We start from the raw sequence: 886,623 nt of genomic DNA, 5'->3' as shown, positions 1-886,623 counted from the left end.
TCGCAGGAAACTGTCGAAGGCGGGGTGGGTCCGGTTGCGGGGGCGTGAGCCGCATGGATGCGGCGACCGAGCTTACATGGACGTACTTGCAGCGGCCCCCGCAACCGGACCCACCCCGCCATCCCACAGGAAACCCGCTTCTGCTGTTGCCGTTGCCGTTGCTTGAAGCCTCTGCAGGTGCCGGGCGCAGCCCGGCCGACACCCCCAACAGGCAGCCGGCGCCCGGAACAGGTACCCTATGCCGCCATCAGACAACCAACGTGACATGACCGACGCCCTCGTCGCTCCGCAGTGGGCCTCCCGCCTGCGCGACATCGCCGACTTCCCCAAGCCCGGCATCCTCTTCAAGGACATCATGCCGCTGCTCGCCCATGGCGAGGACTTCCGCGGTGCCATCACCGCGATGGCCGACCGTTGGCGCGACCAGAAGCTGGACGCGGTGATCGGTATCGAATCGCGTGGTTTCATCCTCGGTGCCGCCATGGCGCTGGAACTGGGCGTGGGCTTCGTGCCGGTGCGCAAGCCGGGCAAGCTGCCGGGTCAGGTGCTGCGCGAGGAATACACGCTGGAATACCGCAGCGACTGCATCGAAGTGCACGCCGATGCGCTGCCGGCCGGTGCCCGCGTGGCGATCATCGACGACGTGCTGGCCACGGGCGGCACGCTGGTCGCCGCGTTGTCGCTGGTGCGCCGCCTGGGTGTCGAGGTGGTGGGTGCCGGCGTGCTGGTCGAGCTGGACGGCCTCGGCGGCCGCGCACGCTGGGAAGCGGACCTGCCGCTGCACACCGAACTGGTGTTCTGAGTCTGTCGCCGGGCGTGGCCCGGCGCTACACACGGCATGCAGGTAGTGCCGGGCCATGCCCGGCGACTACCTTGCCAATCACATCATCCGCACGCGGAAGCGACGGCCCTTGATCTTGCCGGCTTCCAGCCTGGCCACGGCCTTGTTGGCCTGCTCTCGGGCGATCGCCACGTAGGAGCGGGTCGGGAAGATCGCGATCTTCCCGATGAACTTGGCTGACAGGCCGGCATCACCGGTCAGCGCGCCAAGGATGTCGCCCGGGCGCAGCTTGTCGGTCTTGCCACCATCAATGCGCAGGGTGCGCATCGCGGCCTGCGGCAATTCGGCCGGGCGCGAGGTCGCCAGCGGCGTCTTCTGCCAGTCCAACGGCTGCCCCATCTGCGCTTCGATGGCTTCGGCGCGGGTCTTCTCACGGCCGGCCACCAGGCTGATCGCCAGGCCGCTGGCACCGGCACGGCCGGTACGGCCCACGCGATGCTGGTAGCTCTCCACGTCGGTCGGCAGCTCGTAGTTGATCACCGCCGCCAGCTCTTCCACGTCCAGGCCACGTGCGGCCACGTCGCTGGCCACCAGCACGTTGCAGCTGCGGTTGGCCAGCAGCAACAGCACTTCCTCGCGGTCGCGCTGCTCCATGTCGCCATGCAGGGCGAGCGCGGAGAAGCCGAACTGCTGCAGGGAATTCGCAACCTCGTCCACGTCCTTGCGGGTGTTGCAGAACACCACCGCTGATTCCGGCGTGTACTTCAGCAGCAGGCCCGCCAGCGCCTTCTGGCGGTGCGCCGGTTCCACCTCGCAGAACAGGTGGCGGATGGCCGGCGCCTGATCGGCGCCTTCCACGGTCACTTCCACCGCGTCGCGCAGCAGGTCACGCGCCATGGCGCGGATGCTGTCGGGGAAGGTGGCGGAGAACAGCAGGCTCTGGCGATCCTTGTGGGTGCGGCCGGCGATCTCGCGGATCGGCTCCTCGAAGCCCATATCGAGCATGCGGTCGGCTTCGTCCAGCACCAGCGTGCGCACCGCGCCCAGGTTCAGCGCGCGCTTGCGTGCCAGCTCCTGCACGCGGCCGGGTGTGCCGACCACCACATGCGGGTCATGGCCTTCCAGCGACGCCAGCTGAGGGCCCAGCGGCACGCCGCCCACCAGCAGCAACAGCTTCAGGTTGGGGATGCCGGTGGCCAGCTTGCGGATCTGCTTGCCGACCTGGTCGGCCAGTTCGCGGGTCGGGCACAGCACCAGCGCCTGCACGCGGATCAGGCTGGGGTCGATGGCCTGCAGCAGGCCCAGGCCGAAGGCGGCGGTCTTGCCGCTGCCGGTCGGCGCCTGTGCGATCACATCGCGGCCATCCAGAATGGCCGGCAGGCTCTGCGCCTGCACGGGGGTGAGGGTGGTGTAGCCGAGGGCATCCAGGCCGGGCTGCAGGGCCGGGCTCAGCGGCAGGGTCGAGAAGTCAGTCATGGCGCATTGTACCCGTCTGCGCGGCCGCTCCCTGCCACAGGGCCTTCATCCACGTGGGCGCCGACCTTGGTCGGCACGCTCTTGATCAGCCCAGCACCGCCAACACGCCCTGATGAATCGCCAGGCCACCGAACAGCAGCCAGGCGAACAGGATCAGCGCCAGCAGCAGCGGCTTCAGGCCGGCCTGGCGCAGCGCCGAGACGTGGGTGGTCAGGCCCAGCGCGGCCATCGCCATCGCCAGCAGCACGGTATCCAGCTGCACCAGCCCGGCCTGCAGGCCAGCCGGCAGCAGATGCAGCGAGTTGAAACCGGCCACCGCCACGAAACCGAAGGCGAACCACGGCACCACGATGCGCGCCTTCCTGCCGTCGGCGCTGGCCTTGCCGCCACGCGCCAGCCACAGCGACAGCGCAACCAGGAACGGCGCCAGCAGCATCACCCGCACCATCTTGGTGATCACCGCCGTATCAGCCGCCGCTTCATTGACCGCACGGCCTGCCGCCACCACCTGTGCCACTTCATGCACCGTCGCACCGGTGAAAAGGCCGTACTGCCGCGCATCCATCGCCAGCCAGCCGTGCGACTGCACCAGGGCATACAGCGCCGGGTACAGGAACATCGCCAGCGTGCCGAACACCACCACCGTCGACACGGCCACCGTGACCTGTGCCGCGCGGCCACGCACCACGGGTTCGGCGGCCATCACCGCTGCCGCGCCGCAGATCGCGCTGCCAGCACCGATCAGCATCGCTGCCTCGCGCTCCATCTTGAACACGCGCACACCCAGCCAGCAGGCCAGGCCGAAGGTGCTGGCGACCACCAGCACGTCCATCAGCACGCCGCTGACGCCGACGTGGCCGATGTCCTGGAAGGTCAAGCGCAGGCCGTACAGCACGATGCCGGCGCGCAGCAGCCAGTGCTTGGAAAAGCCGACACCGGCCGCGCTGCTCGGAGCCAGCCGCGGGTAGAGGGTGTTGCCGATCACGATGCCGGCGACGATGGCCACGGTCAGCGCACTCAGGCCGTGTGCCTGCAGCCACGGCAGCTCGGCCAGGTACAGCGACGCCGCTGCGATCAGGCCGACCAGCAGCAGGCCGGGCAGGCGCGGCTGCCAGCGTTGGCGCAGGGCGGGCAGGGACCAGGGGGAGAGGGCGGGGGCGTTCATGGCACGGGCAGCGCTGGAGAGATGGGGCAAGCGTGCGCCTGAGACGATTACCTGTAAAACAAATAATATAGGTGAAACCTACCCATCAAGAAGGTAAGTGCCATGCGCCTGACCTTGCGCCAGCTGCAGGTCTTCGTCGCCATCGCCGATCACGGCAGCACTACCGCCGCCGGCCAGGCCATCGCGCTTTCGCAATCCGCCAGCAGTGCCGCCCTGCAGGAGTTGGAAGCCCACTTCGGCACCCCGCTGTTCGACCGCATCGGCCGCCGCCTGGCGCTGAACGGGCACGGCCGCGCACTGCTGGAGCCGGCGCGTACCTTGCTGGTCAACGCCGCCGATCTGGAGCGGCAGCTGGCCGCCGGCGGCGACCCGTCGCAGGGCGCGCCGCTGCGGCTGGTGCTGGCGGCCAGTACCACCATCGGCAATTACCTGCTGCCGCCACGCATCGCCGAACTGCTGCGCCAGGCGCCACAGGCCGAGGTCGATCTGCGCATCGACAACAGTGCCGGCGTTGTCGCCGCCGTGCAGCGCCTGGACGTCGACGCCGGCCTGATCGAAGGCCCGTGTCACGAGCGCGGCCTGCAGGTGACCGCCTGGCAGCAGGATCCGCTGGTGATCGTCGCCGCCGACGACGCTCCGCCGCGCTGGACGCTGGACGAACTGCGCCGCGCCCGCTGGCTGCTGCGCGAACCGGGTTCCGGTACCCGCGAAGCGGTGGAGCAGGCCCTGCTGCCGCATCTGCGAGGTTTCGCCCAGACCCTGCAGCTGGGCAATACCGAAGCGATCAAGCAGGCCGCGATCGCCGGCCTCGGCCTGGCCTGCCTCTCGCGCCACGCGCTGGAAGAGCCGCTGGCGCTGGGCCACCTGCGCGTGCTGGACACCCCGCTGCCTCCCCTGCAGCGCACGCTGTGGCTGGTGCGCCACCCGGGCAAGCAGTGGCTGCCGGGGTTGCAGGCGTTGCTGGGTGACGTGGAGTAAGCCATCAGACCCCTAGTCGATTCCATCCATCGACAGTCCCTGCAGCGCTCATCCACGCATGGCGTGGATCTATCGTGTCGACCAAGGTCGACACCCACCAGAGCAGAATGCCGTTCCGACAGATCGCGGGAAACTGTCAGAGGCGGGGTGGTGTGGGTCTGCAGGACCGTTGGCGCCATGGATGGCGCCATCGAGCCCCCATGGATGGGTTTACGGCGTGTCCTGCAGACCCACACCGCCCCGCCATCCCACAGGAAACTAGCTTTGTGTGTTGCTTCGGCAGCAGCAGTGGCCGCTGCGGGTGCCGGGTGCAACCCGGCCGACGCCCCCAACCCGTACAATATCCGGATGCCTCTGATTACTCTGCAGAACGTCGACTTCAGCGTCGGCGGCCCGTTGTTGCTGGAAAAGGCCGAACTGTCGATCGAGCCGGGCGAACGCATCGCCCTGATCGGCCGCAACGGCGCCGGCAAATCCACCCTGCTCAAGCTGCTGTCCGGCGACCACAAGCCCGATGACGGCGAAGTCCGCGTGCAGCAGGGCGTGCGCGTCACCCGCCTGGAGCAGGAAGTGCCACACGGCGCCGCCGGCTCGGTGTTCGACGTCGTCGCCGATGGCCTCGGCGAACTGGGCCAGTGGCTGGCCGAATTCCACCACCTCAGCCATGCCGAGGTGTTCGATGGCGAAGCCCTCGGCAATGTGCAGGCCAAGATCGACGCCGCCAACGGCTGGGGCCTGGACCAGCGTGTCAGCGAAACCCTGACCAAGCTCGACCTGGACGGCGAGGCCGAGTTCGGCCGCCTGTCCGGCGGCATGAAGCGCCGCGTGCTGCTGGCCCGCGCGCTGGTGTCCAGCCCGGATGTGCTGCTGCTGGACGAACCGACCAACCACCTCGACATCGAAGCCATCGACTGGCTCGAAGCGTTCCTGAAGGGCTGGAGTGGCAGCGTGGTGTTCGTCACCCATGACCGCCGCTTCCTGCGTGCACTGGCCACCCGCATCGTCGAGATCGACCGCGGCCAGGTCACCAGCTGGCCGGGCGACTGGGCCAACTACGAGCGCCGTCGCGAGGAGCGCCTCAACGCGCAGGCGCAGGAAAACGCCCGCTTCGACAAGCTGCTGGCGCAGGAAGAAGTCTGGATCCGGCAGGGCATCAAGGCCCGTCGCACCCGCGACGAAGGCCGCGTGCGACGCCTGAAGGCGATGCGCGTGGAGCGTTCGCAGCGCCGCGACCTCAGCGGCAACGTCAAGATGGAAGCCGCACAGGGCGTCAGTTCCGGAAAGAAGGTCATCGACGTCAAGGACATTTCGTTCGCCTTCGGCGAGCGCACCATGGTCCGCGATTTCACCACCACCATCCTGCGCGGCGACCGCATCGGCCTGATCGGTCCCAACGGCAGCGGCAAGACCACGCTGTTGAAGCTGCTACTGGGCGAACTGCAGCCGGCCAAGGGTGAGGTCAATGCGGGTACCAACCTGCAGATCGCGTATTTCGACCAGTACCGCGCGGTGCTGCGCGAAGACTGGAGCGCGATCGAGAACGTCGCCGAAGGCCGCGATTTTCTCGAGTTCAACGGCAAGCGCAAGCACGTGCATGCCTACCTGCAGGACTTCATGTTCACCCCGGAGCGCGCGCGTGCGCCGATTACCCGCCTGTCCGGTGGCGAGCGCAACCGCCTGCTGCTGGCCAAGCTGTTCGCGCAGCCGTCCAACCTGCTGGTGATGGACGAACCGACCAACGACCTGGACGTGGAAACGCTGGAGCTGCTGGAAGAGCTGCTGGGCGACTACACCGGCACGCTGCTGCTGGTCAGCCACGACCGTGACTTCATCGACAACGTGGTGACCTCCACGCTGGTGATGGAAGGCGATGGCGTGATTGGCGAGTACGTCGGCGGCTACAGCGACTGGCAGCGCTATGCAGCCAGCATCGCAGCGCCTGCTGCGGCTCCGGCAGCCAAGCCGGCGGTCGCCGCACCGGCCACCCCGACTGCTGCAGCTCCGGCCGCACCGAAGCGCAAGCTGGCCTACAAGGAAGCGCGCGAACTGGAGCAGCTGCCGAAGACCATCGAGAAGCTGGAAGGCGATGTCGAAGGGCTGACCTCGGCGATGAACGATCCGTCGTTCTACACCCGCAGCAGCGCCGAAGTGACCGCGCACACCCAGCAGCTGGCCAAGGTGCAGGCCGAGCTGGATGCCGCGTACGCACGCTGGGAAGAGCTGGAAGGCTGAGTTCGCCGGGTTCGTGCGGACCAACGGTCCGCACCTACCGACGCCGGTGCCTGGTAGATCCACGCCATGCGTGGATGTCTGCATCAGTGCGGACCAAGGTCCGCACCCACCAAAGCGGATTCCGCACCCACCGGGGGCCAGCGGTCATTTGACCCCGTGCAGATCCCGCAACTGGCTCGGCCGGCTACCGAAATACGCCGCCAGATCGGCGATGTCCTGATCGCTCAGGTCCTTCGCCTGCGGCGTCATCAACATGTGCTGGCGGTCACCGGCACGGTAGGCCTGCAGGGCGTGCGCCAGATAGTCGCCGTACTGCCCACCCAGCTTCGGATAGGTCGGGTCGATCGGCGCATTGCCGTCAGCCCCGTGGCAGTCGATGCAGCTCTGGTTGGTGGCCTTGCCCTTCACCTTGGCGCGGGCTTCACCGGCGGCCTCGCGGCCTGCGGGCAGGCCGGCCGAAGAAGAAGAGCCGTGTTCGCCGCTGGCATGGCCCGGGTCGGCGGCGGATTTCTCGCTGTTTTCCACCTGCGACTGCGAACAGGCCGCCAGCAGCAGGGCAACGGACAGGGCGATGGCGTGACGCATCGGATGCGCGGCTTTCGACATGGGCGGGCCTTACTTGACGGTGGACAGGTAAACAGAGAGATCGGCGATCTCCTGTTCGCTGAAACTCATCGACTGCGCCTGCATCGTCGGATGCCGGCGCTTGCCCTGGCGGTATTCGGTCAGGGCCTGGGCCAGGTACTGCTGGGTCTGGCCGCCGATCTTCGGCACCCGGTAGCTGGGGTAGGCGTTCTTGTAGCCGGTGATCCCGTGGCAGCCCTGACAGGTGTAGGCCAGGACACGGCCATTGTCGAAGTTGCCGGTGGGGGCGGCGGGCGCCGGGGCAGCGGCGGGAGCCGGGGCCGGGGCCGGTGTGGCAGGAGCAGGAGCAGGAGCGGGCTGTGCGGCGGCCCCAAGGGGCAGGAGGACGGCCAGAGCGAGACAAGCGGCGAGCGGCTGCGGGCGCATGGTGTCGTTTCCGGGGATTCGGGTCTGGTCGTTCCGGCGTGGGGTACGGAACGACCCGAGTATAGCCCCAGGTTTCATCTAGCTGAAATGGGGGGCGGGCCGACCAGTGGCGTGAAGGCACCATGACCTTTGGGATATGGTGTTGCCGTGAAGTGGTGCATTACTTTGCTACCACACCTGTCCACGCATCCTCCAGGGACCTGACGATGTCGCACCCAACCTTCCTGTCCGGCCGTCGCAGCGGAATCTGCGCTGCCGCACTGCTGATCTCCACCTCCCTGCTGCTGGGCGGTTGCGCCGCAGGGCCCAATTCCGAAGCCAAGGCCGCCGAGACCAAGGAGGAGAAGAAGGTCGACGCGGTCCCGGTCGAAGTGGCCGTGGCCAGCCACCGTGCCGTCGCGGCCAGCTACACCGGTACCGCCGCGTTGGAACCACGCGCCGAATCGCAGGTGGTCGCCAAGACCTCGGGCGTGGCGCTGGCGGTGCTGGTCGAGGAAGGCCAGCGGGTGACCGCTGGCCAGCCGCTGGTGCGCCTGGACCCTGACCGCGCACGCCTGGCCGTGGCGCAGAGCGAAGCGCAGATGCGCAAGCTGGAAAACGACTATCAGCGTGCACAGAAGCTGGTCGTCCAGCAGCTGGTCAGTGCGGCCAGCGTTGACCAGCTGCGCTACGACCTGGAAAACGTCCGTGCGCAGTACCGCCTGGCCACGCTGGAACTGTCCTACACCACGGTGGTGGCGCCGATCTCCGGCGTGATCGCCTCGCGCTCGATCAAGACCGGCAACTTCGTGCAGATCAACACGCCGATCTTCCGCATCGTCGACAACTCGCGCCTGGAAGCCACCCTCAACGTGCCCGAGCGTGAGCTGGCCACCCTGCGCGCCGGCCAGCCGGTGACGCTGGCCGCCGACGCGCTGCAGGGCCAGAGCTTCACCGGCACCGTCGACCGCATCGCGCCGGTGGTGGATTCGGGCAGCGGCACGTTTCGCGTGGTCAGCGCCTTCGATGGCGCGGCCCATGCGCTGCAGCCCGGCATGTTCGGGCGCATCCGCATCGATTACGACCAGCGTGCCGATGCGCTGGTGGTGCCGCGCCTGGCGCTGCTCGACGACGGTGAGCCGGCGGTGTTCCGGGTGCGCGAAGGCAAGGTCGCACGCGTTCCGGTCAAGCTGGGTTACGCCGAGGGCCCGTGGGTGGAGATCCGTGATGGCCTGGCGGCCGGTGATCAGGTGGTCACCGCCGGCAAGGTCGCGCTGCGCGACGGCACCGCAGTGCAGGTGATCGCCGATCCGAAGGCAAAGGCGAAGACGGTCGCAGCGGCCGCCAAGCCGGCAGACAAGGCCGGGAGCAAGCAATGACCGCCCCGGGCCACGACCACGGTGCCTCGCCGGCGAGCGACGGCGCCGCCGCGGGCATGCGCGGCGGCCTTGTGGAATTCGCCACCCGCCGCCGCGTGACCATCGCCATGTGCACGGTCACCCTGCTGCTGTTCGGGCTGATCGCGCTGGGCAACCTCAAGGTCAACCTGCTGCCCGACCTGAGCTACCCGACGCTGACCGTGCGCACCGAGTACACCGGTGCGGCGCCGACCGAAATCGAAACCCTGATCACCCAGCCGGTCGAAGAAGCGGTCGGCGTGGTCAAGAACCTGCGCAAGCTGAAGTCGGTCTCGCGCACCGGCCAGAGCGACGTGGTGCTGGAGTTCGCCTGGGGCACCAACATGGACCAGGCCAGCCTGGAGGTGCGCGACAAGATGGAAGCGCTGAACCTGCCACTGGAGGCCAAGGCCCCGGTGCTGCTGCGCTTCAATCCGTCCACCGAGCCGATCATGCGCCTGGTGCTGTCGAACAAGGTGGCACCGGCCAGCGATGCCGATGCGATCCGCGAGCTGACCGGCCTGCGCCGCTATGCCGATGAAGACCTGAAGAAGAAGCTGGAGCCGGTCACCGGCGTCGCAGCGGTCAAGGTCGGCGGTGGCCTGGAAGACGAGATCCAGGTCGACATCGACCAGCAGAAGCTGGCGCAGCTGAACCTGCCGATCGACACCGTCATCAAGCGCCTGAAGGACGAGAACATCAACATCTCCGGCGGTCGCCTGGAGGAGGGTTCGCAGCGCTTCCTGGTGCGCACCGTCAACCAGTTCGCCGACCTGGAGGAAATCCGCAACCTGCTGGTGACCACCCAGGCCGCCAATGGCAGCGCGGCCGACTCGGCACTGCAGCAGATGTTCAACATCGCCGCATCGACCGGTTCGGCGGCCGCGATCGCGGCGGCGTCGGCGGCGCAGAGCGCGTCCTCCGGCGGTGGTTCCAGCGTGGTCGCCAACGGTGTGCCGGTGCGCCTGAAGGATGTGGCCACCGTGCGCCAGGGCTACAAGGAACGCGAAGCGGTGATCCGCCTGGGTGGCAAGGAATCGGTTGAACTGGCCATCTACAAGGAAGGCGATGCCAACACCGTGTCCACCGCCGAAGCGCTGCGCAAGCGCCTGGAGCAGATCAAGGGCACGTTCCCCTCCGATGTCGAGATGACCACCATCGAGGACCAGTCGCGCTTCATCGAGCACGCCATCGCCGACGTCAAGAAGGATGCGGTGATCGGCGGGCTGCTGGCCATCCTGATCATCTTCCTGTTCCTGCGTGATGGCTGGAGCACGTTCGTGATCAGCCTGTCGCTGCCGGTCTCGATCATCGCCACGTTCTTCTTCATGGGCCAGCTCGGCCTGAGCCTGAACGTGATGTCGCTGGGCGGTTTGGCACTGGCCACCGGCCTGGTGGTGGACGACTCGATCGTGGTGCTGGAGAGCATCGCCAAGGCGCGTGAGCGTGGCCTGGGTATCCTGCAGGCGGCCATCGTCGGTACCCGCGAAGTGAGCATGGCGGTGGTCGCCTCGACCCTGACCACCATCGCGGTGTTCCTGCCGCTGGTGTTCGTCGACGGCATCGCCGGCCAGCTGTTCCGCGACCAGGCACTGACCGTGGCGATCGCCATTGCGATCTCGCTGCTGGTGTCGATGACGCTGATCCCGATGCTGAGCTCGCTGAAGGGACGACCGCCGCTGGCGTTCCCGGAAGAGGCACCGAACGAGCCGTGGCAGCCGCAGAACCGTTGGCAGAAGCCGGTGGCGCTGGGTCGCCGTGGTACCGTGGCGACCGCGCGCTGGAGCTTCTATGCACTGGCCTGGCTGGTCGTGCGGGCGTGGCGTGGCGTGGTGGCGGTGGTTGGCCCGGTGATGCGCAAGGCCAGCGATCTGGCGATGAAGCCCTATGCCGGTGCCGAGCGCGGCTACCTGCGACTGCTGCCGAGCGCGCTGGCGCATCCGGGCAAGGTGCTGGGCGTGGCCTCGATCATCTTCGTGGCGACCATGGCGCTGGTGCCGATGCTCGGTGCCGACCTGATTCCGCAGCTGGCGCAGGACCGCTTCGAAATGACGGTGAAGCTGCCGGCCGGCACGCCGCTGAAGCAGACCGATGCGCTGGTGCGCGAGCTGCAGCTGGCGCATGGCAAGGGTGAAGGCGTGGCCTCGCTGTATGGTGTCAGTGGCAGCGGCACCCGCCTGGATGCCAGCCCGACCGAAAGCGGCGAGAACATCGGCAAGCTGACCGTGGTGATGGAAGGCGGCGGCAACGCGCGCACCGAGGCGGAGATCACCGAGCGCCTGCGTGACACCATGGGCCAGCATCCGGGTGCACAGGTCGACTTCGCGCGCCCGGCGCTGTTCAGCTTCTCCACGCCGCTGGAAATCGAGCTGCGTGGGCAGGACATGGCGACGCTCGAAGTGGCCGGCCAGCGCCTGGCGGCGATGCTGCGCGGCAACGCGCACTACGCCGACGTGAAGTCGACGGTGGAGGAGGGCTTCCCGGAAATCCAGATCCGCTTCGACCAGGAACGCGCGGGTGCGCTGGGCCTGACCACCCGCCAGATCGCCGATGTGGTGGTGAAGAAGGTGCGCGGTGACGTGGCCACCCGCTACAGCTTCCGTGACCGCAAGATCGACGTGCTGGTGCGTGCACAGGAAGGTGATCGTGCCAGTGTGGAAAGCATCCGCCGCCTGATCGTCAATCCCGGCAGTACCCGTCCGGTGACGCTGGACGCGGTTGCCGACGTGGTTGCCACCACTGGCCCCAGCGAGATCCATCGTGCCGACCAGACCCGCGTTGCGGTGGTCTCGGCCAACCTGCGCGACATCGATCTGGGTGCGGCCATGCGTGAAGTGCAGCAGATGGTCGCCGAGCAACCGCTGGGCGCGGGTGTCGGCCTGCACATCGGCGGCCAGGGTGAAGAGCTGGCGCAGGCGGCGAAGTCGCTGATCTTCGCCTTCGGCCTGGCGATCTTCCTGGTCTACCTGGTGATGGCGTCGCAGTTCGAGTCGCTGCTGCATCCGTTCGTGATCCTGTTCACCATCCCGCTGGCGCTGGTCGGCGCGATCCTGGCACTGATGCTGACCGGCAAGCCCATCTCGGTGGTGGTGTTCATCGGCCTGATCCTGCTGGTGGGCCTGGTCACCAAGAACGCGATCATCCTGATCGACAAGGTCAACCAGCTGCGCGAGGCCGGCGTGGCCAAGCATGAGGCTCTGGTGGAAGGTGCACGTTCGCGCCTGCGGCCGATCATCATGACCACCCTGTGCACGCTGTTCGGCTTCCTGCCGCTGGCGGTGGCGATGGGCGAGGGTGCTGAAGTGCGTGCGCCGATGGCGATCACCGTGATCGGTGGCCTGCTGGTGTCGACCCTGCTCACCCTGCTGGTGATCCCGGTGGTGTACGACCTGATGGATCGCCGCGGTGATGCCTACTACCGCGAGCGTGGCCGCAAGCACGCCGGTGAGATCGAGCCGGGTGCAGCAGGCAGCGCGGCGGGTGTGGAGGAGCCGGCATGAGTGTTGCCGAGTTCTCCATCCGCCGTCCGGTCACCACCATCATGTGTTTCGTGTCACTGGTGGTGATCGGCCTGATCGCCTCGTTCCGGCTGCCGCTGGAAGCGCTGCCGGACATCTCCGCGCCGTTCCTGTTCGTGCAGATCCCGTACACCGGTTCAACCCCGGAGGAAGTGGAGCGGACCATCATCCGCCCGGTGGAGGAATCGCTGGCGACGATGACCGGCATCAAGCGCATGCGCTCGTCGGCCACCTCCGAGGCGGCGCTGATCTTCATCGAGTTCAGCGACTGGGACCGCGACATCGCCATCGCCGCCTCCGATGCACGCGAACGCATCGATGCGATCCGCAGCGACCTGCCCGATGACCTGCAGCGCTACAACGTGTTCAAGTGGTCCAGCAGTGACCAGCCGGTGCTGAAGGTGCGGCTGGCCAGCACCACCGACCTGACCACTGCCTATGACATGCTCGACCGCGAGTTCAAGCGGCGCATCGAGCGCATCCCCGGCGTGGCCCGCGTCGACATCACCGGCGCGCCGCCGAACGAGGTGGAGATCGCCATCGATCCGAACCGCCTCAACGCGCACGGTCTGAGCATCAATGAGCTGAGCGAGCGCCTGCGCACGCTGAACTTCTCGATCTCCGCCGGGCAGATCGATGACAACGGCCAGCGCGTGCGCGTGCAGCCGGTGGGCGAGATCACCGACCTGCAGGAAATGCGCGACCTGGTGATCAACGCCAAGGGCCTGCGCCTGGGCGACATCGCCGACGTGCGCCTGAAACCGGCGCGGATGAACTACGGGCGTCGCCTGGACGGCAACCCGGCGGTCGGCCTGGACATCTTCAAGGAACGCAGCGCCAACCTGGTGGAAGTCTCGCGCGCGGCGCTGGCCGAGGTCGAATCGATCCGCGCGGAGCCGTCGATGCGCGACGTGCAGATCAAGGTGATCGACAACCAGGGCAAGGCGGTGACCTCCTCGCTGCTGGAACTGGCCGAGGCCGGTGCGGTCGGCCTGATCCTGTCGGTGACGGTGCTGTTCTTCTTCCTGCGCCATTGGCCGTCCACGCTGATGGTCACCCTGGCCATCCCGATCTGCTTCACCATCACCCTGGGCTTCATGTACTTCGTCGGGGTGACGCTGAACATCCTGACCATGATGGGCCTGCTGCTGGCCGTGGGCATGCTGGTCGACAACGCCGTGGTGGTGGTGGAGAGCATCTACCAGGAGCGCGAGCGCCTGCCTGGGCAGCCGCGGCTGGCCTCGATCATCGGCACCCGCAACGTAGCCATCGCGCTCAGCGCCGGCACGCTGTGCCACTGCATCGTGTTCGTGCCGAACCTGTTCGGCGAGACCAACAACATCAGCATCTTCATGGCGCAGATCGCGATCACCATCTCGGTCTCGCTGCTGGCCTCGTGGCTGGTCGCGGTAAGCCTGATCCCGATGCTGTCCGCGCGCATGGCCACGCCCAAGCAGGTGCACTCGCAGACCGGCATGATCGCGCGCCTGCAGCGCCGCTACGCCAGGCTGCTGGACTGGTCGCTGCATCATCGTGGCTGGAGCCTGCTCGGCATTCTGCTGGTGGTGCTGGTCAGCCTGGTGCCGATGAAGCTGACCAAGATCGACATGTTCGGTGGTGACGGCGGCAAGGACATCTTCATCGGCTACATGTGGAAGGGCGCCTACACCTATCGGCAGATGTCCGAGGAAGTGGCGCGGGTGGAGAACTGGATCGATGCCAACCGTGAACGCCTGCACGTCAAGCAGGTCTATTCCTGGTACAGCGAGCAGGAAGGCAGCTCCACCGTGGTCACCCTGGACGAGAAGTACGCCAAGGACATCAAGGCGCTGCAGGAAGAACTGCGCAAGGGCCTGCCGAAGTCAGCCCGCACCGACTACTTCGTCGGCAACCAGGGCGGCGATGGGGGGGGCGGCGGCAACCAGGGCGTGCAGGTGCAGCTGGTCGGCGACTCCAGTTCGATGCTGCAGGAGATCGGCCAGGAAGTGGTGCCGCTGCTGGCCCAGCGTGCCGAGCTGCGCGATGTGCGGATCGACAATGGTGAGAAGGGCGGTGAGCTGAAGGTGCGCGTCGACCGCGAGCGCGCCGCCGCATTCGGCTTCAATGCCGAGCAGGTGGCCAGCTTCGTCGGCCTGGCCCTGCGCGGTGCGCCGATGCGAGAGTTCCGCCGCGGCGACAATGAAGTGCCGGTGTGGGTGCGCTTCGCCGGCGCCGAGCAGAGCAGCCCGGAAGACCTGGCCGGTTTCAGCGTGCGCACCGGCGATGGCCGCAGCGTGCCACTGCTGAGCCTGGTCACCGTCGACGTCGGCTCGTCGGCCACCCAGATCGGCCGCACCAACCGCCAGACCACGCTGACCATCAAGGCCAACCTGGCCGAGAAGGTCACCGCGCCGGATGGCCGCAAGGCGATGGAGTCGGTGCTCAAGCCGATGAACTTCCCGGCCGGCTATGGCTTCACCTTCGACGGCGGCGACTACGGCAACGATGACGAAGCCATGCAGCAGATGGTGTTCAATCTGCTGATCGCGCTGGTGATGATCTACGTGGTGATGGCGGCGGTGTTCGAGTCGCTGCTGTTCCCGGCGGCAATCATGAGTGGCGTGCTGTTCTCGATCTTCGGCGTGTTCTGGCTGTTCTGGATCACCGGCACCTCGTTCGGGATCATGTCCTTCATCGGCATCCTGGTGCTGATGGGCGTGGTGGTGAACAACGGCATCGTGATGATCGAACACATCAACAACCTGCGGCGCGGCGGCATGGGCCGAACGCAGGCACTGGTTGAAGGCTCCCGCGAGCGCCTGCGCCCGATCATGATGACCATGGGCACGGCGATCCTGGCGATGGTGCCGATCTCGCTGACCAATACGCAGATGTTCGGCAACGGCCCGGAGTACGCGCCGATGGCGCGCGCGATTGCCGGGGGCCTGGCGTTCTCGACCGTGGTCAGCCTGCTGTTCCTGCCGACCATCTACGCGGTGCTCGATGACCTGCGCAATGCCGTGACGCGGCTGATCCGCCGCGCGCGCGGCCTGGAGGTCGTGGCGGGTACCCCGGTGTAGTGGTCGAGCTTGCTCGACCGTAATGCGCGACAACGTGTTGTGGTGTGGGGGAGGCCGGTCGTAGTGGGGCGGCCTCCCCCTTTTTTTCTGCTCGCCGCGTCTGTTTGTCTCTGTAGAGCCGAGCCCATGCTCGGCTGCTGCTCGCCGCGTCGCGGCGTCGCCCGAGCGTGGGCTCGGGCGCTACAGATTCTGTGGCCGGTTGAGGGGTTTACCCCGCCACCTTGCCCCACACCTTGAACGTGGTCAGCCACAGGCCGAGCATGCTGCCGATGTTGGTCAGCATGAAGGTCAGCACCACGCGGGTGACGCGATTGCGATACCAGCCCTTCAGGCTCTGCGCATCGTCGCGCAGCTTGAGGAAGTCCTCATACGCCGGCTTGCGCAGGCGCGCTTCCACCAAGGCCGAGAATGCGCCGGTCGGGATGCTCAGGCGGAACGGCTTGAACGGGGCCACCGCGATTGCAGTGAGGATGCTCAGCGGGTGGCCACCGGCCAGCAGGCAGCCCAGGCCCGCCAGGCCGCCGGTATACATCGCCCAGGTCGCCAGCAGCTCGGTACCCACGCCGAGGCCGCCGCGATAGAAGCCCACGCCGATGCCGGTCGCCACGATCGCCAGGATGCCCAGCGTGAACCAAGGGATGTTGCGCTTCTTCGGTACTGCTTCCAGCTCGGCACGCAGCGGCGCCGGTGCTTCGGTGTCGGTTTCCAGGTAGCGCGCCAGGCCTGCAAGGTGACCCGCACCGACAACCGCCAGCACTTCACGCTGCTGCGGGTTGTGCTCCTCGCGCAGGCGCGTGGCCATGTAGCGGTCGCGCTCACCGATGATGGTCTCGTACAGCGCCGGGCTCTCGCTGGCGAACTCACCGAAGCTCGATTCCAGCATGTCGCCCTGCTTGAGCTTCTCGATCTCGTTCTCGCCCACTTCCTCGGACGAGAACAGGCCGGCGCCGAGGCCGGCGACCAGCTTCAGCTTGCCGAAGAAACCCAGCCGCTGCGAGGCGCGGCGGAAGGTCAGGCCGACCTCGCGGTCGATCAGGTGCACCGGCAGGTCGCGTTCGCGGGCCAGTTCCACCGCGCGCTTCAGTTCGGCGCCCGGCTCGATGTCCAGCTGTTCGGCCAAGCGGCGCTGGTAGGCGGACAGCGCCAGGTTGGCCGCGAACAGGGCGACGCGGCCCTTGCGGATCACCTCGACCAGGTCGAGCTTGGCCAGCGTGTCCGGATCACTCAGTGCCTGCAGGCGCTGCGGGTCCAGTTCAACGGCAACGGCATCGAAGCGGCCGCTGTCGATGGCTTTCTCCACCGCCTCAACGCTGGCGCGCGAAACGTGGGCAGTGCCCAGCAGGGTGTAGCGCACGCCGTCGCGTTCGACGACGCGTACCGGCTGGCCGGCGAACAGGTCGTCGCCGGTTTCGGGAAGGGTTTCGGTCATGGGTTCATTCATTGGAAGGTGCGGTGTCGGCGCCATCGCCGAGCGCGCGCTGCATCTGCACGGTATCCAGCCAGCGGCCGTGCTTGCGGCCGAGGCCACGGAACACGCCGACCAGCTCGAAGCCGAAGCGTTCGTGCAGCTTGATTGAAGCGGTATTGGTCGGTTCGCCGATCACCGCCACCATCTGCCGGTAGCCACGCGCCACGCAGGCATCGATCAACGCCTGCAGCAGGCCGGTGCCAACGCCCTTGCCCTGGAACGCGGCATCGACGTAGACCGAGTTCTCCACGGTCCACTGGTAGGCAACGCGGGTACGGTAGGTGTTGGCGTAGGCATAGCCGGCCACCTGGCCGTCGATCTCGGCGACCAGGTAGGGGAAGCCGCGGTCGATGATGTCGCGCATGCGGCGCAGCATCTCCGACGCGTCCGGGATGTCGTACTCGTAAGTGTTGACGAAGTCGGTCACTTCCACTGCGTAGATCGCGGTGATCGCGGCGATGTCGGCCGGGCCGGCATCACGGATGAGGACGGCCATGCGCGGCTCCGGCTCAGTCGATGTAGCGCTTGAGCAGGTCACCGTACGCGTCGATGCGACGGTCGCGCAGGAACGGCCAGATGCGGCGCACGTGCTCGCTGCGCTGCAGGTCGACATCGCACAGCAGCACGGTGGCTTCGGTGCCGGCTTCGGCCAGGAACTCACCCTGCGGGCCAAGCACGTGGCTGTTGCCCCAGAACTGGATGCCCGACGCGCCCAGCGGCGAAGCCTCGTGGCCGACGCGGTTGCAGCTCAGCACCGGCAGGCCGTTGGCCACGGCGTGGCCGCGGTGGCTCAGCACCCAGGCGTCGCGCTGGCGGGTCTTCTCGTCCTGCACGTCGTCCGGGTCCCAGCCGATCGCGGTCGGGTAGAGCAGCAGTTCGGCACCGGCCAGCGCCATCAGGCGTGCCGCTTCCGGGTACCACTGGTCCCAGCACACCAGCACGCCAAGGCGGCCCACCGAGGTGTCGATCGGCTTGAAGCCGATGTCGCCCGGGGTGAAGTAGAACTTCTCGTAGAAGCCCGGGTCGTCCGGGATATGCATCTTGCGGTACTTGCCCAGCAACGTGCCGTCCTTCTCGAAGACGACGGCGGTGTTGTGGTACAGGCCGGCAGCGCGGCGCTCGAACAGCGAGCCCACCAGCACCACGCCATGCTTCTTCGCCAGCGCGCCCAGGCGCTCGGTGCTCGGGCCCGGAATCGGCTCGGCCAGGTCGAACTCGTCCACCGACTCGTGCTGGCAGAAGTACGGACCGTTATGCAGTTCCTGCAGCAGCACCAGCTTGGCACCCTGCGCAGCCGCCTCGGCCACGCGTGCTTCGATCACCGCCAGGTTGGCGGCGGCATCACCGTGGTTGCGCTCCTGGATCAGGGCGACGGTAAGGGGGCTGCGCGAGTTCATGCGGGGCGTTCCTGCGGGGGAAAACCAGCATGTTAGCGCGGATGGGCGGCGACGGCGTGTCGCGCGCTGAATGGGTGCACGCAATCGGTAGCGCCGGGCCATGCCCGGCGGATTTTCCAGATGCGACAGCGTTCGCCGGGCATGGCCCGGCGCTACCGGTTCGGCTTACGCCTTCAACAGCCCTGCCGGCAGCTGCATGGTGATGCAGTGCAGGCTGCCGTTCTGCCAGATCAGCGAGCGGCAGGGCACCTGCACGATCTCGCGGCCCGGGTGCGCCTGCGCCAGCACGTCGCGGGCCAGGTCGTCGGCCGGATCACCGTAGGCCGGCATCAGCACCGCACCATTGACGATCAGGTAATTGGCGTACGACGCAGCCAGGCGGCGGCCTTCGTCGATCACTGGCTGTGCCCACGGCAGCGGGAACAGGCGATACGGCTGGCCGTCCTTGGTGCGCAGCGCGGCCAGTTCGTTGCCCATCGCCTGCAGCTCGGCGTAGTGCGAGTCGCTCGCGTCGTCGCAGGCCTGGTAGACGATGCTGTCAGCCGAGGCGAAGCGGGCGAGGGTGTCGATATGCGCGTCGGTGTCGTCGCCTTCCAGGTAGCCGTGGTCCAGCCACAGCACGCGGTCCTGCTGCAGCCAGTCGGCCAGGTCGGCGCTCAGGCTGGCGCGGTCGCGGTCCGGGTGGCGCTCGTGCAGGCACTTCCAGGTGGTCAGCAGGGTGCCTTCGCCGTCGGTCTCGATGCCGCCGCCTTCCAGCGCGAACGGGATGCTGCGCACCGGCGCGTCGTTGAACACACCGGCCTGGTCGAGCACGCCCACCAGCTGGTCATCCAGGGTGGCGTCGAACTTGCCGCCCCAGCCGGTGAAGCGGAAATCCAGCAGCTGGAAGCCGCCGTCGGCGCGGCGCAGGGTGATCGGGCCGGAGTCGCGCAGCCAGGTATCGTCGTAGGCCGCCGTGGTGAAGTGGACCTTGTCCATGTCGATGCGGTTGGAGCGCAGCCGCATCTCGGCATAGGTCTCCACATCGTCGTCGGCCACGCAGATCAGCACCGGCTGGAAGCGGGTGATGGCCGCGACCAGGGCGATGTAGGTCTCTTCCACCTGGCCCAGGCGGTCGGCCCAGTCGGTGTCGGCAGTGGGCCAGGCAATCAGGACGCCGCTCTGGGCTTCCCACTCGGCAGGAAAACGAAGGGTCTGGTTCATGGTCTCGCTACACAGGCCCGCCCACGGCGGGTAAAGGGATCAACGGATCGGCGGTTTCGGGCCGATTTCGTTCGGGTCCGCCTGGTTGGCCACCACGTCGATCACCTTCTGCTTCTCGAAGTAGACGGTGAACTGCGGGTACACCCAGCGGTTGATGGTCGGCCACTGCCGCTTCTGTCCGCCACGTGGCTGCAGCTGCTCGCTGGGCGCGCCGAACTGCGCCTGCACCTGCTGCATGCTCTGGCCGCGCACGGGCAGAGCACCGGCCGGCTTCTCGCGGGCGCGGTCGACAAGCAGGGTATCGGCCAGTGCCGGTGTGGCGGCGGCCAGGGTGGCCATCACGGCCAAGGCGGACAGGTAACGCTTCATCTCGATCTACTCCCCAGTGGTCAAGAAAGGCGATTACAGCAAAAACGGCAGGAAAAAGCCGCATAAACAAAAAACCGCCCGAAGGCGGTTTCTTGCATCGGGTCGGCCCCGCGTAGGGCCAGCCGCAGCCGGAAGGCTGTGAGGCTTAGCGCTGACGCGCCTTGAAACGCGGGTTCGACTTGCAGATGACGAAGATCTTGCCACGACGACGCACGACCTTGCAGTCACGGTGACGGGCCTTCGCCGACTTCAGGGAGGACAGGACTTTCATGGCATACCTCGGCGTAAACAGTAGTTGTTCGGGTGGAGCGTGGCCGCGATATGCGAAAGACAATCGGCAGTTGACGCTCGTTCAAGCCCGCCATTCTACCGGGCTTTTCCTCGTGGTTTCAAGTGGTTGCACAAAAGATCCCGCTGGGGGTGTCTGGCAGGGGCTAGAATGACCCCTTCACACGCTCTGGGAACCCCATGAATCCACTCGCTCCCGTCCTGACCATCGACGGCCCTTCCGGGGCCGGCAAGGGTACCATCAGCCGCATCATCGCGCGCCGGATGGGCTGGCATTACCTGGATTCGGGCGCGCTGTACCGGGCAGTGGGCGTGGCCGCGAGCTGGGCCGACATTGATACGTCCGATGCCTCGGCACTGGTGCGCTGCACCTTCGACACCCATGTTCAGTTTGTTGAACAGGGCGAGTCGATGCGGGTCATGGTCAACGGCACCGATGCCACCGACGAGCTGCGCCTGGAGACCACTGGCGCCCTGGCCTCGGCCATTGCCGCCATTCCGGAGGTCCGCGCGGCCCTGAAGGAGCGCCAGCGCGCATTCAGGGAGCTGCCCGGCCTGGTCGCCGACGGCCGCGACATGGGCACGGTGATCTTCAAGGACGCCCCCTACAAGGTCTTCCTGACCGCCAGTGCCGAGGAGCGCGCCGAGCGCCGGCATAAGCAGTTGAAAGACAAGGGGGTTTCTGTTAACTTTGATGACCTCCTGCGCGAGATCATGGCCCGCGACGCCCGTGATGCTCAGCGTACCGTGGCGCCCCTGAAGCCGGCAGACGATGCTGTCCTCATCGACACCACAGGCATCGGCATCGCAGATGTCGTTGCCAGAGTGATGGATCTGCTTCCGGTTCCGGCTGCCTGATCCGTTCGCGCGGGAGCACTGCCAGCAACATCGGTGGTGGTCGCGCATAGCAGTGCTGTACCAGCTCCGTCGCGCAATGATGCGTGGCGGTTTTCCTACTACACACGACCTGCGTTTCCGGGGTCGACCAACAGGCGGGCGGTCGCCATTCCCCTGAAGGGGACGCCACCGACCCATGTGTCCAACAGAGTAAATCTAATGACCGAATCATTTGCCGAACTGTTTGAAGCCAGCCAGGCCAACCTGGCCAAGCTGAAGCCGGGCGCCATCGTCAGCGGTACCGTTGTTGAAGTCCGCGGCGACGTCGTGGTGATCAACGCTGGCCTGAAGTCCGAAGGCATCGTGCCGATCGAACAGTTCCGTAACGACGCTGGCGAAATCGACGTCGCCGAAGGCGACATCGTCAAGGTCGCCCTCGACTCGATCGAGAACGGCTTCGGCGAAACCGTCCTGTCGCGCGAGAAGGCCAAGCGCGCGATGGTGTGGGACGAGCTGGAAGAAGCGTTGGAAAAGAACGAAACCATCACCGGCCGCATCAGCGGCAAGGTCAAGGGTGGTTTCACCGTGGACATCAAGGATGTCCGCGCCTTCCTGCCGGGTTCCCTGGTCGATGTGCGCCCGGTGCGCGATCCGGCCTACCTGGAAGGCAAGGAACTCGAGTTCAAGCTCATCAAGCTGGACCGCAAGCGTAACAACGTCGTGGTCTCGCGCCGCGCTGTCGTCGAAAGCGAGCACTCGGAAGAGCGCGAGCAGCTGATGGACAAGCTGCAGGAAGGCGCGATCCTGAAGGGTGTCGTCAAGAACCTGACCGATTACGGCGCGTTCGTGGACCTGGGCGGTATCGACGGCCTGCTGCACATCACCGACATGGCGTGGAAGCGCGTGCGTCACCCGTCGGAAGTCGTGAACGTCGGCGACGAGCTGGACGTCCGCGTGCTGAAGTTCGACCGCGAGCGCAACCGCGTTTCGCTGGGCCTGAAGCAGCTGGGCGAGGATCCGTGGGACAACATCGGCCGTCGTTACCCGGCCAACAGCCGCGTCTTCGGCAAGGTCTCCAACGTCACCGATTACGGTGCGTTCGTTGAGATCGAGCCGGGCGTCGAAGGCCTGGTGCACGTCTCCGAGATGGATTGGACCAACAAGAACGTCAACCCGTCCAAGGTTGTCCAGGTTGGTGATGAAGTCGAAGTGATGGTGCTGGACGTCGATGAAGAGCGTCGCCGTATCTCGCTGGGCATGAAGCAGGTTGCCGCCAATCCGTGGGAAACCTTCGCTGCCACCCACAAGAAGGGTGACAAGGTGTCGGGCCAGATCAAGTCGATCACCGACTTCGGCATCTTCATCGGCCTGGACGGCGGCATCGACGGCCTGGTCCACCTGTCCGACATCAGCTGGAACACCACCGGCGAAGACGTCGTTCGCAACTTCAAGAAGGGCGATACCCTGGACGCCGTCGTCCTGGCTGTCGATCCGGAGCGCGAGCGCATCTCCCTGGGCGTGAAGCAGCTGGAGCAGGATCCGTTCGGCCAGTACATGGCTGCCAATCCGAAGGGCTCCAAGGTCGAAGGCGTGGTGAAGGAAGTCGACGCCAAGGGCGCGATCATCGAGCTGGCTGACGGCATCGAAGGTTACGTCTCGGCCCGCGACATCGCCAACGAGCGCGTTGACGACGCCACCCAGCACCTGAAGGTCGGCGACAAGGTCGAAGCCAAGTTCGTGGGCATGGACCGCAAGGGCCGTACCCTGCAGCTGTCGATCAAGGCCAAGGACGACGCTGAAATGCGCGAAGTGCTGGAGGAATACCAGTCCTCTTCGGCTTCCAGCGGCACCACCCAGCTGGGCGCGCTGCTGCGTGCACAGCTGAACGGCAACAAGTCCGAGTAATCGGCCTTACGCTGTTCGTTGTTTCCTGGACGGCCCGGGCATTGCCCGGGCCGTTTCAGGCTGGGATACCCCTGATGTGAGCCGGTAATGACCAAATCCGAACTGATCGAAATCCTTGCGCGCCGCCAGGCGCACCTGAAGGCCGATGATGTCGATCTGGCGGTGAAGTCGTTGCTGGAAATGATGGGCGGATCGCTGTCTGCCGGGGATCGCATCGAAATCCGTGGTTTTGGCAGCTTCTCGCTGCACTATCGTCCGCCGCGCCTGGGTCGCAACCCGAAGACCGGCGAATCGGTTGCCCTGCCGGGCAAGCACGTCCCCCATTTCAAGCCGGGCAAGGAACTGCGCGAGCGGGTCAGCAGTGTGCTGCCGCTGGACGCCGATCCGGCCTGAGCCTCCCGTCGCGCCACCGCGTGCGAATCCAGCCGCGAGTCGGATAAGCTACGGACTCCTGCCACTGGAGCTGTCGCATGAAGGTTTTTCGTCTGCTGGTCCTGCTGGCGGTACTGATCCTTGGATTGATCATCGGTGCGGTCAACATGACCGCGATGTCGATCAACCTGCTGTTTACCCAACTGCACACCTCGGTGGGCGTGGCCCTGATCGCCGCGCTGCTGGTGGGTGTCATCGTCGGCGCCGGCCTGGTGCTGGTGAGCGTGGTCATTCCGCTCTACAGCCAGTTGCGCCGCGCCAACAAGTCCGCTGTCGCCACGCCGGCACCGGTTGCTTCCCCCCAATCTTTTGATGGACGCTGATCGAAGATGGATTTCGTCACCGAGTGGTTCTGGTTCTTCCTGTTCGTTCCGCTGGCCGCACTGGCCGGGTGGGTGATCGGACGGCGTGGTGGTCAACGCCACGGTGACAGCCAGGTCAGCCGCCTGTCGAGCACCTATTTCCGTGGCCTGAACTACCTGCTCAACGAGCAGCCGGACAAGGCCATCGAGCTGTTCCTGCACATCGCCGAGCTGGACAAGGAAACCTTCGAGACCCAGGTCGCGCTGGGCCATCTGTTCCGTCGACGCGGCGAAGTCGACCGCGCCATCCGCCTGCACCAGGGCCTGGTCAACCGCCACGACCTCAGCGATGCGCAACGCGTGCAGGCGCTGCTGGCGCTGGGCGAGGACTACATGAAGTCCGGCCTGCTGGACCGCGCCGAAACCGTGTTCACCGAACTGGCCCAGCTGGACCAGCGTGCTCCGCAGGCACTCAAGCACCTGATCGGCATCTACCAGGCCGAGCGCGACTGGGAAAAGGCGATCGACAACGCCACCCGTTTCGAGGACGTCACCGGCGAGCCGATGGGCAAGCTGATCGGGCAGTTCGAATGCGAACTGGCCGAACGCTTCCGCGGTGCCGGCAAGCTGGAAGAGGCGAGGGCAGCGATTGCCCGGGCCTACCAGGCCGATGCGATGTCGGTCCGTGCCGGCATCATTGAAGGCCGCCTGGAAACCGATGCCGGCAATCCGGAAGCGGCCGTGCGCGCCTTCGAGCGCGCGGCGCGCAACGATCCGGAGTACCTGCCGGAGCTGCTGCCGGCGCTGATGCAGAACTACCGCAAGGTGGGCGATCTGGCCGGCGCGCGCGCCTTCCTGTCGGAGATGACCGAGCATTACCGTGGCATTGCCCCGGTGCTGGCGCTGACCCGCCTGATGGAAGAGCAGGAGGGCGTGGCCCCGGCCCGTGCCTACCTGGGCCGCCAGCTCAAGGATCGCCCGTCGGTGCGTGGCGAGTCCGCGCTGATCGACCTGACCCTGGCTGAAGGTGCCGATTCCACGGCGACCCTGCATGACCTCAAGCACATCACCGACCAGTTGCTGGTGCGCAATCCGGCCTATCGCTGCACCCGTTGTGGTTTCGGTGCGCGCACCCACCACTGGCAGTGCCCGAGCTGCAAGGAGTGGGGTACGGTCAAGCCGCTGCTGAACTACGCGGTGCTCTGATCCATGCCGTGGCTCGTGATGGGCGCGCTGCTGGGTCTGGCCCTGCTGAGCGCGGCACTGACCTGGGCAGCGCGGGGCTATGCGCTGCGCCGGCAACTGTTTGACCAGCCGGGCGAACGCCGCAGTCATAGCGTGGCGACCCCGCGTGGCGGCGGCATCGCCATCGTCATCAGCCTGCTGGTGACCGCCGGTGTTGCCATGTGGGCCTGGCCCGAAGCGCGTCCGAGCCTGCTGGTCGCCAGCCTTGGCCTGGCGCTGGTGGCGGGTATCGGCTGGTGGGACGACCACCGGCCGCTTCCGGCCATGCGCCGCCTGATGGTGCACTTCATCGCCGCCGCGCTGCTGGCCGCGCTGGTCAAGGTCCATGGCGGCAGCTGGCTGCTGGCCGTACTGGTCCTGCTGTTCACCGCTTCGCTGATCAACATCTGGAATTTCATGGATGGGATCAACGGCATCGCCGCCAGCCAGGCCATCGTGGTCGCGCTGGGACTGGCGCCGCTGCTGCCTTGGCCGTACTCGCTGGCGGCGGTCGCGTTGGGCCTGGCCTGCCTTGGCTTCCTGCCGTTCAACTTCCCGCGGGCCCGGATCTTCATGGGCGATGTCGGAAGTGGCGCGCTGGGCTACGCGGTGGCGGCAGTGCTGGCACTGGCCAGCGTAAAGACCGACATCCACTGGATGCTGCTGCTGGTGTCGGCATCGCCCTTCCTTGTGGACGCGGGCTTCACACTGCTGGCGCGCATCATTTCCGGACAACGCTGGATGGAACCCCATACCCAGCACGTTTACCAGCGCGCGGTGCAGGCAGGAGCCAGTCACGCCCAGGTAACAGGGATGTACTTTGCTTTGGGCCTGTTCAGTATTACAGTGCTTAATGTCTGCTCCAATTTGCAGCCGAGGTGGGAGGCTGCCGTGGCGATCGCGTGGTTCACCGCGCTGAGCGTCCTCTGGCTCCTCCTGCGCAATGGATTGCGCCACCCAAAAGGAAATACCTGACTTATGGCTTCACCCTGGCGGGACAGAATCCTCGGCCTGATGCCGCGTTCGGCCATCGTCTGCCATGACCTGTTCATGGTCTGGGCATGCTGGCAGCTGCTCCACGCGGGGCGGTACTCGATCCTGGCCAACGCCCCCGAGCTCCCACTCTGGAACGTCGACACCACGCTGGTGCTGCTGCTGCAGGGCATGGTGTTCTGGCGCGTCGGCCTCTATCGCGGCCTGTGGCGGTTCGCCAGCGTCAGCGACCTGCTGAACATCTTCAAGGCCAGCTTCATCGGCATGGTCGCCATCGTGCTGGTGCTGATGTGGAAGCGCTTCGACGGCGTGCCGATGTCGGTGCTGGTGATCTATCCGTTCGCGCTGTCGGCGCTGCTGGGCGCGCCGCGCCTGCTGTACCGGGCCTGGAAGGACTATCAGGCGCTGCAGTCGGACTCGTCCGCGCGTCGCGTGCTGATCCTGGGTGCCGGCCAGGCCGCCGAGACCCTGGTCCGCGACCTGCGCCGTTCGGGCAATTTCGAGCCGGTCGGCCTGCTGGACGACGCGCCGCACCTGCGCGGTGCCAAGCTGCAGGGCCTGCCGATCCTCGGCACCCTGGACGATGCGCCGACAGTGGTCCGCGAGACCGCGGCCAAGCTGTTGGTGATCGCCATTCCGTCGCTGGACGCTGCGGGCATGCAGCGCATCGTCGCCATCTGCGAAAGCACCGGCGTGCCGTTCCGCACCGTGCCCAAGCTCAGCGATATCCTGCAGGGCCAGTCGCTGCCGGGGCAGTTGAAGGAAGTAGCGATCGAGGACCTGCTCGGCCGCAAGCCGATCATGCCGGACTGGAACCTGATCCGTGGCTGGTTGGGCGGGCGTACGGTGATGGTCACCGGCGCCGGTGGTTCGATCGGCTCCGAGCTGTGCCGCCAGTGCGCGCGTCACGGCGCCGGCCGCATCATCCTGCTCGAGATCAGCGAACTGCTGCTGCTGACCATCGAGGGCGAGCTGCGGCGCAGCTTCCCGGATGTCGAGGTCGAAGCGGTGCTGGGCGACTGCGGTGACCCGGCGGTGATCCGCCACGCCCTGTCGCTGCACCCCGTCGACACCGCCTTCCATGCCGCCGCCTACAAGCATGTGCCGGTGCTGGAGCGGCAGCTGCGCGAAGCGGTGCGCAACAACATCCTGGCCACCGAGAACGTGGCCCGCGCCTGCCTGGAGGCACGCGTGGAGCATTTCGTGTTCATCTCCACCGACAAGGCGGTCGACCCGGTCAATGCGCTGGGCGCCAGCAAGCGCTATGCGGAGATGATCTGCCAGAGCCTGGACCAGAAGTCCACGCATACCCGTTTCGTCACGGTGCGCTTCGGCAACGTGCTGGCCTCGGCAGGCAGCGTGGTGCCGTTGTTCCGCGAACAGATCCTGCGTGGCGGGCCGGTGACCGTCACCGATCCGGAAGTCAGTCGCTACTTCATGACCATTCCGGAGGCCTGCCAGCTGATCCTGCAGGCGGCCGCTTCGGCGTCGCACGGGGCGATCTATACGCTCGACATGGGCGAGCCGGTGCCGATCCGCGTGCTGGCCGAGCAGATGATCCGCCTGGCCGGCAAGCAGCCGTACAAGGACATTCCGATCATCTACACCGGGCTGCGTCCGGGCGAGAAGCTGCACGAGACGCTGTTCTATTCGGACGAGGACTACCGTTCCACCGCGCATCCGAAGATTCTCGAGGCCGGTGTACGCACGTTCTCGCGTGATCTGGTGTTGGGCAATGTTCCACGCCTGCGCGATGCCGTGGCTGGTTACGACACCACCAGCATCCAGGAGATCCTGTTCGCGACGATGCCGGAGTTTTCTCCCATCGAACAGGATGCTTACATTTCATCCGCTAAAGTCGTGCCTTTTCCGGCACGTGAGGCCAACAGGCACCAATGAGCAAGCGAATTCGCAAGGCAGTTTTTCCAGTGGCAGGGCTCGGGACGCGCTTTTTACCGGCAACCAAGACGGTTCCGAAGGAAATGTTGCCGATCATTGATCGTCCGCTGATCCAGTACGCGGTCGATGAAGCGATCGAAGCCGGTTGCGACACCCTGGTGTTCATCACCAACCGCTACAAGCATGCCGTGGCCGACTACTTCGACAAGGCCTACGAACTGGAGCAGAAGCTCGAGCGCGCCGGCAAGCAGGAGCAGCTGGAGATGATCCGCCATGTGCTGCCCAATGGCGTGCGCGCGATCTTCGTGACCCAGGCCGAGGCCCTGGGCCTGGGCCATGCGGTGCTGTGCGCCAAGGCCGTGATCGGTGACGAACCGTTCGCGGTGCTGCTGCCGGACGACCTGATCTGGAACCGCGGCGACGGCGCGCTGAAGCAGATGGCCGATCTCAACGAAGCCAGTGGCGCCAGTGTCATTGCGGTTGAAGATGTGCCGCACGACAAGACCGCCAGTTACGGCATCGTCGCGACCGAGGCCTTCGATGGCCGCAAGGGCCGCATTTCGCAGATCGTGGAGAAGCCGAAGCCGGAGGACGCACCGAGTGATCTGGCGGTGGTCGGCCGCTACGTGCTGAGCCCGAAGATCTTCGAGCTGCTGGAGCAGACCCAGACTGGTGCCGGCGGCGAGATCCAGCTGACCGATGCGATCGCCGAGCTGCTGAAGACCGAAGAAGTCGATGCCTATCGTTTCGAGGGCACCCGCTTCGACTGCGGCACGCACCTGGGGCTGGTGGAAGCGACGATCCGTTTCGCGCTGGACAACCCGAAGCTGGCCGGGCCGGCGCGGGAGAAACTGACGGCGATGTTGGCGGAATAAGGTTTATCAAGCGCTCCGTCAGCGCCTTCCTGCCAAAGTGGGGGAGGCGCGGGCAGGCCGCTGCAGGACACGCCGTAAACCCATCCCTGGGGGCTCGATGGCGCCATCCATGGCGCCAACGGTCCTGCAGCGGCCTGCCCACGCCTCTCGACAGTTTCCTGCGGGCGCGGACGGGAAGGGCGGAATCAAGGGCAAGAGCAAAAGCAAAAAGGCAGCCGATGGCTGCCTTTTTTGTTTCCGCGAGCGTCGAGTCGGGGTCGGATCCCTTTGCGTAGCAAAGGGCTCTGACCCCAGCCTTTGATCCTGCCTTTGCTCATCCCTCCGCCGCGGGGAGGCTGGAAGGGCCGGGTTGGCAGGGCTGCCCGGGACCGTTGGCGCCATGGATGGCGCCATCGAGCCCCCATGGAAGGGTTCACGGCGTGTCCCGGGCAGCCCTGCCAACCCGGCCCACGCCATGAAGCCCAACGAGGCAACGCTTTTAACCTTACAGCGCCTCGAAAATACCCGCTGCGCCCATGCCGGTGCCGATGCACATCGTCACCATGCCGTACTTCTGCTGGCGACGGCGCAGGCCGTGCAGCAGGGTCGCGGTACGGATCGCACCGGTTGCACCCAGCGGGTGGCCCAGGGCGATCGCGCCGCCCAGCGGGTTGACCTTGCCCGGGTCCAGGCCGCAATCGCGGATCACCGCCAGCGACTGCGCGGCGAAGGCTTCGTTCAGTTCAATCCAGTCCAGCTGGTCCTGGGTCAGGCCCGCCTGCTTCAGTGCCTTCGGGATCGCGGCGATCGGGCCGATGCCCATCACTTCCGGGCGCACGCCGGCCACCGAGAAGCTGACGAAACGGGCCAGCGGGGTCAGGCCGTAGTCCTTGATCGCCTGTTCGGAGGCCAACAGCACGGCACCGGCGCCGTCGCTCATCTGCGAGGAGTTACCGGCGGTGACGGTGCCGCCGAACTGGCCGTTGCGGAACACCGGGCGCAGCTTGGCCAGGCCTTCGGCGGAGGAGTCCGGGCGCGGGCCTTCGTCGGTGTCGGCGATCTTGTTGCGGGTGATGATGCGCTGGCCATCGGCCAGGTCCGGCAGGTGCGAGACGATCTCGTACGGGCTGATCTCGTCCTTGAACTCGCCGTTCTGGATCGCCGCCATGGCCTTCTGGTGCGAGGCGAGGGCGAAGGCGTCCTGGTCTTCGCGCGAGACCTTCCACTCTTCGGCCACCTTCTCGGCGGTGATGCCCATGCCGTAGGCGATGGCCACGTGGTCGTTGTCGAACACGCTCGGTGCCATGGCGATCTTGTTGCCCATCATCGGCACCATTGACATCGACTCGGTGCCACCGGCCAGCATCAGGTCGGCGTTGCCCAGGCGGATCGCGTCGGCAGCCTGCGCCACGGCCTGCAGGCCGGAGGAGCAGAAGCGGTTCACGGTCTGTGCGGCGATGGTGTTCGGCAGGCCGGCCAGCAGCACGCCGATGCGGGCGACGTTCATGCCCTGCTCGGCTTCCGGCATCGCGCAGCCGATGATCGCGTCATCGATGCGGTTGACGTCCACGCCCGGGGCCTGCGCGACGACGCTGCGCAGCACGTGCGCGAGCATGTCGTCGGGGCGGGTGTTGCGGAACATGCCCTTGGGCGCCTTGCCGACCGGAGTACGGGTGGCGGCGACGATGTAGGCGTCCTGGATTTGCTTGGTCATTGCAGTGATCTCTCGATTTTTTTAGCCGGAGTGCCGACCAACGGTCGGCACCCACCGGGGCAGAGGGAGTGCCCACCAAGGTGGGCACCCACCAAAAGCAGGGATGGCGATCAGTTACGCAGCGGCTTGCCGGTCTTCAGCATGTGCGCGATGCGGGCCTGGGTCTTTTCCTGCTGGGCCAGTTCGACGAAGTGCTTGCGCTCCAGGGTCAGCAGCCACTCTTCGTCCACCAGGGTGCCGCGGTCGACCTTGCCGCCGCACAGCACGGTGGCGATGCGCTCGGCGATCTCGTAGTCGTACGGGCTGATGAAGCGGCCTTCCAGCATGTTGACCAGCATCATCTTGAAGGTGGCGATACCCACGTCACCGGCCACCTGGATGCGGCGTGCCGGCAGCGGCGGACGGTAGCCCGCTTCGGCCAGGGCGCGCGCTTCGGCCTTGGCGATGTGCAGCGCTTCGTAGCTGTTGAACACCACCTTGTCGGTGCTGCGCAGCAGGCCCAGTTCCTTGGCGTTGACCGCGGAGTTGGACACCTTGGCCATCGCCACGGTCTCGAAGGTCTTCTTCAGTTCGGCGAACACATCACCGCCCGGGCCTGCGGCCTGCGAGGCGCGCACGGCCAGTTCCTTCAGGCCACCACCGGCCGGCAGCAGGCCGACGCCGGCCTCGACCAGGCCGATGTAGCTTTCCAGGAAGGCCACGGTCTTGGCGCTGTGCATCTGGAACTCGCAGCCACCACCCAGCGCCAGGCCACGCACGGCGGCAACCACCGGCACCAGCGAGTACTTGATGCGCTGGCTGGTGCGCTGGAAGTTGGCAACCATTTCTTCGAACTGGTCGACCTTGCCGGCCTGCAGCAGGCCCAGTGCACCGGCCAGATCGGCACCGGCAGAGAAGGGCTCCTTCTGCTGCCAGATCACCAGGCCCTGGAAGTCCTTCTCGGCGCGGCTGACGCATTCCTGCAGGCCGTCCAGCACCTGGTCGGACACGGTGTTCATCTTGGTCTTGAAGCTGACCACGGCAATGCCATCACCGTCGTGCCACATGCGCAGGCCATCGTTCTCGAACACGGTCTCGCCCGGCGCGAACTTCTCGCCCAGCAGCGGATCGGGGAAGCGCTGGCGCTGGTACACCGGCAGCGACGAGCGCGGCAGCTTGGCATTGCGCGACGGGCTGTAGCTGCCTTCGGCGGCATGCACGCCGTCGCGGCCATCGAACACCCAGTCCGGCAGCGGGGCGTTGCTCATGCTCTTGCCGGCCACGATGTCATCGGCGATCCACTGTGCGACCTGCTTCCAGCCGGCGGCCTGCCAGGTTTCGAACGGACCCAGCGACCAGCCGTAGCCCCAGCGGATGGCCAGGTCCACGTCGCGCGCGGTCTCGGCGATGTCGGCCAGGTGGTAGGCGCTGTAGTGGAACAGGTCGCGGAATGTCGCCCACAGGAACTGCGCCTGCGGGTGCTGGCTTTCGCGCAGCTTGGCGAACTTCTCGGCCGGGTTCTTGATCTTCAGGATCTCGACCACTTCCGGCGCGGCAGCGCGATCGGCCGGGCGGTAGTCCTGCTTCTCCAGGTCCAGCACCACGATGTCCTTGCCGACCTTGCGGAAGATGCCGGCGCCGGTCTTCTGGCCCAGCGCGCCCTTGGAAATCAGCGCGTCCAGCCACTTCGGCGACTTGAAGAACTCATGCCACGGATCATTCGGCAGGGTGTCGCCCATGGTCTTGATGACGTGCGCCATGGTGTCCAGGCCGACCACGTCGGAGGTGCGATAGGTCGCCGACTTCGGGCGACCGACCAGCGGGCCGGTCAGGCCGTCCACTTCATCGAAGCCCAGGCCGAACTGCTGGGTGTGGTGGATGGTGGACAGGATCGAGAACACGCCGATGCGGTTGCCGATGAAGTTCGGGGTGTCCTTGGCGTACACCACGCCCTTGCCCAGGGTGGTGACCAGGAAGGCTTCCAGGCCTTCCAGCACGGCGGCGTCGGTGGTGGTGGCCGGGATCAGCTCGGCCAGGTGCATGTAGCGCGGCGGGTTGAAGAAGTGCACGCCGCAGAAGCGGTGACGCAGCTGCTCGGGCAGCACGTCGGCCAGCTTGTTGATGCCCAGGCCCGAGGTGTTGGAGGCCAGCACCGCGTGGTCGGCCACAAACGGCGCGATCTTCTTGTACAGGTCCTGCTTCCAGTCCATGCGCTCGGCAATGGCCTCGATGATCAGGTCGCAGTCCTTCAGCTGCTCCAGGCCCGACTCATAGTTGGCCGGGGTGATGGCTTCGGCCAGCGACTTGCTGGCCAGCGGCGCCGGGCTCAGCTTGCCCAGGTTGGCGATCGCCTTCAGCACGATGCCGTCGGCCGGACCTTCCTTGGCAGGCAGGTCGAACAGCACGGTGTCGACGCCAGCGTTGGTGAGGTGGGCGGCGATCTGGGCACCCATGACGCCGGCACCCAGCACGGCGGCGCGGCGGACTAGCAGGGAATTGGACATGGTGTAGGGCCTTTGTTGGTCAGCAGTTACTGGGTGGAATCAAAGGGAAGCGGGCAGGGCGCTGGCGCGTGCGGCGGCGCGGAACCCGGCTTCGGCGAAATGGATCAGTTCGTGGGCGGCATGGGCACGATGCGCCGCTTCGGTGACACCGGCGGGACGCTTGATCAGCCCGAAGTCGGCCATGGCATAGGTGAGCGAGCCGGCCAGGAAGTCCAGGCGCCAGTACAGCTCTTCCTTGCTCAGGCCGGGCACGCACTCGCCGATGGCCTTGCCGAACGCACGCAGCACGTGGCCGTAGTGGTCAGACAGGAACTTGCGCAGGTTGTCGTTCTTCTCGGCATAGGCGCGGGCGATCACGCGCACGAAGGCGCCGCCGTTCTGGCGGTCCTGGGCCAGCGCCAGCGCCGGTTCGACGAAGGCGGCCAGCACCGGGCGCAGTTCACCGGGGTGTTCGCTGCGGGCCCGCTCCAGCTGCGACAGGCGGGCACCGGTCATCTCGTCCATGCGGCGGCGGAAGACCTCGTTGACCAGGTTTTCCTTGGAACCGAAGTGGTAGTTGACCGCGGCGATGTTGACGTCGGCCTGGCTGGTCACCTGCCGCAGCGAGGTGCCGGCGAAGCCGTGCTGGGCGAACAGCTCCTCGGCCGCGCCGAGGATCCGGTCCTTGGTCGAGAAGTGGGCGGGCTTGGCCATCGATGGGCGGACCTTAATCAAACGATTGTTTGATACTAGAACCAGACGGTACCGTATGGCATTTTGCAGTGCAGCAAAATCGGCGGGCTCGGTCAGATTTCACTCAGGTGGGTGAATGGGTGGACCTGAACCTGTAGGGCCGAGCCCGCGCTCGGCTGCTCTTCGGCCCAAAGGCCAGCCGAGCATGGGCTCGGCGCTACTACAGGGCCACAAGGCCCTCTACCACCCGGCCACGTTATCTTTTACAATTCGCCTACGTTTATCAGGCTAAGCCCGCGTCCCGACGCGGGTTTTTTTCATGTTACCCTTCGGGCCATCAGCGGCCCGATTCCATTGGAGACATCCCATGGCGCTGGAGCGCACCCTTTCGATCATCAAGCCGGACGCCGTTGCCAAGAACGTCATCGGCGAAATCTACGCCCGCTTCGAGAAGGCCGGCCTGAAGGTCGTGGCCGCCAAGTACAAGCAGCTGTCGCGCCGTGAAGCCGAAGGCTTCTACGCCGTGCACCGCGAGCGTCCGTTCTTCAACGCGCTGGTCGAGTTCATGATCTCCGGCCCGGTGATGATCCAGGCCCTGGAAGGCGAGAACGCCGTCCTGGCCCACCGCGACCTGCTGGGCGCCACCAACCCGAAGGAAGCCGCTGCGGGCACCATCCGCGCCGACTTCGCCGAATCCATCGATGCCAACGCCGCCCACGGCTCGGACTCGGTCGAGAATGCCGCGATTGAAATCGCCTACTTCTTCGCCGCCACCGAAGTCGTCTCGCGCTGAGAGTAATGCCGTGAACGAGGTCGTACAGTCCCCCGCCATCCAGCCGCTGCCGAAGTCGGCACCCACGGCTGGCAAGCAGAACCTGCTCGACCTCGATCGCGCGGGCCTGGAGAAGTTTTTCGTCGAGGTTCTCGGCGAAAAGAAGTTCCGTGCCCACCAGGTGATGAAGTGGATCCACCATCGCTACGTCACCGACTTCGATGAAATGACCGACCTCGGCAAGGTCCTGCGTGCCAAGCTGCAGGCCCATGCCGAGGTACTGGTTCCCAACATCGTGTTCGACAAGCCCTCCGCCGACGGCACCCACAAGTGGCTGCTGGCGATGGGCGTGGATGGCAAGAACGCCATCGAGACCGTGTACATCCCGGACAAGACCCGCGGCACGCTGTGCGTGTCTTCGCAGGTCGGTTGCGGCCTGAACTGCACGTTCTGCTCCACCGCCACCCAGGGCTTCAACCGCAACCTGACCACCGCCGAGATCATCGGCCAGGTGTGGGTTGCCGCACGCCACCTGGGCAACGTGCCGCACCAGATGCGCCGCCTCACCAACGTGGTGATGATGGGCATGGGCGAGCCACTGATGAATTTCGACAACGTCGTGCGCGCCATGAGCGTGATGCGCGACGACCTGGGCTACGGCCTGGCCAACAAGCGCGTGACCCTGTCGACCTCCGGCCTGGTCCCGCAGATCGACCGCCTGTCTGCCGAAAGCGACGTTTCGCTGGCGGTGTCGCTGCATGCGCCGAACGATGCGCTGCGCGAGACCCTGGTGCCGCTCAACAAGAAGTACCCGATCGCCGAGCTGATGGCCTCGTGCGCACGCTACCTGCGCGCCAACAAGCGCCGCGAATCGGTCACCTTCGAATACACCCTGATGAAGGGCATCAACGACAAGCCCGAGCATGCCCGCGAGCTGGCCCGCCTGATGCGCCAGTTCGACAACGCGGTGCAGGCCAAGGACTCGGGCAAGGTCAACCTGATCCCCTTTAATCCGTTCCCGGGCACCCGCTACGAGCGTTCGGAAGAGGCGCACATCCGCGCCTTCCAGAAGATCCTGCTCGACAGCAACGTGCTGACCATGGTCCGCCGCACCCGTGGCGACGACATCGACGCCGCCTGCGGCCAGCTCAAGGGCCAGGTGATGGACCGCACCCGCCGCCAGGCGGAGTTCAACAAGACGCTGCAGGCGGGGAAGGGGAGCGATGCCGCGGCCTGACCGCCTCTGGCTGGTTCTGCTCGCAGGCGTGCTGGCCGTTGCGGTCGGTGGCTGCAAATCCCAACCCAAGGCCAGGCTAGGCCCCAGCGAAGCGCCGGTCTACTCGGTCCGCGATCCGGACAACGTGCGGCGTCAGGTGCGCCTGCAGGACCTGCTGGCACTGGCCGCCCGCGACATGCAGGTCGGCAACCTCGATGCGGCCGAACGCAAGGCGCGCGAGGCGCTGAAGCTGGCACCCGAATCGCCTGATGCGCTGGTGCTGATGGCCGGCATCGACGAGCGCCGTGGCCGTACCCAGCAGGCCGGCGAAAGCTTCCGCAGGGCTGCCGAACGGGCGCCGCAGCGCGGGGACGTCCTCAACAATTACGGCGCGTGGCTGTGCCAGCAGGGCCGGCCGGCCGAGTCGCTGGCCTGGTTCGATCGTGCGCTGCAGGCGCCGGGCTACGCCACACCGGCCGAGGCCCAGGCCAATGCCGGGGGCTGTGCCCTGGACGCTGGCCAGCTTGAACGTGCCGAGCGCGACCTGCGCGCGGCGCTGTCGACGCTGCCGGGAAACCCGGTCGCGCTGGAGGCGATGGCCCAGCTCAGCTTCCGCCAGGGCCGCTACATGGAGGCCCGGGCCTTCGCCGAACGTAGGATTGCGGCTGCACCCGCAACGCGTTCCGTGTTACAACTTGCGTCTCAAATCGAAGCGCGGCTGGGTGATCGGGCGGCATCTGATCGCTATATTCAGCGGATTCGAAAGGAATTTCCGCAGGAAGCGGGCTCCTAACTCCAGGGTTGATGCATTGTGATTGATGACCAGACTGTGAGCGCTCTCGAGACTGCGGCCGGCTGCGGCAGCCGCCTGCGCCAGGCCCGCGAGGCGGCCGGACTGACCCTCGAAGATGTCGGCTCGCGCCTGCGCATGCCGGTCCAGGTGGTCAGGTCGCTGGAAGAAGAACAATGGCAGAAGCTTGGCGCGCCGGTGTTCGTGCGCGGCCAGCTGCGCAGCTACGCGCGGCTTCTGGATGTGGACGTCGGAGAGCTGCTGGAGCAGGCCCAGGTCGGCCCGGTGGTTCCGCCCACCCTGGTCAGCCATACCCATACCCCGCGTGCGCGCCGCATTGCCGAGAATCTCGGCCGTCGCGTGCTGTATGTCGGCATCACCGCGGTGCTGGCGGTGCCGGTGTGGTTCGCCACCCGTGGCCATTTCGATGGCAGTGCCACCCCGTCGCCGAATACCGCCTCGCTGGATGCCATCCCGGCCGCCGTGCCGGTAACCCCGTCCGCTGCGGGTGTCGAGCCCTCGGCGCCGGCTGAAGTGGCGAGCGCCCCGGCCAGCAAGCCGGCCGCCACCCCGTACGTGGCCTCGCTGGCCCCGGTGCCGCGTTCAGCCCCGGCGCCAGCGGCTGCCGCCAACACGCTGGACATGCAGTTCAGCGGCGACAGCTGGGTCGATATCGGCGGCCCGGACGGCGCTACCGTCGAGAAGGCGCTGATCAAGTCCGGCGAAAGCCGCAGCTTCACGCCGGGCCAGGTGACCCGGGTGACCCTGGGCAACGCCTCGGCGGTCCAGGTTCAGCAGAACGGCGCTATCGTCGATCTGACCCCCTACCAGCGAGCCAACGTGGCGCGCTTTCAGGTATCCTCTGAAGGCTCCGTAGTCCCGGTTTCGCACTGAGGCGCGGTTTCACCACCTTCGATTAATTCCAACGGTCCCTCCCGATGGGCGGGGCGAGAGTACGCATGGCGATCGACGATCTGCTCGACGAGCACGAACAAAGTGAACGCGTCCGCAGCTGGCTGCGGAAGAATGGTGCCAGCATCCTCGGTGGCGTGGTCATCGCCATCGGTGCCATTGCCGGCTGGCAGTGGTACCAGAAGGATCAGGGCGGCAAGCTGGCCTCGGCCAATGTCGAGTACCAGAAGGCGCTCGTTGGCCTGCAGCAGAACAAGCTCGACGACGCCGCCAAGGCGGTCAAGGCGCTCGAAGCCGGCCCGTCCAGCATCTACGGCGACCTCGCGGCGCTGCAGCTGGCCAAGGCCCAGGTCGACGCCGGCAAGAACGAAGAAGCCCTGGCCACCCTGCGCGGCGTGAAGGTCGAAGGTGACCTGCAGCGCGTGGTCGACCAGCGTGTGGCCCGCCTGCTGGTGGCCACCGGCAAGAGTGACGAGGCGATCAAGCTGCTGGGCAGCGCCACTGACAGCAGCAGCCTGGAAATCCATGGCGACGCGCTGATGGCGCAGGGCAAGCGCGATGACGCCCGGAGCCAGTACGAGAAAGCGCTGAAGTCGCTGGACGTGGCAGCGCCGCAGCGGCGCCTGCTGGAAACCAAGGTTATGGACGCCGGCGGCACCGTTGCCGCCCCTGCGGAGTCGGTTTGATGAGTCAGAAGGTCATGATCACCCGCGTCGCCACCGTGCTCCTGATGGGCATGGCCCTGAGCGGCTGCAGCACCGTGAAAGGCTGGTTCGCCGGCAAGGACGCGGCCGCGAAGAAGGCACAGGAACCGGCTGAGCTGGTCAAGTTCGAGCCGACCCTGAAGGTCAACAAGGCCTGGTCGGTCAACCTCGGCAAGGGCGAGCGCCGCATCGGCGTGCGCCAGGGCCCGGCGGTGGCCAACGGCCACGTGTTCGCTGCGGCGATCACCGGTGGCGTGCACGCCATCGACCTGCAGACCGGCAAGAAGGTCTGGACCTGGGAGCCGAAGAAGGAAAAGAAGAAGGCCAAGCTGCGCCTGTCCGGTGGCCCGGGTGTCGGTGAGAACCTGGTCGTGATCGGCACGCTGGATGGCCAGGTCATCGCCCTGGACATCAACGACGGCAGCGAGAAGTGGCGCGCCCGTGTTCCGGGTGAAGTCATCGCCGCGCCGGCCATCGCTCAGGGCGCAGTCTACGTGCGCAGCAATGACGGCCGCATCACCGCGTTCGATGCCGGCAACGGCACCCAGAAGTGGTTCAACCCGAGCGAGCTGCCGGCACTGACCGTGCGTGGCAACGCGCCGGTGGTGACCGGCCCGGGCGTGCTGTTCATCGGCAAGGACGAGGGCGCGGTTGCCGCCCTGGCCCAGCAGGATGGCCGCACCCTGTGGGAACAGAACGTGGGCAACGGTGAAGGCCGTACCGAGCTGGAGCGCATGGCCGATGTCGACGGCGCGCCGGTGCTGGATGGCAACACCCTGTTCGTGAGCAGCTTCAAGAACCAGACGATGGCCATCGAAGGCCCGACCGGTCGCCCGCTGTGGGCGCGCGACCATGGCGGTGCCGGTGGTGTGGCGGTCTCGTCTGGCAATGTGTTCGTCACCGACAACAAGGGCGGCGTGTTCGGCCTGGACAAGGCCAGCGGCGCAGCGATGTGGTCGCAGACCGCACTGGCCCGTCGCTCGCTGACCGGTCCGGCACTACACGGCGACTACGTCGTGGTCGGCGACTACAAGGGATACGTGCACTGGTTGCAGACCTCCGATGGTGCGATGGCGGCACGGGCGAAAAGTGGCGGCGACGCCCTGCTGGCCCAGCCGGTCGTCGCAGACGGGGTGCTGCTGGTGCAGAACGTTGATGGCAAGCTGACCGCCTTCCGGTTGGCAAATTAAAAATTGGAGTAATCGCGATGCTGCCTTTGGTCGCCCTGGTTGGACGGCCGAATGTCGGCAAGTCGACTATTTTCAATGCGCTTACGCGCACCCGTGACGCGCTGGTCCATGACCAGCCCGGCGTCACCCGCGACCGCAACTACGGCGTCTGCCGCCTCGACGAGGACAACCATTTCCTCGTCGTGGATACCGGCGGTATCGCGGAAGAGGAAGAAGGTCTGGCCGGGGCTACCACCCGCCAGGCCCGCGCCGCTGCGGCGGAAGCGGACCTGATCCTGTTCGTGGTTGATGCCCGTGAGGGTACGTCGGCGATGGACGACGAGATCCTGGCCTGGCTGCGCAAGCTGTCGCGCCCGACGCTGCTTCTGATCAACAAGATCGACGGCACCGACGAGGACACCGTGCGTTCGGAGTTCGCCCGTTACGGTTTCGGCGAGATGCTGACCGTGTCGGCTGCGCACCGCCAGGGCCTGGACGACTTGCTGGACGAAGTGGTCCAGCGCCTGCCGGAAGAAGGCAGCGGCGAAGAGCTGGACAACGATCCGAACCGCATCCGCATCGCCTTCGTCGGCCGCCCGAACGTGGGCAAGTCGACGCTGGTCAACCGCATTCTTGGCGAGGAGCGCATGATCGCCTCCGACGTGCCGGGCACCACCCGTGACTCGATCGCGGTGGACCTGGAGCGTGACGGCCGCGAATACCGCCTGATCGATACCGCCGGCCTGCGCCGTCGTTCGCGCGTGGACGAGGTCGTCGAGAAGTTCTCGGTGGTCAAGACCATGCAGTCGATCGAGCAGTGCCAGGTGGCCGTGCTGATGCTGGACGCCACCGAAGGTGTGACCGACCAGGATGCCACCGTGCTCGGCGCCGTGCTCGATGCCGGCCGCGCGCTGGTGATCGCCATCAACAAGTGGGACGGCCTGACCGAGTACCAGCGCGAGCAGGCGGAAACCATGCTGTCGCTGAAGCTGGGCTTCGTGCCGTGGGCCGAGTCGGTGCGCATCTCGGCCAAGCACGGCTCGGGCCTGCGTGAGCTGTTCCGTGCGGTGCACCGCGCGCACGAATCGGCGAACAAGACCTTCACCACCAGCGAAGTGAACAAGGCGCTGGAAGTGGCTTACGAGACCAACCCGCCGCCGACCATCCGCGGCCACGTCTCCAAGCTGCGCTACGTGCACCCGGCCGGCTCCAATCCGCCGACCTTCATCGTGCACGGCACCCGCCTGAAGGAGCTGCAGGAATCCTACAAGCGCTACCTGGAGAACTTCTTCCGCAAGCGTTTCAAGCTGATCGGCACGCCGGTGAGCTTCATCTTCCGCGAGGGTACCAACCCGTACGAGGGCAAGAAGAACGTCCTCACCGAGCGGCAGGTCAAGGCCAAGCGGCGCTTGATGAAGCACGTCAAGGGCAAGTGATGCAGAAAAAGGCGGCCTGAGGGCCGCCTTTTTCGTTGTGATGCAGGGGCGGCCGCCTTGCTCAGGCGTGGCCCCACGGCAACAGCACGCCACGGAACCTCATCCGTCCTGACGACAGGCGGTCGTACGCCTCGGTCGCCTGATCCAGATCAAAGGTCTCGACCATCGGCTTCACCTTGCCGGCGGCGGCAAGCTGCAGCACTTCGCTGAGGTAGTGCTGGCCACCATGGGTGGCGCCGATCACGCGCTGGCGCATCATGTGGAACGGCACGCCTTCGGACGAGATCGAGAACGGCTGACTGAAGTCCAGGCCGCACAGCACAACGCGCCCGTCGACACGCAGGCCGGTCATCGCTTCTTCGGCCGAGCTGAATTCATTGGTGGTCACCAGCAGCACGTCGGCGCCGCCGATGGCCTTCAGCTCCTTGCCATTGGCCACGACCTTGTCGGCGCCCAGCTGCTGGGCGAGCGCATGCTTGTCTGCGGAATGGGTGATGGCGATGGTCTCGAAGCCGCAGGCCTTGGACAGCTGCAGGGCGACATGGCCCAGTCCGCCGATGCCCAGTACCGCGATCTTCTCCCGTGGCTGGGGCGCCGCATCGCGCAGCCCGCTCCAGGTCGTGTAGCCGGCACACATCATCGGCGCCGCATCCACGTAGGAGAGTCCGTCAGGCAGCAGCACCGTGCCTTCGGCGGAGATCGCGATGTACTGGGCATGGCCGCCCTGCGCGGCGAAGCCGGTGGTGCGGGGTGCATCGCAGTTCATTGCCGTCTGTCCGGACAAGGGGCGGTTCTCGCGGCAGTAGGGGCAACGCCCACAGGACGACTGGACCCACGTGGTGCCCACGCGATCGCCCACCCGGCGCGAGTGCACGCCGGCGCCCACCTCCACCACTTCTCCGACTACTTCATGCCCCGGTGTCTGCGGGTAGATGTCGCCGCCATAGCCCTGGGTTGCCCACACGTCCGTGTAGCACATGCCCGATGCGTGGACCTTGACCAGCACCTGGCCCGGTTCGATCACGGGCATCGGCACGTCCTGGACCTGCCACGGCGCATTCGGCCCGGTCATCACAACCGCTTTCATCGTCTTCATCGTCTTGATCCTGTCCCGGTGGGTGAGCGCCGAGGGCGGGTGCCCGCGGACTACTCGGAGCGTAGAATCGGTTGACTATCAAGACAATCGCTTCAATATTTCACGATATGGTGAGCCGAATTCAACAAACGAGCGGAGGGGATCTGACCGCCTTCACCGCGTTCCTGGCGGTGGCGGCGCATCGGAGCTTCCGCAGCGCGGCGGCAGAGCTGAACATCACGCCGTCGGCGATCAGCCATGCGATCAAGGCGCTCGAGCAGCGGCTGGGTGCGCGCCTGTTCAATCGCACCACGCGCAGCGTCTCGCTGACCGATGCCGGGGAGCGCCTGGCGGAAAAACTGCGGCCGGCCATGGCCTCGATCGAGGAGGCCCTGCAGTCCGTGGACACTGAAGCCGGCACGCCGCGTGGCACGGTCCGCATCAACGCCAGTGAGGGCGCCATACGGCTCGTGCTGAAGCCGGTGCTTGCGCGGTTCCTGCGCCAGTACCCGCAGGTCCACCTGGACATCGTCAGTGACGGCCGGTTGGGCGATATCGTTTCGGAGGGGTTCGATGCGGGTATCCGCCTGACGGAAGCCGTGCCCCAGGACATGGTCGCGATAGCGGTGACCGCCCCGATGCGCTTCGCGGCGGTGGCCTCGCCGGCGTATCTGCAGGCGCGTGGCCGTCCACTGCGGCCGCTGGATCTGCATCAGCACGACTGCATCCGTTTCCGCTTTGAAAGTGGGGCGATCTACCGGTGGGAGTTCGAGCACCAGGGCACTACCGAGCGGGTGAACGTCTCCGGGCCGATCACGTTGACGGACCAGCCGTTGATGGTCGACGCGGCCATTGAAGGGATCGGCATCGCCTTCGTTCCCGAGCATCTGGCACTGGAACCGTTGGCCGATGGCCGCCTGCTGCGGTTGCTTGAGGACTGGTGTCCCGAGTTTCCCGGCCTTTCGCTGTACTACCCGGGCCATCGGCATGTGCCGCCCGGGCTGAAAGCGCTGATCGGTCTTCTTCAGGAACAGCACGGCGGGCGCGGGTAGCCCGGGTAGCGCCGGGCATTGGTCAAGGCAAGGCAGAGCGGCCTGCGTGATAATGCGGCCATGAGCATCCAAGAGCTTTCCCCCGCGCAGGCACGCGAGCGCCTGGCCCACGGCGCGGTGCTGATCGATGTGCGCGAAGCGCACGAACGGGCCGGCGGGATGGCCGAGGGCGCGCGCGGCGTGGCCAAGGGCGAGCTGCAGGCCAACCCGGCCGCGCATCTGCCGCGGCACGACCAGGAAATCCTGCTGATCTGCCAGAGCGGCAAGCGCTCGGCCGATGCCGCGCAGTTCCTGCTGGATGCCGGCTACACCCAGGTCGCTTCCGTGACGGGTGGTACCGTGGCCTGGCGCGAGCAGTCGCTGCCGCTGGTGCAGCCGCTGGCCAGTGCTGCCGACCGCGATTTCTATGATCGCTATTCGCGGCATCTGCTGCTGCCGCAGGTGGGCGAGGCCGGCCAGCGCCGGCTGCAGCAATCACGCGTGCTGGTGCTGGGCGCGGGCGGCTTGGGTGCGCCAGCCGGCTTCTATCTGGCAGCGGCCGGGGTGGGGCACCTGCGCTTCGCCGACCACGACCGCGTCGAGCGCAGCAACCTGCATCGGCAGATCGTGCATACCGAAGCCAGCGTCGGCCAGCTCAAGGTCGATTCGGCGCGCGAGCGGCTGCTGGCGCTGAACCCGTCGATCGAGGTCGAGGCCGTGCCCGAGCGGGTCACCTCCGAGAACGTGGATGCGCTGCTGGACGGCGTGGACGTGGTGCTGGACGGCTCGGACAACTTCCCGCTGCGCTACCTGCTCAACGACGCCTGCATCAAGCACGCCAAGCCGCTGGTGTATGCCGCCATCGAGCGCTTCGACGGCCAGGTCAGCGTGTTTGATGCCGGTCGCCAGCGTGGCGTGGCACCGTGCTATCGCTGTCTGTTCCCGGAACCGCCGCCGCCGGAGTTCGCGCCGAACTGTTCCGAGGCCGGGGTGCTGGGTGTGCTGCCCGGCCTGGCCGGCGTGCTGCAGGCCACCGAGGTGCTGAAGCTGCTGCTCTGCATCGGCGAACCGCTGGTGGGGCGGCTGCTGCGCTTCGATGCGCTGGGCATGCGCTTCCGCGAGACCGGCATCCGGCCGGACCCGCATTGCCCGGTGTGTGCGCCGGGCGTGCCGTTCCCGGGGTATATCGATTACGCCGCGTTCTGCCGGGGTGGGTGAACCCGGCCGGGGATCCATCCACGCCATGCGTGGATCTACCGGGGCGCGGCGGATGTGCGTCATCCACGCATGGCGTGGATCTACTGTAGAGCCGAGCCCATGCTCGGCTGCTTCTGGCCTCGGCACGAAGAGCAGCCGAGCGTGGGCTCGGCTCTACAGTCATGGCGCCCACCCAAGCATGTGCATGGTTTCGGGATGATGCCGGGGGTCGCTCCCGGCATCGTTCCACCTCCAAGACAATCCGGCGCAACATGCGTGCTATTGCCGTCATCGGCATTGCTCTATTGTTGAACCCGATTCTGGATCTTGGGGAAAACACCGCATGGCGGTAGAAGCAGCGACCAGCGAGCTGGTCAAGGTCGTCGCCCTGTTGGGCGCGGCGGTGGTGATGGTGCCCCTGTTCCGCCGGGCCGGCCTGGGCTCGGTGCTGGGCTACTTCGCCGCTGGCCTGGCGATCGGACCGTTCGGGCTGGGCTGGTTCTCCGACCCGCAGGCGATCCTGCATACCGCCGAACTCGGCGTGGTCATGTTCCTGTTCGTGATCGGCCTGGAAATGCGGCCCTCGCACCTGTGGAGCCTGCGCAAGGAGATCTTCGGGCTGGGTACGCTGCAGATCGTCACCTGTGCGGTGGTGCTGACCAGCATCGCCAAGCTGTTCGGCCTGCCGTGGCAGGTGGCCTTCATCGGCGCCACCGGCTTCGTGCTCACCTCCACCGCGGTGGTGATGCAGCTGCTGGCCGAGCGCGGTGACATCGCGCTGCCGTCGGGGCAGAAGATCGTCTCCATCCTGCTGTTCGAAGACCTGCTGATCGTGCCGTTGCTGGCGCTGGTGGCCTGGATGGGCCCCAGTGCGGGTAGTGCCGATGGCGAGGGTTCGCGCTGGCTGTCGGTGGCGATCGGCGTGGGTGCCATCGTCGGCCTGGTGCTGGTCGGCCGCTTCCTGCTCAACCCGTTGTTCCGCGTGCTGGCCGAATCGAAGGCGCGCGAGGTGATGACCGCCGCCGCGCTGCTGGTGGTGCTGGGCGCGGCGCTGCTGATGCAGCTGTCCGGCCTGTCGATGGCGATGGGCGCGTTCCTGGCCGGCGTGCTGCTGAGCGAATCGACCTTCCGCCACCAGATCGAAGCGGACATCGAACCGTTCCGCGGCATCCTGCTCGGCCTGTTCTTCCTCAGCGTGGGCATGGCGCTGGACCTGGGCGTGGTGGCGGGCAACTGGAAGCTGATCCTCGGCCTGGTGCTGGCGCTGATGGCAGCCAAGGCGCTGTGCATCTACGTGGTCGCACGCATCATGGGCAGCGACCACGCGCAGGCGCTGGACCGTGGCGTGCTGATGGCGCAGGGCGGCGAGTTCGCTTTCGTGCTGTTCTCCGCCGCGGCATCGGCCGGCGTGATCAACCTGGAGATCAATGCCAACTTCACTGCCGTGGTGGTGCTGTCGATGGCGCTGACGCCGCTGGTGGTGCTGCTCTACAAGCGCATCGCGCCGAAGCCGACGGTAAACATGGACGGCGTGGACGAGGCCGAGGGCCTGTCCGGCAGCGTGCTGCTGATCGGCTTCGGCCGCTTCGGCCAGGTTGCCAGCCAGTCGCTGCTGGCGCGCGACGTGGACGTGACCATCATCGACAACGATGTGGAGATGATCCAGAGCGCCGCGCGGTTCGGCTTCAAGATCTATTACGGCGACGGCACGCGGTTGGATGTGCTGCATGCTTCGGGCGCGGCCACCGCACGTGCGATTGCGGTGTGCGTGGACAAGGCCGAGGCCGCCGACCGCATTGTTGAACTGGTGGCGCACGAGTTCCCGCAGGCCAAGCTGATGGTGCGCTCGTTCGACCGCGAGCATTCGCTGCGGCTGATCCATGCCGGTGTCGATTTCCAGATCCGCGAGACGTTTGAATCGGCGGTGCTGTTCGGCCAGGCCGCGCTGGTGGAACTGGGTGCGGATGAAGACGATGCGGTGGAGATTGCCGAGCAGATCCGTCGCCGCGATGCCGAGCGCTTCGAGCTGGAAATTGCCGGTGGTGGTCTGAATGCCGGCGCGCGGATGATCTACGGCAACAGCCCGCAGGGCGTACCGACGCCAACGCCGTTCACCGCGCCGAAGCGGGAGAGCAAGACGCTCAATCCGCAGGATGTGCCGGAAGAGGAAGAATGAGGTGCCGCGCACCGCGCTCGCCGGGCGTGGCCCGGCGCTACCGTGGTGCGCACGGGTGGGGTAGCGCCGGGCCATGCCCGGCGAGCGCAGCGGCCGCCCGGATTGGCGGTGGGCGAGGGGGCCTGAATCGGGGACAATAGCGTCCCCGCCGCCCCACGCCTGCCTCCGATGACCGATTCCGCCCCCCAGCATCCTGCCCGCATCCTTGATGGCCGCCGTATCGCCGAGGACCTGCTCGACAGCCTGAAGGTGCGCGTCGACGCCCGCGTGGCCGCCGGCGGCAGCCGTCCGGGCCTGGCCGTGGTGCTGGTGGGCGGCGACCCGGCCTCGACCGTATACGTGCGCAACAAGCGCCGTGCCGCCGAAAAGGTCGGCATCGAGGCGCATGACTACGATCTGCCGGCCGGTACCACCGAGGCCGAGCTGCTCGACCTGATCGACCAGCTCAACGCCGATCCGAAGATCAACGGCATCCTGATCCAGCTGCCGCTGCCGGGCATCCCCGACGCGCGCCGGTTGATCCAGCGCATCGACCCGCGCAAGGACGTGGACGGCTTCCACCCGGAAAACGTCGGCCACCTGGCCCTGCGCGAGTTCGGCCTGCGCCCGTGCACCCCGCGCGGCATCACCACGCTGCTGGGCCACACCGACCAGCCGGTGCGTGGCCGCAACGCCACCATCGTGGGCGTGAGCAACCACGTTGGCCGGCCGATGGGCCTGGAGCTGCTGATTGCCGGCTGCACCGTGACCAGCTGCCACAAGTTCACCCCCAAGGACGTGCTGGAACAGGCCGTGCGCAACGCCGACATCCTGGTGGTGGCGGTCGGCCGCCCGGGCATCGTGCCGGGCGAATGGGTGAAGCCGGGCGCGGTGGTGATCGACGTGGGCATCAACCGCTTGGATGACGGCCGGTTGGTGGGCGACGTCGGGTTTGAGGCGGCGGCCCAGCGGGCGAGCTGGATCACCCCGGTGCCGGGTGGTGTGGGCCCGATGACCGTGGCCACGTTGATGCAGAACACCCTGGAAGCGGCGGAAGCCTCCTGAGGGTAGCGCCGGGCCATGCCCGGCGGATGTTTGCGGCGCCGCTGCGCTCGCCGGGCATGGCCCGGCGCTACCGGGGTTGCATTGATGCCCCGCGATTCCCGGCGACCCGCTCCTGGTAGGTGCCAACCTTGGTTGGCACACATCCATCGGGGCCATCGGCCCATCTGGGGTACCGGTGCCGGACGGGTTGTGCCAACCAAGGTTGGCACCCACCCAAACCCCCCTGAACCAATCACCGCCCGCGCGACACTGCGTCGCATCTACCCCCTGCCACGCGGCGCGAAAACAGGGTAAAATGTCGCGCTTCCCCACATCTCGGGTATGCCGATGCTGCGCATCCAGGCTGAAGCACTCACTTACGACGACGTCTCGCTCGTCCCCGCCCACTCGACCATCCTGCCCAAGGACGTCAACCTCGAAACGCGGTTGACCCGAGACCTGAAGCTGAAGCTTCCGATCCTGTCCGCCGCGATGGATACCGTCACCGAAGCCCGCCTGGCCATCGCCATGGCCCAGCTCGGCGGCATGGGCATCATCCACAAGAATCTCAGCCTGGAACAGCAGGCCGCGGAAGTGGCCAAGGTCAAGAAGTTCGAGGCCGGTGTCATCCGCGACCCGATCACCGTCGGCCCGGAAACCACCATCCGCGACGTGCTGGCCCTGACCCAGGCGCACAACATCTCCGGCGTGCCGGTGGTGGGCAGCGACGGCCTGCTGGCCGGTATCGTGACCCATCGCGACATGCGCTTCGAGACCGAGCTGGACGATCCGGTCCGCCACATCATGACCAAGAAGGATCGCCTGATCACGGTCAAGGAAGGCGCCGCGTCTGATGAAGTGCTGCAGCTGCTGCACCGCAACCGCATCGAAAAGGTGCTGGTGGTCAACGATGATTTCGCCCTGCGTGGCCTGATCACCGTCAAGGACATCCAGAAGAACACCGACTTCCCGAACGCTGCCAAGGACATCGCCACCCGCCTGCTGGTCGGCGCCGCCGTCGGCGTGGGCGGCGATACCGATCGCCGCGTTGAAGCGCTGGTCGCCGCCGGCGTGGACGTGATCGTGGTCGATACCGCGCACGGCCATTCGCAGGGCGTGCTGGACCGCGTCAGCTGGGTCAAGAAGAACTTCCCGAACGTGCAGGTCATCGGCGGCAACATCTGCACCGGTGAAGCGGCGCTGGCGCTGCTGGACAGCGGCGCGGACGCAGTGAAGGTGGGCATCGGCCCGGGCTCGATCTGCACCACCCGCGTGGTGGCTGGCGTGGGCGTGCCGCAGATCACCGCGATCGACCTGGTGGCCGAAGCGCTGCAGGACCGCATCCCGCTGATCGCCGACGGTGGCATCCGCTACTCCGGCGACATCGGCAAGGCGCTGGCCGCCGGTGCCTCCACCATCATGATTGGTGGCCTGCTGGCCGGTACCGAGGAATCGCCGGGCGAAACCGAGCTGTTCCAGGGCCGTTCGTACAAGAGCTACCGCGGCATGGGCTCGCTGGCCGCGATGGAGAAGGGGTCCAAGGACCGCTACTTCCAGGACGCCGCCACCGCCGACAAGCTGGTGCCGGAAGGCATTGAAGGCCGCGTGCCGTACCGCGGCCCGGTGGGCGGCATCATCCACCAGCTGATGGGCGGCCTGCGCGCCACCATGGGCTACGTGGGCTGCGCCACCATCGAAGACATGCGCAGCAAGCCCAAGTTCGTGAAGATCAGCGGCGCCGGCCAGCGTGAGAGCCACGTCCACGACGTGACCATCACCAAAGAGCCGCCGAACTACCGCGCCTGATGCGCTTGCGAACTGCTCTTGCGATTACGGGCAGCCTGCTGATGGCAGGCTGTTCGTTGTCCGAACCGCCGCCGCGCTCCGGGTTTCCGGGCGCGGCGGTTTCGCAATTGCAGGACGTGCAGGCGTGCCAGAACGCGTTTTCGCTGCCGGAGGGCTGGCAGGTGCAGGCCGCTGGCGAACAGCGCTGGCTGCTGAAAGGCACCGGCGAGCGTCCGCTGCAGGTCACGCTGCAGTGCATAACCGAGCTGCTGCACGGGCCGGATGATCCGGTGCTGACGCCGGTACTGGGCGCGCTGGAGCCCGCACGGATGAGCGTGCAATGGGCGTCCTGGGGCGCTGCGGAGTCGGGCTTCTCGATGGCCGCGCTGCAACGGCGCATCGTGCCCGGCACCGAAGTGCAGGAAATCGCCGAGCTGCCGCGCGCCGACCGCGCCAACCCCAACGCACCGCACGGCCTGCTGATGCTGCGCTGGGACGAGGAAGACCCCTCACATATTCAACAACGCGAGGCGTTCATCGCCACGCTGACGCAGAGCCTTGAAGCGCCGGGCGCTGCGAAAAACACCACTGGAACGGCACCATGACCAACATCCATAACGACAAGATCCTCATCCTCGATTTCGGCGCGCAGTACACGCAGCTGATCGCCCGCCGCATCCGCGAGCTGGGCGTCTACTGCGAAATCTGGGCGTGGGACCACAACCCGGCCGAGATCGCCGCGTTTGGCGCCAAGGGCATCATCCTGTCCGGTGGCCCGGAATCGACCACGCTGCCGGGCGCCCCGGCCGCGCCGCAGGAAGTGTTCGACAGCGGCCTACCGATCTTCGGCATCTGCTACGGCATGCAGACCCTGGCCGCGCAGCTGGGTGGTGCCACCGAAGCCGCTGACCAGCGCGAGTTCGGCCACGCCGAAGTGAACGTGATCAACCCGGATGCGCTGTTCAAGGGCCTGAGCGACCACGGCGGCGAGCCGAAGCTGAATGTCTGGATGAGCCACGGCGACCATGTCTCCGTTGCACCGCCGGGCTTCACCATCACCGCCACCACCGACCGCATTCCGGTGGCCGCCATGGCCAACGAAGAAAAGCGCTGGTACGGCGTGCAGTTCCACCCGGAAGTGACCCACACCCTGCAGGGCCAGACGCTGCTGCGCCGCTTCGTGGTGGACGTGTGCGGCTGCCAGACCCTGTGGACCGCCGCCAACATCATCGACGACCAGATCGCCCGCGTGCGCGAACAGGTGGGCGATGACGAAGTGATCCTGGGCCTGTCCGGCGGCGTCGATTCGTCCGTGGTGGCCGCGCTGCTGCACAAGGCCATCGGCGAGAAGCTGACCTGTGTGTTCGTGGATACCGGCCTGCTGCGCTGGCAGGAAGGCGACCAGGTGATGGCGATGTTCGCCGAGCATATGGGCGTAAAGGTGGTGCGCGTGAATGCCGCCGACCGTTACTTCGCCGCGCTGGAAGGCGTGAGCGACCCGGAAGCCAAGCGCAAGATCATCGGCAACCTGTTCGTTGAGATCTTCGATGAAGAGTCGAGCAAGCTGAAGAACGCCAAGTGGCTGGCGCAGGGCACCATCTACCCGGACGTGATCGAGTCGGCCGGCAGCAAGACCGGCAAGGCGCATGTGATCAAGAGCCACCACAACGTGGGTGGCCTGCCGGAGCACATGAAGCTGGGCCTGGTGGAGCCGCTGCGCGAGCTGTTCAAGGACGAAGTGCGCCGCCTGGGCGTTGAGCTGGGCCTGCCGCGCACCATGGTCTACCGCCATCCGTTCCCGGGCCCGGGCCTGGGCGTGCGCATTCTGGGTGAAGTGAAGCGCGAGTACGCCGAGCTGCTGGCCAAGGCCGATGCCATCTTCATTGATGAGCTGCGCAAGGCGGACCTGTACGACAAGACCAGCCAGGCGTTTGCCGTGTTCCTGCCGGTGAAGTCGGTGGGCGTGGTGGGTGACGCGCGGGCTTATGAGTGGGTGATTGCGCTGCGTGCGGTGGAGACGATTGACTTCATGACGGCGCATTGGGCGCATCTGCCGTATGAGTTCTTGGGGACGGTGAGCAACCGGATCATCAATGAGCTGCGGGGGGTGTCGCGGGTTGTCTATGACATCTCGGGGAAGCCGCCGGCTACTATTGAGTGGGAATGAGTTGAAAGAACGAGGGCGCCGAGAGGCGCCCTTGTTGTTTGTGGTGTCCGCTAGCGCTAGGTCCGACTTAAAGCTGGCTTGTTAGCCGGACGCAGCCGCCCTAGTATCGAGCTGTATTAGAGTTAAGCCCGCCGTACGTTGCTTTGTGGATACTTCGTATAACCGGACCACGGGTCCGACTGTTAGCTAGTTGGGGGCACACCAATGGTCACTCGGTCCATGGATGAAGTCCGTAGTGAGTACATCTCATCGATGGGACAAGAGCTTGGGGCCAGCTTCTATGAGCTGTGTCGAAAGCTCGTGGAACTTCACGTTCTTTGGCAACAGTACCGTCAGCTTTTCGGTGGTGACCCTGACACGGTTCACCTGCTTAATCGGACCTCTGGCCTGTTCTTCAAAATCGTTCAAGATGAGCTTTGGGACAGTGTTCTACTGGGTGTGTCTCGGATGACGGACCCGCCAACCACGGGCAAGAAGAGGAATCTTACGATCCAGTCTTTGCCTCCGCTAATCTCCGATACAGGGCTGCGGGGCGAGGTGCAGAATCTCTGTGACAAAGCTGTCGTTGCAGCGGAGTTCGCTCGCGAGCATCGAAACAAGCGCATCGCTCATCAGGATCACGATTATCTCAGAAATCAAAGTTCCGATCCTCTGAGCGGAATTAGCAGGAAATTGATAGAGGAGATGCTCGCTACACTAAGAGCCGTCTTGAATCGCTTGGAATTGCATTTTCGAGACAGTACGGTCATTTATGAGGATTTCGTGGACGAGAGTGGAGCACGGCTCTTGGTCCATAAACTGAGGAAGATGGAGCGACTTCAATGCGCGGCCACAAGTGCGCCCTAAGTGCGCCCTAACGATTCATTCAAACCGTCGCCGCTTCGCGACGCGGATCAATTCAGGTGTTGATTAGTGTCCGCTTCTGGCCGTAGGGCGTCATGCAAGCCATAACGTTCATTGGTGCGGCCGTCGAGGCAGCCGTAGGGTCCGGTTATGCGCTGGCTTGTTAGCCAGACGAAGCCGCACTAAGATTGAGTTGTACCGGCGGAAGGGCCGCAATGCTGTGCTTTGTCGTTAGGTCGTATGCCCAGGCTAAAAAGTCCTCTCGCTGGGCATTTGGAACTCACAAGGAAGTTGATCTCAGATGAAACTCTCAGAAAAGACGTTAGAGCTAAACATTTGCGCTCAGGCGTCAAGACTGCTCGGTGCAAAAAAAAAGATCCTTTGGTTTGGGCTCACCCAAAAGCAGGAAGCAAAGGCTGGATTCGATGCATGCACGAAGCTAGGCGGCCGGTTGCTGATCTTTCAGTTCAAGGCATCAAACCGCCTTCTTAGGTCGAATGAGCGAGTTTTTCTCGTGCCTCACGATCAGCTTGAAGCGTTACGAAATCAGGTCAAATCTTGCTCGCGGTCTGTCTTTTACGCATTTCCATTGGTTGGGAACACTTCAGAACTCAAGAAGAATCCCGACTTGCTTTCACAGACCAGGTTGGTGGATGTGGCATCGCTTTCTTTAGTTGGACTTCCAACTAAATCCGATGGCACTTTGCGAAAGAACGGGTGCCACAACGTTTACGTTAGCCCTACGAAAGTAGTCTTTCACTCTGAGCCTGTAAACGTTGAAGCTATTAGCTTCGAAAAATTTATAGGAAGTGGCTTCCATGGGGCGGATGGAATCAATTGGGGATTCGAGCGCAGCTTTGAACGCTTCTGGGATTTTGCTCGCAATCTTTCCTCTGGCGCCAGGGGGGTGGTGCTATGGTGACCTCTAACAGTTAATTCAAGTCGATGTCGCGGCGCGGCTTGGTGTAGGTGTCGAAAGTCTGCTTCTGATCGCAATACGCAATATGGCCGTAGCCGACCCATAGCTGTCGGTCGCGACAGGAACAGATCATACAAAAGCAGTCTTCAGAGTAAAGATGGATGGGGGCGACATGCAGGGATCGGGAACATTTTCGGCGATTTGGTCATCGTTGGCAGGGGCCGGGAAAGGCCGGCGTAGCAGGCGGTTCATGGCGCGCCATGCTCCTTCTCGCCAACAGAAATGACGCAAAGCCACTTAGCATCCAGGAGCCAGGTTGTGATCACGGAACTGAACATAGATGGCGTCACCAGTTACAAATCCAAGTCTACTCTCTCGCTCACCAACAAGACTTCTCTAATATACGGGCTAAATGGTGCGGGTAAGAGCACTATCTCTGAATTTTTGTATAAGCAAGCCGAACCTCGGTTTGCTAAATGCAGTCTGAAAACTAGTCAACCATGTGAAATTTTGGTGTACAACCAAGGCTTCCTCAAAGACTACTTTTACGAAGAAGAGAATTTAAAAGGAATTTTTACGCTATCCAAAGAGAACAAGATCGCGCTCCAGCAAATTGAAGCCGAGACGAAAGAGCTGGAGAAGCATCTGTCCGTTCAGCAAGAGAATTCAAAGCGGGCCACTGGAAATGCGACAAAACTCGATCAAGAAAAGATCAAGGCAAGCGGAAAGGTTTGGAATATTAAGACTAGTTTCGCGGGCGGGGATCGCGTACTGGAGTTTTGCCTAGAAGGCCTAAAGAAAACAGAGCTTCTTTTCCAGCATATTATTGGATTGCCTCTGCCGGAAAAGGCGCCTAGTTACACCATAGATGACCTGAAGGCCGAGGCGTCGTCCATTGAGGGCGAGGGTGCAGTTCCATTCACGAAAATTCCAACCCTCTCGGCCGACTGGCTGACCATTGAAGGGGATTCCCTCTGGTCGAAAATCATTGTCGGCAGTCAAGAAGGTTCAGTTGCAGAGTTCATCACTAAAGCTCGCAATTCTGACTGGGTGAAGCAAGGGCTCCAGTACATTTCATATGATAAGGATCCTCAGGCCTGCCCTTTCTGTCAGAAGGAAACGATTACTAAAAATATCATCGATTCCATCCGTCAAGTCTTCGATGAAGACTATGAGAGAGATGTTAAAAAGTTGGAGTCGATCAAGATCCGCTATGAGGCGTTGACCTCAGGCTTGAGTCTCCAAGAGATTTCAAAATCTCCGCTTGCCAACAAAAAGCTTGTGGAAACCTGGAGTATTGCCAGTGAGGCTCTAAAAGCGTCAATCCGCGAAAATATTCTGCACATTGACAGCAAGATCAAAAGCCCTAGCACACCAGTTGCCCTCGCCGATACCCAGCCCGCCGTCGACGTTATAAATGATTTGATCGGCGGCCTGAACGTGCTGGTTGAGGAACATAATGAAAAGCTGGCGAACAAGAAGAGAACTCGGGAGGATATAAGGTCGCGTTTTTGGGCGCTGATGCGCTGGGATTATGATCAGACGATTTCTGCATATTCGCAGTCCGCTTCAGATCTCAAAGATGAGGCTAGCAAAATAAGTCAAGAAGCCGCCAAGATCGACGCTAACGTGGCAGCGTCTAACGACAAGATTGCTGCTCTTAGAAAGCAAACGGTCAACATCGAAGAGTCAATTGAAAACATCAACGCTGGGCTGGTAGAGATTGGTATCGATGGATTCTCTGTGGTGCCATACGGCGAAAATTTATATCGGGTTTCCAGGGCTGCTGATCAGGCGAATGCATTTCACTCGCTGAGCGAAGGCGAGAAAACCGTCATTAGTTTTCTATACTTCATAGAACTTTGCAAAGGGCAGAGGGCTGCTGCTGCGGTTCCCCAGCCGAAAGTAGTTGTGATTGATGATCCCATCTCCAGCCTTTCTCACCTCTACGTTTTCAATATTGGGCAGTTGATCAAGAAGTATTTAATTAACGATAAGAGTTTTGCCCAGGTGTTTGTTCTCACTCATAGCCTTTATTTCTTCTATGAGCTGACACATTCTAATAAAGAGAAGCGCGCGGAGACGCAGCAACTATTCAGGGTTTTCAAGAATAAAAACGGAAGTGCTGTAGTTCCGATGAAGTATGAGGAGATACAGAATGACTATCAGTCATACTGGTCAATCATAAAGGATCAGGCATCGCCGCCTGCGCTGATTGCTAATTGCATGCGAAATATTGTCGAATACTTCTTTAACTTTGTTCAGAAGAAGGATTTCAATAACGTATTCCAAAAGCCAGTCCTGTCAAGTGATAAGTTCGCGACTTTCTACAGGTACATGAACCGAGAGTCGCACTCCTTGGGTCAGAATATTTTCGACATAAAAGAGTTTGATCACGATGTTTTCAAGGAAGGTCTGAGGTTAATTTTTGAAGAGTGTGGGTATGGCGAGCACTACCAGGCTATGAGTAAGTAAATGCAATATGCGCGGGCATTCAAGGTCGGGCATGAATGGATTTTTGTGTAGACGGAACGTTGAACGGCCTCGGTTTCAAGCGAGCCAGCATTCGGAAGTATGGTCGCTCCCGGTCGCGGGGCATCGTGCGAACCAAAGCGGTTATCGAGTTCCTATCGAAGCGAGCCTTCGGTGGTCACTGAGCCCCCCAGCTGGGTCCAGTTATTTGCTGGCTTGTTAGCCGGACTCCATCCAGCCTAGAATCGATCTATATCAAGGGGAGCGTCCGCCGGACGCTGCTTGTTTGCCAACCGCATAACCAGATCGACATGTCCGTCAATTAGGTGCTTAGTGGCTATGAAAGATAAATCGCTTGCTGAGAGACTCATTTACCTAGATATCGACTTTATTGCACGCCTCTATGAGGCGGAATTCGATATCTCACCAAGGACTCTGATCACTCGAACGCAAGCAATGCAGGCTGGCGTTTCTGTTACATTGTTCTCTGGCGGCGGAAGTTCCAGTGAAAGCAAATCTTACTCACTGTCGACGCTGGAGATGCTCGATCAACTGGCCAAACGACTAGCAAGGTATCCTGATCTTACCCATGAACAGGAAATGGACAGCCCATCCAGATACGTGTGGGTGGTTGGTGCCTTGGGAATTAGCAAAGTCAAAGTTACTCGCTCATCCAGTACAATTGCGCTGATCGGCAAGCCTGGCCCAAACAAGCCAAGTAAAACTAATGAGTATGTCGGCGAGGAAGCTTTCTTTTCATTAAGGAGCGGAGACGCAAAGTTTGCCCTTTCCCCGACAGATGAGTATTTCGTCCCCGGGGTTGCGTCTTTCAAGGGGCTCTCTCATCTGGTCATTGATCGTCTTTCGTTGCCGTGCAGAGCGCTACTCCGAGTGTTCTCCGCCAATACGTCGTTCGGCGAGTGGATCGCTACGCCATTGGTCATCTATGATTTGGCCGGTCGCCAATAATTAAATCAAGGCGAACCCGCTTCGCGGTACGGCCTAGTTCAGGTGTTGAACGTTTGCTCTTGGGCGAAAGCGGGCGCTGATGCGACGAGTGGCACTTACTACGCCCAGAAGGGGCCCACATAGGTCACTCCGGCCTAACCTCTCGGCAAGCCCACTCAACCAGCCCCCTACAAGCCAGAAACAGCCCATCCACAACCCCCTCATCCAGATGCCGCTCCGGGTCCGCAGCCACCCGGCAGCGGTCTGCCGCGTGCAGCAGTTCCAGAACCGTCAGCGCCCCCACCATTGCGCGTTCGGTCCTAGCCAGGCTCACGCGGCGGCCGGGTGACACATCGGTTTCCGGCCAAGGATGCCCATCTGCACCTTCGCAGCCGCGCATGTGCTTGAGGATGCCGAGCAGGGAGTTCAGGTCGGGCAGGGGAGTGTCGTCGTTGATGGGCTCAACAACGGTGTACGAGGAGAAGGTGTCGGAATCGTTCATGGCGTCGGCTTCCTTGGCTGTGCTTAACAGCGCCACCGCGAGGAGGTGGCGGGCGATGCGTGGCTGCAAACCGGGACGAAGTAGTGCCATGACCGGTGGGTCCGAAGACCCCCACGCACCGCCCGCCATACAGGCCGACGGATTGCCCGCCGGCACCGGTTAAGGACGGTGCCGACGGGCAAGCGTAAACAACAGGCACAACAATCGTCGCGGGTTTGCAGACCCGGAGCCACCCGTTGTCGGTGGCACGTCATGTTGGTTACGCAGTCGCTTCGAATGCCAATAGAAATTCGCGAAGGAATCGCGGAATCCGAGAGCGAAGAACTATTGTGGCACGCACCATTCGTGCAGCACGCGACGCCAGCAGACGTATTCGCGCAGCTGCTCTGCTGATGGCGAATCAAAGTGGCGCAATCGCCCATGCCACAAGCGAATAGCGCGACAGCCTTCTTTGCAACAGTTCTTAGTCCGCCTCGCCAAGCAGCGGCACGCGATCAGCCGCAAACCTCGAAAATCGGTTCAAACCCGACACCGTTAACAAGCTCGCAGCTTCAACCAACGCCCTTCTCAGCCGCATTCCCCACCAGCAACTCAATCATCGCCCGTGCCGCCGCAGACTGCCGCCGATGCGGCGCATAGATCACCGAGAACGGCCGCGACCGCCCACGCAGCTGCGGCAGCACTTCCACCAGCTGCCCGCGCCGCAATCGCTCGCGCACGATGAATTCATAGCTCTGGCAGATGCCGATGCCCTGTTCGGCCAGCGACACCACGCCCAGCACATCGTCGGAAGTCTCGATGGACGAACGCGGCAGCCAGTCCACGTCGCGCCCGCCGTCGCGGAAGATCCACGGCGCCAGCCGCCCGGTACGCGGCATCACGAAGGGCAGGCACAGGTGCTGCTGCAGGTCGTCCAGCGTCTGCGGCGTGCCACGGCGCTGCAGGTAATCGGGCGAAGCCACCAACAGCAATGCCGCATCCTCCAGCTTCCGCCCCACCAGCCCGCTGTCCGGCAGCTGGCCCAGGCGGATGGCCAGGTCGAAGCCTTCGGCCACCAGGTCCACGTTGCGGTTGGTGAAGTTCAGTTCCACCTGCACCTGCGGGTGCTGCTGCGCAAAGCGCGCCAGCACGGGCGGCAGCCGGTAGTGGCCGTAGGTGGTGGGCACGCTCAGGCGCACGCGGCCGGCCAGCGCACCGTCCTGGGCCAGTGCGTCGCGCTCGGCGTCGTCCAGCAGGCCGAAGGCGGTGCGCACCTGTTCCAGATAGAGCCGCCCGGCGTCGGTCAGGCCCACGCGGCGGGTGGTCCGCTGCAGCAGCTGACGGCCCAGCCGCGCTTCCAGGCGGGTGACCGCGCGGCTCAGTACCGAGGGCGTGGTGGACAGCGCCACCGCGCCGGCGGTGAACGAGCCGTGCTCGACCACCGCCAGGAACACTTCCACATCGCCCAGGTAGTCGAACTTGCGGCTCATTTGGCTCTCCGGGGAACAGATGTTTTGCGATGGGGCCAATTTATCGCCGCTGGGGCGATGAATAAAGTGGCGGCCATTCCCCGATAGGAGCTACCCCATGAACCTGATGACCCGGCTGGCCGCAGCGCTGGCCCTGACCCTGGCCGCCAGCGGCACGCAGGCCGCCAACGTGCTGGTGGTGCTGTCCGACGAAAACCACCTGGACCTGAAGGACGGCAAGGTGCTGTCCACCGGCTTCTATCTCAACGAGCTGATGCAGCCGGTCAAGCTGCTGCTGGACGCGGGCCACGAGGTGACCTTCGCCACGCCGCAGGGGCGGGCGCCGACGGTGGATGCGTCCTCGGTGACGCCGGCCTACTTCGGCAACGATGCCGCGCAGCTGAAACTGCACAAGGACCTGCTGGAGAAACTGGCGCTGACCTCGCCGACGGCCTCGCCGGTGGTCAGCCTGGCGCGCATCGAGCAGCAGGGCTACGCGCGGTTCGATGCGGTCTACATTCCCGGTGGCCACGCGCCGATGCAGGACCTGCTGAAGAGCCCGGCGCTGGGTCGCTTGCTGGCCGACTTCCACCAGCGCAACAAGACCACCGCGCTGGTCTGCCACGGGCCGATCGCGCTGCTGTCCACGCTGCCGGATGCTGCGGGTTTTGTAGCGAAGCTGGAAGCGGGTGCGATGCCGGCCACGCCGAAGTGGATCTACAGCGGCTACCAGATGACGGTGATCAGCAACCAGGAGGAAGAGCAGGCCAAGCCGCTGTTGGGCGGCGGCGAGATGAAGTTCTACCCGCAGACGGCGTTGCAGCGGGCGGGGGCGACGTTCAGCAGCAACGCGACGCCGTGGACCGGGCATGTGGTGGTGGACCGCGAGCTGATTACCGGGCAGAACCCGGCGTCGGCGCTGGAGGTGGGGCAGCGGTTGGTGGAGCGGTTGAAGTAGGCAGGTTCTGCATCGCATGCGGTGCCGTGGCACCATGGCGGGCTGGCCTCGTCCCTTTGGGCGAGGCCGGTTTTCCACGGAAGCTCTAGAACACGACATGCGAACGTCTTTTTTCATTCTCTCCGCCTTGTGCCTTGGCCTGCTGTCCGGCTGTGCCAGTGGCCCGGAGGAGCACGCCTCAAGCCGCGAGATCACCAGTGCGTTCGTCGCCGACGACGGCCAGCTGTACCTGCTGCCGCGCTATGACGAGCCGATGCGCTTCAATGCCGCGCCGTTCCGCGAGTACCGGGCGCTGATGGACAGCCCGCTGCGCGAGGCGGTGGCCTGCGCGCAGATGTACTTCCATGAGGATTGGCGCGACCCGGCCAACAAGGCCAAGGTGCATGGCAGCTATGCGCTGCTGCTGCGGCCGGAGCAGGTGACGCCGGAGCAGGCCGCGCAGTTCAAGCTGGAGCGGATTGAGGTCCCCTCGCGTGAGGCCAAGGCCGTGGAGGAGCGGGCGCGCTACTACCTGCCGATGGACCGGACCCGTTACGCGCTGGCGTTTGACCGGGCCTGCAATCTTTCCAAGAAGGGCGGCAGCTATTACAGCGCGCTGTTCGAGGGCGACGGCGAGCGGGTGAAGTTGCCGGATGCTGCGGCGCTGGCGGAGAAGGGGAAGCTGGCACAGCCGATCAATGCGCGGGCGCAGCGGATCCTGCCGGAGATGGAGGACAAGCCGGGTGTGGGTTCGGCGGCGGGCAAGGTGCTGGGCGCGGCGTTGATCCCTGTGGCGGTGCCGGTGTTTGTGTTGAGCCTGCCGTTCCTGGGGCCGGATCATTGGAAGTGATGGGGCGTTGAAGCCAGAGCATCCACGCGTGGCGTGGATCTAGTCGGGCCTTGCAAGTGCCTGAACGTTCATCCTGGAGATCTGTGTGCCCAGCACGCTGGAAACTGCTTTGAAGACCGTAGGTTTCATTGTCCTTGCGGCGCTTCCGTTGGTGATCCTCTGGTTTACCCTTCGGCGAATGTCGGCAACTGCTCGCTCGTCCGTGAAATCGGGGCTGCGTTTGGATCCTCCTCGCCGGATCTCCGGAACATCCATGACCTTGGTGATGGTGGATGGCAAAGAGGATCGCGAGCATTACTTCTTTGATGCGGAGTCCTTCTACCTGCGGCGTGGGCCGGTGCCTACGGCGGTTCCGCTTTCGCAGATCACCTCAGTCACACGAACGTCCGACGTCATCTATTCGCGCTATGTCTGGCAGGTATGCTTCAGCAGAGCATCGGGTAGAAAGTGCGTGACGTTCACCAACAATCTGTCGCTGTTCAACCGCGACTTCCTGCTTTTCCTGGAGGCGGTGCGGAAGGCCAATCCACTGGCGACCGTTGATCGAGCGGGTCTGTTCTTCTGATTGCGCGGCGATATCAATAGCGCCGATTGGCAAACAGAGGGACCAGGAGGGCGGGTTGTTGTGAATGATTTCGCGCGTGTCTTACACACTCAGCCCATGCTGGCGGCACGGATCTGGATATCCTGCTGCACGCGCTGATCTTCCAACTGCTGTTCGAGTTGATTGGCGATGGCGCGCTGCTGCGCTTCGCGGCTGACGGCGTCGAACTGCTGCATGGATTCTTCGACTGAGGTCTGTGCGGCCAGTTCGGTCGGCATCGCAGCGCGCTGGTGTGCGGGGTCGCTGGGCTCGCCCTGTACGACGAACAGAGTATGACCGGCGGGTTTGTCCGCGGTGGCGTTGCTCAGCAGTACGTGGTCCACGCGATCCAGGTCGTTGTCCTTGGCGAGCACCAGCAAGCTGGCCGTCATGCGCTCGCTGGCTTGGTCGAAGGTGCGACCGTGTTTGGCGTCCAGCGCCGCTACGCCTTCGCGCACCTGTTGGTAGAGGGCATGATCGGGATGCTCGGGCTGGGTAGGCAGCAGGGGCGTGGGCGGCGCTTCGGGCTCTTGCTGGGCCGTTGCGCTTGAGGGGGGGGCCGCCGGTGCTTCCACGGGTGGTGGCGCGTAAGGAGGCTCGTGCTCCGAGACCTTGGGCGCGGCGTCTGTTATCAGCGGGCGCGCAGCTGGCTCGGCTGCTGCGAGGGTGGCTGGAACGTCTGGCTCAAGCTGGATTGGCGCTGGCGTTGCTTCGGCTTCGGGGAGACGAGCAGTAGCCGGCGCGGCTTCGGTCACTTCGGTGTGGATCGACGGGGCGGGGGAGTGGGCGTGAGTCGCAACGGGCTCCTGCGCAGGAGCGGGGTGTCCGACATCCGACGTAGGTAATGCACTCACTTCTGGCTGTGCGGGAGATCGCTCAGCGGAGGGAATGCCGGGTGACGGCACAGGGGCTGCCGGCATCGGGTGCGCAGGAGGATTTGCCTCGGTATGCGCTTGCCGCTCGCTTGACTCATCCGGTGCAGGTTGCGTTGCAGCGGCCGCGATCGGCTCCCGTCGTGGTGCTTCGCGGCGAGCCGGTTCCTGCACGGATTCCACACGATCCGAAGGCGTCGGCGCTGCAGGCGCAGGAGCGCGATGCTCCTGTACCAAGGGTGATGTGTTGGGCGACAGTGCAGCGCGTTCAACGCTGTGCGCATCGATCACGGCTTGTGGCGTCAGCCGTTCTTCGGCGTGCTCGCCGCGAACCTCAGCCACGGCAGCGGCGGCAACCTGCTGCGCTTGCGGTGCAGCGACACCCAGTCGATTGGCTTCCTGCATGGCCTGGTCGCGGGCTTCGCGTTCGTTGACGGTCAGTGCCTCGATACTGCGTTCGTGGGCGCCGGGTACCGGCGCCTCCATCTGTTGGATGGCGCGGATCTGCGGATAGGTTCGGTTCAACTCGTCGCGGATGTTGCCCTCGGCCAGCGAGTCGTAGATCCAGCCGTCATGCAGCCATTCGCCGTCGCCCTGTTGCTGATAGGTGCGTCCATCGGATGCCAGTACGTGATCGGGATGGTCTTGGGCCCAGATCACTTCATCCGGAATCGGTCCGTACTGGGACCAGCCTTGGGCGGTGTAGGCCTGCTCGTACTGCTTGGCAAAGGCCGCCGAGCTACGGGCGGCGTTGAAGGCCATGATGCCCTGTGCGGCGTCATCAAGCTGGGCAGCCTTGGTGGCGTCGGCTACTTCGACCGTGGTGTTCTTGATGCCGTGTTCGAGGACCTGATGGACGACCTCGCGCCGCCATTCGCCGGTTTCTGGATTGCGCTCCCAGGAGCGTGGCAGTGCGCTGGGCGTATCGCTGGCATCGCCGGCGATGCTGAAGGGATTGATCGGTTGATCCGGCGCGGACAGCCGCAGCCCGACGGCCCGGCTTGAGGCCTGGTAGTTCAGTTGCTGGGTCAATTCGGCGTCGGCCGTGAGCAGTGTAGTCGCGCCGTAGATCGGGCGATCGGCCAGGGTGCCGACGGTGCCGATGATCTCCCGCTCGCTGTGCGTCCAGCCCTTTTCGGGATGCGCCGGGTCAAACGTCCAGACCCTGCCGGTGCTGTCTGCCTGGTTGTTGATCTGGTACTTCTCGATCCAGTCGACGATCTCACCGCCACCCCAGGCGCCTAACCCGCCACCAATGATGCCGGTGACAATGGCGCCAGGGCCGGATTCGATGCCCAGCAGCGTACCGACCTTGGCGCCCACCACTGCGCCGGTCCAACCGCCGACGCTGCGTGCTCCGAAGTCCAGCAGCGCGGCTTCCGCGCCCGTCCGGTTGTCGCGTGCGTACAGGTCGGCGATCCTTGTTCCTTCCGTCGCGGCTTCAACGACCGTCGCTGCGGCGCCACCGATGACGGCGCCCCGCACCATGTTTGGACGCACGCGGATGGTGTGGTCGATGACGCGTGCTTCCTGGATGTTGGGTGTAATGCCTTCAACAACCTTGAGCGTTGCGCGCTCATCGAAAACGGCTGCCGCTGTTGGTGGACTGACCTTGTCGTTGAGGGGCAGGGTGTCCCCAAGCTCGGCGTGCCAGCGGCCTTGTGCGCGCCAGCCATCGCGCAATGATTGGGTGATTCGGGGGTCTTTCAGCCGAGCCTCACGTTCGGCTTCCAGCGCTGCGCCCGGTAGACGGGTATCGCTATGGCTGTCGTAGACCTGAGCGCCTTCGCGTCCGTAGAGTCGAATCTGGATGCCGGTCTCGGCATGAACCTTGTCCAGATTGCCGGGCAGGGCATCGTAAACGTGTTTGCGCACGTCTTCGGGGACGTAGCGGCCGAAACCGGCGCTATTCAAAGAGTCCGCAAAGCGCGCATCCACACCAAGTTCGCTTTCCAGCCGATGCGCGACGACGCCCCGAATCTCTACGTCGTAGCCTTTGGCCTGAAGGTCCTTGATCAGTGTGACCGCGCTATCACCGTTGCCGAGCGTGGTATCGAGGATGAGATTTCTACGCCCACCGATTGCTGCCGATCGCAGCTCTTTTGCCCATTGGCTGGCGTCTTCGTGGGTGTGGCCGGCCCAAGTGTATGGGTGCTGCTGACGCAGGCGTTCGACGTCCGGATGTGTATCGCGTAGATCGTCAGGATCGATGGGCACTACGTCATACCCCAGGTCGATCTTTGCCGCATCATTCAGTTTTCTCTTGCCAGCACCTGGTTGCCCGGCCAAGACGATGGCGCGCGGTACTTCATGATGGTTTGCGGAATTGAATCCACTCCGAGGGATGACGTGCCGCTCCAGGTATTCTGCATGAGTCGCGGGGGCAAGAACGGCACTGGGAGCTGGCATCAGTAGTGCTCTTTATGAGTTTCAAAGTAGGCCGCAAGATCACTGATGTTCAGCATCCCGCCGCCACCGCTTCGTGCCATGAACATCAGTTCGAGCTTCTCATTTGCCTGTGCAATGGCCTGCGGATTGCCTGACGTTTCGGCGGTGGCTAGTTCAGCTCGCGCTTCAGCGATAAAGCCACTGAGGTGGTCTTCCAATAGCCAGACTGCGGCCTCAAAAGGAGGGGTGGACTTTATCCTCCTGTCCTTCACCGAGTTGAGAGCCTTCTGCAGTCGTTCGATATACTCCGGATAGTCTTTGAGCATTTCCTGGAGCTTAGCCGGAACCGGGGGGGAGGATTGAGGCATGGTGGGTACCTGTTCAGCTGTCTGACGCGTTTTCATGAGTATCTGTACTTGTAATGGCGAGTTCAATGCCCCCTCAATAGCCAGCCGACTAACAGAAGCCGTCGCTAGTCGGGCCTTGAATGAAGCTCGAAGTACTTCCTGAGATCGCCGAGTCTGGCCATGCCAAAGTTGCTGGATCTCGCAAAGGACATGAGCCTTTCCTTTGTTTGAGACTGTGCGACTGCCTTGGGGGCGTCTGAAGCTTCGGCAATTGCTGGTTCAGCTCGCGCTTCGGCGACAAAGCTAGTGAGACAGTCCTCCATACTGCGGCCTCAAGGGGGGGCGTAACTCTGTCGCCTATGGCTCACTGAAATGAGAGCCTTCTGTAGCTGTTCGATGTGCTCCGGATAGTCCTTGAGCATTTCCTGGAGGTTCGCCGGGACAGGCGGAGGGGAAGCAAAAGCCATGACTATCACCCTTTCGGCAGATCCATGCGGATTCAAGGGTATCCGCACATTCCGTGGCGGGTCCAATGTCATTTGCGACATCGGGCGGAGTGCCTGAGCGGCCTCCGTCCTTGGGATCATCGAGTTGAGGCTACGTTGAGGGAGAGCATCCACGCGTGGCGTGGATCTACTGGAATCGCGGCAGTCACGTGTGGCGTGGATCTGCGGGGCTAAACTGGTTGCCTGTACTTGATGGAAGCTCGCCCATGTTCAGTGGAAAGGTTGCGGTGGTCACCGGCTCCACCAGCGGTATCGGTCTTGGCATCGCCACGGCGCTGGCACGGCAGGGCGCGGACATCGTGCTGAATGGCTTCGGCGATGCGGCGGAAATCGAGCGCATCCTTTCCGCATTGGAATCCAAGTTCGGGGTACGGGTGGCGCATGACGGCGCCGACCTGTCCCATGGCGAGGCAGTGCGCGGATTGATCGACCACGCCGTCGCGACGATGGGGCGCATCGACATCCTGGTGAACAATGCCGGCATCCAGCACACGGCCGCGATCGAGGAGTTTCCCGTCGACAAGTGGGATGCGATCCTGGCGCTGAACCTGTCGGCGGTGTTCCATGCCACTGCGGCGGCCTTGCCGCACATGAAGCAGCAGGGCGCCGGCCGCATCATCAACATCGCGTCGGTGCACGGGTTGGTAGGCTCGGTGAACAAGTCGGCCTATGTGGCGGCCAAGCATGGCGTGGTGGGGTTCACCAAGGTAACTGCGCTGGAGAATGCGGGCACGGGCATCACCGCCAATGCGATCTGTCCGGGCTGGGTGCGGACGGCGCTGGTCGAGCAGCAGATCACCGCGTTGGCGGAGAAGGAAGGCACGGATCAGGAATCGGCCGCCCGCGCGCTGCTGGCCGAGAAGCAGCCTTCGTTGCAGTTCGTGACGCCCGAGCAGCTGGGCGAAATGGTGGTGTTCCTGGCCTCGGACGCCGCGGCGCAGATCACCGGCACGGCGCTGCCGGTGGATGGGGGCTGGACGGCGCGCTAACTGGCCGAGGCCGACAGGCGAGTCTGCAGAGCATCCCAATCGGCCACGAAGCAGCCGTCGCGACCACGGTTGCACTCGGTGATCCACGCGTCCAGCGATTCGCTTTGTGCGCGGTAGCCGCTGACATCGCCCAGCACGGCGAAGCGCAGGCGGTAGTTCACCAGCATCTGCAGCCACTGACCGGCCATGCCGGAGCGCAGCTCGAAGAAGTCAGCCGAAAGGCGCTGCACCGGCACGGCAATCCACTCGGCCTGATGCCCAAGGGCGTCGCCGACCAGATCGCGCAGGCCGTTGGCATCGAGTGCGGGGCCCTGCGGCGCGATGCGCAGGAGGCGGGTGGTGCCGATGTGTTCAATGGAATCATTCATGCTGGAGGTTCTGCAGTTGACGCAGCCGGGCGAGGATGTCTTCGCGCAGGCCGGGGATGTAGTGATAGGCGTCTGCGAGCAGGGTGACGTCCGCCGTCGGGACGAGCCGTTTCATGCGTTCGGCGGCGGCAGGGGTGTCGATGAGGGCGTCACGCGCGCCCATGACAAGGGCTGCCGGGGGATGCAAGGTAGCCAGGCGCTCGTCGCTGATGCGGGGAATGCGCAGCGGACGTGGCCGAACCTCGGCACGGATCAATGCCAGCAGGTCGAGCAGCGGCTGCGCACGTGCAGGTGCATGCAGTGGCGCGGGACCCATGACCGCGCGGCGCAGGCGCTCGCGTCCCCATCGGCCAAGCAGCAACAGTGGCAGCGCCTTGAGCAGGAATGCACGCTGGCGCCCGATACCCGAGGGGCTGACCAGGACCAGTGCGTTGACCCGGGCAGGCCTTCGCAGCGCGTAGTCCAGTGCCAGGAAGCCGCCGAACGACAGGCCCACGAATGCTGCGCTTTCCACGCCAAGTGCGTCGAGGACATCATCCAGCCATTGCGCATGCGCGTCGCTGTCCAGCGCAGGTTGCGTGCCTTCGCTGAGGCCCGGTTCGCCAATGATGTCGACGGCATGCACGCGGTAGTACTCGCTCCAACGTTCGGCATCGAACATCCAGCTGGCGGCATTGCTGAGGGTGCCATGCAGCAGCACCAGGGCAGGGCCGTGTTCCGGGCCGCAGCTGACCACAAATGTCGAACCGGCGCGGGTGGCGAGATGATGCGATTCGTGTGGTACCGGCCAGTCCGAAAGCACCTGGCGATAGGCGGCAAGTACGTGCTGCGTGGGAATGCCGGGGCGCTGCCGCTTCATGCGCTGCGGTCCTGCAGCAGTCGCTGCAGGCTGACCAGCAGCGCCGTGGAACCTGCCAGGCCACCGATCACGATCAGCTTGAGCACATCGTGCTCAGGCGAATAGATCGTCTCCATGCGCAGCGGCTCATCGTCGGCCTCGCGGCCGGTGACGCGCGCATGCAGGGCACGCACCAGGTCGGCGGCACGTGCCGCACCGCATCCGGGAATATCCACCACTGTGGTCAGCTGTGGGCGCGCAGCGGAGGGCTCACGCACGGTGCCGGTGAACACGTCGAGGTCTTCAGCGGTGATGCGATAGGACTTGCCGATGCGGGTCGCGCGCAGTTGGCCGCTACGGATATGCCGCAGGACGGTTTTGGGGTGCAGGCTGAGCTGCTGGGCAGCCTGATCGACGGTTAGCAACGCGGGGGACATAACGGAACTCGAGAACCATGTGCTCCCTATTGTTCCATGAAATGCAATGTGTGGGAGCGATTGGGGATTGCGCGGCGGCGGCGACAGCGGGCCATCTGCCCGGTGCCGCTCGCGCGGGCCAACCCTCCCGACGACTACGCCGGCTTCGCAAACACATCCAGCCCCTTGCCCGTCTCCAGCAGCGACTTAAGGCTCGACAGCACGATCGGCCAGCCCTGGCGGATGCCGGTATCCATGCCACTGCCGGGTTCCAGCTCCTCATGGGTAACCGTCAGCCGCACCATGTCCTGGTAGGGCACGATGTCGAAGGTCACCCGGCTGTAGGCGTCCGGGTTGTCGGCCTGCGAGGCGGCGGCCCAGGTGATGACCAGCCGCGAGGGCGGGGTGCTTTCCACCACTTCGCCGACCAGCTCGACCGAGCGCGTTTCGTTGGCGCGCACGTGCTGCCAGCGCGAGCCGGGCTTCCAGTCCGAGACGTTCTCATGGCCCCAGTAGCGGCTGGCGATCTCGGGGCGGGTGATGGCCTCGAACACCTTCTGTGGCGTGGAGGCGATATAGATCACGTGGATGAAGCGGGTGGTCTCTGCGGACATCGTCATTCTCCTTCCAGTTCTCGTTTCAGGTCATGCAGCAGGCTCAGGCGCTGCTGCTCGAACTTGCGTACCCAGCGCTCGTAGACTTCATGCAGCGGCACCGGGTTGATGAAGTGCAGCTTTTCGCGACCACGACGCACGGTACTGATCAGGTTGGCGTCTTCCAGCAGGCCCAGGTGCTGGGTGACCGATTGCCGGGCCATGTCCAGGTGCTCGCAGAGCTGTCCCAGAGTCTGGCCGTTGTCTTCGCAGAGCAGGTCCAGCAGCGTCCTGCGCGTGGGGTCGGCCAGGGCCTTGAACACCTTGTCTGCATTCATGCGGGGCGTCTTCAATTCCAGTTGTCGATCCTGATGTCGTGCGGGTTGGGCTGGCCCTTGCCGGTTTCCAGCAGGGCTTTGAGGCTCAACAGGAACACCGCCCACTTGGTGCTGCAGTGGGAGGTGAACTCGACGCGTTCTTTCCAGCCTTCGTGGGTGAACAGCACGATGCAGTAGTCGCCTTCCTGTTTCAGTGCGAAGCGTGCATGCGTGCCGATCCATTCGGCGGGGCCGACCAGGAACTTCCAGAGCACCAGCTCGCCAGGAATCAGCTGTTCCAGTTGCATTTCCATGGCGCCGATTTCCTGGCCGTTGTTCGTGAAGCGCACCCTGACCGTGCCGCCGGTCTCGCGATCGCCATGGGTGTCTTCGGCCCACCAGGCGGCGACGCCTTCGGGGGTGGCCAGGGCTTGATACACCAGGCTTGCAGGGGCCTTGATGCCGACCCGATGTGCGATATCCACCATTGCAGGTTCCTCGCGTGGGCGGGCAGGTGCCGTCCTTGGTGTCGACTATATGCAGGTAAATACCTGCATGTCAAATCCGGCCCACGGACTTCCGGCCCTGGTAGTGCCGGCCGCTGGCCGGCATCCCGGTGGAGTTGGGGGTGTGCAGTTGCCGGCCAGCGGCCGGCACTACCAGATGCTGCCCACCCGGCAGCGGGGAGTTGACAGCGTGTCAACCTACTAGTAGGTTGATGACATGAAAGAGTCGCTCTCGCCCAAGGCCCAGGAGATCCTGGCCCACGCCCGTTCGCTGCTGGAGGCCGGTGGCTACAACGGCTTCAGCTACGCCGACGTGTCGGCGCGGGTGAACATCAGCAAGGCCAGCATCCACCACCATTTCCCCAGCAAGGCGGATCTGGTGCGCACGGTGGTTGAGCTGTACCGGGCCGAGGCGCGTGAGGGCCTGGCGCTGCTGGACCGGCAGCTGGGCGACCCGCTGCAGGAGCTCAACGCCTATGTGGACTACTGGTCCAGCTGTATCGCCGGTGGCACGTCTTCGTTCTGCATCTGCGCGATGCTGGCGGCAGAGGCACCGATGATCCCTGCCGAGATTGCCGAAGAAGTACGCGGGCATTTCGAGGATCTGAGCGGGTGGCTGACCGCGACGCTGGAAAAGGGCGCGGCACTGGGTCAACTGCGCCTGCAGGGTTCGGCGACGGACGAGGCGAGGGCCTTCATGTCGTCGGTACATGGCGCGATGCTGGCTGCGCGCGGTTTCGGCGATGCGGCGACGTTCGCGGCACTGGCGCGGTTGGCCATTGCGCGGGTGAGCGCGACTGCCTGACATGACTGTGGTGGGGCCCGCGGTGACGCGGGTCATTTTTTTGAATCATGCGCCTACCTACTAGTAGGTTTATTTAACTCTGGAGATATTCCATGTCGCACTCTCTGTCCACGCTGGGCGTGTTCCATACCGTTGTCAGCCTGATCCCGGTCCTCAGCGGCCTGTATGCCTTCATTCGCCATCGCGCAATCGACCCTGCAACACGCTCGGGCAAGCTGTACCTGGCGGGACTGGTGCTGTCTGTCGCTACCTCATTCACCGTCTCCAGCACGGGCGGGATCAACCCGGGCCACGCATTCGGGGTGATCGTGCTGCTGGTGGCATTCGGCGGCGTGCTGGCCGCGCGGCTGCGCTGGCTGGGGCGCGCAGCGCGTTACCTGTCGACCTTCGCGCTGTCGTTCAGTTTCCTGTTGTCGCTGGTGCCCGGCGTCAATGAAACGCTGACCCGCTTGCCGGCAGCGCATCCGATTGCTGCGGCGCCGATGGCCCCGGTGGTGCTGCAGACGCTGCTGGGATTGGCTGTGGTGTTTGTGATGGGCTTTGCCGCGCAGTGCTGGCGGATCCATCGGCGCACCACCACGTTGTAAGCGATGCAGGCCCGCAGCACGAAGTACCGCTGAATCAGCAGCCCACCAACCGATCCGCGCCAATACCGCCACGATGCTGGCTGCGATACTCGGTAGGGCTCGCATCGACCTGACCCCGGAAATGCCGACGGAATGACTCCTGCGAACCAAACCCGGCCTGCTCGGCGACCCACTGCAGCGGCCGGTCGGTGGTTTCCAGCAGTTCGCGCGCGAAGGCTACGCGCTCGCGGATCAGCCAGTCGATCGGCGACAGGCCGGTGGCTTCCAGGAACTGCCGCTGCAGCGTGCGCTGGCTGAGTGCAGCCTGCTCGGCGAGACTGCCAAGGGAATGTGGCTCGCGCAGGTTGCGGCGCATCCATTCCATCAGCTTTGCCAAGCGCGTGGGCTCGCCATGGGGAATGGCCCGGCTGACGCGCTGGCTGCGGCCGGCGTCGCGCCACGGCGCCAGCACCAGCCGCTCGGCCACCAGGTTGGCTACACGCGCGCCGTAGTCCTTGCGCACCATGTGCAGCATCATGTCCATGCCGGTGGCCGAGCCGGCCGAGGTGATGATGCTGCCGGTATCCACATACAGCGCATCTTCGCGCACATCGATGCGTGGGAACTCACGTGCGAGCGCTTCGGTGAGGCGCCAATGGGTGGTGGCCTGGCGACCGTCGAGCAGCCCGGCCCAGGCCAGCACGAACGCACCGGAGCAGATCGAGGCGATGCGCGCGCCGCGTGCGTGGGCACGGTTGAGCGCATCGAGCAGTGCCTGCGGCGGGCGTTCGCTGGGTTCGCGCCAACCGGGGATGACGATGATGTCGGCGTCATCAACCGTGCTGAGATCGCAGGGCAGCTGCACCTGCGCATTGCCGAGCATGCGCAGTGCGCCGGGCTCGCCTGCGCATAGCTGGGTGCGGTACCAGGCCACGCCGAGCTCGGGTCTTATCGGCGCGAACAGGCCCACCGCACAGCCGAATTCGAACAGCCCCTGGCCGTGGCAGGCGACGATGGCAACGAGCGGCGCGGCGGGACCGGCGGGTGGGCTGGGCATGGCTTGATGCTACGGGTGCAGATGCATGGCGCTGAGTGGTGCGCGGGCATGAGGTGATGCCGGCCAGGCATATGGAGCGGTCGCTCCCCTCTTGTAGAGCCGAGCCCACGCCCGGCTCAAAATTGGCAGAAGTGGATGCATCTGACGCCGTCGCGAAGAGCAGCCGAGCGTGGGCTCGGCTCTACAGACAGCAGTGCACCGGCAATGCCGCCTAACCTCATTACCAGCGGTCATGTGGGTGGCCGGATATGACGGTTGGGTGACGTGATCCCGCCTGTCGCGCCAGGTGAACAGGCCCTTGAATGGAAGCGTGTTTCCGGCCCACCCCCACGAGCCCCCATGCCTGCCGCCCACGCCCCTGTCCTGAGCACTCTCGCGGTTCTGATCACAGCTATCCTCGCCGCGTCGCCCGCCCATGCGGCGGAAGCCGATGCTGATCCTACCGCCACCGCCGCGACCGCCAACGTGGCAGCGTCCACGCTGGATGCAGTGGTAGTGACCGGTTCGCGCACCAGCACGCGCACGGTGAAGAACAGTTCCACGCCCATCGACGTGATCTCCGCCGAGGACCTTGCCGCGACCGGGCAGGGCAACCTGCTGGAAGCGTTGCAGCGCAGCCTGCCGTCGCTGAGCCAGATCGGCGGATACCAGAGCGACCAGGAAAGCCTGATCCGCGGTTACCAGCTGCGCAACCTGTCGCCGGGCTACACGCTGGTGCTGGTGAACGGCAAGCGCCGCAATGCCAGTGCCTATGTGAGCGGGGCCAACGGCGGCGGCTATCCGGGCCACGCGTGGGCCGATCTGGCGCTGATTCCGGTTTCAGCCATCGACCATGTGGAAGTGCTGCGCGATGGTGCATCGGCCATCTACGGCTCGGATGCGATCACCGGCGTGGTCAACGTGATCCTGAAGTCGCAGGCCCACGGTGGTGAATTTGCCGTGGAGAGCGGGCAGAGCATCGATGGCGATGGCTCGCGCACCAGCGTGCGCGCCAACGTCGGCCTGCCGTGGGGCCAGGATGGCTTCGTCAATCTGTCCGGCGAGACCACCCGCCAGCATCATGCGATCCGCACCCGCCGCTACATCGATGGCTACCTGAGCTACCCGGCGGTGGATGGCAGCGGCAATCTGGTGGCGCTGCGCCCGAACAATCGATTGCCGGCCGGCGCATCGCCGAACCCGGCCGAGACCAACCGCAATGCCGAGGCCAACACCATCCTCAGCTCGCCGTCGTATGCGCTGAAGGCCTTCGCGGTGAACGTGGGCCATGGCCTGGGCGAAAGCGCGCAGTTCTACGCCAATGCCACGGCCAGTGACCGCACCGCGCAGGCGATCCAGAACTTCCGCCTGCCGGCGACCATCTTCACCACCTACAAGGCACCCGGCGTGCTGAGTGTGTTCCCGGATGGCTTCCTGCCGGTACTGGAAACCAAGGAGAAACAGTACACCGGCACCGCAGGCGTGAAAGGCCAGATCGCGGGCTGGGACTATGACGCCAGCCTGACCGGCAACCGCAGCACGGTGCGTACCTACACCCGTAATTCGGTGAACTATTCGCTGCCGTACCCGGGATCGCCCACCGATTTCTATGACGGCAAGCTGGACTACCAGCAGGGTATCGCCAACCTCGATCTGCGCCGTGGCTTCGAGGTGGCGGCATTCGCCTCGCCGCTGGAAGTGAGCGCAGGCGCCGAATACCAGCATGAACAGTATGAACGCGGGGCCGGGCAGTGGGAGTCGTATACCGGCTTTGGTGCTGCGGCGTTCGTCGGCTATTCGACTGCCGATGCGGTGAAGGCTACCCGCAACAGCAAGGCGGTGTACGTCGGTGCGGCCACCAACATCACCTCGCGCTGGTATCTGGATGCGGCCGCGCGCTGGGAAGATCACTCCGACTTCGGCAGTGTCTCCACCGGCCGCCTGACCACGCGCTTCGACGTCACCGACGCGCTGGGCGTGCGCGCGACGGTCAGCAACGGTTTCCATGCACCCAGCCTGGGCGCGCAGTTCTACCAGGCCACGGGCAGCTGCCCCTGCGGCACCACGCTGGTGGCGCAGGTGTCTTCGCCGGCGGCGATCGCACTGGGTGCCACGCCGCTGAAGCCCGAGAAAGCCACCAACTACAGCCTGGGCGTGACCTGGGACCCGAGCCCGGCGTTCCATCTGGCCGTGGATGCGTACCAGATCGATATCCGTGGCCAGCTCGGGCAGTCCAGCCAGATCGGCTACAACGCACAGGATCCGGCGCGCATCACCGACAACAGCGGCACGGTGCTGAGCGCAGCGCAGAAGAACACCATCGATGCACTGCTGGGGTCAGCCGGTATCAGCATCCTGCCGGGTGATGCGTTCTACGCGAGCTACTTCACCAACGTGGGCAATACCCGCACACGCGGCGTCGAATTGACCCTGGAAGCGAACCAGGAGACTGCGTGGGGCAAGCTGCGCTGGAGCTACGCGGCCAACGTGGGGCGCACCACCATCCAGAAGGTCAGCGACATTCCAGGGGTGCTGCAGGGGCTGCCGAACATCAACCTGCTGACCAGGACCAGCGAATACGCACTGCGCTTCCGCACGCCGAGCTATACGCAGGTGGCCGGCCTGGGGTGGCAGAACGGGCGCTGGCGCTCGAATGTCGACTTCACGTACTACGGCCCGATCAAGCGCCTGAACAACGGCGTGGAGTACAAGCAGCCGCCCGTGCTGGTGACCAACCTGTCCGGTGGCGTGGAACTGGGGGCGGGCTGGAGTGCGGCGCTGGGCATCAACAATGTGTTCGACAAGCGCACCCGCAAGGTGCCCGAGTACGCACGCAGTGCCACCGATGTGGCGAGCATCGAGACGACGTGGGATTCGGGCGACGTGCTGAGCCGCATCGGGGCGTTCTGGTACGGGCGGATCAATTACCGGTTCTGATCTGGAGCAGTCGAGCATGGCTCGACTCCACAAAGGCGAAAGCAGCCGAGCATGGCTCGGCTATACACAAGGCGAAAGGCGGCCGGCGGTAGTTCGGCATCATCGAGGAGCAGTTCATGTCTTCTGCATTGAGGGTGGTTGCAGTGGTGGGGTCGCCGACCAGTTCGGCGACGTCGCGCACGTTGCTGCTGGTGCGGCATCTGCTGGCGTCGCTGCAGCAGCGGGTGCATGCCAGTGTGGATCTGGTGGAGCTGGCGCCAATCGCGCGCTCGCTGGGGCAGTCGTTGTCGCGCGATGAAGTGGAACCCGCCGTGGAGCAGGCGCTGCAGACGATCGAGGCGGCCGGGCTGCTGGTAGTGGCTGCGCCGGTCTATCGGGGATCGTATCCGGGGCTGTTCAAGCACCTGGTCGACTTCATCGGGCTTGAAGCGTTGGTGGATACGCCGGTATTGCTGGCAGCGACCGGCGGCAGCGAGCGCCATGCGCTGGTGATCGACCACCAGTTGCGGCCGTTGTTCAGTTTCCTGCAGGCGCACACGCTGCCGATCGGGGTGTATGCCACGCCTGCCGACTTCGATGGCGAGCACATCAACAGTGCCGCTTTGCAGGCGCGGATCGCGCTGGCGACCGAGCGTGCGGCCGGCCATCTGGCTACGCAGGCGCTGGCGGTAGCGGCGCCGCTGCGACGCATCGCCTGACGGCATAACCGGCGGCGCTTTGCTTATGGCCAAGGCGCATCTGCGTGGCCGGATCCGACCGCCGATTGTCGTCTGGCATCGCCGTGCCGACCGCCGTCATCTCTAGCATCGATATCGAAGCGGCATCGCATTGCCGCCCCCCGATGAGGACGACCCCGTGAGTCTGGACGCAACCGACAAGCCCATCCTGTTCCTGCTCGACCGTGAGTTCGAGGACGGACAGATTCCCGGCCAGCGCTTCTTCTGTCGGCACAGCCTGCTGCTGGAAGGGGCGCTGTCGAGCATCGACGGCCTGGACGCGCAGCTGGACGTGCGCCGCATCGGCTTCGCGCGGCCGCGCCGCGAGGTGATCGCCGAGATCGGCGAGCAGGACCAGTCGCTGCCGAAGCTGGTGCTGCCGCAGGGCGTGCACAGCGCGCTGGCCAGTGGTGCGCACCAGAACCGCCAGTACATCTCCGGCGCCGAGCCGATCCTGGCCGCGCTGAACGGGTTGCTCGGCATCCCCGTGGCCCATCCCTGAGCGAGGACGCGACGATGAGCTATCAGATCAGTGTATTGGACAAGAGCCCGGTGGCCGAGGGCGCCTCGCCGGAGCAGGCACTGCGCAACAGCCTGCAACTGGCGCAGCGCGCCGAACAGCTGGGCTATCACCGCTACTGGTTTGCCGAGCACCATGCCGCACCGACGTTGGCCAGCCCTGCACCGGAAGTGCTGGCGGCCTGGGTGCTGGCGCAGACCCGGCGCATCCGCATCGGCAGCGGCGGGGTGATGTTGCGCCACTACGCGCCGTACAAGGTTGCGGAGAACTTCAACCTGCTGGCGGCACTGGCGCCGGGGCGTGTGGATCTTGGCGTGGGCAAGGCCCCCGGTGGCCTGCCGGCCTCGACGGCCGCATTGGCAGCGGGGCGACCGGCGTTTGCCGATTTCGACCAGCAGCTGCGCGACCTGGACGGCTACCTTTCCAGTACCGAAACCGAGGCGCAAGCGCGCCCGATCCCGCAGCAAGCGCCGGGCCGCTTCCTGCTCGGCGCAAGCCCGCAGAGCGCGAAGCAGGCAGCCGAGCTGGGCTGGCGCTTCGTCTACGCCGCGCACTTTGATGGCGACCCGAAGCACATCGAGGCCGCGTTCGACGCCTACCGCAGCGTCTCCTCGCAGGCTCCGCTGCTGGCCACGGTGGCCTTCGCCGCACCTACGGCCGAAGCGGCTGCGCGTCATATCGGCGCGTTGCGGGTCTACAAGCTGCACCTCGGCCCCGGCCAGACGGTGAACCTGCCCAGTCCGGAGGCGGCTGCCGAGTACGCGCGCCAGGTGGGCGTGGCCGACTTCCGCATCGAGGAAACGCGCCCCAGCGTGCTGTCCGGCGATGCGCAGCATGTGCGTGACGAACTGGACGCGTTGCACCGGCGCTTCGGCGTGGGTGAGTTCATTCTCGATGCGCCGGTGGCCGACCTCGACGCACGCCTGACATCCCTTGAACTGCTGTCGCCCGCGCCACGCGCGGCGGTGGCCTGACCTGCAGGAGCGATCCCCATGAGCACCACCCCGCGCCACATTCCGTTCGGCATCATGCTGCAGGGCCCCGGCAGCCACATGCATGCCTGGAAGCATCCGTCCAATCCGGCCGATGCCAGCGTCAACCTGCAGTTCTACATCGACATTGCGCGCACCGCCGAGGACAACGGCATTGCCTTCGGTTTCGTGGCCGATGGCCTGTACATCAACGAGAAGTCGATCCCGCATTTCCTCAACCGCTTCGAGCCGATCTCGCTGCTGTCGGCGCTGGCCACGGCAACGAACAAGATCGGCCTGGCGGGCACGCTGTCGACGTCCTACAGCGATCCGTTCACGGTGGCACGGCAGTTCGCTTCACTGGATCTGCTCAGTGGCGGCCGCGCCGGCTGGAACGTGGTGACCTCGCCACTGGAGGGTTCGGGCCGCAACTACGGCCGGCCGCACCCGGAGCACGCGCTGCGCTACCAGATCGCCGATGAGTACCTGGACGTCGTGCAGGGGCTGTGGGATTCGTGGGACGACGACGCCTTCGTGCGTGAGCGCGACAGCGGCACCTTTTTCGCACCGGAGAAATTCCGCCGCCTCGACCACAAGGGCCGCTTCTTCCAGGTGGAAGGCCCGCTCAACATCCAGCGTTCGCCGCAGGGACAGCCGGTAATCTTCCAGGCCGGTTCGTCTGACGACGGCATCGCGCTGGCCGGCAAGTACGCCGATGCGGTGTTCACCCATTCGCCTTCGCTGGAAGAAACCCGTGCATTCACCCAGAAGGTGAAGAACTCGGCGATCGCGCACGGCCGCAGCGGCAACGATGTGAAGATCTTCCCGGGCATCGGCCCCATCGTCGGCCGCACCGCCGAGGAGGCCGAAGCCAAGTATCAGGCGATTGCCGCACTGGCCACGCTGGAGGATGCACTGGCGTACCTGGGGCGCTTCTTCGATCACCACGATTTCAGCCAGTACGATCCGGATGCACCGTTCCCGGAGCTGGGTGACATCGGCAGCAACTCGTTCCGTTCCACCACCGACCGCATCAAGCAGGATGCGCGTGAGAAGGGCCTGAGCCTGCGCCAGGTGGCACTGGAAGCAGTGAGCCCACGGCCGAACTTCATCGGCACACCGGAGCATGTGGCCGATGAGCTGATCCGCTGGTTCGATGCCGGTGCCAGCGATGGCTTCATTCTCGGCTTCGCCGCGCAGCGCGAGGGCCTGGACGATTTCGTGACCCAGGTGCTGCCGATCCTGCAGGCGCGCGGCTACCACCAGCGCGAGCTGGAAGGACAGACCCTGCGCGAGCATCTGGGTCTGCCGTACAAGGCCAGCCGCTATTCGACCGACGCCGAGCCGGCACGGAAGGCGGGATAAGGCGATGAGCGGAGAAACCGCGGTAGCGCCGGGCCACGCCCGGCGGACTTCCCCAACCAGTGGCATATTGCCCGAGATCGCAGCACGCGCCGAGGCCGCCATCGCGATCCGCCATGACCTGCACCAGCACCCGGAGCTCGCCTTCGAGGAGCACCGCACCAGCGCCCGCGTGGCCGAGCTGCTGCAGCAATGGGGCTATGAGGTGACCACCGGCCTCGGTGGCACCGGCGTGGTCGGCACGCTGCAGCGCGGGCAGGGCAGCCGTCGCCTCGGCCTGCGCGCCGACATCGACGCACTGCCGATCCATGAGGACTCCGGCCTGGCCTATGCCAGCCAGACCGAGGGCCTGATGCATGCCTGCGGTCATGATGGGCATACCGCCATCCTGCTGTCCGCCGCGCATTACCTGGCCCACCACGGGCGCATCGACGGCACCCTGCAGCTGGTGTTCCAGCCTGCTGAGGAGACGGGTTCGGGTGCTTCGAAGATGATTGCCGATGGCTTGTTCGAGCGTTTCCCGGTGGATGCGATCTATGGGCTGCACAACTGGCCGGGCGTGCCGGTGGGCCACTTCGGTTTCGTCGACGGCCCGGCGATGGCATCGGTGGATTGGGCACGGCTGAAGGTGATCGGCAAGGGTGGCCATGGCGCCGAGCCACAGGGCAGCGTGGATCCGATTCTGGTCGCCGCGCACATCATCACCGCGCTGCAGAGCGTGGTGTCACGCAATGTCGATCCGCGGCAGATGGGCGTGGTCACCGTGGGCTCGATCCACGGCGGGCAGGCCGCCAACGTGATTCCGGACGTGGTCGAGCTGAAGCTGACCGTGCGCGCCTACCTGCCGGAAGTGCGCGACACCCTGCGGCGCCGGGTCACCGAGATTACCGAACAGACCGGCGCCGCGTTCGGTGCGCGCGCCGAGATCGAGTTCCCGCGCGGCTTCCCCAGTGTGATCAACCATCCGCAGCAGACCGCCTACATCCGCGAGGTGGCCGTGCAGGGCTTCGGCGCCGCACAGGTGGTGCCCGAATTCGCGCCGCGCACGGCCAGCGAGGATTTCGCCTTCCTGCTGCAGGCACGACCGGGCAGCTTCGTGTTCGTCGGGAACGGCGAGAGCGCACCGCTGCACAGCCCGCGCTATGTGTTCAACGACGCCGCCATTGCCCCCGCCGCCAGCCTGTGGGCGCGGCTGGCCGAAGACTATCTGGTGAAGGACGTGGCATGAGCAGCAACGAACGCTTCCTCTATACCTCGGTGGATGATCCGCTGGCGCGGCCGCTGTTCGACGGCCTGGAACAGGAGTACGACAGCCGCTATGCCGACGTGCGCCGACGCATCGGCGGCAGCGCTCGCGAGGAGCTGCAGCGCTACCCGGCGCAGGCCTTTGCGGCCCCGGTGGGCGCCTTCGTGCTGCTGCTGCGCGACGGGGTGGCGATTTCCGGCGGTGCGTTCATGCCGCACCGCGATCCGGATACCGCCGAATTCAAGCGCATCTGGACACTGCCCGGGCTGCGTCGCCAGGGCATTGCGCGGCGCGTGCTGCAGGAGCTGGAAGAGCAGGCGGCGCGGCAAGGGTACCGGAGGGTGTTCCTGACGACCGGCTTCCGCCAGCCTGAAGCTGTTGGCCTGTACCTGAGCCACGGCTACACCGCGCTGTTCGATCTGGAGGCCGACCCGGAAACGGTTGCGTATCTGCCGTTCGAGAAGCACCTGCGGGCGACGACGCCCGTCGTTGCACCTGCACAGGCACTGCTGCACGGAGCCCACGCATGAGCACACCGTCGACCGCGCTGGAGGGCATCGCCGCTCGTCCGGCGCCCGGACAGGCACTGAAGATCGTGCCGGCCCGGCATCCGCTGCAGGTGTTCGGCACGGTGCTGGCACTGGCGCTGATCCTGATCGGGCTGCAGTCCGTGCTGGGCAATCCGCGCTGGGGTTGGGGCACCTTCGCCGAGTGGTTCTTCGCACGCCCGGTGCTGGAAGGCCTGGGTCGCACGCTGCTGCTGACCGCGCTTGGCACCGGCCTCGGTTTCGCGCTGGGTACGCTGCTCGCGCTGGCACGCGTCTCCGGTTCGCCGCTGCTGTCGGCGGTGTCGTGGGGCTATGTGTGGTTGTTCCGTTCGATCCCGTTGCTGGTGCTGTTGCTGCTGTTGAACAACCTGGGCTATCTGTACAGCACCATCGAACTGGGCGTGCCGTTCACCGGCATCAGCCTGTTCTCGTACCCGACCACGCAGCTGATCGGTGTGTTCACCGCCGCGGTGCTGGGCCTGACCCTGAACCAGGCCGCGTTCTCGGCCGAGGTGATCCGCGGTGGCATCCTCTCGGTCGACCACGGCCAGTACGAGGCCGCGGCCGCGCTCGGCCTGCCGCGCGGTCGCCAGGTGCGGCGCATCATCCTGCCGCAGGCGATGCGTTCGATCCTGCCGGCGGCGTTCAACGATGTGATCGGCCTGGCCAAGAGCACCTCGGTGGTCTACGTGCTGGCGCTGCCGGAGCTGTTCTACACCGTGCAGGTGATCTATCGGCGCAACCTGGAAGTGGTGCCGCTGCTGATGGTGGCCACGGTCTGGTACCTGGTGATCCTGACCGTGTTGTCGCTGCTGCAGCGGCGCGTGGAACAGCGCTTCGCGCGCGGCCAGCTGCTGCGCGAGCGCTCGGTGTCGCGGGTGTCGTCACCGGTGCGGACATCCAGTGATGCTGCGCCGCGCGTGGCCAACCGCCCGCGCATCGCCACCCAGGTGGAAGCAGGCGAGGGTGCGGCGGTATCGCTGCATGGCGTGGGCAAGGTGTTCGGCGATCAGCCGGTGCTGGAAGACGTGAACCTGGACCTGCGCGCCGGCAGCGTGACGGTGCTGATCGGCCCGTCCGGTGCCGGGAAATCCACGCTGCTGCGGTTGATCAACCACCTGGAACGCGCGGACAGTGGTTACGTGACTGTCGGCGGCCAGCTGATCGGTTACCGCCGCGAGGGTGACACGTTGTACGAACTTCCCGAGCGCGAGATCCGCCGCCGTCGTTCCGAGGTGGGCATGGTGTTCCAGGGCTTCAACCTGTTCCCGCATCTGACCGCGCTGGAGAACATCATCGAGGCACCGATCGCGGTACGTGGTGTATCGCGCGCGCAGGCCGAGCAGCAGGCGCGCACACTGCTGGAGCGGGTCGGCCTGGCCGACAAGGCCGATGCCTTCCCACGCCAGCTGTCCGGTGGCCAGCAGCAGCGCATCGCGATCGCCCGCGCACTGGCGCTGCAACCGAAGGTGCTGCTGTTCGATGAACCGACCTCGGCACTGGACCCGGAACTGGTGGCGGAGGTACTCAGCGTGATCGAGGAGCTGGCCAGTTCCGGCACCACACTGGTGATCGTCACCCATGAGCTGAGTTTCGCCCGCCGCGTGGCCGACCACGTGGTGATGATGGACCAGGGGCGGGTGATCGAGCAGGGCACGCCCGAGGCGTTGTTCGAGCGCCCGCGCCAGCAACGCACCGCCGATTTCCTGGCCAAGACCCTATAGCCCTGGAAGGAACACCATGAGCCCTGCAGCACCGCGTCGCCCCTCGCGCAGCACCCTGTTGATCGTGGGCGTGCTGGTCATCGGCATCGCCGGCATCGTCTATTCGCGCGTACGCCAGGCACCGGATGCCGGCGCCGTGGCCGCGACCAGCCTGGCCGGTGCGAACACGGCCGTGCTGAAGGGTACGTTTGACCCGAAGGCTCAGGCGTTGATCCCGGCCGACTATCGCTTCGTCACCCCCGGCACATTCACCGTTGCCACTCATCCGGGGCAGCTGCCGCTGGCCGACTATGGTGCCGACAGCAAGGACGTGGTCGGCATCGAGCCGGACATCGCGCGGCTGATCGCCGATGGGCTGGGCCTGAAGCTGGTGATCGTGCCGGTGGCATGGGCCGATTGGCCACTCGGGCTGGAGTCGGGCAAGTACGATGCAGTGCTGTCGAACGTGACGGTCACCGAGGAGCGCAAGAAGAAGTTCGATTTCTCCAGCTATCGTTACGACCTGCTGGGCATCTACACGCGCGCCGATGGGCCGATACAGAAGATCGAAAAGCCCGCCGACGTCGCCGGGCTGAAGGTGGTGGTGGGCGCCAGCACCAACCAGGACCAGATCCTGCGCCAGTGGGACCAGCAGAACATCGCTGCCGGCCTGAAGCCGGTGGAGTACCAGTACTTCGACGACGCGGTGGTCGGCCGCTTGGCGGTGATCACCGGCCGCGCCGATGTCTCGTTCGAGCCCAATGCCACCGGCGCTTATTCGGCACGCGATGGCAAGGTGCGGCGTGTGGGCCTGTTCCCAGGGGGATGGCCGAACGCTGCGGCGATTTCGGTGACCACGCGCAAGGGCAGCGGCCTGGCCGACGCGGTGACGCAGGCGCTGAATACCCAGATAGGCAGCGGCACCTATGCGCAGGCGCTGAAGCGATGGAATGTGGCCGAGGAAGCCGTGCCGCAGTCGCAGACCAATCCGCCGGGGTTGCCGACGCTGCAATGACGCCGGGCGTGGCCCGGCGCTACCTCCGCCTTTGTAGAGCCGAGCGATGCTCGGCTGCTCTACCAACGCGCCTCCAGTGTCCGGAACGGTTTCACCAGCCGCACACCCTCGGCATCGAAGTCGGAAACGCTACGTCCATCCACACGCACCGTCTTCGGCATGGTGCGCTCCGGCCACCAGACCTTCACCGCCGTCCCGCTGCGCAGCCCCTCACCAAGCGCCACCGTCAGCACCCCGTCGCGTTGCCGCGCCTGCATCTGCAACGTGCCATACGCTGTCGGCAACCGCTCCACCGCCAATCCATCGCCTGCCACCCACGAGGGCGGCGTACCCGGCAGCAGTGAGAGGGCATCATCGTCTTCGCGCATCAGCATGCCGAACAGCGTGCGGCCGTACTCGGCACCAATCCAGGTATGCGGCATGTCGCCCAGGTAACGCGGAAAACGCAGGCGTGAGTGCACGACCTCAGCCAGCACCTGCCACTCAAGCGGGCGCCGATCATGCAGCAGTCCCTGCAGCAGCTCATCGGCCACCTGCGGCTGGCCCAGGTGCACATAGCTCAGCACATTGCGGATCTCGTACGGTGTGTACGCGTACAACGCACCAGGCTGACTGCGCTTGCGCACATCGTCCAGATAACGCGCGAAGGTGGTCCGCAGCGCCTCGGCGGGCAGCACGCTCTGTGCGCCGGTCGGGTCCAGTGCGATCGAAACGCCGGTGGGATCGCCATCGCCCAGGTCGGCCGAGGAGGGAATGAAGTCGATGCCCTTCCACGCCATCGTCGCCCGGATCGAGGCATGCAGCGCGTCGTAAAGCAGTTTGTACTGCTCCCGTGCCCACATCGCAGTCTCGTGGTCGCCCAGTGCCTCGGCCAGCCACGCGCCGTCGTGCCACCCTTTGAGGCCCCAATAGTCGTCCCAGTAGCTGTGGGTGGGAGACGGATAACCCTCATGGCTGATCGACGGCGCAAGAATGCCCGCGAAGCGCTCCGGTGCCGGCTGGTCGGCCTTGTAGCCGGGCACCAGCGTGCGCTCGCGCAGTTCCTGCAGGAAGTGCAGCGCGGCTTTCACCTTGGGCAGGTAGCCACGCACCGACTCGGGCCCGCCATCCAGGCGTGCAACGTCGGCCACCAGCGCCACGTACTGGCCCTGGCTGTCGTACTCGATATCCGAACCGAAGCCGGTGTTGACGCTGCCATCGTCGTTGAGGATCGGCGAGACCAGGCCGTTGGCATGCACGCCGTGTTCGCTGTACCAGCCCAGGTAGTCGCGCGCGACCTTGGCTTCGCCCATGCGCAGCAGCACCGCCGAGGTGGCCATGCCGTCGCGGATGAAGGAGCGGTTGTAGTTGCGCGGGCCGGGCTGCATGGCCGGGCCGGTCTGGTTGATCAGCATGTAGGCGGCCTGCGCACGCAGCATGTCGACCAGTGAGGGATCGGGCAGGCGCAGGCCGACCTGGCCCAGCCGTGCCTGCCAGTCCGCGGAGGCCTGCGCGGCCAGTGAATCGAACGCCGCACTGGCATCGCGGGGCAGCGTGGCCAGATCGAGCGCGGGAGCTTCGGGCAGCACGCCCTTGGCATCTGCAGCGGCGATGCCCAGCGGGAATGCGACCACGACGGCATCGCTGGCGCCCGGTGCCAGTGACACGCGGTAGTTCAACGCAGCCGAGGCAAGACCCTGGTCATCACGTGCCTGTGGTGCGGAGGGCAGTTGGCCGGCAGCGAGGGTCGCGGTGATTTCCGTTGCGCCATCCTTGCCGAACGGCGCCGCGCCGGACGCAGCCACCGGCGTGAGCGACTGCAGCAGCGTGCGTCCATTGATGCGCACCGCCTGCCCATCGATGGTCACATTGCGGATCGGTGACAGCCCGCCGTTCTGCCACGGCGGATTCATCTGCATCGGGCGCACGACCAGGCTGAGCGTGCCTTCGATCCTGGCGCTGCCCGTGTTGTGCAGGCGATGCCGCAAGAACGTTACCGGCTGGCCGTCGCGCTCGATGGCGAATACCTCGCTGCGCAGCTCCAGGCCGGGCTGCGGTGACCACGTAGCGGAGGGCATCGGCTTCCAGCCATCCCGCAACGCGTGCTGTATCGGCTGTCCTGCCGCGCCCGCGGCACGCCCGTCAGCGCCACGCCAGATCGGCTGCACCAGCGGCGCGCCCTTGAAAGCTTCCAGATTGCCGTACTCGTCGAAGATTGATTTCTGTCGTCCTGCGTGCACACCGACGGCGGTCCAGTAGGTCTGCTGCATCTGCAGCGACGCCGGGAACAACGCACGCTGCGCGCCGCTGGCGGTGATCTGGTACCGCTTCATCGGCGTCATTACCGCCTTTGGCCCGAGCAGGCGCAGTCGCGCGACCTGCGGTGCGGGGCCGTCCACGCTCAGCCGGAACGCACGCAGGGGTTGTGCCGTGTCAGCAGCCAGCCAGCTTTGCCGATGATTGGCCGCCTGTGCATCGTGTGCGAGGTCCTGCCAACGGCCCTGTGCACCCTGCGCCTGCAGTCGTGCAGCGCCGCGCGCGCCATCCGCCCATTCCACTACCAGGCCAGCCGTGGACTGCGCACGTGGCAGTGTGAGTTCGAGCGTGTGGCTGCCGCCTCTCCCGGCCGGCAGAGCGACCGCACTGCCGCCTTGCCAGAGTGCTGCCGCCTGCGTCGCATCGACACCGCCGATGCGCGCGCTGAGTGTGCTGTCCAGTGGCTCCATCTCGAAGATCGACACGCCCCAGTCGGAGGTGCGCTGCGGGCTGGCCAGCCGCAGGTAGCGTGCCTGGCGCGGTGCGAAGTACAGCGTTTCCACGTCGCCCAGCGAATCGGCCATGGTGTACGCGGTCTGCCACTGCTGGCCGTCCAGCGAGGTCTGCAGCGAATAGCCTTCCGGGTTGGAGACATCCCAGGTGAGGCGTACGCCGGCCATCATCGCGGGGGCCCCCAGATCGATCTGGAACCAATGGCCGGGGCTGAAGGCGCCGCCGGTGACGGTCTTCGGGTCGCCGTCGATCAGGTGGCTGATCGCCATCGCGGGTACCTGCTGCGAGGAACTGCTGGCCTGCCATTGGCTGCGCGGGGGGAGGGTCTGTGCCTGTGCGCTGGAGGCCAGGGCGGCCAACAGCAGGGCAGCGGCAGGGCGCAACGGGAAAAGCGGTGTGGAGACCTTGGAGCGTTCGGCGCGCAACGTCATTACGGACAGCCTCGCAGGTTCGACCGGAATCGGGCGAGCGCTACGCTAGCAAGGGATGTAATCGGTTACATGACGCACTGCAGCGTCGCAGGCCGCTTCTGTGGTTGACGCAGCCGAGCATGGCTCGGCTCTACATGGTCTCCGGCAGGTCAAGCGCACCGCACGCTACAGCTCCACCGTCTCCCACCAGCGCGTACCCGCCTGTGGCGCCTGCATGTCCAGTGCTTCGCCCATCATCGGCGTGGACACCGGCACATTCTTTGCGGCCGCCAATGCGGTGATGCGCTCGAACGGCTGCTGCCATGCGTGCAGGGCCAGGTCGAAGGTGCCGTTGTGGATCGGCAGCAGCCACTTGCCGCGCAGGTCCAGGTGCGCCTGCAGCGTCTGTTCTGGCTGCATGTGCACGAACGCCCAGCGCGGATCATAGGCGCCGGTCTCGATCATGGTCAGATCGAACGGGCCATACTTTTCGCCGATGGCCTTGAAGCCATCGAAGTAGCCGGTGTCGCCGCTGAAGAAGATGCGGAAGTCACCGTCCTGGATCACCCACGACGCCCACAGGCTGCGATCACTGTCGCCCAGTCCGCGGCCAGAGAAATGCTGGCCCGGGGTGGCGGTCAGGCGCAGGCCGTTGGCTTCGGTCGATTGCCACCAGTCCAGCTGTTCGACCTTGCTGGCGTCCACACCCCAGGCGATCAGCTGGTCGCCGACGCCGAGCGGGGCGATGAAGCGCGCGGTCTTGCCTGCCAGCTGCATCACGGCGGCATGATCCAGGTGGTCGTAGTGGTTGTGCGAGAGGATCACGCCGGCAATCGGCGGCAGTTCGTCGATGCTGATCGGCGGTGCATGGAAGCGTGCCGGGCCCATCCACTGCACCGGCGAGGCGCGCTCGGAGAAGACCGGGTCGGTCAGCCAGTACTGGCCGCGCAGCTTCAGCAGGATCGTGGAGTGCCCAAGCCGGAACAGGCTGCGGTCCGGCGCGGCGTCGAGGGTGGCGCGGTCCAGCGGCAGCACCGGAATCGGGTGCGCAGGCACGGTGCCCTTGGGCTTGTTGAACAGGAACGTCCACCAGATCTCCGCACCGTCGCGCAGGCCCACCGCCGGACGGGGCAGGGCATTGTGGAACTTGCCGTCGCGGTACTGCGGCGAATCGGGGAAGTCGGGGAGGGACCAGGATTTGCAGAAGGTGTAGGCGGTCACGGCGAGGATTCCAAGCAAAAGGACAACGAGCAGGCGCTTCATGGGTGACGTCCGCTGGGTACACTGCACAGTGTAGTTTCGTGTTTTTCAAAAGTACACTGTCCGGTGTAAAATGTGCGCATCCGTTCAGTTATCCGGTTTCTGCCATGCCCCGTGCCCCGCAACGCCTGACCGACCGTAAACGCGATGCCATCGTGCGCGCGGCGGTGGAGGAGTTCCGTGCCTCGGGCTACGAGGCCACCAGCATGGACCGCATCGCCGAGGCGGCCGGGGTCTCCAAGCGCACCGTCTACAACCACTTTCCCAGCAAGGAAGCGTTGTTTTCGATGATCCTGGAGGAGCTCTGGGAACGCAGCGTGGCCAGCGACGCGTTACCGTACCGCGCCGACCAGCCGCTGCAGGCGCAGCTGCTGCAGTTGCTGGGCCAGAAGCTGGAACTGCTCAGCGATGCCAACTTCATTGACCTGGCGCGGGTGGCGATGGCCGAGATCATCCACTCACCTGAGCGCGCGCAGGCCATCGTCTGCCGCATGGGCGAAAAGGAAAGCGGCGAGAGTGCCTGGATCCGCGCGGCCATCGCCGATGGCCGACTGCGCGAGGTCGATCCGGAGTTCGCCGGCCACCAGCTGCACGGGCTGGTGAAGAGCTTCGCGTTCTGGCCACAGGTGACGATGGGGCAGGCACCGTTGAGCGCACAGGAGCGTGCACGCGTTGCCGAATCAGCGGTGGCGATGTTCCTGGGTTTCTACGCGGTCTAGCTGGCAGCGAAGCGGCGGAACTCGTCGGCCGGCAGCGCCGCCGAGTACAGATAGCCCTGGCCGACATCCACACCCAGTGCGCGCAGTTGCTGTTCCTGCGCCAGGGTCTCGGTACCTTCGGCCACCACGATTGCACCGCAGCGGTGCGCGACTTCGACGATGAAGCGCACGATCGACTGCGACTTGGCGTCGGACAGTGTGGCGATCAGCGCCTGCTCGATCTTGACCTCGGCGATGGCCAGCTGCGAGAGCAGGATCAGGGTTGAATAGCCAGCGCCGAAATCATCCAGTGACAACGTGACCTCCGCCGCCAGCAGCTGTGCGATGTTGGCATCGACCACGTCGCGCTCGACGATCTCGGTCCATTCGACGATCTCCAGGCGCAGCATCACGCCGGGCACATCGTGCAGCTGCAGCAGTTCCTGCAGGCGCAGGCCGAAGCCGGGCAGGCGCAGTGACTCGGCCGAAACATTCACGGCGATTTTCAGCTGCGTGCCATCGCGTCGGCACTGCTGCAGGAAGTGGATGGCCGACTGCAGCGTGGCCCATTCCAGTTCAGCCAGCCGCCCCTGCCGGCGCAGCAGCGAGATCACCCGCATGGGCGCGATCAGCCGACCCTCGCCGTCGCGCATGCGCAGCAGTGCTTCGGCGCCGACCAGCTGGCGATCCTGCAGGCGATGCTTGGGCTGGTAGCACAGCGGGGCGTCGCCCTGCTGCAGCCAGCGATCAAGGGCGACTTCAATCAGGGCGTCGATCTCGCTGTCGCGCTGGATCGGGTCGTCGAAGAACACGACGCCGGATTCGATCGCACTCAGCGCCACGGTGATTGCCCGGAAGGGCAGGTGGCCATCGTCTGCCGCGCCCGGTGGCTTTAGTTCGACCACCGCGCAGCGGAACAGCGGCCGGAAGCCGGGCCAATCGCGGCCGACCCGATCGGCCAGGTTGCTGGCCAGCTCGGTGATCTGCGGCTGCGTGCGCAGTTCGGACAAGGTCAGGTCGCGCACCAGGATCGCCAGCGCGGCATCGCCGAACTGGTAGATCTCCAGCTGGCCGGCCGGCAGCGAGGGCAGCAGCCGATGCACCTCTTCGGTGCTGTCGCGCTGCCACAGTCCGTTGTCCTGCAGCGGACCGTAGCGCAGGCGCAGGTCGCGCAGGTTGCCCATCTCGGCCACGATCAGGCAGGCCTTGCCGATACCGTCGTTGTCGCGCCAGTAATGCTGCAGGCGTTCGCCGAGCGCACGCATGTTGGGCAGGCCACTGATCGGATCGATGCGCAGCCAGGCGTGTTCGCGCTGACGCTGTGCATCGATCTGCGCATCGTTGTAGACCAGTGCGAACACCGCGCCCAGCATCAGCAGCGATAGTGGCAGTGCCAGCAGGCGCTGGATTGCCAACTCCTCCACGGGTAGCTGATTGGCGCCGATGATTGCGACGCCCAGTGCCAGGCCCAACGCAGTGACGACGATACGCACGCCCCAGGCCTGCAGGATCATGCGCAGCGAGAGTTCATTGAGCATGCGCGGGTGCAGGCGCCTGCGCAGCCAGACGCCGGCCAGCATCTGCAGCGTGGCCTCGAGGCCGGCTGGCAGAAAATACTGGGTGCCGGCGAACTGGTATCGGGCCAGCAGGCTGGCACCCAGGCAGGCCAGGCCGCCGCGCCAGCCGCCGAGCAGTCCGCTGACCAGCAGGATGTCGAAGCCGAGGTGCAGCTTGACCACGCCTTGGGTATAGCGGGCCACGAACCAGGCGTTGAACAGGTAGATCAGGCCCAGCGCCACGCCCACGTACAGGCGGCGGCCTTCAATGGCATGGCCAGCGCGACGGGTGGCGATCAGCAGCACGCCGATCATGCCGATCACCGCCGTGGCCTGCAGCAGGTACAGCGGCAGGCTGGGCAGGGCGCTGTCCAGGACCTGGGCCGAGACCCGTGAAAGCGCATCCATAGCAGGTTCCCGCCTGTGACCGACGGCCAGTGGGGAGCAGGGTAAACCACAGGCGCCCGAGCGGCCACCAAGGGCCCCGGGCCGAGGCCTCTGCAGTCAGTAGCGCGGGTCGGCGATGGCCGGCAGCACCAGTTCGCGCACGAAGCCGGACGGTGACAACTGCAGCAACGCGCGCACCATCGCAACGACGTCATGCACGGGCACTAATTCGCCGTCGCCGCGCGCTGCAGCCTCTGCAACCGGCACCGACAGTGCATCGTCGGTGTTGAGGTAGCCCAGCTGCAGGCTGGTCACCGCCAGGCGGCGATCGCGGAAGCCCTCGCGCAGTGCATCGGCGATGCCGTTGAGTGCGAACTTGGATGCGCCGAACGCCACTTCCGGGCGGCCACTGCGCGGCAGTGCCGAGGTTGATCCGGTCAGCACCAGCTGCGGGCGTGGTGCGCCGAGCACTCGCGGCAGCAGGCGCTGCAGCAGCACCAAGGTGGCGGTGATGTTGACGTCGACCAGTTGGGTGAGCGCGGCATCGCTCTCTTCGAGGAAGGCGTACTCGTCGCTGAAGGCGGTCTCTTCCCAGATGCCCAGGTTGTGGATCAGCACATCCAGATCGGCCGGTGCCTGCGCTGCGATGTGATTGGCAGCCAGGGTGGGCTGGGACAGATCGGCCTCGATCCACTGCAGAGTGACACCCTCGGGGCATTCAAGATCGCGCGGACGGCTGCGCGAAACGCCGATGACGGTGTCGCCCGCACTGCACAGGCCTTCCACGAACGCCCGACCCAGGCCCCTGCTGGCGCCGATGACCATCAATTTCATGTTGCTTCCTTGTTGTACTGCGGCGGCCTCAGTCGGCAGCCAGAATGGTGTCCCAGTCGGCGAACGCGCGCAGGTTGCTGCGTTCAGCGGTAATGATCGAGGCGATGTTGTCGAGCTGGCAACGGTACTGTGGTAGTAGCCGTCGCAGCTGCTGCAGGTGCTGGGATGTACTGACCACTGACAGCCGGGTCAGTTTGGTCAGGCCTTCCATTGCGCGCTCTGCTGGGCGGTGTGCTTCGGGATCGGCGAGAATCCGTAGGGTCCCCAGCAACAGGAGCATCCCGACATGGGAGCACCCGATCCCTTCACTGATGGCCTGCCGCTGCCGCGGGCGTGGCAGGAAGCGTTGGCCGATGCGCGCATCGAGCGGCAGTCGATCGGCGTGTCTCGTGCGGATGTCGCGCGAGTGCATCGTCCCGGGCAGGCTGACGCCTTCCTGAAGTCGGAAGTGATCGACGCCTTCAGTGAGCTGGGCGATGAGATCGCGCGCCTGCGCTGGCTGCAGGCACAGGGAGTGCCGGCGCCAACGGTGATTGCCACCGCCGAAGAAGCGGGCCGGCGCTGGTTGCTGATGAGCGCGCTGCCCGGCCGCGACCTGGCCTCGTCGCCGGAACTTGCGCCGCAGCAGTTGGTGGAACTGCTGGCTGACGCGCTGCGCAGGCTGCATGTGTTGCCGGTGGCAGCCTGTCCGTTCGACCAGCGATTGGCCTCGCGCCTGCAGGCCGCGCAGGCAAGGGTGGAGGCGGGCCTGGTCGACGCCGATGACTTCGATGACGAGCGCCTGGGGCAGAGCGCACAGCAGGTGTTCGCCGAACTGTGCAGCACCCGGCCCGACCATGAAGATCTGGTGGTCAGCCATGGCGATGCGTGCCTGCCGAACCTGATGGCGGTCGAGGGGCGTTTCAGTGGTTTCATCGACTGTGGGCGGCTGGGCGTGGCCGACCGCTACCAGGACCTGGCGCTGGCCGCGCGCAGCCTGGTTCACAACTTCGGCGACACGCGTTGGGTGGCGCCGTTGTTCCAGCGCTACGGCGCGTTGGTCGACGAGCGTCGGCTGGCGTTCTATCGGTTGCTCGACGAGTTCTTCTGAGCCCGCGCATGGCTGGCGATGGCCGCGCAGATCAGGCCACCGACCACGCTCAGGTGCTCCAGCGCGAAGAACAGCGCCAGCTGCTGTTCCGCGCCGTGCTTGGTCCAGAAGGTATGCACGATGACGATGGTCAGCAGCATGAACACCGCCAGCGCGCCGCTGCCCAGCCATAGCAGGCGATCGAGCAGCAGGCACAGTGAGCCGCCCAGCAGCACCACGGCGCTGGCGATGTTGAACAGCGCAGGCGGTTGAAGCCCGGCCGCCTGCATTTCGGCCACGCTGTTGTCCCACGCCAGCAGCTTGGCCAGACCCGAGGACAGGAACACCACGGCCAGCAGCAGTCGGGCGAGGAACCACAGCACGCGGCTGTCGAGCAGGGTGGAGATCATCCGTGGCATGCAGCAACTCCGGGTTGAGCGTTGGGCGGGGCGGGCAGCATCGGGCCTCAACAGCGGTTGAGGTCAAGGCTGCCTGAACGAAGCCCGGTGGTGGCCGGGTTACGATCTTCAAAATGGACGAACGTTCGTTCACTATTCGTGGCATGAGCAGAATCGACCGCAATGAGCAGCGCGTGACCCTGATCCTGCAGGCGGCACTGCAGTGCTTCCTCGCAAAGGGATTCCACCAGACCAGCATGCGTGACATCGCGCAGGCGGCCGGTGTCAGCCTGGGCAATCTCTACAACCACTTCCCGGGCAAGGAAGCGATCATCCTTGCAGTGGCGGTGGCCGAGAGCGAAGAACTGGCACCGTTGCTGCAGCGACTGGCCGCGTCCGATGGCGATCGCGCACAGGTGCTGGTGTTCCTTCGGGACTTCCACGCACTCTGCCGGCAGCCGGACTGGGCGACGCTCGCCGTCGAAGTGCTGGCCGAGAGCGCACGCAATCCGGCCGTTGCCAAGGCGTTTGCGGCCAATCGCAGGCAATTGCAGGCGACCCTGGCCGAAGCCCTGCAGCAGGTGGCTCAGCGCGAACGTCGGCGTCCCGTGCTGGCCCCGGCACTGCAGGCGCAGGTGCTGCTGGATGCCATCGAAAGCGATGCGCTGCGTCGGGGGCTGGGCGAAGCCGATGGCACCGATGAGGCTTCGCTGGATCCAGGCCTGCTCGCGCTGCTGCTCGGGGCGCGCGCATGAGCGCTGTAGATCGGCGATTGCACGGCCTTGATCTGGCGCGCTTCCTGGCGCTGGCCGGCATGGTGCTGGTCAACTTCCGCCTGGCGATGGCCGTGCCGGCAGAGGGCGAGGGTTGGCTGGCAGGGTTCTTCCATCTGCTGGAAGGGAAAGCCTCGGCGACGTTCGTCACCCTGGCCGGTCTTGGCCTGGTGCTGGCCACGCAGCGGCAGGGGTGGTGGCCGGCCAGTGTGCAGACCTGGCGGCGCGCACTGTTCCTGATGGTGCTGGGCCTGCTCAACCTGACCTTGTTCCCGGCCGATATCCTTCACTACTACGCGGTGTATTTCGCGTTGGCCGTGCTGTGGCTGCGTGCCTCGCCGCAGGTATTGTTGGCCAGCATCGTGGGCCTGGCGGCCTGTTCGTTCTGGGCGTTGCTGCACTGGGACTACAGCCAGGGATGGAACTGGCAGACGCTGGAATACGCCGACCTGTGGCAATGGCCGGGCGCGGCCCGCAACCTTCTGTTCAATGGCTTCCATCCGCTGCTGCCGTGGCTGTGCTTCTTCCTGCTGGGGATGCTGCTGGCACGGCTGCAGCTGTCGCAGCCGCGGGTCCAGCGCGCGCTGCTGGTGCTGGGCCTGCTGCTGATCGCGGCCGGACATGGCATGCAGCAACTTGCGCAGGGAACGCCCTGGCAGGCGTGGCTGGGAACGCAGCCAATGCCGCCGGGGCCGGCCTACGTACTCACTGGTGCGGGTGCGGCGTGCAGTGTCATTGCCGCCTGCCTGTGGCTGACGCGTGTGCGACCGGGGGACTGGCTGGAGCCGTTCACCGCGGCCGGGCGCATGACCCTGACCCTCTACGTCGGCCATATCCTGCTGGGCATGGGCACGCTGGAAAGCCTGGGCCTGCTCGATGGCAGTGCATCGCTGGCGTCGGTGCTGCTGTGGGCACTGCTGTTCCTGATGCTGGCGACGGGCGCGGCATGGCTGTGGTCGTGGCAGTTCGCGCGCGGCCCGCTGGAGGCGGTGATGCGGCGCATCGCAGGCTAGTTCTCTGGTCGTGCCGAGGCGATGTTGTGACGGACATGTCTGTGTCGTGGCGAGTGCATCTGCGATAGTGGCGGCAGGTAACACTTTCCGCTTGCATCCATGTCATTCGCTTCGGCGCAGCATCTCGGCGAAGTCCTGCAACAATCCTATGGCATCACCCCCACCGCCGTGGTGCCACGCCCGGTGGGTGCCGACGCCAATGCCAGCGTGTATCGCGTCGATGCGCGGCACGGGCAGTGGTGGTTGAAATGCCGCACCTACCAGGTCGACCCCGCAGTGTGGGACAGCCTGCATTGGATGCGCGGCACGCTGGGCATCGATGAGATCGTCGCGCCGTGGCCGGCACTGACCGGTGGTGCGTCGGTGCAGCGTTGGGGATTGCAGTTCACCCTGTTCCCTTATGTGGAAGGCCAGTCCGGGTTCGAGGCGGCGTTGAGCCGCACGCAGTGGAAACGGCTGGGGGAGGTGCAACGGCGCCTGCATGGCGCGCAGCTGCCGGCGGACCTGCAGCAGGCGCTGCCGATCGTACGGCTGGAAACCGCGGCGCTGGAAACCGTTGGGCAATGGCTGGCTGGCGAGGGCCTCGCGGCCGCGAAGGACGGGCTGGGCCGCGCCTTCGTTTCGGTATGGGACCGGCAGCATGCGCGCATCGCGGCGCTGCATGCGCAGGCACGGGAGCTGCTCGCGGCATTGCAGGACGTGCCGGTAGACCTGCATCTGTGCCACACCGATCTGCATGCCGGCAACCTGCTGATGGGCAATGACGGGGGCCTGCACCTGATTGACTGGGATGGCCTGTCGCTGGCACCGCGCGAGCGCGACCTGATGTTCATCGGTGCGGCTGTTGGCGGGCGCTGGGGGCGCGAGAATCCGCTGGGCTTCGAGGACGGCTACGGCAGCGACCGCGGCGACCCGCGCTGGATCGCCTGGTACCGGCACTGGCGCATTCTCCAGGACTTGATCGAGTTCCAGCAGGTGCTGCTGGGCAGTGATGGTGAGGAGCGTTCGCCGCAACTGCGCAGGCAGTCGCTGCACTATCTGGGCGAGCAGTTCGCACCGGGCAATGTGTTCGATGCGGCGGAGCGGGTGTATCGCGCGCTGTAGATCCACGCCATGCGTGGATGAACCCTGCGCGCTCAGTCAACGGTGGAGGCGCGAAGAGCAGCCGAGCGTAGGCTCGGCTCTACAGAGGAGTGCAGCGTCATCCACGCGTGGCGCGGATCTACTCGGCGGGCTTGGCCGCTGCCGAGGCCGCTGCACTTGCGGCACGCCGCGACAGTACGGCTTCGCGGTGGGCGATGTACGCGTTCGCGGCGAGGATGATGCCGGCGCCGATGATCGTCCAGCGGTCCACCGTTTCGTTGAACAGCAGCCAGCCGCACAGCGTCACCAGCGGCAGTTGCAGGAAGCTGATCGGGGTCAGCGCCGAGACTTCGCCCAGGCGCAGCGCCCGCGTCCACAGCAGCTGGCCGACAGTGCCGAGCACGCCGGTGGCCAGCAGCCACAGCCAGGCGATGCCGGTGGGCCAGACCCAGACGAACAGGGCAGGCACCAGCGACAGCGGCACCCAGAACACGTAGGTATAGAGCACCACGGTATCGGCGCTGTCGATACGGGTCAGCTGCTTGATCTGGATCGCCACCAGCGAGCTGAGCACGGCCGCACCGACAGCGACCAGGCTGCCGGCCGTGAAGCCGGCGGTGCCCGGGCGGACGATCACCAGCACGCCGATGAATCCAACCACCACAGCGGCCCAGCGGCGCACGCGCACGGTCTCGCCCAGCCACAGCACGGCGGCGATGGTGACGAACAACGGCGTGGAGTACGACAGCGAAACCGCCTGCGCCAACGGCAGGTGGCCCAGCGCCCAGAACGCGCATAGCATCGAGCCCAGCCCGATCGCACTGCGCACGAAATAGCGCGGCAGCTGCTGGGTCTTCAGCGGCGCGTGGCCGGGGCGCAGCAGCATCGGCAGCAACGCGAGCAGGCCGAAGGCATTGCGGAAGAACGCTACTTCCTGGGTCGGCACGTAGCGCGTGGCATAGCGGATGGCCACCGCCATCAGGCCAAATGCCATGGTGCTGCCGAGCATCAGCAGCGCCGCCCGCATCGGGGTGGCGCTGGGGGAGAGGGCGGGGCTGTTCACCACTGTGCGCCGAGCAGGCGGGGCTCCGGTTCGATCGGTACGCCGAACTTCTCCAGCACCGAAGCGGAAATACGTCGCGCCAGCGCCAGCAGTTCAGCACCGGTGGCGTTGCCGTGGTTGACCAGCACGAGTGCGTGGCTTGGCGCCACGCCGGCATCGCCTTCGCGGAAGCCCTTCCAACCGCAGGACTCGATCATCCATGCCGCCGAGACCTTGCGCTTGCCGTCCTGGTCGGACGGGAACACCGGCAGTTCGGGGAAGTGCTGCAGCAGCACGTCGACCTGTTCCAGCGGCAGCACCGGGTTCTTGAAGAAGCTGCCGGCGTTGCCGAGTACATCCGGGTCGGGCAGCTTGCGGCGGCGGATTGCGATCACCGCGTTGGCCACGTCCACCGCGCTCGGCAATTCCACGCCCTGCGCCTGCAGTTCCTCGCGGATGCCGGCGTAGTCCATGCGCAGATCGTGCAGCAGCGGCAGCTTGAGCTCGATGGCGGTGATCAGGTAGCGATCAGGCTGCTGCTTGAATACGCTGTCGCGGTAGGAGAAGCCACACTGTTCGTTGTCCAGCCGCACCCAGGCCCGCTCCTGGCAGTCCCAGGCCTCGACGGCCTGGATGAATTCGCCGACCTGCGCGCCGTAGGCACCGATGTTCTGGATCGGCGCGGCACCGGCGGTGCCGGGAATCAGCGCCAGGTTCTCCAGGCCGGACAGGCCCTCCTGCAGGGACCACATCACCAGCCCGTGCCAGGGCACGCCGGCACCGGCGCGGATCACCGCATGGTCGGCGCGGTGTTCAAGAAAACTGATGTCACGGTTGCCGAACACCAGTACCGTGCCAGGCAGGTCCTCGGCGATCAGTACGTTGCTGCCGCTGCCCAGCACCAACAGCGGGCCGTTGGCTACCTCGGGCAGCGCGAGCACGTCCGGCAGCAGTGCGGCATCGTGCAGTTCCAGCAGCTGCGCGGCGCTGGCCTGCACATGGAAGGTGTTCAGCGCCTGCAGCGGCGCATTGCGGGTGAGCGTCCAGCGCAGCGGTGCGTTGCCGTCGACGGTATCCATGGGCGCGCTCACAGTGGGGCCACCGCGCCGCGGCTCGGTGCTTCGCGGCGGCGACGGATCGCCTCCACGCATTCGGAGACCAGCGCCGGGCCACGGAAGATCAGGCCGCTGTAGCACTGCACCAGCGCCGCGCCGGCGGCCATCTTGGCCACCGCATCGGCACCGGACAGGATGCCGCCGACACCGATCAGCGGTACCGATTCGGGCAGGCGCGAACGCAGGCGGCGCAGCACCAGCGTGGACTGCTCCAGCACCGGCGCACCGGACAGGCCGCCGGCCTCGTTGGCCAGCGGATCGCCGGCCACCTTGCTGTGGTCGATGGTGGTGTTGGTGGCGATCACGCCGTCCACCTGCAGTTCGCCCAGCACGCGTGCTGCGGCATCGATGTCACGCTCGCTCAGGTCCGGCGCCACCTTCACCAGCATCGGCACACGGCGACCGTGCTGCGCCGCCAGGGTTTCCTGGCGGTCACGCAGCTGGCTGACCAGCTGGCGCAGTGCGGTCTCTTCCTGAAGCTCACGCAGGCCGGCGGTGTTGGGCGAGGAGATGTTGACCGTGATGTAGTCGGCCAGCGGATACACCTTGTCCAGGCAGGCGATGTAATCGTCCACGGCCTGTTCGTTGGGGGTGTCCTTGTTCTTGCCGATGTTGATGCCGAGCAGGCCGCGACGGTTGCGCGCGCGTTCGACATTGCGCACCAGCGCATCCACGCCCGCGTTGTTGAAGCCCATGCGGTTGATGATCGCGTTGTGTTCCGGCAGCCGGAACAGGCGCGGCTGCGGATTGCCGGCCTGCGGGCGCGGGGTGATGGTGCCGATTTCGACGAAGCCGAAGCCCAGCGCGAACAGTGCATCGATATGCTCGCCGTTCTTGTCCAGGCCGGCAGCAAGGCCGACCGGATTGGGGAACGTCAGCCCGAACACGGTGCTCGGCATCGGCGCGATGCGGGCGGCCAGCAGCGGCGTGGTGCCGGTGCGATAGGCCAGGTCCAGTGCGGACAGGCCGAGGCCGTGGGCGCGCTCGGCGTCGAGCGAGAACAGGAAGGGGCGGGCAAGCGAATACATGCGTCGGTTCAGTCCAGCGTGCCGAGGAAGGCTCGGGTTCGATATTCAAAAGCAACCTGGCCGTCGACCGCGTGGGCGGCGAACAGGTCCTGCAGGGCGGCGATCATCGGCGCATGGCGCGGATGACCGGCTTGGGGTGCGTAGGAGGAGGACAGCAGGCGCCCGCGCAGGGCGTCGAAATCCAGATGCTGCACGTTCGGCAGCTCCACCATGCCGCGCAGACCGGGGCCGAACCAGGCCTGCATGGTGGCGTCGTCCTGGTAGCGCTCGGCCACCGCGGTGTAGTCGGTGCCGTAGTCCAGCAACAGCTGTTCGTAGCCGATCAGGAACGGGCTGGCGTCGAGCAGGCGCGAGTTCCAGTAGATCAGTGCCAGGCCACCCGGGCGCAGGATGCGCTGCCACTCGGCGCGCACCGCCACGGTGTCGAACCAGTGGAAGGCCTGCGCGACGCTGACCAGATCAATGCTGGCATCGTCCAGTGTGGTGGCCTCGGCGCGGCCGTCCACCGCACGGAACTGCGGGTACTGCGGTGCCAGCCATTCCTCGGCCGCGCCCCGCATGGCGGCGTTGGGTTCAACCGCGACTACTGGATGGCCGCTGGCCAGGAACAGGCGACTGGAAATACCGGTGCCGGCGCCGATGTCGGCGACCACGGCCTCGTGGCTGACGCCCATCGGGCCATGCAGCCACTCCAACAGGGCGGGCGGGTAATCGGGCCGGTAGCGGACGTAGTCGGCGACGCGGCTGCTGAAGCGTTCAGTGCTGTCGGAAGTGGTCATGATGATCAGTTCGACATCGCGGCGAGCCAGGCCAGGCCGCCGAAGAACAGGATGAAGACCAGGATGGCGGCGATCACGGCGCCGACCATCACCCAGCCCAGCACCAGGCCGGTGACGGCGAGGCCATCGCCTTCCAGTTCATGCGGGCGGCGGCGGATCTCGGCGCGGGCCATGTGGCCGGTGATGATGGCCACGATGCTGGCCACGAAGGGCAGGACGGTCCAGCTGGCGATGCCCATGACCAGGCTGACCACGGCCAGGGCGCTTGTCTGTCGGGGTGCCACGCTCATCGGGGTCCTCCTTGGCAGTGTGCACATGATAGTGCCTCTGCCCGGGCAATCCCATGGGCAGTGCCCTGTAGAGCCGAGCCCATGCTCGGCTGAACTCTGGGCCGACGCGGTATGGACCGCGCTTTGCGCGCAAGCCGAGCATGGGCTCGGCTCTACAAATTCAGCCCATCAACACCTGGCCGCCATCCACGTTGAGCACATGGCCGGTGATCCAGCGCGCCAGCGGCGAGCACAGGAACAGGGCGGCATCGGCAATCTCGCGCGGGTGGCCGAAGCGGCCGAACGGGATCTTCGCCAGGGTGCCGTGGTACAGCGCGGGATCTTCGGTGCGGCGGCGATCCCACAGGCCGTCATCGAACTCGATCGAGCCCGGGGCGATGGCATTGACCCGGATCCGGTCCTTGGCCAGCGCCAGTGCCTGCGAGGTGGTGTAGTGCGACAGCGCGGCCTTGGCGGCAGCGTAGGGCGCGCCACCGGGACGCGGCTGCTGGGCGGCGATCGAGGACAGGTTGAGGATGCAGGCATCGCTGGATGCGCGCAGCCACGGCAGTGCCAGGCGCGAGGCCCGTACCGCCGCCATCAGGTCGATCTGCAGGCTGGCGGCCCAGCCCTCTTCGTCATCGGCCATGCCATAGCCGGTGGCGTTGTTGACCAGCACATCGATGCCGCCGAGTGTATCGGCGGCAGCCTGCAGCCAGGCCTGGATCTGGTTGGCCTCGCCCAGATCGGCAGGAAACGTGTGCAACTCGACGCCCTGTACCTTTGCATCGGCACGCAGGGCATCCAGGCCGGCCTGGCCGCGGGCGCAGACCGAGACCCGCGCACCGGCGCCGGCAAATGCCAGCGCCATCTCACGGCCAATGCCCTTGCTGCCACCGGCGATGAGCACGGGGCGGCCGGTGAAATCAATCACCGGCTTGCCACCCTGTAGCGCCGAGCCATGCTCGGCTGCATTTCCTGCGGTGTTCATTGCACATCCTGCCGAGCATGGCCCGGCACTACAGAAAGCGTTACAGGTCGAACTTGATGCCCTGTGCCAGCGGCAGCGAATCCGAATAGTTGATGGTGTTGGTCTGGCGGCGCATGTAGACCTTCCACGCATCCGAACCGGATTCGCGGCCACCGCCGGTGTCCTTCTCGCCACCGAAGGCGCCGCCGATCTCCGCACCGGACGTGCCGATGTTGATGTTGGCGATGCCGCAGTCGCTGCCGGCGGCCGACAGGAACTTCTCGGCGGTCTTCAGGTTCTGGGTGAAGATCGAGGACGACAGGCCCTGCGGCACGCCGTTCTGCATGTCGATGGCTTCGTCGATGCTGTCGTACGGCATCACGTACAGGATCGGCGCGAAGGTCTCGTGCTGGACCACGGCGTCGCTGTTCTTCAGGCCGGAGACGATCGCCGGCAGCACGAAGTTGCCGGCGCGGTCGATGCGGGTGCCACCGGTCTCGATGGTGCCACCGGCCGCCTTGGCCTGGGCGATGGCATCGAGGAACTGCTGCACGGCGCCGTCGCTGTTCAGCGGGCCCATCAGGTTGGCGGCATCGGTCGGGTCGCCGATCTTGCCTTCCACCTGCTTGTAGGCCTTGACCAGGGTGGCCAGCACGTCGGCGTAGATCGAGCGGTGCACGATCAGGCGGCGGGTGGTGGTGCAGCGCTGGCCGGCGGTACCGACGGCGCCGAACACGATGCCCGGCACGGCCAGCTTCAGGTCGGCGGTTTCGTCCAGGATGATGGCGTTGTTGCCGCCCAGCTCCAGCAGGCAGCGGCCCAGGCGGCGCGCGACCTTTTCGTTGACGGTGCGGCCGACCTGGGTCGAGCCGGTGAAGCTGATCAGCGGCACGCGGCGGTCATCGACCATCTTCTCCGACAGCGCGGTGCCGGCATCGTTGATCAGGAAGAAGATGTCCGGGAAACCGGCTTCGCGCAGGGCGTCGTTGCAGATCTTCAGCGAGGCGATGGCGGTCAGCGGCGTCTTGTTGGACGGCTTCCAGATGCACACGTCGCCACAGATGGCCGCCAGGAACGAGTTCCAGCTCCACACCGCCACCGGGAAGTTGAAGGCCGAGATGATGCCGACCAGGCCCAGCGGGTGGTACTGCTCGTACATGCGGTGGCCGGGGCGCTCGGAATGCATGGTGTAGCCGTACAGCATGCGGCTCTGGCCCACGGCGAAATCGGCGATGTCGATCATCTCCTGCACTTCGCCGTCGCCTTCCGGCTTGCTCTTGCCCATTTCCAGGGCGACCAGCGAACCCAGCGCATCCTTGTGCTTGCGCAGCGCTTCGCCGCACAGGCGCACGGCCTCACCGCGGCGCGGGGCAGGCGTGGTGCGCCAGACCTTGAAGGCTTCCTGCGCACGGGCGACGACGGTCTCGTACTCGGCCTCGGTGGTCGCGCGGACCTGTGCGATCGGCTCGCCGGTGGTCGGGTTGACCGGGGTGATCAGCTCACCACTGGTCGCGCTCGACCACTCCCCGTTGCCCAGGTACGTGCCAGCGTTGATCGCGTCCAGGCCAAGGGACTTGAGCAGCTCGGAAGACATGCAGACTCCTGTGTTTCGTTACGTTGTTTGGCGCCATCGCGGGCAGGTGGGGGACGCGATGAACAGAACCGCCGATGGTAGCAGAGGGTGGTGGTTGGGCTTTGGTGCGGTGCGGGGTGGATTGAGCGCCAGTGAACCGACATGAAGTGCGCAATGACGTTCATTTTTTGACGCTAAATGACGCATGTTGATGCAAATTGACACACTGGAAATTGTCAATATTTTCAATTGGATAGGGTGATTTCATGGCATTCGTCCGAGCCTGTGCCCAGTCGGGATTCCTATCTTTTGGCCCAGACTTCATCCACAATTCCTCCACATTTGATTGACACAACCTCGACGATTCCGTGCTGGCTGGGGAGTCCGCGCACGTGGACGCAGACAATTCCGCGTCCCGTCGAGCCGAGAATGGAGAAGTGCGTTGCTACAGGGATCAGTAGAAGACCTTTCCGCAGAGCGGGCCCGGGCTGGCCGCCGCCGCGTCGAAGCCCGGGCTGCCTTGGAGTTGGGGCTACGCCTGGGCGACATGTTGCTACTGCCAGGCATGGCAGTGCTTTCCCATATCGTGTTGTATGGAGCAGCTGCGCCGGACTCCTCCCAGCGAATCGTGTTTGGCGCGGTGATTCTCAGCGCCATCGTGTGTTTCTCCGTGGCGCCGCTGTATCGGAACTGGCGCATCCGGGGGCTGCTCGCTGACCTCTGGCTGCTGTTGCTGGCGTGGTCTGCCACCTTTGCGCTGTTTTCGCTCTACGTCGTGCTGGTTGGGCTTGCCGACGTGGTGCCCTCGACATGGCTGATTGGCTGGTACGCCTTTGGTCTGGCATCGATGGCGGCGCTGCGCGTATTGCTGAGAGTGCAGTTGCATCGCCTGCGCTCGCGCGGAATGGACCACGAGCGCATCTTGCTGGTTGGGCTAAGGGCTCCCGCTTTGAGGTTGCATCGCCTGCTGCGCGGGAAGCCAGAGCTTGGCAAGGACGTCATCGGCTACTTTGCCAGTGCGGGCGATATCGCCACCCGCCGCGGAGGGGACGCGCCGTGCAGGCTGGGGCGACTGGAAGACGTCCCGCAGTACATGGATCAGCACCGCGGCGAATTCGATCAGGTATGGGTGTCTCTGCCGATGGGGCATGCTGGCGCCATCAAGGACATGCTTAAGCAGATCGAGCGTTTTCCGGTGCCTGTGCGTCTGATTCCTGATACCACGGGCCTTGGGGCGCTGAACCCTGGTGTGCACCAGGTGGGTGATGTGCCGATGATCGGTGTACGCCAAGGCTTGGTTGATCATCGATTCCGCTTGTTCAAGCGCGTCGAGGACATCATGGTTGCAGGCGTGGCAGTAATCCTGCTGGCGCCTTTGTTTGCCGTGTTGGCCATTGGTGTGAAGCTGAGTTCTCCGGGGCCGGTGCTGTTCCGCCAGAAGCGCCATGGACTGGGCGGAAAGGAATTCTGGATGCTCAAGTTCCGCTCCATGCGCGTACATGCAGAGGGCGCCGGGCAGATCACCCAGGCGACGCGCGGTGATCCGCGAGTGACCCGGTTCGGTGCGTTCCTGCGTCGCAGCAGCCTGGATGAGCTGCCACAGTTCTTCAATGTGCTGGGCGGGAACATGTCGGTGGTGGGGCCACGGCCGCACGCGATCCAGCACAACGACCACTATGAACGGGTGATCGAACGCTACATGCACCGTCACTACGTCAAGCCTGGAATTACTGGCTGGGCGCAGGTGAACGGGTTGCGCGGTGAGACGCCGGAGCTGCGCTCGATGAAGAAGCGCGTCCAGTACGACATCGATTACATCCGGCGCTGGAGTCCGACGCTGGATGTACGGATCATTTTGATGACGGCCTTCAAAGTGCTGGGCCAGAAATCGGCATACTAGGCGAGGCTGCTGCCGGCATGTGGCGGCACGTTCGGATGGAAGTGCCCGGTCTGTAGGGGCGGCCAGGTGTTGCGTGCCATGTATTGAAGAATTGATGGAAGCCGTTGTCCGTGTTCAAGAATATTCTGGTTGTGTGTGTCGGCAACATCTGCCGTAGTCCGTCGGCGGAAGTGATGCTGCGTGAGGCTGTGAGCGGCAGGGGCATCACGGTGTCCTCGGCCGGGCTGGGGGCCCTGGTCAATCATGGTGTGGATGCCACCGCGCAGGCGCTGTTGACCGAGCATGGCCTGGATGGCAGCAGCCATCGTGCGCGGCAGATCGACCGCGGCATCCTGGCAGCTTCGGATCTGGTGCTGGTGATGGAGCGCAAGCATGTCCATCGCATCATCGAAATCGCGCCGGAGGCGTCGGGCAAGACCTTCCTGCTGGGAAAGTGGCAGTCCGATCGCGAGATTCCCGATCCCTATCGCCAGCAGCGTGCTGCATTCGAGCACGTCTACACGCTGATGGATGAGGGGGTGAAGAGCTGGGTGCGTTACCTTTGATTGCACAAGCTCTTTGAAGTTGCGCTGCAGACGAATGGCCGGGAGCCGTCAGGCTCCCGGCTTTTGTCATTCCCCGACGTTACGCAGATTGTCGTAGAAGAAGCGCTCGTCGCGATCACCAGTCATGCCGTACAGGCCGTACTTGCGGCCGAGCATGGCGCCACCATCGCGGATCAGCGGGTTCCAATTGAAGGCCGCACGGCCACGCGTGGAGCGTGGCAGGAATCCATCGAGCGGAATGCTGAAGTAGATGCCCTTGTCGAAGCTGCCCTCACCGAAGTCGCGCGCCGAGACATTGGTCTTGGTCGCATACGCGCCCATTGTCACGCCGTTGTCGAATACGCGGGCCAGGTCCAGAGTGGCGCCCTTGTCGCCGGCCAGATACTGGCCGACCGATAGCGAGCCGATGATGCGTTCACGGGCGTCGAAGGCGTAATAGAACGTGGCGTGGCCGGTGGTGATGCGGTAGTCACGAAGGCCCCAGTGCTGGTCATAGTCGCGCTGTTGCACCCGGTTGAGATTTGCGCCAACCGCCCAGCGCTCGCCGCTTGGGCGATACAGCAGTTCGCCGCCGACGCCAGCATACATCCACTCCAGGTAGCCTGCGTAGGCGATGCCATACAGGTCCGGTGCCAGCCGCCCGGCGATGTTGGCCTGCAGGTTGGGCAGCATGATGTCGGAGGTGGTCAGGTACTGGCGGATGTCGGTACGTACACGCGGCAGGCGGCTTGGGGCGTTGTACTTGAACTTGTGGTAGTTGTTGGTGACATCGGCACTGATGGTGCCGGTCAGCCAGATGTTGTCGCGCAGGAACAGGCTGCCCGTATAGTTGGCTGCGACCTGGTACAGAATGAAGCCATCGGGGCCGCCAAGGTTCTGCCGGTAGCCGATGTTGAAGCCGCCGCCGAACGGGTTGCGCTTGGGTGTGTAAAGCGTTTCGCGCGCGCGCGCGTCAGGCGCCTGCAGTTCCGTGCTCCGTCGCAGTACGTCTTCGCTGACGGTGCCATCCAGGTATCCCGCGAACGCTTCGCGGTTGATCGACAGATCGGCGATCGGCATGCCCACGCGGGTGGTACGCAGGGTGAACCAGTTGTAGTCATCGCCGGTCGCGTTGGCAAGAATGCGCGTGGCGCGTCCCAGGCCCTTGGCGGCATGCAGGTAGCGGGTCTGGTAACCGTCGACATACAGTTCGTCGCCGCGGCGCGAAATGCGTTCGACACGGAAGCCGGCATTGCGCTGCAGCTCGGTGCTGATCGCTGCCCAATCGGTGCTGGTGCCAGGTGCGGCACCAGAAGCGTCGCTGTTGGCAACTGATGCGCGCTGATCGACGGCGGCCGTCTCGGGCAGCAGTCGCTGCGGTGGCGGGTCGAACGGCTTCGGTGCAGCAGGCGCATTGCCCGGGTTGCCACGCAGGGTGAGCGAGAACATCGCCGCGTCGCCGCGCTCCCAGGCTGCAGTCAGCTCTACATTGCGGTTTGGCACATAGACCAGGCCCACGTTGACGGGCGTGCGCTGGCGCAGGTTGTTGTTGCGGGGTTCGCGGCGGTAGTCGTTGCCGTCGTATTCGACTTTGAGCAGCAGCTCATCCATCGGCGTCTGGTAGGTGATGCCGCCAAAAACGCCAACTGGCCCCTTGAACATGTTGCTCAGGCCGAACTTGCCGGACTGGGTGATGTCACTGTTGGCAATGGAGCGGCGGTCCTTGAAGCGATCATCGATAGCGCCGAGTGGATTGGAGAAGTCGCCGCGGTTGCCAATGTAGCCGGTGGCAAGTCCGATCGACGCATCGATCGGACCGAAATTCTTGTTGGCAACCAGGTATTCGCTGGAAAAGAATCCAGTGCCACCCAGATCGCGCACACCAAAGGCCAGCTCCGGCAGCAGGCGTGATTCCTGCCATAGGCGCAGTTTGAAGTCGATCGACTTGTCCTTGTAATGCTGATCGCCTGCAACGCTGGGCCCGTACAGTAAGTTATTGACATTGATGTAGCGGAATGACGCCTCCAGCCATGGGAATGGCTGCATGGTCAGGTTATAGCGGGCGTACGGAGCGTTGTATGACGCCGTAAAGCTCAGGTCTCCGTCGCTTGCCATGCGCGCGGTAGGCGTCTGCAACAGGCCGATCCCGCCCCATTCGTTGGCGGTGGGTGGCGGCGCCTCCTGTGCATGCAGCGCGCAGGACAGCGACAAGGCGAGCGCGCTCAGTGCGAAACGGGCGGGGCGCACCGGGTGCGCGCGCAGGCAGGGCTGGGTCATCACGGATTGATGGGCTGGGTGGCGATGAACGTGGCGAAATCGCTGTTGAACAGCGGGTCGATATGCTTGATGAGGGACGCACGTACGGGCACGAAGACCGTACCTCCAGGCGCGACAGCTTGGGGATCTGCGCGGTTCCACAGGCCGATACCCAACTGCTGGATTCGCCCGTCGGGTTGAATCACGTAAATATCGTTGCGGTCGGCAAGAGGACTGGGATGACAGTCACGCAGATAGTCGCGTGCATCGCGCTGCGGGACGTGCGGCAGCTCGCATTCCTGCTCCACTGCGCCCATGACGGTGATCGTGCGTGGCTGCAGTGGGAACCGCAGCCTATCGCCTGTGGCTAGTACCGGGTTGTTCGCGGGCTGGACCTGGATCAGTCGGGCGGGGCCGGTGATGGGTGTCCGGCCGGTGGCCGGATGTGTCTCCAGCCAGGTCTGCAATGCCTGCGCGAGCGTGACCACCTGTGCGTCGGCAGACTCTGCCAGCTGCCCGGCGCCATACTGCAGCCCTGCGCGCAGCCGCACTTGGTCCTTCAGGGCGTGTGGGCGTTCGAGGCTTGTCCCCAGGAGGTAGGCGTCGGTGTTTGGGCGGGCTAGCAGTAGCCCGTCGGCCAGACGGGCGCCAGCGCTCAGCTCGTACTCCCCGGCTGCTTCGACGGCACCTTCAATATGTATCTGCGCGGCCTGGACGCCAGTGGCAGCAAACAGCGCGGCAAGGATTGCCGGGTTGGGAAATCTGAACGTCATGGCTCAATCCTTGGCCGTGCGATAGGGTTTGAGCTGGGTCAGTTCTGCGACGCGGCCGGGTGCCAGATGTTGTCGGCTTTTCCAGATGAAGCCCGTGACCGGATCTGCCCAGTAGACATTGCGGCCACTCATTCCGCCGCCCTGTAGCCGCTCGTCGAACCGCTGCAGGGTTCGACGCGAACCCAGTATGTCTACCTGCTCCAGTGCACCCCTGCTCAGTGTGCCGGTCACGGCGACGTCGACCTGGTAGGCGGGAACCCAGTCATAGCGGCGTTGCACCGTAACGGGCGCGGTCACTGTACGCAGGTCCTCGAACGGCGAAGGGCCATCGATACGCGCATGCCATTGCTGCCCCAGGCCGCTGCCACCCAGCAGCAGGCCGTGAGCGTCCATTTCGAACACCGCATGTGAGCCTGCGAACCACTGCTGGCGGCCTCCATCGATGTAGCCCAACACCGCCACTGCGGTGAGGTCAGGAGTTTCTACCTGCATCTGTGGGAAGCGGTTGTTGGCCACGCCTTCTGCGGTCGCCTGCGCCGGGCGATGGGTGATCAGCCGGAAGGTGTCCACTGTGGAACGGCTGCCGGTGGTGCACCCGGTGAGCAGCAGGGCGGCGACGATGACCATCAACACCGCGCCATGGGCCCGATGTGCTGGGCAGTGGCAAGCCGCATCCATGCGAGCCATGTCAGTTGTCCTTGATTTCGGTTCCGGTACGCGCCGCGTTGTACAGGATATTGGTGAAGGGCAGCAGCTGATTTACGAATCGGTTCCAACGGCTGACGCCGGCTGCGCCGACAAATACCACGTCGCCCGGCTGCAGATGGAACTGGCTGCCGGCAGCAAATGCGGTCGGCGAGCGCGCCTCCAGCTGATAGACCATCGACGGCTCCTGCTGCAGGTCCGTGCTGCCGCGGATGACATACACGGCGTTGCCGTTTGCGGTCTGTTGAAGCAGGCCGCGAGCACGGCCCAGTGCCTGGTTCAGCGAGACATCGCCCGTACGGAAGCTGTAGGCGCCAGGCTGATTGACTTCGCCCACCACGAAGATCTCTTTGCGATCCAGATAAGGGACGAAGATGGAGTCGCCATCCTTGAGGAGCAATTGGCGGCCGCCAAACTCGCGGGCCAGGGTTTCCAGATTGATCGTGTAAGTGGTGCCTTCCCGGCTGAGCTGGATGCCGGACAAGTCGGCCTGCTGGTTGTCCAGTCCGGACTGGCTGATCGCATCCGCCAGCGTCAGCGGCGAGGTGCCCAGAGCAATCGGTGAGGATCGCTGGGCAGCGCCTGTCACCCAGACCCGCTGGCTGCCATAGGTGAGGACGGATACGTCCACTTGGGGCGATTCCACGTACTTGGCCAGGCGGGTGCTGATCTCCTCGCGGAGCTGCATCGGCGTCTTGCCTGAAGCTGTGACCTTGCCGATGTATGGGTAGAACATCGTGCCGTCACTCTGCACAAGGCGCCCTGCCAGAGCACCTTGCTGCTGGGGACCGGCCGGCACGGTCAGTTCCGGGTGATCCCATACGGTGACATAGAGAATGTCGCCGGCGCCGACCGTGTACGGTGCCGGCTGGTAATCGAACAATGCAGCCGGCAGTGAATTCTGCGTACGCGCGGCGTTTTCCTGCGCGATCAGCTTCGGCGTGATGGTGACGATTTCCAGCTGACCATCGCCGCTCTTGCGGTCAACGGCGACGTCGCTGCGGCGCAGGTGCTGTCCCGGCGCAAGCGCACAGCTGGACAGTGCCAGTGCGGTCAACGCAGCGGCAAGAAGGCGAGGGGTGATGTTATTCATGGGAATGAGAGTCTGGCAGGCATAAAAAACCCCCGCCGGGCCGCGCCCGGCGAGGGCCTGAGTGGTACGCGGTGCGCTGATCAGCCGCCGGTGCCGCCGGTGCCGCCCGTACCACCGGTGCCGCCCGTACCGCCGGTGCCACCCGTACCAGGGCCGCCCGGACCCGGGCCGCCCGGATCAGTGCCGCTGCCGCCGTCATTGCTGCCGCTCGTGCTGTCGCCGCCGATGCTGTAGGCAACGGCAGCGGCGGCCACGCCGATTACGGTGGTGCCCACGACTGCAGCGGTCGAGACGCCAGCAGCTTCTGCGCCGGCAACTTCAGCCGCAGTAGCCTCCGTGCCGGCCGTAGCCTGCGCTTCCTGCGCGAAACTCATCATCGGGGAGGCGGACAGGGCCGCCAGTGCCACAACTGCGATCGTCTTCTTGAACATGGGAGGCCTGCTCCGTCAGGGGAAATTCCTTTCACATATTCTGCGGATGAACCCTTGCTGTCAAGATTTGTGAAAACTTCGTGCCTAATGATGGCTTCTGTCTGGCGACGAATTGCCGCGTAGATTCTGGCGCTCGAATGCCTGCGTGCGGCCGGACAGTGTCTTCGCAGCGGCCTTCACGAGGTCATGAGTGTGTAAATCTGCGAGCAATATCGGCGTGGTCATGGCGGCGGCAATGGTCAGCAACGCGGCGCGGCCATGCACCGCCAGGATGTTGCCCAGCGTCTGTCCGTGACGCAGCACCCAAGCCGACGCAGCCAGGCCGAGGCTGAGTCCTATGATGATCTCGGAGGGGGAATGGGCCCGCAAAGGCAGTCGAGAGTATCCGATCGCGACTGCAAGCCCCGCGCCAGCGACGGCCCAGGCCCGCAAGTGTCGGCTGCGGCCGCTGGCCAGCAGCCATAAGGTCACGGGATAGAGCACGCTGGACATGGCGGCATGCCCGGAGATGCCGGTGAAATCCAGATGCTCCAACCCGAAACCCCAGCCCATGAAGGCGATCTTGCTGGCCAGAGTGGTCGCGGCGACTACAATGATTGCCGTTGCCCAGCGCCATAGTAGGCGGCGGTGAGAGGCTGGCAGGAACAAGGCGAGTACAGTGGCAAGCGGAAACAAGGCGCGGCTGTCGCCGAGCGCAGACAGGCTCTCCCAGAAGGTCATCATGCGGCGACGGTATAAGTGCAGGGGGGGGATGTGCGCAGAATACTGGTGCTGGACGTCCTGCAGAACGCCCAGCGCTTGGTCCATTCAGCTGGACGCGGTATCCTGTGCCGCTGCCAGTGGCCCCGTAGCTCAGCTGGATAGAGCGTCCCCCTCCTAAGGGGAAGGTCGCCCGTTCGAATCGGGCCGGGGTCACCATAAGTCAATGGCTTGCGGCATTTGGCCAGCTTGCAGATTGTCTTGAAGCGCCAGTTGCTCCCACAGGTGCGGAATGCAGGCGCTGCGCGGAAGTTCGCTGCGCTGATGGTGTGGACCTCCGCTCATTTCAGGCGGCCCGCAGCTTGCACTACTGTGGTCATTCATCCCGGCTTCTGTCGCGGAGGGCGAGGAATGCGGCAATTGCGCTTGCAGCGACGCCAAGCAAAAAGCCGAGGACCATTCCGTCGAACCAACTCAAGCTCGCCACGTTGCCCCCATGCAAAGACTGATGCGCGAACAGCGTTCTGCTGCTTGTGTTGTACTGCGAAGGGGCAAAGGTATGGTCCCGGGCTTTCGCGGGCCTTACAGAGAACAATTCGCATCTTGGTGTCGCGAATCCCAGGTGATCTGCAGCAACAGATCTTCGCGGTTGTTCCGGGGCGCGTTCACCGTGCGGCTGACGCGGTAGGCCTCCATCACGTCCCCAGAACGGCACCGTGGTCAGATAGCCGCCATGTGTTAAACCGCCCAGATCATGGCCGCCTACCAGGATAAGGTCGCCCGTTCGAATCGGGCCGGGGTCACCATTCGGCACTGCTGCATTGCAGTCGCTGGCTGGAGTTCTATAGCAACCCCAGCCCGCCCAGCACCGTCGCCACCTCCTCGCGCTCGCCACCACGCAGCCCCTGCAGCGGCAACGGCATGCAGTTCTCGCCGCACAGCCCCAGCAGGGTCGCCGCGCAGGCCATGACGCGAATCCCGCCAAACCGGTCATACAACGACCACAGCGGCGCCAGTCGTGCCGAGAGGGCAATGGCACCCTCGGCATCGCTGTTTCCCACGGCCCGCACGATCTGCAGCGCAACCTCAGGGAACAACCCTGCTGTCACCGAATACCAGCCATCGCACCCCGCCAGCAGTCCAAGCACCGCCGAGGCGTCACCACTGACGCCCAGCGTCACATGCGCAGGAACGCACGGACGGAGTGGAGCAACGCGCGCGGCCACCTCAACCGGATCATCAGCAAGGCGCGGGATCTTGATCGAGGCGATGTTGGGCAGTGCGGCGATCCGGCCATGCAGCGCATCGGTGAAGCGGAAATGCGTGGTGCCCGGATTGTCGTAGACGCAGATCGGTGTGCGCACCGCTGCGCATACGGTTTCGAACAGCGCTTGCACCTCATGATCCTTCAGGGGCTGGTAGGACACGGGGGCCAGCAGCAGGCCAGCAGCACCCGCATCCTCCGCATCCAGCGCCAGTGCCAGCACATCGCGGGTACGCAGTGCACCGATGCCGGCGATCACCGGTACGCCCCCGGCATGCGCGAGTGCTTCGCGCAGCACCCGCTTGCGCTCGGGCTTTTCAAGATAGGCGTAGCTGCCCGTAGAGCCCAGGACGCCCATTGAATCAACACCGGAATCAGCCAGGCGCTCGATCAGGTGCGCAAATGCCCGAAAGTCGATGCCGGCTTCAGAGAGCGGGGTCAGGGGAAACGCGCTGAGGCCATTGAACATGGGATCTCCCAGAACTGGGATGGGTTGGGTGCCACCGCGCCTGGGGCGTGACGACTGGACGTCTGGAATTGTTTATTGTCCTATGACAAAACTCAAGTGCGGCCATGCAGCGTGTCTATCCGGTGCAAATGGCGCACCATGAATGTCATGGAACCGAACCTTCGCCCCGTCCAGCCTTCGAACTACGCCACCGTCGCCAGCTGGCCCGAATCCGCCGGGGCCACCCAGCGCTGGGCAGGCCCGGGTGTGCCGTTTCCACTACCGCCGGAGCGGTTCGCGCAGGTGCTTGAGCTCGAGGTGCGCCCGGGCTGGGCGCTGCTGGACGAGCAGGGTGTTTGTGTTGGATTCGGTCAGTACTGGATGACCGCAACCGACACGGCGCACCTGGGTCGCATCATTGTTTCCCCACTGGCACGCGGGCGCGGCCTTGGCCGGCTGCTCGTTCAGTCCTTGAGTGCACAGGCGCTGCGCGGAAGCGGTATCCAACGCCTCACTCTGAGCGTCTATCGTGACAACACGGCCGCCGTGGCCCTGTACCGCGATCTCGGTTTCCAGCAGGTTGAAGCGTCCTCAACGCCGGAACTTCTGTTCATGCGGCGCACGTTGGCCTGAACTCTGCTCAGGCCGGCGAGGCGGCCTGCAGGGCACACCATTGCTCCCGGGTGATGCGGCTGATGTGCTCGGTACGGTAGTCGCCAAGGAAGCTGTTGAACTTGTTCAATTCGGTATGGTGATGCTGGAAACCGCATTTGCTCTGCGCGGTGAGCGATTGCAGGTTATCAGCGAAGTAACCGCACCACAGCGCTTCCAGCTCCAGCTCCAGGAATGCATGCCGCATCACTTCGCGCACCGCTTCGGGGACCAGTCCGCGGCCCCAGTACGGTACGCCGATCCAGTAGGCGATCTCGCCTTCGCGGTCGCTGATCTCGAAGTTGCTGTCAGCGCCGATCAGGATGCCGACACAGCCGATGGCGCGGCCGTCTTCGCGGTTCTGCAGAGCGTAGACCTCCGGCTGGTTGAAGACGGTGCGGATGATTTCGGTACTTTCCTCGACACTGGTGTGCACCGGCCAACCGGCGATCGGACCCACGCGCGGGTCGCGGGCGTACTCGTACAGATCGGCGGCGTCGGTGTCTCGCCAGGGGCGAAGGATCAAGCGTTCGGTGTGCAGCTGCATGTCGATTCCAAGGAGACAAAGTGAGCGCACAGGCTAGGTCGCCAGGCGCGGCCGGCCCAGAGTGGGACCTTGATGGTTTCGGTACTTTTCACAACTGATGGTCGAGCCCGGGTATGCTGGGGCCCGGAATACCGCCGGATCGGCCCATGGACCGCGTACCCCAGCTTCTGGACCAGGACGAATCCATGCGGCTGGAGGTCAGTACGCTGGCCGAAGGGCAGGGCGTCCCGTTGTCGTTCGGTCACGCCTATCTGGCGGTACTGGTATGCGTCTCGGGGCGCGCGCGCTTTGCACTGAATTTTCGTGAAGTTGCGGTGCAGCGTCATGATGTGCTGGTGCTGGCAGAGGACACGCTGGCGCTGCTGCGGCATCGCTCGCGCGGCTTCCTGGCGATGGTCTGCCTGATGCCCAAAGCGCTGGCATCGGAGGTGGCCTATGTGTTGCCCAATGCGCTGTTCCAGTTCCTGCACGAACAGCCGCACTGCCGGCCATCACCGTTGGATGTGCCGTTGCTGCAGGGATGGTTGCAGCTGATGATGGACGCGCAGCACAACGGTGGACGGCATCGCCACGTGATGCTGCGCAATCTACTGCAGAGTTTCTTCCTGAAGATGGCCACGTTGCTGCCGAAGCAGAAGCGGGCGCCCGCGCAGGTCAGCCGGCGCGAGCGCCTGGCCTGGAGCTTCTGGGAGCTGGTCGGGCAGCGCAGCACGCGCCAGCGTGACGTGCAGTCCTACGCCGAGGCGCTGTGCATCACCCCGTTCTATCTTTCGCAGCTGACCCGCGAGTGCTTCGACGAGACGCCGAAGGCATTGATCGACCGTCAGGTGGTGCTGGAGATCAAGGCACTGCTCACCTACAGCGAATTGCCGATCGGTCGCATCGCCGAGCGCCTGTGTTTCGAGGATGCGTCCTACCTGTGTCGCTACTTCCGGCGGCATACCGGTCAATCGCTGACCGGCTACCGCCGGTCGGGGCAGGGCGGCACTAATGTGATACGAACAGCGGCGCCGGTACTTCGGCGAGCAGATCCTCGGTGACTCCGCCGAGCACGCGCTCGACCACCCGGCTGCGGCTGTAAGGGCCCAGCACCAGCAGGTCTGCGTCGGCATCGAGTACGTGCTGGCGGATGGTTGCGGCAACGCCGCCCTGGCTCGAACTGATCGTCTGGATCTCCACCTCAACGCCATGCCGCGATAGATGCTGGGCCATCTCTGCGCCGGGTGTGGCCTCGGCCTTGGGCGTGTCGACCATCAGCAGGTGCACCGCTTGTGCACGCGCGAGCAGGGGCAGCGCATCGGCCACCGCGCGACGTGCCTGCTTGCTGGCATTCCAGGCCACCACAATGCGATGGCCGACCTGATCGCCCTGCCAGTGCGGCGGCACCAGCAGCATCGGCACGCCGGTCTGGCGCAGGGTGCCCAGCGGGTGCCAGCCAGAAGGGGCGCCGGGAGTACGCGGATAGCCGGCGATGATCAGGTCGCAGTACAGCGACTGCAGGGCCAGGTCGGCGCCGCCCAGATAGTCCGAGACGATGCGCAGTTCGGTGCTGATCTGCAGCGGCTCGGACACGGCTCGCAGGTTCTGCATCAGCTGTGCGGTGCAGGCGGCATCCGCGCGCGCCTCATGGTCGAGCGCGGCGGCGATGCCGGCGCCGCGCGCGAAGCCGTTGGCGATGTCGGTGGGATGCTGGGCGGTGGAGACTGCGACCAGATGCGCCTGCTGCGCCTGCGCCAGATCGGCGGCGATGTTGAGAACGCGGTTCCCGGTGTCGCTGGCGTCGAACAGTACAGCGATATCGCGTAGTGGATGCAGCATGGCGTTGTCTCCTTCGATGCCTGTGACGCGTTCCCTGTCGCGCACCGACCCGGGTGCACCGGACGCACACCCGTTTTAGCGCATTGGTGATTCGGATGAATCATCCGTGATTCAGTTTATTAATTGATGATTCATGCTAGCGTGAGGGTGAACCCACACCTCAGCGCTTTCATGCGACCTGCCGCAGCACGCACCCGCCGCGACCTGCACCACGCCCTGGCAGCCACCCTGGTCAGCCATCCGCGCTGCACGCTCAGCGAACTGGCGCAGGGGGCAGGCATCAGCCGGGCCACGCTGTATCGGTTTGCACCAACACGTGAAGCAATAGACGAAGCACTGTTCGCCGCAGGCTTCGAGCGTCTGGAAGCGGCGGCGGTCTGGTTCGACGAGGGCGGTGATGCACGCCACGTGCTGGAGCAGGTCACCGCCACGCTGCTGGCGGACTGGGAACTGGTGACGCTGCTGTTCGCGCGGATGATGGAAGAGCAGCAGCGCCAGGGCGACCTGCATCTGCTGCCGGAGCGCTGGGCGCCGATCGGCGAGCGCTTCGAGGCCTTTTTCCTGCGTGGTCAGGCGGCCGGAGAGTTCAACGTCGGTTTCACCGCAGTGTGGCTCGCGGACTTCTACTGGACCTGTTTCTACGGCATCACCTGGTCACTCGCACGTGGTCGGCTGGCGCCGGCCACGGCGGCCTCCACGCTGCTCGCGTCGTTCCAGCGGGGGGCGATGAAGGATTGACCGCAGGGGCTTGCTGCCGGGGCGCCGTGGCTTACGCTTGCTTCAGCAGCTGCACCAGCTGGCGCAGCCGATACGGCTTGGGCAGGAACTCCACCTGTTCCGGCAGCGGCGGCAGCTGCGAACGGGCATAGCCGGACGACAGGATCATCCGCGCCTGCGGTTGTTCGCGCGCCACATGCTCGCTCAGCTCGATGCCGGACATGCCGTTGGGCATGCTGACGTCGCTGAACACTACGTCGAAACGTGCCTCCCCCTTCAGCAGGGCGGCGGCCTCATGCGCGTCAGCGGTCGTGGCCACATCGATGCCAAGGTCGCGCAGGGCCAGGCCGATCATTTCACGCAGATCGGTCTGGTCTTCCACCATCAATACGCGGATCGGGTCATCGGTCATCGGCAGGGTCCTCCATTGCGGGGAGCAGCAGGCTGACCGTGGTGCCGACACCGGGCGTGGTGGACACGTCGACGAAGCCGCCGCTCTGGGTAGTGAATCCGAACACCTGGCTCAGGCCCAGGCCGCTGCCCTTGCCGATGTCCTTGGTGGTGAAGAAGGGCTCGGTGGCCCGTTCGGCGATGTCGGCCGCCATTCCGTGGCCATCATCGCAGACGCTGAGCGTGACATAGCCCCGTTGCAGCGTGGAGTCCGCATCCGGGTCGAGCCGATGCTCCAATGCGGTGCCGATCAGGATGCGGCCGCCTTCGAGGGTGGCATCGGCGGCATTGGCCACCAGGTTGGCCAGCGCAGCCTGCAACTGCATCGCATCGGTGTTCACCAGGGGCAGGCCGGGTGTGAGCCGTAGCTCCAGCAGCACCGCAGGCGGACAGGCGCGCTGCAGGTCCGGCAGCCCTTGCAGTACCAGGGCATTGATGTCCAGTGGCTCGCGGATCAGCGTCTGGCCGGTGCTGAACGCCAGCAACTGGCGGGTCAACAGCGCGCCGCGGTCGGTGGCTGCCTGTGCAGCATCCAGCAGCTCGGCGGCACGCGCATCGTCACCGCTTACACGCAGTGAGAGCAGGTCCAGCGCGTTGCCGATGGTGGTCAGCAGGTTGTTGAATTCGTGTGAAAGGCCGCGGCTGAGGCGGCCGACGGTTTCGAACTGCTGGGTGTTGCGCAGCGCACGCTGGGCGTCGCGCAGCAGTCGTTGTGCCTGCCACTGCTCGGTGATGTCGCGGGTGATCTTGACGAAGCCGAGCAGCTCGCCTGCCTCGACGACCGGCTCGATGACCACGCTGGCACGGAACGAGGAGCCATCGCGACGTACCCGCCACCCTTCACTGGCAACGTGGCCATGTTGAGCTGCATGGCGGAGCAGGCGCTGCGGTTCACCTGCCTCACGATCGGCAGCCAGATAGAAACGGCCAAAGTGCGTGCCTATCACTTCATCGGCTGAATAGCCCTTGATGCGCTCCGCGCCCGGGTTCCAGCTGCAGACCATGCCATCAGGATCAAGCAGGTACAGCGCATGGTCGCGCACGCTGTCGATCAGCAGTCGCAGTTGGCGGGAAGTGTCCGTCAGCACGGACGTCGTAGAGGCGGCAGCGTCCACGTGGAAATGAGCATTACCCCTGGGAGGGACGTGAAGCTAGGCAGTGCAGTGTGAAGAGTGTGTAGAGGCATGGCACGTGCCATTCGTACTGTGCGGCTGAATACGACACGGGGTACCATCTCCCACCTTTATTTGCTGGAACCGACCTGCATGCGTCCTGGTGCGACCACGCGTGACCGCTGGATCTGGATGACCTCCGCCGTGCTGCTGGGGGCGACCATCGCCCTGGAGCTGGTGGTTCCACTGGGCTATGCCGTCTGGCTCGCCTATTTCCTGGCGGTGGGCGTCACGGTGTTCCAGCGTAGTGCACGCGCGCCGTTCATCGTGGCTGTGCTCGCCTGCGTCCTGCTGGTCATCGGGTTCAACATCGCCCCGGCCAGCTCGAATTCGGCGTTCTCGCTGGTCAACCGAAGCATCGGCGGCTGTGCGTTCCTGATGATCGCGCTGATCGTTTCCCGCGCGATCCAGGCACGCCGGGATGCAATGCGGGCGTTGTGGCTGCAGGAGGCCGAAAACGCGGTGGCGATGAGCCTACGCGGCGACCTCGGTCCCGAGCAGATCGCCGAGGCCGCGGCAACCAGCCTGGGGGCCCAGCTGCAGGCGGATGTCGCCGCCGTCTACCGCCTGGAAGGGGGGCGACTGCAGCTGACCGGTGGCCTGGCATTGCCGTCCGGCATGCCGGCGTCGCTGGCATTGCAGGAGGGCGTGGCCGGGCAGGTGGCGCGGGACGAACGCATCCGCCACCTGCACGGGGGTGACGATTCGGTGCTTGAGCTGCAGACCAGCCTGGGGCGCTTGCCGGTGCGCGAGCGCATCCTGGCGCCGATCAGCAGCGATGGTGCGGTCGTGGGCATCGTTGAACTGGGACGCACCCGCGCCGGCGAACAGGATCGACTCGATGTCGAGCTGCTGGAGCGCTGTGCAGAGACCATCGGCATGGCGCTGCGCGCATCACTGCTGCGTGCACAGTTGGTGGTGCTGCTGGAGGAATCCCAGCGCCAGGGCGAGGAGCTGCAGGCTCAGCAGGAAGAGCTGCGCGTGGCCAATGAGGAGCTGGAAGAGCAGAGCCGCAGCCTGCTGCAGTCGCAGAGCCATCTGGAAGAACAGCAGGCCGAGCTGGAACAGAGCAACGTCCAGCTGGAAGAGCGCACCCACGAGCTGGAGGCGCAGAAGCAGGCGCTGCTGGTCGCGCAGAGCCAGCTGGTGCGCAACAGCAACGAACTGGCCGCCACCTCGCGCTACAAGTCCGAGTTCCTGGCCAACATGTCGCATGAACTGCGTACGCCGCTGAACAGCTCGCTGATCCTGGCCAAGCTGCTGGCCGACAACAAGGACGGCACGCTCACCGAAGAACAGGTGAAGTATGCGCGCGCGATCCTGTCGTCCAACAACGACCTGCTGTCGCTGATCAATGACATCCTGGACCTGTCGCGCATCGAGGCCGGCCACGTCGAGCTGGCCGATGAAGTGGTGGTGACGGACAGCGTGCTGCAGCGCCTGCGCGAGACCTTCGAGCCGATGGCGCGGCAGAAGGGCCTGGCCCTGCAGATCGAGGCCGATGCGCTGGCGCCGAGCCAGCTGGTGGTCGACAGCCAGCGCCTGCAGCAGATCCTGAAGAACCTGCTGGCCAATGCGGTGAAGTTCACCGAGCATGGAAAGGTCAGCCTGCACGTGCGTGCGGGCGGCCAGGGCCGCATCCGGTTCGAGGTCTGCGACAGCGGTATCGGCATTGCCCGCGAGCAGTTGCAGGTCATCTTCGAGGCGTTCCGCCAGGCCGATGGCAGCACCCGCCGCCGCTACGGTGGCACCGGCCTGGGGCTGTCGATCTCGCGCGATCTGGCCGAGCGCATGGGCGGCAGCATCCAGGTCGACAGTGAACCGGGCCGCGGCAGCTGCTTCATCCTGGAACTGCCGTTGCAGGGTGCGCCCGCATCGAACGCCACTGACATCTCTGCGGCGCCCGTGGCGGCGCCCGCCACGGCCACTGTGCCGGCGATGCCGGTACCTGCAGCGGCCGCGGTGGCGCCGACCACGACGGTGCCCAGCGTGGCCGATGACCGCGGTCGTCGCCAACGCGCTGGCCGCTTGATCCTGGCCGTTGAGGACGACGCCACGTTCGCCGAAGCGCTGGTGGCCCTGGCCCATGAACTGGACTTTGACTGCGTGGTGGCCGGAACCGCCGAAGAGGCGCTGACCCTGGCCAGCGAACTGCGCCCGAACGGCATCCTGCTCGATATCGGCTTGCCGGACGTGTCCGGCCTGAGCGTGCTGGAGCGGCTGAAGCGCAACCCCGATACCCGGCATATCCCGGTGCACGTGGTCTCGGCGATGGACCGCAGCCAGGTGGCGCGCGAGCTGGGCGCGATTGGTTTCGCGATCAAGCCGACCACGCGCGAGCGTCTGGTGTCGGCCATCGAGCAGCTGGAGCAGACCAGCCAGCGCGACGTGCGGCGTCTGCTGATCGTCGAGGACGACAGTGAGCTGCGCCACAACCTGGAACTGCTGCTGGGCCGTGATCAGCTGCAGATTGTCGCGGTGGGCACTCTGGCCGGTGCGCTGGAGCAGCTGAGCACGGTCACGTTCGACTGCATGGTGATGGACCTGTCGCTGCCCGACGGCAGTGGTTACGACCTGCTCGAGCACATGGCCGGCAACGATGATGTCGGCTTCCCGCCAGTGATCGTCTACACCGGCCGTGCGCTCAACCGCGAGGAAGAGCAGCGCCTGCGCCGCTACTCCAAGAGCATCATCATCAAGGGCGCGCGCTCGCCCGAGCGCCTGCTGGATGAAGTGACCCTGTTCCTGCACAGCGTGGAGGCCAGCCTGCCGACCGACCAGCAGCGCCTGCTGCGCGAGGCACGCCGCCGTGACACCGTGCTCGATGGACGCACCGTGCTGCTGGCCGAGGATGACGTGCGCAACATCTTCGCGCTGTCCAGCGTGCTCGAGCCGCTGGGCGTGACGCTGGAGATCGCGCGCAACGGCCAGGAAGCGGTGGATCGCCTGGCCGAGCGCGACGTCGACCTGGTGCTGATGGACATCATGATGCCGGAGAAGGATGGCCTGGCCGCGATGCGCGAGATCCGCGCGCAGCGTCACCTGCAGGACCTGCCGATCATCGCGTTGACTGCCAAGGCGATGCCCGATGATCGTGAGCGCTGCCTGCAGGCCGGTGCCAACGACTACATCGCCAAGCCCATCGACGTCGACAAGCTGGTCTCGCTGTGCCGGGTCTGGTGCTCGCGGCAATGAACGAACAGGCCCTGTTCGACCTGGAACTGAAGGTCCTGCTGGAGGCGCTGTACCAGCGTTACCACTACGATTTTCGAAGTTATGCGGTGTCATCGCTGCGCCGGCGCATGCGCCAGGCGATGCAGCGCTATGAGTGCGAACGGCTGGTCGATCTGCAGTACCGGCTGCTGCACGAGCCGGAACTGTTCGCCCAGGCCATGCAGTTCTTCACCGTGCAGGTCTCGGAGATGTTCCGTGACCCCGCGTACTTCCGTGAGCTGCGCGAGCAGGTGGTGCCGGTACTGCGCACCTATCCCTCGGTGAAGTTGTGGGTGGCCGGTTGCAGCACCGGCGAGGAAGTGTGGTCGCTGGCGATCCTGCTGCACGAAGAGGGCCTGCTTGATCGCAGCATCGTCTATGCCACCGACATCAATCCGGCCGCGCTGGCCACCGCCGAGGCGGGTGCCTATGGCATCGACCGGATGGCCCAGTTCAGCCGCAACTACCTGGCTGCCGGCGGCACGGCGTCGCTGTCCGACTACTACGCCACCGCCTACGATGGTGCGGTGTTCGACCGCCAGCTGCGTCGCAACGTGGTGTTCGCCGACCATAGCCTGGCCACCGATACCGTGTTCTCCGAAGTGCACCTGGTGTCGTGCCGCAATGTGCTGATCTATTTCAACCGCGATCTGCAGGACCGCGCCGTCGGCCTGTTCCGCGAAGCGCTGGTGCACCGTGGCTTCCTTGGCCTGGGCAGCAAGGAGTCGCTGCAGTTCGGGTGCCACCATGACGCCTTCGATGTCTGTTCGCGCGAGCATCGCCTGTACCGGAAGGTGGCCTGATGGCGTTGCCGGCGCGTCCAGCCGTGCTGGTGATCGGCGCGTCCGCCGGTGGCGTGGCCGCCTTGCAGGCGGTACTTGGTGCACTGCCGGGTACGCTGCCCGTACCGGTACTGGCCGTGCTGCACCTGCCGCGTGACCGTACCAGCCGCATCGCCGAGGTGCTGGCGCCGTACTGCGCGTTGCCGGTGCGCGAAGCCGAAGACAAGCAGCCGTTGCAGCCGGGCACGGTGACGTTCGCGCCGCCGGATTACCACCTGCTGGTGGAGGACGAGGGATCGGTGGCGTTGTCGGTGGATGCGCCGGTGCTGTTTTCCCGTCCGGCCATCGATCCACTGTTCGACTCCGCTGCTGCAGTGTTCGGCGGGCAGGTATTGGCCCTGCTGCTGACCGGTGCCAGCAGCGATGGCAGTGAAGGCGTGGCTGCGGTGCGCGCCGCCGGTGGCCGTGCCTGGCTGCAATGTCCCGAGGAGGCCGAGGCATCGATGATGCCGGCCTCCGCCCTGCAGTATGCCGGCGCCGATGCCGTGCTGCCCCTTGAACTGATGTGTCGCCGCCTGAAGGAGTTGTTTGCATGAACCTGTTGCCACCGGACCCTGCGCAGCCGCAGACCCCGGTCAACCTGCTGATCGTCGATGACGTGCCGCAGAACCTGGTAGCCATGCAGGCCCTGCTGCAGCGAGAAGGGGTCAACCTGCTGCTGGCCGGCTCGGGTGCGCAGGCGCTGGAGTTGCTGCTCGAGCACGAGGTGGCATTGGCCCTGCTTGACGTGCACATGCCGGAGATCGATGGCTTCACCCTGGCCGAACTGATGCGCGGTTCGCATCGCAGCCGCGACGTGCCGATCATCTTCCTGACCGCCTCCCCGGATGATCCCCTGCGCGTGTTCAAGGGCTACGAGAGCGGCGCGGTCGATTTCCTGCACAAGCCGGTGGCGCCACAGGTGATCCTGAGCAAGGTCAATGTCTTCATCGAGCTGTACCAGCAGCGGCAGCTGCTGAAGGCGCGCAACGAGGCGCTGGAACGCGCGCTCAAGCTCAACGAAACGATGGCCGCGGTACTGACCCACGACCTGCGCACGCCGCTGTCGGCCATCCTGCTGTGTGCCGACAAGCTGGCGCTGGATCTTCCCGAAGACAACACTGGCGCGCAGCAGACGCTGCAGTACCTGGAGGCCAGCACCCTGCGCATGGCACGCATGGTCGAGCAGTTGCTGGACTTCTCGCGGATCCGCAGCGGTGGCCTGCGCCTGCAGGCCAGTGCCTGCGACCTGGCCGACGTGACCCGCGCGGTGGTGGCTGAGGCGGGCAGTGCGCATGGGGCAGGCCGGATCCATCTGGACATGCACGGTGATACGCGGCTGCAGGGCGATCTGGACCGTCTCGGCCAGGTTGCCGCCAACCTGGTCGGTAATGCGCTGACCCACGGCAGCGAGGCGAGGGTGGAGGTGGACGGGCGCGACCCCCGCAGCGTGCTGTTGCGTGTGAGCAACGCCGGCCGGATCGACGACGCGCTGCTGCCGCGGTTGTTCGAGCCGTTCAAGGCCAGCTTCCACCAGAGCAAGGGCCTGGGGCTGGGTCTGTACATCGTCGATCAGTTCGTGCGCGCGCATGGGGGGCGTATCGCCGCGCGCAACGAGGCCGGGCAGGTGGTCTTCGAAGCCCTGCTGCCGAGGCGCGTCGAGGGGCTGCCTGCAGCAGCAACCTGAATTCTTCAGGAAACGCCCGCGGGTGTTGAGACGGACTCGTCCGCAACTGCTACCGTGGGTGTACATCTTGTCAAGGAAGCACCATGCCACTGCGTGCCATCGCCTATGTCAGCCAGGCGCTGCCGGATCTTTCCGCTGAACGGTTGCGGGCGCTGGTCGACGATGCAGCCCGCTTCAACAAGATGGCGGGCGTGACCGGTGTGCTGCTGCATGACGGCGGGCGATTCCTGCAGTACATCGAGGGGCCGCCGGACGGTATCGATTCGGTCTATGAGCGCATCCTGCAGGCCGGCAGCCATGTCGACATCATCGAGCTGGCGCGCGGCCGCCTCGGCCAGCGCCAGTTTCCGTACTGGTCGATGCGCGCGTTGCCGGTGGAAGAGGCGCTGCTGCGCCAGCTGTCATCCAGCGACTGGTCGGGTTTTACCCGTGCCCTCCAGGGCGATCATTCCGCGCCGACGCCGGTGGATCTGCTCGACAACGTCGTGCAGCCAGTCCTGCACGCCGGCTGAGCGTCAACGCGAGGTGCCGCCGCAGTAGGCGGCATGCAGCGCCTGCAGCACGCCCAGTGCGGGCCCTTCAATCACGCGGTAGTGGATCGCCTGCGCTTCGCGCCGGGTCGCGACGATGTCCAGTTCGCGCAGCACCGCCAGATGCTGTGACAGCGCTGATGCGCTGAGTCCGGTCAGTGCCTGCAGTTCCGGCACCGGCGCCTCACCTTCGACCAGGCGGCATAACACACGCAGCCGCGCAGGATGGGCCAGGCTCTTGAGCAGGGCTGCAGCCTGCGAGGCGTGCTCGGCCATGGCGGCGCTGTCGAGCGGGGGGCGGGCCATGGTTGACCTGTGGATTTAGAAAAAGCTAATTTAGAAAAATCTAAATAAAAAGGCAAGCGAATGTACGGTATGGGCGGAGGCAGGTCATGACCCTGCCGTGGGCCGCGGTGGCGGGGGGCGCGTTGATCGGTGCGGCGGCGGTGGTGCTGCTGGCAACCACGGGCCGGGTGGCCGGCATCAGTGGCATCGCTGCTGGCAGTGTGCGTGCCGCGCCAGGTGAGCGAGGTTGGCGTTGGGCGTTCCTGCTCGGCCTGCTGGCTGCTGCAGGGTTGGTGATGTGGTGGCAGGCCGCGCCAGGGCAAGCGCCCCGCGCCCTGCTGCGTGATGCCTTGCCGGCGTGGCAGCTGGTCGGTGCCGGCCTGCTGGTCGGCTTCGGTACGCGGTTGGGCAATGGCTGCACCAGTGGTCACGGGGTCTGCGGCCTGGCCCGCGGCTCAAAGCGGTCGCTGCTGGCGGTGCTGGTGTTCATGGCCTGCGCGATGCTGACCACGTTCCTGATCCGTCACGGCGGAGGCTTGGCATGAGCCGCGCGATGGTGGCCGCCGGTGCGGCAGGCGCGCTTTTCGGCGCAGGCCTGGCGTTGGCCGGCATGACCGATCCGCGCCGCATCCTCGGTTTCCTCGACATCGCCGGCGATTTCGATCCCACCTTGGCCTGGGTGCTGGCCTCTGCGCTGCTGGTCAGCGCGGGTGGCCACCGCTGGGTGCTGCGGCGCGCGCGTCCGTCCTGCGCAACGCGCTTCCAGTTGCCCGCTGCGCGCGGTGTCGATCTGCGCCTGGTGCTGGGCGCGGCGTTGTTCGGCATCGGCTGGGGCTGGGCAGGCTATTGCCCGGGCCCTGCCATCGCCGGGCTGGCGGTGGGATCGCGCGAGGCGCTGTGGTTCGTGCCGGCGATGCTTGCAGGTTTCTGGCTGCACGATCGCGCAGTCCGCTGAGGCTTCACCGCTGTGTCACCCTGCATGGGGTCATATCCATGGATCACGGGGAAAGGAGCGCAACGACATGGCACGGATGAAGTGGAAGGAAAAGGCACTGCTTGCGGTCGCATTGGCCGCCGCAGCAGCACCAGCGCTGGCCTGCACGCGTGCGGTGTACCTGGGCGACAACGGCGATGTGATCACCGCGCGCTCGATGGACTGGAAGGTCGATGTGGCGACCAACCTCTACATACTGCCGCGCGGCATTGCCCGCACCGGTCAGGCCGGCCCGAAGTCATTGGCCTGGACCGCGCGCTACGGTTCGGTGGTGGCCACCGGCTACGACGTGTCGACCACCGATGGCATGAACGAAAAGGGCCTGGTGGCCAACCTGCTGTGGCTGGTCGAGTCGGAGTATCCGCAGCAGCGAGGCAACAAGCCGGGCCTGGCCATCTCGCTGTGGGCGCAGTATGTGCTGGACAACTTCGCCACCGTGGAAGAGGCGGTCACCGCGTTGAAACGCGAGCCGTACGCGATCGTCACCGACAGGGTGCCCGGCGAAGATCGACAGGCGACGCTGCACCTGTCGCTGTCAGATGCCAGCGGCGACAGCGCCATCGTCGAGTACATCGGCGGTCGCCAGGTGATCCACCATGACCGGCGCTATCAGGTGATGACCAACTCGCCGATCTTCGAGCAGCAGCTGGCCCTCAACAGTTACTGGCAGCAGATCGGCGGCACGGTGATGCTGCCGGGTACCAACCGCTCCGCTGACCGCTTCGCGCGCGCCTCGTTCTACATCAACGCCATTCCCAAGGCCGAGGATCCGGTGGTGGCGCTGGCCAGTGTGTTCAGCGTGATCCGCAACACCTCGGTGCCGTACGGCATCACCACGCCGGGCGAGCCGAACATCTCATCCACACGCTGGCGCACCGTGGCTGACCACAAGCGGCGGCTGTACTTCTTCGAATCGGCGCTGACCCCGAACACCTTCTGGGTCGATCTGAACAAGGTCGATTTCGGCGGCAAGGTGCTCAAGCTCGATCTCGGCCCGGACCAGCGCAACACCTTCGCTGGCGATGCACTGGGTCACTTCGTGCCCAGCGCACCGTTCACCTTCCTCGGCGTCGACGGTTAGTTCGACGCCTGGCTGGAGGCCGGGTAGACCGCCTGGATCGCGCAGCTGCCGCGGGTGTACTGCGGCAGCGGGGCGATGCTCTCACTGCGCAGATCGTCTGTCTCGAACTCGGCAGCCATGATCCGATCGCCAGGATTGCCGCAGATCAAGCCATTCTGCAGGCCCGAGTGGAAGCTCAGCTGCGGCGCGCGGTCGAGCTGGCGGCAGTGGCTGCCGAGTTCGACCCGGTAGTAGCGATGGCCACCATTGCGGCGCGGATTGGTCTCCACCAGCATGCCCTGCGGGTCGGAGGACCAAGCGCGCACGTTGCGCGTGGCAAAGCAGTAGGACGGTGAGCCGCCGAAGCTGCGGCGTACCTCCTTGCGTTCGCGGATGGTCACGGCGGGCAGGGTGGCCGTGCGCAGTCGGTCGCTGTCGCGGGCGACGCTGGCGTAGTCTCGATCCTGCAACGGGGTGACCGCGCTGATGGCGCATCGGCGGCCGTCGACCACGACGCGTTCGCTGGGGCGGCCGCAGGCCCAGCCGGCGGGGGCTTCCAGCTTCAACGAGGTGGCAGCGCGGACGCCGGGACAATCTTCGTTGAAGTCAATCCGATAGGCCTGGCCGGAGGCGGCGCGCAGTGCGAGCGAGCGCGGTGAAGCCTGCTCCACTTCCTGTACGCCGACAGCGTCCATGCAGTGCGGAGCCGGTGGCGTACGCTCCTGTGCGGAGGCCGAAGCTGCGAGCATCAGGCCGAGGCTGGTGGCGAGCACCAGGGACACCTGCTGATGGGTCATGTCCTGCACTCCCTGCGTTGGATGACGGATCGACTATAGCAGCGGTTTGCACGGCCGTTGTTACACGCGCACACTGCACGGATGGGCGCCATCTTCCATCTGCGGCACTACGGGCAGGCCACTGGCCTGGACCGCCATGACTACGCGCAGTGGGTGCTGCCGCTGCAGGGTGAGCTGCAGTTCGAGATGGAGGGGCGCGGCGGTCGGCTGGACCTGCTGCAGGGAGCTTTCGTTGCTGCCGGCGAAGCGCATGACCAGATGGCTGACGGTCCCAATGGGTTCGTGATCGTTGACTGTCCTCCGGGCGTGCTCGATGACGGCACGCAGGAGCATCTGTGCCGGCAGCGCTGGCTGCATCTGCCGCTGGCATTGCGTCGGCGCCTGGCCGAGGTGCAGGCAGGGCAGCCGATGCCGCCGCTGCTGCCGCAGTTGCTGCAGGTATTTGCACCTGCTGGCAGTGGCGCGCGCATGCAGGGCCTGTGTGCGGCGGTGCAGGCCGATCCCGGGCAGGCGTGGCCGGTGGCGCGCATGGCTGCGTTCGTCGGGGTCAGCGAGAGCCGGTTGCACGCGCTGTTCCAGCAGGAGTTCGGGCTCAGCCCGCAAGCCTGGCTCAGTGCGTGCCGGTTGCGCTGGGCCAAGCATCGGTTGCGCACCAGCACGGCGCCGATCAGCGATATCGCGCTGGCCGCAGGCTATTCCGAGCAGAGCGCACTGACCCGTGCGCTGCGCCGCGAGTGTGGCCAGACCCCGGCCGCGTGGCGCAGGAGCGCCGGCTGATCTGTAGAGCCGAGCCCACGCTCGGCTGCCCTTATCTGCACAAGGGCGAATCGCAGCCGAGCATGGGCTCGGCTCTACAGAGGTGACAATGCAGTAGCCTCGGTCAAGAGCGCCCAGCGGCCAGCGCTTACACTGCGCGGCCCGTTCTCTCCCCCGAAGAACCCGAATGCGCAACAACCCGATGGCCCTGGGCATCGCCAATGGCGTTGCCGCCGGCGCACTGTGGGGCGTGGTTTTCCTCGCGCCCGCCGTGCTGCAGTCGTTCAACGCCCTGCAACTGTCGGCCGGTCGCTATCTGGTCTACGGCCTGATCGCCGTAGCCCTGCTGCTGCCGCGATGGAAGCGGCTGGCGCCGCGGCTGGGCCGCGCCGAATGGATCGGCCTGCTGTGGCTGAGCCTGGCCGGGAACCTGGTGTATTTCCTGTTGCTGGCCACGGCGGTGCAGTGGGCCGGTGGCGCGGCGGCGTCCTTGATTGTCGGCCTGATTCCGGTGGTGGTCACCCTGGTTGGCGTGCGCGAGCAGGGGGCGGTGCCGCTGAGGCAGCTGCTGCCGGCGCTGGGCCTGTGCGTGCTCGGCGTGGGACTGGTTGGCTGGGAAGCGCTGATGTCCGAGCACCTGGCAACCCCGTGGCGGCAGCGCCTGATCGGCCTGCTGTGCGCGTTCGGCGCGCTGTTCTCGTGGGCGTTGTACTCGATCGGTAACAGCCGCTGGCTGGCGCGCCGACCGGACCTGTCCAGCCATGACTGGTCGCTGCTGACCGGCGTGACGACTGGCGGCCTGGCCCTGCTGCTGGTGCCGATGGCCTTCATCGGCCACACCGGCAGCCATTCGGCGGCGCAGTGGAGTGGTTTCTGGGCGATCAGCGCCGGTGTGGCAGTGGTGGCCTCGATCCTCGGCAACGCATTCTGGAACCGCGCCAGCCGCCTGTTGCCGCTGACCCTGACTGGCCAGATGATCGTGTTCGAGACTTTGTTCGCGCTGCTGTATGCCTTCGCCTGGCAGCAGCGCTGGCCGACGCTGCTGGAGGCGCTGGCAATCGTGTTCCTGGTAGCCGGCGTGATGCTGTGTGCGCATGCCCACCGCACACCGCGGGCGATCGCCGAACATGCCGGCTGAATGCGGAAGTCATGGGTGCTGATGCCGGCTTGGTCTCAGTTGCAACCAAATGTCGGCACGTTGGCCGATGATCGCCGCAGCGGATTTTTGCATCGCAGCACTTGACAGCCGCCCGGCGCACAGTGTTTTCTGTGCGTCATGGTTCTTGATGCCGCCCACGCCAGCCTGATCGCCCCCGCTACTGCGGGCCGTTCGACTGCGCCGGTCGCCACCACCACCATTACCACCACCACCGTCACCACTGCCCTGGTGCGGCCCGTCGTCTTCGTGTAACTCCCGAAAACCACGGCCCCGCACCATACAGGTGGCGGGGAAACTCGACACCTGCATGCGACGGGGCCTCCTGCCGAGGTCTGCATGTCTTCCCACGCCCCCGCCCATCCCGTTGCCCCGGCCGATCTGGCTGCGCCGTCCACTGTCGTGCACAAGTTCGGCGGCACCTCGGTGGCCGATGCCGAACGTTACCGCCATGTTGCCGGCCTGCTGCTGGCCCGTCCCGAATCGCTGCAGGTCACTGTCGTCTCGGCGATGAAGGGCGTGACCGACGCGCTGATCGAGCTGGCCCAACTGGCGGCCAAGGGTGATGAAAGCTGGCGTGAAGCCTGGCATGCGCTGCGCGCGCGCCATCGCGGCGCTGCCGTGGCGCTGTTGGGCGAGCAGGTGGGCGAGACGGTCGAATGGATCGACGCCCGCTTTGATCAGCTGGCCGAAGTGCTGGCCGCGCTGGCGGTGATCGGTGAACTGCCGCGCGAGGTCCTTGACCGCGTGCAGGGCCTGGGCGAAGTGTTCTCCGCGCAGCTGCTTGGCACCCACCTGCGGGCGTTGGGCGAAGAGTGTGCGGTGCTCGATGCGCGTGATGTGCTGGTGGTCGGGCACGGTGAACTGGGCGTGGATGTCGACTGGGAAGCCAGTGCCGACCGCCTGGCCAAGTGGCGTCTGCAGCACCCGCAATCGCGCCTGGTTGCCACCGGATTCGTCGCGCGTGATCGCGATGACCGTATCACCACCCTCGGCCGCAACGGCAGCGATTACTCCGGCGCGATCTTCGCCGCGCTGTTCAACGCCGATGAACTGCACATCTGGACCGATGTTGACGGCGTGCTGTCGGCCGACCCACGGCTGGTGCCTGAAGCCGTGCAGCTGGAATCGCTGAGCTACGACGAAGCCTGCGAACTGGCCTACTTCGGTGCCAAGGTGGTGCATCCGCAGACGATGTCGCCGGCGATCCGCCTGGGCCTGCCGATCTTCATCCGCAACACGTTCCAGCCGGCACATCCGGGTACGCGCATCAGTGCCGAGCGCTCGCCGCGCGGGCCAGTGAAGGGCCTGACCCTGAGCCCCGGGCTGGCCCTGCTGAACCTGGAAGGCACCGGCCTGATCGGTGTACCCGGTACGGCCGAGCGCGTGTTCGCGGCCCTGCGCCAGGCACAGGTGTCGGTGGTGATGATCTCGCAGGGTTCGTCGGAGCATTCGATCTGCTGCGTGGTGCGTGCTGCTGAAGCAGCGCGTGGCCGCGAGGCGCTGCTGCACGCGTTCGCGCACGAATTGTCGGTCGGTCAGGTGCAGCGCGTGCAGGTCAGTGAGGGCGTCAGTGTCCTGGCGGCGGTCGGTGACGGCATGGCCGGTCAGCCCGGTGTGGCCGCACGCCTGTTCGAGGCACTGGGGCGTGCGCAGGTGAACATCCTTGCGATCGCACAGGGCTCGTCCGAACGCAACATCTCGGTGGCGGTGGACAGTGCCGATGCCACCCGTGCGCTGCGCGCGGCGCATGCAGGCTTCTGGCTGTCGCCGCAGACGTTTGCGGTCGGTGTGATCGGGCCGGGCAATGTAGGTGCCGCGCTGCTGGACCAGCTGCTGGCGGCCCGTCCGCAGCTGCTGGCCAAGGCCAATGTGGATCTGCGCCTGCGCGCGCTGGCCTCGCGTTCGCGCATGCGCCTGGAAGTGGATGGTCTGCACGCCGACTGGCGGGAGGCATTGCAGGACGCAGGCGAGTCCAGCGATCTGGATCGCTTCACCGAACACCTGCTGGCCGCGCACCTGCCGCATGCGGTGGTGATCGACTGCAGCGGCAGCGCCGAGGTGGCCGAGCGCTACGAGGGCTGGCTGGCGGCCGGCATCCATGTGGTCACCCCGAACAAGCAGGCCGGGGCCGGGCCGCTGCCGCGCTACCAGCGCATCCGCGCCGCGGCGGCGGCAAGTGGCGCGCGCTTCCGCTACGAGGCTACGGTGGGTGCAGGCCTGCCGGTGATCACCACGCTGCGTGATCTGGTTGATACCGGTGATGAAGTGCTGGCGATCGAGGGCATCTTCTCCGGCACGCTGGCCTGGCTGTTCAACCGCTTCGATGGCAGCCAGCCGTTCTCGCAGCTGGTCGCGCAGGCGCGGTCGATGGGCTACACCGAGCCGGACCCGCGCGATGACCTGTCCGGCGTGGACGTGGCGCGCAAGCTGGTGATCCTGGCGCGCGAAGCCGGCCACGCACTCAGCCTGGAACAGGTACAGGTGGAAAGCCTGGTGCCGGCGCTGCTGCGCGAGGGCAGCGTGGATGACTTCATGGCGCGGCTGGGCGAGTCCGATGCCAGCCTGCTTCAGCGCCTGCAGGACGCGCGGGCGCGTGGCGCGGTGCTGCGCTACGTGGCGCAGCTGGGTGCCGGCGGCGCCTCGGTGGGCCTGCAGGAACTGCCCGCCGATCACGCCTTCGCCAACCTGCGGCTGACCGACAACGTGGTGCAGTTCCGTACCCGCCGTTACTGCGACAATCCGTTGGTGGTACAGGGGCCGGGGGCCGGTCCGGAAGTCACAGCGGCCGGTGTGTTCGCCGACCTGCTGCGGGTGGCCGCCGGCGAAGGAGCGCGCTTGTGATCGCACGTGCGTTCGCGCCTGCCTCGGTGGCCAACGTGGCGGTGGGTTTCGACATTCTTGGTCATGCCATCGCCGGCGTTGGCGATATCGTGAGCGTGCGCCGCATCGATGAACCGGTGGTGCGCATCGATGCGATACGTGGCAGTGCGGTTGAGCTGCCACTGGATGCGGCTGGAAACACCGCAGGTGCTGCGCTGATGTCGCTTCGCGCAGGGCTGGCCCTGGACTTCGGATTCGCGGTGGAGATCGACAAGGGCATTCCGTTCGGCTCCGGCATGGGCGGTTCGGCAGCGTCGTGCGTCGCTGCGCTGGTCGCCGCCAATGCACTGCTGGATGCGCCGCTGACGCGCGAGGCGCTGTATCCATTTGCGCTGGATGGCGAGGCGGTGGCCAGTGGTGGCCGTCACGGTGACAACGTGGGGCCATTGCTGCTGGGCGGGCTTGCACTGTGCACGGCCGACCGCCTGCTGCCGATTCCGGTACCGGCTACCTGGCACAGCCTGCTGGTGCATCCGCACGCGGTACTGGAAACACGCCGCGCACGCCAGGCGCTGCAGGGCAGCTATGCGCTGGGCGAATTCGTGGCACAGAGTGCGAACCTTGCGCTGGTACTCAGTGGCTGCCATCGCAGCGACGCCGCGCTGGTCCGCGCAGGCCTGCGTGATGTGCTGGTGGAGCCTCGCCGCGCCGGCCTGATTGCGGGCTTCGAGGCCGCACGCGATGCGGCGCTGTCTGCGCATGCGATGGGCGCGGGCATTTCGGGCGCTGGCCCCAGCGTGTTCGCCTGGTTCGAGGACGCCGACCAGGCCCGCGCCGCTGCCGCACCGGTGCAGGCGGCATTCGCCGCCGCCGGTTTCGACAGCGATGCCTGGGTGTCGCCGCTGGATGCACCGGGAGCCCGCTTGTGCTGAATCCTTCCCCTTTACTGGATACCCAACCCATGCAATTTGTTTCGACCCGCGGCCAGTCCCCGGCCGTCGGCCTCAGTGCGGCGATCGCTGCAGGATTGGCGCCCGATGGTGGGCTGTATGTTCCGCAGGTGCTGCCGGCGCCACGTGAGCTGCAGGCCGGCGCAACGCTGGCCGATACCGCCGCCGATCTGCTGGCACCGTTCTTCGCAGGTGATGCTCTGGAGGCAGCGCTGCCTTCGATCTGCCGCGAGGCGTTCGACTTCCCGGTGCCACTGCGTGCACTCGGCGACGGCGACCATGTGCTGGAGCTGTTCCATGGGCCGACGGCGGCGTTCAAGGATATCGGTGCGCGTTTCCTGGCCGGAACACTTTCGCGGCTGCAGGCCGGCAAGGACCGCGACCTGAGCATTGTTGTCGCCACCTCTGGCGATACCGGTGCTGCAGTGGCGGCGGCGTTCCATCGCCAGCCGGGCGTGCGCGTGGTGGTGCTGTATCCGGATGGCCGCGTGTCACCGCGCCAGGCGCACCAGCTCGGTTGTTTCGGCGACAACATCCAGGCGCTGCGCGTGGCCGGTGCTTTCGACGACTGCCAGGCCATGGTCAAGCAGGCGCTGGCTGACCGCGAACTACAGGCACAGGTGCCGCTGAGCTCGGCCAACAGCATCAGCCTGGGCCGCCTGCTGCCGCAGATGAGTTATTACGCGCATGCGGCACTGACCCATCATGCTGAAACCCGTCGCCGGCTCAACCTGGTGGTGCCGACCGGCAACCTTGGCAACGCAATGGCTGCGGTGCTGGCGCGTGCGCTGGGTGTGCCGATCGGACAGATCGTGCTGGCCACCAATGCCAATGCGGTACTGCCAGCGTACTTCAGCGGCGGCGACTACCAGCCGCAGGCCAGTGTGGCCACCGTGGCCAATGCAATGGACGTAGGGGCGCCAAGCAACTTCGAACGCCTGCGCTGGCTTTACCACGGAGATGATGCCGAGCTGCGCGCTGCGTTCCGTGCGTTCGCGGTGGACGACGTGACCATCCGCGCCACGATTGCCGCAGCGTATGCGAGCCGCGGCGAACTGTTCTGCCCGCACACGGCGACGGCGGTGAAGGTGCTGCAGGATCTGCGCGCGCGTGGTGCCAAGGGTGACTGGGCGGTGGTGGCTACCGCCCATCCGGCCAAGTTCGAGGCTGTGGTCGAACCGTTGATCGGCGAACCCGTGGCCGTGCCGCCTGCATTGGATGCGTTGTTGCAGCGGCCGGCGCACGCCGAACCGTTGGCCGCCGATTACGCGGCGTTGCGTGAGGTGTTGGCTCCCATGTAGAGCCGAGCCATGCTCGGCTGCTGTTCGCGCACGGCGCGATGAGTCGAGCATGGCTCGACTCTACAATGCGCTTCGCGCAACACGGGTAGTGCCGGCCGCTGGCCGGCAACCCCATGAACTGCGAAACCCTCAGATCAACCCTTCACCGGCCAGCGTGCGCAGCCCGTCCTCGTCGAGGATCTCCACCACGTTCAGGTGGGGCAGGGCGATCAACCCCTGCTGGCGCAGTTTGGTGAAGGTGCGGCTGACCGTTTCCATGGTCAGGCCCAGGTGGTCGGCGATATCGCCGCGGCCCATTGGCAGCGACACGCGCAGGCCGTCGCCACCCAGCTTGGCCTCGCGTGCAGCCAGGCGCAGCAGGAAATCGGCCAGTTTTTCGGCAGGCTGCAGGCGTGCGAGTGCCAGCGCAGCATCCTGTGCGGCATCCAGTTCCTGGCAGGCGCGCTGCAGCAGCTTGCGCTCCAGGTGCGGGAAGCGGCTGCGCAACGCCTTCATCTGTGGCAGCGCAACGCGGCATACCCGGCTGTCGGCGATGGCCTCGATGTCGTAGCGGTGGTGGTCGCTGCCGCTCAGGCCCAGGTAGTCGCCGGGCAGCACGAAGCCGTTGATCTGGCGGCGGCCGTCGGCCAGGGTGCGCACCAGGCGCAGTGCGCCGCCGGTCAATGTATAGACATGGTCGCGCTCTTCACCGGTGCGGGCCAGCGTGCTGCCCATGCTGACCTGCTGCGATACGGTGACCTGTTCCAGCGCCTGCACTTCATCGGGCGACAGCGCCGAGCACACCGCAAGGTGGCGAACCGAGCAGTGCAGGCAGTCCAGCGTGGCGCAGGACGGCGAGGCGGGATCGTTGGTGGCGGGCGGAGCGCCGGAAGGCCGGGACATGTTGCGGGGGCGTATCGCGGGCGGGGAGGGCCTTATGATACTTCAAGCGGCCGTTCGACCTTGCCGGAGGCGGGGGCGCTAGAATGTCGCCCCCTCCCACGTCCCGTTCCAGCAGGAGTTCCGCCCGTGATCAAGCCCCGTACCCCGCCCGGCACCCTTGAGCTGCTGCCGCGCGAGCAGATTGCGTTCCAGCGCATGCTGGACGTCATCCGCCGCAATTACGAGCGCTTCGGGTTCCTGCCGGTGGAGACGCCGGTGTTCGAGCTGTCCGACGTGCTGCTGACCAAGTCCGGCGGCGAGACCGAGCGCCAGGTGTATTTCGTGCAGTCCACCGGTGCGCTGGCCAACGCCGCCGAATCGGGTGACCGTTCGCTGCCGGAAATGGCGCTGCGCTTCGACCTGACCGTGCCGCTGGCGCGCTACGTGGCCGAGCACGAACACGAACTGACCTTCCCGTTCCGCCGTTACCAGATGCAGCGCGTGTACCGTGGCGAGCGTGCCCAGCGCGGCCGTTTCCGCGAGTTCTACCAGTGCGACATCGACGTGATCGGCAAGGACAGCCTGAGCGTGCGTTACGACGCCGAAGTGCTGGCGGTCATCCACGCGGTGTTCTCGGAACTGCGCATCGGTGACTTCAGCATCCAGCTGAACAACCGCAAGCTGATGCGCGGCTTCTTCGAAAGCCTGGGCGTGGCCGAAGGCGAGCGCCAGCTGGCGGTACTGCGCGAAGTGGACAAGCTGGACAAGCGCGGTGCCGATTACGTGCGCGAAACGCTGGTGGGCGAGGGCTTCGGGATTCCGGCCGAGCAGGTCGAGAAGATCCTGGCATTCGTGGCCGTGCGTTCGCAGGGTCATGCCGATGCGCTGGCGCACCTGGCCACGCTTGAAGCCGACGCCGGTTCTTCGGAGATCCTGCGTGCCGGTGTTGCCGAGCTGCGCGAAGTGCTGCAGCTGGTGCAGGCGCTGGGCGTGCCGGAAACCGCGTACTGCCTGAACTTCTCCATCGCGCGCGGCCTGGACTACTACACCGGCACCGTCTACGAGACCACGCTGACCGATCACCCGCAGATCGGCTCGATCTGCTCGGGCGGCCGCTACGAAGACCTGGCCAGCCACTACAGCAAGTCGAAGCTGCCGGGCGTGGGCATTTCCATCGGCCTGTCGCGCCTGTTCTGGCAGCTGCGCGAAGCGGGCCTGATCGACGGCATCGAAGCCAGCAGCGTGCAGGCGCTGGTGGCGCTGATGGACGAGCAGGGTATGCCGCAGTCGCTGGACATCGCGCGCCGCCTGCGCGCCGGTGGCATCAATACCGAAGTGCAGATGGAACCGAAGAAGATCGGCAAGCAGTTCCAGTACGCCGCCAAGGCCGGCATCCGCTTCGTGGTGCTGGCCGGCGAGGACGAGCTGGCGCGCGGCGTGGTGGCGGTGAAGGACCTGGTGCGCGAGCAGCAGTTCGAAGTCTCCCGCGACGAGCTGGCCAGCACCCTGCAGGTCGAGCTGGAGCAGTCGAAGGTGATGTAACGGCCGGTTGGCCGCGCGCCAACACGCCACGAGAACGCCCACCACCCGGTGGGCGTTCTCGTTTCCGGGCCCCGGCCGTCCCGACAGCTCGCGGCCAACTGTCGAAGGCGGGGTGGGTCCGGTTGAGGGGGCGTGAGCCGCATGGATGCGGCGACCGAGCTACATGGGTGAGGGCGCTTTGCTTGCGAAGCACTGCTTCGCAAGCGCCCGAACGCACAGCCGCCAGCGGCTGGGCCGGGCCCCGGAGGGGTACTTGCAGCGTCCCCCTCGACCGGACCCGCCCCGGCAACCCTTGGGATGCCTTCTTTTGACGTAGACGTTGCCTCTGCGGGAGCAGGGCGCGGCCCTGCCGTACCCCAACCCAATCAACGATTTGACGCACTGCGCAAGAATGCGCTAATGTACTAACGCGCTATTACATTGATGCATGGAAACGACCCCGTGAAAGCCCGCCCGGACATTGCCGCCAAAGACCCGAAGGCCGACCTGCAAGCCCTGGCCCGGGCCTTTGCCACCCTGCGCGAGCCTGAGCAGGTCGAGGCCTTCCTTCGCGACCTGTGCACCCCGGCCGAACTGGAAGCGATGGCCGACCGCTGGAAGGTGGTGCCGCTGCTGCAGCAGGGCGTGCCGTACCGCGAGATCCACGAGCGCACTGGCGTCAGCGTGACCACCACCGGACGGGTGGCGCGCACGCTCGAGCATGGCCATCGAGGCTATGCCGCTGCCATCGACCGCCTTGCTTCGCGCTGATCCGCGCCCCGTTCCGAACTTCGAGACCTCCCCATGAGTGCAACCCAGGCAGCGCCGGCACGCGACCGGCTGCGTATCGCCATCCAGAAGAGTGGCCGGCTGGCCGAGCCCGCCCGCAACCTGCTCAGTGCCTGTGGCCTGAGCTGGCGCGAGAGCCGCGACAAGCTGTTCTGCTACGGCGAATCGCTGCCGGTGGACCTGCTGCTGGTGCGCGACGACGACATCCCGGGCCTGATCGCCGACGGCGTCTGCGACCTCGGTATCGTCGGCCGCAACGAGCTGGACGAGCAGGCTGCGGCACGTCGCCAGAGCGGCCTGCCGGATGCCTACCAGGCACTGCGCGGGCTGGGCTTTGGCCAGTGCCGGCTGATGCTGGCGGTACCCGAGGAGTGGCAGTGGCAGGGACCGGCGCAGCTGGCCGGTACCCGCATCGCCACCAGCTACCCGGCCATCCTCAAGCAGTGGCTGGCCGAGCAGAACGTGGATGCAGAGGTGGTCGAGCTGTCCGGTTCGGTGGAGATCGCGCCACGCCTCGGTACCGCCGACCTGATCTGCGACCTGGTCTCCAGCGGCGCCACGCTGCGCGCCAACCAGTTGACCCCGGTGCACAACCTGCTCGACAGCGAGGCGGTGCTGGCGGGCGCGGTGCGGGTGCCGGATGACGCACGCGCGTCGCTGCGGGCGATGCTGCTGCGCCGTCTCGACGGCGTGGTCCAGCGCCAGGACCGCAAGCTGCTGATGTTCCGCGCCAGCGAAGACCGCGTGGATGCGCTGGCAGAGCTGCTGGCCGATGCCGAGCCGCTGGTGCGGCTGCCGGCCGATGGCGGTGCGCTGCGCCTGCAGACCATGTGCCCCGGCCCGTTGAGCTGGCAGCGCATGGAAGAACTGGAGCGCGCTGGCGCGCAGGGCCTGATGGTGTTGAGCGTGGAGCGATCGCTGGCATGAACCGTCTGATCTGGTCCCGACTTGATGAGGCCGCGCGTAGCGCGGCATTGACCCGCCCGGTGCAGACCGTGGCGCAGCAGACCCGCGACGCGGTGGCGACGCTGATTGCACAGGTGCGCACACAGGGCGACGACGCGCTGCGCGCGATCACCGCACGCTTCGATGGTGTCGAGCTGCCATCCTTTGAAGTGAGCGAAGCCGAGTTTGCCGCGGCCGAAGCTGCGGTGCCGGCTGAGCTGCGCCAGGCAATGGTCGAAGCTGCCGAGCGCATCGCCCGTTTCCACGCCGCCGGCATGGGGACGGGGTATGCGGTGGAAACCGCACCGGGGGTGGTCTGCGAGCGCATGCTGCGTCCGATTGGCCGTGTGGGCCTGTATGTGCCGGCGGGCAGCGCACCGCTGCCGTCCACCGCGCTGATGCTGGGTGTTCCCGCGCAGCTGGCCGGCTGCCCGCAGGTGGTGCTGTGTACGCCGCCACGCGCCGATGGCAGCGCGGATCCGGCGGTGCTGGTGGCCGCGCGGCTGACCGGCGTGCAGCGTGTGTTCAAGCTGGGCGGCGCGCAGGCGATTGCCGCGATGGCCTATGGCACCGCCACCATCCCGGCCTGCGACAAGCTGTTCGGGCCCGGCAACAGCTTCGTCACCGAAGCCAAGCAGCAGGTCGCACAGGACGGCGCCGCCGCCATCGACATGCCGGCCGGTCCTTCCGAAGTGCTGGTGATTGCCGATGCGGGCGCCAATCCGGCGTTCGTCGCCGCCGACCTGCTGTCGCAGGCCGAGCACGGCCCGGATTCACAGGTGCTGCTGTTGACCGACGATGCCGCGATGCTGGCGGCGGCCGAGGCGGAAGTGGAGCGCCAGGTGGCCCTGCTGCCGCGCCAGCAGATCGCACGCCAGGCGCTGTCGGCCTCGCGCCTGATCCAGGTCGATTCGCTGGAGGAAGCCTTCGCGATCAGCAACCGCTATGCGCCCGAGCACCTGATCCTGGCCCTGCGCGACCCGCGCGCGTGGCTGGACAAGGTGCAGGCGGTCGGCTCGGTGTTCCTCGGCGATTACACGCCGGAAGCACTGGGCGACTACTGCAGCGGCACCAACCACGTGCTGCCGACCGCCGGTGCCGCGCGTGCCTACAGTGGCGTCAGCGTGGCCAGCTTCCAGAACCTGATCAGCGTGCAGAGCGCCAGCGCCGCCGGCCTGGCCGCAATCGGCGGCTGCGCACGCATCATCGCCAGCGCTGAAGGCCTGGACGCGCACGAACGTGCGGTTGCCCTGCGCATGGAGGCTGCCGCATGAGCGCCGCCATTGATGACGTGCTGGCACTGGTGCGCCCGGATCTGCAGGCGTTCGCTGGCTACAGCTCGGCGCGCAGCGCGGCGGTGCAGGGCGAGGTCTGGTTGAACGCCAATGAGTCGGCCTGGGCCAATCCCGCTGATGCCGCAGGCAGCAGCCGGCGCTATCCCGAACCGCAGCCGTTGGCATTGCGCGAGGGACTGGCGGCGCTGTACGGCGTGACGCCACAGCAGCTGCTGATTGGTCGCGGCAGTGACGAAGCCATTGATCTGCTGGTGCGCGCGCTGTGCGTGCCGGGCCGCGATGGCGTGCTGGTCACGCCGCCGGTGTTCGGCATGTATGCGGTCTGCGCGCGCCTGCAGGGCGCCGCACTGCTTGAGGTGCCGCTGGTTGATACCGAAGTCGGCCTGCGTACGGATCTGGATGCTGTGATCGATACGGCCAAGTCGCGCAACGCCAAGCTGGTCTTCCTGTGCGCGCCGTCCAACCCGGCCGGCAGCGATATCGGCCTGGCCGAGATCGAGCGGGTGGCCGCCGCTCTGCGCGGGCAGGCGCTGGTGGTGGTCGACGAGGCTTACGTCGAGTACGCGCTGCGTCCGTCGGCGACCACGCTGCTGGCCGCGAACCCGAATCTGGCGGTGCTGCGCACGCTGTCGAAGGCGCACGCGCTGGCCGCGGCCCGAATCGGCACCTTCATCGCCGCCTCGGAGCTGATTGCCGTGCTGCGCCGCTGCCAAGCGCCGTACCCCGTGCCGACCCCATGCGCGGACCTGGCCGTGCAGGCACTGCAGCCGGCCGCGCTGGCACGCACCGCCGAGCGCGTGGCCACGGTCATCGCCGAACGCGAACGCCTGTTCGCTGCGCTGCCCGGCCTACCCGGCGTTCGTCGCGTGTACCGCTCGTCCGGCAACTACCTGCTGGTCCGCTTCGCCGATGCCCAGGCCGCGTTCGATACGCTGCTGGCTGCAGGCGTGGTGGTGCGCGACCAGCGCGCCGCGCCACAGCTGGGCGATGCACTGCGCATCAGTATCGGCAGCCCCGAAGAGAATGACCGCGTGCTTGCGGCCCTGTCGGCGCGGAGGGCCGCAGCATGACCCCGATCCTGTTCATCGACCGCGACGGCACCCTCATCGAGGAGCCGTCCGATTTCCAGATCGACGCCTACGAGAAACTGCGCTTCGTGCCGCAGGTGATCCCGGCGCTGCTGAAGCTGCGGGATGCCGGTTACCAGTTCGTGATCGTCACCAACCAGGATGGCCTGGGCAGCGACAGCTACCCACGTGCCAGCTTCGACGGTCCCAACGAGCTGATGCTGCAGATTTTCGAGAGCCAGGGCATTACCTTCCGTGACGTGCTGATCGATTGCAGCTGGCCGCAGGACAATGCGCCGACCCGCAAGCCGGGCATCGGCCTGATGACCGCCTACCTGCAGGACCGCAGCATCGACTGGGCGCGTTCGGGCATGGTGGGTGACCGCATCACCGACCTGCAGTTCGCCGACAACCTCAATATCCGTGGTTTCCAGCTGCGCACCGAACAGTTTGGTGGCGAGTGGGACTGGGCGGGCATTGCCCACGCGCTGGCCGACGCGCCGCGTACCGCCGTGGTCCAGCGCAATACGAAAGAAACGAAGATCCGCGTAGAACTCGATCTGGATCGTGCGGGCGATGCGCGCATCTCCACCGGACTGCCGTTCTTCGATCACATGCTGGAGCAGATCGGCAAGCATGGTGGCTTCGCGCTGGACATCCAGGCCGAGGGTGACCTGCACATCGACGAGCACCACACCATCGAGGACACCGGGCTCGCATTGGGCCAGGCGCTGCGCGAGGCGCTGGGCGACAAGCGCGGCATTGGCCGCTACGGCTTCACCCTGCCGATGGACGAGACGCTGGCCAGCGCCGCACTGGATTTCAGCGGCCGGCCGTACTTCGTGTTCGAAGGTGAGTTCAAGCGTGAGCGCGTGGGCGATATGCCGACCGAGCTGGTGCCGCACTTCTTCCGCTCGCTGTGCGACGCCAGTGGCCTGAACCTCAACCTGCAGGTGCGCGGCGACAACGATCACCACAAGGTCGAGGCCTGCTTCAAGGCGCTGGCGCGTGCGCTGCGTCCGGCGTTGGCCCGGCAGGGCACCGCGCTGCCTTCCACCAAGGGGGCGTTGTGAGCGACGTCGCGCTGATCGATGCCGGCGGTGCCAACCTGGGCTCGGTGCGCTATGCATTGGAGCGTCTGGGTGCGACGGTGCGGCTGGTGCGCGATGCGGACGGCCTGATCGGCGCGCAGCGGGTGATCCTGCCCGGTGTCGGCGCCGCCGGTCCCGGCATGCAGCGCCTGCACGCGCAGGGCCTGGTGGAATCGCTGCAGCGACTGGAGGTGCCGCTGATGGGTATCTGCCTCGGCATGCAGCTGCTGTTCGAACGCTCCGAGGAAGCGGGTGTGGAGACACTGGGGCTGATTCCCGGCGTGGTGCGCAAGCTGGTGCCGGCCTGCGGCATCCGCGTGCCGCACATGGGCTGGAACCGGCTGCTGCCGCTGCGCGAATCGCTGCTGCTGCGCGGTGTGCCGGAGCGCGCCAGCGCCTACTTCGTGCACAGCTATGCGGCGCCGCTGAATACCCACACCGTTGCTGCCTGCGATCACGGCGGCCTGTTCACTGCCGTGGTGGAGCAGGGGCGTTACTACGGTGCACAGTTCCATCCCGAGCGCTCCGGCGAGACCGGCTCGCTGATGCTGCGCAACTTCCTTGAGGGCACTGCTGCATGAGTTTCATCGTCTACCCCGCGCTGGATATCCGCGATGGCCGCGTGGTGCGGCTGCGCCAGGGCGACTACGCGCAGGAAACCTCCTACGGCGACGATCCGCTGCCGCGCGCGCAGGCCTTTGCTGCGCAGGGCGCGCAGTGGATGCATCTGGTCGACCTGGACGCTGCGCGTGCCGGTGGCTACACCCTTGCGCCGCTGCTCGCGTCGATCCGTGCGCAGACGCCGCTGCAGGTGCAGACCGGCGGTGGCGTGCGCGGTCGCGACGACGTGGCGCGCATCCTCGATGCCGGCGCCGGTCGCGTAGTGGTCGGCTCGCTGGCCGTGCGCCGTCCCGATGAGGTGGTGGGCTGGCTGGAGGAATTCGGCGCCGAACGCATCACCATTGCGCTTGACGCGCGCCAGGATGCACAGGGCCAGTGGCAGCTGCCGGTGCACGGCTGGACCGAGAACGCCGGGGTGACCCTGGACGTTCTGGCTCAGCGCTACGCACGCGCCGGCATGCGCCACCTGCTGTGCACCGACATCGCCCGCGACGGCATGCTGGCCGGGCCCAACATCAGCCTCTACCAGCACCTGTCGGCGCTGCTGCCGGGCGTGGCGGTGCAGGCTTCCGGCGGCATCCGTGACGTGGCCGACGTTGCCGAAGCGCGACGTGCAGGCTGCGGTGGCGCGATCCTTGGCAAGGCGCTGCTGGAGCAGCGCATGGACCTGGCGGAGGCACTGGCATGTTGAGCCGGCGCATCATTCCGTGCCTGGACGTGCGCGATGGCCGCGTGGTCAAGGGCGTGCGTTTCCGCGACCACGTCGACATGGGCGATATCGCCGAGCTGGCGCAGCGCTACCGTGACCAGGGCGCCGACGAGCTGGTGTTCTATGACATCGGCGCCAGCCCCGAGGCGCGTTCAGTGGACGTGGCCTGGATCGAGCGCATCGCGCGGCTGATCGACATTCCGTTCTGCGTGGCCGGTGGCATCGACAGCGTGGAAACCGCGCGTCGCGTGCTGTTCGCCGGTGCCGACAAGGTGTCGATCAACTCGCCGGCGTTGGGCCGTCCGGAACTGATCACTGAACTGGCCGACGAGTTCGGCGTGCAATGCGTGGTGGTCGGTGTCGACTCGGTACGCGAGACCGATGGACAGTGGCGGGTGCGCCGCTTCAGCGGGGACCCGGACAAGACCCAGGCGGTGCCACTGCGCACCCTGGACTGGATTGTCGAGGCGCAACGGCGGGGCGCCGGTGAGATCGTGCTGAACTGCATGGACAGCGATGGCGTGCGCCGTGGCTACGATGTCGTGCAACTGCAGCAGGCGCGGGCCCTGTGCCAGGTGCCGCTGATCGCCTCCGGTGGCGCCGGTGCGATGGAGCACTTCGCCGAAGCCTTTGACCAGGCCGACGTCGACGGCGCGTTGGCAGCCAGCGTGTTCCACAGCGGTGCCATCGCCATTCCGGAATTGAAGCGCTACCTGCGCGCACAGCAGATCGAGGTGCGGGATGTCTATTGAAGTCAGGCCATCGCTGGATGCGCTGCAGGCGCTGGACTGGGGCAAGGGCGACGGCCTGCTGCCGGCCGTGGTGCAGGATGCCGATACCCTGCAGGTGCTGATGCTGGGCTATGTCAGCGCCGAATCATTGGCGGCCACCCTGGCGATCGGGCACATGACGTTCTTCAGCCGCAGCAAGCAGCGGCTGTGGACCAAGGGCGAGCAGTCCGGCAACGTGCTGGTGGTGCAGTCGATCAGCGTGGACTGCGATGCCGATACGCTGCTGGTGATGGCACGCCCGGCCGGGCCGACCTGTCACACCGGTGCGGAGAGCTGCTTCGATGGCGCGCCGAAGGACTTCCTTGGCGGGCTGGGCCAGCTGGTGGCGATGCGCGAGGCGCAGCGGCCAACGGGCAGCTACACCACGAGCCTGTTCGAGGGCGGCATCCGCCGCATCGCGCAGAAGGTGGGCGAGGAGGGCGTGGAGACCGCCTTGGCGGCGGTGGCGCAGGATGACGAGGCGCTGCTGGGCGAGGCTTCGGACCTGCTGTACCACCTGCTGGTGCTGCTGCGCGCGCGCGGGCTGTCGCTGGAGGATGCGCGGGCGGTGCTGGAAAAGCGCCATCGTTGAGGTGCGGTAGTGCCGGCCGTTGGCCAGCAACCACCCGACGTCCGACGAATGTGAGGTTGCCGGCCAGCGGCCGGTACTACCATCTTGAAATGCAGCCGAGCATGGCTCGGCTCTACAATACCGCGTCTCTTTCTGCTGGATCTCTCCCATGAAACTGCCTGCCGCGTGGCTGTGCTGCCTGTTGCTGACCTCGCCGGCCTGGGCCGCGGACACCGTGGTCACCGGCAAGGTCTATCTGGAGCGCGACGGCCGGCCGGGGCGCGGCGCGACCGATCCGGGCCTGGCCGGGGTGCAGGTCTCCAACGGCGAGACCCTCGTCAAGACCGCCGCCGACGGCAGCTACAGCCTGCCGGTGCGTGATGGCCAGACCGTGTTCGTGATCAAGCCCGATGCGTATTCGTTCCCGAAGGCGGCCGATGGCCTGCCTTCGTTCTGGCGCCACTACCGTCCGAACGGTTCGCCGGCGCTGAAGTACGGCGGCATCGCCGCCACCAGCGACGTCACCCGCAACTGGGATTTCGCCCTGCAGTCGGATCGCCATGACAGCCGTCGTGGTTTCCAGATGCTGGTGTTCACCGATTCGCAGACCGCCAGCCTGAAGGACATCGGCTACTACCAGCAGTCGATCGTGGCGCCGCTGGTCGGTCAGACCAGGGCGCGCATGGGCACCACCCTGGGTGACATCGTCAATGATGACCTGACCCTGTATCCGGCGATCAACAAGGTCACCACCGAACTTGGCGTGCCGTGGTTCCATGTGCCGGGCAACCACGACCTCGACTTCGATGCCGCCAGCGATGAGCACTCGCTGGACAGCTGGCGCAACATCTACGGCCCGGATACCTACGCGGTGGAGGAGGGTGGCGCCAGTTTCGTGTTCCTGGACGACGTGGTCTACGACCCCAAGGCCAAGCCGAAGTATGTCGGTGGACTGCGCGAAGACCAGTTCGCCTTCCTTGCCAGCTACCTGAAGGGCCTGCACAAGGATCGCCTGCTGGTGCTGGGCATGCACATCCCGCTGTTCGACGCCGCGCCGGGACGCGAGACCTTCCGCCATGCTGACCGCCAGCGCCTGTTCGACCTGTTGAAGGATTTCCGCAACGTGCTGGTGCTGAGCGGCCACAGCCACACCCAGCAGCACGTCTACCACGGCAAGGCCGACGGCTGGAACGGCGACAAGCCGCTGCACGAGTACAACGTCGGCGCCAACTGCGGCGCGTTCTGGTCGGGCGTGAAGAATGCCGCCGGCGTGCCGGACAGCACCATGAGCGATGGCACGCCGAAGGGCTATGCATTGCTCGACGCGGACGGCAATGGCAGCTACAAACTGCAGTACCGCGTGGCCGGCAAACCGGCCAGCGAGCAGATCGGCCTGCACGCACCGAAGGTGCTGCGCCAGGGGGCCTACCCGGCGTGGGGCATCTATGCCAACGTCTATATGGGTGAGGATGCCAGCGTGGTCGAGTACCGCGTCGATGGCGGCGCCTGGCAGCCGATGAAGCAGGTCAGCCAGCCCGATCCGCGCCTGATGGTGGAGAACGTGGCTGACGATCTGGCTGACAGCCTGCGCGGCTACGACCGCTCGCCGGAGGCCACCGCATCGCCGCACCTGTGGCGTGGCGCGCTGCCGACCGATCTGGCCGTGGGCAGCCACAAGGTCGAGGTGCGCTCCACCCAGCCCGACGGTGCGGTGTTCACCGCCAGCACCAGCTACAGCCTGCAGACTGCCCAGCCCTGACCTCCGCATCACGGCCCCAGCGAAAGGACCCCGCATGGATATCCGCTTCATGGCCGGCACCACGCCGGTGACCCTCAGCCGCCATTGGTTCACCGGCGCGATGCAGCTGCAGAGCGCCTCCGAGACGGTCTGGGTGCAGCACCCGCTGCATCCGGGCACCCACTTCTCGTTCTCGCTGGTACAGTCGTGGCTGCGCCACATCGCCGGCCATGAAGTGCTGGTCGAGCGCACCCGGCCGCTGCTGTTTGCCGGCTTCCGCCCGCAGCGGCTGCGCGTGCTGGTGGATGGTGTGCAGGTGGCCGAACAGGAAGGCATGTAGGCCAACCTGAATCATCGGCGTGCTAGGCAAAGCCGCCCCGATGCCTGAGAATCGGGGCGATTCAATCGATCCAAGCAGGCCAGCGTGACCATCGCAGCAGCGTCCCCGGTTTCCTCCGACTCCGCCCGCGGCGGCCCTCCGCGCTGTCTGGTGGTCGCCGATGTCGGCGGCACCTTCGCCCGCCTTGCGCTGGCTGAAACCCAACCCGGCCAGGCGCCGCTGCTGGGCAGCCATCGCACCTATGCCTGCGCCGAGCACCCCAGCCTGGCCGCGATCCTGGCCGATTTCACCGCAGGCCTTGGCCAGCCGGTGCAGACTGCGGTGGTGGCCATCGCCGGCCTGCTCGATGGCGATGTACTGATCAATTCCAACCTGCCGTGGACGGTCTCGCTGTCGGCCACCCGCGCGCAGTCCGGGCTGCATGAGCTGCAGCTGATCAATGATTTCGAAGCGGTGGCGCTGGCCATCCCGTACCTGCAGCCGGAAACCCTGGTGCCACTGAACGGCGACGCTGATCCGGCACAGGCGTTCCCGGCGCTGGTGCTGGGCGCGGGCACCGGCCTGGGCGCCGCGCTGCGTTTCGCCGATGGCGAGCGCCCGGTGCTGGCCAGCGAGATCGGCCATGCCGCGCTCGGCGCCGGCAACGCGCTGGAACTTCAGGTGCTGGGCAAGCTGCTGCAGCGCTGGGCGCACGTGGACAACGAGCGCGTGCTGTCCGGCAGTGGCCTGATGAACCTGTACCCGTGCCTGTGCGAGCTGCGCGGCGTCACCCCGGTGTGGACCAGCACAGAGGCGCTGATCGGCGCCGCCCGCGGCGGCGAGGATGCGCTGGCGGTGGAGACGCTGCAGGTGTTCTGCGCCTGGCTGGGCAGCCTGGCCGGCGACGCGGCGATCGCCGTCGGCGCACGTTCGGTGTACCTGGCCGGCGGCATTTCCGCGCACGTGCAGGATTTCCTGGCCGATGGCCGTTTCCGTGAGCGCTTCCTCAACAAGGGCGTGCTGACCGAGGTGCTGCGGCAGGTGCCGGTATGGCGCGTGGAGCATGGCCAGCTGGGGGTACTCGGTGCAGCGGTCTGGCACGCCGCACGACAGCCCACGCACGACTGATCGGCACGGCCGGCATCGGGCCGGCCGTGCATTGCAGACTGGGAGGGGAAGATGGTGGATCGCAGGCAGTTCCTGCAGGCCGGCGCACTGGCCGCAGGCATGGCGGCTTTGCCGGGCGTGCAGGCGCGCACGCAGGGTGGGGCCAAGGTGGTTTCGACCTGGGACTTTGGCGTGCCGGCCAACCAGGCCGCATGGAAGGTGCTGGCGCAGGGCGGCAGTGCGCTGGATGCGGTAGAAGCGGGCGCACGCTGGGCCGAGAGTGAGCTGTGCAACCCTACCGTCGGTCATTGCGGCAACCCGGATCGCGATGGCGTGCTGAGCCTGGACGCGAGCATCATGGATGGCGATGGTCGTTGTGGCGCAGTGGCTGCGCTGGTCGACATCCTGCATCCGGTGTCGGTAGCCCGCAAAGTGATGGAAAACAGCCCGCATGTTTTGCTGGTGGGCGAGGGCGCGCAGCAGTTCGCGGTGCAGCAGGGCTTCGAGCGCAAGCACCTGCTGACGCCGCAGGCCGAAGCGGCCTGGCGCGATTGGTTGAAGACCGAGAAGTACCAGCCACAGATCAATGCCGAGCGCCGTGGTATTCCCGGCAACAGCGACAACCACGACACCATCGGCATGCTGGCGCTGGATGCCAAGGGCCATCTGGCAGGTGCCTGCACCACCAGCGGTATGGCCTGGAAGCTGCACGGCCGGGTCGGCGACAGCCCGATCATCGGTGCCGGCCTGTATGTCGACAACGAAGTGGGTGCGGCCACCGCCTCGGGCGTAGGTGAGGAGATGATCCGCAACGCTGCTTCGTTCCTGGTGGTCGAGCTGATGCGCCAGGGGCGCTCGCCCGCGCAGGCATGTCGCGAGGCGATCGACCGTGTGGTGCGCAAGCGGCCGGAGGCGAGCAAGACCCTGCAGGTGTGCTTCCTGGCCATGAACAAGCAGGGCGAGGTGGGCGCCTACGCGCTGCATCGCGGCTTCGTCTACGCCGTGTGCGATGCGCAGCGCCAGGATGACCTGCGCGACTCGCCGTCGATCTACACGAGCACCCAGGCGTGAGCACGCGGCTGACCCTGGAGATCGCCAGCAACTCGCTGGCCTCGGCGCTGACCGCGCAGGCCGGCGGCGCCGACCGTATCGAACTGTTCGACAACCTGGCCGAGGGTGGCACCACGCCGTCGTTTGCCACCATCGCGATGGCCCGCGAACGCCTGTCGATTCCGCTGTTCGTGCTGGTGCGCCCGCGCCCGGGCGACTTCCACTACGACGCGCTGGAAACCGAACTGATGCTGCGTGACATCGCGCAGTGCCGCGCGCTGGGCTGCGATGGCGTGGTGATCGGCGCACTGGACGTGCAGGGCGGCGTTGACGTGGCGTTGTGCCGTGAACTGATGCAGGCCGCCGGGCCGTTGCAGGTGACCTTCCATCGCGCCTTCGACGCCGCCCGCGATCTGCCGGCGGCACTGGAGCAGGTGATCGAACTGGGTTGCCAGCGCGTGCTGACCTCCGGCGGCCAGGTCAGCGCCGAGGCCGGTGCCGAGGTGCTGGCGGGCCTGGTCACCCAGTCGGCGGGGCGCATCACGGTGATGGCCGGCGCCGGACTGGGCCCGGCCAATATCGCCGCCGTCGCGCGACGGAGCGGCTGTGCCGAGTTGCACGCCTCGGCGAAAGGCCTGCGGCGCTCGGCCATGCAGTTCCAGAATCCGGCCCTGCGCGGACTGGATCCGGACTGGAGCCAGACCAGCACCGCGACCGTGGCCGCCCTACGGCAGGCGCTGGACGGCGCAAGGTAACCCGTTTCTTCTCTGTAGAGCCGAGCCCACGCTCGGCTGCTTTTCGCGGCGAACAACAGCAGCCGAGCGCGGGCTCGGCTCTACAACGACGCGCTGTCGACCGTACACGCCATCACGGACAAAACAGTTCCGCGCGCGATTGTCGCGATCGTGTCATTGACGTGTGCGCCATTCTCTCAGCGATGTTTCGCAACCCTTTGATTGTTCTGGATGCCGGCAGCCGATGGCAGCATTCCCTCGGGTGTTGCTGCGCCGCCGCATGCCGTGCATGGTTCAGCTGTGCTTTAGTTTGGATCGATCCACAGGGGAGGGCGCCGCGACGGTCTTGAACCGATCCAAGCGCCCGGATCAGCCGTAGTGCCGCGCCACCACCCGTCCGTGCGTCCACACTTTCGAAGAGCAACCACCCATGGCTCAGATTGTCCGCAAGCGCCGTCACCTGCTGTCCCAGGCCCTGGTCCTGGCCCTGCTTCCCCTGGCTGCCAGTGCGCAGGAAGCCTCAAGCTCGTCCACCAAGGATCTCGATGCGGTCACCGTCACCGGCTCGCGCATCAAGCGCGCCAGTGTCGAAGGCCCGGCACCGGTCAATGTGATCACTGCCGCGCAGATCCAGAAGGAAGGCTTCGTCAGCGTGTACGACGCGCTGAAGACCCTCACCGAAGCGACCGGCACTGTTGAAGCCGCCTCGCAGTGGGGCTCGCATACGCCCAATGCCAGCGGCCTGAACCTGCGCGGGATGGGCCCGAACCGCTCGCTGTTGCTGGTCAACGGCCGTCGCGTGGCGGACTACCCGCTGCCGTATGGCGGTGAAACCAACTTCTCCAACTACGGCAACATTCCGGCCGCGGCGGTGGAGCGCATCGAAGTGCTGACCGGTGGCGCCTCGGCCATCTATGGTTCGGATGCGATCGCCGGCGTGGTCAACGTCATCCTGAAAACCAACTACGACGGCGATGAAGTGCGCGTACGCGGCGGCACCTCCACCGAAGGCGGCCGTGATACCTGGGACCTGTCCTGGGCCGGCGGCAAGACCGGCGACAACTGGAGCGTGACCTACGCGCTGCAGTACACCAAGCGCGACCCGCTGTTCGGTCGTGACCGCCCGCAGATGGACGATGCCGATGATGCACCGTATCCGTCCTGGAACATGGAACAACGCAAGGTCGGCTTCCGTCCCACCGCCGGCCTGGCGCTGATCGATCCGACCACCGGCCAGCGCCTGGCGCCGCCCACCGGCACCTGCGAGAAGTTCGACGGCGAGTACTACACCGCCGATCGATTGGTCTACAACTACGCCGCCAACACCATCACCAACACCGGCCGCCTGTGCGGCATGAGTGCGGACTATGCGAACTGGCTGCTTACGGGCGGTGCCGAGAACGTGTCCGGCAACCTGTATGCCACCTTCGACTTCAGCAATGACCTGCAGGCCTGGACCAACCTGGCCGTCTACCGCTCCGAAGCGATCTGGGGCACCAATCCGCCGAGCGTGTCGCTGATCGACGACGACAACGGCTACTACTGGGATGCCAACCGCAACCGCCCGATCCTGGGCGTGCGCCAGTTCACGCCAAATGAAGTCGGTGGCCTGGATACGCTGCGCAACACCAACCGCGAACTGTCCTGGGACTGGAGCGCCGGCCTGCGTGGCCGCCTCGCTGACCGCTTCGACTGGAGCACCACAGTGGGGCGTTCCTACTACCGCGTTGAAGAACGGCAGAACGTGGTCGACAAGCAGAAGTCGTATGACTACTTCCTGGGCCCGAAGCTGGGCACCACCGCCGATGGCGAGGCGATCTACGCACTGAACGAATCGCGCTGGTGGAATCCGCTGACGCCGGACCAGTACTGGCAGATGGGCACGGTGGCGAGGAACCGCGCATCATCGTGGGTCAACCAGGCTTCGGCGGACATCACCGGCGAGCTGTTCCAAGGATGGGCGGGTCCGATTTCGTTCGCGGCAGTGGCCGAAGTCGCGCAGCAGGGCTATCACCTCAGCCCCGATCCGCGTGCAGGTATCGACTTCGACCTGCAGAACGTTGATCGCGGCGGCGGCGAGCGCACCCGCTATTCGGCCGGCGTCGAGTTCAAGATCCCCCTGCTGGAGAGCGTGACCGCCACTGCGGCCGCGCGCTATGACCGCTATGGCAACTACAAGGCTGACAACAGCGGCGAAGCGCTGGACATCGGCAGCCAGAAGGAAACCACCTGGAACGTCGGCCTGGAATGGCGCCCGGTGGAGTCGCTGCTGGTGCGTGGCTCCTACGCCACCAGTTTCCATGCGCCGGACATGCACTACCTGCTGGGCCAGCCGAGCAGCTCCGAAGTGCAGACCTATGACCGCCTGCGCTGCATCCAGAGCGGCGCTTACCTGGTCAACAACTGCGGCGTGGGCAACACCGACGTCTGGTACACCTTCGACGTGAACCGCCGCGGCACGCCACTGCTGCGTTCGGAAACCGGCGATTCGTGGACGGTCGGTTTCGTCTGGGATGTGATGCCCAATCTGTCGGTCAGTGCCGACTACTGGGCGATCAAGCTGGAAGACATGATCGTCGACGTCGGCGCCGACGAGGTGCTGGCCAGCGAAGCCGGCTGCCTGACCGGCAAGAACATCGACGGTACACCGTGGGCCAATCCGGCCGGTGGCGAATACTGCGCCGGCATCCTGGCCCGCGTGAACCGCGACAGCAACGGCCGTCTGGTATCGATCGAGCGCGGGCCGTTCAACCTGGCCAGCCGCGAAGTGCGTGGTATCGACCTGACCGCGCGCTATCGCCTGGAAACCGCGCAATGGGGCAGCTTCCAGCTGGGCCTGAACTACACCAACCAGATCTCGACCAAGGAACAGCGCTACGCCAACGACCCGAACCCGGAGCGTCGTGACCGCGACCTGCGCAGCAAGCTGCGCGCGAGCCTGGCCTGGCAGCGCGGCAACTGGAACGCCAATGTCTATGCCGACCGTATCGGTTCGGTGCCGGGCGTGCGCTACCACTGGGGCACCGATCGCCTGAACAACCCGGGTGGCTGCCTGCCGTTCGCTGATGGCTATGTGCCCAGCGACAGCCCGTCGCTGAACTGTCTGGAACCGGCAACACGTCCGGATGGCTCGCCCAACCCGAACCCGAACGCCGGCCAGCAGACCACGCGCTACTACGGGCGGGTCGGGCCGTTCATCACCTGGAACTTCAACATGGGCTACCAGGTGACCGAACGCGCCAAGGTCAACGTCTACGTCAACAACGTGTTCAATTCGGCCAGCTGGAACCACAAGGATCCGTACAAGCTGGACTATGACTTCGCCCCGACCCGCCTGCTCGGCGCGGTGGGCCGCGAGTTCGCGCTGGAGTACGTGTTCACCTTCTGAGGCGGATTGCGGGCGGTACGCCGGGCCTGGCCCGGCGATACCGGCTGGACGTGGCGGCTGGATTTGACCTTCCCACGATGGCAAGGTTTAGCCTGTCCGCATCCAGAAGGAACCCCGGGAATCCGATCATGAGCACGCCCCGCGCCATTGCAGCCCCCGCAAGCCCCGCCACCATCAGCCTGCCCATCGAGGGCATGACCTGCGCCAGCTGTGTCGGCCGGGTCGAGGCCGCGCTGTCCAAGGTCGAAGGTGTGGGCAGTGTTTCGGTCAATCTGGCCACCGAGCGCGCGGATATCCGCCCGTCGGGCCCGGTCGATCGGGCCGCGCTGATCCAGGCGGTGGAGCGGGTGGGCTATGACGTGCCCGCCGCTACCGTTGAACTGGCCGTGGAAGGCATGACCTGCGCTTCCTGCGTGGGCCGCGTGGAGCGTGCGCTGCTGGCGGTGCCGGGCGTCAGCCAGGCCAGCGTGAACCTGGCGACGGAGCGTGCGACCGTGCGCGGCGTGGCAGGCGTTGACGCGCTGGTGGCGGCCATCGACAAGGTCGGCTACGCCGCACGCCTGATCCAGGCCGGTGTGCAGTCCGACGATGAGGCTGCAGAAAAGAAGGATGCCGAGCGCGCCGGACTGAAACGCGACCTGATCGTGGCGTCCGCGCTGGCGCTACCGGTGTTCGTGCTGGAGATGGGTTCGCACCTGATTCCCGGCATGCACGAGTGGGTGATGGCCACCATCGGCATGCAGGCCAGCTGGTACCTGCAGTTCGTGCTGACCCTCCTGGTGCTGGCCATCCCCGGCCGCCGTTTCTACCAGAAGGGCTTCCCGGCACTGCTGCGGCTGGCGCCGGACATGAACTCGCTGGTGGCGGTGGGCACCGCCGCGGCGTTCGGTTATTCGGTGGTAGCGACCTTTGCACCGCGGCTGTTGCCACCGGGCACGGTGAACGTCTACTACGAAGCGGCGGCGGTGATCGTCGCGCTGATCCTGCTCGGCCGCTTCCTTGAAGCTCGGGCCAAGGGCCGTACCTCCGAGGCGATCAAGCGCCTGGTGAACCTGCAGGCCAAGGTCGCCCATGTGATCCGTGACGGCCGCACCGTCGACATCCCGGTCAATGAAGTGCAGAGCGGCGACGTGGTGGAAGTGCGCCCGGGCGAGCGCGTGCCGGTCGACGGCGAGGTGGTCGAGGGTCGCAGCTACATCGACGAGTCGATGATCAGCGGCGAGCCGATTCCGGTCGAGAAGCAGCCGGGAAGCAGCGTTGTCGGTGGCACGGTCAACCAGAAGGGCGCACTTACGGTGCGAGCCACGGCGGTGGGCGCGCAGACGATGCTGGCGCAGATCATCCGCATGGTCGAACAGGCGCAGGGCTCGAAGCTGCCGATCCAGGCGGTGGTCGACAAGGTCACGTTGTGGTTCGTGCCGGCGGTGATGCTGGCCGCGCTGGCGACCTTCGCGGTCTGGCTGATCTTCGGTCCATCGCCGGCGCTGAGCTTCGCGCTGGTCAATGCGGTGGCGGTGCTGATCATTGCCTGCCCCTGCGCGATGGGCTTGGCCACGCCGACCTCGATCATGGTCGGTACTGGCCGTGGCGCTGAAATGGGTGTGCTTTTCCGCAAGGGTGAAGCGCTGCAGCTGCTGAAGGACGCGCAGGTGGTGGCGGTGGACAAGACCGGCACGCTGACCGAAGGCCGCCCGCGCCTGACCGACCTGGAGATCGCCGACGGTTTTGATCGCAGTACGGTGCTGGGAGCGGTGGCGGCAGTGGAGTCGCGCTCGGAGCATCCGATTGCCCGCGCCATCGTGGATGCGGCCACCGAGCAGGGCATCGCGTTGCCGGCGATGGCCGATTTCGAATCGGTCACCGGCATGGGCGTGCGTGCCAGCGTTGATGGCGCGCGCGTGGAGGTGGGGGCGGATCGTTTCATGCGCGATCTGAGGGTGGATATCACGCCGTTCGCGGCGCTGGCCACCCAGCTTGGAACGCAGGGCAAGTCGCCGCTGTATGTCGCCATTGACGGTCGCCTGGCCGCGATCATCGCGGTATCCGATCCGATCAAGCCGAGCACGCCGGCCGCGATCACGGCACTGCACCAGCTCGGCCTGAAGGTGGCGATGATCACCGGTGACAACGCCGGTACCGCGCAGGCGATCGCGCGCGAGCTGGGCATCGATGAGGTGGTGGCCGAGGTGCTGCCGGAAGGCAAGGTCGAGGCCGTGCGCCGCCTGAAGGCCACGCATGGCCACGTCGCCTTCGTCGGCGATGGCATCAATGATGCGCCGGCACTGGCCGAAGCCGATGTCGGCCTGGCCATCGGTACCGGCACCGATATCGCGGTGGAGTCGGCCGATGTGGTGCTGATGTCGGGCAATCTGCAGGGCGTGCCCAATGCCATCGCGCTGTCCAAGGCGACGCTGGGCAACATCCGGCAGAACCTGTTCTGGGCCTTCGCCTACAACACCGCGTTGATTCCGGTAGCGGCCGGCGTGCTGTACCCGGTGTGGGGCGTGCTGCTGTCGCCGGTGTTCGCGGCCGGTGCGATGGCATTGTCCAGTGTGTTCGTGCTGGGCAACGCGCTGCGACTGCGCCGCTTCCAGCCGCCGATGGCGGATGCCGCCGCTGCCACCCACTGAAGGAGATCCGCATGAACATCGGTGAAGCTGCCAAGGCCTCCAGCGTGTCGGCGAAGATGATCCGCTACTACGAGCAGATCGGCCTGATTCCCGCAGCTGATAGAACCGAGTCGGGCTACCGGGCGTATTCGCAGGCGGACATCCACCGCCTGCGTTTCATCCGCCGTGCGCGCGATCTCGGCTTCCAGGTGGCCGAGATCACCGATCTTCTGGGCCTCTGGAATGACACCTCGCGGCACAGTGCCGACGTGAAGCATCTGGCCGAACAGCACATCGCCGATCTGGAACAGCGCATCGAGCACATGCGGCAGATGGCCGACACGCTGAAGTCGCTGATCAGCTGTTGTGCGGGAGACGAGCGCCCTGAGTGCCCGATCCTGCAGCGGCTGGGTGAGGACGATGAGACACCGGTGCCGGTTGATACCGCGAAGACCGGTGCAGTGCGGCGACGCGCACAGAAGCATTGAATCGATATCGCGTGAACCAAAAAGCCCGCCCTGTGACAGTGCACGGGGCGGGCTTCGTTGTGGACGCAGGGCAGGGGTCAGACGGTACGCGGCGGGAAACCGGCATCGTTCACCGCGGCGAACACCTGTTCCTGCGACGCGGTGGTCTGCACCTTGACCAGGCCGGTCGGCGGGTCGGCAACCACGCTGGCGTTCGGATCGATCTGCTGGATCGCGCGGGTCACGCTGCGCGCGCAACCACCGCAGGTCATGCCTTCAACATGGAATTCCATCTGTAGCTCCTTCGGTGCTCTTGGGGTGGAGTCAGTGTGCACCTTCCAACGATGGCAGGGTCAAGCGCCGGGCTGAACGATAGGCAAGGCGCCGACAAAAAACGGCAGCCACCTGTACCAGCGTGGCTGCCGTGGAGGAACTTCCCCGCCGGAGCAGGGCGTGGGCTGCGCCGGGCGTACCCGCGCAACCCGTGGTGCTTCAGAACTTCCAGGTGGCGCCGAAGTACAGCTGGCGGCCTGCGTAGGTGTTGGAGACGAGGCGGGCCTTGGTGTCATTGCCCAGGTGCACGCGCTGCTCGGACTTGGTGGCATTGATCACCGAGGCGGTCAGGGTCCAGTCCGGGGTCAGGTTGTAGGCAACATTCAGGTCCAGCTGGTCATACGGTTCGGTGTAGACGGTGAGGCCATTGTTGAGCCCGCCGACCACCTGGCCGCGACGGTTGAACGAAGCGCGCGCGAGGAACTTCTCGTTCTCGTAGAAGACCGTCACGTTGGCCTGGTTCTTGGCGCTGCCGACCAGCGGCGAGGAGCCGATTTCCTGCCCGTCCAGAACAATGGAAGCCAGGTTGGTGTCGTTGTAGGTGTAGTTGGCCTGCACGCCGAAGCCGAAATCGAAGGTGTACTGGCCATACAGCTCGACGCCCTGCGACACACCATCGCGGCCATTGGCCTGGGTCTCGTAGCGCTGCACGTTCACCGCTTCACCGTTGATGACCATGGGCGTGTCGCGCACCACCGGCAGGGTGAAGTTGTCCACGTTCTTGCGGAACAGGCTGACGCCGGCGACCGCGCCCGGCTGGAAGTACCACTCCAGGCCCAGGTCGAACTGGGTGGCCTTGAACGGCTCCAGCTGCTTGTTGCTGCCCTGGCCGACCCAGCCTGCGGTCGATGCGCCACCGGCAACGCGGCGATCATTGACGTACTCCTCGCTGTAGTAGCTCAGTGCGCCCGGTGCTGCGATGTCGGTGTAGCCAGGGCGGGCGATCACCTTCGATGCGGCACCACGCAGCACCAGCGTGTCGGTGATGTCCCATGCGATGTTGAAACTCGGCAGCACGTCGGTGTAGGTGCGGTCCACGCCGATCAGGCTGTAGGTCTTGCTCTGCGCCAGGTCATGCGGCAGGCGCACGAAGCCGCTCTCGCAGCTGTAGGTCGGGTAGGCTGCAGCGGCCGGATCGGTACACGCCATCGGCGCGCCGGACGCGTTGTCCAGGAAGTAGTCGTTGAACTTCTCGATCGAGTCGGAGGACTGCGCGAACTGCTTGGTGCGCACCACGCGCACGCCAACGTTGCCGCGCAGACGCTCGGTGCGGAAGTTGGCCTGGAAGTAGCCCGAATAGATCTTCTCGTTGACGTTGTAGACGAAGTCTTCCTCGGTACGGTTGTGCGAACCGCCGTAGGTCTTGTTCAGGTAGTCGATGTAGGCCGGGTAGTTGATGCCCGGGAACACGTTGGCATTGAAGCCACCAGCAATGTTGCTGATCGGGTTGGACAGGAAGAAGCCAGGCTGCGCATCGCCGGCAGTCGGATCGCAGCCGCTCTGGTAGCGGCTGTTGTCATAGTCGGCCGGGTCACGGCCCGGGCACACCCAGTAGGTGTTGCCGGTGTTGCGGTGGACCTTGCCATCACGGTACTTGGCACCGAACTGGATGGAGTCCAGCCAGCCGGATTCAAACAGCTTGGTGACGTCGGCCTGGAAGTAGTTCTGCTTGACCTCGGTGCGCTTCCACGACGAATCGGTCGAGCCGGTGTCGACTTCGGCGATGCCGTTCATCAGCTGCTGCTGCAGGTCGGGCGAGAAGGTGGCCGAAGGCGTGCCGGTCAGATCCCAGGCGCTGTACAGATTGCCCGACAGGTAATCGTTGCCGACCTTGCGGCGCGGCTTGGCCGACATCCGGAAGTTCATCGATGGGCCACCTTCGGACCAGGTGCGGCCGCCTGTGAACGAGGCCTTCCACAGCGGGCTGATGTCCCAGTCGATGGTCAGGTCAGCGGTCTGCGACAGCGCCTTTTCCTTGCTGTAGCCACCGGTCAGCTGCGGCGTCGGAACCGTGCAGTCGTCCGGGCCCCAGCCGCCGGGCTTGAGGCCGGCGGCCTTGGCCTGGTCTTCATTGCAGTAGTAGGTCTTTCCAGCCAGCTTTTCGAACTGGGCGCCGGTAACGGTGTTGCCGCTGGGATCGAAGTCCAGGCCGTTGAGCAGGCGGCCACCGGCCCAGTTTCCATCGCCATTGAAGCGGGCCATGCTCCATTCCGGAATCTTCAGCATGTTCTGGGTGTAATCACCCTGCAGTTCGAAGCGGAAGTAGTTGGCCGTCATCGTGACGTTGTCGACCGGCTTGAACTGGAAGGTCAGCTGGCCGCCTTTGCGCTCGCGCTTTTCTTCCTTCACCGCGAAGTTGACCGAGGTCGGCATGAAGAAGTCGCTGTAGTTGCCGCCGGTCTGGTTGTTGAAACCGGACTTGCCCCACCAGTAGTGGATGCCATCCTGCGCCTGCACGTTGCCATAGGCATCGCGCGCCTTGCCGGCGCCATACCACTGGTAGTCCTCGGTGCTGGCTTCCATGGTACGGGTCGTGCGCTTCTGCTGCGTCACGCCGACCAGCACGCCGAAACGCTCATCCTTGCTGTGCCACGAATACAGGGCCGAGGCCTGCGGGTCGATATCGTGGTGGGTATCGGAGGAGGTGCCCTCGAGCGTGACGAAGCCCGAGTTGGACTCCATGTCCAGCGGACGGCGGGTGTGCAGGATGACCGTGCCGCCGATGCCGCCTTCGTCGATGCGTGCTTCCGGCGACTTGAACAGCTCGGCGCTGGACAGCATGTTCGACGGCAGCAGGGTGTAGTTGAACGAACGGGTGGCTTCGTCGTTGGTTTCCGACGTGGCCACGTAGTTGCCATTCAACTGGGTCAGGGTCAGGTCCGGCGCAAGGCCGCGCACGCTGACACTCTTGCCTTCACCACCGCTGCGGGTAATGACCACGCCGGGCACGCGCTGCAGTGCGTCGGCCACGTTCTTGTCGGGGAACTTGCCGACGTCCTCGGCGGTGATCACTTCGACAACGGCGTTGGCGTCGCGCTTCTGCTCAAGGCTCTTTTCGATGGCGTAGCGGTAGCCGGTGACCTGGACGCTGTCCAGAGTGGTGGCATCCGGCGCGCCGGTAGACGTGGCCTGTTGCGCGGCGGCGCCAGCCGGAATGACGGCGGCGGCCAAGGCCAGCGCGATGGCCAACGCCAGTGCGTCCTGGCCATGCGTACGTGTTGAATGCTTCATTCCCATCTCTCCCTCTCTCCTGGATTGATCCGGTGACGTGGCACGGACAACTTGAATCGATCTAATTTGAAGTGACATTGTCGCTATCGCCATGCAGTGGCAGTTGCACCGTGCACGTGGCCTGGTACGTCCTGTTGCCGCTCCCCCAACTCCCGGCCATCGCAACGTCGTCTTGGATCGATCTAAGCGATGGGCGGGCGTTTTTTAGCATGGGTCGCCCGCGGGCGCATGCTGCTCCGCAATATGGTACTGGCGTGGCGAAGGGATGACGGTTTGCTGAAAACAGTGAAATCGTTTTCGTGCGCAGGGGAAGGGTGAGTCGGCAGGGCTGCGCCCTGCACCTGCTTCAAGCCAGGGCGACGTCTACAGCCAAAGCCAAAGCGGCTCTGGGTTGTCTGTGGCTTGGCGGGGCGGTGTCGGATTGCGGGGACGCCGTAAACCCGTCCATGGGGGCTTGGCCGCGGCATCCATGCCGCGGACACCCCGCAATCCGACACCGCCCCACCTTCGACAGTTTCCCGGTGACGGTTGGATGGGTATTGGTAGACCCGAGCCATGTGTGGATGAACGTCAATCGAAATCGAATATTTCGACATCGGAACGAATTGAGCCGAGCACAGCTCGGCTCTACAAAAATGCAGGCAGATCGCGGAAATCTGTCGAAGGCGGGGTGGGTCCGGTTGCGGGGGCGTGAGCCGCATGGATGCGGCGACCGAGCTTACATGGACGTACTTGCAGCGTCCCCCGCAACCGGACCCAGCCCGACTCCCCACAGGAAACCAGCTTCTGCTGTTGCTGTTGCTCCAGCTCGTAGCAGGTGCAGGGCGCAGCCCTGCCGAACACCCCCCTCTCATGCTGCGCCGCAGAATGCATTCGGCTGAACCAGCATGCTCTACTTGAATCGATCTAAATTCACGGTCGCACGGGTCGGGCGTCATTCCAGGGGGAGCTTTCTGCCAGTTGTGGCGGAGCTCAGCGGAACGGTGCCGGACGGCCCCGGCCGTCTGCCTCCGTGTCATCGACTACAGGAACCCGACATGCGTCCAGTGCCGTCCGCTCCCGCCGTCCCATTGTCTTCGCGCCCGCTGGCGCGGCTGGCCTGCCTGCTCGCACTGTCGGCGTCGCCGATGCTGCTGCAGGCCGCGCCGGCCGCGCCGGCCGCGCTGGAGCGCGAGGTCAACACCTTCATCGGCAGCAAGGACGACGGCAACACGTTCCCAGGCGCGTCGGCACCGTTCGGCCTGATCCAGGTCAGCCCGATCGGCAGCCACTACTCGGGCTGGCGCTATGACGACGAGAAGATCCGCGGTTTCGGCCACTCCTTCATCTCCGGCGCAGGTTGCTGGGAGCAGGGCGGCCAGGTGTCGGTGCTGCCGGTGACCGGTTCGATCGGCCCGGGCGGCGATTTCGATACCGGCAACGCCAAGCAGTTTGACCACAAGGCGTATGCCTCGTCGTACACCCATGACGGCGAGGTCGGCCAGGCCGGCTATTACAAAGTGCGGCTGACCAGCTACGGCGGCATCGACGCAGAATCGACCGCACGTACGCGCGCCGCAGCCGAGCGCTACACCTTCAGCCAGCGCCAGGGCGATGGCCACGTGCTGGTCAATGTCGGCCAGGCCAACGAGCGCCATTCGGTGATCGGCAGCGTGGTCGATGTGGTCGGCGACCGCGTGGTGGAAGGCAAGCTGGTCACCAAGAGTTTCTGTGGCGGCCACCAGTACACCACCTGGTTCCGCATCGAGTTCGATCGCCCGTTCAAGGCGCATGGCACTTGGGGCGAGGGTGGCGGCCTGCCGGGCGCACGCCACAGCATGGAAGGCGAACAGAAGCCGAATGGGGCCTGGCTCAGCTTTGATCTGGCCAAGGGCCAGTCGGTGACGGCGGTCAGCGCGATCTCGCACGTGGATGCCGAAGGCGCGCGCATCAACCTGCGCGCGGACGGCATGCAGGATGGGGCGCTGCTCGGTTTCGACCGCATGCGTGCGTTGTCCCAGCAATCCTGGCGCGAGCAGCTGGGCCGGGTGCGCGTGCAGGGTGGCAACGCCGACGACCGCGCGGTGTTCTACAGCGCGGTCTACCACGCGCTGCTGCAGCCGATGACCGGCAACGACGCCGACGGGCGCTACCGCGGCTATGACGATGGTATCCACCGTGCCGACGGCTGGACCTACTACGAGTACTTCTCGCTGTGGGATACCTACCGCGCGCAGAACCAGTGGCTGGCGCTGACCCGCCCGGACGTGGCACGCGATATCGGCCGTACCCTGCTGGCGATCGACGAGCAGGGTGGTTGGCTGCCGCGCTGGGGCTATGCCAACTTCGAGACCAACATCATGACCGGCGACCCGGTCACCCCGTTCATGGTCGACCTGTGGCGCTTCGGCGCGCTCAAGGGCCGTGAATCGCAGGCCTGGGATGCGCTGCGCCGCAACGCCTTCGGCACGCCGCCGTTGAACTCGCGCATGGCCGGCCGTTCCGGCAACCCGACCTATCTGGACAAGGGCTACGTGGTCTACGACCGCGCGTTCCCGTCCAAGGGCATGGACGTCGATCCGCACCATGGCGGTTCGGCCACCTTGGAATACGCGCTGGCCGACTGTGCGCTTTCGCAGATGGCCGATGGCCTCGGCCACGCGCAGGACGCGGCGACGCTGCGTGAGCGCGGCCGCAACTGGCGCAAGGTGTGGGACCCGCAGGTGCGTGACGCCGAGACCGGCTTCACCGGTTTTCCGCGCCCGCGCACCGAAGATGGCCAGTGGTACACGCCGGCCGATGGCCACTACAGCCCGCGCTCGCATCACGGTTTCCATGAAGGCACAGCGTGGCAGTACCAGTGGCTGGCGCAGCAGGACGTGCCGGGCCTGGTCGAGGCGATGGACGGCCGCGAACAGGCCGGCCGCCGCCTCGATGCCTTCTTCGCGATGGACGCGCTGCAGGCCGACCCGCTCAATGCCGCCCGCAAAGAGTGGGTGGTCGGGCCGTACAGCTATTACAACCAGTTCCGCTACAACCCGAACAACGAGCCCGACCTGCACTCGCCGTGGCTGTACACGCTGATCGGCCAGCCGTGGAAGACCGCCGCCGTGGTGCGCGCCGCGCAGCAGTTGTTCACCAACGCTCCCAACGGCGTGACCGGCAATGACGACCTCGGCACGATGTCGGCCTGGTACCTGTTCAGTGCCATCGGCGTGTACCCGGCGGTGCCGGGCAGCGGCCAGTTCCTGCTGCACACCCCGCGCTTCAGCAAGGTGGAAGTGGACATGGGCAACGGCCGCACCCTGCGCGTCGACGCGCCGGGCGCCGATGGCCGCCGCCTGCAGTATGTGCAGGGCGTCCAGGTCGACGGCCAGGCGCATGCACCGGTATGGCTGGACTGGAACCGCCTGCAGCAGGGCCCGCGCCTGCAGTTCGCGCTCGACGCGAAGGCGCCGGAGCAGGGCTGGGGTACGGCGGTGAAGGACCTACCGGTGTCCTGGTGCGCGGCACCGGGCAGCCAGCTGCGCTGAGCCGGACTGTGCCGTTCGCGGTCACCCAGCGAACGGCACGGCACGACACGGCCCTGATCCATTAGGCTTGAGCCTCCAGCGGAGTCCGGGAAGACGATGAACGACAACGGCAGCAGTCCCAGCAAGCGCGCCGGCAAGGCGGTGACGGTGACCGACATCGCGCGTGCCATCGGCGTGTCACGGGCAACCGTGTCGCTGGTGCTGCGTGGCAGCCCACTGGTCAACGTCGATACCCGCGCCAAGGTCGAGGCCGAACTGCGTCGCCAGCGCTATGTCTACAACCGCGCGGCGGCCAACCTCCGTCGTCGTACGTCGTCAAGCATCGCGCTGGTGATCAACGATCTGTCCAACCCGTTCTTCGCCGAATTCGCCTCCGGCGTGGACGAGGCGTTGGGCGGGCGCGGCTACGTGACCCTGCTGGGCAGTACCGGTGAATCGCCGGAGCGCCAGCAGGCGGTGCTGTCCACGCTGATGGAACACACTCCGGCCGGCTTGATCCTGTCGCCGGCCGAGGGCAGCGATACCGCGCAGTTGCGGCAGGCGTTGGGTGCCAATGCCAACGTGCTGCTGTTCAATCGTGAACTGGACGGCGCCGACTGGGACTTCCTGACCTTGGACAACCAGCACGGTGCCTATCTGGCCACGCGCCACCTGATCGAGCGCGGCCATCGCCAGATTGCCTTCTTCGGCGGCCATGCTGCATCGAGCTCGTGCCACCAGCGCCGCGCCGGTTTCCAGCAGGCGCTGGCCGAAGCGGGCCTGTCACTGCCGCCGGGTTGGATGATCGAGTCGGCGCCGAACCGCCTGGAAGCCGCGGCACGTACCGATGAATTGTTTGCCGACGGCCATCGCCCGAGTGCGGCGGTCTGCTACAACGACACCGTCGCGCTGGGCCTGATGCTGGGCTTGAATTCACGTGGCATCCGTCCGGGCGGTGATTTTGCCGTTACCGGTTTCGATGATATTTCCGAGGCGTCGGTCGCGGTACCGCCACTGACCACGCTCACCGCCGATCCGCGCGAGCGGGGTCGGCAAGCTGCCGCGCTGCTGCTGCAACGATTGGACGAACCGGACGCGCCACCACGGCGCACGGTGGCGCCGGTGCAGTTGCGCATCCGCGAAAGCAGTGCCGCACGGCCGAACTGATTCCTTCCACATACCCCTTCCACGCAACAACGACCTTCCGCGCATCGAGGCGCGTACCGCATGCCGATCTCCGCAACGCCCCGTCCATCGGGTTCCTCCAGCAGCCAGGCACCGGTCATGAATGCCCGTGCTGCTCTGGCGGTCGCCACCACCATCTTCTTCATGTGGGGCTTCCTGACAAGCCTCAACGACGTGCTGATCCCGCATCTGAAGGCGGTGTTCGAGCTGAACTACACCCGCGCGATGCTGGTGCAGTTCACCTTCTTCGGCGCGTACTTCCTGATGTCGGTGCCGGCCGGTCGGCTGGTGGCCCGTCTGGGCTACAAGAGGGGCATCATCGCGGGCCTGCTGATCGCAGGCGTGGGCGCGCTGGGCTTCTGGCCGTCGGCCGCGCTGCGCACCTACGAAGCGTTCCTTGCATCGCTGTTCGTGCTGGCCAGCGGCATCACCGTGCTGCAGGTCGCCGCCAATCCTTACGTCGCGCTGCTTGGCCCGGAACAGACCGCATCGAGCCGTCTGACCCTGGCGCAGGCGCTCAATTCGCTGGGTACCACGCTGGCACCGCTATTTGGTGGCTTGCTGATCCTCAGCACCGCAGTGAAGAGCGGCGATGAGATCGACGCGATGCCGGTGGCCGAGCAGATGGCCTACCGTGCCGCCGAGGCGCAGTCGGTGCAGGGCCCGTACGTGGGCTTGGCCATCGCGCTGGTGCTGCTGGCGGTGTTCGTCTACCTGTTCCGCCTGCCCAGCCTGACTGAGTCGACCGAGCAGGCCGACAGCGGCCACCACACGCTGCTGGATGCCCTCAAGCACCCGCACGTGCTGTTCGGCGTGCTGGCCATCTTCTTCTACGTCGGCGCCGAAGTGTCCATCGGCAGCCTGATGGTGAACTACCTGGCGCTGCCGGAGATCGGCGGCATGACCGAACAACAGGCCACGAACTACGTGTCGGCCTACTGGGGCTGCGCGATGGTCGGCCGTTTCGCCGGCGCGTGGCTGCTGGCCAAATTCTCGCCGCGCCGCCTGCTGGCCGGTTTCGCCGCTGCCAACGTGGTGCTGCTGGCCGTCACCCTGGCGTCGGGCGGCAAAGTCGCGCTGTACGGCATCGTGGCGACCGGTCTGTTCAACTCCATCATGTTCCCGACCATCTTCTCGCTGGCCATCGAACGCCTGGGACCGCTGACCAACAAGGCCTCCAGCCTCCTGATCATGGCCATCGTCGGCGGCGCGATCATCCCGCTGCTGCAGGGCATGCTGGCCGACCGCATCGGCTTGCACCTGAGCTTCGTGCTGCCGGTGATCTGCTACGTCTATATCATTTTCTACGGTCTTGTGGGCTCGCGCCCGCCGGCTGTCCGCACGCAGGGAGGCTGAGTCCGGAATGGGTTCCATCGTTTGCTTCGGCGAAATTTTGATCGATCTACTGGCGCAGCCGCCGGCTTCGACCGACACCCCGCGCGCGTTCCTGCAGTACGCCGGCGGTGCGCCGGCCAATGTTGCGGTGGCGGCAGCGCGCCTTGGTGCGAAGACCCAGTTCGTCGGCATGCTGGGCCGCGACATGTTCGGTGACTTCCTGGCCGAAAGCCTGGTCGAACACGGCGTCGGCACGGATTACATCGTGCGCACCGATGCGGCCAAGACCGCACTGGCCTTCGTCGCGCTGGATGCCAGCGGCGAGCGCAGCTTCAGTTTCTACCGCCCGCCGGCGGCCGACCTGCTGTTCCGTGACAGCGACTTCCAGGTCGCGTGCTTCGACAGCGCGCAGTGCTTCCATGTCTGCTCCAACAGCCTGACCGAGCCGGCCATCGCCGAAGCGACCTTCGCCGGCATGGATCGTGCGCGTGCAGCCGGCGCGGTGGTCAGCCTGGACCTCAACCTGCGTCCCGCCCTGTGGCCGGCCAACGAGGACCCGACGCCGCGCCTGTGGCAGGCGCTGGAACGTGCCGACCTGGTCAAGCTGTCGCGCGAGGAGTTGGATTACCTGGCGGCACCGCTGGGTGCCGATGGCGAGGCAGTGGTGCTGAAGCGCCTGCTGGCCGCGCAGGCGCGCTGGGTAATCGTTACCGATGGTGCGGCCACGCTGCACTGGTATACGCGCGACGGCCACGGCACGGTCACCAGCTTCCGTGTGGCCACCGTCGATACCACGGCCGCCGGCGATGCCTTCGTCGGTGGCGTGCTGGTCGGACTGCTGGAGCGCGGCGGGGCCGGTGCAGGCTTTGCAGCGTTCTGCCAGGACCCGGAGGCGATCACCGCCACGCTGCGCTTCGGTGCCGCGGTCGGCGCTCTGGCTGTTACCCGCAAGGGCGCGTTCGCCGCGATGCCCTCGCTCGATGAAGTGCAGCAGCTGCTGCAGGCCCAGGACATTACCGCATGAGCACCTCGCCCGATTTCCGTTCACCCGCGTTCCTGCGTGCGCATATCGCCGACACGATGGCGTTCTACCACCCGCGCTGCATCGATCCGAACGGCGGCTTCTTCCACTACTTCCGGGATGACGGCAGCATCTACGATGCCAGCCACCGCCACCTGGTGAGCAGCACCCGTTTCGTCTTCAACTATGCGATGGCATACCGCGAGTTCGGCAACGCCGAATACCGCGACGCAGTCGAGCATGGCGTGCGCTATCTGCGCGAGGTGCATCGCAATCCGGCCACCGGTGGCTACGCCTGGACCCTGCGCGACGGCAAGGTCGAGGACGACATGAACCACTGCTATGGCGTGGCGTTCGTGCTGCTGGCCTACAGCTGTGCGCTGAAGGCCGGCATCGAGCAGGCGCGCGCCTGGATGGACGAGACCTGGCAACTGCTGGAAGCGCGCTTCTGGGAGCCGCAGCACGGCCTGTACAAGGACGAGGCCGACGGCCAGTGGAACTTCACCGGCTATCGCGGCCAGAACGCCAACATGCACATGTGCGAGGCGATGCTGGCGGCGTTCGAGGCCAGTGGCGAACCGCGTTACGTCGAGCGTGCGCTGCAGCTGGCCGACAACATGACCCGCCGCCAGGCCGCCAAGGCTGGCGGCCTGGTCTGGGAGCACTACGATTCCAACTGGGAGATTGACTGGGACTACAACCTGGACGATCCCAAGCACCTGTTCCGCCCGTGGGGCTTCCAGCCGGGGCATCAGACCGAGTGGGCCAAGCTGCTGCTGATCCTCGATCGCCACGTGCAGGCCGACTGGCTGGTGCCGACCGCGCAGCATCTGTTCGACGTGGCCGTGGCGCGCAGCTGGGACGACGCGCGAGGCGGCCTGTACTACGGCTTCGCACCGGAATCGCGCCGGCAGCCGGGCATGGAGGGCGCGCCGATCGGTGGCGACAGCTTCGTCTGCGACGACGACAAGTACTTCTGGGTGCAGGCCGAAACGCTGGCCACCGCCGCACTGATGGCCAAGCGCACCGGTGATGACCGCTACTGGCAGTGGTACGAGCGCATCTGGGCGTACGCGTGGGAGCACTTCGTCGACCATCAGTACGGCGCCTGGTTCCGCATCCTCGATGCCGACAACCGCAAGTACAGCGACGAGAAGAGCCCGGCCGGCAAGGTGGATTACCACACCATGGGTGCGTGCTACGAAGTGTTGAACGTGGTGCGTTGAGGTCTGCCGCGCTGCGCGCTCGCCGGACGTGGTCCGGCGCTACCGTGGCGTGTTGAATTGGTAGCGCCGGGCCATGCCCGGCGGAAAAACAGGAGCATCCCGTGCATCGCCTTCCCCTCGTTGTCCGCCTGCTCCTGCTGCTGATCGCGGCCTCCGCCTTCCCGGCAACTGCAGTGCCTCTGCAGGCACAGTGGGAGTTCCGCATGTTGCCGGGCGACGCGCAGGGCGCCGCCCACCCGGGTCTGCAGCAATGGCGTGCGGCCACGGTGCCGGGCAGCGTGCACACCGACCTGCTGGCGCATGCGCTGATCCGCGACCCGTACGTGGGTGCGCCCGAAGCCGAGCTGCAATGGATCGGCTTGGCGGCCTGGGAGTACCGCGCGCGCTTCGACGTGGATGCGGCGACGCTGGCCAAGCCCAATGCCGAACTGCGCTTCGACGGGCTGGACACTTATGCCGAAGTCAGCCTCAACGGCAAGCCGCTGCTGCGTGCGGACAACGCGCACCGCACGTGGCGTGCGCGCGTGGATGGGCGCCTGCGCGCGAACGGCAATGAACTGCAGATCGTGTTCCGTTCGCCGATCCGCACGCTGCTTCCGGGCGTACAGGCGATGCCGCACAAGATCGCCGGCAACTATCCTTCGCCGTATGGCGACGAGCCGAAGGACGCGATGGTCGGCAACTTCGCGCGCAAGCCGGCTTACCACTTCGGCTGGGACTGGGGCCCGCGCTATGTCACGGCCGGCGTCTGGCGCGGTGTCGACCTGCAGGCCTGGGATACGCATCGATTGGCTGATCTGGCGGTGCGCACTGATGCATTGAGCGCGCAGCAGGCGAAGCTGACGGTGCTGCTGCAGGTGGAGCAGGGCGCGGCGGCGGGCTCGGCCGTGGTGAATGTGGATGTGCAGGATCCGCAGGGCCGCAGCGTGGCCCGGGTGAAGCGCACGGTGCTGCTGAAGCCCGGCCAGAACGCCGTCGAAGTACCGGTCGAACTGGTCAAGCCGCAGCGCTGGTGGCCGGTCGGCCACGGTGCACAGGACCGCTACACCGTGCAGGCCCGCCTGGATGATGGCGCCGATGCAACGCGGGCGCGCGAGCAGCGCATCGGCCTGCGCACGGTTGAACTTCGCCGCGAGGAAGACGGCAAGGGTGGGCAGGGCTTCGCCTTCGTCATCAACGGTGTGGAGATCTTTGCCAAGGGCGCCAACGTCATTCCTTTCGACGCCTTCCCCGCACGCGTCGATGCCACGCGATTGCGCCAGGTGCTGACCGCCGCGCGCGACGCCAACATGAACATGCTGCGCAACTGGGGCGGCGGCTACTACGAGGACGACGCGTTCTTCGACATCGCCGATGAGCTGGGCCTGCTGGTCTGGCAGGATTTCATGTTCGGCGGTGGCATGCAGCCCGGTTACGATCCGGCGTTCCGCGCCAGCGTGGTGGCCGAGGCGCGCGACAACGTGCGCCGCCTGCGCCATCACCCCAGCATCGTGCTGTGGTGTGGCAACAACGAGGAAGAGACCGCCTGGAAGGACTGGGGCCATGGTCGCGATCTGAAGGCGGCCGACCCGGCGTTTGCAGCGAAGGTGTGGCAGGGCTATGTCGACCTGTTCGGCAATGACCTGCGCCAGGTAGTAGGTGAGGAGGGGTTGGGCGTGCCGTACTGGTCCAGCTCGCCCAGCAACGACCTGGATGAGAAAGCCAACGATTCCAACCGTGGCGACAAGCACTACTGGCAGGTCTGGGGCAATCCGGCGCTGCCGGTGCAGGCCTACCTGCGCGAGACGCCGCGCTTCATGTCCGAGTACGGGCTGCAGGCGTGGCCGTCGGTGGCGACGGTGGACCAGATCGCCACCCGCGCCGAGCAGCGCATCGACAGCCCGGTGATTCGCGCGCACCAGAAGTTCATGGCGGGCGAGGGCAACAGCCGCCTGCTGCACTACATCGAACTGGGTTACGGCACGCCGAAGGACTTCGAGGACTTCGTCTACCTGAGCCAAGTGATGCAGGCCGATGGCATCGCGCTGGCGGCATTGCATCACCGCGCCTCGCGGCCGTACACGATGGGCTCGCTGTACTGGCAGCTCAACGACGTCTGGCCGGGCGCTTCCTGGTCCAGCGTGGACTATTTTGGCCGCTGGAAGGCACTGCATTTCGCCGCGCGGCGCTTCTTCGCGCCGGTGACGGTGGCGGCGCTGCGTGACGAGGGCAGCACGCGGGTGCGCCTGATCAATGATGGCGCCGCGCAGGATGCGCGTTGGCGGCTGCGGGTGATGGACATGGACGGCAAGGTGCTGCGTCGACGCGAGGACGCGGTGACGTTGACGGCGTCAGGCGTCACCTCGATCGGTGATTTCCGCGACGCGGAGCTGCTGGCCGGTGCCGACCCGAAGCGCACGGTGGCCGTGTTCGAGCTGCTGCAGAATGGGGCGGTGAGCGCGCGGCAGGTGGTCGGATTCGTCGAAGCCAAGGACCAGGTGTTGCCGCGGCAGAAGCTCAAGGCCACCTTGTCCATCGAAGGCGGCCACTATCGACTACGGCTGGAAAGCGCGGCGTACGTGCGCGCGGCGTGGATTGATTTCGGTGCGTTGGATGTGCAGGTCGAAGACAACCTGCTGGACCTGCTGCCGGGCGAAACCCGCGACATTGCGGTGCGCGGCCCGGTGGATCTGACGACGCTGCGCGAAGCGCTGAAGGTGAAAACCCTCAACGATCGTTGAGGGCATCCGCCGGGCATGGCCCGGCGCTACCATTCATGGACCACGGTAGCGCCGGGCCATGCCCGGCGTGGGTGTGGTCCGTTGAGGTGGGTGCGGACCGTAGGTCCGCACACCCTTACAGCTGGATCTGCTGGAAATTCTCGACCCGCTCGTGGCCGTTGGCGGTTTGGCCGGTACGCGGCAGCGGGTAATCGTCCAAGCGGTCGATCAGGCGGGTCTGCAGTCCAGCTTCGCGAGCGGCATCCAGTTCTTCCACCACATCGGACAGGAACAGGATCTCGCCGGCCTGCACGCCAATGGCCTGCACGATGCGGCGATAGCTGTCGGCCTCACGCTTGCCGCCGATCTCGGTATCGAACCAGCCCGACACCAGCGGGCTGAGGTCACCCGCATCGCTGAAGCCGAAGAACAGCTTCTGCGCCGGCACCGAACCGGAGGAGTACACGTACAGCGGCAGGCCGGAGGCGTGCCAGCCCTTCAGCACCGGCGCCACTTCCGGGTAGAAGTGCGCGGTGTAATCGCCGCGACGGTAGCCCTCGTCCCAGATCAGGCCCTGCAGCGCCTTCAGTGCGGTGTGCTTGCGGTCCTGGTCGATCCAGCCCTGCAGCGTCTCGGCCACCAGGCTGTCCTGGCAGGCACCGCCGATCTCGGTAGCCACCGCATCCAGCCAGCGGCGGACCTCCGGCTGCTGGCCATGTTCAGCGACGAACGCCGGCAAGGCCTTGCGGGCATAGGGGAACAGCACGTTCTTGACGAACGAGATGCTGCTGGTGGTGCCTTCGATGTCGGTCAGGATGACGCGGGGCTGCATGGATCAGGACGCCTGGGTAGGTACGTAACGGGGGAATTTCTGCGCGATGTCGGTACCGGTGAAGTGACCGACCCAGCCATCCGGCTCGGTGAAGAAGCGGATCGCCACGAAGCTCGGCTCCTCACCCATGTCGAACCAGTGGGTGGTGCCATCGGGCACGGCGATCAGGTCGTCCTTCACGCACTCGATCTCGTAGACCTTGTCTTCCACGTGCAGGGTGAACAGGCCGGACCCGGCGACGAAGAAGCGCACCTCGTCTTCCTTGTGGAAGTGCTCGTCGAGGAACTTCTTGCGCAGCTCGGCGCGGTTCGGGTTGTCCGGGGCGATCGAGGCCACGTCCACGCTCTTGAAGCCGTTCTCGGCGACCAGGCGGTCGATGTCGGCGCGGTACGCCGCGAACACTTCCTCCTGGCTGGCACCGGGCGCGACCGGTGCGGTGGCCTGCCAGCGTTCGAAGGTGACGCCGATCTTCTGCAGTTCGGCAGCGATGAGCGCGCCGTCCTGGGTGTCCAGCAGCGGCGATTCGGGGCGGGTGTCGTCGTAGATGCGCAGTCGGCTCATGGCGGCAGCTTGAACGTCTCGGGGGAAGACAGGGTAGCAGGGTGGGGGCGAGGCGCAGATTCCGGATCGGCATCTGCACCTGCGCGCCGGTTCAGCCGCGCAGCTTGCGCAGCTCGAGCTCGCAGTGGAACAGGAACTCGAACGCTTCCAGGTGGCGACGCGCCTCGGCCATGTCGCGACCCCAGGCATACAGGCCGTGGCCATCGATCAGGTAGCCCCACAGGTTCTTCTGGTCGAGCAGGTCATCGACCTGCTTTGAAAGCACGTTCATGTCCTGGGTGTTGGCGAACACCGGTACGTCGATGGCCATCTCGTGGGTGCTGTTGCCGGCGAAGGCCTTCAGCAGCTCGTAGCCTTCCAGGCGGATATGGCCCTGCGGCGCGTACAGGCGCGAGGCGATGGTCTGCACCGGCGAATGGGTGTGCAGCACGCAACCCACTTCGGGGAAGCGGCGGTACAGCTGGGTGTGCAGCAGGGTTTCGGCGGACGGGCGCAGCGGGCGGCCGACGGCCTGGCCGTCGAAGTCCACCACCATGATGTCGTCCTCGATCAGGCGGCCCTTGTCCTTGCCCGAGACGGTGATCGCGGCGTGGCGGTCGTCCAGGCGGTGGGAGAAGTTGCTGCTGGTGGCCGGGGTCCAGCCGGCGTGGGCCAGTTCGCGGACGTTGTCGATCAGCAGCTGGGCCAGTTCGCTCAGGCGCGTGGTGTCGTACGGGAAGGTGGGGGCGTTCATGCCGGCGATTTTACTGGATTCGGCCAACGGCTGAGCCCCTCGTGGCTGAGAGGTGGTTGGTTGGTCACGGAAAGCGGTTCATGGAGGTGGCGGGGCGGGTGGGCCGTGCAGGGGACGCTGCAAGTACGTCCCTGTAAGCTCGATGGCGCCATCCATGGCGCCAACGCCCCTGCACGGCCCACCCGCCCCGCCCCTGACAGGTTCCGGCGTGCGGCCGGCCACGGAGGAAGAAGGAAAAGCGGAAAGCGGGTCGCTTCGCTGCGCTTGCTCGGAGCGGAGCATGGCTCCGCTCTACAGAAACATTCATTCAGGAACATTCGTTCATGAGAACGTTTCATCCGCGCATGGCGTGGATCTACTGGACGTGCCAGCAGACTGTCGGAGGTGGGGCGGGTTGGGTTCGCGGGGGTGTCCGCGGCATGGATGCCGCGGCCAAGCCCCCAGGGACGGGTTAACGGCGTCCCCCGCGAACCCAACCCGCCCCGCCAAACCCTCAACCCAGCTGTTGCCGTTGCCGTTGCTCCGGCTTAAAAGGCGGGTGCAGGGCCGCAGGCCCTGCAATTCAGAAAACCTTACTTACCCCGCAGGCGGCTGTGCCTGAACCCGTAGCAGAAATAGATCACGAAACCGACGAACGTCCACACGCCCATCAGCATCCAGTTGTGCATCGTCATCGCCGACAGCAGCGCCAGGCAGCTCAGCACGCCCAGGCTGCAGATCAGCCAGGCCATCGGCATGCGGAACGGGCGCGGCAGGTCCGGCTGGGTGCGGCGCAGGATCAGCACGCCGGCACACACGGCGGCGAACGCGATCAGTGTACCCATCGAGGTCAGCTCACCGAGGATGTCCAGCGGGAACAGCGCCGCCAGCAGCGCGATGCCGATGCCGGTGATCACGGTGTTGATGTGCGGGGTGCGGTACTTCGGATGGATCTTGGTGAACACCGGCGGCAGCAGGCCGTCGCGGCCCATGATCATGAAGATGCGCGGCTGGCCGATGATCATCACCAGCACCACCGAGGACAGGCCGACCAGCGCGCCGACCTCGACCACCCAGCGCAGCCAGCCCAGCTGCGGATGCGCGGCCACGGCAGTCACCACCGGCTCATCGGTGCCCAGCAGCTGGAACGGCACCAGGCCGGTCATCACCGCGGCCATCGCGATGTAGAGCACGGTGCAGATCACCAGCGACAGCATCATGCCGAACGGCATGTCACGCTGCGGGTTCTTCGATTCCTGCGCCGCCACCGATACCGCTTCGAAGCCGATGTAGGCGAAGAACACCATCGCCGCGCCACGCAGCACGCCTTCCATGCCGTACTTGCCGGGGCCTTCGTTGGCGGGGATGAACGGCGTCCAGTTGCTGGTGTCCACGTACTTCCAGCCGACCACGATGACCAGCAGGATGAGGCCGGTCTTGAGCACGACCATTGCCATGTTCATCGCCGATGACTTGCTGATGCCGACGTAGCACAGCCAGGTCAGCAGCAGCACCAGTGCGGCGGCCGGCAGGTTGGCGATCGCGCCGGTCGGGCGCAGCTGTGCGTCGAGCGGGGCACTGACCAGCGCCGCCGGTAGATGGATGTCGAACTGGCTGAGCAGGCTGAGGAAATAGCCGGTCCAGCTGACCGCGACCGCCGAGGCGGAGACGCCGTATTCGAGCACCAGCATCCAGCCGATGAACCAGGCCGAGAGCTCGCCGAAGGTGGCGTAGGTGTAGGTGTAGGCGCTGCCGGAGACCGGCACCATCGAGGCGAACTCGGCATAGGCCAGCGCGCAGAAAGCGCAGCAGATGGCGGCCAGCACGAAGGACAGCATGATGGCCGGGCCGGCGTGGTTGGCGGCGGCCTGGCCGGTGATGACGAAGATGCCGCCGCCGATCACCGCGCCGATACCCAGGGCGGTCAGGCCCCAGGGGCCGAGGTGGCGGCGCAGGCTCAGGCCGTTGGCGTCTTCATGGGCGGCATGCGGGTGCTTGGTGGCCCACAGTTGCTTGAACATGTGTGGTGGTCTTGTCGAAGCGCGCCATGACCGGCGCGCGGGGAAAACGGACGGGCCGGCGCGAGGCCGGCCCGTAGGCGGATCAGGGCGATTTGGCCAGCTTGCTGTTGCGGATGCCGTAGCCCAGGTAGATCAGCAGGCCGAGCAGCGTCCAGCCCACGAACAGGTGCCAGTGCACCACGAACGCCTGCCAGAACAGGAACAGGCAGGTGGCCGCGCCCAGCGGGCAGATGATCCACACCATCGGCACGCGGAACGGGCGATGGATCTCCGGCTTGGAATAGCGCAGCACGAGCACGCCGATGCAGACCGTGGCGAAGGCAAGCAGGGTCCCCATCGACACCAGTTCACCCAGCACGTTCAGCGGCACCAGGCCAGCCAGTGCGGCGGCGATCACGCCGACCACGATGGTGGCGACGTACGGGGTGCGGAAACGGGCGTGGACCTTGCCGAAGAACTTCGGCAGCAGGCCGTCGCGGGAGATGGTGTAGGCGATGCGGGTCTGGCCCATCATCATCACCAGCACCACCGAGGACAGGCCGGCGATGGCGCCGATCTCAACGAACGTCTTCAGCCAGGACAGGGTCGGGTAGGGCTCCAGCGCGGTGGCCACCGGCTTGTCGGTGCCCAGCAGGTGGTACGGCATCATGCCGGTCAGCACCGCACAGACGATGATGTAGACGAGGGTGCACACGGCCAGCGAGCCGAGCAGGCCGATCGGCATGTTGCGCTGCGGATCCTTGGTTTCACCGGCGGCGGTGGAGACCGCATCGAAGCCGATGTAGGCGAAGAACACGATGGTGGCCGCGCGGAACACGCCGCTCCAGCCGAACTCACCCGGCACGCCGGTGTTTTCCGGGATGAACGGCTGCCAGTTGGCCGGGTCGATGTGGGCCGCGCCGATGCCGATGAACAGGCAGATGACGGTGACCTTGATCGCCACGATGATCGCGTTGACGAAGGCCGACTGGGTCACGCCCACGTACAGCAGGCCGGACACCGCCGCCACGATCAGCACCGCTGGCAGGTTGAACAGCTTGCCGGAGGCGATGAACTCGCTGCCTGTCCAGGCGATGGGCGCGGCACTGAGTGCATCCGGGAACGGCATGTGCAGCGTGGTGGTGATGAAGCTGATCAGGTAGGCCGACCAGCCCACCGCGACCGAGGCCGAAGCGAACAGGTATTCCAGCACCAGGCACCAGCCGATGAACCAGGCCATGCCTTCGCCGAGAGTGGCGTAGGAGTAGGAGTAGGCGCTGCCGGAGACCGGCATCATCGCCGCGAACTCGGCGTAGCACAGGCCCGCCAGGGCGCAGGCGAAACCGGCGATCACGAACGACAGCATGACGGCCGGGCCGGCGTGGTTGGCCGCGGCCTGGCCGGTCAGCACGAAGATACCTGCGCCGATCACCGCACCCACGCCAAGCAGGATGAGGTGTTTAGCCGTGAGGGTCCGTTTCAACGTGGCTTCGCCGTCCAGGCTGCCTTCGATGGGTTCGCCGGCATCGACGTGCCCGGCCGGTTCAACCGGCTTGACCCTCAACAGAGCTTTCAGCATGCAGTACTTCCTAGTGATCGGATGGGGTGGGCCGCCGATACGTTGCCGGCAACCCTGGAATGGTGAAGGCCGCGCGAACGGCCCGCTGTACCTTAGCCAAAGCTGAAGCCAACGCACAAGCGCAATCGCAACAATGAACGGCGATAATGAGCAGTATTTTTCCAAGCGCCGCCCATTCATGAGCCAGACCGCCGAAACCCTTGCCGTGCTTGACGATCGCCTGCGTGGCCTGCTGCGGGACTATGCCCGCCGCCAGCCTGCCCACGACGCACTGGCTGCCGAATTCGGCACATTGTTGGACGATGCGGAAGATCCGTTCCGCCGCGAGCGCCTGGCCGGCCACTTCACCGCCAGCTGCTGGCTGGTCAGTGCCGATGGCCAGCGCCTGCTGCTGACCCATCACCGCAAGCTGCAGCGCTGGCTGCAGCTGGGCGGCCACGCCGACGGCGACCATGACCTGGCCCAGGTGGCGCTGAAGGAAGCCGAGGAGGAGTCGGGACTGAGCGGCCTGGTGTTGGAAGACCCGGCCATCTTCGATCTGGACAAGCATTGGATTCCGGAGCGCAAGGACGTGCCGGGACACTGGCACTACGACGTGCGTTTCGTGATCCGGGCGCTGGGTGGCGAGGCCTTCGTGCTCAGCGAGGAGTCGCTGGAGCTGGCGTGGCGGCCGGTGACCGAAGTCGCCGCCGATCCGGAATCGGATGAGTCGATGCAGCGCATGGCGCGCCGGTGGTTGGCGCGCTAGCAACCTGTAGAGCCGAGCCGATGCTCGGCTCGATGCGGGCCGGAACCGCAGCCGAGCATGGGCTCGGCTCTACAAGTGCAAGGCGGGACGCGCGTCAATACAGAATGCGCGTACGCAACGTCCCTGGAATCGCGGCCAGCTCGTCGCGCACGGCAGCGGCCTGTGCCTCGCTGGCGGTGATGTCGATCACCACGTAGCCCACCTTCGGGTCGGTGCGCAGGAACTGGCCGTCGATGTTGACGTTGTTGCGCGAGAAGATCTCGTTGACCCTGGACAGCACGCCCGGCACGTTCTGGTGGATGTGCAGCAGGCGCAGGCTGTCTTCGTGTTCGGGCAGGGTCACTTCGGGGAAGTTGACCGCCGACAGGGTGCTGCCGTTGTCGCTGTAGCGCACCAGCTTGGCCGCTACTTCCACGCCGATGTTGTCCTGCGCTTCCAGGGTGCTCCCGCCCACGTGCGGGGTCAGGATCACGTTGTCATGGCGGGTCAGCGGCGATTCGAAGATATCGCCGTTGCCCTTCGGCTCGACCGGGAACACGTCCAGTGCAGCGCCGCCGACGTGACCGCTGGCCAGTGCGGCATCCAGTGCATCGATGTCGACCACGGTGCCGCGCGCGGCGTTGATCAGGCGCGCGCCCTTGCGCATCTTCGCCAGCTCCGTGCTGCCGATCATCCACTGCGTGGACGGGGTTTCCGGCACGTGCAGGGTGACGATGTCGGCGCGCGCCAGCAGGTCGTCCAGGCTGGCGGCAGCACGGGCATTACCCAGCGCCAGCTTGGTTTCCACGTCGTGGAAGATCACCTGCATGCCCAGCGATTCGGCCAGCACGCCGACCTGGGTGCCGATGTGGCCGTAACCAATGATGCCCAGCGTCTTGCCGCGCACTTCATGGCTGCCGCTGGCCGACTTCGACCAGCCGCCGCGATGGCATTCGGCGTTCTTCTGCGGAATGCCGCGGGTCAGCATGATCGCCTCGGCGATCACCAGCTCGGCCACGCTGCGGGTATTGGAGTAGGGCGCGTTGAACACCGGGATACCGGCCAGCTCGGCCGCGTCCAGGTCCACCTGGTTGGTGCCGATGCAGAAACAACCCACCGCGATCAGGCGCTTGGCCTCGGCCAGCACCTCGGCGCTGAGCTGGGTACGCGAACGGATGCCGACAATATGTGCCTCGGCGATGCGCGCCTTCAGTTCGTCCTCGGGCAGCGCCTTGGTGTGCGCTTCGATCTGGCTGTAGCCGGCGGCGCTGAACACTTCCACGGCGGTCTGGCTGACCCCCTCCAGCAACAGCACGCGGATATCCTGCTTCGGGAACGAGGTCTTCTTCGGCGACATGGGGCAACACGGCCAGTGGGACAGGGGCTGACCACTATGCCAGATCGAAGCCCCCATGGTGCAGTGCGCAATTGGTTGCATCCGTAGCTATCGGCGCAGCTGCGGGGCTGGACGCTGGCGCGCGCCGCTGGCACGCTTGCCCGTTCTTCACGCACCGCGCTGGACCGTCATGACTGATTCCCGCATTGCCTCGCTGCAGCAGGCCTGTCCCGGCCTGAAGCTGAAGACCGACCCGGCCGACCTGGAGCATTACGGGCGCGACTGGACCCGGCGCTGGACGCCGGCGCCGCTGGCGATCGCACTGCCGGCCACGGTCGAGGAGGTGCAGGCGGTGATGCGCTGGAGTGCAGGCGAGGGCGTGGCCGTGGTGCCGTCCGGCGGCCGCACCGGCCTCTCCGGGGGCGCGGTGGCGGCCAACGGTGAGCTGGTGCTCAGCCTGGAACGGATGAACAAGGCGCTGGCCTACGACGCGGTCGATCGCACCCTGGTGGTGCAGGCCGGCATGCCACTGGAAGCTGTGCACAATGCCGCGCTGGACCACGGCCTGATCTACCCGGTGGATTTCGCCGCGCGCGGGTCCTGCACGATCGGCGGCAACATCGCCACCAATGCCGGCGGCATCCGTGTGATCCGCTACGGCAATACCCGCGAATGGATCGCCGGGCTGAAGGTGGTCACCGCCAGCGGCGAGTTGCTGGAGCTCAACAAGGGCCTGATCAAGAACTCCAGCGGCTATGACTTCCGCCAGCTGCTGATCGGCTCGGAGGGCACGCTGGGCGTGATCGTCGAAGCCACGGTGAAGCTGACCGACCCGCCGCCGGCCAGCAACGTGATGCTGCTGGCACTGCCCAGTTTCGAAGTGCTGATGCAGGTGTTTGCTGCGTTCCGCGCGCGCCTGCAGCTGCAGGCCTTCGAGTTCTTCACCGACCGGGCGTTGGAGCACGTGCTGGCGCACGGTGCGCAGGCGCCGTTCGACGAGGTGCATCCGTACTACGTGGTCACCGAGTTCGCCGCCGGCGACGACGCTCAGGAAGCGGCGGCGATGGCGGCCTTCGAGGACTGCATGGGCAACGGCTGGGTCAGCGATGGGGTGATCAGCGCCAGCGACGCCCAGGCCGCCCAGCTGTGGCGCCTGCGCGAAGGCATCACCGAGTCGCTGGCGCGCTACAAGCCCTACAAGAATGATGTCTCGGTGCGGATCTCGTCGATGCCGGCGTTCCTGGCTGAAACCCAGGCATTGATCGGGCAGGCATACCCGCACTTCGACGTGGTGTGGTTCGGCCATATCGGTGACGGCAACCTGCACATCAACGTGCTCAAGCCCGATGACACCAGCGACGCCGAATTTCTGGCGCAGTGCGAGCATGTCACCAAGCTGCTGGCGCAGGTGCTTGCGCGCTTCGACGGCAGCATCTCGGCCGAGCATGGCATCGGCCTGGTCAAGAAGGGCTACCTGGACAGCACCCGCGGCCCGGCCGAGATCGCGCTGATGAAGGCGGTCAAACGGGCGTTCGATCCCCAAGCGCGGCTGAATCCCGGCAAGCTGTTCGACGTTTGAGCCGGACAAATCCTTCACGCACCCGTTACGCTCCACGCTTCCTCACAACCGGCTTCGAACCGATGACCCGTCCGCTTCTGCTGCTCGCCCTGCTGTCCCTGCCGCTGGCCGGCTTCGCTTCCAGCTTCGCCGGTACGTCGGCCGGTTCGGCCACGGGTGCGTCCTCCGGTTCCTCGGGCAGCAGCTCGGGTGATGACAAGGTGGTGCTGGCTGCACGCGACGATGCGGCTGCATTCGTCGCCAGCGATGGCGAGATTCGTGGCGCCCGCCTGCAGGCCGCACTGGTCCACCTGCGTGAGCAGAGCGCCGCCGCACAGCAGCAGAGCGATCTGGAACTGGCCCGCGCGCTGCTGGCACGTTGATCCAGGCTGCATGACCTCGGCGTCATCGCCTTATGTAGAGCCGAGCCATGCTCGGCTGCTGTTGCGATCCGCATGCGCCGGGCATTCAGCCGAGCATGGCTCGGCTCTACAGAGGCACAGCGGGCGGTGCGGGTGGATCGCCGCATTGGCGTGGCTGCTCATCCCTTCCGCGCACGCGGCTGATCGCCTGCAGCTTGATCCGTCCGGTCTCGACCCGGCGCAGCAGCAGATCGCCAGCCAGACCCTGGCCGACGTGCAGGGTCTGCTGCCTGATGGCCTGCTGCGCGCATTGCCGGCACAGGTCCAGGTGCGCTGGCGTGATGACCTCCCGGCCGATGTGCACGGCCGCGCTTTCGCCGGGCGCATCGGCCTGCGTCGCGAGCTGCTGGATGATGCCGTGCCCGGCGCGCGCCGCGCACGCCGCAGCGCGCTGGTACACGAACTGACCCATGTTGCAGACCGTACGGGGGCGAACTGGTCGCGCAGTGTGCGCTGGCGTGATCTGGCCGGATGGCAGCGCAAGCCCTGGCATCTCGGCCGTGGCGACAACGACTTCCGTGACCGCAGTCCCGATGCGTATGAACTGAAGGACCCGGCCGAGTACCTGGCGGTGAACGCCGAGCATTTCCTGCTGGACGCTGAGTTCGCCTGCCGGCGTCCGGCGCTGGCGCAGTGGTACCAGGTCCATTTCGGAACCCCGCCATCGCTGCCGCAGTCGCACTGCGCGACCGCGTTGCCATTGCTGCAGGCCGAATCGGAGGAGGGTGCGGCATCGCTGCTGCAGCTCGACCCCGCGCGTGTCCATGCGGTGGATTACCTGTTCGCCGAAGGCAGTGCGCAGCCGATGAGCCGCTGGGGCCACAGCATGCTGCGGCTGGTGATCTGCCGGCCAGGCCGTGCGCCGGGGCCGGACTGTCGCCTGGACCTGGAATACCACCGCGTGCTGTCGTTCCGCGCGTTCGTCGGCGACGTACAGATTTCCAACTGGCGTGGCCTGACCGGTGGCTACCCGTCGCGCCTGTTCGTGCTGCCGCTGCAGCAGGTGGTGGACGAGTACACCAAGGTGGAGCTGCGGGGGGTGCAGTCGCTGCCGTTGCGGTTGTCGCCCGGCGAGATCGCCAGCCTGCTCGAGCGCACTGCACAGGTGCACTGGAGCTATGACGGGCGCTATTACTTCATCAGCAACAACTGCGCGGTGGAAACCGCAAAGCTGCTGCAGGCGGGTGTGCCGCGCCTGGGTGAGGCGGGCTTGGCCCAGCTGAGTCCGCGCGGGTTGAAGCGTCGGCTGTCCAGGCTGCATGTGCTGGACGAGCAGGTGCTCACGGACCGCAATGCAGCGCAGGCGCAGGGCTACTACTTTGCTTCGGCGCGCGATCACTATCAGCAGTTGTTCGCCGTGGCGAGCTCACAGCTGGGGCTGCCGGTGCGCGATGTGCGCGGCTGGCTGAAGCTGCCCGCACCGCAGCGTGCGCCGTGGCTGCTGCAGGGTGACCTGCGTGCCAGCGCCGGGTTGCTGCTGCTGGAACAGGCGGCGCAACGCCGCGCCGAGCTGCGTGCGCGCGATGTGCTGAAACGACGCTTGCTGGCCGCACCGGACAGTGCCGAGACGCGCGGCCTGCGCCAGCTGCTGGAGCAGGGTGGGCAATGGTTGCGCCCGGGTACGCTGCTGGCGGACGGTGGCTATGGGTTGCCGCTGGTCGATGAGCAGGTGGTGCTGGCCGAAGCGGTTGCCACCGCCAGCGCACAGGCGGTGCCGGCCTGGCAGGCGCTGCGCGTGCAGCTGCGCCAGCAGTTGCCGGCAGGCCAGCGCAACGAGATGGATGCGATCGATGCCAACCTCGCTGCACTCGGCGCGCGCCTGCGGGAACAGGCAGCCGCGCCCGCTACTGGCGCGGCAGTTCGATGACGAAACGGCTGCCACCGGCGTTGCCCGCCGTGCAGTAGACGCGGCCGCCGTGCGCGTCGGCGATGGCCTTGACCACCGCCAGGCCGAGCCCACTGCCACCGCCCTGGCGTGAACGCGAGCCGTCGGCACGCATGAACGGGCTGAAGATGTCGGCGTGCAGCTCCGGATCGATGCCCGGGCCCTCATCCTCGATTGCTACCTGCACATGGCCTGGTGTGTCATGCACGGCAATCCGTACCTTGCCCGGGCTGGCATACCGACGCGCGTTTTCCAGCAGCGCCAGCAGCGCCTGGCGCAGGCGCGTGGGATCACAGTGCGCGTTGTGTTCCTCGCGGCTGGTTTCCAGCTCCAGCACGAAGCCTGCAGCGCGGAACTGCGGATCGACCAGGGTCATCACCGAATGCACCTCGGCCACCACGTCGGTGCGCGCGCGACGCACGTCCAGCCGCGCATTGTCAGACAGGCTCAGCACGCGCAGATCTTCAATCAGGCGGGACAGCCCTTCGACCTGGGCAAGCAGGCTGCGGAACTGCGACTCGTCCGGCTGGAACACGCCCTCGGCCAGCCCCTGCAGGCGGCCACGCAGGATCGTCACCGGGGTCCGCAATTCATGGGCAATAGCCGCATGCCACATCGCACGCTCGCTTTCCATGTGCTGCAGGCGGCGCGCCATCGCATTGAAGTCTTCAACCAGGGTGGCCACTTCGCCCGGCGAGTTCTCCTCGGCGCTGGCACGCGCGCCGAGGTCGCCGCCCGCGAGCGCGCGCACGCTGTCGACCAGCGAATTCAAGGGCGACAGGATGCGATGCGCCAGTCGGAACGAGGCGGCGATGGCCAGTGCCAGGCCGGTCAGGATCACCCCGACCATCCACGCCAGCTCCGGTCCGGTCGGCAGCCAGCTTTCCGGTTCCTCGGCACTGCCAGGGAAGAACTCGACCAGCACCGCGTACAGCAGCCATGACGACAGGATCATCATCACGATGACGCCGATCACCATCAACGACATCGAGACGATGATGTGTCGGCTGAGCCCGGAGCGGCGCAGGTGCGCCATCAGCGGTCGGCCATCAGCCGGTAGCCGACACCGCGCACGCTGGCCGGAACATTGACCATGCCTACTTCGTCCAGTTTGCGGCGCAGCTTGCTGACATGGCTGTCGACGGTGCGTTCCAGCGCTTCGCTTTCCGGCAGGCATTCGTGCATCAGTTCGCTGCGGCTGAAGATGCGGGTCGGCGCCAGCGCCATGCAGTGCAGCAGCTTGAACTCGGTGAGCGTGAGCAGCACTTCGTGGCTGTAGCCTTCGCCCTCCACATGCACGGCATGGGTGGCCGAGTCGATCAGCAGCGGGCCCGCCCGCAGCGCGGTCGGTGCATCCACGCGCGAGGCGCGCAACGTACGCCGCAGCACGGCGCGCACGCGTGCTGCCACTTCGGCCGGATTGAACGGCTTGACCACGTAGTCGTCGGCGCCCATGCGCAGTGCGGTCAGCTTGTCCAGGTCCTGGTCCAGTGCGGTCAGCATGATCACCGGCGTTTCGCCGCGCTGGCGCAGCTGGGTCAGCACGCTCCAGCCATCCAGGCGCGGCAGCTGCACATCGAGCAGGACCAGGTCGGGGCGGGCGCTGCGGTGCAGGTCCAGTGCGCTGTGGCCGTCGGCGGCGCGCAGTGTACGCAGTCCTTCGCGTTCCAGATAGGCGGTGAGAATATCGGCGATCTCGGCCTCATCCTCGACGATCAGGACGAGGGCGGCGAGGGCAGGGGCGGCATGCATGCAGGGGCGGGGCCTTAAGGTGCTTGCCTCCATCGTATCTCCACAGTTCCTCCATCGAAACCCCATCATTGCCACGCACACTTCACGCTTCAGAACCTATCAGCCGCCTGCGCGGCATTGTGCACAGCAATGAGAACCTTCAGGACTCCGGCCACGTTGATCGCGGCCCTCGCCCTGGCCATGACGGCCTGCTCAACCCCCGAAGCTACGCCGGAAGCCACACCGCGTGTCAGCGTGGTCACCGTCGGCCCGCAGGTGGTACAGCGCGATGACGAACTGCCCGGCCGCGTGGCTGCCGTGCGCACCGCACAGATCCGTGCCCAGGTGGGCGGCATCGTGCAGCGCCGCCTGTTCGACCAGGGCGCAGAAGTGAGCGCCGGCCAGGCGCTGTTCCAGATCGATCCGGCGGCATTCCGTGCAGACGTGGATTCGGCACTGGCAGCACTTCAGCGCAGCGAAGCGGCGCTGGGCCGCAGCCGCGTGCAGTCACAGCGCCTGCATGCACTGGCGGCCGCGCAGGCGGTCAGCCAGCAGCACCGCGACGATGCCAGTGCCGAGTACGAACAGGCCCGTGCCGCAGTGAACGAGGCGCGCGCGATCCTGGCCCGTCGCCAGCTTGACCTGCGCTATGCCACGGTCAGTGCACCGATTGCCGGCCGCATCGACCAGGCGCTGGTGACCGAAGGCGCACTGGTGGGCGTGGCCGATGCCGAGCCGATGGCGGTGGTGCAGCAGATCGACCAGGTCTACGTCGATGTGCGCCAGCCGGCGGCCCAGCTGGAATCACTGCAGCGCAGCGCTGCCGGTGGCGGCGAGCTGCCGGTGACGATCATCGGTGCGGCCGGCAAGCCGCTGTCCGAGCGAGGCCAGATGCTGTTCTCCGGCATCAACGTCGATGCGCGTACCGGTGATGTGATCCTCCGCATTCTGGTCGACAACCCGCAGCGCCAGCTGCTGCCGGGCATGTACGTGCGCGCGAGGGTGCCGCGTGGTGCGGCGGCCAGTGCACTGACCGTGCCACAGCAGGCCGTGCTGCGCAGCGCCGGTGGCCAGGCCTATGCCTGGGTGATCGGTGGCGATGGCAAGGCGGTGATCCGCACGCTGGAGGTCGACGGCAGCGTTGATCGCCAGTGGCTGGTGCGCACGGGCCTGAAGGCGGGCGAAAAGGTAGTGGTCGAGGGCCAGGAACGCCTGCAGGAAGGCGTGGTGGTCGATGCGCGCGATTGGCAGATGCCGGTCGCCAGCGCCAGCGCCAGCGCCGGCGCGGTGCAGGCCGGCAGCAAGGGCTGAGCCTCTACCGGGCTGGTCCCTCCAGGGAAATCCAACATGGCACGTTTCTTCATCGATCGCCCGGTGTTCGCCTGGGTGCTGGCGATCTTCATCATCCTGGCTGGCGTACTGGCGATCCCACGGCTGGCCGTTGAGCGCTATCCGGCGGTGGCGCCACCCAGTGTCAGCATCTATGCCAGCTACCCCGGTGCCAGCCCGCAGACGCTGAATGATGCGGTGGTCGGCCTGATCGAGCGCGAGCTGTCCAGCGTCAAGCACCTGCTGTACTTCGAATCGTCGGTGGACACTTCCGGTGAAGCGTCGATCACTGCCACCTTCAAGCCCGGCACCAATCCGGAGCTGGCGCAGGTGGACGTGCAGAACCGGATCAAGGCGATCGAACCGCGCCTGCCGCGCAGCGTCCGCCAGAACGGCCTGTTCGTGGAGGCCGCCGATTCCGGTTTCCTGATGCTGGTCGGCCTGCGTTCGCCCGATGCCAGCGTCAGCGAAGCCGCGCTGGGCGACTTCATGGCGCGCAACATCATCGAAGAGCTGCGCCGCATCGATGGCGTCGGCCGCGTGCAGCTGTTCGGTGCCGAACAGGCGATGCGTGTGTGGCTGGACCCGACCCGGTTGACCGGCTACGGCCTGACCATAGGCGACGTCGCCGCCGCCATCGAGCAGCAGAACCTGGAGATCTCGCCGGGACGCATCGGCGATTCGCCGGGTGTGCCGGGCCAGCGCATTACCGTGCCGTTGAGTGCCGACGGCCAACTGTCCACGCCGGAACAGTTCGCTGCCATCGTGCTGCGCGCCGGGGCCGACGGCTCGCGGGTGCTGCTGGGCGATGTCGCCCGCGTCGAGCTGGGCGCGCAGAGCTATGCCTGGGGCACCCGCGAGGACGGCCATCCGGCCACCGCCGCCGGCGTGCAGCTGCGTCCTGGCGCGAACGCGGTGCGCACCGCGTCGGCGGTGCGTGAGCGCATGGCCGAGCTGGCACCGCTGCTGCCGCGCGGCGTGGAAGCGAGCATTCCGTTCGATACCGCGCCGTTCGTCAAGATCTCGATCCAGAAGGTGGTGCAGACGCTGCTGGAGGCGATGCTGCTGGTGTTCGCGGTGATGTACCTGTTCCTGCAGAACTGGCGCTACACGCTGATCCCGGCGCTGGTCGCACCGATCGCACTGCTGGGCACCTTCGCTGTGATGCTGGCGCTGGGCTTCTCGATCAACGTGCTGACCATGTTCGGCATGGTGCTGGCAATCGGCATCATCGTCGACGACGCGATCGTGGTGGTCGAAGGCGTGGAACGGATCATGGCCGAAGAAGGGCTGCCGCCGCGCGAGGCCACCATCAAGGCGATGCGTGAGCTGACCGGCGCAGTGATCGGCATCACCCTGGTGTTGACCGCGGTGTTCATCCCGATGGCGTTGGCCAGCGGCTCGGTGGGCGCGATCTACCGCCAGTTCACCGTGGCGATGGCGGTGTCGATCCTGTTTTCGGCGCTGCTGGCCCTGAGCCTGACGCCGGCGCTGTGCGCGACGCTGCTGCGCCCGAACAGCCATGGCCATCATGGTCGTGGTGGGCTGTTCGGCGCCTTCAACCGTGGCTTCGAGCGGATGACCGGGCGTTACCAGCGTAGTGTGGCGTCGGTGCTGCAGCGGAGCGGGCGGGTCATGGGCGTGTTCGCCGCGCTGGTGGCGGCGTTGCTGCTGGGCCTGCACTGGCTGCCGGGCGCATTCCTGCCGGAAGAGGACCAGGGCTACTTCATGACCTCGATCCAGCTGCCGGCCGAAGCGACGGCCGAGCGCACGCTGGCCGTGGTCGAAGCCTACGAAAGGCATGTGGCGTCACGCCCGGGCATCGGCTCCAACCAGTCGATCCTCGGCTACAGCTTCTCCGGGTCCGGCCCGAGCGCGGCGCTGACCTACACCATGCTGAAGGACTGGGGCGAGCGTGCAGGAGCCACCGCGGCCGGCGAAGTGGAGGCCGCGCAGAAGGCGATGGCGACGATTGCCGAGGGCGAGGTGATGAGCGTGATGCCGCCGGCCATCGACAGCCTGGGACGCTCCTCCGGCTTCTCACTGGCGCTGCAGGCGCGCACCGGGCAGAGCCAGGCAGAGCTGCGCGCGGCCCTGCAGCAGCTGCTGAAGCGGGCCGAGGCCAGTCCGCTGCTGTCGGAGGTGCATGCCGATGGCCTGCCAGCAGGCACCAGCGTGCGGCTGGACATCGACCGCGCCAAGGCCGAGGCGATGGGCGTGGGGTTCGAGCAGATCAGCAGCACGCTGTCGGCGGCGATGGGCTCGCAGTACGTCAACGACTTCCCCAACAAGGGCCGGCTGCAGCAGGTGATCCTGCAGGCCGATGCACCGCACCGGATGGAGCTGGAGGATGTGCTGAAGCTGTACGTTCGCAACAGCGAAGGCGGCATGGTGGCGTTGTCGGAACTGGTGACGCCGCACTGGACCGAGGCGCCGTTGCAGCTGCAGCGCTATCTCGGCTTCCCGGCGCTGAACCTGTCCGGCGCACCGGCCTCCGGCGTGTCGACCGGCCAGGCCATGGCGGAGATGGAGCGGTTGGCGCAGGAGCTGCCGTCCGGCTTTGCCCTGCAGTGGACCAGCCAGTCGCTGCAGGAGCGGGAGTCGGGGGCGCAGGCACCGTGGCTGCTGTTGTTGTCGATGCTGGTGGTGTTCCTGGTGCTGGCGGCTCTCTATGAGAGCTGGTCAATCCCGCTGGCGGTGATGCTGGTGGTGCCGCTGGGCCTGCTCGGTGCGGTCGCCGCGGTGCTGCTGCGGGGCATGCCCAACGACGTGTTCTTCAAGGTCGGCATGATCACCGTGATCGGGCTGTCGGCGAAGAACGCGATCCTCATCGTCGAGTTCGCGCGCCAGCTGCAGCAGCAGGGTCGCGGCCTGGTCGAGGCGGCATTGGAAGCTGCCAGGTTGCGCCTGCGGCCGATCGTGATGACCTCGCTGGCATTCGCGCTGGGCGTGGTGCCGCTGATGCTGGCGCAGGGCGCGTCGAAGGAAACCCAGCAGGCGATTGGAACCGGTGTGTTCGGCGGCATGGTCAGTGCGACCGTGCTGGCGGTGTTCTTCGTACCGGTCTTCTATGTAGTAGTGCAGGGCGCGCGGCAGTGGATCGCGCAACGCCTGCGCAGGCGCCGGCCGATGCCGGAAGGATCCGTGGATGGAACGGAACATCGTTGAAAATCTGCATGAAAAACAGTTGATGGTGCTGGAGCAGCGCCTGTGCGCAGCGTTGCTGGAAAATGATCACGATGCGCTGACCGCGCTGGTATCGCCAGCCTTGTTCATGATGGATGGCCAAGGCGGGCGCATGCTCGATCTGCCGTGGCTGGGCGATTGGCTGGCCGGCGGCCTGCAGGTGCGAAGCCTGCAGCTGCACGCAGTTGAAACGCTGCTGTGTGGTCGCCTGGCACTGCTGTCCAGCAACGTGCGGTTGTCAGTGTGGCAGCAGGACCAGGAGCGTGAAGTGAAGCTGCGCCTGTTGCGCGTCTGGACCTGCAGTTCCGGCGGCAGTGGCGCACAGCTGCTGTCGATGGCGGTGCTGGCCGCCTGAGTGCGGTCAGGCCGCTTTCAGGCCCCGCTCACCGGCAGATGGTAGGGTCGAGCCTCTCTGTAGTGTCGACAAGGAGTCGAGCCATGCGTGTAGTTCCCAGTCTGTTGGCAGCCCCCCTCGGGGTGGTGCTGGCTGCGTGCCAGCCGGCCCAGGCACCCATTGCGGGCGGCAATGACACCCCGCCTGCCACGCCGCAGCCAAGTGCCAGCACCGAAGGTGGCAGCGAGACCACCTACCAGTGTGGGGATCTCAGCGTGCGCGCGACCTTCACTGGCGAGGATACGGCCACGGTGGTGATCGGCGAGCGCACCTTTGCCATGACCTCCGAACGCGCGGCGTCCGGCGCCAAGTATGGCGATGGCCAGGGCAACAGCTTCTGGACCAGGGGCAGTGATGACGGCCTGCTGAGCCTGAAGGGCGAGGCGGACCGCGAGTGCCATGTGGTCGAAGCCACTGAAGGCGATGGCAGCGCCGGCAATGCTGCGTTCCGTGCCACCGGCAATGAGCCCGGCTGGCTGGCAGTTGTCGACGGCGACACGCCGGGCCTGCAGGTGGAAGTGGATTATGGTGAGCGTCGCTTCGATGTCGCCAAGCCCACCGAAGGTGCTGATGGCTGGAGTGGGAAGGCATCCGATGGCACCGACGTCAAGCTCAGCTTCCAGCGCACCACCTGCCAGGACGACATGAGTGGCGAGGCGTTCGAGGCCAAGGTGATGCTGACTGTCGGCACGCGCCAGTACCACGGCTGTGGCAATTTCGGCGCGAAGCAGCCGTAAGCCCTCTGTAGAGCCGAGCCCACGCTCGGCTGCGTTGTGCTCTGCACAGGCACTGCAGCTGAGCGCGGGCTCGGCTCTACACCACTGCTGTCAACGATGCGCTGCTTGCTGCCTGCGGCGAACTTGCCGCAAGCAGGGACAGGCAGCCGATCAGCGCAAGGCGCTTAGTCGGCACGGCCAGCGAATTCGCCGGTGGCGGTGTTCACCAGCACGCGTTCGCCGTTGACGATGTACTCCGGCACCATGATCTCGATGCCGGTGTTGAGCTTGGCCGGCTTCGGGCGCTTGGTGGCGGTGCCACCCTTCAGTTCCGGCGGGGTCTCGATCACTTCCAGCACCACCGAGGCCGGCAGCTGGATCGCCACCGGCTGCTCGTCGATGACCTGCACATAGATGCCGGTCAGGCCGTCGGTGATGTAGCCGGCGTCATCACCGATCACGTCCGCGTCCAGGGTGTAGGGGGTGTAGTCCTCGTCATCGAGGAACACGAAGGCGTCGCCGTCCTTGTACGAATAGGTGGACTGGCGGCGGAGCAGTTCGACCTCGACCAGGTTGTCGTCGGCATCGAAGCTGGCGTCGAGCTTGTTGCCGCCCGGCACGCTGTACATGATGAAGCGGAAGCGGACGTTGCCGCCGCGACCCTGCGGCGAGCTGCGCTCGATGTCGCGGATCTGGTACACGCCGTTGTTGTACTCGACGACGTTGCCCTTCTTGATGTCGTTGGCTTTCATGGTGATCTAGGTCGTTGGGGGAGGACGCCGTCCCGGCGCCCGGGGGGAATCACTTCGGAGCGAGGCGGGTAGCGCCGTCCAGGCGGATGGTCTCGCCGTTGAGATAGGTGTTGCCGAGGATGAAGCCGACCAGGCTGGCGAAGTCTTCCGGCTTGCCCAGGCGCGACGGGAACGGGATCGAGGCGGCCAGCGACTGCTGCACGGCTTCGGGCATGCCATCGACCATCGGCGTCCAGAACACGCCGGGTGCAATCGTATTGACGCGGATGCCAAAGCGCGACAGTTCGCGCGCCATCGGCAGCGTCATCGAGACCACGCCGCCCTTGCTGGCGGCATACGCGGCCTGGCCGATCTGGCCTTCATAGGCGGCGATGCTGGCGGTGTTGATGATCACGCCGCGCTCGCCGTCGGTGCCGGCTTCGTTGTGCTGCATGCGGTTGGCCGCGGCCTTGGCGACGTTGAAGCTGCCGACCAGGTTGACCATCACCGTGCCCTGGAAGCCGGCCAGCGGCATCGGACCTTCTTTTCCAAGCACGCGGCCAGCGCCGAGGATGCCGGCGCAGTTCATCGCCACGTTCAGGCCGCCGAGGAAATCGTGGGCCTGGTCGATGGCCGCAGCCACGGCCGCCTCATCGCTGACGTTGACGTTGAAATAGCGGGCCTTGTCGGTACCCAGCCCGGCAACGGCGGCTGCACCCTTGTCGTCGTTGAGGTCGAACAGGGCCACCTTGCCGCCCTGGGCGACGAGGTGCTGGGCCACGGCCAGGCCGAGGCCGGAGACGCCGCCAGTGATCACGGCACGTACGGAAGACAGCTGCATTGAACGGTCCTGCAGGTTCGAGAACCGCCGATTCTAACGGAAGCCGCGACCGCCGCTGTTGTGCACTGCGCCGCCTTTGCGGGGCGGCGCAGTGCGGTGGTCAACCGGCCGCGGCCAGCGCCTGGCCGGTGCGGCTGGCGGTGGCGCGGCCGAGCAGGCCGGCCAGCCAGCGACCGGTTTCGGCCAGGGCCGGCAGGTCCACGCCGCTGTCCAGGCCCAGGCCCTGCAGCAGGTAGACCACGTCTTCGCTGGCCACATTGCCGCTGGCGCCCTTCGCATACGGGCAGCCACCGGCGCCGGACACAGCGCTGTCGACCACGCGCACGCCTTCTTCCAGGCAGGTGGCGATGTTGGCGATGGCCTGGCCGTAGGTGTCGTGGAAATGCACGGCCAGTGCCGACATCGGGATCTCGGCGGCGACCGCCTGCAGCATCGCCCGTGCCTTGCGCGGGGTGCCGACACCGATGGTGTCGCCCAGCGAGATTTCGTAACAGCCCATCTGGTGCAGGGCACGTGCGACGCGCACCACGTCAGTCAGCGGTACCTCGCCCTGGTAAGGACAGCCAAGCACGGTGGAGACGTAGCCGCGCACGCGCACACCATCGGCGGCGGCGCGGCGCAGGATCGGCTCGAACCGGGCCAGCGATTCGTCGATGCCGGCATTGGTGTTGGTGCGGTTGAACGCCTCGGACGCGGCGGTGAACACCGCTACTTCCTCCACGCCGACCGCACGGGCACGGTCGTAGCCCTGTTCGTTCGGCACCAGTACCGGGTAGTGGATGCCCGGCCGGCGCTGGATGCCGGCGTAGACCTCGGCGGCATCGGCCAGCTGCGGGATCCACTTCGGGCTGACGAAGCTGGTCGCCTCGATGCTGCGCAGGCCGGTGGCCGACAGGCGGTTGATCAGTTCGATCTTGTCGACGGTGGACACCGACTGCTTTTCGTTCTGCAGGCCGTCACGCGGGCCGACCTCGACGATGCGGACGTAGTCGCTCATGCGGTTGCCCCATCGGCAGGGCGGTGGCAGACCGCCTCGATGTTGTTGCCATCCGGGTCGAGCACGAAGGCACCGTAGTAGTCGGGGTGGTACCACGGGCGCAGGCCCGGGGCGCCGTTGTCGCGGCCGCCGGCGGCGAGCGCGGCGGCATGGAAGGCGTCCACCTGGGCGCGGCTGGCGCAGGCAAAAGCCACGTGCACGCCGTGGCTGGCAGTGCCGCCATTGCCAAGCCAGAAGAACGGCTTGCCGTCGTTGCCGAAGCCGATGTGGTCGTGGGCGCCGGTCTGTTCGGCGGTCACTTCCATCACCACGCCGATCTGCAACGGCGCCAGTGCCTGCAGGAAGAAGGCCTTGCTGCGCGCCAGGTCGGCGCTGGTCAAACCAAGATGATCGAGCATGTTCAGGCTTCCGTGACCCAGTGGGGGGCGCGCTTGTCGAGGAAGGCGCCCAGGCCTTCCTGGCCTTCGGCGGACACCCGCAGGCGCGCGATCAGGGCGGCATTATCGCGATCCAGGGTGTCGCGGTCATGGCTGTCGCGGACCTGGCGCACCAGCTGCTTGGCGGTGGACGAGGCGATCGGGCCGGCCTTGTCGAGCAGGGCCAGCTGGCGTTGCACGGCCTCGTCCAGGCGTTCAGGCTCGACCAGTTGGTGGACCAGGCCGATGCGCAGCGCGGTGTCGGCGTCGAAATGCTCGCCGGTGGCGAACCAGCGGCGAGCCTGGCGGGGGCCGATGGCCTCGATCACATAGGGCGAGATCACCGCCGGCAGCAGGCCGAGGCGGCTTTCGGTCAGGCCGAAGCGGGCCGAGGTGCTGGCGATGGCGATGTCGCAGCAGGCAACCAGGCCGACGCCACCGCCGAAGGCCGCGCCGTGGACCCGGGCCAGGGTCGGCTTGGGCAGCTCGTCCAGGGTGCGCATCAGCCGTGCCAGCGCCAGCGAGTCCTCGCGGTTGTCGGCCTCGCTGGCCGCCGCCATGCCGCGCATCCACTGCATGTCCGCACCAGCCGAGAAGGAGGTGCCGTGGCCGGCCATCACCACTGCCCGGACCGAATCATCGCGGCCGGCGGCCTCCAGTGCGGCGGTCAGCCGGGCGATCAGGCTGGCGTCAAAGGCGTTGTGCAGCTCCGGCCGGTTCAGCCAGAGGGTGAGGGCGGCGCCGCTGCGCTCGATCTGCAAAGCATCGTTCATGGGATTCCAGAGTCACTCCATACCTGTATGGATCATAGCGGGCCATTGGTCATGGGCCATGACGCGACGCGGGAATGTTAGAATCGAGAACCATTTACATCCAGCAGAGAACACGCTAGATGACGCTGTCCGAACTGCCGCTGCACACCTCGGCCGTGGTCGAGTCCGTGCAGGACCTGCATGCCAACGATGCCATCGCCCGTCGCCTGCGCGAGCTGGGTTTCGTGAAGGGCGAGGAAGTACGCCTGGTGGCCAAGGGCCCGTTGGGGGGAGAGCCGCTGCTGGTGCAGGTCGGGTTCACCCGTTTCGCGCTGCGGATCAGTGAAGCCAAGCGGGTCGTGGTCGACGCCGCCAGCCAGGAACGACGCGCATGACTGCTACTGCCACTACCGCCCCCCTGCGCGTTGCGCTGGTCGGTAACCCCAACAGCGGCAAGACCGCTCTGTTCAACCAGCTGACCGGCAGCCGGCAGAAGGTTGCCAACTACACCGGCGTCACCGTCGAGCGCAAGGAAGGCCGCCTGCGTGCGCCGTCCGGCCGCGAGTTCGCGGTACTCGACCTTCCGGGGGCCTACAGCCTGCATCCGGCCAGCCTGGACGAGGCGATCACCCGCGACCTGTGCCGGGGCTTCTATCCGGGCGAAGCCGCGCCGGATGTGCTGCTGTGCGTGATCGACGCCACCAACCTGCGCCTGCACCTGCGTTTCGCGCTGGAACTGCGCGAGCTGGGCAAGCCGATGGTGGTGGCGCTGAACATGGTTGATGCGGCCCAGCGCCGTGGCATCCAGGTGGATGTGGCCGCGCTGGAGCGCGAGCTGGGCGTCCCGGTAGTGGAAACCGTGGCGGTGCGCAAGCAGGGCGCCAAGGCCCTGGTCGAACGCCTCGATGCGATGGTGCCGCACCTGGATGCGCCGGTGCCGGGCCCGGAAGGTGGCATCGACTACCACGCCAAGGTGCGCGAGATCCTGTCGGTCGCCGTGCGCATGCCGGCGCGGACCGCGAAGATCGATGACGCGCTGGACCGCTGGCTGCTGCACCCCGTGTTCGGCCTGGTCAGCCTGGCGGTGGTGATGTTCCTGATCTTCCAGGCGGTGTACGCCTGGGCGACGCCGTTGATGGACGGCATCGAAGCCGGCTTTGCCTGGCTGGGCGAGTTTGTCGGCAGCGTGCTGCCGGAAGGTCCGCTGGCCAGCCTGCTGACCGACGGCATCATCGCCGGTGTCGGTGGCGTGGTGGTGTTCCTGCCGCAGATCCTGATCCTGTTCTTCTTCATCCTCGTGCTGGAGGAGTCCGGTTACCTGCCGCGCGCTGCGTTCCTGCTCGACCGCATGATGGCCGCCGCCGGGTTGTCCGGCCGCTCGTTCATCCCGCTGCTGTCCAGCTTTGCCTGCGCAGTGCCGGGCATCATGTCCACGCGCAGCATCCAGGACCCACGTGACCGCCTGGCCACGATCCTGGTGGCGCCGTTGATGACCTGTTCCGCACGCTTGCCGGTGTACGCGCTGCTGATTGGTGCGTTCATTCCGCAGAAGACGGTGTGGGGCGTGTTCAACCAGCAGGGGCTGGTCCTGTTCGGCCTGTACGCCGCCGGTATCCTCAGCGCGCTGGCGATGTCGTGGATCATGAAGAAGTGGCGTCGCGACAAGAGTGAGCATCCGCTGATGCTGGAGCTGCCGTCTTACCGCCTGCCGCATGCGCGTGACCTGGCCGTGGGCCTGTACGAGCGTGGCATGATCTTCCTCAAGCGCGTCGGTGGCATCATCCTGGCGCTGACCATCCTGCTGTGGGTGCTGCTGTCGTTCCCGGCGGCTCCCGCTGGCGCCACGATGCCGGCCATCGACTACAGCTACGCCGGCCAGATCGGCCATGCGATGGCCGTGTTCTTCGCGCCGCTGGGCTTCAACTGGCAGATCTGCATCGCACTGATCCCGGGCCTGGCCGCGCGCGAAGTGGCGGTATCGTCGCTGGCCACGGTCTACGCGCTGTCCGCGGCCGATGACGATGCCGCCAGCCAGGCGCTGACCCCACTGATCAGCGACGGCTGGTCGCTGGCGACCGCGCTGTCGCTGCTGGTCTGGTACATCTACGCCCCGATGTGCATCTCGACGCTGGCCACCATCAAGCGTGAGACCAATTCGTGGAAGCAGATGGGCTTCGCCGCGTTCTACCTGTTCGCCGCGGCCTATGTGGCTGCGCTGATCACCTACCAGGTGACCAAGGCGCTGGGAGGCGGCTGATGGATACCGGCCTGCTGATCCAGTACCTGATCATCGCGGTGGCCGTGCTGGTCAGTGCCTGGGTGGTGCTGAAGAAGCAGTTCCCGGGCACCGTGCGCACGCTGCGCGGGGCCTTGGCGCTGGCCCTGCTGAAGCCGGGTCGCCCCGGCTGGATGCAGGCGCTGGGGCGGAAGATCGCGCCGCCGGCGACTGGAGGTGGTGGTGCCTGTGGTGGTTGTGACAGCTGCGGGCCAACTCCACCGAAGCAGCACTGACGCTGCTTTTCCTGCGCTGGTGGGTGCGAACCCTGGTTCGCACGCTTGCGGGGTTCATTCCACGCATGGCGTGGATCTACTAGACCTCTTTGCGGATGATCGCCCGGAAGCGACCATCCTGATTCAATCGCCGCACCGATTCCCGGTTTCCATGGCTGGCCGCGAAGCCGGCCACGTCGGCAAGGGCAAAGAGCAGCAGGCCTTTCAGCGCGTCGCGGTTGCCGGCCTGCAGCAGATCTTCAAGATCCTGCTGGATGAAGGTCCGGCGCAGGCCTGGCGTCTCTTCGATCCGCCAGTCGACATGGGGCGTGGGAATGCTGGAGCGGTATCTGAAAGCCGTTTCAAGGTCGTCAGGCGCGAGGGGATACGCGAGCAGCTCTGGAAAGTAGAGTCCAGCATTCACATAGAAGCCCCGGTTTTCGTTGGCGCGTTGGTGATTCACGACAAGCAGGGCGGCATCCAGCAAGCGGTAGCGGGTCGTAGACGTTCCGGCAAAGCCGGTCTTCCTGGCGCACTTGCTGAAGACGGTCGAGGATTTCATGGGTTCTGCCTGGGCCGGAAGACGGGCCACAGCCTTGAGGCGCAGTGCCTGACGGTCAATTGGCAAACGCGACATCCGGAACACTGGCCAGCATTTCATCCACGCATGGCGTGGATCTACCGGGCGCGTGAGCCCAGCGCTGCTGCCAGCGCCAGCCACCGATTGCGTTGCTCCGGCGAGCTGCTGCGTACCGCGCCCACGCGGCTGACCCGCACCGGGCGGATGCCGCAGAACTGCAGGATGGTGGCGCGGATCTGGCTGATGCCCGGGTCGCGGTAGATCCAGCGGTAATACCAGGGCGGCGTGTCCAGGGTGGTGATCACCCGTGCGCTGCGTCCGGCCAGCAGCCGGTCCCACCACACCGAATCGCGCCGGTAGCGGAAGGCGTACCCCGGCAGCAGCACGCGATCGAAGAAGCCCTTCAGCAGGGCCGGCATTGCACCCCACCAGGTGGGGTAGACCAGCACCAGATGATCGCAGGCTTCGATCGCCTCGGCGGCGTCCTGCAGATCGGCTTCAAGTGGCTGGATCTGGCGGTAGCCGTGGCGCAGCACCGGGTCGAATTCAAGGTCGCCCAGTGCGATCAGGCGCACCCGGTGGCCGGCATTCTCCGCGGCCGTGGCATAGCGTTGGGCGAGGGCACCACACAGGCTGTCACGGTCAGGATGGCCGAGCAGGATCAGGACGGAACGGGACACGGCAACCTCGGGCAATGGAAAGTGCGCGAGGTTGGGGTCTGCCCCAGGGGCAGAGTCAAACCGGGGTGGTGCAGCCGCTGGGATCCAGGATGCAGTCGCCGCTGCCGGAGTGCAGCCACTGCTGCAGTTCGTCGCTGACCTGCTGCAGGGCGAGCTCGACCTGCGCCAGCCGCGCCCGTTCGCTGGCTATGCGTGTGCGCTGCTGTTCCAGCAAGGCCAGCACCGCAGGCCAGTCGAGCCGCCCGTCGCGGCCCTGCAGGCGCGAGATCGCCGCCAGGGTGATACCCAGCGCCAGTGCCTGGCGGATCAGCTGCACCCAGGCCACGTCCTGTTCGCTGTAGTCGCGATAGCGGTTCAGTCGTGGCACCGGCGGCAACAGGCCACGCGCCTCGTATAGTCGGATGGCCTTGGCGCTGGCACCGGTCAGGCGGCTGACCTCGGAGATGCGCATCGGTTCAGTTCCGCACCAGTCCGCCATCGACCACCAGGTTCTGGCCGGTCACCGCGCGCGACCAGGGGCTGGCGAAGAAGAGCGCGGCATCGGCGAATTCGGCCGGTGTGGTGACGCTGCGCAGTGGCGTGTTGGCGGCGATGTAGTCGAACACCGCTTCGGGCGTGGCGGCGCTGGCATCGGTGGTGCGCAGCAGGCCACCGGACAGCATGTTCACGGTGATGCCATGCGGGCCGAGGTCGCCGGCCAGGGTGCGGGTCAGCGACAGCAGTGCGGCCTTGGCGGCGGTGTAGTCGTGGTAGGGCACGACCGGGTTCTGGAAAAGGTTGGTGCCGATGTTGATCACCCGGCCGAAGCGACGGGCCTGCATGCCGGGCAGGGCCGCCTGCACGGTGTTCAGCGCGCCGCGCACGCTGCCCTCGAACTGTGCCTGGAAGGCGGGCCAACCGATGGTGGCGGCACTGTCGCGGGCATCACCATTGAACGAGAACGCTGCGAGTGCGTTGTTGACCACCGTGGTGACGCCCTGGCCGAAGTGGGCCAGGGCGTGCTGCAGCATCGCATCGACCTGGCGGCGATCAGTGACGTCGGCCGGGAGTGCGATCGCCTGTCCGCCCAGCTCGGCGGCCAGCGCCCGAGCGGTGCCTTCGCTGTGGTGGTAGTTGACGATGACGCGCGCACCCTGTGCAGCGAAAGCACGGGCGATGTGCTGGCCAAGTCCGCGTCCGCCACCGGTGACCAGCACCAGCTGTTCGCTGATCTGCATGAGGGAGCTGCCATCCATTGCATGAAAGGGCATGCAGCGTAGCAGCGATGGCGCTTGCCCGAGCGGGCTTGCTGCCGCTAGCCTTCAGGCATGAACCAGACTCCCCTGCGATTGCTCATTCACGGTGCCTCCGGGCGCATGGGCCAGGCCCTGCTGCGGCTGGCCGCCGAACATCCCGAAACCCTGCAGATCGTGGCCGCAGTGGCCGGCCGTGCGCCGGCGCAGCGCGTGGTCGACGGCGTGCCGTTCTTCGGTGCCAGCGAACTGCCCGGCGCGCCGGTGTTCGACGTGGCGATCGACTTCAGCCTGCCGGAGGGTTTCGACCCGATGCTGGCGTTGTGCGTGGAGCGGGGTGCCGGGCTGGTGTCGGGCACCACCGGGATCTCCAGCACGCAGCGCCAGGCGCTGGACGCGGCGGCTGCGAAGATCCCGCTGGTCTGGGCCTCCAACTTCAGCCTGGGCGTGGCGGTGCTGGACGAGTTGGTCGAGCGCGCGGCGCAGGCGTTGGCCGGCTGGGACTGTGACATCGTCGAGTCGCACCACACCCAGAAGAAGGATGCGCCGTCGGGCACCGCGCTGACCCTGGGCGCGGCAGCGCAGCGGGGTGGGGCGGAACCGCATTACGCCAGCCTGCGCGCCGGTGACATCGTCGGCGAGCACCTGGTGCAGTTCACTGGGCTGGGCGAGCGCATCGAGCTGGTGCACCGGGCCACCAACCGCGACATCTTCGCCCGCGGCGCGCTGTTCGCCGCCCGCCAGCTGCAGGGCCGGGCTCCGGGCAGCTACCGGGTGCGGGATCTACTGGACGGGCCGCGTTAACCGGTAGCGCCGGGCCGTGCCCGGCGTCGGTGTCGGTTCCGCCGGGCATGGCCCGGCGCTACCAGCGGGCGCCGCATACGCCGCCGGATTGAAATGAATACGCAATCGCCTGTTCATCAAGCGCGATAACCGCTGGCGCGAGCGCCCCGGCAGCGCTACAATTCGCACTCGCCGAATCACGAAAGCCGGACCGGTCCCAGACCGTACGTCCGCGCTTTTTTGCAACCGGATTTCCGTGAAGCGCAGGCGTGACTTCGGCAGCCCCCTCGGTAGCCAAAGTGAGATTCCCGTGACCCAAGCCGCAATCCTCGTCCTCGAAGACGGCACCGTATTCGAGGGCGAATCCGTAGGCGCGCCCGGCCTGTCCGTCGGTGAGGTGGTGTTCAACACCGCCATGACCGGCTACCAGGAAGTGCTGACCGACCCGTCCTACGCCCGGCAGATGGTCACGCTGACCTATCCGCATATCGGTAACACCGGCATGACCGACCAGGACAATGAAGCGTCCAAGGTGTGGTCGGCCGGCCTGATCGTGCGCGACGTTCCCCGCCGTCCCAGCAACTGGCGCAGCCAGGTGTCGCTGCAGGACTGGCTGATCCAGCGCGGCGTGGTCGCCATCGCCGGCATCGACACCCGCAAGCTGACCCGCATCCTGCGCGAGAAGGGCGCGCAGAACGGCGCACTGATGGCCGGCGACATCGACGTGGAAAAGGCACTGGAAGCCGCCCGCAAGTTCCCGGGGCTGAAGGGCATGGATCTGGCCAAGGTTGTCACTACCGAGAAGACCTACACCTGGACCGAGGGCCAGCTGGACCTGGATGCCAACGCCTTCGTCAGCGTGCCGTCCCGGTTCAAGGTCGTGGCTTACGACTTCGGCGTGAAGACCAACATCCTGCGCATGCTGGCCGAGCGTGGCTGCGAAGTGACCGTGGTACCGGCGCAGACTCCGGCCGCCGAAGTGCTGGCGCTGAAGCCGGACGGCGTGTTCCTGTCCAATGGCCCGGGTGACCCGGAACCGTGCGGCTACGCCATCGAAGCGATCAAGACCTTCATCGACGTGAAGATCCCGACCTTCGGCATCTGCCTGGGCCACCAGTTGCTGGGCCTGGCCTCGGGCGCGCAGACCATGAAGATGGGCCACGGCCACCACGGTGCCAACCACCCGGTGCAGGACCTGGACAGCGGCCGGGTGATGATCACCTCGCAGAACCACGGCTTCGCGATCGATGAAGCGACCCTGCCGCCGACCCTGCGCGTGACCCACCGTTCGCTGTTCGACGGCACCAACCAGGGCGTGGCCCGCACCGACGTGCCGGCGTTCTCGTTCCAGGGCCACCCGGAAGCGTCGCCGGGCCCGACCGACGTCGGTCCGTTGTTCGACCGCTTCGTGGTGCTGATGGAGCAGGCCAAGGCGTGATCAGTACGCCGCCGGTCCCCCGGTGGCGTCGCGATGGACCGTAAACCCCGCATCGCTGCTGCCCCCGGCGCGGCGCTGCGGATCAAGATTCCTGATCGACAGCGTGCGATCACCCCCCTTGTCACGCTGTACTGACTTAGAGAAGAAAATGCCCAAGCGCACTGACCTCAAGACCATCCTCATCATCGGTGCTGGCCCGATCGTCATCGGCCAGGCCTGCGAGTTCGACTACTCCGGCGCCCAGGCCTGCAAGGCCCTGCGTGACGAGGGTTACCGCGTGGTGCTGGTCAACAGCAACCCGGCCACGATCATGACCGACCCGGAGATGGCCGACGCCGTCTACATCGAGCCGATCAACTGGCAGACGGTCGAGAAGATCATCGCCAAGGAAAAGCCCGACGCGCTGCTGCCGACCATGGGTGGCCAGACCGCGCTGAACTGCGCGCTGGACCTGGCCGACAACGGCGTGCTGGAGAAGTACAACGTCGAACTGATCGGCGCCAAGCGCGAAGCGATCCGCATGGCCGAAGACCGCGAGCTGTTCCGCGTGGCCATGGGTGAGATCGGCCTGGAATGCCCGACCGCCGCCGTCGCCCACACCCTGGACGAAGCGCTGGAGATCCAGACCCGCGTCGGCTACCCGACCATCATCCGCCCCAGCTTCACCCTGGGCGGCAGCGGTGGCGGCATTGCCTACAACCGCGAAGAGCTGGTCGAGATCGTCAGCCGCGGCCTGGAACTGTCGCCGACCACCGAAGTGCTGGTGGAAGAGTCGGTGCTGGGCTGGAAGGAATTCGAGATGGAAGTGGTCCGCGATACTGCGGACAACTGCATCATCGTCTGCTCGATCGAAAACCTGGACCCGATGGGCGTGCACACCGGTGACTCGATCACTGTGGCGCCGGCGCAGACCCTGACCGACAAGGAATACCAGCGCCTGCGCGATGCCTCCATCGCCGTGCTGCGCAAGATCGGTGTCGATACCGGTGGCTCGAACGTGCAGTTCGGCATCAACCCGAAGACCGGCCGCGTGGTGGTCATCGAGATGAACCCGCGCGTGTCGCGTTCCTCGGCGCTGGCCTCTAAGGCCACCGGCTTCCCGATCGCCAAGGTCGCCGCGAAGCTGGCCGTGGGCTACACCCTGGACGAACTGAAGAACGAAATTACCGGTGGCCTGACCCCGGCCTCGTTCGAGCCGTCCATCGACTACGTCGTCACCAAGATCCCGCGCTTCGCCTTCGAGAAGTTCCCGGCTGCCGATGCACGCCTGACCACCCAGATGAAGTCGGTGGGCGAGGTGATGGCGATGGGCCGCACTTTCCAGGAGTCGGTGCAGAAGGCCCTGCGCGGCCTGGAAACCGGCAAGGTCGGCTTCGACCCGACCGGCCTGGACCTGAGCAACGAAGAAGACCTGCAGACCCTGCGTCGCGAGCTGAAGGCGCCGGGTCCGGAGCGCCTGTTCTTCGTCGCCGATGCGTTCCGCGCTGGCATGAGCGTGGAAGAGATCTACGCACTGTCGTTCATCGATCATTGGTTCCTGGACCAGATCGAGGAAATCATTGCCGCGGAAACCGCCGTCGCCGCCGATGGCATCGACGCGCTGGACGCTGCGCGCCTGCGCAAGCTGAAGCGTGCCGGTTTCTCCGACGCCCGCCTGGCGCAGCTGACCGGCACCAACGAAGCGGCCATCCGCGCGCTGCGCCGTGCGCACAAGGTACGTCCGGTCTACAAGCGCGTTGACTCCTGTGCCGGTGAGTTCTCCACCGGTACCGCCTACCTATACTCGACCTACGAGGACGAGTGCGAGGCCGCGCCGAGCAACCGCGACAAGATCATGATCCTGGGCGGTGGCCCGAACCGCATCGGCCAGGGCATCGAGTTCGACTACTGCTGCGTGCACGCGGCACTGGCGCTGCGCGAGGATGGCTATGAAACCATCATGGTCAACTGCAACCCGGAAACCGTGTCGACCGACTACGACACCTCCGACCGCCTGTACTTCGAACCGCTGACCCTGGAAGACGTGCTGGAAATCGTCGAGCTGGAACAGCCGAAGGGCGTGATCGTGCAGTACGGCGGCCAGACCCCGCTGAAGCTGGCGCGCGCGCTGGAAGCCAACGGCGTGCCGGTGATCGGCACCAGCCCGGACTCGATCGACCTGGCCGAAGACCGTGAGCGCTTCCAGCAGCTGGTCGACAAGCTGGGCCTGAAGCAGCCGCCGAACCGCATCGCCCGCAACGACCAGGAAGCCCTGCTGCTGGCCCGCGAGATCGGCTACCCGCTGGTGGTGCGCCCGAGCTACGTGCTGGGCGGCCGTGCGATGGAGATCGTCTACGGCGAAGCCGACCTTGCCCGCTACGTGCGCGACGCGGTGAAGGTGTCCAACGATTCGCCGGTGCTGCTGGACCGCTTCCTCGACAACGCCGTCGAGTGCGACGTCGACATCATCGCCGACAAGGATGGCAACGTCCTGATCGGTGGCGTGATGGAGCACATCGAAGAAGCTGGCGTGCACTCGGGCGATTCCTCCTGCTCGCTGCCGCCGTACTCGCTGTCGGCTGAAACCCAGGCCGAACTGCGCCGCCAGGTGGTGGAGCTGGCCAAGGCCCTGAACGTGGTCGGCCTGATGAACACCCAGTTCGCGATCCAGACCAGCGACGAAGGTTCCGACACCATCTACCTGCTGGAAGTGAACCCGCGTGCCTCGCGCACCGTGCCGTTCGTGTCCAAGGCCACCGGCATGCCGCTGGCCAAGATCGCCGCCCGTTGCATGGCTGGCAAGAGCCTGGCCGAGCAGGGTGCAACCAAGGAAATCGTGCCGGACTATTACTCGGTGAAGGAAGCGATCTTCCCGTTCGCCAAGTTCCAGGGCGTCGATCCGATCCTCGGGCCGGAGATGCGCTCCACCGGTGAAGTGATGGGCGTAGGCCGCACCTTCAACGCCGCCTTCGCGCGTGCGCAGGAAGCCGGTGGCATCAAGGCGCCGCCGGTCGGCAAGGCCTTCGTTTCGGTGCGTGATCCGGACAAGAAGCGCGTGCTGCCGGTGGCCAAGGCGCTGCTGGCGCGTGGCTACAGCCTGGTCGCCACCCGTGGCACCGCCGCGTGGCTGCAGCAGCATGGCATGGACTGCGAGATCATCAACAAGGTGGTCGAAGGCCGTCCTCACATCGTCGACTCGATCAAGAACGGCGAGATCGTCTACATCGTCAACACGACCGAAGGTCGTTCGGCGATCAACGACTCGTTCTCGATCCGTCGCGAGGCACTGCAGCATCGCGTCACCTACTCGACCACCATTGCCGGCGCCAAGGCGCTGGTGGATTCACTGGAATTCCGCGGCACCGGCCCCGTCTGGTCGCTGCAGGAGCTGCACAAGGAGTTGAATGCATGAGAGCCCCCATCACGATGAAGGGCGCGCAGAAGCTGCGCGACGAACTGGATCACCTGAAGTCGGTCAAGCGCCCGAAGGTGATCGCCGCGATCGCCGAGGCGCGTGAGCACGGTGACCTGAAGGAGAACGCCGAGTACCATGCGGCGCGCGAGGAACAGGGCTTCATCGAAGGCCGCATCAAGCAGCTGGAAGGTGAGCTGTCGCACGCCGAAATCATCGACGTGAGCAAGCTCAATGCCGGCTCCAAGGTGGTGTTCGGCGCCAGCGTGACGCTGGCCGACGTGGAAACCGACGAAGAGAAGAAGTACCAGATCGTTGGTGACCTGGAAGCGGACATCAAGCTGGGCCTGATCGCGATTTCCTCGCCGGTGGCGCGCGCGATGATCGGCAAGCTGGAAGGCGATTCGATCGTGATCGACGCCCCGGCCGGCCAGCGCGAGTACGAGATCGTCAGCGTCAGCTACGTGGACTGACCACGTGGCGACGGCGACCCTGCTGTTGCCTGCACGCAGCCGCTTTGCCGCGGCTGCGCTGGCGGACGATGTGGCGCGTGCGCTCGGCCGTGCCACGACGGCGCAGGTCGCACCGGGCGAACGCGCACAACTGACGCGCCATTTCACGGTTGCCGCGCCGCACTGGCCGGTGGCCGCGTTGACCCGCCAGCGCGACGTCGGCGATGCAGCCGGCGCCTGCTGGCTGCGTGCCGACCCGGCCTGCATGGTGCCGGACATGCACGGCGCGCGGATGATGGCCTACGGCGAGACGCTGCGGCCGACCTTGGCGGACTGCCTGGCCCTGTTGCCGGTGCTGCAGCCGCTGTTTGCCGATGCCGGATTCGTGCTCGACGCACCGGATCCTTCGCGCTGGTACCTGCGGCTTCCGATCGACCTGGCCCTGCCGGACTTCGACAGTCCGGACGAGGTGCTGGGCGATGACCTGTTCTCTCACCTGCCCGAAGGCGAGGGCGGCCGCCGCTGGCGGGCGCTGATGACCGAAGCGCAGGTACTGCTGCACAACCATTCCTGGAACCAGCAGCGCGCCGCGCAGGGACAACAGCCGATCAATTCGCTGTGGTTCTGGGGCGGTGGCGTGATGCCGGTGTCGGTCAGCACGCCGCACGCACAGGTGCGAAGCCGCGATGCCCTGTTGCAGGGCCTGGCCCTGGCGGCTGGCGTCGCCGTGGACGGCGAGCAGGCGGTGGATGCATTGGTGGATCTGCGCCAGCTGCGTTCCCTGCAGCAGCTCGGCAATGAAGCGATCCGTCCGCTGCTGGCCGCGCTCAAGCGTGGTGAGCTGCAGCGGCTGGTGCTGGATTTCGAAGACGGCCTGCAGTTCCAGCTGGACCGTGGACAGCGCTGGCAGTTCTGGAAGAAGCCGCGCCAGCTGCACGATTGAAGCCGACGCTGCGCGCTGCCGCACAGCCACGGGTGCTGCTGATTCCCCCTGTAGCGCCGAGCCCATGCTCGGCTTCATCACTACTGGACTTCTGTAACGTAGGTCGGCAATGACCAGTGCCTGCGGCTCCGGGTTGAGCAGTATTCACCCAAATACGTCGCGCTCAGGACAAGGCGCGAGCCATCCCAGGCCCAGTGCCGGTTCGTGCCGCAGGGATCGGTGTCGGTCACAGAACCTTCTTCAAGGAATACGGCATACGGATAGAGCGGAAACAGCGTGCTCGCGGTGATCAGCGTGGGCGAAAACGGTGGGCGGTCGCGGATCAGCCATGCACCTGCGGACACGATGTAGCGGTCGGTTGCGCAATTCAACAGCGCCAGGACATGGTTGGTATCTACCCGTTCGATACGGAGTTGGCGCGACGACATCCGGTCGCACGCATTTCCCGCAGCGGCCACCGGTTGCAGCTGCTGCAGCAGATCCGACCGCTCGGCCAGCTGCGCGTCGCCTTCCTGTGCTTCGACCAGAAGCGGCGGTGCCTTCAGGGGTGGCGCGGTAACCGCAGCCGGGACCTTCGATTCCGGCTGTGAGCCCTTGCGCACCAGCGCGCCAGGCGTATCCAGCCGACCCTGTACTTCGTCCATCTTCAGCAGCAGCGTGTGGATGCCCCGGTCGGACAGCGGCCACGCGTTGCCCGAAGCGTCGCTCATCTCGACGCGCTTGCCCGCCAGCAGGGCCTCGATCATGGCGGTCACGTAGTGCGTGGGCAGCTCCAGGCCAGAGTCGAGTGCTTCGCTGTGGCCGATGGCACCGAGGTCCTCTCCGTCCACGTGCAGGTGCAACGTTCCTTCGGGTGCTACCGCCGCAGGGGTTGGTGGCACGTCCTCGCCGCCTTCGGCCATCGACAGCCGGGCGGTGACCGCCGCGCTTGGCCCGCCGCTGCGCCCGATCAGCGCGCTCAGCATCAGCGGCGCCAATGGACCGTAGGCTGCCAGCCGGCAGGTGCGGGTGTTGTCGCAGGCCATCACGCCGTCGCCTTCCACGAACGATATGCCAACCGGCTCTGTGGCCGTGGCCGTCGATGCCAGTGTCAGCAACGCCAACAGGAGTGGCGTGCGTAACAGTGAAGATGCGTGCATTCAACGCACCTCGCTGATCAGGGTTGGCAGCATCCAGTGTCCGCCCGGTATGCCGCGACACAGGCCCGTACTGAAAGCGCTGCTGGGCTGGAATCTGCGGCCGTCCCATACCCAGTCCGAGCCGGAAACACAGTCGCCAATGCCACGGCCCTTGTAGCGTGCGTAGAGCGTGCGTTCGGCGCGCGAGAAGCCCTCTGCCTCCAGCGTGATCGTCTGCGGGGCAAACGGCGGCTGATCACGCGCGATCCAGAAGCCATTGCTGTAGTTGTACGCCCCCATCTGGCACAGCGCCTGCACCAGTACATGGTGCTCGTCCAGCCGCTCGATCACCATTTCCGGGGTGCCCGTGTACTCGATCAGGCGCGGACAGTCGTCACTGTCGCCGAGCGTGGCGATCACGGCATCGCGCAGCGCTTCGCTGCTTCCCAGTTCGCTGTCTCCGGAACGTGGCGCCACCAGCGCCGCGCTCACGATCACCGGCTTGGCGTATGCAGCCGGCACTCTGGTTTCGGCGCGCGTGCCACGCCGCACCAGGGCGCCGGGTGTACCGATCCTTCCCTGTGTCTCGTCCATTTTCAGCAGTACGGCGGCAGCCCCACGGTCGGAAATCGGCCAGCGTGTGCCGTTGTTGTCGATGACCTCGATGCGGGCCCGGCCGGGCAGGGCGGCGAGCAGTGCTTCAACCTGCGCGGGACGCAGCGTCACGGCCTCGTCGGCGCCGGTGTCCTGCACCGGGCCCAGATCACGGTCGTTCACCAGCAGGCGCATCGCTCCTTCAGGCATTGCGCTTTCGCCATCCTCGCCCACCCGCAGCCGCGCCTTCACTGTTGTACCGGGACCGCCGGCACGTTCCAACATCAGGCCCAGCAGGCTGTCTGCGTTTTCCGGTCCATAACCCGCGGCACGGCAGGTGCCGGTGTTGTCGCAGGCCAGGAACCAGTCGTGGTGCACGAACTCGATACCGGGTGTGACCGGCGTGTTTGCGGCATGACTGGCAAGCGGCAGCAGCAGGCCTACAATCAGTGCGCTCAGCGGGCGGTACATGGCGAATTCCGTTTCAGAAGCGAACAAGCATGGGCGATGGCCGCGCCTGCGCCAAGCCCGGGAAGAGCCGGGCACGCCGAGCGGGTATCATGCGCGGGTCTTCCGTCACCCGGCGATGCCGATGTCCCTTGCCGCCGATGCTGTGCAGTCATCTCCTGATACGCCGACGATCCGCCGCCGCGATGCGGTCGCGCCCGGAAGCTGGCCGGAGGGCACGCTGCCGCTGCTGGCGCGCCTGTACGCTGCACGCGGCGCGCATACCCCGGAGCTCGCGCAGCCGAAACTGGGCAATCTGCACGCCCCCGAGCTGCTGACCGGCATCGACGATGCGGTGGGCTTGCTGGTCGAGGCCATCGCCAACGACAAGCGCATCCTGGTGGTCGGCGATTTCGATTGCGATGGTGCCACCGCCTGCGCGGTCGGCGTGCGTGGCCTGCGCATGCTCGGCGCGCAGCATGTCTTCCACGCGGTGCCCAACCGCATGGTGCACGGCTACGGCCTGTCGCCGTCACTGGTGGAAGAGCTGGCCGCGCTGCAGCCGGACCTGCTGGTCACGGTCGACCACGGCATTGCCTGCCACGCCGGTGTCATCGCGGCCAAGGCGCGTGGCTGGCAGGTGCTGGTCACCGATCACCATCTTCCCGGTCCGCAGTTGCCGCCGGCCGATGTCATCGTCGATCCGAATCTGGACGGCGACGCCTTCCCCAGTAAATCGCTGGCAGGCGTCGGCGTGATCTTCTACGTGCTGATGGCGCTGCGCCGGCAGATGCGCGAAGCCGGTGTCTTTGCCGATGGCAAGGGACCTGACCTGACCACGCTGCTGGACCTGGTGGCGGTCGGCACCGTCGCCGACCTGGTGGCGCTGGATCCGAACAACCGTGCGCTGGTCAGTGCGGGCCTGCGCCGTCTGCGCGCAGGGCAGGGTTGTGTCGGCCTGCGTGCGCTGATCGAAGCCAGTGGCCGTGACGCCACGCGACTGACGGCCACCGATATTGGCTTCGCACTCGGCCCACGCCTGAACGCGGCGGGCCGGCTGGAAGACATGGCGCTGGGCATCGCGCTGCTGCTGACCGAAGACCCACGGCAGGCGCGCGAGATCGCGCAGACGCTGGAGCAGATCAATGCGGAACGGCGCGCCGTGCAGCAGTCGATGACTGACGACGCCGAGCAGGCGTTGACCCGTGTGGTGCTGGACATGGCCGGCCAGCGCCCGGTGGCTGCCTGCCTGTTCGACGCGGACTGGCATCCGGGCGTGGTCGGTCTGGTTGCATCGAAGATGAAGGATCGCCTGCATCGCCCGGTGATCGCCTTCGCACCGGCCGAGCCGGGCGCCGACACCCTGCGTGGCTCGGCGCGCTCGATCCCCGGCCTGCATATCCGTGACGCACTGGCATTGGTCGATGCGCGCCATCCGGGCTTGATCGAACGCTTCGGCGGCCACGCCATGGCGGCCGGCCTCAGCCTGCGCCTCGATCACGTCGATGACTTCAAGGCGGCCTTCGTCGCCGTGGTGCTGGAAATGCTCGACCCGGCCGCGCTCCAGCAGCAGGTACTCAGCGACGGCGAACTGGCGGCGGACGAACTCGACCATCGCCACGCCGACGCGCTGCGTCTTGCTGGACCGTGGGGCCAAGGCTTCCCCGAGCCGCTGTTCGACGGCCACTTCGAAGTGGCCAACTGGCGCGTGCTGAAGGAACGCCACCTCAAGCTGGAACTGCGCCTGCCAGGCGTACCCGGCACGATCAACGCGATCCACTTCGGCGGCTGGCACGGGAACGCGCCGGGCCGCCACGTGCATCTCGCCTACCGGCTCGCCTGCGATGACTATCGCGGCGGCAGCGCCATCCAGCTGATTGTGGAGCACAGCCTCCCCGCTTGAAGAAAAAGGGACGGAGGGGATCAAGTCGTTTTTGCCTTGTTTGCCATTGCGACTTGATCCCCTCCGTCCCCTTTTTTGGGACCCCGCCAACCCCGTTCCGGCAGCTCGTGCGTTCAACGGTCTACGATCCCACTGGAGTCCGGTCATGGTCTTCGCCCGATGCTGCACTGTGTTGTTGCTGGCCCTTGTGGCCTGCCCCGCTGGCGCGCAGTCGCCGCCGATCTCCCGGCCGCAGGCCGCCACGCCGCTGCTGATCGCGCCGGCCGCCGAACAACCGGTGCAGCTGCAGCGCGCACGCATCGAGGGCGAAGTCCAGGCGGGCATCGCCCAGACCCGGATCACCCTGGAATTCCATAACCCGAACCGGCGCGTGCTGGAAGGTGAGCTGCAGTTCCCGCTGGGCGACGGTCAGCAGATCAGCGGCTTCGCGCTGGATATCAACGGCGAGATGCGTGACGCGGTGCCGGTGCCCAAGGACCGCGGTCGTCAGGTATTCGAGGAGATTGCCCGCCGCGGCGTCGACCCGGGCCTGCTGGAACAGACCGCTGGCAACCAGTTCCGCCTGCGCATCTACCCGCTGCCGGCCGGCGGCAGTCGGCGCGTGCAGCTGGTGATGCGTGAGCCGTTGGCCTTCGACGGCCACGGCTGGCAATGGACGCTGCCGCTGCAGTTCGCCGCCGGTGCAGCCTCGGTTGAACTGAAGCTGCAGGCCCCGGGCGCGACGGCCGCGGGTACGGCGCCATTCCGTATCAGCGCGGGCCAGCTGCAGTGGCAGGGCAGGGGCGCGCAGTTGCCGAAGCAGCTGCAGTGGAGCCTGCCCGCAGCACGTCAGGCGCAGGTCCAGGTGGCGCCCTGGCAGGACGGGCACTACCTGTTGGCGCAGCTGCAGGTGTCGACCGGCAGCACGCCGCGCACGTTGCCCCGCGAGATCGGCCTGCTGTGGGATGGCTCCGGCTCGGGTGGGCAGCGTGACCGCACGCGCGAGTTCGCCCTGCTGGATCGGTACTTCGCCGCGATGGGTGACGGCACCGTGGCGTTGACCGTGCTGCGCGATCGCGCCGAACAGGTGCGTCGATTCCGTATCCGCGCCGGCAACTGGAGTGAACTGCGCGCAGCCCTGCAGGCCGTGCGCCCGGACGGTGCCAGCGCGCTGGCACAGTGGCAGCCGCAGCCGGGCGTGAAGGAATACCTGCTGGTCAGCGATGGCCTGCTGACCTATGGGCCGGAACAGCTACCGGCGATGGTGGCGGATCAACGCCTGTTTGCGATCAGCAGCGCCGGTGCGCGCACCGATGCCGTGCGACTGCGTGGTTGGAGCGAAGCGCATGGTGGCCGCTTTGTTGCACTGGGTGAGGATGTCGATGCAGCGGCGCGCGAGCTGCTGTCGTCGCCGTTGGATGTGCAGGTCGATGCGGGGCGCGGCGTGCAGGACGTGGTGATCGATCGTCGCAGTGAAGCCCAGGGCTGGCTGTGGCTGCACGCACGACTGGCCGCCGACGGTGTGCCGATGCGGGTGCGCGTGGGTGGCGGCGAATGGCAGGCGCTGCCGGCCACGCAGAAAAGCGATGACGGCGAACTGCTGGCCGGCCTGTGGGCGCAGGCGCGCCTGCAGCAACTGGCCGTCGACCGCCGCAGCAACCGTGAGGCCATGCAGCGCCTGTCCCAGCAGTTTGGCCTGGTGGGGCCGGATACCTCGCTGATCGTGCTGGAGACACTGGACGACTACCTGCGCTATGCGATCCGCCCGTCCGGCAAACTGCGCGCCGAGTACGATGCCCGCTTCGCGAGGCAGGTGAGCGATCGCGCCGCTGCAGATCGCCAGCGCCTGGATGAAGTGGCGGCACACTGGAAGGAGCGCCAGCAGTGGTGGAACCGCAGCTGGCCGAAGGGAATGCCGCCGCAGCCGAAGGGCGGGGCACTGGAAGTTGCCTCCGCGGACTACGCGATGGAATCGGCGCCGGTGGCGACGCTCGCCGCGCCTGCCCCTGCGGCACCGCCCGCCCCGGCACCGATGGCCGCCGCCGAGCAGCGCATGGAAGCCAGCAGCGCGCGTGCACGTCGCTCGGCGCCTGCATCGAACAAGGCCCTGGATTCAATCACGGTCACGGGTGGCCGTGTCGCTGCGCCCGCTGCCGCCAACGAGGGCGAGCTCGGCATCCAGCTGGCGGCCTGGCAGCCGGACTCGGCCATCGCCCGGCGCCTGCGCCAGGGCCCGGCGTCGCAACTGTATGACCGCTACCTGGCCGAGCGCGATGCCCATGCCGACAGCAGCGCATTCTTCCTCGACGTGGCCGACCTGCTGCTGGCGCAGGGTCAGCGCGACCTGGCACTGCGCGTGTTGTCGAACCTGGCCGAGATGGACCTGGACAACCGCCACCTGCTGCGCGTGCTCGGTTACCGACTGATGCAGGCCGATGCTCCCGCGCTGGCGGTGCCGGTGTTCGAGCAGGTGCTGGCGATGGGCCAGGAGGAACCGCAGAGCTTCCGCGACCTCGGCCTGGCACTGGCGGCGGCCGGCAAGCCGCAGCAGGCGCTGGCGCCGCTGTACCAGGTGGTGGTGCGGCCGTGGGACAGCCGCTTCGATGGCATCGCCCTGATCGCATTGGATGAACTGACGAACCTGGTGGCCCGCAGCACGCCCCGGCTGGATACCACCGGCATCGACCCGCGCCTGCTGCAGGCGATGCCGCTGGACCTGCGGGTGGTGCTGTCGTGGGATGCCGACAACAGCGACATGGACCTGTGGGTGACCGACCCGAACGGCGAGCGCGCCTACTACGGCAACCGCCTGACCTACCAGGGCGGGCAGATGTCGCAGGACTTCACCGGCGGCTATGGTCCCGAGCAGTTCTCGCTACGCAACGCCAAGCCGGGCAAGTACAAGGTGGAGGCGAACTACTTCGGCAGCCGCCAGCAGCTGGTGACCGGGGCGACGACGCTGATGCTGCGCCTGACCACCCACTGGGGCACGTCGAAGCAGAAGGACCAGATGGTCACGATGCGGTTGAAGGACCGAGCCGAAACCGTGCTGGTGGGCGAGTTCGAGGTGCGTTGACCGCTCGCACGCCCGTATGGAGTCGAGCGCGCTCGACCACGTTGGTATAGAGCCGAGCCCATGCTCGGCTCATGGCAGAGGCAGCCGAGCGTTGGCTCGGCTCTACAACTGCGCAGCGTGTGCAACCGGCGATGCTGGCGGATTGGCGCGCAGGCCGAACAGGGGGCGCAGCCAGCGCACGCGACGGATCAGCAGTTCGTGGATCAGCAGGCAGCCGCCGACGGTGCCGCCCAGCAGTAGCGACGGCTCCAGCCAAGGACCCAGTTGCAATGGCTTGAGCCAGAACAACAGCACGATGATCAGGCTCTGGTGCAGCATGTACCAGGGATAGATTGCCTCGGTGCAGTACGGTAGCCAGCCGAACGGGCGGTCGAGGAAGACCTTGCCCCAGCCGAGGATGGCCAGCAGCGCGGTCCAGACGTACACCGACTGGCTGGTCCTGCCCTGCAGGTCCCAGAACGTTTCAGGCCATTGCCGCAGCGAGGAGTCAGCCGGCAGCACCTGGCCGAGGATGCGCAACCCCAGATACCAGCCGACCGCCGCCAGCGCCAGCCACAGCGTGGTGCGGCGCAGGGAGACCAGGCGCTGCCAGAACACCGGCTCACGACCGAGCAGGTAGCCGGCCAGGAACACTGTCGCGTACTTCGCGTGCTGATACCAGTCGCCAAGCAGGGCATTGGTGGACGGATAGACCGGCTCCAGCCAGATCACCCAGGCCAGCAGCAGCGCAGACGGAATTCCGATCAGCAGTATCGGCGAGGCGGCGCAGAACGCGATCGCACGGCGCACCACGGCCGTTCCCAGCAATGGCATCAGCAGGGCCAGGGCCAGCGTGTAGTTCCACAGATAGGCCAGGTACCACAGGTGGTTCCAGGTGATGCCGTATTGCCAGCCGGCGAAACTGCCTTCCGGCCACGGCCGCACCTGCCAGTAGCGCAGCAGGAAATGCCCGAAGCCGGGCGCAACATGACCGTTGGCCACGCCCTCGCAGTAGGGCTGGATCGGCACGATCACGAACATGCCGAACAGCAGGGGCAGCAGCAGCCGCCACGTGCGCAGGCCGGCAAAGCGCAGCAGCCTGCTTTCCGGCCGCATCAGCGCGATGGCGATGCCTGAAATCAGGAACAGCAGCGACATCCGCCAGCGGTTGACGAACAGCATCGGCCACTGCAGCCATTCGGCGGTATGCACGCTCTTGAGGTGGAAGCCCCAGTCGTCCACATAGGCCATGGCGGTGTGGTAGAGGATCAGCAGGGCGAAGGCGAACACGCGCAGGGCGTCGATGTCGTGGCGTCGGGTCATGGTGGAGGTGTGCCGGAAGGTCGAGCCAACGTGACGCCGTCCGGCCTGTGCAGCCACTGCCAAGGGGCCGCCGGAACCCGCGCAGTGACCAATGGCGGGGGTGGCGGGACCAATGGAGCGGCTACCTTTGGTCCCTTGAGGCAGGCTGGAGCACCGCAACGACATGGATGCAGCAATGACCCAGGGCCGACCATCGCGCTGGCGTACTTCAACGCGCCTGCTGGTATGGGCGACGATCCTGTCGGCCTCGGCAGTGACCAATGCGCTGGTGGAAGTGATGGACGCCAGTCGCCGCGGCGCCGATCTCGGGCTGTGGGAGCCGATGATCTGGGAGTTCAGCAGCCTCGCCCTGATCCTGCTGACCCTGCCGCTGCTGTGGTGGGGCTGTGAGCGCTGGCCGCTGCATGCCGATACCTGGAAGCGGCGGTTGCCACTGTATCTGCTGGCCAGCGTGGGCTGGTCGCTGCTGCACGTGGTGGGGATGATGGTGCTGCGGCACCTGGCCTATGCGTCGATGGGCTACCGCTACCAGGACGATGCAGGATGGCTGGAGCGTCTTGCCTACGAATACCTGAAGGATATCCGCACCTTCGCGATGTTCGTGGCACTGGAGCACTTCGCCAGCTGGTTCGGGCGGCGCAGGCAGGGTGAGGCGAGCCTGCTGGCCGAGCCTGACGTCGGCCCGCCGGTGGAACCGGTCGAGCGCCCGCAGCACTTCCTGGTGCGCAAGCTGGGCAAGGAGTTCCTGGTCGCCACCGCCGACGTGGAGTACGCCCAGGCGGCGGGGAACTACGTGAACCTGCGGGTACGCGGGCACGACTACCCGCTGCGGATCACCATGGCGGTGCTGGAGCAGCGGCTGGACCCGGGTGAGTTCCTGCGCCCGCACCGCAGCTGGCTGATCCATCGCGGCCAGCTGCGCTCGATCGAGCCGCTGGAGGGGGGCGAGGCCCTGCTGCACATGGCCGACGGGGCCAAGGTGCCCTGCAGCCGGCGCCAGCTGCCGCTGCTCCGGCAGGCGTTGGGGGCCGGATGAGGCCCTCATTCCGGGCATCCCCGGCCTGCGGTATCATTACCAGTCATCTTTTGAATGCATAACCGCCGACATGATCGAACTGAATCCTGTCCGCCAGCGCATCACCGATCTGACCGATCGCGTGCTGTCGCTTCGGGGGTATCTTTGACTACGACGCCAAGAAAGAGCGTCTTGAAGAAGTAACGCGGGAGCTGGAAAGCCCCGACGTCTGGAACAACGCCGAGTACGCCCAGAATCTGGGCCGCGAGCGCTCCAGCCTGGAAAAGACCGTGGGCGGCATCGCCTCGGTGCTCGACGGCCTGGCTGATGCCACCGAACTGCTTGAGTTGGCCGAGTCCGAGCAGGACGAGGACACCGCGCTGGCCGTGGTCGCCGACCTGGACAAGCACCAGTCGCACGTCGAGAAGCTGGAATTCCAGCGCATGTTCTCCGGCGAGATGGACAATGCGGCCGCATTCGTCGACATCCAGGCCGGTGCCGGTGGCACCGAAGCCCAGGACTGGGCCGAGATCCTGCTGCGCATGTACCTGCGCTGGTGTGAATCGCGCGGCTGGAAGACCGAGTTGATGGAAGTCTCCGGTGGCGACGTCGCCGGCATCAAGTCGGCCACCCTGCGCGTGGAAGGCGACTACGCCTATGGCTGGCTGAAGACCGAGACCGGCGTGCACCGCCTGGTGCGCAAGTCGCCGTTCGACTCGGACAACCGCCGCCACACCAGCTTCACCTCGGTGTTCGTGTCGCCGGAAATCGATGACAACATCGACATCACCATCAACCCGGCCGATCTGCGTACCGACGTGTACCGTTCGTCCGGTGCTGGTGGCCAGCACGTGAACAAGACCGAGTCGGCAGTGCGTATCACCCACATCCCGACCAACATCGTTGTGGCCTGTCAGACCGGCCGCAGCCAGCACCAGAACCGCGACAACGCGATGAAGATGCTGGCCGCCAAGCTGTACGAGCTGGAGATCCAGAAGCGCAACGCCGAGAAGGACGCGGTGGAAGCCACCAAGTCCGACATCGGCTGGGGCAGCCAGATCCGCAACTACGTGCTGGACCAGAGCCGCATCAAGGACCTTCGCACCGGCATCGAGCGTTCAGATACGCAGAAGGTGCTGGATGGCGACCTGGACGAGTTCGTCGAGGCCAGCCTGAAGGCCGGCCTGGCTGTGGGCTCCAAGCGCGTCGATGCCTGATCGGCGCGCCTGCGCGGATATCGTCACCCTCGTGCGCAACGCCGAGGGTGGCTGATCACGCTTCCGATGTGGGGCCGAGCCCATGCTCGGCTGCTGTTGGCGCAGTAGCAGATGCGTCGAGCATGGCTCGACGCTACAACGGGTACGGCGGTAGCGATGATGCGCAGCGAAAGTGAACGCAAGGAACTCGGCGGCTTTCTCAAGGCCTGCCGCGCCCGTGTCGATCCTGCCACGCTCGGCCTGCCGGCCGGGCGCCGGCGTACCCCGGGCCTGAAGCGCGAGGAAGTCGCGCTGGCGATCGGGGTGAGCGTCAGCTGGTACACCTGGATCGAGCAGGGCCGTGAAGTGCGCGCCTCGCCCGAGGTGCTGGAGCGCCTGGCGCAGGTGCTGCGCATGAGCGACGACGAACGCGCCTACGCGTTCGCGCTGTCCGGCTACGGCGTGCCGCTGGAATCACCGGACGAGAGCGTGACCGACGGCTTGCGCCAGCTGGTGGAGGCGATGCAGCCGATCCCGGCCTATGTGCGCAACACCCGCTTCGACATCCTCGCCTGGAACCCGGCCATCGCCGATCTGTTCGTGGACTACAGCCAACTGGCGCCGCATGAGCGCAACACGCTGCGGCTGATGTTCCTGTACCCGCCCTACCGCACGCTGATCCTCAACTGGGAAGAAATGACCCGCGGCCTGCTGGCAGGCTTCCGTGCGGCGATGGCGCAGGCGCCGGACAAGGCGCCGTTCCTGGCGCTGGTGGAGGACATCGCGGCGCATAGCGAGGAGTTCCGCCAGTGGTGGCCGGAGCACGACGTGCGCCGGTTCGATGAGGGTGCGAAGAAGCTGAACCATCCCACGCGCGGGCTGCTGGACCTGCAGTACGTGGCGCTGGTGCCGGAGAGCCGGCACGATCTTTCCCTGGTGACTTACCTGCCGCGGAAGTAGGGGGTGTTCGGCAGGGCTTGCAGCCCTGCACCCGCAGAGGCCGAAGCGACAGCAACAGCAACAGCGGGCATTCCGTGAGATGGCGGGGCGGTGTCGGAGTGCGGGGACGCCGTAAACCCGTCCCTGGGGGCTTGGCAGCCGCATCCATGCGGCTGACACCCCGCACTCCGACACCGCCCCACCTTCGACAGGTTCACGTGGCTGTAGGTAGGTGTCGACCTTGGTCGACACATCTGTCAGATATCGAATGAAATTCCGGGGGTCAGATCCGTTTTCCATAGGAAAACGGATCTGACCCCAAAAGTATTTCCGACAGATCGCGGAAAACTGTCGAAGGCGGGGTGGGTCCGGTTGCGGGGGCGTGAGCGCCATGGATGGCGCGACCGAGGCTACATGGACGTATTCACGCCGTCCCCCGCAACCGGACCCACCCCGCCATCCCACGGAATGCAGGCCTTTGACCTTGACGTTACCCTGGCCTCTGCGGGTGCAGGGCGCAGCCCTGCCGGCACCTCCCCCCATTCAGACAGGTAAGTGCAGGTCACAGGATAAGCAGACGCCTTGTTGCCTCCGCCAATCGGGTCCACATTCCTGTGCAGGAGACGGGCCACCGCCCGTTGTCGAGACAACAGGAGCCCTGCATGTCCGCTGCCCCCAGCACTGCCATTTCGCGCGATCCGGCCACCGGTGAACAGATCGCCAGCCATCCCTTCGCCACCGACGCCGAACTGGAAACAATCCTCGATCGCGGTCAGGTCGGCTTCGCGGCCTGGAGCGCCAAGAGCCTCGAACAGCGCGCGGATGTACTGCGTGCGATGGCCGCGGTACTGCGCCGCGACCGTGAGAAGTTGGCTGCGCTGGCTACCGCCGAAATGGGCAAGGTCCAGGCCGAATCGCTGGCCGAAATCGAGAAATGCGCCGTGCTGTGCGACTGGTACGCCAACAACGGTGCCCAGTTCCTGCGCGACGAACCGACCCAGGTGCCCGACGACAAGGCTTACGTGTCCTACCTGCCGCTGGGCGTGGTGCTGGGCATCATGCCGTGGAACTTCCCGTACTGGCAGGTGATGCGCGCGGCGGTGCCGATCCTGATGGGCGGCAACGGCTTCCTGCTGAAGCCGGCCGAGAACATCGTCGGTACCGCGCAGCTGCTCGATGCCGCCTGGCGCGACGCTGGGTTGCCGGAAGGCACTTTCATCGCCGCCAACATCAGCCGCGACGGCACCAGCCGGGCGATCGCCGATGACCGCATCGCGGCGGTGACCCTGACGGGCAGCGTGGCTGCCGGCCGCAGCATCGCCGCCCAGGCCGGGCAGGCGCTGAAGAAGGTGGTGCTGGAACTGGGCGGCTCGGACCCGTTCATCGTGCTGGCCGACGCCGATCTGGACGCTGCCGTCGATGCGGCCGTGGCTTCGCGCTTCCAGAACACCGGGCAGGTGTGCATCGCCGGCAAGCGCATCATCGTTGAAGACGCGATATACGACCGTTTCGTGGCGCAGTTCTGCCAGAAGGTGCAGGCGCTGACCATCGGTGATGGCCGTGAAGCGGGTAACCGCATTGGCCCGATGGCCCGCCAGGACCTGCTGGAACAGCTGGACGCGCAGGTGCGCGCTTCGGTGGACGCGGGCGCGAAGCTGCTGGTCGGTGGCCATCAGCTGGATCGCCCGGGCGCTTTCTATGCCCCCACCGTGCTGGCGGACGTGGAGCCGGGCATGCAGGCCTTCGACACCGAAACGTTCGGTCCGGTGGCCTCGATCAGCCGCGCACGGGATGCCGACCATGCGGTGGAGCTGGCCAACCAGAGTGAGTTCGGCCTCAGCGGCAACCTGTGGACCGGCGACCGCGCCCGTGCGATGCAGCTGGCGCGCCGGCTGCAGACCGGCGGCGTGTTCGTCAACGGCTTCTCTGCTTCCGACCCGCGCGTGCCGATCGGCGGCGTGAAGAAGAGCGGCTTTGGCCGCGAACTCTCGCACTTCGGCGTCCGCGAATTCGTCAACGCGCAGACGGTCTGGTTCGACAAGCGTTGACGCGCAGCTTCCCTCCTTCCTGCAACGATCCATCATCAGTCCAGCGAAAAGGACGGCATTCCAATGTCCAAGGGTTCAGATCTGCTTGTCGCCGCACTTGAGAACGAAGGCGTCGAGCGCATTTTCGGTATCCCCGGCGAAGAGAATCTCGACGTGGTCGAGTCGCTGCGCCATTCCAGCATCGAGCTGGTCATCACCCGCCACGAGCAGGCAGCGGTATTCATGGCGGCCACCTATGGCCGCCTGACCGGCAAGCCCGGGGTGTGCCTGGCCACGCTGGGGCCGGGCGCGCTGAACTTCACCACCGGCGCCGCCTACGCGCTGCTCGGTGCGTGGCCGGTCATCATGATCACTGGCCAGAAGGGCATCGTGGCCAGCAAGCAGGCACGCTTCCAGATCGTCGACATCGTCAGCACGATGAAGCCACTGACCAAGCAGGCGCGGCAGATCGTCTCGGCGCGCACCATCCCGACGATCGTGCGCGAGGCATTCCGCACCGCGCTGGAAGAGCGCCCGGGCCCGGTGCTGCTGGAGCTGCCCGAAGACATCGCGGCCGATGAGGTCGGGGACGTGGCGCTGATTCCGCCGCACGCGGTGGATCGTCCCATCGCCAGTCCGGAAGCACTGGACCGTGCGGCGGAGATCATCCGCAATGCCAAGCGACCGTTGCTGATGATCGCTTCGGCGGCGTCGCGGCCGCAGTCCAGCGAGGCGCTGTCGGCGTTCGTGCTGCGTGCCGGCATCCCGTTTTTCACCACGCAGATGGGCAAGGGCGCGGTGGCCGGTGGTTCGGGCCTGTACATGGGCACCGCGGCGCTGACCGAGCGCGACTACGTGCACATGGCCATCGACCGGGCCGATGTGATCGTGACCATCGGCCATGAGGTCACCGAGAAGCCGCCGTTCGTGATGCGTCCGGGTGGGCCGACCGTGATCCATATCGGCTATTCGCAGGCGGCGGTGGAGCAGGTGTACTTCCCGCAGGTGGAAGTGATCGGCGATATCGGCCGCTCGCTGACCCAGCTGGCCGACCGCATCGAAGGCGCGGTGCCGAACGCCGATGCGCTGCTGCCGTTGCGCGCGACCATCCTGGAGCACCTGGCCGCCCGTGCCGAGGAGGACGGCTTCACTCCTCAGCGGCTGGTGCATGACGTGCGCCAGGTGATGCCGCCGGACGGCATCGTGGCGCTGGACAACGGCATGTACAAGATCTGGTTTGCGCGTAACTACCGCACTCAGGTGGCCAACACGCTGCTGCTGGACAACGCGCTGGCGACCATGGGTGCGGGTCTGCCGTCGGCGATCATGGCTTCGATCCTGCATCCGCAGCGGCGGGTGCTGGCGGTGTGCGGTGATGGCGGCTTCATGATGAACAGCCAGGAGCTGGAGACCGCGCGCCGGCTGGGCCTGAACCTGGTGGTGCTGATCCTCAACGACGGCGCCTACGGGATGATCCGCTGGAAGCAGGCGGTGGATGGCTTCACCGACTACGGCATGACCTTCAGCAATCCCGATTTCGTGAAGTACGCCGAGGCCTATGGCTGCAAGGGCCATGAGGTGACCGCCATCGAGCAGTTCATCCCGACACTGGAGGCGGCGTTCAACGAGGGAGGCGTGCACCTGGTGTCGGTGCCGATCGATTACTCGGAGAACCAGCGGGTACTGGTGGACGAGTTGCGGCAGGCCTTCCCGGGGAACGGCTGAGGTAGCGCCGGGCCACGCCCGGCGGATTCGTGCGCCGACCGACCGCCGGGCATGGCCCGGCGCTACCGGGCGCTGCCGGGGCCGGGGCGGGGCGGTTTTGGTATGCTGTCCAACCGGCTTTGCCGGCGCAGCATCCCCCCTCACTACACGATTCCCGCAGATCCATGAGCGAAGCTACCGATACCCCCCCCGTCGACGAAAACAAGTTGATTGCCGAGCGCCGTGAGAAACTCAAAGCGCTGCGTGGGCAGGGCATCGCGTACCCGAACGACTTCCGTCGCGAGGACTTCGCCGGCCGCCTGCAGGAAGAGTTCGCCGATGCCGAACAGTGGACCGCCGAGGCCCTGGAAGGTAACGGCCGCCAGGTGAAGATGGCCGGCCGCCTGATGGCCAAGCGCATCATGGGCAAGGCCAGCTTCGCCCAGATCCAGGACGAGTCCGGCCGCATCCAGCTGTTCCTGCAGGGCGCCGTGCTGGGCGATGCCTACACCGCCTTCAAGGGCTGGGACGTGGGTGACATCATCGCCGTGGAAGGCGGCCTGACCCGTACCAAGACCGGCGAGCTGTCGGTCAAGGCCGAATCGATCCGCCTGCTGACCAAGTCGCTGCGCCCGCTGCCGGACAAGTGGCATGGCCTGGCCGACGTCGAGCAGCGCTATCGCCAGCGTTACGTCGACCTGATCGTGACCCCGGAATCGCGCGCGGTATTCATCAAGCGCTCGAAGATCATCCGCGCCATGCGCGCGTGGCTGGACAACCGCGACTTCCTGGAAGTCGAGACGCCGATGATGCATTACATCCCCGGCGGCGCGGCGGCCAAGCCGTTCACCACCCACCACAACGCGCTGGACCTGGACCTGTACCTGCGCGTGGCGCCGGAGCTGTACCTCAAGCGCCTGACCGTGGGTGGCCTGGAGCGCGTGTACGAGATCAACCGCAACTTCCGCAACGAAGGCGTCAGCACCCGCCACAACCCGGAATTCACCATGATGGAGCTGTACGAGGCCTATGCCACGTACAACGAGATCATGGACCTGACCGAAGGCGTCATCCGTGACGTGGCCAAGGCGGTCAACGGCGGCACCGAGGTGGAGTGGGACGGTGCGAAGATCGACCTGGGCCCGGCGTTCCGCCGCTGGCGCATGGACGAGGCGGTGCGTCACCACAACCCGGAAATCTCCGCGGCCGACTGCACCGATCGCGACGCCCTGCTGCGCCATTGCGAGCGCTTGAAGATCCGCGTCAAGCCGTCCTACGGCTGGGGCAAGCTGCTGCTGGAGATCTTCGAGGCCACTGTCGAGCACACGCTGATCCAGCCGACCTTCATCACCGACCACCCGGTGGAAGTCTCGCCGCTGGCCCGCGCCAACGACAACGATCCGGGCTACACCGACCGCTTCGAGCTGTTCGTCAACGGCAAGGAGCTGGCCAACGGCTTCTCCGAGTTGAACGACCCGGAAGACCAGGCCCAGCGCTTCCAGGCCCAGGTGGCGGCGAAGGAGGGTGGCGACGACGAGGCCATGCACTACGACGCCGACTACATCCGTGCGTTGGAGTACGGCATGGCCCCGACCGGCGGCCTCGGCATCGGCGTTGATCGCCTGGTGATGCTGCTGACCGGCAGCAGCTCGATCCGGGACGTGCTGCTGTTCCCGTACATGCGTCCGGAGCAGTAAGTCGTCTTTTTGACTCCTGTTTGTGCGCGCCGTCGCGAAATGAGACGGCGCGATTGACGCCTCCCGCACTCGGCGTATCGTTAATGCACTACCTTGACGTCTGTTATGGCTTGATCGGCGCCAGGGGGAGTACGCATTGTGGAGAGTCCGCTTCACAATGTGATGACGATCATGAACCGGGACGCATGACACGGGAGTCAGGCCGATGCAGGGTGCGAGCGTTCGCAGCGGCAGGGTATCCTCGCCTGCTGATGATCCAGCATGGTCGAGAAACCAGGCAGAGTACGCGTTGAACATCGTCATTGTTGACGACCAGACGTCCGCCCGGACGATGCTGCGTCACGTCATCGAGGACATCGCGCCCGAACTGAGCGTGTATGACTTCGGTGATCCGCTGACCGCATTGGCCTGGTGCGAGGCGCATCCGGTCGACCTGCTGCTGCTCGATTACCGCATGCCGGAGATGGACGGGCTGGAGTTCGCCCGCCGTTTCCGCCGCCTGCCCAAGCATCGCGACATTCCGGTGATCCTGATCACCGTGGTCGGCGACGAGCCGATTCGTCAGGCGGCGCTGGAAGCGGGGGTCATCGATTTCCTGGTCAAGCCGATCCGCCCGCGCGAACTGCGCGCGCGCTGCTACAACCTGCTGCAGCTGCGCCAGCAGACCGAGAACGTGAAGCAACGCGCGTTGTCGCTGGAACAGCGCTTGCTGGCGAGCATGCACGAGGTCGAGGAACGCGAACGCGAGACCCTGTCGCGATTGGCGCGGGCGATCGAGTTCCGTGATGCCGGCACCAGCGCCTACCTTGAGCGCATGGCACGCGTGGCAGGGCTGATCGCCGAGCAGCTGGGCCTGCCCGAAGACGACGTGCGCCTGATCGAGATGGCCGCGCCCCTGCATGACATGGGCAAGATCGCCATTCCCGATGCCGTGCTGCTCAAGCAGGGCAAGCTCAACGACGAGGAGCTGGCGATCATGCGCCGGCACCCGCGCATCGGCCATGAACTGCTCAGCGGCAGCCAGAACCGCTTCATCCAGGTCGGCGCATTGATCGCGCTGCGCCACCACGAACGATACGACGGCAGCGGCTACCCGGATGGGCTGGTCGGTGAGGCGATTCCGCTGGAAGCGCGCATCGTCGCCGTGGCCGATGTCTTCGACGCACTCATCTCACCCCGTCCGTACAAGGAAGCATGGACCATGGAAGCCACACTGGCTTATTTGTACGCCCAGCGTGGCCGACTGTTCGACCCGCGCCGCGTGGATGCGCTGATGCGCGGTCACCAGCAGTTGATGGATATCTGCGCCCAGCACTCGACGGCATCGACGCGACCGGGTGGGTGACATGCAGGACCTGTTCGCACGCGTGAGGCGTCGGCTGGCGCAGCGTCCGGATTCGGAACATGGCCAGGCGATCGTGCGGGTGGTGCTGATCTCGCTGATCCTGGTCTATGTACTGTTGTCCGGTGCCCGCCTGCACCGGCTGGACCAGTACCAGGGCGTGCTGGCAACGGTGCTGACCGGGCTGGGCCTGTCGCTGCTGCTGTGCGGTTGGCTGCTGTGGAAGCCTGAGCGCTCGGACCCGCGGCGGGTGGCCGGGATGCTGGCCGATTACGGCCTGATCGCGGTCGGCATGATCCAGATGGGCGAGCCGCTGGCGTGGGTGTACGCGGTGGTGATGTGGGTCACGGTGGGCAACGGCCTGCGCTTCGGGCCGCGCTACCTGGCCGCTGCCATCGTGCTGGCGATGGTCAGTTTCGGCACCACCGTGCTGTTGACCCCTTACTGGCAGGCCAATCTGGGCCTGGCCATTTCCCTGTGGTTGGGGTTGCTGGCAGTACCGTTGTGCTGCTCCTCCCTGCTGCGCCGAAGGATGCGACATCCGACCATGGATACGACGCCCGCCGCTGGCTCCGACAAGCGCTCGCTGCTGGCCCGCTTCAAGCAGCGCCTGTCCGGGCGCGAGGACAGCGAGCACGCGCAGAACCTGATCCGCATCATCATCACGGCGCTGTTCATCAGCTATCTCGGCTGGCGTTCGCTGAGCGGTGGCGGTGAAGCGTTGACGACGACGTGGCTGATCCTCGCCTTCGAGCTGACCATTTCCGCCGGCCTGCTGACCGCGATCCTGGTCAATCCGGGTGTGTCGCATGTGCGCAGGGTGATCGGCATGCTGACCGACTACACCTGCATGGCCTGGATCATGACGATCCAGGGCGAGCCGGCGGCACCGCTGTATGCGGTGATGCTGTGGGTCACGATCGGCAACGGCATGCGCTACGGCAGCACCTACCTGCGCGTGGCCACTGCCATGGGCTGCCTGGCCTTCCTGTGCACGGTGATGCTGTCGCCATACTGGCGCGGCCACGACTATCTGGGCTGGGGCCTGCTGCTGGGCCTGGGCGCGATTCCGCTGTACTTCGATTCGCTGCTGCATGCCTTGACCCGGGCGGTGGCCGAGGCGCGCCAGGCCAATGAAGCCAAGAGCCGCTTCCTGGCCAACATGAGCCATGAATTCCGCACGCCGTTGAACGGGCTGGCCGGCATGACCGAGGTGCTGGCCACCACCCGCCTGGACGATGAACAGCGCGAGTGCCTGAACACCATCCAGGCCTCGACGCGCAGCCTGCTGGCGCTGGTGGAAGAAGTGCTGGACATCTCCGCGATCGAAGCCGGCAAGGTGCGCGTGGAGTGGCACGAGTTCGCGCTGGCCGATGTGCTGCAGGCGATCAACCTGATCCTCACCCCGCAGACCCGCTCCAAATCGCTGGACTATCGCGTGCAGGTGGACGACAACGTGCCGCCGCGCCTGCTGGGTGATGCCGGGCATCTGCAGCAGATCCTGCTGAACCTGATGGGCAACGCGGTCAAGTTCACCGACAGCGGCTACGTGCATCTGCGCGTGTCCAGCCCCGATGCGCTGGGCAGCGAGCGGATGCGCCTGCGATTCGAGATCGTCGATACCGGCATCGGCGTGCCGATGGCGTTGCGCGGGCGCCTGTTCAATGCCTTCGAGCAGGGCGATGTCGGCCTGGCCCGTCGCCATGAAGGCACCGGTCTGGGCACGGCCATTGCCAAGGGCCTGGTCGAGTCGATGGGCGGGCAGGTCGGCTATGCGCCGAACAGCCCGCGCGGCAGCGTGTTCTGGGTCGAGATCACGCTGGACGTCGCAGACACCTCATCAGCCCCGGCGGTTCCGTCCGAGGTGGCTGAAGCTGGGAATGTCATCGCGTTTTCCAATCCCTTCCTGCGCCATCGTGCACGGGTGCGCAGCCTGCGGGTTCTGGTGGCCGACGACCACGAAGCCAACCGCATGGTGCTGCAGCGGTTGCTGGAGAAGGCCGGCCACAAGGTCACCTGCGTCAATGGCGGCGCCGAAGTGCTGGATGCGTTGGAGCAGGCCAGTTACGACGCAGCGATCGTCGACCTGCACATGCCCGGCATGAGCGGACTGGACCTGCTCAAGCAGTTGCGGGTGATGCAGGCCAGTGGCATGCCTTACGTTCCCGTCATGGTGCTGAGCGCGGACGTCACCCCCGAGTCCATCCTGCGTTGCGAGCAGGCCGGTGCCCGCGCCTTCCTTGCCAAGCCCGTGGTGGCCACCCGCCTGCTTGAAGTGCTGGCCGATGTCGCCGCCAACACCCGCGCCGAGTCCGGCATCCAGTCGGTGCCGGCATTGCCGGTCGGCGATGGCGTGCTCGATACCGCAGTACTGGACGAGCTGGCGTCGCTGGGCATGGGCGATGGCTTCGAACGCAAGTTCATCGACCAATGCCTGGCGGACGTCGACGCGAGCATGGGCCAGCTGCAGGGCTGCGGCGAGCGCCAGGCCTGGGAGGATTTCCGCGAGCATGCACACGCGCTGCGCGGTGTGGCGAGCAACCTGGGGCTTGTCCAGGTTGCCGCCTCCAGTGGCGAAATCATGCGCATGGCGGACTGGCAGCTGAAGGGTGAATGGAGCGCCCGCCTCGGCAGCCTGGCGACCGCTCTGCGCAACGGCAGGAATGCGTTGGCTGCCCGTAGCGCGGGGGCGCCGCACCGCGACGACAGCGAGCGCAGCCCGTCCTGACCCGCCAGACGCTCAGGCCGGGTCGCCATTGCGCCGGGCCTGCGCCCGTACCAGCCGATCCATGGTGCGCAGGGACTTCTCGCCGAGCTGCATGGCGGTGTCCACCCAGATCTCGGTGATCCGCATCATTTCATGCAGCGGCACCATGGTGGCGATCTCGTTGACCTCACGCATCGCTGCCCATGCGTGCGGAATGCGTCGGCTTTCCTTGATCACCTGTTCGACCGCAGCAACGCCTTCGCCCGCCGGCACCACGATGTCGACCAGGCCCATCTCCTTCAGCTGGCTGGCGGTGTAGAGGTTGCCTTCCAGCATGATCTTCTCGGCCAGGCGCGGGCTGATCCGCTGGCACAGGAAGGAGTAGGCGCCCATGCCCGGGAACAGGTCGAACAGCACCTCCGGCAGGCCCATCAGCACGCCTTCCTCGGCGACGATGGTGTGGCAGCTGAGTGCGGCCTCGAAGCCGCCACCCAGTGCATTGCCCTGGACCAGGGCGATGCTGTGGGCACGGGTGCCCAGGCCGGCATGGAAGGCATGCACGCCGCGCACGCAGCGCTGGGCATAGTCGAGCAGGCGGGCGCGGTCGCCTTCGCGGATCAGGCGGCAGAACAGTTCGAGGTCGCCCCCCAGGTTGAACACGTCGCTGTCCGAGGCAAGAACGACATGGGGTGACAGGGCGTGCGAGGCGCTGAGGCGGTCGCCCAAGTCGCGCTGGTAGTCGACGATGTCATCGACCAGGCGCGAGGCGAAGCACGGCCGGCCTGGCTGGTTGACCAGGTTGGCGTGCATGTGGATCCAGTAGACATCCCGCTCGGGCTCCTCGGTGATACGCAGGGTAGGGTGCTGCGAGGGGCGGGTGATGATGGGGCGTACTGCGGACATGGGAGTTCTCCGTGTGACCGTCCGGCCAACCGCAGAGCGGACGGAGAGGAGTGAGGGGGCGGGCTGAACGTGCGGCGGCGACTGATTCTATGCACCCGTCGTGAACCGCCCGCAAGCGCTGTACCGGCCATGTTCCGGTAACAGAAAGACCCCGCCGTCTCCGGCGGGGTCCCTGTATTGTCCCGTTGCCCGGAAACCCTTACTGGGCGGGCGTATCACGCAGCTCGCGACGGAGAATCTTGCCGACATTGGTCTTCGGCAGCTCTTTTCGGAATTCTACGATTCTGGGGTGCTTGTAACCGGTCAGGTTTGCCCGCGCATGTTCCTTGACCATTTCCGCGGTCAGGTTCGGGTCCTTCTTCACGATCACGACCTTGACCACTTCGCCGGACTTCTCGTCCGGGACACCGACGGCGGCGACTTCCAGCACGCCCGGCATCATCGCGATGACGTCTTCGACCTCATTCGGGTACACGTTGAAGCCGGACACCAGGATCATGTCCTTCTTGCGGTCCACGATGTAGAAGAAGCCCTTTTCGTCCATCTTCGCCATGTCGCCGGTGTGCAGCCAGCCGTCGGCGTCGATGGCGGTGGCGGTTTCTTCCGGCCGCTGCCAGTAGCCCTTCATTACCTGCGGGCCCTTGATGCACAGCTCGCCCACTTCGCCCAGCGCCAGGATATTGCCGTTGTCGTCCTTGATGCAGGCATCGGTGGACGGGATCGGCAGGCCAATGGCGCCGTTGTACTCGGGCAGGGTGAGCGGGTTGATGCAGGCTGCCGGCGAGGTCTCGGTCAGGCCGTAGGCTTCGACCAGGGTCACGCCGGTGACCTTCTTCCAGCGTTCGGCCACGGCACGTTGCACCGCCATGCCGCCGCCCAGAGTGAACTTGACCGAAGAGAAGTCGATCTCGTCGAAGCCCGGGGTGTTGAGCAGGCCGTTGAACAGCGTGTTGACGCCGGTGATGGCAGTGAAGCGGGTGCCCTTGAGCTCCTTGACGAAGCCCTTCATGTCGCGCGGGTTGGTGATCAGGTGATTGCAGCCACCGAACTTCATGAAGACCAGGCCATTAGCGGTCAGCGCGAAGATGTGGTAGAGCGGCAGGGCAGTGATGATCACTTCCTTGCCCGGCTCGATGCCCGAGGTGGACAGCCACGCCGACGCCTGCTGCATGTTGGCGATCAGGTTGCGGTTGGTCAGCATCGCACCCTTGGCCACGCCGGTGGTGCCGCCGGTGTACTGCAGGAAGGCGATGTCGTCGTGGTCGATCTCGACCGGCGGAAGCGCGTGGCGGCTGCCCAGCTTGAGCGCCTGCTTGAAGCGGACGGCGCCCTTGATGTGGTAGTTGGGCACCATCTTCTTGACGTACTTCAGCACGAAGTTGACGATCGCGCCCTTGGCGCCGAGCAGGTCGCCCAGGCCGGTGGTGACCACGTGCCTGACCGGCGTGTCGGCGATGACCTGCTCGACGGTGTCGCCGAAGTTGTCGACCACCACCAGCGCACTGACGCCCGCGTCGACCAGCTGGTGCTTGAGTTCGCGCGCGGTGTACAGCGGGTTGACGTTGACCACGGTCAGTCCGGCGCGCAGCACGCCGAAGGTGGCCACCGGGTACTGCAGGCAGTTGGGCATCATCAGGGCGACGCGGTCACCCTTCTTGAGCTTGAGCTCACCCAGCAGGTAGGCGGCGAACTGGGTGACCAGCGCATCCGTCTCACCATAGGTGAGGACCTTGCCGAAGCTGGAGTAGGCGGGACGGTCGCGGAATTTCGCGACGGAAGCGTCGAAGACCGAGGCGACCGAATGGAATTCGTTGACGTCGATTTCGGCGGGAACGCCTTTCGGATAGCTCTGCAGCCAGGGACGATCCAGACTCATATTCCCCCTCCAGGAATCGTGATGTATTAGGTTCGGCCCTGAGCGTAGCGACAATGGCCGTTCATTGCAGCATACCCCGCCGTAGGGAAAACGCGAAGAGGGGTTTGCGCGGCGCATTGTGCGAACGCGTCAAACGCCGCCGGGCATGGCCCGGCGCTACCGAAGGCAGGACGCGCCTGGTAGCGCCGGGCCATGCCCGGCGGGTGTTTCACCGTGAGCGGCTGGCTCAGCCCTGCTTGCGCACCGGTGCGCCGTTGGCCTTGTAGTACGGCGCGGTGCTGCGGGCCAGCGGGGTGCGGCCGCGGATCACGTCGGCCAGCTTCTCGGCCATCATGATGGTCGGCGCGTTGAGGTTGCCGGTCACCACTTGCGGCATGATCGAAGCATCGACGATGCGCAGGCCTTCCAGCCCGTGCACGCGGCCCTGGCCGTCGACCACCGCCATCGGGTCATCGGCGTGGCCCATCTTGTTCGAGCACGACGGATGGTAGGCGGTCTCGGCATGTTCGCGGACGAACGCATCGATCTGCGCATCGGTCTGCAGCGCGCTGCCCGGGGAGATCTCGCGGCCGCTGTACGGTGCCAGTGCCGGCTGCGCGAAGATCTCGCGGGTGATGCGGATCGCCGCGCGGAACTCGCGCCAGTCCTGATCGTGCGACATGTAGTTGAACAGGATGCTCGGATGTTCGCGCGGATCCTTCGAACGTACATGGATGCGGCCGCGGCTGGGCGAGCGCATCGAACCGACGTGCATCTGGAAGCTGTGCGCCTTGATCGGGTTGGAGCCGTTGTAATTGATGGCCACCGGCAGGAAGTGGTACTGCAGGTTCGGCCAGTCGAACTCGGCGTCGCTGCGGATGAAGCCACCAGCCTCGAACTGGTTGCTGGCGCCGATGCCGGTGCCCAGGAACAGCCACTCGGCACCGATGGCCGGTTGGTTGTACAGCTTCAGTGCCGGCGCCAGCGAGACCGGCTTCTTGCACTCGTACTGCAGGTACATCTCCAGGTGATCCTGCAGGTTGGCGCCGACGCCCGGCAGGTGGTGTACCAGGTCGATATCGAGGCTGCGCAGCAGATCGGCCGGGCCGACGCCGGAGCGCTGCAGGATCTGCGGCGAGGCGATGGCGCCGCCACACAGCAGCACTTCGCGGCGCGCGGTGGCACGCTGCGGCTGGTCGTTGTGCAGCCACTGCACGCCCACCGCACGCTTGCCCGAGAACAGGATGCGGTCGGTCAGTGCGTGGGTGACGATGGTCAGGTTCGGGCGCGGCTTGGCCAGGTCCAGGTAGCCGCGGGCGGTGCTGGAGCGACGGCCCTTCGGGGTCACCGTGCGGTCCATCGGGCCGAAGCCTTCCTGCTGGTAGCCGTTGAGGTCGTCGGTGCGCGGGTAGCCAGCCTGCACGCCGGCTTCGACCATCGCAGCGAACAGTTCGTTGTTGCCGGCCTTCGGCGTGGTCACGCGCAGCGGGCCGTCGCCACCGTGGTAGTCGTTGGGGCCGATGTCACGGGTTTCCGCCTTGCGGAAGTACGGCAGGCAGTCCAGGTAGGTCCAGTCTTCCAGGCCCGGCATGCTGGCCCAGTTGTCGTAATCCATCGCGTTGCCACGGATGTAGCACATGCCGTTGATCAGCGACGAGCCGCCCAGGCCCTTGCCGCGGCCGCAGTCCATGCGGCGGTTGTTCATGAAGGGCTCGGGATCGGTCTTGTACGCCCAGTTGTAGCGCTTGCCCTGCAGCGGGAAGGCCAGTGCCGCAGGCATCTGGGTACGGAAGTCGAGCCGGTAGTCCGGGCCACCGGCTTCCAGCAGCAGCACGCTGACATCGGCATCTTCGGTGAGGCGGGTAGCCAGCACGTTGCCGGCCGAACCGGCGCCGATGATGATGTAGTCGTACTCGTTGTGGGTGCTCATGGGTGTCTCCTGCAGGCCGGGGCGCGCTGCATGCAGGCGTCCCGGCGGAATGTCGGATCGGCGCGGTGGCCGGACGAGGGTGCGCGCTCGGGGCGCGCCGGTCAGAACACGCTGGCGTAGTCGCCCAGTTCCACCTGCACCGACTTGATGCGGGTGTAGTGGCCAAGGGTGGAGATGCCGTTCTCGCGGCCGACGCCGGATTCCTTGTAGCCACCGACCGGCATTTCGGCCGGCGATTCACCCCAGGTGTTGATCCAGCAGATGCCGGCTTCCAGGCGGTGGATGATGCGGTGGGCGCGGCTGACGTCCTTGCTGACCACACCGGCGGCGAGGCCGAACGTGGTGTCATTGGCACGACGCACCACTTCGTCTTCGTCGTCGTAGGCGAGGATGCTCATCACCGGCCCGAAGATCTCTTCCCGGACAATCGTCATGTCGTCGCGGCAGTCGGAGAACACGGTCGGCAGCACGTAGGCGCCATTGGCCAGCGCGCCTTCGGTGGCGCGGCCGCCGCCGGTCAGCAGGCGGGCGCCTTCGGCCTTGCCGCTCTCGATGTAGCGCAGCACGTTTTGCATGTGCGGGAAGCTGGTCAGCGGGCCGAAGTTGGTTTCGGCGGCCATCGGGTCGCCAATGCGGATGCGCTTGACGCGCTCGACAACGGCGGCCTCGAACGCGGCCAGCATGCTGCGCGGCACGAACACGCGGGTACCGTTGGTGCAGACCTGGCCGGAGCTGAAGAAGTTGGCCATCACCGCGATGTCGGCGGCGCGGTCCAGATCGGCGTCATCACAGATCACCAGCGGCGACTTGCCGCCCAGCTCCATGGTCACTTCCTTCAGCGACGAGGACGCGGCGCTGGCCATGACCTTCTTGCCGGTGGCGACGCCGCCGGTGAAGGAGATCTTCTCGATCACCGGGTGCTCGGTCAGCCACTGGCCGATCTCGCGGCCAGGACCCTGCACGACATTGAACACGCCGGCCGGCACGCCGGCTTCGGTGTAGATCTCGGCCAGCTTGATTGCTGTCAGCGGGGTCACTTCGGACGGCTTGAACACCATCGCGTTGCCGGCGGCCAGGGCGGGGGCGGACTTCCACATGGCGATCTGGATCGGGTAGTTCCAGGCGCCGATGCCGGCGACCACGCCCAGCGGCTCGCGGCGGGTGTAGAAGAAGCTCGATTCGCGCAGCGGCAGCTGGATGCCTTCGATGGCGGTGGCCAGGCCGGCGTAGTACTCGACCACGTCGGCACCGGTGACGATGTCCACGGTGGTGGTCTCGGCCAGTGCCTTGCCGGTATCCAGGGTTTCCAGGTGGGCCAGCTCGTCGTTGCGCTCGCGCAGGAGCTCGACGGCGCGGCGCAGGATGCGCGAACGCTCCATGGCGGTCATCGCGGCCCACACCTTCTGGCCGTCGGCCGCGCTCTGCACGGCGCGCTCGACGTCGGCCTGGCTGGCGACCTGCACTTCAGCGATCACCTCGCCGGTGGCCGGGTTGACGGTCTTGAAGGTCTTGCCGCTGGTGGCATCGACGCGCTGGCCGTGGATGTAGAGCTGTTGGACGGGCAGGGTGGTCATGGGGCGTACTCCTTGGAAGGGGGCGGGTGCTGAAGCGCTTATAGCGCGACAGCCTGCAACTGGAAGTCGATATAGCCGTAAGCGATGCGCCGGGACTTCTCGGCATTGAACTGGCCACCGACCAGGCTGCCGCGCAGCCACAGGCCGTCAATCATCGCGGCCAGGCCGCGGGCGGCCAGGCGGGCCTGCGGGTGGGGTAGCAGGCGGTTGAACTGGTGGCACAGGTTCGAGAACAGGCGCTGGTCGTTGGCGCGCTGCAGCCGGGCCAGTTCCGGCTGGTGCATGCTCGCGGCCCAGAAGGTGAGCCAGACGCGCATGGCGGTGCCGTTGATCTGGCTGTCGTCGAAGTTGCCATCGACGATGGCGCGCAGCTGCTCGCGGGGGTCGTCGCCAACCTCGGCACGGTAACGGGCGACCGCGTCCTTCAGTTCGCGCAGGATCTGCCGCATTGCAGCATTGAGCAGGCCGTCCTTGTCGCCGAAGTAGTGGGCGACGATGCCGCTGGACAGCCCGGCCTTCTTCGCGATGGTGGCGACGGTCGCATCGGCCATGCCGATCTCGTCGATGGTCTGGAAAGTGGCCCGGATCAGCTGCTCGCGCCGTACCGGTTCCACGCCTTTCTTCGGCATTGTCTCTCCACGGATTGCGACCCGAAGGATCGGGCTGCCCGCCATTATGCTTTTTATTGATTGAACGTTCAATCAATAAACCCTGGGATGCGCTCGCGCCCCACGCCATGGGCCCGGTTTACCGGTCCGGCCCCGCCCATGTGCTCCCTCGGACTTGATGAGACGACCCCATGTCTTCCCTGGCTCATCCCAAGCGTTCGCCCCTGCGCTTGAACCGTTTTGTGTTCTTCAGTTCCTCGGTGTCGATCGGCATCCTCGGGCTGCTCACCGTTCTCTATCCCGAAGGCAGCGAGCACTGGCTGCAATGGGCGCAGGCCGAAGTGTCGGCCGCGTTCGGCTGGTGGTACATGCTGCTGATCGTGCTGTGCCTGGGCTTCGTGCTGTGGCTGGCGTTCTCGCCGTATGGCCGCATCCGCCTGGGCCACAACGAGGAGTCACCGGCCTTCGGCTACGTCGCATGGGTGTCGATGCTGTTCTCGGCCGGCATCGGCATCGCGCTGCTGTACTACGGTGCCTACGAACCGCTGGACCATTTCCTCAATCCGCCCGGGCAGCCCGGCGGGACTGTGGCCGCCGGCCGCGAGGCGATGGTGCTGACCTTCCTGCACTGGGGCCTGCACGGCTGGGCGCTGTACGCGCTGGTCGGCGTGGCGCTGGGCTACTTCGCCTACCGCCGCGACCTGCCGCTGGCGTTGCGCTCGGCGCTGTACCCGATCTTCGGTGAGCGCATCCATGGCCGCATCGGCGACATGGTGGATGGCTTCGGTATCCTGGCTACGCTGATCTCGATGGTGACCAACCTCGGCATCGGTGCGCTGGTGGTGCAGTCCGGCCTGGTCTACCTGTTCCACATCCCGGATACGCCGCAGGTGCTGGTGGCGATCGTGCTGGTGATGATGGTGGTGGCCACCATCGGTGTGGTGGCTGGCGTGGAAAAGGGCATTGCCTGGCTCTCCAACCTCAACGTGCGCCTGCTGTGCGGTCTGCTGCTGTTCGTGCTGGTCACCGGCCCGACCCTGCACCTGTTCGACGGCCTGATCCAGAACACCGGCGATTACCTCGGCGCGTTCGTGCGCAAGAGCTTCGACATGTACCTCAACGACCCGAAGGGCCGTGAGTGGATGGGTTCGTGGACACTGTTCTACTGGGCCTGGTGGATCGCCTGGGCGCCGTTTGTCGGCCTTTTCGTGGCGCGCATCTCGCGTGGCCGCACCATCCGTGAAGTGATCATGGGCGTGCTGCTGATCCCGCTCGGCTTCACCCTGGCCTGGCTGTCGATCTTCGGCAACACCGCCATCGACCTGGTGCTCAACCATGGCCAGGCGATCCTGGGTGAGGTGGCCCAGCACGATGCGGCGATGACGCTGTTCAAGCTGCTGGAATACCTGCCCGCCGCGCCGTATGTAGCCGGTGCCGCGGTGGTGATCGGTTTCGTGCTGTTCCTGACCCCGGTCGATTCGGGCACGCTGATGATCGCCAATCTGTGCACCCGTCGTGTCGATGACGGCGTCGAGGACGGTCACGACGCACCGATCTGGCTGCGCGTGTTCTGGGCGGCCGGCATCACCGTGGCCAGCGTCGGCCTGCTGCTGGCCGGCAACTTCAGCGCGATGCAGACGGCGGTGGTGCTGTGCGGCCTGCCGTTCTCGTTCACCCTGGCGTTCTACATGTGGGGCCTGCTGAAGGCGCTGCGTACCGACCCGGACGCACCACGCCGGTGAGCGCTTCTGTAGAGCCGAGCCCATGCTCGGCTGCTGTTGGCGCAGAACCAGCAGAGCCCATGCTCGGCTCTACAGGGGGGCATCGCAAACGCAAAGGGCCGGATCCGCAAGGATCCGGCCCTTTCCTCAATCGGGCGCAGCCGCGCCGTTACTTGCTGGCCAGCTGGCGCAGCACGTACTGCAGCAGACCACCATGACGGAAGTACTCGACTTCCTTCGGGGTCAGCAGCATCACCGACACCTCGAAGGTCTTCTTCGTGCCATCGGCCTTGGTCGCGGTGACCGTGGCGCGCTTGCTGGCGCCGTCCTGCAGGCCGGTGATGTCGATCACCTCCGAGCCGTCCAGGCCCAGGCTCTGTGCGTTCTCGCCGTTGCGGAACTGCAGCGGCAGCACGCCCATGCCGACCAGGTTGGAACGGTGGATGCGCTCGAAGCTTTCGGCGATGACCGCCTTCACCCCCAGCAGCAGGGTGCCCTTGGCCGCCCAGTCGCGCGACGAGCCGGTGCCGTATTCCTTGCCGGCCAGCACCACCAGCGGCACCTTGTCGGCCTTGTACTTCATGGCCGCATCGTAGATCGCCAGCTTCTCCGGCTGGCCGCCGCCGGCCGGGTAGTACAGGGTGTTGCCGCCTTCCTCGCCACCGAACATCAGGTTCTTGATGCGGATGTTGGCGAAGGTGCCGCGGACCATCACGTCATCGTTGCCGCGGCGGCTGCCGTAGCTGTTGAAGTCGGCCGGCTGCACGCCGCGTTCCTGCAGGAAGCGGCCCGCCGGCGAGTCCTTCTTGATGTTGCCGGCCGGGGAGATGTGGTCGGTGGTGATCGAGTCGCCGAAAAGGCCCATCACGCGCGCGCCGTGCACGTCATCGATGCTGCCGGTCTGCATGGTCATGCCATCGAAGTACGGCGGATTCTTGATGTAGGTGGAGGCATCGCTCCACTCGTACAGATTGCCGTCCGGCGAGGCGATGGTGTTCCAGCGGGTATCGCCCTTGAACACGTCGGCGTAGTTCTGCTTGAACATTTCCGGGCCGACGGTCGCTGCGATGACATCGCCGATTTCCTTGTTGCTCGGCCAGATGTCGCGCAGGTATACCGGCTGGCCATCGCTGCCGGTCCCCAGCGGCTGGGTGGTCAGGTCGATGTCGGTGGTGCCGGCGATGGCGTAGGCCACCACCAGCGGCGGGCTGGCCAGGTAGTTCATCTTCACTTCGGGGTGCACGCGGCCCTCGAAGTTGCGGTTGCCCGACAGCACCGAGGTGACCACCAGATCGCCGGTGGCGATGCCGGCGCTGACTTCGGTCGGCAGCGGGCCGGAGTTGCCGATGCAGGTGGTGCAGCCGTAGCCGACCACGTAGAAGCCGATCTTCTCCAGCTCCTTCAGTACGCCAGCCTTTTCCAGGTAGTCGGTGACCACGCGCGAGCCTGGGCCGAGCGAGGTCTTGACCCACGGCTGGCGGTTCAGGCCCTTGGCGGCCGCGTTGCGGGCCAGCAGGCCGGCACCGATCATCACCGCCGGGTTGGAGGTATTGGTGCAGGAGGTGATGGCGGCGATGACCACTGCACCATCCTTCAGCCGCACCTTGCGGCCTTCGATCTCGATGTCGGCGTAGCCCTTGGCCAGCTGCTCGTTGCCGACCGCGGCGCCGCCGCCTTCATTGACGAAGGAGGAGACGTCGTCGCTGCGCTTGTCACGGTTGGCGGTCATGCCGACCAGCGCTTCGCGGTAGTTCTTCTGCACGTCTTCCAGCAGCACGCGGTCCTGCGGGCGCTTGGGGCCGGCCAGCGACGGCTTCACCGTGCCCATGTCCAGTTCCAGCGTGGTGCTGTACTGCGCATGTGCACTGTTGGCGTCGTGCCACAGACCCTGCGCCTTGGCGTAGGCTTCGACCAGATCGATCTGCTCTTCGCTGCGGCCGGACAGGCGCAGGTAGTTCAGCGATTCGGCGTCGATCGGGAAGATGCCGCAGGTGGCGCCGTATTCCGGGGCCATGTTGCCGATGGTGGCGCGGTCGGCCAGTGGCAGATGCTGCAGGCCGTCACCGTAGAACTCGACGAACTTGCCGACCACGCCCAGCTTGCGCAGCATCTGGGTGACGGTCAGCACCAGGTCGGTGGCGGTGGCGCCTTCGGGCAGCTTGCCGGTCAGCTTGAAGCCGACCACCTGCGGGATCAGCATCGACGACGGCTGGCCGAGCATGGCTGCCTCGGCCTCGATGCCGCCCACGCCCCAGCCGAGCACGCCGATGCCGTTGATCATCGTGGTGTGGCTGTCGGTGCCGAACACGGTGTCCGGGTAGGCCACCGCCTTGCCGTCCTTGTCCGCGGTCATCACCACGCGGGCCAGGTTCTCCAGGTTCACCTGGTGGACGATGCCGGTGTTCGGCGGCACCACCTTGAAGTTGTCGAAGGCTTTCTGGCCCCAGCGCAGGAAGCCGTAACGCTCCTGGTTGCGCTGGAATTCGATCTTGCCGTTGAGGTCCAGCGCGTCGGGCTTGCCGAACACATCGACCTGCACCGAGTGGTCGATGACCAGTTCGGAGGGGATCTGCGGGTTGATCTGCTCCGGCGAGCCGCCGAGCTTGACCACCGCGTCGCGCATCGCGGCCAGGTCGACCACGCAGGGCACGCCGGTGAAGTCCTGCAGGACCACGCGCGCCGGCATGAAGGCGATTTCGGTGTCCGGTTCGGCCGCCGGATTCCAGCGGGCCACGGCTTCGATGTGGTCCTTGCCGACGGTGATGCCGCCATCCTCGTGCCGGAGCAGGTTCTCCAGCAGGATCTTCATCGAGTAGGGCAGGTGGGAGATATCGAAGCGCTGGCCCAGCGTGGGCAGGCTGAAGTAGTCGTAGGTCTTGCCGCCGACGTTCAGCTGGCTGCGGGTGGAGAACGAATCGCTCATGCGGGGTAACTCCTTCTTGCGGATGGCTTGCACTGGCCCGCGCATGGGCGGACCTGCTTGCGGTCGCCGTGGGCCTGGCGGCCCCGGTGGTCCCAGTATGAACCCCAGACTGAATGGATTCATCCGGGCCGGGTTCCGGCCTGCGGCATCGGTTCCAGACTACAGGGGAAGGTGTATGGCGTATGTCACGTTTGTGGCCGATCCTTTGCGAGGCAAGGGCTGGCGGGGCGCCGGTCCTGTTCAGGGTGGAAGTATGCCCGGGGAAGTATGTATAATTTGTGCATACTCTGGAGGGCCTACCGATGGAAGCCACTGTTGCAGAACGCGGACAGATCACCCTGCCCAAGGCGGTGCGTGACGCCCTCGGCCTGACCAAGGGCACGCTGCTGAAGGTCGAGCTGGACGGCAGCCGCATCATCCTGCGCAAGAGTGTTGACGATGCCATTTCACGGGCGCGCGGCAAGTTCGCGCTGGACGGCTTCGAGTCATCCGACGCGGCCGTACGCGCGGTGCGTGACGAGGAGTAAGCCGTGATGATCGCCGTCGATTCGCCGGTGCTGGTCGAGCTGCTCAGCAATGGTCCGCAGGCCGATGCGGTGGAAGCCATCCTCAGGCAGAGCCTGGTCGGTGGCCGCGTGGTGGTCTGTGGCGCGACCCTGGCCGAAGTCTGCGCATCGCTGCGCGGCGGCGCCGAAGTGCTGGAAGCACTGGAAGAGATGGGCGTGCACTTCAACCCGATGGAAGCCAAGTCGGCACTGCGCGCCGGCGAGATGCACCGCCGTCATCGCCAGCGCGGCGGCAGCCGCCGCAGCCTGGACGAATTCATGGTCGGCGCCCACGCACTGCTGCAGTGCGACGGCCTGATCACCTGGAACGACACGTTTTACCGCGACTACTTCAAGGGCCTGAAGCTGATCGTGCCGCAAGCCTGAGCCCACTTTGTTATTTCAACCTACGCATTACCCGGGAGTTGTCATGTTGGAAGCCTACCGCCACCACGTCGCCGAGCGCGCTGCGCTTGGCATCCCGCCGCTGCCGCTGAGCGCGCAGCAGACGGCCGATGTCATCGAACTGCTGAAGAACCCGCCGCAGGGCGAGGCTGAGTTCCTGCTCGACCTGCTGACCCACCGCGTTCCGGCCGGCGTCGATGACGCAGCCAAGGTCAAGGCCTCGTACCTGGCCGCGATCGCGCTGGGCAGCGAGCAGAATCCGCTGATCAGCCGCGAGCGCGCCACCGAACTGCTGGGCACCATGCTCGGCGGCTACAACGTCGCCCCGCTGGTGCAGCTGCTGGACGATGCCAGCGTCGGTGCCATCGCCGCCGACGCGCTGAAGAAGACCCTGCTGGTGTTCGACGCCTTCCACGATGTGCAGGAAAAGGCCAAGGCCGGCAACGCCAACGCCCAGGCCGTGCTGCAGAGCTGGGCTGATGCTGAGTGGTTCACCAGCAACCCGGAAGTGCCGCAGAGCCTGACCGTCACCGTGTTCAAGGTGCCGGGCGAAACCAATACCGACGACCTGTCGCCGGCGCCGGACGCGACCACCCGCCCGGACATCCCGATGCACGCCCTGGCGATGCTGAAGAACAAGCGCGACGACGCGCCGTTCACCCCGGAAGAGGACGGCAAGCGCGGCCCGATCCAGCAGATCCTGGACCTGAAGGACAAGGGTCACCTGGTCGCCTACGTTGGCGACGTGGTCGGCACCGGTTCTTCGCGCAAGTCGGCCACCAACAGCGTGCTGTGGTGGACCGGTGATGACATTCCGTTCATTCCGAACAAGCGTGCCGGTGGCGTCTGCCTGGGTTCGAAGATCGCCCCGATCTTCTACAACACCATGGAAGATGCCGGCGCACTGCCGATCGAGCTGGATGTGTCGAAGATGGAGCACGGCGATGTGGTCGAGCTGCGTCCGTACGAAGGCAAGGCGCTGAAGAACGGTGAAGTGATCGCCGAGTTCCAAGTCAAGTCCGACGTGCTGTTCGACGAAGTGCGTGCCGGTGGCCGCATTCCGCTGATCATCGGCCGTGGCCTGACCGGCAAGGCGCGCGAAGCGCTGGGCCTGGCTCCGACCGACCTGTTCCGCCTGCCGGTGCAGCCGGTCGACACCGGCAAGGGCTTCTCGCTGGCGCAGAAGATGGTCGGCCGCGCCTGTGGCCTGCCGGAAGGCCAGGGCATGCGCCCGGGCACCTACTGCGAACCGAAGATGACCTCGGTCGGCTCGCAGGACACCACCGGCCCGATGACCCGCGACGAGCTGAAGGACCTGGCCTGCCTGGGCTTCTCGGCCGACCTGGTGATGCAGTCGTTCTGCCACACCGCCGCCTATCCGAAGCCGGTGGACGTGAAGACCCACCACACCCTGCCGGAGTTCATCTCCACCCGCGGCGGCGTCTCGCTGCGCCCGGGCGACGGCGTGATCCACAGCTGGCTCAACCGCATGCTGCTGCCGGACACCGTCGGTACCGGTGGTGACTCGCATACCCGTTTCCCGGTGGGCATTTCGTTCCCGGCCGGTTCGGGCCTGGTCGCCTTCGCCGCGGCCACCGGCGTGATGCCGCTGGATATGCCGGAGTCGGTGCTGGTGCGCTTCAAAGGCAAGATGCAGCCGGGCGTGACCCTGCGTGACCTGGTCAACGCGATTCCGCTGTACGCGATCAAGTCGGGCCTGCTGACCGTGGCCAAGGCTGGCAAGAAGAACATCTTCTCCGGCCGTATCCTGGAAATCGAAGGCCTGCCGGAGCTGAAGGTCGAGCAGGCGTTCGAACTGTCCGATGCCTCGGCCGAGCGTTCGGCGGCCGGTTGCTCGGTGCGCCTGAACAAGGAACCGATCATCGAGTACCTGACCAGCAACATCACGCTGCTGAAGTGGATGATCGCCGAGGGTTACCAGGATCCGCGTTCGTTGCAGCGCCGTATCGAGAAGATGGAAGCGTGGCTGGCCAACCCGGAGCTGCTGGAGCCGGATGCCGATGCCGAATACGCTGCCGTCATCGAGATCGACCTGGCCGACATCCACGAGCCGATCGTGGCCTGCCCGAACGATCCGGACGACGTGAAGACCCTGTCCGAAGTCGCTGGCGCCAAGATCGACGAAGTGTTCATCGGTTCGTGCATGACCAACATCGGTCACTTCCGTGCCGCTGCGAAGCTGCTGGAAGGCAAGCGTGACCTGCCGACCCGCCTGTGGGTGGCCCCGCCGACCAAGATGGATGCCTCGGAGCTGACCAAGGAAGGCGTGTACGGCACCTTCGGTGCCACCGGCGCACGCATGGAAATGCCGGGCTGCTCGCTGTGCATGGGCAACCAGGCGCAGATCCGCGAAGGCTCCACCGCGATGTCGACCTCGACCCGCAACTTCCCGAACCGCCTGGGCCGCAACACCAACGTGTACCTGGGTTCGGCGGAACTGGCCGCGATCTGCTCGCGCCTGGGCCGCATCCCGACCAAGGAAGAGTACATGGCCGATGTGGGCGTGATCGCCGCCAGCGGCGCGGAGATCTACCGCTACATGAACTTCGACCAGATCGAGGAGTACCAGGACGTGGCCAAGACGGTCGCTGCCTGATGCGGTAACTGAAAACCCCCGGCTCGCGCCGGGGGTTTTTGTTTGCGGGATGCCCTGTGGCGCCGAATCCATGCCCGGCTGCTGTTCGCGCGATCCGCGATGAGTCGAGCGTGGCTCGACTCTACAAAGGCATCCACGCATGGCGTGGATCCACTTCGCGTCAGCTGCGGGCGAGGGCGAGCAGGCGTTCCGCTATGCGTTCCAGTGGTACCTGTTCGTCCGCGGCGCCGAGCTTGAACGCTGCACCGGGCATGCCCCAGACCACACTGGTCGCCTCGTCCTGGACCAGTGTGGGCGCGCCGGCCTGGCGCATCTCCAGCAGGCCGCGTGCGCCGTCATCGCCCATCCCGGTGAGTATGGCACCGATGGCGTTGCTGCCGGCGTTCTGCGCGACCGAGCGGAACAGCACGTCCACCGCAGGCTTGTGCCGGTTCACTGCCGGGCCGTCGTCGACGCGGCAGCGCCAGCGCGCACCGTCACGGATGATCCGCAGGTGCTTGCCACCCGGCGGCAGGTAGGCGTGGCCGGGCAGCACCGCTTCGCCGTCGCTGGCCTCGCGCACGGCCATCGCCGAGTGTCGGTCCAGGCGTTCGGCAAAGGCGCTGCTGAAGCTGGCCGGCAGGTGCTGGGTCATCACCACGGCGGGCGCGTCGGCGGGCATGCCTTCCAACACCACGCGCAGCGCTTCGGTGCCGCCGGCTGACGAGCCGATCGCGATCAGGCGGTCGGTGGTGCGGAACTGCGGTGAGGCAGGGCGCATCGAAGGAGCTGCGTCCAGTGTGAGCTTCGGGACCGCAGCGCGCACCAGCGGACGTACCCGCGAGCGCGCTGCCATCTTGACCTTGGCGATGATCTCGTCGGCGTAGGCCTGCAGGCCGCGCGCCACGTCCAGCTTCGGCTTGGAGACGAAATCCACCGCGCCCAGCGCCAGTGCCTGCAGGGTGGTGTCGGCACCGCGCTCGGTCAGCGAGGAGATCATCACCACCGGCAGCGGGTGCAGCCGCATCAGGTTTTCCAGGAACGCCAGGCCGTCCATGCGCGGCATTTCCACGTCAAGCGTGATCACGTCCGGGGCCAGGCGCTTGATCTTCTCACGCGCCAGCAGCGGATCTGCGGCGGTGCCGACCACGTCGATGGCCGGGTCGCTGGACAGGATTTCCGTGAGCATCTGCCGCACGACGGCAGAGTCGTCGACGATCAGGACCCGGCAGGGGGCGTTGCCGGTCAGGGTCATTCGAACAGCTCCACGCCGCCGGTGACCGGGGCCTTGGACAGGCGTGCACGCACCGCCGATTCGGTCGCGGCCACCTCGGCTTCATGGGCGTGCGGCAGGCGCTGCACCACCACGCGGCCGGTATCGGCGAAGAACCAGATCTTGCGCGGATGGATGCCGCACAGGTCCTCGGCGATGATCGGAATATGCTCGGCCTGCAGGTACTGGCGCACGAACTCGGCGTTGCGCGTGCCGACCGGATTGCTGGTGAAGCCCTTGAGCACGTTGGCGCCGCCGAACACCTTGGCTTCGATGCGCTTGCGGTGGGCGCCGCGCTTGAGCATGTCGTTGATCAGCAGTTCCATCGCGTAGCTGCCGTAACGCGCGGGCGCGCCGTCGCCGGCATTGCCCTCGGGCAGCAGGAAGTGGTTCATGCCGCCGATCTTCAGTACCGGGTCGCGCAGGCACGCGGCCACGCAGGAACCCAGCGTGGTGGTCAGCGCGGTGGTGTCGTCCACCACCAGGTACTGGGTCGGCAGCAGCTTGGCCGCGATGGTCTGGAAGCGCGCATCCTGGTAGCGCATCACATCGTCGGTACGCAGCGAGGCGTTCATGCGCCGGCCTTTGCCGCACGGCGATACAGCGTACGGCCGCAGGGCTGGATCAGGTCGGCGGCGTGCAGGTAGTTCTCCGAGTGTCCGGTGTAAAGCAGGCCGTCATCGGCCAGGTGCTGCACCAGGCGGCCGAGGATCGCGCGCTGGGTTGGCTTGTCGAAGTAGATCATCACGTTGCGGCAGAACAACGCATCGAACGGGCCGCCGACGTCGTAGCGCGGGGCAAGCAGGTTCAGTGGGCGGAACTCGATCAGCTCGCGCAGTGCCGGCAGCACGCGGCACTGGCCCTCGTTGGGGCCGCTGCCGCGCTGGAAGTAGCGCCGGCGCAGGTCCGGGTCGAGGTTGGTCACACGGTCGATGTTGTAGACACCTCGGCCGGCGGTGGCCAGCACCTGGGTGTCGACGTCGGTCGCGATGATGCGCACCGGCGGCTTCAGCGTACCGAAGGCCTCACAGGCGGTAATCGCCATTGAATAGGGTTCTTCGCCGGTGGACGCTGCGCACGACCACAACAGCAGCGGCGTGCGGCTGGAGCGCTGCTGCAGCTCCTCGCGCAGCTTGTCGAAGTGATGCGGTTCGCGGAAGAACGAGGTCAGGTTGGTGGTCAGGGCGTTGGTAAACGCCTGCCACTCGTCGCCGTCTTCCTGCTCCAGATGGTCCAGATACTGCTGGAAGCTGCGCATGCCCAGCGTGCGCAAGCGGCGCGACAGGCGGCCATAGACCATGTCGCGCTTTGCCGGGGCAAGGGCGATGCCCACGCGCTGGTAGATCAAGTCGCAGACGCGGCGGAAATCACGGTCGGCGAACTCGAATTCGCGCGGGCCGGTGACGATGGGAGTGGGACTTTGCACGGGGGACGTGTCCATCGGCAGAGGCGGCGGCCGAAGCCGCCGCGGGTGGGTCTCAGAATTCCTGCCAGTCGCTGTCGCTAGCGACGAAGGTGCTGGCGTTGCTGCCGGCGCGGCGGACCGGTGCCGGCGCTGGAACCGGCTGCGGGCGCGCCACGGCGGCGGCAACACGGACCGGCTCGACACGCGCGGCCACCGCCTTCATTGCGGCGGAGACCTGGTTGTCCAGGCGGAAGATCGCCACGGCGTCGGCCAGCTGGCCAGCCTGTTCTTCCATCGCGCGCGCGGCAGCGGTGGCTTCCTCCACCAGTGCGGCGTTCTGCTGGGTGGTCTCGTCCATCTGCACCACGGTCTGGTTGACCTGTTCGATGCCGGCGCTCTGTTCCTGCGAAGCCGCAGAGATCTCGGCCATGATGTCGGTCACGCGCTGCACCGAGGCGACGATCTCGCCCATGGTGCTGCCGGCCTGGTGGACCAGGCTGGAGCCCTCGGCAACCTTGCCGACCGAATCATCGATCAGGCCCTTGATCTCCTTGGCGGCGGCGGCCGAGCGCTGGGCGAGGGTGCGCACCTCGCTGGCGACCACGGCGAAGCCGCGGCCCTGTTCACCGGCACGTGCGGCTTCCACTGCAGCGTTCAGCGCCAGGATGTTGGTCTGGAAGGCGATCCCGTCGATGACCGAAATGATCTCGGCGATCTTCTTCGACGAGGCTTCGATGGCCGACATGGTGTTGACCACCTGGCCAACCACGCTGCCGCCTTGAGAGGCAACACCCTGTGCGCCGATCGCGAGCTGGTTGGCTTGGCGGGCATGCTCGGCGTTCTGGCGTACGGTGGAGGTCAGCTCCTCCATCGACGCGGCGGTTTCTTCCAGGTTCGCAGCCTGCTGCTCGGTGCGACGCGACAGGTCGCTGTTGCCCGAAGCAATCTCACCGGCGGCCAGGGTGATGCTGGAAGCACTGGCCTGGATCTGGCCGACGATCTGGGTCAGCTGCGCGACGGTTGTGTTGGCGTCGTCACGCATGCGGGCGAACACGCCCTGGTAGTCACCCTGCATGCGCGCGGTCAGATCACCTTCGGCGATGGCCGACAGCAGCTGCGAGAGCTTGCCGAGGTTGTCATCGCTGACCGCCATCATCGCGTTGAGGTTTTCCAGCATCAGGCGGAAATCGTGATCGAAGCGCTGCGCATCGCCACGGCGGCTGAAGTCGCCGGCGGCGGCGGCACTGGCCAGTTGCTTGATCTCGGCGTTGATGCGGCCGAGGTTGGTCTTGACCGTGTCGACGGTGGTGGTCATTGCGGCCTTCTCGCCGGGGTAGCGCGCGATGTCGCGGCTCAGGTCGCCGACCGCGTACTGCTGTACCACGTCCAGCACGTCATGCAGGGTCTGCACGTGGCCGCCTACCAGGGCGTTGGTTTCCTGCACCATCAGCCCGTACTCGCCGGGGAAGGCACTGGCGTCGATGCGATAGCTCAGTTCGCCGGCATCGTGGCGGCGGGCCATTTCGCGCTGGCCGCCGATCACTGCGTGCAGCTGCTGCTGCATGCCGGACATGGCGTCCAGCAGGCGACCGGGTTCGTCATGCGCCTGCGGACCGATGTGGCTGTCCAGCTTGCCGCGGGCGATACCCTCGGCGACGGCCGTTGCCTGCTTCAGCGGCACGGCGATGCGGTTGCCGATGAGCCAGCTCAGGGCCAGCACGATCAGTACCAGCACGCCACCGGAGACGGCCATGATGGCGGTGAACACCAGCGCCTGCTTCTGCACGTCGTCCATGTAGACGCCGCTGCTGACCACCCAGTTCCAGGGCGCGAACAGGCCGGCGTAGGCCACCTTCTCGACCTCGCCCTTGCTGCCGGGCTTGGCCCAGCGGTAGTTGACGAAGCCGCCACCGGCCTTGGCTGCTTCAACCTGGTCGTAGTAGATGCGCACGCCGTCGTCGGTGCGGAAGTCCTTCATGTCCTTGCCGACCAGATCCTTGCGGAACGGGTGCATCAGCAGGCGGTAGCCGGTGTCGTAGATGTTGAAGTAGTAGGCATCGCTCTCGGCGCGCATCACTTCCAGCGCCTGCAATGCCGCGCTCTTGGCAGCGTCCTCACTGAGCTCGCCGGTACCGGCCAGCCGGTGATAATGCTGGAGGATGCCGTAGCTGAGTTCGACCTGGGTCTTCAGCGCGGTCTTGCGGGTCTCGGTGAGGTCCAGGTACTGCATGCGGGCGGCGATCACCGAGAGCGCGATCACGCCGAGCGCGATGAGCAGCGTCAGCAGGTTGAGCTTGCGCCGGACGGAGAGGTTGCTGAAGTAGTGTTGCCAGCGATGCAGGAGATTCATCGAGCAGGACCAGGTCGAAGCGGGCGGGCGGCGCCGAGCCGGTCAGCGGCGGGACAAGCCGTGACAACCCCGTTATCGGCCGATGGGGCGGGGGATTGAGGCGCAGTGTCCGAACGTATTCAGGTTTCCTTGCAGCGGCGGCTGCGGCGCTGCCTGCGGCAGGCTTTTGAAGCAACAGCAACAGCAACAGCGGCTGGTCGGCGCTGGATTGTCAGTAAGTGGCTGGGCCGGGGTGGGCAGGCAGGACACGCCATAAACCCGTCCATGGGGCTCGATGGCGCCATCCATGGCGCCAACGGTCCTGCCTGCCCACCCCGGCCCAGCCCTCCCGGCATTTCGGTGTCGGACGGCAAGAGCGTTGGGTTTCCAGGTGGAAAGAGGGGGCAGATCCGTTTTCCTGCGGAAAACGGATCTGACCCCGGAAGCAATACGGCTGTTGCTCTTGCTCTTCTTTCTTCAATCCGGGGTGGACGCGCACGGAAAATGTCTGTGGCCGGGAGGGTGGGTTGCGCAGGGGTGTCCGCGGCATGGATGCCGCGGCCAAGCCCCCAGGGACGGGTTTACGGCGCCCCCTGCGCAACCCACCCTCCCGGCCAGCCCTCAGTAGCCAAGCACTCTCCGCGACCACCACGAGGGGCTTCGCCGTTGGCTGGATATCCAGATACCCCGTAAACGAAAACGCCCCGGCGCAGGGCCAGGGCGTCTTCGTGGATCAGGTCAGGCTGGAATCAGAACTCCTGCCAGTCCCCGTCGGCCAGTTCCGTGGCCATCGGGCGACCACCCGCGCTGCGGCGGGCGGGCGGGGCGGCCGGAGCCGGTGCCGCCGGTGCGGCAGCACGCGGGGCCGGGGCCGCGGCGACGCGCGGTGCAACCACGGTATCGGCTTCGTCGACCACGAAGATCGACACGGCCTCGCTGAGGTGGCCGGCCTGTTCTTCCATCGCGCGGGCGGCGGCGGTGGCTTCTTCCACCAGTGCAGCGTTCTGCTGGGTGGTCTCGTCCATCTGCACCACGGTCTGGTTGACCTGCTCGATGCCGGCGCTCTGTTCCTGCGAGGCCGCAGAGATCTCGGCCATGATGTCGGTCACGCGCTGCACCGAGGCGACGATCTCGCCCATGGTGGCGCCGGCCTTGTGTACCAGGGCCGAGCCGTCGTTGACCTTGCCAACGGAGTCGTCGATCAGGCCCTTGATCTCCTTGGCGGCAGCGGCCGAGCGCTGGGCGAGGGTGCGCACCTCGCTGGCGACCACGGCGAAACCACGTCCCTGTTCACCGGCACGTGCGGCTTCCACGGCGGCGTTCAGTGCCAGGATGTTGGTCTGGAATGCGATGCCGTCGATGACCGAGATGATTTCGGCGATCTTCTTCGACGAGGCTTCGATGGCCGACATGGTGGTGACCACCTGGCCGACCACTTCACCGCCCTGCGAGGCGACGCCATGCGCGCCGATCGCGAGCTGGTTGGCCTGGCGGGCGTGTTCGGCGTTCTGGCGCACGGTGGAGGTCAGTTCCTCCATCGAGGCAGCGGTTTCTTCCAGGTTGGCAGCCTGCTGTTCGGTACGGCGCGACAGGTCGCTGTTGCCCGAGGCGATTTCGCCGGCGGCCGAGCTGATCGCACGGCTGGACTGCTTGATGCGGGTGACGATCTCGCTCAGCTGCGCGGCCGTGGCGTTGGCGTCGTCGCGCATGCGGGCGAACACGCCCTGGTAGTCGCCATGCATGCGCACGGTCAGGTCACCCTGCGACAGCGCGGCGAGCAGGCCGGAGATCTGTTCGATGCTGCCGGCATTGGCGTCCAGCAGGCCGTTGATCTGCTGGGCCAGCTGCAGGAAGAAGCCTTCCTTGTCGCTGGAATCGATGCGGCCGGACAGGTCGCCGGCGGCTGCCTGGGCGATCACGCGCGCCACTTCGGCTTCCACCTGCGCTTCCTGGGTACGGTCGCGCCATTCCACCACGTAGCCGACGGTGTCGCCGCCTTCATTGCGGATGGTCGAGACCACCTGGGCGAACTGGGCATCGCCGTACTGCATCGGGCGACGGGCCACGCCGTGTGCCTTCAGGTTACCCAGCAGGGTCTGGTCCATTTCACCGCGGTGTTCAAGCACGGTGACCGGCTTGCCGATCAGCGAGGCCTGGGCGTCGAAGTCCGGCAGGTCGCGGCGCACTTCGTCCTGGTACTGGCTCAGGGTCTGCTGCAGGGCGCGGTTGCTGTAGACGATGGTGTTGCTGGTGTCGGTCAGGTACACGCCGGTCGAGCTGTAATCCAGCGCCGTGCGGATGCGCAGGTTCTCGCGCGCCACGGCCTGGTCGGTTTCGATGCGCTCGCGCAGGTCGCGCTGCATGCGCTGCATGGCCTGCATCAGTTCGCCCACTTCATCCTGGCGGCTGACGTCGATGTGGCCATCGAGCTTGCCGCCGGCCACGTCGTTGGCAACCGACACGGCGCCGCGCACGCTGCCGACCAGGGCGCGGGCGAACAGCCAGACCAGCACCAGGCCGAGCGCGGCGCCGCCCAGCAGGGCGATCACGGTCAGCACGGCCGAGGCGGAATACGTGGAGGCGGCCTGTTCGCGCGACGCGCGGGCGAGGCGGTTGTCTTCGGCGATCAGCGCTTCCAGCGCCGAGGCGGCCTTGCGGTGCTTGGTGCGGGTTTCGCCGACGAAGGTATCGATGGCGTCGTCCGGCAGGTCCAGTTCCAGCATCTCGGTGACGCTGTCATAGGAGGCCAGGGCGTCCTTCCACTCCTTGGCGAAGGTGTCGAACAGCTTCTTCTGCTGCGCGTTGTCGACCAGGGTCGGATACTCCTTGATCGACTTGTCCATGCTCGCGCGCAGCTCGACGCCCTGCTTGCGTGCATCCGCCTTGACGTCGTCGCTGGCGCGGATCAGCTGCTGGTAGGCGGCGTTGCGGTATTCACCCAGCATGCCGCGCATCTCGCCGGCCATGCGGATGCTCTCCATGCGAGAACCCGCCAGCTCGGTGGTGACATTGTTCAGCGAATGCAGGCCACGATAGGCGACGATGCCCTGCAGCAACATCACCAGCAGGAGGACGCCGAAGGTCAGCAGCAGCTTCGGCATCAGTTTGAGGTTGTTGATCCACGGCATGGGCGTTGCGATCTCCTAAGGCAGACGCGTCCGGGCGTCGGGCCCGGTTGCAGCAGAAACCACGCCGGCACCAGGTCCGGCGTGGTTCGACGGACAGCGGATTACTTGATGTTGGCCAGCTTCAGGCCGGCCGGCGAGCTGACTTCGATTTCCGCGCGCGAGGCGTCGCGCTGGATCTTGCCGATCACGCAGACGGTCTTGCCTTCCAGGGTTTCCAGCGGGAAGGAGAACTTGCCGCGGTTCTCGCCGGCGATGCGCGCCGAGAAGGTGTGGCGCGGGAAGGCGCCGCCCATGTACAGGAAGGTCGGCTGGCCTTCGGAACCTTCTGCGTAGCGGGCCTTCTCGACCTTGCCGCAGACCATGCCGTCCTTGCCGACCGAGCGCGGTGCCAGTTCCGGCGGGATCATGTCGGCCGACTGGGCAAACGCGGCGGAAGCGGTGGTGGCCAGGACAGCGGCCGAAACGAACGCAAGCAGGGACTTCATCGAGGTGTATCTCCGGGGATGGTGATGGTCGTTCCGGTTCTGCGCGCTCCTGCGCGACCGGCTTCTGTCCCCCTATCGGCACTGCTGGAGGGAACTGAAGGGTTGTGTGACCAGAACGTGAAGCAGGTCCGCTTGATCAGGCGGCGGCGTCTTCAACGACGTTGGCCTGGCCCATGTCGGCGCTGTCCAGCAAGGTCTCGATGTCGAGCAGGATCAGCATGCGGTCGTCCTGCGTGCCGATGCCGGAGATGAAGCGGGTATCGACGGCGGCGCCGAATTCCGGGGTCGGGCGGATCTGTTCGGCCGACAGCGGGATCACGTCCGAGACGCTGTCGACCACGATGCCGACCACTCGGTCGTCGACGTTCAGCACGATCATCACGGTGAAGGCGTCGTAGCGGGCGTCGTCCAGGCGCAGCTTCAGGCGCAGGTCGATGACCGGGACGATGGTGCCGCGCAGGTTGATCACGCCCTTGATGTAGTCCGGTGCATCCGGCACCCGGGTGACCGCGTCATAGCCGCGGATTTCCTGCACCTTGAGGATGTCCACGCCGTAGTGCTCGGCACCGAGGGTGAAGCTGAGGAATTCGCCACCGGCGCTGGCGGTGGAGCTGGTCTTGTCGTTCATCGAGGGGTCCTGGTTCTGCCGGAAGTCCCGGTGTCAGGCTCGATATCGGCCCCTCGTCGGGGGACTTTAGGTGTGGGCCCCGCGTTGTCGCGAGGTTGCCGGCCAGCGGCCGGCACTACCGGTTGGACGAGCCCTACAGCTCGCCGTTGCGGCGCGCCTTGCGCTGGCGGTCGATGCGGAAGATATAGCGTTGGATGGCGCTGTCGGCGCCACGTGGCAGGATGTCGAAGCGCATGCCCACGCGCTTGATCTCGATGCCGTTGGGTTGGCGCTGCGGCAGCAGGTTGCAGACGACCAGCTCGATCTCCAGGTCCGGGCCGTCGGGCAGCGACAGCACCGCCGGGTAGCGCTTCTGCAGGCTGAACACCGCGCAGTCGGTAGGCACGGCCACCGCCAGGCCGCCACCACTGATGTCCACCACCCGCATCGACAGCGCTTCGGCGCGGCTCTCGCCGGCGGGGACCAGCAGCTGGGGCGAATCGGTGACGGGCGTCTCCAGCCGGTACATCTCACGTCGTTGCAGATGGACCAGCTCGTCCGGCAGAGGGGCGCGGAAGGCGACGTGGCCGTCATTGTCCACACGCTGCAGTGCCTGCAGGCGGAACCGCACCAGCACGCGTTCGAGCTGGGCGAAGCACAGCAGATGATCGGCCTGTTCGGCGGCGCGGTTGGACGCCTCCTGCGGGCTGCCATCGAGCAGCAGGGTGTCTTCGTCCTCGTCGAGCTCAAGCAGCGCGGTCGGGAACGAGCGGTCGCGGCCGTCGATATGCGCATTGATCAGTGATCGCTGGTCGATCAGCGATCGCAGCAGCTGCCGCAGCTGGCGCGGATTACGGACCAGGAAACGTTCGTCAGCGGCGTCAGCCGCGTGGACATCATGCACTGCAGTGTCGTTGCCGTCGGACATGGAATCTACGGTCAGGGGCGGGCGCCAGCACGCGTTGGCGCGAGGCTCGATGGGGATATCGGCCACTGTGCCGGATTATGAAGTGAGAATTGCATCACTTTCCATGCGTCCGGGGTCGGATCCCCTTCCCGAAGGAAAGGGATCCGACCCCGGGTACATCAGAACTCCTGCCAGTCGCCGTCTGCGGCCAGCGCCGGCTGGGCTGTCGCGGTGCGCAGCGTACGCGCCGGGACCGGCTTTGCGGCCGGTGCGGCGGCTGCAACCTGGCGCGGTACCGGTGCCGCCAGCGGGCGTGCCGGGATGGCCGTCGTGCCCTGTGATGCCAGCCGGAAGCGGGCCACGGCTTCACCCAGCTGCACGGCCTGGTCTTCCATTGCACGCGCGGCGGCGGTGGCTTCCTCCACCAGCGCGGCGTTCTGCTGGGTGGTCTCGTCCATCTGCACCACGGTCTGGTTGACCTGCTCAATGCCGGCCGACTGTTCCTGCGAAGCAGCGGAAATCTCGGCCATGATGTCGGTCACGCGCTGCACCGAGGCCACGATCTCGCCCATGGTGCTGCCGGCCTGGTGGACCAGGCTGGAGCCCTCGGCAACCTTGCCGACCGAATCATCGATCAGGCCCTTGATCTCCTTGGCGGCAGCCGCCGAGCGCTGGGCGAGGGTGCGCACTTCGCTGGCGACCACGGCGAAGCCGCGGCCCTGTTCACCGGCACGCGCGGCTTCCACGGCGGCATTCAGCGCCAGGATGTTGGTCTGGAACGCAATGCCGTCGATGACGCTGATGATCTCGGCGATCTTCTTCGACGAGGCTTCGATGGCGGACATGGTGGTGACCACTTGGCCGACGACTTCACCGCCCTGCGAGGCGACGCCATGGGCACCGATGGCGAGCTGGTTGGCCTGGCGGGCGTGCTCGGCGTTCTGACGCACAGTGGAGGTCAGTTCCTCCATCGACGCCGCGGTCTCTTCCAGGTTGGCGGCCTGCTGCTCGGTACGGCGCGACAGGTCGCTGTTGCCCGATGCAATCTCACCGGCGGCCAGGGTGATGCTTCCAGCGCTGGCCTGGATCTGGCCGACGATCTGGGTCAGCTGGGTGACGGTGGTGTTGGCGTCGTCACGCATGCGCGCGAACACGCCGTTGAACTGGCCGTCCATGCGTGCGGTCAGGTCGCCGGCGGCGATCGACTGCAGCAGCTGCGAGAGCTGGCCGAGGTTGCCGTCAGCCACCTGCATCATGGTGTTGAGGTGCTCGATCATCAGCTTGAAATCGTGCTGGAAGCGCTGTGCGTCGCCGCGCTGGCTGAAGTCACCGGCGGCGGCCGCCGCAGCCAGGCGCTGGATCTGTGAATTGATCGCCAGCAGGCTGGCCTTGGCCGCATCCATCGACTCGTGCAGGATCGCGCGGCTGCCGGGCAGGCGGCGTGCATCCGGGGTCAGATTGCCGATGGCATACTGGTTAAGTACTTCAATGGCATCGACGATCGCATCGAGGTGTTCGAAGATCACCGTGTTGATGCCGTTGGCCAGCTGGCCATAGACGCCCGGGAAATCTTCCGGAATGCGGTGGCTGATGTCCGGGCCGGCATGCATCTGGGCCATCAGCTGGGTCTGCTCGCTGAAGCGGCGCAGCATCGCGGTCATCTCCGCGGTGGCGGCCAGCATCTTGCCGGCCTCGTCCTTGCTGGTGGCCTGGGTGCTGACGCTGAGGTCGCCGCGGGAAACTGCCTGGATGGCATGCACGGCCTTGCCCAGCGGACCGGTGACCGCACGCGAGATGACGATGGCCAGCGCGGCGGCCACCAGTGACAGCAGTACGATGCAGCCGATGATGGCGATCATACTGTTGCGATGGGTGGCGTTGGCGTCGGCGATCTTGCCGTCCATCTGCCCGGCGATGTGGGTGCCCAGTGCCTTCATTGCAGCGAACAGGTCGCGACGTGCCGGGCGCGACTGCTCGTCGGAGATCTGCTGCGCCAGGGCGCCGTCACCGGCGGTCACGGCGTCGCGCATCGCCTTGTTGGCGGCGAAGTAGCGATCCAGCTGCGTTCTGGCCGCGCGATAGAGTTCGCGCTCCTTCTCCAGCGCCGGCAGCGCCGAGTACGCCGCCAGTTCGTCATGCACGGCTTTGGCGGTGTCGTCCATGCGCTTGTTGTAGTCGGCGACCTTCTCCGGCTGGTCCAGCATGCTCAGCTGGGCCAGTTCGTAGGTACGGAACTCACCGAGCTGCGAGCGCGCCTCGCCCAGGTGCTGGACGGAGGGGATATCGTTGCCGGCCATCTCGCGCAGCTGCGCGTTGGCTTCGCTCAGGCGCAGCAGGGCGAACGCGCCGAGGACCAGGGTCATCAACGTGGTGAGGGTGAACCCCACGGCCAGCTTGCGGGCGATGGGCAGATCTTGGAACCACTTCATGCAGGGTGCTCCAGGTGGGCAGAGTGCTGGCGTCTGTGCGCCGGTTTGGGGGTGGTTGCAGAGCGAACGGTGGTGCCCGGTGGGGGTTCGGTGACGGCCGTCAAAGCGAAATAGCGGCGCAGTCCGGATGGACTTTATGGATGCAGATCACATTCGGTTGCGTAGGGATGACGGCGCGAAAGCGTTGCAGCGACGCGGCTTCGCTTGGATGAAGTGGTTACGCCCGCAGCCATCGTGTCGACGGAGTTCACGATTTGGTATCGGGGTGCCGTCCCGCGATCAGATCCCTTTCCTGCGGAATGGAATCTGATCCCACTGGCAGGGCGAACACAAACAGAAACCGCCGCCCGGAAGGGCGGCGGTCCAGTAGACGCCTGCAACGTGGATCAGGCGGCCTGCGGCATCCGCAGCGAACGCACCAGCCCGCCGATGTCGACGATCAGGGCCACGCGGCCATCGCCGAGGATGGTGGCACCGGACACCCCGCCGATGCGGCGGTAGTTGTTCTCGATGTTCTTCACCACGACCTGTTGCTGGCCGACCAGTTCGTCCACTTCCAGCGCGATCTTCTGGCCATCGCCTTCGACCACCACCACCAGCGATTCGCTGCCCGGCGCACGGTTGCCGTAGCCGTAGTATTCGCTCAGCGACAGGATCGGCAGGTACTCGCCACGTACGCGCAGCACGCGGCCTTCGCCGGCCATGCTGCGGATGTCCTCGGCCTGCGGCTGCAGGGCCTCAAGCACATAGGCCAGCGGCAGGATCAGGGTTTCGCCCGCGACTGCCACGGTCATGCCATCGAGGATGGCCAGGGTCAGCGGCAGGCGGATCAGCGTGCGGGTGCCGTTACCAAGGCTGCTTTCGATCTGCACCTCGCCACCCAGCGCCTGGATGTTGCGGCGGACCACATCCATGCCGACGCCACGGCCGGACAGGTCGGTGACTGCATCGGCGGTGGAGAAACCAGGCTGGAAGATCAGGTCCCATACCTGCGAATCGGTAGGATTGTCCGGCACTGCCAGGCCGCGTTCGTGGGCTTTGGCCAGGATCTTGGTGCGGTCCAGGCCGCGGCCGTCGTCGCTGACTTCGATGACGATGTGGCCGCCCTGATGCGAGGCTGCCAGGGTGATGGTGCCGGTTTCGTCCTTGCCCGCGCCGCGACGCACGTCCGGCATCTCCAGGCCGTGGTCGATCGAGTTGCGCACCAGGTGCACCAGCGGGTCGGCGATCTTTTCGATCAGGCCCTTGTCCAGTTCCGTGCCTTCACCGACGGTGCGCAGGCGGACCTGCTTGCCAAGGCGGCTGGACAGGTCGCGGACCAGGCGCGGGAAGCGGCGGAACACCGCATCGACCGGCAGCATGCGCACGCCGATCACGGCTTCCTGCAGGTCGCGGGTGTTGCGTTCCAGCTGGTCCAGGCCGGCGAACAGGCTCTCGGCGTGGACCGGGTCCAGTGCGTGCGAGACCTGCTTGAGCATGGCCTGGGTGATGACCAGTTCGCCGACCAGGTTGATCAGCGCATCGACCTTGTCGACGCTGACTCGGATCGAGGTTTCGGCTTCCTGGCTGGCGCCGCCGCTGGTGGCGGGCGCAGCAGGCGCCGCCGGTACGACGGCAGCCGGTGTGGAAGGGGCGGTTGCAAGGGGCGCCTGTGTAGCCAGGCTCGGCGGTGCGGCCGGACGGATGTCCAGTTCGCAGTCGTCCAGTACCCAGGCGAAGGTGTCTTCGATCTTGCTGCGCGGCACCTTGCCGACCAGGCCCAGATCCCACGCCAGATGGGCCTCGAGCGGGTCGAGCTGGGCGAAGCCCGGCAGGCGTTCCATGCGCGCGGCGACCTGCAGCGAACCGAGATGCTCCAGTTCGCGGATGATGCGCAGCGGGTCGTTGCCGCTCATGAACAGCGACGGTGCCGGGGTGAAGCCGATCTGCCAGGCTTCCGGCGTATCGTCCACCTTGGCCGCGACGGCAGCGGGGGCGCTCGGTGCGGCCTGGCCGGAAAGGACCGCTTCCAGGCGCGCCTTCACCGCAGCGACTGCAGCCGGATCGGCAGCCTGGCCGTGTTCGGCTTCGCGAAGCAGGGCGCGCAGCACGTCCACCGAGGACAGCATGGCGTCGACCGCGTGGCCTTCCAGCGCCCGCTTGCCGGCACGCAGTTCATCGAGCAGCGTTTCCAGCACGTGGGTCAGGCCGGCGATCGTATCGAAGCCGAAGGTGCCGGCGCCGCCCTTGATCGAGTGGGCGGCGCGGAACACCGAATTGATGATCTCCGCGTCCTGCTGCCCCGATTCCAGGGCCAGCAGGCCAGCCTCCATCGCGTCGAGGCCTTCGCGGCTCTCCTCGAAGAAGGTGGCGTGGAAGCGTTGCAGGTCCATGCTCATGGCAGTGGTGGTCCGGAAGCGAAGAGGGGGAGCGGTGGCGGGCGATCAGCCCAGCACTTTCTGCACGGTGGCGACCAGCTGTTCGGGATTGAACGGCTTGACCAGCCAGCCGGTGGCGCCGGCGGCCTTGCCTTCGGACTTCTTGTCGGCGGCCGATTCGGTGGTCAGCATCAGCAGCGGGGTGAACTTGTAGTCCGGCAGCTGGCGCAGTTCGCGAATCAGCGCGATGCCGTCCATGTTCGGCATGTTGACGTCGGTGACCACCGCATTGAAGCGCTGGCCCTTGGCGCGACCGAGCGCGACCGCGCCGTCTTCGGCTTCTTCGACGGCAAAACCGGCCGAGGTGAGGGCGAAGGAAACCATCTGGCGCATCGACGCCGAATCGTCCACCACCAAGATACGTGCGCTCATGCAGCGTTCTCCACAGATTTCAGGTTGTCATGGGTTACGTCCAGGCCCAGGGCCTGGGTGACGCCCAGCAGGCGCGCGGCGTCACGGAAGGTTGCAGTGCAACCGTGGAAGCCGGTGCCGAGACCTGCCTCGCGGCGGGCCTGCACGAACGCACACAGCACCTGCACGGCGGCCGTGTGGATGCGGGCGACCTGGCTTGCATCCAGGGTCAGCTCGCCTGCCTGCGCCACCAGCGGGGCGAGGCGGTTCTTGAGCTCGGTGGTGCTCTCGATGCCGAGATCCCCACCCAGTTCGACAGTGCTCATCGTTGCTCCGGACAAACGGTTCCGTGATCCATAACGGCACCCCGGCGGGGTTCTTTAGGGGAATTGACGCGGTGCGTCCCCGACAGGCAACGCGTCGGCGCAAAGCGCCGACTCAGCTCAACAGCCGCGTGGCATCCAGCAGGATCATCGGGCGCTGGCTGACCCGGGCGACGCCGCGGAACAGGTCGTTGGAGATCTGGCAGATGCGCGCGGTATCGGGCGGTTCGATCTGCGAATCGGTGAGGTTGGCGACATCTTCCACCGCCGACACGCGCAGGCCGATGGTCTCGCCGTCTTCTTCCAGGACCACGATACGGGTCTGTGAGTCGTCTTCGGCGGCCGCGGCTCCAAGGTGCAGGCCCAGATCCATCACCGGCACCACCTGGCCGCGCAGGTTCATGATGCCGAGCATGGCCGGTGCGGTGCCGCGCAACGGCAGCAGCGGCACCGGCAGCACCACTTCCTGCACCTTCAGCAGTTCCAGTGCATAGGCCTGGGTGCCGCAGCGCAGGCGCAACCAGCGCGAGGTGCGCTCGCCGGCGCGTCGGTTCTGCGGATGCGGACTGCTGGCGGGCCGATGTGCCTGTGCCTGCAGTTCCTGCCAGCTGTTCGGACGGTTGCCTGCTGGCGCGTCCACGGCCACGCGCGGTGGCGGCGCGGCATCGGTGCGTGCCGCTGGAGCGGGTGCTGCGACTACGGCCGGTGGTGGCGCAGGAACGTCCTCGCCGCCTGCTGCGGCCTCGAATGCAGCCTGCAGGCCGGGGCTGTCGGTGTGGGCGAGGCGATGGCTGTCGGCCGTATCGGTCTCGTAGATCACTTCGTCCGGCAGATCGTCCCAGGTGGGTTCCGGACCTGCCTTGGCGGCAGCCGGAGCAGGGGGCGTCTCGTGGATCACCTCGTCAGGCAGGTCATCCCAGGTCGGTTCGCGCTCGGGAGCGGCGACAGGCATTGCGGCGGCCTCGAAGGCGGCTTCCAGTGCTGCGTCGTCCTCTGCCGGGGCAGCAGCAACAGTCTCCGTTTCGTAGATCACCTCGGCCGGCAGGTCGTCCCAGGTCGGCTCGCGCTCGGGCGCGCCAGCAGCGGCCTCGAATGCAGCTTCCAGCGCAGCGTCGTCCTCAATCGGCGTGGTGGCTGCGGTGTCGGTCTCGTAGATCACTTCGGCCGGAAGATCGTCCCAGGTCGGCTCGCGTTCGGCGTCCGCTGCAATCGCCGGGCACGCTTCGTCGCTGGCCGGCGGCGGTGCAGCCGGTGGCGCCACGGCGATCGCTTCGCCCAGCAGTTCGTCCAGATAGTCGTCCAGTACGCCGGTGCTGTTCATGCGGCCTGCTCCAGGGCGCGGGCATCCTCGCCGAGGATCCAGTTGAGGGCGCGGCGGTAGGCAGCCAGGCCGCGGCCCGGGTAGTCCTCACCAACGCTTGGCAGGGTCAGGCCGGCGGCGTTGCTGATGCGGGTGTCGATGGGAATGGCGTCTTCCCAAACGCGGGTGCCGTGACGATCCTGCATCGTGCGCAGCGATTCGTTGCCGGCGCGGGTGCGGCGGTCGAACAGGGTGGGCAGAATCGAGATCGGCAGCGGGCGGCGGCGCGAGCGCTCGACCATCTCGCCGGTGCGGACCATCCCCTCCAGGCCATGCAGAGCCAGCGGCTCGGCCTGGGTGGGAATGATCAGGCGGTCGGCCGCGGCCAGTGCGTTGATCATCAACAGACCGAGGGTGGGTGCGCAGTCCAGCAGGATGTAGTCGTGCTGCCCCTGATGGCGGGCAAGCGCGTTCTGTAGGGCCAGGCCGAGGCCGGGCTGGTTGGCGCTGCGGCGTTCCAATGTGGCCAGCGCGGATTGTGCACAGACATAGTCCAGGCCGTGGATGCTGCTGGCATGGCACAGGCTGGAAAGATCGGCCGGCGGTGCGCCGAACAGTTCCAGCACGCCGGCCGGCGGCGGATCCACCGGCACGCCGAAGGCGCGGCTGAGCGAGGCGTGCGGATCGAGGTCGATCAGCAGCACGCGATGGCCAAGCGCGGCCAGGCCACGGCCGAGGGCAAGGGTGGTGGTGGTCTTGCCGACTCCGCCCTTCTGGTTGGCGACTGCCCAGATGCGCATCGGTTTACTCCTTCATTGCCGGGGGAACGGCGGCGCCGACGCGGCTGCCAGCCGGCACCGGCGGCAACTTCACCGGTGCGATGGGGGAGGTGGGGGCGCTGGCCGGAGTTGCGGCGGCCTGTTCGGTAGCGGTGCTGTCGGTGGCGCCGGTGGCTGCGTTCAGGCGCTGGCCGAGCGGGTCCACCGAATGCGAGGTGTCGGCCAGGATGATGACCATCACCCGACGGTTGCGGTTGCGGCCCTGCGCGCTGTCGTTCTCTTCGCGCGGGCGGAACTGGCCGTAGCCGACCATCGCCAGCCGCGACGGCTGCACGCCCTGGTCGGCGAACAGATGCACCACGCTGGCGGCGCGTCCGGCCGACAGCTCCCAGTTCGAGGGGAAGGTGGCGGTGGCGATCGGCACGTTGTCGGTGTGCCCTTCCACGCGCACGCTGTTGGGCACGTCACGCAGCACCTCGGCCAGGCTGGCCAGGGTCTGCCGCGCATGCACGTCCAGCGCGGCCGAGCCGGTCGGGAACAGGATGTCGCTGTTGATCTCGACTTCGATCCACAGCTCGGTGCGGCGCACGCTGATCATGCCGCGGTCGATCAGCGGCGCCAGTGCGGCGGTGAGGCGGTCGGCGATGCTGTTGAGCTGGCGCTCGGCGCGCGCGATCTGCTCCTGGTTGTGCACCGACACCGGCATGCGCATCTGCGAGGCCATCGATGGCAGCAGGGTCGGGTCGTGCGACGGTGCAGGCGCTGAGGGTCCGATCTTGGTGCCGGACTTGATCACCGAGGGGCTGTCCCAGCCGCCACCCTGCACCTGCTTGTTACCCACCTGCACCGGATTGATGGTGCGCGGTGCGCCACCGAAGGCATCGGTGAGTGCGTCGGCCATGATCCGATACTTGCCCTCGTTGACCGAGGAAATCGCGTACATGACCACGAAGAAGGCCAGCAACAGCGTCATCAGGTCGGCATAGGGAATCGCCCATGCTTCGTGGTTGGCGTGCTCTTCGTGGTGCTTGCGGCGGGCCATGTCAGTGCAGGAAGCCGGAGAGGTTGGTTTCGATGTTGCGCGGGTTCTCGCCCTGGGCGATCGAGATCAGGCCTTCGATGACCATTTCGCGATCGCGGGTGTTGTGCGAGATCACACTCTTGAGCTTGGCGGCCACCGGCAGGAACAGCAGGTTGGCCGAGGCGATGCCGTAGATGGTGGCGGTGAACGCTGCGGCGATGCCGTGGCCGAGCTTGCTCGGGTCGGCCAGGTTCTTCATCACCGCGATCAGGCCGAGCACGGCGCCGATGATGCCGAGGGTCGGTGCGTAGATGCCCATCGCTTCAAAGACCTTGGCGCCGGCCTGGTCCTGATGCTCCTGGCTGCCCAGTTCGATTTCCAGCATGTGCCGCATCGATTCGGGTTCAACGCCATCGACCAGCAGCTGCAGGCCCTTGCGCAGGAACGGGTCCTGCTGCGCTTCCACCTGCGACTCCAGGCCCAGCAGGCCCTGGCGGCGGGCGATGTTGCTCCACTCGACGATCTGCTGGATCAGTTCGCGGCGATCACTGTGCGGCGGGCGCACGACCCAGCGCACGATCTTGAACGCATGCTTGAACACCGCCGGCGAGGTATGCAGCAGGATCGCGGCGACGGTGCCGACGATGACGATCACGAACGCCGCAGGCGACCACAACGACGCCAGGCCGGCGCCCTTGAGGATGCTGCCACCGACCAGCGAGGCCAGGGCGAGAAAGAGTCCAATGAGGCTGAGTCTATCCATGGTTCCGGTATCGGCGTGTATGAATGGGACTTGAGACACCGGTAGATCGCGTACAGACGGTAGTCACAGTTTTCGGGTCGCCGGGCGACGCCCGGCGGGGGTCATCGCAGTCCGTCCACGTCCAGGATCAAGGCCATGCGACCATCGCCGATCAAGGTTGCACCGGCATAACCGCGCAGGCCGCGCAGGGCTTTCGGCAGCGGCTTGATGACCACTTCCTCGCGCCCGCGCACCTGGTCCACGACCAGACCGAAGCGCGCTTCGCCGGCCTGCAGCACCACGATGGTCAGCAGGGGCGAGGCGGCCGGCGTCACATCCAGCCACTGGCGGAGATCGACCAGCGGCAGGGTGTGCGAGCGGCGGTCGAGCACGGCACGGCCATCGAACCAGCCCAGCGACGTGCGCGGTGCGTGCAGCACTTCCATCACGCGCGCCAGCGGCAACGCGTAGACGTCCTCACCGGCCTGCACCAGCAGGGTCGGCAGGATCGCCAGGGTCAGCGGCACGCGGATCAGGAAGCGGCTGCCACGGCCCAGCTCCGACTGGATCTGGATCTGGCCGCTCAGTTCGCGGATGCGTGACTGCACCACGTCCATGCCGACGCCGCGGCCGGAGATGTCGGTGACCTGCTGCTTGGTCGAGAAGCCGGGCAGGAACACCAGGTGCAGGCATTCCTCGCTGCTCAGGCGCGCGGCCGCCTCCGGATCGATCAGGCCCTTCTCGCGTGCCTTGGCACGCAGCTTTTCGGGGTCGATGCCGGCGCCATCGTCCTGCACCTCGATGCTGACGTAGTCACCTTCCTGCTGCGCCGACAGCCGCACGTGGCCCATCCGCGGCTTGCCCTGCGCCTCGCGCAGGTCGGGCATTTCCACGCCATGGTCGATGGCGTTGCGGACCAGGTGCACCAGCGGGTCGGCCAGCGCTTCGACCAGGTTGCGGTCGAGCTCGGTCTCGGCGCCGATCAGTTCCAGGTCCACTTCCTTCTTCAGCGAGCGGGCGACGTCGCGGGCCACCTTGGGGAAGCGGGAGAAGACCTTGCCCACCGGCTGCATGCGGGTACGCATCACCGCCGACTGCAGGCGGGCCGTGGCGATGTCCAGGGTGGACACGGCGCGGTCCAATTCTTCATCGCGCAGGCGTGCACGCAGGGTCTTGAGCCGATTGCGTGACAGCACCAGTTCGCCGATCAGGTTGACGATCGCGTCCAGGCGCTTGGTGTCTACGCGTACGGTATGTTCGGCCTCGGCCAACGGCTTGGCGGCCGGCTTTGCCACCGGTGCCGGTGCGGCGACCGGGCGCGGGGCTGCAGCCGGCGCCGGTGCCATGGCGGCAGCAGGCTTGGTGCCCGGTGCGGCGCCACCGTGCAGCTGGTCGAGCAGGGCTTCGAACTCGTCTTCGCTGATCAGTCCGTCGTCGGCCTTCTTCGCCGGTGCGACCGCGGTCGGCGCGTTGCCACCATGCAGCTGGTCGAGCAGGGCCTCGAATTCGTCGTCGGTGATCAGGTCGCTGCCACCCGCGGCGGGTGCTGCTGCGGCGGCGGGTGCCGCCAAGGCACCGCCGTGTACGTCGAACTGGGCGATCAGGTCCGGCGGTGCATAGCCCGGCTCGGTGCCGGAGGAAACTGCATCCAGCATCGACTGCAGGTAGTCCAGCGATTGCTGGGCCGCGTCGAAGTGATGGGCCTGCAGCACCGCCTGGCCGGCACGCGCGGCGCCCAGCGCTTCTTCAGCGGCATGGCACAGCTCGACCATGGCGGTGACGCCGAGGAATCCGGCGCCGCCCTTGAGCGTGTGATAGCCGCGGAACACCGCGTTGAGCTGATCGCTGTCCTGCGGTGCCTGCTCCAGCGACACCAGCTGTTCGCCGAGGCGATCCAGGATTTCCTGTGCCTCGATGATGAAATCGGCAGTGATGTCGTCGGATACCGCGCTCATGCTTACAGCCCCAGATCCGACAACAGGTCGTCGGCGTCGTTCTGCGAGACCGCGTGGCGGTCCAGTCCCTTCAGTGCCGGCCCGGCCAGTTCCGGGTCGGTGCGATGCTGTTCCGGTGGCAGGCCGAGTGCGCCGAAGCCTTCGTGCACGCGGCGGACGATGCCCACCACGCGACGGATGATCTGCCCGGTCAGGTCCTGGTAGCTCTGGGTCAGGGCGATCTCGGTCAGGTTGTGGCGGATGCGCTCGAGCTGCGCGTCCTGGCCCGGCTGCAGGCCTTCGGCGCGCAGCTGTTCGGTCAGGCTGCGGCATTCCTCGGCCAGGTCCAGGGTGCGGTGCGTGGCCTGTTCGGTCATCGCCACCACGTGGTCCAGGCGCGCGCAGGCATCGTCCAGTTCCCCGGCTTCGCTCGGCACGGTCGGCAGTTCACCCAGCGCCTGCCCCAGTTCGCGGGCCAGCCGCGAGAGCCCACTCATCATCGGCTGCGTGCGCAGCGCGACCAGTCCGTCGATGCGCTGCCGCCAGGCGGCTTCGTCACCGGACTCGAGTGCGTCCAGGGCCTCCTGCAGGCGCAGGGCGAGGGCGCTCTTGTCGACCGTGGTATCCATCAGGCGCTGGCCGCCAGGCGTTCGAAGATCTTGCCGAGCTTCTCTTCCAGCGTCTGCGCGGTGAACGGCTTGATGATGTAGCCGTTCACGCCGCTCTGGGCGGCTTCGATGATCTGTTCACGCTTGGCTTCTGCGGTGACCATCAGCACCGGCAGGGTCTTCAGCTTGGCATCGGCACGGATCGCCTTGAGCAGCTCGATGCCGGTCATCACCGGCATGTTCCAGTCGGTGACCACGAAATCGAACGGCTGGCTCTGCAGCAGCGACAGCGCGGCATGCCCGTCCTCGGCTTCGGCGGTATTGGTGAAGCCCAGATCGCCCAGCAGGTTCTTGACGATTCGACGCATGGTCGAGAAGTCGTCGACGATCAGGATGCGCATGTTCTTGTTCAAAGCAGAATTCCTTTGTTGTTCATTCCGGACGGCCGGGGGCAGCCGCCTCGGGGATGTTCATTCTTCGAGGCCGGCGTCGGCGGCCTCGAACAGCTTCAGCCGGCCACGCAGGCGCAGTACCGCCTGGCCGTGGATCTGGCAGACCCGCGACTCGCTCACGCCGAGCACCGCGCCGATCTCCTTCAGGTTCAGTTCCTGCTCGTAGTACAGCGAGAGCACCAGCTGTTCGCGCTCGGGCAGGTGGCCGATGGCCTTGCCCAGCTCGCGGCCGAACTCGCCGCGCTCCAGCACCTGCTGCGGGGTCGGGCCGCCCTGGGCCACGGTGTCCAGCTCGCCCTGGTCCTCGATGCGCGATTCAAGACTCAGCACCTGGCCACGGGCAGCGTCTTCCATCAGCCGCAGGTACTCGGGCAATGGCATCTCCATCGCGGCGGCCACTTCGGTGGCGCTGGCGGCACGGCCACTGCTCTGTTCCAGGCGGCGGATGGTGGCGGCGGCATCACGTGCACGGCGGTGCACCGAGCGCGGCACCCAGTCGCCACGGCGGATCTCATCGATCATCGAACCGCGGATGCGGATCGAGGCATAGGTCTCGAACGAAGCCCCCTGGTCGGCGTCATAGCTGCGCGAGGCTTCGATCAGTCCCATCATGCCGGCCTGGATCAGGTCGTCGACCTCGACGCTCGCCGGCAGGCGTGCGGCCAGGTGGTGGGCGATGCGCCGCACCAGGTCCGAATGCTGGGCGATGACCTCGTTGGCCGCCGTGCGCTGGACTTCCCGGTACTGGGCTGCGCCTTTCATGCGGCCACCCCGCGCTGCTTGAGAATACGCTCGAGGAAGAACTCAACGCCGCCGCGCGGTTCGGTCGGCGCCTGCCAGCGTGCGGTACGGCGGGCAATCTCGGTGATCGCCAACGCGGCCGGGCTGGACGGGTAGGCCTTTACCACTGGCTGCTGGCGCTGCACCGACAGGCGCAGCCAATCATCCTGCGGCACACAGCCCAGATAGTTCAGCGAGACATCGGCGAGGAATTTCTCGCAGACCCGGGTCAGCTTTTCGTACAGCACGCGGCCCTCGTTGGGGTCGCGCACCATGTTGGCCACCACCTGGATGCGGTCCACGCCGCGCTCGCGCGACAGCACCTTGATCAGCGCATAGGCGTCGGTGATCGAGGCCGGCTCGTCACAGACCACCACCACGGTGTCCTGCGCGGCCTGGCAGAAGGTCAGCACGCCATCGGTGATGCCGGCGGCGGTGTCCACCACCATGATGTCCAGTTCGCGTTCCAGTTCGGAGAACACGTTGACCAGGCCGACGTGCTCGGCCGGGGCCAGCTCGGCCATGTGCCGGCGACCGGACGCGGCCGGGACCACCAGCACGCCGTTCGGGCCTTCGACGATGACGTCATCCAGCGTGCAGCGGCCGGCGACCAGGTCGGCCAGGGTAAAGGTGGGGTTCAGGCCCAGGATCACGTCGATGTTGGCAAGGCCAAGGTCGGCGTCCAGCAGCAGCGTGCGCTTGCCCATGCCAGCCAGCGCCACGGCCAGGTTGGCCGAAACGTTGGTCTTGCCCACGCCGCCCTTGCCGCCAGTGACGGCAATGGTGCGCACAGGGCCGAGCGGCTCGCTGCGGGTGGCCGACAGCGGGAAGGTCTTGGTCAGCTTGGCGTACTCACGCGACGGCATGGTTCAACTCCGGGTTGCAGGGCATATCGGCCGCGCGGCGCAAATCTTCAAGGCGAAGTACGAGATTGGCCGCACTGGCCCGGTGCAGGTCCTCCGGAACGTCCTGGCCATCGGTCACCCAGGTGATCGGCAGGGCATGGTCCACGGCCACCGACAGGGCGTTGCCGAAGCGGCCGGTCTCGTCCAGCTTGCTCAGCACCAGACCCTGCAGGTTGGCGGCGCCGAAGCGGCGGACCACCTCGTCCATGTCGCCGAAGCTGGTATTGGCCGGCAGCACCAGCAGGGTGCGCACCTGGCGGGCGGCACGCAGCCACTGCAGCTGGGCGGCCAGCGCGCGGTCGCGCGGGCCCAGGCCGGCGGTGTCGATCAGCACCAGCTTGTAGTCCTTCAGGCGTTCCAGCAGCTGGTCCAGGTCGGTGCCACTGTTGGCCTCGTGCACCGCGATGCCGAGCTGGCGGCCGTAACCGTACAGCTGCTCGCGGGCACCGATGCGGGTGGTGTCGGTGGTGACCAGGGCCACATCACGCGGCGCGTGCTTCTCGGCGAAGCGCGAGGCCAGCTTGGCGATGGTGGTGGTCTTGCCGGCGCCGGTCGGGCCAACCAGGGCGATCACGCCGCCTTCTTCCAGCGGGTCGACCGGGGCGATCGGCAGCTTGCGCGAAATCAGCCCCAGCATCAGGCCGCGGCCACGGTGGGCTTCGGTCTCCAGCGGGATCTGCATGGCCACGTCGCGGGCCAGGCCGGCGTCGAAACCGTACTCGTCCATCAGGTCCAGCGCGGTGGCGCGCACCGGGCAGCCACGCAGGCGCTCGTCGGTGAAGCGGTTCATCTCGCGCTCGATCACCTGGCGCATGCCGGCCACTTCCTGGCGCAGCTGGCGGATCTCGGCGTCGTCCTGGGCGACCACGGTCAGCACCGGGGCCGGGGCGAGGGTGGGCTCCGGCGAGGTTTCGATGACGGCGTCGGCCACTGCCGGTTCGCTGGCGGCGATCTCCGGCTGTGCTTCGGTCGGAGCCGCGCCCGGCAGCGGCGGCGGCTGCACGGCGGGGGCCGCGCTTTCGTGATGCATCTCGTGCGGCGGGTCGACCTGGAAGCGGGCACGGTTGGCTGGCGCGCTGGCGGCCGGTGCCGATGCCGGTGCAACGATGGCCTCGGCGAACGGGGCGAAGATCTGTTCGGGCAGCGCCGGTTCGTTGACGGCAGCGCGGGCCAGGGTCGCGGCGAAGCCGGTGCTGCCGCGGGTCGGCACGATCTCGTCGGCGCTGTCCAGGGTACGGCCGGTGGCACCGACCGCGGCGCGGGCGAGGGCGGCCACGGCCGAGGTGGTCGCGGCAACCGGTTCCGGAGCGGGGGTGTTGCTGCGACGGCGGGTGACTGCGGCAATGACGGCATCGGCGGCGGTGCGCGGCTTGGGTGCCGGCGGCGGTGCCACGTCACGGCGCGAGGCTTCCAGTGCACGCTGCACGGCGCTCTCGTCATAGTTCGCGGCGGCGACGATCTCGATGCCTTCCTCGATCCGGCGGTTGGACAGGATCACGGCGTCAGGACCATGTTCCTTGCGCACCAGGTTCATGGCCGAGCGCATGTCGGCGGCGACGAATCGTTTGATTTTCATGCTGTGGTCACGGGACGAAGACGGCGGGGTGGCGGTCGGAGAACTCGGGTGGTCGGTGGTCTGCACGGTGCGGGTTCCCCTTGGTGTCTGTCTGTTGCGTTGGTTCGAAAGTGGTGTCTGTTTTCTGGCGCATCGGTGGGCGGCGTCAGCTGATCGTTCCGACCAGCTTCAGTCGCTTGTCCTCCGGCACCTCGCTGTAGGCCAGGACCGACAGCGACGGGACGCTGTGGCGGACCAGGCGCGCCAGCGCGGCGCGCACCGGGCCCGGTACCAGCACGACCGCCGGCTCGTTTCGCGCTTCCTGCTTGCTGACACATTCGGCCAGGCTCTGGTGCAGTCGCTCTGCGAGTCCGGGTTCCAGCGCGGCGCCGTTGCCCTGCGTGGACTCCTGCAAGACACGTTCCAATTGCGGGTTGAGGGTGAACACCGGCAGCTCCGCCGACATTCCGGCGATCTCCTGCACGATGAAACGGCCCAGTGCGGTGCGCACGGCGGCGGTCAGCACGGCCGGGTCCTGGCTGTTCGGCGCGTGTTCGACCAGTGCTTCGGCGATCTTGCGCAACTGGCGGATCGGAATGCGTTCGACCAGCAGGTTCTGCAGCACGCGCACCACCGCCGACAGCGGCAGCGCCTTCGGCGTCAGATCTTCGACGAGCTTGGGCGCGCTCTTGGCCAGGTTGGCCAGCAGGTGCTGCACTTCCTCATGGCCGAGCAGCTCGGGTGCGTGTTCGCGGATCAGGTGCGACAGATGGGTGGCGACCACGGTGGCCGGGTCGACCACCGTGTAGCCCAGCGTTTCGGCCTGGGCGCGCTGGTGCGGCTGGATCCAGGTGGCATCCAGGCCGAACGCGGGATCCTTGCCGGCAATGCCCTCCAGTGCGCCGAGCGCGCTGCCCGGGTCCAGGGCCAGTTCGCGGTCGGGGTGGATCTCGGCGGTGGCCACCGGCACGCCGTGCACCAGCACGCGGTAGCCGTTGGCGGGTAGTTCCAGGTTGTCGCGGATGTGCACCGACGGGATCAGGAAGCCGACGTCCTGGGTCAGCTTGCGGCGCACGCCCTTGATGCGCGCCATCAGTTCGCCGCCCTGGTTGCTGTCGACCAGCGGGATCAGCCGGTAGCCGACCTCCAGCCCCAGCGGATCGACCGGGCGCAGCTCGTCCCAGCTCAGTTCGGCGGTGGGCGCCGGTGCGGCCGGGCGACCCAGTGCGTTGAGCGCGGCGGCGTCATTACCTGCGGCTGCCGGGTCGGTGGCCGCGGCCTTGCCCTTGCGGTAGACCTTCCAGGCGATGAAGCCGAGGATCGCGGACAGCGTCAGGAAAGCGACGTTGGGCATGCCCGGCACCAGGCCGACCACGCCGATGATGCCGGCGGTGATCGCCAGCGCGCGGTACTGGCCGAACACCTGGCCGGTCATGGCCTGGGCCATGTCCTGCGAGCGCGAGGCGCGGGTGACCAGCATCGCCACCGCGCTGGAGACCAGCAGCGCCGGCAGCTGCGCCACCAGGCCGTCACCGATGGAGAGCAGGGTGTAGGTGGCGGCGGCGTCGCCGAACGGCATGCCATGCTGCAGCACGCCCACGGCCAGGCCGCCAAGCATGTTGATGAACAGGATCAGGATACCGGCGATGGCGTCGCCGCGGATGAACTTGCTGGCACCGTCCATTGCGCCGTAGAAGTCGGCTTCTTCGCGGACTTCCTCGCGGCGCAGCTTGGCTTCTTCACGCGTCAGCAAACCGGCGTTGAGGTCGGCGTCGATCGCCATCTGCTTGCCGGGCATCGCGTCGAGGATGAAGCGCGCGGTCACTTCCGAGACGCGGCCGGCGCCCTTGGTGATGACCACGAAGTTGATGATGGTGAGAATCGCGAACACCACGATGCCGACCGCGTAGTTGCCGCCGATCACGAATTCGCCGAAGGCGGCGATCACCTTGCCGGCCGCATCGTGGCCGTTCTGGCCGTTGAGCAGGATGACGCGGGTGGAGGCTACGTTCAGCGCCAGCCGCAGCATGGTGGTGATCAGCAGCACGATCGGGAAGATGGTGAAGTCCAGCGGGCGCTTCACGTAGACCACCGCCAGCAGCACCATCAGCGAGATGGCGATGTTGAAGGTGAACAGCGCATCAAGCACCGGTGCGGCCAGCGGGACCACAACCATGGCCAGCAGGGCCAGCACGATCAGCGGCGCGCCAAGGCCCTGGCGGATCATTTCCAGAGCGCGGCGGGTGTTGAAACCGGTGGAGGGCTGGGCGCTCACGGGCGGCCTCCCTTGCCGAATTCATCCACCTGGATGTGCGGGGCGTCCGGCATCGGGCCAGTGCGCCAGGCGCGCAGCTGGTAGACGTAGGACAGGACCTGGGCGACGGCCGAATACAGTCTCACGGGGATTTCCTTTCCGAGTTGGCCTTCCCGATACAAGGCGCGTGCCAAAGGCGGGGCAGAGACGATCGCCACCTTGTTGCCGTCGGCCACTTCACGGATGCGCAGGGCGGTCTCGTCCACGCCCAGCGCGACCACGGTCGGGGCGTTCATGGCACCACCTTCGTACTTCAGGGCCACCGCGTAGTGGGTGGGGTTGACCACCACCACGTCGGCGGTGGGTACCGCCTCCATCATCCGGCGGTTGGCCATCTGCTGCTGCAGCTGGCGGATGCGGCCCTTCACCTCGGGGCTGCCCTCGCTTTCCTTCATTTCCCGGCGCAGCTCTTCACGGGTCATCTTCAGCTTGCGCATCCAGTTCCAGCGCTGGTACGGCGCGTCGATGGCGGCCAGCACCAGCATCGCACCGGCGGTGGCCAGCAGCAGGCGCAGGGTGAAGCCGAGGCCGTCGGTGATGGCGGTCTCCAGCGGGTGGTGGATCAGCCCGCGCAGGGTGTCGAAGCCGGTCCAGACCACCATCCCGGCAGCGACACCGACGAAGGCCACGCGCAGCAGCGATTTGGTGAACTCGGCGATGGCCTCCGGGCCATACAGGCGCTTGAGCCCGCTCATCGGGTTCATGCGGTTGATGTCGGGCAGCAACGCCTTCTGCGACCAGCGCAGGCCCCCCATCACCAGAGGTGCGACGAAACTGGCCAGCAGGCAGACCAGCACCAGCGGCGCGATCACCAGCATGAACTGAAGCAGCAGGTCGCCGAAGTGGCCGAACAGTTCCTTCGGGTTCTGCCGCAGGCTCTGTTCCGGGCTGAGCGCCTGCTTCATCCAGGCCGTGGCGCCGCGGCCGATCGAGCCGCTCATCGCCATCACCGCCAGCACGCCGGCGCCGAACACGGCGGCGGTGCCGAGTTCGCGCGAGCGCGGCAGGTTGCCCTGTTCGCGGGCGTCGCGCAGGCGTTTTTCGGTAGGTTGTTCGGTCTTTTCGCCGGCGGATTCGTTCTCGGACATCACGGGCACTGCGGCAGGGGTTGCCGGGGTGCGTGCAAGAACTGTTCCGTGATGGGGTGTTGCCTATCCACGCACGGCGTGGATCTATTTGTAGAGCCGAGCCCATGCTCGGCTATGTTTGGATCGGGCGCGAAGAGCAGCCGAGCGCAGGCTCGGCTCTACAGGGGAGCGTTGTCGCTGGGCGGTGGGCTCTGCGCCAGTTCCACCCGTGGCCGCGGCAGGTCGTGCAGCTGCATGAAGCGGGCGGCGTCCACCGGCCGGCCCAGCAGGTAGCCCTGCAGGTAATCGCAGCCCAGGCGCTCCAGGTAGGCGCGCTGCGCGGCGGTCTCCACGCCCTCGGCCACGATATCCATGTCCAGTGCATGGCCCAGCGCCACGATGGCCGACACGATCACCACGTCTTCGGCGCTGTGTTCCAGGTCGCGCACGAACGCATGGTCGATCTTGATCTCGGTGGCCGGCAGGCGCTTCAGGTACAGCAGGCTGGAGTAGCCCGTGCCGAAATCATCGATGGAAATGCCCACGCCCAGGGCGGAGAAGCTCTGCAGCAGGCGCAGGCTGGTATCGGTATCGCGCATCACCGTGCTCTCGGTGATCTCCAGCACCAGGTTGCGCGGGGCGATCGCGTAGCGCTCGATCACCTCGCGTACGTCCTGCAGCAGGTGCGGGGAACTGAACTGTACCGGCGACAGGTTCACCGACATCGACCAGCCTTCGTGACCGGCGTCATGCCAGCGGCGCAGCTGCAGGCAGGCCTGGTCCAGCGCCCAGCGCCCGATGTCGTTGATCGCGCCGCTGCGCTCGGCCAGCCGGATGAAGCGGTCCGGCGGGATCAGGCCATGCTCCGGATGGCGCCAGCGGATCAACGCTTCGGCACCGGCCACCTTCTGCGTGGCTACCTGGATCTTCGGTTGGTAGTGCAGGAACAGCTGCTCGCTGCCAATGGCCCGGCGCAGGTCGGCCAGCAGCCGGAACTGTTGTTCGGCGCTGTCATTCATCCAGTCGGCGAACAGCACGAAGGCGTTGCGTCCGGATTCCTTGGCCTGGTACATCGCTGCATCGGCGAAGGCCATCAGCTGGCGCTCGCTGGCAGCGTGGTCCGGGCAGATCGCCACGCCGATGCTGGCGGTCACCTGCAGTTCGTTGTCGGCCAGCAACGGCCCGCTGCCTACCGCCTGCAGGATGCGGCGGGCCAGGGTCGGAAGGTCCTCGTCGTGCTCGATGCGCACCACCAGAACGAATTCGTCCCCGCCCAGACGGGCCAGCATGTCGTGGGGGCGCAGCAGCTGGCGCGTACGTTCGGCCACCGCCACCAGCAGTGCATCACCGGCCTGATGGCCATAGGCATCGTTGACCTGCTTGAAGCCATCCAGGTCCATGAACATCACCGCGAAACGGCTGCCGCCCTGTTCGGCCTCGGCCAGTGCCTGCACGATCCGACGCTGCAGCAGCAGGCGGTTGGGCAAGCGGGTGAGCGGGTCGTGTAGCGCGGCCTGGGTCAGTTCCTGCTGCGCGTCGGTGAGCGAGGTGCTCAACAGGGAATTGCGCAGGCGCAGCAGCTGCGCCTCCACCCGCTGGTCCAGCCAGGACACCACCAGCACCACGGCCAGGATCGCCACGGTGAGCATCACCACCAGCATGGCCAGCCATTCGCTCTGCAGTCCATCGCCTACGGCTGCGCCGCAGATGCTGCCTTCCGGAAAGCGTGCGGCGGCCATGCCCGTGTAGTGCATGCCGACGATCGCCAGCCCGAGCAGGCCGGCCGCTGCCAGCCGGTCGCCCACACGGGTGCGCTGCGCACGCAGGCGGAATGCAACGTACAGGGCCGTCCACGAAGCAGCGACCGCCACCATCAGCGAAAACAGCAGCCAGCCCGGGTCGTAGTCGATGCCCGGCTGCATGCGCATTGCGGCCATGCCAACGTAATGCATGCCGGCGATACCGGTGCCCATCAGCAGGGCGCCGACGGCCAGGCGCGGATGCGGCAGGGTGCGCAGCGAGACCAGCCACAGTGCGAACACTGACGAGGCGATGGCCAGGGCCAGGGAGAGCAGGGTGATGGGCAGGTCGTAGCCGAGCGGAATGGGCAGGTCGAAGGCGAGCATGCCGATGAAATGCATCGACCAGATGCCCAGGCCCATGGCGAAGCCACCACCGAGGCGCCACCACCATGCCGCGCCCTTGCCGGGTGCGGTGACCGTGCGCCCGGCCATCGCCAGCGCGGTGTACGAAGCCATCACGGCAACCAGCAGCGAGATCGCCACCAGCCACGGGTTGTACGTGCCTACCAGCATTCGTCAGTCTCCCGGACCTGCCTGTCGACGGAAACCACGGTGGGGCATGCATGAGGCAGGCCGACGCAGGGCGGCGGCCACGTGCGGCATCCCCCCGGTTGCCGCGCATTCACTCTAACGCGCGGACCCGGGGGAAGGGCAAGCAGTAAAACGTGATGATCGGGTCAGTGTGTGACCGCGTCCGCAGCCTGGATGGCGGCGTCGAACAGGCGCTGTACCGGCGGGCCCATTTCCCCGGCCAGCAACGCCAGCAGGAACAGGCCCAGCAGCAGCGAGATCGGCAGGCCCAGCTGGATCGGGTTCAGTGCCGGGGCCGCACGGGCCAGCACGCCGAACGCCAGATTCACTGCCAGCATCGCCACGGTCAGCGGGATCGCCAGGGTCAATGCGCCGCGCAGTACGGTCAGCAGGAAGGTCGGGGCGATGCTGAAGAAGGCGTGCGGGTCGGGCAGCGGCGCGCCGATCGGCAGCGCCCGGTAGCTGTCCACCACCAGTGAGATCAGCGCCAGGTGCCCGTTGGCGGTGAAGAACAGCAGGCCGAACAGCAGATAGAACCACTGGCCGATCACGCCCGAGGTGCCGCCACGCAGTGGGTCACTCATCTGCGCGAAGGCCAGGCCGGTGCCCTGGGCAATCAGTTCGCCGGCCATCGCCCCGGCCTCGAACACCAGGCGCAGCAGGAAGCCGATGGACACGCCGATGGCCAGTTCGCGGGCGATGGTGAGCACGGTGGCGGCATCAAAGCCCGTCCATTCCGGTACCGGCGGCAGCAGCGGCGCCAGCGCGATGGCCAGGGTACCGGCCAGGATCACGCGGATCCGCGCCGGCACTGCACGTGTACCGACCATGGGCATGGCCATCGCCACCGCGCCGATGCGCAGCATGGTCCACAACACGGTGCCGATCATGCCGAAGGCTTGCAGGCCGTCGGCAGCCATCTGGGTGGCGGCGTCCATCGAGGCGCGTGTCCTAGCCGATCAGGTGCGGGATGCGCTGGAACAGCAGCGTGGTGAACTCCACCAGGTGGCCGATCAGCAGGCTGCCCAGCGCGAACAGCACCGCGGTCAGCGCCGCCGCCTTGGCAACGAAGGCGATGGTCGGTTCGTTGAGCTGGGTCGCGGCCTGCACCACGCCCACCACCACGCCCACCACCAGCACGGTGAGCAGCAGCGGGCCAGCCACCCACAATACGGTGATCAGGCCGCCACGCAGTTCGGTCAAGGCAAGTTCGGGAGACATTCGGATTCCATCTGCTTATGTAGAGTCGAGCCAGGCTCGACTGCCTTTCGATCACGCCGGATTGAAGCTCGCCGCCAACGTGCCCACGGTCAGCACCCAGCCATCCACCAGCACGAACAGCAGGATCTTGAACGGTGCCGACACCAGCATCGGCGACAGCATCATCATGCCCATCGACATCAGCACGCTGGCCACGACCAGGTCGATGATCACGAACGGGATGAAGATCAGGAATCCGATTTCGAAGGCGGTCTTCAGCTCACTGGTGACGAACGAGGCGACCAGCACCGGGAACGGAATCGCATCGGGGCTGGCGTAGGTGCCGTGCCCGGCGATGCCGGCGAAGGTCATCAGGTCGGTCTCGCGGATCTGCGCAAGCATGAAGGCGCGCAGCGGCGAGGTGGTCAGCGTCCAGGCGGTCTGGAAGTCGATCTCGCCATTGAGATAGGGCGCCATGCCGGTGCTCCAGGCCTTGTCCCAGGTCGGCAGCATGATCATTGCGGTCAGGAACAGCGCCAGACCCAGCAGCACCTGGTTGGACGGCGTCTGGCCGGTGCCCAATGCCTGGCGCAGCAGGCCCAGCACGATGATGATGCGGGTGAACGAGGTCAGCACCAGCAGCATCGACGGGATCAGGGTGATCGCCGTCATCAGCAGCAGGGTCTGCAGCGGCAGGCTGACCGGCGCACCGCCGATTTTGCCCACGTTGATGTCCGGCAGCGGCGTGGTCGGGGCGCCCGGGGCGGCGAAGGCCAGTGCCGGCAACAGGCACAGGGCAAGCATCAGCAGCCACGGCATCAGGGTGGCAAGACGGGTACGGGTGACACGCATGTCAGGGGTCCTTGCGCAGCCGCTGCTGCAGCAGCTGGGCGAAATTCGGCAGGTTCTTGAAGTCCGGCACGCGCACCGGTGCCGGCGGCGGCAGCGGTTCGGGCAGGGTATGCAGGGTGTTGATGCCGCCGGCGGTGACGCCCAGCAGCAGTTGCTGGCCATTGACCTCGACCACCACCACGCGTTCCTTGGCGCCGACACTGAGGCTGGCCACCAGCTTCATGCCTTCGGCCGGGCGGAAGCCGCTGCCGGGCATGCGCTTGAGCAACCAGCCCAGGCCGACGACCAGGGCCAGCACGGCCAGCAGCGCCAGCACCGCACCGAACAGGCTGGGTGCGGCGGCCGCATGCTGGCCGACCTGCGGGCCAACCGGGGCGGCGGCCTTGCCGACCGCCAGCAGGGTGGAGGCCAGCAGGCTCAACGCAGTCTCCGGATCCGCTCACTCGGGCTGACCACATCGGTCAGGCGCACGCCGAAGCGGTCATTGATCACCACGACTTCGCCATGGGCGATCAGGGTGCCGTTGACGAACACATCCAGCGATTCGCCGGCGCCGCGTTCCAGTTCCACCACCGAGCCCTGGTTGAGCTGCAGCAGGTTGCGGATCGGCAGGCGAGCGCGACCGACTTCCAGCGACAGGGTCACCGGCACGTCCAGGATCACGTCCAGGTTCAGGTCCGGACCGTTCGCCTCATCGGCCTGCAGGCTGCTGAACTGGGCCGGGGTCGGTTCGAGGGCGTCGATATCGTTCATTGCGGGTCTTCCTGGATGACGGGTGCGCGCGGGCGGGTGCCCGGCGGATGGGTAGCGGTGATCTTCACGGCGTTCATGCCGTTGGCGATGCCGAACTCGCCGGTGAACACGGGAATGTTCTCCACGCACAGCGGCACCTGCGGGCTGAGTTCGATCGGCAGGATGTCGCCGACCTTCAGCTGGGTCAGGTCGCGCAGGGTCATGCGCTTGCTGGCCAGCACGCTGGACAGGGTGACTTCGGCGATGTTGAGCTGTTCGCGCAGTGTCTGGCCCCAGCTCTCGTCGCGATCATTGCGGTCGCTCTGGATGCCGGCGTCGAGCAGCTCGCGGATCGGCTCCAGCATCGAATACGGCAGGGTCACGTGGATGTCGCCGCCACCGCCGTCGAGCTCGACGTGCAGGCGGCACACCACCACGTACTCGCGCGGCGTCACGATGTTGGCGAAGTGCGGGTTGATCTCCGAGTTGATGTACTCGAAGTCGACATCCATCACCGGTGCCCACGCCTCGCGCAGGTCGGCGAAGGTCTGCTTCAGCAGCAGGTGGATCACCCGCATTTCGGTAGCGGTGAACTCGCGGCCTTCGATGCGGGTGGGGTAGCGCCCGTCACCACCGAAGAAGTTGTCGACGATGGCGAACACCAGGGTCGGTTCGAACACGATCAGGCCGGTGCCGCGCAGTGGCTTGAAGCGGATCAGGTTCAGGTTGGTCGGCACATACAGCGAGTGCATGTAATCGTTGAACTTGATCAGCTCGATGCCGCGCACGGACAGTTCGGCCGAACGCCGGATCAGGTTGAACAGGCCGATCCGCCACAGGCGCGCGAAGCGCTCGTGGACCATTTCCAGGGTCGGCATGCGACCACGGATGATGCGGTCCTGGCTGGCGAAGTCGTACGAACGGGCCTCGCCGGAGGGCGGTTCCGGATCGGTCTCGACCGCGCCACTGTCCACGCCGTGGAGCAGGGCATCAATCTCGTCCTGGGACAGCAGGTCATTCATCGGTGGGCCCTTACTGGGTCACGAAGCTGGTGAACAGCAGATCGTCGGCGCCGTTGCTGCCGGTCTCGGCCTTGAGCACCTTCTGCACCTCGGCCAGCGAGGCGGCCTGCAGCTTCTGCTTGCCGGCGACGTCGGCGATCTGATCGGGGCTGACCTGCGAGAACAGCATCAGCAGGCGTGCGCGGATGGCCGGCGCATGGGTCTTGATCGCTTCCAGCGCGGCCGGGTCACGGGTCATCAGCTGTACTTCCAGCTGCAGGTAGCGCGGACCGTCGACCGGGCCGTTGAGGTTGACCACGAACGCAGGGTCCAGCGCGAAGTACTGCGCCGGTGCCGGAGTGCTGGCCTTCTTCGGGGCCTGCGCGGTCTTCTCTTCGTGCTTGGACTGGGTGAAGAACCAGACGCCGCCACCGGCGGCAGCGGCGGCCAGTACGGCCACCAGTGCGGTGATCAGGATCGGACTACGCGGCTTGGCGGCCTTGTCCTTCTCGGCGGTCTTCTTGGTTTTGTCAGCGGCTGCGGCCACGGGGTGAAGCTCCTGAGGGTTGCTTCACCGGGATATGCAAGGGGTGTGCCAGAGCCGGGGCAGAGGGATGCGACGGAATTCCGTCGGGGTGCCTGTATCGGTAGCGCCGGGCCATGCCCGGCGGAGGGTTGGGGCTCCGCCGGGCATGGCCCGGCGCTACCCGCTCGCGCGGTGTCAGGCGTATGCGTCCAGCAACCCGCGCTGGCGGATCAACTGCGCGGACGACAGGCTGGCGTCGCCTGGCGACGGTTCTCCGTCACCTGCCATGCCGCCGCCACCGGACTGGCCCGTCGCATTGCCGCCACCGCCGGGGGCCTGGTGGCCGACATCGGCATGAGCAAGCTGGAAGCCCTGTTCGCCCAGCAGTTCACGCAGGCGTGGCAGGCTGCTTTCCAGTGCCTGGCGCACGTCCACATGCGGGCTGCTGAAGCTGGCGTGCACCTTGTCGCCGTTCAACTGCAGGCGCACGTCGACCGGACCCATGTCGTCCGGACTCAGCCGGATGTGGGCATGGCCGATCTTCTGGTCGGCCAGCCAACCCAGGCGCGCACCGATTGCCTGGTCGAAACCATCGTCGCCGAGCACCGGCTTCGGTGTCGGTTCGCCATTGAAGATGGCATTGCCCGTGGCCAGCGCGGCCTTCAGATCCTGCACAGCCGCGTTGCCCGGTGCATGCAGGAGCGGCGCCGTGGCGCGGTCGCCGATGAGGGTTGCGTCGCTGCCTTCACCGCGCTCGCCGCGCTTACCGGGCAGCACCAGCTCAGGCAACGGCAGAGTGGTCGCCTGGTCGGCCCCATTGGGGGCGTCGCCTTCGGCGGTGGCCGTAGCGGTCGCCGCTGCTGTGGAGGGCAGGGCTGCTGCGACCGGCAGTGCAGCGGGCGAGGGCAGTGCGTTGCCGTCTGCATCGGTGGCCGTCGCCACTGCTGGCAGAGCGGCGGCAGGATCGGCAGGCGTCGGTACCGCCAGTACCAGTCCTGCCAGGCCGAGCGGCGGCCATGGGGCTTCCTCGGTCGTCGCCGAGGCGTCCTTTTCGGCAGCGGGCCTGGCTTGCACCGGGGGCACCGTCGCCGCGGTCTCTTCGGGTACGACAGCGCTGTCCGGCCTGCGCTCGGCGCTGGACTGGCCATTGCTGTCGGATGCCGGCCCCTGTGCAGGCGACGTGGGCATGTTCGAGGGCCTGGAGGATCCATCGGCGCCCGGCGCACCACCCTGCAGCAGCTGGCTGAAATCCTTGCTGCCCTCACCGCGTGGCGCGCGCGTTGCGCTGCTGCCGGAATTCTGCGGCTGCGCGTTGGCGCTGCCGGCCAATGGCGCGGGCATCACGCGCGGCCTCCCTGCTCGGCGCCGTCCTGGTCTTCGATCTGTACCAGGCGGGCGCGGCGGGCACCGATGTCATCCATCTCGCGCTGGTCGCGGCGGTCCGTCACCACCTTCTCCTGTGCGCGGTAGCTGGCGGCCAGTTGTTCCAGCACGGCCTTGTCACGGCTGGCCAGGATCAGCCGGGCGCGCTCGGCTTCCACCTTCTCGCGGTTGCCATTGACCGTGGCCTGCTGCTGTTCGACCGCACTGTCGAGGCGGTCGAGAAACGCGCGCCGGTTCAGCAGCTGCGCCGGGCTGGTCGCCGCCATCTGCGCATTCGCATACTCCTCGGCGTAGCGGCGCAGTTCGTCCAGTCGCGACAGATGGGTATCGAGCACGCGCTGGCGTTCGGCCAGATCGCGGGCCACCGCGTCCTCGTGTTCCTGGGCCCGCTTCAGCAGGGGATCGATGCGCTTGGACTGGTTCATGGCTTAACTCTCTTGTTCCACCAGGCGCTGCAGCGCCGCCTGGCTGTGCGGGAGATCTGCGGCCTTGGCAACGTCCTGGCCGAGGAACTCCATGATTTCCGGCCAGCGTTCCAGGGCTTCGTCGGTGGCCGCGTCGTTGCCGCGCTGGTAGGCACCGATGGCGATCAGGTCGCGGTTGGCCGAGTAGGCCGAGACCAGTCGCTTCAACTTGCGGATGCGCAGGCGCCACGGCTCGTCGGCGATTTCCGTGACCACACGGCTGACCGACGATTCGACGTCGATGGCCGGGTAAAGGCCGCTGTCGGCCACGCGCCGCGAGAGCAGGATGTGGCCGTCGAGGATCGCGCGCGCTGCATCGGCGATCGGATCCTGCGGATCATCGCCTTCGGTCAGCACCGTATAGAACGCGGTGATCGAGCCACGGCCCTTGGCGCCGTTGCCGGCGCGTTCGACCAGTGCCGGCAGCTTGGCGAACACCGACGGTGGGTAACCACGGGTGGTCGGCGGCTCGCCGACCGACAGGCCGATCTCGCGCTGCGCCTGGGCGAAGCGGGTCAGTGAGTCCATCAGCAGCAGCACGTTCAGGCCCTGGTCGCGGAACCATTCGGCGATGGCGGTGGCACGGTAGGCGCCGTGCAGGCGCGCCAGTGGCGGCCGGTCGGCGGGGCTGGCCACCACCACGGCGCGGCGCAGTCCTTCTTCGCCCAGCGTGGTCTCGACGAAATCGCGGACTTCGCGGCCACGTTCACCGATCAGGCCGACCACGATCACGTCGGCGGCGGTGTAGCGGGTCATCATGCCCAGCAGCGTCGACTTACCGACGCCAGAACCAGCGAACAGGCCGACACGCTGGCCGCGGCCGATCGGCAGCAGCGCGTTGATCGCACGCACGCCCACGTCCAGCGGCTGGGTGATCGGTTCACGTGCCAGCGGATTGATCGACACGCCGGCCATGCCGACATGGCCCTCGGCGCGGATCGGGCCCTTGCCGTCCAGCGGCACGCCGTCGCTGTCGATGACGCGGCCGAGCAGGCCTTCGCCCACTTCAACGCCGCCACGGCGTGCGGACGGCACCACCCGCGCATTGGGCAGCAGGCCGTGCAGTTCCGCGCTCGGCATCAGGTAAGTGCGCTCGCCGGCGAAGCCGACCACTTCGGCATCGACCCAGCCACCATCGACCACTTCCACCTTGCAGCTGGCACCCAGCGGCGCTTCGCAGCCGACCGCTTCCAGGGTCAGTCCGACCGCGCGGCGCAGCACGCCTTCGCGGATCAGGCCACGGCCATGGGCGGTATCCACGCGCAGGCCATCGAGCCGACGGGCCAGGCGCAGGTTGCGGGCGATGGCCCAGTCGGCCGGTGGCGGCGTCGGCTGCGGATCGGGGGTCATGCATTGGCTCCGGTCTGGCGGATCACCGCGTCCAGCGCGCCTCGCAGGCGGGCTTCCAGGGTGCCGTCGATGCGCACGGCTTCTGCGTGCACGCGAAGATCGCCGCGGCTGAGGCTGGTGTCTGGCACCAGGCGTTGTTGTGGCGGCAGGCTCAACAGCGGGGCAAGGGCAGCGATGTCGTCCGGGTGCAGTCGCACTTCGACCTCGCGGGTGCTGCCGCCCACCGCGTCGATCGCCTCACCGACCAGCTGTGCCAGCAGTGCCGGGTCAGCTTCGTAGGCGCGGCCGACCAGCGCGCCAGCGATGCGTACCGCCAGTTCGCCCAGTGCGCCGACCACTTCGTTCTCCAGCCGCACCAGCGGTCGGCTGAAGTTGTCGAGGATGCCTTCGATCTGCGCGGCGAGGCGACGCACTTCCGCCTGTCCCTGGCCGTAACCTTCGCTATGGCCGTGCTGGAAGCCTTCCTTCTCGGCGCTGTCCTGGATGGCCTGGATTTCCTCCAGGGTCGGCAGCTGCAGCGGTGGCTCGGGTTCGTGTTCCGGGTGCGGCTCGGTGAGTTCGAACGCATCCTCCTGATCCAGCACCGGGTCGGGCTGGGCCAGCAGGTCCGGGGCAAGCCAGCGCACGACGTTGCTCACAGCATGGCCTCCGCGCTGCCACCAATGGTGACGGTGCCTTCATCGGCCATGCGCTTGACGATGGCCAGGATCTCGCGCTGCGCGCCTTCCACGTCGGACAGGCGCACCGGGCCACGGGCTTCCATGTCTTCCAGCAGGATCTCGGCCGCGCGCTGCGACATGTTGCGGGTGATCTTGTCGCGCACCTTGATGTCGGCACCGCGCAGGGCCAGGCCCAGGCGCTCGCCGCTCACTTCGCGCAGCACCAGCTGCATCTCGCGGTCGTCCAGGTCCACCAGGTCGTCGAACACGAACATCAGGTCCTGGATGCGGTTGCTCAACGGCGCATCGATGCGGGCGATTTCGCCCAGGATCGCCTGGTCCTGGCCGCTGTCCATGAAGTTCAGGATGTTGGCCGCGCACTGCACGCCGCCGATGTTGGACGACTTCAGGTTCTGGTTGCCGGCGAACTGGCGCTCCATGATCTCGTTGAGTTCATTGAGTGCGTTCGGCGGAATGCCGTCGAGCGTGGCGATGCGCAGCAGCACGTCCACGCGGGTGCGGTCCGGCAGCAGCTTCAGCGCGTCGGCGGCCTGGTCGGTTTCCAGGTGCGCCATCACGATGGCGATGATCTGCGGGTGCTCGTTGCGCACCAGATCGGCCACCGCGCGCGGGTCCATCCACTTCAGCGCGTCCAGCCCGGTGGTGTTGCGGCCGAGCAGGATGCGGTCGATCAGGTTGCCGGCCTTCTCGCTGCCCAGCGCCTGCACCAGCATGTTGCGGATGTAGTCGTCCGAGCCCACGCCCAGCGAGGTCTTCGAGCCCAGTTCCTGGCCGAACTGGTCCATCACCCGTTCCACCTGTTCGCGGGTGATGTCGGTCATGGTGGCCATGGCGATGCCGATCTTCTGCACCTCCTTGGGTTCCATGTGGCGCAGCACTTCGGCTGCATCCAGCTCACCCAGGGACAGCAGCAGCACGGCCGCGCGCTGCACGCCGGTCAGTTGTGCCTCAGTCATTGGCCACCCAGCCCTTGACCACCTGGGCCACGCGCTTGGAGTCGGTCTTCACGGCTTCACGCGCCATCCGCAGTCGTTCCTCATATGAATCCACCGGCAGGGCCAGTGCATCCGGCCCGCCCAGGCTGGCCCGGTCGGCGCCCAGCGCCGGCAGCGGCATGCCATCGTCATCGACCAGCTGCACGTCCGCGGTGTGCGGTTCCAGTGCCTGTTCGTCGTTCTTCCTGTTCTGGCCGGTGATCGCACGCAATGCCGGGCGCAGCACGCCGAACAGCAATGCCAGCACCACCACGGCGCCCAGCAGCATGCGGCCGGCATCGTGCACCCACGGCAGCTCCCACCAGGCCGGGCCTTCGACCGGCGTGGTATCACGCACGAACGGGGCGTTCATCACCGATACGGTGTCGCCACGCTCGGCATTGAAACCGACGGCCTGCTTGACCAGTGCCTCGACGCGGGTCAGTTCGGCGGCCGACAACGGCTGCGGGCTGACCTTGCCGTTGGCACCGGCGCGCGGCACGTTGTCCACTAGGACCGCCACCGAGACGCGCTTGATGCGGCCCGCCGGCTGACGGGTGTGCTGCAGGGTGCGGTCCAGCTCGTAGTTGCGGGTCGCGTTCTTGCTGCTTTCGGTCGGCGCCTGCGCGGTGGCCGGCGCGGCCTGCTGGCCCGGCGGGCTGTTGCTGGTCGCGCCCGGCACGCCCTGCGGGCCCGGGGTGCTGGTGGTGTTCTCGCTCATCTGCTCGCTGCGCAGCTTCTGCGGTTCGCCGTTGTAGAGCTCACGGGCTTCCTCGGTTACCGAGAAATCCATGTCCACGCTCACTTCCGGGTTGACGCGGCCGGGGCCGGTCATCGGCTCCAGCAGCTCGCGGATGCGCTGGTTGAACGAGGTTTCCTGGCGGCGCACCTGTTCGAACTGGGCAGCGTTGACCGCCGCCTCACTGTTCGGGTCGCTGACGCTGAGCATGCGCCCGCTCTGGTCAACCACGGTCACCCGTTCCGGGGCGAGATCCGGGATGCTGGCCGCGACCATGTGCACGATGGCGTCCACCTGGCTGCGTTCCAGCTGCTGGCCGCCACGCAGTTCCAGGGTCACCGAGGCGCTGGCCACGTCACGCTGGCGGGTGAAGGCGCTGGGCTTGGGAATGGCCAGGTGCACGCGCGAATCGCGCACCGGGCGCAGCGTGTTGATGGTGCGCGACAGCTCGGTTTCCAGCGCATGCTGGTAGCGCGCGCTTTCGACGAACTGGCTGACGCCGAAGCCCGGGTCGCGCTCCATCAGCTCGAAGCCGAGCTTGCCGCTGTCGGTCAGGCCGGAGCCGGCCAGCTTCAGGCGCGCGTCGTGCAGGTTCTTTTCCGGCACGGTGATGCCACCGGTGGCCGGGTCGAGCGCGAACGGAATCTGCGCGGCGCGCAGCAGGTCGGTCGCTTCAGCGGTCGCCTTCTGGTCCAGGCCGGTGTACAGCGGGACCATGCCCGGCTTCTGCGACCAGAAGAACACGGACAGGCCTGCCGCCACCGCCACCGCGATCATCGCCATCAGGCCCAGCCGACGGGTGATCTGCAGACTCTGCAGGCGGTCGAACCATTGCCCGGCCTTTTCGGCGTTCAGGCTGTCCTTGGAGAGCGTCAGTGCCATGCGTCTCTATTCCTTACAGCGGCATGTTCATCACGTCCTGGTAAGCCTGGACGAGACGGTTGCGGACTTCCACGGTGGCGCGGAAGGCGATCTGGGACTGCTGCGAGGCGACCATCACCTTGGCCAGGTCGGCGCTGGGGTCGCCCATTTCGAAGGCCTTGGCCAGCGCGCCGGATTTCTGTTGCGCATCGTTGACGCCGGCAATCGCACCACGCAGGGTTTCGGTGAAGCTGGCCGGCTGGGCCTGCGGTGCGTCCAGCACCGTGCCCGGCAGGGCGTTGCTGCGCGGCGTTTCGCCCAGCGGGTTGAGCGCCGGCTGTCCCATCTGGGTCTGATAGGAGCGGATCTGCGAAAGGATCGAAGTGACGGAGTGGGACATCTGCAACGGTTCCAGAAACAGGGGATGGGGTTGTCTGCTGGAGCCAGTGCAAGTGCCGTGCCGAAACCGGTTTTCGATTCAGTGAAGTGAGGGTTGGGGGGGGCTGGCAGGGCTGCGCCCTGCACCCGCCGAAGTAACGGCAAAGGCCGGAGCAACGGCAGAAGCTGGATTCCTGAGGTTGGCGGGGTGGGTCCGGTGGCGGGGGACGCCGTAAACCCGTCCTTGGGAGCTTGGCCGCGGCATCCATGCCGCGGACACCCCCGCAACCGGACCCACCCCGCCTTCGACAGTTTCCCGCTGCTGTCGGAGCGGCATGAGCTGCTCTTGGTGGGTGTCGACCTTGGTCGACACGCTTGATCCACGGCATGGATAGATAGATGGCGCGTTTCTGGGCTGTGACGCGCCATTTAACCGGCGTCGGTTTTCTGGCCTACGGCTGCGGTGTCCAGCGGGCGGCGTTCTGGCGCTGTGGATGCGCAGGGATCCGACTCCGGGTTCTGGAAACACGAACGCCCGGGCAAGCCCAGGCGTTCGTGCCCCCTTCATGTGGGTGACGCGCTTCAGCCGGCCAGTTCGGCCTGCTCGCGTTCGATGCCGTACTTGCGCAGCTTTTCCACCAGGGTGGTGCGGCGCAGGCCAAGCAGCTGGGCGGCGTGGGCGACAACGCCCTGGGTGCGTTCCAGTGCTTCGTTGATCAGGCCCAGTTCGATGTTGGCCATGTGGTTGCGCAGGTCCAGGCCGTCGTCGGGCAGGGCCGCCGGGGCTGCGGCGCGATTTACTGCGATGCCATGCTCCAGCGCCGGTTGGCTGCCGCCGCCCGGGGTATGGAACGAGAAGCTGCGCAGGTCGAGGCGTTCTTCACTGGTGGCCGGCTGTGCCGGTGCCGGCGTGGCAACGGCGGCCAGTGCGGCGTCACCACGGTAGCGGGCCGGCAGGTCCTGCACGCGCACCGAGCCGCCTGGATGCAGCACCGCCAGGCGCTCGACCAGGTTGGTCAGTTCGCGCACATTGCCCGGCCATTCGTAGCCGGCCAGGGCCTGCAGGGCTTCCGGGGTGAAGCGCACTTCGCCACGACCGGTGCGCGCCAGCTGTGCGGCGATGGTTTCCACCAGCGCCGGCAGGTCTTCGCGACGCTCGCGCAGGGCGGGCACGTCGATCGGGAACACGTTGAGGCGGTAGAACAGATCCTCGCGGAACTTGCCTTCGGCGATGCGCGTTTCCAGATCGCGGTGGGTCGCGGCCACGACGCGCACGTTGCAGCGGATGGTCTGGTTGCCGCCGACGCGCTCGAAGCTGCGTTCCTGCAGCACTCGCAGCAGCTTTACCTGCATCGGCAGGCTCATGTCGCCGATTTCGTCGAGCAGCAGGGTGCCGCCCTCGGCCATTTCGAAACGCCCCTTGCGGGCGGTCAGTGCGCCGGTGAACGCACCCTTTTCGTGGCCGAACAGTTCGCTTTCCAGCAGGTCCGGCGGAATGGCGCCGCAGTTGATCGCCACGAACGGGCCATCACGGCGCGGCGAGCGCTGGTGGATCGCACGCGACACGACTTCCTTGCCGGTACCGGATTCGCCCAGCACCAGTACGGTGGTATCGAACGCGGCGACCTGCTCGATCATGGTACGCAACGCAGTCACCGCCGGGCCGTTGCCGGTCGGGCCTTGATCCTGCGCGGCACCGGCCTGGTGCTCGGCGTCCAGGCGCTTGAGGCTGGCGCGGCGCAGCAGGGCTTCCATCTGCGCATGGCGCAGCGGCGTTTCCAGCGGCCAGATGTTGGCTTCGTGCAGGCCGTGCTGGCGGGCAAACGTTACCCCGTCACCATCGGCCAGCAGCACCGGCGGCGGCAGGCTGCTGCCACCCAGCCAGTTGTAGAGTGCGGTGCTGGCGGCGTTGTCGTCCAGGCTGCCGACGATCACCGCCATCCAATCGTTCTGGCGCTGGCGACCCAGGTCGAAGTCGGCCGCGTCGGACACCCAGCGCGGGTTGAAGTCCATGAATTCCAGCAGGGCAACGGTGCGCTCTGCGCGCACGGCGTCGTTGTCCAGTACCAGGATGCGCGATTCGCTCACGATCGATCCTCCCTGAGGCCTTCCAGGATCGGCATGACTTCCTGGATGTAGGACAGCTTGCTGACGAAATTGTCGGCGCCGGCGCGCAGCGCGTGCTCGCGGTGCTCGGCGTCGTCAAAGTGGCTGGCGATCACGATGTACGGTGCATCGTCCTGCGACTTGATCAGGCGGGTGGCCTGCAGGCCACCCATCTCCGGCATGGCCAGATCCATCAATACGACCTGCGGGCGCAGCGTTTCCGAACGCTCGATCGCTTCCAGGCCATTGCCGGCACTGCCGACGATCTGCAGCCAGTCGATCTTGCGGAAATGGCGCATCGCCGCATTGATGAAGCCCTCGTGGTCATCGACCAACAGGACCGTGAGCTTGTTCATGTCCAACATCCTTTTCAGCCCACCCGGGCCAGCTGCGGTTGCCTGGCGCCAAGCCGGCGCCGTTCACGGGCCGGGGCGATGTCCAGTTGTTCTCGGTATTTTGCGACGGTTCGGCGGGCAATGTTCACCCCCTGGCGCGACAGCAGGCCGGCGATGGCCTCGTCGGCCAGCGGCCGGCCGGCCGGTTCGGCGTCGATCAGGCGGCGGACCATGGCCTTCACGGCCTGGCCGGAGACGCTGGCGCCTTCCAGGCGCACGGCGAAGAAGTGCTTCAGTTCGAAGGTGCCGCGCGGGGTCTGCAGGAACTTGCCGGTGGTGATGCGCGAGACGGTGGACTCGTGCATGCCGATTTCCTCGGCCACTTCCTTCAGGGTCAGCGGGGCCATCGCCTCTTCGCCACGCACCAGGAAGGCGGCCTGGCGCTCGACGATCACCCGCGCGGTGCGCAGCAGGGTGTCGTAGCGCATCGACAGGCCGCGGCTGAACCAGCGCGCCTCCTGCAGCATCTCGCGCAGTGCCGGCGCGGCTTCGCTGGTTTCGGCCAGCGCCTGTTCGTACTGGCTGTTGATCGAGACGCGGCGGCTGGTGGCCGGGTTCAGTGCCACCTTCCATTGCCCATCGGCGTGCCAGGCCACGACGTCCGGCACCACCACCGCGTTGCGTTCGGGCAGCAGGCTGTCGCCCGGGCGCGGCTGCAGCGAGAGGATCAGGCGCACCGCCTCGCGCACGTCGTCGATCTCGGCGTCGTGCTGGCGGGCGAGGGCAGGGTAGTCGTGGGCGGCCAGCGCATCGAGCGCGCCATCGAGGATGCGGGCGGCCAGATGGCGAGCGGGGACCACGCCGTGCAGGCTGCGCAGCTGTGCCTGCAGGCCTTCGCGCAGGTCCTGCGCGGCCATGCCAGCGGGTTCTCCGTGCAGCAGCTGCTGGCGGATGGCTTCCACGCCGTCGGCCGCGATATCGAACTGGGCGCTGGCCAGCAACTGCAGCTGGCCCAGCGGTGCCTGCAGGTAGCCGGCCTCGTCGCAGTGATCGAGCCAGAACGCGGCCACCGCCAGTTCGCGGTCGTCCATGTCCAGCGACAGGCGCTGAAGCACACGCAGCTGCGGGTCGGTCGATTCGCCGGCGGCAATGCGCGCCATGCGGTCGTCGTCGCCGTCCTGCCAGCTGGCGCCGGCCACGTCCCACATCGAAGACTCCGGCAGCTCGTCGAAGGCGGCGGTGTCCATCGTCGTGGCGCTGGCCTCGGTGGCATCGGCTGCGGGCGCGTCGGCCTCTTCGATCTCCAGCAACGGATTGGAGTCCAGCAGGCGCTGGATTTCCTGTTCCAGGTGCAGCCCATCGAGCTGCAGCAGCCGGATCGACTGCAGCAACTGCGGGGTAAGGTGAAGTTGTTGGCCCAGCTGGGTCGAGAGTGCAGCCTTCATCGTGGTTCCCCGGCACCGCTCCCCGGCGCCTTGTGGAACGCATCTTGCTTTTGATCCGGCGGGGGCGGAATCAGGGGGTTCCTGAGGGGCTTCGTGAATGTCCTGACAGGATGTAGGGGTATTCCCTACATCGGCGCGGAATGTTGACGATGATCGCGCCTAAGTTGCTGATTTTCGGTGTGGTTGCCGGGTTGACCGGGCTGCGCCGTGTACGGGTTCCTGTCGGAGCGTGTCAGGGTGACGGGAATTCGTCGCCGGTGCAGTGCCGGGCAGGGGTCAGATCCCTTTCCTGCGGAAAGGGATCTGACCCCATTCGCAGGCAATCACTCCAGCTCGTGCTGGTGGCGCGCGGCCAGCAGCAGCAGATCGTTGGCGCGGCGGCAGCCGAGCGACTCCATCATGCGTGCGCGGTGGGTCTCCACCGTCTTGACGCTGATGCCGAGGTCGGCGGCGATCTCCTTGTTGCTCTCACCCTTGCCGATGCGGCGCAGGATCTCGCGCTGGCGCGGCGACAGTGCGGCGATGCCGGTAGGTTTCTCGCGACCGAGCATCGGTGCCAGCATCTTGGCGGAGATCTGCGGGCTCAGGAACACCTGTCCGGCGTGCGCGGCACGCAGCGCCAGTTCCAGCTCCTGCGGCGCCGCATCCTTGACCAGGAACCCGACCGCGCCGCGATCGAGTGCATCGCGCACGTGCGCGGCGTCGTCGTGCATGGTCATCATCACCACCCGCGTGCCGGGAGCGCGCAGGCGGATGTCACTGAGGGCTTCCAGGCCGGTGCGGCCGGGGAGTGACAGGTCCATCAGGACCACGTCCGGGGCGTGCTGCAGGGCCAGCTGCAGTGCCTGCTCGGCATTGCTGGCCTCGGCGACGAGCTGCACGTCGGCAAACCCCTGCAGCAGCCGCGCCAGGCCGGCGCGGACCAGGGTGTGATCGTCGACGATGAGAACTCGCACAGGCACGTTGGAGGTCCGTGAGGGGAGTCCACCTTAACTTAGCTGAACGGGCGCGCCAAGGCTTGCCCATCCGCCGCCATGGTGGCAGGTTTCAACGGGCGCGGCGTGCTTCGGCCACCTGGCGGCGATGCAGGCGGAACAGATGCCGCTCCATCGCCATCTCCAGGCCATCGCCAAGACGCTGGAAACGCAGCCACAGGTAGTGACCACCGCCACCGTCCGCCGCTTCGGCGATCACTTCCACCGGCAGGTCGATATGGTCGGGCAGCCAGTCGCTGGGCTGCAGGCGCACCAGGCCAGCCTGTCCGGGGCTGGCGCCGCTACGCGGGCCCAGCTGCAGGCGGATGCCGCGGCGTGACCAGCGCACGGGGCGCAGGGTCAGTTCCTGGCCCTGCTGGCGTACCAGCCGGCCCAGCAGCACCATCGCCAGATCCAGCTTGGCTTCCAGCCGCTGCAGCTGCAGGCTGGACTCATTGCGGTCGTCGTGCTCGTCGACACGGCTGTCCTCGACCAGGGCCAGGCTGCGCAGCAGGCCCTCGGCACTGCTGGTACGGCCAGCGGCGCTGCCTGCCTGGAACTCGGCCGGCAGGGCCAGCTCGCAGCTGAGCGTTTCGTCGAACAGCTCGCTTTCGGCCGGATGGTGCAGCGACGTGGTCGGCAATTGGGTCATGCCAGCGATTCTGCCTGCAGGTAGGCATGTGCCGCGCGAAGGGAGCGGCCGGTGTGCTTCAGGTGCGCGGCGGCTTCGTCGCGCAGGGAGATCATGCGTGCCAGCACGCGTTGCTGGTGGTCGCGCAACGCGAGGATGGACGCATCACTGGGGCGCTCGACAACCAGCGACAGCGCGGCAACTGCTTCCAGGTGCGCGGCCATCAGGCGCTCGCTGGTTTCGTGGTCCTCGCCTGGCAGGCTTGCTTCCAGTGTATCGAGGGCGTCATGCATCGATTGCAGGTTCATGGCCCCACCGCCTTGGTCACCTGGCGCTGGTCTGCCGGAATTGCGTTCCATGCAGAGTCGATCTCCACCATCAAGCCCAGCGCTTCCTTCAGCGCGGTTGGATCGTTGTGCAGGTTGCCCTCGGTCAGGCGCATGATGACGAAGTCGTACAACGCCGACAGGTTGCCGGCAATCTCACCACCGGCTTCATGGTCGAGCGAGCCGTTGAGGTGGCCGACGATGGCGCAGGCTTCGCCGATGGCCTTGCCCTTGCGCGCCTGGTCATTGCGCTGCAGCGACGCTTCAGCCGTGCGGATGCGCTCGCAGGCACCGGCCAGCAGCAATGCCACCAGCTTGTGTGGATCGGCATCGACGACCGAGGTGGTCACGCCGACTTTTCGGTACTGCTCGGCGAACTGCCGATTGGAACCGTACATAGGGGAAGTCTCCTGGAATGCCTGCCCATCCGCGTGGGTGGTGGGATTCGGCACGGGTCTAACGGGTTATCGGCCCAGCCGGGGCTCTACTTGAGCGCCGACTGCGCCGGAAAAATGCCTGGAAATCAGTTGCCGAGCTGCTGGATCAGCGAGCCGCCGGCCGATTGCATCTGCGTGACCATCTTTTCCATCGCGGTGAACTGCTTGGTGTAGCGGTCGGCCACCTTTTCCATGTTCTTGTCCAGCTCGTCCAGCTGCTTTTCGAGCGCCTTGATCTGCTTGTTCAACGTCGCCGTGCGCTGGGTGATCGTGCCGGTGGTCGCGTCCAGGCTGCTCTTGAGCAGTTCGGTCATCGGTTTGCCCAGTGCGCCCTCTGCACCGAACAGTTTGGTGGCGGCCTCGGGGTTCTTGGCCAACGCCGTGTCGAGCTTGGCGCCATCAAGGCTCATGCTGCCATCGGCAGCAATGGTGATGCCCAGATCCTTGAGATCGTTGACGTTCGCACTCAGCTGGGCGCGCAGCTGCTGCTGCAGGCCGCGGACCATGGCATCTCCGGTCATGGTCGATGCAGTGCGCGTCTCGGCGTTGTAGGCGCTGGAGCTCTTCAGTGTCGCCTGAATGCCGTTGTAGGCGGTGATGAAGGCCGTGAGGTTGGTCTTCAGCGTGCTGTTGTCCGGAGTGACGGTCAGCGTCTGCGTCTCGCCTTCCTTCGCCTTGGTCAGGGTGAGGCTGATGCCGGGCACCAGATCGGTGATGGTGTTGGAGCTGCTGGTGCGGGTGAAGCCATCCACCACGACCACAGCGTCCTTGGCGGGCACCATCTCGGTCATCTTCGACGCCGATGTGCCGTCATAGGCCAGTTCGGAGAGTCCGCCATTGCCGCCACTGGCGCTGACCTTCAGCGCGCCCTTGGTGCCGGAATCAACGGCGGTCAACACCAGGTGCATGCCATCGTCGGCGGTAACCACGGCCGCGGTGACGCCCTTGCTCTCGGCGGCGGAGTTGATTTCGGCCGCGATCTTCTCGAGTGTTGCGCCGGGTTCGATGTTCACGCTTATGGACTTGTCGCCGTAGCCGATCGTCAGCGTACCGTCGCCAACCACGGCATCCTTCGTATAGGCCTTGGAGCTGAGCTTCTGGTTCTGCGCCAGGGATTTGACTTCCACCTGGTGACTGCCTGCGGCGGCCTTGCCTGCGGTGGTGCTGGTATCGAGGGTGGCAGTGAAGTTCGATTCGGTCGGCGTGCTGACCTTCAGGCCGGGGGTGGCCACACCCTTGACCAGGGTCTTCAGCGCGCTCTGCAGGCTGGTCATTCCGCTTTTGATGGTGCCAAGCGCCGACAGCTTGGCACTGGCGGCAACGCCTGCCGAGTTGATCTGCTTCTCCCGGGGCTCGCGTTCCTTGGCGGTCAGCTGTGCAACCAGGTTGGGAATGTCGAGGCCGGAACCAATCGTGCCGATGGCCATGAGGGGAATCCTTTTTCTTGGACGGGCCGTGCGGGTGTGCTGCACCTGCTATCGGCCTGGGAGGGGCGAGCTTGAGCGTGGAAACGCTCTCCAACCATGTGCAAGGCCCATGCCAATCCGCCTCCGGACACGAAGAAGGGGGCTTTCGCCCCCTTCCCGTTGTTGCCTCCTGCTACCGCTGGATCAGCGCAGCAGGCTCAGCACGTTCTGGCTGGACTGGTTGGCCTGGGCCAGCATGGCGGTACCGGCCTGCTGCAGGATCTGGTTGCGGGTCAGCTCGGCGGTTTCCGAGGCGTAGTCCACGTCGCGGATGCGGCTGCGGGCAGCCGACATGTTCTCCGACGAAGTGTTCAGGTTCGCAACCACCGAGGTGAAGCGGTTCTGGATCGCACCCAGGTCGGCGCGGGCGGAGTTGATCGAGTTCAGGGCGGCGTCCATTGCCAGGATGGCGTTGTCCGCACCGTCCTTCGAGGAGATGTCGAGATCGGCAAATCCTTCAGCGGCCTTGCCTGCCGTGAACTTGGCGGTGCCGGTGGCCAGGCCGGTAGCATCCTTCAGCTTGTCAGCGGTCAGGCTGCTCTTCACTTCGAAGTCGGCCTTTTCCGAGGTCAGCTGCAGCTTGCCTTCCACCAGCGAGGCGGTGACACCCGTCTCGTGGGTCTTCGCATTGATGGCGTTGACCAGTGCGGTGCTACGATCGCCTGCAGTCTTCGATGCGCCGACGGTGATGTCAACGAAGCCCGAACCGTCACTCTTGCTGATCTGAAGTTCACCAGCAGCAACACCGGTCGAGAAGTCTGCTGCCTTTGCTACCTGGGTGGCCACGGCAACATCAACGCCAGCTGCAACAAACGGAGCGCCAGTGATCTTGAATGCTTCGCCCGAGTTGGAGATGGTGATGGCGCCGGAGGCAACAGAGGTGGAGACGCCAGCCGCCGCGAGTTCGCTGGACTTCGCAGCCAGCGCGTTTCCGATGTTGGTGACCATCGACGCTCTGGCAGCAGCGACATCTGCGCCTCCAGTCACCCCTGCCACGTCGATCTTGACGCCGGACACATTGAACGAGAATGCATCGTACGTCCTCGCTCCGTCAGCGCCAGTTGCGTCTACGAGGCTGGCCCCATCGATCGTGCCGGCCGTCGCGTTCGCAACAGCGTCCTTGGCGCCACCCACCGGTACGGCGCCGGTGGCGGTGGCGGCCTTGGACGCGGTGGTCCAGTTGCCCAGCTTGCTGATGTTGGCGTTGGCGACCTGCGAGATGTTGATCGTCTGGCCCTGGTTGGCGCCGATCTGGAAGGCCTGGTTGGTGAAGGTGCCGTCCAGCAGGTTGGTGCCGTTGAAGTTGGTCTGTTCGGCGACGCGCTGGATTTCCTGCTTCAGCAGCTGCACTTCGGCGTTCAGGGCCTGGCGGTCGGAATCGGAGTTGGTGGCGCTGCGCGACTGCACGGCCAGCTCGCGGACGCGCTGCAGGTTGTTGCCGATCTCACCCAGCGCGCCTTCGGCGGTCTGGGCCAGCGAGATGCCATCGTTGGCGTTGCGGGCAGCCTGGTTGGCGCCGCGGATCTGGGTGCTGAAGCGCTCGGAGATCGCCAGGCCGGCGGCATCGTCCTTGGCGCTGTTGATGCGCATGCCCGAGGACAGGCGCTGAATGGTGGTGGCCAGGTTGGCGCCGCTGGTGCCCAGGTTGCGCTGGGCGTTCAGCGACATGGTGTTGGTGTTGATGACTTGTGCCATGGTGCGGTTTCCTTGTAGGCAGTGTGTCCGGCAGAGCAGCCTGACCGGTTTCGGGGGGCAGTGGCTGGCGTCCCCCCAAGGGGTGTGCTACCGCTGCTGAAATCAATAACGGCACTACCCCTCCGGCCTTTAGCGGAGTTTCGATCCTTTTTTCTCGGGTCAAACGAAAAGGCCCCGCCATCTGCATGGCGGGGCTTGGTTCCAGCTCGGTGGTGCGGGTATTACGACTGCAGCAGGCGCAGTACGTTCTGCGGCACCTGGTTGGCCTGGGCCAGCATGGCCGTGCCAGCCTGCTGCAGGATCTGCCCACGGGTCAGTTCGGCGGTTTCCTGTGCGTAGTCAACGTCGCGGATGCGGCTGCGCGCAGCCGACAGGTTCTCCGAATTGGTGTTCAGGTTGGCGATGGTCGAGGTGAAGCGGTTCTGGATCGCGCCGAGGTCGGCACGCGCCGAGTTGACGGACTGCAGCGCGGCATCCATCGCGAGGATGGCATTGTCGGCGTTGGCCTGGTTGGAGATGTCCAGTTCGGCAAAGCCGGTCTGCGCCGTGCCTGCAGCGAACGACGTGCCATTGGTGGCGCTGCTGCCTGCCGTCAGGCCAGTGGCATTGGCCAGCGCGGTGGCGCTCAGCGAGCCACCAATGGTGAAGTTGCCTTCCTTGTTTTCCAGCTGCACCTTCCCGTCGATCAGCGATGCGGTGACGCCGGTTTCGTGGGTCTTGGCGTTGATGGCGTTCACCAGCAGCGTGTTGCGCTCCGAGGCGTTCTTGGCAGCGCCCACGTTGATGTCGACCACGCCAGTGCCGTCGGCCTTGGTCAGCGTCAGCTGGCCGGCAGTGATGGCGGGGAAATCAGCAGCGACTGCAGGTTTGCCAGTGCTGTGATTACCAATGAATGGTGCATTTGCGAAGCCCTCGCCAGCACCCGCTCCCGTCATGATGATCTCAAGATCGTTTCCGTCGGCGCGCGAAAAGTACAACGGACCGCCGGTGCTTGAGACGCTACCTGTACGCGTAATTCCCGCTGCAGCGAGTGCATCTTGCTTCTGATCGAGCGCATTCGCGATGTTTGCAGCCGTGACTACTGCGCCAGCGGGTGCAGAGTAGATCTCGATTCCACCTACCGAGAAAGTGAACCCGGTTGATCCTGCAGTCACATCCGTGAAAGCACCCGACGGACCAACAGTCGTCGGAACCGCAGCCTCGGCGCCGCCGGTTGCTGTCTTTCCTGCCACGCTTGCCGGGGTCGAGGCGCTGGTCCAGTCGCCGAGCTTGTGCACATTCGCATTGGTGATCTGCGAGATGTTGATGGTCTGGCCCTGGTCCGCACCAATCTGGAAGGCCTGGTTGGTGAAGCTGCCGTCCAGGAGGCTGGTGCCGTTGAAGTTGGTCTGCTCGGCAACGCGCTGGATTTCCTGCTTCAGCAGCTGCACTTCGGCGTTCAGCGCCTGGCGGTCCGAAGCCGAGTTGGTGGCGCTGCGGGCCTGAACGGCCAGTTCGCGGATGCGCTGCAGGTTGTTGCCGACTTCGCCCAGTGCGCCTTCAGCGGTCTGTGCCAGCGAGATGCCATCATTGGCGTTGCGCGCGGCCTGGTTGATGCCACGGATCTGGGTGGTGAAACGCTCGGAGATCGCCAGGCCGGCGGCGTCGTCCTTGGCACTGTTGATGCGCATGCCCGAGGACAGGCGCTGGATCGAGGTGGCCAGCGAGCTGCTGCTGGTGGACAGGTTGCGCTGAGCATTCAGCGACATGGTGTTGGTGTTGATGATCTGTGCCATGGTGCTTCTCCGTGGTTGCTCGGTCTGTTTCGTTGTGGAAGGCGCGGGGCGCGCCGTGCTGGAAGGCGGATGGAACGGGGAAAGGGACTAGCGGATCTTGCTGAACAGGGACATCGCCTGCATCTGGCTGAAGATCGTCTGGGCGGCTTGAAGTGCGGCGGTCTCCAGCTTGTATTGGCCGATGGCATCGGCGTAGTCGAGGTCCCGCATCGTCGAGAGCGTGCTCTTGACGGTGACGGCAGTGGCTTCGCGGGCGCTGGCTGCGGTATCGATGGCGGCCAGCTGGGCGCCGCCCTTGGCGCGGGCGTCGATCATCGTTTCCGAGGCCCGGTTGAGGTCGCGGATGCTGGACTGCAGGGTGTTCTGCAACGCCGTGCGCTGGCTTTCAGTGGACGGGTCGGATTCCAGTGCGGCGACCAGTTTGTCCAGGGTGGAGAAGATGTCGCGGCTACCCGCGTCGCTGACGTTGAATTGATCACCTGCGGCTGGGTTGCCTTCGATGCGCATGCGCACGCCGCCAACGACGATGTCTTCGCCGGGCTTGTGGGTGCCGCTGCCGACCACCGTGCCGCTGCCATCAACCACCTCATAGGCGCCTTCGGCAGTGCCGGTGAAGCGGACGTTGAGCGTGCCACCGGCCCAGCTGCCGCTGCCGTCACGGCTGACCGAGGTCAACAGGCCACTGCCGGTGTTGCCGGCAGCGGCGCTGGCATCCACACGGCCATCGCCGGTGGGGATGCGCATGAAGATCTCGCTGCCGGGCAGGGCGTCGGAGACCAGCTGGCCGGGCGCAACCTCCACCTGCCGCTGGTTCTGGTCGCCGCTGTAGGTGACGGTGCCGCCGCTCCGCTGGAACGGGGCGTCAGCATCGTTGCTGCCACCGAAGAGATAGCGGCCGCTGCCGTCCCGGGAGTTGGCCAGCGACAGCAGGCTTTCCTGGATGGTCTTCAGCTCGCTCACGATTGCCTTGAGGTCACTGGCCTTGGGCACCGGGCTGTTGGCCTGGATGCTCAGCTCCACGGCGCGCGACATCAGCTCATTGACCTGTGCCAGAGCGTTCTCCTGCAGGCCAAGTCGGTTCTGCACGCTGTTGGCGTTCTTGCCGAGCTGCTCGAGCCCTGCCACGACGCGGTCCAGGCCGACGGCCGTACCCGCAGCGACCGGGTCGTCCTTGGCGGAGGTGATCTTGCTGCCAGTCGCGATCTGCTGCTCCAGGTTGCTGATTTTCGACTGCTTGGCGAGCATCAGTGACACCGACTGGTTGAACATCATCCCGGTGGAAATTCGGCTGCTCATCGACGGACGGCTCCCAGGATGGTCTGGAACATGTTGTCGGCGGTGGAGATCAACTGTGAGGCGGCCTGATAGGCCTGTTGCAGACGCAGCATGTCGGCCGCTTCCTCATCCAGATTGACGCCGGAGATCTCGTCGCGCGCGGCCTGGGCTTTGTCCGTGATGACCTGCTGTGCGTCCAGCGAGTACTCGGCCGAGCGTGCAGCGGCACCCACCTGCGTTGTCAATCCACCAAGCGCTCCGTTGAGCGTGACGTTGCCCCCGTTGAATGCCTTGGCGTCCTCGACCTTGGCCAGCTTTGCCGCATTGCTGTTGTCCGACGAACCTGCAGGGGTAGGGCTGATGCTGAAGGTGTCGCCGACCTTCGGCGCACCGTCCAGCACGAAGCTCCAACCATTGGCGCTGATGGTCTGGCCTGGGGTATAGGTCTGCGGCGGCCCACCGTTGATGGTGTAGGTGGTCGCCGAGGTGAACACGATTGCGGCGGGGTCGCGCAGGTTCGGATTCGACGCGTCGTTGACGGCGACGCCCGTCAGCTTCCCGGTGCCCGTGTTGGCCAATGCAGCCGTGCCCTTGACCGCAGCAGCGGCAGCGATGCGGGAGGGATCGGTGATGGCGGTTTCGAGGCTCCCGGCCACGCCCGCCGTGGGCTGCAGCAGAAAACGATCATTGGCCGCCGGGGTGCCACCGACCACCAGCTTGACGCCATTGATCACCAGCGGATCGGCAGCGGTGCCAGTGCCCGTCAGTGCAACGGTGGCACCCGTGTCGGCGCGGGTGGCCTGCCACTGGGTTCCATCGAACTTGAGGACGATGTTCTGTGCCTCGAGCTTGGACAGGTCGCCGTAGGTCGCGCTGAGGCTGCCGGTTCCGGTATTGCCCGCGTTGGGCGTAACGCGCGGGTTGCCGATGTTGAAGAAGTCGCCCCCCATCTTGCCGTACAGGTCGACGCCCTGGTGGTGGGCCTGGTTGAAGGATTCGGCCAGGCCGACGGCGAGCTTGCCGAGTTCGGCCTGGGCCGGGGTCAGCACGGTGTCGCGGAACTCCAGCATGCCGCCGATCTTTCCGCCCACAGCCTTGGGGTCGAGCGTGATGGTATTGCCTTGTGTCTCCAGCGCCAGCTGCAGGCGCTCGGGCTGGTACGGATCGGTCACCGTGGTGACCTTGGACGCCGTCGTGCCCACCACCAGCGCATTGCCACCAGCGGTGTAGACGTTCATCACGCCACCGTCCTGGACAACGGCGGTGCCTCCGGTGTAGCCGATCAGCTGCGAGATCAGCTGATCGCGGCGATCAAGCAGGTCCGGCGCAGCATTGGCGATGTTGGTGCCGATGGCTCCGTTGATCTGCGCAATCTCCTGCGCCAGGCGATTGACTTCCGTGGCACCGGCGATGAGTCCGTTGTTGACCTCGCTGCCGAGGTTGTTCATCTGCGTGTTGAGCTGCACGAAGCGGCTTGCCAAGGCCTTGCCACCATCGAGCAGGCTCTGCCGATCGGCCGTGCCGGCCGCGTTCGACGAGAGGCCGCTGACGGCATCGAAGAAGTTGGACCAGGAGCCGGCGACATTCGTGGCCGGGTCCGAGAACAGGGCATTCACCCGGTCGGCCATGCCGGAGAGCTGCTTCAGGCGCGCCAGCTCACCGCTGCTGTCGAGCAGGCGCGAGATGGCCAGCTGGTCGGCAGCGCGGCGGATGTCGGTGATGCGGGTGCCGCTGCCAACGTCCCCAAAGCCGTAGTTCTGCGGATCAGACGTGGCGAAGTCGACCTTCTGCCGGCTGTAGCCGGGGGTGTTGATGTTGGCGACGTTGTGGCTGGTGGTCGCCAATGCACGCTGGAAGGCGAGCAGGGCACCGGTACCGGTGGAAAGTACGCTGGACATGGGGTTCCTCAACGACGAGTGATACCCAGCGCCGCAGTTGCGGTGCTGGCGAAGGTCTGGCCAAGGCGCGAGCCGGCATCGGCGACGGCGCTGACGGCGCGCTCGATGGTCGGTCCGCCGGCGATCGCGGCGATCTTGGCCGCATAGCGTGGATCGGTGGCATAGCCGGCGCGCTGCAGGCCGCGGGCGAAGCCCTGCACGTCGGTGCCGGCCTGAAGGGCCTGCTGGTAACGCGGGCTGGTCTTCAGCAGGCGCACGTAGTCGGCGAAGCTCTCGGCCGGCGAACTGTAGGCGCGGAAGCTGGCGGTCTCGTTGCGGCGCACGCCATCGACATATTCGTGGGTGCCGGCCGTGGCGCGCTGGCCGTTCCAGCCATTGGCCTTGATGCCGAACAGATTGTGCGAGGTGCTGCCGTCGGCATGCTTGATGTGGCGCTTGCCCCAGCCGGTTTCCAGCGCCGCCTGGGCGACCAGGGCGCGGGCATCCACGCCCAGCTCCTTGGCTGCGCTCTGTGCGTGCTGCCAGATGCTGGCAACGAAACCTTCCGGGGTGTGTTCGCCCAGCTGGGCGACGGCGGTGCGCGTGGCCATCGCATCGGCTGGGCTGATGGCCGTGCCGCGGTTGCTGGCGGTGGCCGACCACTGGTCGCTGCTGGCGGCCCAGTCCTCGCCCTGCAGGCTGCCGATGTACGGATCTTCGGTGCCCAGCGAGCGGTGCATGCTGCTGCTTTCGCGGCCGGCGATCAGGTCCAGGGCCTGCTCCATCGGCGCGACAGCCGCGTGTGCACCCTGCTGTGCACCGGCGGCCATCTGCTGCAGCAGGCGCACGGCCTGGCTGCCATCTTCCAATGGCAGCGACGGTGCCGGCTTGGCCGGTGCATTGAGCTGGTAAGCACGGCTGGCCTTGGCCGGGTCCACGCGGGTATCCAGCGCCGGACCCTCGGCGGCCTGCCCGGACAGCTGGCGGCTGATCATGCCGGACAGGCCCAGGCCCTTGCCGCGGGTCATCGCCTCGGCAATCTTCTGGTCGTACATGTCGCGGAACATCTTGTTTTCGCCGGGGAACAGCGAGTCGCCGAAGCTGGCGTCACGCATGCTCTTGACCAGCATCTGCGCGAACTGGCCTTCCAGTTGGCGCGCGACCTTGTCGATCTTGGCCGGATCGTTCTGTTGCGCCGGGTGCAGATCGAATGCGGGATTGATGCGCATATCAGATCACCTCGAGCTCGGCACTCAGGGCGCCGGCCTGCTTCAGGGCTTCCAGGATCGCGATGAGATCGCCTGGTGCTGCGCCCACGGCGTTCACCGCGTGCACGATCTCGTCCAGGGTGGTGCCGCCGCTGAACTTGAACATGCGGCTGCCGTCGTTGGTGGCGGTGATGGTCGACTGCGGGCTGGCCACGGTGCGGCCGCCGGACAGCGCATTGGGCTGGCTGACGTTGGTGTTTTCCTGGATGGTCACGGTCAGCGAACCATGCGAGATCGCAGCCGGTCCCACGCGCACCTGCTGGCCGATGACCACGGTGCCGGTGCGCGAATTGACCACCACCTTGGCCGGGGCGCTGCCCGGGGTAAGTTCCAGGTTCTCGATGCGCGCCAGCAGGCCGATGCGTGCGCCCGGATCGGTCGGCGCGGTGACCGCCACGGTCACGCCGTCGACCGCACGCGCGGCACCTTCGCCAAAGGCGTTGTTGAGCGCGGCGACCATGCGCGAGACCGTGGTGAAGTCGTTGTTGTGCAGGTTCAGGGTGATGTCGCCGCCATTGGCCAGCGGATCGGGCAGGGCACGTTCCACGGTTGCACCGTTGGGAATGCGGCCGACGCTGGGCACGTTCACCGAGACACGGGAACCATCCTTGCCCTGCGCACCAAAGCCGCCGACGATCAGGTTGCCCTGGGCGATCGCGTAGATCTGGCCGTCGGCACCGCGCAGCGGCGCCATCAGCAGCGAACCGCCGCGCAGCGACACCGCGTTGCCGATGGAAGACACGGTGATGTCGATCGGCTGGCCGGGCTTGGCGAACGGCGGCAGTTCAGCGTGGATCGCCACCGCCGCCACGTTCTTCAGCTGCGGGTTGACGTTCGGCGGTACGTTGACGCCCAGCTCGCCAAGCAGGTTTTTCAGGCTCTGCACGGTGAAGGGGGCCTGGCTGGTGCGGTCGCCGCTGCCATCCAGGCCGACCACCAGGCCATAGCCCACCAGCGCATTGCCGCGCACGCCGCCGACCTGGGCCAGGTCCTTGATGCGCTCGGCGCTGGCCGGGGCAACCACTGCGAAGACCATGAGCACGCCACAGTAGAGCGACGCCATGCGTCGCTGCCAGGAGGAAGAGGAGAAGAGTTTCATGCCCATACTCAGAACGGCGTCAGGCCGGAGTTGAAGAAGCGGCTCAGCCAGCCCATCGCGTTGGACTGCGCGACCGGGCCGCGGCCGCCATAGACGATGCGGGCCTCGGCCACGCGGCTGGACGGAATGGTGTTGTCCTGGCTGATGTCGCCCGGGCGGACGATGCCCTGCACCTGCACCAGTTCATCGCCCTGGTTCAGCCGCAGGTTCTTCTGCCCCTGTACTACCAGGTTGCCGTTGGGCAGGCGTTGGACCACGGTGACCGTGACGCTGCCCTGCAGGCGGTTGCTCTGCGCGCTGTTGCCCTTGCCGGTGAAGTCACGCGCGCCCTTGGCCGTGGCACTCAGAATGTCCTTGCCGCCGAGGGTGACCGGCGCGCCGAGAATGGACGGCGTGCCCAGGCTCAGGTTCGATTCCTTGTTGGTTGCGGTATTCGCACTGGTTTGCGCGGTGGTGTTTTCCAGCAGGGTGATGGTCAGCAGGTCGCCAACATCGCGTGCGCGGCGGTCCGAATACAGCTGCAGGGTCGGGCCGGCGGCATAGATGGCACCCGCGGTCGGCTGTGCCTGCGGCGGCATGATCGGCTGGATCGGTGCCATCGTCGGGTAGGGACGCACGTCGCCGGCGATCACGCAGCCACCGAGCAGGGCGGCCACGGCGCAGGCGAGGGCGGTGCGGGCGAAGTTGGAAATGGGCGACATGGCGGTTTCCCGGTTTGGCCGGTCAGAGCTTGTTGTTGAGGTAGCCGAGCATCGAATCGGTGGTGGAGATCGCCTTGGCGTTCATTTCGTAGGCGCGCTGGGTTTCGATCATCGACACCAGCTCTTCCACCACGTTGACGTTGCTGCCTTCCAGCGCGCCCTGCACCACGGTGCCGAGGCCGTTGAGCCCGGGGTTGCCGTTCTGTGCCGGACCGGAAGCGGTGGTCTCCAGGAACAGGTTCTCGCCGCGGGCCTGCAGGCCAGCCGGATTGACGAAATCGGTCAGGGTCAGCGCACCCACTTCCACCGACGCCGCACCGTCGGCCATCTTCACGCTGATGGTGCCGTCGGTCCCGATGGTCACCGACTGCGCGCCTTCGGGAATCTGGATGCCAGGCTGCACTGGGTAGCCGCTGTTGGTGACCAGTTCGCTGTCCTGGTTGATCTTGAACGAGCCATCACGGGTGTAGGCCGAGCTGCCATCAGGCATCTGAACTTCGAAGAAGCCGCGGCCGTTGACCATCACGTCCAGGGCGCGGCCGGTCTGCTGCTGGCCACCCTGTTCAAAGTTCTTGGCGGTGGCGACCACGCGCACGCCGGTGCCGAGCTGCAGGCCGGTCGGCAACTGGGTCTGCGCCGACGAAGAGCCGCCGGGCTGGCGCACCTGCTGGTACAGCAGGTCTTCAAAACTGGCACGGTCCTGCTTGAAGCCGGTGGTGTTGGTGTTGGCGAGGTTGTTGGAAACCACCGACATGCGCATCTGCTGCGCATCCAGTCCGGTTTTCGCGATCCACAATGCCTGGTTCATCTTCGGTGTCCTGTCTGGTGAAGCCGGCCGCGTGGTGCGGCCCTTGAATGCGGGTGTGCAAGCGGTGTGCCAGCGCCGGCATCAGCCGGCGCCGGAATTCCGTCAGCTGCCCAGGCGCAGCATGCTGTTGGCGCTGCGCGCGTTCTCGTCGCCGTGCTTGATCACCTGCACCTGCATTTCGTACTGGCGCTGCAGCTGGATCATCTGCACCAGCGCACCAGCGGCGTCCACGTTGCTGCCTTCCAGCTGGCCGCTGTGCACGGCCGTACCCTGTGCCGGTGCGAACGGCTGGCGTGGGTCGGTGTTGCGGAACAGGCCATCCAGGCCACGCTCCAGGCGTTCATCCGGTGCCTGCACCACTTTGATGCGACCGATCTGTGCCATGGTCTGCGGGCCTTCGCCCTGCGGGATGATCGAGAGCGTGCCGTCGGCACCGATCTCCATCGCCTGGTAGGGCGGAATGGCGATCGGGTTGTTGTTGTCATCCAGTACCGGACGGCCGCTGGAGGTCACCAGCTGGCCGTTCGGCGTGACCGACAACGCCGCGCCGCGCGTGTAGGCCTCGCTGCCGTCACTGGATTGCACGGCCAGCCAGGTGCCGGTCTGCAGGGACAGATCCAGCGGCTTGCCAGTGATGTGCTGCGAGCCGGGCGTGCGGTTGAATCCGGCGTCGACATGCAGCGCATCCACCCGCGAGGCAAAGCCCGGGCCACGGATCGGGAAGGCTTCGGTGTTGGCCAGCGCTTCCTTGAAGCCGGGGGTGTCGGAGTTGGCGAGGTTGTGGCTGAGCGTACCCTGCGCCTGCAGGGAGGCGCGGGCACCGGTCATCGCCACGTAAAGGGCTTTATCCATGCGGGGAGTTCCGTGACAAGGTCAGCGCGTCATCAACGGATGTTGATGACGGTCTGGGTGATCTGATCCTGGGTGGTGATCATCTGCGCGTTGGCCTGGAAGTTGCGCTGCGCGGTGATCATGTTGACCAGCTGCTCGGTGAGGTCGACGGTGGACGCTTCCAGCGAGCCGGCCTGGATCTTGCCGAGGTTGGAGGTGTCCGGCATGCCGGTGCGCGGGGTGCCCGACTCGAACGTCTCCACCCACAGGTTGTTGCCCTTCTGCTCCAGGCCCTGCGTGTTGTTGAACGTGGTCAGTGCGACCTGGCCGAGGGGCTTGTCGTCACCGTTGGAATAGCGGGCATAGACCACGCCGGTTTCCGACACGGTGATCTCGTTGAGCTTGCCGGCGGCGTAGCCGTCCTGCTGGGTGTTGCGCAGGGCGAACTTTTCGCCGTACTGGGTCGAGCCGCTGATATCCAGCGTCATGTTGAGCTGACCGGCGCCGGTGGTCGGGGTGAACGTGCCGAGGCTGACCTTGCCGTTGGCCGGAGTGGTCAGCTTGCCGCTGTTATCGAAGGCGACCGCGGTCGGGGTGCCGGCCGGTTGGCCGTCCACGTAGTTGTGCACGGTCCACTCGTTTGGATTGGCGCCCTTCACGAAGTACGAGACCTGGATATGGCTGACGCCCAGCGAGTCGTACACGGTGATGCCACCGCTGGAATGGTTGTAGCTGTTGGAGTCGGTTGGATCGAAATTTGCGACCGTCGGCTGCTTGGCGTTGGCCGGCAGGGTGAAGCCGACCTTCACTTCGCTGGTCTGCTTCGGCGGGCTGTCGGTGGTCAGCAGCTGCAGGTCGACCAGACGGCCTGCATCGAAGTTGGTGCCATCGGCATTCGGCGCGAACACCTGCAGGCGCGCGCCCTGCGGGTTGATCACGTAACCGGCGGAATCGGTCTGGAAATTGCCGGCACGCGAGTACACGCGCGAGCCGTTCATGTTCATGGTGAAGAAGCCCTCACCGGAGATCGCCATGTCCAGGCTGCGGCCGGTCTGTTCATTGTGGCCCTGGATGAACTGCTGGGCGACATTGGAAACACGGACGCCCGAGCCGGTCTGGTTCTTCGACAGGCCGTAGCTGGTGGAGGCGAACAGGTCGGCGAATTCGGCGCGCGATTGCTTGAAGCCGGCGGTGTTGACGTTGGCGACGTTGTTGGCGGTGACGCTCAGGTCGGTGTTGGCGGCATTGATGCCGGACAGCGAGACGTTGAAGCCCATGGGATGCTCCTGGTTGATGCGGAATGTGCGGCTCAGCTGACGCGGAGCACGTAGTCGATCGGGGCCGTGCCCAGGCCCTTGAGGTTCAGGTACAGGCCGTCGGAACCGACGGTCACGCTCTCCACCGGGGCCTGCACGAAGGTGGACAACTTGGTGCTCTTCCCTGTGGTGTCGACGTGGTTGGCGACGATGGAGTACTTGCCCGGTTCCATGCGCTTGCCGTTGGCGTCCTTGCCGTCCCACTGGAAGGCGGTTTCACCAGCGGCCTTGGCTTCTACGCTCAGCGAGGTGACCTTGGTGCCGTTGGCGTCGGTGATGTCGACGGTTACGATGCCGGCCGAGGGTGCGGCCACCGTGCCTTCGACGCTGCCTTCCTTTTCCAATACCAGCTTTTCCGACGGCACCAGCACCTGGTGACCGACCAGCGCGGCACCGCGCAGTACCTGGTCGCTGGCCATCGATTCCTGGAAGCCCTTCACCGTCTTGTTCAGATCGGTGATGCCCTGTACGGTGGACATCTGCGCCATCTGCGCGACCATCTGCGTGTTGTCCATCGGCTTCAGCGGATCCTGATGCTGCAGCTGCTCGGTCATCAGGCGCAGGAAGTCGGCCTGGTCCAGCGTGTTCTTCTTTTTCGTAGCGTTGCTGTTCGGGGCGTTCAGGCCGAGTGCGGCGTAGACGTCCTGGCTGGTCTGGTTGTTGACGGCGGTGGTCATGGCGGTATCCGGTACTGCGGGCCTCAGCGGCCCATGGTCAGGGTGGCCAGGGCCAGTTCCTTGGCGGTGGTCAGCATCTCCACGCCGGCCTGGTAGTTACGCGAGGTCGAGATCAGGTTGACCATCTGTGCCACCGGATCGACGTCGGGCTGGTAGATGTAGCCATCGCCATCGGCCAGCGGATGGCCCGGCTCGTAGCGCTTGATCGGCGCTGCGTCGCTCTGGGTAATCTCCTTCACCTTCACCGAGGTGATGTTCGGATCGTTCTTGCTGGTGACGGCCTGGAAGATCGGTTCCAGCGGCTTGTACACGGCGTCGGCGGAGCCGGCGACGGTATCGGCGTTGGAGAGGTTGGAGGCGATGGTGCTCATGCGCACCGACTGCGCCTGCACCGCGGAGCCGGCGATATCGAAGATCGGCAGGTTGCTCATGGCTTATTGCCCCGTGATCGCGGTCAGCATGGAACGCACCTTGCTCTCGACGAAGCTGAGCGAAGCGCGGTATTCGAGTGCGGCGCGGCCATAGGCGGCACGCTCGGCATCGGGATCGACGGTGTTGCCGTCCAGGCTGGGCTGCACGCCGTCGCGCGCGATCTGGAACGGATTCAAGCCACTACTGATTTCGTAGTGCTGCTCGTGGGTGGTGGTCATCAGGCCGTTGGCATCCTGCCCCTGGGCATGGCGCAGGGCGGCATCGAAGTCCAGGTCCTGGGCCTTGTAGCCGGGCGTGTCGGCATTGCCGAGGTTGCTGGCGATCAGCTTCATCCGCTGTTCGCGCAACGGCATGGCCTGGGCGTGGACGCCCAGGTAGTCGGTAATCAGGTTGCGCACGGTGCACTCCCACGGGAACGTTGCCCGGGAAGCTGCAAGGGGTGTGCCAAAGCACGCGCGACATCGCGTCCGCCGGGCATGGCCCGGCGCTACCCCAGGGGTGGGGGAGGTTGTGGTAGCGCCGGGCCATGCCCGGCGGAGACCCGTGACGCGGCCCTACGCCGCCATCGCCACCTTGCGCAGGCGGTCCAGCACGAAGTCAGCCAGCTCGTGCGGCGAATACTTGGCGACGAACGCGTTGGCGCCCACGCGCTCGACCATCGCATTGTTGAATACGCCCGACAGCGAGGTGTGCAGCAGCACATACAGGCCCGCCAGGCCCGGATGGCGCCGGATTTCCGTCGTCAGCGTATAGCCGTCCATGGCCGGCATCTCGATGTCCGAGATGACCATGGCATAACGTTCGGCCGGGTTCTCGCCCGAGGCATGGATCTGCAGCAGGTGGTCCAGCGCCTGCTTGCCGTCGGAAAGCAGGGTGGCGCCCACCCCCAGCTGGTCCAGCACGCTGCGGATCTGCTGGCGGGCTACGCGCGAGTCGTCCACCACCAGCACCTGCAGCTGCGGGCCGTCGGCCGGCATTGCCATGGCCGGGTCCAGCACCGCTTCGCCACGGACCTGGGCGATGTCGGCCAGTACGCTTTCCACGTCGATCACCTGGATCAGCTCGCCCTGGAAGCGGGTCACCGCGGTCAGGTAGCTCGATTCGGCGCCCAGTTCCGGCGGCGGGTGGATGTCTTCCACCGCGATGTTGACGATGCGCTCCACGCCGCTGACCAGGAAGCCCTGGATCGAGCGGTTGAATTCGGTGACGACCAGATAGCCGGGCGAGGTGTCCGCATCGGGCTCGCGCTCGGGATGGCCGATCGCCAGCCCGAGGTCCAGCACCGGCACCGAACGGCCGCGCACGTCGGCCACGCCGGAGAACTGGCTGGGCAGCCCGGGCACCTGGAACAGCTCCGGGCGCCGCAGGACCTCCTGCACCTTGAAGACATTGACGCCAAAAAGCTGACGTCCGCCGAGACGGAACAGCAGCAGCGCCAGGCGATTGTGGCCGGCCAGTCGGGTCCGCTGGTCGATCCGGTTGAGCAGGTCATGGGACATGGCTGCTGTATCGGCGTGGCAGGGGGCGAACTTGAGGGCGCTCTGCCGCCCGCGCGCTCCACGCGGCCTTTTGTGGGGTGGAGCAGGGCTCGTCGCGGCAAAGCCAGTGCTCTGGCACACCGCTTGCACGCAGCAGGGCCAGATCCCCTCGACAGGAGGCGCCATGCGCCGGGTCACATCTCTATTCGCCATCGCGCTGGCGCTGGCCTCGCCGTGCGCGGTTGCCGCCGACTGGCAGCCGGTGGCCAGCATTCGCACCGCGGCGTTGTCGACGCTGCCGGCCGGCAGCGAGGGCGAGGCCCAGGTGGCCGATGCGCTGCGCCTGCCCAGGTGTGGCGGCGCGCTGCAGGTGCAGCCCACCGCCAACACCACGGTCGAAGTCAGCTGCCCGGATGCCGGTGGTTGGCGCCTGTTCGTGCCCGTAAAGGTGCGGCGCAACCAGACCGTGCTGGTGCTCAATCGCGGAATCGGTACTGGAGAAACCCTCACCGCTGCCGATATCACCACTGCCCAGCGTGACGCCGCCCGGATTGCCGGTGCGGTGCTGGCCGATCCCAACGCAGCAATCGGCCGCATCGCCCGCCGTCCGTTGCAGGCCGGAGCCCTGCTGTCGAACAACGATCTGGTGGTGCAGCGTCTCATCAAGCGGGGAGACAATGTGGCCCTGGTATCGCGTCGTGGCTCGGTCGAAGTCCGCATTGCCGGTCGCGCGATGGGCGATGCCGGTGAAAACGAACGGGTCTCGGTAGAGAACCTGTCCTCGCGACGGATCGTGCAGGGCACGGTCGATGCCGCCGGTGACGTAATCGTGGCGCGTTGATTTACCGCAAAATATCCCTAAAGATCACGGCCCTGCGGCCGTTATCCCTTGTGAACGGCAACTCCAGGACACCCCATGAGCCAGAAAATCGACGGCAACCTGCAGGTCCCCCAGGCACTGCGCAGCGTGACGACCCCGGCCAACAAGCCCGGCGTCAGCACCGATGCGGCAGCACGTCCGGTCGAAGCGGCCGACAGTCTGCGCCTGACCGGCGAGGCCACCAATCTGCAGGCCATCGAGCGTGAGCTGACCACCGCCCCGGCGATCGACGCCCAGCGCGTGGCCGCGGTGCGCGAGTCCCTGCAGAACGGCACCTACAAGATCAATCCGGACGCGATCGCATCGCGCATGCTCGAGCTGGACCAGCAGCTGCACGGATGACTGCGGCGATGAGCGAGCCGCTGCAGCGTCTTGCCCAGGCCCTGGACGTTGAACGCCAGGCCCTCGTCGAGCACGACGTGCACGCCCTGATCCGGGCCACCGGCGCCAAGCTGGAGGCGCTGCGTGCGCTGGAAGGCGCGCCGCCGGTGGGCGAGGGCGAACAGCTGCAGGAACTGGCCGAGCGCAACCGCGCCAACGGCGTACTGCTGTCGCGCCGCCGCCGCGAGGTCAACTGGGCGCTGCGCCAGCTCGGTCGCACTGAAGATGCCTCGGCCTACGATGCCAAGGGCCAGGCGCACACCGTCACTGCGCGCCGCCCACTCGCTGTCGCCTGACGCGACGGCGGCCGCACAACCCCATCAAGCGGGCTGAAGCCCGCTGCGTGACCGCGTATATTGGGCGCCTGTTCGAACGCCCCGAGTCGCCGTGTCCGCTGCCAACGCTCTGGTTACCGCCCCCCTTCCGCCACAGCCGGTGCTGCAGGCCCTGCTTGAGCGCCTGCGCGAAGGGCTGCTGCTTTTCACTGAAGACGGGCAGGTGGCGCTGGCCAATCCGGCCGCGCAGAACCTGCTGGCCAGTGGTGAGGGTGGCGGTCTGCCGCCACCGCAGCGGCTGCGTGAACTGCTGCCGCCCGATGCGCTGGAGCAGGCGCGCCAGCATGGCCACTGGAATGGCAGCCTGCCGCTGGGCGAGGGCGTGGTCATCGCCCATCTGTATCACCACGGCCCGGTGGGCCAGGGGCACTTCCTGGCGTTGTTCCGCCATATCGAGGGGCAGGAAGACTACGAGCGCGAACTCCAGCAGCGCCACGCCGAGCTGCGCCAGGCCTACCTGCGTCTGAACGGCACCCAGGAGAAGCTGCTGCAGTCGGAAAAGATGGCTTCGATCGGCCAGCTTGCTGCCGGCGTCGCGCACGAGATCAATAACCCGATCGGCTACGTGCACTCCAACCTGGGCAGCCTGCAGGAGTACCTGCGCAGCCTGTTCACCGTGATCGAAGCCTACGAACGCGCATTGCGTGCGCCGGACCCGAAGGCGCTGATCCCGGAAATCGACGATATCCGTGACCGCCTGGACATCGATTTCATCAGCCGCGACCTGCCGCAGCTGATGGCCGAGTCGCGCGAAGGCATCGAGCGGGTGACGCGTATCGTGCGTGACCTGAAGGACTTCTCGTATTCCGGCCGCGACGAATCGTGGAAGCTGGTCGACCTGCACGCAGGCCTGGAATCGACCATCAACATCATCTGGAACGAGCTGAAGTACAAGGTCACCCTGGTGCGGGAGTTCGGCCAGCTACCGCTGGTGGAATGCCTGCCGTCGGAGTTGAACCAGGTCTACATGAACCTGCTGCTCAACGCCGGCCATGCCATCGCCGAGCGCGGCACGATCACGGTGCGCACCGGCGTTGATGGCGATCACGTGTGGGTCGAATTCGAGGACACCGGCGGTGGCATCTCGCCGGAACTGCGCCAGCGCATCTTCGATCCGTTCTTCACCACCAAGCCGGTGGGTAGCGGTACCGGCCTGGGCCTGTCGATCTCCTACAGCATCATCAACAAGCACCACGGCCGCATCGACCTGGACAGCACCCCGGGCGTGGGCTCGCGCTTCCGCGTGGTGCTGCCGGTGAAGCAGCCGCGCTGACCGACTCTACATGTGGGTCACCGCAGCGGACGATCCTCACCGCCATCTCCGCTCTCCACCGGCGCCGGACCGGCGTTGCTGCGGCGTTGCTCCTCATAGGTGCGGAACGCCTGGTGGATGTGCTTGCGCAGCTCGTCATCGTTCCACGGCTTGGTCAGGAAGCGATAGATCGCACCGCGGTTGATCGCGTCGGTCACGGTGTTCAGATCGGTGTAACCGGACAGCACCAGGCGGATCGTGTCCGGGTACAGCATCTTCACCCGGCCCAGGAACTCGGTGCCGCTCATGTCGCTCATGCGCTGGTCGGACAGGATCACCTGCACGTCGTTGATCGCCAGCAGGTCGAACGCATCGCGCACGTTGCCGGCCGCCAGGATGCGGTAGCCATCGCGACGGAACAGGCGCACCAGCGAGCGCAGCACGTTCTCCTCGTCGTCCAGCAACAGCAGCGTGCGGTCGGGACGGGTCTCGGCAAAGGCCTCCGGGCGCAGGTAGCGGCGGCGCAGGGTCATGCCGGCGGCATCGGCCGACATCGGTTCGCCGAACAGGTAGCCCTGGAAAACGTCGCAGTCGTTGCGGCGCAGGAAGCCCAGTTGCGCCTGCGATTCCACGCCGTTGGCGATCACGGTCATGCCCAGCTGGTGGCCCATGGCGATGATCGCGCGGGCGATGGCCGCTTCGCGGTTACCGGCCGGCGCACTCTTGATGAAGCTGCGGTCGATCTTCAGCTTGTCCACCGGGTAGCGCACCAGCGCACTCAGGCTGGAATCGCCGGTGCCGAAATTGTCCAGGCTCAGGCTGATGCCTTCGTTGCGCAGGTTGGCCAGCGTCTCGTGCACGAAGTTGACGTTGTTGGTCAGCGCGCTTTCGTTGATCTCCAGCGTCAGCATCTGCGCCGGCACGCCCGCCGCCTGGATCAGGCCCATCACTTCGGCGAAGAAATTGGGCCGCAGCAGCTGCAGGGTCGACACGTTCACGGCGATGGTGAAGTCGTCGAAGCCCTGATCGCGCCACAGGCGGGCCTGCTTCAGTGCGCCCTCCAGCACCCAGGTGCCGATCTGCACGATGATGCCCAGCCGTTCGGCGGTGCGCATGAAGCGCTCCGGCACCAGCATGCCCAGCGTCGGCGACTGCCAGCGCAGCAGCGCCTCCATGCCCACCACGTGGCCATCACGGGCGCTGACCAGCGGCTGGTAACGCAGTTTCAGCTCGCCGTTGGGGATCGCGTCGACGATCTGGCGCGCGATGATGCTTTCGCTGTGCGCGCTCGGCGGCGTGTCCACGGCGTGGATGCGCACCGCGTTGCCGCCTTCGCGGGCCGCCTGGTACAGCGCATCCTCGGCATGATCGAGCAGGCGCGAGGCACTGCTGGCATGGTCCGGGCACAGGCTCACGCCCAGCTTGCCGGTCATGAACAGTGTGTACGGCAGCACCGATAGTGGCAGTTCCATCTGCTGCCGGATCTCCTCGGCAAAGTCCTCCGGCAGCGGCACGTCGGCGGTGCGTGGCACGGCGATCAGGAACTCATCGCTGCCGTGGCGCCACAGCTTGCCGCGCCCGCGCAGATAGGACTGCAACCGCTGCGCCACCAGCGCCAGTGCCTGGTCACCCACCTCGGCGCTCATGTTTTCGTTGACCGAGGCGAAGTGGTCGATGTCGACATGCATCAGCATCAGTGCGGTGCCGCCCGAGGCCGCCTCGGCGACCATTACCTGCAGCTCGGGGTTGCCGGCGCCAAGGCGATCAGGCGCATCATCGATGCTGACCGGGGGCTGGTTGGGATTCCACATAGGCTCAGTATTCCGGTGACTCAACGGCGGCCATGCTGGCCGCCTGGTAGGGGAGGTGAACGTCGATCAGCGTGCCTTCGCCGTGCGCGGATTCGATCCGCACATGGCCACCGACGCTCTGCGCGCGCTCACGCATCACGATCAGGCCCAGCCCGCGCGGACCATCGGGGTCGAAACCCTCGCCATCGTCGCGGATCTGCAGGTGCAGGCCGCGCTGGCCGACATCGCGCAGCTGCAGCAGCACCTGGCTGGCACGGGCGTGGCGCAATACGTTGGTCAGGCTTTCCTGCGCGATACGGAAGCAGGCCTGCTCGATGCTGTTGTCGGGACGGTGCGGCAGGGGCTCGATCTCGGCCAGCAGTTCCACCGGCGACGAACGGAACAGTACCCGTGCCTGCCAGCTCAAGGCTGCTTCCAGGCCCAGCGCGTCGAGCTGCGGCGGGCGCAGCAGGGTAGAGATGTCGCGCAGCTTGGCCACCGTGGTATCGGCCAGACTGACGATCTGTGCCAGATCCTCGGCGCGGCGCTGCGGATCATCTTCGTCCTGTGCTGCGTAGGCGGACAACTTGATCGCCGTGATCGCCTGGCCGATGTCGTCGTGCAGATCGCGCGAGATCGCGCGGCGTTCATCCTCCTGCAGCGAGAACAGCCGGCCGGCCATCGCCTGCAGTTCACGGTTGCTGGTTTCCAACGCACTGCGGGTGCGCTCGGAATCGCTCAGGTCGCGCACGATCAGCAACTTGCAGTCGCGTCCGCCATAACGCACTTCACCTACCGCCAGGCCGGCATGGAAGCTGCGGCCATCAGCGCGCTGCATCGCCACCACGCTGCTGTGACCGGGCCCCAGATGGGGCTGGCCTGCACGCAGCTGGCTACGCACGCGGGACAGATCGGCGTTGTCCACCAGTGCCGACAGCGGCTCGCCCAGCAGGGTGTGGCTGCCATAGCCGAACAGGCTGGCGGCCCAGGCATTGGCGTACAACACGTGTTCTTCGGAGAGGATCACCACGCCATCGGGCAGTACCCGTACCAGCTCGCGGAACTGCTCCTCACGCTCGCGCAGCAGGCGTCGCGACTGCTCGCGCTCGGTCACGTCCTGCAGCGTGCCCAGCACGCGATTGCGGCCGGCCTCGTCGATGCCGCTGGCAGCACGCAGATGCACCATCAAGGCGCGGCCATCCATCGACAACAGCGGCAGCAGCACGTCCACGTGCACGGGATCGCCGGAGCAGAGTTCGGCCAGCAGCTGTTCGGTCTGGGTAGCGGTGGCCGGATCGGCCGGCACCAGCAGTTCGTCGAAGCGATGCCAGCGCCGGGCCTCGGGCGGGCGGCGGCCCAGCAGGCGGTAGACCTGGTTGGAATAACGGCCGAGCCCGGTGGACGGGTCCAGCTCCCAGGCGCCGATGCGGGCCAGCTCGTGGGCTTCTTCCACCCGGGCCAGCGCCTGGTCGCGGCGCAGTTGCGCCAGATCCTCCGCAGTGCGGTCGATGGCAATCAACAAGCGGGCGTTGTGGCCGTCGTAGCTGATGGCGTTGGAGCGCAGCTCCATCTGCCGCAGCGAGCCGTCACGCAGCTGCAGCTGGGTACGCAGGATGCACAGTTCCTCCGGTGCCTCGCGGATCGCCTCCAGCTTGGTCTGCAGTGCCTGGTCCTGGCCTGGCGGCCACAACGCGTCGATGGTCTGCTCCAGCAGTTCGTCACGGTCCCAGCCGAAGGCGGTGCAGGCCGCCGGATTGGCATCGAGGATCGCCAGCGTATCGAGGTCATAGACCAGGATCGGGCCGGGGTTGCCTTCGAACATCTGCCGCAGGCGCAGCTCCGAGGCCTGCTGGCGTGCATGGGTGTGCAGCACGTGCTCGGCCAGCGGGCGCAGCAGCAGATACAGCAGGCCCGCACTGGCAAGGGCGAAGAACGAGCCCTTCAGGCCCTGCCACAAGGCCGCCTGCTGCGGGTCAGGCACCAGTGCCTGCACCGCACTGTCGGTGGAGATCATCCAGGCCAGCGCCATCGCCAGGTAGCTCAGCACCACCCGGCGCCGGTCGCGGCTCAGCGCCTGCGACATCCGCGGGTCGGGAACTGGGGCGTTGCCGGTCGGTTCTGCGGGCATGGACAGGGCGGAAGAAAGGGGCGCCGGCCATCTTACCGCGCAGGTGCGCCCAGACCACTCAATTATCCGCCGCAGGCGCCGTTAACCACTGCGTGCCCCGCTGACGGGCGTGTCATCCGGAGCAAGATCGCGTGGACCAAGGGATCATCGCCAGCCTGCTGCAGCACCCGCTTGCGTCGGCGCTGGTCATCGTCGACCGCACGGGCCGCCCGCTGGCGGCCAATCCGGCTGCGCGCGAGCACGGCTTGCCGGCTACCGTGGCTGCGTATGCGCCGATGCTGGAAGATCTGCGCCTGATGGCCGCCGATGGCGGCATCGTGGCCTGCACGCTGCCGGGTGGCCCGCACGGGCACTACGACGGCCACCTGCGGGCCGTGCACGATGGCGCCGGCAATCTGCTGGCCTTCACGCTGAGCATTCCCGAACCGGTGCCGCTTGGCGGCGGTGGGCGCTGGGAGCTGGCGCTGGACAGTGCCGGGCACAGCCTGTGGGACTGGGACATTCCCAGCGACCGTGTGGTGCGCACCCCGGCGCTGGGTGACGAAACCGCCACCGAGATCCTGGCCCGCGTGCACAGCGAGGATATCGCCCAGGTGCGGGTCGCACTGGACGAGCATCTGCGTGGCTTGAGCGAGCAGTACAGCGCACAGTTCCGCTTCCGCCAGGCCGATGGCCAGTGGCGTTGGGTACTGGACCGCGGGCGCGTGGTCGCGCGCACCGCCGATGGCCAGCCGCTGCGCATGGTCGGCACGCATACCGATATCGAACAACAGAAGCAGCTGGAAGGGCTGCTTCAGGAACAGCAGCTGCACCTGAGCGAGGCCCAGCGCATCGCCAGCATGGGCAGCTGGTCGTTCGACCCCAACAGCGGTCATTTCTGGTGGTCGCCGGAGCTGCGCTCGATGCTGGCGCTGGAGCAGGGCAGCGCGCCCGGCCAGCGCCGCTGGCTGAAGCAGCTGCATCCGCGCTCGCGGGGTGCATTGCGCGCAGCATGGCGGCGTCTGTGGCGTGATGGCCGGGCCGCCAACATCGAACTGGAACTGACCCGCGGCCACGAACCGTCGCAGCACCTGCGGCTGTGGATGCAGCCGCTGCTGGACATGGATGGCCAGCCCAAGCGCCTGCTCGGCCAGGTGCAGAACATCACCGAGCAGCACCAGACCGATGCACTGATCCGCTGGCGCACCGAACTGCTCAACCGCGTCTCCGCGCTGGGCCGCATCGGCGGCTGCGAGATCGAGGTGCAGACCCGGCACATGCAGTGGACCGAGGAGTGCTATCGCATCCACGGCTTGCGCAAGGAGCCGATCACCCTCGACCAGGCGCTGGCGCTTTACACCGAGGACTCACGCAACGCCTTCGAAGCGGCGTTGGGGCGCATCGCCGATGGCGGACTGCCCGAACAGCTGGACCTGTGCTTCTACCGCCAGTCCGGCCTGCGCGTCTGGGTGCAGGTGCTGATCGAGCTGGACCGTCGCGACGGCCTGCCGCCGCGCTTCGTGGTGCTGTTCCGTGACATCACCCGCGAGCGCGAGGCGAATGAGCGCATCGAGCTGCTGGCCCACTACGATCTGCTCACCGGCCTGCCCAACCGCGTGCTGCTCGGCGAACAGACGGCAGAAGCCATCGAGGAAGCGCGCGACCGTGGCACCTCGCTGGCGATGCTGTTCATCGATCTGGACGGTTTCAAGACCATCAACGACAGCTTCGGTCATGCCACCGGTGATGCGCTGCTGAAGGCCGCTGCGACGCGCCTGCACCAGAACCTGCGCAACAACGACCTGTTTGGCCGCTTCAGTGGTGACGAGTTCATCGTGGTGCTGCGCGATCTGGCCGAGCCGGAAGACGCCGGCCACGTGGCGCGCAAGCTGATCGCCTCGTTGGCCGAGCCGCTGCGCCGTGGCGAGACCACCTTGAAGGTCGGCGCCAGCGTCGGCATCGCGATGCTGGGCGATGCGCAGACCGACTTTGATTCCCTGCTGCGTGCTGCCGACGCCGCGATGTACGCGGCCAAGGAAGCCGGGCGCAATACCTACCAGTACTACAGTCAGGACGCGCTGGCCCGCATCCAGCGCAAGCTGGAGCTTGAGCACGCCCTGCACGGCGCCATCGAACGCGAAGAGTTCAGCCTGGCCTACCAGCCGCTGCTGCATGCCCACCATGGCGAGCCACCTGCAATCGAGGCGCTGCTGCGCTGGCACCGGCCCGGGATCGGCTACTGCAGCCCGGCCGAGTTCATTCCGATTGCCGAGAAGTGCGGTGAGATCGTACGGATCGGCGACTGGGTACTGAATGAAGCCTGCCGCCAGGCCACCGCCTGGGACCGCGCCGGCCTGCGCTTCGACCGCATCGCGGTGAATGTCTCCGCGGTGCAGCTGCGTGACCGCGGCTTTGCCGAGCGCGTGATCGAGATCTGCCACGCCCATGGCTGGCCACCGCAGCGGCTGGAACTGGAACTGACCGAGTCGGCACTGATCCGTGATACCGACATCCTGCGCCACTGCTTCGATGTACTGGAACGGCACGGCGTGCCGCTGGCGGTGGATGACTTCGGTACCGGCTTCTCCAACCTCAATTATCTCAACCGCTTCCCGGTGGGCCGCCTGAAGATCGACCGCAGTTTCGTGCAGGGCATGCTGCACGATTCGGGCACGGCCGAAGTAACCCAGGCCATCGTGCACCTGGGTCACGCGTTGGGCATGAAGGTGGTGGCCGAGGGCGTGGAAACGCACCAGGAAGAAGACATGTTGCGCCGGCAGGGCTGCGACGAGATCCAGGGTTACCTGTACTCGCGCCCGCTCAGCCCGCGCGACCTGGCGCAATGGCTGCGCCAGCCACAGCCGGTTTCGCTGCGTACCGATGCCAGCGGGGAAGTGGTGCTGGTGCGCTGATCAGCTGCGCTGGTGGGAACTGACCTTGGCTGCTGTGTCTATCCACGCATGGCGTGGATCTACCGCAACCCGTTTTGGTGGGTGCTGACCTTGGTCGGCACGAATGCCTCCTGCACGCGCGACCATCCACGCATGGGGTGGATCTACCTTGGGAACTCCGCCTTCAACTGCATGCGCAGCGCTTCGACGATGGCCGCATAGCGCCGCTTCTGGACCAGATAGCTGGCCAGGAACAGCGGCAGCACCAGCAGCATGGGCGCCACCATCGGGCGCATCACCACCAGCGGCAACAGCAACAGCGACAGGATGGCCACGAACCAGCTGCACAGTCCGATCACCCGCACCTCGTGCCGTCGCGCGTTGAGCACGACGCGTCCTCGCATTACCGGGAAGTAGCGCAGGCCGAAGCTCGGCGCGAAGCTCTCGCGGAACGCCATGCTGCCATCGGGCAGCGCATGGAAGGCCAGTCGCAGCCACTTGTCCTGCGGCAGGTCACGTTCCAGGCTGCCCAGCGAGAGCCGGGCCTGCATGGCCGGTGACGCCGCGATGCGTTCGTTGAACACGGTGATGCCCCAGCTGAAATAACCGGCCACCCAGGCCATCAGAAGGACGGTCTCGATCAGCAGAAGTGCGATCAGGGCGATGGCCATCGGTCTTCCATGAAGGGGACCGGCGGATCATGCCATGCGCGACGGCCTATCCACGCATGGCGTGGATCTACCTCAAGGCTTCGCCATCCAGCCCCAGGTCCCACGCCAGCCCCAGCAGCGCCTCGTCCGCACGGGACGGCGCCGGCCGCGCGTCCGCCAGCTGCTGCAGTTCGCGGATCTCCTCGCGGGCGACCTCTTCCAGTTGCTGCAACTGCTCACGCACGCTCGCGTTGCGCGGGCGCTCGGTGTTGGTGAGGGAGGGCAGGGCGTGGATCAGGGTCATGGTGCGCGTACAGGATGCATCCAATGGCGGGTTACAGGCAAAGGCCCCGGACGAACCGGGGCCTTGCGGGCTGCCGGCGAGGGCAGCGGACATCAGGATCAGAACAGCTCGACGGTGCCGGCGCCCATGCTCTGCTGGGCAACCGGCTTGTGCGGCGGGCGTTCCCATTCGCTGCGCAGTTCGCGCAGGCGGCTGCCGGTGCGCTGCAGGGCGGTGGCGATCTCTTCGTCGAACACGCCGCCATTGCGGTGCAGCAGTTCCTGCAGGGCGACTGCTTCGCGGTTGATCGCGGTCAGGCGGTCCAGGTGGGTGTGCACGCCGCCCAGCGCCTGGGTGGCGATGTCTTCGAACTGCAGGGCGCGCACGGCTTCGGCCACGCTGCCATCAATCGAACGGGCACACTCGGAGACTTCGCGCATGCCATCGCCCAGCGAGGCATTGATCTGGGCCACGTTGTCGAGCATCGCGGCCGCTTCCTGGCGCGCTTCACGGGAGCGATCCATGTCACGCGACGCCATGTGCGAGACCGTCTCGCGCACCTTGGCAATGGCGTCCTTGGAGCTGTGCGCCAGCTTGCGGATCTGCTCGTTGAACGTGGTCGAGCGCTCGGACAGGTTGCGGACCTCGTCGGCCACCACGGCGAAGCCGCGACCGGCTTCACCGGCACGCGCTGCTTCAATTGCAGCGTTCAGGGCTAGCAGGTTGGTCTGGTCGGCGATCGATTTGACGTCTTCCAGCAGCGCGAAGATGCCATCCAGGTGCTGCGCCATCTGGTCGATGTGCTGCACGGTGGTGCTGCTCTGGCCGCTGACCTGTTCCAGCGCTTCGACCAGCTGTTCCATGCGGTGGCTGGCGTGCTGGGCGAAACGGGCAACGTCGAGGCCGGCATTGCCTTCATCACCGGCGCGATCGACGATACGCGACAGGGCCTGGCTCTGCTGGCGCGACTTGCGGTTCATGGCATCGAAGCTGCCGCCCAGGCTGGAGACCGCCTGGCGGATCAGGTCACGGGCGCGTTCCACCTCGCCTCGCGAACCGTCGATCTCGTTGCCGACGAAGTTGCGCAGTTCGGTCAGCAGCTGGTCCTGCTCACGCAGGACACGGGCGTGTTCCGGGGAACGGTGCGCCTGGGCGCGGGTGGTCCACCACGCAAAGCCGAGCCAGCTCAGCGTCATCGTGGTCAGGATCGCCCAGCGCAGGGCGGCCGGCCATTCGAAACCGATGGCGAAGGGGAGCAGCAGGGTCAGAGCCAGGGGGGCGGCCAGACGGATGAAAATGCGTGAGTACATGGACGTTCTCGGGAGGTGCACGGAGGATGTATCGGCCGTACCCCCTTTCTCTTTAACGTCGATGTGCCCGGAAGTGCATTCTGAATGCGCCGGTTTTCCGGCGCCTTGGCGGCTTCAGGGTCAGAGCCCTTTCCGTGCCGGAAAGGGATCCGACCCCATGGCCTCAGGCCAGCTGCCGGTCCACGGCCTCGATCATCGCCTTGCGGCTGAACAGGAAGTCCCAGTAGCTGCCGCCCAGCTGGCGCCACAGCACCGCCGAGCGCACCGCGGCCAGCAGCAGGGCGCGGATCTCGGCCACAACGCCAGCCTGGCCCAGATAGTGCGGGTTGCCCTGCACCATCACCCGCGGCTTCAGGTGGCTGATGGTGTCGGCGTACAGGCCGCCGAGATTGGCCAGCACGTCCGGATGGCCGCTGTCGCCCAGCTCAGTGGCCTGGCGCTGGGCGCGCTCGATGCCCGAGGCGACCTTGTTCACGGTGGCGCCGTCCTGCACGAAGCGGCGCTCCAGCTGCAGCACCGACAGCGCCAGCTTGGGCAGGATCGGGTCCTGGCCCTGGCTGCGGAAGTAGTTGTGCAGCAGGCGCAGGCCGGCCTTCAGTGCATGGCGGTCACCGAACACCTCCTGCGGCGAGGACGCATCGACACGGAACACGCTGTCCACGGCGGTGCGCACGGCGGCGGCGTCGGAATGGCCGGTATCGGCGATGCGGCGTACCTGCTGCAGGGCCTGGGCTATGCCGGCCAGGGCCAGGACGCGGTCGTCGACAGTGAAACTCATGCAGCGATTACCTCAAAAGGGGAAGGGGTGGTGCGCAGGCGCTGTTCCAGCGGCGCATCGGTGGCGGCGATCACCGCGCCACCCAGGCACTCGTCACCGTCATACAGCACCAGTGATTGACCGGGGGTAACGGCGCGCTGCGGGCGCGCGAAGGTGACCAGCACGCTGCCATCGTCCAGCACCTCGACCGTACACGGCTCGTCGGGCTGGCGGTAGCGGGTCTGGGCGGTGCATTCAAAGCGCCGTGCCGGCGGCGCGCCGGCGATCCAGTGCGCGGTTTCCGAGCGCAGGCGATCGGACAGCATCCACTTGCTGTCGCGGTCCTGATCCACGTACAGCACGTTGCTGGCCACATCCTTGCCGACCACGTACCACGGCGCGGCCGGACGTCCACGCACGCCGCCGATGTTCAGGCCTTCGCGCTGGCCCAGGGTGAAATAGAACACGCCCGGATGTTCGGCGATGACGCTGCCGTCGGCCGGGTCGAGGATCTGGCCGGGCTTGGCCGGCAGGTAACGGCCGAGGAATTCACGGAAGTCGCGCTCACCAATGAAGCAGATGCCGGTGGAGTCCTTCTTGGCGTGGGTCGGCAGGCTGACGTCACGTGCGATCCGCCGCAGGTCGGTCTTTTCCAGGTCGCCGATCGGGAACAGGGTGGCCGCCAGCTGTTCCTGGCCCAGCTGGTGCAGGAAGTAGCTCTGGTCCTTGGAGCGGTCGGCGCCGCGCAGCAGCAGCCACTGGTGGCCGCGCTGGGTCACCCGCGCGTAGTGGCCGGTGGCGATGCGTTCGGCGCCCAGCTCGCGGGCGGCATCCAGGAAGTGCTTGAACTTCACTTCGCGGTTGCACAACACGTCCGGGTTCGGCGTACGGCCGGCCGCGTACTCGGCCAGGAAGTGCTCGAACACGCCCTGCCAGTATTCGCTGGAGAAATCGCGGAAGTGGAACGGAATGCCGAGCAGGCCGCAGACGGCCACCGCATCGCGGCGGTCGTCCTCGGCACGGCAGTCGCCGCTGCCGTCGTCGGCCCAGTTCTGCATGAACAGACCGGCTACGGCCTCGCCCTGCTGTACCAGGCGCCAGGCGGCGACCGAGGAGTCGACGCCACCGGAGACGCCCACCATCACGCGCGGAGTGCTCATGCGACCTCCCGGACCAGGGAAAGTGGATGGCGCTGGCCACCCAGGTAATCAGCCACCACCTGCCAGACCAGCGGGCTGCGCTGGCGCTCGCCGGCGGCTTGCAGTTCGGCCGGGGTCAGCCAGAGTGCGCGGTCGATGCCGGTGTCCAGTGGCTGCGCCGGGTCGTGCGAGACCGGGCGCGCCGCGTAGCAGAAGCGCAGGAAGGTGGTGCCGTCGCCGGCCGTCCACTGGTAGCAGCCGATGAAGTGGGTCAGCTGCACCGTCCAGCCGGTTTCCTCGCGGGTCTCGCGCAGGGCTGCCTCGGCCAGGCTTTCGCCCGGCTCGAGGTGGCCGGCCGGCTGGTTCAGCACCTGGCGGCCGTCGATGGTCTCTTCAACCAGCAACACGCGGCCGCCGTCGACCACCACGGTGGCGACGGTGGCGTGCGGTGCCCAGCGCGGGTCCGGCGTAGCGTTCAACTCAGAACTCGTCCTTCTTGGTCAGTTCCAGCTCCATGGCGTCGGCGGTGCGGATGGCCGCATCGATGGCGTCGCTGAGCTGGTCGGCCGTGGCATCGGCGTCGATCTTGACCACGAACATGGCGGTGGTGTCCTGCTTCACCCAGCCGCCCATCTTGGCGTCCTGCGAATCTTCCAGCAGGCGGTTGGCCACGGCCACCGGGAACTGCTTGGTCTTGGCGTTGTAGGCCGGCGACCAGATCTCGCGGATGTTGTGGGTGCCGAAATCTTCCACCGACGAGCGCACGTAGACCATCTGGGTGCGGTCACCCTCGACGTCGAACACCATGCGGTAGTCGCCGTCCTCGTCGACCTCGTAGGTGTAGCCCAGCTTGTCCAGGTGGCGGGCCACGGCCTTGTCGGCCTGGGTCTCTGCGGCGGCGGAGCCGGCGGCGGCCAGGGCGATCAGCAGGGCGGAGAGAAGGGTCCTTTTCATGAAGATCCTGTGAAACAGTGTTGAGAGAGGATGCAATTGTGACGGCGGCCGTGCGTGCCGTCCAATCTGCGGCGGGCCGACGCAGGCCCGCTCGAGCCTCTATAATGAGCAGATGCCCCGCGAGTCTTCCCCCGATTCCCATCACGAGCACGGCGTTGCCGTGGAACCCGCGCGCCCGGAAGTGGCGCCGCCGCCGTTCTACCAGGTGATGCTGCTCAACGACGACTACACCCCGATGGATTTCGTGGTGGACGTGCTCCAGCAGTTCTTCAGCATGGACCTGGACAAGGCCACACAGGTGATGCTGCACGTCCATACCCGCGGCCGCGGCGTGTGCGGGGTGTTCACCCGCGAAGTGGCCGAGACCAAGGTTGCCCAGGTCAACGAGTATTCGCGGATGAACCAGCACCCGCTGCTGTGCACGATGGAAAAGGCCTGACCGCCCCCGACCTGTAGAGCCGAGCCCACGCTCGGCTGCTGTTCACCCAGGCATCCAGATCTCTGCCAGCAGCAGCCGAGCGCAGGCTCGGCTCTACAGCTGGATCAGGCCTCCGCCAACGCCTCCAGCGCCATACGCGCCACGGCCTCGTCGACCTCGGCGGGGGCGCCGTCATCCCGGAACCAGACTGCCGACAGCCCCGCGCTGGCTGCGATCCAGCGCAGCAGGCGCGTGCGCTCCAGGCTCGCCAGTGCACTGACCTGTTCCAGCCGGGCGGCAAACCGCTCAGGCTGCGTCGCAACGTGGATGCCCGGACCGCACAGGTCCGGGTTGCTGAACAGTGTCGTGTAATCAAAGGCACGATCACCCAGCAACCGCTTCGGGTCGATCGCCAGCCAGCCGCGCGTGCCGAAATCGAGCACGTTGTCGTGGTGCAGGTCGCCATGCAGCGGCCGGATCTCGCGCTCTTCCTGCAGCAACCCCTCCGCCAGTGATCTGCACTGTTCCAGCAGTGGCGGCAGCGCAGCCCTTGGCTGCAGCAGGTCGGCGAACCATCTACGGAGGCAGACCAGTTCCGCTGGCGGCGCGCTCCGTGGCCGGTGCAGCCGCTGCAGGACCTGGCACAGGATCGTGGTGCAGGCGTCATCGTCGCCCTCTATCGAACGTTGCCGCAGCGAGTCGCCGCCGGCACGTTCGATCAGGATCGCCGGCCCCTCGTGGGCCAGCAGGCGGGCGGCGCCATCGCCATCCCACCAGCGCAGCAGGCGATGGCTGTTCTGCTCTTCGGTTTCGCTGCTGATCTTCAGCATGGCCGGCTCGCCGGCGATGGTCAGCACCGGCCAGAGCTGGGCGTGGGGCGTTTCGACGGCTGCGCCATCACGCCGCAATCGCCAGCGGCTCAGGTAGGGTTCGCTCATGCTGGGCGGGCTGTCCTGGAGTGAATGAAGATCAAGCGATGTGTACTGCTAACGCCATCTGAACGCAGCAATCCGCTAGGGTGATGGAAATCGCGTAGTCAGGCCGCATATTGTCCCCATCTGCCGCCGGAGTAATCCATGTTCAGCAAAGACCTCGAACACACCATCGGCCAGTGCTACAAGCGCGCCCGTGAGGCCCGGCATGAGTTCATGACGGTCGAACACCTGCTGTTGGCACTGCTCGACAACCCGTCCGCCCAGGCCGTACTGAAGGCGTGTGGCGCCGACGCCGAACGCCTGCGCCAGGAGCTGGAGCAGGCCATCGAGGCCTCCGTGTCCCGCCTGGCCGAAGATGACGGCCGCGATACCCAGCCGACCCTGGGCTTCCAGCGCGTGCTGCAGCGGGCCGTGTACCACGTGCAGTCCTCGGGCAAGAAGGAGGTCACCGGCGCCAATGTGCTGGTCGCCATCTTCGGCGAAAAGGACTCCCACGCCGTCTATTACCTCAACCAGCAGGACGTCACCCGGCTGGACGTGGTCAATTACCTGTCCCATGGCATCGCCAGGCTGGGCGAAGAAGGCGAGCAGCCGTCCTCCTCCTCCGAGGGCGAAGGCCGCATCGAAGGCGGGGAGGGCGAGCCGAAGGGCGATGCCCTGACCGAGTTCGCCAGCAACCTCAACGAACAGGCCCGGGCCGGTCGCATCGACCCGCTGGTCGGTCGTGCCGACGAAATCGAGCGCACCATCCAGGTCCTGTGCCGCCGCCGCAAGAACAACCCGCTGTACGTGGGCGAGGCCGGCGTGGGCAAGACCGCGATTGCCGAGGGCCTGGCCCGCCGCATCGTCGAGGGTTCGGTGCCTGAGGTGCTGGCCGACGCGGTGATCTATTCGCTCGACCTGGGCGCACTGGTGGCTGGTACCAAGTACCGTGGCGACTTCGAGAAGCGCCTGAAGAGCGTGCTGACGGCACTGAAGAAGGTGCCCAACGCGGTGCTGTTCATCGACGAGATCCACACCATCATCGGTGCTGGCTCGGCGTCGGGCGGCACCATGGATGCCTCCAACCTGATCAAGCCGGCGCTGGCGTCGGGCGAGCTGCGCTGCATCGGCTCGACCACCTTCCAGGAATATCGTGGCATCTTCGAGAAGGACCGGGCGCTGGCCCGCCGTTTCCAGAAGATCGACATCGTCGAGCCGACGGTGGGCGAGACCTACGAGATCCTGCAGGGCCTGAAGTCCAAGTACGAGCTGCACCACGGCGTCACCTATTCCGACGAGGCGCTGCAGGCCGCGGTGGACCTGTCGGTGAAGCACATCGGCGACCGCCTGCTGCCGGACAAGGCCATCGACGTGATCGACGAGGCCGGTGCCCGCCAGCGCCTGCTGCCCGAGGAGCAGCGCAAGGAGCTGATCGACGTCGAGGAGGTGGAGGCGATCGTGGCCAAGATGGCGCGGATCCCGGCCAAGCAAGTCAGCGCCACCGACAAGGATGTGCTGCAGCACCTGGAGCGCAACCTGAAGATGGTGATCTTTGGCCAGGATCCGGCCATCGAGACGCTGTCCTCGGCGATCAAGCTGGCCCGCTCGGGCCTGGGCAATCCGGAAAAGCCGATCGGCAATTTCCTGTTCGCCGGTCCGACCGGTGTCGGCAAGACCGAGGTGACCAAGCAGCTCGCGCTGCAGCTGGGCATCGAGCTGGTCCGCTTCGACATGTCCGAGTACATGGAGCCGCATTCGATCAGCCGCCTGATCGGTGCCCCTCCGGGCTACGTCGGCTTCGATCAGGGGGGCCTGTTGACCGAGAAGATCGTCAAGACGCCGCACTGCGTGCTGCTGCTGGACGAAATCGAGAAGGCGCACCCGGACATCTTCAACATCCTGTTGCAGGTGATGGACCGCGGCGTGCTGACCGATACCAATGGTCGTGAGGCGAACTTCAAGAACGTGGTGCTGGTGATGACCACCAATGCCGGCGCGGCGCAGGCCTCGCGGCGTTCGATCGGCTTCACCAAGCAGGACCATGCCACCGACGCGATGGAGACCATCCGCCGCAGCTTCACCCCGGAATTCCGCAACCGCCTCGACGCGGTGGTGCAGTTCCAGGCGTTGGGCTTCGCGCACATCCTGCGCGTGGTCGACAAGTTCCTGATCGAGCTGGAGATGCTGCTGCAGGACAAGCACGTCAGCCTGTCGGCCACCCCGACCGCGCGCGACTGGCTGGCTCACCACGGCTTCGACCCACTGATGGGTGCGCGCCCGATGGCCCGCGTGATCCAGGACAAGATCAAGCGCCCGCTGGCCGACGAGCTGCTGTTCGGCAAGCTGGTCAACGGTGGCAAGGTCAGCATCGATGTCCGCGACGACGAGCTGGTGGTCGAGACCCAGGCTGAGCCGGAGCGGCTGCTGCCGGTTACGGTGGAGTGAGCTGAAGGCTTGGCGTGAAAGACTGGAAACAACAAGGGCGGCTTCGGCCGCCCTTGTGCTGTCCGGGGTCAGCGGCTGCGGCGGCGCGCTTCACGCTTGAACCGCTCGGCATCGATCGGCTCGATGCGCGCGACCTCGCAGCTGCCGCGACCGGTGTCCAGTGCGCTTCGGCCCTCGCTGCACAGCTGGTCAGCCTCCTTGCCGTCGGTCTTGAAGCCGAGGCGGGTGGCCAGCACGGCAGAAGGGCAGCTGTTGCGGAAATGCACGACATAGTGGTCTTCGCCGGAGCGAAGAAGGATGTTCTTGTCGGCGCCTGCACGAACGATCTGCTGTTCGCCGGCCAGCGGTACGCACTGCGCCGGTGGGGTGTCGGCGGCATGGGCGGGCGATGCCAGCAGGGGGGCGGCAGACAAAGCCAGGGGGATGAGCAGGGAAGAGAGGTTCATGGCGGGGCAGGGGGCGGCGATCCGGGCTGGATCGGATCCCAGGATGCCGCCGCCGCTGCAAATGCGAATCTGCCGCAAGCAGGGCTGACCGACGTCACGGTGAGATCGGTCACGATGACCTTTGGCGCATCAGGCTGCGATCGAACAGAATCCCTGCTGGCGCCCCTGGTTGCCGCCATCCTCGATGACGAATGCGACCGCTTCATGCGGAATGTGCAGTCGCTGCTTGAGTGTGCTGCCCATGTGTGGGACCTCGCGCTGCACGGCCAGATGCAGTGGGTGGGATGCGTCCATGCTGGTACAGACCAGGCAGGGCTGGCCGAACCAGGTGCCGTCCGGGCCCTTGCTGGCGTAGCAGCGGCTGGTGACGGACTGCGGGTCCAGGACGATCAGGTAGGTCATGCGCGCAGCGCCTTCTGTGAAGAACGCGTTGAGTCTAGAGTCCCGGCGCGATGCTGGATTTCAGACAAGGACGAAAATCGAACGATCTCGGTGCCGCGCATTTTCTTCCGCACACGACAAAGGGCCAGCAGCGAGGCCGGCCCTGTCGGAGTGGCGCATTGCGCCGACCGCTTACTTCATGCGGTAGGTGATACGGCCCTTGGTCAGGTCGTACGGGGTCATTTCAACCTTGACCCGGTCACCGGTGAGGATGCGGATGTAGTTCTTGCGCATGCGGCCGGAGATGTGGGCGATGATTTCGTGCCCATTCTCCAGACGAACGCGGAAAGTGGTGTTCGGCAGCGTCTCGCTGACGGTGCCCTCGAACTCGATGGAATCGTCTTTCGACATGTAGTCCTGTGCGGTTCAGAAAACGGCCACGCTGGGCCTAAGGCGCGGTATTTTACGCGTGATGGGCCCGGCTTGCAAAGTTTGTGTTAACCCCCGGCCAAACGCCGTGCTGGCAAGCGTCCGACCGCCTGGGTCCAGGGGCCTTCACGGCCGTCACGGTGTACGGCTTGGCGGACGTGCTCCAGAAAGTCCGCGCGCGGCAGGTGCTCGGCGCCCATCCGCAGCAGGTGCGGATTCTCCACCTGGGCATCGATCAGTTCCCAGCCCCAGTCACGCAGGGTGGATGCGAGGGCGGCCAAGGCGATCTTGGAGCCGCCGCTGGCGCCACTGAACATGCTCTCCCCGAAGAACATGGCGCCGATCGCGACGCCATAGATGCCGCCGACCAGCGTCTGCCGATCCCAGACCTCGAAGGAATGGGCGAAGCCGAGATCGTGCAGCTGGCTGTAGGCCTCGACCATCGCCGGGCTGATCCAGGTGCCATCCTGGCCGGGCCGCGGTGCCGCGGCGCAGGCGCGCATCACACGACTGAAAGCGGTGTCGGCGGTGATCTCCCACGTGCTGCCGCGCAATTGGCGGCGGAAGCGGCTGGACAGATGCACGCCCTCGGTGCGGAACACCATGCGCGGGTCTGGCGACCACCACAGGATGGGCTCGCCCTCGCTGAACCACGGGAAGATGCCGCCGGCGTAGGCATTGAGCAGGCGCACCGGATGCAGGTCGCCGCCCACCGCGAGCAGGCCGTCGGGCTGGCGCAGTGCGGTTTCAGCCGGAGGGAAGGGGGCGTCCGGCGCATCGGCCAGGCGCCAGGGCAGCTGGCGGGTCATGCCGCCATTGTATTCGTCGTGGCGATCGCTGATGTCTGGCACCATCAGCGTCCAACGGCAAGGAGCCCACGCATGAGTGACGCGATCACCGCCATCCTCGATGTGCACGATATCCCGCGCACGCGCAACGACAGCCAGGGCATGCTGCTGGCGCTGGCCACTGAACAGCCCGGCCAGCTCGGTGCGCTGATGCTGCTGGCCCTTGCCCGGCGTTCACCCAGCTCGGCCTTTCTCGACATGGCGCTGGATCTGCTGCCCGATGAAGCGATTGTGCCGGTCTGTGCCGAGGCCTGGCGCCGCTATCGGGATGGCGAGCGCGGCGAACTGCTGGCCAGCGTGATCGAATTCACCAGCTACCAGGCGCCGCAGGTGCTGCAGGACGACTGGGAGGCCTTGCTGGCGCTGGCCACCGAAGACGAGCTGCAGCTGGCTTCGCAGGTATGGCAGGGCCTGCCCTCCGTCATTGCCGTGCAGTGGGCGCAGATTCTGGCTGAGGCCGACGACGATCGCGAGATGGCGCGGGCCAGGGCGCTGCTGCGGGCGGCGCAGCCCGAGAGCTATGCCGTTGCCCGCGGCTACCTCGCTGACTGGGGCGCGCTGGATGCTGAAGTCTGGTCGCACTGGGCCGGCGTCGCGGACGGACCGCAGCCGCGGCGCCTGCATGGGGAGCGGCCGCTGCACATCCGCTTCGGCCGCGAGCAGCATCGCGCGCAGCAGGCGGACGAACCGAGCTGGCGCAAGCGCATCTGGCGCCTGCACCCGACCTGGAATGGTGGGCAGGTGCGTCACGCCGGCTGTATGGGAGGGCCGCTGGAGGCGCAATGTGGCAGCTGCCATGCGCCGTTGCAGCGCCTGTTGCAGACAGATGCCGCCGCGCTGCAGCCGGGCGCAACGGGTGAGATCACGCTGGGGCTGTGCCTGGACTGCTGCGGTTGGGAAGATCCGCCCGTGCGTTTCTATCGCCACGATGCCGCCGGCCTGCCCAGCTGCCACCCCAGCCAGCATCGGGAGGTGCCGGCCACGCCGACCGACAGTGGTGATCTGATGCAGGCTGAGGTCGGCCTGGTCGCCATGGACACCAGGCGGTGGGAGCAGCAGGACTGGGGACAGTCCAATCATCGGCAGAACCTGTCGCGCGTGGGAGGCGCACCGAGCTGGGTGCAGAATGCCTGGTATCCGGCGTGCATCGATTGCGGTGAGGAGATGTCCTTCGTGATGCAGCTGGATTCGACGCTGCCGACTACCGGTGGAGGGACGCTGCTATGGGGCAGCGGCGGCATGCTCTACACGTTCTGGTGCGCGAAGTGCCGGGTGAGTGGGCATTTCTGGCAGTGCACCTGAGCACAGCGCCATCGCTATTGCTCTGATAGATGCCAACGTCGGTTGGCACGCCTCATTGCCCCGGTAGGTGCCAACCTTGGTTGGCACGCTTTTCCGCGCCGCGCAAGTCGAGCAAGCTCGACTCTACGGCTCTGCGCGGAACGGCCCATGTCCCTGCAACTCCTGCTGGTACCGCCGCACACTCTGCCGCTCCTGTCGGCACCAGTCCTGCAGTGCCTCTGCGAAATCCGGATCGGCCACCCAGTGTCGGCTGCGCACCAGGGTCGGCAGGAAGCCACGTGCCAGCTTGTGCTCGCCCTGTGCGCCGGGCTCGAAACGGCTCAGGCCTTCGCGCAGGCAGTACTCGATGCCCTGGTAGTAACAGGCTTCGAAATGCAGGCCGGGCAGGGTGGCGCCGCCCCAGTAGCGGCCGTACAGCGTATCGCCACCACGCAGGCACAGCGCGCCGGCAATCGGCTCGCCGTCCTGTTCGGCCAGGAACAGCACCAGCCCGCGGCCCAGTGAAATGGCCAGATGGCGCAGGAAGGCCTCGGTCAGCGCCGGGGCGTTGCCGTATTCGAGGAAGGTCTGCAGATAGAAGCGGTACATCGCCTGCAGGTCTGCGCGGCTGGCTTCATCGCCGTGCACCACGCGGAAGGTGATGCCCTGGCGGGTGACCTTGGCCCGTTCCTGGCGGATGTTCTTGCGGTGCTTGTGGTTCATCGCACCGAGGAACTGGTCGAATGTCGCCCAGTCACCGGGGTTCTGCCACTGGAACTGCACGTCTTCGCGCAGCAGCCAGTCATCGCCGAACACCGCCTCGTCCACTGCGGTGTGGAAGTTGATATGGGCCGAGGACACGTCCAGCGTTGGCAGCGCCTCGCGCAATGCCGACAGCAACGTGACGCGCCCTGAATCGTGACGGGCCAGCAGCCGCGGGCCGGTGACTGGCGAGTACGGCACTGCACCCAGCCACTTCGGATAGTAGTCGCGGCCATGACGGGCATACGCGTTGGCCCAGGCATGGTCGAACACGAACTCGCCGTGCGAATTGGTCTTCAGGTAGCCCGGAATGGCGCCGACCAGCGTGCCTCCCTCCCACAGCGTGAAATGCCGGGGCTGCCAGCCCCAGTCCTCGCGCAGGCAACCGTGCTGTTCAAGCCCGGAAAGAAAGGCATGACTGACGAAGGGGTTGCGGCCGTCGTGCAGGGCATCCCAGTCGGTCGCGGCAATGGACTGCAGGGAGTCGAGGAAGCGGGGGGAAGGCATGGGGGAAGGATAGGGCAGATGAAACAGAAAGGCCGACGCACTGGCGTCGGCCTATCATCCGGAGTCGGGCCTGGCTCGACCCTACAGGAGCGGGTCAGCCTCTCAGCTGGCCTTGCCCTGGGCGTCCAGGAAGCGCTCGGCGTCCAGCGCGGCCATGCAGCCGAAGCCGGCCGAGGTGATCGCCTGGCGGTAGTGCTGGTCGGCCACGTCGCCGGCGGCGAACACGCCTTCCACCGAGGTCTGGGTGGCATTGCCGCCCAAGCCCGAGCGGATCTCCAGGTAGCCGTTGTTCATCGCCAGCTGGCCGTCGAACAGGGTGGTGTTCGGGTGGTGGCCGATGGCCACGAAGAAGCCGTGGGCATCGATGTCGCGGGTGCTGCCGTCCAGGGTGGACTTCACGCGCACACCGGTCACGCCGGCGTCGTTGCCCAGCACTTCTTCCACCTGGTGGTGCCAGACGGTCTCGATCTTGCCTTCGGCCACCTTCTTGAACAGCTTGTCCTGCATGATCTTTTCCGCCTTCAGGGTGTCGCGGCGGTGGACCAGGTAGACCTTGCGGGCGATGTTGGACAGGTACAGGGCCTCTTCCACGGCGGTGTTGCCGCCACCCACCACGACCACGTCCTGGTCGCGGTAGAAGAAGCCGTCACAGGTGGCGCAGGCGGAGACGCCGCGGCCCTTGAACTCGTCCTCGGTCGGGATGCCCAGGTACTTGGCGGTGGCGCCGGTGGCGATGATCAGCGCATCGCAGGTGTACTCGTGGCTGTCGCCGATCAGCTTGAACGGGCGCTGCGACACGTCGGCGGTGTGGATGTGGTCGAAGATGACCTCGGTCTCGAAGCGCTCGGCATGGGCCTGCATGCGCGCCATCAGGTCCGGGCCCATCAGGCCGTGGGCATCACCCGGCCAGTTGTCCACCTCGGTGGTGGTCATCAGCTGGCCGCCCTGCTGCAGGCCGGTGATGACGACCGGCTTCAGGTTGGCGCGGGCGGCGTAGACGGCGGCGGTCCAGCCGGCCGGGCCGGAACCGAGGATGACGAGGCGCTGGTGGCGGGAGGGCAGGCTGGTGCTCATGTAAACTCGCGAAAAGGTAGATGGGACAAGGCGCTGGCGATATTTGCGCAGCATCCGTGGCAGGTCATAGAGTGGCGGCTGGGGCAGGGCGATTCAAGCCGATGAACAGAACGCCGTCATCCGGCGATGGTTCCGGCGCTCTGAACGCCCTGTCAGATGTCGCATAACTGAAAACTGACGCCGTCTCATTTATTATCAATCACTAACAGCGCATTCCAAAGGTATGGTCTAAGGTGGCGAAGCAGGTCCCCGAACGCTCCAAGTCCGACGACAGCAAGGCGTCACGTCGCACGGCCGCGGCGGCGACGACCGACAATCCACGCCGCCAACGCCTCTGGCGCGATCTTGGCCTGATCGCCATCGCGCCGGCCTTGCTGTACCTGGCGGCCAGTCTTTTCACCTATTCAGCGACGGACCCGGGCTGGTCGCATACCGGCAGCGTGGTCGCGCCGGTGCACAACCTCGGCGGTCGCGCCGGCGCCTGGATCGCCGACGTGCTGCTGCAGCTGTTCGGCTACATCGCCTTCCTGCTGCCGGTGGTGCTGGGCGCGCTGGCGTGGATCGCCATGTTCGGCCTCAAGCGCGAGAGCAAGGGCGAGAACGACCTGGACCCGGCGCTGCGCCTGGTCGGCCTGGTCGGTTTCCTGATCGCCGGGACCGGCTTCCTGCATGTGCGCCTGTTCAGTGGCGATGTCTCCAGTGCCGGCGGCATCCTCGGCAAGCTGGTCGGCAACTCGCTCACGGTGGGCTTCGGCGCGCTGGGTGCGAACCTGTTCGTGCTGGTGCTGCTGCTGGCCTCGATCACCCTGGCCACTGGGCTGTCCTGGTTCACGGTGATGGAGAAGATCGGCCGCGGGGTGATGTCACTGGCGCCGTTGCTGGCGCGCAAGAAGGAAGAAGTCACCGAGTGGCAGCAGACGCGGGTGATGCGCGAGGAGCGCCAGGAAGTGCGCAAGGCCGACGCCGAGGTGCGCGCCAAGCGCGAGCCGGTGAAGATCGAGCCGCGCCCGGAACCGGTGATCGAGAAGAGTGATCGGGCCAAGCGCGACACGCAGATCCCGATGTTCCGTGGCGTCAACGGCGACGGCTCGGACCTGCCGCCGTTGGCCCTGCTGGACGACCCCAAGCCGCAGCCGGTTGGCTACGACAAGGAAACCCTGGACGCGCTGTCGCGGCAGATCGAGTTCAAGCTGAAGGACTTCCGCATCGACGCTCAGGTGGTCGGCGCCAACCCCGGCCCGGTCATTACCCGCTTCGAGATCGAGCCCGCGCCGGGCATCAAGGTCAGCCAGATCAGTTCGCTCGACAAGGACATCGCGCGTGGCCTGTCGGTGAAGTCGGTGCGCGTGGTGGACGTGATTCCGGGCAAGTCGGTGATCGGCCTGGAAATTCCGAACGTCACCCGCGAGATGATCTACCTCTCCGAGCTGCTGCGTTCCAAGGAATACGACAAGTCGGCCAGCGTGCTGACCCTGGCGCTGGGCAAGGACATCGCTGGCCGCTCGACTGTGGCAGACCTGGCGCGCATGCCGCACCTGCTGGTGGCCGGTACCACCGGTTCGGGCAAGTCGGTGGCGGTCAACGCGATGGTGTTGAGTCTGCTGTTCAAGGCCTCGCCGAAAGACCTGCGGATGCTGATGATCGACCCGAAGATGCTCGAACTGAGCGTCTACCAGGGCATTCCGCACCTGCTGGCGCCGGTGGTCACCGACATGAAGGAGGCCGCCAACGGCCTGCGCTGGTGCGTGGCCGAGATGGAGCGCCGCTACAAGCTGATGAGCGCGGTCGGCGTGCGCAACCTGGCCGGCTTCAACAAGAAGGTGAAGGAAGCCCAGGACGCCGGCCAGCCGCTGATGGACCCGCTGTTCAAGCCGAACCCCGAGCTGGGCGAGGCGCCGCGCCCGCTGGAGACGCTGCCGTTCATCGTCATCTTCATCGACGAATTCGCCGACATGATGATGATCGTCGGCAAGAAGGTGGAAGAACTGATCGCGCGCCTGGCACAGAAGGCGCGTGCGGCCGGCATCCACCTGATCCTGGCCACGCAGCGCCCGTCGGTGGACGTGATCACCGGCCTGATCAAGGCCAACATTCCGACGCGCATCGCCTTCCAGGTCAGCTCCAAGATCGACTCGCGCACCATCCTCGACCAGTCCGGCGCGGAAACCCTGCTCGGCCACGGCGACATGCTGTACCTGCCGCCGGGCACCGCGCTGCCCGAGCGCGTGCATGGTGCGTTCGTGTCCGACGATGAAGTGCATCGCGTGGTCGAGCACCTCAAGGCGATGGGCCCGGCCGACTATGTCGACGGCGTGCTGGACGAAGTGCAGACAATGGGCGACGGCGTGGTCGTCGGCGCCACCGGACTGCCGGAGAACAGTTCGTCCGGCGACGAGTCCGACCCGTTGTATGACGAAGCACTGCGGGTGGTGACCGAGACCCGCCGCGCCTCGATCTCCGGCGTGCAGCGCCGGCTGAAGATCGGCTACAACCGTGCAGCGCGACTGATCGAGGCCATGGAAGCGGCCGGCGTGGTCAGTTCGCCCGAGCACAACGGCGACCGCACGGTGCTGGCTCCGCCGCCGCCGAAGTAAGACCCGACGTATCCCCCACGACGTCCAAGGAACCGACGCATGCTTCACCCCGTACCAAGCGCGCTGGCACTGGCGCTGGCAGCCTTCCTGGCTGCCGGCCCGGCACTGGCAGACACCGCCACCTCCGCGCCCGCCACGGCGCCGCCTTCCACCAGCGGCGATACCGAAGCCAGCAATAATTTCAGCATTGTCCGTTACCGCGCCGACTACCAGGTGCGGCCGGATGCGGGCAATGTGCAGACCGAAACCTACGAAGTCCTGCTCAAGACCAAGGCGTCCGTCGAGCAGTTCAGCCAGGTGCGGCTGAGCTACAGCGAGAAGATGGAGACGCTTGAAGTACTCGGCGCCTACACCATCACCGCCGACGGCCAGCGCCGCGACGTGCCGGCCGACCGCATCTACACCCAGGAGAGCTACTCCAGCGCCTCGGCGGCAATGTATGCCGACCGCAAGGTGCGGGTGATCGTATTCCCGAACCTGGCCCCGGGCACGCGCCTGTACTACCAGGTGCGCCGCACCCAGGTCACGCCGTACTTCCCGGGCTACTTTGGCCTGTGGGAAACCTTCAACGTCTTTACCGAGTACGAGGACGCTGAGGTCACCCTGAGTGCGCCGGCCAACCTGCCGATGTTCGTCGATAGCCGCGGCGTGCAGGGCAGCGATCGCCCGACAGTGAAGAATGGCCAGGCGCAATGGCGCTGGCGCTACCAGCGTCGCGAAGCCATGCCGGCACAGAACTGGTCGGCGGCGGGCTGGGAGTTCGGTCCGAACATCATGGCGAGCACGTATCGTGACTGGTCGCAGATGGGGCGCGCCTACCAGCTCAAGGCTGGCCCGGCGGCGCAGGTCACGCCGGAACTGCAGGCGCTGGCAGACGAAATCACGACGGGCATCAGCGACCGTCGCGAGCAGGCTGATGCGCTGTACCGCTGGGTGGCGCAGAACATCCGCTATGTGGCGGTGTACCTGGGCAATGGTGGCCTGGAACCGAACAGCGCGCAGAGCATCCTCGACAACCACTACGGCGACTGCAAGGATCACGTGACGATCCTCGAGGCGCTGCTGGCGGCCAAGGGCATCGCCAGTTCACCGGTGCTGATCGGTGCCGGTGGCGGACCGACGCTGCCGAAGATCCCGGTGCTGGGCCGTTTCAACCACGCCATCACCTACATTCCCGAATTCGATCTGTACCTCGATTCGACCACCGCGTGGGCGCGCTTCGGCCAGCTGCCGGAGGGTGACCTGGGTGCGCCGGTGATGCGCACACGCGACGCCACGCTGGCACGCACCCCGGCCAACACGCCGGAGCGCAACGCCACCTCGATGGAAGTGCGTTTCACCTTCGACGCCAACGGCAACCTGCGCGGCGAGACGATCCCGAAGCTGGGCGAGAACGCCGAGATCGGCATGCGCGCCCAGTTCTCCCAGCTCAACGCGCAGAACCGTGCGCGCGCTGAAGAGCAGATCATGGCCGCCTCCGGTTTCGACGGGCGAGGGCAGCTGCAGATCCAGGGCGTGCCGGTCGACCTGACCCGGCCGTTCGGCTACCGCATGGCGTTCCAGGCCGAGGACTACGCCGATTTCAGCGTGGCCGGCGGCATGGCCGTGCCGGATCCGCCGGGTGGCGAGTCGGTGCGTGGCTTGTACGCTACCGCCTCGGCGCCGGCCAACGAGACGCCGTTCTACTGCAATGCCAGCCTGCGCGAGGAGACCTACCGCCTGCAGTTCCCGGCCAATGCACCGATCATCGCCATCCCAGCGAGCCAGCGTTTCAGCAACGCCGCGGGTGAGTACCGGGTGGACTGGAGCCGCGAAGGGCAGGAGGTGATCGTGCACCACCGGTTGCAGCAGAATGCGGTGCGCGGCCCGGAGGCATTGTGCCAGCCGCGGGATTATCCGGCGTTCCGCGCGCTGTATCGCGAAGTGCGGCGCGGCTTCCGTGGCCAGGTGCTGTACGGCAAGCTGCCGGCATCCGGCGGCTGAATCGCCGATGGACGTTCAGGGCGGCATAATGTCGCCCTGATCGCCCATTCATCTTTCCCCGGGCACACTGGCAACCACCTTTCCTGGCGCCCGCGCCCACAGGATTCCCGCATGAACTTCCGCTTCCGCCGTTTCCTTGCCACCACCACCCTGGCCGTGGCCTGCGCCGCCGCCGGCAGTGCCTGGGCTGGCGCCCGCGATGACCTGAAGACCTTCACCAGCGGCCTGAAGGGCTTGGATGGCCAGTTCAGCCAGCAGGTGTTTGACAGTCGTGGCAAGGTGAAGGAATCGACCAGCGGCCGCGTGGCCCTGTCGGCGCCGCGCCTGTTCCGCTGGGAGTACGTGCGCCCGCACGAACAGCTGATCGTGGCCGACGGCAAGAAGGTCTGGATGTACGAGCCGGACCTGGAGCAGGCCACCGTGCGCGAGCAGGGCAAGGAAGAGCAGAACAGCCCGCTGACCGCGCTGATCAACCCGGCGCTGCTGGAGCAGCAGTACGACGTCAGTGAAGAGGCTGCGCAGCGTGACGGCCTGCAGTGGCTGTCACTGTCGCCGAAGCGCGAAACCGAAGCCAGCTTCCAGTACGCCGCGCTGGGTTTCAACGCCCAGGGCCTGGCCAGGATGGAAATCACCGACGCGGTCGGCCAGCGCACCGTGATCAGCTTCAGTGGCTGGAAGCGCAACCCGGGCTTTGCCGCCGGCACCTTCAGCTTCACCCCGCCGAAGGGCACCGACGTCATCGGTAATTGATGGCGGTCGCCGGGCATGGCCCGGCGCTACCTGCTCTGGTGGGTATCAACCGGTACCGCCTTGGTGGGTGTCAACCTTGGTTGACACGCTCTTGATCTGCCGGCCAGCGGCCGGCACTACCGGAATCGTGGTCACCCGGCGCGGTACAATAGCCGCGTGGCAAGACATCGTTCAACTTCCTTCCCCGGCCCCGATCTGCTGAGCGTCGATCGGGATCACCTGCGCCCGCTGGCCGAGCGCATGCGCCCGCGCACCCTGGACGAAATGGTCGGGCAGAAACGCCTGCTGGCGCCGGACAGTGCGCTGCGTCGCGCCGTCGAATCCGGGCGCGTGCATTCGATGATCCTGTGGGGGCCGCCGGGCTGCGGCAAGACCACGCTGGCGCTGCTGCTGGCCGAGTACTCCGACGCTGAATTCCGTGCCATCTCTGCGGTGCTGTCCGGTCTGCCGGAAGTGCGCCAGGTGCTGGCCGAGGCCGCGCAGCGCTTCGCCGAAGGCCGTCGCACCGTGCTGTTCGTGGACGAGGTGCATCGCTTCAACAAGGCACAGCAGGATGCGTTCCTGCCGCACATTGAACGCGGCACGATCCTGTTCGTCGGCGCCACCACCGAGAATCCGTCGTTCGAGTTGAACTCCGCACTGCTGTCGCGTTGCCGCGTGCATGTGCTGGAAGCGGTTTCGCCAACCGATATCGTCGAGGCGCTGGAACGTGCACTGGGTGACCGCGAGCGGGGCCTGGGCGAAGAGGGCGTCGAGGTCGCGCCGGAACTGCTGCTGGAAATCGCTACCGCTGCCGATGGTGATGTACGCCGTGCGCTGACGTTGCTGGAAATTGCCGCCGAGCTGGCAGGCGGGGAGGGTGGTCGCATCACCCCGCAGACCCTGACCCAGGTGCTGGCCGACCGCACCCGCCGCTTCGACAAGGGTGGCGAGCAGTTCTACGACCAGATCTCGGCGCTGCACAAATCGGTACGCAGCTCCAACCCCGATGCAGCGCTGTACTGGCTGACCCGCATGCTCGATGGCGGTTGCGATCCGTCGTATCTGGCGCGCCGGCTGACCCGCATGGCCATCGAGGATATCGGCCTGGCTGATCCGCGTGCGCAGAGCATGGCGCTGGAAGCCTGGGACATCTACGAGCGGCTGGGCAGCCCGGAAGGCGAGCTGGCCTTCGCCCAGCTGGTGCTGTATCTGGCCAGCACCGCCAAGTCGAATGCCGGCTACGCCGCGTTCAACCAGGCCAAGGCCGACGTGCGCGAAAGCGGCACCGAAGAAGTGCCGCTGCACCTGCGCAATGCGCCGACCAAGCTGATGAAGGAGCTCGGCTACGGCGCCGAGTACCAGTACGACCACGACGCCGAAGGTGGCATCGCGCTGGACCAGACCGGTTTCCCGGATGCGATGGGCGAGCGCGTGTACTACAACCCGGTGCCGCGCGGCCTGGAAATCAAGCTGAAGGAAAAGCTGGACCGGTTGCGCGCCGAGCGCGAGGCGGCAAGGGCCGCGAAGGGCCGCTGACCCCGCTTCCGTAGAGTCGAGCCATGCTCGACTTCGCTCCTGCGCCGGTTACGGGTGCCTTCTGGAACAGCAGCCGAGCATGGCTCGGCTCTACAGAGGGCAATGGCAGTCGAGCATGGGTCGTCGCCACATTGTCCTGCGCGCGTGCATTTGGCACACTGCGCGGCTACTTTTTTCAAGGATCGATGCCGTGCAGGAAATGATTCTGCCGTTGAAGCGCTACGCCCAGTTCGAGGGCCGCGCCAATCGCCGCGAGTACTGGATGTACCAGTTGTTCCTGTTCCTGGTCGCAACGGCAGTGATGCTGCTGGCCGGTGTGCTGGCGATCCTCCTGCGCAACAGTGCCGATGCGCTGGCCGGCATCCTGATTGGCATGGTGGTGCTGCTGTGTGTGATGTGGCTGGTCACGATCGTGCCGCTGATCGCGGTGACCGTGCGCCGCCTGCATGACTGCAACCAGTCGGGCTGGCTGTTCCTGCTGGCGCTGGTGCCGGGCGGCGGGATCGTGATCATGATCTTCTCGCTGCTGCCGGGCACGCCGCAGGAGAATGTGTATGGTCCGGTGCCTTCGGGCCCGTGACGCTGTTGGAGTCGAGCATGGCTCGACTCTACAGGGGTAAAGAAGAGAAGCCGGCGTTTCGCCGGCTTTGTCTTTACTTGATGCTGCAATCGCCGAAGGACAGGTAGTCCGTGCCGGAGCTGAACTGCAGCGTGCAGCTGGCGGTGAACGTTGCGCCTTCTTCGAGGGCGCCCAGCTTGGCCGCCTGCTGCTCGTCGTCGGTGGTCAGCCGGGCCAGGACATTGCCCTGGTCGTCGCCGGCCTCGATCAGCGGTTCGCCCGCCAGGTTGCTGGAAACGCCCAGCGCCACGGCGGTGAAGGTCACCGTCTGGTTGAGTTGGTCCATGCTCAACGTCGAATTGCCGGCCTCTTCAAAGGCCTGGTAGAGCGACGGCAGATCCTGCGCGGCGTGGGCGGCCAGCGGGGCGAGCAGGCCGAGGGACAGGGCGATCAGTGCGGTGTGCTTCAAGGGTTCTCACAATCATGGGATCCAATCCCATGGCGGTTGTGTGCAGATGAGCGCGACCCGGATGGCGGCAAGTGCCCGCCATCCATGGCTGCGCTGGAAGCGGGGCGATCCAATGCCCCGGTGGGCGGCAAAATAGGGGAACTGCTGCCCCTCGTGCAACCCGGGCATGCGCGCGCGTGATACACAGCGTGACGTTCGATCGATGTGATAATCATTCGCGTTTAAGGTAGACTGCGGTCCCTTGTGAACCGGCGGCCCTGGGCCGCTTCTGCCGCCGCTGATGAAGCATTTCGTCCCGCCTTCGCGCCGTGGCCTGCTGGCCCGCGGCCTGGCCGCCTTGATGATGGGTCTGCTCCTGGCCACCCCGTATGCCTATGCACAGCAGCGCAATCCGCTGCAGAAGATCGGCCACACCGTGCTCGACGAGCCGGCGGCCAGCTATCGCTTCGAGCATTTCGTGGTGGACAGCCCGGACCGGCAGCGCCGTTGGCGGGTGAACCTGGCGATCCCGGCCAAGGCCGGCAAGACACCATCCCCAGTGTTGTACGCGCTGGACGGGAACGCCGTCGCCATGGTCCTGGACCAGCCGCTGCTGGCCGAACTGGCCACGCGCAAAGCACCACCGGTGCTGGTGCTGATCGGCTACGACAACGACCTTCGGATCGATTCCAAGGCGCGCACCCGCGACTACACCGCGTGGATCGACCGTGCCGACGACGAGAGCGGTACAACCCAGGCGGTCGGTGGTGGTGCCGCGGCCTTCCTGGATGTGATCGAGCGCCGCATCAAGCCGGAAGTCGAGCGCCGCGCACGCATTGATACGCAGCAGCAAGCGCTGTGGGGTCACTCGCTGGGCGGCCTGTTCGTGCTCAATGCGCTCTACACCCGTCCCGCCGCCTTCCAGTCCTACCTGGCGGCCAGCCCGTCGCTGTGGTGGAGCCAGGGCGCGGCGCTGGGTGATCCGGAACAGCAGTTCGTGCAGAACGTGCATGGCCAGCCGGCAAAGCTCTGGCTGATGCTGGGCGGCGCCGAGCGAGTCGGTGATCGTGGCAAGCGCGACATGAACAATCCGCGCGTGGTCGCGCACCTGCGCCGCATCGGTGGCGCCACCCCGGATGCGGCGATGCAGTTGTCCGAACGGTTGGCCAAGGTGCCGGGCCTGAGCGTGCAGTACCGGGAGTTCGACGGCCTCGGCCATGGCCCGATGCTGCCCGCGTCGTTCCATGCCGCGCTGCACGAGTTGTACGGCGTGACCGACCGCAGCGCCGGTGACGGTGTCCCCACGGGTGGTGACAACGCCGCCGAGTGAATCCCTTCGCACGCGATGCCGTGCGACCCCACTACCCAGGCGAGGCTGCCGACGTGCAGCGGCCCAGGCAACCGATGAATCCCGCGTCACGTGGCGCGGCCTACGTGTGCAAGGAGCCTTCCATGTCGTTCCGTCCGTCTTTCCGTCTCACCTCTCTCGCCGCCGGCCTCTTGCTGGCGGTGACCGCCACCGCGCAGCCGGCGTTCGACCAGCCGGCCAACGCCACCTTCAAGGGTGAAGTCGTCTCACGCGGTGAGAACGTGGTTCCCGGCAGCACTGCCGACGTGGTCGGCCGTGGGTTCTTGCCGGGCCAGAAGGTCAGCCTGCTGCGCGGTGACAGCGTGCTCAACGCGCAGCCGCTGGTGGTCGATGCTGATGGCAACTTCAAGACCCAGTTGAGCATTCCGGCCGACGCGGTGCCGGGCACTCATCCGGTGGTGGTGCGCGCCAGCCAACCGGCTGCGGCCACCGTGCTGAAGCTGCGCGTCTCGCCGCAGCTGCCGCTGTCCGGCCAGGCGCAGTTCGCCACCCAGTCCAACAAGCTGGTGCCGGGCCTGTACCAGTCCGCCTACAGCGCCGCCAGCAACGCGGTGTTCGTGACCTCGGCGGTGGGTCGCCCGCCGGTGACCCAGTCGCAGCTGCTGAAGCTGGACCCGAAGTCGCTGAAGGTGACCAAGGCGATCACCCCGGCGCAGGTGCCGGGCAGCACCAATGGCGCGGTCTATGCGGTCTACGGTGTGGGCGTGGATGACACCAACGGCAATGTGTGGGTGACCAATACCCGCCAGAACTCGATTGCGGTCTATCGCCAGAAGGACCTGTCGCTGGTCCACCAGTTCCCGATCGATGCCGTGCCGCATGCGCGTGACGTGGTGGTCGACGGCACCCACGGCAAGGTGTTCGCCTCGGCCACGGGAGAGGACCATCTGTCGGTGTTCGATGCGAAGACGTTCAAGGAACTGCCGCAGGTGACGCTGGAATCCGGCGTGGATGACGGCAAGTTCACCCCGATGAGCCTGGTGCTGGACGAAAAGGCTGGCAAGCTGTTCACCGTCAGCATCGGCACCCCGGAAGCGGCGGTGATCGATGTGGCCAGCGGCAAGGTCGAGAAGGTCATCGGCCTGGGCAACTCGATCAGTGCCTCGGGCGTGGCCTTCGACGCCGCGCGCAACCGCCTGTACGTGGCCTCGCAGGGCACCGACAACCTGCTGATCGTTGATGTGGCCGCCGGCAAGGTGCTGCACGATGTGCCGGTCGGCGCCGGCGCGCTGAACGTCGCCTTCGATGATGCCTCCGGCCTGGCCTACGTCAGCAACCGTGGCGCTGGCACGGTCACCGTGGTGAACGGTGACGGCAAGGTGGTCGCCAACCTCGATGGCGGCACGCTGCCGAACCACGTCCGCGCCGATGGCAAGGGCAACGTGTTCGCGGTGAACAAGTCGCGTGGCGCTGAAGACCCGAAGGGTGACCGCATCACCCGTATCACCCCGAAGCAGTAAGTCACAGGGCAGGGCGGCGTGCGCGTCGCCCTGCCAGCAAGGAGAACGTCCATGAACATCGCGTCCCGTCTGCGCCTGTGTGCGCTCCCGCTGGCCGTTTCGCTGGCGCTGGCTGCCTGTGGCGGCTCGTCGGCTCCCTCCGATGGCAAGACGCCTGCCGAGCCGCCCGCGGCAACGGCGGCGGCTGCGGAAACCGCGCTGCCGGCAGGTTGGCAGCGCGTGGCCGGTGCCGAAATGCCGGCCGTGCACGACCAGAAGGCCGTGCTGCCGGCCAAGGTGCATTCCGATGATGGTGCCGACGTCGAAGTGGCCGACACCAGCCGGATCATTGCCGGTGGTGACGATGTCATCGCGGTGATCGAGGCGCTGGGTCTGGGCAAGCAGGTATTTGCCGCGCCGACCAACACCACCACCCAGGCCGGCCTGGCCGCACCGCACCAGTTCCTGTTCAACCGAACCACTGGCGTGGAGGGCGTGCTGAGCCTGCAGGGCTCGCTGTTCCTCGGCAACAGCCTGCGCCGCCACACAGAGCTTGCCAGGAAGCTGCGCGAAGTGGGCGAGCCGGCCGTGGTCATCGATGACCTGCAGCCGGCCCCGGACAAAGTGCGCAAGGTCGCCGCCGCACTAGGGCTGGCCGAGGCAGGGCAGACACTTGCCACGCAGGTGCAGCGCCAGCTCGACGAGGCTGCAGCGATTGGCAAGGGCCTGGGCCATGCGCCACGAGTGATCCACGTATCGGCCACCGGTGCCGGTGGCTCGCCAACTGTTGCCGGTGCCGACAGCGCATCGGCGCAGCTGATCGCACTGGCTGGCGGCGTCAACATCGGCACCGAGGCCGGGGTGAAGAACTACTCGCAGCTGAGCAATGAAGGCGTGGTTGCCGCGGCACCGGAGGTGATCCTGGTGACCGAGCATGACCTGCAGTTGTTCGGTGGTGCCGAAGGCCTGTGGAAGGCGTACCCGACGCTGAGGCAGACCCCGGCCGGGCAGGCCAATCGGGTCTGGGTGATGCCGGATGTGCAGCTGAAGTACACCAGTGTCGGTTCCGGTGCTGGCGCGCTGGCGCTGGCCAAGGCCCTGGCGGCGTTGCCGAAGGCATGAGTCCGGCGGATCGGCGCCGCCGTCGCGGGCGGACGATGTTGCTGGTGGCGTTGCTGGCACTGCTGGGGGCAGTGCTGGCGTCGTTCGCCGTGGGCCCGCTGCGGCTGCCGCCGCTGGAGGTGATGCAGGCGCTGGCGGTGAAGCTGGGCCTGCTGGATCCGCAGGCAGTCAGCAGCCGCGATCTGGCCGTGGTCTGGCAACTGCGCATTCCGCGTGCCCTGCTGGGCGCGATGGTCGGCGCGTCGTTGGCGATGGCCGGTGCCAGCCTGCAGGGCCTGTTCGGTAACCCGCTGGCCGACCCCGGCATCGTCGGTGTCAGCCAGGGTGCTGCACTGGGTGCGGTGGCCGCCATCGTGCTGGGCGCCGCCGGTGCGGCGGGCTGGCTGGTGCCGGTGGCCGCGTTCGTCGGCGGTGCGCTGGCGATCGGCCTGACGTATGCGTTGGCCCGGCCTGGCAAGGGCACGGGTAACGCCACGCTGCTGCTGGTCGGTATCGCGATGGCCGCGTTCTGCTCGGCGCTGATTGGTTTCCTCACTTACATCGCCAGCGAAAGCGAACTGCAGTCGCTGGTGTTCTGGCAGATGGGCTCGCTCGCGCGCGCCAACTGGGCCGACGTGGCTGCGGTGGTGCCGTTGTTTGCGATTGGCGTGTTCGCATTGCAGCGACTGGCCACGCCGCTGGACATGCTGGCGCTGGGGGAGCGCCAGGCACAGCACCTCGGGCTGGATGTCACCCGCACGCGGCGTCGCCTGGTGGCGTTCAGTGCGCTGCTGGTGGGCGCGGCGGTGGCCTTTGCCGGCTCGATCAGCTTCGTTGGCCTGGTGGTGCCGCACGTGGCGCGCCTGTTGGTCGGCCCCGGGCATCGCTGGCTGCTGCCGTTGTCCGGCCTGCTCGGTGCGCTGCTGATCGTGGTGGCCGACACCGCCGCACGCACGCTCGATCCGCCCGCGGAGATTCCGCTGGGCTTGTTCTCGGCCGCGCTGGGCGCACCGTTCTTCCTCTGGCTGGTGCTGCAGCAGCGCCGCAAGGCGGCCCCATGAGCGTGCTGCTGAAACTGCACGAGGTGGTGGTGCGCCGCCAGCAGCGCGAGATCCTGCATGGCATCTCGCTGGCGTTCGAGCCGGGTACGGTGACCGCCCTGGTTGGACCGAATGGCGCGGGCAAATCCACGCTGTTGGCGGTGGCTGCCGGTGACCTGCGCGCCGATGCGGGCGAGGTGAGCCTGCTGGGCAAGCCGCTGGCCAGCTACAAGGCCGGACCACTGGCGCGCGAGCGCGCGGTAATGCCACAGGAGCACGGCGTGCGCTTTGCCTTCAGCGTGGAAGAAGTGGTGGCGATGGGGCGGTTGCCGCATCCGCCGGATCCAGTGGTGGATGACGCCCAGGTGGAAGCGGCAATCGATGCCGCGGAACTGCAGGCGCTGCGCCTGCGCGAGGTGCAGCAGCTGTCCGGTGGCGAATCGGCTCGCACCACGTTCGCGCGCGTGCTGGCGCAAGACACGCCGCTGTTGTTGCTTGATGAGCCGACGGCCGCGCTGGATCTGCGCCACCAGGAGCGCACGCTGCGCAGTGTGCGTGCCTGTGCCGAAGCCGGTGCGTGCGTGATCGTGGTGCTGCACGACCTCAATCTGGCCGCAGGCTACGCTGACCGCATCGTGCTGTTGGAGCAGGGCAGGGTGGCGGCCGATGGCACGCCATTGCAGGTGCTGACCAAAGACAATCTTCAGCGCGTGTACCAGCAGGATGTGGTGGTGCTGGAGCATCCACGACGTGGGGTGCCGCTGGTGGTGGTGACCTGAGCGAAGGCCGTCAGGTTGCTCCGGGTATCATGGTTGCTTCATTTTCTTCAATGGACTGATGCCATGATCCGTACCGTTACGCGCGGCGTGCTGCTTGCCGCGATGGTTGCTTCGGTGTGCGCTGCCAATGCAGCGTCGACCTCCCAGGTTTCGCTGGCCAATGCGGCCGAGCACGCCTCGCTGATCGAGACCCGGCATTCCAGTGGCGACGGTGCCGCTGTGACGTCGATGAAGACGCAGTACTTCGCCAACGAGGAAATGTCCGTGAGCTGGGACGATCAGCAGGTGCTGGTACTGTGCAGGGAGACGGCTTACCTGAAGATTCCTGCCGCCAAGCTCAAGACCGGAGCGTTGACCGCCGAGCAGCGGCAGATGATCGTCTATCAGGCGCTGATGTCCGGCCTGGGGGCTGTCGCGGGCGTTGTCGGGCCGGCAGGCGAAGTGGTAGCCGTGGCCGATGACGGTAGCGAGACCCGCAGCGTTGGCGAAAACAGCTGGGCCTATGGTGTTGAGCGATACGAGGTGATCACCCAGCGGTTGCCGGGCGGTGCACTTCGGGTCCGGACCCGCAAGACAGAAACCGTGAATACCACGCCTCCGGCGGCCCCGGACGATATGTTCAGCACCGAGGACGACCAGGCGGCACGCTTGTCCGAACTGGCGCCCGTGGGCAGCTGGACCGAAGTGGTGGTGCGCGGTGGCGCGCGCCAGCCGCATGTGGATCCGGCGATGTCGCTGCAGGGCTGGATCTCGATGGGCGATGACCGGGCTGCGACGGTGGCCGAGGCGCGCAAGCTGCACGGCTGCAAGTAAGGGCAGCCATGGGTCAGATCCCTTTGCCAGGGGCAAAGGGATCTGACCCCTATCGTTGCCGGCCTCATCGTTCCATTTATGTGCTCAATATTCACTTGCGCGCCAGATTGGCAGGTCTAGAATGCGCCCCATGAACCGGATGCCGCTCCTGAAGTTTTTCACCCTGACCCGCGCAAGCGCGGAACGGGCGTGTCTGCCTGGAGCCCCACGAGGCCGTTGAAGCGGCCATCGCTGGACCTTCGACAGAGCGCCCTCCGGGGCGCTCTTTTCGTTTCCGCAGTTCCATTTCCCGTAACCCGATGTACCGCAAGGAGAACGTGCCATGCACCAGATCGCCGAGACCGAACGCTAGCCGCGCACCCTGTCGCCAACCGGGGTGCGCGGCCCCCGAAGTTGGCTTTGCAGGAACCTTTCTCATGAACACCCAAGTCCTTTCCCGCCGTCGCAACCTCGGCATCATTGCCCACATCGACGCCGGCAAAACCACCCTGACCGAACGCCTGCTGTGGAAAAGCGGCGAGATCCATCGCGTCGGCGAAGTGCACGACGGCAATGCGACCACCGACTTTTCGGCGATCGAGCGCGAGCGTGGCATCACCATCGGCGCTGCCGCCGTGCAGGCGCAGTGGGCGCCGCGTGACCTGCCGCCGCATCGGCTCACCCTGATCGACACCCCCGGCCACATCGACTTCGCCATCGAAGTCGAGCGTTCGCTGCGCGTGCTCGACGGTGCCGTGGCGGTGTTCTCGGCCGTGGATGGCGTGCAGCCGCAGTCCGAGACGGTGTGGCGCCAGGCGCGCCGTCATCGCGTGCCGTTGATCGCCTTCGTCAACAAGATGGATCGCGTCGGCGCGTCGTTCGAGCGCGTGCTGGAGCAACTGCAGGACAAGCTGCGGGCCCGGCCTTGGGCGCTGGGCGTGCCGTTGGGCAGCGAAAGCGGCTTCAACGGCTGGGTCGATCTGGTCGATGAGCGCGTGCTGCAGTGGCAGGATGGTGCCGCAACCACGATGACCCCGTGGGACGGCGCGGTGCGCGCCCAGTGGCAGGCACAGCGCGATGCGCTGGTCGAAGCCGTGGCTGATCACGACGAGCAGCTGGCCGATGCCTGGCTGGAAGGGCGCGTGATCGATGCCGGGACGCTGCGTGCGGCGATCCGTCGGGCGACGCTGGCAGGTGCGGGCGTGCCTGTGCTGGCCGGTGCTGCGTTCAAGGACAAGGGCATCGAGACACTGCTGGACGCCGTGGTCGATTACCTGCCATCGCCGTTGGACCGGCCTGCCGTGACCGCTGAAAGCGAGCGCGGCGAGGTGGTACTGCCGCCGGACCCGGATGGTCCGCTGGCAGGCTTGCTGTTCAAGATCACCCATCAGCAGCACGGCGCCCTCAGCTTCGTGCGCCTGTACTCGGGCACCTTGAAGGTGGGCGACGCCGTGGCCAGTTCGCAGCATCCGCAAGGGCGGCGCGTCAGCCGGCTGGTGCGGGTGCAGGCCGACCAGACTCACGACATCGAACAGGCCGTGGCCGGTGACATCGTCGCGGTGCTGGGCTGGAAGGATGCGGTCAGCGGCGAAACGCTGAGCGGCCGTGCGCAGCCGCTGCGCCTGGAGAACATCCAGGCACAGGCGCCGGTGCTGGCCTGGCGGCTGGAGCCGGCGCGTGCGGCCGACCTGATCCGGATGGCGCAGGGCCTGGCCAGCCTGGCCCAGGAAGATCCGTCGTTCCGCGTCGAAACCGATCGCGACACGGCGGAGACCCTGGTCTGGGGAATGGGCGAGCTGCACTTGGAGGTGATGGTCGAACGCCTGCGCAGCGAATGGAAGGTGGATGTGGGCGTGGGCTCGCCGCGCGTGGCCTACCAGGAGACGCCGATGCGTGCGATGACCGGCGTCGTCGGGCGGCTGGTCAAGCAGACTGGTGGCCAGGGCCAGTTCGCGCACGTGGTACTGGATGTATTGCCGCGCGAGGACGACCAGGTGGTGTTCAACGACCGCATTGTCGGTGGCGTGGTGCCGCGCAGCTTCATCGCTGCGGTGGAGAAGGGCGTGCGTGCCGCGCTGTCGGAAGGGCCGCAGGGCCATCCGGTGGTCGGTATCGAGGTCAGTCTTGTCGATGGCCAGACCCATGCCAAGGACTCGTCGGAGATGGCGTTCCATCGTGCGGGTGCCGAGGCGATCAAGGCCGCGCTGGCCGAGGGTGGCACGCAGCTGCTGGAACCGGTGATGGCGGTGACGGTGCATTCGCCATCAGCGTCGGTGGGTGATGTGGTGGGCGACCTCAACCGTCGCCATGGTCGCATTGCCCGCATCGACGACCAGGACGGTCGCGCCGAGGTCAGTGGCTTTGCGCCGCTGGCGCAGCTGGTGGGTTACACCACGTCGCTGCGTTCGCTCAGCCAGGGGCGGGCGAGCAGCGAGGCGCACCTGCACGGCTATGAGCCGGTACGCGCTGCATGAGGAAGGTGAGGGGAGCCCGTTCGCGGGCTCCCTTTTTTGCGACGGCTTTTTGCATTGCATTGCAACAAAACTGCAGAAAAAGCTGGATTAAAGTGATGCCTCACGATAAATTGCGCACCCCCCGTTGCTCGCCGCCGCCCGCACCCCTCTCATGCGTGATGACAAAGACCCCGGAACCCTGGAGCTGACCCTGCCGCGAAAGCGCGGCCGTCCGCCCAAGTTCGGGTACGCAATGAGTGATGCGCAGCGGGCCGCACGCTACCGCGCGCGCCGGGCAGGGCAGGCCAACCACGCCGATGTGCGCTCCTGCTCGGACATGGTGCTGCTGGACAAGATCCGCGCCGCAGTCAGCGCGCGCGACACCGAGCTGGCCGGTTTCCTGGTCCACGTGCTCTGGCAGCGCTACCCCCTGCAACTGAAATAGGCCGTCGGTGGGGTGGCCGTTGTCATCGAGCTTGTTGATAATGCGGGATTCAGGTTGTTCCCGCTGGCGCGCCCGGGATGGCAGGCGCGCATGATCGAACGGTTCCCAAGATGACGACCACCAGCGACACCACCACCGAAGCGGCGCCGAGCAGCGCCCCCCTGTTCTACACCCGTCCGGTGCCGCTGCAGGCCGATGTGCATGCCGATCTGCGCATCCTGCCGGGCAAGCTCGAATTTGCCGCCGGCAACAACGCCATTCCGCTGGTGCTGGGCGAGTTCTCGCTGGCCCTGCACCACTTCCCGATCCTGTTCGCTGGCCCGACCGCCGTGCCGATGGCCGCCGTTGGTGTTTCCGACCAGAACCTGTTCATCAAGGACGGCCTGTGGGAAGACGAGGCCTATATTCCGGCCTATCTGCGTCGCCACCCCTTCATCTTCATCGACACCGGTGCGGACAACGACTTCCTGCTGGGCATCGACGAAGAGAGCTCGCGCGTGGTCATGGGCGGTGACGAAGGCCAGCCGCTGTTCGTGGACGGCAAGGCCACCGACATGGTGCAGCAGGCGCTGGAGTTCTGCGGCCAGTACACCCGCGAGCATGAACAGACCCAGGCCTTCTCCAAGGCCCTGATCGACAACGGTCTGCTGGTCGAGCGCAATGCCACCGTGCGTACCCCGGATGGCCGCGAGTTCAATCTCAACGGCTTCCTGGTGGTGGACGTGGAGAAGTTCGTGGCGCTGCCGGAAGCGACCGTGGTCGAGTGGCACCGCAGCGGCTGGTTGGCGCTGATCCATCAGCACCTGATGTCGCTGGGTCGCTTCAACGACCTGACCCGTCGCCAGGTCGAGCGCCTGGCGGCCTGATCAGGCCGATGGTGCGGCTTCCGCTCTGCGGGAGCCGTGCCACTGCTGCAATCCCTGCAGCAGCCGCCGCGCCTGGACCCAGTCGGGCGCGGCCTCATGCCCCATCTCCCACAGAGCGGCCGCCATGCCGGCCTGATCCATTGCCCGGCACATCTGCAGCGTGCCCTGCAGGCGGTGCGCATGGTGGCGTAGTGTCGCAGCATCGACGTCGTGCACGGCCTGTTCGATCCTGGCCAGCTCATAGGCAATGTCCGCAGCGTAATCCGGCTCGACGCCAGGGGCGTCATCGGGCGCAGTACGGTGCGCCGGGGGCGGAAGGCCCAGCGCCTGCAGCAAGCTCGCAACCTGCAATGGCTTGACCAGGATGGCGTCGAATCCGGCTCTTCGGCAGCGCGCCGCATGGCGGCGCCCCATGCGGGCGGACAGGGCAATCACTCGCAGGGGGGACTCTGCCTGCGCGCGCAGCTGCTGCGCCAGAGCGTAGCCATCCGAGTCGCGAAGCCCGATGTCCAGCATGACCGTGGCGCGCGGTCGTAGCGCGTGCTCGGCCAATGCGGTGTCGGCATCGGCAACCGCGCGTACATCCGCACCCAGCCGGCGCAGCTGCTCTGCGACGATGTGCCGGCTGAGTGCATGATCTTCGACCAGGAGCAGGTCGATGCCGGCCAGTGGTGTCTGCTGCAGCGGCTCGATGGGTGGCGGATCGCCGTGGACGGCGCGGACCGGCAATCGCAGGGTGAAGCGGCTGCCGCGCCCATGCACGCTGTGTGCGGTCAGGTTGCCGCCCATGGCAACGGCCAGTTCGCGCGCGATCGTCAGGCCCAGCCCGGTGCCGCCACGTCTCTGGCCATCCTCGCTCTGCTGGAATGGCCGGAACAGAAGCGCCAGTTGAGCGGGCGCAATGCCGATGCCGCTGTCGATCACATCCAGCAACAGCTCCCGGGGAGACAGGGCGGGCGATAGTTGCAGGCGCATTTCGATACCACCGACGTCCGTGAATTTCAATGCATTGCCCAGCAGGTTGTCGACAATCTGGCGCAGTCCATCAGCATCCAGCGCGACCACCGGCGCTGGATCAGGCGTGCGATCGAGCTGGAGTGACAGGCCTCTCCGTAGTGCCTCCGGCCGGATGGCTTCCAGTGCACGGGCACAGAGTTGACCGACGTCACAGGGCACGGGATGCGGCCTGAAGCTGCCGCTGGCAAGGCGCGAGAACGCCAGTGAGCGATCGAGCAGCCTGCGCAGCGACTGGCCGGCAGCAAGCGCTGCCGCGAGCAGTTCGCGCTGCCCCTTGGGCAGGTGTGACTGGCTCAGCAGGTCGATCGAAGCCAGAATCGTCTGCGCGGAATTGCGCACCTCATGGCTGATCATCCCCGCCGCGCGCCCCAGGCGGCGTTCCGTGCGGCCGATTCGCCAACGTAGCGCCTGCCAGAGCACGGGCAGGCCGATGAGTGCCGTGGCCAGACACAGCAGCCATCGCAGGAGCGGGAGGCGCATCTGGTCAAGTGTGCTCTCGATGGATGCGGGCAGCATCTGCTGTGCCCACAACTCCAGCAGCCCTGCGTGCTCTTCGAGCGTGATGGCGCGCAGCGCCTGATCGATGCGCGCCAGCAGCTGCTGGTCCTCGCGGCGGACAAACAGGTGCAGATCGGTGGAAAAATCGCTGTCGAACGGGTGCAGTTGCAGGTTGCCCGCGAAGTGCTTCCGGATCATCGACTGCAGCGTTGCTTCCAGGCCGATGGCCGCATCGGCGATACCGCTCTCCACGGCGGCCAGCGCCGCATGGCGGTCGTGAAGGTGCAGCAGGTGGATCTGAGGATGGTGGGTCGCCAGCCAGTCGGCATAGGGGCCACCGTCAACGACGGCCAGCACCTGCGCCCTCACCCCGGTGACGTCACGGGGTGGGCGCTCGCCTTTACGCGAGGCCAGCACCGTCCTGCCGCCATGGAAAGCGCCCGATGCCATCAGGTCGGGACAAGGAAGCGGGCGATGCGAAGGATTGCCCATGACCAGCACCAGGTCAGCCTCGTGCCGGCAGACGGCAGCGACCGCCGCGCTCGTGCTGGTGTAGGTGAGATCGCGGAAGCGCAGGCCGGAATGCTGAGCGACAAGGTCGGCATAACCATGGGCGAGGGTAGGGGGCGTGCGTGAATCCTCCAGCGCTGCAGGTAGCGGGCGCAGTGATGGCGCGGTGGCAACCCGCACTTCGCGGCCGGCGGACCATTCCTGCAGTTGCGCATCCTCGGCGGAGGCTGCGGGCAGCAGGATCAGGGCCAGCAGCAAGGTGCACGAAGTGCGCAGACGGAGACGAGCGCGGCGCCTCATCGCCCCCCCAGCTGCCGCCGCAGTGCATAGATCTCCACGTCATTGCGCAACCCGAGCTTGCGCAGGGCGGCGACCTTCTGGGTGCTGACCGTCTTGACGCTGCGGTGGCGGTGCAGCGCGATCTCGGAGACGGTCAGGCCTGCCAGAAGCAGGTCCAGCACTTCGCGTTCGTTGCGACTGAGTTCCTCGCGGTTGGCCGGGAACAGGCAATCGGCGGGCAGGCGGCACAGTCCCTGCGATATGCGCACGATGGCTTCAGACAGCATCTCCAGGGGCTCGGACTTGCTGACCACGCCGCTGATGCCGGCCGTCAGCAGGTGATCGATGCGGGTGGTTGGCGTCAGCGTGGCGAAGGCGAGCAGGGGAACATGAGGAAAGCACTCGCGCAGGAGAGAAACCAGTTCATCACTGCTGCGGTCGCCGGGCGCCAGGGTGAGATCGATGATGGCGACATCCACTGCCAGCCGGCGCAGGCTGCCAACGAGCTCATCGCTGCGGGTGTGGCTGGCGACGATGTCGAAGCGGATGTCGCGGGACAGGTGCAGGACGGTGCCGCGGCGGACGACTTCGTGATCGTCGAGGAGTGCCAGCCGCAGTCGGCGCGGTGCAGGGTATCCATTCATGCGCTGGGAGGTGATCGGCGCCCGAAGGGCGTGGCGATCATTCTGGCGCTGCTGTCGCGTCGAGCATCGAATTTGTTGGATTTTTGCGATTATTCCTAAGGGTCGATGTACAAGATCCATCAATCCAGTGTTGCCGATTGATGCAGTGGATCGTCAGGCCACAGTCAGGCCCTTCAGGGCACGTCGCCCCCGCTGCGCAGGTCGCGGGCCATTTCGCTGGTCGCAGCCCATCCGAGATCGGCATACAGAGGCTTCCCTTGGGCGGTAGCGTGCAGCACCGCGTAGGCCACCCCTCGCCCGGCGAACGCGTTGTCGGCCAGCTTCATCAGCTGGCGGGCGATGCCGCGACGCCGGTAGCCGGGCTCCACGTAGACATTAAGTACGTAGCCGCGCGAGTCCTGCTCTGGATGGGCGGGGTGGGGCGGCCAGTCGATCAGCATCAGGCCGATGCCTGCGATGGGTTGTCCATTGTCGGAAAGGACATGGCCGAAGTAGTCGCCCGACATCAGGCGCGGCTCCAGCCATCTACGGAACGGGGCGGCCATCTGCTGCAGGACCTCTTCGCTCCGGCCGCTTTCACGGAACATCGCTTCACGGCGGGCACAGATGAGGTCGAGATCGCACGGAAGGATCTGCCGGACGACGAAGCCATTCCAGGAGGCTGTGATGGTATTGTCCGGAGTGCTGTCCATCGATCGTGTATCCGTTCAGACCCTGCTGGCTTGCCCAGCACCGTATCTGAAGGGCGCATGGTGAAAGCACCACGTTGCAATGATTGATGATCGATTGTTGCTCCAGGACGATCCACCGGGGACGAGGGTGCGGTGTCATCGCACCGACTGCGGTACCCGCCTCAGCGTGCGGGTGTCGTAACCCATCGCCGCAATCCGCTCGACTGCCTGCTGGTAGTCTCTGTCCGACACCTGCGGGGTGCGGGCCATATACCAGACGTAATCACGCTTGCTTCGCGCCACGATGGTCTGGCGGTAGCCTTCGTCGAGCCAGGCGATCACGTACTCAGCCTGGATCGGCCAGATGAACTGCATGCCCCAGATCGCGCCATTGCCTTCCTTCTCGACACGGCCGATGGGGTGCATCGACTTCTGTGGCGCATCAAAACTGCCCTTGCGATAGGTGAAGGTGGTCTGGATGCGCCCATCGGAGCGCAGGGCATAGCTCTCCACGGCGTCGAAGGCCTCGCGTTCAGGGCGCGATGGGATATGCGCGATCACGTACCAGTCACCCATGAAACGCGGCACATCCACCGATGACGGACGCGGCAGTGGGCGCGTGTCGCTGGAGCTGCAGCCGGAACCGAACAAGCCGATCGCGATCAGGGGAAGCAGTGGAAACTTTCGCATGTCACACCTCAGCGGGGCCGGAACAGGTAGTGGGCCACCAGCCACTGCTGGCCGTCGTCGTAGCCGAACAGCTCGGCACACGCCATCCAGAACATCCGCCAGCGTTGCCACCAGATGCGCGCAGCCGCCGGCCCATAGGTCGCCGCCAGTATCGGCATCACCCGGTCGCGTGCCGCATCCTGATTGGCCAGCCAGTGCTCGGCGGTGCGTTGGTAGTGGGTGCCGTCCAGCAACCAGCGCTGATCCAGCCGCAGGTCGCGCTGGAAATGCAGAAGGGTATCGGCGGCCGGCATCAGCCCGCCGGTGAAGAAATGGCGGCCCATCCAGTTGTCGCCACCCTCGGTTTCGAACGGGTACATCAGCGTGCGATGGGCAAAGATATGCACGAACAACGCACCGTCTGGCTTCAGCCACTGCGCGATGCGCGCCAGCAGGCGCTCGTAGTTGCGCACGTGTTCGAACATCTCGACCGACACGCAGCGGTCGAAGCGTGCCGTGGGCAGCTCAAGCTGGTTGACATCGCGGGTGATCACCTCGACGTTGCGCAGCCCCCTGGCTTCACACTGCGCCATGATGTGCTGGCGTTGGCTGTGCGAATTCGAAACGGCGGTGATGCTGGCCTGCGGGTAGCGTTCTGCCATCCACAGGGTCAGTGAGCCCCAGCCGCATCCCAGTTCGAGAATCTGCTGGCCATCGGCCAGGCCTGCGCGCTGGCCGTACAGTTCCAGCATCGCGTCCTCCGCCTGGTCCAGCGTTTCGCGCCCGGTGGGGTAGTAGCAGCTGCTGTACTTCAGTCGCTTGCCCAGGCAGGCCTGGAAAAAGGCTGCTGGCACTTCATAGTGCTGTCGGTTGGCTGCGTCGGTGTGTAAGGCGAGTGGGCTGTCGGCCAGCTCGGCGATGCCCCGGCTGAAGCGCGCCGACTGGCCTTCGATGCCACCCTCGCTTTCCTCATGCAGGCGTCGCGCGCACAAGCGGCGGATGCCCGCACGCAGCGCCGCATCGGGGACCAGCCCGCGTTCGGCCCAGGCGATCAGCCCGGTTTCCGTGTCTTCGGCAGGATTCAGTGACGGGATCGCGTTCATGCGGAATGCTCCTTGGAAGGGCGGGGGAACCAGGGAAAGAACATCGGCGTGCTGCGCTGATAGGCCTGGTAGTCGTCGCCGCGGCTGCGCAGGGCCTGCTTCTCGGTGAACGGGATGCCGCTGAGATAGCGCAGGAACACATACATCAGCACGGGGCCGAGCCAGGCCAGCCACCACAGCGGGGAGCCGACGGCCAGCAGCACGTAGGTGAACCAGTGCAGCCACTCGAAGAAGTAGTTGGGGTGGCGGGAATACCGCCAGAGTCCATCACGGCAGGTGCGGCCTTTGTTCGCCGGGTTGGCGCGGAACCGGGCCAGCTGCCGGTCGGCCAGCGCTTCTCCGCCCACGCTCAGCAGCCAGACGAGCGCGGCCGCCAGCACCCAGGGCGTCGTGTCAGCGGCTTGATTGGCGGCGACCGCGACGAAGGGCAGGGCAAACAGCACCACCAGCAGTGCCTGTGCCATGAAGAACCCGAAGATCTTTCCCTGGTGTCCTTGCCAGTGCTCACGAAGGTAGCGATAGCGCCCGTCCTCTTCTTCGTGCCGGACCCGGTGCCACAGATGCAGGGCCAGGCGACCGCCCCACAGGCCACCGAGCACAGCCAGCGCCACCCGTGGCGTCACCGCACCCTCGCCCAGCAACGCCAGCAGCAGCGCGGCGGCGCCCACGCCCTTGGCGCAAAGTACGTCCACAACGCCGATGTTGTGGTGGCGGCGCTGCCAGGCCCAGCCCCAGCTCATCACCAGTACCGCGTAGAGCAGCACCCAGAGCAGGTTGATCATGATGACGCTCCGACGAGAGGTGGTTGTGGCGTAGTACGCGGGCCGCTACGGGCGGCGCGGCACAGGAGCGAAAGTGCAATGGCCCAGCCTGCGCCCAGCACCAGGACGCCATGCCACATCGGGCTGTTGAACTGCACCGCATCGAATCCACGCGCGGCCGACAGGTAGGCCAGTGGCGCCAGCAGCAGGCCGAACAGGGGCGGCAGGGCAGGGTGGCGCTGCAGGAAGCGCATCGAGGTGGTCAGGGTCATGGCGAATGCCGCCCACAAGGCCATGATCCAGGGTGGCGGCGCCCATCCCAGCGGAGACGCGGCGTAGCGCACGGTGCCGCTGGCGGCCGCACTGGCGTCGACCAGCCAGGCGCAGGCCAACGCAAGCAGCAGCAGCCGCAGGTCCAGCCGTGGTTGCGCCGACGTCAGCAGCTGGCTGCCGATATACAGCGACGCAGCCAGCAACGCGGGCCACTGCCAGCCGCGCCCGGCGCCGGCCACCGCGCACAGCCAGACCAGCTGGTTGCCAAGCAGGTTGGCCCAGAACCGGCACATGTCAGTCACCTTCGCCAGCCGGGACCGCAGGTCGATGGCCCGGGCGTGCCAGCAGCAGATGCGAGACACCGATCGAACGCTCCAGGAAGCCGCCTTCGCAGTAGGCCAGGTAGAAGTCCCACAGGCGGCAGAAGCGCGCATCGAACCCCTGTGCCTGCACGGCGGGCAGCTGTGCGAGGAAGCGCTGGCGCCAGGCGCGCAGGGTCAGCGCGTAGGAATGGCCGAAATCCTGCTGGGCGATCAGCTGCAGGTCGCTGGATCGGCTCTTGGCGGCCATGATCGCATTGATCGATGGGATGAAGCTGCCCGGGAACACGTAGCGCTTGATGTAGTCGACGCTGCGCCGGGCCTGCTCGTAGCGATGATCCTCGATGGTGATGGCCTGCAGCAGGGCAACACCATCGGGCTTCAGCAGTCGCTGCAGCGTGGCCATGTAGGTGTCCAGGTATTCGGCGCCGATCGCTTCGATCATCTCGATCGATACCAGCTTGTCGAACTGGCCCTGCAGGTCGCGGTAGTCCTGCATCAACAACGTGACCTGGTCCTGCAGTCCTGCGTCCCGCACGCGCTCGGTGGCCAGCGCATGCTGCTCGGCAGAGATGGTGGTGGTGGTGACATGGCAGCCGTAGTGCCGCGCCGCGTGCTCCGCGAAGCCACCCCAGCCGGTACCGATTTCCACTACGCGATCGCCGGGCTTGAGTTGCAGCTGCTGACAGATGCGGTCCAGCTTGCGGCGCGAGGCGGACTCCAGCGATTCGGATTCGCTGGTGAACAGCGCCGACGAATACATCAGGTCAGGCGACAGGAACAGGGCGAAGAAATCGTTGCCCAGGTCGTAGTGGGCGGCGATGTTGCGCCGGCTGCCCTCACGGCTGTTGCGGTGCAGCCGGTTCCATCCGCGCAGCAGCCAGCCAGCCACACGGGCCGGGCCCTGCTCCATGCCGTCCAGCAGCTCGCGGTTGCGTACCAGCAGTTGTATCAGCGCGACAAGGTCATCACAGTGCCAGTCGCCCTGGATGTAGCTCTCGCCGGCGCCGACGCTGCCCTGCGCAGCGACCTTCCGGTAGAACGCGGGGTCATCGATGGTCACCGTTACCTGCAGCCCTGCGTGGGCGTTGCCCAGCCGGACCTCGCCAAGGGCATCGCGCACGCACAGGTGGCCATCGCGCAAGGGGGCAAGCTGCGCCAGCAGGCGGCGGCGCAGGAAGGCGTCCAGCGCGCCGGGGCGCGGCAGGGTCACCGAAGGCGTCATCGAGTTCATCGTGGTTTCCCGGCAAGGGTGGGGTGGTCGTGTACGGGGTTGCGCTTCAGCCACAGCCGCAGCGCGTGCCAGTGGATGGCGGCCACCACCTGGGTGGTCATCAGTGGGTAGCAGGCGAGGAGCCGCGCCAGCCCGCGGCCATCCAGGCGGCGGCGGTGCATCGTCTGGGTGGCATCGAACTGCCGGATGCCGTCGCGCCAGACCTGCATGTGCACGCGCAGGTCCTCATCGGGGCTGCTGAAGCGCCAGTCGTAGCGGCAGTCCATCGGCATGAACGGCGAAACGTGGAAGCGCTTGTCGAACTGCCAACGCAGTGACGCACCTTCGTGGACGGCCGTAGCGACCGGCAGCACGTAGGCGTGCCGTTCCTTCCAGGGCGTGTTGGTGATCTCGGCAACGATGCAGTCCAGCGTGCTGCCGTCGGCGTGGTAGCAGTAGTAGAAGCTGACCGGGTTGAATACATGCCCGGCAAAGCGAAGGTGGGTGAGCAGGCGCACCGGCCCCGAAGGTCGATGACCGAGCGTCTGCGCGGCGTGGTCGCGCACGGCATCGGCCAGAGGCTGTGCCGGATCGCCGAAATAGTCGCTGCGCCGGAACTCGGCAAGGTTGCGCCGATTGACCGACCACAGCCAGCGTCCCGCAAACACGGTCTCCAGCTCATCCAGGTCGAGCAGAAGCTGCGCAACGGGGTAACGGAACGCATGCGGGTGCGGGTGATGCCGGCGGTGCATGACCTGCCCGAAATAGAGTGCGCTGGCGCTCATGCCGCCACCTCGCCCGGTGCGGACACCCTGCGATGCGGTGCGCAGGACTCCAGCGCATCCACCACGCGGCGGGCGCTGCGGATGCCATCTTCATGGAAGCCCCAGCCCCAGTAGGCCCCTGCGAACCAGGTGTGGCGATGGCCCTGCAGCTCTGCCCAGCGCTGCTGCGCGCGAACCGCAGCATGATCGTGCACTGGATGGGCATAGTGCAGCGTGCGCAGCACCCTGGCCGGATCGATGGCCTCGCTGCGGTTGAGGGTGACTACCAGCGGCGTGCTGCCGGGCAGGCCCTGCAGCAGGTTCATGCAGTAGCTTACCGTGCAGGGCGCCGCTGGATCCTGCGGGACATGCGCGTTCCAGGCCGCCCAGGCCTTGCGGTTGCGCGGCAGCAAGGATGCATCCGTGTGCAGTACCGCCTCGTTGGATTGGTAGCGGATGGCACCCAGTACCTCGCGCTCAGCGGGGTCGGCATCACCCAGCAGGGCCAGCGCCTGGTTGCTATGGCAGGCCAGGATGACTTCGTCGAAGGCCTCGACGCCTGCGGCGCTGTGCACGCGTGCGCCCCCAGGCGTGCGTTCCACCCGCTGCACCGGGCACTGCAGGCGCTCATGCACCCGCCAGCGGCGGCGCAATGCATCCACGTAGCGGGCCGAGCCGCCGGTAACGACCCGCCAGGACGACCGCCCGGTCATCTGCAGCATCTGGTGGTTGGCCATGAACTGGGCCAGATAGCGCGCGGGGAAGTCCTGCACCGTGGCGGTGGGCGACGACCACAGCGCCGAGGCCATCGGCAGCAGGTGCTCTTCAATGAAGGCCTCGCCGTAGCGCTGATCTCGCAGGTACTCGCCCAGCGTTGGACCTTCCTGCTCGGCCAGCAACAGCGGGGCATCCCGGTAGAACCGGCGCAGATCGGCCAGCATGCCCCAGAAGCGCGGCGATACCAGGTTGCGTCGCTGGCAGAACAGGCCATCCAGCGAGGTGGCGTTGTACTCCACGCCGCTGCGTTCGCTGTGCATCGAAAAGCTCATCGTGGTCGGCTGCGACGCCACTCCCAGCTCTTCGAACAGCGCCGTCAGCAGCGGGTAGTGCTGGGGATTGAAGACAATGAAGCCGGTGTCCACGGCCATGCGCGTGCCGTCTATCTGCACGTCGTGGGTATGGGTGTGGCCGCCCAGGTAATCGCTCGCCTCGAACAGCGTCACGTCGTGCCGTTCCTGCAGCCACCAGGCGCTGGCCAGCCCTGAGATGCCTGAGCCGATGATGGCGATGCGCATGTCAGTACCTCGCCTTGGCCAGCACCCATTCGGGGATGGGCTTGAGGCCTTTGACCAGGCCCAGCGCCGCCATCGCACGCAGCCCGTACCAGGTCAGGTCCACTTCCCACCAGCGGAAGCCCTGGCGCACAGTGCCGGGAAAGAAATGATGGTTGTTGTGCCAGCCCTCACCGAAGGTGAGCAGCGCCAGCCACAGGTTGTTGCGGCTGTCGTCGCGGGTCTCGAAGCGGCGGCGGCCAAAGCGGTGCGCCAGCGAATTGATGGTGACGGTGGCATGGAACAGCACGATGGTGGAAATGAAGAAGCCCCACACCAGCAGCTGCGGGCCATTGGTCTGCAGGTCGGGCGCCCAGCGTTCCAGTCCAGCACCCAGCGCGTACAGCGCTGCGGCCAGCAGTACCGGCACTGCCGTATCGAAGCGGTCGAGCCAGCGCAGTTCGGGGAAGCGCGCCAGGTCAGGTACCCGCGACAGATCGGTGGCGAATGCCTCGCGGGTGAGGAACCAGCCCATGTGGCTGCGCCAGAAGCCGCCTTCGCGCGGTGAATGCGGGTCCAGCCGCTGGTCGGCATGCCGATGGTGGTGGCGATGATGGGCAGCCCACCACAGCGGCCCGCGCTGCACGCTGGAGGCGCCGATGACTGCGAACACGAACTGCACCGGACGCGATGCCTGGAAGGTGCGGTGCGAGAAGTAGCGGTGATAGAACGCCGTGATGGCGAACATGCGCACTGCGTAAAGCGCCGTGGCCATGACGACCGCCGTCCATGACACGCCTACCCAGATCACCGCGATGCACGCTAGGTGCATGAGCGCGAACGGCACCGCTCGCAGCCAGTCGATGCGGCCGGGCTGTTCCGAGTTGGCATCTGCAGCGTTGCTGGTATCAACCCAACGCTGCAGGGTGTGCACCAGGCGCCAGCGTCGACGGGGGAGGGGCGATACAGAGGCCATGGCGGATCTCGGCGGGTGTCGTGTCTTCCTGTACGCAGCAGAATGCGTAATGGATGCGACGTGTTGCAGTGAATGTCGGCTTCACGTGTTCGTGACGGTGCAGCGGTCGACCAGTGGCTGCGCCCATGCCTGCTGCCACTCCGACGTGGGGCGTTGCGCAGGTGGCGAGCCAAAGCGCACCGTCACCTGCGGATAGGTGCCGCGCGCATCGCGCAGGTTGCTGGTGCCGTTGAATTCCAGCAGGCGCCGGTCGGCGCTGGCATAGACCAGCGACAGGCGGGGCGCGATGCCGCCATACCAGGTGTCGAGGCTGACCTCGATCGACTGGGCGTCGATGCCTTGCCAGCGCAGGGTGCCGGTATGCCGGACCTGCACCGGGAAGTAGCGCTGCCGCCCGGGCACCAGGAAGGGCAGCGAAATGCGTTCGCCCTGCATCAGCGCTGTCCAGTGCAGGCGGACCGCCGCGTCGAATCCCGCATCGATCACTGCGTCCGGCGGCAGATCGAGCCTGCGCTGCCGGGGCGGGCTGGCGGCATCCTCCTTCCAGGCGACCGACACGGCACCGCTGGCGGTCTCGATCTCGGCCGTCTGGCCGCTGCGTCGGTCCTGCAGCGAATAGCCGCGAGCCTGCGCAAAGGGGCTGGCCGGCAGGTGCTTGCGGGCGAACGGCTGGCCACCCGGGCACTGGTACAGCACCCAGCGCTCGGCACCCTCGCTTGCATCGCGGCGCCAGTGCACTTCCCGGTAGAGGATCCGGCCCTGCGAGGACGTTGCCACGCCCTCGCTTCGCAGCCAGGGGCCGCCAGCGCGGCATGGGGCAGGCACAACAACAGCCAGGCGATGCGCATGGACTTCATCCGTAAGGGCGGGTCGAGGTCGTACGGCAGGCGGGGCGGGTTGGATGCGCAATGCGGGCTGCATCCAATTGCCATTCCCGCCCGTACAGGGAACAGACCTTCACCCGCCCGCCGCGAACGCAGATGTACCCTGACGCCGCCAGCACCCTCGCCAACTTCAACAGCGCACGCACCGTGTCCAGCTCCCAGCAGCCCAGCAGCGAGCCGAAAAACTGGGCCGGTGACATGGACGGTGTCGCGCGGCTGCGCGACCGCGACTGTTTCATGCGGATCTATGACCATTTCATGCCGCGCCTGTGCGTCTATCTGCGCGGGCTGGGCGCACCCGACGCGGTGGCCGAGGAGTTGGCGCAGGAATGCCTGCTGCGCCTGTGGCTGCGGGCGGCCGACTATGATGCCGCGCAGGGTGCGCTGAGCACCTGGCTGTACCGTATCGCCCGCAACCTGCATATCGACCGCGTGCGCCGCGAGCGCAGCTGGATGCAGGTGCAGGTGGCGGTGGAGCACGCCGCGATGATGGACGTGGTCGAGCGCAGCAGCGCCGAACAGTTCGCCGACCAGGCCCGGTTGCGCCAGCGCATCAACGAGCTGCCTGCGGTGCAGGCGCGGCTTGTGCGCATGTCCTACTTCGAGGCCAAGAGCCACAGCGAGATCGCCGAGGCACTGGGCATGCCGCTGGGCACGGTGAAATCGCACCTGCGGCGTGCGTTCCTGCAATTGCAGTCGAAAGTGGGAGGTGCGCTGTGAATCCGCACCACCATCTACACGAATCCACGCTGATGAGCTACGCCGCGGGCGCGCTTCCGGCGCCGTTGAGCATCGTGGCGGGCGCGCATCTGGAGCAGTGCCCGCACTGTCGCCAGCGCCTCCGCGAGGCCGAGGCGATCGGATCGGTCTTGCTGGAACAGACCCAGCCATCCACGGGCGATCTACGCCGCGAGCAGTTGCGCGACGCGATGTTGATGCGGCTGGCGACGGACGCGCCTGCCGTGGCAGTGGCGTCGCGGCCCGCTTCGAGAGAGCGGCCCGAAGCCGATCCGGACCATCTTCCTGCTTCGCTTCACCCGTATTTCGGCGCGTCGCTCAGCGGCCTGCGCTGGCGCTGGATGGCGCCGGGCGTGCACTGCATCCGTGCAGAGCAGATGCCTTCGCTGATCATGCTGAAGATCGCCCCGGGCAAGTGCCTGCCGATGCACAGCCACGGCCGCAGCGAGCTGACCCAGATCCTGCGGGGCTCGTACAACGATGCGCTGGGGTTGTTCGCGCCCGGCGACGTGGCGGACCTGGATGAGGACGTGGAGCACCAGCCGGTGACCGCGCCGGGGGTGCCGTGCATCTGCGTGTCCGCGTTGGATGCACCGTTGGTGTTCAGTGGCTGGCTGGCGCGGAAGATCCAGCGTTTCGTGAAACTCTAGCGGGGGCGACGATGGCCGGGACGGGCGCATTACGGATTCTGTTGACCGGTGCCGCAGGCCTGGTCGGGCAGGGTGTGGCGTTGGCTTGCCAACGCTCACCACATGTGTCCGGCCTGACAGCGCTGGTCCGCCACCCGGGAAGTCTGAGCGGTGCCGGCAGCGAACTGATCGTTCCGGACTTCCTGCGTATGCAGGGGCGGTTGGAAGAACTGGCCGGGTTCGATGCCTGCTTCTATTGCGCCGGCGCACCACCGGTCGGCACCACTGAGGCCGAATACCGGCGCGTGACCTTGGACACGACATTGGCGGTGGCCCGTGCCTGGGCGGCTGCGAATCCCGAAGGGTATTTTTTGTATGTATCCGGTGCCGGTGCGGACCCTCGGAGCCGGCTGATGCCGTTGAGGATCAAGGGCGAGACCGAGGTCGCACTGCAGGCCCTGCCGGTGCGTACCGTGATGCTGCGCCCGGGCGGCGTGCGGCCGGTATCGGGAACCGGCACGCGCCACGCGGTGCTCAAGCCCTTGTACTGGGGTGGCGCGCCGTTGATGAAACTGGCTGGCGCACTCGTCCCTTCACTGGTCACCAGCAATCTGGCGGTGGGCCAGGCGATGATCGCACTGGCCGGAAGAGAGCATCCGCCTGCGACGGTGGAGTGCGCGGACATCAACCGGATCGCGGCAGGCATGCGTGATCCGGCCGCGTGAGCTCAGTGCGCGGCAGCGTCCAGCGCGGTGCGTACCGCCTGCGCAAGGTCACTGCGGGTAAACGGCTTCGGCAGCAGCGCTGGGAACCGCCCCTGACTGCCCACCGCTTCGTGGTCGCGTGGATAGCCCGATGTGAAAAGCACGGCAATTTCTGGCCAGCGCTCGCGGACCTCTCGGACCAGCTCCCAGCCCGACATGCCGGGCATCACCACGTCGGAGAACAGCAGGTCGACCCTGGTGTCCGGCCGCTCCAGCAACCTCAGCGCGGATGGTCCGTCATGCGCTTCCAGTACGCGGTAGCCCAGCAGGCGCAGTGAATCAACCGTGTGCGCGCGCACATCGTCGTTGTCCTCGGCCACCAGGACGGTTTCCTCGCGCGGCGCGTAACCGGCCAGGCCAGCCTGCGGCGCACGTGCTTCGCAGGGCAGGGCCAGCGGTGAGCGCGGGAACATCATGGTGATACTGGTGCCGCCGCCTTCCACCGAATCGATCAGCACGTGGCCGCCGGACTGCTTGACGAAGCCATGCACCATCGACAGACCAAGCCCGGTGCCGCGGCCGACCTGCTTGGTAGTGAAGAACGGTTCGAACACGCGCGCCAGGGTAGCCGCGTCCATGCCGTGGCCGTTGTCGCGCACCCGCAGCATCACGTACTCGCCCGGCGTTGCATCCGGGAACAAGGCGGCGTAATCGTGGTCGAGGTGGCTGTTGTCGACCTCGATCACCAGCCGGCCGCCATGTGGCATCGCATCGCGGGCATTGACCGCCAGGTTCAGTACGGAGGCCTCCAGCTGGCTGACGTCGATCTCCACGCACCAGATGTCCTGGGCGCTGCGGATCTCCAGCTGCACCAGCTCGCCCAGCGCACGCTGCAGCATGTCGTGCATGTCCAGCAGGCGCTCGTTGAGGTTGGCGGCCTGGCTGTGCAGCGGCTGGCGTCGGGCAAAGGCCAGCAGGCGCTGGGTCAGGCTGGCGGCACGGCCCACGCCCTTCAGCGCATTGTCCAGCGCACGGCTGACCATCGCACCGGGTTCGCCTGCGCGCTCGTTGAGCAGCATGGCGTGCTCAACGTTGCCGGAAATGACCGTAAGGATGTTGTTGAAATCATGCGCGATGCCGCCGGTGAGCTGGCCGACCGCCTCGATCTTCTGTGACTGGCGCAGCGCATGTTCAGCCTGCAGCCGCGCGGTGGTTTCCACCGCCTCGGAAACCACGGCTGTGACCACGCCTTCGGTATCCAGCAGCGGACGGAACGAGAAATCGAAGCTGCGCCGGCCGGTCGGGAGCTCCAGCTCCAGTGCATGCAACGAACTCCGGCCCTGTACGGCTGCGGCGACGGCCCGGTCGATCAGCGCGCCGATGCCATCGGTTGTGCCGAACCAGATCGATTCGCCAAAGCGCTGGCCAATGACGTCCCCCTTGTCTGCCAGCACCGCGGCCAGTGACGCGTCATTGGCATCAACCACGCGTCCGGACAGATCCAGCAGCACCTGATGCTGGAAGCTGGATTCGAAGATCGCCTGCAGGCGCCGCTTGCTGGCCCTCAGTTCGGTGGTGCGCGCCTGCACCTGTCGTTCGAGTACCTGGTTGTCCTCGCGCAGCGCCAGTTCGGCCTTCTTCAACAGTGAAACATCGCTGCCCATGCAGATGTAGCCGACCACGCTGCCATCGGCGGCTTGCTCAGGCACGCAGTCCATCTGCACGAACCGTGATTCGCCGCTGCGGTGGATCAGTTCGACCTGGAAGCTGGTGCGTTCGCCCCGCAATACCCGCTCCAGGCTGGGCAGGGCGTGCTCGAAGGCAGAAGTCCCGCTGACATCCCGTGCCGCGCGACCCAACAGTTCTGCAAGGCTGAATCCGTGCCAGTCCAGGAACGCCTTGTTGGCAAACCGGTAGCGATGGTCCTTGTCCAACTGGGCGATCAGCGCCGGGACGGCATCGGTTACCTGCTGCAGCTGGGCCTGGCTTTCGTTCAGCGCGGCCTGCGCATTGGCCAGCTGGGTACGCTCGTGCGCCTCCTGGCGGGCGCGGCGGATCGCATCGGGCAAGCGTTGCAGGCGTTGCTTCACCACGTAGTCGCGCGCACCGCGCGTGAGTGCCTGTACCGCCAGTTCCTCGGTCAGCGTGCCGGAAACAAAGATGAAAGGCGTCTGCGGCACGCGTTCGCGTGCCAGGGCAAGTGCTGCGTCACCATCGAAGCCTGGCAGGACATGATCGGCGAGGATCACGTCAAACGCACGGTTGTCGATGGCCTCGATGAACGCATTGCGGGTCCACAGGCGCTCGGCCTCGAAGTCGAGGCCGGCGCGCTGCAACTGTGCGCTGATCAGCTCCGCATCAAGCGCGCTGTCCTCCAGCATGAGGATGCGCAGGCGCTCGCTGCGGCGCGATCCATCACGCATTGTGCTGCCCCGAGCCGTTGGGCCGATGCGGCGGCGGCTGGTTGGTGATGCCCCAGAACATGCCCAGCCCCTGGATGGCGTCGAAGAACTCCTTGAAGTCGACCGGCTTGACCACGAATGCGTTGACGCCCAGTTCGTAACTGCGAACCAGGTCCTGCTCTTCACGCGAAGAGGTCAGCATCACCACCGGCGTGCTGCTCAGATCCGGGTCGCTACGCACCTGTTCCAGCACCTCCAGGCCGTTGACCTTGGGCAGCTTCAGGTCCAGCAGCACCACCACCGGGCCGCCGTGCATGGCGCCGGCAAACTTGCCTTCGCAGCGCAGGTAGTCCAGCGCTTCGGCGCCGTCGCGTACATGGATGACATCGTTCAGCAACTGGCAGCGCGACAATGCGGCCAGAGTCAGCTCTGCATCCTTGGGGCTGTCCTCAACCAGGAGGATCGGCCGCAGGTCCCTCATGGGTGATCTCCTGTGGAACGGGGTAGGGTGAAGTGAATGGTGGCGCCCTTGCCGGGCTCGCCCTCGGCCCAGGTACGGCCGCCATGGCGGCTGATGATGCGGCGTACATTGGCCAGGCCGATGCCCGTGCCTTCGAACTCTTCGACGTGATGCAGGCGTTGGAACACGCCGAACAGCTTGTCCACGTAGCGCATGTCGAAGCCGCAGCCGTTGTCGCGCACGAAGAAGTGGTCTTCGTCGTCGCTGCGTTCGTGACCAACCTCGATAACAGCTTGGTCGCGCTCGCGGGTGAACTTGATCGCGTTGGCCAGCAGGTTCTGCCAGACCAGGCGCAGCATCGTCGGATCGGCTTCGACCTCCGGCAGCGGTGCGAGCGTCCACTGTACGTCGCGGCCGGCGTAGTCCAGGGCCAGGCTCCGGCGCACATCCTCGGCCAGCGCGGTCATGTCCATCCGCACACGCCCCAGGGTGGAGCGCCCCATCTGCGAGAAGCTGAGCAGGTCATCCACCAGTGTTCCGGCGGACTTGGCCGATTCCACGATCGTGTCCAGGAAGCGGCGCTCGGTATCGTTCAGGCGCTCGCCCGCCGAGCTGCCCAGCAGTTCCGAATAGCCGACAATGTGACGGAACGGAGCGCGCAGGTCGTGGCTGACCGAGTAGGAGAAGGCTTCCAGTTCCTTGTTGCTGCGGAGCAGCTGCTCGTTCAGTTCGGCCATTTCCTCGGCCTTGCGCAACACGATATCGACGATGGCCGTGCGCATCTCGTGTGCCGCGTCGCAGTCAGCGTCGCTCCACGGCAGACTGCGCTGCTGCACGGTCTCCTTCCAGGCCTCGAACGAGTTGCGCGGGGACAGCGCCACGCCCGGTGCTGCTTCCTTGCGGGGATCGCCACCCCAGCGCACGGTGCGCACCACTTCCGGGCGGAACCACATCAGGTAACTGTCATGCAGCTGCGAAATGGACACCGCCAGCAGGCCGCTGGCGACGTCGGCCAGGTGCGCGGCAGGCGACCAGTCGGCTGCCAGGTGATCGGTGCAGTAGGTTTCCTGGCCGGCCTGCTGCGTGGCCAGCCAATTCGCCAGGGCCAGCACGTCGCTGGCAGAAGGGCACTGGCCGACACGCAGGCAATCGCCCTTGTGCACGATCACCGCGCCGGCCGCGCCAGTCAGCGAAAGCAGGCTGGCCTCGTCGTCGCGCAGTGCGGCCATGAAGTCCTCATCACCGGCCATGCGTGCCAGCAGCTTGACCAGCACAGAACGCCGGGCCACGCGCTCTTCGATCGCACGCGCACGCTCCTTCAACGCAATCTGCAGCGACAGGATCTGGCCCATGAACTCGCAGGCAGTACGCACGTGGTACGGCAGGCGGCGCGGCTGCACGGTGTGACAGGACACCAGGCCCCACAGCCGGCCTTCATGCACCAACGATACCGACATCGACGCACCGGTTCCCATGTTGCGCATGTAGTGCAGGTGTACCGGCGAGACGCTGCGCAGCACGGCCAGGCTCAGGTCGGTGGGCGGCGCGTCGCGATGGTCCTCGGCCCGCATCAGCGGGGCAGGGGTGTAGTTGTTGTCCGCAATCAGGCGGACCCGGTTGCGCCGATACAGTTCGCGGGCCTGCGCGGGAATGTCCGACTCAGGGAAGCGCAGGTCCAGGTAGGACGGCAACAGGCCGTTGCCATCCTCAGCCACCACGATGCCGTTCCAGCCGGCATCGAACTGATAGACCAGGGTGCGGTCAAAGCCGGTGAGCCGCCGCATGTGCGCGGCCGCAAGCCTGCACAGGTCTTCCACGGTCGCCGCCGATTCAATGCCGGTCATCAGCTCGCGGATGGCCGGATACAGTTCTTCCAGCGAGCCCGGTTGGCCGGGAACCGGTGCTTCCAGTTCGACCAGCAGATCGTTGGCGGAACGGTGCACCAGCAACTGATGCCGGCCGTGGCCATCCAGATGCACGGCGCCGACATGGGCACTGCTGCCGATCACGGCCTGCTGGAACAGGCCCTGGAACGGCGCCAGCACGCCGCCAAACACCTCGCTGACATGCTGCGTCAACGGTTCGCCGAACTGCTGCAGCAGGCCGGGATGGCTGATGGCGCGCTCGCGCACCTGCAGGGACTGCGGCTCAACGACCAGGAGCACACCATAGGGCTGGATCGCGCCGGGGGTGTGGATCGGTTCGCGCGCGCAACTGGACAAGGCAGTGTCGTGCGCGGACTCAGCAGAAGGCATCAAGGGCGGGACTCATCATTCGTGGATGGCTGGAAAGGCCCAGTGGTACATCCGGTACCCCTCAATGGTGAAGCAAAATCATGCATTCGCCTACCAGTGTATGCGTGTGAAGCGTGCTTCTGTCCAAGCTGAATTCTTCATGTGGGGACGAGGTCGAGCACTTGCAGTTTTCGCGAAGAATACATCTCCGCTGCACATCAGCTCGACAGGTCATTGCCTAGAGTGGATCCACTTCCCTGAGCGACCGCCCCGTGAACCTGCAGCCCGCGCCCCTGTCCCCGTACCGCATGCTGGCTGACAGCTGCCAGTTCGAACTGCTGGATGTGGATGCGCTGCAGGACCCGGCCAGTGGCCGGCTGCTGCACCTGTATTCGCTGGTTGCCCGTTGCCTGTCCTGCGAGACGATCTTCAAGGCGGAAGAAGGGCGGGGCCTGGTCAGCCATACTGCGGCACGGGTGGTGCGGTGCCCCACCGGCTGCGGCCAGCAGGCATTCAAGCCGGCCCTGCTGCGGACCTGGCGCCCGCAGGCCATTGCCCGGGCGTGAGCGGCAGGCGACCTTGTCACAGCAGTCCGGGATTGGCTCGCCATACCGCAAAGTTGAGCGCCGAGGCGAACGAAATCCAGGCCAGGTAAGGAATCAGCAGCACCCCCGCAATCGGGCGGGTGCGCGCGAACGTGACGATCGTCGCGCACACCAGCACAATCAATACAAGAATGTCGGCGAAGGCAAGCGCGCCCAGCCTCCAGCCGAAGAAGAGCCAGCTCCACAGTGCGTTGACGGCCAGCTGCACCAGATAGAGCACCAGCGCGGGTCGTGCCCCACGCCAGCCACGTTCGCGCCAGGCCAGCCACGCGGCAATCGCCATCATGGCGTAAAGCAGCGTCCACACCGGGCCAAAGACGCTGGCCGGTGGTGCCCACCCGGGGAGGGCAAGGGTGGCGTAGAAGGTGGCCGCCGATGTGGATGCCCACGCGCCCAGGGCGGCCGCCGCGAAGGTGATCGTCACCCATCCCAGAAGACCGGAAATCTGTGAACTCCGCTTCATACCGTACAGCTCCCTGATGCGCATGTTCCCGTATACGCACAGAGGCCGCGAATGGATGCAGGCTGCGGGCCTTCTCAGTCTGAAGAGCCGGCGGTGCTCGTGCCCTGGCTTGCCGGCAGCAGGGAAGGCTGTTGATCAAACCACTCACGTGCCTTGGACAGATGCCATTGGCGCCGGTCACCGTCCAGCTCGATGCCCGCACCCAGCAGTCCCCAGCGCAGGTAGAGATCGCCGCGTTTGCGCTGTTCCAGAAGATCCAGCCGCGCGCGTACCGACAGGCGATCATTCTCGGCCTGCAGTCCATCGATGACCAGATGGCCAGGGCGCCAGCGCAGCGTCGCCTGTGCCTGCACCTGACCGGAATCGAGGAGGGACAGCGTCCAGCGTGGGTAGTCGGTGCGCTCTGCGAACAGCGCGAGCAACGGACGGGCATCGCTGAGATCCAGATCCGTGGTGGCATCCACCTGGAATGGCGACTGCGCATCGATACGGCCACGTTTGAAGGCCGCGCGGCCTTTCCAGGCGGTTGCGCGCTCCGTACCCGCCACCTGCACGTTGCGTAGCTCGACCGTGGTGCCGGACAGATCAAAGTGGCGCTGGTTGAAGTCGCCACGGCGCAGCGTTGCGTTCACGTCGACGTCGCCGCCCATGTCCAGCCCCGCCACCTTGGCACTGGCGTTGCGCCCCAACAGCCGGGCCGTGCCATGGCCAACGCGGCCATCGGTATCGAGGGTGGCATCACCGCTGAGTGAGCCGGTGCCGCGCAGCAGGCGCACCTGTTTTGAACCGAGATAACGGTTGTAGGCCGACAGATCTGGAATGGTGGCTTCGCTGAAGCTCAGGTGCGCGCGCACGCCCTTGCGCAGCTCCTGCAGGCGACCGTCGCCGGTCAGATCCAGCGCCAGATCACGACCATCGAACAGCCGAACGTCCTTGGCATCGGTGGGACGCGCGGTGAAGCGGGGCAGGCGGACGGCAAGCAGGGCCAGATTTGGAGCGCCTGACTTCAGTTCCCCGTGCGCGCTGGCGGCACCGGCAAGCCGGACGCCGGCGACCTCGGCAACTGCTTCGGCAGAGGGAATGTCCACCGTGCTGCCTTCGCTCAGCTCGCCGTTGCGCAGCCGCAGGTCGGCCTTCAGTGTGCCGCCGCCGTCCAGTTGCAGCCACGGCTTGCGGACGAACAGGGCAGGGATCCAGTTGAGTGAGGTGAACGTCCATTCGCCGCGCACCGTGCCGGAACTGCGCTCCAACAACTGAGCGAGGTCCTGGAAGGGGATATCACGGCCTGTGATGTGCAGGTCCGCGTCCACTTCGCTGCCTGAGCCGGGCTTTGGCGGCAGGCGGGCCTGCAGGCGCAGGTCGTTGGCCACGTTGAGCTGCAGGGCCAGCACGCCGCGATCGGGGGCGCCGTCACCCAGGTAGAGCGGCACCTGCCACAGCGCGTGGTCCCTGGGCTGCAGTTGGCCGTCGATCAGGTGCAGCGCCAGCTGCAGGCGGCCGGGCACGGGCGCGCTGGAGATCTTCGGCTTTGTGACATCCGTATCCATGCGCAGTCCCTGGCTGCGTGCATCAACGTCCAGCTGGGCATGCAGGATCTTCAGTTTGGCGAGCCCCGGCGCCTGGTCCCGGTAATGACGCGGATAGCTGAAGCGTGCGGCAAGGTTCATGTCATCCAGCACCTGCACGCCATCGAAGCTGGTGTCCGCACCCTTGAACGTGACGGTTGAATCGAGCAGTTCCGAGGGGCCACCGCGCAGCTGCTTGATGAAGCCGACCGTGCCCTGGCCCTTGCCGATGATCAGCAACTTGCCGAAACGGGCGCTGCGGATGCTGTCGCTGTGGATGGCATCGAAACGCAGCGTCCAGCCCTGGTCGCTGCGCGGGGGCGGCGGAATGGCCTCGTCAACGCGGCTGATCTCGGCCGATACGCCCGTGGCCTGCAGGCGCGGAACCCGCACTTCGCGCTGGAACAGCGGCAGGACTGCCAGCCTGGCGATTGCCCGGTCGGCATGCAGCACGTAGACGGTGTGGTTGACGTGGCCGCGCATGTGCACGTTCCAGGCGATCACGTGGCCGGGCAGCAGGGTGATGGCCGGGCCCGTGGTCATCACGAACTTGTGTGGCTTGCGATTGGTGACCTGGTCGAACAGTGGCGTGTTGAGGAAGATATTGCCGGCCAGGATGTAGGCAACATACAAGCCCAGCAGGATGTAGATGGCAATGCGCCATCGCCGGGGCAGGCGATGTGCGGGCGCAGGAGGAGGGGACATGTACCACTCGAACAACGAGGACCCCCGCACTATTGCGAAGTGGGTGGCGGCAGGGTGTGAAGCCGGCGCGTCGCGCAGATTCGTTGTGACCTGCCACGCTAAATCAATTGCAACCCATCGGGATGCCGCCGGGTTTCATACAATCCTTCCGGCATCTGCCCAACATCCAAGGAAGACCCTGTGAGACAACGCGTCATCGTATGCCCGCTGATCCAGAACCAGGGCGCCTATCTGCTGTGCCGCATGCCGTTGGATCGTGGTGCATTTCCGGGCCAATGGGCACTGTCCGGCGGTGGGCTGGAGCCCGACGAACGCATCGAGGAAGGCCTGCGCCGGGAGATCCGCGAAGAGCTGGGGCACGCGCTGCAGATCGGCGCCGTTCAACCATGGACCTTCCGCGACGACATCCGCACCAAGCTCTATCCGGACGGTTCCAGCGAGCAGATTCACATGATCTACCTGATCTTCGACTGCGAAGCACTGAACCGTGACGTTACGATCAACGAAGAGTTTGATGCCCATGCCTGGGTGGAACCGAAGGATCTGGGTGCGTACGACCTCAATGCGGCGACTCGGATCACGCTTCTGGTGAAGGGGCTGCTTTCGAGCTAGTGCAGAAAGGGGCGCCAGGTTGAGATGGAGGGCCTGCGGCAGCGGACTGCCATAGACCATTAACGTGACGCGTCACGCCGGGCGGAAACACGTTCCTGTCATGGCAAGTGACCGGCCGATGCAATTGGAGGCGGGAGAACGATGAAGGTCCTGCTTTGGGCGCCTACAGCTTTGTTTGCCTTGCTGTCATTGAGAGCGTTGGCTTTCGTTGCCTATCAAGGACTGAATGGACCCGCCTTTGAAGAGGAAGAGATCATTGTCGCGGGGGTTGGCTTGGTCTGCGGCTGGATCGCCTGGGTCATGCACAAGACTCTGATCGGACGATGGAGGAAGCCGTAGCTGCCAGGCCGCGAGGGCACGCTGGGGAGGCTGGCTTCTTGGCTTGGCATGGCAAGGTGATTGAGGCGAACGGTACGCCAGCGCCCCCCGGGGATGCCTTGAACATAATATACATTATGCGAAATGATGTATCGGGCTGTGGCGGCGTTCGTGTCCTCGGCGTGGCAATGGCTGGGCCTCTGGCTCGGCTCTTGCCTGCGCCCTCAGTCCCCGGCCAAGGATGAGATCGCGGCATGATTGAGTTCGACCCGCACCACCGTATCGACTTGACCGGCCCTTGGGCCGGTTTTTCTTTCCTCGGTGATCGCCTGATCACGCCCGAAGGTCGCGAGCTGGAGCCGCAAGATCTGGCCTGGCTGTCGCTCACCGCCTGCCAAGCTCAGGAATGGCGCCGCATGATGGAAGCTGCACGCTCTGTGCCGTCGATCGACAGTTCCAGAAATGTGAGCAATCGCGACTCCGGCATTCGCCATCATCCTGCCACTGTCGTCAATCTGCGGGACGTTGTGAGCCAGCGCAAACAGCGTTCGGCGGTGGTGATGGCTGGCCCTGACGCCGAGCCACCTGCAGCAGACCTACCGGCGCCGGGGCCGAGGCGCCGCGAGCGCGTGTGAAGCGCTTCCGTAGGGGCGCTGCCCCTACACCCCGGTTCATTGCTCGCGGCAGCGCAGCCATTCGCCCTTGGCATTTCGCAACTGTTCCCAGCCGTTGTTTAGGCGGCGCATTGCGGTGCCCCCCATACAGGCGGCGCCCAGCTGCTTTGCCTCGGCGCTCCCGTAGGCTGGCATGCGAACAATCTCGCTCGATGGCGTTGGTAACCCTTGGCGACGCGCCTCGCCCTGTATCAGGGATCGCTCAATTTCCGCGCAATAGAGCCGGATGCGCGGATCAAGGTGTTGCTGGCATTTCAGCGGCTCAGCGCCAAGGTTGCTCGCCTTCGGTGTTGGCGGCGTGTACCTGGGCGGTGGCTGTGGACCGGTGGCCGAGCGTAGTTGTTGCGCATGCGCAGGTGCCCACAGCAGCAGTAGAGCCAGCACTAGGCCTGATCGAATGTCCATTTCGCCCCCAAGGTTCGGGGGCATGGTATCCCATTGCGAAAATCAGAAGCTCGCCGGATATGGCGGCGTCTCTGGGAACGTGCCCATGGGGCGCTTCCCAACCGCAATTAGGGTGCTCCCGTTCGCCGCGGCGGTGGTCGGCTGTGTCTCGCTCGCGCTCGTCACAGGCGACCCCGCCGCAGCCTTTATGCGCGCGGTCGTAGCATCGGACTGCTCGCCAAACGGGTCCACGGGCCAAGTCGTGGCGATAATCTCGTGCCCCTTAGCGCTCAGTAACACGCCGAATTCGGTTCGCTTCACAGACCAGCCCAGCGCCCACAGCTGCTCAGTGGTGAATCGATCGAGCACTTGCCCGCCGCCTGACGCGCGAAACTCCACGATGTCGCGCTGACCGTACCACCCGGCGTGCCTCGCCCTGGCATTGGCCGCCATGTCCAGAATGTACTGAACGCCCGCAGGAAGCTTCTCCTTCGCCTTGGGTGTCTCGACCTTTGTGACCACCGTGGCCGGCTGAGCACCCGGCGCGTGCGCTATCGCGGGAATTGCGGCCTTCTGCGTCTTGACAACTTCCTTTAGCTTGCTCTCCTCGCCTGTGGAACCGTCTGCGAAGAAGAACCGCAGGAACATCACCACGCCAATGACAAGCGCGAGGCCCATTACGATTGATGGGCCGCGCAGGGTCTTCCACAAAGTGCGCGTGTTTCCCTTGTAGACCTCATTGGACTCGATGCCAGGCTGCACGCCGTGGTACAGCTCCCATATGGCCGGATCATACTTCCGCACCTCGGTGCCAACGGTTTCGTATTTGCCGGTGCCGGTGGCAGCGTAGAACCTCACCGAGTAGCGCTGATCGGACCCCAGCGCGTCGAGCTTGGTATACGTGTTCTTCTTCGCCATGCGGCGGATGATCAAGCGATGCAGGTCTTTGCAGTCCTGCGAAATGATCACCATGTCCAAGCTGATATGGCCGTGCTTGGCGAAGAAGTTTGCAGTGCGCTCGGGCAGGTTGGCGCGATTGGTAGGCCAGTATTCGTGCGCCTCATCGATCACGATCAGGGCGTGCTTCTCGATATGCGGGAACGAAATGGCGCCATCGTTGTCTGTGTCGCATACGCACCAGTCAACCACTTCCTTGTCGCCCATCACGTGCACCAGCTCGCGCACCTCTTCTTCAGGCATGCCCAGGTGGGCGGCGATCTTGTCAAGGCTCTCCCCTACCCCGTTTAGGCGCACGTAGACATGCCGCTTCGCCCGCAATGCAGGAAGGATGTGATGCAGAACCGCCTCGTAGCTCTTGCCGCTGCGCGGCAAGCCTTCATGGCCGAAGATCATTTCGTTACGTCCACTGGAAGAGAGTGAGGAACACCCGCACAAGGCGGAATACAAGTGCAGCCGTCAGTACCGCGATAGCCTCACCGACACGCAACTGGGCAACGATGAACGCGGTCCACGGCCCCGCAGCGTTGAGCATTGCGCAGAAGCTGATCTGCGACAGGAAATCAGGTGCTGGAATCAGGTACACGATGGCCTTGACGAACGACAGCACCAGCTCGATGAAGTCGGTCTGCAGATCCGTCATGAAGTCGGAGAAGTCCGCCCACAACGACGTGATCTGTTCCTTTGCCCACGTGGTAAGGGCGGTGACCGGCCCTACCCCATCGGCATAGGCCCACGAAGCTGACAGCACGAGCACAAGCAGCGCAGCTGCCAGCACGATCAGATGATTGCGCTTCATAGCAGTGCCCACCTCAGCGCCACGATGCCCATGCCCGCAAGGAAGACAAATCCGGCGTACTGGAATAGCTGTAGCAGTGGGCCGGAGCACAGCGAGGCCAGGTCAAACTTGCCCGCGTACTGCCCACCGTCCCATGTTGCGGTCGGACAACTGCCACCGCCAGTGCAGCTGCCGAAGAAGCCTTTGACCTTCGACAAGATCGGGGCACCTTCAATAGCCGTCTTGAACTCCGCTATCACCTGTTGGACCGTCTTGCCGGACTTCTTATAGAGGCGCCCTGTCGTAGGCCCCGGCGCACCGCCGTCACCACCTTCGCCTGTTCCAGGACCCGGTCCGGGGCCAGCGCAGCCATCAGGATCGGTGCAATCCCCATCCCCATCCCCATCGCCGTCTCCGTCTCCCGGCCCCGTGCCGCCTCCCCCATCTCCACCGCCGTCCCCGCCGCCGTCACCACCCCCATCTCCACCACCGTCACCTCCGCCGTCCCCCGGGCCAGTGCCGCCGCCGTCCCCACCACCTTCGCCGGGATCGGCAATTTCAGGCGGGGCCAGTTCGTCAGTACGACATGTATCGCCAGATGGTGTATAGAGGTGACCGGTTGGCGACCCCGCATAGAGGCTATCCGTGTACTTGCAGCCGTTGTGGCACACGGCGCCAATGCCAGACTTATCACCCTTCCAGCTCGTTTCCTCGGGGCGGGCAGAACAGGCCGCGTCCCAATAGAAGTCTTTGGACTCGTTGGCGGATCTTCCGTTACAGCTTTGACCCGCGTTGATCCAGCCCGCACGGAAGTAACGATTTGTTGGCTCGGGATGAACGCAGGCCACGCGTGTTGGAACAAGAGCAGCCTTTGCCGATGCGTACGCGTATGCCTGCGAGTACGCCTCGCCCTGATCTGCCGCATCTGCGTTGAATGCAGGCGCAAGAAAAAAGGCGCCTAGGGCCCATAAGGCATGAAATCTCGTCACTGACTGGCCTCATTGAATGCCAGGGCAACCGCATGACCAGCAAGGCCGCCGATGAACGCAAAGACCATGCACACAAGCATCGTCACTCCTCCCTTTCCGGTGCGCCACAGAAGACACACTCTCCGCCGTCATAGTCATGGCCGGTGTCAGCGCACACGACCTCTTCAACCTCGCCCGCCTCTTCGTCGGCATGCTCGTCGGCGTCCTGATCCTCCCGGTCCTCAAAGAAGCCCGCGATCTTGTCAACGCACCAACGGCCAAACCACGGAAGCGCCATGAGCGTCCCCGCTGCAACGATCGCGGCGACAGCCTGAGCAACGGACAGCCCGAGAAAAACTCCACTGAAATCCATCATCAGCCCCTAGTAATCGATGACAGCGCGGCACTCCGTGCACCATAGGTTGCCGTCGTCCAACGCGATCACGTCATCACCGCCGCACTCGGGACACCAGTCGTCCTGGTATTCGTCGGTGTTGACGTCATCGGGCTGCGTCTGCATAGGAATCGGGGCCGGTTTCCCAGCCCCTCCCCGTCACGATTCTTCCGCGATCAGCGGAAGAAGGTCGCGACCTTGTTGGTCGCCCAGCGGGCGAAGCCCGGGGATGCCTTGATGGCACCTGCGCTGATGATTGCGCTGACTGCGCTGGCGGCTGCGAGGCCGGTCAGAATGTCGCCGAAGTCCATTGCACTGCTCCTTTGTTGTGCGCGTTGTGCGCGTTAGATGGGGTGGTCAATCCCGCTCTGTACTGACCGACTTCACGACGGCGCCCACGATGTAGCCCAGCACGTTCAGTGCGAGCACCAGCGTGAACACCCCCGAGAACCAACCAGTGGCCACTTCCGGTTCGGGCCACTGGAATAGATCGATGAGGATTGAGGCCTGTGCGTGTTCTGCCGCCGACACAAGCACGTACCCACCACACTGCGATGCAGGCTCCCCGGTGGGTACAAGCGTCCCCTCAGCTGTCAGAGACACGCACACGGCCATGGCTTAAGCCTGAGCAGCCGGACGCACGGGCGCCTTCGACAGCGGGCGCAGCACTGTGAACTTGCTCAGCGAGGCCACGCCCTTGTTGATCTGGAGCATGGACTCGACATCGAACTCGTAATCGCCGGGCGGGTAGCCGGGCTGGCCGTCCTGGAGGCGGACGTCATACGGGTAAGCGAAGCCATCCGATTCAAGGCGTGCCTTCTGCTTGCGGGTGGTGTAGCTGATCTGCTCACCCTTGTTGCCCTCGAACGTGCCGCCGCGCTCTTCGATTTCGGCTTTCAGGACGGTTACCTTGATGCTCATATGTAGTTACCCCTTTGAGGTTTGCTGTACGGCCGCGATTTCGGGCCAGTGCGCTGCTGTGTCACCTGTGACCCACTTCGGCAGCGATGGCGAAGTGCAGGATTCGATTACCGCCCGCAATGCCTGATCGTCAGGGCAGTTCTTGGCGATGAAATTGAGGGCTGCGCCGTACTGGCGGCGGATGTGGCGGCGTACGCTCTTCCACGTCGCCTCAACGGCGGCTTTCGTGATTTCGATGCGCGTGGCAACACAGCGCAGAAAGGACAGCACCGGATAGGCCCCGAGTAGGTAGGAGGCCGGATCACGCAGAATGTCGAGGGGCAGTTCCTTGCGGTTGGAGTTGCGGAACTGCGCCTCATAGCGCACCCACGGCGAACTCTTGTCGCCTTGTTCCCTGCCCTTCTCGTAGACGCGCAGCTGCTTCTCCGACTTCTTGCCGCCCACATAGAACGTCTTGCCGTCGCCGCTGTCGTAGTCGTCCACCAGCTGCGCCTTCGGGCGCTGACCACGGTTATCGAACTCGCCAGCGGCGTACCACTTCTCCGCCAGACGCAATGGGTATTCGCCCACCAAGTCATCGGCGCACACGTCAACACGGGTGATCCTTCCGGCGCAGCTTTCGAGCTTCGCTCGAAGCTCCAGCCACCGCTGCGCATGGCCGCAGCGCGCTGCGCTTATCGCCTTGCATCCATCACCGGTTAGCTCGATGCGTGCGGTATAAGTCCCATCGGCGCGGCGGCACTCTTCGCCGCCCAGTTCGATCATGCCGACGAACTTCTTGGCCGCGTCGATGATCTTGATTCGCCACGTGTAAAAGCGACCGCCGCCTGCTGCTTCGTCCAGTTCGAGGCCCAGCCCTGCGAAGAACCAGCAGAACACCTGCAGGGCCGCAATACGTGCGTTTTCCGGGGAGAACTCGATCCACTGGCGGACCTCTTCGAAGCTATCGCCATCACGGAACGCGACCTCGTCCAGCGCTGCGCGCAGATCGATGGAAGCGGAAAACCAGTCAATGCCGACCGTCAGGGTTCCATCGGCGTTCCTGAATTCACTGACTCCCCTGTTAGACGAGGGGAGTCCCGACCCGGCCAGCACCGCGCGATCACCGACCATTGGCGCGGCCCTTCCAGAGCTTCCACAGGCGACGGATCGCAAGCCATGACTGCTCAATCACGATTGAAGCTATTGCGCTGCCGAGGCAAGCGACAATCAGCACAGCGCATGCGAAAAGGCCCATATCGGCCTCCGCAAGTTCGGCGGCAAAGGTATGGATGCTCATGCGACTCGATCCTGGGCTTCGGCCAGCTCAGCGGCAGCGAGCAGATCACCGCACTTCGTGGCCGCAATCTCGGCCCGCGCGAGTGCGATGACCTGGGCTTCGCGCAGCTGCTGCGCGGCGGTGTACTCACGCCGGTCGAGCAACCACGAAACGATGCGAGCGCCGCCAATGGACACGGCCACGATGGCGGCCAGCAGCACGAAGGTAATGAGCGGATTGATCATCCCTGTCCCCTACCCCAAGCCCCAAGAGAACCCGCCAGCGGCCTTGGGGTGCCGGTGGCGGGTGCAATCCAAGGTCCTTGAATCGCGGACGTGATTCAATACCCTTGAATTCCAAAAATCAAGGGTCTTGGATCATATGGACGTCAACTCGCTGCTCGACCAAGCGAAAGAGGCGTGCGGAGTGAGCTACGACAAGGACTTAGCGCCGCGTCTCGGCGTTCGGCCGTCCGCGATTAGCAACTATCGGAAGGGTGTTTCTCATCCAGACGCCGTGGTTTGCGCAACTTTGGCGGGCTTGACCGGTGTTCCATTGGCCCGGGTGCTCGGCGTTATTGGCGAGGCGCGCGCGATCAGTCGCGAGGAGAAAGCCGTCTGGCGGAAGCTCGCAGCCACCGCAATGGCGCTCTGCCTTGCGGTAGGTTTTGCCCTGCCCCACAAGGCTCAGGCAGCGGTCATGGGCTTTGATAAGTCCACGGTCTATACATTATGCGAAATAACGTATCCGCTGAGTCTGGGCCTTCGTCGGCTCCGCATGGCAATGGCTGAGGCGCCGGCTCGGCTCTTGCCTCCCTGCTGGCTCCCCCGACAAGGATGAGCTTGCAGCATGATCGAGATCGATCCGCACGACCGAATTGAGCTGATCGGCTTCCAGGGTGGACACATGTTCACCCTGAGGGTCACCAGCTGGAGCCCTGCGATATGACCTGGTGGTCTCTGACCTGAAACATCGCGCGGGAATGGCGGCTGATGATGGCCGAGGCCCTCCCGGAGATGATCAGTCGAGTGGGTCCGGCGACCAAGCCGCCCGCCGCGGCGAAATCCACGGTGATCTGCCTTGCTGAAGCGATCAGAATTCGCCGAGAGCGCCGGTTCGGCATGCGTGATCCCGGCTCCGGCGCCGAACCATCCAATGTGGTCTACATGAGCCGAGGGCCCAGACCTCACCAGCGCGGGTGAGGCGTTTAGCGTAGGGGCGATGCCCCTACACCCCATTACGCTATCGGGTTCGCAAGTGCCGCTATGAGCATCACGTCAAGCCTGCGGAAACTGTCGACTGCACGCTTATGTGAGGCGCGAATTGCGTCTGTATACAGCACCATAGCCTGAGCACGCTGCTGAAGCTCCAGATGATTCGCTTCGGACGGGTTTCGCATCAATTCCAAGGACGCGGCTTCATGCTCTTCGACTAGCTGATTGTTGAAACGGTACGTATCGATGAGTGATTTTGTGAGCGCGTAGCACTCAATGATCGCACTCCGTAGCTCAACATCAGGAACGTGACCAATGTGGTTGGCGTTCTCTCGGAACACGGTGAAATAGTCCTCTGCGATCGGATAGTGGATCTGAAGAGGTTGCCCTTCTGCTAGCTGCTCAATGCGCACGGTCATAGTTAGCTCGTAGAGCCGGTGCACAGTTCGAACCTCAACATGGATCGCCTGAAGAGTTGCTTTGATTAGCGACCTCGCATCATCGGCGGCTTGCAGACGTTGTGACCTAAGGGTTAGCCAAGTTCCAAGTAGCGAGGCGCCTCCACCAATGACCGCGCCGATAATTGCGCCAACGAAGCCTTCGTTCCAGATGTCCATGCCCTGCCCCTTTGTCAGTCTATTCGCATGAAAGTGCAGGTGGTCTAGCGCTCGTTACAGCGTTGCCAGCCCCCGGAAGGCGAGGATACCTGCTCCCAGCCATTCCGGAGCCTTCGGAACGCTTGGCCGCCGATACAGGCAAGTCCTGAGCGCCGAGCCGCATCGCTCCCGAGGGGCGGCAGCTGCACAACGGTATCGGAGGGTCTGGGGCGGCCAGCGCGACGTGCTTCGTCCTGGAGAGTGCTAGCTTCAAGACCGTCGCAGTACAGCTTCATGCCTGGGTGAGGATGATTCGGCCAACGGTACTGCTCGCAGTTGAATGGCGTCGTGGTCTTTGCCATCGAATTGTACGCGGCCTCCGGGGCTGCTGGGATTGACTTTGGCGCGGGGCCTCTCGCCGAATGTATCTGCTGCGCTGAAGCTGAGGTGGCAACGGCCAACAGTACGCACATCGCCCCAAGTCGAATATCCATATTCCCCCTTTGTCTATAGAGGATGGCACTCGATAAACGTGACGCATCACGTCAGAAGCTCGGCGGGTAGGGTTTGGATTCCGGGAATGCCCATATGCCGAAGATCAGCCCCACAGCGGCAATGGCGGTCTTGGGCGCAAGCTGCTTCCAGATGTTCGTCCCGCCCTCCTCATACACTTCTGCATTCTCGGCGCCGACCGCATAGCCGTGGTACAGCGGATAGATGGCCGGATCTTACTTGAGCGTCTTGCCGCCAGCGACCTCGAATTTGCCCGGGCTGGTGGTGTGGAAATACGTGACCCGGTAGCGCGATTTCAGACCTGCGGTCGTGAGTTTCTGGAAGACGTTCTTGCGCTCGATACGTGCCCTGACCGCCTAATGCACGCGGTTGATCCACTGCGTCATGATCAACACGTCACCGCCGTTCTGTCCGATCAGGGCGAAGAAGTTCTCCACTTCTTCCGGCAGCTGATTGCGCTGTGCGGCGTAGAACTCATGCACCTCATCTATCACCACCAGCGCATCTTTGAACTCATCGGGGATGCACCACTGACCGGTCTCCGGATGCTTGGAGCAGACGAAGGTGGTTGCAACGTCCTTGGTCTCCGCCAGCCTCCGGCCAGCGGGACTCGAGCACTCCATGAAGTACGATCCGGCTTGGAACATTGCCTCCGGATCACCGTCCAGCGTGGCTTTCCCACACATCTGCCATAGAGTGCTGGACTTCACGGCGGCTACGATGCAGTCAACTTCGACTTAGTGCACTCGCCAGTACAGCTCCGTCAGAAGCCGCAAAGCGGCGTCGAGTGACAGCTTGGACATGCCACCGAAGTCGTGTGAAGTGTAGCCGTAGTGTTCGGGATGAGCCGCTATGTTGCCGTTGGAATGCAGTACACCCAGAGCACTCAATACAGGCCGGTTCGCTATGCCGCGAGTGCCGAGGTTTCGAATCTTCTATGCAAGGGGCTCATTACTCTGAGCATTGCGCTCATCTACGAGCGTACAGAATCTATGGGCGAAGCCGCGAAGATGGGAAAAGCTGAGTGCCTGGGCCTCTCCACTCAGGTTCTTGCCGCTCTCGTGCAGCCTTCCCAGTTCAGGGTCGAGCGCCATGGCAAGCTCAATGTCATCGATCATCTTGCGTGGCAGAATTCAATAGGTTGGCGAGATTCTAACGGTTGCCGCGAGCGCCGCAACGACGTCATGTAGGCGGTATGGAGCAGGTACACGAGAGTGGCCAGTTCCCGCGCCTATTAGATTTCGCCAGCAGTGACCCGATGCCCTCTGGTCTTTATCGAACGTGATGACAGCGGCCTCGATGCCTATAATAGCGAGCGATGGCCAGCGTGCCATTCAGGACATCACATAGCCACGAAGGCACAGGGGGATAACTTGGCGCTGATCAATTGCTCGGAATGCGGGAGGCAGGTCAGTGACCGCGCTTCCTCATGTCCACACTGCGGAAACCCGATATCGGCCGCGCGGGAGCCCGCCTCTGGCATGCCCGTCAATGGCGGCACGCCTGGGCCCCAACAGGCCGCGACAGCTTCAGTTGGCGATACTGCGCCGCTGCAGTTCAGGCAAAGCAAGGCCGAGCGGAATGCCCGGCGGAGCCCTTGGCCAGCGCTGCTGCTGGTTTGCGCTGTCCTCGCTGGCGTTGCGTGGTTTGCCTGCCGGCACCTTCCTACGGGCCAAGGTGCCGAGAACGAGGACTATGCGCTGGACTCAAGGGGCTACATCGCATCGATTGGGCCTGCATTCTTTGACAAGCCGAAATCCTTGCTTCTGGTGGACGACACCACAGGGAAAGCGCTGACGGGTAACAGCTACGAATTCCGTATCGGCGGCGGCGAGATGACGCTTTGCACGACTGCTGGCCAATGCAGTGCAAGCGGTCCGGTCAGCGAGGAGCGATTGACCAACGGCACGCAATGCAAGGGAATCGCCACCACTGCACCAGCGCATGACCTGGCAAAGCGGTTCTACGTGGTCTGCGTCTCCCCGGTTCCAGTGAAGCAATTCATCCTTCCAGAGGGAGATCGGCGGGGTGAGATTCCCGCCAACACGCCCTACATGTCGATCGTCTCGCAGTCCAGCAACGGCTCCGTGTTGACCGTCAACGCCCGCATGGTGGTGAAGGGAGATACAACGGCGCAGGGAATGGCTGCTCCGGCTCAGACCGCAGTCGCGCCTGTAGAGGACAAGTGCGCGATCATCGATCGAGGCGAGGCCCAGACCCGTCGGGAGTGTCAGGGTGGAAATTTCAATGCCTGCCGTGACATCCAGGGTTGGATCGCTAATCGCATCATGGAGGGATGCGCGACAACCAGGGCAGCTCCGCAAGCGGCGGATCCCCGGCCCTCCCAGCCGGTAGCTGAAGGCCTGCCTGCAGAACAGGACAAGCCCGCGCAGGATCATGATGTGACTCCCCCGGCTGACAATGCGGCACCCGAGCAATCACCCGGTTCCACCGACATCACCATTCGTTCCTCCCCTGCCCCGCGCTACCCTCCGACAGCTTTCCGCGCTGGCATCGAGGGCGTTGTCCGGGTGAGGGTCGATGTCGATGCGCAGGGTTATCCCACCGATGTGTCGGTGGAGACATCCTCCGGTAACAGCGACCTGGATCGCGCCGCCAAGGAGGCCGCGCGGCGATGGACCTTCAACCCGGCAACCATCGATGGAATGCCTGCAAGAGGGCGTATCGTGGTTCCGGTGACGTTCGCCCTGAACTGATCGCTCTCAACGCTGCGCTGGGAAGTCCGGCCTGGCTTTCATGAGTAGAACAACTGCCCGGCTGATCAGCGCCAGGCAGCTGCCTTCAACCCTTGGCGGGCTTCCTGCGCCGGGCTACTTCTGGAGGACGTCGCGCACCTGGTCCAGCTTCTTTGCGCTCCTGATGTAGTCCTCATGAAGGCTTTTGATACGCGCACTCAGTGAAGCAGCAAGTTCTTTGCGCTGCGCCCCCGTAGTGGCCTGTGCCATGAGAGCCAGCTCCTTGTTGATCGCCTTGAAGCGACCAATCGCTGACTGGGAACCCGTATCGAGAACCACGGCGCGGAGCGCGGAGTACTTGACCTCCGGGAAGTGTTCCCGACGGATGTCGACCAGCTTCATCCCTTCCCGCGCAAGTCGATTTACCTTCTTCTGATCCACACTGCTCAGCGTCACTGCCTTCTTTTCTTCAGCCATCTTGCACTCCTTGAAAAACGTTAATTCCATCCGCGGTGCGGGTCATGCGGCAAGGCCGCTACTGCTGGGGTGGCTACTGCTCCAGCCACCAGTCCTGCTCATCGCGTAGCACGGGAACCCACACGCGACTTTCATAGGAAGGGTTGTAGACGGCGGCCATTGAATCGCTCAGGGCGGATCGCTTCCTGGACACATCAACAGAGGGGGCAGCCCACCTGCGGCGCTTCCTGATGCGGAATCGATCCTGAGGATCGACCGTGACGTGAACACCAATGGCATCGCCCTTGCCAGCAAGCGCATACTCATAGTTCGAAAGCTCCCATGAACCTTTGAGGTCGGCAAGAAGCTCCAGTTCACTGAGCAGTTGTCCGTGATCGGTCGCGAGAACGATTGCCGTGAACGCCCTCTTGTTTGGATCCTCGATCGTCTGACTGCGGACCGCGTCCAAGCGCGTACGAACAAGCATGGCAGTTGGCCCGTGCCTCGCCTTGGACACGCTGGTTAACACACCTCCGCAAGCGACGAGTTCGAATTGGAGCCAGTCGAAGGCGTCCCTGATGGCGACGTCCAGGCTGAACTCCCCATCGTGATCTGGAACCGCGTCCATGAATGGCAGCGGGTTGGGATAGCGAGGCTCGCCCTCAGCGCGCACCTGCCGAACAGCGTCCCGATAGTTCATCCCCGCCAGTGCGTAGGCCACCAGATCTCTGATGTTCCGGCCGGCCTTGGGCGAGCTCCAGTTCTCTGGGAAGATGCGAGCAATGTCCGACGCGGCGCGATCGGCAACGAGCTCCAATACTGTCTTCATGCAACACAGTCCTTTGCGTTCAAAGAGGCGACGCAGGCGCAACCGCCCAAGTCCATGGCTACTTATCGGCCCGAACACAGGAACATTGAGTACTTTCTAGCGTCGTCTACTTCCTGGCGATCTACTTCCCGGAAGTCCGCCATTCGCGCGGCGCCCGGCAGGTTGTCCGTTCCGCCAAGCAGCTCATGGACCCGGGCCAGGACCTGCGCAACGCCCGCACCGAACTGGCCCGCACGCCCACCGTGCAGAACCGGGTTCGCCTGGGCATGACGCTGCTGGATGCCGGCCAGGCCGAGGAAGCCAGGACCCTGCTTGAACAGGCAGCCAGCTCGCCGCTGGGCGACGATCCCTACATCCTGACCGGCCTTGCCCGTGCCCGCCTCGAGTCCGGGCACGCTGCGCTTGCGGTGGAGACGCTGGACGGCCTGTTCGCACGCCACCCGGACGTGCGCCGCAAACCGGAACAGACCTTGCTGTACGCGCAGGCATTGGCAACCGCGCAAGCCCCAGGAGCCCGCGCCGCATTCGAGCGCGCGGTGGAGTGCGGAAACGATGCGGCCGCTCGCTGCCTCTACGCCGAATGGCTGATGGCGCAGCCGCAGCCCGACGATCGTGAGCAAGCCCGCAGCCTGTTCGCCAGCGTCATCGACGATGCGCAGCACTGGTCGCGCCACGCACGGAGCCACAATGCCACATGGCTGGAGCGGGCCAAGGTTGCGTTGAAGGGTTACTGACGCCTGGCGGCCCTTGGTAATCCTGTCGCATTCGCCTCGCTCGCGGCCTCGCCGGGCGGATGCCGACACTCGCTAGGCTTGCACCACCAACATCGCCGATAGCACTGCAGCGCAAGGCTCCAGCTTCGTTGCGTCGTATGCAACGATTCTGAAAATGTTGAAAGTGGTGTCGGCATCAGCCCTACTGCATTGGCATCGCGCACAACCGGGCGTATTCCTTGCTGTGCCACCTTGAACAGGTGGCCGGGCTTCGAAACCCCGGTTGTGCAATCGTAAAAAGCGCTTGCCAGTCGGCACCACTCCGCGTGGTGCCGACTGGCAATCCGTCAGCCGGCTATGGCGGGCGGTGCGTGGGGGCCTTGCGCCCGCCGGTCTGATTGCACACCGGGTTTCGAACCTCGCACCGTCCGCCACCTTTATCGGTGGCGGCTTCTGCATGCACGCAAGGAGCTCCGCCATGACCCAGCCCCACTCCCCTGCCCCGCACCCTATCCACGACGTGCCCGCGAACGGCCCTGCGCTGGACCCGAACACCCTCATCGCCCTGCTGCACAGCATCGGCGCCGGTGCCGCCTCCGATGGCCAGCCGTGGCCTGAACGCCATCAGATGCCCGGCCGGCGCATCGCCCTGGCGGATACCGACTGCTCGCTGGCGGGTCTTCGGGTGGTGCTGGAGATCCTGCTAGCCGCACAGCGCGCCCGCGAAAATGGCGAGCTGGAGCAGTACGTTGGCCCGCGCGTGATGGAAGGGCTGATCATGGCCGGAATCGGCCTTACCGCACACGCCAGTACCCGACTGCATCCGGAGGGTTGAGTGGCCTGGTGGCGCTGGGCGGCCACCGCGCTCTGTCTTGTGGTGGTGGTTGCGGCACAGACGCTGTGGCCGGCGCCGCCGGTGCCCTCGCCTGTCGCGCTCCAAAGCATCAACGATGATCGATTCTCACAACTGCGCCGCCAGGCGATGCAGTTCGTGGAGGCTCGGCCACGACAGGGCTTCCAGTTCGTCGAGCGGCATCAAAACGCCGGATTCCAGATTCACTGTGGAGGCGTTCCAGTGCTGTGGCTGGAGAGGCGCTCGCACCATCTGCTGTTGCAGGCCTCACTGGACGCGAAGCAGCGGGCGCCCGCGGTTGTGCGGTTGCGGGCGCTCCTCCAATGGCAGTTGGAGCCGTTGGATTACCTGGAGCAGGTACTGGCTGGCGTGCCGGAGCCTGTTCTGTTCGATCGGGTGCTGAAGATTCTTGCCAGTGATGTGCCTGACGGGGCGCGATGTGGCGTGCCGTAGCCGAGCATGGCCCGACTCTACAGGGCTGCGGGCTGCGAGGGTTCGGGCTCCGGCTCTACCGCTCGTCACCTGCGCGACAGGCATTGGACCAGTGATCATGCGGGTCACCTCTCGGCATCGATCCAGCCCGCGTCGCGCGCGCGCGCAAGATCTTCTGGCGTATCGATATCCAGGCCCAGTTCCGGCACTTGAAGGGCATGCACGGTATCGCTGGGAAGCTGCCTCAAGCGCGCTCCGAAGCCGCGGTCACCGGTTGCACCGACGTGGGCGAACCAGGCGCGCGGCACTACTGCAGGAATGCCAAGCGCGTGTCCATGACGGGTGCCCGCGCACCCTGACGCCGAGGCGCGGGCACCCGAAAGCAGCGCCTGCAGATGGGAGCGCTCAATTGCGGGCTGGTCGCATGCCACGACCATCACCGCGGTCACCGTGGGCAGCAGGTGCGCGCCGGCAACCTGCAGGCTGCTCGCCAGGCCGCGTTCCCAGTGGTGGTTGGCTACCGGAGTGGCCTCCAGCCCGGCAATGCTGGATGTCACGGCCTGTGCGTTCGCGCCCACCACGACCAGGACCTGCGCTGGCGCGAGCTCGCGTGCCAACCGCACCACGCGATGTACCAGGGTCTCGCCCTGCCGGGTCAGAAGCTGCTTGGGCTGGCCAAGCCGGGTGCTCCCGCCGGCAGCCAGCACGACGACCGCATGCGCGTCAGTCACGTGCCGTGCGCGCTTCGCCATTGCTGCAGCTGCGCGGCGATGCTGAGCGAAATCGCCTCTGGCCCTCGGCCGCCGATGTTCAGGCCGACCGGTGATCGAAGTCTCGGGGAAAGGCGGAGGCGCTGATCCGGTGTCAGCAGCTTGAACAGGTCCTCGCGCCTTCGACGCGGACCCAGCAGTCCAATGAACGCGACGTTGGTATCAGCCAGGGCCACCAGCGCCTCCCGGTCCAGTTCGAAATCGTGATGCATCACCAGTGCCGCGTCGCACGGGTCGCCATGAAGGGCCTCGGCCGGGCTGGTCTGAAGATGCGCATCCGCGCACTGCCCGGCTGAGGCCCAGCGCGCTCGCCGTTCGGCCACGCTGACCCGCCACCCCAGTCCCCGCAGCAGCGGAACCAGCAAGGGCGTTTCGGGACCGCCCCCCAACACCAGGGCCCGCGGAAGACGGGGCAACGGCAACCGCCATGCGCCCTCGCCAAAGGATTGCGCCCCCTCCATCGGATGCAGCTGCCATGCCTGCTCGCGATGGCCGGCGCGGAAGACGACCTGGCCCGACGTACGAAGGTCGCGCTGGAGTGACAAGCCCTCGCGCAGCCAGACCTCGATGACGTCGTCGATGCCGGCCATGGCACGCAATGGCAGGAGCGCAATCCGCAGCCGGCCGCGGCACCCGAGCGCGGACCCGCTCAACAGGTCGTCGTCACTGCGGGTGTCGATCTCGATCCAGTCGACCCGGCCTGCAACGCTCACCTGCTCCGCGCGTCGCGCGAGCTCCGGCTCCAAGCATCCGCCGCTGAGCCAGCCGACCTGGCCGCCGTTGCAGAACAGCACCATGTCGCCGGCACCGGCGTAAGTGGAGCCATCGGTTTCCAGCACCAGCGCGAGCACGGCGTGCTCCCCCGCGCGCACGCGCGTCAAGGCCGTATCGAGCACGCCGCGCGGGCTGCCTTCGGTGAGGAAGCCCGGCGGTGCGGACAGGTCCTCGGCAAGATCGCCGGGCTCCCCTCCGCCCGCGGCGGAGGCCTCCAGAGTGGTCGAGGCTGCGGGACGGTCCATGCGCAAGGGTCAGCCCACGTCGGGCAAGCCGGGCAGCAGCTTGTCCAGGGTAATGGGATAGTTGCGCACGCGCACGCCGGTTGCGTTGTAGATCGCATTGGCGATCGCGGCGCCAACCCCACAGATGCCCAGTTCACCCACACCCTTGGCCTTCATCGGCGAGATCACCGGATCCAGCGTGTCGAGGAAGACCACCTCCTGGTACGGGATGTCGGCGTGCACGGGAACCTCGTAGCCGGCGAGGTCATGGTTGATGAACAAGCCAAGCCGTTTGTCGACCACCAGCTCCTCCATGAGGGTCGCGCCCGCACCCATCACCATCCCGCCGATGACTTGGCTGCGTGCGGAGAGCGGATTGAGGATCCGGCCGCCATCGCATACGGCAAGCATGCGGCGGATGCGCGTCTCTCCCGTGTAGGCATGCACGGCGACCTCGCAGAAATGCCCTGCATAGGTGCCGACGTCGTAGCCTTGCTTGAAGTCGCCGAAGGCAATGCCGTCCTCCGCCGACAGTGTGCCCGCCTCCGCCAGCTTGATGGTCCGCCCACCCGCCTGGATGCGGCCATTGGCGAAGTCTGCGGTGTCGCCGTCGAAACCCAGTTTCTCACCCACCTTGCGGCGCAGGCTGACGCACGCCGCGTACACGCCTGCGGTCGAGCTTGCCGCGCCCCACTGGCCGCCGGAACCGGCGGAGGCCGGATGACGGGAGTCGCCGAGGGTCACCTGGACCCGCTCCAGCGGCACGCCCATGGTCTCGGCTGCCGTCTGCGCGATGATCGTGTAGGAGCCGGTGCCGATGTCGGTCATGTCGGTCTCGACAATCACTCCGCCCTGGCCGTCAAGCCGCACCCGCGCCGCCGACTTCATCGTCGGTGCGCCGCGATAGCCCGCAGACACGCCCATGCCGACCAGCCAGTGCCCTTCCCTGACCTGCGCCGGCCTGGGGTTGCGCTTGTTCCAGTTGAAGCGCTCCGCACCTTCGCGCAGGCAGCGCACCAGGTTGCGGTCGGAGAACTTCTTGGACGGATCGCCGGGTACGACTTCGGGCTCGTTGAGGATGCGGAATGCGATCGGATCGAGACCCAGCTTCTCGGCCATTTCGTCCATCGCTACTTCCAGCGCCATGTGGCCCGGTGCTTCGCCCGGTGCGCGCATCGCATTGCCTTCGGGCATGTCGAGCGTGGCGATGTAGTTGGCCACCAGGCGGTTGGCGCCCGCATAGAGCTTGGGCGTCTGCAGGGTGCCGTTTTCGCCGTCCTCGCCGTTGATGTTGCCCGACCAGTTCTCATGGGCGATGGCGGAGATCCGGCCATCCTTTCCGCAGCCGATCCGCACGCGCTGGAGGGTGGCGTGCCGGTGCGTGGTGTTGTTGGGCATCAATGGGCGTTGCAGCGCGATCTTCACCGGTCGCCCGACCTGCTTGGCCGCCAACGCGGCCAGCACCGCGTCGGCACGGATGAACAGCTTGCCGCCGAAGCCGCCGCCGATATAGGGCGAGTCCACGCGCACCTTGGCAGGATCGATGCCGAGGATCGCCGCCATGCCCTGCCTGGCCCAGTCGATCATCTGGTTCGCCGTCCACAACGTGAGCGTGTCACCCTCCCAGGCGGCGATGGTGGCGTGCGGCTCCATCATCGAATGACTTTCGTCGGAGGTGTGGTAAGTCTCGTCGAGCTTGACCGCCGCGCTGGCGTAAGCGGTGTCGAAATCGCCGAGCGTCTGCCGGTCGGGCTTGCCGCCGCGCCCCTTTGCCAGCGGCGCGGACGGTGCCAGGGCCGGGAAATCGAAGCGGCCCTTGCCGCGCTCGTAGCGGGTACGGATCAACGCCGCGGCGGCGCGGGCCTGCTCGAAGGTCTCTGCCACCACGCAGGCGATGGCCTGGTGGTAGTGGGCCACCTCGGCTCCGCCGAACAACGGTGCATTGTTCCAGTTCGATGTGCCGACCGGCTTGGTTTCCGGTGCAGTGATGACCGCCAGTACGCCAGGCGCGGCACGTGCGCGGGACGCATCCATCGAAATGATGCGCCCTTTGCCGATGCCCGCGCCGACGATGTAGCCGTAGGCCTGGTTCGGCGCCACGTCATGGCGCTCGTAGGCATAGGGAGCGGTGCCGGTGGTCTTGCGTGGGCCGTCGATGCGCGGCGTCGACTTGCCGACGACCTTGGCCTTGTCGAACAGGTTGTCGCCGGCGGGGGCGTTGAATTCAAGGGGCATCAGCGCTCTCCTTCCACCAGCACCGCTGCGAGGGTGCGCTCTGCGAGCGCGATCTTGAACGCGTTCTCCGGCGTCGGACGGGCACCGGCGAACACCTGCCGGGTCGCGGCCTTCACGCCGTCGCGCAGCAGGGGTTCGGCTGCCTCGACGCGCCACGGCTTCGGCGCGACCCCACCGAAGGCGAACCGCGCCGAGCCGTCACGCTGCACGACCGCGGCGACCGACACCAGTGCGAACGCATAGGACGCGCGGTCCCGTACCTTGTGGTACACGTGCCGACCGCCCAGAGGTTCCGGCAGCGTGACGTGGGTGATCAGCTCACCGCGCTGCAGCACGTTGTCCTGCTGCGGCCTGTCGCCGGGGGAACGATGGAAATGGGCAATTGGGATGCTGCGCGTACTGCCGTCCCCCCTGACGGTCTGGATCGAGGCGTCCAGCACCCGCAGGGCCACCGCCATGTCGCCCGGATAGGTCGCGATGCAGCTGTCCGAGGTGCCGATCACGCCCATCTGCCGGGAGAACCCCTCGAGTGCGCCGCAGCCGGATCCGGGCAGGCGCTTGTTGCAGGGCAGATTGGGGTCGTAGAAATACGGGCAGCGCGTGCGCTGCAGCAGGTTGCCGCCGGTGGTGGCTTTGTTGCGCAACTGCCCGGAGGCGCCTGCCACGATCGCGCGGGTCAGCACCGCGTAGTCGCGGCGCACGCGCTCATGCGAGGCCAGCGCGGTATTGGTGACCAGCGTGCCGATGCGCAGGCCACCCTCGTCGGTGGGTTCGATCCTGTCCAGGCCGATGTCCTGCACATCGACCAGGTGCGCTGGCGTCTCGACCTCCAGCTTCATCAGGTCGAGCAGGTTGGTCCCTCCGGCCAGGAACTTCGCGCCCTCGATGCCGGCGACGGCCTTGGCGGCCTCGGCCGGGGATTTCGCGCGCTCGTAACTGAAGGCCCTCATGAGCGCCTCCCTGCAGAGGTTGCGCCAGCGACCTCTGCCATTGCCTCGGCAATGTTGGAATAGGCCCCGCAGCGGCAGAGGTTGCCGCTCATGCGTTCGCGCATTTCCATGTTGGTGGCACGGGGCCGTGCGCTGACATCCGCCTGCACATGGCTGGGGACACCCCGCTTGATCTCGTCCAGGACCGCCACCGCCGAACAGATCTGCCCCGGCGTGCAATACCCGCACTGGTAGCCATCATGCTTGATGAAAGCAGCCTGCATCGGATGCAGGTCATCGGGGGTGCCGAGGCCTTCGATGGTGGTGATAGCATCGCCCTGGTGCTGCACCGCCAAGCTGAGGCACGCGTTGATGCGCTCACCGTTGACCAGCACGGTACAGGCACCGCATTGACCGTGGTCGCAGCCTTTTTTTGTTCCGGTCAGCTTCAGATGTTCGCGCAGGGCATCGAGCAGCGTGGTCCGGGTGTCGAGTTCAAACTCCCGCCGCTCGCCGTTGACGGTCAAGGCCACCGTGCTGATGACCGGCGGCCTGGGCGGCGGGGGCGCCGCCAGTTCGGCGGCGAGCGATGACGCCCCCGGTGCGGCGGACATCGCCACGGTCGTGACGCCGCCGGCGATCACCTGGCGGCGCGTCAACTTCATTCCTTCATCACAACTTGGCACAGTGACCTCCTGGCGTTCGGGGAACCCCCGTGGCTGGATGGACGCGCTCACACTACCGAAGGGCTACTATGCCCCTCTGCGGGGTACAGACCTGTGAAGTCGGCGAAATGTACGAACATGATGCAGCAAGCCGGAAGAAATCGGCTGCATCCAGCCGCAGCGCGGCACTCTTGAGCCATGCGTATGCCTCACTGGATGACTCACAGTCCTGTTTGTCCCTCAGCATGAGGAACATGATGGCCCGACGCTACAAAGGCGTTGGCTGGGAGGGCTCGGGTTCGTGGATGGAGCCCTCCAACAAGGCAACGTAGGTATCAAGCCTGGTGCGAAGGCCGATCAGCATCCAGCCCAGCAGGTACAGCAGCACCATGGCGAAGATCAGTAGTGCACCCAGCGGGCCAACATTGAAAGCGCCCGCCCAGTCGCCCCATTTCCATCCGCGGAACTGCAGGTAGAGGGCAATCAACAGCGGGAATGGTCCCAGCCGCTGCAGGCCGCCATACATCATGCCCATGCGCTCCATCATGTTTGTGCGCAAGGTGCTGACGAACTTGAGTCGCCGCTCGCGCTGGACGCGCTGGAATCCGCGAAGCTCGGTCACCACCGCTTGCCAGTGAGCGAAGTCTTCATCCATCTCCCGGGCGTGCGAGAGCCGCGGTTGGCTGAACTGGCGAATGCCCCTGCGGGCGGCCAGGACGCCACCGACAATGAACCCTCCGATTTCGATTGCCAGGCAGGCAACAACCACCTGGAGCACTACACCAAGAGGCAGCCATCGATCCGGAAGCTGCCCCATGAGAATGCCGATGATCGCCGCACCCACGCCGATGCGAAACGCCCACGTCTCCACCCTGCCCGCCTTGGGGTAGATGCTGTGCTCAACCAGTCCCTGCACCCGCTGGTAGAGCCAGTGGAATGTCAGTTCCTGCGAATCGGTCTTTGCCGGCGGATCGAATCCGCCCCCTGCCTGCATGTCCATTGCATCCCCTGCCCGGCCGGCGCAGACGCCGGCCACCCCATCGTACCTGAGCGCGCTTGGGATGGCGCCCAAGCGGGAATCACATACCCAGCTCCGACAACCCCGGATGATCATCCGGGCGACGCCCAAGTGGCCAATGGAACTTGCGGTCACTCTCCTTGATCGGCAAATCGTTGATGCTCGAGAAGCGGCGCTGCATCAAGCCATCCGCGTCGAACTCCCAGTTTTCGTTGCCATAGGAACGGAACCAGTTGCCGGAGTCGTCGTGCCATTCGTAGGCGTAGCGGACAGCAATGCGGTTCTCGGTAAAGGCCCAGAGCTCCTTGATCAGGCGGTACTCGAGCTCCTTGTTCCATTTGCGTGCCAGGAACTGCCGGGCTTCCTCCCGGCCATTGGTGAATTCGGCACGGTTACGCCACTGGGTGTCGAGCGAGTAGGCAAGCGACACCTTGTCGGCATCGCGGGAGTTCCAGCCATCCTCGGCAAGACGCACTTTCTGGGTGGCCGATTCAAGGGTGAACGGAGGAAGCGGCGGACGGGTTTGTTCAGCGGACATGGGGAAACCTCCAATCGAAATGGATACACGGGTTGCTTCAACGGATCTGGGGTACCCAGGCGCTAACGCTTGGCCTGTTCCAATAACAGCTTCGCGACATCCTTCGCGGTGTCTGCGGCGTCGTAATCACCCATCACGCGCGACAGGGTGATGGCGCCTTCCATCAGGACCAGCAGCTGACGGGCCAGGTCCGCCGGCTGCTCCACATCCAGTTGTTCGGTAAGTTCCAGCGTGTAATCGAGCAACTTCTGCTTGTGATTCCGCGCGATCTCCCGGATCGGATCGGCAGGGTCGCCGACCTCGCCCGCGGTATTGATGAACGCACAACCACGATAGCCCTCGGACTGGAACCAACCCTTGAGCACGGTGAACATGCCGAGGATGCGTGCTTCCGGGGTATCAGCCTTGTCGCACTCCTGCCGGAACCAGGCCAGCCAACGCACATCGCGCGCACTCAGCGCGGCAGCGGCCACGTCGTCCTTGTTCTCGAAGTGGCGGTAAATGCTCTTCCGCGCCACGCCGGAGGTCTTCACCAGCAGGTCCATGCCGGTGGCGTGGATCCCGTTCTGGTAGATCAGCGCCTCGGCCGTGGCCAGGATCTTCTGGTGGGTGTCGGCGGTGGCCTTGCTCATGGCCGCAAGGTAGAACGCACGTTCTACCTTGTCAACAGGCGATCCCGAGCGATTCGCGAGCGCACATCCGTGCAAGACGATCTATCAAGAAATCCGGACAGTTCATCACCCGAACGCCTGATTTCAGGCGCAAAGTACGCCTCACCACCCACCCATGAGAGTTCCCCGCATGAACACCTTCGCCCGTACCCTGGCCGTTGCCGCCCTCGCCCTCTCGGTCCAGGCCGGCCTGTCCGCGCAGGCCGCCGAACCGGCCAAGCCGGCGGCAGTCACCAGCATCGCGCGCACCGCCAGCTACATCACCACCGCCGATGGCGTGCAGTTGTACTACAAGGACTGGGGCCCGAAGGACGGCCCGGTCGTGACCTTCAGCCACGGCTGGCCGTTGAACTCGGACAGCTGGGAATCCCAGATGATCTTCCTGGCCGATCATGGCTACCGTGTCATCGCGCATGACCGTCGCGGCCACGGGCGTTCCAGCCAGCCGTGGGAAGGCAATGACATGGATCACTACGCCGATGACCTGGCCACGGTGATCAATACGCTGGACCTGCACGATGTCACCTTGGTGGGCTTCTCCACCGGTGGTGGCGAAGTGGCGCGCTACATCGGCCGGCATGGCACCGGGCGAGTGAAGAAGGCGGTGCTGATCAGCTCGGTACCGCCGTTCATGCTGAAGACCGCCGACAACCCGAACGGCCTGCCGATCGAAGTGTTCGACGGCATCCGCAAGGCACAGATGGATAACCGCGCGCAGCTCTACAAGGACATCCCGTCGGGCCCGTTCTACGGCTTCAACCGTCCGGGCGCGAAGGTCTCGCAGGGGCTGATCGATGCGTGGTGGGCGCAGGGCATGCAGGGCGGCCACAAGAACACCTACGATTCGATCGCTGCGTTCTCCGCCACCGATTTCCGCGCGGACCTGAAGAAGTTTGATGTGCCCACCCTGGTCATCCACGGCGACGACGACCAGATCGTGCCGATCGATATCTCAGGCCGCCAATCGGCAAGGCTCATCAAGGGCGCCAGGCTGATTGTCTACCCGGGTGCGCCGCACGGCCTGACCGACACCCACAAGGACAAGGTCAACCAGGATCTGCTGGCGTTCCTGCAGGAAAAGTGAGTGACCGGGGCTCTGTTGTGATGGCAGAGCCCTTCCTTCCCAGAAGCAGGGCTGGCACCGGAGAAGCGCCGGGTGCCGCGTCAGTGCACGATTGCGGCCGTGGGATTTCAGGCCAACGATGGAGCGCGTTCCGCACTTTGATGAAGGGTTAACCTCCAACGGAGGACACTGCACCCTCACGGCTCTTCTCCGGCGCAGAATCCTTTGCTCCCGTGTCCAGCCTTAGACGACACGGCCATGCATCCTCCCAATGCCTTCCGGATCCACGCGATCCAGCCCCTTCTTGCGCGCAATGGCGCAATCGTTCGCCTTGATCAGTTGCGATCTACCTGCAAGAGTTGCGGCCTGCGCTCGTCAATGAGCGAGAACGCCGGCATTCAGACAAGCCCATTGGGCACGACGCTCACTTGCCCCGCATGCGGTGCCACGGGGCTGATGGACGAGGTGGAGATATGGCACCACTGGCTCGAACAATGCCGCCGTGAACGGATGCTGGCGCTCTTTGATCCAAAGCCTGACGAACCTCTGGAACCAGACACTCCGGAATGACGAGCGCGTTCCGGGCGCTTGCGGACGCAGCGCCAGCTACGCGCCTCAACCGTCGCCCGGGTGCCGGCCCGCCAGGCTGCCCATCGTGAAGGCGTAGCCAGCTTCCTCCAGCAGCGTTCTCATGCGTAGCTCCACGCGCCTGGGTGAAAGCAGGCTGTTGGGCGCGTACAGGGCATAGACATAGCCGGCGCCGTCGATGATTTCGCGGCGCACGGCGCAGTCGCTGGATTCAGCTGCCTCGGACCAGACAGACATCAACCGGGCAGGACTGATGGACTGCCCGTTGCGAAGACGAAAGAACAGCCAGCGGACTCCCAGGGACGGGGCTGGATTCAACTTAGCCACTGCGAGCCTCCAATGCGCCGGAAAAGATCCCTGAGAACCTCAGGATCCAATCGTGGATGCTCGTCTTTTGAAGATCGCGGAAGGTCGATGCGCGTGGGACCCTTCACCAGTGCAGGCAGATCGGACTGAAGGTCGATCCACCATCCCGCGGGCAGACGGAGGCCCGTGCCCGTTCTATCGTAGATGCAGATCGTAAAATTCATCGCGTTGCTCCTGAATGACCCGAGCATACGCTTGCGCAATGTCAGGTCCGGATGCGACGCCTAGGGAGATGTCGCGTCGACGCGCTTTGCGCATTCGAATACGTGTGCTTCGTCCTGCTGGACCCTGCGGAATGATTCAAGCCAGCTGAATGCTGCGCCGCGATTGTGAATCATGTCGCCGAGCCTTCCGGTCAGGCATCGTGCGCATTCCATCCCGCCAGGGCTGGGTGCGTGGCAGCAACGGCATTGCGCCATCGTCGTGGTTCTCTCCGGACGACATTGGTACATGATCTTGGTCATCAGGCTGATCGCCTGGCTTTGCGAGGACATGCCCGCTCCCTGTCTACCGCGGAAGCAGCCGCGCGGCGCGCGGCTCCTCCTGTTCCTCAGCGGCGCGTATCGCCGCCGAGACCGCCCTTCTTTTCGTCCGCTGGCTTCGGGCTCTCGCGATCCTTGTTGTCCTGCTGCTGTTGCTGCCCTTGCTTGCCGGGCTCCTTCCCGCCAGGCTCGCTCCCCTCGACCTGCCCCTGCTGCGCGGGCTGTTCTGTTTCAGCGGAAGAGCTGGAGCGGTCGTTCCTGTTCTGTTCGGGGACGCTGTTCATTTCGATTCTCCGTCGCAGCAAGTCTGCTGCCAATTGACAGTGGGCCTGGCGCCGTTACGGGAGCGTACCGGGAAGCGCGCTGGATGAACGACTGTCATGAACAGGCTCCCGGCAACAAGCGTGTACAGTGAGGCTCCGAACGTGGGGAACACCATGATCCATGGAAGAAGCAAGCACATTGTGGACGTAGAGCGTGAACTGGCCCACTGGAAGGCCGCGTTCAACCTGGGCACCCTGCCCGCGATGAGCTTCCGATATGAAGTAGCGCCGGTTGTCCGGCTTGCCTGCGATATCTATGTGAGAGATCCGCACGGCACCCGGTCGGCATGGATCGACGATCTGCAGGACAGGCTTGCGAAGCGATCGAGCCTGCGCGGCCACCCTGGCGCAGCAGAGATTGCCGATCGGTGCTGGTCCCTGCTTGGCTGCGCTTAGGCGCGGCTGGCCGCGTGATTCCGCTCGCGCATCAACTCATCATTCAGTACGTGGACAATGGACATCACCGCGTCGGCAAGTCCACGAGAATCGCTGATGGATCCGTAGAAGTAGATCCTGGCGCCTTCAATGCGAACATCCGCCAGCTGGAGCTGGGACGCCAGGGCCCTGCACTTGATGAGGAACATCTCTGTCCAGCGAGCGCCGGGCGCCAGATCCAGCAGCGCGGTGATGGCCTCGTCGGTGGATGCGTCTACACGCTCATGCAACAACGGGACATCGAAGCCGACGATTCTTGGGAGCATGGAAGCGTTCACCTGACCATCCTCTCGCTGATGGGCGCTGCGAGTACTCCCACAGTACAACAGAATGCGTCCAGCCCCAGATGAGATGGCGTCAGCTGGCCTGCCCCAGCTCGCGCGCAAGGAACGGCGCCGTCCTGCTTCCCTTGGCGCGGGCCACCTGTTGCGGCGTGCCCTTCGCCACGATGGTGCCACCCGCGCCGCCTGCACCTGGCCCGACATCAATCACCCAGTCCGCCTGTGCGACAGAACGCATATCGTGCTCGATCATCACCACGGTGTTGCCAGCCTCAACCAGCCGTTGCAGCTGCGCCAGCAACCTGTCCGCGTCCGATGCATGCAGGCCGGTGGTGGGCTCATCCAGCACATACAGCGTGCGCCCGCGCTGGCTGCGCTGCAGCTCGGTCGCCAGCTTGATGCGCTGTGCCTCACCGCCTGAAAGCTCGGTGGCCGGCTGGCCCAGCCGCAGGTAGCCCAGACCGATTTCCTGCAGCAACTGCAGCGGGCGGGCAATGGCGTCTTCTTCGGCGAAGAACGCCTGCGCCTGGTCGACCGTCATCTGCAGGACCTCGGCGATGTTGCGGTCGTTCCACAACACCTTCAGCGTGGCCTCGTTGTAGCGGGCGCCATGGCAGGTCGGGCACGGCGCATAGACGCTTGGCATGAACAGCAGTTCGACACTGACGAAGCCCTCGCCTTCGCAGGTCTCGCACCGGCCCTTGGCCACGTTGAACGAGAAGCGTCCCGCATCGAAGCGACGGCGGCGCGCGTCTGGCGTTGCGGCGAACAGCTTGCGCACGTGGTCGAACAGGCCGGTGTAGGTGGCCAGGTTGGATCGTGGCGTGCGGCCGATGGGCTTCTGGTCGACCTGCACCACGCGTTGAATGGCGTCCACATCGCCGGCCAGCTGGCCCCGCGTCGCTTCCATCACGGTCGGCCCATCCGGGGGCGTGCTGTCGGCGCTGTCGTCCACGGGCTCGTGCCCCAGGTGCAGCAGCATCAGCTCGGGCAGCGCTTGTGCCATCAGGCTGGACTTGCCCGATCCGGAAATGCCGGTCACTGCTGTCAGCAGCCCCAGCGGCACCTGCGCGTCCACGCCCTGCAGGTTGTGGCGATGGATGCCCTTCAGTTCGAGCCAGCTGTTGGCACTGCGCTGCCGGCTGGCAGGCGCAGGCACCTGGTCGAACAGATACCGGGCCGTGCGCGAATCCTTTACCTGGCGCAGGCCATCGGGTTCGCCGCTGTAAAGCACGCGCCCTCCCCGCTCGCCGGCCTCCGGTCCCACGTCCACCAGCCACTGCGCGCGGCGCATCAGCTCCAGATCATGTTCAACAACGAACACTGAGTTACCGCCGTCGCGCAGCCGTTCCAGTGCGTCGTACAGCGCCTGGCTGTCGGCCGGATGCAGGCCGGCCGAGGGTTCGTCGAGCACGTACAGCACGCCAAACAGCAACGAGCTGAGCTGCGTGGCCAGCCGCAGGCGCTGCAGTTCGCCGGCCGACAGCGTGGGCGTGGCGCGATCAAGTGATAGATAGCCCAGGCCGAGCTCGCGCAGTTGCCGTACACGCGCCATGACCCCGCCCGCCAGGCGTTGTGCCGCCAGGCGCTTTTCCTCAGACAAGGCTGAGGTCAGGCGCACGTCGGGTGCGCCTTCGTGGGTCGCGCGGCCACTTGCTGCCCGCTTGGCGCGATCGCGGGGCGTTGCACGCCTGCTGGAACGCGCGCCGTGGCTGTGTGCACTGAAGTCGCCCCGCGCGATGGGCTCGAGCAACGCCGCCAGCTGGTCCAATGGCAGCCGCATGAACTCGCCGATATCCACACCGGCAAAGGTGACCGAAAGCGCCTCCGGCTTCAGGCGCTTTCCGTGGCAGGCGGGGCACAGCTTGCCTTCCATGTAGCGCGAAACACGCTTGCGCATCAAGGCGCTCTGGGTGTTGGCAAAGGTGTGCAGCACGTAACGGCGCGCGCCGGTATAGGTGCCCATGTAGCTGGGCTCCTGCTTGCGCTTGAGTGCGGTACGGGTCTCGGCCGGCGTGAAGCCGGCATAGACCGGCACGGTGGGCGTCTCCTCGGTGAACAGGATCCACTCACGGTCCTTCTTCGGCAGTTTCTTCCACGGCACATCGATGTCGTAGCCCAACGTGACCAGGATGTCGCGCAGGTTCTGGCCATGCCATGCCGGTGGCCAGGACGCGATGGCGCGCTCGCGGATGCTCAGCGACGGGTCCGGAACCATCAGTGCTTCAGTCACTTCGTAGACATACCCCAGGCCATGGCAGGTGCTGCAGGCGCCCTGTGGGGTGTTGGGCGAGAAGTCTTCGGCGTACAGCATGGGCTGGTGGGCCGGGTAGGCTCCCGCCCGCGAAAACATCATGCGCACCAGGCTGGACAGCGTGGTCACGCTGCCCACCGAGGAGCGCGCATTGCTGGCACCGCGCTGCTGCTGCAGGGCGACCGCCGGGGGCAGCCCGTCGATGGCATCCACATCGGGCACGCCCGCCTGGTCGATCAGGCGGCGCGCATAGGGTGCGACGGATTCGAAGTAGCGCCGCTGCGCCTCGGCGAAAACCGTGCCGAAGGCCAACGAGGACTTGCCGGATCCCGACACGCCGGAGAACACCACCAGTGCATTGCGCGGAATGGAGACATCGACATTCTTCAGGTTGTGCTCGCGCGCACCACGGACTTCGATGCAGCCGCTGGCTGCGGCAGCACATGACGACTCGCCATAGGGGGTGTTGGACATCTCGGTGTTCCTGAAGGCAGTGGGCCGGACGCGCATGGCTGCGTCCAGTGGGACATTCTCGCCGCTGGGGGGTGAAGGGTGTGAACTGAAGGCGTGCTCGGAAGGCGCAGCAGGCGTGTACTCGCGCCTTTCGTAAGGAGTGTGCGCAGCGTTTCTTCAGCAGCACGAAGGCCGGGCATTGCGGGATTGCGTCCTACGGCACCATTGCCGCGATGGCCAGGCAGCCGGGCTACAGGACGCCCTGCCGCTGCTGCTGGAGACGCTGGAAAAAGAAAAGGCGGCCGACGAGAACGTGCATCGCAGCAGGACGATGGGCGGACCGCCATCCACCAGCAACGCTGGGCCGGGCCCGGTCTGCAGTCAGGTCGTCATCGTGCCGGACAGTGCCGTGCCGGCGCTCGGGCGCTGGAGGCCGGCACCCGAGGCGAATGCACCTTCCGTCGCCATCAGTGCCTGGGCTACGCGATGTTGCGCGCGATGACCGCCGCCCTCAACCCCCACGACATACACGAAACGCCCATCGAACTTGGCCTGCGCGCCCTCCAGGGCGTCGTCAGCCTGCAGGACTCGCCTCAACGACTTCATCCACGTCCGTTCAGGCATGCGATCCAGCTCCACTACGATTGCAGCGCCGCCGCAGTCCAGTGGCATGCATTCGACACGCAGCACGCGCGGAGAGCGAGAGGCAGCGTCGGTTCCGGATAGCGGCATGACAGGAGCTCCAGTGTGGGGACGGCGGCAGTATCCATGGCACGTGCCAAGACGCTGTCAACGCACTCCAACCGGTCCTCCACGCCGCCTCCACGGTGCTGCCAGCGCGCTTCAAGGGCTTCGCATCGGGCTGACAACCCGCACGCATCACGTTGATGCAGCACAGCACAGACTGGGTTCCCGTCGCGACACAGGCTACACACATGCAATCCGGATTGAACCAGCGCAGATGCAACCTGCTGCTGGTGGAAGACCAGCTCGACCTGGCAGCACTGATGGAACACGCATTTGAAGACGCAGGCGACCAGGTGACACACGCGTACAGCGTGTTCGACGCGCTGGGACTGTTGGACACCCAGCGGTTCGACGGCGCCGTGCTGGATGTCGAACTCCGTGACGGCGTGGTGTTTCCCGTGGCTGATCGCCTGGCGGAGCTCGGCATCCCCTATCTGTTCGTCTCTGCCGTCTACAACCAGCTGGTGCCGCAGCGCCACCGCCGCGCAGCTTTCGTGGCCAAACCCTTCCACATCGATCAGTTGCGGGAGACCGTTCGACGCGTGGTGGGGGACGCCCGTACCGAGCCGTCCGCGCACTGATTGCACCGCTCCGGCTACAGACGGAACATGCAGTGTGGCCCGCGCGGATGCCGGCTGCCATGAGCGCATCGTGCCGCGCGCGTGTAGAGCACTCGTACAGTCGCCACGCGGGTGGCGGCCTGTGTCATCCATCTTTGCCGGGCTCGGCACTGCCATGCGGTGTCGTGCCGCCACCGCAAGGAAACGCCGCCCGCAGCCCTTCGACAACCAGAGGAGACGCATCCTGCTGCAATCGCTCGCGGGGCAGTTGCCGGAGATGGGAAGAAACACGATCCACCAGCTCATGTGGAAGGATCTGGCCCTGCCCACACCACTGGCCGCGGCTGGCATCGGCAACGCCCTGGATATAGGCGCTGGCGCGCGCGCTGGACAGGTTCCGGCACTGCTCGCCGTCGCAGAACCCATCAGCGCCTTTGCCCTGCAGCAGGGTGATGAGTTCGGCTCCACTGACAAGCCAGGTGCGTGCCGGTTGCGTTGTTCCGGCGAAGGCGTATCCAGCCAGGGCGCAGAGGCCAAATGCGAAGAGCCGACGCATGCGGCGGCGCACGTGGGGGGGGTGATGTCCTTTCATGTCGGGGCCCTTGGTGGTCGTCTCTGTGGGTTCCACGCGGCGTTGGTCAAAGTCGATCGAGCTGGTTGCGCGGATGAAACTCCGGGTCGTCCTGGGCTTCCAGCATGGCCTCCACCAATGTCTCGAAGGGCGCGGTCGCGGTATCCAGGTCCGTGGAAGGCAGGAAGCTGGAGTCCCCCTGGCCGACCAGCGCAATCGCGGCAACGGTCTCCCGCTCACCTTCCTCGGCCCATAGGTAGTCGTGGATCAGTACCACGCCCCGGTCGCCCGCCTTCAGGAAGTCGGCGGCGCCTCGTGCCACAGCGAGAAACGCGATGAGATCGTAGAGGCTTTCCGAATATGTCAGCGATCCTGCAACAAAATGCGTGCTGCTGTGGTCATAGGCGGCAACCCGGATATTTTCAGCCTGTGCAGATGCCAGGAAGGCGTTCAATGCGGCGCGATTGTCGGGGTAGCGAGCCAGCAGCGCCTGGCAGTCCGCGAGCAGGTGATCCAACGCCTCGTCGCTTGAAGAGGCCAGGTATTCGCCGTTGCCCAGGTGCCACTGGCCGGCGATGCATCGCCAGTCGGACCATCGGGATGCTGCGGGCATGGGCGCCGCCAGCCATCTGGAGAGATCTTCGTGGCACAACTGCAGGCGGAGCAGCGCTGAATAAGGCTCTGACAAGGCGAGCATCCATCGTGTCTGCGTGTACAGATGGCTTGTAACAGACAACGGCTGGCCCGCCAACACCCGGACGGCGCTCTCAGGGTCGCCGCAATCGGGCGTCCAACTATCGCGCAGCCGTCGACCCTCTGACCACGCACCGGCCCGTCATCACAAGTCGGCGCACCGGCAGCTCCGGCGTGCGCAGGCGTTCAAGCAGCATCGACATCGCGGCCCGCCCCATCTCCTCAACCGGTTGCTCAAGCACGGTGATGCCCGGCACGACCAGCTCGGTCCAGCGTTCGTTGTCGAAGCCGGCCAGTGCCAACGCGTCTGGAATCGCCAGCCCTGCGCCGCGGGCGGCTTTCAATGCCCCCATCAACAGCAGGCTGTTGCTGGTGACCAGTGCTTCGGGGCGCGATGGCGCGGCCAGCCACTGCTCGACTGTCGCGATGGCGGCCTCGGCCGTTGGCTCGACTTCGCGGTAATCCGGCTCCAACCCGTGCGTGCGCATCGCAGCAAGATAGCCGTCGCGGCGCTCGGCCGCCGTGGTGCTGGTGCTGCCGAACAGGCCGCCGATGCGGCGATAGCCACGCTCGACGAGATGCTCGACCAGGGCGCCCATCGCCGCGGGATTGTCCAGCACCACGCTGTCGATCGACCCGCTGGCCGCGGCGCGGTCCACCAGTACCGTCGGGAAGTCCAGCGCGAGCCGTTCCAGCCGCCCCACCGTGGTCCGTGTGGGCGCAAAGATCAGTCCACTGATGCGCTCCTCGTGCATCAACTGAAGATACAGCGCCTCGCGCTCGGGGTCTTCATCGGTGTTGCAGAGCGTGACGCGCAGGCCTTCGCGATAGGCGACCTCCTCCACCGCACGGATAAGCGCAGTGAAGAACGGGTTGCGGATATCCGCAACGATCAACCCGATGATGCCGGTGTGCCGGGAGCGCAGCCGTCTTGCCTGCAGGTTCGGCCGATAGCCGGTCTGGCGGATCGCCACCTCGACCCGGCCGCGAACCTCTTCGCTGACCGGGCCGCCCCCGAGCACCCGCGACACGGTGGACTTGGATACCCCCGCTACACGCGCGACGTCATTGATGCTGATACTCATTGGAAACGTTCCCGGAAAAGTGCGCCTGCCATGGCCCGGCGGCTGTTCAGGACAATTCTAACGCCAAAGAGCTATTGGCATTTTGTGCAGTGCACATTGAAATAGGCAGTGGGAACGTTCCCAATATGTCCAGCCATCCTTTTGCCGGAGCCGCCCTTTGTCGCCCCAGACCTTCCCCTCCCCCGTCAGCCGGGAACTGATCCGCCTGGACGCGCGGGCGCAGGACAAGACCGATGCGATCGCCCAGGTCGCGCAGATGCTGGTCGCGGCCGGCTGCGTGGCGCCGGGGTACGAGGCCAGCATGGGACGGCGCGAAGCGCTGGCCAACACCTTCCTCGGCCATGGTGTGGCAATCCCGCACGGGCTTGGCGAGGACCGCCATCTGGTGCGCCGCGATGGCATTGCCGTGCTGCAGTTGCCGGAAGGCGTGGAATGGAATCCGGGGCAGGTCACCCGTCTGGTGGTTGGCATCGCTGCCCAGTCCGATACCCACATTACCCTGCTGCGCCGCCTGACCCGGCTGATCCAGGATGAGGCCGCGCTGCAGCGGTTGTTCACCACCCCCGATGCGAGCGACATCGTCAATGCGCTGGCCAGTGATGTCGCGGTCACGGCAGCCCACGTGCCGGTGGCGGACCTGGCCGAGCGCTTCGACTGGACCATCGCTTACCCCAGTGGACTGCACGCGCGCCCGGCCACGCGCTGGGCAGAGACGGCGCGGGGTTTCACGGCCCGTGCGCAGGTGCGCGCGGGCGATCAGGTGGCCGATGCCAAGAGTCTGGTGGCGCTGCTGCAGCTCGGGCTTCGCGAGGGCGATGCCGTTAGTGTTTCTGCCGAGGGTGCCGATGCCCACGCCCTGCTGGCCGCACTGCGCAAGGTCATGGATGGGCTGGTGGCGCAGGAAAAGACCGATGCGGAGCGTGCAGCACAGCGAAAGGCAGCGCCGGTCGCGGGCTGGAGTCCACCCGAAGCGCAGGCGGCGATCGTCGGCATCGGCGCCAGCCCCGGACTGGCCATCGGACCGGTGCATGTACTGGCCAGCGCGCAGGCCGATGTTGCCGATCGCCCTGCCCCGCTCGGCGAGGGCGGCGCACGCCTGCAGGATGCACTCGGTCGCACCCGCCAGCAGCTGGCCGCACTGCAGGACGACACGCAGCGCCGCCTTGGCGCTTCGGATGCTGCGATCTTCAAGGCGCAGGCTGCGCTGCTTGACGACACCGACCTGATTACCCGCACCTGCCAGCTGATGGTTGAAGGTCATGGTGTCGCCTGGTCGTGGCACCAGGCCATCGAGCAGATCGCCTCCGGGCTGGCGGCGCTGGGCAATCCGGTGCTGGCCGGGCGCGCTGCCGACCTGCGCGATGTGGGTCGGCGCGTACTGGCGCAGCTTGACCCCTCTGCGGCCGGTGGCGGCCTGGCCGATCTGCCGGCGCAGCCGTGCATCCTGCTTGCCGCCGACCTGTCGCCCTCGGATACCGCCAACCTCGACACCACCCGCGTGCTCGGCCTCGCCACCGCACTGGGCGGTCCCACCTCACACACTGCAATCCTCTCGCGCACGCTCGGCCTGCCGGCGCTGGTTGCCGGTGGCGCCGAACTGCTGGCGATCCAGGCCGGCCGCGAGGCGATCATCGACGGCAGCAGCGGGCGGCTCTACCTGTCCCCCTCCGAGGCAGATCTTGCTTCGGCTCGCGCCTGGATCGCTGGGCAGCAGCAGATCCGCGCGCGAGAAGCGGCGCAACGTGCGCAGCCAGCGCAGACCACCGATGGCCATCGCATCGACATCGGCGCCAACGTGAACCTGCCCGAGCAGGTGCCATTGGCGCTGGAACAGGGCGCGGAAGGTGTCGGCCTGATGCGCACCGAATTCCTGTTCCTCGAACGCGGCAGCACGCCCAGCGAGGAGGAGCAGTACGCAACCTACATGGCGATGGCCAACGCGCTGGACGGCCGTCCGTTGATCGTGCGCGCGCTCGATATCGGTGGCGACAAGCAGGTCGCCCACCTGGAGCTGCCACACGAGGAAAACCCGTTCCTCGGCGTGCGCGGCGCGCGCCTGCTGCTGCGCCGCCCGGATCTTCTGGAACCGCAGCTGCGTGCGCTGTATCGCGCAGCCAAGGACGGTGCACGCCTGTCCATCATGTTCCCGATGATCACCTCGGTGCCCGAGCTGGTCGCTCTGCGCGCCATCTGCGAGCGCCTGCGCACCGAACTCGAGGCGCCCGACGTGCCGATCGGCATCATGATCGAAGTGCCGGCCGCTGCCGCCCAGAGCGATGTGCTTGCCCGCCACGCCGACTTCTTCTCGATAGGTACCAACGACCTGACCCAGTACGTGCTGGCGATCGACCGCCAGAATCCGGAGCTTGCCGCAGAGGCCGACAGCCTGCATCCGGCCGTGCTGCGCGCGATCCGCGCCACGGTGGAAGGCGCACGACTGCATGGGCGCTGGGTGGGAGTCTGTGGCGGGCTGGCCGGCGATCCGTTCGGCGCACTGCTGTTGGCCGGCCTGGGCGTGGACGAACTGTCGATGACCCCGAACGACATCCCGGCCGTGAAAGCACGCCTGCGTGGCAGCGCGCTGGCCGATCTGCGAACGCTGGCTGCGACGGCGCTGGACTGCGAAACCGCTGAGCAGGTGCGTGCCCTCGATGGAGCGCGCGCATGAGTTCCCGCGCCGTCACCATTACCCTGAACCCGGCAATCGACCAGACCGTGCGGCTGGCGAACCTGCAACCGGGTCACGTGCATCGCGCCCGCAGTTCCCGCGACGACGCCGGCGGCAAAGGCATCAACGTGGCCGCCTGCCTGGCAGACTGGGGCGTGCCGACCACTGCGCTGGGCGTGCTCGGCGATGGCAACGACGGCGTGTTCAGCGCACTGTTTTCCGATCGGGGCATCGCAGACGCGTGTCTGCGCGTTCCGGGCCGTACCCGCACCAACATCAAGCTGGTGGAAGACGCCAACGGCGAGACCACCGACATCAACCTGCCCGGCCTGTCACTGTGTGACGCCGATCTGGACGCGGTATCGCGCCGACTCGACGCACTGCTCCAGCCGGAGCTGCCAGTGGTGCTGTCCGGCAGCCTTCCGTCCGGGCTGCAAGCCGATGCATGGGCCCGACTGCAGGCGCAGGTGCGCGCCGCCGGCGCGCGCGTACTGCTGGATACCAGTGGCGACGCGCTTGCCGCGGCGTTGAGTGGTGCACAGGGTGCACTGCCCTACGCGGTCAAGCCCAACCGCCATGAGCTGGAGGCATGGGCCGGCACGCCGCTGCTGGATCGCAGCGCCCTGCGCGCCGCGGGCCGGGCCTTGGTCGAACGTGGAGTTGCACTCGTAGCGATCTCGATGGGCGCCGACGGCGCGCTGTTCATTGATCGCAGCGGCGCCCGGGTTGCACGGCCGGCGCGACTGGCGCAGGGAAGTACGGTCGGTGCCGGCGACGCCATGGTCGCCGGCATCGCCGCCGCCTTGTTGGAGCCCTCCCTCGACCTGACCGGTTGTGCGCGACTGGCCACGGCGTTCTCGATGAGCCGGCTGGAGAGTGGCGACGCGCGACGGCTGGACCCGGCGCAGGTGCGCGCGTGGACCGGCGATGTACTGATCGAGCGGTTGGATTGAAACCCCTGCAGAGGGGGCTGCGGCTGGCCTTGGGCCACCGATGGCCCCTGCAAGGACGAACCCGAAGAATTCCAGGAGTTGCCATGCAAGCTTCCATCGTAGTCATCGCCGCTGGCGAACGCAGCATCGAGGCCGTTCTTGCCGCCGAAGCGCTGCGCCGCGCCGCACGCCAGCAAAGGGTCGAATTGGCGATCGAAATCCGCAGCGATCAGGGCGTGACCGGGGCACTGCCCGGCGCGCAGGCTGCCGCCGCAACGCAGCTGCTGCTGGTGGGTGACGGCGAGGCGGACAGCGCCCGCTTCGGCAATGCCCAGATCGTGCGCGCCGGCCTCGGCGAAGTACTGGACGACCCGCTCGCCGTGCTGGCGCAGCTCGCCGCAGCATCGGCACTCCCTTCCAGGGATGACGCGGGCAAGCGCATCGTCGCCGTCACCTCCTGCCCGACCGGCATTGCCCACACGTTCATGGCGGCCGAAGGCCTGCAGCAGGCGGCCAAGGCACTGGGCCACGCTATCCGGGTGGAAACCCAGGGCTCGGTCGGCGCGCAGGACGCGTTGAGCGACGACGAAATCGCCGCCGCCGACCTGGTGCTGATCGCCGCCGACCGCGAAGTTGATCTGTCGCGCTTTGCTGGCAAACGCCTGTTCAAGAGCGGCACCAAGCCGGCGATCAATGACGGCCAGAACCTGATCCGCAAGGCGCTGGCCGAAGCTGGCGTGCAGACCGGCACGGTGGCTTCAGGTCGCACCACCGAGAAGGCCAGGGTGACCGGCCCCTACAAGCACCTGATGACCGGCGTGTCGTTCATGCTGCCGTTCGTCACTGCCGGCGGCCTGCTGATCGCACTGGCGTTCGCGCTCGGCGGCATCTATGCCTTCGACGATGCACACAAGGGCACGCTGGCCTGGTCGCTGTTCCAGATCGGCGCCAAGTCCGGCTTCATGCTGATGGTGCCGGCACTGGCCGGCTACATCGCCTACTCCATCGCCGATCGCCCGGGCATCGCCCCGGGCATGATCGGGGGATTGGTGGCAGTCAACATGGATGCGGGCTTCATCGGCGGTATCCTGGCCGGTTTCATCGCCGGCTACGGCGTGCATTGGATCAACCGTGCGCTGCGCCTGCCGCGCAGCCTGGAAGGCCTCAAGCCGGTGCTGATCCTGCCGGTGCTGGGCACGCTGCTGGCCGGCCTGTTGATGATGTATGTAATCGGTACGCCGGTGGCCGGGCTGCTGGCCTGGCTGACCGACTGGCTGCGCGGCATGCAAGGCAGCAGCGCGATCCTGCTTGGCCTGCTGCTGGGCGGCATGATGGCGGTGGACATGGGCGGACCCGTCAACAAGGCGTCCTACGCCTTCTCTACCGCATTGATTTCCAGCCAGGTCTACACGCCGATGGCGGCGACGATGATCGGCGGCATGACGCCGCCGCTGGGTATCGCACTGGCGACATGGCTGTTCAGCAACCGCTTCACTGCCGAGGAGCGTGGCACGGCCGGTGCCGCTGGCGTGCTTGGCCTCAGTTTCGTGACCGAAGGCGCGATCCCCTACGCCGCGCGTGATCCGCTGCGCACCATTCCGGCGCTGATCCTTGGTTCTGCCGTGGCCGGCGCGATCTCGATGGCCGCAGGCGTCGAACTGAAGGTGCCGCACGGCGGCGTGTTCGTGCTACCGATCCCGAACGCGGTCACCCACCTTGGCATCTACCTGCTGGCACTCGTGGCCGGCGTGGCCGTCACCGCGGTCGCGCTGCGCGTGCTCAAGAAGCCGGTCACGGCTCGCACCCTGTAAAAGGAACTCGCCCATGACCTCCCCTTCCCGCCGCCTGCTGCCGACAGTGATCCTGCTGGCCCTGCCATCACTGGCCGCAGCCGCCGACGCGAGCGACCTCTTCGCTCCGAAGCTCACCTACACCGGCGAAGCAGCCGCCACGCTCGACGGTGGCAAGCGCAGCGGCACGGCCTATGCCGGCCAGCTGATGTTCGGTGCCGACGTGGACCTGGACGCTGCGTTTGGCTGGCGAGGCGCGACGATCAAGGCCTACGGCATCAATCGTCATGGCACCAACCTCGCCAACAGCAGCACGGGCAACAGCACCTCGGTGCAGGAAATCTACGGTGGCCAGGGCACGCGCCTGGCCAACCTGACGCTGGAGCAGAAACTGCTGGACGACCGGCTGGTGCTTGAGGCGGGACGCAGCGTCGCCAACATCCATCATCTCGGTTCGGAGCTGTGCCAGTACTTCCAAGGCAACTCGGCCTGCGGCAACCCGACCTACGTATTCCGTACCAGCAACTTCACCTGGTGGCCGGTATCGAGCTGGATGGCTGATGCCACGGCATGGGTGACGCCGGATGTCTACGTACGCGTCGGCGCGTACCAGGTCGACCCGAGCCAGGCCGAAGATGGCCAGCACGGTCTGAAATGGAGCACGAACCAGGCCACCGGGTGGATCGTGCCCTACACGATCGGCTGGCGCAGCCCAGCGTCGGCGCGCTTGAAGGCTCGCTACGAACTGGGTGGCTGGCAGGACAACTCGACCTACCGCGACCCGCTGCGCGATGCCAACGGCATCCCGGCGCTGCTCAGTGGTCAGGAATACGCAACACGTCACGGTCGCTCCGGCGCGTTCGCCCGCTTCGAGCAGCAGCTCAGCAGTGATGGCAGCGGCCGTGGCCTGACCCTTTTCGGTGCGGCGCTCAAGGGCACCTCCGGCCAGTTGATCGAGGATCATTTCCTGCAGGCCGGGCTGGTGCAGAAAGGCACGTTCGCCCGGCGGCCGCAGGACAGCATCGCTTTCGTCGTGACCCAGCAGAAGTACAGCAGCATGGCGCTGGAAGACCTGCGCCTCGCCCGCGCCGCAGCCGGTGGCAGCGGCACCCCGCACGGGAGCCAGGTGATGATGGAGCTGAGCTATGGCATCCAGCTCACCCCGCAGCTTCGTGTTGCACCGAACCTGCACTACATCGTGCACCCCGACCAGTTCAATGAGCCCGCACGCCAGCACGACCTGCCGGATGCGCTGATCGCGGGCATGCGGATCGACTGGAACCTGTAGGAAATGTCAGGTGGTCCTGGGCGCGGCCCGTGTCAGGCACCGGGTCCACGGCCGGTCCAGGCGGCGTACCGACCGTCCGGCACCCGGATGATCGCCTGCCCTGGCCGGGGTTTCAGGTGCTGTCCGCCGCCCACGCCAGGTCGAACGTCAACGCGAGGCGCTGGCCGGGCTCCAGCCGGTGCGGCGCCAGCGTGAAGCCGTCCGGCGGACCGCTCTGCGGCTCGACACAGGTGGCGTGCGGCGTGCCGTCGTAGACCACCCAATGGTCGTGGTCCGAGCGCAGCCGCAGGCGCTGGCCTTCGCGTATCAGCGTGATGTCGCTGTCGGCGATGAAGCAGTCATCCCAGGGACCGGTAGTGGGATCCACACAGGGCAGCGTGGCAATACCTTCCTCGTCCCGCGGGTACATCGCACGAGGCGTGAACAGCAGCCGGTCCGGCTTCCGGAACCAGGGATGCCAGCCCAGCACCGCCGGCATCGCCTGCTCGCCGGCCTGGACCGAAAGGCGCATCTGCAGGGTGTGGGCCTGCAGCTGCAGGTCCAGCATGGCAATGCCACCGAAGGGCCAGTAGCCGTCGTGCGGCAACGCCAGCGCCAACCTGGCTGTCGCCGCATCCAGCCGGTCGATCTGCCACGGTCGCGAGAAGCCCAACCCATGAATGGCATGCCCGTCGAAGTTGAGCGGCAGCCGATGCGGCCTGCCATCAAAGCGGAACGTTCCATGGCGGATGCGCCCGGCCCAGGGCACCATCGGGTAGCAGCCCCAGGCGATCGCAGCCGCCCCGCCCTCCTGCGCATCCACCAGCCACTCCACGCCCTGGTAACGCAGGTGCGCCACGCGCCCGCCCGCCCCTGCGGCGAGCGCAACCTCCAGTTCGCCGCATCTCAGCCAGTGCAGTTCACCGGCCGGCAGCGGGGCCAGCGCATCATCCACCGGCAGCATGCGCTCAGGCCCCATACGGATTGATCGTGCGGATGCTTCCGTCCGGCTCCATGTGCAGCGGCGTGCACTTGGCCGAGCGCAGGTGGGTGATGCCGCCGGACATCAGCGCATCGTGATAGAACAGGTACCACTGCCCTTCGAACTGGCAGATGGAGTGGTGGGTGGTCCAGCCCACGACGGGGGTGAGGATCACGCCAGCGTAGGTGAACGGGCCATACGGGCTGTCGCCGATGGCGTAGCACAGCTGGTGGGTGTTGCCAGTGGAGTACGACAGATAGTAGCGACCCTGGTACCTGTGCAGCCACGGGCCTTCGAAGAAGCGGCGCGCATGGTCGTCCGCACGCAGCGGCTGGCCATGCTCATCCAGGATCTGCACTTCGCGGGTGGGTTCGGCCAGCTCGGTCATGCAGGCGTCCAGGCGGCCCACGCGCGGCCCCAGGGCCGGCGCGCTGCCCTCGGGTTCCTCGTGGGCCTCGCTGTACTGGTTGTCACGATACTTCTGCAGCTGCCCGCCCCAGATGCCGCCGAAGTACAGGTAGTGGCTGCCATCCTCGTCTTCGAACACGGCCGGGTCGATCGAGTACGCGCCCTTGATCGGCTCCGGCTGGGGCACGAACGGGCCCTCCGGCCGCGTACCGATCGCCACGCCAATGCGGAATCGGCCCTCGGCGTCCTTGGCCGGGAAGTACAGGTAGTAGTGGCCATCGCGGCAGGCGGCATCGGGGGCCCACATCTGTTTCCGCGCCCAGGGCACGTCGCGCACGTGCAGCGCCATGCCGCAATCCATGGCCGCGCTATCGGGCGTATCCATCTTCAGCACATGGTAATCCTGCATGCCGAAATGGCCACCTTCGTCGTCGAATGGCTGGCCACCGTCGATGTCGTGCGAGGGATAGATGTACAGGCGCCCCTCGAACACGTGCGCCGAAGGGTCGGCGGTGTAGATGTGGGTCACCAGCGGTTGCGAAATGGCGTGTGCGGTGAGCTGCGCAAGACGGGCTTTGCTGGCCTGGCCGTCTTCGCCGGCATGGAGGTCGATCATGGTTGTCATCTTGGCGTTACGCGGAGGCGTCGGCGGAACGTCGACGCAGGTGGAGGTCCTGCTCGATGCGGGTTTCGGTGCGCTTGTCGATCCTGTAGAAGAACAGCAGCGCCACGGCGAGCAGGAAAGGAAGGGAGCAGTAGACGCTTACGGTCAAGCGGATGCCCTGCACCACGCCCTCAGGCTGTTGCGCCAGTCCTGCCTGGTAGCCGTAGTGGGCAAGGATCGCGGCGACCAGCGCGCCTCCGACGCTGAGGCCGATCTTCAGCCCGCACAACATCGCCGAGAAGATGATCGCCGTTGCCCTTCGATGGTTCTTCCACTCCGAGTAGTCCGCGACGTCGGCGATCATCGCCCACAGCAACGGGATGGTGATGCCATAGCAGAAGCCATGCAGCATGAAGGCTGCGAACGCCACCGCCACCGCCGTCGGGGGGAACAGGTAGAAGGCCAGCAGGAACAGGGTCGAGACAAACAGGGCGCCACCGAAGACATCGCGCTTGCCGAAGCGATCCGCCAGCCGCCGTGATGCGCCGATACCCAGGATCATGCAGAGGATGCCGCACGCGTTGAACAGGCTGAACGCCGAGGTGGCCGCATCCTTCGGCCAGGTGAACGCCGCGAAACCGGCGCTGGCCAGGGCGCCATTCAATGCACTGATCAGGCCGTTGAAGCCTGAGTTTTCCAGGAAGCCGGCCAGCGCCGCTTCGCTCATGTAGTACTGGAAGTAATAGATGTAGGTGCCGCCTTTCAACGCCAGGTTGATGAACACCAGCACGGTCAGCGCCAGCATCACCTGCCACGGGCGGTTGTGCAGCAGGTCCGACAGGTCCTGCACTATGCCGCCGGTCTGCTCGCGCGTCGGCACGATGCGCTCGCGGGTGGTGGCGAAGGTGATCAGGAAGAACACCGTGCCGATCAGTGCGAAGGCGGTCATGACCTGTTCAAAGCCGCGCACCCGGTCGCCATTGCCCAGGATCAGCACCAGCGGCATCAGCAGCACCTGGATGATGAACTGCGCGATCATCACGGCCACGAAGCGGTAGGCCGACAGGCTGTTGCGCTGGGCCATGCTGCCGGTCAGCACGCCGCTCAACGCGGAGTACGGCAGGTTGTTCGCGGCGTAAACGCAGACCAGCAGCGCGTAGGTGGCCAGTGCATAGATCACCTTTCCGCGCTCGCCCAGGTCGGGGGTGCTGAACGCCAGCAGTGACAGTACGCCAAAGGGAATGGCCGTCCACAGGATCCACGGGCGGAAGCGGCCCCAGCGGGTGGACGTTCGGTCAGCCGCGATGCCGATCAACGGCGTGAACACGAACGCACCCAGCAGGCCGACCACGAAGATGAGCGTGGCCGCGGTGGCAGCTGGCAGGCGGTAGACGTCGGTGTAGAAGAATGCCAGGTACGTGATCAGGGTCTGGAAGATCAGGTTGGCGGCGAGATCGCCCAGGCTGTAGCCGAGCTTCTCGCGTACCGATAGCGCGTGTTCAGTGCTTGCCATGCAGCGGACATCCTTGAAAAGGAATCTGGTCGAAGGGGAATCGATGCCGGCGGGGGCGATCAGTCATGCGCGGGCACCACGGTGAACCTGCCCCGCGCACGTATATCGGCACTGGACGCCCCCACCCTGACCTCGTAGGCACCGGGCTGCACTGCGTACGCCGCACGCGCCTCGTCATAGTGGCGCAGGGCCTGCGCCGCCTCCAGGGTGAACGTCACCGTGCGGCGTTCGCCCGGGGCCAGCTGGACGCGCTGGAAGCCACGCAGTTCCTGCACGGCATCGCCGCTGCCGGCGTGCTCGCGCCGCACGTACAGCTGTACCACTTCGTCACCGCTGCGCGTGCCCGTGTTGGCGACATCCACTGCCACGCCCAGGCGGCCATCGGCGCGGAGGCTGTCTGCATCGAGGCGGAGCGTTCCATAGTCGAACCGCGTATACGACAGACCGTGACCGAACGGATACAGCGGCGTGCCGCGGAAGTAGCGATAGGTGCGGCCCTCCATGGCGTAGTCGTCGAATGCCGGCATCGCTTCGCCGGCCTTGTAGAACGTGACCGGCAAACGGCCGGAGGGATTGACGTCGCCGAACAGTGCCTGGCCGACAGCGGTGCCGCCGCGTTGCCCCGGATACCAGCTCATCAGGATCGCCGGCAGATGCGCCTGCGCCCAGTCCACGGCGATGGCCGAGCCACCGGTGAGCACCATCACCACCGGCTTGCCGGTGCCGTGCAGGGCCTCCAGCAGGGTGCGCTGCGGCGCGGGCAGCCGCAGGTCGGTACGGTCGCCACCGGCAAAGCCCGGGTAGTTGACCGTCATCTCTTCGCCTTCGACATCGCCGGTGAGGCCACCGACGAACACCACCACATCGGCATCGCGTGCTGCATCCAGCGCTTCGTCGAAGGGCGCCTTGGCGCCGGGCATGCGCCACCCAAGGCGCACGCCCGCATCGCGCTGGTCGTCGTAGTACTCCAGTGTCAGCGCATAGGCACGCCCGGCCTGCAGGTCCAGTTCGACGCCCCCGGCATGCAGGCGATCAGTATTCACCCAATGATCGATCACACGCTTGCCGTCCAGATACAGGCGGTAGCCATCATCGCCGGCCACCTCCAGCCGGTAACGGCCGGACACGGGTGGCAGCAGTTGGCCACTCCAGCGGATGCTGAAGCGGTCGTTGGGAATCCCCTGCCCCGGTGCCGCTTCGCCACGTGCCAGCAGGTTGTCGGTCGGCGAGCCGCGGTCCCAGCGGAAGCCGATCTGCGCGTCGGTACGCACCAGTGCCGGAGTGCCGGACAGGTCGGGCGTGCGGAAGTACTCACCGCGCAGGCCACGCTCGGGCGAGTCCGCCGAGGGCCGCAGGTAGGTCGGCTCGATCAGCGGTGTGGCGCCGGGATCGTCACGGCCTTCCACGAGGTCGACGCCGCGGGCATAACGCACTTCAACGCCCTTGGCCGCCTCGCGTATGCCCTGCAGGATCGTCACCGGCGCGGCCGGTGTGCCGAAGTAGTTGCCGAGCAGCGCCATGGTGTCGTCGGCGGTGGGTCCAACCACGGCAATGCGCCTGGTGTTGCGTGACAGTGGCAGGATGCCGTCGTTCTTCAGCAGCACCAGCGATGCCTGCGCGGCCTTGAGCGCGAGCGCATCATGGGCCGGCGCCTGGTTCACCGAGGCGGGAATGCGCGCCCAGCGCACCCGCTCCGCTGGGTCGAACATGCCCAGGCGCATCCGTGCGGTGAACAGGCGGGTCACTGCATCGTCGATCTCCGCCTCGCTGATCAGCCCCTGGCGCACGGCCGAGGGCAATGTGGCGTACTCCTGGCCGCATTCCAGCTCGGTGCCGTTCCTCACCGCCAGCGCCGCAGCGGCTTCGCGCGTGGTGACGATACGGTGGTGCTTCCAGATATCGACGATGGCCCAGCAGTCCGAGACCACGTAGCCCTTGAAGCCCCAGTCGCGTCGCAGCACATCGCGCAGCAGGAAACGGCTGGCACTGGCGGACTCGCCGTACACGCGGTTGTAGGCGCCCATGACAGCATCGACGTCGCCCTCCTTCACCAGCGCCTCGAACGCCGGAAGGTATGTGTCATACAGGTCGCGCCGGCTGGGCCGTGCATCGAAGTGATGGCGGTCGGCCTCCGGTCCGCTGTGCACGGCCAGATGCTTGGCGGTGGCGTCCAGCTTGCGGTAGACGGGGTCGTCGCCCTGCAGGCCACGTACGAAGGCCACGCCCATGCGCGCGGTGAGGTACGGGTCCTCGCCATAGGTTTCCTGTCCGCGGCCCCAGCGCGGGTCGCGGAAGATGTTGACGTTCGGCGACCAGAAGGTCAGCCCCTGGTAACGCCCGTGCAAGCCTTCGCGGAGGAACTGGTGGTGCTTTGCGCGGGCCTCGTCGCTGATGGTCGTGGCCACCTGCCCCATCAACGGTACATCGAAGGTCGCGGCCAGGCCGATTGCCTGCGGAAACACCGTGGCCTGCCCTGCCCGTGCGACGCCGTGCAGCCCCTCGTTCCACCAGTCGTAGGCGGGTACCCCCAGCCGTTCGATCGCCGGCGCGGCGTTCTGCATCTGCGCGGCCTTCTCTTCCAGCGTCATCTGCGCGACGAGTGCGGCGGCCCGTTGCTCGAAGCTGGCCGAAACGTCCAGCCAGGGCCGTGGCGCGGCCGCGGACGCGGCGGCCGCCACGCAGGTCAGTACGAACAGGGCGGCCCCACCGCGCAAGGTACGGCGGCGGGCCTTGGACGAAATCGACAGCCTCATTTGCTTCTCCCGGTGCGCTCGTCGCGCGCGAAAGGACCCAGCAGTGCGCCCACGAAGCCGCCTGCCCGGTCCGTACTCAGAACGGTGCCGTCCACCCCGCCTGCGAGCAGTTGCCAGCCCTGCCCATCGCCGGTGTCGAACGAGAACGCATAGTCGCCCTCGTTGCCGGCAATCTTCAGGCGCAGTGCTGCAGGCACCGGTACTTCACGGCTGGCCAGCGTCCGCGTGCTGCGGCCACCGTCGCGCGCTTCGAGGAAGAGCGAGAGGCGCCCCCCGCCAAGGTCACGAACGCCAAGGAAGTACCAGTACGCCTCGCTCTGGAACGCCGCCAGGCCGGCGGCGACTCCGGAAGCTGGCGGGGTCATCGCGGTGCTCGCCTCGAAGCGCAGATGCTGCTGGCGCCGGCCGAGAAACGTCGGATTGCGCAGCGTGTCCAGATCCTCGGCAAGCGGATGCACGGCCAGCATGCCGGGGCGCGTGGCCAGGTCGGCCCAGGCATGCCGGGGCACCCGCACGCGCAGCCACTGTGGATCAAGCGTCGGGCCATCGAAATTGTCGCGCGCTACGAAATTGCCGGTCGAAGGGGCCTGGGATGCCTCGCCCTGCATCCACGCGGGGGCCTTGGCCACATAGGGAATGGCCCGGTCAACCGGCAGGATCTGCGGCCAGCCATCCTGCCAGCGCACCGGCAACAGGTAGGTCTCGCGCCCGGTGTTGTAGTGCCGCTTCTGGTAGTTGCGGCTGGCCAGGAACACCGCCCACCACGAGCCATCCGGGCCTTCGACCAGGTCGGCATGGCCGGCATTGGTGATCGGAAGCGGACGGTCATCCGGCAGTTCTCGCTGGGTCAGGATCGGATTGCCCGTATAGGGAACGTAGGGGCCCCACGCCGTGCGGCTGCGCAGCACCACCTGCGAATGCTGCGGCCCGGTACCTCCTTCAGCGTCGGACAGGTAATACCAGCCCTCCCGCTTGTAGATATGCGGTCCCTCGATCCAGATGGGATTCTTCGCCGGCTCCACGCCTCCATCAACCAGCACCCGGCGCGGCCCGACCGGCCTGAATGCCGCCAGATCGATCTGCTGCATCCAGATGGCGCGGTGCCCGTCGTAGCGCGGCGGGCCGGGCGGTGCATCGTTGTTGACCAGGTATACCTTGCCGTCATCGTCGAAGAACAGTGATGGGTCGATGCCATCGATGCCGGGCAGCCAGTGCGGATCGGACCACGGACCGGCCGGATCACGCGCGGTGGCGATGAAGTTGCCACCACTGTCGGTGGCGGTGGTGGTTACGTAGAAGGTGCCGTCGTGGTACTCGATGGTCGGCGCGAAGATGCCGCGCGAGACGCTCAGGCCGTCGAAATCCAGTTGCGTGGGGCGGTCAATCACGTTGCCGATCTGCTTCCAGTGCACCAGGTCGGCACTTTCGAACACCGGAATGCCCGGGAAGTAGGTGAAGCTGGAATTGACCAGGTAGAACCGGCCGTTCGCGCGCACGATGCTGGGATCGGCATGGAAGCCGGCCAGGACAGGATTGCGGTAGTGGCCGGCCGGCAGGGGCACTTCAAACGCCTGGTCATTGCCGCGGTACTCGAACCAGTCGAAGTACACCGGGGGAGCATCCGGCGGCGCGCTGGCCCGGGTGGTTGCGGCCGACAGCAGGAACAACGCCCCCAGCAGGTGGCGCGCCATCGACCTCAGGCCGGCCCTGTCGCGGGCCAGAGGGGACTGCTTGGACAACGTCATCATCGTCGGGCCTCGGCTTCGGCAATGGGAAGTTCGAACGGGCCGGCCGGCGCCCCGCTGCGGTCGCGCAGCGTGCACACCGGGCCATCGGCCCAGCAGTAGCGCACATGCGTTGCGCGCGTGGACAGCGGGCCGCGCAGCAGGATCCGGCGCGCATCCAGTCCGGCATCGGCGTACTCGCAGTGGCGCGTATGGCCCCTGGCCTCGCACAGTTCAAAGCCGATCGGACGCAGTGCGCCGGTCGCGGTGAGCGCGCCTTCGACATCCTCGAACGCAATGGCGACGCCCGTGGGCGTCCGCACGGCGGTGACCGCTCGCGGGCCCGACGGTGCCATGCCCTGCTCGCCGTACACCACATGGCGCGCCACGCGCGCCAGGCGGCGCCCGAGCTCCTGCTTGTTCGGCGGATGGATGTCGTAGGCGTCGCCGATGTCGATGGCAATGGCAAGACCGCTCTGCGCATCCTCGGCCGCGACGCGCCGCTGCGCCTCACGCACCTGCGCCCAGCCGCTGTCGGCGGGCGCAGCCGGCGGCTGGCCGTAGCCGGCCAGTTGTACCAGCAGCAGTGGCGTGCGCGCACCGAACTGCCGCCGCCAGTCCTCGCGCAGCGCACGCAACCGCACTGCATAGGCCGCACCATCGCCGGTGTTCGATTCACCTTGATACCAGAGCATGCCGCGCAGCCCGAAGCCCCCGAGCGGTGCGATCATTCCGTTGTACAGCGTCGACAGCCCGGTGGCGGCCTGCCACGGGGCAAACGGCGGCGCCTGTTGGCCCGGCGCAACCCGATACATCCACGGTCCCTGCAGTGGCACCCGCTCGCCGGTATCGAACTGCAGGCGGTGTGCCGTTGAAGGACCGGCCAGGCCGCCTTCGCCGTAGGTGTCCAGCACGTTGACCGCAATGCTGTTGGATCCTGCCTTCAGCAGGCCATGTGGCAACGGGTAGCGCCTCTCGCCGGCGCCGTACTGGCTGCCGACGGCGACCCCGTTCACCCAGGTCACGTCCACCTCGTCAGCCGATGCCAGCTCCAGCGTCGCGCCGCGTGCAGCCTGTTCAGCGCTCAGCATCACCTGCGTGCGATACCAGACCATGCCGTTGTAGTCGGCAAGTGCGGGCTCGTTCCACCGCTCCCATGCGCCCAGTGTGGCCGGTGCGCGCGACCATCCGCGGTCATCGGCATCCGTCCGCCATGGTGCGTCACCTGACAGTGCGCCCTCGCGTGTGGCCCACCAGTGCTGCCAGTAGCGACCCCAGCGTGCATGTGCCTGCTGCGGGTCGTGGGCAGACTGAGCAAGGATGTCCAGGGGCTCGTCCATGCCGCCCTGCCCGCGCAGCGCGCCCGGGCTGGTCCACGCCTCGATCCGGGACCCGCCCCACGCCGCCTGGATCAAGCCCATCGGCACGGCAGCCGTGCGCTGCAGCTCGCGCGCGAAATAGAAACAGGCTGCGGAGAAGTCGCGCACCCTGTCGGGGGTTGCCGTTGTCCATGCAGGGTCGCCCTTGAAGCTCTCCTGTGCCTGCGCGGCCCCCTCCTGCGGCACGGTGAACAGCCGGATCCGTGGCATCGTGGCCGAGGCGATCTCGCTGGCAGCGTTGAGCGAGCGCCACACCGGCAGCTCCATGTTCGACTGGCCCGAGCACAGCCACACGTCGCCCATCAGCACATCGCGCGCCGTCTGCCGGCGCGTTCCGTCGTTTACCTCCAGCGTGTAGGGACCGCCAGCGGCGACCGGGGGAAGTATCGCCTGCCAGCGGCCTGCGGCGTCCGCCCGGCTGCTCACCGCCTGCCCCGCAAACGTCACGGAAACCGGCTGCCCGGGGCCTGCGCGCCCCCAGACCGCAATGGGCCGGTCGCGCTGCAGGACCGCGTGATCCTTGAACAGGGGATGCAGCAGTCCCGTCGTTTCCCGCGCCGCGGCCGGCATCGCCACTACTGCCGCAGCCATCATCAACAGCGCACACCCGACCGCTCCGAATCTGCTCATCGGCCATCCCCCGGTGCGAACGGAAACTGCAAGGCCTGGTAGTACGACAACGGATGCGGCGGCGGCCGCTCGCCGGCGGGCAGTGGCCGGCCACTGAGCGACTGGAAGTACGCCACGCTGGCGTCACGCCACCATTGCGCTTCGTCGTGCTGGATCTGCAGGAACGCCGCGACGTGCCGATGCCGCTGCGGATCGATCCGGTCGCTCAGGCCAGCCCAGGTCGCCTGCATCGACTGCACCTGGCGCACGCCGCGCGAATAGCGCCCGACCAGTTCGTCCCAGAGCGTCCTGCCCGAGCGCATGCGGCGGTCCCACGGCACATGATGGAACCACAGCAGCAGCGACTCGGGCACCCGCTCGGGGTCGCCATAGACCTCGGCGACCTGCGGGGCGTACTGGCCCACGGCGTTGCTTCCGCTGGCGCTGCGGTCAAAGCCGATGCCCTTGCTATCTGCGCGGTGGTAGTACACCGACGTCCAGTCCGCACGCGGGCCGCCGTCCACCCAGGGGCCGGGGCCGTAGTGATGGCCGCGTGCCATCAGGTGATGCAGGCCCAGCGGCGTCATGTAATCCACCACCGCCTCGCGCGAGTCCATCATCATGCGCACGATCGGGCCGGTCACCTGCGGGTCGGGCGAGAAGGTCAGCGCTGCCCAGTCTTCGGCAATCGCGCGCGCGGATTCCTGCGGGTTCCAGGCCAGTCGGCCGAAGGCGTACCAGTTGGCCTGATCGAAGTGCGAGCCACTCCAGGTGCGGTCCACGCCGATGTTGGCGACGCCGGCGATACCGGTCAGCGCATGACCCTCCAGCGAGCCATCGACCACGCGGGAGACCGTGGAGCCTTCGCCGCGTGCATGGGTGTCGGCCTGCAGCACTTCTTCGTAGAGCGTTCCCAGGTACACCAGGTGCGTCGCAAAACCCAGGTACTCCTTGGTGATCTGCAGCTCCATCATCAGCGGCGTGCGCGGCATCGCGCCAAACAAGGGGTGGAACGGCTCGCGCGGCTGGAAGTCGATGGGGCCGTTCTTCACCTGCACGATCACGTTGGGGCGGAAGGCGCCGTCCAGCCCGACAAACTCGCTGTATGCCTGCTTGGCGCGATCTTCGGGAACCTCGTGCGAATACACGAAGGCCCGCCACATCACCACACCGTTGTAGGGCGCCAGCGCGTCGGCCAGCAGGTTGGCGCCGTCGGCATGGGAACGACCGTAATCCTGCGGGCCGGGTTGCCCTTCGGAGTTCGCCTTGACCAGGAAGCCGCCAAAATCCGGAATGCGCGCATGGATCTCATCGACCTTGTCGCGCCACCAGCGCCGCACAGCCGGATCCAGGGGATCAGCCGTTGCCAGGCCGCCGAGTTCTATGGGTGCACTGAAGCGCGCGCTCAGGTAGACCCGGATGCCATAGGGGCGGAACAGGTCGGCCAGCGCGGCGGCCTTGGCCAGATAGGCCGGCGACAGGCTCATCGCACTGGCATTGACGTTGTTGAGGACGGTGCCGTTGATGCCGAGCGAGGCGTTGGCACGGGCGTAGTCGGTGTAGCGCGGGTCACGCCACTGCGGCAACGTCTGCCAGTCCCAGAGCGAGCTGCCTGCATAGCCACGCTCGACGTAACGATCCAGGTTGTCCCAATGGTTGAGCAGACGCAGTGCGACCCGAGGCGACTCACGCACCTCCAGCCCCCGCAGCGACGTGCCACGCTGCAGCAGGCGCAGCAGATGGAAGCTGCCGTACAGCACGCCGACATCCTGGCGTGCCGCCACCAGCAGCACATCGCGCCCCCCGGTCCGGACCTGCCGGATCAGGAAGCCCTCGTCGCCCAACGTGGCGATCTCGTTGCCGAACGCGGCAACCAGCGCCGAAGACTGCGGCGTACCCAGCACCAGGGCATGGTCAGTAGTGATTGCCGTTCGCATTGGCGGGGCCGTTCCCAGCAATCCAGAAAGGCTGCGCGCAAGCTCGTCGCGGGTAGCGCGCTGCATCGGCGTGCAATCCGGGGCCACCACTTCGGCCAGTTGCCGCCGGTAATCGGCAGCGACCGTTGCGGCAACCGGCTGGTAGCGCATCCACAGCGCATAGCCATCCTCCGCCCGTGCTCCGCCAACACAGGCCAGCAGCACGAGCAGGGCCCACAGCTGCGTGCCGACAGCGCGCAACAACGGCGTTAACATGCGCCTTTGTAGACTACGTCCGGGCCCGGGACAGCGCATCATCGTCCTTCGCACCCGCGCGGCAGCGCCACCAAGAACAAAGGGATCGTGCATTGGACAAGCCGAAGAAATCGGTTCGCCGCAGAACCGCAGGCGTGACGATCGACGAGGTTGCGGCCCTTGCCGGCGTTTCGCCGATGACCGTGTCGCGGGTGATCAACCAGGGCAAGGTGCGCGACGTCACCCGCGAGCGCGTGCTGCGCGCCGTGCGTGAGCTGGGCTATACGCCCAATCTTGCCGCCAGTTCGCTGGCCGCCGCACAGCACACGCGCATTGCGCTGATCTACACCAACCCCAGCGGCGCCTACCTGCGTGAACTGCTGGTGGGCCTGCTGCGCGTCGCCTCCAGTTCCGCCATCCAGCTGGTCATCGACTACTGGGACAACCTGGATGCCGAATCCGAACGCAGGGCGGCGCGCGCGCTCGCCGGACGCGTCGACGGGGTGATCCTGCCGCCGCCTCTTTGCGAATCGCAGGCCGCCGTAAGCGAACTGGTCAAGGCTGGCATTCCGGTGGTGGCCATCGCATCGGGGCGCCTGAGCGAGGCCCTGTCCTGCGTCCGCATCGACGATTTCAGTGCGGGCAGGGAAATGACCGATCACCTGCTCCGGCAGGGACACACCCGCATCGGCTTCATCCGTGGGCGCGATGACCTGAGCGCAAGTGCGCTCCGCTACGACGGGTTCGTCACCGCCCTGCGCGAGGCCGGGCTGGCGGTGGACCCCGGCCTGGTCCAGCACGGTGACTACACCTACCGGTCCGGCCTGGCTGCGGCCGAGAAGCTGCTGTCCCAGCGCCGGCCACCGACCGCGATTTTCGCCAGCAACGACGACATGGGCGCCGCCGCCATCTCGGTGGCGCATCGGCGCGGGCTGGAAGTGCCGCGCGACCTGTCGGTCGTGGGTTTCGATGACACCTCGGCCGCCACCACCGTGTGGCCGGAACTGACCACGATCCACCAGCCCATCGCCTCGATGGCCAACGCGGCCGTCGACATCCTGCTGCGCACCATCCGCCGTCCGGCGGCGGACGCAACGGTGCTGCGCGATCATGTGATGCCGCATCGGCTGATCGCACGCGATTCGGTCGCCGCGCCACCCCGGCGGCGGTAGCGCAGGCATCATGCTCCGCATCCGAGGGTGACCTCGGCTTCGTTCAGCGCACCCAGCGCGACGCGTGACACGGAGATCGTCATCGCATCGCCCGTCACCACCGACCACGGTCGGTCGATCGCGTCCAGCTTGGCGCCCGCCTTGGCCAGGCACTTCAGCGGCACGCCAACACGCTTCCACTGGCCTTGTGGAAGCGCCGCCAGCGACGACCCGATGGCGATGCGTGCCGAGCAGCCCGCGCCGCAACCGACCGACAGCCACACCTCACCCTGCGGCGCAGCGTCGACCCGCAGCGTGGTCAGCAGCATCAGGTCGCCGTTGGATTCGCGCTGCAGGTCCAGCGCCGTGTGCGACTGCAGTGCAGCGACGGCCTCGCCCTTGCCCGACCAGGCCAGGCGTCGCCCATCCTCCTGCGCCAGATGATCCACGCCGGTGATCTTCAGCCGGTCATCTGGCAATGCGTCCGGTACGCGGGTCACGGTCAGGCCCTGGCCAGCGGCATCCTCGAGTCGCAGCGCCATGCCAGGGCCTGCGTCACCACGCGCGAAGTAGACGCCGGTCGCGCCCTCGTTGCCGGTCACGCCCGATGCCTCCGGCAGCGCGGCCAGGTCGCCGTTGTCGGCGTAGGTCAGGCCGAAGCCGAACGCAAACAACGGATCGTAGTCCTTCTGGCCGACGTTGTTGGCGTACTGGGTGGCGGTGCGCGGCCAGCTGAAACTGAGCTTGCCCTTGAAATCGTGCTGCACGCGGCCATCGCTTCCGCGCAGCAGTACATCGGCAATGCCGGCGCCTTCCGAGCCCGGCAGCCACGCAGCCACGAAGGCATCGGCGGCATTGATTTCCCGGTTCACCCAGAGCGGCCGCCCGCTCAGGAAAACCGCAACAACCGGTATGCCTTCGGCCTTGAGCCGCTTGAGCAGCGCCAGGTCCGTTTCGTTGCCGGGCTTGTAGGCCAGCGTCGGCCGGTCTCCCTGGAACTCGGCATAGGGGTCTTCGCCAAACACCACCACCGCCACATCGGGCTTCACTGCATAGCGACCGTCAACGGCAAGCACGGCTTCACCACCCGCCGCGCTGGCCTGGCGCGCGATGCCCTCATAGATCGTGTCCGCATTGGGGAAGTCCTTGCGGGTGGTGCCGGTGCCCTGCCAGTTGAGCGTCCAGCCGCCCGCCTGCTTGCCGACATCGTTGGCACCGTCGCCGGCCACGAGGATCCGCTGCTTCGGAGACAGCGGCAGGACGTGGTCCTGGTTTTTCAACAGGACCAGCGATTCGCGCACGGCCTGCCGGGCGACCGCGCGATGTGCCGGCGCGCCGATCAGTGCGAACTGCCCGCCGACGGCCCGCGTGGATGGCCTGCCGGCCTCGAACAGCCCAAGGCGGAACTTGACCCGCAGGATCCGGCGCACTGCATCGTCCAGCCGCTGCGTCGTGATCCGGCCGTCCTTGACCGCAGCCAGCGTCGTCTCGTAGAAGCCCTTCCAGCTGTCCGAAGCCATCGCCATGTCCAGGCCCGCGATGATGGTGGCCGGGCAGTCTGTGGTGGTGCAGCCCTTGACCTGTCCATGACCATTCCAGTCACCCACCACGAAGCCACCGAAGTTCATGCGGCCCTTGAGCACATCGGTGAGGTAATGCCGGTGCCCATGCATCTTTTCACCGTTGACGCTGTTGAACGACGCCATTGCGGTCTGCGCGCCGGCGGCGATTGCCGGCGGGTATCCGGCCGCGTGGATGCGCACCAGATCTGTCTCGCTGATACGGGTGTCGCCCTGGTCCTTGCCGTCAGTGGTGCCCCCATCGCCCAGGAAGTGCTTCACCGAGGCGATTACATGGCGGCCATCGAGGAACTCCGGTGTTCCCACCCTGCCCTGCAATCCCTCCACCATGGCGGCGGCATAGCTGGCCACCACCTCCGGCGATTCGGAGTAGCCTTCGTAGGTGCGTCCCCAGCGATCATCCTGGGGTACCGCAACGGTCGGCGCGAACGTCCACTCCATGCCGGTGACGCGGGTCTCCAGCGCGGTGATGCCACCGATCTGCCGCAGCAGCTCCGGATTGCGCGTGGCGCCCAGCCCGATGTTGTGCGGGAACAACGTGGCACCCATGATGTTGCTCTGCCCGTGCACGGCATCGATGCCGAACAGCAGAGGGATGGGCTTGCCGCCTTTGGACGTATCCATGGAGGCGTCGTAGAACGCGTCGGCCAGCGCCAGCCATTCGGCCGGCGAGGCGTCATAGCGGCCGCCGGGATCGGAGTTGCCTCCGGCCAGGATCGAGCCGAGGCGGTAGCGGCGCACGTCGTCGGGGGTGACGCTGGCGATGTCGCCCTGCACCAGCTGGCCGACCTTTTCCTCCACCGTCATGCCGGCCATCAGGTCGGTGATGCGCTTCTCCAGTGCCGGATCCGCGGCCAGCGGCCAGGCGACCTTCGGCCAGGGATCATTGTCGGTAGCTGCGGCGGCGGCAGCCCGGTCCTGGCCGCGGCAGCCGAGCAATCCCAGCATCAGTGCGGCGACCAGCGCGCCGCTGCGGATTACCAAGGCCTGCGATGTCATGGCGCTCATCCTTCCATCTGCTCCAGTTCCTTGCCCTTGGTCTCGTGCACATGCCGGACCACGAAAATCACCGAGATCACGGCAGCCACCAGGTAGATGCCGTAGGTGGCTGCCAGCCCTGCCGCGGCCAGCAGCATCGGGAACGTCACCGTGACCACGAAGTTGGAGGTCCATTGCGCTGCGCCAGCGACCGCCAGTGCCGAACCGCGGATCTGGTTCGGGAACATCTCGCCCAGCATCACCCACATCACCGGCCCCCAGGACAGATTGAAGAACACGACGTAGGCATTGGCCGCCACCAGCGCCAGCGTGCCCATGCGACCGGGCAGCTGCAGGTGCCCGTCCGCCAGCGAACCGCTGGCAAAGGCCACCACCACCAGTGCAAGCGACAGCGACATCCCTGCCGAGCCGAACCACAGCAGGGGCTTGCGGCCGATCCGGTCAATCAGCAGTACCGTGACCACGCAGGCACCGATGCTCAGCGCGCCGGACAGCACGTTGATCAGCAGCGCGTCGTTTTCGGAAAAGCCGACCGCCTGCCACAGCACGGCGCCGTAATAGAACACCACGTTGATGCCGACCAGCTGCTGGAAGCAGGCCAGCCCGACGCCGACCCAGACAATCGGGCGGATCCGCCCGGTCGCCCGGCTCTTCAGGTCGGACAGTCGAGGGCGATGATGGTCGTTGGACAACGAGGCATCGATCTCCTCGAGCGTGGCGCGGGCCTTGTCGCTACCCAGCAGCCGGGTCAGCACCCGCAGTGCATCGTCCTTGCGCCGCTTCACCACCAGGTAGCGCGGGCTCTCAGGAATGGTCAGCAACAGCAGCAGGAACAGCAGCGATGGCGCGGCCTGCATCCAGAACATCCAGCGCCAGGCGGCCTGCCCACCCCACAGCGGTTCGGTCGACGCGCCCGCTGCAGCCGCCAGCAGGTAGTTGGACAGGAAGGCAGCGGTGAGCCCGGTGATGATGGCGATCTGCTGGACCGTAGCCAGGCGGCCGCGATAGCGGGCCGGAGCGACCTCGGCAATGTAGGCCGGCGAGATCACACTGGCCGCGCCTACCGCGAATCCGCCCACCACCCGCGCCGCAATGAACCAGCCCGACGAGACCGCCGCCCCGGCACCGAGCGCCGACAGCAGGAACATCACTGCCGAAAGGATCAGCACGTTGCGACGGCCCAGGCGGTCGGCCAGCCGTCCAGCACTGAATGCGCCCACCGCACAGCCCAGCAGCATCGACGCGATCTCGAACCCCTGCATCCATTCGCCGGACCGGAACGCCTGGTGCAGGCCATCCTGGGTGCCATTGATCACACCGCTGTCGAAGCCGAACAGAAAACCGCCAATCGTTGCTACCACGCTGATCAGTACGATCAGTCGTGTGTTTTCACCGCTGCCTGCTGCCTGGTTCATCCCCGTCCCCTTGAGTGCACCGTTGCGCCCTTCGCCTGCCGCGCTCAGCGCAGCAGGTATTGGTTGAGCAGGTTTTCGTAACGCTCCTGCTTGCCGCTGGCCTGGCGCGGTTCGCCGAGCCGGGAGGCCAGTGCCGCCAGGTCCGGCAGGCTGAGCGTGCCACGCTCGAAATCCTGGCCGACACCGCTGTCGAAACTTGCGTAGCGCTCCTTGCGCCATTGCTCCCAGGGCGACTCGGTCAGCAGTGCATGGGCAACCTCCAGGCCACGTGCGAACGCGTCCATGCCGCCAATGTGGGCAATGAACAGATCCTCCAGGTCGGTCGACTCGCGGCGCACCTTCGCATCGAAGTTCAACCCGCCCTCCAGCCCACCCTGGCGCAGCACGACCAGCATCGCGCCGACGGTGTCGTACAGATCACTGGGGAACTGGTCGGTGTCCCAGCCGTTCTGCGCGTTGCCGCGGTTGGCGTCGATGCTGCCCAGCAGGCCGTGATCGGACGCGACCTGCAGATCGTGCTCGAAGGTGTGCCCGGACAATGTGGCGTGGTTGGCCTCGATGTTGAGCTTGAAGTCCTTGTCCAGCCCATGCTCCTTCAGGAAACCCACCACCGTGGCACTGTCGAAGTCGTATTGGTGCTTCATCGGCTCCATCGGCTTGGGCTCGATCAGGAAGTTGCCCTTCAGGCCAATGCTGCGGCCGTAGTCGCGGGCCATGGTCAGGAAGCGTGCGAAGTGCTCGATCTCGCGCTTCATCTGGGTATTGGCCAGCGACGCATAGCCCTCGCGTCCGCCCCAGAACACGTAATGCTCACCGCCCAGCTCGACCGTCGCTTCCAGTGCAGCCTTGACCTGCACGGCTGCACGCGCGACTACCGCGAAGTCGGGATTGGTCGATGCGCCGTTCATGTAGCGCGGGTGCGAGAACAGGTTGGCCGTGCCCCACAGCAGCTTGACGCCGGTGGCCTCCTGGCGCGCCTTGGCCAGGCCCACCATGTGCGCGAGGTTCTTCTGGTACTGGCCGATGTCATCGGCATCCGGCGCCAGGTCGATGTCGTGGAAGCACCAGTACGGCACGCCCAGCTTCGTGAAGAACTCGAACGCGGCGTCCACCTTTGCCTCGGCCGTGGCCAGCGGCGACGATGCCTCCCACGGGAACTGCCGGGTGCCCGGGCCGAACGGATCGTGCCCGGCATTGCAGAAGGTGTGCCAGTAGCACACGGCGAAGCGCAGATGCTCCTGCATGGTCTTGCCGCCGATGACCCGGTTGGCATCGTAGACCTTGAAGGCAAGCGGATTGTCCGAGCCCTTGCCCTCGAACGGAATGCGGCCGACGCCGGGGAAGTACTCCTTGGCGCCGATGAAGGGCTGCGTGCTCATGGTGCGTGCTCCTGTCGTTGTACGGGGTGTCGTGGAGGAGCCATCAGCCGCGCTGCAGCGGCGTGATGGCATCAAGATGGCTGAGGAAGCGTGCGTAGGCCCGTGCATAGGCTTCGCTGCGGTCCGGATCCGGCCGTGCGGACAGCGCGGGATCGACGGTGACGTGGCGCGCGGTGATGTCGCTGATCGAGGTGGCGTCTCCCTGCGCCTTGGTGAACGCCCACAACGCCTGTAGCGCCGCTCCAAATGCCGCACCTTCGGCCTGCACCGGGACGTCCACCGGCAGGCCGAACACATCAGCCACCAGCTGACGCCAGGCAGCGCTGTTGCTGCCACCGCCGGTGAGCACGATGCGATCGAACTGCATGCCTGCGCGGACAAAGGCGTCGTAGCCGTACTTCAGGCTGTAGGTCGCGCCCTCCATGGCGGCGCGGTACACATGCGCCGGGGTGAAATTGGCGGTGTCCAGGCCAGCCAGCACGCCCTTGCCCAGCGGCAGGTCAGGGGTACGTTCGCCATTGAGGAACGGCAGCATCACCAGCCCGCCTGCTCCCGGTGGCGTCGCGCACAGGTGCGCATCGCCGTCGCGAGTGCTGAAGCCGAAGGCACGGGCCACCTGTTCGGTCGCCACGGTGCAGTTCATGGTGCAGATCAGCGGGAGCCAGCCCCCCGTCGACGAGCAGAACGCTGCCCAGGCGCCGTCGGTATCGATCACCGGCGATCCGGAGTAGGCAAACAGCGTTCCGGAGGTTCCCAGGCTCATCGCCAGCCGACCTTCCGTGACGCAGCCGGTGCCGATCGCCGCCATCATGTTGTCGCCGCCGCCAACGGCCACCTTCACCGCCGTCGGCAGCCCCAGCGCGGCTGCCGCAGCAGGCGCGATATCGAACAGCGCATCGGGTGATGCGATGGGCGGCAGGCAGGCGGCAAGATCACGATCAGGGTCGGTTGCGCGCAGCAGCTGCTGCGACCAGGTGCGTGTGCGCACGTCCAGCCAACCGGTTCCAGACGCATCGCCAAGCTCGCAGAACCGCTGCCCGGTCAGCACGAAGTTCAGGTAGTCGTGTGGCAGCAGGATGGTCGCCATCCGCGCGTAGGCGTCGGTACGGTGGATCCGGGTCCAGGGCAGCTTGGACGCTGTGTAGCCGGCCAGGATCGGGTTGCCCGCCAACGCGATGGTCCGTTGCAACCCGCCCACGGCGTCCATGATCTGGATGCACTCGGCCGTGGTGCTGGTGTCGCACCACAGCTTGGCCGGCGCCAGTACTTCACCAGCATCATCAACCGGTACGAACCCATGCTGCTGGCCCGATACCGCCAGCGCGACGATGCGAGCGCGCAGCGAGGGATCGATCCGGGCAAAGCAGTCGCGCAGGGCCGACACCCAGTCGGCAGGCGCCTGTTCACGGCTGCCGTCGGTGCCGCTGTCCAGCGCGAGCGGCGCGCTGGCCGAGGCCACAACCGCCTGCTTCCGCGGGTCATAGACCAGCACCTTCAGGCTCTGCGTCCCTGCATCGATTCCTGCAACCAGACCCATCGAAACCGCCTCCATTCAAAAGGGTAGCGCTAACATTCCGTGGACTCAAAAAAGGGGCGTGATGTTCAGCCCCTCCTTGCCACCGCTCGCGTCATCGCCACCGGTGTTGCCGCACTGTAACCAGCTGCAGCGGAAAAAGCGTGCTGCAACGCAAAACCCTGCTACGCGTTTGCTGCCGTCGAACGCCACACGTCAACGCCGGACCTGCAGTACTGCGCGATGAACTCCGCCTGCGTCGGCATCTGCGCGGCGGCCTGCTGCACCGGCTGCTGGATGCCCTTCAACAGGGTGCGCAGATCGGCGTCGCTCACTGCCCGCGCCAGCGGGTGGGCAGGACCGGGCGCGATGCCCTGCCCGAGCAGCACGCTGGTCCACGATTCCACGCGGAACAGCTCGCCGGGGTCCTGCCAGGCGTGTGCGCGCTCGCGCCACGCCTGCAGCCGCTGCTGCAGCGATTCGGGCACGCGCATTTCGCGACACGCCTTCCACATCGGTTCGGTGCGCTGCGTTGCGTGATAGTGCAGGATGATGAAGTCGCGCACGTGCTCCATTTCCTGGCGGCTGACATCGTTGTACAGCTTCACCAGCGACGCACGGATGCCGTCGAACGGGAACAACTGGATCAGGCGCACCACCGCGCTGATCGTCAGATGGATGCTGGTCGACTCCAGTGGCTCGATGAAACCGCTGGCCAGCCCGAGCGACACCACGTTCCCGTTCCAGGCCTTCAGCCGGCGCCCGCTGCGGAACGGCACCTTCCATGGATCGCGCAAAGGTGGGGCCCCGGCATCGCGCAGCAGCTTCGCTGCGGCCTCGTCATCGGACAGGTGGCGGCTGTCATACACCAGCCCGCAGCCAACGCGGTGCTGCAGCGCGATGTGCCAGCGCCACCCCGCTTCGTGGGCGATCGCGCGGGTATAGGGAACCGGCGGCGCCACCGCTTCGGTCTGCACCGCCACGGCCCGATCGCACGGAAGCCATTCGTGCCAGTCCTCGTAGCCGGTGCCCAGCGCCTGCTCGATCAGCAGGCCACGGAACCCGGTGCAGTCGATGAACAGATCGCCCTCGATCACCTGGCCGTCGTCCAGCACCAGCGCCTGCACCGAGCCGTCGTGTGCGTGCTGCCTGACCAGGGCGATCCTGCCTTCGATCCGGCGCAGGCCGTGGGCCTCGGCCCTGTGGCGCAGGAACCGCGCATACAGGCTGGCATCGAAATGATATGCATAGCTGGCCTGCGGCTGGGTGTGCAGCGAGAAGCGGTCGCCACGCGAGGCGATGCTCTCCAGGCAGAAGTCGCCCAGGTCCGAGGGCATGCCGCGGCGCAGGCTGTCCAGCCAGAAGTGATGGAAGGGAGCCGCCCAGGTGCCATGGCCGATGGTGCCGAACGGATGGAAGAAGCGATCCCCCGGCAGCCGCCAGTTCTCGAACGAGATCGACAGCTTGAAGGTACCGGCCACCGCGCGCAGGAACTCCTGCTCGTCGATCTGCAGGAAGCGATGGAAGGTGCGGATCGGCGGCACGGTGGACTCACCGACGCCGACCGTGCCGATCTGCTCGGACTCGACCAGCGTGATCTGCAGTTGGTCACGGAACTGATGCGCCAGCGCGCAGCCGGCCAGCCATCCCGCTGTACCGCCACCGGCAATGACCACTTTACGGATGCGCCCTGCAGGCGTGCTCTCGGTATCCAACACGGTGCCCTCTCTCAACGGTTGAGCCTGCCCAGCAGCATCGCGCGCATGCGGCGGGCGCGCTGCTCGTCGAACGGTGCCAGATCCCCGCGCGCCGTGTCAGGCAGGTGCTGCCCGGCGCGCTCGCCGGGGCCGAATACGTAGTATCGGAAGAGCCCTTCCCAGGCCTGCTTCTCACGCGCTGGCAGGTCGCGCACGGACCACATCGCGTGCTGTAGCGCCGCCAGAGGCGCCCCCAGCCAGGCCGGCGAGCTTCGCCACCAGTAGTTCACCAGCACGTTGAACGGCTCCAGGCTGCGTACATGGTGCCACCACATGCTGGGAATGAAGATCGCATCGCCCGGCCCAAGCACCGCCCTGCGTGCATGCGCCAGCGCGTCGCGGAAGCGTGGATGCCGACCGAAGTCGGGGTGTTCGAAGTCCACCACGCTGACCACCTGTCCACCCGGCGTGGGATCGAGCGGACCCGGATAGAGGTTGTCGATCTGGGCGGGCGGGAACAGCGTGAACTCGCGCTGCCCCACCGCGCAGCAGGCGAGGTTGTCGGGTGTGTCGAAATGGCACGAGGCCGTCACCCGGTTGCCGATCCAGATGCTGGCGGTGGCGTCGATGCCCTGCTTCGCCAGCCCGGCGTCGTTGGCCTGCGCGAATGCCGGCAGCAGGGCCCGCTCGATCGGCAGCGAGGCCACGTAATAGGTTGGCGGCCGCGGCGCATGCAGCGTCGTGGCGATCTCTTCCAGCACCTGGGCCAGCAGGCCACGCCGCACTTCGAAGTTCAGCCGGGTGAAGTCCGCGCTGTAGAACGGGCGGCCTGCGATCTCGGGGCCGCCGAACGAGTACTGGATGGGCGCACCCGCATCGACGCTGCACAGGTACACCATCGCGTCGTGCACGCCGCCCAGTCCGGCCTGGACCAGTGGCCAACCGCTGGCGATGCCGCGCAGTACGACCGGCTCACCGGCGTCCACCAGGTCAGCCAATGGCAACGCGGCAGGATCGATGCCTTCCAGGATCCGCATCGGCAGGCTGGCTTGCACTGGTCAGTTCCTGGCCGCCTGCGTGGTGCCGTCCTGGACGCGGAGACGGCGCTGCTTCTCGGCGATCAGGCGGCGCATGTTATGCAGCGAGGCAAGCATCAGGTACGCACCTTCCAGGTAACCGGCGCGGTTCAACGCAGCCAGGCGTGAACTGTCCAGCGCCGCCAGGCGCTCGCGGTCAATGCCGTGCAATCCGCTCACGCCCACGCGGTGATGCGGCGCGAGCTGCACATCAAGCGTCACCGGCTGGATGAGCCCGCAGTCGTCAAGCATCGTGAACATATTGGCCGCGAAGGCACTCCCCTCGTGGATGCCGCGCAGCACGCCGGCGATGTGGTCCAGGTAAGGCGTGTTGCCGCCCTGCGGCAGGAACACCGGCTCACCGGCGCCGGCGGTGACGCGCGGATGGTCCAGGTCCACGTGCATCACCGCATCCTGCGTGAGCACGCCATCCATGTAGTGCTCCTGGAACCCGATCAGGAACGGCCCTTTGGCGGCCGCGCCAGGCAGGTAGGAGGCATTCCAGCGCCCGTCCTGCAGGAACAGGTTCTCGTGTTGTTCGAAACCCAGCAGGGCCACGGACTGCCACGCTTCCGTCCCGGTTTCCCTGTGCAGGAAGATCGGATACTCACGCTGCAGTTCAGCGAACTCGCTGGGATAGGCCGGCACCATGCCCACCGCATCGCCGAACTGCGGCCCGAAGCCGGTGGCGACCTTCAGGTCCCGATGCGCGATGTTGTTGAGCATTTCATAGCGGGCCATCAGGATATCCAGTCCAGCGCGGGGTGGCTGGACAGCAGGGTAGCGCAGGCGCGACAGGTGCGGCGACACCGTCCCGGCACGGCACCGCTGGCGGGCAGCGGTGCCGTGCCGGACGCGTCGGCAACCAGGCTCAGAACTTGTAGCGGACGCCCAGCATGTAGCGCGGGCTCTGGTCTGCCAGCTTGACGATCATCTGCGACGTGCGCGAGCGCCACCGCACATCCTCACCGGTCAGGTTGATCGCCTCCAGGCTGAAGGACCAGTGGTCATCGAGCGCGTAGTTGACGCTGAGATCCCACTGCTCGTACGGCTCCACATAGTACGGATTGCGGCTGGAGCCCTGGTTGGCCAGGATCAGGTACTGATCGCGCCAGTTCCATGCCAGTCGCACCGACCACCCGTACTTCTCGTACATCAGCATGGCGTTGGCGGTGTCGCTCAGGCCGGTGAGCGAGAACTGGTCGATACCCGGATCGCCGCCGTTGTTGTAGCCGACATCACCTTTCACCACCGTGTAGTTGGCCAGTACGCCGAACCCGGTGTCACCGAAGAAGTACTGCCCGCCCAGCTCCCAGCCGTGCAGCTTGGACTTGTTCTGGTTGATCGGGCGATTGACGTTGAACTGGTACAGCGGATCGTTGGCCTGCCCATACAGATCGTAGGCCGCTTCGGTGGCCAGGACCTGCGCATCGGTTCCGTTGTAGGCGCCCAGGCCGGCAGGATTGTTGCGCAGCAACGCCAGTGCGGTGAACAGCGAGGTGTCGTTGGCCGAGCAGGCGGCTGCGTTGGCCGGCCCGACCTGGGCGACGCAGGCGCCGCTGGTCAGGAAGTCCAACGCCGCCCGCGCATCCGGCCCGGAGGTCGGGTCGGTGAGGCCGTACAGGCTTTCCTGGACGACGGTGTTGCCGATGAAGTTGCTGACCGACTTGTTCCAGTAGGTCAATGACACATAGCTGGCATCGGCGAAGTACCACTCCAGCCCCAGGTCGAGGTTGTCCGATTCCAGCGGCTTCAGGCTCGGGTTCTGGGAATTGCCGCTGGCGCGGGACGAGGGATCGATCAGCACCGAGCCGAACGGTTGCTGGGCCCCGGGTCCTGCATAGAGATTGCCGTACGGCGCGCGGGCGATGCTTTTGCCGAACGACACACGGCCCTTCAGTTCCTCGGTGAGGTCGATGCTGAAATCAAGGTTGGGCAGGATGTAGCTGTACCGCGCCTTTTCCGTGAAGGGCTGCTGCTCATCGGACAGCACGATGCGGAAATCGTTGTTGGCCTGCCACTCGATGGACTCGGGAACGGCAATGACCGAGGTCGACACCACGTCGGTGGTTTCATAGCGCACTCCCAGGCGCGTGTTGGTGCGCATGCCGCCCAGTTCCCCGTCCAGCTCTACCTGGAAGTACGCCGCCTTGGTCTTCTCTTCCACGAAATTGTCGGCCGCGCGTTGCGGGTTCACACCCAGGCCAACGCCGTACTCGCGCGACGCCCATTGCGCGAGCTGCCCGGCATTGCCGCGCCAGGCCGGCCAGCTGTTTGCACTGTAGTCGTCGAACAAGCCGACGATGCTGACCGGTTGAAGCAGGTCCATCAGGCCCGCGGCGGTATCCCGGTCCACGTTGGCCACGCCCCAGTCACCCAGGGTGGAGTAGGCCTCGGCGGCCTGGATGCGGTGGGTGGTGGACTTGTTGGTGTCCACGCCGAACTGGAAGCGGCCGTGGTCGAAGTTCCATTCGCCATCGACGCGCGCCTGCTTGATCTCGCTGATCTGGGTCTGCGCGTTGACGCGCAGCACCTGCGTGCCAACCTCGCCTTCCTGGAAGCCCGGATTGACCACGCCATTGGTCCCGGCGACCGCATCGGCGGTGCTGGGATACCAGACCTGGGTGCCAACCGGCAGGCCATTGTTGAAGTTCAGCTCCTGCACCCAGGAGCCACCGCAATGCGGGCCACGGGTGCAGTTGTTGGTGCCGGCGATGCTCATGAAGATCGAACCACCGCCGGTGAGCGGGTCATTCGGGCGGCTCTCGTTCTTCGAGTTGTGCGCATCGAAGCTGAGCTTGAAGCGGTCGCTGACATTCCAGACGGCATTGAAACCCAGCGAACCCAGCTTGTATTCCTGCATGCTGCGCTGCTGTTCCAGGCCGAAATCCTTGGTGCCGGCGATTTCACGGATGTATACCGGCGTCGCGACGGCGCCACTGGTGTCGAACTCGACGTTGGTGTAATTGCTGTTCTGCAGCCACATGCCCTGCTCGCCGCGATTCTCGGTGATTTCGTTGGTCGAGTAGGTGTAATCCACGGTCAGGGTCAGGCTGTCCGTTGGTGCGAACTGCAGCACGGCCTGGCCGTTGACGCGTTCGCGTTCGAATTCGGAGAACGCGTAGCGCAGGTCGTTGGGCCGCGCGTAAAGCTGGCCGACGGCCGGGGCATTGACCACGGTCGGGTTGCCCGGCATCGACCCTGTCCACGGCTGCACGTTCCAGTAGTTCTCCGTGGCCTGCACCGAGCCACCCTTGCGCTTCTGCTGGCTCGCGCTGAGGCTGACGCCAAAGGTCTTTTCCGGATTGCTGTAGCTGAAGATGCCCGACAGCTCCGGTGTCAGGTCATTGTCGAACGGCTGGCTCTGGTCGGAGACCAGCTTCGCCCCGGCGTTGGCCACGATGCCGGCGTGATCGAGCGGGCGCGAGGTCAGGATATTGATCGTCGCGCCGATGCCACCGCTGGGCACCTGTGCCTGGCTGGTCTTGTAGACCTCGATGCCATTGATGGCCTCGGCGGCCAGTTGCGCGAAATTGAAGGCGCGGGTGCCGCCGTCGACACCGCCGATGGCCACCTGTCCGGAGGCACCGAACGCGTCCGCGCCCGGCATCTGCCGACCGTTGAGCGTGACCATGTTGAACTGCGGACCGAAGCCACGCGCGGTCACCTGCGCGCCCTCGCCGTCACGGCGCTCGATGGAGATGCCGGTGATGCGCTGCAACGACTCGGCAAGATTGGTATCGGGGAACTTGCCGATGTCCTCGGCGCTGATCGCATCGACCACGCCCGCCGAGTCGCGCTTGATGTCCATGGCCTGGCTCAGGCTGTTGCGTATGCCCGTGACCTGCACTGCATCAAGCTGGGTGGGTTGCGACTGGCTCTGCGGCTGCTGCCCGGTCGCCGGTGCGGCGTCCTGCGCAAAGGCGGGATTGATGACCAGGGCACCACCCACGAAGGTGAACATGGCCCGGGACCGGAACTTCGCCAACGCGCGGCTCATGAACCGGACCTCGGGCCCGGGGTGCCACGGAAACTGCAGGTGCTCATGAAAGTCCCCTCTGACATACGATCGAATGGATGTACCGCCCCCTCCCAGGGGCACGCACGGGCGTGGCCCGCATTCCAAACCGAACAGCACGGGTGCTCGGGCACGCCGCGACTTACACTTGCTTTTCAAGCCTGCCAGGACAAACACGCGGCAAAGAAGGCAGCCTCCCGGACCCTGGATCCCCGTCCGACTGGTAGCGCTACCATCGCGTTGCAGCGGAGAGTAATCACCGAGGTTCGCCGTTGTCACCATGCAGCGCAGCAAAACCGGCAGCGCACGAAACAGCTGCTGACTCGGCCGTTGCTGCATCCGGTCACGCTCGCCCGCCGTAGGAAAGATGCCCGCGCTTGCGGGTCATCCAGAAAGGAACGCACCGTGAACGCTCTTCAGCGCATCGCCGCCGCAGTCGGCTTCGCCGTACTCGTTTCGTCCGGCTCCTCAGTTTTCGCCGCCAACACCGTCATCGTGGGCGGGGCAGAAATGTACCCCACCAGGACCATCGTCGAGAACGCCGTCAATTCCAAGGATCACACCACGCTCGTTGCAGCGGTCAAAGCAGCCGGCCTGGTCGACACCCTCAACGGCACCGGGCCCTTCACTGTTTTCGCGCCCACCAATGCGGCCTTCGAAAAGCTGCCTGCAGGCACTGTCGATACACTGGTGAAGCCTGAAAACAAGGCACAGCTGACCCGGATCCTGACCTACCACGTCGTCCCGGGCAGCTACAGTTCGGCCCAGCTTCTGGCCGATGCCCGCACGCACGGCGGCAAGGCCACCCTGAAGACCGTGCAGGGTGAGCCTCTCACCGTGGCGCTCCACGATGGCAAGCTCTGGGTCATCGACGCAAAGGGTGGCAAGGCAGGCATCAGCATTGCAGATGTCAGCCAGTCCAACGGCGTCATCCACGTGGTCGACACCGTGCTGATGCCCAAGTAAGCGTCCTCATGCAACGGGCATCCGGCGCGATGCCCGTTGCCCGGGCCGGTCATTCCGCCGTCAGCATGCGGATGCCCGGCCGGCATGGCGCAGTGGCTACCACACCGGTCCCAGCAGCTTCGTCACTTCGGCCTCCAGTTTCTGCGCGGCCTCGTCCTGGGAGGCGACCTTGATGCACAACCCCGACTGTGCCGGTCCCGGCACCAGCTGGTAGCGGTTGATGGTGCCGCCACCTTCACCGTCCAGCGCTACCCGCGCCACTACCGTTCGGCCATTTGCATGGAAGGTCCAGTCCTGATAATCAAACATGCTTCAGTAGGTGTGCGGCCAAGATGTCATCCCACTTTAGGCGGCACGCCAGTGAAGAACGCTCCAGGAAGATGTTCAGCGCGCGTGGACATGATGGCGACAGGGCCTATTGCAATGTCCGCGCCAACTGCAGGACATCGGCGAAGAAGGAGGGATAGTCGTCCTGTGGAGCGCTGTGGCTCTCGCGCCGGTGGATCAGGCGCACTGCGACGACACGCTGTTCCGGAATGATCATCATGTATTGGCCCAGGTAGCCGTTGGCGGCGAAGCCGACGGCCGGACCCCGTGTGATGTCGTAGAGATCGGCAAGCTTCAGCCCTCGCCCGGAGATCTGGCTGCCGTAACGCTGCGACCAGTCCGCGCCCAACTGATCGGCAAGGAAGGCCACCAGCGCGCTGCGGCTTTCGAATGCACGCCCTGCACTGGCCTGCAGCGCGCGCTGCACGTCGTCGTCCACCCTCCTTTGCACCAGCAGATCCTGTAGCCGGGGCTTGAGCTGGTAGCGTTCCCAGGCCGGTACCCGCCACCACAGCAGCCCAACATCTGGCGCACGGGCGCTTTCGGTCGTCATCAACGCGACCGACTGCTCACTCAGGAGACGTTTGCCATCCGGCGCCACGCCTCCGTCCAGCAACAGTTGCCCGATGGCGGCAAGATCGGCCGCGCGCAGGGACAGCCCGGCCATGCCCAGCGGGGTGCCTGCCTCATCCTTCATCCAGGTGTAGTGGGCAATGCCCAGGGGCTTGAACAGGCGCGCGTCCACATAGGCATCCAGCGGCTCGCCTGCCAGGCGCTCGACAATACCGGGCAGCAGGTTGGTGGCCTTGTTGTTGTAGGAGAACACGGTACCCGGGGCATCGCTCAGCTCGGCGGCCAGTGCCAGCCTGACCAGGTCCGGGGCCCCTTCCAGCTCTTCGCCCGCGTTCGCCACGTTCTGCAGGCCCGAGGTATGGTCCAGCAGCATGCGCACGGTAATGGCGCTCTTCCTGCCCTGCTTCCATTCGGGATAGATCTGGCTGACCGGCGTATCGATCGAAGCCAGCTTTCCTTCGTCCAGCAGCAACGCAATGGCCAGCGCGACGACCGACTTGGTGGCCGACATCAGGTGAACCGATTCCTGCCCCGCGGCGGGCTTCAGCTCAAGCAGCGTTTCCCGGTCGTGCATCACCAGGACCGCATCGGAATGCGCGGCGCGCGCGTTGCGCTCGATCGCGGCAAGGGCTTCGGCACGCGTCGCCGCTTGGGTGGGCCCGGCGATGCCGAACACCAGGGCCAGGGCGCAGGACAACCAGCAGGATCTTGGCATCGCAATCTCGTCCAATGAGCGTGTGTGCAGTTTGACTACATGTGTAGTCAAACTGCAGTGCCTGAAGTCATGCCGCGCTTGAGTGCTGAAGGTGGGCTGGGCGCCGCCCCGGCCCACCTGCAGCGCGGTCGACTGCAGCGGTCGCCATGCCGCGCCGCACGGTATGATGCGGCGACCCGGAACCTGCGATGATTGCAGCGGCCGCCCATCCGCTGATCGCGCGCGCCAGGACCCCCTGCGCCGGGGTCGCTGCCGGTGCCGCTGAAGCCCCACTCCATGCTCGCCCCCCAAGCCCCCCTCGTGATCTGGGCAGCGGTCGCCGTTGCCACCATCGGCCTGCTGTTCCGTCCTTTCCGCATCCCCGAATATGTGTGGGCGTTGTGCGCTGCCGCCCTCTTGCCGTTGCTGGGCGCGGTATCGCTGCACACCGCATGGGGCGCGGTGGCCGAAGGCCGCGACGTCTACCTCTTTCTGGTCGGCATGATGATGCTGGCCGAACTGGCGCGGCGCGAAGGCCTGTTCGATTGGGTGGCGTTGTACGCGGTCCGGCATGCGGGCGGATCGGGGCGACGCCTGTTCGACCTGGTGTTCCTGGTCGGCACGCTGGTGACGGTGTTCCTGTCCAACGATGCAACGGCCGTGGTGCTGACCCCGGCGGTCTACGCCGCCTGCAAGGCGGCGCGCACCAATCCCCTGCCCTACCTGTTCGTCTGTGCCTTCATCGCCAATGCGGCCAGCTTCGTGCTGCCCATTTCCAATCCGGCCAACCTGGTGGTGTACGGCCAGCACATGCCGCCGCTGCTGCAGTGGCTGGCGCAGTTCGCGCTGCCATCGGCGGCGGCGATCGGTGCCACCTACCTGGTCCTGCGCTGGGTGCACCGGCGCGAGATCGCCCAGCCGCTGGTGGCCGCGCCGGCGCATCGCCCGTTGACCGACGGCGGCCGGCTGAGCGCACTGGGCGTGCTGTTCACCGGCACCGTGTTGCTGGTCACGTCCGCCTTGAACGGGCCATTGGGCCTGACCACGTTCTGCGCGGGCACGCTGACTGTGGCGGTGGTGGCGATCCGTCAGCGGCGCAGCCCGCTGCCACTGCTGCGCCACGTGTCCTGGGGCGTGCTGCCGCTGGTGGCGGGACTGTTCGTGCTGGTGGAAGCGGTGGCGCAGACCGGTGTCATCCAGACCGCGGCCGGCGCCCTGCAGGCCGTGGCGCAGGCATCTCCCCGCCAGGCCAGCTGGCTGGCCGGTGGCGCGGCCGCGCTGCTGAGCAACGTGGCCAACAATCTGCCGGTCGGCCTGGCCGCCGGTTCGCTGGGGCAGATGGCCGACCTGCCGGCGCAGACCCGTGCCGCATTGCTGGTCGGCGTGGATCTGGGGCCCAACCTGTCGGTCACCGGTTCGCTGGCGACGATGCTGTGGCTGGTGGCGCTGCGCCGCGAGGGCGAGCATGTCAGCGCGCTCGACTTCCTGCGTGTCGGCGCGCTGGTGATGCCGCCGGCGTTGATCGGAGCACTGCTGCTGCTCTGATCGGCGCACGAGCGGCATGCGCTTCTAGAAGGCCACCTGCAGGCGGGTGTTGAAGGTGGTGCCTTCATCCCTGCCCTGGCCGGTGCCGCTGCGGTTGCGGGTCTGCCAACGGATCGCCTCGAACATCACGCGGCTGAAGTCGTTGAGATACCAGTTCGCACCCAGCGTCCACGCGTGGCCGGTACCGCCACTGGGCAGCTCGGCATAGTCCACATCCTCGTAGCGCCCCTTCAATTCCCATGCCCCGGCGCCGCCGCGGGTGACAGGATCGGCCACCTTGACCCGGCCCCAGGTGCCGGCCTTGCCCGAATAGGCCGGCCTTGCACCGGCCAGGAACCAGCCAGCCGAAATCGCCCAGGCCTGGTGGTCCAGATCGTAGCGCCCGCTGGCGTCGGCCCCGCGCAGGTTGCGCGTACCCCATTCGCCGGTCGCCCAGGCCGGCCCGAAGAAGCCTGCCAGTTCCGCGCCATGGGCCGTGCTGCGCTCGGCGCCCAGCAGTGTGCCCGGCGCGATCTTGACCAGGTCGTTGAAGTGCCCGGCGATGGCCGAACTGCGGACGCCGCCGCTGGCCCCTGCGGCGATCTCCTCATGGAAGGCCCAGGCCCCCAGGTGCACCGTGACCGCTTCGTTGGCCACCGGGTTCCAATGCACGCGCGTGGCCCAGGTCTGGCTGTCGTTGTCGGTGCCGGTGTTGTTGAGATCGTTGCCGGCCACCGACAGGCTGGCATGCCAGTCCTTGCCGTACACGCGCTCGGTCAGGCCGACACCGAACAGGCCGCGCTGCGGCAGCATCAGCGTGCCGACCACGTTGCGGTCCTGGAACGGCGTGTTGGACGTGCTGCTGGAGCCGTCGATACCCCGGTCGTTGAGGCGGTTGCCCACGGTCAGGTCGGCCGGCAGCCCGAACAGGCGGTGGTCCACGGTGGCGTAGACCGACTTCCACGCCACCGCGTTGTCGGCGAAGTCACCTTCCACCGCCCAGCCGAGGATGCCGTAGCGGCCTTCGGCGCCCAACCGCACCGAGCGGATCTCGGTACCGGAGATGTTGCGGTCACTCACTGAGGACCCATCGGTGCTGGATGCGTCGACGAACAGGCGTCCGCGCGGACGGAACACCACGCTGCCATCGGCACTGCTGAATTCCGGTGCACCCTTGGACCAGGTGACCTTGGGCGCCTTGGCCTGGCTGGATTCCAGTGCGGCAATGCGGGTGTCCAGCGCGGGAGCCTGCGTTGCGACCGCCGCGCCGGAAGTGCCGCGCCCGCCCTCCACGGCACGCAGGCGCGCCTCCAACTGCTGGATCTGCAGCGCCTGCTGCTGCACCAGGCGTGAGAGTTCGGCCTGGCTGAGTGGTGCGGGAGGGGACGAAACAGCCTGGGCGCCAACATGGCCACTGGCCAACAGCAGGCCAAGCGCGACCGGCAGCACTGCCAGCGGCAGCACGGTGGAATGATTCATGGGCTCTCTCTCCGGCCAGCCGGCCCCCTGGCCCGGCGCTGGCCTGTTGCGGTGGTGCGGGGGAAGATCGGGGGAGGAAGTGCGCGCCGCCGGATCGGTCCGGCGGCGCGGCGGGCCGGCTCAGCGCGGCCGGTTCAGCTGGTGGCCTGTGCCTGGGCGTTGGGACGCCAGGTGATCAGCTTGTTCTCGACCACGTCCAGCAGGGCGTCGATGACCAGCACGAAGGCGGCCAGGATGATGATGCCGGCGAACACGCCCACGGCATTGAAGTTGCCCTCGGCCTGCGCGATCAGGTAACCCAGGCCCGCCGAGGCCCCGAGGTACTCACCGATGATCGCGCCGACCACCGCGAAGCCCACCGAGGTGCGCAGCGAGGACAGGATCCAGCTGGCTGCTGCAGGGAAGTAGACATGGCGCAGCAGGTCGCTACGGCTTGCGCCCAGGATGCGGGCATTGGCCAGCACCACCGGATTCACCTCGCGCACGCCCTGCATGGCATTGAAGAACGTGGTGAAGAACACCAGGGTGACCGCCAGCGCCACCTTCGACCACAGGCCCAGCCCCAGCCACAACACGAAAATCGGCGCCAGCACTACGCGCGGAATTGCGTTGAAGCCTTTGATGAAGGGGTCGAGGATGCGCGCCGAGCGTCGGCTCAGGCCCAGCCACACGCCGCCAGCCACACCCAGGCCGGTGCCGATGATGTAGCCCAGCGCGGTTTCGGTCAGAGTGATGTAGACGTGCTGGTAGAACGAGGTATCGGACAGCCAGGTCCAGGCCTGCTGCACGATCGCTGTTGGCGAAGGAAAGAAGAACGGATCGATCACGCCCAGCGCGATGCCACCTTCCCAGCCGCCGAACACGGCGACCACCAGGGCCAGCTGGATGAACTTGTCAGTCTTGGCGTGCATAGCTCTTCTCCACTTCGCCGCGCAGGCAGGCCCAGATGTCGCGGTACAGGTCGGTGAAACGGTCATCCAGCTTGATCTCGGCCACATTGCGCGGACGCTCCAGATCCACGTCGAAGCTGCGCACCACGCGGCTGGCTGGGCCGGAGGACAGCACCACCACGCGATCCCCCAGGGCGATCGCTTCTTCCAGATCGTGGGTGATCAGGATCACCGAGCGCCGGTCCTCCTGCCACAGGCGCAGCAGCTCGTTCTGCATCAGGTGCCGGGTGTGGATGTCCAGCGCCGAGAACGGTTCATCCATCAGGATCACCTTCGGCTCGACGATCAGCGCCTGCGCCATCTGCACACGCTTGCGCTGGCCACCGGACAGCTGATGGGGGTAGCGATGCTCGAAACCAGCCAGGCCGACCTTGGCCAGCCACGCGTTGGCCTTGGCCTTGCGTTCGGCTTCGGGCACGCCGCGGAAGCGCAGGCCGAGTTCAACATTCTGGTAAGCCGTCTTCCACGGCAGCAGCGCATCCTGCTGGAACAGGTAGCCGACCGACTCCTGCACACCGCTGACGGCGCGGCCGTCGATGCTGACCTGCCCGGAAGACGGCTTCAGCAGACCCGCCACGGAATTGAGGATGGTGCTCTTGCCGCAGCCGGTCGGGCCGACGATGGCAAGGAACTCGCCGTCACCCACCTGGATGTCGACATCACGCACGGCGGTGAATTCGCCGAAGGACATGGTCACCTTGTTGAGGGCGACCATGGTCTGTGCAGGCTCCAGCTGCGGCGCGCCGTTGAGCTGGCGCACGGTGGCATTGAGGGCCATGGGGTTACCTCCGCTTACGGTTGGGCCGCCGGCGCCGCAGCGTTGGCACGCTCGACGAAGGCATTGGTGTAGGTCCTGGACAGATCGATGTTGGCCTTGGCCACATCCGTGTTGAACTCGCGCAGCACCTTCAGTGGGGTTTCCAGGTCGGCCGGCGTGAAGTGACCGTCCCGGGTAAAGATCGCGCGGGCGTTCTCCACCGCGCGGGCATAGGTGGCGCGGTCGCCGGAGACGTAGCTGTCCGGCAGGGCCGCGACGATCTCCTCGGCGCTGTTGTCGGCGATGAACTTCAGCGCCATCTGCTCGGCCCGGGCAATCTTCGCGGCCGCCTCCGGTCGCTTGTCCAGGAAGCTCTGGTTGGCGTACATCACCGAGGTCGGGTACAGGCCGCCATAGACCTGGCGGGCGCCGTCATCGCTGCGCGCGTCGAGGAGGATCTTCCCGACCTTGCGCTCGGTGATCAGGGTGGCGGCCGGGTCGTAGTTGACCAGCAGGTCGATCTTGCCCTGCTCCAGCGCGGCGACCGCTGCGGCGCCCGAGCCGACGCCGATCAGCGAGATGCTGTCGGCCGGAATATCGTGCTGGGCGAGGAAGTGACGGACGAAGAAGTCTGACGATGAGCCCGGTGCGGTGATGCCGACCTTCTGGCCCTTGATGGTCTCCGGGCGGGCCGGATCGAAGGTGGCATCCTCGCGGCCGGCCATCACCAGGCCGGAGTTGCGCGAGAGCAGCACGAAGGCCACCACGTCCTTGCCCTTGGCCTGCATCTGGATGGTGTGGTCGTAGAAGCCGACGGCCACGTCGGTGGAATTGGCCACCAGCGCCTGCAGTACCTTGGAGCCGCCCTGGGCGAAGTTCTCGGTCTTCACTTCGAGACCGACATCCTTGAAATAGCCCTTTGCGTCGGCGATGAAGAACGGCAGGTTGTTGAGGTTGTAGGAGCCGACGCTGATGCGTACCGGTGCATTGTCACCACCGCCGGCGGATGCGCCTTCGGTGCGCCCGCTGTTGCTGCATCCGGCCGCGGCCAGACCAGCCGCGCACAGCGCGGCCATCAAGAACTGCTTGTACATCATCCCTCCCAGGAGTGAAGCATCTACGTTGTAATGGCGGGCATGCGTGTCTACGCCGGCCCGTCCGGGTTCAGATCATGCCGCTGACGTCCATTGGCGGGCTTGGGTGGCACTGGCCGTGGTGGGCGCGGGCGAAGTCGCGTACACGCGCCCCTCGAACAAGCGGCGCGCGGTGCGGACCACGCTGGCAATCACCGGCGAATCGCCCGAGCTGCGACTGAGGCCCACCTCCAGGGCCCCGCTCGGATGTTCGAGGGTAATGCGGCCGGGAACGGACAGGCATCCGACCAAAGTGTGGGCCAGCGTGCCCGGCGTAACGGCGGCGGTGGCCAGGCCAACGGCACCGGTAATGGCCAGCGCGGTGTGGCATTGATGCGGCATGAAATAGCGCACCTGCAGATCGCCCCCCTGTTGCGGCGCCGACAGCAGCACCGGCTTCGGAATGACCTTGTTGCCGGCGTCGGCGATGCCCATGCGGGCACCTGCCTCGATGCGCAGCGCTTCCAGCCGGCGCATGAACGCCGCGTCCGCGTTCAGTTCGACGGGCGAAGCATCACCACGTACGCCCAGGTCTTGGGCACGCACCAACATCATCGGCATGGCGCAGTCCACCAGGCTGACCGGGACGCCATCGATGGATTCCTGCGCGTGCCCGCTGGGCAGCAGCTTGCCGGTGCGGGCGCCCGCGGCATCAAGGAAGGAAAGCCTGACCGGCGCAGCCGAGCCCGGCGCGCCGGCAATGCGCGTATCGCCGCGGTAGACCACGTTACCGCCCGGCGTTTCCACGGTCGCGATGATCAGCTTGCCGGTGTTGACGTTGTGGATGCGCACCTCGGTCTGCGGATCCTGAGCCTGCACCAGCCCCCGCTCGATGGCATACGGGCCCACCGCCGCCAGCATGTTGCCGCAGTTGGGAGACGTGTCCACGACCTGCTGCTCCACCCTTACCTGGGCGAACAGATAGTCCACGTCGGCATCTGCCCGGCTCGATCGGTCGATGATGGCCACCTTGCTGGTCAGTGCGTTGCCACCACCGATGCCGTCGATCTGCAGCGGATGACCCGACCCCATCACTTCCAGCAGCAGGCGATCGCGTTCGGCGGTGTCCGCCGGCAGGTCGCTGGCCAGGAAGAACGGGCCCTTGGAGGTACCGCCGCGCATGAGAACGCAGGGAATGCTGAGCAGATCGTTGGACATACGTGTGCTAGATTGATGCGTGTAGGGGATGAATGACCCCTCTGTGATTCGATACTGGCATGACCCCAATTGATCTGTGAATTGCTGATTTTTGGATGATTGATACCCGATGAGCATCAATTGCGAAATCCTGGATCTGCGTGCGTTCCTGCTGGTGTCGGAGACCCGCAGCTTCCATCGCGCCGCGGAAATCCTGCACGTCTCCCAGCCAGCACTCAGCCGGCGTATCCAGAAACTGGAACAGGCGGTGGGGTCGCCGCTGCTGGAGCGCACCACGCGCAGCGTCAGTACCACCGCTGTCGGCGAGAACCTGCTGCCGCTGGTGCGCCGCATGCTGGAGGAATTCGATGGATCACTGTTCTCGCTGCGCGGCCGCGAGGACACCCGCGGCGCGACAGTGACCATCGCCTGCCTGCCGACGGCGGCGTTCTACTTCCTGCCCAGCGTGATGGCGCGTTTCCACGAAGCGCACCCGAACGTGCGCTTCCGCATTCTGGATATCCCGGCCACGGAGGGTCTGCAGGCAGTGGAACGTGGCGAAGTGGAGTTCGGCATCAACTTCATGGGCGCCAACGATCCGAATCTCGATTTCGACGTACTGGCAGAGGACCCGTTCGTGCTGGCGTGCCGTCGCGATCATCCGCTGGCGCGCAAGCGCAAGGTGGAATGGGCCGACCTGGCCGAGCACCAGTTGATCACCGTGCATCGCACCAGCGGCAACCGCACGCTGCTGGACGGCGCGCTGGCGCGCGAGAACCTCAAGTTGAGCTGGCACTACGAAGTGACCCACCTGTCGACGTCACTGGGCATGGTCGAGGCCGGCATCGGGGTGTCGGTGCTGCCGAAGATGGCCACGCCAGATGGGGGTCACCCCACCCTGGTGACGCGCGCGATCGGCAACCCGGTGGTGTCACGCACGATCGGCATCGTCCGCCGCCGCGGCGCCCTGCTCTCGCCCACGGCGGAGCGATTCCTGCAGATGCTGATGAGCCAGTGGCGCGGGGAGGCGTGAGCAGCCCCGCAGTTCACGCACCCATCCGTTCCGGCACACTGGGCGCTGACAGGGTCGCCCTTCATGACGAGGCCGCGAAGATCGACGCAATACCTGCAAGCGATCCCACGGCCGCCCATGAGAGCGTGGCGAATGCAGTCAGCAGTACCTTCCGGTGGACGGCCTGCGCTTCGTCCTGCGCCTCCGACCGTCGCGCATAGGGCCTGGAGAAACCCAGCAGTTCGCCGGTGACTGTCAGTGCCCCCATCAGGATCAGTGCGGTCACGCAAAAGCCGAACATGGAGCCTATGAAGGCCAAATGGCGGGTGTCGCCGATAGCCGGCTGAGTCCCGGCCAGGGCTTCCACAAGTTGCCCCGTCCACCGTGCGGGCAGCCAAGCCAGGGCTGCGACAATGCCGAAGTGACTGGCCACGTTGATCCAGAACCAGGATGTGGTCTTCATGACGTCAGCGTTTCCGGTGTTGGCCAGTGGCGGGCATCGTGACGCCTGCGCCAGCCCCGCGCAACGCTGCATGGGGAAGCCAGCCAGCGGCCGGCACTACCAGGTCAATCAGCCTGCGGTTTCCAGCCCCTTGCCTGCCGCATCCATCCGCAACGAGGCCAGGTACCGGCAGTACTTGCCGACGAACATGAGCGGTCCCTTGGTGAGCGGTGGCGAGGGGCCCTCGCCTTGGCGCTCACTATTCGCTTCCGCCCCAATGGCGACCAGTGACAGCTGTCAGTCTTCGTGGATTACGCCGCGCGCACCGCGACCACGCTGCCGGTACTGCTCGATCCACTCCAGCGAGGGCGCAACACCGCCGAACGGGAACAGGTGCGGACTGACCTGGCCATGCGCGCTGGTCAACCCCTTCACCAGGCGATCGACGAAAACCTCCGGCCCCGCCGTTCCGAGCAGGCGGCCGATCGAGATGCCATACCGGGCGAGCATCGATGCACTGGCGCCTACGCCGCACATCGCCGCATAACGCAGCAAGCGGGTGATGCTGGCCGGACCCGGCACACCGACCAGCACCGGAACGGTGATGCCACGCGTGCGCAGTGCATCCAGCCAGGTCAGCACGGTATCGGCATCGAACGCGAACTGGGTGACGATCAAGGGGGCCATGCCGCGTGCTTCTATGCGCTGGCATTTGTGTTGAAGCGCCTGCCAGCGTTCGTCACTGCTCATTACCGGGTGGCCTTCCGGATGCCCGCCGATGGCGGCGACCTTGATACCGTGTCGCTCCAGAAGACCGGTCTCGATGATCGACGCGCTGTCTGCAAATGGTCCGATGGGCGTGGCCAGGTCACCCGCGATCAGCAGGCAACGCGCGACCCCGGCTTCGCCGGCGGTACGTTCCAGGAAGCGTTCAAGCGCTGCGTGTGACCCGATACGCCGCGCGGAGAGATGCGGCATCGGCTCGAAGCCGAGCTCGCGCACCGCGCATGCGGCGGCCAGGCGTGCATCGTCGTCCTCGCTGGCCAGCCAGGGAATGGAGATGATTGTGCCGCGCGGTATGCGGGCCGCCTCGGCGCGCAGCGCAGGCATGGCTTTCGCGCTGACTTCCAGTGAAAAGGCGTTGAGGAAGGCGTCCGCCCGCAGTGACATGCCTGCCGACATCAACGCGCTCCGCCCACATTGCCGGCAAGCGGCGAGCTGTTACGGGCCAGCTCGATGAAGGCCTGGAGGTAGTCGATACCGGTATCGGCCTCGCGCGCGCCCAGGTAGATCTGCTTGGGGATGCCCTTGGCACCCAGGCGGACGGGCACGACGTCCATGCGCGCAGCGTACTCCTCCACCAGCCAGCGCGGCATGGCGGCCACGCCGCGGCCGCTGGCCACCATCTGCATCATGATGTCGGTGGTTTCAATGGCCTTGTGGCGCCGCGGCGTGATGCCGGCCGGCAGCAGGAACTGGTTGTAGATGTCCAGACGCTCGAACGGCACCGGGTAGCTGATCAGCACTTCCTGGCCGAGCTGGCGCGGCTTTACGTAGTCCACCTTGGCCAGGGCGTGGTTGCTGGCCACCACCAGCACCTGCTCGTAGTCGAACACGGGAATGAACTTCAGGCCTGGCTTCAGCAATGGGTCGGGGGTGACCAGCAGGTCGATCTCATAGCCGAACAGCGCGCCGATGCCGCCGAACTGGAACTTCTGCTTGACGTCCACATCCACGTCCGGCCATGCCGCCAGGTACGGCGAGACGATCTTCAGCAGCCACTGATAGCAGGGATGGCACTCCATGCCGATGCGCAGCGCGCCGCGCTCGCCCTGTGCGAACTGGCCCAGCCGCTCCTCGGCCAGGTCCAGCTGCGGCAGCACGCGGTTGGCGACTGCCAGCAGGTATTGCCCGGCCTGGGTCAGCCGCAGGCTGCGGCCTTCGCGCAGCCACACATCGGTGCCGAGCTGCTGCTCCAGCTTTTTCATGCTGTGGCTCAGGGCTGACTGGGTCAGGTTGAGCACGCCGGCCGCGGCGGTGAGCGAGCCCTGCTGCTCAACCTGCTGCACGATGCTGAGGTGGATCCGTTCCAGCATGACGATGAATCTCGCTCATGGATTGGTGAAGTAATACCATTTTACGTCATGGAAGGCACTGACTAGGATCGGGTCATGCTTTCACCTGCCCACCCCCTTCGAATCGTCGCCGTCTCCGGCGGATTGCAACGCCCTTCCAGGGCCGCCACGCTGGCCGAGCATCTGCTGGACCTGATCGGCGAGGACATCCATTGCGAGCAACGCCTGATCGAACTGGGCGAGCTGGCGCCGCAGCTGGCCGGCGCACTGTGGCGCTCACAGTTGCCCGACGCTGTGGAGCGGCAGCTGGTTGCTGTTGAACAGGCCGACGTACTGGTGGTGGCAACGCCGGTCTACCGCGGTTCGTACACGGGGCTGTTCAAGCACTTCTTCGACTTCATCCACCAGGACGCACTGGTCGACACCCCCATCCTTCTGGCCGCCACCGGTGGCAGCGAGCGCCACTCGCTGGTGATCGACCATCAGCTGCGCCCGCTCTTCAGCTTCTTCCAGGCGCGCACCCTGCCATTGGGTGTCTACGCCACCGATCGCGATTTCGCCGACGGCCGCGTGCACAGCGACGCCCTGATCGAGCGGGCGCGACTGGCGGTACGGCGGGCCATGCCGCTGCTGGCGCTGCCCCGCCATCGTGCCACCGCCCTTGAGACCGCCGCAGCGCTTTGAATGCCGGATGCCCTCGCCCGCATCCGGATGCCACCCCGCAACACGGAACGCCGCCCATGACGACCGACACCTTCACCTTCAGCATCACGCGCATCCCCTTCAACGAGGACTACCAGCCCGCCGATGGCACGCGCATCACCACCAATTTCGCCAATCTGGCGCGCGGCGCATCCCGGCAGGAGAACCTGCGCAACACGATCAGCATGATCAACAACCGCTTCAACGATCTGGCGCACTGGGACAACCCGAGCGCGGATCGCTATGCGGTCGAGCTGGACATCATCTCGGTGGAGATGCACATCGACGGCAGCGATGGCCGTGATCCGTTCCCGTTGATCGAGGTCCTGCGCCCAACCATTGTCGACACGCAGACCGGTGCGCGTACCGAGGGTATCGTCGGCAACAACTTCTCGTCCTACGTGCGCGACTACGATTTCAGCGTGGTGCTGCCGGCCAGCAACGAGGGCAAGGCCACCTTCGGCATTCCGGAAGGCTTTGGCGACCTGCATGGCAAGCTGTTCAAGCACTTCCTGGAGTCTGACGCCTACCGTGCCAACTTCAGCAAGGGGCCGGTGATCTGCATCAGCGTATCCAGCAGCAAGACCTACCACCGCACCGAGAACCACCATCCGATCCTGGGCGTGGAATACCGCCAGGGCGAGTTCTCTCCCACTGACCAGTATTTCGACAAGATGGGCCTGCAGGTGCGCTACTTCATGCCACCGGGCAGCGTGGCGCCGCTTGCCTTCTACTTCCAGGGCGACCTGCTGGGGGATTACTCGAATCTGGAACTGATCGGCACCATCAGCACGATGGAAGCGTTCCAGAAGATCTACCGCCCGGAGATCTACAACGCCAACTCTGTGGCCGGCAAGGTCTACCAGCCCAGCCTGAAGCACCAGGACTATTCGTCCACCCGCATCGTCTACGACCGCGAAGAGCGCAGCCAGCTGGCGGTCAAGCAGGGCAAGTTCACCGAAGAACACTTCATCAAGCCGTATCGCGCCGTGCTTGAGCAGTGGGCTGCCCGTTGATCCATCGATTTTCCATTCGCCCCCAGGAAACAAGACGCAATGTCGACGAAGAAACTGCTCCCTACCTCCACCGCCGGCAGCCTGCCCAAGCCGTCCTGGCTGGCAGAACCCGAAAAGCTCTGGTCGCCCTGGAAGCTGCAGGACAAAGGCCTGACTGAAGGCAAGCAGGATGCCCTGCGCCTGTCCCTGCAGGAACAGCAGCATGCCGGCATCGATATCGTCAGCGACGGCGAGCAGACCCGGCAGCACTTCGTCACCACCTTCATCGAACACCTCAGCGGCGTTGATTTCGAGAAGCGCGAGACCGTGCGCATCCGCAACCGCTACGATGCCAGCGTGCCGACCGTGGTCGGCGCAGTGAGCCGTCCGAAGCCGGTGTTCGTGGAGGATGCGAAGTTCCTGCGCCGGCAGACCACGCAGCCGATCAAGTGGGCACTGCCTGGCCCGATGACGATGATCGACACGCTGTACGACGCGCACTACAAGAGCCGTGAGAAGCTGGCCTGGGAATTCGCGAAGATCCTCAACGAGGAAGCAAAGGAGCTGGAAGCCGCTGGCGTGGACATCATCCAGTTCGACGAGCCGGCCTTCAACGTGTTCTTCGACGAAGTGAACGACTGGGGCGTAGCCGCGCTGGAGCGTGCGATCGAAGGACTGAAGTGCGAGACCGCCGTGCACATCTGCTACGGCTACGGCATCAAGGCCAACACCGACTGGAAGCAGACGCTGGGATCGGAATGGCGGCAGTATGAAGAGTCGTTCCCCAAGCTGCAGACCTCCAACCTCGACATCATCTCGCTGGAATGCCACAACTCGCACGTACCGATCGACCTGATCGAGCTGGTGCGTGGCAAGAAAGTGATGGTGGGCGCCATCGACGTGGCTTCCAGCACGGTGGAGACCGCCGATGAAGTAGCCAACACCCTGCGCAAGGCCCTGCAGTTCGTGGATGCCGACAAGCTTTACCCGAGCACCAACTGCGGCATGGCGCCGCTGGCCCGTGAAGTGGCACGGGGCAAGCTGCGTGCGCTCAGCGAAGGGGCCCGGATCGTGCGTGAGGAGCTTTCGGTGTAGCCCTGGCTGGAGATGTGTTCCCGTTTCGGCGCGGGGAGGATGGAATCTGGCCGGGTACAGACCAGGCTCCACCTCGTCCCTGCACCTCGGGCCTGGCGGCCATCATGCGCGGCCGTGGTGTCAGCGCTTCCTTGATCCTCCCCATCTCCCCTGCCCCGGCTTCAGCCAGGCGCCGGGCCTGCTGCCGCTGCTCCCGCGTCAGCACCTGCGAGGGCACGGCGCCCGCGCCGGGCGCAACAGCCACCAACCGCGCCACCGCATCGCGCAGAGGCAACTGCGGGCAGAGCCGTGCAGCACACCAGCGCTCGGCGTAGCGCTTGGCCTGACGGGCGCTGGCGGCGGACACGACCTTGGCCTGTGACATCTTGCGTGCGTCCAGATACAGGCGGAACCCGAGCACGGCATGCGGCACGATACTGGCCACCGAACGGCCGTTCCACCACAGATCCCAGCGCTCGCCGCTCTGCACCCACCCGGATGGCCGGGAGGCGGTCATGCACGCAGGGAATTTGAACGAAGAAGAGGCCATGGCGGGAAGGATACGAACACCCGTCGCATGACTTGAGACCGGGCGAACACCTGCGCGGAAGGCTGCCCGGATGCACCATTACCGTGACGCGTCACGCACGATGATGCTTTCGATCCAGTTGAGGTAGCGGGACACGCGGACGTTGTAAACCACCTGGCCATAGAAGCCCGCCTCTAGCGCATGCTCGGGAACGGCGGTGATCCAGGAGCCGAGGCCCACCAGCTGCCAGGTCCCTTCCTTACTGATCAGCAGCGGGCCGCCGCTGTCGCCGTTGCCGAGCACGCCCTCAAGGGGAAGGCCCTGCGGAGGTGGATCGAACCGGTACCAGAGATAGCGCGTGTTGCCGCCGGTGATCGCGTTGCAGGCTCGCCGCAGCGTCGTACGATGCGACCCGCCGGGCGCCAGCCCCACGGCACCGTTGCCGGTGGCGCCTTTCCCTATCAGGGAGGCGACCTGCGTGACCTCGTCGGCGCCACGGTAGAGTGCGACCGGCGGCACACCGCTCACCGGGGCGGCAAGTCTGATCAGTGCAATGTCGTCCGACGCTGCCAGAAACGCATGGATTTTCGATGCGCTCCCGGTTGCCATCGCTTCCTTGCCCAGCGCCTCGGGCATCCTCCGGTAGCCGGGGTGCAGGAAGACACGCTCGACGCCGTAGCCCTTCCCATCGATGGTGATCGTGGCATCCATCCCCTCCATCGGCGCGGCATGCGCGGCAGTCAGCACCCACTGCGGTGCGATCAGGACGCCGTGCCCCTCGCCCGGCATGTCTGCCAGTGCCGGGAACACCGATGCGTCGATCCGGTACCTGGCATCGTCAACATCATCGCGGATGACCACGGCACCGGCGGCGAACGGGAGCGTGGCCAATGCCAGGAAAATCCAGCGCTTCATGATTGCTTTCATCCTTGCAGTTCAATCACAACAGCCTAGGGGATATCCCTGCAATACGGGGAGATCGTGCGACCACTCCCGGCGATGGCCGACGAACCCGGGGAAACGGGAGTTGAAGCCAGGTGGGCCATGCCCTACCTGCGGCCCCGATAGGGTTCGCAGCCCACGCCGTCATTGTCACGATCGAGGTGCGGGCCATACCCCGGATCACCACGCCGTACCGGCGCAACCCCGGCGGCGCGGGCCTCCGCGCAGTTGGCAAATGCCCGGGAACCGCGCGCGGGGGCAGGGGCGAAACTGCTGCGCGGAGTGTCGACGTATCGAGGGGCGGCTGGAGCGCCTCGATGGCAGTGATACTCACCCGTTTTCCGGTTGGTGTGGCAACCCTGCTTGTCGAGCCCGCCCGGATGCGCGAGCACATTGGCGGACAGTGCCAGTGCGAGCATGCCGGATGCAGCCAATACGATGGAATCTCGGCGCCGGGTATCCATGCCTTCCCCCTGTCAGGCAATCCTGCCAAAGGGAAGGCTAGCATGGTGTCTCGACCGCCAGGCTTGACGCTGCAGCGGCGACCACTCAGCGCTGGTAGTCCTTCAGGAACAGCCAGGTGATCAGCGTGGCATCCGGCCCCTTCGGGTCGGTGAATGGCAGGCCCGACTGGCTGCCGCTCCAGGCATGTCCCATGCCCTGCACCACATAGTGCTGGACCAGCGTCCTGCCGCCGTACGCGTAGGTGTCGACGGTATACGCGCGGCCGCCCGGCACCTGGCCGTGATAGGTGCTGGTCGGCACGCACTTCACCGAATCGTTGTCCATGCCGTCGTCGGCCAGGTCATTGGTCTGCAGGAACTGGCGCACGGCCTGCTGCCCGTTCGCCGGGTTGACGGTGAGGTCGGCGCTGCCATGGAACACCAGCACCGGCAGCGGTCGCGGCGACGGCGAACCCGAACACTGCCATGCCAGGCGACCGTTGCTGTCCGGCGAGTAGATGCTGCCGGCCAACAGTGCGTAGGCGCTGCCGGAAATCGTGGTCGCGCCCTTGAACATGCCACCGGAATGGATGGCACCTGCGGCGAACACGTCCGAATAGCAGCCCAGCATGATCGAGGTCATCGCGCCGCCCGCCGAAATGCCGGTGACGTACACGCGATGCGGATCAACGCTGTAAGCCGCCTTCACTTTGTCCACGATGCCGGCCAGGAGCGAGGGCTCGCCACTGTCGCGTGCCTGGTTGATCGGCAGCTGCCAGTTCCAGCAGCGGGCCGGATTGGAGGTGACGTTCTGCCGCGGGTAGACCACGATGAAGCCTTCGGTGTCGGCCACATCGTTGAAGCCCGAGGCCTCGCCCATCAGGTTCGGCCCGGTCACGCAGCCGTGCAGGACCAGCAGCAGGGGCAGCGGTTGTGTGTCGTCGTAGCCGGCGGGCACCCACACCTGGTATTCGCGGGCGCCGAACAGATTGCCGTACAGGCCAATGTCCCAATGCCCGGCCGGGCCTGCGGCAACGGCGCTGCCCGCTATCGCCAGCCAACTGCACAGCATCAGCAGTACAACCTTGATCGAATCGATTCCGGATTTCATGGCCAGATCCTCATGCGTGAGTCGTGGATGAAGGGGTACCGGGATGCGCTTCCGGCTGGGGGCGCGCCCAGTATCCGCATCCGGCGGCCGCTGCCGACTGGACCTAGGTCCACTCGCCGCTGCCCGATGACACCGCTAGCCTTGGCTGCAGGGGTGGCAATGGGCCATCTGCAAGCACCTGCCTGGGGGAGGACCGAATGAAACGGAATTGTTTGAGTCTCATGATCGGCGCGCTGCTGGCCTCCGGGCCGGTACTGGCACAGGAAGCGCCCCAGGCCACGCCGACGGTGGGCAGGACTGCATCACCCACCAATCTGGACAGCATCAAGGTCACCGCACGCAAGCGCGAGGAAACCCTGCAGGAGGTGCCGGTTGCCGTCACTGCGTTTACCTCCGAGGCGCTGGACAAGATGAATGTCCAGGACATCAGCGACCTGGATGCGCAGGTGCCCAACCTGACCATCTACGCTGCCCGCGGCGCCAGCAGCACGGTCACCGCCTACATCCGTGGCATCGGCCAGTCCGATCCCACCTGGGGCGCCGATCCGGGCGTGGGCATCTACCTGGACGACGTCTATATCGCGCGTCCGCAGGGTGCGCTGCTGGATGTGTTCGATGTCTCGCGCATCGAGGTGCTGCGCGGCCCGCAGGGCACGCTGTATGGCAAGAACACCATCGGCGGCGCGATCAAGTACATCTCGCGCGGCCTGCCCACCCAGACCGAGGGCTTCGCCCAGATCACCGTGGGCAACTACAGCCAGCTGGATGCGAAGGCGGCCATCGGTGGCCCGATCGGCGGTGCCGACAGCGGCCTGCGCGCCCGTGTGGCGGTGGCCAGCATGAACCACGACGGGTTTGGCGAGAACACCTTCAACGGCCAGCCGGTCAGCGACAAGCAGATCAACGCGGCACGCCTGAATCTGGGCGCGTATGCGGGCGATGACTTCGACGTGCAGTTCGCACTGGACTGGATCGACGATCAGTCCGGCATGCGCGGCTCGAAGATGCTGGCGCCCAATCCGTTCCTGCGCGCCTACCCGCCGATGGACAGTCGCTATGACATCCGCTCGGGCATGCGCAACCTCAACAACGTGGAGAGCAAGGGCGCCTCGGCCACGGTGAACTGGCGGCCGAACGAAGACATCGCACTGAAGTACGTGATCGCCAAGCGTGAATCGGACAGCGAGGCCAACATCGACTTCGATACCGCGCCGGTCAAGCTCGCCGACGTGGGTGGCACCTACCACGACGACCAGGTCAGCAACGAAGTGCAGGTGAACTACGATGCCGGCGGCCGGATGCGCGGCGTGGTCGGCCTGTACCAGTTCAGCGGCGAAGCTGGCGGGCAGATCCAGAACAACTACTTCAGTGCGCAGTTCGCCGACAACCAGGGCAAGGTGCTGACCGACAGCATCGCGCTGTACGCGGACTGGACCTTCGACCTGACCAGCAGACTGAAGCTCGATGTCGGCGCCCGCTACACCGACGAGGACAAGCGCGCGATCGTGCTGAACCGCCTCTACGCCGACCCGGGCTTCAGCCGGCCGGTGGCGGTGACCGCCGATTTCGACAAGAAGACCAACTTCAAGAACGTCTCGCCCAAGGTCTCGCTGGACTACCAGATCACCCCGGACATCATGGTCTATGGCCTGGCGACGCGTGGCTTCAAGTCCGGTGGCTACAACATCCGTGCCAACGCGGCGGCGGTACCGCGCTCGGCGGAGCCGTTCGATGACGAGACCGTGGACAGCTACGAAGTCGGCAGCAAGATGGCCTTCCTCGACCAGCGCCTGTTCCTGAACCTGTCGGCGTTCTACAACAAGTACAAGGACATCCAGCTGTCGGTGTTCACCGGTCTGGATACCAACGGCGATGGCATCGACGATTCCTTCTTCGGCGACTTCACCAACGCCGGCGCCGGTACCGTCAAAGGCCTGGAAGTCGAGTATCAGTACCTGCCCAGCCAGCACTGGCTGATTTCCGGCAACCTGGCATGGCTGGATACCAAGTACGACGAGTACATGGACCGCGGCATCAACGTGGCCAGGCAGATGAAGTTCACCAATGCCCCGGAATTCTCTGGTGCGTTCAACGTGGAATACCGCACCGACCTGGCCAACGGCAGCAACCTGTCGGCACGGGTGAGCTACAGTTACCAGAGCGAAGTGTGGCCGACCACCGACCTCAGCCCGGTGATCCGACAGCAGGGTTACGGGCTGGTCAATGCCGGCGTCATCTGGCGCTTGGATGACGCGTGGACCTTCTCGCTGCAGGGCACCAACCTGGCCGACAAGGAATACCGCACCACCGGCTACAACATCCCGGCGGTCGGCACGCTGATTGGCTTCTATGGCCCACCACGCGAATATAGCCTCAGCGTCCGTTACGATTTCTAGCGCATCCGTTACGATCTTCAGGAAGCTTCTGCATGACGCAGTCTTACGACGACCTGTACTGGAACAGCAATGATGGATTGCGCCTGCATGCGCGCGACCATGCACCCGATGCAGGGCAGGCAGCGCGTGGCACAGTGGTCTGCATTCCAGGACTGACCCGCAATGGCGCCGATTTCGATGCGCTTGCCGATGTACTCACCGCCGAGGGCTGGCGCGTGATCGCGGTCGACCTGCGTGGTCGTGCAGGCTCGGAACGCGCATATGACCCGTCCAGCTACAACTCGCGTGCCTATGCGGATGACATGGTTGCGTTGCTGCGCTCGCAGAACATCGACAAGGCGGTGTTCATCGGCACCTCGCTGGGCGTGCTGGTGACCATCACCCTCGCCTCGCGCGCGCCCGGGCGGATTTCCGGGGCGGTGCTCAACGATGCCGGCCCCAAGGTGCCACGCGAGGCGCTGGCACGGATCGGCAAGTACGCCGGCAAGCCGGTCCCTCCGATGGACCTGGTGCAGGCCACGGCCTACGTGGAATCCATCGGCAAGGCTGCGTTCCCGCGCTTCAGCACCGACGACTGGCGGCAGATGGCGGTGCGCACCTTCCGCCCGCGCAGCGATGGCCTGCTGGAACTGGACTACGACCCGGCAGTGATCCGTACTACCCGGCCATGGTTGCTGTGGCTGTTGCGTCCGCTGCTGTGGCGTGCGGTCCGCGGGCTGACCGCACGGGTGCCGGTGCTGGTGGTACGTGGTGCGCTGTCCGACATTCTGCCGGCCGATGTCGCGCGGCAGATGGCGGCCACCTCGGAAAGTGCCCGCCTGGTGGAGGTGCCCGATGTGGGGCACGCGCCGATGCTGTCCGAGCCAGAGGCGCGTGACGCGATCCTGACCTTGCTGGAGCGTGTGGCGTGAGTGCGGACAGCGACCTGCCTCCCGCCCTGCAGGCGTTGCAGCAGTGGGCAGCCAGCGAGCGGCTGAGTGGCGTGACCCGCGTGGACCAGACGCGTATCGATGCCTTTGCCGACGCCACCGGCGACCACAACTGGATCCATGTCGATCCAGCGCGGGTGCAGGCCCAGATGCCGGGTGGGCAGACCATCGCACACGGCTTCCTGCTGCTCTCGCTGACGGTGGAGGACGATGTGGCCGCCCTCGCTGGCTTCCCCGGCATCGCCCACGTGCTCAACTACGGCTTGAACAAGGTCCGCTTCCTGGCGCCGGTGCCGAGCGGGTCCGAGGTGCGGGTACGCTCGCAGCTGGTGTCACTGGACGCGCGGCAGCCCGGCCAATGGCTGCTGACCCAGCGCAAGGCCGTCGAGCGGGTTGCTGATGGCGAGCTGGCACTGGTCGCTGAGCAGCTGTCACTGATCGTGATCGCCTCCTAGCACCACCCTCCCCGCTTCTCTCCCTACACTGGAGCGATGTTGACGCCCTCCATCGTCCTCTTCGCCTGCATTGCATGGACCGCACTGCTGTTTGGCGTGGCGCTGTGGGGCGAGCGCCGGGGGCACCGGCTTTCGAGGGCATGGCCGCTCATCTATGCACTGTCGCTGGCCGTGCACTGCACCGCGTGGACCTACTACGGCGCGGCCTCGCAGGGGCTGCAATGGGGCTTTCCGATTCCACCGACCCTGGCCGGGATGGCGCTGATCTTCGCCTTGGGCCTGCCGTTCCTGCTCCGCCTGGGGCGGCTGGCCAAACAGCACAACAGTGCCACCATCGCCGATCTGGTCGTTGCACGACTGCGTGCCGATCGTGGTCTTGGCTTCACCATCACCCTGGTGGCGCTGTTCGGCATCATTCCCTACATCGCACTGCAGCTGAAAGCCGTCAGCCAGGGGCTGGGCGCCCTGCTCGGTGATCGGTTCGCGCCTGCCGGTGCGCAGCTGGACATGTCGTTCTGGTTCGCGCTGACGATGGCTGCGTTCACCCTGCTGTTCGGTGCACGCAAGGCCTCGGCCACCGAGCCCAACCGCGGCATCGTGGTCGCGCTGGGCCTGGAATCGGTGTTGAAACTGGTGGCGCTGTTGGCCATTGGCCTGTATGCGGCGCTGTCCGTGCACACGGCCGGCACACCGCTGCTGGAGAAGATGGTGCAGCTGCCGCCCCCGGCCATCGTGCCGGACTATCTCACCATGGTCGCGCTGGGGGCGATCTCCGCGTTCACCCTGCCTCACCAGTTCCACGTCGGCGTGGTCGAGCTTCGCCAGACATCGGACCTGAAGACGGCACGCTGGATGTTCCCGGTCTACCTGCTGCTGATCGGTCTGCCGTCGGTGCCGATGGCATTGGCCGGTGCTGCGCAGCTGCCGGCCTCGGTATCACCGGACCTGTACGTGCTGGCGCTGCCGCAGGCCGGTGGCCATCATCTGCTGGCGCTGCTGGCCTATCTGGGCAGCCTGAGCGCGGCCACCGGCATGATGATCCTCTCCGGGCTGACCCTGTCGATCATGCTTGGCAACCATGGATTCGGTTCGCGCCTGCTCGGCGGCATCGAGGGTGGCGTGGCCAACGCCGATCTGCGCCCGCGCGTGCTGGCGTTCCGCCGTGCCGGCATCCTCGCCGTGTTCCTGATGTCGTGGCTGTACAGCCGCGCGATGAGCGGCACCGAGGCACTCAGCGATTTCGGCCTGATGTCCTTCACCGCCCTCTCGCAGCTGGCACCGGCTGTGCTGCTGGCGGTGTATCGCCCACGTACGCCCTCCGCGGCCATCATGGCCGGCATCGTGCTGGGCTCGTTGGCCTGGCTGTGGCTGGTACTGCTGCCGATGGTGATCCCGGCCGCGACGCCGTCGGTCGACGCCGACGGGCTGCATTGGTTGTCGGTGGTCTCGCTGCGCGTGCAGCCGGGGCATATCGCCATCAGCATGGGGGCCAGCCTGGCGGTCAACCTGCTGGCCGTGGCCCTGGTGTCGCGGGCCGTGCGTCCGTCCTTGCCGCGGAGGCGGGATGCGGTGGCTGCGGCGTCCCTGCGCAGGACCGCCGGACGCTTCCTTGGCCAGGAGCGTGCGCGCCAGCTGCTGGAGGGCCACGCCGGGCAGATGCTGGATGACGATCGGGTCACCGCCGTCGAGCGTGAGCTGACGGCCGTGGTCGGCGCAGGCATGGCACGGCTGTTGGTCGAAGCCGCACGCGAGGGCGGCGCCGCGCCGCTGGACGCGGTGACCCGCGCCGTCGGCGAGGCCACCCAGGTGCTGCGCTTCAACCAGCGCCTGCTGGAAGCTGCGCTGGAGAACATGAGCCAGGGCATCAGCGTGGTCGATGCGCAGCTGCAGCTGGTGGCCTGGAACAGCCGCTACGCCGCGCTGTTCAAGTTTCCGCCGGAGCTGCTGCAGGTCGGGCAGCCGGTGGTCAACCTCACGGCATGGGCACTGGGACAGCTGAAGATCGGCGACGGCCCTGGCGACACGCCGACCAAGGCATTGCAGCGCCGCGTCGCGCATATGCGCCGTGGCACGCCACACCTGTCCGAACGGATCTTCCCCGATGACACCATCGTCGAGATCCGCGGCAACCCGATGCCGGGCGGTGGCTATGTAGCCACCTTCACCGATGTCACGGCGTTCCGCCGCGCGGAAGATGCGCTCAAGCGCAGTAATGAGAATCTGGAACGCCGGGTACAGGACCGCACCGCGCGGCTGCAGCAGGCGGTACAGGAGGCCGAGCGCGCGAACGCGGCAAAAACGCGCTTCCTGACGGCGGTCGGCCATGATCTCATCCAGCCCCTGCATGCGGCCCAGTTGCTGACCGAGGCGATGTCGCAGCACATCGAGTCCGAGTTCCTCGACAGTTTCCTGCGGCAGATCCGCGGCGCATTGGATTCCACTGATGACCTGCTGTCCGGCCTGCTGGATATCTCGCGACTGGAAGCCGGTGGGCTGGTGGCCGATCCCCGCCCCTTCGCGCTGTCGACCGTGCTGGATCCGCTTGCGCAGGAGTTCGCCGTGCTGGCGGCGGCGCGTGGCCTGCAGTTCCGCCACGTGCGGAGCCAGGCCTGGGTCCAAAGCGACCCGCTGCTGCTGCGCCGGGTGCTGCAGAACTTCCTGGCCAACGCCATTCGTTATACCCGCCATGGCGGTGTCTTGCTGGGTGTGCGCCGCCAGGGGCAGGCACTGATGATCGGCGTGCATGACACCGGCCCCGGCATTGCTTCGGAGCAGCAGGCGGTGGTGTTCGAAGAGTTCCACCGGATCGATCGCAGCAACGGGCAAGGACTGGGCCTGGGCTTGACCATCGCGCACCGCATCGCCGACCTGCTGCATGCACCCTTGCACCTGCGCAGCGTACCCGGGCATGGCTCGGCCTTCTCGATCAGCGTGCAACGCGCAGCACCCGCTGTGACCCCGCGCAGTCCACCACCGACGGGCGGCAGCAGCGCCCTGAAGGGAATTCGTGTACTGGTGGTGGACAACGACCCGGACGCACTGGAGGCGATGCGGCAGCTGCTGCATTCCTGGGGTTGCGATGTGATCGCGGCAGGCAACGCCGATGACATCGGACCCTCAGCGCACGAGGCGGCGCTGTGGCTGTTCGACTATCACCTGGATGATGGCGATACCGGTGTTGCGCTGTGGAAGCGGCTGACGGGCATGCATGGGCCGCGGCCGACGGTGATCCTCAGTGCCGATACCGGCAGCGATACGCGCGAGGCGGTGCGTGGCGTTGGGCTGTCCCTGCTCAACAAGCCGTTCAAGCCGTTGGCGCTGCGCTGGGCGATCAACCACCTGCTGGCGACCACTGCCACGCCCTGACCCATCAGGGCTCGGGAAGCTCTTCGCTCTGCCGGGACGGATCGGCCAGTCCCATTTCGTGCAGCACGCGGATGGCCTGCGCGCGGTTGCGCACGCCCAGCCGCTCCATGATGCGTGTCATGTGCGCCTTGACCGTGCGCAGCTGTACGCCCAGCCGGTCGGCGATCTGCTTGTTGAGCAGGCCCTCGGCCACCAGCCCCAGCACCTTGTACTGATGTGCCGACAGGCTGGACAGGCGTGCGGCCAGGTCGGCATCCCTGCTGAACGGTGCCACCCGCGCCACCGGCTCGCGCAGCAACGCTGGAATCCAGCGCTCACCCTCCAGCACGGACTGCAGCGCGGACTGCAGTTCGTTCAAGCCCGAGCTCTTGGGCAGGTAGCCTGCGGCGCCGAGGTCGATGGCACGCCGGATGACCTGCGGCTCCTCGTTGGCGGAGACGATGATGATCGCCAGGCCCGGCTGCAGGGCACGGATCGTGGCCAATCCGGCCAGCCCGTGGTTGCCGGGCATGTGCAGGTCAAGCAGCATCAGGTCGATCGACTGGTTCTCGATCACCTCCAGCACGCCGTCCAGCGAATCAGCCTCGCTGATCTGCAGATCGGCGACCGCCTCTTCCGCCGCGCGATGCAGTGCCGCACGGAACAAGGGGTGATCATCGGCGATGAGCAGGGTTGGCATGTCCTGGCGAGACTATCAAATCGGGTGCGCGCGGGAACAGGTACCTAGGTACGCTGGTACAGCAGGAAGGGCTTGCTAGTGTGGGGCGGAGAAGGCCGGCGACCGCAACGCCGCCCACGAGGAAATCCCATGTCATCCGCCCCCACTCCCGATCCCCATGCCTATCCACTGCTGATCAAGCAGCTGCTGCTGATGCCGCTGGCGGTGAGCCCTGGACAGGAAATCGTCTACGGCGACCAGGTACGGTTCGATTACCGCACCCTGCACGCGCGCATCGGCCAGCTGGCAGGCCTGCTGACCTCGCTGGGAGTCGGCCACGGCGACACGGTGGCGGTGATGGACTGGGACAGCAACCGCTACCTGGAGGCCTACTTCGCGGTGCCGATGATCGGTGCGGTGCTGATGATGGTGAACGTGCGCCTGGCCCCCGAGCAGATCGCGTACACGTTGAACCACAGCGGCGCGCGGGCGATCCTGGCCAACCGCGAGTTCCTGCCGCTGCTGGACGCCATCGACGAGCAGCTGCCGGACCTGCGCACCCGCATTCTGCTGGACGATGCCGATGGCCCGCCGCCGCCAGGCTTCGCCACCGAGTATGAAACGGGCCTGCGTGATGCCACGCCGGTCGTCCGCTTCCCGGACTTCGACGAGAATGCCCGTGCCACGGTGTTCTACACCACCGGAACCACCGGGTTGCCCAAAGGGGTCTATTTCAGCCACCGGCAGCTGGTGCTGCATTCGCTGGTGGCGATGGCCGCGCTCGGCGGCGCCCCCCGCCAGGGCCGCCTGCACCGTGACGACGTCTACATGCCCATGACCCCGATGTTCCATGTGCACGCGTGGGGCCTGCCCTACGTGGCTACCGCGATGGGCATCAGGCAGGTCTATCCGGGGCGCTACCTGCCTGCGAAGCTGCTGGCGTTGATCGCGCGCGAAAAGGTGACCTTCTCGCACTGTGTGCCAACCATCCTGCACATGCTGCTGGAGCATCCGGACGCGGCGCAGACCGACCTGGAGGGCTGGAAGGTGATCATCGGCGGTGCGGCCCTGCCCCGTGCTCTGGCGCAGCGTGCACTGGCACGGGGCATCGACATCTTCGGCGGCTATGGCATGTCCGAGACCTGCCCTCTGCTCACCATCGCCCAGATCGACGTGGACAGCATGACGGATGCCGACCAGGTGCTGTCATTGCGCACCAAGGCCGGCACTCCGGTGCCGCTGGTGGACCTGCGCATTGTCGACCCGGACATGGGCGATGTCGTCCACGATGGCGTGGCCACCGGCGAAGTGGTGGCGCGTGCACCCTGGCTGACCCAGGGTTACCTGCACGATCCGGACGCTTCGGCAGCGCTGTGGGCGGGCGGCTACCTGCACACCGGCGACATCGGCAACATCGATGCAGGTGGCTACCTGCGCGTCACCGATCGCATCAAGGACGTAATCAAGACCGGTGGCGAATGGATCTCCTCGCTCGCGCTGGAAGACATCATCGCACTGCACCCGGCGGTCAGCGAGGTCGCGGTGATCGGTATCGCCGATGCGAAATGGGGCGAACGGCCGCTGCCACTGGTGGTCAGGCAGCCCGGCCGTGATGTGTCAGAGGCGGAGATCATCGAACTGGTCGCAGCGCGCAGCCGTTCCGGAGACATCTCACGCTATGCGATTCCAGAGCGTGTCAGCTTCGTGGATGCGATCGAGCGGACCAGCGTGGGCAAGATCAACAAGAAAAAACTGCGCGGGCTGCATGATCCGGGCGCTGGCACCGGCGGGCGCTGACGCCCTCTGCCGGCACGGCTCAACCGCGCGATGCCCCGCCCTGCAGCAACTGGACCCAGGCCTGGAATCCCTCCAGGAAGCGCTGCAGGCGCTTGCGCGTCGCCGCGTCGAAATCGTCCGCGTCATTGTTGTAGGCGGCCGCTGCTTCGGCCACATAGAGCTGTGGCGAGGCCATGGTCAATGCCCCCATGGCGGTCAGTGTATGGCGCAGCTGCGACTGTGCCAGTTTGGTGCCCCAGTGACCCGGCGTGGCGCCGATGATCGCCACCGGCTTGGCCGAAAGGACCGTGCGGTATTCGGCATCCTCGCGGGACAGCCAATCGAGCGTGTTCTTGAGTACGCCGGGCAGTGACTGGCTGTACTCCGGCGTGGCGATCAGCACGCCGTCAGCGGCTGCAATGGCCGCGCGCAGGCGCTTGACCCCGGCAGGACCGGCCGGATCGGCGGCTTCCAGGTCTTCGTCGAACAGCGGAATATCGGCAATGGTGTCATGCACGGTCAGCAGCAGGCCCGCAGGCGCGGCGCCTGCCGCGGCCCTGATCAGGCGACGGTTGTAACTGTTGCCACGCAGGCTGCCGGCAAACGCCAGGATGTTCAGCGGTGAAGGGTTGTCGGGCATGCGGGATTCCTGGAATGAGTCGGTGCGGGGTCACGAGCCAGGCGTCGACTGCACAGGTGGCACCGGGAACGGTCGCGCACAGCGTACCCCAGAAGCATCGCGCCCCAGCTGCAGGTGCAGGTGTCCGCCAGGTCCCGTCAGCCCGTGGCCAGCACGATCACCTGGTCGGCTGCGGTCACCACGCTGCGGCGATGGGTGATGGCCACGATCGTGACATCACCGGCAAGCGCGCGGATATGGCCCATGATCTCGCGCTCGGTCGCCTCGTCCAGCGCCGAGCTGGCTTCATCCAGGAACAGGATGGCGGGCTCTCCGTAGAGTGCACGCGCAATGGCGATGCGCTGCCGTTCGCCGCCGGAAAGTTTCAGGCCACGCTCGCCCACGGTGGTTTCAAAGCCTGCGGGCAGCGCGTCGATCAAGGCCAGGATCGACGCCTGGCGGGTCGCGCGGCGCAACCGGGTGTCGTCGCGCGGGCGCCCCAGCAGGATGTTGTCGGCCAGGCTCTCGTTGAGCAGGATGACATCCTGGGGAACGACGGCGACGGCGGCGTGCCACGCGGCACGGTCGATGTCGGCCAGGTCGGTGCCATCCACCAGGATGCGACCGTGCTGGGGCTCGATCGACTTCAGTGCCAGCTTGAACAGCGTCGACTTCCCTGCCCCGGTCTCCCCCATCAGGAAGTTGATGCCGCCGCGCCCGGCGTGGAAGGACGCATCCCGGACGCCGCGTCCATTGCCGTAGCGATGGCTGACATGCTGGAACTCGATCCGGCCGCATTCTCCTTGGAATCGGCCGGCGTTTGCTGCCTGCCGCTCTTCGGGTGCCGCCCACAGGGCCGATAGCGGCGTCAGCAGCGTCCACGAACGGGCAACGTCATCGATCGAGCGCGCGATCATTTCAAAGGGCATGTTGAGCTGCAGCAACAGCAGGTTGAACAGCACGATATCGCCGACGCTCAGGTCACCGCTCTGATAGCGCGGGAGCAGCAGTGCGAAGGTGACGATGAACTCGACCGCCAGGCCGATGCCCAGCAGCGCGATGAAGCCGACCCGCTGCAGCACGTAGGCCCGCCAGCTGTCGCGCACCTCCTGGGCCTTCTGTTCGAAGCGCTGGATCATCCACGCGCTGCCGCCGAACTGCCGCAGCGTCTCCATCGCGTTCATCGCATTGCCGACGAAGCGCGCATTCTGCTGGCCCGCTTCGACCGCCGCCTCACGATGGATCCGTGCTCGCCGCGTAGCGATGGCCGAGAGCGTGACGGCCACAGAACCGTAGCCCAGCACGATCGCCACCATCTGCAGGTTGATCAGCGCACCCAGTGTCAGCAGGGTCAGCAGGATCTGCAGTGCGCTGGGAATGAACACCACCAGGCCAAGCTGCACCACGATCTTCAGGGCGTTGCGGCCCTTCTCCCCGGCCACCTGCAGTTCGACTGCGTTGTAATCCAGGAAGAAGCTGTGTGTCTTCTTCAGCAGCCGCGCGAAGTAGCGGGTGCTGGTGATGAAACCCAGGTTCTCGCCACTGAGGAACGACAGGTACTGCACGGTGTTCTGCAGGATGCTGGCGGCGCCGAGCATCACCGCGTAGAGCAGGAACCATCCCGCCAGTTCACGGATGCCTTCCGTGCTGATGCGGTCGATCAGGCGCGAGAACAGGTACGGCGCTGCCACCGTGGCCAGGCTGGAAAGCACGACGATGGCGGCAATCAACAGCAGCAGCCTGCGGTCCGCCTTCCAGTACGCGGTGAGGATCTCGGTGACCGGCGGCGGCAGCGCGAACATTCTCATCAGCGTCGGTCCGGCATCGGTGCAGTGGCTCCTGTGTGGCGGTGTGCCTGCTGTCGCCCCTCGGCACAGCAAGAGATCGTCGCGCATCTTGAATGATATGATATAACATCGCTATTGAAGGCGCGATGGCTCGTGCCGCAGACCAACATCCGATGAGATCGATGGACCGGGGCATGAACAACGCATCCACCGCCAGGCCGGCGGCATTGGTGGTCGCCAGCCTGGCCGCTGCTCTGCAGCTCAACGCGCCGGCAATGGCGCAGGATGCCAGCGCTCTGGGCAGTACTGCCCAGGGCGACCGGCGATCCGATACCGCCACGCTGGACAAGGTGATGGTCATTGGCAGCAATATCCGCGATGCCATTGGCGGCGGCGCCTCTCCGGTCATCGTGATCGACCGGGAGGCCATTGATCGAACCGGGGTGGCCTCGTTGCAGCAGCTCTTCGAGAAGCTGCCGCAGAACTTCGGCGGTGGTGCCAACGGCGCCAACGTCGGCAACCTCGGCGTCGACCGCGATACCGGCAACAACTTCGGCCAGGGCACCGCCATCAACCTGCGTGGCCTCGGCACGGGCACCACGCTGACGCTGATCAACGGCCACCGCGTGACCTCCTCGAACCGCTACCAATACGTCGACATCTCGCTGATTCCGCTGAGCGCCATCGAGCGCGTGGAGATCCTCACCGATGGCGCCTCTGCCATCTACGGCACCGACGCCGTCGGCGGTGTGGTCAACATCGTCCTGCGCCGCGATTTCACCGGCTATGAGACCTCGCTGCGCTATGGCAGCGTCACCCGCGGCAACATGGACGAGTACCAGGCCTCGCAGTCGGCCGGCTGGTCGTGGGAGGGTGGCCACCTGATGGCCAGCTACGAGTTCCTGAAGCAGGGCAACCTCGCCGCCGTCGACAAGGACTTTTCCCGGAACGTTACGGTCAAGCCCTACGACATCTATCCCGGTTCGAAGCGGCACAGCCTGTATCTGGACGGCGTGCAGGAGCTCAGTGATGTGCTGACGCTCAACCTGACCGGCTCCTTTGCCAAGCGCGAGATGGACACCACCATTTCCGGCACCGCCGACGAGACCCGCCTGTTCCCGCACACGCGGCAGTTCGATGTGTTCGCCGGGCTTACTCTCGAGCTTCCGCGCCAGTGGCAGGCCCGCCTGAATTCCGGATTCGGCAGGAGCGACGTCTCCTACGAGAGAACGACCATCACCGGCAGCTCGGTCAGCACCGCGCCGCCGACGGATACGAACTCCGAATCGCGCTATCTGGAAGTGATCGCCGACGGCGAGCTGTTCAATCTTCCGGCCGGCGGCGTACGCGCGGCATTCGGTGCGGGCTACCGCCGCGATGGCTATGAACTGCTCGACCACCGCGGGCTTGAGAAGCCGCTGGATCTGCAGCGCACGATCCGTTCCGCTTTCGCTGAGCTCAACATTCCGCTGCTGGCAGACATGCCTGGCGTTCGTCGGCTGTCGCTGACTGCGGCCGCACGCTACGACGACTACAGCGATTTTGGTTCCACCCTCAATCCCAAGCTCGGCCTGCTGTGGGAAGCAACGGAAGGACTTTCATTCCGCACCAGCTACGGCCGCTCCTACCGGGCGCCGGTCTACCAGGACATGCAGCTGAACAACACCGTGGTGGTGGCCAAAGTACCCAACCCGAGCGCGGCCAACGGAAGCACGGTGCTGATGATGCTCTCCAACGGCAACCCGGATCTGGGGCCCGAACGTGCCAAGACCTGGACCGGCGGCTTCTCGTTCGCGCCCCCGTCGCTGCCGGGCCTCAAGATCGACGCGAACTACTATCACATCGAGTATGCCGACCGGATCGGCAGCGGTTTCGGCGGCAGTTTCCCGTCGCTGTTCCTGCAGTCCACCGCGCCCTATGCGGACCTGCTGACCGTCAACCCGACGCCGCAGCAGATCCAGCAGGCGCGCCAGCTGGGTGCCTCCGGCCTGGGCCTGTTCGTATCGCGGGTGGGCCCGTATGCCCTGGCACCAGGAACCGATGAAACCAGCAGCGAAGTCATCCTGGACAACCGCTTTCGCAACAACGCGTTCACTTCGCAGCGCGGCGTCGATTTCAATGCCTCCTACGATTTCGACGCTGGCCAGACCCGCATCGCGTTGAACCTTGCCGGCCAGTACATCATCGATTCCAAGCGCCGCGTGACCGCCACCTCGCCCGAGGTGGACGCGGTGAATGCGGTGTACTTCCCGGTCGACCTGAAGGTGCGCGGCGGCCTCGCCATGAGCCACCGGCAGGTTGCCGGCGGGCTGTTCGTGAACTACGTGGACAGCTATCGCGATCCCGCCAACCGCGCCGACCCCCATGTCAGCTCGTGGACGACGGTCGACCTCAATCTCAGGTATGACTTCAGCGGTGCTGCCGGTGCCGGACAGGGCACTTCGCTGGCCTTCAACGTGCAGAACCTGTTCGACCGGAATCCGCCCTTCATCGTCAACAGCATCAACACCGGTTTCGACCCGACCAATGCAACGGCGCTCGGCCGATTCCTGTCCATGACATTGACCCATCGCTGGTAGGGCGCCCGCCATGAGCGATGCCTCCCCCACCTTCTCCAGACCCGCATCCGCCGTGCGCCAGACCCTGGTCGTTGCCGCGACCCAGCTGAAGCTGATGTGGCGCGAGCGGCGCCTGTTGTGGCTCGCGCTGACCCTGCTGCTGCTTGCGGGAGCGTCGGTTGCCACGGGCGCAGCACGGCTGGCGCAGCAGGCCCAGGAGCGCCAGATCGTAGCGGAGCAGGAGGCCGGGCTATGGGACAGCCAGGGCACGATCGACCCGCATGCTGCCGCGCACGTCGGCCGCGCCATTCCCGCGCCGGTGCGGCCGCTGGCGGCGCTCGACCCGGGCATCACGGATTTCGTCGGCACCTCGGTGTTCATCGAAGGCCATGCGCAGAACCCGGCCCGGCACCGACCCGTCGACGCCGGCACCGCGCTCAGCCGGTTCGATGGCTTCTCCGCCGCATGGGCGCTGCAGGTCGTGGCGCCTCTGCTGATCATCCTTGCCGGATTCGCCAGCCTCTCCGGCGATGTCGCCCGCGAAACCCTCCGCCAGGAGCTCGGCAGTGGTGCATCGGCCCACGTCCTGATCGGCGGCCGGCTGATCGCGCTGGCAACGGCATCGCTGCTGCTGGTGCTCGCCCTGCTGGCGGTCAGTGTTCCCGGCATGGCCGGACGCACCCTCGGCACGGCCGACATCATGGCGCTGATTGCGATGTTCGCGGCGTATGCGCTCTATCTCCTGGTGTTCTGCGCCATCACCATCGGCGTCTCGGCGCGCTTCAGCGCAGCACGCACGTCGTTGGTGGTGCTGCTCGGCTTCTGGGTGGTAGCCACCCTGCTCGCGCCGCGGGTGGCCCCCGCACTGGCCGAATCACTGTATCCCACGCCTACTGCCCCCGCGTTCCGGGCGGCGGTCAGCGAGGACGCAGAGCACGGCGCAGATGGCCACGACCCGGCGGACAAGCGGCTGGACGCACTGAAAGCAGAGATGCTGGCACGCTATCAGGTGAAGGACGTGGACGATCTTCCGGTCAACTTCCGCGGCGTGGCGCTGGAGTTCGCCGAAGCCAATTCCACCGAGACCTACAACCGCCACTTCGAACGCATCTACGCTACCTACCAGCGGCAGGCGATCACGCAGCGCGCCTTCGCGGCGCTGTCGCCCACCCTCGCGCTGCAGGCCGCGTCACGGGCACTGGCGCGCACCGACTTCCCTGCACAACTGGCGTTCCTGCGCGGAGTCGAAGACTATCGCTACCGGCTGATCCAGGCACTCAACCTGGAAGTGAAACAGCACAAGGCCGCGAACGGCAGCAAGCATCTGGCCGATATCGCGACCCTTACCCGCTCCGTGGCGTACAGCCCGCAACAACCGCCGCTGGGCCACATCGCCGCGGCACAGTCGGTGAATTTCGCCATCCTGCTGGCCTGGGTGCTGCTGGCCCTGGGGCTGGTGTTCACGTCGGCGCGGCATCTCGGGAGTGCCCCATGAGCAGCCTGTCGATCGCAGGGCATGAGATCCGTCGCCTGCTGCGTGACCGGGCGTTGCCGGTGCTGCTTGGCCTGCTGGTGGTGCTGGCGGCCTATGCAGCATGGAATGGCAGTGCGTGGGTCGGGCAGCGCGAGGCAGCCATCAGCCTGATCAACGCGGAAGAACAGGATGCCAGGGACCGCAGCCGGGGGTTCGTTGGCAAGGCGCCGTCGGTACTGCCCCGCGTCCAGCCGGTGCTCCCTCCCGGCCCGATGGCGGCATTGTCGATTGGACAGGCGGACGCCTACCCCTACACCGCCGATGTGGTTGCGCTGGGTGACCGTACCCAGCTGCTCAGGCATGTGTGGTCCGACATCGGCAATCCTGCCGTGCAGGCCGCTGGCCGATTCGACCTGGCCTTCGTCATTGTGTTTCTGCTGCCCTTGGTCATCCTGGCGACCACCTTCGATCTCTGGTCGCGCGAATGCGAGCGCGGCATCACAGCGTTGGTGTTGTCACAGCCCATAGCGGCAGGACGGCTGATCGCGGTCAAGGCCCTGGCCCGAGGTGCCATCGTGCTGCTGCCTGCGCTGGCGATCATCATTGCCGTTGCCGCTGGCTCGGGCGCAACACGCCCTTCCGGCCTGGCCGTGCTTGCCCTGATCGTGCTCGCCTACGGCAGCTTCTGGCTGGCACTGGCGGTGCTTATCGGCTGCTTCGCCCGGCGCACCACCGAGGCCGCGATCGCCGCTGGCGCACTGTGGCTGCTGATCGTTGTCATGGCCCCATCACTGGTCCTGGCAGCGGTGAACCTGAGGGTTCCACCGCCCTCGCAGATGCAACTGGCGACCGCACTGAAGGCGCAGCTGGCCGACACTGCCCGCCAGCAGCAGCTGCGCCACGCGGCAGCCTCCCCCGCCACGCGTTCGCCAGCACCGCGCATTGCGGACGCCGTGCGCGTGGCCTATGCCGATCTTGTCCAGGCCGATCAGGCCATCGCGCCCTTGATCGCCGCGCACACGGAGGCTGAGGACGCGCGGCGCCAGGCACTCGACCGGGCGCGCCTGCTGCTGCCTTCGGTCGCGGTGCAGGATGCACTGGACCGCCTCGCCGGATCCGACGCCGACCGGGCGCTGGCGTTCCAGCAGCAGGTCCTCGCGTACTGGCACGCACGTCGGCAGCTGCACAAGGACTATCTGGACCGTGACGTGCCACAGACGCTGGCCGAGTACGACGCCCTGCCCCGTTTCGAATTCCAGGACACGGCGGGCGCCCTGCAACGCGGTGTACTGATCGACCTGGCCGCATTGGCCGTCGCCACCCTGCTTCTGCTGATCGCGGCCTGGTCGATGCGGCGTCGGCTGGCCACCCCCTGAGGTACATCACACATGCTGACTGCAACGCATCTGGTCAAGGAACACGGCACGCATCGGGCGCTGGATGATGTGAGCTTCACGGTGCGCCCCGGCGAGATCTTCTGCCTGCTGGGTGCCAACGGGGCCGGCAAATCGACCACGATCAAGCTGTTCCTGGGCTTCCTCGAACCCACCTCCGGATCCGCCGAGGTTGATGGGCTCAGTGCCTGGCAGCAGCCACACGAGGTACGCCGGCGCCTGTTGTACATCCCGGAGAACGTGGCGCTGTATGACGAACTGACCGGCTATGAAAACCTGGATTACTTCGCGCGCCTGGCTGCGGTGGAGCAGCGCTCGTCCGCACGGCTGAAGGACGCGCTCAGGTCCGCTGGCCTGGCACCCGAGGCATTCGGGCGGCGCGTCGGGCTTTACTCCAAGGGCATGCGCCAGAAGGTGGGCATCGCGCTGGCCATCATCAAGGAAGCCAGGGCGCTGCTCCTCGATGAGCCGACGTCCGGCCTGGACCCGACCGCCTCGGCCGAGTTCCACGAGCTGATCGTGCGCCAGCGCGATCGCGGCACGGCGATCCTGATGGCCACCCACGATCTGTTCCGTGCCCGCGAAGTGGCGACCACCATCGGACTGATGGAGGCCGGCAGGCTGCGCAGGACGCTGGATGCCAGCACGATCACCGCCAATGATCTTGAGAACCTCTACCTTGAGGAAATGAGCCGGAGCGCCTAGGCCGCGCCGGCCGCAGGCACGCCTGGCCGGCCCATCCAACGCCTGAGCCACGCTTCGATGTTGACCTGCGGGCCGAAGATACCCAGCACCTGGGATGAGTGATCGGGGCTGACCCTGCGGATGCCCGCGTCGGCCGATGCGCTGTCGATGTAGCCCCGCCGGGCCAGCAGGCCATCCACCAGCAGGCCCCTGATGAACTGCTGATGCCGCTGGGTGACGGCCACCGAGTGATCGTCCAGGTAGGACTTCACCTTGCGCGAGAGCAGCGCCTGCGGCAGCAGGCCCTGCAGTGCACGACGCGCGATCGTCCTGTCTTCCGCGCCGGCCATCAGCAGGTGCAGCGGCAGGCGGGCGAACAGTTCCACCACAGGCTGTGCGCTGATGGGGGATACGCCGTGCCAGCGTCCTGCACCCTCGAAGGGATCGAGCACGCTGGTCGGGAAGATCATCCGGCCAATGTGCGCCAGCTTGTGCGGAGAGAGCCTGTACCCCTGTGCGCGTGCATGCCGCAGCCAGGCCGGCGGCAGGCCATCCTGTTCGGACGCATCCACCTTCACCCATTCGCACGGGTTGCCCCAGCGGCCGTTGATGCTGCCTGGCTTCTTGAACACGCCATGGACGAAGGCATCCTTGAATACCCCGTACAGCGAATCGCCCGACTGCGCAGTTTCGAACGCGACACGGAAGAAGTCGCGGTCGATCCCACGCCGCCACGCATAATCGATGGCAGCGGCATTGCCCTTGAAGCGGAGGAAGACCGCATCGCCGCCGACACCGGTGAACTGCACCGTGTCCGCGTCAACATCCACGTCGCGCCGATGCAGCAGGTAACCCGAGCAATGCGCAGGACGCGCGGTTCGCGGGAAGTCCATGATCTCTTCCAGCGAGCAGTGCGGCTGCCGTTGGTACTCGACGAACTCGCAGCTCCTTCCGGAGGATTCACGGGCACCGGCAACGGCCATGCGCGCGAACATGCGCTCATCGGCACCAATGCCGGCATCGTAGTGATGGACGCATTTCACCTCCGGTGCGGAGGGTGCATGCAGCAGGCCGGCGAGGACGATGGAGGAGTCCAGCCCGCCGGACAACTGAAGCTGGATGCATCGATGCTGGCTCGCCAGCGCACCAATGCAGCCCAGCAGCGTTGCACGTGCCAGCTGCACGGCTTCCTCCAGATCTTCGATGGGCGCTTCACTGGCCTGCCGCACCACATCCCACTGGTAGTGCCGGCCGATCGGCCGGCCATCACGGATCGTCACTGCCTCGCCCGCCTCGAGCGCGCTGACCTCCTCGAAGCCTGTCTGCAGGCCGTCACGGAACGGGAACAGCAGCGAGTAGGACAGGAACGACCAGTCGACGTTGAAGTCACCCACTCCCAGCAGCAGGCAGTCTTCCATGCTCGAAAAGACCACCGTCAACTGATCGACCGTGGTCATGTAGCACGGAATCTCCGCCGTCGGATCGCGCAGCACGAACCAGCTGGCGGTATCCGGCTGGTAGCCCACGGCAACGTAGCGCCCCCAGTACTGCTCCACCAGGCTCCTGCCCTGCGTACTGCAGGCGCTGTCTGCGGATGCAGCATCGGGAAATGCCTGTGCGGGAACGGTATCGGCGGCGAACACCTTGTGGAACAGCTTGCCGAGTATCACCAGCGGGCCGGACCGGCTGTACTCGAAGTAGCCGGGGTTGTCGGTCTGGGCATAGATGGCGCCGCCGCTGCCCTTCATCACGCAGGCGATTCCGGGGCGGTCTGCCTCGATCCGTTCCATGGCCTGCAAAGCCTGCGCACGAGCGGATTCGGAATGTTCGTTCCAGAACAGAGCGATGTATCGGTACATGCCTCAGGCCGGTTACAGCACCAGGATGGGCGTCATCCGGCGCAGGTTGAAGGGGATGTCGGTCAGAACCTGGTCGCCGTGCTGCAACCAGCAATGCGCTGCGAACGGCTGGGTCCGCACCGCGAACACCCACGCCGGAACGATGCCGTACCGCGACAGGAACTCACGCATGGCCAGGCAGTAGAGGAAGCACTCATCGGTCTTCCTGAAGGCGATCGGTCGCAACCAATCGAACACCCGGACCAGGAGGGCCAGCTGCTGCAGATCCACCTCGCCCGGCGTAGCTTCCTGACCGCGCCTGCGGGCTGCCGACACCGTGTAGCTGAAAGGCAGGAACGTCCTGCTGCAGGCCGCGCGCGTGACCGAGGCCAGGAACCGGCGCACATCGCGGGCCGTGATCGGCGGACATCCTCGGGACTCGCCCTCGCGCACCCAGTGCCGGGGCAACGCGATTTCGGCGCTTGCTGCGGATTTGCCACGCAGCGGATCCTGGGTGATCAGGCGCCGATCAAGCAGCGACTGCAGCATCCTCGGCCTCGGCGCTCCATCGGAGGCCAGGGGCCAGTCCTGCACCAGCCCGCCAAGCGCCGCCGCTCCGCGCCGATCGATGGCGAGATAGCTGCCGGAGGCCTGATCAAGAATGACCATTGCGTCACCGGTCACACAGACATGTGCGTGCTTCGAAAGGAAGTAGGTGGTTTCAGGCTGGTCCATCGCGAGCGTGATCTCATGCTGCTGCAGGCATCAGAGCGGTGCATGCGGGGGGCATGCACCGCAGGTCATGCAGGGTGCGATGGATCAGGGCGAGGTGGTCGGGAAGACGCCATCCCACAACGTGCCGTGGTTGTGCGCCTTCGTTTCGGAAACCACCGAGCCCAGCTCGATCAGTTGACCCTGGTCTTCGTGATTCTGCTCTCCAGCCACTACGCCCAGCTCAATCAGTTCGTTCATGAACATCTCCTCTAGTCAGTGGATGCACCCACGCGATGCCGTGGATGCACAGCGGCCAAGCCAGCCTCGCCCTGCGTGTTTCAGGACGATTGCCGCCAAGGCACGTAAATGTTACGATATAACATATTATTTTGGTGTGACGACCGACCGTGATCGGACGCCGCTGCAGCGACTCCCAAGAGAGCGAGATGGATGCCCACCGAGATCAATGACGATGGCCTTGATTCCACCCTTCTGCTGAAGGGCCTGTTTCCACTGCCGAAGTTCATCCGCTTCGTCAGGGAGCGTTGCCCACCAGGAAGCTTTGATGAAGCGATGCTGGTGGAGCAGTGGCGGGAAGCCCGCGCCCTGGTGCGTCGCCTTCATCACGATGAAGCAGACCACGCCGATGCCATGGACGTCCTCGACCTGCCCGAAGAGATGCGGCCACTGGCCGAGCAGGCGCTTCGCCAACCCTCGATGCACCGCATGACGAGCATGGTCCCACGCAGTTGGAAGATGGTGGAGATCGACCGGCTGGTGGTTTTCCAGGAGTGCATCAACCTGCGCCACATCGATCAGCTTGCAGCGGCCACGGCCGCGTCACCCGATGCAAGCGAGATCATGGAGCTGGTGGCGCGACGTGGACGCCACGCACATCCGGATGTGCGCTTTACCCAGTCCGATGGCATCTACACGTTCGCATCTGCGTCCAACGACCTGCGCTTCCTCGACGTGGCGACGATCGACCCTCGCACCATCGCCGGTTACGAGCCGTTCGGCGCAGCCAGCCACGCCCTTGTCGTCTATCTCGGTTTCAGCGACAACCTGATCAGCGCCACACGCATTGGCCGCCGGATCATCCTGACCAACGGCTCGCACCGGCTGTACCTGCTGCGCAGGCTCGGCTTCCGCCATGCCCCCTGCCTGGTGACCGATGCGTCCGACAGCGATCTGTCCGACGTGTTGCTGCCCGCCGCGGTGAAGCAGGATCGGCCGTTCTATCTGGGCGCTTCGCGACCGCCGATGTTCAAGGACTACCTGGATCCACGCCTGACCTGCACCGTGCCGGTCACCCGCAAGCACTATGCGCTCAGGGCCAAGCTGGATCTGCAGCGGATCACGGTTCCAGCGGTGTAGAAAGGCCGTGGGCATCAAGCCCGACGGCGGTAGCCAGCCACATCAGGTCGTCGCCCGCAGAACGCCTTTCAGATACGCGTCGTCGCCATGAACCGTTCACGATCCTGCTGCGTGCGCCGGCGGATCTCCTCCAGCGCCTGGCTTTCGGTCGCCTGCAGCATGGCTTCGAACAGGCGCTGGAAGTGATGGCGCATCGCATTGCGTGCGGCCACCGGATCACGCGCACGCAGGGCTTCGAAGATGGCCATGTGCTCGTCGGCACGGCTGGCGCCATCATCGTGGCAGACCCGGGCATAGACCTCGCTCACCCGCGGCAGTTCGCTGCGCATGCGCCAGATCTGCTGCACGAAAAATTCCACCACCGGATTGCCGGAAAGCCGTGCGATGGCCAGGTGGAAACGGCGGTCGTACTCGCCGGCTTCGGCGTCGCTCAGGTCGCGACGGCACAGCGCTTCGGCCAACGCCTGCAATTCGGCAATGCCGGCATCATCCAGATTGCTGGCAGCCAGCGCGGCAGCCTCGGCTTCGAATACCGCGCGGGCAGCGGTGAGGTCGAAGGCGCTGACATCCGGCAGCCCGCCGGACGCCTGCGTCGGGCGCGGCTTCACATGCACGCCCGAACCGATGCGGATGGCGATCCAGCCCTGTGCTTCCAGTGCGATCTCGGCTTCGCGGATGGTGACCCGGCTGACACCGAACCGTTCGGCCAGTTCACGCTCGCCCGGCAGCCGCGAGCCCGGCGGAAATTCGCCGTCCTCTATCAGCTTGCGGAGCTTGGCAGCGATGGTCTGGTAAAGGCGGTTGGCGGACATGCGGCTGACCCTTGGCGATTCCCTCCGGGTCCCTGCCCTGCCACCGCGGCCGGCAAGGGTCCGGTTGGAGTGACGGCGCGACCACTGGCCGCGCCGCCCTGTTCAGAACTTGTATCGTACACCGAAATACGCACGCCGCCCGTAGGTCACCACTTCGCGGAAGTTCCCATAAAGCGGCTGGTAGGCCACGCGCGGCTCGTTGGTCAGGTTCATCAGCTCCAGCGACAGCGACAACTGCTTGTTCACCCGGTAGCGCAGGCGCAGGTCCACGCTGGTGTTGTCATCATAGTAGCGGTTCTGCTGCGCGGTGTTGCCGGTGAAGTCCTGGTAGTAGTGCGAGCGGAACTTGCCGATGGCCTGGATGTTGAAGCGCCCGACGTCCCAGTAGATCGAGCCGGACAGGACGTGCCGCGAGAAGCCGCTGAGACCCGCCGGCGGCACGATCGCCGGAATGATCGTGCCATCACTGGCCAGCTGCTCGCCCAGTCGTGAGTCCTGGGTCCGGTAGTCGGCATCGGCGTAGTTGTAGCTGACCTTGAAGCCCAGCCCGTCGAACGGCTTGGGCAGGTACGACAGTCGATGGGTGGCGGTCAGCTCGAAGCCGGTCAGCGTGCTGTCCTCGTCGGTGGTTACCTGCTGCCGCACCGGCACAGTCACGCTCTGGCCGTCGATGGTGTAGGTCTCCGGCACCAGCGCGGTGGCGGTGCCGCCGTTGAACTGCTTCCAGTACACCGCGCCGGCCAGCATCGTGTCCGGGTTCGGGTACCACTCCAGTGACAGGTCGCCGTTCCAGGACATCAGCGGCTGTGCCGCCGGGTTGCCACTGGCGCTGATGTCATCCAGCGCATCGGCCAGGTTGCCGTAGGTGGCATCACTGCTCACGTTGATGGTGCGCCCCGCACCCAGCGCGGCGATGTCCGGCCGTGACATCGCGCGGTATGCACCGACCCGCAGCAACACATCCGGGCGCAGTTCGAAGGCCGCGTTGAGGCTGGGCAGCAGCTTGTCGTTGCCCGCCTTGAACACCTGCGTGCTGTACTCACCGGTGGGTTGCAGGCGGATCGTCCCGTCACCGTTGTCCTCGATACGCAGGCCGGTACGCACGCCTTCGGAGCGAACATCGGTCTTGACCCAGCGCAGGCCGAGGTTGCCGGTCACCGGCAAACCGAACAGGCTGCTGCTGAACTCACCCAGCAGATAGAGCGCGCGTGTCTTCTCGGTGATATCGACATTGTTCGGATCCTGGAAACCCGGATCCAGCCCGCTGTCGAGGCTGCCACGGAACGACTGGTACAGGCAGTTCGGATCGAAGTACGCCCACGAGGAGATCGTGTTGCCGCTGGCGGCATCCATGAAGTCATCCTGGGGGAATGGTGCACGGCAGGCCTGGTTGGCAGCGATGATCTTCGCCTTGTCGGCCGCCACGCGCTGGTCGTAGTCGGTTACCAGAGTGTTGTCGCGCAGGCGGTAGTCGGCCTGGCTGGCGCGCACGCCGCCCTTGATGCGGGTGAAGAAACCGGACTCGGGCATGAAACTGGCATCGAAGCGGCCGGCCTTGATCTTGTGGTCATTCTCCGTTGCGCTTGAGGTCACCCGCGCCGCCCCGGTGTAGGCGTCCCAGTTGGTGGGGTCGAAGTTCGGCGCCAGCGCGACACTGGGCACTTCGCCGTGCCAGTCCCAGTCATAGTCCACGTAGCCGGTGGCACCACTGCTGATGCCGGGCACGGCGGCATTGTTGACGTCGCGCTGGTTCGCGCGCAGGCGGGTCATGCGCTCGCTATCGAGGCGATTGGTATGCGAGTACGAAAGATCGGTGGACAGCTCCCAGGCCGGGGTCGGTCGCAGGATCAGGTTCAGGCCACCCCCGGTGTATTCCTCGCCACGCCAGTAGCGGTTGGAGGTGGAGTCGATCGAGGTGCTGCCATGCAGGTGGCGCACGATGCCGTCTGCGTCCACGTCGCGCTGGGTGATGCCGCGACGTGCGTTGGACAGGCTCAGATCGCTGCGGTTCTCGTACCAGTTGCGCTCGGTGTGTTCGAAGTCGAGATTCACTTCAACCACGTCATTGGGCCGCCACTGCAGGGCAGCGAACTCGCTCTGGCGGTCGTTGCGCTCCTGCTTGAGCCGGTAGATGCGGCTGCTGGGCACCAGGTAGTACGGTGCGCCGTTGGCGATGGCCTGCGCGGACACTTCATTGCAGTTGGCATTGCCCACGTTCTGCGTGCCATCGCAGGCATACCAGGTGGAACCGCTGGTGATGCTCTCTTCCGGATCGGTGCCGTCCAGGCGCTGGAAACCCAGCGAAATGCCCAGCTTCTGCCCGTTGCCGAACTCGAACTGGTCGATGTAGCTGGCGGTGCCGCGGTAGCCGATGCCGTCGTCGTCGCGGTACTTCTTGTCATACTCGGCCCAGCTGCCACGCAGATCGATCTGCGCCGCCCGCTTGCCGTACTCCAGTGGGCGCACTGTTTCCAGGCCGATGGTGCCGGCCACGCCGCCTTCGATGATATCGGCGCGCTGGGTCTTGTAGATGGCGACCGTATTGATCAGCTCGGCGGGGAACATGTTGAAGTTCACCGAGCGGTCGCCACTGCCGTTGGTGATCTCGCGGCCATTGAAGTTGGTGCTGCTGAGGAAGGCGCCCAGGCCACGGATGGAGATTTCCGAGGCCCCGGTCTTGTCGCGGGTCGAGGCGGCGCCGGTCAGGGTCTCGATCGCGTCGGCCAGCGAGGGCGCCGGCAGGTCGCCGATGTCATCGGCCGAGAGCACGTCGGCAATGACGGTGTCGTCGCGCTTCTTGTTGATCGAACTCTGCATCGATTCGCGGATGCCGGTGACCTGCACCTGGTCCAGCGTGGTGGGATCCTGCCCTGCTGCCTCCTTGCTGGATTGCGCCTGGGCCGTGGGCAGGCCCGCCAGCACGGCGAGCAGCGCCACGATCAGGGGTGTGGGGGACAACGAGATGCTGTGCACTGCTCCGGCGGGTCGCCGCATGGTTTCCTCCTCCCAAAGGATCGCCTGCATGCCAGGCGTGGGACGCAGCTTCGGCACGGCGACATGAAAATGTCAACCAATTGGTATGTGAATGTTCAAATGCCTTTGATCCATACCAGTTGATCGCAATTTAATGTGCTTCTGCAGCATGACTTTGCGCGAAAGCTGGCTTACAACAGACCCGAAAGTGGTATGCAGACCCACCCTGAAACGACGGCCGGGCCGTCCCTGGAAGGATTTCATGCGCATTCACTCGCTGGCACGTCACCCGTCCAACTATCCATCACTGTTTTGCCTGGCCACTGGTCTGGTCATGTGCCTGACCACTTCAGCGGCAAGTGCTACCAGCTGGCTCGTCCACGATGTCGCTGAGTTCACTGCCGCCGCCTCGGCGCTGCAGCCCGGCGATGAGATCGTGTTGGCTGACGGCATCTGGACCGACGCCCGGTTGCTGCTGAAGGGCCAGGGCACGGCAGCCGCGCCGATCACGCTGCGCGCGCAGACCGCCGGCAAGGTCGTCTTCAGCGGGCGCTCGGACCTGCGCCTGGCAGGGAGCTACCTGCAGGTGTCCAACCTGGTGTTCCGCAACGGCTACGCACCGGGTGATGCGGTGGTGGCATTCCGCGAATCGAGCAAGGCCGTCGCCAGCAACAGCCGCGTCACCGGCCTGGTGATCGACGACTACACCAACCCCGATGCCAGCGACCAGGACTACTGGGTTTCCTTCTATGGCAGCCACAACCGCCTCGATCACAGCCAGCTGCGCGGCAAGACCAATGCCGGGCCGACCGTGGTGGTGGTGCGCGATGCCACCCAGGGCCTGGACAACCAGCACCGCATCGACCACAACTGGTTCGGCCCACGCCCAGCGCTGGGCGTCAACGGCGGTGAAACGATTCGCGTCGGCACCAGTGACACCTCACTGAGCAATTCCAACAGCACGGTGGAGAACAACTGGTTCGAAGGCTGCGACGGCGAGACCGAAATCGTCTCCAACAAGTCTGGCGGCAATACCTACCGCGGCAACGTGTTCTATCGTTCGGCCGGAGCACTGACCCTGCGCCACGGCAATGGCAACCGGGTGATCGACAATGTCTTCCTCGGCGATGACAAGGCCGGCACCGGCGGCGTACGCATCATCAACGCCGACCAGACCGTCAGCAACAACTACTTTGAACGGCTGGCCGGGTCCAGCAACCGTTCGGCACTGGCGGTGATGGATGCGCAGGCCAATCCGCCGCTGTCCGGCTATGCGCCGGTGGTGAATGCCACGATCAGCCGCAACACCTTCGTGGACGTGGCGAAGATCAGTTTCGGCGTCGGCCATGATGAGGCGAAGGGCATCGTGGTGGCCGCCAGCAACAGCCGCTTCACCGGCAACCTGATCGTCAACCGCACCAGCAGGAACCCGCCCAATGCCGCCAGTTCGCTGGCCGGTATCGACTTCAGTGGCAACGTGCAGTCGCCGGCAGCCAGCACTGTGTTCCCGGGAGGCGTAGAGAGCCGTGGTGTCAGCCTGCAGCAGGCTGATAGCGGATTGTGGGTTGCCACGCCTGCCCTGCCCGCCGTGGGTGCCGATCCTGCCCTGGCAATGACCGCGCGCGAGGCGACCGGCGTTGCCTGGTATCCCAAGGTGGGCGAAGTTGCCCTGCCACGCACCCGCAATGGAGTTGATCGATGAGGTTGCAGCCGCTGTTCATTTCCCTGGCTTTGGCCGCCCCCTTCGCCCTGCTGCCGAGCGCATCGCTGTTCGCAGCCCCCACTGCTGCCGTGCGACAGGCCGAGGCCGCGCCGGTGCTGGTCACCGCCGCGCAGTGGCAGCAGATGGCCAGCGAAGGCCGCCGCTACCCGTGGTTTTCCAAGGAACAGGCGCGCACCGAGGCGACGCTGAAGAAGATGATGAAAGCCGGTATCGACGTGCCGGTACCCAAGGACAAGGGCGGCGGGCGCACCCATGAACAGCACAAGCGCAACTACCAGGCGCTGCTGGCGGCGGGCACGCTGTACCGGCTGACCGGCGACAGGGCCTACGTGGACTATGCGCGCGACATGCTGCTGCAGTATGCCCAGCTCTACCCGACGCTGGGCCCGCACCCGGAAGGCCGTGGGCAGATCCCCGGGCGCGTGTTCTGGCAGGTGCTCAACGATTCGGTATGGCTGGTCAACGCCATCCAGGGCTACGACGCGATCCGCGACGCGCTGTCCGCCAACGACCGCAACACCATCGAATCGAAGGTGTTCCGGCCAATGGCCGAGTTCCTCGTCAGCGAGCCGAAGAACTACGACCAGATCCACAACCACGCCACCTGGGCGGTGGCCGCCACCGGCATGACCGGCTACGTGCTGCGCGACCCTGAGCTGGTGGAGAAATCCCTGCGCGGCAGTCGGAAGGACGATCAATTCGGCTTTCTTCGGCAGATCGACCTGCTGTTCTCGCCCGATGGTTACTACGAGGAAGGCCCCTACTACCAGCGCTATGCACTGGCGCCGTTCCTGCTGTTCGCCAATGCCATAGAACGCAACGAACCTCAGCGGAAGATCTTCGCGCGCCGTGACGGCGTGCTGTTGAAGGCCGTGGATGTGCTGGTGCAGTCCAGCTACAACGGCTTGTTCTTCCCGATCAACGACGCCATCCTGGACAAAGGCATCGACACCGAAGAGCTGGTGGCCGGCATCGGCATCGCCTATGCGCGTACCGGTGATGACCGCATGCTGTCCGTGGCCCAGCAGCAGAAGCGCCTGCTGCTTTCGCCCGAAGGGCTGGAGGTGGCGCAGGCGCTGGCGGCGAACAAGGCCAAGCCTTTCGACTACAGGCCGATGCTGCTGCGCGACGGCCCTGACGGCGACCGCGGCGGCTTGGCCATTCTGCGCATGAACGGCGAGCGCGGCCAGGCGCTGGTGCAGAAGGACACCATGCAGGGCATGGGCCACGGCCACTTCGACAAGCTCAACTGGTTGTTCTACGACAACGGCAACCCGGTGGTGACCGACTACGGCGCGGCCCGCTTCCTCAACGTGGAAGCCAAGCGCGGCGGCATCTACCTGGCTGAGAACCGCAGCTGGGCCAAGCAGACCGTGGCTCACAACACCCTGGTGGTGGACGAGCAGAGCCACTTCAAGGGCGACTGGAAACGCGGCGAGGAACACGCGCCGCAGGTGCGCTTCTTCCGGGCCGATGCCGATACCCAGGTCGCCTCGGCAACGATGCGCGATGCGTATCCAGGCGTGATCTTCACCCGCACCCAGGCGCTGCTGCGCCACCCCGACCTGGGTCTGCCAGTGGTGCTGGATCTGTTGCAGGTGCACGGTAACAAGGCCGCGCGCTACGACCTGCCGCTGCACTTCAACGGTCACATCGTCACCACCGGCTTCGAGGCCGAACACTTCCCCGCCCACCGCCCGGTGCTGGGCAAGGACAACGGCTACCAGCACCTGTGGCTGGATGCACGCAGCAAACCCGGCAGCGAACCGCGTTCGCTGGCCTGGCTGCTGGACGGCCGCTTCTACACCTACCGCTTCGGCAGCAGCGCACCCGCGCAGGCGCTGCTGGTGGAAAGCGGTGCCAACGACCCGGAATTCAACCTGCGCCGCGAACCGGCCCTGCTGCAGCGCGTGGAAGGCCAGAAGGACGTGGCCTTCTTCAGCGTGCTGGAGCCGCACGGCGAGTACAACGGCACCGCCGAGTACGTGCACGGCGCCGACAGCCGCATCAAGGACATCGTGCGCACCCGTGGCAGCGATGCCGAGGTGATCGAACTGCGCCTTGCCAGTGGAGCCCGCATCGCGCTGGGCGTGGCCGATGACAGCAGCGCCAAGGGCGAGCACAGCGTGACCGTCGACGGCCATGCCTACGGCTGGAGCGGCAGCCACGCGCGCATGGACCGCAGCAAGGATGACGCGAAATGAACGGCCCTGCGGTGGTGGCCAACCTGCGCAAGGTGCCGGTGCGTTCAACAGTGCGCTGGCTGATCGTGGGCCTGATCGCCGTGGCTACGGTCATCAACTACATCGACCGCAACGCACTGGCGGTGATGTGGCCGGAAATCGCCAGGGAAGTGGGCGCGACCAAGGATGACTACGCGCTGCTGGTGACGGTGTTCATGCTGTTCTATGCCGCCGGCCAGTTCCTGTTCGGGCGCCTGTTCGACATGATCGGAACGCGCCTGGGTTTCGCCCTGTCGATCAGCGTGTGGTCGATCTCCATCGCCCTGCATTCGGTCACCCATTCGATGCTGTCCTTCAGCCTGGTGCGGGCGATGCTCGGCATCAGCGAGGCCGGTGCCTGGCCAGGCGCGGTCAAGGCCAATGCCGAGTGGTTCCCGGCACGCGAGCGCGCACTGGCGCAGGGCGTGTTCAACGCAGGTGCGTCGATCGGCGCGATTGTCTCCGCACCGGCCATCGCCGGCCTGTACCTGTGGCTGGGCTGGCGCGGCACCTTCGTGCTGGTCGGTGCGATCGGCTTCCTGTGGCTGCTGCCATGGCTGTTTGTCTACCGCGCCGGGCCGGACAAGCATCCGTGGGTGAGCGATGCCGAGCGCCGGTTGATCCAGGAAGACCAGGCCGGGCAGCAGGCAGAGGTGGCACCGAAGGCCAGCGTTCGTGAGCTGCTGGCCCACCGGCAGAGCTGGGGCATGCTCGCCTGCCGCTTCCTGCTGGACCCGATCTGGTGGTTGTTCGTGTCCTGGCTGCCGATCTACCTGGCCGAAACCTTCGGCTTCGACATCAAGCAGATCGGCCTGTTCGCCTGGGTGCCGTTCGTTGGCGCGATGCTGGGCAGCCTCAGCGGCGGTTGGCTGTCCGGGCGGATGATCCGCGCCGGGCACAGCGTGGACCGCGCCCGCAAGCTGGCCATCACGCTGGGCTGCGTGATCATGGCCCCTGCCCTGCTGGCTGCCGTGCTGGCCAACCAGCCGCTACTGGCGGTGCTGGCGATCGCCGCCGTGCTGTTCGGCTTCCAGGTGGCCATCGGCAACATCCAGACCCTCCCCGGCGATCTGTTCGACGGCCGCTCGGTGGGCACGCTGGCGGGCTTGGGGGGCCTGGCCGCCGTGGCCGGCACCTTGATCACCACCTGGCTGGTGCCGGTGCTGACCCGCCACTCCTACGCCCCGATCTTCATCCTCGTTGCCGCGCTGGTGCCGCTGTCGCTGGCTGCGCTGTGGGGGTGGACCGGGCCTATCCAGAAGCTCGACCGCCGCGGCGGCTGAGCCTGGGTCACCTTCTTTTCCAAGTACATCCATTCCCCCGCAAACCAAGGAGTTTTCCGCATGTCGTTCCAGGACAAGGTGGCCATTGTCACCGGCGGTGGCCGCGATATCGGCCGCGCCGTTTCGATCAAACTGGCTGCCGCCGGTGCACGCGTCTGCATCAACTACGCCAATGATGAAGCCAGTGCCCAGGAAACGCTGGCGCAGATCCAGGCGGCCGGTGGCCAGGCCATCGTGCATCGCGCCGACGTCACCGATGCCGCTGCCGTTGCCGGCCTGGTCGCTGCAGCACAGACCGCGTTCGGTGAGCGCATCGACCTGCTGGTGAACGTGGCCGGTGGCATGGTGCAGCGTCGCCCGCTGGCCGAGATCGACCCGGCGTTCTTCCACATGGTGATGGACCTCAACATCACCTCCACCTATCTCACCACGCACGCGGTGGTGCCGCACATGCGCGAAGGCGCGGCCATCGTCAATTTCGCCTCGCAGGCCGGTCGTGATGGCGGCGGCCCGGGCGCATCGATCTACGCCACCGCCAAGGCGGCGGTGATGACCTTCACCCGCGCCATGGCCAAGGAGCTGGGGCCGAAGGGTATCCGGGTGAACGCACTGTGCTGCGGCATGATCGCCACCCGCTTCCACGACGAGTTCACCAAGCCGGAAGTGCGCACGGCCGTTGCCGGCGCCACCCCGCTGCGCCGCCAGGGTGCGCCGGACGAAGCCGCTGACGCTGCTGTATTCCTGGCCTCGGATGCGGCGGCGTTCATCACCGGTGCGAATCTGGACGTCAACGGCGGCACCTACTTCTCCTGACTGGAATCCTGCTCATGCAGCGCTGGACGCTCCTGCTTTCATTGACGATCTGTTCCGCCGCGGCCGCGCCTGCCGCTTTGGCTGCACCGGTCTGGGTCACCGCCTGGACCGCCTCGCCGGCACCTGACCGCAAGGATGGCACCGCCGAGGCACCCGTACAGTTCGCCGCACAGACCGTGCGCCAGGACATGCGTATCGGCAGCCGTGGCGATGCGCTGCGGCTGCGCATCAGCAACGAGCTCGGCACGGCACCCTTGCGGGTCGAGGACCTGCGCGTGGGAGTAAAGAACGGCAAGGCCGCACCGCTACCGGTAACGGTGGATGGCCGCGCGGTCATCGAGGTGCCGGTGGGTGCCGTGCTGCTGAGCGATCCGGTGCGGATGCCGGTGGCGGCGCTGCAGGAAATCAGCGTGAGTGCCTATTTCCCGCAGCCCACCCGTCCCGCCGTGCGCCGCACCGAGCTACGGGTAGCGGACGGCAGGCAGGCAACCGTTGCCGACAGCGTGCGGCTGAGCTACCAGCAGAACGTGTTCTCGGCGGTGATGGTGCAGCGCGCAGATCGTCCCCAGGTGATCGTGGCGCTGGGCGATTCCATCACGGAAGGTGCCACAGCCCGTCGCGGGACCTTCAACCAGTGGCCGGAGCGGTTGGCGCAGCGCCTGCAGCAGGCCTGCCCGAACCGGTTCGTGGTGCTCAACCAGGGCATCAGCGGCAACAAGCTGCTTGACCATGGCCGCAGCCACAGCGCACTGTCACGATTGGATCGCGATGTGATCGCGGCGGCCGATGCCGATCAGGTGATCCTGTTCGAAGGCATCAATGACATCCGCCATAGCGGTGGCGCGCAGCCGCTGCCTGGCCGCAATGCGGCGGACATGCTGACGGGCTATCAGCAGGTTGCGGCGCGGCTGCATGCGCATGGCATCCGCGCCTGGCTGGGTACGTTGACCCCATTCGGCGGCTCCGAGCGCTACGAGCCCGTGTCCGCAGCCACCCGCACCACGATCAACCAGTGGGCACGCGGTGGGCAGACCGGGTTCGATGGCATCATCGATTTCGATGCCGCCCTGCGTGATCCGAAAGCGGCGGAATCGTTGCCCAACGACATCACCCGCGACCATCTGCATCCCAACGACGAAGGCTACCGGCGCATGGCCGATGCCATCGATCTGCGCATGCTGGGCTGCGCCACCGCCGACTGAGAGGGAACCGATGAGCCGCGTGGTTTGTTTCGGTGAGTTGCTGCTGCGCCTGGGTGCGCCGGGTCGTGAACTGCTGCTGCAGACGCCGCAGCTGCAGGTCCATGTAGGAGGCGCCGAGGCCAATGTTGCGGTCTCGCTGGCCTGCCTGGGCCACGATGTGCAGATGGTCAGCACGGTACCCGGCAACGCGCTGGGCCGGCATGCCGTGGCCGAGCTGCGGCGGCATGGCGTAGGCGTGGCCGGCGTGCGCGAAGTGGATCGCGACCGCATGGGCCTGTACTTCCTGGCGCCCGGTGCGGTGCACCGCGCCAGTGAAGTGGTGTATGACCGGGCGGGGTCTGCATTCGCAAACAGCAGCGCCGAGGATCATGCGTGGCCCGCTCTACTGTCCGGCGCGCAGCTGCTGCATGTCTCCGGCATCAGCCCGGCGCTGGGCGACAACGTGGCCGGGTCCGTGCTGGGGGCCGTGCGTGCGGCGCGCGCGGCGCGCGTCCAGGTGTCCTTCGACGGCAATTACCGTCCCTCACTGTGGCGACGTTGGGGTGGCGACGCCGGGGCGATCCTGCGCGAAGTCTTCGCCGAGGCCGACATTGTCTTTGCCGATCATCGGGACATCGAACTGGTGCTGGGGCTGCACTTTCCGCAGGACGATGCCGTCGCCCGAACCGAAGCCGCTGCGGCCGCCGCCTTTGCCGCATTCCCGCATCTGCAGTGGTTGGCGTGCACCCAGCGCGATGTGGTGAGCGCAGACCATCACATCCTGGGCGCGCTGCTGCTCGGCCGCGACGGCTCGCGGGCGCAGGCACCACCGCGCCCGCTCCCCGGTATCGTTGATCGCATCGGGGGCGGCGATGCCTTTGCCGCCGGCATCCTGCACGGAATGCTGTCCGGGCTCGACGCAGAAAGCACAGTGCGCTTCGGACTGGCTGCGGGCGCGTTGAAGCACGCCATTCCCGGTGACTTCAGCCCGGTAGCTGAGGCGCAGGTGCTGGCCCTGCTGGGCGATGGAGGTGCGGATGTCCAGCGCTGAATGCCGAACGCGCGTGGTCACCCCGCCGGGGTGGCGACGAAGCGACGGTTGGGACGCAGATAGATGCTGCCGGAACGGGCATCCAGCAGGATATTGAACTGCTGCAGGACTTCGCTGCCAAGCGTCCCGTCGTCCGTGGAGCCATCGTCATCGACGGTGATCGAGGCTTTCGGCCCCTTCAGTTGCAGGGTCGAGATGCTGGCCACGGGCACGCGCACGTCCACCGCGCGGATCTTCCGGCCCGCGCTGCCGCTGAACTGTGATGTTCCAAGTCGTTCCGGAAACGCTTCCTGCAGGCGGTGGGCGCTGCCGAAGGCGTAGGACAGGTCGATGTTGCCGTTGCTGCCGGTGTCCAGGGTAAGCCAGGGTGCGAAAGTGCTGCTGCCGTTGCCGAGCGTGACCTGGATGGCCGGGATATTGTCGATCCAGCGCACGTTGGCCCGGACATACCCGGCAAGGTCGGGAACATCGTCGTGCACGCGCAGCAGGCTGCGGTCGTAGTCGATCTCCAGCACCTTGCCCTGGAAGAAGGTCCAGCCCAGTACCGCATCGAAGGGGCGCCCCGTGTAGTCGATCACCACGGCCCCCATCGGTCGCTGCACGCCGCCGATCTGCACGGCGTTGTGCGTGCTGTAGTCGAGAAGCGTGACGCCATCGGAACCGGTGTTCTCACTCTGGTCGTCAATGACCAGCTTCGCGTCCTGCTGGATGTGCCTGGCAACGGCCATGGCCGACGCGCCTGTATCGACGAGAAAGCGCAGTGGTCGCGAGCCGTTGATCGTACCCTCCACGTAGATCCGGTGATCCTTGCCCAGCTCGAAGGGAACTTCGGTGACCGCAGCACCTGCTGCGAAAGGCACCAGCATGATCAACATCGCGCATTGAAGCGCAGTACGAGGCAGTTCGCACATCCGAGGGCTCCTTCGTTCAGTAGAGCTGCAGCAGCGGTTGCCGGGCTCATTGCGGGTTGGATGCAGCTGCCGGTGAAAAGGTTTAATGTGCCGGAACTGCTTCACCGGTACGCCACCAGGACGGGATCATCGTCCGGAGATCCACGCCTCAAGTGCTGCGGTGTCCCGCATGTCGCCGGTATAGCGATGATCGGGCACGTGCGGTTCGTTCGAACCACGCACCCGCCCCCGGAACACCTTCATCGGCACTGAAATCCTGGCCAGCCCGCTTGGCAGCCGCTCTGGCCGCACGTCCATGTAGAGACTGTCGGCCGATGTCTCGACGCCCACCTGCACCGCGCCCAACCGCTTCCACAGGTCCAGCGCATCCAGGCAGGCCGAACCACAGGCGGCATCAGCCACGATCACCACCCTGCCCTTGCGCAGCGGTGCGGCCGGGCCTGAGGTTGGTGCTGTATCTGCGCTGGCCTCGGACGGCTCGCGCCACAACGCCTCACCCCGGCCGCGTGCCTGTGCCATGCCCGCCGTCACCGACTCCAGCATGCGACGCAGCTCTGGCGACGCGTCGGGCGCCTGCACCAGCTTCTGCAGGAAGCTGCGCAACTGGGCGATGTTGGCCTCGGAGGTCCGCCACTCCACCCAGCTGGGGTCGGGCAGCACGTCCACGGCGGCCCGGCCCCAGATCAATCGCGCCAGTTCGATGCTCCATTGCGAAGCTCCGCCGCTGTTGCCACGCACGTCCAGCACCACCGACGGTGCCTGCTGCAGGGCTTCGGCTTTCGGAGCAAGCTGCTCAAGCAGGGCGGTCAGTTCCTTGAAGTTCTGCTCCGTGGGGTCGGCATTGAAGCTGCTGGTGGTGATCCAGTAGCCGCCATCGGGCATGATGCGCCAGCCGTTGGCCGGGCGGAAGCTGCGCCGGGTGTCGGCCAGACGCTCCTTGCGCTGTGCCGCCTGCAGTGGTTGCCACTGCAGTGCGTAGGATTTCTCGCGTCCATCTACCTGGAAGACGCAGGCGTTCAGCGTGGGCACGAACGGATTGCCCTGCTCCAGCAGCACTTCGCCACCGCCATGGATGCGGCTGGCCTGCAGGTTCCAGCGCCCGCTGAAGTCCCCGATCCGGCGCGCAGCCAGCGTCTGTGCATCGATGCCATCACAGGACAGCAATCGCGCCCCAAGTGGCGGATGGCCATGGCCACCATCCACGGTCATGACCAACTGCGCATCGCCGTCGAAACCGGTCAGGAACCCGGGCCACTGCGCTGGAACATCGGGAGCGTCGGCAAGCGCGTTGAGGCTGACATGCCCATCGTTGAAGAACGCCGCATAGCCTTTCATCGCCCACCAGTAGCCCTGGTAGTTGGTGACCCGACCTGCACGCGAACGTGCAAGCGCCTGGGCCTCGTCGAGCTGCGCGCCGAACCCGGGATTCCGCAGATCCACTGCGCCCGGATGACTGCCACGCAGGGCGGCGTCGGCAGCGTCCAGATCCTTCAACAGCGTGTCCGGCCAATCGATCGGCGCACCTTTCGCGGTGGGTGCCGCGAGCACCGCACCGAGCAGCAGCCATGCAATGACCATGGATTCATCCGTTTGCCGGGACAAACACGAGTCTCGCAGTTTTCCGGCCCGGTGTACCGCGCCCGCCGCAACGGGCGCGGCCGCACATCAATGCAGCGGCACTTTCAGCACCGACGGCGCATTGGCTGGCGAGCTGAAGGTCACCGCCCCACCCAGCTGGCTGATGCCCGCATAGCGCAGGTCCACGGTATCGACCACCAAGGTCAGGCGGCTGCCGGCTGGAAGGTTCCAGCTGCTCGCTTCCAGCCGCAGGTCGAGCGTTTTCGCCTGGCCCGGCGTGGCACCGCGCAAGGTGTACGGCTTGTGGCTGATCAACTGACCATTGCCCAGCACATCCTCGGCGTACAGGTAGGTGTACAGCGTGGTGTTGGCACGGCTGGGCGTGACCGTCAGGCGCACTTCCGGCGCACCGTCCAGGCGTTTGGCGCTCCACTGGATCGGCCCCTGCCAGACACCGGCGGCACTGCGGCCAACAAACGGTACGTAGGCACCCGGCGGCAGGTTGATCATCTGCAGCGCGCCGGAGGCCATCGCCACGCCGGAATTGGCCGCAGTCAGCAAACCGCTGCCGATGCGGTAGTTCCAGCCGGTGCCGCCACCGTTCTCGGCCAGGCCGCCGGTCGGCAGCAGCAAACCAGAGGGTGCGGTCAGGCCGTAGCTGACCGCACCCTTGCTGGTCGCCTGCCAGTCCGGGTAACTGCTCCAGCTGCCCTTCTGTGACTTCAGCTGCACCGCCGGCTGGCGGTCGATGCCGTTGGCCACTGCCTTCAGATAGTGATCGAACCAGTCACCCACCTGGTCATAGACTTCGTTGGGAATGCCCAGTGCACCGAGCGCTTCGTTGAGCGCGTGGTCACCGTGGCGCAGCTGCAGCTGCTTCGGGCCTTTCAGCCGGTTGAAGAAATCAACCAGCTGGCCCGGCGGGAACAGGCTGTCGTTGAAGGCGTTGGCCAGGAACACCGCCGGCTGGTTGGCGTTGATCTCGTCGATGCTGGCCGCGGGACTGCGCTGCGCCGCCACCGGCAACAGCGAATCCACCGCGCCCTGGTAGTTGCCCGCCAGAACATTGCGGTTGATCGTGGCCAGCTCCGCGCCAGGGCGTCCGGTCACCAGGCCGGCCGCAACCAGCAGTGCGATGCCCTGCGCGCTCGGGGTGTCGTTGCTGTACAGCGAGGCCTGCAGATCGGCCCAGCCACTGAGCGCGGCCACGGCCTTGATGCGCGGATCGCGTGCCGCCGCCAGCAGGCTGGTGCCCGCACCGTAGGAGATGCCCGAAACGCCGATCCGGTCCGGGTCAGCGCGGGTGTTGTCCAGCGCCCAGTCGATCAGCGCGCTGACATCCTCCACCGTGGAGGGCCCGGCGATGTCGATGCTGCCGCCGGATTCCCAGAAGCCACGCGAGCTGTAGCTGATCACCACATAGCCGCGCTGTGCCAGCGACTGCGCCACCCCCACGTACTCCACGCTGGGCACCGCCCAGCTGCTGGGCATCACCAGCAGCGGATAGCGCCCGCCGCCCGCATCCTGCGGTTCGATGACGAAGGCCCCGAGAGGCGTTCCATCCCAGCCGGCAATGGTGCGATGGGTGGTCTTGACCGTCGCGGCCCAGGCAGTGGGCGCCAGGCCGGTCAGCAGGATCAACAGCAGCAATACCTTGCGCATCGTCGTCTCTCCCCGTCGGTGGTGGTGCAACGGGTTGGACCGTACCAGTGCGAATGGTGAGTGGCACCTTGCGACGCAGCATGACGTTTGCTGCACGTTCGCAGCGCTTGTTGGCTGAACAGGGGGCGCTGCGCGCCCCCTGCCCTGCATTGCGTTACAGGTCTACGCCGAAGCCCATGCCGGCAGACCTCTCGCCATTGCTGAAGGCACCACCCAGCGAGAAGGAAGCACGCTCGCCGATCCGTTTACCGTATCCGATCGACAGCGCCTGCTCGCCACCCTGGAAGCCGGCACCCACCGCAATGCGACCGCGCGGGCTCTGTGAGCCGGCGGCGTTGATGGCCATGTTCAACATCGCCGAGCTCATCGCGCCCATGCGATCGATCCGCTGGTCCTGATGACGCAGGCGGCGTTCCATCTCCTGCTTCAGCCCGTTGTTGTCCAGCGCGAACTGCGCCAGGCGCTGGTCGGTGTAGGCATTGGCCGTCGTCACCGCCTGTGCGGACTTCGTATCGGTATAGGAGTTGGCCGAGGAGAGCGTGGTTGCGCTACTGGCATCGGTATAGGCCTTTGAGGTCGTCACTGCCGCGGCGCTACTGGCATCGGTATAGGCCTTTGAGGTCGTCACTGCCGCGGCGCTGCTCGCGTCGGTGTAGGCGTTGACGGAGTTGATGGTCGCCGTGGCCCGCGCATCGGCATAGCTGTTGGCCGAAGTCAGCGTATTGGCGTTGGCGGTATTCATCTGATTGAGGTTCACCGCATCGGTGCCCTGCGTGGCGGCGGCCACGTTGGTCAACTGGCGTTCGTTGCCGGCGCTGCCTACCGATACCGAGTTGGCACGGTCGGCGACGGAGCCATTGCCCAGTGCAACGCTGTCGTTTGCAGAAGCGATGGCACCATTGCCCACGGCACTGCTGTTGTTGCCACTGGCTTCGGACAAGCTGCCGAGCGCGGTGCTGTTTTCGCCCGTGGCGTTGCTGCCAGCGCCTGACGCGGTGGAGAACGAGCCCGTTGCGGAGCTGCCCGAGCCACTGGCACTGCTGAAGTCACCACTGGCGGTGGCGCTGTCGCCGATCGCCGCACTGTTGGCGCCGGAGGCGGAAGCACCCACGCCCACGGCTGCGCTCTGGTCGCCGGAGGCGCTGCTGGCTGCGCCGATCGCCGTACTGCCGGTGCCGCTGGCACTGGCGCCGGTTCCGACGGCCGCCGATAGATCACCGCTGGCATCGGCACCACTGCCGCACGCCAGCGAGGCGGCACCACCGGCGCTGGCGCCACCGTTGGACACGCCGCCGAAGCCATCGTCCAGCTGGCAGGTATCACCGGCCCACGCCGGTGCGGTTGCCATGGCCAGTGCCACGGCAAGGATGTGCTTGTGCATCGTCTTCACGGTACCCCCGAGGTCCATCAGGAAGGGTTCCCGGCAAGCGCCGGAAACGGTGGGAAACCGGCCGCCCCTGCACAGGGGCGGCCGGGATGCTGCAGGCGCCTTACGGCGTTACGGTCAAGGCGACACGGACAGCAGTCTTCGGCGTGCTCGGGTCATTGCTGCCGACACAGACGAAGCCCGAATAGCTGCCCGGCGCGAGGCCGCTGGCATTGATCTGCACCTGCGTGCTCTGGCTGCCGCCTGCGGAGATGCGGCCCAGGGCACGGGTCGGTGTGCCGATCCAGCCGGCGCCGCACGCATTGCTTCCGCCCAGCCCATAGGCCAACCCAGGCGCGCCGGCGGTGGCGGACCAGGCACCGCTGCCATCGGGATTGATGATCGCGCTGCGGTACACGCTGTCGCCGCTGGTGGCGTTGAACCAGAACCAGCTGGTAGCCAGCGGCGCGCGCACCGAGACCACCAGCCAGTAGCGGCCTGCCGGCAGGTTCACGTTCTGGCCTGCAGCGGCCAGGTCAAGGTTGATGGTGGCCAGCGTGGCCGACGTTCTTACGCCCGGACCGCTGACGGTGGAGGTGTAGCTCCACAGCGCCAGCTGCGGGCTCGATTCCGGATTGCCCTCCGGATTGCCGCCAACATCCCGGTAGATTGACCAGTTGATGTTGGTCGAAGTTGCCAGCGAGCCACCGTTGACGAAGCCGTCAGCGACGATGCGGGTAATGCCGGTGGCCTCGCCCAGAGTGAAGTCATCGGCACCAAGCTGTGCACGTGCACCCACTGTCGCCGCATCGGTGAAGCGCGTCGAGCGACGGCCATTGGCGTTGTTTGGCGCCTGCGCTACCAGCGTGCGGGTGCCCACTCCGGAATTGTCGATCTGCCATTCCAGCGGTGAGCCGCCGGTATTGGCGATCTGCAGGTTCACCGTTCCACTGCCACCGGCCGGCAGGGTCAGCGAGTTCGTCGGCGGCGTGGCGGCGATCTGCGGCGGCGGCACCGACACGGCGATCGGCAGGCGCAGCAGCGGCTGGCTGGTATCACCGCCCTGCGGTGAGAGGGTGAGCCTGGCAAAGCGCCAGCTGCCATCGTTCGGTACCGAACCGGTGGTGACGATGACCCGCACCGACTTGCTTTCACCCGGCGCCAGGGTAAACACCGATGGCGAGACAACCGCGGTCAGGCCCTGCACCTTCGCCGTCCACGTCTGCCGGGTCGGCAGCACATTGCGGAACACGCGGGTGAAGCTGCAGCTGTCCGCGCAGCTGCGCTTGCCGAGGCTGGCGATGTTGAGCGACGACACTTCACCCCCATTGGCTGGATTGGCGGCCAGGAAGTTGGTCTTGGTCTCGTTGAGCACCAGCCCTGCGCGCAGTGCCTGGTCCACCTGGATGCGTCCAGCGCCCATCGCGAATGCGTCGGCCGGTGTGACGCCATCTTCCTTCAGCACCTCCTGCCGCGCGGTCATCATCAACGCCGAGCGTGTCTCCTGCACGGTCCAGTCAGGACGCGCCTGGCGCAGGAGCGCGGCGGCACCGGCGTGATGTGGTGATGCCATCGAGGTGCCGTCCATCAGGCCGACGGCGTTCTCCGAGCCGGTCACCTCATTGCCTGCGATCACGGCCAGCACACGCACACCCGGGGCGGTCACGTCCGGCTTGACCAGATCAAAGATCCCGGCCGGGCCGCGCGAACTGAAGTCGCCCAGCACATCCGGCGTATTGCTGATCTTGCTGGCCGGATAGGCAATGCCGGCGGTTGCGTTGTTGCCAACGCTCGACGCAAAGGTCCGCAGTGCATTGGCGTCCGACTGGTCGATGGCGAAGGCGGGAATGGTCGCCCCGGCCACGTTGGGCAGGATGGGGGCCGGCTGGTTGTTGCCGATCAGCACGGCGATCGCACCCGCTGCAGCGGCGTTGTTGACCTTGTCGCTGAAGTTGCACGAGCCACGGCGGATCACCGCAACGGCGCCCTGGAAGGTATTGGCCAGGAACGGCGCGCACCCATCGTTGGCACTGTCGATGCCTGCACTGACACGCAGCGGCGTGGTTGCAGGAATCGGCGTTGCGAACGGCACGCCACCCGAGCCTTCGGTCAGCAGGATGGCAGTGAGCGCCGGCGGCACGCTGCCGGGGCCGCTGACCGCAGCGAACAGCACGATGTCGCCGCGGCCATGCGTGGCCGCCGCAGTGCTGCCGGTCCAGGGTTCCAGATGGCCCATCGTGTTCGGACCTGGGCCGGAGTTGCCGGCCGAAGTGGCCACGTAGATGCCGGCATCGGATGCGTTGAGGAACGCCAGCGAGACCGCCTCTCCCCACGGCGCGGTGCCACCGGCAATGGAGTAATTGATGACGTCGACCACGCCATCGGCGAGGGCCTGGTTGACCGCTGCCAGCGTCGAGGTGTTCGGGCAGAAGCCGCGCCCGGTGGAGACCTCGGTGTAGCAGGCGTCGTAGGCGATGATGTTGGCGCGCGGCGCAACACCGGAAATGTGGATCTGGTTGCCACGGTAGGACGCAGTGTGCGGGTTGCCGGCGGCGGTGGAAGCGGTATGGCTGCCATGACCGTTGGTGTCACCAAATCCAGGCTCCTCGCGTACGTCCGCAACGCCACACTGGTTGCCCGGCGCACCGCAGACGAAGTCGTAGCCGCCGATCAGCTTGCTGTTGCAGCGACCTTCGTCGATGCCGCCCGGCGCGCAGGTACCGAGGTAGTTGCCGGCGCCCAGCGGATTGACGTGCTCGTAACCATCTTCGGCGCGGGCGGTGAAGGCCGGGCTGCCGAAGTTGATGCCCGAGTCGATGACGCCGACCACCACACCTTCGCCACGGAACGGCGCAGGTGTGCCGTTCCACAGCGCAGGTGCGCCGATCAACCCCGGTCCGACGTCGGTGTCCTGCTCATACTCCCTGTACTCTTCAACCAGCTGCACATCGGGAAGTGCGCGCACGCGCTCCGCTTCCTGCGGATTCATCTGCAGCACCGATGCGTTGATCGCATGCTGCATGCGCCGTTCGACCTTTACGCTGCGACCCAATGCTGCATTGATGCGGGCCTCGTGCTGTACCTGGCGGTCAGCGAGGAAGCGCACATAGTCCTGCGAGCGTGCCCCCTTTACAGCGATGCGCGGTGTCGGCGCATTGCCGGTGGCTGCCGCTGCACGCGCGGCGCTGGCGGATGGGCGCATGCGTTCCGGTGCCGCGAGGCCCTGGATGTCGCCCTTGTAGGTGGCCAGCGGCTCCTCGCGGTAGACCACGATATAGCGGTTGGAGAGCTCGGCGAAGCCGCTGCCCGGACCGCGTGCCGCAGGCCCGGACGGATTGCCGGCGCGCGCGTCCACCGAGGGATTGCCGGTCTTTGACTGGGCACCGGTACTGCGTATGCCCACGGCAGCGGCGGCCAGTGCGGCACCCGCCACCAGGGTCAGTGCAACCCATTTGCTTCGTTTGATCCATGCATTGCGCATCGAATACCCCCTTTTCATTGAAAGCCCGAGATGCACGCCGGCGTCAACGCCGGCGCTGTGATGTCTGGTGCTTCAATTGCGGGTGCGGCGCGTAGTCCCCGACGCCTTGCACCCCGCTGCGCCCCGGCAGCAGAATCGACACTACCTCAAAATTTGACGCGGCGCACAGTTTTTCGTGACAGCGGCAAGACAGAGATCAGTACGCGAAAGTATGGATGCGCGCCTGCATGGCGTAGCCATGGCCCCGGCCGCCGAAGCGGCAACGCGTTCGTTGCCCGTCGTTGAAGGGCAACGGTGTCCAGTGCTATGACTGCCTGCGCCCATCAACGCACGGATGCCATGGATATTTTCCGCACTGCACTGATTGCCGGTGTTGCCTGTGCAGCAGGACCGGCATGGTCCGCTGAATCACCGATCGCAGACGCCGACGCGCGCGGAATCTTCATCGAAGCACAGCACCTGTGCCAGGTCGATGGCGGCCAGCTGTGGGGGCAATCCCTGTGCGGGCCGATGATGCTGGTCGATCCGAAGAGCCGCCAGGTCACCGCCTCGCATGCGGATGTACACGGCGCGTTGAAGGGGCGTGGCGAGGTGTTCGTGGGCCAGCTTCCGCCCGATGCGATCGTTGCCAACACCGCCGTGGAATGGTCCGGCATACGCTGGACGCAACTGCTCTGGCCATTGCCGCAGGACGTGTCCAGGCGCAGTACGCTGCTGGCTCACGAAATGTTCCATCGGTTGCAACCGGCGTTGCCCATCACCGCGCCGACCGAAGGCGGCAACGAGCACCTCGACACACTTGAAGGACGCTACTGGCTGCAGCTGGAATGGCGCGCGCTTGCGGATGCGCTCACGGCCACCGATGCAATGGCGCAGCACACTGCGGTGAACGACGCACTCGCATTCCGCGCCGAGCGCCACCGCCAGTTCCCTGCGGCAGCGCAGGAAGAAGCGGCGCTGGAATTGAACGAGGGCCTGGCCGAGTACACCGGCGTGTTCGTCGGCAACCCAACGCGCTCCACACGTATCCAGGCGGCGCTGCATGACCTTCGCGCGCACGTTGCCGATCGCAGTTTCGTCCGCTCTTTCGCCTATGCCACCGGTCCGGCCTATGGCCTGCTGTTGGACCAGGCGGCCCCCGGCTGGCGCAACCATCTCGCCCACCCCGCCCGGGACCTCGGCACGCATCTGGCCGAAGTGACCCGGACCCCGATGCAGCGGGGCGCGACCGAGCTGCGGGCCGCTGCTGCGCGCTACGGCGGACGGGCACTGCGCGAAGCCGAAATGCTGCGCGAACGGCAGCGCATTGCGCAGCTGGAACACAACCGTGCGCGCTTCGTGACAGGCCCGGTCGTGCGGCTGGATCTGCGCAGCATGCGCATCCAGTTCAATCCCAACACGATGCAGTCGTTGCCGGGCCGTGGCACGGTATATCCAACGATGCGGCTGACCGACACCTGGGGCAGCCTGGACGTCACCGACGGAGCGTTGATGCAGAGCGACTGGAAGGCCGTGTTCGTGCAGGCACCCGCAACTGCCGACCCGCCGCTACAGGGTCCAGGGTGGTCGCTGAGTCTGAAACCAGGATGGTTGCTGGTGCCGGGAACACGCAACGGCGATTACGTGTTGAAGGCGACCCCCTGACAACACCCGCAGGCATCGCGATGCTCTAGCACGCGAGCGTTTCAGCCACGTCCTGCTCCATTTGACACATCTCCAGTGCTTGCGCGCTGTCACAGCTTCGTCTTTTCATCGTTGACCGAAAGACGACAGCTTGTGACGCTTACGACACCGCACGGCCTCCACGGCCCTGTCATCGCGGTCACGTCTCACCGCAATCCGTAGCACCCGTCTCCGCAACGTCCCCCATGACCTCGCCTCGGCCCGGTCGTGGCGGACGGCTGCGCCCTGAACTTCTGCTGGAGAACCGCAATGCGCCTTGCAAGCCTCTTCTTCGCGTTCGTCCTCAGTGCCTTCGCTGGCGCTGCCCAGGCCCAGGTCGTCACCCTCAACAAGGGCGGCTTCGTGCTCACCTACGACTGCAGCATCCACAGCGCCACCCGCTACGAGTACACGCTCACCGCCGACACCGGCTCGGCCGCGCGCCCGTCCAGCTTCTACAAGGATCCGGACCTGCCGGCAGGCTGCCTCGGCCAGACCAGCACCGCCTCCTACGCCAGCATCAAGTCCGGCTACGACCGTGGCCATCTCGTCACGTCCAATCACATGGACTACAACGCGACCTACATCCGCCGCGCCAACTACATGACCAACATCGTTCCGCAGGTGTCCAGCTTCAACCAGGGCATCTGGGTGAAGGCAGAGAACGTGGCCGAGTGCTACCGCGACATAGCGCCGGTGGATGTCTACGGTGGCGTGGTCTACGGCGACGCCTCCAACGACTACTTCCTTTCCAGCCACGGCATCCCGACACCGGAGTTCTTCTGGAAGACCATCATCACCCGTGACCCGAACACCGGCACGGCCAAGGCGATCAGCTGGATCATTCCCAACGAAGCCAATCTCGGCAGCCTCGACAGCTACCTGGTGACCATCGCCGATCTGGAGGAGCTGCTGGGTGCGAGCTACGTCGCGATCAACGCACCGGCCTCGCTGAAGAACATGCTGCCGGCCAGCACCTGGCCGCAGCCGGCGGGGTGTGACCTGGGCTGACCGGCCTGCCGGGAATGGGTGGCACCCTGCCCGGGTGCCACCCAAGGATGGCTGTGGGAAAATGACGGGCAATTGCACCACCGCATTGCCCCCTGGAGCTGTAGATGTCCCGTTTTCCCTTCGATGCCGTGCTGTTCGACTGCGACGGCGTATTGGTTGATTCCGAGCCGCTGGTGGCCCGCGTCCTCTCCGAGATGCTGACCGAACGTGGCTGGCCATTGACTCCGGCACAGGCGGGTAAAGTCTTCCTTGGCCAATCCGTTGCCCACTTGGCCGGACTGATCGAAGAACGCACCGGCAAGCCGTTCACCGAGGCGTGGCTTGAAGAGTTCCGCCAGCAGCGCAACCGGGCACTGGAACGTGAGCTGGAAGCGATCCAGGGGGCACCCGAGGCCGTGCGTGCGATCGCTGCGGCCACCGGTGGGCGGATCGCCTGCGCCTCCGGCGCCGATCTGCTAAAGGTGAAACTGCAGCTGGGCAAGGTCGGCATCCTCGATGCCTTCGGCGACCACGTCTACAGCGGCCAGGACATGCCGAACACCAAGCCGCACCCGGACGTCTACCTAGCGGCCGCTGCCGCGCTGGGTGTGGATCCGAAGCGCTGCGCGGTCATTGAAGACACCGTGACCGGTGCGACCGCCGGTGTGGCCGCAGGTGCCACCGTGTTCGGCTTCAGCGAGGGCGGCCCGCACCACAGCACGCCCGAGGCTCTGCGCGCGGCCGGTGCCCAGGTGATCTTCCAGCGCATGGAAGATCTTCCCGCACTGCTGGCGGCCTACACCGCCGACGCTGCCGCCTGACCCGGCGTCAACCCGCAGCGCCCTGCCCGGCGCTGCGGCACCTGCCGCTGTAGTGCAGCGCAAACAGGTACAACCCGGTGAACAGCTGCAGGAACAACGGCGGCAGCGGCGAATAGGTGATCCACGCCGCAGGCTCGCCCTGCCCCAGCCCGCGCACCACGAAGTTGGCGATCACCGCCAGGGTGAACACGATCGAGGTCCAACGATGCACGGGCCGTGCCCAGCCACCGCAGCTCATTGCCGGCGCCTCGCTTCGGAACGGGCTTCGATCATCTTCCAGCCATTGCCCGATGGATCGCGGAATCCGGCGTCGACGGCGCCAAAGCGCTCGATCGGCTCCTGGGTGAATTCCACGCCCTGTGCCAACCACTGCGTGTAACGCGCCTGGCAGTCATCCACAGCCAGCACCAGGGGCGGCATTGCGCCTTTGGCCACCAGCTGCTGCAGCGAAAGAGCGGTGGCCGCATCGTGGGTGGGCGGACCCGGCACGAACAGGCCCAGCTGGAAACCGTCCTGGCCTGGGCTGCGTACCGTCAGCCAGCGGTAGCTGCCATTGCGCACGTCGGTATGCACTTCGAAACCGAGCTTGCCGACGTAGAACGCCAGCGCCTCATCCTGGTCGCGCACATACAGGCCGACCGTGTTCACCATATCTGACATGCAGCACCTCCTCTCAAGTGCGCCTACGTTACGCCCCGACGAGGCGGTTCTGCTTCTCCAAAACTGCGCCAATGGCTGGGACGGCGAACGTGAAGGAATCAAAAGTACATGGCCCTCCCCAAAAGCGGATGAATACGCAGTTCCGCGACGGCGGATAATCCGCCCCGGCATTAAGTCAACTTAATGTGATGCCAATCACGCACGCGCCTGAGGGCGCATGCGATAACCGCGCGGACCGGGATTCATCGGCACCATCACGCCGACAGGGAGCGCATCATGCAGGACGTAACGCAACGCCAATGCAAAGTTGTGTCCGACAGCCGCTGGTCGCTCAGTACCTTCATGGAATTCTATGAGCGGATATTGAGCCCTCGCATTTTCCAGCCTTACGGGATGCTGCTGGCCGGGGAAATCGCCAGCGACATCGATGCAGGGTTCGCGGTCAAGGACGTGCTGGAAGTGGCATGCGGCACCGGGGTGATCACCGCCAGCCTGTATGAGGATCTTGCGCGGCCACGGGGCTTGCGGCTGGTGGCCAGCGATCTCTCGCAGATTGCGGTGGACATGGCCCGACGTGTCCTGAACCCCGAGATCCAGCAGAACGTTCCGTTGTTGGCCGACGTGGACATGGCAGAGCTTCCATTCGATGACAACAGCTTCGATGTGATTGTCTGCGGCTTCGGCCTGATGTTCCCGCCCGACAAGGCGCGCGTGGCCAGGGAGTTCCGGCGCGTGCTGCGGCCGGGGGGGCGTGTCTACGCGACGATGTTCCACTACAACCAGCTCTTCGAACTCACCCGCCAGCAATCGCAGCTGCATTTCGGCATGCCTTCCCGGTTGATGGACGCGGCGCTGAGCCTGACCGACCCGTCGCCGATCACCCGCGCCTTCGCGATCGAAGGGCTGTCCCGGGCCAACGACGTGCCTGCTGGGCTGCATCCCCTGTCGTTCTCGCTCGACGCAGCCGGTGCGCGCGAGTTCCTGTTCAATGCCTGCATCCTGCTCGAAGAGTTCAACCAGTGCGACACCCGCACCCGTGAGCACTACCTGGACCTGATGCTGGCGCAGTTCGGCAAGGACGTGCCTGACCAATGCTACCGGGTGGAGGCATGGTTGCTGCGCGGCCAGGCCGATCCCGCCAATGCGGGCACGACGGTGGACATCGCGTCGCCCGACTTCTCGCCGCTGGTGCGCTGCCAGCAGCTGACCCATCGCGCGTCCAGCGCGGGCGTCGAGTGCGCAATCTCCGTGCAGGAGGCACAGGGGCTCGCTGCATTCACCGCTGCCAAGGCGGAGTTCCTGGCTGAGTATCCCGGCTTCCCCGACGCATCGGTAGAGAAGATGCGCAACGAGGAGTACGCACGGCTGGACGAGCAGCACGTCACGTATCTGGATCATGTAGGCGGAACCCTGCCACCCGAAAGCCTGCTCGAACAGGACCTGCAGGCGTTGAAGCACGCAATCCTGGGAAATCCGCATAGCGGATCGAAGGCCTCGCAGGCGGCATACCAGGAGGCGCGGGATGCCATCTACGCCTTCTTTGACTGCTCTCCGGACGAGTACGAAGTGATATTCACTGCGAACGCCAGCAGCGCGATCCGGCTTGTGGCGGAATCGTTTCCGTTCCAACCGTGCACGCAGCTGCTGTTGACCAAGGACAATCACACGTCGGTGCATGGACTGCGCGAATACGCCAGGGCCAAGGGCGCCTCGGTGAAGTACATCCCTCTGGACGACGATCTGCTGCTGCACGACGACCTGATGCGGCGTGCGCTGCAGCGGCTGGGCGACGGCGCCCCACACCTGCTGGCCTTTCCCGCCCAGTCCAACGCGACCGGCGCGCGGCATGACCTCGCCTGGATCGCCCGCGCGCAGGCGCACGGTGCGATGGTGCTGTGCGATGCAGCCGCACTGGTCCCGCAGGCGCGGCTGGATTGCGGCACCCTTCAACCGGATTTTGTGGTGGCCTCGTTCTACAAGATCTTCGGCTACCCCACCGGCGCAGGCTGCCTGCTTGCCCGCCGCTCGTCGCTGCAACTGCTCAGGCCACCGTCCTTTGCCGGTGGCGGAGTCTGCTACTACTCAGGCCCCTGGTCGCCCACCGAGCGGCTGCTGTATCGCGATGCCGGGCAACGTTTTGAGGTGGGAACACCCAACTACGCCGCGTTCCCGGCGATCGCCCGGGGCTTTGCCTTCGTGGCACGGATGGGCGGCGCCGAAGCCCTCGCGCTGCACTCCACTGCACTGGCCCGGTGGATCGAGGTGCGTCTTGCCGCGCTTCGCCATACCGTGCGCGGCGACACACCACTGTGCCGCGTGTACGGCCCGCCGGCACAGCGAAAAGGAGCGACGGTGATGCTCAACTTTTTCGACTGCTATGGCTCGATCGTGCCGCATGCCCGCGTCAAGCACCTCGCCGACCGCTTCGGCATCACCCTGCGCAACGGATGCTTCTGCAACCTCGGAGCTGTCCAGCAGGCAACCTATGCAACTGCGGGTGCCGAGCACTGCGAACTGGACAAGACCGGGAAGATCCTCGACTGCACCGCCTTCGATGAGAAGATCCTGGACAAGGGAGATTGTGGCGCGGTCAGGATTTCATTTGGGCTCGGTTCGAATTTTGCCGACGCCTACCGCTTCCTGATGTTTGCGACCTGCCTCCTGGACACCGACGTTTCTGGTCTTGAAGGTGTGCTCGCCGCGAGTGACCCTGAAGCCGATGCCGGCAGTCCTCGTACCGCTCCTGCCGTGCCGGCCTGACGCTCCACGGCGAGTGCCACCGCCGGCGCGCGACGGCGACGTTGTTCCAGCACGGATGTGTCCAGGCGGGGGCGCTGCGCGGCGCGTGCGTGGCATTCCGGCACACTGGCCGACGCCGCCTGGGCTGCACGCTCACGCTCGCGCACATTGCCCGGGCTGTCACCGGTGATGTCACGGAAGATGCGGCCAAAGGTGCCCAGGCTGCGCCACCCGGTCTGCGCGGCGATTTCGGTCACCGCCAGATCGGTATCACGCAGCAGCGCCACCGCTCGTTCGATGCGGCGGCTGAGCAGATAACGGTGCGGCGGCAGCCCGAAGGCCTGCTTGAACGAGCGGGCGAAGTGCGCCGGCGACACTGCACTGACCTCAGCCAGGCGCGCGACAGGCCATTCCTCATGGCTGGCCCGATCCATCCGGTCCTTGGCACGCAGCAGGCGCCGCAGCAGTTCGGGGCTCTGGTTCATGGCATCACCACGTGGGACAGGTAATGACGTGCCGCACGCCGCGCCGCGGCGGCCTGCTCGACCAGCCAGTCACGGAATGCAATGACCTTGGCACTGCCACTTCGCGCCGTGGGTGCCACGAACCAGAAGCTGCGACCGTCGCTGGCGACACCCGGATGCGCCTGCACCAGGCGCCCGCTATCCAGCTCGGCCTGGAACAGGATCGGCGAACCGATGGCGATGCCCTGCCCCGCGATCGCGGCGCCGACATCCAGATGCTCGACGGCAAAGGGCGTGACGAAACTCCCCGGTGCCGGCGGTGGAAGGTCCCCGTGCGCGGCAAACCACAGGGCCCACCAATCCGGTCGCCCCAGCAGGGGAATCTCCAGCGCGCTGCTGCCCAGCCCACGCGCCGCCGGCAGCAGCGCCGGCGCACACAACGGAGTGAACACGCTGGGAAACAACGGTGTTGCCTGAAGACCTGGCCATTCGCCCTGGCCATTGCGGATGGCGGCATCGAAGTGACCGGCGGCCAGATCCTGCGGCGCTGCCGACAGGTCCAGTTCCAGCACGAGCTGCCGGTGGCGGGCGCGGAAGGTGCCCAGCCGCGGCGTCAACCAACTGGTGCCCAGCGTGGGCAGTACAGACAGGCGCAGTCGCGCCGCATCCATGTCTGCGGCGCGCATGAAGCTGGCGCGCAGTGCATCGAATGCCCGGGTGGCCTCCTGCGCGACGCTGGCCCCCGTCGCCGTCAGTTCTACGTGCTGTGCATGGCGCAGGAACAGGCAGGTACCGGTCTGGGCCTCCAGCCGCCGCACGTGGTAGCTCACCGATGCCGCGCTGGTGTCGAGCTCTTCGGCGGCACGCGCGAAGCTGCCCAGCCGCGCCGCCGCCTCGAAGGCACGGATGGCGGCAAGCGACGGCAGCTGGCGTTGGATCACCATAAGTGTGGCTTAGCCTGAGCCCCGATATCTGCGTGGTCAATCCCCCCTCGTGCCCGCAACGATGGAGGCACCTTCGGTAGGGGATCACGCACATGGATCGACGGCAGTTCCTGGCCACTTTGGCCGCCGCGGCAGCGTCCACCGCCCTGCCCTCCGGGTGGGCCCTGGCCAGCCACAGCGAAGACTGGACATGGTTGCAGGGCAACTGGCGGGTCCGGCACCAACGCCTGAAGGAGCGCCTGGTCGGCGATACCCGCTGGGAGTCTTTCACCGGCTCCAGCGCGGTATGGCTCACCTTGGGCGGACTCGGCACCATCGATGACAACGTCATGGCGCTGCCTTCGGGCCCCTACAGGGGCCTGGGCGTGCGTGCATTTGATCCGGTGTCTTCCATGTGGTCGATCTGGTGGATCGATGGCCGCAACCCTGCCCGTATCGAAGCCCCCGTGCGCGGCGTTTTCGAGGGCGATGCCGGCAGCTTCCGTGGCACCGACCGGATCGACGGGCGCCCCATCGATGTGTGGTTCCGCTGGCATGACATCCACGGCGAGGAGCCGTGGTGGGAACAGGCGTTCTCCGACGATGCCGGTGCGCACTGGGAAGTGAACTGGCGCAACTGGTTCCGCCGCACTGCTGCGGCCCCCTCTCCGCTTCCGAAGCTGCCGGATGCACCGGGCGACTTTGATTTCCTGGTGGGCCATTGGAACGTGCGCCATCGTCGCCTGCGCGCTCGGCTGGCAGGCAGCGACGCGTGGGACGCGTTCAACGGCACCCTGCACAACTGGCCGGTCCTGGGAGGATTCGGCAACGTGGGTGACAACCTGATGGACGTGCCTGGAGCACCGCTGCGCGGCATGGGCATCCGTGCCTGGAATGCGACCGAGCGGCACTGGCTGAGCTGGTGGCTGGATGGCCGCGAGCCGACCCGGATCGGCGCGCCACTGCGTGGTGGTTTCCAAGCCGGTGTCGGCCGCTTCTTCGGCGAAGACCAGCACGACGGTCGATCAATCCAGACGCGGGTGATCTGGTCACGCATTACCCCGCGCTCGGCGCGCTGGGAACAGGCGGCATCGACCGATGGCGGGCGCAGCTGGGAAACCAACTGGGTCAGCGACTTTGAGCGACAGGCATGAAGGCGCTGCTGGCCGTGATGCTGCTGGTTGCTGCGTCGCCTCCCGCGTCTCCATCAGGGGTGCTGCGGATCGTCGGCCCCGCCGAGCGCTTTGCCCCGGGCGTTGCATCCACGCAATACGACGAGATTCGACTGACCTTGAGCCCGGACGGAAAAACCGCACTGTGGTTCAGCCGCAACCGGCCCGGCGGTCCGGGCGGGTATGACATCTGGGTCTCCCGCAACGATGGGCAGCGCTGGCGGCCGGCGACGCCGGTGCCGTTCAACACGCAGGGGCGCGACTTCGATCCCGCCTTTTCCGCCGATGGCCGCGTGGTGTATTTCTGTTCGGATCGCGCAGGCGGCCAGGGCGGCGACGATCTGTATCGGGTCAGCATGGGGAGCGACGGTCGATTCGGGGAGCCGGTCAATCTTGGCCCGGCAGTGAACAGCGCGGCCGATGAATTCGCGCCGATGCTCTCGCCGGACGCAGCCACGCTGCTGTTCTCCAGCGATCGCGCAGGCGGTGCGGGTGGCCATGACCTCTACGTCGCAGCGATGGTCCGTGGCATGGCACAGCCGGCACGGCCGCTGGCGGGAGACCTCAATACCGCAGCGCAGGAGTTCGATGCCACCTTCCTGGGCGACGGCCGAACGGTGGTGTTTGCCCGCGCCCAGGACTTCGGCAGTGCACCGGTGCGCCAGTTCATTGCCTACGCGCGTGGAGGCCGTTATGACGCAGGCCATGCATTGCCCTCGCCCTTGAACGAGGCCTCCGGCGACAGCTACGGCGCGATGCTCGATGGCTCGCAACCCGGCACCTTGACCTATTCGGCGCGGCGCGCAGACGGTGCAGGGTTGGACCTGTACCGCATCCGCTACCAGATGTCGCGACCTTGAGGGCAGGTGGTGTCGATTTCCAGCGCGCTGGTTCGTCGAGAGGATGAATGCCCCAGGAGAAAATGCAGATGCCCTCCCATCAGTCGCTTGCATGCGCGTGCGGCCAGGTCCGCCTGACCGCCACGGGCCAACCCATTGCCACCGTCGAATGCTGCTGCGACAGCTGCCGCAAGGCCGGCGCCATGCTGCAGTCGATGCCCCGAGCACCGGCCGTGCTGGGCCCGCACGGCCAGACGCTCTTCGTAATGCACCGCAAGGATCGCGTCAGCATCGATGCCGGGCATGCCATGCTGCGTGCCTTGCGATTGTCCAGCAGGGGCGGCAGCCGCCGCGTGCTGGCGGGCTGCTGCAATACGCCGCTCTTCCTGGAGTTCAGCGGCGGCCATTGGCTGAGCCTGTATGGCCTGTTGTGGCCGGCATCGACAAGACCTGCCGTGGAGATGCGGACCATGGTCAGTGATCTTCCTGATGCGTCTGTGCTTCCTGACGATGTGCCGAACCTGAAGACCCGGTCGCTGCGCTTCTATGCGCGGTTGATGAAGGCGTGGATCGCCATGGGCTTCCGCAGCCCACGCATCGAGGTCGCGGGAGATACCCATGCCTGAGCCCGGACGGATCGAGATCGAAAGCATCACCACGCCCGGGCACATCCAGCGCGTGGATCGCGCCAAGTACCTCGCCATGCGCCATGCCTTGCTGCGGGCGCTGCCCGCGCAACCGCCCGGCCTGACTGTCGCGCAGGCGAAACAGGCACTGCTGCCACACCTGCCTGCCGCGCTGTTCCCGGCAGGTGCCACCGCCGGCTGGTGGTTGAAGGCCGTGCAGCTGGACCTGGAAGCCAAGGGCGTGATCGAGCGCGTCGCGGGCAAACCGTTGCGCCTGTTCAAGCACCTGGCGGCCGGCTGATCAGCGCTGTGCAGGCAGTTCCAACCGGTGCTTGCGGCACAGGCGATACACCGTGACCCGCGATATCTGCATCTGCCGCGCGCACTCGGAGACGTTGTAGCCGGTCTGGCGCAGGGTCTGCAGCAGTACATCGCGCTCGGCCTGGCCGCGCGCGTCGTGCAGCATCGCCGCGGGCAGGACCGCTGCCAATGCGCCCAGCTCCAGGTCACGCTCACTGATCAGCTCGCCCTCGGCCATGATCGCTGCACGCTGCACACGGTTCAGTAGTTCGCGTACGTTGCCGGGCCAGTCGAAGCGCCGCATCGCCTGCAGTGCGGCCGGTGCGAAGCCGCGTGCACGCACGCTGTGGCGCAACCGGAAGCAGCGCAGGAAGTGCTCGGCCAGCAGCTGCACGTCGGCACCGCGCTCGCGCAGCGGTGGCATCAGCAGGCGCAGCACGTTCAGGCGGTAGTAGAGATCGCTGCGGAACCGCCCCTGCGCCACCGCGTGTTCCAGTTCGACGTGGGTCGCGGCAAGTACCCGCACGTCCGCGCGCAGCGGCTGGCTGCTGCCCACGCGCTCGAAGGTTCCCTCCTGCAGCACGCGCAGCAGGCTGGTCTGCGCTTCTGCCGGCAGATCGCCTACCTCATCAAGAAACACCGTACCGCCATGGGCGGATTCGAACACGCCGATCTGCCGCTTGTCGGCCCCGGTGAACGAGCCACGTTCGTGGCCGAACAGCTCCGACTGCACCAGGTTGGCCGGAATCGCACCACAGTTCACCGCAATGAAAGGCCTGCCGGCGCGCCCCGACAGCGCATGCAGCGCATGTGCAGCCAGTTCCTTGCCTGTACCGGTTTCGCCGGTGACCAGCACCGGCAGTTCCACCGGCGCGAACTTGTGCAGCACCGTGCGCACCGCATGCAGCGCAGCGCTTTCGCCAATCAATGCGTGCGGTCCGTACCCACTGCAGGTTGCATCGACTGGCGGATCATCCGCATCGAACTGCTGGCGCATTGCGCAGACCAGGTCCTGCAGGCCGAACGGCAGCGTGAAGCGCGCACCGCATCGCTGCAGCAACGGCAGCCAGGCCGGCGATGTGGGTCCGGCGCCCGGTGGCAGTACCGCCAGCCAAGGCAGATGCTGGTGCTGCTCGATCCACGGTGCCAGCAGCTGCAGCGACGCCGCATCGAGATGGCGCAGATCGAGTACGGCGAGCAATCGATCGCGCCCACGCAGGCCTATCGCCATGGCGGGATCGGGATGGATGCTGCGCACATACCAGCCTGCTGCCGCCAGCGCACTGCGCTCGTTCGCCAACGGCTCGCCAAACCAGAGCACGCAACGTGATGTAGAAGCCTCCGGGACCGCTGCCATGCTTCCCCCAGCATCCGGACACCGTCGGCGGACTGTCAGGCAATCGCCGGCGTGCCGCCCCCCGCCGGGACCTCTACGGCCACCGGGGCGGCCTTTGTTGGGCGGATCCTAGCGCTTCCCTAAACGGCGGCGCAATGAGCAATGCGTCAAGAAATTCGTGGCTGAACCGGCACCGTTGCAGACGGCGGCGCCACCTGTAACACCCATGCGACAGTTGCCCGCCGCCCTTGCCCTGCGGTGCCTGGGGCTTCGAAATCCCAACGATTCCGCGACGTGCCTGTAACACCGTGGCAGCAGCACGGTCAGGTGCTGCACGGTCCCGACCTTGGCGGGTGGGCACTTCCAGGTTGGCACGGTTGATGCGTGGTTCCGCCGCACCCATCGCGGGAGATCGGCATGGACGGCACCACCCTGATTCGCTGCCTGGCCGCAGCACTGGCAACCGCCCTGCTGTTGGTTGGCGCGGGCGCATCCGCGTCCGGCGCCCGCCAGGGCGTGAAGGCACAGCCGGGCGAAATCGTCCTGTTGCGGGACGTATCCGCGCGGCCGGCCTATCGCATGGCACCTCCGGGCATGGCGCTGATTGCCGACCCGAAGCCACAGCGCGAGATCGCCACCGCATTGGGCGCCGGTGGCACGACGAACGGCATGGACGAGTTGAGCGATGAGGACTATGCCGGCATGGGTGCCGGCCAGGCAGCGTCCGTCGCGACACCGGGCGGCACTACGGTTGAACGGGTCACCCAGCAGGCCCTGGGCGGCACGCTTGGCCGCGGTGGTGATGGCATGGTCGGCAGCGACCTCGGGGGCGCCATGAGCGGTCCGCTTGGTGCGGTCGGCAGCAACACCCGCGGTATCGCCGATACCGTGCGCGGCGCACTGGCCCAGTTCCCCCTGCAGGGCACGGCCCCGGCAGGTGGAAAATGAAGGCCCTGCACGGCTTGCTTCTGCTGCTCGCTGCCGTGCCCTGGGCGACCCGGGCCGATGACTACGGCGGCATGCTCGCCTATCTCGACGTGGCCGGCATCGACGGCCACGCACTGGCCGGGGCGACGGGTGCCATCGCCGTGAACCAGGCCGCCGGCGACCTCAACGTGCAGGCCAACCTGCGGGGTATCGCCAAGGGCGATCGCGCCGACGTGGCGATCAATGCCCGGCAACTGCAGCAGGGCAACCGCGTGCTGTCCGGGCCGCTGCAGGCCACCGCGTTCATTGGCGGTGACGCACTGGCCGGTGCCAGTGGCATCGCATCCATCAACCAGGCCAGCGGCATCGCCAACACGACGCTCAACGTCGTCAGCGCGACGCTGGCCCGACAGGGCATACGCGAAACCGACGATACGGCCTTGGCCGCCGAGGGTTCCGCGTTGGCAGGGGGGCGGGACGACACCGGTCGCGGCGTCGCGACGGGCACCCGCAGCGCCGGTGTAGCCAGCACCGCACTGCGGGGATTCGACGGGGTCCTGCAACTCAATCAGATCGCGGGCAACGGCAACGACACGGCCAACGTACTGGGCCTGGTCGTGCAGGACCGCCCGTGACAACCACCCAACCGATGCACCACCTGATGAGAGAGAGGGCACCATGAAAGCGACCGTCAAAAAGACCATGCTCGCCATGGCGATTGCCACTGCCTCGACCGCCGCTGCGGCCAATGGCTGGGACAACCAGAACGCCAACGCGAACATCAACCACAACCACACCGTCAGCGAGACCCGCAACGACACGCACAACCACACCGACAACGACGTGCGCAACCGCACCGTCAACGTCAATGTGCAGAAGCACAGCAACATCCAGGCCGACGAACGCAAGGAAAAGAACAACCACGGCGTCGACGTGAACCTGGAGAAGGACCTGCGCCTGAGCACCGACATCAATTTCTCCGGCGACCCGAACATCACCGGCGACATCGACCTCGACTCGGCGGCCATTGCCGTGATCGACAACCGGCAGTCGATCAGCAACAACGCCACCAGCAACAGCCTGGTCACCAACAGCGCGTCGATCGGTGACAGCGTCGGCGCCGGTGCCTCGGGCAATCTGGGCTTCAATGTCGTCTCCGGCGACAACAATGCGCAGGACAACGCGGCCTCACTATCTGCGGCCGATGCGTCCTTCAGCTTCGGCATGGCCGACGCCGAGGTGTTCGTCAACCAGGCCGGCTTCGGCAACGCCACCATGAACTCCGGTGTCACCAACGCCGCAGGTCTCAGCGGCAACGCCTTTGGCGGCGCGTCCGGCAACATCGGCGTGAACATCGCCTCGGGCAACAACAATGAGCAGAAGAACGCGCTCGCGGCGTCGGTAGCGACCACGGCGGTGGCCCAGTCGAGCATCAGCTCCAACCAGGTCTCCACCGGCAACACGGTCAGCAACGCCGGCTTCGTGCAGTCCTACACCGATACCGTGCAGGTCGGCATGCGTGGCGGCGTCAGCGGCCTGACACTGGCCTATGGCGCGGGCACCTACCGCGGCACCGGCAACGCCTACCAGATGGCCAACTACTACCTGGATACGTGGAGTGGCGAGCTGCCGCACCCGGGTGGCAACAGCACCGGCCATATCGATCTGGACAACCAGATCCAGAACGCCACGATGAACCCCAACCGGCCGGGGGTGGGCGGCCTGGGCTTCGATACGCGTGAGAGTGGCACCAGCCAGTTCGTCGAACTGGGCGTGGCCGACCTGTATGCCAGCCTCAGCGGCACGGTCAGCACCACGCGCTGGGTGAACGTCAACGCCACGAACACCTCGGCATTGTCGGGCAGCGCCTTCTCCGGTGCCTCCGGCAACATCGGCGTGAACGTGGCTTCCGGCACCGGCAACCTGCAGGCCAACAGCCTTGCCCTGGCAGTGGCCCAGCCCAGCACCGGCGGCGGTGGTGGCAGCGGCGAGTAAGCGCAACACCCCGGCCGTCCGCCAATGGCCGGGTCCCCGGGAGCCCCTGTTCCTCCTCCCCCTTGGAACGGGGGCTCCCCCCTGCTGCCGGAGAACGTAGATGATCCGTTGCCCTCCATCGATGCGCCTGCTGGCCTGCCTGTGGCTGCTGGGCACCGCATCGGCGTGGGCCGGTGAGGTCCACTTCGCCGGCGTGCTGCCCAACGGCGCGCTGCTGCAGCAGAAGGTCGAAAGCATGCAGGAGCGGCGCTACCGCAACGTGGTGCGCCAGCACACCGATTACAGCTGCGGGGCAGCTGCGTTGGCGACCATCCTGCGCCATGCCTATCACCTGCAGACCGACGAAGCGACGGTGATCCAAGGAATGATGGGGGTTTCCGATCCAGCGCTGGTGGCCGAGCGCGGCTTCTCCCTGCTCGACATCAAGCGCTACGTGGAATCGCTGGGCATGCGTGGCCGGGGCTACCGCATCGATGAAACACGACTGCGCACCCTCCGCGTGCCAGGACTGGTGCTGATGGATGTGCGCGGCTTCCGCCATTTCGTGGTGCTCAAGCAGGTCCGCAACGGCATCGTGGAAGTGGCCGACCCGATCCTCGGCAACCGCAGCCTGGCGCTGCCGGAGTTCCTGGCTGCCTGGCCATCTCGCGCGGTCTTCGTGGTGATCGGCAGCGACTTCGATCGCAACACCGTTCTTCTGCAACCCAGCGAACGGCCAAGTGCCCGCGCGCTCTATGCGCGGCAAGGGCCGATCACCGATGCCGAACTGGTCGACTTCGGCTTCAGCCACGCCGACCTGTTCTGAGGAGGTACGACCATGTTCCGTCAACACGTATGGATGGCTCTGCTGCTGATGGCCCCTGCCCTGCCCCTGCAGGCCGCCGACGGCAGGACCGGGCGTGGACTCACGGAAATCCCCGACCCGGAGCTGAGCCTGATGCGGGGGCGCTACACCGTGGGTGGCAACAACGTTGCCTGGTTCGGGGTCACCATGGTGTCGCAGTGGCAGGCCAGCAACGGCACGACCCTGCAGGGCAGCCTGACCCTGGGCATGGACTTCCGTGGTGGTGGCGCGCCGAAGCTCAGCTTCCAGCCCAGCGTGCATGTCACGGCAGCCGATGCGCCGCTGCCCGATACCCACGGACGCAGCATCGACAGCAGCGGCCTTGCCAACGCCAGCGGCCTGGTGCAGAGCGTGCAGGTGGCCGGCGATGGCAATGTCGCGCGCAACGTCACCACGCTGACCGTCCGCGAGGGTGGTGTGCCGGCTGTTCTCTCTGATGGCGCAGGCAACATCACCGCGCAGCAGGCCGGCGCCAGCGCGACGGCCGTGCTGGAAGGCAACCAAGCACGCCTGCTGCTGCAGGTGGATGGCCAGGGGCTGGTGCAGCAGTGGATCCGCAATGGCAGCGTCGGCCAGGGCATCGCCCTCGCTGGTGACGGCCAGATCGCCAGCAACCAGCTGCGGCTGGAGCTGGTGCGCAACGCCGTGGGCGGCAACCTGCCGTTGAGCCAGAACGTGGCCCAGGCGATTGCGTTGAACCGCGGCATGGGGCCGGGCCAGTAGCAGGGCCTGGCATTGGGGGAAACGCTCCACAACGCAGGACACGAACATGCACACCCTGATGAGAATCACCCCGTTGGCGTTGGCGGCGCTGGCGGGCACCGCCCTTGCCGCGCCGCCGACGCCTGACGATGGCGCAGACGTGCAGGCCCTGGCCAACCAGCTGGAACAGCTGAAAGCCAACTACGCACAGGAAGTGCGGCGGCTGCGCGAACTGGACATGCAGGTGCAGGCCATGCAGGCACGCTTGGGCGGGCGGGTTGGCCCAGCCTCGACCCCACCGGCCGCGCCATTGGCGCAGGCGGCGGCCGCCGCGGTTCCACCGAGCAGCGAGGGCTACGCCAGTACCGCTGCCGAGGCCCAACAGGCCAAGCAGGAGTCGCGGCGCAGCGTGGACGACGTGAAGCAGCAGCAATCGGCCCTGTTCTCCCGTCGCTTCACCATCGAGAACAGCCTCACCTACGCCCGCTATGACCGCAAGCAGCTCACCCTCAACGGCTTCCTCGCGTTGGACGCCATCTTCCTCGGCAATATCGCCATCGAGAACGTGGAGTCCGACTCGCTGACCTATAACGTGGCAGCCCGCTGGGGCGTCAGCCCGAACCTGACCCTCAACCTGGATGTGCCCTACCTGGCGCGGCGCACCGTGTACCAGAAAGGCGGCGCCGGCGGTGCAGCGGCCGCCATCGCGCAGGAGCAGACCAACGGCAACGGCCTGGGCGACATTGGCCTGAGCGCGAACTACCGGCTGTTCGGCGAACGCGGCTGGCGCCCGGAGACCGTGCTCACGGCCGGTGTCACTGCCCCCACCGGGCGCGCGCCCTACGGCCTGGACTGGAAGGTGATCGAGCGCGATGACGACGACTACATCCGCTTCGCCGTGCCGCGCGAGCAGCCCACCGGCAACGGCGTATGGCAGGCCAACCTCGGCCTGTCGATGGTGAAGACCGCTGACCCGGCCATCCTGTTCGCCAACATCGGGTACGTGCACTCCATCCCTCGCGGCTTCAGCGACATCGACAGCAATCCGGATACGGTCAACCCAGGCGACGTGAAGCTGGGCGGCTCGGTGTACTTCGGTGCAGGTGTTGCCTTCGCATTCAACGAGCGGACCAGCCTGAGCCTGTCCTTCAGCGACCGCATCAGCGCCCGCGCCTCCACCCGCTTCCAGGGTGGCAAGTGGATGAAGGTGATCGGCAGTGACGCCAATGCGGCATCACTGAATCTGGGCGTGACCTATGCGTTGAACCAGCACACCACGCTGGTGACGTTGCTGGGCATCGGACTGACCCCGGACGCACCGGACTTCACGTTGGCGTTCAAGATTCCTTACATGCTCTAGCGGCCACTGCCCATGGCATGATGGGCGATCTGCGGCCAGCGGACGTCCATCATGCGCATCGGATTCCTGGGACTTGGAGTGATGGGAACGCCCATGGCGGCCCATCTGGCTCGCGCAGGTTACGAGGTATGCGGCTGGTCGCGCTCCGACCGCAACCATGCGGCCGCGCGCACCGCCGGCATCAACGTCTGCGAGGCGGTGGACGAGGTATTCGCGGCCTGCGACACCCTCATCCTGATGCTGGCCAATGACGATGCCATCGACAGCGTGCTCGATCGGCATGGCGCGGCGTTTGGCGAGCGGGTCGAGGACCGCCTGCTGATCAACATGGGTACCAGCTCGGCAGCGTACTCACAGGCGCTGGCCGAACAGATCCGCGCCGCGGGCGGCCGCTACGTGGAAGCGCCGGTGTCTGGCTCACGCGTGCAGGCCGAAGCGGCGCAGCTGGTGATCCTGCTGGCCGGTGCCGATGTCGACCTCGCGGCAGCCGCCCCACTGGTTGCACCGATGGGCAGGCAAACGGTGTGCTGTGGTGCAGTGCCGTCCGCACTGCGCATGAAACTGGCGGTGAACCTGTACCTGATCACCTTGGTCACCGGCTTGGCCGAAGCGGTGTACTTCGCCGAAGCACAAGGCATCGAGCTTGATCGCTTCGCGCAGGTGCTCAACGCAGGGCCGATGGCCAGCGAAGTATCGCGAATCAAGCTGGACAAAATGATCCGTGGTGACTTCAGCGTGCAGGCGTCGATCACCGACGTGCGCAAGAACAGTGGGCTGGTAGCCGCTGCCGCCCATGAGGTGGGCATGCATGCGCCCTTGATCGACGCCAGCGACGCGCTGTTCGCACAGGCACTGGCGTCCGGATCGGGGGCGCTGGACATGGCGGCCGTGCTGCAGGCGGTACGGGCCGGGCCAACCGGCACTGGCCGGCGCTGATCCGGATTCATGTTCCGGCACTACTGCCGTCCTCCACCGCTGCTATATTCAGTCCAGCTCGGCAGGCATGGTGCCTGCCTTCGAATCACAGGGAGTTGGTCATGGGTCTGGTACAGGCGGTGAAGGGTGCGGTTGGCGGTGTGCTGGCCGACCAGTGGAAGGACTTCTACACCGTGCCGGCGGGCCTGCCGTCCACGGCCGCCCTGTTCGCGGCGGTGCCGCAGGGCACCAATGCCGGCCGCGGCTCCAACACCAGCGGCTCGTCCAACATCATCAGCAACGGCTCGAAGATCATCGTGCCGGAGGGCTACGGCCTGCTGCTGTTCCAGGACGGCGCGATCACCGCGTTCGTCGCCGAACCGGGTGGCTACGAGTGGCGCTCGGACGATCTGAACTCGCAGTCGATCTTCGCCGGCGACGGCCTGGTCAGCACCTTCATCAAGCAGAGCTGGGAACGCTTCAAGTTTGGCGGCCAGCCTGGTTCGCAGCAGGCGGCCTATTTCGTCTCACTGAAGGAACTGCCGGACAACCGCTTCGGCACCCAGTCGGAAATCTACTGGGACGACGGTTTCCTCAACACCCAGGTAGGCGCGGTCACCCGTGGCTCGTACACGCTGAAGATCGTCGACCCGATCCTGTTCGTGAAGAACTTCGTGCCGGCCAGCTACCTGCAGCCGGGCCAGGTGTTCGACTTCACCGATCTGGACAACGCCGCCGCCAGCCAGCTGTTCAATGAAGTGGTCGGTTCGCTGGCGCCGGCCTTCAGCCTGTATACCAACGATCCGGGCAAGGGCAACCGCATCACCAAGCTGCAGCAGGACTCGCTGGGCTTCGCGCAGAGCCTGTCGGCCGCCGTCGAACAGGGTTACCAGTGGAAGTCCGACCGCGGCCTGGCCATCGTCAAGACCGCCATCGTCTCGATCGAGTACGACGCCAACACCCGCGAGCTGCTGAAGACCGTGCAGCGCGCCGATGCGCTGTCCGGTTCGCGCGGCAATTCCAACCTGCAGGCCAGCGTCGCCCAGGGCATCCAGTCGGCCGGCGAAAACGGCGGCGCGGCAGGTCTGGTCGGTGTCGGCATGGCGTCTGGCATGTTCGGTGTCGGCGGCATGCAGCAGCCGGCCACCCCGGCGGCCGACGATCCGGTCGCCAAGCTGAAGAAGGCCAAGGAAATGCTCGATCTGGGCTTGATCACCCAGAGCGATTACGACGCGCTCAAGGCCAAGGCACTGGGCCTGTAACGGCAGGACGTACACCCAACATGTCCGATCCCCGAAACGGCCCACCGCCGCTACCCGGATCCGCGCCCGCGACGCCGCCACCCTTGCCGGCGGCGTCGTTGGATGGGCCCGGTTCGCCGCAGGACGTCCCTCCCCTGCCCGGCAGCTTCCCGCTGGACACCTCCAAACTGCCGCAGGCCATCCGCGATGAAGTGGAAGCGCCCGATCCTGTGGCCATCGATACCTCGGCCAGCGAGCTGAAGGACGGTCTCAACCGCTGCCCGAAGTGCGGCGCCACCGACATCCGGCCCAAAGCCGGGACCGATATCCTGGTCTGCCTGTACTGCCGTCACGAATGGCATGGCGCGCGGGTCGAGGAAGAATTCGGCCTTGGCGAAGCCATCGACCAGCTGCGCGGTACGGTCATCGCCTCCGGCGCGCGTGACATCGATGCCGACACCTCGGCACTGATGACGTTCAAATGCACCGGGTGCGGCGCCGAAGTCACGGTCAATACCGAGAGTACGATGACGGCGCGCTGCCACTGGTGCCGCCACGTCTTCGGCGTCAACGAGCAGATCGCCAACGGCGCGGTGCCCGATGCGGTGCTGCCCTTCCATATCAAGAAGGACGATGCGGTCGCGCGCATCCGCCAGTTCGTCGACAAGCGCCGCATGTTCGCGCTGAAGGCATTCAAGGATCAGTTCACCCCGGAGAACGTGGTGGGCGTGTTCCTGCCCTACATGATCGTCGACAGCAATGTCAGCGCGGCCGTGGCCGGCAAGGGCGAGATCCAGACCCGGCAGTACACCGTAGGCAGCGAGAAAAACAAGCGCACCCTGTATGACGCCGACGTCTACCAGGTCGAACGCCAGGTCGATTTCACCGTGGATGACCTTCCGCTGGAATCCTCGGCCGAGCGCGGCAATCTGGATACCCGCGCCAACACCAACAACATCATCAACACCATCCTGCCGTTCGATACCAAGAACGCGGTGAAATGGAACGCTTCGTACCTGGCCGGCTTCACCTCTGAAAAGCGCAACCTCGACGTGGAGAAGCTGCGGCCGCGACTGGAAGACCAGCTGCTGTCGATTGCCCGCGCACAGGTGGAAGGTTCGGTGAAGCGCTACAACCGTGGCGTGCGCTGGGAGCAGGAGCAGCTGGAGGTGCATGGCACCCGCTGGGTGTCGATGTACCTGCCGGTGTGGTTGTACTCGTACCACCAGCCCGGAAAGAACGGCGGCATGCTGCACTACATCGCGGTGAACGGCCGTACCGGCGAAACCATGGGCAGCGTGCCCGTGCAGCAATGGAAGATGCTGCTGGCGGCACTGGCCACCGGCACCATCATTGAAGCCCTCGCAATTGCCTTCCTGGTGGCATCGACATGAGTGACGACAGTGGCCTCTGGCTGTTGGCGGCAGGCCCAGCCGGCGCGACCGCGCTGTACTGGGCGCTGTACCGCTATTACCGCAACACCGACAAATCGCACTCCTTCGAGCACGAGACCGAGATCGAGGCACAGCCCGTGACCGGTTCGGACCAGCAGGTGGGCCGGGTCACCGGCACCGAGGACAAGCGCATCCGCGGTGACAATGTGTATGAGTACCGGAAACGGGTGGTAAGGGTGAAACCCGATCAGTAGAGCCAGGCCGCCTGGCTGCGGGTAATGCCGGCCGCTGGCCGGCACTCCTTCGGTCTCTGGGCGTCAAAGGGGAGCCGGCCAGCGGCCGGCACTACCCTTCAGCGGACAGCACCTACCCTTGGCTGGCTTGCCTCAGGGCGCGCCCTCACACCGTCTCCCACCCCACCGGTTCGATACTCGCGCGATCCACCCTTCCGAGGATCCTGCGATGGCTGCCCTGCTTGCCTGTAGCTGCCTGTCGGCGCTGTACTTCCTGGCCCTGCCCGCCCTTGCCCAGGACGCCTCGTTCGGCTTCGGCGAACAGACCACCCGCACCGACCAGGCCACCCAATCGAGCAGCACAGAGACCCGGACCAGTGGCTCGGTGACCACCCAGACCACCACCAGCGGCAGCTCGCAGTCCGAATCACGCAGCGAAAGCAAAGAGATCGACGTCGGCTTCGGTTTCCACGACGACAACGACGACTGGAGCCATGACCGCCACCGCGGCGACCGCGATGTGCGCGACAGCGATCTGTTCGGCAGCTGGACGCTGGGCCAGGAGAACGGCAGCACCTGCACCATCGAGCTGAAGAACAGTGAGTGGTTCGGTGGCTACAGCGCCTACGTGCCTGCCGGCTGCCCGGACGGATTCTTCTCGGCCAACCGCTGGGTGCTGTCGGGCAACCAGCTGCTGCTGACCGATACCAGCAATACGGTCTTCGGGCGTTTTCGCGCGTCGGGAGGTGGGCGTTGGACGGGCTACCGTGAATCGGATGGGGCACGTTTGTATCTCAATCCCAAGGGGCACTGATCGCATCGTGCACACAGTAGGCACGCGCTGATCGGGAAGATCAGGAATCCGCCTCACCCCGCCGCCGAAATGTCCGCTCCCACTGGTTCCCGCCTGGTCATCTACGCCGCCCTCGCGGGCAACCTGGCCATTGCCATCGCCAAGTTCATCGCCGCCGGCATCTCCGGCAGCTCGGCCATGCTCAGCGAGGGCGTGCATTCGCTGGTCGACACCCTCAACGAGGTGCTGCTGTTGTACGGGCTGCGCCGCGCCGGCAAGGCGCCGGACCCGGTACATCCGTTCGGCTATGGCCGCGAGCTGTACTTCTGGAGCTTCATCGTCGCCCTGCTGGTGTTCGCTGCCGGCGCCGGCGTTTCGGCCTACGAAGGTATCCAGCACATCCGCCAGCCGGAGCCGGCCACCAACCACGCGTTGAGCTACAGCGTGCTGGGCATCTCCATCCTGTTCGAAGGGGCTTCATGGTGGGTGGCGCTGCGCGAGTTCCGGCGCACCAAGGGCAAGCTCGGCTACTTCGAAGCGTTCCGCCGCAGCAAGGATCCTTCCACCTTTACCGTGCTGCTGGAGGATAGCGCGGCCCTGCTGGGCCTGGGTTTCGCACTGATCGGGCTCGTGGCCGCCCAGGTCCTGGACATGCCGGTGCTTGATGGTGTGGCGTCGCTGTGCATCGCCGGCGTGCTTGCCGCCACCGCCTTTCTTCTCGCACGCGAAACCAAGGGACTGCTGGTGGGCGAGCCGGCCCATCCTGCGGTGGCTGAGCGGATCATGGCCGTGGCCGAAACCGATCCGGACCTGCGCCGCGCCAATGGTGTGACCACCATGCAGATGGGCCCGGAACAGGTCGTGGCCATGCTCAGCGCGGAATTCGAGGATGACCGGCGCACGCCGCAGATCGAGGCTTGCATCACCCGCATCGAAACTGCAGTGAAGCAGGAGTTTCCGGAACTGGTGGCACTGTTCGTCAAGCCGCAGACGCCGGAGGTCTATGCTGCCCGGCGCGCTGCACTGGCCACGCCGCCAGCACCGGACTGATGATGTCTCTGTACGCGCTTTGCCCTGCAGATCCTCCGATGCAAGCTCCGCCGGCGCGCGCTCGTTCGCGACCACCGTCACGCTTTTTCACCCCTCGCGTGCAGTTCGCAAACGCAGGCGGAAGCGCGTCACGTCGGCATCACCTCACCGTAGCGATACATAACGTGGTGCGCACTAGCGTAGTACCTGACAGCCGCCGAAGCCGCCCTCGCCACCCAGCCCTGCAAAGCGCCATGGACGAAGCCGACCGCCTGCTTGAAATCGACCGCCTGCACCTGCTCGACACGCCGGCCGAACCGGTGTTCGATGCAATCGTTGCTGCCGCCCGCGCAGCTACCGGCATGACCATGGGCCTGATCTCGGTGGTGGCCGAGGAGCGCCAGTGGTTCAAGGCCAATATCGGCCTTGAAGGTGTCAGCGAGACTGCACGCGACATCTCGTTCTGTACTCATGCCATCGAGCAGGACGAACTGTTCGAGATCCCGGATGCCCGGCAGGACCCGCGATTCTCCACCAACCCCCTGGTGACCGGTGGCCCGCGCATCCGCCACTACGCGGGAATCTCGCTTGGGTCGGCGCAGGGTGCCCGTATCGGAACACTGTGCCTGCTCGATCCGATGCCGGGTGTACTGTCGCCCTCGCAGCGCGAACTGATGGTGCATCTGGCGCGGGTCACCACCCAGGTGCTGGAACAGCGCAGCACCCTGATGGCACAGGTCGGCCAGGCCAAGGCACTGCACCGCGAACTGAAACGCAGCGAGGACTTCCTGGAACGCACCAACCGCGCGGCACGGGTGGGCGGCTGGGAGATGGACCTGCTCTCCCACGAAGTGCGCTGGACCCGCGAAACCAAGCAGATCCACGGCGTGCGCGGCAACTATCAACCCACGTTCGACACCGCACTGTCCTTCTATCGGGAGGACAGTCGCAACATCATCCGCAGCGCGGTCCAGCGCTGCATCGAGGAAGGCACCTCATGGGAAGTGCAGCTGCCGATGACCACCGCCGATGGGCGCTCCATCTGGACCCGGGTGGTCGGTGGCCGTCAGCAGGTGGATGGGCACCCTCGCCTGGTCGGCGCCATCCAGGACATCACCGAGGAGCGTGCCGCGCTGGATGCCCTGGAGGCGAGCGAGACGCGCTACCGGCGCCTGTTCCACTACAGCCTCGGCCTGATCTGCACGCACACGCTGGAGGGCGTGCTGACATCGGTGAACCCGGCGGCCGTGCAGTCGCTGGGCTTCGATGAGACTCATATGATCGGGCGCAGCCTGTGCGATCTGATGCCTCCCGAGAAGCGTGCTGCATTCAAGGCCTATCTCGCGCGGATCACGGTCAACCACACCGATGCCGGCGTCATCGAACTGATCGCCGCCGATGGCACCCGCCATTTCTGGGCATATCACAACGTGCTCGACAGCGAGGCGAACCCTCCCTATGTGCTGGGCCATGCGCAGGATGTGACTGCACTGCGGATGCAGGAGCAGCAGCTGCGCGAGATGTCCTTCAAGGACCCGCTGACCCAGAGCTACAACCGCCGCTTCCTGCCGCGCCTGGACGAGCTGGTTGATCAACCCTGGGCCTGCCTGATGTTCGATCTGGATCATTTCAAGCAGATCAACGATACGCAGGGCCACGCGCGGGGGGACACTGTGCTGGTCGAGTTCGCCGCCTTCCTGCGCGCTCCACTGGGGGCGATGGAAAGCGTAGTGCGCATGGGCGGCGACGAGTTCATGGTGGTGCTGACCTGCCCGGAGCCGGGGCGGTTGGCCGCGCTGGAGCAGTGGTATACGCAGCAGGCCGGTCGATCACCCACGCCCTTCTCACTGGGTGCGACCCACCACGCCCCGGGTGAGTCGGTGGCCGACACCCTGCAGCGTGCCGACAGTCGCCTGTACCGCGAGCGCGCACGCGTGCGCACGCACCCGCGACCGGCAACCTGAGACTCTCCCCGCAGCGGGCGCGACCCTACTCCGCCGCCAACGCCTGGATGGGGTCCAGCTGTGCGGCACTGCGCGCCGGGAAGTAGCCGAAACCCAGCCCGATGGCAGACGAACATGCCAGCGCGGCGATCACCGGCCCAGGCGTGAACAGGAACGGCACCCCCAGCGACAGCAGGCTGGACAAAGCGCCCACAGCCAACGCGAACAACACCCCCAGCACGCCGCCGAACAGGCAGATCAACACGGCCTCAATCAGGAACTGGCGCAGGATGTCGCCCTGCCGGGCACCCACCGCCAGCCTCACACCGATCTCGCGCACGCGCTCCTTCACCGACACCAGCATGATGTTCATCACCCCCACGCCACCGACCACCAGCGCCACCGCTGCAATGGCCGAAACCAGTGCCGCCATGGTCTGGCTGGACTTCATCACTGCCTTGCGGATCTGGTCGGCGTTGTAGATGAAGAAATCGCGCCGGCCGTGCAGGCGTTGCAGCTCCGCGCCCAGCGAGGCCTCAGCGGCGGTGGTTGGCACGTCATCCCGCACGCGCACGGTGATGCTCTCCAGCCGCTGGCTGCCAAGCAGGCGCGAGGACGCGGAGGTGTACGGCACATAGACCGTCGGCGTCGCCCCGCCGGCGAATGCGTTGGAACCGACCACGCCGATCACTTCCACCGGCATGCCGCCCAGCAGCACCGTGCCGCCGATCGGATTGCCGCTGAACAACGCCTTGGCCGCCTTCTGGTCGACCACGCCCACCGCGCGATGTGCCTCCACCTCGGCATCGGTGAAGAACCGGCCCGCCTTCAGGCGCAGCCCACGCACACGTGGTAGATCAGCGCCCACGCCAAGCACCTGCGTGTTGGCGCGCCGGTTGCCCTGCAGTGCGGCCACCGAGCCGCTCAGGTTGGGGCTTACGCTGTCCACGTAACTCAACGCGGCCAAGTGATCGGCATCGTCCACCACCAGCGTTTCAATCTCGCCCGAGCGCGGGTCACCGAAGTCCGCGCCCGGGAAGATGTCCAGCGTGCTGGCACCCAGTTCGTTGATCTGTGACTCGACCTGTGCCTGTGCGCCCTTGCCCAACGCAACCACGGTCACCACCGCAGCCACGCCGATGATGATGCCCAGCATGGTCAGCAGGGTGCGCAGCCGGTGGGCCAGCATCGAACGCACCGCCATCCGTGCAGCTTCCCTGATTGCATCCAGGCGCGCGCGGCGCTCGGCGGCCGGTTCTGGACGGCGCTCGGGCACAGCGGCACTGCGTGCAACCGCAGGATCACCCATGCCACGGTCGGATACGACCTGACCGTCTGCGATCTCGATCACGCGTGAAGCGTGCGCGGCAATCGCTGCATCATGGGTCACCAGGATCACGGTATGGCCCTGTGCATGCAGGCGCTTGAGTTCCGTCATCACCTGCCGGCCGCTGGCATGATCCAGCGCGCCGGTCGGCTCATCGGCCAGCACGATGGCGCCGCCATTCATCAGCGAACGTGCAATGGAAACGCGCTGCTGCTGGCCGCCGGACAGCTGGCTGGGCCGATTCGTGGTGCGCTCACCCAGCCCCAGCGTTTCCAGCAGCATGCGGGCACGGGCGGTGCGCGCATCGGCATCCACGCCCGCATAGACCGCCGGCAACGCCACATTCTCCGTGGCGCTCAGGTTCTCCATCAGGTTGTAGCGCTGGAAGATGAAGCCGAAATGCTCGCAGCGCAGGTGCGCCAGTTCATCGGGTGACATCTGCTCGGTTGCCACGCCCTGCACGCGGTAGCTGCCTTCGGTTGGCCGGTCCAGGCAGCCCAGGATGTTCATCAGCGTGGATTTGCCCGAGCCGGACGGGCCGATGATGGCGATGAACTCGCCCGCCTCAATGCGCAGCGACACGTCCTTCAACACCACCACCTCACCGGCGGCCGAGCGGTACGCGCGCGATACGCCATGCAGTTCCAGCAGCGCGTCGGCCATGCTCACATCCCCAGCAGGCTGGTGGGCTCGGCTTCCGCGCCGCTTGGCGCCTGCCCGACCACCACGTTCTCACCCGCCTTGAGGCCGGACAGGATCTGCACCGCAGTAGCGGTGCGCAGACCGGTCGTCACCCCCCGCTCGTGCGCACGGCCCTTGGCATCGATCACCTGTACGGTCGCGCGGTTGCCCGCCTTGTCGTCGCGCTCGGACACTGCCGTCAATGGCACCTGCAGCGCATTGCCGGCACGCGCCAGCTGGATCGTCACCTTCACCGTCATCGACGGCTTCAGTTTCAGGCCCGGATTGGGTACGTCGAACAGCCCCGCGTAGTACACCGCCTTCGGCGTCTGCGCCGATCCGCCGGTGTTGCCGGTGGCCACGTCGGCAATCGATGACGGCGCAGGTTCAAGCTGCTGCAGATGCGATTCGTAGCGGCGTCCGCCCGGTCCCAGCGTGGAGAACCACAGGGGTTGGCCAGGCGCGATCAGTTCCACATCGGCCTCCGCGATCTCGGTGCGAACCGTCATCGTGTCCATCTGTGCCAGCATCACGATGGTCGGCGTGGTCTGCATCGAGTTCAGCGTCTGCCCGGCCTTGGTGACGATGGCCACGATGTAGCCGTCGGAAGGTGAGACGATGCGGGTGTAGCCCAGGTTGATCCGCGCGGTTTCCACCTGGGTCACCGCCTGGTCGATCTGGGCCTGCAGCGCTGCCACGTCCGAGCGCGCCGCTTCGCGCGCCACCCGCGCGGACTCGAAACCTTCCTGCGAAACAAGCCGCGACGCCACCAGCTGCGCCTGGCGCTCATGCACGCGGATGGCCTGGGCGTAGCGCGCCTGGCTGGCCGCGTGCTGGGCACGCAGCGTGTTGGCAGCCGCTTCGGCGCTGCGCAGGGCGATGCGCTGCGGCTGCGAATCCACTTCGGCAATCAGGTCGCCAGCGTGCACGCGCTGGCCCAGCACCACATGCAGGCGCGTGACCTGGCCCGACACCTGCGCGCCCACCGCCACCAGTTCCTTGGGGTTGACCCGGCCGACTGCCTGCACGGTCTTTTCCAGGTCCGCCACCCTTGCCGGGGCCGTGATCAGCGCGGCATCATCACCTTCGGCGAACAGCCACCCACCGGTGCCGCCTGCAAGAAGTACAACGATTGCGGCAATGATCCAGGTCCTGCGGTTGTTCATCGGAAGGCTCGCATGCACGCAGCCACCGGATGTGACCGCAGAAGCCGCAGTCTGGAAGGTGGTGGTGGATGTTTCTTGGAGCCACTGTGGAGATTGCATGGAGGCCGCACATCCGTTCAGGCACGGGGCCCGCTCCTGAACGGCACGGATCGCGTCCACGAAATCTCGACACAATCTCGACCAAGTCTCCATCAACGGCTCCTAGCCTTGTCGGCCTCGCCGACTGCGCTCCCGCCGTGTCCCTTCCGTTTCCAGACCTGCCTCCCATCAATGTCCGCCGCGCCTACCTTGCCTGGTGCGCGCCTTCGCCGTGGCTGCTTGCACTGGTGCTGACGTCCACCAGTGCCTGGATGCTTGCCAGCGCGAACCCGGCGCCGCCCCTGTTGGCGGGCGCCGGTGCCGCCGCGCTGGTGTGGTTCCGCAGCGAAGGCCCCAGCCATTCGGCGCGCGCGGGCACCCTGGCATCGCTGGCGCTGATCGGTCTCGCGGCCTGGTCCGCCTCCAGCGCGGACGTGAGCCTCATGCCAGCAGGGATGGCGGCTGTCCTGGTGGCTGCGTTGCTTGCCCTGCGCCTTCGGGCCGTGGTCCGCATGGCCCGTCGCCTGCAGGACCGGGTGGACGCAACGGGCATGCAATCGCGGTGGAGCAAGCTGCCTGCGGCCGTATCGACCCTGCTCGCACAGCACCTGCGCGCCACCACAACACTGGCGCCCGCCCTGCAGCACACGCTGGTGCTGGCCACCCTGGCCTGGGCCGCCCACGAAGAAGCGCAGACCCTGGAACGGCCACGATGACACCGTCGCCGGCGTTTCCCATTCCTTACTTGAAACCGCAGCATGCAATGAAATCCGATGCCCGCACGCACCTGGCGCCCCTGGTGCTCATTGCCGAAGATGAAGGCGAAATCGCGGACATTCTCGGCGCCTACCTGGCCCGCTCCGGGCTGCGCAGCGCCCGCGCCGCCGACGGCGAAGCCGCCCTCACCAGCCACCGCCAGCTGCGCCCCGACCTGGTGCTGCTGGACGTGCAGATGCCGAAGATGGACGGCTGGCAGGTGCTGAGCGAGTTGCGCCGGCGCGGCAACACCTCGGTAATCATGCTCACCGCACTGGACCAGGACGTGGACAAGCTCACTGGCCTGCGCGTCGGTGCCGACGACTACGTGGCCAAGCCATTCAATCCCGCCGAGATCGTCGCCCGCATCCAGGCGGTGCTGCGCCGTAGCGCGAAGCCCATTGCAGAAGAACCCAACGGGCTGATCCGGCAGGGGCCGTTCGAGATCGACCTGCGCAGCCATGAGGTCACCGTACGCACCGATGACCACGTGCATGCTCTGAGTTTCACGCTCACCGAGTTCCGTCTGCTGGTACACATGGCGCGCGCACCGCGCATGGTGCACAGCCGGCTGGATCTGCTCCAGACCTGCCTGCCGGAAGGCGATGCACAGGAGCGCACCGTGGACAGCCACGTCAGCAAGCTGCGCCGCAAGCTGGAGGAAGTAGGCGTCATCGGCATTCCCGCCACCATCCGCGGTGTCGGCTACCGCTTCCTGGACTGAGCCGATGAACCCCAAAGGCAAGAGCATCGGGCGCCAGATCACGCTCTCCATCACGGTCGCGTCGCTGTGTTCGACCGTACTGTCGATCAGTGGTTTCTACCTGTTCTATTACCTGATGGAGGTGTTCTATCCACGCTGGTACGACGAACCGGAAACCATCATGCCGTCAGGCCTGGAATGGCTGTGGATCGGCCTGACCGCCACCGTGGTCGTTGCGCTGGCCACATTGATCGCCTCGCGCCTGACCCGGCGCATCATCACCCCGCTGAACTCGGTCGCCGAAAGCCTGCGTCGCGTCGCCAGCGGTGATCTGGAGGCGCGTGCGCGCGGCGGTGACACCTCGATGACCGAGGCCGCCACGCTGGTCAGCGACTTCAATTCCATGGCCGAGCGATTGAGCCGGATGTCGGAGAACCGCGTGTTCTGGAACGCGGCGATCGCACACGAACTTCGCACGCCGATGACCATCCTGCGCGGCCGCCTGCAGGGCATCGCCGAAGGCGTGTTCGAGCCGGGGCCGGAGCAGTTCAACAGCATGCTCACCCAGCTGGAGGGCCTGACCCGCATCATCGAGGACCTGCGCGTGGTCAGCCTGGCCGAGAGCGGCCACCTCGATCTGCGCCTGCAGCGCAGCGACGTCAGCGTGCAGGTGGCGGCGGTGGTCGAAGCGATGTCGGAGGCGCTGACCGAGAGTGGTTTCTCGGTGACGTTGGACGCACGGTCTTCGCTGGCCGACTGCGATCCCGCGCGCATCCGCCAGGCGGTGCTGGCACTGCTGGAAAACGCTCGCCGCCATGCCATTCCCTGCCCGCTGCAGGTCCGCGTCACGCTGGCCGAAGGCCATTGCACCGTGACCGTTGAGGATGGTGGCCCCGGTGTGCCGGACGACCTTCGCGACAGCATCTTTGAAGCCTTCCAGCGCACCGATGTGTCGCGCTCGCGGCAGAGCGGCGGCTCCGGGCTCGGCCTGGCGGTGGTGCGGGCGATTGCCGTGGCCCATCACGGAACGGCGCGATGCCGGGCTACCGAACGTGGCGGCAGTGCCTTCGAAATCCGCTGGCCGGTGCACGCGCGTCGTTGAGAGCACGGCGTTGCGGCAGACGCTGCCCTGGTAGCGGCCCACCTTGGTGGGCATCGGCACACTGCGGCGCCAACCAAGGTTGGCGACCACCACGACTCTGGTAGTTGCCCACCTTGCTGGGCACCACGCCCTCCGCTGAACGCCGCCGGTTCCTCCACGCAATCTCCATCGTCCCTCCATGCCCGCTCCAAAGGGCTGCAGATACTGGGCGCGACCCGGGAGATGGCAGGCATCGTCCCCTGCCCTGTCCCCGACCCACCCAGGCACCCCATGAAACACCCCCATGATCCAGCGGCCGCCGCCGGCAGCATCGGCCAGCAGAATGCGGCCGCCACCCTGAAGGCCATCCTGCGCACCTACCCCTGGCAGCTCACCGGCACGTTCTCGCTGGTGGCACTGGAGAACACACTGCTGCTGGCCTATCCCTTGTTCGCCGGCTTCGCGGTGGACGCGATCATCAGCAGCAACATCGGCCATGCCGTCTCCTATGCCGGCGTGGTACTGATGTTCTGGTTGGTCGGTGCCGCCCGTCGAGCGGTCGATACACGCACCTTCACCCGCATCTATGCCGATCTGGCGGTGAACGTGGTGCAGGCGCAGCGTCGGCTGGGCCAGGCCACGTCCACCTCGGCGGCACGCGTGGTGCTGGCCCGCGAGTTCGTCGACTTTTTTGAAAAGCACGTGCCGATCATCGCCACCGGGCTGGCATCGATGTTCGGTGCGGTGGCCATGCTGCTGGCGATCGAGCCGATGGTCGGTGCCGCTGGCCTGGTCACCCTGCTCGGCGCCCTGCTGGTGCTGCCCTCGTTCGCACGCCGCAACGAGCAGCTGCATGGCCGCCTGAACAACCGCCTGGAACACGAAATCCGGCTGGTCGACCGGGTCAGTCCCTCGGTGCTGCGCCGCCACTACACCACGCTGTCGCGCCTGCGCATCCTGTTGTCAGACCGCGAGGCCGGCGCCTACGTGGTGATCGGACTGGCTGCCGCGGCATTGTTCGCGCTGACCATCGGCCGCCTCGCCACCACTGAGGGTGTCACGCCGGGCCACGTCTACGCGGTGATGACCTATCTGTGGACCTTCGTCGGCAGCCTGGACGATGCGCCGTCGATGGTGGACCAGCTTGCACGGCTGAAGGACATCGGCCGGCGAGTCAGTCCCGGGATGGACGACGCGGAGCACAAGGACGCCGCTTGACCGGTAGATGCCACCTTGATGGGCACCGACACATCGCGGGGCCAACCAAGGTTGGCGACTACCGGGAGCGATAGCTACCAATGCGCCGCTCGGCGCTACAGGAACTCCGCCATGCGCTGCAGCTCGTCTTCCAACGCGCCACGAAACACCCTGTCGCGGGCCAGCGACTTGCCGGCATAGCCCACACTCGATGCCAACTCACCGTCGCGCACGCTGAGATTGGCCCAGCCCACCACCTGGTCGTGCCACAACACCGGCAGAGCGTAGTACCCATACTGTCGCTTCGGTGCAGGTGTATACGCCTCGAACTTGTACACCCATCCCCACAGCAGCTCGAAGCGGCGGCGGTCCCACACCACCGGGTCGAACGGCGCCAGCAGGCGCACCTGTTCGTCCGGTGCATGGCGGCGCGAGCGCGGATTCTCGTCCACCGGCCAGTACCAGGTGGTGCCCTCCAGCGTGCAGCTGGCCAGTTGTTGCTTGGCCAACGCCAAGGCCCGCCGGGTCTGCTCGGCCAGATGTGGGGCGCCATAGCCCAGCAGGCGCACCAGATAGGTCAGGCTGGCCGAGGGCAGCGGCGCGTACTTGCGAACTACCAGATCAATAAGGGCGGCGGCGCGTTCAATCTGTGCCTGCTCGCTGACGTCCGCCTCGGCGTGTTCGGCCACCGCATAGATGCGCGTACCGCTGTCGCGCCGCTGCACCCGCAGCAGGCCACGGTAGTGCATGCCGTCAAGCAGATGCGTGCTTGCGTTGCTGGTGCCGCCCCAGTAATTGGTCACCCGCCCATGCGCGAACGCCTGGTCCACCTCGCGCGGGTGCACGCTGCCGCGCTCGCGCACGAAGGCCAGTACGTCGGCCGCACGGCGATGGGTCTCGGCGTCCCATTCGCGCTTGGACACGCGCGGGTGCATCAGTGCCAGATGCTCGCGCGGCAGGAAGCCGTAGTTCACCAGGCAATCCTCTTCCACCGGCAGGCGCGTGTAGCGCCGCTCAAGATCGCCTGCGCGGTAGTCCTTCACCCGGTGGCGCAGGGTCAGGTCCTGTGCGCGCGCCGGTGCCCTGATCGGGTCGGCCTGCACGAAGCCCAGCCGTCGTATCGCGGTCAGCAGCGTGGTCGGCTTGAACAGGGTGCGCGCCACCGCGTAGCGGCGAAGATCATCGAGAGTAGGCGTGGCAGGCATGGCCGCATTGTATTCCCGACACCACGCGATCCGTCCAGTAGAGCCAGGCCATGCCTGGCTGGCGTCAGGGTGAACGACCAGGATCGTCCACGCATGGCATGCATCTACCGAAGCCGCGACACCTCCAGCGAACCGATCACCAGCGCCCGCATGCCCTGCTTGAACTCGGTGATCACCTGCCCTTCTTCATCGTCCGCAATCGCGTAGATCGTATCGGCGCCGGCGATGCAGTAGAAGGCGATCGTGGCCAGCAGCCAGCGCGCCTTGTCCACCGGCAGGCCGAACACATCAGCCACGTGCGCCTGGTGCGAGGCGATCTTTTCCAGCATCGGCGCAGTCGCCACCGTGCGCCGCAGCAGGTACGGTGGCAGCCCGGGATGTGCCTTCACCACCTCGCACAGTGACTCCACGAACCGCATCAGGTAGGCCTCCAGCCCACCCGGTGCGTCGACCGACGCGCGCGGAATCTGCCAGCGCTGGAATACCGCCTCCGCCACCAGTCGCTTCAACGCCTCCAGGTTGGCCACGCGCTTGTACAGCGCCGCCTGGGTCACCGCCAGTTCGGCGGCCACGTTGGCCATGGTCAGGTTGGGTAGGCCCAGGCGGATGCCGATGTCGGCCAGGCGCTCCGGGGTGATGGTGGGCGGGCGGCCACGGGTCGGCGCCGTTGGATCGGAGTGAGGGCTCATACGGTGCGTGCTCATACCCTGCTGAGGGTGCCAGCAAAGGGACCCTCTTGTCCGCTTCGATTGATTTAGTTTAATTTACTCAACTAATTCGGAATGCGTCCAGCACGCTGCCCGTAGTCGAGCCCATGGCTCACCTTCCGCCAGGTCCCCACCCAGCCAACAACCCTGCGCTGCGCCCTCTCCCCGTGCTTGCCGTCGGCAGCGCGCCAGGCGCGCTCGCGCCTGCGATTCACAGGAATCTGGCATGACCGTGTACAACTTCTCTTCTCTGCAGCATCGCGCTGCCGCCGCATCTTCCGGCCTGATGCATCCACCAGGCATCGCCCGGCGCTACCGGATGTCGGCCCTCGCACTAGGGCTGCTGGCCTCGTTTGCCGCGCTGGCCGACTCCGCGCCGTCCACCCTGCCCTCGGTGCAGGTGCAGGAACAGCGCCGGGTCACTGCAGACTATGCGGGCGGGCAAGTGGCCGCTGGCAGCCGCGTCGGCCTGCTCGGCGACAAGGACTTCATGGACACGCCGTTCAATACGGTCAGCTACACCGAGTCCTTCATCCGCGACCGCCAGGCCAAGGACCTCACCGACGTCATCGCCGCCACCGACCCCACGGTGTTCAGCAACGGCGTCACCGGTTCGTGGAGCGAGAACTACGCGATCCGAGGCTTTGCCTCCAACACCAGCGACACCACCTTCAATGGCCTCAGCGGCATGGCGCCGTACTACCGCACTTCGCCGGAAATGTTCGAACGCATCGAGGTGCTGAAAGGCCCCTCCGCGCTGCTCAACGGCATGCCGCCGGGCGGCTCGGTCGGTGGCAGCGTCAACCTGGTCCCCAAGCGTGCCGGCGATCAACCGCTGCTGCGGGTCAGTGCCAACTTCGCCTCCGATGCGCAGTTTGGCGCCCATGTGGATGCGGGGCGTCGCCTGGGCGCGGACAAGCAGTTCGGCATCCGCTTCAACGGCGCGTACCGTGATGGTGATGGCGCGGTCGGCAAGCAGAGCAGGAAGGTGCAGCTCGGCGCACTGGCAGTGGACTGGCGCGGCGAACGTGCGCGGCTGTCGGCCGATCTGTACAGCGCCGATGACCGCGTGGACGGCCCGGCACGCGGCGTCGGTCTGGCACCGGGCGTGGCCATTCCGCGGCCGCCGCGTGGCGATACGCTGATCAACCCGGACTGGGCCTACGTGGACAGCCAGGACAAGGGCGCGATGCTGCGGGGCGAGCTGGACATCAATGACACCCTGATGGCCTACCTGGCCTACGGCATCAGCAAGACCGACTACCGCTACAATGGTTCGATCAGCGCGCAGATCCTCAATCCAGCCGGCGACTTCACCACCGTGATCGGCCAGCTCGCCTTCGATATCAAGAAGCAGTCCGCAGATGCCGGCCTGCGCGGCTCGTTCCACACCGGCAGCGTCAGCCATCAGTGGGCCGCCAACGTGACCCACTACCAGCACACCCAGAACGATTACGGCCGCCGCAGCGTGCCGGGCTGGGACTGGACCACCAATCTGTACAACCCGGCATGGGGCCCGGCGGCACCGTTCGTAGCGCCGCACATCTCGCACACCGAGCTGCGGCTGGACAGCCTCGGTTTCGCCGACACCCTCGCCTTCGCCGATGACCGCGTGCAGCTGACCCTGGGCGTGCGCCGCCAGCAGGTGGTCAGTGAGACCTTCAATGTCGCCAGCGGTGCGCGCACCTCGCGCTACGACGAGAGCGCCAACACGCCGGCAGCGGCGCTGCTGGTGAAGGCCACCGGAAGGGTCTCCATCTACACCAACTACATCGAAGGCCTCAGCCAGGGCGCCACCGCGCCGATGACCGCTGCCAATGCCGGTGATGTGTTCGCACCGTTCCGCACCAGGCAGAAGGAGCTGGGCCTGAAGCTGGACCTCGGCAGCTTCGCGCACACCTTCAGTGTGTATGAAATCAAGCGACCGAGCAGCTATACCGACCCGGTCACGAATATCTTCTCGTTCGGTGGCGAGCAACGAAATCGCGGCGTGGAATGGGGCTTCTTCGGCACGCCACTGGATGGCGTGCGCCTGCTCGGTGGCGTGGCCTACGTGCAGCCGAAACTGACCCGCACGGCCGGTGGCGTGAATGAGGGACGCATCGCCACCGCCGTAGCGCAACGGCAGGCCAAGCTGGGGGTGGAATGGGATGTACCGACCTTGCAGGGCCTGACCTTGACCGGCAATGCCACGGCGATGTCGAAGCAGTACATCAGTGCCGACAATAGCCTGTCGGTGCCGGGCCGCACGTTGTTCGATGTCGGGGCGCGCTACAGCACCACCGTGGCGGGTCGACCGCTTGCGCTGAGAGCCAGTGTGAACAACGTGACCAACAAGGCGTATTGGGGCATGCCGTTGTTGTCGAGCCTGGCGCTGGGTGCACCGAGGACGGTGCTGGTGTCGGCGACGATGGACTTCTGAGGCAGGCGCCTCCACGCCAGACATGCATCACCTGCGGAGTCGAGCCATGCTCGGCTCGCTTTGCCGGTCACGCATGGCGTGGATTTCCCAGAACGTGTAGAGCCGAGCCATGCTCGGCTCCGGTTCGCCCGCTGAGTCGGGCATGGCTCGACTCTACACACGCCGATGGCGGCATGCTTCACCCCCACCTGCGACGCGCATTCCTTGACCGCATCCGGCATTCAAGACACTCGACATGCCAGTTCCGCCATTACACAAGCAGATGGGCAACCAACGCCAGCACCGCCAGATGCCCCACGTAATACCCGTAGAACGCCCACCGCCAGCGCGGCAGCTGCCACGGCACCCGCGCCGCCAGCAGCACTACCGGAATGGCCAGCAGTGCCCAGCCGTTGTGGTTGGCCCAGCACACCGCTGCAAGCCCAACCAGCAACAGCCACCACGCCCGGTGCCGGAGCGCGATCCAGGCCAGCAGCACGCTGCCAACCCCGGCCCACTGATAGTCCACGAACAGCGGCAGCACGCCGGCAGCCAGCAACAGCTGCACCGGCCGATTGTTCGCCAGCGCATGTACGGCTACTGCTGCAAATGTAAAGGTGAGCAGGATGTTGAGCGGCAGCCAGAAACCAAACGCGAATGCGTGCAATGGCTGTGCGATCAGCCCCCACAGCGCGAGCCGGCGCATCGACTTGCGCAGGTCGGCCCCGGGCTGGGCGAGATTGCAGGCCATCACCAGCGCGAACAGCGGGAAGGCGATGCGCCCCAGTTCGCTGACCACCGGCACGTAGCCGCCGAAGACCACCTTGGCCACGTGGTCACCCGTCATGGCCAGCAGTGCGATCCACTTCAGCAGCTCGCGCGCGCCGCTGCTGAGGGTGAAGAAGGTTGACGTCCCGGTCGTGGTCGCTTGCATCGCGGAAGCTTATGCGCATCGGCCAGTCCATTTCCAGCGCCGCGCAGGAGCACGACGCTGCAGGCAGCAGGCGGGGGCGCTATGCTGGCCGCCCCTGCTTGTGAGACGTCCGCCGTGCGAACCCTATACCCCGCCATCGAGCCGTACCGCGAGTTCACCCTGAAGGTGAGCGATCTGCACACGCTGCACATCGAAGAGTGCGGCACGCCAGAGGGCATTCCGGTGGTGTACCTGCACGGCGGCCCGGGTGCTGGCATCTCGCCCACCCACCGCCGCTTCTTCGATCCGGCGCGGTACCGCATCGTGCTGATCGACCAGCGCGGCAGCGGCCGCTCCACACCGTTCGGCGAACTGCGCGACAACACCACGCAGGATCTGGTGGCCGATATCGAGAAGGTGCGTGAGCACCTGGGCATCGAGCGTTGGCTGGTCTACGGCGGCTCATGGGGTTCGACGTTGTCGCTGGCCTATGCGCAGGCGCATCCCGAACGCGCCACCGGCCTGATCGTGCGTGGCGTGTTCCTCGGCCGCGAGATCGAGAACCGCTGGTTCGCCGAGTCCAACGGCGGTGCGCGCTGGATCTTCCCGGAACGCTGGGAACGCTATGAGGCCTACATACCGGAAGCCGAGCGTGGCGACATGATCGCGGCCTACTGGACGCGCATGGATGGCCCGGATGAAGCGACCCGCATCGAAGCCGCGCAGGCTTGGCTGGGCTGGGAAGACAACGCCGCCACCCTGCAGCACGACGTGGATGCGCAATCCACCGACGACCCGCTGGACACATTGGCAAAGGCCCGCATTGAAGCGCATTACTTCCGTAACAGCATCTTCCTGGAGCCGGACCAGCTGCTGCGCGATATCGATCGCATCCGCCACCTGCCCTGCGTGATCGTGCAGGGGCGCTACGACATCATCTGCCCGCCGCGCAGTGCGTGGGATCTGGCCAAGGCCTGGCCGGAAGCCCGGCTGGAGATGGTGACCTCCGGCCACAGCGCGAACGAGCCGGCCACGGTGGATGCGCTGGTGCGGGCGACGGACGCCTTTGCCGACCGTTTCTGAGCAGATGGTGGTGCCGGCCGCTGGCCGGCATCCCACCGTTCGAGGGTAGCGTCGACTCCGCGCAATCGCTGCTGCGCGGCCAGGTGAATGGCGACCCACCGGCAACGGTCCACGGCCCCATTCTTCGCAGCCCGCTTACAGCTCCGCGCAGAAGATCCGGCGGTGACCACCGCACCGGTGGTTCGCCCTTTCCCCAGGAGCACGCCATGACCGGTTATCGCTGCCTTCCCATCGCTCTCTCGCTATCTGCGGGCCTGCTGCTGGGCGCCTGTTCCAATCCGCAGGAGGCCAGCAAGGCCACCGCCGCCGAGGACGTGACAGAAGTAAGGCTCATCCCTGCCTACGAATCGCTGGACAAGGACAAGGACGGCATCGTCACGCTGGCCGAGGTGGATGCCGTGGCACCGGACTGGGCCGAACGACTGCACGCCTGCGACACCGACCGCAACAAGACGCTGAGCCGCGGCGAGTACGACGTGTGCAAGCAGACCAGCGCTTCGCATTGATCCATCATTGAGCCCTCGACTGGCGCTGCGCATGCCGGCTATACCAAGGTATAGCCGGGCTAACCCACGAGCCTCTAGGCCCGTCCCATTCAGGGGCGGACAATAGCGCCACTGGCCAGGGCAATCCTGGCCGGCACCTTCCCCTCATGGAGACGCAGATGGACCCCGACCCTGCCGGGCGCACCGCGCCCCGGATGACCGCTTGTTGCCTGTTCCTGGCGCCTGCCCGCCGGCCCCTGCCTGCCTGAGTGACGGGGGGCCGCCAGGCGCCGTTTGCCTGGAGAGCACCCCCATGTCCTACAAGATCCTCTACATCACCCTGCGCCGCCTGATCGGCGAGCGCGATGTTGCCGCGCTGCGCAGCCAGCTGCTGCAGCACGGCCCCGTGATGTTTGCCCGTTCGCTGTCACTCGGGTCGCCACGCGTGGTGGCCGACGCCTTGTCGCTGCTGCCGATCAGCGAGCGCATCACCGTGCTGCGTCATCTGCCCTATCCGCTGCGTGATGCGATGAAGCCGCTGTGCATCGGCGGCAGCCAGCGCCTGCACATGCAGCCGTGGTCGCCGGCGGTGCTGGCGATGCGCCACGCCTGATCGGTTGCATCCGTTCCGTTCGTGTTCCGGCCCCGGCCGGCTCTGACATTCGAGGAGAGTCCCATGAGCCTGCTCAACGCCTGGTTCAATGCCTTCCTGCGCAGCCGTCGCGCAGGCAACCTGTTCCGCCGCCGTGCGATGCCCGAAGCCGGGTTTGGCCCGGGCAGCGCCGACGCGGCACCGTTCGCGCTCACCACCGGCCTGGTCACCCTGGCCCAGCAGGAGGAAGCCGAGCTGCTGGCCACGCTGGGGTCGCATGCCGATGGCCTCAGCCCGCATGAGGCCGAGGAACGGCTGGCGACGCTCGGCCCCAACGAGGTGGATCACGAAAAGCCGCTGCCGTGGTGGCGGCACCTTTGGCAGTGCTACCGCAATCCGTTCAACCTGCTGCTGACCGTGCTGGCGGCGGTGTCCTGGCTGACCGAGGACATCAAGGCCACCATGGTGATCGGTACGATGGTGCTGCTGTCCACGCTGATCCGCTTCGTGCAGGAGGGCCGCTCGAACCGTGCAGCCGAGCGGCTGAAGGCGTTGGTCGGCAATACCGCGCGCGTGCTGCGCCGCAATCCCGGTACCGAGGCCGCCGATGTGGCCGACCAGTACTTCGGTGCGCACCTGCACAGCCGGCGCCCGGCGCGCCTGCTGGACCTGCCGATCCGCGAACTGGTGCCCGGCGACCACATCGTGCTGTCGGCCGGCGACATGATTCCGGCCGACTGCCGCGTGCTGACTGCCAAGGACCTGTTCGTGGCACAGGCCGCGATGACCGGCGAGTCGCTGCCGGTGGAGAAGTTCGCGCACCCGGGCGACGGCCTGGCTGGCCTGCTGGAACAGCACAACCTGCTGTTCATGGGCACCAATGTGGTGTCCGGCACTGCCACCGCCGTTGTGCTGGCCACCGGCAACCGCACCTATTTCGGCACGCTGGCCCTGCGCAGCACCGCCACCGACCGTGCGCCGACCGCATTCCAGGCCGGCGTCAACAGTGTCAGCTGGCTGCTGATCCGCTTCGCGCTGGTGATGGTGCCGTTCGTGCTGCTGATCAACGGCTGGACCAAGGGCGACTGGACCGAGGCGTTCCTGTTCGCACTGTCGGTGGCAGTGGGCCTGACGCCGGAAATGCTGCCGATGATCGTTACCTCCACCCTGGCCAAGGGTGCGGTGCTGCTGTCGCGGCGCAAGGTGATCGTCAAGCGCCTGGATGCAATCCAGAACTTCGGCGCGATGGAAGTGCTGTGCACCGACAAGACCGGCACCCTCACCCAGGACAGGATCGCGCTGGAGCGTCATACCGATGTGTTCGGCCACGATTCGGAAGACGTGCTGAAGTTCGCCTATCTCAACAGCCACTTCCAGACCGGGCTGATCAACCTGCTGGACCGTGCGGTGCTGGAGCACGTGGAGCTGCAAAGCTCGCTGCGGCTGTCGCAGGACTACCACAAGGTGGATGAGATCCCGTTCGACTTCGAGCGCCGCCGCATGTCGGTGGTGGTGTCCGAGCGCGAGGACCATCATGAGCTGATCTGCAAGGGCGCGGTGGAAGAAATGCTGGCGGTGTGCAGCACCGTGCGCGAGAACGGCCAGGACATGCCGCTGGATGAACATCGCCTGGCCCGCGTGCGGCAGACCACCGAAGAGCTGAACGAACAGGGCCTGCGCGTGGTGGCGGTGGCGATGAAAGAGACCGCCGCCAGCCAGACCACCTATTCGCAGGCCGACGAATGTGGCCTGACCCTGGTCGGCTACGTCGCCTTCCTGGACCCGCCGAAGGAATCGGCAGCGCAGGCGCTGCAGGCGCTGGCCGCGCATGGCGTGGAGGTCAAGGTGTTCACCGGCGACAACGAACTGGTGACCGCCCGCGTCTGCGCGCAGGTGGGGCTGGACGCCGACACCATCCTGACCGGCCCGCAGATCGAGCGCATGGATGATGGCGCATTGTCACGGGCACTGCACCACCACCGCGTGTTCGCCCGGCTGACGCCGCTGCACAAGGAACGGCTGGTACGCGAGCTGCGCGCCCAGGGCAAGGTGGTCGGCTTCCTCGGTGACGGCATCAACGATGCCCCGGCACTGCGTGCGGCCGATATCGGCATCAGCGTGGACAGTGCCGTGGACATCGCCAAGGAGGCGGCTGACATCATCCTGCTGGAAAAGAACCTGATGGTGCTGGAGGAAGGTGTCATCCAGGGCCGGCGCACGTTCAACAACATGCTGAAGTACATCCGCATGACCGCCAGTTCCAACTTCGGCAATGTGTTCTCGGTGCTGGTGGCCTCCGCCTTCCTGCCGTTCCTGCCGATGCTGCCGCTGCAGCTGCTGGTGCAGAACCTGCTGTACGACATCTCGCAGATCGCCATTCCGTTCGACAACGTGGACGAGGAACTGGTACGCAGGCCGCTGAAGTGGAACCCGGCGGACATCGGCCGCTTCATGGTGTTCTTCGGGCCGATCAGCTCGATCTTCGACCTGACCTGCTTCGCGCTGATGTGGTACGTGTTCGATGCGCGCACCGCCGGCGACCAGAGCCTGTTCCAGTCCGGCTGGTTCGTGGTCGGCCTGCTGACCCAGACCCTGATCGTGCACATGATCCGCACGCCGAAGGTACCGTTCCTGCAGAGCATCGCCGCGCCGCCACTGCTGCTGATGACCGGCCTGATCATGTCCATCGGCGTGGCCCTGCCGATGAGCCCGTTGGCCGGTTACTTCAAGCTGCAGGCGCTGCCGGCTGGCTACTGGCCGTTCCTGGTGGCGATCCTGTTCGGCTATGCGGTGCTGACCACCGCGCTGAAGAAGTTCTACATCCGCCGGTACGGGTGGCAGTAAACGCCCGCCGCTTGTCCAGGGAGAAACACAATGGACATCAATCCCAACCTGCCGGCCTTCAACGCCGGCGCGACCTTGAGCTCGCTGATCAGCCTGTCGGTGGCGTTCGTGCTGGGCACGGTCATCGGCCTGGAGCGGCAGCTGCGCCAGCGCACCGCAGGCCTGCGCACCAACACGCTGGTGGCGGTGGGCGCGGCAGTGTTCGTCGATCTGGCGGTGCGCTTCCATGACCTGTACGGTGGTCCACCCTCGCCGCTGCACGTGGTGGCCTATGTGATCTCCGGCGTCGGCTTCCTCGGCGCCGGTGCGATCATGAAGGACGGCGCCCAGGTGTCCGGCCTGAACACCGCCGCCACCCTGTGGGGCTCGGCGGCGGTAGGTGCGTGTGCCGGTATCAAGCTGCTGCCCGAGGCGGTGCTGGCGGCAGTGTTCGTGCTGGCCGCCAACACCCTGCTGCGGCCGGTGGTGAACCGCATCCAGCGGCAGCCGCTGCCGGAAGCGTTCAGCGAGGCGACCTATGCGATCAACGTGGTCTGCCAGCGCGAGCAGCAGGCCGAGGTACTGGACCGGTTGTTGCTGCTGCTTGAGCAGGCGCAGTACCCGGTGCGCGCGGTGGACCAGCGGCCATTCGGCGAGCGTGACGTGGAGATCGAAGCGGTGCTGTATGCCACCACGGTGGATGCCGGTGAGCTCGATGCCGTGCTGGCCACGCTGGCGACCACGCCCGGCGTACTGCAGGGGTTCTGGAACGCCAGCCTGGAGGAGTAGTGCCGGCCGCGGGCCGGCAACCTCATGAACTCCGGACGCACCGTGCATCGCTTTGGTGGGTGCCGACCGTTGGTCGGCACAAATCCTCACCGCCCCGCCGTTCAAGTGCTGTGCCGACCAACGGTCGGCACCTACCAGGAGCCGGCACCCACCGCGCAGGAGCACGCCGACCAAGGCCGGCATCCACCAATGCCGGCTTTGCTATCCTTTCCGCCCACGCCCGGGAGCTTCCCCGATGCCATCGCTGTCGCCCCGCCGCCCCCTGGTCGTGCTGGCCCTGATCGTCGTGATGGCGGCGATCTTCCTGATCGATACCGTCACCGATTACGCGGTCGCGGCAGCCTGCTTCTACGCAGCTGTCATCCTCGCCGCATCACGCGTGCTGAGCGCGCGCGGGCTCATCACCCTGGCCGTCGCCTGCATCGCACTCACCGGGCTGAGCTTCTTCCTGACCCGCTTCGGCACCTACCGCATCGGCCTGGTCAACTCGGTGATCGGCATGCTGGTGATCGGCATCACCACCTACCTCGCCTTGAACATGGAAGCGGCCAAGGCCGCCGTGCAGGAAGCACAGGGTCGCCTGCTGCGGGTAGCGCGCGCTTCCACCGTGGGCGAGCTCACCACCTCCATCGCCCATGAAGTGAACCAGCCGCTGGCGGCCATTGCCAGCAGTGCCGAGGCCTGCCAGCGTTGGCTGGCACAGGACCCGCCGAACGTGGACAAAGCACGCCAGACCGTGGCCCGCATCCTGGCCGACGCGCACCGTGCCGGTGACGTGATCGCCCGCATCCGCGGACTCACACAGGGCGCGGCACCGCAACGGCGCGCCTTCGACCTGAACCAGGCGGTGGAGGAAATGCTGGCGCTGTCACGCAGTGAACTGGACCAGCACGGTGTGGCCGTGGCCCTGCTGCTGGATGCCGACCTGCCCCCGGTGCAGGCCGATCGTGTTCAGGTGCAGCAGGTGATCGGCAACCTGATCCTCAATGCGGTGGACGCAATGGAAGCCGTGCCTCCAGCCGACCGCCGCCTGTCGCTGCTGACCCGACGTGACGGTCAGCGGGTCAGTCTCAGCGTGCGCGACCGCGGCGTCGGCCTGCCCGCCGATCATCCCGAGCGTGTATTCGATGCCTTCTGGACCACCAAATCACATGGGCTCGGCCTGGGCCTCAGCCTGAGCCGTTCGATGATCGAGGCCAACGACGGCCAGATCCGCGCCGAACGGCCAGCAGGCGGCGGTGCCTGCTTCGTCTTCGACCTGCCCATCGCCACGGACGTTCAACATGCGTAAGCCCGCTGCCCCAGCCATTGATCCAGCACCCATCGTCTACGTAATCGACGACGACCCGTCGGTGCGCGCGGCACTGGAAGACCTGCTGGCCTCGATGGGCCTGCAGGTGCGCGCCTTCGCTTCCACCCAGGCGTTCCTCGAACACGAACTGGAAGATGCACCGGCCTGCCTGGTGCTGGACGTGCGCATGCCCGGCCAGAGTGGGCTGGAGTTCCATCGCACGATGGGCAGTCACGGCCTGCAGCTGCCCGTGGTGTTCATCACCGGCCACGGCGACATCGCGATGGGCGTCAACGCGATCAAGGACGGGGCCATCGAGTTCCTGACCAAGCCCTTCCGCGACCAGGAACTGCTGGATGCCATCCACAAGGGCATTGAGATCGACCGCCAGCGCCGCCGCGAGGGCGACGTGCTCGGCGCGCTCCAGCAACGCTGGGATTCGCTGAACGCGGGCGAGCGCGAGGTGGTCGATGGCGTGGTACGCGGCCGCCTCAACAAGCAGATCGCCGGCGACCTCGGCGTCAGCGAGATCACGGTGAAGGTGCGTCGCGCGCAGGTGATGCGCAAGATGGGCGCGCGCACCCTGGTGGACCTGGTGCGGATGTATGACCGGCTGCAGCGCAACGGCGGTTGACCCTCTCACTGCCCCATACCTGAGCAGCCCCGCCGCGCCCTGCGCGATGTCGCGGAACACGAGCACAGAGCATTGCTGCTGTGCTGCGAATCGCAACAAGGGTTGGCGAGCGACTTCCCTCCGATAGGTACAACACTACCGATCGGCGGCGGCATCACTTTGAGGGGCCTCGTGCGTCGCCATGGGTCGCCGTAACCAGGTGCCAGGCGAGGAAGAGGCGCCACCTCGGCGTGATCTCTGCTCCACTGATATGGGCCTTGTCCTACCCACGCAGCTGCGCGGTCCTGCGATAGTTTCCCGAGTCTTTACACGGTGGACGAACTCTTCTCCACGGTGCCTCCAATACTCAGTCAGGACTCGGCCATGACATTGAATATTCTGGCAATCGGCGCTCACCCCGATGATATCGAACTCGGCTGCGGCGGAAGCCTTGCCAAGCTCGCGCGCACGGGTGCGCGCATCGATGCGCTCGTGCTCAGCTGCGGCGGACGTGGCTGCCACTCCGGCATCAATCGCAGCGACGAGTCGCACCGCGCCCTCCGCCGCCTCGGGGTGAACGAAGTGATCCAGCAGGATTTTCCGGACACGCTATTCCCCGTCTATCGAAACGATATCATCACGGCAATCGAGCGCGTCTGCGCCATTGTCGCACCGCATCGCGTCTACACGATGTGCGCCGAGGATCATCATCAGGACCATCGTACCGTCCACGAAGCGTCGATCATCGCATGCCGCAACATTCCACAGATCCTCTGCTATGAAAGCCCCAGCACGCTGCCGCAATTCGCACCGCAAGTGTTCGAGGAAATCAGCGCGCAGCTGGATCTGAAGATCAACGCATTGCGCGAGCACGCCAGCCAGGGCGATCGTCATTACATGCAGGAAAACCACCTGCGCTGCCACGCGCAGTTCCGCGGTCAGCAGATCGGCATCGGCCCCAGTGAGGGCTTTCTCCCCTATCGGCTCGTGCTCTGATGAAAACGATGCTCTTCCTGGCCATGTGTGCCTTCATCTTGGTGCGCTTCTGCGTGCAGCTCTCACGCCGCCCCAGTACACGGCTGCACAGCGTTGATGCGATCGTGCCGGCCTACAACGAAGCCCCGTGCCTGGAGCGCTCGCTGACCAGCCTGCTGCAGAACCCCTACGTAGCGCGGGTGATCTGCGTGAATGATGGTTCCACCGACAACACGGCCCAAGTGCTCGACACCCTGCAGGAACGCTGGCCTGGACGGCTTGTGGCCGTGCACCAGACCAACACCGGCAAGGGCGGCGCATTGATGCATGGTCTGCGGCACGCTACGGCCGAGCAGGTATACCTGACCGACGCCGACACCCATCTCGATCCGCGAGGCCATGGCCTGGGCCACCTGCTGGATGAGATCGAACGTGGTGCCGATGCGGTCGGCGGGGTGCCCTCCTCAAGCCTGCAAGGTGCAGGCTTCCTGCCACATGTGCGTGCCAGCCTGAAGCTGCCGATGATCGTGATCAAGCGCAGCTTCCAGCAGTGGTTGGGCGGCGCACCGTTCATCGTCTCCGGCTCATGCGGCCTGTTCCGAACCTCGGTACTACGCAAGGTCGGATTCTCCGACCGCACCCGCGTGGAGGACCTGGACATGTCCTGGTCGTTGGTCGCACAGGGCTATCAAGTCCGCCAGAGCATACGCTGCGTTGTCTACCCGCAGGAATGCAACACGCTGGTGGAGGAATGGCGGCGTTGGCGGCGCTGGATCGTCGGCTACGCAGTGTGCATGCGCCTGCATCGAGGCCTGCTGCTGACCCGCTTTGGCCTCTTCAGCATCCTTCCGATGATGCTGCTGGCCCTGGCCGGCATTGTGCTGACGCTGCAGGTCTGGTTCGGCGCGGCCATGTTGCACGGCCCTGGTGGCGTCGCATTGTCGGTGATGCCGCTTGTCTGGATCGGCATCGTCATGCTGCTGGCCCTGATCAGTGCGATCCATCATCGTCGAGCGTGGCTGGTACCCGCCGCCGCCTTCTCGATGCTGTACGTGCTGCTCGCCTACGCGATCTGGCTGATGCATGGCCTGGCCGGGCTGTGCACCGGCCGTGAACCGGTGCGCGACAAACCGACCAGGTATCCACATGTGGTGGAATGACCTCGCCGCCATGGCCGACGCGCTTTCGACGCTGCCACCCCACGTCGATTCCAGTGCACAGGTATCGCCGCGTGCGATTGTGCGGGGCGACGTGCGGATCGGCGCCAGCAGCCGCATCTGCGACGGCGCGCAACTGCAGGGCCCGGTATCGATCGGCCGCGACTGCCTGATCGGCAACAACGCGCTGCTGCGCGGACCGCTGCACATCGGTGATGGCGTGCGCATCGGCTTTGCCAGTGAACTGAAGAACGCACTGATCGGCGACGGCGCCTGCATCGGCCCGCAGTGCTTCATCGCCGACAGCCGCGTCGATGCCCGTGCCTACCTGGGTGCGCTGGTGCGCACCAGCAACCATCGCCTGGATGGTGCAACGGTCGCCGTCCACATCGGCGATACCGTCATCGACAGCCAGCGCGACAAGCTCGGCGCCTGGATCGGCGAAGGCGCCGCGCTGGGTGTCGGCGTGATCATCCTGCCCGGTCGCATCGTCGCGCCGGGCAGCCAGTTCGGGCCGCGCATCACCGTGGAACGAAACCTGCCGCCCGGTCGCTACCGGCTGCTGCAGTCGCTGCATTCCCAACCCCTGGAGTAACCCCATGCGATTGATCATCCGTGGCGCATTGCCGTGCGCCCTGCTGCTGGCCATGTCCAGCGCCCATGCCAGCATCGACCGGGTCTCGGTGCAGTTGGATCATGCCGACTACAACGGCGGCTTCGGCAAGCGCGACGTACAGACCGCGGATGTGGCCGGTCGCAGCGGCGGTAGCCGCTGGCACCTGGGCCTGGCCCATGGCGAACGCGACTACGGCAGCAAGCGGTTCAGCGGAAACCGCGTGCAGGGCTCGCTGCACCAGCGCTGGAACCCGCGCCTGTCCACCCGCACCGCCTTCACCGCGTCCAACGATGACCCGGTGTTCGTCAACCGCCAGTTCAACCAGGAAATCCAGTGGAAGATGGCGCCGCAGACCGTGCTGAGCGTGGGCGGCAAGTACGCCCAGTACCATGCCGATGCCTACGTGAGTGGCTGGTCGGTGGGCGTCTCGCATTACTTTGCGCGCGTGACTGCCTCACTGCGCCACGAGCGGCACCGCCAGTCCAATGGCCCCGACGGTCATGGCTCCACGCTGTCGCTGCGCCTGAAGGATGGGCAAGGCCGCGGATCGACCCAGCTGTGGCTGGGCAGTGGTACTTCCGGCTACGCCGCAGAGGCGGATCCACTGCTGCTGCGCGAACACGATGCACGTCGTGCCTTCCTGCGCCGCAGCCAGCCGCTGGGCGATCATCTGGTCCTTGACCTGGGGATCGGCAAGACATGGCACAGGACGCGCCTGGACAGCTTCCAGAGTGTTCAGTCGCATATGGGCTTGGGCTATCACTGGTAGACCGACTTCGGGGGGAAGGATGGGCCGCCCCCGACCCACGCGCACCCACCATCATTGAGGCAGCCTCTGGTCGCCTTTCGGCACAGTCCGATCGACCGTGGCTGATGGCGAACGGAGAATCACGCCCTCCACTTTTCACCTCTCCTTCAACATGCACACCCTGCCCCTGCAGCGGCCACTGGCGCTGATGATTTCACTCACACTGTTTTCCCCCGGAGTTGCCCATGCAGGCGCCTCCACATCCACTGATTGCGATGTCGGAACTGAAGTATGCGAGATCTCGCGCAGCGGCAAAGGCTGGCTGTGGGGCGGCCTGGCCGCGCTCGCTGTAGGTGCCGCCGCTGGCGGTGGCGGTGGTGGCGGAGGTGGCGGAGGTGGCGAATCGGCCGGCCCCGGCGGCGGCGGGACGCCACCGCCCGGGCCGCAGCCCGGCGGCCAGTTCGGCAATGGACAGGTGCTGGTTGGTGCAGGCGGCCACGATCAGTGGCTTCAGCCGGTGACCACCCGCATCAACGGCGATGTGCGCAGCGAAGGAACGCTGGAGCTGGCGGCGGGCACCCTGCACATCCAGGGCGATGGGGAGCTGCGCAACAACGGCACCCTCCACCTGCTGGCCGGCAGCCAGCTGCGCGTCGATGGCGATGGCGATCTGGAGAACTCCGGCGTGATTCGCGTGGCCGGTGACCTGCAGATGGCAGGCGAAGGCAGCCTGGAGAACATCCGCCAGGCGAATTTCATCGGCGCCAACGTACAGATGTCGGGTGACAGCGAGTTCGAGAACCGTGGCACCCTGCATATCGAGGGCGGCCAATGGGCGCTGCAGGGTAGTGCCGAGATCGAGAATACCGGCACCATCAGTGCCCGCGGCACCTTCGCCAATGGCGCGCTGTTCACCGCCACCGCCCAGCGCTACGGCAATGACCGTGATGCCATCGATGTACTGGAGAACCGGGGCCACATCGATCTGGCCGGCGACGCCAGCGTGCTGCGCCTGCGCGCCGACGAGCATGCTGCACACGCGATCAATCATCGCAATGCCAGCATGACCAGCACGGCGCGCAACGCTGCCATGCTGCACGCCGAGGGCAACAATGCCACTCTGCTCAACCAGGGCACGCTGACCATCACCGGCGACAATGCGGTGGCCATGCGCGGTGAGCGCGGCGCCACCCTCATCAACGATGGCACCATTAATCTGGGTGCCCTAGCCGACAACGGCGGGCGCGGCATGGTCGCCATGTCCTCTGATGGCAGCGCAACGATCAATAATCGTCGCGGCGGCGTAATCAACATCCACGGCAGTGAATCGTTCGCCTTCCGGATGGACACCGCCGGCCAGGGGCGCCTGATCAACAATGGCGTCGTCAACATCCACGGCCGCGACAGCGGCATCTTTGCCGACGCCACCACCGCTGCTGCGGATCGCCCCGGCACGCCCGATCTGGGCTGGCAGGCACCGCGCGGTGTGCGCGGCTACATGGTCGGCACGAACGCCGATGGTAGTGCAGGCCAACTGGTGCTGCACGACGGCGGTGAATTGCTCGACGTAGCCGTGGATACCGGTTTCACCCGCGGTACGGATGCATCGTCGCTCCTGCTGAAGGACGTGGTGCTTGGTGCCGATGGCGGCGAGCAGAACATCCATAGCGCCAGCGTGGTATGGCAGGCGCAGGGCCTGCGCAACGCCGATGGCAGCGTAGACGTGGTGATGCAACGGCAGGACTATCGCGAGTTGGCGGATGCCTCGCAGCAGGAACTGGCCGCAGCGCTGGAAGGCAGCTACCGCAATGATTCCCTGTTCCACGGCCTGGAACTTGCTGACCGGACCCAGTTCCAGGAAGCCTTGACCCAACTCTCCGGTGCCAGCCTGCTTGACGGCCCGATGCGCCTGGCCAGCAATACCGATGCCGTATGGTCGCAGCTTGCCCAGTTGCGTGCCGACACCCCACAAGTGCTCGGCTTCGGTGGCGGCAACAGCAATTCGCTGGATGTCCGCGGCCAGGGTACGGCCTTGCAGCTGGCGGTGCCGCTGACGGGCGGCCGCACCCTGCAGATCATCAGTGCCGGGTTGCGGGGAGACTTGTCCAACCGTGGTAGCAGCGATAGCGCACAGACTTGGCTTGCTGGCGTCGGCCTGGCCCAGCAGTGGGGACGCCTGCAGCTGCGCCATCAGCTGGGTCACGAACTGCACCAGATGCAGGACCAGCGCAACCTGAACTGGTCCGGGGTGAGCGAACGCGCACGCAGTGAGCGCAGGCTTTCCCGCACACTGCTGAGCTCCACGCTGAGCCACTCGGTCAGTCACGGCAACCTGCACTGGCAACCTCGATTGAAGGCGACGGCCTTCGACTATCGCGAGGGCGGCTTCAGCGAGGCTGGTGCAGGCGGTTTCGGCCTGCGGGTGGAGGCAGGCAACCTGCGTGGCATGGCCCTCGAACTGGGCAGCGCATTGCAGCATCGGCTGAGTGATCGCTGGCAGTTGCAGGCCGACCTGGCCGTGACCAAGCCGATGCTGTCGCACGCCGGCCAGCGCCAAGCATGGCTGCACGGCGCCACCAGCCAGGCATTCACCCTGCCCGGCCTTCGCGTGGGCGGTCTCGACCATCGTGTCGCGCTGTCGGCCGACTACCAGCATCCGCGTTTCAACTTGGGCCTGCAGATGCTCGGACAGCGCGTGTGGGGGCAGAACGATCTGCAGGCAGGATTGCGCATGGCCTACCCGTTCAAATAGGAACCCGCCTGTTGCGCCCACCGTCGCGACACCCCAGTCGAAGGGCTGGCCGCTACCGAAGCGGCCAGCCCTTTCCTACATCTGCCTCTAGCTCACTTCGGGCAGCAGGAGAAGAAAAGCCCCCTGCACGACAATGCGCACAGGGGGCCAAGGATCACTGATGATGGCGCCGGATCATGCCGGCCGCCTGCCTATATCAATAGGCAATCCACGCATCACGCCACGCCCAGCCGGTGCCCGGGCGATACGCGTCTGCGTTGATGTTGCACCACGCACCTTCCGGGAACGGTCGGCAGGCATACAGCTTGCCATCGGTGCCCTTCACCACGGTCTCGCCGGGCGTGTAGCTGCCGATGCCGGCCGGATAGACATGATCGAAATCACCACCCGGCGGCGGATCAACCGGATCCGGGCTCGGCAGCGGCACCTGGGTCTCCAGCTGGAAACGGTTGCCCGGCTTCAGGTAGACGCGGTTCTCGGTTGCCGACGCCACTGGCGTGACCACGCCATTGCTCAACACGCCCACGCGGGCATGCTGTGCAGTGGCATTGACCTTGCGCGCCAGCACCAGCGGCCACTGCGCCGGTGCGGTCTGGCCGGCAACCAGCGTGGTTTCCACGCTCTCCAGATCGTTGCCCTGGGCGTTGAACACGCGCAGGGCCAAGCTGGTGCCGACGTCCAGTGCACCGCGGGCGGTCACCGGTCCGGCATCCTGCCATTGCGGCGGCGGGGTCACGCCTCCACCACCTTCGAAGCGCACGTCCATGCAGGTGTAGAAGGCCTCAGCGGAATCCGAGCGCTGCCAGGTGTTGTAGATGACGTGCTGACCGCTGCGCTGCGGCAACGGGCAATCGAGCTTGTACACGCCGCCCTCCGACAGCGGCACGTTGCCGAGGGTGCAGAATTCTTCCAGATCGGACCACGCCAGACGTGAACCCGGCTGCCAGCCCTCGCGCGTCACATAGAACTTCCACTCCCGGGTCTGATGTGGTGCCGGGGCCAGGAACTCGAAGGTATAGCGGCCGCGCACATCCGCGCGCATCGGGGTGGTCTGCCAGTCGGCGCGGTTGAGATCCAGGCCGCGGTACTTGGGCAGGCTGGCACTGCACAGCTCGCCGTCCTTCACCAGACCCTGATGGTTGCCGTTGGCGTTACCATGGGCAATGGCGTTCCAATCGTAGAACGGCTGCGAACCGCCAACCTCCTTGGCGGCCGCACAGGCCGGGTTGGTCGGGTTCTCCGGGTTGCCCTGATAGCAGGCGTAGACCCGGCTGGCCGGCTTGGACATGGTGCCGTGCGCGAAGGCGTTTCCGCTGGCGGCCAGCCCGGCAGCGGCCGCCAGGGCCAATGAAATGGCGTTGCGTAGTTGCATCTATTCACTCCAGTGAGACTCAGTGGGGGGAACCTGAAGTCTCACCAGAGCAATCAATTCCATCTATCTGACTTTGCCTAGAATTGACGAGTTAAACATCGGGGCAATCGCTGGAACAGCACTCAGTCGAGGAACTCCACCCGTCCGCCAGACAGGTGATACAGGCTACCTGCAATGCGGAGACTGCCTGCGTCTTCCAAGTTGGCAAGTACCCTGCTCTGCTCGCGAATTGCCGCAACAGTGCGCAGCACATGGGACCTGGCCACAGCGTCGACAAACGCCGCATTCCTGCTGCTACGCTCACCCGTGTATTCGGTCGCGAGCACCGAAGGCCGGATGCGGTCGACCAGGCCGGTCAGATGCCCCAATTCGGCACGATCGATGGCGCCCTTGATGGCGCCACACGAGGTATGGCCCATTACAAGCACCACCTTCGCACCAGCCACGCCACACGCATACTCCATGCTGCCGAGCAGATCCGGGTTGACCACATTTCCGGCCACCCGCGCGTTGAAGCTGTCGCCAATCGGAATATCCATCACGATTTCGGCGGGCGTACGCGAGTCGATGCAGCTGAGGATGATCGAGCCGGGATACTGGCCAGCAACCGTGGCGCGCTTCTGCGCGAGGTAGTCGTGCTGGGTGGCCTTGCCGGACTGGAAGCGTTCATTGCCGGCCTTCAGTCGTTCGAGTACTTCATCGATGCTCAGGCCGTCACGTTGCTCGCGGTTCAGGGGCGCCGCCTTGACCGATCCGGATGTAAGAAGGCCCGCGCCTGCCAAGCCACCCAGAGCAGCGAGCGCCGCGGCTTGGCGGAACAGGCCGCGGCGGCCCTCATCCAGAGCGTGATCTGAGCAAGAGGAACTGGAATCACACATTGTAAAGACTTCCGAAAGATGGGGATGGAAGGCAGTTTCAGGGCTTGTTTCGGCCGAACAAATAGAACTCGTCCCAATTCCCCGCCGTGCGGCCATGCTCCCTCGAAAGTTCAGACGGGTCAGATGTCCTTCTTGATGGGCAATGGTGATGATGGAGCCCTCTTCATCAAGCGCCGCCAGGCCAGAGTTGTCCGTGTGAATCTGCATCGCTTGCAAAAGTCAGCGTGGATCATCCGCATCTGCACACTCCATCGGTTCCGCAGCATGGCTCGAACGTTGATCGGCTGGGGTGACGGCATTCTTCCCACCCGCTGGATGCAGCTGGGCCTGATCGGTGCGATTCTGGCAGTGCCTCCTGGCCTGCGCGGGCGCCGTTATCAGGCGGCGCATGTCCACCTGCGCCTGTTCAAGTACAGCGTAGGCGATGCAGACCACCAGGCGAGGAGGCACCTTGCACTCCGCCTGCTATGCGAAGGACGCCAGCGTGGGCCAGTGGCAAAGGATCCAGTGCGCTGGCGTGACCGCATCCGCGCCACCACATGGCATGACCCCAGTGCCAGTTGGCGCCTGCCGTGTCCGGGAATGCACATGATCGCCCTGCTGCGTACTGGCGACCCCCTCATCGCATTGGCCCGCATCATTGAGCAATGCCCCCCATCTGCACGATTCTTCATTGCCCTGCCATGCTTCCACGAGGATCCGCTACATCGCATGGTCAGAAGCCTGCGACAGTTCGGCTATGGAATCGAAACGGCTGACCGGCGAGATCCCATGCTGTCTGTAACAATGGTGCGCCGCATGATGCAGGGTGTGACGGTACTGGCCTTCGTCGATCTGCCTACATTGGGCCAGCCAGCCTCGCATCTGTGCAATGCCTCGCTTTCAGCAGAGACCGGTGACGGCCAAGAGCACGATCCGATAGGCCTCGCCCATCTGGCTGGAACAGACATCCTGGTGGCTGGCCATCGCATGGATGCCGGCCCAGGTGACGGACTGCATGTTGTGCAGCGCGTTCCGCACGGCCCTTTCAGTCGCATGTCCCACGCTGTACTGCAACATGCAGCCGCCTTCATCGCCCACGATCCCGCCAACTGGCACCACCTGGATCGAGCCGCGCCCATTTTCAGCCGCAGAGCAGCTGAAGGCTGAACAGGCGGCCGGTGCTGACGCCATCAGGCCGCCATCCACCCGGACTTTAGGCCCCGTCCTATGCAATCCCTCTTCTGAAACTCGGATAGTGACGACGTCCGGCAAGCAGCGCTTGGCAGCCAGGCCCTTCCAGGTCCGCCACATAAAGTGCGCTTGCCACACCACAACCCCGTCGCTCCCTTCGAGCCTTCGAGAGGCAGAACATATGAACCGTATCTTGATGGCCGCCCTGCTGACCGCCTCGGCCTTCAACAGCCAGGCAGCCACCCCGCAGATCAATGTGGGCACCATGTTCGATTACATGCAGGCCAACAGCACGCAGCTGCTCAAGCGCGTGCGCAACAGCGGTGGCGCTACGGCCTTCGTTCGCGTGGAGATCAGTCGCATGCACTTCGACGCATCGGGTGAGATCACCGAAACCCCCGTCGATGCAGCCGCATTGGCACGCAGCGAGCCCGGGGCGCAAGGCCTGATTGCCAGCCCGAGCCGAATGATCGTGCCGGCCAACAATGGCCAGCAAGCAACTCGCCTGGTGTTCCGTGGCAATCGGGACAGTGAACAGTATTACCGCATCCGCTTCGTTCCCGTCGTGCCGGAGAAGGGCGAATTCTCCCTGACCCAGGAACAGTCCGAGGAGTACAAGAAGAGCATCTCGGCAGGTGTCAACGTGTTCACGGGCTACGGCACGATGGTTTTCGTCGCGCCGACCGACGCCCGCTACGACACCCACGCCGACGCACATCAGGTCCGCAACCAGGGCAATGCCACGGTGGTGCTGGAGAATCTTCGCCAGTGCGCCATCGCCCGCCCTGACAATTGCAGCAAGGGAACCAGAGTGCATCTCTTCCCTGGCCAGGCGCACATCCTGAACCACGCTCCCGAGCAGTTCAGCCGCTATCAGCTGATCGAAGGCGGCGCGACGCGCGAGTTCGACAGCCGCCGTTGAGCCTGCCCGCGGCAGCCCAATCGCTTCAGCTTCCCTTTCTCTTTCGCCGGGCCACCGCCGGGGGGCCATGGGGAAGTTGCGTCTCCACCCGGCCATTTCATTTCGTAGTCCTCGTCCAACCCAAGGAGCAATACCCATGAAGTTCAACAAGACCCTGCTGTCGGCTGCGGCCGCCCTGATCATCTCCCCGGCCGTCAGCTTCGCCGCTGATATCCCGGTCAACGTCAGGGTCGAGGCCGTCATCCCGACCGCCGACGGCCTGCGCGTGGATACCAAGGATTGGGGTGGCGTTACCCAGAACATGTCCTATGACATCAACAGCGACACGCTGTCCCCGATCCGCAAGCAGCTCTCGGTCAAGAGCAATGCAGACGTCTACGCCTACCTGCAGTCGCCTGCCAGCCTGACCTCCGGTAACGATTCGCTGTCGCTGACCGTCGCCCTGGGTGCCACGGAGCTCAAGGTCGGCGCCGCCAACAAGGCTGAGATCGCGAAGAAGGCCGATGCGGAAGCGACCAACGGCAAGACCATGGATCTGACCATCACCGCCGCCGACGCACCGAGCACGGGCTACGTGGCCGGCAGCTACATTGGCGAGGTCATGATGATGTTCGAAAGCACCCCGGCCTCGGGTGGCAGCGGCAAGTAAGCAGCGCATTACCCGTTGAAGGGGCGCCGGGCGCCCCTTCTCTTTTCACACTCTCTCCCGAGGCAGATCCATGAAGCCCCGCACCCGTCACAGCCGCTTGGCACTGGCAACCGCCTGCGCCCTGTCCGCCCTGTCAAGCCAGGGCGTTCAGGCAAGCGACCGGACCGGCACCTTGAGCCTGCAGCAGCAGCGCCAGTACATGCCCGTCGAGTTTCGCGAGCACCTGTTCGGCGCGCCGCTGATGGTGCGTGTGGAGCGTGACGGTACCTATCTGGGTGATGCCGAGGTTGTGCTGCACGAGGACAATCGTGTGCAGCTGCTGGCCTTCAACGAAAGCCATGACAGCCCGTTGCCGCCTCACGAGCGTCAGCATTGGGCCAGCCAGTTGGCCGAGCCCACCGCACTGGGGATGTGCGAAAACCAGTGCCAGGGCCTGCTTGCCGCACACTACAGCCTTGAACATTCCCTGCTCTCCTTGCTGACCAGCGAGGGCAGCCGCGCTACCGGCGATGGGCGCTACCTGGCACAACCGGAGAATGGCAGTCATGGCCTGATGCTGCGCAACAGCCTCACGTTCAGTGGTGGGCAGCAACAGGGCCATGCCCTGAACTATGGTGCCGAGCTGCAAGGCAGCGTCGGTCATTGGAGTACGGTCGGCAGCTACCAGTACTATCTCAATGAGTCTGGCGAATCAGCAAAACACTATCTCAGCGCGCTGTATGCACAGCGCGAGTTCCGTGACCACTTCCTGCGTGTAGGCTACTTCCTGCCCACGTTCCAGGGCGTGACCCGCCAACCACGTGCACCGGGCACGCAGAATTACACCAGTGTGGGCATCATGGCCGGTTCTTCCGATGCCCTGCTGGCCGATTACAGCAGCGTCAGCGTCTATCCGGTCTATGTCACCGCCAGCCGTGACGGCGTGGTGGAGATCTACCGTGATGGCAACCTGATCAGCACCCAGGCTGTGAAGCCAGGTGTGCAGGAAATCGACACCCGGCGCCTGCCCGGCGGCATCTACGATGTCGAGCTGCGCGTGGTCGAGGAAGGCCAGATCAGCTCGCGTGAAACAGCCGTCATCCACAAGCCCGGCAGCTGGCGCGATGCCAGCCGCCGTTGGCGCTACAGCGTGTTCGCCGGCCAGCAGCAAGGCCTGCTCGACAGCGGCAACGATGCCCAGCAAGGCAGGGTTTCCGCAGGCGCGGTTGTCAACTATCTGCTGCACCCGCGTGCCGTAGCCGGCGCCACCGTGCAGCAGGTGGGAGATCGCCGCAGCGCTGGCATTTCCCTGGACTGGCAGGCCAGCGATCGCTTCAATCTGTATACCAATGTGTATGACTCGTCCTATGCTGGCCGCGGCATCGATGCCCAGGGCATGTTCCGCTACGGCACAGGCTCGGTCATCGTCTCGCACGCCCGTACGTGGGTGGAACAGCGCGATCGCCTTGCATCCAGGCCCGGCCAGCCACCGCGCTGGGAAATTGCCAGCGGCTGGCAGGACAGCAGTGCAGTGTCCTTCAATCATCGCATTGGCGACCGTAACAACCTCAGCCTCCGCGTGGCCCATAACAGCGGTTTCAATGCAGGCACCAGCGTGGATGCTTCGTGGTGGCGGCGCCAACCACTGTTCGGCAACGATGCCAGCTGGCGCGTGTCGGTCTATGACCGCCCAGGCAGCGCCTTCACCGACTTCAAGCGGCAGCGCGGCATTGATTTCACTCTGAGCCTGGAGCTCGGCAGAGAGGGTCGCCGCTACAACGGCAGCCTGGGCAGCCGCACCGGCCAGGCAGGCAATCGCGATCTGTATGCGAGCGCCACCGTCCAGCAACAATTGGATGGATCCTGGCTGCAGAGCGTGCAGGGCACTGTCACTGCCGATCGCAGCGGGCTTGGCCTGGGCGCCGGCGCGTATGTCGAACACCAGTATCTCAATGGTGATGCCCAACTGCAGCGCTCCTCGCTTGACGGTCGCCTGTCGGGCAACGTGAATCTGGAAAGCACCTTGGTATTGGGTGACGGCAAGGGCGCCCTGCTCGGCCGCAACCAGACCCAGAGTGCCAGCACCGGGGTGATCGTTGACGTGCGTTCTGACTACCCCGACCTGGAGCTGCGTGCCGACGACAGCCAGGGTGGCGGCGTGACCCTCAAGCCTGGCCGCAACTTCGTGCCGGTCAGTGCCTATCGAGCCGGCTTCGTGCAGTTCGATTTCACCGGAAATGCGGCCCCGGCCGCGACCATCCAGCCGGCCACCGTCAGCTACCACCTCAACAAGGGTGGGGTCATGCATGCCAGCGTAGATGTACTGCGCACCTTCACCGTGATGGGCCAGGTTGTGGACGCCAACGGCAAGGGCCAGCGCGGCGTGCAGGTAATCAACCACGCCAGCCGCAGTGTCAGCCAGGAGGAAGGCTTCTTCACCCTGGAGCTCAGTGCCCGTGAGCCTGTGGTTGAGCTGCGATACGCCGATCATACTGGGTGTACGCTCAGCTTGGACGAAGCCCGTTACCCGCGCGAAGGCGATGTCGTGATGGTGGGTGGGCTGCAGTGCCCGATTCAGGTGGCTGGAAAGTGATGCTAGACAAAAACAGGACGAGAACTATCATGACCAGATTCACAGCCACTTTCCTTCGAAGGGCAGTGTGGTACAAGACTGGCCTCGCTGCCATTATTGTGGCGTGCGGGTACTTGAACGATGCAGGTGCTGCCGAAACAACAGTAACAGCGGAATTCAAGCCAAGTTCATTGGACCCCAATCGGAGAGCGTTCGTCAACACAACGCCCAATAGCGGGGCCTGTGCCACCTACCCTACTGTCTGCGGCGGCCGCAAGAGTTTCTCAACTGGCTTGGCAGTCCGCTATGGAGAATTTGTTATCGGCGCCCCTGACAATAGACAGGCAATGTTCACAATGCCGTCTAAATGGCGGGATATTACTGTTAGGGGGGACGCGACAGGCGATACTCGGATCGTCAGATGGAGAGCTGTAATCCATGCGGCGAGATACGTCCTGCCACGCTCTGCTGCTAGTATTACCGGAACTGCCAACATGTGGACGGGTCATTCCAATCTTTGGACGACAGGAACCTGGCAGTATGGAATGTCTCCATGCTCATCGGCGGCCATCAACAGAATTGCCGATACTTGGTACCATTTTGGATGGAACACTGGGAGTCCGGATGGCTCGTCAGACGCAACCTGCGTGAAGAGAGCTAATTTCAACTTCGAATCGATGAGACTGGATCAATCATCATTCGTCTACGAGCTTGAAACGCCAGATCCTCTTGCAATGAAGAATGATGTGTACAGAGGTGTACTGAAGCTCGATGTTGGTCCGGGTGGAGATATCGATTTCGGGGAGAATGCGACGACAGACGCGGTTCTCAACATCAACTTCGTCCTGGATGTGGCGCATGAATTTTCCATTCAGTTCGCCAATGCCAACCCCCAAGTCAGTCTGCTACCCGTTGGCGGTTGGCACCAGTGGGTAGACTACAATCGTGCGCCCAAACGGTTGCAGCAAGAACTCCCCTTTTCCCTGACCAGCTCCAGCGAGTTCAGTATCAAGATGCGCTGCGAGCACGACGCCAACGGGCGCTGCGGTATCCGGGATCAGGGGGCAGGCACCGTGGTGCCAGTGGATGTGGACGTAACGATGCCGGGCATGCGGAACGTGGCTACTGGCGCAGCTGCAATCAGCACTCCACTGGTGTCCGAGCAGAGCGGCCTTACCGCGCCGCGCTTCAGCCCAGACAGCTATCTGCAACAGCGTCCATCGAAGCTACACTTCTCTACCAGAGGGAGCCCGCTGGACGAAATGCTCAAGGCACCGGGTTCCAAATGGAAGGGGGACGTGACGGTGATCTTCGATTCGGATCCCTGATTAGCAGAACGGCATAGCTTCACCACTGGATGGGGGCCCTGATGCCCCGACAGGAAGAAGGTTTCTTCACGCTGGAGCTAAGCACCTGCGAGCCAGTGGTGGACCTGCCACGTCCCGACCTGATCGGGTGTGCGCTCAGCTTGAACGAAACCCGTTACCCGCGGGACGGTGATGTAGTGATGGGGGGCGGCTGCAGTGCGCGGTGCAGGTGGCGGAAAATTGATGCGCGGCATAGTCGCAAAATGCGCCGCGCAATAGAACGACCGTTTAATCACAGAGGATAACCGATATGAGCAACTTCCCTCCCTGAGCACTTTTTCCCGATCATCTCGGGCAGCATGGGGCCGCTACCGGCCGCCGCCGCATGGGCGTTTGACGTACACGTTAATGCAGAATTCAAGCCTGATATCCGTGACCCCTCACGGTTGTCATTCGTCAACACTACCGAGATGCAGGGCAACTGCACGAATTCCGCCTACAGACCGCGGTATCAGAAAGAGGGGGGTATTGTCGTGCCTATCCAGGGGGACCAAGCTGGTCGAAAATGATGCTGGAGACAACCGCCTCTACCTGGGGCTGCCTGCTGTGCGATCCATCCGGGTCGCTGACACCCAAACAGGTCGAACGTTGGACGTGAAGCTGTACATGGCCGGTGGCACTGTGCGAATTGGTCGTCCGCCAGGGCAAGAGAGTCCTGGCGAACCCGTCGGCAGCGGAGCCCCGGCTGCATGCAGAATGATTACCGTGGGCGCCGATGGCGGGGGTTCGCGGTATCGTACGCAGATGATGGGGGTGCGTAACGGTCAAGCCAGCGCTGGTGCGTTCTACAACGCCAAAATGCGGCTCCAGCAATTGTATGAGCTCCGAGACTTCGAGTTTATCTTCCGTATTGAGGCGGACTCGCCACTGTTGTTGCCTTCTGGCGCCTACACCGGCAGTACTAAGTACATTGTTGGCCAGGATTTTAGGTTCGGTGCCAACGCAAATGTGACCAGCGATCCGGTGATTGATGTTCATTTCACCTTGACCGTTGAGCACCAGTATGCGGTTTTTTTCCTGCCGCGTCGCCCAAAGTCAGCATGGCTCGATTGGCGGCTGGCAGCAATGGACTGATTACGGCGGTGCACCCGATCGGTTGCAGCTGAATCTCCCATTCACGTTGAGATTTCAGCATCAGAATGCGCTGCGAGCACGAGGTCTCAGGCCGCGGCGGCATTGAAGACCTGTCCTCAGGCACGATCGTGCCGGGGGGCGTGGCTGTGACAATGCCGGGCATGACGGTTAATGGGCGCCCCGGTGATCAAAACCGGGCTGGTTTCCGAGGCCAGTGGCAGTGCTGCACCGCGCTTCATCCCCGACCGTTACCTGGTCAGCCGCCCTTCCAACTGACCTTCTCCGCCAATGGTACGGCAGTGACCGACATGCTCAAGGCCCCCGATTCGCATTGGCAGGGCGACGTGACGGTGGTGTTCGATTCTGATCCCTAAGTGACCAGTGATGGTGGCTGCGGCCGGCGCAGCCACCATCACAGACACGTAGCACACCGGTTCTGCACTCGATTGCATAGTGGCACCCGCAAGTCCGCCAAAAATTGCGCCACCCATTCCTCCAGTTACTGCTGCGCGCCCACGCGCCCTGTGCATGAGCCACCCACGCGCCGTGTGGACATTTGCAGAACTTGAAGGCGTGAGAGGCGTTATGCAGTGCACGCTTCAGGTTGGAAAACGCAATATTGATTCAGCACGCACAGGACTTCTCGCAACCAACACGGCCACTGGGCCAGACCACGGTATGGGCATGCTCGGTTTCCAGTGCCCGAAGATCCCCCAGCGCATCGCTGTAAACATCCAATCCCGTCTGCAACCGGCTAGCAGCCCACTGGGCCAGTGCTGCGCTGTTGAAAGCCGGCACCGGATCATCACGGCATAGTCAGGACGCTCTTCCTCGTTGGTCTCCACAGGGTTCACAGAAGGGCGCTTGCTCTCCGGGCCGTGATCGGTCTTTGCCGTTTCGCTCTCGCTATGTGGGCGTCGACCAGTTGCACCACGCCACCGAGTTGATTGATAGCTTCACGCTCGGTCGTCGCATGCATCAGTTCTTGCTTGATCCGCCAGGCTCCGGGCAGCTCTCTCCCAGGTTACACATCCGTTCCAGCCCACCATCAAGCCTCTGAAAGCATGCTGCAGGGCCCGCTCGCACTGCGACCCATGGCCGTAGCGTTTCGAAGAGAAGCGTGCGCCCGGCGATGTGTCGCAGAATTTCTTGGGCGGTACCCAGCGACATGCGGGCCCAGGCTGGGCTACCGGGATCAGATCCTCCAGCGAAAGCGGGAGCAAGGCGCCCTGTTGGCCTGCCACGTAATGCATACAAGAAAGCCCGCAACTATCGTTGCGGGCTTTCTTGGCCTTCTCATATCCGTCCGTTTTCAGTTTCTACACAGACTGAGACGTCCGGATCTTTTGAGCATTGCTTATGTTAAAGCGCTTACCACCCGATGCCCATACCCACCCCCATGCTGCGCTCACCACTGTTGGTGAAGGCACCATTGAGGCTGAAGGTGGCCGAGCCCTTCTCGTTGAGCACACGCTGGTAGCCCACCGACAACGCCGACTCGCCTTCCGAGTACCCCACACCCGCGCCCAGGCGGTTGTAGGTCTTCAGACCCGCCGTGTTCATGGCCATGGCGGCTTGCGCACTGCTCATCGCTGCCATGCGGTTGAAGCGCTTGTCCAGCTTGTCCAGTCTGCGTTCCACCCCAGCGATGGCCTGGTCGGCGTAGTCGTTTGCGCGTTGCATGGCCTCGTCAAGAGCGCGGGTATCGACCTGGGCAAGAGGAGCTTCTGGAGTCACCACCGGCTCCGGCGACGCCTTCGGTGCATTCCGGCCTGCGTCGGCCACCTGCTTTTCGGCAAGCGGCTTCACGAATCCTAGACATCACTGCCTGGCAAACCATCGAACATGCCTGACGTTCATCCCGGGGATCGCGCCGCCTGCAGAGGCGGTCCACCGGAGCCACGCCACATTGACTACTGCCTGTTGCGCGCCCTGCCTTCGGTGCGCACCGTCCACGATTGACGGAACCGGTGCCGCTGTTGCGGCGAGGCGAACATGTACAGGTTGAGCGAGTCCAAGAATTTCTTCTGCTGGCCTGGCGAGAGCCGGGAAAAGCCCAGCATAAGATCTTCTATGCGTTCATCGGAACTTGCATGCACATCGGCACCTTGTGAGCATTCGGATGTCGACTTCCACCCTACGGAACTGGCGGCGCCCGTCCATCGGTCATGGTCTGATTCTCGATCAGGCATCACCAAGATCTTCGTGGCGGTCACTCCGCGCCACCTGCGCGGAACTGACCAGTCCGTGCGTGACCGCATATGCAAACAGGTCGGCATCCTGCTGCAGGTTGAGCTTGCGCATCGCTGCCTGCTTCTGCGAACTGATGGTCTTGCGGCTGCGGCCTACCCGGTCGGCGATCTGTGCCACGGACATACCCTCGGCGTACATGCGCAGCACTTCGGATTCGCGCTTGGACAAGCCCTTTGAATCACCGACGTTCTCTATCAGGGGCACACGATCGAGCACCTGCCGAATGGCTGGAGACAAGTAGTCCTCGCCCCGCATCACCGCCTTCAGTGCTGGCAGCAGGTGCAGCTCAGGATCGGCCTTGCTGATGATGCAGTACACGCCGGCAGCCCGGATGCTGGTCATGACTATCGCGCTCTCGATACCCGTCATCACCACAATGCGGGACGACGGAAAGCGTCGTTGCAGAAACCTCAGCCACGTAACACCGTCGCCATAGCGACCCTGCGGCATGGAGAAGTCGGTCACGACCGCATCCACTCGCTGCCTGCTGAGGACTCGCACGGCTGCGGTCGAGTCCAGTGCCTCGCCGACCAACTGCACTTCGGGCATGGAGTGCAGCATGCATTCGATGCCGGCCAGAACGACGGGATGGTCATCAATGACCAGGGTACGAATCTTCATGCCAATTGCTCGATGAATGGGTTGGGAAAGGGCCATTGCTTGCCATATAGTGTCGCCAAGCGTTCAGCGGCGCCTGGGGCCGACTGGGAGAAAGCACTGCATGAGCACACCTCGCATCCGCGTCATCGTGGCTGACGATCATCCGGTGATCCGGCTGGGCGTTGAGGCCGCGCTGGATGAAACGCCGATGATCGAATGCGTGGGTAGCGTGGCCAACTCCACCGCCCTGCTGGAACTGCTGGATAGCACGCCATGCGATGTGCTGGTCACCGACTACGCAATGCCTGGGGGCCGCCACGGGGATGGCTTGGCGCTGATTGGACTGCTGTCCAAGCGCTACCCTGAACTGCCTATCATCGTGCTGACCGGTTTGGATCAGCCGGGGCTTCTGCAGGCGCTGCACAGCGCTGGCGTGCAGCATCTGCTGAGCAAGGCCGACGACCTGCAGCACGTCAGTTCTGCGGTGCTGGCAGCTCATGCGCGCCGACGCTATCTGTCGCCCAGCATCAATGATCTTCTGCCCAAACGCGGGTCTTCGCGCCCTGCGCGCCCACTGTCGACGAAAGAGCGTGAGGTGCTGCGGCTGTATGTGAGCGGCATGGGCATCAATGAGATCGCTGCACATCTGGATCGGCGTAAACAGACCATCAGCACGCAGAAGGTTTCGGGAATGGCCAAGCTGGGTGTCGACAAGGATGCGGACCTGTTCAAGCTTGCCGAGGAGCTTGGCCTGCGCGGAGCTTCCGACATCGATTGAATCCAATCGATGGACATCGTGGCGATCAACGTACATCGCGGTTCTGCTCACGCAAGCTACTTTCATATTGGTTGGCCAATACCTGCAGATCAGACACCAGACCATCGAGCGCGGCGTCGGCGGGTCGTTGCCCCTTGCGCAGTTCGTGTTCAATCTCGCTGGCGCGTTGGCCAAGCAAGCGCTCGCCCATCATCAGCAATGCGCCCTTGAGCGAATGGATGCAGTCAAGCAGCGCGGCATCATCGCGCTTGTGCCTGGCCTCGTGCAATGCACGCAGGTCATTGCGCGCACTTTCGACGAATACCCGCCGGACTTTCTCCGGCAACAGGCGCTTCATTACTGCGCCTTCAGGCTCCGCCGGCATCTCTCCCGGCGTCGGCACCGTGGCGACGGGGCCGGCGAGATAGATCTGCAAGGCCTCCTGCAGCCGTTTCAGGGTAAGCGGCTTGAGCAGCAGATCGTCGATGCCGGCCTCGCGGCATCGCTGGCGCTCGCTCGCCAACGCCGTGGCGGTGATTGCCAGGATCGGTAGCGTCTCGCCGCGGTCACGCAGCGCGCGAGCCAACTGATACCCATTCATGACCGGCATGTTGATATCGGTCAGCACGGCGGCGAACGCGTTGCTTCGCCAAACAGACAATGCCAGCTGCCCGTTCTCTGCAACCTCCACGGTATAGCCCAACTCATCCAGCTGCTGCTGGATGAGTTCACGATTGATGGCATTGTCTTCCACCAACAACAACGCGCCCGCCGTCGCTGCCTGAACCTGAGGCCGCCTGGATCCGCCGTCGATCGTCTTCCGGCGTTCGATCAGTCCAGCCAGTGCGTGCAGCAGGACCTCGCTTGAGTAGATAGTGACGACCGTGCGCTGCCCATCGGGCTCGACGCTGAGTGGCCCCGCCGCATGCGCGTGCACCACCCTGCCATGCAGGGAAGCCAGGTGCTGGAGCTCAGCCGGGTCCCAGGCAGCGTCATCGCCCACGATCAGCAACACGGCTCCGGCCGCGGCAGTGGCGAGGGACGATGGCCGTTCGATGGCCTCCACCCAAGCCCCCCATCCGGTCAACAGGCGAGTCATTTCATTACGCCACTCTGCAGTGGCCGACAGCAGCGTGACCGCCTGCCCCGCCAATGCGTCAGCGCTGGCCTCCTCCACCTCAGTGGTCTCCACCGGCAGGGTGAGCGCGAACACGCTACCCACACCTGGCGTGCTTTCCAGGCTGATCTGCCCGCCCATGGCAGTGGCCAGCTCACTGCACAGCGCAAGGCCGAGGCCGCTGCCCCCGTAACGGCGCGAGACACTGGCGTCGGCCTGCTGGAAGGGTTGGAACAGCTGGCTTGCCTGGGCTTCGCTGATACCAATGCCCGAATCGACGACCCGGATCAGCAACTGGCCGGCGTCAGCCTCGTTGCCCTGGCGCAGGCTGGCCTGTACCAGAACGCGGCCAGACTCGGTGAACTTGATTGCGTTGCTGACCAGATTGTTCAGGATCTGGCTGATGCGATGAGCGTCGGCAACACATTCGAGACCTGTCGCCGCGTCCAGCGAGTGGAGCAGCTTCAGCCCCTTCTGCTGCGCCGAAGGCGCGAACAACAGCGCACAGCGCTCGATCAGCGGCCGCAAGGCGAACTGCGTCGACTCGATGTCCAGCTGTCCAGCTTCGATCTTGGAGAAATCGAGCACATCGCTGATGATGCTCATCAGGGCATCCGCGGAATGGCGGATGCGATCCACACGCTCTCGCTGCTCGATGGGCAAGGAGGCTCTGGCCAGCAGTTCCAGGTGCCCCAGCACACCATTGAGTGGCGTGCGGATCTCATGGCTCATGTTGGCCACAAACGCGGTCTTCGCCCGTGAAGCAGCCTCGGCTGCGTGCCGCGCAGCCTCGGAATCCTGTCGGGCATGGCGCAGGTTCTCTTCCAGTTCCACCTGCGAGGTAACGTCATGCAGCGCACAGACCCACACCGGCTGGCCGTTGTAGGTCGCGCGGGCCAGACCGACCTCCAACTGCCTCTGCGCGATACCGGTCGCGGCGGTTTCCGGCCACTGGAACTGCAGGTGCTGGCTATCCTCTTCCGGCTTGGCCCAGTGAGCCAGCTGGCGATACAGCGCAGGCACCGGTTCGCCAGCGTCGTCGGCCGAATAGGCCAGGCCCCGGGCCAGGCCGTTCTGCAGCAACGGCTGGCCATTCGCCATGGAGACCAATGCCAACCCTACCGGCGAGGTCTCGATGATGATGCGACTCAGTGCCTCGCTTTCGGTGATCCGCCGCGCATCAGCCAGCGCGGGTGCGAACAGTCGATGATCCATGCGCAGCAACACATACCAGAGCGCCGACAGGATGCTGAGTGCGATCAGCATTTTCCACAGCATGTCCTGCCACTGGTCCCGCCATAGATCATGCCAGCCGTATACATGTACAAGGCACCAGTCGACCCCCTGCAATGGGCCGCCCACCACAAATCGCCCTTCTACCAGGGAGCGCTGGCCAAGATCACCGGACTGGGATTTCACCCACCGTGCAAGCGCTGCACCGTCAGCCGCATCGATGCCCCCGCTTCTGAGCACGACCGTACCGTCATTGGCGATGATCAGAAAGTCGCCATGCTGCCCAGCCTGCAGTCGCGCCGCGATGCTGTCCACGGGTTCAAATGACACGCGACGGAAGTACGGCACACGCCCTTCCGCCATGGTTAGCACACCCACCAGTGAGGGTCGGTCGTTGAGAGGATTGATTCCATAGCGAGAAAGCAGGCGGTGCCCGGCGGTGGCGCTTTGGACCGGCCCAGGCAGCGGCACCGACTGTCGCACCCCTGCCTCTTCCTTCAGCAGGCGTGCAAAGGCCTGCTCACGGCTGGTGACACGCAACGTCTGCAGCAACTGGGTTTCGTCGCGCATCCCGGCGAAGGCAATCAGGCGGCCCTTGGGCTCGTATGCATAAAGGGCGAGCTCCTCACCCGATTCCAGCGAGGTCACGGTAGTCGCAGTGTAGGCAGAGTACAGCTCGATCATGCCCAGATAGGCGGCAAGTTCGTGAGCCGGCAGCTCATGTCCGGGCAAGGCCAGCACCAGCCACGGTACAGCCGTCGGACCGCCGGCCGTTACCAAGACCTCGCCGTCCCGCTGCTGGAACGACTGCAGGAATCGCTGGCCTTTCATCTCCAGCAGCTGGCGCTGCTCGGCCCACATCGCGTCATTGCTGTTGATGGCACCGGCATAGGCTCGGTCCCGCTGCAGGAGGAAGAAATCCGCAGTGGACTGTGCGGCCATGAAGGCGCGATGCTGGCGTGCGTGGAAGTCCTGCACGCCTGCCATCAAGGTGATCATCGCCGCCAGCAGCACCAGCACGCTGATCAGTCCGCCGCCACCGAACAGCAGGCGGCGCCGCACACGCTGCAAGTCGCGGATGTACTGATCCCGCGAGCCAATTGGGCGGGCGTTGTGTGCGTCAGGTAAAGGCACAGTGGATCCTTTCAGAGTGCATCGGCAAGCCCTTTGCGACTCTAGCCCAAGGCCTGGAGGGCCGCCAGAGGCATCACTGCCCGACCGTCGCGGATCTCTTCCAGCAGGGCCCGCAGGGCTGCACTGGCATAGCTGGACAGCACCCAGGCCTGACCTTCGCGTACCGGATGCAGCGGTCCGTCCACGCGGATGCGCACCAGCGGGCCATCAACTGCACAGGGCTCCGTCAGCGGCGCCCCAGCCTTTTCGAACACGATGCGGACCTCGGTGTCCCGCGACGCGCCCAACCACTCCTCGACGGAGCAGTATGCCTGAGGGGAGCATCCCCACTCACGCAAGCAGCGGACCATCTCACCACGCCAGCTGGGCGGTGCCGCCAGCAGCGCAACCCCCATGCCTCTCAGCGGGCGCGGCGCCAACGGACGTGCGACCTTCTCCACGGGAACCTCGACAGTGAAGAGGCTGCCCACGTCCGGAGTACTGTCCACCGCGATCGAACCCTGCATCGCATCGCACAATTGCCGGCACAACGACAACCCCAGGCCCGAGCCACCGAAGCGCCCCTGGATGGTCTCGTCGGCCTGGGTGAAAGGCTGGAACAGGCGCTGCCGCTGGACGGCGTCCAGACCGATCCCCGAATCGGCGATCTCGAAGCGCAGCGCCGCAGGCACGCCGCTCTGGCTCGTGCAGGCAACGCGCAACTGCACCCGTCCGGAACGGGTGAACTTCACAGCGTTGCTGGCCAGATTGCGCAGCACGCGCTCCAGCGCTTCTTCAGGCCCCACGCAGCATGCCGGTACCGTGGGGCCGACCACGTAGTCAAGATCAAGCCCCTTGGCTTGGGCCAGTGGCGCGTACAGCAGTGCGACGCGTTCGAGCAGTTGTGCAGGCTCGAACAGCGTTTGCACGATGTTCATCTGGCCGAATTCGATGCGGGTCAGGTCCAGCACGTCATTGACGATGTCCAGCAGCGAGTCAGCCGATTCGCGAACCCGCAGCGAGCGGGCGCGCTGCGAGGTATCCAGGCCGGAACGCTCAAGCAGCTCCAGGTGCCCCAGCATGCCGAACAGCGGCGTACGGATTTCATGGGTCATGGCGGCGAGGAAGCTGGACTTGGCACGGTTCTCGGCCTCGGCGTGACGGCGCGCACGCACCTCGCGCCGCTCCATCGCCGCGCGCAACGACATGTCACAGGCCGCCACATGGAGGATTGCCGCCCCCTGGTGCTCGCTCGCGCGCGCGCGGACCAGCAGCAACTGCGGCTCACCGTCTAGGTCATCGTCCAGTGGAATCTCGAACTCGACAATGGTCCCCGCCTCGCGCACGCGCAGGCCATGCTCTTTCCATAGTCGCTCATGGAGAGTCATGCCGGATTGGGCATAGCGCTCCGCATAGGTGGCCATGATGGAGTTCTGCCCCAGAACGTCAACGCCCTGCCCGCCCAGCGTACAGAGTCCTGCCACTCCCGATGCCATCATCGACACCAACAGCTGGTCGTCGCTGAGCAACTGCTGGGTCTGTTCGAATAGCGGCTTGAAAGAGCGTCGGTCCAGGCATCCGGCCAGGATCCATACAGCAGCCAGCAACGCAACCAGCACAAGCGTCGCTGCCATCACAGATCCGTAGGCCGAGGACAACATCGAGGACAACGTGTAGGTGTCTACCAGCAGCCAGTTCGTGCCAGGCACTGTAGTTGTCAAACGGAACCGCCCCATCCCTTGATCAAGGCTGCTGGTGACCCCTGCCGACACTCTTGGAGACGCATGGTGCGATCCCGGGTCCCTATCTGCCTGGCAGCTTCCGACGGCCGTCAGCAGGCATTCGCCCCTGGGCGTCATCAGCGCCGGGCTGCCACCACCGGCCATCCGCAGCGCCCGTTGCAGCCGTGAAGCAGGCTCGAAGGTGACAAAGGCGGCCACCGGCCTGCCGTCGTCAAGTGCGAACGAGGTGGCGACCAGCGAAGGTTCTCCAGTCAGCGGATGGCGGTTGAACCGCAACTGCAGGCGCGCGCCTTCGGTGAGAGCCTGCAATGTCGGAAGCCCGTCGTCGTTCGATGCTGGCGCGAGCAACCCGGCCTGTTCGCGCAGGCGGCTGAACACCTCGCCCCGATCCTCCACACCCAATGCATGCTTGAGGCTGCGCTCGGTCAATCCTTCACCCAATGACAGGTAGTGCCCGCTCGGGTCGAAGAAGAACGCCGCCGGACGCGATGCGCCATCGCTGTGGACACGTGTGAGCCGAACGATCAACGACAACGAGGTACTCAGCTGCAGGTAGCGATCGATCTCCGTACCTGCCCAGCGGGAGGTACCCATCCCCAGCGCCATCTGCGGCGCACTTTGCGGATCGGCAGCCAGCATCAGCCGCTCGCCACCGGCCAGAAACAGCTCCCGGCGCCGCGCCATCTCCCCAGCCGCAACCTCCATGGGGTGCTTCCACGCGTACTCGGCCATGTTGGTGAGACGGATATCGCTGGTGCGACGCTGTTCGATGGCCTCGACCAGCGCGCTACGCGCCCGCTCCAGGCCCTGCACCCGTTCGTCGTGGTAGCGCGCGGCATGGGTGACCGCCAGCCCAAGCGCCGCGCACAGCAGTCCAGCGCTGATCAGGCCGGCACCGGTAAACAGCAGGCGGCGCTGGTAGCGCCGCAGCAGGGTCATGCCCGCCAGGCGGGCTTCCGAATTTGTCAGTGTGCTATTCGCCTCACGCGATTCGACTGCGGGCGGGGCCAGGGTAGTCATTGGAGGTGCGACGTGCCGGCGTCTGCCATGGGGAGGGATGGCAGCATGTCCGCAGGGGTCACCAATTACTCTAGGACCGGGCCTAAACCGGGGCCAGCCCGCCTTTCAGGGCGAAAGTGCTGTCGGCACCAGGCCGACAACGTCAGGTATGGACGCGAATGCCTTATTCGCGTGCCGGCAGTCCGCGTTTGCAACGGGTCTCCAGCCAACCCGCGCCCAACAGCACCAGGCTGGTCAGCCATCCGGCGGCCAGCAGGTGCATCCAGGGCAACACCAGGCCCAGCATCAGCAGCGCGGCGGCGCCCAGCACGTGCGAGCGCGGCGCGTGCCCATAGACCACGCGCTTGTAGAGGGCGCTGCCCAGCAGGTAGATCAGCGGGCCCGCCACCATCACGGTGGCGTACACCCCGCTGACGTCTGCGCCAGGATGGTCCATGACCAGATCATTGCCGACCGCGCTGGCGATGATGCCGGCGATCAGCAGCGCATGCACGTAGTGGAAGTTGGCCCCCATCCGCCCGGGGTCCTCGGAATGGGTGATCGCCGCGCTGGCATCGCGGCTGGAAATGCCGAAATACAGCCACCACATGGCGATGGTGCCGGCGAAGGTGGCCAGCACCGCCGAGACCACATCGCCGCTCCAGTGCTCGACCTCGCTGAGCACGCCGCCAGTGGCCAACAACGTCTCACCCAGGGCGACGATGACGAACAGCTGGCAACGCTCGGCCAGGTGCCCGCCTTCGATGGTCCACTCGCGGGTGTGCGAACGGCCCAACCCCGGAAACGCGAAACCGAACATCGGCGAGATGTACTCGCAGGCCACCGCCACCGCCCACAACGCCAGGCGCAGATTGCCCTCGGCTGCAGCGCCGGCCAGCCAGAAGCAGGCCGACACGCTCACCCACGCCAACATGCGGCGGAAATTGGGCGCCAGCGGATGGTTGCGCCCGACCTCCAGCAGCACGAACACCGTGCGCCCGACCTGCATGGTGGCGTAGGCCCCCGCGAAGACCCAGGCGCGTTCAGCGAAGGCCTCGGGAATGGACGAGGACATCAGCAGCGCCAGCAGCATGGTGACGAACAGCAGGCTGCGGATGCGTGGCGCCTCCGGATCGAACCAGTTGCTGACCCAGCAGGCGTACTGCCAGCCCAGCCAGACCGCGAACCACAGCACCAGCGTCTGCATGACGCCGGCCAGGTCCAGGTGATGCAGCAGATGGTGGCTGAGCTGGGTAACCGCAAACACGTAGACGAGGTCGAAGAACAGCTCTTCGTAGGTCACGCGGGCGTGGTGGCCATCGCGCTGGCGCAGGGCAGGCAGTCGCAGTCGTGTGCTCATGGCCGTCCTTCAGCGCGCCAGGCGCCAGTACAGCAGAGCGGCCAGCAAGGCCGGCACGGCGAACACCAGCAGCAGGATCGGCAGCTCCTCCCGGACGGCGTAGCCGGCCCTGCTCACGCCCACCCACATGTTGGCCACCGTCACCAGCAGCCAGGTGGCGATGAACGCGATCAGGGCCGTGGGCAGCTGTGACTGGCCTACGCTCCACAGCCGCCCGAAGAGCAGGAACACCCCCAACAACAGCACCCCACCCACCATCACCAGAAGCACGTGCATGGTCCATCTCCTTGAGCCTGCTGGCAGGCTAGCCGCGGCCGATTCTGCGCTCCAGCCGATGATCGTGGTTTCACTTTCCAGCCTCGCCGAACAATCCCGATCCCCGAACCACATAGCAAACGCGAACGGTTCCCATTAGTATTGCGTCATCGCGCAGGGATGCCCTCCCCGTGCCCGCCCTTTGTCCTTGCTTCCGGTCCGGATGTCCCAGCTGCCTTCCCCACACCCTCCTGCGCTGCCGCTGGTGTCCTCGCTGGTGCGCCACTACGAGGAACTGGTGGAGTACCTGCGCTGCCGTTTCCGTTCGCCAGGGCTGGCCCGTGAAGTGGTGCACGACGTCTGCGTGCGGCTGCTCGAACGCCCGGCCGCCTACGATGCACGGCAACCCATCGCGCTGCTGCGGCGCATCGCCCACGATGCGGCGGTGGACCGCTGCCGCGCCGAGGATCTGCGCCGGCACTGGGTGGAGGCGCGCGCCGAACTGCCCGATGACACCTGCCCACACCCAGGCCCCGAGCAGCAGGCGCAGGGACAGCAGGCGTTGCAGCGCCTGAGCGCGACCATCGAGCGCATGCCCTGCCGGCGCCAGCAGGTCTTCATCCTGCACAAGATCCATGAGCTGCCGCAGGCCGACGTCGCGCAGCGCATGGGCATCGGCCTGAAGGCGGTTGAGCGCCACCTGCGGCTGGCCATGGCCGATTGCCGCCAGCAGGGCACGCTGCAATGAGCGATGCACCTGCACCACCGCCGCCACCCGAAGTCCCCAGCACCGACCAGATCCTGGACCAGCATCGGGACGCCCTGAAGCAACGCTTTCCGCTGCCCGACCCGGAAACGCTGCGCCGCCGGGGTGGCGGCGCGAAGCGGGTACTGCCCGTGTTGCTGGTGCTGGCCGGCGCCGTACTCGTGGCCGACCCGGCCTGGCAGGTCCGCGATTACCAGACCGGCGTGGGCGAACGCCGTGAACTCGTCCTGGTCGACGGCAGTCGGGTACAGCTGGACGCAGGCACCCGCGTGCAGGTGCGCCGCCATCTTCGCTCCCGGCAGGTGCTGCTGGAACAAGGGCGGGCACGCTTCGAGGTGCAGCACTCGGCCTGGCGACGCTTCGGGGTGGATGCCGGCCCGGTCCACGTGCGCAATTACGGCACGGTGTTCGACGTCGACCGCCAGGGGGAACTGAGCGAAGTGACACTGTGGCGCGGCGAGGTCGGCGTGCGCGTCGACGAGGGCGGCAGCGAACAGCGGCTGAAGCCAGGGCAGCGCCTGCTGGCCCAGCGCGGTTCGCTGTCACCTCCGGAAGCCATCGATCCAGAGCAGGCGGACTGGACCACCGGACGCCTGCAGTTCGACCGCATGCCACTGACCGAGGTCCTGCGCATCCTGCAGCGCTATCACGACCGTCCCATCGTGCTGGACGCCCCAGCGCTGGGGCCCCTGCAGGTGTCGGGCGTCTTCGATGCCGACCGCGCCGAGACCGTACTCGCGCTGCTGCCCGAGATCCTGCCGGTGCAGGTGCATGCCGGCACCGATGGCAGCCTGCATCTGCGCGCCCGCGATTGAATGCCACACCGAGGGTGGGTTGCGCGCCGTCCCATCCGGCAAGTGCTTGAACCCTTCCGAAGGACCCCCGCATGACCCGCCCTGTTCCGCCTGCCGCTCTGCGCCGGCTGGCCCCCACCCTGCTCGCTGCCTGCCTGTGTGCGGCCCTGCCCGCCACGGCGCAGACCGCTGCGTCAGCGCCCATCGAGCTGCACCTGCCGGCCGGCCCGTTGCAGGCTTCGCTCAACTCGCTGGCGCGGCAGAGTGGCATCCAGCTGTTGTTCGCCGCCGACAGCGTGAGCGGCCGCAGCGCCCCGGCTGTTGATGGCCGCTACACCCCGCGTGAGGCCCTGCAGCGGCTGCTGGCCGGGCAAGGCCTGGCGATGCAGGAACGTTCGCCGGGTGTGTTCGTGGTGAGTGCCGCGCCAGCGCCGGCGAAGCCGCGCACCCCGGCCCGGGCCGCATCATCGGCGCCGTCATCCGCCACGACGACGTCGCTGGCCCGCGTTACGGTCTCGGCCTCGACCGCGCGCATGCCGCAGGGCGAGACCGCCATGCCCAATACCATCACGGTGCTGACCCGCGAGGACATCGCCCAGCAGCTGGCGCTGGGTTCGGATGTGTCGCGGGTGCTGTCGTCACAGATCCCGGCATTTGCCCCGGCGCGCGAAAAGATGTCCAACTACGGCGAAACCCTGCGTGGCCGCGGCATCCTGTACATGGTCGACGGCGTGCCGCAGTCCACGCCGCTGCGCGATGGCTCACGTGATTCGCACACCATCGACCCGGCGATGATCGAACGCATCGAGGTCATCCACGGCGCCAACGCGCTGCAGGGCATCGGCGGCACCGGCGGCATCGTCAACATCATCACCCGCAGTGCGCCCAGCGAGCTGGGCGCGTTCCTGCTCGACACCAACGTCAGCTACAGCGCTGCCCTGCCCAGCCGCCACGACGACAATGGCCAGCGCGGCTCGGCCCTGGTGGGCGTGCGCGGCGAGCAGTTCGACCTGGTGGCTGGCCTGGCCTATGAGAAGCAGGGCCTGTACCACGACGGCGAGGGCCGATCGATCGGCACCAACGCGCAGGGCGAGCTGATGGACTCGACCTCATCGAACGTGTTCGCCAAGCTGGGCTGGAACATTGCCGAGGGCCATCGCCTGCAGGTCATGGCCAACCGCTACCAACTGCGCGGGATGGACAACTACCTGGCCATCAACGGTGACTATCGGACCGGTCGCCCGACCATTTCGGTCCCCGGCGATACGCCACTCGATCCGCCGATGAACCGCTCGCGTTCGCTGACGGTGGACTACAGCGCCGCCGACCTGCTCGGTGGCCGTTTCCAGGCGCAGGCCTTCGCGGTGGATTTCGAAGGCCGCTACGGTGCCAGCCAGTGGGACCCGTGGGGCAACACCGGCGCCAACGCCGCCTGGGACCAGACCCAGAACGAATCGGACAAGCGCGGCTTCAAGCTGACCCAGAGCTGGACCCGCGTCGCCGACACCACGCTGGACGTGACCCTGGGCCTGGACGGCCTGCGCGACCGCACCCACCAGGTGCTGCTGGCCAGTGGCATGAACTGGGTGCCGCAGACCACCTACCAGAGCCTGTCACCGCTGCTGCAGCTGCACTGGTGGCCGACCGATCACCTGATGCTGTCCGGCGGCCTGCGTTACGAGAAGGGCGAGCTGGAGGTGGGTGACTACACCACGCTGCCCCGTTACGGCGCACGCAAGGTAGCCGGCGGCAAGCCGACCATGAGCGAGACCCTGCCCAACTTCGGCGCGGTCTGGTACATCAACGACCGCCTCAACGCCTACGCCTCCTATTCGGAAGGCTACACCGTGGCCGACGTCGGCCGCGTGCTGCGCGCGATCAACCGCGACGGACAACGCGTGGACAGCCTAATCGACCTGTCACCGGTGGTGTCGGACAACCGCGAGATTGGCCTGGAGTACGACGATGGCCGCTTCAGCGGCGACATCGCCTACTACACCTCCGAATCCAAGCTCGGCTCGGTACTGATCTACGATCCGGGCATCGATGCCTATGCGGTGCAGCGCCAGGCCACCCGCGTGGAAGGCTTTGAAAGCAACCTGCGCCTGCGGTTGGGCGACAGCCGGCTTGGCCTGGGCTATGCGCGCGCCAACGGCCGCTACGACGCCGACGTCGACGGTCGTCTCGACAGCGACCTCGCCGGCGTGAACATCGCACCGAACCGGCTGACCGCGTTCTGGGAACAGAGCTGGACGCCGCAGCTCAGCACGCGCCTGCAGGCCAGCCATGCCTTCGACCGTGATTTCGACCTGCGTGGCGCGCAGGTGGCGGAGTTCAAGGGTTACACCACTCTGGATCTGGTCGCGCGCTATACGCTGGACAAGCACGCCTTCACGCTGGGCGTGCAGAACCTGGCGGACAAGCAGTACATCAGCTACTACTCGCAGACCACGCCGTCGAATCCGAGCTATTTCTCCGGCCGCGGCCGGGTGCTGACGCTGGGGTGGCAGTACCGGTACTGATCCATGGCGCCCTTATGGGAGCCATGAAATCTATGCGAGACGCGATGAAGGGGGCCCATGCTAGTTTCTGGGCCTCCTTCAAACGGACGTGAACCATGCGTTGTTCCCTGCTCGCCTTCGCCCTGGCCGCTGCTGTTCCGGTCGCGCACGCCAGTGCCGCCGAGGCACCACTGCCGCAGCTGCGGGCCTACACCGTGGACACCTCCTGGCTGCAGCCGATGGCACCGCTGCAGATCGCCGACCACACCTGGCAGATCGGTACCGAAAACCTGACCGCGCTGCTGGTGCAGACCGCCGAGGGCGCAGTGCTGCTGGACGGCGGCATGCCACAGATGGCCGGCCACCTGCTGGACAACATGAAGGTGCGCGGCGTGGCCCCGCGGGACCTGCGACTGATCCTGCTCAGCCATGCGCATGCCGACCACGCCGGCCCGGTGGCCGAGCTCAAGCGTCGCACCGGCGCGCACGTGGTGGCCAATGCCGAATCAGCGGTGCTGCTGGCGCGCGGCGGCAGCAACGACCTGCACTTTGGCGACGGCATCACCTATCCGCCCACCAGCGCCGACCGCATCATCATGGATGGCGAAGTGGTCACGGTGGGCGGCATCGCATTCACCGCGCACTTCATGCCGGGGCACACCCCGGGCAGCACCGCCTGGACCTGGACCGATACGCGCGACGGCAAGCCGGTGCGCATCGCCTACGCCGACAGCCTGAGCGCGCCGGGCTACCAGTTGGAGGGCAACCCGCGCTATCCGCGCCTGATCGAGGACTACAAGCGCAGCTTCACTACCGTGCGCGGCCTGCCCTGCGATCTGCTGCTGACCCCGCACCCGGGTGCCAGCAACTGGAACTATGCCGCCCGCAGCAAGGCCGGCGCCAAGGCACTGACCTGCAGCGCCTACGCGGATGGGGCCGAGAAGACGTTCGACGCGCAGCTGGCCAGAGAAGCCGCGGCACACCGCTGATCCTGTAGAGCCGAGCCTACGCTCGGCTTGCCGGAAGAAGACAGCCGAGCGTGGGCTCGGCTCTACACAGGACACGTGGGAAGGTGCCGGTCAGGGCGACCGGCACCTGCGACCATCAGCCACCCTGCCCGTGCTGGGCAAACGGCTCGGTGCTGCCGTCGGTGCGCACCAGCTCGACAGTGTACGGCTGCACGTAGCCGTCGGGCATTTCCATGCCCGGCGAACCGGCCGGCATTCCCGGCAGCACAAGCCCGCGCACCGCCGGTCGCTCGGCCAGCAGTCGCTTGATGTCCTCGGCCGGAATGTGGCCTTCAACCACGTAACCACCGATCTCGGCGGTGTGGCAGGAGGCCTTGCCGACCGGTACACCCAGGCGGACCTTGATCGGGTTCATGTCGTCGGTGTCGCGCACATCCACCTGGAAGCCTTCGGCCTTCAGGTGATCGACCCAGATGCCGCAGCAGCCACAGCTGGCAGTCTTGTGCACGATGGCGATGGGCAGTGCAGGATCCACCTGCGACGGACCGGCCATGATCGGTGCCGCAGGGGCGTCGCTGGCAACCGGCGTGGCGGCGGATTCTTCAGCGGCACGCGCGCAGGCGGTGGTGGCCAGCACGGTGCCCAGCAGCAGGCCGAGGGAGAGAGAACGGTTCATGGTGTTGATTCCTTTGCAGATGCGGGCAACGCGGCCCGCTGCCTGCGCATCGAAGGCACAGGCAGAGTCGAGAATGAGTCGAGCAGCTATGGCAGGTACTTGAGGCCTGCAGGGAATCACACGATGGGAGGTCGTAGCGGATCCGGCAACGGCGGCGGTGCGCGTTGCTGGGCGCTGGCTGGCAAAGGCGCCTCACGCCATGGCGAGGCGGGCGTTCCGCTCAGGGAGGCGAGCATGCCGAGGCTGGCCGGCGGGCATTCGCACTCATTGCTCTGGCAGACCGTTGATGCTGCATCGTCGCAGCATCCGGCCATGGCCGCCGAATGCGGTGCAACGCAATGGTCCTGGCTGGCCGGGCCGCTGTACGAAGACGCGGCGAGCGCCAGCGCCGGTGCATTCAGCACCAGGGCGACAAGCAGCATCCATCGCAGCAGCAGGCCAGGCAGGTTCACACGCCGATGATAGCCGATGCGCGCGCTACGCAATCGCCGCGGCCATCGCCCGCACCCGCACAGGAATCGACTTGGCGGCGGGCGTGCCGCTGATCCGGTCGTAGTAGTCCAGCGGAAGCAAGGGGTTCAGTTCGGGGTAGTAACCGGCCAGCGCGCCGCGCGGCATCGGGTAGTCCAGCACGGTCAGGCCCTCGATGCGCCGCTGCACGCCATCGCCGCTGATCGTCTCCAGGCTGACCAGCGCCTCCTTCTGCAGTCCGCGCGCCAGCCGGTCCTCGATATTCATGAACAGCACCATGCGATCGTTGTACACGCCGCGATAGCGGTCGTTGTAGCTGTAGATGGTGGTGTTGTACTGGTCGTGCGAGCGCACGGTGGCCAACCGCAACATGTCCGGATCGTGCACCGGATCGTCCACGTCCAGGCCGGGCATCACCAGGATGTTGGCCTTGCCATTCGGCGTGGGCCAGACGCGGCGGCGCGGCGGAATGTCCAGATGGAAGCCGTGTGGCTGCTGGATGCGCTCGTTGAAGCCGGTGTAGATCTCCGGGTACACCGCAGCGATCAGATCGCGGATGGGCGCATAGTCGTGCATGCAGCGCGCCCAATCGACCTTGCTGTCTGGCAGTGCGGCCATCGCCATGCGGCAGACGATCTCGACCTCGGGCAGCACCTCGGTGCTGACCGGTTCGAGCACGCCGCGCGAGGCGGTCACGTTCGACATCGCGTCTTCGATGGTGACGAACTGCTCGCCGGCCGGCGTGACGATGCGCTCCGAGCGCGCCACCACCGGCAGGATCAGCGCATCGCGGCCATGAACAAGATGACCGCGGTTGAGCTTGGTGGCGATGCCCACGGTCAGGTCCAGCCCACGCATCGCTTCATACGCGCGAGGCGTATCGGGCACCGCATGGATGAAGTTGCCACCCAGGCCGATGAACACCTTGGCGCTGCCGTCCAGCATCGCCTCGATGGATTCGACCACATGATGGCCATGCTCACGCGGCGGATCGAAGCCGAACACCTGCTGCACGCGGTCCAGATAGGCCGGCTTGGGCTTCTCGTCGATGCCGACGGTGCGGTCGCCCTGCACATTGGAATGCCCACGGATCGGCCCGATGCCCGCACCGGGCTTGCCGAAGTTGCCGCGCAGCATCAGCAGGCTGGCGACCTGCTGCAGCAGGCGCGAGCCATACTGGTGCTGGGTCAGCCCCATGCCGTAGCAGATCACGGTGGCCTTGGAGCGGATGTAGATCTCCGCACAGCGTCGGATCTGCGCCTGCGAAATGCCGGACACCTGCACGATCTCGTCCCAGTCCTGCGCCATCACGTCTTCGCGAAGCGCCTCCAGCCCCACCGTGTGTTCTGACAGGAAATCATGGTCGAGCACGCGCTCGCCCTGCGCCTCGCGCTCGAACATCACCTTCATCATGCCTTTGATCAGAGCCAGGTCGCCGCCGATACGGATGTGCACGAACTCGCTGGTGATCTCGGTCGAACCGAACGTGGCCATCTGCACCACGTCCTGCGGCTCGGCAAAGCGGATCAGCGCGCGCTCGGGCATCGGATTGACCGCCACGATCGGGATGCCGCGTTTGCGCGCCTCGACCAGGTTGCTCATCATCCGCGGTGAATTGGTGCCGGTGTTCTGGCCGATCACGAAGATCGCCTCGGCGTGCTCGAAATCCTGCAGCACGATCGTGCCCTTGCCCACCCCGATGGCCGGCGGCAGGCCGCGGCTGGTCGGCTCGTGGCACATGTTCGAGCAGTCCGGGAAGTTGTTGGTACCGAACTCGCGCACAAAGATCGAATACAGGAACGCCGCTTCATTGGGCGTGCGCCCGGAGGTGTAGAACTCGGCCTGGTGCGGGCTGTCCAGCGCCTGCAGGTGGCGGCCGATCAGCGCGAAGGCATCATCCCAGCTGCACGGCACGTAGTGGTCGGTGGCTGCGTCGTAGCGCATCGGCTCGGTCAGCCGGCCCTGCATCTCCAGCCAGTAGTCGGTCTGCGCCATCAGTTCGGTGACGGTGTGCTGGGCGAACAACGCGCGGCCGGCGCGGAACTGGGTGGCTTCCCAGGCCAGTGCCTTCGCGCCGTTCTCGCAGAACTCCAGCTTCTTGCGTTCGTCGGCGTCGGGGAACGCGCAGCTGGGGCACTTGAAGCCACCCGGCTGGTTCATCGCCAGCAACGCCTTCGAGCCTTTGCCGATCACGCTTTGCTGCAGCAGCACCTTGGCCGTGGCACCGGCGGCACCCCAGCCACCGGCCGGCTGGTTGTACGGCTTGTAACGCGGTGGCTTCTGCTCGGACATGTTCGGGGACCTTACGGTAGGAACGCGGCAACAATGGGCACATCGCAGTCCGGCGGCGCTTTCAATCGCACGGCCAGCCCCACAGTCAAACACGGCCTGCACGGCTTCGCCAGTGGCTGCGCGCTGTTTTCAGCGCAGCCTGCCATGACAACGGTTACACCTGCGTCAGCGCACGGCCACTGCGCTATTCTCGATGCCGTGGGTGGTCCACCACCTGCGTATTTCCTTAGTCCGGACGCGCTGCATGCCAGATTCGACCCCACCGCACACCCCGCCTGCCGGCACGGCCCTGCGCCCGTTGCAGCGCTGGCGCAGCAAGGGGCAGCAGCCGCAGATCGACGTGGTGGCCGAGGAAGTGCCGGTGGCGCTGCGTTACAACGGCGCCGCCTTCGCGGTGATGATGGCCACACCCTGCGACCTGGAGGACTTTGCGCTGGGGTTCTCGCTCAGCGAGGGATTGATCGCTACGCCTGCCCAATTGCTGGCCATCGAGGTACGACCGCAACTGGAAGGCATCGAGCTGCAGATGACCGTGACCGAGGATGCACCCGGTGCCGACCTGGATCCGGCCAACGGGCGCCTGCTGCCCGGCCGGGGTGGCTGCGGCCTGTGCGGCACGCGCCAGCTGGAGGAAGTGCTGCGGCCGCTGCCCGAGGTGCGCGAACGGCGAACCTACCCGCCAGCAGCCCTGCAACGGGCGCTGGCCACACTGGTGCAGCATCAGCCGATGAATGCGGTGAGCGGTTCGACCCATGCCGCGGCCTGGGCCGACGCCAGCGGTCGCATCGGCTGGGTGCGCGAAGACGTCGGTCGCCACAATGCGCTGGACAAGCTGATCGGCGCGCTGCACCACAACGAACACGCCATTGAAGGCGGCCTGCTGGTGATTTCCAGCCGGGCCAGCTACGAAATGGTCAGCAAGGCGGTGCGCGCCGGTGCCAGCGTGCTGGCCGCAGTCTCGGCGCCGACCGCGCTGGCGGTCGATCTGGCCCGCGGTGCAGGCCTGTGCCTGGTCGGGTTCGCGCGGGAAAGCGGATTCAACGTGTATACCCATCCCGAGCGGCTGCAGGCGAACGATAAACGGGACGACTGAGAACGACCGGGAGCACGACGCCCCCGGTCTGGCACAGCTCAGCGCAGCGCCACCTTCGGGAAGTCCACCGGCACGTCGAACGCTACGTTGACGTAGTTCGTGAACAGGTTGAGCGCTACGTGGGCGAGGATCTCAACGATCTGCTCATCGTCGAAGCCGGCCGCACGCAGCGCCTGCACATCGCCATCGGTGACCTGCGCACGCTGCTCGACCACCTTCAGCGCGAAGTCCAATGCCGCCGAGGTGGCCGGATCGCTGGACTGACCGATCTGTGCAGCGGCCATCTGCTCGCTGCTGGCACCCGCCTTGCGGCCCAGCGCGGTGTGTGCGGCCAGGCAATACTCGCAGGCATTGCGGTTGGCGATGGCCACGGCGATCTGCTCGCCCAGCAGCGGCGACAGGCGACCGCCGCCCAGCGCGCCGAACGAACCCCACATGCTCTGCAGGGCGGCTGGCGAGTTGGCCACGGCGCGGAACATGGCCGGGGTGGCGCCGAAGGCAGCGTGGACCTGACCCAGCAGGGCCTCGCGGTCGGCGGTGGTGTTGGCGGCATCGATCAGGGGGACACGGGACATGGTGGATCTCCTTGGGAAAGCGCCCGGGATTGGACGACCCGCTCATCCTAGGTAGACTCGCTGGACGCTTCAGGCGCAATCAGCCACACATGTTGTCCATTCATCCATGAGCACGCCCACCGACACCTCCCCACCCGACCGTCTCTCCTCCCTGCTGGAACGCTTCCGGGTGCAGGCCGCGCTGTTCCACAGCGGTCCGCTGTGCGGGCGCCATGTCTTCGAGCCGCAGCCCGGTCGTGCCTTCCTGCACATCCTGCGCCAGGGTGAAATGGAGGTCCGTCATCCCGACGGCGATATCGCGCTGCCCCGGTTGAAGATCGACACACCCAGCCTGCTGCTGTATCCGCAACCGCTGCACCATGTGTTCTTCAATGCACCGCTGGAAGGCCCGGATTTCACCTGCGCCACGCTGGATTTCGATGGCGGCGCGCGTAATCCGATCGTGCAGTCGCTGCCGCCGGTGATGGTGGTGCCACTGGCCGCGATCGGCGAACTGGATGACACCCTGCACCTGCTGTTCGCCGAGGCCGATCGCCAGCGCTGTGGTTCACGGCTGCTGACCAACCGCCTGTTCGAGGTCGCGCTGATCCAGATCCTGCGCTGGGTGGTGGACCACCCGGATGCGGCCGGCGTCAGCCATGGGCTGATGCGGGGGCTGTCCGATGTACGGCTGGCACGCACACTGGTGGCGATGCACCAGGCGCCACAGGACGAATGGACGCTGCCGCGCATGGCCGCGACTGCCGGCATGTCGCGCAGCGCGTTCGCGGCCGTGTTCAAGGACGTGATGCAGGCAACGCCGGCCAGTTATCTGCTGGACTGGCGGCTGAGCCTGGCCTGCGCGCAATTGAGGGCCGGCGTGGCGGTCAAGCAGGTGGCGATCGAGGTGGGCTTTGCCGATACCGCGTCGCTGTCGAAAGCGTTCCGCAAACGGTTGGGGGCCTCGCCGAGGGCGTGGTTGGCCGCGAGCGCAGCGCCGGCTGGGTAAATGGGTAACGGGTAGAGTCGACCGCAGGTCAGCTATCGCGCGAAGCGCGGGGGTTTCGTTGCCTGACCGGAGAGCAGTCGAGCATGGCTCGACGCTACAAGTGCGGTGACCCATCAGGCTTCGCCAGCAGCCCGGCGATGCGCTCGGCAACCTGGGCACGTACGCCTTCGTCCAGCTGCCCTTCGTACATCGCCTCGTAGATCCACAGGCCATCGGCGGCCAGCCGCGCCACGAAATTGTCGAGCGCTGCGCTGTCTTCCGCTGTACCCGCCTCCGGCGGCAGCGGTGCCCAGCGACGCACCGCCGGTCCCCACGGGCGCTCTTCGGCGTCCGGGTCGGCCGATTCGAGCATGAACATCAGCTCGGCACGGGTGGCGCTCTGGGCCGACACGCGCACGAAGGTCTGGTAACGCTCCAACGCAGTGGCCTGCTCGGCGGTCTTGCCCAGCAACGCTTCCATCGACGTCTCCCAGGCCTGTACCAGGTGTTCGTCGATCCCCCGCAGCAGCGCCTCGCGGGACGGGAAGTGATACAGCAGGCCACCGCGTGTCAGCTGGGCCTCGGCCGCCACCGACTCAAAGGTCACCGCGCGCACGCCGTCACGATTGATCACGTTGACGGCGGCGTCGAGGATGCGATCGCGCTTGCTGGTTCTCATCGCTTCATTTTACGCGATCGGCCGCGCCCTCGCGGCTGCCGACGCGGCCGCGCAGCAGGCGCGCGATGATCGCCGCACCCAGCGCCAGCACCGCCATGATCACCAGCAGCACGATCTGGTAGCCACGGTCATACGCGGCCGCAGCCAGTGCGAACCACTCGCCCTGCCCGCTCTCGCGCGCGGCATGCAGCGCCTGGGTGAAACCCTCGCGGGCAAGCGCGGGCATATCGGCCGAGACCGGCAGGAACGCGCTGTACATTGCGGCACTCAAGCTGCCCAGCATCGCCACCGCCAGCAGGCCACCGAACTCATAGGACACTTCTTCCACCGACGAGGCCATGCCCGCACGGTGCGCCGGCACGTTGTTGAGGATGGCGGTGGACGCCACCGAGATGGCCGAACCCATACCGAAGCCGGTGATGGCCATGCCAGCCACCACCCAACCAAGGCCGTGCAGGAAGCCGAACGCCACCACGCCGACGCCCAGCGCACCTGCGGCCAAGCCACCACAGATCAGCGGGCGCAGGCCAACCCGGTGCAGGATGCTGCCGCCGAGCAGCGCACTGGGCAGGCTGCCCAGTGCCGCCACCGACACCAGCAGGCCCGCCTGCAGCGGCGTGAAACCTGCCACCAGCTGGAAGCGCTGCGTGGTGACCAACTGCAGGCCGGCCATCGCGAACAGGGTGAACACCGCCGACAGCGTGCCGGCCAGGAACGCCGGATTACGGAAGATCGCAAAGTCCAGCAGCGGGTACGGCAGCTGCTGCTGGCGGCGCGCGAACGCCGCACCGCTGATGACGGCCAACACCAGCGCGGTTGCGCCCAGCGCATATGAGGGCGGCGTGGCGATCAGCGACTTGATCGCCAGCACCAGGCCGGACAGTGCAGCCAATGCCAGCACTGACGACACCAGGTCCCATGGCCGCGAGGTGTCGCGCTGTCCTTCCGGCGCCAGCAGCAGCGTGGCCACGAACGCGACCACCACCACCGGCACGTTGATCAGGAACACCGAGCCCCACCAGAAGTGCTGCAGTAGCCAGCCGCCAATGATCGGGCCGAGCGCCGCACCGACGATGGCGACCGAACCCCAGATCGCGATGGCGATGTTGCGTTCGCGTTCTTCGTGGAAGCTCAGTCCGATCAACGCCAACGTGGCCGGCATCATCGCTGCGGCACCGATCGCCAGGAATGCACGCGCGGCAATCAGCTGCGTTGCGGTGTCGGCGAACGCCGCTGCCAGCGAGGCGACACCGAACACCACCAGGCCGATCAGGAACATGCGCCGGTGACCGATGCGGTCGCCCAGCGTGCCCGCACCCAGCAGCAGGCCGGCCATCACCAGCGGATAGGCGTTGATGATCCACAGCGCCTGGCCGGCACTGGCCGAGAGTTCTTCGGTAAGGGTGGGCAGCGCGGTGTAGAGCACGGAGTTGTCGAGCGTGACCAGTAGCAGGCCGGCGGCGACGGTGAACAACAGCGCCCAGCGACGGGCACGCGACAGGGCCGGAGCACCGGCCAAGGGCTGGGACAAAGCCATGGGAGAACCTGTTGGGGGTGGAATACGGCCATAACTATACAGGATGTCCTGTATAGTTATGAAAACAGCGCCACCAATTCAGATTGGGGCCCGGGCAATGTTCATGTTGTCGTGCCCCTCATGCCGGGTCGTGCCCGGTGTCAGGGATCATCACCGGCAATCTTCCGGCAGTGCGGCAATCGCCGATACCACCGCCGCCTGCATGCCCTTCCCCACGGCCATGTCCAGTTCCCCGCCAGTTCCCCCATGCTGGCGCCGCAGTTCGTCCTCGCACAGGCCGCGCACCCGCGCACGGGCATTCGCGCGCAGGCTGCTGCACCGCCAGTCGGCGCCACCCAGCGGCAGCACCGAATACACCACGCTGTTGCAGGCGTTGCCGGCACGCTGCTGCAGCGACAGTCCACCAAAATCCCGCGGTTCGCTGCTGCGTTGCGGGTCGAAGTAGCTGTCCGGAAACGTGCGCGCATACTGTTCGATGTCCACGGCCATGCTGCGCCCCCCGGCCAACGGCATCTGCAGCGGCTGCCCGCACGGCGTCGCATCGGCGCGGTGCTGGATGTACTGGTAGATCGGCCGGTCCAGCGATGGGTCCTGCTGGGTCACCGCGCTGACTGCCGCCAGCACCGGCAGCGATGCACGATTGGCCATGCGCGCCAGCAGCCCCGCCTGCGCCGGCTGGCAGCGGTCGCGCAATGTTGCTGCGAGCAGGAACAGCACGTCGTTGCGAAACGCGGGGTCATCAACCAGACGCTGTTCGATGCGCTGGCTGGCATCGGACGCCGGTGCCGGAAACGCGACCGCAGGCGGCGCGGTGGGTGCGCGCTGCCGCTGCCACCACACCAGCGGCGCCACCGCGCCCAGCAGCACCCCGGCAGCCATGATCCATCGCCTGCGCATCAGTTGCGGATCGCCGTCAGCGTGGCTGCCGCGGCATCGTAGGACGCGCTGGCGATATCCGCGTCGAAACGCTTCACCTGCAGGCGGCCGGCAAGCCGGTACGGATCCCACAGATCGCCCAGCGCAATCGGCGTCGCCAGGGTCACATGGATGATCTGGTTCGGCGGCGGCGGCGGCACGTGGATGCACGCGCCATAGAACGGTACGAACAGCAGTTCATCGACCAGGCCGGCATCGTTGGTGCCGAGCGGCACCACGTAGCCATCCAGGTCCACCGCGCGCCCGTCGACAGCGTCGACCACGCGCGAGGAGCCGAACTGCTTGGCGCGGTCCGGGCTGGAATGGTCGATCTCCAGCCCGGGTGGCGTGCCCGAGCCGGTGTCGTCGATCAGGCCGCCCACGCCCTCCATGCCATTGCGTGACAGGCCAATCTGCGGGGGTGGGCGCTGGTAGGTCACTTCGTCGGGCCGCAACGCGTCCCAACGGTCGATGGGGGCTTCGGCCGTGGCGGAGGGCGCCGGCTTGTCCTGTGGCCCGACCACCAAGGCATCGCCGCCCGGCGCCGTACAGCCTGCCAACCACAGGCATCCCACCGCCAGCAACAGGTGACTACGGTTCATAGGGCCTCAGCTCTGCGTCACGCATGGTGTAGGCCGAACCGGCCAGATCGTCATCCAACCGTTCGGCGCGCAGGGTGCCCGCCAGGAAGAACGGCGAGTACATGTCCGGCATCTCGATCGGGCGCGGCAGCACCACGTGCACGATCTGGTTCGGTGGTGGTGGTGGCACGTGGATGCAGGCGCCGTAGTACGGCACGAACAGGAATTCGGTCAGCCGCCCGTCCTGCGCGTTGGCCAGTGGCACCACGTAACCCGGCAGGCGCACCGGCCGCTGCAGGACCGTGTCCACCGTGCGGAAGGTACCGAACTGCGGCATGCGCCGGTTGCCGTTGTGCTCGACCTCCGGGCCCTCGCCCCGCTCCAGCGCGGCCAGCTCGTCCTTGGGCATCATCTGCAACCAGTCCAGCTCCTGCTCCACAGCGCCTGCAGGGTCATCGCGGTCGACGACCGGCGAGGGTGGCAAGGCCTGTACGCCGGTATCCACCGGCCGCTCACAGGCGGCCAGCGCCAGCACCATTGCCACTACCCGCATCCATCGCATGCTCAACCTCCCGGTGAAAGGCCATCGGCCAAGGTGCGCCGGTAAGCGAGCAACGCCGGGACCAGCCCGGCTACGGCGCTGATCAGCAGCACGCCCGCTGCCCATGCCAGTTCACGGCCATCCGGCCAGACATGGGTGATCGACAGACCGAAGGTGGCCAGTACCCAGCCGCGCCCGGCAATGCTGGCGACCACCAGCAGCGACAGGGCCAGCACGCTGGCCACCGCACTGGTCGCCACCGCTTCCACCACGAGCAGGCCCGCGATGTAGCCCGGTCGCGCACCGGTGGCACGCAGGATGGCCATCTCGCGCCGGCGCTCCTGCAGGGTGGAGACCAGCAGCGCCACCAGCGAGACCATGCCCAGCAGCACCACCATTGCACTGATCAGCTGCAGGGCTCGCTCGGCGGTGCCCAGCGACTGCCACAGCTGCTGCAGGGTCACGCCGGGCAGGATCGCCAGCATCGCCTCGTCCGGATACTCGTTGATCCTGCGCTGTACCGAGAACGTGGCGATGCGCGAGTTCAGGCCGAGCATGAAGGCGGTGATGCTGGTCGGGGTCAGGTCCAGGTGGCGCGCCTGCTCGGCGCTGACGCTCTGGCTGCGCAGCTGCACGCCCGATCGCCAGTCAACATGGATCGCCTCGATGGCCGGCAGCGAGACCAGCAGCGACGAATCCACCGGCGTGCCGGTGCGCTGCAGGATGCCGGCAACGCGGAACGGCTTGTCGGCATGCGTGGCCAGCGTGACCGCGCCGGTGCCGTGCGCCAGCACGATCTCGTCGCCGAGGCCGACCTTCTGCGCGCGAGCCACCTCCGCGCCGATCACCGCGTCATACAGATCATCGAAGGGCCGCCCCTGTGCAAAGGCCAGCGCGTGGCCGGAACCATAACGATAGTGTTCAAAGTAGCCGCCAGTGGTACCCACTACCCGGTAGCCGCGCCAGGAATCGCCCAGCGACAACGGCACCGACCACTTCACCTGCGGCAATGCGGACAGCTCCTGGTAGGACTGCCAGGACACGTTGTTGGTCGGGTCGCCGATATGGAACACCGAATACAGCAGCAGGTTCACCGGTCCCGAACGCGCACCGACGATCAGATCGGTGCCCGATACGGTGCTGGCAAACCCCTCGTGCACCTGCGTGCGTACACGCTCGACGCCCAGCAGCAGCACCACGCTGAGGGTGATGACCAGCACGGTCAGGCCCACGCTCAACGCGCGGCTGCGCAGGCTGGCCCAGGCAAGCTCAAGCATGGCCGGCACCTGCCTGGTTGATCTCGGACAGTGAAATGGTGCGATCGAACAACGGCTGCAGGCTGTCGTCATGGCTGACCACCAGCACCGTGGTGCCGGCCGCCTGGCACTGCGCGGACATCAGCTGCAGGAAGGCGCTCGCCGCTTCGCGGTCGAGCGCCGAGGTGGGCTCATCGGCCAGCAGCAACGTCGGACGGCCGATCAGGGCGCGCGCTGCCGCCACGCGTTGTTGCTGGCCAACACTGAGCGTACCCGCCCGCCGCTGCATCAGCTCAGGATTGAGCTGCAGGGCCTGCAGCAGGCGGGCGATCTCGGCATCCAGCGGCCCGCTGATGCGTGCGCTGCGCAGGCGCGAGAAGCGCAGGCCCAGCGCGATGTTGTCGCGCACGGTGAGGAACGGCAGCAGATTGAACTGCTGGAAGATCACGCCCAACTGGTCGGCACGGAAACGATCCCGCGCCGCACCACCCATGTCCTGCAGTGCGTGGCCGGCCACCTCGACACGGCCCTTGCCGGGCAGCAGCACGCCCGCCAGCAGGCCCAGCAGGGTGCTTTTGCCGCCACCGCTGATTCCGCGCAGCAACACGCTGCTGCCCTGCTCGACCCACAACCGCGGGATGTCCAGCACCAGCCGCGTGCCGTAGCCGAACTGCACGTCTTCCAGCGAGATCACCGGTGCCGCGCTCACGGTGCCAGCACCACGCGCAGGTTGTCGGGCGTCAGCACACTGCGGTTTTGACCATTGGCGGTTGCGCTGTTGACGATGACTTCGTGCAGGCCCGGGAAAAGTACGGGCAGGCGCACGACGATGGCGCGCAGCGCGGCAGGTTTGGCACAGTGGTACTGCAGCGTTGCGCTGAAACCTGCGTGCCGGTGCTGTCCCGGCGGCGGCGCGGCGGCCGTCGCGTCGAAGCCCTCCGCATCGGCTTTACTGGTGGCCAGACGGCAGCCCGCAGCGGTGGGCAAGGTGACCCAGTTGCCGCCCTTCAGCAATGACGTCGCCCGTGCCAGCGCGGCCTGCTCGGCTGCATTGGCCGGCGGCCGCTCGTAATCGAGGATGCCGATGCCGGGGGCCTGAAGGGCGAATTCCAGGGTTTGCTGGTCAAGCGCAACATCCACTGTCGCCTGGCCATGCACATGCGGTGCGTTCTGGCGGATGTCGTGGGCCTGCGCGGCGCTGGCAGCCAGCAGCAGGAAAAGAGCAGCGGGAAGCTTCATGGGAAAGACTCCAATTGTTACTATGTAACATTATGGACCACATTCCCACGACCCCCGCAAGGGCCCTGGCCCAGCCGCCAACTTCGGCACGCTGGCACCCCCGCTTCGATCTTGCCGGTGCCTGGCTGTCCCTGGCCTGCGCCGCCCACTGCATCGCCCTGCCCCTGCTGCTGGCCTTCGTGCCGGCAGCGATGATGGCGCTGCGCTCGTTCCAGCATCCCGGCCATGGCGCGATGACATTGCTGCTGATGATGTCGCGCTGGGAATGGCTGTTCGCGCTGCTGGCCTCCTCGTTGGCCTTGGCGAGTACCTCGGCCGGGGTGCACCGGCATCGGCGCTGGCGGCCTGTGCAGCTGGCCTGCGCCGGCGCCATCCTGCTGCTGTCGGCCTCTCTGTACCTGCCGCTGAAGGAATCGCTGCTCTGGCATGGCGTGGCCACGGCATGTGGTGGCGTGCTGTTGGCGTTCGCTCACATCGGCAACCGACGGGCGCTGCGCAAACGGTAGTGCCGGCCGCTGGCCGGACGGAAAAACACCATCCACGCATGGCGTGGATCTACTGATGCACTTCCGGCAGCCGGCCAGCGGCCGGCTCTACCCTTCTCTATTCGTCGAACGGTCGCTGTCCCAGCGTCTGCGTCACGTGGTCGACGAAACAGGTGATGCGCGCGGCCAGCGCGGTGTTGCGGTAGTACACCGCATTGATCGGCTGCCGCACCTCCTGCGTCTGCTTGGCAAACAGCTGCGCCAGGCGGCCATCACGCCGGTCCTGGCGGGTCAGGAAATCAGACAAGCAGGCGATGCCCAGCCCGGCCACCGCCATCTGCCGCAGTGTCTCGCCACTGGATGAAGCGATCGCCGGCTCGATCACGAAAGGCCCACCATCGGCATCGTGCAGCGGCCATTCGTTCAACGAACTGGGCTGGGTGAAGCCCAGCAGATCGTGCTTGCGCAGCTGCTCCACGCGTGTCGGCGTGCCATGCCGTCGCAGGTACTCGGGACTGGCGACGACGCGGATGCGGCTGTGGCCGATCGGCCGCGCATGCAGGGTGGAATCGCGCAGCACGCCGATGCGGAACGCCACGTCGGTGCGCTTCTCGATCAGGTCGGTGATGCCCTCGTTGGAATTCAGCTCCAGCTCCACTTGCGGGTAGCGCTCGCGGAAGCCCTCCAGCAACGGCACGATCACATGCAGCATGAACGGCGTGGCGGCGTCCACGCGCAGGCGCCCGACCGGCTGCAGCCGCCGCGCGGCCATCTGTTCCTCGGCCTCGTCCACCGTGGCCAGGATCGTGCGCGCGTACTCCAGGAACGCCGCGCCCTCCTCGGTCAGCTCCAGCCGCCGCGTGGTCCGCCGCAGCAGCGTGGTCTGCAGCTTGTCTTCCAGCCGCGCCAAGGTGCGGCTGGTGGCGGAGATGGTCAGTTCCAGCGCCTCGGCCGCCGCCGTGATCGAACCACTGTCGACCACGGCCACGAAGGCCTTCAGCTCATCCAGGGTGGTTTTCATTTTTTACCTCGGCGCAAAAGCGTTTCCCGTATACACAGCTTAATCAACAAATGTAAAGCGCCCACACTTCGCCCTGTCCCGAGCCCACCGGCTCCCAACGAAGTCCCTGGAGTCCATCATGAGCGTTCCTTCCTTTGGCGTCGGCACCTTCCGCCTGACCGGCCAGACCGTCATCGACTCGGTGCGCAACGCCCTCGAGGTCGGCTACCGTGCGGTCGATACCGCGCAGATCTATGGCAACGAAGCCGAAGTCGGCCAGGCCATCGCCGAATCCGGCGTCCCACGCGACCAGCTGTTCCTGACCACCAAGATCTGGGTGGACAACTACGCCGCCGACAAGCTGATCCCGAGCCTGCGCGACAGCCTGGCCAAGCTGCGCACCGACTATGTCGACCTGCTGCTGATCCACTGGCCGGCGCCGGGCAATGGCGTTGAACTGCGCGAGTACATGACCGCGCTGGCCGACGCCAAGACGCTGGGCCTGACCCGCCAGATCGGTGTGTCCAACTTCAACATCGAGCTGACCCGGCAGGCTATCGAGGTGGTCGGTGCCGGCGAGATCGCCACCAACCAGATCGAACTGAGCCCCTACCTGCAGAACCCGGCACTGACCACCTTCCTGCAGGACCAGGGCATCACCGTGACCTCCTACATGACCCTGGCCTACGGCAAGGTGCTGAAGGATCCGGTGCTGGCCACCATCGCCGGCAAGCACCAGGCCACCGTGGCCCAGGTTGCGCTGGCGTGGGCGCTGCAGCGCGGTTACTCGGTCATCCCGTCCTCGACCAAGCGCGAGAACCTGGCCAGCAACCTGCTCGCCCAGGACCTGCGCCTGGATGCCGATGACATGGCCGCGATCGCCGCGCTTGACCGCAACGGCCGCGAAGTCGATCCGCCGGGCCTGGCCCCGGCCTGGGACTGAGGCGCCAGGCCATGGGCAGTGCGATGACCCGGTTGCAGGCCGGTGGTTTCAGCATCGGCATCGAAGCACCGCTGGACAATGACTGGACGCCGCTGGGCGAACAGGCACGACGCGCCGCGCGACGCCTGCCCGGCGAACCGGACCTGCAGTGCCATGCAGAACTGGCACGCTTGGCCGACCGCCTCGGCTTCCGTGCGCTGTGGGTGCGCGACGTGCCGGTGTACGACCCGGCCTTCGGTGATGCGGCACAGGTGTTCGAGGTATTCAGTTACCTCGGCTATCTGGCTGGCATCACCAAGGACATCCTGCTGGGTACTGGTGCGGTGGTGCTGCCGATCCGCGAGCCGTTGCTGACCCTGAAGTCGGCGCGCAGCGTGCAGCGGCTCAGCGGTGACCGCCTGCTGCTGGGCGTGGCCAGTGGCGACCGCCCGGTGGAGTACCCGCTGTTCGGCCGCGACTTCGACACCCGCGGCAGCCGCTTCCGCGAGCAGATCGCACTGCTGCGCGAAGGCGCCGCTTCGCACCTGCCGCAGGGCCTGGACGTGCTGCCCGCGGATGGCCCGGCCCTGCCGTTGTTCGTGGCAGGCCTGGCCCAGCAGCAGCCGGCGTGGATCGGCCAGCACATGGATGGCTGCCTGGCCTACCCGGGCACGCCACAGGACCATGCGCAACGCGTGGCGGCCTGGCGCGCCGTGGCCGGCAACAAGCCGTATGCCAGCTTCATCCACCTGGACCTGGTGGCCGATGCCGATGCCCCGCTGCAGCGCTGGCGCTTTGGGCTGCGCGGCGGCCGCAACGCCCTGCTGGCCGAGCTGCACGCCATGCAGGCGGCCGGTGTCGACCACATCGGCCTGCAGTTCCGCCGCAACGAACGGCCGTTGGCCGAGACCTTCCACGAGATCGCCGAGTACGTGCTGCCGCACTTCCCGGCCCATGCCGACGCCGCTGCGCCGCATGCCCCGCTTGCCGCCCCCGCGACGGCCTGACAGTTACCGGAGCTTTGCCATGAAAATGAACACCCTGGCCGCGCTTGCGCTGGCCACCCTGCCGCTGTCCTTCCAGGCCACCGCCGAGGACTGGTACCCCTCTGCCTACGGCGCCAACGACGAGATCGGCGCCGCCAACCTGCTCACCACGGACGTGGTCAAGCACGCGGTATCGCTGGTCAGGACCGGCAAGACCTATCCGCTGGCGGTGCCGGTGGACAAGAACCTGCCCGCGTTCCGCCACCGCAGCTTCCGCCTGTACAACGTGCAGGTCGGCCAGCAGGCCGGCAAGTCGCTGGGCCCCAACAGGTTCACCTTCAACGATGAACTGGTGAACGCCTGGACCGGCGTTGGCACCCAGCTCAACGGCATCGGCCATATCGGCATCGACAACGTCTACTACAACGGCAACAAGGCCGCCGACTTCGTCACCGTGGACGGTGTGCGCAAGCTCGGCGTCGAGAAGGTGCCGCCGATGGTCACCCGCGGCGTCGTGCTGGACATGACCGCGCACTACGGCAAGGCGATCGTGCCCGGCGGCACCGAGTTCACCGTGGCCGACATCCAGGCCATGCTGAAGAAGCAGGGCCTGAGCCTGCGCAAGGGCGACGTGGTGCTGTTCAACACCGGCTGGCTGGAACTGATCGGCAAGGACGACAAACAGTTCCTGGAAGTGGAACCGGGTATCGGCATGGAGGCCGCGAAGTGGCTGGCCGACCAGGGCATCGTCGCCTTCGGTGGCGACACCTGGGCCTCGGAGGTCTACCCGAACCCGAACGGTGCCGAGGAGTTCCCGATCAACCAGTACATGCTGGCCAAGCGCGGCATCTACAACCTGGAGCTGATCGACAGCCGTGCGCTGGTGCGCGACAAGGCCTGGGAATTCCTGTTCGTGCTCGGCCAGCCGCTGTACGTCGGCTCGACCCAGGTCAACATCAACCCGGTGGCGATCCGATGAACGCGGCGTCCACCCTGCCACTGTTCGCCGGCCGCCGCTTCCGCGTCAGCTATGACGGCCTGACGGCAGACAACGCGTACAGTGCCGATGGCCGCCATGTGCAGTACGCCATCGTCTCAGGCGCCTATGCCGGTGCACAGGGCGAAGCCGCCTGCGAGTGGCAGCAGATCAGCGAAGGGGTCTATGTCATTTCGTGGCAGGAAGCCGATGGCGCAACGGTCGTGCATGTCGATGACTTCGTGGGCGGGCATTCGCTGGCCTGGTTCACCGCCACCGATGGCAGTTTCCATCGCATGCAGGGGCCGCTGCACGCGCTGTGATGCCGGCCAGCGGCCGGCACTACCTTGTTAGTGGGCCGCACATTACAGATCGGTAATGTGCGGGTCAGGGCAGCGAAAGGCGCTGCCCTCCACCCTGTGGGCCACGTCTTCCACAGGTGTCCCACGCATGGCCCGCTCCCTGCTCCGCTCCACCGTCCTTGCTGTCCTGCTGACCGGCCTCGCGGTTGCGCCGCTGGCGCTGGCCCATCCCAGCCTGGTGCGCTCGACGCCGGCCGCCGACGCCACCGTAGCCCCGGCGACCGAGATCACGCTGCAGTTCAGTGAGAAGGTGATGCCGCGTGCCACCCGCATCGAACTGAGCATGGACCATGGCCGCATGAAGATGGCCATGCCTACCGTCGCGCAGGACGTTTCCGAAGATGGCCACACGCTACGCGCGCGTTTCGCCAAGTCGCTGCCCGCCGGCAGCTACGCACTGCAATGGCGCGCGGTCGGTCAGGACAGTCATCCGATGACCGGCAGCTACCGCTTCACCGTGAAGTAAGGCTGCCGCCATGGCCGAGCTCTCGCCGTATGCGCTGCGGCTGGCGCTGTACCTGGTACTGATGCTGCTGTTCGGGCGGCTGCTGTTCGTCCGCCCCGGGCTGCCACGCGGCATCTCGCTGGCGCTCGCCGTGGTTGCGCTGATCCTGGTCGTCATCGATGCCGTGAACCGGTTGTCGGGCGTGCTCGGCATCCCGGCAGCCGATATCGACCCAGCAACGGGGCACTGGTTCCTCACCGGTACGCCGGTGGGTGAGGCGGGGCTGCTGCGCATCCTGGCCCTGCTGGCAATGCTGCCGCTGCTGGCAGTCAATCGCCCGGTGCAGGGCCTGCGCCGTCTGGCGCTGCTGATACTCACGGCGGTAGCTCTGGCCAGCCTCGCCTGGAATGGTCACGCCGCCGCCGGTGATGGATTCGACGGGACGTTGCGGCTGGTGGCCGGCATCGTGCACCTGCTGGCCGCCGGTGCCTGGGTCGGCGCGATCGCCGCCATCCTGCAGCTGGCGCTGCGTCCACAGGGCCGGCGCCTGCACGAACGTACCCGCGAACTGTGGCAGGCCGCGCACAGCTTCGCCGTGCCGGGCACGATCATCGTCGCCCTGCTGGCGATGACCGGCACCTACACCTATGTCGATCTCGGCGGTTCCATACAGACCCTGACCGGCGCCGCGCATGGGCGTTGGCTGCTGCTCAAGCTGGCGCTGGTGGGCGGCATGCTGGGGCTTGCCGCGCTGCATCGCTGGCGGCTGGTACCAGCGCTGGCCAGCTCCATCCGCGGCGGCTGGCAACCCAGGCCGCTGCGCTCACTTCGCCACAGCCTGGCCTGCGAATCGGTGCTGGCGCTGCTGGTGCTGGCCTGCGTGGCGGTGCTCGGCACTCTGGACCCATTGGCATGACTCATCCGTTCCAGCACGGGCCCAAGCTGCGATGATGGGCACACCATGAAACTGCTGATCGTCGAAGACGAACCCAAGACCGGCAACTACCTGCGCCAGGGCCTGATCGAGGCCGGCTATGTGGTCGATCTCGCCTGCAACGGCGTCGACGGGCTGCACCTGGCCGGCAGCGGCGAGTACCAGCTGGTCATCCTCGACGTGATGCTGCCCGGCCTGGATGGCTGGAACGTGCTGTCGCGGCTGCGCGAGGCCGGATGGCAGGTGCCGGTGCTGTTCCTCACCGCGCGCAGCAGCATCGCCGACCGCGTTCAGGGCCTGGAGCTGGGCGCGGATGACTACCTGGCCAAACCATTCGCCTTCGCAGAGCTGCTGGCGCGCGTGCGCACCCTGCTGCGTCGTGGCCAGGCGCTGCCGCAGGCCGAGCGCATCGTCATCGCCGACCTGGTGGTGGATACCCTGCGCCGCCGGGTCGAACGCGGCGGCCAGCGCATCGCCCTCAGCCAGAAGGAATACACCCTGCTGGAACTGCTGGCGCGCCGACGCGGTGAAGTGCTGCCGCGCTCGTTGATCGCCTCGCAGGTATGGGACATGAACTTCGACAGCGACACCAACGTGATCGACGTGGCGATCCGCCGCCTGCGCGCGAAGATCGACGATGACTTCGACGCCAAGCTGATCGTCACCGTGCGCGGCATGGGCTATGTGCTGGAGGCGCCGGACGACGGTGCATTGCACAGCGGATGAGCCTGCGTCGCTCCATCGCGGTACGGCTGACGCTGCTGTTCGCCATCGTGGCCACGCTGGTGCTGGCCGCATTGGGCGTGGCGATCTATGTCAGCGCCCGCCACGACCTGGTGGCCCAGGACTTCAGCGAACTGGAGAACAAGGTTGCGTTGATCCGTGACCTGGCCGGCAACGGACCTGCGTCCGCACGCGGGCAGCGCTTGGCGGAGGCACTGGGCCACCATCCGGATATCGCCTTCCACATTGTTGATGGGAGCGGCGCAGTGCTCTTCTCGACCGCACCGGCACTGCTGCGCGAGCATGCACGCAGCCAGCCGATCGACGCCGCGCCACGGCGGCACGACTGGATCCTCGCCGATGGTCGCTGCATGCATGCCCTGCACCTGCGCCAGACCCTGGCCGACGGCAGCGAGCTGGTCACCCTGCTGGCCATCGATGACGACCGCCACGCCGATTTCCTGCAGCGCTTCCGCCATCTGCTGGCGATAGCCATCATCGGCGCCGCCGCGGCCAGCAGCCTGCTCGGCGGCTACGTGGTGCGGCGCACGCTGCGGCCGCTGCGCACGCTGGCCGATGAGGCCCGGCAGATCACCGCCGGCCGGCTGCAGCGCCGGCTGAGTACACGCAGCGCGCCGGCCGAACTGGAGCAGCTGGCGCAGACGCTCAACGGCATGCTGGCGCGCCTGCAGCAGGACTTCGCGCGGCTGACCGAGTTCTCCGGTGATCTCGCCCATGAACTGCGCACACCGATCACCAACATGCTGACCCAGGTGCAGGTGGTGCTTGCGCACCCGCGCAGCAATGAGGCCTATCGCGAGACGCTGGCGTCCTGCGCCGAGGAACTGCAGCAGCTGGCGCAGACCGTGGGTGACCTGCTGTACCTGGCGCAGGCCGAAGCGCCGGGTGCACTGCCCTCGCGCGAGCCAGTGGCGCTGGATGCGGTGGTGGATTCGCTGCTGGAGTTCTACGAGCTTCTGGCCGAGGACCGACAGTTGACCCTGCGCCGCGAAGGTGTGGCGAGCGTGGAAGGCAACCGCTTGATGCTGCACCGGGCGATTGCCAACCTGCTGTCCAACGCGTTGAAGTACGCAGCCGTGGGCAGCGAAGTGCGGGTGCGGCTGGTCGAGGCCGAAGGCGTGTGCAGGGTCAGCGTGCACAACCTTGGCACGCCGATCGCCAGCGAGGCGCTGCCGCGCCTGTTCGATCGTTTCTACCGCGGCGAGCGTGGCCGCCACGAAGGTGCCGGACTGGGCCTGGCGATCACACGCGCGATCGCACAGGCGCACGGCGGCAGCGTGAGTGTTGTCTCGGATGACACCGGCACCCTGTTCGAGCTGGTGCTGCCGAGCACCTCAGCCCGGTAGTCCCGGCCGCTGGCCGGCAACCCCGGTCTGCTCAAACACCCCGGTCACCCAATCGATGAACACCCGCAAGCGCGGTGACGGCGTGCGGTTGCGCGGGTAGACCAGGCTCAACGGGCTTGGGGTCGGCGGCGCGTCCGGCAACAGCTCCACCAGCTGCCCGCGCGCGATGTACGGGTCCATCCGGTAGCGCGGCGCCTGGATGATGCCCAGGCCCGCCAGCGCGGCGCCGAGGAACGCATCCGCACCGGACACACGCACCCGCACCGGCAGCGGCACGTAGCGCACCTGCCCGCCCTGCTGGAACTCCAGGGGAATCAGCTGGCCGGTGGCACTGGAGCGGTAGCCGACCATCTGGTGGCCGTCCTGCAGCGATTCGATGGTATCGGGCAGGCCGTGCGCCTGCACATAGCCCGGCGAGGCCACCGTGACCTCGCGCAGCATGGTCAACCGTCGCGCCGCCAGATCGCTGTCGGCCAGCGTCCCCACCCGCAACGCCGCATCCACGCCTTCACGCAGCAGGTCGACATAGCGGTCACCCTCGCTGACGTCCAGTTCGATCTCCGGGTAGCGCTGCAGGAATCCCGGCAGGTGCGGAAACAGCAGGTGCCGGCCCAGCGTGCCATGCACTTCGATACGCAGCGGGCCGCGCGGCGGCGCGTCACGGAACGCGGCCTCGGCATCGTCCATGTCGGCGATCAGGCGCAGGCAACGTCCATAGAAAGCCTCGCCTTCCAGCGTCGGCACCACCAGCCGCGTGGTCCGGTGCAGCAGGCGCACGCCCAGCCGCTGTTCGAGCGCCTTGATCGCATCGGTCACCGTGGCCCGCGGCAGGTCCAGGTCCTCGCAGGCCCGGGTGAAGCTGCGGCGCTCGACGATACGGACGAAGGCGCGCATGGCCGTGAAGCGGTCCATTGTTCGGCTACCCGAATGATGTTGGCGGATTATGCATGATTATCCGGGCGGGAGAGATGACGAAGATGGCCCTGCGCCATTCCGGCGCGCTCCGCTGGAACCGACCATGACCCTCTCCCCCGCCCGCACTGTCGCCCTGGTCACCGGCGGCTCCCGTGGCATCGGCGCCGCCATCTCCCGCCGGCTCGCCGCCGATGGCCACGCGGTCGCGATCAACTATGCGGGCCGCCGCGACGACGCCGAAGCCTTGGCGGCCGAACTCAACGCAGCCGGCGCGCAGGCGATCGCGCTGCAGGCCGATGTCGCCGATCCGCAGGCGGTGCGGCAGCTATTCGATGCCATCGAGGCGCGTTTCGGCGGCATCGACGTGGTGGTCAACAGCGCCGGCGTGCTGCAGCTGGCGCCGCTCGCCGACACCGACGACGCCCTGTTCGAGCGGGTGATCGGCATCAACCTCAAGGGTGCCTTCAACGTGCTGCGCGAAAGCACACGACGGGTGCGCGACGGTGGCCGGCTGATCACCTTGTCCACCAGCGTGGTCGGCATCAAGCTGGAGAACTACAGCGTGTACGCGGCCAGCAAGGCAGCGGTGGAGACGATGGGCGCCATCCTCAGCAAGGAGCTGCGCGGGCGCAACATCACCGTGAACGCAGTGGCCCCCGGCCCGACCGCCACCGACCTGTTCCTGGACGGCAAGTCACCGGAACTGATCGAGCGGTTGGCGAAGATGAACCCCCTGCAGCGATTGGGTACGCCGGAGGACATCGCCGGTGCGGTGGGGTTCCTGGCCGGTGCCGATGGCGGGTGGGTCAACGGCCAGGTCCTGCGCGCCAACGGCGGGATGGTGTGAAGACCCTTTCTCTGGCTATCCTCGCCCAAACGGACGAGAGCCGCGCGCATGGGAAAGCCGGGCATCTGGTATTGGCTATGGATGATCACCCTCCTGATGGGAGGTCTGTTGGCCCTGGCGACGCTGGTACTGTGGACCCGGCTGCCTGGCGACGTTCGCAATCTGGCCATGGCGCTGACCTGGGGGCTGTGGGCACTGGCCACCGTCTGCTTCTTTCTGGGCGGCATCGTCGCTGGCTTTACGATCCGGGGCGTCAACCACGGCAGGAAAGTCTGGCGTGCGGACAGGCCGCGAGTTTTCTGGCTCTGCCACATCACCACGACGATGCTGTGCGTCAGCTGCCTGGGCCTGCTGATCGTACCGATGATGATTGCCTGGCAGGGCGTGGCGTGGTGACGTAGCGCTGCTGTAGAGCCGAGCCCATGCTCGGCTGCTCTTCGCGCAGAAGCCAGAAGCAGCCGAGCATGGGCTCGGCTCTACATTATCGTCAGCCCGTCCGGGCCTCGCGGCGCCGGTGTACCCAGTAGTACAGCGTAGGCAGCACCAGCAGGGTCAGCAACATCGCCGACAGCAGGCCGCCAATCACCACCACCGCCAGCGGCTTCTGGGTCTCGGCACCAATCGCATGCGAGGTCGCCATCGGCAGCAGGCCAAACATCGCCAGCAGTGCGGTCATCAGTACGGTGCGCAGGCGCTGCAGCGAGCCCTGTACCACCGACTGCAGCAGGTCCATGCCCTGCTCGCGCAGCTGCGCGAAGCGACTGAGCATCACCACCCCGTTCAGCACCGCCTGCCCGAACAATGCAATGAAGCCGATCGCCGCCGACACCGACAGTGGAATGCCGGTCAACCACAGGGCGAGGATGCCGCCGATCATCGCCAGTGGCACGTTGGCCAGGATCAGCGCGGCGCTGCTGACGTCCTTGAAGGCATCGAACAGCAGTACGAAGATGATCAGCACCGACAGCGGGATCACCCAGCCCAGACGCTTCATCGCACGTTGCTGGTTCTCGAACTCGCCGGACCACTCCAGCCGGTAGCCTTCCGGCAGCTGCACGCTGGCCTCCACGCGCTTGCGCATGTCGGCCACCACGCTGCCCATGTCACGCCCGGCGATGAAGATGCTCACCGCCTTTACCCGCTGTGCGTTCTCGCGCGAGATGTTGATCGCGCCGCTGGCCATGCGGAAGTCGGCCACGTCGGCCAGCGTCACGGTGTGGCCATCGCCGATGCCCACCGGCACCGTGCGCAGCCGCTGCAGGTCGCGGTCGGCGTCGTCCAGGCGCAGCGTGATCGGGAACCTGCGATCGCCCTCCCACAGTTCACCGACCTGGCGCCCGCCCAGTGCGGTCTCGATCACCTCGTCGATGTCGCGCACATTGAGGCCATAGCGCGCGGCACGGTCGCGGTCGATCTCGATCTGCAGCTGCGGCAACGACCCGTCACGGTCAATGAAGGCGCTCTCCACGCCCTCCACACCACGCACCTGACCCAGGATCGCCTGCGCCTGCTGATTCAGCACGTCCAGGTCCGAGCCGCTGACCTTGATCACCACCTGGCCCTTGATCTGCGAGATGCTCTCCAGGATGTTGTCGCGCACCGGCTGCGAGATCGAGAACTCAGGCCCCGGGATGCGCTGCTCCAGCGTGCGCTGCAGGTCGCTCACCAGTTGCCGCTTGTCCACGCCCTTCGGCCACTCCTTCTCCGGCTTCAACGCCACCAGCGCCTCGATCTGGTTGGCGCCCTTGGCGTCGGAGCCGTCTTCCGGGCGGCCAAGCTTGGCCACCACCGTCGACACCTGCGGGAAGGTGCCGACCAGCTCACGGATGCGCCGCGACTGCTGCTGTGCTTCGGCCAGGCTGGTGCTGGGGTCGAGCGTGGCGGTCAGCCAGATCGAGCCTTCGTCCAGCTCCGGCAGGAACTCCGAACCCAACCGGGTGCCCAATGCCAGCGTGCCGACCAGCAGCGCAACTGCGGTCAGTACCACCGCACGCGGGCGGGCCAATGCACGCTCCAGGATCGGCCGGTACCAGCCGGTCAGGCGGTCCATCAGCGGATTGCCGTCACGCATGCGGTCGCGCCGCAGCCACCAGTAGCAGAACAGCGGCACCACGGTCAGCGCCAGGATCAACGCACCGATCAGGGCCGAGGTCACCGAGTACGCCATCGGTGCGAACATGCGGCCTTCCTGGCGCTGCAGGGTGAAGATCGGGATGTGCGCGGCGATGATGATCAGCATCGAGAAGAACGTCGGCCGCCCCACTTCCGATGCGGCCGAGAGAATGGTCGAGAACCGTGTCTTCCGGTCGGCCGCAGGTGGCAGCTTCGACAGTCGCGAGACGATGTGTTCGGTGACGATCACCGCGCCATCGATGATGATGCCGAAGTCCATCGCACCCAGCGACAGCAGGTTGGCCGGCACGCCCCACAGATGCAGGCCGAGGAAGGTCGACAGCAGCGCCAGCGGCATCATCGCCGCCACGATCAGTGCGGCGCGGGCGTTGTACAGGAACAGCCACAGCACCAGGAACACCAGCACCGCGCCTTCCAGCAGGTTGCGGAAGACGGTTTTCAGCGTGGTCGAGACCAGCCACGAGCGGTCGTAGAACGGCTCGATGCTGACCCCGGCCGGCAACTGGTTGGCCTCGATCTCGGCGATGCGCGCATGCAGGGCGTCGAGCACGTCGGACGGGTTCTCGCCCTTGCGCATCAGCACCATGCCGAACACTGCATCGTCGTTGTCGTCCTGACCGACCAGGCCCTGGCGCGGCAGGCCGGTGTCGGCGATGTCGGCCAGGTCACGCACCAGGATCGGCGTGCCCCCGCGCTGCGCAACCACCACGCTGCCGATGTCGGCCGGCGAGCGCATCAGGCCGACGCCACGGATCAGGAACTGCTGCTGTCCGCGTTCCACGTAGCCGCCGCCCGCATTCGAGCTGCCCTTCTCCAGCGCCTCGGCGAACTCACCGAGGCTGATGCCTCGGTCCCGCAGCTTGTCCAGGTCCGGCTTGACCTGGAAGGTACGCGCGAAGCCGCCGAAACTGATCACATCGGCCACGCCCGGCACGGTGCGCAGGCTGCGCTCCATCGTCCATTCCTGCACGGTGCGCAGCTGGGTTGGCGTCATGTGCGGGCCTTTCAGCACATAACGGTAGATCTCACCTACCGCCGAGCTCATCGCCTCCAGTTCCGGGGTCACCCCTTCCGGCAGCTCCACGCCCTGCAGGCGCTCCAGCACCTGCTGGCGCGCGAAGTAGTCATCGGCCTTGTCGTCGAAGGTCAGGATGATCATCGACAGGCCGAACTGCGTATGCGAGAACACCCGCACCGAATGCGGGATGCCGGACAACGCCACTTCCAGTGGCATCGTCACCTCGCGCTCGACCTCTTCCGCGGCACGGCCCGGGTGCAGCGACACCACTGTCACCTGGGTGTCGGACACATCCGGGAAGGCTTCCACCGGCAGCACGCGGAACGCGGCAATGCCAGCGCCGATGAACAGCAGCAGTGCCAGCATGACCATCAGCGGCTGGCGCAGGCAGTAGGCAATCAGGCGATCGATCATGGGGCGGCGTGCCCCGTGCCGGTGCTGGCGGCGGCCGGTGCGCTGTCCGCCAGCTGCTGCAGCAGCAGGCCGCCTTCTACCACCACCCTGGCGCCTGCGGCCAGGCCCTCACGCACCCACAGCCGGCCATCGCCCAGCTCCTCGGCATGCACGGCGCGGCGCACGAAGCGGCCCTTGCCCTCCTCCACGAACACCACCTGCTTGCCGTCGATCAACAACACGGCCGCATCGGGCAGCGAGACACCGCCCTCGGCCGGCAACGCCACCTGGGCGCGCACGTACTGCCCCGCCTTGAAACCGCGTGCGCGGTTGTCCAGCTCGGCGCGCGCCTGCACCACGCGGCGTTCGCTGTCGACGAAGTCATCAACGTGCTGCAGGGTCGCCTGCAGCGGCTGTCCATCGGCCCCGGGCACGCTCACCTGCATGCCCGCCTTCAAGCGTCCGGCCAGGCTCTCGGGAACATCCAGCAGCAGCCACAAGCGGTCAGGATCGCCAATCACCGCCAATGGCCGTTCGCTGTCGGGGCTGACCGCCATGCCAGGGCTCATCCGCCGCTCCACCAGCACGCCATCGATCGGCGCGCGCAACGGCAGGCGCTGATCGACGTGCTGGCCATTGCCATAGGCCTTGGCGAAGGCGGTCGCACGCGCGTGATCGGCCTGGCTGCCGGCGAAATTGGCCTCGGCCTCGTCCAGTTCGCGGCCCGACGCCACACCTGCCGCATGCAACTCGCGGGTGCGCTCCAGCTCCTTGCGCGCCTGCTGCAGCTGGGCACGGCCGCGCACGCCCTCCGCCTGGGCCTGGCCGAATTCGGGCGAAGTGATCCAGGCGATCACCTGGCCCGCCTTCACTTTCTGCCCCGGCTGTGCCTCGATGCGCGCCACCTGCCCCGCCAACGGCGTACGCAGCGCGCTGGAGCGCGTCTCGTCCCAGACCACCCGGCCCGGCAGCTGCAGGCTGGCGCTGGCGCCGGCGGTGACCACCTCGCTGCGTAGCACGTCCAGCTGGCGACTACCGGCAGGAAACTGGATCTGGCCAGCACTGACCTTCGGCGCGTCCTCGGTATACGACGCCGGTTCGCGGCCGCAGCCGCCCAGCAGGGCCAGCGCCAGCAAGGCCGGCAGCACGGCCTGTCGCGCCTGCGGTCGATAAGCGACGGTGGACTTCATCGGGACTCTCCTTCAGCAACGGATGTGGCCGCTTCCCAGCGCGCCAGGGCAATGGCATGGTCGGCACGCGCTTCAATCAACGCGGCCTCGAACTCGCGCCAGCTGCGGCGCGCATCCAGCAGATCGGTCAGGCTGGCGGCGCCGCGGCGGTAGGCCAGCTCGATGCCCTGCACCGCCCTGCGTGCGGCGTCGGACTGCAGTCCTTCGTAGTCGCTCCGGCGCTGCGCGGCGGACTGCGCGCTGGCCTGCAACTGGTCCAGTTCGGCACGCGCTTCGCGCTGCAGCACCTGCAGCTCCAGCGCGGCACTGTCACGGTCGGCCTCGGCACGCTGGATCGCGCCGCGTGCACGTGACGGGCCGCCGAGCGGTATGGTCAATGACACACCCCACGTGACGCCGCTGATGTCAGCCGGCTCGCGCTCGGCCTCCACGCCCAACTGGATGTCGCGGTGGCGCTCACTGCGCGCCAGTGCCACACCGGCGTCGGCCGCGGCCAGGCGCGAACGTGCCGCGCGCAGATCGGCACGCTGCTGCGGATCGAACGCACGCACGCTGGCCACGCTGCTGGCCTCCGGCCAAGGATCATCGGCGCTGAGGTCATGGCTGTCGTCGCGGCCGAGCAGCAGCCCCAACGCATGCCGCGCATCGCGCAGATCCAGCGACGCCTCGCGCGCCGCGTCGGCCACCGCCAGGTCGTCCACTGCCAGCCGCGCGCGGTCGACCGGCGCCATCGCCCCGGTGGCAACCTGCTTGTCCGCCGCCGCCATCTGCTCGGCCGAACTCTGGCGGTTGGCATCGGCAATCTGCGCCCGCTCCTGTGCGCCCTTCAGAGCGAAATAGGTTTCATGCAGCGCCACCTGCTGGCGGCGCCGCGCATCGAGCATCTCCAGCCCGGCCACTTCCAGCAGCGCATCGGCCTGGCGGATACGCAACGCACGCTTGCCACCGCGCTCCCAGGTCCAGCCCAGGCCCACGGTGCTGTCCACCCGCTTGTCCTGCCAGCGTCCGGAGCCGATGCCATGCTTGGGGCTGATCTTGCTGGCGCCGATCGACAACTCGGTGGCCGGGCGCAACGCCGCCGTCTGCACATCGCCCTGCACGCCGCGCAGCTCCAGTGCCGCCGCACGCAGGTCCGGGTTGTGTGCTTCCATGGCGCGCTGCGCTTCCTGCAGGGACAGCGCCGAAGCGGTGGGCGCGCACAGAAGAGTGGCCAGCACGGCCGCAAAACGAGGGGAGAAATTCATGCACGTCACGGTAAGGTGATGCACTTGCGCCAAACTTGCCCCAACCTTGCACGAAGCTTGCAATGCGAATCCTGCTGATCGAAGACGACGCCGCGCTGGCCGATGGACTGATCCGCGCCCTGCAGGGCGCCGGCCATCTGTGCGACCACCTCTCGCGTGGGCTGCACGCGCCGGCGGCACTGGCCAGCGCACCGTATGACGTGATGGTGCTGGACCTTTCATTGCCTGACGTCGATGGCCTGGACCTGCTCTCACGCCTGCGCAACGACGGCGTCACCCTGCCGGTGCTGATCCTGACCGCACGCGATGGTGTGGAGGACCGCATCCTTGGGCTGGACCGGGGTGGCGACGATTACCTGGCCAAGCCGTTCGCACTGGGTGAGCTGGAAGCACGCCTGCGCGCGTTGTCACGCCGGCGCAGCGACGCGCCGGCGCGGAAGCGGCTCGGGCGCCTGTGCTTCGACAGCATCCGCAATGAAGTACAGGTGGATGGACAGCGCATCGAACTGACCGCGCGCGAGCTGGCGCTGGTCGAGGCGCTGATGCAGCATCCCGGCCGCACTGTCACCAAGCAGCGCCTGTTCGATGCGTTGTACAGCTGGGACCACGAAGCCAACCTGTCGGTGATCGAGGTGCATGTCAGCCGCCTGCGCCGCAAGCTGGAACAGACCCACGCCGGCGTCGGCATCCGCATGCTGCGTGGGCTTGGATACCGGTTGGAGGCCGTGGGTGACTGAGCGCGTGCACAGCCTGCGTGGCCTGCTGCTGAGACGCCTGTGGCTGCCACTGCTGGTACTGCTGTTGTGCAGCGCAGTGGGTTCATTCGCCTTGGCGCGCTTCTACGCCGGCCAGGTCTACGACCGCTGGCTGCTGGATTCGGCGATGTCGTTGTCCGAGCTGGTGACGGTGCAGGACGGCCGCGCGTCCATCGAGATCACCCCGGCGGTGTCGCGCATGTTCACCTGGGACACCGCCGACGAAGTGCATGGCGAGGTGGTCGACGCCGCGGGTGGGCGCCTGTATGGCGACCTGCCCGAGGCATTGCCACGCCCGTCGATGTCCGCCGGCAGCGACGACCCGGTCTACTATGATGCGCGGCTGCGTGGGCAGGCCGTGCGCATGGTCGAAGTGGTGGTCAGCGCCGGGCCGGGTCATGACATCCGGCTGCGCGTGGCCGAGACACTGCGCAAGCGGCACCGGCTGGAGCGCAAGCTGCTGCTGACCAGCGTTCCGTTCCAGGCTGCGATCCTGGCACTGGCGGCATGGCTGGCCTGGTCCGGTACAGGCGCTGCCGCACGCCATGCCAACCTGGTTGCGCGGAAGCTGGCCAGCCCGCGGCCGGATCCATTGGCGCCGCTGGATCCGGCGCAGGAAGCTCCGCGCGAACTGTGGCCGGCGGTGGAGGCCTACAACGCGCTGCTGCAGCGCCTGGACGCGATGCAGGATGCACAGCGGCGCTTCGTCAGCAATGCCGCGCACCAGCTGCGCACGCCGCTGGCAGCGATGCAGGTGGAGCTTGAGAGTTCATTGCGCCAGCACGATCCGCAGGCCCAGCAACTGGCGCTGTCCGGCACGCTGGCCGGGCTGGCGCGGCTGCAGCACCTGGTCAACCAGCTGCTGATGCTCAGCCGATCGGAAGATCCACATGGCAGTGCACTGCCGCTGCGGCCGCTGGATCTGGCCGCGCTGGCGCGCGGCGTGGTCGAGCGTTACGCCGATCGCGCGTTGGCTGCGGGCGTGGACCTGGGTTACGACGGACCCGACGACGGCGTGCAGGTGCAGGGCGATCCACAGCTGCTGCGCGAGGCACTGGGCAACCTGCTGGACAACGCGCTGCGCTATGGCGCCTCGCGCGGTGTGATCACCCTCGGCGTTCGGCAGGAGGTCGAAGGCACGCAGGTATGGGTGGACGATGACGGCGCCGGCATCGCCGAAGCCGAACGCGCGCGCGTCACGGAACGCTTCTATCGGGCGAGCAGCGACGGCGACGGCTGCGGGCTCGGGCTGGCGATCGTGGCCGAGATCGCGCAGCGGCATGGCGCGACCTTGATGATTGATACCGCCCCGATCGGCGGTGCGCGGGTGGGGTTGCGGTTTCGCTGACCTTTGTCGAATTGCCCTTGTAGAGCCGAGCCCATGCTCGGCTGCCGTTGACGCGATACCTGAGCCGAGCATGGGCTCGGCTCTACAGGTTCAAGGTCAGCCGTGAAGCGTGCCGACCAAGGTCGGCACCTACCAATCATCACCGGCTCATCGAATACGGCGCCTGCGCGCCCTGCCCCGGCCAATCCTTGTTCGGCTCGGCCTGCATGGTGAAACGCAGCTCGCCACCTGCCAGGATCTCGTCATGGCGCAGGAAGGTGCGCTGCAGCGGCTTGCCGTTGAGGCTCACGTTGCCGACGTAGGTGTGCCCGTCATCCAGCCCATCGGCCACGATGGTGAACGCCTTGCCGTTCGGCAGGCGCATCGCGGTCTTCGGCAGGAACGGGCGGCCGAGGATGTACTCGCCCGAGCCCGGCGCCACCGGGTAGAAGCCCAGCGCGGTGAACACGTACCACGCCGACATCTGGCCGACGTCATCATTGCCGGCCAGGCCATCGGGGCGATCGGCGTACTGGGTGTCCATGATCTGCTTCAGGCGCGCCTGCGTGCGCCACGGCTGGCCGGCATACGAATACAGGTAGGCCACGTGGTGGCTGGGCTCGTTGCCATGTGCGTACCAGCCGATCAACCCGGTAATGTCTTCCATGTGCTCGAAGATGGACGGATCGACCTTGGCGTTGAACACCTCATCCAGGCGCGCCAGCAGCTTGTCACTGCCGCCATGCGCTGCAGCCAGTCCGGCCACGTCCTGCGGCACATACCACGAATACTGCCAGGCGTTGCCTTCGGTGTAGTCGGTGCCATAGCCACTGGCGCTCGGGTCAAACGGTGTACGGAAGCTGCCATCGCGCTTGCGCGCACGCATGAAGCCGGTGTCCTTGTCGAAGGCATTGCGCCAGTTGCCGGCACGCGTGTCGAAAGTCGCCGCCACATCGGTCTTGCCCATCGCCTGCGCCATGCGCGCGATGGTCCAGTCGTCGAAGGCGTACTCGAGAGTCTTGCTGGCGGCCTCGCCTTCTTCGTCGATCGGCACATAGCCGAGTTCGCGGTATTGCGCGATGCCGTCATACGGGCCGTAGTTGGCGGTTTCGACCATCGCCTTCAATGCCTTGTCGGCATCGAAGCCACGGATGCCCTTCACGTAGGCATCGGCAATCACCGGCACCGCGTGGTAGCCGATCATGCACCAGTCTTCCAGGCCATGGAACGACCACACCGGCAGCATGCCGTAGGGACTGTGCTCGTGGTGGGCCAGCATCGAATTGACGAAGTCGCTGTTGCGCTTCTCCGGCTGCACCAGCGTCAGCAACGGGTGCAACGCACGGTAGGTATCCCACAGCGAGAAGGTGGAGTAGTGGGTGAAGCCATCGGCCTTGTGTACCGCGTTGTCCGAACCGCGGTACTGGCCGTCAGCATCCATGAACAGCGTCGGCCCCAGCAGCGTGTGGTACAGCGCGGTATACGCACTGCGGCGGGCGTGCTCGGGGGCCTCGATATCAAGTACCGACAGCGCCTGCGTCCATTCCTGTTTCGCCTGCGCGCGCACGCGGTCGAAATCGAAGTCGGCCACTTCTGCATCCAGATTGGCAATCGCACCGGCCTCGCTGACCGGCGAGATCGCGACCTTGACCACCAGCGGTGCATCCAGCTTGCCGAATGCGAAGGTACCGACCAGCTGGCGGCCTTCGACCTGTGCGCGCTGCGCTGGATCCTTCTCGCCCGGCGGCGGGAAGCCCTTGTAGACGATGTCCTGCTCGGTGTTGTGCAGCTCATGCCCGGAAAGCGGCCGCGAGAAACGCATCGCGAAGTACAGCTGGCGACCTGGCGCCCAGCCGCGCGTCTCCCGGAAGCCGGTCACGGTACCATCGGCGCGCACCCGCACCCGCGACCACAGCACCTTGCCCGGGTAGTCGTACATGCTGGTGCGCATGTCCAGCAGCACCTTGGCGTCGGCGCCCTTGGGGAAGGCGTAGCGATGCACGCCCACGCGCGCACTGGTGGTCAGCTCGGCGCGCACCTTGTAGTCGTCCAGGGTGACGGCGTAGTAGCCCGGCTCGGCCTTCTCATCATCATGGCGGAAGCGAGAGGCATAGCCGCTGCCCGGCTTCTCAGGATCGCCACGCTCCAGGCCGGGACTGCCGGTGAACGGCATCAGCAGGATGTCGCCCAGATCGGAATGGCCAGTGCCGGAAAAATGCGTGTGCGAGAAGCCGACGATGCTGCTGTCGTCGTAGCGGTAGCCGGCTGCCCAGCCATAGGCCTTTTCGCGTGGCTGGATGCGTGTGTCCGGGCTGAGCTGGACCATGCCGAACGGCACCGTGGCACCCGGGTAAGTGTGGCCTTCACCACCCGTACCAATGAACGGGTCGACCGAGGCATAGGCCTTGTCGGCGGCGGTTCTGGCAGGCGCGGCCGACGCCAGGCCGGAAGCGAACATCGCCGTGGCGGCGACAGCGATCAGGAGACGACGGTCCAGCGTGGGCATCGGCATTTGGATCGATTCAGGTGATAGCGGGATCCTAGCACCGGGCCTGTCACGCCGCATGCTGCAGTGCGACTGCCCGGTGTCCCGCACCGGGTTTACTCTTCAACCGGGAAGTGCGCTCTGCAACGACATGAGATCCGCGCTGTCCAACGGCCTTACCACCCGCGCGATCTCCTCTCCATCGCGCAGCAGCACCACCGTCGGACACAGCTTCACCTTGAACGCTCGCCCCAATGGCCTTCCCTTGCCATCCTCGATCTTCCAATGCGGCAGATCGTTCGCTTCGACAAAGGCCTGCAACGCGGGCTGCGCGGCCTGGCAATGACCACACCAGGGCGCACCGAACTCCAGCACCTGCCAGCCAGGCTGCGCCGCCACCTCCGCAGAGGTGGGCCCGTTCGCAAGGTGATCACGCATGAACGGCATGAGCGCTACGCCGCCAGTGCCTTCTGGATGTCTTCCAGCGGCGCGTTGGTCAGATCCTTGGCAATATCCCCGAGCAATCGCGCCTGGACCTCTTTATGCAGCAGCGGACGAATGCGACCCAGCGTGGTCGGGTCGGCGATCAATACCAGGTGCGCATAGCGGTTCTTCAAGGCATCTTCGTTGAGCTGTTCGGCCACCTGCTTGGCGAACGTGGCCTCATTGAGCTGCGAGACCGACATGTCCTTCGGCACGGCACCCGCAGGCCCCTGCCCGGATACACCCTGCTCGCTGATGTCCTGCAGGCGCAGTTCGCCTTCCTGCTTCAGGGTCAACTGGTGGTTGCTGCCCACGTTGGTGAACACCCGCGCCGAACCACCGTCGGCTACCACGATCAGAGTTCCTTCGGGAATCGTCCGCGCCATTGCATCCTCCATCAATCCGAAAAGTGGGTGTGCGCTCCACCTTATGCACGCCGATGTCACCAGAGCGGGTACAGGATGTGATCCCGTCATCGCAATCTGCAATCAGCGCTAAATTTGTCCGCCTGCCTGCCGCTATGGCCTCCATCATCGCGAGGAACCTCTGTGTACGCTGGCTCACTGTTCCACGTCTGCTTTGCCACCAGCCTGGCCATTGCCGGCTGTGCCGGTTGCATTCACCAGTTCCTGCAGGGCCAACCGTTCTTCGCCCTGGCCATCATGCTCTCGGTGCTCACCATGATCGGCGCCGCACTGGTCACGCGGAAACTGGCACTGCCGGGCGCCTTGGCGATGGCCTGCACGGTGTTCGGTTTGGTGGCGAAGTCGGCCTGAGCCTTCTGAACAGGCGAGGTGGAACACAGCGTGCAGATCAGCCTGCTTCGCTGCATGCTCACGCCGATGCCGTTATGATGAACGGATGATCGACACGACCCACTACGTGACGGGCGCACCTGTTACGTGGGAAGCACTGCCGACCGGCGCTTCGCTTGCCACGAATGCTCCCGCCCTGCATTTCCATCGCCTCGCGCTGGATCCCGGCGGATGACGCCCGCAGGCGCTCTGCCTGCACCCCCTACGCTGATGTGATACCTGGCCGCTGACTGCGCGGCCGCTGTGATCCCGTTTTCGCGTCTCCGCCCCTGCGGCGGTGCTTTGCCGTGCGCGTGGCGTTGCGCCTGCACACATTCCCCGGCCCCCACGCCGCCTTCCGATGCCCCTGCGCCACTTGCGCCTGCATCGCCGCTTCCGATTTCCGGGACACACCACAGCACCCATTCCCCTATTCCATACCTACAAGGGAGCCCCTATGCAGGACACGCCCGATTCCCATGCCCACTTCGGCTGGTTCAAACGCCGCCGCCACCTGAAGGTCGATGAGATCACCGTCGTCGACAAGCCCATGCTCAAGCGCGCCGTGGGCGCCGCCGCACTTGGCAATGCCATGGAGTGGTTCGACTTCGGTGTCTACGGCTATCTGGCCGTCACCATCGGCCAGGTGTTCTTCCCGTCCAGCAACCCCACGGCACAGGTGATCGCCGCCTTCGCCACCTTCACCGTGGCATTCCTGGTGCGTCCACTCGGCGGCCTGGTGTTCGGCCCGCTCGGCGACCGTTATGGGCGCCAGAAAGTGCTGGCGTTCACCATGATCCTGATGGCGCTGGGCACGTTCTCGATCGGCTTGATTCCCTCCTACGAGCGCATCGGCATCTGGGCACCGGTGCTGTTGCTGCTGGCACGTGTGGTGCAGGGGTTCTCCACCGGCGGCGAGTACGGCGGTGCGGCCACCTTCATCGCCGAGTATTCCACCGACCGCAACCGCGGCCTGATGGGCAGCTGGCTGGAGTTCGGCACGCTGGGCGGCTACATCGCCGGCGCCGGAACCGTGACCGCGCTGCACATGCTGTTGAGCAGCGGACAGATGCTGGACTGGGGCTGGCGCATTCCATTCCTGGTGGCCGGCCCGCTGGGCCTGCTCGGCCTGTACATGCGCATGAAACTGGAGGAAACGCCGGCCTTCCGCGCCTTCGCCGAGGAAGCCGAGAAGCGCGAGCACGACCGGCCCGGGCTCGCCGCGCTGTTCCAGGTACATGGCCGCCAGTTGCTGGTCTGCATGGGCCTGGTGCTGGTGTTCAACGTGACCGACTACATGCTGCTGACCTACATGCCCAGCTACCTCAGCGTCACCATGGGCTATGCCGAGAGCAAGGGCCTGCTGCTGATCATCATCGTGATGCTGGTGATGATGCCGCTGAACATCGTCGGCGGATTGTTCAGTGACAAGCTTGGCCGCCGCCCGATGATCATCGGTGCCTGCATCGCGCTGCTGGTGCTGGCCGTACCCTGCCTGCTGCTGATCGGCAGCGGCAACGACTGGCTGATCTTCCTCGGCCTGATGCTGCTGGGCCTGGCACTGGTGTGCTTCACCAGCTCGATGCCGTCCACGCTGCCGGCGCTGTTCTATACCCCGGTGCGCTACAGCGCACTGTCGATCGCCTTCAATGTGTCGGTGTCGCTGTTCGGTGGCACCACGCCACTGGTGACCGCATGGCTGGTGGAACGTACCGGCGATCCGCTGGTGCCGGCCTACTACCTGATGGGCGCGGCAGTGATCGGCCTGGTCACCATGCTGTTCGTGAAGGAGACCGCTGGCCTGCCGCTGCGCGGTTCACCGCCGGCGGTCGGCAGCGACAAGGAAGCCGCCGCACTGCTGAAGAGCGATGTGCCGGTGACGGTGGACCCGAGCCTGCCGCCACTGCCGGAGACTGCGGAGCCTGAGCAGGTAAAGCCGGCCTGAGGCTCGGCGAAGCCGGCGTTGTTGTACGGCCAAGCCCGCGCGCGGCTGCCTTTCGAGGGATCAGCCGAGCGTGGGCTCGGCTCTACAACGTACGCGCCCTCAATCGCGCGCAGCGTTCAACTCCATCGCACGCATCACGATGGGTTTGGCCCAGTCCGGCGTGTGCAGCAGCTCGGCCACCGAGACCGGGTACTGCAGCTGGCCGTGCGCCATCGCCAGCACCGGCAGCGGCTCGACGCAGCCGTCGGCGTCGGCGGGAGCGCTGTTGTCGTAGACATGCAGCTCGGCCAGGTGTGGCAGCAGTTCCAGCAGGTTCTCGCGCGCCGAATCGAAGCGGGCGTGGATCTTCTCCACCGGAATGTCGTGGCCGCCGGCGGCCACCCGCGCTGCAACACGGGCAATGTGCAGGTCCACCGTGGCCAGGCCACAGAACCAGATCGCGACGTGATGGTGCTCGCAGGCCTCGCGCAGCAGGCGCGGAATGGTGTTGCCGCCCAGCGTGGTCTCGAAGGCGAAGTCCGTGCCATCGGCCATGGCCTGGCGCAGGCGGCGGGTGCCTTCCTGCCAGGCCTCGGCATTGGCGTCGGGCAGCGGCCAGCCCGCCTCTACCAGGCGGCGGGTGAACGAATCGGGGTTGAACCAGCCCAGCCCTTCGGCTTCCAGCCAGGTTCCCAGCAGCGAACTCTTGCCGGCGCCGTTGACGCCGGCCAGCACCAGGATCCGCCCCATCGGTCAGAGCGGACGGCCGAGGGTGACCTTGCGGCCGCGGCGGATCGGCTGGCCCAGCACCTTGCCCAGCCCCTCACCGCGCTGTAGGCCAGCCAGAGTCTGGTCGAATTCGCCGCGCAGGCGCAGCAGTTCTTCACTGCGCTCACCGGCATCGCTGCCGGCGGCCTTGGCCAGCAGCTCCTGGTAGGTGCGGATGTCCACGATCACCGCTTCGGGGTGGTTGTGGTTGGTGATGACCAGCGCCTGCTTCTCGCGCACGGTACGCATCAGGCTCGGCCAGCCCCGGGTCTTCACCGACGAGGCTGGGGCCTTCTCGAGGCCAGGCAGATCCAGCGGCAGGGTCATGGCACGGCTCCGGGCAGGGTGGATAATGGCCACTATACCCAATTTGGCCCAATTGGGGATAAATGGACCTTTACCTGCCGGAACCGTCCGCCGCTGCGTCCGGAGCATCAGTCTGCAGCAGGCTGTCACGCTCGCGCAGCGGGAAGCGGATCCAGGCATCCAGGCCTTGTGGGCCAAAGCGCAGCTCGCCGCTGCCGGCGAGCTCGTACGGCACGCGCTGCTCGATCAGCGCCCGGCCAAGGCCACGCTGCCGGGGCAGCTCCCAGTCTTCCACGGTGGCATGGCGTTCACACCAGTGCAGCCCCAGCCACGGCTGCCCGTCCTGCACCTGCAGGTGCCAGGACACGTCGATCCGGCCGTCCTCATGGGTCAGCGCACCATGCCGCAGGGCGTTGGTCGCCAATTCGTGGATCGCCAAGGACAGCACTTCGGCCGCCTTCGGCGGCAGCAGCACGTCCTCGCCCTGCAGGCGGTAGGCGGCCGCTGCTGGCGTCTGCGCCGCGATCTCCTCATCGATCATGCCACGCAGGCAGACCCCGGCATTGGCGCCACGGGTCAGCAGGCTCTGCGTGCGTGCCAGCGACATCAGTCGCCCGCACAACCGTTCGGCGTATTCATCCACACTGCTGACCGACTCGCGGGTCCGCCAGGCAATGGCATGGATGGTCGACATGATGTTGCGCACCCGGTGCTGCAGCTCCGCCAGCAACACCGACTGGCGCTCGGCGGCACGCTTGAGATCGTCGATGTCCACGGCGATGGCGAACACCCCGCTGACCTCGCCATCGCCATCGCGCAGGGGCGCGGCCGCGACCCGGGTCCAGCGCGCGCGGCCATCGTCGTGCAGGTACTGGAATTCCAGCCCCGGCACCACGGTCTCGCCGCGCATCGCACGGGCGATGGCGAAATCCTCCGGCCCGATGGCGCTACCGTCGGCATGCCAGCCACGCCAGCGATGCAGGTTGGCCTCATCGGTGGAAGGCACCTTGCCGCTGGGCAGGTAGGCACGCATCTGGTCGTTGGACAGCAGCATGCGACCCTGCAGATCGACGATGCACAGGCCGACCGGCAGCATCCTGAAGGCCAGTTCCAGGCGTCGCTCGCTCTCGCGCCGCCGCAGTTCCTCGCGCTCGCGCGCGGCCCGCGCCAGATGCGCGGCGGTGGTCTCGAACATCGTCACAAGCACGCCGTTGATGCGCCCTTCCTCACCACGGATCGGGCTGTAGGTGATGGTGAACCAGATGTCCTCCAGACGCCCCCGGCGGACCAGCGGATACAGCTTGTCCTCGAAGGTGAGCGTCTCGCCCTGCCAAACCCGGGTATAGAGCGGCCCGTTGATGTGCCAGACCTCGGGCCAGCACTCGCGGGTCGGCTGGCCGAGTCCACCGGGATGCTTGTCGGCCAGGATCTCGGCATAGCCATCGTTGTAGAGCTGCACCAGCTGCTCGCCCCACAGCACGATCATCGGGAAGCCATGGGCCAGCATCAGGTCCACGGTGGCGCGCAGGTGGGGCGGCCACTGCGCGCAGGCACCCAAGGGCGTGGATGACCAGTCATGGCGGGCGATACGCGCGGCCATGCCATCGTGGCGCGCATGCAGGCGCGGCGCAGGTGGCATCCCGCCACGCAGCGTGGCGGCGTGGATGCCTTCAGGACGGCGCGACATGCCGCGCAATCAGGCGATGCCCGCAGAGACCTGCGGCGCCGCCACCAGCCCGGCCAGCTGCTGCACCAGGGTTTCGATGTGATAAGGCTTGGTACAGCGCGGCGCGCTGGCGAAGCGGCTGGGCAGGTTGTCGTCGTAACCGGAGGTCAGCAGGAAGGGGGTACCCGCCTCGGCCAGCCGATCGGCCAGCGGATAGACCTGCTCACCGCCCAGGTTGATGTCCAGCAACGCCACATCGATGGGATGGGTATCGACCAGCTGCCCCAACGCCTGCAGGTCACCGGCAGGCCCCACCACCTGTGCGCCTTTCAGCTCCAGATAGTCGACCAGGAACATCGCGATGGCGAATTCATCCTCCGCCACCAGTACACGCAGCCCTTTCAGGCCCTCTGGTTTGTTGCCCGCTTCCAGCACGACCGGCGCTCCTCGATACACGCGGCCCACCTCTGCCGCAACGCCCGCAGGATGCGCGAACCGGGCTACAAGAGCGCGTGATGATGGATGAAGGTCGCGGCCACGGCGCGTTCACCGCGGCATTGCAACGCCGCGTTCAGAAGGCCCGTTCCCACTTCAGGCTGAGCAGGCTGCGGTCGTGGCTGTACAGCCAGCCGACGTTGCTGTCGATGCGCGCGTAGCGCAGGCTCAGGCTGGGTACCAGCCCGGCCACGGCCAAGCGCTCGCTGCGCACGATGGCGATCAGGTTCTGTTCGTCGTCCTGCCTGCGCGCCTCCAGCAACGGACTCCAGGTGTCGTAGTCGCGCTGGCGCAGCGACACGAATACGGTGGCCGTGGTGCCACTCCACTGCCGCGCCGCGCCCAGCCGCAGGCCGCGCTGGCGGTAGCCGTTGGCCGGGTCGGCTGCGCTGCTGTCGGTGACATCCAGCCCGGCGAAGACCGTCCAGCGTGGATTGAGCGCGCGGAACCAGGTGGCGTACAGCGATGCCAGCTCGCCGTCGTAGTTGCTGGCAAGGCCCTGCTGGCGATAGCGCTGGCGCTTCCAGTCAGCCTCCAGCTTGAGCAGGCTGCGTGCATCCAGGGCGTACTGCCATTCCGCGTGCACGCCACTGCCGCCCTGCAGCGCATGGTTGCCCAGGGCCTGGTAGTCATAGCTGGGGGCGAGCATCACGGTCTGCCGTGCACTACGCCAGCTGTAACCCGCCTGCACGTTGGCATTGAGCTCGTTGTACGCACTGTGCCCGCGCCATGCCTGACCGAAGGCGAGACCGCGCACGTACAGCCCATGATGCCCGCCGAGCACCCAGCGCCGTTCCAGGCTGGCGTCGTAGTCGAGGCCCGCCGCGCGCTGGGCGTCCGGCAGTTTCCGTTCGATGATGCAGGCGTCGCCCACGCCGAACAGGCAGGTGCGACTGGCCGAACTGCGGTTGATGTTGTCACTCCATGCCGGGCCGGCGGACAGCGCGCCTTTCCAGCGCTGGCGCGCCTGCAGGGCACCCAGGTAACCGTCCACGCGCGCGCGGACGCCGGCCGTGGCCGGATCATCGGCATTGATGCCTGCAGCGATGGCTGTGAACAGCGCGGCCGCATCGCGATCGCGCTGGTCTTCCGCATAGACACGTGCCAGCTCGAGGCGGGCCGGCAGGAAATCCGGCTGCGCCGCCAGCAGCGCTTCGTACTCCATCGCCGCGCGACGATGGTCGCCTGCCACCCGCGCCAGCGCCCCCTGCGCATAGTGGCGCAGCAGGGGGTCATGCCCCGGCAGTTCGATGTACTCATCGAGGAACGCAGCGGCGGCCTGCCATTGCTGATGCTGCAGAGAGAGGTAAAGGGCCTGGCCAAGATCATCGACGGTGCGCTCCACGCGCAGCGTCTGGCCGTCGATGGTGATGGTCGGCCGCTCCGACTCGGCCTGCTGCAGGCGCTGCTGGTCCTGCTGCTGGTGGCGCAGTTCGGTGCCCTGTTCAAGCGCACGACGAAGATCGTCCTGCTGGGCGCGCACCTCGGTGGCAGCCAACAGCAGTACGACAAGGAAGATGGAATGGCGCATGGTCGATCCGTGGTGGTGCATGCAGCGGGCCGAAGCAGGGACTGGCGGATCGCGGCTTGTCCCTGCCCTGCCCCGTCAGGGGCGTGGCGATCAGTTCTTGCTGCCGCCGAAGGCGGTGTCGTACTGGCTGTTGCCGCTGAAGGTGGCGATACCGGCCAGGGTGGCCGCGTTGGCGCCGAAGAACTGGCCCTGGGTGGTGCCGGCAACGCTGCCGTTGGCGGTGGCGGTGCCGGCGAACGAGGCGTTGGCGCTGTTGATGTTGGCGTTGACGTTGATCGACAGGCCGCCACCGCTCAGGCCACCGAGCAGGGTGCCATTGCCGAAGTTGGCGCGGAACGTACCCGACAGCAGGTTGCTGCCATTGAACTTGTTCAGGCCTGCCACGCTGTAGGTGGCCACGCCGGCCGGCAGCGTGGTGCCGGCACGGTCACCGACGAAATAGACCTGGCGGTTGTTGAAGCCACCAGCGGCGCCATCCTTGGACCACTCGCCGAACCACACATCGCCGCTGCCGACCTTGACGAAGTTGAAGTGGCCCATGCCGGAATGGCTGCCCGGGGTACCGGTGATCGGCATGGCCAGTGTGCGTACGGTGACACCATTGACGGTGGTCGGGGCCGAGTAGGCCGCCAGGCCCTGGAAATCGACCGGCTTGGCATTGGACACGGTGCCAACGCCGATACCGGCCTTGCCGGCCGAGTGCGGGCCGCCGTTGACTTCCGACGCACCCACCTTGACGTACAGCTGCGCATCGGTCGCCGGGCTGGCAGCGCCGACGATGTCGGCCGCCTGCGCAGTGCCGGCCAGGGCCAGTGCAGCGGCGACGGCCAACAGGGAACGGTTGATCATTTTCATGGTATTGCTCCTTGGGTTGAGGGAACTACGGGTACAACACAAAAAGGAACGGCGGCGGATCAGTTGCGCTGACCGCCGAAGGACGTATCGAACTGGCTGTTGCCGGCAAAGGTTGCGATGCCGGTCACCGCACTGGCACCGGCGCCGAAGAACTGGCCGCTGCTGGTACCGATGATCGAACCATTGGCGATGGCCGAACCGCTGAACGCACCGGTGGCGCGATCCAGCGTGCCGCTCGCGGCGAGCCTGTATCCGGTCCCGACCAGGCCGGCGGTGACGGTGCCGGTATCTAAATTCGCCCGCAGTGCACCTTCCAGCACGCCGCTGCCATCAAAGCGGTTGATGCCAGCCAAGGTGTAGGTCACGATGCCTGCTGGCAGCGAAGTACCGGCACGGTCACCGACGAAGAACACCTGGCGGTGATTGAAGCCCGCCTGCGCGCCGCTGGATGTCCATTCACCGAACCAGACATCTGCATTGCCCATCTGCACGAAGCTGAAGTAGCCCACGCCAGCGGTGGCGAACGGCAGGCCTGCGTCCGGGCCCAGCGTGCGGACCGTGGTTGCGCCACGCACCACCGTGGTGGCGTAGGGCGCCAGGCTGGCCACGTCCACTCGCGCCGCGTTGGCATACGGCCCCAACGAAATGCCTGCGCGACCGGAACGGTGCGGACCGGCATTGAGTGTCGATTCGCCTGCGTTGATGTAATGGACGCCGTCCTGGGCCGGGCTCTGCCCGCCAGCGATGTCGGCAGCCATGACCGGCATGGAAGCCAGCAGGCCGATCGAAAGTACAAGGGTGCGGGGCTGTTTCACGGTTGATTCTCCCTGTCGAATGCGGACTCAGAAGCGCGCGGTGATGCCAAGCTTGATCGTGCGGCCCGGTGCCGGAAGCGTTGAGCGTGTTGCCGGGTCGACGTAATAGCGGTTGCCGAGATTGCTGCCGACCAGCTCGACGCTGGCGTGCTGGTTGAAGCGCCAGCGGGCGTAGGCATCCACCGTGGTGATGTTTCCCCAGGTGAAGGGCACGTTCTGCCAGAGCAGGCTGCTGCCCCCGGCGATCAGGCGGTCGCGGTAGGCCTGCAGGTCCGGATTGTCGTGCCGCTGGTAGTGCACGATGCGGCTGCCCAGCTCCAGGCGCTCATCGAACAGGCGGGTGCCGAGTGACCAGTTCACCGACAGCTTCGGCGTGGCCTGGGTCAGCAGATAGCCGCTGACGAAGCCATCCTGGACGCAGTTGGGCACCCGCCCCTGGTCCGCATCCAGCCGTACCGCCGAGCTTTCATCGCAGACTTCGTTTTCAAGGATGCGGCTGATGCCCAGATCGGTGAAGAAGCGCCGGTTGTCGAAGCGCGCCTGCAGCTCGATGCCGCGGATGGTCTGCTTGTCGATGTTGTCGAACATGAAGTACGCATCACGCTCGATGACATTGCGGGTCTTGTGCACGTAATAGGCCAGCTTGACGTCGGCATCGGCGGTGTTGCCGAACAGCCCGGAAAGGTTGTGCACGTACCCCAGCTCGTAGTTGTAGGCATGCTCCGGCTTGAGTGGATACAGCGGATTGAGGCTGCTGGAGAACGCAATGGTGCTTTCGAACATGCTGGGGAAGCGCACCGCCTCGCTGTAGCGCAGATAGGCACGAGCGGCCGGCGAGAAACGCACCGTCGCCGAGAACGTCGGCAACCAGGCGTGATCGCGGTGCCGTTCGTTGCGCCCGGCCACCGACTGCATCGCCCCGCCCCCGATCCTGCAGCGGATGTCGGTGCCGAGGACCATCGGCAGCAGCCCGGGGATGGCGGCGACCTGGCCGTTGAGGCAGGGATTGGTGGCTCGGCTGTAGTTGCCGTTTGCATCGGGCAACCAGGGAACGCCGTGCTGGACCTCCCTGGGTGTCTCGTACTTGCGCAGCAGGTCGGCCAGCGACTGATCGACGATCCAGCCCATGCCGATGCTGTCCCAGAATTCCCGCTCGCTCTCGAGTGCGTCGATCTCGCCCTGCAGGCTGTCCGGCCGCGGTGGCAGTTCATTCACCCGGTACTGCGCTTCGCGCGGCACGATCGAGGTCGTCTGCAGTTCCGGGTGGGCCTGCAGGAAGTCGTCGAACGCCCAGTAACGGCTGTAACGCACGCCGGCATTGAGGGTCAGGATGTCGACCGGACGCCATTCCAGCGTGAGGTAGCCCTCGCCCTCCTGGCGACGGCCGGCACGCGGGTACATGCGCCAGCCGTCGGACGGGCCGAAATACGGGTCACGCGAACCGAGCTTCTCGTATTGCCAGTTGCCGCCCACGGTCAGGTCCAGGGTCGAATGCAGGGCGAAGCGGTTGCTCAGGGTCAGGCCGGTCCGGTCGTTGCTCGCATTTGCCAGCGCGGTGTTGCGCAGAATCGGGCTGGCGCCGGCATTCCAGTCCGGATTGCCCGGGGCGAAGTTCGGAAAGCCGCCTGCGGTGTAGGTATCGCTGTCCGTCTCTGTGCGCCACAGGTTGGCGTAGAGGTCCAGCCAGCGGCTGGCGGCCGGCTGGAAGCGGTACTCCAGGTTCCAGGCATCGGACGCAACCCGGCTGAGCGGCCACTGGATGCGCCCATAGTCCGGTGCCGACAGGATGCGCGACGGCATGATCTCGCCGTAGTGCGACAGCGTTCGCCGCCAGGTCGCCTTCAACTGCTGGTCATCGTTGATCTGCCAGCTGCCCTTGACCAGCCAGGACTCCTGTTCGCTGGAAGTATTGGGCACTTCATCGCCGGGCTTGAAGTAGCGCGCCAGCGTGGTGATGTAGTCGATGCCCTGGTACTCGAACTGCTCGCGCCGGTCCTGGTCGTAGTAGGCGCTGCCCTGGGTCCCGGAGAAGTAGTTGCCGCGCTTGCGCCAGGCGTAGGCGGCCATCAGGTCGACGTTGTCGCCACGCACGCCCAGCGCCAGGCGCCAGGCCTGGTCCTCGCCATCGAGGGGGTTGTTGCCACTGCGCGACTTCACCGGCACCACCAGGGTGCGGTCGTCGTAGGGCGAGTTCGGCGAGCCCTGCGGAAACCCCGGCACGGTGCGGTAATCCTCGCCGGTGTGCAGCCGCGGCAGGCGTGGCGCCACCGCATTGCTGCTGCCTTCGATCTTCAGCTCCCCGCCGAAGCGCTCACCCGCTTCCACGATGTCATCGACGTCGATGGTCTTGATCACCAGCGCGCCACCGATCCCGCTGTGCACATCGCGCACCAGCCCTGGCCCCTTGATGACCTGGATGCCACCCATCAGGTTGGGATCGATGTAATTGCGGTTGCTGACGCCGTTGTAGCCGCGCCAGACCGTGAGCGCCTGCTCACTACCGTCGATGCTGACCGGCACCCGCCCCGGCCCCTGGATGCCACGGATGTTGATGTCCAGCGCGCCGCTGTTGCGCGCATCGCCACTGAACACACCGACCAGATCCTTGACCACGTCGGCCGGGTTGGAGCCGCGGTAGCGCTCCACCCGGTCGCGCCCCGAATACGCCGTGGTCAGGTCCAGCGCGAACACATCATCGTAGCCGCGCCGATCACGCGCCTCGCCCCCTTCCGACTGCAGGCGACCGGCCACGTCCAGAGTCTCGGTTACCCGCACCCCTTCCCCTTCACCCGCCTCCACTGCGGCCCGCAGGCTCCAGGTGCCGTCCATGCCGCGCTGTGCACGCACGCCGCTGCCGCGCAACAGCTGCTGCAGTGCCTGCATCTGGCTGTACTCGCCTTTCACCGCACTGGAGCGGCGGCCCTCCACCAGGTCACTGCGGAACACCACCTGCACATCAGCCTGGCGGCCAAAGGCACGCACAGCGTCGGCCAGGGGCTGTTCCGGAATCGTGTACTGGCGCAACGGCGCGACGACCGCCGGTTGCGCCTGCACGCCCGGCGCCCAGGCCAGCGGCAGCAATGCAGTGGAGATGGCCAGGGCCAGGGCGGTGACGCGACGATGACAGGCGGATGCCGTGGACGGCATGGACAGGAACTCCTCAAGCGTGGCGGAACCACGGGCACATCCGGTGCCGGTGGCATGTCTGGCTTGAGGAGAAACGGTGTTTCGCTCTGGCTATACCTCTATAGACAGCGCGATGTGGCGATTGCCCACGGTTTTTTCATGTTTTTTTTATGCGACCGGTTCATCCGGGCATTGCGCGAGCCTCACCACACCACCAGCGCGCCGCCGGGCAAGCGCTGCACACGCAGCCCTGCCTGCGCGGCCACCGCATCGATGGCGGCCTCCGGTTGCTGCAGATGGAACAGACCACTGACCCGTAAGTCCGCGCCCTGCCCGCCCAGTACCCAGACCGGTGCACGACGGTAGCGCGCGAGATCAGCGATGGCCTGCGCGGCCGGCTGATCGTCGATCACTACCTCGCCACGCCGCCACGGCGCCATCGTCTCGAGATCTTCCAGCTGCACCGGCCGCAGCCAGCGACCGTCACGGAACACCCGTGCCTGCCCGGCATGCAGGCGCTGCACGCTGCCATCGCCTGGGCGAACATCGACCACGCCCTCGCTGACCTGGGTCACGACCGTGGTGTCCCGCATCGACAGGCTGAAGGCGGTGCCGATGTCACGGATCTGGCCACCGCCGGCCTCGACCTGGAACGGTCGCTGTTCATGCACCACCTGGAACCAGGCCTGGCCGCGCAGCAGGCGCAGGTGCCGCCGCTGACCATCGAACTCAACCGCCAATGCGGTGCCCGCATCGAGTGCGGCGGTGCTGCCGTCCTCCAGCTGCACCACGCGCGGTGCATCGCTGCTGCGCAGGTCACTGCGCGCCAGCAGCAACGCCTGCGGTGCGGCCGCGACCACCAGTACCACTGCGGCGGCACTGGCCAACAGCCACGGCAGGCGGCGGCGCGGTGCGATCGGGCGCAACCCTTCGCGATCAGCCGTCAGCACAGGCAGCGCGGCCAGCACCTCCGGCCCGGCGGCATCCAAGCCTTGCCAGAAGGCCTGCTGCTGGCGCCAGGCCAGCGCATGGCAAGGGTCGGCCTGCAGCCAGCGCTGCAGGGTTCGTTGCTGACGTTCCGGCAGCGGGCCTGCACTGCACCGGATCACCCAGCGCAACGCCTGCCTGGCCTGACGCGGCGAGGGTTCGGACGTGTTCATGGTTGTGGCCTGCCGCACCACGAACGGGTGCGCCTTCCTGTTGTGACAACGGCGGGCGCGATCTGCCCACGGCAATCGCAGCTCATCAATGCACTCCCTGCTGATGCTGCTGGATCAACAGCGCCGCGCGCAGCACATTCTTGCCGACCAGGCTCTTGGAAATACCCAGCCTGGCGGCGATCTCGCGCTCGCTCAGGCCCAGGTAGCGGTTGAGCACGAAGCACTCACGCACCTGGGCCGGCAGCGCGAGGATGGTCTGGGTGATCTCGCGCAGCTGCGCCTGGTCCAGCGCCTGCGCCTCGCCATCGCGGCTGGCCTCGGCCATGTCGAGGGCGTACTCGGCCATCGCACGCCGCTCGCGGGCGTCGGCCTGACTGCGGTTGAGCGCGTGGTGATAGGCCATCCGGTACAGATAGCCGCGCGGCTCCAGGATGGGCGGATCGCCGGGTACGCTGCTGGCCTTCAGGTACAGGTTCTGCAGCGTGTCCTCGGTACTGGCCGGGTCGAGGTAGCGCGCGATGAAGCGAGACAGCGCACGGCGCTCGCGGATCAGCAGTTCGACCAGCGCCAGGGCATTGGGAGACATAGGTGCCAAGGCCGGACCGGGGAATGATGGGCGTGATGGCGACGGTCCGGACGTGGATTGTGGGCTGCCGGGCCGCAGGCGGCAAGCCGCCGCCGCCCACATCATCCATGCAGGGCAGATCCGAGCATGGCTCGACGCCACAGTGGGATTGGCCGAACATGACTCGGCCCTACAGACAACAGGAGATCCCGATGGCCTACGCACGCATTGTTTCGACCGCCGACAACTACCTGCACCACATCAGCAATGGCAGCTTCGATGTGGATGCGGACGAGCCCGCCTCGCTGGGCGGCCAGGGCAAGGGTTTCGCACCGTTCGACCTGTACCTGGCCTCGCTGGCGGCATGCACCGCCATCACCCTGCGCATGTACGCGCAGCGCAAGGGCTGGGAACTGGGCGAGTTCCATGCCGAGCTGCGCTCGGAACGTGACGCGGATGGACGCTTCCACGTGCACCGCGTGCTGCATGCCAGTGCCGAGCTGAGCGATGCGCAGTGGCAGCGGTTGCTGGAGGTGGTGGAAAAGACCCCGGTGACCCTGGTGATGCGCGAAGGTGCACGCATCTCCAGTGAGCGTGGGGCTGCAGCGTAACCCCATCCACGCATGGCGTGGATCTACAGACGACGCTCGCCGGGCATGGCCCGGCGCTACCGGAGCGGCGCGGGGCCATCGGGTAGCGCCGGGCCATGCCCGGCGGCCACTCAGCGCCGTGAATGCAGCACGGTGCGCTGGCGCATCGCGTTGAATTCCTGCTCCACCTGCTGGATATCCTCGGCCTGGAACCCGGCCGCGTCCAACAGCTGGTCGGCGGCGGCCGCCGCCAGCGGATCGTCGTCACGCTGGCGCCAGCAGCGCGCCGGCAGGAAGTAACCCACTTCGCTGCGCCCGCGCATGATCACCACCGGCCGGCCTGCATACAGCAGGAACTCCGCCAAGTGCTGGCGTAGCCCCTCCACCGAGACATAGGCCGGGCCGATGCCCAGCGATCGACTGGACGGTTCGGAACTTTCAAACAGCTTGCGACGGCTCATCCACTCCTCCTTATGTGCAACGCGTGGTCTCCTTTCCCTAGACGGGCGCATCGCTGCGCCCCCGCCACGCACGACGTGATCCGCATCACGCCCGCCACTCAGAACCCGGTATTGAACTCCAGCTGGAACACGTCGATCGACAGCGGCGCACCGGACACTTCCTTGGCCGCCATCCACTTGCCGCTGATCCAGCTGCGCGCATCCAGCGCGTAGGCGCCGCCCACGTAGTAGCCACGGGCGTTGGTGCCGCCGAGGTGGAAGTTCGGGTCGTTGTACGCGTCCGGCAGCGCATCGGCCTCGATATGCTTGTAGCCCAGCAGCGCCTGCCACTGGCCCTTCTCCTTCAGGTCAGTGGCGCCGAAGGTGGCCTGCACCATCCAGGCGGTGTCGCCACTGCGGAAGGTATCGATGCTGGCGGCGCCACCGGCACCGTAGTTGTTGACGATGCCGTTGTTGGCGCGGCTGAACATGGCCTGCTTGTCGTAGGCCAGGTTGCGGATGTAGTCGCCATCCAGGCGCAGGCCGATGCCCTGGGCCAGCTGCGTATCCCAGCGCAGGTTGAGCGTGGCCAGGCGGAATGCCGAGGCCAGGCCGACATACTGCGGGGTCGGCGTGTTGGCCGGGTCCAGCGGATTGCGCGCGACGTCGCGGATCAGCATCAGGGTATTGCCCTTCTGCATGAACGCTGGGCGCGACCAGTCTGTGTCACAGCCCACCGCACCCGCGTACAGGGCGCACGGTGAGGACAGGCGGCCGCTGATGTTCTTGAAGTCGTAGTAGCCCAACGCGGCACGCAGCGCATTGTCGTCGTTGAAGCGCCAGTTCACGCCCACCTGTGCACCGGACAGCCACTTGTTCTCGTTCGGGGTCTTGACCCGGCTCTGGCTGGGCGCGCTGTCGGAGGTGTACTCCAGCGGTACCACGGCAAGGTTGGCGAACAGGCCGAGGTCACCACCGTCAAAGTCATGCTGCAGGTTGGCGGCCAGGCCGTCGAAGTTCAGGTCGTTGGAGAACAGCGTGTCGCTGGTCCAGAACGGATTGCCGAAGCGGCCGCCGCGCACCGTCACCCAGTCGGCCGGGCTGTAGGCCAGCCAGGCCTGGTCCAGCCACACGTCCTTCTTGCTCAGGCCACCGCCCAGCTGCTCGGTGGTCGACACCGGGCCATTGCTGCTGCCGCTGGCCAGGCGCACGCCGGCCGTGGTGTGCTGGCCGATGGTGGCCTCGATGCCCAGGCGGGCGCGGATGCGCCACAGGTTGCGGCGGTCCTGGCGGGTGTTCAGCAGCGGCGGCAGCTGCAGGTTGGTGTTGGTGTTGGTGTCGAAGCCGTTGCCGGAATTGATCGACGACCAGTTGCTCACGATGTCGCTGTTGCGCTCGGAATAGAAGCGCGACTCGCTGCGCACGCGCATGTCACCGGTCACCTTGATGCGCTTGGTCCACTCAGCCACTTCGTTCGGTGCCGCCCAGCCCTCGGACCTGGCCTGCGCCATCACGTCCTGGCGTACTTCGTCACGAATGCCGTCGCGCACGCTCTGCGGCACGTAGGGCACGCGCACGTCGCCGGCCTCCAGGGCCACGCCACCGCTGGCGGCCGAAGGTGCGGTGGTCGTAGTGCGCGATGCGGCCGCTGCTTCAGCCTCGGCCTGCACCAGCAGTGCCTGGCCGTCTTCTGGCTTCAGCGCGCCGCTGGCGATCAGGCCCTTGATCAGCTTGACCATGGTGGTTTCTGCGGCCATCGCACCGGCCGGGGTGGCCAGGCTGAGCAGCACGGCGCAGCACAGCAGCGCCCGTCGGGCCGGCCGCGGGCGGCGGGAGTCGGTTCGTGCGCGGACGTGGTCGTTCATCACGGTTCTCATCGAAAGAAGGGAAATCACGGAGGTCGGGAATCAGGCCCCGGGCCGGCGGCCCTGGATCAGCACGCGGGCGGGGAAATCGAGCGACGGCGGCGGTGCCTGGTCGACCTTGCCGATGCGTCGCAGCGCATCGAGCACGGCCGCGTCGGCCTCCTCGTTGCCACTGCCACGCACCAGCTCGACCTTTTCCAGGCGGCCATCGTTGGACAGCCACACATTCACCTGCAGCTGGAACGCCAGGCGCTTGACCTTGTCGTCGCGCGAGATCGCCTGCTGCATCAGGTAGCCGAGATAGCGCCCATAGGTGGCATTGCCGGCGCCGCCACGGCCCACGCCGGATGAACCGCCGCCACTGCCGGACTGGATGCCGAAGTTGTCACCACCGGCCTGCGCATCGGCATTCATCGTCACCGGGTCGGCGTTGTCCGGGGTCGGCGTCGGCTCTTCCGCCGGCGTCGGTTGATCCAGCGGCTCCGGCTCGGGAATGGTCTCTTCCGGCGGCGTCTCCGGCTCCGGTGGCTTTTCCGGCGGCGGTGGCGGCGGCGGAGGGGGGGGCGGCAATGCCAGCATCGGCGGCTGCACCACCGGCCGGCGGGTGCTGGCGGTGTCCTTGAACAGCATCCACCATACGGCGATGCCGAGCACCAGCAAGGCGGCCAGCACCAGCGCGACGGTCACCAGCAACTGACGACCGCGCATGCCGGGCTCCGGCCGAGGGGATTGATGGGCCGTCATGCCTCAGCCCTGCGCCTTGCCGGTGACCAGGCCAACCTGGGCCAGCTCCAGCCGCCGCAGCAGGTCCAGCACCTCGACGACGCGGGCGTACTGCACCTGCGCGTCACCGCGCACGATCACCGGGAAATCCGGCGTGGTCGCGCGCTCGGTGCGCAGGCGGTCTTCCAGCTCGGCCATCGTCACCGGATAGGCATCCAGGAACACCTGACCACTGGGGTCGATGGTGATCGCCTTGGTCTTCGGCTTCTCCAGTGCCACGCTGTTGCTGGCCTTCGGCAGGTTGACCTCGATGCCGGGGATGGAGGCGTTGCTGGTCAGGATGAAGATCACCAGCACCACCAGCAGCACGTCGACGAAGGGCGTTACGTTGATGCCCTTCTCGCGCTTCTTGATGCCGAACTTCGCCTTCTGGCCCATGGCGCGCCCCTCAGCCCTGGACCGCGGCCGGGCCGCGCCCGTCCTGCTCTTCGGCCAGGCGCGCGGCGAACTCGTCGATGAACACCGCCATGTCGGCGCCGATCGCCTCGGCACGTGCACCCAGGTAGTTGTAGCCGAACAGCGCCGGAATCGCGACGCCGAGGCCGGCTGCGGTACACAGCAGCGCCGCGGCCATGCCCGGTGCCACCGAATTGATGTCCACCGCGCCGGCCATCGCCGCCACCACGAACACCAGCATGATGCCGATCACGGTACCGAACAGCCCCACGTACGGCGCGCCTTCGATGGTGGTCGACAGCCAGTTCATGCGCCGTGCCATCGCTTCCTGCTCGCGCACCATCACCGCATCCATCGAGGCGCGGATCGCGGCGATGGTGGCGCCACTGAGGTAACCGCTGTTGCCATCGCGCTGGTGGCGCTGCTGCATTTCATCGATGGCCACCTGGTAGATCCGCCACAGCGAACCGTCGTGCATCGCGGTCGGCGCCTTGCCCTGGCGGTCCATGTCGGACAGGGTGCGCAGCGGCACGCCGGACAACTTGCCGAAGCTCTCGGTGAACACCGCGTTGGCCTTGCTGGTGCGGCCGAAGTGGCGCCCCTTGGCGATCATGATCGCCCACGACAGCAGCATCATCAGGCCGAGGATCGCCACCACCACCCAGGCGTCGAACGGCATTGCCTTGAGGATGAAGGCGAAGTGGCTCTGACCGGCGGACTGCTCGTCGGCACCGTAGCTGATCAGGCGCGAGTCGGCGCCCTGTGCGGTGGCATCGGCCAGCAGCAGTGCCGCCGGTCGTGCCACGCGCGAGATACGCAGCTCATCCAGTGCGCCCTCGAAATTGGCCAGCGGCTGCATCGCGCCAGGAGCATCGGCGCCCACCACCGGGGCGGTGCCCAGCGCCGGCAATTCGCCGCTCAGCTGTGCGACCACGCGGCCATTGAGGTACAGCTGCAGAGCGCCCTTCTCCGCAGTCAGCGCCACATGCGCCCACTGCCCTTCCGGAATCGGCTGTGCCGGCGTGCTGCGATGGCCATTGAGCTGCACGAACGGCACCCGGTTCTCGATGCCCAGCACCAGTTCGGAAGCACCGTCACGACGGGCGTAGATCGCCTGTGCGGCGTTGTTGCTGCCCGGCTTGATCCAGGCCGAGACGGTGAGCGGCGCGCCCGCCTCCTGCGCAAGCGATGCGCTGGTCGGCAGCGGCAGCGGGGCTGCGCCCAACTGAACGCCGCGGCCGATCACCGAGCCTTCCGACGGCGGCGCCACGGCCCCGGCGTTGTTTCCATAGGCGGTGGTGTCGCGTGCCGGCGCATTGGCCTCGGCAAAGTGGTAGACCAGCGTGTAGTCCGGGTCGAACACCTGCTGGCCATTGCCGCTGGCCGGGGCCTTCTCGTTGCCGTAGTACATCCAGATCGTCTGCGGTGCTGCGGCGCTGACCGCCGGTACGTCCACCCAGACCAGGGCCAGGCCCAGCCTGGGATCGAACTGTTCGATCTGGTGGGCCAGCACGGTGCGGCCATCACCCGAGACGAAGCGCAGGTCGTTGCCCGCGTCCTGGGTGCCGTCGAAACCGAAGTTGCCGGTATGCAGGCGCAGCAGCAGCGGCGTGCGACCCGGGTCACCGGCCAGGCCCGCGCCCAGCGGGCCGGCGTCGACGGTGATCGGCTTGCGGTATTTCCATTCGGCCTGCCACCAATTGGCATCGGCCGCAGCGACCGGCAGCGCAACCAGCGCGGCCAGCAGCAACAACACTCGGGAAAGCAAACGGTCCATGCGAAGGGTCTCCGGAGAACGCATGTTCAAGGGAAGGGTCAGTAACTGGTGCTGATGCTGAAATGCAGGCGCGGGTCGTCCTTGCGCGTGACCGGGCCATCGGCATAAGGCCAGGCGTAGTCCAGGCGCAGTTGCAGGTGTTCGCCGAGGCGCATCTGCGCGCCCAGGCCGACCGAGGCCAGGTTGTACTTGTCACGCTGTTCGGGCAGCGGCTGGCGCAGGCGCAGGTAGGCCGCATCTGCAAAGCTGTAGACGCGCAGATCAGTGCCGCTCCACAGCGACCACGCCGGGGTGCGCCATTCCAGGCTGGCCAGGCCGCCGTAGTCGCCGATCGCCTCGGCCGACAGATAGCCGCGCACGGTGTACATGCCACCGGCGGCAAACTGCTCGGCCGACACCAGTGGCGCGTCGGTCACCTGCAGTGAGCCACGTGCGTACCACTGCCAGTCGTTGCCGAAGGTGTGGGTGTTGGCCACGTCGGCCTTGAAGGCCACGAAGCTCGGGTCGGCCCAATAGCGCTTCTGGCCGAAGGCGGTGGCGTCGCTGCCGTAGCCGAACAGGCGGCGGGTGCCGGCCACCAGCTGTGTGTTGATGCTCAGCTGATCCTGCTCGCCCTGGCGCACGCCCACGAAGGCCAGCGTGATAGGCGCGTACTTCAGCGGCGTCTTCAGGCTGTCCTTGCCCATCTGGGTATCTTCCTCGGTGTCCTTGAAATCCACACCAAGGCTGAGCTGGCGCCACCACTGACTGCTGCCGGCCAGTCGATAGTTGAGCTTGAGGCCGATCGAGTGACCGTTGCCGATCACGTTGGTACCGGTGCCGGTACCCACCTGCCCACCCGCGTTCAGCACGCGGCTGTCGGATTTGTAGCCGGACGCTTCCAGGCTCCACGGCGTGCCTTCGAACGGCATCGTGTACGAGGCCGAGAACACCTTGGCCTGTTTGGTGTCTTCCGGTGCCAGATACACGCCGATGTTGGCGCTGTGCCCGCGCTTCCACAGGTTGTCGTAGGCCAGCGATGCACTCAGGCGCAGCTTCTCGGTGTCGGCGCTGTGGTCGTTGTTGAGTGACGCGCTGGCACGCCACGGCGACTTTTCTTCGACCTGCAGGTCCACATCCATCGTGCCCGGCACCTGGCCTTCGCGCACCAGCGGCATCACCTGGCGACGCCCGCCCTCATTCAGCGCGGTCAGTTCCTTCTGGGCCTGGTCGAAGTCCGGCACCTTGCCTTCCGCCAGCGCTGGTACGCGTTCGCGGATGCGCTCGGGCGATTCGTGCTTCGTTCCCACGACCCGCAGCTGGCCGATCGGTGTCTGCTGTACCTTCAGCAGCACTACGCCACCACTGACCTGCTGCTCGGGAAGCTCCACATAGACCGACTGGTAGCCCGCCTGCTGGTACAGCGCATTGACTGCATCGCGTGCCTTCTCGACATCGGCCAGGGTCTTTCCCGGGCCGAGGAAGGGCTCGACCGCGCGCTCGATCTGGCGCGGATCGAGCACGGTATTGCCACGTACGATGTATTCATTGATGTTCACGCTGGGCGCAGGCGCTGCCTCCTGCGCGAACAACGGCAGCGGCATCGCGGCCAGGGCCAGCACCAGGGGATGCAGGCGCAAGGGAAGGCGGACGGCTCGGCACGGAACAGGAGTCATCGAAGGCATCGCGTCGTATCGAAGGTAATGGCCATGGAGCGGCGCGTGGGTCTACCAACAGGACGTGCACGTCGCGTCAAAACCGCCAACAGTTTTATGACAGCACTGTCATCTTTTGACAGCGCCGCAACGCACGCAGGCGGAACCTGCCTTCGCCACACGTCTTCATTGCAGAACGTCGATTGCTGCGGGAGATTCGAGATGCGTGAATCATTGATGGTGGAACTGCGCGCTGCCCTCACCCTTGCGTTGCTGCTGGCGTTGGCCCCGCTTCGCGCCGACGAGGCGAAGAAGCAGGAAGGCGCCGCGCCCTGCATCGAAGTACAGGTCAATGGCGAGCGCATTCCGGCCTGGGACTGCCTGCAGCGCAAACTTGCGCCGGCATCGAAAACGGCGAAATCACCGGCGCTGCCGGAGGCCGAACGCCTGATGCGGCAGCCCGGCAACCAACTGATGCAGTACAACCTGGAAGGCACACGACAGCGCATGGGCGATGCCTTTGGTCGTTCGGTGGTACCGCAGCGCCCGGCGCGCTGAGCCTGCACAGTCGCGGTGCAAAGCCCCAGCCCGGCAGGATTCTGTAGCGTCGAGCCATGCTCGACTGTTCTTCCAGGCGCAGCCGAGCGTAGGCTCGGCTCTACAGTGCGGCCGGCACGATGCCATCGATCGGCACCGGCGGCAGCTCAGGCACCGGCAAGCTGCGCGATTGCCCGGCCTGGTTCAGTTCCACCGCGCTGGCACTGATGCTGGCCAGCACCGTGCAAGGTCCGAGCCGTTGGCCGGGCGCATACGCTTCCGCCGGGCGTCCATCCACCGAGAGCAGGGCCAATGGCGCATGGTCACCGGCCATCACGCCCAGCACCACCACCTCGGTCTGCACTGCACCGGGGGACAGCAGCCGCACCAGCGGCAGGCTAGCCACTGCATCGAACATCGGCCGTACCGGCGCCACGGCCTTCGCCTCGCTGGCCGCGGCCGCTGGCGCCACGGCAGACAGGGTGACACCCCAATAGGCCACCACGGCCAGCAGCAGCGTCGCCGCCAGCAGGGTCAGTATGCGATTGCGATCCCAGCGCCTGCCATCCATGTTCCGCACCACCGCCACGTTCGTGTCCGCCCACGCTAACAGCTGTGGCTGACGCTTTTGTTTCATCATGCCGGCCTACGCTGGCAGGTATCGACCCAGACAGGAGGCAACGTCGATGCAGCGCGTGCCGCGTGGTTTCACCCTGCTGGAACTGATGGTGGTGCTGGTGATCATCGGCATCTGCACGGCCGGAATCGGGCTGGGCCTGGGCAGCCTGCTCGACCCGGGCCGGCAGCTGCGGCAGGAAGCCGAGCGGTTGGCGCAGCGCCTGCAGGTGGCGCGCGATGAGGCGCGCATCGATGGCCGCCCCCTGCGTTGGCAGGCCGACGCCAACGGCTATCGTTTCAGCCGCCGCGAAGGCAGCGGTTGGGTGACCGTTGAACACGATGATCTGCTGCGTCCGCAGAAGTGGCAGGCAACGGGCATTGCGGTGCAGCCCGCCAACCCCATTGAGCTGAGCCCAGAGTGGATCGGTATCGCCTGGGAGCTTGGATTGTCGCTGGATGGTCGCAAACTGCGTCTTCGTGATGATGGCAGCGGACAGTTGCAGGTCGTGCAATGAAGCAGGCGGCGCGCGGATTCACCCTGATCGAAGTGCTGATCGCATTGGCGATCGTATCGATTGCACTGGCGGCGGTGATGCGCTCGGTGGCAGTGGCGACTGACGATCAGTCACGGCTGCGTGACCGTCGCCTGGCACTGATGTGTGCGCAGGATCGCTGGCAGGAACTGCGCCTGAGCGGACAGGCACCGCAGGATGCCCGGCAACGCTGTGTGCAGGGGCGCAGCAGCTTCCTGGTGCTTCAGCATCTGGGCACGGGCAACGATGGCCAGCCGCAGCTGGAACTGAGTGTGGTTGCCGAGGACGCTCCTCGGCAGTCGCTGGCGCGAATGCAGTTGCCATGGACGGCGGCGCAATGAGGCGCGCCGTCCGCGGCTTCACCCTGATCGAGGTGATGATTGCGATCACCATCATGGGCGTACTGGCACTGATCTGCTGGCGGGCGCTCGACAGCGTGGCCAACAGCGACCAGCGCCTGCGCCAGGCTGATGCAGAAACCACGACGGCGCTGCGCATGCTGCAGCAGTTCCAGCGTGATATCGAAATGCGCGCAGACGATGCGTTGATGAACGGTGCCGTGCGCCCGGGCGATCAACCGCAGCGGCTGCTGCCTCCTTCACTGGTGAGCGAGCGGCACCCGGATGGGAGCTTCGCGCTGGAGATCACCCGCAGTGTCGGCAGCGATGGGCTGCACTGGCAGCGGGTACGCTGGTGGCGACAAGGCAATACGCTGTGGCGGGCCAGTGGTACGGCTACGGACCAGTATCCGTTGCCGGCGCCGGAACTGTCGAAGGGTATCGCTGTGGCGCGCGGGGTGCAGCGGTTCGAGGTGCGGGCCTGGCAGCCAGGAACGGGATGGGCCGTGTTGCCGAGCGAAGGCGAGGTAATGCCGGCCACCGGACTTGAACTGCGGTTGGGCCTGCGCGATGGGCGTGGGCCGCTGAGTTACCGGCGGGTGCTGGAGCTTTAGGATTCTTCCCAGGCAAAGCATCCACGCACGGCCTGGATCTACGGTGGGTGCCGACCGTGCCTTGGTGGGTGCCGACCGTTGGTCGGCATTGTTGTTGGCTCCGGAATCCGCGCATTGCATGGATCCCCCCGCCTGCCGCCGGGCACTCTCCTGCACCCGGCGGCGTTGTGTCGGTGGTCCTCACCGCTGATGGCCGCTCCCTGCCCTCCGTGCCGTCCTGGCTGGGGCCGCCACCGCTCCGTGGCGGCTGGCCCGATGCTGTTCGTTCTTCCGGCCCGATCGCATCCACGCAAGGCGTGGATCTACCTTGGTGCCGACCGTTGGTCGGCACGCTTGCAAGAGGCCTACCGGCGCTGCGTGCCCTCGTCGCGACTTGCCTGCGGGAACTGGAAGGCACTGTTGGCGTCATAGCCAGCGTTGGCAGTATTGCCACGCGCCGGCGGGTTGATGCTGCTGGTGCCGCTGCCGAAACCGAGGATCTGCACACTGATCACCGATGGCTGGTTGCGCCGCGCATCATCCTGGCTCTTGCGCATCACATCCTGTGCCGCTTGGCTGGCGCTGTTGGCTGCTGCACTGGCCGAGGCCAGCGCGTTGACGTTGACCGTGGCCAGCACCGGCAGGCCCTTGCTTTCACCCTGTACCTGGATGTTGGCGGCGTTGAGCACCTGCAGCGCGGCGAGGTTGATGTTGCCCGAGACGCGGATGCCAGCCTCGCCCGCATCGATGGTGCCCAGCGGCGCGATCAGGTCGACGTCGCCCGGCAGCACTTCGGCAATGGGGTTCAACGTTGCGATGCCTGCACCACTGGCCGGGGCCTGCGGCGACAGGAGCACATTGCCCCAGCCGTCATAGACGCGGCGCGGTGGCGTGTACAACAACGTGGTCTGCGAACCACGACCGGCGTTGATGTCACCCTGCTCCGACCAGGCCAGGATGTCTCCGCCGAACGTTGTCATCACCCGCGACAGGCCCAGCAGCACGCTGTCCTGGCTGAACAGCCGGATGTCACCCCGTCCCTGGGTCACCAGCCCGGCACTGGCCGGCGGCACCACGCCCTGCACACCCACCACGATCTGTCCGCCCGGCGCCATCAGCTCGATGTTGCCGCCGGCTTCGGTACGCACGCCGGAGCCTCCGTACATCAGGATGTCGCCGGTGCGCTGGATCGTCGCCCCCGTCGCATCCTTGTCCGGCATCAGCGTGGCGATGGCCTCGCGGCCGCGCAGGTAAGAACCGAAACGCGGACCTTCGGCATCGGTGTACTCGCGGCCACCTTCACGCAGTTCGGCGTAGTAGACCTGGCGCAGGAAGATGCGCTGCTGTTCCTTCGGCAGCCGGTCGAATGCTGCCAGGGCCTCGGCGCCATCAACCGCCAGACCGAAGCGCTGCTGCAGCCACTCCCTCAACTCCTTGTCGTAGATCTTCACCGCCTTGCCCGGCTGCGCAGCCAACGACTGCGAGGAATCGGCGAGGTTGGCCGGATCCAGGTAGTGCGTGCGCAGTGCATCGAAATCAATGCCCTGGTTGCCGGCAGTCACTGCGATGCTGGCGCCGGGACGGGCATCGCCTTGCACGACGCCGCCCAGGCTCACGATGCTTCCGGCCTCTTCCTGGCGCAGCTGCCGGCCCGCACTCACTTCGACGTTGCCGGGGCCGGCAACCGTCAGGTTGCTGCGGATGATGTCCCGGCCCGCTTCGATCCCGCTGATATCGGTACCGCTGGTGTTGAGCGCGGTGACATCCGCGCCGATCACATCGCGACCGGCGCGCAGCTGTACCGCCGAGCCCGCTTCGTACCAGTCGAATACGGTACGCGCGCCGTTCTCGGCATTGCGCGACAGTTGCCGCCTGTCGCCGCTTCCCAGCCCGATGATATCGCCGGCCACTGCATAGAACCGGCTGGCCACGGTCGGTGTGGTTGGCAACAGCACGCCGAGCGCGGTATTGGGACCGAAGGCAAAGTACGGCAGCGTAGTGCCAGGACTGGCGCCGTTCCCGTCCGCGGGTACATTGCTGCGCACGGTTCCCGCGTTTCCGGGGCCTTGCGCGATGAAGCCGGGATTGAATGGGCCGGGGACACGGGCATCACTGCTTGAGCGCACAATCTGAGTGGCCCGGTCGGTAGCCAGGATCGATCCTCCCGCCAATACCTCCAGCCGACCCGACGCCGAGGGCGCCAGCACGATGACGTCCTGGGCATCGGGCACGCTGCCACTGCGCAGACTGGCGAGATTGATGTTCCCGGAGGCCGCGATGGCCGTGAACCGGGAGGGATACAACCAGTAGTTGAGATAGGCATCGCCATTGCTGGGGTTGATCCTGATCACCTCCCTACCCTGGTTGCTGCCGGTCGTGTGCTGCGTGCCAACCAGGCCCGGCGAGAGATTTCCGCCTGCGGAGAACAGGTCGAGCGCGGTGCGCGGCGTCCACAGCGAGAACCAGCTTGTGCCCGACGCGTGACCGCCCCCTTCCAGCAGGATATCGTTGAAGTTGGCCACGGGAACCCGGCCGGGATCGGCGGCACTACCCAGTACCACATCGCCGCGCGCCTGCACCTGGGCGGTGGAATCGCCCAGCGCCAGCACCGGCCCGGCCATCGCAACGGGTGCGTCGGCCACGAACGGATTGTGCAGGCCCAACGTGCCGTAGCTGCTTTGTATCGCGCTGAGACCGCCGATGCGCGCCGCCTGCAGCAGCGTGCTGCCGCGTAGATTGGTCACGGTGCCGTTGAGATCCAGATCCTGCTGGAAACCTTCGGGCTGCTGCGCGCTTGCGCGCAGGCCGGGGTTGACCGCTCCGCCGCTTCGCAGCGTCAGGTCTCCGCCCCCCGTCAGATGCAATTCACCGTTGCTGACCCGTCCGGTCGACCCGACCGCCGCGACGATCGCGCTGGAATGGGGCGCCGTCAACAATCCCAGAGCATTGCCCATCGGCGCGATCACGCCCGAGTGGCGGCCTGCTTCCAGGGACAGATTACCGCCGCCCAGCGTGCCGAAACCGGTAAAGCCGACCAGGCGAGGCGTCGCATCCAGCTCAGGGCCCACCGTGCTGTAGGTACCGAAATTGATCCACCAGCTGGTTGCGCTCTGCACTACACCAGCAGTCGTGCCCGATCCCTGGCGCCACAACCAGTTGCCCACCGCGGCGCTGGAATGCCCGGCCTGGTCGCGCTGCGGCGTGCCCGCCTCTGCGCGCGCGCTCCAGGTATCACCGGTGATATCGCGGCCCGCTTGCACGTGCAGATTGCCACCCTGGTCGGGATACCACGCCTGGTAAGTGGCGATGGCGGCATCGTAGCGGCCGGACGCCTGGACCGGGCCCAGCAGCGCGGTGTTCCTGGGCACTGGGGCCCGCCCCGGGGTGAACTGCGTGTCACGGCCATCACCCAGCGCCGTCGGCGCACCTGCGGTGTACACACCGAAACCGGACTTCATGCGCACATCCTGCGCGGCCAGCAGCGCCAGGTCACCCTTGCCGGTGCGCAGGACGCTCCAGGCCGGTGCACCCAGGCGCTTGCCATAGCTCGTGACTTCAGTCAACGTGCCGCCGCCATAGCAGTAGCCCATCGCCGCGCAGATTTCTTCCTCCGACATGCCCATCTCGGCCCCGAGTTCCGTAGCCGGGCGGCCGACCCACGATTCATCGCCCCACCATGCCAACGAGCCTTCCTTGTCGACCAGGCGCGGGGCCGGACCGCAGTAGGGTCCGGAATCACAGACATCGCTCTCGGTCATGCCAAGCTCCCGAGCGAGATCCGCTACGGGTTTTCCGACCCACGACTCATCGCCCCATAGATCCAGCGAGCCATCCACGGTGATCACGCGGTCGCCCTTCCATTCCGTCGTCGTGGTCACCGTACCGATGGTGCTGTAGTGGCTGTCGGCCAGCACGATGCTGCCGTCACTCCCCCAGCGCCGGGTACGCGGATCGGCGGCGGTCGTATCAGCACCGGCCACCGCGGTCAGGTCCCACGAGGTGGTGCCTTCGGGCAGCATCGCCGCCAGCGCCCAGTTTCGCCCCTGGCGCCCGCTGGCATCGGCCGCCCGCAGCTTCACCGGTGCATCGCCTGGCAGCTCCACCTTGGTCATCGACGGGATGATCGCACCGGCATGCAGGTTCAGCGCGCCTGAAAGCTTCATCGCCACGGGCAGGGCGACGCCGGCCGGCCACACCTGTGCGGCCAACGGCGCCGGCGTGCGCAGGCGGAAACCGGCACCCAGTCGGGCACCGGACTGCAACGCCAGCGCCTGTGCCAGCACGGTGCCGGCCACCATCACCTGTCCGCTGTCTGTGGTCACTACCGCGCCCAGCACGGTACCGGCCGGCAGCAGCAGCGGCCCGGACAACACCATCTCCGCCGGCAGCACGGTTCCGGCCGGCAGGGTTACCGCCTCGAAGGGCAGCGCATAATTCAGCGTGGCACCGGCGCGGAACTCGGTGCCACCCTGGAGCTGGACACCCTCGCCCGGCACGATCAGGTCACCGCCAAACGCGGTGTTCGGTGAACCCGCACTGCGTCCTTCCAGCAACACCCAGCCGTCTTCATCGGGATTGGCAGGCGGTGGCGCGAACCCATCGTTGATGCTGCCGTAGACATTGACGTCGCCCTCGGCACGCAGTACCAGCGCGGCCGACTCACCGAAGCCACGGCGCGCAGGATCGGCCCGGTTCGACTGCGGTCCGTAGCGGTAGCCGGACAGATCGATATCGCCGGCCACGACCAGATCACCGCGCGGGTTGTCACTGCTGGTTCGCGCCATGATCTGCACACCGGGGCGCAGGCGATAGCTGCCCAGTGCGGAGATGCGCTGCTGCAATCCGGTATTGGCCAGCGCGGCGTTCATCCATTGGCTGTTGTCCGGATCCACCACCGTATCCAACCATTGCTGGTTGATCACCTGCGGACGATGGCCATGCACGTCCGGAGCGCTGGCCAAAGGCGCCGAATCATAGCTGCGGAAGGCGTTGACCTGCACGTCGCCGGCACCGGCGATGCGGATGCCGCTGGCCACCTCGATCGCTGCATCGTTGCTGCCCACGCGGGGCACGTTGAGCTTGACGCTGCCGCGTGCGCGGCCGTCGTTCTGGCCCGGCCCGCTACCGGTGGCCACCGACGTGCCGGCGCGCAGGTCCATCGAGGCAGCCGCACCCAGCTGCAGGCTGCCGTTGGCCGAGGTCAGTTCGATCATGGCCCGGTTCGGGCTGTCGATGATCTTGCCGTAGCTGTCCACGCGCAAGGCGCTGCCATGCGCGTCCAATGTGCCATCGATACGCAGCACGTCGCGGGCGGACAGGCGGATGCTGCCGACCTGTTCGCCACTGGCATCAACGCGGCCATTGACCTGCAGGCTGCCGCCATCGACGCTGATATCAACGTTGCGGGCCTTCACCTCATCGCCGATCACCAGGTCGCCTTCGCTCAACTGGAAGGTCCGGCCACCGGTAATACCACCGGCGGTAAGCCGTGTATTGAGCCCGGAGAAGTCCTGCAACTGGCGTGCGCGCACCACCACTTCGCCACCGTCATAGGGCACTTCGGTGCCACCGGCGTCGTAGCGGCCGCTGGCACCGCCAAGCAACGAACCTGCCAGATCGACACGGCCGCCCTGCGGGCCCAGCGCAGCAACGGTCAAGCGGCCGCCGCGGTTGTTGCGGGCGGAAAGATCGATCCGCGACGCCGCGTCGGCAACGATGTCACCTTCGCGGCTCGACAGCGCCACGTCACCGCCCCAGCTGTACTTGTCCACGTCGAACAGGCTGACCTTGCGCCCTGCCATGTCCAGCACTGCATTGCTGCCAAGCACCACGCCCTGGCGTGCGTTGGCCTCGAACCTGCCGGACGCCAACGCCACCCTGCTGTCGATCACAACGCGTTCGGCCGTGATGGACAACTCGGCACCCAACGCATCGCTGCCCGCGGTCGCCGCGGCGCCGCGCAGCTGCACCGTACCGCCATTGCGGATTGCCAGCTGCGCACCGGCATCACCGGTCAGCAGCGGAGTGACGATGTCCAGCGCGCCGCCACTGAACTGCCAGCCGCTGCCTGGCAGATAGTCGCCCTGCTGCTGGAACACATCGAGGCTGCCCTTGCCCGAGAACAGCATGCGGTCCGACGCTGCCAGGGTAACGCCGGCAAAGCCGAGCACCTGGCGACCGGCCGCCACAGACGAGTTGGGGCGGGTGAACGGCGCACGCCCCAGTTCCAGCACCCGTGTATTGATCTCCAGCTGCCCTTGGCCGAGCCGGCCCACCATCGCCTCGCCGGGCGGTTGTGCCAGCTCGCCGCCGGGCAGGTCGGTGCCGGTCAGTGTCCCATCCCAGACCAGCGTGTCGGCGAAGATGCGCGCGCGGTCGGTGGCGGCAGCATAGCCGTGGATGGCCGGCGCACCCAGCACCAGATTGCGCAGGCTGCTGCGACCGGTCGCGCCATCGCGCGTATCCAGGTCGACACTGCCGAACACGTTGATGGCATCACGCGCGGTCAGGCTGAGCGCCTCCAGTGCGGGAGCGCCGATGGCGGTGTTTCCGCGCAGCAACCGCTGCAGCACCTCCTGGTTCATGGTCATGCCCGTGGGCAGGCCGCCGGCCGCCGACGCCATCGCAATGGCCTCGGTGCTGCCCAGGTTGAGTGCGGACATGCCCAGGCCGAGCTGGCGCGTGCCATAGCTCAGCGAGTCACCCATGTTCAAGGCGCCGTCGGTGACCACGTTGATGCTGCCCGCCGACAGCAAGCGGGTCTGCCCACTGCAGTCCGCCTCGCAACCGCCGATGTCGATCGCTACCGGCCCGCCGGCACTTCCGCCCTGTGCACTGAGCGCCGTCAGGCGCTGGTTGGACACGGCAAGCAGGCCGCCCGCGACCAGGTAGGGCGCCGTGGGCTGCGCCACGCTCGACGGGCCCGACTGGGACAGGGTGTCGATCGAAACGCCCTGCTCGACCAGGATACCCCTGCCTCCGAACGCGGCCGACAGCAGCACTTCCTGCGCCGTCAGGTTGACGCCGTTGCGCACCACGATGTGCTGTGCGCCGCCCTCCAGCGCATAGGTGGTTGCATCGCGCCGCAGCGTGCCGCCGATCAGCATCGTTACCGGACGGAATGCATTGAGCGTGGTATCGGAGACGGTAGCGCCGCGCCCGCTGGCGGCATCGGCGCCCTCGCTGGCGATCTCCAGCGCTGCACCATTGGAGACACGCAGATTGACCGAGAGCGTGCCGCCGAGCCCGTCACTGCTGCCGGCGCCAAAGCGGGACAGGCCGAGGAAGGTTGCCGCCGGGGTACCCGACCGTCCTGCGCCTTCACCGAACACCAGGTTGAGGCTCCCGGCATCCACCGTCCGCCAGCGCAGCGCTTCGCCACGCCGCTCGGCCACGCCGTGCACGAACGCGTTGTAGGAGGTTTCGTTGTAGCCGGCGTGGCGGCGAACCGCCTCCGCTGGTGTCAGCACCAGGTCGGTGAGCAACTGCGACACCGCCCCGCCCAGGCCCTGCGCGCGGTGCCCGCTGATGCGCCAGGAGCCGGTGCCGGTCGCCACCGGCGAGACGTTGCCCAGCGCGCTCTCGGCGCCGATCTCGACGCGGAATGCGCCCTTCTGCAATGCGTAGTTCGCCGGCAGCAACGTGTAGGTTCCCGCCGGGAGTCCAGGCACGCCGTCCGGAATGACGATCTCCTGGCCGACACGGGGATCGACGCTGCCGTCACCGGTCGCCAGCGGTGCCTGCACGTCCGCTCGGCCCGGCACGATTGCGTAGACCGCATTGCCCGCGCGACTGAAGCCATAGCGTGGATTGGCATCCGCCAACGAATGCCGCAGGACATCGACCGAGCCACCGCGCCCGGCGACGAACGCAGCGCCGGTCAACTCACCTCCGCCGGAGACATCCACGATGCTGCCTGCGGCACCGTTGAAGGCGTTGGCGACGATGTCCACACCGATCGGGGCATCGATCGATCCAGGAACCAGCACATCGAACTCGGCGCCGTTCCGGCGCCATGTCACACCGTCCACGGTACCGCCAAACGGAAGCGCCAGGCCGGCGCCACTGATCGAGGTCACGCTGCCACCCAGCAGGTCGACGCGGCTGGCGCGATTGGTGCTTCTTTCACCGCCACCCAGTTGGACGCGGCCCCACGGCGCCTGCACGTTGCCGCCCTGCACCACCGTCGCCGCGACCAGTTCCAGGCGGCCGAATGCCGAATCCGGTGCCGGTTGCGTGGCACTGCCAACGCCGTGGATGCGCAATACAGCCTCCGGGTTCTGCCAGGCAGGCTGTCCCGACGGACCGATGTCCGCAACGCCAGCGACGATGCGCCCGCGCGCCCGGGCCGCCGGGTACAGACGGGCTGCACTGATATCGATCGAACCCGGGGACGATAACGAAGTTTCCTGGGCGCTGCTGGCTCCCGGTGCCAGCAGGCGGATGTCGCCACGGCTGTCCAGGTTGACATGGTCGAAGCCCGCCAGCCAGCTAACGTCGCGCAGGTCGATCAGGTTCGCCTTCACATCGAAACGATGTTGCTTCCCTTCGTCGAACCGCGCCTCGACCGGCCGCAGCGTGCCCTCCCCCGCCGGCTGCCACCAGCGTCCCTGCGCAAGGCGCACGTAGGGCGCGCTCAGCAACAGGCGGCTGCCCTCGCTGTTGCCTTCCGCAAACCCCAGGGCGCGCTCATTCATGCCATGGATGCGCAGGCTCTGGTCCATGCGCAGATTGACATCTCCCTGGGCGCGGAAGTCGCCGAACAGGGCCAGATGATCGAAACCACCGGCCTCGATCTGCTCCACCGACAGTGCCGCATGGCCGTACTCAAGGCGTGCAGGCAGGTCCGCCGTCTGCGCGGCGTGCTGGGTCAGCGAGATCACCCGCGGCGCCAGCACGTCCTTGCCCACTGCCGTTCTGCCGTAGGTGCCGCCCCCAAAGGCAACACCGAGGGTGCCGCCGCGCGCGCCGTCGCCGCCCGCTGCTGCGTCCAGTTCGCCCTGCAGGTACAGCGCATTGCCCGCGCGCAGCACGATGCTGCCGCCATCGCTGTCCACCCGGGTGCGCCCGCTGCCATCAATGTCCAGCAGCGCCGAAGCACCGGACGCGTCCAGCCGCGCACCGCGCTCCACCACCACGAAGGTATCGGGCGGCAGGTGGCGTACGTTGTCCTGGTCTTCCCAGTCCAGCGCCCCCCCGATCTCGATCGTTCCACCCTTGCGCACCTGTCCGCGCAATGTCCGGCGCGCGTCGGGCAGGGAAACGCTATCGCCGCTCACGTCAAGCAGTGCGCCTTCGGCGATTGTCCACTGGCGCTCGCGGCGTGCATCGCCGCGTACGCCCGACGGATCGAATGCCTCATCCAGGCGGATGCGGCCGCCGGCCGCCTTCAGGTTGCCGGCCACCTTCACGTTGCCGGCGCTGAACAGTTCGATCGACTGGCCCGGGTCGACCTCGATCCTGGCGCCCTTGCCAACGCGCAGATCGGCCGTGGACAGCAGATGCCCGGCGCGCAGTGTCAGGCGCGCACCGCCGCGCTGCGACACACGCCCGCTGCTCGGATCGGCCTCATACAGCGACGGCGTCCAGGCCTGCACGCCCAGCTCGCGGGTCAGTGCCTGCTGTGCGCCTTCGGCCAGCCGCAGCGCCGGTCGTTCCACCTGCAGCTGGGTACCTTCTTCAACCGTCAATCCGTTGTGACCGGCGATGTCATAGCCGGCAAACCCACTCCTGAACAGTGCTGGCTGCAGTCGCAGCGACGCCGCCGATGCATCCGTGCCAGGCGCGCCGATGGACACCACACCGCCGGTTGCCAACGTGAAGTTGCCGCTGCCATTGCCGAGCGCGCTGAAGCGTGCGTCCTCGCCGATACGGATCCGTCCGCTGCCGTCAGTGCCAACCTCGGTGCTGGCCGCGAGCAGGCTGACACTGCCACCCTTGCCTACGCGCCCCTTGCCACTGGCATCGATCGCGCCGCCGCCATCGACCAGAATCGCGGCCCGCTCGCCCACATGGATATCGTGGCTGCTGTTGAAGCGCACCTGTCCGCCGTCGATCCACGCCTGTGCGGGACCGCCATCCGGCGCAGCAAGCGCGTTGCCCCAACCGCCGCCAAGATCGATCCGTGCGCCAGCCGCAACATCCACCGCACCACGTCCGGACGTCAGCAATGCCGTGGGCCCGCCAAGCGCCGCAAGCAGATTTCCGGCTTCCACCTGCCCGCCGGCAATCTGCACCGTTCCACCAAAGTTGACGCGGCTTGCGGTGAGTCCAAGCCGGCCGCCCTCCTGCAACCTGAGCGTGCCATCGAGGTCGATACGACCGGCCGATGCGAGGTCCACCTGCCCCCATCGCTGGGCGCTCAGCACCTCACTGTCCAACCACACGGTATTGCGCTGTGCTTCCCCGACTGGCGCCTGCAGCGTCCACGGCCGGGTGTCGGCCTGGAGCGCTCCAATGCGGACATTCGAGTCGAACACCGCGCTGCGCCCGCTGTTGTCGAAACGCCCGAGCCAGAGCTGGGCGTTGCGGGCCACCGCCGTCTGTGCCTGCGCGTAGCCCTCCTGCTCCTGATCGGGCCGGCGCGTCTGCTGTGCGCCCTGGAAGGCCACCGTATCCACCTGGCCCTGCAGAACGGCCGTGGGCGCCGAGATCAACAGGCGGCCAGCATCGCGTCCCACGGTATAGCCATTGTCGAAACGCTGGGTGGGTGCCACCAGCGGATTGCGGAACGATTCGGTCACCCCCCACCGCTCCTGCTTCACTTCATAGCCCTGGTACAGACCGTCGTACAGCATCTCGGCCGGTGCATCATCAAGCCGGTACAACTGCCCGTCGCGGCCACGCAGCCAGCTCTGCTGCACCACGCCGGACTGCACATCCAGGCTGCCACCGGCCAGATTGATGCGCGAACCGGCGTGGCTGACCACTTCCTTGCCTGCCAGCTGGACGGTGCCGCCCTGCGCCGCCCATTCGCTGATCGAATGCCCCTGATTGTCCAGGTAGCCACCCACTTCCAGCAGGCCGCCGCCGGCATACCAGCGCGTGCCTTCATAACCGCCGGTACCGGCGGCAACTTCGGTCAACTGGCGGCGGTCGATCCACACCTCGCTGCTGATCAGCTTGCCGCTGTCCCGGTTGTCCGGCGAATCGCGCAACTCATTGCCCTGCACCTTCACCTTGACGTTGTTGCTTTCCATCGCCACCTGCACACCCACCGCACCGGAGACGTCCACGCGCGCGCCATCATCCAGATAGCTGCGCCGGCTGGCGTCGGCGATCACCTGGCCGCCGGTGGCCACCGCCAGCGAACCGGCCTGGAAGTTCACATCGCCGCCGGAGACGACTTCGATGCGGGATTGCTCACGGCGGTCCTGCAGGCGCGAGAGATTGTCGAAGGTGCCACTGTTGCTGGAACCGCGCAGCTTGTCCTGCTCGGCCGATTCCTTGATGAGCGCGTTGCGCTGGCTGTCCAGCGCCGTGCTCTTGCCGTCGTCTTCCAGCAGTACTGCCGTGGTCGAGCCGGCGGCCAGGGTCACGCTGCCGGCCGCATCGGACGCCGAGTTCAACAGGTGCACCGTACCGCGCTGGTTCAACGTGGTGGTCGCAACCGCAACGCCGGCCTGCTCGACGGTGCGGCCGGCCAGCGTGACATCGCCTTCGCGCGCCTGGATCAGACCACTGTTGCGAACACTGCCCGCCGTGCTGTCAGCGACGAAGCGCGGGGCAATCTCATTGCCGCGGGTGGTGGACGCGGTGTTCTGGGCGGTTCCCACGCCGCGACGGATCACGAAACTGTCACCGGCGGCCAGCTGGGTCTGTCCCTTGCGGGTTTCAATCTGGCCCGCGTTTTCCACGCTGTGGCCAGCCAGCAGCACATAACCGCCGCCCCGTGTAGCCGTGGTCGGTTCGTGCGTGGTGATGCGCGCACCGCGTTCGACCATGACCTTGCCCACGGCGTCGGTCAGCGCCGAGGTGTTCGCGTCGGCACTGTACAGGCCCTGCTCGCGGAACTGCGCATCGCTGATGCGTGCGGCCGCTGCCACCAGATTGCGGACATTGACCTGGCTGTTGTTGCCGAACACCACACCGTTGCGGTTGGCCACGAACACCGTGCCATTGGCCTTCAGCTGGCCAAGGATCTGGCTGGGCCTTGCGGCGGGATCATTGACCCGGTTCAACACGGCCCAGTCGGGGTTCTGCAGGAAATTCAGTGTGGTGTTGCCACCAATGTTGAAGGTTTCCCAGTTCAGGATCGCCTGGTCGGCGGTCTGCTCGATGTTGACCAGCACCCGCCCGTCGGCCGCCTGCGACTGGATCGCGTCGCGCGCATTGATCCAGCCACGCGTCAACGGATTCTCGTCAACCTTCAGGCCATCCTTGCCCAGGCCATCGGCCACTACGAATCCCGCCTCGCGGCGCGCCTGCCGTGCCTGTTCCTGCAGGCGCTGCTGCAGGGCGATGGCCTGCGCGGCCGTACCAAGGTTGTCGATCGACTGCTGCAGCTTCTGCCGTGCCGCATCCTGCTGCTGCGCGGGTAGCTGGAACTGGATCGGCACACCATTGGGCATGCGCCCGCTCTGTGCGGCCGCGCCCTGCGCCGCACCGCGCTCGGCGAACCAGCCGGGGCTGAACGCCTGTTGGGCCTGAGTGGCCGGAGCCACCACGCTGCCCAGGGCCACTGCGACGGCCCAGGCCATCGGGTGGCTTCGCCACAGGGCAGCAGGGAAATGGGCGGTGGGCGAATGCGGGTGCGACATCGGGGACCTCGTCAACCTGATGGGCCGCGCTGGCGGCGGCGTGTACGGATGGGCCTGCGCCAGGCACGCCCTGCACCTCATAGACGGTGGCGGCGGCGTGAAGGCGACAGGCGCATCACTGTCATGCAGCGGACATACGCAGAAGGCGCCGGCATTGCTGCCGGCGCCCTTGTGCGTTTCCTGCAACTACCAAAGCAATCGCAGTTACAGCGGACGGCCGATGCCCGAGCAGGTGCTGGGGTTGTTCACGGCCCCGGCGTTGGTGGCGGTCGCAAAGCGGGTGCGGATCGCATCACGCCAGGCCTTGGTCAGCGGGATGAACTTGTGCGCGCGGATGGCGGCGTCGTTCGGGCCCTGCTCCACGCCGTTGATCACCGTGCTGCCGTAGTGGCGGGTCAGGAAGCCGCGGATGTTGGCGCCCACGGTGCCGTTCTTGTAGCACTGGCCGAACACGAAGTTGGTGTAGCCCGCGATCGGGTAGCCCGCGTTCGGGTTGCCGAACACCGGCACCCAGTTGGCCGGGTTCTCAGCGGCGGCATCGGTCGGCGGAGCGACGGTTTCCAAGGTCGCCTGCACGCTCACTTCGTCCGGCGAGAAACCCTTGACCTTGGCGACCTTGGTGGCGTCGGTCAGGCTCGGGATCACGTCCGGGCCGACGTAGCCGATGCGGCCATCGGCAGCGTACACGGCGTTGTACACCGAGGTGCCGCCGGTGGCCGGGGCAGCGACGAAGTTCGACGGAACCGTGGTGAACAGGTTGGCGAAGGTCGACTGCACCGAGAAAGCCGGCACGCCATTGGTCAGCTTCAGCGCGGTACCGGAGACGTCGGCCGGCTTGCAGGCGCTGGTCAGGAAGCGGGCCAGCAGCTCGGTGGTACCGCTGCTCTCGCCACGGTAGACCACCTGGATGGCACCGCTGCGGGCGCTGTCGATGCTCGACCAGCTGGTGATCTTGCCGGAGAAGATGCCGCAGATCTGGGTCACCGACAGGTCAACGGCCGAACCGGCCTTGTTGAACGGAATCGTGACCGAGGTGGCTACCGACGGGATCTGCACCAGGGCGCCGTAGCGGTTGGCATCGCCGGACACGTTGTAGGTGCTGTTGTAGGTGTTCAGCTCGGTGCTGCTCAGCACCGAATCGCTACCGGCGAAGTGCACGGTACCGGTGGTGGAGAACAGCGCCGAGTTGTTTTCCAGGAAGGCCTTCTTGCCGGTACCCGAGCCGGTCACGGCGTAGCTGAAGTTGGCCGGCAGGATGCTGTCAGCCGAACCCTTGTAGAGGTCGGCCGGCAGCGAGGCGCCGCCGCCGGTGACGGCGGTCTGGGCCGAAGCGGCACCGGCAGTGGCCAGCAGCGCGGTGGCAACCAGCGCGGCCAGGGTCTTGTACTTGTTCATGATCTTCTCCTGAAGGGTTTACTGCGAAGGGAAACACCAAGGGAGGAACGGTCACTACACGCCTGCTGCCGCCGAGGGCCTCCCAGCCCACTCTGCGGCGACGTGTCCATGCTGGTCCGCGCCGATGACAGGCCGCTTAAGAAACCTGTGGAAGATCGGAAAAAGGTGTGGAGGATTGTGTGGAGAATCGAAGGCACGCCGTGCTGCGCGCTCGCCGGGCATGGCCCGGCGCTACCCGTGTTGCGCGTTGCGCATCACTGCACCAACTGGTTCATTTCCATGATCGGCATCAGCACCGCCAGCACGATCGTCAGCACCACGCCGCCCATCACCAGGATCATGGTCGGCTCCAGCAACGCAGTCAGTGCCATCGCGCGACGCTCGATCTCGCGCGAGATGGTCTGCGCGGCGCGATCCAGCAGCGGCGCCAGCGAACCGGTCTTCTCGCCACTGGCCACCAGATGCACCAGGATCGGCGGATACACCTTCTGTACTTTCAATGCAGAACCCAACGCAGCGCCTTCGCGTACGCGCGCGGACACGTCGTCGGCGCAACGCGCCAGCAACGCGTTGCCCAGGGTCTGCCGCGCGGCCTCCAGTGCGCGCAGCAGCGGCACGCCCGCATCCAGCAGGATCGCCAGTGTCGAGGCGAAGCGCGCACTGTTCACCCCCAGCACGAAGCGCCCGATCATCGGCAGCCGCAGCAGCATCGCGTCCCAGCACAGGCGCAACTCGGGCCTGCGCAGGGCCAACCGCCAGGCCACCACCAGCGCAGCGATGCCGAGACCCACCCACACGCCCCAGCTGCGCACGAAGGCGCTGGCCGCCAGCATCACCTGGGTCAGCATCGGCAGCGTCTGCCGCGCCTGCACGAACGCGGTCACCACCTGCGGCACCACGTAGCTGAGCAGGAAAATCACGATCGCCACCGATACCAGGCTGATCGCCGCCGGGTAGATGAAGGCGGTCAGCACCTTGGCCTGCAGCGCGTTGCGTTCTTCGATGTAGTCGGCCAGGCGCTCCATCACTCGCGCCAGGTCGCCGGAGTCTTCACCTGCCCCCACCAGTGCCCGATAAATCGGTGGGAAATCGCGCGGCCGCGCGGCCAATGCCACGGTCAGGCGCTGGCCGGCACGCACGTCGGCGCGTACCGCGGTGAGTGCCTGGGCCACGTGCGGGCGCTCGGCCTGCTCGATCACCGCACTCAATGCGCCTTCCAACGGCAGGCTGGCGGCCAGCAGACTGGCCAGCTGGCGCGTGGCCCAGGCCAGCTCGCTGGCGGACAGCCGCCGAGCGCCCCAGCCACTGCCGGCACTGCGCGCCGCGCTGACCTGCACAGGCGTCAGCCCACGCCCGCGCAACAGCTGGCGCGCACCGCGCGGGCTGTCGGCATCCAGCTGACCCTTCTCGATGCGGCCCTGCGCGTTGGCAGCCTGGTAGTCGAACAGTGCCATGCAGACCTCAGTCGTCGCCGGTGACGCGCAGGATTTCTTCCAGCGTGGTCACCCCGCTGTCGACCCAGCGCTGGCCGTCCTGTCGCAGGGTCCGCATGCCGGCACGCCGTGCCGCCTCTCGTAGCGCAGGCTCGCCCTGCCCTTCATGGATCAACGCGCGCGCGCGGTCGTCCACCACGAACAACTCATGGATGCCGGTGCGTCCGCGATAGCCGCTGTTGGCGCAGGCCGCGCAGCCCACCGCGCGCCATACGGTGCGACCCTCGCCGTCCACCTCGGCACGCCGGCATTGCGTGCACAGCCGCCGCACCAGCCGCTGCGCCAGCACGCCGCGCAGCGACGAAGCCAGCAGGAACGGCTCCACGCCCATGTCGGCCAGGCGGGTCACCGCCGAGATCGCGTCGTTGGTGTGCAGGGACGCCAGCACGCCATGGCCGGTCAGCGATGACTGCACCGCAATCTGTGCGGTCTCCAGGTCGCGGATCTCACCGATCATGATGGTGTCCGGATCCTGACGCAGAATCGCGCGCAGCGCGGTGCCAAAGCTCATGCCGATGCGCGCGTTGACCTGGATCTGGCCGATGCCGGCGAAGTCATACTCCACCGGGTCTTCCACGGTGAGGATGTTGCTGGTGCTGCTGTCGAGCTGGCCCAGTGCGGCGTACAGCGACGTGGTCTTGCCGCTGCCGGTCGGCCCGGTGACCAGCACGATGCCGTGCGGCTGCCGGATCAACCCGGTAAACGTGGCCAGGGTGTCATCGGCCATGCCGAGTCGCTGCAGCTGCAGCCGGCCGGCATCCTTCTCCAGCAGGCGCAGCACAGCACGCTCACCATGCCCCGTCGGCACCGTGGAGACACGGATATCCAGTGGCCGGCCGCCCACACGGATCGCGATGCGCCCGTCCTGCGGCAGGCGCTTCTCGGCGATGTCCAGGTGGGCCATGATCTTGATGCGCGACACCAGCGCCGCATGCAGTGCGCGCCGGGGCTGCACCATGTCGCGCAGCGTGCCGTCCACCCGGTAGCGCACCACCGAATGGGTCTCGAACGGCTCGATGTGCAGATCGCTGGCGCCATCGCGTGCAGCCTGTGCCAGCAGCGCATTGATCATGCGGATCACCGGCGCATCGTCCTGCGCATCCAGCAGATCGGTGACCTCCGGCATGTCCTGCATCAGCCGGTCCAGGTCGACTTCGCTTTCGGCGGCACCGACCACGGCAGCGGCATCACCGCCGTCACGGTACTGCTCACCCAGCCGCTGCTGCCAGGTCGCGGCATCCAGTGTCTGGAACGGCAGCGGTCCATGCCGGCGGCGCAGCTCGGCCACGGCCCACGCCGCGGTGTCGGCGGTGCCAAGCAGCACCGGCTCGCCGCCGGCCTCGGACAGCATCACGCCATGGCTGCGCACCCAGGCGTACGGCAGCGGCGCGGCGGCGCTCACGGCCCAATCACCAGTTCCGGCGTGTAGCCCAGCCCACGCAGCTGCTGCAGTGCCGGGTCCAGCGTTGCCGGATCGCGCGGCAATCGCACGCGCAGGCGCTGCCCGCTCTCGCCCGGCGTCGCTTCGGCATAGGCCTGCAAGCCCAGTGCCCGCACCTGCGCCACGCCCTGGCTGGCACGCGCCGGGTCCAGCCCCTGTGCGAACTGCACCAGCTGAGCATCGCCGTCACCGGCCGGATACAGCGCTGCCAGGCTGGTGTTCTGCAACGGCTGGCCCTGGCCATCGCGCGCATTGCCCTGGCCGAGCACAGACAGGTCCTGCGGCGGCAACTGCGGTGCCGACAGCGCCGGCAACGCCCAGCTCTGCACGGGTTGCGCACCGGCCTGCGCATTGCGCATGTAGTCGTAGCGGTCGCGGGTCAAACGCTGGCCGGCGGCGGGGTCACGCACCACGTGCGGGCGCAGGAACACCATCAGGTTGGTCTTGGAGCGCTTGCGCGTATCACTGCGGAACAGCGCCCCCAGCACCGGGATCCTACCCAGGCCCGGCACCGCATCACGGCCATGGCTGACGTTGTCCTCCAGCAGGCCACCGAGCACCATGATCTGGCCATCATCCAGCAGCACACTGGTATCCAGCGCACGCTTGTTGGTGATGATGCCGACGGCACTGTTGGCACTCTGCGCATCGATGCTGCTGACTTCCTGGTAGATGTCCAGCTTCACCGTGCCGCCCTCGGAAATCTGCGGGCGTACGCGCAGCTTCAGGCCCACGTCCTCGCGCACGATGGTCTGGAACGGGTTGTTGCTGCCGCCACCGCCGTCGGTGACGTAGCGGCCGCTGACGAACGGCACGGTCTGGCCGACCATGATGCTGGCCGCCTCGTTGTCCAGCGTCATCAGGTTCGGCGTGGACAGGATGTTGGCGCCGCCCTTGCTCTGCAGCGCGTTGGCCAGCGCTTTCATGTTGAGGATCTGGCCGACACCGGGCAGGTTGATGGTGCCGTCGATCACGCCGATCTTCAGGCCATCCTTGGGCAGCACGTCCAGCGTGGTACGCGCGCCGGTATTGAGCCCGCTGCCGCCGGTGGCACCACCGAAGTGGGTGCCACCAAAGGTGCGTCCATTGCCCAGCATCCACTGCACGCCCAGCTCAGCCGCGTCGGTCTGGTTGACCTCCACGATCAGGCTTTCCACCAGCACCTGTGCACGGCGCTGGTCGAGCTGGTCGATCACACGCCGCAGGTTGCGGTACACCGGCTCCGGTGCCGAGATCAGCAGGGTGTTGGTGGCCACGTCCGCCTGCACCGAAATGCCGTTCTGGCTGAAGCCGGTGCTTCCTGCGTCGATCGGGTCACGCCGGCTCGGGTCCAGCCGCTGCGATTCCAGCGCATTGCCTCCGGTCTTGGCCTGCTGCGGCTGCGACGGCTGCGTTGGCGGGGAACGATTGGCGTCACCCGGCAGTGGCGTGATGCCTTCATTGCTGCCTATCGCTGGTGCATCGCTCTGCCCGGCCACCACGCCACGCAGCACACCGGCCAGCTGGTTGGCCTGGGCATTGCGCAGGTAGACCACATGCAGGTTGCCGGACTCGTCCTGCGCGCGGTCCAGCTTCTCCACCAGCTGCCGCGCCAGGCGGGTGCGCCCGGGGCTGCTGGAACGCAGCAGCACGCTGTTGCTGCGCGGGTCGGCCATCACCACCACCCTCTGGGTGGGCTCGGCGCCCTGCGCATCCAGCAGCGGCGCGACCATCGCCGCGACGTCAACGGCAATCCCCTGCTGCAGCTTCACCACATCGGTATCCATGCCGGCCGGTGTATCGACGCTTGCGATCACCCGTGCGATGCGCTCCAGGTTGTCGGCGTAGTCAGTGATCACCAGGGTGTTGTTGCCCGGATTGGCGGTGATCGGATTGTCCGGACTGATCATCGGCCGCAGCACCGCCACCAGCGCGGCTGCGTTCTCGTAGCGCAGCGCGAAGGTGCGGGTGGTCACCTCACCGCCGGCACCACCAGTGCCGACGCGTCCTCCCAACAGCTTGGCATCGGCCTGCGGCACCACCCGGCTGACGCCGCCGTTCTCTACCACGGCGAAGCCACGCATGCGCAGTGCGCCCAGCAGCAACTGGTAGGCCTGGGTACGGCTGACCGGGCCATCGGAAACCACTGTCATCTTGCCGGTCACCCGTGGGTCGACCAGGAACTGGCGGCCGGTGAAGCGTGCGGCCATGCGCAACACGCCACCGATATCGGTGTCGACCAGGTTCAACTGCACCGGCTCATCGCGGGCGTCCTGCGCCAGCACCGACGCCGGTGCGTGGGCCATGCACACGATCAAGGCCAGTGCGGTACTGCAGGCAAGGCTGCGCATCGCCCTCATGGATGGGCACCCACGTTGAGCGCCATCACGATGTTTCCGGAAATCCGCGCCGCCGGCATGTTCGCATCCCCTGTGCGTGTCAGTTGCAGCTGCTGCAGTTCGATGGCCGGATCGGCCAGCACGGGCAGCAGCCAGTTCCACAGCGCGTCAGCGGGCACCGCGTGCACCTGCAGGTGCCAACGCCCGTCGCGCGCTTCGATATGCAGTCCGTCGGCGAGGCCGGCTGACTTGATTCCATCACGCAACCCGGCCATCGTCGGGCGCTGCCCCTGCGTCTGCTGCTGGCGCTCGCGTGCCTGCAGCAGTGGTGCCAGTACACGCGCCTGTGCCTGCAGCCGCGGCAGCTCGGCCTGCCAGTGCGTGCGCTGCTTCAGCAGCGGCTCCAGCCACAACATCCACAGACCCGCCGCGAGCAGCGCCACCACCATCACCCACAGCATCAGCCGCTCGCGCGGTGGCAGGCGTTGCCAGCGTTGCTGCAGGCCTGCCAGTCCCTCGCCCAGTCGCAAGGTTCGGGTGGTCACTGTCCAGCCCCGTTCACCCGCAGGCGTCCACCGGCTTCGCGCGCCAGCTGCAGGCCCTGCGCCCGCACCGCCTGCTGCCAGCGTTCAAGTCGCTGTGGATCATCGGCCAATGCCTGAGCATCGGCATCCAGCTCCATGTCCAGCTGGCCCGGTTGGTAATGCAGGCTGCGCACCTGCCCCGCCAGCTCCGGGACCGCCTGCAGCGTGCTGGCAACCTGGCGCTGCAGCGGCGGCAATGGCGGCGCCGGCGGTGGCACCGCAAGTGCTCGCCTCGCCTGCAACACCGGGTCCACCACATCGGTGACCTCCGGGAAGCGTGCGCTGAACTGGCGTGCCATGTCCTGTTGCAGGGCCTCGCCCTCACTTCGCCACCGCGAGACCTGCAGCTGCAGACCGAGCGCGGCCAGCAACATCGCCGCCAATGCCAGCCCGATCGCAAGCCGCGGCGCTTTCTGGCTCGCCCCGGGCAGCGGCAATGACCAGCCTGGCAAGGGGCCAGAGGCCTGCCGTTCATGGGGGATGGCGGTGGCCGGCAGGCTGTCCGGCCACGTGGGCGGCACACCATCGATCCACTGCACGGCCTGCATGCCGGCCTGTTGCAGGCGCACTGCCAACGCATGCATCACCGCACAGGCATCACGTCCGCCATGCCATTGAACGAAACCCCGGTCGCGCCCGCTGCGTACCAGCAGGTGCTCGCCGCTGACCTGCAGCGTGGCATGACCGTCCTGCCAGGGCAGCAGCAGCGGCGTCGGATACAGTGCCTGCAACCGCAGTGCACACGAAGCCAGCAGCTGCTGCGCCTGCAGGAGCGCCTGCTGGCCCAGCCAGGCCACAGGAACCGTGCCGTCCGTCGCCTGCACACCGTGGGCCAGCGCTACCTCCTGCAGGTCATCCAGCAGCATCGCCTCCACCTCACCCTGCAGCGCCGACTGCAGACGGCGCCCGGACAACGGTGGCAACTGCAGTTCCAGCAGGATCAGGTCGTTCGGATCGAGGCAGGCATGCACCGCAGCCTGCGGATGGCGCAGGCCCAGCGCCGCCAGCGTGTCGCGGCCGTGAGCCAGCACCTCGCCCTTGTGCAGCTGCGCCCAGTCCACCGCGCTGTCGGCGCGCAGACGCTCAAGCGCCGGCAAGCGCACCCGAAGCTGCACGGTCATGCGCCGATCCTCGTCCACACGCGTTGCACACGCACGCCATCGTCGCGGTACTCGCGCCAGAGCAGCGCGCGAAAATCAACCGCGCTGCCGTCAGCCTGCACCTGGCCGACTGCCAGGAACCACTCGCTATGGATACCCAGGGGAAGCACGGCCATCTGTTCGTTGCTCAGTTGAAGTCGATTGGCGATGTCGCCGCGGTTGAGCAGCCAATGACCGCCGTCGCGCTCACCGAGCAGCGCCTGCAGCCGTGCGGGCTCGACCGCAGGCGTCACCGCCTGCAGAACGCTCAGGTCGCTGGTATTGGCGTTGACCAGGGTCTGCGCCGGCAGCACCACGGTGCGTCGCGCCAGCGCCTGCAGTGCCACCGGATCGGCACCGGCCAGTGCCTGCGCGATCAGTGATTCGCGCGGCAGTGGGGCCTGTGCCTGGATGTCACCGTCGCGCAGGCGCGCCTGGATGTGGTCCGCCGCGGATGCGCAGGCACCCTGGCCCAGCCCCTGTGCAGCACACAACGCGATGAACGCGCGCCGCGCCTCGGGGTCCGGCCTGCCATGTGCCAGCAGGTTGCGCAGGTTGAACATCGACTGCGCATCGACCAGTTGCAGCTGCACCGGCAACGGCGCCTGCAGTTCCAACGGGCGCGCCCAGCGCCCGCTGCGCACCGTGGTCAGCTGTTCCTTTACATCCTCACGCAGCTGCTGCGCCGCACGCTCCAGCGTTGCGTCCACCGCCATGCGCACCTGCGCGCGTAGCTGGTCACCACGCAGCGCACGCAACTGGGCCGACTGCCGGGTCAGCAGTGCCGTGGCAATCACCGCCACCAGTGCCACCACAAGCAGGGCGACGATCACCGCCATGCCACGCTGGCGGGTGCACGAGACCGAACGCGTCCGGGCTGTCATCAGCACGCCTCACAGCTGCCAGGAGCCGATATCCGCGTTTCCGGCGTCGCCACCGGGCTTGCTGTCCGCCCCCAGCGAGAACACATCGACGTCGCCATGGGTTCCGGGAATCTGGTACTGGTACGGATGGCCCCATGGGTCATTCGGCAGGCGATTCAGGTACGGCGTCACCGGCAACCCACCGCTGCCCTGCGGCGGCTTCACCAGCGCCTGCAGGCCCTGCTCGGCACTGGGATAGCGACCGTTGTCCAGCTTGAACAGCTTCAAGGCCTGCATCAATGCGGCGATGTCCTGGCGCGCCGCCACCACGCGTGCCTGGTCGGGACGGTCCATCAACCGCGGCACGATCAGCGCGGCGAGGATGCCGATGATCACCACCACCACCATGATCTCGATCAGGCTGAAACCCTTCTGCCGAGCTTTGCGACCACGAACCTGCCTTGCCATTGTTCCGCCCTCGTCATCCTGGAAGAGACCGCTGCGCCATGGTCAGCGGTGCATGTGTCAGTACGATAAACATCCGCCGGCAATTCGCTGCGCGTGTGCCTGTACGGGCGCAACACGCGCAGCCGGCGCACATGCAGACTCGAGCAGGTGCCGCGGCACGCCGGCCAGCGCATCGTCGATGCAGCCGCGCAGCAATGGGTGCGCACAGGCCTGCAGCAGCCGCACGCACTGCATCGGCGACCACGCTGTTCCATGATCGAGGCCGATGAACATCCGATAGGCCTGGTGATAGCGCAGGTCGTCGTACACGCGCTGGGCACTATTCAGATCGCGCATGACCACCAGCAGGGCCGCGCGTTGCAGCAGCCGCGCATCGCCTCCATCAAGCGGCAGCAGGCTCATGGCCACTTCGGGCCAGGGCCGCAGCTGCAGATCGATGGCTTTTCGCAGCGCCACCAGTGGGTGCGCACTACCATCCAATGCCGCCCAGCGCGCCGCATCTGCCCAGGCGTCACTGGACAGCACCCAGACCCAGGAGTGCCCATAGCGCTGCACGTTCAATGGCGTATGCCGCGCCTGCTCCAGTGACTGGCTCAGGTGACGATCCAGCTCCAGCATGCTGATCCTGCGACTGTCTGCCATCGGCGCCGCCCGTGCTCCGCGACGCGTGGTGCGCCGTACTCTGGAGAAGACGTCAGCAAGGCAGGTGAAGCGACAGCGCACATGCAGCTCTGTGCGCTGCGTGGCGCTTCATCGCCAACGTCATCGCAGCGTCATCTGCCTGCAGGCTTCGCGCTCCAGTCGCGGTGCGTCGCCCCCGCAACGGCGCGCCAGTATCGCCACATCGCTGCGCGCGGCGAACGCGGCCAGCGCATCGGTCATCTCCGCGTCATCGCACCATGACCCCATCGCAACGCGCAGCGCCGGCAATTGCCAGCTGTCCATCACACCGTGGGTACCGGCCACGAACCAGTGCCACAGCCGATGGTGCAGCACCTGCTCATGCAGCTGCGCCAGATCCCCGATGCCATGCATGTCCATCAGCAACAGCGCACGAGCAAGCGCCGCAGGCGGCAACGCACCGGTTTCAGCCAGTGGCAACACCTGCTGCTGCAGGCGCAACAGCATCGCCAGCGGGTGCGACTGCGGATCGAAGTCCAGCAGCACAGCCTTTTCCTGCCACTGCGCGTCGGACACCACGCACACCCATGGCGAGCCGTAGCGGTGCACCATCAACGGCCGTCGCTGCGTGGTTTCCAGCAACGCCGACAGATTGCGACGCAGATCCAGCACGCCGATGGTCTCGTTGCGCATCCTTGGCTTCTCCTTGCTTGCAACAGCCCTGCGCGGTGCGCACGGCCAGCGTCTTCATCTATCCAAGGACGGCAATGCCACCCGGAAAGCGACGCAGATCCAGCGACATCGTCAGTCGCAGCTGCTCAAGTGCCGCGTCCGGATCATCGATGCGGAAGCGACCGCTGACCGGTGCGCGCGCCAATGCCGATTCGCCCAGCAGTACCTTGCCGCGGCGGTAACGGTTGATCTCCTCCACCACCTCACGCAGCGGTGCGCGGCGGAACACCAGCATGCCCTCGGTCCAGGCACTCACTTCCGACGCCACAGCCTCGGTCACCACACCACTGAGGCGCTCGTCGTACTGGGTCTGCTGGCCCGGCTGCAGCTGCAGCCGGCCCTGCGGATGCTCGATGCGGGCACTGCCCTGCAGGCAGGTCACCCGCACCTGGCCATGGGTGTTGCGTACGTCCAGGCGCACCGCTCCCTCATCGGCAATCACGCAGCCCGGGCCCGCGAACAACGCCAGGCGCAGGCCGGCCTGGGTCTCGATCGCGGCCTGGCCCTGCACCAGCTCGAAGCCTTCGCCCTGCGTGTCGGCGCGGCGGCGCAGGCTGCTCTGCGTATCCAGTTCGATCTTCAGCTGCGGCAAGGGTGCAATCTGCAGCCGTTCACCGGTGCCGGTGTGGAAATCGGCCGCCATCGCCGTCACCGAGGGCCATAATCCCAGCGGCGGACGGATCGCCGCCACCACCACCAGACTGGCCGGCGCGGCAATCGCCGCGCCCAGGAAGGCACGCCGGCTCCAGCGCTGGGCCGGCGACGGCGCGACCGGTTGGCGCGCGGCGGCGGGCAGCTGCCCGCCGGCCAGCCGCACCTGCTCCCACTGCCGGCGCGCACGTCCGAACGCTTCACGATGACGCGGGTCGGACTCGCACCACGCGCGGAACCGGCGCCCGTCGGCGGCGGTCGCCTCGCCCGAGGTCAGCCGCACCACCCACGCGTGGGCCTGACGCTCGACGGCATCCAGCGGGCGTTGCGGGCGATCGTCAGGATCCATGAGGGCTCATGCCGGACCCGCACGCTGCGGGGTTCTGCTCGGCGTCAAAGTGTAGACGGATGCCGTCGCTCAGAACCGCACCTGGCGCCCCTGCCCGCTGCGCTCGGCCAGGTAATCCTGGGCCGCCTTCAGCTCACGCTGCACCAGCCGCAGCGACACGCCGAGGTGGTCGGCCACGTCGCGCTGCTGCAGGCCATCGACGCGGATTGCCAGCAGGATGCGGCGACGGCGCTCGGGCATGCGCTGCAGCAGGCCGACCATGTCTTCCAGCGCGAAGTCCAGTTCGGCCGCCTGCGCCGGGCCGGGTGCCGGGTCGGCCATGTCCATCAGCGTATCCACCTCCTCCAGGCTCAGCAGGCGGTGGTCTGCACGTTGGCGGTCGATCACGGTATTCATCGCCATGCGCAGCAGGTAGGCCGCGGGGTTCTGTACGGCGTCCAGGCGATCACGCCGCGCGCTCAGGCGCATCCAGGTGTCCTGCAGCGCGTCGCCAGCCAGCTCTTCCGAGCCCAGCTTGCGCACCAGCCGGCGCTTCAACTCATCGTAGGCACCCAGAAGGTGGTCCATCAGGTCAACTGCCCCAGCCGTACCGTTGCTCATGTTCGAATCCTCGAAGTCATGGAAGGGGCGCGCGCCCGCCACAGTCGTGGTCGGTGCCGGAAGGACGGATCTGCAGCGTCACCGGCTGTGGCAGCGCAGCGGCATCGGGCGCCAGCACCAGGCCCTGCAGCGCCTGCAGCAGGCGCGCATCGCGGCGGGCGCTGCCACTGCCTGACAGCAGCTCGGGCTCGCTCACCTGGCCCGCGCCGTCGATGCGGAAGCGCAGCGTCGCGGCATAGCGGCCGGGCGCGATCTCGGGGGCGTCGCAGAACGCCGCGCGCAGCCGCTGTTGCAGGCCGCCATAACGACGCCGACGTTCGGCCTCGGGAAGTTCGGCACCAACACCGGGTTCGGCGGCCGAGGGCATGCCCCGACGCAGCACCACGCGCTGCTCGCCGATCACCTCGGCCTCGACGCCGGAGTCCTGCAGCAGCGCCTGCAGGGCGGGCAGCGGCGGCAGGCTGGCGCGCAGCGCATGGCTGCTGCGACCCGCGGCAAGATCGCCCGGGTACATCACCGACCACCCGCTGATGACGCTGAAGCGCTCGACCGCCTGTTCCAGCGGCTGCGCAGGGATGTCGTAGGCATGAACACCGTCCTGCGCGGCGGCGGCAAAGGACAGCAGCAGCCATGCGGCGATGGCCACCTTCCAAGTTCTGACCGCATGGTGTCCATTCAGCCCCCTGACGTAGAACACATGACCCTCGGCAGCGACAGCAGCTGCAGTGGACGCGCACCACGACCGGAACCCCGGCCCGCGCGCGACCCGCAAGCGGGCTCAAACCGTACCGGTGCCAGATGTCATTGCGATGACCGCCGCCACGGCTGACGCCGAGGCAGGCTCCGTAAAGCCAGTCACGCATCAGGAATCAATGAATCGAGCAGACAGGTTCATCTGCGCACGGGATCCGACCCCGACAGATCGCGGAAGCTGTCAGGCGGCGGGGCGGTATGGCCAGGCAGGACCGTTGGCGCCATGGATGGCGCCATCGAGCCCCCAAGGAAGGGTTTACGGCGTGTCCTGCCTGGCCATACCGCCCCGCCGCCCCACGGAGAATCTCTGTTGCTGTGCTGTTGCTCCTGAGGTTGCCGGCCAGCGGCCGGCACTACCGCGGGTGCCGGGTGCAACCCGGCCGGAACCCACCATCCTCAAAGCGGCAACTGGGTCGTCTGCTTGATCCGCTGCATCGGAATTTCGGTCTTCGTGTTCTGCACCCCGGCGATCCGGTTCAGGTGCTGCATCTGGAACTGCCGGTAGGCATCAAGGTCGGCCACCGCCACCCGCAGCAGGAAATCGCAGTCGCCCGCCATCAGATGGCATTCAAGCACTTCCGGGAATGACTTGATGCTGTTGATGAAGTGGTTGGTGGTGTCCTCGTCCTGCCCGCGCAGCCACACCCGCACGAACACCGTGAAGCCGCGGCCCACCTTGGCCTCGTTCAACAAGGCCACATAGCGATCGATGTAGCCGCCCTCCTCCAGCAACCGCACCCGGCGCAGGCAGGCCGACGGCGACAGCCCGACCAGGCGAGCCAGCTCCAGGTTCTGCAGGCGGCCGTCGCGCTGCAGGGCGTCGAGAATGCGCCGATCGAGGTTGTCGAGCTGGTACTGCATGGGATTTCACCCGTGTGACTTCTGGCCGCATGAAATATCAATCATCCAGAATCAAGTGGCATCAACGCAACCCGATTTCGTGATCGGACCGCTAGCATGGGCCACCCCCACCTCGTTGTGCCGTTCCATGGACGCCCGTACCACCCTCCCCCTGCCAGACATCTGCGATACCGCGCCGCGTGCCGAATTCCTGCGCGGCCTGCGTGCCGCCGTGCCGGTGATGATCGGCTTCATTCCGTTCGCCCTGGTGCTCGGCGCGCAGGCGGCCCAGAAAGGCCTGAGCGCACTGGAAGTGCCACTGATGACCGGCCTCAACTTCGCTGGCGGCTCGGAGTTCGCCGCCGTCGAACTGTGGACCTCGCCGCCGCATATCGCACTGATCGTGGCGATCACCGCGCTGGTCAACAGCCGCCACCTGCTGATGGGCGCCAGCCTGGCTCCGCTGCTGCAGCATCTGCCGCGCCGCCGGGTGCTGCCGGCGCTGTTCTTCATGTGCGACGAAAGCTGGGCGATGGGGGTTGCCGATGCGCGCCGCCGTGCGCTCGGCTTCAGCCTGGCCTATTACCTGGGCGTTTCGGCAGGGCTGTACACGGTCTGGGTGGCCTGCACGGCACTGGGCGCGATCGTCGGCCCGATGTTGGGCGACATCCATGCCTACGGTTTCGACATGGCCTTCCCTGCGGTATTCCTGGTGCTGCTGCGCGGCATGTGGCAGGGCATGAAGGCAGCACGGCCGTGGCTGGTCAGCCTGATCGTGGCCGCCGCCACCTACCTGCTGATCCCGGGCGCGTGGTACGTGGCCAGCGGCGCACTGGCCGGCCTGGCGGCCGCCTGGCTGCTGGCGGAGGACGCGGAATGATCTTCAATGGACTGATCCACTGGACCTCGGTGCTGACCATCGTGCTGATGGCCGCCGCCACTTACCTGACCCGCATCGTCGGCTTCCTCGCGCTGCGCAACCGCACGTTGAGCAAGCGCGCCGTGACGGTGATGGAAGCTGCGCCGGGCTGCGTGCTGATCTCGGTGATCGCCCCGGACTTCGTCGCCGACAAGCCCGCCGACCTCGCCGCGCTGGCGATCACCCTGCTGGCCGCCACGCGGCTGTCGATGCTGCCGACGGTGCTGATCGGCGTGGTCTCGGCCGGCGTGCTGCGCTATCTGATGGGCTGAGGCGCTCACCCCTCCTGTAGAGCCGAGCCCACGCTCGGCTTGTGCGAACGGCAGCCGAGCATGGGCTCGGCTCTACAGTTCGAACCCGCGCCTGCGACACCCGGTCGCAGTCCATCGCGCCACCCGCTTGACCAATGTCAAACCGCCCGCCGCCGTGCGGGCGTATCTCTATGCAGGACCCGAACACGCCGGCGCTGCCGGCATCCACAAGGACCCTGCGATGAGCTACACCCCCGACAACGTCCAGCTTCTGAACGCCATGCAGAACGTCATGGTGATCTCCACCACCGACCTGCAGGGCAATATCACCTATGCCAACGACCTGTTCTGCACGCTCACCGGCTTCGCCCGCGAGGAACTGATCGGCCAGCCGCACAGCATCGTGCGCCACCCGGATGTGCCCAAGGCGGTCTACAAGGACATGTGGGACACCATCAAGGCCGGCAAGACCTGGACCGGCATCGTGCCCAACCTCGGCAAGGGCGGCGTGCTCTATGTGGTCGATACCACCGTGCAGCCGCTGTTCGACGCCGACGGCAACATCACCTCGTACATCAGCATCCGCCGCGTGGTGAACGACCTGATGCAGAACTACGACCTGGTCGAGTTCAGCAAGGAAAAGTTCGACGACTTCTACGAGGCCGCGTGAACGCCCTCCCGGCCAGTACGCCCTTCAGCCGCCTGCTGGTGGGTTTCGCGTCCGAGTCGGGCAACGCCCGCGCCCTGGCCCAGCGCCTTGGCGCGGACCTGCAGCCGCACGGGCCGCAGGTGCTCCCGTTCAACGACATCGACGTAGCCAGCCTCGGCCACGGCGATGTGCTGCTGGCGATCTCCAGCTCGTTCGGCGATGGCGAACCGCCGGCCAATGGCGAGCAGTTCTTCGAAACACTGCGCCAGACCCCGACGCTGCGCGGCCTGCGCTATGCGGTGTTCGGCCTGGGTGACACCGGCTACCCCAGTTTCTGCGGCTTCACCAAGGCGCTGGATGTAGCACTAAGCGAGCGCCAGGCCCAGCCGCTGCTGCACCGCGTGGACGCCGATCTGGGCTACGAGCAGTTCTTCCAGCAATGGCAGCCGGTGCTGGGCCAGGTGCTGGAGGGTGACCTCAGCGCTGGCCAGGACCTGCGCCTGCAGGTCACCGCCTATGGCGAAGACAATGCCTTTGCCGCCCCCATTCTCGAACGTCGCCGCTTGAACAGCAGCGACCCGGCCGCCTGGCACCTGCAGTTGGACATTGCCGGCAGTGGCATGGCCTACCGCGCGGGCGACACCCTGCACGTGGTACCCGAGAACGACCCTGCCCTGCTGCAGGCATTGACCACCTGGTACGGCGACACGGCCGCCGTGGCCGCCCTGCACGACCGCGAGCTGCGCCTGCTGAGCAAGGGCGTGCTGCGCGAACTGGCCAAGCTCGGCGGTAGCGAGGTACTGAAGGGCCTGCTGAAGGTCAGCCAGAAGCGCGAACTGGACGCCTACCTGCACGGCCTGGACCTGCTGGATGTGCTGCAGGACCACGCCACGCCGGACAGCGTGCCGCTGGCCCGGTTGCGCGAACTGCTTTCACCGCGGCTGCCGCGCGCCTATTCCATCGCCTCGCACCCGTGCGACGACCAGCTGAGCCTATGCGTGCGCGAAGTGCGCTACACCCTGCGCGGCCGCGAACGCGTCGGCACTGCCACCGGCAGCCTGCTGCATGGCGGCGACCATGCCCGTGTGTACTGCCGCTCCAACCCCGGCTTCCACCTGCCCGATACCGGCGAGGCACCGCTGCTGCTGGTCGGCACCGGCACCGGCATCGCGCCCTTGATGGGCCTGATGCAGGAACTGCAGGCCAACGCCTGCGAACGTGAAGTGCACCTGGTGTTCGGCGAGAAGCATCGCCAGCACGACTACCTGTACCGCGACCAGCTGCAGGACTGGCACACGCGTGGCGTGCTGGCCGGCCTGCATACTGCGTTCTCGCGCGATGGCACCGAAAAGGTCTATGTGCAGCATGTGCTGCAGCAGCGCGCCAGCGAAGTGCGCGACGTCCTGGCCCGCGGTGGGCATCTGTACCTGTGCGGCAGCAAGCGCCACCTGGAAGGCGCGGTGCGCGAGGCCATCGATGCCGTCGCGGGTGCAGGGCAATGGGACGCGCTGCGGAATGAAGGCCGCACGCACTGTGAACTGTATTGATCCGTTGATCCTGTAGAGCCGAGCCCACGCTCGGCTGCTGTTGGCGGTGTCGCGCAGAGCAGCCGAGCATGGGCTCGGCTCTACAGGTGCAGGTCAATCGCCGACGATGCGGCCGTCGACCACGCGCGCCACCTGCTGGCCGAACATGGCCACGTCCTGCGGGTCGTGGCTGATCAGCAACAACGGGATGCCGGTCCGGTCCAACACGGTTTCCAGCTCCTGGCGCAGGTGCTGGCGCAGGTCGTGGTCCAGTGCGGAGAACGGCTCATCCAGCAGCAGCGCCTGCGGCTGCGTCACCAGGGCGCGCGCCAATGCAGTGCGCTGGCGCTGGCCACCGGAGACCTGCGAGGGCAGCAGATCGCCCACCGTGTCGATGCGGAATGCGTGCAGCCACTGCTCCACCGCATCGAAGCGCTGGCGCGCGCGCGGATTCAACCACCCGCGCTCCAGCCCGAACGCCACGTTCTGGCGCACGCTCAGGTGCGGGAACAACGCGTAATCCTGGAACACGTAGCCCAGCCGGCGGCGCTGCGGCGGCAGATCCACGCCGTTGGCCGCATCGAACAAGGTCTGCCCCTGCACGCGCACATGTCCCTGCCCGGGCCGCAGCAGCCCGGCCACCGCCTTCAGCGTCAGGCTCTTGCCGGCACCCGAGGGTCCGAACAGCACCACCTGGCGCTGCGTGCACTGCAGCGATACGTCCAACACGAAATCCTGGCCGGCCGCCCGCAGGCGGCGCTGCACCTGCAGGTCAAGCCACATCACGCAGCTCCCGGCGACGTCCGCCCACCAGCCGCGCAGCCAGCAACAGGATCACGATGCAGACCACCGAGGTCAGGATCACCAGCGCATTGGCCTTGCCATCCTGACCGGCCTGCACCGCCTCGTAGATGGCAATCGACAGCGTCTGCGTCCGGCCGGGAATGCTGCCCGCCACCATCAGCGTCGCGCCGAACTCGCCCATCGCGCGTGCAAACGCCAGCAACAGACCGGCAAGAATGCCACGCCAAGCCAGCGGCAGCGTGATGCGGAAGAACACCGCGGCTTCGGACACACCAAGCGTGCGTGCGGCTTGTTCCAACTGCCCGTCCACTTCCTCGAACGCCGCGCGCGCAGGCTTGAACACCAGCGGGAGCGAAGCCACCGCCGCAGCGATCACTGCAGCCTGCCAGGTGAACACCAGGTTGATACCGAACCACGACTGCAGCCACGCGCCGATCGGGCCATTGCGGCCGATCAGCACCAACAGGTAGTACCCCAGCACCGTCGGCGGCAGCACCATCGGCAAGGTCAGCAACGAATCCAGCAGCTCACGGCCTGGAAAACGCCGACGCGCCAGCAGCGCGCCCAGTGCTACGCCCAGCACCAGGTTGATCGCGGTGGCCCAGCCAGCCACCTTCAGCGACAACCCCAATGCGCTCCAGTCCAGATCCATGCCTCAGGGCTTGCCGAACCCGTGTTTGGCCAGGATCGCCTGGCCCTGTGCCGAACGCAAGAAGGCGGTGAAGCGCCTGGCTTCCGCCTGCTGTGGGCTGGCCTTGATCACGGCCAGCGGATAGGCAATGCGCCCTGCCACCGGCACCGCGAAGGCACGGCGCACGCGGTTGGGCATCGCCTGCGCATCGGTGGCATAGACGAAGCCGGCATCCACTTCACCGCGTGCCACGTAGTCCAACGACTGGCGCACGTTCTGCGTGGTGATGGCCTTGCCCTGCACCGACGGCCACAGGCCCGCCACTTCCAGTGCACCCTTGGCATAGCGGCCCACCGGCACGCTGTCCGGGTTGCCCAGTGCGATGCGCTGCACACCAGCACCGGCCAAGTCCTTCAAGGTACGCGGCGCCGCCTTGGCCTGCGGCGGCACCACCACCCACAGCGCGTTCACCGCGAACACCTCGCGGGTGCCGGCCGCCAGCAGATCCTGCTGTTCGGCCTGGTCCATCGTGGTTTCATCGGCCGACGCGAACACATCCACCGGTGCGCCGCGGCTGATCTGCTGCAGCAGCACGCCGGAGGCGGCGAAGTTGAAATCCACCTTGGTTCCCGGGTGCGCCTTTTCGTAGGCCGCGCCCAGTTCACGGAAGCTCTCGGTCAGGCTTGATGCCGCCGACACCGTCAGCTCGGCCGCCCAGGCCGGCACCGTGGCCAGCAGGCCCAGCAACAACAGTCCAGCTCGCTTCATCGTCGGCTCCCGGCCAGGTTCAGTTCGGATCGGATTCGTCGGCCACCGCCAGCGCTGCCAGGCGCTCGGGCTGCAGCAGCAGGATCTCGCGCTGCTTCACCGCGATGATCCCATCATCGCTCAGGCGGCGCAGCACGCGGCTGGCGGTTTCCGGCGCCATCCGCAGGTAATTGGCGATCTCGGTACGCGCCATCGTCAGGTTGAAGCGCGTGGCGGAAAAGCCGCGCCGCGCGTAGCGCTCGGACATGTCCAGCAGGAACGCGGCCATGCGTTCTTCGGTACGGTGGTTGGCGGCCAGGGTCGCGACCTTGCCGATCTCCGCGCTGAGCAGGCTGAACAGCTTGGCCTGTAGCCCCGGCATGCGGGTGGCCAACAGGCTGAGCTTGGGGAACGAGATGCGGCACAGGTGCACGGTGTCCAGCGCCACCGCATTGCAGGGAAAGCGTGAACCGTGGATCGCGTTGAGGCCGATCACTTCACCCGGCAGGCTGAAGCCCAGCACCTGCTCGTTGCCCTGGCTGTCATCGACGAAGGTCTTGACCATGCCAGCGCGCACCGCAGCAATCGAATCGAACGATTCGCCAGCGCGGAAAATGTAGTCACCCGCATGGAACGGACCGACATGGTCCACCAGCACGTGCAGATCGCCCAGTGCTGTCTTGTCGTAACCCTGCGACATGCATGCGTCGGAGAACGCACAGGTGCTGCAGAAGTGCAGTGCGTCGCCATCATCGGCGGCGGCGGGGTTGGGTGTGGCCCGGCCGAGACGGCCCTGCGAAGGCGGAATTGAAGACATCGGGGCAAGACTCAAGCGATGGCGGCCGCCGGCCGGAAGCATGCGGCCATCATACGCCACAGCAGGCGCCCTTCTTCGGCCAGGCGCAGTACGCGCGCATCCCACTGCGCCCAGCCGCGTGCCAGCAACGGCGACAACGCGGGCAGCTGTTCGGCAAAACATTCCTCGAACGGTTCATCGTTGCGCCACTCGAAGGCAGCCGCATCGAGGGCGTGGTCACAGGCGATGCTCTGCGCCACTTCGGCCACCAACCGCTCGTCCTCGGACAGGATCAACCCGGCAGACACGCCCATGTGCCCTGCCTGCAGCCGCGCACGCCATTCGCCCAGTTCGTCCTCCAGCCGGTAGAACACCTCGCCGATCTGGCTGCAGGCGGACAGCCCAAGGCCGATGAAATCGCTGCGGTCGCGGCGTGGCACACCGGCAAGATCGCAATGGCGCTGGCCATCGCCCGGACCGTGCGGGTTCGGCAGATCGCCGCGCTGATAGTGATCGCCACCAATCGGTTCGTAACCCGCAGCGCGCAGCAGGCGCCAGGCCTGCAGCCAATGGACGGCCGAGGGATGTTCCGGCAGCGCACACGGCGCCGGCAGCAGGATGCGCTCCGGCGCCTCGGCCAGCACCTCGTGCAGCCGTTCAATGAAGCCGGCGTCCTCGCTGCCGGGTACCCGCAACTGGTAGTAGCGCGCGGTGAAGCCCACCTGTCGCGCCTGTGCCAGCAGGGTCGGCCCCGGTGCATCGGCACGATCGATCACGTTCAAGCGGGTGCAGCCCACCGCACGCAGCTGCGCCGGCGCCAGCGCGCTGCCTGCGTCCAGCCGCACCTCCACCTGGGGCCGCGCCACGGTGCGCAGGTGCTGCGGCACCGCATCCAGCAGCTGGCCCAGCTGCGGCGGCGGCAACGTCTCGGCCAGCCCCAGCTGCAGCACCATCGCCACCACTTCACGGTCCTCGGCCAGCGCGTCGGCCTGCAGCCGCAGCGCCAGCAGCAGGGTATCCAGATACGCCTGCGGTGGCGCATCGCGTCCGCCACGGCCGGCCTGGAAGCCGAGCGTCAAGCCACGCGGGATCAGGTGCTCGTTGCTGGCGCGCACGGCGGCGCGCCACCCGCTTTCGCCAAAGCCGGTGCTGAACTGGTCAGCCGGCGGAAACAGCACGTGCCGGGGCTGCCGCAGCAATGCCGCCTGCAGCGCAGTGTCCTCGCTCTCGTCAACGTGGAAGCTCATGGCAGACATCTTCGGGCGTTCCTCTTCGCGTGGCCCTGATTGAAATCAAGCGCGGCGCATCTGATGGTTGCTGCCGGCCAGCGGCCGGCACTACCCCTTCACCCACCATTTGGTAGTGCCGGCCGCTGGCCGGCAAACACCTTCACCCGCCGCGCACCCGCTCGGCGGCGGCCGCATCGATGGCTTCGGGCAGATCGGTTTCGCGGTCGATCTGCGGGAAGTGGCGGCGTTCCATGCGACGGATCGCAAAGTGCATCCACGCCAGTGCAGCCGCCACCAGCACGAACAGCAGCATGAAGCAGCTGCTCCAGATGCCCACCGCGTCATTCAGCGCGCCAAACACGATCGGCAGGATGAAGCCACCCAGGCCACCGATCATGCCGACCACGCCGCCCACCGCACCCACGTGCCTGGGGTAGTACACCGGAATATGCTTGTAGACCGCGGCCTTGCCCAACGACATGAAGAAGCCCAGCACGAACACCAGCACGGTGAACATCACCACCCCGATGGCCAGATGGAAGTGGATCGGGCCATGGATGCCCTTCACCACATACTCGGTATCCGGGTAGGCCAGCAGGAAGGTGCAGATGGCCGACACGCCGAAGGTCCAGTACATCACCCGGCGCGCGCCCATCCGGTCCGACATCCAGCCACCGACCACGCGGAACAGGCTGGCCGGGATCGAATAGCAAGCCGCCAACATGCCGGCGTGGCCCACGTCCATGCCATAGGCGCCCACCAGGTAGTGCGGCAGCCACAGCGCCAGCGCCACGAAGCCGCCGAACACGAAGAAGTAGTACAGCGAGAACCGCCAGACCTGGAGGTTCTTCAGCGGCGCCATCTGCTCGGCGAACGGCACCGGCTTCACGCCCTCGCGGCGGCGCTGCTCCAGCGACGGGTCTTCCTTGCTGAAGAGGAAGAACAGCACCGCCGTGACGGCCAGCGCAACGGCCCAGACCTTGGCGACCATGGTCCAGCCGGCCGCCACCATCACCAGCGGCGCCAGCAGCTTGGTCACCGCCGAGCCGATGTTGCCGGCACCGAAGATGCCCAGCGCGGTGCCCTGCTTGCTGGCCGGGAACCACTTGGAGACGTAGGCCACGCCCACCGAGAAGTTGCCGCCGGCGATGCCCACGCACAGCGCGGCAGTCAGGAACTGGGGGTAGGTCTGCGCATAGGTCAGCATCCAGGTGGCCACTGCGCCACACAGCATCACCAGCACCATCACCTTGCGGCCACCGAATTGATCGGACCAGATGCCGAGGAAGACCCGGCTGACCGAGCCGGTCAGCACCGGGGTGGCGATCAACAGGCCGAACTGGGTGTCATTCAAGCCGAGCTGTTGACTGATCTGGATGCCGATGATCGAAAAGATCATCCACACCGCAAAGCACACGGTGAAGGCGAACGTGCTCAGCCACAGCGCACGTTGCTGCTGCCCGGCACTGGCGGGGGCAAGAGCCTGGTTCATGAATTCTCCTCGTTCAAGGGGGTTCAGCCGATATCCGCTTCGGCTTCGATCTCATCCAGCCCGCGCACCGGGTAGCGTTCCTGCAGCTGCAGCAGGTAGGCCTGCACTTCACGCTGGCGCACCTGCAGCTCCAGGTAGTCACGCAGCTGCGGCAGCACCGCCTCGAACGGCTGCGGCTGGCCTTCCTCGCGGGCATCGACGCAGACCACGTGGTAGCCCCAGCGTGATTCCACCGGGAAACCGGCCAGGCCCTCGCGCAGGCGGAACACCTGGCGGTCGAACTCCGGCGTGGTCTGCCCGCGCTGCAGCCAGCCCAGGTCGCCGCCTTCGCTGCTGGATGGGCAACGCGAATGGCGCAAGGCGAAATCGGCGAACAGGTGCGGCGACTCCTTCAGCAGCCCGACCAGCCGCTCGCCCTCGGTACGTGCGGCGAAGCGCCCAGCCACGTCGTCGGCCGGCGCGGCCAGCAGGATATGGCGCAGGCGCACGCGGTCGGGCGAGCGGAAGCGCTCCGGGTTCTGCTCGAAGTAGCGGCGGCAGTCTTCATCGGTCGGCACGCGGTCTTCGATCGCATCTTCCAGCAGTTGCTGGATCAGCACTTCCTCGTCGCTTACCCGGTTGCCCTCCGGCGCCTGCAGCCCAAGCCGCTGCGCTTCCAGGCGCAGCAGCTCACGCACCACCAGTGCACGTGCCGCTTCAGCACGTGACTGCTCCGGGCGCATCGCCCGGTGGTGCTGCATCTCGCGGGCGATGTCAGCCTCGCTGATCGCGGTCTCGTCCACGAACAGCCGGCACGGTGCCGGCTGCCCGAGCGAGCGCGGCCCCTGCGCTGCCGCGTCATGGTGGTGCGAATGCGCCTCGGCGGGAACCGGCGCAGCGGAGTCGATCACGGTGATCGGCAGGAATTTCGGCAGGCTGCCCATGGCTTACTCCCGCGGACCGTAGCGCAGCGTGGCCTGGCGGCGGCGCACCACCTGGTAGGGCCTCCACAGGTAGCTGATCGGAATGCTCCACACGTGCACCAGGCGGGTGAACGGCGCGATCAGGAACAGGGTCAGGCCCAGGAAGATATGCATCTTGTAGACCCAGCTGACGCCTTCGATGTAATCAGCAGCACCGGCACGGAAGGTCACGATGTGCTGCGCCCACTCGGCCAGCTGCACCATCACCCCGCCGTCCAGGTGCCCGGACGAGATGCGGATGCTGTACAGGCCCAGGCACAGCTGCGCGAACAGCAGCACCAGTACCAGGGTGTCACCGAAGCTGCCGGTGGCCCGCACGCGCGCGTTGAACAGGCGGCGTACCAGCAGGATGCTGATGCCGATGAAGCACAGTGCGCCGAACACACCACCAACCACCATCGCCAGCATCTGCTTCTGCGAGGAGGTGATGAAGTGCTCGTACACCGCGTGCGGGGTCAGCAGGCCGACCAGATGGCCACCGAGGATGGCCAGGATGCCGATGTGGAAGCAGTTGCTGCCGATCCGCATGCCCTTGTCCGACAGCATCTGGCTGGAGCCGGTGCGCCAGGTGTACATGGCCTTGTCATAGCGGGCCCAGCTGCCGATCAGCAGCACCGCCACGGCGATGTACGGGTAGTACTGGAAGGCGAATTGATGCAGGGAGTAACTCATGGCTGGACCTCTCGATGCGAAGGACGGGCCGGCGAACGCACGGGCGGCTTGCAGTCTTCGGCGGGGGCTTCGGCGCCGAAGCGCACCGCCTCCTCCTCCCACAAGCGATCCATGGCCTCGGCGGTATCGTCGCGGACTTCCTCGCTGGCACGCTGGCGCAGCGCCTGCAGATCGGCCTTGCCGTCACCGGCTTCGACCAGGATCTCGAACAGCACCCGGTGCGGCAGCTCACGCTCGGCGGCACGCGCCGCCAGCATCCCGGCGATATGGCCGATGTGGTGCAGCCACTCGCGGGCCTCGCTGCCGGGGCGATGGGCCAGGAACTCCAACAGCAATGGCAGGTAGTCCGGCAGCTCCCGCGCATCCAGTTCGAAGCCGTTGCGGCGGTAGGTTTCGACCAGGTCGACCATGGCCTGGCCGCGGTCGCGCGACTCGCCATGGATGTGTTCGAACAGCAGCAGGCTCATCGAGCGGCCGCGATCGAAACTGGCCAGCCACGCCGCCTGCGCATCCAGCGCATCGGTGGCCAGCAGCTGCTGCACGAAGCTGCGCAGCTGCTGGCGGCGGGCGGCATTCAACGCCGGGGCGTCGCAGGCGGCGAGCAGTTCCTCGCCGTGCTGCCACAGTTCTTCACGGGGGTAGTCCAGCAGCACCCCGACCAGCTTGAGCACGCTCATCACACCACCTCCTTGCGGCGGTGGTTCGGGCCCTTGTCCACCACGAAGGTGGTGGTCTTGCGCTGGCCGAACAGGTCGGCCGGGCTGTCACCATTGCAGCCGTTGCCGAAGGTGAAGCCGCAGCCGCCGCGCTCACCGAAGGCGTCGTTGGCGTACTCGCGGTGGCCGGTCGGAATCACGAAACGGTCCTCGTAGTTGGCGATGGCCAGGTAGCGGTACATCTCCTCCACCTGGGCGATGCTCAGCCCGGTCTGCTCCAGTACCGCGGTGTCTTCCACGCCGTCCACGTTCTTGGCCCGGCGCCAGGCACGCATGGCCATCAGCCGTTCCAGCGCGCGTACCACCGGCGCCTCGTCACCGGCCGTCAGCAGGTTGGCCAGGTAGCGCATCGGGATGCGCAGCGACGCCACGTCCGGCAGTTCGCCGCTCATGCCCACACGGCCACGCTCGGCGGCGGACTGGATCGGCGACAGCGGCGGTACGTACCAGACCATCGGCAACGTGCGGTATTCCGGGTGCAGCGGCAGCGCCAGCTTCCAGTCGATCGCCAGCTTGTACACCGGCGACTGCTTGGCCGACTCCAGCCAGCTGTCCGGGATGCCCTCCTTGCGCGCGGCGGCGATCACCGCCGGATCGTTCGGGTCCAGGAAGATGTCCAGGTGGGCCTGGTACAGGTCCTTCTCGGCCGGCACCGAGGCGGCCTCGGCGATGCGATCGGCGTCGTACAGCATCACGCCCAGGTAGCGGATGCGGCCCACGCAGGTTTCCGAGCACACGGTCGGCTCACCCATCTCGATGCGCGGGTAGCAGAAGATGCACTTCTCCGACTTGCCGCTCTTCCAGTTGTAGTAGATCTTCTTGTACGGGCAGGCCGACACGCACATGCGCCAACCGCGGCACTTGTCCTGGTCGATCAGCACGATGCCGTCTTCCTCGCGCTTGTAGATCGCACCCGACGGGCACGCCGACACGCACGCCGGGTTCAGGCAGTGCTCGCACAGACGCGGCAGGTACATCATGAAGGTCTTCTCGAAGGCGCCGTAGATCTCCTTCTGCACCTGGTCGAAGTTGTAGTCGCGCGAGCGCTTGCTGAACTCCGAACCGAGGATCTCCTCCCAGTTGGGGCCCCACTCGATCTTCTGCATGCGCTCGCCACTGATCAGCGAACGCGGGCGCGCGGTCGGCTGGTGCTGGCTGTCCTTGGCGGTATGCAGGTTCTGGTAATCGAAATCGAACGGCTCGTAGTAGTCGTCGATCTGCGGCAGGTCCGGGTTGGCGAAGATCTTGGCCAGCATGCGCCAGCGGCCACCGGCACGCGGCACCAGCTTGCCGGCGCGGGTGCGCACCCAGCCGCCATTCCACTTGTCCTGGTTTTCCCATTCCTTCGGGTAACCGATGCCCGGCTTGGTTTCCACGTTGTTGAACCAGGCGTACTCGACGCCCTCGCGCGAGGTCCAGACGTTCTTGCAGGTGATCGAGCAGGTATGGCAGCCGATGCACTTGTCCAGGTTCAGCACCATCGCGATCTGTGCACGGACCTTCATCACACCACCTCCTTGGCGGCGGCCGGTACGGCCTCGCCATCTAGCCAATCCACCTTGTCCATCTTGCGCACGATCACGAACTCGTCGCGGTTGGTGCCGCAGGTGCCGTAGTAGTTGAAACCGTAGGCCAGCTGCGCGTAGCCACCAATCATGTGGGTCGGCTTGAGCACGATGCGGGTCACCGAGTTATGGATGCCGCCGCGGGTACCGGAAATCTCCGAGCCCGGCACGTTGATGATGCGTTCCTGGGCGTGGTACATCATCGCCATGCCCGGCATCACGCGCTGGCTGACCACCGCACGCGCGGCAATCGCGCCGTTGACGTTGAACAGCTCGATCCAGTCGTTGTCGACGATGCCGGCACTGCGCGCGTCGTCCTCGCTGATCCACACGATCGGGCCGCCACGCGACAGTGTCTGCATGATCAGGTTGTCGCTGTAGGTGCTGTGGATGCCCCACTTCTGGTGCGGGGTGATCCAGTTCAGCACGATCTCCTTGTTGCCGTTCGGGCGCTGGTTCAGCAGCGGCTCCACCGTGCGCGTGTTGACCGGCGGCCGGTAGCTCATGAAGGCCTCGCCGAAGTCGATCATCCACTCGTGGTCCTGGTAGAACTGCTGGCGACCGGTCACCGTGCGCCACGGAATCAGCTCGTGCACGTTGGTGTAGCCGGCGTTGTAGCTGACGTTGTCGTCTTCCAGGCCCGACCAGATCGGAGAGGAAATGATCTTGCGCGGCTGTGCCTGGATGTCACGGAAGCGGATCGCCTCGTGCTCCTTGCCCACGGCCAGGTGGGTGTGCTCGCGCCCGGTGAAGGTGCCCAGCGATTCCCAGGCCTTCACCGCCACATGGCCGTTGGTTTCCGGCGCCAGGTGCAGGATCACTTCGGCCGCGTCGATCGCGGTCGAGATGGCCGGGCGCCCCTGGCTTACGCCTTCTTCGTGCACGGTGTGGTTCAACTTGCCGAGGAATTCGACCTCGTGCCTGGTATCCCAGCTCATGCCCTTGCCGCCGTTGCCCTGCTTGTCCAGCAGCGGGCCGAGCGAGGTGAACTTGCGGTACAGGTTCGGGTAGTCACGCTCAACCACCGTCATCGACGGCATGGTCTGGCCAGGGATGGCCTCGCACTCACCTTTCTTCCAGTCGGCCACGCCGAACGGCATGCCCAGCTCGTTGGGCGTGTCGTGCAGGGTCGGCACCAGCACCAGATCCTTCTCCACACCCAGCACGCCGGGCGCCATCTCGCTCACGGTGCGGGCCACCTCCTTGAAGATGTCCCAGTCGCTGCGCGATTCCCACGCAGGGTCCACCGCCTTGGACAGCGGGTGGATGAAGGGGTGCATGTCCGAGGTATTGAGATCGTCCTTCTCGTACCAGGTCGCGGTCGGCAGCACGATGTCCGAGTACAGCGCGGTGGTGCACATTCGGAAGTCGAGCGTGACCAGCAGGTCCAGCTTGCCTTCCGGCGCCTCGTCGCGCCACTTCACCTCCTGCGGCTTCACTGCGCCCATTTCGCCCAGGTCCTTGCCCTGCAGCCCGTGGCGCGTACCCAGCAGGTGCCGCAGCATGTACTCATGGCCCTTGCCCGAGGAACCGAGCAGGTTCGAGCGCCAGATGAACATCATGCGCGGGTGGTTCTGGCTGGCGTCCGGGTCGGCGAAGGCGAAGTCCAGCGAGCCGTCCTTGAACTTGCCCAGCGCGTAGTCCGCCGGGGCCACGCCGGCCGCTTCGGCCTCGCGTACCAGCTGCAGCGGGTTGCGGTCGAGCTGCGGGGTGCTCGGCAGCCAGCCCATGCGCACCGCGCGCAGGTTCAGGTCAGCCAGGCTGCCGCCGTACTTGCTGGCATCGGCCAGCGGCGACAGCAGCTCGTCCACCTGCAGCTTCTCGTAGCGCCACTGCCCGGTGTTGAAGTAGAAGAACGAGGTGCCGTTCATGTGGCGCGGCGGCTTGCTCCAGTCCAGCCCGAACGCGAGCGGCTGCCAGCCGGTCTGCGGGCGCAGCTTTTCCTGGCCCACGTAATGCGCCCAGCCGCCACCGGTCTGGCCCACGCAACCGCACATGATCAGGATGTTGATCAGGCCGCGGTAGTTCATGTCGTTGTGGAACCAGTGGTTCATGCCCGCGCCGACGATGATCATCGAACGGCCATGGGTCTTGTCGGCGGTACGCGCGAACTCGCGGGCGATCTCGATCACCTCGGCGCGCGACACGCCGGTGATGCGCTCCTGCCACGCCGGCGTGCCCGGCACCATGTCATCGAAGCTCGATGCCACGTTGCCGCCGCCAAAGCCACGGTCCACGCCGTACTGGGCCAGCAGCAGGTCGTAGACCGTGGCCACCAGCGTCTCGCCGCCGTCGACCGTGACCAGCCGGCGCACCGGAATGTTGCGGTCCAGTACGTCTTCGGCCGGCGCGGCAGTCCAGCCGTCGCTTTCAATGCCACCGAAGTACGGGAAGCTCACCGCCTCGATGCCGTCGTTGGCGTCGGACAAGCTCAGGCGCAGGCGTGTGTCGGCGCCATTGCTGGCCTTCTCTTCGATGTTCCAGCGGCCCTTTTCACCCCAGCGGAAACCGATGGAGCCATTGGGCACCACGATCTGGCCACTGTTCTCGTCGTAGGCCAGGGTCTTCCAGTCCGGGTTGTTGGCTTCACCCAGCCCGCCCAGCTCACTGGCACGCAGGAAGCGGCCCGCCACCAGGCGGCCATCGTCGCGGCGCTCAAGGCGCACCAGCATCGGCATGTCCGAGTACTGGCGGCAGTAGTCCTGGAAATACTGCGAGGGCGAATCGACATGGAACTCGCGCAGGATCACATGGCCGAAGGCAAAGGCCAGCGCCGCGTCGGTGCCCTGCTTGGGGTGCAGCCAGTGGTCGGTCAGCTTGGCCAGCTCGGAATAGTCCGGGCAGATCGCCACCGTCTTGGTGCCGTTGTAGCGCGCCTCGGTGAAGAAGTGCGCATCGGGCGTACGCGTCTGCGGCACGTTCGAACCCCAGGCGATGATGTAGCGGCTGTTGTACCAGTCGGCCGACTCGGGCACGTCGGTCTGCTCGCCCCAGATCTGCGGCGAGGCCGGCGGCAGGTCGCAGTACCAGTCGTAGAAGGACAGGCAGGCGCCACCCAGCAGCGACAGGTATCGCGCACCGGCAGCGTAGGACACCATCGACATCGCCGGAATCGGCGAGAACCCGACCACGCGGTCCGGGCCGTACTGCTTCACCGTGTACAGGTTGGAGGCGGCGATGATCTCGTTGGCCTCTTCCCACTGCAGGCGCACAAAGCCACCCATGCCGCGGCGGGTCTTGTACGAGCGCGCCTTCTCCTTGTCCTCCACGATGCTGGCCCAGGCATCGACCGGGGCCTTGCTCTTGCGGGCTTCGCGCCACAGGCGCAGCAGCGTGCCGCGGATCAGCGGGTACTTCAGCCGGTTGGCGCTGTACAGGTACCAGGAATAGCTGGCGCCACGCGGGCAGCCACGTGGTTCATGGTTGGGCAGGTCCGGGCGCGTGCGCGGGTAATCGGTCTGCTGGGTTTCCCAGGTGACCAGGCCGTTCTTGACGTAGATCTTCCAGCTGCAGGAGCCGGTGCAGTTCACGCCGTGTGTGGAACGTACGATCTTGTCGTACTGCCAGCGGGCGCGGTAACTGTTTTCCCAGTCGCGGCCCTCGCTCTTGGCAAAACCATGGCCATCGGCAAAGGTCTGGGGGTCACGCTTGAAGAACTGCAAGCGATCGAGGAAATAACTCATCGGGGATCTCCCTTTGCGGACATCGGCATCGTGGCTGTGTGTGTCATCTGGCTGCGGTGCGTTTTCATGTCGTCAGCAGGGTGTCTCGGCACCGCGCCGGTAGTACCACCACCAGGTCACGGCCAGGCAGGTGACATAGAAAACAACGAATCCGTACAGCGCCATGTCGGGGCTGCCGGTCAACGTAATGGACGAGCCGTAGCTCTTGGGAATGAAGAAACCGCCGTAGGCACCGATCGCACCGGAGAAACCGACCACCGCGGCCGACTCGATGCTGGCCTGGTGTGCGGCCGTGGCCTTGCCCTCGGCGTTGTCGTTGGCCGACCAGCGCTCATGCAGGGTGCGGAAGATCACCGGGATCATGCGGAAGGTGGTGCCGTTGCCGATGCCACTGAGCACGAACAGCGCCATGAAGCTGAGCAGGAAGCCATGGAAGTTGCCGCCCTGGCCATCGCTGGGCAGGAAGTGCAGCACGCCGAACACCGCCGCGATCATCAGCGCGAACACCCAGAAGGTCAGGCGTGCGCCACCCCAGCGGTCGGCCATGCTGCCACCCACCGAGCGCATCAGAGCGCCCAGCAGCGGGCCGATGAAGGCGTAGGCCAGCGGGTTCACGTCCGGGAACTGGCTCTTCACCAGCATCGGGAAGCCGGCCGAGAAACCGATGTAGGAACCGAAGGTGCCGATGTACAACCAGCACATCAGCCAGTTGTGCTTGCGGCGGAAGATCACCGCCTGCTCGGAGAACGACGAGCGGGCGCTGGTCAGGTCGTTCATGCCGAACCAGGCCGCGATGGCGCACAGCGCGATGGCCGGCACCCAGATGAAGCCGGCGTTCTGCAGGAACAGCGGTGCCCCACCCTCCACCGCGGGCTGCGGTGCACCACCCAGCGCACCGAACACGCCTACGGTGATGACCAGCGGGATCACCGCCTGCGCCACCGACACGCCCACATTGCCCAGGCCGGCGTTCAGGCCCAGCGCCAGGCCCTGCTTCTGCTTGGGGTAGAAGAAGGAGATGTTGGACATCGACGACGAGAAGTTCGCGCCGCCGAAGCCACACAGGATCGCGATGGCCACGAACACCCAGTACGGCGTGGCCGGGTCCTGCACCGCAAAGCCGAGCCAGAGCGTCGGCGCCAGCAGCGACGCGGTGGACAGCGCGGTCCAGCGGCGGCCGCCGAAGATCGGGATCACGAACGAATAGAAGATGCGCAGGGTTGCGCCGGACAGGCTGGGCAGCGCCACCAGCCAGAACAGCTGGTCGGTACTGAAGTTGAAGCCGATCTTCGGCAGGCTGATCGACACCGCCGAGAACAGCACCCAGACCGAGAAGGCCAGCAGCAGCGAGGGGATCGAAATGACCAGGTTGCGGGTGGCAACCCGCTTGCCGGTGCGCTCCCAATAGCCGGGGTCCTCCGGCGTCCAGTCGCTGATGACGCGACCCGGACGGGCAGTGCTGCGGACAACAGGATCGCTACCGACGGTCATACATGGCTCCAAGGCTGTGGAATGACGTGGGTATTGCTTTCAAGTTGTGACCCGTCGTCATGCAGCCATTAGGCCGTGCAGCAACTACGACGGGGTTGATCTGGATCAATCAGGAGCCGGTTTCCCCCCTGCCCCTGACAAATGTCAAACCGATGAAGCGGTATTGCGGCGCGTGACTCCGCGCTGGCGCACGCTATCGCGCACGTCCACATCGAACTGCAGCTGAAGCTGGCTGCCATCTTCCAGGGCAATGTCGAATGGCAGGCCATCCCGGCACGGCAGCCGTCCCGCCAAGGCCTCGACTGCCGAGCGCGGCAGTACCAGGCGGCAGAAGGTGCCACCATCGAGCAGTACCGGTTGCTCGCCGCCATGCAGCGAGACCGCCATGCCCCAACCTTCAATGCCGCCGAAGCGGGTCATGTTCTCGACCGATTCACCGGCCAGCAGGCGAGCCAGTTCGGCCTCGTCCAGGCGAAGCCGTACCGATTGGTCCTGCAACTGCACTTTCATGACGCAACATCCTCCCATTGTTCGGGGGTATTGCAGTTGACCAGGCAGGCTTCGTCAACGCTTTCAAGCGCCAGCACGTGCATCTGCAGGCGACGCTGGAACGCCTGTACAGAGCGCGGCCCTTCCGCATCATCCAGCATCGCGGCCAGCACGCTACGAGTGGCATTGTCCACATTCAACAGCATGGGAAAGGGATGCCCGTCAAAGATCGTGCATGCGCCCAGACCCTCGCCAGCCAGCCGTTGCAGCAGCCGCGGTGCCAGCAACGGCGTGTCCACCGCCACCACCCAGGCCGGGCTGTCGGGCATCTGCTGCATCACGCTGTGCAACCCTCCCAGTGGGCCGCAGCGCGCAACCTGATCGGGGATGCCACCGAAGGTCGGATAGTCACCGCTTACCCATACCCGTTCGGCGCCAGCCTGCATCAACAGGCCACGCATGTGTTCCAGCAGCGTGCGGCCCTGCCACGGCAGCAGTGCCTTGTCGCGACCCATCCGGCTGGACAGGCCACCGGCCAGTACGATGCCGTTGATGCTCATCGCAGTAGAGCCACGCCATGCGTGGCTGCGTCGGCATCAATGTTGATGATCATGCGCATGGTCATCGGCATGTCCGGGTTCGCTGTCCACGTGACACAGGCTGCAACCCTCGCTCCACTCGCTGTCGCCGTCCTCGTAATGCTCCTGCTTCCAGATCGGGCACTGGTGCTTGACCACCTCGATCAACTGCCGGCAGGCGCGGAACGCCTCGTCACGGTGCGGGCTGCCGGCAGCCACCACCACTGCCACATCACCAATGCCCAACCGGCCCTTGGCATGGGCCACATACAGTTTCAGCTTCGGGCCAAACGTCGCCTCGACCTCGGCGGCCAACCGCTTGAACTCGTTCAACACCAGCGGCTCGAACAGGTCGTAGGTGATCCCGGTCACCGGCCGGCCGATGTTGACGTCGCGCACCTTGCCGATGAACACGTCGATGCCACCGAAGCCCGGATCGGAGACCGCGGCGATGCCCTCGGCCGGATCGATCGCCGCCTGCGCGCGGTCCACCACCTTCGCGATGATCTTCCCGCTCATCGCTCAGCCCCCGCTCACCGGCGGCAGGATCGCCACCCGGCCATCGTCGGGCAGCGCCTCGTGGTCGCGCAGCACGCGTTGCTGGTCGGCGAACGCCGAATAATCCAGCAGGCCGGCACGGAAACCCGGCCAACGCACCGGCAGCAACTCGCGCAGCGCCTGGCGCAGATCGGCCACGGTGCCACCGGCCACATCCACGGCGATCTCGCGGCTGGCATCCAGATCGGAAAACGCACCGAACAACTGCAGATTTACCTGTCTCATCACGGCTCCTGGCTCGCCAGCTGCACCGGGTCCTGATGACCCCAGCCCTGCACACGCACCGGCGTGCCGGCAGGGGCCAGACCGCCCTCGCCTTCCAGCACCACCCAGGCGTTGGCCTGCAGCATGGACATCAAACGGAACGACTCCTGCCCGGCCAGCACGCGCGCACTCAGCCGCCCCTGTGCGTCCACCTCCACCCGCGCCCGCGCGTGGAAGCGCAGGCCGGGCGGCGTGCGCACGTCGGCCTGCAGAGGCAATGTCAACACCGGCTCCGGTGCCAGCCCCAGCAGGCGGCGCAGTACCGGCTCGACGAAGAAGCGCTGGCCCACCGCAGCCGACACCGGGTTGCCCGGCAGGCCGAAGTACAGTGCGCCATTGGGCAGCACCGCAAACAGCAACGGCTTGCCCGGGCGGATTGCCACCTTGTGGAACACGATGCGCGCACCCCGGCCGCGAAGCGCGTCGGGAATGAAATCGTAGCGGCCGGCCGACACCGCGCCTGTGCTGATCAACAGCTGCGCACCCGCGTCCAGCGCTTCATCCAGCACCGCGTTGAACGCCGCCACCTCATCGCCCACCGTGCCCTGCCAGACCACCTCGGCACCGGCGGCCTGCAGGCGGCCGACCAGATACGGCCGGTTGCTGTCACGAATCTGCCCGGATGCCAGCGGCTGCGCCGCCTCGGTCACCAGCTCCTTGCCGGTAGCAATCACCGCCGCCTTTGGCCGCGCCACCACCGCCACCTCGCCCACGCCGATCGCATGCAGCAAGGCGCGCGCGTTGATGTCCAGCACCTGCCCGGCCCGCAGCACGCGCTCGCCTTCGTTCACGTCCTGGCCGCGCAGGCGCACATGCTGGCCCGGCTTCACCGATGCCTTCAAGGCGATGCGGGTCGGGCGTCCCTCCTCGCTGGCGAGGATCTCCACGTTCTCGACCGGCACCACCGTATCCAGCCCGGACGGCATGCGTGCACCGGTCATGATTTCCCATGCACCCTCGCCGCCTTCGGCGCCGGCATCGCCTGCTGCCTGCCAGCCCTGCACAGCGAACTCGGTACCAGCTTCGAACGTCGCGCCGTTGGCGCGCAGCGCGAAGCCGTCCATCGCCGAATTGTCGAACGGCGGCAACGACTGCCCGCTGTGGATGTCACGGGCCACCGTGCGGCCCGCGGCCTCATGCAGCGGCAGGCGCTCGGCCGGCAGCGGCGTGGCTGCGTCCAGCAGGTGCTTCAGGGCTTCGCTGTAGGCAATCATCAGTGGCCACCACCCTCGACCATCGCCAGGGCATGGCCCAGTACCGGCGCCAGGATGTCCAGGCACTGCGCCGCCGCCTTCGGGCTGCCGGGCAGCGCGAACACCAGCATGTTGCCCAGCTGCACCACCTCGGCGCGGCTCAGCCAGGCCATCGGCGTGTGCTGTGCACTCAGTGCCCGCACCATCTGCGCCAGGCCATGTACCGGCCGCGCGTTCAGGGAACGCAGCGCCTCCGGGGTCAGGTCACGCGGGCCCAGCCCGGTACCACCGGTACACAGGCACAGGCGCACGCCCTCGGCGGCCAAGGCCTGCAGGCGGCCCGCCAATGGCTCGATGCCATCGGGCAACACCTCAGCGGCCACCACCTCGCCGCCCAGCTTTTTCAGGCCGGTCACCAGGGTCGGGCCAGAGATATCCTCATAGGTACCGTCGCTGGCGCGATCGCTCAGCGTGATCACCGCGCAGGCCGCGCCCTCCAGGCCCTTCGGCGCACGCGGCTTGAAACGCGTGCGCTCGGCATCGTCCATGCCGTCGGGGTGCAGCCAGACACCGCGCTTGCCGCCTTCCTTGAACAGCAGGCGGATGCCTTCGATGCGCAGGGCCGGTTCCACCGGCTTGCTCAGGTCGTACAGGGTAAGCAGCGCCGCGTTGACGCCGGCCAGTGCCTCCATCTCCACGCCGGTGCGCGCCTCGCTGGCGCACTCGCACCACACGCGGATCGCCTGCCGTTCCGGTACCGGCGCGCAGAACACCTGCACCAGTTCCAGCGGCAGCGGATGGCACAGCGGCATCAGCATCGAGGCCATCTTGGCGCCCTGCAGGCCGGCAATCTCGGCCATCACCAGCGCATCGCCCTTGGGCAGGAGGCGCTCGACGATCAGCGGATAGGCCACTGGACCGGCATGCAGCTCGCCCACCGCCACCGCACGTCGGCGGGTGATGCGCTTGTTGCGGACATCGGCCATATGGAAGGCCGCATTCAATTCCCCACTCATCGTGTTGCTCATCCTCCGATGGAGGCCAGGTGCGGGGTCAGCCCGGTCTGGCCCTGGTGCAGTCCATGCCCGGCCGCTTTCAGGCCAAGCTGTGTGGTGATGCGTGCCAGCAGCGCGTCATGGTCATCGTCGCTCTGCAGCAGCGGGCGCAGCGGCACGCCGAACTCGCCGAACAGGCACAGCCGCAGGTCGCCCTTGGCGGTCACCCGCAGGCGGTTGCAGCCCTTGCAGAAGTCGCGTGAATACGGGGCGATGATGCCGATGCTGCCGCGATGGTCAGGGTGGCCGAACTCGCGCGCCGGACCGGCATCGGCGGCGCGCGGCCGTTCGTGCCAGCCAGCCGCCAGCAGCTGCTCGATCACCACGTCGGCGCGCAGGTGGTGGCGCTGGAAATAGGCTTCGTTGTCGCCGGTGCGCATCAGTTCGATGAAGCGCACGCTGAAGGGACGATCGCGCAGGTAGTCCATCCACTGCGGCAGCTCGTCGTCGTTCAGGCCACGCAGCAGCACCGCGTTGAGCTTGATCGCCGGCAGGCCCAGCGCCTGCGCCAAGGCCAGGCCCTGTTCGATCTCCGGCAGGCGGTCATGCCCGGTGATGGTCCTGAAGCGTTCGCGCTGCAGGCTGTCCATGCTCACGTTCAGCGCGGTCAGGCCGGCGCGGTGCCACCCCGGCAGGCGCCGCGGCAGCAGCGTGCCGTTGGTGGTGATGGCCACCTTGCGGATGCCCGGCACCGCCGCCACGGTGGCGATGATCTCATCCAGGTCCTTGCGCAGGCTGGGCTCGCCACCCGTCAGGCGGATCTTGCTCATGCCCAGCGCGGCAAACGCACGCACCAGACGCGCGATTTCATCCACCTGCAGGAAGCGCGGGCGGCCATCGGCCTGGTAACCGTTGGGCAGGCAGTAGCTGCAACGGAAGTTGCAGGCTTCGGTCAACGACAGGCGCAGGTACGGAAAGCTGCGTCCGAAACCGTCGGTGAGTTGGCTCATGGCTGGTCCACCTTGTTGCTCCACCGTCTTGCCTGTGCCCGGAACGGCCCGGATACCCTCGCCTGCTGGAACGATTGCCAGAGTACGCGGCCTTCAGTTCCATGGGCATGACTTAAATCAATCGTCTTCGGCCCCGCGCGGCAGGCGTTATGGCAGCATGCGGCTTTCCGTGCAGCGGGCGTGTGACAACCCTCATGATGATGAACGATTTCCAGCAACTGCTGCATGCCGCCGGCCAGCAGGCTGAACCGCAACGCTTGCTGTTCGTATTCGTGCGCGCCGAGCTGCCCGAATCGCCCACCGGTGACCAGCGCGACCGGCATGACCGCCGCGAGGGCGGCACCCTGTCGCCGGTGCTGTGCGTGGACAAGCTGCCGGACGAGGTGCCCAGCTTCCAGGCGCTGGCGGCCGAGTCGACCACCACCGGCATCGACTGGGACCTGGTGTGCGTGGCGGCACTGGATGGCAGAGGTGGTTTCGCACCCAACAGCGACGAAGCCGCGCGCCCGCTGAAGCTGATGGTCAACGCCATCCACGACGGTCAGATCGGCCGCTTCGCCGCCTTCGACCGGGGCGGCGAGCCTGTTCAGTTCTATTGAGCCACCAGCTGCAGGGTCAGAAAGAAGATCACCAGCACAGTGTTCAGCCCCCAGGCCACGGTCAGCCCGCGCGCCGCCACGCCCAGGTTGGGGTTGTGCGCGGTGGGCGCCGCCCGCCACACCGCCGGGATGATCCAGCCGGTATAGAGCAGCAGCACGGCAAATACCCCCAGCAGCAGCGGGGTGCGCTGGTTGGCCAGGGCCCAGAGGGCCACCGCCCACAGAATATTGCTGGGAATGACGCCCTGCAGCCAGAACACACTCCAAAGGCGGGAACGGCCCTGAGTGTCGGGGGTTGGGTGCAGCGAAGCGGTCGCGGTCATAAGTCTCCTTCTGTTTAGGAAACGTGCTGAACAAGCCTGCGCTTGGTGGCTGGGAACGTCAAGGAACAACGGAATCGGTAGCGCCGGGCCATGCCCGGCGGAATCCTCCATGTTCATGCGCCGTCGGCTCGCCGGGCGTGGCCCGGCGCTACCGGTCCTGTTATCCCTGTCGCCATCGCCCCTCCCCACCCGCCCCCTTCCTCCTCCCAACCTCGACACCTGTCGCAGATTGCACGGTGCGGGCGGATCACCGCGCCAGCCTGTGCTGGCAGTGCTTAACAGCGTGGGAGAATGCCGAAAGCGTCTCCAATCGAGTGATCTTTGCAACTCTTCTGATTGGCATTGCACAGCGCCAGGGGCTCAGATGGCGTGCCACCGGAAAACGGTGGCCGGGCTTCGAACACCCGAGTTGATGTTGATGTATGCGCTTGCCAGCCGGCGCCACCTTAGCGTGGCGCCGGCTGGCAATCCGTCTGCCGGCTATGGCGGGCGGTGCGTGGGGGCCTTCGGGCCCGCCGGACTGACATCAACCCGGTGTTCGAACCACGTACCGCCCGCCACTTTTATGGGTGGCGGCTACCGATTGCCCTGCACGGAGCCTTGCCATGAACGAATCGGACTTCCCCCATCTGCACGCCTACCGCAGAGCCGCCGGCGGCGACGGTTCGCCACAGGCTAAGCCAACAGTGGACAGGAACACCTTCATTGCCAATCTCCACCGCATCGGCTCCGGTGCGGCGGCCGACGGACAACCCTGGCCGGAGCGGCATCAGCTGCCCGGGCGCTGCCTGGCCCTGGCCGATGCCGATTGTGCGTTGAACGGGTTGCGGGTAGTGCTGGAAATGCTGCTGGCGGCCGAACGCACCCGGCAGAATGGCGAACCGGAAGAGTACGTGGGCGACCGGGTGATGGAGGGGTTGGTCATGGCCTGCCAGTCGTTGTGCGCGCAGGCGGTGGGGCGGTTGCAGCCCGAAGGGTGAACGCGATGCGCCACGCCCTTCGGCGAGGACCACTTTCAGCAGGTGTCAGTGCTCGCTGAAAGCGCTCCTCAGATCGACCCCGATGATCGGTGAGAAGTCCACTTTGCACAGCTCCAGCTCGAAGAGCTGATCGTGATTGTCCAGGCACAGGGTGACTCTCACCGGCACGCCGTCGGCATCGGCAAGCATTGCAGTGGCAATGTCGCTTCCGAAGACCTGGGTCGTGCTGGACAGGAACACCACGCCTCCGAATCCGACGACCTCCACGTCCTCCACCTGGGCGAGCGCCAGATCCTTCAACAACCGTTCGGACAGCTCGTTCGTCTCGGGCAGCAGCCTGTGGATGAGGGAGACCTCGTCGGGGGTGAGGGATCTGGGCACGGAATGTCCTTCAGGGCACTGCATCCGCCATCGGCAGATGCTCGATCCGCCATGTCATGGCGTAGATGAGAATGACGCTTCCGGTCGAGCTGGTCTCGATACGAAAACACTTCAGGCCGGACAACGGATAGCCGACCGCCTTCCAACGATCAAGAAGATCAGCAAGTCCCGGCTCGTTATCGTCAACCCTGGCGAACTCAATTCGCTCTTCACCCAGTAAAACTGGCAGAGCGTTCTGCGCGAGCAGACATCCTGTGCAGCATGAGCTGGATAGGAAACAGCCATGACAACGCATCGATGGAGAACTTCTTCCAGCGACAGTAGCGGGAACATACAAAGCAGAGGATCTAAAGCAATCACGACGAGACACGCGCAAACGTCGCCCTGCACATCGAGATGTTCTAGAACCCAAGACAGCGCCACCGCTCCAGCGACGAGCCGCCCCGATAAAGTTCGAGACGCAGCAGGCACTTGGCGGCTGATGGCTACCCGGGAAACACTGGACGATTAACCTTTGGATCAGGCGCCGCCCAGCTTCTTAACATTCTTCTCCTTCACCACGTCCAGCATCGATTTGACCGCCTCAACTCCAAGATTCAGGGCCACTATTAGAGAATCGCAAAGTTTCAGATCATGATCATCCAACGCCGGGACTAGTTCCTTCAGCAACTTCAGCGCTAGATCCGTCTTCCCCAATAGCGCCAATGCAGTTGCATGATTGATATGAGCGTGAGCACCTCTCAAGCCCCGCGTCTCGAGAAATGATGCAAATTCCATCAAGGTCATTGAAGACTTCGCTTCAATAACGTTTCGCAGCTCGATCGATGAAAGAATGCTCTCAACCACATCATCGTCTGCCATTTGATCCCTTCCGATAAACGGCCGATCCGCGATTCGGCTGCTGTAGGAAAGATGCGGCCCAAAGGAGTCAAACAATGGAAATACAAAATTCCATACATAGAGCCCCCTTGGGACGAACTCCAGAACAATTCCTTGTGCCACATAGTCATAGTCACTTCGGAAAAAATATCCGCTTGACCCGCCGATCAGGCCGGACCTTTTCCGCAGAAGGCTGCAAATGTATCGCTTGTTCATCTTATCAACGGCCTTCAGGCTTAAGTTCCACCACGAGAGTTCCCTCGGGGAGATTCTTGACGTACTTATTGTACTGATCCCAGGAGATGTAAGCCCAACCAGTCTTCAGATCGAAGATGGCTTGAGGTGCATCAACTGGGCCGTACACAGCGTCCGCCCGTGAGGACCCCGGGTACCCATACCTAACAACCCTACGGCCAGCGTAGCTCACCTCAGTCGCATACTGAGACGTCGGGCATGTGGTATCCACCAGGCGCTTGAACTCACTATGGATGAGCGTTCCGCGTATCCAAGGCAGTGAGCAACGCCATCCACAGGTGGCGTCGATGGTGGACGCTGCTTGGTTTGCCAGCCTCTGGAGCCGATTTCCGACCGCCTGCAACTCCGGTGAAACAGGTACGGCCTGAGGTATGTATTTTTTATCGGCCAAGCCTAGCGAATCGACACGGCCAGTGGGATCTCCGCTTCCATACGCGAACGAGTTCAGTCCACCCATCAACCCAATCGGATCGCTCTGGGTATACCGCCCCACTGCCGGGTCGTATTCCCTCCGATAGTTGTAGAACAGCCCACTCGCATCCGTCGCCTGCTGCCCGGCGAAGCGCAGCGCCAACTCGAACGCCACACCATCGCCATCCGGATCAAGACTCGGAATCTGGTTGCCGAACACCTCGCTCTTGTTGCTCCACTCCCATATCGAGACATTCCGCACCGGGTCGATCACCACGCGCGGCGTGCCCAGATGATCCGGCTGCACGTAGGCCAGCTCCGGCACGCCGGTAGCCGGCGTGTTGATCAGCGCCACCGGATAGTTGTCCAGCCAGATGGCCTGCTGCTGCGCCTGGCCCGTGGCCGAGTAGTTACCGAGCCACTGCCCGGCCTCGTCGTACAGGGTGATCTGAGCCGCACCACCGGCTGGGGTGCGCAGCACGCGCTCGCCGCGGTGGTTGTAGGCATAACTTTCCAGCACGGCATCGCCCTGCTTCACGGCGTTCATGCGGTTGGCATCGTTGTAGGTGAACGTCTTGCCGCCGATGCTGGTGGTGTTGCCCACCGCGTCATGGTTGCGCGCCTCGCCATCCACGGCGGTCAGCCGGTGGCTGGTTGCGGGATAGGTGTAGCTGGCGGTGCCTGCTGAGGTGGTCAGCGCAGTGCGATTGCCGGTGGCGTCATAGGCATAGGTTTCAATCGGCGTGCCGGTCGCGCCGTCCTGGGTCTGGGTCAGTCGGCCCAGCGTGTCGTAGGCGTACTTGGCCAGCACCGTCGAGCCTGCGCCATTCTTCAGCTCAGTGATCGAGCCGACCGGATCATAGCCATAGCCCAGCGACAGGCCGCCTGCAGCCGGGTCATGCACCGCTTGCGGGCGATAGTCCAGGTCCAGCGGACGCTGCAGCTGGCGGCCATTGCCATAGGTCCAGCCGGTCGCCGGGCCGAAGGCCGCATAGGTCACGTTGTTCACCACGATCTGGCGCGCCTGGCCGGGGCGGGTCAGGCCGATCTGGCTGATGCGGCCCTGGGTATCGCGCACGTAGTCGGCCACGCTGCCGTCGGGGTAGGTCAACGCGGTCAAGCGACCCGTCTTGCTGTAGGCATAGCGCAGGGTGCTGGCCACACCATTGACGGTCTGCACCTTGCGGGTGACCTGGCCGAAGCGGTCATGGCAGTACTGGGTGCTGCCATTGGCGTGCAGCACCTGCCCCAGGCGGCCCTTGGCAAAGCGCTCGTCGGCGGCACAGGCGGCCGGCGCCACGTCATAGCTGTAGCCCACGTCCAGATTGGGGTCCGGGTAGGCGATGCCGATCAGGCGGTTGAGTGCATCGTAGTGATAGGTGGCAGTGATGCCGCGTGCATCGGTGGCCGTCTTGCGGTTGCCGGCGGCGTCCACGGTGAAGCTGCTGGCGCCACTGTCCGGGCTGACCTGCCCGGTCAGGTCACCGAATCCGTTGTAGGCGTAGGTGGTATGCAGGCCCTTCGGGTCAGTGACCTGGGTGACCTGGTCCAGCGCGTTGTACTGGCTGCGGATCTCGGCGGCCACGCCACCCACGTCCTGCAAGGTCTGGGCCAGGCGGTTCAGCGGGTCGTACTGCTGGCTGGTCACGCGCTGCAGGGCGTCGGTCACGGTCTGCGGGTTGCCGTTAGCATCGTAGGCAAAGCCGGTAGCGTGGTTGCCTGCGTCCTTCAGTGCGGTCAGCTGGCCGAGTGTGTTGAACGTCCGTGCGAGGGTACGGCGCAGGGTACCGCCTGCATCGAGCGTGTCTTCCTTGAGGCGATTGCCGGCATTGTCCAGCGTGTAGTGAATCGTGTTGCCCGCGTTGTCCTCGATATCGGTCAAGCGCAGCGCCGCATCGTAGACATAGGAAACGCTGCTGCCGTCGGGCTCGGTGATCTGTTGCACCTGGCCGGTCGGCCAGTAGCTGATCTGGGTGACCCGATTCTCGGCAGTGGTCGCGCCACGTACGGTGACCGAGGTTGGCCAGCCGCGAGCATGGTAGGTGTAGTCGGTGACCACGCCGTTGGCATCCTTGACCGACAACGGCCGTCCGAAAGCGTCGTAGGCCAGAGTCTCGACCGTCTGGCCCAGCGCATTGGTCACGCTGCGCAGGTCGCCCTTGCGATAGGTGCAGGCACCTCCCGTCGCGCACCCTGCATCATCCGCCGAGTAATAGGCATAGGTAACGGCATCGGCCACATCCGTGCGCGGGCCATCCACACTCTTCAGCAGCCCCTCCACCGGGCAGCTGCCTGCCGCTGCCACATCAGCGGCTTCGCAGTACGTGTAGTTGGTGATGCGCGTCTGACCGGAAGCGGTGTCGGTCACGGTGTTGGCCGTCGGCTGGCGTCGGGAATTGAAGGCCGTGCGGGTTTCGCGGCTACCGATCCGGGTGGTCAGTACCGCATTGGTTTCGACGTCGCGCGCCGTGGTCACCACACGCTGCTCGGGAAAGCCGACCGCTTCGGTCACGGTATGGATGCTGACGGCACGACCGCTCACCGGATCGGTGCCCTGCGCATAGGTGTGCTTGGTCTGGATGCCGCGGCGATCGGTGTAGGTATTCAGACGCCGGCGGAAGTCGACACTCTGGTCGTAGTAGGTTCGGCTGACGGTTCCCTGCGAATCCGTCAGGCCGGTCACCTTGCGCGACGGAGCGCTATCGCCTCCGGGTGTCAGGGTGTAGTCGGTTTGCCGCCCCAGCGCGTCGGTCACCACCGCACCGCCATTGGGGCTGTAGGCCAGCGTCACGCCATCGGCACCGCCGGCATGCTGACTGGAGATCACACGACCGATGGAATCGTAGGTGAAGGTGCTGTAGCGGCGACCGTCCTCGGCGGTGATGCCGGTCAGGTGCTGGGGGAAGTCCTGGTTCTCGTAGTGATACGTCCGCACACCACCACCCGCATAGGTCACCGTGGCGACCTGGTTCTGCGGCGTGTAGGTATAAGTGGCGAGCGGAATGCCTTCGACCAGCACCGAACTGATCAGCGCCTCATAGTCGTTGGACTGGTAAACGAACTCGAGCGTGCGGCCACTGCTGTGGGTGACGGCTGCAAGGCGGTCGCTGTCGTCATAGATGTAGGTCAGCGACGTGCCATCCGCGAAGCGCTTGGCGGCAAGACGCCCGTCCGCGCCGAAGGTAGAGATGGAATCGGCCGTGTACAGTGTCCAGTTGCCGTTCTGGACCAGACGATCGCCACTGTCGTCGTCCGCCTCATAGGCTTGCCCGATCTTCTTGAATGCACGCTGGAAACCAGTGCTTTCAATGATGCCCACACTGTCAACGCCATCCAGTGCCAGGTGGGCGCCCAGCGAATGGGTCCAGCCATAACCGAAGCCACCGGATGAGGTGGAGATGCCGGAGTGATAGAAGCGCGTCAGCGCGATCCAGCCCAGATCGAAGTCCGGCGCGATCTCGTACTTCTCGCCCGTTTTGACATCACATGGGTTGCCGACATTGCCGTCGCAGGTACCGCCGTTGGAGGCCGGGTCCTTGTCGGGAATCGGACTCATGTTCGCCGCTGCATCGTTGCGGGACATGGGGCAGCTACCGTTGCCGCCGTCCTTGTCGCACTTCTGCGACTTCGAGGTAATGGTTGCAACGAATTCTTCGCTGACGCAGGCGTTGTGTGTGTTGGACCACTGCGTGAAGGGGATCGGGCAGTTCAAGCGTCGCATGCGAGCAAGCCCTGTCGTTCCTGCGTCGAAGGGCACGCACGGAGACTCCGCCGAATTGCTGCCCAGCATGCCGGTGACCCGGTACTCCCTGACCTCCGAAATTCCGTCCATCCCTGGAGCAGTTGGGCCCCATTCTCCTTCCGGCACAGCAGTTTCCCCAGGACACTGGGGATTGATGTCCTGCAAGTCTGCAATGAGCGCTTCCAGCACTTCCTCTTCGGACAAGAAGCCACCATCACCCGCGCCGTAGTAAGTCCAGTCAGGGTCGGAGGGCTGCGTCTTTCCCATCCAGTAGGTAATCGACGTATTTCCGTTCAAGTCCACGACTTTCGACTTGATCTTGTCGACGTACTGCCAGCCGAACTGGAACTCCGGCGGGAAGGGGCTGGGCGCCGGCAGATTCTTGATGCCGGCCACCGCCGCCTGCTGGGTTTTGTACTGGGTCGCGTCGCCGCCGGGCTGGGAAATACGCCAGGTGATCTTGCTTTCCTGCGCCTGTACAACAGCCGGCGCAATGCAGCCAACGGCAACAATCGCCAGCACGGCACACGAAATGGTCTTCAGTCGTTCCAACATCCCTGTTCTCCTTCCTGGACGAACACAGCGCCGGCGGGAACGAGAACGCGAAGGTGTTCCCCGCGTCATGCTTCGGATCGTCCCTGGTCCGGTATGCGGCAGTGCTACATGCCGCCTTTATCGTTGAAGACGCTTGCACGTTCAAGTGTGGAGCCGCGTAACCGGTCACAGATTCAAGCATCCGTGGCCATTCAGCGGCCTACGCCCCGCTCCCATGACTTCTTCTACAGGGAGGCCGTGTTCATAGCTCACAACACTAGCAGCACAGCTGCCGCACACGCCCTGCTCTTCTCGGGCTTCACGCGTGGCTCGCACCGCTACCTGGCAACCGGCCACACCCTCCAGCGCGAGGACCCTGCTGCGGTGGTGACCGCGATTCAATCGGTCTCCGACACCGCGAAGTAGCCGTTCCGGGCAACGGCTTCCCCCATTGTTCCCCGCTACTGCCCGCGCAGCCGCACGGCAAAGTACCGCGCCGGGGAAAGGCCAAGCGCTTTCTTGAACATCGTGATGAAGGCCGTCACCGACTCATAGCCCAGCGTCTCGGAAACGCGTTGTACGGGTGCACCGGCGGCGAGTTCCCGAATGGCGATGAGCAGGTGCAGTTGCTGCCGCCAGCGCCCGAAGGACAAGCCCGTTTCCCGTTCGATGAGCCGGGTCAACGTGCGCTCGCCCAGGGCCAGGCGCAAGGCCCACTGGCCGATGGTGCTGCGGTCTGCCGGATCCGCCGACAGCGCCGCAGCCAGCGCACGCACCTTCGGGTGATGGCTGACCGGCAACGACAGGTGCTCGGCCGGCATCTGTACCAGCTCGTCCAGCAACACGCGCGCCAGCCGGTCGGTGTGGCTGCCATGCGGGTAGTCCAGCGGCGCGTCGGCCAGGTGCAGGATCATCTCGCGCAGCATCGGGGAGATCGCCAGCGTCACGCATTGCATGGGCAGATCGACGATGCCGGGCTCGACGAACAGGTAGCACAGGCGCGCGTTGGCGGTGGCGCGGTTGCTGTGCGGCATGCCACCCGGAATCCAGACGCCACACTGGGGCGGCACGATCCACAACGCATTGGCCACTTCGCAGGTCACCGCCCCATGCAGCGCAAGAATGAGCTGACCCTTGCGGTGCTCATGCACGGGAATCTCCGCGTCGTGCTCGGCCACCTGCAGGCGGCTGGCGACCGCCGGGCGATCGGTCTCGTCCGGGTCCAGGTCAAAGCCGGGGAGCGAAATGCGAGCCATTCTCACATTGGCCGGTTTTAGCGATTGATTGTCATTGTAGCGAAATTCGCCAGTGCGGCCGATCACTAGCATGAGCCGCATGCACTCCCCCACCCCGTTCCGCCCCTGCATGCGCCAGGCATTTGCCCGGTTGAAAAACCCTGCCCTCAGGACCGATCAGGAAGCGCTGCTGTTCTCGCTCAAATGCCTGCTCGCCGCGTCGCTGGGGCTGTATGTCTCCCTGCGGATCGGCCTGAATCGCCCGTTCTGGGTGATCGGCACGGTCTATCTGGTGTCGCAACCGTTGTCCGGCGCAACGCTCAGCCGAGGTCTGTTCCGCCTGCTCGGTACCGTCGGCGGGGCCGTCGCCACCGTCGTGCTGGTGCCGCGTTTCGCCAATGCACCCCTGGTGCTGAGCGCCGCGCTCGCCACCTGGATGGCGCTGTGCCTGTATCTGGCGATGCTCGACCGCACGCCGCGTGCCTATGCGTTCCTGCTGGCCGGCTATACCACCAGCCTGATCGGCTTTCCTGCGGTGATGGTGCCGGGAGACGTGTTCACCATTGCCATCACGCGGGTGCAGGAAATTGCCATCGGCATCCTGGCCGCAACGCTGGTACACGCGCTGGTGCTGCCGCGCCGGGTCTCGATGCGCGTGCACGCACGGGTCGCTGCCGTGCTGGATGACGCGGAACGATGGACACGGGACATGCGCGCCGGCGCATCGGACACGGTGCTGGCGACGGACCGCTCGAAAGTGGCCGCCGACCTGCTCGAGCTGCATGTGCTGTCGATCCACCTGCCCTTCGACAGCGCCCACGGCGTGGCCCAGGTGCAGATCCTGCGTGCCCTGCATGACCGGATGCTGGACGTGCTGATGCTGTCCAGCGCGGTGGAAGATTCCATCGACCGGCTGCGTTCACCACAGGCCGGCGCGATGGATGCAACGGGCTGGCGCGATCTGCTGCAGGCCGGCCTCGCCGCGCAACAGACCGAGCTCGACCTCGCCCACGCCGACTGCCGCGTGCTGCAGGCGCAACTGCACACTGCCCGTCCCGACTGGCGTCGGCATGTGCCTGCCCGCCTTGCGCGACATGTGCAGGGTGCGGTACTTCACCGGGATCATCGGCTTGCCCTGCGCAGCGCGCTGGGCGCGTTCGCCGGCATCCTGCTGAGCTGCGTTCTGTGGATCGTCACCGGCTGGTCGGAGGGCGCCACGGCGGTATCCATCATCGGCACGGCGTGCGTGCTGTTCGGCACGATCGAAGCGCCGGCACCGCATGTCATGCGCTACCTGGTGGGATCGTGCATCGGCGTGGCCGTCGGCCTGCTCTACGGTCTGCTGATCTTCCCCGCGTTGTCCGATATCACCGGCCTGATTACCGCGCTCGCGCCGGTGCTGCTGCTGTGCGGATCGTTCCTGGCCCGGCCGCCCTTCATCATGGCCGCCCTGGGCGTGGTACTGACCTTCCCGATCATCGCAGGCCTGGGCGCGACCAATTCGGTCAACATCGTCGGCGCACTCAACAACAGCGTTGCGCTGTTCGTGGGTACGACGGTGGCACTGTGCAGCATGCAGCTGTTCCAGACCGCCGACGCGGGCCGCAACCGCGCACGGTTGGAGCATTCGATCCGTCGGGATATCGCACGACACGCCGCCGGACAAGGCGGTGCGAGCCGCGCGTGGCTCAGCCGCATGCTGGATCGAATCGGGCTGCTCGCTCCCAGGTTGCAGGGCCGTTCCAGCGCCGCGCACGACCTGCGGGCATTGTTTGCGGACGTGCGTGCGGCACGAGCATCCAGCCAACTCCGCGCGCTGGAAAAGCGGCTGCACAACCCGCAGGTTCGGACGCTTCATGCGGCGCTGGTCGAACGCATCGCTGCACATTTCGGGGTTCGCGTCCACTCGGCACGCAGTGTCGACATCCATCTTCTGGTACTGCTGGACCGCATGCGCGAGGTAGCTGCGGCCAGCAGCGGGGTCGATCGAGAGCATCTGCTGCACCTGCTCTGCGGGTTGCGCTGCGACCTGCTCGTACCTCCGCTCACCCACCGGCGCTGACCTCATGCTTCCTGATCTTTCCATTGATGGCGTGCTGATCCCCGGCCTGCTCGCCGTGGCCGCCGCCGCGCTGGTGCTGTCGATGCTGACCTCACGTCTGCTCGCCAGCCTCGGCCTGTACCGGTTGTTCGCCGCGCGGCCGCTGGTGGGCCTGTCCCTGTTCGTGATCCTGGCGGAGCTGATGATCCGGCTCTCGCCCCTGCTCGAGAAATGAAATGAAAGACTTGCTTGCTGTTATCGGGCGCTGGAGCGCAACGCTGGGCGTGTGTGCGCTTGCCGCCATTGCCGCGTTCTCCCTCTGGAATCGTTACGAAACACGCCCGTGGACGCGTGATGGACGGGTGCGCGCCGATGTGGTGCGCGTTGCGTCGGACATGGGGGGGCTGGTCACCCAAGTGCTCGTGCACGACAACCAGCGGGTCAGTGCCGGCCAACTGCTGCTGGTGCTCGATCAGCCACGCTTCGCCGCCACGCTGGAGAAGGCAGACGCGGCGGTCAGGAGCGCGCATGCCACGCTGGCGCTGGCTCGCCGCGAATCGGCGCGGGACAACGCACTTGGCAACCTGGTCGCTTCGGAAACCCGCGAACGCAATGCCGCCAAGGTCGATACCGAGCTGGCCGCGCTGGCGCAGGCACGGGCCGAACAGCGCGTTGCCCAGCTCAACGTGCAACGCACCGAGGTGCGCGCAACCACCGATGGCATCATCACCAACCTCGACCTGCACGCGGGCGACTACCTGCAACCCGGTGCGCAGGCACTGGCGCTGATCGACACCGGCAGCCTGCGTATCGAGGGCTACTTCGAGGAAACCAAACTGGCCTGCATCACCGAGGGCGATGCCGCCGTGGCCCGGCTGATGGGCGACAACCACGACGTCCGCGGGCACGTGGATACCATCGCCGCCGGCATTGCCGACGATCAGCGCTCAAGCACACACAACCTGCTGCCCGCCGTGGCGCCAACTTACACCTGGGTGAGGCTGGCGCAGCGCATCCCGGTACGCATCCGCATCGATGATGCGCCGTCGGATACCCGCCTGATCGTGGGTCGCACTGCGAGTGTGACCATCACACCCTCGGCAGCGGGAGCCTGCAAGTGAGCGTGCGAACACTACGCGGTGGGCTGCTTGCCCTGCTGCTGCCCATGACGGCCTGCGTATCCGGCCCCGACTATCACCTGCCTGCGAATGCGGTCGCGGCCTCCCCCCAGGTGGCGCGGGCGTTCGTCTCGGGCCAGGAGGCATCGTTCAGCCAGGACGCGCCACCAGATCAATGGTGGCACCTGTACGGCGACCCCCGGCTTGACGCCTACGTACGCGAAGCACTGGCGGCCAATACCGACCTGCGCGCCGCCGATGCCAACCTTCGGCGCGCCAGCGCAACCGTGCTGGAGTACCGCGCGCGCGGTGCCGTGCAAGCCGACGTGGATGCATCGGGCACGCTCACCCATACAGGTGGTTACGCCCAAGCGTCGGCCGCGCCGCAGTCGTATGCGCTGGGCCTTCACCTCTCCTATCCACTGGATCTTGCAGGCGGCATCCGCCGCGGCATCGAAGCCGCCAACGCGGACGCCGAGGCCGTCGCTGCGGCACGCGACCAGGTCCGCGTGGTCGTCGCTGCTGCCGTCACGCGTGCCTATCTCCAGGTGTGCACCCGCAATCACACGCTCGCCGCAACCCGGCAGGTGCTGGCGATCCAGCACGCCACGCTGGAGGCAACCCGCCGCCTCGCCGCAGGCGGTCGAGGAACGGACTTCGATGTCAGCCGTGCCGGTGCCGCCGTCAACCGCAGCGCGGCGGGGATACCGCACCTGCTGGCCGAACGTCAGGCCGCACTGTTCGAACTGGCCGCATTGATGGGCAGGCTGCCGGCAGACTATCCGAGCGAGGCGGAAGCGTGCCCGCGCCCCCCGGAGCTGGAGCAGGCGCTGCCGGTCGGTGAGGGCTGGCAGCTGCTCCAGCGGCGCCCTGACATACGTGCCGCCGAGCGGAGCCTTGCCGCGGCCACGGCGATGATCGGCGTAGAGACCGCGGAACTTTATCCGCGGGTCACCCTGGGCGCATCCCTGGGCACAGCAGGCACGCGAGGGCAGCTGCTTTCGGCCGACGGTTTCGGGGCGAGCGTCGGGCCGCTGCTCTCATGGCACTGGCCTAACCGCCGCTTGGCCAAGGCCCGCATCGCGGCGGCCGGCGCCAATGTGGATGCCGCTCTTGCTTCCTTTGACGGCATCGTGCTGCAGGCACTGCGCCAGACCGAGACCGCGCTTTCTGCCTGCACGCAGGAGCTTGAACGCGAGCGCAGCCTGGCGCAGGCACGCGGGGATGCGGCGCGCGCAGCCGGACAGGCACAGCAGCTCTACCGCTTCGGCAGGATCGATTTTCTCGACGTGCTTTCGGCCCAGGCCGCGCTGGCAGATGCGGAGTCCGCACTGGCGGCCTCCCGCGCGGAGCGGGTCGACCGTCAGATGGATGTGTTCCTGTCACTGGGTGGCGGTTGGGCTGCAGGGGCCGTCGCCATTGGTGCGGCCCGCTGACGTCGTCTTCGCAGCAGCAGCCGCTACCCGATCTGTTCATGAAAGCCCTGTCCACATCCGTATTCATTCACACGGCCTGCCCTATATTCGCGCTCACAGCGCCGCATATCGCGGCCATGACGGAGGCATCCCGATGACATCCATACGTCTTCTTGCCATTGCTGTGGGCTCAGCCGCAGCACTCGCCGTAGCGCCCGCCTTCGCCGATCCGCCGCACCATGCCCGCGGCAACGGCCCGCCGCCGCATGCAGGCGGCCCGCACCACCGCGATGCGCCGCCGCCGGGTTGGCAGAAGAAGGCCTGGCGCCGTGGCGAGCGCCTGCCCTGGGCCGAAGTGGACCGCCGCTACTGGGTGGACGATTACGCGCGTTATGACCTGCGCAATCCGGGTCGCGGCCAGCGTTGGGTGCGCCAGTCCGACACCGAGTACCTGTTGGTGGAGATCGCGACCGGCTTGATCATCGACGCGCTGCATCGTTGAATGCGGAGCGCGCCGGGGCCCTGTAGCCGGGGCCCCGGTGGCGCTTCCACCCTACGAAGGCCGTCATGAACGATGCGAGCCACCGGAATCCAGAACGCGCTTCTCGCTGCGTGCCTCGCCGCAGGCCTGCCGGCCCACGCAAGCCAGCGCCCATCATCGGCTGATGTGAATGCCATCGAACAGGTGGTCGAATCGTTCCGCACCTCGTTGATCAACAAGGACAAGCCGACCTACATGAGCCTGTTCTTTTCGGACAAACCGGAAGATATCGGCTGGCAGTTCGTTTCCGAAGATGCCGGCCGATTGAACGTCGCTTGACGCGGCCGAACCCAGGCCGCGAACCATTCAGCATGCGCATTGGCAATCAGTCAGGGATCGGGCACAGTTCGGCCACGCGCAAGGACGCACGCCATGACCCGCCTGCTGATCATCGAAGACAACCCCGAGCTCGTAGCCAACCTGTACGCTTTCTTTGAGCCTATCGGCTACGTGCTGGACGACGCCCGCGACGGTGCCAGCGGCCTGCGCCGGGCCACGCAGCACGACTACGACGCCATCCTGCTGGACCTGATGCTCCCGCGCCTGGATGGCATGACGCTGTGCCGAAAGCTGCGCCGGGAATTCCAGAACCCGGTGCCGATCCTGATGCTGACCGCGCGCGATCCGGTCGAGGACCGCGTGCAGGGCCTCGCTCTCGGCGCCGATGACTACCTGGTCAAACCGTTCTCGCTGAAGGAACTGGATGCGCGGATCAAGGCCCTGGTGCGACGCGCCCAGGGCCGTCAGGTCGACAGCGTACTGGCGTGGAAGGACTTGCAGGTAGATACGCGCTCGCCGCAGGCCTGGCGACAGGGGCGCTGCATCGCGCTGACGCCTACGTCGCACAAACTGCTGATGTGCCTGGTACGCGCGGCCCCGGCCGTGGTGCGCAAGCAGGAGATGGAATACCTGGTCTGGGGCGACGAGCCACCGGACAGCGGCGCGCTGCGTACCCACATCCATGAGCTGCGCCTGCAGGTGGACCGCAGCTTCGACACCACGTTGATCGCCACGGTGCACAGCGTCGGCTGGCGCATGCCGGCGTGACCCCTGCCGCTCTCTACCGCCGCCTGGCCCTGCGTACCCGCATCACGATTTCGTTCGTGCTGCTGATGGCCGGCGCGATGGGCTTCATCGTCCTGGCCGAACAGGTGGACTACGACCAGGTCAGGGCCGCGGTCATCGCCCGGACCCAGGACAGTGCCGTGCACAAGCTGCAGGCAGCACTGGCCCGTGGCGAGCGCACCGCCCTGCCCCCGGGTAGCCAGCTGTACGACAGCCATAGCGTGCCGATGGTGCTGCGCCAGTACGGCCTGGGCTACCACGGCGAAGCAGGACCCGACGAGTGGCACCTGCGTGTGTTCGACAGTGGCGGCCAGCGCTACTACCTGCTGCAGGACGCTGCACCCTATGGCTACCTGGAACACCTGATCAATGCCTTTGCCGCGGTGGTCATTTCGATCTGCGTGCTCGGCGCCTTCCTGATCGGTCGCAGGGTGGCATCGCACGTCATCGCGCCCATCACGCAGTTGGCCGATGCCGTGCAGAGCGGGCGGAAGCCCTTTCCCTGTCAGGACGCCCGCGACGAGATCGGTGTACTCGCCCGTGCCTTCGCCCGGCACAGTGATGAGCTCGAACGGTTCCTGCATCGCGAGCAATGCTTCAGCGGCGATGCCAGCCATGAGCTGCGCACGCCCTTGGCCATCATCGGCGGCGCTGCGGAAACCCTTGCCTGCCAGCTTCCGTCCGACAGCCACCTGGTCCCCAGCGCGGAGCGTATCCTGCGCACTACCCAGGAGATGCAGCGCCAGCTGTCCTGCCTGCTGCTGCTCTCACGTACCCCCGGCTCCGTGCCGCGCAACAAGGTGGCCCTGCGCCCATTGATCGAATCCTGCATGGAGCGCTGCCAACCGTGGATTTCCGGCAAGCCGGTGATCGTTGCGTTTGATGCCCGGCATGACGCCGTGCTGGACACCAACGCAGATCTGGCGCACAGCGTGATCTGGAACCTGCTGCGCAACGCCTGCCAGTACACCGAAAGGGGCGAAGTGAGGATCACCCTCCACGACACCGCACTCACCGTCGCCGACACCGGACCCGGCCTGCCCTCAAGTATCGACCCACAGCAGTTCCAGCGCTTCGTGCCCGGCAGCCCGCACAATGGCGAGGGACTGGGGCTGTCCATCGTGCAGCGCATCGTCGAGCACCTGGGCTGGAGGATGACGGTGCACTCCTCGCAGCAGGGATGCCGGTTCAGCCTGGAATGGCCCGCCTGACGGTTTCCTGACACGCGCGTGCACATGCTGGGGATTGCTCACTTCACGGCGGAAACGGCATGCAGCACCCCAAGGACAGCGGCAAGTACCCGCATGGCAAGACCGGCCTGGGCCGCATCTTCCACACCCTGATCCATTCGCGAGACGGATTCATCGCTACCTTTCGTGGCGAGGCTGCTTTTCGCCAGCTGCTGCTCCTGCACGCGCTGTTGATCACTGCAGCGTTCGTACTGGACATCAGCAAGCTCGAACGGGCGCTGGTGCTGGCGGTCTGCTTCATCAGCCTGGTGGTGGAACTGCTCAACTCGGCGATCGAAGCAGTGGTCGATCGCATCTCACTGGAACAGCATCCACTGTCCAAGAACGCCAAGGACATGGGCAGCGCCGCGCAGACCACCGCACTGTTGATGGTGGGCGTGGTGTGGGGCGTGATCCTGCTGGGCTAGTCCGCCCAACCTGACAACTTCCTGATAAAGCGGTTTCGATACTGCGCGCACTCCCGCTCCACGGAACCTGCTCGTGCGTCAACGCCGCCGTTTTCCACGGCCCCATCCGATCGTTCTGGTCTGGGCCACCGCACTGTTCTTCACCACGATTGGAAACATCGCCCTCTGGAAGACGCTGTGGGGGCTGATCGACCTCAACAGCCTGCGCAGCATGCTGTTCCTGGCCAGCTTGCCGGTGGTGCTTTTCTGCCTGTTCAACCTGATGCTGACGCCACTGCTGGCACTGCCGTTCCTGCGCAGGCCGCTGCTGGTGCTGCTCGTTGTCGTCAGTGCCGCCTGCAGCTACTTCATGCTGCACTACAACGTGCTGATCGATCGCAGCATGGTGCAGAACGTGTTCGAGACCAACCAGGCCGAACTGAACGCCTATCTGTCGCTGCCACTGCTGTTGACCCTGCTGGCGCTGGGCGTGCTGCCCGCTGCCGGGCTGGCCCTGGTGCGCACCACCAGCGGGGCCGGTTCGATACGTTCGCTGCTGGTGTGGCCAGTCAGCGTTCTGGCGTCATTGCTGGTACTGCTGGCAATCGGCTTCGCGTTCTACAAGGACTATTCCTCACTGCTGCGCAACAACCGCCACATCCGCGACCAGGTGCTGCCGTTGAACGTGGTGCGGCATACCCACGGTTATCTGAAAGGTCTCTACAGCACCCGCCAGCAACCGCTGCGCGCGATTGGCATGGACGCACAGCGCGCGCCGGGCCCGCGCCCGAAGCTGGTGATCCTGGTCGTCGGCGAGACCGCGCGATCACAGAACTTCCAGCTCAACGGCTACCCACGCGCGACCAATCCCCGGCTCTCGCGCAAGGAAGGGGTCATCAGCTTCAATGATGTCTCCTCATGCGGGACCGCCACGGCCATCTCGGTGCCGTGCATGTTCTCGCAGATGACCCGAGGCCAGTACGACGACGTGCGCGCCGCAACCGAGGAGAACGTGCTCGACATCCTGCAGCGCACCGGCATCAGCGTGCTCTGGCGCAACAACAACAACGGCGGCTGCAAGGGCGTGTGCGAACGCGTACCGACCGAGGACATGCCTGCGCTGAAGGTGGCCGGCCAGTGCGTCAACGCCGACGGCACCTGCTACGACGACGTGCTGCTGCACCAGTTGGGCGCACGCATCGATGCCATCAACGGCGACGCCCTGATCGTGCTGCATCAGCTCGGCAGTCATGGGCCGACCTACTTTGAACGGTATCCCGCAGCGTCGCGGGCTTTCAGCCCGACCTGCGACAGCAACCAGATCCAGCATTGCAGCAACGAGGCGCTGGTCAACACCTACGACAACACTCTGGTCCACACCGACCACCTGCTGGGCAAGGCCATCGACCTGCTGCAGGGCTATGCGGACCAGCGTGATGTCGCACTGATCTATGTGTCCGACCATGGCGAGTCGCTGGGCGAACGCGGGATGTACCTGCACGGCACGCCCTACTTCATCGCCCCGCGCGAGCAGACCCAGGTGCCGATGGTGATGTGGTTCTCACCGGAATTCAGCCGCAACGCAGGCCTGGACCTGGCCTGCCTGCACCAGAATGCCCTGCACCGGGCGCACAGCCACGACAACCTCTTCCACTCGCTGCTGGGCCTGTTCGCGGTCAACAGCGGGGTGTACCAGCACGATCTGGATGTGTTCGCAGGTTGCCGCGCGTCGGCTTCGCCGGCTGTGGCCACCTCACCGGCCAAGGAAAGGCGCCGGCTGATGCCGGTCGCTGCCCGGAACGTGGCGCGCTACTGCGCCGCCAGGGCGAAATCCAGGCCCGCACACACCGCCGCCACCTGGGCGTCATTGCATTCCTGCGGGTTGGTGCGCGGGCTGTCCGGGTAGACCTCGGTGGTGGTGGCAAAGCGCGCGTCGGTGAAGCCGGCGCAGGCGCCGATCGAACGCGATTCACCCCAGACCACGCCCGGCGACTGCAGCGGCAGGCCGACCAGGTTGCCTTCGGCATCGGCCGGGGCGATATGGGTGACCGGGGCCACGGCGGTGATCAATGCCTTCTGGAACTCGGCCTGCGGATCTTCGCTGTTGCCGATCACGTAGAAACCATCCGGAATGGTGTCGCGCTCGAATGGCTTGCCGTCGCGGGCACAACGCGCCGGATCGAACTCCTGCAGGTCGCTGTCGGTGGTCTCGTGCAGGTCCAGGTGCACCAGCAGGTTCGGCTTGCGCTCGGCCACCCAGGCCATCAGGGCGGCGGCTTCCACGATCTGGCCGCCGTCACGGAAGCTGCGGTTGGGGTCGATGGCGTGCGGGTTCCAGCGCTGGATGCGCTCGTAGCCCCACGGGCTGACGCACGGCGCCACGATCAGGTTCAGCCGGCCCAGGTAACGCTCCGCCTGCTGCTCCAGGAACTGCAGGGCACCGTGCACGCCGCTGGTCTCGTAGCCATGCACGCCACCGGTGATCAGCGCGGTCGGCAGCGCCGGGTTCCAGTCGTGGTTGACCACGGCGAACAGCGGGTAATGGTCCGGCGCATAGTCCAGCTGGCCGTACTGGATCACATCGAAGCTGTCGTCCAGGCGCTCGAGCGCGGCCACCACGTCGTCGTGGTAGCTGCGCCGGCGCTGCTGGCGGGCCCGCCACTGTGCGCGTTCCGCGTCGCCCCAGGGCTGTCCGGGGGTGCCGATCGGGTAGAACTGCGCAACGGTCATTGGGGAACTCCAGGGGTCGAACGGGATGGGTGCAGCCGGACATTCTAAGCCTTGTCGCGCCTGCGGGCGCCCCCGCCCCGCCCCGCCTTCATCCAGCCGGGGTCATCTGGTTGTAAAATCAATGGTTTTTGGCCCCTCACCCCTTGATGGCGAACGCAGCGCAGCCGGTCCTGGGTGGACCGGAGTTCCTCCGCCTGCTCGCCCGTCTCAGCGACGGCGCGATGCCGGCCACCAGTCCCGCCCTGACCGATCGCCTCGGCCAGTGGGTGGACTGGAGCCGTGCCGTGGCCCTGTCCGGGGCGCTCGGCGGACGCCTGCCCGAGCCCGGTGAAGCCGCCGAAGCGGTCGAGGATGTACTGGCCGACTGCGCCCAGGCGCACGCCAGCCTGCTCGCCTCGATCAGTGAGGATGCCGAGGCCGAGCGCCTGCTGGACCTAGCCGAAGCTGCCGCCGCACCCAACTTCGCCTCGCTGCGCCAGCGCTACCGGGTACTGCAGCAGGCCATCCAGACCGCCACGGGCCGCCTGCGCGGCCGCCTGCGCGACCAGCTGGTACAGGTTTCGCCCGAGCTGGCGCGGCTGGCCGAGGTCGATGCGGTGATGGAACAGACCCTCACCCCGCGCGAGCACAGCCTGCTGGCCACTGCGCCGGCCGTGCTCGGCGCCCGATTTGAACGCGTGCACGGCCAACCCGGCTGGCGCACGGCCTTCCGCCATGACATGCGCACGCTGCTGCTCGCCGAGCTGCAGCTGCGCTTCCACCCGATCGAAGGGCTGCAAGACGCCCTGCGCTCCCACTGACCGGAACACCATGTCCAGAACTGCTTTCCATGTCGTTGTCTTCCTTGTCGGCCTGCTGGCCGTGTGCTGGATCGGCATTGGCTACGTTTCGGTGCATCCGCTGGGTGCAGCGGTGGCGGCGATCATCGCGGCCTGCTACATCGCCGGTGGCGTGGAGCTGTACCGCTACCGCCAGGCCAGCAACGGCCTGCGCACCGCGCTGAGTGATCTGTCCGGCGCCAGGGAAAGCCTTGCCCCTTGGCTGGAACGCGTGCCGGTGGGCCTGCGCAACGCCGTGCGCCTGCGCGTGGAAGGCGAGCGCACCGCCCTGCCCGCACCGGTGCTGACCCCTTACCTGGTCGGCCTGCTGGTGCTGCTGGGCATGCTCGGCACCCTGCTGGGCATGATGGACACGCTGCGCGGCACCGGCCTGGCCCTGCAGAGCGCGACCGACATGGCCGCCATCCGCGGCTCGCTGGCCTCGCCGGTACAGGGCCTGGCGGTGGCATTCGGCACCTCGATCGCCGGTGTGGCCAGCTCGGCCATGCTCGGCCTGCTGGCGGCGCTGCTGCGTCGTGACCGGCTGCAGGCCGTGCAGCAGCTGGACCGGGCCATTGCAAGCGACCTGCATCCCTACTCGCAGGCCTGGCAGCGCGCCGAGTCGCTGCGCCTGCTGCAGGTACAGTCCGCCGCGCTGCCGGCACTGGTCGACCGCCTGCAGGCGATGACACAGACCTTTGAACAGCACAGCACGGCCGCCAACGAGCGCCTGCTGGCCGGCCAGGCCGAATTCCTGACCCAGAGCCAGGCGCTGCAGGAGCGCCTGGCGGTCTCGCTGCAGCAGTCGCTGCGCGAAGGTGCCGAAGCCAGTGCCGCCGCCATCGGTGGCGCGCTGCAGCCGATGACCGAGACCACGTTGGCCGGTCTGGCCCACCATGGCGAGGCACTGCACGCCCGCGTCGAGCAGGCCGTGCAGCAGCAGCTGGCTGGCCTGAGCGACGGTTTCGAGCGCAGTCGCATTGCGACCGAGGCCAGCTGGGCCAAGGTGGTGAGTGAACAGACCCAGGCACAGCAGGCACTGGTGGGCGATCTGCGCCAGCACCTGCAGGCCTTCAGCGATGGCCAGGCCACGCATGCCGAAGCGCTGGTCGCACGTATCGGCGAGCGCCTGCAGGCCGATGCACAGGACAATGCGGAGGCCTTGCGTGCCGCCGCCGAACAGCAGCATGCGCTGAACAGCGCGCTGGTCGAGCGCCAGCAGCAGGCGCTGCTCGCAGCCGGCCAGCAGCTGGACGCGCACGCGCAGGCGTTGCTGCAGGCACTGGAGCAGCGCCACAGCGCCAGCCAGTCGCTGCTGCAGGACCACGAACAGCAACGCGCGCAGGATTGGCAGGCCGCCCAGGCCGCCGCCGCAACCGCGCATGCCGAACTGCAGGCCAGCCTGGACAGCCGCGAGCAGCAGCGCCAGGCGCGATGGGACGCGGTCAGCGCCGAACTGCAGCAAGCCCACGCCGCGCTGCATGCGCAGCTTCAGGCCGGCGACGAACAGCGCCTGCAGCGCTGGAGCGATGCCTTGCAGCACGTTTCCACCGACCTGGCCGAGCGCCTGCAGGCCAACGGCGAACGCCTCGCCGCACAACAGCAGCGGGTCTGCGACACGCTGGCCGCCACCGCGCAGCAGATCGGTGAGAACGGTCGCGCGCAGGCCAGCGCCACGCTGGCCGAAGTCTCCACCCTGCTGCAGACCGCGGCAGCCGCGCCGAAGGCCGCTGCCGACGTCATCAACGAACTGCGCAGCACCCTGTCCGAAAGCCTGGTGCGCGACAACGCAATGCTGGAAGAGCGCGGTCGCCTGCTGGCCACCGTGCAGACCCTGCTCGATGCGATCAATCATGCTTCGCACGAGCAGCGCACCGCCGTGGACGCGCTGGTCGGCGGCTCCGCCGAGCTGCTGGAACGCGTCGGCAACCGCTTCACCGACCATATCGCCGCCGAGACCGGGAAGCTGGACGGCATCGCCGCAGCGCTCAACGGCAGCGCCGGTGAAGTGGGCCAGTTGGCCAGCACCTTTGGTGAGGCGGTCGCGCAGTTCGGCAGTGCCTCCACCGAGCTTTCCGGCCGCCTGGAACAGATCGGCGGCGCACTGGATGCCTCGCTGGCGCGCAGCGACGAGCAGCTGGCCTACTACGTGGCGCAGGCGCGCGAGGTGGTCGACCTCAGCCTGCTGTCGCAGAAGCAGGTAATGGAGGAACTGCAGCAGCTGGCCGCGCGCCGCGGCAAGGCCGCCAGCGCATGAGCGACGAACTGGAGGTCGATGGCGGCTCGCATGCCCCGATCTGGGCCGCCTTTGGCGACCTGATGTCAGTGCTGCTGGGCGCGTTCGTGCTGATCCTGGTCGGTGTGGTCGCCGTGCAGCTGGAGCTGTCGCAGCGGCTGGACCAGGAGGTGAAGCAGCGCCAGGCCGAAGCCAAGCGCCTGCAGACCCTGGAACAGGCACTGGCCGGTCCGTTGGCTGCTGGCCGGGTGACGCTGGTCGATGGCCGCATCGGCATCAGCGGCAGCGTGCTGTTCGCGCTGAACTCCGACCAGCTGCAGCCGGAAGGCCAGGAGCTGCTGCGCAGCCTGGCCGCACCGCTGGCCGCTTACCTGGGCAGCCGCGAAGAGATCCTGATGGTCAGCGGCTTCACCGATGATGCGCCGGTGCGCGAAGGCAACCGCCGCTTCGCCGACAACTGGGAGCTGTCCGCGCAACGTTCGCTGACCGTGACCCGCACGCTCATCGCCGATGGCGTACCGGCCGACGCCGTGTTCGCTGCCGCGTTCGGCAGCGAGCAGCCGGTCAGTTCCAATGCCAATGAGGAAGGCCGCGCACGCAACCGCCGCGTGGAAATCGCCCCGATTCCCAAGCCCAAGACCCCGGATGGCAAATAAGCCGCCCGTGCTGGAGGGCCTGCGCGCACTGGTGCGCGACCTCGATGCGGGGTCGCGCTCGCTGCCGCACTACCCGCAGGTGCCGATGCTGCAGCAGGTGCAACGCGAGTGGTCGGAGCTGCGCAGCGAACTGCAGGTGCGCCGCTCGCTGCGCACCGAGGCCCCGGCCGACGGCGGCCCGCTGAACTCGGCGGTGCTGGTGCAACGCATGCTGGACACGATGCAGGCCACCAGCCCAGGTTACCTGCGCCATTTCATCGACTACGTGGACACCCTGTCCTGGCTGCAGGCGCTGCAGGATGGCGCCGCCAGCGGTGCGGATGCCGCGAAGCCGAAGCGCACGCGCAAGCCGCGCAACGCTGGGTAAGCAATTGGTAGCTGCCAACCTCGGTTGGCGCTCCTTCACCACGATGCTGCCCATGCCAACCAAGGTTGGCGTCTACCGTGACCCTGAAGCGTTTGTAGAGCCGAGCCCATGCTCGGCTCCGGGAACAAGCAGCCGAGCATGGGCTCGGCTCTACAGGCCTGCGCCTCACAACAACTGAACATGTCACCAGACAGTCATCTGTCTAGCGCACCATTTTCACGTGGACCCACGGCGCCTTCAGCGCCTGCAGTTGCATCGCTTGTCTCCCCTTTTCAATTCCATGAGCTCCGCGCCAGCGCGGTGGCTCGTGCCTGCCTGAGTGTCTGCAACATGACGAAAAATTTGTTGGCCGCCGCGCTGTCGATCGCGCTTGCTCCCGCGGCCTGGGCGCAGGATGCTGCCCCGACCTCCAGCACGCCCTCGGCCACCACCCTCGATGCGGTCTCGGTGATCGGCAGCGGTGAAGCGCGTCAGGTGCAGCGCATCACTCGCGAGAACCTCGACATCCTGCCGCCGGGTACCAGCCTGCAGAAGACCCTGAACCTGCTGCCAGGCGTCAACGCGCAGTCGGCCGATGCGCTGGGCACCAACGAGCAGTCGATGACGCTCAGCCTGCGCGGCTTCAACTCCACCCGCCTCGGCTACACGCTGGATGGCGTGCCGCTGGGCGACGGTGCGTACAACAACTACAACGGACTGACCATCAACCGCGCGCTGATCAGCGAGAACATGGCCGGCGCCGAACTGGCCGTGGGCATCGGCAGCCTCGGCACGCCGTCCACCAGCAACCTCGGCGGCACCATCTCGTACACCTCCGACCGCCCGGCGCAGGAACTCGGCGGTCGCGTGGTGCAGACCTTCGGCAGCGATGCCAACCGCCGCACCTTCGTGCGCGTGGACAGCGGCGAGTACAACGGCTTCTCCGGCTACGTTTCCGGCATGAATGCCGTCTCCGATCTGTGGAATGACCAGACCGCCTACAACACGTCCACTACCAAGCAGTTCAATGCCAAGGGCGTGTGGAACTTCGGCCGCGGCCAGATCACCGGTTTCGTCGATACCTCGCGCACCACCCAGGCCGACTACTTTTACCTGTCCAAGGACGAGATGTCGCGCGGCCTCGGCTGGGACTGGGGCGGCTACGCACCGGACTGGAACAAGGCCGTTGCAAAGGCCTACTGCAATACCGCCAGCCTCAACGCGAAGAAGTGCGACAACAGCGGCCCGGACAAGGATGCCGATGGTGCCTTCACCGCCGGGCAGATCCTGCGCGATGACAACCTCTACTACCTGGCCGGCGACTTCTTCCTGGCCGATGGCTTCAGCCTGCGGGCGCTGGCCTATCACCACGACGATCGCGGCGAAGGCCACAACTGGAACAGTGGCGCGTGGTCGAACAAGGGCACGGCGCAGGAGATTCCAATCATCTTCCGCAACACCATCTACACCATCGACCGCGATGGCGGCACGCTGTCGTTCGATTGGGAGCTGGGTGCACATCGCATCGAAGGCGGCGTCTGGTACGAGCGCAACACCAGCAGTGCCGAGCGCTACCAGACCGCCGTGGATGGCCCGCGCGACCTGAGTGGCATGAACACCCTGCCCTCCGACGTCGGCGTGTTCGCCCAGCGCACGCGCTGGAAGACCCATCAGTTCTTCCTGAAAGACACCTGGCGCCTGCTTGATGATCGCCTGACGCTGGAGTTGGGCGCCAAGAGCCCGCATGCCACCTCCGATGCACAAGCACTACCGGGCGACGCGAAGACGCCGATCTCGCCGACCTCGAACAACCAGTTCGCCACCGGCTCGCTGAAGGCCAGCAAGAATTTCCTGCCCAGCATCGGCGCCAACTTCCGCCTGGCCGAGCACCACGAAGTGTTCGCCAGCTACGCCGAGAACATCGCCATGTTCCAGGGCGGGTTCAAGCTGGGCCCGCAGGCGGTCAGCCAGGCCACCTGGAATGCGCAGGGCAACCTGAAGCCGGAGGAATCGCGCTCGCTGGAAGCCGGCTACCGCTTCGTCACCGATACCCTGCAGGCCTCGATCGCCGCCTACAGCGTGCGCTTCGACAACCGCCTGCTGCAGTACAACCCCTGCGACTCGCGCCAGCCGGTCGGCCCGACCTGCGGCAACCGCTTCTACAACGTCGGTGGCGTCGACAGCCGCGGCGCCGAGCTGACCGTGCTGTGGACCCCGAACGAGCACTTCAGCTGGTACACCTCGGCCTCGCTGAACCGCTCGACCTATGCCTCCAACTACGTGCAGGCGGGTGTCGAGCAGCAGATCAAGGGCAGGATCCAGACCGATACGCCCAAGCAGCTGCTGGCCACCGAGATCACCTGGCGCGACAGCGGCTGGTTCGCCAGCCTGCGCGGAAAGTACACCGGCGAGCGCTTCTACACCTACACCAACGACCAGGGTTTCGGCGGCTTCACCGTGTTCGATCTGGCCGGCGGCTACGACTTCGGCCAGGTCGGCTTCGCCAAGGGCATGCGCCTGTCGTTCAACGTGACCAACCTGACCAACAAGCGCTACGCCAGCAACCTGGATTCGAGCGTGTTCGCGCCCAGCGATCCGGCCGGAAAGCTGTACGTGTTCCATGCCTCGGCGCCGCGCCAGGTGTTCGGTACCATCGACCTTCGCTTCTGATCGACGGCCTGGAGTCCACCGATGCTTGCTAGTGCCCTGCTGCTGGCCACCCTCTCCGCCAGCGGATACTCCGCTCCGCACGAGGCCGCTGGCGCACCGCCACGCACATTGCAGTTAGGCGGTCGTACTTACGTGGATAAAGGTCTGGTCGCCGCCGGGCGGTTGCCCGCGGGCACGGTGGATTTCCTCGGCGACACGCTGGGCTCGTTCTCGTCGCTGGCGGTGCAGCCCGGCAGCTGGAAACGGACCGCCAACGGCTACGAGGGTGTGCTGTGGACCCTGCCCGACCGTGGCCGCAACGATCCCGAGGCCGGCCTGTTCTACGACTACGCCGGCCGCGTCGAGCGCATGCAGCTGCGTATCGACGTTACCCCGGGAGAGCCCGAGCTTGGCACGCTTGCGATGGTGCCCGACAAGGGCGTGGTACTGAAGGATTTCAACGGGCAGCCGTTCACCGGTGCCGACCCGGGCGACCACACGGTCACTCAGCGCCAGGTGGTGCTGCCTTCGCCGGCCAGCGGCGCCGGTGCGGGCAAGGTCTCGCTGGATGCTGAGTCACTGCAATTCACCGCAGATGGCCACTTCTATATCGGCGACGAGTACACCGCCAACGTCTACTACTTCGATGCGCAGGGCCAGGTGCAGGGTGTGATCGTGGCACCACCCGCGATCCGTCCGCAGCGCGACGGCAAGCCGGCGTTCGGTTCGCTGGCACCACCGCAGACCGGCCGACGCAACAACCAGGGCGTGGAAGGCATGGGCCTGTCACCCGACGGCAGCCGCCTGTTCGTCGCCCTGCAGAGCGCGACGCTACGGGACAGCGCGCAGGGCAACGCGGCGGGCCGCATCAACACCCGCGTGCTGGTCTACGACGTGACGGCCTCGCCAACGCCACAGCAGCCGATCGGCCATTACGTGATGGCTTTGCCTGCCTACGCGCACGACGGCAAGGGCAAGCTGGACCGAACCGCGGCGCAGAGCGAGCTGCGCGCGCTGGACGGCCATCGCTTTCTGCTGCTGGCCCGCGACGGAAACGGGCTGGGCAAGGACGGCGACGACCCGATCGTCTACAAGTCGGTGCTGCTGGTCGATGTGGCCGATGCCACCAACCTGGCCGAAAGTGCCTATGAAACCGGCACGGCCTTGGTTCTGGCCGACCCGACCGACACCGCGCTGAAGCCGGAGATCATGCCAGCACGCAGCGACGAACTGCTGAACCTGCTGGACCGCCCGCAGTTGGCCCGTGCCGGGCTGGACCTGGACACAAAGCGCGGCCCACATGCCGGACTGCTGTCAGAGAAGTGGGAAGCCATGGACGTGCTGCCGGCGCTCGACCCGCAGCACCCGAACGACGTACTGCTGCTGATCGGCAACGACAACGACTTCATCGCCCGCCACTGCCGCATGCAGGGCCAGGCCTGCGACAGCCCGTACGACAACGACAACCGCGTGCTGGTGTACCGCCTGACCCTGCCTTGAATCGTCGCCGGTCTTGGCCCGCCGCTACCGGATCAACCCGCTGTTTGTTGTAGGGCCGAGCCCATGCTCGGCTGCTTTTCCTTCAGGCATCCGTATCTCTGAAGGAACAGCCGAGCATGGGCTCGGCTCTACAAAAGCTCACCCACGCAGGGTGGCGCCACCGTCCACATACAGGTCGCTCATCGCCACATGCCCGGCCTGTTCGGAGAGCAGGAACATCACCGAGTGCGCGATGTCCTCCGGGGTGGCCAGCTTGCGCAGCGGAATGCCGGCCTTGTAGGTTTCAAGGGTGCCGGCGATCACCCGCTCGGCACCATGCTCGTCCAGCCACATGCCGGTCTGCATCGGGGTCAGTGTTGAACCCGGGGCAACGATGTTGCAGCGGATGCCCAGCGGCGCCAGTTCCAGCCCGAGGCAGCGGGTAAACATCGTGGCGGCGGCCTTGGAGGCCGCATAGGCCGCCATGCCGTGCCTTGGTACACCGGCCGCATTCGAACTGACGGTAACCATCGCGCCCTGCCGACGCGGTGACATCACCCGCGCCAACGCCCTTCCGACATGGAACACGCCATCGGCATTGACTGCAAACACCCGGCGCCAGTCGTCGTCGGTGGTCCCGGTGACGCCGCCCACATGCAGTACGCCGGCCACGCTGGCGGCCAGCATGATCGGCCCGATGCTGGACTCGACCTGATCCACCAAGGCGTCCACGGCGGCGCTGTCGGTTACATCGAGTGCGAGCGACTTCACCCGGGTATCGGCCACGCGCGGCGTCTCGCGATCGGTCGCCACCACCGTGCAGCCGGCCTCGGCCAACAGCCGTACCAACGCCTCGCCAATGCCGCCGGATGCACCCGTAACCAACGCCACGCGGCCATCGAAACCGGTCAACTGCATGTTGCGATCTCCTGTTGCTCATCCCAGTGGCGCAGCCGCGCCGACAACCACGGCGCCAGCTGCGCCACCGCATCGCGGCCGGTCAGTTCGGCGTGCAGGAACGGCAGTTCCAGCGCCTGCACCCTGCGCGCGTGGGTCCGCCACAACGTCGATTGCAGCTGTGGCCGCGCCTGATGATCCCGACCAGCACGGACGTGCACCAGCGTGCCGTCGAACGGTTGGTGAATATGTTCGCGAATCAGTCGATTGGTGCCGGTCACCGCGCGCACCACGCCATCGAGCACCACATCCGGCAGGCTGCCGAGTGCACTGCCGCCACGGCGCAGGAACCCCAGAATGCGTTCACGGCTGTCGAGTTCCGGATGCGCATCCGGATCGTGGCCGGCAATCGCCAGCAGTGCCCGCAATGCGGCAATGGGATCGGGTTCCGGCTCGGCCCGCCAGCACTCGCTGGGATAGGCGTCCAGCAGCACCAGTTCGCCGACGTCGCGGCCGATCTCATGCAGGCGCACCGCCATCGCCTGGGCGAGGATGCCCCCCACTGACCAGCCCAGCAGGTGCACCGGCCCCTTTGGCTGCAATGCGACCACGCGCTGTACGTAGTCGTTGGCCATCGCCTCGATGCTGCTCGGCAGCGGCTGCCGCGCGTCCAGTGCCGGCGACTGCAGTCCATACACCGGGCGTGCCGGCTGCAGTGCCCGGGCCAGGGTGCGGTAGTTCCAGGCGATCCCCCCGGCCGGATGCAGCACGAATAGCGGCGTGGGCCCGGCGGCGTCGGTTGCGGCCAATGCGATCACCGGCCCCAGTGCGTGATCGGCCAGCGCGGGAGGCTCGGCAATACGAACCGCCAGCGCGGCCACGGTGGGCTGCGCAAACAAGGCACCCAGACCCAGATCGCAGCGCCAGCGCTGCTCGATCGCCAGCAGCAGGTGCACCGCCGACAGCGAATCACCGCCGAGACTGAAGAAATCTGCATCCACTGCCACCGGCGCCTCACGCCCAAGCGCCTGGGCGAACAACAACGCCAGCTCCTGTTCCAACGGCGTGCGCGGCGCCAAGCCGGCAACTTCAAGTTGCGGTGGCTTCGGCAACGCGTTGCGGTCGAGCTTGCCGTTGGCGGTCACCGGCCAGTGGTCCACGCCGACAAACGCCGAGGGCACCATATAGTCCGGCACGCGCGTGGCGAGGTGGCTGCGCAGCTTTACGGCATCGGCAAGCGCGGTTGGCACATAGGCCACCAGCCGGGCATCGCCGGGCGCGTCCTGGCGCAGCAGCACTTCCACGCGCTCCACGCCAGGCAGTTCGCGCAGTGCCGCCTCGATCTCGCCCAGTTCGATGCGCAAGCCGCGCAGTTTCACCTGGTGGTCGCTGCGGCCGAGATACTCGACCGCACCATCGCGGCGCCAACGGGCTACGTCGCCGGTGCGGTAGATACGCTCGCCCGCCCGGAACGGATCTGCAATGAAACGTTCGGCGGTCAGGTCATCGCGACCGAGATAGCCACGCGCCAGCTGGACGCCACCCAGGTACAGGTCACCGGGCACGCCCACCGGCACCGGCTGCATCCGGGCGTCCAGCACGTACAGGCGGGTGTTCCAGACCGGGAACCCGATCGGCACCGGCCGCGAACGATCCTGCGCCGACGCCGGCCAGTAGCTGACGTCCACCGCAGCTTCGGTCGGGCCATACAGGTTGTGCAGCTCGGCGTGCACACGCGCGTGGAAGCGGTCGCGGGACGAAGCATCCAGCGCCTCGCCACTGGTGAACACCCGTCGCAGCTGCAGCCCTTCGGAGGCCGGTGCAGCGAGGAAGGCATCCAACATCGATGGCACGAAATGCGCCGTGGTGATGCCATGCTCGCGGATCAGCCGCGCCAGTTCAGTGGGATCGCGATGCGCGTCCGGCCCGGCGACCACCAGCGTGGCCCCGCACAGCAGCGGCAGGAAGAACTCCCAGACCGAGACGTCGAAGGTGGCCGGGGTCTTCTGCAGCACGCGGTCATCGGCGCGGATGTCGTAGTGCTCGCGCATCCACAGCAGGCGGTTGACGATGGCACGGTGTTCGATGACCACGCCCTTGGGCTCGCCAGTCGAGCCGGAGGTATAGATCACGTAGGCCGCATCGTCAGGTGCCGGATCGGCCCACGGTGCGGCAAAACTCAGCGCAGTCCACTGCTCCGGCGCGAGCACCGGTACGCCGGCCACGCGCGCCGATACGTCCGCCGCAGCCAGTACGCACACCGGCTGTGCCGACGCGAAAATACGTGCCAGCCGCTCATCGGGATGGGCCAGGTCCAGCGGAAGGTAGGCCGCGCCTGCTCGCAGCACCGCGACCAGAGCGATCACCAGCTCCAGCGAGCGCGGCAATGCCACCGCCACCACGCTGCCCGGGCCGACATCCATTGCCCGCAGCTGTGCCGCCAGCGCGAAGCTGCGCGCTTCCAGCGTTGCGTAGTCCAGCGTAGTGTCGCCGAACACCAGTGCCGGCGCGTGCGGGTCCCGATCCATGCCCTGCTGCAGCAGCTCGACCAGGGTCGTCTCCGGCAGCGCGTGCGCGGTGGCATTGAAACCGTGCAGCACCTGCTGCGCCTCCTCGGGCGTCGCCAGAGGTACGGCTGCGATATCGTCAGCCTGCAGTGCCGAGGACACGAAATGCAGCAGCCGCGCCGCGTGCGCCTCGACATCCTCGCGACTGTACAGCGCGGGATTGGCCTCGATCTCCAGATCCAGCAGCGCCTGGCCATCGCCACGGAAGCCCAGCGTCAGATCATCCACCGGCCCGGTGCACAGCACCTCCAGCGTGGCCTGCACGCCTGGCAGGGCCAGCGGCTTGTAGAACGGCTGCACATTCACCAGGGGGCCGTGCAGGCGCTGCTGCGCGCCGACCAGGCCCAAGTCCCGGCGCAGTTGCTCGCCGCGGTAGCGGCCGTGCTTGCGGCCCTGGCTGAGCTGCCGGCCCAGGCTGCGGGTAAAGGTTTCGACGCTGCCCTCGCCGGCGGCCACGCGCAGCGGCAACACATTCATCACCATCGCCGGTACCCGCGCCGACGCGTTGCCGAGCCGGCCCATGTAGGGCACGCCCAGCACCACTTCATCGGCCGCGCTCATCCGCCGAAGGTACTCGGCCGACAACGCGGCCAGCACGTCCGGCCAGGGCTGCAACCAACGTACCGATGCCTGCAGCAACTGCTCACGGAATGCCGCATCGAGCGGCTGCACCCAGCGCAGCGCGTCGTCACTGGCCGCGAGCGTACCGGCCAGGCCGACGCCCGCCGGTGCCCCCTGCATGTGCTCGCGCCACCACTGCCCGGCCTGCGTGCGGCGCGGGTCGGCACGATAAGCAGCATCGTCGGCCAGCACGCCCGCCAGCCCCGGCAGTGGCTCACCCATACGACCGGCATACAACGCGCACACGCGATCAGTGAACAGCGCCATGCCGTAACCATCGGTGGCCAGATGATGCACACGCAGGTACCAGACCCAGCGCTGCCCGCCCAGCTCAAGCAGCACCTGCTGACTGATCCGGTCGCGGGTGGGATCGACCGGGCTCAGCCGGTCGGCGTGCATCAGGTTGCGTGCCGCAGCGGCGGGATCCGTCTCGGTGGACACATCACGCACCGAAAGCAACGGCACGTGTGCGGGGTCATGCCACTGCAGCGGCTGGCCATCGGCCCCTTCGGCAAAGCGCAGTGCTAAGGCCTGGGCCTCGCCTGCAGCCTGGTCTGCCGCTGCGACGAACGCGGCCACGTCCAGCGGGCCATCGATCCACACCGCGTGCGCGGTATTGAATGACGGGTTGTCCGGTGCCAGCCGCTGTGCGAACCACAGTCCCGCCTGGGCCTCGGTCAATGCCACCGGCGTGGCCAGCGCGGCGGCGTTCATGCGTTCTGCGCGGCCTGCAGCGTCTGCACCACGTTCCACCACTGGCGCAGCGTGGTGTGTTCGGCCAGCTGCGAGAACTCCAGCGGCAGGCCGGTGTTGCCCCAGGCCAGGACCAGGCCGAGCATGCGCATCGAATCCAGGTCCAGGTCGATCAGGTTGTCGTCGTCACCGATCTCGGCAGGTGTGCACTCCAGCACGCGCGCCACATCGGCACGCATCCGCTCCAGATCCAGCACCTCACCCGTGGCAGCCATCACAGCACCTCCAGCAGCTGGTCGGTGGTCATCGGCACCCCGCTGGTGCGTGCGATCCAGTGCAGCGCCTGATCGTGATCGGCGCGCGAGAAGTCCGCCACCGCGTCAGCGGCGATGAAAGCCTCGATGTCACGCTGGAAGGCCTCGACCACGGTCGCGGTGCAGCCGATATGGGCGTACACGCCGGTCACCAGCAGCTGGTCGCGCCCACGTACCCGCATCAGCGTCTCCAGGTTGCTGCGCTGGAAGGCGCTGTAGCGGTGCTTCACCAGCACGTGCTCGCCTGGCTGCGGTGCCAGCGCCTCGATGATCGGCTCGTGGTCGGCGCTGCGGCGCATGCCCGGCCCCCACAGATCGGCCTGCAGGCCACGGTCACGGCGATCCTGGTCACCATGCTGGGCGGTGTAGAACACCGGAATGCCGTGCGCGCGGCAGTGCGCCAGCAGCCGTGCGATGTTGTCCACGGCCGGCCGTAGCGGTGCATTACCGGCGTCGAAGGCGGCCAGGAAGTAACGCTGCATGTCGTGCACCAACAGCGCGACACGAGCGCGCTGCGGGCGCCACGGGCCACGCGCCTGCGGCAGTTCGGCGGCAGTCGGCAAGGGATAATCGGTGATACGGGGCAGCGCCATCAGCGCGTTCCTCCTGTCTGTTGCAGATGACGCGCACGCAATTGCGCGCGCAGTTCGCGGCGGCTGATCTTGCCGACCGCAGTGGTATCGAAACTGTCGACGAACACGACCTGGTCGGGCACCTTGAACGCCGCCAAGCCGCGCCCGCGCATCCAGGCCTTCAGTGCCGGGGCCTTGAACGGCTCGCCCTGCGCGATCACGAACGCACAGCTGCGCTCGCCCAGATACTCATCGGGAATGGAGACCACGGCGGCGTCGAACACACCCGGGTGCGCCAGCAGGTGGTCCTCGATCTCCTCAGCGGAGATCTTCTCGCCCGCCCGGTTGATGTGGTCACCCGCACGCCCCTGTACCACCAGGTAGCCCCCGGGCAGCTGCTGCACACGGTCGCCGGTGCGATAGAAGCCGTCGTCGGTGAACGAGCGCGCATTGGCCACCGCATCGTTGTGGTAGCCACGGATGGTGTACGGGCCACGGGTGAGTAGATGCCCCACCTCGCCCTCGGCCACCGGCTGGTCATGGTCATCGACCACGCGCACTTCATCATCCGGACTGATCGGTCGCCCCTGGCAGGCCACGATCAGTTCTTCCGGATCATCCAGGCGGGTGTAGTTCACCAGCCCTTCGGCCATGCCGAATACCTGCTGCAAGGTACAGCCGAGGCCGTCGATCACCCGCCGCGCGGCTTCCGGCACCAGCTTGGCGCCGCCCACCTGCAGTACCTGCAGGCTGGACAGGTCATGCCTGCTGGTGGCGGCGGCCTGCGCCCACAGCAACGCCAGCGGCGGCACCAGGCCACAGCAGGTCACCCGCTCCCGTGCGATCAGCGGGAAGGCCGCATCCGGTCCGGGGCCGGGGCTGAGCACCACGCGGGCACCGGCGTACAGCGCGCCGAAGAAGCCGGGCGAGCTCATCGGGAAGTTGTGCGCAGCCGGCAGCGCGACCAGGTAGACGCTGTCGCGGTCTATGCCGCAGAGGTCATTGCTGGCGCGGAACGAGTAGATGTAGTCGTCGTGGGTACGCGGAATCAGCTTGGACAGCCCGGTGCTGCCTCCGGAAATCTGCAGGAACGCTACCGATTGCGGGTCCGGATCGACCGGCAGCTGGCTGCGATCGCCCTGCAGCGCCTCCAGCGCGACGAACTCCGCCGCATCGCCGTCGATCACCACATGGCGAACCGCCGGGACCTCGGCCTGCAGCGCCCGCGCCAGCCCGCGGTGATCGAAGCCGTCGTGCAGTGCCGTGGTGATGTAGGCACTGGCTTCGGCCTTGCTGGCGAAGTGCACCAGCTCGGTGATGCGGTGCGCCGGCAACGCGTACACCGGCACCAGCCCGGCACGGAACAGGCCACAGACCGTGGTGATGAAGCCTGCCGTGTTGCCCAGCTGCACCAGCACCCGCCCCCCTGGCTGCAGGCCCAGCGCCAACAGGCCGGCGCCGATCCGCCCGGCCTCGTGCCACAGCTGTGCATAGCTCAGGCGGACGTCGCCGGCGACCACCGCGATGTCATCGGCATAGCGTTCTGCACGGTCGCGCAGGAACGCCGGGAAGGTCTCGCCACGCCAGTGACCGGCCTCGCGATAGCGCGCCACCAGCGCGTCGGGCCACACCTGCTGCAGTGGCAGGCGGGAGGATTCAACGGAAGCATTCATGCGGCAGGCTCGATGGCGGGCGCGGATTCATGGACACCCAGCGCGTTCAACAGGGCAGCAAACTTCGCTGCGGTTTCAGCCACCTCGGCCTCGGGGTGCGACTCGGCGACGATGCCGGCACCGGCATACAGGCGCAGTTGCGTGCCCTGCAGGCGCGCGCAGCGGATCGCCACGTACCAGTCGCCGTCACCCTGCGCGTCCAACCAACCCACGGCGCCGGCATAGAAGCCACGCGGTACAGGTTCCAGCTCGCGGATGCGCTGCAGCGCCGCCAACCGCGGCGTACCGCAGACCGCCGGCGTGGGATGCAGCTGTGCCAACAGCTCGGCCGCCGATGTCTGCGGATCCTTCAGGGTGGCGTGGATGCGGGTGCCGAGGTGCCACATGCTGGCGGTGGCATGCAGCACCGGGCGCGGCTGTGCATCGATGTGGCTGCAGTACGGCGCCAGGCCTTCGACGATGGCTTCGACCACGTGGCGGTGCTCGTCGTGGTCCTTGGTCGAGGCCAGCAGCGCCTGCGCCGCACGCTCGTCCTCGGCGGCATCGGCACTGCGCCGCGCGGAACCCGCCAACGGATGCGACAACAGTTCGGCGCCGCGCTTGCGCAGCAGCAGCTCCGGCGTCGCACCGACCAGCCAGGCCGGTGCCTGGCCCAGCTCCACCGGAAGCGGCACCGCGTAGGTCGCCACCGACGGATCCGCGCCCAGGCGTGCCAGCAGCACGTCCGGAGAAAGCGCCTGGCGGGTGCGTGCCAGCAGGCTGCGCGCCAGCACCACCTTATGCAGGTTCTGCTCGGGCGCACGCAAGGCCTGCACTGCCGCAGCGACTGCAGCGGCATAGTCCTGCGGCACAGGTTCGGCCCGCAGGGCGCCGTCCAGCGGCGGTGCGGCCTGCGGCTGCAGTGCCAGCGCCGGCAGCAGGCGCTCGGGCTGGTACAGCGCATCGTCGGCACGCGGCTCGAACGGCACCGCGCCAACCAGCAGGCCCGGGCCGCCACGCTGCTGGGCAAAGAACTCCGAAACGCGCTCTGCCAACGTCGCCAGTGCACCGGCTGGCAACGTGGCGCGGCAACCGCGGGCGTGCACGTGCTGGCCGGCATGCCGCAGCAGGAACAGCGACGCGTCGTCGGTGCTCTCCTGTGGTGCTGGCGCAGCCTCCGGCCACGCGCCCTGCATCAGGGAATCGTTCATGGGGTCTCCTTCATCCGATGCGCTGCGGCCAGCGCGCACAGCAACAGCAGCAGCGCGCCCACCAGCAGGTAAGGCAGGCTTGGCCCGCCGCGATACAACAGCGTGCCGAGCATCGGCCCGGCCACCATGCCCAGCCCTTGCGCGGCCGCCACGGTGCCTGCGGCGGCGCCCTGCTCGTGCGCCTCTACCGCATCGGCGGCCAGCGCCTGGAACGAGGGGAATACGAAGCCCATGCCGAACGCAGCCAGCGCATACGCCGCAGGCAATTGCCAGGCCTGCTGCACGCCCGCCACCGAAGTGAAGCCGATGCCGGAAATGAGAGCGCCGAGGACGATCCAGCGACGTGGATGCACCTCCAGCTTCATCACCAGCGCCTGCGCCAGGATCAGGCCGACGCCAACGGCGGTGAGTGCAATGCCGGCCATGCGTGCACCAGCCGCCGCATCCAGGCCCAGGCGATCAATCGCGAAGAAGCCAACCGTGACCTGCGCGATGGTCACCGAGACCATCGCGATGAACGCTGCCAGCTGCGGCAGGCGCAGGCGCGCGTCGAGGCGGCTCATCGGCGTGCGGCGCTGTGCGGACGCGCCCGCCACCGGTGGTGTAGCCGGCAGCCGCCAGGCCAGCAATGCCAGTGCCAGCAACGGCAGCAGCGCGGCTACGTACAGCGCCAGCGACAGGTTCGTATAGGCCAGCCAGCCCGCGGCGGCCGGACCGAGCACCATGCCCAGTGCGTTGGCGCTGCCCAAGCGGGCGAGGAACTTCGCACGCTGTCCGGTGGGTGCCTTGTCGGCGATCAGCGCGGCTGCGGTAGGAGGCACCGCCGCGTAGAACAGGCCGATCAGGCCACGCGCGCCGACCAGCACCAGCACTGACACCAGCACCGGCGGCACTGCCTGCAGGGCGACGTCGATGAACACCGCCAGCGCGATATAGACCACGGTGTAGGCGCTCATCGCCAGCATCAGCACGCGTTTGCGGCCGATGCGGTCGCTGAGCTGGCCCCAGGGGCGCGCGGCCAGCATCCACAGCACGCCTGCGGCGGTGACCGACAGGCCGGCATGCCACTCGGACAGGCCGAGCATGCGGACCACCGGGCCGATCACAGCGACGAAGGACATCATCGCCATGGTGCCGATCAGGGCAGCCAACACCAGCGCCGGCAAGCCGGGAACGACGGGACGTGCGTGCATGAAACACCAGCCGTAACAGGAAAGGATTGGCCGGGCGCGTCTGCACGCCCCGCCCGGCACCCGCCCCACTCAGGACCGGATGCCACCCTCAAATGATAACGGCTCGTATTTGCATTTGATACCCATTCTCTTGAATGGGCATGCAACAGTGGGTTCAGCGCATTGCACGCAGGCCCAGCAGGCCACGGCGCTTGAACCACCACTCCAGCGGCAGCGTCACCAACGGCGGGATGGCCGCCAGCAGGGCCAGGGCACTGGCCCACCACGGCCAGCGCAGGCGCACCGCCGCAAACAGCGTGACCGCCACGTACACCAGGAAGGCCACGCCGTGCAGGGGCCCGAACAGCTTCACCAGCGCCACGGTGGTCATGGGACCGTACTTCATCCACATGCCGATGAGCAGGCCGGCCCAGGTCACGGCCTCGATGAAAGCGACCGCTGCGAACAGGCGTCCGGTCGGGTGCATGGGGGAACGTTGGGTCACGCGGGGCTCCGGCATCGGGATATCAAATGCGAATGATACGCAGATGCGAACGCCATGTAGAGTCGAGCCGTGCTCGACTGCTGGAGCGTGTCCACCAAGGTGGACACCTACCGGAGCGTGTATGGCAGAACGTGCTCCCCGATCTCACGCAGCACCGCGTGCATCGGCCTCCCGTTGTCGACCAGGTTGAACATCACGTGCCCCACGCCCTGCGCATGCACGCGCAGCAGGTAATCACGCAGGCCATCGCGGCCGACCTTCAGGCCCAGCGGCAGCGGCTCGGCTGGCGCCTGCGGGTCTGCCTGCAGATCCAGAAGCATCGACTGCACGAATGGCTTGCCTGGCCCACCGCGCTGCACCAGTGCCTGTTGCCACAGCCCGATGCGTCCTTCCTGCGCGGCCTCCTCGCGGTGATAGGTGGCCCAGCCTTCGGCCTCGCGCGCGATCCACTGCAGGCTCTGCCGCGCGGTACCCACCACCAGCATCGGAATGCGCGTGACCGGGGCCGGCAGCACGTCGAAGCCGCCGGTCACCTGCAGTACGGCGGTCCGCTCATCGGCCTCCGGTGACAGCGCCGCGCGCAACAATGCCCAGCGTTGACGGAACGTCGCCGCCCTGCCCTCCAGATCCTCGCCGAAGGCGGCGAATTCTTCCGGGCGGTCACCCGAACCCAGGCCCAGTACGAAGCGTCCGCCGCTGATCCGGTCCAGGCTCAAGGCAGACTTTGCCACCTGCAGCGGCTGGCGCAATGGCAGCACGACGGCCGCGCTGCCGACCACGATGCGCTCGGTCGCCGCAGCCAGCATGCCCAGCCACAGGAACGGATCGTCCAGCGCGCTGGCTGTCGCATCTGGCCCCTGCGGCACCATCAGCGGCACATCGCGCGTCCACAACGCGGCAAAGCCCAGGTCATCGGCCAGTCGCGCGATACGTCGCGCCTCACGTGGATCGGCCAATCCATGCGACGCCACGGGCGTCATCAGGCCCAGGCTCAGACCCTGCTGCGGAAACAAGGCAGCGTACGCGGGATTGAAATCACTCATGCCGCCAGCTTAGCGTGCAGGCCTGCGGCAACGATGACGCGCCGCCCACCACTGGAAGAACACTGCATGCCGAGGATCCGCCCTGCCCACGTCGATGACCTGCCCGCGATCAGCGCGGTGTGCCTGGCTGCATTCACTGCGGCGGTCGCACCTTCGCTCAGCGCCGCCGGCATCGCCACCTTCGGCAATATCGCCGCAGCCGAAGCATTCGGTACGCGCCTGCAGGGCGACAACCACATCCTGGTGGCCGAGCAGGACGGCCGCGTCGTCGGCGTGATCGAACTGAAGGAAGGCCGGCACCTGGCGATGCTGTTCGTCGATCCCGGCTACCAGGGCCAGGGCATCGGCCATGCTTTGTTCGACGCGGTGCTGCCGAAGGTGCGCGAGCCGGTCCTGACCGTGCGCGCCTCACTCAATGCAGTACCAACCTACCTGCGCTACGGCTTCACGCTGGACGGTGACGTCGGCGAGTTCAATGGGCTGGTGTATCAGCAGATGGTGCGGGCAGCGGCCTGAAGGCATCCGCCGGCCAATGCCCGGCGGGCGTCATGCCCTGCAGCACGCCCGTCATAAGCAAACTGAATCAGCAGGCTCCCCGGCCGTTCCTACAATGGCCTGTCACCCTGCCCTTCGAGATGCTGCCGATGCGCGTCGCGCTTTCCGTGTTGCTGCTGGCTTCGGCGCTGAGCGCCTGCACCCCGGCCCCGGTTTCCACCGCCAACTCCGCCGAGGTGCCCGCGCCGGCCAAGGCAATCGCCTGGCGCCAGGGCGATGTCGATGATGCCTTCGCCGAGGCCGCCGACAGCGGCAAGCCGGTGCTGCTGTACTGGGGCGCCGTCTGGTGCCCACCGTGCAACCAGCTCAAGGCGGGCCTGTTCAAGGACCCGGCCTTCATCGCGCTGACCAGCAAATTCGTTCCCGTCTACCTGGATGGCGACGAGGAAGGTGCGCAAGCCTGGGGTGAGCGCTTCGGCGTACGCGGCTATCCGACCCTGATCGTGCTGGACCCACAGCGCAACGAAATCACCCGCGTGGCCGGCGGCAATGATGCCACCGAACTGACCCGGGCACTGACCGTCGCCGCAGGCCGCCGCAGTGCTGTTGCCGCCACCTTGGCCACCGCGTTGGCAACGCCGGACCGACTGGCCGCAGAAGACTGGCAGGTGCTGGGTGACTACGGCTGGGAAGTGGACGCCAACCGACTGGCCGGCGAACGCAGGAGCCAGGATGTGCTGCGCCAGTTGTCCAAGGCCGCACCCGACGCTGCCCTCCAGCGCCGCTTCGCCCTGCTGGCCTTGGCAACGGCCGAAAAGCCCGATGCCTCGCCCACCGAAGTACGCGAGCTGCTGCAGGCCGTGCTGGCGCAGCCCGCCGAAGTCCGCCGCAACCGTGAGTTGCTGGGCTATGCGGGCGTACAGCTGGTCAAGCAGGCCAGTGCCGGGCCGGCCACCAGCAACACGCTGGGACAGCAGCTGCTGGTGGCATTGGAGCGGGCAGACGCCGAGCGCGGCGACCGCGCCGACGACGCATTGTCGCGTGCGTTGACCGAAGTGTCGCTGGCCCGCCAGCAGCAGCCGAAGGGCGCATTGCCCGCGGCCCTGGTTGATCGGGTCAAGCAGCGCGTGGCTGCTGCCGACGCTGCCGCCACCGATGCGCATGCGCGCCAGGCCACGATCAGCAGCGCGGTCTACGCACTACGCCAGGTCGGCGACGACGCAGGCGCCGAGTCGCTGTTGCTGGCGGAACTGAAGCGCAGCGAACAGCCGTACTACTACATGCCCGAGCTGGCCGAACTGGCCGAGCAGCGCGGCGACACCGCCGGTGCGCTGGAGTGGTTGAAGCGTGCCTACGACGGCGCGCAGGGCCCGGCCACCCGCGTGCAGTGGGGCGTGCTGTACGTGGAGGGCCTGCTGAAGCTGGCGCCGGACGACGCACCACGCATCGAGCAGGCCACCGCCTCGCTGATCGCCGAACTGGAAGCACAGCCTTCGGGCTACCACCAGCGCACCCGTCAGCGCTTCGAGCGCCTGGCCGGGCAGTTGAAGACGTGGAGCGGCAAGCACCAGGGCGCGGAGACGCTGGCGCGGCTGCAGCAGAGGATGCAGCAGGCGTGCGGCGATCAGGTAGATGGCGCGTGCAAGGATTGGTTGAGTTGAGTTGATGAAGACGCTGGCGGCGGGTTCGCCTGCCGGCGCTTTTGTTGATATCGGTTGTGGCGGGGGGAGGGGCTGGCCGGGACACGCCGTAAACCCATCCCTGGGGGCTCGATGGCGCCATCCATGGCGCCAACGGTCCCAGCCAGCCCCTCCCCCCGCCACCGGACAGTTTCCTGCGAGCGCGGGCAGCACATCAGCGCGCCGGTGAGGTTCGAAAAGCGGGTTCTGGTAGTGCCGGCCGCTGGCCGTCAACCCGACCTTCGCTGATTGCCGGCCAGCGGCCGGCACTACCACGTCGCTCTTCCTCTTGCCTTTGACTCCGTCTCCGCGCCGCCGCAGGGAACTGTCCTGCAGAGGTTGACGGGGGAATCAAAGCGGCGAACGCGCGCGCATCCCAATCCCGCCCCTTGACCTCAACCAATGTTGAGGTGCGATAACAGTCTCCCCACGGCCAGCCCTCTGGCCTTCCCCACGGAGATTGCTTCGATGTCGTACTCGCTTCCCCCGCTCCCCTACGCCTACGACGCCCTTGAGCCGCATTTCGATGCGCGCACGATGGAGATCCACCACAGCAAGCACCACCAGGCCTACGTCAACAACCTCAACGCCGCCATCGAGCAGGCCGGCATCGCCGAGCAGCCGGTCGAGGCGCTGATCGCCAACCTCGATGCCGTGCCCGAGGCGCAGCGCGGCGCCATCCGCAACAACGGCGGTGGCCACGCCAACCACAGCCTGTTCTGGGCCGTGCTCAGCACCAACGGTGGTGCACCCGATGATGAACTGGCCGCCGCCATCAACCGCGATCTCGGCGGTTTCGATGCCTTCAAGGATGCGTTCACCAAGGCGGCGCAGACCCGCTTCGGCAGCGGCTGGGCGTGGCTGACCAGCGATCGCGATGGCCGCCTGCAGGTGGAAAGCAGCGCCAACCAGGACAGCCCGCTGATGGGTGCAGCCGTCGGCCTGTCCGGCAATGCCCCGATCCTCGCACTGGATGTCTGGGAACACGCCTACTACCTGCACTACCAGAACCGTCGCCCGGACTACATCGGTGCGTTCTTCAACATCATCAACTGGGCCGAGGTCGGCCGGCGCTACCGCCAGGCCAGGACCTCATGAGCGGCGAGACACTGCCGTACGCCGGGCCGTGGGCGGGGGTTTTCCCCGCCCCGGCCCCGGTGCCGTCGGTCGAGATGCCGCCGCGGGCCCTGCGGCGGCTGCTCGGCCACTTTCCTACCGGCGTGGCCATCGTCTGCGCGCGCGATGCGCAGGGCAAACCCATCGGCCTGACCATCAATTCGTTCGTGCCGGTGTCATTGCAGCCGCCGCTGGTGCTGTGGAACCTGGCGTTGCACGCGCAGAGCCTGTCCACCTTCCAGCGCGCCACCCGCTTTGCGATCAGCGTGCTGGCAGCCGACCAGGAAGCATTGGCCCGCCGCTTTGCCGATCCACAGGTACGCAACCGCTTCGACGGCCTGGCATTGCTGGATGACGACGAGGACAGCCCACCACGCATCGCCGGTGCAGTCGCCCATCTCACCTGTACCCGCCACGCGATGTGGCCGGTGGGCGATCACCTGCTGCTGGCCGGACGCATCATCGAGGTGCACGAGAACGGCGGCGCGCCGCTGCTGTTCCATCGCGGCCGCTTCCAGCCCGGCCCCACCGAACTGCTGGTGGAGGTGCGCTGATGAACATTGAAGCTCTGGAATGCATGCTTGCGGCCGGCAAGGACAGCGCGCTGCTGCGCTTCGGCCTGGGCAAGGGCTGGCTGGATGCCGGCAACCCGGTGCGCGCAGCGACCCATCTGGGCCGTTGCGTGGTGCTTGATCCGCAGTACTCGGCCGCCTGGAAGCTGCTCGGCAAAGCCTGGCTGGCCAGTGGCCAGCCGCAGGCGGCGCGCGAAGCATGGCAGCGCGGCTTGAGCGTGGCCGGCAGCAAGGGCGACCAGCAGGCACGCAAGGAAATGCAGGTGTTCCTGCGACGCCTGGACCGCGAGCACGCGGACCTGGCAAAAGCGGGCTGAGTCGATCAGCCCGCGTTGGCCGATGCCGGTGCGGACATGATGTCCGACATCGGCAGGCGGCGCGGCTTGCTGGGGAACGCGTGACGCAGGATGCGCCAGACCACCTGGCCGAACTGGCGCGGCAGCGAGCCGTTGTTGTAGTGCTGGCCGTAGCGGCGGCAGATGTCCTTCACTTCCTTGGCGATGGCCGCATAGCGGTTGGCCGGCAGGTCCGGATAGAAGTGGTGCTCGATCTGGTGGCTGAGGTTGCCCGACAGCACATTGATCAGGAAGCCGCCGCTGATGTTGGACGAACCGCGCAGCTGACGCAGGTACCAGTGGCCGCGCGATTCATTGCGCAGGCATTCCTTCGGGAAGGTTTCCGACTCGGCGGTGAAGTGGCCGCAGAAGATGATCACGTAGGTCCAGATGTTGCGCAGGCCGTTGGCCACCATGTTGCCCAGCATCACGGTGAGGAAGAACGGGCCGGCCAGCAACGGGAAGAACACGTAGTCCTTCAGCACCTGGCGGGCCATTTTCCGCGCCACCGGGCGGGTCTGCATCCACATCGCACGGCCACTGATGCGGCCCTTCAGCCAACGGCCCAGGCGCAGGTCCTGCGCGGCCACGCCCCACTGGAACAGCAGCGCGAAGATCGGCGCGATGATCGGCTGCAGCAGGTAGAACGGCTTCCAGCGCTGTTCCGGGAAGATGCGCAGCAGGCCGTAGCCGATGTCATCGTCCATGCCACGCACGTTGGTGTAGGTGTGGTGGCGGAAATTGTGGGTCTTGCGCCAGTTGTCGGCGGTGGCAACGATATCCCACTCGTAGGTGTTGCCATTGAGCTTGGGGTCGCCGGTCCAGTCGAACTGGCCGTGCATGACGTTGTGGCCCAGCTCCATGTTCTCCAGGATCTTCGACAGCGCCAGCAACAGCGTGCCGGTGATCGCGGCCGGCCACAGCAGCGGCATCCAGAACAGCGGCGAGAATGCCGCCAGGAACAGCAGGCCACGGCCACCCACGCCGAACCAGCGCACGGCGGCAGCCACGCGGCGGATGTAGCGGGTATCGGAGGCGCCGAGGCTGCCGATCACACGGTCGCGGATCGCATCGAGCTCCTCACCGAAGGCATGCATCTCGGCGGTGCTCAGGGCACGGTCGGTAGCGCGGGTCATGGCAGGCGTCCTCAGAGATCCAGGGTCAGGTCGGTGGTCGGTGCGCTCACGCAGATCCGCACCGGCTGTGCCGACTCGGACTGCAGGTCGCCGGTGCGCAGGTGGCGGGTGGCGCCACTGACGCGGTCACAGCTGCAGCTGTTGCAGATACCCATGCGGCAGCCGTGCTTGGGCTTGATGCCATGGGCTTCGAGGCTTTCCAGCAGCGAGCGGCCACGCGGCACGCTCAGCTGGCGGCCACTGCGCGCAAGCGTCAGCGACACCTCGCCTTCGCTGCTGGCATCGCGCAGCGGCGCCGGCGGGGTGAAGGCTTCGGCCTGGAAGCCAGCCACCTGGTGCGCCAGGCGTTCACGCGCAGCGGCAACGAAGCCATCCGGACCGCAGGCCAGCACATGGCGCTGCGCCAGCGGCGTGTCATCGCCGGCCACCTGCAGACCATGGGTATCGATGCGCGCGGCCGGCGCCTCACCCTCGCGGGTGGTCAGCAGATGCACGCGCAGGTTCGGATGTGCCGCGGCCAGCGCCTGCAGTTCATCACGGAACTGCAGATGGGCGGCGGTGCGCTCCCAATAGAACAGGTCCACCGGTGCTGCCAGCGGGCGCTGGCAGGCGTCGCGCAACAGGCTGCGCATCGGCGTGATGCCACTGCCGGCAGCCAGCAGCAGCACCGGCGCCGCGGCCGGCATATGGAACTCGCCGAAGGCGGCATCGAGGCGGAACAGTTCGCCCGGCTGTGCATGGTTGACCAGATGCTGGCTGACCCGGCCGCCATCGATCGCCTTGACGGTGATCGCCAGCTCGCGCCGACCCAGTGCGGTAGGGCTGTAGCTGCGCCGCCACAGGCGCCCCTCAATCTCGACGCCCAGGGTGACGTGCTGGCCGGCGCGCATGCCGGCCCAGTGCCGGTTGGTGCGCAGGACCAGGGTCGCCGCGCCCTCGCCAGCCGGCTCGCGGCGGACCAGGCGGGCCACCGGCTCGCGCAGGGTCCACAGGGGATTGAGCTGGCCCGCCCAGAAATCGAACAGCGACGGCGACACCCAGCGGTACGGAGAGAACAGGGACGGACGGACGACAGCGCTCATGAGTGAACTATACGGGCGCACATACACCTGTGTATACATGTGTATATTGAACCGGATTGGGTATGATTCAGCCTCGCCCTACCGGAACCCCCATGGCCGCCGCCACCGCCTTGTCGACGCCTGAAGATGCCAACAGCCCGGCCCGCCGTACGGTGACCCGCGAGGATCTGCTGGCCGCCGCCCTGAAACTGATCGGGCCGCACCGCAGCCTGTCCACGCTCAGCCTGCGCGAAGTGGCACGTGAGGCCGGCATTGCGCCGAACAGCTTCTACCGGCAGTTCCGCGACATGGACGAACTGGCCGTGGCGCTGATCGATGCCGCCGGTCGCTCGCTGCGCACCATCATCGGCGAGGCCCGCCAGCGCGCCACCTCCACCGCCACCAGCGTGGTACGGGTCTCGGTGGAGACTTTCATGGAACAGCTGCGCGCCGACGACAAGCTGCTGCACGTGCTGCTGCGCGAAGGCGCGGTCGGCTCGGACGACTTCAAGCATGCGGTCGAACGCGAACTGCACTATTTCGAAGAAGAGCTGCAGCACGACCTGGTGCGCCTGGCTGCACTGGACGGCGCCGTGCTGCATGCCCCCGAGCTGGTGGCCAAGGCCATCACCCGGCTGGTGTTCGCGATGGGTGCCACCGCCATGGACCTGCCGCCGGAGAAGGATCCGGAACTGGTCGAACAGATCTCCACGATGATCCGCATGATCATCGTTGGCGCCCGGACCCCCGCCGCATTCCGCCGCGGCTGACGATCCGACCGCGCCTACACGGCAACTCCATCCTATGGACATGACCACCGGCAGGGGTGTGGTCGCATTATGTAATGTTATAACACTCGCATGATCTGACTCGACTGGTGCCCCACGCGCAATGGCCTCGGCCTCGTTATATAGCACTTGCTATATTAATAAGCCGCTGCTTTCATATGCGTCAGCCAGGTCGCCCTCGCCGCCTTTCTTCTCCCAAGGACGACGCCCTCATGCCCGTTGCCACGCCCCTCTTCCATCGGCTGCCCCTGGCCGCCGCCATTGCCCTGACCCTGCCGCTGCCTGCACTGGCCGCCACCTCGAAGCCGACCGAGCTGGACCGCGTGCAGGTCAAGGTCAGCACCGCCACCCGCAGCGAACGCCTGCTATCCGATGTCCCGATCCGCACCGAAGTGCTGCGCAAGGAAGACATCGCGCTGCGCGCGGCCACCGACTTCTCGCGCGCCGCCGAGCTGATCAACGGCCTGCGCGTGGAAAGCAACTGCCAGAACTGCAACACCAGCGAAGTGCAGCTGCTGGGCCTGCCCGGTGCCTACAACCAGCTGTTGTTCGATGGCATCCCGCTGTTGTCCACGCTGGGCAGCGTGTACGGCCTGGAACAGATCCCGGCCGGGTTCGTCGACCGCATCGAAGTGGTCAAGGGCGGCGGCTCGGCGCTGTACGGCCCGGGTGCGGTGGCCGGTGTGATCAACCTGATTCCGCCGCTGCCGGCGCGCAGCGGTGGCCATGTGCAGGCCGGCGTGGATGTCCTGAAGGGCACACCGCAGAAGAATGCCGACGTGCGCCTGGACCTGGTGGCGAAAGATGCCGACGCCGGGCTTTCAGTGATTGCCCAGCGCAACTGGAACAGCGGCATCGACTACAACGGTGACGGCTACACCGAGATCACCCGCAAGAACCTCAAGGTCGGCGGGCTGCAGGCCTGGTACGCGCCCACGCCGGGCACGCGGCTGCGCCTGGACCTGCAGGTGACCGATGAAACCCGGCGTGGCGGCAATCGACTGGATCAGCCCGAATACCTGGCCAACATCGCCGAATCGCTGGATACGAAATACCGGCGCGGCAGCGTGTCGTGGGATCAGGAAATCAATGCCGACGTCGATTTCCGCCTGGCCTACGCCTTCGCCGACATCGACCGCGACAGTTTCTACGGCGGTCTTGGCGACGTGGTTACCGATCCGTCTGCCCCCGGCCATGACCCGTCGCAGCTGGATCCCAACGTGGCCGGCAGCGCGGCCTCGCGTTCGTGGCGCCAGTACGGCCGCACCCACAACCCGCTGCACTACATCGACAGCCAGTTGAACTGGCGGCTGGGCGCGCACGCGCTGGCCTTCGGCGTGCAGTACAAGCACGAGGCGCTGCGCGACGACAACCGCACCGGTGACGGGCAGCGCCTGGCGGTGCTGGAAGATGCAACCTTCCACAATCTGGGCGCCTTCATCCAGGACGAATGGAGCCTGCGTGACAACGTCGACCTGGTACTGGGCGCACGCGTGGACAAGAGCTCGGAGCTGGACAGCGCGGTGTTCTCGCCGCGCATCGCCCTGGCCTGGCAGGCCACCCCGAACCTGAAGTGGCGCGCCGGCGTCGCCACCGGCTTCCGTGCACCGGAGATCTTCGTCGAGGACGTGCACGTCGATACGCTGGGTGGCGAGCAGGTGCGCGTGCGCAACACCGATGGCCTGAAGGAAGAGCGCGCGTTGACCACCCTGTTCGGCTTCGACTGGCGCTCGGACCCGGCCAATCCAGTGTGGAGCTGGGATGCTACCGCCTCCTATGCACGCATCCGCGACACCTTCGCGCTGGGCGAGATCCAGCGCGGCGATGACGGACAACTGAGCCAGCTGCGCTACAACGCCTCCGGCTCCAACGTACTGGGGGCGGAAACCAACCTCGGCTGGCAACCGTCGCCGCAGTGGCGCCTGACCGCCGGTGCCTCGTGGTACCGCTCGCGCTTCCGCGAACCGCAGCGCATCTTCGACGACACCGGCGACGGTGGCGACACCATCATCGAAAGCCGCGACTACCTGAAGACCCCGCGCTGGACCGGCCTGGCGCAGCTCAGCTGGATGCCCGCCGAGCCGTGGGAAACCTTCGTCGCGCTGCGCCATACCGGGCCGATGTCGGTGCTGAACAACCGGTTGGGCGAGCTGCACCGTACGCGTTCCTTCCTGGTCACCGATCTTGGTGCTCGCTGGCACCGCCATCTGGGCGCGCAGGCGCAGCAGGAAGTGTCGGTGGCCGCGGGCGTCAAGAACGTGTTCGATCAGCGCCAGAAAGATCTGGAAGTGGGCGCGCTGCGTGACAGCGACTATGTCTACGGGCCGCGCTTCGCGCGTTCGTGGTACGTCAACCTGCGCTATGCGTTCTGAAGCTCTGCGAGCGTTGTTGCTGGCCTGTGCCGTGCTGCTGGCCGCACCGGCGATGGCTGCGGACCTGCACGCGCAGGTCTCGGCCTCGCTGATGCAGCCGGAACAGCGCTCGCTGCGACCGATGCAATGGACACAGCCGCCGAAACTGGTGGCGCTGTACTTCGGTGCCGACTGGTGTGCACCGTGCCATGCCTTCGTACCCACGCTGCGCAGCGTGCGTGATGCCCTGCGCCAAGCCGGCGCCGATACCGAAGTGGTGTACGTCAGCCAGGATGAGAGCGAGAGCGCGCTGCGCCGCTACATGCACGCGCAGGACATGCCGTGGCCGGTGCTTGACCCGCGCCGCGCTGCGCGCATGCCGGCCCTGCAGGCATTGGCCGGGCTGGCACCGCCGAATCTGGTACTGATCGATGCCGACGGCACGGTGCTGGCCAATGGCTGGCAAGGCCGGCGTTACCAAGGCCTGCAGCCGGTGTTGAAGGAATGGACGAAACGGGCGTGCGCGCAGGAACAGGCCCGCTGCCCGCCTGACCTGTAGCGTCGAGCCATGCTCGACGCATTCCATCACCGTGCAAACGGCAGCCGAGCATGGCTCGGCTCTACAAAAACCGGGATCGCGCGAACGGCCGCCGGGCATGGCCCGGCGCTACCGTTACGGCGCCTCGCCCTCGGCCTTGCGCACGAACGCCTCGAACAGCGCCAGCGTCTGCTCGCTCACATGGTGCTCGATACCCTCCGCATCACGCCGTGCCGTATCAGGGTCCACGCCCAGCGCCAGCAGGAAACGCTCCACGGTCTGGTGCCGCTGGCGGCTGGCATGGGCCAGCGCCTCGCCTTCCGGGGTCAGGAACACGCCGCGGTACGGCCGCTGCACCACCCAGCCATCGCGGGCCAGGCGCCGCAGCATCTTTGCCACGGTGGGCTGGGCCACGCCCAGGCGGGTGGCGATGTCGACCTGGCGGGCCTCGCCGCCGTCGGCCAGCAGGTCCGAGATCAGCTCGACATAGTCCTCCACCAGCTCCATCCGGTGCGCTTCGCGCACTTGCCGGAAGCTCTCGACCTGGCGCTCAGCCTCGATCAAGGGGGTGCTTTTCAGCGATGTCGAATCGTCGGTCTTGCCCACGCCTGCGCCTGTCCTTCCGGTCTACTCCGGGTTTGAAACTGAATTCTGGACCAGTAACGCGATAAAGACGATTGTTTCACATTGCTAATGACTATAGCAGGAGCTATATTCGGACCCATGAACACCCTGGCGCCCCACGACCCTTCGGCCTCCACCCCGGCCAGCCTGGGCGCGCTCAACGCCTCGGTCGCCGTTCCCGACAAGGGCCATTGGTGGTTCCGCCTGCTGGCCTTCCTCGGCCCGGGCTACATGATCTCGGTCGGCTACATGGACCCAGGCAACTGGGCCACCGACCTCGCCGGCGGTTCGCGCTTCGGCTACCTGCTGCTGTCGGTCATCCTCATCTCCAACCTGATGGCGGTGATCCTGCAGGCGCTGTCGGCACGGCTGGGCATCGCCACCGGCATGGACCTGGCGCAGGCCTGCCGCGCGCGGTACCCGAAGCCGGTGAACCTGGCGCTGTGGGCGCTGTGCGAGGCAGCGATCATCGCCTGCGACCTGGCCGAGGTGATCGGCACCGCGATCGCATTGAAGCTGCTGTTCGACCTGCCGCTGCTGTGGGGTGCGGTGATCACCGCGCTGGATACGCTGCTGGTCCTGCTGCTGATGAACCGCGGCTTCCGTGCGCTGGAAGCCTTCGTGATCGCGCTGCTGATGGTGATCTTCGGCTGCTTCATGGTGCAGATCGCGCTGGCCGCACCGCCGGTGATGGACGTGCTGGGCGGATTCATTCCGCGCGCGCAGGTAGTGACTGATCCGCACGCGCTGTACATCGCCATCGGCATCATCGGCGCCACGGTGATGCCGCATAACCTGTACCTGCATTCTTCCATCGTGCAGACCCGCGCCTATCCGCGCACCGACGAGGGCCGTCGCAGCGCGCTGCGCTGGGCGGTGACCGACAGCACCCTCGCGCTGACGCTGGCACTGTTCATCAACGCCAGCATCCTGATCCTGGCGGCGGCGGTGTTCCATGCCAATGGCCGTTTCGATGTGGAAGACATCGAGCAGGCGCACCAGCTGCTGGCGCCGATGCTGGGCGTGGGCGCGGCGGCGACACTGTTTGCGATTGCCCTGCTGGCCTCGGGCCTGAATTCGACAGTGACCGCCACGCTGGCCGGCCAGATCGTGATGGAAGGCTTCCTGCACCTGCGCCTGCCGCCGTGGCTGCGTCGGCTGATCACGCGCGCACTGGCGATCATTCCGGTGGTGGTGGTGATCATGCTGTTCGGCGACCAGGGCGCGGTGAAGCTGCTGGTGCTGAGTCAGGTGGTGCTGTCGATGCAGCTGCCGTTCGCGATCATTCCCCTGGTGCGGATCGTGACCGACAAAGTGACGATGGGCGCGCTGGTGGCACCACGCTGGCTGGGCGCGATTGCCTGGGTGATCGCGCTGGTGATCGTGGTGTTGAACGTGAAGCTGCTGGTGGATACCTTCAGCGGAGCCTGACGCCGAACCACGGACCCTGCCCCGGTAGATCCACGCCATGCGTGGATGCCCTTGTAGAGTCGAGCCATGCTCGACTCATCGCTCACCGCGCGAACGGCAGCCGAGCATGGGCTCGGCTCTACAAATGCAACGCGATCGCGGCCTCGATCTGCTGCGGTGACTGGAACCCTGCCAGGCGCGTGCGCTCATCACCGTCACGGAACAGGGACAACGTCGGGGTCTGCCGCAGCCCCAGCTCCCTGAAGAACGCCTCACCCAGCACCTCCAGCTGCACGCGCAGCAGGGTCGTGCCCTGCCCCGCTACGCTGTTGGCCACCCGATGCAGCGACATCTCCAGCATCCGGCACCCGGGGCACTGGTCCTTGTGGAAATCCACCAGCACCCGCGGGTGCTCGGCCAGCAGCTGCTGGAACTGCTCAGGCGTGGTGGCGTCGATGATCTGCATCGCTGTTTCTCCAGTAGTGGGCCAGGACCGCATCGGTCCAGGCGTCGATGGCTTCGGCATGACGCTCGCCATGCGGCATCTGTTCGATCTCCAGCGGCGGGTAGTCGCTGCGGAAATAGCGGATCAGCCGGTGCACGGCGCCGCAGTAGTACTCCTGCCCCCACTGCGTTTCACCGGTGCCGAACACCGCCAGCTGCCGTAGCCGCTCGCCGCGCTCGGCGATGCCGGCCACCCATGCCTTCATCTCCGCCGGCGTGCGGCCGGCGTTGTCGGTCCAGCAGCCCAGCAGGACCAGATCGGCCTCGCCGGCAGCCAGCGGCGGCGCCTGCCGCAGGTCGTCGGCCTCGTACCAGTGCACGGCATGCCCCACGGCACGGCAGCGCTCGGCGATCTGCCGGCCGAGTTCGCGGGTGTTGCCGCTCAAGGAGGCGACCACCATCAGGATGCTCAGCGCGGCGCCAGGCTCAGAGATCGTCGAAGCCGTTGTCGACGTTGGTCTTCTTGTAACTTGCATTGCGCATCTCGAAGAAGTCGGTCTTGGTCTCGGTGAAGTTGTCGGCGTAGGCCTTGATCCACGGCATCACGTTGTCGGTGGTGTCGCTGTACAGGCGCTCGATGCCGAGCATGCCGGCCATCTTGTTGGCGCGGTACTTCACGTAGCGCACCATCTCGTCCACGTCGATGCCATCGATGCCATCCAGCACCTCCGACGACCACTGCGTCTCAAGCTCGATCGCATGTTCGAATGACTGGTGCACGTAGGCGGTCAACTCATTGGTCTGCAGCTCGGGGTTTTCACCGATGATGGCGCGGATCAGCTCGCTGATGAACTTGGTATGGGCCAGCTCGTCGCGATTGATGAAGCTGATGATCTTGCCGGTGCCGTTCATGCGGTTCTGCCGCACCATGTTGTAGAAGTAGGCGAAACCGGAATAGAAGTTGATGCCTTCCAGGATCGAGGACTGGATCAGCGACTTGAGCAGGGTCTCGGCGGTCTTCTCGCGCATGAAGTCGTCATACGCGCTCATGATCGGGGCATTGCGCTTGATGATGGTCGGGTGGGTGCGGGCGATCTCGAAGATGCGGTTCTGGTTCGGCAGGTCGGTGATCGAGGCCAGTACGTAGCTGTAGCTCTCGTTATGGATCACTTCCTGCTGGCCGATGATCGCCGCATTGGCATGCGCGGCCGGGTCGGTGATGTACTCGGCGACGTTGTAGATGAAACGGGTCTGCGGTGAGTCGAGCGTGGCCAGCAGGCCGATGATCGAATCGTAGGCGTTCTTTTCGCGTGCGTTGAGCTCGCCGTACTGGCGGGCATCGAGCTTCATGTCGACCTCGTCGGGAATCCAGAAGTTGGTCGACAGCTCCTTGTAGGCCCGGTAGAACGACGGGTAAGGGATGTCGTTCCAGTTGAGGATGCCGCTGGTGCGGCCGTTGATGATGCCGGTGCTGCGGTTGGGATGGCGCGGTTCGAGGATCTTGATGCGGTCGAGGGGGGTTGCCATGGTGTTACCTGCAGGGGGTAGCGCCGGGCCATGCCCGGCGGAATGTGCGACGGCCGCGCGATGCGCTCGCCGGGCGTGGCCCGGCGCTACCGTGGATGGTCAGCTGGAGCACCATTCGCATTCGCTGATGTCGATGTCGTTGGAGCGCACGTAGTAGGTGGTCTTCAGGCCTTCGCGCCAGGCGCTCAGGTGCAGCTCCAGCAGGGTGCTCGCGCGGATCGTGCTCGGCACATACAGGTTGAAGCTGATCGACTGGTCGACATGGCGCTGGCGACGGGCGTTCTGGCGCACGCTGGCGAACTGGTCGACCTTGTAGGCACCCTTCTCGTAGTACGGCCAGGTTTCCAGCGACAGGCCCGGAGCCGCCACCGGCCGCCGGAAGTCCTTCTTTTCCTCGTAGTAGAACGCGCTGTAGATCGGGTCGATCGACGCGGTGGAACCGGCAATCTGAGCGGTGCTCATGTTCGGCGCGACAGCCAGCAGCCAGCCGTTACGCAGGCCGTGCGTGGCGACCTCGCGGGCCAGGCTGTCCCACGCGGCGCCAGTGTAGTCGCGGTCACGGAAGTAGCGCCCGTTGTGCCAGTCACTGCCAGCGAACATCGGGTAACTGCCCTTCTCCTTCGCCAGCTGCGCGCTGGCCTGGATGGTCAGGAAGTTGATGCGTTCGTAGAGACGGTCGGCCAACGCCTCGGCATCCGGTGATTCCCACTGGATTGCCTGCTGCGCCAGCAGGTGGTGCCAACCGAACGTGCCCAGGCCGATGGCGCGGTACTTGCGGTTGGTGATGGTGGCCTGCGGCACCGGCAGCGCGTTGAGGTCAATCACGTTGTCGAGCATGCGCACCTGGATCGGGATCAGGCGCTCCAGCACGTCGGTGGCCAGCAGGTCATCCGGCGCACTGATTGCCCGGCCGAGGTTGATCGAGGACAGGTTGCAGACCACGAAGTCACCGGCGCGGCGCGTGGTGACGATCTGGTCGCCGCTGACGATCTCCTGGATCATCCGCGTCGGGCTCATGTTCTGCAGGATCTCGGTGCACAGGTTGCTGGAATAGATCATGCCCGCGTGCTTGTTCGGGTTCCGGCGGTTGACCTCGTCGCGGTAGAACAGGAACGGGTTGCCGGTCTCCAGCTGGCTGAGCATGATCCGCTTGAACAGATCGATCGCCTTCACCGTGCGGCGGCTGATGCGCTCGTCGGCCACCAGTTCGGCATAGCGGTCGCGGAAGCTGCCCGCACCGCGCGTCTCATCGTAGAAGTCCTGCAGGTACCAGCCCTTGGCCTGCTTCACCTCGTGCGGGTCGAACAGGTACCAGTCGGCGCGGCGCTCGACCGCTTCCATGAACAGGTCGGGCACGCACACCGAAGTGAACACATCGTGCGCGCGCAGGCGCTGGTCGCCGTTGTTGAGGCGCAGGTCCATGAACGCTTCGATGTCGCGGTGCCAGATGTCCAGGTACACCGCTACCGCGCCCTTGCGCTGGCCAAGCTGATCAACCGACACCGCGGTGTTGTTGAGCTGCTTGATCCACGGCACCACGCCACCGGAGGAATTGGCCACGCCCCGGATCGGCGCGCCGCTGCTGCGCACATAGCCCAGGTAGGCGCCGACGCCGCCACCGTGCTTGGACACGCGGGCGATATCGGTGTTGGAGTCATAGATGCCCTGCAGGCTGTCGTCCACCGTGTCGATGAAGCAGCTGGACAGCTGCCCACCCACCTTGCCGGCATTGGCCAGGGTCGGTGTGGCGACGGTCATGTACAGGTTGGACAGCGCCCAGTACGCCTCGCCGACCAGCTGCATGCGCCGCTCGCGCGGCTTTTCCTCCTGCATCAGGTACAGCGCGATGGTCAGCCAGCGCTCCTGCGGCAGTTCGTAGACCTCGCGGCTGCGGTCGCTGGCCAGATAGCGCGTGGCCAGCAGGTACAGGCCGTTGTAGGCGAACAGGCGGTCGCGCTCCGGGTCGATCATCTCGCCGGCCTGCTGCAGCTCTTCCTTCGAATAGCAGCGCAGGATGTCGTTGCTGTAGATGCCGCGGTCAGCCAGGCTTTCCTGCAGGCCCACATACGAACCGTACTTCAGGCCGACGTCGTAGAAGCGGTTGCGGCTGGCGCGCTTGTACAGGCGGCGCAGGTAGATGCGCGCGGCAAACTGTTCCCACTCGGGTGCAACCAGGTCCACCCGCGATTCGGCCTCACGGATCAGCAGATCGACCAGATCGTCGGCGCTGATGCTCGGTTTGCGCTCGACCATCGCCTGCACCACGCGGCGATAGTCGCTCACGTCCAGCTGCGGGAACTCGGCATGCACGGCGTCGATGCTGCGCTGCAGGCGCTCGGCCTCGAACGGCAGGCGGCGGTTGCCGGCCTCCTTGGTGATCCAGGTCGGCACGCGCTCGCCACCGGCGCGCAAGGCGTCGCCGGCGCCGGCCAGATCGGCCACGCGGAAGGTACTGTCGGTCATGGTGGTGAAACTCCAGGCTCGCACGCGCTTTGGCGGTCGATGCCATGGCGGCCCTGAACGCGATACCGGCGCACGGGGCGAACGGGTGGATTGCCAGGGCACGGGAACGTAGGTCGTCGGCATCTGCCTGCGCCTGCGGCCGGTATCCGGGCCGTGGGGGCGACCTGCGTCCGCACGATGGCGGCCGCGTCGACACGGCAAGCCTTCAGGGGCGGGCCGCGGGACGTTTGCTGCATGTCCGGCGGCGGCGGCTGACCGGGAGTGACGGCCACAACATAGTGGGGATATCCCGAACCGTCAACACAAGATGCGGTAATCAGCACATGTCGCGACGATCAGTCGCAGGATGCCGTGTTGCAGCTGCGGCGCCTTGTCGACAACGCCTGCGTCCCCAGTTCGGTACAACATCCACTTTCCCCGGAACACCACCCATGCGCGCTGCCCAGTACCCCTCCTTCGGCAACCCGGCCGACGTCCTTGCCATTGCCGATGCGCCGCTGCCCGAGCCCGGCCCCGGCGAGGTGCGCATCCGCACCGTGCTGGCCTCGATCCACAACCACGATCTGCTGACCGTGCGCGGCCTCTACGGCTACAAGCCGACCCTGCCGGCGATCGGTGGCAGTGAAGCGCTGGGCGTGGTCGATGCACTCGGCGATGGTGTCGACGGCCTGCAGATCGGCCAGCGCGTCGCCGCAGCCTCGGTACACGGTACCTGGGCCGAGGCCTTCATCGCGCCGGCACGCATGGTGATTCCGATGCCGGAGGCGATCCCCGACGAAATGGCCGCGCAGCTGATCGCCATGCCGCTGAGCGCGCTGATGCTGCTGGAGTTCCTGCACGTCGAGGCGGGCCAGTGGATCGTGCAGAACACCGCCAACGGCGCGGTGGGCAAGTCGCTGGCGATGCTGGCGCGGGCGCGTGGCGTGCATGTAGCCAACCTGGTGCGCAATGCGGATGCCGTCGCACAGTTGCAGGCCCTGGGTATCGATCATGTGTTCGACACCTCGGTGGACGGCTGGAAGGATCGCGTTCGTGAAGCGACCGGCGAAGCACAGGCGGCGGCCGCCGTGGATTCCATCGGCGGCGACGCCAGCGGTGACCTGGTCGACCTGCTCGGCCACAACGGCACGCTGGTGTCGTTCGGCGTGATGAGCGGCGAACCGATGCGCATCCCGGCCGGCGGCCTGATCTACAAGGAAGCGACGGTGAAGGGCTTCTGGGGCAGCAAGGTCAGCCAGGCGATGGCGGTGGAGGACAAGCGCCGGCTGGTTGGCGAACTGCTGAAGCGTGCGGCTGGCGGCGAGCTGACGCTGCCGGTGGAGCAGATCTTCGCACTGGACGACATCGCCCAGGCAGCGAAGGCCGGTGCGGGTTCGGGTCGTAACGGCAAGGTGCTGCTGCGGCCGTGATCGTCTGACATTGCGTTCTGTAGAGCCGAGCCATGCTCGGCTGCTTTCCGGCCAGTGTGTGGAGCCGAGCGTAGGCTCGGCTCTACAGGGGCGTGCGGACCAACGGTCCGCACCCACCGAGCCGGTTCGTTAAGAACCTGTGATGTATAACTGAATGCGCTTTCGTCATTGGAAGGTGCATGTACCTGCATGCGGTACTGACGGCTCCTCCCCCGTTCGGCGTTGTCGCTTCCATGTACCGCACCACCCTGAACCTGCTTGCTGGCGCCATTGCGCTGGGCCTCACCGCCGGCGCTGCCGGCGCCGCTGAATCCGCCGACACCGGCAAGGACAGCACCACCCTCGGCACCGTGCTGGTGACCGGTTCCAACATCAAGCGCAGCGATACCGCCGGGCCCAACCCGGTGCAGATCGTCAGCCGCGAACAGATCGAGCAGACCGGCCGCTCCACCCTCACCGACGTGCTGCGCAACCTGTCGGCCAATGCCGGCAACAGCTTCGACGAGCAGTACACCGGCAGCTTCGCCGCCGGCTCGGCCTCGATCGGCCTGCGTGGCCTGTCGCCGAAGAACACACTGGTGCTGGTCAACGGCTACCGCGTGTCCAACTTCGGCTTCGCGCTCAATACCCAGGACACCTTCGTCGACCTCAACGCGCTGCCGATCAGCGCGGTGGAACGCATCGAAGTGCTGAAGGACGGCGCCTCGGCGGTGTATGGCTCCGACGCCATCGCCGGTGTCATCAACATCATCCTGCGCAAGAACTTCCAGGGCGTGGAAGTGGGCGGCGGCTTCGGTACCGCCACCCAGGGCGGCCTGGACGAACGCAAGGCCAACCTGCTGGCCGGCTTCGGCGACCTGGAGCAGCAGGGCTGGAACGTGCTGTTCGGGCTGGACCTGCTCAAGCGTGATCGCCTCGACGCCGACCAGCGCGCCTATACCCGCAGCGGCGATTTCCGCGACAAGCCCGGCGGACGCCTGGCCGGCTGGTCCACCGCCGGTGGCAATTGGCTGTCCAACCCGCGCGCGCCGCAACCGTTCGCCAACTGCCCGGATGGCAGTCAGCTGCGTCCCTACAGCGATTTCGGCAGCACCCTGCCCGGCCAGGCCTGCGCCTTCAACGCGCAGCCGTTCAAGACCCTGCAGCCCGGCGCCGAGCGCCTGCAGGCGTCGTTGAGTGCGACCTACCGCTTCAATGACAGTGTCGAAGCGTTCGCCGACGTGCTGTACAGCCACAACAAGGCCGACCAGATCTTCAGTGCGCCGCTGACCGTTGGCCCGGGCCTGCGTGCCTACAACCCGGCTACCGGCACGCTCATCGACGTGCCGGCGGTGCTGCCGGTCGGCCATCCCAACAACCCGGGCAGTACGCCACTGCCGTTCGAGTACACCTTCTTCGATCTCGGCCCGCGCCTGAAGGACAACACGCAGGTGTTCTACCGTGCCCTGGCGGGCGTGCGCGGCAGCGGCGAACGCTGGGACTGGGAAGTGGCGGCACTGACCTCGCAGAGTGCACAGCGCGAGTACGTCGACAACTTCGTCAATCGCTATGCGTTCGAGCAGATCCTGCGCGAGGGCAGCTACAACTTCCTCAACCCGTCCAGCACGCCGGGCGCGCTGGATGCACTGCGCCTGCAGACCAAGCGTCCGGGCTGGTACAAGCTGCACGCGTTGAACGTGAAGGCCTCCACCTCGCTGTGGGAGATGCCCGCCGGTACGGTCGGCTTTGCCTGGGGTGCGGAGTTCCGCAAGGAATCGCTGGACGCGCGCACCAGTGCGCAGGTGCTGTCGGGCACCGAACTGCGTCCGGCCATCAACGTGGTCAATGGCGAGCGCCAGGTCAGCGCCGCCTATGCCGAACTGAGCGTGCCGCTGCACCGCACGTTGGAGCTGCAGGTGGCCGGTCGCGGCGATCACTACGATGACTTCGGCAAGGCGTTCTCGCCGAAGGTGGCGCTGCGCTGGCAGCCGCTGGACAGCCTGCTGCTGCGCGGCTCGTTCTCGCGCGGCTTCCGGGCACCCTCGCTGCCGGAGATCGCGCCGGGCCAGACCGTCAGCTACGGCTCGGTGATCGATCCGCTGGATCCGCTGCAACCGGGCGGCAGCCGTGGCGTGACCAACATCCGCACCGGCAACCCGGATCTGAAGGCGGAGCGCTCGCGCAACTTCAACGTGGGTGCAGTGTGGTCGCCGGATGGTGATACCAGCATCGGCCTGGACTGGTACCGCATCGAGCAGGACAACCTGGTCAAGCCGGACAGCGCGCAGTTCATCGTCGACAACCCGACGCTGTTCCCCGGTCGCGTGCAACGTGATGCGCAGGGACGCATCCAGTTCATCACCAACCAGTACGCCAACCAGGGCGAACTGACCACCTCGGGCCTGGACCTGGACGCCAACCGCACCTTCCGCACCGTGGGCTGGGGCAACTTCACCGTGGCCGGCAGCTGGACCCACCTGCTCAGCTTCAAGCAGCCGCTGGTGGCTGGGCAGGCACCGTATGACGGCGCCGGCAACAACCGCCACGGCGCGCTGCCGCGTACCCGCGGCACCACCTCGTTGAACTGGGCGGTGGGCGACTGGAGCAGTACGCTGAGCCTGCAGTACGTGAGTGGCTACGACCAGCGTGTGGCGACGGCAACCAGCAACCCGGGCCTGCGCGACCGCATCAAGCCGTATCACCAGCTGGACCTGTACGTAGCGTACGAAGGTATTCCCAACACCACGCTGTCGCTGTCGGTGCTGAACCTGACCGACAAGGACCCGCCGTTCGACCCGGCCGGTGGCTCCAATGGGTTCGACATCAGCCAGTACAACCTGCGTGGGCAGTTCGTCTCGCTGGGCGCTCGTTACAGGTTCTGATTGCCACTGTAGAGCCGAGCCATGCTCGGCTGCTCTTCCGACACCGAGGAGCCGAGCGCGGGCTCGGCTCTACAGGGGGGTGCGGACCAACGGTCCGCACCCACCGCATCACCGGCTCAGGTGCAGGAACTGCAGGTGCCGTTCGTACTGGCTGATGATGTCGTTGATGATCTGCTTGCGGCTGTAGCCCACCAGGTCGTAGTCCTGGCTGCCTTCGAACAGGTGCACCTCGGCGCGGTAGTAGCGCTGGTTGCGCAGCTGCTGTGCGGCGAACGACGGGGTCAGGTAACCGCTCAGGATCACCCGGTACAGGAAGTCCTGCTGCTCGCCATGGTTGACCGTCAACTCCATGTCGCCCGCCTCGAAGCGCGTGGCCACGTCCCAGCCTTGCCCGCGCAGCTGCTCGGCCACCGCTTCCATCGCCGGCTTCACCGTGTCATCCATGAAGCGGTAGACCTGGTCGCGCACCGGGAAATGCATCGCCTGGCTCAGGCGCTGGCGCCAGCCCTGGTGGTGGCGATCGTCGCCGATCAGCGGCGATGGCCGGTACTGCAGCGCGCGCTTGCGGTGCGATTCGTCACTGAAGGCGCGGGTCAGCCCCCACATCATCAACAACAGGATCGCCGAGAACGGCAACGACGCCAGCACCACCGCCGATTTCAGTGCGTCGATACTGCCGGCCAGCAACAGGCCCGCGGTCAGCACCGCGATCACCGTGCCCCAGAACACCCGCAGCCAACGCGGACCATCATCCTCGGGTGCGCCGCCATGCGAGGACAGCGTGGACAACACCACCGCCCCCGAGTCGGCCGAGGTCACGAAGAAGATGAAGCTGACCAGCACTGTCACCGTGATCACCGCGCGGCTCCAGGGGTAGCCGTCCAGCAGCGCATACAGCACGGTCGGTGGATCATCCACCGCCAGCTGCGCCAACTGTTGCTGGCCGTGGTGCAGCACCTGGTCCAGCGCGCTGTTGCCGAAGATCGACAGCCAGGCCAGGGTGAAGCCCAGCGGAATCAGCAGCACGCCGAACACGAATTCGCGGATGGTGCGGCCGCGCGAGATGCGCGCGATGAACAGCCCGACAAAGGGCGCCCAGCCGATCCACCAGGCCCAGTAGAACACCGTCCAGCCGCCCAGCCATTCCGGTCGGCCGCCGTAGGCATACACATCGAAACTCTTGCCGACCACGCTGCCGAGGTAGTCGCCCAGGTTCTGCATCAAGGTGCTGAACAGGTACTGCGTCGGCCCGGCAAACAGCATGAACAGCACCAGCGCGATCGCCAGCAGCATGTTGATGTTGGCCATCCAGCGCACGCCTTTCTCCACGCCGGAGACGGCCACGGCCACCGCCGCGCCCATCATCGCCACCACCAGCATGATCTGCACCAGGTTGGAATGCGGGATGTTGAACAGGTGCGCCAGCCCGGCATTGAGGTGCAGCACGCCGAAGCCCATGTCGGCGCCGATGCCGAACACGGTGGCGACGATGCCCAGCGCGTCCACGGTGTAACCGATCGGGCCATTGATGCGCTTGCCGATCAGCGGGTACAGCGCCGAGCGCAGTGCCAGCGGCAGGTTGTGGCGGTAGGCGAAGTAGGCCATCGCCATCGCCGCCAGCGCGAACACACCCCAGCCATGCAGTCCCCAATGCAGGAACAGCAGCTGCATGGCCTGGCGCGCGCCGGCCTCGCCCGCCGCCGGATCGCCCTGCGGCGGCTGCAGGTAGTGGGTCAGCGGCTCGGAAACGCAGAAGAAGAACAGGGTGATGCTGATGCCAGCAGCGAACAGCATGCCGGCCCAGGAGAGGTAACTGAACTCCGGTTCGTCATGGTCGGCACCGAGCTTGATGCCACCGTACTTGGACAGCGCCACGCCGACCACGAACACCAGGTACAGGGTCATGGCCAGCAGGTAGTACCAGCCGACGTTGAGTGCGGCCCAGTCCTGCGCCTTCAGCAGCAGGCGGCCTGCGCCCAGCGGGAACAGGCTGACGAACAGCGCGAACGCCACGACAACGATCGCCGCGAAGGCGAACACAGGCCGAAGGGTGCGCACCGGGGATTGTTGCGGCTCCAGTACATCCATGGGGCGGCGTTCTCCGGTAGATCAAAGGGTTAGCCGACCGATTGTGGCTGAACCGCAGTGGACAGAGCATGAAGTTGTGGCCAGCGGTCACAGGCCTGATCCACCATTACGTGTTATCACGCGCGCGCCGGCAGACGCCTGCGAGCACAGCCGCGCGCACTGCCTGCGACGCGGCCACGCGCGTACTGTCCAATTACGACATCACATGCACCGCGCACAGCTTGTTGCCATCCGGGTCGCGCAGGTAGGCCAGGAACAGCTGGCGCCCGGCCATGCTGCGGATGCCGGCCGGGTCTTCGATGGCGGTGCCGCCATGGGCCACGCCGGCGTCCTGCCAGCCACGCACGGCCTCAGCACTGTCGAGGGTGAAGCCGATGGTGCCGCCGTTGGCGTGGCATGCCGGCTGACCGTCGATCGGCGCGGTGACGATGAACATACGGCCATCCTTGAAATACACCAGACGGCCCTTGTCATCGAAGACGCCCGGACGTGCGCCCAACGCACCGAACAGTGCATCGTAGAAGCGATGCGCGGCGTCCATGTCGTTCGTTCCAACGGTGATGTGGCTGAACATGCGGGCACTCCCTGTGGAAAACCGCAGTGTCGGCGAGCACGTCGGGCATCGCAAATCCGGCGACCTCCCCCGCTGCGCCCCGCGCAACGTTTGTCGCGCGCCGCTCGATCACCCTATAATGGGAATCATTCTCATTAATGATCAATGCCGATGGCCGTGCCCGCCGCCTCCAGCACTGCGCTGGCGGGGTTCTACCGCGAACACCATGGCTGGCTGCTCGGCTGGTTGCGCCGCCGCACGCACAACGCCGACTGCGCCGCCGACCTGACCCAGGACACCTTCCTGCGCCTGCTCAGCCGTCGTGTCGATCCATCAGAACTGCGCTTGCCGCGCGCCTATCTCAGCACCATCGCGCACGCCCTGCTGGTCAACCACTGGCAGCGCGCGGACCTGGAACGCGCCTACCTGACCGCGCTGGCCGCCCAACCGGAGCCGGTGCATCCCTCGGCAGAGGAGCGCACCCAGGCATTGCAGTTGCTGCATGCCATCGCCGACATGCTGTCCGGCCTCGCCGAGCGGCCACGGCGCGCGTTCCTGCTGGCGCGGCTGTCCGGCCTTGGCTATGCAGAGATCGGCGTGCAGCTGGGCGTGTCCGAGCGCATGGTCAAGAAGTACATGGCGCAGGCGATGCTGCATTGCCTGCGCCTGTCCGGCGACGCGGCGGCATGAGTGCGGCATTGGCCGGCGCTGCGTTGGAACAGGCTGCCGAATGGTTCGCGCTGCGCCAACAGGGCTGGAGCGACGGCGACCAGCAACGCTGGCACGCCTGGCTGCAGGCCGATGCTGGTCACGCCGACGCCTGGCGACGGGTCGAGGCGGTCTGGCAATCGTTCGCCCCGCTGTCGGCTCCGGCAGCCGCAACTGCATTTGATGCTGCGCGCCTTCGCCGGCGGCGGGCGCTGCGCGGCATCGGTGGCGCCCTCGGCATCGGCGCGGTCTCCCTGCTCGGCCTGCATGGGCTTCAGGCGCAGCGCCGCCTGCAGACGCAGCGCACCGCTGCCGGGCGTACCGGTCATTGGACGTTGGCCGATGGCAGCCAGTTGTGGCTCAACGCCGGCAGCGAAGTGACCGTCGACATCGGCAACGGCCACCGCGCCCTGCATCTGCTGCGCGGCGAACTGCTGCTGCAGACCGGCCACCACCCTGCATTCGTCGGCCTGCCCCTGACCGTGCATGTGCCCGGGGCGCGCCTGCAGCCGATCGGCACCCGCTTCGCGGTCGGCCGCGAAGCGCAGGACGGCCGGTTGGACGTGTTCGAGGGTGTGGTGCGGTGCCTGCCGATGTTCGGTGCGGCGCTGGATGTTCCTGCGGGAAGTGCGCTGCAGATCGGACCGATGGGGGGACTCACAACGGTCGCTGCCGATCCTCTGCGCGGCGACTGGCAGGACGGACGCCTGCAGGTGCAGGACACGCCGTTGATCCGGGTGATCGACGAACTGGCCCGTCACCATCAGGGCTATCTGGGCTGTGATCCTGCACTGTCCGCATTGAATGTCACCGCAGTATTGCCGCGCCTGGACAGCCTGCAGGCCCTGAAACTGCTGGCGCGCGCCCTGCCGATCCACATCGAGCAGCGTTGGCCGTGGTGGACCGTTGTGCGTCCGCGTTGAAATCGCGGTTCCCTTTCTGCGCGCTCGGCGGGCACTACAAGGGAACCCCTTGCGGATGTTGCCGCCCCCATGAAACGACCCTGCCCTTCCCCTCGCCCGCTTGCCATCGCGCTGTGCCTGGCCCTGGCCACGCCGTGCCTGTTGCCGACGGCCGCCCACGCACAGGATGCAGCCGCTGCCGTTCGCTGGCAGATCCCGGCCGGACCGCTCGACCAGGCCTTGACCACGTTCGGCCAGCAGTCCGGCCTGTCCATCGCCACCGATGCGCGCCTGACCCGCGGTCGCCACAGCAGCGGCGTGCAGGCCTCGCTCAACACCGAGGCCGCGCTGGCGCAGCTGCTGGCCGGCACCGGCCTGTCGTTCCAGCGTGATGCCAGCGGCGTGGTGCTGCAGGCCGCCCCCGCCACCGATGCTGGTGTGCGCCAGATCGGCACCCTGCGCGTAGCCGGCCAGGCCAGCGAAGGTGCTTCGCCGTGGGGCTTGGCCGATGCCGATGCCGTATACCGCGACAGCGGCTCGCGCGTGCATCTGGACCACCAGCAGCTGGAACGCTTCCGCGGCCAGTCGATCGGCGATGTGCTGGCCGGCGCAGTCGGCGTGCACACCGGAGACGTACGCAATGGTGGTGCGCTGGACGTGAACATCCGCGGCCTGCAGGGCCAGAACCGGGTGCCGGTGATCATCGACGGCGGCCAGCAGGCCATCGACGTGTACCGCGGCTATGCCGGTGTGCAGCAGCGCAGCTACCTCGACCCGGACCTGATCAGCGCGATCAGCATCGAGAAGGGGCCGAGCCTGGCCGCCAACGCCGCCAGCGCGATCGGCGGCGTGGTCTACATGGAGACGCTGAACGTCGATGACATCCTCGACGAGGGCGAGGCCTGGGGACTGCGCGTGCGCGGTGGCGTGGCCGACAACAGCATCGACCGCACCCGTACCTTCAAGCAGATCGCGCGCGGCAGCGACAACCGCAACAGCCTGCGTGACCCGCGCGACTGGAACGGCAGCGTGGCCTTCGCCCAGCGCGGCGAGGACTGGCAGCTGGTGGCCGCTTACGCGCGTCGCCGCCAGGGCAACTACTTCGCCGGCAGCAACGGCGCGCACCGCTACGACGACCAGCACCTGTCCAGCGGCGGTACCGGCATGTCCAGCCAGGCGGTCTCGGACATGTACCACTCGGGTGATGAAGTGCTGAACACGCACACCGACAACGAATCGGCGCTGCTGAAATTCACCTGGACGCCCAACCCCGACCAGCGGCTTGAGCTGAGCCACCGCTACTTCAACTCCAGCTTCGGCGAGATCATGCCCTCGGCGATCGGCCGTGTCGGTGAGTCCAACGAATGGGTGACCTACGTGGACAAGGCCAACACCATGTTCCAGTTCGAGCCCGGGAAAATGCGGCTCAACGCCACCTCGCTGCGCCACCGCTACCGGCCCGAGGCACACCCGTGGCTGGACCTGAACAGCACGCTGTGGTTCACCACCGCCACCAGCCGCATGTTCAACAGCAACATCGCCAACACGCCGCTGTTCAAGGACGTGCCCAACGACCAGATGCCGGACACGCTGGGGGAAACCTATGGCCCGGGCCTGCAGTCGGACGTGAAGACCCGGCGCTGGGGCGTGGACAGCAGCAACACCACCCGCTTCAGCAACAGCCTGGGCGACTGGACGCTGCGCTACGGCGCTGCGTTCCAGCATGAGGACACCGCACCGAACTCGCCGGTGCTGCCGGTGGACTACAACAACAACCGCTACCTGCGCTCCGGCACGCGGCGCGAAGCCAGCGTTGTCGCCTCGCTGCAATGGCAGCCGTGGGACTGGCTGTCGCTGACCGCAGGCGGCCGCTTCATCGACTACCGCACCCGCGACCGCAACCGCGTGGCCTTCGTCAGCGAATCGCGCGACCTGCGCTATACCTTCGCGCGCCTGAGCAAGGGGGGCCAGCTGCTGCCGGGCTGGTACAAGGAGTGGTACCCGGATGCACAGGGCAACTACACGTATGACTCGCTGCGCGCTACGCCCTACGGCGGCAGCACGCTGGGCCAGAGCTACGACTTCGATGGCTTCATTCCCGACCCGCGCGGCGCCAACGGTTTCTACACCAAGCAGATTCCCACCGCATGGGGCTACAAGCCGGCGATCCGCCGTTCCGGCCACGGCTTCGCGCCGTACGCAGAGGCCCGCTTCAACCTCGATCAGGACATGTTCTTCTACGTGAAGTACGCGCAGGGCTGGAAGATGCCCAGTCTGTTCGAATCGACGCTGGGCAACAGCACCTCGGCACCGGTGGCCGACCTGAAGCCGGAGAAGAACCGTTCCTGGGACATCGGCTTCAGCCTGCTCAAGCAGGACCTGTGGCGCGATGGCGACCGCCTGGCGTTCAAGGTGGCCTGGTTCAAGAACGATATCGACAACGCGATCACCCGTCGCTTCGACTCCAGCAACTGGGCGTTCTATGTCGACAACGTGGACAACTACACGGTATCCGGCTACGAGCTGCAGTCCGGCTATGACGCCGGCATCGCCTACCTGGACCTGTCGGCCAGCTACTACCAGCGCGCGCGCACCTGCGACGCGGCCACCGCCAAGCGCCTGCGCGAAGACCCCTATGCGAAGTGGAGCAAGCTGGACACCACGCCGGATTGCGTGGATGGCGGCTTCGGTACCTCGTTTGTCAACGCACAGAATCCGCCGAAGTACTCGATCCACGGCACGCTGGGCTTCCGCCTGTTCGACAAGCGGCTGGATACCGGCATCCGCCGCACCTACAACAGCGGCCCCACCCACGAACTGGACAAGCCCTGGAATACCACCGGCTCGACCGGGTTGCAGAACATCTACCTGCCCACCGCGATCTACGACTTCTATGCGCGCTGGCAGTTCACCCCGAAGGCCGAAGTGGAACTGGTGGTCAGCAACCTGCGCAACACCTACTACATGGACACGCTGGCGATGAGCCTGATGCCCGGCCCGGGCCGTACCACGCGATTGAACTTCACCGCACGCTTCTGACCGCTGCAGAAACCGCAACGCCCCGGGGAGATCATCCCCGGGGCGTCTGCATGCGGCGGCTCACGCTCTGACAGGTACCAACCCGGGTTGGCACAGCAACTCAGCACGCGTAGGTGCCAACCTTGGTTGGCACAACAACGCGTTACTTCGCGGTGCTGAGCAGCAGCACCGCAACAGTGACCAGCGCGATGCCGATCCAGCCGATCGGGCGCAGGCGGTTGCCGAACAGCAGGCGGCCGCAAGTGGCGGTACCGATCACGCCGATTGCACCCCACATCGCATAGGCGGTGGCCAGGTCCATGTAGCGCACCGCCTGGCCCAGCAGGGCGAAGGCGATCCAGACCATGACGACCGCGCCGACGCCCCAGCGCCAGCGGCGAAAGCCCTCCGATTTGGCCACCATCATGTTGGCGGCAACGTCGATCAGCGCAGAACAGATCACGAAAAACAGAGCCAGGGTATTCATCAGTGCGCCTCCCCGAGGGTGACACAGACGATGCCGACCACCGCCAGCACGAGGCCGGCCAGCTGCTGCAGCGACAGGCTCTCGCCAAACACGGTGAGGCCGACCACGGTCAGCAGGGTCAGGCCCAGGCCTTCCCACACCGCATAGGCGACACCGACCGCGATGCGGCGGACCGACAGGGCCAGGAAGTAATAGGACAGCGCCAACGCGCCGGCCATGATCAGGTAGCCGGTCCAGCCGCCGTCGCGGGCGGCATGGGCCATGAACGAGGTGCCGACCACTTCGGCAACGATCGCCACGGTCAGGCAGGCCCAGGCGACCAGCGCGCCACGGGCGGGAACAGTACGGGACATGTGAAACTCCTTGCGGGACGCGGACAGCGCCCCGCCCTCAGTAGATCCACGCCATGCGTGGATGCCCCGCAGACAGGGGCGACGGCGGACAGTATCATCGCCTTTTACGGTCGATTCAAAATGGATACCATCGACAGGAGCGATGGATCAATGCCCTATTCCCCTGAATCCCTGCAGGCGTTCGTCGAAGCGGCTGCGCTCGGATCGTTCTCGGCGGCGGCGCGTCGCCTGCGCAAGACCCAATCGACGGTCAGCACCGCCATCGCCCACCTGGAGGCGGACCTGGGCGTCAGCCTGTTCGACCGCAGTGGACGCTACCCGCAGCTGACCGAAGCCGGGCGCCAGGTGCTCGGCCATGCCCAGGAAATCCTCGCCGCCGATACCCGCCTGCAGCAGTTGAGCGTGCGGCTGGCCGCCCCGGTCGAAGCGCGGCTGACCGTGGTGTTCTCCGACGTGTATCAGCTCGATCCGGAGCAGCGCGTGTTGCAGCGCTTTGCCGAAGCGTTCCCCGAGATCGAACTGGAATGGCTGGATGCCGAAGGCGAAGACGTGCTGGAACTGGTCGGCAGTGGTCGCGCCGCGCTGGGCCTGCTGCCGCGCCAGGAAAGCTATCCGGATGGTCTGGTGGCACGGCCATTGGCCCATCACAGCGAGCTGTCGGTGTATGTGGCGCACGACCATCCGCTGGCCGACGCCGGCCGTCGCGCAGCTTCCCAGCTGGCACGGTACCGGCAGGTGCGATTGAGCGCGGAGGTCGACCATGCGCGGGCGGTTACCGGGCTGGCGTGGACCGCCACCGACTACCTGATGGTGATGGAGATGGCCGAGGACGGCATCGGCTGGGCCGAGCTGCCACGCGCGCTGGTACAGCGCTACGACCGCGGGCAGCTGGTGGAACTGACTCTGCCCGGCTGGCCACGACGCATCCACAGCGACCTGCTGTGGCGCCGCGACACGCCGCCGGGGCCGGCGGCGCTGTGGTGGGCCGACGCGTTGGGGTGAACCGAAAAAGGGGACGGAGGGGATCAAGTCGTTTGTGCCGCAAACGACTTGATCCCCTCCGTCCCCTTTTCCATCAACGATGGGCGAGCGCGTAATCCAGCGACGCGCACACCGCTGCCACCTGGGCGTCGTTGCACTGCTGCGGGGTCGCCCGCGGGCTGTCCGGGTAGACCTCGGTGGTGGTGGTGTAGGTCGCACCGGTGATGCCGGCACACAGGCCCAGCTTCACCAGCGGGTACTCGATCACGCCGTGAGCGACCACCGGCGAACCGATGATCTCGCCCTTGTCGTCGGCCGGCGCGATGTGGGTGACCTTCTCCACCTCGGCAATCACCGCCTGCTGGAAGGCCGGTTGTGGGTTCTCGCTGTCGTCCACCAGATAGAAGCCATCCGGAATCAGGCCCGGCTCGAACGGCTTGCCGTCACGCGCGGCCAACGCCGGGCGGAACTCACTCTCGTCGCTGTCGGTAGTCTCGTGCAGGTCGATGTGCAGCACGAACTGGTCCTTGATCGGTGCGATCAGCTCGATCAGCGCGGTCGACTCGCGGGCCGGGCCATCGGCGCGGAAATTGCGGTTCGGGTCGATCGCATCGAAGTTCCAGCGGTTGATGCGCTCGAAGCCCCACGGATTCACGCACGGTGCCACCAGCAGATTGGCCTTGCCGGCGTAGTCGGCGGCGTGCCTTTCGAGGAATTCCAGCGCGCCCATCACGCCGCTGGTCTCATAACCGTGCACGCCACCGGTAACCAGGGCAGCCGGCAGCGCCGGGTTCCAATCGCGGCTGCGCAGGGCGAACAGAGTGTAGGTCTCGCCAGCGTAGTCGAGCTGGCCATAGGCCACCTTGTCGAAGCGCGAAGCCAGCGCCTCGATGCGGGGCAGCACCTCCTCGTCATAGCGACGCAGGCGCTGCTGGCGGCCACGCCACACCTCCCGTTCCGCCGCTCCCCACGGCTGGCCAGGGGTTCCGACGGGGTAGAAAGCGGCTTGGGACATGGCAGATCTCAGCGAGTCAGGAAGCAATCGCTCACTGTATCACCGGGGCATCGGCATGAACCGAAGGCGCATTCCAATAGCGAATGGAATCAGCAATAATTCTCATTTACGACCTTCCACAGCCTGCACCGATGCCCATCCTCGCCCTGCAACCGGCCCGCCTGCCCCTGGCCGCCGCCCTCGCCCTGTGCCTGCTCCCGACCACCCGTGCCTTCGCCCAGGACGGCGCCACCACGCTGGACAGCATCCAGGTCTCCGGCAGCTGGCTGGGTACCAGCCTGCATGACAGCGTCAAGCGCTTTGCCGGCGCGCGCACCGTGGTCGACCGCCAGCGCATCGAGGCCAGCGGCGCGGCCAGCCTCGGCGATGCCATGCGCCGTATTCCGGGTGTGCAGGTCACCGACAACTCCGGCACCGCTGGCAGTTCGGTGTCGCTGAACATCGGCGTGCGCGGCCTCACCGGGCGCTACTCGCCGCGCTCGACCGTCCTGTTGGACGGCGTGCCGCTGGCGGTGGCGCCGTATGGCCAGCCACAGCTGTCGTTCGCGCCGACCAGCCTGTCCAACATCGAGTCGATCGACGTGGTGCGCGGCGGCGGCGCGGTGCGCTACGGGCCGCAGAACGTCGGTGGCATCATCAACTTCAGCACCCGCGCCATTCCCACCGAGGCCGGCCTGCACGGCGAAGCCGGCGTGCGCTACACCGCCTACGACCATGGCGGCGGTGACAGCACCCAGTACAACGCCTTCCTTGGCGGTACCGGCGACAACGATCTGGGCGCCGCCCTGCTGTACTCCGGCCAGGATGGTCGCGGCTGGCGCCAGGGCAGCGATGACCGCTTCAACGATCTCGCGCTGAAGTTCGCCTACGCCATCGACGAACAGCAGGAGCTGCGTGCCAAGCTGTCCTACTACGACGTACGCTCGCTGACGCCGGGCGGCCTGACCCGTGCGCAGTACGAGGCCGATCCGTTCCAGAACACCCGGCCGACCGATTTCTGGAAGGGCCACCGCACCGGCATCGACCTGGGCTACACCAACACGCTGTCGGCCAACAGCGAGTTCGAGGTGCTGGCCTATTACAACGAGAGCACCCGTGCCAGCTCGCTGATCAACGCCGCCAACACCCAGCTGACTGTGCAGCCGCGCGACTACCGCGTGCTCGGCATCGAGCCGCGCTATACCCAGCGCCTGCACTGGGGCAGCGCGGTGCATGACATCACCGCCGGCTACCGCTTCCTGCGCGAGCGCGGCAACGACCGCAGCTACACCGTCGCCCGCCGCACCGGCGCGGCCAGTGCCACCACCCGCTTCGACAACGCCACCGACGCCCACGCGTTCTACATCGACGACCGCATTGCGATCGGCCAGTGGCGGATCACGCCCGGCGTGCGCATGGAATGGATCGACATGGACCGCCGCCAGGCCGGAGGCACGGCGACCTTCAGCAGCCGCAACGACAAGGCCCTGCCCTCGATCAACATCGCCTACCTGCTGACTCCGCAGCTGACCGTGTTCGGCAACTACACCACCTCGTTCGGACCGGTACAGAACATCCAGCTCAATTCGCAGACCGCCAGCAATCCGCTGAACCCGGAAGTGGCCAGGACCACCGAGCTGGGCGCACGCTGGCAGGATGGGGCACTGCGCGCGGAAGTGACCGTGTTCAAGATGCGCTTCGACAACCAGATCCTGCAGGTGCCGGGCATCACCCCGCCCACCTTCCAGAACATTGGTGCCACCGACCACAAGGGTGTGGAGAGCGCACTGGAGTACCACTTCGCCGAGGACGGCGCGCTGGCCGGGCTGGAGCTGTACGCCAACTACACCTGGACCAAGGCGATCCAGCAGTCCGGCGACAACCGTGGCCTGGACGTGCCGTTCTACTCGCGCGACACCGACAGCATCGGCGCCCGCTACGCGCTGGCCGGCTGGACCTTCAACGTCTCCAGCACTCACCAGAGCGGCCAGTTCTCCGACGCCGCCAACACCTGGGCCGAGAGCGCTGACGCGCGCGTGGGACGCGTGCCGGGCGTACGCCTGTGGAATGCCCAGGTGGCCTGGCAGGTGCCGGGGCTGGGTGACAGCGAGATCGCGCTGGGCGTGAACAACCTGGCCGACAAGCGCTGGTACACCCGCAATGTCGATGGCAACGCCGGCCGCATGGTGGCCACGCCGCGCACCTTCTACGTGCAGGGCCGCTACCGCTTCTGAGCCGGTAGCCGCCCGATGCGGTGACGGTGGCGCTCACGGTGGCGGCGTATCATGCCGCCACCATGTCACTGCCTGTTTCGCCATCGCGCCTGCATCTGGCCTTCCAGGGCCTGCGCCTGCGGCTGCGCGGCAGCGACCTGTGGTTCATCGCGCTGGCGCTGCTGGTTGGCCTGATCGCCGGCTACCTGACCCTGCTGCAGTCGGGCATCGCGCGCTGGCTGCAGGGCACGTTGTATGGGCTGGACGACGGCATGCGGCTGAGCTCCCTGCCCTCGCTGACCTGGACCGCGCTACTGGTGCTGCCACTGGGCGGGCTGCTGGTCGGCCTGGTCAGCCTGGCGGCGACGCGACTGAAACGGCCACTGCTCGATGCGGTGGAAGCCAATGCGCTGCACGGCGGCCGCATGTCGATGCGCGACAACCTGATCGTGCTGACCCAGACCCTGCTGTCCAACGGCTGCGGCGCGTCGGTCGGCCTTGAGGCTTCGTATACGCAGATGGGCGCGGGCAGCGGCTCGCAACTGGGCAGGGTGATGCGCCTGCGTCGCAACGACGTGCGCATCCTGGTCGGTGCCGGTGCCGCCGGTGCCATCGCCGCTGCGTTTGGTGCGCCGCTGGCCGGTGCGTTCTACGCCTTCGAGATCGTCATCGGCGCCTACACCCCCGCTGCGCTGGCACCGGTGGCCGTCGCAGCGCTGGCCGGCGCGTTCGTGGCCGACCAGGCCGGCATCGAAGCCTATCTACTGCCAGCGGCCTCGACCATCGACGTGCGCGCCGCCGACTACGCGATCTACGGCCTGCTCGGCTGCTGCTGCGCGATGGTCGGCATCGCCATCATGCGGCTGATCGCCTCGATCGAAGGCACGGTCAAGCGCAGCCCCCTGCCCGCGTGGGGACGGCCGGTGGTGGGTGGACTGCTGCTGATTCCACTGGCACTGGCCAGCCCGCAGGTGCTGTCGTCCGGCCACGGCGCCCTGCATCTGGACCTGACCACGCACCTGCCGCTGATCTGGATCGGCGGCCTGTTGACCCTGAAGTGCCTGGCCTCGGGCATCTCGCTCGGCTTCGGCTTCCGTGGCGGACTGTTCTTCGCCTCGCTGTTCATGGGCACCCTGGTCGGCGCGCTGTTCGCTGGACTGCTGGGCATGGCTACCGGCGTTCCGGTGATCGACGCCACCTCGGCCGCGCTGGCCGGCATGGCCGCACTGGCCGCCGCCGTCGTTGGCGCGCCGATGACCATGGCCATGCTGGTGCTGGAAGGCACGCACGATTTCCTGCTGACCAGCGTGGTGATGAGCGCGGTACTGGTGTCCAGCACGCTGGTGCGGCAGTGGTTCGGCTACTCGTTCTCGACCTGGCGCATGCACCTGCGCGGCGAGACCATCAAGAGCGCCCGCGATGTCGGCTGGGTGCAGAACCTCAACGCCGGCCGGCTGATGCGCAAGGGCGTGGCGACCGCCCCGGCCGATCTCGATGCCGCCGCGTTCCGCCAGCGCTTCCCGCTGGGCTCGGGCACCCGGGTGATCCTGATCGACAGCGAGGGCCACTATGCCGGCATCGTGCAGATTCCACGGGTCTACGGCGATGGCGTGAAGCCGGAAACCCCGATCGGCGAACTGGCCGAGAACCGCGACGTCTCGCTGGCACCGTCCTCCGACGTGGTCAGCGTGATGCAGCGCTTCGACCAGACCCAGGCCGACGAGCTGGCGGTGGTGGCTGCCGACGGCCAGGTATTGGGCGTCGTCTCCGAAGCCTTCGTGCGCAAGCGCTACGCCGAAGAACTGGACAAGCGCCAGCGCGAGCTGATGGGCGAGCGCGTCGACGACACCGACTGATCCCGAAAAAGGGGACGGAGGGGATTAATTCGTTTGTGGCCCATCCGGGTATCCACGCATGGCATGGATCTACCGTCACATGACCGGGGTAGACTCCGGCCATGCGCTTTATTGATACCTTCCAGGCCGGTCCCTTCGCCGACACCGTGGTCAGCCTGCTGGCCGCCTTCGTGCTGGGCACGCTGATCGGCGCCGAGCGCCAGTACCGGCAGCGCACCGCCGGCCTGCGCACCAACGTGCTGGTAGCTGTCGGCGCCGCTGCCTTCGTCGACCTGGGCATGCGCATCGCCGGCAGCGCCGAGGCGGTGCGGGTGATCTCCTACGTGGTCTCCGGCGTCGGCTTCCTCGGCGCCGGCGTGATCATGAAGGAAGGCATGAACGTGCGCGGCCTGAACACCGCTGCCACCCTGTGGTGCTCTGCGGCGGTGGGCAGCTGCACCGGCGCGGACATGTTGGCCGAAGGCGTGCTGCTGACCGTGCTGATCATCGCCGGAAACACCCTGCTGCGGCCGCTGGTGAATGCGATCAACCGCATTCCGATCAATGAGACCGCCACCGAGGCGACCTACGAAGTGCGCCTGAGCGTGGATGCCGAAGCCGTGCCGCGCGTGCGCGAGCGGTTGGTCGACGCGCTGGAAGCAGCGCAGTATCCGGTCGGTGATGTGCAGCTGGTCGAGCACGCCGACGCACCCACCGATGTGATCGCGGTGCTGGTCAGTACCGCCGTGAGTGCCGATGAGCTGGACGTGGTGCTGGCGCGGATGGAGCACGTGCCGGGCGTTCTGCATGCCACCTGGGAAGTCAGCACCCGCGATTGAGCCGGTTCCGGCAACTCACCCACCCGCCATGCGCTGCTGCGCCCGCAGCAGCTTGCGGAATGAACCGCACTGCCGCGCATCCTGCGCTTCCGGGCAGGCCGCCGCGCGCTGCAGGTGCCGGCGCACCCGCTGCAACTGGGTGATCTGCCTCTGCAGTACATCGGCCTGCGCCAGCAGCGCCTCACGATCCAGGGAGATACATCCACGCTGCGGCGGCAGTGATGCCCCGATCTGCTGCAATGACAGCCCGGCCGCCTGGCCGAGACCGATCAGTGCCAGCCGTTCCAGCACCTGCTCGTCATACTGCCGGCGCAGGCCACGGCGCCCAAGTGCCTGCAGCAGCCCCAGCTGTTCGTAGTAGCGCAGGGTCGAGGCCGGCACGCCACTGCGCTTGACCACCTCGCCGATATCCAGTTCACGCATGGGCTTGACCTCAAGTCGTCTTCAAGCAGCAACCTATGGGCCACTTCCCGACAAGGCAAGGCCATGGCCAGCACATCCCCCGTTGATCAGAACACCCTCTGGAACGGTCCCGGCGGCCAGATCTGGGTCGCCCAGCAGGCCATCCTCGATGGCCTGTTCCAGCCGATGGCCGACCTGCTGGTCGCCGAGTTGCCAGAAACCGTCACGCAACTGCTCGATATCGGATGCGGCACGGGCGCGAGCCTGCTTGCCGCCGGCGCGGCACGCCCGGCCGCCCACTGCACCGGCGTGGACATCTCCGCACCGATGCTGGCAACGGCACGCGGGCGCGCTGAGGCGGCGGGGCTGGACGCAGACTTCATCGTCGCCGACGCGCAACAGCACCCACTGCCCCCCGCGAACTTCGACTGGATCCAGTCGCGGCTGGGCGTGATGTTCTTCGAGGATACAGGGGCCGCGTTCACCAACCTGCAGCGTGCGGCCAAGCCAGACGCGGGCCTGCGCTTCATCGCCTGGCGCAGCGCAGAAGAGAACCCGTTCATGACGACCGCCGAACGGGCCATCGGTGATGAGCTGGATCTGCCGCCACGGAGCCCTGGCGCACCCGGGCAGTTCGCCTTCGCCGACGGCGAACGTATCCACCGCCTGCTGCAGGACGCCGGCTGGAAGGACGTCGAAGTGACTGCGGTGGACCTGCCCTGCTCACTCGCCCTCGATGAACTGCCGACCTATGTGGGGCAGCTCGGTGCACTGGGTCTTGCCCTGCGAGACCTGCCCCGAGAACGCGCCGTCGCACTCTGCGACAAGGCGCTGGCAGCATTCACGCCATTCATCGAGGGCGATCGGGTCCGCGTGGATGCTGCCTGCTGGTTGATCCGCGCACGCGCATGACACAGAAAAGGGGACGGAGGAGATTAAGTCGTCCATGTCCCTGCCGTGCCGGGAACGACTTAATCCCCTCCGTCCCCTTTTTCTTCTACAGTGCCTCGCCGGCGTCGGCCAGGCGCGATTCGATCAGCGCATACCACTGCTGCAACACGTCGATGAGCATGTCCAGTTCGGCGTCGGTGCGCTGTGCGCGACCACTGCGCAGGCAGGCCTGGGCTTCCTGCAGCTGGGCAAGGAAGCCGGCCACGGTGTCTGCCTGCAGGATCAAGCCCGGCAGGCGCCGCCCGGGAATGCGCACCACCGCATGGTTGCCGAGCTGGCCGTACACACTCAATGTGGCTTCCGTCTTCATGGAAAGAGGCAGGAATTGGGCGTTCATCGCGTGCACCATGGAAAACCTGAGCCGCCGGCAGGCATGGTCAACGGGGGAGACGTAACCACGTCCTGCCGACGGTCAGGGGGGACTCGGGATAGCGGGGCATGACCCCGGTGGTGGACTCTCAGCGCGGCTGGGCCATTCCAGCAATCTGCACACGCCGGTTCGGCGCCAGGCAGGCGATCAGCTCGCGACGGTTGCGCTGCTCGCACTGCACGATCGGCTCGGCTGCGCCCCGCCCTTCGGCGCTGATGCTGGCCGCAGGCACCCCACCCTGCACCAGCGCGCTGCGCACGGCCTCGGCACGTCGCTGCGACAGGGTCTGGTTGTAGCTGGCACTGCCGATACGGTCGGTGTACCCGGTCACCCGGATCGACTGCACCTGACTGGCCTCGCGCACCTGCGCCAGCACGCCCTGTATGGCCTGCTGGCCTTCGGCACTGAGCACCGCGCTGTCGAACCCGAACAGCGCATCCGCCGACAACCGCAGCGGCTGCTCCGTCAACGGTGCCGGTGCTGGCGGCGCTGGCGGCCGCGGCGGTTCCAGCACCGCCGCGCACGATTCCGGCTTCCAGTAGCCCCCTTGGGCGATGCCCTTGCTGTCGAAGCGCACCTGGAACTGGCAGGTGAAATACTCCGCGCCCTGCGCAGTGCGGAAGTTGAACAGGTAGTTCCACTCGCGCACGCCCCACATGCCTTCGTTGAAGTGCGGCGTGCCCAGCAAGGTATACAGCTGGCGCTTGCTCATGCCCGGCGCGAAGCGGCGCAGGTCGGCGACGTCGGGATAGATGCCTTCCTTCAACGAGGCCTTCGAAGCCTCCGGGAACTGCACGGCGGTGGTTTCGGCAGGACCCTCGGCGGCCGGCGCATGGCTGCGACAGGCGGCCAGCAGGCCCATTCCCAGGACCAGGCCCAGCACTGCGGCCATCTGGCCAGTGCGGGCGATGCGATGCTGTTTCATGTCATTCCCCCTATGGACGTTTCCGCGATGCCGGGCCGCGCGTGCGGCCAGGCGGCGGGGATCACCACTGGATGCCGGCACCGACGGCCACACCGGCCTCGCCACGGCTGTTGGTGGAGCCGCTGAACTTGTAGATCCAGCGCCCTCCCTCGGAGACACCGGAGATACCGACCGCCACGCCCGACTCGCCGTTGTAGCTGCCGGCAGCGACCGAGGCCATGCTGCGGCCCGCTTCGCTGGGCTGCGGCAGGGCTGCGGTGGCCATCGCCGAAGCGATACCGGCCGAGGCGCGGTTGTCGGTCTTGCGCAGGTCGCGCTCGAAGCCCCCCATGCGCTCGTCGGTGTAGGCCTTCGACCAGTCCAGGGTCTGCGCCATGCCCGACTTCAGCTGGTCCACGTTGACTGCGTCGGTACCGGCGGTGCCGGCGGCGACGTTGCGCACCGTGGTCGGGCCGCTGTTGGTGCTGCCCAGCGTGACACTGTTGTAGTTGGTCGCACCGTTCACCGTGGTGTCGTAGCGGATCGTGCCCTGCTGCGAGGCCTGCAGCTGGCGCACGTTGACCGCATCGGTGGCCTGCGAACCGTCAGCCACGTTGACGACCTGGCGTTCGGCGCCGCTGGCACCGACCGAGACCGTGTTGGCCCGGTTCGCCACCGAACCCGCCCCCAGCGCCACCGAGTTGTCGGCCTGCGCCTGCGAACCATTGCCCAGCGCGGTCGAGTTGGCACCGGCGGCGGTGGAGCCTGCACCACCGGCGGCCGAGTTGGCACCGCTGGCGGACGGATCGGCCAGGTTGTTGGTGTTGTTGGCGCGGAAGCTGCCGGCCACGTTGGTGATGTTCTGGATCTTCTGGTCGGTGTACTTCTTCGACTCATCGATGGCGTAGTTCACACCATTCTTCAGCTGGCCGACATTGGTTGCGTCGTAGGTGTCGGAGCCATCGGCAACGTGGGTGATCTTGCGCTCGCTGCCGGTGCTGCCGACCGAGACCTCACCGGCCGAGTTGCTGGCGCCGGTCTGGCCGTAGGCACCGGTGTAGCCGCTCTGCGCACCAACGCTGGCCACCGAACCGGCACCCAGGGCGACGCTGTTGCCTGCACTGGCGCTGGCACCGTTGCCGACCGCCACGCTGTTGGCACCGGCCGCACTGGCCTGCGGGCCGACAGCCACCGCTTCCGCGCCGGCAGCCGTTGCAGCCGCTGCGGTCGAGTTCACCGCCAGGTAGGCGCTGCCACCGCCGCCGTTGGTGATGCGCTGGTTGAGGACCTTCAGCGAGCCGTCCACCGCAGTGAAGGCGGCGGTGACGTTGTTGTAGTCGCCGCTGGTAAAGGTGCCGTCGGTGGCGATGCTGGAGATGCTGAACTTCGGCGCGGTCCACACATTGGTGGTGCCGTTGTACGCGGTGGTGCCACCAAAGTAGTTGGCGATGGTGCTGTTGGTGCTGAACAGCTGGTCGCCGGTGATGGCATCACTGCTGCCGGCCAGGATGCTGCCGGCGGCGACGTTGGTGATCTTCACCGCGCCGGTGCCGGTGCCCGTCAGCGTCACGCTGTTGAGCACGTTGCCGCTGCCGTCGACGTCGTACTTCACGGCCAGCTTGTCGATCTCGCCGGTCTGGTCGGCGACGTTGGCCAGCGAGTTGCTGACGGCATCGAAGGCGGTACCGACGTCGTTGTAGCTGCCCTTGGTGACGGTGCCGTTAGCGGCGACGTTGTTGATCGAGTAAGTCGGTGCGGTCAATACGCCGCTGCCGTTGACCGCTGCGCCACCTCCCAGATGAGTGGCCACGGCCTGGTTGGCCGCAAACAGCTGGGCACCGTTGATGGCCTCGCTGCTGGTGGCGCTGACCTGGCCCGGGCCGAGGTTGCGCAGTGTGGTGGCGGTACCGGTCTGGCCCAGCGTGGCGCTGGCGTAGTTGACGCTGCCGTCGCCGTTGAGGTCATAGCGCAGGGCGCCCTGCTCCGAGGCCTGCAGCTGGCCCAGGTTGACTGCATCGGTCGCTGCGGTACCGGCCGCCAGGTTGGTGACCTGACGCTCGGCACCGGCGGCACCGATGGACACGCTGTTGGCACGATCGGCCAGGCTGCCGGCACCGACCGCGATGCTGTTGGCGGCGGTTGCGCGGGCGTTGGTGCCGACTGCGATCGAGTCGGCACCGCTGGCCAGGGCCTCGGTACCGGTCGAGTTCACCCGCAGGTACTTGGTGCCACCGTTACGGATGTCGGTGATCTGCGTGTTGAGGTTGACCAGCGAGCCATCGACCGCGGCGAAGGCATCGGTAGCGTTCTCATACAGGCCCTTGGCGATGGCGCCGCCGGTGGAGATGGTGCTGATCTCGAACAGGGGCGCAGTGAACGCGCCACTGGCAGGATCGAAGGCTGCGCGGCCGCCGAAGAAGCTGGCGATGGCAGCATTGGTCGCCGCCAGCTGGCCACCATTGACCGCTTCCAGGCTGCCGGCCGTGACCGCACCGCCAGCCAGGTTACCGATGGTGGTGGTGCCGGTGCCCGCGCCGAGCGTGACACGGCGATAGTTCGGGTTGCCGGCACCGTCCAGGTCATAGGTCACCGCAGCGGCCGCCACATCATCGATCAGGCTGATGGCCCCCTTCAGCTGGGCCACGTTGACCGCATCGGTATTGACACTACCCGCCGCGACGTTGGTGATCTGGCGCTCACCGCCACCGGCGGTACCCACCGACACTTCACCGGCAGAGACCTGCGGCGCAGTGAGGCCATAGGCGCTGTAGCTGGCCTGGGCACCGCGCAGCGCGGCCGAGCGGTAGCCCAGTGCGACCGAGTTGGCCTGGTTCGAGGTCGCCTCGGCACCGAGCAGGGTCTGCCCGTTGGCAGTACCCACCGCGCTGTCACCGACGATCACCGAGTGACCCATGCGTGCGGCGTAGTCCGCGGTCGGCACGCCGGTCGGGTTGCTCGGGTCATTGGTGCCTGCACCCGGGAAGGCCACGTTGGCATCGACCTTCGGCAGTTCGTGCCGCGCATTGGCACCGATCACCACTTCCTTCGAGCCGTTGGCGAAGGCGCCGTCGCCCATCAGCACCTGGTAGTCCTGCGCGGCGTTGACGGCCCAGCAGGAGATGTCGGCCAGGGCGATGTCCAGGCACTTGGCGGCCCAGGCCGGCGAATCCTTCGGCAGCAACAGGCCCAGCAGGCCACCCGGATTGCCGTTGTTGATGTTGTAGATGTAGCTGTCGGAGGTGACGCCACCGATCAGGGTCAGGTGCGAGCTGCCGCCGGTGACGGCGCCGCCGAGGCCATTGAGGGTGCTGCCGACCGGCGACAGGTTGACCACCGGCAGTCCCAGCACATTGACCGTCGAGTAGGTCTGCATCACGTTGGCGTTGCTGAGCTTGAGGTTGCCGTTGCTCAGATAGCCGTTGCCGCCGAACAGGCTGGTGGTGGTCGGGCCGATCAGCTGCCCGACATTACCGACCAGGCCGCCGGTGCCGATGATCAGGCCAGCGTTCGGGTCGGCCGGAGCCGGCGCCTTCGGGCTGGTCGGCGGGATCGCCGAGGGCTTGGTCAGGCCGAGGCCGCCGAGCGTGCCACCGACCAGGCCGCCTACGGCACTGCCGAGATTGCCGATGGTGCCGTTGAGGTTGCCATTGAGCAGGTTACCGACGGCGCCGCCGACATTGCCGAGTGTATCGCCCAGCAGGCCACCCAGGCCGCCGGTGCTGCCACCTGTTGCGCCGTTGAGTACACCGCTGACGGTGCTGCCTACTGCACCCACCGTATTGTTGAGCGTGCCGCCCACGGCACCGCCAACCGAACCGACCGTGCCGTTGAGTGCACCACCCACGGTGCCGCCGACTGCGCCAACCGTGCCAACCGCACCGTTGAGCGCGCCGCCGACGGTGCTGCCGACCGAAGCGACCGTCCCGTTGAGTGCACCACCCACGGCGCCGCCAACTGCACCGACCGTGCCAACCGCACCGTTGAGCGCACCACCGACGGTGCTGCCGACCGAACCGACCGTCCCGTTGAGTGCACCACCCACGGTGCCGCCAACTGCACCGACCGTGCCAACCGCACCGTTGAGCGCACCACCCACCGCGCTACCGACAGTTCCAACGGTGCCGTTGAGCGCACCGCCTACGGCTCCGCCAACCGTGCCAACGGCACCATTGAGCGTGCTGCCCACTGCGCCGCCTACCGTTCCAACCGTGCCGTACAAGGCGCCGCCGACCGCATCAACCGTGTTGCCTACGGTGCCATCAAGCACGCCGCCCACGGCGCCACCTGCTGCGCCGACAACGCCGCCCACCAGGCCACCGACGCCCAGCGCGCTGTTCTGCGCTGCCACCGTGGCTTGGCCGGCCAGCTTCAGATTGCGGTCGGCCACGACCTCCTGGCCATCCGGCGCCTGCACGCGCACTTTGCCGGCAACACCGGTATCGAAGGCCGCGGTGATCGCACGATCATGAGTCTCGCCCGGCAGCTCCTCCTTGGCCGGCAGCGTGACCGCCGCCGTCGCCTTGACCTGCCCCTGGCCGTCGATCTGGTGGCCCGCCAGCTTCAGCTGCGAATCCACCTTGCCGTCAACGGACGCCTTGAGGCCGGACAGCGAGCCAGCCGGTGCGCCAGCAACAGCGGCGGCCGCCTTGGCACCGGTATCGATCGAGGCCACCTGGGTACCGGCGATGCCAACGCCGGCCTTCGCCTGGGCATCCGCAGCCACACCGAGCGGCGCATGCGCGGACGGCGCAACGTTGGCCGCCAGCGATGCATCAATCTTCGCCACATGGGACGCTGCATGACCCAGCCCGACATTGGCGCGGACATCGGCAGCCAGCGCAGGAACCGCGACCTGCTTCGGCGCAGCGTTCGCCGCCAGCTTCACCTGCACGGTGGCCGGCAGCACGTCGCGTACGATCGGCAGCGAGTTCGTACTCAGCTGCAGGCCGACACGCGCATCAGCGCTGATCGCCGGACTGCTCTGCGCCTGGCGCGATGCGGCGGCCAGCGCCACTTCCGCGTCGACCTTGACCGGCATCGGCTGCGCGTACTTCGCGGCCAGTGCCTGCAGGTCACGTAGAGACTGATTGGATTCGGATGCAGATGCACCTGCATGCCCGCTGGCCAGCGCGCACAGCAGGGCCAGGGCCAGTGCGGTCGGCATCAGCAGTGCACTGCGCGGATCGCGGGCGGCGCTGCCGCCGCTGTCGCCGCTGTCGCCGGTGGCCAGTTCCGAGGCCACAACCAGAGCATTGAGCTGGCGGTTCCATACACGCCGGTAGATGCGGTTCATGAGCATTTCCCCCGTAGGCGAACAACTGGAATGTCAGTGGACTTGCCGTTAGGCAGGTGACTGACATTTCAGCGTTTGCAACGGCGGCTGCGCACTTCATTCCGGCACGGCAATCGCGCATTCCGGCAAATCCACGGTCGGAATCGGCAGCCGGTTATGCAGAAGCGGCAACCATATCGGCAAGCGGATATGCAATTCCGGCAGGAACTGCCGGGAAACCCTTACGGGGCTTGAATCAAGCTGGCTGGCCGATCTGCGCGGGAGCGCGCATCAGCGTGTCACGCGGCAGTTCACCGAAGACCTTGCGGTAGTTGTCGGCGAAGCGTGACAGGTCCCACAGGCCACAGCTGAGGGCGATGGCCTTGACCGAACGGCGGCTGGAATCAGCCATCGACAGGCTGCGGCAGGCCGCGCACAGGCGCAGCATCGACAGGTAACGATTGGGCGACGTGCCGAACAGGTCCTCGAACGCGTAACGCAGCCCACGCTCGCTGACACCGGCAGCATCGCAGATCTCATTCATGTAGATATTGCGGCGCAGGTTGAGGCGCATGAAGTTTTCCGCCCGCTGTGCGATCAGATAATGCGTGCGCCGCGCACGGCTGCAACCCGGGCGATCGGCGGAACCCGCGCCCAGCAGTGCCTGCACGTGTTCGTGCAGCAGCCGCTCGGTTTCTTCCGGCTGCAGCCCCGTGCCCTGGCCCAGCTGCAGGTGCAGCTGCTGGTAGTGCTGTGCCAGCGGGGCGGCCTCGCTGGCGAGATTGAACAGCGAAAGTGCCTGTCCGGCCGGCGGTGTACTGCGCAGGCTCAGTTCGGTCAGCTTGCGCTGCACCCGTGCCACCGGCACCAGCATCAGGGTCATGTGCGTGCCGGGGCTCAGGGTGAACTCGCTGATACCCTCCGGCATCACGGTCAACGCCATTCCAGGTACGAGCGGTACACCGTGGCACCAGCTCAGGGTTTCATCGGTCGCGTGCAGATACCCCAGCATCGCCCAGTCCGGCGGCAGCATGAATCGTCCACGGCAATGGAATCCACAGCTGATGCTGCAGAACAACGCCTCCTCGTGCACGCGTGAAGCGAAGGCCGCCCGCGGCCCATTGCCATCGAGCAGTAGCAGTTCGACATCACATACACGAAGCACGCCGCTCAGCGTCGCCAGGTCGATCGACCGCAGGCCGCTGTCGTCGCTGTCTCCTACCCCACCATCGACCATGACAGTGTCGTCCCCCGATTATCCGTCGTGCGATACGGCCCCCACTGCCTGACAGGGCGCGCACCTCTCATGGAATCTCTTCCATCGCCGGGATGCGCGCCAGCAAAGTGCGCACCCCAAAAGAAACGCGAGTACTTGAATACGAGTATGCCCGATAATTCAACGGGGTAAACATCTGCACTGCATTGAATAAGATGGATACAGACGTGAAAACAAGGTCGTGGTGTTTGGCACAGTTTTCGCATGCGACTGAAAAACCCGCCTCACATTATCTGCACGTCGATGAATCGTTTTGCGAACGAACGGATTTCCGTCACAGAACCCGCGTGAAAAATTAAGGACCGAAGGGATTCTGCCGAATTTGCATATAGGTTCCGGTTGCAGCCGGCCGCCATTCAGGCAAAGTCGATAACACGGTGATCCGGTCTTTGATAATGACCGCACCCAGGGGGACAGCATGACCATGCACGTATCGCTCGACACCTCGACCACCGGCTCCGCGCCGTGCGGTCGCGGTTGCGCGAACGGCGTCCCGCCTGGAATCGATCACCCTGCTTGAGCATGGCGGGTCCGTCCCGCCGTGCCTCCTCCGCCAGGACGTGCGGAGGTCCACGGACGATCCCGGCGGAGCCGGGCCACCGCCCAACAGGTGTCCTGTAGCAGACAGGTAGAGGGAGACAAACGTCATGAACGCATCGATCCGCAAGTTCCTGAAGGAAGAAGATGGCGTTACCGCACTCGAGTACGGCCTGCTGGCGGCTGTGATTGCGGGTGTCCTGATCGCACTGGGCAGCACGCAGATCAAGGATTTCTTCGAAACGCTCTTTGAGAATCTCACCAAGCTTGCCGACAAGGCGTCAGGCAACCCACCGGCCTGAGCCGCTCCCAGGCTGATCAGGGACAGCAACTGCTGACCGTCCACTGACGGACAATGGAGGGTGCGATGACACTGCTGGGATTGCTGGCCATCGGTGTGTGCCTGCGGATCGCGATCAGCGATCTGTACGCCCGTCGGGTGCCCAACGCCTGGCTGCTGTCCGCATGCGCGATCACCGTTGTCGTGCTCATCGCCGGACAGTTCAACGCGCCGCGCCTGCCGTGGGCTTCCCACATTGCCGGCGCGGCGCTCGGCCTGGTCGCAATGCTGCCTTTCCATGCAGTGCGCTGGATGGGTGCCGGCGATGTCAAATTCTTTTCGGTACTGGGATTGATGCTGGGCTGGCAGGCACTGCTGCCGATCTGGATCGCGGCCAGCCTGGCAGCGGGCGCACATGCCGCACTGGTGCTGGTATCACGCCGGTTGGGTCCAGCACTGCCCATCGGCCTTCAAGCCCATATGCATCGGGCAAGTTCGCAATGGCATTCGCACCCGGCGCTACGCGGAATGCAGAGCGCCCGCCAGGGACGCCAAGGCATTCCCTACGCCGCCTACCTGGCGGTATCCGCCATCGCCTGGATCCTCATCAGCACGTACGGAGGTGTGGCATGAACATCCAGAACCCACGCCGGCAACGCGGCGTGGCCAGCATCGAGTTCGCACTGATGCTGATGCTGGGCCTGCTGCCACTGCTGTTGTTCACGTTCTCCGGCGTGATGATCATGGCGGCCCAGCAGACCCTGGCAACCGCCTCGGCCGAGGGTGCGCGCGCATCGCTGCGCTATGGCAGCGCCAACGAACGCCGTACTGCAGCCTGTGTTGCGGCGCGCAGTTCGATGCAGTGGCTGCTGAACTTCTCGGGTCAGCCGGTCGACTGCAGCAATGGCGGAAGCAACGCCATTCTGGTTTCGGCGCAGGCCCCCTGCGCCGGACTGGCCAGCGCCCAGTGCATGACCGTGACAGTCAGCTACGACTACGCAAGCCACCCCTTCCTGCCCGGCACCGCCACGCTCTACAAGTGGGTGATGCGGGCTCCCATCCGCAGCGTCGCGGTCGCTCAGCTCGACCTCGGCAGCGGCAACTGACGTTCGGTACAGGAGACGGTTCCATGCTCAAGTTGACCCGCATTGCTGCCGTCGCCCTGATCGGGCTGGCCGTGCTGCTGGCGGTGATCGCCTTGATGATCGGGCGCAAGCAGGCCGCGCCGGCCACGGTTGCCCCGGTCGCGCGGAGCGATGCCCAGGCGATCACCGTGGTGGAGGCGGTGGCACGCCTGCCGGCCGGCGAACCGATCTCTGCCAACGGATTGCGTCTGGCACAGCGCAGCGCCCCGGTTGCCGGTGCCGCCACCAGCATTTCCGCCGTGGTCGGAAAGGTACCGGTGCAGGACATCGCCGAAGGCACGGCGATCAGCAGCAATGCACTCGCGCAGGGATTCTCGCTGCAGCTGCGCCCCGGGGAACGCGCACTCGCGGTCCCGGTGGACGAGCTGGTGGGTGCCGGCAACCGCATCCTTCCGGGTGATTTCGTCGACGTGTTCCTCAACCTGCGCACTGCCCAATCCAGCGCCAGCGGCCCGGCCGATGCGGCACAGACGCGCCTGCTGTTGTCACGCCTGCGCGTGCTCAGCTATGGCCAGCAGGACATCGCCCCGGCCAACCATGACGCTGTTGCCAGCACTGAAGCCGATGCCCGCAACGATCCGCGCGCCGCTGACATCACCGGAAGCAGCAGCACCCAGAGCACGGGCAGCGAGACTGCCCAGCCCGCACGCAGCGCGGTACTGGCGGTACCGGTGGCCGACGCCAACCGGCTGCTGCTGGGTGCACAGCAGGGCAAGCTGTTCCTGGCCCTGCGCAACCCTGCCGATTCCGGCCAGCCCGATCTGGCGCTGTTCCCGCAGGCACGCGGGGTGATCGATCCGCTGCGGGGGCTTGATGCGGAGCAGCAGCTTGCGCTGCAACGGCCAGAGAATCACGCCTTCGCCGGCATCGACGGCGATGCGTTGGCCGGGCGCAGCAACACACCGGCGCGCAGCGCCCAGGATGCCCCGGCACGCGCACCCGCACCGCGGCGCAGTGCCCCGCGCGCATCGGGTATCGAAATCATCCGAGGCGACAGCTCCGCCCCCCGTGGTTCCCTTTGACCTGCATCGAGCGCATCCATGACCGAACGTCGCCGCAGTCCACGCCCTTCCCCCCGCCAGCGCTGGCTGGCCCTGCTGCTGGTGCTGCTGGCACCGGCGACGAGCGTGGCCGCCGACGACCTGGTGCTGCAGGCGCGTGAGCAGCGTCCCTGGACCCTGCCGGGCGATCTGGAGCGGGTCGCCATTGCCGATCCGGGCGTGGCCGATATCGTGATGCTGCGCGGCCAGCGCCAGGCATTGCTGGTCGGCAAGGCGCCTGGCACTACCACGCTGCTGCTCTGGCACCGAAAGCGGGCCGAACCACAGCGCCTGCAGGTGCGGGTACAAAGCGCGGTGCAGGGTGCGGCCGACACCGGCGCGAACGGGCTGGTATTCACCCAGCAGGACAATCAGGGCCTGCTGCAGGGAAGCACCGACAGCGTGCTCTCGCACATGCAGGAACAGAAGACCGCCGCCATGGCGCTGGGCAAGGAGGGCCTGCTTGCCGACGCATCCACGGTGAGCAGCGGCGGCGTGGTCCAGGTCGAGGTCAAGGTGGTCGAGTTCAACAAGACCGCATTGAAGCAGATCGGCATCAGCTTCCAGAACCGCAACGGCAACTTCGCCTACGGCTTCGCCCGCCCGGGCGGCCAGTTGCCGGGCAACACCGGCATCCTGCCCGGCATGAAGGAAGGCAACTCCGGCAACGAAGCCGAATCGGCCATTTCTTCGGCCTTCCGCCTGGTATTCGGCTCGACCAAGGGCCTGTGGAATGCCGACGTCGACCTGCTGCAGAGCAATGGCATGGCGCGCGTGCTGGCCGAGCCGACACTGGTCGCGCTGTCCGGGCAGAGCGCCAGTTTCCTGGCCGGCGGCGAGCTGCCGATCCTGGAACCGCAGGGGCTGGGCACCACGACGATCACCTACAAGCCCTTCGGCATCGGCCTGACCGTGACACCGACGGTACTGGCGCCGAACCGCATCGCCCTGAAAGTCGCACCGGAAGCCAGTGACCTGGACTACAGCAACGCCATCGCGCTCAACGGCGTGCAGATTCCCTCGATCACCACCCGCCGTGCCGACACCACGGTCGAGCTGGGCGATGGCGAGAGCTTCGTGATCGGTGGCCTGGTCAGCTCCAACGTGGTGTCCAGCGTCGGCAAGATCCCGCTGCTGGGTGACCTGCCGATCATCGGCTCGTTCTTCCGCAACTTCGACTACAAGCGCCAGGACAAGGAACTGGTGATCATCGTCACGCCACGCTTGGTGAAGCCGCTGGCACGCAACACCGACCTGCCACTGCCCGGCGACCGCGAAGCCAAGCCGCACATGCCCGAATGGGGCGCCTGGCTGCTGGGTCCGATCAGCCAGGACCCGGTGCCCGGCTTCTCACGCTGATTCCATGATGCCTGCGATACCACGCCCATGCCCTATGCCACTGCCCAGCCGCTGCATCCGCAAGGACCGCCGATGAACCTGGTCCTGTATGGAATGGATCGCGAACTGCTGCCCCGGCTGGCGGCCAAACTGCCGCCGACCACTACCCTGCACTGGCAGGACAGCAGTACGCCGACCTCCGCCCAGGATCTGCAACGTGGGCCGCAGAGCCTTGTGCTGCTCGATTTCCGCCCCGAACATGCGGCCGCCTCCAGCGTGCTGGCGCAGCAACTGCAACAGACAGAGCCGGATCTGGCATTGGTTGCCGTCGGTGCCACCAGCGCCGGCCAGGTGGAAGGCGTCGTCATCGCATTGCGGGCGGGCCTGCGTGATGTGCTGGATCTGGACAGCGACAACGTCGGTATCGAGGCCGCGCTGCGTCGCGCCCTGTCGCCACGACCGGCTGCCACCGCGCAGCACGCGCACAAGGCGCGCCTGATCGTGCTGCTGGGCGTGCGCGCCGGGGTCGGCACCAGTACGCTGGCCGCACATCTCTCGGTGCTGGCACAGCAGACCCGTGCGCTGGCACAGGGCGAGGCACTGCTTCAGGACGGCCTGCTGATGGAGCTGGCCCAGCCTTCGGGTGACCTCGCGCTGTACCTCAACCTGGACAGCCGCTTCCATTACGAAGACGCGCTGCGCAACGCCAGCCGCATCGATGCCACCCTCGCCCGCACGGCCATGGCCCGTCACGATTCCGGGCTGGTGCTGCTGGACCGCGCCAGCGGCAGCGATGCGGTACCGCCGTCCGATCCGGGTGCGTTGCTGCAGCGCCTGCGCACCGTGTTCGCCAGCGTGCTGTGTGATGCCGGTGGCTGCCCGCTGCGTCAGCTGCCGCCGCTGCTGCTGGACCAGGCCGACGAGATCTGGCTGGTCACCGATGCCTCCATTGCCACACTGGTGTCGCTCGACCAGGCACTGAAGCATCTTGCCGGGCAGCGCGAACGCGAGAAGCGCCTGCAGCTGGTGATCAACCGCCACGATGACAGCAGCGGCATGAGCCCGGAGCAGATCGCGCGCCGCTTCGAGGTGCCCCTGCTGGCGACGCTTCCCGAACGACCGCGCGTGCGCCTGGCTGCCAGCCAGGGCCACCTGCTGCTGCAGGATGCACCGCGCGACCCCTACCTGCGTGCCCTCGCTCCGCTGGTTTCGCGCCTGGATCCGGCTGCCTGCCCGGTCCAGGCGCAGGGCCTGCGGGAAAGACTCTCCCTTGCTCTGGGTGGATCGCAATGGAAGACAAGGTAACCCCGTTCCCGCATGCCGTTGCCCGGCCGGTGCTGCCCGAAAGCTCGCCGGGCCACCAGCCGTTCGCGCAGACCGAGCAGTACCAGAAGGTGCTCTCGGCCGCGCATGAGCACCTGCTCAACAGCATCGAGGACGAGCGCATCGACATCGACTCCTGGGCCCCTGACACCATCGCCCGCTGGGTGCAGGTGCAGACGGTGGGCTTCATCCAGGAGTGGCGCATCCCGATCAACGAAGAGGAGATGCAGGTGGTCGCCGAGGGCCTGGTCAAGGAGCTGACCGGCTTTGGCCCGCTGGACGACCTGCTGCACGACCCGTCCATCGAAGACATCCTGATCAACGGTTTCAAGGATGTGCACGTGTCCCAGGGCGGCCAGCTCAAGCGGGCCACCCAGCGCTTCACCGACGATACCCATCTGCTGCGCATCCTGCGCCGCATCCTCGCCCCGCTTGGGCGCCGGCTGGATGACTCCAATCCGATGGTCGATGCGCGCCTGCCCAACGGCGGCCGTCTCAACGCGATCATCTCGCCGCTGGCGGTGGACGGACCGATGGTGTCCATCCGCAAGTTCCGCAAGGATCCGTTCACCCCCGATGAACTGCTGGCCAAGGGCACCTTCGATGCGCCGATGCAGGCCTTGCTGAAGGCGATGGTGCTGGGCCGCTGCAACATCCTGGTATCCGGCGGTACCAGCTCCGGCAAGACCTCGCTGCTGAACGCCCTGGCCAGCTACGTCCCCGCGAACGAGCGCGTGATCACCGTCGAGGACACCGCAGAACTCTCGCTCAACCACCCGCATGTGGTCCGCCTGGAAAGCCGCATCGGTGGCGCCGAAGGCCATGGCGCGGTGAGCATCCGCGATCTGGTCCGCAACAGCCTGCGCATGCGCCCTGATCGCATCGTGGTGGGCGAGGTGCGTGGCGCCGAGGTGCTGGAAATGCTGCAGGCAATGAACACCGGCCACGACGGCTCGATGGCCACCATCCACGCCAACTCACCGCGCGACTGCCTGTACCGGATCGAGATGCTGGCCGGCTTTGCCGGCTTCCAGGGCAGCGAGGACAGCCTGCGCCGGCAGATCGCCAGTGCCATCGACTTCATCGTGCAGATCTCGCGCCTGGGCAGCGGGCGCCGCGTGCTGGTATCGATCACCGAGATCACCGGTGTCAGCGACAACCTGATCACCACCCAGGAAATGTTCCGCCACGAGCTGCAGATCGACGGCAACGGCAAAGAGATCGATCGCTGGGTCGGGCTGGGCTTCCATCCGCACTCACACAAGCTGGAGCCGTTCCGCCAACAACTGCGCGAATCGCTCTACGGAGACTTCTGAGCATGGGAACCGGCGCGCTGCTGGGCATGTTGAGCATCATCGCGGTGCTGCTGGCGCTGGCAGCCTGGCTGTGGGGCACGGCCAGCAGCCGTGAACAACGCCAGGTTTCAATGCGGCACGCCGAGCAGCAGCTTTCGCGCGGAAGCGCCACGGGCGGAGCACCCGCCGGGCCGTCCGTCACCGCTGCCAACGATCCGGCGCGGCCCGCCAGCACCGGGCGCCGCGTGCTGCCGCTGGATGGCCTGCTGCAGCGCGCAGGGCTGCAGACCGGCTGGAAAATTCCCGTCATGCTGCTGGTACCGGGGCTGGTACTGTCGGTGGTGGCGATGCTGCGGCTGGGCACCGCATGGATGTTTCCGCTGACCCTGCTGCTGTACCTGCTTGGCTGCTGGCTGTGGGTGATGCGGCGGACCACGAAGCTGCGTGCGCAACTGCTGCATCAGCTGCCGGACTTCCTCGACAACCTGGTGCGGCTGACGGCACTGGGCAACAGCCTGCAGGCCGCGTTCCAGGTTGCTTCGATGCAGACCAGCGCGCCGTTGCGCGGGCTGCTGGACACTACGGTGCGCTTTGCGCGCAGTGGCATGGAGCTGGACCGTGCACTCGCACAGGCCTCGCATCCCTATCGCATGGATGTGTTGAAGGTGTTGTCGGTGGTGATCGGTGTCAGCGTGCGCATCGGCGGGCGCTCCGACCAGATCCTGCAGCGCATGGGCGATTTCATGCGCGATCTGGAACAGGCCCAGCAGGAGCTTGCGGCAACGACCTCGGAGACGCGCATGTCAGCCTGGGTGCTGGGCCTGCTGCCACCGGCCTGCGCGGTGCTGATGGCGATCGCCAGCCCGGACTTCTTCCAGCCGGTGCTGCACGATCCGCTTGGCCACAAGATCCTGCTGCTTGCACTGGGCATGGAGCTTGTCGGTGGCTTCCTGCTGTATCGCCTGGCCAAATCGCTATGAACCACCCCCGCCCCGCCGGAGACGACCGATGAGCGCCAGCGCCTGGTTCGCCCTCTCCCTGCTCGTACTGGCTGCAGGTATCGCCCTGCTGGGTATCGGCGGCTGGGTACGCAGCCATCGTGAGCAGCGTACAACGGCCACGTTGAAGACCGCCCTGCAGCCGCGCGAGGCGTCCCGTGACCCCGAACCTGCACGGCACGATTCGCTGGGCTGGCTCGAACGCTTCGGCCGTGCCCTCAGCGGCGGCCGCCTGGAAGCGGCATTGCTGGCCAATGAAGACCGGCTGCTGTTGGATCTGGCCGGGTGGAACACCCGCCGCGGTACGGCCATCTACCTCGGCCTGCGCCTGCTGCTGGCCGTGCTGGTGCTGGCACTGGTGCTGACATTCAGCAGCGTCACCGGGCTGGCCAGGATCATGGTGATCATCGGCGCCTTGGCCGCTGGCCTGCTGCTGCCCAAGTTCATTCTCTCCTCCTGGGTGAAGCGGCGCCGGCGCGCGGTCGACAACGAGCTGCCGCTGCTGATCGACCTGCTGCGCCTGCTGCAGGGCGTGGGCTTCAGCATGGACCAGAGCCTGCAGACGCTCGGCGACAAGCTGCGCGATGCATTGCCGGTCCTCGGCGGCGAGCTGCAGGAGGCCAACGTCGCCTATACCCATGGCCGCACGCGCGCGCAGTCGCTGCGCCGGCTGAGCGAGGTCTATGCAGACGATGACCTGACCAGCCTGATGCAGCTGATCCTGCAGGTGCACGCCCATGGTGGCGCGGTGCAGGAGCCGCTGCGGCAGTTCAGCATCCGCCTGCGCGAACAGCGTCGCAACACGCTGAAGGAAAAGGTCGGCAAGCTCTCGGTGAAGATGACCGTGGTGATGATGCTGACCCTGCTGCCAGCGCTGATGCTGGTCCTTGCCGGCCCGGCGCTGGTCGCGCTGGCCACTACCATGTCCAAGATGGGGTCCCCCTGATGCCTGCCCTGCGCACTTCCTGCCTGATTGTTGCCCTGGCCGCCGTTGCCGGCGCCAGCGGCTGTGCATCGACCACACCGAAGTACCTGCGCGTGCCCAGCCTGGCCGCGCCCGAACCGGCGCCGCAGGACAGCCGCAATGCCTACCTGGAGCTGATCGAACGCATGCAGCAGCAAGGCGCATGGTATGCCTCGCTCGCCCACGTCGACGCCTTCCGTCAGCGCTACGGCGATCCGCCGGCATTGCGTCTGCTGCAGGCCGACGCGCTGCGCGAGACCGGCCAGGCCGATGCTGCGATTGCCCTGTACCGCGATCTTTCCAGTGGTCCCCAGGCCGCCGCGGCCGCACATGGCCTGGGCCTGATTGCCGCGCGCCGCGACGACGACGCCGGCAGTGAGCAGGCACTGGCGCGGGCGACCGAACTGCAGCCATTGAATACAAGCTATCTCGGCGACCTCGGCTATGCGCGGCTGCGCGCCGGGCAGTTCGAGCGCGCGCGCGAACCCCTGGCCAAGGCGCTGGAGCTGTCGCCGGGCAATGCCAAGGCCACTGCCAACCTCGCGCTGTGGGCGGTGCTGCGTGGCGACACCACCACCGCCGAACGCCTCGCCCAGCAGGCCAACCTCAACGACGAGACCCGGCTCAGCATCCAGCAGCAGGCGGCGCAGATCCGTGCCCGCCTGCAGCAACGCCAGGCCGCATCGGCCGCTGCCGCAGCCGTGCCGGCCACTGCGCGTGCTCTCGCCAGAGATGCCGTCGGCAACCCGCCCGCCGCCACGCGACTGGCGGCGGAACCACGCCGCGACAGCCGCGACGAACGCGATCCGCAGCGCCTGCCGCCCTCGATGCTGGAACGCTTCAGCACCTCCGACCACCCGAACGGGAACACACCATGACCGCGACGCCCCTGACCCGACGCCTGCTGCCCGTTCTGATCTGCCTGTTACCGGCCACTGCCGTGCAGGCGCAGCAACAGCCGCTGACCGGTCAGATGCTTGGCGGCAGCACGCCGGCTGTGCCGACGTCGCAGCCGCTGCAGTCCGAGTCACTGGCCACCGTGGACCTGATGGCCCCGCCAGCACCGGTGCCGCAGGCGGCGCCCGCAGCAGTGGCCATCACCGATGGCAATGCTGCAGCCGCGCGACCCGGCCGCAGCCAGATCGGCGATACCACGCGCAACCTGTTCCGCCTGCAGGCATCGGGGCAACAGGCCGGGCAGCACCTGCCGATCCTCGGCGACCAGGCGACGCTGAGCTACGCCCGCTACATGAAGAGCTTCGAACACGAGATCCCGGACTTCTTTGAAACCGATGTCGCCAAGTCCAAGGGATCATCCTCATCCGGACGCTGAGGTAGGCCATGAAACGCCCACGCCAGTTCAGTTTCAGCCGCCCACGGGGCGGCATGTCGATCACCATGATGCTGGTCATGCTGGCGTTGCTGGCGATGCTGGGCCTGATCGAGATCGGTTACCTGTTCTGGGCCAAGCGCGATGCGCAGAAAGTCGCTGATCTGGCCGCACTGGCTGGAGCGCAACGGCTGGAGCTGTGCACCTCGGACAACAGCGACAACAGTGCTGCGCGGCAGAGCGCACTCACCCAGAACAGGTTCGCTGGGAGCCTGGAAATCCGTTGCGGAAACTGGAACGTGACCCGGGCCACCGAGGGGCACTTCAGCCCGGCCGTCGATGCTGCCAATCAACGCAACGCCGTTCGTGTCATCACCCGCCGCGCGGTGCTTCCCTTCTTCGGGCAGAACAGCAGCCTGCCGACCGTGACCGCCCAGGCCGTGGCGCGCCGTGCAGAGCCCACGGCGGTTTTCAGTGTCGGCTCGCAACTGCTCCGCATCAACGGCAACACGCCACTGGGAAATGTCCTGAAACTGGTGGGTGCCGACCTCGACAAGACCACCCTGCTCGGCTACGACGGCCTTGCACAGGCGCATATCACCCCGAACGGACTGCTGCAGGCACTGGGCATTCCAATCGACGTCAACATGGGCGTGGCCGAGTTCAACAATCTGCTGGCCGGCCGCAAGGTCAAGCTGGGCAAGATCCTTCAGGCGACCGTTGACCTGCTCACCCAGCAGGGCGTTGCCCACGTGGACCTGAGTGCGCTGGAGAATGCCCTGGTCGTGCAGGGCATCGACCTCAAGCAGCTGGAGGTGAAACTCGGCTCCGATGACAGCGGCGGCGGCTTGTTCGCACGCGTTGTCGCGCCGGATGGAACGATTTCCAGCGCGCTGCAGGCCGATGTCAATGTGCTGGACCTCATAGGGACCAGCATCAGCATAGCCAATGGCGGCCGTGCGGTCTCGGTCAATGACCTCAACCTGTTGGGCCTGGTCAATGCGAAAGCCGCCGTGGTGGAGCCGCCGTCGATCGCCATCGGAGGCATTGGCTCGCGCGCTTACAACGCGCAGATCCGCGTCTTCCTCGACATCGACACCAACAACATCCCCGTTGCAGGCGGCGTACTTTCACTGCTGGGCATCCGCCTGAAGCTGCCGGTCCATGCAGACGTGACCAATGCAATGGCGACCCTGACCAGCCTGCAATGTGGCAGCACGCCTCCCACGGCGACGATCAAGGTCGAGTCCTCCGTGCTGCGCGCCTGCGTCGGCAAGGTGGCCGACAGCGAGCGGTTTTCCAAGCAGAATGTCTGTGGCGACACCCTGCAGAAGGAACAGATGCTGACACTGCTCGGCGCCCCGTTGATCAATGACAGCATCAAGGTCAATACGCTGACCGACACGCAAAGCCTCACCCTCCCCGCCGGCGCGACCGGTTCAACCCAGGTCAACTCCCTGGAGGTGGGCACCGCCGTGTCCGAGCTGGTCAGCGAACTGCTGCGCGTACTGTCCGGGGTGCTCGATCCGCGCGACGATGGCATGAGCCAGGGCTCGACCGCAGCGCAGTTGGCCGATCGCTACCTGAAAGCAGCCAACGTTGGTCGCAAGCGATACGATGTCGACGCAACCATCAAGCTGCTGGAATTCGGAGACAGTACGCAGGGATTGAAACCACTGGGAAACTGGGACATCACCAAAGGGGTACCGACCAGCTGTGTGCTGGTGACCTGCATGGTCGACGGCAAGGTCTGGCAAGGATTCCGCAACGCAGTGACCGGGGTTGGCTCGGGGCTCCTCGATGGCGTCCTGGGAGCGCTTGTGGGTGGGCTGCTGGTCAAGCAGTGCAACAGCCTGATCGGCGCCCTGGATGACACCACCTACAACAATTGCATGAAGTACAACCTGACTTCCTACCTGCAGACCGCCGATGCCGGCTTCCTGGACCAGTTCGCCGGCGACGGCGTCACCGCCCCCGGCAATGGTCCGGTCAGTTGTTCGGGCCTGCTGTGCTTCCTGCTGAAGCCCGCCCTGGACGTCCTGAAGCCGCTACTCAACAGTGTCGGCTCGCTGCTGCGCTCACTGCTTGCCCAGGTACTGGGCCTGGAACTGGGCCGTACGGATGTGCATGTCCAGTCCATCCAGTGCACGCCCGCACAACTGGTCTACTGACCCGTGACGGGCGCCCTTGGCGGCGCCCGCGCACATGCTAGACTCCCGGCGGGGAACCACCTTCATCTCAACCCACACTCATCCGTGGATGGTCTAGACATGCGAGAAACTTCAGGGGGCGCGGTCTTCGCCCGGCACGCGCGCGGCGCGGCACTGCTGGCCGTGGCCATGATGCTGGTGGCACCGGCGGCGATGGCTGCCCGTAGCGACCGCGAAGCAGCCGCAGAGCCGGCCGCACGTACCGCACCGGTGGTGCGCAACACCGTTGACGAGCTCAAGCAGCTGATGGATGCCCGCCAGCTGACCGAGCTGCGCACCACCTACAACGGCAATTACGGCGCCAGCCTGCTGTTCAATGCCAACACCCTGACCTACTACGTCGCCCTGTTCCAGGAGAAGAATTTCTGGCGGGTGATCAAGACCGATGCCGTCGACAACGCCGAGCGTGTCTACCGCACCTTCGCGCAGCAGTCCGAGCAGCTGGCCCAGGTCTACATCGACACCACCCGCCTGGAGGCCGGCAAGCGCTATACCGAGCGCCTGGTGGCCTACAACGAGGAACGCCTGCGCGCCCTGCAGCAGGAAATGGAACAGCAGCAGGCACAGTCGGCCCAGGTCAGCGCCGCCCTTCAGCAGGCCCAGCAGCAGGCGGTCAGCCTGAGCAGCGACGTGCAGAGCACCAACAGCCAGTTGGATTCCCTGCAGCGCCGCATCCAGATCCTGCAGGCCGAACAGGGCAACCCGGAGCTGAGCCTGCCCAAGCCGGACAGCGTGCCCTCGCCGGCACCGGCGGCTGCCAGCGACGGTCGCTGAGGTCCAGCACCTCGCATCCTGTCCAACGGCGCCTGCGGGCGCCGTTGTCGTTTCCGGCACCATTTCGTTTCAGCGGCACGCCTCATGCACGGCATCGTCCAGTTGCCGGCGCTGCACGAAGTCCATGCGCTTGCCATTGGCCAGCACCTTTGCGCGTTGCTGCCGCGCGCGCTCACAGGCGGCAGGATCCGCGCTGATCGATATCAGTGCAGCCCGCGCACGCGCCTGCCGTACCACACGCGGACGGCTTGAGGCTGGGCTCGCCGCCTTGGCCATGGTTGCACCCGTTGAGGCCGGCTCCGCCGGCACCTCCCAGCGCCATTCCGCATGCCCCTGGCACGGCGTCTGCTGGTAGACCGGATGCGGCCCGTCCACGCATTTGTAGACGTTGGTCTGAGCGTGCGCGCCCGCGGCCAGCAGCAGGCACAACAGCGGACTCCAATACGCATTCAACATCGCAGGCTCCTCAGCAGGGCTACCGCCATCCTCAATGCCGGAACGGCTTCGTGCCAGAGCGATATGCGTCACATCCGGTGTAATCCAGCACAGCCGTGCAAGTCGCCGGCCTGGCGCTGCGCTGTACTGCCGGAGGCACCGGCACAACTGCCAGTGCCTTCCCTCCCTTCCGCCAAGGAAACCGCAATGAGCAACTTCGTCACCGTCGCCGACGGCGCCCGCATCTTCTACAAGGATTGGGGTACCGGCCAGCCGATCGTGTTCGCCCACGGCTGGCCGCTGTCGTCCGATGCCTGGGACCCGCAGATGCTGTTCATGGGCCAGAACGGCTTCCGCGTGATCGCTCACGACCGTCGCAGCCACGGCCGCTCCAGCCAGACCTGGGACGGCAACGACATGGACACCTACGCCGATGACCTGGCCGCAGTGATCGAAGCACTGGACCTGAAGGATGCGATCCTGGTCGGCCATTCCACCGGTGGCGGCGAAGTGGCCCACTACATCGGCCGCCACGGCAGCAAGCGCGTGGCCAAGGTGGTGCTGGTCGGCGCGGTGCCGCCGCTGATGCTGAAGACCGAAGCCAACCCGGCCGGCACCCCGTTGGAAGTCTTCGACGGCATCCGCAAGGGCACCGGCGGTGACCGCTCGCAGTTCTTCAAGGACCTGACCACGCCGTTCTTCGGCGCCAACCGCGACGGCAACACCGTTACCCAGGGCATGCGTGATGTGTTCTGGCTGCAGGGCATGCTCGGTGGCGTCAAGGGTCAGTACGACTGCGTGCACGAGTTCTCGGAAGTGGACTACACCGAGGACCTGAAGAAGATCGATGTGCCGGCGCTGGTCGTGCACGGTGATGACGACCAGATCGTGCCGTTCGATGCCTCGGCCAAGCTGTCCTCGCAGATCATCAAGGACGCCGAGTTGAAGGTGTACCCCGGTGCGCCGCACGGCCTGACCGTTACCCACGCCGACCAGTTCAACGCCGACCTGCTGGCGTTCGCGCGTAAGTGATTCACCGCGGCGGCGCTACCCAGCGCCGCCGCACAAAAAAGGGGACGGAGGGGATCAAGTCGTTTGTGCACAAACGACTTGATCCCCTCCGTCCCCTTTTTGTCAGATGTCGCTGTGGTGGTGCGGGACCCCGGTCTTCGGCAGCGGGTCATGCCCACCCACGAAGTGGCGTACCACCGGTGCGCGCTCACCGCGATGCAGTTCCCGCAGCACTTCCTGGATCGCCTTGTCGTCGGCGGTGATGCGCTCGTGCTGGCGCAGGTGCTCCAGCCACGACGGGGTCACGAAATACTCCAGGTGGATGCCCGGGCTGGCCACATCCTCGACCACGCCCCAGACCACGGCACCATCGCGGCGGCGGATCGTGCCCAGCGCGCGCATCTGCGCCTGGAACGCGGCACGATCAGCGTCGTCGATACGGTACTCGATGGTGACCAGCACCGGGCCGCGATCGTTCGACACCGGCACCGACAGCTCTGGTGCCGGCCAGTGCCCGGCCGGACGCAGGTTCAGGTCTTCGGTACCGGCGATGCGCACGCGCCACACCAGCAATCCGCCGATCACCGCACCTGCGGCAGCCACCAGCAACGCCAGCTCCGGCGAGGTACGCTGAGCCAGCGCACCCCAGCTCAGGCCACCGGCCGCCATGCCGGCGGAGAACACCATGATGTACAGCGCCAGTGCACGCGCGCGTACCCACGCTGGTACCGCGGTCTGGGCGGCAATCTGCAGTGACGACAGCACGGTGATCCAGGCAAAACCGTTGGTCAGCATCACCAATGGCAGCACGTACCAGCTGCGGGTCAGCGCCAGCCCGACCAGGCTCAGCGCAAGTGAGAGCGTGGCCAGCAGCACCAGCAGGTCGCGATCCATCTGCGCGCGCAGCTTCGGCAGCAGCAAGGCACCGCCCACTGCACCGATACCGATGCAGCCCAGCAGCATGCCGTACTGCCCGGCCCCACCGTGCATCTGCCCACGCACCACCACCGGCAGCAACGCGTTCATCGCCGCGGCAAAGAAAAAGAAGCCGACCGACTTGATCAGCACGGCCTGCAGGCGTCCGGCACGGCTGGCATAACGCAGGCCCGCCTTCAGCCCTGCGCCAAAACCCTCCGGCGGCAGGCTCGACTGCTTCGGGTCGCGCTTCCAGCCCCACACCACGAACAGCATCGCGGCGAAGGTGATGGCGTTGAAGCCGAACGCCCAGACCGCACCCAGCTGCGCCACGATCACACCGCCGATGGCGGGGCCGATCGAGCGCGCGATGTTGATGCCGATCGAGTTCAGCGCCACCGCTGAGGCCAGCATCGGCTGCGGCACCAGTTCGGACACGATCGCGGCCTGCGCCGGCATCGCCATCGCCGCGCCGCAGCCCATGCAGAAAGTCAGCAGCACCAGCAGCTGCGGGGTGAGCATGTCCATCGCGGTAAGTGTCGCCATTATCGCGGCGACCAGCAGCATCCAGCCCTGGGTCGCCAGCAGGTACCTGCGGCGATCGACGATGTCGGCCAGCGTTCCGGCGGCCAGCGCCAGCAGCACGATCGGCACGGTGGTGGCCGACTGCACCAGGGCAACCATCAACGGCGAGCCGGTACGCTCGGCCATCACCCAGGCGGCGGCCACGTCATTGACCCAGGTGCCGATGTTGCTGGCCAGGATTGCCAGCCAGATCGAACGGAACATCCGGATCTTCAGCGGGGACCAGGCACCTGCGGCCTGTGCGGGGGGTTGCGACGCGGTTGCGTTCACCATTGCCATGCTCCAACGATCGAGGCGAACAGCGTGTCCTGCCCACCGGCCTGCTTCAGTGCAGGACCGGCATCGACCCAGGCCAGCTGCAGCTGCCATTGCCAGTGTTCGCTGGCCTGCCAGCGGGTTTCGGATTTGTACTGATTACCGATGCGGCGCGCGCCACCGGCGCTGCCCGGCAACGCCACCAGTGGTGCCGGCGTGGTGTACACCGCATCGGCGCGGCGATGCTTCCACGCCATCTGTACGCCCAGCTCCGTCGTCACCGCGTCGTGCAGGCGCAGGGTCAGGGTCGGCTGGAGGTCCATCAGGTTCGCCGGTGCCAGCAGGCTGGCCTCGCTGAAGTAGGCCGATTTCGGGAACAGTGCATTGAAGGTTCCCAGGCGGCCGTCTCGCGGATTGCCATCGCCACTGGCGATGTCCGCCTTCAGCCCCAACCGCGGTTGCAGCGGCAGGTCCGTCCAGCGCCACCCTGTATCGGTGGCCAGCGTCCAGGCGCGGATATCGAGATTGCCCGAGGCAGTGCGCAGCTCGCCGCCCTGCGCCACCAGTTCACTGTTCCAGTCCAGTGCACCGGACTGGCCGAACCAGCGAGCACCTACGGCCTGCCGACGCTCGGTGCCGGAACCCGCCGAGAAGCGTGCGCCTTCGCGGCGGTAATCCAGCAGGTACAGATCCCACTGTCCTGCGCCCTCCCCGCGTGCCGTGGTGGCATAGGCACCCCACAGATGGGCACCGTGTTCGCCGCGATCATCGAAGGCTCCCGGTCGGTTCTGCACCGGCCGCAGCGCCATCAGATCAAGCGTGCCGAAGCTACCCTTCCACCCCAAGCGTGCACCATCGAAGGCCAAGCGGATATTCGGCCCATCGCGCACCGACAGCAGCCGCGAACTACCATAACCTGCTTCCTGCCGTCCCAGCTGCAGGTGGAAGCTGCCACGCTGCCAGCGCCAGTACGCCTGCTGCACGTCCAGCGCGCTGCGGTCGGTGCGGCCGGGGCCGCCTGCCTTGCCATTCTCAGCATGCACGCCCAGCTGCAGCTTCGCCTGCCAGGCATCCTCCACATAGCTGGCCGAGGCCAGCGCACGCAGCAGGCCATAGCCATCTTCGCCGCCGCCGATACCAAACCGGGTCGGGTCGTAGTACAGGCCACGCAGGCGCAGCGAGGCGTCCCACCGCAATTGGCCGTCACCGGCGTCAGTGCAATGGCCACCCTCGCAGGCCAGCGCCAGCGATGGCACGGCCAGCAGCGCCAGGCTCAGAACGCGAAGCACGAGCATCCCATCGCGCCCCAGAAGGCGGTCAGGTCATCGGTGGGCGCCGCATGTTGCGCAGCATGACCATGAGCACCATGCGTACTGCAGGCCACACCGTGATGGAGGCGATGGGCGGTGGCCAATCCGGTGGCAGCACCGCCGACATGGTAACCACCGAACCGGTTGACCGGCGACCAGTCCGGCATCGCCGGCGGCAGCTGCGGCGCGAGCCCGGCATAGTCGGCATCTGCATGCACGATGCGCCCACCGACCACGGTCAGCACGCTGGTGATGTCGGCGATCTGCGCATCGTCGACGCGGAAGAAGTCGGCCGAGAGCAGGATGAAGTCGGCCAGCTGACCGGCTTTCAGCGTGCCCTTCACCGCCTCGTCGCCGGAGAACCAGGCGCTGCCCTGGGTCCACAGGCGCAGGGCCTGTTCGCGTTCAAGCAGGTTCTCATCACCATACAGGGCCAGCCCGCCCACGGTGCGCCCGGTCACCAGCCAGGACAACGCCACCCACGGGTTGTAGCTGGCCACACGGGTGGCGTCGGTACCGGCGCCGACCGGCACGCCTTCGGCCAGCATGCGCTTGACCGGCGGCGTATGCCGCGCAGCCTGCACGCCATAGCGCTCGACGAAGGCTTCGCCCTGGTAGGCCATGCGGTGCTGCACGGCGATGCCGCCCCCCAGCGCGCGGATGCGTTCGATGTTGCGCGGGGTGATGGTCTCGGCGTGGTCGATGAACCAGTGCAAGCCATCGAACGGCACCTCACGGTTGACCTGTTCGTAGACATCGAGAATGCGGCTGATGCTCTCGTCGTAGGTGGCGTGGATGCGGAACGGCCAACGCTTCTCGACCAGCAGCTTCACCACGTCGTGCAGTTCCGGCTCCAGTTCTGGCGGCAGCTCCGGTCGCGGCTCGTTGAACAGCTCGAAATCAGCCGCGGAGAACACCAGCATCTCGCCGGCACCGTTGTGGCGCAGCAGGTCATCGCCCTGGCGCGGCTGCAGGATCTCGCTCCAGCCACGGAAGTCATCCACTTCCTTGCCCTTGTTCTGGGTAAACAGGTTGTAGGCGATACGCACTGTCAGCTGGTCATCGCGGTGCAGCTGCTCGATGACCTGGTAGTCCTCGGGATAGTTCTGGAAGCCACCGCCGGCGTCGATCACCGAGGTGATGCCGAGCCGGTTCAGTTCACGCATGAAATGCCGCGTCGAGTTCGCCTGGTACTCGATCGGCAGGCGCGGGCCCTTGGCCAGTGTCGCGTACAGGATCAGCGCATTGGGCTTGGCCAGCAGCAGCCCGGTCGGGTTGCCCAGCGAATCACGCACGATCTGGCCGCCCGGTGGATCCGGCGTGTCCTTGGTGTAGCCGCAGGCGCGCAGCGCAGCACGGTTGAGCAGCGCGCGGTCGTACAGGTGCAGCAGGAACACCGGCGTATCCGGCGCGATGTCATTGAGTTCCTGCAGGGTCGGCAGGCGCTTCTCGTTGAACTGCGCGGCAGTGAAGCCACCGACCACGCGTACCCACTGCGGTGCGGGCGTGCGGTCGACCTGGGCCTTCAGCATGTCCAGGGCGTCACCCAACGAACGCAGTCCGTCCCAGCGCAGTTCCAGGTTGTAGTTCAGGCCACCTCGGATCAGATGGGTGTGGCTGTCGTTGAGACCGGGCAGCAGGCGTCGGCCCTGTGCATCGATCAGGGTCGCTTCACTGCCCCAGCCGCGCATGATCTCCTCGTCGCTGCCGACGGCGACGATGCGGCCTTCCTGCACGGCCAGCGCCTGCGCATGCGGCTGCTGCGGGTCGAGGGTGGTGATGCGGGCATTGCGGATGACCAGCGTGCTCATGCGACGCTCCTTGGAAGTGGAATCGAGTGCGGCACCGGCGCGACCGGCCAGGCCGAGCGCTACGGCAGCACCGCTGGCCAGCACCACGTTGCGGCGGCCTTGATCGAGTGGATCGTGACTCATGCGAGGTCTCCCGGAAGTCGGTGGACGTCCAGCGCCCAGGTGCCGGGCCCGGCCAGCGCGATGGCCAGCAGTACCGTGGTCCACATCAACGGGTACTCACTGCCACCGCGCATCCAGAACCAGCCCTTGGGCAGGGCCAACAGGACGGTGAAGCCGATGAAAGCGGCCGCCGCAAGCGCGGCGATGCGGGTCTGCCATCCCAGCAGCACGGCCAGCCCGGACAGCACCTGCAGCAGGGCCAGCAACAGCGGCAACGGTGCCACTGCTGGCAGCCTGAAGCCGCGCAGCTCGGTAGCGAAGCCGGACAGCCCCGGTCCACCGAACCAGCCGAACAGCTTGCCCAACGCGTGTGGCAGCAGGAAGCCTCCTGCCACCACGCGCAGCATCAGCAGCGCCAGGTCGAGGCCATGGCCAGCCAGCATGCTCAGTGCCCGCCTTCCTGCGCGCCGAACATGCGCTTGGCGTACTGGATGCCGATGCCGTAGCCGCCGGCGTGGTCGCGGGCAATGCCGGTGGTCAGGTCGTAGGTTTCCCCGCGTGCCCAGTCGCGCTGCAGCTCAAGCAGGTACTGCACGCTGGTCATCGGCACCGCGCCGGCCTGCACCATGCGGGTGATCGCACGCTCGTGCGCCTCTTCGCTGACATCACCACAGGCATCGGTGATCACATACACCTCGAAGCCCTGCGCCAACGCCGACAGTGCCGGACCGACGATGCAGACGCTGGTCCACAGACCGGCAACAACCAGGCGACGCTTGCCGATGCGGTTGATCTCATCGATCACCGGCTGGTCTTCCCAGGTGTTCATCGAGGTGCGGTCGAACACCGTCTGGCCGGCGAAGATCTGCGGCAGTTCCGGGAACATCGGGCCGGAGAATGACGTTTCGGCGACCGTGGTCAGCACGACCGGCACATTGAAGCCCTTGGCACTCTTGCTGATCAGCGACACGTTGTTGCGCAGCGCGGAGATGTCGATGGTGTGGGTGGCGAACGCCATCTGCGACTGGAAGTCGATCAGCACCAGGGCGTGGTCGGTGGGCGACAGCAGCGCCGGGGCGGGAGTGGCGGTGGCAAGGCTCATGGGTGGACTCCGTTGGAAACACGATCAAGGGGAAGCAACAGGGCGGCATCGCCGGCCAGGTACTGGCCGGGACTGCAGCCCGTCTCCGCGCGGAAGCTGCGGACGAAATGGCTCTGGTCGAAGAAGCCCAGCTGCTGGGCCAGGCAGGCCATCGGCAGCTGCGCACCCGGCAGCAGCTGGCGCGCATGCTCGATGCGGCGGCGACGCACATAGCGCAGCGGGCTGGCGCCGGTACCGGTACGGAACAGGCGCACCAGATGGAAGCGGCTGACGCAGGCGGCCGCCGCCAGCTCGGTCACCCGCAGCGGCTGCGACAGATGCTCATCGACATAGCGCAGGGCGCGCTGTAGCGCGGCGGCCTGCTGCGGTGCCAGTGATGCAGCGGGCAGATCAGGCGGAAAAATGGTGGCCATGCGGGACGCCGCGAGGGGGTGCCCCATGGTGCGTGGCCACTGCGCGATGCCCTACCCCCGTCGGTCGAGGCCAGCACCTACCCGAATGGGGGAGGCCGGTGCTCCAGCCGGCGACGGCCGAACAAGCGCGCATCCAGTGAATAGGCGCCTGGGCCCAGCATCAACAGCGCCAATGGCAGCACTACCTGTGGCCAGGGCGCCAGTTGCGCGAACATTCCCACGGTCGCCATCAGCGCCGCCAGTGGCGTCAACACACCCAGCATGAGCATCGGCACCGCCAACAGGCACAGCGCCGACCACCCACCCGCATGCGTGCCGGGCATGCACAGTGCCGCAGACAGGCACAACCGCAGCCACAGCAGACCGATGCCCGGACCGCGATCAGGGAACATCACGAACAGGCGCTGCATCGCCGGGCTCCAGGGGACATGGCGGCGTGATAGCCGACCGCGGCTGCCACTGCCTACCCCGTTCGGGTCACCCCGGACTGCCCCGTACCTGCCAGAATGCGCGCCATGCGAGGCCGCCCCTTCCCGTTCCTGCGTCGCCTGCCAACGCTGCTGACGTGCCTGCTGCTGTTGACCGCCCTGCCCGCCTTCGCCGTGCAGCGCCCGCCGGTGAGTGGCGGGCTGCCCGATTACGAGCACACCGCCTGGCGCGTCGGCCAGGGTGCTCCAGGCGACATCTGGGACATCAGCCAGGACCACGACGGCCTGTTGTGGCTGGCCACCGGCTCGGGCCTGTACCGCTTCGATGGCCGCCGCTTCGAACGGCAGGCGGCGCCCGTCGGCAGCCAGTTCCCGTCCACCAACATGGTCACGCTGGCGCAGGGCCGCGATGACGCCCTGTGGATCGGCTACTTCCAGGCCGGCATCAGCCGGTTCGCACAGGGGCGGCTGCACAGCTACGGCCGCGAGCAGGGGGTGCCGGTCGGCGTGGTCCCACGCTTCAGCCAGGATCGCGAGGGCCGGCTGTGGGCGGCGATCAATGGCGGGCTGCGCCGCTTTGACGGACAACGCTGGCAGCCACTGCCGGCCGCTGCCGGCCTTCCCGAGCGCCGTGTGCAGTGGGTGCTGCACGACAGCCGGGGCAGGTTCTGGGTACTGGCCGACCTGAAGATCTGGATGCGTGCCGCCGGCCAGGCCGCGTTTGAAGACACGGGCATCGCCGTCTCGCAGATGGCGACGCTGGCCGAAAGCCCTCAGGGTGAAGTGTGGCTGGCCGACCGGGTGCGCGGCACCTCCCCCCTGGCCAACGCGCAGGGCCTGTTGGCGGCCGGCGAACGTGAAGCGCGGCGTCTTCCGGAACTGGTTGCTGCGCGCCTGCAGTTCACTGCCGATGGCGCGCTGTGGGCCACGATGAGCCCGCACGGCGGCGTCGCCCGCATCACCTTCGACGGCACCCGGGCCGTGCGCATGGAGCGCTTCGATTCACCGCACGGACTGACCGCCACCTCGGCGGTGCCGATCATCGTCGACCGCGAAGGCAATCTCTGGGTTGGCACCAATCTCGGCCTCAACCGCTTCCGCGCACGCAGCGTGCACACCCTGGCGGTGGGCCCGAGTGATCCCTACCGCTCGCTGGTACGCGCCAGCGATGGCCGCGTGTATGGCTATGGCGAAGACCTCAAGCCCTACGATCTGCGGCGCACTCTGCTGGATGGCAGCGCCACGCTGCTGCAGGCCAGCGCACGCCAGGCGCCCACGCCGATCTGGCAGTTCGACTGGGTCAATCTTGCGCGCACGGTAGCCGGCCACACCATGTTGATCCCGCTGCCGGCGCCGTTCACCGGACAACCGCTGCATGCGCTGCTATTCCCCGACGACGCGCAGGCCTGGGTGTGCACCGGCGAACGGGGGGTACTGCACTACCAGCACGACCGATGGCAACGCGAAAGCCGCCTCCCCGAGCAGGCCTGCTCATCGCTGGCGCTGGACGCCAGTGGCCAGTTGCTGCTCGGCTATGCCGACGGCCGCCTGCGCCGGATGAGTGCGAACCGCATCGAGAACTTCGATGCCAGCCAGGGCCTGTCGGTGGGGCCGATCACCGCTATGCTGCATCAGCAGGACCTGCTGCTGGTCGCGGGCGAAGCCGGTCTGGCTGCGCGCGTTGGTAACGGCCGTTTCGTTCCGGTGCGCACCGACATGGCCGGCGTACTGGAAGGCATCACCGGCATGGTCGCCGATGCCAATGGACACCTCTGGCTCAACGGCAGCCGTGGCCTGGTGCGGATGGAAAGCGGGCTGTTGCGCCGCGCCCTGCGCAGCGGACTGCCGGTCACGCCACGCCTGTTCGACGCGATCGACGGCATGCCTGGCATTGCCCTGCAGAGTGGACCGATCGCCACCGCCGCCCTGGCCGATGACGGCCTGCTGTGGCTGGCCACCAACCAGGGCCTGGCCTGGCTGGATACCACCCGCTCCCACGTCAATTCGATGCCCCCCAGCGTGCGCATCGGCGACGTGTTGTATGGCAGCAAGCACGAGCTGCTACGCGATGGACTGCGCCTTCCCGCCGGCACCAGCCAGCTGCAGATCGACTACGTGGCGCTGTCGCTGGCGCGCCCGGAGCGCAACCGTTACCGCTATCGACTCTCCGGCGTCGACGACGGCTGGCAGGACGCAGGCAGCAGCACCCGCGCGTATTACACCAACCTCGCAGCGGGCAACTACCGGTTCGAGGTGGAAGCTGCCAACGAAGACGGCATCTGGAGCACTGCACCAGCCAGCCGCAGCTTCCGCATCGCGCCCACCTTCATGCAGACCGTGTGGTTCAAGCTGCTGTGCGCAGCCGCGATACTCGCGCTGCTGATGATGGCGGTACGCATCCGCAGCGGGCAGCTGGCCGCGCTGTTCCGCGCGCGCCTGCAGGAACGCAACGGCGAGCGCGAACGCATCGCGCGCGACCTGCACGACACCCTGCTGCAGGGCAGCCAGGGCCTGATCCTGCGCCTGCACGCGATCAGCCAGTCACCCCAGACCCCGGAGCCGGTACGCGGCCAGCTGGAGTCAGCGATGCAACTGGCCGAACGCAACCTGGCCGAGGGCCGCGAGCGGGTCAATGCCCTGCGTGAGGGACCGTTCGCGGGCCGCGACCTCGCTTCGGCACTGGCCGATGTGCACGCCGAGTACGCCGGTCACGGTACCAATCCGCTGCGCCTGACCGTGGAAGGTGCAACGCCGCCGCTGCAGGCCGACGCGGCCGAAGAAGTGTTCCTGATCGGGCGTGAGGCGATCCGCAATGCGTTGCGTCATGCCAACGCCAGCGCCATCGAAGTGGAGCTGTCGTACGGCACGCGTTGCTTCCTGCTGCACGTGCGCGACGATGGCGTCGGCATCGCCGACGAGAATGCCGGCCATGGTCATTGGGGCCTGCAGGGCATGCGCGAACGCGCGCAGCGCCTCGGTGCGGAACTGCAGCTGTGGACCCGCACCGGGCTGGGGACCGAAGTCGCGCTGGCGGTCCCCGCCCGGCGCCTCTATCACCGCCGCCCCTCGCGTTGGCGCTGGCCCTGGAGTAGAACGAGCCATGACTGAATCCCCTGCCCCGATCGGCGTGCTGGTGGTCGACGACCACCCGTTGCTGCGTGACGGCCTGGCGGCGCTGCTGGGCGCCCATTCCGACCTGCGCCTGCTCGGCGAAGCCGCCGATGGCGAGGAAGCCATCGCACGCTACCAGCAGCTGCAGCCGGACGTGGTGCTGATGGACCTGCAGATGCCACGCCTGGATGGCGTCGAAGCGATCGTGCGAATCCGCGCGATGGACCCGCGTGCGCGCATCATCGTGCTGACCACCTACCGCGGTGACGTGCGTGCGGTGCGGGCGCTGCAGGCCGGCGCCAGTGCGTACCTGTTGAAGGACATGCTGCGCCACGAGCTGGTCGATACGATCCGCATGGTCGCTGGCGGCCGGCGCGCACCGATTCCCCCGGCGGTGGCGGCCAGCATCGCCGCCCATGTGGTGGAAGACCGGTTGTCGCCGCGCGAGACCGAGGTGCTGCGGCACGTGGCCGGTGGTCTGTCGAACAAGCGCATCGGCGAGCGCATGCAGATTTCCGAGCAGACGGTGAAGGCCCACATGAAGAGCCTGATGGACAAGCTGGGCGTGGGTGATCGCACGCATGCGGTGACCCAGGCGCTGAGGCGCGGCATCATCAGCCTGGACGACAGCGGTCACGATTAGGGGGGTGTTCGGCAGGGCTGCGCCCTGCACCCACGGTAGTGCCGGCCGCTGGCCGGCAACCTCAACAGCAAAAGCAACAGCAAAAGCGTGGAGTCCGTGGGATGGCGGGGCGGTGTCGGAGTGCGGGGACGCTGCAAGTACGTCCCTGTAAGCTTGGCAGCCGCATCCATGCGGCTGACACCCCGCACTCCGACACCGCCCCACCTCTGACAGAACTCCACGGCTGTTGGTAGGTGTCGACCTTGGTCGACACTTCTGTCAGATATCGAAATCAATCTGGGGTCAGATCCGTTCCAACACACCGCAGGAAACTGTCGAAGGCGGGGTGGGTCCGGTTGCGGGGGCGTGAGCGCCATGGATGGCGCGACCGAGCCTCCATGGACGGATTCACGGCGTCTCCCGCAACCGGACCCACCCCGCCTACCTACAGGAACCCCGCCGTTGCCGTTGCTGTTGCCGTTGCTGTTGCTGTTGCCGTTGCTGTTGCCGTTGCTGTTGCCTCCAGCAGGTGCAGGGCTGCAAGCCCTGCCGAACACCACCCCTACTTCAAACGCAGCAGCAGGCTGCCGCCCGCACATACCACCGCCAACCCGGCCACGCCGTGCCACCCCCACTGCGCCAGCGCCAGGCTGCCCAGCGCACCACCGGCAGCCATGCCGATGAACATGCCGGTGAACAGCAACGCATTGAGCCGGCTACGTGCCGGCGGCACCAGGCCATAGACCAGCGTCTGGTGCGCCACCAGCGCCGACTGGAAGCCGAAGTCGAACAGCAGCGCACTCACCACCAGCAGCGGCAGCAGCGCGACGGCCGGCAGCCAGGACTCGGCCAGCAGCAGGCCGAAGCCCAGCAACGCCACCGCGATCGCCAGCCGCGCCACTGCATGGCAACCCAAGCGATCGGCGAATCGACCCGCAAATGGTGCGGCCAGTGCACCGGCCGCACCCGCAATACCGAACGCACCCGCCGCCGCACTGCCCAGGCCCAGACGAGCATGCAGCATCAGCGCCAGCGTCGACCAGAACGCACTGAAACCCACCGCCAGCAGCGACTGGCTGGCCACCGCACGGCGCAGCTGCGGCTGCTCGCGCCACAACGCCAACAACGATCCCAACAACGCCGGATAGCGCAGCGTGCTGGTCGGTGCGAAACGCGGCAGCGCACGCGCCATCACCACACCCATCGCCGCCACCGATACTGCAGCCAGCACAAACTGCGTGCGCCAGCCCCACGCTTCAGCCACCACACCGCTGACCACCCGCGACAGCAGGATGCCGAGCAGCAGGCCGGTCATCACCCTGCCGACGATCTGCCCGCGCTGCGCATCCGGTGCCAGCACCGCAGCGGCGGGCACGATGTCCTGCGCCAGCGTGGCCATCAGCCCGACCAGCAGGCTGGCCATCAGCAGGCCCGGCAGGTGCCCGGCCATCGCTGCAGCGCCCAATGCCAGTGCCAGCAATGCAGATTTCAACAGGATCAGGTTGCGACGGTCGAAGCGGTCGCCCAGCGGCGCCAGCAACAGGATGCCCAGTGCATAGCCGAGCTGGGTCAGGGTCGGTACCAGGCCAGCGGCGCGCTCACCCGCGCCGAGGTCCTGGGCGATCAGGCCCAGCATCGGCTGGCTGTAATAGAGCGAGGCGACCGAGAAGCCGGCGCCGGCCGCCATTGCCAGCACCAGCGGGGTGGAGGGTGCAGTCGCGGGTGCGGCGGCAACGGACAGCGAAGGGGTAGACATGGGGGAGTCCGGTGGAAGAAGTGGGCGTATCCTGCCCGCATTCGCCCAACGTCTGTAGTAGGCTGAAATACATATCATTCATACGCCATACGCATGACCGAGCTCACCGCTGGCGCCGATCGCCTGGATCTGCTGCGCACCTTCCTGCGCATCGTCGATGCCGGCAGCCTGTCTGCCGCAGCCGCGCAGCTGGGCACCACCCAGCCAACGGTCAGCCGACGCCTGCAGGCCCTGGAGCGGCAGCTCGGCCTGCGCCTGCTGCTGCGCTCCACCCATGGCCTGCAACTGACCGAGGATGGCCTGCGCTGCCAGCGCCATGCGCAACGCGTGGTCGACGAATGGGAGTCGCTGCAGGCCGAACTGCACGGAGAGCCAGAAACACTGCGCGGCCGCCTGCGGGTGATGGTGCCGCACGCCTTCGGCCAGGCGCAGCTGTTGCCGACCATGCTCGCGTTCCTCGCCCGGCATCCGCAGCTGAGCCTGGAGTGGATCCTTGAAGATCGGCGTCCGGATTTCATTGCAGAAGGCATCGACTGCGCGGTGCGGGTGGGCCCGGTCGACGAACCGCGCATGGTCGCGCTGCCGCTGGCCGAAGTACCGCGCATCGTCGTGGCGGCGCCCTCGCTGGTGGACGTCACAGCGGTCGGTACGCCGGAACAGGCGCAGTCACTGCCGTGGATCTCGCTGGTCACCTACTACCGCGAACGACTGCTGCTGCATGACGCGCAGGGGCACGCGCATACCCTTTCGATCAGCCCGCGCCTGCTCAGCGACAACCTGTTCGTGGTGCAGCAGGCCGCATGTGCCGGGCTGGGAGCGGCCGTGGTCTCGGCCTGGCTGGTGGCCGACGACCTCGCACAAGGGCGGCTGGTGCAGCTGCTGCCGGACTGGCAGGCGCCGCCACTACCGGTATACGTGGTATTTCCCGCCGCGCGCCAGCAGCCGCCGCGGCTGCGCGCCTTCATCGATGCGATGAAGGCCGCACTACCGCAGCTGCACGGCATGCGGCCGGCGCCGCGCTAGGTCACCGGCCGCATCATCCACGCATGGCGTGGATCTACTGCTGATCGCGGGTATGGATGCCCGGACGGTAACCGGTAGATCCACGCCATGCGTGGATTCCGCCCCGCCACACCATCAATTGGCCTTCGTCGCCTCGGCATTCCACGCCGCGACCTTGGCCTTGGTGTCGGCCAGCATCCTGTCCAGCGCGGCGCGGTCATACACGTTGCCGCGCAGGATCACGCTGTCGATCTTCTCGGTGGCAGCGATGTCCTGCAGCGGATTGGCGGTCAGCAGCACCAGATCGGCGGCCTTGCCCTGCGCGACACCACCGTAACGGTCCATCTGGCCGAACCAGGCGGGGCCGGAACGGGTTGCGGCCGACAGCGCCTGCGGTGCGCTCAGGCCTTCCTTCACGAACAGCTGCAGTTCCTGGTGCAGGGCGATGCCCGGGAAGTTGAACGAATTGAGGAAGCCTGCATCGGTGCCAGCGATGATCGTCACGCCGGCCGCCTGCAGCATCGGCAGCACGGCGGCCACCTGGTGGTACTGCGCGTGGCGCGCTTCGATCTGCGCCGGCGTCGCCTTCGCCGCGCGGTCCACGCGCCACTGGTAGGTCGCGCGCAGGCCCGGGCCGATGTAGGCCAGGTACGGGTCGTTGGCGTGGTCATCCTGGTCGAGGAAGTCGAGGATGCGGCCGCCGTTGAGGGTCGGGGTCACGAATACGCCACGCTTGGCGAAATCACGGTAGGCCCGCATTGCGGTGTCACGGTCGAAGCTGGCGTCGAGGCGGCGGTTGGCTTCGGCACGGTCGATGCGGCCAGCTCCGAAGTCGGCGGCAATCTGCGCCTGGTCCTTGCTGCCGGCCTTGAACGCGTAGTCCAGGTGCTCGATCGAGGCCAGGCCGGCATCGACCGCCTGCTCCACGGTCAGCGCCATCGGGATGTGGCCCGACGCCTTGAATCCGGCCTTGCGCGCGGCACTGGCCGAGTACAGGAACAGTTCCGGCTTCAGCGTGCTGTCGGTGATCTTCACGAAATCGACCTTGTCGTGCTGCAGGCGGGCGATTGCCTTGTCGGCGTCGGCCTCGCTGCCCACTTCGATCGTGCCCTTCCAGACCGGCTTGATGCCTTCGATCTTCGCACCGGAACTCAGCAGGCGCGGGCCGAACAGGGTGCCCTTGGCGATCTCGCCACGCCACTGCAGCACCTGCTCGGGCAGATCGCCGGAACAGTCACGCACCGTGGTGATGCCATGCGCGATGTACAGCGGCAGCAGTGCCTTGTTCTCTTCGATCAGCGCCGGGCCACCACCGAAGTGCACGTGCATGTCCCACAGCCCCGGGATCAGGTATTTGCCCTTGGCATCGATCTGGCGGGTCGCGCTCCACTGGCTGCGCAGCTGCGCGTCCGGGCCGACAGCGACGATGTCCTCGCCGCGGATCACCACGCTCTGACCAGCCAGGGTACTGGCGTGCTCGACGTCGACCACGGTGGCATTGCGGATCAGCAGGTCGGCGCGCTCGGCAGCAGATGCCGACAGCGGTGCCACCACAAGGAGGATGGCAAGGGACAACGGACGGGAACGGAACATGGACAGCATCCTGGTGGGCACGCCCAGCGTGCGGGTGGAAGGGGTTGCGGCTCAGCGCACCGCGCCGTGCTGGCGCAGCAGGGATTCAATTCCGGTATAGCCGCGCTGGCGCGCGTGCGCCAGCGGCGTCACGCCGTCGCCGTCGGCCAGCTCCGGGTCGGCACCGGCCTCCAGCAGCAGCTGCACGATCTGCACGTGGCGCGCGCCGCCATCGCCGAGCAGGATCGCTTCCAGCAGCGCGGTCCAGTGCAGCCGGTTGACATGGTCCACCGCCACGCCGGCCCGCAGCAGCGTGCGCACAGTGGCGACATGGCCGCGCTCGGCGGCGGGAATCAGCGCGGTGCCGCCATAGCGGTTGGTGCTGCGAAGATCGGCACCATGCGCCAGGGTCATCGCCAGGATCTCATCAAGGCCACGCGCGCCTGCGTACAGGTAGGCGCTGTCCTGCAACGCATCCTTGGCGTTGACGTCGGCACCGGCCTCAATCAGCTCGCGCGCGGCATCCACGTTGTTGCCATGCGTGGCCAGCAGCAGCGCGGTGCGGCCCTGTCCATCGCGCGCCTCCAGCGTGGCGCCCTCCTCGATCGCCTGTCGCACCGCAGCAGCGTCACCGCGGCTGGCAGCATCCCGCAGGCGGCCATCGACGTCGGCTTTGGACGTTGCGGTGCAGGCCGGGGTGACCATGGCCAGCAGGCACAACAGCAGCACGCGCGCGAACGGCGCAGGCCAGCCAGGGGAACGATGGACGCGCATGACAGTAACTCCTCATGTCCGTCGCCACGGAGCACCGGGCGACGGTAGCAACAGCCGGGCATTGCCGGCCCCTGCCCTGCATGGTAGAAGTCGGCTCGGGTATCCAGAAGTGAAATGTTCAAATGCAAGACAGTGCCAAATCGAATAGAACCCTGTTCGAACTGGACCTGCTGCGGGCGTTGGTGATGGTGGCCGACTGCGGCAGCTTCACCACGGCGGCCACGCGCCTGCATTCGACACAATCCACGGTCAGCCAGAAGGTACGCCGGCTGGAGGAACTGGCCGGGCATCGCCTGCTCGAACGCGGCCACCGCGACGTTCACCCCACCGACGCCGGCCACACCCTGCTCGGCTACGCGCGGCGCATGCTCGACCTGAACGAGGAAATGGCACAGGCGCTGGCCGGCGCGACGGTGGAGACCGCCGTCCGCATCGGCGTGCCGGAGGACTTCGTCAACCCGCAGACCACGCGCATGCTGGCCGCCTTCAGCCGCCGCCACCCGCAGGTGAAACTGGAGATCAGCAGCGGCCTGAGCCGTGACCTGGCGCAGGGCTTCGACCACGGCGAGCTGGACCTGGTGCTGGTCAAGCAGCGCCGCAACAGTCGCCAGGCGGTGCATTGCCGGCGCGAGCCGATGCACTGGATCGACAGCCTGCGCAGCAGTTGCCTGCAGCAGGACCCACTGCCGCTGGTCACGTTTCCGCCGCGCGGCCTGTACCGCGACGAGATGATCCACGCCGTGGAAGCGCTGGGCCTGCGCTGGCGCATCGCCTTCACCAGTTCGTCGCTCAGTGGCATCCAGGGCGCCGTGGCCGATGGCATCGGCATCAGCCTGCTGCCGCGCCGCGCGGTCAGCCGCGAGCACCGCATCATCGATGGCGAGCGTGAGCTGCCGGTGATCGACAACTACGAAATCGGCCTGCTGCACCGTGCCGACGCCGACGATGCCGTGCGTGCGCTGGCCAGCGAGCTGTGGCGCCAGGTGCAGCGCGAACCGGACTGACCACAGTAGATCCACGCCATGCGTGGATGCCGTTCGCGCATCACGCATCGAAACATGGTCAATCCGGCCGCACGGCGGGCAACATCGCCTCGTAGAGTGCCTGTTGTTTCCGTGCTCCACGGCGCCTTGCCATGTCCGACGAAATCCCTACCCGCTTCGATCCCCTACCCGCGGCCCTGCAGACGCATCTGCAGCACCAACGCTCGCTGATCGCCGCGCGCGTGGCCGCCGGCTTTCCGACGTTGCCGGTACAGTGGCCGCTGGCGGCCACCACCCTGCAGCGCGTGGTCGATGCCGAGCTGATCGGTCGTGACGACTGCGACGGCTGGGAAGCACTGGGCGTGGCCTTCGGTGACACCCTGGCCCAGCGCGTGCCGGGCCTGGCCTGGATGCAGGTGACCGATGCCTGGGGCATCGACGCGGTGCTGCGCTATGCCGACAGCAGCCTGCAGATCGGCGCCAGCACGCTGCTGCTCAAGCGCGTCGAGCAGGGCGAGATCATCGACATCGCCCATCTGCTGGCGTGGCTTGAGGAATTCGTCGCCACCCGCGCCGACGATTACGCCTGAAAGGTCGCCGAGCATGGCTCGGCACTACAGGGGGTTGCGCGGCGTGGATCTACAGCCAGCGGCCGTCGACCACCACGCGGCGCTCCAGCGGCACCGCAGCCACGGCCGCCGGGCCGTGGTCGGCACGCACGGCCACGAAGGTCGCCGGCCGGCCTTCGGCAATACCATGCTGCGGCAGGCCGATCGCCTGCGCGGCATGGGTGGTGACCATGTCCAGCGCCAGCATCAGGTCGGCATCGGTGTAGAAGCCGGAACGGTAGCCCAGCAGCATCGCCCGCTGCAGCAGGTCGCCATTGCCATACGGCCACCAGCAGTCACGGATGTTGTCGTTGCCTGCGAACACGCGCACACCGGCATCATGCAGCGCGCGCAGCGGCGGGAACGGATGATCCCCCGGCGCGTTGCTCATGATCGCCACATCCGCGGTGGCCAATGCTTCGCCCACCTGAAGCGCGCGCGCCAGCGGCACCTCGCCCAGCGCATAGGCATGGCTGACCGCAACACGCCCCTGCAGGCCGGCGGCCCGGGTACGCGCAGCGATGCGCAGCAGCTGCGCCAGACCGGTTTCGCCGGGCTCGTGCAGATGGATGTCCAGCTGCACACCGTAGCGCTCGGCCAGAGCGAACAACAGCGCCAGCTGGCCTTCGGCATCACCATCGAGCGTGGTGGGGTCGATGCCGCCGAGCACTTCCACGCCCGCAGCAAGCGCCTGCTCCAGTACGGTGGCGGTACCCGGACAGGACATCACCCCGGCCTGCGGGAATGCCACCAGCTGGATGCGCATGATGTCGGCGCAGCGCAACGCCGCCTCGCGTACGGCTTCGAGATGGCCAAGCCCGGTGCTGGCGTCGATATCGACATGGCAGCGCATCGCCACCGTACCGAAAGCACTGCATTGGCGGATCAGCGCCTCGGCACGGTCCACCATCGGTGCCGCACCCGCCACCGCCGCCTTCTCCACCGCCAGCCGCTCACGCAGGCTGTTCACCGGCTGGTGCGGGTGCCAACGGTCGCCGACAAAGCTCTTGTCGAGGTGGATGTGGCCGTCGACCAGCCCGGGCAACACCGCGAAGCCCCGCAGGTCGACGCATTCCGCCCCGTCATCCGGCGCGGCCTCGCCATTGAGGCCGCTGATGCGGCCATCACGGATATGAAAATGCAGCGGCGCACCGTGGCGGTCGACACCGCCATGGACGAACTGGAGGGTCATCGGGAACTCCCGGAATGCCAAGACTGCCGCCATCGTGCGCCCCGCCGCCACCATCGGCCAACGAAATATCTGGATGGCACACATTCACCAGAACGATGACTACCCCTGCGACAACCGGTCGCAGCCACGCCGTGCACACCCCTGAACGGGTAACATGGGCGCCTGTTTCCGTTGTGATGCCGCATGGGCCCGTCCGACCGCCACGATCGTCTCCGCCGCTGGCAGGCCGCGTCCCTGCTTGCCGCCGCCCCGATCGCCAGCCTGTCCGCCACTGATGCAGCGGCCGCTGCGCCGCTGCAGTCGCCGCCGGGCCAGCAGCGCATCGCCCCGGCGGCACTGGTCGAGCGACTGCACCAGCGCGTGCTGTCCGGGCAGAGCGCCACCGCCACGCTGGAACACTGGTGCGCCGAGCATGGCCTGGCCGAACAGGCGCGGGTGCGCGCGGTGCGCATACACGGCCAGGACAAGCCTGCCCCCGCCGACGTGCTGCAGGCGCTGGGCGCGACGCCGGGTACCGAACTGCGCTATCGCCGCGTGCAGCTGGTCTGCGGCAGCCGCGTACTGTCCGAGGCCGACAACTGGTACCTGCCCGGCCACCTCAGCCCGGCCATGAACCAGGTGCTGGACAGCACCGACGAACCGTTCGGCCGCGTGGTCGGCCCGCTCGGTTTCCAGCGCCAGACCCTGACTGACCAGACGTTCTGGCCGCCGCGGGGTGAAGGCGATCACGGCGTGATCCTGGAGGTGCGTGCCTCGTTGCGCGACCGCCAGCAGCAGCCTTTCAGCTACGTCATCGAGTCGTACCTGGTACAGGCGCTGCCGTAGCGCGACGCTACTGACCCGTGATGGCGTTGGCGGCCGGGTCCACCGAGAACACGAAACGCCCACCGTGCTGGTCCCTGCCCCACGTCATCGGTGCCGTGGTCAGGCTGTAGACCGGCCTTGCCTTGTCCATGCCGATCGCCTCGGACCAGGCGCTGAAATCCTCATCGGTGCGGCTGCGGATCTCGCCGACACACAGGCTGTAGCCACACGCAAAAGACACCAGCGTGCCGTCGCTGCCGATGAGCCGGGTCGCGGCCGTCCTGTAGAGCCGGGTCAGGTCCTGCACTTCCGGGTGGCCCGCCGCATCCTGCTCGAACTGGCTGATCGCCTGCGCAAAGGCGTTGTCTGAGCCCAGGATCACGTCGCTCTTTTCCGCCGACAGTGCTCCTTCAGTCAACAGCAAGCGCTCGCCCTCGAGGAAGTGTCCCTCCGGATCCGCAGGCCCTTGCCCGGCCGTCGCACGCGTCGATGCCGTTGGCACGCGCGCTGATCCAGCATCGGTCACTGCGTTGGAAAGAGACGGCACGGGCGCGGCACTGGCCGCCTCCGCAGCATCGTCCACACTGGCCGCCTGCTTGCTGCTGCAACCGGCAATGGCCAGCACGGCAATCACACTCCACACTCTGGCATCCATGCGCATCATCCTCCGGGTATCGCCACAGCATGCCACGCGCGCAGCGGCAGCACCGGTGCACTGCACAAAGAAAAGCCCGGCAATGCCGGGCCTTTCGTTCGCCTGCCGGATCAACGGAACCGGTAATCCAGCTGCACCCAGTACTGGCGGCCGTACGGGTCGTAATTGCCGACCGGGTAGAACGGCCAGCCGCCTCCGTTCTTGTCCGCCGGCGGGCGGCTGTCGCGCAGGTTGTTGACGATCACGCCCACCGACAGGTTCTCGCCGAACTGGCGGAACACGCTGGCGTTGTACGTCATGTACGGCGCGATGCGGCCACTGCCATCGGTCTTCGGCAGCGAGCCGAAGCGGTTGCCGTACAGCGTGGTGGTCCAGTCACCCTGGTTCCAGGTGATGCTGCCGTTGGCCTTGCTGCGCCACTGGTAGTCATCCAGCGAATTGCGGATGTCACGCTCCGGATCATCGGAGAACTGCCGGTATTTGTGCTCCAGCACCACCGTGTAGGCCAGCCGCGTGGTGAAGCGGCCATAACGGCCGGCATCGAAACGCCAGTTGCCCTTCAGGTCCAGGCCACGCACCGATTCGGAGGCGGCGTTGATCGGATTGATCAGCACACGGGTCACCTGGTCCGGCTGCACGGTTGCGTTGGACGGGTTGCGGATCACCCGCGACAGCGCGTCCTGGCACAGCGGTGAACCGATATCGCGCGCTTCGCCGCCCAGCGTGCGGCCCAGGCGGCAATCGGCCTCGTCACGCAGGATGCGGCTGGTATCGAGGCTGGTCACCTCGTTGTCGATGCGGATGTCGTAGTAGTCGGCACTGAAATCCAGGCCAGACAGCGGCGACCAGACCACGCCGAAGCCATAGGACTTGGCCGATTCCGGCTGCAGCTGCGCATTGGCGCGGTTGCTGTAGTCGATCGACAGGCCGTTGTAGTCACAGTTGTCGTACGACTGGCCTGCGGTGCGGCAGCGCCAGTAGTCGGTCATGCCCGGGTTGTAACCGCGCGTCTCCGTCGCGAACACATAGTTCATGTCCGGCGCCCGGAAACTGGTCGCCGCCGTACCACGGATCAGCAGGCTCTCGATCGGACGGAACTCGACGCCAAAGCTCCAGGTCGCCTTGCCGATGTGCTCGCCACCCGCACGGTACTGGTCGTAACGGCCGGCCAGCGTGGTGGTCAGCGACTGCAGCAGCGGCAACTGCAGCTCCACACCTGCGGCGTAGCGGTCACGCTCGCCACCGGCGCCGACGCCTGCACTGGTGTTCCAGAACTCGCCGGTTCCCAGGCGCGGGTCCGGGCGGTTGCGGTAGCCCTGGCTGCCGGCTTCGACCACCGCTGCCAATGCAGCGTCGCCACCGGGCAGCGCGAACAGGCGGCCGTTGACGCTGGCGCTGAAGGTCTGCAGCCATGCCGCATTGCGGCTTTCCTGGTAGTCGGACAGGCCCTCGTATTCGTTCGGGGTCAATGGCTTGAACAGGCGTGCCGGGTCCGGCGCATAGACCTCAACGCCATTGCGTACGCCCAGCTTCGGACCAAGCAGGTATTCGTTGATGCCGGCCAGCAGCACCGGGCGGCGGGTGCGGTTCTCGTAACGCGAGCGGCTGTAGACCGCCTCATAGTCCCAGCCACTGTCACCGATCTGACCACGTGCGCCGACGTTGAACGACCACGAGTTTTCCAGGAAGCGGTTGGCATTGCGCGGCAGGCCGCCGATTTCCTCCGGCGCGAAGCGGCGGTACCAGCTTTCCAGATTGCCGGTGGTCTGGTTGTAGAAGTAGTTGCGCGCCGAGGTCCAGGTCGGCGCACGCGTGTTGTTGTAGATGCGCGCGCTGCCCACGGCGACATCGGCGAACAGATCGGTGGTCTCGTTGACGTGGAAGGTCAGCAGGCCATAGCCATTGAGGTTGCGCTTCTGGGTCTGCACGGTCCAGTAACTGGCTGCGGCCTCATTGCTGCCGCAGTACCAGCCCTGGCGCGGGTTGTTGGCGCGGAACACGCTCCCGCCATAGATGTCCGACGCTGCGTCGCAGCCGTTGACGCCCGGATCGATGTTGCGGCCGGTGGCAGCATTGCGGCGATAGGCGATCGCGGTCGCCTGCGGCGCCTTGCCGGCCGGGTCATCATCCAGCGAATCCATGAAGTCGCGCTGGCGCGCATGGATCGCCTTGCGCACATCGAACTCGAAGCCGAACAGCGCATCCCAACGCTCGCCGGAACTACCCCCGACCACCTGCGCGCGCTGGTTGTCACCACCGCCCTGCTGGGTGCCACCGGCGCGCACGTTCACGTCCACACCCTCAAAGCGGTCCTTGAGAATGATGTTGACCACACCGGCGATGGCATCGGAGCCATACACCGCCGACGCACCGGCCGCCAGGACCTCGATGCGCTCGATCAGCGCACTGGGAATGTTGGCCAGGTTGACCACGTTCACCGAGCCCTCGTAGGCCAGCGGGTAGTCGGCCTGGCGGCGGCCGTTGACCAGCACCAGCGTGCGGTTCGGGCCCAGCCCGCGCAGGTTGATGGTGTTGGCGGCCGGGGTGAAGGTATTGCCGAAGTCCTCGCCCTGCACGTTGCCGGTGTTCTCGGTCAGCGCGCTCAGCGCATCGAAGGCATTGCGGTAGCCCTGTGCATCGATCTGCTCCCGGCTGATCACCGTCACCGGCGAGGGCCCCTCGACACTGGCGCGCGGAATACGCGAGCCGGTGACCTTCACTTCCTGCAATGTGGTGGGTGCGCTTTCCTGCGCGAAAGCCGGCAGTGAGACCAGCATCAGGGACGACAGTGCGAGCACCAGCGGACGCGGGCGCGGCGCCTTGTGGGAGGCGGACATGGGCTTCCTGGGGAGTTTGGCGGGTGGTGGTACGGGACAGCGGCCTGTGCGGCACATAACGATCCCGTAACGAAAGTGTCCTGAATGGGGGGTTTCAACGGAAATGACCAGGCCTGATGGCCTTATGCCTGAACCGAATCAGACCCGCAGTGCCATCCGCCACACTTTTGCAACGTTTTGAATGGTGTGGCGCCGCGGGCACGGCCATCGTCCCGGGGATGATGACCCCGTATCCCACCTCCCCCCTTCCCCCGTTGCGCCCGGTGCTGCGCCGTCACCTGCTGCAGCTGCAGTCCGCACCGGTCACCCTGCGCCCCTTCCAGCGTACCGACCTGCCGCGCTGGCGCCTGTTCGATGACCGCCGTCGGCGCGGCCGCCGTCACCCCGGCGACATCGACGAGGAAGCACGCTTTCTCGCCCACATGCATCGCTCGCGCCTGGAGCAGGACAACGATCAGCTGCTGCTGGGAGTGTTCGACGACGAACACGGCACGGTGCTGGATCAGCTGCATATCCGCCTGCAGTCGCTGCACGCGCGCAGTGCCGAGTTGCTGTCGCTGCAGCACTGGCACCCGCATACCGACGCGGCGCTACGGGCGCTGTGCCCGTTCCTGTTCGAGGATGTCGGCCTGCATCGCCTGTTCGTGATGCTGCCACCGGACTGCAATGACCCGTTCGCCACTGCGCTGCACGCCTTCGGCTTCGAGCAGGAAGGCCTGCTGCGCGACCATCATCTGGACCTGGAGGGCTGGCAGGATCGCCAGCTGCTGGCGCTGACCGCACCGGTCTGGCGAAGCCGCCAGCAGCCCCAGGGTTAGCGGACCCGCTCCAGCGAGTCGCCTGCGCCGGTCAACACCGAGCAGGCGTGGTCCTGCAGCTCTTCAGCGCTGGCCTCGTTGCCGGTGCCGGCGTCCACACGGGTCGCCAGCAGAATGAAGCCCGGGCCGCCCTGCACTGCGTCCCGGCCGGCCACGACCAGGCTCCACTGGCCCACATCATCCACGCCCGCGAGGTCATAGGCCAGCAGATTGAGCGGATTGGCGGTCAGTTCCGCGCCCGGCAGCAGGCGGGCCTGGTACTGATGGCCGCGCAGCAGCACCGGCAACGGTGCCCAGCGGCTGCCCAGGGCGGCAGCATGCGTGTCCAGCGCCTGCAGCACGTCGGCACGCAGGCAATCCACATGGATATGCAACTGGTGCTGTGACCGGCCGTGCGGCGAGTTCAACGCCAGGCTGGCGACGTTGCGCGGCAGCGGTTGCCGCAAGGCCTGTTCGGTGTGGCTGCGCGCCTGCCAGGCTGCAGCGAAGTAGTTCGGTGCACCACGCTGGTACAGGCGGCGGTTCTCGATACCGCTGACCTTGTCCAGCGGCATCAGCAGGAACTGGTAGTCGCCGTGCGCGTCCTTGACCAGCACATCGCGGCGATCCGCGGCCGTCTCCACGCGCAGGCAGTCGCCGCGTGGACCTTCGGCGCCCCGGCAGTCACGTTCGATCAATCGCCATAACGCGTCGGAATGGGCCGGCGGCGGCGCGCTGGCACAGGCGGACAACAACAGCAGGGACGGCAGCAGGAAGGGGCGAAAGGACACGGAAACGACTCACGGAGCAGGCACGGCAGACAGCGCCGTGCTGCATTCTAGCCAGTGCGAAGCTGCAATCAGTAGGTGCCGAACGGCACTTCAACCACGATCGGTGCCTCGCCCTCACCCGCCTGCAGGCTGTAGCGATCCAGCGCGCCGTCGTCATCGGCGTGCGGCTGGCGCTGGAAATGCAGCCGGTAGCGGGTGTCCCCCAGGCGCACGGCGCTGCCGTCCGCATCCAGCGCGGCACCTTCCGGAATCAGCAGCCCACCCAGGTCGCTGTAGGCGCCAGGTACATCGGCGAAGCTGTAGTCGGCCAGCTCGTCCACCCGCTGCATCGCATAGACGTGCGGCACATAGGGACGTGCCGGGCTGCGGCCATTGCTCAGGTCGGTCACCCAGGCCTGCGGCAGGTGGTACTGCTCGCGCAGCGCGGCCACGCCCAGCGAGGGGCTGGCCACCTGCAGGCAGCACACCGCGCGCTTGCCCTCACGATCGAGGATGGCGAATCGGTCACCGCGGGTGGCCGCCTGCGGCAGCATGGCAAACGCCAGATTGCGCTGCGCAGGCGCGTAGCCCGCTTCAGTCTGCAGGTTGCGCCAGGCGCCGAATACCGGGGATTCGACCGGCACGGGTTCCGGATCGGCAGCGCAGGCGGCAAACGCCACGCCCAGCAACGACAACGCCAGCGCCGTCATCGTCTTGTCCTTGCCGCGGAAACTGCCTGCCGTCATACCCTATCCAACATCTGCGCCGGAAAGGCCCGGCCTGCCCGCTGGCGTACTGCCAGCCATTCCTCCCACTATGCAATGACCACGCTGTGCCGGCAATGACCGGGGCGCTGACGCCTTTCGCACGCTCGGTGCTATCGTTCCCGCCATCTTCCCCTGCGCAGGAGCGCTCGCATGTCCGCATTCCGTCTGTCCCTGTTGCTGCCGGCCTCTGCCCTGCTGCTGTCGGCCTGCGTCAGCACCCCTGGCCCGGAAGTCAAAGGCAGCGGCCGTTGTGACGCCAGCCAGCTGGGCTGGGCGATCGGCCAGCCGGCCAATGAGCCCAACATCCGCCGCCTGTCCCGCGAGAGTGGTGCCGGCCTGGTCAACCCGATCGGCCCCAGCACCATCACCACCAAGGACATCCGCCAGGACCGCCTGCGCGTGTTCGTGGACAAGGACAACGTCATCACCGCCACCCGCTGCGAGTAAGCGCCGCCTCAGTTTTTGTAGAGCCGAGCCCACGCTCGGCTGCTCTGCGGCCGGGCCACGCGAGAACCCGAGTCGAGCATGGCTCGACTCTACACTTCAGGGTTCGGTATAGCCGGCGCAGTCCGGCAGCGCCTGGTCCGGGTGGAACATGCCCTCGCGGAAGTGGAACAACCGCGTATAGGTGCACGCCGGATCCTGCTCGGTGCGCAGGTCTTTCTTCTTCAGCGGCCCCTTGGCCAGCGAATCCTCGAAGCGCGAAACACCGGCCGGGAACCGGGTCGCCACGGTCTGGTAGCGCAGCACGGGCATGCCCTGCCCTGCTGGATCCAGCGCCAGCTTCGCCGAAAAGCTGTATTCGTCGTGGCAGGCGCCTGCACGCTGCTTGCTGTCCTGCTCGCTGAAACAGGCGCGGATCATCGCATTGCCCAGCCATGGCACGGTCAGCACGTCGTCGTCCACCTGGATGTCGTCCTGCAGGTGGCGCACGCGTGCCAACTGCAGCGTGGACGCATCGGCACCGCCACCGGAGTACATGGTGCTGAACGTGACGATGCCGCCCACCAGCACATTCTGGCGGGTGCGCTGCTGCGGGTCGGTCACTGTTTCATCGCTGCCCATGCCCGGGGCCAGGCGCACGATCCACGGCCACAGCGACAGCTCGCTTTCCCGCGGCACGTCGATGCTGACGTGGTAGGTGTGCGGCTTGCCTTGGCCCGGCCCCTTCTCAAGCACTTCAAGCAGGGTGGGCCGGTCCCCCTCCTCGGCCACCGGCTGCACGCGCACGCACCAGTTGCTGTCCCGCGTGCAGTCATAAAGCCCCGACGGTCCAGTCTCACTCGCGATCAGTACCTGTCCCAGCGGCTCCATCACGTTGCCGGCGGCATCGCGCTGCTGCGGCAGGATCGCGCTCTGGGCCAGCGCCAGCAGCGGGATCGCCAGCAATGCAGTGCACAGGGTGGCGCGGGCGGCAGCGGTGGGCATGGACGACTCCTGCGGTTGGGCCTCCGATGGTAACTGCTGCCCGGGCGGCGTCGAGCCCTGCTCGACTGCTTCTCACCACAAACACCAGCCAAGCGCCGGCTCGGCTCTACATCATCCGCAGTCGCAGCCACCCCACCCCTTGGCCTTCGAGGTCTGGCCGATACCGGGATTGAACGTATTGCTCGGATCCAGCTGCTTGTAGAACCCGGCCAGCGCCGGCTTGGCCGGGTACAGGTGGCCGACGTTGTGCTCAGCCGGATACTCGGCGCCGCGCTGGTCCAGCAGTGCCCACATCGCGTGCTCGATCTCCATCGGGTCTTCGCCCTTGCGCGCGATGTAGTCCTGGTGGAACACGTGGCACAGGAAGTGTCCGTAATACAGCTTGTGCAGCAGGCGGCCGTCGATATCGGCCGGCAACTGCTCGAACCAGTCGGCATCATCTCGGCGCAGGGCAATGTCCAGCGCCACGATGTCCTGCACCTGGTCACGACGCACTTCGCGGTAGCGCACCGCGGCACCGGCCACGGCGAAGCGATGCAGGAACGCCTTGCGCCCCTCCTCCGCCGTGCAGTGGAAATAGCCACCTTCGTGGCCAGTGAAGAAGTCGCGCAGCCAGGCCTCGGTTTCTGCTGCGTCCTGCGCGGAGACCTTCAGCAACAGATGATGCTCATAACGCTGGCGGAACTCGCCCATGCGCTTGGGCAGGTGCGAAGGCAGCAGGTCCGTCAGCACCTGCATCACACGGTCGGTCACGCCGCGCAGGCCCAATCGCTCGAACCAGCCATCGACACGGCTCTTCAACGCGAACGCGGCGGGCACGCGGGAAGTGCCAAGGCGGTCGATCAGCAGGAAGCTGTCCTTGCCGTAGCGTTCGCCGATGTCATAGGCATCACGGTGGATGTACTCACCAGCAATCGGCAGCCGCTCGAAGCCGGTCAGCAGCTGGCGACGGATCGCGGTCAGGCTGTCGGTGCGGTTGCTACCGATGTAGAAGACCTCGGCGGCCTCCTTCTCGAAGGTGTCCAGGCGCACCGCGAACACCGCCAGCTTGCCGGCCGAACCCGCGGCTTCGTAGTGGCGGCTGGGATCGGCGTTGAAACGTGCCGGGGTATCGGCATCGACCTTGCGTACTTCCTCGGCATAGCGTGGATCGGAAGCCGCACGGCCGTCGCCATTGCCGACATCCGCCGCGCTGTAGTCGCCCACCTGCAGGCGCTGCAGGATCTGCTCGGGCGTATCACCCAGCGCGATGCCCAGATGATTGACCAGCTGCAACCGGCCCTGCGCGTCGACCTGCGCGTACAGTGCCAGTTCGGTATAGGCCGGGCCACGGCGCACCAGCGCGCCGCCGGAGTTGTTGCAGATGCCGCCCAGCACCGACGCACCGATGCAGGACGAGCCGATCACCGAATGTGGTTCGCGGCCGAGCGGTGCCAGCGTCTGCTCCAGCCGGTCCAGCGTGGCGCCGGGCAGGCACAACACCTGGCGGCCTTCGTTCAACAGCTGGATACCGGTCAGGCGCAGCGTGCTGACCAGCACGATCGGCCTCCCGTAGTCGTTGCCATCCGGGGTCGAGCCACCGGTCAGGCCGGTATTGGCCGCCTGCAGGATGATCGCCGCCCCACCCTGCACCGCTGCCTGCAGCACGCGCCACAGTTCCAGCAGCGTACCCGGGCGCACTACGGCCAGCACCGGGCCGTCGCCGAAACGATAGCCACGGCGGAAGCGGCGCGTGGCCTTGTCGCCGGTCAGTACATGGCGGTTGCCGACCGCGTCGCGCAACTGCGCCAGCACGGCATCGTGGCCACTCATGGCAGGCTGACCAGCGAATCGCGGCCGATGTCGGCGATGCGGCGCGCGCCGGTCAGTGTCATCGCCACGCGCATTTCCTTGGCGATCAGGTCCAGCAGGTTGGCCACGCCGGCCTCGCCCTGGGCGGCGAGCGCATAGACGAAGGCACGGCCCAGCAGCACGGTGTCGGCGCCCAATGCCAGCATGCGCACCACGTCCAGGCCGGTGCGGATGCCCGAATCGGCGAGGATCTTCAGATCACCCTGCACGGCATCGGCAATCGCCGGCAGTGCGCGCGCGGTGGACAGCACGCCGTCCAGCTGGCGGCCACCGTGATTGGAGACCACGATGCCATCGGCACCGAACTTCACCGCGTCACGCGCATCATCCGGGTCGAGGATGCCCTTGATCACCATCGGCCCCTTCCAGAACTCGCGGATCCATTCCAGGTCCTTCCATGAAATGGACGGATCGAAGTTGCTGCCCAGCCAGCCGATGTAGTCCTCCAGCCCGGTCGGGTTGCCGCGGTAGGTGGAGATGTTGCCCAGGTCATGCGGGCGCCCGAACAGACCCACGTCCCACGCCCAGTGCGGATGGGTGATGGCCTGGCCGATGCGGCGCAGCGAGGCGTTCGGGCCGCTCATGCCGGAGTGTGCATCGCGGTAGCGCGCACCCGGCACCGGCATGTCCACGGTGAACACCAGCGTGGTCACGCCCGCGGCCTGTGCCCGCTCCAGCGCATTGCGCATGAAGCCGCGGTCGCGCAGCACATACAGCTGGAACCACATCGGCCGCTGGATGGCCGGTGCCACTTCCTCGATCGGGCACACCGATACGGTGGACAGGGTGAACGGGATGCCGCGGCTGTCGGCCGCGCGCGCCGCCTGTACCTCACCGCGCCGGGCATACATGCCGGTCAGGCCGACCGGCGCCAGCGCCACCGGCATTGCCAGCTTTTCGCCGAACAGCTCGGTTTCCAGGCTCAGGTCGGACATGTTGCGCAGGATGCGCTGGCGCAGCGCGATGTCGGACAGGTCGGAAACGTTGCGCTTCAGCGTGTGCTCGGCATACGCGCCGCCATCGATGTAGTGGAACAGGAACGGCGGCAGCCGGCGTTGCGCTGCGGCACGGTAATCGGTGGAGGCGGAGATGATCATGGGGTCAACCGTGTGGGGAAGGTAGACGCGAGGCCCGCGCACGCCGGGCTTCGTTGTCATCGAGGGTGCGCAGCGTGGTGTGCACGAACTCGAGGTGGGCATGCGCGGCGGCGCGCGCGCGTTCCGGGTCGCCAGCCAGCACCGCATCCATCATCTCGCGGTGCTGGTCGGACAGCGGCGAGAAGGTCCTCGCCGAGGTGTAGAGCTTCTCGCGGCTCTGCGAGATGTTGGTCTGCAGCAGCTCGAACAGGCCGCGCATCACCTGCAGCAGCACCAGGTTGTGCGAGGCCTCGGCGATGGACAGGTGGAAGGCCGCGTCGGCCTCGGCCTCGCCGGTGGGGTCGTCCTTGCCGTGCGCATCCATCATGGTCTGGAACGCCTGCGCGATGCGCGCGCGGTCCTCGTCGGTGGCGCGCAATGCAGCATGCCAGGCGGTGGCGCCTTCCAGTGCGTGGCGGATCTCCAGCACGTCGAAGCGGTATTCCGGGTCGCCCTGGAACAGCGGCAGGTACGGCGCCAGCGGTTCATCCAGCGCCTGCCGCGCGCGCGCCGCCGGTTCGGCCACGTAGGTGCCGCCACCGACGCGTGCGGTCAGCAGGCCCTGGCTGGCCAGCTGCGCAATGGCCTCGCGCAAGGCCGTGCGCGAGACCCCCAGCTGCACCGCGAGGGTGCGCTCTGCCGGCAGCCGGTCACCCGGCTGCAGCCGTTGTTCCTGCACCAGGCCGCGCAGCTGCGCCGCCACCTTGTCCGAAATACGTTGCGTGCTCATGGCGCCATTGTGGCCCGAAGCGCGCAGCGGGTGGTCGGCCAACCGTGCATGGCTCAGGGAATCATCCAGGTCAGCCAGTAGGCCTGGGCCAGGGTGATCAGGCCGACCATCGTGGTGAAGATCAGGCTGTGCTTGACCGTGAAACGGAACAGATCCGATTCCTTGCCGGCCAGGCCGACCGCTGCGCAGGCAATGGCGATCGACTGCGGCGAGATCATCTTGCCGGTGACACCGCCGGTGGTGTTGGCCGCCACCAGCAGCACGTCGGACACGCCGATCTGCTGTGCGGTGGTGGCCTGCAGCGCCGAGAACAGCGCATTGGACGAGGTATCCGAACCGGTCAGGAACACGCCCAGCCAGCCCAGGAACGGCGAGAAGAACGGGAACGCGTCGCCGGTGTGCGCCAATGCCAGCGCCAGCGTTGCCGACAGGCCCGAGTAGTTGGCGATGAAGGCGAAGGCCAGCACCATGCCGATCGAGTAGATCGGCATGCGCAGCTCACGCACGGTTTCGCCGAAGGTGTGCAGCGCCGACCGCGCCGGCATGCGCAACGCGATGATCGCGATCACCGCAGCGAGGATGATCGAGGTACCGGTGGCTGAGAACCAGTCGAACTTGTAGACGGCTTCGTAGCTCAACGGTGCATCCACGATCGGCGGCATCTTCTGCACCATCTGGTCCAGGCCGGGCACCGGAATCTTCAGCACCCAGCTTTCCAGCGGGCCGCCCGCCGCGAACAGCAACTTGAACGGCTTGATGCTCCACAGCGTGACCATCGCAGTGAGGATCAGGAACGGTGACCACGCCTTGGCGATCTGGCCGACGCTGTAGCGCGGCGCCTCCAGTGCCTGTGCGGCCGCCTCGGCGCTGGTTTCGGTATCGAAGCGGAAGATCCGCACCGGCTTCCAGCGGCGCAGGAACAGGGTCAGGCACACCAGCGACGCCAGCGACGCGGTGATGTCCGGCAGTTCCGGGCCGATGAAATTGGAGGTGAGGTACTGTGCGATAGCGAACGAGCCACCCGCGACCAGCACCGCCGGCCAGGTTTCCTTGATGCCACGCCAGCCATCCATGATCGCCATGATCCAGAACAGCACGATGATGGTCAGGAACGGCAGCTGGCGGCCGGCCATCTGGCCGATCTCGAATGCATCCAGGCCGGTGACCTGCCCGGCCACGATGATCGGAATGCCCATTGCACCGAACGCCACCGGCGCGGTGTTGACGATCAGGCACAGGCCGGCGGCATACAGCGGCTTGAAGCCCAGCCCGACCAGCAGTGCCGCGGTGATCGCCACCGGCGCACCGAAACCCGCCGCGCCCTCCAGGAAGGCACCGAAGGCGAAGCCGACCATCAGCATCTGCAGGCGCTGATCCTCGGTGACCGAGAGGATCGAGGCGCGGATGATGTCGAACTGCCCGGTCTTGACCGAGACCTTGTAGAGGAATACGGCACCGATGATGATCCAGGCGATCGGCCACAGCCCATAGACGAAGCCGAAGCCGGCCGCGCCAAGCGCCTGGCTCAGCGGCATGCCGTAGAACAGCAGGGCCACGCCGAGTGCGATGGCCACGGTGATCGTGCCGGCCAGCCAGCCCCTCATGCGCAGCACGGCCAGGGCAATGAAAAAGAACGCGATCGGCAGCAGCGCGATCAGGCTGGACAACCACAGGTTGCCGGCGGGGTCGTACAGGTGTTGCCAGGGCTGCATGAAGACTCTCGACTGGATGCGGAAGGTGCCCCACCGCAGGCGGTGGGTCGCCGTGACTGTCGATTATTGGTCGTACCAATAAAGATTTCGATCAGACCACTTGCAGCGGATTTAACCGCCACTCCGACGACGAGCCTATTAGACCATAGCGCTAGATGCCATATTGGTCCGACCATTCAGGCCGCCATGGTAGTGCCGGCCGCTGGCCGGCAACTCGAGATTCCTTACGAGATCCGTTTCTCCAACCGCCGCATCACCGCCAGCACCAGCACGCACAGCACGCTGACGCCGATCGCAATCACGTATTTACCGATGCCCACGGCGATGCCAATGGCCGCCGCCATGATCAGTGAGCTTGCGGTAGTCAATCCGCTGACCTGGTCCTCGCGTGACCCACGCAGGATGGTGCCGGCGGCAACGAAGCCAACACAGGCCACCACCGCTTCGATCAGACGGACCGGGTCGACCTGCAGCAGGTCGCGATAGCGCTCCTGCTGGAAATGCTCAGCCACCGAGTCGCCGAGGCCGACAATCAGTGCGGCGGCACCGGCGATCAGCATGTGCGTGCGCAGGCCGGCTGCGTGCTTGCCCATCTCGCGCTCGACGCCGAGCACGCCGCCGAACAACATGGCTGCGGCCACGCGCAGCAGGATCGAGACATCCTGGGTGAGTTCCATGGGAGAGGCTCCGGGATTTTCCCGGAGCGTCGCGCGGCAGCCGTGGCACAACGGTGAAGGCCGCACCACAGCCCGTTCACCCGGCAGCGCCGGGCCCTGCCCGGCATCACCGTCGCCTGCGATTACCGCATCATTGCGCCAGATAGCCACCATCGATGGCGTAGTACGCGCCGGTCGCGAACGAGGCATCGTCGCTGGCCAGCCAGGCCACCAGCGCCGCAACTTCCTCGGCCGTGCCCAGCCGCTTCAATGCATGGCGGCCTTCCAGCGTGGCGCGCACCTTCGGGTCCATCTTCTCCAGCAGCGGTGTGCTGATGAAGCCCGGGCCGACCGCGTTGACACGGATGCCGTCGGCCGCATGTTCCCAAGCGGCGGTCTGGGTCAGCCCAACCACGCCGTGCTTGGCCGCCACGTACGCAGTGGAACCGGCATAGCCCACCTGGCCCAGGATCGAGGCCATGTTGATGATGCTGCCGCCGGTTCCAGCGGCTCGCATCGCCTGGATCTGCGCACGCTGGCACAGGAACACGCTGGTGAGGTTGACGTCGATAACCCGCTGCCAGCCATCGATCGGATAGTCACCGCTGCTGGCAGCCGGCCCGCCGATACCGGCGTTGTTGACCGCCACATGCAGGCCGTCGAGTTCCTTGATCGTGCGCTGCACTGCCGCCTCCACCGCAGCGTCGTCGGTGACGTCCAGCGCGATGCCGATGGCCTGTGCACCCGCATCCCGCAACTGCGCCACGGTGGCATCGACCGCATCCTGCTTCAGATCCCAGACCGAGATCCGCGCGCCGGACGCCGCCAGGGTCTGCGCCACGGCCAGGCCGATACCGGACACGCCGCCGGTCACGATCGCGGTCTTGCCGGTGAGCTGGTAGTCAATCATCTGCGTTCTCCATCAGTGGGGGTATCGAAGTGGCCTGCAACAGGCAACCGCCCCACCCTACGCGCGCGCCCGTGATGATCTGGCTGACATCGCGTCCACGGGTGATCGTTCCAGCCATGAAACCTCAACTCAAGTTGATGTATGGAGTTGCGTACGGATATGCATGCAAAACGCTGGCGTATGTTCGGCGGCATTTTCACTTTGGCCGTAATCGTCAATCGTTTTGACCATATTGAAATCAAAAGCGCGAGAATCGAGGCGACAATGGGAAACGTTTCCAGTTTCTCCGACACATTCAATTCAACCTGGTGTTCTCCCACCATCCAGAGTGCCCATGCCACTGCTTCCCGGCATGTCTCACGGGTAACGACCGGATCTGCATCTGCGTTGCAGAGCGCGTGGGCGAGGTAATGCCAGCGTCCACCTCCAAAGCACGTGCCGAGCGATGTCCCGATATTTCACTTTTGCTGATTACCGCCGTTTCGGCCACCGCCATGGCTTCGATTACCGCGCCGACCCGGAACACCTGCGCGACGACCAGTGGGCCGGCCATGGCGAGGTCAACGAGCAGTTCCTGCGCGGCGGCATGAGCCTGATCGCCTCCGACGTCCATAATCGCTTTCCTTATGTGGCGACCGCCCATCAGAGTCCCGGCCTGGCCATCCGCGTGATGCTGCAGGGCCAGGTCGATGTGCGCATTCCGCGACGCGCTGGTTTCACCCTGCGCGCTGGCACGGCGATGACCGCGCACCACCGCGAACAGGTCGAGATGACGGGTGCGCATCCCGGCGAAACGCGCATGCGCGGCGTCAGCGTGATGGTGCCCGGCCAGATCGATCCGGACCTGTTCCATCTGCCGCAGCTGGAAACCGCGCTCAACACCCACCTGGAATGCCGCCACTGGGCCATTCCGCATACCCTGCTGCCAGTGCTGGGCCAGCTGTTCGACAGCCCATGGGAGGACGGCATCGACGCCTTGTGGCGCGAAGGCGTCGCACTGCAGCTGCTGGCCGTTGGCCTGAAGGCCGAGGATCTGCAGACCGACCATGTACGAACGCTGCGCGCGGGCCAGCGCGAGCGGCTGGAGCGTGTGCGCGCCTACCTGCACGACGATCCCAGCCATGCCCACAGTCTGATCGAACTGGCCCAGTTGGCCTGCATGAGCCCGAGCTCGCTGCGCCGTCATTTCGCCCAGCAGTACGGCTGCTCGGTATTCGACTACCTGCACGAGCAGCGCATGCGCCACGCCGAACAGGGGCTGCGCGAAGACGGATGGACGGTTGAGCAGGCAGCCGCCGCCAGTGGTTACCGCCACCCCAGCAACTTCGCCGCTGCATTCCGCAAACGTTTCGGCCTGGTACCCAGCCGCTGGCGCACGGGCCCCTCGAAGGTGGGCTGAAGGCTGGTGCCCTGATAGGTGCCGACCTTAGTCGACACGCTCCCGTGCCATCGCGGAGGCCGGCCAGCGGCCGGCACTACCAACGCCGCCGGGCATGGCCCGGCGCTACCGACACCGCACATCCCCGGGTAGCGCCGGGCCATGCCCGGCGTCACCCTGGCCGCTTCAATACACCGGCAGATCGATGTAGCTCGCCTGTGCCGCGCTGTGCCAGACCCGCTGCGTGGCCTTCTGGTAATCGCCCGGCTTGGCCAGGTAGATGTTCGGCACATAGGTCTGCGGGTTGCGGTCGTACAGCGGGAACAGGCTGGACTGCACCTGCACCATCACCCGGTGCCCCTTCTGGAAGGTGTGGTTGGCGTTGGGCAGATCGAAGCGGTACGGCAGCACTTCGTTGGCCGCCAGCGGCTTCGGATCACTGAAGCTCTCGCGGTAGCGGCCACGGAAGATCGCCAGCGACACCGGCAACTCATAGCCCCCCATCTCCGGCGTGGACGCTTCCTGGTCCGGATACACATCGATCAACTTCACCACCCAGTCGCTGTCGGTGCCACTGGTCGAGGCCTGCAGATGCACCACCGGTGCGCCGCCGATGCGCAGCGGCGCGGCCAGCGGTTCGGTGATGAAGGTCAGCACGTCCGGGCGACCATCGACGAAGCGCTGGTCCTTGACCAGCCAGGTGGTCCACATGTCGCGGTCACCGAAACGTACCGGGCGCGGCACGAACGGCACCGGCTTGGCCGGATCGGACACATACTCCTCGAAGTCGCCCTCGCCCGCCGCCGGCGCCTGGAACGCCAGCTTGCCGCCGGCGCGCAGGAACAGCGGCTTGCTGCTGGCGGCACAGCCCTTGTCGCAGCTGCGCGGCCAACCCTTCAGGCGATCCCAGTGGTTCTCACCGGTGTTGTAGATCAGCACCGGCGGCGTGTCCGCCTTCGGCGCACCGTCCACCAGGTACTGGTCGAAGAACGGCTTGAGTACATCACGGCGGAACTGCAGCGCGGTATCGCCATCGAACTTCAGCGCACCCAGTTCGCTGCCGCTGTAGTTCACCTGGCTGTGCCGCCACGGGCCCATCACCAGGTAGTTGCGGTTGTTGCCGCTGTCGCGCCCTTCCATCGCCTGGTAGGCATGATTGGCACCCCACATGTCCTCTTGGTCCCACAGGCCCTGCAGCCACATGGTCGGCACCTTCAGCGGTGTTTTCGCCATCACCGCGTCCAGCGCCTGGCCCTGCCAGAAGCCGTCATAGGCCGGATGCTCGACCAGCTTCTTCCACCAGGTCAGCTGGTCCACGCCGGTGAAGCGCGCGTAGTCGCCGGCCGAACCGATGCGCAGGAACGTGCTGTAGTCGTCGTAGCCGAGGCTGGGGAGCGGCGTGCCCTTGCCGCGCTTCTCGGTCTGCATCGCGAAATAGTTGAAGTTGACCTGGCGGAACGCACCGTAATTGAGCCAGTCGTCGCCCATCCAGCCATCGACCATCGGGCTCTGCGGCGCAGCCACCTTCAGTGCCGGATGCGGGTCGGTCAGCGCCATCACCACGGTGAAGCCCTCGTACGACGAGCCAAGCATGCCGACCTTGCCATTGCTCTCCGGCACATTCTTGACCAGCCAGTCGATGGTGTCCCAGGCATCGGTGGAGTGGTCCACCTTGGTATTGTTCAACGGCCCGCGCAGCGGCCGGGTCATCACGTAATCGCCTTCGGAGCCGTACTTGCCACGGATATCCTGGAACACGCGGATGTAACCGCCGTCGACGAACACCTCGTCGCCCTGCGGCAGCAGGTCGCGCATGCGCGGTGAATCACTGCGGCTGGCGCGGCCAGCGGCATCGTAAGGAGTGCGGGTCAGCAGGATCGGCGCATTGCGGGCGCCCTTGGGCACCACGATCACCGTATACAGCTTGGTGCCGTCACGCATCGGCACCATCACCACGCGCTTGTCGTAGTCACGACCGACATCGGGGGCAACGAAGGGCTTGCCGCTGATGTCCGGGGTCATCGGCGGGGTATCGGCGGCCAGCACGGTGCTGGACAGGCAAAGGGCAATGGCTACAGCGACGGCACGCACACGCATGGACAACCCCTCCCGGCAGGAAAGCCTCAAGCCTACTCCTGCCCCGAGCCGTGAAGTGTGTGCGGGCTTTGCATTCTGCGGTGGATGCAGGCAGGACTGATGGCACATGTGCTGCCCGACGGGCACGCATCCATCTGGCCGTTGTAGAGCCGAGCCCACGCTCGGCTGGGGCCACCGCAACCTCCCCGAAGAGCAGCCGAGCCTGGGCTCGGCTCTACAACATCAGGCTGCCGTTACTTCATGCAACGCCAGCCAACGCCAACGGCCGTCTTCCTGCCGCAGCACGGCCAGTGCTTCACGCCAGGCCATCCCACCTTCAGCAACGCCCTGCCCTTCACGGTAGCGCAGCATCGCCAACGGTGCCGGCACCGCAATGAACTGCAGGGCATCGATTTCGATACGCAAGCCCGGGCGGGCACCATGGCCGCCAGCGAACATGCTGGCCAGGGCTTCGCGGTCCAGGCGCTGCCCGGCAATACCGACCATGCTGAAGTCGGTGCAGAAATGATCCATCAGCGCATCCAGCGTACTGGCGGCTGCTTCCGCACGGAACCAGGCCTGCAGCTTGGCGATCAGATCATGGAACTCGTTCTCTGCGGTCATCGTCATTGCATTGTCTCGGGTTGGGAAAGAGAGATCGATTGCGGCCGACGCAGCAATACCATCGGCAGCAGAGTCAGTACGGCGGCCAGCCCCAGCGCCACGCGCGTGGCGTTTGCCGGCAGCCATTGCATGGCCAATGCCAGCAGCAGCGCAATGGCGGCGGTACCGAGGCAGAAGCTGAGCTGACGGTTGAGGTTCCAGAGGGCACTGGCATCGCCCAGCGCCTCGCCCTCCACGCCGTGGAAGGCCAGCGTCTGCGCCGTGCTGCTGCACAGGCTGCCGCCCGCCCCCATCAGCGCGAACAACAGCGCGGCCAACGCGAAGGCCGGCTGCGGCAGCAGCGCCATCAACAGCAGGCCGCTGGCCTGCAGCAGCATGCCCGTACGCAGTACCGTGGCCGGGCCGAAGCGAGCCAGCAGGCGCTTGCTGGCCGTGATCGCAATGGCCGAGGCCAACGCCCACGGCAGCATCAGCGCGCCGATGCGCGCAGCACTGTAGCCGGCCTGGTGCAGCTGCAGGGTACTGACCAGCTGGCTACCGATGAACACACCGGGCACTGCCAGGTAGACCAGCATCGCCAGCCGCAGCCCACGATGCGACAGCAACGACCAGCGCAGGAGGGGCTGCGCCTGCCGACGCGCATGCCGCAGGTGGGCCACCGCCAGCAGCAGTGCGACCAGCAACAACACGGCACCTGCGCCGCGGTGTCCGGACTCACCCAGCCAGGTCAGCGCCAGCAGCAGCGCGCCCAGCGCCAGCATCGCGGTGGACAGCGCATAGGCCTGCAGCCGCGGCGCACTGCGCACGCCATCGGCCGGCATCCATGCCAGCACAAGCGCGATCGCCACCACCGCCAAGGGCAGGCTGGCCCAGAGCACGCCGCGCCAGGCCAACCACTGCACCAACAACCCGCCCAACGCGGGCGCCAGTGCCGGTACCAGCAACGCCACCAGCAGGATGCGCCGGGTCAGTGCACCTCGCTGATCCGCCGTGCATTGCCGGTACGCCGCGGCCTGCGCGACCGGAATCAGCAGGCCACCGGCCAGCCCCTGCAGCAGGCGCCAGCCGAGCAGCCAGCCGATACCCGGCGCTGCGCCAGCCAGCACAGCGGCAACCGCGAACAACAGCAACGCCACCAGCAGCAAGCGACGCTCGCCGCAGCGCGCAGCCAGCCAGGGCGCCAACGGAATCACCACGCTCAGGCCCAGCATGTAGGCGGTGCCGACCCAGGCCAGGGTGCTGATATCAGCGTGCAGTTCCGCCGCCAAGGCCGGATAGGCCACCGTGGCGATGAACATGTTGACCAGATCCAGGGCGAACACCAGCAGGAAGATCGCCTCATGGCGCAGGCGGGGGGACGGCATCGGCGGCGCTCCAGCAGAGAAGCGGCCAGCATGCCGTGCGGGCCTTGTTGGAAAAACACGACGACAGCTGCAACACTGTCAAATCTGTTTTGACAATAGATCGCCATGGTCAGCCTCGATCGCTTCGATATCTTCCGCGCCGTGGTCGAGGCCGGCAGCCTGACCGCCGCCGCCGACCGCCTGGGCCTCAGCCGCGCGGTGGTCAGCTTCAACCTGAAGCGGCTGGAACAGGAGCTGGGCGTGACCCTGCTGCTGCGCAGTACCCGGCACCTGGCCCTGACCGAGGCTGGCGAGCAGTTCCTGCAGCACTGCGTGCAGGCGCTGGACGCCGCCCAGGCGGCGATCGATGCCGCGCGCCGCGACCAGCACCAGCTGCAGGGCGTACTGCGCCTGACCACCACGCCGGAGTACGCCCAGCTCCGCTTGATTCCTGCGTTGGAGGCGTTCCGTGCGCGGCACCCGGCCCTGCAGCTGCACCTGTCGACCTCACCGGCACCGGCCGACCTGATTCCCGAACGCTTCGACCTGGCGATCCGCCTCGGCCGCCTGCCGGACTCTGGGCTGCATGCCAGCGAACTGGAACGCCATCCACTGTGCGCGGTGGCGGCTCCCTCCCTGCTGGCACGCCTGCCCTCTGCCGATGCTGCCGATGACCCCGTGCAGCTGGGTTCCCTGCCCCGCCTGGGCTACCCGCGTCTGGCCGATGTGCCGGTGGTGGCACCGGATGGCAGCGACGCCCTGTTTGCCACCAACCCGGGCAATGCGGTCGTGCGCGTAGATGGCGCCAGCAGCCTGCGCACCTTCGCCGTGGCCGGTGCCGGCGTCACCGTGCTGCCACGCTGGCTGATCGAGGACGATCTGGCCCTGGGTCGGCTGCGACCGGTACTGCGCCAGCACCGCTTCCCGCAGCAGAGCGTGTACGCGGTCTACCCGCACAGCACGCAGCCCTCGCCAAAGGTGCGTCAGCTGATCGATTTCCTGCGCGGGTGGTTTGGCAGCGCGCCCGGGTGATGACGGCGTCCGCCGGGCGCGGCGTTCTGGAGCCGAGCCCACGCTCGGCTCCGTTCTACAACAGCCGAGCATGGGCTCGGCGCTACAGTAGATATCCGGTAGCGCCGGGCCGTGCCCGGCGAGCGCAGCGGCAATCTACAAACAAACACGGCCCCTTCCGGGGCCGTGTCTTCAAGGCATCAGCGCAGCACCTGCTCCACCAGCTGCACGTCCACCGTCTGCAGCGGCTCGGCGGCATTGCGCGACAGCTGCACCTGGTAGGTGCCGCCGTCGATCTTCCACTGGCGCGCCTGTGCATCGTAGTGGGCCAGGGTCTTCGGCTCGGCTTCGATGCGGATGCGGCGCTGTTCGCCCGGCTGCAGGGTCACCTTGTCATAGCCGATCAGGCGGATCGGCGTGGTGCTGCCGGCCGGCAGCTTCAGGTACAGCTGGGCCACGTCGGCACCGGCGCGCTTGCCGGTGTTGCGAATGTCCACGCTGGCGACCAGGCGCGAGCCTTCCACACTCACCTTGAGGTTTTCATAGGCGAACGAGGTGTAGGACAGGCCATGACCGAACGCGAAGGTGGGCTTCAGGCCCTTGGCCGCCATCCACTTGTAACCGACGTTGGCACCTTCGATATCGAAATCGAACACATCACCGAACGGCTTGGCCGGCTTGAAGCCGAGGCCGTCGATGTGCGGGCGCGGCAGCTGCGATTCGTCCACCACCCAGGTCACCGGCAGGCGGCCGGACGGATTGACCTGGCCGGTCAACAGCGCGGCAATGCCTTCGCCACCGCGGATGCCCGGGTACCAGGCCTGCAGCATCGCCGGCACCTGCGCCAGCCATGGCGTGCGCACCGGGCCATTGGTTTCCAGCACCAGCACGGTCTTCGGGTTGGCCTTGGCCACCGCCGAGATCAGCGCGTCCTGGTTGTCCGGCAACTGCATGTCCGGCAGATCCACCGATTCGGCGGCCCACTGGGTGGCGAACACGATGGCGACGTCGGCCTGCGCGGCAGCCCTGGCCGCGGCGGCGGCGTTGGTGCCGTCCACGTACTCGATGGTCGCGTCCGGACGCGCTGCGCGCAGCGATTCCAGCGGCGAGGACGGGTGGAAGATCACCGGGCCCGGCCAGGTGGTCGGCAGCACGCCCGGCACCGCATTGGTGCCCTTGGCGGTCACGCCCACCATCGACGAACCACCGCCACCGATCACGCCCTTGTCGGCGTGGCCACCGATGATGACGATGCGCTTCACCGTGTCGGCCAGCGGCAGCAGGTTGCCTTCATTGCGCAGCAGCACGCTGCCCTCTTCCACCGTGCGCTGGGCGACGGCGAAGCCGGCCTCGGCATCGACCTTCTGGTGCTGCGGCGGGTTGTCGAAGTTGCCATGCAGGAACATCGTGCGCAGGATGCGCGCGACCATGTCATTCAGGCGCGCCTGCGGCACCACGCCGCCATGCACGGCCAGGCGCAGCGGCTCATCGAAGAACACCGCCGCGTCGAACACTTCGCCGGCCGACTGCTGGTCCAGGCCGGCCAGCGCCGCCTTCGAACCGCTGTGCACGCCACCCCAGTCGGACATCACGAAACCGGGGAACTTCCATTCCTGCTTCAGCACCTGGTTCATCAGGTAGCCGTTCTCGCAGCCGTAGGTGCCGTTGATCTTGTTGTACGAGCACATCGCCACGCCCGGGCGGCCGGCTTCCAGCGCGATCTCGAAGGCCAGGAGGTCCGACTCGTGCATGGCCTGTTCGCCAATGCGCACGTCGTGGAAGTTGCGGCGGGTCTCCATGTCGTTCAGCGCGAAGTGCTTCATCGAGGAGATCACGTGCTGGCTCTGCACGCCCTGGATCAGCGCGCCGACCATCGAACCGGCCAGCAGCGGATCTTCACCGGCATATTCGAAGTTGCGGCCATTGCGCGGATCACGCTGCAGGTTGACGCTGCCCGACAGCAGGATGTTGAAGCGCTGCTGCCATGCCTCGCGGCCCATGGTCGCGCCACCCGCGAAGGCGACCTGCCGGTTCCAGCTCGATGCGGTGGATGGGCCCGATGGCATCGCCGTGGCGAAATCACCGGGGCGGATGCCGCCCGGATTGGTCACGCCGACGCCGGCATCGGCCGACTGCTGCGACGGAATGCCCAGGCGCGCCACGCCCGGCACGAAACCGGCCGAACCGACCGCGCCTTCCGGCAACGGGCCACCGTCCTTGCCCAGCCCGAAGTAGCTGTGCAGCATCTGGAACTTCTCATCCTCGGTCATCGCCTTCAGCAGCAGCGCAGCGCGCGCATCGGCGTTGAGGGCGGTGTCCATCCACGGCCTGTCGCCATGTTTGTCGGCGGCATAGGCCAGGGTCAGCAGGGTGGCGCGCAGGGTGTTGCCTTCCAGCTTGAACGGCGCACTGCTGGCGGCCTGGAAACCATCGCTGAAATAGCTGGCATCGGCTTCCAGGGCGACACGCGCCGGATCGAAGCCGGCGGCCTTGGCCGATTCACCGGCCACCGCACCGAGCAGCACCGCCGGTGCACCCAGCCGCGAACGGGTGACCAGCGCTGGCAGCTGCGCGGCACCTGCACCGGCATCGGTATAGACCGCCACCGTGTGGCGGCCATCGTCCAGGCGCAGGTAGCTCAGGCCCGGCTGGTCCGGGCCGGATTCAGCGGCGATCGGCAGCCGGGTCAGCACGGCCTGGCCGCGCTGGATCTGGCCATCGTCCCTGCCGGCGGCGATGAAGCGGTACTCGTAGCCCAGGCCATCGGCCAGCACCTGCAGCGGATCGACCTGGCCGATGCCGCGCTGCACCTGGCGCACGCTCACCGCGTCCACCTGCAGGGTCTTCAGCTGGGCGGCCAGGGCCGGCATCGTCTCGGCGGTCGGGGCCTGTTCCAGGGTCAGCACGGTGAACGCGGCGGGGTCAGCCCAGGCCGGGGCGGCCAGTGCGACAGACAGGGCCAGGGACAGTGCAAGCGGCTTTGTAAACGTTTTCATCGGCAGGCGTAATTCCGTTGCCAAGGCAATCGGTCCAGGGAAAGTGCCGCCGAAGGGTGCAGCGTTCATGCCGCGCAGGGGTTGCCAGGCAACGTCCCGCAGGCCGAAGGACGGGCCGGTCTGCGCCTGGGACCCTCCTCCCGGCGTGACAACCTGCCTGTCCGGGCCGCGCAGGGCGACCCAATCATGTGAAGATTGTGCGAGGGCGTTCACACCTGTCAACAGGACCTAAGTCACAGGGGCAACCCGGCCAGTGGTTATCAGGCCATCACCGGCGGTCATCAGTGCGCCGCGCGGGGCTGCCGATAATGGAGATCCCTGGCCACGAACCGAGCCCATGACCGTCCACCGCGACTTCGACCATCTCTGGCGTGACCGCTGCGATACGTCCAGCCAGCGCGCGCCGCGCGTGTTGATCCGGGTGTTCGTGGCCCCGGGTGAGCTGGAGCGCAGCGTGGCCTTCTATGAGCAGTTGCAGGGTGTGGTGGCCGATGCGGGGTTCCCGTTTCCGGAGGCAGGGCTGCGCCTGGCCATGGTCGGCGCCTTCCTGCTGATCGAGGGCAGCGAGGCGGCACTGGCACCGTTCACCTCGACCACGGGGACGCTGCTGGTCGATGACGTCCGGCCCTATCACGACAAATTGGTCGCCGCTGGCGCCGAGATCATCTTTCCGCTGCAGGTAGTCCCGACCGGGGCGGCGTTCAATGCGGTGCATCCCGATGGCACCGTGGTCGAGTACGTGCATCACCGGCCCGACCCGCACGGGCGCTGAGGGTGCGCACGGCCGGGCTGCGCACGGCACCCGCGGTAGTGCCGGCCGCTGGCCGGCAACCTCAGAAGCAACAGCCGAAGCAAAAGCGGGTTTCCTGTGGGATGGCGGGGTGGGTCCGGTTGCGGGGGACGCCGTGAATCCGTCCCTGGAGGCTCGGTCGCGCCATCCATGGCGCTCACGCCCCCGCAACCGGACCCACCCCGCCTTCGACAGATTTCTGCGAGCTGCCCGCTCTTCTGTAGAGCCGAGCCATGCTCGGCTCATGTGTCTCGGATCTCGAAATATTCGATTTCATCGCATGGGGTCAGATCCGTTTTCCGCAGGAAAACGGATCTGACCCCAGATTCATTTCGATCCAGCATGGCGTGCATCTACAATCCCTCCATGTCCTCCCTCGCCCTGCCCTGGAATGGCACGTTGCTGCTGGATGCGCACGCCGCCGTGCTTCACGGTCATGCCGGTGACAGCGCCGCGCATGCGCACTACGCCCATCAACTGCTGTTGAGCGACGGTACGCCCTGGCAGGTCGAAGTCGATGGCGTACGACAGCAAGGCCAACGGATGTGGCTGCCCTCCTTCCAGACGCACGCGATCCTGTCCGCGCCGGAAGCGGGCTGCACGGTGTTCCTCGAGCCGGTGCATGCCGATCCCGCACAGATCCAGCAGCACCTGCACGCGCTGCCGGGCAACGCGCTGGAGCTGCACGACTGGCTGCCACGGCTGAGCCGCCCGCAACCGCTGGACCGCCGCGTGCAGGCGGCATTGGCCCGCATCGCCCAGCACCTGCCCGGCCCGGTGCCGGCCGCCGACATCGCCGAGGCGGCGCATCTGTCGACCAGCCAGCTGCACCGGCGTTTCCAGTCTGACCTGGCGGTGACCCTGCGCGGCTGGGTGCTGTGGCAACGCTTGCGTGCCGCGCTCGCGCAGCACCTGCAGGGGCACAGCCTGACCGACAGTGCACATGCCGCCGGCTTCGCCGACCTGGCCCATCTGTCGCGCAGCCTGCGCCGCATGTTCGGCATCGGTGCCGCACAGCTGCAGGGCCTGCAGCTTCACGCGGCCTGACATGTTCGATCATTCGCGCCTGCGCAGGCCTTCGGGCAGCTCCGGCACCTCGCCATGTGGCAGCTCTCGGAACGGCGCCAGCAGCTGCCCGGGGTAATCGCGCGGATAGTCCGGCTGGCTGCCGATGCCGAGGTCGTGCTGACGCAGCCGATAGCCCGGCGCATCGAAGGCGGTCCCCAGCAGGTGATCCCAGACGGTCAGGAACAGGCCGAAGTTGACGTCGCCGGCGGTGCCGTAACGCATGTGGTGGAAGCGGTGCAGCGGTGCCCAGGCCATCACCCGGCCCAGCACGCCGGGACGCATGTCCACGTTGGAGTGCTGCAGCAGCAGCTGGATGGCAATGGCGAAGGCCAGCACCGCCGCCACGGGCATCGGCAGGCCCAACAGCAGCAGCGGCAGAACACCGCCCACCGCTTCGGCGGCCTGGTGCAGTGGGTGTTTCATCAGCCCGTTGAAGCCATACATGCGGGTCACGCTGTGATGCACGGCATGCAGGCGCCATAGCCAGCCAATGCGATGGCTGGCGTAGTGCACCAGAGTGATACCCAGGTCGGCGCAGACGATGGCCAGCAGTACCTGCAGAACGAACGGCCACTGCATCGGCCACAGCTGCCACGGAACGAGCGCTGCCAGCAGCGGCACCGCTGCGATCGACAGCAGGTTCAGGCTTTCGTTGACCAGTGCATGCAGGGTGTCACGCAGGCTGTCGCCGTGGTCGTGGTTGAACACAGGGTCGTAGGGCCACGTGCGCTCGGCGGCGAACGAGACCGCGATGGCGACCGCCAGCAAGGCCAGCAGCCACAACGGATCACCGTGGCAGTGGCCGACCCAGACGACGGCAGTAGCAACGAAACCCAGCAGGAACAACGGGGCATACAGGCGCAGTATCCAGTGCTTCATGGGCAACCCGGAAAGTGAGGGGCCTGCATGCTGGCGTGGCGTGTGGGTTGCTGGCTTGAACAAACGGCGCAACCCTGCGGGCACCACGCTTCCCACATCCACGCATGGCGTGGATCTACAATGACGCCCTCATCGCGCCCGGGACCGGCATGGATTCCTTCAACCTGATGCGTGCCTTCCGCCGCATCGTCGAACGCGGCGGACTGGCCCGCGCTGCCGAAGACCTGGGCATGTCGCCCGCCGGGCTCAGCAAGCAGTTGCGCACGCTGGAAGCGCACCTGGGCGTGGTATTGCTGCAGCGGACCACGCGGCGCATGAGCCTGACCGAGACCGGCCACGCCTATTACCGCGAATGCTGCCGCCTGCTCGACGAACTCGAGGCGCTGGAACGCGGCATTGCCGAACAGCGCGGCGACGTGGCCGGGCGCCTGCGTGTCAATGCACCGCAGTCGTTCGCGCTGAGCACGCTGTCGCCGTTGCTGCCACGGTTCCTGCAGCAGCATCCGCAGCTGTCGCTGGACCTGGTGATGGAAGATCGCCTGGTCGATGCAATCGGTGAGGGTTTCGATGTGTCGCTGCGGCTGCGTGCCGAGCTGGATGATTCACGCCTGGTGGCACGCCGGCTGGCGTCGCTGCAGCAGGTGCTGTGCGCAGCCCCGTCCTACCTGCAGCAGCATCCGGCACCGCAGGCGGTGGACGATCTGCAGGTCCACAGCGTGCTGGCCTACAGCCTGTCCGACTCGCCCGGCAGCTGGCCGCTGCTCGGCCCGGATGGCCAGGTGACGATCACCCTGCCGGCGCGCGTCACCGTCAACAACAGCCTGCTGCTGCGCGACCTGCTGGTGGCCGGCATGGGTATCGGCGCCCTGCCCTCGTTCCTGGCGGCACCGGCGCTGGCCCGTGGCGAACTGCAGCAGGTGCTGCCCGACCACCGCTATCCGCCGCGCTTCGTGCATGCGGTCTACCCCACATCGCGCCATCTGCAGCCCAAGGTACGCGCCTTCATCGATTTCCTGCACGCCGAGCTGCCCGGCTGCGCCGGCCTGGATTCGTAACCGCCAGCGAAAACTGAGCTGCCCGCGGCGTGCTGTTTCGGCCACGCCGCGCTGCCTAATCTGCCGCCTCCCCTCTCACCGATGGCAGGCAGATGTCTTCCGTTCCTTCCCCCGCCACCGCCGCGCCGGTGGTCGATTTCTTCCACGACGTGGTCTGCGGCTGGTGCTTCGTGCTGGCCCCGCGCCTGAAGCAGGTCTCCGCCGAACTCGGCATCCAGGTGCGCCACCGCAGTTTCGTGCTGCAGGACTCGCGCGCGCAGATGGTCGAGGTGTTCGGCTCGATGGAGCGCGCCAAGGCGATCATCCTGCGCCACTGGACCGACTGCGCCGCGCATGAAGACACCGCGCGCATCGATATCGAAGGCATGCGCGCACAGGACTTCGAGTATCCGTCCGGCGGGCTCGGCGCACTGGCCTGCCAGGCCGCCGGCATGCTCGGTGGCAACGACGCCCATGGCGCGATGTTCGATGCCGTGCAGTGGGCGCACCTGCACCAGCACCGCAACATCGGCGACGCCGAAGTACTGCTGGATATCGCCGAAGCGCTGGGCCATCCACGTGGCGCCTTCGCTGACCACATGCGCGGCGACGCAGTACGCCAGCGCGTGCAGGCCGATCGTGCCGAAGCCGCTGCCCTCGGCATCCGTTCCATACCCACCGTGATCGGCGGCAACGGCCTGCGCCTGCAGACCCTGCCGCTGCCACACCTGCGCCAGGCCCTGGCGCACCTGGTCGCGGCCTGAGCCGCACCCTCCCCCACCCTGCAAGGAGACTCCCCATGACCCCACGTACCCTGGCTACCGCGCTGGCCCTGCTGCTGGCCGGCACCGCCGCTTCCACCACCGTGTCCGCGCACGAACGCGTTCCCTCCGGCCAGCAGGTCGGCACCAGCCCCTGGGGGCCGAAGGACGAGATCGGCCGCCTCAACCTGATCACTGAAGCCTCGCGCGCCGCGATCCTGTCGCGGGTCAGCGGCGGCAAGGCCTATGACCTGGCCACCGAGTACTACGTCGGCATGCCCAGCTGGCAGGATGCCGGCGACCCGCACTACCAGTTCTGGATGACCCACACCCCCCGCGGCACGGTGATGGATGATCCGATGGGCGTGGGCGAAACCATGAACCTCACCCGCAGCTACACCGGCACCGCGTTCTCGATGTACAGCCACACCGGCACCCACATCGATGCGCTGAACCACTTCGGCATCCACGGAAAGATCTGGAACGGCTTCGAGGCCGACAAGCACCTCGGCGACCGCGGCTGGAATGTCACCGGCATCGAGAAATTCCCGCCGCTGATCGCACGTGGCGTGCTGATCGACGTGGCCGGCGCCAAGGGCGTGGACATGCTGCCGGACAGCTACCGCGTCACCCGCCAGGACCTGAAGGATGCGCTGGCACACCAGAAGGTGAAACTGCAGCAGGGCGACGTGGTGCTGATCCGCACCGGCCGCATGCGCCTGTTCGAACAGCCCAAGGCCTACATGGCCAACCCGCCGGGCATGGGTCTGGACGCGGCACGCTTCCTGGTTGAGGACAGCGGCGCGATGATCGTGGGCGCCGACAACCTCAGCTTCGAGACCTTCCCTTCCGAGGTGTCCGACGACTACGTGCCGCTGCACACCTACCTGCTGGCCCAGCAGGGCGCGCCGATCATCGAGCTGGTGGCGCTGGACGAACTGGCCCGCGACAAAGTCTACGAGTTCGCCTTCATCGGCGGCCCGCTGAAGATCCGCGGCGGCGATGCCGCACCGCTGCGCCCGGTCGCGTTGCCGGTCCGCCCGTAACCGTGGACATACCCGGGTAGCGCCGGGCCATGCCGGGGGGCCGACCTTGGTCGGCACCCCTACCCCTTCAGCAACCTGAAATCTGATCCTCCGATTTCATTAGTAATTCTACTCACAAGACGAGTAGCATGTCCGGTCTCAGCCCCTGATACCGGCCCGTCGATACTCGCGCCATGCCCGCCGTTTCCGCCCATTCCCGCCGTTTCCAGCCCGCTCGGCGCCTTCCCTGGAGGACCCGCTGATGGGTGCCGTCGTCGCCCTCGACCGGCTGCTGGACGGGCGCCAGCTGTGGCGCGGCCCGGCCCGCCAGGGACCGACCAGCGACCATCTGGCCAGCGGCCACCCGGCACTGGACGCACGCCTGCCCGGCGGCGGCTGGCCGGCCAGCGGGCTGTGCGAGGTACTGCAGGCGGCGCCCGGGGTGGGTGAGCTGGCGCTGGTCTGGCCGGCGCTGGCGAAGCTGAGCCAGCGCGACCGCCCGATCGTGCTGGTCGCCCCACCCTATCGCCCGCACGCTCCGGCCTGGGCAGCGGCCGGGCTGGATCTGGCCCAGCTGCAGATCATCCACGCCGCGCCGAAACAAGCGTTGTGGGCCACCGAACAGTGCCTGCGCTCGGCCGCCTGTGCAGCAGTGCTGTGCTGGCCACACCAGGCCGATGACCGCTCACTGCGCCGCCTGCAGGTGGCGGCCGACAGCGGCCAGTGCCTGGGTTTCGTGTTCCGCGAGGCGCAGGCGGCGCGCAATCCCTCCCCGGCCAGCCTGCGCCTGCAGCTCGACCACGGCCAGGTGCGGGTGCTGAAGTGCCGTGGCGGCCTGCCGCCGGCGCAGCCGTTGCCGCTGGCCATCGCCCACTGAGGCCGCGCCATGCACTGGGCCTGTCTGTTGTTGCCGCAGCTGGCGCTGGACAGCGTGCTGCGCCTGCAGCCCGACCCGCAGCGGCCACTGGTGCTGCTGCAGGGGCCGGCACAGCGTCGCGTACTGCGTGCGGTCAGCCCGGCCGCCCGCGCAGCGGGGCTGCGCCCGGGCATGCTGCTGTCGGCTGCGCAGGTACTGGTGCAGGACCTGCATCTGCACGATTACGATCCCAACGCCGAACAGCAGACCCGGCAGCTGCTGGCCAGCTGGGCCTATGCCTACAGCTCGCAGGTCAGCCTCGATTTTCCGCACGCGCTGGTCATGGAAATCGGTGCCAGCCGCGCCCTGTTCGGCGACTGGCTGACGATCGAGCAGCGGCTGCGCAACGAACTGCATGAGCTTGGTTTCCGCCATCGCCTGGTGGCCGCGCCCACCGCGCATGCCGCGCGCGTGCTGGCCAACGTTCACGACGGCCTCGGCATCGATGCGCAGCAGCTGCCAGCGGCACTGGCGCAGCTGCCCTTGCCTCGCTGTGGCCTGCCCAGCGAAGCAGTGACCGTACTCGGCCGTTCCGGCCTGCGCACGCTGGGTGCGGTGCTCGAGCTGCCGCGCGACAGCCTGGCCCGGCGCTTCGCACCGGACGTGCTGCAGCAGCTGGATGCGCTGCGCGGGCTGCCCACCGCGCCACTGCGCTACTACCAGCCACCGGACCGTTTCGATGCGCGCATCGAATTCGAATACGAGATCGAATCCAGCCAGGCCCTGCTGTTTCCGCTGCGTCGCCTGCTGCTGGACCTGGCCGCATTCCTGTGTTCGCGCGATGGCGGCGTGCAGCGCTTCGACCTGCATTTCGAGCACGACATGCTGCCGGCCAGCGTGCTGACCATCGGCCTGCTGGCGCCCGAGCGCGATCCCGCGCTGCTGTTCGAGATCGCACGCAACCGCATGGAAGCGTTTGCCCTGCCGGCCGGCAGCCGCGCACTGTGCCTGCAGGCCGAGCAGCTGCCACCGTTCGTGCCCGCCGCGCGTGACCTGTTCGATACCCGGCCGGCACAGGCGATGCCCTGGAACCAGCTGCGCGAGCGCCTGCGCGCGCGGCTGGGCGATGACGCCGTGCAGCCGCTGGCGGTGCAGGCCGACCATCGCCCCGAACGCGCCAGTGGCATCCAGCCGCCAGCCAAGCCTCCGTCGTACTGGCCACTGCGCCCCGGCTGGCTGCTGGACACGCCGCAACCACTGCGTGATCCGCGGCTGCGCATCGTCACCGGGCCGGAGCGGATCGAATCGGGCTGGTGGGATCAGGCCGATGCACGGCGCGACTATTACGTGGTGGAAACTGCTCACGGCCAGCGCGGCTGGGCCTTTCGTGAGCGCAACGACCCGCATGCGCCGTGGATGCTGCACGGCTGGTTCGGCTGAGCCGCCATGCACGACGAACTGCCCGGCTACGCCGAACTGCACTGCCTGTCGGCCTTCAGTTTCCAGCGCGGTGCTTCGATCGCCGAAGAGTTGTTCGCGCGCGCCGCCGGCCAAGGCTATCGAGCGTTGGCGATCACCGACGAATGCTCGCTGGCCGGCATCGTACGCGCTTGGCAGGCGGCGAAGACGCATGGCGTGGCGCTGATTGTCGGCGCCGAATTCCAGGTCGAGGATGGGCCGAAACTGGCCCTGCTGTGCACCGACCAGGCCGCCTATACGGGGCTCTGCCAGTTGATCACCACCTGCCGGCGGCGGGCCGCCAAGGGCGAGTACCGCTGCCTGCGCGAGGACCTTCTCGGCCTGCCCGTCGGCCTGCTGTGCCTGTGGCTGGACCGGCAACCGGCCGCTACTGACCTGGAACTGCTGCGTGCCGGCTTCGATGATCGCCTGTGGCTGGCGGTGGAGCTGCACCACGAGCACGACGACGCACGCCGCCTGCAGCAGCTGCAGGCTTTCGGCGAACGCCATTGCCTGCCGCTGGTGGCCAGTGGTGATGTGCACATGCATGTACGCCGCCGCCGCGCCCTGCAGGACACGCTGACCGCGATCCGCCACCGTTGCAGCGTGGCCGAAGCTGGCTGGCGCCTGTTCCCCAATGGCGAGCGCCACCTGCGCCCACGCACCGCGCTGGCCCAGCTGTACCCGCCTGAGCTGCTGGCCGAGACCCTGCGCATCGCCGAGCGCTGCCACTTCACCCTGGAACAGCTGCAGTACACCTATCCGCGTGAGCTGGTGCCCGAAGGGCATGATCCGGACAGCTGGCTGCGCGTGCTGGTCGAGCGTGGCATCCCGTGGCGCTGGAAGAACGGCATCCAGCCGGCACAGCGCGAGCAGATCGAACACGAACTTGCGTTGATCAAGCAGAAGAACTACGCCTCCTACTTCCTCACCGTGCAGGACATCGTGCGCTTCGCGCGCAGCCAGGACATCCTCTGCCAGGGCCGCGGCTCGGCGGCCAACTCCGCGGTGTGCTTCGTGCTGGGCGTGACCGAGATCGACCCGGCGCGCAGCAACCTGCTGTTCGAGCGCTTCATCTCCGCCGAGCGCGACGAGCCACCGGATATCGACATCGATTTCGAGCACGAGCGCCGCGAAGAAGTGCTGCAGTACGTGTTCAAGCGCTATGGCCGCGAACGCGCCGCCTTGACTGCGGTGGCGATCAGTTACCGTGGCCGCAGCGCGATCCGCGACGTGGCCCGTGCACTCGGCCTGCCGATGGACCAGGTCAACGAACTGGGCGCGGCGATGGACCACTGGGGCGGCCACGTACCACTGCCGGAGACCCTGCGCGAGCGCGGCTTTGATCCGGAAACACCGCTGATGCGACGGCTGCTGGCACTGACCACCGAGCTGATCGATTTCCCGCGCCACCTGTCGCAGCACCCGGGCGGCTTCGTGATTTCAGAGCACCCGCTGTCGACGCTGGTACCGGTGGAAAACGCAGCGATGGCCGACCGCACCGTCGTCCAGTGGGACAAGGACGATCTGGATGCCACCGGCCTGATGAAGGTCGACTGCCTGGCGCTGGGCATGCTCACCGCCATCCGTAAATGCCTGGCGATGCTGCAGCAGCACGGCCTGCACAGTGGACGCATGGATGCGATCCCTGCCAAGGATACGAAGACCTACGACATGATCTGCGCCGCCGACACCATCGGCGTGTTCCAGATCGAATCGCGCGCACAGATGGCGATGCTGCCGCGCATGCAGCCGCGCTGCTTCTACGATCTGGTGATCGAAGTGGCGATCGTGCGCCCCGGCCCGATCCAGGGTGACATGGTGCACCCCTATCTGGAACGGCGGAGGATCCTGCGCGAGCAAGGCCCGGAGGCACTGAACGACCCGGACAATCCGCTCTACCCACCGCAGCTGGAACGCGTGTTCGCGCGTACGCTGGGCGTGCCATTGTTCCAGGAACAGGTGATGCAGCTGGCAGTGGAAGCAGCAGGTTACACACCTGGCCAAGCCGATGCCCTGCGCCGCTCGATGGCGGCATGGAAGCGTCGTGGCGGCCTGGAACCGCATCGGGAGAAGTTGCTGGCCGGCATGTTGAAGAATGGCTTCAGCCGCGACTACGGCGAGCACCTGTTCGAGCAGATCAAGGGCTTCGGTGATTACGGTTTCCCGGAAAGCCATGCTGCCAGCTTCGCCCTGCTGACCTATAACAGCTGCTGGCTGAAGTGCCATCATCCCGCCGCGTTCACCGCCAGCCTGATCAACAGCCAGCCGCTGGGGTTCTACAGCCCCGACCAGCTGCTGCAGGATGCACGCCGCCATGGCATCGGCGTGCTGCCGGTGGACGTGCGCCACAGCGACTGGGACTGCACGCTGGATTTCAGCAAGGGACCGGCGGCGATCCGGCTCGGCCTGCGCCTGATCGATGGCTGCAACGAACCCGTCGTGCAGGCCATCATGCGCGAACGTGCGCAGCGCCCGTTCGACGATGTGGGCGACCTGTGCCAGCGCACCGCACTGGATCGCCGCCAGCAGGGCCTGCTGGCCGATGCCGGTGCACTGCGTGGGCTCAGTGGCCATCGCCATCGTGCACGCTGGGATATCTCCGGCGTGGAAAACCGGCTGCCACTGTTCGACCAGGCCCGCGCCACTGCCGAAGCCCGCGTGCCGTTGCCCCTGCCCAGCGCCTGGGAGGACATGCAGGCCGATTATCGCAGCACCGGCACCACACTTGGCCGCCACCCGATCTCGTTCCTGCGCGCGCAGCTGCGCAGCCGTGGCTGTCTGGACGCTGCACAACTGGCCGGGCATGGCCATGGCCGTCGCGTGCGCATCGCCGGCCTGGTACGCATGCGCCAGCGCCCGCAGACCGCCAGCGGCGTCACCTTCCTCACGCTCGAAGATGAGACCGGCATGGTCAACGCCGTGGTCTGGCGACACCTGGCCGATCGCCAGCACCGGGTGCTGGTCGATACCCAGCTGATGCAGATCGATGGCCGCCTGGAACGCGTCGATGGCGTGCAGCACGTCATCGTGCAGCGCATGCACTGCCTGGATGAACTGCTGCAGGGACTGCGCAGCCACAGCCGCGATTTCCACTGACGATACACAACGTCACACAACGAACTGGCCATTGCCGGTCCGCATCCGCTATCGTCGGCACATCCAAGGAAGGACGACCCGATGCCCCGTGCGCTGCTGCTGACCACCCTGGTGGTCTCGACCCTCGCCCTGCTGGTTTCCGGCTGGACCGCCTGGAGCCTGCATCGCAGCCAATCACCACAGCGCATCATCGAGGCGCGCGGGCTGGTCATCCACGATGCAAGCGGCCAGCCGCGGGTGATCCTCGGCGCACCGGTTCCCGATCCGCTCAGCCAGGGCCGCACCCAGGGGCCGCGTGCCACCGCCCTGTCAGGCCTGATCCTGCTCGGTCCCGATGGTTCCGAACGCGGCGGCTACGGTACCAGCGACCGCGGCGGCGAAGCCCTGCTGACCCTGGACGATGCCACCGGCACCACTGAAGTATTCAAGGTCGTCGCCAACCCGGACCGCGGCGCCAGCCTGATGGTCAAGCACCAGAACAACACCGGCGCCATGCTCACCTCCTGGCAGGGCAAGCCGGAGCTGATGTTCGTCGATGACAGCGGCCAGTCCTACTACGTGCGTCCCGGCGCCAACGCCGCGCCCTGATCTGCTTGTGTAGCGTCGAGCCATGTTCGACTGCTTCTATCAACAGCAGCCGAGCATGGCTCGGCTCTACAAAGGCGAAGCAACGTCGAGCATGGCTCGACGCTACAGAGCGAACACCGCCGCCAGGTCATCCGCCAGCTGCCGCAGCTGCGCTGCCCCCAGCGCAGCGCAGGTGATGCGCAGGCCATGCCCCGGCGCTGCCACCGAGAACACTTCGCCCGCGCGCACATGCCATCCACGCGAAGCCAGGGCCAGCACCTGCGGATGGCTGTCGGCCTGCAACGGCAGCCACAGGTTCAATCCTTCCATCGGCAACGGTGTCGGCAGGCCACGCGCATGCAGCAACTCCTGCAGCGAGCGCAGGCGCTGCTGGTAACGCTCACCTGCCGAAGCGATCTTCGCCCGCTGCGTTGCCGACGACAGCACCGAGGTCGCCGCATCCTGCAGCAGGTGACTGACCCAGCCGGTGCCGGACGCCAATCGCAGCCGCAGCCGCATCGCGGTCTCTTCATCGCAGGCCAGCCAGGCCAGCCGCAGGTCCGGGCCGAGCGGTTTGGACAACGAACGCAGCAGCGCCCAGCGCCGGCCATCCAGCGGCAGCACCGAGTGATAGGCCTGCTGCGAGAGCAGCGCGTAGTGATCGTCGATCAACACCGCCACCTGCGGGTAGGCCGCCAACAACTGCCGCAACGCCCGCGCCCGCTTCGCATCCAGGCTGGCCCCGGTCGGGTTGTGTGCCCGCGGGGTCAGCAACACCGCGCGTGCACCGGCCTCCAGTGCCTGCCGCAGCGAATCGACCTGCATGCCATGCGCGTCCACCGCCACCGGCAACGGCGCGTGGCCCACAGCGTTGAGCACGTTGAGGCTGCCGAGGAAGCACGGATCCTCCACCGCGATGCGATCCCCCGGCAGCAGCCACGCCGACAGCAGGCGTTCGATGCCATCGACCGCGCCATGGGTCAGTTCCAGCGCATAGCCCTCCGGGCAGTCCGCATCCAGCGAGGCGCGTGCCAGCGCCTCCAACCTCGGGTCGACCGTGCCCACGCCATACAGCCGTGGTGCGGCCGGGGCCAGGCGCAGGTTCGGCAGCAGGCGTGGATCCGGGTTGCCACCGGCCAGGTCCTGCAGGGCCAGCCCGGGCGTACTGCCTTCACGCGCCAGCGGCGGCGGCAGGCCACGCACCACCGTGCCGCGGCGGCCCGCCGTGCTGGCCAGGCCCGCCGCATCCAGGCGCTTGTAGGCAGCAGCCACGGTGTTGCGGTTCACTCCCAGCTGCTCGGCCAGTTCACGCACCGGCGGCAGCACGCTGCCGGCCGGAAGGCGGCCCTTGCCGATGCCGTCGCGGATGCTGTCGAAGATCGACTCGGCGCTATGCCCGGTGATTTTCATTTTGTCCTATGCCAAAATATCTCTTGTCCTGTGCCAGTGTATCCCACCCTGGCCACCCTGCATTGGAGGTGCCCGCATGCCCCTTGCCGCTGCCGACTGGCCCGTCGCCCAGTCCGTTGAACAGATCGCCGCCAACCTGGTCACGGTGCGCCAACGCATCGCCGATGCCTGCGCCCGCGTCGGCCGGGACCCGGCCAGCGTGCGCCTGCTGCCGGTCAGCAAGACCGTCGATGACGCCCGCATCCGCATGGCGGTAGCCGCAGGCTGCCACGAACTGGGCGAGAACAAGGTGCAGGAGGCACAACGCAAGGCTGAAACGATGGCCGACCTGGGCGTGCACTGGTCGGTGATCGGCCATCTGCAGACCAACAAGGCGCGCTACGTGGCGCGCTTTGCCAGCGAGTTCCAGGCGCTGGACAGCCTGCGCGTAGCCGAGGCCCTGCAGCAGCGCCTGCAACTGGAAGACCGCACGCTGGATGTGTTCGTGCAGGTCAACACCTCGGCCGAACCGAGCAAGTACGGCCTGGAACCCGACGCGGTCGAGGCCTTCGTGCAGCAGCTTCCGGCCTTCGATCGCCTGCACGTGCGCGGCCTGATGACCCTGGCCATCTTCACCCCCGATGTCGAGCGCGTGCGCGCCTGCTTCGTGCGCCTGCGCGAACTGCGCGACCAGCTGCAACGCACCGCCCCACCCGGCCTGGACCTGTCGCAGCTGTCGATGGGCATGTCCGGTGATTTCGAAGTGGCCATCGAGGAAGGTGCCACCGTGGTCCGCGTCGGCCAGGCCATCTTCGGTGCCCGTGCCACCCCGGACAGTTTCTACTGGCCGAACAGCGGAGCACCGGCATGAAGCACGCGGTTGTCCTGCAACACGTTGCCTTTGAAGACCTCGGCACCCTGAAACCGTTGCTGCTGGCGCAGGGCTGGCAGCTGCACGTGCTGCAGGCCGGCGTCGATGCGCTCGATGGCGCCGAAACCGCCGACCTGCTGGTCGTGCTGGGCGGCCCCATCAGTGCCAATGACACAGAGACGTATCCCTTCGTCAACGACAGCATTGCCCTGCTGCAGCGCCGGCTGCAGCAGCAGCGGCCGACCCTCGGCATCTGCCTGGGTGCACAGCTGATGGCGCGGGCACTCGGTGCCAGTGTCGCTCCCAGTGGTGGCAAGGAAATCGGCTTTGCGCCACTGCTGCTGACCGATGAAGGCCAGCGTTCACCGCTGCAGTCCCTGCAGGGCATTCCGGTACTGCATTGGCATGGTGAGGCGTTCGAACTTCCGGCCGGTGCACGCCGCCTGGCCAGCACGCCGGCCTGCCGTCACCAGGCATTCGCCATCGGCAGCCACGCACTGGCCCTGCAATGCCATCCGGAACTGGACGCCTGCCAGTTCGAGCGTTGGCTGATCGGCCACACGCTGGAGCTGGCCCAGGCCGGCATCGATCCCAACGACCTGCGCGCGCAGGCGCGTCGCTATGGCGCACCACTGGCCGCAGCCGCCACTGCGATGTTCGACCACTGGCTGCAGGACCTGCCGGAGATACCGCGATGAACTACCGATTGCAGATCCACCGCGATGGCGCCCACTGGGGTCACTTCGACTGCAGCGGCCCCGATGCCCTGCAACGCATGGACGCCATCGCCGCACAGCTGCCTGCCGATCAGGGCTTCCAGCTGAAACGGCAGAAAGGGGTCGGCGAAGAGCGCATCCTGTCCAGCAATGCCGATGGCCTGCGCGTGCTGGCTTCGCAGATCCAGTACCGCGACATCTGACCCGACGATGGTAGTGCCGGCCGCTGGTCGGCATCCGACGGGAGAACAGGTTTGCCGGCCAGCGGCCGGCACTACCCTGGCTGTTCGCCCGCGTGCGAAGCTTCACGGATGCTGACCCTGCAACGCGGCAACCACCACGGACTGCTCATCGCCCCGCGCTGGCCCTCCACCCGCATCCAACTGGAAGAAGAGATACTGCAACGCCTGCTCGACGCGCAGGCAATGCTGCCTGCCGGGCTGCGCCTGCTGCTCACTCGTGGCTTCGAACCCAGCCACAGCCGTCTCGGTGGCTTCCGCCGCGTGGTGCGACGGCTCGGCATTGCGGTGTTCCGCACCTGCTACCCGCAGCGCCGCGATGAGATCGATGCCATCTTCGGTGCCAACGGCCACGACATCGATGGCCGTCATATCGATGTCTCACTGGTACTGCACGGCAAGCGGCTGCGGCTGCTGCCTCTGGGCGTGTTCACCCCACCGCGCTGGCAGGATCGTCGCGTCGCCCATCATGCCGAAGCGGTCGCGCAGGTGAAGCGCAGCCTGCAGCATTGCGGCTTCGAGCTGCATCGCAACCCCACCGAAGCCCTGCAGATCCACTGCGACTACCGCCCGCGCTGACGCTGCGGCGGCCCATGCGTACTGCGCCTCATGCCATAGATGCAAATGATTCTCTTTTGCTGTAAGGTGCAGCCGCTGCCCTTGCCGCCGCGGGCTGTTCCCTTTCCCAGTTGTCGCCCGCCCCGTGTCCACGCCTGTCGAACCGACGGATGTCGCGCAGCTGTGCGCGGCCCATTACCGGCCGCTGCACGCCCATGTCCGCCGCAAACTCCCGCAACGCAGCGACGCTGATGACGTCGTCCAGGAAACCTGGCTGCGTGTCGTCAAAGTCGCCACCAGTGGCCTGCTGGGCAATGGCCGCGCCTATCTGTACCGCGTCGCCCACAACCTGATCGCCGATCACTACCGGCAACGCCAGCGCCGTCGCGAAGAGGTGCTGGATGACACGCAGTTGAATGCCATCGCCGATCCTGCGCCGCTGCCCGAGCAGCGAATGCTCGACGCCGAACAACTGCGCCACCTCGACGCGATCATCGCCGCGCTGCCGCCACGCTCGCGCCAGGTGTTCCTGCTGGCCCGTGTGGAACAGTTGGCGCTGGCCGAGATCGGGCGCCAGCTGGGGATCAGCCGGCAGACCGTGCACGGCCATCTGCTGCGCGCCCTGGTCGCGTTGCAGCAGGTGCCGGGCGCATGAGCCAGGAGACCATTGCACGCGAAGCTGCACGCTGGTGGCTGGATGCGCACGACGGCGACCGCGATGAGAACGCGTTCGAGCAATGGTGCCGGGCCGATCCACGCCATGCGGCGCAGTACCTGCACCTGCAGGAGTTGTGGCAGGCCGGTGCGGCGACGCCCAGCCTGCAGCGGCAACAGCAGCGCAGGCAACGCCGTCGCCTGCGCGAAGCCGGCATTGCGGTTCTGTTGCTGTGCGCACTGGGTCTCTACAGCCGCCATGCCTCGCCACCCGTGGCACAGGTACTGCGTACGGCCGCTGGCGAGATCCGCGAGGAAACTCTTCCGGATGGTTCGCATGTCCTGCTGTCACCTGGCAGCGAAGTGAAGGTGCGCATCGATGGGCAGCGCCGCCAGCTCCAGCTGCAGCGCGGCCAGGCCTGGTTCCAGGTCACCGCAGATGCCGACCGGCCATTCCAGGTGCATACCCCACAGGGCACCGTCACTGCACTGGGGACCGCATTCGATCTTGCCGTGCAGGGCAACAGCAGTGTGGTCACCGTTACCGAGCATCGCGTGCGCGTGGACAGCGGCAACGTCAGCATGCTGGCCGACGACGGCGAGCAGCTGCGCTTCGATGGGCAGGCAACAGCCCATGCAACAACGGCTGCCCCCGGAACATTGGCCTGGCGCGAGCGGCGCCTGCACTGGGTCTCGGCCCCGCTGGCCGACGTCACGCAGGGCCTGGACCGCTGGCATGGCGGGCATACGTGGGTCGTCGGCGAGCAGCTGCGCCAGCAGCCGGTCACCCTGCTCGGCAGTGCCGACGGTGCAGCCAGCAATCGCGACCAGCTGGCCACGCAACTGCTGGTGCGCGTGCTGCGCCTCGGCGCGGGCATACAGGTGTGGCTGCCGCCACGCAGGGAGCAGCGTGATGGACCCTGACATCCGGCCTGCGACTGCGTCTACCCAGGATGACGACGTTCTGCGTCAGCCCCTGGAGCCCCCGATGCTGTGCCCCCGCCCCCTTGTCCTTGCCCTGTCGCTGGCCTGCACCAGCGCCCTTCCGCTGCTGCCCGGCAGTGCCCACGCACAGACCGCCACACGCACCTACGATCTGCCCGCCCAGCCGCTGGCGGCCGCGCTGGACGCCTACAGCCGGCTGACCGGTGTCGACCTGGTGATCGGCGCGGCGCTGCCTGCCGGGCATTCGGCCCCTGCTCTGCGCGGTGACTTCGACGATGCGCAGGCCCTGTCGCGCCTGCTGGCAGGCAGCGGCCTGCGACCGCGCTTCGTCGATGCGCGCCGCGCCGCCCTGGAACCGGCGCCGGCTGAACGCGCCGATGGCAGCCGTCGCACCGGCCCGCTGCGGGTGCAGGGCACTACCGCGCACGGCCAGGCACCGGGGGGCGGCGCCAGCCAGTATGTACCGGCCACCCGCGATGGCTTTGCGCCCTCGGTCGGCAGCGAGCGCGTGGCGATGGCCGAACGCCAGGAAGGCAACAGCCTGCTGCGCTCGATGCCCGGCACCCACAGCTTCCATTCGCGCAGCCAGCCGGGCCTGCAGGTCAACATCCGCGGCATGACCGGTGCCGGCCGGGTCAACACCATGATCGACGGTGTCACCCAGACCTTCCGCAACAATGCCGGGCATGGTTCGGGCGGTCCGTTCGCCTATGTCGATCCTTTCCTGCTGGCCGGTGTGGACGTGCAGCGCGGTGCGGTCGCTGGCGGTGACGGCGCTGGTACGCTGGCCGGCAGTGCCAACTTCCGCACCCTGGATATCGACGATCTACTGGGTGAGGGCCGTGACTGGGGCCTGCGCGCCGGCTATCGCCATGGCAACAACGGCTATGGCAGCGGCCGCACCTTCGCCGGTGCATTGCGCCACAGCGAAGAAGGTGGCGACCGTCAGTTCGGCCTGCTGGCCGCCGCCAGCAGCAGCCGCAGCAGCGAATACGCGACCGCGCGTGGGCAGAAGAACAACGCCGACCCCGGCAGCCAGCAGCCCAGCAGCTGGCTGCTGAAAGCACGCCTGCAGCCCAGCGACCAGCATCGGCTCGACCTGAGCCACATGCGTTACGAAAACGACTTCTACCACAACTACCCGTGGCAGATTTCCGCGCGCAACCAGCGCGCCAGCTACCAGTACACGCCCTATTCGCCATGGATCGACCTGCGCGCGACCTTCGCGAGCAACAAGACCCGGCTGTTCTATCCGCCGGTGGAAGATTCAAGCTACATCGGCCGCCGCACCCACAGCAGCCTGAGCAGCTGGACCGTCGACAACACCAGTCGCTTCGACATCGGCGCCGTGCAGGCGCGCTGGAACACCGGCATCAAGCACCAGTCGGACATCTATGTGGCCGATACGCCCATCCTGCGCGGTGCCAACCCGCAGGGTCGCAGCCAGCTGGACAGCGTGTTCAGCACGCTGGAACTGCAGTACGACATCTACGCGCTGACTGCCGGCCTGCGCCAGGACCGCTTCGGCATCCGTGGCCACATCCCGGTGTGCTCGGATGTACCCGGCCAGTGCGCGGAGATCAATGGCGGCGACATCGACGTGCGGCGCAGCGAGCGCGCACTCAGCCCGAGCCTGGCGGTTTCACTGCAGGCCACTGACTGGCTGCAGCTGTTTGCCGAGGTCTCGCGCACATCACGGCCGCCGCGCGTGCAGGAGATGTTCTTCGAGAAGATCCCGCTGGAGGACGCCAGCGTCGCCGACGGCATCGGCGCCAATCCGTTCCTGCGCCGCGAGCGCTCGCGCAACCTGCAGTTCGGCGCCAACCTCAGCATCGACTCGCTGCTGGTCGACGGTGACCTGGCACAGCTGCGCATCACCCGCTTCGACAACCGCATCCGCGACTACATCAAGCCGCAGTACCTGCTGATCGTGCATCCGCCGGAAGTGGAACCGCTGGTGGTGCCGATCGACAGCGATCCGCAGCTCAATGCCTGGACCGATGTGCTGGATGCAGACGACTTCACCGCCACGACCCGCTGGATGAACCATCCCGGCGTCGTGCGCATGCGCGGCATCGAGCTGGAGGCGCATTACGCCAGCGAGCACTACCACGCCACGCTCAGCTGGACCCGCTCGCGCACCAGCGCACCGGCCATCGAGTTCGTCAACCTGGAAGACATCACCGCCCTGCCGGACCGCTATTGGACCCTGGACGTAGGCGGCCGCTGGTGGCAGCAGCGCGTGCAGGCCGGCCTGCGCGCCGCGTACTCCGGGCCCACCGAGGAGGGCTACGACTTCTTCCAGACCCGCAAGACCGGCGGCACCGGCGTGCTGCTGGACTTCTACGCGAGCTTCAAGCCCCAGGCCAACACCACGCTGTGGCTGAACATCGAAAACCTGCAGAACAAGGCCTATGACAACAATGCCTCGATCGACAGCATCTTCAGCCCGATCCTGGACCGCGGCAACGGCCGCGGCCGTACCGTCTCGATGGGCGTCAATGTGGCGTTCTAGCCGTCACTGGCTGCCCGTATGCCTGCTCGCGCTGGCCGCGGTGGCTGGCGCGCAGCCGGTGCCCGGCACAGTGATCGACCTGGCCACTGGCCAGCACCTGGACGAAGCCGCATTCGTGACACGCGCGGCGCACGCCCAGCGGCTGTTGCTGGGTGAACGCCATGATCTCGCCGGAGACCACGCCGCCCAGCGCTGGCTGCTGCAGGCCCTGCAGCGGCAGCGTCCGCAGGGTTCACTGGTGCTGGAAATGATCGCCAGCGAGCGCCAGCCACGCCTGCAGCGGGTGCAGCGCTGGCTGACCAAGGGCCACCAGGCCGAAGGTGCACGCCTGCAGGAACTGCTCGACTGGGATACGCGCTGGCCGTGGGCCGCGTATGGCGGGCTGGTACGGGAGGCTGCCGATGCAGGCACGCCGTTGTTCGGCGGCAACCTGTCGCGTGCCGAGGTCAACGCGCTGCTGGCCTCGACCGAGGGCGTGCGGTTCCCGGTGGCCGCTGCCCGCCAGCGCCTGTCGGCGGTGGTGCTGGCCCAGCACGCAGACGCGGCACCGATGCTGGAAGGAATGCTGGCCGTGCAACAGGCCCGCGACACGCGCATGGCGCGGGTGCTGCTCGATGCGCCCGCGCCGGCGCTGCTGGTAGCAGGTCGCTGGCATGTACTGCGCGGTACCGGTGTACCGGGCTACCTGTCACCGGATACGCCTGCGCTGGTGATCGCATTGGCTTCGCCGGGTGAAACCGTCGATGCGGCAGATGCCGATCTGCTGTGGGTGCTGGACGATGAGTGAGCGTGGCCAACACTGGCAGGCGATCGCGATCACCGTCGTCCTGCATCTGCTGCCACTGCTGCTGTTGGTGCACTGGGTCGCGATGCCGCCGATGCTGCCGCCGCCGGAGCAGGACGTGCGCATCAGCCTGCACCTGCTGGCACCGGCCACGCCGCCGCAACCGGTGGAGGAACGCCAGGCCGAGACCCCCAGCCAGGCGCAGCAGGCCCGCGCCTCGCAGCCCACGAAGTCGCCGCCGCCACCGAAGCCCACCGCCGCGCGCGAGGGAGAGCTGGCCGCCAGCGAAACGGGTGGGACGGGCCGGCAGCCACTGCCAGTCGCCCCGCCTGCGGCCGCGACCGATGCAAGTCCCGCACCGGCATCGATCACGGCCGCGCCGCCCGCTCCAGACGCGCCACCGGCGGACTTCCAGGCCGGCGCCGCCAGCGACCAGTGGGAAGCCCGCCTGTTGGCGCGGCTGGAGCGTTACCGCTATTACCCTGCCGCCGCGCGCTCGCGCCGGCAGCAGGGCACTGCGTGGGTCAGGGCCAGCATCGACCGCGAAGGTCGCCTGCTGGCGCTGCGGCTGGAGCAGTCCAGTGGCCAGCCGATGCTCGATGACGCCGCGCTGCAGACCTTCCGTCGCGCGCAGCCGCTGCCGCCCATTCCCGATGAACTGAAGGCACCGCAGGAGCTGGTGGTGCCGGTGGAGTACTACCTGCGCTAGGCGGCATAAGCCTCCGCCTCGATCTCGAACAGCATGCCGTCCAGCGCCAGCCGCGGCACCGGGATCAGCGTGCAGGTGGGCGCGGCGCGGTTCGGCCAGCGCCGCCGCACCTGATGGGCGATGATGCCCAGCCGGTCTTCGTCGTGGCCCACCACCAGGATGCGCAACCGCGCCACATCAGCCAGGCTTGCCTGCACCGAGCGCAGCGCGGTCTGCAGGTTGTCCAGCGCCTGCCCGACCTGGTCTTCGAAACTGGGCGAGAGACGGCCCTGGGCATCTTCACCGCCCTGCCCGGCGACATGGATCACCCGTGCTGGCAGGCGCACCACCGCCACGTGGGAGTAGCCGTTCGCGGAAGGGTCGTAGAGGCCGGGAGGATTGAACAGCTCCAGCAGGCCATGGCTGAGGTCCGGTGTGGTCAGCAGGTTCATGCCGCGCGCCTCGTGGGGGTTGCAGGCAGTCTGTGACCTCAACCCAGGTTGAGGTCAAACGGATCCGGTGCAACAGACCGGTCTGCCACGCGCAACGATCACGCCGACGTGTAGAACCGAGCCCGTGCTCCGCTGCGCTGCGCGAATGGCGTCCGAGCATGGGCTCGGCTCTACCGTTTCCCGCTCACGTCCACGCCGGGTCTGCCGTGAAATCGATGGTCAGCCAGAACGTGCTGCCGCGCGCATCCAGCCGCACCGCGATCTCATCGCGCATCGCATCAACCTCGCCCACCGACCCCAGCGGCGTACCCGGGTCGGCCAGCACATGGATCTCGATGAAGCGCATCCGCCCCATCTTCGCCACGTGACTGGTAAAACCGGCATAACCGCGCTCGGCCACGAATGCCTGCATCACCTGCTGCACGCGCCGGTCCAGATCATCCGGCGCCACCTGCAGTACTTCACGCATGGCCTTCCACGCGCTGCGCGCCGGCACCGGCAGCACCGCCAGGCTGATCAACGCCAGCACGATCGAATCCAGGTACGGCACCCAGTGGTGCCATTCGCCCCCCTGCAGGGCCAGGGCCAGTACGAAGGCCAGTACCACCGCCAGGCTCATCAACCCACCCAGCAGCCAGCCACGCACGTCCAGCCACAACAGCGCCGAGCGCAGATGCCGCGCTCGTTGGGCGACAAACAGCGCCATCGCCAGGTTGCTGGCACTCAGCAGTGCCGCCCACCACAGCGCGGGCCCGAATTTCACTTCATGCCCGCCCGTGGTCAAGCCAATCACCGCGTTGGCCAGCGCATACACGCAGGCCAGCGACAGGATCACCCCACCGAGTGCCTCGACCATTGGCTCCAGGTGCCAGTAGCCGTACTGGAAGCGCGGGCTCTGCTCCCGCGCCACCAGCCGCAGCACCGATAACGACACCAGGGTCAGCGCGACGTCGACCAGGCTGTACACGCCATCGAACAGGATGGCCTGCGATCCCACCAGCAGGCCACCGCCGAAGCCGACCGTGCTCACCGCCAGGGTGACCCCGATGGAGAACTTCAGGATGCGTTGCTCGCGCGCGGTATCCATCGTCCGCCGAACGGCCGACCGTTGCCGGTCAGGCCTTCAGCACCTCCACCTTGTACGAAACCGCATCACCCTCCTGCTCGATGATCAGCCCGTGCACGTCCGACTCGAAGCCCGGGAAACGAGCGTTCTGTTCGCGGGCGATGCGCAGCGACTGGATGATCGGCTCGTCACTGTCGCCAAAGCGCTCGCCCGGCATGATGGTCGGAATGCCCGGCGGGTACGGCACCAGCATGGTCGCGGCGACACGGCCACTGAGCTGCTCGATGTCGACCCGCTCGATCTCGCCCTTGACCAGGTGGTTGTAGGCATCGGCCGGGGTCATCACCGGGGTCGGCAGATCCACGTACATCTCGCGCATCACCTTGGCCACCGCAAATTCCTGGTTGAACGCATGCAGTGCATCGCACAGGTCACGCAGGCCCCAGCCGGCGTAGGCATTGGGATAGTCGGCCGCCAGCGTCGGCAGTGCCTGGCTCAGCGGCGCGTTGCGGTCATACAGCTCCTTGAATGCCATCAGCTCGGTGACCAGCGTGCTCCACTTGCCCTTGGTGATGCCCATCGAGAACAGGAACAGCACCGAGTACAGGTTGGTCTTCTCCACGGTAATGCCGCGACCCCACAGGAACTTGCTGAGCACCGCCGCCGGAATGCCCAGCTTGCCCATGCTGCCGTCCATCGCCAGGCCCGGGGTCAGCAGGGTCACCTTGATCGGGTCGATCAGCACGTAGTCATCGACCAGGTTCTCGAAGCCATGCCAATGGGCATCCGGTTGCAGGTACCATTCCTCGCGTTTGGCCACCAGCGGCGCCGGCGTATCACCCTTGTCCAGGCTGCGCTCGACCTGGGTCGGCTGCCACACACTGAACCACCAGTCGTCGCGGCCCAGATCGTCACGGACGTGCAGCATCGCGCGGCGGAACGCGATCGCCTCGTCGTGCATCTCCTGCACCAGCGAACGGCCAGCCTCGCCTTCCATCATCTTCGAGGCCACGTCGCAGGCCGCGATCACCCCGTAGTGTGGGCTGGTCGAGGTGTGCATCATGAACGACTCGTTGAAGCGCTCGGCGTCCAGGTTGCGTTGCGCCGAGTTGCGCACGTGGATCATCGAGGCCTGCGAGAACGCCGCCAGCAGCTTGTGGGTTGAATGCGTGGTGAAGATGATCGCATCCTGCTCACGCGGCTTGCCTTTGGCCATGCCGTAGTGGTTCTCGTAGAACGGATGGAACGCGGCGTAGGCGTACCAGGCTTCATCGAAGTGCAGGAAATCGACCGCGCTGCCGATCTCATCAGCGATCTTCTCGGCGTTGTAGCACAGGCCGTCATAGGTCGAGTTGGTGACCACTGCGATGCGTGGCTTGGAGCCGGCCTGGTAGGCCTGGCTGGCCAGCGGGTTGGCAGCAATGCGCTGCTGCAGCGACTCCGGCGTGAACTGGTCCAGGCTGATCGGGCCGATGATGCCGTGCGCGTTGCGGCTTGGGGTGAAGTACACCGGCACTGCACCGGTCATGATCAGCGCGTGCAGCAGCGACTTGTGGCAATTGCGATCGACGAACACCACGTCACCGCGCGCCACCGTGCCGTGCCAGACGATCTTGTTGGCGGTGGAGGTGCCATTGGTGACGAAGAAGGTATGGTCGGCGCCGAAGTTGCGTGCCGCTTCTTCCTCGGCATCCTTGATCGGGCCAGTGTGGTCGAGCAGCGAGCCCAGCTCCGGCACCGAGATCGACAGATCGCTGCGCAGGGTGTTCTCGCCGTAGAACTGGTGGAATGCACGGCCGACCGGCGACTTGGTGAATGCCACGCCACCCGCATGACCCGGTGTATGCCAGGAATAGTTCGACTCGGCCGCGTGATGGATCAGCGCCTTGAAGAACGGCGGCAGCAGGTTCTTCATGTAGTCTTCGGCTGCGCGCATCACCTGCCGCGAGATGAAGCTCTTGGTGTCTTCGAACAGGAAGATGAAGCCGTGGATGTACTTGAGCAGCTTGCTCGGCACCTTCTCGATGGTGCGGCGCTCGCCGTACAGGAACACCGGCAGGTTGGCGCGGCGCGCACTCTGCTCACGCAGGAAGGCAGTCAGGCGCTGGAACTCGCCGTCCACCTCTTCGCTGCCATCGATCGAAATCAGCACTGCCGAGGCCGCTACGTAGGTGCGGGCGCCAGCACGGGCATCATCCAGGTTCAGGCCGCACAGCACGCGCTGGTCGTTGATGCGCAGTTCTTCCACCAGGGCGCGGATCAGGATGCCGCCGATGCGCGGCGACTCGTAGTCGTTGTCGATGACAATGACCGGATAGTCCAGGGACTTGAAGTACACGTTGATTCTCCTTGTCGAACTCAGGAACGCTGGGCGCCGGCGCTGATGGCCGATGCCTCGCGGGCGCGCTGCCGCTGCTGGCGGCGCTCCTCGCTGAAGAAGGGATAGAACACGGTGATGAACAGCACGAACAGGAAGGCGTACTGCACGATGGTTCCCGACGAGCCGTAGATCGCCCACAGGCAGTACACAACGGTCAGGCTGGTCAGGGTCCAGAACGCACCGGTATGGACCAGGGTGTGCGAACGCTCGACCACGAAGTAGCAGGCCACGCACGAGTAGATGTAGGGCAGCAGGGTCAGTACCACGGCGGCCGACGTGATGACGTCGAACTGTGCCGACGCGGTTTCCGAGGTGGAGGTGACCAGCACCGCCAGGGTCATCAGCACCGCTACGATCAGCACGCCCTTGACCGGCACGTCATCCTTGTTGGTCTTGCTGAAGATGCTCGGGAACAGCCCGTCGTCGGAGGCCGCCTTGGCACTCTGTGCGGTCAGCAGGATCCAGCCACCCAGCGAACCCGCCGCGCCGATGAAGGCGCACAGGCTGACCAGCGCACCGCCCCAGCCACCGACGGCCTTGGCCGCAGCCAGCGCGAACGGCGCATCGGAGGTCTGCAGCTCGCCGTTGGGCACCATGCCCATGATCACCGAGGAACTGGCGATGTAGGCGATGGCAGCCAGGAACACACCGGCCAGGGTGGCACGGGCCACGTTCTTTTCCGGGTTTTCCACCACGCCGGCGGTGACCGAAGCGGATTCGACGCCGATGAAGGCCCACAGGGTCAATGCCGCAGCGCTGGAGATCGCGCCGAAGTTGGATTCACCGGACACGTTGTAGGCGCCCTTGAAGATGTCGGCATCGAAGAAGAACCAGCCGAAGATGGCGATGCCCAGGATCGGCACCAGTGCGAAGCTGGTGGTGACCGTCTGCACACGGCTGACGAAGGCCGGGCCGATCATGTTGGCGAAGCTCAGCGCCCACACCAGCGCCAGCACCGCGATGCAGCGCACCAGTGGCTCGGACAGGATCGGGAAGAAGTAGCTGAAGTAGCCGACCGCCGCAATCGGGATGGCGACGTTGCCGATCCAGTTGGCGAACCAGTAGATGGTGTTGGTCTGGAAGCCCATGTAGGGCCCGAACCAGTCGCGCGCATAGGCGTATGGACCGCCCGCTTTGGGCGCCAGCTTGCCCAGCTTGGCGAACACGAACGCCAGCAGCAGCGCACCGGCGGTGGTGATCAGCCAGCCCCAGATCGAGGCGGTACCGATCTTGGCCAGGCTGGAGGGCAGCAGGAACACGCCTGAGCCCATCATGTTGCCGGCGACGAGGAAGGTGGCTCCGACCACCCCGATTTTCTTTGCTTCTGCCATGACAATCTCCTGTACTGGCATGAGCCCGGTGCGGCCGGGCGTGGGGACGGTTGCGCTGGCGTAACGCCGCTGGCGCTTACTTGATGAAGTTGTATTGCAGGCTGCCCTGCACCCGGACCGTGTCGCCGCGCGCGCCGCCCTGCTGTTCCAGGCGCCCGTACAGCAGCTCCATGCCCATCGTCCACGACGGTGCCGGGCTCCAGATCAGGTTGAACACGCCGTAGCGGCTCTGACGGAATGCGTCGGCCCCCAGTGCAGCATTCCGCTCCAGGGTCAGCTGGCCGACGATCAGGTTCGAACGCCACAGCTCGGACCAGTAATGGGTGTAGCCAACGAAACCACCGTGCAGGTCCAGCGCATCAAGGCGGCCATCGGCACCGACCACCGCGTCCAGCCCGGAGCCGGTCAGGTCAGCGGTGTAACGGCTCAGGCCGCGCCCACCGAGGGCACCGAACAGCAGCAGGTCGCGCTCGCCCACCGACGCCGATCCGCTCAGCTGCAGACCACCGGCCATGCGCCGGTCGCGCTCATCGTCACCGTCATAGGCCAGGCTGCGTGCCACCGCGCCCAGTTGCAGGTGGCCCCAGTCGCGCTCCATGCGCGCCGTCACCGTCACATCCGGCAGCCGGTTCACCGCCGCGCGCTCATCGCTGGCACCGGCAAGTTCAGTCTTCGGATCTTCGGCGGCAACAGTCAGGGTGTTGCCCTTGCCCATCGCAAAGCTGTGGTGGATGCCGGCCACCAGCAGATAGCCCGCACCACCCGGACCGGCGAAATCCAGCGTGTCAGGCAGGCTGTCCGGATCCATGAAGCTGGAATAGCCGTAGCCCGCGTAGGTATTGCCGAGCTGGCCATAGGCGTGGCGCAGGCGGAATTCGTAACCATCACTGCTGCCGAAGAAGTCGTTCTCCAGGTAGAAGCGCAGGTTCCCGTGCGAGGTCGGGCGCCGCGCCTCGAAACTGAAGCGGGTCTGCTTGGCATGGATGTTGAAATTGGACACGTCACGATGACGGCCGCCCACTGGCATCGACGAAGGAATGAACTGATCTTCGTCGCCGGCTGCGCGCGAATCGGCGATGGCATCGAGCTTGGCGTAGCCGCCGATGCGGATCACCGTATCGGTGCCGGGAATGGCGAAGAACCCCTTCAGATCCGGGTCGGTTGGGCCGGCCGCACTGTCCGGTCGCGATGCCGCGGTGGAAGGATCGGCCACCGATTCACGCTGCGGCAGCACCGGTTGTGCCACGCCCGGCACCTGGGTGGGATGCAGCAGATGGGTAGCGCCTGCAGGTGCGGTCGCAGGCGCAGGGATCTGCGCGACGGCAGGCGCAACCGCGCCATTGCGCTGCTCAAGCCGATCCAGCCGCTGCTGCATGCCCTCCAGTACCTGACGCATGGCCGCGATCTCACGGCGCAGCGCCTGCGCGTCCTCCTTGTCATCAGCCTGTGCATATGCCGGCGTGATCGCCAATACGGTCAAGCAGGCCAGACTCAGTACCGCCACGCGCATTGCATCCTCCCTGGACGTCCATGTTCATCTCGCAGGCCGAACGCACGCATGCGCGGCTCCGGCCCCACGTTGCAGTTGCTGGAAATGCGGATACTGCGTCGACGGCGGCGGCCAGCCTGCGCACTGCAGGCAACAGGACGATGACACTGCCCTGCCCGCACCGATGTCGACTCCATCAAGGCCGCGCTGCCAAAGAGGTGGCGACCGCAGCGGTCTGGGTAACAAGCACGGAGTGAGAATGTCGTGAATGGCTGTGCCGGCCGACCCTGATCAGGGCGTGGCGAGCGCGGCATCCGTCGCGCAGTGACGCTGTATTCCATGCGTCACAGGCTAATCCGCCTGTCGTTTTTGGCCTTGATTGGAATCAAGGCGCGATGCTTGATGTCAGTCACGATTCAGACGTGACGATGAACCAACGTTGCGCGGGCCTGCAACCGGAAGGCCGGCCACAGAATGCGACAGGCCCGCATGCTGCCATGCGGGCCTGTGCAATGTTTCATGAGGCTGGCGCCACTCAGCGCGGGCCAAGCACCGTCTGCAGATCGGCACCCTGCGGCAGGCCCGCACGACGCTGTACCTGGCCCTGTGCGTCCTGGAACAGAATGCCCGGCGTGCCCTGGAAGCCCATTTCGATCATCAGTACCTGATTGGCATCGAGCTTGCCAGCAATCTCGCGGCTGATGTTCGGCAGCGCCTTGATGCCACCGCGATCAAAATCGTGCTCGTTCTGCAGCAGCGCTGCACTCGGGTCACGGGCTGCGAGGATGGCCGCCGCTTTGGCCGGGCTGTCCTCGCGGATGACGCCGACCATGATGTGACGCAACTGCACCTTGCCCGCATCGACCCACGGCCGTGCCGCTTCCCAGAACTTGTGGCAGTAAGGGCAGTTGGCATCGCTGAAGGTATAGACCACGCGCGGCGCATCGGCCTTGCCGTCACGTACCCAGGCGCTGGATTCCAGTTTGGTCCACATTTTGGCCGACATCGGCGAGGCCACCAGCTTCTCAACGGCCTCAGCGGCTACATCGTTGCCCTCCGTATCGAACAGGCTGCCGACCAGTACATGCTTGCCATCAGCAGTGACATAGGCCGCTGCCGGCTGCTGGCCGCCGACCACGCCGGCGAAACCTCGCAGGCCACCGGGGGCATCGAATTCGGCGACGACCTCGAACCCATGCTTCTCGATGCCCTTCAGCACCGCAGGGCGATCGCCCTTGTTGGCAGCGGCTGTGGCGCTCGCTGCCGGTGCCGCGGCGGTCTTGCCCGGCGGTGTCTGTGCCTGGCTGCAGGCGGCCAATGCCAGCAGGACCGGCAGCAACAGCACCGCCGGGGCGGTGCGCAGGGAAGTCGACAACATGGGAACTCCGTAGTGAGATGCCCGCGCAGGCTACCGCAGCCGGCGCAGTTTGTGTTCAAGACCAGCTGCCGTCAGTTCGCCGAGGTGCAGTTCACGCAGGCGCCCCTCGGCGTCGAAGAACAGGGTCGAGGGATAGGCCTGCACGCCCAGCACCGTGGATGCCGCAGCGTCATCGTCCAGCAATACGTTGCCCAGCAGGAGCCGTTCGCGCGCAACGAAACCCTGGACCTCCTCAAGGGTTTCACCCTGATTGAGGAACACGAACTGCACGTCCGCATGTGCCTGCTGTGCCGCTGCCAAGACCGGCATCTCACGCCTGCAGGGACCACACCAGCTGGCCCACAGGTTCAGCACCAGTGGCTTGCCACGAAACTGCTGCAGATCAACCCTTCCCCCTTGCAGATCAGCAACCTGCAATACCGGCAAGGGCATCTGCCGCTCCTGCCAGGCGGACAACAGCTGACTGCCGCCCGCCCATAGCAGCACACCTGCCAACGCCGCGCCCAGCACCGGGGCGCGCAACGCCCGCCATGGGCGCAACCTCCACAGTCCCCATGCCAATCCCGCAACCAGGACAACCACCAGGTGGTAGCCACCATCGGCAATCTGCAGAATGCTCCACGGCGCCTCGCGATACAGCGCGAAGTTCAAGGCCACGAAGCTGATGCGACCACACAGCAGGCCCACCAGCAGCATGTCCAGAACCATGCTGGGTGCGGAAGGCAGCGGCATGCCGTCCTTCCTGCGTGGCCAAAGACGCGCCACGGCCATCGCCAGCACTACGCACACGAGAATCAATACCACCGGCATCGGCACCGGCCCAACGCTCGACATCAGACCACCTGTTCAATCGTCCACTGGCTGCATGGTCGAAGTGTCGCGCTCCGGTTGCAAGCCCGACGATGCTGCCCGCATCAGGCCGCGCTGCGCCCCAGTTGCATCACCGACGGCGATTGCAGCCCGCGCAGACTGCCCGCCACCGACGGCATCAAGGGCCGCTCGCGGCGCTTGCTGCTGACGTGACGCCGATAGTTCGCCGGCGTCATGCCAACGATGCGCAGGAACAACCGGCGAAACGCACTCTGATCGGCGTAGCCGACGCCCCAGGCCACCTCATCGATACCCGCTCCCTGCTGCAACAGGGTCTGCGCCTTGGCGATGCGCAGCCGTTGGCAGTACTCGATCGGCCGCAGGCCGGTGGCCTTGAGGAACCGCCGCTGCAGCGTGCGCGGCTCCAATCCGGAGACTTCGCAGATCGCGGCGAGGGTGGCGCCGCGTGCCGCCGTGGTGTGCAACCAGCGCTGTGCCTTCAATACATCACGATCTCCATGTGCGAAGTTGGCGCTGAAGCGTTCCAGATCCTGCTGGATCGTGGCGGGCACGGTGATGCCCAGCTGCTGCGCCACCGCACTGGCCACGCCCTGCCCATGCAGCCGGTACAACAGCCGCAGGCCCAGGAAGCGCCAGGCCTGGCCCCCGCCGACCGTCAGCAGGTCGCCGTCATCCACCAGCGCCCGCTCGCTCGGCACCCAGCTCGCGGCCTGCGCCTGCAGGCCTGGATGGCGCCCGAGATCGGGGCCACTGACCGTACGCCCGGCCAGCAATCCGGCCCGTGCCAGCACGCTGACGCCATCACTGGCGGCGGCCAGCAGGCTGCCACCGTCATAGTGCGCGCGCAGCCAGTCCAGCAGGACCTCATCCGCGCGCAGGCACGCGCCGGCACTGATCTGGCCGGGAACCGCAATCACAGCCGGGATGGCCGCATCGAGCATTTCCGCACCCGCAATACGGTGCACACCAGTCTGGCTGGCCGGCACGATCCAGCGGGTGACCAGCACCCGCTTGAACGGCCGGCGCTGCTGCTGGGCAAGGCGATTGGCAACGTGCGCCATTTCGGCCAGTACGGAGGCGGCAGACGGATCACCTCCCGGGTATTCAACCACCGCGATCTCGACGAATCCTTCGTTCCTGAATCCTTCCACAGACCACCTCCTCGGTTCGTTGCAGGCCATCGAACGGCCGGTTCAGGCGAAGGGTAGGAACTGGCCCATCGGCGGGGCTATGAAGAAAGTTGCAAAGTGCGCTGAATGCGCGCACCCGGTCCAAGCCTTGACTCTCGACCAGACTCCAGGCTTCACAATGGCCGGCAGCATCCGCAGGAATCCGCCATGAACATTGGACAACTGGCCCGCCAGGCGGGCGTGCCGATCGATACGGTGCGCTACTACGAACGACAGCAGCTGCTGCCGACCGCGGCCCGCTCGGCGGGTGGCTACCGCATCTTCGGCGAGCAGGATCTGCGCCGGCTGCGATTCATCCGCCGCGCCAAGGCGCTGGGCTTCAGCCTGGAAGAGATCGGCGAGCTGCTCGTACTGAGCGATCAGCACTCGCAGGACATGGGCAGCGTGCGCGACACCGCGCAGGCCCGCCTGCAGGACATCGCGCAACGGATGGCCGAGCTGCAGCGCATGCACACCGCACTTTCGCAGCTGGTCGACGCCTGCCCCGGTCACGGCACGCTGGACCAGTGCCCGATCCTGGCGGCACTGACCGACAACGTTGCACAGGCGAAAGGCGACTGACATCGGCTTCGCAACGCACGTGAAGAAAAGTGCAACAAATGCTTGCCAACCCCCTGGGGCAAGGCTATTATTTCGCTCCTCAGCGACGTGGGGCCATAGCTCAGCTGGGAGAGCGCCTGCATGGCATGCAGGAGGTCAGCGGTTCGATCCCGCTTGGCTCCACCAATCTTTCGGCATTAGGCCGTCGAAAGGTCGCTAAAGAACATTGATGAGAATTGCGTCCCCATCGTCTAGAGGCCTAGGACATCACCCTTTCACGGTGGCGACCGGGGTTCGAATCCCCGTGGGGACGCCACTCATCACGAACAACGAGGACCCGGCCGATAACCGGGTCTTTTTTGTTCACCGCCTACCAGCATTCAGGTAGTGGCGTTGCGGTTCCCCTGCCCTCGTGGCCGCGGTTGAACCGGAACGAAAAAAGCTCAAAAAAAGCTTCCACAAACGTGAACACGCAGGTATGATAGGCGGCTCGGTAACATGGGGCCATAGCTCAGCTGGGAGAGCGCCTGCATGGCATGCAGGAGGTCAGCGGTTCGATCCCGCTTGGCTCCACCACTTTCGACATTAGGCCGTCGAAGGTTCTACAACTTGAAGTTTTCGTGCGTCCCCATCGTCTAGAGGCCTAGGACATCACCCTTTCACGGTGGCGACCGGGGTTCGAATCCCCGTGGGGACGCCAGTTTCAAAACGGACTCTGCTCCCGGCAGATCATCCGGAGTTTCATTGGGGCCATAGCTCAGCTGGGAGAGCGCCTGCATGGCATGCAGGAGGTCAGCGGTTCGATCCCGCTTGGCTCCACCACTTCGACATTAGGCCGTCGAAGGATCTACAACTTGAAGTTTTCGTGCGTCCCCATCGTCTAGAGGCCTAGGACATCACCCTTTCACGGTGGCGACCGGGGTTCGAATCCCCGTGGGGACGCCAATTCTTTAAAACCCCGGCTTCGGCCGGGGTTTTTCTTTGCCTGTGATTTCTGAAAAGGCCCGATCCAGCATGGATGGCCTCAGCCTGGACACACCTCAGAACCGGCGATACATCCCGATCGATGCAGGTGCGGTAGGTGCGAAACCAAACTGCGCGTACAGCCGGTGCGCTTCACCATCTGCCAGAAGGCTGACGTATGCCGACGGCGGCAGGTTTGCCTGCATCCAGCCCTCCAGGCGACGCATCACTTCCTTGCCCAGGCCCTGCCCCTGCAGGCGCGGCAACACGGCGATATCGCAGACCTGCAGGTGGCAGCCCCCATCGCCGACGATGCGCCCCATCGCCACCAGCTCGTTGCCCTGGTAGGCGCACACGCCATACAGGGTATTGGGCAGCGCGCGTGCCGCCGCCTCCTGGCTCTTGGCACTGAGGCCCGCCAGCACACGCAGCTGGCAATAGTCCTCGACCGTGGGCACGGCGTCGCGGAACTGGCAGGCGACGGAATCATTCATGCGCTTTCTCCCTGTAGGTCGGGCTATCCTGCCTCATCCATGTCGCAACTGCTGCGACCCGCGCCTGCAGAGTTCCCATGTGCTATTCCGCCCTGATCCGCGCCGACTACGCCAGGCTGGTGCGCGAGTTCGGCGCCATCCTGTCGCTGGAAGAATTCGCGGAGCTGTACGCGCACGATCCCGGCAAGAAGCGCCCCAGAACTCCCAAGGCCATGGATGACGGCTTCGCCGGTGCGCGCACCGAGCAGGGCCGCGACATCGTCGCGAAAATCCAGCAATGGCATGCGCAGGAGCGCCAGGATCTGGAAGCGGAGCTGGCCCGCCAGCGCGAGCGACGCGATATCGCCAACGCCACGCTGGCGACCCGCCCCACCCAGAAGGCACGCAACGACCTGCGCGTGGCCGGCAACCGCATCGATCGTGCGCAGGCCCGGCTGGAAGACCTGCACCGGGTGCAGCTGCTGCCGCGCGACAACCGCATTTTCCCTGGCACCTACGCACCGGTCATGGTCAGCGAGGGCGGCAAACGCGTGATCAAGCCGATGCGCTACCAGTGCCGGCTGCCGGACAAGCCGGTGCGCAACGACATCCTCTATCCCGGCACCTACAACGCGAGGCGCGACAGCCTGGAAGGCTATTGGCGCGGTGCGTTCGGCCTGCGCCACGGCGTGGTGGTGGTGCAGGCGTTCTATGAGCACGTACCGCGTCACGCCATCGCCGGCCGCACGCTGGGTGCCGATGAGAAGGAGCAGGACGTGGTGCTGGAGTTCCGGCCTGATCCCCCGCGCGATCTGCTGCTGGCCTGCCTGTGGGCGGAATGGGAAGGACCGGAAGGTCGCCTGCTGTCATTTGCCACCATCACCGACACGCCTCCGCACGACGTCGCCGCTGCGGGCCACGACCGCGGCGTCGTTCCCATCCGCAGGGAACACCTCGATGCCTGGCTCAATCCCGATCCGGATGATCTGGCGCGGCAGTACCGCATCCTCGACGACCGCGAAGAGATCCGCTACGTGTACGAAGAAGCCGGCTGAATACCGCGCACAGATGAAAAACCCCGCCTGGGCGGGGTTCATGGATCAGGGATTGCCGCCGCACATCGCCTCTTCGCAGAAGGCCTGTTCCTGCAGGCATTGTTCGACCTCACCACCCCGCGCGATGCAGCTCTTGTAGAGCTGGAAACAGGGCTGGCCGCACCACGCGGCAGAGGCCGTACCACCGAAGACCGCCATCGAAAGGACACCCGCAGCAACCATGCGCTTGATCCACTTCTTCATGCCACTCTCCTTGTAGGCCTGAGCATTCAGGCCCGGGCAGGATACGCCCACCGCTTCAGCATGCGCCAATCAGGCCCTGGCGCTGGCGCGGCCCACTGCGCGTACCAGTGCCTGGCTCAGGTCTGCCGAGAGATACGGCTTGACCAGCAGCACGCCGGCCAGCATCGGCTCGGGCAGCTGCTCGGCCAGCATGCCGGTGGCCAGCACGAACGGCACGCCACGCGCCGACAGCGCCGCGGCCACCGGCTCGCTGGTTTCATTGCGGGCCAGGCGGTAATCAAGCAGGGCAACGTCCGGGGTCGACGCCTCCAGCAGGCGCAGTGCCTCAGCGACGCTCGCGGCCAGACCCACCACCGTCGCACCGGCGTGCACCAGCTGCATCTGCAGCAGTGCGGCACTCATCTCGTCGTTCTCGACCACCAGCACCCTCAGGTCCTGCAACACTGTCATCGGCTACCACTCCTGGAGGCATTCAAGCCGCCGCAGTATAGCCATCACTGGGCCGAAGCCGACAGGACGCGCCCTGATCGGCCTCCCCACTATGAAAGCCGTGCCGACCTCGTTTACAATCGCACGCTGCCTGCCGGTGTGGCGGAATGGTATACGCAGCTGACTCAAAATCAGCCGGGGGTGACCCCATGAAGGTTCGAGTCCTTTCACCGGCACCAAAGACCCTTGCGGCATAAGGGTTTAAAAGAAAATGGCGTAATGGAGTCGTGAATCTTCCGGCTCCGCCTTTTTTCTTCATTCTCTCTCGCTACACACCGCCGCGCATCTGCTGCAGCCCCGCCCTCAACCGCGCCTTGCTGCGGATGTCCCTCGCTCGGGGTTTCGTCTCCGCCGGCGGCTTGCGCGGCTCCAGCGCTGCCTTGATCCGCTCGATCTCCTTCGCCCCAGCCTCAGCCAGGCGCCGGGCCTGTTGCTGCTGCTCGCGGGTCGGGGGTAGGCCCGGCAGAGGCGTGGCCGGCGCGATGAGCGTGCTGTCGGTCAGGGGGTCCACGGCCTCGCGCGGCGGCAGGCCCGGGTAGAGCCCCACCGCACACCAGTGCTCAGCCAAGCGCCTATTCTGGCGCACGCTATCAGCTGTCACGAACCGTCCCTGCTCGGCGTCCCTACCTTTGAGTGGACCGACTCCGGCCCACACTTAGAGGAAAAGGACGTTAGAAATGAACCGAGCGAACTGGTTTGTGGTCTCTCCCGAGGGTGCCAAAGCGGTTGGACAGCTCCATCACTTTGTGACCACCGGCACATCGTTGCCCTCAAAATTGATCCACCTGGTGTTCTTGCGCGTTTCTCAACTGAATGGATGCGCGCACTGCATAGACATCCACACACGCGATCTACTCAAGGAAGGCATGCCCTTCGACACAATCACCCTTCTGCCTGTTTGGCACGAAGCCTCGTACCTGTTCTCGGAGCAAGAGCGCGCCGCGTTGGCATGGTCTGAGGAAGTGACGCTTGTCAGCGAGACCCACGCATCTGACGAGGCGTATCAGGCCGTGGCCGCAGCCTTCAGCGAGAAGGACCTTGTCGATCTTACGCTCACCATCGCGGCAATGAACGCGATCAATCGGCTAGGCGTGAGCTTTAGGCTCAAGCCCCGTGCCAAGCCCGCTACCGAGTAACGACACCGGCGAGCGCTGGGCATTGGCCCAGCGCCGCGTCAGCGCCGCTTTGATCCGACTTTTGCCTCCCTCAACCGAGCCTTAGCGGGATCCGTCAGTCTGGGCTTGGTCTCCGCCGGCCGCCGGATCGGCTCCAGTGCCGCCATCACCCGGGCGAACGCGGCAGCAGCCGCCTCGTCCAGGGACTCGGGCTGGCGGTACTGATGATCGACATCGACCACTTCAAACGGCTCAATGACACCTACGGCCACCCGGAAGGCGATCGTCGCCTGCAGTCGGTGGCTGCCATCCTTGATGGCTGCCTGCAACGGGGTGACGATCTGCTGGCCCGCTATGGCGGCGAAGAGTTCATCGCCGCCCTGCCCTCGCCCGATGCCGCCCACGCCCTGGGCCTGGGCGAACGGCTGCGCGCTTCGGTCGAAGCCGCAGCCCTGCCCACCCCTGAAGCCACCGTCACCATCAGCATCGGCGTGGCCTGGCAGGCACCGGGCGAAGACCGCGATCCGCGCGACCTGGTCGAACGCGCCGACCAGGCCCTGTATCGCGCCAAGCATGCCGGCCGCAACTGCGTACGCGGCGACACCGGCACCACGGAAGACTGGTCCGGGCGCCGCGTCTAGACCGCGTGCAGCGCCGCCGCTCCATGCCGATGCCCGGCCCCGCCCTGCACGCGGAAGCTGGCCACGGTCTGCAGCAGCTGCGCCGACTGTTCTTCCATGCTGCGCGCCGCCGCCGACGCCTCCTCGACCAGGGCCGCGTTCTGCTGGGTGCCCTGATCGATCAGGTCAACCGCATGATTCATCTGCTGGATGTCGTCGCTCTGCTGCTGCGAGGCAGTGCTGATTTCGGTCATCAGGTCACTGACCCGGCGCACGTTGATCACGATTTCATCCATGGTGCGGCCCGCGCTCTCAACCTGCGCCGTGCCGGCGCCCACATTGGCAACCGACTCATCGATCAGGTGCTTGATCTCCTTGGCTGCGCTGGCCGAACGCTGCGACAGCTCGCGGATCTCGGTTGCAACCACGGCGAAGCCACGGCCATGTTCACCGGCACGCGCAGCCTCCACCGCTGCGTTCAGCGCGAGAATGTTGGTCTGGAAGGCGATGCCGTCGATCACCCCGATGATGTCGACGATGCGCCGCGACGAGGCATTGATCACCGCCATCGTCTCGACCACCTCATGCACCACATTGCCGCCTCGCGCGGCGACGTCGGCCGCTCCACCGGCCAGCTGGCTGGCCTGGCGCGCGTTGGTGGCCGTGCGCTGCACGGTCTCGGCCAGTCCCTTCATCGACACGGCGGTTTCCTCCAGCGAGGCCGCCTGCTGCTCGGTGCGCTGCGAGAGGTCGCTGTTGCCCTGTGCGATTTCAGTCGCGCCGACTGCGATGGTGTCCGCAGCGAACTTGATCTGGCCGATGATGGCCGCCATCGCCTCGACCAGCGAATTCACGCCTTCGCACAGTTCGGCGATCGGTCCGTTCTTGTCGGTGGTGGCCACGCGCTGGGTCAGGTCGCCCTGCTTGGCGGCAGCCACCACCTCGCGGGTCTGCGCCACGGCGCGCTGCATGGCCTGGTTCTCATGCACCTGCACGGTGATGTCGGTAGCGTACTTGACGACCTTGAACGGCTTGCCGTTGAGGTCCAGGATCGGGTTGTAGGATGCCTGGATCCAGACCTCGCGCCCGCCCTTGCCCAGGCGCCGATACTGCCCGGCGTCATACTCGCCACGCCCGAGTTTCTCCCAGAACTGGCGATATTCGACGCTGCTGCGATGCTCGGGCTCGACAAACAACGAATGGTGCTGCCCGCGCACCTCGTCCAGGCTGTAGCCGGTGGCGGCCAGGAAATTGTCATTGGCCGACAGGATGCGGCCATCCATGCTGAACTCGATCACCGCCTGCGACTTGGCGATCGCGGCCAGTTGCCCCGCCGAGTCGGCCGCCTGCAGCTTCTGCGCGGTGATGTCGGTCGCGAACTTGACCACCTTGTACGGCCGCCCCTGGCGGTCCAGCACCGGGTTGTACGAGGCCTGGATCCAGATCTCGCGCTGGCCCTTGCCGAAGCGGCGGTACTGTCCGGCGTCATATTCGCCGCGCCCCAAGCGCGCCCAGAAGTCGCGGTATTCAGCGCTGCGCGCCTGCTCGGGGTCGACGAACAGGGAATGATGCCCGCCCTGGATCTCCTCCAGCCGGTAGCCCATCGCCTGCAGGAAATTGTCATTGGCCTGCAGGATGGTGCCGTCGAGCGCGAACTCGATGACGGCCTGCACGCGATGCAGCGCGGCCACCTGCGCTTCCAGCTCGGTGCGGTCGGTCACCGCCTTCTCTGTGCGGGTGCGTTGCTGTGGCGCCAGTACGCCAAGCAGCGCACGCCACGGCGACCAACGGGTATGCAGCTCGGCCGGCGCCTGCGCGCCCGCCGTGAAGCCTGGAATGAGCATTGTCTGATCCTCGGTGTCCGGTAAGCGGTTGTGACCCGACGGGCGGGATGCCCGGCGGCAACATCAGTTGCCAGGGACTACAGGTGCCAACCGGCACCTCTCGAGCGACTGCCAAGAGCGTCTGCTGCGGGTGCGATCGGCATCTGGAAGCGGCGGAACACACTGCGCGGACCGCCCATCGGGGGCAGTCCCGGGTCCTGCGGCGGGTGACTGGAGCGGGATCCAGAGGGAGTATCGGCGATGCCGTCGGCCGCTTTAGCGGGATTCCGCGACGTCCGTCGCAACTCCATGCATTGCAGCCGGAATGCGGTAGACGATTGCCGTGTACTTCACGCCCCGCTCACGTGCCACCGCCTGCCCACCGAGGGACTCAGCCAGTGAACGGCTGGACCGGTTCCGTTCCGCCACCGGGTAGCGGAACGCCGCACAGCGCAGGCGCTCGGAGGCCGCCGACCACACCGCCGCCACGGCTTCGCGGCCATAGCCGTGCCCATGCATCACTTCTGCGATCCAGATGCCCAGCTCGGGTTCTGCTTCCCCGGCTCGATGCAGGCCTGCCAGGCCAAGGAATACATCATCCTCGCGCCTGCGGATCACGAACGTGATGTCGGTCCCGTCGGCAATGGTGGGCAGCCACGTCTGCCAGACCGCAGCAAACGCCGCCTCCGACGGAGGCGGCTCGAAGGCCATGTAGCGGGTCAGCCCGGGCGTGATTCCCGCAAATGCCTCGTCGGCGTCACCGGGCGTGAATGGCCGGAGGTGCAGCCGCGGACTGTCGATGGTCCAGTCGTCGGATGTCATGTTCTGCATTGCCTGAGCGCTGAGTACAGCATCGCTCAGCAGAAGGATGCAGCTCAAGGCAGAAAGGTTTACATGACCAATGCGGGATTCCCCAGCCGGAGAAAATGACCAGCATGAAGGTCCCGCAGGACGCTTATCGACATGGAGATCGCATGTTCCCTCGCTTTGCCAGCCTTCTCTTCCTGGCCGTGTGCAGCAGCAGCGCGCTGGCCAACGACACCGCCTATCGACCGGCGTTCCACCCGGACCAGCTGAAGGGACCGCCCGCAGGACGCCCGAACGAAGTACTGGTACTGGGCAGCCCGCACCTGTCCAGCCTGCCGGAGACCTTCACGCCGGCGATGCTGGAACCTCTGCTGCAGCGCCTGGAAGCCTGGCGGCCCACCGCGATCGCAGTGGAGAACCTGTCCGGCCTGCAGTGTGACTTCATGCGCCGCAATCCAGCCCGATACGCGGAGAGCGTAGCGGACTACTGCGTCGATCCGGCCCCGGCGCAGGCCGCCACCGGCCTGGACGTGCCCAGCGCGAACGTGGAGATGGAACGCCTGCTTGCGGAATGGCCGAAGGCGCCAACCGCTGCCCAGCGACGCCGATTGGCCGCAGTCTTCCTGGCCGCGGGCGAAAGCAGCTCGGCAGTCGTCCAATGGCTGCGGCTGCCCAGGGAAGAGCGACGTGCTTCGGACAGCCTGACGCCGGAGCTGGTGCGGTTCCTCGACACGCGCATGACCCGCCGCAACGAGGCCGGCCTGGTGGCCGGCGTCCTTGCCGCACGCCTGGGACTGGAGCGCCTGTGGTCGGTCGACGACCACACTGCGGATTCGCCAACACCGGAATCGCAGCAGAAGGCCTACGCTGCCGCCATACGCGGTGCCTGGGACAATTCCTTCGTCAAAGCGCGCAGGGCGGCCGATGAACGGCTCGAAGCCAATCTTGACCAAGCGGATGGGTTGCTCGCGATGTATCGCGCCTACAACGCACCCGAGGCCGTGATGGCGGCCTTCAACAGCGATTTCGGCGCGACGCTCGTCGAACCCTCGCCGGAAGGCTTCGGCCGCAACTACGTGGGCTACTGGGAAACCCGCAACCTGCGCATGGTCGCCAACATACGCGACATACTGGGCCAGCAGCCAGGCACCCGCATGCTGACCATCGTCGGTGCCTCGCACAAGGGCTACTACGAGGCTTACCTCAACCTGATGCACGACGTGCAGCTGGTCAGTTCGGATGAAGTTCTGCGCTGACGCAACATGACATGGGGGATGCGGTGACCATCCACCGCATCACTCCACCGCGTTCCTGGCCGCCCGCCAGAGCACGATGCAGGCGGCACCGATGCAGGACAGCGTGAATACCAGCAGGGCGACCGCGCCGCCCTGCAGCACCGGCAGCAGGGCCTGCGCGTGCAGGTCGCCGCGCAGCTGTTCCGCACGCAGGCAGGCGGCCAGGGCCAGGCACCAACCGACCAGGGCCGGAGCGAAGGCACGCACCGTCACCGGGTTGCAGACATTCATGGGATCGCCTGTACGAGGGGAAGTGCACGGAGTATTCGCGCACGCCCTCTCACAGGCTGAGATCAGCCCTCGATCGGGTCGATGTCGTCGCTCGGCAGCTCACTGGCCTCGCCCTGCACCTGTACGTTGTTGCGACCCATTGCCTTGGCCCGGTAGCACTGGGCATCAGCCGCCGCTACAGCCTGGTCCACGCTCATCCCGCCCGCCAATGGCGCGATACCGATGCTGGCGCCCACATGCAGGCGATCCCGGTCCCACGGAATCGACAGCGATGCCAGGGTGTGCAGCAGTTCACCGCCGATGCGCGCTGCACGACGCGGTGTGCAGCCGGACAGGATCACCGCGAATTCGTCGCCGCCCAGCCGCGCCACCACGTCCGAATCGCGCACGCCGTGGCGCAGCACGCTGGCCACCGCCCACAGCACGGCATCGCCGGCCAGATGGCCCCAGGTATCGTTGACCGGCTTGAAGCGGTCCAGGTCGATGTACATCAACGAGGCGGCCTGGCCGGTACGCTCGACGCGGGTGATCGCCTGCTGCAGATGCACCTCGAAGCCGCGGCGGTTGCTCAGCTCGGTCAGCGGATCGATCTCGGCCAGATGGCGCGCCTCGCGCTGGCGCGCGCGCTGCTGGGTGTCGTCGCGCAGCACCCACACTGCGCCCCGTACATGACCTTCATCATCACGCAGCCAGGCACGGGTCAGGTCAACCGGAATCGTGGCTGTGCCCAGGCGCAGCAACAGGTCAGCGTGCAGGTCCACTGCGTTGCTTTCCGGGTCCAGCAGCACGGAGACATCCAGCACTGAACCGGGTGCATACTCAGTGGTCAGTGCCAGCACATCCTGCACCTTGTGTCCGGCCAGCGACAGCGCGCCATCACCGGCCAGGGTGCGCACCGCGGCCGCATTGGCGTAGTCGATGCGACCATCCAGGCTGACACTGAGCACCAGGTCGGCCACCGCATCAAGCGTGATACGGCTGCGCTGCTCGCTCTCGAACAGGCGCTGCTCGCTGCTGCGCTGGGCGCTGATGTCCTGGATCTGCGACACGAAATGCAGCGGCTCGCCGTGCTCGGTGCGCACCAGCGACACCGACAGCCGTGCCCAGATCACCTTGCCGTCGCGATCGAGATAACGTTTTTCCAGGTGGTAGTGGCTCCGCCGCCCGGCCAGCAGGTCCTGCACCAGGGCCAGGTCGGTCTGCAGGTCGTCGGGATGGGTCAGGCGCTGGAAATCAACCTGCAGCAGTTCTTCGCGGGGGTAGCCCAGGATCCGGCAAAGTGCGTCATTGACGTCCAGCCAGCGCCCTTCCAGCGACACCAGCGCCATGCCCAGCGCCGCCGACGTGAACGCACCGGCGAATTTCTCTGCCGACAGGCGTGCTTCGGCACGCGCCTGCAGGATCTCGGTAATGTCGATGGACATGCCGACATAACCGATCCGCGCGCCGCCGGCACCATCCATGCGGCTGATCGACAGGCGCACCTGGCGTGGCTGGCCATCCTTGCGCCGCAGTGTCCACTGCCGTGAATAGGTCTGCTCATCGGCGCGAGCGCTGAGTGCTTCAAACGCGCCCGGCAGGCTTCCGTCCGCAGCCGCCAGCGGACGCAGCCAGGCCGCCAGCTCGTCCGGATCGTGGAAATCACCCAGTCGCCGCTGGCCGACCACTTCTTCCGCGCTGTATCCCAGCAGGCGTTCCGCGCCGGTATTGAACAAGGTGATGGTGCCTTCGGTATCGGTCGCGATCACCGCCACCTCGTCGGATGCGTCGACCACGGCCTGCAATCGCTGCCGGCTCTCGGCCGCATCCTGTCGCGCCTGCTGCAGCTCGGTCACGTCGGCGTGTGCACCGGCCATCCACAGCGGTCGTCCCTGCCCGTCCCATTCGAACACGCGGCCACGGTCGTGGATCCATATCCACTGGCCATTCTTGTGCCGCATGCGCAGCAGGCAGACATAGTTGTCGCTGCGGCCTTCGAAATGGTCCTCCAGTGCCGCATCGGACAGGACGATGTCGTCGGGGTGGACCAGCTTCAGGAACGTCTTCTGGCACACCGGCTCCAGCTCTTCCAGGCGATAGCCGACGATCTCCGCCCAGCGCGCATTGACCCGCATTTCGCCGGTCTGCACGTTCCATTCCCAGGTGCCGGCTGCGGTGCCGTCGATGATCATCGCCAGGCGACGGCGCTCCTCGGCCAGCTCCTGCAGGCGCCGTTCGAGCAGCCCGTTGCCGTTGCTTCCCTGGCCCGCCATCAACCCGCCCCGCGGCCCGCACAGGCGGGCAGTGGCCGCAGCACAACGCTGCAGCCCTCAACGAAGACAACGGGTCCTGCTGGCGTCATGGCCCTCCCCAGCGACAGCGGGGTGGCCGAACGCCTCCCCTCAAGCGCAAGTGTGCGCAATCACGGGGAAAACCGACAAGTCCCTCACCACGAATCAAGCGTGACGGGGGACACGGTCCTCAACTGCGCTTGGCGCGGGCGAAGGCCTCGGCCAGGGCATTGTTGGCCGGGGGCGCGGACACGGCGGGACGGCCACCATTGCCCTGGCCCCGGTTCGGCCCGCGGTTCGGGCCGCCTGCGTCGCGGCGCGCCCCCTGCCCGCGCTCATCGCGCTGGCCCGGGCGGCTGGTGGCCTGCCCGGGGGTGTCGTCCAGGCGCCGGGTCAGGGCGATGCGCTTGCGCGCCACGTCCACCTCCAGCACCTTCACCTTGACGATATCGCCGGCCTTGACCACGTCGCGCGGGTCCTTCACGAAGGTATCGGAGAGCGCCGAGATGTGGATCAGGCCATCCTGGTGCACGCCGATATCGACAAAGGCACCAAAGGCCGCCACGTTGCTGACCACGCCTTCCAGCACCATGCCCTCGCGCAGGTCCTTGATGTCCTCGACGCCCTCGGCGAAACGCGCCGCCTTGAACTCCGGACGCGGATCGCGGCCCGGCTTTTCCAGCTCCTTGAGGATGTCGCGAACGGTCGGCACGCCGAAGGTGTCGTCGGTGAACTGTTCTGCTTTCAGGCCTCGCAGGAAGCTGCCATCACCGATCAGCGCCTTGATCGGGCGCGCGGTGCTGGCAACGATGCGCTCGACCACCGGATAGGCTTCCGGGTGCACCGCCGAGGCGTCCAACGGCTGGTCACCGTCGGCGATGCGCAGGAAGCCGGCGCACTGCTCGAAGGTCTTTTCGCCCAGACGCGCGACCTTCAGCAGGTCTTTGCGACGCTTGAACGGGCCGTTGTCGTCACGATGGCGCACGATGTTCTCGGCCACCGTGGCCGACAGGCCGGACACGCGCGACAGCAGCGCGGCCGACGCGGTGTTCACGTAGACGCCCACCGCGTTCACGCAGTCCTCCACGCGCGCGTCCAACGCCCGGGCCAGGCGGTACTGGTCCACGTCGTGCTGGTACTGGCCGACGCCAATCGCCTTGGGTTCGATCTTCACCAGTTCGGCCAGCGGGTCCTGCAGGCGGCGGGCGATCGATACCGCGCCACGCAGCGACACATCCAGGCCCGGGAACTCCTTGGCCGCGAATTCGGAGGCCGAGTACACCGAGGCACCGGCCTCGCTCACCACCACCTTCTGCAGCTTCGGGTTGCCAGCGGCCTTGATCGCTTCGCCGGCCAGCTTGTCGGTTTCGCGGCTGGCGGTGCCGTTGCCGATCGCGATCAGTTCCACGTTGTGCTTGGCGCACAGCTGCTTGATGGTCTGCAGCGATTGGTCCCACTGGCGGCGCGGCTCATGCGGGTAGATGGTATCGGTGGCGACCAGCTTGCCGGTGGCATCGACCACGGCAATCTTGCAGCCGGTCCGGATGCCCGGGTCCAGGCCGAGCACGGTCTTCGGGCCGGCCGGTGCCGCCAGCAGCAGGTCCTTCAGGTTGTCGCCGAACACCGCGATGGCTTCGGCCTCGGCCTTTTCGCGGGCCTGGTTGAACAGGTCCAGCAGCAGATGGGTATGCAGCTTGGCGCGCCAGGTCAGGCGGCAGGCGTCCAGCAGCCAGCGGTCGGCGGCACGGCCCTGGTCGGAAACGCCGGCCTTGCGCGCCACGCGCCCTTCGGCGTACTGGTGGCCAGCCTCGGCATCACTGCCCGGGTCCAGCTCCAGGAACAGGATCTCCTCGCGGCGCGCGCGGAACAGCGCCAGCAAGCGGTGCGAGGGAATCTTCGCCAGCGACTCGGCGTGTTCAAAATAATCGCGGTACTTGGCGCCTTCGGTTTCCTTGCCCTCGGCCACGTGGGCACGGATCACGCCGGATTCGCCGAGCCAGGTACGCAGTTCGCCGACCAGCGCAGCGTCTTCGCCCCAGCGCTCCATCAGGATCGCACGCGCGCCTTCCAGCGCAGCCTTGGTGTCGGCCACGCCCTTGTCGGTGTCGACGAAGGTGGCCGCGAACGTCTGCGGGTCCTGCGTCGGGTCGGCCAGCAGGCCATCGGCCAGCGGCTCCAGACCGGCCTCGCGGGCGATCTGGGCGCGGGTGCGGCGCTTGGGCTTGTACGGCAGGTACAGGTCTTCCAGGCGGCTCTTGGTGTCGGCGGCGAGGATGTCGTTGCGCAGTTCGTCGCTGAGCTTGCCCTGCTCGCCGATGCTGGCCAGCACCGCCGCGCGGCGGTCCTCCAGCTCGCGCAGGTAGGTCAGGCGCACTTCCAGGTTGCGCAGCTGGGTGTCGTCCAGGCCCCCGGTCACTTCCTTGCGGTAGCGCGCGATGAACGGAACGCTGGCGCCCTCGTCGAGCAGGCCGACTGCGGCGCGTACCTGGGCGGACTGGGCACCGATCTCATCGGCGATGGTCTGGGCGATCTGCTGGGCGAGCGCGCTCTGTGCGTTCTTGGCGTCGTGCATTGCTTCAGGTCTGTGCCGCGGTACGGGAAGACCCCATTCTGGCAACCCACGACGGAGCCGGACAAGGCATTGACAGGGGCCGAGGTTCAGCGGCGGGGCCGGATTGGACGCCGGCATCCTGGCAAGGAGAGGGCTCGGACTGGCCCTGGGCTGGGATGCCGGCGCGGGCGCGCGATGGTGGGCGCGCCCTGCCGCGTGTTGCGGAGGTCAGCGGTAGTGGCGGGCGGCGCGCTGCATGACGATCTCGTCACGCATGCCTTCCAGGGCCATCAGGCGGACCTTGCCGACACCCTGCAGTTCCATGAACCGCTCCGTGTAGAACTCCGGCCCCAGCGCGGTGTCGGCGCGGGATTTGCTGAAGCCGTAGGGCACCACGCCCTTCTCGCCATCCTTGCTACCACCGACATAAAGAACGATTGCCATGTGATGTATTCCTCCAAATTGCTACTGCGTACTGCACTCGATGAGCGATGCTGCGAGCTCATCGAGGGAGAGCTTACCGCGTCGAACCTGACTGGAACGTCACGAAGGCTAATGACGATCGGTTGCATGCAGATGACGGCGGGATCGCAGCAGAATGCTTACGGATCTTTAACTTCCGGCTAACGAATCGGTGGGGGATTCCAGCCAACGGCGCAGCCCCTCGTGGGTGGTTTGGTTGGTCGCGGAAAGCCGGTTTCCTGTGGGCTGGCCGCTTTTTTGTTGTAGAGCCGAGCCTGCGCTCGGCTTCGCGGGCTGGCCTGAAAGCAGCCGGGCGTGGGCTCGGCTCTACACGAGCAAGCGCAGCGCGCGACCCGCTTTTGCCGTTCTTATTCTTCTCCGTGGCTGGACGCGCACGGAAACTGTCAGAGGTCGGGCGGGATGGGTTCGCGGGACCGTTGGCGCCATGGATGGCGCCATCGAGCCCCCATGGAAGGGTTTACGGCGTGTCCCGCGAACCCATCCCGCCCGGCCCAATCGCATGAAACGTATTCCGCGACCACGCCACGAGGGGCTGCGCCGTTGGCTGGAACCTACGGCCACCAGCCGTGCCCGAACCGGGCAAAATGATCGGCCGCGCGCTCGAATGGATTCCGCGCACTCACCCCGCCACACAGCAGGTACACCGGCAGGTACAGCGGCCCCAGCACCATGTACTGGTAGACGTGCGCGCGTTCGTGGTCGTCCAGCCGGATCAGCGGCTCCACGCCCCACCCCGCCTGATGCGCATAGGTCCGGCACGAAATGCCCAGATCATGACCGGTATGCAGGATCACATTGCCCAGCGTGATCGCCCCACCCGGCCCCCACGGCCAGCGGTCGAACACCAACGCACAGTCACGGCCGCTCCAGCGCAATGTCGCGCCGCCGAGCATGCCGGCCAGGCCGCCGATCAGGCCGATCAGGGAATTGGGTGACGTCCACACCGCGCCCAGTACCTGCAGCGCGCGCAGCCAGATCGGCCAGGGCTCAGGGGCAGTCTTCAATCGGCCTCGTTCGGCATCAGCAGCCACAGGATCAGGTAGACCAGGATGCCAGGGAAGGCCGCCGAGCCGATCGAGACCAGCACGAACACGATCCGCACCAGCGTGGGGTTCCAGCCGAAGCGGTGGGCGATGCCGCCCATCACGCCGGCAATCATGCGGTCGTTCAACGAACGCGACAGCGTGCGCGGCGTGGTGTTCATGGCGGTTCTCCTGGGCTGCGGGAAAAAGCAGTCGAGCATGGCTCGACTCTACACCGCCCCCATGTCTACGGCGTGCGGTGGCGCAGGGCCTGCAGGCGTGCGCCGAACCAGGCGGCTGCGGTCTGTTCAGGCTGTCCCGGGCACTGGATGCGGTAGGGCTTGCCACTCATGCTGCTCTGGCTGGCAGCGCGCTCGATGAACTGCTCGGCGCTGTCCACCATGTCCTTCTTCAGCAGGTAGTCGTACTTGCGCTGCAGGTGCGCACGCGCATCACTGCCATCGTGCCAGCTGCCATTGCGCTGGAAGCGGCATTGGGAGCCGTCCAGGCTAGCGATCAGCTTGGCGATCTCCCGCCGTGCATCCGCACTGGGTGCGGCGTGGGCAAGCGGCGCTGCCAGCAGTGCCGCAAGAATCAACAGAATCCGGTACGTCATCATCCCCCCAGGTCAGTCGAGCATGGCTCGACTCTACAGGTCACGCGCCTTCAACCAGCCATCGATCGTGGCCGGCACTTCGCGCTGCGCACGGCCGGAAACGTAGATGCCAATATGCCCACCACGGAAACTGGACTCGGTGTAGTCGTCCGTGCCCAAGCGCCCACGCATCGCGCGCGAAGCATCCGGTGGCACCAGATGGTCCTGTTCTGCATAGATGTTCAGCACCGGCAGGGTCACCTGCGACAGATCCACCGCTTCCTCGCCGATCCGCACCGTGCCGTTCATCAATCCGTTGCCCTGGTAGAACTGCTTGATGAAGTCGCGGAACGCCTCGCCCGCCAGATCCGGTGAATCGAAGATCCACTTCTCCATGCGCAGGAAGTCCTCCAGCGCGGCCTTGTCATCGAGGATGTCGAGCAGGCCCACGTACTTCTGCACGTTCAAGCGGAACGGCTTGAGCATCAGGTAACTGGCATTCATCAGGTCGGCCGGGATGTTGCCCAGCGTGTCGACCAGCAGGTCCACGTCCACCTGCCGCGCCCAATGCGAGAGCATGTTGTCGTCCGTCTGGAAATCGACCGGGGTGACCATGGTGATCAGCTTGCCCAGCTTCTGCCGGCGCAACGCGGCGTAGCAGAGTGCGAACACGCCGCCCTGGCAGATACCCAGCAGGTCGACCGGGCCACCACTGCGCGCACGCAACGCATCGACGGCGCCATCGATGTAGCGCAGCAGGTAGTCCTCCAGGGTCTGGAAGCGCTCCGAGCGATCCGGGTAGCCCCAGTCCAGCACGTACACGTCCTGGCCCAGCGCCAGCAGCTTCTGCACCAGCGAACGGTCGGCCTGCAGGTCGACCATGTACGGCCGGTTGACCAGCGCGTAGACGATCAGCAGCGGCGTACGCCGGGTCGGTGACTGTTCGCCGACGAAGCGGTACAGCACCACCTTGCCGTCGCGCCAGACTTCCTCACGCGCGGTCACGCCATAGTCCACGTCTTCCACCTGCGGCAGCAGCTTCAGCCCTTCCATCAGCTTGCGCTGCATGGCCAGGGTTTCCTGCATCAGGTCATCGGCGTTGAAGCCCAGCGGCCCCTTCATCGGTCACGCGTCCGAGTGGAAGTGCGAGGTGCGGCCTTTTTCGCTGACGCCTTTTTCGCAGCCGCCTTCTTTGCCGGCGCGGCCTTCTTCGCGGCCTTGCGTACGACCGGCTTCACCTTCGCCGGCGCCGGCTGCGCCACTGGGTCCACCTCGGCAGTTCCAGCCAGCACCGCCACCTGTGCCTGCAGGCGGCGCAGGCTGCGCTCCAGCTCGGCGATACGGCGGTGTGCGGCATCCATCTCGCTGCGGGTCGGCAGGCCGATGCGTTCACTCATCTGTTCCACCTCACGCTGCAGGCCGGCGCGCAGGCGCATCTGTGCGTTGCCCAGCGAGGCATATACCTGCTGGAACGGCTCGGACATGGCGACCTTGGCGTAGGCCTCTTCGGCCACTTCGATCCACAGGTCGAACATCGCGCGGGCGCTGGTCAGCTGGGTGCCGGGCTGTTCGTGCTCGGCCAGGCGCTGCTCGAACAGCGCAAAGGCCTCATCCAGCGCCTGCCTGATCTGATCAACGTAGGCGCGCGAATGCTGCTGGTATTCCTCCTGTGCGCGCAGCAGTGCCTGCCAGCGCGCCTGGTGTTCGCGGCCCGGGCCGAATGCCGGGCTCTGCAGCCACGGGCCAGCCTGCAGCTGGAACTGCTGCAGCCATGCGGCGAATTCGGGCACGGCGGCGCCGGCGTGGGTGCTGCCACGGGCCCCCTGCAGCATCCACTGCAGCATGCCGTCGCCCTGCCCCTGTACCGCCTCGCGCCAGGCCTGTGCCACGTCCGCGCTGCTGGCGTCGCGGCCGGCGAAACGCGCGGCCACTTCCTGCATGGTGCCGTACCAGCTGCCCGCCTGTTCGCGGAACCGGCGCACGGCATCTTCCGGTGCGCCCTGCCCCTGTTCGGGCAACAGCTGGCCCCACCAGTCGAACAACCGCTGCCAGCTGCCGGGGTCGTCACCGGCCGGCGCACCGGGCGTGCTCGCATGGCGCAGGGCATCGCCCCAGGCGCCGAAGTACTGCCGCGCCAGGGCTTCGAAATCGCTGCTGCCGGCGTCATGGGCCGAGCTGGTCATCACAGGCCTCCGCTGGGCTGGCTCATGGCTTGGGAATGCGCAGGGTCTTGCTGATCATCAGCGACCCGGACAGGGCGAACAGCAGCACCATCGGGTGCAGCTGCCACGGACCGATCTGCCACTGGCCGAACCAGAGTTCCTGGCCGATGGCATCGGTACCGGCGGCGATCGCCAGCACGATCACCAGCACCAGGCTGGTCGGAATCGGAGTGCCCTCGAAAAACCTGACCTTGCCCTCGTCGCCGGCCAGCGCCTCGGCGGTGACGTTGTAGCGCGCCAGGCGGCTGACGCCGCAGCAGACGAAGTAGCTCAGCACCAGCCAGTCCCAGCCGCCCTGCATGCCGCAGGCATAGGCCAGCGCCGCCGGCGCCACGCCGAAGGAGATCACGTCGGACAGCGAGTCCAGCTCGCGGCCCAGGGTAGAGCTGGACTTGCGCCAGCGCGCGATGCGCCCGTCGAGCGCATCGAAGATGAAAGCCAGCGGGATCAACGCCATGCCGAACAGCAGGTAGCCGCGCTCGCCGTCCTGCAGGAAGCGCATCGCGGCAAAGACCGCACCGGTGCCGCAGAAAGCATTGGCCAGGGTGAACCAGTCGGCCAGCTGGAATTCGCGCAGCATCGAGAAGTGACGTTTCATGGGGTCTCACGGAGCATCAAGGCCCACAGGTTACCGCGAGCGCCGCCACTGGCGACAGCGCTGGCAGGACCCAGCCTTCACCACTCCCTCACCTGTCCTCACCAGCGGTGAATTTTTCGCCACCCATCTTGACAGCCTAGGGGGGTGGCGCCTGTCGCGGCTTATCCACAAAGTTGCCCACGCGTAATCCACACCCCCTGTGGACAACCAGATCTCACCGACTGCGACGTTGGACATTTCCTCATCACCCTGCATCGGGGTTTCCCTACTTCCCAAGCCACAAGGTCGGCGCTATGGTCACCGGCGGACCCGCCGCCGCCACGTCCGAAACTCTGTAATGGACGATGATGATGCTGGATGCTCCCACCCTGGCCGCACAACTGCGGCAGCCCCATGGCGAGGCCGCGTTGGCGGTCGCCGACTCGATGAACCGCAGCAACGGCGCACTCAACCTGGCCGCGATCGGGCTGCTGGCCGTCGGCGCGGGTGAACAGGTCCTGGAGGTCGGCCCGGGCAATGCGGCCTTCGCGCCGCTGATGCTGCAGGCCACCGGCAGCCACTATCTGGGCATCGAGCTGTCCACCGCCATGGTCGAGGCCGGCAACCAGCGGCTGGCCAGCGCCGGGTTGGCCGAGCGTGCGGCGATGCGGCACGGCGACGCCCATGCGCTGCCGGTCGCCGATGCCGCGATGGATGCCGCGCTGGCGGTCAACACCCTGTACTTCTGGCCGAACCTGGCCCCGGTGCTGGATGAGCTGGCGCGGGTACTGCGCCGGGGCGGCCGCCTGTGCCTGGCCTTTGGCGACGCCAGCTTCATGCGCAGCCTGCCATTCGCTGCCGACTTCCAACTGCATGAGCTGGATGTGGTGGAGCTCGCACTGCGGGTATCGGGCTTCCGTGTCTCGGCCTGGCGCAGCCACCGGGAATCCGCGGCCGGCAATGACGGCCAGACCCGCGAAAAGCACTTCCACCTGCTGTTGGCACAGCGGCGCTGAAGCTGCCCGCCTGACCGAGTGGTAGAGCCGGCCGCTGGCCGGCTGCCCCGACGATTCCGGATTGCCGGCAAGCGGCCGGCACTACCCAGCCTGCACCCGCCTCCAGCGAGCAAAACAGAGCACCTGCATCACCAGCATGGCCAGCAACCCCAGCGGCCACGCCCACCACAGCCCGGCCAGTCCGTGCCGGGACTGCAGCCACATCGCCAGTGGCAGCTCCAGCAGCAATACGGCCGCCATGCCCAGCAACGCCGGCAACAACACCGTGCCACCGCCTCGCATCACTCCGACCAGCACCGCACTGCCTCCCATCGCCAGCACGCCCCACACCACGGTGCGCAATTGCTGCGTGGCCAGTTCGCGCACGTCGGTCGCCGCCAGGATCAGGCCAGTCAACCAGGGCGCCAGCGCCACAACCAGCATCACCACCCCGCTCAGTATCACCAGTCCAAGCAGCACGCCGGTGCGGGCGATGGCGGGCAGCCGTGCCGTACGTCCCGCCCCCAGCGCATGCGCGGCGAGGATGGTGGCGGTGATGCCCAGCGACATCGCAGGCAGCTGCACCCAGCTCATCAACTGATTGACCGCGCCGTAGGCGGCCGTGGCGGTATAGCCGTGGCGATTGATCCAGCCCAGCAGCACGATCTCGGCCACGGCCAGACTGAGCATCTGCAGCGAGGACGGTACGCCGATGCGTAGCATCGGACGGATGAGTGCTCCATCGAAACGGATCGCTCGCAGCAACTCATGCCCCGGTGCCAACGGGTGCCCCATCCGCTGCCACCGCCACATCAGCCAGGCCAGGGCCAGCAGCGAGGCGAGCGCCGCCGAGACTGCCGCACTGGCTGCGCCCAGCTGCGGCAGGCCGGCCCAGCCCAGGATCAGCAGCGGCGTGCACAGCAGGCCGACCACCGTGGCCAGCAGCAGCGCATGCAGCGGCGTCTTCGCATCGCCCACCGCGCGGCTCACCGCAGTGGCCAGCCACAGCAGGAAGAACACCGGTACCGCCAGCAGCAGGATACGGGCATAGACGATGGATTCGCCGAGGATCGGGGCCGGCGTACCGAGTGCCACCAGCAGCTCTGGAGCGAAACCGCCGCCCACGACCATCACCAGCACCGACGTGAGCAGGATCAGCGCCACCGCGCTGCCAGCCACAGCGCGCGCCTGCTGCGGCCGGCCCGCGCCCCAGGCGTGGCCGATCAGCACCATCGCACCGGTCGCCAGGCCCATTACCAGGGCCAACAGCAGGAAGAAGACCGGGAAGAACGCTGCGGCGGCAGCCACCGCCTGCGTCCCCAGCAGATGGCCGAGGTAGATGTTGTCCAGCGTGCCTGCGGCAAGCTGCAGCGCATTGGTCAGCAGCATCGGCAGCAGCAGGGCCAGGTAGGTGCGCCACAGCGGTGGTGCGGCCGGGGGTGTCGGATGTACAGGGGGGGGCATGGGACTCTCTGGGCAAGGGCTGCCCTGCCCGGCGTTTCCGCCAGCAAAGCACGCACAGGGGAAGCGGGCCGTGGCCCGCGATCAGGTGGCGCCGCCGCTCAACGACGGCGCGATGGCTCAGCCGTCGGCGCTCTCGAATGCCAGGCGCAGGGCGTGGTTGCGCACGTCCTCGGGCCAGCTGCGCAACGCCATTTCCAGGCCCGCCCGGTCGTGCGCGAACAGGACACGGATCGCCTCCTCGAAACCCGGCAGGTCGCCGGCGATGGTCTGCAGGAAGTGATAGGCACGCTCGCTGTGGCGGCGCTGCTGGTCCTTGTCCGCACCGGCACGGCTGGCCGCCTCCACCAGCCTGCGCAGAACCACGGAGGCGCCACCCGGCTGTTCGGTCAGCCACGCCCAATGGCGCGGCAACAACGTCACCTCGCGGGCAACCACGCCCAGCTTGGGGCGGCCACGGCCGCGCGGGGTTGCCGGCACATCTTCGGCAGTGATGTCGGCATCCGCCTCGACGGCGGCGGGAAACGCTTCGATGACCCGCGCCAGCAGTTCTGCGTCGCTACCACGCGTATCGAAATCACGGGTGCGGCCGGTAGCGTTGTCGAACACCAGCAGCGGTCCGGCAGCGTTGCCGGCGCGCAGCTGTTTCAGCGCCAGCGCCGCCACCTCCGGGGTACCGGAAGCGACCAGGCGATGGCCGTCGAAGCAACTGAAGGGAGGGAGTCGGGACGCAGGCATGGCAATGGCATCAGAGGCGATGCACCAATATTGCCCGGGTAATTTGCGGCCGTCAATATTACCCGGGCATTAATCAACCAGAAGAGCGTGCCAACCACGGTTGGCCCCCACCGGGATGGGTGGCACCCACACGATTCGCCAGGTTACAGACGGCTGAAGGACCAGCTCACCATGCGGCCGTCCTTGTACGGCATCACGCCGTGGAACGGGCGAGGGTCGGTATCGAACACCAGCGGCAGGAAGTTGCGGTCGCCCTCCCACATCGGCAGCGTGTCCAGCTTGTCCAGGTCCACCCACTCCAGCGTGCCCTCGTGGTTGCCGCCGTGCGGGGTGCCTTCGAATCCATCGATGACGAACACGAAGCCCAGCCAGTCCTCGCCGTGCTTGCCGAAACCCGGCCAGCTGAGGGTGCCGCGCAGGCGCATGCTGGTGCAGTCGATACCGGCCTCTTCCTGGATCTCGCGGCGCATGCTGGCGGCCACATCCTCGTCCGCTTCGATCTTTCCACCCAGCCCGTTGTACTTGCCCAGATGATGGTCACCGGGGCGGGTATTGCGATGGATCATCAGCACCTGGCGACGATCGGGCGACAGCACGTAGCCCAGGGTGGCGACGATCGGGGTATACGGCATGGGGCAGCATCCAGCGGCAGGTCAGCCATGGATTATGGCCGATCAGCGCACCAGCGACAGGCGGCGCTCGGTGGGCGTGCCGGCACCATCGGGATCACGGCGCAGGGTGGCGACGCCGTGGCCGCGCTCGGCCAGGTATTCCAGCCACTTGCCGAGGAAGGTGTTCATCCGCATGCGATGGCTGATCAGCTCCGCCGGCGGCGGATACAGGCCCATCGTGTCCTGCCAGCGGCGGCCCACGTAGCAGTGGGTGGTCTCGGCCTGGCGGGCGTCACGGTACAGCCGCACATAGGCCGACGGGTCCGGCTCTCCGGTGACCGGGTCGGCCAGGTCGTAGGTCAGGCGCAGTTCCACCGTGTAACGGTGGCACTCGATCACGTCCAGACGAACATCCAGGCCGTCGCCGATCGAGGAAATGTAGCTGCCCGCCACCAGTCCGGCCGGTTCGAACAGGCGCACCAGGTGGCGGTAGTTTTCCGCGTACAGGCCCATGAGCCAGCTCAGCCGGCTCAGGCGGGGAATGCGTTCGGTGCGGGGCAAGGCTCGGGCCATGGGTCGATCCTACACGTTGGTGCTTCAACGTGGGGGCGGGATCGCCCCGGCCAAAGGGGCCCGGTATCGACCACCGGTCGATACCCACCACGCACGAGGGTTTCCCGCAGCATCGGTAGGCCACGACCGTTGGTCGTGGCGCGCGCCTCAATACAGCTCGCGCTGCAGCCCCAGCGTGGCCAGCACCTTGCTGGAAATCTCCTCGATCGAGGTATGGGTGGTGCTCAGGGTCGGGATCCGCTCCATCTGGAACATCACCTCGGCCGCGGCCACCTCGCGCTTGCAGGTATCCAGGTTGGCGTAGCGCGAGTTCGGGCGGCGCTCCTGGCGGATCTGCTGCAGGCGGTCCGGGTCGATGGTCAGGCCGAACAGCTTGCGCCGGTAGTTGCGCAGCCGTGGCGGCAGGCGGTCGCTTTCCAGGTCCTCGTCGGTCAGCGGGTAGTTGGCCGCGCGCACCCCGTAATGCAGGGCCAGGTAGATGCAGGTGGGTGTCTTGCCGGCGCGCGACACCGCCACCAGGATCACGTCGGCGTCGTCGTAATTCACCGCGATACCGTCGTCATGGGTCAGCGCGAAGTTCATCGCGTTGATGCGGCGGTGGTAGGTATCGAAGTCGACCATGCCATGGGCCTGGCCCACACGGTTCACGCGCGAACTGGACAACTCACGCTCCAGCGGCTCGATGAACGGCGCGAACACGTCCAGCATCAGGGCACCACTGTCGGCCAGGATCAGGCTCAGGCTCTGGTCCACGCAGGAGTTCACCACGATCGGCCGGACCTGGTACCGCTCCCCCGCCGCCTGGATCCGGGAACAGGCTTCCCGGGCTTTTTCGGGGTCGTCGACAAACGACATCCGGTCGGTAATGAAGCTGAACCCGGAGAACTGGGTCAGCAGGCTATGCCCAATGGTTTCAGCGGTGATACCGGTTCCATCGGAAACGTAGAACACCGGACGGATGGTCGACATGCGCGCTTTTACCCCCTACGAAGCCTAAAAGGGCCGCCAACACAAGCTTGTGTCGACAGCGGTCTGCCCGGCATCATATCGGCTTCTTCCTACGGACGCGGCCACTCAGCCCGCCTCGGGCGATGGCCAAACGGAGCATCGCGCTTGAACGAGAACATCCTGTGGTTGCACGAACTGCGTCTGGCCGACCTGGCCCGCGTAGGCGGCAAGAATTCCTCGCTGGGCGAGATGATCGGCAATCTGGCCGGTCTGGGCGTCTCCGTTCCCGGAGGTTATGCGACCACCGCTGAAGCCTTCAAGGACTTCATCGCGCACAACGACCTGTCCAAGCGCATCTTCGACAAGCTGGCCACGCTGGACGTCGAGGACGTCAACGCGTTGACCGCCGCGGGAAAGGAGATCCGCAGCTGGGTGATCGACGCGCCGCTGCAGCCGCAGCTGGACCAGGACATCCGCACCGCCTACGCCAAGCTGAGCGCCGACAATGGCGGCGGCGACGTGGCCGTGGCCGTGCGTTCGTCGGCCACCGCCGAGGATCTGCCGGATGCATCCTTCGCCGGCCAGCAGGAAACCTTCCTCAACGTCACCGGTGCCGACGACGTCGTGCACAAGGTCAAGGAAGTGTTCGCCTCGCTGTACAACGATCGTGCCATTGCCTACCGCGTGCACCACGGCTTCAAGCATGAGGACGTGTTCCTGTCCGCCGGCGTGCAGCTGATGGTGCGTTCGGGCGTCGGTTCCTCCGGCGTGCTGTTCACCCTGGACACCGAGTCCGGCTTCCGCGACGTGGTGTTCGTCACCTCTTCGTTCGGCCTGGGCGAAATGGTCGTGCAGGGCGCGGTCAACCCGGACGAGTACTACGTCTACAAGCCCACCCTGCAGGCCGGCAAGCCGGCGATCCTGCGCCGCTCGCTCGGCAGCAAGGCGATCCGCATGGTGTATTCGGACGTCCCCGGCGAGCGCGTGAAGATCGAGGACACCCCGGCAGAGCTGCGCAACACCTTCTCGATCAGCGACGAGGACGTGCAGGAACTGTCCAAGCAGGCGCTGGTCATCGAAAAGCACTACGGCCGCCCGATGGACATCGAGTGGGCCAAGGACGGTGTCAGCGGCAAGCTGTTCATCGTGCAGGCACGCCCGGAAACGGTGAAGTCGCGCAGCCACGCCACCCAGATCGAGCGCTTCGCGCTGACCGAAAAGGGCGGCAACGTGCTGGCCGAAGGCCGTGCCGTCGGTGCCAAGATCGGCTCGGGCGTAGCCCGCGTGGTGAAGACGCTGGACGACATGAACCGCGTGCAGCCGGGCGACGTGCTGATCGCCGACATGACCGATCCCGATTGGGAGCCGGTGATGAAGCGCGCCTCGGCCATCGTCACCAACCGCGGTGGCCGTACCTGCCACGCCGCGATCATCGCGCGCGAGCTGGGCGTGCCGGCCGTGGTCGGTTCGGGCAACGCCACCAAGGTCATCGAAGATGGCCAGCTGGTCACCGTCAGCTGCGCTGAAGGCGATACCGGCTTCATCTACGAAGGCAAGCTCGGCTTCGAGCGCACCACCACCGATCTGGGCAACATGCCGCCGGCACCGCTGAAGATCATGATGAACGTGGCCAACCCGGAACGTGCCTTCGACTTCGGCCAGCTGCCGAACGCAGGTATCGGCCTGGCCCGCCTGGAAATGATCATCGCCAGCCACATCGGCATCCACCCGAACGCGCTGCTGGAGTACGACCGCCAGGACGCGGCGACCAAGAAGAAGATCGACGAGAAGATCGCCGGCTACGGTGATCCGGTCAGCTTCTACGTGGACCGCCTGGCCGAAGGCATCGCCACCCTCACTGCTTCGGTCGCGCCGAACCCGGTGATCGTGCGCCTGTCGGACTTCAAGTCCAACGAGTACGCCAACCTGATCGGCGGCAGCAACTACGAGCCGCACGAAGAGAACCCGATGATCGGCTTCCGCGGCGCCAGCCGTTACGTCGACCCGAGCTTCTCGGCCGCCTTCGCGCTGGAGTGCAAGGCCGTGCTGCGCGTGCGCAACGAAATGGGCCTGGACAACCTGTGGGTCATGATTCCGTTCGTGCGCACCCTGGAAGAAGGCCGCAAGGTCATCGAGGTGCTGGAACAGAACGGCCTGAAGCAGGGCGAGAACGGCCTGAAGATCATCATGATGTGCGAAGTGCCGTCCAACGCACTGCTCGCCGATGAATTCCTGGAAATCTTCGACGGCTTCTCGATCGGCTCCAACGACCTGACCCAGCTGAGCCTGGGCCTGGACCGCGACTCGTCGATCGTCGCGCACCTGTTCGACGAGCGTAACCCGGCAGTGAAGAAGCTGCTGTCGATGGCGATCAAGGCAGCACGTGCCAAGGGCAAGTATGTCGGCATCTGCGGCCAGGGCCCGTCCGATCACCCGGATCTGGCCGAGTGGCTGATGCAGGAAGGCATCGAGTCGGTGTCGCTGAACCCGGACACCGTGGTCGATACCTGGCTGCGCCTGGCCAAGCTGAAGGCCAACGGCTGATGCCGTAAAGGCCGCAGGCTGACGTCGTGTTCATCGGCGTCAGCCGATACTGCTGCTGCACGCAAGCCCCGCCTCTGCGGGGCTTGCTGTTTCTGGCGTCCTTGCACGCCACGCGTACCTCGCACCTGTCCCGCAGCAGCAAAGGAATTTCCGCATGATCGCCGCCGCACCGCCCTCGCCCGCCGCAACGCCCTGGTTCCACTCGCTCGACTGGGAGCGCCTGCTGGAAACCTACGGCGTACCGTTGCTGGCCGCGATCGTGGTGCTGCTGGTCGGCCTGTGGGTGGCACGACGTCTATCCAATGCAATGCCACGGGCGACCGCGCGCATGGGCGTGGACCCGATGCTGGGCAGCTTCCTGCGCAACGTGGTGTATGCCGCATCGCTTGTGATCGTGGTGGTGCTGGCGATCGGCACGCTGGGCGTGCAGATCACCCCGCTGCTGGCCGTGCTCGGCACCGCTGGCCTGGCGGTCGGTCTGGCATTGAAGGATTCGCTGTCCAACATCGCCTCGGGCGTGATGCTGGTGACGCTGCGACCGTTCCGCGTGGGCGATGTGGTCACCGTGGCCGGCCAGACCGGCACCGTGCGCGAAGTGCGCATCTTCCAGACCGTGCTTACCGGCGCCGACAACCAGCACACCACCATTCCGAACACACTGATCACCGC

The 886,623-nt window shown here is 66.4% G+C and carries 769 protein-coding genes, 8 tRNA genes and 12 pseudogenes (1 of these 789 running past the window's edge); 362 read left to right on the top strand and 427 right to left on the bottom strand.

Annotated features, from left to right (window positions below; all coding sequences use genetic code 11):
• Nucleotides 1-265: 265 nt before the first annotated feature.
• Nucleotides 266-802: an adenine phosphoribosyltransferase gene (locus tag AC5P8D_RS06090; protein ID WP_019338396.1), complete on the top strand. Its 537-nt coding sequence runs from the start codon at nt 266-268 to the stop codon at nt 800-802.
• 78 nt (nt 803-880) lie between these two features.
• Here AC5P8D_RS06090 and dbpA read toward each other — a convergent pair whose 3' ends face one another.
• Both dbpA and AC5P8D_RS06080 read right to left on the bottom strand, forming a co-directional pair.
• Nucleotides 881-2,257, bottom strand: coding sequence for an ATP-dependent RNA helicase DbpA (gene dbpA, locus AC5P8D_RS06085; protein WP_010484543.1), 1,377 nt, complete (start codon nt 2,255-2,257; stop codon nt 881-883).
• An 85-nt stretch (nt 2,258-2,342) separates the two neighbouring features.
• Nucleotides 2,343-3,422, bottom strand: a complete 1,080-nt coding sequence (locus tag AC5P8D_RS06080; protein ID WP_049483118.1) for a YeiH family protein — start codon at nt 3,420-3,422, stop codon at nt 2,343-2,345.
• A gap of 102 nt (nt 3,423-3,524) precedes the next feature.
• On the opposite strand from AC5P8D_RS06080, the gene AC5P8D_RS06075 reads away from it, so the two are divergent.
• Nucleotides 3,525-4,400 carry a LysR family transcriptional regulator gene (locus AC5P8D_RS06075; protein WP_019338398.1) on the top strand — a complete coding sequence of 292 codons (876 nt, stop codon included), beginning with the start codon at nt 3,525-3,527 and terminating at the stop codon, nt 4,398-4,400.
• 348 nt (nt 4,401-4,748) lie between these two features.
• A complete protein-coding gene (locus AC5P8D_RS06070) occupies nt 4,749-6,632 on the top strand; it encodes an ATP-binding cassette domain-containing protein (protein WP_125438516.1) in 1,884 nt (627 codons plus the stop codon).
• Nucleotides 6,633-6,776: 144 nt separating this feature from the next.
• On the opposite strand, the gene AC5P8D_RS06065 is transcribed toward AC5P8D_RS06070, so the two are convergent.
• Both AC5P8D_RS06065 and AC5P8D_RS06060 read right to left on the bottom strand, forming a co-directional pair.
• Nucleotides 6,777-7,238, bottom strand: a complete 462-nt coding sequence (locus AC5P8D_RS06065; protein ID WP_019661289.1) for a c-type cytochrome — start codon at nt 7,236-7,238, stop codon at nt 6,777-6,779.
• 9 nt (nt 7,239-7,247) lie between these two features.
• Nucleotides 7,248-7,643 (bottom strand): c-type cytochrome, encoded by a 396-nt coding sequence (locus tag AC5P8D_RS06060; RefSeq protein WP_343543305.1) that lies wholly within the window; start codon nt 7,641-7,643, stop codon nt 7,248-7,250.
• A gap of 206 nt (nt 7,644-7,849) precedes the next feature.
• Between AC5P8D_RS06060 and AC5P8D_RS06055 the strand changes: the two genes are divergently transcribed.
• From AC5P8D_RS06055 to AC5P8D_RS06045, 3 genes are read left to right on the top strand one after another with little or no spacing between them, the layout of a single operon-like run.
• On the top strand, nt 7,850-9,001 hold the full coding sequence (locus AC5P8D_RS06055; RefSeq protein ID WP_054171519.1) for an efflux RND transporter periplasmic adaptor subunit: 1,152 nt from the start codon (nt 7,850-7,852) through the stop codon (nt 8,999-9,001).
• On the top strand, nt 8,998-12,519 hold the full coding sequence (locus tag AC5P8D_RS06050) for an efflux RND transporter permease subunit (protein WP_433897419.1): 3,522 nt from the start codon (nt 8,998-9,000) through the stop codon (nt 12,517-12,519). Before AC5P8D_RS06055 ends, AC5P8D_RS06050 begins: the two co-directional genes overlap by 4 nt.
• Nucleotides 12,516-15,596 (top strand): efflux RND transporter permease subunit, encoded by a 3,081-nt coding sequence (locus tag AC5P8D_RS06045; protein WP_043396995.1) that lies wholly within the window; start codon nt 12,516-12,518, stop codon nt 15,594-15,596. Before AC5P8D_RS06050 ends, AC5P8D_RS06045 begins: the two co-directional genes overlap by 4 nt.
• Nucleotides 15,597-15,804: 208 nt before the next feature.
• Here AC5P8D_RS06045 and AC5P8D_RS06040 read toward each other — a convergent pair whose 3' ends face one another.
• From AC5P8D_RS06040 to ykgO, 6 genes are all read right to left on the bottom strand, one after another.
• Nucleotides 15,805-17,025, bottom strand: a complete 1,221-nt coding sequence (locus tag AC5P8D_RS06040; RefSeq protein WP_005409278.1) for a TraB/GumN family protein — start codon at nt 17,023-17,025, stop codon at nt 15,805-15,807.
• A 4-nt stretch (nt 17,026-17,029) separates the two neighbouring features.
• A complete protein-coding gene (locus tag AC5P8D_RS06035) occupies nt 17,030-17,560 on the bottom strand; it encodes a GNAT family N-acetyltransferase (protein WP_005409279.1) in 531 nt (176 codons plus the stop codon).
• A gap of 13 nt (nt 17,561-17,573) precedes the next feature.
• Complete coding sequence (locus AC5P8D_RS06030) at nt 17,574-18,461, bottom strand: carbon-nitrogen hydrolase (RefSeq protein ID WP_014646847.1); 888 nt, start codon at nt 18,459-18,461, stop codon at nt 17,574-17,576.
• Between the two features lie 165 nt (nt 18,462-18,626).
• Nucleotides 18,627-19,664, bottom strand: a complete 1,038-nt coding sequence (locus tag AC5P8D_RS06025) for an agmatine deiminase family protein (protein ID WP_043397004.1) — start codon at nt 19,662-19,664, stop codon at nt 18,627-18,629.
• A gap of 39 nt (nt 19,665-19,703) precedes the next feature.
• Nucleotides 19,704-20,003, bottom strand: coding sequence for a hypothetical protein (locus AC5P8D_RS06020; RefSeq protein ID WP_227837998.1), 300 nt, complete (start codon nt 20,001-20,003; stop codon nt 19,704-19,706).
• Nucleotides 20,004-20,178: 175 nt separating this feature from the next.
• The gene (gene ykgO / locus AC5P8D_RS06015) at nt 20,179-20,304 is read right to left on the bottom strand and encodes a type B 50S ribosomal protein L36 (protein ID WP_005409283.1); all 126 of its coding nucleotides are present in this window, start codon (nt 20,302-20,304) and stop codon (nt 20,179-20,181) included.
• A 197-nt stretch (nt 20,305-20,501) separates the two neighbouring features.
• On the opposite strand from ykgO, the gene cmk reads away from it, so the two are divergent.
• From cmk to galU, 8 genes are all read left to right on the top strand, one after another.
• Nucleotides 20,502-21,179 carry a (d)CMP kinase gene (gene cmk / locus AC5P8D_RS06010; RefSeq protein ID WP_010484566.1) on the top strand — a complete coding sequence of 226 codons (678 nt, stop codon included), beginning with the start codon at nt 20,502-20,504 and terminating at the stop codon, nt 21,177-21,179.
• A gap of 198 nt (nt 21,180-21,377) precedes the next feature.
• Nucleotides 21,378-23,063 carry a 30S ribosomal protein S1 gene (gene rpsA / locus AC5P8D_RS06005; RefSeq protein ID WP_005416230.1) on the top strand — a complete coding sequence of 562 codons (1,686 nt, stop codon included), beginning with the start codon at nt 21,378-21,380 and terminating at the stop codon, nt 23,061-23,063.
• Nucleotides 23,064-23,150: 87 nt separating this feature from the next.
• Nucleotides 23,151-23,456 carry an integration host factor subunit beta gene (locus tag AC5P8D_RS06000; RefSeq protein WP_005409286.1) on the top strand — a complete coding sequence of 102 codons (306 nt, stop codon included), beginning with the start codon at nt 23,151-23,153 and terminating at the stop codon, nt 23,454-23,456.
• A gap of 77 nt (nt 23,457-23,533) precedes the next feature.
• Nucleotides 23,534-23,818 (top strand): LapA family protein, encoded by a 285-nt coding sequence (locus AC5P8D_RS05995; protein ID WP_010484569.1) that lies wholly within the window; start codon nt 23,534-23,536, stop codon nt 23,816-23,818.
• Nucleotides 23,819-23,824: 6 nt separating this feature from the next.
• The gene (lapB, locus tag AC5P8D_RS05990; RefSeq protein ID WP_005416232.1) at nt 23,825-25,003 is read left to right on the top strand and encodes a lipopolysaccharide assembly protein LapB; all 1,179 of its coding nucleotides are present in this window, start codon (nt 23,825-23,827) and stop codon (nt 25,001-25,003) included.
• 3 nt (nt 25,004-25,006) lie between these two features.
• Nucleotides 25,007-25,996, top strand: a complete 990-nt coding sequence (locus AC5P8D_RS05985) for an MraY family glycosyltransferase (RefSeq protein ID WP_099560712.1) — start codon at nt 25,007-25,009, stop codon at nt 25,994-25,996.
• A gap of 3 nt (nt 25,997-25,999) precedes the next feature.
• Nucleotides 26,000-27,913: a polysaccharide biosynthesis protein gene (locus AC5P8D_RS05980; protein ID WP_043397011.1), complete on the top strand. Its 1,914-nt coding sequence runs from the start codon at nt 26,000-26,002 to the stop codon at nt 27,911-27,913.
• Nucleotides 27,910-28,788, top strand: coding sequence for a UTP--glucose-1-phosphate uridylyltransferase GalU (gene galU / locus AC5P8D_RS05975; protein ID WP_217015671.1), 879 nt, complete (start codon nt 27,910-27,912; stop codon nt 28,786-28,788). Before AC5P8D_RS05980 ends, galU begins: the two co-directional genes overlap by 4 nt.
• Nucleotides 28,789-29,272: 484 nt before the next feature.
• On the opposite strand, the gene AC5P8D_RS05970 is transcribed toward galU, so the two are convergent.
• From AC5P8D_RS05970 to AC5P8D_RS05960, 3 genes are all read right to left on the bottom strand, one after another.
• On the bottom strand, nt 29,273-30,481 hold the full coding sequence (locus tag AC5P8D_RS05970) for an acetyl-CoA C-acyltransferase (RefSeq protein ID WP_049436339.1): 1,209 nt from the start codon (nt 30,479-30,481) through the stop codon (nt 29,273-29,275).
• Between the two features lie 110 nt (nt 30,482-30,591).
• A complete protein-coding gene (locus AC5P8D_RS05965) occupies nt 30,592-32,964 on the bottom strand; it encodes a 3-hydroxyacyl-CoA dehydrogenase/enoyl-CoA hydratase family protein (RefSeq protein WP_033834902.1) in 2,373 nt (790 codons plus the stop codon).
• A gap of 39 nt (nt 32,965-33,003) precedes the next feature.
• Nucleotides 33,004-33,657, bottom strand: a complete 654-nt coding sequence (locus AC5P8D_RS05960; protein ID WP_019338406.1) for a TetR/AcrR family transcriptional regulator — start codon at nt 33,655-33,657, stop codon at nt 33,004-33,006.
• 346 nt (nt 33,658-34,003) lie between these two features.
• On the opposite strand from AC5P8D_RS05960, the gene ndk reads away from it, so the two are divergent.
• The 7 genes from ndk to der all read left to right on the top strand — a co-directional run bounded on the left by ndk (nt 34,004) and on the right by der (nt 40,635).
• Nucleotides 34,004-34,429: a nucleoside-diphosphate kinase gene (gene ndk, locus AC5P8D_RS05955; RefSeq protein WP_008265389.1), complete on the top strand. Its 426-nt coding sequence runs from the start codon at nt 34,004-34,006 to the stop codon at nt 34,427-34,429.
• A gap of 10 nt (nt 34,430-34,439) precedes the next feature.
• Nucleotides 34,440-35,645 carry a dual-specificity RNA methyltransferase RlmN gene (gene rlmN / locus AC5P8D_RS05950; protein ID WP_005409296.1) on the top strand — a complete coding sequence of 402 codons (1,206 nt, stop codon included), beginning with the start codon at nt 34,440-34,442 and terminating at the stop codon, nt 35,643-35,645.
• Nucleotides 35,632-36,417 carry a type IV pilus biogenesis/stability protein PilW gene (gene pilW / locus AC5P8D_RS05945; protein ID WP_049410941.1) on the top strand — a complete coding sequence of 262 codons (786 nt, stop codon included), beginning with the start codon at nt 35,632-35,634 and terminating at the stop codon, nt 36,415-36,417. Before rlmN ends, pilW begins: the two co-directional genes overlap by 14 nt.
• Before the next feature lie 18 nt (nt 36,418-36,435).
• The gene (locus tag AC5P8D_RS05940; protein ID WP_019338408.1) at nt 36,436-37,308 is read left to right on the top strand and encodes a RodZ domain-containing protein; all 873 of its coding nucleotides are present in this window, start codon (nt 36,436-36,438) and stop codon (nt 37,306-37,308) included.
• A 65-nt stretch (nt 37,309-37,373) separates the two neighbouring features.
• Nucleotides 37,374-38,012 (top strand): YfgM family protein, encoded by a 639-nt coding sequence (locus tag AC5P8D_RS05935; protein ID WP_019338409.1) that lies wholly within the window; start codon nt 37,374-37,376, stop codon nt 38,010-38,012.
• Nucleotides 38,012-39,220 (top strand): outer membrane protein assembly factor BamB, encoded by a 1,209-nt coding sequence (gene bamB / locus AC5P8D_RS05930; protein ID WP_109813875.1) that lies wholly within the window; start codon nt 38,012-38,014, stop codon nt 39,218-39,220. The genes AC5P8D_RS05935 and bamB overlap by 1 nt, the downstream gene beginning before the upstream one ends.
• Nucleotides 39,221-39,237: 17 nt before the next feature.
• Nucleotides 39,238-40,635 (top strand): ribosome biogenesis GTPase Der, encoded by a 1,398-nt coding sequence (der, locus tag AC5P8D_RS05925; protein ID WP_010484595.1) that lies wholly within the window; start codon nt 39,238-39,240, stop codon nt 40,633-40,635.
• A 61-nt stretch (nt 40,636-40,696) separates the two neighbouring features.
• Here the strand turns inward: der and AC5P8D_RS05920 are convergent, their stop codons facing one another.
• Nucleotides 40,697-41,731, bottom strand: coding sequence for an alcohol dehydrogenase catalytic domain-containing protein (locus AC5P8D_RS05920; protein WP_010484597.1), 1,035 nt, complete (start codon nt 41,729-41,731; stop codon nt 40,697-40,699).
• A gap of 119 nt (nt 41,732-41,850) precedes the next feature.
• Here AC5P8D_RS05920 and AC5P8D_RS05915 point away from each other — a divergent pair, with 119 nt between their 5' ends.
• The 11 genes from AC5P8D_RS05915 (at nt 41,851) to AC5P8D_RS05865 (ending at nt 56,292) form a co-directional block, all read left to right on the top strand.
• Nucleotides 41,851-42,762: a LysR family transcriptional regulator gene (locus tag AC5P8D_RS05915; protein WP_312660241.1), complete on the top strand. Its 912-nt coding sequence runs from the start codon at nt 41,851-41,853 to the stop codon at nt 42,760-42,762.
• Between the two features lie 60 nt (nt 42,763-42,822).
• Complete coding sequence (moeB, locus tag AC5P8D_RS05910; protein ID WP_495203172.1) at nt 42,823-43,959, top strand: molybdopterin-synthase adenylyltransferase MoeB; 1,137 nt, start codon at nt 42,823-42,825, stop codon at nt 43,957-43,959.
• Nucleotides 43,960-44,281: 322 nt separating this feature from the next.
• Nucleotides 44,282-46,114, top strand: coding sequence for a monovalent cation:proton antiporter-2 (CPA2) family protein (locus tag AC5P8D_RS05905; RefSeq protein ID WP_495203171.1), 1,833 nt, complete (start codon nt 44,282-44,284; stop codon nt 46,112-46,114).
• 168 nt (nt 46,115-46,282) lie between these two features.
• Nucleotides 46,283-47,158, top strand: a complete 876-nt coding sequence (gene folD, locus AC5P8D_RS05900) for a bifunctional methylenetetrahydrofolate dehydrogenase/methenyltetrahydrofolate cyclohydrolase FolD (RefSeq protein ID WP_010484605.1) — start codon at nt 46,283-46,285, stop codon at nt 47,156-47,158.
• Nucleotides 47,159-47,485: 327 nt separating this feature from the next.
• On the top strand, nt 47,486-48,943 hold the full coding sequence (gene guaB / locus AC5P8D_RS05895; protein WP_495203170.1) for an IMP dehydrogenase: 1,458 nt from the start codon (nt 47,486-47,488) through the stop codon (nt 48,941-48,943).
• 107 nt (nt 48,944-49,050) lie between these two features.
• On the top strand, nt 49,051-49,527 hold the full coding sequence (locus tag AC5P8D_RS05890; protein ID WP_346476468.1) for a hypothetical protein: 477 nt from the start codon (nt 49,051-49,053) through the stop codon (nt 49,525-49,527).
• Complete coding sequence (guaA, locus tag AC5P8D_RS05885) at nt 49,524-51,089, top strand: glutamine-hydrolyzing GMP synthase (protein WP_478419501.1); 1,566 nt, start codon at nt 49,524-49,526, stop codon at nt 51,087-51,089. The genes AC5P8D_RS05890 and guaA overlap by 4 nt, the downstream gene beginning before the upstream one ends.
• 204 nt (nt 51,090-51,293) lie before the next feature.
• Complete coding sequence (locus AC5P8D_RS05880; RefSeq protein WP_495203169.1) at nt 51,294-51,935, top strand: AbiU2 domain-containing protein; 642 nt, start codon at nt 51,294-51,296, stop codon at nt 51,933-51,935.
• A gap of 298 nt (nt 51,936-52,233) precedes the next feature.
• Nucleotides 52,234-52,854, top strand: a complete 621-nt coding sequence (locus AC5P8D_RS05875) for a hypothetical protein (RefSeq protein ID WP_495203168.1) — start codon at nt 52,234-52,236, stop codon at nt 52,852-52,854.
• A 315-nt stretch (nt 52,855-53,169) separates the two neighbouring features.
• Complete coding sequence (locus AC5P8D_RS05870; RefSeq protein WP_495203167.1) at nt 53,170-55,326, top strand: AAA family ATPase; 2,157 nt, start codon at nt 53,170-53,172, stop codon at nt 55,324-55,326.
• A gap of 336 nt (nt 55,327-55,662) precedes the next feature.
• Nucleotides 55,663-56,292 carry a hypothetical protein gene (locus tag AC5P8D_RS05865; protein WP_495203166.1) on the top strand — a complete coding sequence of 210 codons (630 nt, stop codon included), beginning with the start codon at nt 55,663-55,665 and terminating at the stop codon, nt 56,290-56,292.
• Between the two features lie 124 nt (nt 56,293-56,416).
• Here AC5P8D_RS05865 and AC5P8D_RS05860 read toward each other — a convergent pair whose 3' ends face one another.
• Together AC5P8D_RS05860 and AC5P8D_RS05855 are read right to left on the bottom strand one after the other, a co-directional pair.
• Complete coding sequence (locus tag AC5P8D_RS05860) at nt 56,417-56,773, bottom strand: hypothetical protein (protein ID WP_495203165.1); 357 nt, start codon at nt 56,771-56,773, stop codon at nt 56,417-56,419.
• A gap of 551 nt (nt 56,774-57,324) precedes the next feature.
• The gene (locus tag AC5P8D_RS05855) at nt 57,325-58,242 is read right to left on the bottom strand and encodes a LysR family transcriptional regulator (protein ID WP_495203164.1); all 918 of its coding nucleotides are present in this window, start codon (nt 58,240-58,242) and stop codon (nt 57,325-57,327) included.
• 97 nt (nt 58,243-58,339) lie between these two features.
• Between AC5P8D_RS05855 and AC5P8D_RS05850 the strand changes: the two genes are divergently transcribed.
• The 3 genes from AC5P8D_RS05850 to AC5P8D_RS05840 all read left to right on the top strand — a co-directional run bounded on the left by AC5P8D_RS05850 (nt 58,340) and on the right by AC5P8D_RS05840 (nt 60,573).
• Nucleotides 58,340-59,179, top strand: coding sequence for a type 1 glutamine amidotransferase domain-containing protein (locus AC5P8D_RS05850; protein WP_495203163.1), 840 nt, complete (start codon nt 58,340-58,342; stop codon nt 59,177-59,179).
• A 97-nt stretch (nt 59,180-59,276) separates the two neighbouring features.
• Nucleotides 59,277-60,008, top strand: a complete 732-nt coding sequence (locus AC5P8D_RS05845; protein WP_495203162.1) for a hypothetical protein — start codon at nt 59,277-59,279, stop codon at nt 60,006-60,008.
• A gap of 85 nt (nt 60,009-60,093) precedes the next feature.
• Nucleotides 60,094-60,573 (top strand): hypothetical protein, encoded by a 480-nt coding sequence (locus AC5P8D_RS05840; RefSeq protein ID WP_495203161.1) that lies wholly within the window; start codon nt 60,094-60,096, stop codon nt 60,571-60,573.
• Nucleotides 60,574-60,662: 89 nt separating this feature from the next.
• On the opposite strand, the gene AC5P8D_RS05835 is transcribed toward AC5P8D_RS05840, so the two are convergent.
• Both AC5P8D_RS05835 and AC5P8D_RS05830 read right to left on the bottom strand, forming a co-directional pair.
• Nucleotides 60,663-63,872 carry a zeta toxin family protein gene (locus tag AC5P8D_RS05835; protein ID WP_495203160.1) on the bottom strand — a complete coding sequence of 1,070 codons (3,210 nt, stop codon included), beginning with the start codon at nt 63,870-63,872 and terminating at the stop codon, nt 60,663-60,665.
• Entirely contained in the window at nt 63,872-64,255 is a 384-nt protein-coding gene (locus AC5P8D_RS05830; protein WP_231298579.1) for a hypothetical protein, read from the bottom strand. The genes AC5P8D_RS05835 and AC5P8D_RS05830 overlap by 1 nt, the downstream gene beginning before the upstream one ends.
• Before the next feature lie 655 nt (nt 64,256-64,910).
• Here AC5P8D_RS05830 and AC5P8D_RS05825 point away from each other — a divergent pair.
• Nucleotides 64,911-65,693 carry a 3-hydroxybutyrate dehydrogenase gene (locus tag AC5P8D_RS05825; RefSeq protein ID WP_495203180.1) on the top strand — a complete coding sequence of 261 codons (783 nt, stop codon included), beginning with the start codon at nt 64,911-64,913 and terminating at the stop codon, nt 65,691-65,693.
• Here AC5P8D_RS05825 and AC5P8D_RS05820 read toward each other — a convergent pair.
• The 6 genes from AC5P8D_RS05820 to AC5P8D_RS05795 form a co-directional block, all read right to left on the bottom strand.
• A complete protein-coding gene (locus tag AC5P8D_RS05820) occupies nt 65,690-66,061 on the bottom strand; it encodes a DUF4180 domain-containing protein (RefSeq protein ID WP_197576628.1) in 372 nt (123 codons plus the stop codon). The two genes, AC5P8D_RS05825 and AC5P8D_RS05820, sit on opposite strands and share 4 nt — an antisense overlap.
• Nucleotides 66,054-66,920: an alpha/beta fold hydrolase gene (locus tag AC5P8D_RS05815; RefSeq protein WP_014646880.1), complete on the bottom strand. Its 867-nt coding sequence runs from the start codon at nt 66,918-66,920 to the stop codon at nt 66,054-66,056. Before AC5P8D_RS05815 ends, AC5P8D_RS05820 begins: the two co-directional genes overlap by 8 nt.
• A complete protein-coding gene (locus AC5P8D_RS05810) occupies nt 66,917-67,336 on the bottom strand; it encodes a helix-turn-helix domain-containing protein (RefSeq protein ID WP_058982586.1) in 420 nt (139 codons plus the stop codon). The genes AC5P8D_RS05815 and AC5P8D_RS05810 overlap by 4 nt, the downstream gene beginning before the upstream one ends.
• Before the next feature lie 134 nt (nt 67,337-67,470).
• Nucleotides 67,471-67,929: an SRPBCC family protein gene (locus AC5P8D_RS05805; protein WP_150826445.1), complete on the bottom strand. Its 459-nt coding sequence runs from the start codon at nt 67,927-67,929 to the stop codon at nt 67,471-67,473.
• Between the two features lie 2 nt (nt 67,930-67,931).
• Nucleotides 67,932-68,246, bottom strand: coding sequence for an ArsR/SmtB family transcription factor (locus AC5P8D_RS05800; protein ID WP_005416268.1), 315 nt, complete (start codon nt 68,244-68,246; stop codon nt 67,932-67,934).
• A gap of 11 nt (nt 68,247-68,257) precedes the next feature.
• A complete protein-coding gene (locus AC5P8D_RS05795) occupies nt 68,258-68,713 on the bottom strand; it encodes an SRPBCC family protein (protein WP_495203159.1) in 456 nt (151 codons plus the stop codon).
• 235 nt (nt 68,714-68,948) lie between these two features.
• On the opposite strand from AC5P8D_RS05795, the gene AC5P8D_RS05790 reads away from it, so the two are divergent.
• The gene (locus AC5P8D_RS05790; RefSeq protein ID WP_043397084.1) at nt 68,949-69,536 is read left to right on the top strand and encodes a TetR/AcrR family transcriptional regulator; all 588 of its coding nucleotides are present in this window, start codon (nt 68,949-68,951) and stop codon (nt 69,534-69,536) included.
• A 92-nt stretch (nt 69,537-69,628) separates the two neighbouring features.
• The gene (locus AC5P8D_RS05785) at nt 69,629-70,123 is read left to right on the top strand and encodes a hypothetical protein (protein ID WP_049483177.1); all 495 of its coding nucleotides are present in this window, start codon (nt 69,629-69,631) and stop codon (nt 70,121-70,123) included.
• A 34-nt stretch (nt 70,124-70,157) separates the two neighbouring features.
• On the opposite strand, the gene ftrA is transcribed toward AC5P8D_RS05785, so the two are convergent.
• Complete coding sequence (gene ftrA, locus AC5P8D_RS05780) at nt 70,158-71,159, bottom strand: transcriptional regulator FtrA (protein WP_329835697.1); 1,002 nt, start codon at nt 71,157-71,159, stop codon at nt 70,158-70,160.
• 339 nt (nt 71,160-71,498) lie between these two features.
• Between ftrA and AC5P8D_RS05775 the strand changes: the two genes are divergently transcribed.
• From AC5P8D_RS05775 to AC5P8D_RS05735, 9 genes are all read left to right on the top strand, one after another.
• Nucleotides 71,499-74,075, top strand: a complete 2,577-nt coding sequence (locus tag AC5P8D_RS05775) for a TonB-dependent receptor plug domain-containing protein (RefSeq protein ID WP_495203158.1) — start codon at nt 71,499-71,501, stop codon at nt 74,073-74,075.
• A 116-nt stretch (nt 74,076-74,191) separates the two neighbouring features.
• On the top strand, nt 74,192-74,773 hold the full coding sequence (msuE, locus tag AC5P8D_RS05770) for an FMN reductase (RefSeq protein WP_029379957.1): 582 nt from the start codon (nt 74,192-74,194) through the stop codon (nt 74,771-74,773).
• 157 nt (nt 74,774-74,930) lie between these two features.
• A complete protein-coding gene (locus AC5P8D_RS05765; RefSeq protein ID WP_049410864.1) occupies nt 74,931-75,293 on the top strand; it encodes a DUF3088 family protein in 363 nt (120 codons plus the stop codon).
• Between the two features lie 14 nt (nt 75,294-75,307).
• Nucleotides 75,308-76,285: an MsnO8 family LLM class oxidoreductase gene (locus tag AC5P8D_RS05760; RefSeq protein WP_495203157.1), complete on the top strand. Its 978-nt coding sequence runs from the start codon at nt 75,308-75,310 to the stop codon at nt 76,283-76,285.
• 18 nt (nt 76,286-76,303) lie between these two features.
• The gene (locus tag AC5P8D_RS05755; protein ID WP_049483186.1) at nt 76,304-77,647 is read left to right on the top strand and encodes an LLM class flavin-dependent oxidoreductase; all 1,344 of its coding nucleotides are present in this window, start codon (nt 76,304-76,306) and stop codon (nt 77,645-77,647) included.
• 4 nt (nt 77,648-77,651) lie between these two features.
• The gene (locus tag AC5P8D_RS05750) at nt 77,652-78,872 is read left to right on the top strand and encodes a M20 aminoacylase family protein (RefSeq protein ID WP_495203156.1); all 1,221 of its coding nucleotides are present in this window, start codon (nt 77,652-77,654) and stop codon (nt 78,870-78,872) included.
• Nucleotides 78,869-79,420 carry a GNAT family N-acetyltransferase gene (locus AC5P8D_RS05745; protein WP_495203155.1) on the top strand — a complete coding sequence of 184 codons (552 nt, stop codon included), beginning with the start codon at nt 78,869-78,871 and terminating at the stop codon, nt 79,418-79,420. Before AC5P8D_RS05750 ends, AC5P8D_RS05745 begins: the two co-directional genes overlap by 4 nt.
• Nucleotides 79,417-81,162: an amino acid ABC transporter permease/ATP-binding protein gene (locus AC5P8D_RS05740; protein ID WP_495203154.1), complete on the top strand. Its 1,746-nt coding sequence runs from the start codon at nt 79,417-79,419 to the stop codon at nt 81,160-81,162. The genes AC5P8D_RS05745 and AC5P8D_RS05740 overlap by 4 nt, the downstream gene beginning before the upstream one ends.
• Nucleotides 81,163-81,178: 16 nt before the next feature.
• Nucleotides 81,179-82,156 carry an ABC transporter substrate-binding protein gene (locus tag AC5P8D_RS05735; protein WP_262103018.1) on the top strand — a complete coding sequence of 326 codons (978 nt, stop codon included), beginning with the start codon at nt 81,179-81,181 and terminating at the stop codon, nt 82,154-82,156.
• Nucleotides 82,157-82,215: 59 nt separating this feature from the next.
• On the opposite strand, the gene AC5P8D_RS05730 is transcribed toward AC5P8D_RS05735, so the two are convergent.
• On the bottom strand, nt 82,216-85,335 hold the full coding sequence (locus tag AC5P8D_RS05730; protein WP_495203153.1) for a galactose-binding domain-containing protein: 3,120 nt from the start codon (nt 85,333-85,335) through the stop codon (nt 82,216-82,218).
• Nucleotides 85,336-85,500: 165 nt separating this feature from the next.
• Nucleotides 85,501-86,577, bottom strand: a complete 1,077-nt coding sequence (locus tag AC5P8D_RS05725) for an MBL fold metallo-hydrolase (protein WP_495203152.1) — start codon at nt 86,575-86,577, stop codon at nt 85,501-85,503.
• Nucleotides 86,578-86,681: 104 nt separating this feature from the next.
• Between AC5P8D_RS05725 and AC5P8D_RS05720 the strand changes: the two genes are divergently transcribed.
• Nucleotides 86,682-87,293 (top strand): TetR/AcrR family transcriptional regulator, encoded by a 612-nt coding sequence (locus tag AC5P8D_RS05720; protein ID WP_010484672.1) that lies wholly within the window; start codon nt 86,682-86,684, stop codon nt 87,291-87,293.
• Here the strand turns inward: AC5P8D_RS05720 and AC5P8D_RS05715 are convergent.
• The 3 genes from AC5P8D_RS05715 to AC5P8D_RS05705 all read right to left on the bottom strand — a co-directional run bounded on the left by AC5P8D_RS05715 (nt 87,290) and on the right by AC5P8D_RS05705 (nt 90,260).
• A complete protein-coding gene (locus tag AC5P8D_RS05715) occupies nt 87,290-89,236 on the bottom strand; it encodes an EAL domain-containing protein (protein ID WP_329832527.1) in 1,947 nt (648 codons plus the stop codon). The two genes, AC5P8D_RS05720 and AC5P8D_RS05715, sit on opposite strands and share 4 nt — an antisense overlap.
• Before the next feature lie 96 nt (nt 89,237-89,332).
• Nucleotides 89,333-90,049: an SDR family NAD(P)-dependent oxidoreductase gene (locus tag AC5P8D_RS05710; RefSeq protein ID WP_010484675.1), complete on the bottom strand. Its 717-nt coding sequence runs from the start codon at nt 90,047-90,049 to the stop codon at nt 89,333-89,335.
• Nucleotides 90,050-90,077: 28 nt separating this feature from the next.
• Nucleotides 90,078-90,260: a hypothetical protein gene (locus tag AC5P8D_RS05705; protein WP_053442896.1), complete on the bottom strand. Its 183-nt coding sequence runs from the start codon at nt 90,258-90,260 to the stop codon at nt 90,078-90,080.
• A gap of 75 nt (nt 90,261-90,335) precedes the next feature.
• Here AC5P8D_RS05705 and AC5P8D_RS05700 point away from each other — a divergent pair, with 75 nt between their 5' ends.
• Nucleotides 90,336-91,139 carry an APH(3')-II family aminoglycoside O-phosphotransferase gene (locus AC5P8D_RS05700; protein WP_329760991.1) on the top strand — a complete coding sequence of 268 codons (804 nt, stop codon included), beginning with the start codon at nt 90,336-90,338 and terminating at the stop codon, nt 91,137-91,139.
• Here the strand turns inward: AC5P8D_RS05700 and AC5P8D_RS05695 are convergent.
• On the bottom strand, nt 91,112-91,537 hold the full coding sequence (locus AC5P8D_RS05695; RefSeq protein ID WP_049436298.1) for a DoxX family protein: 426 nt from the start codon (nt 91,535-91,537) through the stop codon (nt 91,112-91,114). The two genes, AC5P8D_RS05700 and AC5P8D_RS05695, sit on opposite strands and share 28 nt — an antisense overlap.
• Before the next feature lie 143 nt (nt 91,538-91,680).
• On the opposite strand from AC5P8D_RS05695, the gene AC5P8D_RS05690 reads away from it, so the two are divergent.
• From AC5P8D_RS05690 to AC5P8D_RS05680, 3 genes are all read left to right on the top strand, one after another.
• Nucleotides 91,681-92,271, top strand: coding sequence for a TetR/AcrR family transcriptional regulator (locus AC5P8D_RS05690; protein WP_414614393.1), 591 nt, complete (start codon nt 91,681-91,683; stop codon nt 92,269-92,271).
• Nucleotides 92,268-93,302 carry a DUF418 domain-containing protein gene (locus AC5P8D_RS05685; RefSeq protein WP_414614394.1) on the top strand — a complete coding sequence of 345 codons (1,035 nt, stop codon included), beginning with the start codon at nt 92,268-92,270 and terminating at the stop codon, nt 93,300-93,302. Before AC5P8D_RS05690 ends, AC5P8D_RS05685 begins: the two co-directional genes overlap by 4 nt.
• 99 nt (nt 93,303-93,401) lie before the next feature.
• Nucleotides 93,402-94,406 (top strand): phosphotransferase, encoded by a 1,005-nt coding sequence (locus tag AC5P8D_RS05680; RefSeq protein WP_414614395.1) that lies wholly within the window; start codon nt 93,402-93,404, stop codon nt 94,404-94,406.
• Nucleotides 94,407-94,524: 118 nt separating this feature from the next.
• Here AC5P8D_RS05680 and AC5P8D_RS05675 read toward each other — a convergent pair whose 3' ends face one another.
• From AC5P8D_RS05675 to amaB, 7 genes are all read right to left on the bottom strand, one after another.
• Entirely contained in the window at nt 94,525-95,412 is an 888-nt protein-coding gene (locus tag AC5P8D_RS05675; RefSeq protein ID WP_312391495.1) for a DMT family transporter, read from the bottom strand.
• A 32-nt stretch (nt 95,413-95,444) separates the two neighbouring features.
• On the bottom strand, nt 95,445-96,506 hold the full coding sequence (gene murB, locus AC5P8D_RS05670) for a UDP-N-acetylmuramate dehydrogenase (protein WP_317216181.1): 1,062 nt from the start codon (nt 96,504-96,506) through the stop codon (nt 95,445-95,447).
• Nucleotides 96,507-96,514: 8 nt separating this feature from the next.
• Complete coding sequence (locus AC5P8D_RS05665; protein ID WP_010484691.1) at nt 96,515-97,570, bottom strand: quinone-dependent dihydroorotate dehydrogenase; 1,056 nt, start codon at nt 97,568-97,570, stop codon at nt 96,515-96,517.
• 8 nt (nt 97,571-97,578) lie between these two features.
• The gene (locus AC5P8D_RS05660) at nt 97,579-98,349 is read right to left on the bottom strand and encodes a class I SAM-dependent methyltransferase (RefSeq protein ID WP_010484693.1); all 771 of its coding nucleotides are present in this window, start codon (nt 98,347-98,349) and stop codon (nt 97,579-97,581) included.
• Nucleotides 98,350-98,354: 5 nt separating this feature from the next.
• Complete coding sequence (locus AC5P8D_RS05655) at nt 98,355-98,639, bottom strand: DUF4190 domain-containing protein (RefSeq protein WP_010484694.1); 285 nt, start codon at nt 98,637-98,639, stop codon at nt 98,355-98,357.
• A gap of 160 nt (nt 98,640-98,799) precedes the next feature.
• Nucleotides 98,800-99,609 carry an SDR family NAD(P)-dependent oxidoreductase gene (locus AC5P8D_RS05650; RefSeq protein ID WP_414614396.1) on the bottom strand — a complete coding sequence of 270 codons (810 nt, stop codon included), beginning with the start codon at nt 99,607-99,609 and terminating at the stop codon, nt 98,800-98,802.
• 40 nt (nt 99,610-99,649) lie between these two features.
• Entirely contained in the window at nt 99,650-101,182 is a 1,533-nt protein-coding gene (gene amaB, locus AC5P8D_RS05645; protein WP_049398541.1) for an L-piperidine-6-carboxylate dehydrogenase, read from the bottom strand.
• Between the two features lie 526 nt (nt 101,183-101,708).
• Between amaB and AC5P8D_RS05640 the strand changes: the two genes are divergently transcribed.
• Nucleotides 101,709-103,061, top strand: coding sequence for an undecaprenyl-phosphate glucose phosphotransferase (locus AC5P8D_RS05640; RefSeq protein ID WP_414614397.1), 1,353 nt, complete (start codon nt 101,709-101,711; stop codon nt 103,059-103,061).
• Nucleotides 103,062-103,171: 110 nt separating this feature from the next.
• Nucleotides 103,172-103,606 carry a low molecular weight protein-tyrosine-phosphatase gene (locus AC5P8D_RS05635; RefSeq protein ID WP_029550852.1) on the top strand — a complete coding sequence of 145 codons (435 nt, stop codon included), beginning with the start codon at nt 103,172-103,174 and terminating at the stop codon, nt 103,604-103,606.
• A gap of 66 nt (nt 103,607-103,672) precedes the next feature.
• Here AC5P8D_RS05635 and AC5P8D_RS05630 read toward each other — a convergent pair whose 3' ends face one another.
• The 6 genes from AC5P8D_RS05630 to AC5P8D_RS05605 form a co-directional block, all read right to left on the bottom strand.
• Entirely contained in the window at nt 103,673-105,862 is a 2,190-nt protein-coding gene (locus AC5P8D_RS05630; RefSeq protein WP_414614398.1) for a YjbH domain-containing protein, read from the bottom strand.
• Nucleotides 105,862-106,614 (bottom strand): capsule biosynthesis GfcC family protein, encoded by a 753-nt coding sequence (locus AC5P8D_RS05625; protein WP_414614399.1) that lies wholly within the window; start codon nt 106,612-106,614, stop codon nt 105,862-105,864. Before AC5P8D_RS05625 ends, AC5P8D_RS05630 begins: the two co-directional genes overlap by 1 nt.
• A gap of 3 nt (nt 106,615-106,617) precedes the next feature.
• Entirely contained in the window at nt 106,618-107,241 is a 624-nt protein-coding gene (locus AC5P8D_RS05620) for a YjbF family lipoprotein (RefSeq protein WP_019338477.1), read from the bottom strand.
• A gap of 61 nt (nt 107,242-107,302) precedes the next feature.
• Complete coding sequence (locus tag AC5P8D_RS05615) at nt 107,303-108,412, bottom strand: polysaccharide biosynthesis/export family protein (protein ID WP_049436285.1); 1,110 nt, start codon at nt 108,410-108,412, stop codon at nt 107,303-107,305.
• 80 nt (nt 108,413-108,492) lie between these two features.
• The gene (locus tag AC5P8D_RS05610; RefSeq protein WP_019338479.1) at nt 108,493-108,843 is read right to left on the bottom strand and encodes a hypothetical protein; all 351 of its coding nucleotides are present in this window, start codon (nt 108,841-108,843) and stop codon (nt 108,493-108,495) included.
• Nucleotides 108,844-108,927: 84 nt separating this feature from the next.
• Nucleotides 108,928-109,566: a phosphatase PAP2 family protein gene (locus tag AC5P8D_RS05605; RefSeq protein ID WP_414614400.1), complete on the bottom strand. Its 639-nt coding sequence runs from the start codon at nt 109,564-109,566 to the stop codon at nt 108,928-108,930.
• Nucleotides 109,567-109,684: 118 nt separating this feature from the next.
• Here AC5P8D_RS05605 and AC5P8D_RS05600 point away from each other — a divergent pair.
• Nucleotides 109,685-109,761 (top strand) — tRNA-Arg (locus AC5P8D_RS05600).
• Nucleotides 109,762-110,384: 623 nt separating this feature from the next.
• Here the strand turns inward: AC5P8D_RS05600 and AC5P8D_RS05595 are convergent.
• Entirely contained in the window at nt 110,385-111,275 is an 891-nt protein-coding gene (locus AC5P8D_RS05595) for a dihydrodipicolinate synthase family protein (RefSeq protein WP_191851215.1), read from the bottom strand.
• A gap of 147 nt (nt 111,276-111,422) precedes the next feature.
• On the opposite strand from AC5P8D_RS05595, the gene AC5P8D_RS05590 reads away from it, so the two are divergent.
• Nucleotides 111,423-111,887, top strand: a complete 465-nt coding sequence (locus AC5P8D_RS05590) for a GNAT family N-acetyltransferase (RefSeq protein WP_241885965.1) — start codon at nt 111,423-111,425, stop codon at nt 111,885-111,887.
• Nucleotides 111,888-111,894: 7 nt separating this feature from the next.
• On the opposite strand, the gene AC5P8D_RS05585 is transcribed toward AC5P8D_RS05590, so the two are convergent.
• On the bottom strand, nt 111,895-112,452 hold the full coding sequence (locus AC5P8D_RS05585) for a GNAT family N-acetyltransferase (protein WP_414614401.1): 558 nt from the start codon (nt 112,450-112,452) through the stop codon (nt 111,895-111,897).
• Between the two features lie 146 nt (nt 112,453-112,598).
• Here AC5P8D_RS05585 and AC5P8D_RS05580 point away from each other — a divergent pair, with 146 nt between their 5' ends.
• A complete protein-coding gene (locus AC5P8D_RS05580) occupies nt 112,599-113,492 on the top strand; it encodes a helix-turn-helix domain-containing protein (RefSeq protein ID WP_125437590.1) in 894 nt (297 codons plus the stop codon).
• Here AC5P8D_RS05580 and AC5P8D_RS05575 read toward each other — a convergent pair.
• Complete coding sequence (locus AC5P8D_RS05575) at nt 113,440-114,270, bottom strand: universal stress protein (protein ID WP_043397173.1); 831 nt, start codon at nt 114,268-114,270, stop codon at nt 113,440-113,442. The genes AC5P8D_RS05580 and AC5P8D_RS05575 overlap by 53 nt on opposite strands.
• 171 nt (nt 114,271-114,441) lie before the next feature.
• Here AC5P8D_RS05575 and AC5P8D_RS05570 point away from each other — a divergent pair, with 171 nt between their 5' ends.
• Nucleotides 114,442-115,008 carry a TetR/AcrR family transcriptional regulator gene (locus AC5P8D_RS05570; RefSeq protein WP_049486979.1) on the top strand — a complete coding sequence of 189 codons (567 nt, stop codon included), beginning with the start codon at nt 114,442-114,444 and terminating at the stop codon, nt 115,006-115,008.
• Between the two features lie 31 nt (nt 115,009-115,039).
• Here AC5P8D_RS05570 and AC5P8D_RS05565 read toward each other — a convergent pair whose 3' ends face one another.
• Both AC5P8D_RS05565 and AC5P8D_RS05560 read right to left on the bottom strand, forming a co-directional pair.
• Nucleotides 115,040-115,399: a response regulator gene (locus tag AC5P8D_RS05565; RefSeq protein WP_010482617.1), complete on the bottom strand. Its 360-nt coding sequence runs from the start codon at nt 115,397-115,399 to the stop codon at nt 115,040-115,042.
• Nucleotides 115,389-116,552 carry a two-component system sensor histidine kinase NtrB gene (locus tag AC5P8D_RS05560; RefSeq protein ID WP_414614402.1) on the bottom strand — a complete coding sequence of 388 codons (1,164 nt, stop codon included), beginning with the start codon at nt 116,550-116,552 and terminating at the stop codon, nt 115,389-115,391. The genes AC5P8D_RS05565 and AC5P8D_RS05560 overlap by 11 nt, the downstream gene beginning before the upstream one ends.
• A 150-nt stretch (nt 116,553-116,702) precedes the next feature.
• Here AC5P8D_RS05560 and AC5P8D_RS05555 point away from each other — a divergent pair, with 150 nt between their 5' ends.
• The 5 genes from AC5P8D_RS05555 to AC5P8D_RS05535 all read left to right on the top strand — a co-directional run bounded on the left by AC5P8D_RS05555 (nt 116,703) and on the right by AC5P8D_RS05535 (nt 122,842).
• Entirely contained in the window at nt 116,703-119,804 is a 3,102-nt protein-coding gene (locus AC5P8D_RS05555; RefSeq protein WP_049453146.1) for a response regulator, read from the top strand.
• The gene (locus tag AC5P8D_RS05550; protein WP_010482611.1) at nt 119,801-120,625 is read left to right on the top strand and encodes a CheR family methyltransferase; all 825 of its coding nucleotides are present in this window, start codon (nt 119,801-119,803) and stop codon (nt 120,623-120,625) included. The genes AC5P8D_RS05555 and AC5P8D_RS05550 overlap by 4 nt, the downstream gene beginning before the upstream one ends.
• Complete coding sequence (locus AC5P8D_RS05545; RefSeq protein ID WP_241885946.1) at nt 120,625-121,200, top strand: chemotaxis protein CheB; 576 nt, start codon at nt 120,625-120,627, stop codon at nt 121,198-121,200. The genes AC5P8D_RS05550 and AC5P8D_RS05545 overlap by 1 nt, the downstream gene beginning before the upstream one ends.
• Nucleotides 121,197-122,330 (top strand): hybrid sensor histidine kinase/response regulator, encoded by a 1,134-nt coding sequence (locus AC5P8D_RS05540; protein ID WP_010482609.1) that lies wholly within the window; start codon nt 121,197-121,199, stop codon nt 122,328-122,330. The genes AC5P8D_RS05545 and AC5P8D_RS05540 overlap by 4 nt, the downstream gene beginning before the upstream one ends.
• 83 nt (nt 122,331-122,413) lie before the next feature.
• Nucleotides 122,414-122,842 carry a BLUF domain-containing protein gene (locus AC5P8D_RS05535; RefSeq protein WP_495203151.1) on the top strand — a complete coding sequence of 143 codons (429 nt, stop codon included), beginning with the start codon at nt 122,414-122,416 and terminating at the stop codon, nt 122,840-122,842.
• Nucleotides 122,843-122,845: 3 nt separating this feature from the next.
• On the opposite strand, the gene AC5P8D_RS05530 is transcribed toward AC5P8D_RS05535, so the two are convergent.
• Nucleotides 122,846-123,166 carry an ArsR/SmtB family transcription factor gene (locus AC5P8D_RS05530; protein WP_019338489.1) on the bottom strand — a complete coding sequence of 107 codons (321 nt, stop codon included), beginning with the start codon at nt 123,164-123,166 and terminating at the stop codon, nt 122,846-122,848.
• A gap of 86 nt (nt 123,167-123,252) precedes the next feature.
• Between AC5P8D_RS05530 and AC5P8D_RS05525 the strand changes: the two genes are divergently transcribed.
• From AC5P8D_RS05525 to AC5P8D_RS05515, 3 genes are all read left to right on the top strand, one after another.
• Complete coding sequence (locus tag AC5P8D_RS05525) at nt 123,253-123,690, top strand: YeeE/YedE family protein (protein ID WP_049483264.1); 438 nt, start codon at nt 123,253-123,255, stop codon at nt 123,688-123,690.
• On the top strand, nt 123,687-124,100 hold the full coding sequence (locus tag AC5P8D_RS05520) for a DUF6691 family protein (protein ID WP_049453142.1): 414 nt from the start codon (nt 123,687-123,689) through the stop codon (nt 124,098-124,100). Before AC5P8D_RS05525 ends, AC5P8D_RS05520 begins: the two co-directional genes overlap by 4 nt.
• A 67-nt stretch (nt 124,101-124,167) precedes the next feature.
• A complete protein-coding gene (locus AC5P8D_RS05515) occupies nt 124,168-125,220 on the top strand; it encodes a linear amide C-N hydrolase (RefSeq protein WP_495203150.1) in 1,053 nt (350 codons plus the stop codon).
• Here AC5P8D_RS05515 and AC5P8D_RS05510 read toward each other — a convergent pair.
• Complete coding sequence (locus tag AC5P8D_RS05510; RefSeq protein ID WP_049483267.1) at nt 125,217-125,996, bottom strand: DUF6491 family protein; 780 nt, start codon at nt 125,994-125,996, stop codon at nt 125,217-125,219. The two genes, AC5P8D_RS05515 and AC5P8D_RS05510, sit on opposite strands and share 4 nt — an antisense overlap.
• 81 nt (nt 125,997-126,077) lie before the next feature.
• On the opposite strand from AC5P8D_RS05510, the gene AC5P8D_RS05505 reads away from it, so the two are divergent.
• The 5 genes from AC5P8D_RS05505 to thrC all read left to right on the top strand — a co-directional run bounded on the left by AC5P8D_RS05505 (nt 126,078) and on the right by thrC (nt 132,982).
• Nucleotides 126,078-126,773 carry a helix-turn-helix transcriptional regulator gene (locus AC5P8D_RS05505; RefSeq protein ID WP_049483269.1) on the top strand — a complete coding sequence of 232 codons (696 nt, stop codon included), beginning with the start codon at nt 126,078-126,080 and terminating at the stop codon, nt 126,771-126,773.
• A gap of 166 nt (nt 126,774-126,939) precedes the next feature.
• Nucleotides 126,940-127,890, top strand: a complete 951-nt coding sequence (locus AC5P8D_RS05500; RefSeq protein WP_049483272.1) for a DMT family transporter — start codon at nt 126,940-126,942, stop codon at nt 127,888-127,890.
• Between the two features lie 357 nt (nt 127,891-128,247).
• Nucleotides 128,248-130,752: a bifunctional aspartate kinase/homoserine dehydrogenase I gene (gene thrA, locus AC5P8D_RS05495; RefSeq protein ID WP_099560676.1), complete on the top strand. Its 2,505-nt coding sequence runs from the start codon at nt 128,248-128,250 to the stop codon at nt 130,750-130,752.
• Nucleotides 130,749-131,663, top strand: a complete 915-nt coding sequence (locus AC5P8D_RS05490; protein ID WP_049483275.1) for a homoserine kinase — start codon at nt 130,749-130,751, stop codon at nt 131,661-131,663. The genes thrA and AC5P8D_RS05490 overlap by 4 nt, the downstream gene beginning before the upstream one ends.
• 29 nt (nt 131,664-131,692) lie before the next feature.
• Nucleotides 131,693-132,982, top strand: coding sequence for a threonine synthase (gene thrC / locus AC5P8D_RS05485; RefSeq protein WP_049483277.1), 1,290 nt, complete (start codon nt 131,693-131,695; stop codon nt 132,980-132,982).
• Between the two features lie 129 nt (nt 132,983-133,111).
• Here thrC and AC5P8D_RS05480 read toward each other — a convergent pair whose 3' ends face one another.
• The gene (locus tag AC5P8D_RS05480; protein WP_043397202.1) at nt 133,112-133,864 is read right to left on the bottom strand and encodes a Crp/Fnr family transcriptional regulator; all 753 of its coding nucleotides are present in this window, start codon (nt 133,862-133,864) and stop codon (nt 133,112-133,114) included.
• Nucleotides 133,865-133,990: 126 nt separating this feature from the next.
• On the opposite strand from AC5P8D_RS05480, the gene hisS reads away from it, so the two are divergent.
• The 18 genes from hisS to cueR all read left to right on the top strand — a co-directional run bounded on the left by hisS (nt 133,991) and on the right by cueR (nt 154,655).
• Complete coding sequence (hisS, locus tag AC5P8D_RS05475) at nt 133,991-135,385, top strand: histidine--tRNA ligase (RefSeq protein ID WP_414614403.1); 1,395 nt, start codon at nt 133,991-133,993, stop codon at nt 135,383-135,385.
• Between the two features lie 441 nt (nt 135,386-135,826).
• Complete coding sequence (locus AC5P8D_RS05470; RefSeq protein WP_010482593.1) at nt 135,827-136,135, top strand: YerC/YecD family TrpR-related protein; 309 nt, start codon at nt 135,827-135,829, stop codon at nt 136,133-136,135.
• 33 nt (nt 136,136-136,168) lie between these two features.
• Nucleotides 136,169-137,080 carry an ATP phosphoribosyltransferase gene (hisG, locus tag AC5P8D_RS05465; protein WP_495203149.1) on the top strand — a complete coding sequence of 304 codons (912 nt, stop codon included), beginning with the start codon at nt 136,169-136,171 and terminating at the stop codon, nt 137,078-137,080.
• A complete protein-coding gene (gene hisD / locus AC5P8D_RS05460; protein WP_495203148.1) occupies nt 137,077-138,372 on the top strand; it encodes a histidinol dehydrogenase in 1,296 nt (431 codons plus the stop codon). The genes hisG and hisD overlap by 4 nt, the downstream gene beginning before the upstream one ends.
• A complete protein-coding gene (gene hisC, locus AC5P8D_RS05455; protein WP_235651687.1) occupies nt 138,369-139,463 on the top strand; it encodes a histidinol-phosphate transaminase in 1,095 nt (364 codons plus the stop codon). The genes hisD and hisC overlap by 4 nt, the downstream gene beginning before the upstream one ends.
• Nucleotides 139,460-140,533 carry a bifunctional histidinol-phosphatase/imidazoleglycerol-phosphate dehydratase HisB gene (gene hisB / locus AC5P8D_RS05450; protein ID WP_010482587.1) on the top strand — a complete coding sequence of 358 codons (1,074 nt, stop codon included), beginning with the start codon at nt 139,460-139,462 and terminating at the stop codon, nt 140,531-140,533. Before hisC ends, hisB begins: the two co-directional genes overlap by 4 nt.
• Complete coding sequence (gene hisH / locus AC5P8D_RS05445; RefSeq protein ID WP_012480034.1) at nt 140,530-141,132, top strand: imidazole glycerol phosphate synthase subunit HisH; 603 nt, start codon at nt 140,530-140,532, stop codon at nt 141,130-141,132. Before hisB ends, hisH begins: the two co-directional genes overlap by 4 nt.
• A complete protein-coding gene (hisA, locus tag AC5P8D_RS05440; protein WP_317216194.1) occupies nt 141,129-141,863 on the top strand; it encodes a 1-(5-phosphoribosyl)-5-[(5-phosphoribosylamino)methylideneamino]imidazole-4-carboxamide isomerase in 735 nt (244 codons plus the stop codon). Before hisH ends, hisA begins: the two co-directional genes overlap by 4 nt.
• A complete protein-coding gene (hisF, locus tag AC5P8D_RS05435; protein WP_010482584.1) occupies nt 141,857-142,633 on the top strand; it encodes an imidazole glycerol phosphate synthase subunit HisF in 777 nt (258 codons plus the stop codon). Before hisA ends, hisF begins: the two co-directional genes overlap by 7 nt.
• Nucleotides 142,623-143,243 (top strand): bifunctional phosphoribosyl-AMP cyclohydrolase/phosphoribosyl-ATP diphosphatase HisIE, encoded by a 621-nt coding sequence (hisIE, locus tag AC5P8D_RS05430; protein ID WP_495203147.1) that lies wholly within the window; start codon nt 142,623-142,625, stop codon nt 143,241-143,243. The genes hisF and hisIE overlap by 11 nt, the downstream gene beginning before the upstream one ends.
• A 148-nt stretch (nt 143,244-143,391) precedes the next feature.
• Nucleotides 143,392-144,981, top strand: coding sequence for a calcineurin-like phosphoesterase C-terminal domain-containing protein (locus AC5P8D_RS05425; RefSeq protein WP_495203146.1), 1,590 nt, complete (start codon nt 143,392-143,394; stop codon nt 144,979-144,981).
• A gap of 34 nt (nt 144,982-145,015) precedes the next feature.
• A complete protein-coding gene (locus AC5P8D_RS05420; RefSeq protein WP_054171611.1) occupies nt 145,016-145,300 on the top strand; it encodes a hypothetical protein in 285 nt (94 codons plus the stop codon).
• Nucleotides 145,301-145,384: 84 nt separating this feature from the next.
• Nucleotides 145,385-146,407, top strand: a complete 1,023-nt coding sequence (locus tag AC5P8D_RS05415) for a glucokinase (protein ID WP_482984764.1) — start codon at nt 145,385-145,387, stop codon at nt 146,405-146,407.
• A 51-nt stretch (nt 146,408-146,458) separates the two neighbouring features.
• Entirely contained in the window at nt 146,459-147,457 is a 999-nt protein-coding gene (locus AC5P8D_RS05410; RefSeq protein WP_495203145.1) for a glycosylasparaginase, read from the top strand.
• Nucleotides 147,454-148,191 carry a copper homeostasis protein CutC gene (locus tag AC5P8D_RS05405; RefSeq protein WP_312717398.1) on the top strand — a complete coding sequence of 246 codons (738 nt, stop codon included), beginning with the start codon at nt 147,454-147,456 and terminating at the stop codon, nt 148,189-148,191. The genes AC5P8D_RS05410 and AC5P8D_RS05405 overlap by 4 nt, the downstream gene beginning before the upstream one ends.
• A gap of 409 nt (nt 148,192-148,600) precedes the next feature.
• On the top strand, nt 148,601-151,558 hold the full coding sequence (locus AC5P8D_RS05400; RefSeq protein WP_495203144.1) for a TonB-dependent receptor plug domain-containing protein: 2,958 nt from the start codon (nt 148,601-148,603) through the stop codon (nt 151,556-151,558).
• 128 nt (nt 151,559-151,686) lie between these two features.
• Nucleotides 151,687-154,188 (top strand): heavy metal translocating P-type ATPase, encoded by a 2,502-nt coding sequence (locus AC5P8D_RS05395; protein WP_414614409.1) that lies wholly within the window; start codon nt 151,687-151,689, stop codon nt 154,186-154,188.
• An 11-nt stretch (nt 154,189-154,199) separates the two neighbouring features.
• Nucleotides 154,200-154,655, top strand: a complete 456-nt coding sequence (gene cueR / locus AC5P8D_RS05390) for a Cu(I)-responsive transcriptional regulator (RefSeq protein ID WP_010482574.1) — start codon at nt 154,200-154,202, stop codon at nt 154,653-154,655.
• 77 nt (nt 154,656-154,732) lie between these two features.
• Here cueR and AC5P8D_RS05385 read toward each other — a convergent pair whose 3' ends face one another.
• Both AC5P8D_RS05385 and AC5P8D_RS05380 read right to left on the bottom strand, forming a co-directional pair.
• Entirely contained in the window at nt 154,733-154,927 is a 195-nt protein-coding gene (locus tag AC5P8D_RS05385) for a heavy-metal-associated domain-containing protein (RefSeq protein ID WP_010482571.1), read from the bottom strand.
• Nucleotides 154,928-155,126: 199 nt separating this feature from the next.
• Entirely contained in the window at nt 155,127-158,204 is a 3,078-nt protein-coding gene (locus tag AC5P8D_RS05380) for a TonB-dependent receptor (protein WP_495203143.1), read from the bottom strand.
• Between the two features lie 1,031 nt (nt 158,205-159,235).
• On the opposite strand from AC5P8D_RS05380, the gene AC5P8D_RS05375 reads away from it, so the two are divergent.
• From AC5P8D_RS05375 to AC5P8D_RS05350, 6 genes are all read left to right on the top strand, one after another.
• Nucleotides 159,236-161,710 carry a GH92 family glycosyl hydrolase gene (locus tag AC5P8D_RS05375; protein WP_495203142.1) on the top strand — a complete coding sequence of 825 codons (2,475 nt, stop codon included), beginning with the start codon at nt 159,236-159,238 and terminating at the stop codon, nt 161,708-161,710.
• 96 nt (nt 161,711-161,806) lie between these two features.
• The gene (locus AC5P8D_RS05370; protein ID WP_010482566.1) at nt 161,807-162,856 is read left to right on the top strand and encodes a LacI family DNA-binding transcriptional regulator; all 1,050 of its coding nucleotides are present in this window, start codon (nt 161,807-161,809) and stop codon (nt 162,854-162,856) included.
• A 117-nt stretch (nt 162,857-162,973) separates the two neighbouring features.
• Nucleotides 162,974-164,230 (top strand): L-fucose:H+ symporter permease, encoded by a 1,257-nt coding sequence (fucP, locus tag AC5P8D_RS05365; protein WP_380575793.1) that lies wholly within the window; start codon nt 162,974-162,976, stop codon nt 164,228-164,230.
• Between the two features lie 7 nt (nt 164,231-164,237).
• Nucleotides 164,238-165,233 (top strand): carbohydrate kinase family protein, encoded by a 996-nt coding sequence (locus AC5P8D_RS05360; protein ID WP_049453474.1) that lies wholly within the window; start codon nt 164,238-164,240, stop codon nt 165,231-165,233.
• A complete protein-coding gene (locus AC5P8D_RS05355) occupies nt 165,230-166,456 on the top strand; it encodes an AGE family epimerase/isomerase (RefSeq protein WP_191863917.1) in 1,227 nt (408 codons plus the stop codon). Before AC5P8D_RS05360 ends, AC5P8D_RS05355 begins: the two co-directional genes overlap by 4 nt.
• A gap of 101 nt (nt 166,457-166,557) precedes the next feature.
• Nucleotides 166,558-169,176 carry a beta-mannosidase gene (locus AC5P8D_RS05350; protein ID WP_191863918.1) on the top strand — a complete coding sequence of 873 codons (2,619 nt, stop codon included), beginning with the start codon at nt 166,558-166,560 and terminating at the stop codon, nt 169,174-169,176.
• 115 nt (nt 169,177-169,291) lie between these two features.
• Here AC5P8D_RS05350 and mtnC read toward each other — a convergent pair whose 3' ends face one another.
• From mtnC to AC5P8D_RS05325, 5 genes are all read right to left on the bottom strand, one after another.
• A complete protein-coding gene (mtnC, locus tag AC5P8D_RS05345) occupies nt 169,292-169,987 on the bottom strand; it encodes an acireductone synthase (protein ID WP_010482560.1) in 696 nt (231 codons plus the stop codon).
• 3 nt (nt 169,988-169,990) lie between these two features.
• The gene (locus AC5P8D_RS05340) at nt 169,991-170,548 is read right to left on the bottom strand and encodes a 1,2-dihydroxy-3-keto-5-methylthiopentene dioxygenase (RefSeq protein WP_019336326.1); all 558 of its coding nucleotides are present in this window, start codon (nt 170,546-170,548) and stop codon (nt 169,991-169,993) included.
• 91 nt (nt 170,549-170,639) lie between these two features.
• Nucleotides 170,640-171,281 (bottom strand): methylthioribulose 1-phosphate dehydratase, encoded by a 642-nt coding sequence (locus tag AC5P8D_RS05335; protein ID WP_109813990.1) that lies wholly within the window; start codon nt 171,279-171,281, stop codon nt 170,640-170,642.
• Between the two features lie 572 nt (nt 171,282-171,853).
• Nucleotides 171,854-173,281 (bottom strand): amino acid permease, encoded by a 1,428-nt coding sequence (locus AC5P8D_RS05330; RefSeq protein ID WP_010482555.1) that lies wholly within the window; start codon nt 173,279-173,281, stop codon nt 171,854-171,856.
• A gap of 82 nt (nt 173,282-173,363) precedes the next feature.
• Complete coding sequence (locus AC5P8D_RS05325) at nt 173,364-174,839, bottom strand: amino acid permease (protein WP_010482554.1); 1,476 nt, start codon at nt 174,837-174,839, stop codon at nt 173,364-173,366.
• Between the two features lie 133 nt (nt 174,840-174,972).
• Here AC5P8D_RS05325 and AC5P8D_RS05320 point away from each other — a divergent pair, with 133 nt between their 5' ends.
• A complete protein-coding gene (locus AC5P8D_RS05320; RefSeq protein WP_171954996.1) occupies nt 174,973-175,587 on the top strand; it encodes an NUDIX hydrolase in 615 nt (204 codons plus the stop codon).
• 94 nt (nt 175,588-175,681) lie between these two features.
• Here AC5P8D_RS05320 and serA read toward each other — a convergent pair whose 3' ends face one another.
• Nucleotides 175,682-176,923 carry a phosphoglycerate dehydrogenase gene (serA, locus tag AC5P8D_RS05315; protein WP_495203141.1) on the bottom strand — a complete coding sequence of 414 codons (1,242 nt, stop codon included), beginning with the start codon at nt 176,921-176,923 and terminating at the stop codon, nt 175,682-175,684.
• A 169-nt stretch (nt 176,924-177,092) separates the two neighbouring features.
• Here serA and AC5P8D_RS05310 point away from each other — a divergent pair, with 169 nt between their 5' ends.
• From AC5P8D_RS05310 to AC5P8D_RS05300, 3 genes are all read left to right on the top strand, one after another.
• Entirely contained in the window at nt 177,093-178,481 is a 1,389-nt protein-coding gene (locus AC5P8D_RS05310) for an FAD-binding oxidoreductase (protein ID WP_241886052.1), read from the top strand.
• A gap of 62 nt (nt 178,482-178,543) precedes the next feature.
• Nucleotides 178,544-178,843 (top strand): DUF2388 domain-containing protein, encoded by a 300-nt coding sequence (locus tag AC5P8D_RS05305; RefSeq protein WP_010482550.1) that lies wholly within the window; start codon nt 178,544-178,546, stop codon nt 178,841-178,843.
• A gap of 10 nt (nt 178,844-178,853) precedes the next feature.
• Nucleotides 178,854-180,749, top strand: coding sequence for an Lnb N-terminal periplasmic domain-containing protein (locus tag AC5P8D_RS05300; RefSeq protein WP_430371223.1), 1,896 nt, complete (start codon nt 178,854-178,856; stop codon nt 180,747-180,749).
• Here AC5P8D_RS05300 and AC5P8D_RS05295 read toward each other — a convergent pair.
• The gene (locus AC5P8D_RS05295) at nt 180,727-181,803 is read right to left on the bottom strand and encodes an ATP-binding protein (protein WP_414614778.1); all 1,077 of its coding nucleotides are present in this window, start codon (nt 181,801-181,803) and stop codon (nt 180,727-180,729) included. The genes AC5P8D_RS05300 and AC5P8D_RS05295 overlap by 23 nt on opposite strands.
• A complete protein-coding gene (locus AC5P8D_RS05290) occupies nt 181,803-182,519 on the bottom strand; it encodes a response regulator (protein WP_020424480.1) in 717 nt (238 codons plus the stop codon). The genes AC5P8D_RS05295 and AC5P8D_RS05290 overlap by 1 nt, the downstream gene beginning before the upstream one ends.
• Before the next feature lie 129 nt (nt 182,520-182,648).
• Here AC5P8D_RS05290 and AC5P8D_RS05285 point away from each other — a divergent pair, with 129 nt between their 5' ends.
• The 4 genes from AC5P8D_RS05285 (at nt 182,649) to AC5P8D_RS05270 (ending at nt 188,144) form a co-directional block, all read left to right on the top strand.
• A complete protein-coding gene (locus AC5P8D_RS05285) occupies nt 182,649-183,809 on the top strand; it encodes an efflux RND transporter periplasmic adaptor subunit (RefSeq protein WP_329841275.1) in 1,161 nt (386 codons plus the stop codon).
• 36 nt (nt 183,810-183,845) lie between these two features.
• Nucleotides 183,846-186,995, top strand: a complete 3,150-nt coding sequence (locus AC5P8D_RS05280; protein ID WP_329841274.1) for a multidrug efflux RND transporter permease subunit — start codon at nt 183,846-183,848, stop codon at nt 186,993-186,995.
• Nucleotides 186,976-187,368 carry a nuclear transport factor 2 family protein gene (locus tag AC5P8D_RS05275; RefSeq protein WP_049453497.1) on the top strand — a complete coding sequence of 131 codons (393 nt, stop codon included), beginning with the start codon at nt 186,976-186,978 and terminating at the stop codon, nt 187,366-187,368. The genes AC5P8D_RS05280 and AC5P8D_RS05275 overlap by 20 nt, the downstream gene beginning before the upstream one ends.
• A gap of 83 nt (nt 187,369-187,451) precedes the next feature.
• On the top strand, nt 187,452-188,144 hold the full coding sequence (locus AC5P8D_RS05270; RefSeq protein WP_329841273.1) for a COG3650 family protein: 693 nt from the start codon (nt 187,452-187,454) through the stop codon (nt 188,142-188,144).
• Between the two features lie 164 nt (nt 188,145-188,308).
• Here AC5P8D_RS05270 and yeiP read toward each other — a convergent pair whose 3' ends face one another.
• From yeiP to AC5P8D_RS05245, 5 genes are all read right to left on the bottom strand, one after another.
• Complete coding sequence (gene yeiP / locus AC5P8D_RS05265) at nt 188,309-188,875, bottom strand: elongation factor P-like protein YeiP (RefSeq protein ID WP_005409468.1); 567 nt, start codon at nt 188,873-188,875, stop codon at nt 188,309-188,311.
• Nucleotides 188,876-188,924: 49 nt separating this feature from the next.
• Nucleotides 188,925-189,695 (bottom strand): SDR family oxidoreductase, encoded by a 771-nt coding sequence (locus tag AC5P8D_RS05260; protein WP_049453502.1) that lies wholly within the window; start codon nt 189,693-189,695, stop codon nt 188,925-188,927.
• Nucleotides 189,696-189,795: 100 nt separating this feature from the next.
• Nucleotides 189,796-190,692 carry a hydroxymethylglutaryl-CoA lyase gene (locus AC5P8D_RS05255; protein WP_495203140.1) on the bottom strand — a complete coding sequence of 299 codons (897 nt, stop codon included), beginning with the start codon at nt 190,690-190,692 and terminating at the stop codon, nt 189,796-189,798.
• Nucleotides 190,689-191,090, bottom strand: coding sequence for a VOC family protein (locus tag AC5P8D_RS05250; protein ID WP_010482537.1), 402 nt, complete (start codon nt 191,088-191,090; stop codon nt 190,689-190,691). Before AC5P8D_RS05250 ends, AC5P8D_RS05255 begins: the two co-directional genes overlap by 4 nt.
• Nucleotides 191,091-191,092: 2 nt before the next feature.
• Nucleotides 191,093-191,881 (bottom strand): enoyl-CoA hydratase/isomerase family protein, encoded by a 789-nt coding sequence (locus AC5P8D_RS05245; protein WP_010482535.1) that lies wholly within the window; start codon nt 191,879-191,881, stop codon nt 191,093-191,095.
• Between the two features lie 119 nt (nt 191,882-192,000).
• Between AC5P8D_RS05245 and AC5P8D_RS05240 the strand changes: the two genes are divergently transcribed.
• The 3 genes from AC5P8D_RS05240 to AC5P8D_RS05230 are packed head-to-tail and all read left to right on the top strand — an operon-like array spanning nt 192,001 to nt 194,371.
• Nucleotides 192,001-192,255 carry a FeoA family protein gene (locus tag AC5P8D_RS05240; RefSeq protein ID WP_191851250.1) on the top strand — a complete coding sequence of 85 codons (255 nt, stop codon included), beginning with the start codon at nt 192,001-192,003 and terminating at the stop codon, nt 192,253-192,255.
• Nucleotides 192,252-194,117 carry a ferrous iron transporter B gene (gene feoB, locus AC5P8D_RS05235; RefSeq protein WP_049481564.1) on the top strand — a complete coding sequence of 622 codons (1,866 nt, stop codon included), beginning with the start codon at nt 192,252-192,254 and terminating at the stop codon, nt 194,115-194,117. Before AC5P8D_RS05240 ends, feoB begins: the two co-directional genes overlap by 4 nt.
• Nucleotides 194,117-194,371, top strand: coding sequence for a DUF6587 family protein (locus tag AC5P8D_RS05230; RefSeq protein WP_010482530.1), 255 nt, complete (start codon nt 194,117-194,119; stop codon nt 194,369-194,371). Before feoB ends, AC5P8D_RS05230 begins: the two co-directional genes overlap by 1 nt.
• A 79-nt stretch (nt 194,372-194,450) precedes the next feature.
• Here AC5P8D_RS05230 and AC5P8D_RS05225 read toward each other — a convergent pair whose 3' ends face one another.
• The 4 genes from AC5P8D_RS05225 to AC5P8D_RS05210 all read right to left on the bottom strand — a co-directional run bounded on the left by AC5P8D_RS05225 (nt 194,451) and on the right by AC5P8D_RS05210 (nt 196,827).
• The gene (locus AC5P8D_RS05225) at nt 194,451-194,912 is read right to left on the bottom strand and encodes a DUF4304 domain-containing protein (RefSeq protein ID WP_049453511.1); all 462 of its coding nucleotides are present in this window, start codon (nt 194,910-194,912) and stop codon (nt 194,451-194,453) included.
• Between the two features lie 116 nt (nt 194,913-195,028).
• On the bottom strand, nt 195,029-195,610 hold the full coding sequence (locus AC5P8D_RS05220) for an NAD(P)H-dependent oxidoreductase (RefSeq protein WP_043398995.1): 582 nt from the start codon (nt 195,608-195,610) through the stop codon (nt 195,029-195,031).
• A gap of 55 nt (nt 195,611-195,665) precedes the next feature.
• Nucleotides 195,666-196,061, bottom strand: a complete 396-nt coding sequence (locus AC5P8D_RS05215; RefSeq protein ID WP_010482527.1) for a MerR family transcriptional regulator — start codon at nt 196,059-196,061, stop codon at nt 195,666-195,668.
• Nucleotides 196,062-196,065: 4 nt separating this feature from the next.
• Entirely contained in the window at nt 196,066-196,827 is a 762-nt protein-coding gene (locus tag AC5P8D_RS05210) for a 3-oxoacyl-ACP reductase (RefSeq protein WP_414610382.1), read from the bottom strand.
• Between the two features lie 90 nt (nt 196,828-196,917).
• Here AC5P8D_RS05210 and dapB point away from each other — a divergent pair, with 90 nt between their 5' ends.
• From dapB to AC5P8D_RS05185, 5 genes are all read left to right on the top strand, one after another.
• Nucleotides 196,918-197,646, top strand: a complete 729-nt coding sequence (gene dapB, locus AC5P8D_RS05205; protein ID WP_029550629.1) for a 4-hydroxy-tetrahydrodipicolinate reductase — start codon at nt 196,918-196,920, stop codon at nt 197,644-197,646.
• 289 nt (nt 197,647-197,935) lie between these two features.
• On the top strand, nt 197,936-199,063 hold the full coding sequence (gene carA, locus AC5P8D_RS05200) for a glutamine-hydrolyzing carbamoyl-phosphate synthase small subunit (RefSeq protein WP_495203139.1): 1,128 nt from the start codon (nt 197,936-197,938) through the stop codon (nt 199,061-199,063).
• 148 nt (nt 199,064-199,211) lie between these two features.
• Nucleotides 199,212-202,454 (top strand): carbamoyl-phosphate synthase large subunit, encoded by a 3,243-nt coding sequence (gene carB, locus AC5P8D_RS05195; RefSeq protein ID WP_019336240.1) that lies wholly within the window; start codon nt 199,212-199,214, stop codon nt 202,452-202,454.
• A gap of 8 nt (nt 202,455-202,462) precedes the next feature.
• On the top strand, nt 202,463-202,927 hold the full coding sequence (gene greA, locus AC5P8D_RS05190; protein WP_026347191.1) for a transcription elongation factor GreA: 465 nt from the start codon (nt 202,463-202,465) through the stop codon (nt 202,925-202,927).
• Between the two features lie 4 nt (nt 202,928-202,931).
• Complete coding sequence (locus AC5P8D_RS05185) at nt 202,932-203,849, top strand: phosphoglycerate mutase (protein WP_043398987.1); 918 nt, start codon at nt 202,932-202,934, stop codon at nt 203,847-203,849.
• A gap of 80 nt (nt 203,850-203,929) precedes the next feature.
• On the opposite strand, the gene AC5P8D_RS05180 is transcribed toward AC5P8D_RS05185, so the two are convergent.
• Both AC5P8D_RS05180 and AC5P8D_RS05175 read right to left on the bottom strand, forming a co-directional pair.
• Entirely contained in the window at nt 203,930-204,988 is a 1,059-nt protein-coding gene (locus AC5P8D_RS05180; protein WP_043398985.1) for a DUF1176 domain-containing protein, read from the bottom strand.
• A complete protein-coding gene (locus tag AC5P8D_RS05175; protein WP_329764943.1) occupies nt 204,989-206,032 on the bottom strand; it encodes a DUF1176 domain-containing protein in 1,044 nt (347 codons plus the stop codon). It abuts the gene before it with no gap.
• Between the two features lie 121 nt (nt 206,033-206,153).
• Between AC5P8D_RS05175 and recJ the strand changes: the two genes are divergently transcribed.
• Both recJ and AC5P8D_RS05165 read left to right on the top strand, forming a co-directional pair.
• On the top strand, nt 206,154-207,911 hold the full coding sequence (gene recJ / locus AC5P8D_RS05170; protein ID WP_010482517.1) for a single-stranded-DNA-specific exonuclease RecJ: 1,758 nt from the start codon (nt 206,154-206,156) through the stop codon (nt 207,909-207,911).
• Between the two features lie 145 nt (nt 207,912-208,056).
• Complete coding sequence (locus tag AC5P8D_RS05165) at nt 208,057-210,966, top strand: DUF2135 domain-containing protein (protein WP_159360091.1); 2,910 nt, start codon at nt 208,057-208,059, stop codon at nt 210,964-210,966.
• A gap of 102 nt (nt 210,967-211,068) precedes the next feature.
• On the opposite strand, the gene AC5P8D_RS05160 is transcribed toward AC5P8D_RS05165, so the two are convergent.
• Entirely contained in the window at nt 211,069-212,268 is a 1,200-nt protein-coding gene (locus AC5P8D_RS05160; RefSeq protein ID WP_313510742.1) for an acyltransferase family protein, read from the bottom strand.
• 175 nt (nt 212,269-212,443) lie between these two features.
• Between AC5P8D_RS05160 and AC5P8D_RS05155 the strand changes: the two genes are divergently transcribed.
• The 8 genes from AC5P8D_RS05155 to AC5P8D_RS05120 all read left to right on the top strand — a co-directional run bounded on the left by AC5P8D_RS05155 (nt 212,444) and on the right by AC5P8D_RS05120 (nt 224,916).
• Nucleotides 212,444-213,304, top strand: a complete 861-nt coding sequence (locus AC5P8D_RS05155; protein WP_197577244.1) for a LytTR family DNA-binding domain-containing protein — start codon at nt 212,444-212,446, stop codon at nt 213,302-213,304.
• 70 nt (nt 213,305-213,374) lie between these two features.
• A protein-coding gene (gene prfB / locus AC5P8D_RS05150) for a peptide chain release factor 2 (protein ID WP_097048047.1) occupies nt 213,375-214,500 on the top strand; the annotation gives its coding sequence in 2 pieces (ribosomal slippage) (nt 213,375-213,449 and nt 213,451-214,500; 1,125 coding nt in all).
• A 156-nt stretch (nt 214,501-214,656) separates the two neighbouring features.
• A complete protein-coding gene (locus AC5P8D_RS05145) occupies nt 214,657-215,439 on the top strand; it encodes a helix-turn-helix transcriptional regulator (RefSeq protein WP_019661470.1) in 783 nt (260 codons plus the stop codon).
• A gap of 641 nt (nt 215,440-216,080) precedes the next feature.
• Entirely contained in the window at nt 216,081-217,466 is a 1,386-nt protein-coding gene (locus tag AC5P8D_RS05140; protein ID WP_495203138.1) for an NAD-dependent succinate-semialdehyde dehydrogenase, read from the top strand.
• A 63-nt stretch (nt 217,467-217,529) separates the two neighbouring features.
• On the top strand, nt 217,530-219,170 hold the full coding sequence (locus AC5P8D_RS05135) for an acetolactate synthase large subunit (RefSeq protein ID WP_329760041.1): 1,641 nt from the start codon (nt 217,530-217,532) through the stop codon (nt 219,168-219,170).
• Between the two features lie 164 nt (nt 219,171-219,334).
• Nucleotides 219,335-220,846 (top strand): lysine--tRNA ligase, encoded by a 1,512-nt coding sequence (lysS, locus tag AC5P8D_RS05130; RefSeq protein ID WP_019338545.1) that lies wholly within the window; start codon nt 219,335-219,337, stop codon nt 220,844-220,846.
• 205 nt (nt 220,847-221,051) lie between these two features.
• Nucleotides 221,052-222,191, top strand: coding sequence for a cyclic di-GMP phosphodiesterase response regulator RpfG (gene rpfG, locus AC5P8D_RS05125; protein WP_495203137.1), 1,140 nt, complete (start codon nt 221,052-221,054; stop codon nt 222,189-222,191).
• Nucleotide 222,192: 1 nt separating this feature from the next.
• Nucleotides 222,193-224,916 (top strand): response regulator, encoded by a 2,724-nt coding sequence (locus AC5P8D_RS05120; protein WP_100051377.1) that lies wholly within the window; start codon nt 222,193-222,195, stop codon nt 224,914-224,916.
• Between the two features lie 12 nt (nt 224,917-224,928).
• On the opposite strand, the gene rpfF is transcribed toward AC5P8D_RS05120, so the two are convergent.
• From rpfF to betI, 5 genes are all read right to left on the bottom strand, one after another.
• The gene (gene rpfF / locus AC5P8D_RS05115) at nt 224,929-225,798 is read right to left on the bottom strand and encodes a diffusible signal factor synthase RpfF (RefSeq protein ID WP_019338547.1); all 870 of its coding nucleotides are present in this window, start codon (nt 225,796-225,798) and stop codon (nt 224,929-224,931) included.
• Nucleotides 225,799-225,997: 199 nt separating this feature from the next.
• Nucleotides 225,998-227,674, bottom strand: coding sequence for a long-chain fatty acid--CoA ligase (locus tag AC5P8D_RS05110; protein WP_010482498.1), 1,677 nt, complete (start codon nt 227,672-227,674; stop codon nt 225,998-226,000).
• Nucleotides 227,675-227,900: 226 nt separating this feature from the next.
• Nucleotides 227,901-229,583, bottom strand: a complete 1,683-nt coding sequence (gene betA / locus AC5P8D_RS05105) for a choline dehydrogenase (RefSeq protein WP_049429885.1) — start codon at nt 229,581-229,583, stop codon at nt 227,901-227,903.
• Between the two features lie 101 nt (nt 229,584-229,684).
• Nucleotides 229,685-231,157, bottom strand: coding sequence for a betaine-aldehyde dehydrogenase (gene betB, locus AC5P8D_RS05100; RefSeq protein WP_495203136.1), 1,473 nt, complete (start codon nt 231,155-231,157; stop codon nt 229,685-229,687).
• Between the two features lie 38 nt (nt 231,158-231,195).
• Nucleotides 231,196-231,786: a transcriptional regulator BetI gene (gene betI, locus AC5P8D_RS05095; RefSeq protein ID WP_217015747.1), complete on the bottom strand. Its 591-nt coding sequence runs from the start codon at nt 231,784-231,786 to the stop codon at nt 231,196-231,198.
• 170 nt (nt 231,787-231,956) lie between these two features.
• On the opposite strand from betI, the gene AC5P8D_RS05090 reads away from it, so the two are divergent.
• Nucleotides 231,957-233,507: a BCCT family transporter gene (locus AC5P8D_RS05090; RefSeq protein WP_049453529.1), complete on the top strand. Its 1,551-nt coding sequence runs from the start codon at nt 231,957-231,959 to the stop codon at nt 233,505-233,507.
• 148 nt (nt 233,508-233,655) lie between these two features.
• Here AC5P8D_RS05090 and acnA read toward each other — a convergent pair whose 3' ends face one another.
• On the bottom strand, nt 233,656-236,409 hold the full coding sequence (acnA, locus tag AC5P8D_RS05085) for an aconitate hydratase AcnA (RefSeq protein WP_495203135.1): 2,754 nt from the start codon (nt 236,407-236,409) through the stop codon (nt 233,656-233,658).
• A gap of 302 nt (nt 236,410-236,711) precedes the next feature.
• On the opposite strand from acnA, the gene AC5P8D_RS05080 reads away from it, so the two are divergent.
• From AC5P8D_RS05080 to acnB, 3 genes are read left to right on the top strand one after another with little or no spacing between them, the layout of a single operon-like run.
• Nucleotides 236,712-236,936 (top strand): AbrB/MazE/SpoVT family DNA-binding domain-containing protein, encoded by a 225-nt coding sequence (locus AC5P8D_RS05080; protein WP_005409505.1) that lies wholly within the window; start codon nt 236,712-236,714, stop codon nt 236,934-236,936.
• Nucleotides 236,937-236,942: 6 nt separating this feature from the next.
• Nucleotides 236,943-237,341: a type II toxin-antitoxin system VapC family toxin gene (locus tag AC5P8D_RS05075; protein ID WP_005409506.1), complete on the top strand. Its 399-nt coding sequence runs from the start codon at nt 236,943-236,945 to the stop codon at nt 237,339-237,341.
• 43 nt (nt 237,342-237,384) lie between these two features.
• On the top strand, nt 237,385-239,976 hold the full coding sequence (gene acnB / locus AC5P8D_RS05070) for a bifunctional aconitate hydratase 2/2-methylisocitrate dehydratase (RefSeq protein ID WP_495203134.1): 2,592 nt from the start codon (nt 237,385-237,387) through the stop codon (nt 239,974-239,976).
• A gap of 160 nt (nt 239,977-240,136) precedes the next feature.
• Here the strand turns inward: acnB and AC5P8D_RS05065 are convergent, their stop codons facing one another.
• The 62 genes and pseudogenes from AC5P8D_RS05065 to AC5P8D_RS04760 form a co-directional block, all read right to left on the bottom strand.
• Nucleotides 240,137-241,210 (bottom strand): protein-glutamate methylesterase/protein-glutamine glutaminase, encoded by a 1,074-nt coding sequence (locus AC5P8D_RS05065; RefSeq protein ID WP_241874463.1) that lies wholly within the window; start codon nt 241,208-241,210, stop codon nt 240,137-240,139.
• On the bottom strand, nt 241,207-241,803 hold the full coding sequence (cheD, locus tag AC5P8D_RS05060) for a chemoreceptor glutamine deamidase CheD (RefSeq protein WP_014037083.1): 597 nt from the start codon (nt 241,801-241,803) through the stop codon (nt 241,207-241,209). The genes AC5P8D_RS05065 and cheD overlap by 4 nt, the downstream gene beginning before the upstream one ends.
• Complete coding sequence (locus tag AC5P8D_RS05055) at nt 241,800-242,669, bottom strand: CheR family methyltransferase (protein WP_049435029.1); 870 nt, start codon at nt 242,667-242,669, stop codon at nt 241,800-241,802. The genes cheD and AC5P8D_RS05055 overlap by 4 nt, the downstream gene beginning before the upstream one ends.
• Nucleotides 242,670-242,706: 37 nt before the next feature.
• On the bottom strand, nt 242,707-244,983 hold the full coding sequence (locus tag AC5P8D_RS05050) for a methyl-accepting chemotaxis protein (RefSeq protein WP_329841270.1): 2,277 nt from the start codon (nt 244,981-244,983) through the stop codon (nt 242,707-242,709).
• Nucleotides 244,984-245,711: 728 nt separating this feature from the next.
• Nucleotides 245,712-248,090: a methyl-accepting chemotaxis protein gene (locus tag AC5P8D_RS05045; protein WP_235651714.1), complete on the bottom strand. Its 2,379-nt coding sequence runs from the start codon at nt 248,088-248,090 to the stop codon at nt 245,712-245,714.
• Between the two features lie 101 nt (nt 248,091-248,191).
• Complete coding sequence (locus AC5P8D_RS05040; RefSeq protein ID WP_010482470.1) at nt 248,192-248,575, bottom strand: hypothetical protein; 384 nt, start codon at nt 248,573-248,575, stop codon at nt 248,192-248,194.
• Nucleotides 248,576-248,711: 136 nt separating this feature from the next.
• Nucleotides 248,712-249,203 carry a chemotaxis protein CheW gene (locus AC5P8D_RS05035; RefSeq protein ID WP_010482468.1) on the bottom strand — a complete coding sequence of 164 codons (492 nt, stop codon included), beginning with the start codon at nt 249,201-249,203 and terminating at the stop codon, nt 248,712-248,714.
• Between the two features lie 133 nt (nt 249,204-249,336).
• The gene (locus tag AC5P8D_RS05030; protein WP_029550863.1) at nt 249,337-250,110 is read right to left on the bottom strand and encodes a flagellar brake protein; all 774 of its coding nucleotides are present in this window, start codon (nt 250,108-250,110) and stop codon (nt 249,337-249,339) included.
• Between the two features lie 158 nt (nt 250,111-250,268).
• On the bottom strand, nt 250,269-252,518 hold the full coding sequence (locus AC5P8D_RS05025; protein ID WP_197601978.1) for a methyl-accepting chemotaxis protein: 2,250 nt from the start codon (nt 252,516-252,518) through the stop codon (nt 250,269-250,271).
• Between the two features lie 386 nt (nt 252,519-252,904).
• Nucleotides 252,905-254,896, bottom strand: coding sequence for a chemotaxis protein CheA (locus AC5P8D_RS05020; protein WP_057504312.1), 1,992 nt, complete (start codon nt 254,894-254,896; stop codon nt 252,905-252,907).
• A gap of 45 nt (nt 254,897-254,941) precedes the next feature.
• A complete protein-coding gene (locus AC5P8D_RS05015) occupies nt 254,942-255,307 on the bottom strand; it encodes a response regulator (protein WP_005409521.1) in 366 nt (121 codons plus the stop codon).
• Nucleotides 255,304-255,612 (bottom strand): STAS domain-containing protein, encoded by a 309-nt coding sequence (locus AC5P8D_RS05010; protein ID WP_014037092.1) that lies wholly within the window; start codon nt 255,610-255,612, stop codon nt 255,304-255,306. Before AC5P8D_RS05010 ends, AC5P8D_RS05015 begins: the two co-directional genes overlap by 4 nt.
• Before the next feature lie 112 nt (nt 255,613-255,724).
• Nucleotides 255,725-256,930 carry a chemotaxis protein CheW gene (locus tag AC5P8D_RS05005; protein WP_053442966.1) on the bottom strand — a complete coding sequence of 402 codons (1,206 nt, stop codon included), beginning with the start codon at nt 256,928-256,930 and terminating at the stop codon, nt 255,725-255,727.
• On the bottom strand, nt 256,927-257,709 hold the full coding sequence (locus AC5P8D_RS05000) for a ParA family protein (protein WP_019338560.1): 783 nt from the start codon (nt 257,707-257,709) through the stop codon (nt 256,927-256,929). Before AC5P8D_RS05000 ends, AC5P8D_RS05005 begins: the two co-directional genes overlap by 4 nt.
• A gap of 4 nt (nt 257,710-257,713) precedes the next feature.
• The gene (gene motD, locus AC5P8D_RS04995; protein WP_019338561.1) at nt 257,714-258,730 is read right to left on the bottom strand and encodes a flagellar motor protein MotD; all 1,017 of its coding nucleotides are present in this window, start codon (nt 258,728-258,730) and stop codon (nt 257,714-257,716) included.
• A 1-nt stretch (nt 258,731) separates the two neighbouring features.
• A complete protein-coding gene (locus tag AC5P8D_RS04990) occupies nt 258,732-259,472 on the bottom strand; it encodes a flagellar motor protein (RefSeq protein WP_010482457.1) in 741 nt (246 codons plus the stop codon).
• A gap of 101 nt (nt 259,473-259,573) precedes the next feature.
• The gene (locus AC5P8D_RS04985; protein ID WP_235650467.1) at nt 259,574-261,406 is read right to left on the bottom strand and encodes a chemotaxis protein CheA; all 1,833 of its coding nucleotides are present in this window, start codon (nt 261,404-261,406) and stop codon (nt 259,574-259,576) included.
• Between the two features lie 2 nt (nt 261,407-261,408).
• Nucleotides 261,409-262,014, bottom strand: a complete 606-nt coding sequence (locus AC5P8D_RS04980; RefSeq protein ID WP_010482455.1) for a protein phosphatase CheZ — start codon at nt 262,012-262,014, stop codon at nt 261,409-261,411.
• Nucleotides 262,014-262,406, bottom strand: coding sequence for a chemotaxis response regulator CheY (cheY, locus tag AC5P8D_RS04975; RefSeq protein WP_006365466.1), 393 nt, complete (start codon nt 262,404-262,406; stop codon nt 262,014-262,016). The genes AC5P8D_RS04980 and cheY overlap by 1 nt, the downstream gene beginning before the upstream one ends.
• Before the next feature lie 57 nt (nt 262,407-262,463).
• Nucleotides 262,464-263,207: an RNA polymerase sigma factor FliA gene (locus AC5P8D_RS04970; RefSeq protein ID WP_010482450.1), complete on the bottom strand. Its 744-nt coding sequence runs from the start codon at nt 263,205-263,207 to the stop codon at nt 262,464-262,466.
• Nucleotides 263,204-264,091, bottom strand: a complete 888-nt coding sequence (locus AC5P8D_RS04965; protein ID WP_010482449.1) for a MinD/ParA family ATP-binding protein — start codon at nt 264,089-264,091, stop codon at nt 263,204-263,206. Before AC5P8D_RS04965 ends, AC5P8D_RS04970 begins: the two co-directional genes overlap by 4 nt.
• Complete coding sequence (gene flhF / locus AC5P8D_RS04960; RefSeq protein WP_029379820.1) at nt 264,078-265,706, bottom strand: flagellar biosynthesis GTPase FlhF; 1,629 nt, start codon at nt 265,704-265,706, stop codon at nt 264,078-264,080. The genes AC5P8D_RS04965 and flhF overlap by 14 nt, the downstream gene beginning before the upstream one ends.
• Before the next feature lie 145 nt (nt 265,707-265,851).
• Nucleotides 265,852-267,912, bottom strand: a complete 2,061-nt coding sequence (gene flhA, locus AC5P8D_RS04955; protein ID WP_185744940.1) for a flagellar biosynthesis protein FlhA — start codon at nt 267,910-267,912, stop codon at nt 265,852-265,854.
• A gap of 44 nt (nt 267,913-267,956) precedes the next feature.
• Nucleotides 267,957-269,087 carry a flagellar biosynthesis protein FlhB gene (gene flhB / locus AC5P8D_RS04950; RefSeq protein ID WP_057504315.1) on the bottom strand — a complete coding sequence of 377 codons (1,131 nt, stop codon included), beginning with the start codon at nt 269,085-269,087 and terminating at the stop codon, nt 267,957-267,959.
• Between the two features lie 158 nt (nt 269,088-269,245).
• Nucleotides 269,246-271,381, bottom strand: coding sequence for a putative bifunctional diguanylate cyclase/phosphodiesterase (locus AC5P8D_RS04945; protein WP_495203133.1), 2,136 nt, complete (start codon nt 271,379-271,381; stop codon nt 269,246-269,248).
• A 164-nt stretch (nt 271,382-271,545) separates the two neighbouring features.
• A complete protein-coding gene (fliR, locus tag AC5P8D_RS04940; protein ID WP_331600766.1) occupies nt 271,546-272,337 on the bottom strand; it encodes a flagellar biosynthetic protein FliR in 792 nt (263 codons plus the stop codon).
• Nucleotides 272,338-272,350: 13 nt separating this feature from the next.
• The gene (locus AC5P8D_RS04935; protein WP_005413254.1) at nt 272,351-272,620 is read right to left on the bottom strand and encodes a flagellar biosynthetic protein FliQ; all 270 of its coding nucleotides are present in this window, start codon (nt 272,618-272,620) and stop codon (nt 272,351-272,353) included.
• Nucleotides 272,621-272,671: 51 nt separating this feature from the next.
• Nucleotides 272,672-273,451, bottom strand: a complete 780-nt coding sequence (gene fliP / locus AC5P8D_RS04930; RefSeq protein WP_043395553.1) for a flagellar type III secretion system pore protein FliP — start codon at nt 273,449-273,451, stop codon at nt 272,672-272,674.
• Nucleotide 273,452: 1 nt separating this feature from the next.
• The gene (gene fliO, locus AC5P8D_RS04925) at nt 273,453-273,851 is read right to left on the bottom strand and encodes a flagellar biosynthetic protein FliO (protein WP_029550912.1); all 399 of its coding nucleotides are present in this window, start codon (nt 273,849-273,851) and stop codon (nt 273,453-273,455) included.
• A 17-nt stretch (nt 273,852-273,868) separates the two neighbouring features.
• Nucleotides 273,869-274,204 carry a flagellar motor switch protein FliN gene (gene fliN / locus AC5P8D_RS04920; RefSeq protein ID WP_005409543.1) on the bottom strand — a complete coding sequence of 112 codons (336 nt, stop codon included), beginning with the start codon at nt 274,202-274,204 and terminating at the stop codon, nt 273,869-273,871.
• Nucleotides 274,201-275,205, bottom strand: coding sequence for a flagellar motor switch protein FliM (fliM, locus tag AC5P8D_RS04915; RefSeq protein WP_010482429.1), 1,005 nt, complete (start codon nt 275,203-275,205; stop codon nt 274,201-274,203). The genes fliN and fliM overlap by 4 nt, the downstream gene beginning before the upstream one ends.
• A 10-nt stretch (nt 275,206-275,215) precedes the next feature.
• Entirely contained in the window at nt 275,216-275,731 is a 516-nt protein-coding gene (locus tag AC5P8D_RS04910; protein ID WP_005409545.1) for a flagellar basal body-associated FliL family protein, read from the bottom strand.
• A gap of 174 nt (nt 275,732-275,905) precedes the next feature.
• A complete protein-coding gene (locus tag AC5P8D_RS04905; protein WP_329760148.1) occupies nt 275,906-277,051 on the bottom strand; it encodes a flagellar hook-length control protein FliK in 1,146 nt (381 codons plus the stop codon).
• Entirely contained in the window at nt 277,051-277,518 is a 468-nt protein-coding gene (fliJ, locus tag AC5P8D_RS04900; RefSeq protein WP_159360108.1) for a flagellar export protein FliJ, read from the bottom strand. The genes AC5P8D_RS04905 and fliJ overlap by 1 nt, the downstream gene beginning before the upstream one ends.
• A 3-nt stretch (nt 277,519-277,521) precedes the next feature.
• Nucleotides 277,522-278,907, bottom strand: coding sequence for a FliI/YscN family ATPase (locus AC5P8D_RS04895; RefSeq protein ID WP_010485933.1), 1,386 nt, complete (start codon nt 278,905-278,907; stop codon nt 277,522-277,524).
• Nucleotides 278,904-279,545 (bottom strand): FliH/SctL family protein, encoded by a 642-nt coding sequence (locus AC5P8D_RS04890; RefSeq protein ID WP_159360109.1) that lies wholly within the window; start codon nt 279,543-279,545, stop codon nt 278,904-278,906. Before AC5P8D_RS04890 ends, AC5P8D_RS04895 begins: the two co-directional genes overlap by 4 nt.
• Entirely contained in the window at nt 279,542-280,528 is a 987-nt protein-coding gene (gene fliG, locus AC5P8D_RS04885) for a flagellar motor switch protein FliG (RefSeq protein WP_024958226.1), read from the bottom strand. The genes AC5P8D_RS04890 and fliG overlap by 4 nt, the downstream gene beginning before the upstream one ends.
• A 7-nt stretch (nt 280,529-280,535) precedes the next feature.
• Nucleotides 280,536-282,182 carry a flagellar basal-body MS-ring/collar protein FliF gene (gene fliF / locus AC5P8D_RS04880; RefSeq protein ID WP_010485928.1) on the bottom strand — a complete coding sequence of 549 codons (1,647 nt, stop codon included), beginning with the start codon at nt 282,180-282,182 and terminating at the stop codon, nt 280,536-280,538.
• 13 nt (nt 282,183-282,195) lie between these two features.
• Nucleotides 282,196-282,561, bottom strand: a complete 366-nt coding sequence (gene fliE / locus AC5P8D_RS04875) for a flagellar hook-basal body complex protein FliE (protein ID WP_005409552.1) — start codon at nt 282,559-282,561, stop codon at nt 282,196-282,198.
• A 560-nt stretch (nt 282,562-283,121) separates the two neighbouring features.
• Nucleotides 283,122-284,627, bottom strand: a complete 1,506-nt coding sequence (locus tag AC5P8D_RS04870; protein ID WP_495203132.1) for a sigma-54 dependent transcriptional regulator — start codon at nt 284,625-284,627, stop codon at nt 283,122-283,124.
• Entirely contained in the window at nt 284,624-285,001 is a 378-nt protein-coding gene (locus AC5P8D_RS04865; RefSeq protein ID WP_010485922.1) for a response regulator, read from the bottom strand. The genes AC5P8D_RS04870 and AC5P8D_RS04865 overlap by 4 nt, the downstream gene beginning before the upstream one ends.
• A 14-nt stretch (nt 285,002-285,015) precedes the next feature.
• Nucleotides 285,016-286,425 (bottom strand): RNA polymerase factor sigma-54, encoded by a 1,410-nt coding sequence (gene rpoN / locus AC5P8D_RS04860; protein WP_197579697.1) that lies wholly within the window; start codon nt 286,423-286,425, stop codon nt 285,016-285,018.
• Between the two features lie 323 nt (nt 286,426-286,748).
• Complete coding sequence (locus AC5P8D_RS04855; protein ID WP_010485918.1) at nt 286,749-287,381, bottom strand: response regulator; 633 nt, start codon at nt 287,379-287,381, stop codon at nt 286,749-286,751.
• A gap of 91 nt (nt 287,382-287,472) precedes the next feature.
• The gene (locus AC5P8D_RS04850) at nt 287,473-288,051 is read right to left on the bottom strand and encodes a PilZ domain-containing protein (protein ID WP_010485910.1); all 579 of its coding nucleotides are present in this window, start codon (nt 288,049-288,051) and stop codon (nt 287,473-287,475) included.
• Nucleotides 288,048-288,338, bottom strand: a complete 291-nt coding sequence (locus AC5P8D_RS04845) for a hypothetical protein (protein ID WP_197579701.1) — start codon at nt 288,336-288,338, stop codon at nt 288,048-288,050. The genes AC5P8D_RS04850 and AC5P8D_RS04845 overlap by 4 nt, the downstream gene beginning before the upstream one ends.
• The gene (gene fliS, locus AC5P8D_RS04840) at nt 288,335-288,754 is read right to left on the bottom strand and encodes a flagellar export chaperone FliS (protein ID WP_088610801.1); all 420 of its coding nucleotides are present in this window, start codon (nt 288,752-288,754) and stop codon (nt 288,335-288,337) included. Before fliS ends, AC5P8D_RS04845 begins: the two co-directional genes overlap by 4 nt.
• Before the next feature lie 125 nt (nt 288,755-288,879).
• The gene (fliD, locus tag AC5P8D_RS04835; RefSeq protein ID WP_312392820.1) at nt 288,880-290,220 is read right to left on the bottom strand and encodes a flagellar filament capping protein FliD; all 1,341 of its coding nucleotides are present in this window, start codon (nt 290,218-290,220) and stop codon (nt 288,880-288,882) included.
• Nucleotides 290,221-290,403: 183 nt separating this feature from the next.
• A complete protein-coding gene (locus AC5P8D_RS04830; RefSeq protein ID WP_414615422.1) occupies nt 290,404-291,207 on the bottom strand; it encodes a flagellin in 804 nt (267 codons plus the stop codon).
• Nucleotides 291,208-291,476: 269 nt separating this feature from the next.
• Nucleotides 291,477-291,954, bottom strand: a pseudogene (locus tag AC5P8D_RS04825) (flagellin N-terminal helical domain-containing protein); the annotation flags it as partial.
• 221 nt (nt 291,955-292,175) lie between these two features.
• A complete protein-coding gene (locus AC5P8D_RS04820; protein WP_197579707.1) occupies nt 292,176-293,729 on the bottom strand; it encodes a flagellin N-terminal helical domain-containing protein in 1,554 nt (517 codons plus the stop codon).
• A gap of 87 nt (nt 293,730-293,816) precedes the next feature.
• Complete coding sequence (flgL, locus tag AC5P8D_RS04815) at nt 293,817-295,025, bottom strand: flagellar hook-associated protein FlgL (RefSeq protein WP_495203131.1); 1,209 nt, start codon at nt 295,023-295,025, stop codon at nt 293,817-293,819.
• The gene (gene flgK / locus AC5P8D_RS04810; RefSeq protein WP_312392818.1) at nt 295,022-296,902 is read right to left on the bottom strand and encodes a flagellar hook-associated protein FlgK; all 1,881 of its coding nucleotides are present in this window, start codon (nt 296,900-296,902) and stop codon (nt 295,022-295,024) included. Before flgK ends, flgL begins: the two co-directional genes overlap by 4 nt.
• A gap of 8 nt (nt 296,903-296,910) precedes the next feature.
• Nucleotides 296,911-298,110: a flagellar assembly peptidoglycan hydrolase FlgJ gene (gene flgJ / locus AC5P8D_RS04805; protein WP_312392817.1), complete on the bottom strand. Its 1,200-nt coding sequence runs from the start codon at nt 298,108-298,110 to the stop codon at nt 296,911-296,913.
• A 1-nt stretch (nt 298,111) separates the two neighbouring features.
• Nucleotides 298,112-299,254, bottom strand: a complete 1,143-nt coding sequence (locus AC5P8D_RS04800; RefSeq protein WP_019337416.1) for a flagellar basal body P-ring protein FlgI — start codon at nt 299,252-299,254, stop codon at nt 298,112-298,114.
• 2 nt (nt 299,255-299,256) lie between these two features.
• Complete coding sequence (gene flgH / locus AC5P8D_RS04795; RefSeq protein ID WP_010485899.1) at nt 299,257-299,949, bottom strand: flagellar basal body L-ring protein FlgH; 693 nt, start codon at nt 299,947-299,949, stop codon at nt 299,257-299,259.
• A 22-nt stretch (nt 299,950-299,971) separates the two neighbouring features.
• On the bottom strand, nt 299,972-300,757 hold the full coding sequence (gene flgG / locus AC5P8D_RS04790) for a flagellar basal-body rod protein FlgG (protein ID WP_005409571.1): 786 nt from the start codon (nt 300,755-300,757) through the stop codon (nt 299,972-299,974).
• A gap of 102 nt (nt 300,758-300,859) precedes the next feature.
• On the bottom strand, nt 300,860-301,609 hold the full coding sequence (locus AC5P8D_RS04785; protein WP_019337418.1) for a flagellar basal body rod protein FlgF: 750 nt from the start codon (nt 301,607-301,609) through the stop codon (nt 300,860-300,862).
• Nucleotides 301,610-301,641: 32 nt separating this feature from the next.
• The gene (gene flgE / locus AC5P8D_RS04780) at nt 301,642-302,865 is read right to left on the bottom strand and encodes a flagellar hook protein FlgE (RefSeq protein ID WP_043395607.1); all 1,224 of its coding nucleotides are present in this window, start codon (nt 302,863-302,865) and stop codon (nt 301,642-301,644) included.
• A gap of 32 nt (nt 302,866-302,897) precedes the next feature.
• A complete protein-coding gene (locus AC5P8D_RS04775) occupies nt 302,898-303,581 on the bottom strand; it encodes a flagellar hook assembly protein FlgD (protein ID WP_043395609.1) in 684 nt (227 codons plus the stop codon).
• A 23-nt stretch (nt 303,582-303,604) separates the two neighbouring features.
• Entirely contained in the window at nt 303,605-304,012 is a 408-nt protein-coding gene (gene flgC / locus AC5P8D_RS04770) for a flagellar basal body rod protein FlgC (protein ID WP_495203130.1), read from the bottom strand.
• 3 nt (nt 304,013-304,015) lie between these two features.
• Nucleotides 304,016-304,411 (bottom strand): flagellar basal body rod protein FlgB, encoded by a 396-nt coding sequence (gene flgB, locus AC5P8D_RS04765; RefSeq protein WP_171954962.1) that lies wholly within the window; start codon nt 304,409-304,411, stop codon nt 304,016-304,018.
• A gap of 156 nt (nt 304,412-304,567) precedes the next feature.
• The gene (locus AC5P8D_RS04760) at nt 304,568-305,512 is read right to left on the bottom strand and encodes a chemotaxis protein (RefSeq protein WP_049436370.1); all 945 of its coding nucleotides are present in this window, start codon (nt 305,510-305,512) and stop codon (nt 304,568-304,570) included.
• A 163-nt stretch (nt 305,513-305,675) separates the two neighbouring features.
• Between AC5P8D_RS04760 and flgA the strand changes: the two genes are divergently transcribed.
• From flgA to AC5P8D_RS04740, 4 genes are all read left to right on the top strand, one after another.
• Complete coding sequence (flgA, locus tag AC5P8D_RS04755; RefSeq protein WP_313296704.1) at nt 305,676-306,332, top strand: flagellar basal body P-ring formation chaperone FlgA; 657 nt, start codon at nt 305,676-305,678, stop codon at nt 306,330-306,332.
• Nucleotides 306,333-306,407: 75 nt separating this feature from the next.
• Nucleotides 306,408-306,713 carry a flagellar biosynthesis anti-sigma factor FlgM gene (gene flgM / locus AC5P8D_RS04750; protein WP_019337421.1) on the top strand — a complete coding sequence of 102 codons (306 nt, stop codon included), beginning with the start codon at nt 306,408-306,410 and terminating at the stop codon, nt 306,711-306,713.
• Complete coding sequence (locus AC5P8D_RS04745) at nt 306,710-307,048, top strand: flagella protein (RefSeq protein ID WP_010485882.1); 339 nt, start codon at nt 306,710-306,712, stop codon at nt 307,046-307,048. The genes flgM and AC5P8D_RS04745 overlap by 4 nt, the downstream gene beginning before the upstream one ends.
• A gap of 91 nt (nt 307,049-307,139) precedes the next feature.
• Nucleotides 307,140-308,360, top strand: a complete 1,221-nt coding sequence (locus AC5P8D_RS04740; RefSeq protein ID WP_019337422.1) for an ATP-binding protein — start codon at nt 307,140-307,142, stop codon at nt 308,358-308,360.
• A gap of 17 nt (nt 308,361-308,377) precedes the next feature.
• Here AC5P8D_RS04740 and AC5P8D_RS04735 read toward each other — a convergent pair whose 3' ends face one another.
• A complete protein-coding gene (locus tag AC5P8D_RS04735) occupies nt 308,378-310,150 on the bottom strand; it encodes an EAL domain-containing protein (RefSeq protein WP_019337423.1) in 1,773 nt (590 codons plus the stop codon).
• A gap of 4 nt (nt 310,151-310,154) precedes the next feature.
• Nucleotides 310,155-312,257 (bottom strand): sensor histidine kinase, encoded by a 2,103-nt coding sequence (locus AC5P8D_RS04730; RefSeq protein ID WP_495203129.1) that lies wholly within the window; start codon nt 312,255-312,257, stop codon nt 310,155-310,157.
• Between the two features lie 131 nt (nt 312,258-312,388).
• Between AC5P8D_RS04730 and AC5P8D_RS04725 the strand changes: the two genes are divergently transcribed.
• Entirely contained in the window at nt 312,389-315,148 is a 2,760-nt protein-coding gene (locus tag AC5P8D_RS04725; protein ID WP_495203128.1) for a bifunctional diguanylate cyclase/phosphodiesterase, read from the top strand.
• A gap of 143 nt (nt 315,149-315,291) precedes the next feature.
• Here AC5P8D_RS04725 and AC5P8D_RS04720 read toward each other — a convergent pair whose 3' ends face one another.
• From AC5P8D_RS04720 to AC5P8D_RS04690, 7 genes are all read right to left on the bottom strand, one after another.
• Nucleotides 315,292-315,798 (bottom strand): hypothetical protein, encoded by a 507-nt coding sequence (locus AC5P8D_RS04720; RefSeq protein ID WP_159360119.1) that lies wholly within the window; start codon nt 315,796-315,798, stop codon nt 315,292-315,294.
• A gap of 67 nt (nt 315,799-315,865) precedes the next feature.
• Nucleotides 315,866-316,081: a hypothetical protein gene (locus tag AC5P8D_RS04715; RefSeq protein ID WP_010485869.1), complete on the bottom strand. Its 216-nt coding sequence runs from the start codon at nt 316,079-316,081 to the stop codon at nt 315,866-315,868.
• Nucleotides 316,082-316,179: 98 nt separating this feature from the next.
• Complete coding sequence (locus tag AC5P8D_RS04710) at nt 316,180-317,370, bottom strand: methyl-accepting chemotaxis protein (RefSeq protein ID WP_010485867.1); 1,191 nt, start codon at nt 317,368-317,370, stop codon at nt 316,180-316,182.
• A 163-nt stretch (nt 317,371-317,533) separates the two neighbouring features.
• Nucleotides 317,534-318,148, bottom strand: a complete 615-nt coding sequence (gene hflD / locus AC5P8D_RS04705) for a high frequency lysogenization protein HflD (RefSeq protein ID WP_010485865.1) — start codon at nt 318,146-318,148, stop codon at nt 317,534-317,536.
• The gene (gene mnmA / locus AC5P8D_RS04700) at nt 318,145-319,287 is read right to left on the bottom strand and encodes a tRNA 2-thiouridine(34) synthase MnmA (protein WP_159360120.1); all 1,143 of its coding nucleotides are present in this window, start codon (nt 319,285-319,287) and stop codon (nt 318,145-318,147) included. The genes hflD and mnmA overlap by 4 nt, the downstream gene beginning before the upstream one ends.
• The gene (locus AC5P8D_RS04695) at nt 319,284-319,745 is read right to left on the bottom strand and encodes an NUDIX hydrolase (RefSeq protein ID WP_049427056.1); all 462 of its coding nucleotides are present in this window, start codon (nt 319,743-319,745) and stop codon (nt 319,284-319,286) included. The genes mnmA and AC5P8D_RS04695 overlap by 4 nt, the downstream gene beginning before the upstream one ends.
• Before the next feature lies 1 nt (nt 319,746).
• Nucleotides 319,747-320,220, bottom strand: a complete 474-nt coding sequence (locus tag AC5P8D_RS04690; RefSeq protein WP_010485859.1) for a hypothetical protein — start codon at nt 320,218-320,220, stop codon at nt 319,747-319,749.
• A gap of 112 nt (nt 320,221-320,332) precedes the next feature.
• Here AC5P8D_RS04690 and clpS point away from each other — a divergent pair, with 112 nt between their 5' ends.
• Nucleotides 320,333-320,659, top strand: a complete 327-nt coding sequence (clpS, locus tag AC5P8D_RS04685) for an ATP-dependent Clp protease adapter ClpS (protein WP_010485856.1) — start codon at nt 320,333-320,335, stop codon at nt 320,657-320,659.
• Nucleotides 320,660-320,763: 104 nt separating this feature from the next.
• Here clpS and AC5P8D_RS04680 read toward each other — a convergent pair whose 3' ends face one another.
• Nucleotides 320,764-321,576, bottom strand: a complete 813-nt coding sequence (locus AC5P8D_RS04680) for an APH(6) family putative aminoglycoside O-phosphotransferase (RefSeq protein ID WP_495203127.1) — start codon at nt 321,574-321,576, stop codon at nt 320,764-320,766.
• A gap of 138 nt (nt 321,577-321,714) precedes the next feature.
• Here AC5P8D_RS04680 and clpA point away from each other — a divergent pair, with 138 nt between their 5' ends.
• Nucleotides 321,715-324,000, top strand: coding sequence for an ATP-dependent Clp protease ATP-binding subunit ClpA (gene clpA, locus AC5P8D_RS04675; RefSeq protein ID WP_495203126.1), 2,286 nt, complete (start codon nt 321,715-321,717; stop codon nt 323,998-324,000).
• Between the two features lie 68 nt (nt 324,001-324,068).
• Here clpA and AC5P8D_RS04670 read toward each other — a convergent pair whose 3' ends face one another.
• The 4 genes from AC5P8D_RS04670 to aat all read right to left on the bottom strand — a co-directional run bounded on the left by AC5P8D_RS04670 (nt 324,069) and on the right by aat (nt 326,065).
• Nucleotides 324,069-324,446 (bottom strand): hypothetical protein, encoded by a 378-nt coding sequence (locus AC5P8D_RS04670; protein WP_235651944.1) that lies wholly within the window; start codon nt 324,444-324,446, stop codon nt 324,069-324,071.
• A 129-nt stretch (nt 324,447-324,575) separates the two neighbouring features.
• On the bottom strand, nt 324,576-324,848 hold the full coding sequence (locus AC5P8D_RS04665) for a hypothetical protein (protein WP_235651723.1): 273 nt from the start codon (nt 324,846-324,848) through the stop codon (nt 324,576-324,578).
• Between the two features lie 171 nt (nt 324,849-325,019).
• Complete coding sequence (gene infA / locus AC5P8D_RS04660) at nt 325,020-325,238, bottom strand: translation initiation factor IF-1 (protein ID WP_005409596.1); 219 nt, start codon at nt 325,236-325,238, stop codon at nt 325,020-325,022.
• An 86-nt stretch (nt 325,239-325,324) separates the two neighbouring features.
• The gene (gene aat, locus AC5P8D_RS04655) at nt 325,325-326,065 is read right to left on the bottom strand and encodes a leucyl/phenylalanyl-tRNA--protein transferase (RefSeq protein ID WP_235651945.1); all 741 of its coding nucleotides are present in this window, start codon (nt 326,063-326,065) and stop codon (nt 325,325-325,327) included.
• Nucleotides 326,066-326,137: 72 nt separating this feature from the next.
• Between aat and AC5P8D_RS04650 the strand changes: the two genes are divergently transcribed.
• Nucleotides 326,138-327,406 (top strand): hypothetical protein, encoded by a 1,269-nt coding sequence (locus AC5P8D_RS04650; RefSeq protein WP_197601233.1) that lies wholly within the window; start codon nt 326,138-326,140, stop codon nt 327,404-327,406.
• 123 nt (nt 327,407-327,529) lie between these two features.
• Here AC5P8D_RS04650 and AC5P8D_RS04645 read toward each other — a convergent pair whose 3' ends face one another.
• On the bottom strand, nt 327,530-328,654 hold the full coding sequence (locus tag AC5P8D_RS04645) for a GNAT family N-acetyltransferase (RefSeq protein ID WP_495203125.1): 1,125 nt from the start codon (nt 328,652-328,654) through the stop codon (nt 327,530-327,532).
• Between the two features lie 102 nt (nt 328,655-328,756).
• The gene (trxB, locus tag AC5P8D_RS04640) at nt 328,757-329,728 is read right to left on the bottom strand and encodes a thioredoxin-disulfide reductase (RefSeq protein WP_235651725.1); all 972 of its coding nucleotides are present in this window, start codon (nt 329,726-329,728) and stop codon (nt 328,757-328,759) included.
• Between the two features lie 233 nt (nt 329,729-329,961).
• On the opposite strand from trxB, the gene AC5P8D_RS04635 reads away from it, so the two are divergent.
• The 5 genes from AC5P8D_RS04635 (at nt 329,962) to AC5P8D_RS04615 (ending at nt 337,153) form a co-directional block, all read left to right on the top strand.
• Nucleotides 329,962-332,322 (top strand): DNA translocase FtsK, encoded by a 2,361-nt coding sequence (locus tag AC5P8D_RS04635; protein ID WP_010485837.1) that lies wholly within the window; start codon nt 329,962-329,964, stop codon nt 332,320-332,322.
• 39 nt (nt 332,323-332,361) lie between these two features.
• Nucleotides 332,362-334,305 (top strand): DUF3857 domain-containing protein, encoded by a 1,944-nt coding sequence (locus tag AC5P8D_RS04630; protein ID WP_053442986.1) that lies wholly within the window; start codon nt 332,362-332,364, stop codon nt 334,303-334,305.
• 111 nt (nt 334,306-334,416) lie between these two features.
• A complete protein-coding gene (lolA, locus tag AC5P8D_RS04625) occupies nt 334,417-335,055 on the top strand; it encodes an outer membrane lipoprotein periplasmic chaperone LolA (RefSeq protein WP_049448152.1) in 639 nt (212 codons plus the stop codon).
• Between the two features lie 240 nt (nt 335,056-335,295).
• Nucleotides 335,296-336,573, top strand: a complete 1,278-nt coding sequence (locus AC5P8D_RS04620) for a replication-associated recombination protein A (protein ID WP_238794447.1) — start codon at nt 335,296-335,298, stop codon at nt 336,571-336,573.
• 190 nt (nt 336,574-336,763) lie between these two features.
• Nucleotides 336,764-337,153, top strand: coding sequence for a DUF805 domain-containing protein (locus AC5P8D_RS04615; RefSeq protein WP_010485830.1), 390 nt, complete (start codon nt 336,764-336,766; stop codon nt 337,151-337,153).
• A gap of 73 nt (nt 337,154-337,226) precedes the next feature.
• Here the strand turns inward: AC5P8D_RS04615 and AC5P8D_RS04610 are convergent, their stop codons facing one another.
• Nucleotides 337,227-337,601, bottom strand: a complete 375-nt coding sequence (locus AC5P8D_RS04610; protein WP_049455053.1) for a hypothetical protein — start codon at nt 337,599-337,601, stop codon at nt 337,227-337,229.
• A 280-nt stretch (nt 337,602-337,881) separates the two neighbouring features.
• Between AC5P8D_RS04610 and AC5P8D_RS04605 the strand changes: the two genes are divergently transcribed.
• The 9 genes from AC5P8D_RS04605 (at nt 337,882) to AC5P8D_RS04565 (ending at nt 347,864) form a co-directional block, all read left to right on the top strand.
• On the top strand, nt 337,882-338,910 hold the full coding sequence (locus AC5P8D_RS04605) for an alpha/beta hydrolase-fold protein (protein ID WP_049481270.1): 1,029 nt from the start codon (nt 337,882-337,884) through the stop codon (nt 338,908-338,910).
• Nucleotides 338,911-339,032: 122 nt separating this feature from the next.
• A complete protein-coding gene (locus tag AC5P8D_RS04600; protein WP_495203124.1) occupies nt 339,033-340,409 on the top strand; it encodes a YncE family protein in 1,377 nt (458 codons plus the stop codon).
• 51 nt (nt 340,410-340,460) lie between these two features.
• Nucleotides 340,461-341,510 (top strand): heme/hemin ABC transporter substrate-binding protein, encoded by a 1,050-nt coding sequence (locus tag AC5P8D_RS04595; protein WP_099560485.1) that lies wholly within the window; start codon nt 340,461-340,463, stop codon nt 341,508-341,510.
• A complete protein-coding gene (locus AC5P8D_RS04590) occupies nt 341,507-342,550 on the top strand; it encodes a FecCD family ABC transporter permease (protein ID WP_019337457.1) in 1,044 nt (347 codons plus the stop codon). The genes AC5P8D_RS04595 and AC5P8D_RS04590 overlap by 4 nt, the downstream gene beginning before the upstream one ends.
• Nucleotides 342,547-343,308 carry a heme ABC transporter ATP-binding protein gene (locus AC5P8D_RS04585; RefSeq protein WP_433897459.1) on the top strand — a complete coding sequence of 254 codons (762 nt, stop codon included), beginning with the start codon at nt 342,547-342,549 and terminating at the stop codon, nt 343,306-343,308. Before AC5P8D_RS04590 ends, AC5P8D_RS04585 begins: the two co-directional genes overlap by 4 nt.
• Before the next feature lie 63 nt (nt 343,309-343,371).
• Nucleotides 343,372-344,121 (top strand): hypothetical protein, encoded by a 750-nt coding sequence (locus tag AC5P8D_RS04580; protein WP_433897460.1) that lies wholly within the window; start codon nt 343,372-343,374, stop codon nt 344,119-344,121.
• A gap of 416 nt (nt 344,122-344,537) precedes the next feature.
• Nucleotides 344,538-346,574 carry an elongation factor G gene (fusA, locus tag AC5P8D_RS04575; RefSeq protein ID WP_197643366.1) on the top strand — a complete coding sequence of 679 codons (2,037 nt, stop codon included), beginning with the start codon at nt 344,538-344,540 and terminating at the stop codon, nt 346,572-346,574.
• Nucleotides 346,575-346,725: 151 nt separating this feature from the next.
• Nucleotides 346,726-346,998, top strand: a complete 273-nt coding sequence (locus AC5P8D_RS04570; RefSeq protein ID WP_005409616.1) for a hypothetical protein — start codon at nt 346,726-346,728, stop codon at nt 346,996-346,998.
• 110 nt (nt 346,999-347,108) lie between these two features.
• Nucleotides 347,109-347,864, top strand: coding sequence for a SapC family protein (locus AC5P8D_RS04565; RefSeq protein ID WP_171954269.1), 756 nt, complete (start codon nt 347,109-347,111; stop codon nt 347,862-347,864).
• Here AC5P8D_RS04565 and AC5P8D_RS04560 read toward each other — a convergent pair whose 3' ends face one another.
• The 12 genes and pseudogenes from AC5P8D_RS04560 to AC5P8D_RS04505 all read right to left on the bottom strand — a co-directional run bounded on the left by AC5P8D_RS04560 (nt 347,865) and on the right by AC5P8D_RS04505 (nt 359,681).
• Nucleotides 347,865-350,189, bottom strand: a complete 2,325-nt coding sequence (locus tag AC5P8D_RS04560; protein WP_311069202.1) for an ATP-binding protein — start codon at nt 350,187-350,189, stop codon at nt 347,865-347,867.
• Entirely contained in the window at nt 350,186-350,932 is a 747-nt protein-coding gene (locus AC5P8D_RS04555; protein ID WP_231298857.1) for a LuxR C-terminal-related transcriptional regulator, read from the bottom strand. Before AC5P8D_RS04555 ends, AC5P8D_RS04560 begins: the two co-directional genes overlap by 4 nt.
• Nucleotides 350,933-350,985: 53 nt before the next feature.
• Nucleotides 350,986-351,504, bottom strand: a complete 519-nt coding sequence (locus tag AC5P8D_RS04550; RefSeq protein ID WP_495203123.1) for a GNAT family N-acetyltransferase — start codon at nt 351,502-351,504, stop codon at nt 350,986-350,988.
• A gap of 135 nt (nt 351,505-351,639) precedes the next feature.
• The gene (locus AC5P8D_RS04545) at nt 351,640-352,173 is read right to left on the bottom strand and encodes a lipocalin family protein (protein WP_019337464.1); all 534 of its coding nucleotides are present in this window, start codon (nt 352,171-352,173) and stop codon (nt 351,640-351,642) included.
• 8 nt (nt 352,174-352,181) lie between these two features.
• Nucleotides 352,182-353,255, bottom strand: a complete 1,074-nt coding sequence (locus AC5P8D_RS04540) for an SAM-dependent methyltransferase (RefSeq protein ID WP_010485800.1) — start codon at nt 353,253-353,255, stop codon at nt 352,182-352,184.
• The gene (locus tag AC5P8D_RS04535) at nt 353,252-354,037 is read right to left on the bottom strand and encodes a DUF1295 domain-containing protein (RefSeq protein ID WP_495203122.1); all 786 of its coding nucleotides are present in this window, start codon (nt 354,035-354,037) and stop codon (nt 353,252-353,254) included. The genes AC5P8D_RS04540 and AC5P8D_RS04535 overlap by 4 nt, the downstream gene beginning before the upstream one ends.
• On the bottom strand, nt 354,034-354,582 hold the full coding sequence (locus AC5P8D_RS04530) for a DUF2878 domain-containing protein (protein ID WP_049436401.1): 549 nt from the start codon (nt 354,580-354,582) through the stop codon (nt 354,034-354,036). The genes AC5P8D_RS04535 and AC5P8D_RS04530 overlap by 4 nt, the downstream gene beginning before the upstream one ends.
• Before the next feature lies 1 nt (nt 354,583).
• Nucleotides 354,584-355,843 carry a class I SAM-dependent methyltransferase gene (locus AC5P8D_RS04525; protein WP_495203121.1) on the bottom strand — a complete coding sequence of 420 codons (1,260 nt, stop codon included), beginning with the start codon at nt 355,841-355,843 and terminating at the stop codon, nt 354,584-354,586.
• Nucleotides 355,840-356,607 (bottom strand): DUF1365 domain-containing protein, encoded by a 768-nt coding sequence (locus AC5P8D_RS04520; protein WP_329921246.1) that lies wholly within the window; start codon nt 356,605-356,607, stop codon nt 355,840-355,842. Before AC5P8D_RS04520 ends, AC5P8D_RS04525 begins: the two co-directional genes overlap by 4 nt.
• Complete coding sequence (locus AC5P8D_RS04515; RefSeq protein WP_329921248.1) at nt 356,604-357,881, bottom strand: NAD(P)/FAD-dependent oxidoreductase; 1,278 nt, start codon at nt 357,879-357,881, stop codon at nt 356,604-356,606. The genes AC5P8D_RS04520 and AC5P8D_RS04515 overlap by 4 nt, the downstream gene beginning before the upstream one ends.
• Nucleotide 357,882: 1 nt before the next feature.
• Complete coding sequence (locus AC5P8D_RS04510) at nt 357,883-358,833, bottom strand: acyl-CoA desaturase (RefSeq protein WP_495203120.1); 951 nt, start codon at nt 358,831-358,833, stop codon at nt 357,883-357,885.
• Between the two features lie 81 nt (nt 358,834-358,914).
• Nucleotides 358,915-359,681, bottom strand: a pseudogene (locus tag AC5P8D_RS04505) (hypothetical protein).
• A 132-nt stretch (nt 359,682-359,813) separates the two neighbouring features.
• Here AC5P8D_RS04505 and AC5P8D_RS04500 point away from each other — a divergent pair.
• From AC5P8D_RS04500 to AC5P8D_RS04490, 3 genes are read left to right on the top strand one after another with little or no spacing between them, the layout of a single operon-like run.
• Nucleotides 359,814-360,437 carry a sigma-70 family RNA polymerase sigma factor gene (locus tag AC5P8D_RS04500; protein WP_054171738.1) on the top strand — a complete coding sequence of 208 codons (624 nt, stop codon included), beginning with the start codon at nt 359,814-359,816 and terminating at the stop codon, nt 360,435-360,437.
• Nucleotides 360,434-361,105, top strand: a complete 672-nt coding sequence (locus AC5P8D_RS04495) for a ChrR family anti-sigma-E factor (protein ID WP_049436408.1) — start codon at nt 360,434-360,436, stop codon at nt 361,103-361,105. The genes AC5P8D_RS04500 and AC5P8D_RS04495 overlap by 4 nt, the downstream gene beginning before the upstream one ends.
• An 11-nt stretch (nt 361,106-361,116) precedes the next feature.
• Nucleotides 361,117-361,809, top strand: coding sequence for a Rossmann-fold NAD(P)-binding domain-containing protein (locus tag AC5P8D_RS04490; RefSeq protein ID WP_329764399.1), 693 nt, complete (start codon nt 361,117-361,119; stop codon nt 361,807-361,809).
• 2 nt (nt 361,810-361,811) lie between these two features.
• Here AC5P8D_RS04490 and AC5P8D_RS04485 read toward each other — a convergent pair whose 3' ends face one another.
• Genes AC5P8D_RS04485 through AC5P8D_RS04475 form a run of 3 tightly spaced genes read right to left on the bottom strand, consistent with a single transcriptional unit; the run spans nt 361,812 to nt 366,905 of the window.
• Nucleotides 361,812-364,211 (bottom strand): hybrid sensor histidine kinase/response regulator, encoded by a 2,400-nt coding sequence (locus AC5P8D_RS04485; RefSeq protein ID WP_053443004.1) that lies wholly within the window; start codon nt 364,209-364,211, stop codon nt 361,812-361,814.
• Nucleotides 364,204-364,671 carry a response regulator gene (locus AC5P8D_RS04480; RefSeq protein ID WP_010485778.1) on the bottom strand — a complete coding sequence of 156 codons (468 nt, stop codon included), beginning with the start codon at nt 364,669-364,671 and terminating at the stop codon, nt 364,204-364,206. Before AC5P8D_RS04480 ends, AC5P8D_RS04485 begins: the two co-directional genes overlap by 8 nt.
• Nucleotides 364,668-366,905 carry an ATP-binding protein gene (locus tag AC5P8D_RS04475; protein WP_197601251.1) on the bottom strand — a complete coding sequence of 746 codons (2,238 nt, stop codon included), beginning with the start codon at nt 366,903-366,905 and terminating at the stop codon, nt 364,668-364,670. The genes AC5P8D_RS04480 and AC5P8D_RS04475 overlap by 4 nt, the downstream gene beginning before the upstream one ends.
• 251 nt (nt 366,906-367,156) lie before the next feature.
• Between AC5P8D_RS04475 and AC5P8D_RS04470 the strand changes: the two genes are divergently transcribed.
• A complete protein-coding gene (locus tag AC5P8D_RS04470; protein WP_495203119.1) occupies nt 367,157-367,450 on the top strand; it encodes a hypothetical protein in 294 nt (97 codons plus the stop codon).
• A gap of 16 nt (nt 367,451-367,466) precedes the next feature.
• Here AC5P8D_RS04470 and AC5P8D_RS04465 read toward each other — a convergent pair whose 3' ends face one another.
• A complete protein-coding gene (locus AC5P8D_RS04465) occupies nt 367,467-367,952 on the bottom strand; it encodes a TspO/MBR family protein (RefSeq protein WP_071306127.1) in 486 nt (161 codons plus the stop codon).
• Nucleotides 367,953-368,026: 74 nt separating this feature from the next.
• Nucleotides 368,027-370,222, bottom strand: a complete 2,196-nt coding sequence (locus AC5P8D_RS04460; RefSeq protein WP_495203118.1) for an AsmA family protein — start codon at nt 370,220-370,222, stop codon at nt 368,027-368,029.
• Nucleotides 370,223-370,402: 180 nt separating this feature from the next.
• On the opposite strand from AC5P8D_RS04460, the gene nudI reads away from it, so the two are divergent.
• The 3 genes from nudI to AC5P8D_RS04445 all read left to right on the top strand — a co-directional run bounded on the left by nudI (nt 370,403) and on the right by AC5P8D_RS04445 (nt 371,787).
• On the top strand, nt 370,403-370,834 hold the full coding sequence (nudI, locus tag AC5P8D_RS04455) for a nucleoside triphosphatase NudI (protein ID WP_010485768.1): 432 nt from the start codon (nt 370,403-370,405) through the stop codon (nt 370,832-370,834).
• Between the two features lie 141 nt (nt 370,835-370,975).
• On the top strand, nt 370,976-371,173 hold the full coding sequence (locus AC5P8D_RS04450; RefSeq protein WP_019337481.1) for a hypothetical protein: 198 nt from the start codon (nt 370,976-370,978) through the stop codon (nt 371,171-371,173).
• A 233-nt stretch (nt 371,174-371,406) separates the two neighbouring features.
• On the top strand, nt 371,407-371,787 hold the full coding sequence (locus tag AC5P8D_RS04445) for a DUF3653 domain-containing protein (RefSeq protein ID WP_495203117.1): 381 nt from the start codon (nt 371,407-371,409) through the stop codon (nt 371,785-371,787).
• Between the two features lie 486 nt (nt 371,788-372,273).
• On the opposite strand, the gene AC5P8D_RS04440 is transcribed toward AC5P8D_RS04445, so the two are convergent.
• From AC5P8D_RS04440 to AC5P8D_RS04400, 9 genes are all read right to left on the bottom strand, one after another.
• Entirely contained in the window at nt 372,274-373,563 is a 1,290-nt protein-coding gene (locus tag AC5P8D_RS04440; RefSeq protein WP_495203116.1) for a zonular occludens toxin domain-containing protein, read from the bottom strand.
• Between the two features lie 4 nt (nt 373,564-373,567).
• Entirely contained in the window at nt 373,568-373,966 is a 399-nt protein-coding gene (locus AC5P8D_RS04435) for a hypothetical protein (protein WP_412703390.1), read from the bottom strand.
• A 235-nt stretch (nt 373,967-374,201) separates the two neighbouring features.
• Nucleotides 374,202-374,579 (bottom strand): hypothetical protein, encoded by a 378-nt coding sequence (locus tag AC5P8D_RS04430; RefSeq protein WP_495203115.1) that lies wholly within the window; start codon nt 374,577-374,579, stop codon nt 374,202-374,204.
• A gap of 437 nt (nt 374,580-375,016) precedes the next feature.
• Nucleotides 375,017-375,289, bottom strand: coding sequence for a hypothetical protein (locus AC5P8D_RS04425; protein WP_495203114.1), 273 nt, complete (start codon nt 375,287-375,289; stop codon nt 375,017-375,019).
• Nucleotides 375,290-375,483: 194 nt separating this feature from the next.
• A complete protein-coding gene (locus AC5P8D_RS04420; protein ID WP_049396927.1) occupies nt 375,484-375,618 on the bottom strand; it encodes a hypothetical protein in 135 nt (44 codons plus the stop codon).
• A gap of 307 nt (nt 375,619-375,925) precedes the next feature.
• Nucleotides 375,926-376,228 carry a single-stranded DNA-binding protein gene (locus tag AC5P8D_RS04415; RefSeq protein WP_088375548.1) on the bottom strand — a complete coding sequence of 101 codons (303 nt, stop codon included), beginning with the start codon at nt 376,226-376,228 and terminating at the stop codon, nt 375,926-375,928.
• Nucleotides 376,229-376,234: 6 nt separating this feature from the next.
• Entirely contained in the window at nt 376,235-377,341 is a 1,107-nt protein-coding gene (locus AC5P8D_RS04410) for a replication initiation factor domain-containing protein (RefSeq protein ID WP_495203113.1), read from the bottom strand.
• Nucleotides 377,331-377,507 (bottom strand): hypothetical protein, encoded by a 177-nt coding sequence (locus AC5P8D_RS04405; protein WP_495203112.1) that lies wholly within the window; start codon nt 377,505-377,507, stop codon nt 377,331-377,333. Before AC5P8D_RS04405 ends, AC5P8D_RS04410 begins: the two co-directional genes overlap by 11 nt.
• On the bottom strand, nt 377,504-377,731 hold the full coding sequence (locus tag AC5P8D_RS04400; protein ID WP_495203111.1) for a hypothetical protein: 228 nt from the start codon (nt 377,729-377,731) through the stop codon (nt 377,504-377,506). The genes AC5P8D_RS04405 and AC5P8D_RS04400 overlap by 4 nt, the downstream gene beginning before the upstream one ends.
• A gap of 136 nt (nt 377,732-377,867) precedes the next feature.
• Here AC5P8D_RS04400 and AC5P8D_RS04395 point away from each other — a divergent pair, with 136 nt between their 5' ends.
• A complete protein-coding gene (locus AC5P8D_RS04395) occupies nt 377,868-378,326 on the top strand; it encodes a DUF3693 domain-containing protein (protein ID WP_495203110.1) in 459 nt (152 codons plus the stop codon).
• A gap of 397 nt (nt 378,327-378,723) precedes the next feature.
• Here AC5P8D_RS04395 and AC5P8D_RS04390 read toward each other — a convergent pair whose 3' ends face one another.
• Nucleotides 378,724-379,317, bottom strand: coding sequence for a hypothetical protein (locus AC5P8D_RS04390; protein WP_100445664.1), 594 nt, complete (start codon nt 379,315-379,317; stop codon nt 378,724-378,726).
• A 536-nt stretch (nt 379,318-379,853) separates the two neighbouring features.
• A pseudogene (locus tag AC5P8D_RS04385) lies at nt 379,854-380,402 on the bottom strand (zonular occludens toxin domain-containing protein); the annotation flags it as partial.
• A gap of 249 nt (nt 380,403-380,651) precedes the next feature.
• On the opposite strand from AC5P8D_RS04385, the gene AC5P8D_RS04380 reads away from it, so the two are divergent.
• Nucleotides 380,652-380,999 (top strand): hypothetical protein, encoded by a 348-nt coding sequence (locus tag AC5P8D_RS04380; RefSeq protein WP_146268423.1) that lies wholly within the window; start codon nt 380,652-380,654, stop codon nt 380,997-380,999.
• Between the two features lie 291 nt (nt 381,000-381,290).
• Complete coding sequence (locus AC5P8D_RS04375) at nt 381,291-382,526, top strand: energy transducer TonB (RefSeq protein WP_227854269.1); 1,236 nt, start codon at nt 381,291-381,293, stop codon at nt 382,524-382,526.
• Nucleotides 382,527-382,640: 114 nt separating this feature from the next.
• Here the strand turns inward: AC5P8D_RS04375 and AC5P8D_RS04370 are convergent, their stop codons facing one another.
• Together AC5P8D_RS04370 and AC5P8D_RS04365 are read right to left on the bottom strand one after the other, a co-directional pair.
• Nucleotides 382,641-382,982 (bottom strand): hypothetical protein, encoded by a 342-nt coding sequence (locus AC5P8D_RS04370; protein ID WP_146268422.1) that lies wholly within the window; start codon nt 382,980-382,982, stop codon nt 382,641-382,643.
• A 73-nt stretch (nt 382,983-383,055) separates the two neighbouring features.
• Nucleotides 383,056-383,790 (bottom strand): hypothetical protein, encoded by a 735-nt coding sequence (locus AC5P8D_RS04365; protein ID WP_111102673.1) that lies wholly within the window; start codon nt 383,788-383,790, stop codon nt 383,056-383,058.
• 89 nt (nt 383,791-383,879) lie between these two features.
• Here AC5P8D_RS04365 and AC5P8D_RS04360 point away from each other — a divergent pair.
• From AC5P8D_RS04360 to AC5P8D_RS04350, 3 genes and pseudogenes are all read left to right on the top strand, one after another.
• Nucleotides 383,880-384,524: pseudogene (locus AC5P8D_RS04360) on the top strand (tetratricopeptide repeat protein); the annotation flags it as partial.
• 457 nt (nt 384,525-384,981) lie between these two features.
• Complete coding sequence (locus tag AC5P8D_RS04355) at nt 384,982-385,338, top strand: hypothetical protein (protein WP_044570193.1); 357 nt, start codon at nt 384,982-384,984, stop codon at nt 385,336-385,338.
• The gene (locus AC5P8D_RS04350) at nt 385,339-385,809 is read left to right on the top strand and encodes a hypothetical protein (protein WP_495203109.1); all 471 of its coding nucleotides are present in this window, start codon (nt 385,339-385,341) and stop codon (nt 385,807-385,809) included.
• 104 nt (nt 385,810-385,913) lie between these two features.
• Here AC5P8D_RS04350 and AC5P8D_RS04345 read toward each other — a convergent pair whose 3' ends face one another.
• From AC5P8D_RS04345 to AC5P8D_RS04310, 8 genes are all read right to left on the bottom strand, one after another.
• Nucleotides 385,914-386,540: a nucleotidyltransferase family protein gene (locus AC5P8D_RS04345; protein ID WP_495203108.1), complete on the bottom strand. Its 627-nt coding sequence runs from the start codon at nt 386,538-386,540 to the stop codon at nt 385,914-385,916.
• Complete coding sequence (locus AC5P8D_RS04340; protein WP_495203107.1) at nt 386,516-387,577, bottom strand: XdhC family protein; 1,062 nt, start codon at nt 387,575-387,577, stop codon at nt 386,516-386,518. The genes AC5P8D_RS04345 and AC5P8D_RS04340 overlap by 25 nt, the downstream gene beginning before the upstream one ends.
• Before the next feature lie 9 nt (nt 387,578-387,586).
• A complete protein-coding gene (paoC, locus tag AC5P8D_RS04335) occupies nt 387,587-389,791 on the bottom strand; it encodes an aldehyde oxidoreductase molybdenum-binding subunit PaoC (RefSeq protein WP_495203179.1) in 2,205 nt (734 codons plus the stop codon).
• Entirely contained in the window at nt 389,791-390,741 is a 951-nt protein-coding gene (locus AC5P8D_RS04330) for an FAD binding domain-containing protein (RefSeq protein WP_495203106.1), read from the bottom strand. Before AC5P8D_RS04330 ends, paoC begins: the two co-directional genes overlap by 1 nt.
• Nucleotides 390,738-391,385 (bottom strand): aldehyde dehydrogenase iron-sulfur subunit PaoA, encoded by a 648-nt coding sequence (gene paoA / locus AC5P8D_RS04325; RefSeq protein WP_311069218.1) that lies wholly within the window; start codon nt 391,383-391,385, stop codon nt 390,738-390,740. The genes AC5P8D_RS04330 and paoA overlap by 4 nt, the downstream gene beginning before the upstream one ends.
• Nucleotides 391,386-391,653: 268 nt before the next feature.
• Nucleotides 391,654-392,385, bottom strand: a complete 732-nt coding sequence (locus tag AC5P8D_RS04320; protein WP_329764409.1) for a hypothetical protein — start codon at nt 392,383-392,385, stop codon at nt 391,654-391,656.
• Between the two features lie 79 nt (nt 392,386-392,464).
• Entirely contained in the window at nt 392,465-392,941 is a 477-nt protein-coding gene (locus AC5P8D_RS04315) for a nuclear transport factor 2 family protein (RefSeq protein ID WP_049409784.1), read from the bottom strand.
• 62 nt (nt 392,942-393,003) lie between these two features.
• Nucleotides 393,004-393,573, bottom strand: a complete 570-nt coding sequence (locus AC5P8D_RS04310) for a TetR/AcrR family transcriptional regulator (protein WP_049409782.1) — start codon at nt 393,571-393,573, stop codon at nt 393,004-393,006.
• Nucleotides 393,574-393,742: 169 nt separating this feature from the next.
• Between AC5P8D_RS04310 and AC5P8D_RS04305 the strand changes: the two genes are divergently transcribed.
• Both AC5P8D_RS04305 and AC5P8D_RS04300 read left to right on the top strand, forming a co-directional pair.
• Nucleotides 393,743-394,696 carry an alpha/beta fold hydrolase gene (locus AC5P8D_RS04305; RefSeq protein WP_338713871.1) on the top strand — a complete coding sequence of 318 codons (954 nt, stop codon included), beginning with the start codon at nt 393,743-393,745 and terminating at the stop codon, nt 394,694-394,696.
• A 237-nt stretch (nt 394,697-394,933) separates the two neighbouring features.
• Complete coding sequence (locus tag AC5P8D_RS04300; protein WP_099560612.1) at nt 394,934-395,245, top strand: hypothetical protein; 312 nt, start codon at nt 394,934-394,936, stop codon at nt 395,243-395,245.
• Between the two features lie 45 nt (nt 395,246-395,290).
• On the opposite strand, the gene AC5P8D_RS04295 is transcribed toward AC5P8D_RS04300, so the two are convergent.
• Both AC5P8D_RS04295 and AC5P8D_RS04290 read right to left on the bottom strand, forming a co-directional pair.
• On the bottom strand, nt 395,291-395,590 hold the full coding sequence (locus AC5P8D_RS04295; RefSeq protein ID WP_019336576.1) for a hypothetical protein: 300 nt from the start codon (nt 395,588-395,590) through the stop codon (nt 395,291-395,293).
• Between the two features lie 589 nt (nt 395,591-396,179).
• The gene (locus tag AC5P8D_RS04290) at nt 396,180-396,395 is read right to left on the bottom strand and encodes a hypothetical protein (protein ID WP_495203105.1); all 216 of its coding nucleotides are present in this window, start codon (nt 396,393-396,395) and stop codon (nt 396,180-396,182) included.
• A 96-nt stretch (nt 396,396-396,491) separates the two neighbouring features.
• Between AC5P8D_RS04290 and AC5P8D_RS04285 the strand changes: the two genes are divergently transcribed.
• Nucleotides 396,492-396,830 (top strand): hypothetical protein, encoded by a 339-nt coding sequence (locus tag AC5P8D_RS04285; RefSeq protein ID WP_230080572.1) that lies wholly within the window; start codon nt 396,492-396,494, stop codon nt 396,828-396,830.
• Here AC5P8D_RS04285 and AC5P8D_RS04280 read toward each other — a convergent pair.
• The 3 genes from AC5P8D_RS04280 to AC5P8D_RS04270 form a co-directional block, all read right to left on the bottom strand.
• Nucleotides 396,827-397,147, bottom strand: coding sequence for a hypothetical protein (locus AC5P8D_RS04280; protein WP_019336574.1), 321 nt, complete (start codon nt 397,145-397,147; stop codon nt 396,827-396,829). The genes AC5P8D_RS04285 and AC5P8D_RS04280 overlap by 4 nt on opposite strands.
• A gap of 79 nt (nt 397,148-397,226) precedes the next feature.
• Complete coding sequence (locus AC5P8D_RS04275) at nt 397,227-399,878, bottom strand: excinuclease ABC subunit UvrA (protein ID WP_433896940.1); 2,652 nt, start codon at nt 399,876-399,878, stop codon at nt 397,227-397,229.
• 360 nt (nt 399,879-400,238) lie between these two features.
• A complete protein-coding gene (locus AC5P8D_RS04270; protein WP_231298714.1) occupies nt 400,239-400,481 on the bottom strand; it encodes a hypothetical protein in 243 nt (80 codons plus the stop codon).
• A 311-nt stretch (nt 400,482-400,792) separates the two neighbouring features.
• Between AC5P8D_RS04270 and AC5P8D_RS04265 the strand changes: the two genes are divergently transcribed.
• Nucleotides 400,793-401,185 (top strand): response regulator, encoded by a 393-nt coding sequence (locus AC5P8D_RS04265; RefSeq protein ID WP_109814582.1) that lies wholly within the window; start codon nt 400,793-400,795, stop codon nt 401,183-401,185.
• Between the two features lie 124 nt (nt 401,186-401,309).
• On the opposite strand, the gene AC5P8D_RS04260 is transcribed toward AC5P8D_RS04265, so the two are convergent.
• The 3 genes from AC5P8D_RS04260 to AC5P8D_RS04250 all read right to left on the bottom strand — a co-directional run bounded on the left by AC5P8D_RS04260 (nt 401,310) and on the right by AC5P8D_RS04250 (nt 403,513).
• Nucleotides 401,310-401,720 carry a Rap1a/Tai family immunity protein gene (locus tag AC5P8D_RS04260; RefSeq protein ID WP_329763480.1) on the bottom strand — a complete coding sequence of 137 codons (411 nt, stop codon included), beginning with the start codon at nt 401,718-401,720 and terminating at the stop codon, nt 401,310-401,312.
• 82 nt (nt 401,721-401,802) lie between these two features.
• Nucleotides 401,803-402,432, bottom strand: coding sequence for a hypothetical protein (locus tag AC5P8D_RS04255; RefSeq protein WP_248853484.1), 630 nt, complete (start codon nt 402,430-402,432; stop codon nt 401,803-401,805).
• A 97-nt stretch (nt 402,433-402,529) separates the two neighbouring features.
• Complete coding sequence (locus AC5P8D_RS04250) at nt 402,530-403,513, bottom strand: LacI family DNA-binding transcriptional regulator (protein ID WP_433896941.1); 984 nt, start codon at nt 403,511-403,513, stop codon at nt 402,530-402,532.
• Between the two features lie 157 nt (nt 403,514-403,670).
• Here AC5P8D_RS04250 and ptsP point away from each other — a divergent pair, with 157 nt between their 5' ends.
• The 4 genes from ptsP to AC5P8D_RS04230 all read left to right on the top strand — a co-directional run bounded on the left by ptsP (nt 403,671) and on the right by AC5P8D_RS04230 (nt 410,191).
• The gene (ptsP, locus tag AC5P8D_RS04245) at nt 403,671-406,181 is read left to right on the top strand and encodes a phosphoenolpyruvate--protein phosphotransferase (protein ID WP_495203104.1); all 2,511 of its coding nucleotides are present in this window, start codon (nt 403,671-403,673) and stop codon (nt 406,179-406,181) included.
• A complete protein-coding gene (locus AC5P8D_RS04240) occupies nt 406,178-407,134 on the top strand; it encodes a 1-phosphofructokinase family hexose kinase (RefSeq protein ID WP_100445732.1) in 957 nt (318 codons plus the stop codon). The genes ptsP and AC5P8D_RS04240 overlap by 4 nt, the downstream gene beginning before the upstream one ends.
• 83 nt (nt 407,135-407,217) lie before the next feature.
• The gene (locus tag AC5P8D_RS04235) at nt 407,218-408,924 is read left to right on the top strand and encodes a PTS fructose transporter subunit IIC (RefSeq protein ID WP_495203103.1); all 1,707 of its coding nucleotides are present in this window, start codon (nt 407,218-407,220) and stop codon (nt 408,922-408,924) included.
• A 13-nt stretch (nt 408,925-408,937) separates the two neighbouring features.
• Nucleotides 408,938-410,191, top strand: coding sequence for a carbohydrate porin (locus AC5P8D_RS04230; RefSeq protein ID WP_495203102.1), 1,254 nt, complete (start codon nt 408,938-408,940; stop codon nt 410,189-410,191).
• Nucleotides 410,192-410,303: 112 nt separating this feature from the next.
• Here the strand turns inward: AC5P8D_RS04230 and AC5P8D_RS04225 are convergent, their stop codons facing one another.
• From AC5P8D_RS04225 to AC5P8D_RS04195, 7 genes are read right to left on the bottom strand one after another with little or no spacing between them, the layout of a single operon-like run.
• Nucleotides 410,304-411,149 carry an aldose epimerase family protein gene (locus AC5P8D_RS04225; protein ID WP_049455220.1) on the bottom strand — a complete coding sequence of 282 codons (846 nt, stop codon included), beginning with the start codon at nt 411,147-411,149 and terminating at the stop codon, nt 410,304-410,306.
• On the bottom strand, nt 411,139-412,176 hold the full coding sequence (locus AC5P8D_RS04220; protein ID WP_049455219.1) for a glycoside hydrolase family 43 protein: 1,038 nt from the start codon (nt 412,174-412,176) through the stop codon (nt 411,139-411,141). Before AC5P8D_RS04220 ends, AC5P8D_RS04225 begins: the two co-directional genes overlap by 11 nt.
• 16 nt (nt 412,177-412,192) lie before the next feature.
• Nucleotides 412,193-413,677 carry an MFS transporter gene (locus AC5P8D_RS04215; protein ID WP_495203101.1) on the bottom strand — a complete coding sequence of 495 codons (1,485 nt, stop codon included), beginning with the start codon at nt 413,675-413,677 and terminating at the stop codon, nt 412,193-412,195.
• Between the two features lie 59 nt (nt 413,678-413,736).
• Nucleotides 413,737-416,430 carry a glycoside hydrolase family 3 protein gene (locus AC5P8D_RS04210; protein ID WP_495203100.1) on the bottom strand — a complete coding sequence of 898 codons (2,694 nt, stop codon included), beginning with the start codon at nt 416,428-416,430 and terminating at the stop codon, nt 413,737-413,739.
• Nucleotides 416,427-418,121 (bottom strand): glycoside hydrolase family 43 protein, encoded by a 1,695-nt coding sequence (locus AC5P8D_RS04205; protein WP_495203178.1) that lies wholly within the window; start codon nt 418,119-418,121, stop codon nt 416,427-416,429. The genes AC5P8D_RS04210 and AC5P8D_RS04205 overlap by 4 nt, the downstream gene beginning before the upstream one ends.
• A 53-nt stretch (nt 418,122-418,174) precedes the next feature.
• Nucleotides 418,175-420,163 carry a sialate O-acetylesterase gene (locus AC5P8D_RS04200; RefSeq protein WP_495203099.1) on the bottom strand — a complete coding sequence of 663 codons (1,989 nt, stop codon included), beginning with the start codon at nt 420,161-420,163 and terminating at the stop codon, nt 418,175-418,177.
• Nucleotides 420,160-422,334 carry an alpha-glucuronidase family glycosyl hydrolase gene (locus AC5P8D_RS04195; protein WP_241873958.1) on the bottom strand — a complete coding sequence of 725 codons (2,175 nt, stop codon included), beginning with the start codon at nt 422,332-422,334 and terminating at the stop codon, nt 420,160-420,162. The genes AC5P8D_RS04200 and AC5P8D_RS04195 overlap by 4 nt, the downstream gene beginning before the upstream one ends.
• 92 nt (nt 422,335-422,426) lie before the next feature.
• Here AC5P8D_RS04195 and AC5P8D_RS04190 point away from each other — a divergent pair, with 92 nt between their 5' ends.
• Complete coding sequence (locus tag AC5P8D_RS04190; protein ID WP_019337710.1) at nt 422,427-423,485, top strand: LacI family DNA-binding transcriptional regulator; 1,059 nt, start codon at nt 422,427-422,429, stop codon at nt 423,483-423,485.
• Nucleotides 423,486-423,493: 8 nt separating this feature from the next.
• On the opposite strand, the gene AC5P8D_RS04185 is transcribed toward AC5P8D_RS04190, so the two are convergent.
• The 8 genes from AC5P8D_RS04185 to AC5P8D_RS04150 form a co-directional block, all read right to left on the bottom strand.
• Nucleotides 423,494-426,052, bottom strand: a complete 2,559-nt coding sequence (locus AC5P8D_RS04185; protein WP_143050518.1) for a glycoside hydrolase family 3 protein — start codon at nt 426,050-426,052, stop codon at nt 423,494-423,496.
• Complete coding sequence (locus AC5P8D_RS04180) at nt 426,049-427,458, bottom strand: sugar porter family MFS transporter (RefSeq protein WP_010485699.1); 1,410 nt, start codon at nt 427,456-427,458, stop codon at nt 426,049-426,051. The genes AC5P8D_RS04185 and AC5P8D_RS04180 overlap by 4 nt, the downstream gene beginning before the upstream one ends.
• Nucleotides 427,459-427,502: 44 nt before the next feature.
• Nucleotides 427,503-428,837 carry a xylose isomerase gene (gene xylA / locus AC5P8D_RS04175; protein ID WP_071305224.1) on the bottom strand — a complete coding sequence of 445 codons (1,335 nt, stop codon included), beginning with the start codon at nt 428,835-428,837 and terminating at the stop codon, nt 427,503-427,505.
• A 43-nt stretch (nt 428,838-428,880) separates the two neighbouring features.
• Nucleotides 428,881-430,374 carry a xylulokinase gene (gene xylB / locus AC5P8D_RS04170; protein ID WP_126561219.1) on the bottom strand — a complete coding sequence of 498 codons (1,494 nt, stop codon included), beginning with the start codon at nt 430,372-430,374 and terminating at the stop codon, nt 428,881-428,883.
• Between the two features lie 161 nt (nt 430,375-430,535).
• Nucleotides 430,536-432,068 (bottom strand): tryptophan halogenase family protein, encoded by a 1,533-nt coding sequence (locus AC5P8D_RS04165; protein WP_043395872.1) that lies wholly within the window; start codon nt 432,066-432,068, stop codon nt 430,536-430,538.
• An 11-nt stretch (nt 432,069-432,079) separates the two neighbouring features.
• Entirely contained in the window at nt 432,080-433,102 is a 1,023-nt protein-coding gene (locus AC5P8D_RS04160) for a cupin-like domain-containing protein (protein WP_019337715.1), read from the bottom strand.
• A 3-nt stretch (nt 433,103-433,105) separates the two neighbouring features.
• The gene (locus tag AC5P8D_RS04155; protein WP_495203098.1) at nt 433,106-433,864 is read right to left on the bottom strand and encodes a SapC family protein; all 759 of its coding nucleotides are present in this window, start codon (nt 433,862-433,864) and stop codon (nt 433,106-433,108) included.
• Between the two features lie 130 nt (nt 433,865-433,994).
• Complete coding sequence (locus AC5P8D_RS04150) at nt 433,995-437,123, bottom strand: TonB-dependent receptor (RefSeq protein ID WP_029380038.1); 3,129 nt, start codon at nt 437,121-437,123, stop codon at nt 433,995-433,997.
• A gap of 423 nt (nt 437,124-437,546) precedes the next feature.
• On the opposite strand from AC5P8D_RS04150, the gene AC5P8D_RS04145 reads away from it, so the two are divergent.
• Nucleotides 437,547-438,107 (top strand): fasciclin domain-containing protein, encoded by a 561-nt coding sequence (locus AC5P8D_RS04145; RefSeq protein WP_010485685.1) that lies wholly within the window; start codon nt 437,547-437,549, stop codon nt 438,105-438,107.
• Nucleotides 438,108-438,203: 96 nt separating this feature from the next.
• On the opposite strand, the gene AC5P8D_RS04140 is transcribed toward AC5P8D_RS04145, so the two are convergent.
• Together AC5P8D_RS04140 and AC5P8D_RS04135 are read right to left on the bottom strand one after the other, a co-directional pair.
• On the bottom strand, nt 438,204-438,416 hold the full coding sequence (locus AC5P8D_RS04140) for a hypothetical protein (protein ID WP_010485683.1): 213 nt from the start codon (nt 438,414-438,416) through the stop codon (nt 438,204-438,206).
• Nucleotides 438,417-438,522: 106 nt separating this feature from the next.
• Nucleotides 438,523-439,704, bottom strand: a complete 1,182-nt coding sequence (locus AC5P8D_RS04135; RefSeq protein ID WP_010485681.1) for a serine hydrolase domain-containing protein — start codon at nt 439,702-439,704, stop codon at nt 438,523-438,525.
• Between the two features lie 294 nt (nt 439,705-439,998).
• On the opposite strand from AC5P8D_RS04135, the gene AC5P8D_RS04130 reads away from it, so the two are divergent.
• Nucleotides 439,999-441,246, top strand: a complete 1,248-nt coding sequence (locus tag AC5P8D_RS04130; RefSeq protein ID WP_029380037.1) for an arsenic transporter — start codon at nt 439,999-440,001, stop codon at nt 441,244-441,246.
• A 24-nt stretch (nt 441,247-441,270) separates the two neighbouring features.
• Here AC5P8D_RS04130 and AC5P8D_RS04125 read toward each other — a convergent pair whose 3' ends face one another.
• The 5 genes from AC5P8D_RS04125 to AC5P8D_RS04105 all read right to left on the bottom strand — a co-directional run bounded on the left by AC5P8D_RS04125 (nt 441,271) and on the right by AC5P8D_RS04105 (nt 446,702).
• Nucleotides 441,271-442,704, bottom strand: a complete 1,434-nt coding sequence (locus AC5P8D_RS04125; RefSeq protein ID WP_495203097.1) for an OprO/OprP family phosphate-selective porin — start codon at nt 442,702-442,704, stop codon at nt 441,271-441,273.
• A 134-nt stretch (nt 442,705-442,838) separates the two neighbouring features.
• Nucleotides 442,839-443,615, bottom strand: a complete 777-nt coding sequence (locus AC5P8D_RS04120; RefSeq protein ID WP_005409726.1) for an ABC transporter permease — start codon at nt 443,613-443,615, stop codon at nt 442,839-442,841.
• Nucleotides 443,599-444,432, bottom strand: a complete 834-nt coding sequence (locus AC5P8D_RS04115) for an ABC transporter ATP-binding protein (protein WP_005416613.1) — start codon at nt 444,430-444,432, stop codon at nt 443,599-443,601. Before AC5P8D_RS04115 ends, AC5P8D_RS04120 begins: the two co-directional genes overlap by 17 nt.
• A gap of 14 nt (nt 444,433-444,446) precedes the next feature.
• Nucleotides 444,447-445,505: an ABC transporter substrate-binding protein gene (locus AC5P8D_RS04110; RefSeq protein ID WP_049409879.1), complete on the bottom strand. Its 1,059-nt coding sequence runs from the start codon at nt 445,503-445,505 to the stop codon at nt 444,447-444,449.
• A 75-nt stretch (nt 445,506-445,580) separates the two neighbouring features.
• Nucleotides 445,581-446,702, bottom strand: coding sequence for a 4-oxalomesaconate tautomerase (locus AC5P8D_RS04105; RefSeq protein ID WP_049409699.1), 1,122 nt, complete (start codon nt 446,700-446,702; stop codon nt 445,581-445,583).
• A 109-nt stretch (nt 446,703-446,811) separates the two neighbouring features.
• Between AC5P8D_RS04105 and AC5P8D_RS04100 the strand changes: the two genes are divergently transcribed.
• Entirely contained in the window at nt 446,812-447,714 is a 903-nt protein-coding gene (locus AC5P8D_RS04100; protein WP_049481172.1) for a LysR substrate-binding domain-containing protein, read from the top strand.
• A 61-nt stretch (nt 447,715-447,775) separates the two neighbouring features.
• On the opposite strand, the gene AC5P8D_RS04095 is transcribed toward AC5P8D_RS04100, so the two are convergent.
• The 3 genes from AC5P8D_RS04095 to AC5P8D_RS04085 all read right to left on the bottom strand — a co-directional run bounded on the left by AC5P8D_RS04095 (nt 447,776) and on the right by AC5P8D_RS04085 (nt 450,231).
• Nucleotides 447,776-448,156, bottom strand: a complete 381-nt coding sequence (locus AC5P8D_RS04095) for a hypothetical protein (RefSeq protein ID WP_329921292.1) — start codon at nt 448,154-448,156, stop codon at nt 447,776-447,778.
• 276 nt (nt 448,157-448,432) lie between these two features.
• The gene (locus AC5P8D_RS04090; RefSeq protein WP_329921294.1) at nt 448,433-449,317 is read right to left on the bottom strand and encodes a methylenetetrahydrofolate reductase; all 885 of its coding nucleotides are present in this window, start codon (nt 449,315-449,317) and stop codon (nt 448,433-448,435) included.
• The gene (locus AC5P8D_RS04085; RefSeq protein WP_010485658.1) at nt 449,317-450,231 is read right to left on the bottom strand and encodes a LysR family transcriptional regulator; all 915 of its coding nucleotides are present in this window, start codon (nt 450,229-450,231) and stop codon (nt 449,317-449,319) included. The genes AC5P8D_RS04090 and AC5P8D_RS04085 overlap by 1 nt, the downstream gene beginning before the upstream one ends.
• Before the next feature lie 75 nt (nt 450,232-450,306).
• Between AC5P8D_RS04085 and msuE (AC5P8D_RS04080) the strand changes: the two genes are divergently transcribed.
• The 3 genes from msuE (AC5P8D_RS04080) to AC5P8D_RS04070 are packed head-to-tail and all read left to right on the top strand — an operon-like array spanning nt 450,307 to nt 453,002.
• Entirely contained in the window at nt 450,307-450,894 is a 588-nt protein-coding gene (gene msuE / locus AC5P8D_RS04080) for an FMN reductase (RefSeq protein ID WP_312384981.1), read from the top strand.
• Between the two features lie 56 nt (nt 450,895-450,950).
• Nucleotides 450,951-451,928, top strand: a complete 978-nt coding sequence (locus tag AC5P8D_RS04075; RefSeq protein WP_109814153.1) for a DUF1852 domain-containing protein — start codon at nt 450,951-450,953, stop codon at nt 451,926-451,928.
• A 39-nt stretch (nt 451,929-451,967) separates the two neighbouring features.
• Complete coding sequence (locus AC5P8D_RS04070) at nt 451,968-453,002, top strand: methionine synthase (protein ID WP_010485652.1); 1,035 nt, start codon at nt 451,968-451,970, stop codon at nt 453,000-453,002.
• Here AC5P8D_RS04070 and AC5P8D_RS04065 read toward each other — a convergent pair.
• The 4 genes from AC5P8D_RS04065 to AC5P8D_RS04050 form a co-directional block, all read right to left on the bottom strand.
• Nucleotides 452,959-453,531 (bottom strand): hypothetical protein, encoded by a 573-nt coding sequence (locus AC5P8D_RS04065; RefSeq protein WP_253900872.1) that lies wholly within the window; start codon nt 453,529-453,531, stop codon nt 452,959-452,961. The genes AC5P8D_RS04070 and AC5P8D_RS04065 overlap by 44 nt on opposite strands.
• 78 nt (nt 453,532-453,609) lie before the next feature.
• A complete protein-coding gene (locus AC5P8D_RS04060) occupies nt 453,610-454,425 on the bottom strand; it encodes a S1 family peptidase (protein WP_171954321.1) in 816 nt (271 codons plus the stop codon).
• 134 nt (nt 454,426-454,559) lie between these two features.
• Nucleotides 454,560-454,871 (bottom strand): excalibur calcium-binding domain-containing protein, encoded by a 312-nt coding sequence (locus AC5P8D_RS04055; RefSeq protein WP_100050059.1) that lies wholly within the window; start codon nt 454,869-454,871, stop codon nt 454,560-454,562.
• Between the two features lie 130 nt (nt 454,872-455,001).
• On the bottom strand, nt 455,002-456,006 hold the full coding sequence (locus AC5P8D_RS04050; RefSeq protein WP_414614287.1) for an extracellular catalytic domain type 1 short-chain-length polyhydroxyalkanoate depolymerase: 1,005 nt from the start codon (nt 456,004-456,006) through the stop codon (nt 455,002-455,004).
• Between the two features lie 221 nt (nt 456,007-456,227).
• Here AC5P8D_RS04050 and AC5P8D_RS04045 point away from each other — a divergent pair, with 221 nt between their 5' ends.
• From AC5P8D_RS04045 to AC5P8D_RS04030, 4 genes are read left to right on the top strand one after another with little or no spacing between them, the layout of a single operon-like run.
• Nucleotides 456,228-458,402, top strand: a complete 2,175-nt coding sequence (locus tag AC5P8D_RS04045) for a TonB-dependent receptor domain-containing protein (RefSeq protein ID WP_164191354.1) — start codon at nt 456,228-456,230, stop codon at nt 458,400-458,402.
• Between the two features lie 32 nt (nt 458,403-458,434).
• A complete protein-coding gene (locus AC5P8D_RS04040) occupies nt 458,435-459,313 on the top strand; it encodes an alpha/beta fold hydrolase (RefSeq protein ID WP_495203096.1) in 879 nt (292 codons plus the stop codon).
• On the top strand, nt 459,310-459,786 hold the full coding sequence (locus AC5P8D_RS04035; protein ID WP_049409684.1) for a MaoC family dehydratase: 477 nt from the start codon (nt 459,310-459,312) through the stop codon (nt 459,784-459,786). The genes AC5P8D_RS04040 and AC5P8D_RS04035 overlap by 4 nt, the downstream gene beginning before the upstream one ends.
• 36 nt (nt 459,787-459,822) lie before the next feature.
• Nucleotides 459,823-463,152: a hybrid sensor histidine kinase/response regulator gene (locus tag AC5P8D_RS04030; protein ID WP_126561214.1), complete on the top strand. Its 3,330-nt coding sequence runs from the start codon at nt 459,823-459,825 to the stop codon at nt 463,150-463,152.
• A 4-nt stretch (nt 463,153-463,156) separates the two neighbouring features.
• Here the strand turns inward: AC5P8D_RS04030 and AC5P8D_RS04025 are convergent, their stop codons facing one another.
• Nucleotides 463,157-463,831 (bottom strand): response regulator transcription factor, encoded by a 675-nt coding sequence (locus AC5P8D_RS04025; protein WP_329840882.1) that lies wholly within the window; start codon nt 463,829-463,831, stop codon nt 463,157-463,159.
• Nucleotides 463,832-463,960: 129 nt separating this feature from the next.
• Here AC5P8D_RS04025 and AC5P8D_RS04020 point away from each other — a divergent pair, with 129 nt between their 5' ends.
• Entirely contained in the window at nt 463,961-465,607 is a 1,647-nt protein-coding gene (locus AC5P8D_RS04020) for a fatty acid--CoA ligase (protein ID WP_329840881.1), read from the top strand.
• Nucleotides 465,608-465,626: 19 nt separating this feature from the next.
• Here AC5P8D_RS04020 and AC5P8D_RS04015 read toward each other — a convergent pair whose 3' ends face one another.
• Both AC5P8D_RS04015 and AC5P8D_RS04010 read right to left on the bottom strand, forming a co-directional pair.
• On the bottom strand, nt 465,627-466,226 hold the full coding sequence (locus tag AC5P8D_RS04015; protein WP_197576458.1) for an NADPH-dependent FMN reductase: 600 nt from the start codon (nt 466,224-466,226) through the stop codon (nt 465,627-465,629).
• A 137-nt stretch (nt 466,227-466,363) separates the two neighbouring features.
• Nucleotides 466,364-468,013, bottom strand: coding sequence for an ABC transporter ATP-binding protein (locus AC5P8D_RS04010; RefSeq protein WP_414614291.1), 1,650 nt, complete (start codon nt 468,011-468,013; stop codon nt 466,364-466,366).
• A 173-nt stretch (nt 468,014-468,186) separates the two neighbouring features.
• On the opposite strand from AC5P8D_RS04010, the gene AC5P8D_RS04005 reads away from it, so the two are divergent.
• Genes AC5P8D_RS04005 through AC5P8D_RS03990 form a run of 4 tightly spaced genes read left to right on the top strand, consistent with a single transcriptional unit; the run spans nt 468,187 to nt 474,123 of the window.
• A complete protein-coding gene (locus AC5P8D_RS04005; RefSeq protein ID WP_414614292.1) occupies nt 468,187-470,571 on the top strand; it encodes a TonB-dependent receptor plug domain-containing protein in 2,385 nt (794 codons plus the stop codon).
• 10 nt (nt 470,572-470,581) lie between these two features.
• Nucleotides 470,582-472,045 (top strand): DUF3526 domain-containing protein, encoded by a 1,464-nt coding sequence (locus tag AC5P8D_RS04000; RefSeq protein WP_495203095.1) that lies wholly within the window; start codon nt 470,582-470,584, stop codon nt 472,043-472,045.
• Nucleotides 472,042-473,400 carry an ABC transporter permease subunit gene (locus AC5P8D_RS03995; protein WP_071305241.1) on the top strand — a complete coding sequence of 453 codons (1,359 nt, stop codon included), beginning with the start codon at nt 472,042-472,044 and terminating at the stop codon, nt 473,398-473,400. Before AC5P8D_RS04000 ends, AC5P8D_RS03995 begins: the two co-directional genes overlap by 4 nt.
• A gap of 12 nt (nt 473,401-473,412) precedes the next feature.
• Nucleotides 473,413-474,123 carry an ABC transporter ATP-binding protein gene (locus AC5P8D_RS03990; RefSeq protein ID WP_049409663.1) on the top strand — a complete coding sequence of 237 codons (711 nt, stop codon included), beginning with the start codon at nt 473,413-473,415 and terminating at the stop codon, nt 474,121-474,123.
• On the opposite strand, the gene AC5P8D_RS03985 is transcribed toward AC5P8D_RS03990, so the two are convergent.
• The 3 genes from AC5P8D_RS03985 to AC5P8D_RS03975 all read right to left on the bottom strand — a co-directional run bounded on the left by AC5P8D_RS03985 (nt 474,120) and on the right by AC5P8D_RS03975 (nt 476,912).
• Nucleotides 474,120-475,892 (bottom strand): asparagine synthase-related protein, encoded by a 1,773-nt coding sequence (locus AC5P8D_RS03985; RefSeq protein ID WP_414614294.1) that lies wholly within the window; start codon nt 475,890-475,892, stop codon nt 474,120-474,122. The genes AC5P8D_RS03990 and AC5P8D_RS03985 overlap by 4 nt on opposite strands.
• 81 nt (nt 475,893-475,973) lie before the next feature.
• Nucleotides 475,974-476,675: a lasso peptide biosynthesis B2 protein gene (locus tag AC5P8D_RS03980; RefSeq protein ID WP_126561210.1), complete on the bottom strand. Its 702-nt coding sequence runs from the start codon at nt 476,673-476,675 to the stop codon at nt 475,974-475,976.
• A gap of 84 nt (nt 476,676-476,759) precedes the next feature.
• On the bottom strand, nt 476,760-476,912 hold the full coding sequence (locus tag AC5P8D_RS03975; RefSeq protein WP_231298868.1) for a hypothetical protein: 153 nt from the start codon (nt 476,910-476,912) through the stop codon (nt 476,760-476,762).
• A gap of 192 nt (nt 476,913-477,104) precedes the next feature.
• On the opposite strand from AC5P8D_RS03975, the gene AC5P8D_RS03970 reads away from it, so the two are divergent.
• Nucleotides 477,105-478,031: a hypothetical protein gene (locus AC5P8D_RS03970; RefSeq protein WP_049455192.1), complete on the top strand. Its 927-nt coding sequence runs from the start codon at nt 477,105-477,107 to the stop codon at nt 478,029-478,031.
• 68 nt (nt 478,032-478,099) lie between these two features.
• Here AC5P8D_RS03970 and AC5P8D_RS03965 read toward each other — a convergent pair whose 3' ends face one another.
• Complete coding sequence (locus AC5P8D_RS03965; protein WP_019336533.1) at nt 478,100-478,843, bottom strand: FadR/GntR family transcriptional regulator; 744 nt, start codon at nt 478,841-478,843, stop codon at nt 478,100-478,102.
• 102 nt (nt 478,844-478,945) lie between these two features.
• The gene (locus tag AC5P8D_RS03960) at nt 478,946-481,837 is read right to left on the bottom strand and encodes a TonB-dependent receptor (RefSeq protein WP_126561208.1); all 2,892 of its coding nucleotides are present in this window, start codon (nt 481,835-481,837) and stop codon (nt 478,946-478,948) included.
• A 241-nt stretch (nt 481,838-482,078) separates the two neighbouring features.
• Here AC5P8D_RS03960 and AC5P8D_RS03955 point away from each other — a divergent pair, with 241 nt between their 5' ends.
• Genes AC5P8D_RS03955 through AC5P8D_RS03930 form a run of 6 tightly spaced genes read left to right on the top strand, consistent with a single transcriptional unit; the run spans nt 482,079 to nt 490,089 of the window.
• Nucleotides 482,079-483,518, top strand: a complete 1,440-nt coding sequence (locus AC5P8D_RS03955) for a polysaccharide lyase 6 family protein (RefSeq protein ID WP_329764436.1) — start codon at nt 482,079-482,081, stop codon at nt 483,516-483,518.
• Nucleotides 483,515-485,743, top strand: a complete 2,229-nt coding sequence (locus tag AC5P8D_RS03950) for an oligoalginate lyase (protein ID WP_053443076.1) — start codon at nt 483,515-483,517, stop codon at nt 485,741-485,743. The genes AC5P8D_RS03955 and AC5P8D_RS03950 overlap by 4 nt, the downstream gene beginning before the upstream one ends.
• Nucleotides 485,740-487,044 (top strand): MFS transporter, encoded by a 1,305-nt coding sequence (locus AC5P8D_RS03945; RefSeq protein WP_495203094.1) that lies wholly within the window; start codon nt 485,740-485,742, stop codon nt 487,042-487,044. Before AC5P8D_RS03950 ends, AC5P8D_RS03945 begins: the two co-directional genes overlap by 4 nt.
• A gap of 60 nt (nt 487,045-487,104) precedes the next feature.
• Nucleotides 487,105-487,857 carry an SDR family NAD(P)-dependent oxidoreductase gene (locus AC5P8D_RS03940; protein ID WP_053443078.1) on the top strand — a complete coding sequence of 251 codons (753 nt, stop codon included), beginning with the start codon at nt 487,105-487,107 and terminating at the stop codon, nt 487,855-487,857.
• A gap of 14 nt (nt 487,858-487,871) precedes the next feature.
• Nucleotides 487,872-489,059 (top strand): GDSL-type esterase/lipase family protein, encoded by a 1,188-nt coding sequence (locus tag AC5P8D_RS03935; protein ID WP_197576447.1) that lies wholly within the window; start codon nt 487,872-487,874, stop codon nt 489,057-489,059.
• A gap of 10 nt (nt 489,060-489,069) precedes the next feature.
• Nucleotides 489,070-490,089, top strand: a complete 1,020-nt coding sequence (locus AC5P8D_RS03930) for a sugar kinase (RefSeq protein ID WP_019336526.1) — start codon at nt 489,070-489,072, stop codon at nt 490,087-490,089.
• Between the two features lie 17 nt (nt 490,090-490,106).
• Here the strand turns inward: AC5P8D_RS03930 and AC5P8D_RS03925 are convergent, their stop codons facing one another.
• From AC5P8D_RS03925 to AC5P8D_RS03900, 6 genes and pseudogenes are all read right to left on the bottom strand, one after another.
• Complete coding sequence (locus AC5P8D_RS03925) at nt 490,107-491,105, bottom strand: retropepsin-like aspartic protease (RefSeq protein WP_235650527.1); 999 nt, start codon at nt 491,103-491,105, stop codon at nt 490,107-490,109.
• 21 nt (nt 491,106-491,126) lie between these two features.
• Nucleotides 491,127-492,578, bottom strand: coding sequence for a S41 family peptidase (locus tag AC5P8D_RS03920; protein ID WP_495203093.1), 1,452 nt, complete (start codon nt 492,576-492,578; stop codon nt 491,127-491,129).
• 87 nt (nt 492,579-492,665) lie between these two features.
• Nucleotides 492,666-494,240, bottom strand: coding sequence for a S15 peptidase family protein (locus AC5P8D_RS03915; protein WP_049409642.1), 1,575 nt, complete (start codon nt 494,238-494,240; stop codon nt 492,666-492,668).
• A 154-nt stretch (nt 494,241-494,394) separates the two neighbouring features.
• Nucleotides 494,395-494,634 (bottom strand): annotated as a pseudogene (locus AC5P8D_RS03910) (YadA-like family protein); the annotation flags it as partial.
• A 294-nt stretch (nt 494,635-494,928) separates the two neighbouring features.
• Nucleotides 494,929-495,588, bottom strand: a pseudogene (locus AC5P8D_RS03905) (YadA family autotransporter adhesin); the annotation flags it as partial.
• Between the two features lie 142 nt (nt 495,589-495,730).
• Complete coding sequence (locus AC5P8D_RS03900) at nt 495,731-499,087, bottom strand: S8 family serine peptidase (protein ID WP_043395984.1); 3,357 nt, start codon at nt 499,085-499,087, stop codon at nt 495,731-495,733.
• A 339-nt stretch (nt 499,088-499,426) separates the two neighbouring features.
• On the opposite strand from AC5P8D_RS03900, the gene AC5P8D_RS03895 reads away from it, so the two are divergent.
• From AC5P8D_RS03895 to AC5P8D_RS03885, 3 genes are all read left to right on the top strand, one after another.
• Nucleotides 499,427-500,731: a hypothetical protein gene (locus AC5P8D_RS03895; protein ID WP_126561203.1), complete on the top strand. Its 1,305-nt coding sequence runs from the start codon at nt 499,427-499,429 to the stop codon at nt 500,729-500,731.
• Between the two features lie 288 nt (nt 500,732-501,019).
• A complete protein-coding gene (locus AC5P8D_RS03890; RefSeq protein ID WP_019337401.1) occupies nt 501,020-501,760 on the top strand; it encodes a DNA/RNA non-specific endonuclease in 741 nt (246 codons plus the stop codon).
• A gap of 104 nt (nt 501,761-501,864) precedes the next feature.
• Nucleotides 501,865-502,560, top strand: coding sequence for an HAD family hydrolase (locus AC5P8D_RS03885; RefSeq protein ID WP_495203092.1), 696 nt, complete (start codon nt 501,865-501,867; stop codon nt 502,558-502,560).
• Between the two features lie 7 nt (nt 502,561-502,567).
• On the opposite strand, the gene AC5P8D_RS03880 is transcribed toward AC5P8D_RS03885, so the two are convergent.
• Both AC5P8D_RS03880 and AC5P8D_RS03875 read right to left on the bottom strand, forming a co-directional pair.
• Nucleotides 502,568-502,798 carry a hypothetical protein gene (locus AC5P8D_RS03880; protein WP_019659768.1) on the bottom strand — a complete coding sequence of 77 codons (231 nt, stop codon included), beginning with the start codon at nt 502,796-502,798 and terminating at the stop codon, nt 502,568-502,570.
• Nucleotides 502,795-503,220 carry a VOC family protein gene (locus AC5P8D_RS03875; RefSeq protein WP_019659769.1) on the bottom strand — a complete coding sequence of 142 codons (426 nt, stop codon included), beginning with the start codon at nt 503,218-503,220 and terminating at the stop codon, nt 502,795-502,797. Before AC5P8D_RS03875 ends, AC5P8D_RS03880 begins: the two co-directional genes overlap by 4 nt.
• A gap of 276 nt (nt 503,221-503,496) precedes the next feature.
• On the opposite strand from AC5P8D_RS03875, the gene AC5P8D_RS03870 reads away from it, so the two are divergent.
• On the top strand, nt 503,497-505,980 hold the full coding sequence (locus AC5P8D_RS03870) for an aminotransferase class V-fold PLP-dependent enzyme (RefSeq protein ID WP_235651772.1): 2,484 nt from the start codon (nt 503,497-503,499) through the stop codon (nt 505,978-505,980).
• 20 nt (nt 505,981-506,000) lie between these two features.
• Here AC5P8D_RS03870 and AC5P8D_RS03865 read toward each other — a convergent pair.
• Together AC5P8D_RS03865 and AC5P8D_RS03860 are read right to left on the bottom strand one after the other, a co-directional pair.
• A pseudogene (locus tag AC5P8D_RS03865) lies at nt 506,001-506,444 on the bottom strand (helix-turn-helix domain-containing protein); the annotation flags it as partial.
• Nucleotides 506,441-507,367, bottom strand: coding sequence for a LysR substrate-binding domain-containing protein (locus AC5P8D_RS03860; protein ID WP_495203091.1), 927 nt, complete (start codon nt 507,365-507,367; stop codon nt 506,441-506,443). The pseudogene AC5P8D_RS03865 and the gene AC5P8D_RS03860, both read right to left, overlap by 4 nt.
• Before the next feature lie 92 nt (nt 507,368-507,459).
• On the opposite strand from AC5P8D_RS03860, the gene AC5P8D_RS03855 reads away from it, so the two are divergent.
• From AC5P8D_RS03855 to AC5P8D_RS03835, 5 genes and pseudogenes are all read left to right on the top strand, one after another.
• Nucleotides 507,460-508,500 (top strand): hypothetical protein, encoded by a 1,041-nt coding sequence (locus tag AC5P8D_RS03855; RefSeq protein WP_197597255.1) that lies wholly within the window; start codon nt 507,460-507,462, stop codon nt 508,498-508,500.
• A complete protein-coding gene (locus tag AC5P8D_RS03850; RefSeq protein WP_495203090.1) occupies nt 508,497-509,378 on the top strand; it encodes a TolB family protein in 882 nt (293 codons plus the stop codon). The genes AC5P8D_RS03855 and AC5P8D_RS03850 overlap by 4 nt, the downstream gene beginning before the upstream one ends.
• Before the next feature lie 47 nt (nt 509,379-509,425).
• Nucleotides 509,426-509,548, top strand: a pseudogene (locus AC5P8D_RS03845) (GFA family protein); the annotation flags it as partial.
• A gap of 24 nt (nt 509,549-509,572) precedes the next feature.
• A complete protein-coding gene (locus AC5P8D_RS03840) occupies nt 509,573-509,983 on the top strand; it encodes a hypothetical protein (protein WP_253900875.1) in 411 nt (136 codons plus the stop codon).
• Nucleotides 509,976-510,284, top strand: coding sequence for a DUF6958 family protein (locus tag AC5P8D_RS03835; RefSeq protein ID WP_019337410.1), 309 nt, complete (start codon nt 509,976-509,978; stop codon nt 510,282-510,284). Before AC5P8D_RS03840 ends, AC5P8D_RS03835 begins: the two co-directional genes overlap by 8 nt.
• On the opposite strand, the gene AC5P8D_RS03830 is transcribed toward AC5P8D_RS03835, so the two are convergent.
• Complete coding sequence (locus AC5P8D_RS03830; protein WP_125436907.1) at nt 510,285-511,640, bottom strand: sigma-54 dependent transcriptional regulator; 1,356 nt, start codon at nt 511,638-511,640, stop codon at nt 510,285-510,287. It abuts the gene before it with no gap.
• A gap of 396 nt (nt 511,641-512,036) precedes the next feature.
• Here AC5P8D_RS03830 and AC5P8D_RS03825 point away from each other — a divergent pair, with 396 nt between their 5' ends.
• From AC5P8D_RS03825 to AC5P8D_RS03765, 13 genes are all read left to right on the top strand, one after another.
• Complete coding sequence (locus AC5P8D_RS03825; protein ID WP_495203089.1) at nt 512,037-512,567, top strand: FapA family amyloid fibril periplasmic chaperone; 531 nt, start codon at nt 512,037-512,039, stop codon at nt 512,565-512,567.
• Complete coding sequence (locus tag AC5P8D_RS03820; protein ID WP_126561198.1) at nt 512,564-513,181, top strand: FapB/FapC family functional amyloid domain-containing protein; 618 nt, start codon at nt 512,564-512,566, stop codon at nt 513,179-513,181. The genes AC5P8D_RS03825 and AC5P8D_RS03820 overlap by 4 nt, the downstream gene beginning before the upstream one ends.
• Nucleotides 513,182-513,224: 43 nt before the next feature.
• Nucleotides 513,225-514,541, top strand: coding sequence for a FapB/FapC family functional amyloid domain-containing protein (locus tag AC5P8D_RS03815; protein WP_049455170.1), 1,317 nt, complete (start codon nt 513,225-513,227; stop codon nt 514,539-514,541).
• 100 nt (nt 514,542-514,641) lie between these two features.
• On the top strand, nt 514,642-515,346 hold the full coding sequence (locus tag AC5P8D_RS03810; RefSeq protein ID WP_495203088.1) for a C39 family peptidase: 705 nt from the start codon (nt 514,642-514,644) through the stop codon (nt 515,344-515,346).
• Between the two features lie 12 nt (nt 515,347-515,358).
• Complete coding sequence (locus tag AC5P8D_RS03805; RefSeq protein ID WP_126561197.1) at nt 515,359-516,108, top strand: hypothetical protein; 750 nt, start codon at nt 515,359-515,361, stop codon at nt 516,106-516,108.
• A gap of 46 nt (nt 516,109-516,154) precedes the next feature.
• Complete coding sequence (locus AC5P8D_RS03800) at nt 516,155-517,447, top strand: transporter (protein ID WP_433896968.1); 1,293 nt, start codon at nt 516,155-516,157, stop codon at nt 517,445-517,447.
• Between the two features lie 27 nt (nt 517,448-517,474).
• Nucleotides 517,475-518,383, top strand: a complete 909-nt coding sequence (locus AC5P8D_RS03795) for an NAD(P)-dependent oxidoreductase (RefSeq protein WP_495203177.1) — start codon at nt 517,475-517,477, stop codon at nt 518,381-518,383.
• 101 nt (nt 518,384-518,484) lie between these two features.
• Nucleotides 518,485-519,624, top strand: coding sequence for an SPFH domain-containing protein (locus AC5P8D_RS03790; protein WP_049455166.1), 1,140 nt, complete (start codon nt 518,485-518,487; stop codon nt 519,622-519,624).
• Nucleotides 519,625-519,644: 20 nt separating this feature from the next.
• Nucleotides 519,645-520,997 (top strand): TFIIB-type zinc ribbon-containing protein, encoded by a 1,353-nt coding sequence (locus AC5P8D_RS03785; RefSeq protein WP_143994712.1) that lies wholly within the window; start codon nt 519,645-519,647, stop codon nt 520,995-520,997.
• Nucleotides 520,994-521,251, top strand: a complete 258-nt coding sequence (locus AC5P8D_RS03780) for a hypothetical protein (protein ID WP_010485524.1) — start codon at nt 520,994-520,996, stop codon at nt 521,249-521,251. The genes AC5P8D_RS03785 and AC5P8D_RS03780 overlap by 4 nt, the downstream gene beginning before the upstream one ends.
• A gap of 208 nt (nt 521,252-521,459) precedes the next feature.
• Nucleotides 521,460-522,044 carry an AprI/Inh family metalloprotease inhibitor gene (locus AC5P8D_RS03775; RefSeq protein WP_049455165.1) on the top strand — a complete coding sequence of 195 codons (585 nt, stop codon included), beginning with the start codon at nt 521,460-521,462 and terminating at the stop codon, nt 522,042-522,044.
• A gap of 69 nt (nt 522,045-522,113) precedes the next feature.
• Nucleotides 522,114-523,073 carry a cation diffusion facilitator family transporter gene (locus tag AC5P8D_RS03770; RefSeq protein WP_126561195.1) on the top strand — a complete coding sequence of 320 codons (960 nt, stop codon included), beginning with the start codon at nt 522,114-522,116 and terminating at the stop codon, nt 523,071-523,073.
• 233 nt (nt 523,074-523,306) lie between these two features.
• Nucleotides 523,307-525,016 (top strand): sensor domain-containing diguanylate cyclase, encoded by a 1,710-nt coding sequence (locus AC5P8D_RS03765; protein WP_043396050.1) that lies wholly within the window; start codon nt 523,307-523,309, stop codon nt 525,014-525,016.
• Nucleotides 525,017-525,041: 25 nt separating this feature from the next.
• On the opposite strand, the gene AC5P8D_RS03760 is transcribed toward AC5P8D_RS03765, so the two are convergent.
• Both AC5P8D_RS03760 and AC5P8D_RS03755 read right to left on the bottom strand, forming a co-directional pair.
• Nucleotides 525,042-526,985, bottom strand: a complete 1,944-nt coding sequence (locus AC5P8D_RS03760) for a MacB family efflux pump subunit (RefSeq protein ID WP_414614303.1) — start codon at nt 526,983-526,985, stop codon at nt 525,042-525,044.
• Nucleotides 526,986-526,987: 2 nt separating this feature from the next.
• Nucleotides 526,988-528,169, bottom strand: coding sequence for an efflux RND transporter periplasmic adaptor subunit (locus tag AC5P8D_RS03755; RefSeq protein ID WP_495203087.1), 1,182 nt, complete (start codon nt 528,167-528,169; stop codon nt 526,988-526,990).
• Nucleotides 528,170-528,405: 236 nt separating this feature from the next.
• Between AC5P8D_RS03755 and AC5P8D_RS03750 the strand changes: the two genes are divergently transcribed.
• From AC5P8D_RS03750 to AC5P8D_RS03735, 4 genes are all read left to right on the top strand, one after another.
• On the top strand, nt 528,406-528,963 hold the full coding sequence (locus tag AC5P8D_RS03750; protein WP_495203086.1) for a hypothetical protein: 558 nt from the start codon (nt 528,406-528,408) through the stop codon (nt 528,961-528,963).
• A 47-nt stretch (nt 528,964-529,010) separates the two neighbouring features.
• Nucleotides 529,011-529,727: a response regulator gene (locus tag AC5P8D_RS03745; protein ID WP_478420336.1), complete on the top strand. Its 717-nt coding sequence runs from the start codon at nt 529,011-529,013 to the stop codon at nt 529,725-529,727.
• 4 nt (nt 529,728-529,731) lie between these two features.
• Nucleotides 529,732-530,808, top strand: a complete 1,077-nt coding sequence (locus AC5P8D_RS03740; protein ID WP_049481079.1) for an ATP-binding protein — start codon at nt 529,732-529,734, stop codon at nt 530,806-530,808.
• A 270-nt stretch (nt 530,809-531,078) separates the two neighbouring features.
• A complete protein-coding gene (locus tag AC5P8D_RS03735) occupies nt 531,079-532,005 on the top strand; it encodes an ABC transporter six-transmembrane domain-containing protein (RefSeq protein ID WP_191849423.1) in 927 nt (308 codons plus the stop codon).
• Between the two features lie 95 nt (nt 532,006-532,100).
• Here AC5P8D_RS03735 and AC5P8D_RS03730 read toward each other — a convergent pair whose 3' ends face one another.
• Together AC5P8D_RS03730 and AC5P8D_RS03725 are read right to left on the bottom strand one after the other, a co-directional pair.
• Nucleotides 532,101-533,189, bottom strand: a complete 1,089-nt coding sequence (locus AC5P8D_RS03730; protein ID WP_100445841.1) for a DNA glycosylase AlkZ-like family protein — start codon at nt 533,187-533,189, stop codon at nt 532,101-532,103.
• Nucleotides 533,190-533,293: 104 nt separating this feature from the next.
• Nucleotides 533,294-533,878 carry a TetR/AcrR family transcriptional regulator gene (locus AC5P8D_RS03725; RefSeq protein ID WP_010485484.1) on the bottom strand — a complete coding sequence of 195 codons (585 nt, stop codon included), beginning with the start codon at nt 533,876-533,878 and terminating at the stop codon, nt 533,294-533,296.
• A 244-nt stretch (nt 533,879-534,122) separates the two neighbouring features.
• Between AC5P8D_RS03725 and AC5P8D_RS03720 the strand changes: the two genes are divergently transcribed.
• Nucleotides 534,123-536,318 carry a TonB-dependent receptor gene (locus AC5P8D_RS03720; protein ID WP_224328189.1) on the top strand — a complete coding sequence of 732 codons (2,196 nt, stop codon included), beginning with the start codon at nt 534,123-534,125 and terminating at the stop codon, nt 536,316-536,318.
• A gap of 250 nt (nt 536,319-536,568) precedes the next feature.
• Here AC5P8D_RS03720 and AC5P8D_RS03715 read toward each other — a convergent pair whose 3' ends face one another.
• Nucleotides 536,569-537,231, bottom strand: a complete 663-nt coding sequence (locus tag AC5P8D_RS03715; protein ID WP_043396074.1) for a TraX family protein — start codon at nt 537,229-537,231, stop codon at nt 536,569-536,571.
• A gap of 114 nt (nt 537,232-537,345) precedes the next feature.
• On the opposite strand from AC5P8D_RS03715, the gene pip reads away from it, so the two are divergent.
• The 12 genes from pip to AC5P8D_RS03655 all read left to right on the top strand — a co-directional run bounded on the left by pip (nt 537,346) and on the right by AC5P8D_RS03655 (nt 551,134).
• Nucleotides 537,346-538,293: a prolyl aminopeptidase gene (gene pip / locus AC5P8D_RS03710; RefSeq protein ID WP_495203085.1), complete on the top strand. Its 948-nt coding sequence runs from the start codon at nt 537,346-537,348 to the stop codon at nt 538,291-538,293.
• 206 nt (nt 538,294-538,499) lie between these two features.
• On the top strand, nt 538,500-538,799 hold the full coding sequence (locus tag AC5P8D_RS03705) for an EF-hand domain-containing protein (protein ID WP_019337231.1): 300 nt from the start codon (nt 538,500-538,502) through the stop codon (nt 538,797-538,799).
• Between the two features lie 292 nt (nt 538,800-539,091).
• On the top strand, nt 539,092-539,391 hold the full coding sequence (locus AC5P8D_RS03700; RefSeq protein WP_005413574.1) for a hypothetical protein: 300 nt from the start codon (nt 539,092-539,094) through the stop codon (nt 539,389-539,391).
• 63 nt (nt 539,392-539,454) lie between these two features.
• On the top strand, nt 539,455-542,214 hold the full coding sequence (gene mgtA / locus AC5P8D_RS03695) for a magnesium-translocating P-type ATPase (RefSeq protein ID WP_495203084.1): 2,760 nt from the start codon (nt 539,455-539,457) through the stop codon (nt 542,212-542,214).
• A gap of 30 nt (nt 542,215-542,244) precedes the next feature.
• Nucleotides 542,245-542,982 carry an MgtC/SapB family protein gene (locus AC5P8D_RS03690; RefSeq protein WP_021202328.1) on the top strand — a complete coding sequence of 246 codons (738 nt, stop codon included), beginning with the start codon at nt 542,245-542,247 and terminating at the stop codon, nt 542,980-542,982.
• A gap of 235 nt (nt 542,983-543,217) precedes the next feature.
• Complete coding sequence (locus tag AC5P8D_RS03685; protein WP_495203083.1) at nt 543,218-544,273, top strand: sensor histidine kinase; 1,056 nt, start codon at nt 543,218-543,220, stop codon at nt 544,271-544,273.
• Nucleotides 544,266-544,907: a response regulator transcription factor gene (locus AC5P8D_RS03680; RefSeq protein WP_159360202.1), complete on the top strand. Its 642-nt coding sequence runs from the start codon at nt 544,266-544,268 to the stop codon at nt 544,905-544,907. Before AC5P8D_RS03685 ends, AC5P8D_RS03680 begins: the two co-directional genes overlap by 8 nt.
• 363 nt (nt 544,908-545,270) lie before the next feature.
• Entirely contained in the window at nt 545,271-545,882 is a 612-nt protein-coding gene (locus tag AC5P8D_RS03675; protein WP_159360203.1) for a PIG-L deacetylase family protein, read from the top strand.
• Nucleotides 545,882-547,021, top strand: coding sequence for a glycosyltransferase family 2 protein (locus AC5P8D_RS03670; protein WP_159360204.1), 1,140 nt, complete (start codon nt 545,882-545,884; stop codon nt 547,019-547,021). The genes AC5P8D_RS03675 and AC5P8D_RS03670 overlap by 1 nt, the downstream gene beginning before the upstream one ends.
• Nucleotides 547,008-547,613: an LbetaH domain-containing protein gene (locus AC5P8D_RS03665; RefSeq protein WP_159360205.1), complete on the top strand. Its 606-nt coding sequence runs from the start codon at nt 547,008-547,010 to the stop codon at nt 547,611-547,613. Before AC5P8D_RS03670 ends, AC5P8D_RS03665 begins: the two co-directional genes overlap by 14 nt.
• Nucleotides 547,614-547,617: 4 nt before the next feature.
• Nucleotides 547,618-548,403 carry a YaiO family outer membrane beta-barrel protein gene (locus AC5P8D_RS03660; RefSeq protein WP_329758938.1) on the top strand — a complete coding sequence of 262 codons (786 nt, stop codon included), beginning with the start codon at nt 547,618-547,620 and terminating at the stop codon, nt 548,401-548,403.
• Between the two features lie 151 nt (nt 548,404-548,554).
• Nucleotides 548,555-551,134, top strand: a complete 2,580-nt coding sequence (locus AC5P8D_RS03655) for a pectate lyase-fold domain-containing protein (protein ID WP_159360207.1) — start codon at nt 548,555-548,557, stop codon at nt 551,132-551,134.
• Between the two features lie 196 nt (nt 551,135-551,330).
• Here AC5P8D_RS03655 and AC5P8D_RS03650 read toward each other — a convergent pair whose 3' ends face one another.
• Together AC5P8D_RS03650 and AC5P8D_RS03645 are read right to left on the bottom strand one after the other, a co-directional pair.
• Complete coding sequence (locus AC5P8D_RS03650) at nt 551,331-552,506, bottom strand: lytic polysaccharide monooxygenase (RefSeq protein WP_495203082.1); 1,176 nt, start codon at nt 552,504-552,506, stop codon at nt 551,331-551,333.
• Nucleotides 552,507-552,628: 122 nt separating this feature from the next.
• A complete protein-coding gene (locus AC5P8D_RS03645; protein WP_495203081.1) occupies nt 552,629-553,591 on the bottom strand; it encodes a carbonic anhydrase family protein in 963 nt (320 codons plus the stop codon).
• Between AC5P8D_RS03645 and AC5P8D_RS03640 the strand changes: the two genes are divergently transcribed.
• From AC5P8D_RS03640 to AC5P8D_RS03615, 6 genes are all read left to right on the top strand, one after another.
• A complete protein-coding gene (locus AC5P8D_RS03640) occupies nt 553,580-554,533 on the top strand; it encodes a hypothetical protein (RefSeq protein WP_495203080.1) in 954 nt (317 codons plus the stop codon). The genes AC5P8D_RS03645 and AC5P8D_RS03640 overlap by 12 nt on opposite strands.
• Nucleotides 554,534-554,753: 220 nt before the next feature.
• The gene (locus AC5P8D_RS03635; protein ID WP_236565029.1) at nt 554,754-555,479 is read left to right on the top strand and encodes a CS1 fimbrial subunit B flags: Precursor; all 726 of its coding nucleotides are present in this window, start codon (nt 554,754-554,756) and stop codon (nt 555,477-555,479) included.
• Nucleotides 555,480-555,615: 136 nt separating this feature from the next.
• A complete protein-coding gene (locus AC5P8D_RS03630) occupies nt 555,616-556,128 on the top strand; it encodes a CS1 type fimbrial major subunit (protein WP_329763444.1) in 513 nt (170 codons plus the stop codon).
• A 70-nt stretch (nt 556,129-556,198) separates the two neighbouring features.
• Complete coding sequence (locus AC5P8D_RS03625; RefSeq protein ID WP_329765734.1) at nt 556,199-558,700, top strand: TcfC E-set like domain-containing protein; 2,502 nt, start codon at nt 556,199-556,201, stop codon at nt 558,698-558,700.
• A 626-nt stretch (nt 558,701-559,326) separates the two neighbouring features.
• Entirely contained in the window at nt 559,327-560,007 is a 681-nt protein-coding gene (locus AC5P8D_RS03620) for a hypothetical protein (RefSeq protein ID WP_329758927.1), read from the top strand.
• A gap of 735 nt (nt 560,008-560,742) precedes the next feature.
• On the top strand, nt 560,743-561,120 hold the full coding sequence (locus AC5P8D_RS03615) for a hypothetical protein (RefSeq protein WP_329758925.1): 378 nt from the start codon (nt 560,743-560,745) through the stop codon (nt 561,118-561,120).
• A gap of 1,371 nt (nt 561,121-562,491) precedes the next feature.
• Here the strand turns inward: AC5P8D_RS03615 and AC5P8D_RS03610 are convergent.
• Together AC5P8D_RS03610 and AC5P8D_RS03605 are read right to left on the bottom strand one after the other, a co-directional pair.
• Nucleotides 562,492-562,911: pseudogene (locus tag AC5P8D_RS03610) on the bottom strand (YadA C-terminal domain-containing protein); the annotation flags it as partial.
• 393 nt (nt 562,912-563,304) lie between these two features.
• Nucleotides 563,305-563,994 (bottom strand): response regulator, encoded by a 690-nt coding sequence (locus tag AC5P8D_RS03605; RefSeq protein WP_159360213.1) that lies wholly within the window; start codon nt 563,992-563,994, stop codon nt 563,305-563,307.
• 127 nt (nt 563,995-564,121) lie between these two features.
• On the opposite strand from AC5P8D_RS03605, the gene AC5P8D_RS03600 reads away from it, so the two are divergent.
• A complete protein-coding gene (locus AC5P8D_RS03600; protein ID WP_236565032.1) occupies nt 564,122-564,751 on the top strand; it encodes a response regulator in 630 nt (209 codons plus the stop codon).
• A gap of 25 nt (nt 564,752-564,776) precedes the next feature.
• Here AC5P8D_RS03600 and AC5P8D_RS03595 read toward each other — a convergent pair whose 3' ends face one another.
• From AC5P8D_RS03595 to AC5P8D_RS03580, 4 genes are all read right to left on the bottom strand, one after another.
• On the bottom strand, nt 564,777-568,214 hold the full coding sequence (locus tag AC5P8D_RS03595) for a hybrid sensor histidine kinase/response regulator (protein WP_329765732.1): 3,438 nt from the start codon (nt 568,212-568,214) through the stop codon (nt 564,777-564,779).
• A gap of 41 nt (nt 568,215-568,255) precedes the next feature.
• Nucleotides 568,256-570,874, bottom strand: coding sequence for a sensor histidine kinase (locus AC5P8D_RS03590; protein WP_329758918.1), 2,619 nt, complete (start codon nt 570,872-570,874; stop codon nt 568,256-568,258).
• Between the two features lie 244 nt (nt 570,875-571,118).
• Nucleotides 571,119-572,294, bottom strand: coding sequence for a low temperature requirement protein A (locus tag AC5P8D_RS03585; RefSeq protein ID WP_329758916.1), 1,176 nt, complete (start codon nt 572,292-572,294; stop codon nt 571,119-571,121).
• 9 nt (nt 572,295-572,303) lie between these two features.
• The gene (locus AC5P8D_RS03580) at nt 572,304-572,570 is read right to left on the bottom strand and encodes a hypothetical protein (protein ID WP_043396094.1); all 267 of its coding nucleotides are present in this window, start codon (nt 572,568-572,570) and stop codon (nt 572,304-572,306) included.
• Nucleotides 572,571-572,772: 202 nt separating this feature from the next.
• On the opposite strand from AC5P8D_RS03580, the gene AC5P8D_RS03575 reads away from it, so the two are divergent.
• The 4 genes from AC5P8D_RS03575 (at nt 572,773) to blaL1 (ending at nt 577,599) form a co-directional block, all read left to right on the top strand.
• On the top strand, nt 572,773-573,297 hold the full coding sequence (locus AC5P8D_RS03575; protein WP_159360217.1) for an RNA polymerase sigma factor: 525 nt from the start codon (nt 572,773-572,775) through the stop codon (nt 573,295-573,297).
• Nucleotides 573,294-574,130: a FecR family protein gene (locus AC5P8D_RS03570; RefSeq protein WP_495203079.1), complete on the top strand. Its 837-nt coding sequence runs from the start codon at nt 573,294-573,296 to the stop codon at nt 574,128-574,130. The genes AC5P8D_RS03575 and AC5P8D_RS03570 overlap by 4 nt, the downstream gene beginning before the upstream one ends.
• A 71-nt stretch (nt 574,131-574,201) precedes the next feature.
• Complete coding sequence (locus AC5P8D_RS03565; RefSeq protein WP_159360218.1) at nt 574,202-576,631, top strand: TonB-dependent receptor; 2,430 nt, start codon at nt 574,202-574,204, stop codon at nt 576,629-576,631.
• Nucleotides 576,632-576,726: 95 nt separating this feature from the next.
• A complete protein-coding gene (blaL1, locus tag AC5P8D_RS03560) occupies nt 576,727-577,599 on the top strand; it encodes a L1 family subclass B3 metallo-beta-lactamase (protein ID WP_495203078.1) in 873 nt (290 codons plus the stop codon).
• Between the two features lie 115 nt (nt 577,600-577,714).
• Here blaL1 and AC5P8D_RS03555 read toward each other — a convergent pair whose 3' ends face one another.
• Nucleotides 577,715-578,254, bottom strand: a complete 540-nt coding sequence (locus AC5P8D_RS03555) for a DUF411 domain-containing protein (protein WP_100051404.1) — start codon at nt 578,252-578,254, stop codon at nt 577,715-577,717.
• Between the two features lie 477 nt (nt 578,255-578,731).
• Entirely contained in the window at nt 578,732-581,017 is a 2,286-nt protein-coding gene (locus AC5P8D_RS03550; protein WP_495203077.1) for an FdhF/YdeP family oxidoreductase, read from the bottom strand.
• A 244-nt stretch (nt 581,018-581,261) separates the two neighbouring features.
• Here AC5P8D_RS03550 and fdhD point away from each other — a divergent pair, with 244 nt between their 5' ends.
• A complete protein-coding gene (gene fdhD, locus AC5P8D_RS03545; RefSeq protein WP_495203076.1) occupies nt 581,262-582,110 on the top strand; it encodes a formate dehydrogenase accessory sulfurtransferase FdhD in 849 nt (282 codons plus the stop codon).
• Between the two features lie 38 nt (nt 582,111-582,148).
• On the opposite strand, the gene AC5P8D_RS03540 is transcribed toward fdhD, so the two are convergent.
• The gene (locus AC5P8D_RS03540) at nt 582,149-582,685 is read right to left on the bottom strand and encodes a carboxymuconolactone decarboxylase family protein (protein WP_019337220.1); all 537 of its coding nucleotides are present in this window, start codon (nt 582,683-582,685) and stop codon (nt 582,149-582,151) included.
• Nucleotides 582,686-582,791: 106 nt separating this feature from the next.
• Here AC5P8D_RS03540 and AC5P8D_RS03535 point away from each other — a divergent pair, with 106 nt between their 5' ends.
• On the top strand, nt 582,792-583,673 hold the full coding sequence (locus tag AC5P8D_RS03535) for an AraC family transcriptional regulator (RefSeq protein WP_049455146.1): 882 nt from the start codon (nt 582,792-582,794) through the stop codon (nt 583,671-583,673).
• A gap of 94 nt (nt 583,674-583,767) precedes the next feature.
• Here AC5P8D_RS03535 and AC5P8D_RS03530 read toward each other — a convergent pair whose 3' ends face one another.
• The 8 genes from AC5P8D_RS03530 to AC5P8D_RS03495 form a co-directional block, all read right to left on the bottom strand.
• Nucleotides 583,768-584,331 (bottom strand): TetR/AcrR family transcriptional regulator, encoded by a 564-nt coding sequence (locus tag AC5P8D_RS03530; protein ID WP_049409551.1) that lies wholly within the window; start codon nt 584,329-584,331, stop codon nt 583,768-583,770.
• 4 nt (nt 584,332-584,335) lie between these two features.
• Entirely contained in the window at nt 584,336-585,868 is a 1,533-nt protein-coding gene (locus tag AC5P8D_RS03525) for an MFS transporter (protein WP_495203075.1), read from the bottom strand.
• A gap of 150 nt (nt 585,869-586,018) precedes the next feature.
• Nucleotides 586,019-586,765, bottom strand: a complete 747-nt coding sequence (locus AC5P8D_RS03520; protein WP_495203074.1) for a hypothetical protein — start codon at nt 586,763-586,765, stop codon at nt 586,019-586,021.
• Nucleotides 586,765-587,385: a DUF3299 domain-containing protein gene (locus tag AC5P8D_RS03515; RefSeq protein ID WP_029380017.1), complete on the bottom strand. Its 621-nt coding sequence runs from the start codon at nt 587,383-587,385 to the stop codon at nt 586,765-586,767. Before AC5P8D_RS03515 ends, AC5P8D_RS03520 begins: the two co-directional genes overlap by 1 nt.
• Entirely contained in the window at nt 587,375-587,926 is a 552-nt protein-coding gene (locus AC5P8D_RS03510; RefSeq protein ID WP_483724613.1) for a DUF3299 domain-containing protein, read from the bottom strand. The genes AC5P8D_RS03515 and AC5P8D_RS03510 overlap by 11 nt, the downstream gene beginning before the upstream one ends.
• A gap of 2 nt (nt 587,927-587,928) precedes the next feature.
• Nucleotides 587,929-589,182 (bottom strand): ABC transporter permease, encoded by a 1,254-nt coding sequence (locus AC5P8D_RS03505; RefSeq protein WP_495203073.1) that lies wholly within the window; start codon nt 589,180-589,182, stop codon nt 587,929-587,931.
• Nucleotides 589,175-589,870: an ATP-binding cassette domain-containing protein gene (locus tag AC5P8D_RS03500; protein WP_053443120.1), complete on the bottom strand. Its 696-nt coding sequence runs from the start codon at nt 589,868-589,870 to the stop codon at nt 589,175-589,177. Before AC5P8D_RS03500 ends, AC5P8D_RS03505 begins: the two co-directional genes overlap by 8 nt.
• Nucleotides 589,867-590,400 carry a ZrgA family zinc uptake protein gene (locus AC5P8D_RS03495; protein ID WP_010485427.1) on the bottom strand — a complete coding sequence of 178 codons (534 nt, stop codon included), beginning with the start codon at nt 590,398-590,400 and terminating at the stop codon, nt 589,867-589,869. The genes AC5P8D_RS03500 and AC5P8D_RS03495 overlap by 4 nt, the downstream gene beginning before the upstream one ends.
• 32 nt (nt 590,401-590,432) lie before the next feature.
• Between AC5P8D_RS03495 and AC5P8D_RS03490 the strand changes: the two genes are divergently transcribed.
• Nucleotides 590,433-590,906, top strand: a complete 474-nt coding sequence (locus AC5P8D_RS03490; protein ID WP_248853554.1) for a MerC domain-containing protein — start codon at nt 590,433-590,435, stop codon at nt 590,904-590,906.
• 97 nt (nt 590,907-591,003) lie between these two features.
• On the opposite strand, the gene AC5P8D_RS03485 is transcribed toward AC5P8D_RS03490, so the two are convergent.
• On the bottom strand, nt 591,004-591,906 hold the full coding sequence (locus tag AC5P8D_RS03485) for a LysR family transcriptional regulator (protein ID WP_159360228.1): 903 nt from the start codon (nt 591,904-591,906) through the stop codon (nt 591,004-591,006).
• 118 nt (nt 591,907-592,024) lie between these two features.
• Here AC5P8D_RS03485 and dkgB point away from each other — a divergent pair, with 118 nt between their 5' ends.
• The 8 genes from dkgB (at nt 592,025) to AC5P8D_RS03445 (ending at nt 598,600) form a co-directional block, all read left to right on the top strand.
• A complete protein-coding gene (gene dkgB, locus AC5P8D_RS03480) occupies nt 592,025-592,828 on the top strand; it encodes a 2,5-didehydrogluconate reductase DkgB (protein WP_043396134.1) in 804 nt (267 codons plus the stop codon).
• Nucleotides 592,829-592,839: 11 nt separating this feature from the next.
• Nucleotides 592,840-593,814: a TIGR03571 family LLM class oxidoreductase gene (locus tag AC5P8D_RS03475; RefSeq protein WP_043396137.1), complete on the top strand. Its 975-nt coding sequence runs from the start codon at nt 592,840-592,842 to the stop codon at nt 593,812-593,814.
• A 19-nt stretch (nt 593,815-593,833) separates the two neighbouring features.
• Nucleotides 593,834-594,772 (top strand): cyclase family protein, encoded by a 939-nt coding sequence (locus AC5P8D_RS03470; RefSeq protein WP_159360230.1) that lies wholly within the window; start codon nt 593,834-593,836, stop codon nt 594,770-594,772.
• Nucleotides 594,769-595,092, top strand: a complete 324-nt coding sequence (locus tag AC5P8D_RS03465) for a MoaF-related domain-containing protein (protein WP_043396144.1) — start codon at nt 594,769-594,771, stop codon at nt 595,090-595,092. The genes AC5P8D_RS03470 and AC5P8D_RS03465 overlap by 4 nt, the downstream gene beginning before the upstream one ends.
• Before the next feature lie 127 nt (nt 595,093-595,219).
• Nucleotides 595,220-595,597: a copper homeostasis periplasmic binding protein CopC gene (gene copC / locus AC5P8D_RS03460; protein ID WP_159360231.1), complete on the top strand. Its 378-nt coding sequence runs from the start codon at nt 595,220-595,222 to the stop codon at nt 595,595-595,597.
• Between the two features lie 10 nt (nt 595,598-595,607).
• Nucleotides 595,608-596,492 carry a copper homeostasis membrane protein CopD gene (gene copD / locus AC5P8D_RS03455; protein ID WP_109814227.1) on the top strand — a complete coding sequence of 295 codons (885 nt, stop codon included), beginning with the start codon at nt 595,608-595,610 and terminating at the stop codon, nt 596,490-596,492.
• 45 nt (nt 596,493-596,537) lie between these two features.
• A complete protein-coding gene (locus AC5P8D_RS03450) occupies nt 596,538-597,236 on the top strand; it encodes a heavy metal response regulator transcription factor (RefSeq protein ID WP_109814228.1) in 699 nt (232 codons plus the stop codon).
• Complete coding sequence (locus AC5P8D_RS03445; protein ID WP_159360232.1) at nt 597,233-598,600, top strand: heavy metal sensor histidine kinase; 1,368 nt, start codon at nt 597,233-597,235, stop codon at nt 598,598-598,600. The genes AC5P8D_RS03450 and AC5P8D_RS03445 overlap by 4 nt, the downstream gene beginning before the upstream one ends.
• On the opposite strand, the gene AC5P8D_RS03440 is transcribed toward AC5P8D_RS03445, so the two are convergent.
• Nucleotides 598,589-599,512 (bottom strand): LysR substrate-binding domain-containing protein, encoded by a 924-nt coding sequence (locus AC5P8D_RS03440; protein ID WP_171954375.1) that lies wholly within the window; start codon nt 599,510-599,512, stop codon nt 598,589-598,591. The genes AC5P8D_RS03445 and AC5P8D_RS03440 overlap by 12 nt on opposite strands.
• Nucleotides 599,513-599,618: 106 nt before the next feature.
• Between AC5P8D_RS03440 and AC5P8D_RS03435 the strand changes: the two genes are divergently transcribed.
• Both AC5P8D_RS03435 and AC5P8D_RS03430 read left to right on the top strand, forming a co-directional pair.
• Nucleotides 599,619-600,362 carry an SDR family oxidoreductase gene (locus AC5P8D_RS03435; RefSeq protein WP_109814231.1) on the top strand — a complete coding sequence of 248 codons (744 nt, stop codon included), beginning with the start codon at nt 599,619-599,621 and terminating at the stop codon, nt 600,360-600,362.
• Nucleotides 600,363-600,443: 81 nt separating this feature from the next.
• The gene (locus AC5P8D_RS03430; RefSeq protein ID WP_146205525.1) at nt 600,444-600,758 is read left to right on the top strand and encodes a hypothetical protein; all 315 of its coding nucleotides are present in this window, start codon (nt 600,444-600,446) and stop codon (nt 600,756-600,758) included.
• Between the two features lie 91 nt (nt 600,759-600,849).
• Here AC5P8D_RS03430 and AC5P8D_RS03425 read toward each other — a convergent pair whose 3' ends face one another.
• Genes AC5P8D_RS03425 through AC5P8D_RS03415 form a run of 3 tightly spaced genes read right to left on the bottom strand, consistent with a single transcriptional unit; the run spans nt 600,850 to nt 606,340 of the window.
• Nucleotides 600,850-603,927 (bottom strand): efflux RND transporter permease subunit, encoded by a 3,078-nt coding sequence (locus AC5P8D_RS03425; protein ID WP_159360234.1) that lies wholly within the window; start codon nt 603,925-603,927, stop codon nt 600,850-600,852.
• Nucleotides 603,924-605,096, bottom strand: coding sequence for an efflux RND transporter periplasmic adaptor subunit (locus tag AC5P8D_RS03420; RefSeq protein ID WP_495203072.1), 1,173 nt, complete (start codon nt 605,094-605,096; stop codon nt 603,924-603,926). Before AC5P8D_RS03420 ends, AC5P8D_RS03425 begins: the two co-directional genes overlap by 4 nt.
• Entirely contained in the window at nt 605,093-606,340 is a 1,248-nt protein-coding gene (locus AC5P8D_RS03415; protein ID WP_049455134.1) for a TolC family protein, read from the bottom strand. The genes AC5P8D_RS03420 and AC5P8D_RS03415 overlap by 4 nt, the downstream gene beginning before the upstream one ends.
• A gap of 62 nt (nt 606,341-606,402) precedes the next feature.
• Here AC5P8D_RS03415 and AC5P8D_RS03410 point away from each other — a divergent pair, with 62 nt between their 5' ends.
• Both AC5P8D_RS03410 and AC5P8D_RS03405 read left to right on the top strand, forming a co-directional pair.
• Nucleotides 606,403-607,077 (top strand): response regulator, encoded by a 675-nt coding sequence (locus tag AC5P8D_RS03410; RefSeq protein WP_019337742.1) that lies wholly within the window; start codon nt 606,403-606,405, stop codon nt 607,075-607,077.
• Complete coding sequence (locus AC5P8D_RS03405; RefSeq protein WP_134958200.1) at nt 607,070-608,443, top strand: sensor histidine kinase; 1,374 nt, start codon at nt 607,070-607,072, stop codon at nt 608,441-608,443. The genes AC5P8D_RS03410 and AC5P8D_RS03405 overlap by 8 nt, the downstream gene beginning before the upstream one ends.
• A gap of 139 nt (nt 608,444-608,582) precedes the next feature.
• Here AC5P8D_RS03405 and AC5P8D_RS03400 read toward each other — a convergent pair whose 3' ends face one another.
• The 3 genes from AC5P8D_RS03400 to AC5P8D_RS03390 form a co-directional block, all read right to left on the bottom strand.
• Nucleotides 608,583-610,934 carry a GH92 family glycosyl hydrolase gene (locus AC5P8D_RS03400; RefSeq protein WP_197601364.1) on the bottom strand — a complete coding sequence of 784 codons (2,352 nt, stop codon included), beginning with the start codon at nt 610,932-610,934 and terminating at the stop codon, nt 608,583-608,585.
• A 96-nt stretch (nt 610,935-611,030) separates the two neighbouring features.
• Entirely contained in the window at nt 611,031-611,354 is a 324-nt protein-coding gene (locus tag AC5P8D_RS03395) for a thioredoxin family protein (RefSeq protein ID WP_495203071.1), read from the bottom strand.
• 5 nt (nt 611,355-611,359) lie between these two features.
• A complete protein-coding gene (locus AC5P8D_RS03390) occupies nt 611,360-611,776 on the bottom strand; it encodes a baeRF12 domain-containing protein (protein ID WP_019337746.1) in 417 nt (138 codons plus the stop codon).
• A gap of 162 nt (nt 611,777-611,938) precedes the next feature.
• On the opposite strand from AC5P8D_RS03390, the gene AC5P8D_RS03385 reads away from it, so the two are divergent.
• Nucleotides 611,939-612,166 carry a hypothetical protein gene (locus AC5P8D_RS03385; RefSeq protein WP_019337747.1) on the top strand — a complete coding sequence of 76 codons (228 nt, stop codon included), beginning with the start codon at nt 611,939-611,941 and terminating at the stop codon, nt 612,164-612,166.
• A 475-nt stretch (nt 612,167-612,641) separates the two neighbouring features.
• Entirely contained in the window at nt 612,642-614,129 is a 1,488-nt protein-coding gene (gene proP / locus AC5P8D_RS03380; RefSeq protein ID WP_043396178.1) for a glycine betaine/L-proline transporter ProP, read from the top strand.
• A 99-nt stretch (nt 614,130-614,228) separates the two neighbouring features.
• On the opposite strand, the gene AC5P8D_RS03375 is transcribed toward proP, so the two are convergent.
• From AC5P8D_RS03375 to AC5P8D_RS03330, 10 genes are all read right to left on the bottom strand, one after another.
• Nucleotides 614,229-614,858 carry an ATPase gene (locus AC5P8D_RS03375; RefSeq protein WP_010485380.1) on the bottom strand — a complete coding sequence of 210 codons (630 nt, stop codon included), beginning with the start codon at nt 614,856-614,858 and terminating at the stop codon, nt 614,229-614,231.
• A gap of 3 nt (nt 614,859-614,861) precedes the next feature.
• Nucleotides 614,862-615,203 carry a type II toxin-antitoxin system prevent-host-death family antitoxin gene (locus AC5P8D_RS03370; protein WP_010485378.1) on the bottom strand — a complete coding sequence of 114 codons (342 nt, stop codon included), beginning with the start codon at nt 615,201-615,203 and terminating at the stop codon, nt 614,862-614,864.
• A 70-nt stretch (nt 615,204-615,273) separates the two neighbouring features.
• Nucleotides 615,274-616,869 carry a PAS domain-containing HWE histidine kinase family protein gene (locus tag AC5P8D_RS03365; RefSeq protein ID WP_053443137.1) on the bottom strand — a complete coding sequence of 532 codons (1,596 nt, stop codon included), beginning with the start codon at nt 616,867-616,869 and terminating at the stop codon, nt 615,274-615,276.
• A 9-nt stretch (nt 616,870-616,878) separates the two neighbouring features.
• Entirely contained in the window at nt 616,879-617,283 is a 405-nt protein-coding gene (locus tag AC5P8D_RS03360; protein WP_019337750.1) for a response regulator, read from the bottom strand.
• A gap of 136 nt (nt 617,284-617,419) precedes the next feature.
• Nucleotides 617,420-618,874 carry a surface lipoprotein assembly modifier gene (locus AC5P8D_RS03355; RefSeq protein WP_495203070.1) on the bottom strand — a complete coding sequence of 485 codons (1,455 nt, stop codon included), beginning with the start codon at nt 618,872-618,874 and terminating at the stop codon, nt 617,420-617,422.
• Nucleotides 618,875-618,964: 90 nt separating this feature from the next.
• A complete protein-coding gene (locus AC5P8D_RS03350; RefSeq protein ID WP_019659846.1) occupies nt 618,965-619,729 on the bottom strand; it encodes a Slam-dependent surface lipoprotein in 765 nt (254 codons plus the stop codon).
• Nucleotides 619,730-619,788: 59 nt separating this feature from the next.
• Complete coding sequence (locus AC5P8D_RS03345) at nt 619,789-620,544, bottom strand: HupA family protein (RefSeq protein WP_495203069.1); 756 nt, start codon at nt 620,542-620,544, stop codon at nt 619,789-619,791.
• A 27-nt stretch (nt 620,545-620,571) separates the two neighbouring features.
• A complete protein-coding gene (locus tag AC5P8D_RS03340) occupies nt 620,572-623,691 on the bottom strand; it encodes a TonB-dependent receptor (RefSeq protein ID WP_433896977.1) in 3,120 nt (1,039 codons plus the stop codon).
• Between the two features lie 182 nt (nt 623,692-623,873).
• On the bottom strand, nt 623,874-624,830 hold the full coding sequence (locus AC5P8D_RS03335) for a FecR family protein (protein ID WP_313508538.1): 957 nt from the start codon (nt 624,828-624,830) through the stop codon (nt 623,874-623,876).
• Between the two features lie 85 nt (nt 624,831-624,915).
• The gene (locus AC5P8D_RS03330; RefSeq protein ID WP_329758854.1) at nt 624,916-625,416 is read right to left on the bottom strand and encodes an RNA polymerase sigma factor; all 501 of its coding nucleotides are present in this window, start codon (nt 625,414-625,416) and stop codon (nt 624,916-624,918) included.
• Nucleotides 625,417-625,607: 191 nt separating this feature from the next.
• On the opposite strand from AC5P8D_RS03330, the gene AC5P8D_RS03325 reads away from it, so the two are divergent.
• A complete protein-coding gene (locus AC5P8D_RS03325; RefSeq protein WP_010485361.1) occupies nt 625,608-626,006 on the top strand; it encodes an OsmC family protein in 399 nt (132 codons plus the stop codon).
• A gap of 110 nt (nt 626,007-626,116) precedes the next feature.
• Here AC5P8D_RS03325 and AC5P8D_RS03320 read toward each other — a convergent pair whose 3' ends face one another.
• From AC5P8D_RS03320 to AC5P8D_RS03295, 6 genes are all read right to left on the bottom strand, one after another.
• Nucleotides 626,117-626,446: a hypothetical protein gene (locus AC5P8D_RS03320; RefSeq protein WP_005416760.1), complete on the bottom strand. Its 330-nt coding sequence runs from the start codon at nt 626,444-626,446 to the stop codon at nt 626,117-626,119.
• A 98-nt stretch (nt 626,447-626,544) separates the two neighbouring features.
• Nucleotides 626,545-628,290 carry a putative porin gene (locus AC5P8D_RS03315; protein WP_329763414.1) on the bottom strand — a complete coding sequence of 582 codons (1,746 nt, stop codon included), beginning with the start codon at nt 628,288-628,290 and terminating at the stop codon, nt 626,545-626,547.
• 42 nt (nt 628,291-628,332) lie between these two features.
• Nucleotides 628,333-628,998: a cell envelope integrity protein TolA gene (gene tolA, locus AC5P8D_RS03310; RefSeq protein WP_010485357.1), complete on the bottom strand. Its 666-nt coding sequence runs from the start codon at nt 628,996-628,998 to the stop codon at nt 628,333-628,335.
• Nucleotides 628,999-629,037: 39 nt separating this feature from the next.
• Complete coding sequence (locus AC5P8D_RS03305) at nt 629,038-629,451, bottom strand: ExbD/TolR family protein (protein WP_005409874.1); 414 nt, start codon at nt 629,449-629,451, stop codon at nt 629,038-629,040.
• A gap of 10 nt (nt 629,452-629,461) precedes the next feature.
• A complete protein-coding gene (locus AC5P8D_RS03300; protein ID WP_495203068.1) occupies nt 629,462-631,246 on the bottom strand; it encodes a DUF2341 domain-containing protein in 1,785 nt (594 codons plus the stop codon).
• A 38-nt stretch (nt 631,247-631,284) separates the two neighbouring features.
• Complete coding sequence (locus AC5P8D_RS03295; protein ID WP_331600831.1) at nt 631,285-632,901, bottom strand: ShlB/FhaC/HecB family hemolysin secretion/activation protein; 1,617 nt, start codon at nt 632,899-632,901, stop codon at nt 631,285-631,287.
• A 201-nt stretch (nt 632,902-633,102) separates the two neighbouring features.
• Here AC5P8D_RS03295 and AC5P8D_RS03290 point away from each other — a divergent pair, with 201 nt between their 5' ends.
• Nucleotides 633,103-633,438 carry a hypothetical protein gene (locus AC5P8D_RS03290; RefSeq protein ID WP_099559524.1) on the top strand — a complete coding sequence of 112 codons (336 nt, stop codon included), beginning with the start codon at nt 633,103-633,105 and terminating at the stop codon, nt 633,436-633,438.
• A 100-nt stretch (nt 633,439-633,538) separates the two neighbouring features.
• Here AC5P8D_RS03290 and AC5P8D_RS03285 read toward each other — a convergent pair whose 3' ends face one another.
• On the bottom strand, nt 633,539-633,988 hold the full coding sequence (locus AC5P8D_RS03285) for a general secretion pathway protein (RefSeq protein WP_043396221.1): 450 nt from the start codon (nt 633,986-633,988) through the stop codon (nt 633,539-633,541).
• Between the two features lie 115 nt (nt 633,989-634,103).
• On the opposite strand from AC5P8D_RS03285, the gene gspH reads away from it, so the two are divergent.
• The 3 genes from gspH to AC5P8D_RS03270 are packed head-to-tail and all read left to right on the top strand — an operon-like array spanning nt 634,104 to nt 635,520.
• Entirely contained in the window at nt 634,104-634,550 is a 447-nt protein-coding gene (gspH, locus tag AC5P8D_RS03280) for a type II secretion system minor pseudopilin GspH (protein WP_049409494.1), read from the top strand.
• Nucleotides 634,547-634,909 (top strand): type II secretion system minor pseudopilin GspI, encoded by a 363-nt coding sequence (gene gspI, locus AC5P8D_RS03275; RefSeq protein WP_049480967.1) that lies wholly within the window; start codon nt 634,547-634,549, stop codon nt 634,907-634,909. The genes gspH and gspI overlap by 4 nt, the downstream gene beginning before the upstream one ends.
• Nucleotides 634,906-635,520: a prepilin-type N-terminal cleavage/methylation domain-containing protein gene (locus AC5P8D_RS03270; RefSeq protein ID WP_159360245.1), complete on the top strand. Its 615-nt coding sequence runs from the start codon at nt 634,906-634,908 to the stop codon at nt 635,518-635,520. The genes gspI and AC5P8D_RS03270 overlap by 4 nt, the downstream gene beginning before the upstream one ends.
• A 344-nt stretch (nt 635,521-635,864) precedes the next feature.
• On the opposite strand, the gene AC5P8D_RS03265 is transcribed toward AC5P8D_RS03270, so the two are convergent.
• From AC5P8D_RS03265 to AC5P8D_RS03195, 15 genes are all read right to left on the bottom strand, one after another.
• Complete coding sequence (locus AC5P8D_RS03265) at nt 635,865-648,257, bottom strand: filamentous hemagglutinin family protein (protein ID WP_495203067.1); 12,393 nt, start codon at nt 648,255-648,257, stop codon at nt 635,865-635,867.
• A 204-nt stretch (nt 648,258-648,461) separates the two neighbouring features.
• Nucleotides 648,462-649,652 carry a substrate-binding domain-containing protein gene (locus AC5P8D_RS03260; protein WP_010485337.1) on the bottom strand — a complete coding sequence of 397 codons (1,191 nt, stop codon included), beginning with the start codon at nt 649,650-649,652 and terminating at the stop codon, nt 648,462-648,464.
• A 254-nt stretch (nt 649,653-649,906) separates the two neighbouring features.
• Nucleotides 649,907-651,106, bottom strand: a complete 1,200-nt coding sequence (gene gspF / locus AC5P8D_RS03255; protein WP_262102525.1) for a type II secretion system inner membrane protein GspF — start codon at nt 651,104-651,106, stop codon at nt 649,907-649,909.
• 7 nt (nt 651,107-651,113) lie between these two features.
• On the bottom strand, nt 651,114-652,547 hold the full coding sequence (gene gspE / locus AC5P8D_RS03250; RefSeq protein WP_019659863.1) for a type II secretion system ATPase GspE: 1,434 nt from the start codon (nt 652,545-652,547) through the stop codon (nt 651,114-651,116).
• A complete protein-coding gene (gspD, locus tag AC5P8D_RS03245) occupies nt 652,544-654,925 on the bottom strand; it encodes a type II secretion system secretin GspD (RefSeq protein WP_495203066.1) in 2,382 nt (793 codons plus the stop codon). Before gspD ends, gspE begins: the two co-directional genes overlap by 4 nt.
• Nucleotides 654,922-655,449, bottom strand: a complete 528-nt coding sequence (locus tag AC5P8D_RS03240) for a type II secretion system protein M (RefSeq protein ID WP_019337770.1) — start codon at nt 655,447-655,449, stop codon at nt 654,922-654,924. The genes gspD and AC5P8D_RS03240 overlap by 4 nt, the downstream gene beginning before the upstream one ends.
• Nucleotides 655,446-656,609 (bottom strand): type II secretion system protein GspL, encoded by a 1,164-nt coding sequence (gene gspL / locus AC5P8D_RS03235; RefSeq protein ID WP_495203065.1) that lies wholly within the window; start codon nt 656,607-656,609, stop codon nt 655,446-655,448. Before gspL ends, AC5P8D_RS03240 begins: the two co-directional genes overlap by 4 nt.
• Nucleotides 656,606-657,511 carry a type II secretion system minor pseudopilin GspK gene (gene gspK / locus AC5P8D_RS03230; protein ID WP_032955269.1) on the bottom strand — a complete coding sequence of 302 codons (906 nt, stop codon included), beginning with the start codon at nt 657,509-657,511 and terminating at the stop codon, nt 656,606-656,608. The genes gspL and gspK overlap by 4 nt, the downstream gene beginning before the upstream one ends.
• Nucleotides 657,512-657,520: 9 nt before the next feature.
• Complete coding sequence (gene gspG / locus AC5P8D_RS03225) at nt 657,521-657,958, bottom strand: type II secretion system major pseudopilin GspG (protein ID WP_495203064.1); 438 nt, start codon at nt 657,956-657,958, stop codon at nt 657,521-657,523.
• A 57-nt stretch (nt 657,959-658,015) separates the two neighbouring features.
• A complete protein-coding gene (locus AC5P8D_RS03220) occupies nt 658,016-658,600 on the bottom strand; it encodes a hypothetical protein (protein WP_313208209.1) in 585 nt (194 codons plus the stop codon).
• Nucleotides 658,601-658,720: 120 nt separating this feature from the next.
• Nucleotides 658,721-659,272 (bottom strand): hypothetical protein, encoded by a 552-nt coding sequence (locus tag AC5P8D_RS03215; protein ID WP_019337775.1) that lies wholly within the window; start codon nt 659,270-659,272, stop codon nt 658,721-658,723.
• Nucleotides 659,273-659,330: 58 nt separating this feature from the next.
• Entirely contained in the window at nt 659,331-660,311 is a 981-nt protein-coding gene (locus AC5P8D_RS03210; RefSeq protein ID WP_305730244.1) for a FecR family protein, read from the bottom strand.
• Between the two features lie 69 nt (nt 660,312-660,380).
• Complete coding sequence (locus AC5P8D_RS03205; protein WP_019337777.1) at nt 660,381-660,911, bottom strand: RNA polymerase sigma factor; 531 nt, start codon at nt 660,909-660,911, stop codon at nt 660,381-660,383.
• Between the two features lie 16 nt (nt 660,912-660,927).
• A complete protein-coding gene (locus AC5P8D_RS03200) occupies nt 660,928-661,608 on the bottom strand; it encodes a TonB C-terminal domain-containing protein (RefSeq protein WP_197653922.1) in 681 nt (226 codons plus the stop codon).
• Nucleotides 661,609-662,060: 452 nt separating this feature from the next.
• Nucleotides 662,061-662,525 (bottom strand): Lrp/AsnC family transcriptional regulator, encoded by a 465-nt coding sequence (locus AC5P8D_RS03195; protein WP_005413654.1) that lies wholly within the window; start codon nt 662,523-662,525, stop codon nt 662,061-662,063.
• Between the two features lie 127 nt (nt 662,526-662,652).
• Between AC5P8D_RS03195 and AC5P8D_RS03190 the strand changes: the two genes are divergently transcribed.
• The 4 genes from AC5P8D_RS03190 (at nt 662,653) to AC5P8D_RS03175 (ending at nt 665,870) form a co-directional block, all read left to right on the top strand.
• Nucleotides 662,653-663,384 (top strand): AzlC family ABC transporter permease, encoded by a 732-nt coding sequence (locus tag AC5P8D_RS03190; protein WP_414614321.1) that lies wholly within the window; start codon nt 662,653-662,655, stop codon nt 663,382-663,384.
• Nucleotides 663,381-663,695: an AzlD family protein gene (locus AC5P8D_RS03185; RefSeq protein WP_005409898.1), complete on the top strand. Its 315-nt coding sequence runs from the start codon at nt 663,381-663,383 to the stop codon at nt 663,693-663,695. Before AC5P8D_RS03190 ends, AC5P8D_RS03185 begins: the two co-directional genes overlap by 4 nt.
• Before the next feature lie 220 nt (nt 663,696-663,915).
• On the top strand, nt 663,916-664,344 hold the full coding sequence (locus AC5P8D_RS03180) for a PAS domain-containing protein (RefSeq protein ID WP_010485321.1): 429 nt from the start codon (nt 663,916-663,918) through the stop codon (nt 664,342-664,344).
• Nucleotides 664,341-665,870 (top strand): diflavin oxidoreductase, encoded by a 1,530-nt coding sequence (locus tag AC5P8D_RS03175; protein WP_171954404.1) that lies wholly within the window; start codon nt 664,341-664,343, stop codon nt 665,868-665,870. The genes AC5P8D_RS03180 and AC5P8D_RS03175 overlap by 4 nt, the downstream gene beginning before the upstream one ends.
• 93 nt (nt 665,871-665,963) lie before the next feature.
• Here the strand turns inward: AC5P8D_RS03175 and AC5P8D_RS03170 are convergent, their stop codons facing one another.
• The 19 genes from AC5P8D_RS03170 to moaA all read right to left on the bottom strand — a co-directional run bounded on the left by AC5P8D_RS03170 (nt 665,964) and on the right by moaA (nt 685,724).
• Nucleotides 665,964-666,632, bottom strand: a complete 669-nt coding sequence (locus tag AC5P8D_RS03170) for an ATP-binding cassette domain-containing protein (protein ID WP_019659884.1) — start codon at nt 666,630-666,632, stop codon at nt 665,964-665,966.
• The gene (gene modB / locus AC5P8D_RS03165) at nt 666,622-667,305 is read right to left on the bottom strand and encodes a molybdate ABC transporter permease subunit (RefSeq protein ID WP_006371078.1); all 684 of its coding nucleotides are present in this window, start codon (nt 667,303-667,305) and stop codon (nt 666,622-666,624) included. Before modB ends, AC5P8D_RS03170 begins: the two co-directional genes overlap by 11 nt.
• A 3-nt stretch (nt 667,306-667,308) precedes the next feature.
• A complete protein-coding gene (gene modA, locus AC5P8D_RS03160) occupies nt 667,309-668,052 on the bottom strand; it encodes a molybdate ABC transporter substrate-binding protein (protein ID WP_049455116.1) in 744 nt (247 codons plus the stop codon).
• 19 nt (nt 668,053-668,071) lie between these two features.
• Nucleotides 668,072-668,848 carry a helix-turn-helix domain-containing protein gene (locus AC5P8D_RS03155; RefSeq protein WP_010485317.1) on the bottom strand — a complete coding sequence of 259 codons (777 nt, stop codon included), beginning with the start codon at nt 668,846-668,848 and terminating at the stop codon, nt 668,072-668,074.
• 11 nt (nt 668,849-668,859) lie between these two features.
• Complete coding sequence (locus tag AC5P8D_RS03150; RefSeq protein WP_010485316.1) at nt 668,860-670,074, bottom strand: oxygen-independent coproporphyrinogen III oxidase; 1,215 nt, start codon at nt 670,072-670,074, stop codon at nt 668,860-668,862.
• A 142-nt stretch (nt 670,075-670,216) separates the two neighbouring features.
• Complete coding sequence (locus AC5P8D_RS03145; RefSeq protein ID WP_053443160.1) at nt 670,217-671,548, bottom strand: MFS transporter; 1,332 nt, start codon at nt 671,546-671,548, stop codon at nt 670,217-670,219.
• 23 nt (nt 671,549-671,571) lie between these two features.
• Nucleotides 671,572-672,471, bottom strand: coding sequence for a peptidylprolyl isomerase (locus AC5P8D_RS03140; RefSeq protein WP_019337807.1), 900 nt, complete (start codon nt 672,469-672,471; stop codon nt 671,572-671,574).
• 3 nt (nt 672,472-672,474) lie between these two features.
• Nucleotides 672,475-673,182: a respiratory nitrate reductase subunit gamma gene (narI, locus tag AC5P8D_RS03135; protein WP_010485313.1), complete on the bottom strand. Its 708-nt coding sequence runs from the start codon at nt 673,180-673,182 to the stop codon at nt 672,475-672,477.
• Entirely contained in the window at nt 673,179-673,859 is a 681-nt protein-coding gene (narJ, locus tag AC5P8D_RS03130; RefSeq protein WP_010485312.1) for a nitrate reductase molybdenum cofactor assembly chaperone, read from the bottom strand. The genes narI and narJ overlap by 4 nt, the downstream gene beginning before the upstream one ends.
• Complete coding sequence (gene narH, locus AC5P8D_RS03125; protein WP_019337808.1) at nt 673,859-675,403, bottom strand: nitrate reductase subunit beta; 1,545 nt, start codon at nt 675,401-675,403, stop codon at nt 673,859-673,861. The genes narJ and narH overlap by 1 nt, the downstream gene beginning before the upstream one ends.
• Nucleotides 675,403-679,146, bottom strand: coding sequence for a nitrate reductase subunit alpha (locus AC5P8D_RS03120; protein WP_241877221.1), 3,744 nt, complete (start codon nt 679,144-679,146; stop codon nt 675,403-675,405). Before AC5P8D_RS03120 ends, narH begins: the two co-directional genes overlap by 1 nt.
• Before the next feature lie 72 nt (nt 679,147-679,218).
• Nucleotides 679,219-680,637 carry a NarK family nitrate/nitrite MFS transporter gene (locus AC5P8D_RS03115; RefSeq protein ID WP_043396273.1) on the bottom strand — a complete coding sequence of 473 codons (1,419 nt, stop codon included), beginning with the start codon at nt 680,635-680,637 and terminating at the stop codon, nt 679,219-679,221.
• Nucleotides 680,638-680,781: 144 nt separating this feature from the next.
• Nucleotides 680,782-681,147 carry a hypothetical protein gene (locus tag AC5P8D_RS03110; protein ID WP_043396276.1) on the bottom strand — a complete coding sequence of 122 codons (366 nt, stop codon included), beginning with the start codon at nt 681,145-681,147 and terminating at the stop codon, nt 680,782-680,784.
• A complete protein-coding gene (gene mobA, locus AC5P8D_RS03105; RefSeq protein WP_043396278.1) occupies nt 681,144-681,686 on the bottom strand; it encodes a molybdenum cofactor guanylyltransferase in 543 nt (180 codons plus the stop codon). Before mobA ends, AC5P8D_RS03110 begins: the two co-directional genes overlap by 4 nt.
• Before the next feature lie 36 nt (nt 681,687-681,722).
• The gene (locus AC5P8D_RS03100) at nt 681,723-682,223 is read right to left on the bottom strand and encodes a molybdenum cofactor biosynthesis protein MoaE (protein ID WP_100445933.1); all 501 of its coding nucleotides are present in this window, start codon (nt 682,221-682,223) and stop codon (nt 681,723-681,725) included.
• Between the two features lie 3 nt (nt 682,224-682,226).
• The gene (locus AC5P8D_RS03095) at nt 682,227-682,487 is read right to left on the bottom strand and encodes a MoaD/ThiS family protein (protein ID WP_312456736.1); all 261 of its coding nucleotides are present in this window, start codon (nt 682,485-682,487) and stop codon (nt 682,227-682,229) included.
• The gene (locus tag AC5P8D_RS03090) at nt 682,487-683,740 is read right to left on the bottom strand and encodes a molybdopterin molybdotransferase MoeA (protein WP_414614326.1); all 1,254 of its coding nucleotides are present in this window, start codon (nt 683,738-683,740) and stop codon (nt 682,487-682,489) included. The genes AC5P8D_RS03095 and AC5P8D_RS03090 overlap by 1 nt, the downstream gene beginning before the upstream one ends.
• On the bottom strand, nt 683,740-684,735 hold the full coding sequence (moaCB, locus tag AC5P8D_RS03085; protein ID WP_495203063.1) for a bifunctional molybdenum cofactor biosynthesis protein MoaC/MoaB: 996 nt from the start codon (nt 684,733-684,735) through the stop codon (nt 683,740-683,742). The genes AC5P8D_RS03090 and moaCB overlap by 1 nt, the downstream gene beginning before the upstream one ends.
• 8 nt (nt 684,736-684,743) lie before the next feature.
• Nucleotides 684,744-685,724, bottom strand: coding sequence for a GTP 3',8-cyclase MoaA (gene moaA / locus AC5P8D_RS03080; RefSeq protein WP_010485296.1), 981 nt, complete (start codon nt 685,722-685,724; stop codon nt 684,744-684,746).
• 194 nt (nt 685,725-685,918) lie between these two features.
• Here moaA and AC5P8D_RS03075 point away from each other — a divergent pair, with 194 nt between their 5' ends.
• Nucleotides 685,919-686,323 (top strand): ribonucleotide reductase subunit alpha, encoded by a 405-nt coding sequence (locus tag AC5P8D_RS03075; protein WP_495203176.1) that lies wholly within the window; start codon nt 685,919-685,921, stop codon nt 686,321-686,323.
• Here the strand turns inward: AC5P8D_RS03075 and AC5P8D_RS03070 are convergent.
• Nucleotides 686,317-686,646 (bottom strand): hypothetical protein, encoded by a 330-nt coding sequence (locus AC5P8D_RS03070; RefSeq protein ID WP_019659894.1) that lies wholly within the window; start codon nt 686,644-686,646, stop codon nt 686,317-686,319. The two genes, AC5P8D_RS03075 and AC5P8D_RS03070, sit on opposite strands and share 7 nt — an antisense overlap.
• Before the next feature lie 605 nt (nt 686,647-687,251).
• Between AC5P8D_RS03070 and AC5P8D_RS03065 the strand changes: the two genes are divergently transcribed.
• Complete coding sequence (locus AC5P8D_RS03065; RefSeq protein WP_071305330.1) at nt 687,252-687,626, top strand: hypothetical protein; 375 nt, start codon at nt 687,252-687,254, stop codon at nt 687,624-687,626.
• Nucleotides 687,627-687,671: 45 nt separating this feature from the next.
• Here the strand turns inward: AC5P8D_RS03065 and AC5P8D_RS03060 are convergent, their stop codons facing one another.
• The 4 genes from AC5P8D_RS03060 to AC5P8D_RS03045 all read right to left on the bottom strand — a co-directional run bounded on the left by AC5P8D_RS03060 (nt 687,672) and on the right by AC5P8D_RS03045 (nt 693,849).
• Nucleotides 687,672-688,007, bottom strand: a complete 336-nt coding sequence (locus tag AC5P8D_RS03060) for a DUF6984 family protein (protein ID WP_071305331.1) — start codon at nt 688,005-688,007, stop codon at nt 687,672-687,674.
• A gap of 10 nt (nt 688,008-688,017) precedes the next feature.
• Nucleotides 688,018-688,302 carry a hypothetical protein gene (locus AC5P8D_RS03055; protein ID WP_495203062.1) on the bottom strand — a complete coding sequence of 95 codons (285 nt, stop codon included), beginning with the start codon at nt 688,300-688,302 and terminating at the stop codon, nt 688,018-688,020.
• A 224-nt stretch (nt 688,303-688,526) separates the two neighbouring features.
• Nucleotides 688,527-689,102 (bottom strand): hypothetical protein, encoded by a 576-nt coding sequence (locus AC5P8D_RS03050; protein WP_224328223.1) that lies wholly within the window; start codon nt 689,100-689,102, stop codon nt 688,527-688,529.
• A 4-nt stretch (nt 689,103-689,106) separates the two neighbouring features.
• A complete protein-coding gene (locus AC5P8D_RS03045; protein ID WP_100445939.1) occupies nt 689,107-693,849 on the bottom strand; it encodes an RHS repeat-associated core domain-containing protein in 4,743 nt (1,580 codons plus the stop codon).
• Nucleotides 693,850-694,119: 270 nt separating this feature from the next.
• On the opposite strand from AC5P8D_RS03045, the pseudogene AC5P8D_RS03040 reads away from it, so the two are divergent.
• Nucleotides 694,120-694,254 (top strand): annotated as a pseudogene (locus tag AC5P8D_RS03040) (alpha/beta fold hydrolase); the annotation flags it as partial.
• A gap of 35 nt (nt 694,255-694,289) precedes the next feature.
• Here AC5P8D_RS03040 and AC5P8D_RS03035 read toward each other — a convergent pair.
• Nucleotides 694,290-695,084, bottom strand: coding sequence for an AraC family transcriptional regulator (locus AC5P8D_RS03035; RefSeq protein ID WP_049409424.1), 795 nt, complete (start codon nt 695,082-695,084; stop codon nt 694,290-694,292).
• A 109-nt stretch (nt 695,085-695,193) separates the two neighbouring features.
• On the opposite strand from AC5P8D_RS03035, the gene AC5P8D_RS03030 reads away from it, so the two are divergent.
• From AC5P8D_RS03030 to eptA, 10 genes and pseudogenes are all read left to right on the top strand, one after another.
• On the top strand, nt 695,194-697,125 hold the full coding sequence (locus AC5P8D_RS03030; protein ID WP_329760894.1) for an FUSC family protein: 1,932 nt from the start codon (nt 695,194-695,196) through the stop codon (nt 697,123-697,125).
• 4 nt (nt 697,126-697,129) lie between these two features.
• Nucleotides 697,130-697,339 (top strand): DUF1656 domain-containing protein, encoded by a 210-nt coding sequence (locus tag AC5P8D_RS03025; RefSeq protein ID WP_058981710.1) that lies wholly within the window; start codon nt 697,130-697,132, stop codon nt 697,337-697,339.
• Nucleotide 697,340: 1 nt separating this feature from the next.
• The gene (locus tag AC5P8D_RS03020) at nt 697,341-698,225 is read left to right on the top strand and encodes an HlyD family secretion protein (protein ID WP_159360258.1); all 885 of its coding nucleotides are present in this window, start codon (nt 697,341-697,343) and stop codon (nt 698,223-698,225) included.
• A complete protein-coding gene (locus AC5P8D_RS03015) occupies nt 698,222-699,658 on the top strand; it encodes an efflux transporter outer membrane subunit (protein ID WP_099559499.1) in 1,437 nt (478 codons plus the stop codon). The genes AC5P8D_RS03020 and AC5P8D_RS03015 overlap by 4 nt, the downstream gene beginning before the upstream one ends.
• Before the next feature lie 133 nt (nt 699,659-699,791).
• Nucleotides 699,792-700,139 carry an RcnB family protein gene (locus AC5P8D_RS03010; protein WP_043396355.1) on the top strand — a complete coding sequence of 116 codons (348 nt, stop codon included), beginning with the start codon at nt 699,792-699,794 and terminating at the stop codon, nt 700,137-700,139.
• A gap of 72 nt (nt 700,140-700,211) precedes the next feature.
• Nucleotides 700,212-700,433: pseudogene (locus AC5P8D_RS03005) on the top strand (nuclear transport factor 2 family protein); the annotation flags it as partial.
• 117 nt (nt 700,434-700,550) lie between these two features.
• Nucleotides 700,551-701,225 (top strand): response regulator transcription factor, encoded by a 675-nt coding sequence (locus AC5P8D_RS03000; RefSeq protein ID WP_019659910.1) that lies wholly within the window; start codon nt 700,551-700,553, stop codon nt 701,223-701,225.
• Complete coding sequence (locus AC5P8D_RS02995) at nt 701,222-702,454, top strand: HAMP domain-containing sensor histidine kinase (protein WP_019659911.1); 1,233 nt, start codon at nt 701,222-701,224, stop codon at nt 702,452-702,454. The genes AC5P8D_RS03000 and AC5P8D_RS02995 overlap by 4 nt, the downstream gene beginning before the upstream one ends.
• Nucleotides 702,455-702,513: 59 nt before the next feature.
• Nucleotides 702,514-702,900, top strand: coding sequence for a diacylglycerol kinase (locus AC5P8D_RS02990; protein ID WP_126559788.1), 387 nt, complete (start codon nt 702,514-702,516; stop codon nt 702,898-702,900).
• Nucleotides 702,901-702,973: 73 nt separating this feature from the next.
• On the top strand, nt 702,974-704,785 hold the full coding sequence (eptA, locus tag AC5P8D_RS02985) for a phosphoethanolamine transferase EptA (protein WP_043396358.1): 1,812 nt from the start codon (nt 702,974-702,976) through the stop codon (nt 704,783-704,785).
• On the opposite strand, the gene AC5P8D_RS02980 is transcribed toward eptA, so the two are convergent.
• A complete protein-coding gene (locus tag AC5P8D_RS02980) occupies nt 704,689-705,609 on the bottom strand; it encodes a M14 family metallopeptidase (RefSeq protein ID WP_495203061.1) in 921 nt (306 codons plus the stop codon). The two genes, eptA and AC5P8D_RS02980, sit on opposite strands and share 97 nt — an antisense overlap.
• A gap of 146 nt (nt 705,610-705,755) precedes the next feature.
• On the opposite strand from AC5P8D_RS02980, the gene AC5P8D_RS02975 reads away from it, so the two are divergent.
• The 6 genes from AC5P8D_RS02975 to AC5P8D_RS02950 all read left to right on the top strand — a co-directional run bounded on the left by AC5P8D_RS02975 (nt 705,756) and on the right by AC5P8D_RS02950 (nt 713,814).
• Nucleotides 705,756-706,409: a DUF3348 family protein gene (locus AC5P8D_RS02975; RefSeq protein ID WP_010485248.1), complete on the top strand. Its 654-nt coding sequence runs from the start codon at nt 705,756-705,758 to the stop codon at nt 706,407-706,409.
• A 10-nt stretch (nt 706,410-706,419) separates the two neighbouring features.
• Entirely contained in the window at nt 706,420-708,684 is a 2,265-nt protein-coding gene (locus AC5P8D_RS02970; RefSeq protein WP_495203060.1) for a DUF802 domain-containing protein, read from the top strand.
• Complete coding sequence (locus tag AC5P8D_RS02965) at nt 708,681-709,319, top strand: OmpA family protein (RefSeq protein ID WP_478420409.1); 639 nt, start codon at nt 708,681-708,683, stop codon at nt 709,317-709,319. The genes AC5P8D_RS02970 and AC5P8D_RS02965 overlap by 4 nt, the downstream gene beginning before the upstream one ends.
• Nucleotides 709,237-709,686 (top strand): DUF2894 domain-containing protein, encoded by a 450-nt coding sequence (locus AC5P8D_RS02960; RefSeq protein WP_495203059.1) that lies wholly within the window; start codon nt 709,237-709,239, stop codon nt 709,684-709,686. The genes AC5P8D_RS02965 and AC5P8D_RS02960 overlap by 83 nt, the downstream gene beginning before the upstream one ends.
• 330 nt (nt 709,687-710,016) lie before the next feature.
• Nucleotides 710,017-712,335: a TonB-dependent receptor gene (locus tag AC5P8D_RS02955; RefSeq protein WP_495203058.1), complete on the top strand. Its 2,319-nt coding sequence runs from the start codon at nt 710,017-710,019 to the stop codon at nt 712,333-712,335.
• Between the two features lie 21 nt (nt 712,336-712,356).
• On the top strand, nt 712,357-713,814 hold the full coding sequence (locus tag AC5P8D_RS02950) for an esterase-like activity of phytase family protein (RefSeq protein WP_495203057.1): 1,458 nt from the start codon (nt 712,357-712,359) through the stop codon (nt 713,812-713,814).
• 138 nt (nt 713,815-713,952) lie between these two features.
• Here AC5P8D_RS02950 and AC5P8D_RS02945 read toward each other — a convergent pair whose 3' ends face one another.
• The 9 genes from AC5P8D_RS02945 to AC5P8D_RS02905 all read right to left on the bottom strand — a co-directional run bounded on the left by AC5P8D_RS02945 (nt 713,953) and on the right by AC5P8D_RS02905 (nt 725,040).
• A complete protein-coding gene (locus tag AC5P8D_RS02945; protein WP_043396371.1) occupies nt 713,953-714,711 on the bottom strand; it encodes a 2,3-dihydro-2,3-dihydroxybenzoate dehydrogenase in 759 nt (252 codons plus the stop codon).
• On the bottom strand, nt 714,702-718,592 hold the full coding sequence (locus tag AC5P8D_RS02940; protein ID WP_495203056.1) for an enterobactin synthase subunit F: 3,891 nt from the start codon (nt 718,590-718,592) through the stop codon (nt 714,702-714,704). Before AC5P8D_RS02940 ends, AC5P8D_RS02945 begins: the two co-directional genes overlap by 10 nt.
• Entirely contained in the window at nt 718,589-718,846 is a 258-nt protein-coding gene (locus AC5P8D_RS02935; RefSeq protein WP_046986169.1) for a phosphopantetheine-binding protein, read from the bottom strand. The genes AC5P8D_RS02940 and AC5P8D_RS02935 overlap by 4 nt, the downstream gene beginning before the upstream one ends.
• Complete coding sequence (locus AC5P8D_RS02930; protein ID WP_019337843.1) at nt 718,846-719,478, bottom strand: isochorismatase family protein; 633 nt, start codon at nt 719,476-719,478, stop codon at nt 718,846-718,848. Before AC5P8D_RS02930 ends, AC5P8D_RS02935 begins: the two co-directional genes overlap by 1 nt.
• Nucleotides 719,478-721,130 carry a (2,3-dihydroxybenzoyl)adenylate synthase gene (locus AC5P8D_RS02925; protein ID WP_049455096.1) on the bottom strand — a complete coding sequence of 551 codons (1,653 nt, stop codon included), beginning with the start codon at nt 721,128-721,130 and terminating at the stop codon, nt 719,478-719,480. The genes AC5P8D_RS02930 and AC5P8D_RS02925 overlap by 1 nt, the downstream gene beginning before the upstream one ends.
• Nucleotides 721,127-722,320 carry an isochorismate synthase gene (locus AC5P8D_RS02920; protein ID WP_010485225.1) on the bottom strand — a complete coding sequence of 398 codons (1,194 nt, stop codon included), beginning with the start codon at nt 722,318-722,320 and terminating at the stop codon, nt 721,127-721,129. Before AC5P8D_RS02920 ends, AC5P8D_RS02925 begins: the two co-directional genes overlap by 4 nt.
• A complete protein-coding gene (locus tag AC5P8D_RS02915; protein ID WP_019337845.1) occupies nt 722,317-723,513 on the bottom strand; it encodes an MFS transporter in 1,197 nt (398 codons plus the stop codon). Before AC5P8D_RS02915 ends, AC5P8D_RS02920 begins: the two co-directional genes overlap by 4 nt.
• A gap of 154 nt (nt 723,514-723,667) precedes the next feature.
• Nucleotides 723,668-723,979 (bottom strand): DUF3817 domain-containing protein, encoded by a 312-nt coding sequence (locus AC5P8D_RS02910; protein WP_029550794.1) that lies wholly within the window; start codon nt 723,977-723,979, stop codon nt 723,668-723,670.
• A 125-nt stretch (nt 723,980-724,104) separates the two neighbouring features.
• Nucleotides 724,105-725,040, bottom strand: coding sequence for a TIGR03571 family LLM class oxidoreductase (locus AC5P8D_RS02905; RefSeq protein WP_019337847.1), 936 nt, complete (start codon nt 725,038-725,040; stop codon nt 724,105-724,107).
• A 66-nt stretch (nt 725,041-725,106) separates the two neighbouring features.
• Between AC5P8D_RS02905 and AC5P8D_RS02900 the strand changes: the two genes are divergently transcribed.
• From AC5P8D_RS02900 to AC5P8D_RS02880, 5 genes are all read left to right on the top strand, one after another.
• On the top strand, nt 725,107-725,556 hold the full coding sequence (locus tag AC5P8D_RS02900) for a GNAT family N-acetyltransferase (protein ID WP_019337848.1): 450 nt from the start codon (nt 725,107-725,109) through the stop codon (nt 725,554-725,556).
• A 119-nt stretch (nt 725,557-725,675) separates the two neighbouring features.
• Nucleotides 725,676-727,196 carry a thioredoxin family protein gene (locus AC5P8D_RS02895; protein ID WP_159360265.1) on the top strand — a complete coding sequence of 507 codons (1,521 nt, stop codon included), beginning with the start codon at nt 725,676-725,678 and terminating at the stop codon, nt 727,194-727,196.
• A 486-nt stretch (nt 727,197-727,682) separates the two neighbouring features.
• Complete coding sequence (locus AC5P8D_RS02890; RefSeq protein WP_495203055.1) at nt 727,683-728,312, top strand: superoxide dismutase; 630 nt, start codon at nt 727,683-727,685, stop codon at nt 728,310-728,312.
• The gene (locus AC5P8D_RS02885; RefSeq protein ID WP_043403348.1) at nt 728,309-728,884 is read left to right on the top strand and encodes a flavin reductase family protein; all 576 of its coding nucleotides are present in this window, start codon (nt 728,309-728,311) and stop codon (nt 728,882-728,884) included. The genes AC5P8D_RS02890 and AC5P8D_RS02885 overlap by 4 nt, the downstream gene beginning before the upstream one ends.
• Nucleotides 728,884-729,219 (top strand): tetratricopeptide repeat protein, encoded by a 336-nt coding sequence (locus AC5P8D_RS02880; RefSeq protein WP_043403350.1) that lies wholly within the window; start codon nt 728,884-728,886, stop codon nt 729,217-729,219. The genes AC5P8D_RS02885 and AC5P8D_RS02880 overlap by 1 nt, the downstream gene beginning before the upstream one ends.
• 5 nt (nt 729,220-729,224) lie before the next feature.
• Here the strand turns inward: AC5P8D_RS02880 and AC5P8D_RS02875 are convergent, their stop codons facing one another.
• Complete coding sequence (locus AC5P8D_RS02875) at nt 729,225-730,373, bottom strand: fatty acid desaturase family protein (protein WP_005413710.1); 1,149 nt, start codon at nt 730,371-730,373, stop codon at nt 729,225-729,227.
• 11 nt (nt 730,374-730,384) lie between these two features.
• Nucleotides 730,385-731,455: a ferredoxin reductase gene (locus tag AC5P8D_RS02870; RefSeq protein WP_495203054.1), complete on the bottom strand. Its 1,071-nt coding sequence runs from the start codon at nt 731,453-731,455 to the stop codon at nt 730,385-730,387.
• Nucleotides 731,456-731,547: 92 nt separating this feature from the next.
• On the opposite strand from AC5P8D_RS02870, the gene fabR reads away from it, so the two are divergent.
• From fabR to AC5P8D_RS02855, 3 genes are all read left to right on the top strand, one after another.
• The gene (fabR, locus tag AC5P8D_RS02865) at nt 731,548-732,204 is read left to right on the top strand and encodes an HTH-type transcriptional repressor FabR (protein ID WP_019336273.1); all 657 of its coding nucleotides are present in this window, start codon (nt 731,548-731,550) and stop codon (nt 732,202-732,204) included.
• A 230-nt stretch (nt 732,205-732,434) separates the two neighbouring features.
• Nucleotides 732,435-734,594 (top strand): TonB-dependent receptor plug domain-containing protein, encoded by a 2,160-nt coding sequence (locus tag AC5P8D_RS02860; RefSeq protein WP_495203053.1) that lies wholly within the window; start codon nt 732,435-732,437, stop codon nt 734,592-734,594.
• Entirely contained in the window at nt 734,584-735,132 is a 549-nt protein-coding gene (locus tag AC5P8D_RS02855) for a thioredoxin-like domain-containing protein (protein WP_019336275.1), read from the top strand. The genes AC5P8D_RS02860 and AC5P8D_RS02855 overlap by 11 nt, the downstream gene beginning before the upstream one ends.
• A 114-nt stretch (nt 735,133-735,246) precedes the next feature.
• On the opposite strand, the gene mntR is transcribed toward AC5P8D_RS02855, so the two are convergent.
• Nucleotides 735,247-735,717: a manganese-binding transcriptional regulator MntR gene (gene mntR, locus AC5P8D_RS02850; RefSeq protein WP_006372477.1), complete on the bottom strand. Its 471-nt coding sequence runs from the start codon at nt 735,715-735,717 to the stop codon at nt 735,247-735,249.
• 117 nt (nt 735,718-735,834) lie between these two features.
• Between mntR and AC5P8D_RS02845 the strand changes: the two genes are divergently transcribed.
• Nucleotides 735,835-737,166 (top strand): Nramp family divalent metal transporter, encoded by a 1,332-nt coding sequence (locus AC5P8D_RS02845; protein ID WP_010485195.1) that lies wholly within the window; start codon nt 735,835-735,837, stop codon nt 737,164-737,166.
• 118 nt (nt 737,167-737,284) lie between these two features.
• Here the strand turns inward: AC5P8D_RS02845 and AC5P8D_RS02840 are convergent, their stop codons facing one another.
• The 4 genes from AC5P8D_RS02840 to AC5P8D_RS02825 form a co-directional block, all read right to left on the bottom strand.
• Complete coding sequence (locus AC5P8D_RS02840; RefSeq protein WP_005409967.1) at nt 737,285-737,611, bottom strand: thioredoxin family protein; 327 nt, start codon at nt 737,609-737,611, stop codon at nt 737,285-737,287.
• Nucleotides 737,583-738,050 (bottom strand): flavodoxin, encoded by a 468-nt coding sequence (locus tag AC5P8D_RS02835; protein WP_100050050.1) that lies wholly within the window; start codon nt 738,048-738,050, stop codon nt 737,583-737,585. Before AC5P8D_RS02835 ends, AC5P8D_RS02840 begins: the two co-directional genes overlap by 29 nt.
• A 25-nt stretch (nt 738,051-738,075) precedes the next feature.
• Nucleotides 738,076-739,116, bottom strand: a complete 1,041-nt coding sequence (locus tag AC5P8D_RS02830; protein ID WP_010485189.1) for a ribonucleotide-diphosphate reductase subunit beta — start codon at nt 739,114-739,116, stop codon at nt 738,076-738,078.
• Nucleotides 739,117-739,215: 99 nt separating this feature from the next.
• Nucleotides 739,216-741,579 (bottom strand): ribonucleoside-diphosphate reductase subunit alpha, encoded by a 2,364-nt coding sequence (locus tag AC5P8D_RS02825; protein WP_100445974.1) that lies wholly within the window; start codon nt 741,577-741,579, stop codon nt 739,216-739,218.
• A gap of 431 nt (nt 741,580-742,010) precedes the next feature.
• On the opposite strand from AC5P8D_RS02825, the gene AC5P8D_RS02820 reads away from it, so the two are divergent.
• Complete coding sequence (locus AC5P8D_RS02820) at nt 742,011-742,988, top strand: zinc-binding dehydrogenase (protein WP_049410313.1); 978 nt, start codon at nt 742,011-742,013, stop codon at nt 742,986-742,988.
• 179 nt (nt 742,989-743,167) lie between these two features.
• Nucleotides 743,168-745,849, top strand: a complete 2,682-nt coding sequence (locus AC5P8D_RS02815; RefSeq protein WP_235651825.1) for a TonB-dependent receptor — start codon at nt 743,168-743,170, stop codon at nt 745,847-745,849.
• A gap of 108 nt (nt 745,850-745,957) precedes the next feature.
• Here AC5P8D_RS02815 and betT read toward each other — a convergent pair whose 3' ends face one another.
• Together betT and AC5P8D_RS02805 are read right to left on the bottom strand one after the other, a co-directional pair.
• Nucleotides 745,958-747,937: a choline BCCT transporter BetT gene (betT, locus tag AC5P8D_RS02810; protein ID WP_010485181.1), complete on the bottom strand. Its 1,980-nt coding sequence runs from the start codon at nt 747,935-747,937 to the stop codon at nt 745,958-745,960.
• A gap of 193 nt (nt 747,938-748,130) precedes the next feature.
• Nucleotides 748,131-748,511 carry a VOC family protein gene (locus AC5P8D_RS02805; RefSeq protein ID WP_010485179.1) on the bottom strand — a complete coding sequence of 127 codons (381 nt, stop codon included), beginning with the start codon at nt 748,509-748,511 and terminating at the stop codon, nt 748,131-748,133.
• Nucleotides 748,512-748,661: 150 nt separating this feature from the next.
• Here AC5P8D_RS02805 and AC5P8D_RS02800 point away from each other — a divergent pair, with 150 nt between their 5' ends.
• The 3 genes from AC5P8D_RS02800 to AC5P8D_RS02790 all read left to right on the top strand — a co-directional run bounded on the left by AC5P8D_RS02800 (nt 748,662) and on the right by AC5P8D_RS02790 (nt 753,139).
• Nucleotides 748,662-749,180, top strand: a complete 519-nt coding sequence (locus tag AC5P8D_RS02800) for a sigma-70 family RNA polymerase sigma factor (protein WP_010485178.1) — start codon at nt 748,662-748,664, stop codon at nt 749,178-749,180.
• Nucleotides 749,177-750,121: a FecR family protein gene (locus AC5P8D_RS02795; protein ID WP_495203052.1), complete on the top strand. Its 945-nt coding sequence runs from the start codon at nt 749,177-749,179 to the stop codon at nt 750,119-750,121. Before AC5P8D_RS02800 ends, AC5P8D_RS02795 begins: the two co-directional genes overlap by 4 nt.
• Nucleotides 750,122-750,190: 69 nt before the next feature.
• Nucleotides 750,191-753,139, top strand: a complete 2,949-nt coding sequence (locus AC5P8D_RS02790; RefSeq protein WP_495203051.1) for a TonB-dependent receptor — start codon at nt 750,191-750,193, stop codon at nt 753,137-753,139.
• A 142-nt stretch (nt 753,140-753,281) separates the two neighbouring features.
• Here the strand turns inward: AC5P8D_RS02790 and AC5P8D_RS02785 are convergent, their stop codons facing one another.
• Both AC5P8D_RS02785 and AC5P8D_RS02780 read right to left on the bottom strand, forming a co-directional pair.
• A complete protein-coding gene (locus AC5P8D_RS02785) occupies nt 753,282-753,605 on the bottom strand; it encodes a DMT family transporter (protein ID WP_049437687.1) in 324 nt (107 codons plus the stop codon).
• Nucleotides 753,605-753,958 (bottom strand): SMR family transporter, encoded by a 354-nt coding sequence (locus AC5P8D_RS02780; protein ID WP_019659945.1) that lies wholly within the window; start codon nt 753,956-753,958, stop codon nt 753,605-753,607. Before AC5P8D_RS02780 ends, AC5P8D_RS02785 begins: the two co-directional genes overlap by 1 nt.
• Before the next feature lie 150 nt (nt 753,959-754,108).
• Here AC5P8D_RS02780 and AC5P8D_RS02775 point away from each other — a divergent pair, with 150 nt between their 5' ends.
• A complete protein-coding gene (locus AC5P8D_RS02775) occupies nt 754,109-754,960 on the top strand; it encodes a LysR family transcriptional regulator (RefSeq protein ID WP_010485168.1) in 852 nt (283 codons plus the stop codon).
• 73 nt (nt 754,961-755,033) lie between these two features.
• Here the strand turns inward: AC5P8D_RS02775 and AC5P8D_RS02770 are convergent, their stop codons facing one another.
• Nucleotides 755,034-755,954, bottom strand: a complete 921-nt coding sequence (locus AC5P8D_RS02770) for a M14 family metallopeptidase (protein WP_043401453.1) — start codon at nt 755,952-755,954, stop codon at nt 755,034-755,036.
• Nucleotides 755,955-756,085: 131 nt separating this feature from the next.
• Between AC5P8D_RS02770 and AC5P8D_RS02765 the strand changes: the two genes are divergently transcribed.
• From AC5P8D_RS02765 to AC5P8D_RS02755, 3 genes are all read left to right on the top strand, one after another.
• On the top strand, nt 756,086-758,167 hold the full coding sequence (locus AC5P8D_RS02765) for a TonB-dependent receptor family protein (RefSeq protein WP_495203050.1): 2,082 nt from the start codon (nt 756,086-756,088) through the stop codon (nt 758,165-758,167).
• 62 nt (nt 758,168-758,229) lie between these two features.
• A complete protein-coding gene (locus tag AC5P8D_RS02760) occupies nt 758,230-760,002 on the top strand; it encodes a chloride channel protein (protein WP_329840821.1) in 1,773 nt (590 codons plus the stop codon).
• Between the two features lie 101 nt (nt 760,003-760,103).
• Nucleotides 760,104-760,820 (top strand): MgtC/SapB family protein, encoded by a 717-nt coding sequence (locus AC5P8D_RS02755; protein ID WP_329840820.1) that lies wholly within the window; start codon nt 760,104-760,106, stop codon nt 760,818-760,820.
• Nucleotides 760,821-760,835: 15 nt separating this feature from the next.
• Here AC5P8D_RS02755 and AC5P8D_RS02750 read toward each other — a convergent pair whose 3' ends face one another.
• Complete coding sequence (locus tag AC5P8D_RS02750) at nt 760,836-761,243, bottom strand: MerR family transcriptional regulator (protein ID WP_049437693.1); 408 nt, start codon at nt 761,241-761,243, stop codon at nt 760,836-760,838.
• 63 nt (nt 761,244-761,306) lie between these two features.
• Here AC5P8D_RS02750 and AC5P8D_RS02745 point away from each other — a divergent pair, with 63 nt between their 5' ends.
• Nucleotides 761,307-762,134, top strand: a complete 828-nt coding sequence (locus tag AC5P8D_RS02745) for a class I SAM-dependent methyltransferase (RefSeq protein WP_241873145.1) — start codon at nt 761,307-761,309, stop codon at nt 762,132-762,134.
• 85 nt (nt 762,135-762,219) lie between these two features.
• On the opposite strand, the gene AC5P8D_RS02740 is transcribed toward AC5P8D_RS02745, so the two are convergent.
• From AC5P8D_RS02740 to AC5P8D_RS02725, 4 genes are all read right to left on the bottom strand, one after another.
• A complete protein-coding gene (locus tag AC5P8D_RS02740) occupies nt 762,220-762,510 on the bottom strand; it encodes a DUF6959 family protein (protein WP_014037513.1) in 291 nt (96 codons plus the stop codon).
• Between the two features lie 121 nt (nt 762,511-762,631).
• Complete coding sequence (locus AC5P8D_RS02735; protein WP_329840818.1) at nt 762,632-763,468, bottom strand: OmpA family protein; 837 nt, start codon at nt 763,466-763,468, stop codon at nt 762,632-762,634.
• A gap of 61 nt (nt 763,469-763,529) precedes the next feature.
• A complete protein-coding gene (locus AC5P8D_RS02730; RefSeq protein ID WP_495203049.1) occupies nt 763,530-768,740 on the bottom strand; it encodes an ESPR-type extended signal peptide-containing protein in 5,211 nt (1,736 codons plus the stop codon).
• 235 nt (nt 768,741-768,975) lie between these two features.
• A complete protein-coding gene (locus tag AC5P8D_RS02725) occupies nt 768,976-769,956 on the bottom strand; it encodes an AraC family transcriptional regulator (RefSeq protein ID WP_010485148.1) in 981 nt (326 codons plus the stop codon).
• A 686-nt stretch (nt 769,957-770,642) separates the two neighbouring features.
• Between AC5P8D_RS02725 and AC5P8D_RS02720 the strand changes: the two genes are divergently transcribed.
• The 13 genes from AC5P8D_RS02720 (at nt 770,643) to AC5P8D_RS02660 (ending at nt 783,229) form a co-directional block, all read left to right on the top strand.
• Nucleotides 770,643-770,834 (top strand): Flp family type IVb pilin, encoded by a 192-nt coding sequence (locus AC5P8D_RS02720; RefSeq protein WP_010485145.1) that lies wholly within the window; start codon nt 770,643-770,645, stop codon nt 770,832-770,834.
• Between the two features lie 65 nt (nt 770,835-770,899).
• Nucleotides 770,900-771,445 (top strand): A24 family peptidase, encoded by a 546-nt coding sequence (locus AC5P8D_RS02715; protein WP_100445988.1) that lies wholly within the window; start codon nt 770,900-770,902, stop codon nt 771,443-771,445.
• Nucleotides 771,442-771,918: a TadE/TadG family type IV pilus assembly protein gene (locus AC5P8D_RS02710; protein ID WP_010485140.1), complete on the top strand. Its 477-nt coding sequence runs from the start codon at nt 771,442-771,444 to the stop codon at nt 771,916-771,918. Before AC5P8D_RS02715 ends, AC5P8D_RS02710 begins: the two co-directional genes overlap by 4 nt.
• A 23-nt stretch (nt 771,919-771,941) precedes the next feature.
• Nucleotides 771,942-772,979, top strand: coding sequence for a Flp pilus assembly protein CpaB (gene cpaB, locus AC5P8D_RS02705; RefSeq protein ID WP_043402488.1), 1,038 nt, complete (start codon nt 771,942-771,944; stop codon nt 772,977-772,979).
• 18 nt (nt 772,980-772,997) lie between these two features.
• Nucleotides 772,998-774,356, top strand: a complete 1,359-nt coding sequence (locus AC5P8D_RS02700) for a type II and III secretion system protein family protein (protein ID WP_495203048.1) — start codon at nt 772,998-773,000, stop codon at nt 774,354-774,356.
• A 27-nt stretch (nt 774,357-774,383) separates the two neighbouring features.
• Complete coding sequence (locus AC5P8D_RS02695) at nt 774,384-775,640, top strand: CpaE/TadZ family protein (RefSeq protein WP_143994611.1); 1,257 nt, start codon at nt 774,384-774,386, stop codon at nt 775,638-775,640.
• Nucleotides 775,625-776,974 (top strand): TadA family conjugal transfer-associated ATPase, encoded by a 1,350-nt coding sequence (locus AC5P8D_RS02690; protein WP_054171945.1) that lies wholly within the window; start codon nt 775,625-775,627, stop codon nt 776,972-776,974. The genes AC5P8D_RS02695 and AC5P8D_RS02690 overlap by 16 nt, the downstream gene beginning before the upstream one ends.
• A 2-nt stretch (nt 776,975-776,976) precedes the next feature.
• Nucleotides 776,977-777,933 carry a type II secretion system F family protein gene (locus AC5P8D_RS02685; protein ID WP_010485130.1) on the top strand — a complete coding sequence of 319 codons (957 nt, stop codon included), beginning with the start codon at nt 776,977-776,979 and terminating at the stop codon, nt 777,931-777,933.
• 28 nt (nt 777,934-777,961) lie between these two features.
• On the top strand, nt 777,962-778,897 hold the full coding sequence (locus AC5P8D_RS02680) for a type II secretion system F family protein (RefSeq protein WP_010485128.1): 936 nt from the start codon (nt 777,962-777,964) through the stop codon (nt 778,895-778,897).
• Nucleotides 778,897-779,793 carry a tetratricopeptide repeat protein gene (locus AC5P8D_RS02675; RefSeq protein ID WP_495203047.1) on the top strand — a complete coding sequence of 299 codons (897 nt, stop codon included), beginning with the start codon at nt 778,897-778,899 and terminating at the stop codon, nt 779,791-779,793. Before AC5P8D_RS02680 ends, AC5P8D_RS02675 begins: the two co-directional genes overlap by 1 nt.
• Nucleotides 779,790-780,248, top strand: coding sequence for a DUF3613 domain-containing protein (locus tag AC5P8D_RS02670; RefSeq protein WP_019337872.1), 459 nt, complete (start codon nt 779,790-779,792; stop codon nt 780,246-780,248). The genes AC5P8D_RS02675 and AC5P8D_RS02670 overlap by 4 nt, the downstream gene beginning before the upstream one ends.
• Before the next feature lie 8 nt (nt 780,249-780,256).
• Complete coding sequence (locus AC5P8D_RS02665; protein WP_010485121.1) at nt 780,257-782,416, top strand: TadG family pilus assembly protein; 2,160 nt, start codon at nt 780,257-780,259, stop codon at nt 782,414-782,416.
• A 99-nt stretch (nt 782,417-782,515) separates the two neighbouring features.
• Entirely contained in the window at nt 782,516-783,229 is a 714-nt protein-coding gene (locus AC5P8D_RS02660) for a DUF2968 domain-containing protein (RefSeq protein WP_109815102.1), read from the top strand.
• A 69-nt stretch (nt 783,230-783,298) separates the two neighbouring features.
• On the opposite strand, the gene AC5P8D_RS02655 is transcribed toward AC5P8D_RS02660, so the two are convergent.
• A complete protein-coding gene (locus AC5P8D_RS02655) occupies nt 783,299-783,685 on the bottom strand; it encodes a hypothetical protein (protein ID WP_197601813.1) in 387 nt (128 codons plus the stop codon).
• Between the two features lie 186 nt (nt 783,686-783,871).
• Between AC5P8D_RS02655 and AC5P8D_RS02650 the strand changes: the two genes are divergently transcribed.
• Nucleotides 783,872-784,696 carry an alpha/beta fold hydrolase gene (locus AC5P8D_RS02650; protein WP_071305363.1) on the top strand — a complete coding sequence of 275 codons (825 nt, stop codon included), beginning with the start codon at nt 783,872-783,874 and terminating at the stop codon, nt 784,694-784,696.
• Nucleotides 784,697-784,798: 102 nt separating this feature from the next.
• Here the strand turns inward: AC5P8D_RS02650 and AC5P8D_RS02645 are convergent, their stop codons facing one another.
• From AC5P8D_RS02645 to AC5P8D_RS02615, 7 genes are all read right to left on the bottom strand, one after another.
• Entirely contained in the window at nt 784,799-786,448 is a 1,650-nt protein-coding gene (locus AC5P8D_RS02645) for an MFS transporter (RefSeq protein ID WP_495203046.1), read from the bottom strand.
• Entirely contained in the window at nt 786,442-787,725 is a 1,284-nt protein-coding gene (locus AC5P8D_RS02640; RefSeq protein ID WP_197645439.1) for an alginate export family protein, read from the bottom strand. Before AC5P8D_RS02640 ends, AC5P8D_RS02645 begins: the two co-directional genes overlap by 7 nt.
• A complete protein-coding gene (locus tag AC5P8D_RS02635; RefSeq protein WP_197645478.1) occupies nt 787,704-789,551 on the bottom strand; it encodes an amidohydrolase in 1,848 nt (615 codons plus the stop codon). Before AC5P8D_RS02635 ends, AC5P8D_RS02640 begins: the two co-directional genes overlap by 22 nt.
• 119 nt (nt 789,552-789,670) lie before the next feature.
• Entirely contained in the window at nt 789,671-790,096 is a 426-nt protein-coding gene (locus tag AC5P8D_RS02630; RefSeq protein ID WP_099559474.1) for a DoxX family protein, read from the bottom strand.
• A gap of 2 nt (nt 790,097-790,098) precedes the next feature.
• Complete coding sequence (locus AC5P8D_RS02625; RefSeq protein WP_100446005.1) at nt 790,099-790,755, bottom strand: hydrolase; 657 nt, start codon at nt 790,753-790,755, stop codon at nt 790,099-790,101.
• The gene (locus AC5P8D_RS02620) at nt 790,752-791,195 is read right to left on the bottom strand and encodes a helix-turn-helix transcriptional regulator (RefSeq protein ID WP_053091860.1); all 444 of its coding nucleotides are present in this window, start codon (nt 791,193-791,195) and stop codon (nt 790,752-790,754) included. Before AC5P8D_RS02620 ends, AC5P8D_RS02625 begins: the two co-directional genes overlap by 4 nt.
• A gap of 50 nt (nt 791,196-791,245) precedes the next feature.
• Entirely contained in the window at nt 791,246-791,578 is a 333-nt protein-coding gene (locus AC5P8D_RS02615) for a hypothetical protein (RefSeq protein ID WP_049437737.1), read from the bottom strand.
• Between the two features lie 96 nt (nt 791,579-791,674).
• On the opposite strand from AC5P8D_RS02615, the gene AC5P8D_RS02610 reads away from it, so the two are divergent.
• Together AC5P8D_RS02610 and AC5P8D_RS02605 are read left to right on the top strand one after the other, a co-directional pair.
• The gene (locus AC5P8D_RS02610) at nt 791,675-794,704 is read left to right on the top strand and encodes a sensor histidine kinase (protein WP_197645437.1); all 3,030 of its coding nucleotides are present in this window, start codon (nt 791,675-791,677) and stop codon (nt 794,702-794,704) included.
• Entirely contained in the window at nt 794,697-795,350 is a 654-nt protein-coding gene (locus AC5P8D_RS02605; RefSeq protein WP_014037539.1) for a response regulator, read from the top strand. Before AC5P8D_RS02610 ends, AC5P8D_RS02605 begins: the two co-directional genes overlap by 8 nt.
• A 541-nt stretch (nt 795,351-795,891) precedes the next feature.
• Here the strand turns inward: AC5P8D_RS02605 and AC5P8D_RS02600 are convergent.
• Entirely contained in the window at nt 795,892-797,085 is a 1,194-nt protein-coding gene (locus tag AC5P8D_RS02600) for an MFS transporter (RefSeq protein WP_478415026.1), read from the bottom strand.
• Nucleotides 797,086-797,178: 93 nt separating this feature from the next.
• Here AC5P8D_RS02600 and AC5P8D_RS02595 point away from each other — a divergent pair, with 93 nt between their 5' ends.
• Nucleotides 797,179-798,108 (top strand): LysR family transcriptional regulator, encoded by a 930-nt coding sequence (locus tag AC5P8D_RS02595; protein WP_495203045.1) that lies wholly within the window; start codon nt 797,179-797,181, stop codon nt 798,106-798,108.
• 114 nt (nt 798,109-798,222) lie between these two features.
• Here the strand turns inward: AC5P8D_RS02595 and AC5P8D_RS02590 are convergent, their stop codons facing one another.
• Entirely contained in the window at nt 798,223-799,680 is a 1,458-nt protein-coding gene (locus AC5P8D_RS02590) for an amidohydrolase family protein (RefSeq protein WP_495203044.1), read from the bottom strand.
• Between the two features lie 51 nt (nt 799,681-799,731).
• On the bottom strand, nt 799,732-800,433 hold the full coding sequence (locus AC5P8D_RS02585; RefSeq protein ID WP_049409240.1) for an ankyrin repeat domain-containing protein: 702 nt from the start codon (nt 800,431-800,433) through the stop codon (nt 799,732-799,734).
• Between the two features lie 122 nt (nt 800,434-800,555).
• Between AC5P8D_RS02585 and AC5P8D_RS02580 the strand changes: the two genes are divergently transcribed.
• Both AC5P8D_RS02580 and AC5P8D_RS02575 read left to right on the top strand, forming a co-directional pair.
• Nucleotides 800,556-801,437: a LysR substrate-binding domain-containing protein gene (locus AC5P8D_RS02580; RefSeq protein ID WP_024957553.1), complete on the top strand. Its 882-nt coding sequence runs from the start codon at nt 800,556-800,558 to the stop codon at nt 801,435-801,437.
• Between the two features lie 131 nt (nt 801,438-801,568).
• The gene (locus tag AC5P8D_RS02575) at nt 801,569-802,006 is read left to right on the top strand and encodes a DUF3806 domain-containing protein (RefSeq protein WP_349744156.1); all 438 of its coding nucleotides are present in this window, start codon (nt 801,569-801,571) and stop codon (nt 802,004-802,006) included.
• A gap of 49 nt (nt 802,007-802,055) precedes the next feature.
• Here the strand turns inward: AC5P8D_RS02575 and AC5P8D_RS02570 are convergent, their stop codons facing one another.
• On the bottom strand, nt 802,056-803,216 hold the full coding sequence (locus AC5P8D_RS02570; protein WP_495203043.1) for an amidohydrolase family protein: 1,161 nt from the start codon (nt 803,214-803,216) through the stop codon (nt 802,056-802,058).
• 183 nt (nt 803,217-803,399) lie between these two features.
• On the opposite strand from AC5P8D_RS02570, the gene AC5P8D_RS02565 reads away from it, so the two are divergent.
• Entirely contained in the window at nt 803,400-804,041 is a 642-nt protein-coding gene (locus AC5P8D_RS02565; RefSeq protein WP_495203042.1) for a hypothetical protein, read from the top strand.
• A gap of 7 nt (nt 804,042-804,048) precedes the next feature.
• On the opposite strand, the gene AC5P8D_RS02560 is transcribed toward AC5P8D_RS02565, so the two are convergent.
• Both AC5P8D_RS02560 and AC5P8D_RS02555 read right to left on the bottom strand, forming a co-directional pair.
• Nucleotides 804,049-804,681: a hypothetical protein gene (locus AC5P8D_RS02560; protein WP_231298718.1), complete on the bottom strand. Its 633-nt coding sequence runs from the start codon at nt 804,679-804,681 to the stop codon at nt 804,049-804,051.
• A 104-nt stretch (nt 804,682-804,785) separates the two neighbouring features.
• Nucleotides 804,786-807,512, bottom strand: a complete 2,727-nt coding sequence (locus tag AC5P8D_RS02555) for a TonB-dependent receptor plug domain-containing protein (RefSeq protein ID WP_049437754.1) — start codon at nt 807,510-807,512, stop codon at nt 804,786-804,788.
• A 218-nt stretch (nt 807,513-807,730) separates the two neighbouring features.
• On the opposite strand from AC5P8D_RS02555, the gene AC5P8D_RS02550 reads away from it, so the two are divergent.
• Nucleotides 807,731-808,330, top strand: coding sequence for a GNAT family N-acetyltransferase (locus tag AC5P8D_RS02550; RefSeq protein WP_049437756.1), 600 nt, complete (start codon nt 807,731-807,733; stop codon nt 808,328-808,330).
• Here AC5P8D_RS02550 and AC5P8D_RS02545 read toward each other — a convergent pair.
• Both AC5P8D_RS02545 and AC5P8D_RS02540 read right to left on the bottom strand, forming a co-directional pair.
• Complete coding sequence (locus AC5P8D_RS02545; protein WP_217013565.1) at nt 808,327-809,100, bottom strand: CDP-diacylglycerol diphosphatase; 774 nt, start codon at nt 809,098-809,100, stop codon at nt 808,327-808,329. The genes AC5P8D_RS02550 and AC5P8D_RS02545 overlap by 4 nt on opposite strands.
• Nucleotides 809,101-809,168: 68 nt before the next feature.
• Nucleotides 809,169-809,825 carry a decarboxylase gene (locus AC5P8D_RS02540; protein ID WP_495203041.1) on the bottom strand — a complete coding sequence of 219 codons (657 nt, stop codon included), beginning with the start codon at nt 809,823-809,825 and terminating at the stop codon, nt 809,169-809,171.
• A gap of 171 nt (nt 809,826-809,996) precedes the next feature.
• Here AC5P8D_RS02540 and AC5P8D_RS02535 point away from each other — a divergent pair, with 171 nt between their 5' ends.
• Nucleotides 809,997-810,293, top strand: coding sequence for an I78 family peptidase inhibitor (locus AC5P8D_RS02535; protein WP_010485066.1), 297 nt, complete (start codon nt 809,997-809,999; stop codon nt 810,291-810,293).
• Between the two features lie 96 nt (nt 810,294-810,389).
• Here the strand turns inward: AC5P8D_RS02535 and AC5P8D_RS02530 are convergent, their stop codons facing one another.
• The 7 genes from AC5P8D_RS02530 to AC5P8D_RS02500 all read right to left on the bottom strand — a co-directional run bounded on the left by AC5P8D_RS02530 (nt 810,390) and on the right by AC5P8D_RS02500 (nt 818,269).
• Nucleotides 810,390-811,274, bottom strand: coding sequence for a hypothetical protein (locus tag AC5P8D_RS02530; protein WP_071305376.1), 885 nt, complete (start codon nt 811,272-811,274; stop codon nt 810,390-810,392).
• A 111-nt stretch (nt 811,275-811,385) separates the two neighbouring features.
• The gene (gene dld / locus AC5P8D_RS02525) at nt 811,386-813,086 is read right to left on the bottom strand and encodes a D-lactate dehydrogenase (RefSeq protein ID WP_071305377.1); all 1,701 of its coding nucleotides are present in this window, start codon (nt 813,084-813,086) and stop codon (nt 811,386-811,388) included.
• Complete coding sequence (lldD, locus tag AC5P8D_RS02520; protein WP_010485059.1) at nt 813,083-814,222, bottom strand: FMN-dependent L-lactate dehydrogenase LldD; 1,140 nt, start codon at nt 814,220-814,222, stop codon at nt 813,083-813,085. Before lldD ends, dld begins: the two co-directional genes overlap by 4 nt.
• A gap of 4 nt (nt 814,223-814,226) precedes the next feature.
• A complete protein-coding gene (gene lldR / locus AC5P8D_RS02515; RefSeq protein ID WP_012511377.1) occupies nt 814,227-814,991 on the bottom strand; it encodes a transcriptional regulator LldR in 765 nt (254 codons plus the stop codon).
• Nucleotides 814,992-815,044: 53 nt separating this feature from the next.
• Nucleotides 815,045-816,703 (bottom strand): L-lactate permease, encoded by a 1,659-nt coding sequence (lldP, locus tag AC5P8D_RS02510; protein WP_495203040.1) that lies wholly within the window; start codon nt 816,701-816,703, stop codon nt 815,045-815,047.
• A gap of 224 nt (nt 816,704-816,927) precedes the next feature.
• Entirely contained in the window at nt 816,928-817,380 is a 453-nt protein-coding gene (locus AC5P8D_RS02505) for an MgtC/SapB family protein (RefSeq protein ID WP_005410036.1), read from the bottom strand.
• A 130-nt stretch (nt 817,381-817,510) separates the two neighbouring features.
• Entirely contained in the window at nt 817,511-818,269 is a 759-nt protein-coding gene (locus tag AC5P8D_RS02500) for an SDR family NAD(P)-dependent oxidoreductase (protein WP_049452746.1), read from the bottom strand.
• 445 nt (nt 818,270-818,714) lie between these two features.
• Between AC5P8D_RS02500 and AC5P8D_RS02495 the strand changes: the two genes are divergently transcribed.
• Nucleotides 818,715-819,668 (top strand): helix-turn-helix transcriptional regulator, encoded by a 954-nt coding sequence (locus AC5P8D_RS02495; RefSeq protein ID WP_010485049.1) that lies wholly within the window; start codon nt 818,715-818,717, stop codon nt 819,666-819,668.
• Between the two features lie 165 nt (nt 819,669-819,833).
• On the opposite strand, the gene AC5P8D_RS02490 is transcribed toward AC5P8D_RS02495, so the two are convergent.
• The 3 genes from AC5P8D_RS02490 to AC5P8D_RS02480 all read right to left on the bottom strand — a co-directional run bounded on the left by AC5P8D_RS02490 (nt 819,834) and on the right by AC5P8D_RS02480 (nt 823,711).
• Nucleotides 819,834-821,744 (bottom strand): CocE/NonD family hydrolase, encoded by a 1,911-nt coding sequence (locus AC5P8D_RS02490; protein WP_019338311.1) that lies wholly within the window; start codon nt 821,742-821,744, stop codon nt 819,834-819,836.
• 222 nt (nt 821,745-821,966) lie between these two features.
• The gene (locus tag AC5P8D_RS02485) at nt 821,967-822,353 is read right to left on the bottom strand and encodes a DUF4440 domain-containing protein (RefSeq protein WP_049437771.1); all 387 of its coding nucleotides are present in this window, start codon (nt 822,351-822,353) and stop codon (nt 821,967-821,969) included.
• Nucleotides 822,350-823,711 carry an MFS transporter gene (locus AC5P8D_RS02480; protein ID WP_495203039.1) on the bottom strand — a complete coding sequence of 454 codons (1,362 nt, stop codon included), beginning with the start codon at nt 823,709-823,711 and terminating at the stop codon, nt 822,350-822,352. Before AC5P8D_RS02480 ends, AC5P8D_RS02485 begins: the two co-directional genes overlap by 4 nt.
• A gap of 105 nt (nt 823,712-823,816) precedes the next feature.
• Between AC5P8D_RS02480 and AC5P8D_RS02475 the strand changes: the two genes are divergently transcribed.
• The gene (locus tag AC5P8D_RS02475) at nt 823,817-824,722 is read left to right on the top strand and encodes a LysR family transcriptional regulator (RefSeq protein ID WP_019338314.1); all 906 of its coding nucleotides are present in this window, start codon (nt 823,817-823,819) and stop codon (nt 824,720-824,722) included.
• A gap of 179 nt (nt 824,723-824,901) precedes the next feature.
• On the opposite strand, the gene AC5P8D_RS02470 is transcribed toward AC5P8D_RS02475, so the two are convergent.
• Complete coding sequence (locus AC5P8D_RS02470; RefSeq protein ID WP_312717869.1) at nt 824,902-827,697, bottom strand: beta-glucosidase family protein; 2,796 nt, start codon at nt 827,695-827,697, stop codon at nt 824,902-824,904.
• A gap of 337 nt (nt 827,698-828,034) precedes the next feature.
• On the opposite strand from AC5P8D_RS02470, the gene AC5P8D_RS02465 reads away from it, so the two are divergent.
• Entirely contained in the window at nt 828,035-828,469 is a 435-nt protein-coding gene (locus AC5P8D_RS02465) for a VOC family protein (protein WP_021204492.1), read from the top strand.
• 360 nt (nt 828,470-828,829) lie between these two features.
• The gene (locus AC5P8D_RS02460; RefSeq protein WP_312393669.1) at nt 828,830-829,534 is read left to right on the top strand and encodes an AraC family transcriptional regulator; all 705 of its coding nucleotides are present in this window, start codon (nt 828,830-828,832) and stop codon (nt 829,532-829,534) included.
• A 9-nt stretch (nt 829,535-829,543) separates the two neighbouring features.
• Here the strand turns inward: AC5P8D_RS02460 and AC5P8D_RS02455 are convergent, their stop codons facing one another.
• The gene (locus AC5P8D_RS02455; RefSeq protein WP_049433648.1) at nt 829,544-830,434 is read right to left on the bottom strand and encodes a sterol desaturase family protein; all 891 of its coding nucleotides are present in this window, start codon (nt 830,432-830,434) and stop codon (nt 829,544-829,546) included.
• Between the two features lie 104 nt (nt 830,435-830,538).
• On the opposite strand from AC5P8D_RS02455, the gene AC5P8D_RS02450 reads away from it, so the two are divergent.
• The 7 genes from AC5P8D_RS02450 (at nt 830,539) to AC5P8D_RS02420 (ending at nt 839,255) form a co-directional block, all read left to right on the top strand.
• Nucleotides 830,539-831,489 carry a LysR family transcriptional regulator gene (locus AC5P8D_RS02450; RefSeq protein ID WP_329766512.1) on the top strand — a complete coding sequence of 317 codons (951 nt, stop codon included), beginning with the start codon at nt 830,539-830,541 and terminating at the stop codon, nt 831,487-831,489.
• Nucleotides 831,490-831,581: 92 nt separating this feature from the next.
• The gene (locus tag AC5P8D_RS02445) at nt 831,582-832,232 is read left to right on the top strand and encodes a DsbA family oxidoreductase (protein ID WP_126560357.1); all 651 of its coding nucleotides are present in this window, start codon (nt 831,582-831,584) and stop codon (nt 832,230-832,232) included.
• 35 nt (nt 832,233-832,267) lie between these two features.
• On the top strand, nt 832,268-833,275 hold the full coding sequence (locus AC5P8D_RS02440) for a cyclase family protein (RefSeq protein ID WP_010485026.1): 1,008 nt from the start codon (nt 832,268-832,270) through the stop codon (nt 833,273-833,275).
• Between the two features lie 241 nt (nt 833,276-833,516).
• Entirely contained in the window at nt 833,517-834,131 is a 615-nt protein-coding gene (imuA, locus tag AC5P8D_RS02435) for a translesion DNA synthesis-associated protein ImuA (protein ID WP_043402076.1), read from the top strand.
• 9 nt (nt 834,132-834,140) lie between these two features.
• Nucleotides 834,141-835,550: a Y-family DNA polymerase gene (locus AC5P8D_RS02430; protein ID WP_126560361.1), complete on the top strand. Its 1,410-nt coding sequence runs from the start codon at nt 834,141-834,143 to the stop codon at nt 835,548-835,550.
• Nucleotides 835,551-835,556: 6 nt separating this feature from the next.
• Entirely contained in the window at nt 835,557-838,667 is a 3,111-nt protein-coding gene (locus tag AC5P8D_RS02425; RefSeq protein WP_495203038.1) for an error-prone DNA polymerase, read from the top strand.
• An 81-nt stretch (nt 838,668-838,748) separates the two neighbouring features.
• Nucleotides 838,749-839,255, top strand: a complete 507-nt coding sequence (locus tag AC5P8D_RS02420; protein WP_019336451.1) for a hypothetical protein — start codon at nt 838,749-838,751, stop codon at nt 839,253-839,255.
• Nucleotides 839,256-839,357: 102 nt separating this feature from the next.
• Here the strand turns inward: AC5P8D_RS02420 and ptsJ are convergent, their stop codons facing one another.
• Complete coding sequence (ptsJ, locus tag AC5P8D_RS02415) at nt 839,358-840,644, bottom strand: MocR-like B6 salvage transcription factor PtsJ (protein ID WP_010485015.1); 1,287 nt, start codon at nt 840,642-840,644, stop codon at nt 839,358-839,360.
• 76 nt (nt 840,645-840,720) lie between these two features.
• On the opposite strand from ptsJ, the gene AC5P8D_RS02410 reads away from it, so the two are divergent.
• From AC5P8D_RS02410 to AC5P8D_RS02370, 9 genes are all read left to right on the top strand, one after another.
• Nucleotides 840,721-841,494: a YggS family pyridoxal phosphate-dependent enzyme gene (locus tag AC5P8D_RS02410; RefSeq protein WP_010485014.1), complete on the top strand. Its 774-nt coding sequence runs from the start codon at nt 840,721-840,723 to the stop codon at nt 841,492-841,494.
• Complete coding sequence (locus AC5P8D_RS02405; RefSeq protein WP_312386663.1) at nt 841,491-842,192, top strand: glutamine amidotransferase; 702 nt, start codon at nt 841,491-841,493, stop codon at nt 842,190-842,192. The genes AC5P8D_RS02410 and AC5P8D_RS02405 overlap by 4 nt, the downstream gene beginning before the upstream one ends.
• On the top strand, nt 842,189-842,413 hold the full coding sequence (locus AC5P8D_RS02400) for a hypothetical protein (protein ID WP_005410058.1): 225 nt from the start codon (nt 842,189-842,191) through the stop codon (nt 842,411-842,413). The genes AC5P8D_RS02405 and AC5P8D_RS02400 overlap by 4 nt, the downstream gene beginning before the upstream one ends.
• 108 nt (nt 842,414-842,521) lie before the next feature.
• Nucleotides 842,522-843,028 (top strand): hypothetical protein, encoded by a 507-nt coding sequence (locus tag AC5P8D_RS02395; protein WP_495203037.1) that lies wholly within the window; start codon nt 842,522-842,524, stop codon nt 843,026-843,028.
• Between the two features lie 124 nt (nt 843,029-843,152).
• Nucleotides 843,153-843,662, top strand: coding sequence for an RNA polymerase sigma factor (locus tag AC5P8D_RS02390; protein WP_099560288.1), 510 nt, complete (start codon nt 843,153-843,155; stop codon nt 843,660-843,662).
• Complete coding sequence (locus tag AC5P8D_RS02385) at nt 843,659-844,585, top strand: FecR family protein (RefSeq protein WP_495203036.1); 927 nt, start codon at nt 843,659-843,661, stop codon at nt 844,583-844,585. Before AC5P8D_RS02390 ends, AC5P8D_RS02385 begins: the two co-directional genes overlap by 4 nt.
• 64 nt (nt 844,586-844,649) lie before the next feature.
• Entirely contained in the window at nt 844,650-847,121 is a 2,472-nt protein-coding gene (locus AC5P8D_RS02380; protein WP_495203035.1) for a TonB-dependent receptor, read from the top strand.
• Complete coding sequence (locus AC5P8D_RS02375) at nt 847,108-847,908, top strand: ChaN family lipoprotein (protein ID WP_235651858.1); 801 nt, start codon at nt 847,108-847,110, stop codon at nt 847,906-847,908. The genes AC5P8D_RS02380 and AC5P8D_RS02375 overlap by 14 nt, the downstream gene beginning before the upstream one ends.
• Nucleotides 847,901-848,614 (top strand): energy transducer TonB family protein, encoded by a 714-nt coding sequence (locus tag AC5P8D_RS02370; protein WP_495203034.1) that lies wholly within the window; start codon nt 847,901-847,903, stop codon nt 848,612-848,614. Before AC5P8D_RS02375 ends, AC5P8D_RS02370 begins: the two co-directional genes overlap by 8 nt.
• On the opposite strand, the gene AC5P8D_RS02365 is transcribed toward AC5P8D_RS02370, so the two are convergent.
• From AC5P8D_RS02365 to AC5P8D_RS02330, 8 genes are all read right to left on the bottom strand, one after another.
• Nucleotides 848,611-849,045 carry a RidA family protein gene (locus AC5P8D_RS02365; protein WP_043402041.1) on the bottom strand — a complete coding sequence of 145 codons (435 nt, stop codon included), beginning with the start codon at nt 849,043-849,045 and terminating at the stop codon, nt 848,611-848,613. The genes AC5P8D_RS02370 and AC5P8D_RS02365 overlap by 4 nt on opposite strands.
• A 184-nt stretch (nt 849,046-849,229) precedes the next feature.
• The gene (locus tag AC5P8D_RS02360; RefSeq protein WP_010484991.1) at nt 849,230-850,132 is read right to left on the bottom strand and encodes a cation diffusion facilitator family transporter; all 903 of its coding nucleotides are present in this window, start codon (nt 850,130-850,132) and stop codon (nt 849,230-849,232) included.
• 28 nt (nt 850,133-850,160) lie between these two features.
• Nucleotides 850,161-852,449 (bottom strand): Orn/Lys/Arg family decarboxylase, encoded by a 2,289-nt coding sequence (locus AC5P8D_RS02355; RefSeq protein ID WP_197597130.1) that lies wholly within the window; start codon nt 852,447-852,449, stop codon nt 850,161-850,163.
• Between the two features lie 20 nt (nt 852,450-852,469).
• Nucleotides 852,470-853,822 (bottom strand): arginine/agmatine antiporter, encoded by a 1,353-nt coding sequence (gene adiC, locus AC5P8D_RS02350; RefSeq protein ID WP_329766747.1) that lies wholly within the window; start codon nt 853,820-853,822, stop codon nt 852,470-852,472.
• A 76-nt stretch (nt 853,823-853,898) separates the two neighbouring features.
• Nucleotides 853,899-855,332, bottom strand: coding sequence for a DcaP family trimeric outer membrane transporter (locus AC5P8D_RS02345; RefSeq protein ID WP_329764517.1), 1,434 nt, complete (start codon nt 855,330-855,332; stop codon nt 853,899-853,901).
• 514 nt (nt 855,333-855,846) lie between these two features.
• Complete coding sequence (dsbG, locus tag AC5P8D_RS02340) at nt 855,847-856,689, bottom strand: thiol:disulfide interchange protein DsbG (protein ID WP_313270392.1); 843 nt, start codon at nt 856,687-856,689, stop codon at nt 855,847-855,849.
• 30 nt (nt 856,690-856,719) lie between these two features.
• Complete coding sequence (locus AC5P8D_RS02335; RefSeq protein ID WP_224328271.1) at nt 856,720-857,523, bottom strand: TlpA disulfide reductase family protein; 804 nt, start codon at nt 857,521-857,523, stop codon at nt 856,720-856,722.
• Between the two features lie 80 nt (nt 857,524-857,603).
• Entirely contained in the window at nt 857,604-858,671 is a 1,068-nt protein-coding gene (locus tag AC5P8D_RS02330) for a GlxA family transcriptional regulator (RefSeq protein WP_019336511.1), read from the bottom strand.
• A 186-nt stretch (nt 858,672-858,857) separates the two neighbouring features.
• On the opposite strand from AC5P8D_RS02330, the gene AC5P8D_RS02325 reads away from it, so the two are divergent.
• The 7 genes from AC5P8D_RS02325 (at nt 858,858) to AC5P8D_RS02295 (ending at nt 860,195) form a co-directional block, all read left to right on the top strand.
• Entirely contained in the window at nt 858,858-859,271 is a 414-nt protein-coding gene (locus AC5P8D_RS02325; RefSeq protein ID WP_010484978.1) for a heavy metal-responsive transcriptional regulator, read from the top strand.
• Between the two features lie 89 nt (nt 859,272-859,360).
• Nucleotides 859,361-859,436: transfer RNA gene (locus AC5P8D_RS02320), tRNA-Ala, on the top strand.
• 54 nt (nt 859,437-859,490) lie between these two features.
• Nucleotides 859,491-859,566: transfer RNA gene (locus AC5P8D_RS02315), tRNA-Glu, on the top strand.
• A 184-nt stretch (nt 859,567-859,750) separates the two neighbouring features.
• A tRNA-Ala gene (locus AC5P8D_RS02310) sits at nt 859,751-859,826 on the top strand.
• 48 nt (nt 859,827-859,874) lie between these two features.
• A tRNA-Glu gene (locus AC5P8D_RS02305) sits at nt 859,875-859,950 on the top strand.
• A gap of 46 nt (nt 859,951-859,996) precedes the next feature.
• Nucleotides 859,997-860,072 (top strand) — tRNA-Ala (locus AC5P8D_RS02300).
• A gap of 47 nt (nt 860,073-860,119) precedes the next feature.
• Nucleotides 860,120-860,195: transfer RNA gene (locus tag AC5P8D_RS02295), tRNA-Glu, on the top strand.
• 95 nt (nt 860,196-860,290) lie between these two features.
• Here the strand turns inward: AC5P8D_RS02295 and AC5P8D_RS02290 are convergent.
• Complete coding sequence (locus tag AC5P8D_RS02290) at nt 860,291-860,707, bottom strand: GNAT family N-acetyltransferase (protein ID WP_010484960.1); 417 nt, start codon at nt 860,705-860,707, stop codon at nt 860,291-860,293.
• A gap of 77 nt (nt 860,708-860,784) precedes the next feature.
• Between AC5P8D_RS02290 and AC5P8D_RS02285 the strand changes: the two genes are divergently transcribed.
• A complete protein-coding gene (locus tag AC5P8D_RS02285) occupies nt 860,785-861,741 on the top strand; it encodes an SOS response-associated peptidase family protein (RefSeq protein ID WP_043403083.1) in 957 nt (318 codons plus the stop codon).
• 45 nt (nt 861,742-861,786) lie between these two features.
• Here the strand turns inward: AC5P8D_RS02285 and AC5P8D_RS02280 are convergent, their stop codons facing one another.
• Together AC5P8D_RS02280 and AC5P8D_RS02275 are read right to left on the bottom strand one after the other, a co-directional pair.
• Nucleotides 861,787-861,984 (bottom strand): hypothetical protein, encoded by a 198-nt coding sequence (locus AC5P8D_RS02280; protein WP_010484956.1) that lies wholly within the window; start codon nt 861,982-861,984, stop codon nt 861,787-861,789.
• A 69-nt stretch (nt 861,985-862,053) separates the two neighbouring features.
• On the bottom strand, nt 862,054-862,434 hold the full coding sequence (locus tag AC5P8D_RS02275) for a response regulator (protein WP_010484954.1): 381 nt from the start codon (nt 862,432-862,434) through the stop codon (nt 862,054-862,056).
• Nucleotides 862,435-862,566: 132 nt separating this feature from the next.
• Between AC5P8D_RS02275 and AC5P8D_RS02270 the strand changes: the two genes are divergently transcribed.
• A tRNA-Leu gene (locus AC5P8D_RS02270) sits at nt 862,567-862,652 on the top strand.
• A gap of 89 nt (nt 862,653-862,741) precedes the next feature.
• Here the strand turns inward: AC5P8D_RS02270 and AC5P8D_RS02265 are convergent.
• A complete protein-coding gene (locus AC5P8D_RS02265; RefSeq protein WP_224328272.1) occupies nt 862,742-863,041 on the bottom strand; it encodes a hypothetical protein in 300 nt (99 codons plus the stop codon).
• A gap of 109 nt (nt 863,042-863,150) precedes the next feature.
• Between AC5P8D_RS02265 and AC5P8D_RS02260 the strand changes: the two genes are divergently transcribed.
• Nucleotides 863,151-863,609, top strand: a complete 459-nt coding sequence (locus AC5P8D_RS02260) for a carboxymuconolactone decarboxylase family protein (protein ID WP_019336516.1) — start codon at nt 863,151-863,153, stop codon at nt 863,607-863,609.
• Between the two features lie 98 nt (nt 863,610-863,707).
• Nucleotides 863,708-864,229, top strand: a pseudogene (locus AC5P8D_RS02255) (GGDEF domain-containing protein); the annotation flags it as partial.
• Here AC5P8D_RS02255 and AC5P8D_RS02250 read toward each other — a convergent pair.
• Together AC5P8D_RS02250 and AC5P8D_RS02245 are read right to left on the bottom strand one after the other, a co-directional pair.
• On the bottom strand, nt 864,226-866,052 hold the full coding sequence (locus AC5P8D_RS02250) for a methyl-accepting chemotaxis protein (protein ID WP_049482641.1): 1,827 nt from the start codon (nt 866,050-866,052) through the stop codon (nt 864,226-864,228). The pseudogene AC5P8D_RS02255 and the gene AC5P8D_RS02250 sit on opposite strands and share 4 nt — an antisense overlap.
• A 255-nt stretch (nt 866,053-866,307) precedes the next feature.
• Nucleotides 866,308-866,853 carry a GNAT family N-acetyltransferase gene (locus AC5P8D_RS02245; protein WP_043403106.1) on the bottom strand — a complete coding sequence of 182 codons (546 nt, stop codon included), beginning with the start codon at nt 866,851-866,853 and terminating at the stop codon, nt 866,308-866,310.
• A gap of 152 nt (nt 866,854-867,005) precedes the next feature.
• Between AC5P8D_RS02245 and AC5P8D_RS02240 the strand changes: the two genes are divergently transcribed.
• Nucleotides 867,006-868,094, top strand: a complete 1,089-nt coding sequence (locus tag AC5P8D_RS02240) for a DUF5694 domain-containing protein (protein ID WP_049482639.1) — start codon at nt 867,006-867,008, stop codon at nt 868,092-868,094.
• 39 nt (nt 868,095-868,133) lie between these two features.
• Here AC5P8D_RS02240 and AC5P8D_RS02235 read toward each other — a convergent pair whose 3' ends face one another.
• The 10 genes from AC5P8D_RS02235 to AC5P8D_RS02190 form a co-directional block, all read right to left on the bottom strand.
• Nucleotides 868,134-868,364: a hypothetical protein gene (locus AC5P8D_RS02235; protein ID WP_495203033.1), complete on the bottom strand. Its 231-nt coding sequence runs from the start codon at nt 868,362-868,364 to the stop codon at nt 868,134-868,136.
• 62 nt (nt 868,365-868,426) lie between these two features.
• Nucleotides 868,427-870,616: a PAS domain S-box protein gene (locus AC5P8D_RS02230; protein WP_019336521.1), complete on the bottom strand. Its 2,190-nt coding sequence runs from the start codon at nt 870,614-870,616 to the stop codon at nt 868,427-868,429.
• A gap of 208 nt (nt 870,617-870,824) precedes the next feature.
• Nucleotides 870,825-873,206, bottom strand: coding sequence for a Tex family protein (locus AC5P8D_RS02225; RefSeq protein WP_495203032.1), 2,382 nt, complete (start codon nt 873,204-873,206; stop codon nt 870,825-870,827).
• A 207-nt stretch (nt 873,207-873,413) separates the two neighbouring features.
• Nucleotides 873,414-873,629, bottom strand: a complete 216-nt coding sequence (locus AC5P8D_RS02220) for a hypothetical protein (RefSeq protein ID WP_005410085.1) — start codon at nt 873,627-873,629, stop codon at nt 873,414-873,416.
• A 590-nt stretch (nt 873,630-874,219) separates the two neighbouring features.
• Entirely contained in the window at nt 874,220-874,672 is a 453-nt protein-coding gene (locus AC5P8D_RS02215; RefSeq protein WP_010484931.1) for a hypothetical protein, read from the bottom strand.
• On the bottom strand, nt 874,669-874,872 hold the full coding sequence (locus tag AC5P8D_RS02210; protein ID WP_010484929.1) for a PspC domain-containing protein: 204 nt from the start codon (nt 874,870-874,872) through the stop codon (nt 874,669-874,671). Before AC5P8D_RS02210 ends, AC5P8D_RS02215 begins: the two co-directional genes overlap by 4 nt.
• Nucleotides 874,873-874,937: 65 nt before the next feature.
• Nucleotides 874,938-875,306, bottom strand: coding sequence for a YfeK family protein (locus AC5P8D_RS02205; protein ID WP_495203031.1), 369 nt, complete (start codon nt 875,304-875,306; stop codon nt 874,938-874,940).
• Between the two features lie 33 nt (nt 875,307-875,339).
• Nucleotides 875,340-876,407 (bottom strand): class III poly(R)-hydroxyalkanoic acid synthase subunit PhaC, encoded by a 1,068-nt coding sequence (gene phaC, locus AC5P8D_RS02200; protein ID WP_010484926.1) that lies wholly within the window; start codon nt 876,405-876,407, stop codon nt 875,340-875,342.
• Nucleotides 876,404-877,468, bottom strand: a complete 1,065-nt coding sequence (gene phaE, locus AC5P8D_RS02195; RefSeq protein WP_019338202.1) for a class III poly(R)-hydroxyalkanoic acid synthase subunit PhaE — start codon at nt 877,466-877,468, stop codon at nt 876,404-876,406. Before phaE ends, phaC begins: the two co-directional genes overlap by 4 nt.
• 22 nt (nt 877,469-877,490) lie before the next feature.
• Nucleotides 877,491-878,105, bottom strand: a complete 615-nt coding sequence (locus AC5P8D_RS02190) for a CDP-alcohol phosphatidyltransferase family protein (RefSeq protein ID WP_235651867.1) — start codon at nt 878,103-878,105, stop codon at nt 877,491-877,493.
• A 344-nt stretch (nt 878,106-878,449) separates the two neighbouring features.
• Here AC5P8D_RS02190 and AC5P8D_RS02185 point away from each other — a divergent pair, with 344 nt between their 5' ends.
• Nucleotides 878,450-879,100 carry a class I SAM-dependent methyltransferase gene (locus AC5P8D_RS02185; RefSeq protein WP_010484920.1) on the top strand — a complete coding sequence of 217 codons (651 nt, stop codon included), beginning with the start codon at nt 878,450-878,452 and terminating at the stop codon, nt 879,098-879,100.
• Nucleotides 879,101-879,181: 81 nt separating this feature from the next.
• On the opposite strand, the gene AC5P8D_RS02180 is transcribed toward AC5P8D_RS02185, so the two are convergent.
• From AC5P8D_RS02180 to ppsR, 5 genes are all read right to left on the bottom strand, one after another.
• Nucleotides 879,182-880,543 carry an MATE family efflux transporter gene (locus AC5P8D_RS02180; protein ID WP_305730444.1) on the bottom strand — a complete coding sequence of 454 codons (1,362 nt, stop codon included), beginning with the start codon at nt 880,541-880,543 and terminating at the stop codon, nt 879,182-879,184.
• Between the two features lie 117 nt (nt 880,544-880,660).
• Nucleotides 880,661-881,278, bottom strand: a complete 618-nt coding sequence (locus AC5P8D_RS02175; RefSeq protein ID WP_019660267.1) for a DUF2239 family protein — start codon at nt 881,276-881,278, stop codon at nt 880,661-880,663.
• 143 nt (nt 881,279-881,421) lie between these two features.
• Entirely contained in the window at nt 881,422-881,910 is a 489-nt protein-coding gene (locus AC5P8D_RS02170) for an NUDIX hydrolase (protein WP_019660268.1), read from the bottom strand.
• A gap of 42 nt (nt 881,911-881,952) precedes the next feature.
• The gene (locus AC5P8D_RS02165) at nt 881,953-882,462 is read right to left on the bottom strand and encodes a DUF1249 domain-containing protein (protein WP_010484911.1); all 510 of its coding nucleotides are present in this window, start codon (nt 882,460-882,462) and stop codon (nt 881,953-881,955) included.
• A gap of 147 nt (nt 882,463-882,609) precedes the next feature.
• Nucleotides 882,610-883,431: a posphoenolpyruvate synthetase regulatory kinase/phosphorylase PpsR gene (ppsR, locus tag AC5P8D_RS02160; RefSeq protein WP_010484909.1), complete on the bottom strand. Its 822-nt coding sequence runs from the start codon at nt 883,429-883,431 to the stop codon at nt 882,610-882,612.
• Nucleotides 883,432-883,575: 144 nt separating this feature from the next.
• On the opposite strand from ppsR, the gene ppsA reads away from it, so the two are divergent.
• Nucleotides 883,576-885,954 (top strand): phosphoenolpyruvate synthase, encoded by a 2,379-nt coding sequence (gene ppsA, locus AC5P8D_RS02155; RefSeq protein WP_010484907.1) that lies wholly within the window; start codon nt 883,576-883,578, stop codon nt 885,952-885,954.
• Nucleotides 885,955-886,108: 154 nt separating this feature from the next.
• Nucleotides 886,109-886,623, top strand: the 5' portion of a protein-coding gene (locus AC5P8D_RS02150; protein WP_010484905.1) for a mechanosensitive ion channel family protein. Its footprint extends 379 nt past the window's final position; only the first 515 of its 894 coding nucleotides appear in the window; it begins with the start codon at nt 886,109-886,111; the stop codon falls past the right edge of the window.

This window comes from Stenotrophomonas sp. YJH_SMC_101-4 (assembly GCF_059370395.1).
The sequence above is the reverse complement of the archived record's forward strand: the minus strand, read 5'-3'. Positions and strand labels throughout refer to the sequence as shown.

Bases quoted from the DNA above. Each gene is read 5' to 3' on its own strand.
- AC5P8D_RS06090 (WP_019338396.1), top strand. From the start codon at position 266: ATGACCGACGCCCTCGTCGCTCCGCAGTGGGCCTCCCGCCTGCGCGAC.
- dbpA (WP_010484543.1), bottom strand. From the start codon at position 2,257: ATGACTGACTTCTCGACCCTGCCGCTGAGCCCGGCCCTGCAGCCCGGC.
- AC5P8D_RS06080 (WP_049483118.1), bottom strand. From the start codon at position 3,422: ATGAACGCCCCCGCCCTCTCCCCCTGGTCCCTGCCCGCCCTGCGCCAA.
- AC5P8D_RS06075 (WP_019338398.1), top strand. From the start codon at position 3,525: ATGCGCCTGACCTTGCGCCAGCTGCAGGTCTTCGTCGCCATCGCCGAT.
- AC5P8D_RS06070 (WP_125438516.1), top strand. From the start codon at position 4,749: ATGCCTCTGATTACTCTGCAGAACGTCGACTTCAGCGTCGGCGGCCCG.
- AC5P8D_RS06065 (WP_019661289.1), bottom strand. From the start codon at position 7,238: ATGTCGAAAGCCGCGCATCCGATGCGTCACGCCATCGCCCTGTCCGTT.
- AC5P8D_RS06060 (WP_343543305.1), bottom strand. From the start codon at position 7,643: ATGCGCCCGCAGCCGCTCGCCGCTTGTCTCGCTCTGGCCGTCCTCCTG.
- AC5P8D_RS06055 (WP_054171519.1), top strand. From the start codon at position 7,850: ATGTCGCACCCAACCTTCCTGTCCGGCCGTCGCAGCGGAATCTGCGCT.
- AC5P8D_RS06050 (WP_433897419.1), top strand. From the start codon at position 8,998: ATGACCGCCCCGGGCCACGACCACGGTGCCTCGCCGGCGAGCGACGGC.
- AC5P8D_RS06045 (WP_043396995.1), top strand. From the start codon at position 12,516: ATGAGTGTTGCCGAGTTCTCCATCCGCCGTCCGGTCACCACCATCATG.
- AC5P8D_RS06040 (WP_005409278.1), bottom strand. From the start codon at position 17,025: ATGACCGAAACCCTTCCCGAAACCGGCGACGACCTGTTCGCCGGCCAG.
- AC5P8D_RS06035 (WP_005409279.1), bottom strand. From the start codon at position 17,560: ATGGCCGTCCTCATCCGTGATGCCGGCCCGGCCGACATCGCCGCGATC.
- AC5P8D_RS06030 (WP_014646847.1), bottom strand. From the start codon at position 18,461: ATGAACTCGCGCAGCCCCCTTACCGTCGCCCTGATCCAGGAGCGCAAC.
- AC5P8D_RS06025 (WP_043397004.1), bottom strand. From the start codon at position 19,664: ATGAACCAGACCCTTCGTTTTCCTGCCGAGTGGGAAGCCCAGAGCGGC.
- AC5P8D_RS06020 (WP_227837998.1), bottom strand. From the start codon at position 20,003: ATGGCCACCCTGGCCGCCGCCACACCGGCACTGGCCGATACCCTGCTT.
- ykgO (WP_005409283.1), bottom strand. From the start codon at position 20,304: ATGAAAGTCCTGTCCTCCCTGAAGTCGGCGAAGGCCCGTCACCGTGAC.
- cmk (WP_010484566.1), top strand. From the start codon at position 20,502: ATGAATCCACTCGCTCCCGTCCTGACCATCGACGGCCCTTCCGGGGCC.
- rpsA (WP_005416230.1), top strand. From the start codon at position 21,378: ATGACCGAATCATTTGCCGAACTGTTTGAAGCCAGCCAGGCCAACCTG.
- AC5P8D_RS06000 (WP_005409286.1), top strand. From the start codon at position 23,151: ATGACCAAATCCGAACTGATCGAAATCCTTGCGCGCCGCCAGGCGCAC.
- AC5P8D_RS05995 (WP_010484569.1), top strand. From the start codon at position 23,534: ATGAAGGTTTTTCGTCTGCTGGTCCTGCTGGCGGTACTGATCCTTGGA.
- lapB (WP_005416232.1), top strand. From the start codon at position 23,825: ATGGATTTCGTCACCGAGTGGTTCTGGTTCTTCCTGTTCGTTCCGCTG.
- AC5P8D_RS05985 (WP_099560712.1), top strand. From the start codon at position 25,007: ATGCCGTGGCTCGTGATGGGCGCGCTGCTGGGTCTGGCCCTGCTGAGC.
- AC5P8D_RS05980 (WP_043397011.1), top strand. From the start codon at position 26,000: ATGGCTTCACCCTGGCGGGACAGAATCCTCGGCCTGATGCCGCGTTCG.
- galU (WP_217015671.1), top strand. From the start codon at position 27,910: ATGAGCAAGCGAATTCGCAAGGCAGTTTTTCCAGTGGCAGGGCTCGGG.
- AC5P8D_RS05970 (WP_049436339.1), bottom strand. From the start codon at position 30,481: ATGACCAAGCAAATCCAGGACGCCTACATCGTCGCCGCCACCCGTACT.
- AC5P8D_RS05965 (WP_033834902.1), bottom strand. From the start codon at position 32,964: ATGTCCAATTCCCTGCTAGTCCGCCGCGCCGCCGTGCTGGGTGCCGGC.
- AC5P8D_RS05960 (WP_019338406.1), bottom strand. From the start codon at position 33,657: ATGGCCAAGCCCGCCCACTTCTCGACCAAGGACCGGATCCTCGGCGCG.
- ndk (WP_008265389.1), top strand. From the start codon at position 34,004: ATGGCGCTGGAGCGCACCCTTTCGATCATCAAGCCGGACGCCGTTGCC.
- pilW (WP_049410941.1), top strand. From the start codon at position 35,632: ATGCCGCGGCCTGACCGCCTCTGGCTGGTTCTGCTCGCAGGCGTGCTG.
- AC5P8D_RS05935 (WP_019338409.1), top strand. From the start codon at position 37,374: ATGGCGATCGACGATCTGCTCGACGAGCACGAACAAAGTGAACGCGTC.
- bamB (WP_109813875.1), top strand. From the start codon at position 38,012: ATGAGTCAGAAGGTCATGATCACCCGCGTCGCCACCGTGCTCCTGATG.
- der (WP_010484595.1), top strand. From the start codon at position 39,238: ATGCTGCCTTTGGTCGCCCTGGTTGGACGGCCGAATGTCGGCAAGTCG.
- AC5P8D_RS05920 (WP_010484597.1), bottom strand. From the start codon at position 41,731: ATGAAGACGATGAAAGCGGTTGTGATGACCGGGCCGAATGCGCCGTGG.
- moeB (WP_495203172.1), top strand. From the start codon at position 42,823: ATGAGCATCCAAGAGCTTTCCCCCGCGCAGGCACGCGAGCGCCTGGCC.
- AC5P8D_RS05905 (WP_495203171.1), top strand. From the start codon at position 44,282: ATGGCGGTAGAAGCAGCGACCAGCGAGCTGGTCAAGGTCGTCGCCCTG.
- folD (WP_010484605.1), top strand. From the start codon at position 46,283: ATGACCGATTCCGCCCCCCAGCATCCTGCCCGCATCCTTGATGGCCGC.
- guaB (WP_495203170.1), top strand. From the start codon at position 47,486: ATGCTGCGCATCCAGGCTGAAGCACTCACTTACGACGACGTCTCGCTC.
- guaA (WP_478419501.1), top strand. From the start codon at position 49,524: ATGACCAACATCCATAACGACAAGATCCTCATCCTCGATTTCGGCGCG.
- AC5P8D_RS05880 (WP_495203169.1), top strand. From the start codon at position 51,294: ATGGTCACTCGGTCCATGGATGAAGTCCGTAGTGAGTACATCTCATCG.
- AC5P8D_RS05875 (WP_495203168.1), top strand. From the start codon at position 52,234: ATGAAACTCTCAGAAAAGACGTTAGAGCTAAACATTTGCGCTCAGGCG.
- AC5P8D_RS05865 (WP_495203166.1), top strand. From the start codon at position 55,663: ATGAAAGATAAATCGCTTGCTGAGAGACTCATTTACCTAGATATCGAC.
- AC5P8D_RS05860 (WP_495203165.1), bottom strand. From the start codon at position 56,773: ATGAACGATTCCGACACCTTCTCCTCGTACACCGTTGTTGAGCCCATC.
- AC5P8D_RS05855 (WP_495203164.1), bottom strand. From the start codon at position 58,242: ATGAGCCGCAAGTTCGACTACCTGGGCGATGTGGAAGTGTTCCTGGCG.
- AC5P8D_RS05850 (WP_495203163.1), top strand. From the start codon at position 58,340: ATGAACCTGATGACCCGGCTGGCCGCAGCGCTGGCCCTGACCCTGGCC.
- AC5P8D_RS05845 (WP_495203162.1), top strand. From the start codon at position 59,277: ATGCGAACGTCTTTTTTCATTCTCTCCGCCTTGTGCCTTGGCCTGCTG.
- AC5P8D_RS05835 (WP_495203160.1), bottom strand. From the start codon at position 63,872: ATGCCAGCTCCCAGTGCCGTTCTTGCCCCCGCGACTCATGCAGAATAC.
- AC5P8D_RS05830 (WP_231298579.1), bottom strand. From the start codon at position 64,255: ATGAAAACGCGTCAGACAGCTGAACAGGTACCCACCATGCCTCAATCC.
- AC5P8D_RS05825 (WP_495203180.1), top strand. From the start codon at position 64,911: ATGTTCAGTGGAAAGGTTGCGGTGGTCACCGGCTCCACCAGCGGTATC.
- AC5P8D_RS05820 (WP_197576628.1), bottom strand. From the start codon at position 66,061: ATGAATGATTCCATTGAACACATCGGCACCACCCGCCTCCTGCGCATC.
- AC5P8D_RS05815 (WP_014646880.1), bottom strand. From the start codon at position 66,920: ATGAAGCGGCAGCGCCCCGGCATTCCCACGCAGCACGTACTTGCCGCC.
- AC5P8D_RS05810 (WP_058982586.1), bottom strand. From the start codon at position 67,336: ATGTCCCCCGCGTTGCTAACCGTCGATCAGGCTGCCCAGCAGCTCAGC.
- AC5P8D_RS05805 (WP_150826445.1), bottom strand. From the start codon at position 67,929: ATGTCCGCAGAGACCACCCGCTTCATCCACGTGATCTATATCGCCTCC.
- AC5P8D_RS05800 (WP_005416268.1), bottom strand. From the start codon at position 68,246: ATGAATGCAGACAAGGTGTTCAAGGCCCTGGCCGACCCCACGCGCAGG.
- AC5P8D_RS05795 (WP_495203159.1), bottom strand. From the start codon at position 68,713: ATGGTGGATATCGCACATCGGGTCGGCATCAAGGCCCCTGCAAGCCTG.
- AC5P8D_RS05790 (WP_043397084.1), top strand. From the start codon at position 68,949: ATGAAAGAGTCGCTCTCGCCCAAGGCCCAGGAGATCCTGGCCCACGCC.
- AC5P8D_RS05785 (WP_049483177.1), top strand. From the start codon at position 69,629: ATGTCGCACTCTCTGTCCACGCTGGGCGTGTTCCATACCGTTGTCAGC.
- ftrA (WP_329835697.1), bottom strand. From the start codon at position 71,159: ATGCCCAGCCCACCCGCCGGTCCCGCCGCGCCGCTCGTTGCCATCGTC.
- AC5P8D_RS05775 (WP_495203158.1), top strand. From the start codon at position 71,499: ATGCCTGCCGCCCACGCCCCTGTCCTGAGCACTCTCGCGGTTCTGATC.
- msuE (WP_029379957.1), top strand. From the start codon at position 74,192: ATGTCTTCTGCATTGAGGGTGGTTGCAGTGGTGGGGTCGCCGACCAGT.
- AC5P8D_RS05760 (WP_495203157.1), top strand. From the start codon at position 75,308: ATGAGCTATCAGATCAGTGTATTGGACAAGAGCCCGGTGGCCGAGGGC.
- AC5P8D_RS05755 (WP_049483186.1), top strand. From the start codon at position 76,304: ATGAGCACCACCCCGCGCCACATTCCGTTCGGCATCATGCTGCAGGGC.
- AC5P8D_RS05750 (WP_495203156.1), top strand. From the start codon at position 77,652: ATGAGCGGAGAAACCGCGGTAGCGCCGGGCCACGCCCGGCGGACTTCC.
- AC5P8D_RS05745 (WP_495203155.1), top strand. From the start codon at position 78,869: ATGAGCAGCAACGAACGCTTCCTCTATACCTCGGTGGATGATCCGCTG.
- AC5P8D_RS05740 (WP_495203154.1), top strand. From the start codon at position 79,417: ATGAGCACACCGTCGACCGCGCTGGAGGGCATCGCCGCTCGTCCGGCG.
- AC5P8D_RS05735 (WP_262103018.1), top strand. From the start codon at position 81,179: ATGAGCCCTGCAGCACCGCGTCGCCCCTCGCGCAGCACCCTGTTGATC.
- AC5P8D_RS05730 (WP_495203153.1), bottom strand. From the start codon at position 85,335: ATGACGTTGCGCGCCGAACGCTCCAAGGTCTCCACACCGCTTTTCCCG.
- AC5P8D_RS05725 (WP_495203152.1), bottom strand. From the start codon at position 86,577: ATGAAGCGCCTGCTCGTTGTCCTTTTGCTTGGAATCCTCGCCGTGACC.
- AC5P8D_RS05720 (WP_010484672.1), top strand. From the start codon at position 86,682: ATGCCCCGTGCCCCGCAACGCCTGACCGACCGTAAACGCGATGCCATC.
- AC5P8D_RS05715 (WP_329832527.1), bottom strand. From the start codon at position 89,236: ATGGATGCGCTTTCACGGGTCTCGGCCCAGGTCCTGGACAGCGCCCTG.
- AC5P8D_RS05710 (WP_010484675.1), bottom strand. From the start codon at position 90,049: ATGAAATTGATGGTCATCGGCGCCAGCAGGGGCCTGGGTCGGGCGTTC.
- AC5P8D_RS05705 (WP_053442896.1), bottom strand. From the start codon at position 90,260: ATGGAAGGCCTGACCAAACTGACCCGGCTGTCAGTGGTCAGTACATCC.
- AC5P8D_RS05700 (WP_329760991.1), top strand. From the start codon at position 90,336: ATGGGAGCACCCGATCCCTTCACTGATGGCCTGCCGCTGCCGCGGGCG.
- AC5P8D_RS05695 (WP_049436298.1), bottom strand. From the start codon at position 91,537: ATGCCACGGATGATCTCCACCCTGCTCGACAGCCGCGTGCTGTGGTTC.
- AC5P8D_RS05690 (WP_414614393.1), top strand. From the start codon at position 91,681: ATGAGCAGAATCGACCGCAATGAGCAGCGCGTGACCCTGATCCTGCAG.
- AC5P8D_RS05685 (WP_414614394.1), top strand. From the start codon at position 92,268: ATGAGCGCTGTAGATCGGCGATTGCACGGCCTTGATCTGGCGCGCTTC.
- AC5P8D_RS05680 (WP_414614395.1), top strand. From the start codon at position 93,402: ATGTCATTCGCTTCGGCGCAGCATCTCGGCGAAGTCCTGCAACAATCC.
- AC5P8D_RS05675 (WP_312391495.1), bottom strand. From the start codon at position 95,412: ATGCGGGCGGCGCTGCTGATGCTCGGCAGCACCATGGCATTTGGCCTG.
- murB (WP_317216181.1), bottom strand. From the start codon at position 96,506: ATGGATACCGTCGACGGCAACGCACCGCTGCGCTGGACGCTCACCCGC.
- AC5P8D_RS05665 (WP_010484691.1), bottom strand. From the start codon at position 97,570: ATGTATTCGCTTGCCCGCCCCTTCCTGTTCTCGCTCGACGCCGAGCGC.
- AC5P8D_RS05660 (WP_010484693.1), bottom strand. From the start codon at position 98,349: ATGACCACTTCCGACAGCACTGAACGCTTCAGCAGCCGCGTCGCCGAC.
- AC5P8D_RS05655 (WP_010484694.1), bottom strand. From the start codon at position 98,639: ATGAGCGTGGCACCCCGACAGACAAGCGCCCTGGCCGTGGTCAGCCTG.
- AC5P8D_RS05650 (WP_414614396.1), bottom strand. From the start codon at position 99,609: ATGAACACCGCAGGAAATGCAGCCGAGCATGGCTCGGCGCTACAGGGT.
- amaB (WP_049398541.1), bottom strand. From the start codon at position 101,182: ATGTCTTCCGAGCTGCTCAAGTCCCTTGGCCTGGACGCGATCAACGCT.
- AC5P8D_RS05640 (WP_414614397.1), top strand. From the start codon at position 101,709: ATGTTGCTACTGCCAGGCATGGCAGTGCTTTCCCATATCGTGTTGTAT.
- AC5P8D_RS05630 (WP_414614398.1), bottom strand. From the start codon at position 105,862: ATGACCCAGCCCTGCCTGCGCGCGCACCCGGTGCGCCCCGCCCGTTTC.
- AC5P8D_RS05625 (WP_414614399.1), bottom strand. From the start codon at position 106,614: ATGACGTTCAGATTTCCCAACCCGGCAATCCTTGCCGCGCTGTTTGCT.
- AC5P8D_RS05620 (WP_019338477.1), bottom strand. From the start codon at position 107,241: ATGGTCATCGTCGCCGCCCTGCTGCTCACCGGGTGCACCACCGGCAGC.
- AC5P8D_RS05615 (WP_049436285.1), bottom strand. From the start codon at position 108,412: ATGAATAACATCACCCCTCGCCTTCTTGCCGCTGCGTTGACCGCACTG.
- AC5P8D_RS05610 (WP_019338479.1), bottom strand. From the start codon at position 108,843: ATGTTCAAGAAGACGATCGCAGTTGTGGCACTGGCGGCCCTGTCCGCC.
- AC5P8D_RS05605 (WP_414614400.1), bottom strand. From the start codon at position 109,566: ATGATGACCTTCTGGGAGAGCCTGTCTGCGCTCGGCGACAGCCGCGCC.
- AC5P8D_RS05595 (WP_191851215.1), bottom strand. From the start codon at position 111,275: ATGTTCAATGGCCTCAGCGCGTTTCCCCTGACCCCGCTCTCTGAAGCC.
- AC5P8D_RS05590 (WP_241885965.1), top strand. From the start codon at position 111,423: ATGGAACCGAACCTTCGCCCCGTCCAGCCTTCGAACTACGCCACCGTC.
- AC5P8D_RS05585 (WP_414614401.1), bottom strand. From the start codon at position 112,452: ATGCAGCTGCACACCGAACGCTTGATCCTTCGCCCCTGGCGAGACACC.
- AC5P8D_RS05580 (WP_125437590.1), top strand. From the start codon at position 112,599: ATGGACCGCGTACCCCAGCTTCTGGACCAGGACGAATCCATGCGGCTG.
- AC5P8D_RS05575 (WP_043397173.1), bottom strand. From the start codon at position 114,270: ATGCTGCATCCACTACGCGATATCGCTGTACTGTTCGACGCCAGCGAC.
- AC5P8D_RS05570 (WP_049486979.1), top strand. From the start codon at position 114,442: ATGCGACCTGCCGCAGCACGCACCCGCCGCGACCTGCACCACGCCCTG.
- AC5P8D_RS05565 (WP_010482617.1), bottom strand. From the start codon at position 115,399: ATGACCGATGACCCGATCCGCGTATTGATGGTGGAAGACCAGACCGAT.
- AC5P8D_RS05555 (WP_049453146.1), top strand. From the start codon at position 116,703: ATGCGTCCTGGTGCGACCACGCGTGACCGCTGGATCTGGATGACCTCC.
- AC5P8D_RS05550 (WP_010482611.1), top strand. From the start codon at position 119,801: ATGAACGAACAGGCCCTGTTCGACCTGGAACTGAAGGTCCTGCTGGAG.
- AC5P8D_RS05545 (WP_241885946.1), top strand. From the start codon at position 120,625: ATGGCGTTGCCGGCGCGTCCAGCCGTGCTGGTGATCGGCGCGTCCGCC.
- AC5P8D_RS05540 (WP_010482609.1), top strand. From the start codon at position 121,197: ATGAACCTGTTGCCACCGGACCCTGCGCAGCCGCAGACCCCGGTCAAC.
- AC5P8D_RS05535 (WP_495203151.1), top strand. From the start codon at position 122,414: ATGCCACTGCGTGCCATCGCCTATGTCAGCCAGGCGCTGCCGGATCTT.
- AC5P8D_RS05530 (WP_019338489.1), bottom strand. From the start codon at position 123,166: ATGGCCCGCCCCCCGCTCGACAGCGCCGCCATGGCCGAGCACGCCTCG.
- AC5P8D_RS05525 (WP_049483264.1), top strand. From the start codon at position 123,253: ATGACCCTGCCGTGGGCCGCGGTGGCGGGGGGCGCGTTGATCGGTGCG.
- AC5P8D_RS05520 (WP_049453142.1), top strand. From the start codon at position 123,687: ATGAGCCGCGCGATGGTGGCCGCCGGTGCGGCAGGCGCGCTTTTCGGC.
- AC5P8D_RS05515 (WP_495203150.1), top strand. From the start codon at position 124,168: ATGGCACGGATGAAGTGGAAGGAAAAGGCACTGCTTGCGGTCGCATTG.
- AC5P8D_RS05510 (WP_049483267.1), bottom strand. From the start codon at position 125,996: ATGACCCATCAGCAGGTGTCCCTGGTGCTCGCCACCAGCCTCGGCCTG.
- AC5P8D_RS05505 (WP_049483269.1), top strand. From the start codon at position 126,078: ATGGGCGCCATCTTCCATCTGCGGCACTACGGGCAGGCCACTGGCCTG.
- AC5P8D_RS05500 (WP_049483272.1), top strand. From the start codon at position 126,940: ATGCGCAACAACCCGATGGCCCTGGGCATCGCCAATGGCGTTGCCGCC.
- thrA (WP_099560676.1), top strand. From the start codon at position 128,248: ATGTCTTCCCACGCCCCCGCCCATCCCGTTGCCCCGGCCGATCTGGCT.
- thrC (WP_049483277.1), top strand. From the start codon at position 131,693: ATGCAATTTGTTTCGACCCGCGGCCAGTCCCCGGCCGTCGGCCTCAGT.
- AC5P8D_RS05480 (WP_043397202.1), bottom strand. From the start codon at position 133,864: ATGTCCCGGCCTTCCGGCGCTCCGCCCGCCACCAACGATCCCGCCTCG.
- hisG (WP_495203149.1), top strand. From the start codon at position 136,169: ATGAGTGCAACCCAGGCAGCGCCGGCACGCGACCGGCTGCGTATCGCC.
- hisD (WP_495203148.1), top strand. From the start codon at position 137,077: ATGAACCGTCTGATCTGGTCCCGACTTGATGAGGCCGCGCGTAGCGCG.
- hisC (WP_235651687.1), top strand. From the start codon at position 138,369: ATGAGCGCCGCCATTGATGACGTGCTGGCACTGGTGCGCCCGGATCTG.
- hisB (WP_010482587.1), top strand. From the start codon at position 139,460: ATGACCCCGATCCTGTTCATCGACCGCGACGGCACCCTCATCGAGGAG.
- hisA (WP_317216194.1), top strand. From the start codon at position 141,129: ATGAGTTTCATCGTCTACCCCGCGCTGGATATCCGCGATGGCCGCGTG.
- hisF (WP_010482584.1), top strand. From the start codon at position 141,857: ATGTTGAGCCGGCGCATCATTCCGTGCCTGGACGTGCGCGATGGCCGC.
- hisIE (WP_495203147.1), top strand. From the start codon at position 142,623: ATGTCTATTGAAGTCAGGCCATCGCTGGATGCGCTGCAGGCGCTGGAC.
- AC5P8D_RS05425 (WP_495203146.1), top strand. From the start codon at position 143,392: ATGAAACTGCCTGCCGCGTGGCTGTGCTGCCTGTTGCTGACCTCGCCG.
- AC5P8D_RS05420 (WP_054171611.1), top strand. From the start codon at position 145,016: ATGGATATCCGCTTCATGGCCGGCACCACGCCGGTGACCCTCAGCCGC.
- AC5P8D_RS05410 (WP_495203145.1), top strand. From the start codon at position 146,459: ATGGTGGATCGCAGGCAGTTCCTGCAGGCCGGCGCACTGGCCGCAGGC.
- AC5P8D_RS05400 (WP_495203144.1), top strand. From the start codon at position 148,601: ATGGCTCAGATTGTCCGCAAGCGCCGTCACCTGCTGTCCCAGGCCCTG.
- AC5P8D_RS05395 (WP_414614409.1), top strand. From the start codon at position 151,687: ATGAGCACGCCCCGCGCCATTGCAGCCCCCGCAAGCCCCGCCACCATC.
- cueR (WP_010482574.1), top strand. From the start codon at position 154,200: ATGAACATCGGTGAAGCTGCCAAGGCCTCCAGCGTGTCGGCGAAGATG.
- AC5P8D_RS05385 (WP_010482571.1), bottom strand. From the start codon at position 154,927: ATGGAATTCCATGTTGAAGGCATGACCTGCGGTGGTTGCGCGCGCAGC.
- AC5P8D_RS05380 (WP_495203143.1), bottom strand. From the start codon at position 158,204: ATGGGAATGAAGCATTCAACACGTACGCATGGCCAGGACGCACTGGCG.
- AC5P8D_RS05375 (WP_495203142.1), top strand. From the start codon at position 159,236: ATGCGTCCAGTGCCGTCCGCTCCCGCCGTCCCATTGTCTTCGCGCCCG.
- AC5P8D_RS05370 (WP_010482566.1), top strand. From the start codon at position 161,807: ATGAACGACAACGGCAGCAGTCCCAGCAAGCGCGCCGGCAAGGCGGTG.
- fucP (WP_380575793.1), top strand. From the start codon at position 162,974: ATGAATGCCCGTGCTGCTCTGGCGGTCGCCACCACCATCTTCTTCATG.
- AC5P8D_RS05360 (WP_049453474.1), top strand. From the start codon at position 164,238: ATGGGTTCCATCGTTTGCTTCGGCGAAATTTTGATCGATCTACTGGCG.
- AC5P8D_RS05355 (WP_191863917.1), top strand. From the start codon at position 165,230: ATGAGCACCTCGCCCGATTTCCGTTCACCCGCGTTCCTGCGTGCGCAT.
- mtnC (WP_010482560.1), bottom strand. From the start codon at position 169,987: ATGCAGCCCCGCGTCATCCTGACCGACATCGAAGGCACCACCAGCAGC.
- AC5P8D_RS05340 (WP_019336326.1), bottom strand. From the start codon at position 170,548: ATGAGCCGACTGCGCATCTACGACGACACCCGCCCCGAATCGCCGCTG.
- AC5P8D_RS05335 (WP_109813990.1), bottom strand. From the start codon at position 171,281: ATGAACGCCCCCACCTTCCCGTACGACACCACGCGCCTGAGCGAACTG.
- AC5P8D_RS05330 (WP_010482555.1), bottom strand. From the start codon at position 173,281: ATGTTCAAGCAACTGTGGGCCACCAAGCACCCGCATGCCGCCCATGAA.
- AC5P8D_RS05325 (WP_010482554.1), bottom strand. From the start codon at position 174,839: ATGCTGAAAGCTCTGTTGAGGGTCAAGCCGGTTGAACCGGCCGGGCAC.
- AC5P8D_RS05320 (WP_171954996.1), top strand. From the start codon at position 174,973: ATGAACGGCGATAATGAGCAGTATTTTTCCAAGCGCCGCCCATTCATG.
- serA (WP_495203141.1), bottom strand. From the start codon at position 176,923: ATGTCGCCGAAGAAGACCTCGTTCCCGAAGCAGGATATCCGCGTGCTG.
- AC5P8D_RS05310 (WP_241886052.1), top strand. From the start codon at position 177,093: ATGACTGATTCCCGCATTGCCTCGCTGCAGCAGGCCTGTCCCGGCCTG.
- AC5P8D_RS05305 (WP_010482550.1), top strand. From the start codon at position 178,544: ATGACCCGTCCGCTTCTGCTGCTCGCCCTGCTGTCCCTGCCGCTGGCC.
- AC5P8D_RS05300 (WP_430371223.1), top strand. From the start codon at position 178,854: ATGACCTCGGCGTCATCGCCTTATGTAGAGCCGAGCCATGCTCGGCTG.
- AC5P8D_RS05295 (WP_414614778.1), bottom strand. From the start codon at position 181,803: ATGGCGCACCTGCGCCGCTCCGGGCTCAGCCGACACATCATCGTCTCG.
- AC5P8D_RS05290 (WP_020424480.1), bottom strand. From the start codon at position 182,519: ATGCATGCCGCCCCTGCCCTCGCCGCCCTCGTCCTGATCGTCGAGGAT.
- AC5P8D_RS05285 (WP_329841275.1), top strand. From the start codon at position 182,649: ATGAGAACCTTCAGGACTCCGGCCACGTTGATCGCGGCCCTCGCCCTG.
- AC5P8D_RS05280 (WP_329841274.1), top strand. From the start codon at position 183,846: ATGGCACGTTTCTTCATCGATCGCCCGGTGTTCGCCTGGGTGCTGGCG.
- AC5P8D_RS05275 (WP_049453497.1), top strand. From the start codon at position 186,976: ATGGAACGGAACATCGTTGAAAATCTGCATGAAAAACAGTTGATGGTG.
- AC5P8D_RS05270 (WP_329841273.1), top strand. From the start codon at position 187,452: ATGCGTGTAGTTCCCAGTCTGTTGGCAGCCCCCCTCGGGGTGGTGCTG.
- yeiP (WP_005409468.1), bottom strand. From the start codon at position 188,875: ATGAAAGCCAACGACATCAAGAAGGGCAACGTCGTCGAGTACAACAAC.
- AC5P8D_RS05260 (WP_049453502.1), bottom strand. From the start codon at position 189,695: ATGCAGCTGTCTTCCGTACGTGCCGTGATCACTGGCGGCGTCTCCGGC.
- AC5P8D_RS05255 (WP_495203140.1), bottom strand. From the start codon at position 190,692: ATGAGCGACTACGTCCGCATCGTCGAGGTCGGCCCGCGTGACGGCCTG.
- AC5P8D_RS05250 (WP_010482537.1), bottom strand. From the start codon at position 191,090: ATGCTCGATCATCTTGGTTTGACCAGCGCCGACCTGGCGCGCAGCAAG.
- AC5P8D_RS05245 (WP_010482535.1), bottom strand. From the start codon at position 191,881: ATGAACGATGCTTTGCAGATCGAGCGCAGCGGCGCCGCCCTCACCCTC.
- AC5P8D_RS05240 (WP_191851250.1), top strand. From the start codon at position 192,001: ATGACGCTGTCCGAACTGCCGCTGCACACCTCGGCCGTGGTCGAGTCC.
- feoB (WP_049481564.1), top strand. From the start codon at position 192,252: ATGACTGCTACTGCCACTACCGCCCCCCTGCGCGTTGCGCTGGTCGGT.
- AC5P8D_RS05230 (WP_010482530.1), top strand. From the start codon at position 194,117: ATGGATACCGGCCTGCTGATCCAGTACCTGATCATCGCGGTGGCCGTG.
- AC5P8D_RS05225 (WP_049453511.1), bottom strand. From the start codon at position 194,912: ATGAAATCCTCGACCGTCTTCAGCAAGTGCGCCAGGAAGACCGGCTTT.
- AC5P8D_RS05215 (WP_010482527.1), bottom strand. From the start codon at position 196,061: ATGCGCATCTCCGAGGTCAGCCGCCTGACCGGTGCCAGCGCCAAGGCC.
- AC5P8D_RS05210 (WP_414610382.1), bottom strand. From the start codon at position 196,827: ATGCAGATCAGCGAACAGCTGGTGCTGGTCACCGGTGGCGGACGCGGA.
- dapB (WP_029550629.1), top strand. From the start codon at position 196,918: ATGAACCAGACTCCCCTGCGATTGCTCATTCACGGTGCCTCCGGGCGC.
- carB (WP_019336240.1), top strand. From the start codon at position 199,212: ATGCCCAAGCGCACTGACCTCAAGACCATCCTCATCATCGGTGCTGGC.
- AC5P8D_RS05180 (WP_043398985.1), bottom strand. From the start codon at position 204,988: ATGCACGCATCTTCACTGTTACGCACGCCACTCCTGTTGGCGTTGCTG.
- AC5P8D_RS05175 (WP_329764943.1), bottom strand. From the start codon at position 206,032: ATGTACCGCCCGCTGAGCGCACTGATTGTAGGCCTGCTGCTGCCGCTT.
- recJ (WP_010482517.1), top strand. From the start codon at position 206,154: ATGTCCCTTGCCGCCGATGCTGTGCAGTCATCTCCTGATACGCCGACG.
- AC5P8D_RS05165 (WP_159360091.1), top strand. From the start codon at position 208,057: ATGGTCTTCGCCCGATGCTGCACTGTGTTGTTGCTGGCCCTTGTGGCC.
- AC5P8D_RS05160 (WP_313510742.1), bottom strand. From the start codon at position 212,268: ATGACCCGACGCCACGACATCGACGCCCTGCGCGTGTTCGCCTTCGCC.
- AC5P8D_RS05155 (WP_197577244.1), top strand. From the start codon at position 212,444: ATGACCCAGGGCCGACCATCGCGCTGGCGTACTTCAACGCGCCTGCTG.
- AC5P8D_RS05145 (WP_019661470.1), top strand. From the start codon at position 214,657: ATGATGCGCAGCGAAAGTGAACGCAAGGAACTCGGCGGCTTTCTCAAG.
- AC5P8D_RS05140 (WP_495203138.1), top strand. From the start codon at position 216,081: ATGTCCGCTGCCCCCAGCACTGCCATTTCGCGCGATCCGGCCACCGGT.
- AC5P8D_RS05135 (WP_329760041.1), top strand. From the start codon at position 217,530: ATGTCCAAGGGTTCAGATCTGCTTGTCGCCGCACTTGAGAACGAAGGC.
- lysS (WP_019338545.1), top strand. From the start codon at position 219,335: ATGAGCGAAGCTACCGATACCCCCCCCGTCGACGAAAACAAGTTGATT.
- rpfG (WP_495203137.1), top strand. From the start codon at position 221,052: ATGCAGGGTGCGAGCGTTCGCAGCGGCAGGGTATCCTCGCCTGCTGAT.
- AC5P8D_RS05120 (WP_100051377.1), top strand. From the start codon at position 222,193: ATGCAGGACCTGTTCGCACGCGTGAGGCGTCGGCTGGCGCAGCGTCCG.
- rpfF (WP_019338547.1), bottom strand. From the start codon at position 225,798: ATGTCCGCAGTACGCCCCATCATCACCCGCCCCTCGCAGCACCCTACC.
- AC5P8D_RS05110 (WP_010482498.1), bottom strand. From the start codon at position 227,674: ATGAGTCTGGATCGTCCCTGGCTGCAGAGCTATCCGAAAGGCGTTCCC.
- betA (WP_049429885.1), bottom strand. From the start codon at position 229,583: ATGAGCACCCACAACGAGTACGACTACATCATCATCGGCGCCGGTTCG.
- betB (WP_495203136.1), bottom strand. From the start codon at position 231,157: ATGACCACCCTGCCCGTCCAACAGCTCTACATCCACGGCCAGCGCGTC.
- betI (WP_217015747.1), bottom strand. From the start codon at position 231,786: ATGCCGAAGAAAGGCGTGGAACCGGTACGGCGCGAGCAGCTGATCCGG.
- AC5P8D_RS05090 (WP_049453529.1), top strand. From the start codon at position 231,957: ATGTCTTCCCTGGCTCATCCCAAGCGTTCGCCCCTGCGCTTGAACCGT.
- acnA (WP_495203135.1), bottom strand. From the start codon at position 236,409: ATGAGCGATTCGTTCTCCACCCGCAGCCAGCTGAACGTCGGCGGCAAG.
- AC5P8D_RS05080 (WP_005409505.1), top strand. From the start codon at position 236,712: ATGGAAGCCACTGTTGCAGAACGCGGACAGATCACCCTGCCCAAGGCG.
- AC5P8D_RS05075 (WP_005409506.1), top strand. From the start codon at position 236,943: ATGATCGCCGTCGATTCGCCGGTGCTGGTCGAGCTGCTCAGCAATGGT.
- acnB (WP_495203134.1), top strand. From the start codon at position 237,385: ATGTTGGAAGCCTACCGCCACCACGTCGCCGAGCGCGCTGCGCTTGGC.
- AC5P8D_RS05065 (WP_241874463.1), bottom strand. From the start codon at position 241,210: ATGACCCTGACCGGCAACGCCCCCTGCCGGGTCCTGATCGTCGACGAC.
- cheD (WP_014037083.1), bottom strand. From the start codon at position 241,803: ATGAACGCCTCGCTGCGTACCGACGATGTGATGCGCTACCAGGATGCG.
- AC5P8D_RS05055 (WP_049435029.1), bottom strand. From the start codon at position 242,669: ATGGACACGTCCCCCGTGCAAAGTCCCACTCCCATCGTCACCGGCCCG.
- AC5P8D_RS05050 (WP_329841270.1), bottom strand. From the start codon at position 244,983: ATGAATCTCCTGCATCGCTGGCAACACTACTTCAGCAACCTCTCCGTC.
- AC5P8D_RS05045 (WP_235651714.1), bottom strand. From the start codon at position 248,090: ATGCCGTGGATCAACAACCTCAAACTGATGCCGAAGCTGCTGCTGACC.
- AC5P8D_RS05040 (WP_010482470.1), bottom strand. From the start codon at position 248,575: ATGAAGTCCCTGCTTGCGTTCGTTTCGGCCGCTGTCCTGGCCACCACC.
- AC5P8D_RS05035 (WP_010482468.1), bottom strand. From the start codon at position 249,203: ATGAACGACAAGACCAGCTCCACCGCCAGCGCCGGTGGCGAATTCCTC.
- AC5P8D_RS05030 (WP_029550863.1), bottom strand. From the start codon at position 250,110: ATGTCCGACGGCAACGACACTGCAGTGCATGATGTCCACGCGGCTGAC.
- AC5P8D_RS05025 (WP_197601978.1), bottom strand. From the start codon at position 252,518: ATGAAGTGGTTCCAAGATCTGCCCATCGCCCGCAAGCTGGCCGTGGGG.
- AC5P8D_RS05020 (WP_057504312.1), bottom strand. From the start codon at position 254,896: ATGAGCATGGACCTGCAACGCTTCCACGCCACCTTCTTCGAGGAGAGC.
- AC5P8D_RS05015 (WP_005409521.1), bottom strand. From the start codon at position 255,307: ATGAGCGCACGTATCTTGGTGGTGGACGATTCGGCGTCGATGCGCCAG.
- AC5P8D_RS05010 (WP_014037092.1), bottom strand. From the start codon at position 255,612: ATGAGCACTGTCGAACTGGGTGGGGATCTCGGCATCGAGAGCACCACC.
- AC5P8D_RS05005 (WP_053442966.1), bottom strand. From the start codon at position 256,930: ATGAACAGCACCGGCGTACTGGACGACTATCTGGACGAACTGCTGGGC.
- AC5P8D_RS05000 (WP_019338560.1), bottom strand. From the start codon at position 257,709: ATGCGCATCTGGGCAGTCGCCAACCAGAAGGGCGGAGTCGGCAAGACC.
- motD (WP_019338561.1), bottom strand. From the start codon at position 258,730: ATGGCCCGCCGCAAGCACCACGAAGAGCACGCCAACCACGAAGCATGG.
- AC5P8D_RS04990 (WP_010482457.1), bottom strand. From the start codon at position 259,472: ATGGATAGACTCAGCCTCATTGGACTCTTTCTCGCCCTGGCCTCGCTG.
- AC5P8D_RS04985 (WP_235650467.1), bottom strand. From the start codon at position 261,406: ATGAGCGCGGTATCCGACGACATCACTGCCGATTTCATCATCGAGGCA.
- AC5P8D_RS04980 (WP_010482455.1), bottom strand. From the start codon at position 262,014: ATGGATACCACGGTCGACAAGAGCGCCCTCGCCCTGCGCCTGCAGGAG.
- AC5P8D_RS04970 (WP_010482450.1), bottom strand. From the start codon at position 263,207: ATGAAAGGCGCAGCCCAGTACCGGGAAGTCCAGCGCACGGCGGCCAAC.
- AC5P8D_RS04965 (WP_010482449.1), bottom strand. From the start codon at position 264,091: ATGCCGTCGCGTGAGTACGCCAAGCTGACCAAGACCTTCCCGCTGTCG.
- flhF (WP_029379820.1), bottom strand. From the start codon at position 265,706: ATGAAAATCAAACGATTCGTCGCCGCCGACATGCGCTCGGCCATGAAC.
- flhA (WP_185744940.1), bottom strand. From the start codon at position 267,912: ATGATCCGCCAGGGCCTTGGCGCGCCGCTGATCGTGCTGGCCCTGCTG.
- flhB (WP_057504315.1), bottom strand. From the start codon at position 269,087: ATGTCCGAGAACGAATCCGCCGGCGAAAAGACCGAACAACCTACCGAA.
- AC5P8D_RS04945 (WP_495203133.1), bottom strand. From the start codon at position 271,381: ATGCTGGTAGGCACGTACAACCCGTGGCTGGTGGCGATCTCGCTGCTG.
- fliR (WP_331600766.1), bottom strand. From the start codon at position 272,337: ATGGACGCCGCCACCCAGATGGCTGCCGACGGCCTGCAAGCCTTCGGC.
- AC5P8D_RS04935 (WP_005413254.1), bottom strand. From the start codon at position 272,620: ATGTCTCCCGAACTTGCCTTGACCGAACTGCGTGGCGGCCTGATCACC.
- fliP (WP_043395553.1), bottom strand. From the start codon at position 273,451: ATGCGTGTCACCCGTACCCGTCTTGCCACCCTGATGCCGTGGCTGCTG.
- fliN (WP_005409543.1), bottom strand. From the start codon at position 274,204: ATGAACGATATCGACGCCCTCGAACCGACCCCGGCCCAGTTCAGCAGC.
- fliM (WP_010482429.1), bottom strand. From the start codon at position 275,205: ATGAATGACCTGCTGTCCCAGGACGAGATTGATGCCCTGCTCCACGGC.
- AC5P8D_RS04905 (WP_329760148.1), bottom strand. From the start codon at position 277,051: ATGCCCGCGCCATTGGCCGGCAGCGCCAACGCGCAGCCGCAGAATTCC.
- fliJ (WP_159360108.1), bottom strand. From the start codon at position 277,518: ATGAACCAGTCCAAGCGCATCGATCCCCTGCTGAAGCGGGCCCAGGAA.
- AC5P8D_RS04895 (WP_010485933.1), bottom strand. From the start codon at position 278,907: ATGACCCCCGATCCGCAGCCGACGCCGCCACCGGCCGACTGGGCCATC.
- fliF (WP_010485928.1), bottom strand. From the start codon at position 282,182: ATGGCACTGACGCTCTCCAAGGACAGCCTGAACGCCGAAAAGGCCGGG.
- fliE (WP_005409552.1), bottom strand. From the start codon at position 282,561: ATGTCCCACTCCGTCACTTCGATCCTTTCGCAGATCCGCTCCTATCAG.
- AC5P8D_RS04865 (WP_010485922.1), bottom strand. From the start codon at position 285,001: ATGAACAAGCTCACGGTCCTGTTGGTCGATGACCACGAGGGCTTCATC.
- rpoN (WP_197579697.1), bottom strand. From the start codon at position 286,425: ATGAAGGCTGCACTCTCGACCCAGCTGGGCCAACAACTTCACCTTACC.
- AC5P8D_RS04850 (WP_010485910.1), bottom strand. From the start codon at position 288,051: ATGACCCAATTGCCGACCACGTCGCTGCACCATCCGGCCGAAAGCGAG.
- AC5P8D_RS04845 (WP_197579701.1), bottom strand. From the start codon at position 288,338: ATGAACCTGCAATCGATGCATGACGCCCTCGATACACTGGAAGCAAGC.
- fliS (WP_088610801.1), bottom strand. From the start codon at position 288,754: ATGTACGGTTCCAATCGGCAGTTCGCCGAGCAGTACCGAAAAGTCGGC.
- fliD (WP_312392820.1), bottom strand. From the start codon at position 290,220: ATGGCCATCGGCACGATTGGTTCCGGCCTCGACATTCCCAACCTGGTT.
- AC5P8D_RS04830 (WP_414615422.1), bottom strand. From the start codon at position 291,207: ATGGTCACCAACATCGGAAACGCGCTGGCTGCGAAGTCCAGCGAACTC.
- AC5P8D_RS04820 (WP_197579707.1), bottom strand. From the start codon at position 293,729: ATGGCACAGATCATCAACACCAACACCATGTCGCTGAATGCTCAGCGC.
- flgL (WP_495203131.1), bottom strand. From the start codon at position 295,025: ATGAGCAGCCGAATTTCCACCGGGATGATGTTCAACCAGTCGGTGTCA.
- flgK (WP_312392818.1), bottom strand. From the start codon at position 296,902: ATGTCCAGCGTACTTTCCACCGGTACCGGTGCCCTGCTCGCCTTCCAG.
- flgJ (WP_312392817.1), bottom strand. From the start codon at position 298,110: ATGCGCATCAATCCCGCATTCGATCTGCACCCGGCGCAACAGAACGAT.
- AC5P8D_RS04800 (WP_019337416.1), bottom strand. From the start codon at position 299,254: ATGGGCATGAAACTCTTCTCCTCTTCCTCCTGGCAGCGACGCATGGCG.
- flgH (WP_010485899.1), bottom strand. From the start codon at position 299,949: ATGTCGCCCATTTCCAACTTCGCCCGCACCGCCCTCGCCTGCGCCGTG.
- flgG (WP_005409571.1), bottom strand. From the start codon at position 300,757: ATGAACCAGGCATTGTGGATCGCGAAAACCGGACTGGATGCGCAGCAG.
- AC5P8D_RS04785 (WP_019337418.1), bottom strand. From the start codon at position 301,609: ATGGATAAAGCCCTTTACGTGGCGATGACCGGTGCCCGCGCCTCCCTG.
- flgE (WP_043395607.1), bottom strand. From the start codon at position 302,865: ATGGGCTTCAACGTCTCGCTGTCCGGCATCAATGCCGCCAACACCGAC.
- AC5P8D_RS04775 (WP_043395609.1), bottom strand. From the start codon at position 303,581: ATGACCACCGCCGTCAACAACCAGACCAGCCAGGACGTCTACGCCGCA.
- flgC (WP_495203130.1), bottom strand. From the start codon at position 304,012: ATGAGCAACCTGCCGATCTTCGATATCGCCGGCTCCGCGGTGCAGGCG.
- AC5P8D_RS04760 (WP_049436370.1), bottom strand. From the start codon at position 305,512: ATGTCCCATGACCTGCTCAACCGGATCGACCAGCGGACCCGACTGGCC.
- flgA (WP_313296704.1), top strand. From the start codon at position 305,676: ATGCGCCGGGTCACATCTCTATTCGCCATCGCGCTGGCGCTGGCCTCG.
- flgM (WP_019337421.1), top strand. From the start codon at position 306,408: ATGAGCCAGAAAATCGACGGCAACCTGCAGGTCCCCCAGGCACTGCGC.
- AC5P8D_RS04745 (WP_010485882.1), top strand. From the start codon at position 306,710: ATGACTGCGGCGATGAGCGAGCCGCTGCAGCGTCTTGCCCAGGCCCTG.
- AC5P8D_RS04735 (WP_019337423.1), bottom strand. From the start codon at position 310,150: ATGTGGAATCCCAACCAGCCCCCGGTCAGCATCGATGATGCGCCTGAT.
- AC5P8D_RS04730 (WP_495203129.1), bottom strand. From the start codon at position 312,257: ATGCCCGCAGAACCGACCGGCAACGCCCCAGTTCCCGACCCGCGGATG.
- AC5P8D_RS04720 (WP_159360119.1), bottom strand. From the start codon at position 315,798: ATGGCCATCGCCCTGATCGCACTTCTGCTGATCGAGACCGTCCTTCTG.
- AC5P8D_RS04715 (WP_010485869.1), bottom strand. From the start codon at position 316,081: ATGACCCTGATCCACGCCCTGCCCTCCCTCACCAACACCGAGCGCCCG.
- AC5P8D_RS04710 (WP_010485867.1), bottom strand. From the start codon at position 317,370: ATGTACTCACGCATTTTCATCCGTCTGGCCGCCCCCCTGGCTCTGACC.
- hflD (WP_010485865.1), bottom strand. From the start codon at position 318,148: ATGAGTTTCACTGTCGACGACCGCGTCCTGGCCCTGGCCGGCATAGCC.
- mnmA (WP_159360120.1), bottom strand. From the start codon at position 319,287: ATGAGCACTCCGCGCGTGATGGTGGGCGTCTCCGGTGGCGTCGACTCC.
- AC5P8D_RS04690 (WP_010485859.1), bottom strand. From the start codon at position 320,220: ATGAAAAGGACCCTTCTCTCCGCCCTGCTGATCGCCCTGGCCGCCGCC.
- clpS (WP_010485856.1), top strand. From the start codon at position 320,333: ATGCCCCGCGAGTCTTCCCCCGATTCCCATCACGAGCACGGCGTTGCC.
- AC5P8D_RS04680 (WP_495203127.1), bottom strand. From the start codon at position 321,576: ATGAGCGAACCCTACCTGAGCCGCTGGCGATTGCGGCGTGATGGCGCA.
- clpA (WP_495203126.1), top strand. From the start codon at position 321,715: ATGTTCAGCAAAGACCTCGAACACACCATCGGCCAGTGCTACAAGCGC.
- AC5P8D_RS04670 (WP_235651944.1), bottom strand. From the start codon at position 324,446: ATGAACCTCTCTTCCCTGCTCATCCCCCTGGCTTTGTCTGCCGCCCCC.
- AC5P8D_RS04665 (WP_235651723.1), bottom strand. From the start codon at position 324,848: ATGACCTACCTGATCGTCCTGGACCCGCAGTCCGTCACCAGCCGCTGC.
- infA (WP_005409596.1), bottom strand. From the start codon at position 325,238: ATGTCGAAAGACGATTCCATCGAGTTCGAGGGCACCGTCAGCGAGACG.
- aat (WP_235651945.1), bottom strand. From the start codon at position 326,065: ATGACCCGCCAGCTGCCCTGGCGCCTGGCCGATGCGCCGGACGCCCCC.
- AC5P8D_RS04650 (WP_197601233.1), top strand. From the start codon at position 326,138: ATGAGTGACGCGATCACCGCCATCCTCGATGTGCACGATATCCCGCGC.
- AC5P8D_RS04645 (WP_495203125.1), bottom strand. From the start codon at position 328,654: ATGCCTTCCCCCCGCTTCCTCGACTCCCTGCAGTCCATTGCCGCGACC.
- trxB (WP_235651725.1), bottom strand. From the start codon at position 329,728: ATGAGCACCAGCCTGCCCTCCCGCCACCAGCGCCTCGTCATCCTCGGT.
- AC5P8D_RS04630 (WP_053442986.1), top strand. From the start codon at position 332,362: ATGCTTCACCCCGTACCAAGCGCGCTGGCACTGGCGCTGGCAGCCTTC.
- lolA (WP_049448152.1), top strand. From the start codon at position 334,417: ATGAACTTCCGCTTCCGCCGTTTCCTTGCCACCACCACCCTGGCCGTG.
- AC5P8D_RS04620 (WP_238794447.1), top strand. From the start codon at position 335,296: ATGCGCCCGCGCACCCTGGACGAAATGGTCGGGCAGAAACGCCTGCTG.
- AC5P8D_RS04605 (WP_049481270.1), top strand. From the start codon at position 337,882: ATGAAGCATTTCGTCCCGCCTTCGCGCCGTGGCCTGCTGGCCCGCGGC.
- AC5P8D_RS04600 (WP_495203124.1), top strand. From the start codon at position 339,033: ATGTCGTTCCGTCCGTCTTTCCGTCTCACCTCTCTCGCCGCCGGCCTC.
- AC5P8D_RS04595 (WP_099560485.1), top strand. From the start codon at position 340,461: ATGAACATCGCGTCCCGTCTGCGCCTGTGTGCGCTCCCGCTGGCCGTT.
- AC5P8D_RS04590 (WP_019337457.1), top strand. From the start codon at position 341,507: ATGAGTCCGGCGGATCGGCGCCGCCGTCGCGGGCGGACGATGTTGCTG.
- AC5P8D_RS04585 (WP_433897459.1), top strand. From the start codon at position 342,547: ATGAGCGTGCTGCTGAAACTGCACGAGGTGGTGGTGCGCCGCCAGCAG.
- AC5P8D_RS04580 (WP_433897460.1), top strand. From the start codon at position 343,372: ATGATCCGTACCGTTACGCGCGGCGTGCTGCTTGCCGCGATGGTTGCT.
- fusA (WP_197643366.1), top strand. From the start codon at position 344,538: ATGAACACCCAAGTCCTTTCCCGCCGTCGCAACCTCGGCATCATTGCC.
- AC5P8D_RS04570 (WP_005409616.1), top strand. From the start codon at position 346,726: ATGCGTGATGACAAAGACCCCGGAACCCTGGAGCTGACCCTGCCGCGA.
- AC5P8D_RS04565 (WP_171954269.1), top strand. From the start codon at position 347,109: ATGACGACCACCAGCGACACCACCACCGAAGCGGCGCCGAGCAGCGCC.
- AC5P8D_RS04560 (WP_311069202.1), bottom strand. From the start codon at position 350,189: ATGAGGCGCCGCGCTCGTCTCCGTCTGCGCACTTCGTGCACCTTGCTG.
- AC5P8D_RS04555 (WP_231298857.1), bottom strand. From the start codon at position 350,932: ATGGATCTTGTACATCGACCCTTAGGAATAATCGCAAAAATCCAACAA.
- AC5P8D_RS04550 (WP_495203123.1), bottom strand. From the start codon at position 351,504: ATGGACAGCACTCCGGACAATACCATCACAGCCTCCTGGAATGGCTTC.
- AC5P8D_RS04545 (WP_019337464.1), bottom strand. From the start codon at position 352,173: ATGCGAAAGTTTCCACTGCTTCCCCTGATCGCGATCGGCTTGTTCGGT.
- AC5P8D_RS04540 (WP_010485800.1), bottom strand. From the start codon at position 353,255: ATGAACGCGATCCCGTCACTGAATCCTGCCGAAGACACGGAAACCGGG.
- AC5P8D_RS04535 (WP_495203122.1), bottom strand. From the start codon at position 354,037: ATGATCAACCTGCTCTGGGTGCTGCTCTACGCGGTACTGGTGATGAGC.
- AC5P8D_RS04530 (WP_049436401.1), bottom strand. From the start codon at position 354,582: ATGTGCCGGTTCTGGGCCAACCTGCTTGGCAACCAGCTGGTCTGGCTG.
- AC5P8D_RS04525 (WP_495203121.1), bottom strand. From the start codon at position 355,843: ATGAACTCGATGACGCCTTCGGTGACCCTGCCGCGCCCCGGCGCGCTG.
- AC5P8D_RS04520 (WP_329921246.1), bottom strand. From the start codon at position 356,607: ATGAGCGCCAGCGCACTCTATTTCGGGCAGGTCATGCACCGCCGGCAT.
- AC5P8D_RS04515 (WP_329921248.1), bottom strand. From the start codon at position 357,881: ATGCGCATCGCCATCATCGGCTCAGGCATCTCAGGGCTGGCCAGCGCC.
- AC5P8D_RS04510 (WP_495203120.1), bottom strand. From the start codon at position 358,833: ATGGCCTCTGTATCGCCCCTCCCCCGTCGACGCTGGCGCCTGGTGCAC.
- AC5P8D_RS04500 (WP_054171738.1), top strand. From the start codon at position 359,814: ATGTACCCTGACGCCGCCAGCACCCTCGCCAACTTCAACAGCGCACGC.
- AC5P8D_RS04490 (WP_329764399.1), top strand. From the start codon at position 361,117: ATGGCCGGGACGGGCGCATTACGGATTCTGTTGACCGGTGCCGCAGGC.
- AC5P8D_RS04485 (WP_053443004.1), bottom strand. From the start codon at position 364,211: ATGCGTGATGGATCGCGCCGCAGCGAGCGCCTGCGCATCCTCATGCTG.
- AC5P8D_RS04480 (WP_010485778.1), bottom strand. From the start codon at position 364,671: ATGAGGGACCTGCGGCCGATCCTCCTGGTTGAGGACAGCCCCAAGGAT.
- AC5P8D_RS04475 (WP_197601251.1), bottom strand. From the start codon at position 366,905: ATGCCTTCTGCTGAGTCCGCGCACGACACTGCCTTGTCCAGTTGCGCG.
- AC5P8D_RS04465 (WP_071306127.1), bottom strand. From the start codon at position 367,952: ATGAAGCGGAGTTCACAGATTTCCGGTCTTCTGGGATGGGTGACGATC.
- AC5P8D_RS04460 (WP_495203118.1), bottom strand. From the start codon at position 370,222: ATGTCCCCTCCTCCTGCGCCCGCACATCGCCTGCCCCGGCGATGGCGC.
- AC5P8D_RS04450 (WP_019337481.1), top strand. From the start codon at position 370,976: ATGAAGGTCCTGCTTTGGGCGCCTACAGCTTTGTTTGCCTTGCTGTCA.
- AC5P8D_RS04445 (WP_495203117.1), top strand. From the start codon at position 371,407: ATGATTGAGTTCGACCCGCACCACCGTATCGACTTGACCGGCCCTTGG.
- AC5P8D_RS04440 (WP_495203116.1), bottom strand. From the start codon at position 373,563: ATGATCTTCGGCCATGAAGGCTTGCCGCGCAGCGGCAAGAGCTACGAG.
- AC5P8D_RS04435 (WP_412703390.1), bottom strand. From the start codon at position 373,966: ATGAAGCGCAATCATCTGATCGTGCTGGCAGCTGCGCTGCTTGTGCTC.
- AC5P8D_RS04430 (WP_495203115.1), bottom strand. From the start codon at position 374,579: ATGCGGGGTCGCCAACCGGTCACCTCTATACACCATCTGGCGATACAT.
- AC5P8D_RS04425 (WP_495203114.1), bottom strand. From the start codon at position 375,289: ATGATGGATTTCAGTGGAGTTTTTCTCGGGCTGTCCGTTGCTCAGGCT.
- AC5P8D_RS04420 (WP_049396927.1), bottom strand. From the start codon at position 375,618: ATGGACTTCGGCGACATTCTGACCGGCCTCGCAGCCGCCAGCGCAGTC.
- AC5P8D_RS04415 (WP_088375548.1), bottom strand. From the start codon at position 376,228: ATGAGCATCAAGGTAACCGTCCTGAAAGCCGAAATCGAAGAGCGCGGC.
- AC5P8D_RS04410 (WP_495203113.1), bottom strand. From the start codon at position 377,341: ATGGTCGGTGATCGCGCGGTGCTGGCCGGGTCGGGACTCCCCTCGTCT.
- AC5P8D_RS04405 (WP_495203112.1), bottom strand. From the start codon at position 377,507: ATGAGCATCCATACCTTTGCCGCCGAACTTGCGGAGGCCGATATGGGC.
- AC5P8D_RS04400 (WP_495203111.1), bottom strand. From the start codon at position 377,731: ATGATCAATCCGCTCATTACCTTCGTGCTGCTGGCCGCCATCGTGGCC.
- AC5P8D_RS04395 (WP_495203110.1), top strand. From the start codon at position 377,868: ATGGACGTCAACTCGCTGCTCGACCAAGCGAAAGAGGCGTGCGGAGTG.
- AC5P8D_RS04390 (WP_100445664.1), bottom strand. From the start codon at position 379,317: ATGGACATCTGGAACGAAGGCTTCGTTGGCGCAATTATCGGCGCGGTC.
- AC5P8D_RS04380 (WP_146268423.1), top strand. From the start codon at position 380,652: ATGAGCCGCTATGTTGCCGTTGGAATGCAGTACACCCAGAGCACTCAA.
- AC5P8D_RS04375 (WP_227854269.1), top strand. From the start codon at position 381,291: ATGCCCGTCAATGGCGGCACGCCTGGGCCCCAACAGGCCGCGACAGCT.
- AC5P8D_RS04370 (WP_146268422.1), bottom strand. From the start codon at position 382,982: ATGGCTGAAGAAAAGAAGGCAGTGACGCTGAGCAGTGTGGATCAGAAG.
- AC5P8D_RS04365 (WP_111102673.1), bottom strand. From the start codon at position 383,790: ATGAAGACAGTATTGGAGCTCGTTGCCGATCGCGCCGCGTCGGACATT.
- AC5P8D_RS04355 (WP_044570193.1), top strand. From the start codon at position 384,982: ATGACCCAGCCCCACTCCCCTGCCCCGCACCCTATCCACGACGTGCCC.
- AC5P8D_RS04345 (WP_495203108.1), bottom strand. From the start codon at position 386,540: ATGGCGAAGCGCGCACGGCACGTGACTGACGCGCATGCGGTCGTCGTG.
- AC5P8D_RS04340 (WP_495203107.1), bottom strand. From the start codon at position 387,577: ATGGACCGTCCCGCAGCCTCGACCACTCTGGAGGCCTCCGCCGCGGGC.
- paoC (WP_495203179.1), bottom strand. From the start codon at position 389,791: ATGCCCCTTGAATTCAACGCCCCCGCCGGCGACAACCTGTTCGACAAG.
- AC5P8D_RS04330 (WP_495203106.1), bottom strand. From the start codon at position 390,741: ATGAGGGCCTTCAGTTACGAGCGCGCGAAATCCCCGGCCGAGGCCGCC.
- paoA (WP_311069218.1), bottom strand. From the start codon at position 391,385: ATGAAGTTGACGCGCCGCCAGGTGATCGCCGGCGGCGTCACGACCGTG.
- AC5P8D_RS04320 (WP_329764409.1), bottom strand. From the start codon at position 392,385: ATGGACATGCAGGCAGGGGGCGGATTCGATCCGCCGGCAAAGACCGAT.
- AC5P8D_RS04315 (WP_049409784.1), bottom strand. From the start codon at position 392,941: ATGTCCGCTGAACAAACCCGTCCGCCGCTTCCTCCGTTCACCCTTGAA.
- AC5P8D_RS04310 (WP_049409782.1), bottom strand. From the start codon at position 393,573: ATGAGCAAGGCCACCGCCGACACCCACCAGAAGATCCTGGCCACGGCC.
- AC5P8D_RS04305 (WP_338713871.1), top strand. From the start codon at position 393,743: ATGAACACCTTCGCCCGTACCCTGGCCGTTGCCGCCCTCGCCCTCTCG.
- AC5P8D_RS04300 (WP_099560612.1), top strand. From the start codon at position 394,934: ATGCATCCTCCCAATGCCTTCCGGATCCACGCGATCCAGCCCCTTCTT.
- AC5P8D_RS04290 (WP_495203105.1), bottom strand. From the start codon at position 396,395: ATGAACAGCGTCCCCGAACAGAACAGGAACGACCGCTCCAGCTCTTCC.
- AC5P8D_RS04285 (WP_230080572.1), top strand. From the start codon at position 396,492: ATGAACAGGCTCCCGGCAACAAGCGTGTACAGTGAGGCTCCGAACGTG.
- AC5P8D_RS04275 (WP_433896940.1), bottom strand. From the start codon at position 399,878: ATGTCCAACACCCCCTATGGCGAGTCGTCATGTGCTGCCGCAGCCAGC.
- AC5P8D_RS04270 (WP_231298714.1), bottom strand. From the start codon at position 400,481: ATGCCTGAACGGACGTGGATGAAGTCGTTGAGGCGAGTCCTGCAGGCT.
- AC5P8D_RS04265 (WP_109814582.1), top strand. From the start codon at position 400,793: ATGCAATCCGGATTGAACCAGCGCAGATGCAACCTGCTGCTGGTGGAA.
- AC5P8D_RS04260 (WP_329763480.1), bottom strand. From the start codon at position 401,720: ATGCGTCGGCTCTTCGCATTTGGCCTCTGCGCCCTGGCTGGATACGCC.
- AC5P8D_RS04255 (WP_248853484.1), bottom strand. From the start codon at position 402,432: ATGCTCGCCTTGTCAGAGCCTTATTCAGCGCTGCTCCGCCTGCAGTTG.
- AC5P8D_RS04250 (WP_433896941.1), bottom strand. From the start codon at position 403,513: ATGAGTATCAGCATCAATGACGTCGCGCGTGTAGCGGGGGTATCCAAG.
- AC5P8D_RS04240 (WP_100445732.1), top strand. From the start codon at position 406,178: ATGAGTTCCCGCGCCGTCACCATTACCCTGAACCCGGCAATCGACCAG.
- AC5P8D_RS04235 (WP_495203103.1), top strand. From the start codon at position 407,218: ATGCAAGCTTCCATCGTAGTCATCGCCGCTGGCGAACGCAGCATCGAG.
- AC5P8D_RS04230 (WP_495203102.1), top strand. From the start codon at position 408,938: ATGACCTCCCCTTCCCGCCGCCTGCTGCCGACAGTGATCCTGCTGGCC.
- AC5P8D_RS04225 (WP_049455220.1), bottom strand. From the start codon at position 411,149: ATGGGGCCTGAGCGCATGCTGCCGGTGGATGATGCGCTGGCCCCGCTG.
- AC5P8D_RS04220 (WP_049455219.1), bottom strand. From the start codon at position 412,176: ATGATCGACCTCCATGCCGGCGAAGACGGCCAGGCCAGCAAAGCCCGT.
- AC5P8D_RS04215 (WP_495203101.1), bottom strand. From the start codon at position 413,677: ATGGCAAGCACTGAACACGCGCTATCGGTACGCGAGAAGCTCGGCTAC.
- AC5P8D_RS04210 (WP_495203100.1), bottom strand. From the start codon at position 416,430: ATGAGGCTGTCGATTTCGTCCAAGGCCCGCCGCCGTACCTTGCGCGGT.
- AC5P8D_RS04205 (WP_495203178.1), bottom strand. From the start codon at position 418,121: ATGGCGCGCCACCTGCTGGGGGCGTTGTTCCTGCTGTCGGCCGCAACC.
- AC5P8D_RS04200 (WP_495203099.1), bottom strand. From the start codon at position 420,163: ATGAGCAGATTCGGAGCGGTCGGGTGTGCGCTGTTGATGATGGCTGCG.
- AC5P8D_RS04195 (WP_241873958.1), bottom strand. From the start codon at position 422,334: ATGTTAACGCCGTTGTTGCGCGCTGTCGGCACGCAGCTGTGGGCCCTG.
- AC5P8D_RS04185 (WP_143050518.1), bottom strand. From the start codon at position 426,052: ATGAGCGCCATGACATCGCAGGCCTTGGTAATCCGCAGCGGCGCGCTG.
- AC5P8D_RS04180 (WP_010485699.1), bottom strand. From the start codon at position 427,458: ATGAACCAGGCAGCAGGCAGCGGTGAAAACACACGACTGATCGTACTG.
- xylA (WP_071305224.1), bottom strand. From the start codon at position 428,837: ATGAGCACGCAGCCCTTCATCGGCGCCAAGGAGTACTTCCCCGGCGTC.
- xylB (WP_126561219.1), bottom strand. From the start codon at position 430,374: ATGGGTCTGGTTGCAGGAATCGATGCAGGGACGCAGAGCCTGAAGGTG.
- AC5P8D_RS04155 (WP_495203098.1), bottom strand. From the start codon at position 433,864: ATGGCCCGCTATGAAATGCTCAACAACATCGCGCATCGGGACCTGAAG.
- AC5P8D_RS04150 (WP_029380038.1), bottom strand. From the start codon at position 437,123: ATGAGCCGCGCGTTGGCGAAGTTCCGGTCCCGGGCCATGTTCACCTTC.
- AC5P8D_RS04140 (WP_010485683.1), bottom strand. From the start codon at position 438,416: ATGTTTGATTATCAGGACTGGACCTTCCATGCAAATGGCCGAACGGTA.
- AC5P8D_RS04130 (WP_029380037.1), top strand. From the start codon at position 439,999: ATGCTCGCCCCCCAAGCCCCCCTCGTGATCTGGGCAGCGGTCGCCGTT.
- AC5P8D_RS04125 (WP_495203097.1), bottom strand. From the start codon at position 442,704: ATGAATCATTCCACCGTGCTGCCGCTGGCAGTGCTGCCGGTCGCGCTT.
- AC5P8D_RS04120 (WP_005409726.1), bottom strand. From the start codon at position 443,615: ATGCACGCCAAGACTGACAAGTTCATCCAGCTGGCCCTGGTGGTCGCC.
- AC5P8D_RS04115 (WP_005416613.1), bottom strand. From the start codon at position 444,432: ATGGCCCTCAATGCCACCGTGCGCCAGCTCAACGGCGCGCCGCAGCTG.
- AC5P8D_RS04110 (WP_049409879.1), bottom strand. From the start codon at position 445,505: ATGTACAAGCAGTTCTTGATGGCCGCGCTGTGCGCGGCTGGTCTGGCC.
- AC5P8D_RS04105 (WP_049409699.1), bottom strand. From the start codon at position 446,702: ATGTCCAACGATCTGCTCAGCATTCCCTGCGTTCTCATGCGCGGCGGT.
- AC5P8D_RS04100 (WP_049481172.1), top strand. From the start codon at position 446,812: ATGAGCATCAATTGCGAAATCCTGGATCTGCGTGCGTTCCTGCTGGTG.
- AC5P8D_RS04095 (WP_329921292.1), bottom strand. From the start codon at position 448,156: ATGAAGACCACATCCTGGTTCTGGATCAACGTGGCCAGTCACTTCGGC.
- AC5P8D_RS04090 (WP_329921294.1), bottom strand. From the start codon at position 449,317: ATGTCGGCAGGCATGTCACTGCGGGCGGACGCCTTCCTCAACGCCTTT.
- AC5P8D_RS04085 (WP_010485658.1), bottom strand. From the start codon at position 450,231: ATGCTGGAACGGATCCACCTCAGCATCGTGCAGCAGGTTGAGCAGCAG.
- msuE (WP_312384981.1), top strand. From the start codon at position 450,307: ATGCTTTCACCTGCCCACCCCCTTCGAATCGTCGCCGTCTCCGGCGGA.
- AC5P8D_RS04075 (WP_109814153.1), top strand. From the start codon at position 450,951: ATGACGACCGACACCTTCACCTTCAGCATCACGCGCATCCCCTTCAAC.
- AC5P8D_RS04070 (WP_010485652.1), top strand. From the start codon at position 451,968: ATGTCGACGAAGAAACTGCTCCCTACCTCCACCGCCGGCAGCCTGCCC.
- AC5P8D_RS04065 (WP_253900872.1), bottom strand. From the start codon at position 453,531: ATGGCCTCTTCTTCGTTCAAATTCCCTGCGTGCATGACCGCCTCCCGG.
- AC5P8D_RS04060 (WP_171954321.1), bottom strand. From the start codon at position 454,425: ATGAAGCGCTGGATTTTCCTGGCATTGGCCACGCTCCCGTTCGCCGCC.
- AC5P8D_RS04055 (WP_100050059.1), bottom strand. From the start codon at position 454,871: ATGCTCGCACTGGCACTGTCCGCCAATGTGCTCGCGCATCCGGGCGGG.
- AC5P8D_RS04050 (WP_414614287.1), bottom strand. From the start codon at position 456,006: ATGAAATCCGGAATCGATTCGATCAAGGTTGTACTGCTGATGCTGTGC.
- AC5P8D_RS04045 (WP_164191354.1), top strand. From the start codon at position 456,228: ATGATCGGCGCGCTGCTGGCCTCCGGGCCGGTACTGGCACAGGAAGCG.
- AC5P8D_RS04040 (WP_495203096.1), top strand. From the start codon at position 458,435: ATGACGCAGTCTTACGACGACCTGTACTGGAACAGCAATGATGGATTG.
- AC5P8D_RS04030 (WP_126561214.1), top strand. From the start codon at position 459,823: ATGTTGACGCCCTCCATCGTCCTCTTCGCCTGCATTGCATGGACCGCA.
- AC5P8D_RS04025 (WP_329840882.1), bottom strand. From the start codon at position 463,831: ATGCCAACCCTGCTCATCGCCGATGATCACCCCTTGTTCCGTGCGGCA.
- AC5P8D_RS04020 (WP_329840881.1), top strand. From the start codon at position 463,961: ATGTCATCCGCCCCCACTCCCGATCCCCATGCCTATCCACTGCTGATC.
- AC5P8D_RS04015 (WP_197576458.1), bottom strand. From the start codon at position 466,226: ATGCCCGACAACCCTTCACCGCTGAACATCCTGGCGTTTGCCGGCAGC.
- AC5P8D_RS04010 (WP_414614291.1), bottom strand. From the start codon at position 468,013: ATGAGAATGTTCGCGCTGCCGCCGCCGGTCACCGAGATCCTCACCGCG.
- AC5P8D_RS04005 (WP_414614292.1), top strand. From the start codon at position 468,187: ATGAACAACGCATCCACCGCCAGGCCGGCGGCATTGGTGGTCGCCAGC.
- AC5P8D_RS04000 (WP_495203095.1), top strand. From the start codon at position 470,582: ATGAGCGATGCCTCCCCCACCTTCTCCAGACCCGCATCCGCCGTGCGC.
- AC5P8D_RS03995 (WP_071305241.1), top strand. From the start codon at position 472,042: ATGAGCAGCCTGTCGATCGCAGGGCATGAGATCCGTCGCCTGCTGCGT.
- AC5P8D_RS03990 (WP_049409663.1), top strand. From the start codon at position 473,413: ATGCTGACTGCAACGCATCTGGTCAAGGAACACGGCACGCATCGGGCG.
- AC5P8D_RS03985 (WP_414614294.1), bottom strand. From the start codon at position 475,892: ATGGAACGGATCGAGGCAGACCGCCCCGGAATCGCCTGCGTGATGAAG.
- AC5P8D_RS03980 (WP_126561210.1), bottom strand. From the start codon at position 476,675: ATGGACCAGCCTGAAACCACCTACTTCCTTTCGAAGCACGCACATGTC.
- AC5P8D_RS03975 (WP_231298868.1), bottom strand. From the start codon at position 476,912: ATGAACGAACTGATTGAGCTGGGCGTAGTGGCTGGAGAGCAGAATCAC.
- AC5P8D_RS03970 (WP_049455192.1), top strand. From the start codon at position 477,105: ATGCCCACCGAGATCAATGACGATGGCCTTGATTCCACCCTTCTGCTG.
- AC5P8D_RS03965 (WP_019336533.1), bottom strand. From the start codon at position 478,843: ATGTCCGCCAACCGCCTTTACCAGACCATCGCTGCCAAGCTCCGCAAG.
- AC5P8D_RS03960 (WP_126561208.1), bottom strand. From the start codon at position 481,837: ATGCGGCGACCCGCCGGAGCAGTGCACAGCATCTCGTTGTCCCCCACA.
- AC5P8D_RS03955 (WP_329764436.1), top strand. From the start codon at position 482,079: ATGCGCATTCACTCGCTGGCACGTCACCCGTCCAACTATCCATCACTG.
- AC5P8D_RS03950 (WP_053443076.1), top strand. From the start codon at position 483,515: ATGAGGTTGCAGCCGCTGTTCATTTCCCTGGCTTTGGCCGCCCCCTTC.
- AC5P8D_RS03945 (WP_495203094.1), top strand. From the start codon at position 485,740: ATGAACGGCCCTGCGGTGGTGGCCAACCTGCGCAAGGTGCCGGTGCGT.
- AC5P8D_RS03940 (WP_053443078.1), top strand. From the start codon at position 487,105: ATGTCGTTCCAGGACAAGGTGGCCATTGTCACCGGCGGTGGCCGCGAT.
- AC5P8D_RS03935 (WP_197576447.1), top strand. From the start codon at position 487,872: ATGCAGCGCTGGACGCTCCTGCTTTCATTGACGATCTGTTCCGCCGCG.
- AC5P8D_RS03930 (WP_019336526.1), top strand. From the start codon at position 489,070: ATGAGCCGCGTGGTTTGTTTCGGTGAGTTGCTGCTGCGCCTGGGTGCG.
- AC5P8D_RS03920 (WP_495203093.1), bottom strand. From the start codon at position 492,578: ATGGTCATTGCATGGCTGCTGCTCGGTGCGGTGCTCGCGGCACCCACC.
- AC5P8D_RS03915 (WP_049409642.1), bottom strand. From the start codon at position 494,240: ATGCGCAAGGTATTGCTGCTGTTGATCCTGCTGACCGGCCTGGCGCCC.
- AC5P8D_RS03900 (WP_043395984.1), bottom strand. From the start codon at position 499,087: ATGCGCAATGCATGGATCAAACGAAGCAAATGGGTTGCACTGACCCTG.
- AC5P8D_RS03895 (WP_126561203.1), top strand. From the start codon at position 499,427: ATGGATATTTTCCGCACTGCACTGATTGCCGGTGTTGCCTGTGCAGCA.
- AC5P8D_RS03890 (WP_019337401.1), top strand. From the start codon at position 501,020: ATGCGCCTTGCAAGCCTCTTCTTCGCGTTCGTCCTCAGTGCCTTCGCT.
- AC5P8D_RS03885 (WP_495203092.1), top strand. From the start codon at position 501,865: ATGTCCCGTTTTCCCTTCGATGCCGTGCTGTTCGACTGCGACGGCGTA.
- AC5P8D_RS03880 (WP_019659768.1), bottom strand. From the start codon at position 502,798: ATGAGCTGCGGTGGCTGGGCACGGCCCGTGCATCGTTGGACCTCGATC.
- AC5P8D_RS03875 (WP_019659769.1), bottom strand. From the start codon at position 503,220: ATGTCAGATATGGTGAACACGGTCGGCCTGTATGTGCGCGACCAGGAT.
- AC5P8D_RS03870 (WP_235651772.1), top strand. From the start codon at position 503,497: ATGCAGGACGTAACGCAACGCCAATGCAAAGTTGTGTCCGACAGCCGC.
- AC5P8D_RS03860 (WP_495203091.1), bottom strand. From the start codon at position 507,367: ATGGTGATCCAACGCCAGCTGCCGTCGCTTGCCGCCATCCGTGCCTTC.
- AC5P8D_RS03855 (WP_197597255.1), top strand. From the start codon at position 507,460: ATGGATCGACGGCAGTTCCTGGCCACTTTGGCCGCCGCGGCAGCGTCC.
- AC5P8D_RS03850 (WP_495203090.1), top strand. From the start codon at position 508,497: ATGAAGGCGCTGCTGGCCGTGATGCTGCTGGTTGCTGCGTCGCCTCCC.
- AC5P8D_RS03840 (WP_253900875.1), top strand. From the start codon at position 509,573: ATGCCCCGAGCACCGGCCGTGCTGGGCCCGCACGGCCAGACGCTCTTC.
- AC5P8D_RS03835 (WP_019337410.1), top strand. From the start codon at position 509,976: ATGCCTGAGCCCGGACGGATCGAGATCGAAAGCATCACCACGCCCGGG.
- AC5P8D_RS03830 (WP_125436907.1), bottom strand. From the start codon at position 511,640: ATGGCAGCGGTCCCGGAGGCTTCTACATCACGTTGCGTGCTCTGGTTT.
- AC5P8D_RS03825 (WP_495203089.1), top strand. From the start codon at position 512,037: ATGGACGGCACCACCCTGATTCGCTGCCTGGCCGCAGCACTGGCAACC.
- AC5P8D_RS03820 (WP_126561198.1), top strand. From the start codon at position 512,564: ATGAAGGCCCTGCACGGCTTGCTTCTGCTGCTCGCTGCCGTGCCCTGG.
- AC5P8D_RS03815 (WP_049455170.1), top strand. From the start codon at position 513,225: ATGAAAGCGACCGTCAAAAAGACCATGCTCGCCATGGCGATTGCCACT.
- AC5P8D_RS03810 (WP_495203088.1), top strand. From the start codon at position 514,642: ATGATCCGTTGCCCTCCATCGATGCGCCTGCTGGCCTGCCTGTGGCTG.
- AC5P8D_RS03805 (WP_126561197.1), top strand. From the start codon at position 515,359: ATGTTCCGTCAACACGTATGGATGGCTCTGCTGCTGATGGCCCCTGCC.
- AC5P8D_RS03800 (WP_433896968.1), top strand. From the start codon at position 516,155: ATGCACACCCTGATGAGAATCACCCCGTTGGCGTTGGCGGCGCTGGCG.
- AC5P8D_RS03790 (WP_049455166.1), top strand. From the start codon at position 518,485: ATGGGTCTGGTACAGGCGGTGAAGGGTGCGGTTGGCGGTGTGCTGGCC.
- AC5P8D_RS03785 (WP_143994712.1), top strand. From the start codon at position 519,645: ATGTCCGATCCCCGAAACGGCCCACCGCCGCTACCCGGATCCGCGCCC.
- AC5P8D_RS03780 (WP_010485524.1), top strand. From the start codon at position 520,994: ATGAGTGACGACAGTGGCCTCTGGCTGTTGGCGGCAGGCCCAGCCGGC.
- AC5P8D_RS03775 (WP_049455165.1), top strand. From the start codon at position 521,460: ATGGCTGCCCTGCTTGCCTGTAGCTGCCTGTCGGCGCTGTACTTCCTG.
- AC5P8D_RS03770 (WP_126561195.1), top strand. From the start codon at position 522,114: ATGTCCGCTCCCACTGGTTCCCGCCTGGTCATCTACGCCGCCCTCGCG.
- AC5P8D_RS03765 (WP_043396050.1), top strand. From the start codon at position 523,307: ATGGACGAAGCCGACCGCCTGCTTGAAATCGACCGCCTGCACCTGCTC.
- AC5P8D_RS03760 (WP_414614303.1), bottom strand. From the start codon at position 526,985: ATGGCCGACGCGCTGCTGGAACTGCATGGCGTATCGCGCGCGTACCGC.
- AC5P8D_RS03755 (WP_495203087.1), bottom strand. From the start codon at position 528,169: ATGAACAACCGCAGGACCTGGATCATTGCCGCAATCGTTGTACTTCTT.
- AC5P8D_RS03745 (WP_478420336.1), top strand. From the start codon at position 529,011: ATGAAATCCGATGCCCGCACGCACCTGGCGCCCCTGGTGCTCATTGCC.
- AC5P8D_RS03740 (WP_049481079.1), top strand. From the start codon at position 529,732: ATGAACCCCAAAGGCAAGAGCATCGGGCGCCAGATCACGCTCTCCATC.
- AC5P8D_RS03735 (WP_191849423.1), top strand. From the start codon at position 531,079: ATGAAACACCCCCATGATCCAGCGGCCGCCGCCGGCAGCATCGGCCAG.
- AC5P8D_RS03730 (WP_100445841.1), bottom strand. From the start codon at position 533,189: ATGCCTGCCACGCCTACTCTCGATGATCTTCGCCGCTACGCGGTGGCG.
- AC5P8D_RS03725 (WP_010485484.1), bottom strand. From the start codon at position 533,878: ATGAGCCCTCACTCCGATCCAACGGCGCCGACCCGTGGCCGCCCGCCC.
- AC5P8D_RS03720 (WP_224328189.1), top strand. From the start codon at position 534,123: ATGACCGTGTACAACTTCTCTTCTCTGCAGCATCGCGCTGCCGCCGCA.
- AC5P8D_RS03715 (WP_043396074.1), bottom strand. From the start codon at position 537,231: ATGCAAGCGACCACGACCGGGACGTCAACCTTCTTCACCCTCAGCAGC.
- AC5P8D_RS03705 (WP_019337231.1), top strand. From the start codon at position 538,500: ATGACCGGTTATCGCTGCCTTCCCATCGCTCTCTCGCTATCTGCGGGC.
- AC5P8D_RS03700 (WP_005413574.1), top strand. From the start codon at position 539,092: ATGTCCTACAAGATCCTCTACATCACCCTGCGCCGCCTGATCGGCGAG.
- mgtA (WP_495203084.1), top strand. From the start codon at position 539,455: ATGAGCCTGCTCAACGCCTGGTTCAATGCCTTCCTGCGCAGCCGTCGC.
- AC5P8D_RS03690 (WP_021202328.1), top strand. From the start codon at position 542,245: ATGGACATCAATCCCAACCTGCCGGCCTTCAACGCCGGCGCGACCTTG.
- AC5P8D_RS03685 (WP_495203083.1), top strand. From the start codon at position 543,218: ATGCCATCGCTGTCGCCCCGCCGCCCCCTGGTCGTGCTGGCCCTGATC.
- AC5P8D_RS03680 (WP_159360202.1), top strand. From the start codon at position 544,266: ATGCGTAAGCCCGCTGCCCCAGCCATTGATCCAGCACCCATCGTCTAC.
- AC5P8D_RS03675 (WP_159360203.1), top strand. From the start codon at position 545,271: ATGACATTGAATATTCTGGCAATCGGCGCTCACCCCGATGATATCGAA.
- AC5P8D_RS03670 (WP_159360204.1), top strand. From the start codon at position 545,882: ATGAAAACGATGCTCTTCCTGGCCATGTGTGCCTTCATCTTGGTGCGC.
- AC5P8D_RS03665 (WP_159360205.1), top strand. From the start codon at position 547,008: ATGTGGTGGAATGACCTCGCCGCCATGGCCGACGCGCTTTCGACGCTG.
- AC5P8D_RS03660 (WP_329758938.1), top strand. From the start codon at position 547,618: ATGCGATTGATCATCCGTGGCGCATTGCCGTGCGCCCTGCTGCTGGCC.
- AC5P8D_RS03655 (WP_159360207.1), top strand. From the start codon at position 548,555: ATGCACACCCTGCCCCTGCAGCGGCCACTGGCGCTGATGATTTCACTC.
- AC5P8D_RS03650 (WP_495203082.1), bottom strand. From the start codon at position 552,506: ATGCAACTACGCAACGCCATTTCATTGGCCCTGGCGGCCGCTGCCGGG.
- AC5P8D_RS03645 (WP_495203081.1), bottom strand. From the start codon at position 553,591: ATGCAGATTCACACGGACAACTCTGGCCTGGCGGCGCTTGATGAAGAG.
- AC5P8D_RS03635 (WP_236565029.1), top strand. From the start codon at position 554,754: ATGGCCGCCCTGCTGACCGCCTCGGCCTTCAACAGCCAGGCAGCCACC.
- AC5P8D_RS03630 (WP_329763444.1), top strand. From the start codon at position 555,616: ATGAAGTTCAACAAGACCCTGCTGTCGGCTGCGGCCGCCCTGATCATC.
- AC5P8D_RS03625 (WP_329765734.1), top strand. From the start codon at position 556,199: ATGAAGCCCCGCACCCGTCACAGCCGCTTGGCACTGGCAACCGCCTGC.
- AC5P8D_RS03615 (WP_329758925.1), top strand. From the start codon at position 560,743: ATGATTACCGTGGGCGCCGATGGCGGGGGTTCGCGGTATCGTACGCAG.
- AC5P8D_RS03605 (WP_159360213.1), bottom strand. From the start codon at position 563,994: ATGAAGATTCGTACCCTGGTCATTGATGACCATCCCGTCGTTCTGGCC.
- AC5P8D_RS03590 (WP_329758918.1), bottom strand. From the start codon at position 570,874: ATGACCCTGCTGCGGCGCTACCAGCGCCGCCTGCTGTTTACCGGTGCC.
- AC5P8D_RS03585 (WP_329758916.1), bottom strand. From the start codon at position 572,294: ATGAGCACACGACTGCGACTGCCTGCCCTGCGCCAGCGCGATGGCCAC.
- AC5P8D_RS03580 (WP_043396094.1), bottom strand. From the start codon at position 572,570: ATGCACGTGCTTCTGGTGATGGTGGGTGGGGTGCTGTTGTTGGGGGTG.
- AC5P8D_RS03575 (WP_159360217.1), top strand. From the start codon at position 572,773: ATGTCCCAGCTGCCTTCCCCACACCCTCCTGCGCTGCCGCTGGTGTCC.
- AC5P8D_RS03570 (WP_495203079.1), top strand. From the start codon at position 573,294: ATGAGCGATGCACCTGCACCACCGCCGCCACCCGAAGTCCCCAGCACC.
- AC5P8D_RS03565 (WP_159360218.1), top strand. From the start codon at position 574,202: ATGACCCGCCCTGTTCCGCCTGCCGCTCTGCGCCGGCTGGCCCCCACC.
- blaL1 (WP_495203078.1), top strand. From the start codon at position 576,727: ATGCGTTGTTCCCTGCTCGCCTTCGCCCTGGCCGCTGCTGTTCCGGTC.
- AC5P8D_RS03555 (WP_100051404.1), bottom strand. From the start codon at position 578,254: ATGAACCGTTCTCTCTCCCTCGGCCTGCTGCTGGGCACCGTGCTGGCC.
- AC5P8D_RS03550 (WP_495203077.1), bottom strand. From the start codon at position 581,017: ATGTCCGAGCAGAAGCCACCGCGTTACAAGCCGTACAACCAGCCGGCC.
- fdhD (WP_495203076.1), top strand. From the start codon at position 581,262: ATGCCAGATTCGACCCCACCGCACACCCCGCCTGCCGGCACGGCCCTG.
- AC5P8D_RS03540 (WP_019337220.1), bottom strand. From the start codon at position 582,685: ATGTCCCGTGTCCCCCTGATCGATGCCGCCAACACCACCGCCGACCGC.
- AC5P8D_RS03535 (WP_049455146.1), top strand. From the start codon at position 582,792: ATGAGCACGCCCACCGACACCTCCCCACCCGACCGTCTCTCCTCCCTG.
- AC5P8D_RS03530 (WP_049409551.1), bottom strand. From the start codon at position 584,331: ATGAGAACCAGCAAGCGCGATCGCATCCTCGACGCCGCCGTCAACGTG.
- AC5P8D_RS03525 (WP_495203075.1), bottom strand. From the start codon at position 585,868: ATGGCTTTGTCCCAGCCCTTGGCCGGTGCTCCGGCCCTGTCGCGTGCC.
- AC5P8D_RS03520 (WP_495203074.1), bottom strand. From the start codon at position 586,765: ATGCGCAGGCGATGGATCATGGCTGCCGGGGTGCTGCTGGGCGCGGTG.
- AC5P8D_RS03515 (WP_029380017.1), bottom strand. From the start codon at position 587,385: ATGAACCGTAGTCACCTGTTGCTGGCGGTGGGATGCCTGTGGTTGGCA.
- AC5P8D_RS03510 (WP_483724613.1), bottom strand. From the start codon at position 587,926: ATGCGATGGATGCGGGTAGTGGCAATGGTGCTGGCGCTGGCCGCCTGT.
- AC5P8D_RS03505 (WP_495203073.1), bottom strand. From the start codon at position 589,182: ATGCTTGAGCTTGCCTGGGCCAGCCTGCGCAGCCGCGCGTTGAGCGTG.
- AC5P8D_RS03495 (WP_010485427.1), bottom strand. From the start codon at position 590,400: ATGAAGCTTCCCGCTGCTCTTTTCCTGCTGCTGGCTGCCAGCGCCGCG.
- AC5P8D_RS03490 (WP_248853554.1), top strand. From the start codon at position 590,433: ATGGACCACATTCCCACGACCCCCGCAAGGGCCCTGGCCCAGCCGCCA.
- AC5P8D_RS03485 (WP_159360228.1), bottom strand. From the start codon at position 591,906: ATGAAAACCACCCTGGATGAGCTGAAGGCCTTCGTGGCCGTGGTCGAC.
- dkgB (WP_043396134.1), top strand. From the start codon at position 592,025: ATGAGCGTTCCTTCCTTTGGCGTCGGCACCTTCCGCCTGACCGGCCAG.
- AC5P8D_RS03475 (WP_043396137.1), top strand. From the start codon at position 592,840: ATGGGCAGTGCGATGACCCGGTTGCAGGCCGGTGGTTTCAGCATCGGC.
- AC5P8D_RS03470 (WP_159360230.1), top strand. From the start codon at position 593,834: ATGAAAATGAACACCCTGGCCGCGCTTGCGCTGGCCACCCTGCCGCTG.
- AC5P8D_RS03465 (WP_043396144.1), top strand. From the start codon at position 594,769: ATGAACGCGGCGTCCACCCTGCCACTGTTCGCCGGCCGCCGCTTCCGC.
- copC (WP_159360231.1), top strand. From the start codon at position 595,220: ATGGCCCGCTCCCTGCTCCGCTCCACCGTCCTTGCTGTCCTGCTGACC.
- copD (WP_109814227.1), top strand. From the start codon at position 595,608: ATGGCCGAGCTCTCGCCGTATGCGCTGCGGCTGGCGCTGTACCTGGTA.
- AC5P8D_RS03450 (WP_109814228.1), top strand. From the start codon at position 596,538: ATGAAACTGCTGATCGTCGAAGACGAACCCAAGACCGGCAACTACCTG.
- AC5P8D_RS03445 (WP_159360232.1), top strand. From the start codon at position 597,233: ATGAGCCTGCGTCGCTCCATCGCGGTACGGCTGACGCTGCTGTTCGCC.
- AC5P8D_RS03440 (WP_171954375.1), bottom strand. From the start codon at position 599,512: ATGGACCGCTTCACGGCCATGCGCGCCTTCGTCCGTATCGTCGAGCGC.
- AC5P8D_RS03435 (WP_109814231.1), top strand. From the start codon at position 599,619: ATGACCCTCTCCCCCGCCCGCACTGTCGCCCTGGTCACCGGCGGCTCC.
- AC5P8D_RS03430 (WP_146205525.1), top strand. From the start codon at position 600,444: ATGATCACCCTCCTGATGGGAGGTCTGTTGGCCCTGGCGACGCTGGTA.
- AC5P8D_RS03425 (WP_159360234.1), bottom strand. From the start codon at position 603,927: ATGATCGATCGCCTGATTGCCTACTGCCTGCGCCAGCCGCTGATGGTC.
- AC5P8D_RS03420 (WP_495203072.1), bottom strand. From the start codon at position 605,096: ATGAAGTCCACCGTCGCTTATCGACCGCAGGCGCGACAGGCCGTGCTG.
- AC5P8D_RS03415 (WP_049455134.1), bottom strand. From the start codon at position 606,340: ATGAATTTCTCCCCTCGTTTTGCGGCCGTGCTGGCCACTCTTCTGTGC.
- AC5P8D_RS03410 (WP_019337742.1), top strand. From the start codon at position 606,403: ATGCGAATCCTGCTGATCGAAGACGACGCCGCGCTGGCCGATGGACTG.
- AC5P8D_RS03400 (WP_197601364.1), bottom strand. From the start codon at position 610,934: ATGCCGATGCCCACGCTGGACCGTCGTCTCCTGATCGCTGTCGCCGCC.
- AC5P8D_RS03395 (WP_495203071.1), bottom strand. From the start codon at position 611,354: ATGCCGTTCATGCGTGATCACCTTGCGAACGGGCCCACCTCTGCGGAG.
- AC5P8D_RS03390 (WP_019337746.1), bottom strand. From the start codon at position 611,776: ATGGCGCGGACGATTCCCGAAGGAACTCTGATCGTGGTAGCCGACGGT.
- proP (WP_043396178.1), top strand. From the start codon at position 612,642: ATGCAGGACACGCCCGATTCCCATGCCCACTTCGGCTGGTTCAAACGC.
- AC5P8D_RS03375 (WP_010485380.1), bottom strand. From the start codon at position 614,858: ATGGGGCGGATCCTGGTGCTGGCCGGCGTCAACGGCGCCGGCAAGAGT.
- AC5P8D_RS03370 (WP_010485378.1), bottom strand. From the start codon at position 615,203: ATGACCCTGCCGCTGGATCTGCCTGGCCTCGAGAAGGCCCCAGCCTCG.
- AC5P8D_RS03365 (WP_053443137.1), bottom strand. From the start codon at position 616,869: ATGTCGCGCCGTCCTGAAGGCATCCACGCCGCCACGCTGCGTGGCGGG.
- AC5P8D_RS03355 (WP_495203070.1), bottom strand. From the start codon at position 618,874: ATGCGCCATTCCATCTTCCTTGTCGTACTGCTGTTGGCTGCCACCGAG.
- AC5P8D_RS03350 (WP_019659846.1), bottom strand. From the start codon at position 619,729: ATGAAAATGATCAACCGTTCCCTGTTGGCCGTCGCCGCTGCACTGGCC.
- AC5P8D_RS03340 (WP_433896977.1), bottom strand. From the start codon at position 623,691: ATGCCGTCCACGGCATCCGCCTGTCATCGTCGCGTCACCGCCCTGGCC.
- AC5P8D_RS03335 (WP_313508538.1), bottom strand. From the start codon at position 624,830: ATGAACACGTCCGAACCCTCGCCGCGTCAGGCCAGGCAGGCGTTGCGC.
- AC5P8D_RS03330 (WP_329758854.1), bottom strand. From the start codon at position 625,416: ATGTCTCCCAATGCCCTGGCGCTGGTCGAACTGCTGATCCGCGAGCGC.
- AC5P8D_RS03325 (WP_010485361.1), top strand. From the start codon at position 625,608: ATGGCCTACGCACGCATTGTTTCGACCGCCGACAACTACCTGCACCAC.
- AC5P8D_RS03320 (WP_005416760.1), bottom strand. From the start codon at position 626,446: ATGAGCCGTCGCAAGCTGTTTGAAAGTTCCGAACCGTCCAGTCGATCG.
- AC5P8D_RS03315 (WP_329763414.1), bottom strand. From the start codon at position 628,290: ATGAACGACCACGTCCGCGCACGAACCGACTCCCGCCGCCCGCGGCCG.
- tolA (WP_010485357.1), bottom strand. From the start codon at position 628,998: ATGCGCGGTCGTCAGTTGCTGGTGACCGTCGCGCTGGTGCTGGCCGCC.
- AC5P8D_RS03305 (WP_005409874.1), bottom strand. From the start codon at position 629,451: ATGGGCCAGAAGGCGAAGTTCGGCATCAAGAAGCGCGAGAAGGGCATC.
- AC5P8D_RS03300 (WP_495203068.1), bottom strand. From the start codon at position 631,246: ATGGACCGTTTGCTTTCCCGAGTGTTGTTGCTGCTGGCCGCGCTGGTT.
- AC5P8D_RS03295 (WP_331600831.1), bottom strand. From the start codon at position 632,901: ATGACTCCTGTTCCGTGCCGAGCCGTCCGCCTTCCCTTGCGCCTGCAT.
- AC5P8D_RS03290 (WP_099559524.1), top strand. From the start codon at position 633,103: ATGCGTGAATCATTGATGGTGGAACTGCGCGCTGCCCTCACCCTTGCG.
- AC5P8D_RS03285 (WP_043396221.1), bottom strand. From the start codon at position 633,988: ATGGATGGCAGGCGCTGGGATCGCAATCGCATACTGACCCTGCTGGCG.
- gspH (WP_049409494.1), top strand. From the start codon at position 634,104: ATGCAGCGCGTGCCGCGTGGTTTCACCCTGCTGGAACTGATGGTGGTG.
- gspI (WP_049480967.1), top strand. From the start codon at position 634,547: ATGAAGCAGGCGGCGCGCGGATTCACCCTGATCGAAGTGCTGATCGCA.
- AC5P8D_RS03270 (WP_159360245.1), top strand. From the start codon at position 634,906: ATGAGGCGCGCCGTCCGCGGCTTCACCCTGATCGAGGTGATGATTGCG.
- AC5P8D_RS03265 (WP_495203067.1), bottom strand. From the start codon at position 648,257: ATGTCGCACCCGCATTCGCCCACCGCCCATTTCCCTGCTGCCCTGTGG.
- AC5P8D_RS03260 (WP_010485337.1), bottom strand. From the start codon at position 649,652: ATGAACAAGTACAAGACCCTGGCCGCGCTGGTTGCCACCGCGCTGCTG.
- gspF (WP_262102525.1), bottom strand. From the start codon at position 651,106: ATGGCACTGTTCGACTACCAGGCTGCCAACGCGCAGGGCCGCATCGAG.
- gspD (WP_495203066.1), bottom strand. From the start codon at position 654,925: ATGAGGGCGATGCGCAGCCTTGCCTGCAGTACCGCACTGGCCTTGATC.
- gspL (WP_495203065.1), bottom strand. From the start codon at position 656,609: ATGACCGTGCAGCTTCGGGTGCGCTTGCCGGCGCTTGAGCGTCTGCGC.
- gspK (WP_032955269.1), bottom strand. From the start codon at position 657,511: ATGACAGCCCGGACGCGTTCGGTCTCGTGCACCCGCCAGCGTGGCATG.
- gspG (WP_495203064.1), bottom strand. From the start codon at position 657,958: ATGGCAAGGCAGGTTCGTGGTCGCAAAGCTCGGCAGAAGGGTTTCAGC.
- AC5P8D_RS03220 (WP_313208209.1), bottom strand. From the start codon at position 658,600: ATGGCAGACAGTCGCAGGATCAGCATGCTGGAGCTGGATCGTCACCTG.
- AC5P8D_RS03215 (WP_019337775.1), bottom strand. From the start codon at position 659,272: ATGCGCAACGAGACCATCGGCGTGCTGGATCTGCGTCGCAATCTGTCG.
- AC5P8D_RS03210 (WP_305730244.1), bottom strand. From the start codon at position 660,311: ATGGATCCTGACGATCGCCCGCAACGCCCGCTGGATGCCGTCGAGCGT.
- AC5P8D_RS03205 (WP_019337777.1), bottom strand. From the start codon at position 660,911: ATGAGCAACGGTACGGCTGGGGCAGTTGACCTGATGGACCACCTTCTG.
- AC5P8D_RS03195 (WP_005413654.1), bottom strand. From the start codon at position 662,525: ATGCAGTACCAGCTCGACAACCTCGATCGGCGCATTCTCGACGCCCTG.
- AC5P8D_RS03190 (WP_414614321.1), top strand. From the start codon at position 662,653: ATGGACGCCCGTACCACCCTCCCCCTGCCAGACATCTGCGATACCGCG.
- AC5P8D_RS03185 (WP_005409898.1), top strand. From the start codon at position 663,381: ATGATCTTCAATGGACTGATCCACTGGACCTCGGTGCTGACCATCGTG.
- AC5P8D_RS03180 (WP_010485321.1), top strand. From the start codon at position 663,916: ATGAGCTACACCCCCGACAACGTCCAGCTTCTGAACGCCATGCAGAAC.
- AC5P8D_RS03170 (WP_019659884.1), bottom strand. From the start codon at position 666,632: ATGTGGCTTGACCTGCAGGTGCAGCGCCGCCTGCGGGCGGCCGGCCAG.
- modB (WP_006371078.1), bottom strand. From the start codon at position 667,305: ATGGATCTGGACTGGAGCGCATTGGGGTTGTCGCTGAAGGTGGCTGGC.
- modA (WP_049455116.1), bottom strand. From the start codon at position 668,052: ATGAAGCGAGCTGGACTGTTGTTGCTGGGCCTGCTGGCCACGGTGCCG.
- AC5P8D_RS03155 (WP_010485317.1), bottom strand. From the start codon at position 668,848: ATGTCTTCAATTCCGCCTTCGCAGGGCCGTCTCGGCCGGGCCACACCC.
- AC5P8D_RS03150 (WP_010485316.1), bottom strand. From the start codon at position 670,074: ATGAGCTTCCACGTTGACGAGAGCGAGGACACTGCGCTGCAGGCGGCA.
- AC5P8D_RS03145 (WP_053443160.1), bottom strand. From the start codon at position 671,548: ATGAACCAGGCTCTTGCCCCCGCCAGTGCCGGGCAGCAGCAACGTGCG.
- AC5P8D_RS03140 (WP_019337807.1), bottom strand. From the start codon at position 672,471: ATGGGCAGCCTGCCGAAATTCCTGCCGATCACCGTGATCGACTCCGCT.
- narI (WP_010485313.1), bottom strand. From the start codon at position 673,182: ATGAGTTACTCCCTGCATCAATTCGCCTTCCAGTACTACCCGTACATC.
- narJ (WP_010485312.1), bottom strand. From the start codon at position 673,859: ATGAGCGTGCTCAAGCTGGTCGGGGTGCTGCTGGACTACCCCCGTGAA.
- narH (WP_019337808.1), bottom strand. From the start codon at position 675,403: ATGAAGGTCCGTGCACAGATCGCGATGGTGCTGAACCTGGACAAGTGC.
- AC5P8D_RS03120 (WP_241877221.1), bottom strand. From the start codon at position 679,146: ATGAGTTATTTCCTCGATCGCTTGCAGTTCTTCAAGCGTGACCCCCAG.
- AC5P8D_RS03115 (WP_043396273.1), bottom strand. From the start codon at position 680,637: ATGACCGTCGGTAGCGATCCTGTTGTCCGCAGCACTGCCCGTCCGGGT.
- AC5P8D_RS03110 (WP_043396276.1), bottom strand. From the start codon at position 681,147: ATGAAAGTGCAGTTGCAGGACCAATCGGTACGGCTTCGCCTGGACGAG.
- mobA (WP_043396278.1), bottom strand. From the start codon at position 681,686: ATGAGCATCAACGGCATCGTACTGGCCGGTGGCCTGTCCAGCCGGATG.
- AC5P8D_RS03100 (WP_100445933.1), bottom strand. From the start codon at position 682,223: ATGAGCGGGAAGATCATCGCGAAGGTGGTGGACCGCGCGCAGGCGGCG.
- AC5P8D_RS03095 (WP_312456736.1), bottom strand. From the start codon at position 682,487: ATGAGACAGGTAAATCTGCAGTTGTTCGGTGCGTTTTCCGATCTGGAT.
- AC5P8D_RS03090 (WP_414614326.1), bottom strand. From the start codon at position 683,740: ATGATTGCCTACAGCGAAGCCCTGAAGCACCTGCTGGACGCAGCCACG.
- moaCB (WP_495203063.1), bottom strand. From the start codon at position 684,735: ATGAGTGGGGAATTGAATGCGGCCTTCCATATGGCCGATGTCCGCAAC.
- moaA (WP_010485296.1), bottom strand. From the start codon at position 685,724: ATGAGCCAACTCACCGACGGTTTCGGACGCAGCTTTCCGTACCTGCGC.
- AC5P8D_RS03075 (WP_495203176.1), top strand. From the start codon at position 685,919: ATGATGATGAACGATTTCCAGCAACTGCTGCATGCCGCCGGCCAGCAG.
- AC5P8D_RS03070 (WP_019659894.1), bottom strand. From the start codon at position 686,646: ATGACCGCGACCGCTTCGCTGCACCCAACCCCCGACACTCAGGGCCGT.
- AC5P8D_RS03065 (WP_071305330.1), top strand. From the start codon at position 687,252: ATGAACGAATCGGACTTCCCCCATCTGCACGCCTACCGCAGAGCCGCC.
- AC5P8D_RS03055 (WP_495203062.1), bottom strand. From the start codon at position 688,302: ATGCGTTGTCATGGCTGTTTCCTATCCAGCTCATGCTGCACAGGATGT.
- AC5P8D_RS03050 (WP_224328223.1), bottom strand. From the start codon at position 689,102: ATGAACAAGCGATACATTTGCAGCCTTCTGCGGAAAAGGTCCGGCCTG.
- AC5P8D_RS03045 (WP_100445939.1), bottom strand. From the start codon at position 693,849: ATGTTGGAACGACTGAAGACCATTTCGTGTGCCGTGCTGGCGATTGTT.
- AC5P8D_RS03035 (WP_049409424.1), bottom strand. From the start codon at position 695,084: ATGGCTCGCATTTCGCTCCCCGGCTTTGACCTGGACCCGGACGAGACC.
- AC5P8D_RS03030 (WP_329760894.1), top strand. From the start codon at position 695,194: ATGCGCCAGGCATTTGCCCGGTTGAAAAACCCTGCCCTCAGGACCGAT.
- AC5P8D_RS03025 (WP_058981710.1), top strand. From the start codon at position 697,130: ATGCTTCCTGATCTTTCCATTGATGGCGTGCTGATCCCCGGCCTGCTC.
- AC5P8D_RS03020 (WP_159360258.1), top strand. From the start codon at position 697,341: ATGAAAGACTTGCTTGCTGTTATCGGGCGCTGGAGCGCAACGCTGGGC.
- AC5P8D_RS03010 (WP_043396355.1), top strand. From the start codon at position 699,792: ATGACATCCATACGTCTTCTTGCCATTGCTGTGGGCTCAGCCGCAGCA.
- AC5P8D_RS03000 (WP_019659910.1), top strand. From the start codon at position 700,551: ATGACCCGCCTGCTGATCATCGAAGACAACCCCGAGCTCGTAGCCAAC.
- AC5P8D_RS02990 (WP_126559788.1), top strand. From the start codon at position 702,514: ATGCAGCACCCCAAGGACAGCGGCAAGTACCCGCATGGCAAGACCGGC.
- AC5P8D_RS02980 (WP_495203061.1), bottom strand. From the start codon at position 705,609: ATGACCGTTGCGCAGTTCTACCCGATCGGCACCCCCGGACAGCCCTGG.
- AC5P8D_RS02975 (WP_010485248.1), top strand. From the start codon at position 705,756: ATGGCGAACGCAGCGCAGCCGGTCCTGGGTGGACCGGAGTTCCTCCGC.
- AC5P8D_RS02970 (WP_495203060.1), top strand. From the start codon at position 706,420: ATGTCCAGAACTGCTTTCCATGTCGTTGTCTTCCTTGTCGGCCTGCTG.
- AC5P8D_RS02965 (WP_478420409.1), top strand. From the start codon at position 708,681: ATGAGCGACGAACTGGAGGTCGATGGCGGCTCGCATGCCCCGATCTGG.
- AC5P8D_RS02960 (WP_495203059.1), top strand. From the start codon at position 709,237: ATGCCAATGAGGAAGGCCGCGCACGCAACCGCCGCGTGGAAATCGCCC.
- AC5P8D_RS02955 (WP_495203058.1), top strand. From the start codon at position 710,017: ATGACGAAAAATTTGTTGGCCGCCGCGCTGTCGATCGCGCTTGCTCCC.
- AC5P8D_RS02950 (WP_495203057.1), top strand. From the start codon at position 712,357: ATGCTTGCTAGTGCCCTGCTGCTGGCCACCCTCTCCGCCAGCGGATAC.
- AC5P8D_RS02945 (WP_043396371.1), bottom strand. From the start codon at position 714,711: ATGCAGTTGACCGGTTTCGATGGCCGCGTGGCGTTGGTTACGGGTGCA.
- AC5P8D_RS02940 (WP_495203056.1), bottom strand. From the start codon at position 718,592: ATGAACGCCGCCGCGCTGGCCACGCCGGTGGCATTGACCGAGGCCCAG.
- AC5P8D_RS02935 (WP_046986169.1), bottom strand. From the start codon at position 718,846: ATGGCTGCCACGGGTGAGGTGCTGGATCTGGAGCGGATGCGTGCCGAT.
- AC5P8D_RS02930 (WP_019337843.1), bottom strand. From the start codon at position 719,478: ATGGCGCTGCCCCGTATCACCGATTATCCCTTGCCGACTGCCGCCGAA.
- AC5P8D_RS02925 (WP_049455096.1), bottom strand. From the start codon at position 721,130: ATGAATGCTTCCGTTGAATCCTCCCGCCTGCCACTGCAGCAGGTGTGG.
- AC5P8D_RS02920 (WP_010485225.1), bottom strand. From the start codon at position 722,320: ATGAACGATTCCCTGATGCAGGGCGCGTGGCCGGAGGCTGCGCCAGCA.
- AC5P8D_RS02915 (WP_019337845.1), bottom strand. From the start codon at position 723,513: ATGCACGCACGTCCCGTCGTTCCCGGCTTGCCGGCGCTGGTGTTGGCT.
- AC5P8D_RS02910 (WP_029550794.1), bottom strand. From the start codon at position 723,979: ATGCACCCGACCGGACGCCTGTTCGCAGCGGTCGCTTTCATCGAGGCC.
- AC5P8D_RS02905 (WP_019337847.1), bottom strand. From the start codon at position 725,040: ATGAGTGATTTCAATCCCGCGTACGCTGCCTTGTTTCCGCAGCAGGGT.
- AC5P8D_RS02900 (WP_019337848.1), top strand. From the start codon at position 725,107: ATGCCGAGGATCCGCCCTGCCCACGTCGATGACCTGCCCGCGATCAGC.
- AC5P8D_RS02895 (WP_159360265.1), top strand. From the start codon at position 725,676: ATGCTGCCGATGCGCGTCGCGCTTTCCGTGTTGCTGCTGGCTTCGGCG.
- AC5P8D_RS02890 (WP_495203055.1), top strand. From the start codon at position 727,683: ATGTCGTACTCGCTTCCCCCGCTCCCCTACGCCTACGACGCCCTTGAG.
- AC5P8D_RS02885 (WP_043403348.1), top strand. From the start codon at position 728,309: ATGAGCGGCGAGACACTGCCGTACGCCGGGCCGTGGGCGGGGGTTTTC.
- AC5P8D_RS02880 (WP_043403350.1), top strand. From the start codon at position 728,884: ATGAACATTGAAGCTCTGGAATGCATGCTTGCGGCCGGCAAGGACAGC.
- AC5P8D_RS02875 (WP_005413710.1), bottom strand. From the start codon at position 730,373: ATGACCCGCGCTACCGACCGTGCCCTGAGCACCGCCGAGATGCATGCC.
- AC5P8D_RS02870 (WP_495203054.1), bottom strand. From the start codon at position 731,455: ATGAGCGCTGTCGTCCGTCCGTCCCTGTTCTCTCCGTACCGCTGGGTG.
- fabR (WP_019336273.1), top strand. From the start codon at position 731,548: ATGGCCGCCGCCACCGCCTTGTCGACGCCTGAAGATGCCAACAGCCCG.
- AC5P8D_RS02860 (WP_495203053.1), top strand. From the start codon at position 732,435: ATGCCCGTTGCCACGCCCCTCTTCCATCGGCTGCCCCTGGCCGCCGCC.
- AC5P8D_RS02855 (WP_019336275.1), top strand. From the start codon at position 734,584: ATGCGTTCTGAAGCTCTGCGAGCGTTGTTGCTGGCCTGTGCCGTGCTG.
- AC5P8D_RS02845 (WP_010485195.1), top strand. From the start codon at position 735,835: ATGAACACCCTGGCGCCCCACGACCCTTCGGCCTCCACCCCGGCCAGC.
- AC5P8D_RS02840 (WP_005409967.1), bottom strand. From the start codon at position 737,611: ATGCAGATCATCGACGCCACCACGCCTGAGCAGTTCCAGCAGCTGCTG.
- AC5P8D_RS02835 (WP_100050050.1), bottom strand. From the start codon at position 738,050: ATGGTGGTCGCCTCCTTGAGCGGCAACACCCGCGAACTCGGCCGGCAG.
- AC5P8D_RS02830 (WP_010485189.1), bottom strand. From the start codon at position 739,116: ATGGCAACCCCCCTCGACCGCATCAAGATCCTCGAACCGCGCCATCCC.
- AC5P8D_RS02825 (WP_100445974.1), bottom strand. From the start codon at position 741,579: ATGACCGACAGTACCTTCCGCGTGGCCGATCTGGCCGGCGCCGGCGAC.
- AC5P8D_RS02820 (WP_049410313.1), top strand. From the start codon at position 742,011: ATGCGCGCTGCCCAGTACCCCTCCTTCGGCAACCCGGCCGACGTCCTT.
- AC5P8D_RS02815 (WP_235651825.1), top strand. From the start codon at position 743,168: ATGTACCTGCATGCGGTACTGACGGCTCCTCCCCCGTTCGGCGTTGTC.
- betT (WP_010485181.1), bottom strand. From the start codon at position 747,937: ATGGATGTACTGGAGCCGCAACAATCCCCGGTGCGCACCCTTCGGCCT.
- AC5P8D_RS02805 (WP_010485179.1), bottom strand. From the start codon at position 748,511: ATGTTCAGCCACATCACCGTTGGAACGAACGACATGGACGCCGCGCAT.
- AC5P8D_RS02800 (WP_010485178.1), top strand. From the start codon at position 748,662: ATGGCCGTGCCCGCCGCCTCCAGCACTGCGCTGGCGGGGTTCTACCGC.
- AC5P8D_RS02795 (WP_495203052.1), top strand. From the start codon at position 749,177: ATGAGTGCGGCATTGGCCGGCGCTGCGTTGGAACAGGCTGCCGAATGG.
- AC5P8D_RS02790 (WP_495203051.1), top strand. From the start codon at position 750,191: ATGAAACGACCCTGCCCTTCCCCTCGCCCGCTTGCCATCGCGCTGTGC.
- AC5P8D_RS02785 (WP_049437687.1), bottom strand. From the start codon at position 753,605: ATGAATACCCTGGCTCTGTTTTTCGTGATCTGTTCTGCGCTGATCGAC.
- AC5P8D_RS02780 (WP_019659945.1), bottom strand. From the start codon at position 753,958: ATGTCCCGTACTGTTCCCGCCCGTGGCGCGCTGGTCGCCTGGGCCTGC.
- AC5P8D_RS02775 (WP_010485168.1), top strand. From the start codon at position 754,109: ATGCCCTATTCCCCTGAATCCCTGCAGGCGTTCGTCGAAGCGGCTGCG.
- AC5P8D_RS02770 (WP_043401453.1), bottom strand. From the start codon at position 755,954: ATGTCCCAAGCCGCTTTCTACCCCGTCGGAACCCCTGGCCAGCCGTGG.
- AC5P8D_RS02765 (WP_495203050.1), top strand. From the start codon at position 756,086: ATGCCCATCCTCGCCCTGCAACCGGCCCGCCTGCCCCTGGCCGCCGCC.
- AC5P8D_RS02760 (WP_329840821.1), top strand. From the start codon at position 758,230: ATGTCACTGCCTGTTTCGCCATCGCGCCTGCATCTGGCCTTCCAGGGC.
- AC5P8D_RS02755 (WP_329840820.1), top strand. From the start codon at position 760,104: ATGCGCTTTATTGATACCTTCCAGGCCGGTCCCTTCGCCGACACCGTG.
- AC5P8D_RS02750 (WP_049437693.1), bottom strand. From the start codon at position 761,243: ATGCGTGAACTGGATATCGGCGAGGTGGTCAAGCGCAGTGGCGTGCCG.
- AC5P8D_RS02745 (WP_241873145.1), top strand. From the start codon at position 761,307: ATGGCCAGCACATCCCCCGTTGATCAGAACACCCTCTGGAACGGTCCC.
- AC5P8D_RS02740 (WP_014037513.1), bottom strand. From the start codon at position 762,510: ATGAACGCCCAATTCCTGCCTCTTTCCATGAAGACGGAAGCCACATTG.
- AC5P8D_RS02735 (WP_329840818.1), bottom strand. From the start codon at position 763,468: ATGAAACAGCATCGCATCGCCCGCACTGGCCAGATGGCCGCAGTGCTG.
- AC5P8D_RS02730 (WP_495203049.1), bottom strand. From the start codon at position 768,740: ATGAACCGCATCTACCGGCGTGTATGGAACCGCCAGCTCAATGCTCTG.
- AC5P8D_RS02725 (WP_010485148.1), bottom strand. From the start codon at position 769,956: ATGGTCGATGGTGGGGTAGGAGACAGCGACGACAGCGGCCTGCGGTCG.
- AC5P8D_RS02720 (WP_010485145.1), top strand. From the start codon at position 770,643: ATGAACGCATCGATCCGCAAGTTCCTGAAGGAAGAAGATGGCGTTACC.
- AC5P8D_RS02715 (WP_100445988.1), top strand. From the start codon at position 770,900: ATGACACTGCTGGGATTGCTGGCCATCGGTGTGTGCCTGCGGATCGCG.
- AC5P8D_RS02710 (WP_010485140.1), top strand. From the start codon at position 771,442: ATGAACATCCAGAACCCACGCCGGCAACGCGGCGTGGCCAGCATCGAG.
- cpaB (WP_043402488.1), top strand. From the start codon at position 771,942: ATGCTCAAGTTGACCCGCATTGCTGCCGTCGCCCTGATCGGGCTGGCC.
- AC5P8D_RS02700 (WP_495203048.1), top strand. From the start codon at position 772,998: ATGACCGAACGTCGCCGCAGTCCACGCCCTTCCCCCCGCCAGCGCTGG.
- AC5P8D_RS02695 (WP_143994611.1), top strand. From the start codon at position 774,384: ATGCCCTATGCCACTGCCCAGCCGCTGCATCCGCAAGGACCGCCGATG.
- AC5P8D_RS02690 (WP_054171945.1), top strand. From the start codon at position 775,625: ATGGAAGACAAGGTAACCCCGTTCCCGCATGCCGTTGCCCGGCCGGTG.
- AC5P8D_RS02685 (WP_010485130.1), top strand. From the start codon at position 776,977: ATGGGAACCGGCGCGCTGCTGGGCATGTTGAGCATCATCGCGGTGCTG.
- AC5P8D_RS02680 (WP_010485128.1), top strand. From the start codon at position 777,962: ATGAGCGCCAGCGCCTGGTTCGCCCTCTCCCTGCTCGTACTGGCTGCA.
- AC5P8D_RS02675 (WP_495203047.1), top strand. From the start codon at position 778,897: ATGCCTGCCCTGCGCACTTCCTGCCTGATTGTTGCCCTGGCCGCCGTT.
- AC5P8D_RS02670 (WP_019337872.1), top strand. From the start codon at position 779,790: ATGACCGCGACGCCCCTGACCCGACGCCTGCTGCCCGTTCTGATCTGC.
- AC5P8D_RS02665 (WP_010485121.1), top strand. From the start codon at position 780,257: ATGAAACGCCCACGCCAGTTCAGTTTCAGCCGCCCACGGGGCGGCATG.
- AC5P8D_RS02660 (WP_109815102.1), top strand. From the start codon at position 782,516: ATGCGAGAAACTTCAGGGGGCGCGGTCTTCGCCCGGCACGCGCGCGGC.
- AC5P8D_RS02655 (WP_197601813.1), bottom strand. From the start codon at position 783,685: ATGTTGAATGCGTATTGGAGTCCGCTGTTGTGCCTGCTGCTGGCCGCG.
- AC5P8D_RS02650 (WP_071305363.1), top strand. From the start codon at position 783,872: ATGAGCAACTTCGTCACCGTCGCCGACGGCGCCCGCATCTTCTACAAG.
- AC5P8D_RS02645 (WP_495203046.1), bottom strand. From the start codon at position 786,448: ATGGTGAACGCAACCGCGTCGCAACCCCCCGCACAGGCCGCAGGTGCC.
- AC5P8D_RS02640 (WP_197645439.1), bottom strand. From the start codon at position 787,725: ATGCTCGTGCTTCGCGTTCTGAGCCTGGCGCTGCTGGCCGTGCCATCG.
- AC5P8D_RS02635 (WP_197645478.1), bottom strand. From the start codon at position 789,551: ATGAGCACGCTGGTCATCCGCAATGCCCGCATCACCACCCTCGACCCG.
- AC5P8D_RS02630 (WP_099559474.1), bottom strand. From the start codon at position 790,096: ATGCTGGCTGGCCATGGCCTCGACCTGGCGCTGCTGATGCTGCGCGTG.
- AC5P8D_RS02625 (WP_100446005.1), bottom strand. From the start codon at position 790,755: ATGAGCCTTGCCACCGCCACTCCCGCCCCGGCGCTGCTGTCGCCCACC.
- AC5P8D_RS02620 (WP_053091860.1), bottom strand. From the start codon at position 791,195: ATGGGGCACCCCCTCGCGGCGTCCCGCATGGCCACCATTTTTCCGCCT.
- AC5P8D_RS02615 (WP_049437737.1), bottom strand. From the start codon at position 791,578: ATGCAGCGCCTGTTCGTGATGTTCCCTGATCGCGGTCCGGGCATCGGT.
- AC5P8D_RS02610 (WP_197645437.1), top strand. From the start codon at position 791,675: ATGCGCGCCATGCGAGGCCGCCCCTTCCCGTTCCTGCGTCGCCTGCCA.
- AC5P8D_RS02605 (WP_014037539.1), top strand. From the start codon at position 794,697: ATGACTGAATCCCCTGCCCCGATCGGCGTGCTGGTGGTCGACGACCAC.
- AC5P8D_RS02600 (WP_478415026.1), bottom strand. From the start codon at position 797,085: ATGTCTACCCCTTCGCTGTCCGTTGCCGCCGCACCCGCGACTGCACCC.
- AC5P8D_RS02595 (WP_495203045.1), top strand. From the start codon at position 797,179: ATGACCGAGCTCACCGCTGGCGCCGATCGCCTGGATCTGCTGCGCACC.
- AC5P8D_RS02590 (WP_495203044.1), bottom strand. From the start codon at position 799,680: ATGTTCCGTTCCCGTCCGTTGTCCCTTGCCATCCTCCTTGTGGTGGCA.
- AC5P8D_RS02585 (WP_049409240.1), bottom strand. From the start codon at position 800,433: ATGCGCGTCCATCGTTCCCCTGGCTGGCCTGCGCCGTTCGCGCGCGTG.
- AC5P8D_RS02580 (WP_024957553.1), top strand. From the start codon at position 800,556: ATGCAAGACAGTGCCAAATCGAATAGAACCCTGTTCGAACTGGACCTG.
- AC5P8D_RS02575 (WP_349744156.1), top strand. From the start codon at position 801,569: ATGTCCGACGAAATCCCTACCCGCTTCGATCCCCTACCCGCGGCCCTG.
- AC5P8D_RS02570 (WP_495203043.1), bottom strand. From the start codon at position 803,216: ATGACCCTCCAGTTCGTCCATGGCGGTGTCGACCGCCACGGTGCGCCG.
- AC5P8D_RS02565 (WP_495203042.1), top strand. From the start codon at position 803,400: ATGGGCCCGTCCGACCGCCACGATCGTCTCCGCCGCTGGCAGGCCGCG.
- AC5P8D_RS02560 (WP_231298718.1), bottom strand. From the start codon at position 804,681: ATGCGCATGGATGCCAGAGTGTGGAGTGTGATTGCCGTGCTGGCCATT.
- AC5P8D_RS02555 (WP_049437754.1), bottom strand. From the start codon at position 807,512: ATGTCCGCCTCCCACAAGGCGCCGCGCCCGCGTCCGCTGGTGCTCGCA.
- AC5P8D_RS02550 (WP_049437756.1), top strand. From the start codon at position 807,731: ATGATGACCCCGTATCCCACCTCCCCCCTTCCCCCGTTGCGCCCGGTG.
- AC5P8D_RS02540 (WP_495203041.1), bottom strand. From the start codon at position 809,825: ATGACGGCAGGCAGTTTCCGCGGCAAGGACAAGACGATGACGGCGCTG.
- AC5P8D_RS02535 (WP_010485066.1), top strand. From the start codon at position 809,997: ATGTCCGCATTCCGTCTGTCCCTGTTGCTGCCGGCCTCTGCCCTGCTG.
- AC5P8D_RS02530 (WP_071305376.1), bottom strand. From the start codon at position 811,274: ATGCCCACCGCTGCCGCCCGCGCCACCCTGTGCACTGCATTGCTGGCG.
- dld (WP_071305377.1), bottom strand. From the start codon at position 813,086: ATGAGTGGCCACGATGCCGTGCTGGCGCAGTTGCGCGACGCGGTCGGC.
- lldD (WP_010485059.1), bottom strand. From the start codon at position 814,222: ATGATCATCTCCGCCTCCACCGATTACCGTGCCGCAGCGCAACGCCGG.
- lldR (WP_012511377.1), bottom strand. From the start codon at position 814,991: ATGAGCACGCAACGTATTTCGGACAAGGTGGCGGCGCAGCTGCGCGGC.
- lldP (WP_495203040.1), bottom strand. From the start codon at position 816,703: ATGCAGCCCTGGCAACACCTGTACGACCCCGCCGGCAACCTGTGGTTG.
- AC5P8D_RS02505 (WP_005410036.1), bottom strand. From the start codon at position 817,380: ATGGAACTCACCCAGGATGTCTCGATCCTGCTGCGCGTGGCCGCAGCC.
- AC5P8D_RS02500 (WP_049452746.1), bottom strand. From the start codon at position 818,269: ATGATTGACTACCAGCTCACCGGCAAGACCGCGATCGTGACCGGCGGC.
- AC5P8D_RS02495 (WP_010485049.1), top strand. From the start codon at position 818,715: ATGTCCCGATATTTCACTTTTGCTGATTACCGCCGTTTCGGCCACCGC.
- AC5P8D_RS02490 (WP_019338311.1), bottom strand. From the start codon at position 821,744: ATGCGTGTGCGTGCCGTCGCTGTAGCCATTGCCCTTTGCCTGTCCAGC.
- AC5P8D_RS02485 (WP_049437771.1), bottom strand. From the start codon at position 822,353: ATGACGATGACCGCAGAGAACGAGTTCCATGATCTGATCGCCAAGCTG.
- AC5P8D_RS02480 (WP_495203039.1), bottom strand. From the start codon at position 823,711: ATGCCGTCCCCCCGCCTGCGCCATGAGGCGATCTTCCTGCTGGTGTTC.
- AC5P8D_RS02475 (WP_019338314.1), top strand. From the start codon at position 823,817: ATGGTCAGCCTCGATCGCTTCGATATCTTCCGCGCCGTGGTCGAGGCC.
- AC5P8D_RS02470 (WP_312717869.1), bottom strand. From the start codon at position 827,697: ATGAAAACGTTTACAAAGCCGCTTGCACTGTCCCTGGCCCTGTCTGTC.
- AC5P8D_RS02465 (WP_021204492.1), top strand. From the start codon at position 828,035: ATGACCGTCCACCGCGACTTCGACCATCTCTGGCGTGACCGCTGCGAT.
- AC5P8D_RS02460 (WP_312393669.1), top strand. From the start codon at position 828,830: ATGGCGTGCATCTACAATCCCTCCATGTCCTCCCTCGCCCTGCCCTGG.
- AC5P8D_RS02455 (WP_049433648.1), bottom strand. From the start codon at position 830,434: ATGAAGCACTGGATACTGCGCCTGTATGCCCCGTTGTTCCTGCTGGGT.
- AC5P8D_RS02450 (WP_329766512.1), top strand. From the start codon at position 830,539: ATGGCGTGGATCTACAATGACGCCCTCATCGCGCCCGGGACCGGCATG.
- AC5P8D_RS02445 (WP_126560357.1), top strand. From the start codon at position 831,582: ATGTCTTCCGTTCCTTCCCCCGCCACCGCCGCGCCGGTGGTCGATTTC.
- AC5P8D_RS02440 (WP_010485026.1), top strand. From the start codon at position 832,268: ATGACCCCACGTACCCTGGCTACCGCGCTGGCCCTGCTGCTGGCCGGC.
- imuA (WP_043402076.1), top strand. From the start codon at position 833,517: ATGGGTGCCGTCGTCGCCCTCGACCGGCTGCTGGACGGGCGCCAGCTG.
- AC5P8D_RS02430 (WP_126560361.1), top strand. From the start codon at position 834,141: ATGCACTGGGCCTGTCTGTTGTTGCCGCAGCTGGCGCTGGACAGCGTG.
- AC5P8D_RS02425 (WP_495203038.1), top strand. From the start codon at position 835,557: ATGCACGACGAACTGCCCGGCTACGCCGAACTGCACTGCCTGTCGGCC.
- AC5P8D_RS02420 (WP_019336451.1), top strand. From the start codon at position 838,749: ATGCCCCGTGCGCTGCTGCTGACCACCCTGGTGGTCTCGACCCTCGCC.
- ptsJ (WP_010485015.1), bottom strand. From the start codon at position 840,644: ATGAAAATCACCGGGCATAGCGCCGAGTCGATCTTCGACAGCATCCGC.
- AC5P8D_RS02410 (WP_010485014.1), top strand. From the start codon at position 840,721: ATGCCCCTTGCCGCTGCCGACTGGCCCGTCGCCCAGTCCGTTGAACAG.
- AC5P8D_RS02405 (WP_312386663.1), top strand. From the start codon at position 841,491: ATGAAGCACGCGGTTGTCCTGCAACACGTTGCCTTTGAAGACCTCGGC.
- AC5P8D_RS02400 (WP_005410058.1), top strand. From the start codon at position 842,189: ATGAACTACCGATTGCAGATCCACCGCGATGGCGCCCACTGGGGTCAC.
- AC5P8D_RS02395 (WP_495203037.1), top strand. From the start codon at position 842,522: ATGCTGACCCTGCAACGCGGCAACCACCACGGACTGCTCATCGCCCCG.
- AC5P8D_RS02385 (WP_495203036.1), top strand. From the start codon at position 843,659: ATGAGCCAGGAGACCATTGCACGCGAAGCTGCACGCTGGTGGCTGGAT.
- AC5P8D_RS02380 (WP_495203035.1), top strand. From the start codon at position 844,650: ATGCTGTGCCCCCGCCCCCTTGTCCTTGCCCTGTCGCTGGCCTGCACC.
- AC5P8D_RS02375 (WP_235651858.1), top strand. From the start codon at position 847,108: ATGTGGCGTTCTAGCCGTCACTGGCTGCCCGTATGCCTGCTCGCGCTG.
- AC5P8D_RS02370 (WP_495203034.1), top strand. From the start codon at position 847,901: ATGAGTGAGCGTGGCCAACACTGGCAGGCGATCGCGATCACCGTCGTC.
- AC5P8D_RS02365 (WP_043402041.1), bottom strand. From the start codon at position 849,045: ATGAACCTGCTGACCACACCGGACCTCAGCCATGGCCTGCTGGAGCTG.
- AC5P8D_RS02360 (WP_010484991.1), bottom strand. From the start codon at position 850,132: ATGGATACCGCGCGCGAGCAACGCATCCTGAAGTTCTCCATCGGGGTC.
- adiC (WP_329766747.1), bottom strand. From the start codon at position 853,822: ATGGCAGAAGCAAAGAAAATCGGGGTGGTCGGAGCCACCTTCCTCGTC.
- AC5P8D_RS02345 (WP_329764517.1), bottom strand. From the start codon at position 855,332: ATGCGCGTGGCGGTACTGAGTCTGGCCTGCTTGACCGTATTGGCGATC.
- dsbG (WP_313270392.1), bottom strand. From the start codon at position 856,689: ATGTTGTCGACTTCCCTGCGCACCGCCCCGGCGGTGCTGTTGCTGCCG.
- AC5P8D_RS02335 (WP_224328271.1), bottom strand. From the start codon at position 857,523: ATGTCGAGCGTTGGGCCGGTGCCGATGCCGGTGGTATTGATTCTCGTG.
- AC5P8D_RS02325 (WP_010484978.1), top strand. From the start codon at position 858,858: ATGAACATTGGACAACTGGCCCGCCAGGCGGGCGTGCCGATCGATACG.
- AC5P8D_RS02290 (WP_010484960.1), bottom strand. From the start codon at position 860,707: ATGAATGATTCCGTCGCCTGCCAGTTCCGCGACGCCGTGCCCACGGTC.
- AC5P8D_RS02285 (WP_043403083.1), top strand. From the start codon at position 860,785: ATGTGCTATTCCGCCCTGATCCGCGCCGACTACGCCAGGCTGGTGCGC.
- AC5P8D_RS02280 (WP_010484956.1), bottom strand. From the start codon at position 861,984: ATGAAGAAGTGGATCAAGCGCATGGTTGCTGCGGGTGTCCTTTCGATG.
- AC5P8D_RS02275 (WP_010484954.1), bottom strand. From the start codon at position 862,434: ATGACAGTGTTGCAGGACCTGAGGGTGCTGGTGGTCGAGAACGACGAG.
- AC5P8D_RS02260 (WP_019336516.1), top strand. From the start codon at position 863,151: ATGAACCGAGCGAACTGGTTTGTGGTCTCTCCCGAGGGTGCCAAAGCG.
- AC5P8D_RS02250 (WP_049482641.1), bottom strand. From the start codon at position 866,052: ATGCTCATTCCAGGCTTCACGGCGGGCGCGCAGGCGCCGGCCGAGCTG.
- AC5P8D_RS02245 (WP_043403106.1), bottom strand. From the start codon at position 866,853: ATGACATCCGACGACTGGACCATCGACAGTCCGCGGCTGCACCTCCGG.
- AC5P8D_RS02240 (WP_049482639.1), top strand. From the start codon at position 867,006: ATGTTCCCTCGCTTTGCCAGCCTTCTCTTCCTGGCCGTGTGCAGCAGC.
- AC5P8D_RS02235 (WP_495203033.1), bottom strand. From the start codon at position 868,364: ATGAATGTCTGCAACCCGGTGACGGTGCGTGCCTTCGCTCCGGCCCTG.
- AC5P8D_RS02230 (WP_019336521.1), bottom strand. From the start codon at position 870,616: ATGGCGGGCCAGGGAAGCAACGGCAACGGGCTGCTCGAACGGCGCCTG.
- AC5P8D_RS02225 (WP_495203032.1), bottom strand. From the start codon at position 873,206: ATGCACGACGCCAAGAACGCACAGAGCGCGCTCGCCCAGCAGATCGCC.
- AC5P8D_RS02220 (WP_005410085.1), bottom strand. From the start codon at position 873,629: ATGGCAATCGTTCTTTATGTCGGTGGTAGCAAGGATGGCGAGAAGGGC.
- AC5P8D_RS02210 (WP_010484929.1), bottom strand. From the start codon at position 874,872: ATGAACACCACGCCGCGCACGCTGTCGCGTTCGTTGAACGACCGCATG.
- AC5P8D_RS02205 (WP_495203031.1), bottom strand. From the start codon at position 875,306: ATGACGTACCGGATTCTGTTGATTCTTGCGGCACTGCTGGCAGCGCCG.
- phaC (WP_010484926.1), bottom strand. From the start codon at position 876,407: ATGAAGGGGCCGCTGGGCTTCAACGCCGATGACCTGATGCAGGAAACC.
- phaE (WP_019338202.1), bottom strand. From the start codon at position 877,468: ATGACCAGCTCGGCCCATGACGCCGGCAGCAGCGATTTCGAAGCCCTG.
- AC5P8D_RS02190 (WP_235651867.1), bottom strand. From the start codon at position 878,105: ATGAAACGTCACTTCTCGATGCTGCGCGAATTCCAGCTGGCCGACTGG.
- AC5P8D_RS02185 (WP_010484920.1), top strand. From the start codon at position 878,450: ATGATGATGCTGGATGCTCCCACCCTGGCCGCACAACTGCGGCAGCCC.
- AC5P8D_RS02180 (WP_305730444.1), bottom strand. From the start codon at position 880,543: ATGCCCCCCCCTGTACATCCGACACCCCCGGCCGCACCACCGCTGTGG.
- AC5P8D_RS02175 (WP_019660267.1), bottom strand. From the start codon at position 881,278: ATGCCTGCGTCCCGACTCCCTCCCTTCAGTTGCTTCGACGGCCATCGC.
- AC5P8D_RS02170 (WP_019660268.1), bottom strand. From the start codon at position 881,910: ATGCCGTATACCCCGATCGTCGCCACCCTGGGCTACGTGCTGTCGCCC.
- AC5P8D_RS02165 (WP_010484911.1), bottom strand. From the start codon at position 882,462: ATGGCCCGAGCCTTGCCCCGCACCGAACGCATTCCCCGCCTGAGCCGG.
- ppsR (WP_010484909.1), bottom strand. From the start codon at position 883,431: ATGTCGACCATCCGTCCGGTGTTCTACGTTTCCGATGGAACCGGTATC.